Below are 918363 nucleotides of genomic sequence, written 5' to 3' on the forward strand. Positions count from 1 at the left end.
ACCAGCGCGGCGGAGACCACGTTGATCAGCGCTTCCCATGACGGGAACGGCAGGGTCCAGAACACCGACAGGCCAAAGGTCAGCCACAGCGCGGGGCGCGGAATGCCGGACTTCTCGTCGATGCGGGTGAAAATCTTGAAGAAGGTCCCGGTCTGCGCCCAGCCGTAGATCACCCGTGGCGTGGCGTTCATGTAGATGTTGCCGCAACCGCTGGGCGAGATCACCGCATCGGCCACCACCAGATACGCCAGCCAGCCGACGCCCAGTGCCAACGCGATGTCGCGATACGGCAGGGCCAGTTCCTTGGCGACGCCGGCCCAGCCATTGGCGAGCATTTCGGTCGGGATACCGCCGAGGAACGCGGTCTGCAGCAGCACGTAGATCGCGGTGGAGAGCAGCACCGACAGGATCAGCGCAATCGGAATCGTGCGTTGCGGATTCTTCACTTCACTGGCCACCGAAATGATCGGCGTCAGGCCCAGATACGCGAAAATCACCCCGCCGGCCGACACGGCCATTTCGATCCCGGACAGGCCGAATGGCGCAAAGCCGTGCATCTGGAAGTTGGCCGGTTTGAAGAAGCTGAACAGCACGCCGATCACCAGCAGCGGCACGATGAACTTGAACACGCTGACCAGATTATTGGCCATGGCGAAGGTCTTCACGCTGCGGTAATTGAGCAGGAAAAACAGGCACAACAGCCCGAACTGCACGAACCAGCCAAGCACGGTCGGGTCGCTGGAGCCGACCTTGGTCAACTCGGGAAACCACGCTGCTGCATATTGCCGCGAGGCGACCACTTCGATCGCCACCAGGCTGGAAAACGCGATCAGCGTGATGAAGCCCATCAGGTAACCGAGCAGCGGGCCGTGGGAGTAAACCGGGTACCGCACCACGCCACCGGCACGGGGCAGCGCGGCGCCCAATTCGCAGTAGACAATGCCCAGCAGCAACACGGCGAAACCGCCGAGCAGCCAGGAAAAAATCCCCGCCGGGCCGGCGATGGCCGACACATGACTGGCCGCGAACAACCAGCCTGAACCGAAGATCGCCCCCAGTCCGATGAACGTGAGGTCTATCAGTGAAAGTTGTTTCTTGAACTTGCCTTGGCCTGTCATAGCGTCGCCTTCTTGTTGGTTGTTGGAGGGGCGTGCAGTGGCGCTACAGTGAACTTGTCAGGCGCTGCGCGATTGATGTTTTTTGCCGGTGTCGATGACGAAATCAGCACAATGGCCCACGGCAAAGGCCCGGCTCGACAGGCTGCCAGCCATCGGGCAATCTGCGCGCAAGCCAATGCGCACAGTGGGGAGTGACAGTCATGACGCAGAATGCGTTTGCGATCCTGAGCCAGCAGAACGAGGCGAGCCGAGCGCAATGCCTCGACGATCTGCTCGCCAGCATGGCGCTGCTGTTGCCCATGCTTGACGTGATTCCCAACGCGGCGATCTTCATCAAGGATCCGCAGGCACGCTACGTCATGGCCAACCAGACGCTAGTACAGCGCTGCGGTTTGAAAGACCTGCGACCGTTACTCGGCAAGACCAGCGCCGAAGTGTTTCCGGCGCAACTTGGCCCGGGCTACACCGAGCAGGATCGGCGCGTGCTGGAAGAGGGATGGGTGCTGGAGGATCAGCTGGAGCTGCATTTGTACGGCAGCCGCGAACCCGGCTGGTGCCTGACCCACAAGCGTCCGCTGTACGATCGTGATAACCGGATCATTGGCCTGGCGGGCATTTCCGTCGACCTGCAAACCGCCAGCGAAACCCATCCGGCGTATCAGCGACTGGCGGCGGTGGACGAGTACATTCGGGCGAACTTCAATCAGCGCGTCAGCCTGAGCGAACTGACACGCATCGCCGGAATTTCAGTGGCGCAACTGGAGCGCTACTGCAAACGGGTGTTCCACCTGACGCCGCGGCAGATGATCCAGAAAGTGCGTCTTGAGCACGCGCATCGGCTGTTGCACGGCGAGTTGCCGATCACCGAGGTGGCGCTGCAGTGCGGCTATACCGACCACAGCGCCTTCACCCGGCAGTTCAAGGCCTCGACCGGATTCACCCCGCGCCAGTATCGGTTGGCGACGGCGCAGTGAGGCTTGCCTGTCAGGCCTTGACCCAGCGCTGCCGGCTCCAGGCACTCAGCGAATCCACGCCCAGCACCAGAATCAGCATCGCCAGAATCACCGTGCTCGCCTGCGCTTCCTGAAACAGGCTGAGGCTGACATACAGCATCTGCCCCAAACCACCGGCCCCGACGAAGCCCAGCACGCTGGCCATGCGGATGTTGTTTTCCCAGCGATACAGGCAATAGGCGAGCAATTGCGGGGCGAGGTTGGGCAGGGTGCCGTAGCAGAAGGCAAGCACGGGATTGCCGCCCTGCAAGCGGATCGCTTCGGCCGGTTCTGGCGGGGTATTCTCCAGCGCTTCGGCGAACAGTCGACCGAGCACGCCGGTGGTGTGCAGGGCCAGCGCCAGGGTGCCGGCGTTCGGGCCGAGGCCGGCGGCGAGCACCATCAGCGCCGCCCACACCAGTTCCGGAATCGCCCGCAAACCGTTAAGCAACAGGCGCGAGGCGCTTTGCAGCGGCCAGCCGAAACGCCCGGCCGCAGGCAGCGCGACGAGAATGCCGAACACTGCCGCGAGCAGGGTGCCGAGGGCCGACATGGCGAGGGTTTCCAGCGCGCCCTTGAGGATCGCCTGCAAATGCGTGGCGCTCAGGTCCGGGCTGAGAAAACGTTGTGCATACGCGGCCATTTGCTTGAGGCTGGTGGCGCCGCCCAGTTCGCCGAGGTCGAGTTCGAGGTAGCCGAACGAGGCGATCACCGCGACGCCAATCACGACGATCAGCAGCAGATTGATCAGGCGATTCATGTCAGCCTCCAGCGCAGCAGGCGGCTGAGTTGGTCGGCACCGAGCACCAGAATCAGGAAGGTCAGCAACATGCTCGCCACTTCACCGCTGGCGAACATGCGCAGCGACAGGTCGATCTGCTGGCCGAGGCCACCAGCGCCAACAAACCCCATCACCACCGAGGCACGAATCGCGCACTCCCAGCGATACACCGTGTACGACAGCAGCTCCGCCGCGACATTCGGCAGAATCCCGTAGGCGAACGCCGCGAGTCGTCCGCTGCCGGCCTGCATCAAGGCATGCGCCGGGCGTTGGTCGGTGGACTCGAAAATCTCCGCGTAGACCTTGCCGAGCATGCCGCTGTAGGTGATTGCGATCGCCAGTACACCCGCCGCCGGGCCGAGGCCGACAGCACGCACGAACAGCAGCGCCCAAACGATTTCCGGCACGCTGCGCAAGAAGATCAGCAGTCCGCGCACCGGCCAACGCAGCAAGCGCCCGAGCCGACTGGGAATGCCGCTGCGGGACGCCGCCGACAACGACAGCGCGCGGCTGGCTATCAGGCTGGCCGGCACCGCCAGCAGCAACGCCAACGCCATGCCGGCGGTGGCGATGGCCAGGGTTTGCAGGGTCGCCTTGAGCAGTAACTGGAGAAAATCGTGGTCGTGCGCCGGAGGCCAGAACCCGGAGATGAAGCGGCCCATTTCGGTCTGGCTGTCGCTGTGCAGCAGCACGCCAAGGTCCAGTTCGCTGAGCTGGATGCCCGGCCATAGCAGGGCAATCGCCAGCAGGGTCAGCAGCAGTCGCGGCGCGGCGGCCGGGTCGCGGGAATCAGCCGTCAGCATCGCGGGATCTGCACAATCAGCGGCGCACTGGGCGTCGTCGGGCTTTGCAATTGCTCATTGGCGTACAGCGTGTCGAGCATTTCGCGGCTGACCTGCTCGGCAGGGCTGTCAAACAGGATCTGGCCGTCGCGCAAGCCGATGATGCGCGGAAAGTGCGCCAGCGCCAGCTCCACCGCATGCAGGCTCGCCACCAGCGTGACGTTATGCGCCCGCGCGTGCTGGGAGAGGATCGACAGGGTGTGCCCGGCGAGCACCGGGTCCATCGCCGACACCGGTTCGTCCGCCAGCAGAATCTCCGGTGCCTGATACAGCACCCGGGCAATGCCTACGCGCTGCAATTGGCCGCCGGACAATTGCTGGCAGTAAGCGAAGAGTTTGTCGCCCAGATCCAGGCGGGCGAGGGCGGCACGGGCACCGGGAATATCCGTCGGATGCAGCAGATTGAGCAGGCTCTTGCCCAGACTCCACTGCCCGAGCTTGCCGGCCAGTACCGCCGTCACCACACGCTGGCGCGGCGGCAGCGGTGGGGCCTGATGCACAAGGCCAATTCGTGCGCGCAGACGTTGCCGTTGGCGGGCGGAAAGGTGCCAGGGGCGTTCACCCAGCACCTCGATTTCACCGCTGCTGGGGCGCAACGCGGTGGCGAGCAGGTTCAACAGGCTGGATTTACCGGCCCCGGACGGACCGATGATCGCCACCTGTTCACCCGCCGCAATCTGCAGATCGACTCCACGTAGTGCGTCGACCCCATTGGCGTGGTGCAGGCGGCCTTGTTTGAGGCTCAGGGTCATTTCAACAGATCGGCGGCGCGAGCAGCTTCCTCGATGCCCTTGTAGTTCTCGGGCTTGGTGTCGATGAAACGGCTGGCCGCCTGCAGATCAAGAATCTTCTTCTGCTCCGGGTTGGCCGGGTCGAGGTCGAGGAAGGCTTTCTTGATCTTCGCTGCCAGCGCCGGGTCGAGGGTGCCGCGCACGGTCCAGTTGTAATCGAAGTAGGCCGGGGTCGTGGCGAACACGTGCACCTTGCTGGTATCAACTTTGCCGGCGTCCACCAGTTTCTGCCAGACGCTGGCGTTCAGCACACCGGCATCGACCTTGCCGGCCTGAACCCAGGCGACGGTGGCGTCGTGCGCACCGGAGTAGGCGACGCGGCTGAAATAGGCTTCAGGCTTGATGTTGTCGTTCTTGAGCATGAAGTAACGCGGCATCAGGCTGCCGGAGGTCGACGACACGGAGCCGAAGGCGAAGGTCTTGCCCTTGAGGTCGGCCAGGCTCTTCACGTTCGGGTCGGCAGTGATGAACTTGCTGGTGAACTGCGCATCCTGCTCGCGCTGCACCAGCGGGATCACCGGGGTGGTGGCGTCGGTCTTCAGGCGTGCCTGAACGAAAGTGAAACCGCCCAGCCAGGCCATGTCGAGGCGATCGGTCGCCAGCGCTTCAACCACTGCCGGGTAGTCGGCCACCGGAACGAACTGCACTTTCATGCCCAGTTGCTGCTCCAGATAGGCCCCCAGTGGTTCGAATTTGCGCAGCAATTCGGTCGGGGCTTCATCGGGAATTGCACTGACCCGCAACACATCGGCGGCATGCGCCACCAAAGCAGAAAAAGACAGGGCCAGACCAGCAGTCAGTGCCAGGGTTCGTTTGAGCATGGAAATCTCCGTTTCATGAGCGTCGCATTCTAAGCGCCACCGGGCGCGGTGTCGCGCGCGGGCGCTCAATCAGGTTAGACGAAACGGCCAGGTTATACGCAGCCGCGCCGTGAAAGGCCAGCGCGCTTGTCCGGCGATGTTTTGCTCCACATTTCCTGCAGCCCACTGCCGCTGTCACCACGAAAACACCTGTAGGAGCTGTCGAGTGAAACGAGGCTGCGATCTTTACATTTCGATTGAAGATCAAAAGATCGCAGCGTGCCGCAGCTCCTACACGGGGATTCTGGCAATCACCTTGATCTCGAACTGAAACCCGGCCAGCCAGGTCACGCCGACCGCAGTGATCGTCGGATACGGCGCGCTGCCCCAGAATTCCGGGACCACGGCCCAGATGGTTTCGAAGGTCGCTTGCGGATCAATCATGAACACCGTGACGTCCACCGCGTCGGCGAAGCTGCAACCGGCGGCCTCAAGGATCGCATTGAGGTTGTTGAACGCCAGGCGCACCTGATCCTGCAGATCCGGCTCGGGCGAACCGTCTTCACGGCTGCCGACTTGCCCGGAGACGAACAGAAAGCCATTGGAACGAATGGCCGGTGAATAGCGATGACGCTCATAAAGTGCATGGCGGGCAGGCGGGAAAACGACGTCGCGTTGGGTCATGGGTGTCTCCATCATTGTTTGGTGGTTGTTGATGGAGTGACTTTAGGGGCTTGCGTAAGGGGGATAAACGCGCAACCTTGGCGTTCACTGTTTGCATTTTCCAAACAATCAGAGGGCGCGAAGTGGACCGTTTCGATGCAATGCAGGCGTTCGCCCGGGTGGTCGAGGCGGGCAGTTTCACCAAGGCTGCCGAGACTTTGCACATGAGCAAGACCACGGTGACGCAGCTGGTGCAGCAGTTGGAGGCACGGCTGCGGGTCAAGTTGCTCAACCGCACCACGCGCAAGGTCAACGTCACGGCCGACGGTGCGATCTATTACGAGCGAGTGATCAAACTGTTGGCCGACATGGACGACGCCGAAACCAGTTTGTCCGGCGCCTCGGCATTGCCCAGAGGGCGCTTGCGCGTCGATGTGCCGAGCCCGCTGGCGAGACTGATTCTGATGCCGGCATTGCCTGAGTTTCACGCGCGTTATCCGGATATTCAGATCGACATGGGGGTCAGTGACCGCATCGTCGACATCATCGATGAGAACGTCGATTGCGTGGTGCGCGGCGGTGAATTGCTCGACCAGTCACTGATGGCCCGGCGGGTAGCCGACCTGCAACTCGGTGTCTTCGCCGCGCCCACTTACCTGGCCCGCGCCGGCACGCCGCAGCATCCCCGCGAGCTGGAAGACTCCCATCATCGGGTGGTCGGCTTTCTCTGGGCGCGCACCGGCAAACCCGTGCCTTACGCCTTGCACAATGGCAGCGAACACCTGCAGATCAAGGGCCGCCACGTACTCGCCGTCGATGACGGCAACGCTTACCTTGCGGCAGGTCTGGCCGGCATGGGCGTGCTGTGGTTACCCAGGTACATGTCGCACGCACATCAGGCTCGGGGCGAGTTGGTGCCGCTGTTCGAGGACTGGCAACTCGAGCCGATGCCGCTCTACGTGGCGTACCCGCCGAACCGGCATGTCAGCCTGAAGCTGCGGGTGTTCATTGACTGGATCGTCGAGCTGATGGCGCAACATGCGCCGCTCATGACTCGCCAAGTTGATTGATCAGCCATTCACTGAAGCATCGCGCCATCGGGTCATTCTCGCTGTCGCGATGGGTCAGCAGCGCCCAGTTCGGGCCGCGAATGGTTTGCTCCACCAGGGGCAGCAACAGTCCGTTTTGCTGCGCCTGGTGGCTGAGCAACTGACTGACCAGCGCGATCCCCAACCCCGCCGCAGCGGCATCGAGCAACAAGCCCGGATCGGAAAAATTCAGCCCCTGATCCTGCTGCCCGACATCGACCCCGGCTTCCACTGCCCAATGGCTCCAGTCCATTTCCCGCTCACCGTGGAGGGTGGTGCGCTGCGCGGCAGGCTGCGCCAAAACGCTTGGATGACACGCCGGAAACAGGCGGTCGGCATGCAGCACCTTGAAGCTGCATTCAGCCTGCGAGCTGATGTCGTCGCGCACTGCCAGATCGATGGTTTGCGTGGCCATGTCCGGCACTTCATCGGTGCTGTAGATCCACAGGTCCACCTCTGGATATCGAGCGCGAAAATCCGCCAGACGCGGCAACAACCAATGTCGGGCGAAGGCTGGCGTGGTGTTGAGCACCAGTTGATTGGGCTTCTGGTATTGCCCCAGACGCCGGATGCCGACCGCCAGTTGCTGCAACATCGCCTGAGTAGTGCTGAGCAAATCGTGGCCGGCATCGGTCAGGGCGACGCTGCGTCCGCTGCGAAAAAACAGCGGCTGTTCGAGGTACGCCTCAAGGCTGCGGATCTGCTGGCTGATTGCCGATTGGGTGAGGTGCAACTCATCGGCAGCCTTGTGAAAACTGCCGAGGCGAGCTGCCGCTTCGAAGCCGCGCAGAGAGCTGAGCGGTGGCCAGTGTTTAAGCATATAGATAAGTTCCTCTAATCATTTCTGCGCAAAATCCATCGTTTGTTTGCCTGTTTGCGCGTCCGTAGCATGGTCGGCGTGAACACATTGGCTTAACTTACGAGACTTATCATGCAGCACAATGACAATAAAAACAGCGCTTGGATGATGCCGGCGGAGTGGGCCACCCACGCTGCCACCTGGATGGTCTGGCCGCACAATCAGGCGCTGTGGGAATCGGGATGGCGTGTGACTTTGCCGCAGGTGCAAGAGGATTTCGCCCGAGTCGCCAACGCCATCGCCCGTTTCGAGCCGGTGAAAATGGTCGTCGATCCGTCGGCGCTAGCGAGCGCCAAAGCGCTGTGCGGACCGAACATCGAGCTGATCCCGTTGGCGGTCAACGACAGCTGGTGCCGCGACTCTGGCCCGAGCTTTGTCTGCCACCCGCAACAAGGACTGGCCGGTGTCAGCTGGCGCTTCAATGCCTGGGGCGGCAAGTCGGCGCACGAGCTGGACGAAAGCCTGGCACGCCGTGCACTCAATCACCTGGGGCTGGAATGCTTTGGCACGCCGTTGAGCAACGAAGGCGGGGCGATTCACGTTGATGGCGAGGGGACGCTCATCACCACCGAGTCGGTGTTGCTCAATCCCAATCGCAACCCGGACATCGGCAAGGCTGAAATGGAAGAAATCTTCAGTCGCTTGCTCGGCGTGAAGAAAACCATCTGGCTGCCGGGCGATCCTGATTACGTCACCGGCGACATGACTGATGGCCACGTCGATGGCGTCTGCGCCTTCGCCCGTCCCGGTGTGTTGCTGGTGGATGCGACCCACGACCAGCACTCGGTGTACGCCGAAGTGGTGCGCGAAAACCGCCGCGCTCTGGAGCTGGCGACCGACGCTCAGGGGCGCAAGTTCGAGCTGATCGAACTGTTCGAAGCCAGCGAAGCCGTGGATACCGAAGCCGAAGTGTTCTGCGCTTCGTACACCAATTTCTACATCGCCAACGGCGCGATCATCATGCCGGCCTACGGCATCGAGGCCGACGAGGCGGCGGCGAAAGTGCTGGCGCAGGCCTTCCCCGGACGCGAAGTGGTGCCGGTGCGCATCAATCATCTGGCCCATGGCGGCGGCGGGGTGCATTGCATCACCCAGCAGCAACCCGCCTGGCCAGTGGAGGGTTGAGCGATGAGCCATCTGACCATCGCCACCACTCAGATGCCGTGCACCTGGGACCTGCCGCGCAACCTCGATCAGGCCGAGCAACTGGTGCGTGAGGCCGCCGCGAAGGGCGCGCAGGTGATCCTGTTGCAGGAGCTGTTCGCCACCCCGTATTTCTGCATCGAACAGAGCCACAAACATCTGGCGCTGGCCGAAGAGTATCGCGACAGCCGCCTGCTGCAGCGTTTCGCCGCGCTGGCCAAAGAGCTGGGCGTGGTGCTGCCGCTGAGCTGGTTCGAAAAGGCTGGCAATGCCTACTTCAATTCGCTGAGCGTGGCCGATGCCGACGGGCGTCTGTCGGGGGTGTATCGCAAGACCCACATCCCCAACGCCATCGGCTATCAGGAGAAGGAATATTTCAGCCCCGGCGACAGCGGCTTCAAAGTCTGGGACACCGCGTTCGGCCGCCTCGGCGTGGGCATCTGCTGGGATCAATGGTTTCCCGAGACCGCGCGTTGTCTGGCGCTGATGGGCGCTGAAGTGTTGCTGTTTCCCACGGCTATCGGCTCCGAGCCGGGTTGCGCGGCGCTGGACTCTCGCGACCATTGGCAGATGACCATGCGCGGCCATGCCGCCGCCAACCTGCTGCCGGTGGTGGCGGCCAACCGGGTCGGGCGAGAAGTGGCGAGCACCGATCAGGCGCTGCAGATGAACTTCTACGGTTCGTCGTTCATCAGCGATCACAAGGGCAAGTTGCTGGCCGAAGCCGACCGCGACAGCACTGGCGTGCTGGTGCACAGCCTCGATCTCGACGCGATGCGCGAAGAGCGCCTGAGCTGGGGCATTTACCGCGACCGGCGCCCGGACATGTATGGCGCGCTGCTCAGTCAGGACGGCCAACACCTTCACGCACGCTGGACCACTCAAGGGGTTTGAACATGGCTTCGCACCACCAACGACTGCTCGGTGTTCTGGGCTTGACATTGATTTGCGTGATCCCGTCGCTGCATGCCGAGGACAAAACCCTGCGGCTGTACAACTGGGCCGATTATTTTGCCGAAGACACCCTGAGCCGCTTCACCGCCGAAACCGGGATCAAGGTGATCTACGACGTCATGGACGGCAGTGAAACCCTCGAAGCGAAGATGCTTTCAGGTGGCAGCGGCTATGACCTGATTTTCCCCGGCGACACCGTGGCCGAGCGCCTGATGCGTGCCGGCAGCCTGATGCCGCTGGATCAATCGAAGCTGACAGCGCTGGCCGACATCGAGCCCGGTTTGCAGAAACTGCGCAGCCATTACGAACATTCCAGCCAGGCCACCGTGCCCTACACCTGGGGCACCATCGGCCTGACTTACAACGCAGCGCAGATCAAACAGCGCATGGCCGATGCCCCCGTCAATAGCCTGGACATGCTGTTCAAACCGGAGCTGGCCGCGAAGTTTGCCGACTGTGGCATTTCGTTGATCGACTCGCCGGATGAAGTGCTGGCAGTCGTGCTCAATTATCTGGGCCGAGACCCGCGCAGCGCGAAACCGGCGGATCTGGCGGCGGCCAGTGAGGTGCTGATGAAGCTGCGACCGTACGTGCGCAAGTTTCAGTCGCAACCGGTGACCGATCTGGTCAACGGCAACCTGTGCCTGTCGCTGGGTTACAGCGGCGACATGACCCAGGCCCAGCGCACCTCGGACAGCGCTGGCAAGAGCACCCGCTTCGAGTACCGCATCCCGCGCGAAGGCACCACGGTGTGGATGGACACCATGGCGATTCCGGTCGATGCGCAACACCCGGAATACGCCTACGCCTTCATCAACTTCGTGATGCGCCCGGAGAACATGGCGGCGATCAGTAATTTCACCGGTTACCCGACTTCCAACGCCAAGGCACGGGCCAGCGTCGACGCGGCGATGCGCAATAACCCGGACATCTACCTTGACGAGGCGACCTATGCTCGATTGATCCCGGGCAAGGACATTCCTCAGGCTGATATGCGCGCCCGCATGCGCACCTGGACCAAATTCAAAACCGCCACCCACCCATGATTCAACGGCCGGCGCCCGGTCGCCGGCCCCTTTCAGGAAAGCCCGTTATGTCGACGCGTCGTGAGTTCATCAAACAGGTATCGGTCGCTGCAGGTATCAGCGCCGCGGTCATGGGCCTTGGCCTGGCACCCGGCAAACTGCTGGCGGCCAGCACGGGGGATTGGTTCATGCCCGACGAGGGCGACCCGCATGAGCGCGCCTTCATCGCTTTCGGCGCACAGGAAGCGATCTGGGAAGATTTCACCGCGGATGTGCAGGCAGCGCTGGGCCGGATTGCCCGCACCATTGCCCGTTATGAACCAGTCACGGTGTTATGTCGCAGTGGCGAACGCAGCCTCGCCGAAGAGTATTGCGGCACCGGCAACGTCACCTACGTGACCGCCGCGCTCGACGATATCTGGATGCGCGACATCGGCGCCAATTTCGTCATCGACGACAAGGGCGGACTCGGCGCCGTGGACTTCAATTTCAACGGTTGGGGCAACAAGCAGCGGCATAACAAGGACGCGAAAATCGCCGCGCGAGTGGCCGCCGATGCACAGGCGACATACCTGCGCAGCGAGCTGGTGGGCGAGGGTGGCGGCATCGAAGTCGACGGCCACGGCACCGGGATCATGACCGAAAGCAGCTGGATCAACAGCAACCGCAATCCCGGCTGGAGCAAGGCCGATGTCGAGGCTGAATTGAAGGAGCGCCTGGGCCTGCGCAAAATCATCTGGCTGCCGGGGATCAAGGGCAAAGACATCACCGACGCCCACGTTGATTTCTATGCGCGGTTCGTCAGGCCCGGCGTGGTGATCGTCAACCTCGACACCGACCCGCAGTCCTACGATCACCAGGTCACGCTGGCGCACCTGGAAATTCTCAAGAAAGCCACCGACGCTGACGGTCGCCCGCTGCAGATCCACACGATTTCGCCTCCGCTCAAGCCGCGCAAAAGCAAGTTCAACCAGAACAACCCGGACTTCGCCGCCGGTTACATCAACTACTTCGTAATCAACGGCGCGATCATCGCCCCGGAATTCGGCGACAAGGCAGCCGATCAGAAGGCTTGCGACTTGTTGTCGAAGCTGTACCCGGAGCGCAAAGTCGAGCTGCTGAACATCGATGCGATCGCTGCCGGTGGCGGCGGGATTCACTGCGTGACCAGTCATCAGCCGCAAGCGTGATTGACTCTTTGGCCCATCAAGCCAACTATCGGCGCATAACAACATGACCGATGGGCCAGACCTTGATCGAACGACGTCAATTCAGCGGAGGCATGAAGGGCAAAAACCTCCGCTATCTGAATGAGCAAGCCGCCGAGACCCGCATCACCCGCACCGGTTTTCTGTTGCTGGAGCATTTTTCGCTGCCGGCCTTCACCCAGGCGCTGGACACGATCATCACCGCCAACCTGTTGCGCGCCGGACTGTTCAGCTCGCGCACGTTCGGGCTGGGCGAGGGTGAGGTGATCAGCGACCTGGGGTTGGTGATTCGCCCGGATGCGCGGATTGACGCCGCCAGCCTTGCGGATCTGGACTTGCTGGTGGTGTGCGGCGGCTACCGCACTGAGCTGAAGGCGAGCGAGGAGTTGATCAGCCTGCTGCGCTCGGCGCCGGAGCGCGGGGTCAGTCTGGCCGGTTTGTGGAACGGTGCGTGGTTTCTCGGCCGCGCCGGCCTGCTCGATGGTTACCGTTGCGCGATTCATCCGGAACACCGTCCGGCGCTCACGGAAATTGCCAAGGCCACCCAGGTCAGCAGCGAGCCTTATGTGATCGATCGCGACCGGCTCACGGCGGCGAGTCCGTCCGGGGCTTTCCATATGGCGCTGGACTGGATCAAGGGCCTGCACGGCAAGGCGCTGGTCGAAGGTATCGAGGACATCCTGGCGTTCGAGGAGTCGCGGTATCGGCGGATCAAACCGGATGAAAACCTTTGCGTCAGTGCACCGTTGCGCGAGGTGGTCAAGCTGATGGACGCCAACCTCGAAGAGCCGCTGGAGCTGGAGCAACTGGCGGTGTACGCCGGGCGCTCGCGGCGACAGCTGGAGCGTTTGTTCAAGGAGCAGTTGGGCACCACGCCGCAACGCTATTACCTGGAATTGCGCATCACTGAAGCCCGGCGCCTGTTGCAGCACACCGAGCTGTCGCAGATGGAAGTGCTGGTGGCCTGTGGTTTCGTTTCGCCGAGCCATTTCAGCAAGTGCTACAGCGCGTTTTTCGGTTATCGACCGTCCAGGGAAAAACGCCTGGTCAAATAGACCGTGGCGTTTTCTGCCTTCGGTCTCAGAGGTGATCGGCGTCGATCACCGCCTGAGCAAACGCCTGCGGATCTTCCTGCGGCAGGTTGTGGCCGATGCCGCCGTTGATCAGGCGGAACTGGTACTTGCCGGTGAAACGCTTGGCGTAATCCTCGGGCGCCGGGTGCGGCGCGCCGTTGGCATCGCCCTCGAGGGTGATGGTCGGCACGCTGATCGACGGGGCGCTGGCGAGTTTCTGTTCCAGCGCCGCGTACTGCGGTTCGCCCTGCACCAGGCCCAGACGCCAGCGGTAGTTGAACACGGTGATCGCGACGTGATCGGGGTTCTCCAGCGCTTTGGCGCTGCGGTCGAACGTGGCGTCATCGAACGCCCACTTCGGCGAGGCGAGCTGCCAGATCAGTTTGGCGAAGTCGTGGGTGTTTTTCCGGTAGCCGTCACGGCCTCGTTCGGTGGCAAAGTAGAACTGATACCACCACTGCAATTCGGCCTTGGGCGGCAATGGATTCTGCCCGGCAGCCTGATTGCCGATCAGGTAGCCGCTGACCGAGACCAATGCCTTGACCCGCTCTGGCCACAACGCCGAAACGATGTCCGCCGAACGCGCGCCCCAGTCGTAACCACCGAGCACCGCTTGCTGGATATTCAGTGCATCCATGAAGTCGACCACGTCGCTGGCCAGTGCCGCCGGTTGACCGTTGCGCAGTGTCTGGTCCGAGAGGAAATGCGTGTCGCCATACCCCCGCGCATACGGCATCAACACCCGATAACCCTTGGCGGCGAGCAATGGCGCGACCCCGTCATAACTGTGAATGTCGTACGGCCAGCCGTGCAGCAGAATCACCACCGGCCCCTGCGCCGGACCGGTTTCGGCGTAGGCCACATCCAGCAGGCCGGCCTGCACATGCTTGAGCGGGCCGAACGGCGAGGGGGCGGCATAGCTGACGCGGTGGTCGCCGGGTGCCGGCTGCGCGGCGGCGGCCGTTGGCATTTGAGTCGCCGCCAGCGCGCCGAACAGCGCCACGGCGAAGATGTGCATACGGTTGAATGCTGCGTTTTTCATGCTGAAGTCTCCTTGGCAATCCTGTCGGGGGCAGGTGCGGGCTGAACCCGCCAAACCTTGCAGGCATTTGAACGCCGGGACGTATCTGGCCCATGTCGAAAAAGCGCGGTGATTCAAGTTCATGTATCGCCGGGGCGTCTGTACACACTGAGATACACAGCCGGTGTGCTTTGTATGGCCGTGTATTCGGCGTTGCGCACGATACACAGCGAGACCAACCCCGGGTTTTTCGACACATGGCCGCTACACCCGGCAGTCACAGTGCAGGCCTTCACACCACCACTGTCGAGAGGGCAACTGCATGCAACGCACACTGATTCTGGCCACTGTGGCCGCACTGATTTCATTCACCGATCTGGTGCAAGCGGCGGACGCTCAAGCCATGAGCTGGCAGCAGGGCTTGAGCCGTACCGACCTGATTCGTCAGGACCTGGGCGACGCGGATCGCGAGGTGATACAGGCACGTATCGATTTCGACCCGGGTGTCACCGCGCCGCGGCATGCGCATCCGGGTGTCGAAGTGGCGCACGTGCTCAGCGGCACGCTGGAGTATCAACTGGAGGGGCGCCCGGCGGTCACGCTAAAGGCCGGCGACTCACTGTTCATCCCGGCAGGTGTTGCTCATGTGGCGAGGAACGTCGGTCAGGACCAAGGCGTGGAACTGGCGACCTATGTGGTGAAAAAGGGTCAGCCGCTGCTGCAACTGAAGCCGTGATCGGGCTTATCTGGCGCGCAGCAACTTGCGGTAATCCACCGGCGAAATCCCGCGAGCCTGACGGAAGGAATGGCTGAAAGAACTGGCCTGCGAGTAACCCAGCATCAGGGCGATGTTCATGATGCTGGTCTCGGTGCGGCGCAGGTAATGGTCGGCCAGTTCCATGCGCATGGTTTCCAGCACCTGATTGAAGTTTTCCCCTTCCGCCGCCAGTTTTCGCTGCAAGGTGCGCGGCGAAATCGCCAGCTGCCGGGCCAGGCTTTTCAAGCTGAAATCGCCGGTCGGCAACTGTTCGGTGAGCAAGGCACGCAAGCGGTCGGTCACGGAAAATGCCGGGTACGACAGACAGAGCTGCCAGTCGGCCTCCAGCAGCATGCTGCGATGCATGCGTGGGTCGGCGCCCTGGATGCGTGACGAGAGGGTCGATTCGGCGAACACCAGCGCGTTGCTCCCGGCTTCGAACTGCACCGGACAACCAAAAATCGCTTCGTAGAGTGCCGGCTCGCCGAGCGCCGGGTGCCTCATTCTGACCTCCAGCATCGGCGAGTTACTGGCGATCAACCAGCGGCCGAACGCCGCCCAGCCGGCCATTAACGTTTCCTGATGCAGGGCGCAGTAAGGCTCCAGCTCACTGATGCGTTGGTCTTCGAGGGTCACGCGGCCGTCGCCGATGACGATCCGGGTCTGGCTGGACGGGCTGTCGTAAACGATCTTGCCGAACCGCAGAATCATGTTCAGCGACTCGCCGAGCGTCGCACTGGTCATCAGCACGTAACCCAGTACGCCGTAGGTGCCGGGGCGCACGGCGGCGCCGACCAGCAGACCGAAATGCGGCAGGTTGCTGCTGCGCGCCGCCAGTTCCAGCAAGGTCCGCAGTTGGCGCATGGGAATGCGCACAATCGAATCGGACAACTGCTCGCGTGAGAGTCCGGTCTGCTGCAACAGCCAGTCGCCATCGCAGCCGTGTTGCTCGGCGACATCAAGGACGTGGTTCACGAAAGCAGCGCTGGAAGTGGCGGGTCGCATGGGGGGAGGGGAAGTCCGGTCATCCGGTGATCTTGCTTTTCCGAAAGGTGAAGAAAGCGACGTCGCCAAGGCGCGCGGCGTCAGTAGACCCTACATGCGCCCGATCACCGGAATGCCGGTGCCGGTGACCGCAGACGCCTGTTCCGAAATCAGAAACAGAATGACCGCCGCCAGCTGCGCGGGTGTCACCCAGCGCTGGTGCTCGGCGTCGGGCATGGCCTCACGGTTTTGCGGGGTGTCGAGCACGCTCGGTAGCACGGCATTGACCGTGATGCTCATGTCCTTGAGCTCTTCGGCGAGGCTTTCGGTCAGGCGCAGTACGCTGGATTTCGACGCAGCGTAAGCACCCATCCCCAGTCCGGCCCTGGCCGCCATGCTCGCGCCGATATTGACGATGCGCCCCGCCGAGGATTGCAGCAGCAATGGCAGCAGGGCTTTGCTGGCATTCAAGGCGGTTCGCAGGTTCAGCGAGTAGAGCCGATCCCAAGCCTCTATCGCACCACCGAGCAATGGCTCCCACGCGTAACCGCCAGCGCCGTTTACCAATGCATCGAGGCGCCCGAAGTAGCGATTGATCTGGTGGGCGACGTCCTGGCAATCGGCAAAGGAAGTCAGATCGATGCCGGACAGGACCAGTCGGTTATGGGAACTGGGTAGCGTAATCGTCGCCTGATCGATCAGCACCAGATCCGCGCCCCGGGCGGCGGCCATGTCCGCCAGGGTCTCGCCGAGATTCCCCAGGGCGCCGGTAATCGCCACAACGCGCCGTGAGAGTGACTGAGTCATCAAGAGTCCTTTCCTTTTTAAGGGCGCATACTCTAATGATATCGGTCGCCCGTGGCATGCTTTTGGATGTCAACTTGTTGTGCAAAAGTGCCAATTTTTTTTGCTTGGCAAATCTTCGGCCAAGGGTCGTGAAACAGGCGTCAGAAAGTTGGCTTCTGCCGCTCTTCAGCCGTCCAGTCCTGAAAGCCTGGCGATGGTTTGGTCTGGCATGCTTGTCATCGTTTCCCCAGGCGCGATGGCTTTTCTGAAGTCTGCGGCGTGTTTTTTTGCGCCACCTATTCTGTTGCTGCAGCAAGCCCGTGCGACTTGTATCCTTGCCCGCGACAAGGACAAGCGGCTGTAGTCATCGAGTCGGTCGACCCGCCGCAAGAACGGAAACCGGATTTTCCCAAAGGTAGTGATGTGAAGCGTGATACCCGCCTGGTAGTGCTGTTGTTGTTGGTGATCGGCTGTTCCCTCGCGTCGCTGACGGTATGGAAAGTGCTGGCCTCTCGCGAGCGTGCGCTGGAGGAAGTCAACGTTCATGGCTTGAACCTGACCCAGGCGCTGGCGACGTATTCCGAAGGGATCGTGCGCCAGAGTTCGTTGCTGCTGCTCGGACTCGTCGAACGTCTGGAAACCGAAGGCAGTGGCCCCGCGCAGATCCAGCGTCTGAGCGCACTGGTCAACCGTCAGGAGCCGCTGATGCCGCAGCTCAGCGGCATCACCATCTACGACAATCAGGGCCGCTGGCTGATGTCGTCCAACCGACCGATTCCGGCCGGGGCCAACAGCCGTGATCGCGCCTACTTCATCCATCATCGCGACGATCCGAGCCGCGAGACCTTTATCGGTCCGCCGATCCAGAGCCGCTCCAATCAGGAGTGGGTGATTACCGTCAGCCGCCGTTTCAACGATGCGCACGGCGAGTTTGCCGGGGTGGTGGCGGTGACGCTGGGGGTCGAAAACTTTCTGCGCCTGTTCGGCAAGATCGATGTGGGGCAGGAGGGCGCCATTGGCTTGTCTTATACCGACGGTACGTTGCTTGTGCGCTATCCCTTCCGCGAGCAGGACATGGGGCGCAACTTTTCCAAGTCGCCGATCTATGCGAAGTATCTGGTCGATCGATCCGTCGGCACCGCGTCGTTTACCTCCAGCCTGGACGGCGTCGAGCGGCTTTACGCCTTCCGCAAGAGCGACCGGCTGCCGCTGATCACCACCGTTGCTCTCGGCAAGCGCGAGGCCCTCGCGGCGTGGCGCATGGAAGCCTGGTTGTCGGCTGTGGTGGTCACGGGATTGCTGGGGCTTACCGGGCTGATCGGCTGGTGCCTGATGCTGGATATCCGCCGGCGTACCAGGGCTGAAGATCAATTGCGTGGCACGCAGCAGCAGTTGCTCTCATCCAATCGCCAGCTTGAGTTGCTGGCGATGAAGGATGCCTTGACGGGTCTGGCCAACCGGCGCTGCTTCGATGAGAGCCTCGCCATGGAAGCCCGGCGCGCCCAACGTGACGGCACGACACTGGCGTTGCTGATGATCGATATCGATTACTTCAAGCTGTTCAACGATTCATTCGGGCATGTCGCCGGCGATGCTTGTCTGCAGAAGGTCGGCAGAATCCTCGAGGGTTGCGTACGGCGCCCGTCGGATCTGCTGGCGCGGTATGGCGGAGAAGAAATGGCGGTGATCATGCCGGACACCGACGGTGCCGGTGCAACGGTCGTCGCGCAACTGATCCTTGATCGTCTGGCGCAAGCGCATATTGCGCACGCCTCCAGCCCGGTCGGGCGTGTGACCGTGAGCATCGGGATTGCGGCAGCATCGGGGGCACAACTGGATCACGTGCCAGGTTTGATCGAGGTGGCCGATCAGGCGCTGTATAACGCCAAGACGACGGGACGTAACCGGTTTGTACCGGCCGAGTGGTGACGGGGGCGAACAGGACGTTGTCAATCAGTGGCGTCGGGCGCCTCCCGCAGAGTCTCAGGGCGTCAGCACGACGGCGCCGTTGAAGTGCCCGCTACGTAGACACGTCAGCGCCTGATTGGCGTCCTCCAGGGCAAATCGGGTGACGTCGCAATGCACGGGTGTGTGCTGCAGCTGCGCAAAAAACGCGGTGCCGTCTTCACGGGTCAGGTTGGCCACGGAGCGTACGCTGCGTTCGCCCCACAGCAAACGATAGGGAAAGGCGGGGATATCGCTCATGTGGATGCCGGCGCAAATCACGCAGCCGCCCTTGACGGTGGCGGACAGCGCCAGTGGCACCAGCGCCCCGACGGGCGCAAAGATCAGGCTGGCGTCCAGCGCATGGGGCGGTGGCTGATCCGAAGGGCCAGCCCATTCGGCGCCGAGGGTGCGTGCATAGGCCTGGCCTTCGTGGTCATCCGCTCGGGTAAAGGCGTAGACCTGTTGCCCGCGACCGCGGGCAATCTGAATTGCCAGATGTGCCGCCGCGCCAAATCCGTACAGCCCCAGGTGTTGCGCGCCCTGAGCCATTTGCAAGGCGCGAAAGCCGATCAGGCCGGCGCACAACAACGGCGCCGCCTGACTGTCGCTCAGCGTGTCCGGGATTTCAAAGCAGAAGCGCTGATCGGCGACGGTGTATTCGGCATAGCCGCCATCCAGCTGACAACCGGTGAACTGCGCCTGATCGCAGAGGTTCTCCCGACCCGAGCGGCAGAAGACGCATGCGCCGCAGGTCCAGCCCAGCCACGGCACGCCAACCCGCCGGCCAATCCATTCAGCGGCCACATCGGCGCCTGCGGCGATGACTTCTCCGACGATTTCATGCCCCGGCACGCGGGGCAGAACCGCTTGTGGCAACTCGCCGTCGAACAGGTGCAGATCGGTACGACACACCCCGCAAGCCAGTACCCTGAGCAACAGTTGCTGCGCGCTGGGCGTGGGGATCGGCCGTTCTTCGCATTGCAGCGGTTGCCCGGGTGAATACAGGACCATGGCACGCACGATGATTCTCCTCGCGTTGCAAGAAAGCGCTGAGTTGCGCTCCCTCCTGCAGCGTCTGTTTCCCATAGAACCGGAGCACTGATGACGGCGCTTGATTTAAATCAAGTCTTGCAGGTTTCAGGCTTTCAGAATCGACGGACGAATCTCTGTTCAGTGAACCCGGGGCGGTAAACCTCATGAGCGATTTCCTCAATGCGCAACAACTGGAAGGCCTGGACGCTTACTGGCGCGCTGCCAATTACCTGGCTGTCGGGCAGATTTACCTCAAGGACAACCCGCTGCTCAAGGAGCCTTTGCGCCGGGCTCATATCAAACCGCGTTTGCTGGGGCATTGGGGCACGACGCCGGGGCTTAACCTGATCTACACCCACCTCAACCGGTTGATCAAACAGTACGACCTCAACATGCTTTTTGTGACCGGCCCCGGTCATGGCGGGCCGGCGATCGTGGCGCAGACCTATCTGGAAGGCACCTATACCGAGTGTTATCCGGCGGTGGAGCGCAATGCTAACGGTCTGCTGCGCCTGTTTCGGCAGTTTTCCTGGCCGTACGGAATTTCAAGTCATGTGTCGGCCCAGATTCCAGGGTCGATTCACGAGGGTGGGGAGTTGGGGTACAGCCTCGCGCATGCCTATGGGGCCGCGTTCGATAATCCTGACCTGGTGGTCGCCTGCGTGATCGGCGACGGTGAGGCGGAGACCGGCACGCTGGCGGCCAGCTGGCACTCGAACAAATTCCTCAATCCTGTGCGTGACGGGGCGGTGCTGCCGATCCTGCACCTCAATGGCTACAAAATTGCCAACCCGACGTTGCTGTCCAGAATCAGCGAGGATGAACTCTCGGCGCTGATGTACGGCTATGGCTACGATCCCTTTTTCGTTGAGGGCGACGATCCGGTGCAAGTGCATCAGGCATTGGCGCAGACACTCAACACCATCGTGCTGAAGATTCGCCAGATTCAGCTCGAAGCGCGGCAACGGCCGCCGTCCAGGGCCGTGTCACGGCCGTTCTGGCCGATGCTGGTGTTACGCACGCCCAAGGGTTGGACCGGCCCCGGATTTGTCGACGGCCATCGGGTTGAAGGCACGTGGCGCGCGCATCAGGTGCCGCTGGCCGACTTCACCCAGCCGCTCCATTTGCAACAACTGGAAGAGTGGCTGAGCCGTTATCGTCCCGAGGAATTGTTCGATGCCCAAGGTGCCTTGATGCCGGAAATCGCCGCGCTGGCGCCCACCGGACACCGGCGCATGAGTGCCAATCCCCACGCCAATGGCGGTGTGATGTTGCGTGCGCTGGACCTGCCGGGTTTTGCCGATTACGCCGTGAGCGTGGCTGGGCCGGGGACTTTGCGCGCCGAAGCCACCCGAGTGCTGGGAGAATTCCTGCGTGATGTGATGAAAAACAGCCTGGCCAGCCGCAACTTTCGGCTGTTTGGCCCTGACGAAACCGCCTCCAATCGCCTTGATGCGGTGTATGAGGTCAGCGCCAAGACCTGGATCGATCCGCTGGAACCTGACGACCTGAACTTGTCGGCGGACGGCCGGGTAATGGAAATTCTCAGCGAACAGGTGTGCGAGGGGTGGCTGGAAGGCTATTTGCTGACGGGTCGACATGGATGGCTGTCGTGCTATGAGGCGTTTATCCATATCGTCGATTCGATGGTCAATCAGCATGCCAAATGGCTGAAGACAGCCGCCGAGGTGCCGTGGCGCGAACCTGTGGCATCGCTGAACCTGCTGTTGACCTCCCACGTCTGGCGTCAGGACCACAATGGGTTCTCACACCAGGATCCGGGATTCATCGACATGCTGGCGAACAAGAAGCCGGACGTGGCGCGCATCTACTTGCCGCCCGATGCCAACTGCCTGTTATCGGTCGCCGACCACTGCCTGCGCAGCCGTAATTACATCAACGTCATCGTCGCCGGCAAGCAACCGGAATGGCAGTGGCTGAGCATTGACGCGGCACAGCAACACTGCCAGGCAGGTGGCGGCCGATGGGCGTGGGCCAGTCACGATGATCAGGATCCGGACGTCGTCATGGCCTGCGCCGGCGATGTGCCGACGCTGGAAACCTTGGCCGCCTTGACCCTGTTGCGCGACTACGTGCCGGACTTGCGCGTCAGGGTGGTCAATATCGTCGACCTGATGCTGCTGCAGCCGTCCAGTCAGCACCCTCATGGCTGGTCGGATAGCGCGTTCAATGCGCTGTTCACTGTCGACAGACCGGTGATTTTTGCCTTTCACGGGTATCCGGCGCTGATCCATCGGCTGGTCTACAAACGCGCCAATCATGCCAACTTTCACGTACGAGGTTTCAAAGAGGAGGGCGCGACCACTACGCCATTCGACATGGCCGTGATCAACGATCTTGATCGCTACCGACTGGCGCTGGACGTGATCGAGCGGGTGCCACGCCTGCAGGATCTCGTAAACGTTGCGCGGGAGCGTTACTGGTCCGTCATGGAGCAACACAAGCTGTACCTCATCGAGCACGGCGAAGACCTTCCCGAAGTGCGCAACTGGCAATGGACACCTCGCCAGACGCCATGAGCGGTTATTTGTTCTTCCAGTATTTCTGCATTTCCAGAAACAGAAACGACGCGGTCCAGGTTATGAGGACAAGGCCGGTCAAGGCCTCAAGCCCGGTCAGGTACTTGAGGTGGCCAACCGGCGAAATATCGCCGAAACCGATGGTCGTGTACGTCGTGAAGGAGAAGTACACGCAATCCATCAAAGAACCGTCGAAGTTGCCGGTCAGCTGTCCCCATTCGCCCGCGCGGGACATCAGGAAATAAACCACGGCGAATGCCCAGACCTCGATGGCATGGGCCAGCAGGCTGCCCAACACCCCGACAACGATTCTGAACCGGCTCCAGATTTTCAGGCGCGGCATCCAGTCATTCAGGCGCAGCAGACACTCATAGTGGATCACTACCGCGATGATCACGACCAGGCTGTTGATCAGGGTGACGGCAAGCATTGGCCTGGCTCCAGGAAGACGAGCGTGTCACGCCAGCAGCAGATGGTCTTCGACCCGGCCGACGCCGGGCACTGACCAGGCCGCGCGCTCGGCAATCTGGCGTTCGCGCCACAGGTGAACCCGGCCTTCGAGCCGCACCACATCGCCTTCGACTTTGACGTGAATGTCCTGGGCATCGACTTCGGCGTTACGTTTGAGCGCGGCCTCGATGCGTTGCTGAATATCGAAGACATCCAGCCGTGGACGCAGGGTGATGCAATTGCTCACGCCGGTCACACCGGACAGCTTGCGTACCGAACGCTCGACGGTTTCCTTCTGATACTGCCAGTCGACTTCACCTTCCAGGGTGATGCGTCCGCTCTGCACGATGACCTTGACGTCACCTTCGGGAATGTCGCAGCTCCAGTGGATTATCTTCAGCGCCCGGGCAGCGATGGTGTCATCTGCGGTGCCGGCATTCCTGTCCAGTCGTACCTGGAGCTCTTCAGCCACTGCGCGCACGCCTTTCATGCGTTTCACCGCGCGCTCGGCACTGACCTTCTGAGCATAGCTTTTGACATGCCCGCTGAGGGTGACCACACCGTCCTCCACCGTGACGCCGATGTTGGCGGCATCGATTTCCGGCTGGAATTCGAGTTCTTCGAGAATATTTTTGCGCAGGTTCAAGTCGCTCATGACGGTGTCCTCTTTCGGGTAGGTGTCGATGGGTCAAACGTGCCTGTTGTTGTTTTTCTACACCGCGGTGACGCGCGCGCATTGAGGTATATCAACAATGCCGGCCTCGCCCTCGCATTGGCTGATGGCGTCTGCAAGTCGGTGATTGTTTGACAAAGATCAGAGTGGTGACCGGATAACGCCAGATACTCGAATCATTACCTTTGCCGTCGAGAGCAATCGAGGGAACAAACATGAACAAGCGCTTGCCGATTGTGGTGCTGAGTGTGCTGCTGGCAGCGACCACCGGTTGCAGTCATCGGCAGGCCGATGAACTCAACGCGCGGCTGGAGTCCGCTGAAGACAACGCGGCGACTGCCAGGCTGAGGGCTGATGAGGCGGTGCTCAAAGCGGAACAGGCGCAACGTGCTGCCGATGAAGCGAATGAGCGCGCCAAACGGCTGGCTGAGAAGGCCAATCGCAAGTAGCCGGCAACCATCTCGAAACAGCCATGAATCGGTGTTTTGGGCTGAAAGTGCCGGCGTTCTCATCCACATTCAGGAGACGGCCATGCGAATCACTTTTCTGGGGGCGGCTGGCACCGTCACCGGCAGCAAATACCTGTTGGATCACCGCGACCGGCATGTGCTGATCGACTGCGGGCTGTTTCAGGGTTACAAGCAATTGCGCCTGCACAACTGGGATCCTTTCCAGCTGCCCGTGCGGGATCTCGACGCGATCGTGCTGACTCACGCTCATCTGGATCACAGTGGCTACCTGCCGGTGCTGGTGCGCAACGGCTACCGTGGCCCGATCTATGCCACCGCAGCAACCTGTGAACTGGTGAAAATCCTGTTGCTCGACAGTGGGCGCCTGCAGGAAGAAGAGGCCGGATTCGCCAACCGCCATGGTTTTTCCAGGCATGCGCCGGCGTTGCCGCTGTACACCGAACAGGACGCCGAGCAGGCATTGAAACTCTTGCAGCCGGTGGAGTTGCATCATCGGGTCGAGATTGTTCCCGGCCTGAGCATCTTGCTGCGCGGTGCCGGACACATTCTGGGCGCGGCCACGGTCGAGGTGGTTGCCGACGGTGTCACGCTGGTCTGTTCCGGCGATCTGGGGCGGCCCAACGACCCGTTGATGCTTGCCCCCGAAACCATCGAACACACGGATTACCTGTTGATCGAGTCGACCTATGGTGACCGCCAGCACCCTGACGACGACCCCGAGCAACAACTGACCGACGTGATCAACCGCACGGCGTTGCGCCACGGCATTACCCTGGTACCGTCATTTGCGGTCGGTCGGGCGCAACTGCTGATGTATCACTTGTATCGCTTGAAGCAGAAACACGCGATTCCGGATCTGCCGATCTACCTCAACAGCCCGATGGCGACGGATGTCACGCGTCTGTATCAGCGTTTTCGCAGTGAGCACCGGTTGTCGCTGCAAGAATGCGAGGGCATGTGCCAAGGCACGCGTTTCATACGTTCGACTCAGGAGTCGATCGATCTCGATCATCAGCGCATTCCGGCCGTGATCATTGCCGCCAGCGGCATGGCCACCGGCGGACGGGTGCTGCACCACCTCAAGGCATTGGCGCCGAGCCCGGCCAACTCGCTGCTGATGCCCGGTTTCCAGGCCGGCGGCACGCGGGGCGCACAGATCGTTGCCGGTGCGCCGTCAGTGCGTATCCACGGTCAGGAGGTGCCGATCCGCGCTGAAGTGGTACCGATGCAGACTCTGTCCGCGCATGCCGATGCCGATGAAATCATCCAGTGGCTGCGCGGTTTCAAACGTGCACCGAAACACACGTACGTGGTGCATGGCGAACCCAACGCCTCGGACGTTCTGCGGCGGCGTATCAGCCTGGAACTGGGCTGGTCGGTGTCAGTGCCGGAGTACCGAGACAGCGCCGAACTGGGTGCCGATGCGCCTTCAGCCGAACGGCAGGAGTGACAGCGTCAAATCCGCTGGTGACGATCTTGACCGTTCCGCACGGTTCATCCGACTGGAGAACATTCATGAGCCAATATCAAAGTCTGTTGCTGGTAATCAATCCGGCTCTGCGCCGCTCTCCGGCGATCAGCCATGCGGCTGCTCTGGCCAAGGCCAGCGGGGCGACCTTGCATATCGTGGCGCTGGTCAAGTCATTGGACATTCTCTGGTTGCTTGAAGAAGGCGACCGGGAAACAGCCCGGGCGAACTATTTGCAGGATCACCGCGACTGGCTCAAATATCAGGCCGGCAACCTGCGCGACAGAGGCATTGACGTGACAGTCGAAGTCGCCTGGTCGGATGACATGAAGCAAGAGATCCTCGACCTCGTCACCGAGATGATGCCCGACCTGCTGATCAAGCAAGTGCAGCATGAGTCGTTGCTCAAACGCGCCTTCTTCACCCCGCTGGACTGGCACCTGTTGCGTCATTGCCCGGTCCCGGTCTATCTGCTGGGCGGGGCAGGACAGGCATTGCCACGCAAGATCGTGGCAGCGGTCGACGCCTCCGCAAGCGACCCGGTGAACGACCAATTGAACAAGCGCATCATCGATCAGGCCACGGCCATGGCGATCCAGTGTGACGCCGAGTTGCATCTGTTGTACGCCTACGACATTTCGCAGGAGTACCTGGAGGAACTGGGCGAAGGCTTGACGGTTTCAGAGCTGACCAAGGAACTGCGCAGAGAGTTCGAGAGCGCGTATATCGACCTGGCCAAGCGCTATGGAGTACCCGCCGAGCGCCGGCATTTCGTGGTCGGCCACCCGGTTGCCGCACTCAGTGAGTTCGCCGATGCACAGCATGTGGATGTGATCGTCATGGGCCGGGTGCAATACCACGGGCTGGACAAGCTGCTGGGCAGCACCACCGAACATATTCTTTATCAGGTGCCGTGCAATCTGTTGGCGGTCTGACAGCGACGTCTGCCTGCGACAAATGCCGTGATGGGTTTATTGCAGTGTCGACCGGTGATTAACACTGCCAACATCCAGTTGCCTGCCGGTTGGCCGTTCATTGACAAAAATCAGAGGCCGGCCGTGCTGACGCCAGATACTTCAGGGGGCGCCGGACTTTTCCCGGCGCAATCACCCAAGGAGAGTCATCATGAACAAGCGTTTATCTGTGGTTCTGCTCAGCGTCCTTTTGGCGATGAGCGCGGGGTGCAGCAATAAAAAGGCGCAGGAAATGGACACGCGAATCGACGCCGCCCAGAGCACTGCAAACGCGGCACAATCCCGTGCCGACGCGGCTTACTCCAGGGCGGATCAGGCAGCCGCTGCAGCCAGTCAGGCACAACGTACGGCCGATGAGGCCAATGAACGCGCCAGCCGGATGCTGGAAAAGGCCAGCCGCAAATAGTGAGTCCGTGCGGCCAGCGTTTGCAGCAGTTGTGCAAAGGGTGGCGTAAAAAAAACCTTGCCGGTTTCCCGGCAAGGGGTACGACAGCGCGAAACTTACTCGCCCTTGATCGGTACGACTTTGTCCGCTTTAATGGCTTCAGGCTTTTTCGGCAACGAGATACTCAGCACACCTTTGCTGAAACTCGCGTCGATCTTCTCGGCGTCGACGCCTTTGGGCAGGTTGAAGACCCGCTCGAAGGAACCATAGTGACGCTCGCTCAGGTGGTAGCCCTTCCTTTTTTCTTCCTTGTCCTCTTTCTTTTCGCCCTTGATGATCAGGCTGCCGTTCGACAATTTGATCTCGATGTTCTTGTGATCCATGCCGGGTAATTCGGCGGTGATCTCGTAGCTTTTGTCCTTTTCACTGATATCCACGGCCGGCATGCCGTGACCGATCAGTTCGCGCCGCCAGAGCGGTTCGACGTCGAACAGCCCACGACCAAAGGGTGAAAGCCCCGAACCGCGGTTGAAGTCTTCGAACAGGTGATCTACCTGCTGGCGCAGTTTTTCCAGAGGGCGCCACAAGTCTGCATTCAGCGGATGCTGAAGGGATTTGTCTTTGGTATCGGTAGTGACCGGCATTTTCTTCACGGAGTTGCTCATTTTGAATTCTCCTTTGCGAATGGACGGCGGCTTACGGACATCCGAACCGGAGCGCTCACTGGTCGGCATAGATTTCGCCCTGCCACGTCAGCTTCAATGTCGGCGAGAACAGCGTGTCAGTGGTTGATAAAAGTCAATTACGGGGGGAACGGCGTTTCGCTCAGAAGCCAAATGGCAGCGTGCGGCCCAGCCCTATGCAAACGTCGGCCCGCTCTTGGGCGACGGACTGGTAGCTCCTGTCCTGGAACCAGGTTTTGCGCACCACGTCGATGTTTCCTGCGCGGTGTTGAAGGAGGGAGCGCCAATCTCACACGCCAGAAATGAAACAGCCCTGAATATTCAGGGCTGTTTTTTAGTTATTCGAAAATACTTCATCCGTTCTTGCTGTAGCCGCTGCCGACGTCTGTCAGATTCGAATAAAAGATACAGCCGATCAGCCTCGCGAACAGGCCTAACGTGTCCGCCAGATCCGGGTCGTCGAATATGACCGCCCTGGAGTCCAAGGCACACAGTGCGCCCCACAGTTGACCGTCGGGAAGAAAAATGGGCGCGCCGGCGTAGCTTTCAATCAAATATTGCTTCACTACGGGACGCGTGGAAAACCTGCCGTCGCGACTGATTTGTGGCACGAACAGCACTTGGGGGTCTCTGCGAAACTCACTGCACAGCGTGGTTTCCAGTTCCAGCGTGTCACCGGTGTGGATTCCAAGCTCGATCGGATCGTAGGCGGAACAGACAATCCATTCCGTGTCGGTGAATTTGGCGATCGCCGCAAAGCGCGTCCCGGTCATGCGTGTGACCAGTTGCAGAATATTGGTAGTGGCTTCAATTTCAGCGATAGAGGAACGTTCCTCTGCGCTTAGCAACGCTCTGTGAATGGTGTCACTGAGAGGCATGCAGTGTTCTCCGGTCATGATTGTTCGAGCTGGCAACGGCTAAACGCGTTTGAAACTTCGCGTTTGATTGCCGGCAAAACGGATTCGTTCACTTGAAGGGGTCTGATGGCTACCATAATTAAGGATCGTTTGCGTGTGGCTTGAGGCACCGTTATCGGCGGCGTAGCCTTGAACACACATTTGTTCTATGTCGCATTGAAGGCAAGGTGAGAAAGTGGAAGGCGTAGTGTTGAGCGAGAAGATGCAGCGTGAAGCTGATCGGCTGCTGGCGCAGATTGTCCGGGCAGATTCGATGATCATTGCGGTGAAGGCGGGGGCGCGTGCGGATGGCTTCGTGCTTGGGCTGGAAACCAGTGAGGTTTTGCGTGCCTGCGATGCTGAAAAGCTGTACGTCATTTTTGAAGCGGCTTTGGTGGAGCGTCTGAAAACGCTTTCACGGTCTTGAGCGGCTTGTCAGGCTTCAACTGTATTTTGCAGGCAGGTCAAGACCGGTGAGCCAAGCACCGCTGTCTGTCGAATCCAGTTGATTAGTGTTTGCGGTTTGTCTTGGTTAGTATCAAGCACGAAGCCGCCGCACCGCGAATGATTCTCTCCCGTCACCCCATTGAGGCATCCAATGCAGGCCAGTCGTGCCAATCTTGCCGATTTCGTTTATTTCCTGGCCATTGCTCGCCACCAGAGTTTCAGTCGCGCCGGGAAGGAAGTCGGTATCAGTGCTTCGGCGTTGAGCCATGCGATCAAGGGGCTTGAGTCGCGGTTGGGGGTCCGTCTGCTGAACCGAACGACGCGCAGTGTCACCTTGACCGCTGCGGGCGAGGAGCTGCACAGCGTCATCAGCAAACCCATGGATGAAATCGGTTTGGCGACGGAAGCGCTTAATCGCTTTCGCGATGAACCGATCGGACGTATTCGTCTGAATACCTTAAGCGATGCTGCCGACTTGTTACTGGGGCCCGTATTGCCGGTGCTCAATGATCGGTATCCGGAAATCCAGGTCGATCTGACGGTCACCAATCTCATCGTCGATGTGATCGGCGGCGGCCATGATGCCGGGATCCGCTATGGCGGAACGGTACCGGAAGACATGATCGCTCAGCGCTTGTCACCGGATATCCGCTGGGTGGTCGCGGGTAGCGCGGACTATCTTGAACGCTTCGGCGTTCCCCAACATCCGAACGACTTGATGCACCACCGTTGCCTGCGGATTCGGCTGGGCAATGGCGCCATGTACGATTGGGAGTTCGAGAAAGAAGGACAGCAGCTCTCCATTGCTGTCCCGGGGTGCATCACCATCGATGAAACTCGCGTCGGACTTTCACTGGCTCGTCAAGGCGCGGGCCTCATGTACGCCCCTGAGCCGGCGATGATGCCGCTGCTCGAAAGTGGTGAGGTGATCAGGGTGCTCGACGACTGGTCCAGCACAGGTTCCGGGTTTCACATGTACTATCCCAGTCACCGTCAATTGCCGGTAGGGCTGCGTCTGTTGATTGACTTGATCCGTGAACTTCAGCCCATCGGCGATTACCAGGCGTAAGCCCGTGACGCGTTGCCTGCTTCCGGCCTGATACCCGCGAGGTGTCGCGGCGGGCATCGATGCGCCCACGCCTGAGCTCGGCGCATCGTTTCAGTGTTGTGTGCCAAGCAATGCCTGGTACTGCGCGTCGGTCACCGGTTCCAGCCACTCGACGTTCTTGCCGTCCCGAGCTTCCTGAATGGCAATGTGGGTCATGCCGTTCGTGGATGTGGCGCCGTGCCAGTGCTTCACGCCCGGTGGTGTCCAGACCACATCACCCGGTTTGATGACGATCTTCTCGCCCCCGGCTTGTTGTATCCAGCCTGTGCCTGAGGTGACCACCAGCGTCTGGCCCAGAGGATGGGTATGCCAGACCGAGCGTGCGCCGGGCTGAAACGTCACTGCGCCTGCCGAAACAGTCGAGGGTGCCCGCGCTGCAAACAGTGGATCGATGCGCGCGTTGCCAACGAAGTTGCCGGGCGCCCCGGTGATGGATGCTTGTTCGCCATTTCTGACCACGCTCATAGTCTCGTCGGCAGGCAGTTCGGCAGCATGGCTTGCGAACGCAGGCATCAAGGTCATTGCCAGCATGGGTAAGGCGACACGTGTTTTCATCGGCAGATTCCTGTTGATTGAAGAAATGCGCCTCCACGCTAGTGCACCAACTTCCGCGCGACTACCGGGAAAAACCTGCATGAAACGATGAGCAGCGCTCACTAATCGTCTGTTTCATCGCACTCGGTGTTTTGTCACGGCGATCTCGCCTTTCTTCACGATTGATGAGTATTGCTCATCGGAACATCCCACTCAGGGCCGGTATTCAGCTCTCCGAGCGTCGATTACCTTGGTTACATCAAACAATGTCTGCTCAGTGCGTTATGAGGCTATTGCTCATAAACATTCTGCGCAGCTGCAAAGTGAGGAACATTCGATGAGTTTTTCGTTCGAGAACAAGGTCGCCCTGGTGACCGGCGCGGCTTCCGGTATCGGTCTGGCCACCGCGCAGGCGTTCGCACGGGCCGGCGCTGCCGTAGCGTTGGCGGATATCGATGGCGGCGCTGCACAGGCAGCGGCGCAGGCCTTGATAGCTGCAGGACATCGCGCTATCGGCATTCGCTGCGACGTGGCGGACGTCGGTCAGGTTCAAGCCATGGTCAAGGAAACGGTCGCGACATTCGGTCGTCTGGACGCTGCGTTCAACAACGCCGGTATTCAGAACCTGTTAGCTGAGACAGCCGACGCCACGGTCGAGGATTACGATCGGGTCATGTCGGTCAATTTGCGCGGCGTCTGGGCGTGTATGAAATTCGAACTCGAACATATGCGCCGCCAGGGCGGCGGAACGATCGTCAACTGCTCGTCTTTGGGCGGTCTGATCGGAGGTGCCGAGCGGGGCAACTATCACGCGGCCAAGCACGGTGTCCTCGGCCTGACCAAAAGCGCAGCGCTGGAGTATGCCGCACGCAACATCCGCGTCAATGCGGTGTGCCCTGGCTTGATCTGGACGCCGATGGCCGAGCGGATGGTCGAAGCGGGGCAGGGTGAAGCGCTGGCAGGCATGACCAAGGCTATCCCCATGGGACGTCACGGCAAGCCGGAAGAAATCGCTGACGCTGTGCTTTGGCTGAGCAGCTCGACCTCAAGCTACGTCACGGGGCAGTCCATCTCGGTGGATGGTGGTTTTGTCATGCGCTGAGGCGCGTCCACCGAAGTATCGGTAGGTCGAAACATACGGCCTGACGATCGGCCAACCGCAGGCTCTGTCGGTAATCACTTAAAGGAGTAAGCCATGCCGCCATCGAACACTTCCCGGTTAACCGCCACGCTGCTGATTGTCCTTGGCTCCTTTATCTTGCTCATCGGACTTTCGCTGCTAGCGGGTGGTTTTTATCTCGTTGCGCTGGGCGGCTCGTGGTACTTCGCCCTGGCAGGTGCAGGATTGGCCATCAGTGGTGTGTTGATGTTGCGTCGACGTCGATCCGGAGCACTGGCGTACCTGCTGGTGTTCGCCGGCTCTGTCTGCTGGTCGGTTCTGGATGTGGGGTTGACGTTCTGGCCGCTGTTTTCGCGCCTCTTCGCGCTGGCTGTCATCAGCGTACCGGTGCTGGTGGCGATCCCGTATTTGCGCAGTCGCCAGCGTGGCACACTGGCGCGGCTGGCTTGCGTGGCGGCTGCGGGCATGGTCGTGGGGCTGTGCGCAACGCTCTACGCAGCCTTGCAACCGCAACCCATTCTGACCGCCGAGAGGATGCCGGCGCCTGTACCGGGGAAAGCGGTCGGCACAGTCGAACCCACGACCGACTGGCGTTATTTCGGTCATACACCTTCAGGAACACGACATGCCGTGAGCGATCAGATAACGCCGCAGAACGTGTCGAATCTGACGCTTGCCTGGACATATCGCACAGGTGAAATACCCAAAGGTGCGCAAGGGCATGTGGTGACCCCCCTTCACGTCAATGGCGTGCTCTACGGTTGTACGCAGTCGAGCCAGTTGTTCGCCCTGGACGCGGATACCGGCAAAGAGATTTGGCATCACGACCCCAAAACCCAGGCAAACAATGTTTACCCGCGTTGCCGAGGCGTGGGCTATTACGAAGAAGCCCACGAGCTGGCCGCCTCAAACAACGCTGTTGCAGCGCAGCCCTGTTTGCGGCGAATCATCGCGACCACGGTTGACGCACGGTTGATTGCAGTAGACGCGCAGACTGGCCAGGCGTGCAGCGATTTTGGTCAGCATGGCAGCGTAAGCCTGCGTATCGGCGTGGGCGATACAGATCAGGATTTGTACTTTCCGACGGCCGCACCGACGGTTGTGCGTGATCTGGTAGTGGTCGGTGGGCTGGTGTGGGACAACCAGAAAACAGGTGAACCGTCTGGCGTGGTCCGCGCCTTCAATGTGCGCTCGGGGGCATTGGTGTGGGCCTGGGATCTGGGCAATCCGGCGATTACCCGCGAGCCTCCCGAGGGGCAGACTTACACCGCAGGTACGCCGAATGTCTGGTCGACACCGGCCTTTGACGATGCGCTTGGACTCATCTACTTGCCCACCGGCAATGCCACTCCGGATTTTTGGGGCGGTCATCGCTCCGAGGCCGATGATCGCTACTCGTCTTCCGTCGTCGCACTCGACATCGCGACTGGCCTCGAGCGCTGGCGCTTCCAGACGGTTCACCACGATCTCTGGGATTACGATGTACCTTCGCAACCAGCGCTTTACGATGTTCCTGATGGCCATGGAGGAATGCTCCCGGCACTGATTCAGACCACCAAGCGTGGCCAGATCTTCATGCTTGACCGGCGTAACGGAAAGCCAATTGCGACAGTCGAAGAACACCCTGTTCCTCAAGGTGGTGTGGCGGATGAGCGAATTTCTGCGACTCAACCCTATTCGACCGGAATGCCCGCCATCGGCACTGAGCCGCTCAGCGAAAAGCGCATGTGGGGGCTTACGCCGCTGGACCAATTGATATGCCGGATCGACTTTCGCAAGGCTAGATATGAAGGTGAGTTCACGCCGCCGAGCGAGCACCTGACGCTCCAGTACCCAAGCTGGTTGGGCGGCATGAACTGGGGATCGGTGTCCATTGCGGAAAACCTCGGCTACATGATCGTCAATGACACCCGGGTAGCCATCTGGAACCGAATGATCCCCCGTGCCGCTTATGACGCGAAAATCCTTAGTGGCGGCGGCCATGAAGGGAACGCTCCGCAGGCGGGGACACCGTGGGGTATCGAGCAAGGCCGCTTCCTGTCGCCGTTGGGTATTCCGTGCCAGGAGCCGCCTTTCGGCACCATCAGTGCAATCGACCTGGCGACTCGAAAGGTGGCTTGGTCGATGCCCTTGGGGACCACCGAGCAAACGGGTCCGCTGGGCATTGCCACGCACTTGCCGATGCCGATTGGCATGCCCACTCGGGGCGGTCCGGTGACTACATCAAGCGGCCTGGTGTTCATGGCCGGCACTCAGGACTTTTACCTCCGTGCCCTTGATGTTCGCACCGGCAAAGAACTGTGGAAGGGCCGTCTGCCTGTCGGAGCCGAAGCGACTCCAATGACTTATGTTTCCCCATACACCGGCAGACAATTTTTGGTCATCAGTGCCGGCGGTAACTCGGCGACGACGCAAAAGGGGGACTATGTGATGGCCTTTGCGTTACCTGAGCACGGCGTGCAGTAACTCCGCATGCCTGCTTACGGAAAGCACAAGCACGACTCAATTGATGAAAGGCGCGCCACTGACTGGACAACGCCTGCGCGTGAGGGGATTGACAGATCTTCCGAACAGAAATGATTGATGCAGCCACCGGAAGTTGTGTCTGCTGCGCGGACTCACTGTGGTACGACACGCAGAAAAAAGCCCGCGAGAGAGGCGGGCTTCAAGGGGCGGGCTTCAGAGGCAGTCGGACTTGCCTATCTGAAAATTGACGATCGGTGAACGGGTTGAATCTTTGTAGAGGAGGTCAATGGAAAGACCCGATTTCACGAACTGTCCCAAACCTTTTTCATTACAGAATGCAGAAGCTGCAATCGCTCTTGCATCCTTGGTGAACTCATCAGAATCGATTTCGTCTTTGGTAACTTTTGTGAGTGTGTAAGAGATACGCATGACCTCATCGCTGTAGGTCACAGAATCGACGCGAGTTGAGTCATCAGATACTTTTCCGGACTGCACACTCATGATGAGCGCGAGCCCTTTGAGTTGGCGCTCCCGCTCCTGCTTTTTCTCTTCCTGGCCAGATTTTGCGTGCCACACCTGTACCAGGATAAAGAGCAAAGTCATTGCCGAAAAAAATAGGATGATTCCGCGATTCTGTTTCAATTGAGAGTACCGTAGCAAAAGGCCATTACTTATTTGAGCATGTTGATCGCACCATCTCAAGTTGGAGAAGTTTCATCATTGATGAACCAGAAATCTCGACGGCATCGATCCGCTGAGAGATTGCGCTAGTCAGTCATGACAGGCAGGAAACAGTCAGAAGCGGACATCGGGAAACCGACCGCTACCGGCCAGAAGCGGTCTTTGGGAACGACGCTTTAACATGTTGAAATCGCACCAGGTTAATGATCAGGTTGCCCTTCGTGACAGGCGGGTTTCGGCCAGGAGCGGTCATCCTCGGCCGTCAGCTTTCGGCTGTCACTCCTGACCCTCCACATTCGGCCAGAATCTGACATCGCCGGCGCAACCCTACATGTCTATGAAAAGGGCAGTGGGGCAGCCATTCGTCAGCAGGACGAACAGCCGCTTCTTGACAGGCAAGTTATCTGGGCAAATACTCGCGGCAAGATTCATATAGATGACTAGATAACAAGGTGAATAAAGTCGATGAATTCTTTATCCAGTGATGCCCGACTCCCGCTGTACCAACGCCTGCGTGACCAATTGGCTGAGCAGATCGCCAATAATCGCTGGCGTCCGGGGGAGGCGATCCCTACTGAAGCGGCGCTGTCTGCTGAATACCAACTGTCCACCGGCACGGTGCGCAAGGCGATTGATGCGTTGGTCAGTGAGGGCATTCTGGAGCGTCAGCAAGGGCGAGGGACGTTCATTCGCCGGGCGCAGTTTCAATCCTCATTGTTCCGTTTCTTCCGATTCCAAACTGTTTCCGGTGAGCGCCAGGTCCCGGAGAGTCGCATCCTCTCGATCGAGCCCGTTGCCGCACCTTCGGCCGTAGCGCAAGCACTGGGGTTGCCCGCCGATGCGCCGGTCATTCGTATTGTCCGTGTGCGTCTGCTCGATGTTAAGCCGGTGCTCGCCGAAGAAATCTGGTTGCCCCGCCAGCGGTTTCAGGCGCTGCTGGAGATCGACCTCAGTCGCGAAGGGCCGCTGCTGTATCCGATCTACGAAGAAGTGTGCGGACAGGTTGTTGCATCGGCCGAAGAAACGCTGACCGCTGAATCGGTGAATGACGTGCATGCCCGATTGCTCCAGGTAGCGGTCAACAGTCCGGTGATCGTGATCGAGCGTCTGGCCCGCGACTACGCGGGTAGCCCGCTGGAGTGGCGTCGCTCGCGCGGCCACGCGGAGCACTTCCGCTACAGCGTGGATATTCGCTGACGCTTGCCTGTGTAGCGGAGCGTTCTGCGGCGGCTAGATCGCCGCCCGATTTCTGTTTGTTTGCCAAAGCTGACCCTGTCGCGGTGCGGTTGGCTGTCGGCTGCCTTGCGTAACACCTATAAGGATAAGAATCATGTTCAGCTGGTATCGCCAAGTCACTCCTCGGGAGCGCAAAACGTTTTGGGCCTGCTTCGGCGGATGGTCGCTCGACGCGTTGGAAGTACAAATGTTCGGTCTGGCGATTCCGGCGCTGATCGCCGCTTTCTCGCTGACAAAGGGCGATGCAGGATTGATCAGCGGCGTTACCCTCGTCACCTCGGCACTCGGTGGCTGGGTGGGTGGGACGTTGTCTGACCGCTATGGCCGTGTGCGCACGTTGCAGTTGATGATTGTGTGGTTCTCGTTCTTCACCTTTCTCTCGGCCTTCGTCACGGGCTTCAATCAGCTGTTGGTGGTCAAGGCGCTGCAGGGTTTCGGGATTGGCGGGGAGTGGGCGGCCGGTGCGGTGCTGATGGCCGAGACGATCAATCCGCACTATCGCGGCAAGGTCATGGGCACTGTGCAAAGTGCCTGGGCGGTGGGTTGGGGCCTGGCGGTCGGGGTGTTCACGCTGATCTATACCTGGGTGCCACAGGACATGGCCTGGCGTGTGATGTTCCTTGTCGGGTTGCTGCCGTCGTTCCTGATCATCTGGGTACGTCGTAACGTTGAGGAGCCGGACAGCTTCCAGCGTCTGCAAAAAGACAACGCCATCCCACAGAGTTTCTTCAAGTCGCTCGCCGGCATTTTTCGCCCGGAACTGATTCGCGTGACCCTGTTTGGCGGGCTGCTGGGACTGGGCGCGCACGGTGGCTATCACGCGGTAATGACCTGGTTGCCGACCTTCCTCAAGACCGAGCGCAATCTCTCTGTGCTGAACTCGGGCGCGTATCTGGCGGTGATCATCTTCGCCTTCTGGTGTGGTTGTGTGGCCAGCGGCTATTTGATCGATCGCATTGGCCGTCGTAAAAACATTGTGCTGTTTGCCTTGTGCTGCGTGGTCACGGTGCAGTGCTACGTATTTTTGCCGCTGACCAATACGCAGATGCTGTTCCTGGGGTTCCCGTTGGGGTTCTTTGCCGCCGGTATTCCGGCCAGTCTGGGAGCGCTCTTCAACGAACTTTACCCTGCCGATGTACGTGGCGCCGGCGTTGGCTTTTGCTACAACTTTGGCCGGGTGCTGTCCGCTGTATTTCCATTCCTGGTCGGGCACATGAGTGACTCCATGTCGCTGGGTTCGGCGATTGGTATCGATGCCGGGATCGCCTACGGCGTGGCGGTGTTTGCCGCACTGTGCCTGCCTGAAACCCGGGGCAGGGACCTCGAAGCCAATGCCACCTCCGTTTCGGCCGGTATCAACGGCAATCAACGCGCTCGGGCGTGATGATCCTAACCTTCAGTAGATAAAACCCATGTCAGATACCCGCTCCAAGTCGATCACCGGCATCGACTCCCATGCCCATGTGTTCAGCCGTGATCTGCATCTGATCGGTGCACGGCGCTACACCCCTGAGTACGACGCCACGCTTGGCCAGTACCTTGAGCATTTGCAAACGCATGGTCTGAGTCACGGTGTATTGGTGCAACCCAGTTTCCTTGGCACCGACAATAGCTACCTGTTGGCAGCGTTGAAGCGAGCGCCGCAGCAGTTGCGCGGTGTGGTGGTGCTGGAGCCAAGCGTCAGTCGTTCCACCTTGAATGACATGGCTCGACTGGGCGTGGTCGGCGTGCGCTTGAACCTGATCGGCAAGGCGTTACCGGATTTTCGTGACAGTGCCTGGCAAGGGTTTTTCAGCGATATCGCTGATCTCGACTGGCATGTCGAGTTGCACCGGGAAGTCAGGGATCTGCCGGGCCTGATCCAGCAATTGACGCCGTTCGGCGTGAAGTTGGTGATCGATCACTTTGGGCGGCCGGACGCGAATGCGGGTCTCGATCAGCCCGGGTTTGGCGAGTTGCTTGAGGCCGGATCTAAAAGTCCGATCTGGATCAAGGTATCGGGAATCTATCGTTTGGGAGGTACGCCACAACAGAACATTGATTTCGCTCGAAGGGCATTACCGTTGCTGGAACAAAGCTTCGGCCTGCATCACTTGGTATGGGGCAGTGACTGGCCGCATACGCAGCATGAGCAAAGCATCGGTTTCGCCACCGTCGTCGACCAGTTGCAAGCCTTGGAACTTTCGGCGCAAGCCAGCGACTCGCTGCTGGTGCAAGCGCCTCGAAGGTTATTCGGTTTTTAGAAAGTCGAACGCTGAAACTCAGCCGTTGCAGATGCCATTCATTTCACCCACACACACAAGAATTTGGGCACCAGCCCAACCGAGAACCTTTCATGACTCCCTTAGATATAGATCTGTTACTGACCGCATTGATCAGCGTCCTGGTGCTGGTAGCGCTGATCGTCTCGCGCCTCAAAATGCACCCGCTGCTGGCTTTGCTGGTAGTTTCCGTCGGCGTAGGCTTTGCAACCGGAATGGAGCCAGATGGCATCGTCTCCCACTTGGTCACCGGCGCCGGCAAGACACTGGGGGCAGTGGGGGTGGTCATCGCGCTGGGGGCGATGCTCGGCAAAATTCTTGCTGACGCCGGCGTCACCGAGCAGATTGCTGCGGTCATCCTCAAGCGCACAACGGATCGGATGATTCCGTGGGCGATGATGATGGTCGCGTTTGTGATTGGCATTCCGATGTTTTTCGAGGTCGGCCTGGTGATCATGCTGCCGCTGATCTTCAGCGTCGCGCGCAAGCTGGAAGGTCAGGCGCGCTTCAAGGGTTCAGCGTATGTCTATGTGGGCGTTCCGGTGATTGCCGCACTGGCCGCCATGCACGGCATGGTTCCGCCGCACCCTGGCCCGTTGACGGCCATCGCCGCGCTGAAAACCTCGGTCGGGCCGACCATGCTCTATGGTTTCCTGGCGGCTATCCCGGCCATGATTTTAGGCGGCCCACTGTATGGCGCATTCATTTCCCCGCGCATGAGCACTCGGCCCGATCAGGTGTTGCTGGATCAGTTCACCCTGGCTGAAAAAACCGACGATAAACCAAGCCCCAGCGTATACCTTGGCGTGCTGGCAGCCTTGCTGCCGGCGATCCTGATGCTGATCCATGCCGTCGCCGAGATGGTATTGGCCAAGGACAATGCGCTGCTGAAAATGGCCGGTTTCCTCGGCAATCCGCTGATAGCGATGCTGCTGGGCGTGCTGTTCGCCGGGGCCAGTCTGGTACTCGCGCGCGGCGGCGATGCGGGGCAATTGCGAGAGTCGCTGGGCAAGAGCCTCAAGCCAATCGCCTCGATCATCATGATCATCGCCGGCGGCGGTGCCTTTCAGGAACTGCTGACCAGCGCCAAGGTGGGCGATGCGATTGTGCACCTGACTCAGCAGTCGGCGTTCCCTCCGCTGATCCTCGGTTGGTTGATCGCCATGTTGCTTTCGGTGTCTACCGGTTCCGCCACGGTAGGTATCGTGGGGGCTGCCGGTTTGCTCGCGCCGCTGGCCGGTGCTGATCCCAGCCTCAACCTGCCGCTGCTGGCCTTGTCCATTGGCTGCGGCTCGTTGTTCTTCAACTACGCCAACCATGCAGGTTTCTGGATGGTGAAGGAATCCTTTGGCATGACGATGGGCGAAGCCACCAAGACTATTTCGGTGGTGCAATCGATCGTCGCCGTGGTTGGTTTGATTGTGGTGTTGCTGTTGAACGTGGTCGTGTAATGACCTGAGGCGGCGTCCAATCAGGACGCCGCCATCTGTGAAACCCCTTATTGGCCGTCGATCAGGCGCGGCAGTTGCAGCGGATTGGACTCGCCCAGTGCCTCACCGACCGGTTGAATCCACAGTCGAAAGTTGCCTGTCGAAGACAGCCACATCTCCCATCATTTCAAGGTCGAACAAGTGATGTCGGAAGACGACGGGCGAGCGGTGGACGGTCCGGCCTTCGAGGATCTTCGCGGCCACCAATATCAACCAGGCCTCAATCTTGCGGCGGATGAAGCGCTTCATGCCGCCACCTGCGTCGGCTGTTCTTGGCGCAGCGCCTGGTCACTGCGGCGAACTCCAGACCTGACTGCCGAGCAGTACTCCTTGCGCGCCTGGGTGAGCTTTCTGTGTAGGGACTCATAGGCATACATGGCGAGCCGAAAGTTTGGGATCGCGACTGGAAGGAGGTGTGGAATTTCCTGCGTGAAGCTATTTCAGAAGTGGATGTTCAGGCGTTGCAGTCTGTGTGGCAGGTCATCTTTGATGAAAATTCTGAAGATGCGGCATAAAGGTATTTCTATGTTGGGATTTGTAAGGTAGTTTTCCCATAGTGCACAAGTAACGCGAAACGCACATAGACATTCAAGCCCGGCCAATCGCCGGTTTTTTGCTGAGGTGATATGGATACTGCCGGCCACGAGCTCGACCAAATCTACTTCGTGACACTTTACCTTCCCGGTTTCTTTTCGTTTGTATTAGTCATCGCCTTAGCAGTGCTTCGGAGGCAGTTTCTCGTCATACCGCAATGGAAAGCTTTTGCGCTTTTTACGATAGGGTTGCTGATGATCGGCGGTGCGTTACCAGTATGGCGGGCACTCTTTCCTGAGCCATGCCTCTACTATCCTTTTAAGCCATTGAGCCCTTGTTGGATGGAGCCATCAGCAGCATTTCAGATGGGACTATTTGGCGGGGTTGTCGGTGCGCTAATAGCGCTGGTAGTACTCAAGGTTTCGCGAGTAGCCGCCAGGAAAATAAGTAGTGTCAGGTAACAGAAAGCCCGCCCAGTGCGGTTTTTTTGTAGCCAGGGCAGCACTCGGGAATGGCTGGACGTCGATAGCCGAATAGTGCGACGTACGGAATCAACACCGGCAGCCCGCGTACCCTCCTCAAACTTGCTTTCGGGGTGGGGCGAGATTTAAAGCTGGAGACGCTGAGCATGAATCCTGCTCGGCGCCTCCTAGATCATTTTTGGATCAGAGTGCCGAATTGGTATCGAGCATTGCCTTTTTCGCAGCCTCGAAGTTTTCTGAAGAGAACTTGACGACGTCGCCGCCCTCAATCACTACGGTTGCTGGGCCGCCGAGGATTGCATTAGCCAAGAAGGCTTTTCCTTTTTCAGTCTCCGGAGACAGAACTCTTTTCCCACCGAGGCAGGCTTGAACGAACTTCACATTGGTTCCGTTTATTTGAAAAGGGCCTGCGGGTCTAGGATTAGAGTTTTCCCCTTTTTCACAAAATGCCCCCGACAAGTCCACCAAATTCATGACCACGTGTTCGCCTTCAAACAAGCTTGCCATCGCAAGCAACGGTTGCTCTCCGGCCGGGTCGAGAACGTACATCGTTGAGGTGAACTGCCGCCACTCGTTTGCTTGGGCGGTAAAAGACAGGGCAGATGCAAGTGCAAAGGCGAAGAGCTTGCGCATTTATAACTCCATTCTTGAAAGCATTGGTTGTTTCCGGCGCTTTCCAAAGCGCTCGATCAGCAGTGGGCTGATGGCGACGTAATATTACACGTGCTCTACAGATTGGTCATAAGTTAAGTCGTCCGAGTGTAGGCAGGCCAAAGACTGCTATAGATTTCAGTTGATTTTCGATTTTTTTCGTGCAAAGACTGTCGCGAAGACGAGTTTTTCGTGTTAAGGAAGTCAACGAGCCTCGGCATTTGCCGGGGCTTTTTCGTTTCCGGCTCCCCACACCCATTTTTCCGAGCTAGCCTATGTGCGTGAAATTTCTCAGTAACGCTGCTCATTTTTGCATTCGCGGCGGCACGCTCCTATTTTTTATAGGGGCTACCATGAAAATCCTGTGGGCATGCGTTCTGGCGTTGTTGGTCACCGGCTGTTCTAACCATCATCCGATAGGCTCAATCAGGTCGGGGCCTTGATTCCGGACGTTCCCCACGGCCCGGTCAACCTTGAACCACTCGAACGCCTCTGTCGGTTCACCTTGGTGCAGCGCCATCTGTTCGGCGCGTTCTTTCGGCGTGGCCGGGTCCAACCATTCCCGGGCGAGTTTTCGTTGATCTTGAAGAGCAGGGAAGGGAGCAGGTCGGAGTTGGGCATTTTGGTTTCCTTGGCAGCCAAGGCATCAGCGTAGCACCGTGTTACATGAAGAGTGTTTTAACGATTGGCAGGACGCCGGAGAGGGGAGAAATCGGTCGGAGTTATGGAACCCGCCCACAAAAGTTATGGAACACATATCGAAAGGCAGAATTTTTCGTAAACGCCAGAAACGACAAAGCCCTGAATAATCAGGGCTTTGTCGTACATAAGATGGCGGAGGCGATGGGATTCGAACTCATGGACCTGTTACAGTCGACGGTTTTCAAGACCGTTGCCTTAAACCACTCGGCCACACCTCCGTTTGCGTTGCGGGCGCCATAATACCTGAATGAAACACACTGTCAAACTCTGTGCATGGCTTGTTACAGAGCGTCTGTTATGATCTTTGCCACTGAACGTTTCAAACCAACAGGAGTGTCGCCATGCGCGAACAGGATTACGCAGTTCACAACAGCGTGCAGGCTGAGCAGCTAGAGGTTAGCCGCGTCCTGCGCAACACATACGGCTTGCTGGCGCTCACCCTCGCATTCAGCGGTGTGATGGCGTTTGTGGCGCAGCAGATGCGTGTCGGCTACCCGAACATTTTCGTGGTGCTGATCGGCTTCTACGGGCTGTTCTTCCTCACCAACAAACTCCGTGATTCGGCATGGGGCCTGGTGTCCGCCTTTGCGCTGACCGGTTTCATGGGCTTCCTGCTCGGCCCGATCCTCAACCGTTACCTGGGCATGCAGGGCGGCGCTGAAGTGGTCAGTTCGGCATTCGCGATGACCGCACTGGTGTTCGGTGGTCTGTCGGCCTATGTGCTGATCACCCGCAAGGACATGAGCTTCCTCGGTGGTTTCATCACCGCCGGTTTCTTCGTGTTGCTGGGTGCCACTCTGGCAAGCATGTTCTTCCAGATCAGCGGCCTGCAACTGGCGATCAGCGCCGGTTTCGTGCTGTTCTCGTCGGTCTGCATTCTGTTCCAGACCAGCGCGATCATCCACGGTGGCGAGCGTAACTACATCATGGCGACCATCAGCCTGTATGTATCGATCTACAACCTGTTCATCAGCTTGTTGCAGATCTTCGGCATCATGAGCCGCGACGACTGATCGCTGGCCTGAAACAACAAAAAACCCGCATCGGCGGGTTTTTTGTTGTCTGCGAAAAGCAGATCAGTTGATCACGATGCTGCCATCAGCCTGTTGCTTGTAAATGGTGTAGGGCAGCAGAAATGTATCCAGCACACCCGAAACCGCGGCATCTACCACCAGGCCAAAAGAAGCATTGTTGTAATTGAACGCGTCGACATCATCCGGTTTTTCGGCGTGCAGCATGCAAAAGTCGTAGGTTGCACCGCTGTAAACGCGCGGAACGGCGCCGCAATAGGTTTTCTTGGTTTTCAGCTGGTCCACGGAAAACTTGTCGTTGAACGCAACCGTTTGCACCGTCCCGCACCCGGTGAGCAATACTGCCGACAGCATCAATGCCTGAAATTTCATTACCGCCAATCCTTCGCCGGAAAAATCCCAATCTACGCCGAACACGCGCAAAAAGCACTCACGCCATCGGCGGTAACCGGCGCTTGACTGGCGTCTTCTTGACGATCGCAGTGTTGGTTTCGGCCAGTGTGTTGAGGCGGTCGAGCAGGGTGTCGAGCTGTTCCATCGAGCGCACGTGCAGGCGGGCGATGAAGCAGTCCTCCCCGGTGACTTTGTCGCACTCGGTGAATTCCGGAATCGACAGGATCTGTCGTTCCACTTCCTGCAATTGCCCCGGTAACGGTCGCACCCGAACGATGGCCTGCAGTTGATAGCCGAAGCATTTCGGGTCGATCTCAACCGTATAGCCCTTGAGCACGCCGCGCTCCTCCAGGCGACGCAGGCGCTCGGCCACGCTGGGCGACGACAGGCCGCTGATCTGCGCCAGTGCCTTGAGCGAGCGGCGTGAGTCTTCCATCAAGGCGCTGATGAGGATCTGGTCGATATCGTCGGTCATGGCGCAACTCCGGCATTAGGCATTGACGGGAAACCACCCGCGATAAAAAAGGCAGAAACCGAGTTTAGCCTGCTTTTTGCGCTGGAGGCGCAGGGAGCCGGCTTGGCATACTTTGCCCACGCTTTCGTCAAAACGTTTAGGGAGATCGATGATGGACAACTCAATCCGCCGTGGTTCATTGGAAATGACCGCCGCCATGCTGATTTCCGGGACCATTGGCTGGTTCGTGCTGGTCTCCGGGCAGCCGGTGCTGGACGTGGTGTTCTGGCGTTGCGTGTTCGGCGCTGGCACCTTGCTGCTGATCTGTGCCGCGTTCGGCTTCCTGCGTCCGGGCATTCTGACCCGCACCACGTTCCTGCTCGCGGTGCTCAGCGGGGTGGCGATTGTCGGCAACTGGGTGTTGTTGTTCGGCTCGTATTCCCGTGCCTCTATCGCCATCGGCACGGCGGTCTACAACGTACAACCGTTCATGCTGGTTGGCTTGGCGGCACTGTTTCTCGGCGAGAAAATCACCTTGCAGAAGCTGTTCTGGCTAGCGATTTCCTTTCTCGGCATGCTGGCGATCGTCAGCGCCCACGGCGGGCAGGGCGAGAGCGGTCACGAATATCTGCTGGGGATCGCGCTGGCGCTGGGCGCGGCGTTGCTTTACGCGATCGCGGCGCTGATCATCAAGCGCCTGACCGGCACGCCGCCGCATCTGATCGCGCTGATCCAGGTCTGCACCGGAGTGCTGTTGCTCGCGCCGTTCGCGCACTTCAATGGCCTGCCGCAAACCAACGAAGCCTGGGCCAGTCTGGTGACGCTGGGCATCGTCCACACCGGCCTGATGTACGTGTTGCTGTACGGCGCGATCCAGAAACTGCCGACCGCCCTGACCGGCGCACTGTCGTTCATCTACCCGATTGCGGCGATCTTCGTCGACTGGTTTGCCTTCGGCCATCGCCTGCAAATCCTGCAATGGGTCGGCGTGGCGGCGATTCTGCTGGCCGCCGCCGGGATGCAACAGGGCTGGGGCTTGAAAGCCCGGCGCCAGCTCAGATCGGTTTGAGCAGATCCTTGAACAGGCCTTTAAGCTGCTGATTGCCGGCATCCACCAGATGGTTGTCGTCAAAGTACAGCGGGACGCCGTCCATGGAGCCCATGCAGTGGCCATCGGGGCACAGGTACGGCGTCGGGTCGATTACCGTCGCGTTGCAGCGGCTGGCCGCAGCTTCGATGGTCGCGATGGCGATGCGATTGCGTTTCTCGTAAGCCTGTAACGGCAGGGAAATGTCCGAGGTTTGCCGGAACAACCGCTGATTAAGATTTAAACCCTTGTAGACGCTGAAAGGCATTTCCGGGATCGGTTTGACGATATACACCGGATGGTTTTCAGCGATCGAGCAGACCGTGCTGACGTACTCTTCGGTATAGGCTTCGGCAAACGCGTTCTGGCGCTCGGGAAAGGAAATCCGATAGCTGTTATCCCGCCCTGAATCCGCGTACAGCGCCGCGCGGCTGAACAGCACCACCGGGATCCCGGCATAGCCGGCCTTCAGTTGTTGCAGCTTTTCCTGATTGAAGCCTCGACATTGGCTTTCGACGGTTTTGTCGTGCATGGCGAAGTGGGCCAAGGTCGGGCAACCGCCCCGTGACCAGGACAGCGCTGCGTTAGGGTTGTCCATCTGCACCGCCGCTGCGGTGGATTGCGCATGACTGTCGCCGTACAAAATCACCGACACATCCCCCGTGCCCAGTTTGCAATCCGCCGCCGCATAGGCATTCGGGTAGCACTCCTGCGGATACAGCTTGCTGGTGTATTCCGGCTGACCAAATTCGACCAGTGCCGGGCGCCAGTCGGGATGCTGCTTTACCAGCGACGACGTCGTTGCAGACACGGCCACCACCGCTACCGTCAGCGACGCGAACTTGATCACTGTTCGAGTAGCGCTCGTACCTTTCTTCACCTTCGATTCCACCAGGTAGAAGGACAGGGTGCCGAGGACGAACGAGGCGATGATTGCGCCGATCACGTGCGGCCAACTGCTCAAAAGCCCGCACAGGTAAAGCAGCACCACCAGCGGCCAATGCCACAGGTACATCGAGTAGGAAATGCTCCCGACAAATTGCAGCGCAGGATTGCTGCTGAACACCGACCGGGTATTGCCGTGAATCACCAACATCGTCCCCAGCACCGGCACCAGTGCCAGGTAGCCCGGCCACAGGTCCGCTGCCGAAAAAACCAGCACGCTGACGGCAATCGCCAGCAGGCCGAATCCTTCGCAAATTGCGCCGCCGCGCTGGCTCAATCGTAGCGGAAACAAAAAAACCAGGCCGCCAGCGATCATTTCCCAGGCACGGGCGGGCAGCATGTAGAAGGCGAACGTCGGGTTGACGGGGGGCACGACGATGGACGCCAGCAGCGAAATCAGCGCCACGGCCAGCAAGGCAAAGCGGGTTTTATCGGTGCCGAAGAACCGGTGCAGCCCCATGATCAGCACGGGATAAAGCAGGTAGAACTGCCATTCGACCGACAGTGACCAGGTATGCAACAACCAGTTTTCATGCAGTGGCGCGGCAAAATAATTGCCGCTTTCGGCGAAACTGAAGTTCGAACTGAATAGCAGACTGCTCTTGATCGTGCGGATGGTTTCGCGCAAGTCGTCCAGCGGCAGGTACAGGTAACCGAAGACCAGCAGCGTAACGCACAGGATCAGCAGGGCAGGAATAATGCGGCGAGCGCGGGAGGCGTAGAAACCGAGGAGGGAAAAGTTCTGTTGTTGCACGCGATTGACGATGATGCCGGTCATCAGGAAGCCGGAGATGACGAAGAACACGTCTACGCCGACGAACCCGCCCTCGAACCCTGGCACCTTGAAATGAAACAGCACGACCGACAGCACGGCCAGTGCCCGCAGGGCGTTGATACTCTTCCTGAATTGCATTTATGCGTCCATGTCACATCCGTTGTGGGCGCATTGTAGTGATGGTGTCCGCTTTGTTACACGGATTTTTCCGCTGGCTCAGATGTTCCAGCGCGGCGCCGTCATCGCCAGACGCTGGCGCAGTTCGCCGATGTTTGCGGCCAGTTGCCGGGTCAGCAAACGGTAACCGTCCAGCGTACTGTAGACCGGCGTGTCGAGACTGGCGTCCGGCAACTCCAGCGGGCGCTCCAGGCGCTGAGTAGCGCCGGACTTCAAGGCCCGTGCCATGCCGATCAGTTGCACGCGGATCACCCGGTGCTCGGCCCGCAGCGCTGACTGCAGGTGCGCCATGGCGTCGGGGTCGTTGGCATCCGGGCGGGTGTTGCCGAGGATCTCCAGCGTGCTGACGCACATGCGCAGGTTGCGTTGAATCGCGTCCAGTTCGGTCATGGAGATTTTCACTTCCTTGGACACCGAAGGCATCAGTGAGCGCAATTGCACCATCACCGTGGTCACCCGGCCCATCAGCTTCAGATGTTCATCGGCGCTGACCGGTTGACCGCTGATGATTCGCCCGTACAAGGTGGCGCAATCGCGCAGGGCATCGGCCAGGTTGTAGCGCCACGAATACACCGCGTACAGCGGCAGGGCGAAGGAAAAGGCGAGGGCCAGGGCGATGCCGATCAGGATGTCGACCCCGCGCCACAAGCCGTCGGTGATCGGGTTGTCGCCATGTCCGGCGACAATGAACACCGTGATCGCCGACAGCAGGGCGGTGTAACCGCCCTTGCCGATGGCGTGATAGGAGAAAAATCCGCAGACCACCGCCATGGCAAAGTACGTCAGCCATGGCAGGCCCAGCCATGCCTGTTGCGCCACCAGCACCAGTCCGACGCCGGCACCGATCAGGGTGCCGGTGGCGCGTTCGGCGGCTTTTTTGCCGATGTTGCCGTGGTGCTGCAGGCCACCAATCACCACCAGCATGGTCACCGACGCCCACTCGCCGTGGGGCAGGTTGATGCCGGTGGTCAGCAGGATAGTTGCCAGCAGACCCAGCGCTACCCGCACCGCGTGAATCAGTCGGGCGTGCTGGTAGCGGCGATACGGGTCCAGCAACGGACGCAGGATTCGCCGCAGCAGCGGTGGCAGTCGGTGGGTGCTGAAGGTGCTCAGTGCAAAGTCCTCGTCAGAAGATGTAATCGGTGGTCAGGAAGCTCGAATCGCGGCCGCGAATGATTTCGCTGATCAGGTCCTTGTTGCTGTCCTGGAACTTGGTCGCCACCAGTGTGCGAATCGAAAACACCCGCAGTGCATCGTGTACCGACAGCGTGCCTTCGGCGGAGTTCTTGCGCCCGTTGAACGGGTAAGTGTCCGGGCCGCGCTGGCACTGGGCGTTGAGGTTGATCCGCCCGACCTGGTTGGCGAAGGTGTCGACCAGTCGGCCGATCGCCACCGGGTTGGTGCCGAACAGGCTCAGTTGCTGGCCGAAGTCCGATTCCAGCACGTAATCGATCACGGTATCGAGGTGGCGGTACGGCACGATCGGCACCACCGGACCGAATTGTTCTTCGTTGTACACGCGCATCTGCGGCGTCACCGGGTACAGCACGGCGGGGTAGAAGAACGACTCGCGACTGGCGCCGCCATTCGGGTTGACCACTTGTGCGCCCTTGCTCTGCGCGTCAGCCACCAAACCGTGCAGGTAGTCGACCTTGCCCGATTCCGGCAGCGGTGTCAGTGCCACGCCGCTGTCCCACGGCATGCCTGGCTTGAGCGTGGCAAGTTTGGCGTTGAATTTTTCGATGAAGGCGTCGACCACGTCCTCATGCACAAACAGGATCTTCAGCGCAGTGCAGCGCTGGCCGTTGAACGACAGCGAACCGGTGACCGCCTCGCTGACTGCGTTGTCCAGATCGACTTCCGGCAGGACGATGCCCGGATTCTTCGCATCCAGACCCAGCGCGGCGCGCAAACGGTGTGGTTTCGGGTGCAGTTTTTTCAGGTCGCTGGCGGCCTTGTTGGTGCCGATGAAGGCGAAGATATCGATCTTGCCGCTGGCCATCAGCGCGCTGACGGTCTCGCGGCCGCTGCCGTAGATCACGTTGATCACGCCGGTGGGGAAGCTGTCGCGGAACGCTTCGAGCAACGGGCGGATCAGCAGCACGCCGAGCTTGGCCGGTTTGAACACCACGGTGTTGCCCATGATCAGCGCCGGGATCAGCGTGGTGAACGTTTCGTTCAGCGGATAGTTGTAAGGGCCCATGCACAGCGCGACACCGAGCGGCACGCGACGAATCTGGCCGAGAGTGTCCTGTTCCAGTTCGAACCGGCTGGAGCGGCGGTCGAGTTCTTTGAGTGCGTTGATGGTGTCGACGATGTAGTCGCAGGTGCGGTCGAACTCTTTTTCCGAGTCCTTGAGGTTCTTGCCGATCTCCCACATCAGCAATTTGACCACGGCTTCGCGCTGCTGGCGCATACGCCCGAGGAACGCTTCGACGTGCTGAATGCGTTCGGCCACGCGCATGGTCGGCCACAGGCCCTGACCGCGATCGTAGGCACGCACGGCGGCATCAAGGGCGGTGAGGGCGGTGTCGGCATCCAGCAGCGGGGTGCTGCCGAGAATCACTTGTTCATCGCCGTTCTCGCCGTGCAGGTACACCGGGCTGCGCACCGTGGCGAGCGGGCCGTCCCAGCGCCGCAGTTGGCCATCGACGAGATATTCGCGTTGCTCGACCTGACCGTCGAGGCGGTATTTTTCCGGGATGTCGCTGACAGAAGGGAACAGGTTGCCAAGGATGTTTGCTGTGGTCATGTCGCTACCCCGTATTGATGTCCGTATGCAGATCAAAAAGTCTGTACAGGTTATACGCCTGAATACGCGGGAATTTAAACCCGCGAATGTCACGCGAATGTCACGCAGAGAGGCGGAACAGAGCGGGATGCTCACCCCAATCTCTGTAGGAGCTGCCGCAGGCTGCGATCTTTTGACTTTGCTTTTGAAGGTCAAGATCAAAAGATCGCAGCCTGCGGCAGCTCCTACAGAGGGCATCGGTGTGTCCCCGGATGGCCCCCTCGTTGTCCCGCAATGCCCTCAACCCGCTGCCGTGCCTGCCTTAAGGTGTGATCACAACAAAAAGCGCTACCCAGGCGAGGATCGTTATGCGGGTAATCCCACTCACTTTATTGCTGGCGCTGTCTGTCACCCTGTGCGGCTGCGGCGAAAAAGCTGCACCGCCGGCGACCACTCACAACGCCACGCCCTCCGACCCGGCACTGGCGCAGATCTACGCCAACAGCTGCCAGCTGTGCCACGCCAACCCGGCCGCCAACGCGCCGCTGACCGGCGACCGCAAAGCTTGGGAACCGCGCCTGCGACAGGGCGCCGACACCCTGCTTGATCACGCCATCAACGGTTACAACGGCATGCCGCCGATGGGCCAGTGCGTCGAGTGTTCGGAAGAACAATTCCTGCAACTGATCGGCTTCATGGCCGATCAGCCCCTCCCACAATAAGGGCGCGCGCATGAGCATGGATCTGACACGCCGTCAGTTGTTGCAACGGGCAAGTATCGTCGGCGCCTTCAGTGCGCTGGCTTCCAATCCGGCGCTGGGCCAGTTGATGCGCGCGCCACGACTGATTCCCTGGCGCAACTGGTCGGGCGGGCAGAGTTGCCTGCCGGCGACGCGGATAGCACCAAAGAATCTGGACGAATTGACCGCAGTCATCCAACAGGCACCGGGCAAGATTCGTCCCGTCGGTTCGGCGCATTCCTTCAGTGCGCTGGTGCCCACCGACGGCACGTTGCTGTCGCTGAGCTACTTCAACGGTCTGCTCGATCACGACCCGAACACCCTGCAAGCCGAATTCGCCGCCGGCACGCCGATGTCGCGTATGGGCAAGCCGCTCAAAGACATCGGCCAAGCCCTGCAAAACATGGCCGACATCGATTACCAGACCCTCGCCGGCGCCATTTCCACCTCGACTCACGGCACCGGCAAAACCTTTCAGTCTTACTCGGCGCACGTCTGCGGGATGCAGCTGGTGACCGCCAGCGGCGAAGTATTGGACTGCGACAGCCAGCGTCATCCGGACGTATTCAAGGCTGCCCGGGTATCCCTCGGCGCGTTGGGTGTTGCCACTAAAATCCGCTTGCAAAACCGTCCGGCGTATCGCCTGCGGGAAACTCAGTGGATCGCCAGGACCGAAGAGCTGCTTGAAGATCTGGACAAGAACACCCGCGAAAACCAGCACTGGGAAATGCTCGTCGTTACCCACTCCGACTACGCCTTGTCCATCGCCCTCAACGAAACCGGCGACCCGGCCACGCCGCCGATCCCACCCGAGGAGGAGGGTGGCAACGAGTTCGTGACCCTGATCGAGAAGATCGACAAGTACGGCAGTGACTTCCCCGGCCTGCGCACCTCGTTGCTCAACAGCTTGCGGCATCTGGCGAGTTTTGATGATCGGGTCGGTGACTCGTTCGACATCTACGCCAACGTGCGCACCGTGCGCTTCAACGAGATGGAGTACTCGGTGCCCGCCGAATACGGCCCGGCCTGCCTGCGCGAAATCCTCAAGCTGATTCAGGACAAGGACCTGCGCACCTGGTTTCCCATCGAGTACCGCTACGTCAAGGCCGACGACATTCTACTGAGCATGTTCGAGGGCCGCGACAGCTGTTCGATCTCGGTGCACCAGCATTATCAGATGGACCATCACAACTTCTTCGCCGCGGTCGAACCGATTTTCTGGAAGTACAACGGTCGCCCGCACTGGGGCAAATTGCACACGCTCAATGCGCGCACCCTGCAACCGCTGTACCCGCGCTGGCGCGAGTTTGTCGACGTACGCCAGGCACTGGACCCGAGCGGACGTTTTCTCAACGCGCATCTGTCGTCAATTCTGGGGGTGAGCTGATGGCGGTCAATCGACGCAATTTCATGCTGGGCACCGTGGGCGTTGGCGCCTTCTTGCTGGGAGTCGGTGCCTGGTTGCGACCGGGCGATCACGGCGGCCCGTACAGCGAGTATTTCCGCGCCCTGAATAAAGAGTTGAAAGACCACGGCCCAATGCGTCCGGTGCTTTTGATCGATCTGGATCGGCTCGACCACAACATCGACGTGGTCATGCAGTCGGTGCGACGCGGCGGCAAGCAATTGCGATTGGTGGAGAAATCCCTGCCGTCACCGGGGCTGTTGAGCTACATCGCGCAACGGGCCGGAACGCAAAAGCTCATGTCGTTTCACCAGCCGTTCCTCAATCACGATGCTGTCATGTTTCCCCAGTCCGACATCCTGCTCGGCAAGCCGTTGCCAGTGCGTTCGGCACAGCTGTTCTATCAAACCCACAAAGGCCCGTTCGATCCCGCGAAGCAACTGCAATGGCTGATCGACAATCCCGAACGTCTGCAGCAATACCTGGCGCTGGCGCAGGGATTGGGCACACGGATGCGCATCAACATCGAGCTGGATGTCGGCCTGCATCGCGGCGGGGTCAGTGATGTAAGTGCGTTGGGGCAGATGCTCGCGCTGATCAGCGCCAACCCGCAGCACCTGGTGTTCGCCGGGTTCATGGGTTACGACCCGTTTGTGGGCATGGGCGTGCCGGGGATACTCGGTTCGCCCGAGGAACTGTTCGCCAAGGTGATGGTGATTTATCAGCGCTGCGTGGATTTCACTCGCCTGCAGTTTCCGGCGTTGTGGAATGACCACCTGTGCCTGAACACCGCCGGCAGCCCGAGCTACCGCATCCACGAAAACGAGACACTGAGCACCGAGGTGTCGGTGGGTACGGCGATGCTCAAACCGACGCATTACGACCTGCCCTCGCTGGTTGACCATGTGCCGGCGACCTACATCGCCACCCCGGTGTTGAAGAGCACCGGCGCGGTGAACATCCCGGCGCTGGATGACCAGTCGAAGCTGCTGTCGTGGTGGGATGTCAATCAGCGCCAGACCTTTTTCATTTACGGCGGCAACTGGATGGCCGAGTTCGAATCACCGACCGGACTACAGAGCAACGGCGTGTATGGCCGCAGTTCGAATCAGGAAATGGTCAACGGTTCTGACGCGGTCGGCCTGACCGTCGAAGATCAAGTGTTCCTGCGTCCGACCCAGACTGAAGCCGTCCTCCTGCAATTCGGTGATCTGCTGGCGGTGCGTGGCGGCAGAATTGTCGACACCTGGCCGGCGTACACCTGAGGCCAGATCGCACAACATGTGACCAATATCCGGCGCCGTCTACTGTCAGGTTTTACAGTAGACGGCATGTTTCTGCTGCGCGCAATAATTGGCCCTCGCGTCGTCGTTGAAGGGACAAGTATTACCTTCAGGCGTTATTGATAACCCCTCTATAGATAGGTGATGCAAATGGCGACTATCGGTAAGTTTAACTTTGACACCAGCGAATTCGGGAAATTTGAAGCCAGTGAGCTCGCTCTCAGCGAGGTCGGCAATTTTTTTCAAGTGAATGTAAGCCACTCTATGGGTGCCAAATTTCACACTTCCTTATCTATGAATATCGAGAAGTTTGAGGGAACAAAAACCTTCATAGATGCACAATTGCCCGTGATTAAATATACCTTTAGGGAGGATGATTACATGTTTAGGTATACCGTAAAGTCTGGTTCCCTGACGGCCACCATCTCGGCCGGGACCGTGAAAATCACTGGGTCATTTAACCTTAAAATGATTGCCGATGCCGGTAGTGAGCCGACAGGACCTAAAGAAGTCGCACTCTCCAATGGTGTCTTTGAGCTTAAAAACTGACGTTCTGCGTCATCCAAAAACATGGCAGTGAACCTGGCTTCCATGTTTTTTTTCCTGTTCGTTTTCCTCTGAATCATTGATGAAGCTTTCATGACAAAAGTTCGGTAGCACATAGCCAGTCCGGTCATGCCTATGTAACGCGCTTGAGGGGCCCAATGGGGCGCTTTTCACAAGCCGAGGCGGGACGCCGGGAGTGAGGCAATGGGGACTATGGAACGCTACTCGAAAGTGGGCATGCAGGAACTCGATCAGCGCCTGTCGAAGATCGTTGAGGCGGCGCGCAAGAAACCGGTGTCGGTGTATCGCTACGGCGCGCCGTGGGTCTGGATCGTCTCGCAGGATGACTGGCAGGGCGCCTTGAAAGAGGTCTCCAGCTACATTCCGCCCGGCCATTCGCTGGTGTTGCTGCGCCCGCAAATCGACGACTTGCTCGACGCTCACCAAGGCCTGCTGCACGAACTCAATGCCGAGCCCGGCATGCTCATCCCCGCGCAAACCGTCATGCACATCCTGCTCCTGCAACTGCTGTATTCAGTGCCTAGCGAACAGCAGCTGTATGAGCAGCTCAATTACAACTTGCTGTTCCGTTGGTTCGTCGGTCTTGGCCTGAATCAGAAAGTCTGGAGTTTCAACGTCCTCAGTCGCGACATCGCCACGCTGCTCAACGAGCCGCGTGCGGTGCTGCTCATCCAGAAAATCATTGGCGAAGTGTTCTGCGGTGCCTTGCTGCAAATGCCTGAGTTCTCCTTGAACTTCGCGCTGCTGCACACCTGGCTCGGCAAGCACAGCGGTGCCTCGACAGCCAGCAACTGACGCAACACACAAGGCGCGCGACAGCGCCAACAGGTCATCGCGAATTCAGGGGGTAGTGTGGATCGAATTTTCACGTCACGGCTGGCGCTGTGGGGCTGGCTGCTGGTGACGGCCGGCGCGCAACCGGCATTCGCCGAAGAGGCTGCCGAAGCTGCTGCGCCGCAACGTCTGGTGGACGTCAACGAATACTTCGTGCGCGGCAACACCGTGCTCGACGCGCGGGCGATTGAAGAAGCGGTGTACCCGTTTCTCGGCCCGCAAAAAGCCATGACTGACATCGAAGGCGCCCGCGATGCCTTGCAGAAGGCTTATCAGGAACGCGGCTACCAATCGGTGTTCGTCGAACTGCCGGAGCAAGCGGTGGCGGATGGCATCGTCTACCTGCAAGTCAGCGAAACCAAGGTTGGTCGGGTGCGCGTGGTCGGCGCCAAACACTATTCGCCGCTGGACATCCGTGACAACGTTCCGGCGCTGAAAGAAGGCGAGGTGCCGGACTTCGCCAAGGTTCAGGGCGAACTGGCGCAGCTCAATAAAACCCCGGGGCGCCAGGTCATGCCGCTGGTGCGCGAAGGCCAGCGCCCCGGGACCATGGACGTCGATTTGCAGGTCGAAGACCAGAACCCGTGGAGCGCCAGCGTCGGCCTCAACAACGATTACAGCGCCGACACCGAGAAGCTGCGCGCCGTTACCAGCCTCGGCTACAACAACCTCTGGCAACTCGGCCACAGCATCAACCTGACGTACTTCACCGCGCCGCAAGACACCGACAACGCCAAGGTCTGGTCGGGCTCCTACACCGCGCCATTGAGCGAGCGCTGGAGCGTGCAGTTCTCCGGTTATCAGTCCGACAGCAACGTCGCAACCATCGGCGGCAGTAACGTGTTGGGCAAGGGGCACTCCTACGGCGTGTCGGCGATCTACACGCTGCCGTCCAGCGGCAACTGGTCGAACTCGCTGTCGGCCGGTATCGACTTCAAGGATTTCGACGAACGCCTGACCCTGTCCGGCGAGAGCGACAAGGTGCCGCTGAAATACGCCCCGTTCACCTTCGCCTACAACGGCTTCCGTTACACCGAAAAGAGTCAGCTAGGCCTCGGCCTGAGCCTGGTTGCGGCCACTCGCAGCATCTTCGGTTACGGCAGTTCCGACGAAGACTTCGACTACAAGCGCTACCGCGCCAACCCGAGTTTCGCGGTGGTCAAGGGCGACAGCACCTTCACCTGGACCTTCGACAACGATTGGCAAAGCGCGAGCAAAGGCGCGTTCCAATTGGCGTCGGGGCCACTGGTCTCCAACGAACAATTCTCCGCCGGCGGCGCCACTTCGGTGCGCGGTTATCTGGCCGCTGAACGCACCGGGGATGACGGCGTGCTGCTCAGTCAGGAACTGCGCACGCCGTCACTGGCGAAATACGCCGGCAGTTGGATGCAGGAATGGCGCTTCTACGCCTTTGCCGAAGGCGCGCAACTGTACCTGCGCGACGAGTTACCGGACCAGGACGCCAGTTACGCCCTGGCCAGTGTCGGCCTCGGCACCCGCGCCAGCCTCAGCAAATGGCTGTCCGGCAGCCTCGACTGGGGCTACCCGCTACTCGAAGGGCCGAACACCTCGAAGCAGGAATCGCGCCTGCACTTCAACCTTCAAGCCACGTTCTAAAGGAGCACGTTCATGCAGCGCCTCATTCTTTCGTTGTTGATCTGCCTGGGCTTCGTGCTCCCGGCCACGGCGCAGGCCTGGTGGCAGGACGACTGGCATTACCGCAAACAGATCGCCGTCGACACCACGCCGCAGGGCGCCGGGATCAACCAGGCGCTGGGCCGCACCGCGCTGCTGGTGCGCCTGCACACCGGCAATTTCACCTTCGACGGGGTCAAGGAAGACGGCGCGGATTTGCGCTTCGTCGCCGCCGATGACAAGACCGTGCTCAACCACCAGATCGAAAGCTTCGACGCGTTGATGGGCATGGCGCTGATCTGGGTCGATGTGCCGAATGTCGAGGGCGGACAGCGTCAGGACATCTGGATGTACTACGGCAACCAGAAGGCTCCGGCCACCGGCAACGGCCAGCTGACCTTCGATCCGAATTACACCGCGCTGTATCACTTCGACGGCGCTACCGGCACCCCGGCCAAAGACACCACCGCCTACGGCAACACCGCACAAAGCGCCACCGGTGCGGCGATTGACGGTGTAGTAGGGCGCGCCTTGCAGTTCAGCGGCCAGCCGTTGCTGCTGCCGGCCAGTCCATCGTTGCAGCACAGCGCTGGCAGCGCATTCACTTTCAGTGCTTGGCTGCGGCTGGATCAGGCCAATGGCGAGCAACTGATCTTGACCCGTCGCGAAGGCGCTAACAGTCTGCTGGTCGGGGTCAATCAAGGCGTGCCGTTCGTGGAGATCGACGGCCAGCGCGCGGTGGCCTCTCAGGCGCTGAATCCCGGCCAATGGCAGCACGTTGCGCTGACCGCCGAAGGTTCGAAAGTCAGCCTGTACATCAACGGTCGTGAGGGCGCGACCCTCGCGCAAACGATGCCGGCGTTCAATTCGGTGATGGCGGTTGGCGGTGATCTGGCCGCTGGCCCGTACCAGCCATTTGTGGGGGCCATCGACGAACTGCGCCTTTCCAAAGTTGCCCGCCCGGCGACGTTGCTGCTGGCCGACGCCACCTCGCAAGGCGCGGAGTCGAAACTGGTGGCCTACGGCGTCGACGAAGAGCAGTCCGGCTTCGGTTTCGGCAGCCTCGGATTCCTGCTCAACGCGGTACCGGTGGACGCCTGGGTGATCATCGCCGTGCTGGTGCTGATGATGTTCCAGTCGTGGATCATCATGCTGCGCAAGAACCGCACCCTCAGCCGCGTGAGCAAGGCCAACGAGGATTTCCGCGAGCAGTTCGCCAAGGTCGGTACCCGTCTGGAGATGTTCGCCGACGACGCGCAACTGGCCCAGCGTCTGCAGCATTCGCCGCTGTGGCGCCTGTACTCGGTGGCGGTCAAGGAAATCCGTACCCGCCGCGAGCAGGGCGCCGATACCTCTTCGGTGTCGGCAGCGACGATTGAAGCGATTCGCTGCTCGATGGACGGCGTGCGCACCCGCGAGAACCAGGCGCTCAGCTCGAAACTCGCGACGCTGTCCAACGCCATCGCCGGCGGCCCGTACATCGGCCTGCTCGGCACCGTGCTGGGGATCATGGTGGTGTTCCTCGGTACGGCCATGGCCGGCGACGTCAACATCAACGCCATCGCGCCCGGCATGGCGGCGGCGTTGCTCGCCACCGCCATGGGCCTGTTTGTCGCGATCCCGGCGCTGTTTGGCTACAACCGTCTGATCACCCGTAACAAGGAAGTCAGCGCCGACATGCGCGTGTTCGTCGACGAGTTCATTACCCGTCTGGCGGAGATGCACGGTGAAGGTCAGTCCAGTGAAGCGGCGCATCAGCGCAGCCATCACGCCAACCACTCCGTACCGGCCTGAGGAGCATTGCCATGGCGTCTGTAAATGCCTCCCACGACGATGACGAAGATGCAGCGGTGGACAGCATCAACATCACGCCACTGGTGGACGTGCTGATGGTGGTGCTGGTGATGTTCATCCTCACCGCCACCGCGCAGGTCTCCGGGATCCAGATCAACCTGCCCAAAGCCAGCGCTTCAGTGTCGCTGTCCGAGGCCAAGACCAAGGCGATTTCGGTCAACGACGGCGGCCAGGTGTTCCTCGACGCCTACCCGGTGACCCTCGCCGAGTTGGAGGAGCGCCTGCGCATCGAGAAGGCGCAGAGCCCGGACTTCCCGGTGATCGTGCGCGGCGACGCCACGGTGCAGTACCAGAAGGTCATTGAAGTGCTGGATCTGTTGCGCCGGCTCGAACTGTCCCAGGTCGGTCTGGTGACCGGCAAACCGACGCAGGGCTGAGTGATGACCGCACAACTCCCGATTGAGCCACTGCCGGTGAAGCGCTCGCCGTTGCGTTACCTGAAGTGGGGCGCCGGGCTGCTGCTCGGCGCGCTCGCCGCGTGGTTCCTGTGGCAGTGGGCCAATGACATGAGCGGCATCCGCCGTGAAGCGCCGAAGGTGCCGACGATCATTCCATTGCCGCCACCGCCACCTCCGCCGCCGGAAAAACCGCCGGAACCGGAAACCCCGGTGGAAGAAAAAATCGTCGAGCCCGAGCCAACGCCCGAGCCGCAAGAGGTCAAGCCCGAGGAAGAGGCGCCGCCATCACCGGCGGACGATCTGGCCAACCCGATGCAAATGGACGGCGACGCGCAGAGTGGCAACGACGCGTTCAACATCGGCGCCGGCAAGGGCGGCGGCATGGCCGGTGCGGGTGGCGCACGCTTGGGCACCGGCACCTACAGCCAGTTCCTGGCGTTCACCTTCCAGCGTTTGCTGCGCGAGAACCCGGACCTGCGCAACCTCGCGTTTTCGCTGCAGGCCGATGTCTGGCTGAGCAGCGTCGGCGAAATCACCCGGGTCGAGCTGGTCAAGTCCAGCGGCAAGCCCGAGATCGACACTCAGGTGCTGGCCGCATTGCGTAACGCGCCCCATCTGAGCGAACGGCCACCGGCCTCCATCACCTTGCCTGTGCGCCTGTCCCTGCAAGGGCGGCGTCCGGGTTAACCGAATTCATAAAGCTGTATGAAAAGGAGTTGTGTGCAGATGATTTCCAACGTGAATCGATTGTCCCTGGCGGTCGGCATGGTCATCGCGACCCTGGTCGGTCAGGCCGCGGCAGCGCCTGCGCCCTCGGAGAACGCCACGATCAATCTGATCCGCTTGCTGGTCGAGCAGGGCATTCTGAAACAGGACAAGGCCGATGCGCTGATCGCCCAGGCGCAGAACGAAGCGGCGCAGGCCAAGCAGGCCGCCGCTTCCACCGCCGTAGCGGCCGGACCGGTGGCGGCACCGGGCGATGTGCGCGTGCAATATGTGCCGGCCGCGGTACGCGACCAGATCCGCGATCAGGTCAAGGCCGAAGTCATGGCCACCGCCAAGCAGGAAAACTGGGCCGCGCCCAACACCTTCCCGGACTGGGCATCGCGCATCAGCTTCGACGGCGACATTCGTCTGCGTGACGAATCGCGCTACTACTCGGGCAGCAACAGCAACGAAATCGTCGACTTCGCCAAACTCAACAACAACGGCCCGTACGACGTGAACCCCAACAGCAGCACCAACCTGCCGCCGTTGCTCAATACCCGTGAAGACCGCACCAACCTGTTCCGGCTGCGCGCGCGGCTAGGGATGAAAGCGGTGATCTCGCCAGAATGGACTGCCGGCATCCGCATCGGCACCGGCTCGGACAACAACCCGGTATCGACCACGCAGAACCTCGGCGGCGGTTTTGCCAAGAAAGACATCTGGCTCGATCAGGGTTACCTGAACTGGAAACCGACCGATGAGCTGACCCTGACCGGCGGGCGTTTCGCCAACCCGTTCATGTCCACCGACATGCTCTATTCCAACGACCTCAACTTCGACGGTGTGGCGGCGATTTTCGACCACAAGCTCAACCACGACTGGGGCGTGTTCGGCACCGTCGGTGCATTCCCGGTGGATTACACCAATGACACCAGCACCAGCAATGGCTTCGACAAGGAAGAAAGCGACAACAAGTGGCTGTACGGCGCGCAGCTTGGCGCCAAGTGGGCAATCAACAGTAACAACCGCCTCAAGGGCGCGTTGGCTTACTACCGTTTCGACGACATTCAGGGTCAGCGCTCCAGCCCTTGCGTACCGTGGGCCGGCGCCCCGGGTTGCGACACCGACGGCACTCGAGCGGCGTTCATGCAGAAGGGCAACAGCGTGTTCCTTTTGCGCGACATCACGCCGAACCCGGCCAACCCGACCACCACGCCGCAGCCGCAATTCGTTGGTCTTGCGTCGGAATTCAACCTGCTGGACCTGAACCTGGTATGGGACGCCGATCTGCCGCAAGACTTCAAATTGCGCAGCCAGGGCAACTACATCCACAACCTCGGTTACGACGAAGGCGACATGCGCAAGCGCTCCGAGGGGCAGATCGTCAACAACCTCAACAGCAACGGCGAGATCCAAAGCGGCGCCAATGCGTGGATGGTCCAGTTCACCCTTGGCAACGCGCTGGACCTGAAGAAGCAGGGCGACTGGAACCTGTTCGCCGGCTACAAGTACATCCAGCCGGACGCCTTGCCTGATGGCTTCAACGACTCGTCGTTCCACCTCGGCGGCACCAACGCCAAGGGCTATATCCTCGGCGGCAACTACGGTCTGGCGAAGAACGTCTACGCCACCGGCCGCTGGATGAGCACCGAGGCCGTGTACGGTGCGCCGTTCGACATCGACGTCTTGCAGCTTGAGATCAACACGCGCTTCTAAGGCGCCGGGAGTACGGTCATGCACGCACGAGTTTTACTGTTGGGGCTGAGTTTTTTCATTGCACATGGCGCGCACGCCGAAGGCATGGAGGAGCGTCTGCGTACCCAGTTGCGCAGCACCACTCAGCAGTTGCAGGCCCTGCAAAGTCAGCAGGCCCAGGCCAGCGCCGCGCAACTGGCGGCGCAGAATGAGGCCAAGGCCGCGCAGGCGCAGATCAAGCAATTGACCGCTGAACTGGCCAAGGCCAGAGGCGTGGCCGAACAGTTGGCCGGCCAGCAGCAGAATCTGCACAGCCAGGCGCAAGCGCAAGTCGCCGCCAGCAGCGAACAGGTCGGCAAATTCAAGAAGGCCTACGACGAGTTGCTGGTCATGGCCCGTGCCAAAGAGGCAGAACGGTCTAAGCTTCAAGCGCAATTGGCTGAACGTGACACACAAGTGCAGCAATGTTCAGTCAAGAATCAGCAGATGTACGGCGTCGCCAAACAGATCCTCAGCGCCTACGAAAACATCGATGTCGCCGAGGTGATGAAGATCCGCCAGCCCTTCGCGGGCAGCGCCCGGGTCAAGTTTGATGAACTGGCGCAGGGGTTCGGTGACGAGCTCTACAAGACTCAATTCGACGCGCCGCAAGCTGCGCTCGCGCATTGATTAACAAACAAGGAAGAAGTCATGACTCAATTGATCAGCCATGTGTCCCCGCAATCCCTGACCGACGTCCTGCAAGCGGCCGGTTATCGCGTCAACCAGACCGAACAGAACGGCATCGTGCAGTTGCTCAGCGCCAGTCAGGGCATCGGTTATGCCGTGCGTTTCGGCAACCCGGCGGTGGAGCAGGGCAGCTATGTCGATTTCACCTTCAGCTGCGCGCTGCGGGTGCAAGGTGAGTTGCCACAAGGTGTGGCCGAACAGTGGAACGCCACCCGGCGTTTTGCCCGGTTGTCGTTGCAGGGCGAGTTTCTGGTGATGGAAATGGACGTGGTGGTCGCGGCGGGTGTGAGCAACGAACACCTGCGTGGCAGCCTGGAGCTGTGGGACCGTTTGCTGCAGGAGTTCATCGTCTATCTGCGTGATTTCACCCAGGCCGCGCAAGCCTCGACAGCCAAAGTCGCGGTCGCCGAACAAGAGGAAGTCGCGCTGTGAAAAAGCCTGCCATGGTGATCGGCGCCGGGGCAGTGGCGCTGTTGGTGGTAGCCGTGGCACTGGTGCTGCGACCGGGCACTGACCCGGTTGCCGCCCAGCAATCGTCGCCCTTGGCGGCGGTTGCTGCGGGGCCGGCAGTGGCGCGGTTGGGCAATCAGCAGGTGACGCCACAGGAGTTGCAGGCATTGCTGGCGACATTGCCACCGGCAAGTGCCGAGCAACTGCGCGGCAACCGTGAAGCACTGGAGCGCTGGATTCGTACCCGTCTGGCAGAGAAAGCGGTGCTGGAGCAGGCCGATGCTCAGGGCTGGGCGCAGCGTCCGGACGTGGTGCGGCAAACCCGCGCTGCCACTGAGCAGATCGTCTTTCGCGATTATTTGCGCTCGGTCAGCACCGTGCCGGCGGACTACCCGAGTACGGCCGAGTTGCAACAGGCGTACGACGCCGGCAAAGCCAACTGGATGACCCCGCCGTTGTATCGGGTCAGCCAGATTTTCCTCGCGGTGCCGGATGCCCAGAGCCTGGACGCCGTGCGCAAACAGGCGGCCGAGCTGAGCAAGAAAGCCCAGAACACGCCGGGGGATTTTGCCGCGCTGGCGACTCAGTATTCGCAGGATCGCCTGACCGCCGAACGCGGCGGCGACACCGGGCTGCAACCGTTGCAGCAACTGGTGCCGGAGGTACGGGGTGCGGTGGCAAAACTGAAGGTCGGTGCGGTGTCCGAGCCGGTGCAGAGCGCGGCGGGTTTCCATGTGATCAAACTCACCGAACAGCAACCGGCGCGTACCGCGACCCTCGACGAACTGCGCGATCAGTTGACTCAAGCCTTGCGGGCGCAACGGCAGGAGCAGATTGCCCAGGCGTATCTGGACGGCATGCTCAATACCGCGACGCTGAGCATCGATGGGGCCGAGCTGAACAAGGTCCTCGAAACCAACCAATAAATCACCTTGTGGGAGCGAGCCTGCTCGCGAATGCGGTGTGTCAGGCAGCGTAATTGTTGAATGTGCTGGCGCCTTCGCGAGCAGGCTCGCTCCCACAGTGGATTGTGGTGCACTCAAGACCAACAAAGATCGACAGGGAGTCATCGATGTCATTCACCGAACCCGCAGGACGACAGGGTAGCCCCGACTATCGCTGGGCACAGGGCGAGCGCGAGCCGTGGCTGGCGCAAGCCGCGACCATCGAAGCCGAGGTCGCGCAATATTTTCTGGTCAGTGCTCGCTGCGGTTGCTTTATGCAGGCGGCGCGCAGCCTCAACGTGCGCTCGACCTTGCTGCGCAAACAATTGGCGCAGCTTGAGCAAACGCTGCAGCACGCGCTGTTCAGCTTTCAAGGCAGCGCCTTGAGCCTGACCCGTGAAGGTCAGCAGTTGCAGGCGCAACTGGTGGCGCTGGCCCACGAACGCAGGCTGCCGGTGGTCGAGCAGCCGCTGATCCGCTTGGCGGTTGCCGAATCAATTCTGCATGACATCCTCGGTCGCGACCTGATCGCGTTGCTGCGGCGCAATGCCAGCGTGCGCCTGGAGATCATTGCGCTGGACAGCGAACTGGCGCTGCGCGCGGTCAGTGCCGACGTGGTGCTGTGGCTGGCCCACGGCGAAACCCCCAGCCCCGGCCCGACCTTCGCCACCAGCCAGCCGCAGGCACTGGCGCGGCTTGACTACCTGCCGCACATCGCCAAACGCTATTCCCGCGTCACCGCGCGCCCGGCCAGTGCCGACGACCTCAGCGACTTCATGCTGGTGCAATGGCAGCACGACCGGCAGATCGACAGCTTTCGGCCGTGGAATGAGCTGGTTGAACAGCGTCTGGCCGGTGTGGTGCAGATGCAGTCTTACGAGCTGATGCTGGAAATGATCCGCTGCAGCGCGTGCATCGGTCTGCTGCCGGCGTACATGAGCCGCTTCGACCGCGGGTTGATCGCGTTGCCAGGGCTGTTTGATGAGCCGATGCAGCTACAGGCGTGGCTGGCGGTGAATGCTGAATCCCGGCACGTCGCCGCAGTGCAAACTCTGGTCGAACTGATTCAGCACACCTTCAACGAGCGCCAGGAGTGGTTTCAGACCTGACCCGATCCCCTATGCCCACAATCCCTGTAGGAGCTGCCGCAGGCTGCGATCTTTTGATCTTGCTTTTAAACGACAAGATCAAAAGATCGCAGCCTGCGGCAGCTCCTACGGTTTGTATGTGTTTGAACAAGCAGTTTAGAGTGATTGGCCACCCATCGGTCCAGGAAGGATCCGCCATGCCCGAGCACAACCCCGCCATCACCCTTGAACGCTTCAATGAATCGCACATCGAGGCCGTCACCGCGCTGTACAACGATCCGGCAGTGACCCGGCAGGTGTTGCAGATGCCGTTTCAATCTACCGAGATTTGGCGTCAGCGGCTGCTGGCGGAGAATGAGCGGATGGTCAAACTGGTGGCGCTGCATCAGGGCGCGGTGGTCGGTCATCTTGGCCTGGAAAACTATTCACGAATCCGCCGCGCCCACGCCGGCAGTGTCGGCATGGCGGTTGCCGTGGCGTGGCAAGGCAAAGGGGTCGGTTCGACACTGCTGGCGGCGGCGCTGGACGTCGCCGACAACTGGATGAACCTGCACCGGGTCGAACTCTCGGTGTACGCCGACAACCAGGCGGCCATCGGTCTGTACCGCAAGTTCGGCTTCGAGAACGAAGGCCTGTTCCGTGACTACGCGGTGCGCGACGGGCGATGGGTCGACACCCTGAGCATGGCCCGCCTGCGCCGTCGATAAGCCAAAAAAATTCTGTGGGAGTCAGTCGCTCAATGCAAACGCCACCGCCGCCTGCGCATGCAGTTCGGTGGTGTCGAGCAGCGGCAGGGCGCTGTGTTCGGGTTTGACCAGCAGACCGATTTCCGTGCAGCCGAGGATGATCGCCTGGGCGCCGCGCGCGGTCAGCGTTTCGATCACTCGTTGATAGATTTTGCGTGATTCGTCACTGATCACCCCGACGCACAATTCGTCGTAGATGATCCGGTGCACGTCCTTGCGCTCGACGTCGTCCGGCACCAGTACCGTCAAACCCTGCGCAATCAGCCGCTGCTTGAGAAAGTCCTGCTCCATGGTGAACGCCGTGCCGAGCAGGCCCACCGTGTGCGCATCAATATTCAGCGCGGCCTGCGCCGCCGGTTCGGCAATGTGCAGGAACGGAATGCTGATCGCTGCCTGAATCTGCTCCGCGACCTTGTGCATGGTGTTGGTACATAGCACCACGCATTCGGCGCCGCCGGCCTCGAGCCTGCGTGCGGCATCCACCAGAATCGCCGCCGCATCGTCCCAGCGCCCAGCGTGCTGGGCCTGTTCGACCGGGCCGAAGTCGACGCTGTACATCAGGATTTGCGCCGAGCGCAGCGGGCCGAGGCGGTCGCGGACCTGTTGATTGATGAGTCGATAATATTCAGCGCTGGATTCCCAGCTCATGCCGCCGATCAAGCCGATGGTACGCATTGAAATTCCTCGTTCAATGGCCCGTATTGGAAAAGTCGGGCTCCGGCCGAGTGTCCATCGGTTGCACGACGGATGCCAGTACAAAGCAACTGTACCGTTGATCCATTTGCCAAGTGTCACGGTGTCGACGTTCGAGGTTAAACGTACGCCGGCGCCTCGATCTGTCACTATCGACTCTCGCAGGCTCTCCCCGAGGAACGTACCGATGAACGACGTACAACAACTGGGCGAAATGCTTCGTCACTATGCCGAGAGTGAAGCGCACAAGAAGCAACTGTTCGAAACCCAGTCGCAGGCGTGGGCCAGGCGCATCACCGAACTGTTCGGCCAGATCCAGCAATGGCTGGAACCGGTGCAGGCACCGAACCTGCTGGAGGTGAGCCGCGAAGCTTACGTCGCATTCGGGCCGAGCACCCCGGTGGAAACCTCGACCTTCAACACCGAAAAACTGAGCATCGTGATCGCCGGCAAAATGGTGGAATTCGTGCCGGACGTGATGGGCAGCGCCGGGCAGATTTCTCTGGCCGTGATGGGCCTGACGGCGGCGCGCTATGGCAGCATTTCGCTGGTGGGGTTGCCGAGCGGCGAGTGGCAGTGGCGCAAAACCAATGGCCTGAAGGATCCGGACACCTTTGTGTTTGATGCGGACTTTCTTGCACAGCAGTTGCAGAGCCTGATTCCCCGCGACCGCGCCTGACCCGCCACAAACCCTGTAGGAGCTGCCGAAGGCTGCGATCTCTTGACTTTGATTTTCTAAAAACAAGATCAAAAGATCGCAGCCTTCGGCAGCTCCTACACGGGGCGGGGGATTACATGTCGAGGTTGATCCAGCCCGGTTTCGCCTCTTCCGGCGCCACCGCTTTCACGGTTTTGCCGGTGGCCAGTTCCACCCGCCGTGCCACCTCCGGATCATCGGCAAATGGCACCATGCTCGCATCGTCGAGGCTCTCCGCCGTCTGGTGGCGCAGGCAGTACTCCACCGCCAGCCACAGAAACACCACGCCCAGCACATTCAAGAAAATATCCATCCTCTTCAGCTCCCGGACTCAGGCGATCTGCGCCTGACTGCGCGCCAGCGCCACGTCGGCGACCCGCACCGTGCGCCAGACGTTGTAGGCCATCAGCAGCATGCCGCTGAGGAAGAACACCCCGCCAGCAAAGCGCACGATGAACCCCGGATGACTGGCCTGCAGCGCCTCGACAAACGAATAGGTCAGCGTGCCGTCCTCGTTGATCGCCCGCCACATCAGGCCCTGGGTGATGCCGTTGACCCACATTGAGGCGATGTACAGCACCGTACCAATGGTCGCCAGCCAGAAGTGCAGGTTGATCAGCGGCGTGCTGTACATCTGCTCGCGGCCAAAGACTTTCGGCACCATGTGATACGTCGCGCCGAAGGTGATCATTGCCACCCAGCCCAGCGCCCCGGCGTGTACGTGGCCGATGGTCCAGTCGGTGTAGTGGGAAAGGGCGTTGACGGTTTTGATCGCCATCATCGGGCCTTCGAACGTCGACATGCCATAGAACGCCAGTGACAGCACCAGAAAGCGCAGGATCGGGTCGGTGCGCAACTTATGCCAGGCGCCCGACAAGGTCATCATGCCGTTGATCATCCCGCCCCAGCTCGGCGCCAGCAGGATCAGTGACATCGCCATGCCGAGGGACTGCGCCCAGTCCGGCAGCGCGGTGTAGTGCAAGTGGTGCGGGCCGGCCCAGATGTACAGGGTGATCAGTGCCCAAAAATGCACGATCGATAACCGGTACGAATACACCGGGCGATTGACCTGTTTCGGCACGAAGTAATACATCATTCCGAGAAAGCCCGTGGTCAGGAAGAACCCCACCGCGTTATGCCCGTACCACCACTGCACCATGGCATCGGTGGCCCCGGAATACACCGGATAGGACTTGAACCAGTCCACCGGGATCGACAGGTGATTGACCACGTGCAGCATGGCGATCACCAGAATGAACGCGCCAAAGAACCAGTTGCCGACGTAGATGTGTTTGGTCTTGCGCTGCACCACGGTGGTGAAAAACACGATGGCATACGCCACCCAGACCACCGCCATCCACACCGCGCCGGAGAATTCGATCTCGGCGTATTCCTTGGTGGTGGTGTAGCCCATTGGCAGGGTGATCAGCATGATCACGATCACCGATTGCCAGCCCCAGAACGTGAAGGCCGCGAGCTTGTCCGAATACAGCCGCACCTGGCAGGTGCGCTGCACTGCGTAGTAACTGGCGGCGAATTGCGCGCTGCCGGCGAAACCGAAAATCACCAGGCTGGTGTGCAATGGTCGCAAGCGGCCGAAGGTGGTCCAGGGCAGGTCGAGGTTCATGTCCGGCCATACCAGTTGCGAGGCGATCCATACCCCCATCGCCATGCCGACGACACCCCAGAACACCGTCGCGATAACGAATTGGCGGACGACCTTGTAGTTATAAGCCTGTCCGATTGTTGCTGTGCTCATGGTCAATTCTTCCACGGTTGCAAAGTCTTGCCAGGCCACCCTGGTCTGGCACGAGCTGCACTGTAGGAATACCGCCAGAAACAAAACAGGCTCAGGAATCTTTCATTTGTACGGATCAGATTGGAGTGCTGACTGCGGCGTTCTGCCGCGCCCTGATACGGTTTTTATCGTTTCAGGTGAATCTGTTGTGTGCTGCGCTGCTCGTCCATAGTGCCTTTACGAAAACTGTGGGAGCGAGCCTGCTCGCGAATGCGGTGTGTCAGCCAACAATGCAGTTGCCTGACACACCGCATTCGCGAGCAGGCTCGCTCCCACAGAATTAATTGATGAGGTGGGGCAGGCACATGTATCAATACGACGATTACGACCGCGCACTGGTGTTCGAGCGCGTCGCGCAGTTTCGCGATCAGGTCGAGCGCTTCATGGCCGGTGAATTGAGCGATGAGGAGTTCCTGCCGCTGCGCCTGCAAAACGGCCTGTACCTGCAAAAGCACGCGTACATGCTGCGGGTAGCGATCCCCTACGGCACCCTGAGTGCCGAACAGATGCGCACACTGGCAAGCATCGCCGCCGATTACGATCGCGGTTACGGCCACTTCACCACGCGGCAGAACCTGCAGTTCAACTGGATCGAACTGGCGCAGGTGCCGGACATCCTTGAACGTCTGGCGCAGGTCAACATGCATGCGATCCAGACCTCCGGCAACTGCGTGCGCAACATCACCACCGAAGCCTTCGCCGGGGTCGCGGCGGACGAGCTGATCGACCCGCGCCCGCTGGCAGAAATCCTCCGGCAATGGTCGACGATCAACCCGGAATTTCTCTTCCTGCCACGCAAGTTCAAGATCGCCATTTGCTCGGCGAAGCAGGATCGTGCGGCGATCATGATGCATGACATCGGCCTGTATCTTTATCCGGGGCGCGACGGGCAAATGCTGTTGCGAGTGATCGTCGGTGGCGGGTTGGGGCGCACGCCGATTCTCGGTGTGCAGATCCGCGAAGGTTTGCCGTGGCAGCATCTGCTGTCCTACGTCGAGGCGATCCTGCGGGTCTACAACCGCCATGGCCGGCGCGACAACAAGTACAAGGCGCGGATCAAGATTCTGGTCAAGGCGCTGGGCATCGAGGCGTTCGCCAAAGAGGTCGAGGAAGAATGGCAACACCTCAAGGACGGCCCGGCGCAGTTGACCGAGGCTGAATACGCGCGGGTCGCCAGTGCCTTCGTGCCTCCGATCTATCACACCCTGGCCGATACCGATCTGGACTTTGGCACGCGTCTGGCCGAAAGCCCGGCGTTCGCTCGCTGGGTCGCGCGTAACGTGCAGGCGCACAAGAAACCGGGTTACACCAGCGTAGTGCTGTCGACCAAGCCGGGTCTGAGCGCACCGCCGGGGGACGTCACCGGCCAGCAGATGCTGGCGGTGGCCGACTGGGCGGAGCGTTTCGGTTTTGGCGAGATTCGCATTGCCCATGAACAGAATATTGTCCTGCCCGATGTGCAGAAGTCTGATCTGTATGAACTCTGGCGACTGGCCTGCGAGCGCAATCTGGGCAGCGCCAACGTCGGCCTGCTGACCGACATCATCGCCTGCCCGGGCGGCGATTTCTGTGCGCTGGCCAACGCCAAGTCGATTCCGATTGCCCAAGCGATACAGGCGCGTTTCGCCAACCTCGATTACCTGCACGATCTGGGCGACATCAGCCTGAACATCTCCGGCTGCATGAACGCCTGCGGCCACCACCACATCGGCAATATCGGCATTCTCGGTGTCGATAAAAACGGCAGCGAGTGGTATCAGATCACCCTTGGCGGCGCGCAGGGCAAACACAGCGCATTGGGCAAAGTCATCGGTCCGTCCTTCAGCGCGGCTGAGGTGCCGCAGGTGATCGAGCGGATTATCGGCACCTTCGTGCGTTACCGCGAAAGCGAGGAGCTGTTTGTCGACACCGTGGCGCGCATTGGCCTGGAGCCGTTCAAGGAACGGATCTATCCGAAAATGCTGGAGGTCTCGGCATGAACAATCTGCTGCGGCTGGAGCAGGGTGTGGCGCGGTTGGTCGAGGATGATCCGTGGACGCTGATTCGCGAGCCGGAGCAGGACAGGTCGCAAGGATTGCTGATTCTGCCGCTGGCGCACTGGCTGCAATCGCCATCGACCCACGCGGTGTGGCTGGGGCCGGACGACGACGTTGAAAGCGTGGTGCCGTGGCTGGCTTCGCTGCCGCTGATTGCCCTGGATTTCCCGAGCTTTCGCGATGGTCGCGCCTACAGTCAGGCGTATCTGCTGCGCAGCCGGTTTGGCTGGAGCGGCGAGTTGCGGGCGATTGGCGATGTGCTGCGTGATCAACTCAGCCATATGCGTCAGTGCGGATTCGACAGCTTCGCAGTGCGCGAGGACAAGTCGGCCGAAGATGCCCTGAAAGGACTGGCCGGCATGAGCGTGCTGTACGGCCGCTCGGTGATCGAGCCGCGCCCGCTATTCCGCAGAAGGTAAATCCCGAGTCGGATGACCCTGTGGCGAGGGGATTCATCCCCGATCGGTTGCGTAGCAGCCGCAAAAGGATGCGATCCTGTCAGATTTTGGGGCCGCTTCGCAGCCCATCGGGGATGAATCCCCTCGCCACAACTGGGTGTGGTGGCCATAACAGGTGTCTGCCATTGCTCGTACAGGGGAAACCCTTACATCCCGCACCATTCCCGGATTTTCCCTTGGGTCGATGCTGGCCTTTTGGTAGAGTCGCCGTCGCCAGCGGGTTTTCGGCTGGACGACGGAACGAAGAAGGGAGTCTGGGTAGTGAGTGCGGGCAAAAAGATTTTGGGCCTCACGGCGTTGCTGTTGATGCTGACGCTGTGGGCCAGTTACTTCTATGTGTTCAAGGAAAACCGCGACGGCCAGTTGGGCGGCGCCGGTGAAAGCACCGCGTGGTGCGGCACGCCGCCGTCCACCGAAGCGGCGCTGCTGGGCAAGGATCAACTGACCCTGCGCGTCACCAACAACCTGCGCGGCGAGTTCATGCTCAGTGGCTCGCTGGTGGTCTCCGAACGCACCTTCAACCGCTACGATCTGGGCCGCAACGAACTGCGTCTGCGCCTCGAACCGTTGCAGTGGTCATATGGCGTCACGCCGATCTTCCTCGAACAGGTCAAGGTCCAGCCGCTGAGTCGCAACCTCGCCTCACCGACCAAAAGCGCCTACGCCGAGCTTGAGCCACGGCCAATCGGCGTGCAGGGCCAGGTCACCGACTTTCCGTTCGACACCTATCGCTACGGCTACAAACCGGTGCTGTATTACCTCAAGGGCAGCGAGCGCATCGACCTGCGCTTCAAGAACATCACCACGCTGATGGACCTGTCCAACACCTTCACCCCGATTCAGAAATACAACCGAGTCGAGTACATCAACGAGAAAAATTCGATGATCCGTGACGAGGACTACAAGGCCTACGGTCCGCACGAGTGCGCGTTCAGCGTCGAGCGCAAAGGCTCGTTCAAGGTTGTGGTGCTGTTGTTGCTGCTGGTGCTGTGCCTGCCGCTGCTGCACGTGTTCTATCGCGACGAACCGGGGATCGACTTCCTCGCTACGCTGGTGGCGATTGCCGTAGTGCGCGTGCTGCTGGTGGGGCCGGTGCAGGACTTCCAGCTGTACAACATCGACTTCCTGTTTGGCGCAGCGATTCTGCTGGTGGGCTCGGTGTCGCTGATCAAGGCGATGCGCGCCAACAGCCGCCGGGAGATGGCGTTGAAGAGCGGGGCGACATCCTCCTGGTGACACAGGCCTGAACATGACCCTGTAGGAGCTGCCGCAGGCTGCGATCTTTTAAAAGCAACATCAAAAGATCGCAGCCTGCGGCAGCTCCTACAGGGTCGGGTTATTTCAGCGCCGGATCGCCCATGTTCATCTTCTTCCAGCCCTGCAACAGCACTTGCGCCTTCGGCTCCTGGCCGTTCTCCAGGTAGTACTGGATCAGCGACAGCCGGGCATTGCGGTTCGCCGGCTGGACTTTGAGCAGACGCTCCAGCTCGTCACACGCCTCGGTCACCTTGCCACTGTCGTGCAACGCCACCGCCAGCACGTAACCGTACTGCGGGTTCTGCGGCTCCAGTTGTGCGGCTTTGTGCAGCGCGGTCATGGCTTCGGCAGTCTTGCCGGCGCGGATCAATGACAGGCCACGGGTGTGCTGCAGCAATGCAGCGTCGGGGTGCGCCTTGAGGCCGTCGTCCAGCAGGGTCTGCGCTTCCTGAACCCGACCATTAGCCTCCAGCCATTGCACCAGCGTCACCAGCGCCGGGTAGAAATCCGGATCGCGTTTGAGTGCGGTGCGCAGCAACCCTTCGACCTCGGCAGCACGGCCACTGGCCTGATACAGCATTGCCAGGTTCAGGTTGGCCTCGGCCCGTTCCGCGAGACTGTTCTGCACCGCCTCATACTCGGCAATCGCCGCGTCCCAATGGGGCTGTGCGGCGCCGAGGCCGTTGTTGCGCGCCACGCTGAGCAGGTCCCGCGCCGCGACGATGCGCACGGCTTTCACCGGATCGCTGAGCAGCGGTGTCAGCAACGAGGCGCGCTCGGCGGGCGGCAGGAAGGCACTGATGGCGCGCACCGCGCTTTCGCGAACCTGCGGCGCTGGATCTTTCAGATTCTGAGTCGCCAGTTTCAAAGCCTGATCACTCGGATACAGCGGCAGTTCGGCCAGCAACGTTGCCCGCTGAATCGCCGGCAGATCGCTGCGCTGCAATTGCTCATACAGAGCGTTTGCTGCACCGGGCTGGCCGTTGCGAATCAGCCACAGGCTCTCGTCATAGCGCGGTGCCTGCGGTGTCGCTGCGGAGGCGTTCCACACCTTGAATTGCGCGGTGACCTTGTCACCGGCCTTGCCTTGGTGGCAGCTCAGACACGCATCGGGCGTACCGAGCTTTTGCGCGCGTTCCGGGTTGGGGATGCTGAAGCTGTGGTCATGGCGCCAGTCGTTGCCCATGTAGAACTTGCCGGGCATGTGGCAATCCACGCACTGCGAGCCGGGCTGGCCCGGGGTGTGGCGGGTGTGTTCGATGGAGTCGTAGTTCTTCGCTTGCAGGCCCTTGCCATCGACACCTACGATCGAGGTCTTGCCCGCCGTGTTGTGGCATTGCAGACACACCGCGTTGCCCGGCGCCTTGAGTTCGCTGCTGTGCGGGTTGTGGCAATTGCTGCAGCGCACCCCTTTGTCGAACATTTTGCTCTGCAGAAACGAGCCGTGCTCGAACACCTCATCCTTGATCTTGCCGTCCAGTGCATACAATTCGCGGGTCAGGGTGCTGGGCAGGTAGTCGTCCATCAAGCGCTTGCCGACGGTGTAGCCATCACCCAACGGCGCACGGCGCGCATGGCAGCGGGCACAGGTTTCGATTTCGACGGTAGCATTCTTGTCCTTGAGGTCGACGGCAAAACCCTTGTGGATCAGGTCGTCTTTTTTCTGCGTCCACTCCAAGTGATTCGAGGCGGGGCCGTGGCAGGCCTGACAGCCGACCCCAAGGCTGTTCCACTGGCTGTTGAACGTGTTGCTGGCCGCATCGAAATTGCGCTTGAAGCCAGTGGTGTGGCATTCGACGCACATGAAATTGGCGTTCTGGCTGGGCTTGCTCCAGTGCAGCGGATTCTTGAAATTCACGCCCTGACCGGGATAGAGGTGAAACCAGCGGTTTTTCTCGGTATCCCACGCCACACCGAGCGCCTGCAAACGGCCTTCGCCGACGTCGATCAGGTATTGCTGCAACGGTGCAATGCCGAAGGTGAAGGCGACTTTGAAGTCAGCGTTCTTGCCATCGATACCCGGCGTATTGACCCGAAACTGGTCGTCTTTGCGGGAGAACCGGGTGGTCTCGTTTTCGGCCCTGAAGGTGACGTTGTTGAAGTCGCCAAGCACGGTGTCGGCATTCGCTGGTTGCATCGCCAATTGGTGATGCGAGCCTTGCCAGTCCTTGACCTGCTCGGTGTGGCAGCCCTGGCATTGTTGCTCATCGACCATGCTGGCGGGTTTCAGTGCAACTGGTTGCGGTCTGGCGACGACAGGCGCCGCCGCGCTGATCGGCGGGGCCGTGTATGGCGCGGGCGCAGTGCTGAACAGAAACCAGCCAATGCCCGCCACAACGGCCAGCAGCACGCCAATGGTGAGAGGGAACAGAAAACGCGAAAGGGACGGTCGGGAAGAATCAGGTTCAGGCGGTGCGACTTTATTTTTATGCTTGGGCATTACGACTTCCGTGGTCAGATGCATTGGCCTGCTGGCATGCGTTCAAGCTTGATGCAGCTTTGCCGGATGCCCGGCGTCTGTCAAACGTCAGTTGTGACAGACGCCCGGTGTTGTGTGAATTTTCTGGTTTTCAGCGCAATTGCCGCGGTTTTAGCTATACCTGTAACTCCCCCCAACGCAATACATTCAGGCCTTCTGACAGGAGTTACAGCATGAAGCTAGCAGTAATGATGGGCACCCTCTGCATTGCCACCCTTGGCGTGGTGGGTTGCTCCAGCAAAACCGTCGCTCCCGATGAGTATTCCGGCTTTCTCAAGGACTACAGCCAGCTCAAGGAGGCCAAATCGCCGTCCGGTGCCGAGGTGATGCGCTGGATCGATCCGAAGGTGGATATCAGCAAGTTCACCAGCGTGTACATCGAGCCGACCCAGCTCTATCCAAAGCCGCAACCGACCGCGAAGATTTCCCAACAGACCCTCAACGGCATCACCTCCTATTACGATCAGGCGCTCAAGCGTGAAATCAGCAAGGATCTGCCGTTGGCCAACGGCCCTGGCCCTGGCGTGATTGTGGTGCGTGCGGCCATCACTGCTGTGAGCAGCAAGACCGAAGGCCTGCACGCTTATGAAGTGATCCCGGTGGCGTTGGTGGCAGCAGCCGTCAGCACTGCCAGCGGTATCCGCGATCAGGAAACCACGCTGGCCACCGAAGCGGTGTTCCTCGACGGTGCAAGCAACAAAGTCGTGGCACAGGTGGTGCGCAAAGGCACCGGCAAACCGTTGGAAAACGACACGCAAGCCATGAAGGCCACTGACGTCAAACCGGTGATTGATGGCTGGGCCAATGACATGCATCAGATGTATCTGAAGCTCAAGGCCAGCAAATAACCCGGGACCCCATGTAGGAGCTGCCGCAGGCTGCGATCTTTTGACTTTGATTTTTTAAAAACAAGATCAAAAGATCGCAGCCTTCGGCAGCTCCTACAGGGGGCAGCGTTACTGCCCGGTAAACCAGCGGAAGTACGGGTTGCCGCCATCCCCGCGCATCACCTCACGCATATCTCGTCCCCACGCATCCCGATCCCCGTCATACGCATGCAGGCTGGCGCGGTAGAACTGCATCAGGCGCTGACGGTGTGTCTCCAGTCGCTCAGTGAACCCGGCATCGGCATTCACCAGTGGTGGTGGCTGATACAAGTCCAGCAGTGCCGGCAACACCCGAGTGATTTCCTTGCTGCGCACCCACGGCGCGTATTCGATCCGGGGCTGATCGTCCGTGACCGCCGGAGCATTGGCTGCGAAACGTTCAAGGCCTGCGCGGTCGGTGACCCAGGTCGCGAGCAACGCGGCCGTCGAGCCAATCCCGACATCCTGCAAAGTGCTGCGCACGCTGGCCTGCTGGAAGCGCTCGGTGATTTTCGCTGCGTCCAGTTGCATTGGCTGCAGTGAACCGACCAGCAGCATCTCGTGGAACTCGCTGGTCCACAGCGAGGCATACGGGAACACGTCGAGGAAGCTGCGTACCAGTGCGCGCGAGTCGTCGATGTTCTGGGTCGGCAACGGTAACCACTGCGCGACGATGCCGTGTTGCTCCAGCCGACTGGCCGCCAACTGATAGAAGTCTCGCGAGTACAGATTGACCACGCCGGCTGCCGACGGCGGTGGCGGTTCGAGGGTGATCAGGTCGTAGGTCTGCGGGCTGCGCAGCAGTTCCTGGCGACCGTCGCGAAGGCGCACATCGACGCCCGGATCGCTGGCGGCGTTGAAGTTGCCCTTGAACAGGGGCGCCGCCTTGACCACCGACGGTAACAACTCGGCAACTACCCGATGTTCCAGGCCCGGATAGCGCAGCAGGGCGCCGGCGGTGATCCCGGTGCCGAAACCGATCACCAGTGTCGAACGTGGCTCGCCGTTGTGGATCAGCAACGGCAGCAGGGCCTGGATGCGCATGTAGCGCAGCGACGGCATGGCATCGCCGGTGTTCGACACACCTTGAATGTACAAGCGGTGGAAGGTGTTTTCACCACGGCCCTGAGCGACCACCGCCACGGTGCCGCCTCGGCCTTCCTCGTAGAACGCCAGCGTGCCGTTGCGCGCACCGGGCAGCAGACGGGCAAGTTTGTCCACCGGAGTCAGCACGGCGAGTGCTATCGACACGAGCCCCAGCGCGACTACCGCTTGACGCCGGCCTTTTTTGACGTGATGGCCCTTGCGTACGGCCACGTAGCCGATGCCGGCCGCGATGATTGCCAGCAGGCCTAGCGTACGCACCAGCCCCAGCAGCGGAATCAGCAGAAAACCGCAGAGCATCACGCCGACGATCCCGCCCAGCGTATTGAACGCGACCACGGCACCGACATCGCGCCCGACGCGTTCACGTCCCACGCTCAAGCGCAGTGCCAGCGGAAACGCCGCGCCGAGCAACAGCGTCGGGACGAACACGATGCTCAGTGCCGCCACTGCAAAACGTGCGCTCATGCCGGCCAGTTCGCTCGCGCCGAACGTCAGCACCCAGTACTCGGCCTGACTTTGCGCCAACACCAGCCAACGCCCGAGCACAGCAATTTCCAGCAAAGCGATGAGCCCGGCACCGGCAATCAGCAGACCGAACACGCCCCACGGATCGCGAATGCGCTCGACGCGACGAGCGAGCAGAGTGCTGCCGATGAACAGTCCGGTCAGGTACGTGGCGAGCACCACGGCAAACGCGTAGGTGCGAGTACTCATGAACTGCACGATCGACTGCGACCAGACCACCTCATAACCCAGCGCCACGCCGCCAGCGATGGCGTATAACCACAGGGCGGTGCGGTCTGCGGCTTTCCCGGTGTGAGGTTTGACGGGCGCTGCAACTGGCGTCGGACGCTGACGTTGCAGCCACAGCGCACCGGTTGCCGCCAGCAGGTTGAGCATCGCTGCAAACAGCGCACTGCCGCGCACGCCGAGGGTGGCGATCAGCACGAACGCGGCGAGCAGGGTGCCGACAATTGCGCCGAGGGTGTTGGCCGCATACAGCTGACCGCCGGCCTTGCCCGGGTCAGCCGCCAGCGAGCGCACCAATACCGGCAGCGTGCCGCCCATCAACACCGCCGGAATCCCCACTAGCGCGAATGGCAATAGCCAGGCCAGCAGGCCGACATGGCTTTGCAACCAGGCAAACGGGCTCGCCGCCAGGCTCATCGCAACCGTGGCGCCGACACCAAGTATCGCCACCAGCACTTCCAGCCCGGCGTAGAGCAGCACCGGTTGCTGCAAGCGATCAGCCCAGCGCCCGAACAGCCAGCCGCCAATGGCCAGCCCGGCAAAAAACGCGCTGATGCCGGTGGTGATGGCATAGACCTCGACGCCGACCACCAGCGACAACTGCTTGATCCACAGCACCTGATACACCAGCGCGGCGGCGCCGGAGGTGCACAACAGCAGGGCAGGGATCAGCAGCGCCGGGGTGGCGGCTCGGGCGGTGGGTATGGCCGACGGCTTGCTGGCGATACGTGAGGACATGCGGGGGGGGCCTTGTTCAAATCACACAATATCTGTGACGGTACGGGCCTCATCGCTGGCAAGCCAGCTCCCACAGGGATCTTCAGTGAACACTCATGTTGTGGTCGACAGAAATACCTGTGGGAGCTGGCTTGCCAGCGATTGGGGCCGGCACGGTCTCAGGTGAAAATCAGGGCCGCCTGCCGCTGAGGGCGGGCGGCAGTTCAACGGTCTTACTGTGCAGCCGGAGCCGCTTTGATTTTTTCTGCGATCTTGGCGTCAACCGCAGCACGGATCTGGTCGATGCTGAAGCTGGCCGGTTTCTGGCTTGGCGGGTACTCGATGAAGGTCTGCAGGAACTTCGCAGACTTGGTCACCGCTACGCCGGCCAGATAGACGTTCTTGGTGCTCCAGTCATAGAACTGGTCAGACACCACATCCGCCCGCTCATACGGATCCATCCGCAGGTTGAGGATTTTCGGCACGCGCAGGCACACGAACGGCTCGCTCCAGACCCGGAAACCGCCCGGCTGGCGCTGTTCGCAGAACACCACTTTCCAGTTGTCGAAGCGCATCGAGACCAGCATGCCGTCGTCGTTGAAGTAGTAGAACTCGTTGCGCTCGCCTTTGGGCTGCTGGCCGGTCAGGTAGGGCAACTGGTTGTAGCCGTCCAGATGCACTTTGAAGCTGGTACCACCGGAAGTCGGCGCCCAGCCCTTGAGCAGTTTGTCTTTCACGTCGGCATCGCCGGCAGCAGCGAGCAGGGTCGGGAACCAGTCCATCCCCGAGAACATCTCGTTGGAGACTTCGCCGGCCTTGATCTTGCCGGGCCAGCGGACAATCGCCGGCACCCGGTACGCGCCTTCCCAGTTGGAGTTCTTCTCGTTGCGGAACGGCGTGGTCGCCGCGTCCGGCCAGGAGAACTGGTTCGGGCCGTTGTCGGTGGTGTAGACCACGATCGTGTTGTCGGCGATTTTCAGGTCATCGATGGTTTTCAGCAGTTTGCCGACATCGGCATCGTGCTCGAGCATGCCGTCCGCATATTCGTTGCCGGGCATACCGCTCTGGCCCTTCATCGAATCACGTACATGGGTGAACACGTGCATGCGCGTGGTGTTCATCCAGACGAAGAACGGCTTGTCGGCCTTGGCCTGTTTCTCGATGAACGCCTGTGCGGCGGCAGTGGTTTCGTCGTCGATGGTTTCCATGCGCTTGGTGGTCAAGGCGCCGGTGTCTTCGATCTTGCCGTCGGCGAAGCTGTGGATCACCCCTCGCGGGGTATTGGCCTTGACGAATTCGGCATCGTCCTTGGGCCAGTACGGACGCTCTGGCTCTTCTTCAGCGTTGAGGTGATACAGGTTACCGAAGAACTCGTCGAAGCCGTGGTTGGTCGGCAGGTACTCATCGCGGTCACCCAGGTGGTTCTTGCCGAACTGCCCGGTGGCATAACCCAGACCCTTGAGCGCCTGGGCGATGGTGATGTCGCGTTTTTGCAGGCCGACCGGAGCGCCGGGAATCCCGACCTTCGACAGACCTGTACGCAGTGGCGTCTGGCCGGTGATGAACGACGATCGTCCGGCGGTGCAGCTGTTCTCCGCGTAGTAGTCGGTGAACATCATGCCTTCTTTGGCAATCCGGTCGATGTTTGGGGTCTTGTAGCCAACCACGCCCATGGAATAGGCGCTGATATTGGTCTGGCCGATATCGTCGCCGAAGATCACCAGAATGTTGGGTTTCTCAGCCGCTGTGGCGGTTGCCGACAGCGCCATCACCGAGGTTGCCACCAGGGCGAGTTTCGGTAGCCACTTGCGTATGCGAGTCATCTGACTTGCTCCTTTTGCGCGGGGGTGTCGCTTGCTGCGACTTACGTTTACTGCAGTCCTGCGTCACGCTTTTTCTTATTGCACCTGCTCGTTTGCCGGTGGATCGTACGGGTAGATCCGGCGCCATTCGGTCGCCATGTCGACCACGGTCCAGCCACGGGAATTTGCTTCGTCGAGGGCTTTGTCGAGCCGCCCGATATCGGATTTTCGGTCATAGGCCCACTCGCGTCTGGCGTCGGTGTGGTGCACCAGCCCCATGAAGCGTTTGCCGGGGCCAGCGGCGGTCCACTGCAGCATTTGCAGGTCGCCGTCGGAATTGCCGAACGCGAGAATCGGGCGTTTGCCGATCACCGCATCAATGCTCTCCGGTTTGCCCGGGCCATCGTCGTTGTGCGCCAGTTTTGGCGTGCGCAGGATCGAGGCCTGGCCGTCCTTGAACTGGAACGCGGTGACGAACGTGGTGCCGATCACCTGTTCCGGCGGAATGCCGTAGACCTTTTCGGCGAAGGCGCGCATGAAGCCGGTGTCGCCGCCGGAAACGATGTAGGTCTTGAAGTCCTGGCTGCGCAGGTAGTCGAGCATTTCCAGCATCGGCTGGAAGATCATTTCGGTGTAGGGCTTGCCGGTCTTCGGATGCCGCGCCTGACTCAGCCAGGTCTTGGCGTAATCGTCGAAAGCCTCGGTGGTCATGCCGGTGTGGGTGGCGCCGAAGATCTTGATAATCCCGTCCATGCCGGCGGCGGCCAGTGCCTTGTGATCGTTTTCCAGCACCGCTTTGAATGGCTGGGTGGTTTTCCATTCCGGGTGCTGCGGCGCATTGCGCTTGACCTCGTCGAGGGCGAACAGCAACTCGAAATACATCGGCTGCTCGCTCCACAGGGTGCCGTCGTTGTCGAACACCGCGATACGCTCGGCGGGTTGGACGAAGTCCCTGCTGCTCTGGTCGGTAACCGCTTGCACGAACGCAATGATGTTGTTTTTCGCAGGTCCGTCATTCCATGACGGCAAAGGTTCGCTGGCCTGGGCCAGCAATGGCAACGCCAGCGCAAACAACAATGCCAGGCTGAAACGTTGACGCTGTGGCGGCGGGGTGGTCATGGGAATTCCCTTTCCTGAACAGGGTTGAGTGGGCGCAGGGCCGACGCCGGTTTGTGCGGCTGTTGTTCGACCTGACTGTGAAGCGTAGTCAACGATTGGCGCAGTTGAACAAGTGTTTGTTCAGTCTGCGGATCACGCCCGTAAAGTCCGCGCAACAAGCCCTGCAAGCGCGGGCCGGCATTCACCAGTCGCAGCCCGAGGCGACGGCGGCGCAGCCACAGATACACCGCGCTCAATTGCGTCGGATGAGCTTGCAGTTGCGGGTTGATCTGTTGCCAGGCGAAGTCCGCCGATTGCTCCCAGGCCAGTTGCCGCGCGTGCTTGCGTACCTGCCATTGGCGCCGGGCGCGCAACAGGGCAGGACGCAGCCAATAACCGACGCCAGTGCACACGGCGAGTAGCGCCAGCCACAGCAGCCAGCGTGTGGAAAAGTGCGGGTTGTTACGGCCGAGCTGCTGGAGATCGTCGGTGATCGAAAACACCGGTTTGTAGGCGCTGTCGGCTGCGGCTTCGAAGGTCACGGCGGGCACTTGCGCAATGCGGCTCTGCTGCGTTTTGACGTCCCACCATTTCACCGCGATGTCCGGCAGGGTGTAGGCGCCAGCCTTGTCGATGCGGTAGGTGACAGCGTCGATCCGCTGACCACCGAGTACGTTGCCGCGGCCGTCATCCAGACGGCTGACTCGTGGGGTCTGCGGATAACGACTCAGACCGCCTACCTCACCCAGTGGCGGAATCGGCAGTGCCATCGCCAGTGCGCCATCGGCCTGCAGGGTCAGTTGGCGGGTCACGCTGTCGCCGGTTTTCAACGGGGTTGCCGAGTTGATCAGGCTTTGGCTCAGGCGCACATCGCTGGCCACCAACGGCGTTTCTCCGGGTTTGAAGCCTGGCGGCTGGGCGGCACTGAAGTGCAAGGGTTGGCTGTGTGCATAGATTGCAGTGCTGGCCTGACCCGGTGTCGCGGAGACCGTCAACGGCGGGATGTCGAAGCGGCGGGCGACATTCGGGGTGATCAGGTAGCTGTAGCGCAAGCCGCTGAAGGATTGTCCGTCGATCGTCTGATTCAGGTGTTGGGCCCGGCCATCGGGCGGCGTCACCAGGGCGCCGTCGAGTTTCAGTTCGGGCAGGCTCGCGGCGCTGGTGAACCAGGTGTCGGTGAGCACGTCGACTTGCAGCTCCACCAGACCGCCGACCATGGCGCCTTCGGCGGGTTGCAGGTGGGCGTGGATTTTCAGTTGGGGTTCGGCGGCAGAGGCATTCAGGCTGAGCAAGCTGGTTATGAGCAAGGTGCAGATTTTTTTGCCGGCAGATCTGGCCTCATCGCTGGCAAGCCAGCTCCCACAGGCGGTGTCTGTGTTATCGCCAATCGAGTTAACAGCGCCAAACCTTGTGGGAGCTGGCTTGCCAGCGATGAAGCCAACCCGGTTCATGGCCTGGCCCCCGTTTGATCCTGCAAACTGAATTTCTGCTTGAGAAACTTCGCCGGCGAGGTGTTCAGGTTCTGCAGCCACAACGCGTCGGACGCTGCCTGTTCGGTCTCGACCTTTTTGCTCTGACCCTTGCCCGGCGTCTTGTCGAATTTCACTTCATCCGGTTTGGTCTCGGGGGCATTTTTTTCGGCGCTGTCGGTGTCCTTGAGCAACGTCTGCGCCAGCGCCAGATTGGCCGTGGCCTCGGGAAATTGCGGTTGTCTTTGCAGGGCCTGGGTGTAAGCGGCAATCGCCTGATCGAACTTGAAACGCCGCACGTAAATGTTGCCCAGATAAAACCATGCTTGCGCTGTGTCCAGGCGGGCAAAGGTTGCCAGCGCGAGGTCGTAGTCCGCCGCGTGATAGGCCGCCACGCCTTTCCAGTACGGATCGACAAACAGCGCCGCCGCTTGCGGCCAATGCTCATGTTCGGCGGCCCAGCGCCCTTGCTGATCGCGGGTGAAGAATGCATCGGTCAGTGCACTGGCCTGGGCTGGCGCGGCGGACCAGCCAAGGCTTGTGGCCAACAGCAGCGCCGGCACCCAGTTGACGCTCCAGCCCTTGCGCACACCGAGCAGCGCCAACAATAGAAGGGGCCAGCACAACCAGTAACCGGCGTCCTTCCAGTGCAATTGCTGTTGTTCGGCGCTGGCACTCTGGAAGTGTTGTTGCGCGTGCAACTCGATCCAGTCCAGATCATCGTCGTCGAGGGTGAGGCTGCCCAGCGGCGCGTCAAGGGCGGCGGCCAGTTGCTTGAGCGCCGCCATATCGAAGCGGCCGACTACCGGGCGCCCGTTGCTGTCGACTTTCGGCTGTCCGCCGGCTCCCTGAATCATGCCGCCGTCCTCATTGCCGACCGCAAGTACCAGCACCTGCAACTGGCTGTCATCGAGTTGTTTGTCGAGGCCATCGAATTGCGCGGTGTCGGCACCGTCGGTGATCAGCAGCAGGCTGCCCGGGTTTTTCTCGGCACGGAGCAGGCGTTTGGCCTGCTCGATGACCGCGCTGACGTCCTTGCCGGGTTTGTCGATGAGGCCAGTGCCCAGCGCCTGAATGAAGGTGTCGAGCAACGCCGGATCGTCGGTCGGCGGCAACACCAGATGCGCGCTGCCGGCATAGGCGATCAGCGCGGTGCGGGCGCCGGCGCGACGCTGAATCAGGTCGTGCAGTTTGTGCTTGGCCGCTTCCAGCCGCGTCGGCTGAACGTCGTTGGCGTCCATCGACGGCGACAGGTCCATGGCGACGATCAGCGGCGCACGATTCTCCAGAAAGTCCGGGCGATCCTGCTCCCAGGTCGGCCCGGCGGCGGCAATGGCGCCGATGAGCAGCATCGCGCATAGCCAGTGCACCGGGCGCAGGTGCTGCAGATCCTTTGGCGTGACCAGCAGATGCGGCAGCAAATGTTCGGCGATGTTGTTGCGTAGCCGGCGCTGCAGGTCGCGGCTGCGGCGCCAGAGCAGCGGCAGTAGCGCGGCGAACAGCGCGAGCAGCAACCACAGCGGGCGCAGGAAGTGGAAATCACCGAGATTGATCTCCATCTCAGGCCTCCTGCCGCTGGCGGGCAAGCGCCAAGCGCGGGCGCAGCAGGGCGCCGAGGTGATACAGCGCCAACAATCCCAGTGCCGCACCCAACGGCCAGTGGAACAACTCGCGTTGCGGCTGATGACTGAGGGTTTTCACCTGATGCGGCGTGAGGCGGTCGAGGGTGGTGTAGACCTGATCCAGCGCTGCGCGGTCTTCGGCGCGGAAAAACTGCCCGCCTGTGGTCTGGGCGATCTGTTGCAGCCCGCGCAGATTGACCTGCGCCTCGCCGGAAGCCGTCGGGTCGCCGATGCCGATGGTGTGAATGACCACGCCCTTGTTGGCGGCCATTTCGGCGGCGTGGTCAGGAGTGATCGCACTGTTGGTGTCGTTGCCGTCGGTGAGCAGGATCAGCACTTTCTGCTCCTCGTCGGCCTGGTCGAGCAGCTTCAGGCTCAAGCCGATGGCGTCACCGATGGCAGTGTTCGGCCCGGCCATGCCGATGCCGGTATCGGCCAGCAACAGCGACAGGCTGGCGTGATCAAGGGTCAGCGGCGCCTGCGGATAGGCGCCGCTGCCGAACACGATCAGGCCGATGCGGTCGTCCTTGCGCTTGTCGATGAACCCTTGCACCACCTGTTTGACGGCGGCGAGACGATTGATGGTCTGGCCGTCGGCATTGCTGAAATCTTCGGTTTCCATCGATTGCGAGATGTCGATGGCGAGCATCAGGTCGCGCACCGGTTGCTGGCGCTCGATGGGTTTTTCAACGAACACCGGGCGCGCCGCGGCGAGCAGGATCAACATCCACACCAACAGATTCAGCAACCGCTGCCAAGGGTTCTGACGATTGCCGACCCGGCTCGGCGCTTCCCCGACGGCGCGGCTCATGGCGCCGAAAAACGGCACGCGCACGGCGCTGCGGGCTTCCTGATACACCGGCAGGTATCGGTAGGCCAGCCACGGCAGCGGCAGCAGAAGCAGCAACCACGGGTAATCAAGCTGCCACATGGTGCTGCTCCATCCAGTATTGACAGGTGTCGAACAGCGCCTCGCGCTGTTCGGCGGGGAGGGCGCGCAGGGTGGTGTCGGGGGCGTAAGCGAGTTGGGCGAGTTGTTCGCTGAAATTGGCCGGTAGAGGTTTTTTACTGTGTTGCTGCAGAAAGGCCTGCCAATCCGATCTTCCCAACGCCGCAGGACCCTGTGGGAGCTGGCTTGCCAGCGATGGCGTCGTGTCAGTCAGCTCGGATGTTGCAGGAGATGGCCTCATCGCTGGCAAGCCAGCTCCCACCGTTATTGTGTTCCACCAGCGAGCCTCCGGTAGGGGCATCGAGAGCGCCACGCGCTTGAGCAACTCGGGCAGCTCGCGCAGGGCATTCAGATCATCACTGCGCACACGCAACTGCGCCAGCCGCACCAGCGCTTCGCGCCGATACTGATCCCGTCGCCACTGCACATAACGGCGCACGCCAACCATCAACGCCAGCACAACCAACAGCGCCAGTAACAGCCACCAGCCCCAGGTCTGCGGCGCATAACTCACCGGCGCCGGCAGGCTCAGCTCCTTGAGCTGGCTGATGTCGGGGATATTCGGGTTCATCGCCGTGGGCCGGCAGACTTGCCAAGCTCGGCGCGCAATTGCGCGTGGGCCTCTTCGGCGGTGCTGAACATCATCAGCGGCACCTGACTGCGGCGCAGCAGGGTGGCGACGTCCTTAAGGCGGCCACCGAGATAATCACCCAACGGCTGATGCACACTGCGTTTCTCGACAGCCAGTTCCACCTGCAATTGGCCTTGGGTGACCAGCAGCCGGCCATCACTCGGCAGCTTCAAGGCCAGTGGATCGTAGACTTGCAGGGCAATCACGTCGTTATGCGCGCGCAGTTGCCGCATCAACTGCAAGGTACGTTCACCCGCCCCGGCGAAGTCGCTGACGATGCAGATCAAATGGTCGTGACCGGCCAGCGCCAGGCAACGCTGCAAGGCCTTGTCCAGTTGGTCTTCGTCTTCGGCATCGGGATTGGACGCGTTCAGCGCCTGATTCTGTTGCACCACGCGGCTGAGCAAGGCTTCGACCCGTTTGCGGCTGCGTAGCGGTGCAATGCTGTCGATGCGTTGATCGTTGAACACCAGACCGCCGACCCGGTCACCAGCGTTGAACACCATCCACGCCGCCAGTGCGCCGAGTTCAGCGGCGAGGGCAGATTTGAAACTGCGTTGCGAGCCGAAGAACATCGACATGCGCTGATCGACCACGATCAATGCCGGGCGATCGCGCTCTTCAGTAAAAGTGCGTACCACCGGTTTGCCGGTGCGCAGCGAAGCGCGCCAGTCGAGGTGACGTAAATCATCACCGGGCTGGTAGCGGCGCAGCTCATCGAAGTTCAAGCCACGGCCGCGCAAGCGCGAAGCATGGTTGCCAGCAAGAATGCTGCCCTGGGGCTGGCGCGCCAGAAAACTCAGGTCACGGGCCTTGAATTCCAGCGCCATCAATTGCGCCAGAGAAACGTAGACCAGGCCCTCCGTGTTCATGCCGGGATTGCTACTTTATCCAGCAAACGGTCGAGCACCTGATCGGCCGTCACGCCATCCGCGACTGCGTCGTAGCTCAATTGCAGGCGATGGCGCAGCACCGGATGCACAACCGCGCGCACGTTGTCCGGCGAGACGAAATCCTGGCCCTGCAACCACGCGTCGGCCCGCGCGCAACGATCCAGGCCGATGCCGCCACGGGGACTGGCACCGAGGCTGATCCAGCGTCCGAGGTCTTCGTCGTAATCGGTCGGGTGGCGAGTGGCGTTGATCAAGTCGATCAGATAGCGGTCGATGGCCGGTGATACGTGCACCGCGCTGACCTCCTTGCGCGCGGCGAAAATCACTTCCTGTGACAGGCTGAAGCCCTTGCCCGGCGCGGTGTTCGCGCCCTGGGCAAACTCTTCGGCGCGCAACAGGCGCAGCACCTGGCTTTCATTGTCGGCGCTGGGGTAATCGAGCAACACCTTCATCAGGAACCGGTCCATCTGCGCTTCCGGCAACGGATAAGTGCCTTCCTGCTCGATCGGGTTTTGTGTGGCGACCACAATGAACAGCTCCGGCAGCACATGACTGGTGCCGGCCACGGTAATCTGCCGTTCCTCCATGGCTTCCAGCAGCGCCGCCTGCACCTTGGCCGGGGCGCGGTTGATCTCGTCGGCGAGGATCAGATTGCCGAACAGTGGGCCGGGCTGGAAGCGGATCTCGTTTTGCCCGGCGACCTGATGCAGCACTTCGGCGCCGGTGATGTCCGAGGGCAGCAAGTCGGGGGTGAACTGGATGCGGCTCATCTTCGCGTCCAGATGGGTGGCCAGCGCCTTGACCGTGCGCGTCTTGGCCAGCCCCGGCAGGCTTTCCAGCAGCAAATGCCCGTTGGCCAGCAGGCCAAGGAGGATCTGCCGAATGACCTGATCCTGGCCGAGTACGGCTTCAGCGATGCTCGCTTGCAGGGCGTTGAGGTCGGTGAGTGCGGTCATGGGACAGTCCTTTGTGGCCGGTCTAGAAAAACGCCAGGGTCATGTTGACGGCAATGCCGTTGCCTTCAGGGCGGTTCTTGGTGTCGAACTCCGGCACCCAGCGCGCACTGATGTTGGCTTGGGCATCGGCGAATTTGCCGCTCCAGGCCACCACCGGCCCGGCGCCGACGGAGCGGCCACGGAAGCCATTGAGGCTGTCGGCGGTCTGACCCTTGTCGTCGGTGACTTGCTGGATATAACCGGCCGCGAGACCTGCGCTCCAGCCACTGCCGAAGCCGTGAGTCCACAAGGCATCGAGAGTGAAGATGTTGCCGTTGCGATAATCGGTGGCAGTGTTTTCGGTGTAGAACTCCAGGCCACTGGACAGGGTGAACTCGCCCCCCTTGCCGTCCAGATGGGTGAAGGCCACGGTGGGCATGAACGTGTAATTGTTCTGCCCCGGGTTGGCCAGGCGATTGTCGTTGTAGGCGCCGGTCGGCACGTAGATCGGCAGGGAGAACGCGATGTGATTCAGTTCGTCGAAGTGGTAGCCGGCGGCAATCGGGGTGACCAGCGCGTCGGCGAACTGGGTGCCGGAATCGCTGGTGCCGAGGGTGCGCCCGCGCGGGCCGGTGATGGCCGCGTCGATGTCGGTGTACTGCAGTGGAACACCGATTGCCGAGGCGAAGTTCCAGGGACCTTTGCCGGTGTCCCAGATGTGGGTCAGGTTGGTCATGGTGTAGGAGACTTTCATGTCGATCCCGGCACTGACTTCACCGGAAATCGGCGCACCGCGGCTGCCCTTGAGCGAGCCGTCGTACCAGATGCTGGTGACCGAGACCACCCAGCCCGGTTCGGGCGGGATGATCCCGGCGTTGGAAAACACCTGTTGCCCGGTGATCGGCCGGCCTACACCACCTTCGGCTGCATAGAGTTGAGGACTGCCGATCATGCACAGCGCCAGCAGCGGACGCACAACGTAAGGCTTGATCATCACTGGCTCCGTTTATTGTTTTGAGTTGACCGGGTCGAGCTGCGGCATCTTCCATTCGCCGCTGGCCACTTCCGGTTTCGGCAGGTACAGGCGCAACACGCCGTAGAACGGCCCGTTCGGTGCCGGCAGCCAGTTGGCCTGCTTGTCCTTGCCGGGATTGGCGTGCTGCACGTAAAGGGTCAATCCGCCGTCGGCGTCGAGCGTCAAGTCGGGCAGCATTCGCGAGTTGATCAGGTAGCGATTGAGCGGGTTGGCCACCAGCAATTTGCTCTTGCCGTCATACATAGTCAGCGACCAGAAGGCGTCGGCCGGGGGCAGGGCGCCCTTGGCGAAATGCAGGGTGTAGTCGTGTTTCGCTGCGTCGGCCGGCTGGCCGTCCTTGTCGACGAAATAACCGATGTAGTTCGCCTCTTCGGCGGAGTTGCCAAAGATGCCCATGTTGGCGCCGGCGTAGCGATACAGGTAATTGCCCTTGAGGTGATCACGGGTGCCAAACAAGTCACCGCTGCTGAGTTCGTGCGTGTCGACCTTGTCTTTCTTGAACGCGGCGAATTCAGCCTTGGCGTCACTGATGCCGTCTTCGAGAGCCTTGCGTTGCTCGGCGCTGAGCTGTTTCAGGTCGAATGGCTGACCGGCACCGATGCCGATTTTGGCAAAGCGTGCGAGCAGGTCTTTTTCAACGTCCTGCGGCGGGGTGAAGGCGAGCATGAAGTTCAGGTAGCGGAACAGCTCCGGGGTTTCGCTCATGGTCGGCGTCGGTTTCGGCCAACTGATTTTCGGTGCCGGCGCCGGGGCTTTCTGTTTTACGTAGTGGCTCAGCGGTTCGACCTTGTAGCCTTTCTGGATCTGCTTGACCTTGCCCAGATCTTTTTCATCGAACAGCTGCGTGCGGTACAGCGCGTAGGCGATGTTGCTTTCGCTGCGCACCAGGCGGTCGATGTTGATCGGTTGCTGACCCTGCCAGTCAGGCCCGGCGATCATGAAATGACCACCATTGTTGCCGGTGCTGCGGGTGCCCAGGTAAGCGAAGTTCTGCGTATAGGCGTCGATCAGTTGCACCGAGTAGTAACGGTGCTCTTCGATCGGCGGCAAGGTCAGGATCAATGGCTCGCTGCGCAGGTCCATCCAGACGAACGAGTAGGGCGTGTCGGCGTTCGGCGTGACGAACGCGGTGTCCTTGGCGGTGAAGGCCTTGGCGGTGTTGCCGATCTGGTTGAACGGTGCTTTGAAGTTCGGGCTCTTGCGGTCCACGGCCTGGGTGTACAGGGTCTTGTACATTTCCACTACCGGGAAGCCATACAAGTAGGCGTCCTTGGCGATGCCTCGGGCTTCTTCGGGGCTGGCGCTGAAATCGGCCCAAGCGCTGCTGCTCAGGGCGAGGGTCAGACCGGTCAGCCATAGATTGCGTGTGTTCATGCGGCGTCCTTATTCATTGCACGACCGTGATGTCGTCGAGTTTCCAGCTCTTGTCGAAATAGGCTTCGGTCGGCGCGTACAGGCGGAAGTAGCTGAACCAGTGCTTGCCGGGCACGGTTTGCACCCAGTTGTTCTCGAAGCCTTTGGGTGCGCTTGGGCCGAAGTACAGGTCCACCGAGCCGTCGGCGTTTTTCTTCAGATCCTGGCGCGAGGACAGGTCGGCCTTGCGCTGCGGATTGTCGATCAGGCAACGGCTGTCGATGTCGTACACGGTCATCGACCAGAACTGCTTGGCCGGCGGGTTGGCGCCCACGTGCAGGCGATAGGTCTTGCCGCCGTCGAGCCAGTCACCCTTGGCATCGGTGTAGGCGCCAAGGTAGGTCTGGCCGAGCCCCGGGGTTTTGGAGACCATGCCTTTGGTGTTGGTCACCGCTTCATAGAACCAGGCGCTGCGTTCCCACAACTGGTCGTAATAGGCCACGCGTTGCGACGGTTCGGCGATGTTCAGCACCGTATCCCAATGCCGGTCGGGCCAGTACTGCGCGTCAGGAAAGCGCTTGGCAAACGTGTTGGCCTTGGCGATCAGCTCACCGACCTGCGCGCCGGACTCCAGGGCCTGACGCTGCTGAGTGTTGGGGTTGAAGGGTTTGTCCTTCTCGATGCCGAGACTGGCGAGCATCGCCATGTAGAAGCGATCACGTTCATTGACCGGCTCTTTCTGGATGATCTGGTGCAGCCGCTGCCAGTAAGCGATGCCGCGTGGCTGGGTACCCGACCACTTTTTACCGTCAGGCGACAGCAGGCGGGTCTTGCTCGGCTCGGCACGTTTGGCGTACGGGTACATCTTGAATTTTTCTACCAGCGCCTTGCCCTTGGCCGGATCCGGATCCAGCACCCGGAAGCCCACGAGCACGTTCATGGTTTCCGATTTGGCCAGGTAATACTTGTCGGCGTCGGCGGGTGGTTCCGCGCCCGGTGGCAGCACCAGGTATTGGCCACCCTGGCCTTTGTCCGGGCCGGTCTGGCCCATGTCGATGATCGCCCGCTGCCAGAAATCGCCAATGCCGCCGGCGGTCGGTCCCGGTGGCAGTTCAATCACCAGCGGCCCGGTTTCGCTGAGGTCGACGAAGCCGAGAATGTACGGCGTGGTGGCGTTGGCGGTGATCACGCCGAGTTTGTCTTCGTAGCTGTTGAGCACCAGCAGATCGCCGCTGCGTGCGCCAAGCTTGTCGCGAAACTCTTCCTGCCACTGCGCGTAGGACACCAGTGGCAAGGCCCACAGGTAACTCTGGGTCGCCTGCTGGAAATCCAGCTCGGCGTAGAGTTTGGCAATCGACTCATGGGCCGGCAGTTCGCCCTCCATGGCGATCTTGCCGATACGGGTGTCGAGCTCCTGAGCACCGACGCCGCAGCTGGCGAACAGGGTCATCAGGCTGAAACCGGCTGCGCGTAAAGCGATGTGCATGGCGATGTCCTTATTTTCCGAATGTCACGTTGATCCCGGCAAACAGGGTGAACTGCGGCACACCGTCGCCTTTACGCTCGACGGTCCACTGCGGTTCGAGGAAGGCGTTGAGTATGTTGCTGCCGGACTTCCAGACCTTGCCTGCACCCAGGCCGATCGGGATGTAGTGAGTGTTGTTCTTCAGGTCGAACGTCCAGGTGCCGGTAGAGCGCAGGTACCAGCCCTTGTTGAGGTTATGAATGATGAACGGCTGCAGGGTTGCGGTTTCGACATGCGCGCGGTCGTGGTCGCCGGCAAACGAGCTCTGGTACTGCACCAGCGCACCGAGCAAGCCGCGCGGCGACGAATCGATCGCTACCGCCGCGAGGCCGGCCTGCCATTTGCCCGTGCCCAATTCATCTTCGGCAGCGGTCGGTGCGGTTATTTGCGGGCCGATGCCCAACTGCACGCCGTCGGTCTTGAGCAGGAAGATGTCGAACAGATTGAGATCGCCGATGCCGGTGCTGTAGCCGCCGTGCGGATCGGGTCGGGTGCTGATCGGCATCGTTGCGCGCAGCAGTTGCGGTACGCCGATGAAATCGTTGGGCGCAATCGGCAAAGTGCCGCGCAGCAGAGCGTCGTTGGTGTGCAGGTTGCTGTCGAACAGCTTCGGGGTGTAGTAATCCTGCAGGTTGGCGCCGGGCGCCAGGTTCAGCGGGTTGTTGCTTTTGTTGGCCTCTTCGGCGTTATTCGCCAAGGCACAAACTGCAGGCGCCAGCGAACTCGCCAGCAGCAAGGCGTGAATCCCCAATTTTTTTGACATGGTCCCCGTTTCCCTGGTGGCTACTGCATGGACGTCCCGGCGCCTCTCGGCCGTTGGACGTATTTCCTTTTTTATCAAGCCTGTAGGACACGTCTGAATGACGCTAGCAGCTAATCGGGAGTTAGCCAGTCGAAGGGATTAATTCTTTGGTTTTGTCTACAGAGTCAAACTAAAGGTGGGCGCTGAATTTTTACGACCCTGTAGGAGCTGCCGCAGGCTGCGATCTTTTGACTTTGATTTTTTAAAAGCCAGATCAAAAGATCGCAGCCTGCGGCAGCTCCTACAGGGGGCGGGGATTACAGATTTTTCTTCGCTTGCTCGCGAACGCGTTCTTCCTGCGCCCGTGCTTCAGGCGTGAACTCGGCACCGAAATCCTCGGCGGAGAAGATCTGGCGGATTTCGATATCGGAATCGCCCGGCATCGGATTGGGGCAGCGCTTGACCCACTCGATAGCGTCTTCTTTCGACTTCACTTCCCAGATCCAGTAGCCGGCCACCAGCTCCTTGGTCTCGATGAACGGACCGTCGATGACGGTGCGCTTGTCGCCGGAGAAATGCACGCGGGTGCCTTTGCTGCTCGGGTGCAGGCCATTGCCGTCGATGAGGATGCCGGCCTTGACCAGTTCTTCGTTGAAGTTGCCCATGGCGGTGATCAGCTCTTCACTGGGCATGATGCCGGCTTCGGAGTCGGCGCTGGCTTTGACAAGGATCATGAATCGCATGGTGGTTTCTCCAGGGGATGGGGTTGATTCACTGCTTAGTCGAACGGGCAGGGCGTGAATCGACAGGTCTCTGAATAAAAGATGCAGTCCGGCGTTTTAACAAACGCAATCCGACACACTGCAACTGCCAATGCAGGAGTTGCCGCAAGCTGCGATCTTTTGCTCCTGTCGTTAAAAACCAACATCAAAAAATTGCAGCCTTCGGCAACTCCCCGTGCGTATTTCAATTCAGGATGTTTAAACGTTGTTTCGATTTTGCGGAACGTTCCCACAAGGTTTTCAGGTTGTCCGTCGGATGTCGGGTCTCTAGCCTGTGTTCGTCGCTGCCAATTCAGCGACCGGGACTGGAAACCCCGATGGGTATTAGTGGCACGTACACGCCTTTCATAACGTATCCTTGCGCACATTCGAATGTGTGCACTCCGTTATGGCGGCTGTGCGCGGGGGATCTTCGGGTCATCCGGGTCGCCGCTGCCCGGGTTTCCAACCTGCGTACAGCTGCCACCTCTTCGTCCGGAAACCGAAGGGGGCAGCTCCGACTATTCAGTGGAGTTACACCTATCATCAGACTACGAATAACTGCACAACCGTGACAATTGCAGGAGCAAAGGTTTCGGGAAAGTCAATTGTGCAGAACCCGGCGAAATTCAATGAGGTGCGAGGTCTTTCATCGAAAGACAGGCAGCGCGTACGCAAAGTAGTCCGAAGGACGGTATTTTCATGCCTGCGGATTTACAAGCCATGCTCGAAGCAAATACCGAGGCCCCTGTGATAAGAAAAATGTTTACAAATAGACGTCTTGGCATATGGCTGGTGGCAGTTTTATCCGTCAATGCGATTTTTTTGGCTTTTCTGATTTTTGGCGATATTGCGAAAGCGCCCAATATGAAAATGATCAAGAGCAAAGAACCGTTGCTGATTGAAGGGCCGAATGGCGACGAGAATTACTATGTCCTGCCTTTGGGTACTACCCTTTATCACGATAAAAGCTTTCCTGAAGGGCATGACCGTTATGTGGTGTATCTCAATCATAAGGGTGCAATTGCACACGAAGAAGTACCCATGAAGCCTGAGTATGGCGGTTCATTTATAGACCCGCTCTGGCTGGCCAATGTTGATGAGGAAACCTTGAAAGAAATTTTCAAACGGTTTCCGCTCTCCAAAACCGATATTGCCGCTGCGATCAAGGCCAATGAAATAACCAAGGATGATCTAGCCGACATCATCCGATCCATGCCCGACTGACCAATTCTTTTAGCTGTCGGTGAAACGAAGCTGCGGTCTTTTGATCTTGATGAAAAGATAAAGTCAAAAGATCGCAGCCTGCGGCAGCTCCTACACGAGGGTTGTATACAATTTTTTGCGCGGCCCCTGACAATTTTCAGTCAGGGCATAGGTCGTCGGACAATTTCGTGGTTAACTTCGGCCTCTTGCATGCTCAATCACCACGTTAAGAAGGACTAAAGTCATGGCTCAAGTCACCCTCAAAGGCAACCCGGTTCAAGTCAACGGCCAGTTGCCACAAGCCGGTTCCAAGGCGCCAGCCTTTTCCCTGGTTGCCGGCAATCTGTCCGACGTCACCCTGAAAGACTTCGCCGGCAAGCGCAAAGTGTTGAACATCTTCCCAAGCGTCGACACCCCGACCTGCGCGACTTCGGTACGCAAGTTCAACGCTCAGGCCAACGAACTGAACAACACCGTGGTGCTGTGCATTTCGGCTGACCTGCCATTCGCCCAGGCCCGTTTCTGCGGCGCCGAAGGCCTGGAAAACGTGCAGAACCTGTCGACCCTGCGCGGTGCCGAGTTCATCGAAAACTACGGCGTAGCCATCGCTGACGGCCCGCTCAAAGGCCTGACCGCCCGTGCCGTAGTGGTTCTGGACGAGAACGACAACGTGCTGCACAGCGAACTGGTCAAGGAAATCGCTGAAGAGCCGAACTACGACGCAGCACTCGCCGTACTCAAATAAGCGCTTTTACAATTGTTAACGGCCTGGCCCTGTCCAGGCCGTTTTCATTTGTGTATCAGTGTTTTGCCTCACACCTTGAAACGTAAGTTGAAGGTAAATTGCCGGTAAAGCTGCTTTGCTTAAATCCCATCAGTGCTTATCGTTCAGCCTCCCGTAAAAGAAGCCCACGCGCCCAATGGTTAATCAATCCATGCAATCGTCCCCTCGCAACGCCCGTCGCTGGCTGATCAGCCTGCTCGTCCTGTTGGTCATCGCCGTCCTGTGCTGGAAATTCTGGCCCGCCGGTTCGGCCCACAAGGAGGGCGCCGACAAGGCGGCGAGCGGTCATGCCGGGCGTTCGGGGATGATGCGGCCGGGCTTCGGCGGCGCGGCCGGGCCGATTCCGGTGCGGGTGGCCCCGGCGGTCACGGGCGACTTCCCGCTGTATTACAAGGCGCTGGGCACGGTGACCGCGCTCAACACCATCAACGTGCGCAGCCGGGTCGGCGGCGAGTTGGTGAAGATCAATTTCGAAGAAGGACAGATGGTCAAGGCCGGCGACTTGCTGGCAGAGATCGATCCGCGTCCGTACCAGAACGCCTTGCTCCAGGCTGAAGGCACCTTGCTGCAGAACCAGGCGCAGTTGAAAAATGCGCAGGTCGACGTCGAGCGTTATCGCGGCCTGTACAAGGAAGACAGCATTGCCAAGCAAACCCTGGACACCGCCGAAGCACTGGTCGGCCAGTACCTGGGCACGGTCAAGACCAATCAGGCGGCGGTCAACGACGCCAAGCTGAATCTCGAATTCACCAAGATCCGCGCACCGATTGCCGGCCGCGTCGGTCTGCGTCAGGTCGACGTCGGCAACCTCGTTGCGGCCAACGACACCACGTTCCTTGCAGTGATCACTCAGACCCAGCCGATCAGCGTGGTCTTCACCCTGCCGGAAAACAGCCTCGAAACCGTATTGGCACGCTACCACAGCGGCGCCAGGCTGCCGGCCGAGGCATGGGATCGCGGCGATACCAAAATCCAGGCCAGCGGCGTGTTGCAAAGTCTCGACAACCAGATCGACGTCGCCACTGGCACCCTGAAATTCAAGGCCCGTTACGATAACCGCGACCAGTCACTTTTCCCCAATCAGTTCGTCAACGTTCATTTGTTGGCCGACACCCTCAAAGGCGTGGTGCTGGCACCGTCGGCCGCGATTCAGTTCGGCACCAACGGCACCTTCGTCTACGCGCTGGACGGCGACAAGAAAGTCACCATCCGCCAATTGAAGATCGGCGCCAGCGACGGCACCAACACCGTGGTCACCGAAGGCCTCGCTGCGGGCGATCGCGTGGTGCTGGAAGGCACCGACCGTCTGAAGGAAGGCAGTGAAGTGGAAGTGGTCAACGACAGCAATGACGTGCCGACCACCCCGACCGGCCACCTGCAAGGCAAACCCGCCGCCAGTGCACCGGACGCTGCCACAGCTGACAAGGCCAAGAAGGGCGCATGAACATTTCGCGGCTGTTCATCCTCCGTCCTGTAGCTACCACCCTGAGCATGCTGGCCATTGTTCTGGCCGGCCTGATTGCCTATCGCTTGCTGCCAGTCTCGGCGTTGCCGCAGGTCGATTACCCGACCATTCGCGTCATGACCCTGTACCCCGGCGCCAGTCCCGACGTGATGACCAGCGCCGTGACCGCGCCGCTCGAACGCCAGTTCGGGCAGATGCCGGGCCTGACGCAAATGGCCTCGACCAGTTCCGGCGGCGCGTCGGTGCTGACCCTGCGTTTCAGCCTCGACATCAACATGGACGTCGCCGAACAGCAGGTGCAGGCCGCGATCAACGCCGCGACCAACCTGCTGCCGACCGACTTGCCGGCACCGCCGGTGTACAACAAGGTCAACCCGGCGGACACCCCGGTGCTGACCCTGGCGATCACCTCGAAAACCATGCTGCTGCCCAAACTCAATGATCTGGTCGACACGCGCATGGCGCAGAAGATCGCTCAGATCAGCGGCGTCGGCATGGTCAGCATTGCCGGCGGTCAGCGGCAGGCGGTGCGGATCAAGGTCAACCCGGAAGCTCTCGCGGCGAACAGCCTGAACCTGGAAGACGTGCGCACCCTGATCGGCGCGTCCAACGTCAACCAGCCGAAAGGTAACTTCGACGGCCCGACCCGGGTCTCCATGCTCGATGCCAACGACCAACTGACGTCGCCCAAGGACTACGCCAACCTGATCCTCGCCTACAAGAACGGCGCGCCGCTGCGTCTGAAGGATGTGGCGGAAATCGTCGACGGCGCCGAGAACGAACGTCTCGCCGCGTGGGCCAACCAGAATCAGGCCGTGCTGCTGAACATCCAGCGTCAGCCGGGCGCCAACGTGATCGAGGTGGTCGACCGGATCAAGGCCTTGCTGCCCAGCATCACTGACAACTTGCCGGCTGGCCTCGACGTCACCGTGCTCACCGACCGCACCCAGACCATCCGCGCCTCGGTCACCGACGTGCAGCACGAACTGCTGATCGCCATCGCGTTGGTGGTGATGGTGACGTTCCTCTTTCTGCGGCGCGCCAGCGCGACGATCATTCCGTCAGTGGCGGTGCCGCTGTCGCTGATCGGTACGTTTGGCGTGATGTACCTCGCCGGCTTCTCGGTCAACAACCTGACCTTGATGGCGCTGACCATCGCGACCGGTTTTGTGGTCGACGACGCGATCGTGATGCTGGAAAACATCGCGCGCTTCATCGAGGAGGGCGACAGCCCGATGCAGGCGGCACTCAAAGGCGCCAAGCAGATCGGTTTCACCCTGATTTCCCTGACCCTGTCGCTGATCGCGGTACTGATTCCGTTGTTGTTCATGGCTGACGTGGTCGGGCGGCTGTTCCGCGAGTTCGCCATCACCCTGGCGGTGGCGATCCTGATTTCGCTGGTGGTTTCGCTGACGTTGACGCCGATGATGTGCGCACGCCTGCTCAAGCGAGAGCCAGAAGCCCACGAGCAGGGCCGTTTCTACCGGGCCAGCGGCGGCTTCATCGACTGGATGATCGCCGCCTACGGGCGCAAGTTGCAGTGGGTGCTCAAACACCAGCCGCTGACCCTGTTGGTGGCCATCGGAACGCTGGCACTGACCGTGTTCCTGTACATGGTAGTGCCCAAGGGCTTCTTCCCGGTGCAGGATACCGGGGTGATCCAGGGTATATCCGAAGCACCGCAGTCGATTTCCTTCGCGGCCATGGGCGAGCGTCAGCAGGCGCTGGCCAAGGTGATTCTTGAAGATCCGGCGGTGGAAAGTCTGTCGTCCTACATCGGTGTCGACGGCGACAACGCCACGCTCAACAGCGGTCGTCTGCTGATCAACCTCAAGCCTCACGGCCAGCGTGACCTGAGCGCCACCGAGGTGATCGCGCGCCTGCAGCCGCAACTGGACAAACTGGTTGGCATCCGTCTGTTCATGCAACCGGTGCAGGATTTGACCATTGAGGATCGGGTCAGCCGTACCCAGTACCAGTTCAGCATGTCCTCACCGGACGCCGAATTGCTCAGCCAGTGGAGCGGGCGTCTGGTCGAAGCCTTGGCGCAGCAACCGGAATTGACCGACGTTGCCAGCGACTTGCAGGACAAAGGCTTGCAAGTCTATCTGGTGATCGACCGTGACGCGGCTTCACGCCTCGGCGTTTCGGTGCAGAACATCACCGATGCGCTGTACGACGCCTTCGGCCAGCGGCAGATCTCGACCATTTACACCCAGGCCAGCCAGTACCGCGTGGTGCTGCAGGCACAGGCCGGGGAGAAAATCGGGCCGGCGGCGCTGGACCAGATTCACGTCAAGACCACTGACGGTGCGCAGGTGCGCCTGTCGAGTCTGGCCCATGTCGAGGAGCGTCAGGCGCAACTGGCGATCACCCACATCGGCCAGTTCCCGGCGGTGATGATGTCGTTCAACCTGGCGCCCGGCGTGGCGCTGGGGCATGCGGTGGACATCATCGAACAGGTGCAGAAGGACATCGGCATGCCGATTGGCGTGCAGACCCAGTTCCAGGGCGCGGCCGAGGCATTCCAGGCCTCGCTGTCGAGCACCTTGCTGCTGATTCTGGCGGCGGTGGTGACCATGTACATCGTACTCGGCGTGCTTTACGAAAGTTACATTCACCCGATCACCATCCTCTCGACCCTGCCGTCGGCGGCGGTCGGCGCCTTGCTGGCGTTGCTGCTCAGCGGCAATGACCTGGGCATGATCGCGATCATCGGCATCATCCTGCTGATCGGCATCGTCAAGAAAAACGCGATCATGATGATCGACTTCGCCCTCGACGCCGAACGCACCCAGGGCATGGCGCCGGAACAGGCGATCTATCAGGCGGCGCTGCTGCGTTTCCGGCCGATTCTGATGACGACACTGGCGGCGCTGTTCGGCGCCGTGCCGTTGATGCTCGCCACCGGTTCCGGGGCTGAGTTGCGTCAGCCGTTGGGTCTGGTGATGGTCGGCGGCTTGCTGGTGAGCCAAGTGCTGACTTTGTTCACCACGCCGGTGATCTACCTGTATTTCGATCGCCTCGGTCGGCGCTTTGGCAAGACCAATGCCGACCGTGATGAGGTGGTGGTATGAATTTGCTGCACCTCATCCACTGTGGGAGCGAGCCTGCTCGCGAAAGCGCTGGATCAGTCACCATCAACGTTGAATGTCAGACCGTATTCGCGAGCAGGCTCGCTCCCACAGTGGGTAGGTGTGTTGATGGGGATTGCGGTCAATGAACCTCTCCGGTCCTTTCATCAAGCGCCCGGTCGCGACCATGCTCCTGAGCCTGGCGATCATGTTGCTGGGCGGTGTCAGTTTCGGCCTGTTGCCGGTATCGCCGCTGCCGCAAATGGATTTTCCGGTGATCGTGGTTCAGGCCAGTCTGCCCGGCGCCAGTCCCGAGGTGATGGCGTCCACGGTGGCGACGCCGCTGGAGCGTTCGTTCGGCGCGATTGCCGGCGTCAACACCATGAGCAGCCGTTCCAGCCAGGGTTCGACCCGGGTCATTCTGCAATTTGACCTGGACCGCGACATCAACGGCGCGGCGCGCGAGGTGCAGGCAGCCATCAACGCTTCGCGCAACCTGTTGCCGAGCGGGATGCGCAGCATGCCGACCTACAAGAAGGTCAACCCGTCGCAGGCGCCGATCATGGTGCTGTCGCTGACCTCGGACGTGTTGGAAAAAGGCCAGCTCTATGACCTGGCCTCGACCATCCTGTCGCAGAGCCTGTCCCAGGTGCAGGGCGTGGGAGAGGTGCAGATCGGTGGCAGTTCGCTGCCGGCGGTGCGTATCGAACTCGAACCGCAGGCGCTGAACCAGTACGGCGTGGCGCTCGACGATGTACGCAAGACCATCGCCGCGGCCAACGTACGTCGGCCCAAGGGCTCGGTCGAAGACGGCGAGCGCCTGTGGCAGATCCAGGCCAACGACCAGTTGGAGAAAGCCAAGGATTACGAGTCGCTGATCATCCATTACAAGGACGGCGCGGCCCTGCGTCTGAAGGACGTGGCCAAGGTCAGCGACGGCGTCGAAGACCGTTACAACAGCGGTTTCTTCAACGATGATGCGGCGGTGCTGCTGGTGATCAACCGCCAGGCCGGCGCCAACATCATCGAGACGGTCAACGAGATCAAGGCGCAGTTGCCGGCCTTGCAAGCGGTGCTGCCGGCCAGCGTGAAGCTGAATCTGGCGATGGACCGCTCGCCGGTGATCAAGGCCACCCTCCACGAAGCGGAAATGACCTTGCTGATCGCTGTGGCGCTGGTGGTTCTGGTGGTGTTCCTGTTCCTGGGTAACTTTCGCGCCTCGCTGATTCCGACGCTGGCGGTGCCGGTGTCGCTGGTCGGCACGTTCGCGGTGATGTACCTCTACGGTTTTTCACTGAATAACCTGTCGCTGATGGCGTTGATTCTGGCCACCGGGCTGGTGGTGGACGATGCCATCGTGGTGCTGGAAAACATTTCCCGGCACATCGACGAAGGCGTCAAACCGATGAAGGCCGCGTACCTCGGGGCCAAGGAAGTCGGTTTTACCTTGTTGTCGATGAACGTGTCGCTGGTGGCGGTGTTCCTGTCGATCCTGTTCATGGGCGGTATTGTCGAAAGCCTGTTCCGCGAGTTTTCCATCACCCTGGCGGCGGCGATCGTGGTGTCGCTGGTGGTCTCGCTGACATTGACGCCGATGCTCTGCGCGCGCTGGCTCAAGCCGCACACGCCGGGCCAGGAAAACCGTTTGCAACGCTGGAGCCGCCGGATCAACGACTGGATGGTCGGCAAATATGCGACCAGCCTCGATTGGGTGTTGCGCCACCGCCGCCTGACCCTGCTCAGTCTGATCATCACAGTCGGGGTCAACGTCGCGCTGTACGTGGTGGTGCCGAAGACGTTCATGCCGCAGCAGGACACAGGCCAGTTGATCGGTTTCGTGCGGGGCGACGACGGCCTGTCGTTCAGCGTGATGCAACCGAAAATGGAAACCTTCCGCCGCGCCGTGCTCAAGGACGAAGCGGTGGAGAGCGTAGCCGGGTTCATTGGTGGCACCAACGGCACCAATAACGCGTTCATGCTGGTGCGCCTGAAGCCAATCAAGGAACGCAACCTGTCGGCGCAGAAAGTCATCGAACGCCTGCGCAAGGAGATGCCCAAGGTCCCCGGCGCCCAGTTGATGCTGATGGCGGATCAGGACCTGCAGTTCGGCGGCGGCCGCGAACAGACCACCTCGCAATACAGCTACATCCTGCAAAGCGGAGACCTGGGCGCCCTGCGCGAGTGGTACCCGAAAGTGGTGACCGCGCTGCGGGCACTGCCGGAGCTGACTGCGATTGATGCCCGCGAAGGACGCGGTGCGCAGCAGGTAACGCTGATCGTCGACCGCGATCAGGCCAAGCGCCTCGGGGTCGACATGAACATGGTCACGGCGGTGCTGAACAACGCCTACAGCCAGCGGCAGATTTCGACCATCTACGACAGCCTCAACCAGTATCAGGTGGTGATGGAGGTCAATCAGAAGTACGCGCAGGATCCGGTCACCCTCAATCAGGTGCAGGTGATTACCGCTGACGGTGCGCGGATTCCGTTGTCGACCATTGCCCATTACGAAAACAGCCTGGAGGACGACCGCGTCAGCCACGAAGGCCAGTTTGCGTCCGAAAACATCGCCTTCGACATGGCCGAAGGCGTGACTGTGGAGCAGGGCAGTGCCGCCATCGAGCGGGCGATTGCCAAGGTCGGTCTGCCGGAAGACGTGATCGCGAAAATGGCCGGCACCGCCGATGCGTTTGCCGCGACGCAGAAGAGCCAGCCGTTCATGATCCTCGGTGCGCTGCTGGCGGTGTATCTGGTGCTCGGTGTGCTGTATGAAAGCTACATTCACCCGCTGACGATCCTCTCGACCTTGCCCTCGGCCGGGGTCGGCGCGTTGCTGTCGATCTACGCGCTGGGCGGCGAGTTCAGCCTGATTTCGCTGCTCGGACTGTTCCTGCTGATCGGGGTGGTGAAGAAAAACGCCATTCTGATGATCGACCTGGCGCTGCAACTGGAACGCCATCAGGGCCTGTCGCCGCTGGAGTCGATCCGCAGCGCCTGCCTGCAACGGCTGCGGCCGATTCTGATGACGACCCTGGCGGCAATCCTCGGTGCCTTGCCGCTGTTGCTCAGCCGTGCGGAAGGCGCGGAAATGCGCCAGCCCCTGGGTTTGACCATCATCGGCGGCCTGATCTTCAGTCAGGTCCTGACCCTTTACACCACGCCTGTGGTTTACCTCTATCTCGACAAGCTGCGCCACCGCTTCAACAAGTGGCGTGGCGTGCGTACTGACGCTGCTCTGGAAACTCCGCTATGACCGACCGTTCGCTTCTCAATCTGGCCACTGCGCGCGGTTCGCGGCTGTTGAGCCTGTCGCTGTGCGTGGCGATGCTCAGCGCCTGCGCCGTCGGCCCGGACTATCAGCGCCCGCAGACTGCCGAGGTTGCACAGTACAAAGAGGCCGAGGGCTGGCGCCAGGCCAATCCGAGTGACGCGCTGGCGCGTGGTGCCTGGTGGGAGCTGTATGGCGATCAGCAGCTCAATGGCCTGATCGAGAAACTCAACAGCTCCAACCAGACCGTGGCGCAATCCGAAGCGCAGTACCGTCAGGCCCAGGCCTTGGTGCGCAGTGCCCGTGGGGCGTTTTACCCCAGTGTCGACCTGAGCGTGGGCAAGACCCGCTCCAGTCAGGGCACCGGCAGCAGCAGTTCGAGCCTGAGCAGTTCTTCCAGCGGGATTCGCGATACCTACAACGCGCAGTTGGGCGTGAGTTGGGAAGCGGATATCTGGGGCAAATTGCGCCGAGGCCTGGAGGCCGACGAGGCCAGCGCCCAGGCGAGCTTCGCCGATCTGGCCGCGATGCGTCTGAGCCAGCAGTCGGAACTGGTGCAGAACTACCTGCAACTGCGGGTGATCGATCAGCAGAAACGCTTGCTTGAAGCCACGGTCGCGGCGTACGAAAAATCCCTGCAAATGACTCAGAACCAGTACCGCGCCGGGATCTCCGGGCGCGATGCGGTGGCGCAGGCACAGACCCAGTTGAAAACCACCCAGGCCGATCTGGTGGACCTGATCTGGCAACGGGCGCAATTCGAAAATGCAATCGCCGTACTGACCGGACAGGCGCCGGCCGAGTTCAGCGTCGCCGAGACCCAGAACATCCCGAACCTGCCGCAGATTCCTCTGAGCCTGCCGTCGCAGCTACTGGAACGGCGCCCGGACATTGCCTCGGCGGAGCGCTCGGTGATCGCTGCCAACGCCAATATCGGTGTGGCCAAAGCCGCGTATTACCCGGATCTGACGTTGAGCATGAGCGGCGGCTACAGCAGCAGTACCTCGAAAAATCTTTTGACCATACCCAACCGTTTCTGGTCGGTCGGGCCGAAACTGGACTTACCGATCTTCGACGGTGGCATCCGTTCGGCCGAGGTTGACCGTACCGAGGCGGTGTACGACCAGACTGTCGCCAAGTACCGCCAGACGGTGCTCGATGGTTTCCGTGAAGTGGAAAACTATCTGGTGCAACTGAAAGTGTATGAAGACGAGGCGGCGGTGCGTCAGGAAGCACTGGATGCGGCGCGCGACTCGCTGCGTCTGACCCAGAATCAGTACAAGGCCGGGTTGATTGCCTACATCGATGTGGTTGTGGTGCAAGCCACGGCGCTGAGCAACGAGCGCACTGTGCTCAATATCCTGCAGAATCGCCTGATTGCCAGCGTGCAATTGATTGCCGCGCTGGGGGGCGGGTGGGACGGTCAACTGGCCACCGAATAAATCGTGTAGGAGCTGCGGCACGCTGCGATCTTTTGATCTTAAAAAACAAGGTCAAAAGATCGCAGCGTGCCGCAGCTCCTACAGGTTGTGATGGTTGCTCCAGAGCCTTGCAAAACCATCAAACAAGCGTTTCATCGGGTTGATGGCAAAATGATTACTTTGTCAGTGCGTTCTTCCGCGCAATCAGTACAATCGCCGCATTTGCCCGGCCGAGAATGGACGCAGTACGGCGCGGGTGGTCGCGAGAATCTTCATGCTCATCGGTAATTATTCCTTCACCCTGGTTTTCATTTCTTTGTGTGTGGCGATCCTCGCGTCCTACACCGCGCTCGACCTGACCGGGCGCATCGCCAGCGCCCGTGGGCGCGCAGTGCATTTCTGGACGGCGGGCGGCGCGCTGGCGATGGGTGTCGGCGTCTGGTCGATGCACTTCATCGGCATGCTCGCCTTCAAGCTGCCGATCGAACTGGGTTACGACATTGCGATTACCGCGCTGTCGCTGCTGATTGCCGTTCTGTCGTGCGGGTTTGCCCTGTGGCTGGTCAGCCAGCCGAAACTGCCGATCCTGCAATTGGGTTTCGGCGCCTTGATCATGGGCGCCGGCATCAGCGCCATGCATTACACCGGCATGGCCGCGCTGCGCATGACGCCTGGCATCGATTACGACCCGACCCTGTTCGGCGCCTCATTGCTGATTGCGGTCGGTGCTTCGGCGGCGGCGTTATGGATCGCCTTTCGCCTGCGCCAGCACTCGCCTTATGTGCGCCTGATTCGCGGCGGTGCGGCAATCATCATGGGCATTGCCATTGTCGGCATGCACTACACCGGCATGGCTGCGGCGCAGTTTCCCGCAGGCAGTTTCTGCGGCGCGACGCTCGCCGGTCTCAAGGGTAACGGCCTCGACAATCTGGTGCTGATCACCACGCTGGCGGTGCTGTCGATCGCCTTGCTGACCTCGATTCTCGATGCTCGCCTCGAAGCACGCACTGCCGATCTGGCGCATTCGCTGACCCTGGCCAACCGTGAGCTGACGCAACTGGCGTTGCACGATACCCTGACGGGCCTGCCGAACCGCATGCTGCTGGACGACCGGATCAATCAGGCGATGAAGAAGGTCGAGGAGCAGGGCGGCTGTTTTGCGTTGATGTTCATCGATCTGGACGGTTTCAAACCAGTCAACGATGCCTTTGGCCACCACATGGGCGACCAGTTGCTGCGCGAAGTCGGGGTGCGCCTGCGTGAGGATTTGCGCAGTCAGGACACGCTGGCGCGAATTGGCGGCGACGAGTTCGTGCTTCTGGTGCGTCTGACCGAGCCCAACGATGCCCTGAGCCTGGCAGCGCGCCAGGTCGGCCTGATCGGCCAGTCATTTCGCGTGGCCGAGCATGAGTTGCAGATTTCCGCCAGCGTCGGCATCGCCCTGTACCCGGGTAATGGCCAGAGCGCTCAGGAACTGCTGATGAACGCCGATGCGGCGATGTATCACGCCAAGGGCGGCGGTAAAAACGGCTACAGCTTCTTCGATGCCTCGATGAACAGCAACGCACGCAAGCAGCTGCAGTTGCTGCAAGATCTGCGCGCCGCGCTGGAGCACCGGCAGTTCAGCCTGTATTTCCAGCCCAAATTCGACGCTGCCAGCGGTCGTCCGGTGGGGGCCGAAGCGTTGCTGCGCTGGCAGCATCCGACCCAAGGCATGTTGCTGCCGGACAAGTTCATCGATCTGGCGGAGAAGACCGGCCTGATCATCGCCATCGGCGACTGGGTGCTCAACGAGGCCTGCCGGCAGATGCGCGAATGGTATGTGCTCGGTTACACCGACTGGCGCATTGCAGTGAACCTCTCGGCGTTACAGTTCTGCCACGCGGGGCTGGTACAGAGCGTGGCCCGGGCGCTGGCCACGCATCATTTGCCGGCCAACAGCCTGACGCTGGAAATCACTGAAACCACGGCCATGAGTGACGCCGATGCCAGCATGACGGTGTTGCAGGAGTTGTCGGACATGGGCGTCGACCTGTCGATCGACGACTTTGGCACCGGCTATTCGAGCCTGATGTACCTCAAGCGTTTGCCGGCCAACGAACTGAAGATCGACCGAGGGTTTGTCCGCGATCTGGAGCACGACAGCGATGACGCGGCCATCGTCTCGGCGATTGTGGCGCTGGGGCAGGCACTCGGTTTGCGCATTGTTGCCGAGGGCGTGGAGACTGGCGTACAGCAGGACTTCCTCACGCAGTTGGGCTGTGATTCGTTGCAGGGCTATCTGTTGGGCCATCCGATGCCGGCTGACGCGTTCATGCAGAACCTCACCCGTGGAAAGGCTCAGGCGGCTGTCTGACTGCAAACGGTGGCGAGGGAGCAAGCTCCCTCGCCACAAAAAACATCTCAGTCTCATGCAGGGTTTTGTCTTGGACAGAGCCCATGCAAAACCGCCCAATGACGGTTATTCTTCACCCCGACTGTTACGTGTGCATTGGGGGAAGGGCCAGCATGGATAAAGTCATGGTAATCACCGGTGGCGGGCGCGGAATCGGCGCCGCTACGGCGTTGTTGGCTGCCGGGCAGGGCTATCGCATCTGCATCAACTATCAGTCGGATGAACAGGCCGCGCAAAGCGTGCTGGAGCAAGTGCGGGCGCTGGGGGCGCAGGCCATTGCGGTGCGCGCCGATGTCAGCATCGAAGACGAAGTCATCGCACTGTTTCACCGGGTCGACACCGAGCTGGGACGGGTCACCGCACTGGTGAACAATGCGGGCACCGTCGGCCATAAGTCGCGGGTCGATGAAATGTCCGAATTCCGCATTCTCAAAATCATGAAAACCAACGTCCTGGCGCCGATCCTCTGCGCCAAGCACGCGATCCTGCGCATGTCGCCCAAGCACGGCGGGCAGGGCGGCAGCATCGTCAACGTCTCCTCGGTCGCCGCACGCCTGGGCTCGCCCAACGAATACGTCGACTATGCCGCGTCCAAAGGTGCGCTCGACACCTTCACCATCGGTCTGTCCAAGGAAGTGGCGGGCGAGGGTATTCGCGTCAACGCGGTGCGTCCGGGCTACATCTACACCGACTTCCATGCGCTGAGCGGCGATCCGGATCGGGTCAGCAAGCTTGAGTCGGCGATTCCGATGGCTCGGGGCGGGCGCCCGGATGAGGTGGCGGAGGCGATTGTCTGGTTGCTGTCCGACAAGGCTTCTTATGCGACGGGGACGTTTGTTGATCTGGGGGGCGGACGTTAGAGCCAATGTTCTGACGCATTTGTGTTTTGTATCGTTGTCAACTGTCAGTTTTGACAGTTTGATCTGTTTGCTGCTGCGCCTAGAGTAGACGTGACGGACATTGGCAAATCGACTCCCGAATTGCGCTGTTCGCCGTGGCTAAACGGGAGCAGCGAAATGTACACGATTTCAGGTGGGAACTTCGAACCAACGGCGCCCCTGTCAGTGCCGCGGGCGTTGCACAGTGCGACATTGCTGACGAGCGGGGAAGTGTTGGTAGCCGGAGGGCTCAATACGGTGGGGGCAACTCTCACCCCCCTCACGTCCGTGCGTTTTGATGCGCTGTTTCCTGGCGGCATGCAATTTGACTTGCACTCGGTGACATCAAGCGTTGAGCGCTATGACCCGACTCGGCAAATGTGGTTATCGGCGGCCCCCCTTCGTATTCCACGTTGGTCTCACACTGCGCTGATTCTTCATTCCGGCTTGGTCATGGTCGTAGGCGGGAGCAATGGAACTACACTGCGCAGTGTCGAGTTATATGACGCCAACAGCAATCGATGGAGCGCCGCTGCTGACGTGAAGACGCCGCGTTTTGCTCACACCGCCACGTTATTGCGTTCCGGAGAGGTGTTAGTGACAGGTGGCAACAATCTGCAGCCCAGCGGCGGTGAAGTCCTCGATAGTGTCGAGCTGTTTGACCCGTCAACGGGCCAATGGGTGGATGTACCCAGTCTGCCTGTCGCAAGAATGGATCACACCGCGACATTGCTCGACTCAGGGCAGGTGCTGGTTGCTGGCGGCTACTCGGCAATTGAAAATGCTGCACTTCGTAGCGCTTTTGTTTTTGATCCGCAGCGTCGAACCTGGAAAGAAGTCGAAGCATTGCCTGCGCCGCGAATGCAGCAAACAGCGACACTGCTCAAAGATGGACGCGTTCTGCTGGCCGGGGGCGCTGGCGAACCATTTGGGGCTGCGTTGCGCAGTGGCGTCCTCTATTGCCCGAATGATGGCACTTGGCAAGGGACGGCTGAGTTGATGGTTGCTCGCAATCGGCACACAGCGACCAGGCTGGCGAGTGGCGAGGTGCTTGTGACAGGTGGGAGCGGGGCATTCGATGTAAATGATCCATGGTCCGCCGAAATCTACCAATCTGCGAAAGATGAGTGGATCCGTGTCGGTGACTTGAGCGACGGCCGTCATTCCCACAGTGCGACATTACTTGGCTCAGGTGCAGTCCTGATCACCGCAGGACAGCTTCCAACACCTGACCCGGGTTACACAAACAGCGCTGAATTGTTCACCAGTGCGCTTTGAACGGCTTTTTGAAGCGAACGTATATTGGTGCGTCCGATGGTCTGGAACGTTTGTTGATTTGGGGGGGAGGGCTGATTTTTGACATTTGTGTTGGGCGATCTTACCTCATCGCTGGCAACATCTGACTGTCAGAACGACCGCACAATCCGCCCCAATGTCTCCATTGCCTTCTCCGAATCCTCGGTCCACGGGCTGCCGTAATTCAGGCGAATACAATTCCTGAAGCGCTGAGTCGGCGAGAAGATCGGCCCCGGCGCGATGCTGATGCCCTGCGCCAATGCCATCTGAAACAACTTCAAGGAATCCATCTGCGGCGGCAATTCCAGCCACAAAAAGTAGCCACCCGCCGGCTGGCTGACCCGGGTCTGGGCCGGGAAGTAGCGGGCAATCGCCGCGAGCATCGCGCTTTGCTGTTCTTCCAGGGCGTAGCGCAATTTGCGCAAGTGGCGGTCGTAGCCGCCGTGTTGCAGGTAGTCGGCGATGGCCGCTTGCGCCGGCATTGAGGCACAGAGCGAGGTCATCAGTTTCAGCCGCTCGATTTTCTGTGCATAGCGCCCGGCGGCGACCCAGCCGATGCGGTAGCCGGGGGCCAGACTCTTGGCGAACGAACCGCAGTGCATCACCAGCCCTTCGGTGTCGAACGCCTTGGCCGGTTTCGGCGCTTGCTGGCCGTAATAAAGTTCGGCGTAGACGTCGTCCTCGATCAGCGGCACCTGATGCCGGCGCAGTAGTTCCACCAGTTCCTGTTTCTTGGCTTCGGGCATGGTCGCGCCCATCGGGTTCTGGAAACTGGTCATGCACCAGCAGGCCTTGATCGGATGGCGTTCCAGGGTCTGGGCGAGCACGCCGAGGTCGATACCGTCGCGCGGGTGCACGGGGATTTCCACGGCTTTGAGTTTCAGGCGCTCCAGCACTTGCAGGCTGGCGTAGAACGCCGGGGCTTCGATGGCCACCAGATCGCCCGGTTCGGTCACTGCTTGCAGGCACAGGTTCAGCGCTTCGAGGGCGCCGTTGGTGATCAGCAGTTCTTCCATGGGCAGCATCAGCCCGCCGACCATGTAGCGCAGGGCAATCTGCCGACGCAGTTGCGGGTTGCCCGGCGACATGTCGGTGACCACCATGCGCGGGTCCATCTCCCGCGCGGCACTGGCCAGCGAGCGCGACAGACGCTGCAATGGGAACAGGGTCGGGCTGGGGAACGCCGAGCCGAAGGGCACGGTGCTCGGGTCCTTGATCGATTCGAGCACCGAGAACACCAGTTCGCTGACGTCGACTTCGGTGGAGTCGTTGACGTGGCTACTGATCACCGGCTCGGAAAACGGACTCGGCGCGTGGGTGTTGACGAAGTAGCCGGAGCGCGGCCGCGCGCGAATCAGTCCGCGACGTTCGAGCAGGTAATAGGCCTGGAACACCGTGGACGGGCTGACCCCGTAGGTCTGGCTGGCGTAGCGCACCGATGGCACTCGCTGCCCGGGGCCGAGGACGCCGGAGCGGATCAGTTCAGCGATGTCGTCGGCGAATTTTTCGTAGCGTTTCATCTTGCGTCCGGGTTGGGTTCATTCTGGAAGACCGCGCTGCCTTCATTCGCGAGCAGGCTCGCTCCCACACTGGATCTCAGTGTCCACAAAACCCTGTGGGAGCGAGCCTGCTCGCGAATGGCCGCGCCGCAGTCTAAGGGATCAGCGATTCATCGGCGCCACAAACCTGCTTTTCGCCACGCTATAAATCTGCGGCTCGTCGCTGTCGGCGATCTTGAAGCTCAAGGTCTGCGAGCTGCTGGCCGGGCGTTCGGTGGTCATCGCCACCGATACCGGCACATCGACAATCTCGCCCGGCGCCAGGCTCAGTTCGGTCTTGCCCTGTAACTGGAAGCCGTCGCCATCCACCAGGCTCAGGGTGTAGTCCTGGCGCTGTTGGGTCTTGTTGATCACCTTCAGGGTGTAGATGTTTTCGATCTGGCCCTGACCGTTCTCGCGGAACAACCCACGATCCTTGGTCACGTCCAGCGAGACCATGGGCCGTTCGACCAAAGCCAGTGCCAGTGCGCCGATCATCACCAGCAGCACCGCGACGTAGCCGATCAACCGTGGCCGCAGCAGATGGGTCTTGCCACCCTGCAATTCGCGCTCGGAACTGTAGCGGATCAAGCCGCGTGGGTAGTTCATTTTGTCCATGATCGAATCGCAGGCGTCGATGCACGCCGCGCAGCCGATGCATTCCATCTGCAAACCGTCGCGGATGTCGATGCCGGTCGGGCAGACCTGCACGCACAACTGGCAATCGATGCAATCGCCGAGACCGGCTTCGGCGGGCTTCACGTCGCGTTTGCGCGGGCCACGGTTTTCGCCACGCGCCGCGTCATAGGAAATCGCCAGGGTGTCCTTGTCGAACATTACGCTCTGGAATCGCGCATACGGGCACATGTGCATGCACACCGCTTCGCGTAACCAGCCGGCGTTGATGTACGTGGCAGCGGTGAAGAACAGTACCCAGAACAGGCTGACCCCGCCGATCTGCAGGGTGAACAGCTCTTCGGCCAGCGGGCGAATCGGTGTGAAGTAGCCGACGAAGGTCAGCCCGGTCATCACGCTGATCGCCAGCCACAAGGTGTGCTTGGCGGCGCGCCGCGCCAGTTTGTTCAGGCCCCACGGCGCTGCTTGCAGTTTGATGCGCTGGTTGCGCTCGCCTTCGGTGACTTTCTCGCACCACATGAAAATCCATGTCCACGAGCTCTGCGGGCAGGTGTAACCGCACCAGACCCGACCAGCGAACACGGTAATGGCGAACAGACCGAACGCAGCAATGATCAGCAGCGCCGAGAGCAAGATGAAATCCTGTGGCCAGAAGGTTGCGCCGAAGATGTGGAATTTGCTTTCGGCGAGGTCCCACAGTACGGCCTGACGACCGCCCCAGTTCAACCACACGGTGCCGAAAAACAGCAAAAACAGAAAACCTGCGCCGCTGATGCGCAGGCGGCGGAACAGCCCGGTGAAACTGCGCGTGTGGATCTGCTTGTCGGTGGAGCCGGCCTTCGCCTTCATTGGGCGACCTGGCACATTTTTAATGGTGGGGCTTGCTTCTACGGTTCGGACGGGGATTTGTTCGCTCATGGTCATTCGCTCATCAGCCTCCATCAGGCGAACGAACTATGAGCGCCGATCTGTTTGCATAACAGACTCAGCTATTTGAATAAAAAGCGGATCAGATGGCGTCTGAGCGACGCCCTGCGACAACTTGAAGCAGCCCGCAGGCGCAGGCGCAAACGCCTATCGCAGGCGTCTGCACCGGGTGTTGATCAGGGTCAGTCAAATCACCGAATCACTCTCGTCAGCCTTCAGGTGCTTGCGGCCGTCTTTCGCGCCGGCGACGGTCAAGGCATCCGCCTCTGCTTCAGTGATGTAAACGCGCCGGCTTTCAATTTCCACGAACGACATGGCTTTTTCGCTATCCGTTTTGACTTCCAGGGTGTCGCAGATACGAATTTCTTCGCCATTTTCGACGGTGAAAAAACACACTTTTGATTCGGGGTTGGATTCATCGATTCGAACGGGCATGAGGCTGTCCTTTTTTCATGGGTACCTGAGAGGTTAGGGCGCGCGCGTGGCCGATCGTTCTGCGCAACTGATTAATGGTCGCTGCTGTCCATCCATTAACGACAAATAAAAAGGACGGAGCGATGAACGCTTGGTGGCATGAAGTGTGGGTAACGCTGCAAGCGGAGTTCGCCGATGTCGGCGACGCTTCGCAACTGACGCGCATCACCGTGCGCCTGCTGATGGCGGCGGTGCTCGGCGGGATTCTTGGTTTTGAACGTGAGCACAAAGGCAAGGCCGCCGGGGTGCGCACGCACATGTTGGTGGCACTCGGCGCGGCGCTGTTTGTGCTGGTGCCGCAAACCAGCGGGGCGGAGTCCGATGCCATGAGCCGGGTGTTGCAGGGCGTGATCGCCGGGATCGGTTTTCTTGGCGCCGGAACCATCCTGAAAAACAAGGAAGGCGATGAGGGTCATGTCAAAGGGCTGACCACTGCAGCCGGGTTGTGGATGACGGCGGCGATCGGCGTGGCGGCGGGGTTGGGCAGGGAAGCGACTGCACTGCTCAGCACCGTGTTGGCATTGGGGATTTTCAGCGTGATGCCACGGGTGGTCAGGTTGTTCGAGAAAGAAGACGAGAAAAACCAGCATCTGTGAACACCGCGAACAACCTGTAGGAGCTGCCGCAGGCTGCGATCTTTTGACTTTGATTTTTAAAAACAAGATCAAAAGATCGCAGCCTGCGGCAGCTCCTACAGGGGGGCGTGTTGCTCAGACGATGACGGGCGGCATTGTCGTCGGCGGTTCTTCCTTCGGCGGTGGCGTGGTGCCTGGGGGTTCCTGCTCGGGAATCGGCTGCGGTTCGGTCTCGGGCAAGGTGGGTTTGTCGATGTTCGGATCAGGCGTTTCTGCCGGGATCGGGATGTTCATCTGTAGACCTCCGTGTGGCACATGGCGTGAGAAGTGCTTAAGTGGATTGACCACCTGCTGGCGAATTCGATCCGCTTTTTTGCCCAGGCAAATCCCTGTGAACTTTTCCCCGCGCCGGTCGCTCGGAACCTAAGTGAGTTCATGTCGGGGCCGGTGCCTCCTTGTGGACACGGATCCGGCACAAGAGCGTCCTTGGGGCGTAAAGGAGAGAGGCTCGATGTCCGCTGAAAAACCTTCAGAGCAGAGCTATAACCCGCATATGCCGCTGTCGCAGGCGTTACTGCTGCCGCGCATCGTGATCGAAAACACCATGCCGACCCTCGATGGCGGGCAGTTTGCCGTCAAGTCGATCGTCGAGCGTGACGTGATCGTCACCAGCAAGGTCTTTGCCGACGGCCACGACAAGCTGGCGGTGCGCATCCGCTGGCGTGCGGAGGGCGAAGAGTCCTGGCACAGCGAGGTAATGAACGAGCTGGGCAATAACAGTTGGCAGGGGCAGTTTCGTCCCCAACGCCAGGGTCGCTACCTGTATTGCATCGAAGAGTGGATCGATCACTTCGCCAGTTTCCAGTACGAACTGGAGAAAAAGCACAACGCCGCCGTCCCGGTGTCGCTCGAACTGCAGGAAGGCCGCACTATGGTGCAGCAGGCCGCCGAGCGCAGCGACGGTCAGCTCAGCGAACAGCTCGCCGCCTTGCATCATGAATTGTCCGGCCTGCTCGAAACCGAGCAGGTGGCGCTGTTTTTGCACTCGCGCAGTGCGCAATTGATGGCGCAGGCCGATCACCGTGCCTATCTGAGCCTGAGCGCCGAATTCCCGGTGGACGTCGAACGGGAGCTGGCCGAGTTTGCCAGTTGGTATGAGCTGTTTCCGCGCTCGATCACCGACGATCCCAAGCGTCACGGCACCTTCAACGACGTGCACGCGCGTCTGCCGATGATTCAGGACATGGGCTTCGACGTGCTGTACTTCACGCCGATTCACCCGATCGGCCGCGCCCACCGCAAGGGCCGCAACAATTCCCTGACCGCCGGCCCGGATGATCCGGGCAGTCCTTACGCGATCGGTAGTGAGGAGGGCGGGCACGAAGCGATTCACTCGCAGCTCGGCACCCGCGAAGACTTCCGCCGGTTGGTTGCCGCCGCCGCTGAGCATGGTCTGGAGATCGCCCTCGATTTCGCCATCCAGTGTTCCCAGGATCACCCGTGGCTCAAGCAGCATCCGGGCTGGTTCAACTGGCGCCCGGACGGCACGATCAAATACGCGGAAAACCCGCCGAAGAAATACCAGGACATCGTCAACGTCGACTTCTATGCGCCGGACGCGATCCCCAGTTTGTGGGTCGAGCTGCGCGATATTGTGGTCGGCTGGGTCAACGAAGGCGTGAAGATTTTTCGCGTCGACAATCCGCACACCAAGCCGCTGCCGTTCTGGCAATGGCTGATTGCCGATGTGCGGGCACTGCACCCGGAAGTGATCTTCCTCGCCGAGGCGTTCACCACGCCGGCGATGATGGCGCGTCTGGGCAAGGTCGGTTACAGCCAGAGCTACACCTATTTCACCTGGCGTAATACCAAGTCCGAGTTGGCGACCTATTTCACTGAGCTCAATGAGTCGCCATGGCGTGAATGCTACCGGCCGAACTTCTTCGTCAATACGCCGGACATCAACCCGGCGTTCCTGCATGAGTCGGGGCGGCCGGGCTTTTTGATCCGCGCGGCGCTGGCGACCATGGGATCGGGTTTGTGGGGCATGTATTCCGGTTATGAACTGTGCGAATCGGCGCCGGTGCCGGGCAAGGAGGAATACCTCGATTCGGAGAAGTACGAGATCCGCGTCCGCGACTTCAATGCGCCGGGCAACATCATTGCCGAAATTGCCCAGCTCAATCGCATCCGCCGGCAGAACCCGGCGCTGCACACGCACCTGGGCCTGAAAATCTACAACGCCTGGAACGACAACATTCTGTATTTCGGCAAGCGCAGCTTTGATGGCAGCAATTTCATTCTGGTGGCGGTGAGCCTCGATCCGCACAACGTGCAGGAGGCCAATTTCGAATTGCCGCTATGGGAGATGGGCCTGCCCGACGACGCAACCACGCACGGTGAGGACTTGATGAACGGGCATCGCTGGGACTGGCACGGCAAGTATCAGTTCATGCGCATCGAACCGGCGTACCAGCCGTTCGGGATTTGGCGGATTACTGCCGCGTAAGACACACACCGACCCGTGTAGGAGCTGCCGAAGGCTGCGATCTTTTGCCTTTGATTTTTTAGAAGCAAGATCAAAAGATCGCAGCCTTCGGCAGCTCCTACAGAAGTATCAGCACGATCACATTATGTGCAGAGACGAATTGAACAGGAGTTTCACATGGCGAAGAGACCCAAGGCAGCCACCTTCATCAAAGACCCGCTCTGGTACAAGGATGCGGTGATCTATCAAGTTCACGTCAAATCGTTTTTCGACTCCAACAATGACGGGATCGGCGACTTTCCCGGCCTGATCGCCAAACTCGACTACATCGCCGAACTCGGCGTCAACACCATCTGGCTGTTGCCGTTCTACCCGTCGCCACGTCGCGATGACGGTTACGACATCGCCGAATACCGGGGCGTGCACAGCGACTACGGGACCATGGCCGACGCCAAGCGCTTCATCGCCGAGGCGCACAAACGTGGCTTGCGGGTGATCACCGAGCTGGTCATCAACCACACCTCGGATCAGCACCCGTGGTTCCAGCGGGCGCGCAAGGCCAAGCCCGGTTCGGCGGCGCGGGACTTCTATGTGTGGTCGGATGACGATCAGAAGTACGACGGCACCCGGATCATCTTTCTCGACACTGAAAAGTCCAACTGGACGTGGGACCCGGTCGCCGGCCAATACTTCTGGCACCGCTTCTATTCGCACCAGCCCGACCTCAACTTCGACAACCCGCAAGTGATGAAAGCCGTGTTGTCGGTGATGCGCTACTGGCTGGACATGGGCATTGACGGTCTGCGTCTTGACGCCATTCCGTACCTGATCGAGCGCGACGGTACCAACAACGAAAACCTGCCTGAGACCCACGACGTCCTCAAGCAGATCCGTGCCGAGATCGATGCCAATTACCCGGACCGCATGCTGCTGGCCGAGGCCAACCAATGGCCGGAAGACACCCAGCTGTACTTCGGTGACACCGATGCCGAGGGCGTCAACGGTGACGAATGCCACATGGCCTTTCACTTCCCGCTGATGCCGCGCATGTACATGGCGCTGGCCCAGGAAGATCGCTTCCCGATCACCGACATTCTGCGGCAAACCCCGGAGATTCCTGCCAATTGCCAGTGGGCGATTTTCTTGCGCAATCACGATGAGCTGACGCTGGAAATGGTCACCGACAAGGAGCGCGATTACCTGTGGAACTACTACGCCGCTGACCGTCGCGCGCGGATCAACCTCGGCATTCGTCGGCGTCTGGCGCCGTTGATGGAGCGAGACCGCCGCCGCGTAGAACTGCTCAATAGCCTGCTGCTGTCGATGCCCGGCACGCCGACCCTGTATTACGGCGACGAAATCGGCATGGGCGACAACATCTACCTCGGCGACCGCGACGGTGTGCGTACGCCGATGCAATGGTCGATCGACCGCAACGGCGGTTTCTCCCGCGCCGATCCGGCGAGCCTGGTGCTGCCTCCGATCATGGACCCGCAATACGGTTATCTCTCCGTCAACGTCGAGACTCAGGCCGGCGATCCGCATTCGCTGCTCAACTGGACGCGACGCATGCTCGCCGTGCGCAAGCAGTCCAAGGCGTTCGGGCGTGGCACGCTGAAGATGCTTTCGCCGAGCAACCGACGGATTCTGGCCTACACCCGCGAGTTCACCGACTCCGACGGCAAGCACGAGATCATTCTTTGCGTGGCCAACGTCTCGCGCAGCGCGCAGGCGGCGGAACTCGACCTGTCGGCCTACGTCGGCATGGTCCCGGTGGAGATGCTTGGTGGTAACGCGTTCCCGCCCATCGGCCAGTTGAATTTCCTGCTGACCCTGGCGCCGTACGGCTTCTATTGGTTCGCCCTCGCGGCGGAAAACCAGATGCCGAGCTGGCACGTCGAACCGGCGCAGAGCCTGCCGGACTTCACCACGCTGGTGCTGAAAAAACGCATGGAAGAACTGCTTGAAGCGCCGACCCGCAACACCCTGGAGCAGAGCGTCTTGCCGAGCTGGCTGCAGAACCGCCGCTGGTTCGCCGGCAAGGACGCGGCCATCGAGCAGGTCAATCTGGCCTACGGCGTGCGTTTTGGCGATGCGCAGCATCCGGTGCTGCTCAGTGAGATCGAAGTCACCAGCGCCGGGCAGACCAGCCGCTATCAACTGCCGTTCGGGTTTATCTCGGAAGATCAGGTCGGGGCGGCGCTGCCGCAGCAATTGGCCTTGTCCCGAGTACGCCGCGGACGTCAGGTGGGGCTGATCACTGATGCGTTCAGCCTCGAAACGTTTGTGCACGCCGTGCTGCACGGCATGCAGAGCAGCACCGTGCTCAATTCCGAACAGGGCGAGATTCGTTTCGCGCCGACCGCGCAGCTGGAAAAACTCGGCCTCGGTGCTGAGTCCGAGGTGCGTTATCTGTCGGCCGAGCAATCGAACAGTTCGGTGGTGATTGGCAACAGTCTGGTGCTGAAGCTGATCCGCAAAGTCGCCTCGGGGGTGCACCCGGAACTGGAAATGAGCGCCTACCTGACCGAGGCCGGGTTCGAGAACATCTCGCCGCTGCTGGGTTCGGTGATTCGCCGTGATGCCCAAGGCGAAGACAATCTGCTGATGATCGCCCAAGGCTATCTGAGCAATCAGGGCGATGCCTGGGAATGGACGCAGAACAACCTCGAACGGGCGCTGCGCGATGAACTGGCCGACGCCATGTCCGAGCAGGAACAGCATTACAACGCCCTCGGCGAGCTCAAGGACTTTGCCGGCATGCTCGGCCAGCGTCTGGGCGAAATGCATCAAGTGCTCGCGGCGCCGAGCGACAATCCCGATTTCGCCCCGCAAACCACCAGCGCCAAAGACGCCCAAGCCACCGGCAAGGACGTTGCCGCGCAGGTCGAGCATGCGTTGAAGCTGCTCAAGCAACATCAAAGTCATCTGAGCGCGGCAGATCAGAAAATGGTTGCGCGGCTGCTGGACAACAAAAAAATCATCCTCGGCCATGTGCAGGAACTCGCGCAAAAAGCCGTAGGCGGCCTGCGGATTCGGGTCCACGGTGACCTGCACCTGGGCCAGGTGCTGGTGATCAAGGGCGATGCCTATCTGATCGACTTCGAAGGTGAACCGGCGCGGCCGCTGCACGAACGGCGCGGCAAACACAGTCCGTACAAGGACGTCAGCGGCGTGCTGCGGTCCTTCGATTACGCGGCGGCCATGACCATCAACGTGCATAACGTCGATCACAGTGCGGAGTCGGAAGCGGCCCGGCATCGGGTTGCCGAGCGCTACCTGCGTGAGGCGCGCGAGGCATTTGTTCAGGCATATCGCCAAGCGGCGACTAGTCTTGATCATGCCTGGCAGGATCCTGCGGGTGCCGACGCAGCGCTTGCGCTGTTCGGCCTGGAGAAGGCGGCCTATGAAGTGGCCTATGAAGCCGAAAATCGCCCCACGTGGCTGCCCGTGCCGTTGCACGGTTTGTATGGGTTATTGACGGGGCTTAAACCCTTTTCCGATCTTGGTGGAGAGTAGTCATGAGTGTCTCGAACAAGGAACAGGGTCACGCTAAAGAAGCGTTATTGCCGACGGCGCAAGACATCGACGCGTTGGTACGTGCGGAACATCACGACCCGTTTTCCATTCTCGGCCCGCACGGTGATGGTGCCGGCGGGCAGTTCATCCGCGCCTATTTGCCGGGTGCGTTGAAAGTTGAAGTGCTGGACAAGGACAGCGGTGAAGAACGTGGCGAACTGACCGCCACCGAAACCCCGGGGCTGTTTGTCGGGCACTTCGCCCAGGCCCGGCCCTATCTGCTGCGCACGCGCTGGGCCGGCGGCGAGCAAGTGGCGGAAGATCCCTACAGCTTCGGTCAGTTGCTCGGCGAAATGGATTTGTATCTGTTCGCCGAAGGCAATCACCGCGACCTGAGCAGCTGCCTCGGCGCTCAGCTGAAAACCGTCGATGGCGTTGACGGCGTGCGTTTCGCCGTGTGGGCGCCGAACGCCCGGCGCGTCTCGGTGGTCGGCGATTTCAACGTCTGGGACGGTCGCCGCCATCCGATGCGCCTGCGCCATCCATCCGGTGTCTGGGAATTATTCATTCCGCGCCTGCAGGCGGGCGAGTTGTACAAATACGAGATCCTCGGCGCCCACGGCATCTTGCCGCTTAAGGCCGACCCGATGGCGCTGGCCACCAGTCTGCCGCCGGACACCGCGTCGAAAGTCGCCGCGCCGCTGCAGATCAACTGGCAGGATCAGGACTGGATGAACGGCCGCCGCGAGCGGCAGAAACATTCAGCGCCGCTGTCGATCTACGAATTGCATGCCGGCTCGTGGCAGTGCGAACTGGACGATCTGGGCGAAGTCGCTCGCCAGTACACTTGGCCGGAACTGGCCGAGCGCTTGATTCCTTACGTCAAGGAACTGGGTTTCACCCACATCGAACTGATGCCGATCATGGAGCACCCGTTTGGCGGTTCGTGGGGCTATCAACTGCTCTCGCAATTCGCCCCGAGCGCGCGATATGGCACACCCGAGCAGTTCGGCGAGTTCGTCAACGCCTGTCACCAGGCCGGAATCGGGGTGATCCTCGACTGGGTGCCAGCGCATTTTCCTACCGATACCCATGGCCTGGCGCAGTTTGACGGCACGGCGTTGTACGAATATGGCAACCCGCTGGAAGGCTTCCATCAGGACTGGGACACGCTGATCTACAACCTGGGGCGCACCGAAGTGCACGGCTACATGCTGGCATCGGCGCTGCACTGGTTGAAGCATTTTCACGTGGATGGCCTGCGCGTCGATGCGGTGGCCTCGATGCTGTATCGCGACTATTCGCGCAAGGCCGGCGAGTGGATTCCGAACCGCCACGGCGGGCGCGAGAACCTTGAGGCAATCGATTTCCTCCGGCACTTGAACGATGTGGTCGAGCTGGAGGCGCCGGGCGCGCTGGTGATTGCCGAAGAGTCCACCGCCTGGCCGGGCGTCAGTCAGAGCACCCAGCAGGGTGGCCTCGGTTTCGCTTACAAATGGAACATGGGCTGGATGCACGATTCGCTGCACTACATTCAGCAAGACCCGGTGTACCGCGCGCATCACCACAACGAACTGAGTTTCGGTCTGGTCTACGCCTGGTCCGAGCGCTTCATCCTGCCGATCTCCCACGACGAAGTGGTGCATGGCAAGCATTCGTTGATCGACAAGATGCCCGGCGACCGCTGGCAGAAATTTGCCAACCTGCGCGCCTATCTGAGTTTCATGTGGACCCACCCGGGCAAAAAGCTGTTGTTCATGGGTTGCGAGTTCGGCCAGTGGCGTGAGTGGAACCACGATCAGCAGCTGGACTGGTACCTGCTGCAATACTCGGAACACAAAGGCGTGCAGAAACTGGTCGGCGACCTCAATCGCCTGTATCGCGAAGAACCGGCGCTGCACGACCAGGACGACGCGCCGCAGGGCTTCCAGTGGTTGATCGGCGATGACGCCATAAACAGCGTGTACGCGTGGCTGCGCTGGAGCAAGGACGGCAAACCGGTGCTGGTGGTCGCCAACTTCACCCCGGTGCCGCGTCAGTCGTACCGCGTCGGCGTGCCGTTTGCCGGGCGCTGGAATGAATTGCTCAACAGCGATGCCGACACCTACGCCGGGTCCAACTATGGCAATGGCGGCGGGGCGTTTACCGAAGAGGTGCCGAGCCATGGGCAGTCGCTGTCGCTGGAACTGAATCTGCCACCGCTGGCGGTGTTGATTCTCAAGCCGGAGGGCTAGTCCAGCCACCGCTAACCCTGTGGGAGCGGGCTTGCCCGCGAAGAGGTCGGAACATTCAACATCTCTGTTGCCTGATCCGCCGTCATCGCGGGCAAGCCTGCTCCCACAGGCGTTTTCGGTGATCCGGGGTTCGCTGCCGCAGCAGGATTACAGGTGCACCTCCACCGCCAATGGCAAGTGGTCCGACAGGTGCGTCCACGGTTTGTTGCCGAGGATCTGCGGGTCGTGGCTGCTGGCGTTGCGCAGGTAGATGCGGTCCAGGCGCAGCAATGGAAAACGCGCTGGATAGGTCTTGGCTGGACGGCCATGGTGGCGTTCGAACGCTTCGTGCAGGTAATCGCGGCGGGCGAGGGCGACATTGCCCTGCAGTTGCCAGTCGTTGAAGTCGCCGGCAATGATCACCGGCGCGTCCTCGGGCAAGGATTCGAGCAACTGGCAAAGCAGCTGCAACTGCAATTGGCGGTGACTTTCCAGCAGACTCAGGTGCACACAGATGGCGTGGACTTCGGCGTGGCCCGGCACGTCCAGTACGCAATGCAACAAGCCTCGGCGCTCGGGGCCGGTGATCGACACGTCGAGGTTGCGGTATTCGCGGATCGGGTATTTTGACAGCAGGGCATTGCCGTGGTGGCCATCGGGGTAAACCGCGTTGCGTCCGTAGGCAAAATCGCTCCACATGCTGTCGGCAAGAAATTCGTATTGCGAGGTTTGCGGCCATTCGTTGTAACGATTGGAATGGCGCTCGTGTTCGCCCACGACTTCCTGCAGAAACACCAGATCGGCCGAGGTGCTGCGCACCGCTTCACGCAACTCCGGCAAGATGAAGCGCCGATTGAGGGCGGTGAAGCCCTTGTGGGTATTGACCGTCAGCACGCGCAGGCGTTGGATGACGGGGGCGTCGACGACGTGACGCTCGGGATCGCTGGACACGTTCACTCCTCTGAAAAAACGGCTTCCTGTTCATGCGACTGGTCTGTGCGCGGGCAGTTCCTTCCAGATGCCTCAGGCCGTAACACGAATCCCCCGAGCCGACAGAAAACCTGTAGGCGCGAGCCTGCTCGCGAAAGCGGCCTCCTGATCGACCAATCTCTGACTGAATGCACTCGGTCAAATTGTGGGAGCTGGCTTGCCAGCGATGACGGCTCACAAGCCGACCAACCTCCCACTGAATGCAAGCATTCCAAGTGTGGGAGCGAGCCTGCTCGCGAAAGCGGCCTGCCAGACAAAATCAGAACAACAGACCAAACCCCGCACATAAACATAACCCCGCAACCACGTTTAAAGTACACGAACCGTTACGCCATACCGGCTACAACGCCTTGCGCCGTTACCTACGCGTACGCCAGAATCCGCCGGCTTACACGGCTATGCGTTGGGCTTATCGTTTCCCTGTCACTGGAAAACAGTGATCGGGTTTGGTAGCCCATTTCGGTACGGTCGTATGGCGTCACCTTATGTAGCCTCTTTTTGGGGCTCAGTTTTATGGTGGACATGCGTGGGGCTCATTCGTGAGCGCCGGGTTCCGTATCGACCGGTCTACCAACCCGCGCATGGCCGCCACCCATCGTTTGGTAGCGAGGGTGATGGCTCCTATTTCTCGATACGGAGTTTCATCCATGTTCAAAGCCACACCCAACCCCCCGGACACCTCAATCCCCTACGACCCAGCCCTCGACCCGCAGAAAATAAAAGCGGCAACCGACCGCGCCATCAACTTCTACCTCAACCCCGGCGCACTGAAGATCTCGATCCCTTCAGCCTCGTCACGCAAATCGAGCAGAATCTTCCTCATCGACCCCACCGTGGACGAAGAAACCTTGCTCGTCGAAGCCTGCGAATCCTTAGCCGCCGCCAGCGACATGGCCCGTGATATCGGCGACACCGTCGACCACCCACAGCGCCGGGCCATGCTGATGCTGCATCAGGTGATCATGCTCAGTGAACTGATGGTCAACCGAGTACTGGACGGCCGCCGCGTGCCGAACTAACTGCCCGGTCCCCTGTAGGAGCTGCCGAAGGCTGCGATCTTTTGATGTTGCTTTTAAAAACAAGATCAAAAGATCGCAGCCTGCGGCAGCTCCTACAGGTCATCATTCTTCCAAAGTGCCTCGATCGGAGTTCCAGCTGATGTCCGAAACCCCACCCAATCCGCCGATCACAGAATCGGTATCACCCTACGAATCCCTCAACACCAGAAAACTCCACGAAGCCGCCGAACGCGCTCTCGACCATTACCTCGCCCCCGCACACATCATGGCAACGCCCTATACCCCCAGCAGCATGTTCCTGGTCAACCCGCAAACCGATACCGAATCGCTGCTGGCCAACGCCTGCGAATCCCTGGCCTCGGCCACGGTCATGCTCGGCGATTTCGCCGGCACGCTCGAAGGGACGAGCCGTCATACGGCGCTGGGCATTGCGCAGGTGGTGATGCTGGGGGAGCTGGCGGTGAACAGGCGCTGGATAATGTTGTGCCAGAGGATTAGGCGCCAGCCGTTGTAGTTACATCGCGAGCAGGCGAAGGCCTGCTTGGGATCTGCGTTGGTCACAGGTTAAGTACCCGGCAAAGATTTCTTGTAGGCGTGAACTTGCTTGCTATTGTCATTAAATAAATCCGTCAGGCTATATTGTATTTGCAACTTTAGTTTATTCCCTGAGTGCGAAAGAAGGACGGGGGCGGGTATTTTAGCCGCCCCTGTAGTTTCAATGTCTGTTACTTTTTATAAGGTTAGGGGGTGAGTATAAAGTTATCAAACAAAACAGCCGAATTAGTGGTGGTGACAATCATTTTTCTTATGCCATTCCCTTGGAAATGAACAGATTTCGCTTGGAACTCGCTCTCTGTTAGAAGTGCTATTTCTCCTAGCAGTCCATCCGTGGAATCATAAAATTTAGCTTTCGCTGGGTAGAGTGTGTGTGCGTAATCGAACGATATAGATGAGTAATTATCCTTGAATGTAAATGTAGACGTGGAGTCGCCACCATTTATCAATAAAAATTTTCCAGCGAGAGGTGGTTCGTAACTGCTATTAGTCCAAATTCCTATATATAGTCCTGATCCCCGGTTGCGCTCTATTGTCATAGTAGGAAGATCCATTCTTCTTGGATAAGTACCACTCCTGTTCTCAAAATCCTCCCTCAGTGGGATTGGTGGCGATACGACCACGACCCGCGATCCCGACACCTGTCCACTGCCATACAGCGCGGTGGCAGTGAAGCTGTGAGTAGCCACGCTCAAGCCCGTCACGGTCAGTTCCCACAGGCCGGTCGTCAGGTTAACCGTCGCCACACCTTTGACGGTGGCGCCGTCCTTGATCCGGACTTTCTGACCTTTAGCCCCACTTCCTTTAAGCGTGACAGAAGTTTCAAAGGTCGAGCCGCCCGGAAGAATTTCTTCCCCTCTAGAGTTCTCCGCCCGAGTGATGGTCGGCGCGATATTGGCCGTCACCGTCAGCGTCCACGCCGCAGAGACCTGCCCACTGCCATACAGGGCGGTGGCGGTGAAGCTGTGAGCGGCCACGCTCAAGCCTGTCACGGTCAGTTCCCACAGGCCGGTCGTCAGGTTAACCGTCGCCTCACCTATGACGAAGGTGCCATCCTTGATCTGGACTTTCCGGCCTTTGGCCCCGGCCCCTGACAACGTGACCGTGGTATCGACGGTCGTCCCGCCGTTGTCAATTGCTGCCCCTTTGGAGTCTACGGCCTGGGTGATGGTGGGCGGGTCGAGCTCTTGGGCAGCGCCCACATTGAAGTCCAGTGGCTGCGAATACCGGGTGCGCTCTCCCGCACGTTCGACGAAGTACCTGGCCTGAACCGTGCCGTCCTCGTTACCTTTGATCAAATCGGCGCTGATGGGGAACGGCACCTCGCTACCGGCGGTGATCGAGTTCAGTATGATCCAGTCGCTGTCCAGGCCGGTTTTCGAGCCCACCCACTCTCGTGTCACCTTGTCGTCGACCAGGGTATTGAGCCAGGTGGCGCTCAGCGTGGTGCCTTTGCGATCGGGGTCGAGGACGTTGTCGACCACACCGTCTACCCTCGGCATCGGCAATTCCAGGCGTGGCTCGCCGACCGCGAGCAGCGGCGCGTGTTCGGACTCGCGGATCGCATTGATCGCGCTGTAGCGATCCAGCTTCGCCAGTACGCCGTCGTCGCTCAGCAATTGGTAATAGAGCTCCAGCGTGCCACCTTCCAGAACCTTGATATGGGCACTGTCGACAGTGATGTACAAAGACACTTTATCGTTGACGTCGCCATGGGTGATCGGTCGCAATGGCAGGTCGGGCAGGTACGGGGTGAAATCCGGCAGGGTGCCGAGCCAGAACAGTTTGATTGCCTGACCGGACTCGAACGAGTCATCCCAAGGGATTTCAATGCGGGTACGCGGCAGGTCCGGATCGAGTGCCCCTTGCTCGGCGTCTTCGGCGATTGGCGCCTTCAGACGCTGGAGTTGACCGATGACGCTGATGAACTGCCCTTTGGACAACATATCGGCCGAGCCATCGGCTTTCAGGATGCGGTACAGCAGCACCATCTGGACTTTGGCAAAACGGCGCAGCAGGGCATTGTCGATCGGTATCTCAAGGATGCTCGGTACGCTCTCCAGGATCACGCCCGGCAGTTCGTGGTCGATTGGTGCCCCTTCCACCGGCGTGCCTTTGAGTTGGAGGAACACGGTGTCGCCCTTCGCGAACAACTTGCCGTCCACGGCAACGACCTGCCCGGTGCCCTTGGCATCGCCCAGCTTGTCGAGATCCAGCACGTTGTTCAGCGTTTCCTTGAGCAGGGGTGCCAGTGGGCGCGACGTGTCGATGCTGACCACCACCCGCTGGGCGGCACTCCAGTCTTCGGAACGGTTGTCGACTTTGTCGTAGAGTTCGAAAGCCACTGCCAGCCCGGTGCTGTCAGAGTCACCCGCTTTACGGATCGTGGCTTCGTCGACATGGATGACGATGGGGGTTTTGCCTTCGACCTGGTCCTGGGTCAGTGGCGGGCTTGACACGAAGACCCCGCCCCAGCTCAGGCGGATCACGTCACCGGGGGCAATGTTCGGGTAAGGTTCAATCCTGATGTCGACGCCCGCAGCCACGTTGTCCTTATCGATGCCAGCTTCGAGAATCTCGCGGGGAATGTGCATGATCAGCTTGGAGTGGCCCGGTTCTTCGTTGTCATCATGACCACCGGGGCGGGTGAGCTTGACGAACACCTTCATCACTTCGGAGGGCTCGGCTGTCTGGCCCAAGCGGGTCACGCTGTAGGAGACATCGAAGTTGCCGGCCAGGATGTGCCGCGGCTCCACGAACAACTGCAGTTGGGTGCCGACCTCATTTTTCTCCACGGTCTTTTGCAGTACCTGATTATTGGGACCCCAGAAAATGACCAGGCTGTCGCCTTGCCCCATGGTTCCCCAGGGGCCGGCTGTGCATTGCAGGCCGTGGCGCGGAAAATTGTCCAGTACCGCCGCAATGTTCAAGCCCCACACATCAGGACTGGTGGAGATCGGTTCCTTGGTGCGCCCGGGAATGCCCAGCTCACGCAAGAGGTTGGTGTGCTCGTCGGGGGAAGGGGATGAGGCCATGGGAGGTACTCCGGTCGAGGGCTGGGGGACTGAATGATTTAAAGCCTGACGGAGTGGAGCTGCCTACTGTCAGATCTGACAGGTCGGGAGGGATTTTCGATGAGTGGTAGATGTTTCGACGGGGATGATTCTCGGCCAATGATACTGGGGTGTCGATCTCACCTCGTGTCACAGGGCGTTTTAGCAAGAGACTTTTTTTTAAACTGGATCTGCCCTGACGAAAATCCCTTGTGGCAGCGGGCTTGCTCGCGAATGCGGTGTATCAGTCAGCAATTCAAGCGCCTGACACTGCCTATTCGCGAGCGAGCCCGCTCCCACAGGGGAAAAGTGTTTCAGATGAGGACGATTTCGTACGGCAAGCGCATGCGCTCGAGGATCACCCGTGGCAGCATCGGCGCGATGCCGATCGCCGGTTCGCCCTTGAGCTGGCTGGCATAGGCATGGGTGGCGTGGCTTTTGCGCGCCACGGTCCAGGTGTCGAGGCGCAGTTTGCGCGCACGTTCCCAGGGAATCAGGTTCTGCTCGCGCTCCGGCCAGTGCCAGGCCCAGACAGGCACGTCATGGAAGGTCGCGCCGACTTGCGCAGCCGCTTGGGCACTGGCACGGCCGACCGCTTCATGGTCGTCGTTGCTGTCGTTGCGCCAGGTGCTGAACACCACGTCGCCGGGGCGCAGGTAGCGCGCGATGAAGTGGGTGATGTCAGCCTCGCAGTCGAGCAGCGCATTGTCGGTAAACCCGCCGCGTACCCATTTCAGACTGTGCATCGGCAGGCCGAGCCGGCGCAGGGCTTCGACGCTTTCCTGGGGACGGAATACGCTCAGGCGTTTTTCCGACCATTGTCGTGAACCCGGGTGGCTGGCGCTGCCGTCGGTGATCGACAGCAGTTGCAGCGGATGACCGAGGCTGGAAAGCAGTTGCAGGAGACCGCCACAGGTCACCACTTCATCACCCGGATGCGGGGCGACCACGACGGCACGGGCACCGGGGGGAACGAGGCTGTGGGTGTTGATGACGGGAATGTTGTCCAGCTGCGCAGCGCTGTTCCATATCTGCGCCGGCAGCGAGTGTTCGCTGAGGAATAACGGTTTCATGGGTATGACGTCCTTGTTGTGTCTGGCCCTCAGTCGTGTCTGCACCGTGGAAAATCAGGCGCGCGCGACCTGTGAAGGCGGATGGATTGCTGTGCGACGCTCCGAACCCTGGATTGCCGCGCAGCAGAGTATTGCTCATGAAAACCGGTTCGTCGCGTCACAGATCAATCTGATCCGCTTTTTTTATGTCTATCTGTACCATTTTTCGCAAGTAATCACCGAATCCGCCCCGGGCTCGGCTGTCCAGACGGGCGCTGGTGTGCACTTGCGGGCGATGGCTCCAGGCGATGTCGGCACCGGACAGCTCCAGTTGCCGCACCAGTTGGACATCTTCATCGCAGGCCAAAGGTTTGAACCCCCCGGCCCAACGATAGGCGTCTGCGCTGATTCCGAGGTTGGCACCGTGAATGTGCCGATGCCCGTCACGCGCCTGATAGTGGCTGTGATAGCGGATTTGCGCGGCTTCGTCGAACGATTGATCCCAGTGTTCGACGGTTACCGTGCCGCATACCGCGTCGGCGCCCAGGCCCAACTGCGCCACCAGCCAGTCGTCGGCCACGCGGCTGTCGGCGTCGGAGCAGGAGATCCAGCGTGCACCACGCTCCAGCAAAATCTGCGCGCCGGCGGCACGGGCCTGGCCGACGTTGCGAGCGTCGATGTGCAGGCTCAGTACCGGAAAGCCGCTGACAATCTGTGCCGAACGGTCGGTACAACTGTCGAGCACCACCAGCACCTCCACCGGTTCGCCGGCCAGCAGTCCATGTTTGCTGGCGCGCAGGGCGGCTGTCAGGCACTGCTCGAGCAAGTCTTCTTCGTTGTGCGCGGGAATCAGAATGCCGATCATCGCAGGCCCTCCAGTGCGGCCACCGAGCGCGGCTCGCGGCTCCAGACCTCAAGGATGAAGTCGGCTTCCTGATGCAGCGCCAGACGCGGCAGCGGCAGTTGTTCGTGAATCAAGTCATGCACCTGGCGGGCATTGAGCGGGCAGCCGTCGATGGGCGGGCGCCAGTGGCACGCGAGCAATTGCCCGTCTGCGGTCAGGGAATCGCTGATGCGCCGGATCACGTCTGTCAGATCCTGGGCATCGAGGTAGTAGCCGACTTCGCTCAATACAATCAGGTCGAATTTTTCTTCCGGCCAGTCGCCGGGCAGGCGGCTCTGGCGGACTTCGGCGTGGTCAAACAGGCTCAATCGGTTGCGCGCCAGGTTCACCGCCGCACTGGCGGTGTCGCAACACAGCAGACGGTCACAGCGGCCAGCCAGTTCGGCGCTGAGCTCGCCATTGGCGCAACCGGGTTCGAAGATCGCCCGATAGTGCGCGCGGGGCAGGGCGGCGAGGGTGATCGCGCGTTTGCGTTGTTCGTACCAGCGCTCGCGAAACGCCCAAGGGTCATCGCTGGCGCGGAACAGGCCTTCGAAGTAACGATCATCGACACTCACAGGAACACCACTTCGAAGGGTTGCAGCAGACGATCCAGCACGTACGGCGCCAGCACCGGTTGCAGCCCGGCTTGCGGGTCGCCTTCCAGTTGGCTGGCAAAGGCATGCACCGCGTGGCGTTTGCGCGCCACTTGCTCGGGTGACAACAGGATTTTGCGCGCGCGCTGCCACGGCAACGCGGCGTCTTCGGGGGAGGCCCAGTGCCAGGTCCATACCGGCAGTTCGTGGCAGGTGGCGCCGACCCGGCGTGCGGCTTCGATACTGGCGCGACCGGCGGCTTCGTGATCGCAATGGCCGTCCTCGCACCAGGTGCTGAACACCACATCGCCGGGGCGCAGGTGGCGTTCGATGAACGTGACCAGCGACGGCTCATCCGCGGCAACCTGGCTGTCGCTGAAACCGCCGCGCAGCCATTTCATCCGGTGCAGTGGCACACCGAGGCGGCGCAGGGCTTCCGCCGATTCCTGCGGGCGCACCACGCTCAGACGTTCGACTGGCCAGCGCTCGGAGCCGGGATGACTGGCGCTGCCATCGGTGACCGAGATCAGTTGCAACTGACGCCCGGCGGCGGCCAGTAACTGCAACATCCCGCCGCAGCCAAGCACTTCATCGTCCGGGTGCGGGGCGACAATCACCGCCCGCGCGCCCGGCGGCACCAGACTGAGGACATCGACGCTGTCCAGCGCCGCCAGGTGCCGGGAATGTTGCCATTGCAGCAGGGAAGTCCCTTGGTGGCCGATGATCGGATCGGGTTTATTGGCGACATTCATAGCGTCCAGGCCTCCTCGGGGTGTTCAGCCAGCACTTGGCCAAGGGCCGCCAGATCACGCTCGGCATGGCTCTGGCGCAGGAACACCGGCAGATCGGCGCTCAATCGGGCGAAGTGCCGATCCTTGCAGAACGGAGCGGCACCCAGCGCCCGACCGGTCTCGCGCATCACTTGCTCAGCGGATTGTTCGACCACAGCGCGGGCGCGCTGGGCCAACAGTCGGGCATCGGCTTCGGGGAGCGCATCAATGTGCAGAGCACTGAAACGCAGCACATTCGCCGCTGCGTACAACGCCGCATCGACCGCACCGAGGTGGGCGAGGGCGTGTGGCTCCTGGCGTTGCGCGCAGTGTTGCCGCAGTGCCTCGGCGATCTGCCGTGCCGCGCCGTACCAGCATGCGGCAATACCAATTCCGCCTTGCCAGAAACCGGGGCGCTGCAGGTAATCGCCAGGGTTGCCGATAGCCTGGGCTTCGACGCCGTCGAACAGCACTTCGACGCTGCCGGTGGCCCCCATGCCAACTGCCTGCCAGCCCTGATCGGTGATGGTCACCCCCGGTTGATCGAGCCCCACCGCCACCAGTTGCTGGCGATCTTCGGCGTCCCACGCTGTGAGCAGTGCGTGGCTGAGCACCGCCGCACCGGAACACCAGGCCTTGCGCCCATCAAGGCGCACCATGTGCCCGGCCGGTCGCACGTGCACCCGTGCCTGCGGCGGTTCCGCCGCCCACATGCCCCAAGTGCTGCCCGGCGTGGGCGTCCCCCCCAGTTGTTCGATGATCGCCAGTGCGTCGGTGTGGCCTTCGTAGAGTTTGCACAAGCCCAAGTCGTGTCCGCCGACTTCGGCCAGACGCTGAAAACGCTCCAGCGTAAGACCACTGCCCGGTAACGGCAGTTGATCCAGCCCGGCTTCGACCAACGCTCGCAGGCAGTGGCCGAGGGCGGCGGTGTCGGCGTAGTCCGGCGGGCGGCGCGCCAGATAGTGCTGCAGGTCCATATCAGTCTTCTTCTTCGCGTTGCAGTTCGAACAGCAGCAGCGAACGGCCGGTGACCGAGTATTCATGGCCGAACTCGAAGCGCTCCTGACCGCGAATGGCCGGTTGATTGGTATCGATCATGCAGGTCCAGAAACTGCCTTCCGGCACTTCCGGCAGGCTGAAATTGACGATGTCGTGATGGGCGTTGACCACCAGCAGCAGCGTCGCGTCGGCACCCTTGCGGCGGATCCCGGTCTCCTGCGCACGGCCATCGAGCAGCATGCCCAGGCAACGGTTATGCGCGTCATGCCAGTGTTCGGTGGTCATCTCGGTGCCGTCCGGCGCCAGCCAGGTGACGTCCTTGACGCCAATGTCCTCGTTGTACTCGCCGACCAGGAAACGCCCACGGCGCAGAATCGGATAAGCCATGCGCAACTTGATCAGGCGTTTGACGAACTTGAGCAGCGCCTTGCCGTCTTCGCTGAGGTCCCAGTTGACCCAGCCGATCTCGCTGTCCTGGCAATAGGCGTTGTTGTTGCCGTCCTGCGTGCGGGCGAATTCGTCGCCGGCGACGATCATCGGCGTTCCCTGGGACAGCAGCAGCGTGGCGAAGAAATTACGCATCTGCCGGTGGCGCAGCGCGTTGATCTCGGGATCGTCGGTCGGGCCTTCGACGCCGTGGTTCCACGACAGGTTGTTGTTGCTGCCGTCCTGGTTGTTCTCGTCGTTGGCCTCGTTGTGCTTGTCGTTGTACGACACCAGATCGTTGAGGGTGAAACCGTCATGCGCTGTGATGAAGTTCACCGACGAGTACGGCCGCCGCCCGCGCTGGTTGAACATCTCGCCGGACGCGGTCATGCGGCTGGCGAAGTCGGCAACCTGGCCGTCGTCGCCTTTCCAGAACGCGCGCACGGTGTCGCGGAATTTGTCGTTCCACTCGACCCAGCCCGGCGGAAAGTGGCCGACCTGATAGCCACCGGGGCCACAGTCCCAAGGCTCGGCGATCATTTTCACCTGACGCAGCACCGGGTCCTGACGGCAGGCGACGAGGAAGCTGTGGCGCTCGTCGAAACCGTCGTGATAGCGCCCGAGAATCGTCGCCAGATCGAAGCGGAAACCGTCGACGTGCATCTCGCTGGCCCAATAACGCAGCGAGTCGGTGACCATCTGCAGCACGCACGGGTGGCTCAGGTCGAGGGTGTTACCGGTGCCGGAATCGTTGATGTAGTAGCGCTTGTCGTCCGGCATCAACCGGTAATACGAGGCGTTGTCGATGCCCCGCATCGACAGGGTCGGGCCTTGTTCGTTGCCCTCGGCGGTGTGGTTGTAGACCACGTCGAGGATCACTTCCAGGTTGGCTTCGTGCAGGTGCGCGACCATCTCCTTGAACTCGGCGATCTTGCCGCTGGCCAGATAGCGCGGGTCGGGGGCGAAGAAGGCGATGCTGTTGTAACCCCAGTAGTTGGTCATGCCCTTGTGCAGCAGGTGCTGGTCATTGACGAAGGCGTGAATCGGCAGCAGTTCCACCGACGACACGCCGAGTTTGCGGATGTGTTCGAGCACATCATCGACCATCAACCCGGCGAAGGTGCCGCGCACGTTATCCGGCACCGACGGATGACGCATGCTGATGCCGCGTACGTGGGTTTCATAAATGATGGTCTTGTCCCACGGCACGCTGACGCGATGGTCATTGCCCCAGGTGTGCGCCGGGTCGATGACCTTGCACTTGGGCACGAAGGGCGCGCTGTCGCGCTCATCGAAACTGAGGTCGGCGTCGGGATGGCCGATGGTGTAGCCGAACAGCGCCTCGGACCATTTCAACTCGCCGACCAGTTGCTTGGCATAGGGGTCGATCAGCAGTTTGTTGTGGTTGAAGCGGTGGCCGTTGGCCGGGTCATACGGGCCATAGACGCGGTAGCCGTAGATCAGCCCCGGGTGGGCGTCGGGCAGATAACCGTGATAGATCTCGTCGGTGTATTCCGGCAGTTCGATACGTTCGAGTTCGACTTCGCCGGCGTCGTCGAAGATGCACAGCTCAACCTTGGTGGCATTGGCGGAAAACAGCGCAAAGTTGACCCCCAGACCATCCCAGGTCGCACCGAGCGGGAAGGGCAGGCCTTCACGGATTCTCGACGGTTCAGCGTGCGCTGCGGGCTCGGCTTTTTTTGGACTGGTCATGATTGCTCCTGCAAAACGGGTTGGTTCGAATAATCAACTGTGGGAAAAGAATCTGTGGTGAGGGGATTTATCCCCGATGGGTCGCGCAGCGGCCCTGCGACTGCTTCGCAGCCGATCGGGGATCAATCCCCTCACCACAGACATCTCTCCCTGACAGGGGTTATCAGGTTTTTTGAGGACGAGTTGTCCCTGCGTGACGGGCGAACCCGCCACACGGTCATTCAGTTCAACAATCCGGGTGTGTCAGTTGGCCGGGGGCTTGCGTGGGGCGCGGGGCTTTTTCTCGGCGGCTTTTTCACCCGGCGGGACGACCTTGGCGGCGCCTGCCGGTTTGGCCTTGGCGGCCGCGGGCGCCTTGGGCTTGGTCGCCGCAGCCTTGCTGTCGGTGCCTTTGCCGGCGGTTTTGCTGCCCGCCGCTTTCGGCGCTTTCTTCGGTGCCAAAGCTTCGGCTTCAGCCAGTTTGCGCGCCATCTCCCAGTGGCGTGCTTCATGACCTTCAGGTTTGCCCTCTGATTCCCAGATCTGATAGGCGAACTCGCGGATGCGTTTATCGTCGGTACTCATCGCAATGCTCCTGAACTGAACTCGTCGTTACGTAAAGAGTTGGATAAACAGATTGACCGGGATATCCCCCAGCGCGGCGCTGACGTTCAGCTCCCTGTTTTTTGTGACTGCGCTGCTGTGAAAAAGTCCCTTCAGGTTTGTGTCAGAGGCGGCGAACGGTAAAACCACCCGTGTATCGCCCCAGCGCAGCGCATCAACTTGAGGGACGGCACCGTTTTCCAGCAGCGTCGCGCAGCGCACCGGGACGATCACGATGGCGTACATCCCCTCGTGCTCACGGGCAAACGCGAGCACGTTGTGCGCCTGCTCGCCCAGTACCTCCAGGGCCTGGTACGCGCCGCGCCGGAACAGCTCGGCGTGTTCGACGCGCAGGTTCAGCACCTCGGCGATCAACGCTTGCTTGATACGCCCGTCACGCCAGTTCGCCAGCAGAGTCTCGACTTCAATGCGTTGATGCAGGGCCTGCTCGCGAGCGGCGTAATCCACCGGCCGGCGGTTATCGGGATCGACCAGGCTGAAATCCCAGAACTCGTTGCCCTGATACAGATCCGGTACCCCCGGCACCGTCATGCGCAGCAAGGTTTGCGCCAGACTGTTGAGGGCGCCAGCCGCAGCGATACTGTTCACGGTCTTGCTCAGCGCGGCGCGCAGCAACTCGCCTGCTTCACCGGTGAGCAGGCGTTGAGTGAACGTCTGCGCAGCGTTTTCATAGGCTTCATTCGGCGCACTCCAACTGCTTTGCAGCTTGGCTTCGCGCAGGGCTTTCTGCTGCCATTGCCAGATCCGCTCGGCGTAATCGGCCAAGCCGGCCTGATCATCATCGCGCAAGTGCAGCGGCCAACTGCCGAGCAGGGCTTGATAGAGGATCAGTTCATCAGCGGACGAGGGTTGTTGATCATCGTCACGCAGCGGACGGGCGAGGGCGCGCCACAACTCGACCTGTTCGGCGTACCAGTGGCTGCGCTCGCTGAGCACCGCCAGCCGCGCACGGGTGTCCTCGCCGCGTTTGTGGTCATGGGTGGCGGTGGCCAGCAAGTTGTCGGGAAACGCCTCCATGCGCTGTTGATTGATCGCGTGGAAGTCACTCAGCGGTGCGCTGAACTGTTCGGTGTTGTAGCCGACGTCATTGCGCGACAGCAGCACCGCCGAGCGGTACAGCGCGGTGTCTTCGACGGCTTTGGCTGCCGCTGGGGAGGTCAGTTGCTGGAAGCGTACGCAGGCGTGCTTGAGAATCTTGCGTGAGCGTCCGCGCGGTGTGTGCCGCCACGGCGTGCCACCGAGCCATGCGGCCACGCAGTCGAGCACCGGCCAGTCGCCTTCGCTCAGGGTCTGCCGGGCGCCGTCCATGGCCTGCTGGAAGAAGTGCTCATCCTGCGCCGAGCGACCGAGTGCGCTGATGTAAGTGCGATACACCGGGAAATGCACGATCAGCGCCTGCAACACACGGCGAATCGCGCCGAGGGTCAGGTCGCGGGTCATCAGGTCGTCCCGGGCAACCTGCAGCAGCGCCTGGGCGACGCTTTCGAAGTCGCTGGCCAGCGAGCCATTGAGAATCTGCTGGCGCGCCAGTTGCGCTTCTTCGATGAACGCCGCCGGACGCTCGGTACGCCGCTGCCACAGATCGCCGAGGACGTGTTCGCCATCGGGGTCGTGTTGCAGCAACGAGAGCTGATTCATGAACTCGTAACCGGTGCTGCCATCCACTGCCCAGTCGGTGCGCAGGGTTTCGCCGGCACCGAGAATCTTCTCGACGTAGATCGGCAAGTGCCGACCCGGTGCGAGCAAGTCGAGGCGCCGCCGCAACTTGCGGCAATAGCCACGCGGGTCGGCGAGGCCGTCGATGTGGTCGATGCGCAAACCGTCGACCAGCCCTTCGGCGATCAACTGGAAAATCTTGCCGTGAGTCGCTTCGAACACCGCCGGGCGTTCGACACGCAGGCCGCCGAGTTCGTTGATGTCGAAAAAACGCCGCCAGTTGATGTCATCCGCTGCGGTACGCCAACTGGCCAGACGGTAGCTCTGGCGTTCGAGCAATTGATGAAGCTTGTCGAAACCTTCGGCAGTGGTGGAGTCGTAATGCGCGAGACTTTCCTCGATCGCGGCGAAGATCTGCGGATCGCTTGCCAGCTCCTTCAATTCAGCTTTGAGCGGCATCGCCAGCGCATGCGCGTCGTTCTGATAGCTCAACGCACTGAAACGATCAGCCAGTGACTTCAGTGTCTCAATGGGTTTGAGCAGTTCACCGTAGTCATTCGGGCAGATCGGGAAGTGGTGTTCGTAATGCTCGACGTAAAAGCGCCCTTGCCGTGCGTCGAAGTGCAGTTTCAGCGAACCTTCCTGCAACGCGACGCCGTAATCGCTGCCCAGAAACGGCAGCAGCAACTGGCCTTCCATCAACGGATCCGGCGAGTGCCACTGGATGTCGAAGAACTCGCCGTAAGGGCTGAGTCGGCCCCATTCCAGCAGGTCGAGCCACCACGGGTTGTCCCCGCCGCCGACGGCCATGTGGTTGGAGACGATGTCGAGGATCAGCCCCATGTTGTGTTCGCGCAGGGCGCTGACCAGACGCCACAGCGCCGGTTCGCCGCCGAGTTCCGGATTGACCTGGGTCGGGTCGACCACGTCGTAGCCGTGCATGGAGCCGGCGCGGGCCGCGAGCAGCGGTGAGGCGTAGAGGTGGCTGATGCCAAGGCGGGCAAAGTACGGCACCAGCGGCACCGCTTGCTCCAACGTGAAACCCTTGTGAAATTGCAGGCGCAGGGTGGCGCGTAGAGGCTGGATAAACGTCTGGTTCATTGGTCACGCTCGGCAGCTTGCAGGCGGGCACAGGCCAGCAGTTCCAGACGCCGCGCGGCATCGGTGCCGTCGAGCAACGCTTCGCTGTTGCCGGGCAGGCGCCGCGACCAGTTCGGGTGGCTGTCGATGGTACCCGGCAGGTTGGCTTGTTCGTCGATGCCCAGTGCATCCTCCAGCGGCAGCAACACCAGCGGTGCGCGGGTATGACCGAGGAAACGCACGCTGGCATCGACCACTTGATCGGCTTCGTGGGACTCTTCGCGAAAGTTCTGCGGGTCCTGACTCAGCGCCCCGCGCAGGCCTTCGCGTTCGCGCTGGCGATGACGGCGCCAGTCGATTTCACCGTTGGCATCGACAAAGCCCAGGCGCGCATTCCAGTCGATGTCACGGCCATGCCACCAGCCGTTGAGCGTTGGCAGATCGTGGGTGCTGGTGGTCGCCAGCGCGTTGTCCGGCCAGTCGAGGATCGGCTTGAAGCGGGTGTTGTCCTGTTCAAACAACAGCACGCGCATGCCGAGAATCGAACGTGCGCTGAGTTTTTCTCGCAGCCCCTCGGGCACCGTGCCCAAGTCTTCGCCGAGGACGATGGCCTGATGCCGATGGGATTCGAGGGTCAGCAGGCGCAGCAGGTCGTCGAACGGGTAATACAGATAAGCGCCATCGGCCGGAACGGCGCCATTGGGGATCACCCACAGGCGTTGCAGGCCCATCACATGATCGATGCGCAGTCCGCCGGCATGGGCGAAGTTAGCCCGGAGCATGTCGATGAACGCGCGAAAGCCGTTGCGTATCAGGCCCTCGGGGGAAAACGCGGAAATCCCCCAGCCCTGACCAGAGCGGTTGAGAATGTCCGGGGGCGCGCCCACGGTGAGCGAGGCGAGCAATTCGTCCTGAAAGCTCCAGGCCTGACTGCCGGCGCCGTCGGCACCGACCGCGAGGTCGGCGATCAGGCCGATGCCCATGCCGGCGCTACGGGCAGCCGTCTGCGCGCGCTCCAGGCAGCGGTGGATCAGCCATTGGCAGAAGGCGAAGTAACCGATGCGTTCGGCGTATTCCTCGGCAAAGGCTTCAAGGGCGGCACCGCGCGGGTCGTGCCAGTGTACCGGCCATTCCCGCCAGTCGAGGCTTTCGCCACGGGCAGCGCGCATTTCTTGAATCGCTTCGAAGCGGCAGTGATTTTCCAGCGCTTCGCCACCGGCATGACGGAAACTGGCGAAGTCCGGGTGCAACGGATGCTCGCCGGCGACAAAACCATCGTACAAGGCTTGCAGCAATGCCTGTTTGGCGTTGGCGGCGGTCGGCCAGTCGATCAGTTTCGAATCTTCCAGTTGACGAAATTGTTCCGCCAGCCCGCTGGCGTCGATCGCATCGCGCAAGGCCCGTTCGCCAAGGATGGCGCCCGGTGCGGCATACAAGGGGTTGAGAAACAGACGGCTGGAGGGCGAATAAGGGCTGTAGCGCCCGGTATCGGCGCTGAACATCGCGTGCAACGGACTGATCGCCAGCGCATCGGCGCCGCGTTCGCCGGCCACACGAGCCAGTTCCTCCAGCGCCTGCGTGTCACCAAAGCCGCAGTCGCCGGGGCGACGCAGACTGTACAGTTGCGCACTCAGGCCCCAGACGCGAGGGATCGGGTTGTCCACCGCATCGCCCACGCTGAAGCAGCGCTCGGGGGCCACGGCCAGAGTGAAATACTGATCGGCGATATGCACCTGCTGATAACCGACCGGGATCAACCCGGGCAGTTTCGCTTCGGCGTCGAGTTTGAGGTTAAGGCGGGAACCGTCTTCGAGGTGGATTTCGCAAGGCGTCTCGGGCTCGAAATAGCGAGCCAGATCAACGCCGACCCCGACATCGGCGGTCAACAGCGGCGGCAAGTGGCGATCTTGCTGTACTTGTTGCAGTTGCAGCAGGCTGGCATCGATTTCCTGCGCGGTGTTGGCCGGATGACCCAGCCCGGTAAGGACATTGCGCAGTACCGCCGGGGCGACTTTCTGCGGGCGGCCATTGGCGTCGATCCAGTCGACGGCGAGGCCGGCGCGGCTTGCGAGTATTTCCAGTTGCGCATCGCTCATAGGCGCTCTCCATCCAGAGGTTGCAAGGGGGTTGCGGCCGTGAGGCTGACAAGCGCGCAATACGCGGGCAGTTGGCCCGGTTCCGACAGGGCAACGGCGGGCGGTTGCTGAAACAGCCACACAGCGTCGCTCTGTGCTGGGTTGACCACTGGCGTGTCGCTGAGGTTCAGGTCAATTCGCAGCTCACTGCCATCGCCCAGGCGCCAGCGCGCACTGACCGCGCCACGACCGAGCATGTGCGCCCCAAGCGCCTGGGTGCCGGACAGGTTGGGAATGATGTATTGATGGCGCAATTGCAGCAGGCGCCGGTACAGCGCGAGGGTTTCCTGCTGTTTTGCGCTGCCACTGCCGATCAAGCGTGGCTGTGAGGCGTGGAAGGTCTGTTCGGCATTCGGATCGGGAATTTTTTCGCGCTGGTGCGGATCGGTGAAGGCGCTGAACGCGGCGAACTCATTGCGCCGGCCTTCGCGCACCAGATCCGCCAATTCACCGTGGTGGCTGGTGAAGAACAGGAACGGTTGCTCGGCGGCGAACTCATCGCCCATGAACATCAGCGGAATCATCGGCGACAGCAGTAACAGCACGGTGGCGGCCTGCACGGCACGTGGGTCGGCCAATTGATGCAGGCGTTCGCCGAAGGCCCGGTTACCGATCTGGTCGTGGTTTTGCAGAAACAGGATGAAAGCGGTCGAGGGAAGGTGTTCACTGGGCTCACCGCGAGGTTCGCCGTGGCGAGTGATGTGGCCTTGAAACACGAAGCCCTGGCTCAGGCAGCGGGCCAGTTGCTCAGTGGGTTGCAGCGCATAGTCCGCGTAATAGGCATCGGTTTCGCCGGTCAGCAGCACGTGCAGGGCGTTGTGCCCATCGTCGTTCCACTGGGCGTCGTAATCCTCTTCGAGCAGGCTTGACTGGTTGAGCTCGTTTTCCACGGTCAGCCAGACGTGACGCGTCGGATCGATCTGTTGCCGGATGCGTTGTGCCAGCTCCGGCAGGAAATCCGGGCTTTCGATCGCGTGCACTGCGTCCAGGCGCAGACCGTCGAAACGGTATTCGAGCACCCACATCAGCGCATTTTCGATAAAGAAGTCCCGCACTTCACGGCGGCGGAAGTCGATCGCTGCCCCCCAGGGTGTGTCCTTGTCTTCGCGAAAAAAACCTTTGGCGTAGCGACCCAGGTAATTGCCGTCAGGGCCGAAGTGGTTGTAGACCACGTCGAGAATTACCGCCAGACCATGGCCGTGGGCGCTGTCGATCAGGTGTTTGAGTTGTTCCGGGGTGCCATATGAGGCTTGCGGTGCGAAAGGCAGGACGCCGTCGTAACCCCAGTTGCGGGTACCGGGAAATTGCGCGACAGGCATCAGTTCGATGGCGGTAATCCCCAGCTCGACCAGACGTGCCAGATGCTGCTCGACTTCCGCAAAACCGCCGAGTGCGCCGACGTGCACCTCGTAGATCACCGCTTCGCTCCACGGCCGGCCGTGCCAGGTGGTGTGCCGCCAATCATAGGCCAGCGGATCGACCACCACGCTGTGGCGGTCAAGGTCACCGTCCTGAGCGCGGGAGGCCGGGTCGGGCACCTCCAGTTCACCGTCGATGTTGAAGCGGTAGCGGGTGCCCGCCGGGCACCGGGCCTTGATCACGAACCAGCCATCGCCCTGCGGCAACATCGGCAGGGACTGGCCGTCTTCAAGTTCGACACTGACGTAAAACGCATCCGGTGCCCACAGCGCAAACTGAGTGTGTTCGGCGTCCTGCATGATCGCGCCGTGGGGCCAGTTTTCTTGGGTCCGTAACGGCATCGTGAAAAGCTCCCTGAGTTATTTGTGGCCGGCTTTACCCAGCGCCTTGGCGACCAGTCGTTCGTAGAGTTCGGCGTAGGGTTCGACCGCTTTGCACCAGTTGAACGGCGCGGCCATGGCCCGGCAACGCATCGCGTTGAGCAATTCGGGGAAGGCGAAGACCTTGAACGCACGGCTCAGGGCTTCGCGGTAGCTGTCGGCGGTGGATTCGTCGAAAAGGAATCCGGTGACGCCATTCTCGATGGTGTCGGCCAGCCCGCCGGTATTGCGCGCCACCGGCAACGAGCCGAAACGCTGGGCGTACATCTGACTGAGGCCGCAAGGCTCGTAACGCGACGGCATCAGCAGGAAATCGCTGCCGGCGAACATGCGGCGGGCGTCGGTTTCATTGAAGCCGATGCGCACGCCGATCTGCCCGGGGAAGCGCAGCGCCAGCTCACGCATGGCCTGTTCCTCTTCCGGCTCGCCACGGCCGATGATTGCGATCTGGCCGCCGTTCTGCACGATGTATTCGGAGACGGCTTGCGTCAGGTCCAGACCTTTTTGATAGACCAATCGCGAAACCACGGCAAACAGCGGACCACTGGAGTCGCTCAGGCCAAACAGTTCACGCACATGGGCGGCGTTGATCGCTTTGCCTTCCCAGTCGCCGATGGCGAACGGCGCGAACAGGTGCGGATCCGTCGCCGCATCCCAGCTTTCGTCGATGCCGTTGGGAATGCCGCTGAGCAAGCCTTGCTGGGTCTTGGCGGCGAGAAAACCGTCGAGACCGCAGCCAAAATCCGGGGTGGTGATCTCTTGCGCATAGGTCGCGCTGACCGTGGTGATGTGGCTCGAATAGGCCATGCCAGCCTTGAGGAACGACATTTTGCCGTAAAACTCCATGCCTTCCTGTTGCAGAGCATGGGTCGGGATGCCGAGTTCCGGGCACGAGCCAAGGCTGGTCACGCCTTGATAGGCCAGGTTGTGAATGGTGAACAGGGTCGGCGTGCGCTGCCCGCGCCAGTGCATATAGGCAGGAGCCAGACCGGCCGGCCAGTCGTGGGCGTGCACCAGATCCGGGCACCAGTGAATTTGTGCGAGGTTGGCGGCGATGTCGGCAGCGGCCAGACCCAGGCGGGCGAAACGGATATGGTTGTCGGGCCAGTCGCGGCCATTGTTGGCGCCGTAGGGCGAGCCTTCACGTTCATACAGTTCAGGGCAGATCAGGACGTAGATCACCAGTCCGTCCGGCATGTCCATGCGCCCGATCTTGCACGGGGGCAGTGCGGCATGGCCGCCGAGTTCGCCGATGATATGGATCGGGTTCTCGCTGTGCATCACCTGCGGGTAGCCGGGGATCAACACCCGCACATCGTGCAAGTGCGCCATGGCGCGGGGCAGGGCGGCGGAGACGTCACCCAGACCGCCGGTCTTCACCAGATCGGCAATTTCCGAGGTGACGAACAGCACTTTCTTCTTGTTCGGATTCTGGCTGGCGACTGGCGTCAGCGTTTTGGTGCCCGGGACGCTGATCGACCGGCTGCCGGGAAGACTCATGGTGCTCGATTCACCAACCGCCTGCTGAGCACGCTCTCCCTGAATATCCAATGCCGCACTGATCATATGAATCTCCCGTGTCGTTGATCTGATTCTTGTATCGAACAAGCTGTGGCCAAATCCTGTGGCCGGGCGCAAACGCGCCACGCATCGGTGAGCAAACGCTACCCAACACGCGCAAGCAGAATGGGTGAAAGGGCCGTTGCAAGGATTGCACCAGTCGCGTTGACCCTGCCTTTCAGATGACCCGCCGCCATCGGCAAAAGTTTCGACAATTTTTCGGCTTTGTGACTGGCCGGTTTTAACCCGCGAAAATCAGTCTAGGCCAGATCCTAGAGCGGGCGAGAGCAAACGGGTAAATTGTTCGACAATCGGTTTGCAGGCAGCGAAAACCGTGGTGTTCAAGCGGGAACGCACCGACGAAGGGCAGGTTTTTTTGATGGAGAGGGCTAAAACGGTGACTGGCCGGTCACGATTTTGTGCTAGCGGAAAGGCGAAGCGCACTGTTGTGGTGCGGTCAGTTTGTTGATCTGCTGAACACGGATGCACCTGTAGGAGCTGCCGAAGGCTGCGATCTTTTGATCTTGTTTTTTTAGATCAAGATCAAAAGATCGCAGCCTTCGGCAGCTCCTACACGGGGTCAATTGAGGATTCGGATTGGGTTGCCGGCCGCCCAACCCTGAATATCGTCGATCATTTGCGAAAAGAACTGTTGGTAGTTCTGTCGGCTGACATACCCCACATGCGGTGTGGCCAGCACATTGTCCAGCGTGCGAAACGGATGCAGTTCAGGCAATGGTTCCTGATCGAACACATCCAGCGCCGCTGCGGCGATCTTGCGTTTCTGCAATGCCTTGATCAGCGCCGCTTCATCGACGATCGGCCCGCGGGCGGTGTTGACCAGCAGCGCGCCGGGTTTCATCCAGTCCAGCGCCTGTGCGTCGACCAGCCCACGGCTGCGCTCGCTCAATACCAGATGCACCGACAGCACATCGGCCTGCTCGAACAGTTGCTGTTTGCTGACCCGGGTCACGCCGACGGCTTCAGCGCGTTCGGCGGTGAGATTCTCACTCCAGGCAATTACGCGCATGCCAAACACCTGACCGAATTGCGCGACCTTTTGACCGATGCTGCCCAGACCAAGAATGCCCAGGGTTTTACCGTGCAAATCACCGCCCAGCCCTTGCTGCCAGCCGCCGGCGCGCAGGGAATTGGCTTCACTCACCAGATTGCGCGTGGCGGCCATGATCAGCGCCCAGGTCAGTTCCGGCGCCGCGTGCTTATAGCTGTCGGTGCCGCAGACCTTGATCCCGAGGTCGGCAGCCGCCTGCATGTCCAGCGCCGCGTTGCGCATGCCGCCGGTGACCAGCAGCTTGAGGTTGGGCAGGCGCTGCAGCAGGTCCTGGTCGAAACGCGTGCGCTCGCGCATTACGCAGATCACCTGGTACTGGCCAAGACGTTCGACCAGTGTGGCGTTGTCCGCCGGGTAGTCGTGCACAAACGTCACTTCGCCGATGCTGTCGAGCACCGACCAGTCGACCACGTCACGCGCCACGTCCTGCCAGTCATCGATCACTGCAATCTGCACCGCCATCAGCCTTACCTCATCAACGAACGGGATTGGGGTTGTTCAGCCAGCCGAGCAAGGCCTGGTGAAATTTCGCCGGCTCTTCCATCTGCGGCGCGTGGCCCATGCCGGGGAATTCCACCAGCGTCGACTGTGGAATCAGCTTGGCGACCTGCTTGCCGAGCACCTCATAGTGGCCGATTTTCGCCTTGACCTCGGGGGACGCGAGATCCTTGCCGATGGCCGTGGTGTCGGACGTGCCGATCAGCAACAGGGTCGGCATTTTCAAGTCCTTGAACTCGTAGTACACCGGCTGGGTGAAGATCATGTCGTAGATCAGCGCCGAGTTCCATGCCACCTGGGTCTTGCCTGGCCCATTGCTCAGGCCGGCGAGCATGTCGACCCAGCGGTCGAATTCGGGTTTCCAGCGGCCGTCGTAATAGGTGTTGCGTTCGTAGTCGCGAATGCCTTGGGCGGTGACCTTGAGTTCGCGCTGGTACCACTGATCGACGGTGCGATAAGGCACGCCGAGGGCTTTCCAGTCCTCCAGACCGATCGGGTTGACCAGCGCCAGTTGTTCGACCTGTTCCGGAAACAATAGCGCGTAGCGGGTGGCGAGCATGCCGCCGGTGGAGTGGCCGAGCAGCGTGGCTTTCTGGATGCCGAGGGCCTTGAGCAGTTGTTGGGTATTGGTCGCCAGTTGCTGGAAACTGTACTGATAGTGGTCGGGCTTGCTCGAGGTGCAGAAGCCGATCTGATCCGGCGCGACGACGCGGTAACCGGCCTCGCTCAAGGCCTTGATCGAGCTGTCCCAGGTGGCGGCGCAGAAATTCTTGCCGTGCATCAGCACCACGGTGCGGCCGTTGGCCTTGCCATGGGCGGCGACGTCCATGTAACCCATCTGCAGGGATTTACCCTGGGACTGAAAGGCAAAGTGCTTGAGTGTGTAGGGATACTGAAAACCCTGCAGCTCCGGACCATAGGTCGGGCCGTCGGCGGGGGCTGCTTCAGATGCGGCGGCATGGGCAAACAGCGGCAGCGCAGCGCTGAGGAACAGGCCGGGCAGCCAGCGGGAGAGCGTGACGGACATAGGGACAAACTCCATGAAAATCGGCCGATGCTGGAACGCCCGGATTAGGGCGACGTTAACGACAGGCAACGCCGCGAGCGGAATGTTCAACCGAGCCAGCCCAGGGTCAGCATCGCCACCACCGCGTAGCGCGCGCCCTTGGCCAGGGTGACGATCAATAGAAAGCGCCCGAGTGGCTCGCGCATGACGCCGGCGATCAGGGTCAGCGGATCACCGATCACCGGCAGCCAACTGAGTAGCAGTGACCAGTGACCGTAACGCTCGTAATGTTTGCGTGCAATGGCCATGTGTTTCGCGCTCACCGGAAACCAGCGGCGATCCTGAAACCGTTCGAGGCCGCGCCCCAGACACCAGTTGACCAGCGAACCGAGGACATTGCCCAGCGTCGCCACGCCCAATAGCCCCCAGAGCCAGTAACGATCGCTGGCGATCAGCCCGACCAGAAGTGCTTCGGATTGCAGCGGCAGCAGCGTCGCAGCGCCGAACGCCGCCGCGAACAGCCCGAGGTAACCGGCAGCCATCAATGCGCCGGATAGTCCGCCACCACCACATCCGTGCCGTCTTTCTTCAGGCCGATCACTTGATAGGCATCGCTCATGCCGTCCATTTCCATGCCCGGCGACCCCATGGGCATGCCCGGTGCGGCGATACCCAACAGATCGTCACGCTTGCTCAGGGCCAGTACTTGTTCAGCCGGCACGTGGCCTTCGACGAACTTGCCATTGATCAGCGCGGTATGGCACGAGCCCAGGCGCGGTGGTACGCCGTGTTGCTGCTTGAAGCTGCTCATGTCGCTTTCGACGTGGTCTTCGACTTTGAAGCCGTTGGCTTCGAGGTGGCTGATCCATTTTTTGCAGCAGCCGCAATTGGCGTCGCGATGGACTTCGATCGGAATCAGGTCGGCCGCCTGGGCCAGGGAGGAGAGAAGCAGGGCGCTGAGGGCGGTCAGTCGCAGGGAGGTTCGCATAATGGATTCTCGGCTCGGATGACGATCAAAAAGGAAAGCATTTTGACCGGATTATCCTGCCCGGCATCAACGGAGTGTTTCAAGTTGATACAAGACAGGCTGGCAGGATGATCATTGATCAAGCCTGACAGCCTGCTGAGTGAAAGATTACAAATCTGTCAGGCTCAACGAACCTTGAACCGCCCCATGATCGCGCTCACCCGGTTATTGGCTTCCAGCAACTGGTGGGTGTTGCGTTCGCTGGCCTGGCCGCTGTGCACCAGTTCTTCGACCATGTGCCGGATCTGCACCATGCTGCGGTTGATCTCTTCGGTGACTGCGCTCTGCTGTTCGGCAGCGGTGGCGATCTGCGTGCTGAGGCTGTTGATGTGACTGACCGAGCCGGCCATTTCATCCAGACCCGAGTTGACCCGCGCGGTGGCGTCGGCGGCGGACTGGCAACTGGCCTGAGTGTTTTCCATGGCGCTGACCGAGGAGCTCACGCCTTGGGTCAGGCGAGTCAGCATTTCGTTGATCTCCGAGGTGCTGGCCTGAGTGCGGGCGGCGAGGGCGCGAACTTCGTCGGCCACCACGGCAAAGCCGCGACCCTGTTCACCGGCCCGGGCGGCTTCGATGGCGGCGTTGAGCGCCAGCAAGTTGGTCTGGCCGGCGATGGCGCCGATCACCCCGAGGATCTCGGTGATGCGCTGGGCGTCCTGCTGCATGTTCTCGACTTTTTTGGTGGCACTGGCCACTTCATCGATCAAGGCCACCACGCTGTTGGTGGCTTCACCGACGACCACCCGCGAACGGTCGGCGTTTTCGTTGGCGCGTTGGGTGAACGCTGCGGTTTCTGCGGCGTTCTGCGCGACGCTTTCGGCCGTCGAGCTCATCTCGGTGATGGCGGTAACGGTCTGATCGGTTTCCGATGCATGGCGCAGCAGAATCTGGCTGGTGTTGGCCGACGTGCGTTGCAGATCGTCGAGGCTTGAGGCCATGGCGCCGGTGGCCTGCGTCACTTCACCGATCATGTTCTGCAAGTAGGCAATAAAGGTGTTGACCGAGTGGCCGATGGCGCCCAGTTCATCTTCGGCGCGGATGGTGATGCGCCGGGTCAGATCGGCATCGCCGCTGGACAACGAATCGATATTGGCCTTGAGCGCCTTCATTCGCGACACCAGTTGGCGGATCGCATACACCTGCAACAGCACCAGCAGAATCACCAGCGGAATCTGCAGCAGGCTCAGGCTGCTGAGCACGTCGTCACGCTGGGCAGTGAGCATTTTCGTTGGCAGGGCGGTGGCGAGGAACCACGGCGTGCCTTCGATCGGGCGCATGAAGAACGTGCTGGCCTCGCCATTGTTGTCGAACTCGACGCGTTGCGCCTGATCACGGTTTTGCAGACCCGCCTTGACCTGACTGGCGAAAGTCGAACCGGCGGCCAGCTCGCTGATGTTCTTCAGCACGATCGGGCCGCTGATGCGCGAGCTGTTGCTGATGATCTTGCCGTCGGCCTCGACGATCAGCATTTCGGCGTTGAGGTCTTTTTCCTTGCGCGCCACCAGATCGTTGAAGAAGCCCAGCGTCACGTCGATGGTCGACACGCCCCAGGCCGCACCGTTTTTCTGGATCGCCATGGCGCAGTTGGTGCGCGGCTCGGCGCTGGCGTCGTCTTTATAGGCGGCCGCCCAGGCGCACTGGCCGCGCGGGGTCTGCATGCCACCCTTGTACCAGCTCTGATCGTAGTAATTCGGCGCCGCGTCGCTGTTCCAGAAGGTGTTCACCGCCAGTTTGCCCGAGGCATCGCGGTGCCAGAACGTGCTGAACTTGTTCCGTCCGGCTTCACGCTGACCCGGCAACGGCCAGATCCCGCCACCAAACACTTTCAGTTCGCCGTACTGATCCACCAGCCCCGGCAACACCGTGTCGATGGCCGCGCTGTCGAGCAGCGGAATGGTCTGAGTGATGCTGCGCTGCTGCGACTGAACCTTATTGAGTTCGCCCTGAATCTGCTCGGCGACTTCGGCGATGCGATTGAGCACCACCTGTTCTTCGGTATGCCGCAGCTTGGGTGCGACCAATTGGCTGATACCGACCACGGTCAACACCGACAGCAGCAGGATGAAAAGAACCAGAAATAACGTGTAGCGAGCCTGAATGGTGCGGAATGCGGGCATGGAGACCGGTCCTTGAGCTGCGATTCTTATTGTGGGGTCGAGGGAGAAACGGCGGGGTTACACCAGCGTATCGTCGGCGAAGGGGGAAGCTTTAGGTACTTTCGTGCAAGAAAGTTTCGGGCTGACAGAAGGGGCGTATCGACCCTGATACAAATGAATTGACCGCCTGTTTAACCGGTACGGAAAAAGCATCGCCAGCCATCGTCAAACTGCCATGAAGCCCAGTGATAGTGAGCTTGCGGTGATTTGTATCGAGAATGTACAGAAATTGTAAGCGACTGCACTAAAAGGGTTGGTGCCACTAGTTGGCCGGTAGATACTTCGCGTCATTCAAAGTGTCACCAAGGACATTTCATGGTTATTTCACAGGGAGTCTTCTCATGACGATCGGCATTGTCGGTGGTTGGGAAAGCAAGGCAGGGGTGCTGGTTCGCAATACGGGCGCGAAAAAGCAGGTGAATCAGAGCGTCAAGGTGCAGCAGATGCTGACCATGGTCGGCAACGATCCGAACGCGCTGAATACCGCGGAAATGGACAAGCAGGGCCTGCGCAAGAACATCAAGGGCTTCGACCCGTCGAACACTTCGGTCAAACAACTGGGCAATCTGAGCGTTTTCCTGCGCAGCCGCGGGCTGATCTCCGAGATCACCTCGTTCACCTTGCTCAATGCTGGCGACAAGTTCGACCGGTTCGGCGTGACCAAAGACGTCGATGCCAAATTCAACGCACTGGAATATTTCGCGACCCAGCTCGACGCGATCCAGAGCAATGGCCTCAATGGCAACGCTTACGGCAAGAACCTGATCCCCGAATTCAAAAAGGCGATCTACGTGCTGCAGAACCTGAAAACCTACGGTGAAGGCAACGCGCCGAAACCGGTGGATCAAGGCGTCAAAGCCAAGGCCTGAATCTTGAAAACGGCCCGCCCATTTTGTGGGCGGGCCGTTTTTTCAGCCTCGGTACATTTGCCCGACCTGTCGGGCTTGGTCGTGCAAGCGTTGCATGTGCGGACAGTGCAATATCAGCGTAGATGGCTGGTAGCCGCGATGAAACAGCGCCAGCCAGCCTTCGCTACGCTCATCGGGGACGATCCCGGTGAAAGCCAAACCTACATCGGCAAGTTGGCCCATTGCGGCGGGAAAACCCTGGGCGAGCCTGAGCCTGAGCGAAACCAGCCATTGCACCGGCAGTCGCTCAAGTTGCCTGAGCAGGTTGTCATCGAGTTCCTTGAGCACGATGTCATAGCGCCCCGAGGCGTGTTCGACATGGACCTTCGGGCCTCTCCAGGGCGCGGCTTTGTCGGTGGTACCAAACGCCCCCTCCAGATGCGACATCAATTCGCCGCAATCCGTTGGCCAGACCAGCGCGGGCAGTGGGCGTCGAAAACCCTCGATGTCGTAGTGGCCGACAACGATCGTCTCTCGGCCCTGTCCATCGAAGGGCGAAGAGGCGTAATCCGGCAACAGACCGCAGCTGTGAAAACCGAGACTGGCGGCCATACGCTGAGTGTACGGATGGTGCGTGACCTGCTTGATGGTGACGCCCCGGCAATCCAGGGCCTGGGCATGAATCAGCAATTGCCGGCCCAACCGTGTGGCGATGTTCTGCCCGCGGGCATCCGGATGTACCACCGTCAGTGCCAGTTCTGCCAGTGAGGATCTGCCAGACCAGCGAAACAGGGTGGCATGCCCGCGAATCTGCCCGTTCACCTCCGCCACCAGCGAGTGCCAGCGTCCGTCACTGTGATTCTGATTGATCATGCACGGCAGATACACATGCGGTTGAGGATAACGAGTGCTGTAAATGGCTTCGAACAGGCCATTGACTGCCGGTGCGTCGGTGATGCGATAACGCCGCAGGATGGTCTTGGCCATCAAGCTTGCTGCTCGCACGGAGTCTGATAGTCGCGCCGGTCCACAACCCGCTGATGCTTGCCGGAACGTGGGTGACACGTCAGTTCATCGCTGGCGCAGGCGATCACATGCAGATCGAGCAATTGCTCGCCGTGCAGCTTCTCGATCAACGGATATTGCTCGATCAGCGTGCTGCGCAGGTTTGCGCTGGCCTGGGCGATATCAGTCATGTGCCTGTCGGGTACCCATCTGAGACTCAGCAGGTCTTTTTTTCCCTGCTGCTCGATGATCAATTGCCAGTCGGCGCTTTTCCCGAGGCTTTGCACCAGGTCGCCAGTGTCACGCATGTCCAGACTCAAAACGCCCACCCGCACTCGCTGGCTGCTCATACTGCGTCCCATCAGCGCGAATTTGCGCATGGGCGTGCCGGGCGGTTCACGCCAGCACGCCAGATCGCCGACGGGATAGCGGATGACGGGCATCAGGCGACGGGTCAGATTGGTCATGACCAGTTTGCCGTTACGGTCGCATTCTTCGATGACTGCGCCGCTCACCTCATCGATGATCTCCAGCACGCTGTGGTGCTCCAGCATCCGGTGTTCGCCCAGGGCGCAATCGCGGGTGCTGACGCCGATCAGTCCGGCATCGACGCTGGCGTAACCGATGGAGGCAATACGCGCGTTCGGAAGCACCCGACGCAGCATTTGCAGTTGTGCGCCGAACAGGCTCTCGCCACCGTAGAGAAGGGTTTCGACGCCCTCCAGAACCTGCGACCGGCGTTCGAGCCAGGCGGCAAATTTCAGCAACTGCGCCGGCACCCCGGCCAGCACGTTGATCCGGTTCGCCACGATCGACTTGGCCAGTACGGCGCTATCGACGGCCCCGGTGAACGGAAACTCGCTGACGGGCGTCTCGACATGTGCCAGGGCATCGTGGACAAAGATGAAGCTGGCATACAGGTCACCGACGAAAAACAGATTGGCGACTCGGTCGCCGGGGTTCAGGTGTGCCGTGAGCTGGCTGCCGAAGTCGCGCGTCAGGGTTTGCCATTCGCCGCGGGTGAACAGCGACAGTTTGCCTGAGCCGGTGGTCCCCCCGGTCTGGAATACCAGCGCATCCGCGGTCGGGCCGGTCAACGGCGACCACTGCTGCAGGGGCTGGCTGCCGTGCCAGTACTGCCCGGGATCGACCAAGGGCAAGTCGTTCAAGCTGCTGACGGGATCTGCAACGTCCTTGAAGTGTTCGCGGTAATAAGGCGAATGTTGGCGGGCAAAATCGAGCAAGGCATTCAAATCTGTGGTGGTGTTCATGGTGGTTTCATATGCAAAGGAGCGGTGGGGCGCCAGCAGGCGCCCGTCTTCAGCGGCGTGAATCAATCACTGAGGGTGTCTTGCCGCTGTGTCTGTTGCGGACGAATTGCGCAACGGCGCATTGCTCGACGTCCACGGTGAGCAGTCCGGTCTGCACCAGTGTGCTCAGCGTCTGATAGCCCTGCAGTTGAAGATGGGCCTGAGCCGGCTCCAGAGGGCTGCGCAGTCGCATGCGTTCCCGGCCGTCTGGGCCGTGGTCGAGGATCAGTTGAAACGGTGCTTGCAGGCGCTGCGCCAGCGTTGCCAGCGAGATGAAGTCAGTGGCGATGCGCAGCAATTTGCCGTGCCGTTGCAGCAGCTCGAAGCGCGGTGAGGTCAGACCGCAGGGACATGGGCCGGATAGCCAGCGTCCGCTGTCACCGATGTCATAGCGCTGCACGGACTGGCCCTGACGCGCCCGGGAGGTCACCAGCAGACGCCCCGACTCACCGTGATCGACCGGCGCGTCCTGATCGAAACGGACGATTTCCAGGTGCTGGATGTCGCTCATCAGGTGGAACACACCGTCTGCCGTGGCCTGGCAGGCATGGCCGAGCGGACCGGCATCGACACTGCCGTAAATCGCCGACCGGATCAGCCTGACTCCGCAGTTTTGCAACAACTCGCGGGTGGGCGCGCTTACGTGCTCGCCACCGAGAAAGACCTTGTCGATGGCGCCATAGCGCTGCAGCGTCTGCTGTTCATTGAGAAACAACCGGTGCACGGTGCTGGGCATGCCGATCAGCACCGTAATCCGTTGTTGCACGATCAGTTGCGCGATCTCTCGGTAATCGTCATCCGCTGGAGCGCCCATCGGCCAGTGTCGGGCCTCCAGTTGTTCCAGCGCCTTGGCAAAACTTGAAAACCCGCCGTACAGCCCGCCGCTGAAGAACAGGTTCATGACGTTGTCTTGCGCCGGATCGAGGCCGGCCGCGAACAGGCCGTCGGCGGTGGCACGCATCTGAAGCTGGAAATCGTGGTAACTGAAAGCGGAAAGTGTGGGCGTACCGCTGCTGCCGCCGGACCGAAAGTACAGTTGTGCCTTGGCATTCGGTGGCTGACTTGCAAATGTCGCCTTGTCCATGATCGAAACCCCCGATAGCGCTGGCTCAGGAGGCTGACGGTCAAGCGTGGCACACCCCGCCAGCGCGTCCGGCGGCAGGCTGACCGACACGCGACGGCTCAGGCGCTGCAGGGCGTAAACACCGTCATGGGGTTCGCCGTCGTAGCCGTCGTGGATGGCTTCAATCGGGGCGATGCGGGTCACACCGGCGGCGATCAGCGTCTGCGCCAGTTCAGCGATTTGTGCCTCAGGACACAGCAAGGCACAGCTCTGCAGTACGTTGCGCCACGGCAACAACGTAGCGCCGAGCAGTTCGCGGGGCAGGGGTTTGAGCAGCAGGCTGCGAAATAGCGCAGAAGGTTCGAGCTGACGGTCATGGCTCCAGATCACCCGCCAGTGCGGCGTACTCCAGACCCGGCCGGTCTGCCCGGCAAAACTCTGCGCCAGCCGCGCCATCGCCGTACTGGTGGTGATTTGTGAGGCTTCTTCGAGCGTCGGGGTGAGCGCCGGCCAGTGCCCGGTGCGACGCTCGAACGCGGCAGCCAGTTGCGCCCCGATATCGTTCAATACGCTCGCATCGTCGCTGTCCACCAGCAACCATTGCGGGCTGGAGCAGGCTTGCTGATCGAGGCGGCAGACTTCATCGGCAATGGCATCGAGGACGGCGGGCGATACCGCATCCGGGGTCAGGTAGGCGAAGCTGATGCGGTGACCCCAGTCGATCCAGCGACAGCCCGGTGGGATCTGCTGGCGGATGGCTTGCAGCGCGGTTTCGCCGCCCCAGGCGGAGACCCCGTTGGCGTGTCTGCACAGCTGACCGATTTGTCCGGTCGTTGTCGGCAACACCGCGACGTAACCAGCGAGTTGCCCGCTCGGGTCACATTCCAGCAATTTCTGGAGCAGGCGCGCAGTGAGTCCGCCGTCGCTGCTGCTGGGCCGCAGCCAGTTGACGTTGCCGCTCAACAGACCTTCCAGGACTGCACAGAACGCCAACAGCGGCGCGTTGGCCGGCGTGATGTGAACCACCAGTCCCAGAGGGCTCCAGCGCTCGAAACGCGACTGCCGATAGTCGACGCGGCGCAGGGAATCGGGTCGCAGGCCCAGCTCATGATCAAGCTTGGCCTGCAGCGTCGCAGGCTGGCAAAAGTCGATCAGGGCCTGGCGCTGGCTGGTGTCGAGTGACAGCTCCAGAGGTTGATGCTGCAGGCGTTCGGCGAACGCCCGCGCAGCGGTCAGTAAAGTGGAGGTCTCAAGGGGAGTCTGCAGCCGATTTGGCAGTTGCGGGTAAAGTTGTTGCAGCGCACTGTCGAGATCGCAGTCGCAGCGCAGTTTTCCGTTGATCAAGTACATATCAGTGTTTCCCCAGGAATTCGGAAGCGGCCATGGCGCAGCTCCTCGCGGCCGTCGTGCCGGCGCGGCCATGCAACTGGAACCAGTCGCTCGCCAGACCACAACCGCAACTTGCAGCGGGATACAGCGTGGCGAGGTCGCTCATGACCACCGCGTGGGCGGGACTTGACGAGATGTAAGGCGAGACCAGACTGAGCAGACCGCACTGCCCATAGGGCAGGACCGAAAAGTCCACGGGGCTGCGTACGTACACTTTCGAATAGACCGGCACATGAAAATGGTGGTGGGCACACTCGATGTAAGGCACCGCGTGCTCGACGGCGCCGTAGCCATCGCGACAGTCTTTGGCATCCATGCCCAATTGCTGCTGGATCCGTGCGTACAACTGTTGCTTGGGGACCTCTTCAGCGGCACGGGTTTTCCAGCCGCCGCCAAAGAACGCCAGCGACCCGGCCGGCATTTGCAGATCCGTCGTGCCGGTGGCGCGCATGCGTTGCAGGGTTTCCCATAGAAAAGCCGGGAAACCGAAGATGCGCACCGGCAAACCTTCTTCAGCAAACGCTTGCAGGGCCGTGATCACGCCGAACAGATCGAACCGATGACCGTCACCGTCGGCCCGTAGCGCATACACCACCCGATTGACGGGGGCGAAGCCACACAGAAACTGATCGGTGAACGATGTGCCCAAGGTAATTCGCGCCTGGGGTTCGTAGCTCAGCAACAGGTAATTGCAGGGCGTATGCGGTGTAATCCAGCCGTACTGCGCAAAGATCCGCTCGACCATGTACTGCGCCGCACCCAGGCTGCGCGCGTCATAACGCATGCGGCTCTTCTGCCCGCTGGTGCCGGAGGACGTCAGTTCCAGTGCGTCCGCGCCAGTGGGGCTGAGCAGCAAATGCTGTTTGAAGAAATTGGCAAAAATCGGTGGCAGGTGCGACCAGTCCTCCAGGGTCTCGAGGTCTTTGGCTGCAATGCCATTGGCGTTCAACCAGTGCTCATAACCTGGGGTCTGTTCGATGTGAAAACGGGTGATTTCGAGCATGGCCCGATCAAACAGACCGGGCGCCAACGAGTCCGCACAGTAGGCGGCCGTGGATGCACAGAGTGCGTCACTGTGAGGGAAAAGGTGCATTAGCGGGCCTCCTCAGGTGTAGCCGGTGCAAGGTTGAGTGGCTTCGACAGGTGCACAAAACGCTGGATCAGCGGCAGGCACAGCAAACCAGCGAGTGCCGCGCACAGGGCGAAACCCTCGAGACTGTCGGCACCGCCAACAGCGGCTATCAGCGAACCGCCCGTGCCCATTACGACAATCGAGAGCATGCCGATGGTCGCGGAAACCAGGCCCTTGCTGTCATCGCTGGCGAAAAGTGCCAACCGGTACAGCGCCGCATTGCTCATGCCCAGGCCAATGGCATACAACGACAGACTGGCAATCAACAGCGGTAGCGCAGCGCTGGACAGGGCTGTGCCGATCAATGCGGTCAGGCCCAGGCACAGTGGCCATAGCGCAATGCGAATGACCCGGGGCAACGAGTGGCTGGCGAGCAAACGATCAAGGATCAGATTGCCGACAATCACGGCGCCGAAGATCGGGATTTGCCACAGCCCGTATTCGCGCGAGGACAGGTCAAGCAACTGCATCAGCAGCAGCGGCGACAGCCCGATCCAGGCAATCAGGGGCAGGCTCATCAAGCCTAGTGCGAGGCTGGCGTACAGGAAGTGGCGGTTGCCGAGCAACGTCAGATAGCGCTGCCCAATTTGCCGTGCATTGAACGCCACGGGTGCCTGTTGTTGGCCGTCGTTGCGCATGACGCCGATGGTCTCGGGCATGCAGACATACAGCCCCAGCCAGGCAACAGCCGCCGCCAGGCCCAGGCCGAGAAACAGCGTCCGCCAGCTCAGCCATTCGAGCAGCAGGCTGCCAAGCAATGGCCCGAGCAGCGGCGACAGCAATGCCACATTGCCCAACAGTGCCATCAGGCGCACGGCATCCGCTTCACGGAAAACTTCCTGCAGGGCCGGATAACTGACGGCCACGACGAAGCCCAGGCCCATCCCTTGTATCAGCCGCAGCAGGTTGAACGCCTCAATGCTGCTGGCGCCAAAGGTCGCGGCACAGGCCACGCCGAACAACAGGCACCCGCTCAACAGCAGCCGCCGCCGGCCAAAACGGTCGGAGAGTGGCCCCATCAGCCATTGCAGGCAGACGCCACCGATCAGGTACAGATTGAATGCGTAGGGAACATGCTGCGCGTCTGCTTCGAATTCCAGGGTAACGGCCAGCATTGCCGGCATGATCAGGTCGCTGGCCATGTAGGTCAGCAGTTCAAACAGGGAGACGGCCAGACAGAAGCCGAGGGCCTGTCCGGGGCTGATATCGATAAGTGTTCGTTGCATGCGCGGGTGTGCTCGTGGTTGGGCATCAGGAGCGCAGAGGGTAGGGTGGTGGGGAGGGGGATTTACACCCGGCAGGTGTGTCCAGAAATATCAAAAATGCGCAAATCGTTGCAGCTCGAAGAGTCCTACAAAAGCTTGATCAGCGTCTTACACGCGCAGGTCACATTAGAGACAGAAAACGCCTGCTATTCAGCAGGCGCGGTCGTTCCGGGAACACAGTTTTTAACGTTTATGCGGGGAGTCATCGCCTATCGATGTTGGTAATAACCGGGACCTTCCTGGTACCGATGGTGGTCGTCATGCCAGCCGCCGTGGGGGAAAATGATGCAGCCGCTCAAGGTCAGTACGGCAAGGACGGGAATCAGCCAGGTGATTCGACGGAACATTTCAAAAATCCTCATGGTTACGCCGTCATGAAGCCAAAACTCTTCATCGGCTGTAACATGAGACCGCGTTTATCAAAGCCCATCCCCGCAACACGGTATGTGCATGGCATGCAACCGGATACAAACCGGATACATTTGAAAGGTTCAGGAACCCGCAATGACCCAGAAGCAACGTTTGAAATATTCGATACTGATCGCGCTGTCGGTGCTGGCGATCATGCTCGGCCTGTCGTGGCTGCAAAATGCCGGGATGATCAGCGAGAAGACGTTCCAGTACATCGCCATCGGTGTGGCGGTGGTCGTGGTGGTGATCAACGGGGTGATGCGCCGCAAGGTCAAACCCTGACGGCGATCGCGGGACGCTTCAATCGTGATTGAGCACGGCAGCAGCCTGTGGATGCAGGCTGTAACTCTTGTCCGGGTTGAAGGTGACCACACCTTCGGCACACAGACGCTTCAACACTTCGCGCACGCTGAGAAAGGACAACGGAATATCCAGGTCCAGCAATTGGCTGTGCACACCGCGCACGCCCAGGCGTCGATCGTTTTGCGCGGCGACCAACAGCGCGTCGATGACCTTCAGGCGAATCAGGCTGGTACGCAGACCGAAGCTTTTGAGCAGCAGGCGAATGCGCTCATTGCCCTGGCGTTCCGGGCTGGGTGCGAAACTGCTCGCGCGGGGACTCATGGAAGCTCCTTGTGACGCCTGGCTACCGTCCGTTGGTAGTTGCGAGTTGTACATGGGTTACTCCTTTGCAGAGCCTGTTCAGGAAACGTTTTGGCTGCTCTCAGTAAACAAGACGTTTCAGCACGACAAATCATGAAAGGAAATATGTAGAAATTTTGTCGGTTATTCGTTGTTTTCCCGTCATCGGCGGTTTGTCCCTTGGGCAAACGGGCTAAATATTTTTTTGCTGCATTCGTTTTCTGAACAGCCACCTTGCGCCCAGGCGCAGGCGTCAACTTCAGACCGAGTTCGGACCTTGCGCAAAGCACGCGTCGAACCGCGTCCTATCGATCAGGAGCGAGTGTGATTATTTCCAGGCAGTTAACCGGGCTGGCCCTCGCCAGCGCGTTTCTCGGGCTCAGTCTGTCGGCCCATGCATTCAGTCCCGCCACGCCAGCCAGTGCCGATATCCGCCGCACCGCGTTTGGCGTACCGCACATCCGCGCCGAGACCGAGCGCGGGCTGGGTTTCGGCATCGGTTACGCCTACGCGCAGGACAACCTGTGCTTGCTGGCCAACGAAATTGTCACGGTCAACGGTCAGCGCTCGCGCTATTTCGGGCCGGAGCAGTTCACTGTCGAACAACGCGAGAATCGCGTCAGCGACCTGTTCTTCACTTGGCTCAACACCCCCGAAGCGGTGAAAGCCTTCTGGGACGCGCAACCGGCGCAGGTGCACGATCTGGTGGAAGGTTATGCCGCCGGCTACAACCGCTATTTGGCCGAACGCCGCGAGCAAGGTCTGCCGCAACAGTGCCAGGGCGAGTGGGTGCGCGATATCGCTGCCGAAGATCTGGTGAAGCTCACTCGGCGCTTGTTGGTCGAGGGCGGTGTCGGGCAGTTCGCCGAAGCCCTGGCGGGCGCGACCCCGCCGCAGGCCACGGCGCAGTTCGATAGCAAGGCGCAGGCCTATCAGTTGGCGGACGCGCGCTTGCAGCGCTTCGCACTGGATCGCGGCAGCAACGCCGTGGCGGTCGGCAGTGAACGCTCATTCAACGGACGCGGCATGTTGCTGGCCAACCCGCATTTCCCGTGGGTCGGCGGCATGCGCTTTTACCAGATGCACCTGACCATCCCCGGCAAACTCGACGTCATGGGCGCCGCCTTGCCGGGACTGCCGATGATCAACATCGGTTTCAACCAGCATCTGGCCTGGACCCACACGGTCGATTCATCCAAACACTTCACTTTGTATCGCCTGCAACTCGACCCGAAAGACCCGACCCGCTACCTGCTCGACGGCCAATCGTTGCCGCTGAACAAGCAGACCGTCACCGTGAAGGTCAAACAGGCGGATGGCCAAGTGGTGCCGGTTTCGCGCGATGTCTACAGCTCGCAGTTCGGCCCGATCGTACAGTGGCCGGGCAAACTCGACTGGGATCATCAGTACGCTTACAGCCTGCGCGACGCCAATCTGGACAATGATCGCGTGCTGACGCAGTGGTACGCGATGAACCAGGCATCAAGCCTCAAAGCCCTGCAGGATTCGGTGCACAAGATCCAGGGCATCCCGTGGGTCAACACGCTGGCCGTGGATGACAAGGGGCAAACGCTGTACATGAACCTGTCGGTGGTGCCGAACGTCAGTGCCGACAAACTGGCCAAGTGCAGCGACCCGCGCATCGGCTTGCAGATGATTGTGCTCGACGGTTCCAACAGCGCTTGCGCCTGGGATATCGATCCGCAAGCGGCGCAGAAGGGCATCTATGCCGCCAGCCAGCTGCCGCAACTGTTGCGCAAGGACTTCGTTCAGCACTCCAACGATTCCGCGTGGCTGGCCAACCCGGCACAACCGCTGACCGGGTTCTCGCCACTGATCAGTCAGGACGGCCAACCACTGGGGCTGCGATCACGATTTGCGTTGGAGCGTCTGAGTGCACTGGGCAAAAAGGGGCCGCTGGCGGTCAAGGATCTGCAGCAGATGGTGATGGACGACAACGTCTATCTGGCAACCCAGGTGCTGCCCGATCTGTTGAAGTTCTGCGCTGCGGATCTGGGGGCGGACGCGGCCGCGTTGAAGCCGGTTTGCGTCAGCCTCAAGGGCTGGGATGGCCGGGCGAATCTGGATTCGGGCATTGGTCTGGTGCACTTCCAGAACATCATGCAGGCGTTGCAAGCGTCGCCGGATGTCTGGCGGGTGCCGTTCGATCCAAAAGACCCGCAACATACGCCACGCGGGTTGGCGATCGAGCAACCGACCGTGAGCAAGGCCCTGCGTGAAGCGCTGCTGGCGTCGGCCGCCACCGCGCAGAAAATGGGGCTCAAACCTGAAACCCGCTGGGGCGATATTCAAGTGGTGAGCAGCGGCGCTCGACAAACTGCGATCCACGGCGGGCCCGGGACGCTGGGAATCTACAACGCGATCCAGAGCGTTCCGCGTGAAGACGGCAAACTCGAAGTGATCAGCGGTACCAGTTATCTGCAAGTGGTGAGCTTTGACGACAACGGTCCGCATGCTCAGGGGCTGCTGGCGTTCTCGCTGTCGAGTGACCCCGAGTCGAAATATTCCCGGGACCAGACCGAGGCGTTTTCGAAAAAGCAGTGGAGCGTGTTGCCGTTCACTGAGCAGCAGATTGCTGCCGATCCGCAGTATCAACTGCAGACTGTTCGCGAAGTGGCGGGCAAGAGCGCTGAGGTGGTTGCGCGGTAAGTCAGCCTGAACGAAAAAGCCGCTGCCCCCTGAATGGGGACAGCGGCTTTTTATTGCTCTGGGTTCACCCTGGCAGGTGGTGTCGGGTTTCAGGTTTTCGGCGGCTGCCGCGGCATCGAATTGATTACCGGATCACCCTCGGTATTACGGGTCAGGTAGACCGGCAACACTTTGGGCAGGGTGTTGACGAGGCCGCCGAGTTCTTTGACGTTGTAGACACCGCCGACACGGATGGCACCGGTATTGGCGTCAGCCAGTTTCAACGGTTTGCTCAGATAGCGATTGATCAGCGGCAAGGCCTCATTCAGTGCCAGGTTGTCGAGCACCAGTTTGCCACTGCGCCAGGCCAGAGCGTTGTCGTTGGCGTAGGTCTGACTGATCTGTGGCATGTAATCGCCATGCCGGTACTGCGCCTGCATGGCGGGCCCAAGGCGCAGACCGTCGCCGGGCAGTGCGGCGTTGCTGGTTACCAGCACCGAGCCTTCGATCAGATTGACCCGCACCTGATCTTCGTAGAGCCAGACATTGAAGCGGGTGCCAGTCACGCGGATCTTGCCTTCGCCGGCCCTGACCACGAACGGGTGGGAGAGGTCATAACTGACTTCGAAAAACGCCTCGCCTTTTTTCAGGGTGACTCGGCGTTCGTCCTTGTAATTGCTGAACGTCAGCTCGGTGTTGAGGTTGAGTTCGACTTGACTGCCATCGTTCAAGGTAACTTGACGGACATTGTCGGTGGCTTCGAAGTGCTGATAGCTGTTGGGCAACCAGCCCAGATTCCAGCCACCGTACGCCGCCAGTGGCAAGGCCAGTGCGCAGACGCTCGCCGCAATTGCATAGCGACGCCAGGCGGGAACCGCTTTATTCAGCGGTACATTTGGCAGCGCCTGCGGACGGGGCAAGTGCTCGGCAACGTCCCAGATTTCCAGCATGGCGTCATATTCGAACGCATGCAGCGGATGCGCATCGCGCCATTGCTCGAAAGCCAGACGCTCTTCGGCGGAGCAGTCTACGGCGTGCAGACGCATGCACCAGTGCGCGGCGGCATCGGTGATTGCATCGTATTCGGCTTCCGAGAGGGATTCTTGGGTCATTGACTCGTCCTGATTTGCTGCATTCTAACCTTGCGGGTCGGGTGCCGAGAACATCCGTCATGGCAATTGCCCATCAAAGTGGAACTTATTTTTCCGTGTGGCGCCCAAAAACAGGACGTTAGACGAACATCATCCACAAATGGAGTGAAAAAATGATCAAAAAAACCTTGGCCGCTGCAATCGCCACCGCCGCCTTGTTCAGTGCCGGTGCTGCCATGGCTGACCGTCCCGGTGCGGGCTGGGTCACCATCGAAAAGGCTATCGAGATCGTGAAAACCAAGGCCGGTTACGTCGAAGTCTATGAAATCGAGGCCGACAATGACGGCTACTGGAAAGGTGAGGGACGCAAGGCCGATGGTTCGGTGTATGAATTCCGTATCGATGGTGCCTCGGGCAATGTATTGCGCGACCAGAAAGACTGACCTTGCCTCGCGATAAACAATGCGCAGGCCAACCGCCTGCGCATTTTTTTTGCTTCAGTTGAGCCCTTCTTGAGCTTGGGGCACCGGATCGAGCTGGCGGCCCATTTCACAGATCAAAAAGGCGATCGAATCGGCATTGCGCAATATCGTGTCGATTCGTGGAGTCGGGTTGGAAGGGTTGAGAAAAGCCGTCCGCGCGTCATCCAGATTCGCGCTACGCGTGGTCTTGAGAATTTCCTTGCGTACATGATTCATGCCTTCAATCATGTCGATATCCAGCCACTCCTGAAGTTCATGGCTCCAGCGCGAGAACAGCTCTTCACGGGGGGTAGACAGTGACAGAGCTTCGCGTTGAAAACGTGTCTGCAACTGTTTGCGGGAAGCTCCGTAACCGGTCACCGTAGCAATCAGATCAGCAAACGGGCGCCGCGCTTCCAGCGAAGCAATGTCTACGGTCTTGCTGAACTGATGGGAAAACTCGTGGATGAGCGTCGCGGCCCGTGCATGCCCTTCGACATTGAAGGGCTCGGTCAGCCCGGTGTTGTACCACTCCAGTTCTTGATTGAAGAATTTTTCGGTGAAATGGACCTTCTTGAGTAAATCGCCATCCAGTACAAAGGCGATTACACCCGAGTCGGGCTGTCTGTTCGAGCCGACCACAAAGCGACGAGTATTCAACAGGTCTTCTGTTGGATCGACCAATGCATTACAGATCGGCACGATGGACAGCTTCAACTTGTGGAGCATGTCGGCATCAATCCGTTGCACGTCAAAAAACGACTTGAGAAAAGTATCGAGGCGCGTGCCCGGCACATCGTTTCTTAGCTGAACAAGATTGTGCAGGCTGTTGAACGCGTAATGCCGGGCCAGATCAATTGCCTCGATCAACATGAGTGCTTTTTCCGGATGGCGGGCGCGGATTTCTTCCATGCCTTGCGCTTCGATATTCAGCATGTACCGGGCCTGGCGATGGGTGGTGTAATGGTTGACCATCTTCGACAAGGCCTTGCCGTAATGCACGGTATGGCGATCCGGATCCAGCACCAGCTGCCGCGAAGCGGTGTGCTGCAACACCGAACCTGGCTGGCCGGCGCCCTTGATTTGCCAGACGACTCCCGGCCGCTCCACGGGATAGACTTTGCCGGCAATGGGGGCGTAGGTCGCTCTGGTGTTCAGGTCCTGATACGTGCCCTCGGCAGCATTATGGGTCAGATCCTTGAGGGCGATCTTCGAGGTTTCGAATGCCTGCAACGCGGTGCGCTGCGGATCGGTCGGCTTGGTCTGCGCAAGGACAGGGGCGCTCGGCGCGGTTGGCTGCGGCGGCACCGCCTCTTGAGATTCCAGACGTGACTCCAGAGCCAGCCGCCCGAGAGTGATCATTTCCGCTGCGCCGGCGGTAAAGGTTTCCAGTGCACGTTTCCAGTGGTGATCCTGCAACGCTTCGGCCGAGCCCTTGAAATCCTTGTAGCTTTGCCAGAGAAACTGCGCACAGGCGAGTTTGCCCGGCAGCACGCCCCGGACCAACTGGATGCCTGAACTGAACAGGTGCTTCGCGGCGTCCCAGTCCGTTTGCGCCGACGGCATTGAATGGCCGCTCAGCAAACGTGGCAACAAGGCCAGGTTGTCGTCGAACAACTGCAGCAACCAGTTACCCTTGACCGGAGTGGTGGCCAGGGTCATCTCGCTCGCCTGGCCGCTGCTTGCGTTGAACAACGCGCTGAAGATCGAACGTTGAGTTTCCGGCAAGCGGCGCAGCAACAAGTCCTGCAGTGAGCCCGGCGTATTCAGCGCGGCGATGACTGACGCCTCATCCTCGAATTCACTGAATGCGTATTCACCATGGTAGGGCGCATACAACACTTGGGGACCGGGTTTTCCTGCAGGTCCGATCAAGTACAGGCCCAACGCCTTGACCGCTGCAGCCCCGGCGGTCTTGATCAGCGCCAGCGGCCGGGCAATGGCATCGGCGCCTTGCACGGTCGCGCGGGCCACGGCGTCGGGCATGTCGAGCACCTGAGCAATCAAGCCGAAGGCCTTCGGCGACAAGCGTTGTTGCAGTTGTAACTGATGGGCATGCTGCAGCAACTGCCACGGCAGCTGGCGGAGGAAACGCTGCTTGCGTTGTTCAGCAGCGACGTTACTGGCGGACAACGCCGAGGTGATTTTATCGGCAAACGTCGTTGCAACGTTCAGGGACAGCAGCAGGCTCCTGACGGCTTGCGGGTCAAGCCCTGTCGGCAGCGCCCGGTCGGTACCCGAGCTGAGGGTGAATGCCGTGCTCTGTGCGAGATGCGCATGGTTCAAGGCGAAATCGGTCAGGCTCATCGCAGGCCCGATCAGCGTCTGTGCCGGGGTGATGGTGATCTGTTCGGGGTCGAGATCCTGCCTCTGCAAGCGGGTCCTCAACAGCGTTTGAAGGGTCTGCCTGATGTAGTCACGCACGGTTGGCAGCGCGTGGAGATAATCCTGATCGTCAATGACGTTGTGGCGCCACTGTTCCAGCAGCTCCAGATGCAACTGCTGCGCTTCAAGCGTGGCCATGCCCAGCCAGGCAGGCAACGAATGCTGTTTGCCGATCGCCCGCGCCAGAGCGGTGGCGCGCTGCAGGTTGGTCTCTACGACGTGCTCACGCAGCGTCCTGAGGATTTGAGTTTCCCGCGGCTTTGGCCATTGACGGCCCCGTACCTGTTCACAGCGCTGGAGAAAATGTTCGATCGCCGACTCGGTCCGATCCTGCAAGACACTGCGGCTGATCAGCTGCCACTGTCCCAGCGTGAAGTGTTGATGGAGCCCTTGGTGCCGGGGGGAAAGGTTTTCGAACAGCGTCAGGCGTTTTTGCGGATCCGCCAGTCGCTGGTCCAAAACCTGTCTGGCATGCTCGATTGAGCGGAAGACTTCCAGGCCCAGGGCTGGTGTCCACACCATCGCGCGTCCTGAGTGCTGCGTATCGCGGCCACCGCGTTCCGTGAGCAGGACGCAGTTGGCCAGCGGCAGCATTTCGCTTTGCCCGGCGACCTGCAATGTCAATGACCAGGCATCCGGCTGAAACCCGTTGAGTGCCCTGCGGCGGCTGCGATCCGGTTGATCCGGATTGAATACGGTGTCGACCAGCGCTTGCTCATGGCGACTCAGCGTCCCGTTCAGGACTCTCAACCGTGCTTCACCTGTGATGCCGACAGACAGGGCGTGCGCCAGCTTCGCGGCGATTCCTTGCAGGTAGGTGCGCTGCAGCGCCGTGACGGTCAGCGGTTGGGCGGCGAAGTCGGCGGCGAGGGTAGGCATGATGCTGCCGAACTTGCGCACTTCGCCCGCGGCGGTGTCCGCCAGCACCCTTGAAGGTAATTGGTTGCCAGTGAGCATCGGCCGGGTGCTCCAGCGCCCGTGGGCATCCAGGGTCTCAAGCCGCTCGTGGAGCATCGAACGGATGTCCAGGGCCTTGTCGAACAGTGCGCGAATATCCAAGGCGCCGTCGCTGTGCCGATACCACTGCAGGGCATAGTCGATGTTCTGTCGCTGCTTGGTGATGATCAACTCGAGCAGCACGCTGAAAACATCTCCGGCAATCGATTGGCCGGAAACCTGCGGCTTGTCGAAACCGAGGAAGCGTTGCCGCTCATCGAGATTCAACAGGCCGTAGAGTTCGTCTTCGTGCCCGGGGCTGGCAAATTTGCTGAGCAGCATGGCTTTGAGATCTTCGTAATCCCTGAGCACCTGCAAGCCGTGGGTCGGGGTATACAGGCAACTGTCGGAATGGCTGATCATCAGCGCGCCGGCCAGCTCCACGAAGTTTGCCTGATGCTCCCACAAGCGCACGGTTTCCAGCGTCGCGCGGCGTGCCGGACCGTCGCTGAAACCCAACGAGGTCAGCAGGCTGTCGAAGGTGTGCTGCTCGATAATGCCAGCCTCGCGTTTGAGCAAAAAGTCAGCCAGCGCCTGCTGTCGAATGCTTTGTGTAAATACGCTGCGCCGCGGGCCCCCGGCAGCGCTGGGCCCATTCCAATAGCGCTCCATTTGCTGATACAGCAATACCAGCAGTTTGCCCGAAGCCGTGGTGATGGCTGTTTCCCAGTGTTGCTGATCACTGGCCTGGACTGTCCGGTCCGGGTGCGAAAACTCATGGGTCTGGCCAATCGGCCATCCGGTGTGGCGATAGTGCAACAGCAGCGCATCGCCAAGTGACAGCGCTTCAAACCCGCTCCGTGATGGGCGGTCGGTCGATGCCGGACCGCTTGCTGCGGCGGCTGTGTAATGGTTCGCGCGTGTGCGGGTCTGGTCGACGCCACGCATGGTCGGCGTCAGGAGCGCGTCGAGTATGCTTTGGAGCAGGCTGTCTAGTTCGGGCAATTGCATCAATTCATCGAGCATTGCCTGAGCGTTGAGTCGCAGGCAGTGTTCGATGGCAGCGCGTTGATCTTCGAAGATATCGCCTTCGACAAGCTGGTAGGTCACGCTGACAGCGCGTCGCTCAACCAGCCGTTTGCGTTGTGACAGGGCGAGCAAGGCCAGCAGCCGATCATCTTCGGTGACACGCTTCAGGCGCTCTTCCAGGTGTGCGGTCAGGCTGGCGAGGCTGGCATGTTTTTTCAGCCCGTCGAAGGGGGTGTACAACATGACGCCGCGATCCTCGGGGGTGGCACTGAGTATGAAGCTGCCGGCCAGAGGCACTGCAGGCGTATCGTCGGTGTTGAGCAGGATTCGATGGGCAAGCATGGGCGGGGTTTGCTGACTGCGCAGTGCATGGGTGGCCAGTTGCACGTGGTTCAGCCACTGGAAGTCAGCGATGGACAAGTGATGGACATTGCCGAGTTCACGCCACAATCCGGGGGAATCGAGAAAGGACAGGAACAGCAGGGGAGGCAGGTGAGCAGGCATCATCGGGTCTCGTTCAGGGCACCGTCTGGTGCACCGGTAAATTGAGACTCGAGACTAATGACCGGCCAGATGACGCGGGTGGTACATAGTTACCGCACCAGCGGCAGCGCCGTGTGCTTGCTGCGACACGCCTTCACCGCAACGGTTGACAGCACCCGTGTCTGACGTGGTTAATCGGTGGGCTGGATATTCGTACGCTGTTGTTCCCTCCAATAATTAGTCTGGAGCTTCAGATGTCTGCGCCACACGAACCCCTGTCTTCCCTCGCTGCGTCCACACTTTCGCTCGAAGCGTTGACGCAATTGCTTGAAAAGGTTTTTCTGCGCCATGGTACGTCGGCGTCCGTCGCCCGCACCCTGGCTACCAACTGCGCCGGTGCCGAGCGTGACGGGGCGCACAGTCATGGCGTGTTCCGTATTCCCGGTTATGTCTCGACCCTCAACAGTGGCTGGGTCAATGGTCAGGCGGTGCCGGTGGTCGAGGACGTGGCCTCCGGTTTTGTACGAGTCGATGCCGGCAATGGTTTTGCCCAGCCGGCGCTGGCCGCTGCCCGGTCGCTGCTGGTGGAAAAGGCGCGCAACGCCGGGATCGCCGTATTGGCGATTCGCAATTCCCATCACTTTGCGGCGCTCTGGCCGGACGTCGAACCGTTCGCCGAGGAAGGCCTGGTGGCGCTCAGCGTGGTCAACAGCATGACCTGCGTGGTGCCCCATGGCGCCGACAGACCGCTGTTCGGCACCAACCCGATTGCCTTTGCCGCGCCCCGGGCCGGCGGAGCACCGATCGTGTTTGATCTGGCGACCAGTGCCATTGCTCACGGCGACGTGCAGATTGCCGCACGCAAGGGCGAACGGCTGCCCGCCGGAATGGGTGTGGACGGTTTGGGTCAGGCGACGCAGGATCCGAAGGCCATTCTTGAGGGCGGCGCACTGTTGCCGTTTGGCGGCCACAAAGGTTCGGCGCTGTCGATGATGGTCGAGCTGCTGGCCGCGGCGTTGACAGGCGGGAACTTTTCTTTCGAATTCGACTGGTCGAACCATCCCGGGGCCAAAACGCCGTGGACCGGGCAGTTGCTGATCGTCATCGATCCAAGCAAAGCTGCCGGGCAACCGTTTGCCGAGCGCAGCGAAGAGCTGGTGCGGCAGATGCACGGTGTGGGGTTGAAACGTTTGCCGGGCGATCGTCGGCATTTGCAGCGCGCGCGATCAATGGCCGAAGGGATCGTGCTGGATGAGCAGACGCTGGCGCAGTTGCGAGCGCTGGCGGGGGAATAATGGTCAGATAAGCAATGTGGCGAGGGAGCTCGCTCCCGTTGGGTTGCGAAGCGGCCCCTTTGTCTGCTTGAGAATAGGGGACTGCCGCGCAGTCCAGCGGGAGCAAGCTCCCTCGCCACAGATTTATTGTCAGGCCTTGAACAATGCGCTCTGGCGAACGTCGCTTAGCGACGACCGAGCAACAAGCCCACCACCAGGCCAAAACCGGCGGAAATCGCCACGGTCTGCCACGGATGGCCGCCAATGTAGCTCTCGGTGGCCTCGACCGCCGGTTTGGTGCGCTCACGCACGCTGGAGACCGAGTCCAGCGCCTGTTGCAATTTCAGAGCGATTTGTCCGCGCAGGGTCTCGGCTTCTTCGCCTACCAGTGAGGCGCTGCTCTTGAGCAGTTTGTCGGACTCTTCGATCAAAGCCTGAAGTTCGCTGAACGCCTGATCCTTGATTTGGTCTTCGACGGCTTGCACGCGGGATTTGCGGGCCATTGGGTGACTCCTTGCAGATGGATGAACAGTGATCAATGGAGTGTGGCGCTGACGGAAAAGTTGCACTGATTTTAGGTGCGAAAGAAAAACCTGCGCGGGAGATTTCCGCCGAGCGTGTAAGATGTCGCCATTTTACGCAGCAGGTATTTCCCCATGAGTTTCAATCTGGCCGACAAATCCCTCGCCGAGCGCGCTGCGCTGGAAGACGAGAAATCCCGTCTGTTCGAACTCTGGCAGAACAATCTGGGCAAAGCCAAAGGCGAAGCCGCGCGGTTGTTCGGCGAACGCTCCAAGCGCAAGGGCAAATGGGCCGAGTGGGTGCGCGCCGAGCTGGATGGCATGTCCCCGCCGGAATTCGCCAACATGGTGCGCAGTGAAGTCAATCGCCTGATGGCAGCCAACAAGTAACATGCGCCTCAGTCCGCGTTGAAACACCCGACAATCGCCTCACGCACCTTGATCACCACCGGGTCGATCTGCGTGCTGGTGCGCCAGCCCAGTTCGATCGGGTAACGCGGCAGCGCCAGCGGGCAGGGCAGCAGCATCAGTCCGCTGAGCTGGGCAATGGCCCGGGCGGCATGGGTCGGGATGGTTGCCACGGCGTCGCTGCCCTTGAGCAGATGCGGCAGCGCGGCAAAGTGGGTGGTCGAGGCGCAGACCCGCCGGCTCAGCCCCAGCGCCGCCAGCCCCTCATCGGTGATGCCGATAAAACCGCCCGAGGACACCAGAATGTGCTCGCGAGCGACGAACTCCGGCAAATCGATGCCCTGTTGACCGGGCGCCAGACTGCCCGGATCGACCAGGCAGGCATAATCCCCTTCACCCAATACCAGACGACTGAGCAAGCGCTCGGCAAACCCGCCGGCGGTGATCGCCAGGTCGATGCTGCGCTCCATCAGGGCGCGAGCGACGATCTGGCTGTGGGTCTGGCGGAAGATCAGCCGCAGCTTGGGTGCACAGCGGGCGATTTCTTCGATCAGGCGCCGGCCATAGGCTATTTCGAAATCATCCGACAGGCCCACCGTCACCGAACGGCCGTCATAGTGATGGGCCGCCGGGTCGACCATCGCCAGGCTTTGCCGGCATTTGTTCAGCGCCTCGCTGACGACCGGCTTCAGTTGATTGGCCTTGAGCGTCGGTGCCAGACCGCGTCCGGTGCGCACGAACAATTGATCACCATACACGTCGCGCAACCGGCGCAATGCCGCGCTGACCGCCGATTGGGTCACGCCCAGACGCAGCGCCGCACGGCTGGCGCTGGACTCCTCATGCAGCGCTTCGAAGACTTTCAGCAGGTTGAGGTCGATGGTTGCGATATTCATTTGGCTCATATCATTCAGCAGTGAATCGGTCTTTATTCATGATCCCGCGCCGCCGCAGAATCGGCAACACTTGAACCTGATGGAGTGACTGCAATGCCCAAATCAATCGTCGCCGCCCTGCAGATTGGCGCCTTGCCCGGTGGCAAGGGTGAAACCCTGGAACAGATCCTCAGCTGGGAAGATGCGATCAGCGAGTCCGGCGCGGCGTTGGTGGTCATGCCGGAAGCGTTGCTCGGTGGCTATCCGAAAGGCGAGGGCTTTGGCACTCAGTTGGGCTATCGCCTGCCCGAGGGGCGCGAGGCCTTTGCACGCTATTTCGCGAACGCCATTGACGTGCCGGGGGCAGAAACTGAAGCACTGGCCGGTTTGTCGGCACGCACCGGGGCCAATCTGGTGATCGGCGTGATCGAGCGTGCCGGCAGCACGTTGTATTGCACGGCGCTGTATTTCGACCCGCAGGCAGGGCTGGTGGCCAAGCATCGCAAACTGATGCCGACTGGCACCGAGCGACTGATCTGGGGCAAGGGCGACGGCTCGACGCTGCCGGTACTCGACACGCAGGTCGGCAAACTCGGTGCGGTGGTGTGCTGGGAAAACATGATGCCGCTGCTGCGCACGGCGATGTACGCCAAAGGCATTGAGGTCTGGTGCGCGCCGACCGTGGACGAGCGCGAGATGTGGCAGGTCAGCATGCGCCACATCGCCCATGAGGGCCGTTGCTTTGTGGTCAGTGCCTGTCAAGTGCAGGCTTCGCCAAATGCGCTGGGCGTGGAGATTGCCAACTGGCCGGCGGATCGGCCGTTGATTGCCGGCGGCAGTGTGATTGTCGGGCCGATGGGCGATGTGCTGGCAGGTCCGCTACGTGGCGAGACGGGGTTGCTGACGGCTGAGATCGATACTGATGAGCTGGTTCGGGCGCGCTATGACTACGACGTGGTTGGCCACTATGCGCGGCCGGATGTGTTTGAGCTGTCGGTTGATGAACGCGCCAAACCCGGCGTGCGGTTCACCGCATAACGTCGGGCTGATTGAAAAAACTGTGGGAGCTGGCTTGCCAGCGATGGCGGACTGTCAGCAACGACGATGTTGGCTGACGCGACCCTATCGCTGGCAAGCCAGCTCTCACAGGTATTTATGAGCGGTTTCAAAATTGTGCATTTACCACGTCGCAGCAGTGGCCTTTGGCAAACTCAGCTTGCCACTGTCGACAAAACGCAGGGTGCCGAACACCCCGCCCGCGAGTTTGCCGCGCAGTACGTAGGGCAGGTTGTCGAGGGTTTGTGTCTGGCTCAGGCCGAGGGTCTGGCGCAGTACCGAGAACGCGGAAACGCTGACCGGCACGCTGACCGCGGTTTCCGAGAAGCGCGGGATCGAGCCGGTCTGATCACTGACGCCCGAGGCCAGGGGACGGCCATTGACCTCCAGATCCAGGGCGATACCGTTGTAATCGATGGCCGTTTCATTGGGGTTCTGCACCCGTAACTTGATCGCGAAGCGCACTTCCAGATCCTGGCTCGGCAACGGTTCGAGGCCGACCACGTTGATGTTCACCGGGTCTCGGTTGGGAAACAGCGCGCACGCGCTCAGGGACAACAGCAGCAGGGACAGGATGACGGCGTGGACGCGGCGCATAAACAGTCTCTCAACGAAAAGGGCTGAACCGTTGCCGGTTCAGCCCTTTTTTCATGGCGTCGCGTCAGCGGTTCAACTGTGCGACCGCCGCTGCGCTTGCAGGTTCAGCTTTGGCCGGCAGATCGGGGTTTTCCATGACCTGCAGAATCGACGCTTCCGGATCGAAATCGTCTTCTTCCAGCTCAATGAATTCTTCCGGCAGGAAGATATTCAGCACGATAGCGCACAACGCACCGACGGTGATCGGCGATTCGAAGATGTTACGCAGCGCTTGCGGCAACTCGCGCAGCACTTCCGGCACGGCGGCGATGCCCAGGCCCATGCCCACGGAGATCGCCACGATCAGCATGTTGCGCCGATGCAGGCCGGCCTCGGCGAGGATCTTGATCCCGGCCACGGCCACAGTGCCGAACATCACCAGTTCGGCGCCACCGAGCACCGGTTTGGGCATCAGTTGCAGCACCGCGCCGATCATCGGGAACAGCCCCAGCAGCACCAACAGGCCGGCGATGAAGAACGCCACGTAGCGGCTGGCGACGCCGGTCAACTGGATCACGCCGTTGTTCTGCGCGAAGGTCACCATCGGCATGCTGTTGAACACTGCAGCCATCGCCGAATTGAGGCCATCGGCGAGCAGGCCGGACTTGATCCGGCGAATGTACAGCGGGCCTTTGACCGGTTGCCGCGAAATCATCGAGTTGGCGGTCAGGTCGCCAGCGGCTTCCAGTGGCGAAACCAGGAAGATCACCGCCACCGGCACGAACGCCACCCAATCGAAATTGAAGCCGTACTTGAACGGCACCGGCACGCTGACCAGCGGCACTTCGGGCATTGAGGCGAAATCCACGGTGCCCATCAGCCACGCGACCACGTAGCCGAGGGTCAGGCCGATGACGATGGCGCCTAGGCGCAGAAACGGCACGTCGACGCGGTTCAGCACAACGATGGTGCCGATCACCAAAGCGGCCAGGAACACATGGCTGGCCGCGCCCAGATCAGGCGCGCCGAAACCGCCGGCGATGTCGGTCATCGCCACTTTGATCAGCGACAGGCCCATTAACGTGATGATGGTGCCGGTGACCACCGGAGTGATCAGCATCCTGAGCTTGCCGATGAACTGACTGAGCACCACTTCGATGAATGCCGCGAAGAAGCACACACCGAAAATGGTCGAGAGAATTTCATCGGTACCGCCGCCACGTGCCTTGACCATGAAACCGGCGCTGAGAATCACACTGATAAAGGAAAAACTGGTGCCTTGCAGGCACAGCAGACCGGAACCCACTGGGCCGAAACGCTTGGCTTGAACGAACGTGCCGAGGCCCGAGACGAACAGCGCCATGCTGATCAGGTAAGGAATTTCACTTTGCAGGCCCAGGGCGCCGCCCATGATCAGGGTCGGGGTAATGATGCCGACGAAGCTCGCGAGCACGTGTTGCAGTGCGGCGAACACCGTGGCGGTCAAGTGCGGTCGGTCGTTGAGGCCGTAGATCAGATCGTTGTTGCGCGGGACTTTTTCAGAGGCGGTCATGGTGTTTTGCGCGCCGTGAGGCGGGGCCGGGTCAGAAAATGGAGGCGCAGGATGCCGGAAGCGGGCGGCGAGGGCAACGAGCAAAAATTGCCTGAAAGGTCAGGTTTTATTGGGTTTGAGGAGGATTTTCCCTTAAATCAAAAGATCGCAGCCTTCGGCAGCTCCTACAGGAATGCAAAATGTAGGAGCTGCCGAAGGCTGCGATCTTTTGATCTTCAAACAAAGGCGGCGAGCAAATCCTCCTCAAACGCCTTCTGCGCATCCCCCGGTACCTGTGCGCGGTGCCGGGCCAGATGAAACGCCACTTCGAAACTCAGTTCCCCAGGCCGCAGCGCGCGCAGCAGTCCCTTGTCCTCCCAGACCCGCGCATAGTGATCGGGCAAATAATCGATGTGCTTGCCGGAAAGAATGAACGCGAGGGTACCTTCGACCTGCTCCGAACGCGCGGAACAGCGCTGGTCCGCAAACGGCTCGCCACGGCGCATGAACCGATACGGATGATCGACCCGGTCGCAGGCTTGCAACGCCTCGTCATCCGGCGCATCGATGCTGAACAGTGGATGCCCCTGCGCGCAATACAAATGCTGGGTTTCCTGGAACAGTTCGCGGTAATCGAAAGCGCTCTGCACCTGTGAGAAATAACCGATGGCCAGGTCCAGCCGCTGTTGCAGCAGCAGGCGCTCCATCTCCCCGGGCATCGCGCTGATCAACTCGATGCGCACCGACTCGTCGCGTTCGCGAAAGCGCCGGATTGCATCCGCCACCCGCAGCAGCACCGACTGATCGACGGCTTCGGAAAGGCCCAGCCGCACCTCACCGATCAACCGTCCAGCGACGCCGTTGGATTGATGGCGGAAGGTCTCGATGGATGCAAACAGCGTGCGAATCGCGATCAGCATTTGCTCGCCCTTGGGCGTCACGCTGAACCCACCCTTGCCCCGGCTGCACAGACGATAACCGAGGCGGGTTTCCAGCTTGGCCATTTGCTGGCTGATGCTCGACTGGCTCAGGCCCAGCTCACCTTGCGCCGCGCTGAAGCCGCCACATTCCACGACCCGCACAAACAGGCGCAGCAACTGCAGGTCGACGTCGTGAAGCTGACCGAGCATCACATTACTCCCGGATAAAGTCAGGTTAACAAACTTGGTATTTCTGCAATGTATCCGACGGCGCATCCTGCCACCACTTCCTCCGGTCAGGTGTTCGTCATGGCTCCCGTATTCAAGCTATGTTTTCCCGCGCTGTTGTTGTCCGTGGTCATCCAGGCACAGGCCGAGGACAAGGCCCTCAATCTCTACAGCTGGGCCGATTACGTGCCGGCGCAGACGCTGCAGCGTTTCGAGCAGGAGACCGGCATTCATGTGCGCTACGACACCTTCGATACGTCCGAGGTGTTGGAAACCAAACTGCTGACCGGTGGCAGCGGTTATGACGTGGTGGTGCCGTCGTCCAGCGTGCTGGCCCGTGGCTTGGCGGCGGGCGCGCTGAAGGAAATTCCCCATGAGGGCCTCAAGGGTTACGCCAACCTTGATCCCGATCTGCTGGAAAAACTTGCCGCCGTCGATCCCGGTAATCGCTACGCCGTGCCTTATACCTGGGGCACACTCGGGTTGGGGCTGAACGTCGAGGCGGTGAAAAAGCGCTTGCCGGACGTGCCGCTGAACAGCCTCGACCTGCTGTTCAAACCCGAGTACGCGAGCAAACTCAAGGACTGCGGAATTGCTGTGCTCGATTCGCCGCAGGAGGTCATTGGTCTGGCGCTGCATTACCTCGGGAAGGATCCCTACAGCACCGACAAAAATGATCTGGCCGCCGCCGAAGCCTTGTTGCAGAAACTCCAGCCGTCAGTGCTGTACGTCGCCACCGGCCGGCAGATCAACGATTTGGCCAATGGCAGCGTATGCCTGGCGCTGACCTACAACGGCGATGTGAGCATGGCAGCCGATCAGGCGCACAAGGCCAGCAAACCGTACGAGGTCGCTTACCGGATTCCGCGCGAAGGCACGTTGATCTGGCAGGACAACCTGGCGATTCCCAAGGACGCGCCGAACCCGCAGGCGGCGCGGGCGTTCATCGAATTCATGCTGCGCCCCGAATCGGTCGCCGAGCTGACCAACACGCTGTTTTTCGCCACCGCCAATCAGGCTGCAACGCCGCTGGTGGACGAGGCGGTGCGCAATGATCCGGACATCTATCCACCCGCCGAAATGCGCGAGCGCTTGTACGCCGACCGCAGCATGAGCCTCAAGGACATGCGTCAGCGCACGCGTCTGTGGACCACTTTCCGTAGCCATCAATAATCAAAGGAGCACACCGATGGACGTGCCGATGCTCAACGACCAAGCCATGACCCGTGACAGCCTGTACGGGACTGCCGCCGAAAGCACTTACGCCGGGATCACCAGTTTCATGCGTCGCCGCTACAGCCGTGATTTGCGCGGCGTCGACGTGGCGGTCAGCGGGGTGCCGTTCGACACCGCCACCAGCAATCGCCCGGGTGCACGCTTCGGGCCACGGGGGATTCGCGCCGCGTCCACCGGGATCGCCTGGGAACGCCACTGGCCGTGGGCGTTCGATCCGTTCGATCATCTGGCGGTGATCGACTACGGCGATTGCGACTTCGATTACGGCTCGCCGCACACCATTCCGGAAAGCATCGAGGCGCATGCCGAGCGCATTCTTGATTCCGGCAGTGCGATGCTGACCTTTGGTGGCGACCACTTCATTACCTATCCGCTGCTCAAGGCCCATGCCCGCAAACACGGCGCGCTGTCGCTGATCCACTTCGATGCGCACAGCGACACCTGGCCGGACGAGGGCGGCAAACGTGTCGATCACGGCACCATGTTCTGGCATGCGGCCAAGGAGGGCTTGGTCGATCCGGCGCGCTCGGTGCAGATCGGTTTGCGCACCACCAATGACGATCATCAGGGCTTTGCCGTGCTTGATGCACGTCAGGTACATCGGCGGGGCTGCGAGGCGATTGTCGAGGCAATTCGCGCACGGGTTGGCGACCACCCGGTGTATCTGACGTTCGATATCGACTGCCTCGATCCGGCCTTTGCCCCGGGCACCGGCACTCCGGTGTGTGGCGGGTTGAGCACGGTGCAGGCGCTGGAAATCCTCGGCGGCTTGCGCGGAATCAATCTGGTGGGCATGGACGTGGTGGAAGTGGCACCGGCCTATGATCATGCGGACGTGACGTCACTGGCAGCGGCAACCCTGGCCATGGAAATGCTCTGCCTCTACGCCGCCCGACATAAAGTCGACCGCTGACACCCACAACCCCTGTGTAGGAGCTGCCGAAGGCTGCGATCTTTTGATCTTTAAAACAAAATCAAAAGATCGCAGCCTCATTACACTCGACAGCTCCTGCAGGGATATATACTGCCGCGCATGACTTTCGACTCTCCTTTAAGCGCCTGGCAACACGCGATCGAGCACAAGGGTTTCATCCAGGATGAAGCCCAGGAGCATGCGGTCTGGGCGCTGCAAAAATGCCATGAAGCCTTGCATGCCGGTGCCCGTTCGGTCGCCGGCGTGTATTTGTGGGGCCCGGTCGGGCGTGGCAAGACCTGGTTGATGGATCAGTTCTATCAGAGCCTGCGGGTGCCGGCCCGACGGCAGCACTTTCATCATTTCATGGGCTGGGTGCACCAGCGCTCATTCCAGTTGACCGGGATCGCCGATCCGCTGCGAGCGCTGGCAAAAGAGCTGGCGGCGCAAGTGCGGGTGCTGTGTTTCGATGAGCTGTTCGTCAACGACATCGGCGACGCGATCATCCTCGGACGCCTGTTTCAGGTGATGTTCGACGAAGGCGTGGTGGTGGTCTGCACCTCCAACTTGCCGCCGGATGAGCTGTATGCCGACGGCTTCAACCGTGACCGGTTTGTCCCGGCGATTGCCGCGATCAAGGCGCACATGCAAGTGGTGGCGGTGAACGGTGCCGAGGATCATCGCCTGCATCCGGGTGCAGGTCTGCAGCGGTATTTTGTCGTTGCGCCGGGGCAGGACAGCGCGCTGCAGCAGGTCTTCCAGTCGCTCAACGCCGGGCAGCCCGCCAGCAACAAGCCAGTGCCCGTCGGCCATCGCCTGTTGAACGTGGTGCAGGCCAGCGAATCGGTGCTCTGGTGCCGCTATACCGATCTCTGCGAGCAACCGTTCGCCGCGATGGACTTCATCGCGCTGTGTGATCGCTATCGGGCTATTCTGTTGAGCGATGTGCCGAACCTCAGCGCACAGAAACGCGAAGGGCGCATCGCTCGCGGCACCGAGGACGGCTCGGCGCAGGTGGTGGCCGGTGACCGTGAGTTGCCGCAACTGTCGGTGCACGACGACGGCGTGCGTCGCTTCATTGCCTTGGTCGACGAGTGTTACGACCGTAAAGTCCCGCTGTACATCGAGGCGCAGGTGCCGATGGAGGCGCTGTACACCGAGGGTTATCTGGAATTCCCGTTCCGGCGCACCCTCAGCCGATTGCAGGAGATGCAGCTGCTGCGTTTTGCCGAATCCTGAGCGAAGAGGGCGCGAACATGAGCCAACCGCTGTCGCATCATTTACTGACCATGGCCTACCAGAACGCGTGGGCCAATCACCGCCTCGGCAAAGCCTGGAATCAGCTCGACGCCACTGAGCTGGCGGCGCCGCGAACGAGCTTCTTTCCGAGTATCCGCCTCACCCTCAATCACATCCTGACGTGCGACTGGTTCTACGTCGACGCGCTGGAACGCGAGTTGCGCGGTGACGAGCCGCATCCCGACTGCTATGTGTTTTTCAACCGTGACGAGCCGTTTACCGAGGCCTCTGCGCTGCGTGAAGAGCAGGCGCACGTGGACCGTCGGTTGATCGCTTATTGTGAGCAACTGCGCGATGCCGATCTGGGGCGGATCGTCACCATCGCCCGGGAAACGCCGCAGCATGACAGTCGCTTGCGTATGCTGTCGCACCTGTTCGAGCACCAGATTCATCATCGTGGGCAGGTGCACGCGATGCTCAGCGCGACCACGGTGAAACCGCCGCAGCTGGATGAGTTTTTCTGTGCTGGCGAGAGCGGCCTGCGTGCTCAGGATTTTGCCGAACTGGGTTGGACCGAGGAGCTGATCTGGGGGCGCTGACGCTGGAAAATCAAAAGATCGCAGCCTGCGGCAGCTCCTGCAGGCGTTTGCTATCAGCGTTTCTCCGGTTGTGACCCAGGCAGCCTCGCGTTAAGGTCGAGGTGCCTTTCAGGTGCGCACCTTGCACGCCGGGGCTTTGATCGGGGATGGAAATGGATTCCGCAGAAATACTTGTGCTGCAAGCCAGCTACACCAATCCACTGCACGCCGAAGCCATCGGCATTGTGCTCAATCACTACGCAGAAGATCCGATGGGCGGCGGTCAGCCGATTGCCCCCGAGCTGCTGCGTCGTCTACCTGAAGAGCTGGCCCGCCGGCCCCACGCGTTCAGCGTGCTGGCGTTCGTCGGTGGTGAGCCGGCAGGGCTGGTGAACTGCTTCGAAGGGTTCTCGACGTTTGCCTGCAAACCGCTGGTCAATGTTCACGATGTGTCAGTGCTGGCGAAATTTCGCGGCCTCGGGCTGAGCCAGAAAATGCTGCGCAAGGTCGAGGAGATTTCCCGCCAGCGCGGCTGCTGCAAGATCACCCTGGAAGTGCTCGAAGGCAATGCGGTGGCGCAGAACGCCTATCAAAAGTTCGGCTTCGCCCCCGGCATGTTCGACCCGGAACATGGCCGCATGCTGTTCTGGATCAAGGATCTGCAGGCATAAAAAAAGGCGCCCCGCACAGGGCGCCCAACTGTCGTCTCCGAGGCCAGAGCGGAGCCATCGGAGGTCCATCGGTTGCTCGGTGAATCAGTCGCGATAAGACTCGGTGACTTGCGCGGTCTGATCGTTCGGAACCTGCAGTTCCGCTGTTTTGCTATCGGTCGGCTGTTCGCTTGGCGCGTGGTGGACCGGGAAGTTGTCGTAGTAATGCCGCATGCGTTCGGCGCCGCCCTCGGCAAAGGCGCTGGCGGAACCGAGGGCGAGTAGCCCGGCAAGAATGGCGGTGGTGGTTTTCATGGTGTCTCCTACTGAAAAACGTGGGAGCCGTTCGTCCATGAAGCAGATCTCGGGGCACAGTGTCCCGGCACGGCATTAACTCGGGGTTAACGGCGGTGGTGAGGGGATTGGGTGACGCATTGTGCGTCACCTCGAGCGTGGGGCCGCTTCGCGACCCATCGGGGATGAATCCCCTCACCACAGGGTTTGGTTTGATTGGATTGGATTGGATTGGTCAGAGCTTCCAGTCCAGGCTCAGCGTTACCGTGCGCGGGTCGCCCCAGTACACGCCGTTGTAGAAGCCGACGTTGTCGTAATACTTCTTGTCGAACAGGTTATCGACGTTCAGCGATGCCGACAGGTGCTTGTCGAATTCATAACGCGACATCAGCTTGACCACGCTGTAGGCCTGCTGATTGATCCGCGCCGGTTCGGTGATGATTCGGCCGTTGGCGCCGCGCCCAATCGGGCGGTTGGCCGCGCCATAGACGTCGCTCTGCCAGTTCACCGCGCCACCGACAGTCAGTGCGTGCCAGTTGCCCGGCAAGCGATAGGCCGTGGACAGCCGCAGCATGTTCAGCGGTTGAGCAGTGTTGCTGCGCTGTTTTTCACCGTCGACGGAATGGGTGTAGGTGTACCCGGCGGTCATGTTCCAGCCGCTGAGAATTTCCCCGGACACTTCGGCCTCGAAGCCATTGACCTTGTTGCCCTTGCCGCCGGACTTGAAAAACTCCTCGCCGCTCACCGGGTCTGGGGGCACCGAGTTGTCGCGCTCGGCGACGTTGTCCTGTTTGCTCCAGAACACTGCCGTTGCCAGGTTCAGGCGTTCGTCGAGCAGGCTGCCCTTGAGCCCGACTTCGTAGTTGCTGCCAACCACGGGGTCGAGGTAATTGCGGTTGCTGTCGCGTTTACTCTGCGGTTTGAAAATGTCGGTGTAGCTCACGTAAGCCGTGTACTCCGGCGTCAGGTCATAAAGAAGGCCGGCGTAGGGCGTCCAGATATCGTTCTGACGCTGATGGGTGGCATCGGTGCTGCTCAGTTTTTGCTGCGCCTCATAGTAGTAATCGGTGCTGGATTCGTCCCAACTGCCATAGCGGCTGCCGATGACGGCATGCAGCTCATCGGTCAGGCTCAGGCGGGTCGCGAGGTAACCGGCCTTTTGCCGAGTGATGCCTCGCGCGCCCGGCAGGCCGGTAACGGTGTCGGCGAATTTGCCGATGTCACCCATGTATTTCCAGTCGCGGATCTTGCCGTAGTCGGCGGCTTGGGGGCTGTTGAAGGCGTAGGGCGAAGTCGAGCGGTTTTCCGCCTCGCCGTAGCCGAACATCATCTCGTGTTCGCGGCCGAACAGCTGGTACGGCCCTGACAGGTTGAAGTCGTACACGCTCATTTTCTGCGTGCCGAGCATGTGCCCCATGTAGGCCGTCATGCCGCTGCGGTCGGCCTCGGGAAAACCGGAGCCGCCGTAATAGACCTTGCCGTCGGTATCACTTTCGCGGTGGGTGTAGGCGGCCTTCAGCTTCCAGCCATTACCCAATTGCTGGTCCAGGGTAACGAACGCGGTCTTGTCCTTCAGCGGCCAGGAACTCCAGGAGGTCGCCATGTTCGTTGACCGGCCAAGACCCGCCTTGCTGCCGTCGGCGTTCCAGTACGGCACGGTGCCCCAGGAGGTGCCTTGTACCTGCTTGTCCTGATAGTCGTAACCGACGGCAAGCACCGTGGAGTCGGTCAGATCAGCCTCGAGAATGCCGTAGCCGACCTCGCGTTGCAGCGCGTATTTGTCACGGAACGACTGGCTGTCACGATAGGCCAGCACCGTGCGCCCGCGCAGCCGGCCGTCGAAAGCCAGCGGCCCACCAACATCGACATAGCTGTAATAGTTGTCATAGCTGCCACCGCTGACCCCGGCCAGTGCCTGCCACTGGGCAGTCGGGCGTTTGCGCACCATGTTGATGGTGGCGGAGGGATCACCGGCGCCGGTGGTAAGGCCGGTCGCGCCGCGGACCACTTCGATGCGGTCGTAGATGATGGTGTCCGAATCCGACTTCATGCGCCCGAAGGTGTTGAGCATGCCGTCGATCTGGAAATTGTTGATCGGGTAACCCCGCGCCGAATAGCTGACTCGGTCCGAGTCGTTGTGTTGCACGACGATGCCGGTGGTCTGGCGCATGGCTTCGGACAAGGTACCGAGCTTGAAATCATCCATCTGCTGGCGCGTGACCACGGACACCGATTGCGGGGTTTCCTTGATCGACAGGTTCAGCCGCGTCGCGGTGCTCATCGCGCCAGTGGTGTAGGAATCAGTGTTTTCAGTGTTAACGCCGAGGCCTTCGGCGCTGACGCTGGTGGCGTCCAGTTCCAGCGCCTGGGCGGCGGATTGTGGCGCTGTTTCAGGGTCGGTTTCAGCCAGCAGATCGGGACTCAACGCCATGCTGAACAAGCCGACAGTCAGGGTCATGGAACGGGTAATGGGCGCGAACATCGCAGCAGACTCCTTGTCTTCGAGGGAAAAAATCCGTTGGTTCAAAGACGAGGTGCAGCCCGACGATTTAGTATCAAACAAGAAATATTATTATTTGGAGATATTTCCCGACTTCGCCGAGACGGGCGAAAAGCTGCTCACGGCGCTTGCCCAATGGACGGCGGCGGGTATGCTGTTGGCCTGCCGAGGAGATAGCAATGGCCTACGATTTTGACCTTTATGTGATTGGTGCCGGTTCCGGCGGTGTACGTGCAGCGCGCTTCGCGGCCGGTTTCGGCGCGAAAGTGGCGGTGGCCGAGAGTCGTTATCTGGGCGGTACCTGCGTCAACGTCGGCTGCGTGCCGAAGAAACTGCTGGTGTACGGCGCGCATTTCGCCGAAGACTTCGAACAGTCGTCCGGTTTCGGCTGGAGTCTGGGTGAAGCCAATTTCGACTGGGCGACCCTGATCGCCAACAAAGACCGCGAGATCAATCGCCTCAACGGCATTTATCGCAACTTGCTGGTCAACAGCGGCGTGACCCTGCACGAAGCCCACGCGAAAATCGTCGGTCCGCATGAGGTCGAGGTCAACGGTGAGCGCTTTACCGCGAAGAACATCCTGATCGCTACGGGTGGCTGGCCGCAGATTCCGGAGATTCCGGGGCACGAACACGCGATCAGTTCCAATCAGGCGTTCTTCCTCAAAGAGCTGCCGAAACGGGTACTGGTGGTCGGTGGTGGTTACATCGCGGTCGAGTTTGCCGGGATTTTCCACGGCCTGGGCGCGAACACTACGCTGCTGTATCGCGGTGATCTGTTCCTGCGTGGGTTCGATGGTTCGGTGCGCAAGCATTTGCAGGAAGAGCTGACCAAGCGCGGTATGGATCTGCAATTCAACGCCGACATCGCGCGCATCGACAAGCAGCCTGACGGTAGCCTCAAGGCGACCCTCAAGGATGGCCGCGTACTGGAAGCCGACTGCGTGTTCTACGCCACGGGCCGCCGTCCGATGTTGGACAATCTGGGCCTGGAAAACACTGATGTGCAGCTGACAGACAAGGGCTTTATCAAGGTCGACGAGCAGTATCAGACCAGTGAACCATCGATTCTGGCGTTGGGTGACGTCATCGGTCGCGTGCAACTGACGCCGGTTGCACTGGCCGAAGGCATGGCGGTGGCGCGGCGCTTGTTCAAGCCGGAGCAATATCGTCCAGTGGATTACAAGATGATCCCGACGGCGGTGTTCAGTCTGCCGAACATCGGCACTGTCGGCCTGACCGAAGAGGAAGCGCGGGAAGCGGGCCACGAAGTGGTGATTTTCGAGAGCCGCTTCCGTCCGATGAAGCTGACGCTGACCGAATGTCAGGAGAAAACCCTGATGAAACTGGTGGTCGACGGCAAGACCGACAAAGTCCTCGGTTGCCACATGGTCGGCCCGGACGCGGGGGAGATCGTCCAAGGCTTGGCGATCGCGCTGAAGGCTGGCGCGACCAAGCGTGACTTCGACGACACAATCGGGGTGCACCCGACGGCCGCCGAAGAGTTCGTCACTATGCGTACGCCGGTCGGCGCTTAAGCGTCTTTCGCCTTGGCTGTGTCTGGCGCTGCCGCAACGGTAGCCGCCAGACGCAAGCTGTCCTCGAGGCTGGCCTGAGTCTTGGTCAGTTCCTTTTCCAGTGACTGATTGAGCTGCCGCTGTTCGTCGGCATCCTGTTTCAGCGTCTGACTTTCCAGCAGGGCCACGCGCAGGCGTTCCTGGAGGAGGGTGCGTTCGTTGTCGACGCGAGTGGCTTGCTCCAGCAACTGATCCTGACGCTGGTTGCTGTGCTTGAGCTGATCCTGCATCAGGCTCAGTTCGCGCTGAGTTCCACGGTTTTCCGTGAGCAGACGTTCGTTGTCGCGGTGCAGCTGGGTGATCTCGTCCTGACGCACCAGCGCACTTTGTTGCGCCTGACGTAGCTCCATCTGCAATTGCTGAAGCTGGCCTTCGTGACGTGCCTGTTCCTGCTCGCGCTGCTCTTTTGTGGCATTGCGATAATGTTCGAGAGCATCGCGGGCGTGCAGATGTTTTTCTTCCAGCGAGCGGATCTGCTCGTCCTTGTCTTGCAGGCGCAACTCGAAGTCGGCCAGTGCCTGATTGAGTCCGGCGTTGCGGGTTTGCTCGGTCTGCAGCATCGAGCGGGTTTCTTTCAACGCCTCGGACTCCCGGGCCAGTGCTGCGCCCTGGATGTCGTGCTGATGCTCCAGTTGTTCGAGTGCCTGGCGTACCTGTTTGAGTTCCGCTTCCAGCGTTTCACGCTGCTCTTCGAACTGCTCGCGCGCTTGCTCGATGGGCTCTTGTGCCTGTTCTTTCAGGCGCTGGGCGAGGCGTGAGACCAGCGCCGTCAGCTCATCGTTGATCGGTTCCGCGGACGCTTCGACCGGTTGGCTGCCGTCATCCAGCTCTTTCAGATAGCGATGGATCGTGGTTTTCGAACCGGTGTTGCCCAGTTCGATGCGTACTGCATCGATGCTGGGGTGTTCGCCTCGGGCCAGAATCGCTGCGCGCGCGATCTGCACCACTGCCTTATTTACGCCGCCACGGGCCATGTGAATTCCTACCGTTTCGTACTGTGGTACATGCCACCAAAGTACGCAGTGTACCACGCTGAAAATAAAGTTAAATGCTTGATTATTCACAGGCGGGATATACTGGTATTACCCAATGTCAGGTGATTAAATTGCTTTTTTGCGCCCTGAATCAGTACGCCAGCGAGAACACTGTCCATGAGCGAGATTGATCGCTATCTGCAAGCCGCCACCCGTGACAACACCCGCCGCAGCTATCGTTCGGCGATTGAACACTTTGAAGTCAAGTGGGGTGGATTCCTGCCGGCGACGGCCGATAGCGTTGCGCGTTATCTGGTCGAGCATGCTGGCGTGCTGTCGATCAATACGCTGAAGCTGCGTTTGTCGGCGCTGGCGCAGTGGCACAACAGTCAGGGTTTTGCCGACCCAACCAAGGCGCCAGTGGTGCGCAAGGTCTTCAAAGGCATTCGCGCACTGCATCCGGCGCAGGAAAAACAGGCCGAGCCGCTGCAATTGCACGATCTGCAGCAAGTGGTCGACTGGCTTGAACAGGAAGTCCGCAGTGCGCGGCAGCAGCAAGATCGCCCGCAGTTGCTCAAGGCCTGTCGCGACCGGGCGCTGATCCTGCTGGGTTTCTGGCGCGGCTTTCGCAGCGATGAGCTGTGCCGTTTGCAGATCGAGCATGTGCAAGCGCACGCCGGCAGCGGCATCACCCTGTACCTGCCGCGCAGCAAGGGCGACCGCGAGAACCTCGGGCAGACCTATCAGGCACCGGCGCTGCTCAAGCTGTGCCCGGTGCAGGCTTATATCGACTGGATCACCGAGGCGGCGCTGGTACGCGGTCCGGTGTTTCGCGGCATCGACCGCTGGGGACATCTGAGCGAGGAGGGCTTGCACGCCAACAGTGTCATTCCATTACTGCGTCAGGCGCTGGAGCGCGCCGGCATCCCGGCCGAGCGCTACACCAGCCATTCCCTGCGTCGCGGCTTTGCCACCTGGGCGCATCAAAGTGGCTGGGATCTGAAATCCTTGATGAGCTATGTCGGCTGGAAGGATATGAAGTCAGCTATGCGCTATGTTGAAGCGAGCCCCTTTCACGGGATGGCTCGGATTACGGATAAGCCGGCTTCGTCGTAGATATGGTTTTCTTCTATTAATACAGTCAGCTAATAGCGAAAACAAATCAGCAGCATCAGGTTTGCCAATGAGCCATCCGTCGAGTGAGTGGGTAGGATTCACCCATCGAATTCACAACCCTGACGGAGAGTCATCAATGCCTATCATCAACAGCCAAGTAAAACCGTTCAAAGCTACCGCATTCAAAAACGGCGACTTCGTACAAGTCTCGGACGCTGACCTGAAAGGCAAATGGTCCGTAGTGTTCTTCTACCCAGCCGACTTCACCTTCGTGTGCCCAACCGAGCTGGAAGACCTGGCCGACAACTACGCTGCGTTCCAGAAACTGGGCGTGGAAATCTACAGCGTTTCGACCGACACCCACTTTGCCCACGCTGCCTGGCACAACACTTCGCCAGCCATCGGCAAAATCGAATACACCATGATCGGCGACCCGACCCACGTCATCTCCCGCAACTTCGACGTGCTGATCGAAGAAGCTGGTCTGGCTGACCGTGGCACCTTCGTGATCAACCCTGAAGGCCAGATCAAAATCGTTGAACTGAACGATGGCGGCGTTGGCCGTGACGCTTCCGAGCTGCTGCGCAAGATCAAGGCTGCTCAGTACGTTGCTGCTCACCCAGGCGAAGTTTGCCCAGCCAAGTGGAAAGAAGGCGAGGCCACTCTGGCTCCGTCCCTGGACCTGGTCGGCAAGATCTGAGTCTGTGAGACACGCAACACAGGGCGGGACTCCGCACCTACTTCAGTAAGCTGCACCGCCCATTGAAAAAGCCCGGGCGAAATTCGCTCGGGCTTTTTTTCGCCTTGAATAAACACACAGGAGATCGCCCGTATGTTGGACGCCAATCTTAAAGCCCAGTTGAAATCGTACCTGGAACGGGTCACCCAGCCGATCGAGATCGTTGCTTCCCTCGACGACGGTGCGAAATCCCGGGAAATGCTTGACCTGCTGAAAGACGTTGCCAGTCTTTCGAGCCAAATTACCCTGATCGACAGCGGCACCGATGCCCGCAAGCCGTCGTTCTCGATCAACCGCCCAGGTGCCGACATCAGCCTGCGTTTCGCCGGCATCCCGATGGGCCACGAATTCACATCGCTGGTGCTGGCCCTGTTGCAGGTCGGTGGCCACCCATCGAAAGCCAGTGCTGAAGTCATCGAACAGATCCGCTCGCTCAAGGGCGAGTTCAGCTTCGAAACCTACTTCTCACTGTCGTGCCAGAACTGCCCGGACGTGGTCCAGGCGTTGAACCTGATGGCCGTGCTGAACCCGAACATCCGTCACGTCGCCATCGATGGCGCGCTGTTCCAGGACGAAGTCAACGATCGCAAGATCATGGCCGTGCCAAGCATTTACCTCAACGGTGAAAACTTCGGTCAGGGCCGCATGGGCCTGGAAGAAATCCTCGCCAAACTCGATAGCGGCGCCGTCGAGCGTCAGGCCGAGAAGATCAGCGCCAAACAAGCCTTTGATGTCCTCGTAGTTGGCGGTGGCCCGGCCGGTGCTTCGGCTGCTATCTATGCCGCCCGCAAAGGCATTCGCACCGGGGTTGCGGCTGAGCGCTTCGGCGGTCAGGTGCTGGACACCATGGCCATCGAGAACTTTATTTCCGTGCAGGAAACCGAAGGCCCGAAACTGGCGACGGCGCTGGAAGAACACGTCAAGCAGTACGACGTCGATATCATGAACCTGCAGCGCGCCGACAAGCTGATCCCGGGCAAGAACGGCGAGCTGCACGAAGTCCATTTCGCCAGTGGCGCGACCCTGAAAGCCAAGAGCGTGATCCTGGCGACCGGCGCACGCTGGCGTGAAATGAACGTGCCGGGTGAGCAGGAATACCGCAACAAGGGCGTGGCGTACTGCCCGCACTGCGACGGTCCGCTGTTCAAAGGCAAGCGTGTGGCGGTGATCGGCGGCGGTAACTCCGGCGTCGAAGCGGCCATCGACCTGGCCGGTATCGTTTCCCACGTGACGTTGCTGGAATTCGACGTGCAACTGCGTGCCGACGCGGTGCTGCAACGCAAACTGCACAGCCTGCCAAATGTCACCGTGATCACCAGTGCGCAAACCACTGAAGTCACCGGCAATGGCGAGGAGGTCAACGGCCTGCGTTACAAGGATCGCAAGACTGACGAACTGCGCAACGTCGAGTTGGAAGGGATCTTCGTACAGATCGGTCTGCTGCCGAATACTGACTGGCTCAAAGGCACCATCGAGCTGTCGCCACGTGGCGAGATCATCGTCGACAACCGTGGCGAGACGTCGATCCCGGGGATCTTCGCGGCGGGTGACGTGACCACCGTGCCGTACAAGCAGATCGTGATTGCAGTGGGCGAGGGCGCCAAGGCTTCCCTCAGCGCGTTCGATCACTTGATCCGCACTTCTGCGCCGGCGTAAGCATCAGTCGCTGAAACGCAAAAACCCATGAGCGATCATGGGTTTTTTTATGGGTGAAGCAAAAGAACGCAGGCTGCGGTAGCTCCTACAGAGGATGTGTAGGAGCTGGCGAGGCCTGCGATCTTTTTACAGCGGCGCAGGCTGAATGATTTCAACCCAGTAGCCATCCGGGTCCTTGATGAACGCCAGGCTTTTCATGCGGCCATCGGTCAGGCGCTTCTGGAAGTCACAGCCCAGCTCTTCAAAGCGCGCGCAAGCCGCAACGATGTCCGGCACCGAAATGCAAATGTGACCGAAACCGCGCGGGTCGGTGTTGCCATTGTGATAAGCGAAGTCGGCGTCGTTTTCGGTGCCGTGGTTGTGAGTCAGTTCGAGGATGCCGGGAATCGACTTCATCCACTCGGTGCGGGCCGCGGCGTCGGCCGGGATCTGCGACTTGTCGACGAGGGCGAGGAAGTACAGGCTGAATTCGGCCTCCGGGAAGTCACGCTTTTCAACCAGCGAGAAGCCCAGGACGCGGGTGTAGAAGTCCAGGGACTTGGTGATGTCCTTCACACGCAGCATGGTGTGGTTGAAGACGAAGTTGCGGGTTGCGCTGTCTGGCGTGGCAGTGACGCCGGGGAAAGTGTTCAGTTCGTGCAGGCTCATAGGCCCTCCGTAACAATGGGGCGAGTGAATGGGCGCAATGATACGCATGCGGGGCGGCATCGCCAAACCGAATGCGCGGCTTGCTCTGGGGGCGACCGGGCCTCAGACTTTGCTGCTCAATCTGCGAGTGCCTCTGGTAATGATCCGACCGTTCAACGTGCTATTCGTTTGCCTTTTCTCGTCGCTGCTGGCCGCTCCGGCATGGGCCGATCAGCCGAGTATCACCTGGCCTGCGGGGTGGGAAATCCAGGCATTGCCCGACACACCGCCGCAGGTGTCGCGCCAGCGTGCGGTGAAAAACGACGCCGATGGCAATCAGGTCATGGTGATGGAGTTGACCATGACTCAGGTTGAAGCTGGTCATCAGGTCAATGTGCCGGGCGTGCTGCTGGAGATGCGCAAGTCGATTCAGAAAGACTTTTTCCAGGGTGGTTATCAGAGTGTGTGCAATAAGGTGCACCCGGCGAAACTCGGCGCTCTGGACGCACTGGAAACCACCTGTACGATCACTGAAAATGGCCGACATGTGTTGTCGCAAACATTGGTTGCGGCGGTCGGGGCGGATAAGGCTTATGTACTTTCTTACGCGGGTCAGGCTGAGATTTATAAGGCCAGTGCTGACGAAATAGTCGCCGTGAGAAACAGCTTGAAACTTTAAGCCTCTGTATCACCTCGGCCAGGTTAGATACCTCGAAGGCATTAAGCACAAAGTTTAGCAGCGGTGACCGTCGCAACATCCCGGCATGAATTTTTAGCCTCACGTCTTGTGGGTGTTAAAGCGGATTGATAACTAGCGCGGGGGAAATCGTTGCTTTTGTTAGATATTGTCGAAAAAAAAGCCCTGCATACAGCAGGGCTTGTTTGTTGGCGCAAGATTAACCGCGCAACCAGGAATCAACGGTGGCTGCACCGTATTGTTCCTTCCAGGCTTTCAAGCCACGGTGGTTGCCGCCCTTGGTTTCGATCAGTTCACCGGTGTGCGGGTTCTGATAAACCTTGACCACGCGAGCGCGGCGGGTTTTTGGTGCGGCGGACACTTGCAAGCCGGACTTGGACGGGTTCGGATCGAGAATGGCGATGATGTCTTTCAGGCCTTTGCCGTAGGTTTTCATCAGCCCCTGGAGCTTTTCTTCGAATTCGATTTCTTTCTTGAGCCCGGCATCGTTCTTCAGCGATTCCAGCTGCTTGAGCTGTTCCTGAAGGGCCTTTTCAGCTGCACGAAATTCAGCGAGTCTGGACAATATCTTTACTCCAATAGTGTGTTTGGCTGATACCAACCGCAAACAAAGCTATAAGCCAAGAGCCTTGAAGCGACTCGGTGATAATGGCTCACCTGTCAATCTTGCACAGGCTGAAAAAATTGTAGTAGTTAATGCGCCAAGAGTAAATCCTGATCTTGTCGTCATGTAACAACAGTGGTGTTTTGTATCAATTTGGTGCGTCGGGTCGAAGCGTCGGGCTTAATTTATTTTTAGTTAACGATCACTTAATGCAGCGATGAAGTCAGCGCCGGGCATGGGTTTTCCGAACAGATAGCCTTGCAGGAAGTTGACGTGGTGTGCGGTCAGGTAGTCAGCCTGTGCCGGAGTTTCTACACCTTCGGCAACAATACCCAGATCAAGCTTGGCCGAGAGTTCGATAATCGTGTCCAGAATATGCCGCGACAGCGCATCAATGCCGATCATCGCGACAAAACTCTGGTCGATCTTGAGAAAGTCGACATTGAATTTTCGCAGGTAGCCCAGGCTTGAATGCCCGGTGCCGAAGTCGTCGATGGCGATCATCACGCCGAGCGTGTGCAACTGCTCGAACAACTGGTGCGTGACATCGGTCGGCTCGATCAGTTGGCGCTCGGTCAGCTCCAGCACCAGGTTGATACTGCCGGGGGCAAACCCGGCGAGAAATTCGCGACAGTCCTCCACTAGCTCCAGGTCCTGGCAGTGACTGGCGGTGATGTTGATGCCGATATGGAACGGTTGGTCGAAGTCCACAGAAAGCGGGCCAAGCAGGGCGGCAGTCTGTTGCATCAGCGAGCGGGTCATGGGCACGATCAGACCCGAATGTTCAGCGAACGGGATGAACAGGTCCGGGCGCACCAGACCTTCCTTGGGGTGTTTCCAGCGCATCAGCACTTCGGTGCCGGACCATTTCCTGCTGTCACCATGCACCACCGGCTGAAAGTAAGGGATGAACTCGCCGGCCTCCAGAGCGCGGAGCATTTCATGGCTGGGCGAGGTGGCGCGTCGTTGCAGGACGTGAGCGATCGCGCCCGAGATCACCCCGAAAAAGATCAGCAGGCTGAACAAGGGTGGGTATTCGGCGGCCATGTAGCGCCACGTTTGCCCTTGCGCGAACCCTGCGCTGACACTGAAAGCGTAACGTGAAGACACCAACGTACTTTGCGCTATCGGCAGCGGCGGCAGGGCGCCCTGATGCACTTTGCCATCGGCCGACAGCCAGTTGTCGCCGACCTGCAGCACCAACTGCGTCTGCCGACCGATCAGGCGCAGGATGTTGCTCAAGTGATAGCCATCGAGCGTAGTCAGCGCGCCACCGCGACCTTCGCTGAGCCGATACACCAGCAGCGCGGTGTCGGGCGTGACGGGGTTGCCATTCATCAACCACAGTTTGCCTTGCGCATAGTCGCCCGGGTTCACGGCTTCCTTGAAATCACCGAACAGCGAGCTGCAATAGAGGTTGTTGTCCCACACCAGGTTGGTCGAGCGCACGAAAGGCCGGCGGGTCACCTGTTCGCGCAAAGCCAGTTTTACGCTTTCGCAGGGCTGGCCTGCCAGGGGCAATAATTCACTGGCGGCCTGGGCGGTGTTGTCGAGCATCAGCTCGAATTGGCGCAACGCCTCATCGGCGGTGTTTTGCGTGCTCTGCTGCAAGGCCCGTTCGGCTTGCATATACAGAATCCCGCCGCCCAGCAGCACGGGCAATACACCGCAAAGCAGGGTCACCAAAATGCGTACGCTACGTTTGCGGCGGGGTCTGACGGTCAAGGGCATAGGCGCATCCTGTTGCGATGAGGTGGAACGCTCGAATGCAGGCCTGGCAAAGGCGCACCGGTGAAGAACAGCGGAGTCAGAAGGGATGATAGATGGCTGCTGGCGCTTGTGCCGCTCACGGCTGATTGATCTGCTTGGCGAGTTCGATAAATGCCCGCGTGGCGGGCGAAGCCTGACGCTGATCGAGAACAGCGAGGCCGATCAGACGTTGCACCGCCGGCGACAGCGGCTTCTTCACGTAGCGCGGCGCTGGATCGTCTGGCAATGAGCCTTCGGCGACGACCGTGACTGCATCGCCCCGGCTGACGACGTCAAGGGTGCTGAGCAATTGCGAGCAGCGGTAGCGAATGTTCGGTTGCAGCCGCGCGGCAGTGAACAGGCGTGAAACCAGTTCCGCTGAACCGGCCTCGGTCAGCACAAAGGGGTCGGCACATAAATCCTGAAGGCTCAGCGCCGCGCTTGCGGCCAGTGGATGACCGAGCGGGAGCAGGGCAACCATCTGGTCTTCGACCAGCGCAAAAGTGTCGAAGCGCTCCTCGGGCAACACCACGAAACCGACGTCGATTCGCCGCTCTTCCAGCCACTGCAGCACCTGCCGGTCCGGCCCCTCATCGATGTGCACTTCTATGCCGGGATGGACTTGGCGATAGCGCTGAAGAATTTTCGGCAGCAATTTGATCGACGCCGTCGGGCCGAACGAGCCAATGCGCAGCGTACCGCTTTTCATACCCCGCGCATCGGCCGCCTCCTGGCGCAGAGTGTTGGCCAGGCCGAGCATGGCGCGTGCGCGCTGGAGCAACTGCTCGCCGATATCGGTGAGCTCCACCTGCGACGGGTGTCGGCGCAACAACTCGACGCCCAACTCCTGCTCCAGGGATTTCATGGCGTGGGATACCGCTGACTGCGAAATCCCCAGACGATGGGCGGCGAGGGTGAAGCCGCGCAGTTCCGCGACCAGTGAGAAGATCTCCAGTTGCGTGAGGGTCATGAGTGTTTGCTCATTTTACGATGAGAGGGAATGAGGTAAATGATACGCCATCCTTTGGCTTCTCTGGTTTGGAGCGTCATGCGCAACGTGGAGCAAACTCGCAATAACGTTTCTGATCGGTCGGTTTATCTGACGCTGGCAGCCGTGACCATGATTTGGGGCGGGACCTTTGTCGCCGGGCGTTTTCTGGCGGGCAGCCTCAGCCCGCTGTTCGCCGCCAGCCTGCGCTTCCTGCTCGCCAGCGTGGCGTTGCTCGGGTTTGTATGGATTGCGCGTATCCCGCTGGTACGACCAACGCCTCGGCAATGGCTGCAATTGACGCTGCTGGGGTTCTTCGGGATCTTTTTCTACAACCTCTGTTTCTTTTATGGCCTGCAGTACATCAATGCCTCGCGCGCTTCGTTGATCGTCGCGTTGAATCCAGCCGTGATCGGCCTGGCTTCCTGGCTGTTGTTCAAGGAGCGCCTGGGCCGGGTGAAAGTCGCCGGCATCGCCCTGTGCATTGGCGGCGCGAGTCTGGTGATCGTCAGTCGCAACCCGCAATTGCTCGCCGTTACTCCGAATGCCTGGATCGGCGATTTGTTGATTCTCGGTTGCGTAGCGGGCTGGGGTATTTACTCGCTGTTTTCCCGCGAGTTGAATCAGGCACTCGGCCCGCTGCAGACGGTGACGTTTTCGGTATTGATCGGCTGCGTGATGCTGTTGGTGCTGGCGACATTGCGTGGCGAGATGAGCGCGGCAGCCTTGCTCAATCTCGACACGCCGCAATGGCTGAGCCTGAGCTACCTCGGTGTGTTCGGCTCGGCATTGGCTTACATCGGCTACTACGACGGCATCCGCAAAATCGGTGCGACCCGTTCCGGCGTGTTCATTGCCCTCAATCCACTGACCGCAGTGCTGCTCGGCGCGCTGTTGCTTGGCGAGCAACTGACCTTGACTCTGTGCTTTGGCGGCGCGCTGGTGCTGGCGGGAATTTACCTGTGCAACAAACCCCTTGCACCGATGCGAAAAAGGCGGATTTTATAGAGAGGGCAGACAACCCTATTTACGCTGTGTAGAATCCGGTTACGCATACAATAATAAACGTCTTCTGGCAGCAGAAGCCTCGCCCGCAAGAGCCTTGGGTCGACAATGAAGATATTCGGGTTTCAACTGATCTACGGTGACTTCCTCGCCCGCAGTGTGCGAGGCATCTCCTGCGCACCACCCGCCGGTCTCAGCATTACTGACAACTAACTCTGGTTAATTGATAAGAATGATGAGGCGTCACCATGGCAGATTTATACGAAAACCCAATGGGCCTGATGGGCTTTGAGTTCATCGAGTTCGCATCGCCGACTCCTGGCACCCTGGAGCCGATCTTCGAGATCATGGGCTTCACCAAAGTCGCGACCCACCGTTCCAAGAACGTGCACCTTTACCGCCAGGGCGCGATCAACCTGATCCTCAACAATGAACCGCACAGCGTAGCGTCGTACTTCGCTGCCGAGCATGGTCCGTCGGTGTGCGGCATGGCGTTTCGGGTCAAGGATTCGCAGAAAGCCTACAACCGCGCCCTGGAATTGGGTGCTCAGCCGATTCATATCGAAACCGGGCCGATGGAGCTGAACTTGCCGGCGATCAAAGGCATTGGCGGCGCGCCGCTGTACCTGATCGACCGTTTCGGCGAAGGCAGCTCGATCTATGACATCGATTTCGTGTTCATCGAAGGCGTTGACCGCAACCCGGTCGGTGCCGGCCTGAAGATCATCGATCACCTGACCCACAACGTGTACCGCGGCCGCATGGCCTACTGGGCCAACTTCTACGAGAAGCTGTTCAACTTCCGTGAGATCCGCTACTTCGATATCAAAGGCGAATACACCGGCCTGACCTCGAAAGCGATGACCGCACCGGACGGCATGATCCGCATCCCGCTGAACGAAGAGTCGTCCAAGGGCGCCGGGCAGATCGAAGAGTTCCTGATGCAGTTCAACGGCGAGGGCATCCAGCACGTGGCGTTCCTTACCGACGATCTGGTCAAGACCTGGGATCAGTTGAAGAAGATCGGCATGCGCTTCATGACCGCGCCGCCGGACACCTACTACGAAATGCTCGAAGGCCGTTTGCCGAACCACGGCGAGCCGGTGGATCAACTGCAATCGCGTGGCATCCTGCTCGACGGCTCGTCGAACCCGGATGACAAGCGTCTGCTGCTGCAGATCTTCTCGGAAACCCTGATGGGGCCGGTGTTCTTCGAATTCATCCAGCGCAAGGGCGACGATGGTTTCGGCGAGGGCAACTTCAAGGCGCTGTTCGAATCGATCGAGCGTGACCAGGTGCGCCGTGGTGTACTCGCGACCGAGTAAGCCATAAAAAAGCCTGGCTTATGCCAGGTTTTTTCAAGATCAAAAGATCGCAGCCTTCGGCAGCTCCTACAGAGAATGTATCCAATGTAGGAGCTGCCGAAGGCTGCGATCTTTTGCTTTTAAGAGCGGCGTTGCCGCATCAAGTGCTTGAAGCCTTCAAACACCAGCACCACCACCGCCAGCCAGATCGGGATGTAAGTCAGCCATTCACCGGCCTTGATACTTTCACCGAGCAACAGCGCGACACCGAGCAGCAATACCGGCTCGACGTAACTGAGCAGACCAAACAGGCTGAATGGCAACAAGCGGCTGGCAATGATGTACACCACCAGCGCCGAGGCACTGATCAAACCGAGCAGCGGGATCAGCCAGAGCAAGCCCGGATACTGATCGAACACGGCAAAGCCTTGCTCGCCACCGCGTACAAACCAGTACGCCACTGGCAGCATCAGCGTCATGTCGACCCACAGACCGCCGAGGTTGTCGGTCTTCAGGCGTTTGCGCAGCACGAAGTACAGCGGGTAACCGACAACGACCACCAGGGTCGCCCAGGAAAAACCGCCGACCCGATACAGCTCGTTCGCCACACCCAGCGTGGCAAAGAACACCGCGATTTTCTGCAGGTACGACAGGCTGTCGCCGTAGACGATGCGCCCGGTCAGCACCATCGCCAGCGGCAGCAGGAAATAGCCCAGCGACACGTCGAGGCTATAACCGTTGAGCGGCGCCCACATGAACAGCCACAACTGCACGCCGAGCAACGCTGCCGAAACGATCAGGCCACCTGTCAGCTTCGGAGAACCGGCCACGCGCCGCAGCAATTCCAGCACCCGCCGCCATTCACCGGAAACCAGCATGAACACGGTCATGCACGGCACAGTCAGCAGCATCCGCCAGCCGAAGATTTCCACGCCGCTCAACGGAGTGAGCAGCGAGGTGTAGTAATACATGACGGCAAACAGCACCGAAGCTGAAACCGATAGAGCGATACCTTTAGACAAACTGTCCTCGCGGATGGGTGATCAAACAGGGCGCGCAGGATACGTGGTTTTTGTTCTGAATATTGGCCGAGTGCTCAATATTTCCCACATTCTGAACCGGCTGCCGCCCTGTAGGAGCTGCCGCAGGCTGCGATCTTTTGCTTTTGAGCTTTTAAAATCAAAAGATCGCAGCCTGCGGCAGCTCCTACAGGGCGGCGGTATTAGCTATGACGCGGTTTACGGCCGGACACAAAATGGCTCACATCATTGAACCCCGGTGTCGACGCGTGCCCCGGGGTCACCAGCGAGTCGATAAACGCTTCATCCTCCGCCGTGATCTGCACCGCCTGCGCCTTGGTGTAAGCATCCCACTGCTGCTCGGTGCGCGGCCCGACGATCGCCGAAGTTACCGCACTGTTGTTCAGCACCCAGGCAATTGCGAATTCGACCATGCCCACGCCACGGCCTTGGGTGTATTGCTGGATCTGCTGAGCAATGCGCAGCGATTCAACCCGCCATTCGGTTTCCAGAATGCGTTTGTCCTGACGTCCGGCGCGGCTGTTGGCATCCGGAGTGACATCGGGTGCGTATTTGCCGCTGAGCACGCCACGGGCCAGCGGGCTGTAAGGCACCACGCCGAGGCCATAGGTCTGCGCGGCGGTGATCTGTTCGGTCTCGGCCTGGCGGTTGACGATGTTGTACAGCGGCTGGCTGATCACCGGGCGGTCGATACCGAGCTTGTCAGCGATGCGAATCACCTCGGCGATGCGCCAGCCGCGATAGTTCGACAAGCCCCAATAGCGAATTTTACCCTGACGAATCAGATCGCCAATCGCCGACACGGTTACTTCCAGAGGGGTGTTGTGGTCCTCGCGGTGCAGGTAATAGATGTCGAGATAGTCGGTACCCAGGCGCGTGAGGCTGGCTTCCAGACCGTTGAAGATGTGTTTGCGGCTCAAACCGCTGCGGTTCGGCACGCCATCCACCGGGCCGAAACCGACCTTGGTTGCCAACACCCATTCGTGACGATGGCGGGCAATCGCTTCTCCGACGATTTCTTCCGAGCGGCCGTTGGTGTAGACGTCCGCGGTGTCGATGAAATTGATGCCCTGATCCCAGGCCTTGTCGATGATGCGCAGCGAATCCTCGGCGCTGGTCTGTTCGCCAAACATCATCGTGCCGAGGGTGAGGGTGGACACCTGCAACCCCGAGTGCCCCAGTGTGCGATAGCTCATGCCGAAATCCTTTTATCGGTGGGAAAGCTTCCATCAAATACCAGAAGCGTCCGCCGGGGCAAAGTGAATTATCGGCTTAGTGCCGCGCAACGCGTCTGCAAAAACGCCTGCAGCACTCGAACGCGTTCGGACACTTGGACCCGATGCGGGCAGAGCAGATTGAACGGCACGCTCTCGCCATGCCAGTCATCGAACAGCGTCAGCAGGCGTCCGCCGCGCACGTCCTCGGCGATGTCCAGCCACGCCTTGTAGGCAATGCCATGCCCGGCCAGCGCCCAGCGCCGCGCGACTTCGCCGTCATCGCTGAGATAGTCACCGTGGACTTCAACTTCCAGCGTTTCGTCCTCGCGACTGAAGCGCCAGGTGTTGTAAGGCCGGCCGTTGCGCCAATAGAGCAGGGCGCTGTGCTCGTTCAGTTCACCGGGATGTTGCGGGGTACCATGGCGAGCCAGATAGTCCGGGCTGGCGCAGGCTACTCGTCGATGCGCCGGCAGAATCGGCAGCGCCACCAGCGTCGAGTCGCTGGGCACGCCGAAGCGCAACGCGACATCCACGGTTTCGCGAAACAGATCGGCGTGCCGATCGTTGAGCAGCAGTTGCAATTGAATATTCGGGTGTTCGCGTTTGAATTCATCCAGCCATGCCAACAATACGTTGCGCCCGAAATCCGACGGCGCCGCCAGTTGCAGCACCCCACTGAGGCCTTCGCCGTGTTGCTTGAGCGCTTGTTCGCCTTCGGCCAGGGCGGACAAGGCGATGCGTACACTGTCGAGATAGCGCCGACCTTCTTCGGTCAAGCGCATGCTGCGGGTGGAGCGCGCGAGCAGGCGAATGCCGAGACGGGTTTCCAGGCGCTTCAACGCAATGCTGGCGGCGGCCGGCGTCAGTTCCAGCGCGCGGGCAGCGGCGGAGATGCTGCCGGAGTCGGCCACGCGGACGAAGATCTCCAGATCGAGAATCGAGCTCATTGGTAAAAATCCTTTAAAGATCTGTGCGTTTTTGCGGGATTTTTACGTGATTGGCAAGTTCGGGCGTTGCAATCAGTAAAGAAAAAAGATCGCAGCCTGCGGCAGCGCCTACATGGAAATACGCGTTTTCCTGTAGGCGCTGCCGCAGGCTGCGATCTTTTGATCTTAAAGCGTGATGATTAAGCCCGCAGAGTGCGCGTCATACGCAGCGCCAGCAAACTCCCGCCTACAATCACACCCGCCAGCAGATACAACGCGGCATCGGTCGACCCGGTGCTGTCCTTGACCCAACCCACCAGGTACGGGCTGAGGAAACCGGCCATCTGCCCCATCGAGTTGATCAACGCCAGTCCGCCGGCCGCTGCGCCCGCGCTCAACAGCGCGGTCGGTACTGGCCAGAACATTGGCAGACCGGTCAGCGCGCCCATGGTCGCAAGGGTCAGGCCGAGGATCGCGATGGCCGGGTTGGCGGCGAAGTTCACCGCGATCAGCAGGCCGAGGGCGCCCATCAGCATCGGCACCACCAAATGCCAGCGACGCTCTTTGCGCAAGTCCGCCGAACGCCCGACCAGCAGCATGAACACCGCCGCCAGCAGATACGGAATCGCGCTCAACCAGCCGATCACCAGGTTGTCGCTGAAACCGAGGTTTTTGATGATCGACGGCAGCCAGAAGTTGATCGCGTACACGCCGCTCTGGATGCAGAAGTAGATCAGGCCAAACGCCCAGATCGCCGGGTTCTTGAATACCGCAAGCAACGAGTCGGAGGTGGTTTTCGGTTTGTTCGCCAGGTCTTCGGCCTGATCGGCTTCAAGCACCGCGCGCTCGTGCGGGCTCAGCCACTTGGCGTTGGCAAAGCTGTCACTCAGCAGGAAATAGGCGAGGGCGCCGAGGATCACGGTCGGAATGCCTTGCAGCAGGAACATCCACTGCCAGCCCGCCAGGCCGCCCTGGCCGGCGGCGAAGTGGTTGAGGATCCAACCGGAAAACGGGCTGCCGAGCAGGCCCGAGACCGGAATTGCCGACATGAACAGCGCCATGATCCGCCCACGGCGGAACGTCGGAAACCACTGCGAGAGATACAGCACCACACCGGGGAAGAACCCCGCTTCGGCCGCACCGGTAAACAGGCGCAGGGTGTAGAACTGGGTCGGGGTGGTGACGAACAACAGGCAGGTCGATAGCGTGCCCCACGTGATCATCATCAGCGCGATCCAGCGCCGTGGACCGAACTTGGTCAGCGCGAGGTTGCTCGGTACGCCGCACAGCACGTAGCCGATGAAGAAGATCCCGGCGCCGAGGCCGTACACGGTTTCGCTGAATTTCAACGCGTCGAGCATCTGCAGCTTGGCAAAGCCGACGTTGACCCGGTCGAGGTAGTTGAACAGGTAGCAGATGAAAATGAAGGGAATCAAACGCAGGGTGATGCGTTTGTAGACGGCGTTTTTACCGTCGTCGATGGTCTGGGTAGCTGCGGCGCTCTGCGACATAGCGGCTCTCTCTTTATTATGATTTTTTGCGATGCACAGGTTAACGTTGATCGCCCTGAGAGTCTCGGCCACCTGTGGCCGGATTGTCTTTGTGCCTGAGCACAGGGTTTGCCGCCAGACCCTGTGCGGGTGAACAACCGTCCGCCGCCGTTGCTTAAGGATTTTGCCGATCATGTTCGAACTCGATCACGACCTCGCTCAGGATATCGTCGACCGGGCCATGGCCATTTTGCCCTATAACGTCAATGTCATGGACAGCCAGGGCCTGATCCTCGGCAGTGGCGAACCGGAGCGCATCAACACCCGTCACGAAGGCGCGCAACTGGTGCTGGCCAACGGCCGCGTGGTGGAAATCGATGCGCAAACGGCGATGCATCTCAAAGGTGTGCAGCCGGGGATCAACCTGCCGCTGTTACTCGATCAGCGCCTGATTGGCGTGCTCGGCATTACCGGCGAGCCGGAGCAACTGCGCACCTACGCCGAACTGGTGCGCATGACTGCCGAAATGCTCGTTGGTCAGCGCAATCAGCAGGCCGAGCAGCAATGGCGGCGCCAGCGTTGCGATGACCTGCTGGCGTTGCTGTTGAGCGATGCCGGCGACTCGCCGCGGCTGGTCGATGAGGCGCAGCAACTGGGGCTCAAGCCGCAGTTGACCCGGGTGCCGTACCTGTTCGAGCTGGGCCTGGAACAAGGGCCGGGACAAACCGTCGAGGCGCTGAGTGCGTGGTTGACCTCGCGCTACCCGGACAGTTGGTGCGTCAGTTCGGCCAAGTCATCGCTGCTGTGGTGCCGACCGGCAAGTCAAACGGTTGAGCATGATCGTTTACTGGAAAAACTCGATGGCCTGGGCTGGAACATTCTGCGCATCGCCGTGGGCGGGCAGGCGGATGGGCTGGCCGGTTTGCGTCGCTGTTATCGTCGGGTCGGCGATCTGCTGGCGTATGGGCGGGAGGTGCTGCCGCAGTCGCGACTGCTGACGCTCAATCGCTATCGTTTGCCGGTGATGCTCTGGCGCCATCGCAATGACGACGCGCTGGATGAACTGCTCAAACCGTTGCGCAAAGTGATTGCCAAGGACGGTAACGGCCAGTTGCTCGCGACCCTGCGCAGTTGGTGCGAACACGACGGCCAGAGCCAGGCCTGTGCCGATGCGCTGGGCATTCATCGCAACAGCTTGCGTTACCGAATGGAGCGGATTGCCGAGATCAGCGGAGTTGATCCGTTGCGGCTGGACGGGATGTTGGCGTTGTACCTTGGGGTGCAATTACTGCCGCAGACTGATCCGGCGGTATGAGTTGTTCTTAAGGCCGCCATCGCTGGCAAGCCAGCTCCCACAGGTTTACAAGGTGATTACAAGTTATGTAGCCACTGAAGATCCCTGTGGGAGCTGGCTTGCCAGCGATGAGGCCAGAGCATTCGGCATCAAGTCCAAGGCTTTTGTAGAAATGAACAATAAACGCCAACCGCCCTTGTGCAGCGGACAGGCGTCAATGCGCGTGCCGACTGGCAGCATGAAGCGCATTGGAACTGGAGAATTCGCATGAAGATCGTCATTGCCCCCGATTCGTTCAAGGACAGCCTGAGTGCCCAAGGCGTTGCCGAGGCCATTGAGCTGGGCCTGGCGCAAGTCTGGCCGCACGCCACGCTGGTCAAATGTCCGATGGCCGACGGCGGCGAGGGCACGGTGGAGTCGATTCTTGCTGCCTGCGAAGGCGAACTGCGCCGGACTCGGGTACGCGGGCCGCTGGGCACTCCGGTCGATGCGGCGTGGGGCTGGCTGCCGCACAACCACACCGCGATCATTGAAATGGCCGAGGCCAGTGGTTTGCAGTTGGTGCCTACGGGGCAGCGCGATGCCTGCATCACCAGCACCTTCGGCACCGGTGAACTGATTCGCGCCGCACTGGATGCCGGCGCGCAACGGGTGATTCTGGCCATTGGCGGCAGCGCCACCAACGATGGCGGCGCCGGCGCGATGCAGGCGCTGGGGGTGAAATTGCTCGATGCACAAGGTCAGGTGCTGGTACCGGGCGGCCTGGCCTTGGCGCAACTGGCGCGGCTGGACTTGAGCGAGCTTGATCCGCGTCTGGCCCAAGTGCGCTTCGACATCGCCGCCGACGTCAACAATCCACTGTGCGGGCCGCACGGTGCCTCGGCGATTTTCGGCCCGCAAAAGGGCGCGTCACCGGTACAGGTGCAACAACTGGATCAGGCCCTCGGTCACTTCGCCGACTTCTGCGCGCAAGCGTTGGGCAAAGATGTTCGCGATGAGCCGGGCAGCGGTGCGGCGGGGGGATTGGGCTTTGCGGCCAAGGCGTTTCTCGGTGCGCAATTTCAGGCTGGCGTTGAAGTGGTGGCCGAGTTGGTGGGGCTGGCCGAAGCGGTCAACGGCGCCGATCTGGTGATCACCGGAGAAGGGCGGTTCGACGCGCAAACCCTGCGCGGCAAAACGCCGTTTGGTGTGGCGCGGATCGCCAAAAAACACGATGTCCCGGTAATTGTCATCGCCGGCACGCTCGGCGAGGGTTATCAGGAGCTCTACGAGCACGGCATCGACGCCGCATTCGCAGTCACCAGCGGCCCGATGACCCTGGAGCAGGCCTGCGCCGAAGCCCCACGCTTGTTGCGAGAACGGGCGACGGACATTGCCCGCGTCTGGCGGATGGCAGCGAAATCCTGAGCAAACCCTGTAAGAGCTGCCGAAGCCTGCGATCTTTTGATTTTGTTTTTAAAGATCAAGATCCAAAGATCGCAGCCTTCGGCAGCGCCTGCAGGGGGGGCGTATGAGTGTTTCAGTGCTGAAACACCTTGAAAAATATTTTCGCTTTACACGAAATCTTCCTAAAGCCCAGCCGATACAGAGGTCAGGCGCACACAGATTCCCTCGAACAGTGCCGCCGGACTGACCCCGCTCAAGGGCCAGTGATGACGGCAAGGACGCTCGCAGTTACCTCTATCCGAGAGTCCAACCATGTCCTTGCGTAACCTGAATATCGCGCCCCGTGCTTTCCTCGGTTTTGCCTTTATCGCCTTGTTGGTGATTGTCCTTGGTGTGTTCGCCGTCAACCGCATGTCGACCATCCGCCAAGCCTCCATCGACATGGAGACCAATCAACTGCCCAGCGTCACGTACCTTGGCGTGGTAACGGAAAACGTTCTGCGCCTGCGGATTCTGTCGTTCCGGATTCTGGTCAACCGCGACCCGGCAGGCCTGCAAGAAGCGCAAACGCGCATCGGCGTGCTGGTGGACAAGGTGCGCAGTGCTCAGGCCAGTTACGCCGCGTTGCCGGCAGAGGGCGAAGAGCGTGCGTTATATCAGACGTTCGCGACCACACTCGACAACTACCTGCAAGCGCAAAACCAGATGATGGAGCTGTCGCGCCAGGACAAAGTCGACGAGATGCGCACCCTGATCAACACGCGGATCAAGGACGGCACCGACCAGATGGGCGAACAGCTCAACAAGCTGATCGCAATCAACGCTGCAGGCGCGAAAGTCGCCTCCACGCAGGCCGGTGAGCATTACGACAGCGCCATTACCGGCATCGTCATTGTGGCTGTTGTCGCGGCGCTTGCCACCGTCCTGCTGGCCCTGCTGCTGACCCGCAGCATCGTCACCCCATTGAACCGTGCCGTACAGGCGGCGCAAACCATCGCTGGCGGCAACCTGACCCAGTCGATTGAAGTGGATGGCAAAGACGAAGCCACACAATTGCTGCAAGCCTTGTCGACGATGCAGACCAATCTGCGCAAAACCATCGAACAGATCGCCGGCTCCGCCACCCAGTTGGGCGCCGCGGCCGAAGAGCTGAGCGCAGTCACCGAAGAAGCCTCCCGTGGCCTGCAACAGCAGAACAACGAGATCGAACAGGCCGCCACCGCGGTCAACGAAATGACCGCCGCGGTGGAAGAAGTCGCACGCAACGCGGTGTCGACCTCCGAAGCGTCGAACCAGTCGACCCAGGCCGCCCGCGAAGGGCGCGATCAGGTGGTGAAAACCGTCGACGCGATCCAGACCATGACCCATGACGTGCAGAGCACTGCACAAATGATCGAAGGCCTCGCCGCGCAAGGGCGTGACATCGGCAAGGTGCTGGACGTGATCCGCGCCATCGCCGAACAGACCAACCTGCTGGCCCTTAACGCGGCGATCGAAGCGGCGCGCGCCGGTGAGGCCGGGCGTGGTTTTGCGGTGGTGGCGGACGAAGTGCGTGCCTTGGCCCATCGCACCGCGCAGTCGACTCAAGAAATCGAAAAAATGGTCGCCGGTATTCAGAACGGCACCGGTGAAGCCGTGTCGTCGATGCAGCAAAGCAACCAGCGCACCCAGACCACCCTGGAAATGGCTCGTGCCGCTGGCGTGGCACTGGAGCAGATTACCCAGTCGATCCATCAGATCAACGAACGCAACCTGGTGATCGCCAGCGCCTCGGAAGAACAGGCGCAGGTCTCGCGTGAGGTCGACCGCAACCTCGTCAACATCCGTGATCTGGCCACGCAATCGGCCGCCGGGGCCAACCAGACCAGCGCCGCGACCCATGAACTGTCGCGTCTGGCGGTGGATTTGAATGCGATGGTGGCGCGGTTTGTGATTTGACCTAGGGTGAAGGCTGGAGACCGCGCCATCAGGAGACGTACATGCGCTATTCAGCCTTGACCCAACGCATCGCCGGGGAGGGCGCAGCGGCCTGGCAGATTCATGACCGCGCGCTGGCGTTGCGCGCCGAGGGAGTCGACATTCTGCTGCTGAGCGTGGGTGATCCGGATTTCGACACGCCGCTGCCGATCATCCACGGCGCCATCGACAGCCTGTTGGCTGGCGATACCCATTATTCCGAAGTACGTGGCCGACTGGCGCTGCGCAAGCTGATCGCCGCTCGCCACCAGCGACGCAGCGGTCAAGTGGTGGATGCCGAGCACGTGATCGTGCTGCCCGGCGCGCAATGCGCGGTGTATTCGGTCGCTCAATGCCTGCTGGATCCGGGTGACGAGGTGATCGTCGCCGAGCCGATGTACGTGACCTACGAGGGCGTGTTCGGCGCGTGCGGCGCGACGGTGGTGCCGGTGCCAGTGCGGCCGGAAAATGGCTTTCGCGTTGACCCCGCCGATGTCGCCGCGCGGATCACGCCGAAGACCCGCGCGATGTTGCTCAACAGTCCCAATAATCCTTCCGGCGCGAGCCTTTCCCTGCTGATCTGGCAAGAACTGGCGGCGCTCTGCGTGCGTCACGATTTGTGGTTGATCAGCGACGAGGTCTACAGCGATCTGCTTTATGAGGGCGAGCACATCAGCCCGGCGAGTCTGCCGGGCATGGCCGAACGTACGGCGACCATCAACAGTTTGTCGAAATCCCACGCCATGACCGGTTGGCGCATCGGCTGGTCGATCGGGCCGAAAGCGCTGGCCGAGCATCTGGTGAACCTGTCGTTGAGCATGCTTTTTGGCCTACCGGATTTTGTGCAGAAAGCGGCGGAGATTGCGCTGCACAGCGATCTGCCGGAGGTGACGCAGATGCGCGAGGAATATCGTTTGCGCCGCGATCTGGTCTGCGAGCATTTGCGCGGCTGCCCGGGGTTGCAACCGATTCGCCCGGATGGCGGGATGTTCGTGATGGTCGATGTGCGCCAGACCGGGTTTGGTGCGCAGGCATTTGCCGAGCGGCTGCTGGAAGGTTACGGGGTGTCGGTGCTGGCCGGTGAAGCGTTCGGGCCGAGTGCGGCGGGGCATATTCGCATCGGGCTGGTGCTGGACAGGGTGAAGTTGGCGGATGCCTGTGCGCGGATTGCGTTGTGTGCGGTGCAGTTGTTGCAGGCGCGTAGTGCCTGACAGTTTTGTGTTGCCTGTCCCGGCCTCATCGCTGGCAAGCCAGCTCCCACAGGTTCTTCAGTGTTCATTACAGTTCAGAACGACACAAAACCCTGTGGGAGCTGGCTTGCCAGCGATTTGGCCAAAACAGGCACTGAAGATCTCAGCCCTGCCAAGCCACCGGATTCACCAGATTCACCGGCTTCCCCCCAGCCAAAGCCGTCAGCAGATTGTCCACAGCACACCTGGCCATCGCCTCCCGCGTCTCATGCGTCGCCGAACCCATGTGCGGCGTTGCCACCACATTATTCAGCTGCAACAACGGCGAGTCATGATTCAGCGGTTCACGCTCGAACACATCCAGCCCCGCCGCGCGAATCCGCTGGTGGCGCAACGCGTCGATCAGCGCCGCTTCATCCACCACTTTGCCGCGCGAGATATTGATGAAGATGCTCTCGGGTCGCATCAGCGCAAATTGCTCGGCGCCGATCAAACCTTCGGTCTGCGCGGTCAGCGGCAAGGTAAGACAGATGAAATCCGCCTCTTGCAGCAGCGCTTCAAGGCTACGGTACTGCGCGTCAAAACGCGCCTCGACTGCCGGTTTGCGCGACTGGCTGTGATAAAGCACCGGCATGCCAAAACCGAAATGCCCGCGCTGCGCCAGCGCCTCGCCGATGCGACCCATGCCGATGATGCCCAGGGTCTTGCCGTGCACATCGGTGCCGAAATGCGCCGGGCCGATGTTGCGGTGCCACTGGCCGCTGCGCACCATGTTCGCCAGTTCCACCACGCGCCGGGCCGTGGCGAGGATCAGGGCGAAGCCAGTGTCGGCGGTGGTCTCGGTGAGCACATCCGGGGTGTTGCTGAGAAGGATCTTGCGTCGGCTCAGGTAGTCGATGTTGTAGTTGTCGACGCCCACCGAAACGCTGGCAATCGCCTGCAGTTGCGGCGCCAGATCGAGTAGCGCGGCGTCGAGTTTCAAGCTGGCACCGAGCAAACCGTGGGCGCTCGGCAAGGCGTCGCGCAGCTTCATCAGGCCGTCGGCGTCGAGGCTTTCGATCAGCGTCACGTCACAGTGTTGCTGCAGGCGCGTCATCAGCGCTGGCGACAGTTTTTTGTACAGCACGACTTGCTTTTTCATGGGCAAAAATCTCTTCAGGAATGCGCCGGCACGGGACGCGTGGCAACGGCTTTGGCCACGACACGATCACTGGCGCCGGGCTTGAGAAAAATCGTCAGCACCACCGACAGCAGCAACGCGCCGCTCATCAGCAGGTACGAAGCACCGGGAGAACCGGTGGAACTGTTCAGATAGCCGACCAGATACGAGCCGCCGAACGAACCCAGCGCGCCCATGCTGTTGATCAGCGCCATGGCACCGCCGGCGACGTTGGCCGGCAGGATCTCCGGAACGATGGCGAAGAACGGCCCGTAAGGTGCGTACATGCAGGCACCGGCGATCACCAGCAGTGTGTACGACCACCAGAAATGTTCCGCGCCCAAGGCGTAGGAACCGTAGAACGCAATGGAGGCGATCAGCAGCGGCGGCCAGACGAAGCGTTTGCGCTTCTGCAGTTTGTCCGAGCCCCACGACACCGCGAGCATGCCGATCACCGCCGCCAGATACGGCAACGCCGACAGCCAGCCGGCTTCGATCATGTCCATTTGCGCGCCGGCCTTGAGGATCGACGGCAGCCACAGCACGAAGCCGTAGACGCCGATGCTCCAGCAAAAAAACTGCAGCGCCAGAATGATCACCTTCGGCGAACGGAAGGCTTCGGCGTAGTTCTTCACCGCTTTGATCCCGACCTGTTCGGCGGCGAGAGCGCTTTCCAGATCGTGCTTTTCCTGATCGCTCAGCCACTTGGCCTGAGCCGGACGATCATCGGCCAGTTTCCACCAGATAAACGCCCAGAGCACCGCCGGCAAGCCTTCGATGATGAACATCCAGCGCCAGCTGAAGTGCTGCACCAGATAGCCCGAGACCACCGACATCCACAACATCGTGACCGGGTTGCCGAGGATCAGAAAAGTGTTGGCCCGCGAGCGCTCGGCACGGGTGAACCAGTGGCACAGGTAGACCAGCATCGCCGGCATCACCGCGGCTTCGACCACGCCGAGCATGAAGCGGATGACGATCAGCCAATAGGCGTTGGACACGACGCCGGTCAGCGTGGCGAGCCCGCCCCAGAAGATCAGGCTGAAGAAAATCAGTTTTTTCACGCTGTGCTTTTGCGCGTAGATCGCCCCTGGCACCTGGAAGAAAAAGTAGCCGAGGAAGAACAGCGCCCCGAGCAATGAAGACAGGCCCGGGGTGATCATCAGGTCGGCGGCCATGCCGGACGCGGCAGCGAAGCCGTAGTTGGCGCGATCGAGGTACGCCAGGCTGTAGGTGATGAACACGATCGGCATGATGTACCACCAGCGGCGGGCGGCGAGGGTTGCGGTTTTCATGGTGTTGCTCCTGAGCTTGTTGTTTTTGTCGCAGCAGGTTCAATTAATGGGTTGTCTGAGCGGGCCTCATCGCTGGCAAGCCAGCTCCCACAGGTATCTCGGGTAAGTCGACTATTGCATTCCCACCGCCGAACCCTGTGGGAGCTGGCTTGCCAGCGATGGCGGACTGGAATTCAGCGATGAGCTCGGACCGGGTCGGCAACCCCTCCATATCCCCGCGACTCTGCACCGCCCGACTGCCAACCCAGTTGGCGCGTTGCACCGCCTCGGCAAAACTCTGATGCTCAAGCAGGGCACTGATCATGCCGACGGCAAATCCGTCGCCCGCACCCACGGTGTCGACCACGTTGGCCACCGGCACTCCGGCGACAAACCCCTGATCCAGTTGCGTGCGGTAATAGGCGCCTTGCGGCCCAAGCTTGATCGCCACGGCTTCAGCGCCCTGATCGAGATAGAACGCGGCGATGTCCGCCGGGTCTTCGAAGCCGGTCAGCAAGCGACCTTCGCTCAAACCCGGCAGTACCCAGTGGGCGAGGGCGGCGAGGCGATTGATTTCGCGGATCATCTCCCGTTCGCTGGCCCACAGGCTCGGGCGCAGATTGGGGTCGAACGACACGCTGCGCCCGGCATGGCGCATGCGTGTCATCAGCTCGAACGACATTTCCCGAGCGCTGGCTGACAGTGCCGGTGGAATCCCGGTGGCGTGCAGGTGATGGGCGCTGAGCAAGGTATCGGTGATCGACTGGACGGACAGACGACTGGCCGCGGAGCCACGGCGGAAATACTCGACCTGTGGGTCGCTGCCATCGTCGTTACGGGATTTGAACTGGAAACCGGTCGGGTGCTGGTCATCGACCGCGACGTGACTGCAATCCAGACCCTCCTTGATCAAGGTATTAACCACAAACCGCCCAAGTGAATCGTTGCCGACCCGGCTCAGCCACGCCACATTGAAACCCAGGCGCGACAAGCCGATCGCCACATTGCTGTCGGCGCCGGCAATGCGTTTGTGAAAATGTTCGACCGCCGCCAGATCACCGGTCTGCTCGGCGACCAGCATCGCCATGGTTTCACCGAACGACAGAATATCGATCTCAGACATGGGCAGGCTCCAGACGCGATTGGCCAAGGCGGGCGAGGGCGGCGACATGTTCGGTGGTCAGTGCCACCAGGTCATCGCCCTGCAATGGGTATTCGGCGGCGCGCATAACGCCTTGGGCCATGTGCCGCAGCAGTTGTTCCCACAAATGCAGGTCGCTGACGGCGGGCGGCACGGCGATCAGTTTGCCGTCGGCGCGCCGGGCCACGGCTTTGCAGTGCACGTAGCCGACATGCCGTCCGAGCAGACGTGCGGCGTTGGCGGCGGACTGGTCCTGCCACTGCCAGTTGCCGATGTCGAAGGTCATCTTGATCGGCAAATCATGCTGCTCGACCGCCGCGAAAAAGCGCTGGAACGGCTCGATGCGGCCGCCCTGCAAGGTCTGGTCGTTTTCCACCAGCAGCTGCACCGGACTGTTGCCCAGCAGTTGCTGCAGCGCCTGCAGATCACAGTTGTCGGTGAAGTAGCCGAGTGAGACTTTCAGCCATTTCGAGCCAAACGCCTGGGCGTGTTGCAGGGCGTTGATCAATTCGGGATTGGGCCGCGCCTGACCGGCGAGCCACAGTTCGGTCGGCGACGAATAGATGCTTTGCAGACCCTGCGCCTGGGTGGCGGCCTGCAGTTGTGCAGGCACTTCGCGGGTCAGCAACTCTTCGCGCCATTCGATGCGATCGGCACCGGCGGCGGCCAGCACGTCGATGAAGAAATCTTGCCCGCGTTGGCGCACAAGCTCGGCGCCGTAGCTGGACAGGCTGATGGAAACGGCGGGTTTATTCATTGTTATCTGCCTCTGAAACCGGTTTCATTTTTGTTCAAAAAAATATCAGGTGGTTCTGTGATGGCCTTTCGGGCTTCGTCGCTGGCAAGCCAGCTCCCACAATGTTCTGGGGTATTGGATGGATTGCATTAACACCACAAAACCCTGTGGGAGCTGGCTTGCCAGCGAAGGCGTCAGCTCACACACCACCATTCCCTCGGGTAGAACCGCGCTCAATCAGCACGGGGGCAAAATCGAGCCTGCGTGGGATCTCGACATCCCCCCGCAAACGCTTCAACAGACACTCAAACGCCCGCGCGCCAATCTCGGCCGTTGGCTGGGCGAGGGCGGTAATCCCGCTGCCCACCAACGGGTACCAATCCAGGTCATCCAGGGCAATCAGGCCGACATCCGCGAATAGCCCGCAGCCGATTTCACGCAAGGCGAGGGTGCAGGCCAGCGCCGCCACGCCGTTGGCGCAGAACAGTGCTTTAGGCCCGGTAGCCGGTGTGTTCAAAAAGGTTTGAAGATCAGTGGCGAGTGTGTCGCCGGTTTCCAGCACGGCCCCGGTCAATTCGGTACGCTGGGCAATGTGCGCCTGAAAACTGCTGACCCGCTCGATCCGCGAACTGGTGCCGTCATAAGGTTCAGTCACCATCAACACATCGCGATAGCCGCGCTGCTCAAGGTGCGTCAGGGCCATCTCGACAGCCTGCGCGTTGTTCAGCCCGAGCATGTCGCTATTGAGGCCATCGACCTTGCGATCCACCAGCACCAGCGGCATTTCCCGGTGCAGTTCGTGGAGTTCGTCACGGTGATGACCGAGGGTGTTCACGATCAGCCCTTCGATGTTGTACGAGCGCAACAACGCCAGGTGTTGGCGTTCCTGCTCGTCATCGCGGTCGGTGTTGCACACCACCAGGCTGTAGCCATGCGCACGGCAGGCGGTTTCCACCCCGTGCATCACGGCAATCGAATAAGGGTTGCGGATATCGGCCACCAGCATGCCGATCAGGCGCGTGCGCCCGCGTTTCAGACCACGGGCCATCTGGTTCGGGCGGTAACCCAGTTCGCTGATCGCCTGCTCGATACGCAGGGCGATGGCGTCGGAGAGCAGGGCGCGGTCATCGCCGATGAAGCGCGAGACGCTGGCCTTGGACACGCCGGCGCGTTCGGCAACATCGAGCATGGTCACGCGGCTGCGCTGGGCGGCGGAAAAGTCGTTCACGGTGTGAAACCTTATTATTGGATTTATTCGTTTCGCGCGCCGCGATGGCGCTGAAACCGGTTTCAGGAAACACCAGAAGCCGACGCTCCGTCAAGTGAATGCGCGTGGTACTTCAACGTGGCGCCGACGGGCGGTGCTTAGCGTTATTGAGGTATCTGCGCAATGCTCAGCCAAACAGGCCGGCAGCAATGTTGATCGAAAAGCCCAGAATCGCGGTGTTGAACACAAACCCGATCAACGACTGCGCCAGGACGATCTTGCGAATGTCCCGGGTAGCCACGCCGACATCGGCCGTCTGCACCGCGACGCCGATGGTGAAGGAAAAATACAGGAAGTCCCAGTAATTGGGCGTGGTCAGGCCTTCGGCAAAACGCAGGGCCGGTTCCTTGCCGTCCCAGGTGTAAAACAGGCGTGCGTAGTGCACACAGAAGATCACCCCGATCACCAGCCATGAACCTACCACGGTGACGGCGGTGAAGGCGTAATGCAGAAGTTTGCGATGGGGATCCAGATCCTTGGTGCCGGCCAGTTCCAGGGTGATGGCGGCGAGACTCGCCAGGGCTGCGATACACACCACGAAGAGCACCAGCCCGGCGTTTTCGTCTTCGATGACGGCAATACGTTTGACGTCCGGCGCCTTCGCCCGGACGGTCAGCCAGAACATCAGGATCAGGTAGGTCCAGACGCCCGCATTCCAGCCGATGAGGATTTTGCTGACGATGGCGTCGGCAGGAACCAGCAGGCCGGTGGCAAGGCCAACCAGAGCGGCGGCGGACAGGCGAGGGTGGGTGCGGGCGAGAAAGCGCATGGGGATTCACAGTGATGATCGATCCCTGCACCTTAGCGCACGCTATCGTGCTTTTGTAGGCGCTGCTGGCTGCGATTCTTTTGATTCTGTTCTATCAAGATCAAAAGATCGCAGCCTGCAGCTCCTGCAGTGGGATCAAGGGTGTTTGCTGAAGCGTTGGACGAGCTTCATGACCACCACGAAAAACAACGGCACAAAAATCACCGCCAGGGTCGCCGTGATCATCCCGCCGATCACCCCGGTACCGATCGCCTGCTGACTCGCCGAACTGGCACCGGTGGCGATGGCCAAAGGCACCACGCCAAGGATGAACGCCAGCGACGTCATGACAATCGGTCGCAGACGCAGGCGCGCTGCCTGCAACGTTGCATCGATCAGGTCGTGGCCTTCGTCATACAGGCTCTTGGCGAATTCGATGATCAGGATCGCGTTCTTCGCCGACAGACCAATGATCGTGATCAGCCCGACCTTGAAGAACACGTCGTTGGGCATGCCGCGCAAGGTCACCGCCAGCACCGCACCGAGTACGCCCAGCGGTACCACCAGCAGCACCGAGGTCGGAATCGACCAGCTCTCGTACAGCGCCGCCAGACACAGGAACACGATCAGCAGCGACAGGCCGAGCAGGATCGGTGCCTGACTGCCGGACAACCGTTCCTGCAGCGACAGCCCGGTCCATTCCTGACCCAGGCCTTTCGGCCCTTGGGCGACCAGTCGTTCAATCTCTGCCATCGCTTCACCGGTACTGTGCCCCGGCGACGGTTCGCCAGAAATCGCAATCGCCGGGTAACCGTTGTAACGGGTCAGTTGCGCCGGGCCTTGGGTCCATTTCGCCTGGACGAACGCCGACAGCGGCACCATGTGCCCGGCGTTATTGCGCACGTGCATTTTCAGCAGATCATCGACCTGACTGCGCTGATCGCCTTCGGCCTGGACCACCACCCGCTGCATGCGCCCCTGATTGGGGAAGTCATTGATGTAGGAAGACCCCACGGCGGTGGACAGCACGTTGCCGATGTCGGCGAACGACACACCCAGCGCGTTGGCCTGCTTGCGGTCCACTTCCAGTTGCACCTGCGGCGCTTCGGCCAGCGCGCTTTCGCGCACGTTCATCAGGATCGGGCTTTTCTCGGCGGCGGCGAGCAATTCGGTACGCGCCTGCATCAACGTCGCGTGACCGAGACCGCCGCGATCCTGCAGACGGAATTCGAAGCCGCTGGAAGTACCGAGACCGTCAACCGGTGGCGGCAATACCGCAAACGCGATGGCGTCCTTGATCTGGCTCAGGGCGATGTTGGCGCGGTCGGCAATCGAAGTGGCCGAATCGTCGCTGCCGCGTTCCGACCAGTCTTTCAGGGTGGTGAACGCCAGTGCCGCATTCTGCCCGCTACCGGAGAAACTGAAGCCGAGAATCACCGTGCTGTCGCCCACCCCCGGTTCACTGGCGTTGTGCGCCTCGATCTGCTCGACCACCTGCACCGTACGGTTCTTGCTCGCGCCCGGCGGCAGCTGGATATCGGTGATGGTGTAACCCTGATCCTCGACCGGCAGAAACGAGGAGGGCAGCCGCGCGAAGCACAACCCCATGCCGATCAGCAGCACGCCATAGATCAACAGATAACGTCCGCTGCGCTTCAGCGCGTAACCGACCCAGCCTTGATAGCGATCGGTCAGTTGCTCGAAGCGGCGATTGAACCAACCGAAGAAGCCGCTCTTTTCATGATGCTCGCCCTTGGCAATCGGCTTGAGCAGCGTGGCGCACAAGGCAGGCGTCAGCGTCAGGGCCAGGAACGCCGAGAACAGGATCGACGTCGCCATCGACAGCGAGAACTGCCGGTAAATCACGCCCACCGAACCCTGCATGAATGCCATCGGGATGAACACCGCCACCAGCACAAGGGTAATGCCGATGATCGCCCCGGTGATCTGCTTCATCGCTTTGCGTGTGGCGTCTTTTGGCGACAAGCCTTCGGTGGCCATGATCCGCTCGACGTTTTCCACCACAACGATGGCGTCGTCCACCAGAATGCCGATCGCCAGCACCATGCCGAACATGGTCAACACGTTGATCGAGAAACCCAGCGCGAGCATGGTGGCGAAGGTGCCCATCAGCGCCACCGGCACCACCAGTGTGGGAATCAGGGTGTAGCGAATGTTCTGCAGGAACAGGAACATCACCGCAAACACCAGCAGCATCGCTTCGCCGAGGGTGTAGACGACTTTGGTGATCGAGACTTTGACGAATGGCGAGGTGTCGTAGGGAATCTTGTATTCGACGCCGGCCGGGAAGTAGCGCGACAGCTCGTCCATCTTCGCCCGGATCAACGTGGCGGTCGCCAGCGCATTGGCCCCCGGGGCCAATTGCACGCCAACAGCGGTGGACGGCTTGCCGTTCAGACGCGTGCCGAACTGGTATTCCTGACTGCCGATCTCGACCCGCGCCACATCGCCGATGCGTACGGTAGAACCATCGGGGTTGGCCTTGAGCACGATGTCGGCGAATTCTTCCGGCGTCGACAACTGACCCTTGACCAGAATGGTCGCGGTGATTTCCTGCGTAGACGGATTGGGTAAATCGCCAATACTGCCTGCCGATACCTGGGCGTTCTGCGCGACGATGGCGGCGTTGACGTCGGCCGGGGTCAGGTTGAAACCGATCAGCTTCTGCGGATCGATCCAGATCCGCATCGCGCGTTCAGCGCCGTACAGTTGGGCCTTGCCGACGCCGTCGATGCGTTTGATTTCGTTCATCACATTGCGCGCCAGGTAATCGCTGAGCGCTACGTCATCGAGTTTGCCGTCGCTGGAGGTCAGGGTGATCAGCAGCAGGAAGCCGGCGGAGACTTTCTCCACCTGCAGGCCTTGCTGATTGACCGCTTGCGGCAGGCGCGACTCGACCACTTTGAGGCGGTTCTGCACATCAACCTGGGCCAGTTCCGGGTTGGTGCCCGGCTGGAAGGTGGCCTTGATCGTCGCGCTGCCGAGGCTGCTCTGCGATTCGAAGTACAGCAGGTGATCGGCGCCGTTGAGCTCTTCTTCGATCAGGCTGACCACGCTTTCATCGACGGTTTGCGCCGAGGCACCGGGGTACACCGCATAGATTTCGATTTGTGGCGGCGCGACGTCGGGGTACTGCGCCACCGGCAATTGCGGGATGGCCAGCGCACCGGCCAACAGGATGAACAGGGCGACAACCCAGGCGAACACCGGGCGGTCGATAAAGAACTGCGGCATAGAAGAGCGTCCTGCTTACTGACCAGAAGTCTGGGCAAGGGGAAGAGGGGTGTCGTCGATCTGCACTTTTTCGCCGGGACGGGCGTGTTGCAGGCCTTCGATGACAATACGGTCGCCGGGCTTGAGGCCGCCGTTGACGATCCAGCGGTCGTTTTGCACTGCGCCCAGTTGCACCGGTTGCTGCGCCACGCGCATCTGCTCGTCGACAGTCAGCACCTGAGCGATACCTGCGCTGTCACGCTGCACCGCACGTTGCGGCACGGTGATGCCGTTCTGCACGGTCGCTTGTTGCAGGCGTACGCGGATGAAACTGCCCGGCAACAGGTCGAGATCGGGATTGGGGAACTCGCTGCGCAGGATGATCTGGCCAGTGCCTGGATCGACCGTGATGTCGCTGAACAGCAACTTGCCCGGTAACGGGTAGAGACTGCCGTCATCCTGAATCAGCGTGGCCTTGACCTGATCCTGACCGACTGCCTGCAACTGCCCGGAACGGAACGCGCGACGCAGTTCGTTGAGTTCACGGGTCGACTGGGTAAGGTCGGCGTAGATCGGATTGAGTTGCTGGATCAGCGCCAGTGGCGTGGTTTCGTTCTGCCCGACCAGCGCGCCTTCGGTAACCAGGGCACGGCCGACACGGCCGGAAATCGGCGCGGTGACGGTGGCGTAGCCGAGGTTCAGCTTCGCGCGTTCCACTGCAGCTTTATTGGCGGCCACATCGGCGGCGGTTTGCCGGGCATTGGCGCGGGCGTTGTCGTAGTCCTGAGCGCTGATGGCCTTGTCGTCGATCAACTGCGCGTAGCGCTGCTCTTGCAACTTCGCCTGAAAGGCGTTGGCCTCGGCCTTGCGCAGCGCGGCTTCGGCGCTATCAAGATCAGCCTTGAACGGTGCCGGATCGATGCGAAACAGCACGTCGCCCTTTTTCACGTCGCTGCCTTCACGAAAGGTTCGTTGCAGCACCACACCGGCGACCCGGGCGCGTACTTCGGCGATGCGCGGTGCAGCGATGCGCCCGCTCAGTTCACTGCTGATCGACAGGGGGCGGGCCTCGATGGTTTCGATACGCACGGTGGCCGGCGGCGCTTCTTCTTCGGCCTTCGAAGACGAATCACAGGCGCTCAGCAACGACGCAACAGCGATCAGGCCGAGCCCGGCCAGAAGTTTTTTCGACATGTACCACCCCCAATATTGAAGCCCGCATCCTAAGGCCAGACGCCGAGGGTAGCGGTGAAGCTTTGTAGGCGCTGTGTGAAATTGTGTAAGGGTTTTACTCAGGGACGCGTGAGGGCGTATATCCTTTACGCCTTGAATTCTTTTGTGACGGTTGGACCGCTTTCGCCAGCAGGCTCGCGCCCACACAGGTTTTGTGAACGAGGCAAAATCGATGTGGGCGCGAGCCTGCTCGCGAAGAGGGTCTGACATCCACCACAGCAATATCTGGAACACCCTCATGCCCAACATCCTCCTGGTCGAAGACGACACCGCCCTCGCCGAACTGATTTCCAGCTACCTGGAGCGCAACGGCTATTCCGTCAGCGTGATCGGTCGTGGTGACCATGTGCGTGAACGGGCACGGATCAATCCGCCGGACCTGGTCATTCTCGACCTGATGCTGCCGGGGCTCGACGGCCTGCAAGTCTGCCGTCTGCTGCGGGCCGATTCGGCGACGCTGCCGATCCTGATGCTGACCGCCCGCGACGACAGTCACGATCAGGTGCTGGGCCTGGAAATGGGCGCCGACGATTACGTCACCAAGCCCTGCGAGCCACGGGTCCTGCTGGCCCGGGTGCGCACCTTGCTGCGACGCAGCAGCCTCGGTGAACCGATGACGGTCAATGACCGCATCGTCATGGGCAATCTGTGCATCGATTTGTCCGAGCGCACCGTGACCTGGCGCGGGCAGCCGGTAGAGCTGTCCAGTGGCGAATACAATTTGCTGGTGGTGCTGGCCCGGCATGCCGGTGAAGTGCTGAGCCGCGATCAGATTCTGCAGCGCCTGCGCGGCATCGAGTTCAACGGCACCGATCGTTCGGTGGACGTGGCGATTTCCAAGCTGCGGCGCAAATTCGACGACCACGCCGGCGAGGCGCGCAAGATCAAGACCGTGTGGGGCAAGGGTTACCTGTTCAGCCGTTCCGAATGGGAATGCTGAGCTGATGTTCAGAATCCTGTTTCGCCTGTATCTGGTGACGATCGTCTCCTACAGCGCGGCAATCTATCTGGTGCCGGATCTGGTGATCATGGCGTTCCGCGAGCGCTTCATCACCTACAACCTCGACTACTCGCGCGGCTTGCAATCGCTGATCACCCGTCAGTTTCACGCGGTGCCACAGGACCAGTGGCCAGCCTTGGCGCAGTCGATGGACAAAGACTTCCAGCCGCTGCACATCGTTCTGGCGCGCATCGACGACGCCGGTTTCACCGCCCCCGAGCAGGCACGTCTGCGCGCTGGGGAAAACGTGGTGCGCATTGGTGATTGGGGATGGCGCACCTTGGCGGTCACGCCGCTGAACGACGATGTCGCGGTGCAAATGGTGGTGCCGCCGGATCCGTTGGACGTCAATCTGTTGTACTGGAGCATCAACGTGCTGATCGGCGCGACCATGCTCGCCTGCCTGCTGTTGTGGATTCGCCCGCACTGGCGTGATCTGGAGCGCCTCAAGGGGGCCGCCGAACGCTTCGGTAAAGGCCACTTGAGCGAGCGTACGCAGATTCCCGCCAGCTCCAACATCGGCAGCCTGGCCAACGTGTTCGACACCATGGCCGGCGATATCGAAAATCTGCTCAACCAGCAGCGCGACCTGCTCAATGCGGTGTCCCACGAATTGCGCACGCCGCTGACCCGTCTGGATTTCGGTCTGGCCCTGGCACTGTCCGATGATTTGCCGGCGACCAGTCGCGAGCGCCTGCAAGGGCTGGTGGCGCACATTCGTGAACTGGATGAACTGGTGCTGGAATTGTTGTCTTACAGCCGCCTGCAGAATCCGGCGCAATTACCGGAACAGGTTGAGGTTTCGCTGGATGAGTTCATCGACAGCATTCTGGGCAGCGTCGATGAAGAGCTGGAATCACCGGATATCGTCATTGATGTGCTGCTGCACGGTCAGCTCGAACGCTTTTCGCTCGACCCGCGCCTGACCGCGCGGGCGATCCAGAACCTGCTGCGCAATGCCATGCGCTATTGCGAGAAGCGTATCCAGATTGGCGTGCAGGTCAGCCCTGATGGTTGCGGGATCTGGGTCGACGACGATGGTATTGGTATCCCGGATGATGAACGGGAGCGAATTTTCGAGCCGTTTTATCGCCTGGATCGCAGCCGCGACCGTGCTACCGGTGGTTTTGGTCTGGGCCTGGCCATCAGCCGCCGGGCGCTGGAGGCGCAGGGCGGGACACTGACGGTGGAAAGCTCGCCGTTGGGTGGGGCGCGGTTCAGGTTGTGGTTGCCCACTGCAAGCTGAGCATCAACCCACTGTAGGAGCTGTCGAGTGAAACGAGGCTGCGATCTTTTATCTTGTTCTTGAAATCAGAATCAAAAGATCGCAGCGTGCCGCAGCTCCTACAGGGTCAGATGAGTTGGTTCGACTGAATCAAGCCAACCCCGGCCGTCTGCATCCGCTCCATGGCCGTCGCCAGTGAGCCCTCCATATCAATCGCGCGACAGGCATCCAGCACCACAAACGTATTGAACCCCGCCGCCCGCGCGTCCAGCGCCGAGAACATCACACAGAAATCCAGCGCCAGACCAACCATGTACACCGTGTCGATACCGCGTTCTTTGAGGTATCCGGCCAGCCCGGTGGTGGTGCGCCGGTCCGCCTCGAGAAACGCCGAATAGCTGTCGATGTCCGGGTTGCAGCCCTTGCGGATGATCAGTTGCGCATGAGGCAGTTTCAGGTCGGGGTGAAACTCGGCACCGGCGCTGCCTTGCACGCAATGATCCGGCCAGAGGGTCTGCTCGCCGTAGGGCAACTGAATCACCTCATACGGTTGGCGCCCGGGGTGACTGGAGGCGAATGACGCGTGGCCGCTCGGGTGCCAGTCCTGGGCAATGATCACTTGTTTGAACAGGCCGCTGAGGCGATTGATCAGCGGGACGATCAGATCGCCCTCGGGTACGGCCAACTGGCCGCCCGGGGTGAAGTCGTTCTGCACGTCAATGACCAGCAGGGCGCTGCGGGGTGAAATCTGCATCGGGGGTTCCTCCTTGGATAATCACTCGCTCAGCATAGTGGCAGCGACTCTCATGCGCTCAACCGTTCGATCAAGCGCCTGGCCAGATCTTCCAGTTCCGGCGCCGGGTTGTGCCCGATCAACATCCACGCATGTTCGCCTTCGGCCCAGTACACCACGTTCATTTCATGGCGCCGTTCGTGCGCCAGTGGTCGGCTGCCGCTATTGGAGCGGGTCACGCACAAGGCCATCGGCCCATGTCTGGCGTCCAGATAGGTCAGTTGCGCAATCGGTACGCCGTCGTACTCGAGCATCTGTGCACGTTTGAGTTCCGCGCCCGGCAACTTCAGCAGCGCCGGTGACAGCTTTAGACCGAGCCGCGCGTCAACCGCACGCAATTGCGCGCGTTGGCTGGCTTCGTCGCCCGGCAAATGATCAAGCGTCTGCGGCACATACAGCGCCATATAGTCGCCCACCAAGGCGCGCCAGTTATGCGCCTGCTGTGACTGCCAGGCGAGAAACAGGCGATCGGCCAATACGCCGCCCGCCAACAGACTCGCGGCAGCCGCACCGATAAACCAGCGTCGACTCAAGCCCGGCCGCTGGGGGGCGGGGATGGCATCGAGGCGCGCCTGCAAACGCTCCAGCGGCGCCTGTTGCGCCAGTTCGTCATAGGCATCCTTGTACGGCAGGCTGCTGCGTTCAAACCATTGCACGCGCAGGCTGAGCAACGGGTCGTCGGCAATCGCGCTGTCGAGCTGATTGCGATACGCCGGATCCAGCTCATCATCAAGGTAGGCCACCAGTTGTTCGTCGGAGGGCTTGTTCATGGGCGGTCACCTCCGGTGGTTTTCGGCACGGCTTGCAGCGGCGGGTATTCGGCCAGTTTCAGCCGCGCGGTGGCCAGACGACTCATCACCGTACCGATCGGCACTTGCAGGATCTCGGCGACTTCGCGGTAGGACAGGCCTTCGACGTAAGCCAGGTATACGGTTACACGCTGGGTTTCAGGCAACGCATCGACCCGGCGAATCACCTGCGCTGCCATCACATGAGTCTGCGCGGCGTATTCGCCGTCGAAGGCCAGTTGCCCGTCGGCATCGACCTGGCCCGCACCCTGACGCACCCGGCGGGCGCGCACTTCATTGAGCCAGATCGAATGCAGGATGCTCAGCAACCAGCGATCCATGCGCGTGCCGGCGACATATTGCCCGGCACGTTCCAGCGCCCGCACGCATGTGGCCTGCACCAGATCCTCGGCCACGTGCCGATTGCGCGACAGCAGCAGGCCGTAGCGCCACAGTCGCGCCAGATGCTGTCCGAGTTCCGCTCTGAATGCCTGATCGCTGACGATGATGGCGTTCCTTTATCTGTTTCAGGTTTTCGATGAATCGTTGATGGCTTCAGCCAGGTCCTGGTATTCCTCGCAAGAGGTTCCGCAAATCGATTTGATCTGCTGCAACTGTTCCTGCGCCAGGTCGACGCGGCCTTTGATTACATAGGCTTCGCCGAGGTATTCACGCACTTGCGCGTACTGCGGATCGAGTTTCACCGATTGCAGGTAATAGCCGATGCCTTCATCGGTACGCCCCAGTTTTCGCGTGGCGTAACCGCGATAGTTGAGGGCTTTGGCGGTGTTCGGTTGTTTGAGGGTGTCGAGCAGGGCCAGGGCTTCTTCGTATCGACCGTCCTTGGCGAGCCTGTAGGCGTAATCGGTACGGTCGGCATCCGGCACGGCACGGCTGGTCTGCATCACGCATTTCTGCGATTTGCTGTCCCAGACCTGGCCTTTGGGGCAATTGGGTTTCTGCACCGGCGCACTTTCATCACCGTTGGCAAACGCCATCGATGCAGACAGCGCGGTCACCAGCAGCAACGGGGCGGCGAACATAACGGAACGGATAGTCATGGGCAAGGCTCCACAGAGGGTTATGTTTCACTTTGAACACCACAGCACGGCATTTTATTCATTGCTTTGTCAGGCTCTGTTCAAGGTAAGCGCAAATTGTGGCGTTATGCTCGGGAACGCCTGCCGTCCATCCAGCGCTTTGTCATGACCCGGCGCTGACACATGAGGAACTGCCATGAAAGATCAGGTCCATCACTCCGCTGCTGCCGGCTACAAGACTGCCGCCGACACCTACATAAGGGGCCGCCCGGACTATCCGCCGCAGGTCAGTCAGTGGCTGACGCAGACGTTGGGTCTGGACAGTCACAAGACTGTCATCGATCTGGGCGCCGGCACTGGCAAGTTCACCGGACGGCTGGCGGCCACTGACGCGCAGGTGATCGCCGTGGAGCCGGTGGCGCAGATGCTGGAAAAACTTTCCGCTGCCTGGCCGCAGGTGCTGGCGGTGAGCGGTACGGCGACCGATCTGCCACTGCCGGATGCGTCGGTGGATGCAGTGGTCTGCGCGCAGGCGTTTCACTGGTTCGCCACGCCCGAGGCCTTGAGCGAAATCGCTCGGGTGCTCAAGCCCGGCGGCAAGCTTGGCCTGATCTGGAACCTGCGCGACACGCAAGTCAGTTGGGTGCCGAAACTCGATGCCATCGTTAACGCGCTGGAAGGCGACACGCCGCGTTACTACACCGGCCAATGGCGTCAGGTGTTTCCGCATCCGGCGTTCGGGCCGCTGCAATTGCAGCAGTTCCACCATGGACATACCGGCTCGCCGGAGGACGTGATTTTCAATCGGGTGCGCTCCACCAGTTTCATTGCCGCGTTGCCGCAGGCGCAGCGGGACAAGGTCGATGAGCAGATCCGCGCGCTGATTGCCTCGGAGCCGGCGTTGCGTGGGCGGCATGTGTTGACGGTGCCTTATGAGACGGCGGCGTATGTGGCGGTGAAGGTCAGTTAGATTTTTTGCTGCACATACAAAACCCTGTAGGAGCTGCCGCAGGCTGCGATCTTTTGATCTTGAAAGTCAAAAGATCGCAGCCTTCGGCAGCTCCTTGTATCTCGACTATCGCTCCGTCAGGAGCGATAGTTCTCGACTGATCATCGAGGGAGGGACTTGGAAGCCGTGCAGCTCCTTAGGCTTTTTGCCTGTGATGTAGATCGTGCTCCAGCCCTCCACACTCACTCATATAGTTCGAACGGTATCTTGGGCCCGTCTCTGGCGAGAGCTCGCATTCGCAAGGTTGGACAGAGTGCAGTGATGATCGAAAACAGATCAATGGAGAGACACTCATGTCCAGTTTCGTCGGTGTCGATATCGCTAAAAACACCTTTGATATCGCCACGCACTTGCCAAACGGTAAGCACAAAACCAAGGCCAAGCTGCCTAATGACGCGAAGGGTTTCAAAGAGTTTGAAGCTTGGTTGAACAAGCAGGTCGAGCCCACAGCCTCGATCGTGATGGAAGCCACCAGCGTCTATCACCTGGAACTTGCCGAGTTCGTCTACAACAAGGGTTACCGGGTCTGTGTCGTCAATCCGGCCACGACCCATGCTTACGCCGACAGCGAATTGCGCCGGATCAAAACCGATAAAAGCGACGCCAAACTGCTCGCTGATTTTGCTCGGGAAAAGGCTGAAAAGCTTCAGCTTTGGGCTCCGGAGCCACTGAAATACCGCCAACTGAAGGCGATGGTGCGTCGATTGGATGATCTTCAGGAAATGGAGCAGATGGAGCTCAATCGTCTGGATGTGTCCGACGAAAAGGTCAAAGACTCGATCAACTCCGTTCTGCGCCACATCGAAAAAGAGATCGCTGAAACGCACAAAGCGATCAAGAAACACATCGATGATGATCCGGACATGCGCCAGATGCGCGACTTGATCGTGACCATCGACGGTATCGGGCAGAAAACCCTTGAGCGGCTGCTGGCCGAGCTGGGCGACCTGCGCAAATACGACGACCCTCGCAAACTGGTCGCTGCTGCAGGGTTGAACCCTAAGCTGCAGGAGTCAGGAAAACTCAAAGGCAGAACAATTATTTCGAGGGTCGGCTCGGCTCGCGTTCGGGCGGGTCTGTACATGCCAGGCCTGGTAGCGCTGAGGCACAACGAGGCGATCATCGCCATGAAGGAACGCTTGAAGGCCAATGGCAAAGCCCCCAAACAGATCATCTGTGCAGCCATGCGCAAGTTGTTGCACTTCGTCTACGGAGTGCTCAAATCGGGCCAACCATTTGACCCGAAATTGGCACTTGCCCGGTGAGGGGCAAGACGGTATCTACAGGGATGAAGGCGCGCCAGCATTTTTTGTGGAAGTCAGTCCCGCATTTGGCCGAACCGCCCTCGTGATGCCTTGTTATAGTTCGGGCCTCATTTTCTGCCCGGTAAAGGATCACTGCCATGACTCAATACACCGCCTTCAGCGTCGAACTGGCCGACAACATCGCGCACGTGCAGATCAATCGTCCGGAAAAGATCAACTCCATGAACGCCGCGTTCTGGAGCGAGATCGTCGAGATTTTCCAGTGGATCGATGACACCGACGAAGTGCGAGTGGTGGTGCTCAGCGGCAACGGCAAACACTTTTCCTCCGGCATCGACTTGATGATGCTCGCCGGCGTCGCCAATGAGCTGGGCAAGGACGTCGGTCGTAACGCGCGTCTGCTGCGGCGCAAGATCCTTACTCTGCAAGCCTCGTTCAACGCCGTCGATAATTGCCGCAAACCGGTGCTGGCGGCGATTCAAGGCTATTGCCTCGGTGGTGCCATCGACCTGATCGCCGCCTGCGACATGCGTTACGCTGCCGAGGACGCGCAATTCTCGATCAAGGAAATCGATATCGGCATGGCCGCCGATGTTGGCACTTTGCAACGGTTGCCACGGATCATCGGTGACGGCATGCTGCGTGAACTGGCTTACACCGGTCGTACGTTCGGTGCCGACGAAGCGCGCAGCCTCGGTCTGGTCAATCGCGTTTATGCTGACAAGGACCTGCTGCTCGAAGGCGTGATGGACATTGCTCGCGACATCGCCCGCAAATCGCCCATCGCGGTCACCGGTACCAAGGAAATGATCAGCTACATGCGTGACCACCGCATTGACGACGGCCTCGAATACGTTGCCACCTGGAACGCCGCCATGTTGCAATCCACCGACTTGCGCGTGGCCATGGCCGCCCATATGAGTAAACAGAAACCCGAATTTCTGGATTGAGAAACCATGACAGCTCGCTGGACCACTGCAGTACTGGACACCGATCAACCCGGCGGCTGGGCCGTGGCGCGCAGCCCCGAAGGCTTTCTGTTCGATGACAACGGCGCGCTGTTCCCCCGGGAATGGCTCAAGCGTCAGGACTTGTCGATCCTCGCCGAGCATGGCATTGGCCATCTCGATGGCGAGCCGGTGTATCTGCTGGAACTGCACAGCCACAGCGAAGTGCCGGGCTGCAACTGGAAGGGGCTGCGGGCGTTCATGCTCGATGGCGATCACACCGTCTACAAGGTGTTGGGTTATGCCGCGCAGATCGGCACCTGGGCGCGCGAACATCGCTTCTGCGGCAACTGTGGGCAGGCGATGATGCAGGTGCCGAGGGAGCGGGCGATGTATTGCCAGCCGTGTGAGCTGCGCAGTTATCCGCGGATCTCGCCGAGCATGATCGTGCTGGTCACCCGTGGTGACGAGATCCTGCTGGCGCGCTCACCGCGTTTCGTCACCGGGGTCTACAGCACGCTGGCCGGGTTTGCCGAGCCGGGCGAGTCGGCCGAGGATTGTCTGATTCGCGAGGTACGCGAGGAAGTCAGCATCGAGGTGAAGAACATCCAGTACATGGGCAGTCAGTGCTGGCCGTTCCCGCACTCGATGATGCTGGGCTTCCATGCCGAATATGCCGGTGGCGAGATCGTCTGCCAGGAAGACGAGATCGAAGACGCCCAGTGGTTCAACGTGCACGATCTGCCGCCGTTGCCGGCGTCAAAATCGATTGCCCGTTACCTGATCGACGTCTACGTGGCGCGCCGTTTAGGCCACGCTGAACCAGTGTTGCCAGGCTAGGCGCACGGTCAGGCCCAGCACCACGGTAATGAACACCGGACGAATGAACTTGGCGCCGCCGCTGATCGCGGTGCGCGCCCCGAAGAATGCGCCGACCATCACCGACAGGCCCATGCTCAGGCCGATGATCCAGTCCACTTGCCCGGAAAACATGAACACCGACAGCGCCGCAATGTTGCTGACGAAGTTCATGCTGCGCGCCACACCGCTGGCCTTGACCAGGTCGATGGGGTAGAGCAGCAGGCTGCTGACGGTCCAGAACGCACCCGTGCCGGGGCCGGCCACGCCATCGTAGAAACCGAGGCTGAAGCCTTGGCTCGATTGCCATTTCTTCTTGATTGGCGCGTCGCTGTCCAGCGGCGCTTTTGGCGTACCGCCGAACAACAGATAGAGGCCGCAGGCGAAGACGATCACCGGCAGCATCTTGTTCAGCCATTCCGCCGGCAGGTAGTGCGCGACGACAGCACCGGTCAACGCACCGACCAGAGTGCCGACGATCGCGTGCATCCATTGCCGAGGGTGGAACAGTTTGCGCCGGTAGAAGGTGAAGCTGGCGGTGGCCGAGCCGAACGTCGAACTGAGTTTGTTGGTGCCCAGCACCAGATGCGGCGGCAGCCCGGCAGTCAGCAGCGCGGGCGTGGTCAGCAGACCACCGCCGCCGGCGATGGCGTCGATGAAGCCGGCAATGAAAGCGACAAGGGCCAGAACGGCCAGGGTAGTGAGGTCAACGCTGAGTTCGAAAGGCATGGAATCGGCTTGTGTGGCAGGAAGGAACGGGGCGTCATCATAGCCCGTAACACAGGCCTCCTGCGACACGGATCAGTGCTCGTCATGGGCGTCGGGATTTCACTTTAGTCGAGGGTTAAAAACTGAAAATTGTCGAGAAAATAACAGCCCTTGTTGCCGAACGGATCACTGGGTATGGCGACCTGAATATCCACCCGGCCGTAACCCTCTGGCGTAATGCCTTCCACCGTAATTGTCTGTGATTGCCGATCGACGTATCGCCAGCTGGTCCAGATAGTTGATTCGCCCTGAGCATTGGTCATCCAGATGGTATAAACGACGAATGCATTAATCAGCGGGTTGTCTGCCGTCTCGCGGCCCTGGATGTGAAAGGTTCTATGCTGGGTGTCTTCAAGAGGCACGGCATCGGGTGCCTCGATGTCGAAATCGAACTTGAAAGCTCCGGGCTTGACGCTGAAAATTTCAGCAGCCAGATTTTGTCCTTGATTTCTGCCGCCGACCATTCGAGCGGCAAAGTTGCCTTCGCGAAGTTCTACGGTTATTGGCGTGTCATATCCCTTGGGACGCCAGTAGTCGAAGTTGCCGCTGCTGAAATCACCATTTTTGATGCGATTGGTCTGTTTCATAGAGAGTCCTCAACGATCATGAAGTTGGCGGTACGCTCCGATCATTCAGTCAATCAAGACTTGTGACTACTGTCATAAATGACAGTCAGTTAGACATTTTCGCGATAAATCGATGGCGATCATCTTGAAACGGGAAGAAGGCTGCGATCGATTGACCTTGTTGTTTTCGAACAGGCCAATATCTCGCAGCCTCCGCATACTGCGACAGGGATTGTCGTGAGCTTATAGACCCAGGTCCGACAGCCCAGGATGATCATCCGGACGCCGACCCAGTGGCCAATGGAACTTGCGTTCGCTTTCCTTGATCGGCATGTCGTTGATGCAGGCATAGCGCTGGAACATCAGGCCGTGCTCATCGAACTCCCAGTTTTCATTGCCGTAGGAACGGAACCAGTTGCCCGAATCGTCGCGCCATTCATAGGCGTAGCGCACGGCAATCCGCGTATCCGAATAGGCCCAAAGTTCCTTGATCAGGCGGTAATCGAGTTCCTTGGCCCATTTACGGGTCAGGAACGCCTTGGCTTCTTCGCGGTTGTTGGCGAACTCGGCGCGGTTGCGCCATTTCGTGTCGAGTGTGTAGGCCAGCGACACCTTCTCGGGGTCGCGGGAGTTCCAGCCATCTTCGGCCAGTCGAACTTTTTCGATAGCCGATTCACGATTGAACGGCGGTAGCGGTGGACGCACTTGGGCAGCAGTCGACATTGTCAGTCTCCCGATCTAATAAACGATTAAACAACGGTTCAGGCTTATTTAAGGCGTTACAGGTCCAATAACTTACGCGCCATGCATTGCGCATTATCAGCGGCACTGTGATCACCCATCACAAGCGCTACGGTAATGGCGCCGTCAATCAGGATCAGCAACTGCCTGGCCAGACGTTGCGGATCTTCGACGCCATGTTCGGTGCACAGCTCGCACAGGTAGTCGAGCAGCTTCTGTTTGTGGTCTTTGGCGACCTGGCGCACCGGGTCCTCGGGGTCACCGGTCTCGCCACTGGTATTGATGAAGGCGCAGCCGCGGAAGCCTTCCGAGGCGAACCAGCTCTTGAGTACGGTAAACAGGTTGAGCAGGCGGTCGGCCGGGGTTTCGGCCTGATCGACAGCGCTGCGGTACCAGTGCATCCAGCGCACGTCGCGGCGTTGCAGGGCAGCGACGGTCAGCTCCTCCTTGTTGGCGAAGTAGCGGTAAATGCTTTTTCTGGAGACGCCGGCGGTTTTCACCAGAAGATCCATGCCGGTGGCCGCAATGCCACTTTTGTAGATCAACTTTTCGGTGACATCCAGAATGATGTCGCGGGTCGAGGTGTCATTGATTTCGTTCATGTGGCGAACAGTAGAACGATCGTTCTCCTTTCGCAAGCTATTTTTAAGATCAAAAGATCGCAGCCTTCGGCAGCTCCTACAATGATCCCTGTTGGAGCTGCCGAAGGCTGCGATCTTTTGATCTCTTTACAGACACTCACAAGACCCGAACCGGTTGATGGTGTAAGCTCTCGGGTTCTTCGGATTCGACCCATTGCGAGCCCTATGCCGTTGCTTTTCAAACGCTCTTTGCTGCCCAAACTGCGCAGCTTTCCCCTGACTGCCGAGGCCGTGACCATTCTGTCCGGCGCCGCCGAGTTCCGTCGTTGCCTGCTGGAGAAAATCGCCGAGGCGACCCGGCGCATCTACATCGTTGCGCTGTATTTGCAGCACGACGAGGCCGGTCAGGAAATCCTCGATGCCTTGCACGCCGCCAAGCTCAAGCGCCCGGAGCTGGAGATCGTCGTGGTGGTCGACTGGCTGCGCGCCCAGCGCGGGTTGATCGGTGCCGGCAAGCAGCCGGGCAACTCGGCGTGGTATCAGGAAATGACCCGCACGCATCAGAGTGAAGTGCCGGTCTACGGTGTCCCGGTGCAGACCCGCGAACTGTTCGGCGTCCTGCATCTGAAAGGCTTCGTGATCGACGATTGCGTGGTTTACAGCGGTGCAAGCCTGAACAACGTCTACCTGCACAAGTTCGACAAGTACCGTTTCGACCGCTACCACGTGCTGCACAGCCGCGAACTGGCGGATTCAATGCATCACCTGGTCAAGCACGGCCTGATCGAATCCAAGGCTGTGCATCGCCTCGACCTGCCGAACCTGCCGACCACCCGCAGCCTGCGCAACGACATCGGCGACCTGCGCAGCCGTCTCAAATACGCGGCGTACGACACCAGCGCCGGCAGTACCGCGCATAGCGGCCTGTCGGTGAGTCCGCTGCTGGGCGTGGGCAAGAACAACCCGTTGAACCGGGTGATTGTCGAACTGATCGCCAGTGCGCAACAGCAGCTGACGATTTGCACCCCGTATTTCAATCTGCCGCTGCCGATCATCCGCGAGATCAACCGCGCGCTGGCCCGTGGGGTGACGATCGACATCGTGGTCGGCGACAAAACCGCCAACGATTTCTACATTCCGCCGAGCGAGCCGTTCAAGGTGATTGCGGCGCTGCCGTACCTGTACGAAATCAGCCTGCGCCGCTTCGCCAAGCGTCATCAGCGCAACATCGACAGCGGCCAGTTGAACCTGCACCTGTGGCGTGACGGCGACAACAGCTATCACCTCAAAGGCATGTGGGTGGATCAGCGCTATACGCTGCTGACCGGCAACAACCTCAACCCGCGGGCGTTTCGTCTCGACCTGGAAAACGCGCTGCTGATCGATGATCCGCAAGGCGAGTGGCTTGAGCCACGGGCGAAGGAGCAGGCAGAGATTTTCCGCAACACCACACGGATTGCCAGCTTCCAGAACCTTGAGACTCTGCCGGAGTATCCGGCGGGAGTGGCGAAGTTTCTCAAGCGGGTGAGCCGGGTGCGGATTGAGCGGTTGCTTTACCGGATTTTGTAACCGTTAAAAGCAAAAGATCGCAGCCTCCGGCAGCTCCTACATTGGGTACGTGAACACCCTGTAGGAGCTGCCGAAGGCTGCGATCTTTTTTACTGGCGACTCAAATCCGTCAGTTCAGCCCCAACTTGCCACGCAACGTGGACAGGTCTTCCGCCAACGTATTGACCGGGCCAACCAGCGCCTTGCGATCGTTGTCCTTCACCTTGTCATACGTCTCGAAACCACCGTCCTTGGTCTTGTACTTGGCGAGGATCTTGTCGACGGTGGCGAAGTTCTTGTCGACTTTGGCAACGAACGCCTTGTCCTGCTTTTCGATCTGCGGACGGAACAGGTCGACGATCTTCTTAGCGCCGTCGATATTGCCCTGGAAGTCATACAGGTCGGTGTGGCTGTAGCGATCTTCTTCACCGGAGATCTTGGTCGCGGCAACTTCTTCTAACAGCGCGGCCGCACCGCCGACGACTTTCTCCGGCGGGAAGGTCAGGCCGGCGACGCGGGTCTGCAGGTCTTTGACGTCGCTGTCCAGCTTGTCAGCCAGCGCCGTCAGGCCTTCGGTGCTCTTCTCCGAGAACAGCGAATATTCAAGGCGATGGAATCCGGTGAAATCTTCAGCCTTCACGCCTTTTTCGTGGTCGTCGACGCGCGAGTCGATGGATGCATCAAGGTCACTGAACAGCTCGGCAATCGGCTCGATCGACTCGTAGTAGACGCGAGTCGGCGCGTAGAGCTTTTGCGCGGTGGCCAGATCGCCTTTCTTCACCGCATCGGTGAACTGCTTGGTGTGGCTGCCCAGTTCATCCAGTTGCTCGGTGACGTAGATCTTGTAGTCCGACACCGGGCCGACCAGATCCAGCGGTGCTGTTGCGGCGAACGCCGACAGCGGGGTGTTGAGCAAACCGAGGGTCAGCAATAACGCGAGTGGCGACTTTTTCATGGAGCGGCTCCGAGGTTTTTTTGTGGTTAGGCAGCTGTTTTGGGTTGGGTGGCGTCAAGCAGCGAGCGACCGATGAAATCCTTGTCGCCGGTGACACCCGGGAGGGTGAAGAAGTAACCGCCGCCGACCGGTTTGAGGTATTCCTCAAGCGGCTCGCCGTTGAGGCGGGTCTGCACGGTGATGAAGCCTTTTTCCAGATCGGCCTGGTAGCAGATGAACAGCAGGCCCATGTCGAGCTGGCCGTTCTTATTCACGCCGTTGGAGTAGTTGAACGGCCGGCGCAGGATCAGGTTGGCCTGGCTCGCGGCGGTGCGCGGGTTGGCCAGGCGGATGTGCGCGTCGAGCTTGGTCAGCTTGCCTTGCGGGTCTTTGCTGTAATCCGGGACCTCGGTTTCATGGTGGGCGCCCATCGGCGCGCCCGTGGTCTTGACCCGACCGATGATGCTTTCCTGTTCCTGCAACGGCGTACGGTCCCAGCGCTCGACGAAATTGCGGATGATCCGCACCGCTTGATAGCTGCCGTGCGCCGCCCAGGCCGGCTCATCGCTGCCCGGTTGCACCCAGACAATCTTGTCCATGGCCTTGGCGTCGTTGGAGTCGGGGTTGGCCGAGCCGTCGCGGAAACCGAGGAAGTTACGCGCCGATTGCGCCGGCACACCCGGTTTGGCCGGGGCTTGCGGCGGCACGCTGCCTTCCTGTTTCCAGCGCACCAGCAGCAGGTCCGGCAGGTTCTTGACGATGTCGCGCAGGGCGTGAATGTTGGTGTCGGCGGTGTTCGAGCAGAACTGCAGGCTCAAGTCGCCGTGGCAGCAATCGGCTTCCAGCGCATCGTTGGGGAAGCCGACCATGCGTTGCAGGCGCTTCGGTTTGGCGGCGGCCAGACCGAAGCGTTCGTCGAACAGCGATTCGCCGACCGAGACGGTGATGGTCAGGTTGTCCGGGGTCACCACCGGGCCGAGGATGCCGGAATCCGGCGGTGGCAGTTTCGGGTCGATCTGCGCCACCGGGCCGCCCTTCATCAGGAACGCGATGCGCTCGTTGAGGGTACGGAACAGCCGCTCAAGGTCTTCGCGATCGCTGGCCAGTACGTCGAACGAAACCAGCATGCCGGACGCCGGGCGCGGGGTGACGATGCCGGTCTGGTGCACGCCGTGGAAGTCGTGGCGGTCTTCGGTCTTGTCGCTGCTCGGCGCTTCGGTGACTTGCGCCGGGGCTGCAGCCATGGCTGGACAGCTCAGGGCCGACCCGGCCAGGGCGACACCGGCGACACCCATGCCCATCAGCAGGCGGCGACGTTGCACATCGAGGTTTTGCAATTCTTTCATCGGTATTCGTCTTCTGCTTACAGGCCGGAGAGGCCGAGGGCGGGGTCGATGCCATCCAGAGCGTCGGCAAGTGCCTTGGCCTTGTCGGCGATCTGTTTGCGTTGTACGCCACTGACCGTGTCGTATGTGGCGTAGCCGTCCTTGACCTTGAAGCTGTTCAGTACGCTGTCGAAATCACTCAGCGCCGCGTCAATTTTCGACAGCAGCTCCGGCGCCGACTTGCTCAGCATCGGCCGCAGCAGCTCGACCACTTTGTGCGCGGTTTCCAGATTGCTGGCGAAGCCACTGAGGTCGGCGTGGCTGTAGCGTTCCTCTTCACCGCTGGCGGCGCGCACGTCGGCCAGGGTGTTGAGGTTGCGCACCACGATGCTCACCAGCTGTTCCGGCGGCAGCGATTGGGCCAGCAGTTGCTGTTTGAGCGTGGTGACGTCGACCAGCAGACGCTCGGCGACCGGGTTCAAGCCGTCGAGGCTGCGTTGCTGGAACAGTGCATATTCGACGCGGTGGAAGCCGACGAAGGCCGGATCCTGTTCGCGTTTTTCGAAGTAATCGGCGCGGGCATTGATGCTGTTGTCCAGTTCCGCCAGCCGTTGCGCGGCAGGTGCCAGACGCTGGTAAGCGGCACGGGCCGGCAGGTACAGCGCTTGCGCCTGCGCCAGGTCGCCGCTGGCAACTGCCTGATTCAGCGCGGTCACGGCTTTGATCAGCGCGCTGCCCTGAGTGGCCAGATACACGCGGAACTCCGATAAAGGCCCGACGAAAGCGACCATCGACGGCTTGGCCTTGGCGGCAGCATCGGAGGCCGCTGTCGGCGTCACGTGCAGCACGCCGCGAGGGTTGCTCAGCAGACCGCAAGTGATCGCGTAGTCGCCGGGTTGCAGGTTGGCGTTGATTACCTGACTGAGGCCCGGGGCAATGTTCTCGCGCTCTTCGATCACCAGCACGCCGTCGAGGATTTCCCATTCCACCGCGCGGTCGGAGCGGTTGACGATGCGGAAACTGGCGCGACCGGCGGGAACCGTCAACTCGTTCGGATCACAGCTGTGCGCATTGATGTTGACCACGACTTCATCATGGTTGTGCTGACGCTTGGCCGCGGCCATTTTCGAGGCGTAGTAGAACAAGCCGCCGGCGGCGATCATCACGACCACCGAACCGGCCACCGCCCAGCGCAAGGCGCGGGGAGGCGAGGCCTGAGGAGTATTAGGCGTTGACATGGGTGCCCTTATTGGCTGGAAACGGAAGACGATTTGCCGGCTGTGTCTGCGCTTGAGGCCGGCGCGGCGGGGTAGAAAAACATCACCAGCGCCAGCACCAGATAGATCAGGTACGCACCGAGGGTGCTGACGGTCGGCGCATCCTGATACCCGAACATGCCGGCCAGCACCGAACCCAGCGGGCCGTCCATCGGCAGCGTCGCGCTGAAATCGAACAGCACGCTTTGCAGGTGATTCCACACACCGGCTTCATGCAGGGCTTGCACCGAGTTGGCGAGGATTCCGGCGGCGACCACCAGAATGAACAACCCGGTCCACTTGAAGAACGCCGACAGGTTCAGGCGCATGCTGCCGCTGTAGATCAGGAAACCGACGACGATTGCCAGCACCAGGCCGAGCAGGGCACCGATCGGCGCGCCTGGGCCCTCGCTCTGCTGGAATACCGCGAGCAGAAAGAACACGGTTTCCAGTCCTTCGCGAGCCACGGCGAAAAACACCATGGCGATCAGTGCGATTACTTGATGCTTTGACGAGGTCAAGGCGTGATCCAGCGAGGCCTGTAATGAATGCTTGATCGAACGCGCGACCTTGCGCATCCAGAACACCATTGAACTGAGGATGCCCACCGCGACCAGTCCGACAATGCCTTCGAACAATTCCTGCTGTTTCTGCGGGAATTCGGCACTGACCAGTTCCAGGCCACCACCGACCAGCAGCGCCAGCGCAGCGGCGAGGAAGACACCGATCCACACCGCCGGCATCCATTGGCCACGACCGGTCTGTTGCAGGTAGCTGGCGATGATGCCAACGATCAGCGCGGCTTCAATGCCTTCGCGCAGCATGATCAGAAAGGGAACGAGCATTCAGGCAACCACGAGTAATTTAGATAGGTGGCTAAGTTGTAACATAATGACACTCATTCCCAAATGGGGATGGTTGACATTTACCTGAACATTCGCTGAACGGCATGTTTTTCGTCCCCCGCACAGCCCCCCCCTGTAGGAGCTGCCGAAGGCTGCGATCTTTTGATCTTTTTTTTAAAAATCAAAGTCAAAAGATCGCAGCCTGCGGCAGCTCCTACAGGGGATTCGTGCTGAATTCGCATCCTGCGTTAAGATGCCCGTCACTCGAAAACCACAAGGTCTGCCTCGCTCCATGTCGGAAAAAGACACCATCGCCGTGCAGCTGGTGCGTGAAGCGCTGCTGCAAAGTTGTGCCCCGGGCGTGGCCACGGATGAGGTCTTGAACAAGGTCGGGATTGCGCCGACCCTGCTGCACAGCGAACAGGGCAGGGTGCCCGCCTCGCAATACGCCAGACTCTGGCGTCTGCTGGCCCGGCGCGGCGATGACGAGTTCTTTGGCATGGATCCGCGCCGGCTCAGGTCCGGCAGCCTCGAATTCCTCTGCCGCAGCGCCATGGCGCAATCGACGCTGGCCGCCGGCCTGAACATGGGCCTGAGTTTTCTCTCGCTGATGCTTGAAAAAATGCCCGCGCAACTGGTGCATCAGCAGAGCCTGGCGGAAATCGTCCTGCTCGAAGACGACCCGGAGCCGCGCCGCGCGTTCACCTATTTCACCTATTGGATGATCGTCCACGGCGTGGCCTGCTGGCTGGCGGGGCGGCGAATTCCGATTCTGGCGATCGAATTGCGCTGCGCCGAGCCGGATTTCTGCGACGACTATCGGGTGATGTTCTCGGAAAACCTGCGCTTCGAGCGTCCGCGTACGCGGATGATTTTCGCCGCTGACTGCCTTGATCTGCCGATCAAGCGCACGGCCGAAGAATTGAAACGCTTTCTGGCCCATGCGCCAGCGAACATTCTGGTGAAGTACCGCGATCCTGAGAGCCTTGCCAGCCGGATCAAGCAGGATCTGCGGCAGTTGCCCGCCGAACATTGGCCGGAGACCGAGGCGCTGGCGCAGCAACTGTGCATGTCCGCTTCGACTCTGCGCCGGCGTTTGTCCGAGGAAGGGCAGACCTATCAGGGTCTCAAGGACAGCGTGCGCAAGGAATTGGCGATCAGTTGGCTGGCGGAACCGTCGATCAGCTTCGTCGAGATCGCCACGCGGCTGGGGTTTGCCGATGCGAGTTCGTTCTACAAGGCGTTTCGCAAGTGGTCGGGGTCCAATCCGGGGCATTACCGTACGTTGATCCTTAACGAAGCGGTCTGATCCGACGCACATTTGGAATGCGCTTCCCCTGTAGGAGCTGCCGCAGGCTGCGATCTTTTGCCTTTGATGTTCTAAAAAACAAGATCAAAAGATCGCAGCCTGCGGCAGCTCCTACAGGGGGTTGTTTGTCATTCTGCAAGCATGGCCAAACCAGTCAGCCACTTTGATGGCTTTGACCATTGCCGCCTCCGCGCCGCAGCGCGACTATCCCTGTGTTGTTTACGGTTCCCAGCCTAATAAAAACACCGAGGGATTCTGGCAATGCGCGATTACTTGTCTGCCACCAAACAGTTCAACTATCAGCACACCGTGGACGCTGCGCTCAGCGGCACGCTGGAGGCGCTCAACGCCTGCGTCGAATGTTGCGACCGCCATGCCTTGCCGGGGCGCATCGCGCTGTTCTGGGAAGGCCGCGACGGTGCCAGTGCCACGTACACCTTCAGCGAACTGCAAGACAAAGCCGCGCGCTTCGCCAATTTCCTTCTCGAACAAGGCGTGCAGAAGGGCGACAAGGTCGCCGGCCTGCTGCCACGCAACATCGAATTGCTCATCACCGTGTTCGCCACCTGGCGCATCGGCGCGGTGTATCAGCCGCTGTTCACCGCGTTCGGCCCCAAGGCCATCGAGCATCGCCTGAACAGTTCCGGCGCCAAAGTGGTGGTCACCGACGCGGTCAACCGGCCGAAACTCGCTGAAGTCAGCGAATGCCCGACCATCGTCAGCGTCGGCGGCGCCAAAGGTCAGGGCATCGTCCGTGGCGATTTCAGTTTCTGGGCCGAGCTGGCCAACTATTCCAATGTCTGCGAGCCGGTGCTGCTGAGCGGCGAAGATCCGTTCCTGCTGATGTTCACCTCGGGCACCACCGGCCCGTCGAAAGCGCTGTCGGTGCCGCTCAAGGCCATCGTCGCGTTCCAGAGCTACACCCGCGACGCGGTGGATCTGCGCCCTGAAGATTCGTTCTGGAACGTCGCCGATCCGGGCTGGGCCTACGGCATCTATTTCGGCGTCACCGGCCCGCTGTCGATGGGGCATCCGATCACCTTTTACGATGGCCCGTTCACCCTCGAAAGCACCTGCCGGGTAATCAACAAATACGCCATCACCAACCTTACCGGTTCGCCGACCGCGTACCGCTTGCTGATTGCCGGTGGCAACGAATTCGCCAAGTCGATCAAGGGCAAGCTGCGCATTGTCAGCAGCGCCGGCGAACCGCTCAATCCGGAAGTGATTCGCTGGTTCGCCGACAACCTCGGCGTAGTGATTCACGACCATTACGGCCAGACCGAACTGGGCATGGTCCTGTGCAACCACCACGGTCTGCAGCATCCGATCCACCTCGGCGCCGCCGGTTTCGCCTCACCGGGCCACCGCATCGTGGTGCTCGACGAGCACCACAACGAACTCGGCGTCGGCCAGCCGGGCATCCTCGCGATCGACCGCACCCAGTCGCCGATGTGCTGGTTCGGCGGCTACGAGGGCGTGCCGACCAAAGCCTTCGTCGGCGATTACTACCTCAGCGGCGACACCGTGGAATGGAACCCGGACGGCAGCATCAGCTTCGTCGGGCGCAGTGATGATGTGATCACCACCTCCGGCTACCGCGTCGGCCCGTTCGACGTCGAGAGCGCGCTGATCGAGCACCCGGCAGTGGTCGAAGCGGCCGTGGTCGGCAAGCCCGATCCGGAGCGCACCGAACTGGTCAAGGCGTTCGTCGTGCTCAACCCGCAATACCGCGCCGAACCGGCGCTGGCCGAAGAGTTGCGCCAACACGTGCGCAAGCGTCTGGCCGCGCATTCGTACCCCCGTGAAATCGAATTTGTCAGCGAATTGCCGAAAACCCCAAGCGGCAAATTGCAGCGCTTTATCTTGCGCAACCAGGAAATCGCCAAGGCTCAAGAGGCCGCGGCGCACAACGTTTCAGCTTGAATCAGGAAGTCCGTCATGCAGATCGAGAACAAGGTTTTTATCGTCACCGGCGGCGCGTCCGGCCTGGGTGCCGCCACCGCCGAATTGCTGGTCAACGCCGGCGCCAAAGTGATGTTGGTGGACATGAATGCCGAAGCCGTCGCCGCGCAGGCCCAGCGCCTTGGCGCGCAAATTGTGGTGGCCGATATCAGCAATGAAGCCGCTGCCGAAGCTGCGGTGCAGGCCACGGTGAAAGCCTTTGGCAGCCTCAACGGTCTGGTCAACTGCGCCGGTATCGTCCGTGGCGAAAAGATCCTCGGCAAGAACGGCCCGCATGCGCTGTCGAGTTTTGCCCAAGTGATCAACGTCAATCTGATCGGCAGCTTCAACATGCTGCGACTGGCCGCAGCGGCCATTGCCGAGAGCGAAGCCAATGCTGATGGCGAGCGTGGGGTGATCATCAATACCGCCTCGGTCGCAGCGTTCGACGGCCAGATCGGCCAGGCGGCGTATTCTGCTTCCAAAGGCGCGATTGCCAGCCTGACCCTGCCGGCCGCGCGTGAACTGGCGCGTTTCGGCATCCGCGTGATGACCATCGCTCCGGGCATTTTCGAAACGCCGATGATGGCCGGCATGACCCCGGAAGTGCGCGAGTCGCTGGCCGCTGGCGTACCTTTTCCGCCGCGCCTCGGGAAACCTGCCGAGTACGCCGCGCTGGTTCGGCATATCATCGAAAACAGCATGCTCAACGGTGAGGTGATCCGTCTCGACGGCGCCTTGCGCATGGCCGCCAAGTAAGGAGGATTTGTCATGACTCTTGCCAACGATCCGATTGTTATCGTCAGTGCCGTCCGTACCCCGATGGGCGGTTTTCAGGGCGAACTGAAAAGCCTCACCGCACCGCAACTCGGTGCCGCCGCGATCAAGGCCGCAGTGGAACGCGCCGGCGTCGCCAACGACGCGGTCGACGAAGTGTTGTTCGGTTGCGTATTGCCCGCCGGCCTCGGTCAGGCACCGGCCCGTCAGGCGGCTCTGGGTGCCGGGCTGGATAAATCCACCCGTTGCACCACGGTCAACAAGATGTGCGGTTCGGGCATGGAAACCACCATCCTCGCCCATGACATGCTGCTGGCCGGCAGCGCCGACGTGGTGATCGCCGGCGGCATGGAAAGCATGTCCAACTCGCCGTACCTGCTGGACCGCGCCCGTGCCGGTTACCGCATGGGCCATGGCCGCGTGCTCGATTCGATGTTCCTCGACGGCCTTGAAGACGCCTACGACAAGGGCCGTCTGATGGGCACCTTCGCCGAAGACTGCGCCGAAACCAACGAATTCAGCCGCGAAGCCCAGGATGCCTTTGCCATCGCCTCGACCACCCGCGCCCAGCAGGCGATCAAGGACGGCAGCTTCAAAGCCGAGATCGTTCCGCTCACAGTGACCGTCGGCAAAGAACAACTGCTGATCAGCAACGACGAGCAGCCGCCGAAAGCCAAACTGGACAAGGTCGCCTCACTGAAACCGGCGTTCCGCGAGGGCGGCACGGTGACGGCGGCCAACTCCAGCTCGATCTCCGACGGCGCAGCGGCCCTGGTGCTGATGCGTCAGTCGCAAGCGCAGAAACTCGGGTTGAAACCGCTGGCGGTGATTCACGGTCACGCGGCGTTTGCCGACACGCCGGGCCTGTTCCCGGTGGCACCGATTGGCGCGATCAAGAAGCTGGTGAAGAAGACCGGTTGGGCGTTGAACGAGGTCGATCTGTTCGAAATCAACGAAGCGTTCGCCGTGGTAGCGATGGCGGCGATGACTCACCTGGAAATCCCCCACGACAAGCTCAACGTGCACGGCGGCGCCTGCGCGCTGGGCCATCCGATCGGTGCCTCGGGCGCGCGGATTCTGGTGACCTTGCTCTCGGCCCTGCGCCAGAAAAACCTGAAACGCGGGATTGCGGCGATCTGCATCGGCGGCGGTGAAGCCACGGCGATGGCCGTGGAATGCGTCTACTGAGCACCCTCTCTCTGTAGGAGCTGTCGAGTGCAACGAGGCTGCGATCTTTTGATCTTGTTTTTAAAATCAAAATCAAAAAATCGCAGCCTGCGGCAGCTCCTACAGGGGGCGGTGTGTAACCCGGATTTAAGTTAAGGATTCACCATGATTCCCAACGAAGACCAAACCCAGATCCGCGACATGGCCCGGCAGTTCGCCGAGGAACGGCTGAAACCGTTCGCCGCCGAGTGGGATCGCGAACATCGTTTCCCCAAGGAAGCCATCGGCGAAATGGCCGAACTGGGCTTCTTTGGCATGCTCGTGCCGGAACAGTGGGGCGGTTGTGACACCGGTTACCTGGCTTACGCCATGGCCCTGGAAGAAATCGCCGCCGGCGACGGCGCCTGCTCGACCATCATGAGCGTGCACAACTCGGTCGGCTGCGTGCCGATCCTCAAGTTCGGCAACGACGACCAGCGCGAGCGCTTCCTCAAACCGCTGGCCAGCGGCGCCATGCTCGGAGCCTTCGCCTTGACTGAGCCGCAGGCCGGCTCCGATGCCAGCAGCCTGAAAACCCGCGCCCGTCTGGAGGGCGATCACTACGTGCTCAACGGCTGCAAACAATTCATCACTTCCGGGCAGAACGCCGGGATCGTGATCGTGTTTGCGGTGACCGATCCGAGTGCCGGCAAGCGCGGCATCACGGCGTTCATCGTGCCCACCGATTCGCCGGGTTACAAAGTCGCCCGGGTCGAAGACAAGCTCGGCCAGCACGCGTCAGACACCTGCCAGATTCTGTTTGAAGACGTGAAGGTGCCGGTGGCCAATCGCTTGGGTGAGGAGGGCGAAGGCTACAAAATCGCCCTGGCCAACCTTGAAGGCGGACGTGTCGGTATCGCTTCGCAAGCGGTGGGCATGGCCCGTGCCGCGTTCGAAGCGGCCCGCGACTACGCCCGCGAGCGCGACACCTTTGGCAAACCGATCATCGAACACCAGGCCGTCGCATTCCGCCTCGCCGATATGGCCACGCAGATCGCCGTCGCCCGGCAGATGGTGCATTACGCCGCGGCCCTGCGCGATAGCGGTCAGCCGGCGCTGGTCGAGGCTTCGATGGCGAAACTGTTCGCCTCGGAAATGGCCGAGAAAGTCTGCTCGATGGCGTTGCAGACGCTGGGCGGTTACGGTTACCTCAACGACTTCCCGCTGGAACGCATTTACCGCGACGTGCGCGTCTGCCAGATCTACGAAGGCACCAGCGACATTCAGCGCATGGTTATTTCGCGCAACCTTTAACCCCAACCCTTTGCAGGAGCTGCCGCAGGCTGCGATCTTTTGCTTTTGATTGTTAAAAACAAGATCAAAAGATCGCAGCCTGCGGCAGCTCCTACAGGGTACAAATTCAGGAGTCATGTATGAGCTACGAAACGATTCTGCTGGAAAACCATGGCCGCGTCGGCCTGATCACCCTGAACCGTCCGCAGGCGCTGAATGCGTTGAATGCGCAACTGGTCAGCGAAGTGAACCACGCCCTTGATGCTCTGGAAGCGGATGCGAACATCGGTTGCATCGTCATCACCGGATCGAAGAAAGCCTTCGCCGCCGGCGCGGATATCAAGGAAATGGCCGAGCTGACCTACCCGCAAATCTACATGGACGACCTGTTCAGCGACAGCGACCGCGTGGCCAACCGCCGCAAGCCGATCATCGCTGCGGTCAACGGTTTCGCCCTTGGTGGCGGCTGTGAACTGGCGTTGATGTGCGACTTCATTCTGGCAGGCGACAACGCCAAATTCGGTCAACCGGAAATCAACCTCGGCGTGCTCCCGGGCATGGGCGGCACCCAGCGCCTGACCCGCGCCGTGGGCAAAGCCAAGGCCATGGAAATGTGCCTCAGCGGGCGGATGATCGATGCGGTGGAGGCCGAACGTTGCGGCATTGTTGCGCGGATCGTACCGAGCGATGAGTTGCTCGACGAGGCATTGAAAGTCGCCGCCGTGATCGCCAGCAAGTCGCTGCCGATTGCGATGATGGTCAAAGAAAGCGTCAACCGTGCGTTTGAGGTCAACCTGACTGAAGGCGTGCGCTTCGAGCGCCGGGTGTTCCACGCGGCGTTTGCGACGCAGGATCAGAAGGAAGGGATGGCGGCGTTTGTGGCGAAGCGTGCGCCGGAGTTTACCGGTAAGTAATGTTGCGTCCTCACTGACGCTATTGCGGGCAAGCCCGCTCCCACACTGGATTTGTGTACGACACAGATCCAGTGTGGGAGCCAGCCTGCTCGCGAAGCTTTTGAGGCAACATCAAAAGATCGCAGCCTTCGGCAGCTCCTACACCGGTTTCCTGTAGGAGCTGCCGAAGGCTGCGATCTTTTGGCTTTTACAGTGGATAGTTCTTCAGCTCACGCGCAATTACCATCCGCTGAATCTCGCTCGACCCCTCATAGATCTGGGTGATCCGCGCATCGCGGTAGTACTTCTCGACCGGATAATCCTCCAGATACCCGTACCCGCCATGAATCTGAATCGCCGACGAGCAGACCTTTTCGGCCATTTCCGAGGCGAACAGTTTGGCCTGCGACGCCTCTGACAGACACGGTTTGCCCGCCGAGCGCAGGCGCGCCGCGTGCAGGATCATCAAGCGCGCCGCGTTGATTTGCATGTGCATGTCGGCCAACAGGTTGGCGATGCTCTGGTGTTCGTTGATCGGCTTGCCGAACTGGATGCGATCACGGGAGTACACAAGCGCCGCTTCAAACGCCGCCCGGGCGATGCCCAAGGCTTGCGCAGCAATGCCGATGCGCCCGCCTTCGAGGTTGGACAGGGCAATCGCCAGGCCTTTGCCGCGCTCGCCGAGCAGATTGGCCTCGGGAATGCTGCAGTTGTTCAGGGTCACTGCGCAGGTGTCGGAGGCGCGGATGCCCATCTTGTGTTCGGTGCGATCAACGATGAAACCCGGCGTATCGGTGGGCACCAGGAACGCAGAAATGCCTTTCTTGCCCAGATCCGGGTCGGTCACCGCAAACACGATCGCCAGTTTCGCCCGTTTGCCGTTGCTGACGAATTGTTTGGCGCCGTTGATCACCCACTGGCCGTCGCGCAGTTCGGCGCGGGTGCGCAGGTTGTGCGCTTCGGAGCCGGCCTGCGGTTCAGTGAGGCAGAAGCAGCCAATCGTCTGACCACTGGCGAGATCCGCCAGCCAGGTCTTTTTCTGTTCTTCGCTGCCGTAATTCATGACCGGCCCACAACCCACCGAGTTGTGGATGCTCATGAACGCGCCAGTCGCGCCGTCACCGGCTGAAATTTCTTCGACGGCCAGCGCATAGGCGACGTAATCTACGTAAGTGCCACCCCATTCCTCGGGCACCACCATACCGAGCAAACCGAGTTCGCCCATCTTCGCCACCAGCGCGTCGTCGATCCAGCCAGCTTTTTCCCAGGCTTGTGCGTGAGGTGCGATTTCGCCACGGGCAAAATCCCGGGCCATGTCGCGGATCATTACTTGTTCTTCAGTCAGTTCGAGATCGTGCATGGCTCAGCTCCCGCTCTCATCAAAACCGTTAAAGAAACTCGCGACATGCCCGGCGTCCAGCGCAGTGAGGGTCGGCGGGTTCCAGCGTGGTGTCTTGTCTTTGTCGATCAGCAGGGCGCGCACGCCCTCGATCAGGTCGCCGCGTTCGAACCACTGACGATCCAGATGCAGTTCGAGGACGAAGCAGTGTTCCAGGCTCAGTTGCCGACCGCGACGGAGCATCTCCAGGGTCACGGCCATCGCCAGTGGCGAGCGGGTCTCCAGCAGGTCAGCGGTGGTCGTCGCCCACTCATGGCTGTCGGCGACGGTGACGGCGCGCAGTTGCTCGACAATGCTCGGCACGTCCGGCAGGGCGAAGAAATGGTCGATGGCCGGGCGCAACTTCTCCAGCGGTGCATCGCTCAGGGTTTGCACGCCGTTTTTCGCCAGCAGGCCCTGCAGATCCTTGAGCGGCGTGTCGCGCCATTCCAGATGATCGAGTTGTTCGTCGAGGCTCGGCAATTTGCTGCTGTCGACAAACCAGTCGGCCAGCCCGCAATACAGCGCATCCGCCGCACGAATCTGCACACCGCTGACGCCCAGATAGATCCCCAGTTCACCGGGAATGCGCGAGAGGAAATAGCTGCCGCCGACATCGGGGAAATAACCAATGGCCACTTCCGGCATCGCCAGACGGCTCTTCTCGGTGACCACCCGCAGGTCCGCACCTTGCACCAGGCCCATGCCGCCGCCGAGGACGAAGCCGTCCATCAACGCTAGTACCGGTTTGCGGTAGTGATGAATCGTCAGGTCGAGGGCGTATTCCTCGACGAAGAAATCTTCGTGCAGCGTGGCGCCGCTTTTGAAACTGTCGTACAGGGAACGAATATCGCCACCGGCGCAGAAAGCTTTTTCACCGGCACCGCGCAGCACCACCGCGTGCACATTGGCATCAGCGGCCCAGGCATCGAGTTGCTGCTGCAACTGCCGAACCATGTCGAGGGTGATGGCGTTGAGACCGGCGGGGCGGTTGAGGGTCAGGTGACCGATGTGGTTGCGAACCTCGGCCAGCACGTCGTTTTGCGTGGCATCCATGGACGGCGTCCGCGGGGATGAAGCCTGAGCAGTCATCACTAACTCCCTGCTTTTATTGTCTTTATTCGAGAAGCTCGCGCGCGAGCGTTGACGGATCGTAACAGTGCAAATTTGCCGTGTACAACGGGGATATGTGCAGGGGGAGTTTGCGTTTTTGCCTTAGGTAAAAATCGGATGTGCTTGTGCAGGAGCTGCCGAAGGCTGCGATCTTTTGATCTTGAAAAGATCGCAGCCTCGTTGCACTCGACAGCTCCTACAGGGAGAGTGAGGTGTCAGGTGAAGACTTCGCCGATGCTGCGGCGTTTGGCGTGCAGTTCGCTGGCGTGGATCAGTTGTTCGAGGTCTTCGGGAGTGACGTCGATAAAGGCTTCCATCTCAGCCAGTGCCCGTTTCAAATCCTCGGCGGTAATTGACTGACTGTCGACGGGAGTCTGCAGCGGCGCGGGTTCGGCCGGGCGTTTCGGGTAGCGGATGCGCGTCAGGTTGTTGTAGGCCAGCGCACTGAGCAGCATGCAGGCGGCGGCGAGCATCACCGGTTCCATGGCTTTCCAGTCCAGGGCGATGGTGGCGGGATCGGCCAGCACCAGTGTCAGCGCCAGTGCGCCGGCCGGTGGGTGCAGACAACGCAACCAGCACATCAGAATCAGCGCCATGCCTGCCGCCAGACAAGCACTGCCCAGGGTTCGCCCCAGGACATGAGCCACCAGCAACGCAATCACACTGGCGCACAGATAGCCGCCGATGATCGACCAAGGCTGCGCCAGCGCACCGGAGGACACGGCGAACAACAGCACCGCCGAAGCGCCCAATGGCCCGATCAGGTGATACGCCACTTCATGGCCGAATACCTGACTGCACGCCCAGACACTGAACAAGGTGCCCAGCGCCATACCGATGGCGGCGCGGCTCCATTCGGTGGGGCGGGTGTTGATGGCGGCGGGGAACCAGCGAGCGAGCATGTGAATCGGGTCCTTGGCAGTAAAATCGAGGCAAAAAAAAGGACTTGTCCGTTTCGGAAAGTCCTCTAAGCGTTCCAACTATTGGGGGAGGAACGCGCACAGTGTGCCGTGCAAATTCGATGCTGACAAATTCATATAAATGCTGCTTCAGTGCATTATTTTTGAATTGTGGCCACGCGACGTCCACTGACAAAACACCAATAACCCCCCAGCGCGGCCAAAGCGCTCAGGGCGTAGAACATGCTCGGCGCTGGCGTGTGCATCAGCAGGAACCCGCACATCACCGGACTCAGCGCACCGCCCAGTGCCGCGAGGTTTTGCGCGCCGTAATAACTGCCGCGCAGCTCCTCGGGAGCGAGGGTGTCGACGAAGAGGAAATCCGCCGGGTAAATGATCATCTCGCCGAGGGTGAAGATGAACATCGCCACGCACCAGCCGACGAGGCTGTCCGCCAGGCTGAAACCGATCAGACCGACGATGAACAACGCCGTGCCGCCGGCAATCCAGAACCGCAGGTGCTCGCGCTTGAGAAAGCGCCCGATCTGGTATTGCAGCAGGATCACCGTGATCGCGTTGCAGGCCAGCAGGGCGGCCATGGTGTCGAGTGTCTGTTCTTGGGTATGGGTCACCAGCAGGTATTGCGACAGGTACAGGGTAAAGCGCCCGTGAACCAGGGTGCTGAGCAGACAACCGAGGGTGAACAGGATCATCGTGCGGTCGTTTTTCAGGATGATCAGGGTGTTCAGGAAACTCTGTGGTGGGCTGGCCTGCGACAGCGTATTGGTCTCGCGGGACACGCCCAGCAGCAGGAAAACGCTGCCGGCGGCAATCAGCCCGGCGACGATAAACGGCGCTGAAGGCTGAACCCCGGCAATCACAACACCGATCATGGGGCCAACGGCGTAGCCAATATTGGTCAGCGTGTAGTTCAGTGAAAACGCCTTGACCCGCTGGCCGACCGGCAGGTTTTCACTGAGCATCGCTTTGGAGCAGATCAGGAACAGTGCCGACGCCGTTTCACTGATGATCAGCACCAGCGTGACCAGGTACAGATTCTGCGCGAACGTCAGCAGCATCAGGCCGACACCGCTGGAGAGCATGGTCAGGATCAACAGCTGACGCTTGTCGAGGCGATCGATGATGTAGCCGCCGTACAGCGACAACAGCGTGGCACTGAACACGGCGATGCCCAACAGCAGACCGACGTCCTGCGGGTTGAGGCCCAGTTTGTTACTGAGGAACAGGGTCAGTAGCGGACTTATCAGGGCACGGCTGATGACGATGCTCAGCGAGGTGATCATCAGTCGGCGTATCAGGCGGGAGTAGGTGGCCACGGCAGTGCAAATATCCTTATTTTTATGATGAAAACCCGCGTGGCAGCGAGCCTGCTCGCCAATACCGAGTGTCAGGCGCCAACGCAGTTGACTGACAGGACGCTATCGCGAGCAGGCTCGTTCCTACAAGGGATTTGTCCTGTCAGGGCAATCTCAGTTGCATGGCGCAGCGTCGCTCGGCGGTAAAACCCTGTTCGATTTCGTTCTGCAGGGCATCGCGCAAATGCGCTTCGTGCTCACCGGGTGCAACTACCACAAACCCCATCCGCTGATAAAACGGCGCATTCCACGGCACGTCGCGGAACGTGGTCAGGGTCACGGCGCGCATCTGTTCGCGGCGGGCATGTTCAATCGCGGCCAGCAGCAGTTGACGGCCCACGCCCTGACCCTGAAACACCAGGCCGACGGACAGTTCCTCAATGTGCAGTTGGTTGCCGACATCCAGCGCGCGGATAAACCCTGCGAGCTGCGCCGAGGTGTTTTCGGCGACCCAGACGTGGGCATGGTCGATGAATTGGCGATGTTGCGCGGCGCTGGCCACGTCGGTGTCGGCCAGCCAGGCGAGGGTCGGATCTGTGCGAAACAGCTCGGCGGCCGAGCGTTCGATGGCGGGGAGGGCGGCGGCATCATTCTGCCGCGCCCGGCGTACAACAAAACTCATGGTCAAGAAATCCCTGTAGGCGCTGTCGCTGGCTGCGATCTTTTTCCCGAAAGCGCAAAAGATCGCAGCCTCAATCAGTTCCTACAAGGGTTTCAGGTACAGCAGCACGTAATCGTTCTTGTCGAAACGGCCGGTCAGTACCGGTTGCAGACCCGCCAGCGAGGTGCCCTGCAGCGATTGCAGGTCCTTGCTGTCCATCATCAGCCAGGCCGGGCCTTTGAGGGCTTCGAGTTGCTGCACCGTTTCGGTGAACTGCGGTTGCAGGTCCTGCTCGACGTTGACCATGAACTTGATCGCCTTGGCGTCTTTGCCCATGCCGTGCAGCACCAGCAGTGCCGGGTTCTGCTGCACCTGCGCGAACGCGGCGCGACTGAACGCCTGCGTGTCGTACAAGCGTCGCTCCACCGGTTCGAACACCGCGGCATACACCATCCACAACGCGAGTACCGAGCACAGCGCCAGCACTTCGGCACGCCAACGCGGCATCAACAGGCGCGACAACGCGAGCAATTGCAGAGCACCAAGCACGATCAGCACCAGGGTCAGACCGTCGAGCTGCTCGGGGAAGCGGCGTTTGGCAACCAGCAGGGCCACCATCAACAGTCCCGGCGTCACCAGCCAAATGCCTTGGATCACCCCACGCAATACGCGGAACACCCGACCGTGCAGCACCTGAAACGGGTACGCCGCGATGATCGCCGCCATCGGCAACATCGGCAGCAGGTAACGCGCCTTCTTCGCTTGCGGAATCGACAGGCCAACCATGACGATCAGCCCGGCAGCCGCGCAGTATTGCACCAGACGCAAGGCCGGCCCGCGCTGATGCGGTTTGCTCAGCCAGGTCGCCGCCAACGCCAGGATCGCCAGCGGATACGCCAGTGCGTAGTTGCCCATGGAACTGGTGAAGTAATACAGCGAACCGCTGACGCCTTCACTGCCGTCCATGCGCCCCATGAACTGCATGCGGATCACGTCTTGCAGGAACGCTTCGCCGCCACTGAGTCTGGCCAGCCACAACAGCAGCCCCACGCACGCGGCGAGCAGGATCGACGCCAGCACACCGAACACCAACAGGCGTTTCCACTCACGATTGAGCAGGTAGTAACTGCAGAGCATGCCGGTCGGCACCACCAGGCCGATCGGCCCACGGATACCAAAACCCAGCAGCAACAGGACAAAGATCAGCGGCCAGCGTCGGCGCGAGCCGAAGTGGTCGTGCGCGTAACCCAGATAAAACACCGACAGCGCCACGGCTGCCAGCATCAGGTCTTGCGACACCGCGCGCACTTCGGTGACGAAGGTGCTGGTGAGCATCAGCAGCGCAATGCTGATCAACGCCCAGCGTTGCGAATGCACCGCCAGCAAGCGGTACATCAACGTCACGATCACGCCGCCGGCAATGGCGCTGGGCAGCCACGCCGTCAGGGTATTGATCGCGCCGAAGGGCAGCGACAACAGCCAGATGAACAGCGTCGAAAGCGCCGAATAATCGGCGTACGGCTGCCCGTAGGTCGTCGGGAATACCGTTGGCCCGTGCCTGAGCATCTCTTGGGCAAACAGCACAAAACGTGAATCGAAGCCAATGGGAGCCTGTCCGTAAACCCCGGCGATAAACAACAGCAGTGCCAGCAGCCCTGCGATCAGGGACTGCCGGCGGATGACAGGCGACAACGTGGTCAAGCGACGTCCGCTTTGTGAGGCCACTGCTGCAGTGGCATCGGCAGTTTGCGCGAATCGCCTCGGCCGATCGGGAAGTACTTGAAGCCATTGCGCGCCAGACGCTCGGCGTCGTACAGGTTGCGGCCGTCGAAGATCACCGGGGCTTTCAGGCGTTGCTCGATCAGGTCGAAATCCGGCGCCTTGAATTGCTGCCATTCGGTGCAGATGATCAGCGCGTCGGAACCCGCCAGCACCGATTCCGGGGTGCCCATCAGCATCAGTTTTTCTTCGTTCGGGTACAGGTGCTGGGTTTCCTGCATCGCTTCCGGGTCGAACGCGCGCACACTGGCGCCGGCGGCGAACAGCGAATCGAGCAGCACGCGGCTGGGCGCGTCACGCATGTCGTCGGTGTTCGGCTTGAACGCCAGGCCCCACAGGGCGAAGGTCTTGCCGCGCAGGTCACCTTTATAGAACGCGTTGATGCGGTCGAACAGCTTGTGCTTCTGCCGCTCGTTGATCGCTTCGACCGCTTGCAGCAGGTCGCTGGAGCAATGCGCCTGCTCGGCGCTGTGAATCAGCGCGCGCATGTCTTTGGGGAAGCACGAGCCGCCATAACCACAGCCCGGGTAGATGAAGTGGTAACCGATGCGCGTGTCGGCACCGATGCCCTGACGGACCGATTCGATGTCGGCGCCCAGGTGTTCGGCCAGTTCGGCGATCTGGTTGATGAAACTGATCTTGGTCGCCAGCATGCAGTTGGCGGCGTATTTGGTCAGCTCGGCGCTGCGCAGGTCCATGAACATGATGCGGTCGTGGTTGCGGTTGAATGGCGAGTACAGATCGCGCATCACATCGCGCACGTCGTCACCTTCGCAGCCAATGACGATGCGGTCCGGACGACGGCAGTCGGACACCGCCGAACCTTCCTTGAGGAATTCCGGGTTGGAGACGATATCGAACTGCAGCTCACGACCTGCCTTGTCCAGCGCGGCTTGAATGTGCGCACGCAGGGTGTCGCCGGTGCCAACCGGTACGGTGGATTTCTCCACCAGAATCAGCGGCTGCTCACGGTGGCGCGCCACCGCGTCACCCACCGACAGCACGTATTTCAAGTCAGCCGAGCCGTCGTCGCTGGACGGTGTACCCACGGCGATGAATGCGACACGACCGTGCTGCACGGCGAGTTTTTCATCCGAGGTGAAATGCAGGCGGCTGGAGTCCAGACCTTCGCGCACCAGGCTCGACAGGCCCGGTTCGAAGATGCTGACGTGACCCTGGCGCAGCAGTTCGACTTTCTTCTGATCGATGTCCATGCACACGACGTCGTGACCGACTTCGGCCAACACGGCGGCCTGCACCAGACCGACATAACCGCTACCAAATACTGTGATTTTCATGGAGCACTCCTGAATTCGGGCGCACGAGACGGACGAGTGTTAATAGTGATGACCCCGAGCATGACCAGTGCCACGCCCAGCGATTTAGTGAAACTGAACGATTCGTTGAACAGCGGCAGACTGGCCGCCAGCAGGTACACCAGCGCATAGCTGATGCTCAACAGTGAATAGGCCCGCCCCAGCGGCAGATCGCGCAAGGCCGCGAGCCAGCAGAGCATCGACAGGGCGTAGGCGAAAATTGCCGCCACCACCACGGCCAGTGCCGACAGATCGACACTGCCAGTGCTCAACGCCGCCAGCCATTGTTCCGGTTGTGGCAGGCGCGTCATGCTCCAGCGCATCCCCAACTGGGCAGCACTGACCAGACCCACGCTGGCCAGCGCAAAACCGATACCTCGTGCCTGGTTCATGACTGTTGCCCCAGCAAAACCACGCCACCGATCACCAGCGCCACGCCCAGCCAATGCTGGCGGTCGATGGGCTCGCGAAAGACGAAGCGGGCGATCAGGGTGATCAGCACGAAGTTGAGGCTGAGCATCGGGTAAGCGATGCCTACTTCAAGACGTTGCAGCACCAGCAGCCAGACCAGCAGCCCGCTGCCGAGTGAAAACAGCGCCAGCCACAACCACGGCGAACGCAGTTTGTCAGCCCACGACGACTCAACGCCGCGCCAGCTCTCCACGGCGAATTTCTGTGCGACTTGCCCCAGACACGTCAGCAGACACGCCGTCAGTAACAGCAACCAACTCATGACGGATCCTTGGGCAGCACCATGATCACCAGATTGCCCGATTCGTAACGGGTACCGTCTTTAGGCAGCAGATCGAGTTCTTCAAGTTCGTCCTGACCCTTGACGCGCATCAGCACGCCGACCGAGCCGCTGCGGCGCGCTTCACGGACCCATTGCTGAACGTTGTCTTTGGTGAGTCGGCGTTCAGCACCTTCCGGGTAGGACAGACCGTATTTGAGTTCGCCGACCGTGTTGTACAGCGCGACCTGCGGTTGTTTCATGCGCCAGGCCAGTGCCGCTGCGGCGCCCAGATCGTTGCTCAGCAAGTGCGTGGCACCGGACAGTTCAGTGACGTGATGGCGGATGAACTGATCCGGGGTTTTGTTGGCCACCACCGATTTGGGCAACGCCGCCGGCAGGATCCCGGCCAGCAACAGGCTGCCCAGCGCCGGTGCCGCCCAGCATTGCAGCGGCAGGAACGCTTGCGCCAGGTTGGCGATGATCCAGCCGATCAAGGCAATGAACACCAGCACCATACTGTGCAGTTCGTGGTCGTACACCGGTTTGTTCAGTTGCAGGTAAACCAGTGCGATCAGGGTGACCACACCCAGCAGCAGGTTCAGCAGACCGTTGATCCCCAGCGCCTGACCTTGTTCCAGACGCAGACGATCAGCCAGCGCATTGCCCAGCAGCAGTGCCAATGGCAGCAGACATGGCAGGATGTAGGTCGGCAGCTTGCCGTTGCTCAGGCTGAAAAAGCCCAGCGGCAACCACAGCCACAGCAACAGAAAGACCATGTTCGGCTGGGCCCGGGTTTGCCAGGCTTGCTTGAACGCGGTCGGCAACAGGCCAACCCACGGCAGACTGAACGCCACCAGCAGCGGCAGGTAAAACCACCATGGCGCATCGTGCTGCGCATCGTCACCGGCGAAGCGGCGGATGTGTTCGTGCCAGAAGAAAAACCGCCAGTAATCCGGTTCCTGTGCGTGCACCGCCAGTGCCCACGGCAAGCTGACGACGATCGCGATGGCGATGGCCACCGGACCGAACACCAGCAGTTCACGCCAGCGTTTTTGCCAAAGCATCCACGGCAACGCGATCAGTACCGGCAGCAACCAGGCAAGAAAGCCCTTGGTCATGAAACCCATGCCGCAGGCAAGCCCCAGCACCGCCCAGGCACCCAGACGGTGCCCGGTGCTTTTGCTGTCGAGCGCAAACCACAGCGCCACCAGACTCAGGTTGACCCAGAAGGTGAATTGCGGATCGAGGTTGGCGTACCCTGCCTGACCGGCGACGACTGTGAAACTCATGTAGAGCAGGGCGCAGACGAAGCTCTTGCGCGGATCGTTCCATAGCCTGCGCGCGACCAGGTAGGCCAGCAACACACTCAAAGCCGTGCTGAGGGCCGACGCGAAGCGCACGCCGAACAGGTTCTGCCCGAACAGTTCCTGGCCGATGGCGATCATCCAGTAGCCGGCAATCGGCTTCTCGAAATAACGCAGGCCCATGAAATGCGGCGACACCCAGTTGCCACTGAGTAGCATGTCCTGGCTGATCTGTGCGTAACGGGTTTCGTCGGGGATCCACAGGCCATGGGTGCTCAACGGCAACAGATAGGCCAGCAGACAAAGGCCGACCAACAGCGGCAGTGCCCAGCGTCTGGTCATGCGCCTTGCACTCCCAGCCAGCCTTCGCGGCCTTCGAGCGCACCGCGTTGCACGCGGCCCACGGGCAAGGTGTTGAAATACTCGGGCAGCAAGTTGCCCAAGGGTTGGAAGTCAATGTGGCGCTGGCGTGCATCGGCCAGCAATTGACGAAAGTCCTGAGCCATCAGAATCCCTTCTACTTCGGCATGAATGGTGTAGACGTTGAGTGCTTGCGACTGGAACCGGTCGAGGATGAAGGCGTTGAAGTCCTTCGCCGCCACGTGCGGGCCGACGACTTCGTCGAAGGTCGGCAGGTCCACTGGAATCTGCGGCGTGCCCGGTGTGCCGTCCGCCAGCAGCGGACGGAACAGGCTCTGCCCACGGCAATCGCTGTTGTAGCGAAAGCCGAAAGTCTGCTTGGCCTCGATCACGCGCTCGTCCGCACGCCAACCGGCGGCGGCCGAACACTGGATCTTTTCGCCGAGGATGTCGCTCAAGGTGTCGACGCCGCGACGGATCTGTTCGATCAGTTGCGCGTCACTCCAGCGACCGGCATTGGCCTGCCAGCCATGGTGATCCCAGGCGTGCAGGCCAACCTCGTGACCGGCGTCCCGGGCCTGACGCATCAGGTGCCCGAGATCACGGCCAATCGGTTTGCCGGGCCAGGCGGTGCCGGCCAGCAGAATGTCCCAGCCGTACAGGCCGGCAGCGTTGGAACGCAGCATTTTCCAGAGGAACTGCGGGCGAATCAGGCGCCACAGATGCCGGCCCATGTTGTCCGGGCCGACACTGAAGAAAAACGTTGCCTTGACCTGTGCCTCGTCGAGCATCTCCAACAGACGCGGCACACCTTCTCGGGTGCCGCGGTAGGTGTCGACATCGATACGAAGACCTGCCTGCATTACTTCTTGTCCGCGATTTCGAGCATGGCTTCACGCAGGAAGAAGTCCAGGGTGTTGCCGATGGTCTCGCGCATTTCCACGGTCGGCTCCCAGTTCAGCAGGCGCTTGGCGTTGGCAATGCTTGGTTTGCGGTGTTCCACGTCCTGGTAACCGGCACCGTAGAACGCCTTGCTTTCCACGTCGCGGAAACCGGCGAACGGCGGGAAGTTGTGACGCAGCGGGTGTGCTTCGAACTGACGCAGCAGCTCCTCGCCCAGTTGACGGATGCTGGCTTCGTTGTCCGGGTTGCCGATGTTGATGATCTGACCGTTGCAGACATCGTTGTCGTTGTCGATGATGCGCGCCAGTGCTTCAACGCCGTCAGCGATGTCGGTGAAGCAACGCTTCTGCTCGCCACCGTCGAACAGGCGGATTGGCGTGCCTTCCACCAGGTTGAGGATCAACTGGGTGATGGCGCGGGAGCTGCCGATACGCGCCGAATCCAGTCGGTCCAGACGCGGACCCATCCAGTTGAACGGACGGAACAGGGTGAAGTTCAGGCCCTTGGCGCCGTAAGCCCAGATCACGCGGTCCAGCAGTTGCTTGGAGACCGAGTAGATCCAGCGCTGCTTGTTGATCGGGCCGACGATCAGGTTCGAGCTGTCTTCGTCGAAGTTCTTGTCCTGGCACATGCCATAGACTTCCGAAGTCGACGGGAAGATCACGCGCTTGTTGTACTTGACGCAGTAGCGAACCAGTTTCAGGTTTTCTTCGAAGTCCAGCTCGAATACGCGCAGTGGGTTGCGGGTGTATTCGATCGGGGTGGCGATGGCCACCAGCGGCAGGACCACGTCGCACTTCTTGATGTGGTACTCGATCCACTCGGAGTGAATGCTGATGTCGCCTTCGACGAAGTGGAAGTTCGGGTGGCTGCGCAGACGGTCGATGGCGTCGGAGCCGATGTCCAGACCGTAGACTTCGTAGCGGTCGTCACGCAGCAGGCGCTCGGACAGGTGGTTACCGATGAAGCCGTTGACGCCCAGAATCAGTACGCGGGTACGACGTGGCGCACGCCCGGATTCGGCGCCGCGCAGCAGCGAGCCATCCACCAGACCCAGTTCGTTGGCCAGTTGCGGGCCGCTGAGGTACAGACCGTTGTCGTTGCGCTGACCGGCGTTGATCACCAGCGAGTCCTGACCGCAGGCAATGCGCAGCGGATCGACGCTGATCACGCGGCCTGGCGCCTGGCCTTCGTTGCCTTTGACGACTTCGGCGCTCCAGACGATCAGTTTGTGCTCGCCCACGGCGCAGAACGCACCTGGGTAAGGACGGGTCACGGCGCGCACCAGGTTGAACAGTTCTTCGGCCGGTTTGGCCCAGACCAGTTTGCCGTCCGCCGGGGTACGACGACCGAACACGGTGGCTTTCGATTCGTCCTGTGGGGTTTCAGTGATCTTGCCTTGCAGCATGTTCGGCAGGGTGTCGCGCAGCAGGTCGCTGGCGGCGGTGCGCAGTTTGGCGTGCAGGGTCAGGCCGGTGTCGCTGCGTTCGATGGCAACACGCTGTTGAGCAACGATGGCGCCGGCATCGGCGCGCTTGACCATGCGGTGCAGGGTCACGCCGGTTTCGGTTTCGCCGTTGACCAGCACCCAGTTCGCCGGAGCGCGACCGCGGTAGCGCGGCAACAGCGAACCGTGCAGGTTGAATGCACCTTTTTTGGCCAGGGCCAGCAGTGGCTCGCTCAGCAGGTTGCGGTAGTAGAAGGAGAAGATGTATTCCGGGTCCAGCTTGGCGATGCGCTCGATCCACAGTGGGTGGTTGGCGTCTTCCGGCGCGTGCACCGGGATGCCTTTGTTGGCGCACAGCTGGGCCACCGACGCATAGAACGCGTTTTCTTTCGGATCATCGGCGTGAGTGAACACTGCTGCAATGTCAAAGCCGCTGTTGAGCAGGGCTTCAATGCCGGCGCAGCCAATATCGTGGTAGGCGAAGACAACAGTTTTTGCACTCATGAGAGAACCTGATCGGAAGTGGAAGAAGTAGCGGTAGAAGAAAGACCATCAACGGTGACGGCAGGGGCCGGATCGGCCGGCTGGCTGCGCAACACCTTTTCGATGAAGAAACGCGGACGGGCGCGGACATCGCTGTACATGCGGCCCAGGTATTCACCCAGCAGGCCCATGCCGATGAACTGGCCACCGGTGAACACGAACAGCACGGCGAACAGCACGAACGTACCGTCACCGGCCCAGCCGGCACCGAAGGCCAGACGCAGAACGATCAGCGCGACGGCGAACAGCACACCCAGACCGGCCATGGCGAAGCCGACGATGCTGAGCAGGCGCAGCGGCGTGGTGGTCATGCAGGTCACCAGATCGAACATCAGGTTGATCAGGCGCATCGGGCTGTATTTCGAGTCGCCGTGTTCACGCTCGGCGTGGGCCACGACGATTTCGGTGGTGTGACGGGCGAAGCTGTTGGCCAGGATCGGGATGAACGTGCTGCGTTCGCGGCAGGCGAGCATCGCGTCGATGATGGTGCGGCGGTAGGCGCGCAGCATGCAGCCGTAGTCGCTCATGGCAACGCCAGTGGAGCGCTGCACGGCAAGGTTGATCAGCTTCGACGGATAACGGCGCAGCGCCGAGTCCTGACGATTGCCGCGCACGGTGCCGACCACGTCGTAACCTTTTTCGGCCTCGGCCACTAGCCGCGGGATTTCTTCCGGCGGGTTCTGCAGGTCGGCGTCGAGGGTGATCACCACGTCGCCCTTGCACTGTTCAAAACCGGCCATGATCGCGGCGTGCTGACCATAGTTGCGGTTGAGAATGACCGCCACGAACGGGCTGTTTTCACGCCCGGCGGCTTCTTCAAGCATGTTTGCCGATTCGTCGCGGCTGCCGTCGTCGACCAGCACGATTTCGAAATCGTGATGCAACTGGCGGCAGGCCGCCTCGGTACGACGCAGCAGCTCGGGCAGGCTTTCCTGTTCGTTGTAGACCGGGATGACGATCGACACGCTACGGATTGGATAAGGTTTCACAGGCGTTTTTCCATGATGTGTGCGATGGCACCGACCACACGGTCAAGGTCTTGACCGGTCATGTCGGGGAACAGCGGAATCGAGCACAGCCGCGCCGAGTTCCATTCGGTGTTGGGCAGGTAGAGGTCGGGGTCACGCTGGCGATACCAGGTGTGCAAGTGGGTGGCGATGAAATGGATACCGGTGCCGATGCCCTGATCCTGCAACGCCTTCATGAAGGCTTCGCGGTCCATGCCGCAACGCTCGCTGTCGATGCGCAGGATGAACAGGTGCCAGGCGTGTTGCTGGGCATAGTCGGGCAGGGCCAGCGGTTGCACTGGCAGGCCTTCGAACTTTTGCAAATAGGTCGTGGCCAGTTCGGTGCGGCGGGCGTTGATTTCGTCCAGGCGCTGCAACTGCACCAGGGCAATCGCGGCGTTGATGTCGGCCAGGTTGTACTTGAAGCCCGGCTCCATCACTTGTGCCTGCGGCTTGCGGCCACCGGTCAGACGGTCATAGGCGTCGACGCCCAGGCCGTGGAATTTGAGCATGCGCACGCGGCTGGCGAGGGCTTCGTCGTCGGTGACGAACATTGCGCCTTCGGCACAGGTCATGTTCTTGATCGCGTGGAACGAGAAGATCGCCGTGCCTTGCGAACCGACGTGCCGGCCCTTGTAACGCGTGCCGGCAGCGTGGGCGGCGTCTTCGATGACCGGGATGCCGTGTTTGTCGGCCAGGGCATACAGCGGATCGAGATCGAATGCCGCGCCGGCATAGTGCACCGGGATGATCGCTTTGGTTCGCGGAGTGATGGCCGCTTCGATGCGCGCAGCGTCGGTCATCAGCGTGTCGCGGTCGACATCGACGAACACCGGTTTGGCGCCCAGCAGGGAGATCATGTTGGCGGTCGAGACCCAGGTCTGCGACGGGGTGATGACTTCGTCGCCCGGGCCGATGCCCAGGGCCAGCAGCGTGATGTGCATCCCGCCGGTGGCCGAAGACAAGGCCACCGCGTGCTTGCAACCCACGTACTGCGCAAATTGCTCTTCGAGTGCCTGGTTTTTCGGCCCCGTGGTGATCCAGCCCGAGCGCAACACCTGCTCGACAGCGGCAATTTCCTCATCGCCGATACTGGGGCGAGAGAAGGGGAGAAACGCCTGACTCATGGGCACCTCATTGCAAAAAATAAAAGGATGGACTCACGCAACTGTTGGATCCAACCACAGCGTAGACGCAGAAAAGCGCTCCTGCATCAATAACTTGGCAAAAAAAGCATGACGTCGGGGATAGATTGACTTTTCACGATTTGCCCGGCAGGTTGGGGCATAGCCACTACCGAACCTATGGGAATTAAGGTTATGCCGGTTTTTGTGAAAGGAACATGAAAAACCGGTTGGCGAATCGTTTATCTGTCACTTATACAGCCGCTGTTCAGGCTTCTGCCGTCCATCGCGGTTTTTTGTCCGACAGTGCAGCTCAAGTACCTTCTTTACTTCAAGTACATTGCATTTGTTAGTTGTTGTAGTGCTGTACGTTTTTTACTCAAGGTTTAACGTTTGATTGATTTAGTTGCTGCAACCCCCGACGCTCCAAAAACCAACCCGATGAGCCTGTACCTCGCGCGTTTGGCGCCCTCCAGCCAATTGACCATGCGTTACGTGCTGCAAGATGCGGCCGATCGCCTGGGCTTTGAAGACATGAATGTCGAAGAGATTCCCTGGCATGCCTTGCAACCAGAAGATGTTGTTGCACTGGTTGCTGCATTACGCGCAGACAACTACGCACCGAACACTTCTTCGTTGTATGTGAATGCGGTGCGCGGCGTCATGAACGAGGCCTGGCGCATGAGCCTGATCAGCCAGGAACATCTTTTGAAGATGCGCTCGGTCAAGGGCATTGCCGGCACACGGTTGTCCCAGGGACGCAATCTCAAGCGCACGTTGATTCACGAATTGATGGAAGTCTGCGCCGCCGACCCGCGTCCGCAGGGCCTGCGCGATGCGGCGATCATCGCGTTGCTGTACGGCACGGGTATGCGCAAGTCGGAATCGGTGGACCTGGACCTGAATCAGGTCGACTTCACAGAGCGCAGCCTGTGCGTCACCGCCAAGGGCAACAAGCAGTTGATCAAGTACGCGCCGGCGTGGGCATTCAGCAAGCTCGATGCGTGGCTCGAACTGCGCCGTTCGCAGCTCAAGGAAGGTGAGAGCGATGATGCCTTTCTGTTCAACCGCATTCGCCGTGGCAGCCACATCACCCGCGAGCGCATTACCAAGCATGCGATCTACTACATTGCCCGTCAGCGGGGTACGCAGGTCGGGGTGAAGATCATGCCCCACGACTTCCGTCGCTCGTTCATCACTCGGGTGATCGAGGAGCACGACCTGTCGATTGCGCAGAAACTGGCGCATCACAGCAACATCCAGACCACCGCCAACTACGATGTGCGCGATGACAACGAGCGGCGGCGGGCGGTGGATCGCTTCGATCTCTGATCAGTTCAGGCCAAACACATGCGCCGCACCGAGCACCGACAGCTGCACCGCGCTGCCGGCGGGCGGTGCGTGCATACCGGTGCTGCGCACCAGAATCGAACGGGCCGGATCCTGAGTCGCGGATGAACTCAGTTCAACCGTCAAAGTGCAGGTGTTGCCGGCAAAATCACGGTCGGTGACCAGTGCGTGGCAGCCGTAACTGTCAGAGGCCACCTCGGCGATCTGCAGTTGTTCTGGGCGCAGCATGATTTGCGCGGCGCCACTGAAACCGTTGCTGTTCACCGCCACCTGACCCAGATCGCAATGCGCCCAACCCGCCTCGATCTGCGCGGGCAGGACCACCGCTTCGCCGAGAAAGTGCGCGGTCTGTTCATCCTCCGGATAGCGGTAGAGATCCATCGGATGCCCGGACTGCACCAGCCGGCCACTGCGCATCACGGCCAATTGATCGGCAAACGACAACGCCTCGCTCTGATCGTGAGTCACCAGAATGGTGGTGACGCCGGCGTCTTCGAGCAGGCGCGCGACCATTTTGCGCATGGCACTGCGCAAACCGGTGTCGAGGGCGGAGAACGGCTCATCCAGCAGCATCAGTCGTGGTTGTTGCGCCAGAGCGCGGGCCAGCGAGACCCGCTGTTGCTGGCCGCCCGACAGCTCATGCGGCCAACGGTGGGCCATGTTGGCGTCGAGGGCCACGCTGTCCATCAACTCAAGGATGCGCTGGGTGCGGGCCGCCCCGGTCAGGGCCAGACCGAAGCCGATGTTCGCCGCCACCGTCATGTGCGGGAACAACGCACCGTCCTGCGGCACGTAGCCGATCTGCCGCTGATAGGCCGGCACCGCGTGGCTGCGATCGACCAGCGTCTGGCCGTTGAGCGTAAGGCTGCCGCTGTCGGGGAATTCGAACCCGGCGATCATCCGCAACAGCGTGGTTTTGCCGGAACCGGAGGGGCCGACGATCACCGTGCGGCTGCCAGTCGGCACGTTGAGGCTGACGTCGTCGAGCGCCTTCTGCGCGCCGAAGGTTTTACTGAGGTTGTGCAGTTCGAGAGCGTTCATCGGCCAGCGGTACGCCTGGATTGGTGATAGAGAATGGCCGTCAGCGGCAGTGAAAGCAGGATCATCAAAAACGCGTGAGGCGCTGCGGCGGCGTAATCGATTTCGCTGGTCATCGCCCAGAAACCGGTAGCGAGGGTGCGCGTGCCGTTGGGCGCGAGCAGCAGGGTTGCGGTCAGCTCATTGGTGATTGCCAGGAACACCAGCGCCGCACCTGCCGCCGCGCCGGGAGCCGCCAGGCGCACAGTGATCAGCCACAATGCGCGCAACGGCGAGCGGCCAAGGCTTTGTGCGATGTTTTCCAGCTCGACCGGGGCTTGCGCGAAACCGGCGCGCAGACTGACCAGCGCCCGCGGCAGGAACATCAGCAGATAGGCCAAGAGCACCGTGATGGTGGTCTGGTAGATCGGCCGGGCGAAATGAATGGTCACGGTGACCAGCGCCAAAGCAACGACAATGCCGGGCAGTGAACTGGTGATGTAGTTGCAGCCTTCCAGCAAGCGCTGGAGCTTGCCCGGAGAGCGGATCGACAGCCACGCAATGGGAATCGCCGCGACACTGGTCAACAATGCGCCGGCCACGCCATACGACAGGGTTTGCAGCAAGGCTGGCAACAGCTCGTCGCCTTGCCAGACCTGCGCACCACCGGCCACCAGCCAGCGGCCCAGCGTGAGCAACGGCACACCGAGTGCCAGCAGGCAGGTTAAGGTTTGCAGCAATAAAGCCAAGGTTGTCGCGCCGCGCCCCAGTTGAACGCTGCGCTGATCCCGGGCGCTGCCGGAACCGACCCGCGCATAACGCGCCTGGCCACGAGCAGCGGATTCCGCCGTGAGCATCGCCAGACAGCACAGCGCCAGAACCCCGGCGAGCATGTTGGCGGCCGGGCCGTTGAAGGTCGATTTGAACTGATCGAAGATCGCCGTGGTGAAAGTGTCGAAACGGATCATCGCGTACAAGCCGTATTCGGCCAGCAAATGCAGGCCGACCAACAACGCGCCACCGCAGATTGCCAGGCGCAGTTGCGGCAACACCACCCGGAAAAACACCGCCCACGGCTTCAGCCCGAGGGACTGAGCGACATCTTCAATCGCCGGATCGAGACGGCGCAAGGTCGCGGCAATCGGCAAATACAGAAACGGGAAATAGGCGATCACCGACACCAGCACGCCGGCCGGCAGACCGTGGATCGACGGAATCAAACTGACCCACGCATAACTGTGGACGAACGCCGGCACGGCCAGTGGCGCTACCGCCAGCAGCGACCACAGACGCCGGCCGGGCAGATTGCTGCGTTCGGTCAGCCAGGCCAGGGTTGTCCCGAGCACAATGCACAGCGGCAAGGTGATCAGCACCAGCAGCACGGTGTTGATCAGCAACTCGCCGACCCGCGGGCGAAACACCAGGGCTTCGAGGGTCGCCCAACCGGTGTACCACGCCACGCCGATCACGAAGGCAATCGGCAGCAGTGACAGCAACGACACCAGCACCGCCGAGCTCACCACCCACGAACTGCCGCGCCCGGCCAGCGTGCGGGGCGGGTGGAGGAGGTTGGCGGGGGCCGTCACCACGGCCGGTGCAGGCAAGGTTTTGGGCATCACTTAGAGCAACCCGGCCTGGGTCATCAGCTCGACGGCTTTTTTGCTGTCGAGGGTCGACGCATCGACTTTCGGCGCATCGAGGGTTTTCAGCGGGGTCAGCTTCGGATTGGACGGCGCGTCTTTACCCACGGCGTATTCGAAGGAGGTGCCGGTTTCGAGTACTTCCTGACCTTCCTTGCTGGTGATGTATTTGACGAACTTCTGCGCTTCATCCTGATGCTTGCTCGATGCCAGCACACCGGCGCCGGAGGTGCTGACGAACGCGCCCGGATCCTGATGTTTGAAGTAGTACAACTGGGTGTTTTTGCTGTTCTCGCCGGTCTTGGATTGATCGACGAAGCTGTAATAGTGGTAGATCACGCCGCTGTCGATCTGTCCGGCGTTCACCGCTTTTAGCACCGCGCTGTTGCCGCGATAGATCGTGGCGTTGGTCTTCATGCCCTTGAGCCATTCCAGCGTGGCAGCTTCGCCTTTCTGTTGCAGCACAGCGGCGACGATCGCCTGGAAGTCCGCGCCAGCCGGGGAGGCGGCCCATCGGCCTTTCCAGGCCGGGATGGCGAGGTCGAGCAGGGATTTCGGCAGGTCTTTTTCAGTCAGCTTGTCCGGGTTGTAGACGAACACGGTGGAACGGGCAGCGATGCCGACCCAATTGCCGTGGGCCGGACGGTAGGCAGCGTCGACTTGCTCAAGGGTCGCGGGCGCCAGCGGGGTAAACAGTTTGGCGTTGTCCACCAGCACCATCGCCGGGGAGTTCTCGGTGAGGAATACGTCTGCCGGCGAGGCGGCGCCTTCCTGCACGAGCTGGTTGCCCATTTCGGTGTCATCGCCGTTGCGAATGGTCACCGGGATCCCGGTTTCCTCGGTGAAACCGGCCACCCAGGCCTTGGTCAGCGTTTCATGCTGCGCGTTGTAAACCACCAGACCCACCGAGTCGGCGGCAACAGCATGCCCGGTGCCGAGCAACGCGGTGGCCAGCAATGCGCGCTTGAAGAAGGATGGAAAGCGTGGATTCATTCGGGCAGCTCCTATTTTCAGACGTTATGAGCAAACCCTCGCAGGAAACAATGCGAACGATTTGCAAGTGTCGAGTCGCGGCAATGTAGGGTGGCAAATGAGAAAAAAACGTCAAAGAAGCCGTTAATAGTTGTCATTGCCATTCAAATTTACCGCGACTCTCTGCTTTTGTCTTAACGTCATCGCTCAGGAGTGGGGGATGTAAGCCACGCTCTGGTCTTCCCGCCCGTGAAAGACCTGCTCGCCACGGGTGGGCGTGGTGGTAATGACTTGATGGTCAGCCTTCAATGCATCGAGCGGCACGGCATCACCGGAACGGTATTGCGCCACGAAAATCGTGCGTTGCGGGTCCCACCGTTCCCCGCTGGTGCGTTCCAGCCAGGCGATCAGCGTTGCTGTGTCGCCATTGTGCGGAAAGTCCTGGATCGTTTCCGGCACGTAGTAGAACGGTGCACCACCGGTTTGCAGGTACATCGGCACTTTGTTGTCGACCTCGACCATGACCATGCGCCATTGATTCAACGGTGCCTGCTGACTGGCCTGCTCGCGAACCTGTTCGCCGAAGCGGATGACACCGCCGCCGCTGTTGGTCCACGGGTAAAGCACACCCAGGATCGCGGCAAGCAACACGGTGGTGACAGCGAAACCGATCTTCAGCCCGCGGCCTTCGCTGTGGCGAGCGGCCATGCGCCGGGTCACCCACCAGGCACCCAGCAGTTGCGCGAAGGGCACCAGCGGCAAGACGTAATAGCTGCGGCGACTGCCACTGGCGGTGAAGAACAGCATCAGCAGCGCGAGCCCTTGAATCAGCCAGCGGGTATCCGGTTCGATGTGCTTCCAGTTGCGCGCGGCAACCCACAAGGCGATCAACCAGCACGGCGCCCAGGGCAGGGTGTAGACCGGCAGGTAGATCAAGTAGGTGTAAATCGGCCCGAACTGATCGAACGGCTGGAAAAACCGCACAACGTTTTCACGCAGTACCAGCCCCAGGCCACTTTGTTCGTAGTTGGGCGCGCCGTAGAAGTGCGAGAGCACGAACGGCGTCATGTAAAACGCCCCGGCGATCAATATCGCCGCGAACAGTCGCAGGTTCAGGTGACGTTTCCAGCGGTGCTCACTGAGCAGGTGTGGCAGCAGCACCAGCCCCGGCAGGATGAAACCGATCAGGCCCTTGAACAGCGAGGTCAGCGACAGCAGGCCGAAGAACACTACGTAGCGCCAGAAGCGGGTGTCATCCGGGCCGCGCCAGTACCACCAGACGGCCGCCAGTACACCGCAAACGGTGAGGATGTCGGCAGTGGCGACTCGCGCCCAGAACACGAAGTAGAACGTGGTCGCCAGCATCCATCCGGCAATCAGCCCGGTGCCTTTGCGAAACAGTTGCTCGCCGATGAGGTACACCAGCCACACGCTGAACCACGCGGAAATCACCGATGACAGGCGCAACGACCAATGCCCCAGTCCACCCGTGAACCAGGCGGTGGCGGTGATCAGCCAGTACGACAGCAGCGGCTTGTCGTAATAGGGGCTGCCCTTGAGATAGGGGTCGAAATAGTCGCCGCTCTGCAACATCTGCAACGCGATGTTGGCCCAGCGGGTTTCCGCCCCCCACAGCTCACGACTGCCCAGACCGAGCAGTAACAGCAGGGCAGTCGCGGCCAGCAGAAGCAGCAACTGCCTGCGTTCAGTCCTGGTCTGGGTCATGGCTGGCTCTGGCTGAAAATGAGGATTTCGATTTGCCCACGGCGGTAGTGCTTGCCGTCTATTGGCAGCAGCTCGAGTTGTTGTTCGTCGGAGGTGCTGTTGACGCGCATCACCACACCCACCGAGCCTTTTTTGCGCGCTTCGGTCATCCATTCGCCTACACCGTCGAGGCTGACCTTGCGTGACGCCATGGCCGGGTCATCGAGGCCGTACTTTAGCTCGCCAACGGTGTTGAACAGGTCGACTTGCGGGCGGCGCAAACGCCATGACAATGCGGAAGCGGCTCCGAGGTCGTTACTCAGCAACGAGCTGGTTTCGCTCAGTTCCTGCTGATGTTCGGCAATGAACTGATCCGGCATCTTGCTGTTGACGATGGTCGCCGGCATCGCGGCCGGCAGCAATGCGACGAGGAGGCCGATGCCCAGCGCCGGCATCGCCCACAGCGTCAGTGGGCGCACGGTTTGCAGCGCGCCGGCAATGAGCCAGCCGAGCAACACGATATATCCCAGCGACAGGCTGAACATTTCGGTGTGTTCGTAAATTTCACGGGTCGCTTGCAGGTAGATCAGTGCAACCAGCGCAGCAATGGCCAGCACCACGTTGACCACACCGTTGATGCGCAAGACGCGCCCGTTCTGGTCAGCTATCCAGTTCATTACCGTGTAGCCCATCAACAGGGCCAACGGCAGCAGGCACGGCATGATGTAGGTCGGCAGTTTGCCGCTGCTCGCGCTGAAAAATGCCAGCGGCAGCAGGAACCACAAGGCGAGGAATGCGATTTTCGGATCGCGTTTTTCGCGCCAGGTGCGCAGCAGCGTCGAAGGCAACAGCAGGGCCCATGGCAAGGTAGAAGCAAACAGCAACGGCAGGTAGAACCACCATGGCCGTGCGTGCTGTGCATCTTCGCCGGCGGCAAAACGACGGATGTGTTCGTGCCAGAAGAAGAATCGCCAGAAATCCGGTTCACGGTAATGCACGGCCAGTGCCCATGGCACGCTGACCAGCGCGGCCACCGCAACGGCGACCAGGCCATAACGCACCAGCTCGCCAAAGCGTCGCTGCCAGATCATGTAGGGCAGGGCAATCAGCACCGGCAGCATCAGAGCGAGGAAACCTTTGGTCATCAGACCCATGCCACAAGCGAATCCCAACAATGCCCAGCCGCCCAGACGCGCGCGCGGGGTATTGCTGTCGATGGCAAACCAGATCGCCACCAGGCTGAGGTTGACCCACAAGGTGAATTGCGGATCGAGGTTGGCATAGCCAGCCTGCCCTGCGATCAGGCCGAAGCTCATATAAAGGAGGGCACAAGCGGCACTGATGCGCGGGTTGTTCCACAGGCGACGGGCCAGCAGATAGGCCAGCCAGACGCTCACGCCCGTGCTGAGCGCCGAGGCGATGCGTACGCCAAACAGGTTTTCACCGAAAATGGCTTGGCCGATGGCAATCATCCAGTAGCCGGCAATCGGTTTTTCGAAATAGCGAATGCCCATGAAGTGCGGCGCCACCCAGTTGCCGCTCTGCAGCATTTCCTGGCTGATCTGCCCATAGCGGGTTTCATCGGGAATCCACAGGCCGTGGGTCATCAGCGGCAGCAGATAAAACATCACGAATGCCAGCACCAGCCCGGGTATCGCAAAGCGTTCGATCAGAGTGCTCTGGTGGAGGCGCGGCAAATTCAACGCTGCATGGTGCAACGGTTTGTTCTCAGACGTCATGACTGGACCTTGGTGCAGTACAAAGTGTGCGTTTCAGTGTTGCGCCTGGCGATATCCGTTGCAGGCGCGGCACTGGGTTGAATGAATGCAGAGGCGAGCACGCCCGAAGGGCGTGTCCTGTATTCAGAGAACGGGTCTGCTTCCAGCGTTAAGTTCTCCTCGAAAAGACAAGCTTTAAAATGAAATATTTCCAGTTTTTCAAAGTGAAAAAAATTTCTTATTACAATTTCATAAGCACCAATAGCCTGTGCCAGAGCATTGCCCGAGTGTTTTTTACTTGATCAAGTCGGAAGATTACTTGGCTAATCGTTGCCAGCCTTCAGGGTTCATGATGCCGATTACTTCAAGTTTGCCTTGCGCATCTATTCGAGCTAAAACCGTGCTGCCATATTCGGCGGCGACCGCGCGTGGGTAACCGGTTTGCCGTTCGAAATCGGCGATGCAGCCGCTGTGGGTCACCAGGATCATGTTCTGTCCTGCGGTCTTGTGCGCCACCACCTCATTGCGCATCGTCGGGCCACAGGTTTCCAGCCATTCCGCGGCCACTGCGTCGCGACCGAACATGTAGTGAGCCGTTTGTGCGGTGCGCGTCAGCGGACTGGTGAACACCTGAGTCTGCTGCATTCCCAGTTGCGTAAAGGCCCGGCCCACGGAGGCTGCAGAGACACTGCCCAGCTGAGTGATACCGTCGGCCGGCCCCAGGCAAACATTGCTCGAACGGTCACAACGTTCGGCATGGCGGACCAGCGCGACGACCTCGCCAGCCTGCCAGGCTTTGATCCACTCCTGGGTGGCAGATGCGCTGACATAGCGCAGGTTGGCCGGTGAACGCTGCAGCCAGACAAAGCCACAAATCAGACTGATCACCAGCACGCCGACTGCGATGGCTGCCCAGGCACGCGGACGCGAGAGGTACGACCTCTTGGGTGCTGATTGTACTTGTGCTAATTCAACCACGACGTTGCCCCTTGTCATTCCCGAGTTCCATTCAGTTCACACGCAAAGTGCAACGTAAGCTCCAGGAGGTTAGTTACTTTACGGCGGTTTGCTTGAATGGCTGCTGAACACTACGTTCAGAGTCGTGGCGGAGCAGTGAAGAACATGTGAAAAATTTGCGAGGCAAGAGCAGGTATTAACGGAAAAGCCTATTTGATAACTAAACTCAAATAAGCGTTTTGTTTTTTTAACTACTTAACAAGAGCGCCGGGCAAGGCGAAGCTGCGAGCTTTGGGCAACGGCGTCGCGCGGGCCCTTGCCGCCTCACCTCAGCACTGGAGTCGTTGAACCGGATGGACCTCAAGCAAAGCCTCGCCAATCGGATTGTGATTGTGTTCGCCTTGATGAGCGCGGTGGTGGCCGGTGTCTTCGCAATGGGCATTGTGGCTACCGTGCATGTCGTGGAGCACAAGTTGACCATGACCGCCCTCAGCGGTGGCTTGCGCCGGTTGTTGGCGATGGACGACATCAACCAGTGGCGCCACGAGCCGGAAAAGAGCGAACTGTTTTTTTTCGAGAACGGCCCCGGGCCCATGGCGCTGACGCCGCAACTGGCGGAACTGCCCGTGGGGTTTCAAGAGATCACGTTCAACGGTGATGACTTCTACGCGATGGTCGAGGCGGTCGGCGGTCGCAAATATGTGCTGTTGCGCAATCAGGAAAGCTTCGAACAACGCGAGCACCTGCTGTTCGTGGTGGTGATAGTCGGGTTCATCCTCAGCGTCATGCTGGCGGTCGCGCTCGGCAGGCTGCTGGCGCGGCAAGTCATGGCGCCAGTGATTCGCCTGGCGGGGCAGGTGCGTCATCGTGACCAGTTGATCGCACTGGCACCGGCGCTGCATCCGGATTACGCCGATGACGAGGTTGGGGCGCTGGCGCTGTCTTTCGACCAGACACTCGGCCGGTTACGCGAAACCCTGAACCGGGAAAAGCTTTTCACCAGTGACGTGAGCCATGAACTGCGCACACCGCTGATGATTCTGGCCAGTTCCTGCGAGCTGTTGCTGGCCAACCCCTCGCTGGATTCGCGCTCCACCCAACAAGTCAAACGCATCGCCCGGGCCAGCGCAGAAATGCGCCAGCTGGTTGAGACCTTCTTGATGCTGGCGCGCAAGCCGGAGGAGCTCGGCACCGAATCCACTTGCACACTCAAATCTATCGCCGACGCCCAGGTAGAAATCTGGGGGCGATTGATTGGCGAAAAGGGTCTGGAGTTTATCTACGAGCCGCAACTGGCGGGCAGCGCGCGTTATGACCTGACGTTCTTGCAGTCGGTCATGGGCAATCTGCTGCGCAATGCCTGGCATTACACCGATCAGGGCTTTGTTCGGTTGACCCTGCTCAACGACAGCTTTGTGGTCGAGGACAGCGGCATCGGTATTCCGGAAGAAAAACGTCACGCGATGTTCCAGCCGTTCGTGCGCGGTGACGAACAGCGCGGTGAAGGCCTTGGGCTGGGGTTGTCGCTGGTGCAGCGGATCTGCAGCCATCAACGCTGGCAGGTTCAGTTGGTCACTCGCGAGCCTAATGGCTGCCGTTTCACGGTCACGCTGTCGGCGGCTCAGGAGGCTGACGGGCAGCGAGCGTTGCCCGCTGCCTGATTGATCAGGGCTGCCAGGCGTTTGACGTTGTTCTGTTGCGCGGCCACCAGTTCGTCGATGCTCGGGCCGGAGGGTGTTTGCAAGGTTGAATGGCAGCTCAGCAGAGCGTTGTCCGCCGCACCGCTCGGGCGCAGGCGCCATTTGACGTCGATCAGCCCATAGTGTCCGGGGATCGAGTCGAAACGCTGCACATCGATACGCACCGAAACATTGCCGCGACTGCCGGTATTGCTCAGTTGATCGCTCAAGGCACTGCGCAACTCATCCGCCAGACTCGCTCCCCACCACTGGGTTTCCAGAATCGCCAGGCCATTGTTGCCCTGACGGATGACGATCTGCGGGCGGTCGACTTGCGGCGGCACGCTGATCCCCTCAATGGGAATCTGCGCGCCGGCCCGGGACGCCGACAGCTCCACCGGCGTCAGGGTGTGAAAATTGATCGGCTCGCTGCGGCAGGCGCCAAGGAGCATGAACGCAGCGAGCACGGTGATCTTCAGCGGTACAGCCATGGGATAGCTCCTGGGCTCAATTGCGTGGCGGTCCTTTCAGATCCAGCGGCGCTGCGTTGTCGGGACGACCGCGAATCAGCGATTCCGGATGGCGACCGAGATAGTCCGACAGCTCACGCAGCGAACGCGACATGCGCCCGAGTTCGTCGAGGGTCTCGGTGAGTTTCTCGCGCTGCGGTGAATCCTCGGCCAGGGTCGAACTGGCGGACTGCAAGGTCTTGCTGACGTCGGCCAGTGTGGTCTGCACGCCCGGCAGGGTTTTCGCATTGAACTGTTGCAGGCCTTTGCGCAGCTCGACGAGGTTGCTGTCGAGGTTGCCGGCAATCCGCTCGACCGGCAGTTTGTTGAGCTTGTCGACCACCGCTTCGAGTTTTTCCTGCAATTGTTCGAGGCTGCCGGGCACGGTGGGCAAGGCGACCGGTCGGGCCGTTGCGTCGAATGCAACTTTCTCGGCTTTCGGGAAGAAATCCAGCGCGATATACAACTGCCCGGTCAGCAGGTTGCCGCTGCGGGCCTGAGCGCGCAGACCGTTGTCGACGAAGGTGCCGAGAAGACGAATACCGGCCGCTTCGTCGTTGGGATCGTGCTTGAATTCGGTCAGCATCTTTTTGTAAGCCTGGCCGAGGCGCTGCGGATAAATCACGATCCCGACGTTAAGCGGGAAGGTACGTTTTTTCGCGTCGAAGTCGAGGTTGATTCCGACGACCCGGCCAATCTCCATGCCGAGAAACTCAACGGGCGCATCGACCTTGAGCCCGCGCAACGACTGCTCGAAACGCAACACCATGTATTGCGCCTTGCCGTTGGGCGGGGCGAGGGCGGTCTGCTGATCGGCGAACAGTTCGAAATCCTTGTCTTCGCTGGCGGCCACATCGTTGGGGCTGTAATCCGGCGCGCGGAAGGCAATGCCGCCAACCAGCATGGTGGACAGCGATTCGGTCTTCACCGCGAAGCCATTGGCGCCGACATTGATGTCGATGCCGCTGGCATTCCAGAAGCGCGTGTTTTCGGTGACGAACGCGTCGTTCGGTGCGTGAATGAACACTTCGATGTCCACGCCTTTGCCCTCGGGATTGAGGGTGTAGGTCACGACCTGGCCCACCGGAATCTTGCGGTAGTAAACCGGGGAACCGATATCCAGCGAGCCGAGATCCGAGGCGTGCAGCATGAAGCGCTTGCCCGGTTCGCCGTAAGTGATCGGCGGCGGATTCTCCAGCCCCTTGAAATGCTTGGCGCGGTTGTTGGCCTGACCGATGTCGGCGCCGATATAGTCGCCGGAAAGCAAGGTATCGATGCCCGAAACGCCGCCGGCACCGATGCGTGGGCGCACAACCCAGAACTCCGAGTCTTCGCGGGTGAAGGTTTCGGCCTGTTTGGCCAGTTTGATTGTGGCGTCGACGCTCTTCTGATCGCCGCTCAATTCGACATCCGTCACCTGACCGATCACCACACTGCGGTATTTGACCTCGGTCTTGTTGGCAACCAGGCCGCTGCCAGTCTTGAAGTTGACGACGATGGTCGGGCCTTCCTGCAGCAGGTTGTGCACCACCAGCGATATGCCGACCAGCACCGCGACGACCGGGACGATCCACACCAGGGAGATGCTGAAACGCCGGGTCTTGATCGGCGCGTGGCCCGGTGCTCGTGGTTCATCGGCGGCTGACGACTTCATCCATGTCCTCCTCGGTTTTGTGGATGCTGAGCGTCAGGAACGCAAAAGCACTTCATCAATATAGAAGTGCTTGGCGATAGAGCAAATTCACGGGCTGATGCGGATTTGTGCAGGCGCTGCCGCAGGCTGCGATCTCTTGATTTTAAAGATCAAAAGATCGCAGCCCTCGGCAGCTTCTACAGGGGCGAGCGTTAGCCGAGGATTTCGCGCAGGCGATACCAGAACATGCCCAGTGCCAGCAGCGGTGAGCGCAAGGCCGGGCCGCCGGGGAAGGTCATGTGCGGTACCGCGCTGAACACGTCCATGCCCTGACTGTGGCCGGCGTGAATGGCCTCGCCCAGCAGCCTGGCGCACCAATGCGTGACATTCAGACCGTGACCGGAATAACCCTGAGCGTAGAACACGTTCGGCTGTTGCTTGAGCCGCCCGACCTGCGGAAAGCGGTTGGCGGTAATGCCAATCTTGCCGCCCCATTGATAGTCGATGCGCACGTCCGCCAGTTGCGGGAAGACCTTGAGCATTTTCGGGCGCATGTAGGCGGCAATGTCCGCCGGATCGCGACCGGAATAGTGACAGGCGCCGCCAAACAGCAGGCGTCGGTCCGCCGAGAGCCGGTAATAGTCGAGGCCGACTTTCTGGTCGCACAACGCGAGGTTGTGCGGGATCAATTGCGCGGCACGTTCCTCGGACAGCGGCTCGGTGGCGATGATGTAACTGCCGGCGGGCAGGACCTTGCCGCTGAGTTGCTGCTCGAGTTCATCCAGATGCGCGTTGCAACCCAGCACCAGACTGCCGGCGCGGACGCTGCCGGTGGCGCAGCGCACTTCAACCGTTTCGCCGTGGATGATCTGCTGCACCGGGCTCTGCTCGAAAATGCGTACACCTAGGGACGCCGCCAGACGCGCTTCGCCCTGCACCAGATCCAGCGGGTGCAGATGGCCGGAGCCCATGTCGATCAGACCGCCAGCATACACATTGGCGTTGACCACTTGCTGACGGATTTGCTCGGGGCCGACCAGTCGGGTCTGATGGCGGTAGCCGAGTTCGTCGAGGCTGACCTGTTCGTCCTTGAACGTCGCGAACTGCGCCGGAGTGTTGGCCAGTTCGCAGAAGCCCCAACGCAGGTCACACTCGATGGCATGCTCGGTGATGCGCTGGCGCACCAGTTCCACGGAGTCGATACCGGCGCGTTGCAGATAACGCACGCCGTCGTTGCCGACGTAACGGGCAAAGCCTTCGACCTCGTGACCGATGCCACGAATCAACTGGCCGCCGTTGCGTCCGCTGGCGCCCCAGCCGATGCGCCGGGCTTCGATCAACACCACCGACAGCCCGCGCTGCGCCAGTTCAATCGCGGTGTTGACCCCGGTGAAGCCGCCGCCGATCACGCAGACATCGGCGGTGAGGTCACCGTCGAGTGCCGGCCAGGGCGTACTGGCCCGGGCCGAAGCCGCGTAATAGGAGCGGGCGTGTTCTTGCGTGTACTGATTCATTTGTTCGACTTCACTTTGCTCCAGGACCGGGTCATCAGACGCATGATCGACTGGGGCGGGGTAGAGGAGATGTAGAGCTTGTCCAGCACTGCCTGGGACGGGTACACCTCGGGATTGTTCACCAGCGCCTGGTCCATGTACTGCTTGGCGGCCGGGTTCGGGTTGGCGTAACCGACCGAAGCGCTGACCTTGGCAATCACTTGCGGATCAAGCAGGTAATTGATGAAGGCGTGGGCCTCCTTGGTGTTGCTGGCGTCGGCCGGGATCGCAAGCAGATCGAACCACAGGTTGGCGCCTTCTTTTGGAATCGCATAGGCGATGTTCACCCCATTCTTGGCTTCCTTGGCGCGGTTGGCCGCCTGGAACACGTCGCCGGAGTAACCGAAGGCTACGCAGATGTCGCCATTGGCCAGATCGGAAACGTATTTCGAGGAATGGAAGTAAGTGATGTACGGGCGGATGCTCAGCAGTTTGGCTTCGGCTTTTTTGTAGTCTTCCGGGTTCTCGCTGCGTGGGTCCATGCCCATGTAGTTGAGGATCGCCGGGAACACTTCGTCCGCCGAGTCCATCATCGACACGCCACATTGGGTGAGCTTCTTCAGGTTCTCCGGCTCGAACAGCACGGCCCAGGAATCGATGTGATCGATGCCAAGCACTGCCTTGACCTTGTCGACGTTGTAGCCGATGCCGTTGGTGCCCCACAGGTACGGTACCGAGTGCTGGTTGCCCGGGTCGTTCTTTTCGAGCAATTCGAGCAATTTCGGGTCGAGATTTTTCCAGTTCGGTAACTGCTCGCGATCCAGTTTGAGGAACGCGCCGGCTTTTACCTGACGGGCGAGAAAGTGGTTGGATGGCACCACCACGTCGTACCCAGTACGGCCGGCGAGCAGCTTGCCTTCCAGGGTTTCGTTGGAGTCGAAAACGTCGTAGATCACCTTGATCCCGGTCTTGGCCTGGAAGTCGGCGAGGGTGGTTTCACCGATGTAGTCGGTCCAGTTGTAGACGCTGACCTGGGGCTGGGCCAGGGCTGCGGTGCTGCACAACAGCGCCAGTGCGGCGGGAACCATGGATTTCAATAGACGCATATCGACACCTCTTGGAGTTATTGGAGTTTTTCGGGTGAGCACGGCCCCTTGTGGGAGCTGGCTTGCCAGCGATAGCGGTGGGTCAGTCGATAATGATGTCGACTGTGCCGACGTAATCGCTGGCAAGCCAGCTCCCACAGGGTTTGTGGGTGTTGCTCAGACGCTCAGTAGCAGGAACTCGCGCTCCCAGGAGCTGATTACGCGCTTGAAGTTTTCATGCTCGGCGCGTTTGACCGCGACGTAGCCGCGCACAAACTTGTTGCCAAGGTATTGGGCAACGGTGTCGCACTCTTCCATTTGCGTCAGCGCGTCTTCGATGGTGATCGGCAGGCGCAGGTTGCGGCGTTCGTAGGCGCGGCCTTCGACGGCGGCACTCGGTTCGATGCCTTCGACCATGCCGATGTAGCCACACAGCAGGCTCGCGGCAATCGCCAGATACGGGTTGGCGTCGGCGCCCGGCAAACGGTTTTCCACGCGCATGGCTTCCGGCCCGGAGGTTGGTACACGCAAACCGACAGTGCGGTTTTCTTCGCCCCACTCGACGTTGACCGGTGCCGAGGTGTCCGGCAGGAAGCGGCGGAACGAGTTCACGTTGGGCGCAAACATCGGCAGTACTTTAGGAATGTACTTTTGCAGGCCGCCGATGTGATGGCGGAACAGATCGCTCATCTTGCCGTCGGCATCAGCGAAAATCGGCTTGCCCGTGGCGATTTCCACCACGCTCTGGTGCAGGTGCATGGCACTGCCGGGTTCGTCGCCAATCGGTTTGGCCATGAACGTCGCGGTGACGTTGTGCTTGAGCGCCGCTTCGCGCAGGGTGCGTTTGAACACGGTGATCTGATCGGCCAGATCCAGGGCATCGCCGTGACGGAAGTTGATTTCCATCTGCGCCGGGCCGTCTTCGTGGATCAGCGTGTCCAGATCCAGACCTTGCAGCTCGCACCAGTCGTAGACGTCTTCGAACAATGGATCGAACTCGTTGGCGGCGTCGATGGAGAATGACTGCCGACCGCTTTCGGCACGGCCCGAACGCCCCAGTGGTGCCTTGAGTGGCAGGTCCGGATCTTCGCAGCGCTGGGTCAGGTAGAACTCCATTTCCGGTGCAACGATCGGCTTCCAGCCCTTGTCGGTGTACAGCTGCAGGACTTTTTTCAGCACGTTGCGCGGCGACAGTTCGATTGGATTGCCGAATTTGTCGAAGGTGTCGTGGATGACGATGGCGGTCGGCTCGATGGCCCATGGAATCACATACACGGCGTCGCTCACCGGTTTGCAGACCATGTCGATGTCGGCCGGGTCGAGCAGGTCGTAATAGATGTCGTCGTCGACAAAATCCCCGGTTACCGTTTGCAGCAGCACACTTTCCGGCAGGCGCATGCCTCGCTCATGCAGGAACTTGTTGGTCGGTGCGATCTTGCCGCGGGCAATGCCGGTCAGGTCGCTGACCACACATTCAACTTCGGTAATCTTGTGATCTTTCAGCCATGTGAACAGCTGATCGAAAGGGGCATTCATAAAGACCTCGTTATTGGTTTTATAGACGCCGGGGAGGGCGGGTTTCATCTTCCGCCCCTTCCCCTGTGGCGCGTTGACGACTATCTTGGGCGTGCCTTGCCGTTCCATCTATCCACTTTAAGCAGCACCAAAGCGCACCAAAAGAGTGCGCAAGGTCTCCCATGACAACGTGTAATCCGCTTCAGGTTCAGGCGTTCAATACCGCTGATGTCACCGAACAAATCCGCGCCACACCGGGTTGGGTCCAGCATTACCAGCAGATGTCGCCTGGGCATTTCGCCGGGCAGATCCGCTATCTGGATCTGGAAGGTGTGCAGGTCTACGAAGAACAGATGAACACCCGCGTCGAGCAGGCATTCAGTGCGCCATCGGGTGCCTTGGCGTTCTGTTTTGATCGCAGTGACAACGCGCTTTACCTGCTTAACGAAGACAGCCGCAACATCTGGATCACCCCGGAGAACTACCAGGAAATCGCCGTGGTGTTCGGCCCGCAATTCGTCCGGGAACACGGTCTGGATGTGGCGAAACTCGAGGGACTGTTCATGGCGCCGCTTAACTGCGGGCAGAACGCCTTGTTCAGTCGCTGGTTAAGCTCAACGCTCACGAAGTTGTCGCAAGCTGTTGATCCGTTTGATAAAAACTCATTGACTCAGCAGCTGCTCGAAGACTGTCTGTTCATTCTCGACAACGCTCACACCCGTCTTGATCGAGGCGGTTTGCAGCGTCGTACTGAAGAGCGGACGATCATGAAGCGAGTAGGGGAATGGGCAGCGGATTCGCCGGAAGAGACTGTCAATCTGCTTGAGCTTTCGAAGGTGGCAGGGGTGCCGTTGCGTCAATTACAGCAGGCGTTCAAGGCTTACACCGGTATGACCCCGAGCCACTGGCTGCGCCTGCGCCGGCTTAACAGTGCACACCGCGAATTGCTCAATCGCCGGCCCACGGAAACCACCGTGGCCGAAGTGGCGATGAACTGGTCGTTTTGGCATCTGGGGCGGTTTTCCAACAGTTATCGGGCGCTGTTCAAAGAGCTGCCGAGCGAGACGCTGAAGCGCTAGCGATTGTCCCTGACGTGGGCATGCGTTACATCGTTGAATTGGAGGCAATTGTCTTCGATATTCGTCGAAATACTGTTAACTCCACTAAATAGCCGTTTAGTAGAGCTATCAGCCTATCTGCCTTTCAATCAATGGAGCAGGCCATGAATCGAGGGAAAACAAAGAGCGTGGACGTGATTGCTGCACTGGATCTGCAGCCTCATGTTGAAGGCGGCTATTTTCGCAGGACTTTTCAAGCAGATCATCGCGCCATGCTGCAAACCACCCGTGGCCCACGTTATCTGGTGACTTCGATCTATTAATTGCTGACGGAAGATTCGCAGGTGGGCCAGTTTCATTTCAACCAATCGGACATCCTGCATTTCTACCATTTGGGCGATCCCATCGAGTACAGCATGATCGCAGGTGACGGTTCGCTTCAAACATTGGTAATGGGTAGCGATATTCTGGCGGGACAGCTTTTGCAAATGCACGTGCCTGGTGGCCTCTGGAAAGCATCGCGACTGCTTGAGGGTGAACACGGGTTTGGTTTGATCAGTGAAACCGTGTCGCCGGGATTTGATTTCGCGGACATGGAGATGGGTGACAGACGCAGACTGACTGCGCAATTTCCACAGCATCGGATGTTGATAGAAAAGCTGACGCGGGATGCTGATTGATGCTCACAAACTTCAGGCCAGACCGAGGTTTTGGAAAACACGGTTCAGGTGAGCCTCTGGATTGAATGTGGCGTGCAACCGGGCTGATTCGGAAACATCTTGTTGCTGAGAGAAGGTGACTTCGGAGCATGTTGCGTCAAGAAGTGCCCATGGAAATTGGGTTAGGTTGATAGTGCGATTAGAAGGTGTTGCTCAAATATGAGAAGGCATTTTGTTGCTGGAGTGCTGTTTCGAATACGCAACAGCACTCGCCTCTAAACACGACGCAACCGTCCGCCAGCGAGGACTATTGTTGCGTAAGAAATGTGGGAGATCTATGTCTTCGAAGGACATGGTGACGCACTCAATCTTGGTTCTGTCCATGATCCAGACCAAACGACGTTTTCCCAAATCATTCGAGTCGATGACCAAGTCGGCATCAGTCCCGGAGGATATCGTCGATTAGGCGGGTATTAAGGTTGCCCCAACGGCGGAGATAGGGATCTTTGCAGCTATTGGCACATCACTATCTGGTGCTTCTGGAAGGGCGTGTCTTCCATGCAGTTCCTTCAGACCCGGGGTCCGCCTATCATCGTGCTCTTCGGTTTCTGCCTTTACCAACGGACTCACAACGACTATGTCGTAATGCCAAATGACTGGAAACCGAAAGGAGAGGTGAATTCCGCTGCCTTCCTGCCAGTCATGGCTCTGACGGCCGTCGTTTTCACTATTATTTCCCAATTACGTATAAATGCACTGAACCTCTACTTGGGATCGATCGTCCCGTCCAACACCATGGACATTACCTCCAATGTATTCATTGCGCTTGCCAGAAGCGTAAAGAACAGCGAATATAATGTGTCAAATGGCCAGTACGACGGATGTCCGAATGCATCATCGATGCTGGATCGGAATATGCGAGGCGTACAAAGGCATTTAAAATAATTTAATTATGCCCGTGAATTTAGAATCACTAATCAAGCCTCTGGCTCTCCAAATGAAACAAGGAAGTAAAAGTGAATATTGAAAGCCTGAGATTGGCGATACTTAATTATCAACAACTTATCGCCGAGTATCAGCTAGAGAGGCAGAAGCTTCTGTTCAAGTCGGCAGAAACCGAGCAAGAGTTCGCGAGGCAAATTGAGCTCGCGACACGCGCCGAAGATGGCGGGCTTGCAGCTGGCCGAAAAATTGAGCTGCTTTCTGAAATGTTATCAAGGAACCAGGGGGAGATTTCTGATTTCGACAAAAAAATACACACGGAGTCAGCTAAGTTATCCGGCCTTCAAAAAGAACTCGACTTATATTTAAAACAAAAACACCTTGAGGCACTGGGAGATGAGAGGGAGGCTCTTTCCTTGCAGGATAAACTCTTGAAAAAGAATTTCGAGAGCATTACGGCCATGCGAGAGGCTCGTAGCCATATAAGCCAGGGTGGTTTACTTGAAACATATGACGGTTACTCTATGCTGCCGCATCGGGGTAAGTTCCATATAATTACTGGCGTTAATGGCCTGGGGAAGTCTCGATATCTCAGGTTTCTCGCGCGCAACCGTGAAGTCCAAAATTACTGCCAGCGTATCATATGCCTATCCGGAACCATGTATGACCGTTTCCCGAGGGTAAGCGAGGCTAGTAAATATCTTTGCGAATATTTTTACTTTGGCAATAGAGTAAATAGTAATATCCTGTCCGAAAAAGCGCCCTTTCGTATACTTTCCTCTTTCATGCTGGGGGAGGGGTGCAATGGCCTTGCAGGCTCGATGGCGGGGAATATTCTCGAGGAAATGGGGTTCGCACGCCAAATCAGATTGATTTTTTCTCCACGATCTAAAACTAATACATTATCGGGAACCATTGCGCGCGCCGAAAGGACCGGATTAACTTTAGAGCTGACAAATACATTGGAACAATCCAGCGCGACAGAGGAGAACCTTGCAAAGCTACGGAATAAGGAAATACAGCTCCATGACATTGTATTTGAGAAGGGGCTCCGGAAGCTTGGGTTATCTGATTTAAGCTCGGGGGAGAGGCTCTATCTTCTTAGTACGCTGGCTCTCTGCTTTTGTGTGACGGAGCGTACGCTGGTTTTATTTGATGAGCCAGAGAACTCCCTGCATCCACAATGGCAAGCAAAAATCATCAAGGATATGGTAAGCATAGTCCGGAATATGGCTGATGAATGCACAGTAGTGATTGCTACGCACTCGCCGCTCATAGTTTCAAGCGCGCCAAATGATATTAGTTTTATTCGCGACCTTCCATCAGTTGAACCTTGGATGAAATCGGAGCTCTATGGTCGTAACGCTGATTCAATCCTATCAGAGCTATTCGGTCTAACCTCTCCTCGATCCTTGACGGTTGCCTCTCTTATCCAAGACTGCCTCACGACACTAACAGATGTTAACAGTGAGCCAGAAAAATTCTTGGCAGCTGCAGATAATCTACTCGGTCACAACATACAGCTGGACGCGGATGACCCTCTGTACGATACGATTAAACGTATCGCTGACTTGAGGGAGATGTATGCATGAGTTTCGGCCCTACTAGGCTTCAGCCATTGCATCGCGATATACTTAACCAGTACCCGGATCAAATCGCCAGTTTCGAGCGGGGAGATTTGGAATGGAGCAGCAATGAATTTACTGAGCTAAAGAAGTCATTGCGTCTATCTCTCAGGGCACAGCAAGAAGGGCGATGCATATATTGCAGACGAAAGATAACCGTTGAGCGAAGAAATGCCACGGAGGATATAGAGCATTTCCTCGACAAGTCCAAGGGCAAGTACAAGAAATGGGCTTTCACAGCTGTAAATTTGGCGCTTTCCTGCCATCCATGCAATATGCAAAAGTGCACCAGGGATATGGGGGATGCGGGTGTGTCGGGCGCTGTCGAGCTCACAGAGGCGTGCGGTGAATATTCATGGATACATCCATATTTTGATGATTATTTTGAGAATATAGAGATCATGGATGCTTGGCTTTATATAATTAAAAAAGATGCCCCGAAGCCCGAGCGCGCTAGAAAATTGATTCAAGATTGCCTGTTGGATCAAATAAAAACAATTGAGGCTGACAAGGTTGCGATAATGCATCGAATTGGTCGGCTACATAATTTGGCAGCACGGTGTGTACTGAAAAACCCAGAGCGAGCAAAAAAGATCTTGGATTACACCGGGAATTTTGTAAAAAATGGCTGGAAGTATGTTTAGTTTTGCTGACAAGTGCCTACACATCGCTACTACAAGTAGGAAACTTCGCTTTTGGGGCAGGACTCCGTCACTTCTGAGTGATTGACGCTTATCTCAAAAGTGCGCAGGATTGAAAGTAACGCGTGGTGTTGATAGTTGGTCTATTGTGGGCAAAAACAGGAAAAATTATAGCGTTCGATTTACCAGCAATAGCATAGGCCACCCGGCCTTGCGCCTGGCAATTTATCACATATCCGATTTTGGTTGTGGCGGTATCGGGAATGGGCACATTGATTTCAAGGCGCAATACGAAGTACTCATGGTTGGAGGCTCCCTTGGCGAGATAGCTATCGAGCCAGTTCTTCCTTTACTCAATCCGAGCACCGCGCCTAAGACGGATACCGATAAGCATGTGCGTGTCGCTAAGTGGAATGGATATGGGTGGGACCTGCTGGAATGCAAGAAGGTTAGCGCAGTGCCGAGCTATCGCCTCGGTGAGATGCCCTCAGCATTATGTCAAAGGGCATCAACAAGGAGGCTAGGCTACGACGCTCGAAGAGTGGCGGAGACGCTAGCTCAATTGAATGGGTATTCTAAATTGGGAAAAACCGGCTCGGTTGATTACATCGTCGAGTGTGAGCATATAACATGCGGCCTCCAGTTTTGGGGTGATACTCACATGAAGCCCCAGGATATCTGACGCCATAAGGTAATGACCTTTAATAGCTTCTTCGACTGTTCCAGCAACGGTCCACTTCATTCTCTTGGCAAGTGTCTCGATGCTGGCCAGAGAAATACCAAGCCGAATATTGGCAGCAGGGTGACGGAAGTCGTCGTGCCCATTTGCCAGCATGTGCATCAAATGAAAAGCCGCGGAAGCCATTGCCCCATGGTGGTGCATGATTGCCTGGGGCTTGAGTTGATTCCACCAAACGTTAGTATTTATATAGCGGAACGTTACCACTGAAGCGTTAATCGCATAGGCGTCCGCTTCGCTCTCCAATGCCCTCCAAAAGCGCTTAGACTCTTCTTGGTCGGTATGCAAATGGATCAGCGGCGTTCGCTGATTGTTCACTTCGTGATAATCATTGCTGCCATTGCTCTTAATGTATTCCAGATGTCCATGGGTGACATGCGCGACCTCATGGAGCAGGATTAGCCAGCTTATGTAGTTGAAGGTGTATCCTATCGTTTCCGATTCACTGCAACCCGTCATTTCTTTTTGAAGACATGGGGCAATCGAGGTTGCTAAATTGAAGATCGCCCCGGTTAGAGTACGACCGAATGTGATTTTATAGGTGCTCTTCCCCGTGATCTTTGCTCGAGCAAGTATGGGACTGTATGAACATTCGAAATCTAACGACTCAATGGCAAAACCCTTCTTTACCACCTCGTCTATGAACTTTTCGGCGCTTTTTGCCAGGTGACATTCGAGCTCGTCTAACAGCACTAGATCGTTTGGGGGCCCCATCAGGAAGTCGAAGGTAATGGGCGATATCATGTCAGCGGCGTGCTCCTAAAATGCTAAAAAGTATCCGATACCGGACTCAGGACTTGCACCAGATTACGGCGCCATTGGTTATCCAAAAGTGGCATTTGCAGGCATTATGTTGGTGCACTGACGGTGCAATCGTTGGGCGTCCCCAGAAGTCCTGCTCTACAACCCAGCGAGGTCTCCGGTCAGGACTCAAAGAAAGCGAGATGCTGGAATTGCATCCTCCTGGACATGTGAAGCAAGCCCATTTCCTCACCCCGTCATCGATTACCAACCACAGCTCGCCGACGGGGATCACGGTCTTGCCGGGGTGGCGAGGAACAAGCCTTATCAAGAAGTCGGACTTTAACCACCCAAGCCAACGCAATGTTGTAGTAAATAAGCTCCGCATATCATCACCCTATAACGCCCAAAAACGGATTGACGTCGCCGCGCCCCCAGATGGCACTGGTTGAGCACACCGGGCATCCTTGAATAGGTCTACAGGTCATGGAGCGATCCTCTACGCGATCAAACCGGCGAATCCGGTTGTGAACCATACCCTCACCACCCCGGAATCCCGTAAGTCCCTGGATTAGTTCATCCACAGCGGCGCACGCGATACTTGTGGTAAATGTCACAACAGCTGGGGCTGGATCGCCCCCACCGTCAACGTATGCTTCGGCCTTACGACGCTCATACTCGGCGGAATCATTACGCTGCAGCCCCTCTGCGGCTGCTCGTTGTACATTCACGACCCCAAGACACATTAGGCAGGGGACGCCAGGCCTAACTGTGGTAACCCGTCCTGTCATTTCATAATCGGCCGCACTTTTTGCTGACCGCATACGCAACCCCAAATCAACGAGTGGAATACCGTAAAAATGAGCGATGCGGTTCATTGTGAGCCGGCCTTGATTGTCGTCTGTGCATCCGAAGAGCACGTCACAGGATCTCAATACATCACGCAGCGATGGATCGCCTACCCATGCTTTCCGGGTAATCACGTGCGTACCTAGCCCCCACATCTCAATTTCACGAGCGAGAATGTCCACCTTGGCCAACTTCGCCGATACGTCGTCTGCTCGTGATCCATGAACGCGATTGAGATTGGTTGTGTCGATAGTGTCATTGTCGATTAGCGCGAGAAACCCGACACCCAAGCGCGCCAAAAGTGAAACCACCGCACTGCCTGTGCCCCCGCAGCCTATTACGCCAATACGTAGTGCTCGAACGATGGGGTTGAAGCTCGTACCAAAAAGTGCCGCTTGCCGATCAAGGATCTCAGACTTTTCATCGTGTTCCTGACGCTGCAGAATTTCGATTTTACTGCCAATGATGGAGATAGACGACGCGTCTGTAGTTGTAGTTACTGATGTCCAAAGGCGTCCAGCGATGGCTTCGTCCTCCCCGAACACCAAGCTTGCGAGACCCGCGCTCCGCTTGTTAAAGGCCGTGCGTGCCAACTCAGCCTCATTGCGATCATCTTGGTCAGAAAAAAAGGCGCCTGCGCGAGGATGGGTGTGGACCAAAGCGGGGATCAGATTACGCTCTTGTGCGATACCTAATAGCCGCATAAATCCCTTAGTGGACCACGTCACATGGACAGAAGAGGAGGAAATCACCTCGTCTGGAAGGATAGGAACTACTTCGTGTGAGATCAAACGGATGCGAGGTTGTTTTGACCAAGGATCCTCATTGATTTCTGCCTTACCGAAAAGGACGTAGGCGGCAGCCTCTGAACCGTCCTCTCGGTAAAGCAGCGCGCGAAGCGCCGCTTCGTGAGAAGTAAGCAACGTAATATCTAGCGCTATGTTGGACATCACTTGGCCTCCATTAACGCATGCTCGATACGTTTGATCATGGTATGTAGGCCATCGACGCCAGGCCGCCAAGCACTATTGTGCCGGGACCACCGCTGCCAATTGCGCCCAGAGAATGCGTGTGGCTGATCTGCACACGTCGCGTAACGACCAACTGTCGTCAACTTCAACCACGGGTCGCAGAAGAACATGTCAGGCGCAACGTCAGGGTAGCCGGGTGGCAAGATCACAAGGATGTCTGCAGTAGGGTGGTCGAATTTATTCTCTGGAAGCTGTACCTGTTGCAGCACTACTCCTGTATGGGGTCCCTCGCAGACTACTTGCGCAGAAATTCCATGGCGTTGGAGATAGCGTTGGTCAACTTCCGGCAGAGAAGTCAGGCCCTCGGTGGTGTCGCGGATAAGAGTAATGAATCGCTCAATGCCGGGTTTACTCAAGTCAACCAGGTCAGAATCACGAATCAGCAAATCTTGCCCGCCGCGTACCTCAAGGTAAACATCATATGTTTCGGCTGGGACGCCGGACAAAGCCTTCAAAACCTTTCCACTGATTGAGGGTTTGCCCCACTCCATCGACTTCTCGTCGATGCTGAACTTGAACGAGCGATCTGTCTGAAAAATGATGAATTTCTCAGCGCCTCGCTCGCGCAGGTCATAGGTTTCGTCAAGCCGCAAATCCTCGAATTCACCGGACGGAAGAATCGCGTAAATACTGTATTCGTTTACCTGACGGATACCCGCGGCGGTGAGGATTTGGCGGCCTGTTGGCACTGGGTCACTCAGCTCCAAATAGCGCTCGTTGAGCTGGTCATCAGCAACAAGAATACTGTAAAGGTGGGCAGGTTTGAGGGGGCGCCCCTCACGGATTGCAGCGGCGACGTCTTCTACGGGAACACGATTTTCACTGTCTGGGTGTTGAGATTGCATATGGATTACCTCGGATAGCCGCTCGCATTTTGCGAGTTTTCTTGGCCTTCACTAGGTCAATCGCAGCATTGGAAGAAACCGGAAAGCTGATTTAATTATTTTTTCCAACGACAGTCCCATCTGGTAAATCACCACAGATGAAAAAATTGGGGCAAGAGGGGCAAACCCTCGCTTCACGCCTAGGGGCGAAGGCTCCCGACCTGATTTCGCTCAGCATCCGGGTGGTGTTTTCCCTTCGCGTGTTTAGCTTTCGGTCCGTGATGGACATCAGATCGGTAGTCTCGCTTGTGAGGTAAGTGACCTCAACTTTGGCCGAACTGCCATAGTTTTGAGTGACGGCCATGTGGAGTAGGGTGTACTCAATGTCGTCAAATTCATTGGATTTTGGCTTCCCTGTTTTCACTCGCCTTACGATGATCTGGCCACTATCGCTACGCGCAACGCTGTCTGGCTTAACGACGATGTCACCATGCACGCCGTCGATTGAAATCGGGACTGCGTGGATCAGCGTACCCTCGCTTCGGCTTTTGACGAGGTAGTCTACGAGCCGCCGTGCAATGACTCGGTAGTCCTCAGCGTAACCATGATCGACTGCACCTTCAGCCAACCATGCTGTATCGAAGGCTGCATCAATCTGGCTCTGACTCGGAGTTATACATTCACAGTCGGTTTTCAACCAATTCGAGACGGTCCTGACAGCATTGTGCATTTTGAGGAAAGCCGTTTCAGTGCGGCGCCCCCCAAGCCCCAGGACGTGTGAGTAAAGAAATCTACGCGGACAACGCTCAAACTGCGCAATCTGACTGTCATCCCAAATGGGCTTTTCCTCCCATAAGATATCCAGTCGAGGTTTAGGATGAACATCCGCCGCCAAAAGCGGTGGGTTGGTTGGTTGCGTTAAATGTTGTCGGATTGGGTCTATAAATTTAGATTGATTACGTTTTTTACCATCAGCTTGAAATGACGATGCGTATAGGAACAACTTGTCACGGGATCGGGAAAGGGCAACGAAGAAAAGACACTCTTCCTCTTCCTCGTGCCCGGATTTCACTGCCTCAAGGCCTGAAAGCCCTTCAGAACCATAGATTAGGCCGTCTGGAGGTACGCATCGTGGTGGCCTATTGTTGCGGGGTAAGCTTGCGGCCACCATCCCTGGCAGATGAACAGTCGGGAACTCTAGCCCTTTACTGCCGTGAATGGTCATCAGACGCACAGCATCGATTCCGCCAGCCGCCTTTGGCAGATGCCGAAGGCCACGATCACCAGAAATCAAAACCAATCGGCGAATCCGGTCGAGTAGACGAATGCACGGTAGCCCAGAACCAGAGGGTTGCTTGAGGCAAAAATTAAGGAATTGCCAAAGAGCCAGCCCTCTCATTTTGCTTTGCGCATCTGCTGCCAAATGAAGATTTTTTGCGAGGCCTAGACGGTCAATAACCCAATAGGCCAGGATATTCCACGGGTTTCCCCTCGGATTTAGCCCCTCAAAGAGCTGAGCGATAGATGACAATTTTTCCTTGCTGTCCTCGGAGTATAGGGAAGGCCAACTCTCCTCACTCAGCCAATCTAAAGGTGCAGATTTACTTGCGCGAAGATGCCGGATTAGGTTGACGGTTTCCGGCATGGGCATCTCATAACCCGCCATCGCCGATACTCGGATCAGACCAATGGCTGAAGCGTCATTGAGTACGGAAAGCATTGCCAACAAGGTTTTTATCTCAGGCCGCTCAAAGATGCTTCCAAGGTGAAGCACAGGGATCCCTCTTGCCTCCAGACCTTCGGCAATTTCGCTCAACCGTGTATTTGACGCACATAAAAGTGCTTGCTCGCGATACGCAGTACCTGACTCACGCTGCTCCCGGATTGATGCGGCGACCGCAGCAATCTCATCCTCGGCTGATCCTACAACTCTATATTCAGGCTTGGCCCCGGCACTTCCTCGGTTAGCAGTTAGCGCCAAAGGTATCGCGCCCATCGACGCTTTCATCGTCGTAGAAAAAGTTGAGAAGGTATCGACTATCTCTTGCCTCGAGCGATAGTTGACGCCTAATTGTTCGGCTACTGCACCCGGGAAATCTGTACCAAACTGTGCCATATTAGAAGTCGAGGCACCGCGGAAGCGATATATGGATTGTCGAGCGTCACCAACCACCCAGAGGTTTTCGCCTTCTCCCACGATGGCTTTTAAGAGCCTTACCGACGATCGATTGACATCCTGGTACTCGTCGACCAGTACGTGCTTATGCCGCGTCTTTAAGGCATCCCGAACCTCTGAGTCAGCTTCAGCCAAGCGCACGGGAAGTGAAACAAGATCGCCAAAATCAACGAGTTGGCCGTCTCTCATCAAACGCTCATAGGTCTCATAAACGAGCGCGACTTCGAGGCATTTTTCGGCTCGGAGTGATGCATCTGTATCGCCTGAAGCGTTGATTACCATTGACTCGGCCAATGCGCGGTATCCGGCTGAGTCTATTGCCTCATCCTTCGCTCGCGAAATAGCGTTCAGAATGTCATTCAGATCGAGCGTCGGGTCCCACAAGTTTCGGTAGTGATGAAGTGAAAGTCGAGATACCTCGATTTCGAGTAACTCAATGCCTTCGACCCGGTCAATGAGGCGGGGGTCTGGCGGTAACTCCAGCTTCTGATGGAAACGCCGAATAATATCGAGACCAAAGGCATGGAACGTCCCGATCCACATTGCTGCTGCGGCCAATGGGTTAGTAGCTGCGATTCGCTCACTCAACTCATTTGCTGCTTTGTTCGAAAACGTCAACACTAAAATTGAGGTAGGGTCTACGCCATCCTGGATGAGACTTTCAATGCGCTGCACCAAGGTCCTAGTTTTCCCGGTACCAGGGCCGGCCTGTAACTGAAAGGGTGTATCGCGATGCGATGCGGCTACTTGCTGTGACGGATCGGAGCTAAAAACAGCCTGCTCAGTAACACGATCGTTGCCAACCGCCGAATGACTTGGCAGCAATAGAGCGTCTAGCAGTTGCTGTTGAACGATTGGGAGAGGCGCGCCTGTGCGCTGAGCAATTTCTGAAGAAGAACAGCCATTTTCGACATGAAGAGCACGCGCTACTGAACGCGGTAACAGGAACTCGCGTGCAAATAAGTCCATTTTAATTTCACGGCGTTCTCGGGCCCCATAATCCATCAAGCTTTCGGCACCGACTGGAGCATCCTCAATCGACCGTCCGGGTTGCGCATCGACCGTTACAACATCATCTTGGCCTCCTTCCAGCACTAAGTGTCCGAGTTCGTGGGCGACAAGAAATGCGCGATCAAACGCGGTCCCGAGATCCTGGTATAAAATTGCTCCTGCTTGGCTGTCGTATACCGCCTGGCCTCCTTTCAGCGCGGGATCACCCTTGGGCAGAGCATAAACATCAAGTTGGCGTCTATCCGCTTCTTTAATCGCAAATTCAAGCGGTCGCCATGGATCGCTGCCTTCAGCGACTGCCGCCAGATGAATTTTTTCAGCTTCTAATCGTGCCGCGTCCGTTGCGTCCATGTTTAGTCTCGAAGCGCTGCTAGCGCCTCCTCTTGAGCACGAGATAGCTGTGAAATTTCCGCTGCATGATCAAATGATATTTGCTCGCTTACCGTTGGCTTCACACTAGATCTAAAACTTTGGCTAGAAACTATAGTCGGAGGTCTCGCTAAGTACTCGAGCATACTATCAACTGAAGTTCCAAGCTCGCACGCAATTTTCTGAACAAATTTAATCGGATAAGTACTAGATTCAATCGTGCGATCCCTTACTCTTCCCAGAAACAAACTATTTACATTTAGTTTTTTTGCGACCTCTCGAAAGGCAGTAGAGCTTAGCTGCACGAAAGGGTTTACAAAGGATTTTTCTCTTGTGTCGCAAGGCATAGTGGCCTCGAATTGCTTCCAGGCTCGATCTACTGCGGTGTCAGATGAAAGTTTGTTATCTGATTCGGAATGTTCGGAGTCGAGAAAAAATTCGATAGAACAATCCACTAGTGCAGTTGTGTATTGCGGATACTGTTTAATATACCGCTCCAACATTAAATGGTTATGCTGTTCTTCTACTGCGAAAGCTAATAAGACTTCCTCTTCAGTAGATATTGACTTGTCAGTACTCATTTTCCAACCTCCTCTTCAAGAGCGGCCTTGAGAGATTTAAGCGCACGGGCGCTTCTGTTTCGCACCGTACGGTCGTCACACTGAAGCATTCGTGCGATTGTCATGACGGAAGGGTCATTGGACTGTACGGGAATACCCTTCAGTCGAAGCCCGATAACCTGCCTCTGATCCTGTGGCAGTTGGTCAATCGCTGAAAATAGAGCGATCCGGAAAGCTGGATCATCAATTTTGCTCGATTCATCGCTGAGGTAATTGTCTAAAGTGGCTTCTACCTCAGCCGAGAGTGGCGCTCCGTCTATGTCCTGGTGATCAAATGGGACCAAAATAACGTCGCCAACCTCGGTGTAGAATTTGCGTAGAACAGAAGCCCGAATGGTACAAATAGCCCTGTCAAAACGGATTTCGTAAAAATCTAAAAGCCCCTTATCCGAGTTACAGTCATTAGTTATCAGCAGAACAAAGCGGCTGATAATTTCATCGCAAATGTCTGAAGCATTTCCAATATCTGAATCCCAAAGCCTTGAGCGCAGCGACCGGTCAACTCGCGCCAAGAGCAGTCGAAAGGTTTTCTCGAACACCTCATGGTCAGCCGCTCCCCAGGCCCTACGGAGGAAGTAGACCAAAACCTCAGAAGGTACGTAACTCAAGCTTTTTTTCGGTAGAGCGAACTGCGAAAGCCGTTCACCAGCATCCACCGTTTCCAGTTTTGAAATCCATACCTCAATTTCAGCTGGACGCTGGTAGGTAACACCTTGCTGATCCTTGCGCTTTAACGGTGCTGACATCGCTGCCTCCAGGTTGCATGAGGGGTAGAGCGGTGACGGTATGAAGGACAACTAACCCTAATTTAACAGTAGTCGACGATCAACATGCGGATCATCAGTTCAGATTGAATCGAAGGACGCCCGATTGAGCTGCAGAAATTGGCGAGGCTCGACGCAGCTCATCAATCCATTTTTACAGTGGACGCCGTCGACCAAGGTAACGAAGATGCCTCAACAACGTCATTTACAAACCCTTTTTGGCAGGCAATTGAACTCATGACTTCAGACACGGACAGTCAAGCGACCTCAACAGAACTCACCGGCGGTGCGGGCTTCAGTTACGAAGACACGGTGGTTGCCTACTACCTGACGGCTCTTTTACTTGAAGGGCATGCCGCTGGGCTCCCGGGCGTGGTTCAGTCCGTGGCGGTGCAGCAGGCTGCGGATCAGCCGATGGACGACATCATAGTTGAAATAAATGATGTGGAGGGACGACGAGTCCTGGCCTTGCAGGTTAAACGTTCATTGCGTATCAGTGCCGCGGCGAGCAATACCGATTTTCTTGAAGTGATGTCGGCGTCTGTCGCCACGCGTAAGAGTCCACAATTTCAGCCAGGCAGAGATGCGTACGGGGTCATCACCGAGCACGTGGCCGTGGCGCCTTTCAGGGCCCTAAGCCGTCTCATTGAATGGGCCCGGGCGAGTCCGTGCGGGGCCGATTTTGCCAGGCGCTTTGAAGCGGGGGGTACGGCCGCGACCGCGGAATGTAGGCTCCGGCAAACACTCTATCCTTTAACTGGTGCCACAACGGAAGACGCCGAAGCAGATTTTTATCGTGACTTGGTGGCGCGAAAGATCGATGGATTGGACGAAGGCGGGGTGACCCGTGCCGGACTGGTGACACAGCTACAGGAGATGTTGGTTGAAAATGGTGCCGGCCAAGAGGACCTGTTGTTTGACCGTTTGTGTCGCATTGCCCGCGACGGCGCAGGCCATGCACGGAAATGGACGCGGACGACGCTGCTACAGCAACTGCGTGGCGTAGCGCGGCTTCGTACCGCCCCCAGCTATGCCCATGACCTGGACATCATCCATCGATTTTCGCGGGAGGGGTTGGCCGACGTCTCGGATAGCATCGATGATTTTCACGTTGAGCGACCTGCTTTGCAGGAGGCCATCGGCAAACGCCTAGCGCAGTGTCGTTTGGTCAACATCACTGGGTTGCCGGGTTGCGGAAAATCGGCCGCCCTCAAACAATATGCCTCCAGCGCGGCCACTCTGGGGCCAATTCTGTTCCTCAAATCTGATCGCCTGCTGGCCAGCAGTTGGTCCGCTTTCGCATCGACACTCGGGCTGCGGCATTCCCCTGAAGAGTTGCTTGGCGAAATCGGCGTGACGGGGACACCGGTATTGTTTATCGACGGGATCGACCGTGTTCGCCCGGATCAGAAGGGCGTGATCACCGATCTCCTGCGAGTTATTGAAAGCCATCAGGCATTGAGTTGCTGGAAAGTTCTCGCCAGCTCGCGCGACCAGGGACTTGAACCTTATCGTGCCTGGTTCCCCGCGAGTTTCTACCGCGACAACGGTATCGGCGACGTCACTGCGGGTCCCTTCACCGACGACGAAGCGGCCGTGCTGGCAATTGCGAAACCTCACCTGCGACCACTGTTAATTGATGCGCCCGCTGTTCGTGACATTGCGCGACGGCCGTTCTTTGCTGCCGTTTTGGCAGGTGGCTGGTCCCCAGGAGGCGCGTCCCCTCAATCAGAGATCGACCTGATTTCAGAATGGTGGTCTCGTGCGGGGCACGATGCCGGGCAGCCTGCGGCCCAGTTACGTAAGAGGGCGCTCATCGACCTGGCCGAGTCTGGTGTGCGAAATCTCGGCAAAAACATATCCGTGCGGCACCTGAAGGAGGGCACGATCGCCCAGATCGAAGCGCTCAAAACTGATCTGATTATCCGAGAGCAGGATGGTGGAGCCTCATTTTCGTTCACTCACGACATCTTTTTTGAGTGGGCTTTTTTCCGTCTTTTGATTGAACTCAGCCCCGATTGGCAGGTAGCGCTGAGCAACGCCGGGGAGGCTCCCCTACTTGGTCGCGTGATTGCGCTGCTCGCGCAGAACGCATTGGCTACACCCGGTAAATGGACTGAAGGCTATCGCGCACTGGAAGGCCAATCGCTGCGACCACAATGGCGGCGGGAATGGCTGACGGCGCCACCCTTTACTTCTGCCTTCAACAAAAATGAATCCAAAGTGGAGTTTGCAGTGCTGCTGCGTGAGAACGACTTCATTCTCTTGGAGAAGTTACTGGTTTGGTACCAAGCGCAGCACACCATCCCCAACCCGGTGGTCCTTCAACGACCTGATGAGGCCGGGGAGGGGGTTGAGAAAATTCGTGTTGCTCACTTGGTGGGCTGGCCGTCGGATGTCCGCAGTTGGGGGCGCCTGCTTGATTGGCTCTTGCCGCTCGCGCCTTCACTTCCAGTGCGCCTCGTCCCCCACGTACTCGAAGTCTTTAGCGTCTGGCAAAACATGTGGGCGAACCTTCAGAACGCTCGAAGTGCTGCGCTCGTACAACAGTGCAGCAGCTGGCTGCTTCAAATGGAGCGGTCCGAACATTTGGAACCGGCCGATGAGGTGGGCCTCCAGTGGCAAGCGCTGAGGGGAGAAGCCAGCTCCAGTCTTGCCAGCTCGCTTCGCTATACAATCCTTCGCTCTGCGCGCACTTATCCTGAACCCGCTGTCGCGTTGTTGGCACGTGCTGCCGTCGATGCCGATGTGCGAGAGGCGGCGTACAACGATCTCATGGCATTTGCACCGATGCTGAGCGAGATCGCCCCCGAAGCGGTCGTTGCGGTAACTAAGGCTGCGCTGATGGAGGAGCTGCCACAGGAAAGGTTTGAGCGTCAGCAGCAGGAGGATGACGTGCACCTTCAGCGATTAAAAAAACTGCGCGCGATTCCGGAAGCAGAGCGCACGCCGCACGAACGCAACGAGCTGAATTCGGCTTTTTTCCCGATCGGCCAGGACCGCTATAGCCTGGATGACATTGGGATTAATCGACACCACCGCTATTACATGGACCCCTCGGCGCGGCACGAACCGTTTTCCAGCCTTTTTGACCATGCACCGGCATGCGCGCTTCAGCTAGTTCGCGACGTGAGCAACCATGCGGTGACCGGCTGGCGGCAAATTTATGCGCTTAATCGGCGCACCATGGGTACGCCACTTCCCGTTTTAGTTGAGTTCCCATGGGGAAAACAGTCGTTTTGGGGCGATTGGCACGTCTACAGTTGGTCGCAAGGACAACTGGCGGCAGCACCGCTTGAATGTGCCTATCTTGCCCTCAGCTACTGGGCCTTTCAGGTGATTGATCAGGGCCGCCCCGCAGGCGAGGTCATCAAATTGATTCTCGAAGGAGGCAGCGAGTGTTATGCCTCTTTGGGGCTGGCGCTAGTTCTGGCACTTGAAACCTTGGAAGTCTCAGACGTGACGCTGGCTCTTGTGACCTGTCAAAAACTGTGGAGTCACGATATTGCGCGCGTGGTGCATGGGCCTTCCAAGGACATCGACATCCTAGGTTTGGGTTTCCTGTCTCGACTCACCGGGGCCAAGGCACTTGCCAAGGCTTTTTTGGATAAACGCGAAAGTCGGTTACGTAATGTGCACCAACTGGCTATGTCATTTGCGTTGAGCCGCGATGAACATCTACGTGCGCAGTTCAAGGCTGCTATCGAGGCGTTCCCCAGCAATTTGCCATATGAAATCGTGGAACTGCGGGATGATTCCAGCGAAACCGCGCACCTAGAGGAGCAGGCCAGGCGCTGGGCCGGTCTAGGCGACATAAAAAATTATCGGCAGACCGCAACATCCGATAACGGTGTGATGGTCACCTACCAGTCACCAGTACCACTCGCACCTAAACAGCAAAAGCGACTCGAAGAGGCCACTGCCTTCTTGCAGGCACAATGGGCCTTGGGATGGGCCACACAATCGCTCTCTGAAAACGCACCTCGGGCCGACTGGGATATAGCCAATGCCGTCGCGTTCGCCAAGGCCCATGACTCCGACTTAATGTTTGCGGTGCGCAGCGATGTCGGCGGTCATGCGGAGCAGAGTGCCATCTCAGCCATCGCCGCCTGTGTCATTCGTTTTGATTCGACTGCCAGTAACAGCCAGGAGTGGGCATGGGCCGTATTGGCTCGCGTCGAGGGTATGGACGAGCCAGAATCCTATCCAGGCGCACGAATATCGTGGCACCCCACGAATCATCTAATCGTCGCGCTGGTTCACCTACGCCGCTCGAGAATGGCCAACGATGACTCGACTGCACGTTTGCTCAAACTCACCATGCATCCACTGGACGACGTAGCCCACTTCGCTTTTCGGGGCCTACTGACGGATGCCGACGAACACGTACGTTGGGTCACTGCACAGTTGGCAATGGATCTGTCGATCTATTGGGGGCCGACTTACAGCGCACGAGGTGGTCAGGATAACTCAAGAAACCAGTTGGTTCGGGAAGAAGGGCTCGCACGCGCGCTGGTCCGTCTTGCCACCCCTACGGCGACGCCGTTTATTGATGTCCCTCCCGCGTGGACTGAGTCGACCTCAAGGCGCACCGATGACGAGCAATGGGATGACGAGGAGAGCTGGCAGGATTCCACCCCGTCGTTTGACGCCGAATTTGCCGCCAAAATTGTTCCGCTGTTTCCCATTGAAGAATGGTGTCAGCCCGGTTGCTATCGGGTGCATTGGCAAAATACGCTAGAGCAATTTGTGTCATGGACCGCCGATCGTTTGATGCCGCCCTGGATCAAGGAAAAGGCGCGCCGTTCCCATCAGTCTGAAATTTATAAGTGGCAATCCGCGCTGGGGGATCTACTTGCGCGTACCGCTCCCTGGCTGGAAATAGAGTGGATACGTCAGAAATGCGTTGAGCCTTTTCTCTCGGATGACGACAAGGCGTTATCGGTGCTTTCGCGATTTACTGATAGGACGGTGTGTCGCCATGTCATGGACTCTTTGGATGTTCCCAAAAACGTATTGGACCTGTTGGAGTTATGTGTGGAACGCGTCATCAGCGATCCTACTTTCATTAGGGGTAGATACCGTGCAGGCAAGGTTTATGGAAATGACCTGCCGGTTCTCATCGAGGCACTGCTGTTTGTTTCGGTAGAGAATGCGCCCGATGCCAAAAGATTTGCCAATGGAGATTGGTCGCAGATCGATATGGTCATGCCTTTGGTCACCAAACTCGTTTCTGCCGTAGGTTGGTCTGCTTACGTCATGGATAAATTTTTGACGCTATGTGAGCGCGCGGACGCCGCATACCCACTCGACAGTTTTATCCTGCAAGTGAATGCCGCCTTAGTGAAATTGGCCTCTGCGGAAGCAAGTTGGATTGGAACAACACTTGCGGCGCGCATGGCAGGAGTCGTTCAACGTCTTGCGGACAACAACTTCCCACTGCATACCGAACAAGCGCAATGTTTACTGCGCATATTGGATACTCTCATTGACCTTGGTGATCGTCGAAGTGCAGCTTTAGAACAGACAGAGGCCTTCCGAGGTATACAGGGGCACTAGAGCCATAGCTTGTGGCTGAGGTGGGATAACCTTGCGATTCGAGGCCCAGTTAGCACCTGTTCTCTACACGTCTGCTTCGTTCAGGCCGAGGTTTCGTCAGCTTTTATAGCGGCGTGGCATTAAGTGGTCCGTGAGCAGACGCTGCCCGAGTAATGGCAGGTGCCCTTTGCGGCACCTTGATTCATCGTAGCCCAGGAGGAGGGCATCAGGGGGATTTTACTCGTTCCAATCCTAGTCGTTCTCGAGAATCCCAACTCCTATAAATACATTCAAACCGTTCAACCATGACATTAAGCACGCTGGATGCTTAAAAAACCATTCTTCCGTGGCCTAAACGATGCACCAGCGCCCAACCGTCTGCCGATCAAGTTCTAAGGTACCGGGAGTTTGTAGTCGAACACTGATAGTCGGTTTTGCTTTTCAACAGTTGGTTCAGGCTGAAGGCGAAAGGACACCCTGAGCGGTATTTTTCACTTCCAGTGAGAGATAGCTGGAGCCGCTTGGATATTGGCCGCCTGTCAGACGAAAATGCTCCTTACCTCGCTTCGAGAAGACCTGGTGAGAGGGAACATCGGAAGCTCTTTGAGGACTGAGACTCATACTTGAACAAAGCAAAGCGAGACAATTGACTAGCGCGCTTTTTTTTGTGCCTCAATGCAGGTTGTTTTAAGCGTTTCACAGAAACTTGATAGATATCCGCTCAATTTCTTAGCACGATCGTCTTGGGCTTTGAATGGATTAGATGTCATTAGTCTCACGGAGGCCTCTATTTGCGCCTCTGTCTGTGCAGTTCCATATTCGATACAGCTGCTTTCAAAAAAAACAGTTCTCTGGTGAAGGACTTTAGATAGACCTTTATCAAAAGTTTGTCCAAGCAGCACTTGACTGGCCTTGCTCTGGTATTGGCTGTTTATATCGCAAAGCTGAAGCATGTCAATGTCACCCAACCCTCTTAAAACACCTTTCTTAGTAAAATCATTCATTGCTGCAAGTGATTCTGATAGCTCACCACTCATGATCGGCCGAGCTTCAATGTTTTGTTGAGACTGTTGCGCAATCAGTCGTTCCACTCGACTGGAAAGAACAAATTTAACATACCATGGGCTAAAGTACTGGAGTGGCAGGTTGTCAGGTATTTTAGAGAAAGCGATGCTTAGCGGGATTTTCACGCCAAATGGCGCTCGCAAATCAGTCTTCCAATCGGAAAATTCCACTTCTTTAAAATAATCGCTTAAGTACTTGTCATCTGTGGCTATTGCTTGGAGGTGCTGCATCAGTTCCGAAGGGTTTCTAAAACCGATCATCTTTATTTTTAGCCCTGTTTCTGAAAAATATTCAGATAGCTCAGCGCATGCCCTTTCTATTTGAGTTTTGGTGACTTGGTCAGGGCGCCCCAAGTGTTCGTAAATCGCCGCCGGTGATAGCGCCAAGTAAGTCTCGCGATCGCCCCATCCAGTCACAAAGCGGCAGAATGCAGTATATGCCAAAGCTTGTAACTCACGATGTGGCTGAGTACTCCTGTGCTTGTATGATTGTATAATACTGTTATCCAGCACTAAATGAATTGCACCTTCAAACTGATAGCCCGTACCGTAGGTTTCTCCTAAATCCAATACAAGATTGAAAAACTTAAGCGCCTGCTGTTCTGAAAACGCTGCGATTCTGTCCTTGAATTCGATAGCAAAACTCTCGTTTTGTTGGGTGGCGTCGCGCAAGATATACCTCAATTTTAATAGGTTAACTTCATAATCTCGTAGGTAAACTAGATTAGGTTTTTTCGGTCTAGTGCTGATGGCGCAAGAATTGATAGGATCACCGTAGCCGAATGTGACAACACTTCAGGTTTTAATGGAGCATTGCATCAAGGACCTCTGAGGCGCTATGTGCACTGCAAGAACGTCCATTGACGTGCGCTTAGACAAGATCCCCTGACAGGAAAAGGGTGATTCCATAAAAAACCTGATAGGCATGTCACTGCTGGCCTGCGGTAATCGTATTTGATACATGCATCACTTGATATCGCTTGGTGGCTCAACGCTATATCTTATTACTTGTACATTCAAGCGTCACGGTGTCAGTACTGATGTGCTTTACCTGTGCTAATCGACAGGGCCAAAGATTGGACCTCGTTAAAATACATTTCTAGCCGCGGCCAGAACAGAGCCCTGCGTCACAGGCTTTGAGAGAGGTCAATCCCGCTGTAGATATCTGTATTCAGGTTGCTTCATTACCCCTGAGTGTTAACCTGAAAAACATCCCATTTGCTGCCTGCTGGAGCTGCTTTATGACTCGTAAGGTGATCCTGGAACTTGATCTGAACGAAAATGATTTTGAGGCTCTTACACGACTGATCGAGAATCCTGAAAGCGTTGCTCGAACCATTGCTCCAGATGACGCCAGGGTGCGGAGTCGCTTGATCGATCTGCTAGTACAAATTGGCGATGCCGTTGAGAGGACCCCAGCAGCCGTTGCCCAGTAACCGTGCTGGCCGGCACTTGCTAAGATGCATAGCGGCTCATCCCGCGCAAGGGTGGAGGTGGCAAGGTGGCGACTGCAATGAGTATTTATTGAGCGCCAGTAGCTGCGTTTAATGATCTTTCGATGAGTGCGGATATCTGAACCTGGTGTGGCTCTAGGTGCGGTTGCTGGCCGAAGCCTGGGGGATCACCCATCTTGTATAAGATTGTGCACTCCTGGATATTTAAAGGGAAAACCAGCGCGTCGTCGGTATACATGAATCCGGAGGTGACCTGGAAAATGTATTTCGTTCGTACGCGTCCACCCGGTGCCTGGAACCGCCCGTAGGCTATGGCTATGAGAGGTTGGACGACCCAACGGTCTGTAGCATTGAGCCAAGGCGGTAACGCCATCTGAACATCCACAATGCAAGACGGAGAGCCGTCGCGGTTGCAATCGTCTAAGAATCTCACCAATTCAGTGCTGCAATCAAAACCCTTTATCTGGACACGGGCGTCGCGATCCAACTCATCCAGCACTGCCACGTAGACACGAGCCGTCTCGGGCAAAGCGCTTTTCGTATTTGCTGGCTTAACCATAATCAATCCTCAATGAGCCCTATAGATTGTAGTGCTATAGGATTCAAAAAGGCTTCATCGTTCCTTTTGCATGGTGAGCAAAATGGAATTGAAGGAAGCATTCGCAGAGGCCCTACGGAATATGAGATTACGCAAAGGGCTCACGCAAGAAGACTTTGGCCTGGTCAGCAGCCGAACCTACATCAGTAGTTTGGAGCGAGGTATGAAGGGCGTAACCTTGGAAAAGGTGACTCAGCTCGCAGACAGGATGGAGGTTCACCCCCTAAGCCTGCTTGTAGAATGTTTTAGGGTTCAGTCAGGCGATACGCTGGAAGAGCTTTTTGAGACGATTCGAGGGCAGTTGACTGAAGCAATATGATGGGGCTGTGATGATCAAGGCATTGTGAACGTTAAACGCCCCTTCTGAGCCTATGTCAAAGTTGTCGCCGTAATTGCAGCGCGCCGGATGGGAGGAGGGGTGAACTGGTCAAGTAATCCCAGACACCGATTACGGTGTTTATGCCGCTTTTTGCTCCATAGCTATTGGCGACAGGTAGTTGTTGTAGCTATGGAGCCTCGTACGGTTGTAGTACATGAAGAAGCGCACCATATCGGTTTTCGCTTCTTCGATCAGGCTGTATCCGCTGCGAGGTACCCATTCTGACTTCAGAGTGCCAAAAAAACGCTCTGTTGGAGCATTGTCCCAGCACTGCCCGCGATGACTCATGCTCTGCAAAATGCCGTGGCGCATCAGTTCTTCTTGAAACTTGCGACTGGTGTACTGACATCCCTGGTCTGAGTGAAACATCAACCCAGGAGGACACGTTCGTACCTCTGTCGCCATGCGCAGCGCCTTGCTGACCAAGTTCGCGTCGTTGACCAGGGAAAATGCCCAACCGATGACCCGGCGAGCATACAAATCGATCACGATAGCCAGATGAATCCAGCGTTTTCCCACCATCAGGCTTGTAACGTCGCCACACCAAACCTGGTCGATTGAAGTCGGTTTGAAGTTGCGCTTAAGCCGATTGGGCGCGACAAATGCTTCTACTCCTTTGGACCTGAATGGGTGGGGCTGGCGTTGTTTACTGACAATGTTGGCCTCCCTCATCAGCGCTCTGACAAGGCTTCTTCCAGCTGCAATATTCTGGGACTTCAGGCCCTTGCTGATCATTCTGGAGCCCATGGCTTCACGGCTTTCGCTGTGCAGCTCAACCACTTTCAGCTTGAGTTCTTCGCGCCTGATCTGCGGCCTGGCTCGCCGCTGAAGCCACTCATAAAAGCTGCTGCGCTTTACACCGAAAACACGACACACCACGGCGGTCGGAAACAACTCTCTTAGCTCTGCGATCATCGGAAACGATCGGGATCCGACATCAAGAGAGCGGTAGCCTTTTTTAGGATCTCGGCTTCCATTTCCATGCGCTTGATCTTGGCTTTCAGTTCCTGGATCTGGCGCTGATCTTCGGTAATAGCCTTGGTGCCCTTAACGGGTTGGCCCTCGCGTTCCTTGCGGACCTGATCAACCCAGCGCCGTAGAGCCGTAGGCCCAATATCCAGCGATGCGCACACGTCTGGAACCGGGCAGTTATCATCAAGCACCATGCTGGCAGCATGGAGCTTGAACTCGCGGGTGTAGACCTTTCTTTCGTTCATGGAACCTCCAAGTTGGCGAAATCATATCGCCCTTAAGAGGTGTCCGGAATTATTAGGCCAGTTCAGGGGGGTAGCTAAGTCGAACCAGGCTTATGCTCTTCAAGATCGGGCAGGACCATCAGCGTGTGTTCATCGTAATGCGGAAAAAACCGCTGCCATGCACGAAGTCCACCCAATTCACCTACGGCCAAGATTATTGCCTTGTGAGAGGCTGTCAGCAAAGCGACTTGCCGCTCTAAGTCCGCTATACGCTCATCTTTCATCGCAAGAGTGGTTATCAAGTGTTGTTGAGAGTTTTTTTTCGCTCGTTCGACCCACTGGTTTCGGACCACTTGCAATTGCTGGTACTGCGCAATCAAGCCGCTGCGATAGGTGTCCCGGGTGAGACTGGAAACGGCACCTAGATTCTCGATTTTACGCACAATGGCATGGGCGGTTATTTTCTCACCGCTGTCCAGCATGGCTTCGAGAACGCGAACGAGATCATCATCAAGCTGACCCGCACTGACGGTGCGGCGGACAGGTTTGCTCAGCACTGACATAATTTCTCCGCTAGTCAGGTAACAGGGCAGCAGCGTGAAGGTAACTAGCCTTCGAACAAGTCTACTTGATGGACCTGTACCGACAAATCTGGACCATCTGGAAAAGGTTTTTCACCCGGTCGGCACGCCAATGCTCGATCAATATTCTCTAAGGTTTTCTTGGCATGATTCAATTGGTTTGTTCTACCAATACTGTCGCTCACGCGAGCCTCAATTTTGTTAACGGCTAATGCAATTTTTTCACGAAGCCCCACCAAATTTTGCTGATGTGTTTGCAAGTCGGTAACACAAAGATGACGGCAACCGCCGTAACACTCTAAGTGTTTTGGACACGGATTGGTTACAAAACTGTTGATGCAAAACCCATAAGGCGTAACGTGAAATCCATCAGCTTCTCCCGCCAGATAGAGAAATGCTGCCTCATCGCCCATTGTTTTCTGAATCTCTCGAAACTCATCAACAACTGGACCGGAAACCTTTCCACTCAGAACCATCGCTAGCACCTGCGAACTGCCTGCCGACAATAAGTCTTGCGCAGCCTGGGGTAAATCCATCGAGGCAAGTTCCTCGAGCAAACTGCGATGATCGTACTGGTACGACTGCTCAACGCTACGACGGCCATAACGTTTAGTTATGATCGTATCAGCCACACCCATCCTAAAGAGTTCACTGTTTTGAACGTGTCGCAGAGAATGACTATTGATGGTAAGGCCTTGGTTTTCTTCATCACGCCCATACCGTTGAAAAAATGTGGTGTTTGCACTCTGACTTTTATAATAGTGGTTTCGCAAATCGACCGTATCGAGAATGCCAATAAAACAGTATTTACGAATATCGCACAGCCCGTCATTTCGCCCCTCTGATAGCGCGCGTATGGGCGCAAGAAATAACAGGTCATATGGCGGTATCGAACCTGCAGTGGTGCGCAACGGTTTTAGGGGGGAGAGCTTGGACGGCATTTTTAATCTCACCAGTTGCTCCATCTCCGAGATCTTAAAGTACCCAGTCCTAAAGTTTACCTTACAAGGCGCGCCGGATACTGTGCGAAAAGGGGTAAGCGATTCATAGCCTTTACGCAGCACAGCGAAATATTGACGAACAACATTCTTCAGTTTTCCGCCATGCTCTTTTAATAACAACTGCCGACTTTCAATTTCATCCAGGACACCAATATCGTAATTTTTCCTGTACTGCGCAATCAGTCGAGCTTCCTGGTCATCTTCAAAAACAAACGGGTTGCCGGTCAAACACGGATAGAGGTCCGCAGCAGCCACCAGTTCGTCCGGTTGAAAATCAGCAAAAATCCGATTGAATTCATACTGTTTCTTAAGAGTGGTGCGGAGCGGTTGGGTAAGCAAAAGCACCCGTCCCAGGAACTGAATAATAATCTCTCTGAACATCTCGGGAATGTGCTGGATATCTGGATACAAGAGCTTGCCGTCTTTATCCGAAATACTTCTTTTTTCCACAAAATATTTAAGAGCGATCGATGAGGAAATACCACCATACTCACCTGCGGAAATGCCCTTTTTACTCAGATAAGAAAACTCCTGGCACCAATCGGCTTGTATGAGTGGTGTTTCGCCCATCCGCAGACCACAGAGCACCAGAATTTTGGCTTGCGCAAACCTCAACTCGTCATAAAATGTCTGTGGCTCTTCGGTAAAAACAATCCGGATCAATTCCCAGAATGCATTGTAATCGGGAAGACGTTCAGAGCGTTTGCGCTCCGAAAGGTTTTGTCGAAAATTAGAGATGTCGTCGCGATTGTTTCGGCGTTTAACGCTCACTGCAGGCAGCAAAGGAGTGCGGTCAGTCAGACAATTAAAGTCCAAAACATTTTGTACCGAATTGCTAATTCCTCTGGCCAACTGGCCGGAAGGCTGTAACAGTGATGCGAATTTAAGTGCAGACGCAATGTGATCAACGCTCAGCTCCCACGGCTCAGCGTTACCGCAACAAGATGCAATGACACGAATGGTTCGCACGATGTACTGACTGGCATGCGCTGCGGATGCACCTTTCACATAAATATAATGAATAGCGCATGCTTTGATTAAGTCTTGCCACGCGTTCGACAGCATCGTCCTTGTGATGGGGGGCAGCCCTTGTGTGCTGCGTTCCGCGTTGATCAACGCCAGGGTTTTTATATCGGTCCCTAAGTCCGCAAGCCAATAAGGGATTCGGGGATTGCCCGCCATACGGAACAGCGGCCATCCTTCACCTTTTTTTACGGTTCCATCAGGTGCAGTGGGGATGTCCCAGTTGACGCCTTTGGAGATGGCGAGCGTTTTATTTTTTTCAATAAAATATCTAAAGTTATTATTCATTATCAACGCCGCCGTTCAGCTCATCAATGACATGTTCTACCCGCTCGAGGACATCTTGCAGTTGCGAATAAGCAGGGGAGTAGCTCTCGCCTCTTGATGCGTTGTAAAATTGCAGTACAACAGGGCGCAAACCGTCACGAACCTCTTCATGAATCTTGGAATTCTGGACCGCCAGGAAACGATCACAGCCATAACATGACAATACCGGATTTTTTGCACATAACCCTTGACCAAGGGTACACATGCCAATTCCCGCTATGGGTATTCCGTGTGGCATACCGCCTATTTGGTGCGCGGGTAGTGCGTTCGATAAGTCCTCCGTACTGATCGTTCGGCTTCTGGCAATACGCTCAATTTTGCTATATATCGGGGAAATGGCCAGAGCGCGATTTACCCGCTCGGCTTGCGTCGGTGATGATTCAAAATAAACCAGCCCAGTCATTGACCAGCTGTGCCCCATGTATTCAGCGAGTTCTTCCTGGGTGGCACCTGCATCCACCATACGCTGCGCAGCGCTGTGCCTGAAATCAGTGCTACTACGTCCATCCAACCCCAGTTCTGCGGTGAGTCTTGCCAGCGATGTGACGACGCCTGCTGGCGTCAGGCCAAACAAGGAATCGGCTAGAGCACCGGGTGATTGGGGGGACGCTTGGCCCGTGGTTCGCCGTCGATGCAACTCTACAAAGAGATTGGTCCACTCGCGTTTTATCTTTCTTAACATCGGTATAGGTGCCGTGCTCTTGCGTTGTTTCCCTCGAAAAAATCGCAACTGCACACTGGCGGTATTTTCAAAACTAAATATCTTCAGATGTTCCACTTTAAGTTTGGCGATCTGCTTGGGGCGCATCGCAAACTGATAGCAAATACACAAGATACAAGCACTAATTAAAAGAGGTGTTTTGGTATGAGCCAGATCATGGCTTGAGGCGTCATTGAGCGTATCCAAAAAATCAATAATTTTCCGGTCTTCATATAGATCAAGAAATACATCACCACTCCGGACGCGGGCGTATTTATCCACGGGATGTTGACGAAGTGATGCAATTCGAGGCCTGGAATCGTTGCTCAGAAACCCCACGCTTTGACCACAACAAAATAACAGCAGCGACTTGAGTGCGTTAAGTTGATGATTGCCACATACTGGAAGTATTTCGTGCTCCCATTTATCAGTCAAGCCAAGTGGCGGAATCGTTGAGAAATCCAACACCGTTAAAATAAGCCTTTGATCAAGTCTTTTCAGTGAGTGAAAATACATACTAAATGTCATGCATGCTAACTCAGAAGTGCAACCAATCAGCCACAACTTAATTAGCTTTACTATTTCTTTATCAAAACAACTGAATTCAAACTCAAGATGGACACCATTAATGTCCAAGGACCATACATTTTCCTCTGGATTTCTTATGGTTCTCCAGCAGTCTGCAAAATCATCCCAATAACGGATTACGGAGGGCAGGGGAGGCAGGGGGGCCAACGCCTCTAACAGTCTCGCGTTTCCAGGAAAGCCCGACTGACTCCGCTGCATGCGTTACTCCTTCATCTGCCCTTTTTAGGAGCGCAGATGGCTGACATGGACGTCAAATGCATGATTCCAAACGGTGGCTAAGCGATCCTCAAAAAAAGCTCGTGCGTACCGTCGTGGCATATCCGAGGTGCGGGCCCAGCCAAAAAAAGCTCGCAGTCTCTGGATTGCCATCTCGATGTCATCGCCATTTTCTACAAATTGATGAAGCCTAATGGTCGCACACGTATGCCGCATGTCGTGCGGTGTAATACAACCGGCCCCGCGATACTGCTGAAGTGTTTGGCGTGCCTCGGCGGTGAGCTCACGTGTGATCGTGACAAAAATACCATTGACCTGGCGTAATGATAGTGGATTGCCTTCCAGCGAGGAAAATAAGTAACTGTGTCGGGTCGAGGGTCGGTAGCTCTCGACAAAGGTCCTGATGAGGCTGGCCAACGCTTGCGGTACGGGTAGCTGCCGGGCGGCATTGTTGTTTTTTAAGCTAGGTTGTTCCGGGCGTGGATCTCGCTGATACGGATTGTCGCCGACATTCAACCAGTTCACGATTCCCACAGTTGGGGTGAAGCGCTTTTCGCTTTTTAATGCATCCATCGGCAGCACCAGGGTTTCACCGCGACGTAATCCAAGATGCAACATGAGTAGACATAATACGTAGTTACGCCAGCGTAACGTGTTGTTTCTAAAGGGGTTGCGTACGGAATACGGATCAATGATCTGGTAAAACTCATCCAGCACAGGACTTGGCAAGGCTCGGACAATCTCAGCCGGCGGTGCGGGCGCCATCCCCAGCGAGTCAAACAGCTTCTCCAGGCGCTCCAGACGCATGCTCAGCCGCCAAAGCATGTCGGGATCGGCATGACTCTTCACCAGGCGTTGAACACAACTTTTGACGAAAACGTAGGCCACACGCCAGTTGGGATGGTAGTTGGCTGCAGTCTGGGTGCCATGATTCCTGGCCGTGATGAAAAACGTCTCAAGACAGGCTTCCAGCTCATCGAATTTGAGCTCCGCAATCAAGCGATCAAGGCAGTCAGCCTGGTACAGCCGTTTGGCCGACTGGTACAGCTGTTCGATGACGGACAGCTGGGTTCGTAGTGTGGACGGCGCCAAGCTGGCACCGTCCAGTGAAGACCAGACTGTCGACCAATAGCGCGGTCGTCCACGGTCATCGGTCAGCAACCAACCAATGAGTCCGGATGGCACGGAATTGTCTTTCAAACGAACAATGGGCATAAGCGCAACAGCTGAAGCTGCTCCTTACGGTAGGACGCGTTGCAGTTGAGCCTAGGTAATTTCCTGTGTAACGCAACACTCACGAACAAGCCTTCCCTACGCATAATGTATATTATGTTAAACAACGTATTACGTTACGTCCCTCCTGCACTGTCCATTTTCACGATCCTGTGACTATTCTTCCAAAAACCTGTGTCGCTCTAAAATTCATGGCCTTACCTTGCATTCCTCTCAGCTAGCCTAGACTGACCTTCCACTTATCAGTGTCGCGTCCCGCTTACCATTCAACGTCTACAATCACAGCTAACAAATTCGATATTACGATGCTGGTGTCCACATGGCGTCACCGTTTGTCCCTTTCCCAATTTTCTGCCCTTACGCTGAATGGCGTCCATCAGGCCTCAGTCCATTTCCCAAAAATGCCGATGTGATCGCTAACCTAGAGGCAGTCACAGCTACCAGCCTTCCATTTTTCAGCGTCTGGTACTGCCAACGATATCTTGCTTGGTTGGCGCATAGCTGGAATCCTGAGCAAGCTTCTGAGGCTTACTATTTTGAAACCACGCACCTCGAGCGCCTGCTGAACTGGAGCTTCTCACAAGGCTTTTCATTGTTGGATTTAGATTCCAATGGTCTCCTTCAGTACGCGTCTTTTTTTTGCAATCCGCTGCCTGACTGGTGCGCTCCTAAAGCTTGTTCAAAATTCCTCGCGGATCCATTGGATCGTTACCAAAACTGGATGATCAACCCTGACTGGCGACCGTTCCTTTCGTTACCTCGTGACGCATCACGTCAACTTGGTCTCGCGCAGGCCGTTCTGAATAAATTCTATGACTTTTATTATCATGAGATTTCCTCAAGCCGACCCGTACCGACCCTCAAAGGTAAGTCCCTACATTCGAAGAATTCGCCGAAATTGACAGATTATGAAATGGACTGGTATCTGAGAAATCTTCAAGACCTACCTTACGGTGAGTCTTACAAAATAAGCACGCTCGTATATTTTGCACTCGCTAGGAGTTCAAGGCGCACGCGACGGCAATTAGTGGGCACTTCGAGCAATCCTGGATTGCTCAACCAATTTTCAAAAAATTCTGATGGCAAATGGGGAGAATTACTCCCCAGAGGTGAATTCAGAGTCTTAGGTGATGAATTCACTCTTATGTTTGAACGTTATCTGAAGCATCTGGGACTGGATTCTGAGATGCCGATACCCCCACATAGGCTGTTCGCGACATCGCCCGATAGTAAGTTTGCGCGAAAATGCAGGGTGGAATTGGTCAGCATGGCTCTTGCATCTGAAGACGTCCAAATTAGAGAGGCTGCAAATAAATTCCGATTGCTTACATTTTCCTCCATGCGTAGATCGTCAGCATCCTAATGTAAGACTGCTTCCTGCTCGACCCACAAATATATTTCGGATCGCTCATAGCTTTATGTAGTGCGCCAGGGGTGAAAATTAAGGACTTTTATAGATATTCACAATGCTCAGGTTTGTTACCCGAAGCCGGGGGATTAACAGTGGTAGGCTTTGATCGTGCTGCCAGGCGGCAGCACATTAATTATTCGTTCCTTTATTAACTTTTAACTTATTGAACTTATTTGAATCGGGGTTCTAAACATCTCTCGATTTGATCAAGCGGACTCGTTCCTGATGGGTTATTGAGCGATTGTATCGCGCAATCTGTATCTGTAGATGACTTTTGAATTCATCGGCGGTAAGCTCAGGTAATAGTCCATCCTCTTCTCCATCAGGCAGGCTTAAGATGTTCGCGATCTGATAAATCAACCGCTCCACGGTTCCTTGGCTCTGCCTATTCGATCGACGAGATACGATATTGTTATTACGGAGCAGTTCGCTGAGCTTGACACTTTCGACGCTGGAATCCATTTCAATGCTCGTAATCCGAAATTCACGCGCATCGTCGATAGCTTCAACAACCAATCTGTCTAATACTTGGTGAATGTTGCCATCGATAGCTATTGCCTTTCCAAGTACCATCCGACTTGGTTTGTGCGCCAGGAACGCAAGCCAAGGGCGGGTCGTTGAACCGTCGGACGAAAGTACAAGTACATCAGGACGATACAAATCGAAAGCTACCTCGACTTTCTTAGCTGCCACTAGCCGGTCATCACTCGTGTTTGTGATCAATCCTCCCCGTCCGGCCTTCCTGTAAACTACGAGCCCGATCGGTTTCTTTTCATTAGTGGAACGCTTGCCATTGGACTCCCAAAAAGCTTCGCCCTTTAGTGTCCAAGTTTCTCTCGCAGTCCACACCGATTCATCACAGGTGAAGTTGCCTGTGACCATCAGTTTTCCCTTAAGGCTCCACGCTGAACCGACCTGTTTTGCAAGAAGGTCTCGATCATCTAATGCCGCAGCAACAGCTTCAATGCCGTGTTTAGAGTAGAACGATTCAATGCTCGTGAAAATGGAAGCCGGTAACATACGCTCCAGGGCTTCGATGCATTCAACTACTACTTCCTTTGGGTAATCGCAAAGCCGGGAAGCACGAGTTTCACCCAATGGAAGGTTCATAATTAAAAAGTCGGCATCAACAAGATGAAGGTCGAGGCTTTGATCGCCCTCCTCCTTCATAAGTGCGGCGTAAGTTTCGTATCCAAGGAGTGCTGCGAGAATTTGAAGCAAAGTGGAGTGTTTAATCTCAATGCCTTTTGCGCTCAATAAGGCTTGAGCATGCAGCGATACAGGACTAAGAATACTTTTCATCTTCCGAATCTCCGGTTCTGCTGATGCTGGTCGCTTTATCTACAGCAAATGAGGAAATTAGAAGATGTCGGATTGACGACTGATGCACCTCATTTAAGTCGACCAGAGCTTAGGCGAGGCAGCCAATAAAAACTGTAGTCGGTTAGGCCTAATTTTTCCAATAACCATGATGAACGGTAACATTTTTTAATTAATTAGCCTTTACCTAACTAAAAATTAAGTGTTCGCTAATTTTTCTAATGCTGCCCTAACTGTAATCTCTGGACGTTGTTCTTCGAGCTTGTCGGTCGTGAATCAAGCCGCCCGCAAGACGCCGGTCTTGACCTTGAAAGCCTCCATCCTCACGCCCGCGCGCTGTGCTGTCCAGAAGCTTAGAGCGCTCGACGAAAGCAGCGATCGATAGTAGCCCGTCCTACTTTCAACTACGGTACCCACACCGGCAGCTTGGAGTGACCAGGTTTGTCGAGGATGATTGCTAGGCTTTGTTTGGCCCGCGTAACTGCAACATAAAAGGCGGCCGCTGGTGTTGATTCCAGGAAAATCTGCTTCTGAATGAAAGCCTTGATCGGCGCCGTTGGCATGATCAGCCCACGCTCAAATGTGGCGCCTTTTGATACCTTAAAATTCATGAAGTCCAAGGCGAACTCCTTACCAGAAGCTATGGTGCTGCGGAGGCACTGAGGTCGGTATCGCTCGACATATTTTGAGTGCACCAGGTAAACGCCATCATGTTCAGACACCACGTGGTTCTCAGGCACCGGGATTACCGCCCTGCTCTCCTCGACTACGAAGCTCTATCTCTATCGCCAGCTAGTACGTCGAACCAGCCGGTTTGGAACTGACCGCGCGTAAAAGCATTCTGCGCGCGGTCAGTTAACTCTTCAGATCGCTAAGGCTTGCTGCTCCTCATCGGTACTCGTTAGGGCTGCATGGTCTCCCAAGCCTTCCTCCTCTTCATCCAGGGATGTGCTAACAGCGGTTGACCATTCCCGTAGCTCTACTACGGCTGGAATCTTCTCCAGGGCATTGGTTGGTTCGATCCCGAGCTCCACCAAGCGCTGCAGCAGTTCTTCGAAGATTTCCTCTTTATGCATGCTCCAAGACGAGGCAAAGCAACGCCAAAATGTCCAGCCTGCACGTTCGAGGATACGTTGGCGATTCATGTCTGCCTCCCAGCGATCGGGGCCATGGAAGGCATCTCCATCACACTCGATTGCCAGACGATTATCGTTGGCTCCCTCGACGACCATGTCGAGCCTGAATGCCCCACTCTTCACCTGCGGGATGACGCGGTAGCCCCGCTCAACCAGTCTGCTAAAGACCTGCTGCTCAAATCCAGACTCGCAAAGCTTGATGAGGCCATCCTGATCGACCTCCTGCTCTGTGAGTGGTTTGCTGAAGTACTCCAGGAGTGTGCGACGAACATCTTTCAGGGAAAGGTGATCCAGGGTCACCGATCGAATCAGGTACATCCTATCGCGTGCGCGGCTTGCGGCTACGTTGAACCGCTGTTCAGCAGCAATGCCTGAAAGTGGATGGCAGTTCTCTGGATCTGCGACCATGGAAATGAAGATGATGTCGCGCTCGCTTCCCTGGAAGGTGCTTGCGTCACCACACGCAAATTCACGAGCGTGGAGCTCAACGGCCGGGCATCGTTCACGTACTAGCGAATCGATGAATTTGGCTTGTTCCATGCCCCCTAACAGCGTTACCACACCAATCGTGCGACCCGCATACTTGTCATCCTTGATAAGTGCCTGGATTTCTTCAACGATGGCTTCTGCCTCAAGCCTGTTGCAGCCCTTCTTATTCCTCACTCCGTCTTTGACATAAATGTCCACTAGAGGTGGATCGAGGCGCTCGGATGGTCGAGGGATTCGAAGGGGCTGGATCGCACCGCCGTAGAACTGGTTGGAATAGGAAATGATGGGAGGGACGCAGCGGAAGTGCTCACGCAACATAACCATATGGCCAGCGAAGACTCGCGATGCCAAATCGTAAAGAGATTTATCCGGCGTCATGTCGGCGCCATAGGGCTGGTCATTCAGGAACCGGTTACGAAGCTCGCCGATCCTCTTGCCGGATTTGAAGCCACCATCGGGAGAAACTTGCTTGTCATCCCCTACTACCAGTACCTTTTTGGCCCTGACGATAGCCGGCAAAGCCCATAAGTCTGACTGGCTCGCCTCATCCACAATCACCAGGTCGAAGGCGCCTATTTCCGCCGGCATGGACTCAGAAATCTTGGCGTGACTCATAATCCAGCATGGCACGGCACCGGCAGCATCCTGCATGCACTGCTGAGCATCGCGGCGATAACGCTCCGCGTTCGGCCCTGTCCCCTGCCCTATCTTGCGTATCGCTGTCGAGTAGCCGGCTAGTGCTTGCAGTACCATCGGGCTGGCATTGGCTTTAGTGGACAGCCAAGCCGCTCGGCTCACCACTTCCCGATACATACGTGCCAGGCCAGCTTCGAGTTTTACTCGCTTGCCATTTAGCTCGACGAGCTCATGACGCGCTTCGATGCTCTGCAGGTGAGAGCGTATTTGCGCATGCTGCCACGCCTCCTTCCAACTACTTGGGAAAGCCAGGTCTTCAGCTCCGTTTTCAACAGGAACGGTCAGCAACCGACCGGAAAGATTTTCCGCTCCAGCTGTCATCACCCGATGCGCGCCCTCCCTGACATAATTCAGGAGGAGACCGAGTTCTCTGATCCGCTGTAGTTCTGTCAGCAGGTCGACATACTGGGACACGACCCGATGCGTATCCTGATCCGGGCTGCCCAGGCACTCCAGCACGAATGTACGAAGCCGGCAGGAGATTGGGCTGTCGCCCGCGACTTTGGCCTGCAGAATCGCGAGTGAGGCGCCCGCCATGCTGAGATCTAATCGAGCAAGGTTTTGAGTGAGGTGATCCCGCAGGCGACGAATCTCGACGATTGTCAGCCTATGCATGTTATCGGGCGCATCTGCGAAGACCGCCTCGCAGAGTGGCTGTACTATTTCGGCGTACAGTGAGGTGAGCTCGAGCGCAGCCTGAACTGTACTAACGGTGATCTCCAGTTGCCGCAGATGTGCCGTTCCCGCTTGAAGTCGCGGAATCCCCAGTGTCTCGGCCAGAGGGTTCCAACGCGCAGTGAAGGATCTCACGTCCGCGTAAAGCTTCAGGTAGTCCTGGACGATCTTCCACTGCTCGGCAGACTTTGGCGCTGAGCCATTGATCCGGACATTGCTGACGTGTGCCTTGGCTTGGGATGCTCCGAAGCTCATCAGACCAAAAGGCTTTCCTGTTTCGGTAGCTCTATCCACGGCCTCAGATGTTTTCTCGCAATCCAAGGCTTCCTCTGGGAATTCAACAAAGTTTTCCAGCATGACCTTGCGCCGTTGCATCAATGCTTGGGCGGCTGGAAGCATGCCTACTAGGACTGAGATTTCACTGTCGTACCGTCCACCTGCCGCCTTGAGTCGCAGCTCCTGCGACCAAAGAATTTCGCAGTCCCCGTCGTCGTGCAGCGCCACAAGCTTTTCTTCGCAATGACCCAGCTCCAAATCTAGATTCTTGGCGGCAGCGACAACGGCTTCACTGTCGGATTTCAGGGGTATGAGATCCCCCTGACCTAGAGCATATTCGAGCGACTTTAGCTGGCAGATTGAGCCGTGGAGCTTGCCGATCTCCGCAGCTGCCGGTAATTGCTCAACTTCAGGCAGACTGGAATTGATGTAGACAAGGTCACGCCCGAGGTCGCGACGGGCCTGTCTTAAGCCCCTACCGAACTCATCGTCAAAAGGCAGCGAGTGTTCGGGTGACAACGAAAGTTCGTCGTCAAACCAGGCGTACTGGTCGCCGCCCTTCATCAGAAGCTCAGCAAGCTCTTCCGCACGATACTTGGCATCGCCTACTTTGATTTCGGAAAGCTGACTCAGGGCAATCTCATTGACGCGTCGATCAAGCCTCACCAGCTCGGTATGAGCAAGATCAATGGACTGGTGCAGGCGATCAATCTCACTCCGAGCAAGTGATGGATTGATTTGCGAAACTTGGTGTTGGATAGCCTCAATCGAGCCTTGGAATTGCCGGATACCCTCGCGGTCACTGGTCAGCAGCGCAACTGTCAGAGGCCGAACCTCAGCCGGTATTTTCGACTGGAGTACCTTCAGGGCCTGCTCGCCACGAGAGGTAACTAGGACACGTTTGCCAGTCGCCAGATAGTGGCAAATGATGTTGGCGATCGTATGGGTTTTGCCGGTACCAGGAGGGCCCTGAACGGCAACCCCTGGTGCGTGCTCCAGACGCTGAACGATAGTTACCTGCTCGTCATTGTATGGAAGGGGGAAATACAGTTCCTTGGGTTCAGCTCTAGATCCATCCATGCTTCGGCTGGAAAGCCCGCGGAAGTTAACGTGCTGGTAATCGATTGCAATATTCGAGGCCGGGGTCACCAACGCAAGTGGGCCGGCAGGAAGCTCGAGACATTCCTTAAGCTTCTCCCGGATCTTGCGAAGGTCGTTGATCAGCCAGTTGCTGGGTTTGGGGCGAGCAAACACCACCCACGCATCGCTTATCTGGAGCGTGTCACTTGGTTCCGGGAAGCCCTGGGCTCCATCTCCCATCACCTCCAAATATTTGCCTTTGCTGTCGAGGCTTCTGGCCGAGAGCTTGAGCACGTCAGCAAAGGTCGATGGCAAGAATGGGTTCAAAGGGGAGTCGACATGTCTGCCTAGATGATCGCGAATAGCTCTTTCGCACTCGCTGGCGCCAGGGATATTGGCGTTGATCAGCGCATCGAACTCGATCATCGGCTCTGTGGCACGCGGGCGAACTTCGACCGCCATGCTCTCCTCGTTCAAAGAGATGTCGAGGGCTTGGGTCAACAATGGATAATTGAATCCCTGCTGCGTATCGTTGATCGTTAACGTCCAAGCGCTAACGCCCAAGCCCCATACCAGCTCGCGAGCAGATTTTCCCGTCTCCATCTGCTGCATCAATGCAAACATGTCGCCATAGAGGCTAATGGTCTTGCGACGTGGTTTCTCAAGCTCAGCCCATTCGTGCCACAGGACAAGATACGCCGTAAGAGCAGCCGAAGCTTGCGCGCGTACCTCGGATTCCACTGCGGCGATATCTCCACCCGGATCTTTGTCTTGCTGCTCGCGGATTAACTGGAGGAGCACCTGCTCAGAGAGCGCTGGTGGCTTGGTGGGATTGTCGCTGGCTTTGATGACGGAGCTATAGCTTCCATCAACTGGTGCTGGAGCACGTGACTCTTCGAGCCGTTCGATTTGCAGCCAGATATTGTCGCCTGGGAACTGGAGATCAAAGTGCAGCCCAGGAAGACCTAGAAGGCCTGTCGGTGGATACACGTCATTAACAGAGCTCGATAGTTGATAGCGCGACGGATCAAGCTCCTTGAGGCTTTCCTCTGCGTACTCGAATAGTCGGCTGAGGAGCTCGTTAGGCGTCCGTTGCATGTTAATACTCCGATAATTCAGGGGGTTCGACTTCAACAGTCAATATTGAGTCAAGGATGCCATATTGCTTCTAGTTGTGGTTTTGAAATAATCGCCTCCTGACGAGTATCCTTGAGAATCAGGCGGAGCCAAATCTAGCGATACGTAGATGACGTCGGCGGGCCAAACTAACAATGTCGTCAGCGGTTGTCTGGGCGTTAACCTTCTGGTCATTGACATAAAAGTAGGAAAAAAGACCATCATGGTACCGAGCTGAGAGCCAGCATGACCGGTGGTAATTCTTTCTCGAGCGCTATCTATTCACGCACGACTGACATTCTGATCCGTTACCAAGGAGTCCGCCCTACATATGGAAATTCAAGCGCTCAGCACCTATGCCAAGGGCGACCGATTCGAGGAGCAGGTCTTTGAGTTCCTGTCTCGTGAGATCAATAAAGGTCGCTTCTATGCATTCCAACCTGAGTGCTGCAAAATTTTCAGGAAGAAGGGTTACTTCTCGCGTGACCGAGAGGACTTCATCATTTTTGATATTTCTGTCGAAGTATTCCTGCCTGGTTTCGAAACCCCATCATTGCTTGTGCTCATCGAATGTAAGAACTACAGCGGCAAAGTGCCCGTGGGGGACATCGAAGAATTTGGTTCAAAGATAAGTCAGGTGGCCGGCTTCAATGCCAAGGGTATTTTTGCGTCCGCCAGTGCGTTTCAGTCCGGCACGTTCAACATTGCTCGGAACCGAGGCTTCGGTGTCTTGCGTTACTTTGATCAATCTGAGTTTCGATGGGAGCTTCCTCGCGCCCTGCTGACCGGGGCGCGGAGCGCTAGAGCCCGTAAGCGCGCGGAGATCGAATACGCCCTAACCCGGATGGATTTTCGGCCTACCGTTTATAGCGCCTATGCCGTAACTCCTGCCGGCTTTACGGATGGTTGGGAAGGCATCTGGAAAGGGCTCGACCTTGAGAGTGCTTTTAAAGAGAGCGATCTGAGTCTGATTCGTCAGCCCACGCTTATCGAAACACCCAGGGTCGCGTTCATTTCGCGGGACAGAATAGATCGCTTGGCGCAGCAGGCTTTGAAATCCATTTCATACATCCGGGGAGAGGTCGATCTGACTAAGCTGGTGTCCAGGGAAGCTGATGTCAGTGGACTGTCCGTGAGCTTCATTCAGGACTCGGGCTCAGCCCTCGGCAGTATCACGTTCAACCCGCTTGAGATCAAAATCTTCGGGGCAGATAGCCAATCCCACTTGGCCCGATTCACACTCGCCCATGAGTTGGGGCATCACTTTCTAGGTCATAAGCGCTACATGACACGAGAAGCCATCCGAGCGCAGGACATTGACCAGAGCCAGCTGATCACCATCCCTAAAGGGGAAGTCGAGCGGTTGGAGTGGCAAGCAAATACGTTTGCTTCATGTCTCTTGATGCCTAAAGAGGACTTTCAGGCTGCGTTTGGGTTGTTACTACAGCATCTTGGCATCCGAAACCGTGGTCACGGCCATCTGTACCTGGACAGTCAGAGGGACAACGTCATTCAGTTTCATGCTGTGTGCAATTCTCTGAGCGAATATTTTAACGTTTCGAAGACAGCGATCCGATTGCGCATGAGGGCGCTGGAACTGCTGGTCGAGGTTGGTCGCCAAGATTGAGCTGCATTTCACGGGGAGTTTAGGACGCATCGTCGGGCGGTTCTAGAGCGTACAGTCCTTTATCGCCCCACCATTCTAATGCACTTCGATTGATACCTAGCGCCTACTTCAAGCCCCCAAGCTACGGCCAGCGTACTAAACCAAGCTCCTTGAGTCTTAACGCCATTGCCGAATCGGATACTCCAAACTGCGTAGCAAGCGATACGACGTTGAGATTATTGAAGCGTTGGCACCGCGCCAGCGCCAGCTCTCGCTCCAAGGAGTCTGCCGAGGCATACAGCAGACCTTCGATGTTATGTGCATCGAGGTGATATGCAACCGTGTCGTTAAAGTGAAGCTGGTCTCCACAAAGGAATAGACGCCTGAAGCGGTCGGCGACAAGCTTCGCAGGCATCAAAAAACACGCTGCAAAGAAATCAGCCTCCCGTTCTTCAGGGTTTCGCGGCCCGCCGACTGGACGGCCATCTAACGCCCGATCCCTATGCATAACCTCACCTTTATGTAGGGCAAGGTGGCCGATCTCATGAGCACCCGTGAACAGTTTTACTGTGGGTGAGAATTCTTGGGAGATGGCGATGCGGTTCGCTTGGCGATCGATCAGACCTGCAATCTTAGGGCCGGAGCCGCCATGGATGAATTTGGGGTCACCGAGATTCGGAAGCTCCCGATATTCAAAGCCGTACGCTAACGCCGCCTTTCTCGGATCACGCGCCTGAAGCGGGGTGATATCTTGATCGCCCCACAGGTGATATCGGTCGCGCCAGAGCATGCGCAGCAGCTCGGATGCTTCTTGTTCGATACTTGGCATGTGCATGCAAATCACCGCATGTAGTGTTCATGACCTGATAATAACCCAATATGTAGGGTTTTCAAGTCTTTCAAACATGCGCTGGCGGTGCTCTGCACACTGCTGCTAATTTGCTTTACTCGAGTCAGCCGCTTCGATACCTGACTTAGCTCGGGTTTCCAATCGAGTGCGGGTGTCGAGCTGTATGAAGGCTGGCGGTAATGTGCTGTTCGCCAGCATAAAAGTGAGTCGCTGATGAGCCCACTGAAGCGCGGAGCATTCTTCATTAGGGCCTATCGGTTTGAGCGGGGCTTTGTTCATGGTCACTTCCTCGAAGGTTTTGTGGGTGCTGTCTTTGGCTTCTCGGATGCAGGCGCAAATGTGGTGTTCGAATCGCTTCCATCTGTCTCAGCCTCGGTAGCCTGCAATCGCCGGAGTCGCTCATTCTCCGATTGGGCAGCAACAAGCAGCAGTCTTGCCTCCAGCTCGCGCTCGCCGCTCTTGGCTGCTGCTTCATTCAGTGCCGCGGCGTCTTGTCGAAGCGTGGCGATCTGTTCCTGGAGCTGCTCAGCAACTCCGGCGGATCTCGCCTCCGCCAGTTTCAGACCTTGAATCTCGCCAGTCAGTGTCTGTATGTGCGCCTCATGGCCGTGTAGCAGTTTCACCTGCTGCCTGGACTCTCCAAGCAACCGCTCGTTGTCACGATTTAAACGAGTTAGGTCATCCTGTTTCAGCACCAACGTTTCCTGCAGCTTGCGCTTCTCCACTTGGGCCTCGTGGAGTTGGGATTCATGCCGTCGTTGATCTTGTTCACGCTGCTCTTTTACAGACTCCCGGTAGTGCTCCAATGCCCCGCGCGCGTGAACATGCTTTTCCTCTAGGGAGTGGATCTGTTTATCCCGGTCACTGACCAAGGCTTCTAGGTCAGTACAGCGTTGATTAAGTCCGGCATTGCGTGTCAGCTCTGCCTGGAGTGAGGACTGCGTGGTTTTTAAGTCAGCAGTTTGAGCCTCAATCGCTGCTTGCTGAGTGTCGAGCTGCCTACGCGCTGCGGTCAGTTCAGTTTGCAGGCTGTCGATCTGCCCCTGGAGCTCTACACGCTCAATATCAAAGGCTGATCGGGACTGTTCGATCGACTCGTTACCCTCCTCCATGAGTCGATCCAGAAGGCTTTCCACCATTGCCGAAAGTTCTTCACCCATGCGTTCGCGGGACGATAGTGGGCGTGGATCGTAGGATTCGATCTCCTTCAGGTACCGGGCAATGGTTGTCTTCGACCCGGTATTCCCCAGTTCCACACGCACGGCATCGATGCTTGGGTATGTGCCCCTAGCGAGCAGAGACTGCCTTGCTTTTTGCACCACCGCCTTGTTAATGCCGCCACGAGCCATGTGAACTCCTACGATTTCGTGCTGTGTTACGTGTCATGTAATTACGTGACACGCTATCACCAATTTTTTGGATGTAAAGCCCAGTAATTAAAAAGCTATAATAGTGCTTTATGGCTTCTTGATACTTTCTGGCACCCAGAAAACCTCCTAGTGGCGCTGGGAAAGCAAAACGCTCCGATTTTGAAGGCTAAGTACGATGGAAAAGGCAGATCGATACCTCAGCGCCGGTACCCGGGAGAACACGCGAAAAAGTTACCGGGCTGCGATTGAGCACTTCGAAGTGACTTGGGGCGGGTTCCTGCCCACGACCGGCGCGGGCGTCGTTCGCTACTTGGCGGAGTACGCCGACAAACTCTCTATCAACACTCTGAAGCAGCGCTTGGCGGCTCTTGCGCAATGGCACATCACCCAGGGCTTCCCCGATCCAACCAAGACGCCTGATGTTCGCCAGATGATCAAGGGCATCAGAGTCGTGCATCCTGCAAAGGTGAAACAGGCCGCCCCACTGCTCCTGAAACACCTGGAGCTAGCGGTCACATGGCTTGAAGGGGAAGCTGCAGCTGCGGTTGAACGGGGAGACTACAAATCGCTGGTGCGTCATCGTCGCTCGGTGGCGATTATCTTGATTGGGTTTTGGCGTGGCTTTCGCGGCGATGAGTTAGCCAGGCTAATGGTCGAGGATACCCAAGCCATAAGTGGTGAAGGCATTACCTTTTTCCTGCCTTACACCAAGGGTGACCGCCAGCATGAAGGAACTACTTTCCAGACGCCGGCGCTTACAATTCTCTGCCCCGTGGAGGCCTACATCAACTGGATAACGGATGCCGGGATCGCAAAAGGCCCGGTGTTCCAGCGGATAGATCGGTGGGGCAATCTTTCAGGCAAAGCTATGCAGCCGCATAGCCTGATCCCTGTGCTACGCCGCATTTTCAAAGAGGCAGGATTGCCAGCTGAACTGTATAGCAGTCACTCGATGCGGCGAGGCTTTGCGACCTGGGCGTCCGCCAATGGATGGGACATCAAAGGACTGATGGGCTATGTGGGCTGGAAGGATATGAAGTCAGCGCTGCGTTATGTCGATGCGGGCACGTCGTTTGGTGGCTTGGCGTTGCGCAATACAAGCCCCAAGCACGTGCCTCTTGCCTGACAAAGAGCAGATCCCCCTGAGGCGGCGATCTATAAAGCAACGGCTTGACCTGTTTCCACGCAAACCAAAAACTCACGATTTACGTGCCAGCTGTTTCCGCATGGTACGCCGGCGAGCGAAAATCCGAACTCATCGTTTCCCTCGGCCCTGACGGCCAAGATAAGCGTTGAAGCACGCTATGAATTTAGACGCCTGATTTTGACTAGAGCTATTCCGAATTCTGAATATCATACAGCCATGGATTCCAGAAACGAGACGGCATGATGAGACAATGCTTTGGAAGGACGCGCAATGGAACCAGGGGCAAAAGATCTGGAAATTGGTGGCTGTTTTGCGCTGAGCATCGACTGATGGGCCTGTTGGCTATTCCGCTAATCATCGGGGGCGCTTTGAATTTCGCAGGCAATGCCACCTCGGTTCTGGGCTGGTTATCGATCATGCCATCTAACCTTGCGGGATTGATCAATCCGCATCAGGTATCGCTACCAGATGCGATCAAGTCTGCTGTGGTTGAAGGGATCAACTACACAGCGGCACCCACCAGTGAGACCCTTGTGGCCAAGGTGATTACCCGCGCTAGCTTGGATGATTCGAACTCCGGCGTTGATATGCTTTTTCTGTTTTCGCTGGTGAGCCCGTTCAAACCTACAGGAATGAATACGATCTTCCGAGGCGACGGCTGCAGATTCCTCGGAAAAGGGAGGGGGATTTCTCTAGACAAAAACGGAGGCTACATCGACATCGTTGGTGCATCGTGTGTGGACGACCGTGGTACCGCTTACGAGCTCCATGCACAGGGAGCGCGTCGGCTTGGCTTTGTGGCCAACGTGGGTGATTTCACCAGCGGTACTGTGAAAGTGATCCGGGACAAAGGGGATCACACGCTGCAGCATGCCGAGAATGTGATGCTCCGTTTCGATCAACCAGTTGCCTTACTCCTGGAAGTAGGTCGAGTGAGGTGAGAAAGAGTGCCTGGCTCATGACAGCGTTAATGCAAGTGCCGGGGAAGGCGCACAGTCTTTCGTAGGTGGACGGAACTTCAATGGCCGTTTGGAGCTGTGGATATTGATCCTAGCGGGTAGGAAACCATAAGCTCGCACCTAAGAGCTTCATCAAAACTGTACTTAGCAGCTACATCTGACTTAGCAATTGGACGTTCTCATGACCGGCTCGTTTCCTCCTCGCTTGATTATCGATGACCAAAAGACGATGGTCATTCTGGATACCGTAGCCGCGCGAGAGCTTGTCGACCTCGAACACTGCCCCGCTTGGGTGGAGACGTTCGGGAAGATGACAGCGGATGGATATTCCTTCTCCCTCGCCGACGGTACGTTTATAGAGCTTGTAAACCAGAGAAGCCGCGGATCAATTACGGCTGATCAATTCCATCGCATGTGCACGCGATTGACCCAATTCCTGAGCATTGAGCTCCCTATAGCACCCGGGCGCAGAGATTTGTTGGGGATGCTGCAGCAGAACAGTGAGCCTTGGAGTGAGCAGGAATGTCGCTCAATATCTCTGGACAGCTGGGCTGAATTGCTTCGCTGTGCTGACGCTGGATATACCCCTGGCTCAACTGAGCATTTACTGGAGGAGGAACGCAATGCATGGAGAGCAATGCTCGCGGGCTTCCAGGAAACAGTCAACACCCTAAAACACAACGAGCAGCTTAGGATTGAAGTGCTACACGCCCTAGATGAGGCTGGCTTGCTGCCTGCCTTTGACGCGCTTCCTGAGCATGAATTTCTGAAAGCGTTGGAGGCTATCCACACCCTTCAGGCGAGCCCGTCCGAGGAGGTGTTGGATCTTTTCAAAGCTGTGCCAAATGTGGCACTGCAAAAGGTATTTGAGTCACTTGAGGCGCTGAGTCCGCAAGATCTGAGCGGAGTGTTGCAGCTAGCGCACCCATACAAAGACCAGAAGCAACATATCGATGATAATTCCAAAGACCCGACCGATGCTTGGCAGGCTTGGACAGCTCAGCAAGTGAGCTGGAAAGTCATTGGGCCCAAAATTAACGTGGGTGTCACCAAAGCGTTTGAGAATTCGGAGTCGGCTGTGTTCACCATGAACATGCGCAGCCACTTGGAAGTGCTTTACTGCTGGACACGGTTTTCAAGCATGCAGAAAGTCAAGCGAGCCTATGACCCGACCTCCAAAAAAAGTCGCAACGACGGCGTGGATTTTGACCTATATCGCTTTTTGAAGTTGCCTGCCTTCGTGGTGACGCTGGATAAGGGGTTTCTTGAGGGACTTACTGACGTCAGTAGTTATCAGGCCAACTGGTTCTTCAGGCCGCAAGAATTGGCCGACTCCTGGAACGCTGGGATTACACCAAAACCTCGCTGGCCAGCAGTCAAGGATCTATGCAAGCGCTGAACGCATCGCAATCCTGCTTCTCGAGTACACTGTAGGAGATCAAACGCGGCTCAATAGCGCTACTCTCGCAACAGTACCGACTCGCCCATTCGTAGAGCTATTACTAGCCAAGTAATGGTGCATATTGCCCCTGCATAGTAACTGGCGGCCTGTTACTCATAGCTCTACGCGGAAAGTACGAACCAAGCTTGGGCCCCCATTTCGGTGGTTAAGGCATGATGGTAGATTGCCATTCTCGCTAACGGAAACGGGCTACTGGTCAAAAGGAGGCATTTTGAGAAAGGATTTACTGTTCACCTGCCTGGCCCTTTCGCTTACGGGATGTGGAGATGGCGGTGAGTTATGCAAGAAAGAGGCTGAAGGCCTTCGCTCGGACGTAAAATCCCTGCAGGCAGAAATCACCGCCGCTAAAGGCAAAATCGCGAAGCTTGAGCAGGAAAATACGGCCCTTAAAGAAACACCCACCGTATTGCTGGCTCAGGTAAGAAGGGCTTCCGACCGCGAAGACGAAGCAGCCACTAGAGTAGCCTTGGCGTCGTTGACGTTGCGCTACCCAGACTCCGCTGAAGCAGAAACCGGAAGCAGTTTCCTGCAGAAAATGGTCAAGGATCGTGAGGCCAAGGAACAAGAGGCGCATCGGCTGGCGGCGCTCGGCATGAAAGCTATTCCGGTGAAAGCCTCATTCGCAGCCGATGACAGTTCTGTCTCGCTCCAGTCAGCCCAAATTACCGACCAGTGGAGCTTTAACAATCACGGTGATGAGTATGAGTACCGATCTGCCGAACGCGGCTCCAAGTACATCACGGCGAAAGTGACATACTCGTCTAAGAGCAAAGACCCTCGGCTGGCGCCTCTCGTTGTTTACGCGTCAAACGGCGGCGAGCTCAAACGGTTGGGCGTCATGGGTTTCGAATTCGTCAGTTGGAGCAGCTATGCGACGTTCCTGGGTAATTACCACGACGACGCGAATGATTTTGCTCACAAGGCAAGTATTAGGTTCTCCTTGGGACTCCAAGTCCCAAATGAGGCGATAACCAAGCCGCTATACATTGTTGCGTCATCTTCAGGTTGCGCGGATCGTAGCTCAGATCGATTTGGTAACCCCCCTGTGAGCTACTCGACGTACAGCTGCGACCAATCTGCCCCCAATGTCCTCCGTGCCGGCGATTTTAAAGACGGCCGGTTCGGCATCGTTAAGCGCATAGACTGAATCCGAGACAGGAGTCTCCCATATGAAGAAGGTCTTAATTACAGCGGGCATCGCGCTGCTCTGTTTGGTCGTGTACACCCAGATTACGATATTCGCCGTGCCCCCAATTGGAGCAGTACCCGAGGGCAGGACAGTCATCATGCTCCGCCTCAACAAAACGAATTTCATTGATAGTGCTGATGCCATGTGCGTTCGCATCCAGGGCTATGTGAGCCTCATGTGTAGAGGGATGACTATGGCGGGAGTGGTGCAGGCTACTACTATCCTCGCTCGCCTGCCTTACTCGGAAACTATCTACAAGATCAGCACCGGCGGTGAGACCTACGAGAGATAGCTGAGGGAGGCACCTGTTTAAGCTTCGCGCGAGGGGCGACTGTGTGGGCAAACGAATACTCGCAGTTCCCTGCTTACTCGCTTTTCACAAGCCAACGCATTCGAGAGTTGCCCGCTGCATGGTGATGTCAGGATAAATGATCGAAAGCCACGCGATGGGGGTGCTTGGATCGAAATCGGCCGCCAAAGTACGAAGCTGGATCAGATGCGGAAAGTTCTCAGCGGCCGAAGTCAGCGCGCCATGAGCTGAGGATATGTGACCCGCTTTCCTATGCCGTTCGGCCAATGTAAGAGCCATGCAGGCTTCTACATTCGCCGGCACCCTGATGCCACCGCTCTTGTAGCGCTGCGTGTAATAGCGATCCAACTGAAGCTGATGGATAGCGGGTGTCCATTCCGAGTCACTGCCCAACAGGGCCTGGGTAATCAGGGAATCCACACTCGGTTTGTTCAACATCTCCACCTCCTTGGAGGTATGCGTCCTCCTCGCAGGGTCGTGGCCCAGGTAGACGTTGGACAACCACCACAGGGCAAGAAACGGCACATTCTGCGCTTCATTCATTTGGGACTGAATGCTCAGCCCCTTTTCGATAATGTGGCTCGGCCTGTGGAGCTTGCGATTGGGGTATTCGACCAGACACTCATCGAGCAGCTCCACCAAACCTTGAAGGTATCGCCGCGATGTCTGAGCCTCGAAACCGGAAGGGTCGTAGATCCAATGCTGTGGGGCGACCCTGAGCCTCAAGAGGTTGGGGTTGTCCCACTCGTAATTGCACGGTTCATGCTTGATTTTAGGAGCTTTGCGCACAAACTCAATGATCACTGCCCGCACTAGCCGGAATAATCCCTGGAATGTGAAGGTGAGCTTCCCTTCGTCCTCCCAAGTTTCTCTATGACTAGCGAAGTGGAGGAATTCTTTAGTGAGTGGTTTGAGCGTGTGAACGTAGCTGGAGCGGACACCGTAGAGGTTTTGCAAGGCCGCCTCCAAGTCGCGACGACCTATTGGATGTTTCTGTGCGTCGGCCTGAGCCGAGAAGTAGTCCGCTGGCAGGTGAGCCAGGATGAATTGCACAAATCTAAACCCAAGGCGCGGATGTATGACTTCCAGTACTGCTTCCCTGACCTTTTGCGAGCCTTCTTCGCTGACGCTGAGGAGTGCCTCATTGGACTTGCCCCTACAAAACCGGACACCAACTCCCCGTCAAATTGATGCTGCTGCCAAGCGCCTGAACTCCCTCGGTGAGCGATAGTTCAAGGCGCTGTGCGGATGCTGCTCGTTGTAATGCTCGAAGGCAATTGCCAGGTTGCGCAGCGCCGTTTCTCGATCCGGCTTGGGCATGTGCGCAACGTAGTCACGTTTGATCGTCTTCACGAAGCTCTCGGCCATGCCGTTGCTCTGCGGGCTGCGCACCGGGGTGGTCACCGGCTGCAAACCGATCTGTCGAGCAAACAGGCGTGTCTGTTCGGCGGTGTACGCCGAGCCGTTGTCGCTTAGCCATTGAACCGGCGTTGCAGGCAGTTGATCACCGAAGCGTTTCTCTACGCTCTCCAGCATCAAGTCGCGGATGTCATCGCCGCTGTACCCGGTCGGACTCGCGACCCAGCCGATGGCTTCGCGGTCACAGCAATCCAGGGCGAAGGTCACGCTCAGTTTGGCGCCGTCCTCACAGCGGAACTCAAAGCCGTCCGAGCACCAACGCGTATCACTGGTTTGCACCGCAATACGACCCTCGTGCCGACGCGGCACGCCGGGCTGTTTGATGCGCCGCGCCAACAGCAGGTCGTGATCGCGCATGACCCGGTAAACCCGTTTCACATTGATCGCCGGCAGCGACTGGGTTTCACGGGCACGACGCAGCAATCCCCAAACACGACGGTAGCCATAGCTGGGCAGTTCGCTGATCTGTTGCTGGATTTCAACCACCAGATCAGCATCGTCCACAGGCCTGCGGCGCCGTACTTTGAGCGATACCGATTGCTTGATTCGAACCGTTAATTGCGAGCGCGCCACACCGAGACATTCGCTGACCAGCTTCACTGGTCGTCCCCCGGCAACAAGGGTGAGTGCGCAATCCATTTTCGCGACCGGGCGATCTCCACGGCCTCTTTGAGGATTTCTGCTTCCATCGTTTTCTTGCCCAGCATCCGTTGCAGTTCACGGATCTGCTTGAGCGCATCGCTCAGCTCCGAGGCGGGCACAACGGCTTCACCGGCACTGACCGCCGACAGACTGCCGTCCTGATATAACTTGCGCCATAGGAACAGCTGGTTGGCATTGATGCCGTTGCGTCGAGCGACCACCGAAACGCTTTGCCCTGGCTCAAGACTCTCGCGAACCATGGCCAGTTTTTGCTCCGGGCTCCAGCGGCGCCGCCGCTCTTGGCCCAAAAGCTCCCCACTCTTGTCGTTGCTATTAGTCATAAACATAACCGTTTGCCTATCCCTTATCGTAAGGGGGAAACGGTGTCCTGTCTTTCATGGGGCTCGTTCACTCATCCACCCCGGCTCGCTTTTGATCAGGAAGATCGACCCATTTCGGTTCGTGGCCATCGAATTTCTGAGCCAGTGATTCAACACACATAACCAACAGCGTGTAGGCCAGGTTGAGGTCATCACCCATTCGGTGGACTGCGGCCACGTACGTTCGGATTGCCTGGATCACAGCAAGGTAGTTGGCGCGCGGCAAGTCAATTAACTGATCCGCAAACTGTTCGAATGCCTGCAGTTCGGACTCAGTAGCCCTGACTGATTTATCATAAAATCGTGCTAGCCGTTCACTGGGAGAACGGTCTCCAGGCCTGTGCCGCTGGTACAGTAAGCGCTCGGCAATATGAACATCTGGTGAGAAAATCACCTGCAGGCTGAAAGAGGCTATGTCCGCGAAGTCATCAATGTAAGCAGCCATCGCACGGGAAACGAGTACTCCTGGGGCGGGATCAGCCGCCTCCATATACTCGGTCATCTCATAACCCAATGCCGCAGGGGTACGGAATGACTCCAGATTGACCAAGGTTCCAACCCTGGTACTGAATCGATCAAACGCACCAAGATCTACGTTGCTATAAATCACACCTTTGAGATCTTGCCGGCGTGGGTTTTCGCGATTCGTGAACAGCTTTCCGGTCGCAGCTTGTAGCATGGAAACTCCTTACTGGATAAACCCACATCCCCTCGTTTCACAGATGCTGTACCTTTCAGGCTGTGCCCAAGGCTCACGGCCATGCAAATGACCTCGGCTTCAGATCAAACGGCTTCCTAGATTGCCTCATTCTTTGCCCCAGCAGAATTGGATGCTACCAAGTCTAGGTTACCCTGCTCCTGCGTCGACAATACCTTGGACAGTAGCGTGTCTGTGGTGAGATTGTCGTACCTGTCCTCCAGAGTTTCCGTGTCGTCGTCCAAACTTCAAATCCCAGCCATGGCCTGCCAGAATTGTGCCTTCACCAGAAGAGGCTGGGCCAATACAGGACAATGTCACTTCGCCAAGCTGCGAATGATCGCCGAGCTGCACGTCCAGCGGCGACTAGCGCCCACCAACAGCGGCTGGCGCCGCGTACGATTTTCCCTGACATTTCCTGATCCTGGTTCTCGGCCCGTCGCCCAGCGCTGGGCCGCAATCGCCTACAATACAAGCGTCGACGTAGTCACAATGAAAACCTACGCGCCACTTCGTTAGCGGCTATATGCCACATATGAAGGCTTTGCGCTATCCGGGTGCGGTGCTGGCTGGTACTGACGCCCTTAACGTCGTCGAGTCAGTTTTGCCTGCCGAGTATCTTGGCGCCTTGGTTTTTCGGGCTTGTACTTGCAACGAGGAAAGCTCGAGCAGGATTTGAAATCACCGAACTTACCGGTGCGCTGAAGCACGACCCCATGTTGGCACACAGGGCATCGTTCCTCCTGGATTGGTTCACCCTTGATGTCCGTAACCATGACCACCCCGTCCTTTACCAGCTCGGTGAGGAACGGTGAATTTCTGGCAGTCACAGTGAACATCACTACAGACCTACGAGCCCGGGTCAACGCCACATAGCAAAGTCGGCGCTCCTCGCCATGCAGGTAGGTGTCTCCTTCGGGCATTACTAGGCCGAAGACCGGATCGTCCCCTTTCATGCTCGGGAATCCTCCAGCCATCATTCCGGGGAGCAGAACGTAGTCGGCCTGATCACCCTTTGAGGTGTGGACGGTTTTGAATCTGATCTCAAGCTTGTTGCCGTAGCGTTGCTCCCACCCTTGGGGTATGAATTGCGCATCGGTTTTGTAGCGTCCAAGAACGAAGACCGTTATCAGCCGATCACTTGCCCCGGGGACTACACCGCTCGAAAGCTGCTGGTGAAGATCGTCCAGATACTGCCGCAAGCCATTCTGAACCTGATCCCTACTAGATAGCTGGAATGCCAGAAATGCGGGGCCGATCGGCTCCGTCACAGAAATCACGGTCTTCTGCAGCTGAGCAGGGTTTTTAGCCACAAACTGACTGGAAGCATCACAGATAGCCTGAGGGCACCGGTAAGTCTTCTCTAACCGGAATACCTCACCGTGGCCATACCATTCCACGAAACCAGTCATCACACTCACATCCGCGCCGGCGAATCGATTGATTGACTGCCAGTCATCACCCACCGCGAACAGGTGACTATGGGGCTCTTGAACCAACGCCCGGCAAAGCCGCGCACGTGCGCGCGAGGCATCTTGGTATTCGTCAGCCATGACCAAGCGATAAGGCGACTGGTAGCCACGCTCTAGGCAATCTGCGGCCAGGTTAATCATGTCCTCAAAATCGATCCCACGGTCTTCTTTCAGGGCGGCATCCCAGCCTTCGATCACCGGAATCGCGAGCTCCAGGAACATTTTGTACCGGAACTTGAAAACGCTGATCGGAAGAGCGTCGTACCGTTCGTGCAGCATCGCCGCCGTCAGGCTATTACTTTTGTAGTGAGAGATGAACGATCGGAGCACCTTCACCAAGTCAATATGTTCCAGTGGTACTAGGCCGGAGTCCGGGATCGGACGGTCGGGGTTTGGATCTAGCTCCACGCCCCGCGACGTCAGCTCTTGAGAGAGATGAGCGAAGATTTCACCCGTCCGCAATTGGTGTGAAGTCGACTCGATCAGCTGCGTACCATAGCTGGCATGGGTCTTCCGCTTCCAATCGGCCCCTTCCGCATAATTCACGAAATGCGCGGGTGCCTGGCCCTCTGCATCGAAGGCAAAGTGCTCGTGATAGAGGTTCAGCTGCGGGTAATAAAAGTCGGGCGCATATTGGCGGTGATCGGCAGTTGCAGTGTCGTATTCGTAGGGCCGCTCATAGGCGTACTCGACGCCGTTGTAGAAAAGCCAGTTGGCAATCAAGCGCTCTTCCTGACTCGCGACATGCTCACCATTGAGTGTAATTAGCCGAGCCTCCCCTTCCCTGTCGAAAGCTTCCGCCACATCTCTCAACGGCGCAGTGGAGTGATCCCGCCCGAATACCAAGCGGAAAAGATCCCATTTGGTGCGAAACTCATCTGACCTGTCTTTAAGCGTATCAACGATCACACCAAGTTTCTCAAGCCCAAGATCCGCCTTGGTAGCCCACTTGGGGACGCTAGGTTTTTTGCCTGTCGCACCGCCAATGATTTTTAGGCCCAGTGAATGAAACGTCAGTGCATTGATCGTGACACCGGTCATACCTAACCTTCCGAGAGACTGAGCGCCCCTTTCCTGCAGCTCCTGTGCAGCATCTTTGTTAAAGGCCAGCATGATGATCTCGGATGGGGCCACGAAACCGCGATGAACCGCGTAAATCGCCTTGGCAACCATCGTAGAGGTCTTGCCGGAGCCGGCGGAGGCAATAAGCTGAACCCGATTGTCGAAGCAAACCACGGCTTTTGCTTGCTCGTCATTGAGCTCACGGGACTCGACGTTATCCAGAAGATCTGAGCAAGCATCCAGCTCGCGGATCATGTGCGCTTTGTTACGAGTCTGCCAATGCGTTGGCCAATCCTGAGACCATTGGCGCAACCGCCCTAACACGCGTGTCTTGTTGTCTCCCAATGCAGTTTGGATAACTGGAGAATCAAACAGTGCCTTGAGATCAGCATCGTCGATTTTCAAAGCATCCTTCTCGGAAAGAAGCTCATGCTGCATGTCGTGTGTCAGCCATCGATGTTCTGCGTCTACCATCAGCGCCACTTGATCGACCAATTTCAGCCAACCCATTATCTTGGCGTAATAAGTACGGAAATTCTGCCTGCTCGTGACGGCTCGAAGCTGGTTACTCAGCGTGTGACGAGCCGACTTTCGCAAGCCGACGAGATGAATCTCGTTACCAACCCAGACAGTGACGTTCGTCCATAACAGGGCATCGCGAAAGCGCAGTGAGGAAAACGCTTCGAGAGGTATCGGATACGTTTGCTCATTCAACGTGACGCTGAATTGATCATTCTCGATCTTCAGACGCCATGATGCCGCCCTTCTGAACAGTCGCGAGAGAAAAGAAGGTTGCCACTCCATTGTTATCCGCCAATCACACCGCAAAAAACAGGTAGTTTACCCATCAATGAGGCACTCGACACATACCTGCTTGCTCATGGAACCTCCTCCCTGAGCAAACTACTCAAGGCAAGGAGTGAACTGGGCATCCAAGGTTAACCATTCAGTGCCAAGATTTTCTTCTCCCGCTCAAGTTTCTAACTTCCGCTCCGTTTAGTTACTCATGCAACCTATTTTTTGAGGCAAATTGAAACCATGAGCACAAAACTGCCGCCGAACAGATTCTTCACCTTCAAGGATGGTTCGCCCGAGGATGACTCATACGAAATTAGGCTCGCCATCTTCACTCGGCCTGGCATTGCCGAGTGTGAAGTCATGGACGATGACAACAGCTACGCAGTTCTCCTGGATACAGAATCCGATGGAGTAATTGCTATCAAAATCGATGAGTCGCGCTTTAGGTTCACGCCTCAGCAGGCGACGGCGCTAGCCTCAGCACTCACTGAGCTTTCAAGGGATGAAGGATGAGTCCCCGTCCCCCCTTACACGGGAGTGCATCTAAGAGTCAGCAATCTTCATCATGGAGAGGTGACCATTACGCGTAAGAAAACCTTAAAGGCTTGCTGAGGAGATAGCGATTGCACGGGTTACCAGTTTGGGTATAAGCGTGCCCCTGCGGGGATGGTTGTCGTGAACCGAGCCTGGCGGAGCCAAGTCTCGGCCCTGTCGGGCTTCCATCCTCACGCCTGCGCGCTCCGCTTGCCTTTTTATGTTTTTTGGTGGTCATAGGATGGTACATCTCGACGATGCTGGCGCTCGATACGAACTCCATGCCCCAGGCCGCACGCTATGTAATTTTCTTGCGAAATCAACGCTACGCATGGCGCTTAATGATCGATAAGATAGGGCCCTATATCAGTTGTGCGAGCCAGGTATGGCAAGGCCTCCAAAGGCAAAGGGAGAAAAAGCTCCCAACCCAAAACCGAAACCCCAGCAGAAAAAGGTCGCAAGCCCTATTTCAACTGGCGGGCGTGGCGGTGCGTTTGAGCAACGCGTACAGGCGGTGCGGTTACTCGCTATGTGCCTAGGCATCCCATGTGCCGGGCTGCGCGAAGGATTTGCCATTGTCGGGTTGCTGTTCCAAGGTCGAGGATTTGACCACAATACTGACGACCTCGTTGTCCATGCTGCGTCGGCGAGCACTGGACAGAAAGCAACCATCAGAATGCAGATGAAGCGGTCACTCAAGGCGACTGCCAATGACGTTTTTACCGAAGCAGTAGGGCTTGCGTGGCTCGATTTCATCAAGCCAACATTCCAGCGTGGACTGGACGACAATTTGATCGTCTACCACGTGTCTAGCTCGTCATCCATGGAAGGCGCGGTAGAGGTTGTCAGGCTGGCCTTGGCGTCTCTTTCACATGAGTCCTGGTACACCCGTGTGCATTCAGAGGGTCTGAGTAACGCTCGGAACCGGACTGCTTACGCGGCCATCAAGGCTGCAGCTGATCAATACAATGAGGCCACGGTTAACGACGAAGACCTGCGCCAGTTCGCGATCCACCTGAAGTTCGTTCCCCACGACCTGGACTCGGATCGCACTCAGGAAGCCGGATACCAAAAGCAATTTATCGCCCAGGCATTACCTAGCCGGGACAGCGGCGCAGTGTGGTCGCAGTTATTATCTGTGTGTGCTGAGCTCAATGGCACGGCCGGAGAAATCGATCTGTCTTCCGCTTCAGCCCATCTGGGTGAGCTTGCCAAGGAATTTCATACGGCCAAGCTGATACGCGAGAGTGTGCGGGCCTATCAAATGGGTACGATGCCTGTCAGCCATGAGCGCGCGTCAGAGCTTACCCCGCTGGCGGAATATCTTGCTCCCCTCCTCTCCGTTGGCCGCGCTGCCGGCAGCACACTGCTGACTGATGACCTCCCCATCGCAATCCAAGGGTCGGAAACTACATTTGCTACGCGCCAGCTCGACCGCATCAGCACGCTGCACAACGATCGCCGATACAAGGATGCCTTGACTCAGCTGGAACTCCTCGAGGACGAGCTGGACACGTTTGATATTCACCAGAAGGCCCGTTGGTATTTCCTTCGTGGGATGTGCTACTGGCATCTTGGGGACGATGAGATCGCCTCGACAGATCTTGAGGCAGCCGCAAACCTTTATACCGACGATGACCGTATCGCTGCGGGTCATGTCCGGGCTCACATGCTCAAAAATGATGTGCAGGCTGCCCTCCAGGTTGGCCAGGCGGCACAGGCTCGCTTTCCGGAGTCGTATTCGGTATGGATCGCTTACGCCAACGCAAGAGTCCTCAATAGAGAAGAGCTAACTGAAGACGAGATCCCCGAAGCCTTTCGCGATAAATCCGGGGCCTGGCAGATGGTGGCCAGTTCCAGGGCTGGCGCCGGGGACGATCTTGGTGCCGTCAACGCTATCAAGAAAGCTTTGGAGCAGCCTGACAGTTCCATTTTCATCGTCGAAAACTATCTGCGTTTTACGCTGCGACTCGCTACGGACAACCCGTTCCACGTGAACACGCGATCTCAGCCCCTGGATCGACGTGAGCTCATCATGGACGCCATGTCCAAGTTTGAGGATCGCGAGAATGCTCTATGGGCCGAGCAAAGTCCCAGGACAAAGACTGACGTCGTGTTTCACCTTGCCTATGCGTATCTGCTATTGGGGCAGGCGGCTCAGGCGTTGGACATGATCGAGCAGGGAAGACAGCGCGGCGTCCCAGAACATGAGACCTCGGCCCGAGTGGAACTTGAGGCCCTATGCGATTTGAATCGTGAAGGTGAAGCTGTTGATCGCTTCTCCGATCACCTTGACCAGCTTCCTGATGACGCACTGGTTATCTTCGGCCAAGCATGCTTGGTTGCGGGTAGAGAGCCAATGCTCGAGTCTGCCTACGGTGTACAGGTGCAGCGGCCTGTCACGGAGGAGTCGGCGAAAGTGCTGCGGATACTCCGCCACATGCACTGGGAATTGTTGCTGCGTCAGCAACGCAATGATGCAGTTCAGCAAGAGCTTTCGCTGCTAGGTGTCACTCCCCAGAACAGCAATATTACCGATGGGGTTTTCGCTGCTCGGGCCTTTATCGATAACGAAGCAGTGCGCCAGGCATTCGAGAATCGTGTGGCTGAACTCGCACCGCAAAGCAGCGATTTGCTGGAGCTGTCCATGGCATCGCAGTGGATGCTCCATGCACGGCGTCACGATGATGCTATCGCGATGCTCGAACGCGTGCTTCCTCGCGACTCGTTCACTCCATTGCACGTTGATCTTCTTCACGCATACGCCCTAACTGATCAGCGCGCGAAGGTTCGAGATCTGCTGGAGTCGCTTCCAGGGGAATGGCGCCAATCCGCAGATGTCCGAAACGTGGCTTTGAACGTTTACGGTAACGCCGGTGATTGGCCCAGGATGCGTGAAATCGCAGAGATGATCGTTTCTGAGAGCCCCCTTGATGCCAGTGCATGGTTGTTGCTGATCCAGGTTCTAGCCAACATAAACTTTGGGCAGATGGACGCGTGCATAGCCACGCTTCCTGTCTTTCTCGAAGGCTCCGCTCAGGATCAATTGAAACTTGCTAACGCAGAGATAAGTCGGGGGATGCATGATCGAGGCATCGCTCGCATTTACCGCACCATGCGAGTGAACTTGGGCAATCTTGAGGCTGCGGCCGGTCACATCTCACTCATGGTCATGGCATCCGGCACGGTGGACACTTTCCTCACCAACCCAGTTGAGGTCGCTTTTGGTACTTCAGTCGAACTCGAAGACAGCAACGGCGGCAGCGGTTACGTTTCAATAGATTTTGACATTGACCCACCCTTCTCACCGACCGCGGAGTTCATCGCTGCGGACTCCGCGCAGGCTGTCGCGCTTATTGGTCTCAAAGTTGGCGAAACCACAACAATCCGCAGCTTGATAGGAGAGCAGACGCTCAAGGTTAAGCGGATAGTGACCATTCACCGACGTTTGCTCGACCTATCATATGGGCAGGTCTCAAGCGCGGTCGTTCCGAGCAAAAGTTTAGTCGCCATGACCATCCCCACGCGTGAGGATGGTGAGCTGGATTTCTCCTTCTTCATTGAGCAAATCGAACGAAAAAAAACACAGGGCCTTAACACAATTGGGCTCTACAGCCAGCACATGGCTACGCTTGGACTGATCGCGCAGATGCTCGGTGTGGATGTGATCGATCTCGTCAGAGGCTGGCCCGATGAGGGGCCATTGCTGGAGGTCTCGATGGGTGTGGGCCAGACCCACGATGAGTTCCCGGTTATCGCTGCCTCCGATCACTCTTGGGTGGTAGATCTTCCCATGCTGGTAGAGCTTGCGACGCTTGGAATGCTCGATGTACTGGAGCACATCCCCAGGCTGTATGTAGCTGCTGCCACCAAGCAAGCGCTAGAAACGAAGATCGAGTCGTCAACGCGATTTCACAAGGGAGGGACGCTCTTCTCACACGATGGGCAACTCGGTATGCAGGAGCAGACAGAGGAAAATTGGCATCGGGAGCGTGCCTTTCTCGACTCAATCTATGCCGCTATTGATGAGTATTGTGAGGTGGTACCGGCATATGGCCCACCCACACTGGCGGCACAGATGCATACACTCAAAGACATTCTGGGTGAAGGAGAGTATGCAACCCTGCTTGTTTGCCTGGAATACGGTGGTGCCCTACTGTCGTTAGACGCCCGCTTCCGAGCTATAGCAGGGTTCCTGGAGATCAGGGGCGCATCTCCTCAAATGCTACTGACGAATGAACTGATATCAGAGCGTTTGACGCGTGCTGAGTACTCTCGTGCAATTGTTCAATTGGTGATGACCAGGCGCAGCTTCGTCTCGATCCAAGCTGCAGACCTTATAGCCATGATGGATCAGGGTGAGACGTTTGCAAATATAGGGATCAACCGGTTGCGAAGTTACTTAGCCGAACCGAACCTAACATTTGATACTGCTGTGCCCGTCATAGCCGATTTTGTCTGTCTGATGTTCCTGCAAGTGCGCTGTAACCTAGGTGTGATGCTGCAGCTGATCGAGTATTGCTTTGAACCGATGTTCCGCCACCCAAGCTGCCCTGACGATTTTCATCGGTTGGCGTACACACGGCTCCTGCTCACGTTAGCTGGTGTGGAAATCAATTCCGTGGCCCGCAAAGCGATAAGGCAGAGGCTACATGTTGCGATGCAGCGCGCAGAGCGACCTAGCAAGCCGGTGACACTGGAGGCAAAGGTTTCCTTCGCTTATGCAGTCCCTTTCTGGGCGGTCGCGGTGCCCTCACCACTGGCCTCTATTCGGCTAGAGGCCCAAAATCCTGCACCAGCATCGGTTGAGAGCGGCCATACCGAGGAAAGCAGGAAAGTGGATTAGCATCCATATAGGCGAGCATGTACAAGGAAGGCATTGGATGCACTAGACCAGCATTAGCCACGAATCCAGTTCACAACTTCCGTCTATGCAAGACTCACCAATCATCTGGTGCTTCAGGATCTACAGCTAGATTTCCTTTACCGGCTGCTGCCGCGCCCTGCTCCTCGCCTTCCTCATCAGTATCCGTTACAGCCGAATCGAAGTATTCCTCATCCATACTGTCAAACTCGAAATCACGGTCGATTTCGTCATCCGAGTCGAAATCAATAGCCTCCGCTGCTTCGATCTTGACTTGGAATATAGCGGGTAGCCTGGCTTCCTGGTCATAAAAGCTAACGTCAGCGTTTAGCAGTGCTGCGAAGCAGGGGTCGGCTTCTATGAAAGCGATATCTGGATTTCCGAGCCACAGCCGGCGACCCCCTTCGTAAGCCAGTAACCAGTTGTTCCCTTTGAGTGCCTGATCTGTGAGCGGTAGACCCGTTAAAGCCGCAAGATCTACCTCACCGTCGACTAAATTTGAATGAATGAGATCCAGAGCGATGAGCGAACATACGGAGCTCTCCATCTGAAGCACCTGACGGATCAAAGGGGCGTCAAGATGGATGCTGAGCTCCTTGCACAGCCAAAGGAGCCAGGCAGTCTCACTGTGGTGATTCGCGGCGGCAGCCAACTCCAACAGATTTCGGCTGAAAGCGCCGAGCGCGTTCATATTCAATGGATAACCATAGCGATGGTAGGTCGCGAGGATTTGGGTAATTACCTGCAACGTGTTGGGAAATCCATACCCACATTTGAGAAAGTACGCTTCGGCGATCGCCCAGTTGGACTTCTTGACGATGGATGAGGACAGCTGCTTTAGGCCATATTTGACTAGGCTCTCGTCCTTGAACCTTGATTCAAGTGAGAACAACATCTCGAAATAGTGGTGAATATCGTCTTTCTGCTGACGCTTTTTCGCTGAGACGGTCAGTTTCTTGAGGCTGTATTTCCAGGATTTCTGGACGAGCTCTCGCACTTCGACGATCTTCGTCTTGGAGGCGTTGATCTGGAGCTCGTAAGCACTGACGCATTTGATGATGATTGCCAGAGCCCTCTCAGCTTCCTCACGTTTGTTGAAGAAGAAAGTGAAGTCGTCGACGTAGCGAAACCCCTTCGGCCATCCACCCAGTTCAGCGCAGATGGCCTCATCAATCGACACCCCGATGATTTCCGCGATGATGTGGGAAGTGTCGGGGCCAATAGGCAAGCCAATGGTTTGGCCATCCTGTGTCCCCATGCAACGACCATCAAGGATATTTCCAAAAAATTCAGGAGTTTTTTTGGTTTTGTTCGCCTTGGCAACCGGCTTGGTGTGCAGTGCCCACGGGATGGTGTGCGTGTACACAGTTGGGAAATAGCTCGATATGTCGGTGATCAGCGCGTAACGGGCCCCTGCAGATTGGCATACGCGCTCCTCATACAAGTCGCTGAACTTCGTCAGCTCGATCGCTCTGAGACTACCGTCGGTGCCGGGTATGCTGCGAGAGATTTCGCTTTTATCGTAATGAGCCCGGATCTGAGGCCAGTACTCACAGATCTCCTTAGCCAAGGCATAGAAACTAACAGGATTAGGGATCGAGGTTGTGCGCCTGCTGTAGGAGGATCTAGCGACCGAGAATTTCTCAGACTGAGAAGCGCCGGCCTGTTTCCCCGGCGCGCCGTCCCATACAGCCTTGATCTGCTCAATGCTGTCCGCGAGTCGCTTCGTGCCGAATCCCACCGGTAGCTGAATTGGAAAATATCCTTTAGCAAGCAGATCCTGCAGCTGCATAACACTCATTCGCTCTGTATTTGAGGCTGATGATTTGTTCTTGGCGTAGGCGGCACACTGCCACCGCAGTACCGTGCCGCCAAAGCCGGATTAAGCGTATTGAGGTCTGACGAGATGTGAAGGTGTTGCCGTCAGAACAATGGACAAGCAGTACGTGGCTGTCCTGAGATTCTCAACTTGATCATTGAGTGTGTCGAGCGACTTGAGCCCATGGAAGAGGTTATTTCGCAGCCTGTAGATAATGATGAGCGTTGCCAGCAGCACATCATGCGGTTCATCGTTCTGCCCCAATAGAACACTTTCTACCAACACCCTGCGATCTCTAGCGCGAAACTCCAATCTGTCGAATCTGGGCAGTATGCCCTCTTCATTCGCATAGCGAGACCGCCAGAAGGCCACGCAACCACAAACCCCCTGATGCTGATCAGCGTTCGGTCGATACAGATCTGCAACGCGTTCGAAGGCAGCGATATTCCCCTCATTGCGGCACAGATTCCCCTCGAAGAAATTCCACATGGTGGTGAAGTCAGCGATGGAATGCTGAGTTTCAGGGGTAAGGCGCGAGCCGCCCGCGGTGTTATCGGAGAACCACTGTGCGGCGTTGAACTCGGCGGGAACAGCCATAAATAAATTCCTTTTACAATCGAACGTGAAATTCGAATAGCCTCGTAAGTCCATCACACGAGGAGCTATAGTACGTGCCCAATGGCCTGTCGATTGAGCCGCGATGCCGCAAGCTACTCGATACGATGCTTCCTGACTACCTCGCCTGCCCAATACTGGTACGCATCATGGACGTCTCCCCCGCTCTGCTCGGCAAGCATCTTCAGGAACCGCCACACCCGATCGCTGCGGCCTGATGCCCTCGACCGATCAAGAGTCTTGTTGATCAGCTACAGGGTTGGTGCCCTTTTAGGTTCTAAGTCTTGCCAAGGGCTTTACGCCGCTTTGTGCCCGAAGAAGATTCGCCGCTTGGCCCGCAGCTTTCCGGTCTGGCCCGGTGGATATCTGAGTGCCATTAGCACGTCCACGCGTTCGCGTCCGGTTAGCGCCTGTTTGCGTCGGCACAAAAAAACTTCCTATACGGCTCAAGGTTTCTCAAAACGAACCGTTTTTCATATCTATGACATCTAGAGAAACCGGTTTTGAACCTACCAACGATCGTATTTGCACGCTCCCTGAAAGGCGTCGTGCCGTTTGCCGAGACCATCCAGGGTCATCGTCAACGCATGGCGTGGGAGCGCTTGGTCAGCTACATCGCGTCCTCTGATTCCCCTTCCGACTTTGACAGAGCTGCAGCCTTCGCTGAGGGCTATGCGCAAGCGCTGGTCGACGGTGAGCAAATCGAAATCTCAACAGAGCGTGACTTACTGATCATCTCAATCGTTGATGAGTGGCGGCGTCATTTTATTCGCACCAATGGTTCGTCCACCTTTAGCACTCCCCTCCTCCAAGGACATTCATGACTTCCAAATTTCAGCGCTACGCGGATGACGAAATTTCAGATCCCAGCCTCCGAATGCCACGTCAAATTTTGGCAACCAGCACCAATCAATATCCGATTGATATCCTCGTTTCTCGCTGGGAAAAACACTTGGTAGAGCCATCTGCGGCTCAAGAGAAGTACCCTTGGGCTGCGGGCTTCGTAATGGGCATTCCAGTTCCGTCTTGGCATCGCCCAGTAGTCTGGAATCTGGGGCAAAAGGCTCGGTTCATCGTTTCTGTGTGGTCTGGAGGGGATCTCGGAAGCTATCTCACTAATGAGTGGTGTGATTCGGTTGCGGGGCGAGCAATGGCTGAGAGCAGCGATATTTTGATCGATGGCTTGCAGCGGTTGCATAGCCTTGAAGAGTACCTTCTTGATCGCTTGGCAGTCCCAGATGCTCAAGGGCAACCAAGGGTTTGGTCTGAGATTGGCAATGGCGAACGGAAGCGTTTCTTGTCGACAGTCTTCATGCATGCGCATGTATCGTCTGATGACGAATTGTTGTTGCGAAAGACTTATGATCTTTACGCCATGGGTGTAGCTTCTCGTACGAACGATCAGCGCGCGGTTCGATAACCGTTAGATCCTATTTTTGGGGCATGCCCCTCTGGGGACGGCTGTCGTAAACCAAGCCCCGTCTATCGATGGGTCTTGGCCCTGCGGGCTTCCATCCTCATGCCTTCGACCTTCCTGGTCTGCGCGCTCCGCTTGCACGATGACCTAAGTCACTTCTCGGCTTGGACATTACTTGAAGCTCCCACATACTGCTTCCATCCAATCAGTGGTGGGGTTAGCCCGATGTTATGGTCATTTTGGAAAGACAAACGTCCTGAATGGATACAGGCTGAAGAACGAGAATTCATCAAAGCGGTGAACAGCTTGAAAACGCTGCAGACCACCCCTCGGGGCGGCATGAAAATTGATCCTGAAGAGCTCAGAGACCAAATTCTGGCCTCTCGAGAACGGTACAAAGAACTGGTTAAGAAATAGGGATACCGGGTGGCCAGCCAGTTTGGAGCCTTATCAAGAGTAGGCTGACCTGCTTTTCATCCTCGCCTGCGCCACCGAACAAACGCCAGCGAGGCTCGTATTTTCTTCACGAGCTGACCCTCTGGCGTAAGTGGTAGTCGAACACCTCTATGTAGCTCGCGCCGACTTCTATGAAAAGGGGGCTCCATAAGAGCATTTTCCTAACCGCTGCGCCGGACGCATACAACCCGCCTGGATTTCGTCCGGCCGACATGGATGAAGTTTGTTCCTGGCTGCTTGACCTCTTGACGTTGTCATTGCAGTCATTTTGTGCGGTAAATCTCTCGATTTAAGGCTTCGCGATTTTTTGGCAGGCCCTAAGCAAGCCCTCGCTCAGCCAGAACGCATCATCTTCAGTGAATGAGTAACACATAAAAGGAAATACCAACTCATAACCCCCACCTTCAATTGTGCAGACCACGATTGACGTGGTGCCTGAAGGTGAACCTTCACAGACGTCTTCGGCCGCGTCTTCAATCGTAATCTCGCCAGAAGCCGAATACTGAAGGCCGCGTATTCCAGTCGTCCTGCGAATCTTGAACAATCCAGTCGGTCGATTTTCTCTGTCAGATTGATCACTTTCCTCATCACCATCAATTGCCAGTGCTTCTCTGAGGCATGATGAAATCTCTTGTGCGACGTCAGGAGTGACACTGAGCCTCACGATGTCTAGCTCGATCATGATCCGCGCCGACGGTAGCACTTCGATTGCGCATTTGTATTTCTCGTCAAAATCTAGGCCGCGCCAGCAGTCGAACTCTCTACAAAGACGAAAATCAGAAGATGCTTTTGAAGTCGGATGAAGCTTCATTGAAACGCCTTTTATGTATGCTCTTGTAAGTACAAACGGATGCGTTTCGAAAAACTTGAGATACTTTCTAAAGATATTTATCGATGGCAGAGCGATGAGCTTCCAGGTGCTGAATCTCCTGCGTCCAGAGATGGACGAATTTCTCCAAGTCGTGAAGATAAGGCCCCGCTCCGAGTCGAGTCGAACCGATACTCGCTTGTAGAAATCGTTCCCGCCACGGTTCTGGAATGCTCTCTTCTCGAACAATTTGAAGGCCGCTCGAGCGAGGTTCGGTAACGACAAGGTCGCGAAGATCCTCTACTTTCGCCATATCTCTCAGCAATCTGTCGGCTTCATCTTGGCGTGCGATTTCGTCGAGCATAGACACGATTGGAGTGGCCTTGGGATCGCCTGGCCGAAGATGAGTCAGTGACCACAATGCTTTCCTTCTGATCTTCTCTCGATCACGCAGATTCTGATCAACAGCACCGCTAGACATTAGGTTCTCCTCCTTAATGCGGACACCCTGACCTCTTCTTAAGGTCGAGGGCTTCGTTGGCTGAGCTATTTCAATGTGACCGTCGGCCAAATCCGCCAGCGCCGGAGAGTTGCTCCTCCACGAACTCGATTGACGAGCTGAGCTCGTGCTGTATTTCTTCAAAGACTGAGTCTAGCTCGGGATGAGCACCTGACTTTCTAAGCTCCGCTACTAACCGCGAAAGCTCCCTCCCCTTGGCCATCGGCATTTGAACATTGCAGTACACCGTGTCTTTTTCATCACGACTCATAAGTCCTCCAAACTAGGAAGCTGAAGCCCTGATGTTGGTATGTACCGGTGCTGCAATCAAGCCTCGTTGGGAGTGCTATGTCTTACGATCGGAATGCAGCAGTGGGTCGGCGATTGATTGAAGTTAGTTTTGGTGCGCGCCCCTGCCGGGGACGGCTGTCGTAAACCAAGCCACCCGCCAGGGCGGCGTCTTGGCCCGTAGGGCTTCCATCCTCGCGCCTCGGCCTCTCGGCCTGCGCGCTCCGCTTGCCACCACACTCCCAGCTGATTTTTGGTGTCACGGCCCAGAAGAATTTGATACTTCTCTTAGCCTATCCTTGGTAAAACTTGCTCTGGTTTCTACTCAGCCTCTGAGGAGTCGCAAATTGGATGAAACTCAACGGGTAAAAGGGAGGGCTTACCAGTCCGCTCGAGATCCTGAGCGCGTGCTGATCGAAGAGCGAGCAAAGGCGCTATCAGCGGCCGGCTATCCGCTGCCTGAGGATGACTCGGCGATGTACGCTGAGCAAAGACTGCGAGAGGCTAGAGAGGCGGCGCGGGAACCCCAACCTTGTCTGGTAAGCGAAGCCACTCCAATCGACATACCGTGATTGGCTCCACATGGCTAAAATGTCTCATAAAGCGCAACCACGCTCAAAAAGACTGGCTGATTAGGAACGTGTTTATGACGCTCAAAATTGCTTTTGCTGCTGTGCTAAAAGCGATGCGCGCGGGCAAAGGATTGACCCAGAGAAATCTAGCGGAAGTCAGCAGTCGAACATACGTTTCGAAACTAGAGCGCGCCCAGTCAAGCCCCACGCTGGAGATGATAACGGCTTTGAGCGGCCCGCTCAGAGTAAGTCCTATGACCCTGGTCGCCATTACCCTATGCGCTGAGTCGGGAGAGTCCGTTGACGCCTTGCTGCGTCGAACCCAAGAGGAACTTGCGAGCCTAGGCCACGAGGGAGTTCTCAAAAATCTGGCGATTTCGTCGCGTGATGAGTTGCCAGCGCGACGTCTCTCTTCAAAGCCCCAAAGTCATCGCTCAGTGACGAAGTCCCAGCAAGTCGAATTCTGTTTCGCTGAATAAACGCTGTTCATCGCCACGTAATCAGGCGGCAGAAACGCCTGCGGTTGTGCCATACCGTTGGAAAGCCCAAGAGGTCAAGTAATGCGTAATTTCGATCTTGACTTGAGTAGGGTTACCTACGAGCACTTCATCACCGGCAAGGCAGCCATAAACTTCCCGAGACCTCACGCCATTTCGGGCGGATGGCACTTACCTAGCATATTGGAACAGCGAGGTCGGTGAGGCGAAGGTGTCGCTTGCTGGTATCCATTACCCCGACACGAGATTTTGCTTTGGTGACACGGGTATCTTGAACGCTACCGATGAGCTCGAACTGCGGGGTTGAAGATCGATCGCCAGATCTATATGGCTGACCACTTCCGCGCGACCGGGGATATGGTTCTCAAATGGGTGTTCAGCAGTCAACAAGCTGGAAAGCGTTCAAGATCATCGTCTCAGTCGATGGCTTGGTTCGCAGCTCCTGTAAGATGGGTAGGAGCCTTGTCTATCTACCTAGGCACAAATTGCCTCCCCTTACACTCCTCCCCCCATTAGCTCGCCAGGTCGCCATGATCAACACACAAATGCAGCAGATTCTTCCCCAGGTGATTAAGGTTGTGGAACGGGCAGGCATTTTATTGGCAAAGGAATGCGTCCGCCCGGGAGGCCGCAGGGGATACGGTGATAAAGCTGAAATCGACGTCGAAATCGAGGTATTTCTCGGTGAGGAATTGCTGAGAATTTTGCCATGCGATTGGTGGGGTGAAGAGACCGGCCACGTACTTTCCGGCAACTCCTTCTGCTGGGTTGTTGACCCGAACGACGGCACCAGTGATTTCCTCAAAGGACTAGATGGATCAGCAATTTCAGTAGGATTGCTTCACAACAATCATCCCATTTTGGGCGTAGTACATGCACCAGTTACACCTGGCGGACGTCCAGACATCATCAGTTGGGCGCAAGGCATGGATCACCTTTTTAGAAATGGAATTCCCGTCTATGTAGACCTCTCGAAGCAGGAGCTTACGGACGGAAGCTTGGTGATGGTGAGCGCTGCAGCCGCCAACAAACCGCAGACCAATCGCGAGCTCTGTGCGCCGGCAGGTTTTTACCCGATGCCATCGATTGCATACAGGCTGGCTAAGGTTGCTGCTGGTGACGGAGCCTGTGGCCTGTCTCTGTATCCTGTGTCAGCCCATGACGTAGTCGCGGGGCACGCATTGCTGATTGGTGCCAAAGGCGTTTTGCTCGACGAATCGGGTTACACCATTCGGTACCGCACAGAGTTAGAAATGCTCAAGGTTTGCCAACGATGCTTTGGTGGAGCGCCCAATGTTTGCTTGGAACTGGCGAATCGCGACTGGGCCAAAGTCTTTGAGATGTCGGCGAGCTAAGGCGCTTTCAAATGCGGGATCATCACCTACAAATTGGAGATGGCATATGGCCGGTTTTTTTCGAACAAAATTGATGTCTTTTGGAATCAAAAAGTAGCCGCGACTTACGTCGCAAAGGTGCGAATAGCAGATACAACACTGGCTTCGTCGCCCTCCATCATGCATTCCAACGCAGAGAACACCGAAAACAGAAGCCAAAAGATCAAAAGCAAAAAGAGCGCAAGCCCATAGAGCAACAGCAAGGCAATCGGGTCGATTGCCCCACAGCTCAAGGCAGGCCAAAAAAAACGGGAGACTTTTGGAGAATGTCGCTTTTTGTTTGTTTTCAAATATAAGGTCTCCGGTTTGAAATTTTACTTTCAAGGGGGCGGGGAAAATATATATTTTCGGTTTGTGTGGCAAAAGCGTCCTGAAGATCCATTTTGTGAAGCCCAGAACAGTAAATCAGGCGCCGAATAGCCGCTGAAGCAGCTGCTCCGTCTGCGTTCCACTGTACCTTGCCTTTAGCTCATCAAGCTTGGCACCTCTGCGCTCGCCAGTAAGTAAGCTAAGCCCGTGCAACGCGTTAATGAGCTTCTCAGATTCGGCGTCCTCATCTCTGCTGGTGATCCACGATGAGTTTGCCTGCTTGGCCAACGCTTCAGCCTTTCGGCTAAGGCTCTGCGATTCAATCAACCTGTTGCCATTCACTTCTGTCTTAAGCTGACTGATGACGTTCTCGAGCTCCTGCAGCTGCTCTGAAATGCTCTCTGCGCTGTCAAGCGACACAGGACGCCCGTCAACATAGATAGTGTCTTCTTGGACACAGTAGATTGCCAAGGGGCCGTCCCCTCCTCCCGTGCAGTCAAGCGCAAGAAAATTCCCCAGTCTCAGCGGTTTCGGTATCCACGTATGTCCCGAGCAAACTCTCCAGATGCCTGGAACACCGTCACGATAATGCTTGATGATCCGTTCCCTGCCCCACAGAGCGATCTCTTCGATCTGAGCATTGTCTAGACTCCCAACGAACTCCTGCCAAGAAATCCCTGCCGGCACATCGGCATGAACGACACCGACCAGGCCACGTGCGGACTGGATTTCTATGGCGGTGGGAAGACGTTCCAGCTTCTCGATGACCATTCCTTTCGACTCATCGGCGATCGTTGCCCACCATCCCGCACCGTGGGAGCTGTAGCGTGCTTGTGGGTTCTCACGGTAAGCGTTTATCAGCATCTGCTCGTGATTGCCTTGTACACAAAAGAACCAAGGTTCACCGAGCAGTTTTAGGCCATCCAGCATCCCAGGCCCGCGGTCAATCAGATCGCCTACAGCTATGACCCGATCAATCGCACTGTCAAACCCAAGTGCACGAAGCCCCTTGTGGAGTTCGATGGTTTTGAAATGGATATCACCGACTACAAAGTCTCGGCCATGGTCATTCATCGAGAGTCGTAAAAGTGCTTGCTTCATTTGGGGTCTGCTCCGGAGCGATAGCCGATGAATTGGCCGCAGCTCCATTGTACTCACTCGTCGGAACGCATGATTGATCGCCGGCGAACCTGCGATTGCCGGCACCGTTTGAGCCAGCGGAGGGATGAACATGGCGTGGGCAGTGGTGGGGTTCCTGCGGTGTCCGCCAAGGATGCGCTGTATGCCAATGCTCAAGCCATCACAGATTCCATTTTGAGGACTCGACAATCGTAGACGTTGCCCCTGTCCTCCCGCCAATCGCGTCATTGCCAACCAGATTGATCGATAAGAAAGTAGCCCCCACACAGCGTTAGAGGGCTGCTCCTGTATCAGATCTCAGGAATGCATCGAATGTACGCCCATCATATCCACCCCTTTGATAGCTTAAGCTTCGAAAAAAGCACGACAGGCGTTCATCAAAGCAGTTGCGTCATTTAGAGCTCGGTGGCGCTTAGTTGTAGGTAGCAGGCGGTAAATGTCATCGGCGGCCTTTCGGCCTACAAATGCCTCTAAAGGCTTCAACTCGAAGGTGGGCATCAGATCTGCGGCCTCGAAAAGCACATCTAGCCAAAACCCGTCTTGCGGTGAATCGCTGCAAAGCACCTGCCCTGAAAACAGTTTATTCATATATCTCGCCACAGCGTCTGGGGTATCACCTTGCTGATGTAACTGATCTTGAGAGAGACCGTGCATGTCTTCCGCATCAAACGACCAGTGCGTCCAGTACCGGACTGGCTTGATAAGCGAGCTGAAGGAGTTCTCACTCGACACGACGGCAACTTCAATCGGATAGCTCTCAGGAGCTATTCCAGAAGCTTCAAAATCAATGAAAAAAGAAGGTCGTTCCATCTCGCTGTTCCTGTTTGAGGTTGCGATTTTCAGCAGCTACGCCATTCTTCCGCACTCACATTTTAACTCCACGCGCACCCACCCACTGTAAAAGCTGGCGTTCTACTCACCGCCCTTGAGGAGTGGCGGTTTCCAGTCAGCGAAGTGCTTTAACGCATCAAGGTCGCCGATCAATTCCTTCGCGTTGGCCAGCCGCTCCATGACCGCCTCTCTCGACACACCATCCAATCGTTGTGCTGACTTTTCGATATCGGCGAAAAATGCGTGAATACTGTTCACTTTTGCCCACGTCTGGATTACGGCTTCCAGTTGCTCGCGACTTTCCTGTATAGCCTTGAGTTGGCGCTTCTCCTCCTCTTTTCTTTTCCATTCCGCCATTTGTAATTGGTGCTTTTGCCACTCGAGCTCGGCTTTCTCCCGTTCAAGCTTCACTTTCTCCGCAAGCCCTGGAGCTTCAGCGATCAAAAGCTTCACGATGCTTGGGATCTTACTGATCAGATCGCCAGGCTTGTCTTCCTTCCAGCTCTGAACCCACTCTGCCCGATAGTACGGGGAGTAAACTTGAAGGCACAGCCGACCGCTGGGCATGTCGGCGCTCATTACCCATTCGTTTCGATAGGGGGCAACGCGTTTTCTCTCTGGACGCGAACCCAGCCGGACTAACCTTTTGTCTACGCTTTTGACTTCAACGTATTCACTGATTTCGTAAATGGACAAACCAAAAACAACGCTTCCAACATGAACCACTGTCGGACGTTGGGGCTGCCAAAGCGAGGGATAGACGTATCTCGATGACGGCTTGTCCCTATGCAACTGGTTTGCGGCTCATGCGCTCGGCAGGATCGCTCAAGGTAACCGTAAGGCCTTTTTTCATAAACGCGAGGAACAACTGGTTTGCGAAGTCGACCGCATGAGTGACCCCACTGCGGCTTACTATTAAATCCGCCATCGCACGTTTTGTAGGCCTATCGTAGCCGTTCTCGCTTTCCCGCACTTTCTTGAAGTGATCTTCAATACTCAGTAAAAGTGGGTGCCTACGAGGTTGCATGTCAGAGTTGAGCGGTGCCTTCCGGCTCATTTGCTTTCGTTTTATGGGTGAGGATCGCGCAACCTGAAGCGGTGCTTCATTTCTGTTCCAAACAGTTGAATCGCCTGGTTGAGCCTCAGGCAAGACCGGGCGACCTTTAGCTTTTCCTACCGCGACTTGCGCCCAGTAGCCAACGGGCGGTCTTGGAATATTCAGGCTGATGTAGACCTTCGTGAGATAGCTGGAGGAGACTCCGTAGCGCGAGCTAATTTTGGTCAATGGCATCGTCCAAGCCTGCTCGAACAGGGACTCTCTGGTAATGACTTCGTCCAACATATCAGCGGCTGAATTCTTAGCCTTTGGCGTGCCTTCCATCCTGATCACTTTCTAGCGACTGACGAATAAATGATCGTAGCTCAGTCGCTCAGCGCCAGTCGCGTCAAGCCTGCCCAGCCATCGTCTAGCCTAGCGACTTCAAGCGATTCTTGAGCTGTCTGGTCATATCCATTAGCGTGCTGATCGAGATATCATCGACTGACCATGATGCTTTGAAGTGCGGAACATGACGACGGATCAGCTCAACCGCAGCCGGTGTGTACTCCAGATTTTGATTGACCAACACCCCGTCACCGCTCTCCTGAGCGATGTTCCACTGCTCCAGTGCCGGAAAATCCAGCCCTTCGACGTCAAGTTCGAACGCCTTCGACTTGATCTCAGCAGGGAATCCACCGACCTTGCCCTGTGGCCCTGAAACAATGCCCTTCCAATAAGCATCCAAACCACATAGCGCCCTAATCATGGATGTTGCGGTGGCCGCTGTGAGAGTGCTGATATCGGCAGGCTTGGGAGCGGAACGTAAAACCTTCAGCAGCTCTAGAGGCGTTACTTCGTCGTGTGCCGTAAAGCACCGGGGCATGTGCTCAAGCTCTAGGTTTTTGTTCAGAAATCTTGATAGATGATGGTGGCATCCGAAGAAGCGGGCATTCTCGACAGCAGGCCATTGCGCCCGAACAATAGCGGCCACCGTCGCCAAGTTGCCGAAACCTCCTACGACAGGCCAGCCGAGCCGTGCAGCGACTGGATTTACCAGGTCAGGAAAGCACGCGTTGAGAACAGGTATGCGCTTACCCAGAGACTCCATTGCAAGGCAGACGGTGCGTAGCGGCGGCAAGTGTAAGGGAAGTGTTATACCAAAACCGGCGTCTGTAACGAGTTGAGACCAAGCATCATCGTTACCCAACTCGGAGGGCGGCTGTTCGCTGGCCATCTGCACCACGAGATCCGGTTCCCATCGCTCGAGAGCGGGCCGTATGCTTAGCGGATCTTGCCAGTCCACGGCATAAGCTTCGCCCGTGATTTTCCTACCCAAACAGCTCGCGATGGCTTGAGCTTGTCCTAAAGTTTGTTCGGCATGTTCAAGTTTGCGGCCCAGCACTACCAGTGAGATTGAATCGGTCGCGCCTGCCGTCAGAACCAATGTCTGAGCAATCGCATTGGATATTTTTCCGGTGCCTGCCAGCATGATGACTGCCATGATTTCTCTCCTGCCAGAATTAGATTTTGGACTTCGGTTGCACCGAAAAATGGGATGCAGCCTGTTCAAAACTCTGTCCTGCACATGGATTCCACTGCACACCAGAGCGGCCTTCAATCCCAGGCTTCAGCTGCTGGTTGTCGTCATAGTCTTCACGGGGGTGAAAAAATAGCGGCTGCACCGCTTCCAGGCTTCGCAAGTAATCGGCATATGAATTCAGATATTGCTGACGTTCGTCATCGCTGAGCTGCGCCGGCATCCATGCAGCGAACGGGGGAAGAACTGTGAAACCGGTATAGGCCAAAATGCCGTTATGGATAGGCCAGAGTACGTGATGCAAGTCGCCATCGATGCCCGCCGGGGTATAAAGGCTGCTTGCGGTGCCCGTGGTTAGACAAAGCATGGCCTTCTTTCCCTTAAGTAGTCCCGATCCATACTTGTGCCCTGATGAGTATGCGAATCCCCGGCTCAATACCCGGTCGACCCAGCCTTTCAGAATGGCGGGCATCGAAAACCACCACACAGGAAACTGAAAAATCACCAGGTCAGCCCACATGACCTTCGATTGCTCAGCCTTCACGTCGTCGGTATGGGAACCGTTTGCAAACGCATGTTCTTGCTCGCGGGAAAGATCGAGATAGTCAGCATCGGCGCGATCCTCGAGGAAGTCACCAATGCCCAGCTCAGCCTTCCAATTCATCGCGTAGAGATCGCTCACCTGAATCTGATGACCGAGTTCGCGCAGCGTTTCGACAGCTACGTCTTTTAACGCAGCGTTGAAAGACCGTGGTTCTGGATGCGCTAACACTATTAACGTCTTCATAAATGCATTTTCTCCTCGCGATTTGGAGGTGTCGGATAACTTCTCTCGTCTCCAGTCTGCTCGACCGCTTTGCTGAGATTCACCACGAGCAGGCCGACAATGGTCAGGCTTGCGCCCAGCAGAAATCCGAAGCTTGTCTGCTCTCCGAGCCACAGATATCCCATCAGTACGCCAAACAGCGGACTCATGAAGGCCAGCACTCCAAGGCGGGCAGCGAGATAGCGACGAAGCATCCAAAACCAGATCAAGTAGCTTGCCACTGACACGATTAGTGTCTGGAAAACCAGGCTGGCGACTGCGCCGGATGTAAAGGTCATCGAACTCTGGACTGTCAGCAGGCCCAAGGGCAGCAGAAAGACGAAGGCGCCTGCCAGTTGGTAAAACAGGGTCTGGGTTGCCGGTGCTTCACTGAGGCGACTGGTACGCACCGCGACCGTCGTAAATCCCCAGGCAGCGCCCGCGCACAAGCCCAGCAGGTCACCCAGAAGACTGTTTGCGTTGGTGCTTTGAATGGCTGTCCCATCGCGTGGCATGAGAAAGGTGATGGCGATCCCTGCGAACGCTAAAGACATACCAAACCACTGAATCGCACTAAGACGTTCCTCCGGCAAGCGTAGGTGCAGACCAATGGCGGCGAATAAGGGAGCCGTGTAAAGGAAAACCGCCATGTGCGAAGCACTTGTCCAGCGTAATCCTTGCGCGACGAACAGAAATTCACCAGCGAACAGAACGGCCACGACCAACCCAGAGCGGCACCAGACGCTTGGTAACCATACCTCCCGCATGATCCATTTTCCGATCAGCCAGACCAAGACTGCAGCGACTCCGGAGCGAACGGCGACCTGCATGATAGGTGCTATGTCACCAGCAACCGCCTTCATTGCTACCTGCTGGCCACCCCAAATCAGGCATAGCAGCACCATCACCGCCGTGGCAGCCCCGTCTACTGACTTCCTCACTTATGGGCCCTTTTTATCGTTGATGATTTGTCGTCAAACCACGTTACCCGGACAATCGGCATTGAGTTTTCCTTTGAAAATCGAGATTCGTTCTGCGCTGTTGCGAAATTCGATTGTGGAAAAATACGCAAGCCGCTACAAATCATGTGTTTTCGATCTATAGAAGAGAAAAACTACGTCATGAAAGCTGATACGCCCCTCAGGGCTATTGCTTGCTTCGACGCGGTTATGCGCACTGGCAGCGTCAGCGTTGCTGCAAGCCAGCTGTTCGTAACGCCCGGGGCAGTAGGGCAACAGATCCGCAAGCTAGAAGATTGGCTAGGCACGCCACTGTTCGTACGCAGTGTGCGTAGGCTGCAGCCAACGGCTGAAGCGCTGAGCTACTGGGAGCAGGTGAAGCCGGCTCTTCGCCAGCTGGAGACAGCCAACCTAGCCGTCCGTGGTCTTAGAGACAGACAGGTACGGTTAAGCCTGCCGCCGGCGTTCGCCAGCTCCTGGTTCGCAAAGCGGATGCCATTGTTCACGGAGCGTCATCCAGAGGTGCAACTGCACCTGAGCGCATCCACCGATACCGTTGATTTCAATGACGCTACCTGCGACCTGGCGGTGCGGCATTTTGATGGATATGGCCGTGGTGTGAACGCAGAACTGCTCTTGCCCGACGAAGTAAGGGTCTATTCCAGCCCGGCTTATCGCGAACGGCTCCAGTTGCATAACCTTGAATGTTTGCCGGGAGCAACCTTGCTCTACACGACGTCTCATGCTCACTGGTCTCAATGGCTATCATCGGTCGGTATGTCACTCGATAGCTTCTCGAGCAGCCCCAAGTTCGATCAGTCTGAGCTGGCAATCGATGCCGCGCGCCGCGATCAAGGTTTAGTGCTCACCAGCCCTTGGCTGGTCGAGGAAGATGTACAACGGGGCCTTCTCGTACTTGTTTTTGACTCTGTGCTGAAGACTGGCAAGGGCTACTATTTGGTGCAGGCCAAAGATGTGGTGTTGGGTGAGGCAGCCCAGCTGTTGCGCCGGTGGCTTTGCGACGTAGCGCAGCGAGCTCAACAAAATTGATAATTTGAAGTCGATGCTTTCTTTTTAACGTGAACGCAAACGATCAATAAGTGGGCTTTGCGGGGACGCTAACCGTGGATGCGCGATCTAGTCTTTGAACTGACGTAAGGTGCAGAAAGTTGAAACTTGGCTAAGCTCGCAAAAGGTTTACGAAGCCAGGTTGGTCAGGGAAGACAGGCTGGATAATGCTTGCTGAGCGAGAGCAATGGAAATGCGCAAGAAGTCCCAGTCATGGTTTGTCCCACTCCTGATTCTTTTCGCGATCCTTTGGGCGATAGGCAAAAAAGACACGCCTCCCGCTCAGGTGCAACCGAGCCCCCCTCCCACTCCGAATACTCTGGTCTCATCTACCTCGGTTCCATCATCCACACCTGCCCCCTCAGTTGATCAATACGTAAGCACAGACAAGCTAAATATCCGAGATCAACCAGGCGGAAAAGTTATCTCCAAGTTGAGCCGGGGAGCCAAGGTTCAGGTCTTCGAAAAACGGGATGATTGGGTGCGCATAAGCGTCGATGGCCAGCCTGCGAAATGGCTTTCCTCCAAAAGTCTTTGTACCGGATCGAATTGCTACAGCGCCTCTAGACCGAGACAGTCGCCTTCGCCAGTACAACCAATCCGGAGGCAGACTCCGGAATACGGATCCTCCTGCCCTTGTTCCTCGGGAAACGTTTGCATCGGGCCAAGAGGCGGTCGGTTCTGCATTACTTCAGGTGGCAACAAGCGTTATGGCATGTAATTTTGCCTCAATGACGATCCGCTAGAACTTCGGTGCATCGCCTGTGGCTTCCGCAATGGTGGCCAAAGCCTCCTCCATATTGGCGATGTTGTCTTGAAGCTTTTGAAAAACCAATAGGAAAGCGCCGTCCACATCCACGGTCTGGTGGCCACGAAGCGTACCTACTCTTTCATCCTCTATCTGTTGGAGACGGTTGACGCTCTCTCGCAGAGCCAACAGCTGATCAAAGATGGCGCCGATTTGAGCTTGGCTCTGTGCACTCATTGATGCCACCCAAGCCTTGAATTGATCTCCCTTCGATAGGACGTATCGATCTGAGCAGGCACCTGCCTAACGTACTCCCGTGCGTGCTCCTGCGCATCTGCACTCAAGCCAGCTAGATAAGAAACAGCGTCATCAACGGTTGGGATCAAACCTTCAATGTCTTCGAATCTGGGCGGCAGCGCAGTCCAGATAACTGCGTCCAATTGGTGAAGGAGTGCCCATTCGGCGATTACTCCCACTGGGGAGCTACTGGTGGTAAAAACACCGATTCCATCCTCCCTGTCCTCTGGAATTTGCTCTCGGACACGCAAGGCCTCGCATGCCTCTTCCAGGTTTTTTACATTCAACACTGCCCATAGAACAGCGCATGGATGCGCATTCGCGCAGATTGCCGTTGCGAGCTCTCCACCATCACCGACTCGCGCAAATTCGATGGGCAAACTGGGCCCATCCGAAAACCATTTGCTTGCGAGCGGTAATGCCCCAGGTTTCCAAATCAGAGATCCCCATCCTAGACATGCAATTACCATTGAAGAAATCCCTGTGGGTAGACATGCGCAGCCGGGAACGGAAAGCGACTTTCTGATAAAGCTGACTTCCTTGCTAACGACAGAAAGTCTTCTTTACAGCCGCCCATTATTTAGGATTCGACTCAGCCTTTTGTTTTCCTAGGGTCGGCGGCACGAGGAAAGGTACGTTCCTCTTGAATCGTCCCATCCTCTTTGTGGATTTTCAGAGAGGCCGTTTTACCTTGCAGAAATTCGCTGGCTATTTCAGTGATTTCCGCTTTCGTAGATGCCGTTTTGGAAGCACGTTGCGCGCCCTCTTTGACAAGCTCCCAAGCGTTTTCTTTTTTTGTGATGTGGTAGTTATCCATGGATCACCTCGACATGATTAATCAACAACAGCTACAAGGTTGACCATCGTCGATCTGGAGAGTTTGAAAGGATTGGCGAAGAATCCAATGCTGCCTACGACTCGTGTGAGCCCCCCCTAACAACGACTTCAAAGAGCGGATTAACCGACCTAGGTGCGCTCCAGGCTAACCTTGGCGTTTCGGTTTGCGAACCTCGGTGCCATCCCTTCATCCTCATACTGTCGGCTAAGAAATTCGCGGATCAAGACGGCGGTTCGTCTAGCGCTGGTAGCCACAAAGAAGTGCCCCTCGCCCTTCAGAATGCGAAGTTCTGAACGTCGAATTGTGCGGCGCAGGATATGGGCGTTGTACGGCTGTATTAATGGATCGCGGTCGCCGGTAAGAACCAGCGTGCGTTGAGGCAGCCGGGACAACCGGAGCAGGCTTGTCCATCCAATCAAGGCTGCGAGCTGGAAATAGTACGTTCGCGGATTAACAGAGAGCATGCCTTTCATCACACCGAACCGCATCAGCGTGTGAATTGAATTGCGGGAGCTATCTTGCTTGCGCATTTTGGCGTTTTTACTCTTGCGGAAAAAATCCATAACGTCAGCAGGCTTCATCAACAGCACTGGGCCGGGAGAGGTTGCCGCGAGGATCAGCCTGCGTACCATGCTCGGGTAACGAAGAGCGAATTCTTGAGCCAATGCACCTCCCCAACTCACCCCGAACACATCGACCTGGTCGATTCCCAATTGCTGGAGCATCTCTGCAATCACGTCGGCATGGCGTGGCAGGCGAATGGGCCAACGGGGCATTTGCGACTTGCCGACCCCTGGCACGTCCAGTGTGATGGTCATGAAGTCGTCCAGTTCATCGCGCAGCGGATCGAAGGTACGAATCAAGCCCCCCAGACCATTGAGCAAAAGCACCGGCGAGCCTTGACCGCAGATCGAAACGTTCAGCTGCAAGCCCAGCGTGGTTAGCCTGTGGTTTGTCATGATTTCTCCATGCTGCACGCAACCGGGAGTCATTGTAGGTGAAAGTTAGCAGGAGGGTCTGAAGAGCAATGCAGCTGCTTCCCTCATAAAAACCTCAATGGTTTTCGGCCCAATCCCTTCAAATTCAGATAACCGCTTTTCGAAGGCGTTACGATCTGCGCTTGCCGCGACGATGTTGCTGACCTTGCCGTGATATTCAGCATTCATCTTGTTAGCCAATGCCAATAACCGCGACGCGGTGGTCTCGTCGTAACGGACGTAGTGAGCCTCACCAAGCATCATGACCAACTGGCGGTGAGTGCAGCTCGCCAACTTGTGCGGCGTATCCCGATGGTGTTTCACGACGATCACCTGGTACGCCTTGGCGGCAATCGGCCCCTGGATTCTTTTGCCCATCAGGAAACTGGCGATCAGCCATTTGAACAAACCGGGTTCGTTCGCACTTTGAAGGTCAATTTGTAAGTCATGTGCGCTGACGATTTTGCTCACTTGATCACCCTTCAAGCAACGTCTCAATGTAGACCCGGCGCTAGCGCGAATGATCCAACTGAGCGAGGCACCAATAAAGGAACCCTTCCTCTTGAGCGACGCCTAATGTTTGCCCCCTAGGATTTGAGATAGACGAAATGCACATATCCGAGACAGTTCAGGTCATGGAATCGCTATCAGCCCACGATGCAAACCTTAAGCTTCGCGAAGGCTGGTCATTGATATCTGTGGTCGTCACAACCCACCCAAATGGTCAGCTTCATCCTTGCTACATTCTCGGCAAATCGAAAAGCTCATCCAACGATCAAAAGCCCATTGACTAGGTGGCATCGACCTAGCGATTTACTTCGCTGAACTGTACCGGGAGGACAAATTGGCTTATCTGGACTGGATTCAATGGCCAGCGATGGTTGTTACCGTTCTCGCCGCATGGCTAATCGGGTCGCAGCGGCCAGGACGGCGGATGATCGGATTTGTATGCTTCAGTGTGAGCAACGTTTTGTGGGTGATTTGGGGATTTTACGCAGGCGCGTATGCATTGATCGTATTACAGGTTTGTCTTTTCCTGATGAACCTTCGAGGGCTCAAGAAAAACTCAAGCCCCAATGAAACATAGTCAGCCAGCAGGGTCATTGCTAATCGAAGAGCAGTGGACACCGCCAAGGACATTGGAATGTTCGATAACTTTTCGCTCGATATCGTAAAACTCCCAGAGGCAACCCTCAGAGTCAGGCATGGTGGGAGCGGCTCTCCCGTCTTATTACTCCATGGGCATCCTAGGACTCATGCGACCTGGCATCGCGTTGCTCCACTCTTGGCAAAAAATCATTATGTTGTCTGCCCTGATCTAAGAGGCTTTGGCCAGTCATCAAAGCCTGAGGATACATCCGATCATGCAGGCTCCTCCAAGCGCGCCAAGGCCCGGGATTGCATCGCCCTAATGCGACATCTGGGTTATCAGCGGTTCGCCGTGATTGGCCATGATCGAGGTAGTTACACCGCCTTTCGCACGGCTATGGATCATCCCGAGGCCGTCACACATCTAGGCATATTGGACGGCGTACCGATACTTGAAGCTCTCGAGCGCTGTAACGCCCAGTTTGCGACGAAATGGTGGCATTGGTTCTTCTTCGGGCAACTCGAAAAACCGGAGCAGGCAATCCTGGCCGACCCTGATCGATGGTACGGCGGCACAGCCGAGGCGATGGGTGCAGACGCCTACAGAGACTATCAAGCAGCTATCCATGATCCAGCAACCGTTCATGGCATGGTCGAAGATTATCGAGCAGGCCTTGGAATCGACCGTATTCACGATGAAGTCGACCGCCGCGAGAGCCGCAGGGTCGAGTGCCCGACAATGATTTTGTGGTCACTACGTGATGATCTTGAGCTTCTGTACGGCGATGTTTTAGGCGTGTGGGAACCGTGGACAGCACGACAACGTGGTCGTGGGCTCGACTGTGGGCATCACATGGCGGAGGAAGTGCCCGACGAGCTCGCGAGAGAAATAATCGAGTTCCTGCGTGAACAATGATCTCTCAGTACACTAATCCGTAATCGCTTCGGGCTACGTAGGGTCAAAGTCATTCGAGCTATATGTCTTAGGTTGATGACTCGGAAGCACTGAGGTTCTTCCTGAAGCCTCGGGCATTCATCCCCAAAAGTATGCATTCGAGCAGGATCAGCGCGTAAGCGTCGGCGTGAAACCCCCAGATCACCCAAAGCGCATTACTGGTGATAAATCCCCAAAAGGCGATCATGCGCCTATACGCTCGTTGCGAACCGATAAACCACGCTGAGGCTACCGTCACTACCATGGCTGGCCATTGCAGGTAATCAATGTACTCCAACTAGCCACCTCCTTCCGACAGCACTTTCAAAGAGAGACGCTGGCGCTAACCTGTGGATCAAGCGCAGGCAATCCCAGTGAGGCACCCAGATTGACTAGATACTCTCCAAACCCTCCGCGACATTTGTAATCCTTGCGGGCGCTGGTTATTACCGGATTCGTGGCTGTCCAAACGATATGAGCACCAACCCGCTTCAGGTCAGCAACCAAATGGACGTCTTCGTGTGCAGTGAGATGCTGGAACCCGCCAGCGTTCCGGTAGGACTCGGCACTCAGTCCAAGATTGGCGCCGTGGATATGCCGGTGATTCTCGATAAACTGGTAAAGCTCCATGTACTTTGACCGAACCAAATCTCCATGGATATTCCAGCTATCCACCTCGACTGTCCCACAAACTGCATCAGCCTTAAGCTCAATCTGACGCGCCAGCCAATCATGTGGCACTACGGTGTCAGCATCGGTGAAGGAAAGCCACTCCGCGCCAGCGGCTAGAAGATGATCTGCACCGGTTGCTCTCGCCTTGCCCACGTTCTGAAAGGAAACCTCGATCCCGCTAACACCGTGTGCTGCAACGATCTGTCCGGTCTGATCAGCACAGTCGTCTAAAACGACGACTACACAGACTCGCTGGCCTGCCAATGCAGGATGTGCAGCGGCGGACAGAACAGATGTTAGACACGCAGAGATGTGATGCTCTTCATTGTGGGCAGGTATGACAACACCGATCATTAACGTCACCTCCGACTATCTGAGTTACAGACTCCAGCAGTCGACCTAATTTCGCTCCAATAGGTTTAAAAAATTACAAGCGAGCGTGTATAGGCGACCGCTAGTCATTTGCGTCTGTATCGCTCTGAACTTACTTTCCCCGATCCTCCTCTCCCACTTACCATCCAGCTGAAGTAGGTAAGACGTCATGAGAGCACTCACCTATCACGGCGCGCACAGCGTCAAAGTCGACACGGTTCCCGATCCGGTTATTGAAGAAAGTGATGACATCATTCTTCGGGTTACCGCAACGGCGATATGCGGATCTGACCTCCACCTCTATCGGGGAAAGATTCCAACTGTCGAGCATGGCGATATCTTCGGCCATGAGTTTATGGGAATCGTTGAAGAGGCAGGCTCAGCTGTGACCGCCGTGCAACCCGGCGACCGTGTGGTAATTCCGTTTGTAATCGCCTGCGGTAGCTGTTTCTTCTGCGCAATGGATCTGTTCGCGGCCTGCGAAACAACAAATACAGGGCGCGGAGCGATCATAAATAAAAAGGCCATACCACCAGGAGCCGCGCTGTTCGGCTTCAGTCACATGTACGGCGGGGTGCCTGGCGGGCAAGCCGAATACGTGCGCGTACCAAAAGCCAACACCGGGCCGTTTAAAGTGCCGGGGACGCTTTCGGATGAAAAGGTTCTTTTCCTATCAGACATCCTTCCAACTGCTTATCAGGCCGTAACGAATGCGGGGATTGGTAATGGCTCCAGCATCGCCATCTATGGTGCAGGCCCCGTAGGGTTGTTGAGTGCGGCCTGTGCAAGGATGCTCGGTGCCGACCAAATTTTCATGGTCGATCACCATCCTTACCGCTTGGCATACGCGCAGAAAACATACGGTGTAATTCCGATCAACTTCGATGAAGACGACGATCCCGCAGATACGATTATTCGACAAACCAAAGGAATGCGGGGTGTTGATGGCGTCGTGGATGCGGTGGGGTTTGAAGCAAAAGGTAGTACGACGGAAACCGTTCTCGCGACACTCAAGCTTGAGGGCAGCAGCGGCAAGGCTTTACGTCAGTGCATCGCCGCCGTTCGACGCGGCGGCATCGTAAGTGTTCCTGGCGTTTATTCAGGGTTCATCCATGGCTTCCTGTTCGGAGACGCATTTGACAAGGGGCTGACCTTCAAAATGGGTCAGACTCATGTGCATCGCTTCCTACCTGAGCTCCTCGACCATATCGAAACAGGTCGTCTTTCACCGGAAGTCATCATCAGCCATCGCATGTCACTGGAACAGGCCGCTGAGGGATATAAAATCTTTGATAAAAAAGAAGAGGACTGCCGAAAAGTCATTCTGACACCCGGCGATAGCCACATCGATATTCCGGAGAGCGATAGCAGCGCAACACTGTTGACTACCTAAGTCTACCGGTAAGTGAAAAGGACGAGATGGTTCGGTTTTATACCGAAAACTCTCGTCCTTTTTTCATTTGGGGGAGCGATCCAAAAAAAAGGCAGCGGTTTTCCACCTTGGTCGGCCTCGACTCTCCAGTTCGTTCAGGTACTGGAGACGATCTGTGATCTGGGTCATCAATAGATTCGCAAGGGGCCACAAAATCCTGAAATGCGAATACACTCACAAACTGACTCATCAAACGCCGACAGGTGCGCTCGGCTAAGGGATCTCGGATTGATCGTACAGTGGGAAGGTTTTTTGCCTATTGAAGGATCGGTGATCGTCATCGAGGACGATCCGACCTTGCGAGCGCTGATGGAAGAAATCGTATCGGAGGTCGGCGGGAAGGCGATCTCCTTTGAGACTGCAGATGATGCGTTAACCTATTTGCTTCAAACTCATGAACAGTGTCGTTTGGTGATCGCAGACCATGGCGTACCCGGCCAGATCCAGGGGATCGAATTCATCGAGATGGTAAGTAGTCGATGGCCATCAATTGCAGCAATCCTGACCTCTGGATATTTGATAGATCCAGAAGCTGTTCCAGCCTCTAGCATCTATCTGCACAAGCCGTGGTCGCTGGATGATTTCGTGATCGCTATGGCGACGTTATTACAACCTGGTATCGCGATTCACAAAGCCTGACTTACAGGATCGGAGATGCGGAGGTAGGTCGGGCTCGACTTTGTAACTCCTCTCATCAGAAGCTTGGTGAGTGCCTCCTCTATCTCATCCGCAGCGCCGTTTTTATGCTCCGTGAGCGACCACTGCCAGTAACGATCTGCCATCAGGCCGCCAACCGCTTCTGCGCATAGTGCATCACAGCTCACACCCATCTTTGTGGCTGCCGCTATAACGGCTAGGAGTGCTTGCTCAAGTTGCTGTGTTCTATCGGAGGACACGGGACGGGCTCCATGAAATTGAAGCCATATTATGACCGATATCAGTTTGACATCAAAGGCGACTTTTGACGGCTATGTTTGTGCCTCAATCTGCTCAACGCCCCTGCGCTTTACGCTCACTCGACTCGAAATTGGTTTTGCGTGCCGTCATCTCACTGCGTAGCTCGCCAATTAGAGCGGCAATCGCTCTGCTAGAGGTGAGCTCCGCAGTCGAAACCCCTGTCACCAAAAGCTCCACACTGCCTGTTGAAGGATCGGTAACCTTAATCATCAATGAGCCATCCGCATTTGTCGTGCATGAGCAGGACAATGGTAGGAAGCCACACTCAATGATATGGCGGAGCTCGAGAGCGGAAATCATTACGTTTTTCCTAAGGGCAGTGTTCATTGATTGTTGTCCAAATTCGGAGCGAGTCAAATGCTCACCGAAGCAATTTGACAACGCATTTTAAGACTACTTTTGCTGAAACGTTGCATCTGTCTGTGTGCGCTGCAACGCATTCTAGAAAAAAATACACCTCGCTCTGACCCTTCTAGATCGCCGCTGTTCGGGGTGCCTAGCAAAAAATCGGCGACTTCGAACGCTTATAGCCTGGCGAAAAAACCGTCCTCCGAGGAAAACTGAAAAACGTTGGAATTTTTTTTGCGAGCATCACTCTTTTGCCTATGAGCGTAAGGAGGAACTCATGAGCCAAACAGATATTTTTGTCATCGACTACAAACTCCACGGGCAGCCAAAGTCATTCGTCATTCGCGCCAAAACAATGCGCAATGTGGATGCCTGGCATTGGGCAAGCTGCGATGCCGGTCTGGCCCCAATTCCTAAACCAGGTCGACCACCCTTGAAGGTCGTGTCAAAACCTCAAGCTGAGCGTTACGGTGTGACTGAAGTTAAATGGCGCGAAACCGCGATCTTGGAATGGAATGAGGCATAGACCTAGCTGCGGAAGGCCAAAACCCTTGGCGACTAATTGCGCAAAGAAGTGACTTAAGATGCTCAATCAGATGGGTGTACCCCGAATAGAGGTCAATCATGCCGTCTGCGAAGGGATCAATCCCTACTATGTGATCGATGTCCTTATTGAAGATGGAGGGCCATGGCGAACGCACTATTCTGATGTAGTGGGGGGTTATGCTCCAGGATTGGAGGTTTGAATATAGATTGCCCAGCCGGCGAGCAATACCCAAAACGTCGCAAAAATCCAAGGCGTACGAACTGAGAAAAGTAGCGCCTTTCGGTATCCCTTGTGAGTGGATTCGCGCTCGCAAAACAAAGGCGACTCGTCATACGCCAACCCCATCACTGGCTCACTTCGCAGCAGCTCGCTTTGCTTGTAATACCAATGATCGATGATGTCATACGCTGCGCGAATCCCAGGCCAAGCATTCAGTGAGCTAAGAATTCCTAGCAGCGCTAGGAAGGCAGGCACTACTAAGGTAAATAGCTTCCCCCATTCCGGATTTACGTTGGCCATGCAGGACACAAAAGCAATTACCAGAAAGGATTGCGCAGTCAGATACGCGTTCGTTCGATTGGAAAGAATGCTTGTCTCGTACTGAATCTCGCGACGGTAGAAATCCAGACGCTCTTTAGGAGATCCGAACATCTCCGCATCGCGCGCAGTGAGCTCAGTATCGCTCAATTGGGAGGTCAGAATTCTCGGCAAATCGGATGGTTCCTGAGGTGATGAAGCCGATGCTTTGGAAAAAGAGGTGACGATGTTGCCATCGTCACCAAGCAGCGGATCTTTACAAACCTTTTAGCGTTTCTTTTCCAAGGTCGCAGCTTGATTACCGCCCTGCTCTGCGATCTTGCTCAGCTTCTCATCAGCCCCTTTCTCTTCGGCAAGGGTCGCAGCTAGAAGAGCCGCCGCGTCATCGAGTTTGAGATGCTTGGCCATCGCTATCAGTGTGCCGTAGGCGGCAATTTCATAGTGCTCCACTTTTTGAGCCGCACCGATTAGTGCAGCGTCGAGCACGGCTCCTTGGTCGATTTCTTCGAGCAGCTCTTTCGATTCTTCGACGAGCCCCTCCATGGCCACGCACTTCATACGTTTCAGTTTAATACCGGTGAGTTCCACCAACTGATCAATGCGCTCAATCTGCCCATGGGTCTCCTCCAAGTGGGACGTAAACGCGTCCGCCAACAGTGGATTAGTCGCTGCTTTCGCCAAGCGCGGCAATGCTTTGGTAATTTGTTTTTCCGCACTGTAAACGTCAGAGAGTTCATGGATAAACAAGTCTTCGACAGTTTTTCTAGCCATTTCCAAACTTCCTTCTGGTCAGTATTGGCGTCGCCCGATGGGCGTCCGCATGGGATCAACATGCATTGCAAAACTTGCCGTGCATGAAGACTGACCAACCTCGTTTGAGACGTGTTCCGAATATTTTTCGGAGGACAGACAAAAGGCTGGAGCTAACCCAAAGCAGTAAGGAACTGGCGGCCAGCATCATGCCGGCGGCGAAGCCCAACATGGTGTCTTGAGTACGGGCGGCGATGTCTCGTAACGCAATCGCCAAGACAGCTCCCATGGCCGTCGCAGCGAAACCCGACATGCCACCGAGAAAAGCGAAGTGCAGATTTTGTTTGTTGGCGCCGACAAAGGCGCCATACCCGCATATGAGTAAGAACAATGTTACGCAAATCAAAATTGACCAGAAGGCGCGCCCGCCCCACCCAGTTCCTGAGAACCGGGTGAACCAGGAGCGAGGCGGTGCGCCTGATGAGGTCAACGGATCGGGCACGGATACCTCCTATTTTTTTGAATCGTACTTTTCAGTAGATACGGAAAGCGACCGTAGGAACTGTTTGGATACGCGTTGCGCGTCACGTTCGTAAGCGACGCTGGTGGCAAAGAGCATCTCAGGGCCAGTTAAATTCCGACGCGCTGATTTTTTGTTAACCATGATGTGATTCCCCTCTGAATAGATGGAAGACCGCACGCCAGAGGACGTGCGGCTGCTCTTCAAGGTTGAGGTTCGCCTTGTACCCCCGCCCCTAAGTCCGCCCCTGTGATCGGATTGCTGTCTGGGTCGGACATCGTCCTTGCTTTCATATCCATGAGCAGCGTTTCGTCCTCAGCGCTCAATTGCACAGAGGCGGTGCCGTCCCCACCATCCACTGCAGGCGCCGGATCTTCCACGAAGTCCCAATCGTCCCCTTCGTTCCAAGGGCCGCGAGTGCTGCCTTCGCCCTTTGACATGTTGAAGTAGACGTTGGTGAACTCCGGCATGCCCGGCAGTTTGCCCTGAGGGAAATTTGGTTGGATGGCGTGCAGCGCTTTTTCGAAAGATAACTGGTGGGCGATTTCACGCGTCATCAGAAATCCTAGGGCCTCTTTCACACCCGGATCATCGGTAACATTCATCAACCGTTCATAGACAATTTTCGCTCTCGCCTCAGCGGCGATATTTGAGCGCATGTCTGCTGTGGGTTCGCCGATGGTGTCGACGTAAGCTGCTGACCAAGGTACGCCCGCCGAGTTAGTCAACGGAGCACCCGCGCCATACAACAAACTGGTGATGTGAGAGTCGTTGCCGGCACCATTAATGGCGCGATACAGCTCTCCTTCTTCCTCCACACCTTCAGCCATTTGTCCTTTGGCACCCTTGTTTAACATCACGATGATCGACCCGACGATCTCAAGGTGACTGAGCTCCTCGGTGGCGATATCCATAAGCAGATCTTTTCTGCCTGGATCATCTTCTGCCAAGGCTTGGGTGAAGTAGCGTGAGGCGGCTGCAAGCTCGCCCTGAGCTCCCCCAAACTGCTCCAGTAATAAATTTGCTAACCCAGGATTTGGCTGGGCAACCCGCACGGTGTATTGAAGTCGTTTGTTATGTAGAAACATGACATTCTCCTCAGGCGAATACGGGCTGCGATTCACTCGGTAAGAGACCGAATGCCAACCCACAATCATCTGAAGCAAATGCATCTGGGTAAATTTCAAAAACCTTCTGCGCTAACGACAGACGGATGCTGACTACCCCTTACTGTGTTCTGGCGACGAAGGGCCTTCTTTGATCCCACGGGGCCCCGCAACACCCCAAACAATTAAACCAATGACTGGGAAGATGATGAGCCCGATAGCCCAACCGGCTTTGACTCCCACCGTCTTGTCGCTGCGAAACACGCTTACGATAGCCCACAGATCAACGAGCAAAATGATCACCGCGACGGCAATTGCGAAATAGCTGGTAGCTTCCGACATGGTTAAGCCCTCCTCAGATTGATAATGATTAGGCCCCCCGAATCCAGAGGTGTTCAAGTAATTCCGCAAGTGCCTATTGACGCACGCGATTCAGTCTTCTCGGGCAATGACGGAGATCTTGCCGTTGCGCTCTAGGATTGCGAACTTGATCTCTTCCAGCTTCTCAATGCCTTGGCTGGAACGTGCAGCCTCCATCACATCCGCTTCTAGCAAACGCGCACGACGCAGGCGTTCGTGGAGAAGTTTTCCGTTCTCGACGATTATGGTCGGCTCGCCATCAATCAGCCGTGAGATCCACTGCGAGCGCTGTTTAAGAAGGGACAAGCCAACATCGATGGCGACAAGTGTGACGATGACGATCACAGAATTAGTGAGCGAAAAATCATCGCCCAGTAGGGCTTGCTGAGTCGCCTCACCGATCATCAGTAGCAGAATGAAATCGAAGGTTGTCAGTTCCGCCAAGGAGCGCCGCCCAGCGATCTTGAAGAGCACCATGAGAGCCACATACATCGCACCAGCACGCAAAACCGAATCCATGAATCACCTAAGGGAAAATGAACTGCACAAGTTTTATGCCATTGGTGCCCGGTGAAGAGACTTGACTGCGGTAGAAGCCAAGGCCATCCCCTCGCAGGGTGATATATAGCGTCGCTTGACCATCAAGGTCGGTCTGTAGCCAGAGCCTGATGCCTTGTGAAGAACTTCTTGAGCGCAGAGGTTCGGGTTGTAGAGTTTCGATACTGAAGCCCTCCAATAGCTGACCTGCGAGCTCCAGCTCCGCCTGAGAATCTGGCGTCGAACTCAAAGTTATTTTCATCGAGTTGGTCGAGCCATTGCGATGGAACATTTCATATTCCACTCTGACTTTACCGTCCTCACTGCGGACATCTCTTGAACTGAGCAAGCCTCTGGAAAAGACGCCCATCAACCCCATCAAAACGACTAAAACCAATACGTACCAGCCAACGCGCTCGAAACGCCAGACCTTCAATTGGTAGGGCATATCCTCGCGAATCGGATGTTCACGGCTTCTCAGGTCTGCGTTATCGGAGTCTTCGTTCATTAGGCTTCAGCCTTCTCGCCAGCGTGCGCACGACGATGAAAATGCGGTAGCCACTGCAACGCATATTCCGTCGCCTCTGCCTGAACCTGACAACGTCCTCCGGAGAACCTGTGTTCATGACTGAAGACATAGCAGTCATCATCCGCCTGAAACGCCCAAGCAAAACAGATTGTGCCTGCAGGGATGCCATCAACATCGTTCGGCCCCAGTATTCCGGTAGTTGCGATTGCGACATTTGCGGTGCTATCACGTAAGGCCCCCGTAGCCATTTCTCTAGCCACCTCGACACTGGTGAGGTTGGAGGTTTCGATAGTTTGAGGGCTGACATGGAGTAGACGCTCTTTAGCTTGGGGCGAGTAAACGACGTAACCACACTCAATAAATTCGCCGCTGCCCTCCACCTCGGATAACAGCGTGACAATTTTTCCCGCCGTACACGATTCCGCTGTTGTGATCATCAATGCGTGATCCCGCAGGTACTGAACAGTGTCGCCGGCGATAGACATGGCCTAAATAACCTCAGTGGTAATCGTCTCCAGCGACAGCACGCAGGTACGCGTCGTCTGCTTCTCGTCTCAGGTCGCGCCACTCGTCCCAAGTCAGAATTCCCAAACGATCCATTTCATCCGACTGGCGCAGCAGTTCATCGTGATAGGCGTCTGGGCATTCCATCCGCAATTCAAAATTTTCCAATGCGCGATGCCAGGCATCCAAAGCGAGTAATTTAGTTTCCTGTGCAAATGTCAGTTGATTCTTAAAAGCGCTCATCTCGCTCACCCCGAACATTTCCCGGTTGAGCAACCGGAGTTGAATAAGGTTCAACGTGCCGGACGAAAAACCGCATGACCTGAAACAAAGGTGGGAGGCCTATTGCGGGCCTCCCGATGCCGCGCGGTTAGGAGGTGCCCAAACCTTGAGAAAGATCTGCGCTCGCCGACGTGGTGGTGCGTGTTTCTTCAGCCGCAGATTGCGCGCCCGGCTGATCAGTGGTTTTCGTCACTGTGTCGCGTACCGCTTCATAACCCTCTTGCGCGTGCTTTTTCACCTTGTCGACCAGCCCAGCACTGGTGCGACCCATGTAGCGTTGTTCGGTTTGGGTCGTCGGCAGTGCTGCGCCTAGCAAGGCTCCCAGCGCGATACCGGCAGCGGCCACCACCAAGGGTTGTTCCCTGAGCAACTGGTTGAATTGCTGCCCCAATACCTGGGAATTACGCGTCAGCCGATCACCGACGTCGTGCATGGCGTGGCTGAGATTTTCACCCGCAGCGCCAACGTTTTCTCCTAAGTGGGCGGCCTTGCCCTTGAGCGACTGGTAGCCCCCTTTAATCGAATCGGCGGTCTGGTGCATGTGCTCGCGGGCACTGCCCAAGCCCTCAGCCAAACCATCGGCCCACTCGCTGGCCTTGTCCTGATCAGGCCCGGAGCGATAGGTTGGTTGCGGCACCGGTGGCCGGTTCTGGCTCATCATCAACCAGAGCAACCCGACCGAGGTCAGCACGGCGGGCACCGGGTTGTTGCGCACGCTGGTGCCGAGATTGCTGATAAAGGTTGAGCCGTTGTTCTGCATCATGCCCCACGCTTGATCGAACATCTGGCCGGGGGTGAATTTGCTTTCCAGCTTGTCGACGATGTTGCCGATACTGGCGCGTTGCGCGTCGATTTCCCGCTCGATCTGTTCAGGGCTCTTTTGCGATTCGATATCCAGTTCAGTGTTCATGAGACTTTCCTCCGCAGCGCTTCCTGATCCTTGTTCAAGGCATCGAGTGTCCGGTCAGGTTTGAAGTGGGATGGCTCAAACTGTTTTTTGCCCGACTGCAGCATGGCGAAGCCGATGATCATCACCACCACGCCGACGATCAGCGCTGCTAGCCACGGCGCCATGAACAGGCTCAAGCCGTAAACCGCCGCCATCAGCAGAATGATGAAGCCCGCGAGGAACACAATCGCACCGCCCGCCACCGCCGCGATGCCGGCCTTGAGTGTGTTGAGGCTGGTCTGAAGTTCGACTTTGGCCAGCGCCAATTCCTTGGTGAACAACGCGGGGACTTCGCGGGACAACTGCCGCAACAGGCCCACCACGGAAGCATCGTCCGTGGGCGCCAAGGGTCTGGTTCCCGGGAGATCAGGATCGTCTCTGTTCATCACAATGCTCCTTTGGTGCTGGGCGAAACCGCCGCTGATGCACCGGCAAAGTCGGTGGGATGGTCGTGTTCACCGGGGGACGCAGGGGTGATGCCGGTCGCGAGTCCCGGGTTCGGATCGGTGGACGTTTCATAGGGCCGATGCACGCCATAACCTCCCGAGGGCGGCGTCGAGCGGCCTGCGGCTGGATCGTGGTGATCCGCACTGACGGTGGCCGCCGCCGAGGTGCCGGCCTTCAAAAACCGCGACAATCCGAAGCCGATGGCCACGCTGCCGGCGATAAACAGTGCGGGGTTGTTGCGGGCCAGATCGGCGGCGTCATGCAAGAGCTGCTCGGCGCTCTTGCCGCGCAGGTTCCCGGCGAGGCCTGTCATCGACTCGGCCATATCGGTGAGATAGTCGGACATGCCCAGTGTGTCCTTGTCCTCCAGCTCGGAGACAAAGCTTTTCGCACCTTGGGCCAATGCCTCGATTTGATCGGCAGCGGTGTCGCGATATTGGCCGAACTGCGCATCGGCCTGCTCCCTAGCTCCACCGAGTGCTTCGGTGACATCCTCCTTCAAATGCTGAAAGTCTTGTCCTGGTTTAAGGTCTGCAGAATCGTCGGCCTGGGATCCCGCCCTGCTGTCTGAAGTATTCATGTGGCCCCTCGCTTTCCGTGTGAAAACGTTTAATGAGACTACACAGCAGAATTGCCCTGAGCCCCTCATATCAAAGGACGGGGCAGCTCAGGCTAGAGTTCAAAGAGGGTGATGAGCGTCAAAAGTCCTTCGTCTAAGTTGCGCGGAATTAGGTTACGGCGCTCCTATATCAGACGTTTCTTTCGCTAGATTTTAGGTGCATGGAAACGATTTGGAGGTTCGAGATGCCGACGAAAGGTCGAATTGTAATAAAGTATTTCAGGCGTACCGGTTGTCTAGTTCTTACCTACAACTAGAGTTAGCAATCATGAAATTCGCACGATTCTGCCAAGCCCTTTCCAACTGGGCAGGCAGCTCAAAAACCTTCCTGCTAGCAATCGCTTTGATCGGAGTATGGGCGCTCACGGGGCCGTATTTTCATTACAACGACACGTGGCAGCTGATCATCAATACGTCGACAACCATCATCACGTTCCTAATGGTGTTTCTGATCCAGAACACGCAAAACCGCGACAATGACATTCTACATCTGAAGATCGACGAACTGATTCGGGCAACTAAGGACGCACAAAACGCGACGTTATGCCTTGATAAAATGGGCTCGAGAGACCTACGCAAGCTCCGGGATCAGTACAGCTCTCTAGGTGAGAATGATCAGGTCGATCTCGGTACTGCCGGTACGGATGAGACGATTTCTGCTGAAATACCTCTTCAATCTAAATCGCCTGACTCTGACCTTGGAGGTCTGCAAAGGTGAGGGCATTGAAGTAGCCTGCGGAAAGAGAGCAACTGAGCTAGTGCCTTCTTGTTACCCTCATCGATTGGGGCCCAATCGGCCCGCCCCTAAAGCGACCGGTGAGGTAAGCAATTTTCGCTAACATTCTTATAATTGAGCCTGGTTGGTCGTTAGCAAAAGCTGTGTAGCGCCCTCTCTCCTCAACGTGGAAATTCTAGAGAGCATTGCAGTCCAGGATGTTGGTTCAGCATCGAAATTTCGCCACGAAGCTGGCGTGTCAGCGACTTGATAATCTTCATTCCTACCGACGAGTGCTTTTTGAGATCGAACCCTTCCGGAAGTCCCCTCCCTCTGTCAGTCACTCTCAACAGTACCTGGTCAGTGGACGCCTTTAACTCAACAAATACCTCGCCGGTTGCCTTGTCTGGATAAGCATATTTAAGGGCGTTGGTGACTAGCTCATTCAGGACTAGAGCCAAAGGTATTGCTCTATCCAGCGGCAGAATTACGTCCTCCATATCGATTGCGAAGCTCGTATGGAGGGATGCTGAGCCACGTAGGCCGTCTATCAACTCAGACAAGTAAATTCCCGCGTTCACGGTTTCCACTTGATCAGCCTGATACAGCTTTTCATGCACTGCCGCGATGCTGGTGATTCTTCTACTGGTATCGACGAGTGCTGCCCGCGCCTGCGGATCTGCCAACTGGCGTATCTGTAACTGAATCAAGCCAATGATCAGCTGCAGGTGGTTCTTCGTTCGATGGTTGATCTCCTTGAGAAGCATGTCCTTCTGTTCAAGAAGTCGACTCTTCTGCTTTAGCGACCGTCTCAACTCCAACTGAGCCATTACCTGCTTCGCCAGCGTTGCAAGGGCGAACTTTTGTTGCGGGGTTAACTCTCTTGGCTGACGGTCGAGGATGCATAGAGTCTCTAGACCATAGCCATCCGGTGTTTCCAATAAGCAGCCAGCGTAGAAGCGCAGACCTTCATCCGCCGTCACGAGAGGATTGGAACTCATCCGTGGATCATCTGTAACCGTCCGGCCAGCACCCTCTGCTGACAGCCCTCCGAATTGGCCAAGATAGTGGACACCATTTTTTAGTGGACACTATCTTGGATATCATTGCCCCAGCCCGTCGACCCGGTCGTCGCCCCAACTTCCCGCCAGAGTTCAAACGCAAAGTTGTCGAAGCCACGTTCCAGCCTGGCGCCTCCGTGTCGTTGATCGCTCGTGAGCATGACGTCAATGCCAACCTGGTCTTTCGCTGGCGGCAGCAATATCAAGAGGGCTTGTTCGGCCCGGCCAGCCAGAGTGCAACGCTTTTGCCTGTCCAGGTGATCGAGGCGCCAATAGATTTACCGCAAGTCATTCAGTCACCGCCTGAGTGTCATTCCGTGATCGTTGTTGAGGCGGGAAAAGCCAAGCTGCGCATCACTGGCACGCCTGACCCGCAGACCCTGCAACTCATCTTGCAGCAGTTACTGCGATGATTGCTCCGCCCGCTGGAACCCGCATCTGGATCGCTGCCGGCGTCACGGACATGCGCCGTGGCTTCGACGGTTTAGCCGCACTGGTGCAGACTCAGCTTGAAGCCGATCCGTTCTCCGGTCAGATCTTTGCTTTTCGCGGACGGCGCGGTGACCGGATCAAATTGCTATGGTGGGACGGCGACGGGTTGTGTCTGTTTTGCAAACGGTTGGAACAAGGACGCTTTGTCTGGCCGCAAGCAACCAGCGGCAGCGTGTCGCTGACGGCTGCGCAGTTGTCGATGCTGTTGGAAGGCATTGATTGGCGCAGGCCAATTCGTACAGCACCCATCCTCGCGGTCTGACTTGCCACGCTGAAAAAATCCCAAGTAACATTCGGTCATGACGCTCGCGACCGACTCTTTGCCTAACGATCTTCAAGCCTTGAAGGCTCTGGTCTCTGCCCAGCGGGCAGAGATTGAGCGCTTGAAAATGATGATCGCCAAGCTGCGTCGTATGCAGTTCGGTCGCAGTTCCGAGCAACTGGACGCCATGATCGACCAACTCCAGTTGAGCCTTGAAGAGTTGCAAGTCAGCCAGACTGAACTGACACCACCAATCGAACCGCCCCCTCGCGTCGTCTCTCGGCGCAAGCCGTTGCCTGAACACCTGCCTCGCGAAATTCACGTCCATCAGCCCGAATCGCAATGCTCCGGTTGCGGTGGGAAACTTCGCCATTTGGGGGAGGATGTGTCTGAGGTGCTGGAGTACGTCCCAGCGCGTTTCAAAGTGATCCGCCATGTTCGCCCCAAGTGGGTTTGCCGCTGCTGCGAGCACATCGCTCAGGTGCCGGCACCGAGTCGCCCGATAGCCCGAGGCCTTGCAGGCCCTGGGCTACTGGCCCACGTGCTGGTCTCCAAGTTTGTTGACCATTTGCCGCTGTATCGGCAATCCGAGATCTACGCCCGTGAGGGCGTGGATCTGGAGCGCTCAACTCTGGCCGACTGGGTCGGCCAGAGCAGTCAATTGCTCAGGCCGCTGATCAACACCCTTGAGCGTCATGTCATGAGCGGCCATAAAGTTCATGCCGACGACACGCCGATTGGTGTACTTGCGCCGGGCAACGGCAAAACCAAAACGGCTCGCCTATGGACATACGTGCGGGACGACCGACCTGCCGGTTACACGACACCGGCGGCGGTCTGGTTTGCCTACTCCCCGGATCGCAAGGGGCAACATCCCCGTGCTCATCTCAAGAGCTTCAGCGGGATCTTGCAGGCTGACGGCTACGCCGGTTTCGCTCAGCTGTATGCTGCAGGCAGCATTCAGGAAGCCGCCTGCTGGGCTCACGCCCGCCGCAAGTTTTACGATGTCTACAAAGACCAGGCTTCACCACTTGCCAGTGAGGCGCTGCAACGGATTGCGGCCCTGTATGCCATCGAAAGCGAGATCCGCGGACAACCGCCAGATCATAGAAAAACGGTTCGGCAAAGTCGGGCGAGTCCACTGCTGGAGCACCTGCACGCGTGGCTTAACCAGACGCTGGCTCAACTGTCGAAAAAATCGACATTGGGCGGTGCAATCCTCTATGCCCTCAACCGGTGGCAGGCTTTAACGCGCTACTGCGATGACGGCCGAATCGAAATCGACAACAACGCCGCCGAACGGGCGCTGCGCGCCGTCGCGCTGGGCCGCAAAAACTACCTGTTTGCCGGTTCCGATGCCGGCGGAGAACGAGCGGCTGCGATTTACAGCCTGGTGGGTTCGGCCAAGCTCAACGACCTGAACCCGCAAGCCTATTTGACACACGTGCTGGAGCGCATCGCCGACTACCCAATCAATCGGGTCGACGAACTGCTGCCCTGGAACGTTTCTCTCACACTGACTGAATTCTGCGAGGCTGCCTGATCCATGGTTAAAACTGTCCGTTTACCCAAACCCGCCCCCGACCTGTTGCTGCTGCACATTGAGCTGAAGTGGATCACTCCGACGATCTGGCGTCGGTTCGCGGTGCCTGAAAACATCACCTTGGGCAAACTGCACCATGTCATCCAGGTCGTGATGGGCTGGAGTGATAGCCATCTGCATGAGTTTGAAATTGCCGGTGAGAATTACGGCATGCCCGACCCTGATGGTTGGGGGCCGACGGTAAACCCTGAAGCCCGTAAAACGCTGATCAAGGCGCTGAGCGGAAAGCGGACATTTAATTATCTCTACGACTTTGGTGACAGTTGGCATCACAGTATCAAGGTCGAAAAGACGTTACCGGCGGTTGCGTGTCCTCAGGTGCCGTACTGCATCGATGGCGCCAATGCTTGCCCACCGGAAGACGTGGGTGGCGGGCCTGGTTATGAGGACTTTCTGGAGGCCATGGGCAACCCCAATCATCCAGAGCATGAAGACATGGTTGAATGGCATGGCGATGTTTTTGATCCGGCGGCATTTGAGTGCGAGCGCGTGAATCAGTGGCTTAAACGGATTAAGGTTTGAGTTGCAAGGCGGTGTAGTTCGGACGCTTACGATCATCTCGCAGATCCGGTATGACGGTGACACCTGGTAGGAGAAGGACATGACGACAGATGGAAACGTCCAATGGCGTTTCACTTATCCCCAATCCGACTTCCGCCTTGAACCACCGCCGATGGCTATCGATCAGGTTTATCACTGAGATAGGCGCATCACAGATGGAAGCAGCCAAACTTACCAATTCGTCGAAATCGGACTCGCGCGGGGTGTCGAGGATCTCATATCCATGCAGTACGGCAAGACGTTCCGGCGAATCGCATGGATCAGTGATACGTTGCGCAATCATTAGGACTCCAGCATTAGGGCAAGCAGCATCAGTGCGATCAAATTCAAAGGAATCAAATGCATTGGCTGCGCGTGCTGATGGAGAAAGTGAAGAAATTGAGCATACCGCATCTGGAGCATTTTCTGATGACTGCAACACAGGATGTTCTAAGGTGTAATCTCAAATTTGTTGGACTTCATGGGAGATGAGCGGTTAGATCCTAAAATCACCCGTAATCTGCAAGCTCAGCTGTTTTCATTTAAGGACGAGTCCATGCACGATAGCTTTCAAGCAAACGTAGCTGCAGCTGACGCTCTTACGTTGCTTCTGCATAACCAGCATGCAATTTGCGCGGCCATTGAAGAGGTTACGACGTGGCTTTCGAACAACGGAGCGGGGAACTCTGCGATCAATGCCCTCACTGCCATGGAAACGTTAGACAGGAACGCTCAGGGGATTACGGACGCAATCTTGCGGCTACGTCAGTCATAGGCATCGGTTCCAACTGTCCGTCCAGCATGAACAAGTCAATTGCTTCTCGCTTATCTTGTTCCTCGCTTTCGGGACGAACTATGATTGAGCCGATGTAGCCAGACAAGGAAGCGCCATGTCAGCCTTCAGGACGATTGCCATTCTAGGAGTAGCAGTCGTCATCTCAACCGCAGCGTACTCAGCTCATTTTGTAGAGCAGCAGATCGAATATCTGCATCACAAGCTTTCTGCTCCGACAGAAAATCAGAGCTTCGCGACCAAGTGGCCCCTTGTAGAAGCAGCGCTCCCCGAACTGGAAGGCCAGCTGCCGAGCTCGCTACAGAAGGCCACTCCCGTATCATTGAATAATCTTGGTTCTGAAAAACGGTGAAACACCCGTCACGATAATTTCACATTTGCAGGTGTACGGTTGTAACAGCTCCTTTAGTGATTCCCGGCCCGCCCCCCCCATCGCGGGTCTTTTTTTGCGCCAAATATGGAATCAACTGTCCAGCTCTGCATGCTATCCATCCGAGTTCGCCCTCCAGGCCAACTCACTTGAGGATCGCGGAAGGGGTGTCCAAGGGTTAGCGCGGATCCTGCTGATTGTCCATCACCGCATTATCCGTCTCCTCCCGCACACGCTCAGGGTCGAGCCCGACGTCGTCATCATCAAGCGGGCGCTCACCTTCGTTATCCGGAAGTTCGTCAACTCCTTCCTCTTTCATTGGATCAACTTCGGTGCGGCCTGGGCTCAGTGGATCAGGCGATGTCGGCATAGGGTCATCCTCACCCATCCCGCCTTGCAGCTTTGGATCGCTATTCATACACACCTCTCAGTACCCTCAATGGTGGGGGCATGTAGCTTGGAGAGGGTTTGTATTTCGAGTGTTCGATTTATTGGCTTACCGACCGTCACCTCCCTGCCACTCAGCCTTTCAGTCATCTCGATGGAACGTTGCGCCACACCCCATCCTCTATCGCAACACCAGCGAATCTGAGGGCTTCATCATGATTAACCCAGCAACCGGTATGAAGGCAGGCGAGCGTTACATCGTAGAAAGTCTCGAACGCACACGACATTTCCCAGGCTTCTTCCTCGACGGGAAATATTACCTTGGCCCCGAATTGATGACGGCCATAGGCTGGCTGGAAGGTCAGCAGTTTTATTACGATGAGCTTGACCCCACTGGTGAGCCAGTATTCCCCAATCGACTCGCCGGCACGGTCGAAAATCTCACCCTAATTCTCGCAGACGGTGCGCATTTACCTTTAAACGAAATGCCTTACGAAGCAGAGATCGATCCCTATGACATTCCGATCAGTCGTAATCCATCGTCATCGGGACATCGCCCTATTTCGCCAAGCGATCAACACGGAGTTGAGGGCGTCTGGATGTCAGGTAAACACCCCTATCCCATACTCCTGGCGGCGGGCGCAGCGCTATTACTGGGAATACTGTTTGGGGTCAAACAAGCTAAACGCCTTCCCATTCGAAAGCTGAGGTAGTCGTCCTCCGTGAACTCCCTGGAGAAGCGCCCTTGGAAAGATCTGAGGTGACGAAATGCATCCAGTAACACCTGACGGTCGTTACTTCGTTGTCAAAGGGCTGCTGTGGCGCTGTTCAAACCCGTCATTGGAAGAGGACGTGCGCCAGCGTCTTGTCGATGCACTCATGGCAGCTCGACGCGAGGTGAAGAGAGCAAAGGATTCGGAAGACGAATCGCAGCTAAAGCCCGCTCGGGAAAAGGTACAACTCGCCTAAGTAGCACTTGGTGAGCGGGGCCCTGTTTGGTGGGCTGATGGCAGTCCTGATTTCAATAGGTTCCGGGTCACTAACTCCCCTTATGCTGAATGGTTCAGCTTGCTTCATAAGTCTGATTAACCCTCGGCTCAAGGCGGAAGTAAGGCGATGGAAACCACAGCGGCATTCATGCGCTGCGGTTTCTCCGCTTCGAGATCTGCGAAAGAAGGAACGACTCAGACCATGTGCTTTCGAAAAATTGAGCGCTTCAAATTTCGAGGGTCGAGGAGAAATCTCATGAATGAAAGAAGCTCCGCTTCATCAAAAAAAAGCAAAGCACTGGAGGATTCTGCTCTTGTCTCAGACGTGTCTAAAACGGGTTTAACAGATGACGAACGGGTCGTTAGGGAAGATAAGTTTCTTGGCGACGAACCACGTGTGGAACCCGGCCCAGCCGACTTGGAAAGACTTAAGGATTAACGTCAACTCACTAGGTATTCGATGCGACCAATATTTCCAATACGCGACATCTACTACCTGAAATTTGCTTAACGGAGGTGTCACGTATGCGCCAGCAAACCTCATTCATATTTGATCTGGATGGCACGTTGACTGATAGCGTTTACCAGAATGTTTTCGCGTGGAAAACCGCGCTCGACTCAGAAGACATACCGTTGGCCATGTGGCGTATTCACAGAAAAATCGGTATGAGCGGTGGACTGATGCTTAAGACGTTAGCCCGTGAGACCGGCTTGGAAATCAAATCAGACCAGGCCAAAAGGCTGAGCGATAAACATGATAAAGCCTACAAGGATCTGCAAGGCCAGATAACCGCTCTTCCTGGCGCTGTAGAGCTTCTCGATACCTTAAACCGCAATCAGCTCAAATGGTGCATCGCTACCAGCGGTGGGATGGATACTGCAGCAATAAATCTGAAGGCATTGGGCTTGGATATCGCTGAGGTCAATCTCATTACCCGTGATGACGTGAAGTACGGCAAGCCCGACCCCGACCTTTTCCTCGCCGCTGCAAGCAAACTCAATGTACCCATCGAAGATTGCCTGGTGATCGGCGACGCCATCTGGGACATGCTCGCCGCACGCCGCTGTAAGGCCACCGGTATAGGCCTGCTTTCTGGTGGTTACGACACCGGAGAGCTTGAACGCGCTGGGGCACTCCGCGTCTACGAGGATCCTCTGGCACTGCTGCGGCACTTGGACGAGGTGGCTTCCCGTCCGTGAGCAATCTGTGAGCACGCGGATTGAGTTGGTGTGCTCCCCGCTCGCGCCGATGTTCACGCATGCAGCCATGCCAGACGATTGATCGGGTGGTGTTCCAGTGTTCCTCAGAATCAACGATCCTAGGCATTGGACGCACCTGATACAACTGCACCCAGCCCGCACTCCTATGACTTCGACGAGCTTTACGCTGCGATAGACCGGCGAAGCGCTTACAAGATCAGCCAGGCTCCACTGGCGCCGGCAGTGCCACTCTTGAACAGACAAAAAGCAGCATGCCTATCAGAATCAAGCCCCCTCCCCGCATCCAAGTCTCCAGACTTTGCTGACTGAGCAGCACCAGGCACGAGACGATAGCAAGTACCGGAACCCACGTCGGCACCCGAAAGTGATTTTCCGCAACCTCGTCGCGGCGCAGGATTAACACGGACAAATTAGTGCTGAAAAATACAAACAGCAGGAGCAGGACGACGGTTTCGGCCAATGTAGCTAGCGTTCCCGTCAGCGTGAGTGCGATTGCTACAAGGGTGGTAGCGATGACCGCGATCCAAGGGGTGCGTCGCCGAGGCAGCACCTTGCTCAAGGCGGTCGGCAAAAGTCCTAGACAGGCCATGCCATAAGTAAGGCGACTCGCCATTATCATGGTTAACAGCGCGCCGTTGGCTACCGCGATCAGTGCAATGAACGCGAAGACGCGAGGCGGAATGTTTAAACCTGACGCCCGAACCACTTCAAGAAGAGGAGCCGAGGTTGCCACAAGTTTTTCCATGGGCAGTACGGAAGATGCCGCGACGCCGACAGCCATGTAGACGACTCCGGTGGTTAGGGATGGTCTGAAGTAGCCATGTATTTCCCCGGCATACCACCTAGCGCAACTTTTAAACTCGCCAAATGATCAAAAAACAATCAATTCGACGAGTATTTCTTACGTTTTCGCCACCCGGACCCCACTCCGGTGGCCATTTCCCGCATTACAGGCGCACCTCTCCTGCATTCGTCAGTAAATGTCGGCGCGCCATCCACAGGTTCGACAGAGCGAACAGTGTCACCAGTTGCGCCGTGTTTTTGGCCAAGCCGCGAAAGCGCACCTTGGTGTAACCGAACTGGCGCTTGATTACCCGGAACGGATGCTCGACCTTGGCGCGCACCTGAGCCTTGGCCTTTTCAATCTTGCGCTTGGCTTTGTACAGCACGCTGCGCTTATCGAGTTTTTTGTAGGTGCTGCGGCGTGCCGCCACCTGCCAGATAACTTCACGTCCTTCATGCTCGGGCCGCTTTTCGACACCGGTGTAGCCTGCATCGGCGCAGACCACGTTTTCGTCGCCATGCAGCAATTTGTCCACCTGGGTGACATCCGCCACATTGGCCGCCGTGCCCACTACGCTGTGCACCAGACCCGATTCGTCATCGGCGCCGATGTGGGCCTTCATGCCAAAATAATACTGGTTTCCCTTCTTGGTCTGGTGCATTTCCGGGTCGCGCTTGCCGTCCTTGTTCTTGGTCGAACTGGGCGCATTGATCAGCGTTGCATCGACGATGGTGCCCTGGCGCAGCGACAGGCCGCGGTCGCCCAGATAGCCATTGATGACAGCGAGGATGCCGGCCGCCAGCTCGTGTTTCTCCAGCAAGCGGCGGAAGTTGAGAATGGTGGTTTCGTCGGGGATGCGCTCCAGGTTCAGCCCGGCAAACTGGCGCAGGATCGTGGTTTCGTACAGCGCTTCCTCCATCGCTGGATCGCTGTAGCCGAACCAGTTCTGCAGCAGATGCACACGCAGCATCGCCATCAACGGGTAGGCCGGACGGCCACCTTCACCTTTCGGATAATGTGGCTCGATCAAAGCAATCAAGCCCTTCCACGGCACCACCCGATCCATCTCGATCAGGAACAACTCCTTGCGGGTTTGCTTGCGCTTGCCAGCGTACTCGGCGTCGGCGAAGGTCATCTGCTTCATCGGGAAACTCGGTGGGTGGGGTCGCGGTATTTTGCCAAATCAGAAAGTCTTTTTCAGAGTTTCCTTAGCAATGCGGCAAATAATGCGCGCGGATAAACTTTTCGTACGTCTCGAATTTCTTCCGCGAGATTGGCGGATGTTTCGAATCCTACAAAAGAATAGAAGGCGATCAATGCCGCGCCCAAAACGGCTAACATCGGGCTGATCCCCGGCTTGAACTCCAGGCTGCGACCCAATTCCGCTTCGCCTGTACGGAAATACCAAGCAGCGGCAACAACGACCAAAAGAAGACCCGACAGCTCAATGACTGTCATCACCAGGTTGGCTCCCAAAGACTCTCTAATTCCCCTCGCATTTAAGAGCGCGATAACGAGAAGGAACAGTAGGGCTGCGATGTGAGGCGATACACGGATGAACGCCGCTAGGTAATCACCCGCAAACGCCAGCGATAAACCCGCCGCGCTCGTAACAGCTGCCGATAGCATGCAAAAGCCAACGAGAAAAGAAATGAGCGGAGACCGGAACGCCTTTTCTGCGAAAACCGATGCGGCGCCCGCGTGAGGATATTTTGTCACCAACTCTGCGTAGGAACCTGCAGTAAGCATCGCGAAAAACAGAGCGATGAGCAGGGGCACCCATATTGCGCCACCTACCTCGCCCGCAATTGTCCCGGCGAGCGCATAAACGCCCGCCCCGAGTACATCGCCGAGAATAAACAGAAAAAGCATAGGGCCAGTGACGGCGCGACGCAGGGAGGTCTTGGGGGGCGTAGTCTTCACGTTCAACTTCCTGGCTTGAGGTTGCGACAGCCGATCAGTGGGCTGATAGCTAGGTGGCTTTACTCTCAAGCAATGGAAATTCGCGTATCACTAAAGTTCACATATCTTGCCAAAGTGACGGGGGGAATACGCCGCCTCTACAAGCAGAATAGGGCTTCAAAATCGCCCTCGAACTCAATAAAAATCTATAACAAAAAAGGCCGTGGCGGGCCTTTTTCGTAATCAAACTAAAATCACTTAGTCAACCTAGACTGACCTTGTCGGAGCCGCGTCCGGCTACCAAGACCTTTTGCTACGCCGACCTCTTTCAGGAGGATTCGCGATGCCAAATCATTCCTGATCCCTTCCCTACTATTCAAGATCAATCAAAACCAATTCGCGTGAGACCGCCATCATGGAGCTCACCCTATGTGTCAAGCAGCGTGGAACGGTTTAGGTTGGAAGCAATGGGCGTAGTACGCTGGAAACGATCAGCAAGAACGAAGATTTCATCGATATGACTCTCGCGATGCTCATGGCACCGGAGTGATCTACATCATGATCCGTATGCCTAACCGTGCAGCCGCACTGTGCCAAACCCATGGGATTCCCAAGGCACCGTTAAAGGCAGCCTAAAAGCGGGGGCTTTCAATCAGTTACCGAATCATCACTGATCTGATTGACCTTTTTAGTACCTCAGGGCGTGTATCGCCATTCGGGACATAGAACATCACAAATCGCTCGTGTAGCTCAAACTGCTCGAGGTGGCCACACCTCAATACACTTAACACAACCTATTGTTATTAAAGTTTTTTTTGCGATACCCACTAACCTTTTTCTAGTATCTGCCGATGGCATTCTAATTGGACATAAGAGGCATCGGGAATGAGAAACAATCAACCAGTAACGCAGCGCGAAATTGCGCTAGCTCCTCAACAAAAGCTCATCTCAACGACAGATGTCCGAGGAGTTATTACTTATTGCAATGACTCCTTCGTCGAGATCAGCGGTTTCGACCGAAGCGATCTGATTGGCGCCCCTCAAAACATCGTCCGCCATCCTGATGTTCCATCTGCAGTCTTTGCGCATATGTGGAGCGCTCTTAAGCAAGGCAACCCGTGGATGGGGATTGTCAAAAACCGTTCTAGGAATGGCGATCACTACTGGGTGAACGCTTACGTAACACCAATTTTTGAAGGCAGCCAAGTCGTTGGCTTTGAATCGGTCAGAGTCAAACCGACCGTTGAGCAGATCCGACGCGCAGAATCCCTTTACCGGCGCATCAGCCAGGGAAAACCCGCCATTCCCACTCGAGACAAGTGGCTGCCTGCCCTGCTGGACTACCTGCCGTACCTTGTTATGGGTCTGGTGGGCACTTTGAGCGGTCTACTTCTCGACGCATCCGTAGCTATTGTCGCCACAATAGGCACATCCGCTCCGCTCGGACTGATGACCTCTCGTTGGCAAAAGCAAGGAACAATGCGCCTGTTGCAGATGGCTGAGCCCTCTACTTCTGATCAACTTATTGCACAGATGTACAGTGATCAGCACGGGGCTCAAGCGCGTTTGGAAACAGCCTTTGTGAGCCAGGCTGCGCGTCTGAAGACCTGTCTCACACGCCTGCAAGACACCGCAGAGCAACTCAGTGGGTTAGCCGGGAGATCCGACATACTGGTCTCTGACAGCTCACGTGGACTTGATCGCCAGCGCGTCGAGACCGAGCAAGTGTCCGCTGCAGTCAATCAGATGGCGGCGACCACACAAGAAGTCGCGAGCCATGTCCAGCGCACCGCTGACGCCACCCAGGAGGCTAATCTGTTGACCGGACGCGGACGCGACATTGCCCGAGATACCCGCGAAGCGATCCAGCGCCTCTCTGCAGTGGTGGGTGAAACTGGGGAGACCGTCGCGCAGTTGGCCAAGGACAGCAACGAAATCGGAACAGTGGTCGACGTAATCAAAGGTATTGCCGATCAAACCAACTTACTGGCACTGAATGCCGCGATCGAGGCCGCGCGCGCTGGCGATATGGGTCGAGGCTTCGCTGTAGTGGCCGACGAGGTACGTCAGTTGGCACAGCGCACGTCTGAGTCCACTAAGCAGATCCATGACCTGATCACCAAGCTTCAGACTTCCTCTAACACTGCCGTACAGACAATGGAGAGCGGCCATCGTCAAGCCGAAGAAGGTGTGGCGTGGGTACTTGAAGCAGACAAGGCATTGGTGGGAATCAGTGAAGCCGTAGCCCACATCACTGACATGACAACGCAGATTGCGGCCGCCACTGAAGAGCAAACCGCCGTCGCCGAGGAAATCAGCCGCAACATCACCACCATTGCCCAACTCGCGGATCAGACATCGGAGCAAGCTCATCACTCAGCAGAACTTAGCAAGGAGTTGACCAAGACAGCGGCAACTCAATATTCGTTGGTCGAGCGCTTTAACCGATAGCCCCAACATACTGAGCCATAGGCTTTGTCATTGTATGGGGCCGCGAAAAACGCTCTGCTTTCTAGTTCGAGCGCTCTTCCTCGCCAGCTAACTAAGGGCCTTCTCAGGCCCTTTTGTACTCAAACCAAAATCACTTGGCCAGCCATGACTCGACGGTGTCGGAACCATGCTTAGCTTTCCATTCTTTTAGACCTTTGTGATTGCCACCCTTAGTCTCAATAACCTCGCCAGTATGAGGGTTCTTGTAGACCTTCACCTGGCGAGCTTTCCGGGTGCCGCCTTTCGTCGCTGCTACTGGAGCGCGACGACCCGCTTGCGGATCAAGCAGATTGATCACGTCCTTCAGGCTGTAGCCATATTTTGCGAGCAAATCGCGCAGCTTCGTTTCGAACTCAATTTCTTTCTTGAGGCCAGCATCCCCCTTGAGAGCTTCAAGCGCTTGGAGTTGTTCGGCGAGGTGTTTTTCAAGTTGGCGGAATTCGGCAAGTTTGGACATGGAAATTCTCGATGTGAGTAATACCTAGAGGTTACACCATAAATCACGCCCCGCACTTACAAGTAGTTGCTCGTGAGGTCTTTCACCCAGCCAGCCGATATTAAAAGCTGTTTCCAAGCGACAGTAGGTCTTGGATTGATTCCGTGTGAATGGCCGATGCGCCTTTTCTTATAGATGAGTATTCGCCTCCTCAGCCGGATAAAACTCCCCCACCATCCCCATCATTTTTAGCTGTTCGCGCACGATCAACTCAACGCTGGCAACTGTGGCTTGATCGTCAGGGTTGACCAATTGCAAGCACAGGCGTCGGACATTCTGATCGTGGGTGCCCTCGCTCATCATCTCGTGGGTGAAGACCTGTTCACCACGCCATAGGCATAGCTGGGTATGAGTCTCGCCGAGCCATATCTCGTTGAATGATCTTAGGTCGGTGGTAGCCAGTTGATCGGCGGTGATTGTCTTATCCATTGCTCTGTACCTTATCAATAAGCAGTTACAGGTAGACTTCCGGGCACAGGGGGTCGTTCCAACTGCCAGCAGGTGACCCGGCTAGATGGTGGTGAAAATACCTCTCGGATTGATAGCGGACAATCAACGATTTAATCCGGCAAGTACGAATAGACGACGGGAATTACATGACTAATCTGACTGCTTTTACATTCAGATGGCCGCGCATGGAAAAGCCTTACTCCCCTCTTCATGCCAATACTTCTGTTCGCTGGCGTGCAACTGCCGATACGCCGGCTCTCAGACTGCGGCTGAAGTCAGTCATCCACGTCTTCGAGCAGTGAGAGGGGCTGAATCAGATGCGGGCCTTGATTACGAACGTTACCCACATCCTTTCTAACCTTGTACCAATGAAAATCGGTAACCGGTCGGCAATGTTCCATCGCGATTTCCTTGGCTCGTTCAACTGACGTCTCAGGATCAATCCATTCGCGAGCGTGCTCAGGCGCCAGAACAAGGGGTTTCCGGTCATGGATATCGACCATACCCTCATCGCTCGCGGCGGTGATGATGACGAAGCCATCTCGATCATCCGGCTCCAGGCCTTCGTGTACTTCAGCCAAGCCGGCGAAGAACATCGGAATCTGCTCTTTCAACGTAATGAAATAGGGCTGCTTTTTCTTTGCATCATCGGGGTCTTTAACCCATTCAAACCAACCATTCGCCGGCGCGAGTATGCGACCATTTGGCCAGAGCTGACTGAAGAATTTCCCGGTCATGACGGTCTCGACTCTCGCGTTTATTGGATCAGGACGCTTTCCCTTCGCCCAGAACGGCGCCCACCCCCATTTGACCTTATCGACACTCAAGCCCTCTACCGCTGGCCGGATGATTTCCACCCGCGTAGAAGGCGCGACGTTGTACCGCTCGACTGGCCAAAGGTCATAGCCATTGATCACCAGCTGCGTAGGCGCAAGCTCCTTAAGGTAGTGATCCATCGATTCGTAGATCGAGTAGCGTCCGCACATGGTGTCACCCGTCGAATTGTCATACCTATGAGATTGACCGCAAGCCAAGCAAATCGTTAACTGTATGCATGTACAGTTAACCTACAAGGTTTGCATCATGAGCGTCACCATTCTCGGCCCACTCGCGTCTGGCGGTAGGAAACTGCCCCTCTATTCTTCCAGGGTGCCGGCGGGCTTCCCCTCCCCGGCGGCTGATCACATCGAAAAACATATTTCCCTCGATGAGCTGTTCGATATCCGCGCGCCGCACGTATACCTGGTGAGAATTGATGGAGACAGCATGCAGGGCGCCGGCATCTATTCAGGGGATCTGGTGGTTGTTGATCGGAGCATAGAAGCGGTCAGTGGCGATATCGTCATCGCAGCGCTCAATTCCGAGCCATTCTGCAAACGCCTGCTTTTGCGGGAGAACGCCGTGATGCTTTTGTCAGAGAATCCAAAATATCCGGCAAGGCATGTGATGGAGGGTGATGAGCTGGTGATCTGGGGTGTGGTGAAATATAGCGTGCGCGATCATGACAACACGTGAGCCCGTCTTTGCCCTGATTGACTGCAACAGCTTCTACGCGAGCTGCGAGCGAGTGTTCAGACCCGACCTGGCAAAGACGCCCATCGTGGTTTTGTCCAACAACGACGGCTGTGTGATTGCGCGCAGCTACGACGCCAAACCTTTTGTGAAAATGGGCCAGCCGTACTTCCAGATCAAAGACCATCTACGCCGGCATGGGATCGTAGCCTTCAGCAGTAATTACGCTTTATACGGCGACATGAGCGAACGCGTCATGACGATCATCGAATCGCTGGTGCCTGCGCTTGAGGTCTACAGCATTGACGAGGCGTTTGCCGATCTGACCGGCGTCCCAGGCGATCTGCCTGCATTCGGAAGGCACATGCGATCCACGCTTCTAAAACGCACAGGCATTCCTGTCGGTGTAGGCATCGCACGCACGAAGACGCTGGCCAAGCTCGCCAACCACACAGCCAAACGGCTGCTGGACATCACTGGCGGCGTGGTGGATCTGTGCGATCCGTTCAAACGGGACTGGACGCTGCGCAACACCGATGTCGGCGAGGTCTGGGGCATCGGCAGGCGCATGAAGGCGCACCTGGAAACGATGGGCATCAAGACCGCCATGGACTTGGCCAAAGCCGACCCGTGGATGCTTCGCCAGAAATTCAGCGTGGTGATTGAGAAAACCGCTCGGGAGCTCGCCGGCACCTCCTGTCTGGAATTAGGTGAAGCTGATCCACCCAAGCAGGAGATCTGCTGCAGCAGGATGTTCGGCAACCGGCTCACGCAGATTGAGCCAATCAAAGAGGCCGTCGCCACCTACACCCAGCGCGCAGCGGAAAAGCTCCGAGCGCAACACTCGCTGTGCAAGAAGATCCGCGTGAGCATTCGCACCGGCATGTTCAATCCTGAGGAAGCGAAATATGCCAATGGCGCCTTGGTGGAGTTACCGTACCCGACCAACGACGTGCGGCTGATGACGAAGGCTGCGACCGAAGCGGTCAATCGTCTCTTCCGTCCCGGCTACAAGTTCAGCAAGGCGGAAGTGCTGCTGATGGATCTGCGCCAGCCTGGCGAATTCACCGATGACCTGTTCGCGCAATCCCAGCCGGCAATGGCAGACAAGGTGATGGGTGTGCTGGATGAGATCAATGGCCGCTGGGGAAAGGGAGTGCTGCGTTTAGCCAGCGTGCCTGCAGCACCTGGATGGGCGATGCGTAGGGAGCTGAAGAGTCAGAGCTACACGACGAAGGTGGATCAGTTGTGGACGGTAATGGCCAGGTAAGAGGTCGTTGAAAGCGGACGGCAGCCTACATGAGCGGGCCATCGTATCGACTGCAAATCGATAGCACTTTTCACGCTCACCTACCTCCAATGACATGTGCGTTTCTCCTGACAACCTGGAGGTCTCTATGTCGATACGCAAGATCGTTCTACTTTCCTGTCTGAGTGTGGCACTCGCCGGGTGCGCTGGCTCACGCCAGGAGCCCCCTCCCTCCACCATGCAAGTCGACCTGCAGAAATACCAGGGCACCTGGTACGAGCAGGCCAGGTTGCCTATGTTCTTCCAGCGCAACTGCCAGCAGTCAGAAGCGCATTACGGTCTGCGTGATGATGGCCGCATTGACGTCACCAATCGTTGCAGGGAACAGGATGGCGAATGGAAAGAGGTACGCGGAATTGCCGAATCTCAGCAGCCAGGCAAAACAGACAAGCTCTGGGTGCAATTTGATAACTGGTTCAGCCGCATCGCGCCGGGAATAACCAAAGGCGAGTATTGGGTGCTTTACCACGACCCCGCTTACCAGTTCGCACTGGTCGGCCACCCGAACCGGGAATATCTCTGGGTGCTTTCACGCGCCTCTGAAATTAACGACGTCAACCGCGAACAGCTGCTAAAGATTGCTCAGCAACAAGGGTATGACACCAGCAAACTGATCTGGCGTCCGGCAGATCCGACCAAGCCCTAGTCCACTGGGCTGCTTAAGCCCCGAGACCGTCGAGGAAACGCACATGCTCAAGAAATGGATACTGCTGATATGTATTGGCCTTGCGGGTTGCAGCCAAGTGGGTGTGCAGACCTACAGCCAGGAGACGCCCAAGTTTGAGTTGCGCGAATTCTTCGAGGGCCGGGTCGAAGCGTGGGGTATGTTTCAAAAGCGCTCAGGCGAGGTCACGAAGCGTTTTCATGTGGTGATCAATGGCCACTCCGAAGGCCGCAGACTGATCCTCGACGAGTCGTTCACTTACAGCGACGGTACTACGCAAAAACGCGTGTGGACGCTAACCCCTGCTGGCCCTGGTCAATGGCGCGGAACCGCTGGCGATGTAGTGGGCGAGGCGCTTGGTGAGGTGGCTGGCAATACACTGCGCTGGAAATATGTGCTGAACCTTCCGGTGGATGGCAAGGAGTACCAAGTTGATCTGGACGACTGGATGTACCTGATGGACAAGAACACCCTGATAAATCGCTCGTTCATGACCAAGTTCGGTATTGAGGTCGGCCAGATCACCTTGTTCTTCCGCAAGCAGCCTTGAGGTCGAGGGTTACTGCTCAATGATGGCACTGCCACGGGTGGCTCTGTAGACTTTGTCGCTGAGCCGCTCATGGTCGTTTTCTGCCTCTCCCGACCGGCAGCAATCGGCCAAAAGCAGCGTTCGCAGTTGGCCCTTAAGGCCCTGAGTTGGTGGGGACGATAGTCACAACGGCCAGCACTGAACATTGCTGTCTGACGTGTTGGTTATTTGCCCTAGGAATGCGCCACCGTCTGTTAGGATCTCAGTTCACTGACAGAACAGGAGTGCGGTTCGTGAGCAAGTACAGTGCAAGCGCCGACAGCGTTCCCAAGGGCATATGGCTAATAAGCGCTGCTGTCTTTCTCCTTTCTCTGGCCGATGCAGCGGTCAAATATTTCAGCGCCAGACTTCCACTCTGGCAGTTGTTCCTCATCATCTCCTGCCTGTCGGTGCCCACCCTTGGAGTCTGGCTCGCCAGGGGCATCAGATCGGGTCGACACTCAGCCGCCTCGATGTTTTGGGTGACAATCAGGAGCATTCTGCTGTTGTTAATGTGGGTAACGTACTACTCAGCGTTACCGTTGATCCCATTATCAGTGGCTGCCGTGGCGATCTACACAACTCCCCTTTTCATAGCGCTTTTCTCCACCTTTTACGGAGGTGAGCCGTTATCACTGCGGGGTTGGGTAGCGATAGGAATAGGCTTCACGGGTGTCGCCACGGTGTTACGCCCGGGATCAGACATTTTCGTCCTTGCAACCCTGCTACCTGTAATTGCGGCTGTTTTCTATGCGATCGCGATGGTTGTGACACGCCGTCATTGTCGCAATGATCATCCACTTGTATTGGCTCTGGGCTTGAATATCGCTTTTCTTTTCGCCGCCGTCATCGGAGGCATCGCATCGCTAATGGTCAGTGAGTCCACCGTCGCTGGTGCTGCATTTCTACTCTCGCCTTGGCAGACGCCTGGTTGGCAGGAGATGCTTTTTATCTTCTGTTACGCCTGCGCCCTGATTTTCATCAATACGGCTACCGCCAAGGCCTACCAAGTTGCGCCTCCAGCACTTATCGGGACTTTCGATTATGCCTACTTGGTTTTCGCCTGCCTTTGGGGTTATGTACTGTTCCAGGAAACGCCGGATATCTTTACATGGGCTGGAATTTTTTTGATTTTCATTGCCGGTTTCCTGATTCTGCGTGCCCAAAAATATAATCAATAAGCTGTTCTTGGCCCAGAGACGTCGTTCGTGAGCGGCAGCTGTCGGCCATAAGCGGCCGTTCGAAGAGTCTGGACAATTTGGAGCGATTCACAGCGTAAGTCTTAAAATCCCAGAGATACTGTGCACCTTGGTGACAGAAACTCCGGAATGTATTTACATCAAACTACTCGTTCGGGTTCGCCAATGCTTTTCAACAGGGCATTGTACTGAACAGCATCAGATGCATATATTTTGTCCAAGACATAGTTTGCCACTTTGGCAATCTCCGGGATCTCCACTGGCTTAAAGCTTCTGTCCGGAACAGCTTCCAAGTGAGAAAACTCGTTATTAAGTCGATTGACAAGAGCAATAGCAGTGTCCTCATCTTCGCCAAAGAATTTTTTAATCCGTTCAAAGGCGTCGTTCCTATCATCATGATAGGGGTACTTGAAGAAAAGAAAAGCCTCAAGGAATTTTCGCAGATTGTTGCCGAAGCCAAAGAATGGTTCGTGGCTAATTTTTGCAGCAGCTTGGTCTTTGCATTTGTATATCTGGTGAAATAGGTAGTGAAACTCGGTAATGTATTCTTTGAGGTAAGACGGCATAAGTAAAATATTACTTGCCGCCCCGTTGCGCTCAATCAGAAAGTGCTCGTGATCGTAAACGCTCTTATTTTTACCTTCACCTGCAGGTATCTTCTTCGTTGGAATTGACAAACGTTTGAGGTATTTCAGAAAATCCAAGTTGTGCGTTGAAATAAACAGCTGCTGATAGCGGTAACCATTTGATCCATCTACTTTTTTTATTGGCTTAGCGATCAAGCTTTCAATCAGGCTAAACATAAAAAATATATGGTTGCTATCCAAGCTTGAAATAGGATCGTCGATGTATATTATTAATTCTTTATCCTTGCTTTCTGGATTTTCTAGCTTTGCAATGAAGTAACAAAAGGCAATCAGACTGCACTCACCTTCGCTTAGGTTGTACGCAGCCTTGCCGTCTCGTGTGATCTCGAATTTGATAGTTGCCTTGTCAGCACCGTCCCGAGGCTCAAGCTTGAGGCCGTCGTGTCCGAAGAAGTTGTTGAGCAGTGAGTTGACTCGCCCGGCCCCTTTACGCTCATCCTTCTGCTTGGCTCTCAGGTTTTGGATTTCTGTCTCGGCGTCGCGAATTACCTTTTCTGCATCCGTATACGTCGTGCCTGCAGTATCGGCGCTGGTCTTGAGTGTCGCTATACGGGCAGATTCCGCTTCAAAGGTAATAGCGTCCGCAAACGCAAACACGTTAGCTAATCGAAGCGCTTCTCTGGCGGCAGCCTTGTCCTGTTCCAGAGTTTTTGTCTTTCCGTTGTTTTTGGCAATCAAATGATTGATGGCGTCCACATGCCTTTGAATTTCTTTTGGATCGTGCAACGCCGGTAGAGGTACAGTGGCTTGGAACAAATTGCTCTTTCGTGTTTGCAGTGAGTCCTTGAGCGTTTCCATATCTTTTTTGTAGACGCCCAATGCATCGGTAAGTGCCTTGCTGCTCGTATCAAAATCGGAGCGTTCCTCCGTATAAAACTGATCACCTCTCAGCGAAACAAACCCAGCGACTGCCACAATCTCGTCACTGACTGAAGTGATGGCATTGTCCAAAGCGATTTCAATATCTCCGGACTCCTTGCTGAAATGCTCGTCTAACCTTTGCCAAATGTCATGAGGCAAACTCTGCTGGCAGAAGCCACAGACCTGGCGTTTATCACGGTGGTGGGCAATACCTTGCTTAACCCACAACTGCAACAAACTGTCGTTGAGTAGTTCCTGAATCGGCTTGGTCGGCGTAATGACTTTGGATAGGATTGGCCCTACTTGGCCTCTTATAGAATCAAACTGGAGGACTATAGCTAGCGTTTCCGTTATGTCAGGCAAGGCTTCCTGCTTGAGCAGTGCAAGCTTTCCAGCTTGCTGCTGAAGGGTCAGTGGGACGAATTCAACCTTCCTAGAGGCGGCAATGTCTCGTCTGATGTAGTCGATGTTGTACACCGGAACGCCATATTGAAGGTTCTTCTTGATCTTGTCAGCCGCATGCGAACGCAGTTTGCTTTCCAGTGCAGTGAAGGCGGTACTGTGTTCGGTCTTTGTACGATCGCGCTCTTTTCTAATTGCATCATGATCGAAGCGAAGGCCAGTCTTAGTCTCAATGCTTCCCAGCTTCGCCTCGATTGAAGCAATGGCTTCGTCAATTTCCTTATTCTTTTCACCGACTATCGCAAAGGTCTTGATCTCACCCCCATCCTGATTGATCAAAAAGCTGAGGTTATCAGTCACAAAATCGCGATTGTAGACTCTCACATCGTATTTGTGAGTCAGTAGACCCGAGCAGGTGACCGAGCCCTTATCGCCGGCAACAGTGAAGGAGGAATCGACATAGTTCATAGGGAGTTTATGCGTTTCCAGCGCACGAAAAATACGAGAAAGAGTCGTCTTACCCGAATAGTTGCGTCCGTAAAGGATATTTAAACGCTGGAAGGTCTTGACGTTATTCCCGCTATCCCTAACTGCTTTTTTCCATTCTAGACCGGAGAAGCTACCGAAGCTTGCGATGTCAATCTGGTTGATCATTGATCCATTCCTACCCTAGTGGACTTCGATCGCCCCCAGTTTAGTAGCTGCTTTGAATGTCTGCTTCTGGCCGAGAGCTGCCTGTGGCGAAGTGCAGCAATCGACCGGTATCGGATGTCCAATTTTGCGGATGATCAGACTCATCCTTCTACAGAAAGGCGCCACGTAGATCTTTAATCACACCGCCAACCGTGAGACCTGGAATTTTTGGTGGGGTGGTATTTTCCCCAAACTCTCTCCATATGAACAAGGTCAGCTCTGCGCCGTCAGTTGAAGAAGGGCCGTGTTCAGCGTGGGCGAAATTTTCAAGGAGCCGATAGCGAGCATCACTCCAGAACATGTCTTCGACCCAGTGGAAGACCGGTATGAAATGGAAGTGAATTGGTAAACCTGGTTCATGACCGAAGCGACCGATATATAGCCGCTTGGGCCGGAGTCGCTGCTCAATTATATTTTGAGTCTTGGCGAGCAACCCTCCCAACTCTGTAAGCGCATCTGATGGCAGATCAGTCAACGACGCGGTTTGCATTTTTGTTCCCAACATCAAGTAGCCGGGAAGCGCGCTCGCGAGGTGATGGTTGATAATCCAATGATCGGTTTCATGAATAATGAAATGCGGGGCAATTTCCATTTGCAGTATGTCCTGATGAACTGACGTAGCAGAATAGCAACGTCATTTCCCTATGTCCGCTTCTGGCCGAAAGCTGCCAATGGAGGCTAACCCTCCCGGAGCGACAACACATAATTGGTTTCTCAGCGAATTCCTTCTTGAAGCGCCTAGATTGCCTCTGATGCATTCAATCGAGCAGTCATGAAGGATGTAACGAGCAGCAGCGAGCGACCGGATGTGCGCATGACAGAATGGCAAAACTGCGAAGATGGTTCGTGGGTGTGCAGCCTGTACCGGCTGAAAATCCTATGGGTGTCCTGGATGAGATCAATAGCCGGTGGGGAAAGGGGGTTCTCCGTGTGGCCAGTGTGCCTACTGAGCCTGGTTGGGCGATGCGCCGAGAATTGATGAGTCAGAGTTACACGACGAAGGTAGAACAGTTGTGGACGGTCAAGGCTGGATAGCCGGGCGGTGAGACGCACTGTTATCTAGCGCGAGCGGTGCGTCATCAACGACTGCCCACGATCAGAAGGTATCACTCTCAGTTCTCCTGGCGGAACCCAAAGCGCTCAGCGCCTCACCATTCACTGGTCAGGAAGAGCAATGCAATGAAAGCCGCGAACGGTGCGAACATCACCAAGGAACCTACGGCGAGCGCCCAGCCCCAAGCAAAACCGCTTTCGCCTTTGAAACGACCGCTGCTCAGCAGTCGTAGCACGAAGACGCCAATTCGATAAGCCAAAGTATTGAGCAAGATATCAATGATGAAATCCATTTTTATCTTGGTGCCTCCTGGCGCTGGGGTGCTGCAGCTCCGACACCGCAAGGCGTTTATTGGAAGGGATGGCCAAATTGGGTGAGTATTTCAACGGGACACGAACTGTTTAGAGGTTTAGATGATAGTCCAGCGATCTGCTCTTTCTTTCCAATTCGATCTTACCTCGCTGAGGTACGACCATTCGTTCTTTCGCCGAATGCAACCAATTGGGCTGAACCTAGACTTAGAGCCTCAGCATCGGCGAAGCACATCGCTCCTTCGCGAAGCGCCTATACCTCCTCCCTAGCTCCAGCCGGACTGATTTGCCCATGAACCCCAAAGATTACGCCCGCTATCTGTAAAACCGATACGACAATTCGTCACAGAACATGACGGTGTTGCATACGATAACTTGAGCAATCATGAAACCGAGCCCGGCGCCGACAAACGCTACGCCTGCAATGATCCACCCAAGGCTCGCATTCAAACGAAATCTCAACAACCAAGCCGAGATACTTGTGCCTATGAACATGCCCGGAACGGAAAACAAATGCCCTAGCCCCATGAGGCCTCCATCACGCCCTAAGCTCGATATGACTGACATGTAGATCAGAAGAGTGAGGGACACGGCGGCTGTCGTACCGGTTAAAAACAAAGCCGGCGCACGTGAAATCAAGCCTGGAAGCAACGCTATCGCTGACACTCCTACTAGATACCAATAGCCTAAATAAAGCGCATTGCCGGCTGTGGACGCGTAAATGAGAACGAGAGTGACTAGCACTACCGAATAGAGAAGATCATCCTTAAAGCGCATTTTTATTCCCATGCATCGCTGTCAGAGCCGTAATTTCTGAACAGAGTAGCTAATGGGCTGGTGTTCGCTCGGTCGTCCACGAGTGGCAAAGACTTCCACTTGCTTGAAAGCTGATTTAGTCCCGCAATGTAGGCTTGGAAAGCCTGAATCTTTTTTCAGGTCACTTTGGGTTCCAAGGTGTGCTATGACCCTGCCGGCGAGCACAGGGCAGGTGATCAACATGCTGATGGCTTTTGGCCTTGATGCCAGCTAGATTTGGATCTCTCTACGATCAAGGACAGAAATGAAAAAGCTAATTGCGATGTTGGGAGTTTGTTTGACACTCGGCGGTTGCGCTACGTCCCACTACACCGCTGGACGAGACTTTCCGTCAGCCAGTGTAACGAGCATCACCAAAGGCAAAACCACCACTTCAGAACTGAAGTCGCTATTTGGCGAGCCGTACGCCAAGAGCGCCGTGAGCGAGACTGACGAGAAGTGGATATACACCTATACCAATGGCTCAGCTCATGCTCAAAGCTACGTGGTGACCATGAAGGTGACGACTACGGGCACTCAGAAAACTCTCGACGTTTTGATCCGAAATGACGTGGTCATCAACTACACGTTCAGTGAAGGCCCCGCTCCGGGGACTACCACCGCAACCAATTGAAGAGAATGTTTTGGATTAGCCCTACGCATTCAACACTTTTATAGACGTTCTGACTGGAATATGGGGCCAGCCCATTGAAAGCCTTACACGTGGATAAGCTTCTTGCGGAAGCAGATTGAGAAACGGGAACTAATTATGTACGACATTAATGAGCACCGGCATCGTGTCGCCGTTTGGGGAGCTGGTCGTGCCTATTCTCGGCAAGGGCCTGGGCACACCATCGCAGTCGCGAGATATCTAATCGAGCGTTCTGGTTTGGGATCAATCAACACAGCGAGTCAATTGCCCCCTCCTGAGCTGATGGACGAATTTATGAATGAGCGGATCCAAGCTGTCATGGCAGCGTCCCAAGGCCTCACTTACACAAAGCGTCCGAAAGGCGGGCCTAATACCACAGAGCCGTTATTCTGCAGCTACGGTCGTGCTCAAAAGCTTGTAAACATGTATTTGAAACTGAAAATCGTCTGCGCTGGACATCATGATCATCCGCACACGAAAGGTGTGCACCCACCGCTCGATGCAGTGTTATTGAAGGCCCTGGACTCAGCGGAGTCTATAGATCAGGAATGCGATCTCGAGGAGTATCGTCGTAAGCTCAAAACCGCCAAGAAACTGGGCACAACTTGGACAACCTTTGATCGTGCGACCTACGACGCCTATATCGAAGCTATACGACTATTTCAGGGGAGTCAGCCGCTCTGGGCTGTTGAGCGGCTTTGGAATCCTGAGAGAGATGCGATACCGGTCTAAGTCCTTGCATGCTCGATCGCGCCTTCATGCACCAAAGGCGCGGCCACGCAACGAACGTAATCACCCATCGCTCACTATCACTCCTAAAGTCAGGGTATTTTTTTTGACTTTGCCGAAGGACGCACAAGCGTCAAATCTTCGTCCGAAAGGCCCTCCTTCAGATAGAGCTCTGGAATATCGGACTGAGTGAGATCCTCCATCATCAGCGCAGATGTGGCCTGTGCAAATGCTTTCGGGATTGAGTGGCCGAAGCCAATGCTGGAGTAAAACTGGGATGAGAATACCCGAGCAGCTTCATCGCCGATTTCACGATTCATACCGATGGCAGCATCTATCTTTTCAACGCTGCTACGCGCTTGATTGAAAGAGAAACACGTATTGAAAAACACAAGTTTCACGCTGTCAGAGCCGAAGGCGATTGCGCTGACGATCCCCTCCTTGGAAACATGCTTTGGCTTACCATGGTCATCCTGAAGAACCAATGCATCTGCCGAAGTGCCATGGCCGCTGAAATGCACAATGGTGGGGTGGAGTTCGTTTATAGCCTGAAGAATATCCATTGGCCTGACCGCCCAGCGCGTCTGAAAATTCACAGCATCCCGATACTCTGAAGCCCGTAGTTTTTCCCCGATCGATCGTGCCTCCTCATCCAGAGCCAGCTTGTTTGTTCCTGGATCCGAAGCCATGAAAAGTACAGTGATCTGTTCAGGTAATGCTTTCAGTAACTGAATCTGCAAGGCCGTGTCTGCGTGCAAATCTTCATGCCTAGCCAGGCCTGCACCCATCTCACGCATACGGCGCTCTCTGGCCTGCTCTGTACGGTTATGGTCGGCCTGCTGCTTCTTGAGATCGGCATCGCGCTTTTTCTTAGCCGCGTCCTGCTTCTTCTGTTCGCGAGTCTCCTCTTGGCCAACCTTGCTCTGCGCGGCCACAAGCTTCTTATGCTCATCGGCAATCTTGCTATCGAGCTTTGCCATTTCGACCATGGCCCTGCTGTTATCAGAGGCATAACGATCCGCTTCTCGCAGCTTCATGTTGATTGTAGAAGAGCTAGTCGACCTGCCTGCGGCAGCCAAAGCGTCTTGCTTTTTCTTCAAAGCCGCAGCGGCTTTAAAGGAGAGTTTTCCCTTGTCAGCTTGCAGTTTTGCGATGTTTTGCTGACACGTGCTGACTTGCCTTCGATACATTTCAATGCTCATTCGCCGCTCCTTGACTAAAGCTTGATCATAGCAATCCCTGTACAGTGACCTACTCGATTCTCTATTCGGCTTTCATAAATCTTCAACGGACAGATAATGGCATGGACGAGACAATCAGCTACCTGAAAGATCGCTTCAAAGAGGAACAAGGCCGCTTCGACCATTTTGAAAACAAGTGCGCAAAATTCCTGACTGCCGTTTCGATTGTGATTGCAGCAGTAAGCGCTTTAGCAGGCTTGAAAAACGGCATCCTCTTTCAGGTGACATCCCCTTTCGCTGTACTGATCTTCACTTCATTTGCTGCTACCGCCATCTGCGTGGCTTGCTCGTGGGGGCACGCATTCAGCGCCCTGCGCATCAGCGACTGTCCAAGCCTTCCCTCGAGCCGTCGTGCGGCCGAGTATTTGTTAGCGGTTGACTCTGAGCAGCAAAAGCTCCACATCTACAACTGCTACATTGACACCCTTGAAAAACTCCAAACCGCCATTGACGCAAAATCCAAGCCACTTGATTTGGCTTACAAGGAGCTGGTCTGGGGTGCCGGTTTTTTCATGCTACTCGCGATACTCACAACCATCAGAGAGTTCACTGCATGACTGACAAAAAAGTACAGAATAATGAAAACAAGACCCCTCCTCCGCCTCCCACCACGGAGTATCAGCGAAGATCCGAAGAGCCAGTCGTCAATCGGCAGACACCTCCAAACAAGCGCTGATATCAGACTGCCAGCCCTGCCGAGGGCAAGCAGCTCCCAGTTTCACGACATAAAAATTCTTAAAGGAAATTTGAGTGACTCAAGAAGAATGGGAATCCATCAACGCCGATGTTAAAAAACAAATGGTTGAGCATGCGGCACAATTTTTCACCCCAATCAGTATGTCGGAAGAATTCGGATCTGGAGTAGCTTGGGGGAGCGGCGGGTATCTGAAAAATAGAGGAAAAACCTACTTGGTTACCGCTAGCCATGTGTTCACTGATCTATCGGAAAATAGCCTGCTCGGGCACTTGCCCGCTTCCAATGGCGACTACATTGCAGTTACCGAACCGCCGGAACTAGCACGCTGGCCAGTGGATGCTGCTGCTGTCCGCGTACCTCCGATTTCTGACGATTCGGGCATGGCTGCACTGCCAATAGAACGAGTTGCAGACCAATACTCTGCGGTAGAAAGTGAACTCCTGTTCTGGATTGGCTCACCTGGGTATAGGCTTGAACGACACGACCCGATTATCCAGAACAAACGTAGGCATACGCTCTTCGGAGAACTGAACACGTCATCTTTTCCAATTCTTACTCAGGCTCTTCAGGGTGGCAACCCGACTCATCAATCCTTTGATCCAGTCAGGCATGTCGCGATCCACTACCCAAGCCATGCGAAGAGAGAACCTAACGATAGTCCTATCGCATTACCCAATGCAAAAGGCATGAGCGGCAGCCTGCTTTGGAATACCAAATTTGTAGAGATGTACCAGGAAGGAAAGGAGTGGTCGCCAGAAGACGCGGTCGTATGCGGTGTTATCTGGGCAGTGCTAGATGCCCCCGAAGTCGTGGTTGCTACGAGAATAGAATTTGTGAGGGCGGGTCTGAAAAATTCTTTCGTCTGAAACCGGTCAATATTTGGTCAGGGTATTTTTTGGTTACAGGTGGGCTAATAAAAACCCACCGCAGCGGAAATTTATTGCGAGCATATCCATAGAAGAAGGCGTTGCACCTCTCCCGTTGCGCCCTGCAGAATCCCAGATTATTTTATCGACACCCCACCAAGCACAAGTGAAGGCTAGCCCTTAATATGATTGCTTTCTGGGGGAGTGCGCAAGGCTTCAAGCTCGACCCCCATTGTCTCAAGCTGCCGAAGCAGATCAGCCTCTCGTCCCTGTGCCGAAGCCGCTTCCCTGTGTGCCTTACTCGCTTCGAGCGCCTTCCCGAGCATGCTTGTGTTTTTCTTCGAGGTGCCGCGATCGCTAGATGCAACTGGCGCAGTTTTTCGCGGCTGCGCCGGCGATTCGAACTAGGCGGAATTGATGAGATATATCTGAGTGTCGCTCATGAGCAAGCCGATCAAAATATTGAAAGGCTGGCCTGGCTCCAGAACGCTATCGCTTGTAAGCGTCACTGTGATATACCCAGCATGGAGATGCCTAGGAGTCGTCGCAGAAGTCAGGACTCCTGCAACGCACAAGAAACATACTCTAGGCGCCGCCGGCATAAAGCTGTGCGATCTAACGTCAATCAGAACTCGTAATTGAAAAGCTGCTCGAGGCCAAGCCCCTCTTGGGGAATCCAATTTCCTTTGCCCCATAGTGCTGCTATCTCACCACTCAGAGTTGGAAGCCATTTCTCAGCCCTGGCGACGTGAAAGTCCGTTGCTGAGACCCCATCCCTGCGACGCCCGATGGCTAAAAGGCGTTCATATAGGGAGATGCACGGGGTGACCTGCTGGGTATTTCTCTGGTTGAACAGGACGGGGATATCAACACCTTCTGGATCAAGATCCCCGAAGTATTCAGCAGTAACCGCCCCTCTTTCCCGCATTACCTCGACCAACGCTAGGCCAGATGCGTAAATGGTTTTTCCGTTGCCATAAACTACAGCGCTATACATCTTCGCTGATTCATTCCACTCACCTAGGCTCCAGAATGTATGGTGATTTTCCACCAGGAGGACTGGCAATCCTTCTGCATCAGCAGGTCTATATGCCAACGGGTGCTCTACGCGCCTGGTACCAATCACGCTTAACGGCAGCCGTCCGCTAAACAAAGCGCCATCCCGCACCCTGGAATCCAGATATTTCTCGTCGTCAAAGATCTCCAACGACCGTTCGCGCAGCGGAACCACCATGTATTTGCCCCTGCGTCGAATTATCCACTCGTTGATTTTGAGAGCGGTTACGAGCTCTGACGCAGAAAGGCTAGTCCAGAACCCCATTTCAGGAGCCCAGGCCACCTTTACAAAATCAAAGTCACTTACCTTTTTGGGCTCTCGAATCAGTGTGATGAACGTAGGCATAGGCGGATTTCCAAGCCGCTCATAGCTTTGCTTTGCCGGCAGCTTGAGAAGACCTTCCTGCTCACCTTGACGAAGAGCATCAAGTAGCAATCTGTCTCGATCATATGTGTGAAGCTGCTCTGGAAAGCAGTCAAGCCAGGTCGAGCGCAGCACCTTGAGGTCGAGTCGTTTCTGTGGGCTGAGCATCAGTCTTCCGAAGAACAGCTGGCTCATGCTTCGGCGACCTCATCTACAAATGTGGCTTTAACCATTTCAATGTGAGTGCGATGGGAGCTTTTCTGCATACCGGCCTTGCGCAACCTCAGCACACGGCGGAAACCTTCAATGATGTTCGGGTCGGCATTGGCGGTCAGGCAGATGAGCTGGATCTTCAGGCTTTGGGTTAGTATCCGCTGAGCATCGATCAATGCACGTGTTTGCACGTTCGCGAATGGATTATCCAGAAGCAATGGCCCACCTCCTCCTCTCATGGTGCGGATTTCGGTGAACGTGACCGAGCGTTTCGCTAATACGTGACCGGTGCTTCCACCCCGGTTGCGCGGGTTCTGGATTGTAATCGCATCGGTCACGATGCGGCTTGTTCCTCGGCTTTTTTTCGGCGCAGCGACTCGCCTTTCATCGTCAGCCGGTAGGCGTTGTGCACCAGGCGGTCGAGGATGGCATCGGCCAGGGTCGGGTCGTTGATCCAGCCGTGCCAGTGCTCGATGGGCAGTTGGCTCGTCAGGATGGTGGAGCGGCTGCCAGCGCGGTCGTCGATCACCTCCAGCAGGTCATGCCGGGCTCCTTCCTCCAGCGGGGCTAGCGCCCAGTCGTCCAGCACCAGGACGTCGACCTTTGCCAGCTGTTGCAGGGTACGGCCGAAGCTGCCGTCGCCATGAGCGATGCGCAGTTGTTCCAGCAGGCGCGGGGTGCGCAGGTACAGGGTGCTATAGCCCTGGCGGCAGGCCTGGTTGCCCAGGGCGCAGGCCAGCCAGGTTTTGCCGGCACCGGTCGGGCCGGTCAGCAGCAGGTTGTGCTGCTGGCGGATCCAGTCGCCACTGGCCAGGGTGGCGATCAGACGCTCGTCCAGGGCGCGTCCGGAGCGGCGGTCGAGATCTTCCAGGCAGGCGTTGGCGTACTTGAGCTTGGCCTTCTTGCGCAGCCGTACCAGGCGCTGGTTGTCACGCCAGGCCAGTTCACGGTCGAGCAGCAGGCCGAGGCGCTCATCGAAACTCAGGCTGTGGCTGGCCGGCAGCGTCCATTGCTCTTCCAGGGCGCGGGCCATGCCGTCCAGGCGTAGCTGGTGCAGTTGATTCAGGGTGTGTTGCGGCATCATCGAACAGCTCCTGTTGCGGGGGTTGGTAGTAGTCGGCGCCACGGACGTTCTCGTGGTCGCCGGGTAAGGTCGTTTCGGCGGCACGCTGGGGCAGCGGCTGTTGATCCAGGCCTTGCTGGAGCAGGTTGCGCACGCTGCGCCCGGTGAAGGCGCGCAGGTGTACGGCACGTTCGGCAGCGGCTTCCAGGCGTGCATTGCCATAGCGCCGGGCCAGCGAGAGCAGGCCGAGGCAGGCGCGGTAGCCCATCTCCGGGTGCGGCTTGTGGGTCAGTTGGTGATCGATCAGTTGGCGCGTGTAGGGGCCGATCCGCGCGCCCCAGTCGAGCAGGCGTTGTGGCGTCCATTCGCGATGCGCCTGGTGCGCCGCGGGCATGTGCTCGCGCTGGGTACTGTAAGCGCCGCGTCGCCCCAGCAGCAGGTGGCTGGCCACCCGCCGGTTGCCATGCAGCACTTCCAGGGTGTGTGCCGTCAGTCGCACGTCCACGTTCTGCCGGGCCAGGGCGGAGGGCACGCTGTAGAAGCTGCCATTGACCTCGATGTGGTAGTCGATGCTGACCTTGCAGCGCTTGAAGGTGGCGACCTCGTAGGGATGCACCGGCAACGGTCGCAAGGCCGGACGATCCAGGCGCTCGAACCAGTCGCGCCGGCAGCCATCGGGCCGCTTGAACGGGCGCCGATTCAGATCCTCCAGCAGCTCGGCGATAGCCTGGTTAAGCGCATGCAGGCTGAAGAACTGCCGGTGGCGAAGCCGCGCCATGATCCAGCGCTCGACCACCTGCACCGCCACCTCGGCCTTGGCCTTGTCCTGGGGTTTGCGTGGCCGCGCCGGCAGCATCACGGTGTCGTAATGGCGGGCGCACTCCAGCGCCGCCCGGTTCAGGCCCGGCTCGTAGCGATCCGGCTGGGCGACCAGGGCGCGCGGATTGTCCGGCACAACCATTTCCGGCACGCCGCCAAAGTAGGTCAGAGCCTGGCCCAGCGAGGTCAGCCAGTCCACCTGGGTTTCGCCTGGCGTCGCGCAGGCATAGGTGTAATTCGAGGCGCCCAGGGCGGCGACGAAGATGTGCGCCCGGCGCACTTCGCCGGTGGCCGGGTCGACCACCGGCAGCGTCGGCCCGGCATAGTCGATGAATAGCTTCTCGCCCGCACGGTGCAGCTGACGCATCGAACGTTTGAGCGTCTGGGCGTAGCGCCGGTAGTGCTCGACGAACTGGGTGTAGCGGTAGGTCGGCTGGCCCGCATGCGCGGCGAGATATTCCTCCCACAGCAGCTGCAAGGTCACGCCCTTGCGTCGCAACTCGCGGTGGATGCTCAGCACATCGGGCAGCACTCGCTCACCGCGCGGCTTGTTCGTCGACGTCGGTGCAAACAAGGCGGCCGCCAGCGCGGCCTCGTCCATGGCCACCAGCGCCGGCCAGTCCAGCCCGGCCACCCGCGCCGCCGCGATGTACTTGCTAACCACGCCCTTGGACAGCTGCAAGGCACGGGCAATCTTCTCGTGGGACAAGCCGGCCTCAAACTTGAGGCGCAGACATTCTTTGATGTTTCGCATGGCTACTCGCGGCGCCGCCATCTTCCTCTCCCGAAATCGGTCGAGGATGGCGGCGCATCAGGTCATGCGCAACGAAGGGGAAGGCTTTCGCTAAGTCGTGACCGGCGATTTCGGTAAGCCGTGACCACCTGTTTCGGAACAGGCGGAGAATCGGTCACGTTGCTACCGAAATGAGCGGTCACGCGTTAGCGAAATGAGCGGTCACGATCAACCGAAACGGCCGGTCACGGTGCTCCGAAATCCGCACTCATGGCTTTGGCTGCCGTATCGACACGCAGGTGGCTAACCAACATGTAGAGGAACATGGCGATCACGGTACCTTGCCCGCCCGACTTCTTCACGTTGTTCACCGGCTGATACTGGAACTCGGTGTTCTGTTCCATTTTGAGGATCTGAAGACCGAAGGTCTGGCGAGGGGTGAAAAGGAGCAGGCACTGCGTGATGACCTCAGACCCTGTTTCCGGGATGAGGGTGGTTTCGATTAGGCGGTTGAGGTACTGGGCAATCTCGCTTTTGCGTTGGTCAGTCGACATGCCATGTAAGTTACTCGACATTTTCAGGATCGAGCGACCACTTACATAAGGCGTGCCAATTGGCATCGTGATCGACATTGCATGCTTGAGCAAAGACGTCGCTGACGCCACTTGGTTGTAGATCTCGGTAACGCATCGCTCGAAATCAGGAACCATTCCATCTAGTGTCCCCTGCAAAGCAGAAACTCGATCGGCGATCATGTCCGTGATGTGTTCATTATCGGCGCACGCCCGATCAAGATCCTCAGATGCGAACATCTCGGCAATCTGACCTTCGGCAGCTCGAAACTCGGACGTTCCTGCAATCCTGATCACGGCCTGGTATGCGTTGCTAGCCGCTGCGCGAAGCCGCGACACCTCACCTTCACGTGCGCGGAGTTTACGGATGATGTCAGTGACTATTTCACCAATATCATCTGAGAGCTCCACGTCTTGAGTCGCTAGATTTTTGCGGTCGAACGTAGCTTCGAGGTTCTTGAGATTGGAATGAAGATCTTTCAGCGACTGGCGTTGCTTGGCGGCTTTTACCTTCTGGATGCCAATTTGCTCAAGGGCTGTCTCGCGCTCGGCCTTTTTTTCCTCATAGAAGTCGAGGCGATTGCTGGCAGCAATGCGCAGATCGTCGTCCGCCAAGACTAACATCTCATCAGAAGGTTCGATTTGCTCGCGCTCTCGCCAATATTCCTTGATCGCTGCTTTGGCATCGGAATGGATTGACTGCTTTTCTTGCCGGGTTTTAGCAAGTTCAGTGAGCTTGGCTAGCTGGTTACCAATTTCACTTTCCAGATCCAGTTGCATGAGGGTTTTGACGATCTCACCGTCAACACCCGAGTATTCCTGGCGATAATTTTTTTCTGCTTTTTCCAGATCCTGGCGCTTAGCATTGAGCAGATGTCCGATAAGGCCAAGGCGCTCCTTTTCCTCCACGGATAGCAAAGCCATTGCTTCGGCATACCTTGATCGTAGTGATTCAAGGCTGTACACCTGGGAATCGGCTGAAGTTTCAAATTCAGGGTCGTACCGCCCAACCTGGTCGTGCTCAGTTCGGAGAAAAACCAAGCCCGGCTTAAGATTGCTCTCCTGCTTTGAAAGTTCGCTGACCTCTATAGTTTTTTCGGTCTTCGTGACATCAAGATCACGAATCTGGTGATCTATTTGAGAGAGCTTGGCCAGAATTTCTCTCAGAGAAGCCTGAGCTTCCTGGGCCGGCCCCTGCCAATTATCCAGGTAGTTGAGAAGCTGCTTCTTTCCACCGTCAAGGGCGGAGATTGCAATAGGCAACTGCTCTACTTTAGGCGTAATGGCTGCAATGGACTGTTCAAAATCTGTAATCTGAGCAGAGATGTTGTCGATTAACTCCACAGTCAAAGCAGCCTGCTCTTTAAGCCTGTCCAGCTCGTTTTCAGCACTTACCACCTGCTGGTGCGAGTAACTCACCTGGAAGGCCCTCAATTCGCTCAACACCGCCTGAGCGAGGTTATCCCGCTCTACAAACTCGTCACGCTCGTTGCTCACCTGGGCAATGCTGGCCTCAAACGTGGCCAGAGCCACCTGAGCAGCCTCACGGTTAAATGCCGAGTCATTGATAGGACGAAGAACAACACGCTCTGAATCAGCGCTCGTCGGCGTCAGTGAGGCAATGGCCAAGGTGACTGGTGCGGAGAGCTCCAGGTTAAACTCAGGCAGCAGACTCATTGCCCTATCCCACTCAACCGATGCGACGTTCACGCCGAGGTACCGGCTTGGGTCGGAAAGCACCAATGCCCTGGCTTCGTCTGCATCGTGACGAAGATCAGCCACGTAAGTGTTCGCAGCCCTGGCAGAGCGAACACCTGCTCTGGAAAGAGCCTCAACTACCTGCTCAACGTCAGTGTTTTTACCAGATAGGCCCGTATGGATGATTGACTCACGCTCACGTTCGAATTGATCCAGGCGAATATCTTTTTTCGATATCTCAGAACGGGTTTGCTCGATAAGCTTTTGAACATCGCCGACCAGAACCAGAGATCGTGGGTCGCAGGCGCCTTGAACCATATCTATCAGTAGCGGATTCATTTGCAATTTCTCAATCGCAAGCTCATGTTCGCTAAGGTATTTTTTAAGTGAGTCTTGGCCATTATTGGCACTGCTGAGCGTTTGATTTGCCTGCAAAGAGGCATGGCGTAGCTCATTGAGAGCAATCGTCATTTCGGAACGGCTAGCCTTAAGCTCTTTGAGTAGAGCCTCCTGTTCCTCAATGTTGTTAGTAAACCGATCAAGGGCGGCGCTGACATCGATGTCGGTAGGCAGCAATAACTGGCCGGAAATTAGACCGTCGTAGATTTTCTGAGCAGCATCGATTTTCCCCTTGAGAACTCCTTGCTGCTCGTTCAGATCGCCAGAGGTCTTATTCAGCTCTTTAAAGGCCTGGTCGATCTCTGTGATGTGTACTTGCGCAGCATCACGCTTCAGCACCAGCTGCCTTATGGTGTCGCTCAGCCTTCCAATTTCTTGCTCCAGTTTGTAACGAAGCAAGGAACCATTCCTGGAGCACTCTTGCTCAAGGGGTTTGAGCTCCTGAGTAATGGCCTCCTTCTTGACTTCCAGATCACGAAGACTGGTGGTGATCGCGTCGATCTCCCTAAGCGCCAGACCGGCCCTGAGGCCTTTAAGGTGAAGCTCACCTTGCTTGCTTTCCATGGTGACTTGGTTCAGGTTTTGAGAAGCAGCCTCGTCGTCCCGCTTCAGAATAAGGCCAGTGATTGCGACATAATCGGAATGCGCCGTGCTGCCATCTTGAAGGAGTTTGGTTGCAAGCTTTTCAAGATCTTCAATGGACTCACTGCTATTTCTGACTTCCGTTTCCGTCACAACCAGCCTGCTTCGCATAGCAGCAGTAACGTTCACCGCCTGTTGCTCGATGTTTTTTAGCGCTTCAGTAGCACCCAACAGTTGAAGGGCTGTACCGCTGAATGGCCCCATTACTTGCTGCAGGTGGCCAAACTGACGAAGTTTTTCCTCCAGACGTGGCTTTGACTTCAGATTATCCACCGCCTGCCCGACCATATTCCGCAGCTCAGCAGTCTGATCCTTGCTCATGGACAGATTCAGGAGTTTCGACACAAGGTCGCTTTCAGTATTGAATGAAAGAAAGCCTTCAGAGCTACCGCCCTCACGGCTGTTGAAAGCCACCTGCATTTTCAAAAGCTCAAGGTCGATCATCCTGCGATCTTCCAGATGAGACATCCATTCGTCCTGACGATGAGTGACGTAGAAGTCTCCGCCACTTAGGCGTGACGACTGCTGCACCCATCCAAGAAATTCCGGCATAGTTTTGACGGGAGCAATGGAGATATCTGGGACAGGAAGATCCTCCCACCTCAGTCCAGAATTGGCTTCAAAAGTGAAAAAGCGACGATCAACCTCAGATGCACGATCTGCGTGCTCTTTCACCACAACCGACTGACCAATAATGAGCGGATATTCTGCGCCACCAACCGTCTTGGCCGGCATGATGGCCTCGATGATTAGAAAGGATGGTCTGCCATCACGAGCGAAATAGTCGCGGAAGGAGTGTGTCTTCGACTGGAGATACTGGAGCCAACGATCCTGCCTTGGATCAAAGCAGCTGAAAATATAGGAGAGCAAAGAGGTCTTCCCACCCCCATTTTCAAGATTGACGCAGGCATCGCCGGGTGCATTTGTGTCCGGGTCGCAAAAGTCGAACGTGGTTTGCTCATACCAGCCAGTCGGGGCGCCAAAGTGATCGACGTAGATTCGAGAAATGCGCATGGATTCAACCCTCGACCTTAGAGGCTGCGGCCTCGACTACGGCCTTGAATAATGTAGGAAGTGTCAGCTCGCGAAGCTGAATTCGCAGCTGGTGAGTCGGCGTAAACGAGGTTTGCTCGTCGATGTCTTCTCGGCCCTCCTTTCGAATCAATCCATACTCGAGCATGCGGTTCAGGCAGACCGTGATAATTCCTTCGATAGAGCTAAGTGAAGCCCTTTCAGAGTTCGGAATCTTCACTGGCAAGCTCAGCATGTACTCCCAACCGGAGCGGGTTTCCTCCGCTGCGTAACTATCACCCTCGGCATCCTTCGCCAGGCCTTTGGCGACACTCAAAAGTTTGTCCCGGATGATCCCTAATGTCGCAGGAAATGGGGTACGCCCCTCATCGTCAAGGAAGTCGGATGTTGGGTAGAACACGGCCCCAATCGCCAAGTGGGCGAGCAACACGGCTACCTTTTGCTCTTCCGACATTTTGCTGCGGAAATCAGACATCCGGATTGAGAAACGACTGTCTTTACCCGATGGTGCTATTACTAAGCCCCGGTCGCTGATATCAAGCACAATCAGTGACATGCCTTCAGCAACACCTTGTACTGCCTCTGCGAAATCACGCTCAGCCCGGCATCGGGCTAAGAGCTGCCGGTAGACAGGATCGTTGTGGGGGCTGCTGTGGATCGCCATAGCCTTGTAGACCAGCGTGGCTGCATCCTGGAAGCTGTTACTCATCGCTCGTCTCCTGATTTGCAGCGGCCTGTTCGAATCGAAGGTTGTCACCAAACACAACCGAGCTTTCAAATTCACCGTCAATGATGGCGTGGCGATTCTTGTATCTGGATTCGCTGTCAGCAAATGCCCGGTATAGCTCAAAAGCGACAGCTTTCTGCTCCATGAATGTCAGCCCATCGTCCTCGGCCTGATCAAGAATCTGGCCTAAGTGCAAAATGTCCGAGCCGTGCATTTTTGGATCTAACCAACGGTGGACTTTGGAGATCATTTCCTTAGGGAATGGCATGGGGATTTCCAGGAAGTCCTCGAATTCACTTGGTTCATCCTCCGATTCGCCGGGCAGTTCGCTATTTCGCCGTTCAAGGAGCAAATGAAACAGGTTCGAGAGATCTGGAACCATTAGATTGACCGCAGGGTAAAGGCTAAGCAGAACCGTATCCGCAAAGGCAGCAATCTCACCTGTAGGTCGACCCATCAAATCAGGAAGGATGCTGTACTCGAGATCCGGAAGGCCGGATGCGCGGCGGGCTCTGAAGCCACTGACTTGTCCATCGAGAAAAACCTGCCCCGCCCCACCAATTTCAGTCAGAAGCTTCATGCGCTGAAGATTCGCGGCATCTAGTTGGCCATGCAGCCTGGAAAGTGGTGCCCTTGCCTCAGCGTTATCCAACTCCCTTATCTTCTCGGTCAATGATTCTTTCATTGAAAAGTCAATGGTCTGGCGCTCCTCAACATGCTTACGAGCATTATTGAGGGTTGGCTGGATGTCGGTGCTCCATTTCACAGAGCCTGGCGACCTGGCAGCCTGTCGAACAAAATCGCGGATCATCTGGCGATGCTCCACTGAAAGCGAGAGTGCCCGGTTGGCCAGGTCATAGGCCTGCTCGAAACGCCCATTTTCCATTAGGTAAACAAGCATTTTCTCGATGAGCACTTGATAGTCCTCAACCTCCAGGTCAAGCATTCCCATCAACACGAGGTAGCCTTCTCTTGTCGGGCTGTACCGGTAGTTTTGATCGAGATCTGGCTCGAAACGGATCAGCCTGAAGTTCAGAAATTTCGTTTCCCCGGAGGGGGCATGGAAATAGCTTTCCCTGTGCTCAATGTACTTTTTCGACTTGTTGCTTAGGGCATCCAATACGATATCGGCAATTCGACCTCGGCTCTCTTCATCGAGGGTGCGCTGCATAGAACCGGCAAGCATCTTCAAGTGATCACGCACCTCGCCCAAGGTGTAGCCCTGCTGTATGGCCGAGCCTTCCATCATAAAATACAAGGCAGCTAAGCACAGGTAATTGGTGTCAATGCTTTCGAGCAGATACGACCCGTCGTCGCGGGTGTGCATGAGCTTATTGAAGTCGAGCTTGAGGATGGGCCTGATCAGCAACAGGTTGCGCTGGTGTGACGTTAGATCGAGCAGAGCGCCGTAGCCGGAGGCGAAATAATCATCCATTATGGATTCCGATGTATTACCAAGCGTTCTGGTCGGTGGTAAGGCGGGAATGATGTCGAATCATTTTGATTTGATGTCGACATGTTAGCCGCAAGCGCTGAACCACCGCAACCCAGACATTACAAGCGAAAGCGTTGATGCCCCAAGATTTCTCAGATCACTCGCAATCTCAGCAGGAACGGCTGGCCTTCATTGAGCTGAACCTATGGTTCCTCGGAGAGGTAAGGCGACAAAGCCTCGTCAGGCGATTTCAGATCAAGACCGCCTCGGCCACCCGAGATCTAGCACTGTATGCAATGCTCGCGCCCTGCAACATGGCTTACGATACAGGCACTAAGACCTACTTCATTTCGGACGGATTTTCGCCGCTTTACGAGTTCAGTACGGATCGCGTGTTGACCTGGTTGAGTCAGGGGTTCGCGGATGGGGTACCAAGCATCGTGCTTGGAGGCGCTTTAGCAACCCTTCAGTCTGTACGTATCGACCAGCCGAATTTGACTACTCTGGGCGTCGTTACGCGAGCAATTTCCCAGCGACTTCCGCTGAAAATGAGCTACGAATCATTGAACGGATCGAGTGAGCGCGTGATCGTGCCCCATACGCTGGTTGATAATGGTCTGCGATGGCACGTAAGAGGGTTTGATAGGAAATCTGGGGAGTTCCGGGATTTCGTCATAACCCGCATCGTAAATCCTGTCATAGAGCAAGTCGGGTCTACCCTAGCTCACGAGTCCGGCAGCAATGACATCGAATGTGTTGGTACGGTGGTGCTGGAGCTAGTCCCCCACCCTGATCAACCTAGGCCTGAAGTGACAAGACTTGACTACGGAATGGTCGATGACCTGATCAAAATTAAAGTCCCGAGGCTAATTGCTGGCTATACGCTCAGGCAGTGGAGTGTTGACTGCTCACCCAATCATAGTCTCCAGGGGCATGAGTTCAGACTGTGGCTCCGCAATGCTGATGTTTTGGATGGAGTCAGCAACGCATTGCTCGCGCCCGGATACATTCGAAAATGAAGGGTTAAGAACTCGCTCCACTGGAACCGGCACTGCTCGGAATTACCGAGTACCAACGAATCTGGAGCCCCGGGCGTCATAAACCAGTAGATAGCGAAAGAGAGTCGTGATATCTGGGGTTCTGGTTGGTATTCCTTGATCGATGGCAGAAGTTTCTCCTCCATCCGAGGTAAGCCGGGCCCGCCGACCCGAAGCAGACATTAAAAACTGGACTGCCCCCGGCACCATAGACAGCTCCAGCGGCCCGCAGGCGATCTGATCGCGCGACGAATTTCTTTCGACACGATATCTATCAGTCTTCCTTTCGCGGGCCCATCGGTTGTTGCCGCTCGATCAACACCTGCAGGATGAGTTGTGATTTCAGCGCGCACCACGATCTCGGTAAGTGGCTATTTATTCCTTACCGTCTCCCAGAATGGCCCAGAGATATATTTGAGAAAAAACCACCACGCATAGACTATGGATTCTGAATAGAACTGGCCGTCATCCATCAAACCATGCGCGAAGGTATTTCTTAAGTTTGGCCCATATGGGCTGCAGAAGACTGCTTTGATCTCAAAGGCTACGTTCTCCCCTAGCAACTCAGTAACACCCTCCACATCCATCAAGGTGCTCAGCCCATTTTCAGTGACGATGCCATCAGCGTTGGATGTTGATGTGTTCAGTCCAGCGTCCTTCATTCGATGACGAATTATCGCCTCGAGCTGCGGAATGAGAAAATGGGCGGCCATGCCGAAGTCACCTGCAAAGCCCCAGTACAGTCCTTTGCCGATCATTTGAGTGCGGTTCGGAGGAACAAGAGACGACGCCTTGGCCATTTCGACCATATCCATCTCCTTGATGCAATGCTCCTCGGAGATGAACGCGAGCGCCGGGACAATGCCCCCGCGTACTGTTAGCTTGATGGTGTGCTGATGCTCGCTGACCATTTTGGCTTGGATAGTATGCTCATCGGATTCAGACAGCTCTGCATCGAAGGAAAGTGGAGGGCGCTTTGCGATGACCCTCCCAGTTCCGTCAAAAAAAACTGCGCCTGTCAGTGAGCTTACTATCCCTGTCCGCAATGACTTGAGGGCGTCCACTCGCGCGTCGTTCGGAGAACAAAACGGGTACAACATAGTTAGGTTGTATACCGCATCGCCTAAAGACTTGCCTTGGACGAGAACTCTGGTTCGTGCGACCAAGTCAGTTATGTCAGTGCGGGTAACGATTGTAGCCATTTGTTCCACAACCCGGGCGCCGGATTCGGCGATTCTTTGGCGGAGAATGGGTAATACCTTCTCTACATCTAGCTCAGCGCGAAGCGCACCCGGAACAGAGCGGTAGATCTGAAGAGCGTTTTCCAAGGCGTTCTGCGCGACAATCGGATGCGTCTGCTCACCTCTCAGCTCAGCCTCCGATACCCACGTCTCTGCGACAGCTACTGTCATTTTCGCCCCCATAAGAACGCGATCAGACAAGGCGAATCCCCTAGACGCGGCCTCATAGCATGTACGAGCTTTGAATATGCCCTTACTCTCATCAAAGGAGCGTCCAAGCTCAGCCAGCATTTCGGGAAGTGCAGAAGTGTCGGGATGGTCGAGCCTGAACTCCATGACCGTCTGAGCGAGACCAACGGCGAACACAAGTTTCTCTTCAATGGCTCGTCTTGTGGCATCCATGATCGTCGCAGTGATGACCGAAAGACGATCCCCTCCCCCTGCCCCAATTTGTTTAGCGAGTGTGAGAGCCCGATGAAGACATTCCCTGCCTTCCTGATGCCAGCAGTCATCATTTATAGGTACTGACGCGTAGCCGTCGATCGCAGCCAGCGCGTGGCGAATGTGCCTGAAGCCTGGCGTAATCCATAGTAAGTCCGAAACCCTCGCCTTTAAGAGCCCATCGGGTAAGTCGTCAACCACATCTCGAAAGAATTCGAACTCTTCGATCGCTAAGGTTGCCGGCGTCATCGAATGCCGGTTTCCCATGACCAGATAAGGTCTGAATGGCTCGTTGTGATTGGACACATCCAGCATCATTGAGCAGAGATCCGACATCAGCCACCATACCCTCGCATCTTCGAATGCCCCCTTCGCCGAGGCGGTTGTTGCAAGACCTCTTAGGGCTTCGGATAGAGCTGAATAGGTCGGCTCGATCTCGCAGGTAGCGAGCTGTAACTCAGCTTGTCGAAATGCGTCGACACGTAAAGCGGTGACTGCAGGGAAACGGGCGCTATGCTCCGACACGGAATTCTCCTTTCAGGCCAAGGGAGCGTGTTTTTACGTTGATCCATGTTTAAAAGCAAAGGCTGTGAAGGTCGCCCAGTCTCCCGCATTGAGAACAACCAAGGTTGTTTCCATTTCAGCTGTAAGAGTCATGGGCCGCACTCAGCACCCCACGCAAGCGGAGCGCGCAGGCTGGTACAGCCGAAGGCGTGAAGGATGGAAGCCCGTAGGGCTGGGACACGGCGGAGCGCGGGGCCCGGTTCACGACAGCCTGGCCGCGCACAGCGGCACGCTCCCCGGAGAAAGCTACATCAGATCGAACGGTGTAGTTCGGTATTACGGTTGTGGGCCGAACACAGCGTGGCAACCCACTTTCCTCCGACGAGCCCGCCTGGCGCCCCGCACATCTCACAAGTTTTCAGCGAAAGCTCCGCAGCCAAATCAACAGCTCCACGACAATACGCATCACCACCGTCATAAAAGAAATGAAGCTCGCCAAATTTCGATTTGATCTGGGCGACAGTCACCGGCATGACATCAGGATGCCGTGTTAGATGCGACTGCAAGGTGTCGCAAAGGGACAAAAGAAGATCGCGCCAACCTGGATCGCAGTAGATCTCATCCACTCTAGGATCCGAGAAAAGCTGCGGATAACGCGCTCTGAACTCTTCAATCTCGATTTTAGGTAGAGCCTGGTCGTTCGAAGGAATATCGTTCATGTTCAGCTCAGCACGGTAGCTCTAGTTGCGGTTCTGCCGTCTTTAGATAACTCAGCAGACTCTCGCTCCCACCATCCCGGCGAAATGTGACGAGCACGAACCTGCCGCCCGCCTCATCTGACAAGACCCAATAACCCTCCTCCTTCTGCGCCATTACCACGACGCCCGTTTGAATAATGCGGCCGTCTTCAAACCTTCCATGAGCGTCATCGCCTTGATGTCCGAATATCACTCCAACACATGTCCGGGACTTAATGAAGGCTTCAGTGAGGTATGCAGTAACCGGCTGATCGAAGCCTTGAGAAACTGCTCCGGCTATGCACTGGAGATCAAAGTCAGAATGCTGTTTGCTGTGAAAATCTACATCGATGGAGCCGGGCATTAAGTGTCCTTACACATGGACTGACCACTGCTATACGCGATCAGAAAAAAGAGAAAATCGTTTTGAGGCCCGCCGTTAGGCGTCGACCAGGGCCGACCAACACATACACTGTGTTCTTCGTCTCAGCCAGGATGCTACCGTCGAACGATATGCACATACTCGACCTCACCCAATCACCAGGCTGAAAGCGACCACGGCTATCTTCTATGACTCGATGGGCAAAGACCACCAATGGAAGATGGCCAGCAGCGTGAATCTTGGCCAGATCATCAGCGGACACATTTGCCTGGAAAAGCGTCCACTGCTCGACCAGGCAATAAGCTTTCTTGGGAAAGCCGTCAGACACGAGTGCGCGAGCCTCATCCAGGCTCAGCGATACACCGTCTATAGAAGTATGGTCATCATTCAATAGCTCGTTACCATCCGCGCCAGCCATTAACGCTGCTCCTCTGACAAGTCAGTGCACACCCTGCCCCACGCTGCGATCGTAAAGGGGTCGCATGCTGGTCAACGTCGTCACATCCAGACTGGAACGATAGGAGTCGTGGTAAATGGAGCCACCCTCCACCGTCACTACACAGACGGCTTCACCTTCTGAATCGTGCCCCAAGGCCAAGCTCTCGACCTTCTCCATCCGCCAAGCGTCGCCACCATTCATGTTGGCCGGGGTGACAATCTGGATCTCTTTTACGAAGACCTCAGCGTCTTGTGACTGGAGCACTTGCTGGAGCTTGGGCTCGTCATTGATCATCAGTTCAAACTCATGTGCCCTGCCCTTCACGATCATTTTCACGGTGAGGTGGAACCAGTGCTTTCTGAGCATTCTGGAAACTGCATGCCAGTGCGCAAGCCCTTCGCCGAAGAGTCCTGGGACGCCTGCTAAATCATTGTCGTCTGTTCTAAACATCGGTTTCTCGTTGAATCCATCGCGAAGGCGATGCATAAAAATTCGGATGACTAAACTGCGCCAGCCCTAGGGTGGAACGTACGATCCCCCCGAGATCGCCTAAAAGCGGACTATCTAGGAGGCGCGCGCGACTTTTGCATACCATATCCTGGACAGAGCACCGACATTCCATTGCGCCGCCTGTGACGGAAATATTCCAGAAATTGTCTGAGGATCATTGAGCTTGAGGCCGCGGATCGCGCTTGGGCTCGAACGAGTCGCTGGTGATTTGTGCAATTCAGGGAATATATTCCATGGATTGAATTTAATCAATGTGGCTCTATCCTCAGCTTTGAGGAGCCGCCATGTCATTGAGAAATTCATTAGCCGCAGTCCTTCGGCTCATGAGAATTTCGCGAGGCCTCAGCAAAGACGACTTCCAGGGGGTAATCGACCCCAAGCACTTGTACAACCTGGAGAGCGCCCGAAGCAGCGTCACGATCGATACGCTCGAAGCAGTGGCATCGGTGCTGCAAGTGGATGCCCTTACCCTTCTCACTGTCGCAGCGAGTCTCGAGCAACGCGAATCTCATGATGAGTTACTCGGACGCCTCGGGATCGAAGGTAAGCAACTAGCCGAATTGGGTGTGCTCGCGAGATGGCATGGAGAGTTTCAGAACGGGTCTCTTATTGCTACGCAGTCTGGTAGAAGGACATCTCCAGATAAGGTTGAAGCGATCCTTAATTGCCGCGCTCGAGGGCTAAGCAGAAAAGAAACGGCCGGTGAAGTGGGCGTTTCTGCGACTACGGTGGGTAGGATTTGGAACCGCGTAAGCAAGTAACTTTCTATGCGAACGCTACGAAGATAGCCTCATCTTGCGGGCGGTCTCTGCCTTGACGATCGCGGTTTTTTCAAGGTCTTAACAACCCCCTTGGATTCATTAAGCATACTCTCTGCTCGGCTTGGATCTATAAGTCGGATGATATCGAGCGCCGTAAACTCATAGTTCTCTGCTAGCAAGTCTAGCTCAGTAAAAAAAGATACAGCCTTCACCACTTCAGGATCGCGCAACAAAGGAATTAACGATTCGTACTCCTTAGTAATTCTGTTTGTTATAAACAGAAGCTCTTGAACTCGATTCATTTCTGCTTCACCTCAGGGGTCAAGATTAAATTTGCTCAACACTGGCACTCGATAAACTTTTTCCTCGATCAGGCAAGTCATTTTGATCTCGTGATTCGGTGTATATATCCACAAGCTGCTTGACCGCCTTAGTATTTATCGACCCTACCCCTCCCGGAAGCATGTCAACCGCCCCCACATATCGACTTACTAAGAGATCCACGACCTCCGTCAGTGAATAGCCGTATTTTAGCCTGAGCTCTTTCAATTTACTGAAAAACTCGACATCCTGGACATACTCTGGCTCCTGCTTGCGTTGTTCGAGTTCCCGAAAGACTTTTTCGAATTCATATTCTAACAGTCGTGCCTCGAGGAGAGGATGAGAGCGCGCCATAATCAGACCTTTTCGATTGGATTAGACCATCGTTTGAGTGTAGCTCAATTGCCCATGCGAGGCAGAGGGCTAGCCGGCCTGTAAAATAAAATAAACGCTAGGACATCTACAAGATTTTCAATAAGTTAAGCAAAAAATCGGCCTAATGATGTTCGAGACGACAAGCCGTCAGTCGGAATGTCACATCCACCTCCGGACGGCGATTTGCGGGTGAAATTCGTTCATGACCAGAAGAGTGTCTCGGGTAGATTATTACAAATATGGTAATTATCAGCCATGATGGCCAACTACCATATCTGTGGCTTCTCCTGTCAATATATCCTGAACTGCGCGACTGTGTGTAGTCGTATTAGTATATTCCGTATATGTCAATTTACGGGAATTACCTATATGCATGCGAAGGCACGTTCAGATAAAGCGTTAGCGCTTATAATTAAATTCAGTGGTTGGTTTTTATATGTGCCTAAAACACTCGCAGAGGAAGCACAGTAGTTCTCTAGGTTTCGACGTCTAGGGCTATTCCAACGCCCAAATCAGCTGAGATAAATCTCCTGCACTGAATGTCGCATAGGCTAACGCAATAAGCTCGTCCCTGATGAGATGACTATGAACGCTCAGCCCTGCCCTTTTGATTTCAGTCCGATCTACTGGGAATGGTAGGGAGTACGGTCGACATACTTCTCGGATTAACTCCGCCTCATCGCGGGAAATCACCTCGAACGCCACACCAAGTATCCAATAAGCAACCGCTAAGTGACGCGGAGTTGCCCACGAGTAGTGAGGTGGCTCACTTGCAAAAGAACCAACTGAAACTGGGTTCGCGCTATTGCCTCTGCGCTGAGGAAAGAAGAAGGAACAAGCAAATCCAGAAGCCGTTCGCCAAGAAGGATCACACAGCCAGATCCCTAGCAAAAAATCCACTACCGCCTTAGACGGCTTTTGATTCGGGTTAAGCTGCGTATCGGTGAAAATCCAGTTCTGAACCCTGGCAGCTAATTGGAGCAACATCTCATTATCTGAGATGGCATTCACGCCATCGCTCGTGAGCGGAAAGCTAACAAGCAACCTCGAGCTTGGGCTGCTGACGTATTCGCAATATGCACGCCACGCCTTATCCAATGGGGAGAAATGAGGGGTCGAAAGGCTAAGCAGAATTACAGGAGTCTCATGCTCGCAACAAACACACATCCCCTCCTGACGCCAAGCTAAGCGCCATGCTGGCAGACCCGCTTCCTTAATATCCACCTTGAAGCATTCGGGGCAATAGTTCGTACCATGCTTAAACGAGAGGTAGCTACTTGATCCGCGCTCAAAATGCCTGAAGACATCTTGCTCTCGGTCGCTAAAACATTGCCTGATATCAATCCTCTCATGCAACATATCAGGATCGAACGTCACTGAAGTGCAATGACTGGCAAAGATGTCAACCGCGTTGAGTTGTGAGCTACTATCCGCGCAGACTGAAAGTCTTCCCATCCATGAGGAAAATGCCTCCCCGGGGCGCGGTGCCAGCAGGATTGATTTGGAGATAGATGACTCTTCATACACCCTTAGACCGTGATCAGCCAATGCCATTTGTACCAGGCTGGCCGCAATTCCGACATAACCTCCAGATCTGAAGTGGATCACTCTACTATCCAGTGATGGGATGTCAGTCACATCATCACGGCTGTAAAACAACCTAACCATTACATCAGTTAAAAAACGTTCAAATCGCTCGTCGTTGGCCATTGGGACAAGGTGAAGTTCGTGTATAGAACCCTCGCTGCTGGAGATCGTCTCCATCACTTGCCGCACGGCACCCGGCGCTCCAAATATCGCAGCTGGAATGTCACCACAACGACTCATTAGTTCCTGTATGCTCCGCAAAGATTGTGCGGCTGTTTGTGAGCCAGGCTGAAGCCACTCATGCACGTCACGAATTACCAGACAGTCGTATGCCCTTTCAGATATCAAGTGCCAATATGCTTGCTCCAAAGTCGACTTGGCGCCGTGCCGTCGAAAGTCGGCCAACATCTCTTCTGGAATTCTCAAGGAGCAAACCAGGTCGGAAGAAAATAGCGTAGTTCCTTTTTGGGGATAACGCTGAACTGTAAGTATTTTTTTCTCTTGTTTTACAAGTTCCATTTCAAGTTTGTCACATAGCGACGAAGCACCTGCCCCCGAAACTCCAGCAATGAGAAAAATCGGGCGCACGGCTTTTTGGTTTTCGGCCGAATAATGACTCCGAAGAGAATTAGACACGACCAGATAAACCTCCTCATTACCTGAAAGTTTAGACCACAGTCTTTTAAAATCTGAATTCCAAGGCTTCGGCATGACTTCATTATTCCCCAGCGACGCTGTATTTTTTGACGTATACCGGCCTATCTGCTTTATGCTGCAGAACATCGAAAGCTCTCTGCAGAGACTCACAATTTAAATACTCATCCCCGCTCACAATGGCAAGCATGGATGCCTCTCTCAGAACTTCAACAATCGTCCTGAGTGGAGAATATTCTTCCTTAGTGGCGTCAATTATTATTACTCTTTTTGACAGCTCAAGCAGCTTTACACAGAAAGACTTATCTACAATAGATGCCTGCTTGAGGGGCATTAGATTCACGAAACCCGATACAAACGCGTAAAAAGACTTGTCATATGCGAGCGGAGGCAAATTAGCACTCCGCAAGTTGAACCGCGTGCTTATGGTAGCATCTATGGTAAATAGTTTTTCAAGCTGCCTAGGATCTCCACTTAAACAGACGTTCATAGCCCAATTGACACCAGAAAAACCTTTGATGGCACCTAATTCGATCTCGAGCTTCTTACTACTCAGAGCCAAAAGTATCGGCGCTTCGTCAATAAAGACTCCTCGCACATTGTTTTCCCGGATCAACCTCTCCGCCATGGCGACGTCGCGGTAACTTTTATTAAGGGGTCTGTGATCTGGATGAAGCTGGAGCCCAACCTCCATTAGCATTAGTTTGGTCAAATCCAGGTTTGCGACATTCCTAACCAAATCAATATAAATGACTTTTCCCGGCCAGTTGGAATCTAAGGTGCAACTTTGCGTTGCAATCAAAGCTCCGATGGTGCTCTTACCTTGGCCAGCCAGCGCTTTAATAGACATCCCGGAGTTATAAGACATCCGAGGCAATCTCAACAAACTCTTGTAACTGTCGATCGCTCTCATAGCGACGTCTCGCGGTAGAAAAATCTCCCGCATGCAAGCGATTATCCGCTGTTCGTCGGTTAAGTTAGCGAATTCTTCAGAGTTAGGTTTCATATGAAAATACCTTTCAGAGGTTCAACTTCTGCCTCATCAAAGTCTCCCAACTCTTCATCTCTGTGTGGAACTGGACGGATGGGAGACTGAGCAAATGCGCCAACCGCATCGGCTTGCAGGCCATTCGCAATGTTACGAGCCCTATCCCGTGCCTCAATCTCAATTTGTTTTTTAAGCGCCCGCTGACTCAAATGCACCCCTTCGCCAGCTGCGGTAAGCGAACCTGGTCTGGGTTGGCTGTATTTATAAGCCTTATACACCAACATCGAGATGGGGCCGTACTTATAAGGTCGAAGATTATCCAGGTCTAACCCGAGCCTTTTGATGGGAACCCATTTTTTTTCATGCTCAACCCAGGCACGATCGATGTCGGAATTATCAATTTTCACCCTGACTCGAGTTTTCGACTTATTGAAATACGGCCCAGGCTCATACAGCAGCCCAATCACAACTATCCCTTCCCGTCTAACCGTTACACGATGCTCATGGTACATTTCAATCACAAAAGCTAAGGGATCTTCAAACCTCGGTGGAGTTGTAATTACCCCATCATGCTTTCCGTAGGCATTTGTCCAGCGCTGATTCGGAGTCAGCCCATCGGAACCCACTTTTTCGTGCCGACGGCAGATTTCAGTGACGACCAACTTGTATGCGTCGTCCAATGAATAAAGTGCCGAGTCTTGTACCTTTTTACCACGCGGCTTTTTTCCGGATGACGGTACGGCACCCTCAAGAGTCTGAATGTAATAACGAAGTATTATTCCAAGCCCTCGCTCAATTGATCCGCCGCTCTGCTTACGCCTTCTCCGCTTGTGCTTAACACCATGGAGCGCGCAGGCTGCTTTTACGGTATTTGCGTTGAGGTCTGGGCCTCCGTCTACCAATAGGACGGAAAACCGCCCGTACTGGATCCATTGGTAAGTTTCGTCAAGTCCTAGTGCACGAAGAACCTCGTCCTTTGGTTTGATGGCCATCTCTATAGCTTGAGCCAACGTCCATCGGCTAGGCGCACCAAAATAGAGCGCGAAGCCCAGATACGCTTTCGTGAATTTGTCCTTTACTAACATCAGATATGGACGGCCTAAAACTCGACCCGTGTGTTTACATCTCACATGGAGGTCAAGAGGACTACCATCGGCTTCAACAATTTCAAGAGGCGCTGATGGAATCATTCCAAATGGGTAGCTGCCAAATTCGTCTGCTGCTGCTTCATTCCCCTTCTTGATCTTGACCCTGTCGCGCTCAGTGAGAATCACTCGTAACCGCCGCCGTATTGTGCTGGGCGATGGTGCAACCCCAACTTTATCATTACAGATTGTGATGATCGTATCGATTACCCGCTGCTCGTTAGCACCAGGGCCAGTATAATCTTTCGCGAGCTCTACAATCAGTTCTTCAACAACAGTGGAGAATTGAGTCTCGCCTTTAGGACGCCCAGATTTTTTCCGAATAAAAACCGTCCATGACTTGTGTACCAAGTACTCATTCCTGAGTTTTCTGACCATTGTAGCGCCAAGACCCATAAGAACCTTAGCCTCGTCAAGCGTTATCTCTTCTTCTATGAGCCGTATCATTAGTACTTCACGGCTTTTAGCGAACTCTGTCTCTTCCGGGGTAAATGGTGATACAGGCCGAATGTCTCCCTCAAGAATAAGTGAGTTGGAGATAGCCCTGCATCTAATATCTTCGACGCCATCATCTGACACCCGAACAACATTTTCTTCAGGTTCTTCAATTAGCCCCGGCAATGATCCTTTGAGGCGAACACGATTTTTTGCGGAGTCGTAACTTTCTACCGTAAATACACCCGGACTATTGCGCAGAAAGACCAAATTGCCAGGGTCATACTTCATCTTTGCCCGCTCCAATTACCGGCTCCACGAAGTCGTCGCTCTTGCTACTTGCAAGTCTAGCCTTTACCAGCGATCTAGCTGGGACGTCGATTCCTAGTTGAGAACAGAACCAACATACATCTAAATAAATCACCTCTACAGAACGCTTATAGCCTCCGTAGTCTTGCTCCAGTACTGCTAACACTAAAAAGTTAGTGGTCGCATCAACTTGATATGTTGTTCCGCTAATAGATGCCAGCCGAAGATACTCACTCAAATACTCAGAAAAATCATTATAGTCTTTATGACTTGCTGAGCCTGAAGACACTGCTTTTTTAACCATTTTTCGGACGTGCTCTCGAAAACGGTCTGAAGGGTTCTCTTCAGCAACTACGTGCTGTGATGGCACCAAGAACCTTTCTCCATCTCCTAACCGACGAAGATAAAGCTCGTCGTTATCCCTATTAGTTCTGAGGACGTAACAGAGCTCTGGGCTGCGCGTGGTGTGAACAAAGGTGCCGATCGCGATCATGGCTGCGGGCCTCGGAAGGTAATTCCTCCTTATAAGGCTAGGCAGCGCTTGCGAACTGACCAGTGCCGCTTGTCTAAAAAAACACAGGTATGTAACCTATTGATTTTATTGAACGCCGTTTCACTAAACTGTGTTTATTGTGATGAATAAAAACACAGGTTACTGAAACATTACTTGAATTGTCTTGCAATACAATCATTTAGAGTGAAGACGCTGATTCAAGAAAATGGACATGCACCAATGCCTGTAGATTGCAGGCATCAAGTCAAGTACAGCTAACCCGCGCAACGTTTGCGATAATACCCGCCACCGCGGCGCGATAGCACACTGAGTGCTTGTGCCCACATCTGTTAATCGGGTTTGGAGAACTTCATGCGTGACATCATTGACGGCTTTCTGCGCTTTCAGCGCGAGGTTTATCCTCAGCGTGTCGAGCTGTTCAAGCAGCTCGCGACGGCACAAAATCCCAAGGCGCTGTTTGTCACCTGCTCGGACAGTCGTGTTGTGCCGGAACTCCTTACGCAGCGTGAACCGGGCGAACTGTTCGTGATTCGTAACGCCGGCAATATTGTGCCGTCTTACGGCCCCGAGCCCGGCGGCGTTTCGGCCACCGTCGAATATGCGGTCGCGGTGCTGGGCGTCCAGGACATCGTGATCTGCGGCCATTCGGACTGCGGCGCGATGGGCGCGATTTCTCGCTGCACTTGTCTGGACCACCTGCCAGCGGTTGCTAACTGGCTCCGTCACGCGGACGCCGCGAAAGCGATTAACGCGGCGCATGAGTTCGATACGCCCGGCGCCAAGCTCGATGGCCTTGTGCGTGAAAACGTGATCGCGCAACTGGCGAATCTGCGTACGCATCCATCAGTGGCCCTCGCGCTCGAGCAAGGGCGGCTGAATCTGCACGGCTGGGTGTATGACATCGAAGCCGGATGCATCGATGCACTTGATGGCGCGACACGGCAATTCGTCCCACTTGCAGATTCGCCGACCACCGTCGCGATCGCTGCGCGCAACGCCCCTCAAATGTGATGGGAGAAGCCGCCGATGGCGGCTTCTTGCTTCAGATTGCCGGTCGCCTGGTTGGCCAGACCGCCGTCTCCATCAGTGGCCGGCGCTTTGGCCACCATCAACGTGCAGGATTTCGCCCGTGACGAAGTGGGCGCTGTCCAGATACAACACCGCTGCGACGATGTCTTGCACGTCGCCCATGTGGCCGACCGGATGCAGGCGGCCCAGTGCGGCGTGGCTTTCCTCGCCATGCATTGGGGTCTTGATGATGCCCGGCGACACCGCGTTAACGCGGATGCCGCGCTTGGCGTACTCAATCGCCAGGGATTTGGTCGCGGCGTTCATCCCACCTTTAGTCAGCGACGCCAGCACCGATGGCACGCCCTCGATAGCGTGATCGACCAGCGACGTGGTGATACTGACCACATGACCGCCCTCGCCTTGCTTCTCCATCTGGGCAATCGCCTGCTGCGACATATGGAAGAAGCTGCCCATGTTGGTGGCCACGGTATTTACATACTCTTCGCGGGTATAGGCCGTGAACGGCTTGGCGAGGAAGATCCCGGCGTTGTTCACCAATGTGTCGATGCGGCCAAAACGCGCTACGCCTTCGCGGATGATTTTCTCGGACGTCGCCGGATCGGCAATGTCACCGGCGACGGTCAGGATGTCCGGATCCGATGACGGCTGGATGGAGCGTGAAGTCGCCACCACTTGATAACCGAGTTTACGAAAACCTTCGACGATGCCCGCGCCCAGACCCTGGGATGCGCCAGTGACCACAACGACTTTTTTTGAATGGCTCATGATAATGCCTCGATAGTTTAAAAAAGCGGTTTCAGGTGCCTCAGCATTACCTGGGCTCCACCAGCGACTGGCGGTACTCGGTCGTGGTTATTCCTGCGTAGCCCCAGTTATCGGTATCGACTTCCTCGATCACGATGTGCGTCAGGTGCGGGTCTTTGTTGAGCACCGTCTGCATGGTCTGGGTGATCTCGGCGATCACCTGTGCTTTTTGGTCTTTGGTAACGCCGTCGCGGGTGATACGAACGTTGATGAAAGGCACGGGAAAGTCTCCAGTTCGCGTCTCATCGGCATGATGAGACGGCAAGTGGAATGAACTCTATAAGCTGGCCTTGAATGAATAAATGCGGGCTCGGTTACTTCATTTATGACGCTGTGTAATGAATAAAAGCCGCGGCACTCGCCACTGCGTCATCGACATCGGTATGCTTTGGGCACTTCGCGAATACTCGGTGTGATGAATATGAAGCGTCATTTTGATGACCTGCAGCTAGGAAGCATCGAGCTATTTTGCCTGGCCTCGGAAACGGGCAGTTTTACGGCAGCCGCGCAGGTAGCCGGTGTGACGCCTGCTGCAGTAAGCCGCTCGATTTTGCGTCTAGAGGAGCGTTTGGGATCACGCCTCTTCGTCAGAACCACACGCAGCATCCGGATGACTGAACCGGGCCGGGTGTTCTATGAACAATGCCGACAGGCCCTGACGCAACTGGTGGAAGCACAGCAAGAAGTCATGGGCGCTCAATCGACGCCTTCAGGGCGGTTGCGCATCAGTCTTCCGACCACCTATGGGCATCACCGGATCCTGCCGCTTCTGCCGAAGTTTCGGGCGCTTTATCCAGACGTCAGCGTGGATATCCATTTGGGTAACCGAAATATCGACTTTGTGGCGGAAGGCTACGATCTGGCGATTCGGGTCCGGGCTCAACCGGACTCGACCCTGATCGCCCGCTTGCTGGAGGACGCACAACTGGTCGTGGTCGCGACACCTGAATACCTGACCAGGGCCGGCACGCCAACGACACTGGATGACCTTGTCACTCACGAGTGCATTCAATTTGAACTGCCCAGCAGCGGTCGTCGCATCTCATGGCTGTTCGAGGTCGATGGCAAACATCGGGAGATCTTCACAGAGGGCCGCTATTGCTGCTCGGACGATGTGCTGGGCGGCGTCACTCTGGCCAAACACAGCGCTGGCCTGTTCCAGACTTACCGATTCATTGTCGAGAACGAATTGGCCGATGGGCGCCTCGTCGAGGTACTCCAACCCTACAATGGGCGCTCCCGGCCTTACACCCTGCTCTACCCTCATGGCCGCTACGTTCCTCAGCGGGTCCGGGCATTCGTCGATTTTCTGCTGCAGCATCGAACCGATTGGGCGGCGATCTAGATACCGCCATTTGAGGATCATCAACAAACGCCCGATTCGGATGCGCTAATCTGGCCTGACTTGCGCTGCCTCAAGGACTCTCCCAATGACTGCCAACTGTACCGAAGTGGATGTCGCGATTATTGGCGGCGGTCAGTCTGCACTCGCCGCGGCTTATTTCCTGCGTCGCACCGGGCGCTCGTTTGTGATCATTGATACCGAAGCCGCACCGGGTGGTGCGTGGCGGCATGGCTGGGATTCCCTGCGATTGTTTTCACCTTCGACCTGGAGCTCCATCGCCGGCTGGATGATGCCGCCGGTCACCGACGGCTATCCCAGTCGTGACAACGTGATCGATTACCTGCGCCAGTATGAGCAACGCTATCAGTTTCCTGTAGAACGGCCTTATTGGGTCAATGCTGTTGAGCGCCAGGGCGATCGACTTCAGGTCAAAGCCCAGGGCCGTTGCTGGCTGGCCCGCGCAGTGGTCAGTGCGACCGGCACCTGGCGTCATCCTTACCTGCCACATTACCCCGGCAGTGAAACCTTTACCGGCCAGCATTTGCATTCGGCCCATTACGTCAATGCGAAGCCTTTTGCGGGGAAAAAAGTCCTGGTGGTGGGCGGTGGCAACTCCGGTGCACAGATCCTCGCTGAAGTCTCAAAAGTGGCCGACGCCACCTGGGTTACTCCGCAGCCGCCACAATTTCTCGCCGATGAGGTCGATGGCCGCGTGCTGTTCGAGCGCGCCACCGAACGCTGGAAAGCCCAGCTCGCCGGGACCGTCATTGAACAACCGGTCGGAGGCCTGGGCGATATCGTGATGGTCCCGCCAGTCGTCGAGGCTCGGGAGCGTGGCGTGCTCCATGCGGTTCGGCCGTTCCTGCGTTTCACCGAAACCGGGGTGACGTGGGCCGATGGCTCGCAAACGCCGGTCGACGTAGTGATCTGGTGCACCGGCTTCCGCCCTGCCCTCGGTTATCTGGCATCACTGGGGGTGTGTACCGCCGATGGACGTGTGATCGTTGAAGGTACACGTTCGATCAAGGAGCCGCGCTTATGGCTGGTGGGGTATGGCGACTGGACAGGTGCCGCTTCCGCGACACTGATCGGCGTCACCCGAACGGCGCGAAGTACCGTTGAGGAGATCGAGCGGTTTTTAATGATGCAAAACACGCCGGCTAGCGAATCAACAGCTCCACGGCACGCGCGGTGATGTATGGCTTTTAATCAGCACTTCTGTGCAGGAGCTACAAAATGAGCATTGATTGGCTGAACTTTACGCCTTGGACTGCCTTGGGCGGAGGGGCCTTGATAGGCCTGGCGGTCGGGGTATTCGTGCTCGCCAATGGTCGCATCGCCGGCATCAGTGGCTTGATTGGCAGCGTGATGCAATTTGGCAGTGAAGGCTGGAGCGAGAAGGCACTGTTTCTTCTTGGCTTGATGCTCGCGCCACTGTTGTGGGGAGTGTTTGCCGTACTGCCGCAGATCGAGATCAAGGCAGAATGGCCGACGCTGATCATTGCGGGATTGTTCGTCGGCGTGGGCACCCGTTACGGCTCTGGCTGCACAAGTGGTCATGGGGTTTGCGGGATCTCTCGACTGTCCGCCCGATCCGTCACGGCAACGATGTGCTTTATGCTCGCCGGTTTTGCAACGGTGTACGTCATTCGTCATGTCGTGGGGGCTTGAAAATGATCAAGCTGAGCGCTTTTTTCGCAGGACTGATCTTCGGCCTTGGGCTGCTCCTGGCAGGCATGGCGAACCCCGCCAAGGTACTGGCTTTCCTGGATGTGGCCGGGGCCTGGGATCCGTCACTTGCTCTAGTGATGGGAGGCGCCATCGCCGTGGCGGTTATCCCCCTGAATTGGGCGCGTAACAACAAGCAATCCTTGTTGGGAGCCCCTATGCAGTTACCGATGAAACGGGAGCTGGATGCCCGCCTGATTGGCGGCAGCCTGCTGTTCGGCATCGGTTGGGGGATGGCGGGAATCTGCCCTGGGCCAGCCGTTGCTATTCTGCTTACCGGGCACGGGCAGATCATCGTATTCGTGTTGGCCATGCTGGCCGGCATGTACCTGTTCTCTCTATTGGAACGTCGACGCAGGAGCTGAGACGCAGGAGCTGATCAGGTAGTCGATTGGGGAATCCTCACATCCATTGATTTTTATCAGAAGACGCTACGAGCAATGAATTAAACCTGCCTTATCCCTTCTATCTAAACCCGGACAGGCAGGTGACCGATGTATCAGAACCTGGCACTGCTTGCCGCCTTCCTTCTTGTCTATAGCCTGTTTGCCGGACGTTTCGAGTCGCGCCTGCTCAATGGGCCTCTGATGTTCATGCTCGCCGGGCTGATTCTTGGCCCGGCATTCCTGGGCCTGCTGCTGCCCCGGATCGACAAGGACGGCCTCCGGATCCTGGCCGAACTGACCTTGGCAATTGTGCTCTTCAGCGATGCAGCCAACGCTGATCTCAAGGTGCTGAAAGCCCACGAAGGATTACCGCTACGCTTGTTGTTGATCGGGCTGCCGTTGACCATGCTCAGTGGCTGGCTGGTCGGCATCTGGCTGTTTCCGCAGATTCCCCCGATCGAACTGGCCATCTTGGCGACTCTTCTGGCGCCCACTGATGCCGCACTGGGCAAGGCTGTCGTGAGCAATCCGAAGGTGGCGGCATCCGTGCGTGAAGGATTGAACGTGGAGAGCGGGCTCAATGACGGCATCTGCGTGCCGGTGCTGTTGATGTTCTTGGCCCTGTTGATCGAAGAACAGACGCGGTCGCCCGTCTCGCTGGCGGTGGAGCTGGTTGCCGAGGAGCTTGGCATTGGCGCGCTCGTCGGCGTAGCCCTGACGTTGATCGCCTGGTTGTTGCAGCGTTACGCCGGGAAACGCCATTGGCAAACACCCATGTGGTCGCAGCTGACGCTACCCGGACTGGCGCTGGTTTGCTTTGCCACCGCGCAAGCATCAGGCGGTAGCGGGTTTATCGCGGCGTTCGTTGGCGGCCTGCTCGCCAGTTATCTGTTTGCTGAACAAAAGCATGATCTGCTCAAGGCCAGTGAAGAGTTCGCCAGCCTGCTTTCCGTCATCACTTGGGTGGTGTTTGGCGCGCAGGTAATCCCCTGGGCCTGGAGCAGTTTCACGCTGAATATCTGGTTGTATGCAGTGCTCAGCTTGACCGTGGTTCGCGTACTGCCTGTGCTCATCAGTCTGGCAGGGACCGACTTCGACTTCGAAACCCGGCTGTTCATCGGCTGGTTCGGCCCGCGCGGCCTGGCAAGTATTGTCTTCGCCGTGATGATTCTGGACTACCCTCTGCAAGTCGGTCGTACGTTGGTGGCTGTAGCGGCCTGCACCGTTTTACTGAGTGTGCTGCTCCATGGTTTGGGTGCCAACCCATGGGTCTCGCGGCTGGCAAATCGTGTTCTTTGATAATTGTCAGAAATGCCACTGAGTGCCGGTGCTAGCGTTGTGACCAACGAATGGCTAAGCGTCTGTCCGAGAAACCTTCACGGAGCAGAATATGGGCAGGAACATGAGTGTTGGCAGGCAACTCGGCTTGCCCGTCGCCATTATCGTCGGCAGCCTGAGCCTGCTCGCCGGCTGCGGCAAAGAACCCCCGACCCTCGCCCGTCAAGCGCCTGATGTCACGATCATGACGGTCACCGCACGCACGACACCGGTGACCTTCGAGTTCGTTGCGCAAACCCAAAGCTCCCGCGAAGTCGAGATCCGCGCCCGGGTTGCCGGGTTCCTGGAAAAGCGGCTGTACACCGAAGGCGACCTGGTAAAAACCGGGCAGACGCTGTTTCAGATGGACCGCAAGCCCTTTGAAGCTTCATTGCTCTCGGCCCAGGGGCAACTGGCTCAACAGCAGGCACGCTGGGAGGTGGCCAAAGCCACCCTCGCCCGTGTCCGGCCGCTGGCGGCGCAGAATGCTGTCAGCAAAATGGACCTGGACAATGCCGTCGGCGATGAGCGTCAGACCAGAGCCGCCGTGCTGGCCGCCGAAGGGTCGGTGCGAACCGAACAGCTGAACCTCAGTTACACCACCATCGCCTCCCCGCTTACCGGTCTTTCAAGCTTTGCCAAAAAGCAGGAAGGCAGTTACGTCACACCCGGTGAGTCCGGACTGCTGACCACCGTCTCGCAGATGGACCCGATCTACGTCAACTTCAGTCTTTCGGAAAATGAGACGCTCAAGTTCCGCGAAGAGATTGCTTCCGGGCACCTCATATTCCCGCTGCGCAGTGAATTTGTCGTGGAAGTGGTATTGGCCGACGGCTCGGTGTTGCCCGAACAGGGGCGACTGAATTTTGCCGCGCCCTCCTACAGCCAGGACACCGGCACCTTTCTGGTCCGCGCCGTGGTCGCCAATCCCAACGGCCAATTGCGTCCCGGCCAGTTCGTGCGGGCGCGGGCCATCGGCGCTACCAGGCCGAACGCCATCGTCGTACCGCAAAAAGCCGTTCTGGAGGGGGCCAAGAGCCACTTCGTGTGGGTGATTAATGCTGCGGGCAAGCCCGAGCAACGGGTGGTCGAAGTGGGTGACTGGCACGGCGACGACTGGTTCATTACCCAAGGGTTGCAGGCCGGTGAACGGATCGTGGTCGACGGCGCGATCAGAGTCACGCCCGGAGGTCCGCTGAACATCATTGCCCCTCCTGCCCCGCCAGCTAACCAGACGCCGACAAAACCGATGGCTGCCAGCACGCAGCAAGACACCGGGCACAGCCCATGAGTATTTCCCACTACTGCATTGATCGCCCCATTTTCGCTTCGGTGATCTCAATCATCATCACCCTGGCCGGCGCGGTGGCCATGGCCAAATTGCCGGTGGCCCAGTACCCGGATATTACCCCGCCGCAAATTACCGTTTCGGCAACCTACCCCGGCGCCGATGCCCAGGTGGTGGCCAATAATGTGGCAGCGCCGATCGAGCAACAGGTCAACGGCGCCGACAACATGATCTACATGAACTCGTCGAGCTCGGCGACGGGGAACATGACCCTCAACGTATTCTTCGAGATTGGCACCGACCCCTCCCTTGCCCAGGTCGATGTGCAAAACCGCGTTAATCTGGCCTTGCCGCAACTGCCCTCCGCCGTCCAGAGCCAAGGCATTCAGGTACAGAAAAAATCTTCCGCGTTCATGATGGTGCTTGCCGTGTATTCCGCCGGCGAGCGCTATGACAGCACCTACGTCGCCAACTACGCGAACCTCTACATTCTGGATGCAATCAAGCGCATTCCGGGGGCCAACCAGGCGAGCATTTTCGGCACGCCGGACTACGCCATGCGGATCTGGCTCAAACCCGATCGCATGGCGCAACTGGGCATCACCGCCGCTGACGTACAGACAGCGGTCGCCAACCAGAATCAGCAATTCGCCGTCGGCCGTGTCGGGCAATCGCCGACCGGCCAGGCCGTGGAGCAATCGTTCGCGGTGACCACCAAGGGCCGCCTGACGGAGCCTGCGGAATTCGAGAACATCATCTTGCGCGCCAGCAACGACGGCGCGGCCATCGTCCGCCTGAAGGATGTAGGGCGCGCCGAACTCGGGCAGAAGGACTATTCGCTGCGCAGCACCTATCAGGGACGTCCCGCCACGCTGATTGCGGTGTATCAGCAACCGGGGGCAAACGCCCTCGATGTCTCGGCAGCGGTGACGTCGACCCTGGCACAAATGAAAACGACATTTCCCGAAGGGATCGAATACAAGATCGTGATGGACACTACCGCGTTTACCCGCGCGTCGATTTCCGAGGTGATTCACACCTTTTTCGAAGCGTTGGTGCTGGTGGTCGTGGTGGTGTTCATCTTTCTGCAGAGTCTGCGCGCCACGCTGATCCCGGTACTCGCCGTACCGGTGTCGATTGTCGGCACCTTTATCGGCATGTCCGCCCTGGGATTTTCGGTGAACATGCTCACGCTGTTCGGCATGGTGCTGGCGATCGGCATCGTGGTCGACGACGCGATCGTGGTGATTGAAAACGTCGAACGCAATATGCACGTACACAAGATGAACCCCAAGGACGCCGCCAAACGCGCCATGGATGAAGTGGCCGGCCCGGTGGTCGCGATCGTGCTGGTGTTGTGTGCGGTGTTCGTGCCGGTGGCTTTCATGGGGGGCATCACCGGGCAGCTCTACAAACAGTTTGCGATCACCATCGCCATCTCCGTGGTGATCTCCGGCTTGGTAGCGTTGACGCTTTCACCGGCCTTGGCCGCCCTGCTGCTCAAACCTCACCAAGGCGAAAAGAACGCTTTTTTCCGCTGGTTCGAACGTAGCTTCGAGCGGATGACCGAGGGCTATTCGCGTGCCGTGGCGTTCATGATCAAACGCTTTGTGCTGGCGTTGCTGCTGTTCGCCGGCATGATCGTTTTGATTGCGCTGATGGCGCAGCGCATTCCCAGTGCCTTTCTGCCACCGGAGGATCAGGGGTATCTGCTGGGCGCGCTGATCATGCCCGATGCCGCCAGCCTGGATCGCACCGCTGAAGTGGGCAAGGTCGCCAGTGATTTCTTCATGCATGACGAGGCCGTCGAGGGTGTCGCAATCGTTAACGGCTACAGCCTGCTCGATGGCCAGAACAAGAACAATGCCGGTGCTTTTTTCGTCGGGTTCAAGGATTTCGAAGAGCGCTACAAGGACTCGCAAACCATCAAGGAACAGAGTGCTCCAGCGCTCATCCAGAAAGCGGCCCGGGCCTTTTCCACGGTACAGGGCGGAATCATTTTGCCGGTCAACCCGCCTTCCATACCGGGCCTCGGCACCACGGGCGGCATGGAGGTGTGGGTTCAAAGCAAGGGCGACGCCAGCGTCGGGCAACTGGCCGAGATGGTCGGCATGCTTGTCGCAAAAGCCAGGCAGCGTCCGGAACTCGGCGCCATCACCTCGACCTTCAATGTGTTTTCCCGGCAATTGCTGGTCGATGTCGACCGCGAAAAGGCCGAGACGCTGGGGGTGCCGGTCGAAGACGTGTACAGCACCATGCAAACCATGTTCGGTTCTCTGTATGTGTCTCAATTCAACAAGTTCAGCCGTCTGTGGCAGGTGATTCTGCAGGCTGAACCGAGCTACCGACTCAAGGCTGATGACTTGCAGCAGATTTATGTGCGCAGCAAGAACCTGGGGATGGTGCCGCTCAAAGCGCTGCTGACCACCCGCTACGTCACCGGCCCCGACCTGCTGACGCGCTTCAACAACTTCCCGGCAGTCAAGCTCACCGCCAACGCCGCGCCCGGCTACAGCTCCGGTCAGGCACTCAAGGCGCTGGAAGAGATCAGCGCTGAAATCATGACCAATGACTATGCCTTGGCCCTGAGTGGCGAGGCCTTCGAGGAGAAAAAAAGCGGGGGCGCTTCCTCTCAGGTGTTCATCTTCGGCCTGGTCATGGTGTTCCTGATCCTGGCCGCGCAGTACGAAAAATGGTCCCTGCCCGTCGGCGTATTGCTGGCGGTGCCCTTTGCGTTGTTCGGTGCCCTGCTCGCGGTACTGATTCGCGGGCTGAGCAACGATGTTTACTTCCAGATCGGCTTGACCATGCTGGTCGCCCTGGCCGCGAAGAATGCCATCCTGATTTTCGAATTTGCGGTACTGAACCGGGAAAGCGGCATGTCTGCCTACGATGCGGCAATGACCGCCGCCAGGGAGCGGCTGCGGCCTATCGTGATGACGTCCCTGGCGTTCATTCTCGGGTGTGTCCCATTGGCCATTGCCGTCGGCGCATCGGAAAACAGCCGACACTCGATCGGCACAGGTGTCATCGGCGGGATGTTGGCGGCAACAGTCATCGCCATTTTCTTCATCCCGCTGTTCTACTACCTGGTTGAACGCTTGACCGAGAAAAAAGGCGCGCCGCAACAGACCACCCCGCCGCCTTCGCTCACATCGCCCGGAGAGATCCCCGGTGGCGCTCCCCTGCACAGACATGAGGGGGAATGAATGCGCACATGCCATTTGTCGTGGTTGATTTGTCTGGGGCTCAGCGGCTGCATGCTCGGCCCGGACTACCAGCGCCCGACCACCGAGACTCCGGCGGCCTATCGCTACGCAGAGCAAGAGGCCAACGACCTGTCCAACGCGTTGTGGTGGGAACAGTTCAACGATCCGGTGCTCAATGACTTGATCCGCAGCGCGCTGGCGCAGAACAAAGACATCAAGATCGCCGCGGCCCGGGTCGAGGAGTTTCAGGGCCGTTACGGTGTGGCGCGTTCGCAGCTGTTTCCGCAAATCGGCGCCGCCGCGCAAGGCAGTCGTTCCCGGGCGCCACGCGACAATGGCCCGGTACCGCTGGACTCCAGCGTCGACCCGATTTACCAGAATTATCAGGCCACCCTGAGTGTGAGTTGGGAGCTTGACGTCTGGGGGCGCTTGCGGCGACTCAATGAATCGGCACGGGCTGACTTGCTGGCCTCGGAAGAAGGTCGGCGGACGGTGATACTCAGCCTGGTCTCGTCGGTGGCATCGAGTTACATCGCGCTGCGCGATCTTGACCGCCAACTGGAAATCGCCCGCACCACGGCCAAGGCCCGTGGCGACTCCTACGAAATCTTCAAACTGCGTTTCGGTGCCGGGACCATTTCTGAAATGGAATTGGCGCAAAACCTTTCGGAATTCCAGCGCACCCAGGCATCCGTTGCGCAATTCGAGTCACTGGTGGCGCAACAGGAAAACAATCTGGCGATGCTGCTTGGGCGCAATCCGGGCCCGATCATCAGAGGCCGTGAGCTGACACAACTGTCGCTGCCATTGGTGCCCGCAGGATTGCCTTCGGACTTGCTTGAGCGTCGCCCCGATCTGCGGCAAGCCGAGTTGAATCTGGTTTCCGCCAACGCCCGAATCGGTGCGGCCAAGGCGCTGTATTTCCCGACGATATCGCTGACCGGATTGTTGGGCTCGGTCAGTAACCAACTGTCCAACCTGTTCACCGGGCCGGCCGCCACCTGGTCTTACGGAGTCGCCGCCAGCATGCCGCTCTTCACCGCTGGCGGGATCGCCGGCCAGGTGCAACAGGCCGAGGCCGTTCAAAAACAAACCTTGCTGGCTTACCAACAGTCGATCCAGTCAGCCTTCAGGGATGTTGAAAACGCCTTGGTTGCCGCGAGCAAATCCCGCGAGCAAATGACTTCTCAAGGCAATCAGGTCGAAGCGTTGCGCACCTACACCCGGTTTGCCCGGCTGCGCTACGACAACGGCTATACCAGCTACATAGAAGTGCTGGATGCCGAGCGCAGTCTGTTCGATGCCGAGCTGACCTACACCCGGACCCGGGGTTCGGTGTTCACCGCCATGATCGATGTTTACAAGGCAACGGGCGGAGGCTGGATAAGCAAGGCAGACACGTTGACCTCAACCGTCGGCGAACATTGACCATGACCACGCTGCAGTGCGTTCAAGGGCTGGGCGCTGATGTACTTCGCCGATCGAGGGGTTTTCGATGTCCGACACCAACAAGAAAATGAGCCTGATGGGACTCACCACTTTGGTGACCGTCAACATGATGGGCTCGGGCATCATCATGTTGCCAACCAGCATGGCGCAACTCGGGGCGGTCTCGTTGTTGTCATGGATCGTCACCGCTGTCGGTTCCATGGCCATTGCGTATTGTTTTTCCCAGTGCGGCATCTTCTGTCTGCGCTCGGGCGGGTTATCCGCCTACACCGAAGAGGCGCACGCAAAGTCGGGATTTTTCCTCTGCTCGTATCTGTATTTCCTGTCACTGGCCATCGCCAACGTGGCGGTGGCCATCTCCGCAGTGGGATACATGACGTCGTTCCTGCCTTGGCTGGGAAGCGGCGCCATTCCTTTGTTCATCGGAACGGTCGGCTTGCTCTGGATAACCACCGTGGCAAATTTTGGCGGCCCCGGCGTTACCGGCAAGATCGGTGCGATTACGGTCTGGGGCGTGATCATCCCGGTCGCCGGCTTGAGCCTTATCGGATGGTTCTGGTTCAAACCCGATCTGCTGATCGCCGCCTGGAACCCTTACCACCTGCCCATTTCCGAAGCGATCAGCAAAGCAATTCCGCTGACACTCTGGGCCTTTCTCGGCATGGAATCGGCCGCGCAGGCCTCTGACGCGGTGGAGAACCCCACGCGCACGGTGCCGCTGGCCTGCCTGTTCGGCACACTGGGAGCGGCGGTTGTCTACGTGCTCTCGACGACCGTCATTCAGGGGATCATTCCGAATGCCGAGCTGGCTAACTCGTCCGCGCCGTTCGCGCTGGTTTATGCCCACATGTTCAACCCGACGGTCGGCCACATCATCATGGCGTTGGCGGTGATGGCATGTGTCGGCTCGCTATTGGGCTGGCAGTTCACCTTGGCGCAAACCGCCAAGATGACGGCTGACCAGGGCATGTTTCCCAAACTGTTCTGCAAGGTCAGCGCCCGCAATGCCCCCATCGTCGGGATGCTGGTCTGCGGCGTGCTGCAGACCTTGATGGCGCTGTCGACCATTTCGCCGAACGCCAGTGCGCAGTTCGGCAAACTGGTCAGCCTCGCCGCAGTGACCAACCTGATTCCCTATGTAACAGCGGCCACCGGGCTGCTGGTCATGATGTACAAAGCCAAGGTCAGTGCCAGCGTGTACACCCGCAATACCTTGCTGTTGGTGGTGGCCGTGGCGTACTCCCTCTACGCGTTGTATGCCTGCGGCAAAGATGCGGTGTTCGGCGGCATTCTGGTCCTGGTGTTCGGCTACCTGCTCTACGGCTTCCTCGCCAAACGTTTTGTCGACGTGCCTGTGCCGGTTCCCCCCCGGGCCGACAACCCTTGACCGCCGTCTTCGTGACGGCTCAGACAGCTGAATTCGAGGAACCCGCACATGAACGTGAAACTGAGCAAATCCCACCCGCTGCTACTCGTCTGCCTACTGACGCTATTGCCAGTCATGGCCCACAGCAGCACGCTTGAGCGCATTCGCACGAGCCATACGTTCACCCTCGGTTACTTGCCGGACTTCGCGCCGTTCAGCGAGCAGGTCGCCGATAAAGCCAGCGGATATGCCATCGACCTCTGTTTGAAAATCGCCGAAAAGGTCAAAAGCGAACTGGCGTTGCCCGCGCTGAAGATCGCCTACCAGCCTGTTTCCCTCAACGACGAAATCAATGCCGTCAATTCGGGGAAGATCGACATTCTCTGTACGCCGACCCCTCCGACACTGGCGCGGCGCTCTCAGGTCAGCTACTCGGTGCCGGTCTACACCGCCGGTCTCTCGGCCGTGGTGCGCGAGGACGCCTCCCAGCCGTTGCTTAATGTGCTCAATGGCAAGGTGGCCCATACCGGGCCAACGTGGCGTGCCACCGCGAACCTTGGGCTGTCCAATCAAACGTATGCTGCCATCGCCGGCGGTGTGACCGAGGCGTGGATACACCAGCAGATGCGTTTGCTCGGCGTGGTGGCCACGCTGGTCACGGTGGAGAATGCCGATGCAGGCCTCAAACAGGTTGCCGATGGCAAAGCCAGTGCATTCTTTGCTGAGCGCATGGTGCTCAAGCATCTGCTGAGCAGGAATGACCCCGCAGGTCACCTGGTGCTGCTGGAGCGGATTTTCGAGTACGCGCCGACGGCCATGGCGCTGGATCGAAACGACGAAGATTTCCGTCTGCTGGTCGACACTGCGCTGAGTGAAATGTACCGCGCCGGCGACATCGAGCAGGCGTACGACAAGTACCTGGATGGCGCCGGCGAAGCGGCGAAGAAGCTGTTCAAGATCTACGCGCTACCTTGAGGGCGAGGCCGCCAGAATCGGGGGCGCTCAACAGGCCTGGCGCTTCAGTTTGATGGCCGCTGCAAAAGCCGCTTCGTCATCACCATCGAGGTCTGCAATGACTGCCCGGTGCGCTGCAGCTTGTTCAGCAGACTGGCGCCCAACCAGAGCTGGTAAAGGATTTCCGCCAGCTGACGAGCATCAGCATCCGGCACACTGTTATCCAGCTGCCCTTCTTCCAGGCACGTCGTGATCCGCGCAACGATGCGCTCGGCGCCGTCACGCAAGGTGAGGCGCATCGACTCGGACAGGTCGGCGACTTCCGCGCTCAACTTGACCACCAGGCATTCATCGCCGTGACCTTCCAGGGTGCAGCGGTTCTGCCAGCCCTGCCAGTAATCCATCAGCCGCTCATAGGCACTGAGCCCCGGCAGTGTCAGGCGTCGCTCCATATCTGCGAGGTAGCCGACGAAGTAATCCTCCAGCAACGCCTGGCCGTAGAGTTCCTTGGATTTGAAGTAGTGATAGAACGAGCCCTTGGGCACACCGGCGGTCTGCAGGATCTCGCTCAGGCCAACGCTGGTGAAGCCCTTTTCGGCCATCATGCGGTGGCCGGTGTCGAGCAGGTGTTGGCGGGTATCGTCGTAGGTCGGTTTCATGGGCGCAAAATACCAAACATTAGACCAGTCGTATATTTCTGATGAGCAGGAGTTTGCCACAGTGATCGCGCGGAAACACGGCCGTGAAAATTTACTAGACGACCGGTCTAATATGAATCTATGCTGTGCCCGTCATTCCTTCCAAGGTGTCGCAGACGAACCCGTCGAGGACACCCGACCACCACAGGGCGCTCTATGAAAATCTTGATGGTTCTGACTTCCCACGATCAGCTTGGCAACACCGGCAAGAAAACCGGCTTCTGGCTCGAAGAGTTCGCGGCCCCCTACTACGCCTTCAAGGATGCCGGTGCACAGATCACCCTGGTATCGCCGGCTGGCGGCCAGCCTCCGCTTGATCCGAAAAGCGATGAGCCCGATGCGCAAACCGCTGAAACCGAGCGCTTCCGCAAGGACCCTGCTGCCCAGCAGGCACTGGCCAACACCGGGCGTCTGGCGGATGTCAGCGCTGAGGATTTCGATGCTGTGTTTTATCCCGGTGGCCATGGCCCGCTGTGGGATCTGGCCGAGGACAAACACTCGATCGCACTGATCGAAGCCTTCGACCGCAGCAACAAACCCCACGGGTTCGTCTGCCATGCGCCGGGCGTGCTGCGCCACGTTACGGCTGCCGATGGCAAGCCGTTGATTCAGGGCCGGGACGTCACCGGTTTCACCAACGCTGAAGAAGCCGCTGTGGGCCTGACCGATGTCGTGCCGTTCCTGATCGAGGACGAATTCCAGCGTCTTGGCGGGCGCTACTCCAAAGTGGCTGACTGGCAGGTTCACGTGGTGACCGATGGCCAATTGGTGACCGGTCAAAACCCTGCCAGCTCGGCAGCCGTTGCTGAAACGTTGTTGAAGCTGTTGGCCTGAGCCACCTGGCCTCCCGAACACCGTGCGCATCACGCACGGTGTTTTTTTGCCGCATTAATAGTCGACTGGTCTAATAAGGCCAAAACAGGAACTTCATGAAAAACAGCCCTTTCTTCACGCCTTTCACCCTGGGCCAGCACACCCTGAAAAACCGCATCGTCCTGCCGCCCCTTACCCGCCAGCGCAGCACGCAACCGGGCAATGTCGCCAACGCATTGATGGCCGAGTATTACCAGCAGCGCGCCGGCGCCGGTCTGCTGGTCACCGAAGGCACGCAGATCGAGCCTCGCGGTCAGGGCTACGCCTGGACCCCCGGCATTCACACACCTGAACAAATTGCCGGATGGCGCATTGTCACCGAAGCGGTTCATGCCCGGAACGGCGTGATATTCGCCCAGCTGTGGCACGTCGGACGTGTGTCCCACACCGCATTGCAACCCGACGGCGCGGCCCCGGTATCCGCTTCTGCCATCGCGACTGAACGGGTCAGCGTGTTCATTGAAACCACGCCGGGCGCTGGAGAGCTGGTCAAGCCATCCGCACCGCGAGCGCTGAGCACCGATGAAGTCCAGGCACTGGTTCAGCTTTATATTCAGGCGGCGCGCAATGCGATGGATGCCGGTTTTGACGGGATCGAATTGCACTGTGCCAACGGCTATCTGGTGAACCAGTTCATTTCTGCGCACAGCAATGTGCGCACCGATCAATACGGTGGCTCGCTGCACAATCGCCTGCGTTTTCTGCGCGAAGTGGTGTCGGGTGTCGCCGAGTGCATCGGCAAGGAAAAAGTCGGCGTGCGGTTCGCGCCACTGTTCACCACCACCGATGAAGCGCGCACTTATCTGGGCATGGTCGAGGAAGACCCGCACACTACTTACATCGAAGCGATCAAGGTGCTTGAGGATGTGGGGATTGCCTACCTGTCCATCGCCGAGGCGGACTGGGACGACGCGCCCGCGATGCCGCAAACGTTCCGCCGCGCAGTGCGCGACACCTTCAGCGGCGCCATCATTTACGCCGGACGCTACAACGCTGAATCCGGAGCGCAATTGCTCGAATCGGGGCTGGCGGACCTGGTGGCGTTCGGTCGGCCGTTCATGGCCAACCCGGACCTGCCGGCGCGCATCGCCAATGACTGGCCGCTCAATCCGCTGAACCCCGCCACGGTCTACGGCGGCAATGCCGAAGGCTATGTGGATTACCCGACCTACAGCGAATAATTCCGCGAATTCGCCCAGCGCTCCCACTGCCCGGGAGCGCTTTCCCCTCTGCGCCAAACGCGCAACCTCGCACGCTGCGATGTGAGGTGTTCGCATCTGCATAAAAAAGATTGCCGATTGATTGTCAGGCGGATTTTTTCAGCCTATCTTGAGTAAAACCTATACAAAGAACTTAATTTCGTACAACTCTTGCGCTACGGATTGGCCCTCACGCACAGCACTGCTGCGAGTCCCCTGAATGAACCCACTACTAGCCAGTCATTACCGTGAAATTCTCGTCGGCGTCGGGGAAAACCCCGAACGTGAAGGTCTGCTCGACACGCCCAAACGTGCGGCCAAAGCGATGCAGTATCTGTGCAACGGCTACACGATGAGCCTGGAAGACGTCACCAACGGCGCACTGTTCGAATCGCAAAGCGATGAGATGGTCATCGTCAGTGACATCGAGCTCTATTCCTTGTGTGAGCACCACATGCTGCCTTTCATCGGCAAGGCGCACGTGGCGTACATCCCCACCGGCAGGGTGCTCGGGCTGTCGAAAGTGGCGCGCGTGGTGGACATGTTCGCCCGGCGCCTGCAGATCCAGGAAAACCTCACCCGGCAAATTGCCGAGGCCATCCAGCAGATCACCGATGCCGCCGGCGTGGCCGTGGTCATCGAGGCCAGGCACATGTGCATGATGATGCGCGGCGTTGAAAAGCAGAATTCGATCATGACTTCCTCGGTGATGCTCGGCGCGTTTCGTGACAGCACCACCACGCGTCAGGAGTTCCTGCAACTGATCGGGCGGCGAAGTTGATGTTCGACCCTCAACGGGTGCGATAAACCTGTACAGCGAAAGTTGGCTGTACAAGCACGATCTTTCCAATTTCACCCTCCTGCCTGTGCCTTCAGGGAGAACGTCAATGACTCGAATTGTGCTCTTGCTGGCTCTGATACTCGGCGTTGCGAGCTGCGGCAGCGTGGATGTCAGTCGCTACGCCGATCAGCAACCGGCGTTGGATCTGCAGCGCTTTTTCAGTCAGCCGGTGAAAGCCTGGGGGATGTTTCAGAAGCGCTCCGGGGAAGTGGTCAAGCGCTTCGAGGTCAACATCGTCAGCCATCGTGAAGGTGACAACCTGATTCTTGATGAGCGCTTCCTGTACAGCGACGGTACGCGCCAACGCCGCGTCTGGACCCTGACACCCGAGGGCCAGGGCCGCTGGAGCGGGCGCGCAGGTGATGTAGTGGGCGTCGCCACAGGTCAGGTGGCCGGCAATGCGCTGCACTGGCGGTATCGCCTGAACCTGCCGGTTGATGGCTCGACCTATGAAATGAGCATGGACGACTGGATGTACCAGATGGACGAGGACACGCTGATCAATCGCACCCGCATGTCCAAACTCGGTTTTGAAGTCGGTCAGGTGACCTTGTTCTTCCGTCGCCAGAGCGCGGGAGAAAATCAATGAACAGCCCGTTCAGCATGGCCTCCCTGGGCGATGGTTATCGCGCACTGGTGATTGGCGCCAGTGGCGCTATCGGTAGCGCATTTTGCCAGCAGCTCAGTCAGGACCCGCGCTGTGCCGGCGTTCGTGAGCTGGGGCGCCATACCGTTCCGGCGCTGGATCTGGAGCAGCCGCAATCGATCGCCAGCGCCGCCGCCGAACTGGCCGCGCAAGCGCCCTATCAGTTGATCGTGCACGCTGCCGGCCTGCTGCATCGTGAGCGGATCAAGCCGGAAAAGAGCTACAGCGCGATCGAAGCCGATGCGCTGCAAGCCGTGTTTCAAGTGAACACGCTGGGGCCGGCGATGGTGTTGCGGCATTTTCTGCCGCTGCTTGATCCCCAAGGGGCGATGGCGCTGCTCTCGGCCAAGGTCGGAAGCATCGGCGACAACCGATTGGGCGGCTGGTACGCCTATCGCGCCTCCAAGGCGGCGCTGAACATGCTGATCAAGACCGCAGCGATCGAACTGGCCCGCACTCGCCCGCAAAGCCGCTTGCTGAGTCTGCACCCGGGCACGGTCGTGTCGGGGTTGTCGCAACCTTTTCGCGGGGCATCCAGCGCCCGCCCCGCCGACGTTGCCGCTGAACAGCTACTGAACCTGATTGACCAGTTGACGCCGGCCGACAGTGGCCAGTTCTTTGCCTACGATGGACAACGCCTGCCCTGGTAGGCAAGGAGTGAAGCATGAATCTGCAAACCCTGACCGAGCGCGCGGCCAACAGCGAAATTCGTGAGCTGGAGTTGCTGTCGCTTGAAGGTGGTTTTTATCTGGCCCGGGTTCGCCTGGATCACGGTCAGTTCACCTTGCTCGACGACGCGGCCAAACCCATGCACCTGCGTTCAATCACCCATCTGCGTGACTTGCTGCAGACCGTGCCGGCATTCCCGTGCGTGCTGGTGCAGCAATGCGTGCACGACGAAATGTGTGGCCGCGATACCGGGCCGGTCGAAGAGCTGCGCATTCCGTTTTCGCTGGCCACGCCGTTATGAAACGAATCCTGCCGGACCGCACTGAATGAACCGGAATCGTCGGTTGTGCCTGGTGCTGGGCGATCAGTTGTCGTTCGATCTGGCCTCCTTGCAGACGCTCGACAGCGAGCGCGACACCGTGCTGCTGGTCGAGGTCATGGAAGAAGCCAGCCATGTACCGCACCATCCGCAAAAGATTGCTCTGATCTTCAGCGCCATGCGCCATTTCGCCCAGTCGTTGCGAGACCAAGGCATTCGTGTCGAATACGTGACGCTGGATGATCCGCACAACAGCGGTTCGGTACCGGGGGAATTACGCCGTTGGCAACAGCGCTTGCAGGTCGAGCAAGTACACGTCACCGAGTGTGGTGACTGGCGCCTGGAACAATCGATCAAGGATTGTGGCCTGCCCGTTTGTTGGCACGCCGATTCGCGTTTTTTGTGCAGTCGCGCCGAGTTCGCCGCCTGGGCTGCGGGGAAAAAACAGTTGCGCATGGAGTTCTTTTATCGCGAGATGCGCCGCAAGAGTCGCTTGCTGCTCAATGGCGATGGCACGCCGGTGGGCGGTGCTTGGAACTTCGATGCCGAGAATCGCAAGTCCCTGCCCAAAGGTGTGAAAGCCCCCTACCCGATCCGTTTCAGTAACGACGCCATCACCGGCGAGGTGCTGGATCTGGTGCAGGCGCGCTTCAGTCAGCACTACGGTGCACTCGATGATTTCAATTACCCGGTCACCCATGCCGACGCGCAGGCGCTGTGGGACTATTTTCTGGATTATGGCCTGGCGGGTTTCGGTGACTATCAGGACGCCATGGCCAGTGACGAGCCGTTCCTGTTTCATGCACGCATCAGCGCCGCGCTAAATATCGGCCTGCTGGATTTGCGGCGGTTGTGCAGCGACGTCGAGTCGGCCTATTGGGCCGGCAGGATTGCCCTGAATGCCGCCGAGGGCTTCATTCGGCAACTGATCGGCTGGCGGGAATACGTGCGCGGCGTGTACTGGCTGAAAATGCCGGACTACGCACTGGGCAACGCCTTCGGCAACAGCCGTGCACTGCCGGAGTTCTACTGGACCGGTGCCACGCAGATGAACTGCATGCGCCAGGCCATCGGCCAGAGTCTGCAGCATGCCTACGCGCACCACATTCAGCGGCTGATGGTCACCGGCAATTTCGCCCTGCTCGCTGGCATTGCGCCGAGCCAGATCTGTGAGTGGTACCTGGCGATTTACATGGACGCCTTCGACTGGGTCGAACTGCCCAACACGTTGGGCATGGTCATGCATGCCGACAGCGGTTACCTCGGTTCCAAACCCTATTGCGCCAGTGGCCAATACATCAATCGCATGTCTGACTACTGCCGCGGCTGCGCCTACAAGGTCAGCGAAAGTACGGCGGACAATGCCTGCCCGTTCAATGCGTTGTACTGGCATTTTCTGATGCGCCACGGTGAACAGCTGCGCGGCAATCAGCGCATGGCGATGATGTACAAGAACCTCGACCGCATGCCGTCAGCCAAGCTGGAGGCGCTGTGGCAACGCGGGCAGAACCTGTTGGCGCGTCTGGATAACGGCGAATCGATCTGAAATGAACGTTCGCTTGCGCCGGTGGTGAAACTTAAGCACAACCCGCCCGGTCAACGGATGATCGGCGCTCGAGTCCTCCGCGAGCGCAATGTCCACTGCTCGTGTTGTGCTTACGCGCTCTATGCAGCCAGCCCCTGAACATTCAACAAAGCAGGTCACATGGATACCCTTGAACACCTTAGTCGCGAAGCGCTCGAGTCAGAAGTCAGGCGATTGCGTGCGGCGCTTCAAAGCACTCAGGTCGACACACAGGACGTTGACCTCGAGCGCGACATGGCGGCGCAGCTGCAAGCCAGTCGGGACGCCCTCGCCCGCAGCGAGGCTCGCTTCATCACCATTCTGGAAACCATCGAATCGGCGTTTGCCATCGTCAAGGTCAAATTCGACGCTGACGACAAGCCGGTCGATTACTACTTTGTCGAAGCCAATCCGGCGTTCGAACATCAGTGCGGCGTCAACCTGCGCGGCAAATGGGTGACCGAGTTCGCGCCCAATCTGGAAAGCTTCTGGTTTGAAACCTACGGCCATGTGGCCAAGACCGGGGAACCGGCGAACTTCGAGAATTACGCCAACACCTTCGAGCGCTGGTTCGACGTGCGCGCGGTGCGTGTTGGCGATCCGGCCGACCGGCAGATCGCCATTCTGTTCAACGACGTCACCCAGCGGCGCGACGCCGAGGAGCGTTTGCGAGCCAGCGAGGCCATCGCGCGGGAGAACGTCGAGCGCGTGCAACTGGCGCTCGCCGCCGGGGCCATTATCGGCACCTGGCACTGGGACTTGCTCACCGACCGCTTTGCCGTGGACGAAGCTTTTGCTCGGGTGTTCGACCTTGACCCGGCGCTGGGCCGCGAAGGGCTCAGCCTCGAACAAGTGATGGTGACCGTGCATCCCGAAGACCGCGATGGACTGACCAGCGCGATCAACGAAGCCATCGGCCGCGGTGGCGCTTACTCCCATCAGTACCGCGTGCGTCGCACGGACGGCAAGTACCAGTGGATCGAGGCCAACGGCCGGGTTGAGTGTGCCGATGATGGAACGCCGCTGCGCTTTCCCGGTGTACTGATCGATGTCGAGGAACGGCGCAATGTCGAAGCGGAGCGCGACCGCGCCATTGCTGCATTGCGCGCGCTCAACGATACGTTGGAGCAGCGCGTTTCATCGCGCACCGCAGAATTGATGCAAGCCGAAGAGAAACTCCGTCAGTCACAGAAAATGGAAGCCGTCGGCCAACTGACCGGGGGCCTGGCGCATGACTTCAATAATCTGTTGGCCGGCATTTCCGGCGCACTGGAGTTGATGGGCGCACGCATCAGCCAGGGACGACTGAACGAAGTCGACAAGTACATGATGACCGCCCAGGGCGCGGTCAAGCGTGCGGCCGCCCTGACCCACCGGCTGCTGGCGTTCTCCCGACGCCAGACCCTCGATCCGCGTCCCACCGACGTCAACACGCTGATGACCGGCATGACCGAACTGATCCAGCGTACGGTAGGCCCCAGCATCGTCCTGGAAACCCGCGCCGCGCCGGGGCTTTGGCCAACGCTGGTGGATGCCAGTCAGTTGGAGAATGCTCTGCTCAACCTGTGCATCAACGCCCGCGATGCGATGCCAGACGGTGGGCGCATCACCATCGAAACCGCCAACCGCACGCTGGACGGCGAGACCGCGCGCACCCTGGACATGCCAGAGGGCGAATACCTGTGCCTGTGCGTGACCGATACCGGCACCGGCATGACCGCCGATGTCATCGCCAAGGCCTTCGACCCGTTTTTCACCACCAAACCGCTGGGCCAGGGCACGGGGCTAGGACTGTCGATGATCTATGGTTTCGCCAAGCAATCCGGCGGCCAGGTGCGCGTGCATTCGCAGGTCGGCCGGGGCACAGAAATGTGCATTTATCTGCCTCGCTATCATGGCGAACCGGTGCCGAATCAGGATCACAAGGACAACGCGCCGGCCGCCTTGCCCAAGGCTGGCGAGACCATTCTGGTGGTGGACGACGAGCCTACGGTGCGTGCGCTGCTGACTGACGTGCTCGGCGATCTCGGCTACACCTTGATAGAGGCTGCTGACAGCGTGGTCGGGCTGAAGATGTTGCGCTCGGACATTCACATCGACTTGCTGATCACCGACGTCGGCTTGCCGGGTGGCATGAACGGTCGGCAACTGGCCGATGCCGGCCGGGAAATCCGCCAGAACCTGAAGACCCTGTTCATTACCGGGTACGCGGAAAACGCGGTGATTGGTGCCGGTCAGCTTGGCCCGGACATGCAGGTGCTGACCAAGCCTTTCGCCGTCGACACGCTGGTGGCGCGGGTCAGCGACCTGCTGGCGATGAAATCCGAATGAGCGACCGTTGCGGCGCTGTAATCCCAGAGAGAGTGGCTGCGGCCAAGGAGTAATAAATGGTGACGTTTCTGATTTTCCTGATCGCGTGCGGTGCTGCAGCGAGTACCGGGGTGATTTTCAAACCCGGGTCATGGTACGAAGGACTGAATAAACCCGGATTTACCCCACCCAATTGGGCGTTTCCGGTGGCCTGGACGATTATCTATCTATTGCTGGCCTGGGCCGGTTATCGCTTGAGCCTGATTCCCGGCAGTCAGACCGTGTTGGCACTGTGGGCCGCGCAGATCGCCTTGAACACACTGTGGACGCCGGTGTTCTTCGGCGCGCATCAGGTGTTGGCCGCCATGGTGATTCTGTTGGTGTTGTGGCTGGTGGTTGCGGTGATGGTGTTTATGGCGTTGCGCCTGGATGTGATCACCGGGCTGATCCTGTTTCCTTATCTGGCCTGGTTGTGTGTGGCAGCGGCGTTGAATTTCTCGATTCTGCGCAATAACCGTGGGTGATCAAGCGCAACAGCCAATGTTCATTGGAGTGCTGAAGGGGCTGGATTTCATCTATGAAAATAGAGAGAGCCCCATTCTGCCAATCAGGAAAACCAGCAGAATCAGGAAAAAGATCCGAATAAAGCCACTGCCATACCGCAGAGCCAGAAAAACTCCAGTCAGGGAGCCGGCAATATTGCACAGTGCTACGACGCCACCTACCGCCCACAGAACATTTCCCGTTGGTACAAAAAACATGAGCGCGGCGCAGAACGTGCCCAGATTCACCAGCTTTGCGGAGGCGGAGGCATTTAAAAAATCAAAGCCAAAATATTTGACGAAAATGAATAGCAGAAGGCTGCCGCTACCCGGACCGAAGACGCCGTCATAAAAACCAATCAAGCCACCAAAAAAAATGCCCCACGCAATTTCCTTTGTTCCGCAATGAAATTCAGTGCTGATCAGGCCTAATCTTTTTTCCGCGAATGTATAGATCGCCATCGCTATCAAAACAAAAAAAACAACGAACTCCATGATTTTTTTGGGAACGATTGACACGGAAAACGCGCCAATGAACGCAAAAACGAATGCCGACAGCATGGTGGGCAACATCAGTTTCCAGACAATTTTTATTCTTTTGGTATAGCTGTATATCGAAGAAAGATTGCCCGCAAGAACTGCCAGCTTATTGGTTCCAAATACGGTTGCCAAACTATATTGAGGAAGCGCATGCAAAAGTGCTGGCAGCTGTACAAGCCCGCCACCACCTACCGCTGCATCTATCAAACCACCACAGAATGCAAAAAAGCCTAAAGCGAACAACGCTTGTTCAAAATCCATTCAGGAGATCCTTTCGGGACTGAAGTTCTCCGCAAAGTATCACAACATTCTCCAGGTTAATTTTCCGCAGTAAGATATCGATGCATGGCCTCGAAAGCTCTTCCTACGCGCTCATTATAGTTGAGCATGATGCCTTTCATGCGACCGAGCTTGAAAGGTATATCCATCGCTCGACCGTACGCTTGCGCGGCGGCCAACGCATGAAGACCATGTTTGTTTTCGACTTCGCCTGAGTGCCCCATCACGTAACCTTTAGCGTTACGTAGAGCTTGAACATCCATTTTTAGCAGAGGGTTGACTTCAAGCAACTTTGCTTCAATGTACTGAGCGATGAAATTATATTCACGACCATTCCAAAGTTCTGAAGCGATAGAAACCATCATGGCATCCATGATTGAACTCTTGTGCTCTATCGAATTCAGAGCTGATTTGTGCTCTGAGATTCCAGTACTGTAAAGAAAATCTGAGAATTCATTGCACTCTCGAACTTTGTGTTGATTTTCAATCCAGGCAGTCGCGTTAAAAGCTGAAGTCATGTATTCGAACATGCCATCATGCCCAGGGTGCCCCAGCCCGAAGTCGTCTTTCGCAACTTCATGCATGTGTGCCATGACATTCAGATATTCGATGTGTCTTTCAGCAGATACGGATAGTGCGTCTGCTGAGAGTCGCATTATTATTTTTGCAGAGACCAAGCTGGTGGTTTTATGTGTTTCATTCCATCCATTAAAGAATTTCAGAACAGCCGAATCGATTGCGGCCTTTTCAAGAAACGCTTCAAATGCGTTCTCGGCATGGCGCTGGGCATCTTGGGTAATGGGATGATTAAGCACTTCCAGCATGGCATCCTGAATGTCAGGGATATGCGTGACGTTTGCCAATACGGGCTGTCTGCGCTGATTCTGCAATATCACTCGACCAGGTATTTTCAAATTCCTGATGTGCTTTGGCAGAGCGTCTATAAAAGCTTCACCAAACTCTTGCATGGATCTGTAACTATTAAATGCGTCAACGCGACTCTGCAACATGGTTGAGTTCATGAGCTTATCCTTCTCCCTAAAGATATGCCGAGTTAATCCGCTGATTTAAACTTCCACAATCAGATCAGGCTTTAAACAATATGTGACTTGAAGGGTTTCGACAAGTGACTTATAATGATCAAACCCTTCATTATAAGTGAGCAATGGCATGGAGCTTTCTCAACTTACTATGTTCAAAACTGTAGCGGATCACGGAAGTATCATTCGCGCCTCTGAATTACTGCACTGTGTGCCGTCCAACATTACCAACAGAATCAAACTTCTGGAAAAAGAACTTGGGGTATCTTTGTTTATCAGGAAAGGTCGAGGGCTTGTTATCAGCCCTTCCGGTAGATTGTTTCTTGGGTATGCAAACAAAATCCTGTCTTTATGCCAGGAATCACAAAGAGCGCTCGATCCTGCGGCGGCGCCATCAGGACTCCTGAAAATCGGGGCAATAGAGTCATCGGCCACCGGCAGACTGCCCAAGTTGCTCTCAAAGTTTCATCAACTCTATCCGTCTGTGCAAATGCAGTTCAGCACAGGTGACTGGTCGCAGTTATTGAATGATGTGGTTGATCATAAACTCGACGGTGCCATCATTGCTGTCAATCAGGATCATCCTGATATTGAAAGTATCGAAATCTACAAGGAAGAACTGGTATTGATTGCCTCTTCAACTGCGGGGCACGTGCATAATCCGCAGGACTTGAGTGGCACAGATATATTCATGTGGCCTGAAGGCTGTCCTTATAGAAAGGCGCTGGAAAACTGGCTGCAAGCGCATGGTGTTGTTAGTCCTGTAACAAGCATCGCCAGTTACGGCACCATTCTTGGGTGTGTCAGCTCTAGAGCGGGTGTTTCGTTAGTGCCCAGAGGCGTTTTTGAACAGTTTCGCAGGATCGGTGACATAAGCGGCCATGTATTTGACGACCTGCACCCAATACAGAATTATTTTATATGGAATAAAAACAGTGGACCTCATCGAGCAAAAGAAAAATTTGCGGAGCTGCTCGTAGAGGAATTCAAGGACGTCTGACGTCATTTCTACAGTTTTGCACGCCCACTGATCGCAGTGTCTGCCCGACGTGTTGTCCTTTCTTTGCCTTCGTTCTCGTGAGTCGAAACGGCAGCAGCCGTACGTCGGTTGATGCCTGACACGTCGAATCGGCGTTTATCGATTCACTCTCCCTCCTGTTGATTGACACCTGTCAAAAATCCCATTTAACCAGGCGTAATTGCGACTTTGCCTCACGCTCCACCAGCCCTTGCCGGTCCCGTGAGCGCTCACGCCTGCCCGCAAACCCGCGTAGCGGCGTTGTTCTATGCTTCATTCTGAATTAGTGATTTAACTAGGTAGTTACCTAACTATATAATGCACGCCTCATTTCAACGGGACATTCAACGTGAAGCAGAGTCAACGCCTCTCGGGCATATCAAAATTCATTCTGGTCGGGCTGGGGGTGATCATCGCCCTGCTCGGCCTGGCACTTGCGGCTGGCGGAGTGAAGCTGGTCAGCCTGGGAGGGTCGTGGTACTTCCTCGTGGGCGGTCTGGTGATGGCCGTTTCCGGTCTGCTGATCGCTCGCTTCAAGACGGCCGGCGCCTGGCTGTTCGCGGCATTTCTGGTCGGGACCGCGATCTGGGCGGTGAGCGATGCCGGGCTGGTGTTCTGGCCGGTGTTCTCGCGCCTGTTCATGTTCAGCGCCGTAGGCCTGGTGGTGGCGCTGGTTTACCCGCTGCTCAAGCGTGCCAACGGTGGCGTGCCGGGGCGTGGCGCTTACGGCGTTGCCGCTGTCCTGGCCGTGGGGCTGGCGGTGGCTGCCGGCAACATGTTCGTCGCGCATCCGACTGTCGCTGCCACCGGCACGGGCCCGGGCCTGACGCCGGTTGAGCCAGACAAGGCGCAAAAAGACTGGGCGCATTACGGTAATACCGAAGGCGGCAGCCGCTTTGCTGCGCTGGACCAGATCAACCGCAACAACGTCGACAAACTGAAAGTGGCGTGGACCTACCACACCGGTGACGTCGCCGAGAGCGATGGCAACGGTGCCGAAGACCAGCTCACCCCGCTGCAGATCGGCAACAAGGTGTTCATCTGCACCCCGCACAACAACCTGATCGCGCTGGATGCCGACACCGGCAAAGAGCTGTGGAAGAACGCGATCAACGCCAAATCGAAAGTCTGGCAGCGTTGCCGTGGCACGGCCTATTTCGATGCCACCAAGGCCATCGCGCAGCCAAGCAATTCGAGCATCATCGAAGCCAAACCGGCGCCTGCCGCCAATTGCCAGCGCCGTCTGCTGACCAACACCATCGACGCTCGCCTGATCGCGGTCGATGCCGACACCGGCGAGTTCTGCCAGGGTTTCGGTAACAACGGTCAGGTTGATCTGAAGGCCGGTCTGGGCGATGTGCCGGACAGCTACTATCAGCTCTCCTCCGCTCCGCTGATGGCCGGTACCACCGTGGTGGTCGGCGGTCGTGTGGCCGACAACGTGCAAACCGACATGCCGGGCGGCGTAATCCGTGGTTTCGATGTGATCACCGGCGCCATGCGCTGGGCGTTCGACCCGGGCAATCCGCAGGATAAAAAGGCCCCGGCCGATGGCAGCACGTATGTGCGCAGCACGCCGAACAGCTGGGCGCCGATGTCCTACGACCCGGCGACCAACACCGTGTTCTTGCCGATGGGCAGCTCGTCCACCGACATCTATGGTGTCGAGCGCAGCAAACTCGACCACACCTACGGCGCCTCGGTGCTCGCGCTGGACGCCACCACCGGTGATGAACGCTGGGTGTTCCAGACCGTGCACAACGATCTCTGGGACTTCGACCTGCCGATGCAGCCGAGCCTGATCGACTTCACCAAGGACGGCAAAACCGTTCCGGCGCTGGTCATCGGCACCAAGGCTGGGCAGATCTACGTGCTCGACCGCGCCACCGGCAAGCCGTTGACCGACGTTAAAGAAGTCCCGGTCAAAGCCGCGAACATCCCGAACGAACCGTACTCGCCAACCCAGCCGAAATCGGTGGGCATGCCGCAGATCGGTGCCCAGCACCTGACTGAGTCGGACATGTGGGGCGCCACCCCGTACGACCAGTTGCTGTGTCGGATCGATTTCAAATCGATGCGTTACGACGGCCTGTACACCGCGCCGGGTACCGACAAATCGCTGAGCTTCCCGGGTTCGCTGGGCGGTATGAACTGGGGCAGCCTCTCCACTGACCCGGTCCACGGTTTCATCTTCGTCAACGACATGCGCCTGGGTCTGTGGATCCAGATGATTCCGTCGCAGAACAAGGCTCAAGCCTCGTCCGGTGGCGAAGCGTTGAACACCGGCATGGGCGCGGTACCGCTCAAAGGCACGCCGTATGCGGTGAACAAAAACCGCTTCCTGTCGGTGGCCGGCATTCCTTGCCAGGCTCCACCGTTCGGCACCCTGACCGCGATCGACATGAAGACCCAGAAAGTCGCCTGGCAGGTTCCGGTTGGCACCGTTGAAGACACCGGTCCGCTGGGCATCCGCATGCACCTGCCGATCAAGATTGGCCTGCCAACCCTGGGCGGGACCCTGTCGACTCAAGGTGGCCTGATCTTCATCGCCGGTACTCAGGACTTCTACCTGCGCGCCTTCAACAGCGGCAACGGTGAAGAGGTGTGGAAAGCGCGCCTGCCGGTTGGCAGTCAGGGCGGCCCGATGACCTACGTTTCGCCGAAGACCGGCAAGCAGTACATCGTCATCACCGCCGGTGGTGCACGTCAGTCGACCGATCGCGGCGACTACGTGATGGCTTACGCCTTGCCGTAAACCGCAGTGCCCGTGTTGAACACGGGCGCTTTCTTTTTGCGCGCGGCACCTGAGGGTGCCGCGCCGCTTTCCGATATCGCTACAGCTTTGAGCAGGAAGATCTCCATGTTTGGTTTTACTCGTAACGGCTGGGTCAACGGCGTGCTGTTGGGCCTGACCTGCAGCGCCACCCTGCCCGCCTTCGCCGATACCGATGCAAACCTGTTGACCCGCAACACCCTGACCGGTGACTGGGGTGGCTTGCGTCACCAGATGGACCAGGACGGGATCAAGTTCACCGGCGATTACACCGGTGAAATGGCTTACAACGCCGATGGCGGCCTGCACCGCTCCGGCCGTTACTCGCAGAACATCAAGCTCGGCGCCCAGTTTGATCTGAGCAAGTTGTATGGCGTGGAGAACGCCGGCAAGGTCCAGTTGACCATCAACGACCGACGCGGCAACAGCGCCTCCGAAGACCTGGTTGGCAACCGTCTGCCGATCCAGGAAAACTACGGCGGCCTCTACACCCGACTGACGGAACTCAGCTACGAGCGCAGTCTGTTCACCCCGGCGCTCAACGTAAAACTCGGCTACATGGCCATGGGCAACGACCTCGGCGGCCTCGACAGCGGCATTCTGTGCAACTTCATGAACGCCGGTTTCTGCGGCCATCCGCTGAACATGTCCGGCGGCAGTGGCTGGACCAACTACCCCAACGCGCACCTGGGCGTGCGGGTGAAGTACGACTTGTCGTCCTCGTGGCAACTGCGTGTGGCCGCGTTCAACGTCGACCCGGAAAGCAACGGCAACTCCAGCCGCGCCTGGCATCTGGGCCCTAAACACACCACCGGCACCGTGGTGCCGATCGAGCTGGTGTACAAGCACGCGGGCCAATTGCCCGGCGAATACAAGCTGGGTTACTACTACGACAGCTCGGACGTGAAACGCATCGGCAGCGACAAAGAAGTCTCCGGGCGTGGCGGGCATTACCTGCTGATTGATCAGGCGGTATGGAGTTCGCAATCGTCCGAGGGCCGCAGCCTGCATGCGTTCGGCCAATACTCGGCAGCCAGCGAGGCGGCTTCGCCATTCAGCAAGTGGTATGGCACCGGTCTGGTGCTGTACAAGCCGTTCGAAGGTCGCCCGCGTGACACCGTCGCTCTGGGCTACGGCCGCGCCGTACCTAACCCGCGCAGCCGCGACGTACAACAGGACGCTGCCATGGCCAATGGCACGCAGTTCCCGAACCTGGACAGTGGCGAGCAGTTGATCGAACTCGGCTACGGCTACCAGGCCACGCCTTGGCTGACACTGCGCCCGAACCTGCAATACATCATCGAGCCGGGGGCCTTTTCCGGGCAGGACATCGACAATGCGTTGGTGTTTGGCTTGCAGGTGAAAGCTTCGCTCTGACTTCTGGCAGAACTGCAGGCAATAAAAAACCCGGCGTAATGACCGGGTTTTTTATTGCCTGACAATTGTCGTAACCAAGATGCTCAGTCAACACCGAACCTTTACCCCCAAACCTGCGTCGGAGCTAGGGCGTTAACGCTTACCGCTCGCCACGAGGTTTCCGTTTGAAAGCAGCCATCGTCAAAAAATACCGTTTGATCATCAAGACCATGGGCTACGTGGGCTGGTCGCTGTTCTGGCTGTTGCTCTGGGACATCGCTGTCACCGTCGACTTCATGTTGTTCCTCAACGCCAAGATCAACCTGCCGCTGATGCCTCTGACTTTGCTCGGTTCAGCGCTGGTGGTGCTGATCAGTTTCCGCAACAGCAGCGCGTACAACCGTTGGTGGGAAGCGCGCACGCTGTGGGGCATGATGATCAACAGCTCGCGCAGCTTCGCCCGGCAGGTGCTGACGCTGCTGGATGATCCCGATAACGAAGTGAACCCGGTGAAGGCGACGCTGTTGCGCCGCCATGTGGCGTACGTCAATTGCCTCGCCGCGCACCTGCAAGGTCAGCCTTGCCCGGAGGAGGTCCGCGCGTTTATCCCGGCAGATGAGTTCGCCCGCAGTGGCACCACCAACAACTTCGCCAACGACATCCTCACCGGTTCCGCGGCGTTGCTGGCCCGGGAATACAAGGGCGGGCGTCTGGACAGCATTCGTCTGGCGCGGCTGGAATCGACCATGGTCGAGCTGTCCAACAGTCAGGGCGGGATGGAGCGGATCGCCAATACCCCGCTGCCTTACCCTTACGTGTATTTCCCGCGCCTGTTTATCTCGCTGTTCTGCCTGATTGTGCCGGTGGGGCTGGTAGAGTCGCTGGGCTGGTTCACCCCGCTCGCCTCGACCGTGGTGGGCTTCATGCTGCTGGCCATCGAGCGCATCGGCACCGACCTGCAAAGCCCTTTTCGCCATAGTGAGCACCAGATTCAGATGGAGGCTCTGTGCGAAACCATCGAGAAAAACCTGCAGTCGATGCAGCGTGATTCGTTGGGGGATGCGCGCAGGGCTGAAGAGACTGTTTGAACAGATGCACGCCAGGGCGCAATGCCCTGGCGAGTCGCAGGTATTACTTCTTCTTTTTCGCCGGCTTGTCAGCCTTCTTTGCATCCTTGGCCTTTTCCGGCTTGCTATCGGCTTTCTTGGCAGACTTTTTCGGTTCGGCGTCTTTCTTCTTGTCTTTCTTGTCGGAAGACTTGGAAAGCGTGGAGGCTGCCGCCGATTTCTTTTCCGGCGAGGACTTTTTGTCTTTCAAGTCCTTGCTGGCTTTCGAAGCATCGTCTTTTTTGCTTTTCTTCTCGTCTTTAGCCACGTTGACCACCTCTCGGAATGTGCCGGTATTGGCACCGGGCCTGTGCGAATGAACACAAGCTGATCGTTAGGCGTGAGCGTTCGGGCGGGGTTCAGATTATTTGACTCGATCCAGCGCCCTTGACGAAGACTGGCCGTTCAACAAGTTGTCAATAGCACAGTTGTGCGACTGTTCTGGAGATAGCGCAGTGATAGGCTTTTCTGGCGTCACATTACGCGAATGCCCGATCTGTTCAGAAGGCAGGTCGGGGCCGCTGTATAAGCCCGCTGTCAGTTAACTGAAAGGATTCGAACATGAAAAAGCCCATGACAACTCTGGCCATCTGCGCGACGCTTGCTTTCGCCGCAACCGTCACAAACGCTGCCGTGCATCCAACGACCATCACTGCTCCACAGACGGTCAAGCAGGCGACCGCCTCGATTGACACGCCTTTCTCAACCCAGCGAAAAGCCGGAGAAATCCAGACGGCCAGTCTGGCCAGAAGTTGCTCCGATGAGCGCTATTCCTGGTGGGAATTCAGTGGCTGGGAAATAATCGCCTGTCTCGGAAGCGGTCAGTGGTAATTATTCAAACGAGTCTGGTGCGTGACTTATGTGCTGAGCACGCACCAGCGCCTGCCTCAAAAACCCTCCGCTCTGATGCGCCTAAATGCACGCCCCGGCTTGGGGTAATCCTCAAAACATAAAGGTAGGTATGACCGGAATGAACGACAGCCGGAAATTCCAGCGGCTGCTGATCAGGTCATCCGGATGAATCGCCGAGTACTGAATTTCCCCGGAAATTCTCACCGGCAACTTGCCGAAATTGAAGATTCGCCCAGCACCGATACCGATCGGAAACGTGACTTTATTACCGCCCTCGGCCTTCCAGTTGACCGTTACGTTGGGGGTCATGCCGATGCGCCACTGTTCCGGCCCTGGAATCGCTCGCTGAATGAAATACTGCACATTGGTCAGACTGACATCCTTGCGCTTGCTATCACCGCCAACCGACCACCAGTGCTGCGGGAAAACGCCAAGGGTCCAGTCCGGACCAAGGTACGCGGCGACGAACGCCGGGCCCAGCGAGTATTTGCCCGTGCCGAGCACGTCTTCTTCGGCAGTCGGAAACATCGCGGTCGGGCCGAACCCCCAGACCATCTTGCCACCCCCAGCAAAGCGGATCGGTTCCTTGGGCGAGAACACGCCGACGTAGGCCAGGTCACCGAAGCCGCTGGTGCGCTCGAACGGATCCTGTACAACCGAGGTGAAGTCACCGCGATCGTGCAGAATCTCGTTAGGTCCCATGCCGATCAGATTACCGGCCTTGCGGTTGACCGGGGCGCTGACGTAGCTGATCGGCAGGCGGTTGATCAGGTTCCAGTCTTCGCCAAGAGAAATCGGAAAGGTCGGCATGAAACTGTATTTACCGAGCATCCGTGTGCCGTTGCTGTGCGGTCCTTTGAGGGCGGTGTAATCGTATTGGTTGAACAGCAGGACAAGGTTGCCTACCGGATTGTCCATCAGTCTGGATATCTGTTCGGTGGACGGCTCGCAGCCGGCCTTGACCACTTCTTTCAGGTCAATGTCGAAGTCCTGTTGTAGCTGGTGACACTTTTCCGGATCGACCTTGGCCCCTGCAACTGGCGGGGAAGCCAATTCCGGCAGAGGGCTGGCGGCACAGGCCATGCCACTGAGCACGGCCGCGCAGAGTGTCAAACCTGATCGAATCCTTATCGATTGCATCGATTTGCACTCCATTTCACCAGGCGTACTGAAGGCGCAGGGTCCAAGTGTTCACGTCCGGGGAGCTTCTATTGTTTGATCAGATCACTTGGCTTCCAGCTCTGGTCAAAAAACGCCTGTTTCGGCCCATACAGCCGCACGATCACCAGGAAGCCTTTCTCCGGTACGGTCTTGATCCAGTTCTTGCCTTCACCTGGCGATTTCGGCCCGAAGTAGATGTCGGTGGAGCCGTCGCTGTTCTGCGCCGGTTTATCCATCTGATTGAGGGACGGGAACGGTTGACCATTGTCCAGACCTGAGGCGGTCAAGTTGTCATAGGCGGTGACCGACCAGAACAACGCCGCCGGGACATTGGCCGGAAGGTTGAGCTTGTAGGTCTGGGCGCCGTCGAGAAACTTGCCCTCGGCGTCTCGGGTCGTCGCGGGATACTTGGCACCGGCGCCGACCATGTTCATGACCATACCCGGACTGTCCGAATAGGCCGAGGTGAAGAACGCCACGCGCTGCTCGAGATTGGTGAAGCTGCCGCTGGATTGAAACTCGGTGTTCTCCCCGGCGAAGGTGTTCACGTATTGGCGATCCTTGTAGTACAGACCGCCCGGCTCTTTGTACAGCAAGTGACTGGTCACCACTTTGCTCATTTTGAACGCGGTGCGCGCGGCGTCATCCAGCAACTTGCGTCGCTCGGCATCCGGGGCGAAGGGCTTGCCCTTCTCGATGCCAAGGGTGTGCAAAAAGCCGCGCATGTCCATGTCCGCCGGATCGACAGCTTCGGCGTCGATAAAGCGCGACAGCATGTCGAAGTAGCGGCCGTCTTCGGGGAACAGCATGTTGATCGGTGCGCCGGTAGCGTCGGGGAATTGCATCGGCCGGGCTGAGTCCTTCTTGCCCAACGGATAGATCTTCGTGCGCTCGACTTCGGCCACCGGCACGCTAAGGTCTTTCGGGTCCTTGAAGAAGGTGCGCCAGAACAGAAACACGTTGTTGGTGCGCGAACGGTAGACGAATCCCTCGGTCGGCTCCGGCCCCTTGTAATCAGGCGGGAGCAGCACGTAGGTGCCGCCCTTGCCCTTGTCGGGGCCGGCCAGGCCAACGTCACCGCGCCAGGTCCTGCCGTCGATGGTCGGCCCGACAATCGGGCGCTGGAAGAAATCATCGAACATGCCCTGCACGCCGGGCGGTGCTTCGACCACCAGCGGACCGTACTTTGCCAGATCCAGATAGCTCATTGCGTAGACCAGATCGGAGTTTGGCGTGGTCACCAAGGTCTTGGCGTTGATGCGCTTTTTCCAGGTCGGCAAGATGTTGTAGCCCGCGCCAAACTGCTTCTCCGACGCTTCCTTCATCGACCAGATGTTGATCGCCGGCAAGGCCCACAGATACGACTGCACGGCGCGCTGGAACACCAGCTCATCGATCATGCTGCGTGCGGTCGCTTCGGTCGGGAAGCCTTTTTCAAAAGGCTGATTGGCCAGTTCTTCATAGCGCGTCGCGGCATCGGCGAGGCCGCTTAGGGAGAGGCTTACGGCCAGGGCCGTCAGTGAGGTGCGCAAACGGTTCATGGGCTGTCCTTATGAACGCAGTTGGAAAATCGGTTCAGTTGACCTTGACCACCACCGGTGGCGTCCATTGGCCATTCATCGCGGCCGCTTCCGGCCAATAGGCGCGAACGTAGAGCGAAAAGTCCGCGCCCTTCGGCGCCGGGAGCCAATTGCTTTCCTTGTCGGCGCCCGGCGAATCGCTCTGCACATAGAGCGTCAGCGAGCCATCGGCGTTGGTCTTGAGCGACTTGTTCTTGGTGCCGAGGGAATAACGCCCCAACGGGTTTTCGGCGAAGAAATGCTGCTGGTTGTACAGCGTCAGCGACCAGAAACCCTTGACCGGTGGCAGCGCACCTTTGGGGAAGGTCACGCTGTAGCGCTGGGCACCATTGAGCCGCACGCCGGACTCGTCCAGATCCTGATAGAAGTACTTGGTCTCGATCTGTTTGTTGACGAAGATGTTCGACCGGGCAACCGCCGTGCGCAGGAAGTAGTCGGTGCCAAACGCTGCGCCGTTGCTGATGGTGCTCCAGTGGTGTGGCAACTGTTGGCCGTAATTGCGGAACTGCAGCAGCGGCTTGACCACTTCGCTGTCAGCCTTTTGCGCTTCGTCGATCATGGCTTTTTTCAGCTCAGGATCGCGCTGAGCGATTTGTGCCAGTACCGACAATTGCGCATAGCGCGCCTCTTCTCCCGGCAGCGGTTTGGCGTCCTTGAGAATCGCCGGCAGCTCATCGAAGAACTTTTCCGGGAGCACCCAGCGCGTTTCCTCGTCACCCGACGCCTCGGCGGGGAATTTCGGCGACTGGCTCCAGTCACGCTGCTTGAGTTTGCCGTCGTATTTGGACAGCGGGTACATGTCGATGCCCGACAAATAGTGTTGAATGGCCTTGCGATCTTCGGCCGTATCGTCCTGGAATACCCGAGGGATCACGAAACCGGTATTGGTCTTTGCACGAAAGACCTGGGTGATGCCCTCAGGCACCTTGCCGTTCCAGTCCGGCCCCACCAGCAGATAGAAGCCCGGTTTGGTGCCGTACATCTTGCCCAGTTCGGCGAAGCTGTCGGAGCGCAGGTCCACCAGTTGGTAGACCCAGAATCGGTCGCCGAAGTCCGGTACCTGAATCACCACCGGTTCGATATCCAACGCAATGCTGCCCGCCCCGTAGACCACGTCCTGGTTCGGACAAGCCACCAGCCTCTCGCCGGGGGAAATGTAATCGGTGAGCATCGACAGATGATTGATCGGCGCTACGGGCACGATTCCGCCCATCAGGCCCGGCTCCGGCAGATCCTTGAATTTCTGCCGCCGGTTGAAAATATTGGCCATCGGCCAACCCCAGAAATACGCCTCACGCGCCATCATCCGTACGTAAGTTTCGGTCACCTTCACATCGGCTTCGGGGCCGGATACCTGCACTACTGGCGAAGTCTGTGCCTGCACGGCAACTGCGCCAAGCAATACAGCAATCGCGAGCAGGCCGCTGGCGAATAAAGATGTTTTGTTCATACAGAAGGCATCCTTGCTTGGGACGGTTTCTCAGTGAATCAATCTTCCAGCGGCAGATTGAACATTAGAAAAAACTAGCAGAGGAAATGAGATCGGCCAGAAAAGGTATGAAAAATTACGATCCTATTTCCATTTCTGATAACTGCTCCTCAGCTCTTGGCCGACATTCCAAGCTGAAGGCAAGAACTCTGATAAGGATCGCGACGGAAGAAAGGCATCATTCAGCCGCCTTGCGTCGCTTGGTCGAAACCGGGCTGTGGACGCCGATCAGCATTTCTGTAATTGCCACGGATCGCCAAGGCGTTCGAAGTGATAAGTGAAGAACTGCATCACTATCTGCGCTTGAACGACCACTGAGGAAACTGATCCACTGGCAATGATGGAATGTCAGTGAATGAAGTCAAACGTCCGCTTCAGCCATTCGCTGACGTTCGACTTTCTCCATCAACCAAGAACGACGATAGAGGTTTCACTCATACCTGCGCCAATCCCTGCCCGCCACAGCGGAATAATCGCGACTTATTGGCCTCGTTCTGAATCATCCGGCGCGAACGCTTTGGCAGCGGCCACGGTATCCAGGGATTCGCGCAGCAGCTGAATTTTGCCGTCCTTGGCCACCAGGCGGCCGGCGTACATTTGCCGGTAGATGCGCCCAGTGGCAGGCACCAAGGCCTCTACGCTGTATTCGGCAAACGCCTGATCGGGTGTGTCGATCAAAAAGCGCACATTGTGAAATTTGAAATCCGGCACTTTACCGAGCAACGAGCCGATGAATCCCTCGATGGCGGCAGGGCCTTGAACGCGATGGGGTATGCCCAGCGACGCCAGGTACGGCAACTCGAGCACGCCATCCTCCGCGAAAAGTGCTGCCGCCAGGTACGGCGTCTGAATGGCATCCAGGTAATTTTGCAGTAACTCCACGGCATTTTTCATGACGACTTTCTCCGAAACGCATAAGGGACGAGCACACTGCAGGTGCTGACCTGACTACGTTAAGGGACCCCTTCGATTTCAAAAACAGACGTTAATGAAAATCATCGTTTCATAATTGAAAGCCATGTGCGCAACGTCTCATGACGGCCATCGCCATTCGGGCTGGCTTAAATGTTCGGCAAAAAAGTCCGACAGCGCTTTGATTTTCACTGGCCGTGTGCGGGCCGAGGGGGTGACAAAATACAAACCGCCACGGGCCATGCTCCATTGCGGTAGCACCACCACCAAGCGCCCGTCTTTCAAGTACTCGCTGGCGATAAATTCCGGCAGTTCGGCGATAGCCAAGCCCTCAAGCAACACCGGCAATAACGCATCCGAGTTGGTCACCCTTAACGGGCCGCTGGGCACCACGTCTTCTTCGCTGCCGTCTTGATGGGTGAACCGCCACACTTGGCTGCGGGCGCGGTAGGCATAACTCAGACACGTGCGGGACGCGAGTTCGCGGGGGTGGCCAGGATGGCCATGAGCGTCCAGATAAGCCGGTGAAGCGACCAGGTATTGAGTGACGGCACACAGGCGCCGCGCAACCAACGAGGAATCCGGCAATACGGCGATGCGTAACGCCGCATCGAAGCCCTCGGCGATCAGGTCTACCGAGGCATCTGAAAGGTGCAAGTCAATCGACAGCTCGGGATACTGGCGCAGCAACTGCGGCATCAGCGGTGCCACCCAACGCAAGCCAAACGACATGGGTATCGCCAAGCGTACTTGGCCGCGGGGCTGGACCGATAAATCCTGAGCCTCGCTTTCTACCTCTTCAGCCTGCCGATAAATCTCACCCGCCTTGGCCGCCATGCTCGCGCCGAATTCAGTAAGTGCCAGTTGCCGCGACGTGCGGTTGAACAAGCGCCCACCCAAACGCGCCTCCAACCGCGCGACCGCCCGCGATACCGTTGGCACCGACACGCTCATGACGCGTGCCGCGCCGGCGAACGAGCCCTCTTCGGCCACCTTGGCAAACATTGCCAACCCTTCGAAATCCGGAAGTCTGCTCATTTCATTTCTGCAACGATAGGTTTCAGACAATTCTATTTTGAAAGTTTTTCCCCGTCGATAAGCTTCTCCCACACCGCAACTCACTCAATCGAAATACGGGAGAAACACCATGACTAACAAACTCGAAGGCAAAATTGCATTGGTCACCGGCGGCACTACGGGCATCGGTCTGGCCACCGCCAAACGCTTCGCTCAAGAAGGCGCTCACGTCTATATCACCGGCCGTCGCCAAGCCGAACTGGACGCCGCTGTTACCGCGGTTGGCAACGCCACCGGCGTGCAAGTGGATTCCACCAACCTTGATCAGCTGGACGCGTTGTATCGCCAGATTGGCGCGACCCACGGTCGAATCGATGTGCTGTTCGCCAATGCTGGCGGTGGATCCATGCTGCCGCTGGGTGACATCACGGAACAGCAGTACGACGACACCTTCAATCGCAACGTAAAAGGCGTGCTGTTCACTGTGCAAAAGGCGCTGCCGCTGCTGGCTCCAAAAGCCTCGGTGATTCTCACCGGCTCTACGGCAGGCAGTTCGGGCACGGCCGCCTTCAGTGTGTACGCCGCGTCCAAGGCCGCCGTGCGCTCGTTTGCCCGCAACTGGATTCTGGATTTGAAAGACCGCCAGGTGCGCATCAACACCATCAGCCCCGGCGCCACCCGCACGCCTGGCCTGGTTGATTTGGCCGGCCCTGATGCCGCTCAACAGCAGGGCTTGCTCGACTACCTGGCGTCGCTGATCCCCATGGGGCGTGTCGGTGAGGCTGATGAAATTGCCAGCGCCGCGTTGTTCCTGGCCTCGGATGACGCCAGTTTCGTCAACGGTATTGAGCTGTTTGTTGACGGCGGCCAGGCGCAAATCTGAGCAATCAGCGGGCGACTGTTGCGGTCGCCCGCCAACCCACGCCTGAGTGTGAGCATTACCAACCCGGACGGCGTTCGCTGGTGCTGTTGTCAGGCGCAGATTGAGCTGGAGTCACTGCCGAACAACCTTCTTACAGGGTTCTGCCAAGGGCTTGCTCGTAGCAGGAAAGGAAATGCCGCCACTGCGACTCATCCCAGAAAGAATGCCGTCTGAGTTGAGGAATGTCGTGACGCGCCGCGCCCATTGCCGTAGCACGACCGCGAGACTTCTCCAGGTCCAGCAGCGCCAGTTCAAAATCGAAGTCAGCGTCGGTAATCGACGCCTTGATAAAGATGTGTTTGGAACGCATGCAACCGTGCTGCCATTTGCCCGAGTGCAGCCGCGCCAGCATTTGCGCTAAACGTTCAAGCAGTCGCAGATGTTGCGCTGTGGTCAACAGGCTTGCAGCGCCCTGGCCATACCAGGTATCCAGATCGATGAAGCCACCCAGGTCTTCGGTAACCAGAACACCCTGCCATAGGCCGTCAACTTTTCTCGCGCCATAAAATACCGGTCTTGGCGCATTCACGCCCAGTTGCTCGAGTCTTGAAAGGGCAACGCCTTCACGCAATGCGGTGGGTCGGCCAGTGGGGTAACGCAGACTGCGGAACAAATGGCCGGTCTGACGCTTTACAAAAAATGTCTTGTCACCTTGAACAATCAGCTGGACACCGCTGGTGCCGCTGCGGCGCACATTCGGCGGTTCCACCCACGACCCGGACGTACCCCACCAAAAATCAAACTCATCGCGTGCCCTGCCCATTGTGTGCTCCATTTTTTGTAGAAATTGTTTCGTGCGACGTCGCAACAGCAGCTCAGTCTATTTGTGGACGTTAATAGTTCCCTATTTATCGCGGATGTTAGGGCCATCTTGAGGCTTTTACGCAACGATGTGACAGAAATTGGCTATTGACGGTATTTATCCCTTCGGGGAGACCTTTGCTCACATACAGATACCGGCAGAGCGCGGTCGACACATCGAGTGACTGATGAGTGAGCCTCATAAACCCTTGCCGATTTACCCGTCTAGTGCCCTTACTCACGCTCGCTTACTGTGCTCCCAACGTCTGACGGGAGATCGACATGCACAAGCGCACACTCGGAAACAGTTCACTGCAAGTGTCAGCTTTGGGCTTTGGCTGCATGGGCTTGAGCCATGGCTACGGTCCAGCGACAGAAACGCCGCAAGCGATCTCGCTGATTCGCAAGGCCGTTGATCTAGGCGTCACGTTCTTCGATACCGCCGAGTTTTACGGCCCTTATCTCAATGAGCAAGTCGTCGGCGAGGCGCTGTCCCCGGTTCGTGACCAGGTCGTGATCGCCACCAAATTCGGCTTCGCCGTCGGTGCCGACAACACAAAGCAGACTCTGGACAGCCGGCCCGAACGTATTCGGGTCGCCGTCGAAGGTTCGCTGCGCCGACTGAAAACCGATTACATCGATTTGCTTTACCAACACCGCGTCGATCCGGACGTGCCGATCGAAGACGTCGCCGGGACGGTGAAAGACCTGATTAGCGAAGGCAAGGTCAAGCATTTCGGCCTGTCGGAGGCCGGTGCACAGACCATTCGCCGTGCGCACGCGGTGCAGCCGCTCACGGCGCTGCAAAGCGAATACTCGCTGTGGTGGCGCGAGCCCGAACAGGAAATCCTGCCGACGCTTTGGGAGTTGGGCATCGGCTTCGTGCCATTCAGCCCTTTGGGCAAGGGCTTTCTCACGGGCACGGTGTCGGCGGAGGCCACTTACGGCAGCGACGATTTTCGCAGCATCGTGCCGCGATTCAGCCAGTCGGCGCTGCAAGCCAATCAGGGGCTGGTGGTATTGATTCGGCAGATCGCCGCGCAGAAACACGCAACACCGGCGCAGATCGCTTTGGCCTGGCTGCTGGCGCAGGCACCGTGGATCGTACCGATTCCGGGCACGACCAAGCTGCATCGCCTGGAAGAAAACCTCGGCGGCGCCGACATCACCCTCGATGCAGCCGAGCTGAAGGCGATTGATGTTGCGCTGGCGCAGATCCGCATCGAAGGCGAGCGCTATCCCGAGGCCCTTAAAGCGCGTGTCGGTCGATGAGCAACGATCACGATCCGCTGCGGCGCACGGTGATCGCCGCACTGGCCAGCGCTCCGCTGCTGTCGCTCGCCGACACGCAAGGCGCCAGTGCAACACCGCGCTCAGGCTCGCGGATTCTGGTCGCGTACTTTTCGCGCTCGGGCAATACCCGCGTGGTTGCCGGGCTGATCCAGCGTGGGCTGGGTGCCGATCTGTTCGAGATTCGCCCGGCCCACGCCTACCCCGAGGACTATCTGCAAACCGTCGAGCAGGCGCGTCAGGAACGTGACAGCGGCTTCGAACCCGAACTGCAAAACAAGGTTCACGCCCTCAGCGACTACGACACGATTTATCTCGGCTTTCCGATCTGGGGTGAAACCGCGCCGCCGATCGTGCGCACATTCCTCAGCGCCCACGACCTGACCGGCAAGACCCTCATCCCCTTCAACACCCACGGCGGTTATGGCTTGGGCAACAGTCGCAGCGTGCTCGTCAAGCACGCGCCGAAGACTAAGGTTCTGGAAGGTTTTTTGATGGAGGGTGAGCAAGAGCGCAAGACCATGGAGCGCGTGAATGGCTGGCTGAGCGATCACCCCCTCACGCGTTAATCGAATTCTGTACGGAGTGACATCATGAAAATCCGCACGTTGGGCAATGGCCTGAAAGTGTCCGCACTGGGCCTTGGTTGCATGAGCATGACGTCGGCCTACGGGCCGGCTGCCGATAAAACCAGCATGATCAAGCTGATTCGTTCGGCCCACGAGCAAGGCGTCACCTTGTTCGACACCGCTGAAGCGTATGGCCCGTTCGCCAATGAAGAACTGCTGGGCGAGGCCTTGCAGCCGATCCGCGAGCAAGTCGTGATCGCTACCAAATTCGGCTTCGATATCGACTTGGTCACCGGCGCACGCGGCGGCGGCACCAACAGCCGCCCGGCGCATATCCGCGCCGTGGCCGAAGCGGCGTTGAAGCGTCTGCGCACCGATTGCATCGACCTGTTTTATCAGCACCGCGTTGATCCGCAGGTGCCCATCGAAGACGTCGCCGGCACGGTCAAGGCGCTGATCGCCGAGGGCAAGGTCAAGCATTTTGGCCTGTCTGAGGCGGGTGTGGAGACCATACGCCGGGCTCACGCGGTGCAACCGGTCACGGCGGTACAGAGCGAATATTCGCTGTTCTGGCGCGGCCCGGAGCTGGAACTGCTGTCGGTGCTGGAAGAACTGGGGATCGGCTTCGTTCCGTTCAGCCCGCTGGGCGCCGGTTTCCTCACCGGTCAGATCGACGAGCACACGCAGTTCGACGCGAGCGATTTCCGCAATGTCGTCCCGCGCTTTTCCCCTGAAGCGCGCAGGGCCAATCTGGCGTTGGTCGATGTGGTGAAAGCCGTCGCGCAACGCAAACACGCCACGCCGGCGCAAGTGGCCCTGGCCTGGTTGCTCGCACAGAAACCGTGGATTGTGCCGATCCCGGGTACGACGAAACCGCATCGCCTGGAAGAAAACCTGGGCGCGGTCGAGTTGCCATTGAGCGCAGATGATCTGCGCGTGATCAACGAGCAGATGGCGCAAATTCAGGTGCACGGTGAACGCCTGCCGGAGTCGGCACTGAAAATGACCGGACTTTGAGTCTGCCCAACGCGGCGCTGCGTGCGGCGCCGCTTTCATTGCCTGACCGGAGTTGATCCGATGAACCGATTGATCGCGCCACTCGTGGCTTTCTCACTCATGACCGCAGAAGCCCAGACTGCCAGTGAAATCCGCGTTACCCCGAACGGTACCCAGCCCTCGATCAAGGGCGCGGCGCAAAACTTTACCGGCGCTGTGCGTGTCGATGGCTTGTTCAAAGGTGACGCGCCCGCGCGCATCGCCGGCGGCACGGTGACCTTCGAACCTGGCGCACGCACGGCGTGGCACACCCATCCGCTGGGGCAAACGCTGATCGTCACCGCTGGCGTTGGCTATGTGCAGCAAGAGGGCGGCCCGCGTCAGGAAATCCGTCCGGGCGACACTGTCTGGATTCCGCCGAACACCCGGCACTGGCACGGCGCCACGGCCAACAGTGGCATGACCCACATCGCCATTGCTGAAGCCGAGGACGGCCAGACCGTCACCTGGGCCGAGCAAGTCTCGGAGGCGCAATACGCCGGCCAATGAAGTTACAGAATGTGTCGAAGTTGTTCACTCGGTACTCTTCCGGCAAACCATCATCTGACCTATGGGCCCCGTGACAGCGGGGCCGAGTCAGGACTCCAGCGGTGATGGCAACGTTGACTCATGAGTTTTGCTCAGGAGTCCATGCGCCTTTTCGGGGTTAATCGCCACAACCATCCTCCGTACGATCCAGCAACACCGCAGTGACCTGCAATGGATGGAGCCTTTCATGATGACCACTGACGCACGCAAGTCCACCGCCCTCCCCGCACTCATGGCGCTTTGTCTGGGCGTTGCGGCGATCTTCAGCGTTACCACTCAAGCAGCCGAGGCAGCGCAAACCATGACCAACACACCCGCCAGCGCAACGACATTGTCGAGCCAACAACAAGCGATTCCACTGATCGCGGCTTTCATGGCGACCAGCGACATGCCTCACCTCAACGCGGCGCTCAACCAGGGACTCGATGCCGGCCTGACCATCAGCGAAACCCGCGAAGTTCTGGTGCAGCTCTACGCGTATGTGGGCTTCCCGCGCAGCCTCAACGCCTTGAACGAACTGATGACGGTGGTGCAGGCGCGCCAACAGCGCGGCATCGATGATGCGCCGGGACGCGAACCGGGACGCGCTATCCCGACCGGTGACGAACTGCTGGCAGCCGGCACCGCGAATCAAACCAGAATCTCCGGCGGCCCGGTCAAAGGCCCGGTGTTCGAGTTTGCTCCGGTGATCAACCGCTTCCTGCAAACGCACTTGTTCGGCGACATCTTCGAGCGCGACAACCTCGACTGGCAAAGCCGCGAACTGGCGACTGTCGGGGCGCTGGCAGCCACGCCAGGGGTGGAATCGCAGCTGCGCTCGCACATGGCGGCGAGCCTGCGCGTCGGTCTCAGCGCGGCACAGTTGCGCCAGGTTACCGAGCAGCTGAAAAAACACGGCGATGCGCAGACGGCTGAACGTGCCGACACCGCGCTGACCCAAGCCCTCGCAGCTTCGGGGGCATGACATGAAAGCTGCAAAACATTTGCTGTGCCTCTCACTGTTGAGCCTGTTGGCGGCCTGCGCAAACCATTCCGAAGGCCCGCTGCTGATCCAGAAGCAAGGCAGCTTCGCCGCTGGCGGAACGATGATCACGGCACCGGGCACTTTCAACCCGCGCCAACCGATGGCGCCCAACGGCCAGACTTACCACGGTGACCACGCCTACGCGTTCTATCAGATCCCGGTCGATGCGCGAAAACTGCCCATCGTCATGTGGCACGGCGCGGGACAATTTTCCAAGACCTGGGAAACCACTGCCGATGGCCGCGAGGGGTTTCAGAACATCTTTCTGCGCCGGCACTACGGCGTCTATCTGATCGATCAGCCTCGGCGTGGCGATGCCGGACGCAGCATGGTCGAGACCACACTCAAGCCTGTGCCTGACGAACAACTGTGGTTCAACCAGTTCCGCATCGGCCTGTGGCCCAACTACTTCAAAGGCGTGCAAGTGGCACAGGACGCACAAACCCGCGAGCAGTTTTTCCGGGCGATGACACCAAACACCGGGCCGTTCGATATGGGCGTGGTCTCCGATGGCGTGTCGGCGCTGTTCGACAAAATCGGCCCGGGGATTTTGTTCACCCATTCGCAAGGTGGCGGGCCGGGCTGGTTGACGGCGATCAAGAACGACAAGGTCAAAGCCATCGTGGCATTCGAACCGGGCAGCAGTTTCGTGTTTGCTGACGGTGAAGTGCCGGCGCCGATTCCCAGCGCGTTCGACACGGTGCAAGGCGCAGCGGTGCCGATGGAGCAATTCATGGCACTGACGCGCATTCCGATTCTGATCATCTACGGCGACAACATCCCGGAACAGGCCGTCGACCTGCCCGCTCAGGACAGTTGGCGCGCACGCTTGAAGATGGCCCGGCTCTGGCGTGACGCGGTCAATCGACATGGCGGTGATGTGCGACTGATCCACCTGCCGGAGATTGGCATTCACGGCAACACCCACTTCCCCATGTCGGATCTTAACAACGTGCAGATCGCTGACCTGGTCGCGCAATTCCTCAAAGAAAAACAGCTGGACTGACCCCAACACTTTTGCAACTGCCGCCCTAATTGATTGCTCAGGAGCTTCACGTGAAGAACACTCTCAAAGCCACGCTCATGTCGGCATTGGTCGGCCTCTCGGCGGGCGAGGCCTTGGCCGCCGACTACAAAAAGAACCCTTTCACCCTCGCCTACGACGGCGCAATCAGCAAGAACGAACCGGGCAAGGTCAATATCCACCCGGTCAAGTACACGCTCAATGGTCTGGACATCGCCGCCAACGTGTACACCCCGGCCAACTACGATGCGAAGAAGACTTACCCGACCGTGGTCGTTGCTCACCCCAATGGCGGCGTCAAAGAACAGGTTGCCGGTCTGTATGCCCAGCGTCTGGCGGAACAGGGTTACATCACCATCACGGCCGATGCAGCCTATCAGGGCGCCAGCGGTGGTCAGCCGCGCAGCATCGATAAACCGGCGTATCGCATCGAAGACATCCACGGCATGGCCGACTTCATCAGCCAGTTTGCCGGTGTCGATGACAAGCGTCTGGGCCTGCTCGGCATCTGCGGCGGTGGCGGCTATTCGTTGGCGGCGGCGCAAACCGATAAACGCTTCAAATCGCTGGCGACCGTAAGCATGTTCAACTCGGGCCGGGTACGCCGCAACGGCTACAACGATTCGCAAATCGACAGCATCCAGCAACGTTTGCAACAGGCATCAGCAGCCCGCGCGCAGGAAGCGGCCGGCGGTGCGGTACTGTATTCGGGCGATGCCAACCTCACCGATGAGCAGATAGCCAAACTGCCCTTCGAACTGTATCGCCAGGGCTACGAGTACTACTGGAAAACCCACGCGCACCCCAACTCGACCTTCAAATACACCACCAGCAGCTTGCTGGATTTGATGCGTTTCGACGCCACCGACCACATTGAACTGATCAATCAACCCTTGCTGATGATCGCCGGCAGCAAGGCCGACAGCCTGTACATGACTCAGGATGCCTTCCCCAAAGCCACCGGCACCACGGACAAGGAAGTGTTCATTGTCGATGGCGCGACACACATCGAAACCTACTGGGTGCCGCAATATGTTGATGCGGCGATTGGCAAACTGAGCGAATTTTACGCACGTACCCTGTGATGAGCGCCTTGAGGGTCGCGCATCCATGCGCAACCTGCTTTCATGGAATAATCCCGCGTCCCTCATGAGAGGCCCTCATCAATGTCCCGCGCCAACCTCAACGACCTGCAAGCCTTCGTGGTCATCGCCCGCGAAGGCAGTTTTACCCGCGCAGCCGCACAGCTGGGCGTCTCGCAGTCGGCGCTGAGCCACACCATGCGCGCCCTTGAAACTCGGCTGGGCGTGCGCCTGTTGACGCGAACCACACGCAGCGTTTCGCCGACCGAGGCCGGCCAGCGCTTGTATCAGTCGATGGCGCCGCGCTTCGATGAGATCGAACTGGAACTGGCTGCGGTCAGTGAATTTCGCGACACCCCGGCCGGTAATGTGCGGATCTCGGCGTCCGAACATGCCGCCAACAATATCCTCTGGCCGAAGCTGTTGAAGGTGTTGCCCGCTTACCCGGACATCAAGGTCGAAATCACCGTCGACTACGCCCTTTCCGACATCGTTGCACAGCGCTATGACGCCGGCGTGCGTCTGGGCGATCAGGTGGCGAAGGACATGATTGCCGTGCCGATCGGCCCGTCATTGCGCATCGCGGTAGTAGGCTCTCCCGAGTATTTCAAGCACCGACCGATCCCGCAGGCACCGAGCGATCTGGCTGCGCACAACTGCATCAATCTGCGCCTGCCCACCCACGGCAGCCTGATGCAATGGGATTTTGAGAAAGACGGTCACGAACTCAAGGCGCGCGTCGAGGGGCAATGGACGTTCAACAGCAGCATGCCGATCCTGCGTGCGGCGGAGGCAGGTTGCGGGCTGGCGTTTCTGCCAGAAGACATGGTCATCAGCCAGTTGGCCAACAGCACACTGGTGCGCGTACTTGAGGATTGGTGCCAACCGTTTGCCGGTTACCACCTTTACTACCCGAATCGTCGTGAACATTCGTCCGCGTTCGGGGTTGTGGTGGATGCGCTCGTTTATAAGGAATGACGCGTTAAATTGACTCAGATCATGATTCAATTCGATTGAGGAAAATAACCAACAACTTTCTTGATCCGCATTTTCTTTGTGCTAAAAGTATTGCCGCCAGTGGCTCCTTACAGGGATGAGTAAGGGTTTGCTCATCCGCAGCCATTGCTTACGGATGCATACTTTCAACAAGGAAGTCATATGAAAATAGTTGGGCTGTCCGGGATTCTCCCGTCACGCATTATCAGCAATCAAGACGTTATAAACCTGGTCGAGGAACACTCTAAAGATACCTTCCAGGAAGACTTGCCAAAAACCTTGAAGACCATCAGCAAGTTGCTTGAAAAAAGCGGCAGCGGCACGCGGCACTGGCTGGGCGCCGACGAAACGCCGATGGAACTGATGGAGACAGCATTCAACTCCGCGCTCGCCCAGGCCAATATCGACAAGGCCGATCTGGATCTGTTGATCTATCCGAACGTTACGCGAGGCTTCATCGAGCCGGCCAACAGTACCTTCATCGCCAAGGCGCTGGGCCTGAACTGCAGAAACTTCGATGTGGTGGACGCCTGTAACGGCTGGGTGACCGCCATGGATGTCATCAACAGTAAAATGCAGGCCGGCGAGATTCGCTACGCGGCGATCGTCAATATGGAATTTGGCATGTCTGCTGGCGGGCCGGTGATGCCCAAGAACTTCTCTTTACAGTCGTCGGCGGAACTGGCTTACAAGTTTCCGAGTTTTACCATTGGCGAAGCTGTCACGGTCACCATTCTCAGTCATGAAGCCCCCGGCAACTTCAAGTTCTCGTACATCAACAGGCCGGACTTGAGTGACTTGTCGACCATCTCCCTGCCGGACTGGAAACTGTTCTGCAATGAGGAAGATATTCCGCGTATTTCACCGACCGGCGGCCAGTATCAATTCAATTCCTACGCAGCAGCCTTGCATGAAGATGGTCGCAACGAAGCGATAAAAGTCTTCAATCTGCAAAACGTCTCTGCGGCGGATGTTCATAAAGTGTTTATTCATACCGGTTCACCCAAGATGTGGGAGCACATTGGGCAACTGATCGGTATTGATCACAAGCTGCACCATGTCGGGCATAAAACCGGCAACATCATTACCGCGTCCATCCCCTACGGCATCTTCGATGCGATGAGTCGCGGCGAAGCCGAGACCGGGCAGTTTTGCATGGGCTGGGCTGGCAGCGGCGGGATGGTTTTCTCCGCGCTGTCGTTTACCTTGTAGGTCCTGATGCAACTTGCCGTCGTGAGGCGGCAAGTTGCTCGTCCATGATCAAAACGGTTGATTGTTAAGACGCTCTCACTGCAGACGATTCGGGCAGGCGCGGTTTCACGAATAAATGACTAAAGCAACTGCGCCAGTCAGCAGGCAAACACACGCCACGGCCGTCAGGCGCAATCGCATTGGCAGGTACCAGGCTTGCAGGCTCACCACCCGAACCAACTGCCGGTCTTGCCAGACGTGCACGACAAATCCGATGATCAACAGCAAGCACCCCACTGGCACCGGCAGTAACGTGCTGAGCCAAGCGACAAGCGCCGGAATGACACTCCATATAAGCCGGTCGCGGCGCAGTTCGTCACTCATGTTTTGCACTGACATGGCGCCCCCCCAGTGCAAGGCGCCGATGAAGCTGAGGATGACAGCGCCATAGTTGACCAGCGCTACCGCCCAAAACATTCGATATTCCAAAGATGTGAGGATGAGTAGCACAAGGCCAATAAACGGTAGTAAACCGCCATAGCCCAGCAGGCAGACATACCTTGGCGGCGAGAGCGAAGACGACAGGTTCATTTCAATTGCTTCCAGTGCCCGATACACAAGACTGTAGACCCAAAAGCTCCGACCTGATGCGCCCGCCGTCGCGCATAAACGCCCTTCCTCTCCAGTAATTCGGTATGAGTGTCAGTCTGTTACGCCCAGCCCTTCCCTGACTGTATCTGTGCGCCTGGCCACTTTGCTGCGAGTATTCCTGCACTCACCTGGCGCAGTGAATTTGATGGACCTTATTGCTGACTTCCCCGAGTTTTTCCTGCCACGCTGCACGCTGCGGCGAATTCATCGTCGTGATGTCGATGCGATTTTCGCCGGGCTGTCTCACCCGCAGGTGATTGCCCACTATGGCGTGTCTTACAACAGCCTCGTAGCGACGGACGAACAGATGCGCTGGTACGACGCGTTGCTGGAAGAACGCCGGGGTATCTGGTGGGGCATCGCACTGCCGGGGCGCGATGAATTGGTGGGCGCCTGTGGCTTCAATGATTGGTCTCATGCCGATCGCAGCCTGGATATCGGCTACTGGCTGATGCCGGACTACTGGGGGCGAGGTCTGATGCAGGCTTGCCTGCCCACCCTTCTGCGCTTCGCCTTGAGCACCCTCGGCGTGCACCGCATTCACGCCGACGTCGAGCCGGAAAACCCCGCCAGCGCCCGCCTGCTGGAGCGGCTCGGTTTCGTGTTTGAGGGAACCCTGCGGGAGTTGGAGTACAAGGACGAGCGCTTCCTCAGCCTGCACCAGTACAGCCTGCTGGCCACTGACCCGGCGGCGCGAGCGTTATTGGCGGACGAGACGCCGATCCTGCGGCCATGCCATGGCGCGGATGCGCCGGCGCTGAGTGCCCTGGCCCGGCGCAGCAAAGCCCACTGGGGTTATCCCGAAGCCTGGATGGAGGCTTGGAAACCGGCGCTGACGTTAACCCCGGCACAACTGACCGGCCATTACGCGGTGCTGGTCGCAGCGGATGGCGCGCTACTGGGATTCTGTGGGTTGGAGCGCGACGAGGATGGCTGGCAACTGGAGCATTGCTGGGTCGACCCGTCGGCCATGAACGGAGGCCACGGACGACGCCTGGTGGAGCATGCACTGGCTGTGGCACGCGGCCTGGGCGTGTCCACCTTGTCGGTGGAGTCCGATCCGTCGGCCCAAGCCTTCTACGAGCGGCTCGGTGCCCGGCATGTGCGCAATGTATCGCGCCCGGTGTGTGGCGAACCAAGGCAACTGCCGGTACTTGAATGGTGGCTTGGTGAGTAACGCTTTGTGGCGAGTGAGGACGGCAGATTTATTGGCTGCTGGTGGGCGGCTTTTGGCCTATGACAGTTGTTTGTGGGTGGCAGCTATCGGCTGCGGATTCAACCGGTCGACTGATTACGGACCCAAGGCAGTCAGTCAATAATGGATAATGGCAGAAACCGGCCCCAAGAAAACTTTAGCTGCTTAGATATCAACACAGATTGGTCTCTGCACTGGACTGTAAATTTATGATTACTACGGTGGACCAATATGATTGCTCAAACTATTTCGTCGTCGTGCATGGCATTGACGCTCAGACCTATGAACGGATGGCTGTTCACTTTGAATGTCGTCGCGGCGGTGTGCGACCGACGGACCAAAGCAGGTTTATCTCTATCCCAGTAACAGTTGACACTCTAGGTAGCACTCTTGCTTGGGTCAAAACCGAGTTGAACGGGCGCCAATACGAGCTGCATTTGATTGTGTCCGTCGCGACAAACTTGTCTTGGGGCGAGGTTCTCATCCCCCCGCAAATAGCTTTGCTCGCTGGCCAGGCTGAAGCCGCGATTAAGATTGCGTTTCAACTCAAGCGAACTTGATCCGATGGCAGGCAGTGCCTGCTTTGTAGATCCGTCTTTCCCTAACGGCTGCTTTTGGCCGACCTATCCCAGTTGTTGCCTGTTAGCGAAGGGCTGCAATCGAATAAAAGCTGGCGTTGGCACTGCACAGCTCGCCGCCATTGCCAAGTCACTTAATCCAGGAATGGCCGCTATTTTTTCAGATAAACGCAGTCTCGATAAACGCTTCCAGCGCCTTTTCTTCGAGTATCTCGATAGAGAAATGCCCGAAGCGCTTTGGTAGCCAGATAATGCGTGCGCCGGCCGGGGATTGCAGATTCGCGCGAGGCAATGGCGCTCCATTTTCGTCTTGAGGCTGAACACCCGCGTCCATCAGCTCGTCATAGGCTTTTTCGATATCTTTCGTTGAGTAGCAGTGGCGGTAAATCATGCCTTCACCTGAAGAATCCAAAAGTTCTTTCAGATTGCCTGCCAACGGTTGGACCAGCATGAAACGTTCTTGACCTATCAGTGCAATCGCGTAGCGAACATGCAGACCGCCCCGCTCCCAGACAAGCGTTTTGGAAATCCTGGCGTTTAGTATGTGTGCGTAGTAAGCACAGGCTTCCTCGAGATTATTGACCAGTACATCTACATGACTGAACTTCAGATCCATTGCATAGCCCCTGTCCAAAAGCCCCCATCGTAATAGTCAGCCACTCGCCGGCGGACGCTATCTGAACTACCGCCCTGAATGTTGACATATTCGACTCGATCTTTTTCCCGGCTGATGCGCGGTTCGGTCGAATAGCTGAGAGATTCGTAGAAAATTCCAATACGACCTCATGGTATTCACATGTCGATATCAGACACGATCATGGCGCAATCAGGCTACTGAATCAGCGACAAGGCCGGCTAAGGTGCCGTGTCTTCGTATCAAACGACCCCGCTCGGATCATGGGGTTGATAAGAACTGCGGCGGTTGGACGGGCTTCTTTCGGGAGTTTCAGCAGGCAACGATGGTGCTCGATCGGGTGCCCGTTCAATTCGCTTAAATGTCGATCAGCAGAGAATAAAAATACCGATGATCAGCCCGAACTCCATGGATTCGAGTAGCCAATTGGCGCAGGGCTTCAAGCCTCGTCACGTCACAATGCTGTCCATCGCCGGGATTATCGGCGCCGGTTTGTTCGTCGGTTCAGGGCACGCCATTGCCGCAGCGGGGCCGGCGGTGCTGCTCGCCTATCTGTTTTCCGGTTTGCTCGTCGTGCTGGTCATGCGCATGCTCGGCGAGATGGCGGTGGCCAATCCGGACACCGGCTCGTTCTCCACCTATGCCGACCAGGCCATCGGCCGCTGGGCCGGTTTTACCATCGGCTGGTTGTACTGGTGGTTCTGGGTGCTGGTCATTCCTATCGAAGCGCTGGCAGCCGGGCATGTGTTGAACCAATGGTTTCCGCAGGTCGATGCGTGGCTGTTCGCGTTGGGATCGATCATTGCGCTGGTGGTGACCAACCTGTTCAGCGTGTCCAAATACGGTGAGTTCGAGTTCTGGTTCGCCATGGCCAAGGTCGTGGCGATCATCGGCTTCATCGGGGTCGGTTTTGCCGTGTTGATGGGTTGGGTTCCCGACCGTGAAGTCAGCGGATTGAGCAGTCTGATGGCCACGCACGGCGGTTTTGCGCCCAACGGTTTGTCGGCGGTGGTCGGCGCTTTCATCACGATCATGTTCAGCTTCATCGGCACTGAAGCGGTGACCATTGCCGCTGCCGAATCGAATAACCCGGCGCAGAACATCGCCAAGGCCACCCGCTCGGTGATCTGGCGCATTGGCGTGTTTTACCTGCTGTCGATCTTCGTGGTCATCTCCGTAGTGCCCTGGAATGATCCGTTGCTGGCCTCGGTGGGCTCGTATCAGCGCGCCCTGGAAATCATGAACATTCCAAATGCCAAGTTCATGGTCGACGTTGTCGTCCTGATCGCCGTGGCCAGTTGCATGAACTCCTCGATCTACATTGCCTCGCGCATGTTGTACTCGCTGGGTCGTAGAGGCGATGCACCAAAAGCGCTGAAGGCGACTTCCGCGGCTGGCGTGCCACGGGCCGCCGTGATCGCCAGCACCGTGCTGGGCGCATCGATCACCGTATGGAGCTACTTCATGCCCGCCGGGCTGTTCGAGTTTCTATTGGCCAGTTCCGGGGCGATTGCCTTGCTGGTGTATCTGGCGATTGCGGTGTCGCAGCTGCGCATGCGGCGGATATTGCAACAGCGCAAGGTCGAGCTGACCTTCCGCATGTGGCTGTTTCCCTGGCTGACGTGGCTGGTGATCGGCTTCATCTGTGCGGCGCTGGCGGTCATGATGATCACCCCGCAGCACCGCACCGAAGTCACCACCACTATTGGTCTGGCGCTGGCAATCTCCTTTATCGGCCTGATGACGTCGCGTCACCCTGCCCCGACGGCACGAGCAACGTCGGTGGGTCAGGCCTGATCCACCGCCTCGATCACGCCTTTGTCCTCACCCAGGAAGCCGCCGCTCTGATGCGCCCACAGCCGTGCATACACGCCGTTTTTCTCCAGCAATTCGGCGTGGGTGCCCTGCTCGATGATGCGTCCGTCATCCATGACAATCAGCCGGTCCATCGCTGCAATCGTCGACAGTCGATGCGCGATCGCGATCACGGTCTTGCCCTGCATCATGTCGTCGAGGCTTTCCTGAATCGCCACTTCGACTTCCGAATCCAGCGCACTGGTGGCTTCGTCCAATAGCAGAATCGGTGCGTTCTTCAGCATCACCCGGGCAATCGCCACCCGTTGGCGCTGGCCGCCGGACAGCTTGATCCCGCGCTCGCCCACCAGAGTGTCGTAACCGGTATGGCCCTGGCGGTCACTCAACTGGCTGATGAATTCGTCGGCCTGAGCGTTGGCCGCCGCGCGGCGGATCTGCGCGTCGGTGGCATCGGGCCGGCCGTAGGCAATGTTGTCGCGAATCGAGCGGTGCAGCAACGAAGTGTCCTGCGTGACCATGCCAATAGCACTGCGCAGGCTGTCTTGAGTCACGTGCGCAATGTTCTGGCCGTCGATCCGAATCTCGCCACTGTCGACATCATAGAAACGCAGCAGCAAGTTGATCAGCGTCGATTTGCCGGCACCGGAGCGGCCCACCAGGCCGATCTTTTCCCCGGGGCGGATGCTCAGGCTCAAGCCATCGAGCACCTGACGCTCGCCACCGTAATTGAATTTCACCTTGTCAAACGTCACTGCGCCGCCCGAGGTCACCAGCACGCCGGCATCCGGCGCGTCCTGCACCTTGGTACCCTGGGTCAGGGTCGCCATGCCGTCCTGAACGGTGCCGATGCTTTCGAACAGCGAGGTCATCTGCCACATGATCCAGTTCGACATGCCATTGATCCGCAACGCCATGGCGGTGATCGCCGCCACCGCGCCGGCGCCGACATCGCCCTGGTGCCACAGCCACAGGGCATAGCCGCCCGCTGACATGATCAATGCCACCACCAGGGCCTGATTGACGATCTCGAACAGGCTGACCAGACGCATCTGGCGAAAGCCGGTCTGTTTGAAATCCTCCATCGCCGCCCGTGCAAAGTGCGCTTCGCGGTTGGAGTGGGAGAACAGTTTCACCGTGGTGATGTTGGTGTACGCGTCGGCAATACGCCCGGTCATCATCGAGCGCGCATTGGCCTGCTCCTGGCCGACCTTGCCCAGGCGCGGCACGAAGTACCCCATCGCCAGCCCGAACAACACGACCCACGCGAGAAACGGTAGCATCAGCTTCAGCGCAAATCCGCCGGCCAAGGCGATGATCGCGATGAAGTACACGCCGATCCCGGGCAAGATCTCGATCATGGTGAACAGCACGTCGCGCACGGCAAGCGCTGTCTGCATCACCTTGGTCGTGACCCGTCCGGAAAACTCATCGGAGAAAAACGAAAGGCTTTGCCGCAGCATCAGCCGATGGAAATCCCAGCGCAGGCGCAGCGGCAGGTTAATTGCCAGAATCTGGTGCTGAACCATGGTGCGCAACGCCACCAATCCGACACTGAGCACCATGACGATGCCCATGCCCCACAACACGCGACGCTCCTGTGCAGCCGCTTCCCCGCCCGCCTGCCAGGTCGAGAGCAGATCGACGACCTGGCCGAGGAAGGAAAACAGCCACGCTTCATAAACCGACACGGCGGCGCTGAGCAACGCCAGCGCGAGGACGTAGCCACGAGCCCCCCGAGTGCAGGCCCAGAGAAACCTGGCCAGACCGTTGGGCGGCGGTGGCAGCTCGTCAGGCGGGAATGGATCGAGTCTTCGTTCAAACACACGAAGCATGGTGTTCTCCAAAACAGTCAAGTCAGGGAGATTCTGCCACCGATTGGATCCCGGGAGGTCTTTGTGAAAAAGTGTGTGCTCCTGACCTGACGAGTGCCTGCCGTCTCTACCAAACCGCGATATGCGAATCCGCCCTCGGCTCCGTCCCGCCACACAGCACGCCCGTCACCGGATCACGCAGGATGATCTGCCCGCGTCCGTAATCCGTCAGGTCACTGGCGATCTGCACCTCATGCCCGCGACGCGCCAACGCGTTGGCCAGATCCCTTGAAGCACCCTGCTCGATGCCGACCTTCATCCCGCCAAGCCACTGCCAGCGCGGCGCGTCCAGTGCCGACTGCGGGTTCAGGCCGAAATCCACCAGATTCATGACCATCTGCACGTGGCCTTGCGGCTGCATGTAGCCGCCCATCACACCGAACGGCCCCAGCGCCTGGCCGTCCTTGGTGAGGAAGCCGGGAATGATCGTGTGAAAGGTCTTTTTGCCCGGCGCCAACGCGTTGGCATGCTCGGGATCAAGGCTGAATTCCTGCCCTCGGTTTTGCAGGGCGATGCCGCTGTCGGGCAGCACCACGCCGGAGCCGAAGCCGTGGTAATTGCTCTGGATGAACGAGACCATGTTGCCCTGCCCGTCCGCCGTGGCCAGGTACACCGTACCACTGGCGTGTGGATCGCCCGGCTTCGGCGGCTGCGCTTGTTCGCCAATCTGCGCACGGCGGCGGGCGCTATAGCCGTCACTCAACAGATCGGCCACGGCCACGCGCATGTGCAGCGGATCGGTGATGTAGTGCAGGCCATCGCTGTAGGCCAGCTTCATCGCTTCCAGCTGGCGGTGCCAGGTCTGTTGGCTGTCACGGTGGTCGAAGTCGAAGCCTTCAAGAATTTTCAGCGCCATCAGCGCCACCAGCCCCTGCCCGCTCGGCGGGATTTCCCAGACATCCACGCCGCGATAATTGACGTGGATGGGCTCGACCCACTGCGCGCGGTAATGCTCAAGATCCGTGGCGCGCAGATAGCCGCCCGTTGCCCGCGAATGCCCATCCAGGCGATTTGCCAAATCGCCGCGATACAAACTCTCGCAACGCGTGAGGGCCAGTTCTTGGAGGGTTCGCGCCTGCGCCGGGTTACGGAAAATCTCTCCGGCCCTGGGCGCGCGACCGTCAATCAAGAACGTGTCGAACCAGGCCTGCAGCCCTTCATTGCGATGGGGACTGAACTCATCTAGCGCGATCTGCCATTGATGGGCAACCACCGGCGACAGCGGAAAACCGTCTCTGGCCAGACTGATCGCCGGTTGCAGCAGATCGGCGAACGGCAACACACCAAAACGTTGCGACAGCTCGGCCCAGGCCGATGGGCAACCGGGCACCGTCACGGGCGTCCAGCCATACAACGGCATTTGCTCATGGCCGGCCGCCTTCACCGCTTCGATGCTCAGACCGGCCGGGGCATGGCCGTTGGCATTGAGGCCATGCAACTGGTCTTTGAACCAGACCAGCGCAAACGCATCGCCGCCCAGGCCACAACCCGTAGGCTCGACCACGGTCAGCGCCGCCGCCGTGGCGATGGCCGCGTCAATCGCGTTACCGCCCTTCTGCAGCATCTCGATACCGGCCTGCGCGGCCAAAGGTTGGGACGCCGCAACCATGCCACGACGGGCGAAGACGCTTTGGCGTTGCGACGGATAAGGGTATTCGTGAGCAGAAAATTTCAACATGGCAAAGGCTCTTCAAATCAGCAATTCATTGGCCGGACTTGATCCGGTTCCATTCGCGGGTGATCAGACGCTGGATGTTTTCCGGCAGATCGGCGGAGACGAAGGCGTGGTTGATCACGTCGTCAGTCGGGTAGATCCCCGGATTGCCGCTGACCTTGGGGTCCATCAGCGCCGTGGCATCCTTGTTCGGGTTGGCGTAGCCGACGTAATCGCTGACCGGTGCAATCACCTCTGGGCGCAGCAGGTAATTGATAAACGCATGGGCGTTGGCGACGTTAGCGGCGTCTTTGGGGATCGCCAGCATGTCGAACCAGAGGTTCACGCCTTCCTTGGGAATCAGGTAACGAATGTCGATGTTTTTGCCCGCCTCGCGCGCCCGGGTCTGGGCCTGCATCACGTCACCGGAATAGCCGATCGCCACGCAGATATCGCCGTTGGCCAAGTCGGCGGTGTACTTCGATGAGTTGAAATAGGTCACCGAAGGCCGCAACGTCATCAGCAGTTTCGACGCCTGCTTGTAATCCTCAGGCTTGACGCTGTTGGGGTCCAGGCCCAGATAAAGCAGGGCCTGGGGAATGATCTTCACCGGCGCATCGAGGAACGCCACGCCGCAGCTTTTCAGCTTGGCGAGATTTCGCGGGTCAAACACCATTGACCAGGAATCGAGCGGCACATCCTTGCCCAGCACGGCGCGAACTTTCTCCTCGTTGTAGCCGATGCCTACCGTGCCCCACATGTACGGCACGGCATATTGGTTGCCGGGGTCGGCAGCCTGCAGACGTTGCATCAAACGCGGGTCGAGGTGCTTCCAGTTATCGAGCAATCCGCGTTGCAGCGGCTGATAGGCGCCGGCGCGAATCTGCTTGGACAAAAACTGGCTGGACGGCACCACCACGTCATAGCCCGAATGCCCGGAGAGCAACTTGGCTTCGAGCATTTCATTGGTGTCGAAAATGTCGTACTGAACCTTGATCGTGCTGGCCTTTTCAAAGTTCTTCAGCGTATCGGGGCCGATGTAATCGGACCAGTTGTAGACCTTCACCACCGAGTCGGCGGCCTGAAGCATGGGGACCACGGCGGCGCAGCACAGCGCCGCAAACACACTCGATAAACGCATCGTCGATGTCCTTGTGAAATTCACAGCACGCGGCTGAGGAAGGCTTGGGTTCGGGGATGAGTCGGACGGCTGAAAATCTGTTCCGGCGGGCCTTGTTCGATCAGTTCGCCCTGATCGAGCACCACCACCCGGTCGGCGACCTCGCGGGCAAAGCCCATTTCATGGGTGACCACGACCATGGTCATGCCCTCCTCGGCCAGCTCTTTCATCACTTGCAGAACCTCACCGACGGTTTCCGGGTCGAGGGCGCTGGTGGGTTCGTCGAACAGCATCGCCTGCGGTTTCATCGCCAACGCTCGGGCGATCGCCACTCGTTGCTGCTGGCCGCCGGAAAGCATCGACGGGTAATGCCCGGCCTTGTCTGCCAGCCCGACTCGCTTGAGCAAGGCCCGCGCCTGTTCCAGCGCAGCCTGGCGTGGCACACCCAACACCTGAATCGGTGCTTCGATGATGTTTTCCAGAGCGGTCATGTGCGGGAACAGGTTGAAGCGCTGAAACACCATGCCGATGTCGCGACGCTGGCGAGCGATGTTGCGCTCCGAATCACGCACCAGACTGCCGTCCGCCCGGGTGCGATAACCCATGGGCCGACCGCTGACCCGGATCTCCCCGCCCTGAATGTCTTCGAGCAGGTTGATGCAGCGGATAAACGTGGTTTTGCCCGAGCCCGAAGCGCCGATGAGCACCACCACTTCGCCACGGCGTACTTGCAGCGAGATGCCCTTGAGAATCTGTAGATCGCCGAAGGATTTGTGAATGTTCAGCGCTTCGATGATCAGTTCGTCATTTGGCTGCGCCATGATTAGCGTCCCCTCAGCAGTTTCAGAGTGCTGCGACCGAACATCCGACTGGAGGCCGGCGGTGGCGAAGAAGGTCGGTCGGACTGACCGAAGCGGTTCTCCAGCCAGCGCTGAAAGAAGCCCCACAGCGTGGTAAGCAACAGGAAATAAATCGCCACCACCAGGTACAACTCGAACACCCGAAAAGTCGCCGAGGTGACCATCTGCGTGCTGAGCAACAGCTCTTGCACGCCGATCACGCTGACCAGCGTGGTGTTTTTCAGCATCACGTTGAACTCGTTGCCCAGCGGCGGCACGATCACCCGGAACGCTTGTGGCAGCACGATTCGACGCATCAGTTTGGCGAAGGTCATGCCCAGCGAACGCCCGGCCTCGTACTGTCCCTTGTCCACGGCGCCGATCCCGGCGCGGATGATCTCGGCCATGTACGCGCCTTCGTTGAGCCCCAGAGCAATGATCGCCGCCTGGATGTTGCCGGGCACCACCAGCCCGAACAGCTCAATGTCTTCGAAGCGAAAAATCCCGCCCGCCGCCAGCGCGGTGTAGAGGAAAACGATCTGCACCAGCAACGGCGTGCCGCGCATCAGCCACACATAAAAACGCACGGGCAGATGCAGCAACGGGTTCTTCGACAAACGCAACAATGCAGCGGCCAACCCCAGCACACAGCCCAGCAGCATTGCCAGCACACTGATCAGGCAGGTCAGCCAGAGCCCGGTGAGATAAACCCCGCTCGGCTGCAACAGGTATTGCCAGAACACATCCCAATTGAAGTTCATCAACGCTTGCCTCAATCGAGTGTGTCGCTGGAAACGTGCCATTTGCTCAGAAGCTGGTTGTAGCTGCCGTCGCTGCGCATGTCGGTGATGATCTGCTGCACCGCAGCGCTCAGTTGCGCATCGTCCTTGCGGATGCCCAGGCCGGTGAGAATCCGGCTGAAGGCCGGGACGCCTTCTTCGAACAGATCCGGAGCCATCGCCGCGTAATAACCGGCGGTTTCCACCGTGGTGCCGTAAGCGTCGACCTGATTGATGCGCAAGGCCTGGAAGGCATCGGTGTCGGTGTTGTAGACCACCAGTTTCATCGGTGGCTTGCCGGCCTTGGTCAGGCTTTCATTTTCCGCATCGAGCAAGGTCTTGATGGTCGAACCATTAAGCACCGCGATCTTGTGCCCGCTCAGATCCGCCAGGGTTTTCAGCGCCTTCGGATTGCCCTTGGGCACCACCACCGCCTGGCTGGAATACATGTAATTGACGATGTCGATCACCTCGCGGCGCTCGGGCTTGTCGAACAGCTGGTCGACGATCATGTCGCACTGTTTGGCAAGCAAGGCCGGGAGCAGTCCGGAAAACGGAATCACCCGCCAATCGACCTTCTTGTCGCCCAGGCGCTTGGCGATTTCCAGGCCCAGGTCGACGGTCAGTCCTTTGGGCTTTTGCGCTTCATCGAAAGACACCAGCGGCGGCGAATCCATGCCCGAGCAATAGGTCAGTTTGTCGACCTTGACCAGACGCTCCGGCACCGTGGGTGCGGCGAGCGCCCATTGCGAACAGAGTCCGAGGGAAATTGCAGCCAATAACAGGCGAGACGTATGCATGACCAGACACTCCAGTTCGGTTAGTAACGGGGCAGTACTCAACGTCAAAACATCGGCGGACTCGTGTTCCGCTCTGTGGTTATTTTTCCGATTGCAAAAATTTGATCAGCTCGGGCACCGTGCCTTCGATGTGCTCGCGCACCACGGCTTCGGCTTTGCTGGCGTCGCCGGCGCGAATCGCATCAAGGATGATCTGGTGCTCCTGGCGCGCACTCAGGGGCTTTTCGATGTGCTGCAGCCACAGGCGCATGGGCGCTTCGATCAGCGCGTAGAGGGCGCTGATCTGCTTGAGCAACCGAGGACGTTCGCTGAGGCTGCACAGGTATTCATGGAACTTGCGATGGCGGCTGACCCACGCCGCACTCTCGTCGCGGTAGTCATCCATTTCATCGAGAAGCCGTTCCAGCGCCGTCAACTGACGCTCGCTGATTTTGGGCACCGCGATGCGAATCGCCAGGCCCTCTAGCGCACTGCGCATCTCGAACACTTCATGCATCTGCTCGACATCCAGACCGCTGACCACCGCGCCGCGATTGGGCCTCAGCGTCACCAGACCCTGCGCATCGAGACGGCGAAACGCTTCGCGCACCGGCATGCGGCTCATGCCGATTTCACTGGCGATGTCCTCGGCGATCAACCGGTCGCCCTTGCGGTACCGACCACCGCAGATGCCCTCCAACAGAAAGTTGTAGGCCTCTTCTTCGGCGGTCATCGGTTGACGTTGATCGAAGGCAGGAGCGAATTGCATGGCAGCACCTTTTGTCTTTTTGTATCCAATTATCCACGGATACAAAAAAGCACGATGCATGCCAAACTTCGCATTAGCAGGACAAGCTTTTGATTTGCATGAATTAAGCGGCCAAACAGCATTCAGCCGCTGCCCCGGCAAGATGTGAAATGTGCTACCCGATCGCCCATGACGAGCTCCACAAAGGTGCAATTCGGTAGCCGGGTAACACGGCACGGCAACCTTGCGATCCGTTTCACTTCGTCACCACCATCTTTCTGCAGGCTCACTTACCTTCCATTAAAACCGCGATAACAACTACTAACATTATTACCAATGACTCTTATGCCCTGTCAGAACTGACAGTAGTGCTGGTTTTGAACACGCCTTACTCTCACGCCAACACCACGCTTTTCAATTGAACACTTTTGGCCTTTGTTTATTTGGAGTGGTTTCTTAATAACTGGAGAAACATTATGTCCATAAGTGCCCCTATCATCGATACACCCGAAAATGGCGCAAGTATGCAGACGACTTCGGTTGTTCGCGGTCGCGGCAAACCCAATTGCAAAGTGACCATCAATCAATCAGGTACAGGATATGAATGGGGGGTAGGCTGGGTTGACTCGCGTGGAATCTGGGAGATCCAACTTATTCTCGCCGCAGCCCCTAATGAGACCTACTGGATAACTGCTCGACAGTTTGACAGCGATGGTACCCCGTCGGGCTGGGCAAATAATGTCAGTTTTAAGGTCGTCGATGGCGACTTTGGGGTTAATCTCAGTAGCTCTATTGCAATTCAGCGCCCGCAATCAGGAGAAATCACCCCGCTTAGACCTTTAGTTGAAGGCACCGCTACGCCGCGCGCTGAGATACAGCTATATGAAGCTGGTAGCGGTAACCCAGTAGGACGGCCTGTTTATGCAGGTGAAGACGGGCGCTGGTCTGCCGTCTACGAAGCAGCCATTGTTCCCTGGCAGCAATATGGCGTGACCGCGAAACAAAGGGGGAATAATGGGTCAGAGAGCGATTGGGCAGATAATGTGTATTTCACCGTAGAACTCATCGTTCAAGGCCCTCCTGTAATTCAACGCCCGGACAGCGGATCATTTGTCGATCCTAATCCTGAAGTCAGTGGCATGGCTAAGCCCTATGCAAAAGTAGAGCTATACAAAAGCTATGTCGGGACCTTGTTGGGAACGACTTATGCCGATCAGGGCGGGAATTGGTCCATTCGCTGTAACGAGGCCAGTGTCCGGGGCCAGCAATATGAGGTGACGGCCACCCAATCTGGGACAAATGGGCAGAGCGGATGGGCGGAAAATGTGTCTTTCACGGTGAAATGGTCAGCTCCAGCCAACGTCACAACCCCTCCTGAAATTCGCCAAGCAAGACTTGAAGTTGGCCCACTTCGAAAAATTATTATTAAGTACACAGGTACCGCTATACCCGTTGCCACAGTGACTCTGTACGAAATAAAAGGTCCCAAGGTATTGGGGACGACCACAGCCGGGCAGGACGGGAGTTGGAATATCGGTCCTTATATAGAAAATATGGAGTCTGATCAGGGTCAATATAGAGTGTATGCCACGCAAGCAGGAACAGATGGAGTGCAGAGCAGTCGCTCGAATGAGTGGACTTTTCCAGAGCCTAAATAGTTCTGAGCTTACCCTCTCGACCAATAAATTATGAAGTAGAAACAAGCCATACCTGCTTAGGGATGGTCTGAAGTAGCCATGTATTTCCCCGGCATACCACCTAGCGCAACTTTTAAACTCGCCAAATGATCAAAAAACAATCAATTCGACGAGTATTTCTTACGTTTTCGCCACCCGGACCCCACTCCGGTGGCCATTTCCCGCATTACAGGCGCACCTCTCCTGCATTCGTCAGTAAATGTCGGCGCGCCATCCACAGGTTCGACAGAGCGAACAGTGTCACCAGTTGCGCCGTGTTTTTGGCCAAGCCGCGAAAGCGCACCTTGGTGTAACCGAACTGGCGCTTGATTACCCGGAACGGATGCTCGACCTTGGCGCGCACCTGAGCCTTGGCCTTTTCAATCTTGCGCTTGGCTTTGTACAGCACGCTGCGCTTATCGAGTTTTTTGTAGGTGCTGCGGCGTGCCGCCACCTGCCAGATAACTTCACGTCCTTCATGCTCGGGCCGCTTTTCGACACCGGTGTAGCCTGCATCGGCGCAGACCACGTTTTCGTCGCCATGCAGCAATTTGTCCACCTGGGTGACATCCGCCACATTGGCCGCCGTGCCCACTACGCTGTGCACCAGACCCGATTCGTCATCGGCGCCGATGTGGGCCTTCATGCCAAAATAATACTGGTTTCCCTTCTTGGTCTGGTGCATTTCCGGGTCGCGCTTGCCGTCCTTGTTCTTGGTCGAACTGGGCGCATTGATCAGCGTTGCATCGACGATGGTGCCCTGGCGCAGCGACAGGCCGCGGTCGCCCAGATAGCCATTGATGACAGCGAGGATGCCGGCCGCCAGCTCGTGTTTCTCCAGCAAGCGGCGGAAGTTGAGAATGGTGGTTTCGTCGGGGATGCGCTCCAGGTTCAGCCCGGCAAACTGGCGCAGGATCGTGGTTTCGTACAGCGCTTCCTCCATCGCTGGATCGCTGTAGCCGAACCAGTTCTGCAGCAGATGCACACGCAGCATCGCCATCAACGGGTAGGCCGGACGGCCACCTTCACCTTTCGGATAATGTGGCTCGATCAAAGCAATCAAGCCCTTCCACGGCACCACCCGATCCATCTCGATCAGGAACAACTCCTTGCGGGTTTGCTTGCGCTTGCCAGCGTACTCGGCGTCGGCGAAGGTCATCTGCTTCATCGGGAAACTCGGTGGGTGGGGTCGCGGTATTTTGCCAAATCAGAAAGTCTTTTTCAGAGTTTCCTTAGAGCAATCGCGAGTTAGTGGCACTCAATGTCGAGACCTCACCAAACCCTGCAGTTCAACTGCAGGGTTCTTCTCTGTTCCCTTGTTTGGCCACACGCTGTCAAACACCGTCGGATTCAATCAATTACTGACGGGCTCATTGCAGGTCCGACGCTCAAAAACGTTCAGCATCAATTTTAAACCTCTGCAGGTGCGTATTGCTGCAGACCGCACCGCTCCCTTGCGGTCGGTTTCACTGCGTCACCACCACCTTGCCGATCATCTGCGGATGCAACACGCAAAAATATTCAAACTCCCCCGGCGTATCGAACACCCAGGAAAAGCTGTCGTTGGTGTCCAGCGCACCCGAGCGAAACACTTTGTGGGTTTCCGCCACCGTGTGCGGAATCTGATCATCATTGACCCACGTCACCTTGGTGCCGACGGCCACGGTCAGGTCCTTGGGGGCGAACATGAATTCCTTGATGTCGATCTTCACTTCCGCTGCCCACACCGGCATCGCCAGCAACAGGCCCACCAGTGCCAATAGTCGCGTTTTCATCGGTTTGCCCTCGGTTACACCAGTGTCGAATCAATCAGGGCCAGCGGGTGATCGCCCTGGGTCGCGCGCACGTCGGTGATCCCCAGGTAATTGCGCAGCTGATCCGCCGCCACCGTCATAGGCCCCGGTGACGGTGCTGCGCCCGGTGCCGGCTGCGGATAAGCGGTGCCACGGGCGGTGTGGAAGGTCATGTTGCCCTCGACTTTCTGGATCACCTGATGGATGTGCCCGTTGAGCACCGTCACCGAGCCGTACTTGCGCAGCATCGCGATCGCCTGATCGCCGTCCTCGGTGCCCCAGCCCCACGGCTGATAAACCGTCCACAACGGGATGTGGGTGAACACGACGATGGGCGTGCTGCTGCTGACTGCGCGCAAGTCATCGGCCAGCCAGGCGAGTTGCTCGGCGCCGAGGGTGGCTTCATGACCGGCCTGGAAATTGAAGACATTGATCAGCCCGATGAAATGCACGCCATGATCATCAAAGCTATACCAGCCGTTACCTTTGGTGCCCTTGCCGTAACGCTCCAGGTACAGCTTGCCGCCGCCCTCGTCGAGGGTGTCGTGTTCGCCGGGGACGTAATGCACGGTGGATGGCAGGCCCTTGAGCAACTGTGCGGCGGTGTCGAATTCCTCGGGCTTGGACAGGTGGGTGATGTCGCCAGTGTGCAAGATCAGCGATGGCCGTCTGGGCAGCGCGATGACCTTGTCGATGGCCACCTGCAAGGTCTTGACCGGTTCGGGATTGGCTTCCTTGTTGAAGCCGATGTGCGAATCGCTGATCTGCACGAAGTGAAAGGTGCTGTCCAGCGCCTTGGGATCGCTGACGTTGCCTGCGTCATCCAGCGCAAAGGCTTTGGGGATGCCGCCGCTCAGGGCCCAGAGAACCCCGGCCCCGGCCCACGCCGAGCATTTGAGCAGGGTTCGCCGGTCCGGGTTGAGCGGGCCGTCGGTGCGCAGCGGCTGTTTTGCTTGAATGTCCATCGATGTGTCCTCGCGGGCGAACTACAGTGAGGTAGCTGACACGAGGTAAACCTTGCGGCGTGAGGCTTTATTCCACGGCAAAAAATAAATGTTCTGGCGCGAATAAAACCCGCCGCAGCGCGGTTACAGGGGGGTGACGGTGCGGAACCGACCATGAAGCGATTTGAGGAATTGATTGCGCCCCATCTGGACGCGGCCTACAACCTTGCGCGCTGGCTTACTGGCAACGACAGCGCTGCGCGCGACGTCGTGCAGGAAAGCGCCCTGCGCGCCTTCCGGTTTTTGCAACGTTTCGCCGATGGCAACGCCAAGGCGTGGTTTCTGACCATCGTGCGCAACGAAAGCTACACCTGGCTCAAGGCTTCGGCCGGGCGCCATTGGGTCGCCATCGATGACGACCGGGTCGCTGACGAAGGCCCGCTGAGCCACAGCCAGACCCCGGAACTGCTGGCCATTCACATGGAAAATGCCGCCTTGCTCCAGCAGGCGCTGAGTGCCCTGCCGCCGGTGTTTCGCGAGGTGATTGTGCTCAAGGAACTCGAAGACATGCCTTACAAGGACATCGCCCTGGTGGTCGATATTCCGATTGGCACCGTCATGTCCAGACTGGCCCGGGCACGTGCCCTGCTCAAGCTCGAACTACTGAAGTTGCACGATCATGAATGAACTCGACTGCGCGGTTTGCCAGACACAGTTGCACGGCTATCTGGATCAGGAACTGGATTCGGCGACGGCGGCGCAGGTGACCGCGCACTTGAGCACCTGTGCCGAATGCGTGCAGCTGCACGAGCAAGCGAAGTTGCTCAAGGTCAGCGTGAAGCGCCATGTACCCTACTACCCCGCGCCCGCTGCATTGGCGGCGAGCGTGTTCGCCGCAGACAAACCTGAGCCGAGGTTCATCCAGCGCTGGCAAAAATGGCTGGCCCCGGCCTTTTCCGCCGCCGCGCTGGCTCTGGCGCTGGTGCTGTATGTCGCCACTCCCGGCAGCGAGCAACCCTTGATCGACGAAGCCGTGTCCAGCCACGTACGCTCGTTGATGGGCGAACACCTCAACGACGTGGTGTCGTCCGATCGCCACACCGTCAAACCGTGGTTCACCGGCAAACTCGATTTCTCGCCGCCGGTATTCGACTACACGGCGCAAGGCTTCCCCTTGCTTGGCGGGCGTCTGGATTACCTGCAACACCAGACCACCGCCGCCCTGAGCTACGGGCATGCCAAGCACATCATCAACCTGTTCATCCTGCCGACGAATGAGGCGGACCAAGCCGTGCAGAGTCACAGCGTGCGCGGATTCAACGTGGTCTCGTGGCAGGCCGCTCATATGCGTTTCGTGCTGGTGTCGGATGTGGAGAAAGGAGAATTGGAGGTCTTGGGGCAGTTGCTCAGAGCGCAATGACGTTGCGCCAAAGGCAAAATCCCCGCGTATTCACTACGCTTGAGAAATCCGCCGCAGCGCCATTGCCAACAACAGATTGAACAATGCGCTCGGGCCGCTGTTCCAGATGAGCAAACCCTAGCTACCAAGGACGAGCATATGGACAGTTTCGCTCCTGCCACGCCGGTTCCGCCTCAGCAAAGCGCCATTACCCGCCGCCTGGCATTTGCGGTCGCCACGCTGTTTATCGTCGGGGTGATTGCTGCGATTGGCACCCTGCTCAGCATTGCCGCTCGCCTGGATCGCGAGGATGTCGAGCAAACCCGCTTCTATACGGCCCGCGCCCTGGAAAATCGCATCGCGACCTCCAAAAGCTACATCACCAGCTATGCCGACTGGACCACGGCTTACGAACACTTGCACACCCACGTCGATACCGACTGGGCCTACACCCAGCAGAACATCGGCAAGACCCTGTTCACCAGCGACGGTTACGACGGCGTGTTTGTGCTGGATCGCAGCCGCACGAAGTACGCCGTCGTGCAAGGACAACTCGCCGACGTGGACGTCGGCAGTCTGCTCAAGGCTTCTGCCGCGTCATTGATTGATCAGGTGCAAAACCAGGCTGATCTGACTGTACCGATCAATACCTATTCGCTGTTCGACGGATGGCCGGCACTGGTTACGGCAGCGGCAATTCTGCCCAACGACGAACGTCCGGTGGGCGATCCGACACAGACCTCGGTGCTGGTGTTCGTCGACAAGCTGACGCCTGCCAAACTGCAGGCGATCGGCACTGCCTATGGCCTGCAAAACCTGAAACTTACGGCGGATGACACGCTTGCCGACGAACAGCCTCGGGTGTCGCTGAACAACACCGGTTACAGCCTCAGCGCAGACCTCGAACGTCCCGGCCGGCAACTGCTGTGGTCACTGCTGCCCACGCTTGGCGCCGTGCTGGCCGTGCTGATGCTGTTGACCGCCTATTTCTTGCGTCACGCCGTGCGATCTTCAACCTACGTCGACCACAGTTTCAGCACCTTGCAGGCTTCGAATCAGGCGCTGGAGGCGGCCAACCATGCGCTGGAAGCCAGTGAAGAACGGTTTCGCGCGGTCGCCGAAGCGGCGTCGGACTGGATCTGGGAAGTCGACAGACACTTGCGCCTGACCTATCTCTCGGCGCGCTTCAGCGAAGTGACTGGCTACCCGCAAAGCGAGTGGCTGGGCCAGGGCATTGGGCAATTGGTGTCGTGCGATACCACGCCGCTGGAGCTGTGGCTGAAGAAACTCACCGAGGACAGCAATGCCAGCGACTTGCGTTGCACCTACCGCGATCACGCCGGGCAGCAACGCCACTGTCGACTGTCGGCGAGGCCAATTATCGAGAAGCACACCGTGGTCGGCTATCGCGGCACCGCCAGCGACATCACCGACGAAGTCGCCGCCCATGCGCAGATCCAGCACCTGTCGATGCACGACGCCCTCACCGGCCTGCCCAATCGCAACCAGTTGGCGCGTTATCTGGATGAGGCGCTGTTGCTCAAGGAGCACGCGCCGCCGCTGTCGCTGCTGGTGATCGACCTGGACAACTTCAAGCCGATCAACGACTCCCTCGGCCATCCGGCAGGCGACGCGGTGTTGCAGGAAGTCGCCAGTCGTCTGCGCGAATGCACCCGCGAGCACGACATCGTCGCACGCCTGGGTGGCGACGAATTCGTTGTGGTGCTCAATGGCATGGACACTCGGCAGGAAGTCGACCGGTTCTGTATGCGGCTGGTCGAGAGCCTGCATCAACCGATGCTCTTCGAGCACCATCCGTTGCACGTCGGGGCCAGCATCGGTATCGCCCTGAGCCGCCGCCAGGGCTTCGTGCCCAGCGAGTTGATCCGTTGCGCCGACATCGCGCTCTATCAGGCCAAGTCCGAGGGCAAAAACACCTGGTGCTATTTCGAAGCGCACATGAACGACCAGATCCAGACCCGCCGGCAAATGGAAAGCGACCTGCGCGGCGCGCTGAAAAACGACGAATTCATTCTGCATTACCAGCCGCGCTACACCGTCGACGGCAAGCACATCGTCTCGGTTGAGGCGCTGGTGCGCTGGCAGCACCCGACCAAGGGCCTGCTGGGCCCGGACGTGTTCATCGGCCTGGCGGAACAGACCGATCTGATCGTGGCGCTGGGACGCTGGGTGTTGCGCGAAGCCTGTGAAACCGCACTCGAATGGCCGTCAGACATCCTCCTGTCAGTCAACCTGTCCCCGGCACAGTTCGCCCTCAGCGATGTCGTCGAAGACGTGCGCGAAGCGCTGATCCAGACCCGTTTCCCGGCCAGTCGCCTGGAACTGGAAATCACCGAAAACGTGATGCTCGTCGACACCGACGGCGCGCTGGCCACGATGAATGCGCTCAAGCAACTCGGCGTGCGCCTGAACATGGACGACTTTGGCACCGGCTATTCGTCTCTCGGCTACCTGCGCGCCTACCCGTTCGACGGGATCAAGATCGACAAGCGCTTCATCGCCTCGATCAGCAACGGCGCCAACGATCGCGCCGTGGTCCAGGCGATCATCGGCCTGGGTAAAGCCATGGGCCTGACCGTCACCGCCGAAGGCGTGGAAACCGAGGAGCAACTGGCGATTCTGGGCAAGGATCAGTGCAACGAGGTTCAGGGCTATTTCATGAGTCGGCCAATAGACAAAGCGGCGTTCGCCCGGTTGCTGCAAACCGCCAGAACCGGGCTGGCCGACCATTCGCCGCCGAAAAAGGGTCGGGTTATTTAGCCAAGCGGGAGGCAATGCACATCGGAGCTTTTCTACCCAGCGCCAAAATTGCCGACAACTAAATGTAGAAAGCCCTATAACACGCTCTTCGTTAATGACGTTTTCATCGACTTTAACCCGTCTTGTTCAGGGTGTGTTTAGGCACGTCATGCTTGAATAGTCCTCACCCTGGACTAGGCTCAAATCCAATTTTGCGAAACACATAACTTCACTTCCGGCGTTACCGGGCTTCCAGGATTGCGGGCAAAAAGAACAACTGCAGCAAAGGATTAACGATGGATCGATATGATGCCCCGCTTGTGGTCGAGCGCACTTGGCGGGCAGTGTTGCTGAAAGGATTGATTGCAAGAAATCCATGCCTGAGCATTTTTTTCATGACACTGGCCGTGTTCATGGCATTGCAGTACAAACCCGCGGTCCTCAACTACACAACACGCTTTGTCGACTTTGCCGACTACATGTTGCTGCACGGCATCACACTGTTCCCGATCGCCGAAGACCTCAAACCCTATCCCGACTACACGGTCCTCAATACCTTGTTGGTCTACCTGGTGTCCTTGCCATTCGGCCGGGTATCCGTTCTTTCCATGGGTTTTCCGTCCTGCGTGGCCGCGTCGCTGATGCTGGTATTCATTTATCGACTGGGCGCGCTGCACAGCAAGAAGTGGGGGGCGTACGGCGTTCTTTTCAGCCTGCTGACCTGGGCTTTTCTCGACGGCGTCAACTCGCTGGCACTGGATATCTATCCGGCGCTGTTAACGGTGATGTGCTTCTACTTTGCCTATACGGCCGAAATCAAAAAAGACCCGCGCCGCCTGGTGTTTCTGTACGTCGGGCTGGCACTGGGTTTCGCTTTTCGTGGGCCTATCGGCTTGATCGGACCTGCGAGTGTCATTGGCGCTTATTACTTACTGAGCCGGCAGTGGCGCATGTTGCTGCTGTTTTCACTGCTCTCGGGGGTGATTCTGACTGTTGGGGTGGTGTTACTGGCCTGGGCGGCCTACGTGCAAGGAGGGCCAGCGTTCCTCGACGAAGTGCTGAACATGCAGGGCATCGCACGCTTCGGTTCCGACCACGCGCCACGCTATTACTTCTACTTCTCGGCAGGTCTGCTGACCTACGGCATCACGGTGTTTTACGCCATCAACGTCATTCTCAAGAAGTACAAACTGTTCTTCCGTTCGAACCGCGATAGAAACATCGACCTGCTGCGCTATCTAACCGGCTGGCTGCTAGTGCTGCTGGTGCTGTTCACTCTTCCGAGTTCCAAGAAAGCACGCTACATCCTGGCAATCACCCCGGCAATTTCACTGCTGGCCGCTTACCTCTTCGTCAGCAAGGAAGCCGCCTTCGTCCGCGCCAAAAACGGCCTGCTCAACGTCTGCCTGAAGTTGCCCCTGCTTGGGTTGGGGATGCTGGTGGCGGTGCTGGTCTACAACAACTTCGCCGATGTTTCGTTACAACCCAACTACCTGGGCGTAGTCTTGGGATTGTCTGCGCTACTGAGCTTCTACCATGGCAAACACCAGTATTTCGCCGAGCATCCCTATCGCGAGTTCATGACGCTGTCGTTTGGCGTAGCGGCATTTCTGATACTGGATATGTTTTTCTTCAACCCGATCACCTATCACCTGGAACTCATGATCGAACCCACACCGAAGTTTTTGCCGTATTGGTTTTGGTGAAGGGCTGAAGAAGTCACTGAACCAGTGATCACAAATACCAGCGATACTCCCGCGCACTGATCTCCTGCATGAATGCCAGGTGATCCTGACGTTTGTTCTCGCAATACACGTCGACAAACTCGGCGCCCAGTCCCGCACGCAGTTGTGGCTGATGCTGCAAGGCGCGCACCGCGTCGAGGATCTCCGTCGGAAAGTCGATGCCGCTGTTGCGGTCGTCGTTGAGGGGCGGGATCGGTTCCTTGCCTGATTCCAGACCATGTTCCAGGCCTACCAGAATCGCCGCCAGCACCAGATACGGGTTGGCGTCAGCGCCGGCCAGTCGGTATTCGATGCGCAGGTTTTTCGTGTCCGACTCGGGGATGCGCAGGCAGGCGTCACGATCCTCGTAACCCCAGCTCGCTTTGGTCGCAGTGTTCACCGTGCCGCTCAAACGGCGCATGGCGTTCTGGTTCGGCGCGAAGATCGGCATGCTGTGCGGCAGCAGATCCAGGCACCCCGCCACCGCGTGGCGCAGCGGCTGTTGGTGATTGGCGGCCAGCAGATTGTTGCCGGCGGCGTCATACAGGCTGACATGCACATGCATGCCGCTACCCGGATGCTGCACGTACGGCTTGGCCATGAAACTGGCGCGATAGCCGTGCTTGAGCGCAACGCCGCGGGTGCTGCGACAGAACAGCGCCGCCCAGTCGGCGGCGCGCAAACCGTCATCCAGGTGGCCGAAATTGATTTCGAACTGGCCCGGCCCCAGCTCTGCGGTAATCACCGTGGCGTCGATGCCCTGCGCCCGCGTTGCTTCAACCATGTCGTCAAGCACCGGGGCGAAACGCGAGAGGCGTTCGATGTGCATGTTCGGCTGATCATCGGCGTCGTCGGTCAGCTCATCCCGCGGGAATTGCGGCAGCCCGTCGCGAAGTTTTTTGTCGAATAAGTAGAACTCCAGTTCGAAGGCCACCACCGGGTGAATACCCTTGGCTGCCAGTCGATCCAGCACTTTCGCCAATACCTCGCGGGGTTCGAATTCGATCGGTTTGGCGGTGCCGTCGGAGGTGATCAGCATTTGCCCCAGCGGTTGACTTTCCCAGGTCACGGGCTTGAGTGTGCCGGGCACCAAGCGGCGCACAGCGTCCGGATCACCGTCGTTGAAGCAGTAATCGCCGATCTTGAACAGACCGCCCTGCACGCCCAGCAACACGCAGTTCTGCGGCAGTTTCAAGGCGCTGCCCGCCGCGACTTTTTCGAGCATGTCCACCGGATAGCGCTTGCCGTAAAAATGCCCCGGAATGTCCAGGGAAATCAGGTCGACATAGCGTACCTCGGGGTAGCGTTGGCGAAACGCGCGCACTTCAGCGAGCAGATCAGAGCAGACAGCGTCCATCGTATTCATCCTTTGTTGTTATCAGGTGTAGACCCAGAGCACGCGAGTGAGCTGCCCGGTGCGGTTGCCGTAACGGCAATGGGTGTGACAGTCGAATTGAAAGCTGTCGCCGGCCTTTAAGGTCACCGGCTCGTCGTCGTTGCCCAGCCACAAAGTCAGTTCTCCTTCGAGGACGTAACCGCCCTGCTCCGAGCTGTCGCTCATGTGCCGGTCACCGCTGCTCGCGCCCGGTTCCAGATGACTTTCGAGCATCGAGAACGAGGCGCGCATCTGCGGCGATACCAGAATGTCGGTAATGCCGCTGGCGTAATACAGCGTGCGGCGCTCGTCCGGACGGGTGACCCACGGCACTTGTCTGGGTTTGGGCAGGCTGTAGAAATAGGTGGTCGGCACGCCGAGGGTTTCGCTGATCGCGGTGAGGTCGGCCACGGTCGGGCGCGACAGGCCGCGTTCGACTTGCGAGAGAAACCCCACCGAACGGCCGATGTTGTCCGCCAGCTCCTTGAGGGTGCATTTCTTGTGCTTGCGCAGGTCGTGGATCAGGATCGCCAGCGCGGCGATTTCTTCTTGCTTGTTCATGGTCAAAATCTCATCAAATACTGTCGCGCAGCCGATACCAGGCCTTGCCGATGGCTTCCAGCGGTGCTGCGAAGTGCTTGCCGCCGGGGAAACGGCCATTGCTCACGCCCTGATACAACGCCAATTCATCCGTCTCGCCGAGAATTGCATCGGACACCGCGCGGGCGGCGGCCAGTGTCGGCAGCACGCCATGCCCCGAATAACCCTGAAGCCAATAACGGTTGCCCTCGCCGCCGACATCCGGCGTACGGTTCATGGTCAGGTCGATGTGCCCGCCCCAGGCGAATTGCAGTTCAACGCCCTTGAGTTGCGGGAACACCCGTTCGAGAAACGGCCGGGTCGCCGCCGCAATGTCCTTGGGCATGCCACCCAGATAGGTGCAGCCGCCGCCGAACAACAAGCGGTTGTCCGGCGTGCGGCGGAAGTAGTCGAGGACGAACTGGTTGTCGGTCACGCAGACGTTGCTCGGCAGCAGCGCCGTGGCTTGCTCCGGCGTCAGCGGTGCGGTGGCGACTTGATAGGTGCCGACCGGCAGGATGCAGCTGGAGAGTTGCGGATCGAGTTCATCGAGATAGGCATTGCAGGCCAGCACCAGCACGTCGGCCTTCACCGAACCGCGTTCGGTAGTGACCCGAAAACCGTCGCCCTCCTGCCGATAACTCAGCGCTTTGCTTTGCTCATGAATACGCCCGCCGGCGCGCTCGATGGCGGCGGCCAGGCCAAGCGCCAGTTTCAGCGGATTGAGGTGCGCGCCTTCGGCGTCAAAGAGCCCCGCCTGATAACGATCGCTGGCGACCCATTGCGGCAGGTCTTCACGGGAAATGAATTGCAGACCGTCATGGCCCCATTTGTGACGGGCTTCGTGTTGCCATTCAGTCAGCAGGCTGACCCGACGCGGCATCACCGACGTCCACAAATGGCCGGGGCGATAGTCGCAATCGAAACCATGCCGCCCGGGCAATTCACGCAGTTCCTGCGCGGCCCAGCGCATGCCGTCCCATAGGCGACGGGCGCGCTCATAGCCGAGCGCAGCTTCCAGCGGCGGCATGTCGCACGACCAGCCCAGAATCGCCTGCCCGCCATTGCGTCCCGACGCGGCCCACGCCACGCGACTGGCTTCGAGCACAGTGACGCGCTTGCCGGCCAAAGCCAGACGCAGCGCGGTATGCAGCCCGCTGAATCCGGCGCCGATGATCACCACTTCGGTGTCGTGCGCGCCTTCCAGCGCCGGCCGTGTGCTGAGAATATCGGCGCAACTGTGGGCGTAATAACTGGCGACATGCTGTTGGGATTGCTGAAACATTCGGCGCCTCATGAAATTTATTTCTTATAATTTCATGAAAATCTACAGAACAAATTTCATATCGGCAACCGGCAACTGTTTCACTCACACAGATCAATGCTCGAGCGCATAACGCCGGCAATGCTCCAGATAACCTTTCTCATGACGACCCACCAACTGCACAACACTGGTCCACAGCCACGACGGCGCATCCAGTGTCTTCGAGCGACACGCCTGCAGTTCACGCATCCATGACGCGCGGGTGCTCATGTCCATCTGCCGGGCATGGGCCAGCCCGACGACGCGAGCCAGATAGCCGGCGGCGAGCATCGCGTCGGTCTGGCTCAACTGATCGAGCTCCAGTTTCATGTCTTGTGGCAGCAGTTCGCGGATGAAGAAGCCATGGTCGAGCACCCGGGTGGCGATCATCCGGTTACCCAGGCCCGGCGAGAGAAACCGCGCGCCTTCGACCACACGTTTGCCGTTGTCGCGGGGCATCGCGGCGCGGGCGACCCGGGGTGCGGCGGCAGCAACTGCCTCTTTGATATCAAGCAGGCAATATTCCTGATTGTCGCCCTCGCCCACGCCCAGCAACACCGCATAACGCTTGAGTCCCAACGAACTGCAGCCTTTGACCCAATAGGCCGAGTCGAGCATTTTCACCCGGTCGTCCTTGTTGCGGCCCTTCAATGAGGTCACCAGCGTGTTCAGATCTGACGTGGCGCAAAGGGTCTTCAGTGCACTGCGCTCTTCGCGTGACAGCGACCAGAAGTGCTTGCCCAGCGGAATGGTCGGTTTGGTGTTTTCGATGCGCTCCTGGGCCAGATGCTTCCACGTGCGTTGCACTGCGCTGCGCATCCCGGCCTTGACTTGCGCGGGGCGTGGCGGCTCTTTGTCGACGTCGTCTTCAAACGCCTGCTCGTAGCCGCGTATCATCTCCTCGAGCATGCGCGCCGTGGCCACACCGGGCAGATCGGAACCCCGGGCGGCAGTCGCCAGCGACAGTGCGAGTCGCACCAGGTCATGCGCGGGATTGCCGATAACCGTCTGGTCGAGGTCGCGGATGTGGATATCGATGCGCCCTTTCAGATCGCCGGTCGGTCCCAGATTGCCGGCATGACAATCGCCGCAGATCCACACCGCCGGCCCTTTCGGCAGGCGGCGCCCGGGCTGGCTGTGCAGCCACTCATAAAACTGCACCGTACTGCCGCGCACATAAGCGTGCGCGGAACGGGCCATTTTCAGATTGCGAAGTTGTGAAAGCGGTTCGAGGCGTGCGGAGGGCCGTGGGGTTTTCATGGACGCTTCTTTCAGAGAATGTGTCCTGTTGACCGTCCGTCACGCGCAAATGTTTCAAAGTATTACAGAGGCAGCTCAACCCGAGCCTGCAAGCCGCCGCTGCTGCGATTGCTCAACGTCAGTTCGCCGCCCTGCTCGCGCACGATCGCCCGCGCCGCCGACAGCCCAAGCCCGACGCCACCGGTTTCCCGGTTGCGCGAAGTTTCCAGGCGGAAGAACGGGTCGAACACCCGCTGCAACGACGCTTCGGGAATCCCCGGCCCCTCGTCGCTGACGTCAACGCAAACGCTGTAGCCATCGCTGCTCAAGGTAATGGCCGGCTGCTGCGCGTACTTTTCGGCGTTTTCCAGCAGATTGACGATCACACGCTTGATTCCCAGCGGGCGACCCTCGTAGACCAGATGCGCCGGGCCATGGAAATCGATGGCGATGTTCTGGTCGCGGTAGTCGTCGATGATGGTCTGCAGCAACTCCGACAGGTCGAACGCAGTGCTTTGCTCCGGTTGAGTGTCTTCCCGAAAGAACGCCAGCGCAGCGTTGATCATCGACTGCATTTCTTCAATGTCGCGGATCAGTTTGCCCTGATGATCAAAGTCCTCCATGAACTCGCTGCGCAGGCGCATGCGGGTCAGCGGTGCGCGCAAGTCGTGGGAAATCGACGCGAGCATGTGCGTGCGCTCGCTGATGTAGTGCTGAATCTGCGCCTGCATGGTGTTGAAGGCGATGATCGCCTGGCGGATCTCGTCCGGGCCTTCGACTTTGATTGGCGGTGCGCGCAGATCACCGCCAAAACGGCGGGCGGCGCTGGCAAAGCGTTGCAGCGGTTTGGCCAGTTGCTGCGTGGCCAGCCAGGCTACCAGCACGGTGGCGATCAGACCGAGGGCGATGATGATCGCGATGCGTGTGCCGATGTCCAGGCCCCAGGAGCGCTCGGGCGAAGAGAACAACAACCAGCTGGCATCCGGCAGTTGAACCAGCGCCGCGTAGCGCGCCAGCGGACTGCCACTCGGCCAGTCAGCGGGATTGAACACCCGAATGTCTCGCTCATCACCCAGCAACTGATGCAACCCCGACGTCTTGTTGGCGATCAGCTGCGTTCCTCCGGCAGGCAATCCAAGTTCGTCACGTTGCGCACTCCACGTCACCTCCTGCGTCGGGCCGGTTGCCGCGTGCGCGAGTTTCGGGCGTAAAGGCGCAGGTGCAGCCTCGATCACCTTGACGGTCGCCGCAATCTGCTCCAGCAACCCGGTGCGCTCAATCGGTGGCCGCGCCCAGGTCCCGGCCACCTCCACGAACAGAAAATTGAGCGCCAGCGAAGCGAGCATGGCCGCGACGATGGTCAGGGCGATCCGCCGACTCAGCGGATCACGGCGCAGGAAGCGACGGATCATGCGCGCGTGACCTTGGCGGTGAACAGGTAACCGCCGTTGCGCACGGTGCGGATCAGGTCCGGACGCTTGCTGTCCGGCTCGATCTTGCGGCGCAAGCGGCTGACCTGCACGTCGATGCTGCGATCAAAGGCGTCGTGGCCCTGGCCGCGAGACAGGTCGATCAGTTGCTCGCGGGTGAGAATGCGTTGCGGGTGTTCGAGAAACACCACCAGCAGATCAAACTCGCCACCGGACAGCGGAATCATCACGTTTTCCGGGGAGCGCAGTTCGCGACAAGTGATATCCAGATGCCAACCGGCGAAAGCAATCACCGGTCGCGAAGGTTCGCTGACAGGGCTGACCTGCTCACCGGCACGACGCTGCACGGCGCGCAGACGGGCCAGCAGTTCACGCGGGGCAAACGGTTTGGTGACGTAGTCGTCGGCGCCCAGTTCGAGGCCGACAATCCGGTCGCTCAATTCGCCCATGGCGGTCAGCATGATGATCGGAATGCCCATCTGCGCCCGCACTTTCTGGCACAGGCTCAGGCCGCCTTCACCGGGCAGCATCAGGTCGAGAATGATCGTGTCCGGGCGCTGCTGGGCAATCGCGGCCCACATCGCTGCGCCATCAGCGGCGACATCGACCTCGTAGGCGTGCTGGACGAAGAACTTCTTCAGCAGGGCGAGAATTTCCACGTCATCGTCGACGATCAGCAGTCTGCTCACGGGCACAGGATCCTCAGGCCAAAAAAGAACGCATCTAAAACCATTCTGGCCGCCAGGTCATATATTTCAATCGAGCAACATTCCTTCGTCGCGGACATCAAGCGGACATGCTGCGGCAAAACCCCTCAGGCACTCTGCTCGCCATCGACAACCGGGGGGCATTCAATGAGCGCATTGCACGACAGGTACACCGCCGAGGGCCACGACGCCCGCTATCCGTTGATTCTCAGCCAGCGCACCAGCGCGCCTGATCAGAATACGCCGTTGCTGTTTCAGGAGTTCTGCCTGGGCCTGTCAGATGACCAAAGCCGTATCGTCCTGCGCCGCTATTTCGAACAGTACGACCCGGCAGACGCCCGATGGGTGGAGTACGTGCATTCGATTCCGACCGCCGACCTCATCCAGTGGATCATGAGCCACGGCCAGCTGCACATCGAATGCTCGGACAACACCCCGCCGCTCTCCTCCCCAATCACTGCCCGCGCTTGAACGACGCGGGTCAAAAAGCGCAAAACAAGGATTCGCATGATAAAAAGCCATTGCTTGATGACACTGATGTGCACAGCGTCTCTGAGCCTGTCGGCCTGCAGCAGCAAAACCGTTGAACCGCAGAAGTACACGGGATTTCTGCACGATTACAGCGTGCTGAGCGAGCACACATCGCCATCCGGGCAGACCGTGCTGGGCTGGGTCAGCCCGGCGCTGGCCCGAGGGCGTTACACCCAGGCCTATCTGGCGCCCAGTCAGTTCTACCCCAGCGTCGCGCCGACCGAGCGAGTTCCGCTGAGCACGCTGTCCGGCGTCACCGACTACTACGATGCCGCGCTCAGGCTGGAACTGGGCAAGGTCATGCACCTGGTATCGCAACCCGGGCCGAATACCCTGACCGTCAGACCAGCGATTACCCGCGTCGCCGCCAGCACCCAAGGCTTGCGCTTTTATGAATGGCTGCCAGTGACCCTGGTTGCCGCCGGCGTGAGCACCGCCACCGGCATCCGCGATCAGGACAGCGAAATCACCACCGAAGTCTCGTTCGAGGACGGCTCCACCGGCGAAGTGGTCGCCGAAGTGGTGCGCAAGGGTACCGGCGTGCCGCTGGAAAACGACAAACAAGTGCTGACTGCCGATGACGTCAAAGGCGTGCTGGATGGTTGGGCCAGCGATCTGGGCAAGTCGTATGCCGCGATCCGGCGCTGACGCCCCCCAAAGAACGGCACTGACTAAGGCAAATCCTGACCCTCCGGCTTTTGTGCGGGGGCCGTGAACCACTTGTCCTTCGGCACTCGCTTCTCTTGCTGCGGGTCATCCAGATAATGCGGCGACATGATCTGCACGCCATATTCGTTGAACACATCCTGAATATTGGCGTGAAGCATGCTCAGCAACACCGCACGCGGGCGCGGCTGGCTCGGAATGGCCTGCGCCACCAAGCGATATTCGGGATAGAAATCCGACAAGGCAGTCTGGAACACCTGAGCCGGCGGGTCTTCCAGAACACCCGGCGTGCGGCGAGCCGCCTCCAGCAACATCGCCTCGACCTGCCGCCAGGGGGTGTCGTAACCGATGGTGACCACGGTATCGACCACGTAACCGGGCCCCTTCACGGTCCGCGAGTAGTTTTTGGTGACGGTGCCGGTGATCATCGAATTGGGCAGCGTCAGCACTTCACCCAACCCGGTGCGGATGCGTGTAGTGAACATGCCCAGCTCGGTGACGGTGCCTTCATATTCGCCGATCCTGACGAACTCGCCGGGGCGCAAAGTGCGCGTGTAGGTCAGGATCAATCCGGCTGCCGCCTGCCCCACCACACTGGTAGCACCGAGGGAAATCATCAGGCCGATCAGCACCGACAAGCCCTTGAACGCATCGGTGCCGGCGCCCGGCAGATACGGATACGCCATCGCCAGGGCAAACAGCCAGATGGCCAGCGAGGTCAGGCGTTGGGTCGGTTGCAAGGTCTCATGGTTCAGCCAACTGAAGGTGCCCGGGGTCGCCATGCGCCGCAAAATGCGCCGGGCAAACGCCGTCACCCCACGGGCGATAAAGAAAATGGCCAGCGCCACGCCGAGCCCGGGAATCGCCCCGACAATCCCATCCAGCAGATAGCCGGCCAACTCGAACAGGTAGTTGTTGAGGCTTTCACCCCACGGCCGGGTGTAGGGAAATCGCGACAGGACAAACCCGAGCCATTCATAGGTCAGTAGCGCAATCACCAGCCAACGCAACACCAACAGTAGGCGACTGACCAACGGATAAAGGAAATTGGCGTCGATCAACTGCACCCGCCCGACTTTCAGCACCTGGGTATGGCGCTCCATCAACTCGGGCAATTTGCTCAGCAACTTGCGACGCAGGTAGGCCAGGCACCAGAGCAAGCCGACATAGATCACCGTGGACGCTGCCACCAGCGCCAAAGACCTGAGGATCAGATGCAGGCTGCGCGCCTCCCCGGTTTCAGTGACCACCTGGCGCAGTTTCTCGGCCGCGCCTTCGGCAGCCTGCTGTACTGAGGCGTATTCGAGGCCATCAACGTCCTTGGGCGCGACGATGAACGCACGCTTGTCGCCCAGTAAAACCATGTAGCTGTTCTGGATCGGGTCGATCGAGACCGTCAGATTCTCTGACTCGTCCAGCGCCTCGGTGATGACCGTCTTCGCTCGCTTGACCCGCGTCGCCGGCGATTCGCCCAGCAGCGTCGCGCGAAACAGCATGATGCTGCGGTTGGCGACCTTCAGCTCCACCGCTTCATTCGCAGGCTTTGCCGTCTCCTCAAGCGCCCAGCCACCTGCGGACCCGAGCAAGGCACAGACCATCATCGCTACCGCCAGCAGCCTGCTTCGCATGCGCGTGTTTCCTTACGCCCGGGTGTCAGAGGAATACGTAAGGCAGCGTAGTTGAGCGCTGAACGGTTGTCAGATCGGCTTGCAGGATGAGGGTGATGACAGTATTTCTTCATTGCTGTCATTCACTCTGCGGACAGCCTTCGCCTCTGACGGGTCGGACCTGTCAGTCCGTTCAACCTTCCAGCATGCCGTGACACAACAGCGTCAACACCCCGCGCATGTGCAAGGCATGCGCCGGTCGGTCCGGCACTTCCTGGGTCGCCAAACGGATGAACGCCATGTTCGCGTACTGGTTGAACAGCGTCGCCGCCACGTCCAGATCGACCGACGCACGCAGCTTGCCCTGCGTCTGGAAATGCCCGAGCAGCGCTTTGGTTTCTTCGATCACCGCCGCATTCCAAGGACTCAACACCTGAGCCAGCTCGCCGGTCAGCAGAAACGGCGCCAATTCACGCCACAGCGAGGCCGGCATTGCTTGCAGTTGGTAGTCGGTCATCAAGCCTTCGAACTCGCACAGCGCCTCCAGCGGATCACTGTCGTCGTCCAGATTGGCCCGCGCATCGCGCATCGCCTGCTCGTCCGGCTGTTTGAGCAAGGCCAGCAAAATTTCCTGTTTACCACCGAAATAATTGACCACCGTTGGCGCGGAAACCCCGGCCTGATTGGCGATTTGCTCCAGCGTGGTCGCGCCGAAGCCGTTACTGATGAACAGCTCCAGCGCCGCCTGCGCAATGACTTCCCTGCGCTGTTCCTTTTGCCGTTCTCTGAGCCCGCTCATGGTGCTGGTGTCCTGTCTTGCTGATGGGCGTCAGCCTACGGATTTCTTTTTTCACCGACAAATATTTTCTTTACAAAAATATTTTTAAGTGACAAATATTAGCCGTGCACCGCTGGAATGAACGCGCACTCACTTGCCCCGTTTCTCTGGAGAACCGCCATGTCCGCCGAATTCGATCCGACCCGCAGCACCCGCGATTACCAGGCCGCCGACGCCGCCCACCACATTCACGCCTTCGTCGACCAGAAGGCGCTCAACGAGGAAGGCCCGCGGGTGATGGTCAGCGGGGATCGCCTGGCGCTGTGGGACAACGACGGCAAACGTTACCTGGACGGCATGTCCGGCCTGTGGTGCACCAACCTTGGCTACGGACGCAAGGATCTGGCCGCCGCCGCGACCGCGCAGCTGCAACAACTGCCCTACTACAACATGTTCTTCCACACCACTCACCCGCAGGTGATCGAGCTCTCCGAACTGCTGTTCAGCCTGCTGCCCAGGCACTACAGCCACGCGATCTACACCAACTCCGGCTCCGAAGCCAACGAAGTGCTGATCCGCACCGTGCGCAAGTTCTGGCAGGTGATGGGCCAGCCCGAGAAGAAAATCATGATCGGCCGCTGGAACGGCTACCACGGCTCGACGCTGGCCGCGACGGCGCTGGGCGGCATGAAATTCATGCACGAAATGGGCGGCACCATCCCTGACGTCGCGCACATCGACGAACCATACTGGTTCGCCCACGAAGGCAACCTCAGCCCCGAAGAGTTCGGCCTGCAGGCAGCGCGGCAACTGGAAGACAAGATCCTCGAACTGGGCGCCGACAAGGTCGCCGCATTCGTCGCTGAACCGTTCCAGGGCGCTGGCGGCATGATCATCCCGCCCGCCACTTACTGGCCGGAAATCCAGCGCATCTGCCGCAAGTACGACGTGTTGCTGTGCGCCGACGAAGTGATTGGCGGGTTTGGTCGCACCGGCGAATGGTTTGCGCACCAGGCCTTCGGTTTTGAACCGGACACGCTATCGATCGCCAAAGGCCTGACCTCCGGCTACATCCCCATGGGCGGCCTGATCCTGTCGCGACGCATGGCCGAAGCGCTGGTGGAAAAAGGCGGCGTGTTCGCTCACGGCCTGACCTATTCCGGTCACCCGGTGGCGGCGGCGGTAGCCATCGCCAACCTCAAGGCCTTGCGCGATGAAGGCGTGGTCACACAGGTCAAAAACGACACCGGCCCGTACTTGCAGAACTGCCTGCGCGAAGTGTTCGGCAACCATCCGCTGGTGGGCGAGGTTCAGGGCGTCGGGCTGGTGGCGGCATTGCAATTCGCCGAAGACAAAGCCACCCGCAAGCGCTTTGCCAACGAGAACGACATCGCCTGGCGCTGCCGCACCATTGGTTTTGAGGAAGGCCTGATCATTCGATCGACGCTAGGCCGAATGATCATGGCCCCGGCACTGATCGCTACGCGGGCGGAGCTGGATGAATTGGTCGACAAGACGCGTATCGCGGTGGATCGCACCGCTCGCGAGTATGGCGTGCTGTAACGCATACCCCCTGTGGGAGCTAGCCTGCTAACGAAAGCGGAGTGTCATTCAACATCATTGTCGATTGGCAGACCGCCTTCGCTAGCAGGCTAGCTCCCACAAGGGCATTCGACTGAACCCAGCACATTCGCTCAATCCGGCCCGATTGATTGTGCCCATCATCAGCGACCTTCCCTGATTGTCGGTCTCCCTCGATGGCTCCCTCGACACCACGCTTTGCACTGTTGGCCCTGCTTTGCGCAGCGACCGACACTGTTTTCGCCAGCGACTTCTTCAACGACGCCAAAACCGATGTGCTCAGCCGCAACTTCTTCCTGAGCAACGACTACCGCTCGCCCTCGCCCTCCGGCAAAAACTATAAGCAGGAATGGGCCCAGGGTTTTATTGGCACGTTCACCTCTGGCTACACACCGGGCAGCATCGGTTTTGGCATCGATGCCCACGCCTTTCTCGGCCTGAAACTCGACGGCGGCAAAGGTCATTCCGGCACGGGGCTGTTGCCGGTCGACAGCAGCGGTCGCAGTGAACCGAACTACTCCAGCGCCGGCGGCGCGTTCAAACTCAAGGTTTCGCGAACGACCCTCGCGTTCGGCGAGATGACCGTGGAAACCCCGGTGTTCGACACCTCGGACAAACGCCTGCAACCGGAATACGCCACAGGTTTACTGTTGAACAGCCGTGAAATCGACAACGTAAACCTCACGGCCGGACACTTCACCGCGTTCAAGAATCAGGACAGTTCTTCAAGCCACGGCGACTTTTCCGGCTACGGCGCCACCACTGAGGCCGGCGGAATCAGTTTTCTCGGCGCCGACCTGTATGGCGACAGACCCGTCGGTGGTTCGCTGTACGCTTCGGAACTGACAGACACCTGGCATCAGTATTACGCCAATCTGCACGTCAAACAGTCCGGCCTGCTGCTCGACGCCAACCTCTACCGCACCCGCGATACCGGCCGCGCGCTGGCCGGCGCCATCGATAACACGGCGTTCAGCCTGTCCGGCAAGTACAACTTTGGCCCGCATGGAGTGATGCTCGGCTGGCAACGCATCAATGGCGATACACCGTTCGATTTCGTGGGCGGCGACTCGATCTACCTCGCCAACTCGATCAAATACACCGACTTCAACGGCGCCGGTGAACGTTCCTGGCAAGCACGCTACGACCTTGACCTCGGCGCCTTCGGCATCCCCGGCCTGACCTTCATGACCCGATATGTTCGCGGCAGCCACATCGACGGCACCCACGCGCCCAAGGGCAGCGCGTACAACCCGTTCGATGCCGACACCGGCGACTATCAGCCGCAGCAAGGCGCTGGCGGCAAACATTGGGAACGGGATATCGACCTGAAATACAGTGTGCAATCGGGAGCGGCAAAGGATTTGTCGGTGCAGCTGTCGCACGTCTCGCACCGAGCGAATGAGGCACAGGCAGGCGATGATATCGACCGGATTTATGTGGTGATTCAGTATCCGTTGGGGCTTTGATGGCGGGTGGTCAAACCCAGACTCAGAGCCGACGTCACCTACGAATCCATCGACTGGAAAGACTCCACGAAGCCGCCGACAACGCCCCCCCTGTGGGAGCGAGCTTGCTCGTGAAAGCGGTCAATCCGTCGACACAGATGTTGAATGACGTACCGCATTCGCGAGCAAGCTCGCTCCCACAGGGGATTCAGTGCGTCATGAATGCTGCGGTAATTGGCGGAAGGCAGCCGGAGTCGAACCTGCCCGGGAACGGATGCCGTCCCCAACCGGGTTTGAAGCCCGGCCGCGCCACCGGGCGCGATTGCCTTCCTTTGAACTCAGGGTGCGTCGACACTGGCCAGCGCATTATCGTGGCGAATCACGCGGGATTCGCCAATGCGTCGGGTCAGGCCGACGCGGTCGAAGTATTCCAGGTACTGAATACAGCGTTTGCGTCCCAAGCCTAGCGCATCACGAAAAGTTGTCACCTGGATCTGTGGATTTTCCTGCTCCAGTTGCAACAGGACGTCGGCCATGCGCCGCAGTTGCCCGGCAGACAGAAACAGGTCGCGCACCACCTGATGCATCAGCCCCAGGCGCGCCAGTTTGCGCAGCAGCAGGCGCACCGCCGCGTCGTCTTCACCGAGCATTTTCGCAACATCGCGCACCCACGGCGGATCGTAGCCGGCCTCTTCGAACAGCGGCTGCATGCGTTGCCACAGGGTTTCGTCTTCGGCATTCAAACGCACCTGATGATCTGGCAGATGCAGCCACGGCCCGCTGGCGTTGATCGATCCGGCGCTGCGCAGTTCTTCCAGCAGGCTGGCAAAGGTCGAGCGCTCCAGCGCCAGACCACTGAAGCGTCGCAGGCGATCGCGATCCGGTCCCATCTGGTCCGGTTCCAGCTCATGCAGTTTGGCCAACTGCTCCAACAGGGTGAACTTCAATTGCCCCCAGCGCTGCACGTTGAACAGCACCGGGCCTTGGCGGGTATCGATCAGGCGCACGTTGGCCGGTAGTGACCAGTCTTCACGCGGGCGATTGAACTGACGCTCCAGCCGTTGCGGATCGAGGCCGCCCGCGCTGTGGTCGAGCAGCAGTGGTAGCGCTTGCTCAAGACTGGCGCTGTCGGCCAGCGCTTGCAGCTGTGCCAGCCGTTCCGGGCTGCGGCGCTGCCGGGCCGGGGCGAACGGGTCGAGCACCTGACCGCCGCCGAGGGTGCGTTGCGCGCTCTGGTCACGCAGGATCAGGCGGTCGCCCTTCACCGCGTGCACCGGCCCGTTGATCAGCAGTTGCGCGAACATGCACTCGCCGGCACGCAAACGCGGGCCTTCAAGCAACGCCACACGGGCGATGACGTCCTGAGTGCCGAGGTGCACGTGCACCGGGTGAAAGTGTTCGAACGTGCGCTCGCCAGGCAGCAATTGAAATTCAATGTCGACCCGTTGCGTCGGTGCGTGCAGCCACTCGGCCAGCAGCCATTGGCCGCGATGAATCTGCTCCAGGGTCAACCGGTCACCACTGATATTCAGCGCCACCCGTTGCCCGGCGAAGGCTTGTTCGGCGGCTTGATTCTGCGCGTGCAACCCGCGCACCCTCACCGCTTTACCGGACGGCCCGAGGGCCAGTTTATCGCCGACGCAAACCGCGCCCGACAACGCGGTGCCAGTCACCACGATCCCGGCGCCCGCCACGCTGAAGGCGCGATCAATGGCCAGGCGAAAACCACCTTCGCGGCTGCGCTCATGGACTTCACGTTGAACCTGCAGCAAGTTCTGGCGCAGTTCATCGACGCCCTGCCCGGTCACGCTCGACACCGTCAGCATCGGTGCTTCGGCAAACGGCCCGGTTTCCAGCAGGTCGAGTACCTGACGTTCAACTTCTTCCACCCTGCCCGGTTCGACCCGGTCGCATTTGGTGATCGCCACCAGTGCCCGGGGAATGCCCAGCAACTGCACAATCGCCAGATGCTCACGGGTTTGCGGCATCACCCCGTCGTCCGCCGCCACCACCAGCAACACCAGATCGATGCCCTGCGCGCCGGCGAGCATGTTGTGGGTGAATTTCTCGTGGCCCGGTACATCGATGAACCCGGTCAGCCCGGCACCGGGTTCCAGCTCCGCGTAGAGATAACCGAGGTCGATGGTCATCCCGCGCTCGCGCTCCTGCGGGCGGCGGTCGCCGGTTTGCCCGGTCAGGGCTTGCAGCAAGGAAGTCTTGCCGTGGTCGATGTGCCCGGCGGTGCCGACGATCACGACTCGACCTGCAACTGCGGCAACTGCGCCAGCCACGCCGGTTCATCGTCGAGTTGGCGTAGATCGAGCCACAGCGCATCATCGTCAATACGCCCGAGCACCGGGATCGGCAACCCGCGCAGCGCCGCTTCCAGAGTCAGCAGACAACGCCCGCGCATGCGTTTCGACACCTGCGGGCGCAGACACAGCGCGGCACTCGGCAGACGCGCCACCGGTTGGCTGCCGCTGCCGATCATGCCCAAGGCCTGCACGGCGCTGACCTGCCACGGTTCACCCAAGACGCCAGCCATCGCCGGTTGTAAACGACAAGCCTGGGCGAGGATCTCGGCTTGCGGACGAGTCAACAGCCGCAAACTCGGCAGACGTTCGGCGAGGCGATCCGGATCGCGATACAGGCCAAGCACCGCTTCCAGTGCGGCCAGGGTCAACTTGTCGACCCGCAAGGCGCGCTTCAACGGATTCTTTTTGATCTTTGCGATCAATTCTTTGCGCCCGACAATCAACCCGGCCTGCGGCCCGCCGAGCAATTTGTCGCCGCTGAAGGTGACGATGTCCGCGCCATCAAGCAGCGCCTGCCTTACCGTCGGTTCCGCTGGCAAGCCCCAGCGGGTCAAATCGAGCAGGCTGCCGCTACCCAGATCTTCCAGCAGCGGCAAGCCGTGCCGATGAGCCAGTTCGGCCAGTTCGGCGGTGGGCACCCGGGCGGTAAAACCTTCGATGCTGTAGTTGCTCGCATGCACGCGCATGATCAAGCCACTGCGTGGGCTGATCGCGGCTTCGTAGTCGCGAGCGTGGGTTCGGTTGGTGGTGCCGACTTCGTGCAGGCGCACGCCGGCGCGGGCCATGATGTCGGGGATGCGGAACGCGCCGCCGATCTCGATCAGTTCGCCGCGCGAGATGATGCCTTCCTTGCGCGCGCCGAGGCTGTTGAGCGTCAGCAACACCGCCGCGGCATTGTTGTTGACCACGGTGACGGCTTCGGCGCCGGTCAGTTCGCGGATCAGGCCTTCGATCAGGTCGTCGCGATCACCGCGCTTGCCGGTCGCCAGATCGAATTCCAGATTGAGCGGATAACGTGCGGCCATCTGCACCGCGTCGATGGCTTCTTCGGGCAACAACGCCCGGCCGAGGTTGGTGTGCAGTACCGTGCCGGTCAGGTTGAATACCCGCCGTACGTTGCTGCGCTGTTGCTGGGCCAGACGTTCGCCGACACGGCCGGCGAGCACGTCGGGGCTGATTTCAATCGCCGACAATTGCCCGTTCAATACGCTGGAACGCAACTCATCGAGTAACTGGCGCAAACTGGCCAGCAACGACTCACGGCCATAACGCTCGGCCAGCGGCAGACAGGCCGGGTGACGTAACAACCCATCAATGGAAGGTAAACGCGGGGCCACACTTGCGGACATCAGCCACTCCCGAAAAAACAAGACTGTCCGGCGAGTGTAGACGTTCTGGTCATTCGTCTCCCGGCGCCAGCAACAGATTCGGTGCCAGACGCTGATAACCGTCCTGCGCCAGACGCATGTCGAGCAGCAGGCTGGTGAGATCCGCCGACAGCGCTTCGCCTTCGGCATCGTTTTCCAGGTACACCAGCTTCAGGTAGCTGTTGCAGCCCGGGCACACCTCCGCCCGAATCGGCGCCTGATTGGCGGCGTGGCGATCGTCTTCGAGGCTCAGGTAATCCAGCCCCTTGCTCGACTCGCAATACACGCACTTGACCCGCACCACATGCCATTCACAGGCGCACAGCGAACACACCAGATAACGCAGACCGTTGTGCTTGCCGCGATGGCGGATCACCCCGGCCATCGCCGGTGAGCCGCAGCCCGGGCATTGGCTGAGGCTGTCGCCGGGTTTCAGTTGCAGGTTCGGTGCGCTGAGCAGCCAGTGGCTCCACGCCGCTTGCAGCCCGGCGCCGAGAAACGGCACCAACTGCGCCGGCACCATCGAGTATTGACCGCTGACCAACGCCACCGCCCACGCACGCAACTGGCCGGCACTGGCGCTGCGCAGTGTAGCGAGCGCGTCGACTACGGCGGGTTGCTCGGGCGCCACGTAACGTTGCAATAAAGCATCCAGATAAGCCTGCCAAGCGTCTTCGCGCACCAGTGTGTCGGCGGCGAACGGCGGTAAACCATGTTGCTGACAGGCTTCGATCCTTTGCTGATCAAACGGTGCTGTCAGCGGCGGATCATCGAAAACCTGCTGCTGAGCCCGGCACAATCCGGCGATCAGTCGCAGGTAATCAGCCAGCGGATGCCCATGAGCCAGTTGCTCCAGGCGTTGGGCGCGCAAAGTGAACAGGTTGTGCGGCGGCAGGTGCAGAAACGGCGGCGAACTGGCCGCCGCTTCGATTTCCCCAGGTTCAAGAATGGTTGGCAAAAGTCAGCCCTTTTTGGTGATCGGTCGCTCCGGCACGTCCGGATTGCGTTCATTACGGGTGATGTCGCGATACCAGAGTTCGTGGTGTTTCCTCGCCCAGGCGCGGCTGACCCAGCCATGCAGCATCGCGTCCACCGAGCCCTTGATCCACAGCCCGGCGTAGATGTGAATGATGATGCTGAGGATCAGCACAAACCCCGCCAGCGCATGCAGGAGCATGGCCCAGCGAATCACGGTGATGCCGAAGTACGCGCTGAAATACGCGCGCCAGATCACCAGCCCGGTGAATAGCAAGCCGAGCATGCACAGCAGTAAAGTCCAGAACAGCAGCTTCTGCCCGGCGTTGTATTTGCCCACCGGCGGCACGCTTTCTTCATCGTTGACCAGCACCCGGTCGATGCGGCGCAGCCACTTCCCGTCATTGTCGATAAAGAAGTTCGCGCGCCAGAAACGGAACACCAGGCCGAGGAACAACACGAACATCAGCACGCCCATGAACGGGTGCAGAATCCGCGTCCACGGCCCGCCGCCGAACAGGTGGGTGAGCCAGAACATCGATGGATGAAACAACGCCAGCCCGGACAGCCCGGCCATGAAGAACAGAATCGCCACCAGCCAGTGATTGGTGCGCTGGTTGGCGGTGTAACGCAGGATCGTCTTGTTGCTCATGGCCGGTCCTCCCCGCGTGGATCGAAGGTGTGCACCGCCGGGTCGACAACGTGCACCGAGGTATCAGGTGGCGTCGGATGTTCATCCTCCTCGACGCGATTCGGCCCGATACGCACGTAGTGGAAGAACCCGGCCAGCACCGCCGCCCCCATTGCCAGCAAGCCCAGCGGTTTGCTGATGCCTTTCCACAAGCCCACCAGCGGACTGATGGCTGGCGTATCCGGCAACCCGGCGTAGATTTTCGGCGTGTCGGCGTGGTGCAGCACGTACATCACGTGAGTGCCACCGACGCCTTCCGGGTCGTACAGCCCGGCGTTGTCGAAGCCACGGCTTTTCAGGTCGACGATGCGTTCGGCGGCGTGCTCCTTCATGTCCTCCTTGGTGCCGAAGACAATGGCGCCGGTCGGGCAGGTTTTCACGCAGGCCGGCTCCAGCCCTACCGCGACGCGGTCGGAACACAAGGTGCATTTGTAGGCCTTGTGATCCTTCTGCGAGATGCGCGGAATGTTGAACGGGCAACCGGTGATGCAATAACCGCAACCGATGCAATGATCCTGATCGAAATCAACGATGCCGTTGGCGTGCTTGATGATCGCCCCGGGACTTGGGCAGGCCGCCAGGCAACCCGGCTCGGCGCAATGCATGCAGCCGTCCTTGCGGATCAGCCACTCCAGGTTACCGGCGTCGGTTTCGTGTTCGGTAAAACGCATCAGGGTCCAGGTTTCTGCGCTCAGGTCCTGCGGGTTGTCATAGGTCCCGTGGTTGTGGCCGACCTCGTCGCGCAGCTCGTTCCATTCCGAGCAGGCGACCTGGCAGGCCTTGCAACCGATGCATTTGGTGGTGTCGATCAGCTTGGCGACTTCCTGCTGGTTCCTCACCGAGGGCGGCACCGTGGTGGTGGCCGAGCGGGCAATGATGTCTTGGCTGGCCATTTACAGTTTCTCCACGTTGACCAGGAATGACTTGGATTCCGGGGTCTGTGTGTTGCCATCGCCGAGGAACGGCACCAGGGTGTTGGTCAGGTAACCATGGCGCGTTTGACCGGTGAATCCCCAGTGCAGCGGGATGCCGATCTGATGCACCACCTGGCCGTTGACCTGCAGCGGCCGGATGCGTTTGGTCACCACCGCCACCGCCTCGATGAACCCGCGCTTGCAGCTGACCCGCACTCGATCTCCGGCGGCGATGCCCTTCTCCTTCGCCAGCACTTCGCCAATTTCGACGAACTGCTCGGGCTGGGCAATCGCATTCAACTTGCAATGCTTGCTCCAGAAGTGGAAGTGCTCGGTCAGCCGGTAACTGGTGCCGGCGTACGGGAAGTCCTTGGCTTCGCCGAGGCTTTCCCAGACCGAATCGAAGATCCGCGCCGCCGGGTTGCTGGTGGCTTTCTTGTTCTGCGGGTGCAGCGGGTTGATGCCGATGGGCGTTTCGAACGGCTCGTAGTGCTCGGGGAATGGCCCCTCGTTCATCTTGTCGACGGCGAAGAACCGCGCCACGCCTTCGGGGTTCATGATGAACGGGTTCATCCCGGCTTCCGGCGGCACATCGGCCTTGTAGTCCGGCACATCGGTGCCGCCCCAGGCCTTGCCGTTCCACCACACCAGACGTTTTTTCGGATCCCACGGTTTGCCCGCGACGTCTGCCGAAGCGCGGTTGTAGAGAATCCGCCGGTTGGCCGGCCACGCCCAGGCCCAGCCCAGATGCTGGTGCATGCCATACGGGTCGGCGTTGTCACGCCGGGCCATCTGGTTGCCGGCCTCGGTCCAGCTGCCGGCGAAGATCCAGCAACCGGACGCGGTGCTGCCGTCGTCCTTGAGCTGAGCGAATGCCGCCAGTTGCGAACCGGCCTTGACCGTCGCGCCACTGGCATCAGTGAAGTCGGCCGTGGCGCTGCCGTTGATTTCCTTCGCCAGTTCTTCCGGCGAAGGTTCGTCGGGGATCTTGTACGGCCACGACAGTTTCAGCAGCGGGTCGGGGAATTTGCCGCCCTCGGCCTGATAACGCTTGCGCAGGCGCAAGAACAGTTCGCTCATGATGCGGATATCGGTTTGCGCTTCGCCCGGGCCATCAGCGCCCTTCCAGTGCCATTGCAGCCAGCGGCTGCTGTTGACCAGCGAGCCGTCCTCCTCGGCGAAGCAGGTGGTGGGCAGGCGAATCACTTCGGTCTGGATCTCCGCGCTTTTCACGTCGTTGTACGGCCCGACGTTGTGCCAGAACTCCGAGGTCTCAGTGGCCAGCGGGTCCATCACCACCAGCCACTTGAGTTTGGCCAGTGCACCCATGACCCGGTTCTTGTCCGGCAGCGCGGCGATCGGGTTGAAGCCCTGACACATGTAGCCGTTGACCTTGCCCTGGCTCATCAGGTCGAACATTTTCAGCACGTCGTAGTTGGGAATGTCGAGTTTCGGCAAATGGTCATAGAGCCAATTGTTCTCGACGGTGGCGTTGGCGCCGTACCACGACTTCATCAGGCTGACGTGGAACTTGCTGTAGTTCTGCCAGTAGGACAGCTGCCCCGGACGCAGCGGCATTTGCGTGCGCTTTTTGATGAAGGCGTTGTAGTCCTGCTCGGCATCGCCCCCCAGGGTCAGATAGCCCGGCAGCGAGTTGGACAGCAGCCCAAGGTCGGTCAGGCCTTGAATGTTCGAGTGGCCGCGCAAGGCATTCACTCCGCCGCCGGGCATGCCGACGTTGCCCAGCAGCAATTGCACCATCGCCGCGCTGCGGATGATCTGCGCGCCAATCGAGTGCTGCGTCCAGCCGAGGGCGTAGAGAATGGTCATGGTCTTGCCCGGGATCGAGCAAGTGGCGATTTCTTCCCAGATCTTTTTCATCGCCTCGACCGGCATCCCACAGATCTGGCTCGCCAGATCAATGTTGTAGCGGCTGTAATGCTGCTTCATCAATTGATAGACGCAGCGCGGGTCCTGCAGGGTCGGGTCGACTTTGACGAAGCCGTCCTCGCCCAGCTCGTAGCCCCAGCCGGATTTATCGGTGTAGCTGCGCTTGGCCGCGTCATAGCCGCTGAAGAGACCGTCTTCGAAGCTGAACCCGGCTTTGACGATGAACGAAACGTCGGTGTAGTTGCGCACGTACTCGTGCTGGATCTTGTCCTCGGTCAGCAAGTAATTGATCAGCCCACCCATGAAGGCGATGTCGGTGCCGGTGCGAATCGGCGCGTAATAGTCGGCCACCGAAGCAGTCCGGGTAAAACGCGGGTCGACCACAATCAGCCGGGCAGCGTTGTGCGCCTTGGCCTCGGTCACCCATTTGAAGCCGCAGGGATGCGCTTCTGCTGCGTTGCCACCCATCACCAGGATCAGATTCGCGTTGGCGATATCGGTCCAGGTATTGGTCATGGCACCACGGCCGTACGTCGGGGCAAGACTTGCCACCGTCGGGCCGTGTCAGACACGCGCCTGGTTATCGAACCCCAGCATACCGAGACTGCGAATCACCTTCTGGGTGATGTAGCCCGCTTCGTTGGACGCTGCCGACGCGGCAAGAAACCCGGTGGTGAGCCAGCGGTTCACCGTTTGCCCGGTGGCATTTTTCTCGATGAAGTTGGCGTCGCGGTCGGCCTTCATCAGATCGGCGATACGATCCAGCGCTTCATCCCAACTGATCCGGGTCCATTCGCTGCTGCCGGGCTTGCGCACCTGCGGGTATTGCAAGCGGCCCGGGCTGTGAATGAAGTCCAGCAGGCCAGCGCCTTTCGGGCACAGCGTGCCGCGGTTGACCGGGTGGTCGGCGTCGCCCTCGATATGGATGATATTTTGCGCGACGTTCTTCGCGGCATCGCCCTGGCTGTACATGATCAACCCGCAACCGACCGAGCAATACGGGCAGGTGTTGCGGGTTTCATGAGTGTGGGCAAGCTTGAAGTGACGCACCTGCTCGGCGAAGGCCTGCGTCGGGGACATGCCCAACGCGCCCAGGCTAGAGCCTGCAAGGCCGATACCGGCGACCTTGAAGAATTGACGACGGCTGAGATCCATCGTGCACTCCTGATCAGGTGGAACCCGGTACTTGAGCCGGGCTTTTTCTGGACAAACACGGTTACGGCAGAATGGCTGCCGGCTTTTTCACTGTAGACAATGACCACACGTTCTGTGTGAAAACCGACCGTCGGCCGTTTGTCGGGTAAACCCATTCCCCTGTAGGAGCTGCCGAAGGCTGCGATCTTTTGATTTTGGTTTTTTAAAACAAGATCAAAAGATCGCAGCCTTCGGCAGCTCCTACAGGGGTTCCGGGTTTATCATGGCGCCCATGAACAACCCGCCTTCACGAGACCGCGCATGACTTTCGATTTTGATCAGGTATTCGACCGCCACCACACCGGCAGCACCAAGTGGAGCCGCTACCCGGCCGATGTCTTGCCGATGTGGGTCGCGGATATGGATTTCGCCGCGCCGCCGGTGATCATCGAGGCATTGCAACAACGCCTGTTGCACCCGCTGGTGGGCTACAGCGTGGCGCAGGACAATCTGCGTGAAGCCATCGTCGCCGACCTGTGGAACAAGTTCGCCTGGCAGGTCAAACCGCAGGAGCTGATCTTCCTGCCGGGCGTTGAATCCGGTTTCAACATGGCTTTGAAAGCGCTCGTGCAGCCGCAGCAGAACGTCGTGGTGCAGGTGCCAAACTACCCGCCGCTGCGGCATGCGCCGGGGCATTGGGGGCTGAACAAGGTCGAGCTGGAATTCGTCGCCCAGGCCGATGGCACTTACGCCACCCCGCTGGAGGCGTTGAGTCAGTCCCTGGCCAATGGCGGTGCGCTGCTCCTGAGCAACCCGCACAACCCGCTTGGCAAGGTGTTCAGCGCCCAAGAGCTGACGGATATCGCCGACATCTGCCTGGCCCATGACGCCTGGATCATCTCCGACGAGATCCACGCCGAGCTGTGCTTCGACGGCCGCGTGCACGTTCCGACCGCCTCCCTGAGCCCGGAAATCGCCAAACGCACCATCACCCTGATGTCGGCGAGCAAGGCCTACAACATTGCCGGCCTCAAGACCTCGTTCATGATCATCCAGGACGCCGCCCTGCGCGAGCGCGTCAACCACGCCCGTTGCGGCATGGTCGACAGCGTCAACCCGCTGGGCATGGAAGCCACCCGCGTCGCCTACAGCGAAGGTGCGCCGTGGCTGGCCGAACTGAAAACCTACCTGCAGGCCAATCGTGACTGGCTGGTGGCTGCGGTGCGCAGCCGCTTGTCGGGCGTGACCCTCAATGTGCCGCAAGGCACCTATCTGGCGTGGCTCGATTGCTCGGCGCTGGACCTGGACAATCCGCAGCAGTTCTTCCTCGAACAGGCCAAAGTCGGCCTCAGCGCCGGACTGGATTTCGGGGATCAGCACCAACAGTTCGTGCGCCTGAACTTCGGCTGCCCGCGGTCGCTTCTCGAAGAAGGCATCCGCCGCATGGAGCAAGCCCTGATCCAGCGCAATACCTGAAAACACCACCTCCCCTGTAGGAGCTGCCGCAGGCTGCGATCTTTTGATCTTGTTTTAAAAAACCAAAGTCAAAAGATCGCAGCCTGCGGCAGCTCCTACAGGGGGTTTGTGTTTGCTGTTGGTGTGCAGCGCAAATCCGATCGAACTCACGGCAAACCGTCCGGGTCAACCGCCCATACCCGCCCTGAGAACCTCGGAGATTTGTGATGACCGATTACCCGAAACCACCCTTCCCCAAACAAGCTCAAGCCGTGCCGGGCTCGCAAAGCAACATGCAGCCCTACCCCGATTGTGGCGAGCAGACCTACGTCGGTTCCGGACGGCTCGCCGGCAAGATTGCGCTGATCACCGGCGCCGACAGCGGCATCGGCCGTGCGGTGGCGATTGCCTTTGCCCGTGAAGGCGCCGATGTCGTCGTGGCCTATCTGAATGAACATGACGACGCCAAAGAGACCGCGCGCTGGGTCGAGCAGGCGGGCCGTCAGTGCCTGCTGCTGTCCGGCGACCTCGCGCACAAGGCCCATTGCCAGGCACTGGTGGACAAGACCGTTGAGCGCTTCGGGCGCATCGACATTCTGGTCAACAACGCGGCGTTCCAGATGACCCACGAAACCTTCGAAGAAATCCCCGATGACGAATGGGTGATGACCTTCGACGTCAACATCACCGCGATTTTCCGCCTGTGCCAGGCGGCGATCAAACACATGCGCCCCGGTGCCTCGATCATCAACACCAGCTCGATCAACTCGGACATGCCCAAACCCACCCTGCTCGCCTACGCCACCACCAAAGGCGCGATTGCCAACTTCACCGGCGGTCTGGCGCAGATACTCGGGCCGAAAGAAATCCGCGTGAACTGCGTGGCCCCGGGGCCGATCTGGACGCCGTTGATTGTCTCGACCATGCCCGATGAGGAAGTGCAGAACTTCGGCAGCGAAACCCCGCTCGGTCGCCCCGGACAACCGGTGGAAGTGGCGCCGATCTATGTGCTGCTAGCCTCGGATGAGGCCAGTTACATCACCGGGCAGCGATACGGCGTCACCGGCGGCAAGCCGATGTTGTAAGCCTCCATGAGCTTTGTCATCTGGGTCGCGGTGCTGGGCGCCGTGTTGTTGACCCTCGCGCTGACCTCGTCGTACCTGCGCTGGATGCCGGTCACCACCTCGGCCGTGTGCCTGTTGCTGGGGATCGGCATCGGCCCCAGCGGTCTGGACCTGCTGAAGCTGTCACTGGAAAACGCTTCCGTATGGATGGAGCACCTCACGGAAGTGGCGGTGCTGTTTTCGCTGTTTGTCTGCGGCCTCAAGCTGCGCCTGCCACTGCGCGATAAGCGTTGGCGGATTGCGTTTGGGTTGGCCGGCCCGGTGATGGTGCTGACCATCGCCGGGGTCAGTGTATTGCTGCATTGGGGTCTGCAACTGTCGTGGGGCCCGTCGCTGCTGATCGGGGCGATGCTGGCGCCGACCGATCCGGTGCTGGCAGCGTTGGTGCAGGTCAACGATGCGCGGGATGTCGACAGTGTGCGCTTTGGCCTGTCCGGTGAGGCCGGGCTCAATGACGGCATCGCGTTTCCGTTCGTGATGCTCGGTTTGCTGCTGTTGAAGGCCGACGCGCAACCCGGCGCACTGACCGATTGGCTGCTGCATGATTTGTTTTGGGCGGTGCCGGTCGGACTGCTGAGCGGTTACTGGATGGGTCGCGGTATCGGTCGGTTGACCCTGTCCCTGCGCATTCGTAACGACGACAGCACCCTGAGCCCGAATGATTATCTGGCGCTGTCGCTGATTGCCCTGGCTTACGTCGGCGCAGAGGCGATTGGCGGTTATGGTTTTCTGTCGGTATTCGCCGCCGGCCTCGGCTTGCGTCAGGAAGAAGTCAAATCCACCGGCGCCAGCCAGCCGCCCGCCGAGCATCTGGTGCAACCGGTGGTGGGCCATCAGAACATCGAACCGCAGAACGCAGTGCACGGCGATACCGAACGACTGGAAAGCAGTCAGGTCGCTGCCGGCATCATGATGGGCGACATGCTCTCGTTCGGCAGCCTGGTGGAACGGGCCATGGAAGTGTTTCTGGTAACGCTGCTCGGCGTGGTACTGGTGCCGCATTGGGACTGGCGGGCGTTAATCATTGGCGCGGTGCTGTTTTTCGTGGTGCGTCCGCTCTGCGTCGCGCTGATGCCATGGGGTAACTTGCTCGATGGTGGTCAGCGCCTGTTGATCGGCTGGTTCGGCATTCGCGGAATCGGCAGTCTGTTTTATCTGTTTTATGCCTTGAACCATGGTCTGAGTCCTTCAGTCGCGACGTTGTGCACCCACATCACCTTGTCGGTGGTGGCACTGAGCATTTTGCTGCATGGCATCAGCACTCAGCCGTTGCTGGCGCGCTATGAGCAACGGCAAAAACGAAAAAGCTGATTTTTCCGGTGGGATTATCTTGGGAAATCCATCGAAGTTTTTTCTGAAAATAAATGGATCCCTCTCCAGATTCCGACAGTCACAACCATAACCCCTCGCTGGATGCACTCGGCGGGGTCCGGCAGGTTCGGTTCCCCTGCGGCTTGCAGCCCATGAAGAGGAATCTTTGGATAACAAGGTCACGGTCATGAAAGAATGCTCGAATCCGGCACAAATCAAGGCTTGCAGGGCTTTGGCCCTGGAACGCAATCGTCAACTGTTCGAAGATGCCCACGCCCTCAACCGCGCCGCTTACGAGCTGCTGGAAGCGGACAATCTGGACCTTGAGCAGTTTGAGCACTATCGAGCACTGCGCCGCAAAGCCGATATGAAGTTCGAAGAAGCCATCGATCACTTGTGCGTGCTCAACGAGGACTTTCCGCCAATTCCGATGTCCCCGCATCACTCGCAGGCATTGCGTCGGCAGCTTGAAACCGTCGAATAAAGCGCACAAGAAAAAGCCCGGCTGCGAAGTCCGGGCTTTTTCTTTGGGCGGCGTTCAGCCCCCGGGGTTGGTCACCTGAATGAACACTGCATAGGCCCCGAGCAGGATCCAGAACGTGGCGAATATCCACGGCGTGCGCACCGAAAACAACAGCGATTTGCGATAGCCCTTATGGCTGGACTCCATCTCGCTGAACAGTGGCGACTCGTCGTAAGCCATGCCCATGATCGGTTCGCTGCGCAACAACTCGCTCTGTTTGTAATGCCAGTGGTCAATGATGTCGTACGCGGCTCGAATCCCCGGCCACGCATTGAGCGAGCTGAGCAGCCCGAGCAACGCCAGAAACGGCGGCACCACCAGCGTGAACAGTTTGCCCCACTCGGGGTTGAGGTTGGACATGCACGAAGCAAACGCAATCACCAGAAACGACTGCGCGGCCAGATAGGCATCGGTGCGGTTGGCCAGAATGCTGGTTTCGTACTGAATTTCCTTGCGATAGAAATCCAGCCGTTCCTTGGGTGAGCCGAACATCTTGGCATCGTGTTCGGTCAGGTGTTCTTCAGCGCTGGGCTGAGTCAGTATGCGAGGCAAGGGACGCACGCTCCGGGGCGGGGAAACCTGTTAGAAGGCCCCTGCCCCGGACAAGTTCAGGCGGATTCACTTCATCGACCGGGCGATGATTTCCATCAGGTTCAACTGGGTGAACGGCTTGGGCAGACGCGGCAATTGCGCGGCAAAACCCTCCAGACGTTCGGCGTAACCGGTCGCGAGGACGATCGGCAGATCCGGTTTGAGCAGACGCACTGCGTGCGCCAATTGCGCGCCGCTCATCTGCGGCATGGCCATGTCGGTGATCATCAGATCGATGACTTCGCCCTGCTCGAACAACGCCAGCGCCCTGGCACCGGAGGTCGCGCTGACCACACGATGGCCAAGGTCTTCGAGCAACAACGTGGTGCTGGTCAACACCAGCGAATCGTCGTCGACGACCAGCACGCTGAGGCGTGGCACGGTGATGGGGGCGCTGCCGGGCTGCACCCGTGGAGCCAGTGCGCCATCCACCGCGACCGGTAACCAGAGTTCGGCTGCCGTGCCTCGTCCCTTCTCGCTCTTGAGGATGAAACGGCCACCGAGCTGCTCAATGAATCCATGCACCATCGACAGCCCCAGCCCGGTGCCTTTGCCCAGGCCTTTGGTGGTAAAAAACGGATCCCGGGCCGAGGCCAGCGTGTGCTCGTCCATGCCTTCGCCGGTGTCGCGCAGACTCAGGCACACATAACGTCCCGCCGCCAGGGTCGAATCGCTCGGTTCAAGGACGACTTCCGCCCGGGCGCTGATCACCACGCTGCCGCCATCGGGCATGGCGTCGCGGGCATTGGTTGCCAGATTGAGCACCGCCAGTTCCAGTTGATTGGTATCGGCCAGTACCGGTTCCAGTCCCGCGGGCAGCGAGGTTTCGATACTGATCCCCGGCCCCAGCGAACTGCGCAACAGCCCGGTAATGCCTTGCACCAGTTGCACGATGTCGACCGGTTCGGTCTTGAGCTCCTGACGCCGGGCAAAGGCCAGCATGCGTTGGGTCAGTGAGACGCCACGCAGCGCACCTTGTGTGGCATTTTCCAGCAGGCGATTGATTTTCGGGTCGTCACCCACACGCTTGCGCACAATTTCCAGGTTGCCGAGGATCACGGTCAGCAGGTTGTTGAAGTCGTGGGCAATGCCGCCGCTGAGCTGACCGATGGCCTGCATCTTCTGCGCCTGGAGCAATGCCTCGCGGGTTTTCTCCAGCGCCTGCTGCGACTCATGGACCTCGGTCACGTCACGGGTAATTTTCGCGAAGCCGAGCAATGTCCCGGTCTCGCCACGAATGGCATCCACCACCACATGGGCGAAGAATCGGCTGCCGTCCTTGCGCACTCGCCAGCTTTTGTTTTCGAAACGCCCTTCCCGCGCCGCGATTTCCAGCGCCCGTTGCGGCTCGCCGCGCTCGCGGTCCTCAGCGGTGTAGAAGACCGAGAAATGCTCGCCGATGATTTCTTCCGGCCGATACCCCTTGATTCGCTGGGCGCCCTGATTCCAGTTGGATACCCGACCGTCGGGGCTGAGCATGTAAAGCGCGTAGTCCGTGACGCCCTGCACCAGCAGACGGAACTGCTGCTCGCTTTGCTTGAGGGTTTCTTCGGCCATTTTGCGGTCGGTCAGGTCGCGGGTGATCTTGGCGAAGCCCAGCAGCGTGCCGTCCGGATCGATGATCGGGTCGATCACCACATGGCACCAGAAATGCGTACCGTCCTTGCGAACGCGCCAGCCTTCGCCTTCGAATCGGCCCTCGCGGATTGCGGTGTCCAGCGCCCGTTGCGGCAAGCCCGCCGCGCGGTCCTGCTCGGTGTAGAAACGCGAGAAATGCTCGCCGATGATCTCTTGCTTCTCGTAGCCCTTGAAGCGTTTGGCCCCCGTGTTCCAGCTGGTGATGATGCCGTCCGGATCGATCATGTAAATCGCATAATCGACCACCGCATCGATCAGCAGACGGAAACGCATCTCCTCGATCGCGGCAGTTTTGCTCGGGTTGTCACTCATCAGGTTCACCGCTGGTTTTCATTAGCGCAAGTATGCGGCAATCCGGCGCCATGGGAAGGTGTAAACGCGCTTCAATTCACGGCGTGATCAGCGGATTGATCGAGGGCGCGTCTGTGCCGAGCGACCACCAGCGTGGCAACAGTTGCTGGATCCTGGGTTCGGCGAAGCGGTCATCGATCAGCATCACCACGCCGCGATCCTCACGCGTGCGGATCACCCGCCCGGCAGCCTGCACCACTTTCTGCACGCCCGGATACAGATAGGTGTAGTCGTAACCGGCACCGAAAATCGCCGCCATGCGCCGTTTCAACTGTTCGTTGACCGGGTTGAGCTGCGCCAGCCCCAGAGTCGCAATGAACGCGCCGATCAGCCGTGCCCCGGGCAGGTCGATGCCCTCGCCGAACGCACCGCCCAACACGGCGAAGCCGATACCCTGGCTGTCGGCGGTGAACTGATCGAGAAAGGCCTGCCGCTGCCCTTCGGCCATGCCCCGGGACTGCTGCCACAGATTGATCTGCGGATGGCGTTCGGCGAGCAGCGTCAGTACCTGTTGCAGGTAATCGAAGCTGCTGAAGAACGCCAGGTAATTGCCCGGGCGCTCGCTGAACTGGCGGGCGATCAGCTCGACGATCGGTTCCAGCGACGCCTGCCGATGATTGAAGCGCGTGGAAATGCGGCTGACGATCTGCACCTGCAGCTGTTCGGCGCTGAACGGCGATTCGACATCGATCCAGACCGTGTCGGCGGGCGTGCCGAGCAGATCGGCGTAATAGCGCCGCGGGCTAAGTGTCGCCGAGAACAGCACGCTGCTGCGCGCCGCTTTCAGGCGCGGGCCGAGGAACGCCGCCGGCACCACGTTGCGCAGGCACAGTTGCGACAGCGGTCGTTTACGCTCGAGGTCGCGCTTGCTGATGTCGAACAGGTAATGCTCGTCGAACAGCTCCGCGACCCGGCCAAACTGCAGCATGTCGAAATAGAAGGTTTGCAGCGCGCTGTCGAGCCCCTGCGGATGATCATTGAGGTAATCGCCAATGGCCGCGCTGCACAGGGACACGGCTTGCAGCAGTTTCTCCGGGGCTTTGTCATAGGCTTGATACGGCGCCAGCTGCGGCTGATGCAGCGCGTTCCACTCGCGGTTGACCCGTTGCAGGGATTTCTTCAAGGCTTCGGGGGCGGACTTGCGTACGCTGGCCAGCGCGGCCTGATCGAGACTGGCGCTGTACATCGAGCGCCCGCGTTCGACCAGGTTGTGCGCTTCATCGGCCAGCACCGCGACTTTCCACTGGTTGAGCTGAGCCAGACCGAACAGCAGCGCACTGAAATCGAAGTAATAGTTGTAGTCCGCTACCACCACGTCGGCCCAGCGCGCCATCTCCTGGCTCAGGTAATACGGGCAAACCGTGTGCTGACGGGCCACTTCGCGCATCGCCGCCTGATCGAGCAGATTGATCCGGCTGGCCGCTTGCCGGGCGGCGGGCAGGCGATCATAGAAGCCCTGGGCCAACGGGCAGGATTCGCCGTGACAGGCTTTGTCCGGGTGTTCGCAAGCCTTGTCCCGGGCGACCATCTCCAGCACCCGCAGCGGCAAATGTTGCGCTTGATCGAATAACACCTGACTGGCATCCAGCGCCAGTTTGCGCCCCGGGGTCTTCGCGGTCAGAAAAAACACCTTGTCCAGTTGCTGCGGCGCCAGCGCCTTGAGCAGAGGGAACAACGTGCCGAGGGTTTTGCCGATCCCGGTGGGTGCCTGGGCCATCAGACAACGGCCGGTGCTGACCGCCTTGAACACCGATTCGGCCAGATGCCGTTGGCCGGGGCGAAAGTCGGCATGGGGAAAGGCCAATTGCTGTGCGGCCAGATTGCGCGCCTCGCGATGGGCCATTTCCTGCTCGGCCCAGTTCAGGAACAACCGGCATTGTTGTTCGAAAAACGCCTGCAAGACCGGCGCACTGAAGGCCTCGACCAGACAGGTTTCCTTTTCGCTGACGATGTCGAAATACACCAGCGCCAGATTGATCTGCGCAAGCTCCAGCTTGCGGCACATCAGCCAGCCGTAGATTTTCGCCTGCGCCCAATGCAACTGGCGATGGTTGGCCGGTTGCTTGCTGAGGTCGCCGCGATAGGTTTTGACTTCTTCCAGGCAGTTCTGCGCCGGGTCGTAGCCGTCCGCCCTGCCCCTGACTTTCAATTGCAGAAACTCGCCTTCCAGCGCCACCTCGCTTTGGTATTTATCGCTGCGCCGTGAAGCCACGGTACGGTGCCCGAGCATGCCTTCGAGCGCTGTCGGCGAAGGGGTAAAACGCAGGTCGAGGTCGCCGGTCTTGGCGGTGAACTCGCACAGGGCGCGGACGGCAATGCTGTAGCTCAAGCGCTCTGCTCCGCCCATTGCACGTAGCACACGGCGACCGGCATCTGGTGTTGGTGGCAGAATTCCAGCCAGCGCAGCTGGTTGTCCTGCAGGCGGTCACCCGGGCCTTTGACTTCGATCATCCGGTAGGTCTTGTGCTGCGGCCAGAACTGGATCAGGTCGGGCATACCGGCGCGGTTGGCCTTGATGTCGAGCAGCAGGCGATTGAACCAGTGCTTGAGGTGCTGGGCAGGCAAGCACGCCAGCGCCTGCTCCAGCAGTTGCTCATTCAACGCGCCCCAGAACACGAACGGCGACTGCACGCCCCATTTGGCGACGAAGCGCTCACGAATGGTTGCGGCGTAACGGCCGTCGTCGAGCTGGTCGAGGCAGGCCTGGAACAGTTCGGCACGGCGTTGCTGAAAATCTTCATTGAGCAGATCCACCGGCCCGCGCTGGAACGGATGAAAGAACGCCCCCGGCAACGGTGCGAAAATCGCCGGCCAGCACAGCAGGCCGAACAGCGAGTTGATCAGGCTGTTCTCGACGTAATGCACCGGGCCGCTGTCTTCGTGCAGATGCGCTTGCACATGGAACTCCACTGACAATCCCGGATCAGTGCGCGGCAGTTGCAGATCGAGGCGCTCGACCGGGCGTGGCGCTGCCCGCTTGAGCGGCGGCCCGCCGAGTTTGCGCCGCAGCCGTGGCAACATCCGTTGCAGGCTCTGTTGTTCGGCGGCGCTTTCCGGCGTCTGTTCGGCAAGCGTCGCGAGCTCCAGCGCCCGTGCGTATTCGCCGCAGCGCTCCAGCACGCGGATCATTCGCTGACGGGCGCCGGGGTAGGCACAATCGCGGTAAATGCTCAGCGCCAGGGCGAACTCAGTGATGCGTTCGCAATACTGGCCGATCTGGAACAACACCTTGCCGCGTCGCCGTTGCAGCCACGGGTTGTCGAATTGCAGTGCGCTGACCTGCTCGACAATGGCTTCCAACGGCTCACCCGCTTCAAAGCGTTGCTGGCACTGATGCAGGAACAGGCAGGCGTCCACGTCTTCGCGGCTGCGCAGGCCACGGGAGTCGGCGCAGAATTCGACTTTTTCGTAGGTAAAGATGCCGAGGTCAGCGAGGACGAATTCCGACCAGTCCTGGTACAGGTTGCCGAAGAACATCAGACGCAGACGGTCGCACAGGTCCATGATGGTCAGGCTGAGCAAGCGGTCGCCGAGCGTCGGTGCCCAATCGGAGAGGCTGCGCGACTCGCTGAATTGCCCGGCCAGCACCGGCAGCCAGTCGTCCTTGCGCCCCTTGGGCTGTTCGATGAACTGGCCGAACGCCTGCAGCAGTTCAGCCTTGAGCAACACGTCGAACACCTCGGCCACGCTCAACAGAGCCTGATCGTCGAGCCAGCCGTGACTCAACAATGGCTGCGCAGCGTCGCTGATGTCGCCGATTTCCGGGTAATTGAGTTTGCCGAGGCGAAAATGCACGCCCTTGCGCATGACCATGCGCACCAGCAGCCCCTGCGAAGCGCGCGGCAAGATCTTGAAGTCGCGGATGAAGCCATGCTCGGATTCGCTCATCACATCGGCATAGCGAAGCTCAAGCCAATCAAGCACTTGCCGGAAGTTGTTGAGGTAATAGAACGGATCGTCGAGTGGGTTGGCAGTCACGGGAATTCAGGGCCATGGCGAGCGAGTACTGGTTATGCGTACAGATACCAGCTCTGCCCGGTCGCGTGCAAACGGAAAAAGATCAATGGCAGCGGCAATCGGGATTTTTTCAGGGTGCCATCGAACTTTTCCCGGTTCGATGGCACCAACCGCGTTAGAGACCGGATACGGTCAATTCATATGGAATGAGGTATTTGAGGTGGGTATGAATATCAAGACTCTGGGTCTTCCCCTGGCGGTAGCAGCCTTTCTGGCATTGGCCGGCTGCTCGACACCGACCGTGGTGACCTTGCAGAACGGCACCCAGTATTTGACCAAGGACATGCCGAAAACCAAGAACAAGGACGGATTCTATGAGTTCGAGGACATTTCCGGGACTAAGGTGAAGGTCCGCTCCGATGAAGTGGCGACCGTACGCAAGGAAGACTGACACCCCGCTTTACCTGTAGGAGCTGCCGCAGGCTGCGATCTTTTGATTTTAAAAACAAGATCAAAAGATCGCAGCCTGCGGCAGCTCCTACAGGGAGAGCGGGATCTGTGTGGGTTATTCGGAAGCAGGCAAGCCCACAAGGCTGTGATCACAGCTGAAATACTGTTCACCCCGGCGCGCCAGCTCGGCTTGCAGACGTCGGCAGCGCTCCAGATCCTGCTGGGTCATGCGGTCAATGCTCAGATTGCCAGTGGCCTGCTGTTGTTTGCCGTCACCCAGGCGAATGGTCACGAACGGCTGTTCGGGCTGGATCTGAAACAGGCTTTTCTCTTCGACCGGTTCGATTGCTTCCGTCTTCGCCGGTTTCGGCAGTTGATCGCTGCTGATGCCGTAACGGCTCAGAATCGAGGTTGGCGGCAGATCGGCCCAGGCATTGGCCGATAACAGCGCCAGTCCGACAAGTCCGACATACCCCTTGACCCTTCTCACGTGTGCATCTCCTGTACTCAATGGCGGCTGGCTATAGAACGTGTGGGCACGTGCTGGCTTTAGGCCGCTTTTGCTGTTTGCACAGCTTTTGAGTCAGGGTGTGGCTATCGAGTCACTTTTGATACCGAGTAATCCTTCAATCGCGGGCAAGCCCGCTCCCACAGGTTATAGGCCGTTCACAAAGCTTGTGTACGCCGCAAAACCCTGTGGGAGCGGGCTTGCCCGCGATGGCGTCCTTACAGACGCCGCTTCAACCTCAGGCGATCACAATTCCATCGGCACTGAGGCTATTCAGCGCCACTCCAACCAGCGTCACCGAATCCCCGCCAAACTTCAGTACCGTGTCCTGCCCCACCGTCGAGGCATGTGCGCGGAAGTCATCATTGGGCAACACACCCTGTACGCCAAGGAACACCAGTTTGTCGTTGGCCGTAAAACCCACCACCCGATCCTGGCCGAACGCGCCGTTGAACAGGAACGTATCCGCCCCGCCCCCGGACTCCATCAGGTCATTGCCGGCGCCACCGACAAACACGTCGTTACCCGTGCCACCAATCAAGTGGTCGTTGCCGTCCAGGCCGAACAGCCAGTCACCGCCGGCATGCGCCTTGAGCGTATCGGCGCCACTGGTGCCTTTGACGCTGGACTCATACTGCGTGACGTTGTTGCCGACCTTCAAACCGCTGGCCGTGACGCTGTGGGTTACATCGTCCTTGAACAGCCCCCAGAGGAAGCCCGGCTCCTTGGTGACGATGCTGCCGATGTCACGGGTGATGCTGATCCCGCCGTTGGCGTCGCGGATGTACAGGTTGCCGGCGCCGTCGTTGGCAAAGTCGAACTTGCTCACCGACTGCTGCAAATCGAGGGTGTTGTTGCCGGCGCCACCGAGAATCACGTTGTAACCGCCAGCATCACGGAAAGTGTCGTTGCCGGCGCGCCCATCGAGGTAGTCATTGCCGCTGCCGCCCTGGATCAGGTCGTTGCTGTCGCTGCCGATGATGAACGTGCTGCCCTTGTGGGTTTCGGCGTTGCGGTTCAGATCCTGTACCCAAGTGTTGGCCCGCGCCGGATCCGACAGGTTGGCGACGATGATCGTCGAGTCCTTGCTGGTCAGGTCATAAAACTTCGACTCGATGATCCGGTTCATGCCGTCGCCGTAAGCGGTCGGCAGGTGCGAGATCCAGGTCGGGATGTTGAGGATGGAGAACGGCAGCAGATTCCACGCGGTCGAGGCGTAGTGATCGTTGAAGCTGACGATGTTGTCGGTGGCCGATTCCTTGGGCGCGTCGTGCACGCCGACCGAGGCGCCGGTGAAGGTCGAGCCGTCGAGGGCGCGGAACACCGGATCGTTCTCGTAACCGACATTGAGCACCTTGTCGGTGCCGCTCTGGGTCGGTGAGGCGTAGGCGATGTAGTTGGAATCGGCGAAGAATCCGCCCCACTTGCCGCCGCTGAGGTCGGCCATGCTGTTGACCGCCAGTCCGCCGAGGCTGTGGCCGCTGACCAGCACGTCCTTGCCGCTGAGGCCATTGGCCTTGGCGAACGCCACCACGTCATTCAGTAGATTGCCGAACGCTTCGCCGACGTAATTCTTGGCGTAGTCCTTCGGGCCGAAAGCTGCCAGCAGGTCGTTGATCACGTCGCCGATGGAGTCAAGGATCAGGTTTTCCCGCGGGCCGCTGGTGCCGCGAAAAGCGATGCCGATTTCCGTGAGATGGCCCTGAGCGTCGTACTTGCCGAGAATTTCCACCTGAGCGGTGGTGTAACCGGCCTTCTCGCCGAAGAAGGTTCCGCGGGCGTCGGTCTTGCCGTCGTAGCCCAGTTGCGAGGCGGTGATCGGTGTCCAGCCAGCCTTTTTCACCGCGTCGAGGGCGAGTTTTTCCGAGTCGGGGTTCCACGGAATGCCGGGGATCACCCCTTGCGAATCGGTGCCACCGAGCAGCGCGGTCACCAACGTGGCGGGCAGGCCGAGGCCGAAACCGTTGTGCTGATAACCGGCGGCAAAGCCGTTATCGAGGTTGTGATAGGAATACAGCGTGATCGCCATGGCATCGCTGAACAATGCCTTGGAATCCGCTGTGCCGAAGTTCTTGTAGTCATACACACCCATTGCTATTGCCTCTCTTTTGTTGGAATTGTCAGAGATAGCTCACAGCCAGGGCGCCCCTCACGGGCACGCCCCGGAGCATTTCAGTACTACTTGCATAAAGGTTTCGATCTTTTGATCTTGAAAATCAAAAACAAAAGATCGCAGCCTGCGACAGCTCCTACATCCATAAATCCGTGTAGGAGCTGTCGAGTGAAACGAGGCTGCGATCTTTTGATCTTGAAATTCAAAATCAAAGATCGCAGCCTGCGGCAGCTCCTACATCCATAAATCCGTGTAGGAGCTGTCGAGTGAAACGAGGCTGCGATCTTTTGATCTTGAAATTCAAAATCAAAGATCGCAGCCTGCGGCAGCTCCTACAGAGGCTGGTTAATCAGGCGAAAACGAACGCCGAGTCCGACAGGTTAGCCACTCCCACCCCGATCAGGGTCACGGCATACTCGCCAATCTTCAGCACCGTATCAGCGCCGGACTGGGCAACATGCTGCTTGTAGTCATAGCCCTGCCCCGCGCCTTCGACGCCCATGAACACCAGTTTGTCGCTGCCCTGGTAGCCATTGATCGCGTCGAAACCGAACGCGCCGCTGAACAGGAAGGTGTTGTTGCCGCCCACCGCCGTCATCACGTCATTGCCGGCGCCGCCCACGAAGGTCACGTGGCCCTTGTCGCTGATCAGCTTGTCATCGCCCCCCAGACCGAACAGCCAGTCACCGTCGGCGCTGGCGTGCAGCGCATTGCCGTACGCATCGCCATTGAGCGAATGGGTGTACTGGGTCAGCTCGTTGCCATTGGTCAAACCCTTGGCCGTGACGCCCCAGGTAATGTCCTTGCTGCCCCACCACGAACCCGACTCCTTGCTCACCAGCGCGCCGATGTCGCGGGTCATGCTGATGCCGCCGTAGGCGTCGCGCACATACAGCGTGCCGTCACCGTCGTTGGCGAAGCTGAAATTCTGCAGCGGTTTCTGCAGCTCGAACGTGTTGTGGCCCTGACCACCGAGCAGAATGTTAAAGCCACCGTCATCGCGGAACCGGTCATCACCGCCCAGGCCTTCGAGGAAGTCGTTACCCGCCCCGCCCTTGAGCCAGTCGCCGCTCTGGGTGCCGATGATGAAAGTGCTGCCGGTGTGCGGTTCGCCGCTGCGCCCCAAGTCCTCGACCCAGGTCTTGCCCCGGGACGCTTCCTCCAGGTTGGAGACAATGAGGGTCGAGTCCTTGTGCGTCAGGTTGTAGAACTTCGAGTCGATTACCCGGTTCAAGCCATCGGCATACCCCAACGAGCCGTGGGCCGACCAGCTCAGCGGATTGACGATGCTGAACGGCACCAGGTTCTGTGCGGTGGACGCGTAGTAGTCATTGAAGTTGACGATGTTATCGGTGGTCGACTCATGCGGCCCGTCGTGCTTGCCCAGCGACCCGCTGCTGAACGTGGTGCCGTCCAGTGCGCGGAACACCGGATCGTTTTCGTAACCGATGTTCAACACGTTATTGCCGGTGCTGCTCTGGGTCGGTGAAGCGAACGCGATGTAGTTGGCGTCCTTGAAGAATCCGCCCCAGTTGCTGGCGCTCAACTCGGCCACGCTGTTGACCCCGAGGCCACCGAGGCTGTGACCGCTGAACAGCACGTCCTTGGCGGCAATGCCGTTGGCAAGCGCGAACGCGGCGACGGCCTTGAGCAGATTGTCGAAGGCGTTTTTCGCGTAGTTGCTCGCGTAATCCGATGGGCCGATGGCGGCGAGCAAATTGTTCTTCATGTCGCCGAAGGTGTCGCTGTAGCCCAGCCCGCCAGTGCCGCGAAAGGCCACGCCGATGCCGATCAATTTGCCGCCGGCATCGTACTTGCCAAGCACTTCGGCCTCGGCGCTGGTGAAGCCGTCCTTCTCGCCGAAGAACGTGCCTTGCGCGCCGACCTTGCCCTGATACCCCAGTGCCGTGGCGCTGAGCGGATTCCAGGCGGTGGCCGGCAAAGGCTGGCCGGTGGGCGTGTAGGCATACAGCGTCAGGGCGATGGCATCGCTGTACAACGCTTTGCCATCGGCATTTTTGTAATCGAACAATCCCATGTTGTGCTCTCTCTTCCTTCAAAACCGGCAGCCCGCAAGGGACTGCCGGCACGCGTTTAGAACTGCCAGTCGAGGGTCAGACCCACACCGTGGTCCTTCTCGTTGTTGCCGATCAGCCCGTTGTAGTCCAGGTTGACCCGGACATCGCGATTGAGTGCCAGCCCGGCGCGTACGCCGACCACGGCCGCATCACGATCCATCGACACACTCTGCACAGTGAACGCGCTGTTGCCATTGGCGAAGGCCAGGTGGCTGTCAGCATCGACACTGCTCAGGTTGTGCTGCCAGCCGAGGGTCGCGCCCAGTTCCAGCTGATGTTTGTCCGACAGCGCGAAGCTGCGCTTGGCACGCACACCAAGGGTCGACAGCACCACGTCGCGATTGTCTTCGCCGCCCTTGAGCGCCGCGGCATCACCCTTTTCGGTGAAGCTCTCGGTGTTCAAGTGCACGTACGACAGGTTGGCGAACGGCTCCAGATTCATCGGTTGCAGACGCAGATCGTAAGCCGCTTCGGTGAACACCTGAGTGGTCGCGGCATCGTGCTTGGTTTTCTCTTTGCCATTGACGCCCGCGAACTGCAGATCACGCTTCACGTCCACGCGGTGCCAGCTGTAAGCCGCACCGGCGGTCAGACGCAACGCATCGATCTGATGCCCCAGGTACGCACCCAGGTGATAGCTGTCGACCGAGGCCGACGAATGCGTGCCACTGCCCATGTTCAACGAACTGTCGCTATAACCGGTAACGAAACCCAGACGCGTATCTTCAGCAATCAAGCCGTCGACACCGGCCAGCAAGCCGCCGATGGAGCTGTTGGCGTCGGCGTTTTCGTGGCCGCCATCGCTTTTGTCCCACGAACCCAGCACCTTGACCCACGCGTTGCTGCGCTCGTCAGTCGGTGCGTTGGCATTGAACAGATCACGCTCACGCAGACGCTCGCCCACCGCTTCACGCAGGTAGCGACTGTCGTTGATCAGCATCGTCCCAATGGCGGGATGAATCTCGCCGGACAGTTGCTGGAACGCCTGTTGCGCCGAGGCCGCGCTCGGCGACAGCAGCAGGGTTTCGAACAGCGCATTGCCCGCGCCCAGCCCCTCGGCAGCCGCACCGACCGCACGCTGGTTCGGCGTCAGGCCGACACTGGCGAACGACGCGCCGTTGCGCCCGACGTCGAGTTGCACGCCGTTTGCCGAGTACGCCAGGGTGCCGCCGAGGAACGCGTAGTTCGGCAGCACTTGCCCGAACTGGCCTTGGATGCCACCGGCCGCTTGCAGGATGTTGAACTGCGTGCCGAGCAGGCTCTTCACTTCAGTCGTGGTCAGCAAGGTCGGGCTGTTTTCCAGCGACAGACTGACCGTGGCGCCATCGATCAGCGCTTGGCCACCGGCAACGATCTTGTCGCTGCTGGTCGGCGACACTTCCACCGCGTAGGTCGAACCGCGCTCGAAGGTCACGTCACCGGCGACATTCAGCGTGCCGATCGAGTTGCCCGGCGCCACGGTACCGCCGCTTTTCGCGGTCAGTGCGCCGATGCGGCCGTTACCGCCGAGGATGCCGCTGTCGTTGACCGTGACCGCCGACGCCAGCGAGCCATTGATCGCCAGGCGCCCCTGATTGACCAGGGTCGGGCCGCTGTAAGTGTTGTTGCCGGTCAGCACCAGCGTGCCGATACCCTGCTTGGTCAGGCCGCCGTGTCCGGAAATGTCGTTGCGCCAGGTGTCGAGGCCGCAGGTGATGTCGATGCAGACGCGTTCGGTCGGTTTGCCCTTGTCGATGATCGCGCCGATACCCGGCAGGTCCGCCACAAACTGCCCGGAACCGTAGGCACCCTGAATGCGGAATTCCTCCGGGATGTCCTGTTCGGTGACGAACATCGCCGGGCCATCAATGCCCTTGCGCAGGTTGATCATGCCCCAGCCGTACAAGGCGTCGATGCCCGGTGCGCCGAGGTCGGTGGCGGTGGTACGCAGCACCGTGGCGACCTGGTCACCCGTCATGTACGGGAAGCGCTCCATCAACACCGCCATCGAGCCGGCCACGTGCGGCGCCGCCATCGAGGTGCCGTTGTAGTTTTTGTAGCCGGTGGTCAGGTTGTCGGCGTTGGTACCTTCGATGATCGAGCTGAAGATCTTGGTGCCCGGCGCCGAAACGCAGAAGCTCGCGGTGTAACCGCATCGCGAAGAGAACGTACTCATGATGTACGGGTTGGCGCTGGCCAGATCAGGGTTCTTCTGCAACGCGGCGACGGTGATCCAGTTCGGCGCGATGTCCGGCACGAAGTAGCCGAGGCCGGCGATGGCGTCCGGATTGTTCAGGTTGTAATCGTTGCCGGCGGCAAAAATCGTCACGATGCCGCTGCGGGCGGCGGCAATCGCGCCGTCGTAGGCACCGCCAGGCTTGGTGCCGAGCAGTGTGCGGATTTCGTTGAATTGCACTTGCGCGTCGTTGACGGTGAAGTGCGGATACGCCGGGTCGCGGCCACCGAGGTCGAAACGGTCAGTGATGCCGATGCCCCAACTGTTGTTGATGATCCGCGCGCCGCTGGCGATCAGCGCATCCCAGCCGGCCTTGTACACCGCGCCGTCGTTGCCACGGACAATGCCGTCTTCCGGGCCCGGGTCGCCGTTGTCGGCGCTGATGATCTGCGCACCGAACGCCACGCCGTGCATCGGCCCGCCGTCACGGCTGCCGGCAGCGATGCCACCGACGTGGGTACCGTGGGCACCGAGCTTGCCGTCGGAGCCGACCGAAGGCGAACCGTCATAGCGGAACGCATCGCCGGCTTTGACCGGGATGTACGGGTCGGTGTATTCGCGGATCCCGCTGGTGACCAGGGTCACGACTTTGTTGGGGCCGGAGAACTCCGGGTGCGCGGCATACACCGGCTGGTCAAAGATTCCCAGTTTGACGCCTTTACCGGTGTAGCCGGCAGCGTAAGCGGAATCCGCCCCGATGGCGCCCAGGCCCCATTCCGCCTGGAACTCGGCGCTGCGCCAACTGGCGGGATCACCGCTGCGGCCGTTTTCCACATAAGGCGCTGCGTGCGCGGTGCCCCAGGTGGTCAACGCACAGAGTACGGCGCAGTTGAGGGTTTTCATGGCGAAGCGACCGCCCGTTTGCGCGGGGGTATTGTTGTTATTCATCCAGCGACCTTCCTTAGTGTTGTTGCGAAAAATCCGTGTACCAGGCCCACACCCGGGCCCGGGAAATAACGCTTGTGGCGAGGGGATTTATCCCCGATCGACTGCGCAGCAGTCGCACACCCGGATGACTATCGGGGATGAATCCCCTCACCACAGGTGTGTGCTCACATCCCCCCTGTAGGAGCTGCCGCAGGCTGCGATCTTTTGATCTTGTTGTTAAAAAATCAAAGTCAAAAGATCGCAGCCTTCGGCAGCTCCTACAGGGATACGCGCACGCCCTCCGTCAGAATTGCCAGTTCAGGCTCAGCCCCACGCCGTGGCTCTTCTCGCGGTTGGCCAGTTGTCCGTTGTAATCGAGGTTGACCCGCACGTCCTTGCTCAACGCCAGGCTGGCTTGTACGCCGACCAGCGCCGCGTCACGCACCAGTGCCGAACTCTCGACCGAATACGGTGTGCTGCCGCTGGCAAAGCGCAGATGCTGTTCGGCGTCGATGTCGCTCAGGCTGTGCTGCCAGCCGAGACGACCACTGACATCCAGCGACTGTTGAGTCGACAGATTGAAGCGCTTGACCGCCCGTACACCGAGAGTGCTGAGCACTGCGTCGCGCTGATCGCCGGAGCTTTTCAGCGCCGCCGCGTCGCCCTTTTCGGTAAAGCCTTCAGTGTTCAGATGCACGTAAGCGAGGTTGGCGAACGGCTCCAGCGCGACCGGTTGCATGTTCAGGCGATAAGCCGCTTCACCGAAGACCTGGGTGGTGGCCGCATCGACCTTGGCTTTCTGTTTGGCGCTGACGTCGCCGTATTGCAGATCGCGTTTCACATCGGCGCGATGCCAGCTGTAGGCCGCGCCGGTGCTCAGGCGCCAGGCGCCGATGTCGTGACCGGCGTAAGCGCCGAGGTGATAGCTGTCGACCTTGGCCGACGAGTGCGTGTCCGAGCCCATGTTCAGCGAGCTGTCGCTGTAACCGGTGACCAGACCGATGCGCGTCTGCTCATCCAGCGCGCCGTCGACACCGGCGAGCAAGCCGCCGATCGAGGTGCTGTAGCGCGAAGTGTCGTTACCGGCGTCGGTCGAACCCCAGGCGCCAAGGGCCTTGATCCAGCCATTGCCTGGCGTGGCGTTGGCATCGTGCAGACGTTCGCCGACCGCGTCGCGCAACTGGCGGCTGTCATTGATCAGCATCGAGCCCAGTGCCGGGTAGATTTCCCCGCTGAGTTGCTGGAACGCCTGTTGCGCCGAAGCTGCAGACGCTGACAGCAGCAAGCTTTCGTACACCGAGTTGCCGGCGCCCAAACCTTCGACTGCAGTCGCCACCGCACGCTGATTCGGGGTCCGCCCGACGCTGGCGAACGAGGTCGCATTGCGCTGGATGTCGAGCTGAATGGCGTTGGCCGCGTAGTCGAGGTTGCCGCCGATAAACAGATAGTCCGGCAGCACCGCGCCGAACTGACCCTGAATGCCGCCGGCTGCTTGCAGAATGTCGTACGAATGCCCAAGCAGGCTGCGCGCTTGAGTGGTGCTGAGCAGGGTCGGGCTGTTTTCCAGCGACAGGCTGACCGTGGCACCGCTGATGCTCGCGCTGCCGCCGGCGACGATGCGGTCGCTGCTGGTCGGCGACAGCTCGACCGCGTAGGTCGAGCCTGGCGCGAAGGTCACGTCACCGGTCACGTTCAACGTGCCGATGGAGTTGCCCGGTGCCACGCGGCCGCCGCTGTTGGCGTTCAACGAGGCGATCCGACCCGAACCGCCGAGGGTGCCGCTGTCGTTGACGGTCACCGCCGAGGCCAGCGAGCCGTTGACGCTGAGCAAGCCGCCATTGACCGTGGTCGGGCCACGGAAGGTGTTGTCACCGGTCAGCAACAAGCGCCCTGCCCCGGACTTGATCAGGCTGCCCTGATAGACCCGCGTCGCCGCTGCGGCATCACGCGCCATACCGACCGCGTAGTTGGTCTGATCCTGCTGACTGGCGCCGGCCGGAATACCGTTTTGCCAGCCTTTGTCCTGCAGGGTCTGCTGCCAGGCGCGGTGTTCGGCGAGGTCTTCGCGCTGGCGCTGAATCAGGGCCTTATCGGAGATGTCATTGCTCCAGACATCGCTTTGTCCGGCGGCCAGGTTGGCATCGAACGCGCCGAGCAGTTGCCCCGGCCCGCGCATCGCCCGATCGAGGTTGGCCACGCCCCAGCCGACCCGCTCGGTCGGCGCATCGGTGACCGACCCGTCGAGTTGCGTGGCGGTGGTCAGCAGCACGTCGAGCGCCTGCTGGTTGTTCATGTACGGATAACGTTCCATCACCAGCGCCAAGGCCCCGGTGGCGTGCGGCGCGGCCATTGAAGTGCCGGACTTGATCGCATAACCGCCGCCCGGAATGGTGCTGTCGATCTTCGCCCCCGGCGTGGTGATGCACCAGTATTTGGCGATGCCGCACTGGTTGTACTTCTGCTGATTGCTTTGGTCCAGCCCGGAGACTGCCAGCCAGTGGCCTTCCAGATCCGGCTGAAAGTACGGCAACGCCGAGCGCACGCTGGCGTTCGGGTAGCCGCTGTTGCCGGCACTGAACACGTTGATCACGCCACGGCGCGAGACGTCCGCCGCCGCGTCGAGCCAAGTGCCCTGATTCCAGTGCTGGGCGTACGCGGCGTGCAGATCGGCCAGGGTGCGGTAACTGACATCCGGCGGCTGGCTGCCCCAACTGTTGTTGATCGCACGTACGCCGGCGGCGGCCAGCGCGTCATACGCGGCTTTGAAATAGCGCGGGTCGGGTTTGGGGCCGAAGAGAAAACTGTCGTTGTTGTTGGTGTTGCCGACGTAGATCTGTGCGTTGTAGGCCACGCCGTGCGTGCCGGTGCCGTCACGGCTGGCGCCCATGGTGCCGACCACATGAGTGCCATGGGAGTCGTTGTTGGGGTTGAGGGTGCCATTGACGCTGAACAGCGAACCGTCGACGTAACTGCCGGACGCCAGCACCGGGTGGTAGCGGTCGCTGGCGAACTCAGGGTGGGCGGCATCGAAGCCGGAATCGAGGGCGCCGATCTTCACGCCTTTGCCGGTGATACCGGCGGCGTAAGCCTGATCGGCCTGCATCCGCGCCAGGCCCCAGTCGCGCTGGAATTCGGCGCTGCGCCAACTGGCGGGATCGCCGGGCTTGCCGGATTCAAGGTACTGCGCATGGGCTTGCGCGATGGAAACTGCGAGCAACAGGGTGCCGACCGCTGCCGGCTTGATGCGTACGTCCATGTTCACCACTCACTTTTCTTATTGTTTTGCAGGCACTGACAGCCAGATCAAAAGATCGCAGCCTTCGGCAGCTCCTACAGGGATTACTGTTCAGCCAGTTCTTGCTCAATGTAGGAGCTGCCGCAGGCTGCGATCTTTTGCTCTGCTTCAAGCGCCTACAGGATTTTCAGTGTTACTGGGTTTTCGGGCCTTGTCCGAAGGCCTCATCCACCCGCGCCAGATCCTGTTCGTTCAAGGTCCCCGCGTAGTAATGCAGCTTGGTCCAGGCCATCAAATAGTCATAGCGCGCCTGAGCCAGATCGCGGCGGGTAGTAAACAGTTGCTGTTCGGCGTTCAGCGCATCGAGGTTCGTCCGTTCACCGCCAAGAATGCTTTGCTTGGTCGACACCACCAGCGCTTCAGCCGACGCCAGGGCCTTCTGATAGGCACGCAACTTGTTGACGCCAGACAGGCAGGCGCTGAACTGGCGGCGCAGTTCGATCAAGGTTTCGCGGGTCTTGCCGTCGAGTTCGTATTCCGCCTGCTCCATGGTGCGGCTGGCCTGACGGGTCGAGGCCGACACCCCGCCACCGGCATACAGTGGCACGTTGACTTCAAAGCCGATGGTGTTGGTGTCATAGCGCTGGTTATAGGTGTTGCCGCTGTCCGATTCAGTCTTGCGGATCGACGCATAGGCACTGACTTTCGGCAGGTGCCCGGCGCGGTTGCGCTCGACTTCGTACTTGGCCACTTCTACCGCTTGCCGTTGCGACGCCAGGTTGGGGTTGTTGCTGATCGCCAGCTCATGCCAGGTGTCGTAGTTGGCCGGCATCAACGCAAAGGTCTGGAAGTTCTGATCCAGTGGTGCCAGCTCGCTGATATCCACCGTCTGCACGCCGACCAGCGCGCCCAGTTCACGCAGCGCGGCGTCCTGCTCGTTGCGCGCCTCGATCTCTTCGGCGGTCGCCAGTTCGTAGCGCGACTCGGCTTCCAGAATGTCGGTGCGCGTGCCCTCGCCCTGTTTGAACATGTGTTCGTTCTGCTGGAACTGCTGCTCGTAAGCCTTCTTCTTGGCCTGGGCGATATCGATCTGATCCTGGGCGAACAAGGCCTTGGTGTAGTTGTCCAGCACCCGTACCAGCAGCTCCTGACTCTTGCCGCGAAACGCCTCGTCGGCGAACAGCGACTGCGCCACGCCTTTGCGATACGCCGCATAAGCTTCGTAGTCGAGCAACGGTTGCTGCAAGGTCAGGGTCGAGCCGTAGCTGTTGTAGTTGCGGTCTTCGGTCAGGTTGCCGCGAGCGGTCAGTTGCGTGGCCTTCGAGGTGTTGTGACCCCGGTTGTAGTTGTAACCCAGTCTCGGCAACAGCCCGGCGCGGCCGATGATGCGGTTTTCCAGGCCCGCGTCGCGCTCCTTGATCGCGCCGAGGAACACCGGATCGTTGCGCAATGCCTGTTCGTAGACCTCGAATGGCCCCATGGCCGCCAGTGCGCTGTTTCCTGCGAGCAGCGCGAACGCCGCCCCCAACATCGAAAGCTTATTCATACAGCCGAACATCCTTATTCTTCGGTCAACGCGGAGCCGGCCCGATCGAGCAGCGGTTTGAACAGGTAGTTGAGCAGTGAACGTTCGCCCGTGCGCACGAACATTTCCGCCGGCATACCGGGCTTGATCACCAGGCCGTGGAGTTTTTCCATCGCCTGATCACTGACGCTGCTGCGCAACACGTAGTACGGCACGCCGGTTTTCTCGTCGACCATCTGGTCGGCGGAAATCAGGCTGACCTCACCCGGTACACGCGGGGTCTTGCTCTGGTTGAACGCGGTGAACAGGATATCGACCGGCAGATGCGTGCCGACCTTGTCGATCAAGTTGATCGGCAAGTGCCCTTCGACTTCCAGGGTGGTGCCTTGCGGGACGATCTCCAGCAGGGTTTCGCCCTGACGCACCACGGCGCCTTCGGTGTGCACGCCAAGGTTGACCGCCACGCCGTCGGCGGTGGCGAGGATCTCGCTGTGCTGCAAGTCGAAACCGGCCGAAGTCAGTTGCTCGGACAGGGTCACGCTTTTGAGCTGCGCGTCGGCCAGTTGCGTGCGCACTTCCTTCTGATATTCCTCGCCATGCTGTTGCAGCTTCAGGCGCGATTCGAGGATGCCCTGCTCTACCCGGCCGCTTTCACCGGTGTTTTCCGCCAGTTGCTGCTGCACTTGCGACAGCTGCCGCTGGTACTCCATCAAGCGGTTGCGCGGGATGTAGCCGTTGTCCGCCAGCGGCTGCAGGTTGCTCAGTTGTTGCTGCAGCGAATCGGCCTGGGCGTTGAGGTCGGTGCGGGCGCGACGCATGCCCGCCAGTTGCGCGGTGGCACCTTCGATGCTGGCGCGCAGACCGGCCTGCTCGCGGTAAAACGCTTCACGGCGGCTGCTGAACAGTTGACGCTGGCCTTCAAGGACCAGCGCCAGACGCGGATCCGGATCATTGCTCAACTCTGCCGGAAAGGTCACCTGCTTGAGGTTATCGCGCTCGGCCTGCCAGCGCGCGAGGCTGGCCCACGCCATGCGGTACTGGGCTTGCAGCGACTGCACGTCGGCCGCGACCTGGGTCTGGTCGAGGCGGAACAGTGGCTGGCCCTGTTTCACGATCTCGCCTTCGCGCACCAGAATCCGGCTGACCACGCCGGCACTCATTGACTGCACGGCTTTGCGCTTGCCCGACACCACCACGGTGCCCTGCACCGGAATGCCTTGATCCAGCGGCGCCAGTGCGGCCCAGGTGAAGAAACTGCCGGCGCCGACGATGGCCAGAATCCAGCCCATGCGCGCGAAGAATTTCGCATCGCGCTCCGGGCGCTCGGTGACGTATGCGTGTTCCATGGAGGCTTCGTTTTCAGTGTTCATGCTGGCGCTGCTCATACACCCGAATTCCTTGTCGTGGGCTGGTACTGCCGGCTCATGCTGAGCCCGCCCGGTGCCTGCGCAGATTTTTCCCGTGATTGTTCCTGAGCGCCGGACAGCGCCTTGAGTACATCCTGGCTGTTGCCGAATGCCTGCAGACGACCGTCGTTGAGCACCAGCAACTTGTCGGCCTGGGCCAGTACCGAAGAGCGGTGTGTGACCAGCACCACGGTCGTGCCCTTGGCCTTGAGCTGGGCGATGGCGCTGGCCAGCGCGGCCTCACCGACGGTGTCGAGATTGGAGTTCGGCTCATCCAGCACCACCAGGCTCGGGTCGCCATACAGGGCGCGCGCCAATGCGACACGCTGCTTCTGTCCGCCGGACAGACCGCTGCCGTCCTCGCCCAACTGTGTGTCATAACCTTGCGGCATCCGCAGAATCATCTCGTGCACGCCAGCCTGTTGCGCGGCAGCCACGACCTTTTCCGGGTTGGCTTCACTGAACCGGGCAATGTTTTCGGCGATGCTGCCGCTGAACAGTTCGATGTCTTGTGGCAGGTAGCCGATATAGGGGCCGAGCTCGTCGCGGTTCCAGCGATGGATGTCGGCACCGTCCAGGCGCACGGTGCCACCCAGGGTCGGCCACACGCCGACCAGCACTCGGGCCAGGGTCGACTTGCCGGACCCGGAAGCACCGAGCACGCCCAGCACTTCGCCCGCGCCAATCGCGAAGTTGACCATGTGCAGGGTCGCCGCGCGCTGCCCCGGAGGGCCGGCACTGACTTGCTCAAAGGCAATCTGGCCCTTTGGCGCAGGCAACGCCATGGCCTCGTCGCTCGGCGGGAACGCCTGCAGCAAGGCATCCAGACGGCGGTAGGCGAGCTTCGCCCCGCTCCACTGTTTCCAGACGGCGATCAACTGATCGATCGGGCTCAGCACCCGGCCCATCAGGATCGAACCGGCGATCATCATCCCGGCCGTTATGTCGCCCTTGATCACCAGCAACGCGCCAAGACCCAGCACCAGCGATTGCAGGCACAGGCGCAGGGTTTTACTGATCGAGCTGATCACCGCACCGGTGTCGCTGGCCTGATTCTGCAGACCGAGGAAGCGCGAATGCACGCCGAACCAGCGCTTGCGCAACGCACCGAGCATGCCCATGGCCTGAATGGTTTCGGCGTTGTGCAGGTGACTGGTCGCCAGTTGGCTGGATTTCTGCGAGTAACCGGCAGCTTCGCCCAGCGGCTTCTTGGTCATGTATTCGTTGAGGCACGCCAGCGCGATCAGCAGCAGCGCACCCGCCGTGGCGAGGACCCCGAGCCAGACGTTGAACAGGTAAATCACGAACAGGTAGACCGGGAACCACGGCGCGTCGAAAAACGCGAACAGGGCTGGCCCGGTGACAAATTGGCGAATGTGGGTCAGGTCGCCCAGCGATTGCCCGGCGTTGCCCTCGCCCTTGAACAGGTTGCGTTCGAACGCCGCCTGATACACCCGCAGGTTGAAGCGGCGCTCCAGTTGGCTGCCGATGCGGATCACGATGAAGCTGCGCACCACTTCCAGCATGCCGATGAAGGCAAAGAAGCCGACCACCATCAAGGACAGCATCGCCAGGGTGGTTTCGTTCTGCGAAGACAGCACGCGGTCGTAGACCTGCAGCATATAAATGGAGGGCACCAGCATCAGCACGTTAATCAGTGCGGTAAAGCACCCCACGCTGATCAGTATGCTTTTATAGTCACCCAAAGCCTTGAATAAGGGAGCGGTGGCTGGGGCCTTCGCCATCTTCATTGATTATTCCTGAATGTAATCCCCGCCATTCTTTGGCGAGACGCTTCTATTAATTATCCGTGCACAGACCGGACGGGTTCTTTCAACTTGCATTTACACTTCAATAACAACTTTCAACAGTTCAACGCCAGTCGTTGCATTGAGCTGTTGCTTATAACTGCAACATCAAACCTTATAGTCAACCGCTCAGTCGGTGCCGTTGTTCACGGCTGCGGTGTATGGCGCGTCAGCGTAATCACCAGCCCCGACTTCAAAGTGCTCAGATAAAGCCCATCACGTTGTCGGCTGAAGAACTGGATTCTTGAACCTTCCTTGCCGGTAATCGACAAGCCGTCCGGATCAGGAAACCAGCCGACTGGCGCTTGCTCAAGCCATGCCCCCAGGCATTCGGCGCCCTTGCCCAGTGTCTGGTTGGGTTCCAGATCGATCAGACAGGTGTTCGAGGGTTTATCCTGCAATGCCTGCGCCTCTGGGGCGTCATCGGGTGCAGTCAGAATCGCCTGCCACTGCCCGGCGAACACGGAGGGGTCTTCCAGTCTGAGGCTGCTTGCCATGGTTGCTTCTCCAGAAATCATGATCAGCGCCGCCGAAAGCCACGCCATTCCCTTGTAGGTAAAAACTTTACGGATCATCAGAAAATTCGCTCCGGCACCTAGCCTTGCCCAGCAATCAACACGATGCAAGCAAAGAAAGCGACGCATCAAGCGCCGCTTTCCCGTTTACATCACGCCACGATGTCGCTGGTTGCTGCCTGGCCAACGGTGCTGACCTGGAAGTCCGCCACGCCGTGCCCGGAGAAGTCCACCGACAACAGGCTGTTGCCGCCCGACGAGGTCAGGATCGCGTCGCCGGCCGAACCGGTGAAGCTGCTGACAAAGTGCAGGCCGGAGCCGTTGGTGATGGCGCTCAGGTCGATTTTGTCCAGACCGCTGACGAAATCGAGGATCTGGTCGATTGCACCCGGCTTGGAGTCGGAGCTGGAGGCGAACACGAAAGTGTCCGAACCCGAACCGCCCCACAGTTTATCCGCGCCACCGGCGCCGTAGATGATGTCGTTGCCGGCACCGCCCTTGAGCTCGTTGGACGCACTGTTACCGATCAGCAGGTCGTTGCCCGAACCGCCGATGGCGTTCTCGATGGTCACACCCTTGGCGATGGATACGTTACCGATCATGCCGCCCACGTCGGAGAACGAGGCTTCATTGAGGTTGATCTTCTGGTTCTGGGTGAAACCCGAGAAGTCGAAGGTGTCCTTGCCGCCCGCATCCCACACCGAGAACACCAGCTTGTCGCTCGACGACGAGGCGCTGAGGAAATCGCGACCGGCGTTGGAGTTGAAGCCGTAGGTGGTGTCACCGGTACGGGTCGTCAGGTTGGCGCCGTACAGCTTCTGGATCGCGGCAATGTCGTCCATCAGCGGGCCGGAGGCATAGGCTTCCACACCGCCCTTGCTGAAGTTCTGGGCGGTGTTGCTTTCACTCCAGTAACTCATGAGGCTGTAACCGCGGGTGTCTTGCCCGTAGGAAGCATCCTTGTAAGTCGGGTTGCCTTCGCCGGCGTTGTAGTCGCCAGGGTGAGACAGGCCCAGGGTGTGGCCGATTTCGTGCGTCAGGGTCTGACGCCCGTAATTGTTCAGACCCGGGGTTTTGTTGACGTCGTAGCCACTGCCGGTCAGATACCAGGACTGACCGTCATAACCTGGCTCGGTGCCTGGCAGGAACGCAAACGCCGCCGCGCCTTCCTGGCCGCCGCTGTAGTTGCCGAAGGTCATGTGACCGTCGCCACCACGGGAAGCTTCGGTGAACGTCACGTTGGCGACATCCGCCCAGGATTGCATGGCGAGCACGGCCTGGGCCTTCTGCAGGGAGCTGAACTGACTGAAACCGGTGACGCCCAGACCGCTGAAGTTAGCGGTTTTGGCGGTCAGAAAAGTGTAGGTCAGTTCGATCTTGCCGCTGTTGTCGAGGTCGTGCCAGGAAGCACCGTCTCGCAGCAGTTGGGTGGCGGCTTGATCCACCGAGAAGGAGGGTTTGCCATTGACCGTGAGGTTGCCGCCACGATCGTATTGATGGCTGAAGCTATTGATCTGATTCCAGGCGGAACTGGTTGCCGCCAGAGACTGCACTGCACCCACAGGCACGAATGTGTCTGCGGTGATATCAATAGCGTTAGCTTTTACTTTCGACATAAACACACTTCCTTGTTTAGCAATGGAACAGTTTTTGTCAGATAGCGACGATCCCTGGCGAGATCGTCCTATCACTCGCCCAATGAAGGCGTAACGAACCTGACACAATTTGAAATCATACGTCTAGCCTTTTTTTGAGATCAAATTGCACTGTTGCGCAAAACTACCGTAAACAAAGCCTGCGGGGTCGAAAGATTGTTTTACCCGGTTTCACCGCCCCCAATTGTCTGACGATTTTCTATTTAAATATTAAATATTGGTAAGTTGTTTTTTGTTAGACGCGTCTCACTTTCCTGCACTCTATTAGTGCAATGCCAGTGTATTGATATCAACTAAATTAACGCGATTTTCTGTAGGAGCTGCCGCAGGCTGCGATCTTTCGATTTTAAAATCAAAGATCGCAGCCTGCGGCAGCTCCTACAGGGTTTGGGGTTGGCTCAGCTACCGGTACGGATTTTGTTCCAGACACGGGTGCGGATCCGGTCGATGTTCAGCGGCATGGCTTCCAGCGCAAACAGCTTGCCCATCATCTCCGGGCTCGGATAGACCTTGGTGTCACTTTTGATGGCCGGGTCGATAAGCCCGTCGGCCTGCTGGTTGCCATTGGCGTAGTGCACGTAATTGCTGATGCCGGCCATCACGTCCGGGCGCAGCAGGTAGTTCATGAACGCGTACCCCGCCTTTTCGTCCGGCGCATCGGCGGGCATGGCGACCATGTCGAACCAGATTGCCGCGCCCTCCTTGGGAATCGCGTAACCAATGTCGATGCCGTTCTTCGCTTCTTTGGCGCGATTTTCCGCTTGCAGGATGTCGCCGGAAAAGCCGACCGCCACGCAGATATCGCCATTGGCCAGGTCGCTGGTGTATTTCGAGGAGTGGAAGTAGCTGACATACGGCCGCACTTTCATCAGCAGTGCTTCGGCTTTCTTGTAATCCTCGGGGTTCTTGCTATGCGGTGGCAAACCCAGGTAGTTGAGTGCCGCCGGCAACAATTCCGGACCGTTGTCGAGGATCGCGACACCGCACTTCTGCAGCTTTTCCATGTACTCGGGTTTGAAAATCAGGTCCCAGGAATCCACCGGCGCGTTGTCGCCCAGCACCGCTTTGACCTTGGCGACGTTGTAGCCGATCCCGGTACTGCCCCACAGGTACGGAAAACCGTGCTCGTTATCCGGGTCATTGACCTGCAAGGCCTTGAGCAACACCGGGTTGAGGTTCTTCCAGTTCGGCAACTGGCTCTTGTCGAGCTTCTTCAGCGCCCCGCCCTGGATCTGCCGCGCCATGAAGTGGTTGGACGGGAACACGACGTCGTAACCGGATTTACCGGTCATCAACTTGCCGTCGAGGGTTTCGTTGCTGTCATAGACGTCGTAGGTGACGCCGATGCCGGTGTCTTTCTGAAAGTTTTTCGTGGTATCCGGCGCGATGTAATCGGACCAGTTGTAAATCTTCACCGTTTCGGCGGCATGGCTAATGGAGGCAGCCAGCAGCAGCGGCGCCAGAGCGAGGGTTTTCTGGATCATGAGGTGATTCCTGTGGTGGCTATTTTTGTTGGCAGGCAATCAAAGGATCAAACAATCAGAAAATCAGCACGTAGGTCTTGCGCACCGTCTCCTGGATATCCCAGATACCGAGCGTGTTGGCCGGCAACATCAGTGCGTCGCCACCTTGTATGTGCAGGGTTTCACCGCCGTCGTCCGGGGTGAACGTGCAACGCCCGGAAATGAAATGGCAGAACTCCTGCGCGGTGATCTGCCGGCGCCAGCGCCCCGGGGTGCATTCCCAGACGCCGGTTTCGACGCCGTCGTCGCGCTCGACGCTGGTGGTCGAGGCCATCGCGACCGGCTCGCCGATCGGCACGGCGACCGGGTTGGATTCGTCCAGTTGCAGGCTGGCGGTGTTCTTGAACTGCGTAATGCTCATGGGTGTGACCTGTCTTGTGAAGAAAACGGCGGTTAGTGCATGAAACCTTCCATGAAGCCCGCGACTTGACTGGCGAGCTTGCGCCGCCACGGTGCGGTGGCCGGATTAGCCAGGGTCTGGTCTTCGTGGACAAAACTTTTGATGATCGCGTTGTAACCGAGCCAGCGGCACGGTTCCGGCTCCCAGGCGCGCAACGCATGAATCCCGCCGTCCTGCAGCACCCACGGCTGGTGCACCAGTTCGGTGTCGCGCTCCAGAATCAGATCGGCCAGGGTGCGGCCGCCGAGGTTGCTGGCACCCACGCCTTCCCCGCCATAACCGCCGGACAACGCGATGCCATTGGCCCGATCGCAAAGCATGTGCGGCTTGAAATGCCGTGACATGCCGAGGTTGCCGCCCCAGGCGTGGGTGATTTGCACGTTTTTCAGTTGCGGGAACAGCTCGCCGAACAGATAGCGCCGCAGTTCGACTTCATCGCGGGTCAGATCGAAGTTGTGGCGCAACTTGCCGGCGAACTGGTAGCCCCCGCGAGCGCCGAAGATCAGGCGATTATCGGCACTGCGCTGGCCATAAGTGACCTGACGGCTGAACTCGCTGAAGGCCTGGCCACGGTTGAGGCCGATTTCATCCCAGGTCGCAGCCGACAGCGGTTCGGTGGCGACAATCAGACTTTGCACCGGCAACTGATAGCGGCCCAGCGGCGGCAGCGTTACCGAATAGCCTTCAACGGCCGGCACGATCCAGCGGCTGCGCACACTGGCCCTGGCCGTGCGCAAACTACCGGACTGCCAGTGCGTGACCGGGCTGTTTTCGTAGATCTTCACGCCCATGTTCTGCACGGTACGCGCCAGACCGCGCACCAGCTTCGCCGGGTGAATCGTCGCCACGTGCGGCGCATAGATGCCGCCGTAGGGTTTTGCCACGCGAATCTGTTGCGCCAGTTGTTCGGGGCCCAGCCAGCGGTAATCGTTGTCGGTCAGGCCTTGGGCGTGCAGTTTGTCGAGGTATTCGCGCAGGCTGGCTTCCTGTTCCGGGTAGCGAGCGGCGCAGTACAGCACCCCGCCCTTGCGATAATCGCAGTCGATACCCTCACGTTCGAGGACAACTTCCACTTCATCGGGGATGCTGTGCAGCAGATCAAAAGAGGCGCGGCGTTGTTGTGGCGAGAGGCCGGCGAGCAGTCGATCCTCGCCCAGCAGATTGCCCATCAGCCAGCCACCATTGCGCCCGGACGCACCAAAACCGGCGGTTTGCGCCTCGATGATGGCGATATCCAGACCCGGCGCGAGTTTTTTCAGGTAGTACGCGGTCCACAGCCCGGTGTAGCCGGCGCCGATGATGGCGACGTCGACATCCAGATCCTGTTCCAACGCCGGCCGCGCGATCAGCGGCTCGTCGAGTTGATCCATCCACAAACTGATAGTGCGCCACGCCGGCATGCAAGACTCCGCCACTGAAAACCTTCGATGGCGTCGATCCTAGTGCGAGTCTTCAACGGCTGTCTTGCGCGCGTGCCCGCAAAGAAATTTGTTTGGCGTAGGCCTTCGGCGACTGGCCGGTGTGCTGGCGAAAGCAACTGTAGAATGCCGACAGCGAGTTGAAACCGGCGGCAAATGCCAGTTCATCGATACGCAGCGGTGGCGTGGCGTGATCCAGTGACTTGAGCAAATGCTGCAGGCGCGCCTGGTTGACGTATCGATAGAAGCTCTGCCCCAGCACCTGATTGAGCAGGTAGGAAATCTGATTGCGGCTGTACCCGCACTCCTTCGCCACCCGTTGCAGATCCAGCTCGGGATCGAGGTAAGGCTGTTGCCGTTCGAAATATTGCTGCAGGTCTTCGGCCATGAAACTGATCTGGCGCGGTGACAGGCCCAGTCGACTCACTGCCGGACGCTGGCTGGGAGCGACGGTGCCACTGGTTGGCGTGCGAACCAGCGAGGCGTATTCGTTGACCCGCCAGATCAGGCCGTCCTTCACCGTGATCGCTTCACTGGAACGAAACGACACCAGTCCGTCGCCACCGCGCAAGGTCACTTCGTACTGAATGTAGGCAGTGTTGCCATCCACGCGGATCCGGTCGCAATGCTCCAGCGCTTCGTCGGATTCTCGCGGCATGCTGACACGCACGTACTCACGTAACTCATCAAAACCGAGCACCCGGTTCTGAAAGAAATCGTTGTACTGAACGTCCGGGTGGTACAACGCCATGACGCTGTCCAGGTCGCGATGTTTCCAGCTCAAGTGATAGCGCATGACCGTAGCGGCCGTGGCCGGGGTCTGTTCTGGGCCGTCGTCGTCGACATGCATAAAGGGCTCTGCGCAAAAGCACCGAGCTTGCCCAACTTCATCCTGACGATCAATCAGTAAACCGTACTGGCCTTTTGGCGATGAGTGATGGAGGCGTGACTTACATCAAAAAATGCGCAGCAATCGCAAAATGAACTGAAAAAGCTCACGGAAAATTCACATGCGGATGCTACTTTTAACGTCACTGACCGGTTGAGCCAATGAAGGCTCTTCCCACCTAACATGAGCAAAAGGAATCGCTCGATGAAGAAGGCGGGCAACACATGAATAAAGGTTCCAGTAAAGTCACCTTCCCCAACGCGTGCCAGTTGATGCGCTGGCATTTTCATCCAATGGGTTTTGAAGCGACGATGGATGCGCCGGGCAGCATGATTGCCCGACTGTTCGATCGTGCCAGCGGTGAAACCGTGATCGCCATCGCCGGCATTCCCTGCGCCACGGTGATGAACGCGGCCGATGTCGAACGAATCATCGAAGCCGTGGAAGACGAACTGGAGACTTTCATTCCTCCAGAGTCTCTCAAGAGTTACGCTTAAGCCTTTGTTTTTTTATGAAAAAGCCCGCCAATTCCGGCGGGCTTTTTTGTGCGCGGACGTGCATCACGCAGTCTGCGGCTGCTTCCGCTGATCGACGAAGAATGCCTTGTCCTGGGCCACCCGGTCAGACGCTCTCGGCATATTGACTGACTGAGCGTCCTGCGGCTCGACGTACCAATAGCAATGGCTGACCGCCCGGGTGATGCCGACATACGCCAGCCGCAATATCTCGTCCTTTTGCGCCGTGTCATAGGGCTCACTGTCGCCAGCCTTGCCCAGGCCAGCCATGCGATACACCTGGTTTTTGTACGGAGAACTGGTCAGGTGCTGGCAGTCACCCAGCAGAAACACCGCATCGGCCTGCAGTCCCTTGGCACTGTGGTAAGTCAGTTGTTTCAGGCGTCGCGCTTCATACGGCAAGCTCGAATCAACATTAACTACAGACTGAATATGCTGTTCAATCAATGACTTATCACTGCTTTTTCGATACAGCATCAAGATTGAGTCGCCGCGATTGTAGTGTTCGGCCAGGCGCAGCCCCAAAGCCTGATCATCGCGTTCCAGCACGCTCACCGGCTGCAAGGCCTTGGGGGCGCCGCTGGCTTTGGCTTTTTTGCCCGGGATTGCCGGCGCTGCACGGACGATGTGTTCAGCGGCATCGATGATGTGTTGATGACTGCGGTAATTGTCGCTGAGCATCACCCGTGTAGTGCCCGGTGAAGGGAATTCCTTGTTGAATTCCATGAAATAACTCGGTGAACTGCCACGCCAGCCGTAGATCGACTGCCAGTCATCGCCCACACACAGCAACGACGAACGCTGCGCGCCTCGCCCAACATGCATCGCCGGGCCACGACTGCGGATTTCCGCCAGACTGGCACGGATCCAGGAGACGATTTGCGGCGAAACGTCCTGAAACTCGTCGATCATCAAGTGCGACATGGGGCGCAGCAGCTCGTCACTGAGCAGTTTGAGGTTCTCTGGCGAATGTTCGCTGAACAGCGCAAACATCCGGTTATAGGTCATCACCGGCGGTTTCTGATCGAGCAAATGATCTTCCAGGGCACGCCAGAACAGGCTCAGCGCCTCAAAGAAGAACCGGTCCGGATCATCCTTGGCAAAACTCATCCGGCCGACAGCGTCCGGCACGTCCAGCCCGAGGTTTTCGATGAAGCCGGCCGCCGCGACAAAGCAGTCCAGCAGCGGCGCCGAAACCAGCTCACCTTTGACCTTGTAATCGAAGCCTGGACCGGCGCTCGCGTCGCCTGCCAACGTCGACAAGACCCGCTTCGAAGCTTCGTAACTATCCAACCAAATCAATGGCTTACGACAGAAAGCTTGAAACAGGGTGCGCTTGACTGCCCACTCAGCACGCACCCCGAGCCTGGCATTGGGTCGGCAGATCTGCGGGTTTTCCCGAGGATCAAACCCGAGCATCACCCAGGCATCGAGGCTGGGAATGTAGCCATGGCAGTGAAAGGTCGAACCGTTGATCTCGAACGTTTGCCGGCTGGGCTCGATGCCTTTGATCGGCCAGGCACCTGCGCGAAACCACAAGTCTTCGATGGCATCGCACAGCTCTTCATCGCGCTTGGCCGCCAACTCTGTCACCGCCATGCGCTTTTGCACGTCCGGGTGATCGCGTTCCAGCTCCTTGAGCTGCAAACCCGCCTTGGCCAACGGCTGAATGAGCTGACGGAAACGCTCGTCTTCCGTGAACAACCGGTGGTAACAGGCATTGAGCTGGCGGCGCTGAGCGTCGTTGATCCGCAAATCGAATGGATTGCTGTCGACCTCTTCGTCAGCACCCTGAATTCGGTCGCTGAGGTTCTCGAACGCCTGCAAGCGCTCAAATCCCGGCAGACTGCGCACCATCGGCAGAATCCGCGAGTGAAAGGTGCGCACCAGTTCCCGCGCCTGTTTCAGGCTCAGGGCTAAACCCCAGAGCGCAAACAATTCGATCAGTTTGTTGATGAAGTCCTTGCGCGACTCGCGGGTGAAGGTCACCACGGTCATCGAATCAAGTTCAAAGCCCAGGTAGTGAGTGAGCAACAGAAGCCTTAGTACCAGCGTCGTCGACTTGCCCGCTCCGGCACCGGCAATCACCGAGGTCGAAGGCGTATCACTGAAAATCATCTTCCATTGCGCGGCGCTTGGCTGAGCATGTTCGGGCAGCAACCGCGCCACATCGGCCTTCATACGCTTCTTCAGCTCGGCACTGAGGGGCAGGCGCCAGTCGTCGAACAAATGATTGTCCACGTTCGGCGGACGATGTTCGGTGCTGCGACTGTCACGAATCAACAGCACTTGCCGACCTTCCTCCAGGCCTTCGAGTTTGCCCTCCTTGAAGCCGTACTCCACGCCAGCGGTATGGCCACTGCGAAAGCCGTCAGCCTGACCGTGCAACCATGACGCGCGGTGTTGAGCGCGCAAGCGTGTCAGGCCGTGGCCGAAGAAACGCGCGGCCAGACGCTTGAACCATGGCATCTCGGCCAGTGGACGGAGTTCGGGAGGCAGATCGGGAGTGTGTTGCGCCACGCTGAGGGCTCCAGTGTGTGAGGCTGTTGCGGCTATGGTGTCTTTATTTGCCCCTGAGTTCTAGCGAAATGCTTACAGCTCATTGGTTTAGGCGATGAAGTGAAAGTGGGATGAGACCGTTTCGAACCCGCTTCTCATCAACGGATTCGATGAGAATGCCGCACTTTTTACGCTTTTTATCGATGATTGACTGATGGATGATGCCCGTCATTAACCGACGGTCTCGCTTCGTGGCTCTGGCGTTGCGCCCCATGACGGACCTTTGAGGAGACGATCATGCTTGAACTCAGACCTTTCAACACGCTGGGCGGCGCTCATCACGGCTGGCTGGATGCCCATCACCACTTTTCGTTCGCCGAATACTACGACCCGCAACGCATGAACTGGGGCAATCTGCGGGTGTGGAATGACGACGTGATCGCCGCCGGCACCGGGTTCCCGTTACACCCGCACCGCGACATGGAAATCATCACCTATGTGCGTGAAGGTGCGATTACTCACCAGGACAACCTTGGTAATAAGGGACGCACTGAAGCCGGCGACGTGCAGGTCATGAGCGCCGGTACCGGCATCGCACACAGCGAATACAACCTGGAAGACAAGGAGACCCGAATCTTTCAGATCTGGATTCTGCCGACGGAAACCGGGGCGCCGCCATCGTGGGGTGCCAAACCGTTCCCCAAAGGTCAGCGCGAAGGCTTTGTCACCCTGGCCAGCGGCAAGGATGGCGATGATCAGAGCTTGCGCATTCGCGCCGATGCGCGATTGGTTGCAGCCAATCTCAAGGCGGGAGAAACCGCTGAGTATCAACTGGATGCAGGACGCCGTGCGTATCTGGTGCCCGCCACCGGCCTGATTGAAGTCAATGGCTTGCGTGCGCAAGCTCGAGATGGCGTTGCCGTCGAGCAGGAGGCGGTACTGACGGTGACGGCACTCGAAGACAGCGAAATCGTTTTGGTGGATCTGGCTTGATCGCCTGATATGCAGGTAAAAAAAGGGGCGACCGTCATGGTCGCCCATTTTTTGCAGCTTTTGTGGCGAGGGGATTCATCCCCGATAGGCCGCAAAGCGGCCGTCTTTTCAATGGAGCGCACTGCTACGCAGTCCATCGGGGATAAATCCCCTCACCACACAAAGAACTCACCTCCCTGAAGATCACTTGGTGCTGATTGCGCCATCCACCAAGGTTTGCGCTTCAGCCACCAGCTGCTTGAGGTGGTCGTCGCCAATGAAGCTTTCAGCGTAGATCTTGTAGATGTCTTCGGTGCCCGAAGGACGCGCGGCGAACCAACCGTTTTCGGTCATCACCTTCAAACCGCCGATGGCCTGATCGTTGCCCGGCGCATGGCTGAGAATGCTCTGAATCTTCTCGCCCGCCAGTTCGGTCGACGTCACTTGCTCCGGCGACAGTTTGCTCAGCAGGGCTTTCTGCTCAGGGTTGGCCTTGGCATCGACGCGCACCGAGAACGGTTCGCCCAGCTCATCGGTCAGGGCGCGATAGGCCTGGCTTGGGTCACGACCGGTACGCGCGGTCATTTCAGCCGCCAGCAGAGCTGGAATCAGGCCGTCCTTGTCGGTACTCCAGACGCCGCCATCCTTGCGCAGGAACGAAGCGCCGGCACTCTCCTCGCCACCAAAACCCAATGAGCCGTCGAACAGGCCATCGGCAAACCATTTGAAGCCGACCGGGACTTCATACAAGCGCCGACCCAGGCGCTTGGCCACACGATCAATCAGGCCACTGCTGACCACGGTTTTACCCACGGCAGCGTCGGCGCGCCATTGCGGGCGGTTCTGGAACAGGTAATCGATGGATACCGCCAGATAGTTGTTCGGTGCCAGCAGACCACCCGACGGGGTGACGATGCCGTGACGATCGTGATCCGGGTCGCAGGCGAAGGCCACGTCGTAACGCTCCTTGAGACCGATCAAACCTTGCATGGCATGGCTGGACGATGGGTCCATACGTATCTGTCCATCCCAGTCGACCGTCATGAAACGGAACGTCGAATCGACCTGTTTGTTAACAACGTCCAGATCAAGACGATAATGCTCGGCAATTGCCGACCAGTAACGCACCCCTGCTCCACCCAGCGGATCGACACCCAGGCGCAATTTGGCGCTACGAATGGCATCGAAGTCGATCACGTTGATCAGGTCGGCGACGTAGGTGTTGAGGTAGTCATGGCGGTGCGTGGTGCTCGCCTTGAGCGCCTGCTCGTAGCTGATGCGTTTGACACCCACCAGCTTGTTGGCCAGCAGTTCGTTGGCCTTGGCTTCGATCCACTTGGTGATATGGGTGTCGGCCGGGCCGCCATTGGTAGGGTTGTATTTGTAACCACCACTTTGTGGCGGATTGTGCGACGGCGTGATGACGATGCCATCGGCCAGGCCAGAAGTGCGGTCACGGTTGTAGCAGAGAATCGCATGCGAAACCGCCGGCGTCGGCGTGTATTCGTCGCCTTCGGCGATCATCACGGTCACGCCGTTGGCTGCCAGCACTTCCAACGCACTGGCTCCGGCCGGAGTCGACAGTGCGTGAGTGTCGATACCGACAAACAACGGGCCATCAATGCCCTGTGCTTCGCGGTACAGGCAGATGGCCTGACTGATCGCCAGAACGTGCCACTCATTGAAGCTCAGGTCAAAGGAGCTGCCCCGATGCCCGGAAGTACCAAACGCCACACGCTGGGTGGAAATCGAAGCATCCGGTTGGCCGGTGTAATAAGCCGTTACCAGTCGCGGGATGTCGACCAACAATTCTGCTGGTGCCGGTTTGCCCGCAAAAGGACTGATAGTCATGCAAAACCTCAGAAATAGAGTGGTTCAGGAAATACAGCGCAGTTTACTGGCAGTTTGACCGCAGCGCGACGGGATCTATCCGACGGTTTCCAACGTTCATTCCACAGCAGCCAGACGCAATGCATCCCCGAGCATTGCAATCGCCCCGTTCAAGCCGGTTTCCCCGTGATCCAGCACGTTCAGACGCAAATGCCGATGGTGCAAACCCTGCAAACTGAACAGTTCTCCCGGCGCGATCAGAATCTGTTGTCTGAGCAGGCGTTGAAACACGTCGCGCATGTCCACCGCACGCCTTGCCCGCACCCAGACAGTCGCGCCGCCCTGCGGTTCAACGACCTGCAGTGCATCGCCCAAGCGTTCGCGCAGCAAATGGATCATGGGCGTTCGACGCTCCCTGAGCAGCCGGCGAAGGACATGCAGATGCTGATCGATCCGACCGTTTCCATACAGTCGAGCGATAGCCTTCTGGCGGATGGGCGACAGTCGGAACGAACGCATCAGAAAATGTCGCAGTAATTCGCTCTTCCATTGGCGCGACAACACGAACCCGTAAGGTGCTTCGATTCCGATGAATTTTTCGAACGTGGAGAAGACCAGCAGCCGATCAGGATCCAGCAAGTCACGCAGGCAATCGCCGTCCATGACTTCGCCAAGCTCACCATAACAATCGTTTTCCAGAACCCAGGCGCCGTGTTTGACAAGCAGCCCGGCGATGCGGCTGCGGTTGCCTGCAGGAACCTGTGTGCCACGCGGCATACTCAACCCCGAAGAAAGCACCACCAACCTGACATGTTCAGTGTTGAGCAGCGCTTCCAGGCGTTGCGGTTCCAGACCGCCGCAGGCCTGCAGGGGCAACTCGATTACGCGTACCTCTGCTGCCTGCAGCAACCGCAGTATGACCCAGTCGCAGGGCGATTCGACCAGAACCGTTGCGTGTTTGAGCTGTAGAACGGCAACCAGAATTTCCAGCACCCCGCGCAGATCCGCACCGATGTAGACATCCTCGGCGTGCCAGCACTGCTGCGGTGAAGTGGTGTAGCGGGCTGCCACGACCGTGCGTAATTCAAACTCACCGCAAGGTTGATCAAGCGGCGTCGGTTGCCGGGGGTACTGCCGCAGCAGTTCGCGCTCGAGCAATAGCAACGGGCTGTCCAGCGATTGCACGGAGACCGGGTCTTCGGCGCTCAACAGCCGCATTCCCGGGCGCCGCGCATTGACGTAGAGCGTTTCAAGCAGGTCATTGCCAACGGCTGGAGACGACAGATCCGCTAACGCCCGGGCGTAATAACCGGACTTGGCAACTGAATAGACCCGCCCTTCTTTCTCCAGCAACGAATAAGCATATTGAATGGTCGAAATCGACACATTGAGACGCTCTGCCAGCTGACGCAGCGACGGTAGCCTGGCGTTGTCATTACCGGTCGTCTCCGCCATCAATCGCATCAGGTAACGATAAACGGCCTGATAAGCAAAACCGGGCTCTCGTACCCCTTTCATGAGCCCGATACCGGGACGACAGGCGCTCTGAAGGATGAATCACTCACCTCAACGCTCCGCTGACCGGCCACCCACGCCGGTGTCGGCATTACCAGCATCCGCCGCGCCTCCTGCCGACCGGGCAGCACCACGGGCCGGCAGTGGCTCCATGGCGTAGAGATGCCCGATCAGCCTGATCGGCAGCCCGCTGACATCCGTCATCCATTGCAACACTTGCTCGGGGCCGTGCAGCCCTTGCATTGCCCGGTGCAAATCGGGCAATGCCACCAACATGCCGGGATGACAACTGCGCAGAAACCGCTCAAGCCCGGCCCCCCGCTCGATGAACGGCGTGAACAGCAGACACACCCATTGCGCTTCGTTAAGACCGTAGGTCTGGTGCAGAGCTGTTGCCGCCTCTTCACGCAACGCCTCAGTCTGCTGTAACCCTAGCCTCGCGATCATCTGCTCACAAACCGGATCCGGCACTTGCATTTGCTGCATTCTTACCAGCGTGCGCTGAACATGTTCCGCAAAACCGCATCCATAACCGCTTCCGTCAATGAACTCGGCCTCAAGGCCGCGAAGATGGGCCTCAATCAAAGGATCGGCGTATTCACCTTCGCCATGGTGAAATACCCACTCCTCCGCCTGAAACCCGAGAAACTCGCTAAGCAACGGCCAGCGCTCCTCCAGCTTGCCCACCGCCATGTCGTGAATATCGACGAATGTAGTGCGACGGCATGACTCGAATCCGTCTTCGGGACGCCAGCGCAATAGTTCGGATTCGGCGTAAAGACCGCGATACAGATCCCCTCCCAGGCCGTCGAGAACCGCGAACAAGTCATCGAATGAGACGGCATTGGATGGCAGAGCCTCCAGGCCGGCTTTCTGCACCGCTCGCGCGAGATCATTGATGAATTGCTTCTGACGCCGCGGCGACTCACTGGCAACCCAGGCGTCAACACCATTGTTCCAGCGGGCAATCTGGCCGCAAAACTCGGCCCGCGCCAGGCAAACGTCGTCCCACAATTCAAGCGGCTCGTCCCTTGCCCGGCGATGGCCCATCATCAGAAGATTGATGCGATTGGCATCCGCACTGTCCTTGTCGGGTGACTTCTGGTGATTGAACGGCAGTACTTGACGATGATCAACCATCAGCATTTCGACCCGGGGGTCATCATAAAGAAACAGTGCAGCAAAGCTGCGGTGCAGATTGTCGAGTGCGGCACCGCCCATGCTGCCGCTGCGCAGGACGGCGACACGCAACTGGAAGGTGGCGGGGGCGCGGCCGGCGATACTCAGCTGAGCGGCGCGCAACAACGCCAGGGTGTAGCAGCTGTCACGAGTACCGGACGGTGTCACCAGAACCTTGTATTCCCCCATGCGTTCCGCTCCGCCGGCGGCGACCATCAGCCGCTGGATCAGCAACTGCAGCGCAGTCCGTTCGGCTCTGGAAAAGAAACTCAGCAAACGTTGCAGTACTTGCTGGTAGACATAGTTCATTGCCTGATCATGGATCGTGCTCATCAGTACTTTACCCGGCGTAAAAAATTCATATCGCACATCAGTGAAGACACTGGCGCAATAAATTCATCAATAAGTAATAGACGATCAAATACTAACACTTATGATTTTGAAGTTATTTGAAACACTTGCACCTGAGAAGTCGACAATAACACCACCCTAAGTGACGCAACCCCCTGCCCGCGCTGGGTTTTCCCTGATAGAAAAACATCTGAGGAAACTTCTTACAGCGTCCCACGAACATTGAGTACAAGAAAAGCAGAACGATAATAGGAAAGACCCTACACCGATTAAACAGAAACCGGCATATCGCTCGCGAGATGAATTATTCAACACGGAATAGAAAACAGAATGCACAGACATGGCTCATTCCTTGAGATGAAAGTAATCATTCAATTATCAGGGCTTAGAGGGCGATTAAAAGATACAGATCGCGAGCAAAAACCGGTTCAGATGCACAGACAGCCAGGCACTGAATCCGGCAACTGTTGTGATGGCAAGGGAGCAACACGCTGGAGTCCGTGGGGCCACGGACTCTGATCGGAGGGGGGAGTTACGCGGGTTCGACCTGCAGGGCGACCCGCTCGCGGCATGGGCACTCGTCCATGTAACGATGCGCCTCAACGAACTCGTTGAACGGGAAGACCCGAGTCTTGAGCGGCAGCAATACGCGGTCGGCGGTGAGCTGGTTGATGTCACGCAGGGCCCGCTGCAAGGCGACGTGATCCTGAGTGATACCGAGCTCGGGTTTGCCAGTGAAATTGCCGATGCAGTGCACAAAGAACTGAATGTTCTTCTGAAAGGCCGCACAGGCCGGGAATGGTGTCTGATTACCGCCTTGCAGGCCATACAAAACGAGGCTGCCACGCGGCGCAAGCACATCACCGAGCAACGACATCTGCGGGCCGCCAAGACCGTCAAAGACCACATCGACACCACGGTTGTCGGTGATTTTGTTGATTCGCATCAACAGATCTTCTTCCTCGGTGACGATGACTTTCTCGGCACCCAGCGACAGCAGGTATTCACGCTCATCTGCGGTTTTCGTCGCGGCAATCACCCGCACCCCCATGGCTTTGCCCAACTGGACAAAGGACGGACCGGCGCAATGGCTGGCGTCAGTGACCAGAGCAAACTGCCCGGGTTTGACCCGCGCCAGATCGGCATAGGCGAAATAGGCGATCAACAGCGGCGTGTAATGCACGCTGGCTTCGATCGGGCTGAGCACATCCGGATAGCGCGTCAGCGCGGTGCGCGGCAATACAATCTGCTCGCCATACACCGGGTAGTCGTTCGGGCTTTCGGCCGGAAAACTGGCCACCTTGTCGCCAACCGACAGGTCGTCGACACCGTCACCGATCGCGGTGACCACGCCGGCCATTTCATGGCCGAGACCGGACGGCAAGCGTGCCTGGGACGAGGCCAGGTTCTGACGCCAGAGAATGTCATACCAGCTGATGCCGATCGCTTCGACACGCACCTGCACTTCGCCAGGACCTGGCTGAGCGGCCGCATGCTCTTCGCATTTGAGCACCTCGGCCGGACCAAACTTGTGAAAACGGATCGTGCGGGACATCGCAAACCTCGTCAAAGTAACCTCTAATGCCCTGAACTCTATCTGGGCTTTTGACCCAAGACTATCAGTGGCTATTAATAGTCGACATGCCTGTCATTGATTCCGCAGTATGAACGGCATTGGCAAAATCGATGAAAAAATGCCGCAACCGGCTCGGTAAAGCTGAATTTAGCGGTGCAGAGTACCAGCCTTTCCCCGTAATATTCATGCCGGCCATTGTTCTCATATGGTCGCTCTCGTCAAGCTTGATGACTCTGCCAGGACTCCAGATGAATCGTAATGACCTGCGTCGTGTCGACCTGAACCTGTTGATCGTGTTCGAAACCCTGATGCACGAACGCAGCGTGACCCGCGCCGCCGAGAAGCTGTTTCTCGGCCAGCCGGCGATCAGTGCGGCGCTCTCGCGCCTGCGCAGCCTGTTCGATGACCCGTTGTTCGTGCGTACCGGACGCAGCATGGAACCGTCCGCTCGCGCCGTGGAAATCTTCGCCCTGCTCTCGCCGGCACTCGACTCGATTTCCACCGCTGTCAGCCGAGCGGCGGACTTCGATCCGGCCACCAGCACCTCGGTATTTCGTATCGGCCTGTCCGACGACGTCGAATTCGCCCTGCTGCCGATGCTGCTCAAGCGCCTTCGCGCCGAAGCACCGGGGATCGTTCTCGTCGTGCGTCGGGTCAACTACATATTGATGCCAAGCCTGCTGGCCTCCGGCGAAATTTCCATCGGTGTCAGCTACACCACCGACCTGCCGGCCAACGCCAAGCGCAAGGTCTTGCGGCGCAGTCAGCCGAAACTGCTGCGCGCCGATACGGTGCCGGGGCCGCTAAGCCTGGACGACTACTGCGCCCGCCCCCATGCGCTGGTGTCGTTCGCCGGCGACCTCAGTGGCTTCATTGATGAAGAGCTGGAGAAACTCGGCCGCAAACGCCACGTGGTGCTGGCCGTGCCCCAATTCAACGGGTTGAGTACGTTGCTGGCCGGTACCGACATCGTCGCGACGGTGCCGGATTACACGGCGGATGCGCTGACGGCAGCGGGCGGTGTGCGCGCAGAAGATCCGCCGTTGCCGACGCGCACGTTTGAGCTGCACATGGCCTGGCGTGGGTCGCAGGACAACGATCCAGGGGAGCGCTGGTTGCGGTCGCGGATTCAGATGTTCTTCGGCGACCCAGACAGCCTCGAGCTGCCCGCACATTAAGCAGGCAGCCAAAGGCTCAAGTCCTCGGCCGGCTGATGCGATAGATCGACACGCAGTAAGACGACAACGCCAACGCCGCCAGCAGCCCGCCGACAAGCCCGACGTAAGCAAAGCCGAACTGGCTGCCGACCCAGCTCCCCACCAGCGCCCCGCCGCCGATGCCGATGTTGTAGATCCCGGAAAACAGCGCCATCGCCACGTCGGTGGCGTCCGGCGCCAGCACCAGGACTTTCGACTGCAGCGCCAGCCCGAAGCCCATGATCGCCATGCCCCAGAACACACTCAGCACGCCGAGGTACGACACATTGCCGCTGAACGGCAACAGCAACGCCAGGCACAAGGCGAGCACCGATACGCAGATGATCAGAAAACGTTGCGGGTTATAGCTGTGCAAATAGCTGAACAGCAGCGAGCCGAAAATGCCGGCGCCGCCGAATAACAACAGCAGGAGCGTCACCACCTCACCGCTCATGTTGGCCACGGTCAGTACGAACGGCTCGATGTAGCTGTAAGCGGTGAACTGTGCAGTCACCACCAGAGCGGTCAGCACATAAACGGCTACCAGCGCAGGTCGCTTCAGCAATATGGGCAGGCTCTTGAGCGAGCCCGAGTTCTGGCTGGGCAGCAACGGCAGCACCTTCGCCAGACAGAACACCAGCGCCGCCGCGAAGCCCGCAATCACGATGAACGTGGTGCGCCAGCCCATGGCCTCCCCCAGCAAGCGACCGAGAGGAATGCCCAGCACCATCGCCAGCGAAGTACCGGTTGCGAGCAAGCCCAGCGCCTGAACCTGCTTGCCCGGTGGAGCCAGGCGCACGGCCAGAGAAGCGGTGATTGACCAGAACAGCGCATGCGATAGCGCCACGCCGATCCGGCTCACCAGCAGCACCCCGAAGCTGGTCGCCAGACCCGACAGAATGTGGCTGGCGATAAACATTGCGAACAGCACGAGCAACAGTTTGCGTCGCTCGACGTTGCGCGTCAGCAGCATGATCGGCAGCGACGTCAGAGACACCACCCACGCGTAAATGGTCAGCATCAAACCGACCTGCGCCGTCGACATGTCGAAGCTGCTGCCGATCGAGCTCAACAGCCCGACAGGCACAAACTCGGTGGTGTTGAACACAAACGCGGCCAATGCCAGGGCAATGACTGCGTACCAATTGCCGGTGTTTGTCGCCGTAGAATCACTCATTGAACGTCGTATTACTCGTCGATGATCGCGCGTGAATATACGCAAGCGATCTGTGCCCATCTGTCGTGTCTTGGTACCGATTGCCGAATGTTTCGACGTTTAGGGGGACGCATCATCAGAGGGTCAAGCCACACTGATCTGATCCAATGCGGTAGAAGCATACGAGGTCTTGATCAAACAAGCTGCCTTGTTCACTGGCCCAAGTAAACGTTGCCCTGCATGCAGTCATTCTTCAGGTCGATCTGTTTCTGCGCGATGATCATCCCGTCACCCACGGCACTGCCCATGCCGTGGGTTTTATCGTTCGCTGCCGGGGTTGAAAGGTAGCTGGCGGTCGCAGCGTTGGCCTGATATTGGCATTCAGCTATATCGTGCTGGATACCGCGCATGGAAATGCGGTTCGTGCTGCGCGACGTATCTTGAGCAGCAAGGAGCCGGTGAAGCGTTCGACCATGCCGAAGCGGTAAATGGCCTCGCTGGCTGGCACGGCTCCAGACGCTTCCACAATCCCGATAGCCTTCAGTCCTTGAGTCCCCGCACACCCACGGCAGCAATGATGGCAAAGTGATAATGACAAATCCGGTAATAAAGTTTAACTTACCGCCGCCCCGACCGCTGGAGGATCGGGCATTTGCACTCAGTTAAGGAAAACGATGGCAATGGTCTATTGTCGTGCTTGCGCCAAGGAGCTACACGAAACGGCGCTCACCTGCCCCCAATGCGGGGCGCCCCAACAGGCCTCCGTGCCGCAAACGCAAGCCGAAACACCCTGGCTGGCCATCGTTTCATTGATCCTCGGGATTATCAGCGCACTCAACCTGTTTGATGATTCCGAATGGGACAGGGATGCGATTGTCGGTGTGGGCATCCTCAGCCTTGCGGGCCTCACTTGCGGCATCGTCTGTATCAACCAAAAACACCCAGGAAGAAACCTCGCGATCGCCGGCATCGTTTTGTCTGGCCTTGCCGCGTTCGTTTTGTCCTGTCTATCGATTGAATAATTTTAGGGAAAAAATATGAGCTTGGTTTTCTGCCGTGGTTGCGCCAAGGAAATTAGTAGCCTGGCCGTGGCATGCCCACAGTGCGGTGCACCTCAGGCCGCTCAACCGTCCTATGCAAGCGGCCCCGCCATCACCACGGGCAATCCTTACGTGGAAGCGCTGAAGAATTACGCCGAATTCAAAGGCCGCGCCACCCGCCGCGAGTACTGGATGTTTGTGCTGATCAACATGGGTATCTGCATTGTCATGGGCGTTCTCGACGCCATGCTCAACACCAAGGGCTTGCTCTACAACCTGTACAGCCTGGCGATGTTGCTGCCGAGCATCGCAGTGGGCGCGCGCCGTATGCACGACACTGACCGTAGCGGCTGGTGGTTGCTGCTGCCGATCGTCAACCTGGTGTTCCTGGTGCAAGACAGCCAGCCAGGTCCGAACCGCTTCGGGCCGAACCGCAAAGGCAACAACTGAGTCACTTCGCAACACGTTGAACGAGACGGCCTTCATGGCCGTCTCTTTGTTTGTGAATTCTGTTCCTGAAGCCGCCGCTGGATTTTTACTGGCGGCGCAACACACATTTGTCATCAAACCAATTGATAGCCCCCTAACGAAAGGTGCATGCTAGAGGGCTCGAATCGCTCTTATATCATTCCGAATGATAGTTACCTTTGCTTCATTCGATTCGTGCCATCACAGCCCGCCGAGCATCATCCGCCCATCTTCAATACATTGGCGGATGATTCCATGGAACAGTCACTCAAACATTTGCGCTTCCCCTTGGCCATGTTGGCCGTGCTGGTGATGAGCGCTTGCGGCAAGACTCCGGAGACTGCCGCCACCATGCCCGCTGCCAAAGTCAGCGTGGCCAAGGTGCTGGAACAGCCGGTCAACGAGTGGGACGAATTCACCGGGCGCCTCGAAGCGCCGGAAACCGTTGAAATCCGTCCGCGGGTCTCCGGCCAGATCGACGAGGTGGCGTTCACCGAAGGCGCGCTGGTCAAGAAAGGTGACCTGCTGTTCCAGATCGATCCGCGTCCTTTCCAGGCTGAGGTGCGCCGCCTCGAAGCCCTGGTAGCCCAGGCCCGTGCCAATGCCACCCGCAGTGAAAACGAAGCCGGTCGCGGCGAACGTCTGCGCGCCAGCAACGCGATCTCCGCTGAACTGGCCGACTCGCGCACCAGCGCTGCACAAGAGGCCCGCGCCGCCGTTGGCGCCCTGCAAGCGCAACTGGATCTGGCCAAACTGAACCTGAGTTTCACCCGCGTCACCGCGCCAATCAGCGGCCGCGTCAGTCGCGCCGAAATCACCGCCGGCAACCTGGTGACTGCTGACACCACCGCGCTGACCAGCGTGGTCTCCACCGACAAGGTTTACGCCTACTTCGACGCCGACGAGCGTGTGTTCCTCAAATACACCCAACTCGCCCGCAACGGCCAACGTGGCGCCACCACGCCGGTGTACATGGGCCTGTCCAATGAAGACGGCAACCCGCACCTCGGTCAGATGAACTTCGTCGACAACCAGGTCAATCCGAAAACCGGCACCATCCGTGGTCGCGCGGTGTTCGACAACAGCGACGGCACCTACACCCCGGGACTGTACGCACGGCTGAAACTGGTCGGCAGCGGCACCTACAACGCCATGCTGATCAACGACGAAGCGGTCGGTACCGACCTGGGCAAGAAGTTCGTGCTGGTGATGGATGCGGACAACAAAACCGCTTATCGCGCCGTTGAACTGGGGCCGAAGATCGAAGGCCTGCGCATCGTGCGCACCGGTCTGAACAAGGACGACACGATTATCGTCAAGGGTCTGCAGCGGGTACGTCCGGGTTCTCCGGTGACGCCTGAAGTGATCCCGATGGCCAGCGAGCAGACCATTGCCGCTCTGGCTCAACAACGTCAAGCGCTGGAAGCCAGCAACCTGCCCAAAGTCGCACCCGCCAAAGGTGCACAGGGTACGGCTGTGAAGCTGGCCGCTACGACCCCACGCGGTTAAGGGACGACAACTCCGATGAATTTTTCCCAATTCTTCATTTCACGGCCGATCTTCGCAGCGGTGCTCTCGCTGTTGATCCTGATCGCCGGTGCGATCTCGCTGTTCCAGCTGCCGATCAGCGAATACCCGGAAGTCGTGCCACCGACCGTGGTGGTACGCGCCAACTTCCCGGGTGCCAACCCCAAAGTCATCGGTGAAACCGTGGCCGCTCCGCTGGAGCAGGCCATCACCGGCGTCGAGAACATGCTGTACATGTCCTCGCAATCCACCGCTGACGGCAAGATCACCCTGACCATCACCTTCGCCCTGGGCACCGACCTGGACAACGCGCAGGTGCAGGTGCAGAACCGGGTGACCCGGACCGAGCCGAAACTTCCCGAGGAAGTGACGCGCATCGGTATCACCGTCGACAAGGCCTCGCCCGACCTGACCATGGTTGTGCACTTGACCTCGCCGGACAAACGCTACGACATGCTCTACCTGTCCAACTACGCGATCCTCAACATCAAGGATGAGCTCGCGCGTCTGGGCGGTGTCGGTGACGTGCAGCTGTTCGGCATGGGCGATTACTCGCTGCGGGTCTGGCTCGATCCGAACAAGACCGCTTCGCGCAACCTGACTGCCACTGACGTGGTGACGGCGATTCGTGAGCAGAACCGTCAGGTAGCTGCCGGTCAGCTCGGTGCGCCCCCTGCTCCGAATGCCCAGAGCTTCCAGTTGTCGGTCAACACCCAAGGCCGTCTGGTGTCCGAGGAAGAGTTCGAGAACATCATCATTCGCTCCGGCGACAACGGTGAGATCACTCGTCTCAAGGACATCGCGCGTGTCGAGCTGGGTTCCAGCCAGTACGCCCTGCGTTCGTTGCTGAACAACCAGCCAGCAGTCGCGATCCCGATCTTCCAGCGTCCAGGCTCCAACGCCATCGATATTTCGAACGAAGTTCGCGGCAAAATGGAAGAGCTGAAGAAAGGCTTCCCGCAAGGCATGGACTACAGCATCGTCTATGACCCGACGATCTTCGTGCGCGGCTCGATCGAGGCGGTGGTTCACACCCTCTTCGAAGCGCTGATCCTCGTGGTGCTGGTAGTGATCCTGTTCCTGCAGACCTGGCGCGCCTCGATCATTCCATTGGTGGCGGTGCCGGTGTCGTTGATCGGTACGTTTGCGGTCATGCACCTGTTCGGCTTCTCGCTCAACGCCCTGTCGCTGTTCGGCCTGGTGCTGGCGATCGGTATCGTGGTGGACGACGCCATCGTGGTGGTGGAGAACGTCGAGCGCAACATTGAACTGGGGCTCAATCCGTTCGATGCGACCAAAAAGGCCATGGGTGAAGTGACCGGCCCGATCATTGCGACCGCACTGGTGCTGTGTGCAGTGTTCGTTCCGGCGGCATTCATCTCCGGCCTCACCGGGCAGTTCTACAAGCAGTTCGCGCTGACCATTGCAATCTCGACCGTGATCTCCGCGTTCAACTCGCTGACCCTGTCGCCAGCGCTGGCCGCCGTGTTGCTCAAAGGGCATGACGCGCCGAAAGACCGCTTCTCCAGGATTCTCGACAAAATCTTCGGTGGCTGGCTGTTCCGCCCGTTCAACCGTTTCTTTGACAAGGCCAGCCATGGCTATGTCGGCACGGTGCGCCGTGTGATCCGCAGCAGCGGCATCGCTCTGCTGCTGTATGCAGGCCTGATGGTGCTGACGTTCTTCGGTTTCTCCAGCACACCAACCGGTTTCGTACCCGGCCAGGACAAGCAATACCTGGTGGCCTTCGCGCAACTGCCGGACGCCGCGAGCCTGGATCGCACCGAAGACGTGATCAAGCGCATGTCCGACCTGGCGTTGAAACAACCGGGCGTGGAAAGCGCCGTAGCGTTCCCGGGCCTGTCGATCAACGGTTTCACCAACAGCCCGAACGCCGGCATCGTGTTCGTGACCCTGAAACCGTTCGACGAACGTAAAGACCCGAGCATGTCCGCCGGTGCCATCGCCGGGGCCTTGAACAGTCAGTACGCGAACATTCAGGAAGCGTACATGGCGATTTTCCCGCCACCGCCGGTACAAGGTCTGGGCACCATTGGTGGTTTCCGCCTGCAAATCGAAGACCGGGGCAACCTGGGCTACGACGAGCTGTACAAGGAAACCATGAACATCATCGCCAAGAGCCACAACGTGCCGGAACTGGCCGGACTGTTCACCAGCTACACCGTGAACGTGCCGCAAGTCGATGCCGCCATCGACCGCGAAAAGGCCAAGACCCACGGCGTGGCCGTCAGCGACATCTTCGACACCCTGCAGATCTACCTGGGTTCGCTGTATGCCAACGACTTCAACCGCTTCGGGCGCACCTATCAGGTCAACGTTCAGGCTGAACAGCAGTTCCGCCTCGAATCCGATCAGATCGGTCAGCTGAAGGTACGCAACAACAAGGGCGAAATGATCCCGCTGGCGACCTTCATCAAGGTCAGCGACACCTCGGGCCCGGATCGCGTGATGCACTACAACGGCTTCATCACCGCTGAAATCAACGGTGCGGCAGCCCCCGGCTACAGCTCCGGCCAGGCCGAAAAAGCCATCGAAAAACTGCTCAAGGATGAACTGCCAAACGGCATGACCTACGAGTGGACCGACCTGACCTACCAGCAGATTCTGTCCGGTAACACTGCGCTGTTCGTGTTCCCGCTCTGCGTATTGCTGGCGTTCCTGGTACTCGCGGCTCAATACGAAAGCTGGAGCCTGCCACTGGCGGTGATCCTGATCGTACCGATGACCCTGCTGTCGGCCATCACCGGGGTGATTGTCTCCGGCGGCGACAACAACATCTTTACCCAGATCGGTTTGATCGTATTGGTGGGCCTGGCCTGTAAGAACGCGATTCTGATCGTCGAATTCGCCAAGGACAAACAGCTGGAAGGCCTCGACCCTCTGGCTGCGGTACTGGAAGCCTGCCGTCTGCGTCTGCGGCCGATCCTGATGACTTCGTTCGCGTTCATCATGGGTGTAGTGCCACTGGTGTTCTCCAGCGGTGCCGGTGCCGAGATGCGTCACGCCATGGGTGTGGCCGTGTTCTCCGGGATGCTCGGGGTGACCTTCTTCGGTCTGTTGCTGACACCCGTGTTCTACGTGTTGATCCGTAACTTTGTCGAACGCGGGGAAGCCCGCAAAGCGGCCAGAGCGCACGCTCTTCAAAAGCCACTGGAGGCGCAATAATGAGTCTGAAAGTCTTCCTGCCGAGTCTTCTGGTGCTGGCGCTGAGCGCCTGCGCCGTCGGCCCCGACTACAAGACCCCAGCCACGGAGGCGGCCAATATCACGGCCGCCACCGATGGCGCCGCCGGGCAAAAGAACTTTGACCGTTCGAAATTCGAAGGCATCTGGTGGCAGCAATTCGACGATCCGACCCTCAACCAGTTGGTGACTCAATCGCTGCAAGGCAACCGCCAACTGCGCGTGGCGTTCGCCCGCTGGAAAGCCGCCCGGGCGATCCGCGACGACGTCAGCAACGATGCGATGCCGACCATCACCAGCCGCGCCAGCAGTGATCTGGCCAAGGGACAAATTCCCGGCCAGACCACCAAGCGGGTCAACAGCGAGCGCTACGATCTGGGCCTGGACATGGCTTGGGAGCTTGACCTGTTCGGCCGGATCCAGCGCAATCTGGAAGCCAGCGACGCCGACCAGCAGGCGGCCGAAGCCGATCTGTATCAACTGCAAGTCACGATGATTGCTGAACTGGTCGACGCCTACGGTCAACTGCGCGGTGCGCAACTGCGCGAGAAAATCGCCGTGGCCAACCTGGAAAACCAGCAGGAGTCGCGCAAGATCACCATCAGCCTGCGTGACGCCGGCGTCGGTGATCAGCTCGACGTCGAACGTGCCGATGCGCGTCTGGCCTCGGTCGAAGCCAGCGTGCCGCAACTGCAGGCGGAACAGGTACGGCAGAAAAACCGCATCGCCACCCTTTTGGGTGAGCGTCCGGACAAAATGACCGTGGACTTGAGCCCGAAAGACTTGCCGGCAATTGCCAAGGCCTTGCCGATCGGTGATCCGGGTGAGCTGCTGCAACGCCGTCCGGACATCCTCAGCGCCGAACGCAAACTGGCCTCGGCCACCGCGCGGATCGGCGTGGCGAAAGCCGATCTGTTTCCACGGGTCAGCCTCAGCGGGTTCCTGGGCTGGACGGCCGGTCGTGGTTCGCAGATCGGCTCCTCGGCGGCCAACGCCTGGGCACTCGGCCCGAGCATTACCTGGGCGGCGTTCGATCTGGGTAGCGTGCGCGCCCGCTTGCGTGGCGCCGATGCCGATGCCGAAGGCGCGCTGGCGACCTACGAGCAACAAGTGTTGCTGGCGCTGGAGGAATCGGAAAACGCCTTCAGCGATTACGGCAAGCGTCAGCAACGGCTGATCTCGCTGATTCGTCAGAGTGAATCGAGCCGCAAGGCTGCCGACCTGGCTGAAATCCGCTACCGCGAAGGCACCACCGACTTCCTCGTGCTGCTCGACGCCCAGCGTGAACGGCTGAACGCCGAAGACAGTCAGGCCCAGGCCGAGGTTGATCTGTATCGCGGCATCGTCGCGATTTACAAAGCCTTGGGTGGTGGCTGGCAGCCAGAAACCGTCGCCAGCAAGTAAAGGTTTTCAAAGCGCTCCTTTGGTTGGCCGCAACCAACCAATTTTTTGCCCCGCGTATCATTCGGTCGCGGGGCTTTTTTGTGCCCACCCCTATAGGAGCTGACGCAGACTGCGATCTTTTGATCTTGAACATCAAAGTCAAAAGATCGCAGCCTGCGGCAGCTCCTGCAGGCCAATTCGCAAGCATGGGTTTGACTCATGGCCTTCTCTGACCGAAGCTTGCCCCTCTGCTAAAGAACACCCGTTCACGGAAATCGCATGCCTCAGTCCCGCCGCTACCTGCTCATCAGCCTTGGCCTCGTGCTGATCATCGTCGTTGCCTGGTTATCTCTGCGCTCCACCGCCCCGGTAGTGCCCGAGGCGATCAAGCGCGGCTACAGCGAAGCCCTGACGGCGGCCCGCTCCGGGCAGCCCGGGGCGGCACGGCAGTTGTACCAGCAATTGGGGCGCCCGGATTTGTCGGCCAAGCGCAGCGTCTGGCTGCTGGCCGAACTGCCCAACTATCCAAGCCCACAAGCGCTGAAACTGGCCGATGCGCATCTGCAGAACGAAGCCCCCGAAGTCCGGCTGGCAGCGATTCAAAGTGTGGTCGGGCTGGTGCCCGGCGGGCAACGCAGCCTGCTGCTCGGGCCGATGCTCGACGATGAAGATCAAAACGTGCGTTTTGCCGCGATCAACGCCCTCCTCGGTCTGACGCCGGATGAGCTGGGGCTGTATTTTGCCCCGCTGCAGCAAGCCATCGATGGTTGGGAGCAAGTGCTCCAGGGCCAACCGGAAAGCGCCGCCACCTATGCGCAGCTGGCGCGCCTGTATCTGCACAACGCCGAGCTCAAACAGGCGCAGCAAGCGCTGGACAACACGCTGCGTCTGGAACCCGGCAACCTGCCGGCGCTGGTGATGCAAATCGATGTGCTCGACCGCCAGGGCCAGAGCGACGCCGCGCGCCAGTTGCTCGCCAAACAACTGCAGACCCAGCCGGATTCCGCCTATCTGCAACACGCCTTGGGCCTGTGGCTGTTGCACCACGGCCAGCGCGAATTCGCCCTGCTCGGCTTGTCCAAAGCCGTCGAACTGGAACCGGACAACAAGGATTACCGCTACGACCTCGCCACCACCCTGCATGCCGCCGAAGAACTGGAAGCGGCGCAAAAACAACTGCAGGAAGTCGTGCAGCGCCACCCCGCCGACCGTAAGGCACGGGTGCTGTTGATCAATTACTGGAAGGAAAGCGGACAGTTGCAGAACGTGCAGATTCTGCTGGCGCAACTGGAACAGATGAACCCCGACGACCCGGCCCTGCAGCAGGGACTTTGAGCCGTTGGCCGCTGATTCAATGACACTTTGCTATCGAAACCTCGGAACCGTCATGAGCGGCAGCGGTCAAGTAATCAGGTAGAGCACAACGGCTGGTACAGCCTGCTGCCTCGATTCCCCTAGTCATGAGAGGGCATTCTTTGTCTACGTCCAACGAGTTGATCAGTGCAAAAGCCGCCACCGGCATCATTGGCCTGGATGACATCCTCGCCGGTGGTCTGTCCCGAGGGCATGTGTTTTTGCTCGAGGGTGAACCCGGTACAGGCAAAACCACCGTCGCGTTGCATTTCCTGTTGGCGGGCGCCCGTGCCGGCGAACGCTGTCTGTACATCACACTGTCGGAAACCGAGCGTGAACTGCGCCAGGGCGCAGCCTCTCACGGCTGGGAACTGAACGAGAACATCGAGATTTTCGAGCTGACACCGCCGGAAAGTCTGCTCAACGCCGAACATCAGCAAAGCCTGCTGTATTCCTCAGACCTTGAGCTCGGTGAAGCCACCAAGCAGATTTTCGAAGTGGTCGAGCGCTTCAAACCGACCCGTGTAGTGCTCGACAGCCTGTCGGAGATCCGCCTGCTGGCGCAGAGTTCGCTGCGCTACCGCCGGCAGATTCTGGCGATCAAACACTACTTCGTGCGTTACGACGCCACGGTCCTGCTGCTAGACGACCTGACCACCGAGTCCCTAGACAAGACCGTGCACAGCGTCGCCCACGGCGTCATCCGCCTCGAAGAGCTGACCCCCAATTACGGTGCCGAGCGCCGCCGCGTACGCATCATCAAGTACCGCGGGCAGAAGTACCGTGGCGGTTACCATGACTTCACCATCATGGGCGATGGGGTCCATGTATTTCCGCGCCTGGTCGCTGCCGAACACCGTGGCGACTATCCACGCCTGCAATTGACCAGCGGCATCAAGGAAATGGACGCCCTGCTCGGTGGTGGCATCGAGACCGGTTCCAGCACATTGATCCTGGGCCCGGCCGGTACCGGCAAATCGCTGATTTCAATGATCTTCGCCGCCGCTGCCGTAGCACGCGGCGAAAAAGCGGCGCTGTTCATCTTTGATGAAGAGCTGGGTCTGCTCTTCGAGCGGATGAAAAATATCGGCATCGACCTCAAGGCCCTGCAAGCGACCGGCAACCTGCTGATCGATCAGGTGGACGCCGCCGAACTGTCCCCCGGCGAGTTCTCGCACCGGGTGCGTCGCTGCGTCGATGAGGGCAACATCAAGACCGTCGTGATCGACAGTATCAACGGCTATCAGGCCGCGATGCCGGAAGAAAACGCGCTGGTGCTGCACATGCACGAGTTGCTGCTGTATCTGAACCGCAAAGGTGCGGCGACATTCATGACGGTTGCCCAGCATGGTCTGGTCGGCGACATGCAGGCGCCGGTCGATATCACTTACCTGGCCGACACGGTGATCCTGCTGCGCTACTTCGAAGCCATCGGCAAAGTCCGCCGAGCCATTTCCATTATCAAGAAACGCACCGGCAACCACGAGTCGACCATCCGTGAATACCGCATTTCGAGCCAGGGCATGACCATTGGCGAACCGCTGGAAGCATTCCAGGGTGTGTTGCGGGGCGTACCGACTTACCTTGGCGCCAGCAATCCGCTGTTGCGGGAAGAAGCCTTGTGACAGCCTCCGTTTCACTGCCGGAACGGGCGCTGATTCTCGCGCCCATGGGCCGCGACAGCCAAGTGGCGCTGATGATCCTCAATGAGGCGGGCTACGGCGGGGTCATCACCCCGGATCTGGGCGCATTGTGCACAGAACTGGAACCTGGCGCCGGGCTCTTGTTGATTGCCGCCGAAGCGTTGCGCGGCCCGGAACTGGAAACGCTTCTGCATTTTCTGGAGCAGCAACCGGCCTGGTCGGATCTGCCGATCGTCTTGCTGACGCACCACGGCGGCCCCGAACAAGGCCCCTCCTCACGCCTGAGTGAATTATTGGGCAACGTGACCTTTCTCGAGCGTCCGTTTCATCCGGCGACCCTGGTCAGTCTGGTGTCCACCGCCCTGCGCGGGCGACGACGACAGTACGAAGCCCGTGATCGCCTGATCGATCTGAGTGAAAGTGAACGGCGCCTGCAATCAACCCTTGAAACCCTCGAGCAGCAAGTCGAGGAACGCACCGCGCAACTTCGCCACAACGAAGAAGCCTTGCGCCAGTCGCAGAAAATGGAAGCGGTCGGTCAGCTCACCGGCGGTATTGCTCACGACTTCAACAACATGCTCACCGGGATCATCGGCAGCCTTGAATTACTGCGCCGACGACTGGCTCGCGGGCGCCTTGATGACCTCGACAGCCTGATCGATCTGGGCGTCACCTCAGCCAACCGCGCCGCCGGCCTGACCCACCGTTTGCTGGCATTTTCCCGCCGGCAATCGCTGGACTCCAAAGCCGTGCAGATGAATACCCTGGTGCTGTCGATGGGCGAGTTGCTGCAACGCAGCCTCAACGAAAGCATTCAGCTGGACATGCGCCTGAACGACGATTTGTGGGTCGCTGAAGCCGACCCCAATCAACTGGAAAGCGCCCTGCTCAACCTGGTACTCAACGCCCGGGATGCGATGCCCGAGGGTGGCAAACTGGTGGTCGAAACCAGCAATCAGGTCCTTGAACAGGCATTCACCGAGGCCTACACCAACCTCGAACCTGGCGAGTACGTCATGCTCAGCGTCACCGACAACGGCAGCGGCATGCCACAGAGCGTGATCAACCGCGCGTTCGATCCATTCTTCACCACTAAACCCATCGGCCAGGGCACCGGTTTAGGCTTGTCGATGATCTATGGCTTCAGCAAACAGTCCCGTGGTCACGTCTCGATCGACAGCGAAATCGATCAGGGCACCACGGTCAAACTGTACCTGCCGCGCTTCCGCGGCGAGGAACTGGAGCATCCGGTGTCCGCTATTCAACAGGCTCCGGAGGCGCTGGACGGCGAGACGGTGTTGATCGTCGAAGACGACCCTGCCGTGCGCGTGCTGGTCAGCGCAGTGCTCAGTGAGTTGGGTTATGCGTTTGTCGAAGCCGGCGATGCCGACGGCGCGGTACCGATCCTCAACTCGACGCAGCGCATTGATCTGTTGATCAGTGACGTCGGCCTGCCGGGCATGAACGGCCGGCAACTGGCGGAAATCGGTCGACAGTACCGGCCGGGGCTGAAGGTGCTGTTCATTACCGGTTACGCCGAGCACGCCGCTGTGCGCGGCGGGTTCCTCGACCCGGGCATGCAGATGATCACCAAGCCGTTCACCTTTGATCTGCTGACCGCCAAGGTCCGCGAGATGATCAAGAACTGACTCCCAAAAACACCTGTAGGAGCTGCCGCAGGCTGCGATCTTTTGATTTAAAAACAAGATCAAAAGATCGCAGCCTGCGGCAGCTCCTACAGGGGCATTTCAGTGTTTTTTGATCAGGCCAGCAATTCCTGAATCTTTTCCTGCAACACGTCCAGATCGAACGGTTTTTCCAGGATCGGCGCCTTGCTGGTGATCGGGCTGCCGGTCTCGCGGATTTCCTGCGGGTAGCCGCTGATGAAGATTACTTTCAGGTCCGGACGCAGCTTGACTGCCGGCTCGGCGATCTGCACGCCGGAGATCCCGCCCGGCAGGCGGAAGTCAGTGATCAGCATGTCCAGATGCGGTTTGCTCGCGAGAATCTCGAACGCCTGCTCGCCGTTTTCGGCCTGCAACACGCGGTAACCCTGCCCCGACAGATAGTCTGTCAGCACCATCAAGATAACCGGTTCGTCCTCGACGACGAGTACTACATCTTGTGCATCTACGCTCATGGGAAGCCTTTGTTCGGTCAATAGCTGCTGATACGACCGTGCGGTCACTCAGAGGTTGCGTCGGATATGCCGTTTTCCTGGATTGGCAGACAAACGCGAAACAGGGCGCCCTCGTTGATTTGACTCTCGACGACGATGGAACCGCCATGGGCGGCGACGATCTGCTCGGAAATGAACAGACCCAGCCCGAGACCAGCCACTACCGTCTTGGCGGAAACCCGTTCGAACTGTTGAAAAATACGCTTTTGATTCTCTTCACTGATGCCGATGCCCCGGTCCTGAACCTCGACCCGCGCCTCATCACCTTCACGGTACACCCGCACCTGGATCGGGCTGCGACCACCGTAGCGCAGAGCATTGGTCAGCAGGTTGGACACCACCTGCTCAATGCGGAACTCGTCCCAATAACCTTCCACCGGCCCGGACGCAGTGAACGACACTTCGGTCTCGGCGGCCTCTATCTGCTGGGCAAAATTCTGCAGCAGGTTGCTCACCAGTTGCACCAGATCGAAACGCTCCGGACGGATCGACAACTTGCCGGTACGAATCCGCGAGACGTCGAGCATGTCTTCGATCAGGCGGATCAGGCTTTTGATCTGGCGCTCGTCGCGATCGACCATCGCGTGCATCTTGTCGAGGGTGAACGCGGCGGCGTTGTCCCGGGCCAGGTGCATCTTGCGCAATTGGGTTTCGAGTATCAGGCCATTGAGCGGCGTGCGTACTTCGTGAGCGACGATTGACATGAAGTCATCGCGCATACGCACCGCCTGCTCCAGTTCCAACTGAGTGCTCTGCAGCTGTTGCAGCAGCGCTTCCTGCTCGCGGCGCGCCTGCTCCAGGGCTTCGACCTGTTGCTTCATGGCCTTGCTCTGGCGGTACAGATCGACGAACACGTTGACCTTGCTCTTCACCGCGTGAATATCCAGCGGCTTGTGCAGGAAGTCCACCGCCCCGCTCTCGTAGCCCTTGAACGCGTAATTGAGTTCACGGCCGGCGGCGCTGACGAAAATGATCGGGATGTTTTTGGTTTTCTCGGTGCCGCGCATCAACTCGGCGAGTTCAAAGCCGTTCATGCCCGGCATCTGTACATCGAGGATGGCCATGGCGAACTCGTGTTGCAGCAGCAGCGAAAGTGCTTCGTCCGCCGACAGCGCCTTGTACACCGTGCGGTCCTCGCGCTTGATCAGCGCTTCGAGGGCCAGCAGGTTCTCCGGCAGATCGTCGACGATCAGCAATTTGGCCTGGATATTACTCAGCATGCGATTCGTTCCAGCTCGACAAGCAGACGGCCGATGCCGTGAATGGGTAGGACATGGTCAGGCTGCTGAATCTTCAGCGCAGCCAGAGGCATGGTGGCGACCTGCGCGTCCTGCGGGTCTTGAACAATGGTCAGTCCGCCGCGCCGTTTGACTTGCGCCAGACCGCGAGCACCATCGTGATTGGCACCGGTCAGCAACACGGCAGCCAAGGTTGCGCCGTAAGCATCAGCGGCGGATTCAAACAGGTAGTCAATGGCTGGCCGGGAATGGTGCACGCGGTCTTCAAGACTCAGCGACAGACTGCGATCCTGCTCAACCGACAGGTGGTAACCGGGTGTCGCGAAGTAAACCGTACCGGGAGCGATGTCCTGTTTGTCGGTCGCCTCTTCCACCGGCAGCATCAGCCGTCGGGCGAATACTTCGGCCAACTGGCTGCGGCGCTCTTCCGGCAGGTGCAACACGACGATGATTGGCAGCACATAGCCTTGGCGCAGCGGCGCGAGCAGGGTCAGCAGGGCCTCGACCCCACCAGCCGAAGCGCCGACCACGATGGCCTCGACACGAGGCAAATCCAAGGCATCGTTCATAATTTGCGGTAGATCCGTTCTTGTTTGACCAGCGGCTCGAACTGATTCGAGTAGCCGGAAAAATCCAGCGTTTCCTTGCTGCCCAGCACCAGAAAGCCTCGGTGGCACAGCGATTCATGAAACAGACCGAAGGCACGGTCCTGAAGTTTCTTGTTGAAGTAAATCAGTACGTTGCGGCAGGAAATCAATTGAGTTTCGGAGAACACACTGTCGGTCGCCAGGCTGTGATCGGCAAAGGTCACGTTCTCGCACAGGCTCTTGTCGAAAATCGCGTAGCCGTAGGCGGCGGTGTAGTAATCGGCGAAGGAGCGCTGGCCGCCGGCCTGCTGATAATTGGCGGTGTAGGCGCGCACGTTCTCCATCGAGAAAATCCCCTGCTTGGCCTTGTCCAGCGAGCGCGGGTTGATGTCGGTGGCGTAGATGATCGTACGCTCGAGCAGGCCTTCCTCGCGCAGCAGAATCGCCATCGAATAGACCTCCTCACCGGTGCTGCACCCGGCAATCCAGATCTTCAGCGACGGGTAGGTGCGCAGCAGCGGCACCACTTCCTGGCGGATCGCCAGAAAGTGCGACGGATCGCGAAACATCTCGCTGACCGGGATCGTCAGCAACTGCAGCAGCTGCATGAACGCGGTCGGATCGTGCAGCACTTTCTCCTGCAGCGCCGAGATCGTCGCACACTCGAACTGGCTCAAGGCGTGCTGCACCCGGCGCTTGATCGAAGCGCCCGAGTAATCACGAAAATCGTAGCTGTACTTGAGGTAGATCGCCTCAATCAACAAGCGTAATTCGATTTCGCTGTTGCGCTCCACGGAGTGACTGCTGTCCACTAAATGCGTTCCATCTTCGGTAACCACACGCGAATCAACGAGAACAGGCGATCCAGGTCGATGGGCTTGGCCAGGTAATCGTTGGCGCCCGCCTGCAGGCAGCGCTCCTGATCGTCTTTCATGGCCTTGGCCGTCACCGCGATGATCGGCAGTTTGCGCCAGCGCGGATCCTTGCGGATTTCAATGGTGGCTTCAAAGCCGTCCATCTCCGGCATCATCACGTCCATCAACACCAGATCGATGTCCTCGACTTCATTCAACTTATCAATCGCTTCGCGACCATTACGGCCGATCACCACGACTGCACCTTTGTGTTCCAGCGCACTGGTCAGGGCGAAGATGTTGCGTACGTCGTCGTCCACCAGCAACACCTTGCGGCCTTCGAAGACCTTGTCGCGGCTGCGGGCGGTCTTGAGCATCTTCTGCCGTTCATGGGACAACTGCGATTCGACTTTGTGCAGAAAGAGTGTCACCTCATCCAGCAGGCGTTCCGGCGAGCGCGCGCCCTTGATGATGATCGAACGCGAATACTTGCGCAGCTCGGCTTCTTCATCGCGGGTCAGATTGCGCCCGGTGTAGACGATCACTGGCGGGAACGAGCAGATGTCCTCGGTGGACATGCGCTTGAGCAGATCGTTGCCGAGCATGTCCGGCAACTTCAGGTCGATCACCATGCAGTCGTAGATCGTGGTACGCAGTTTCTCCAGCGCATCCTGCGCCAGACCGACGGCCGTGATCTCGATGTCATCGTCACCGATCAGGCGGGCAATGCTTTCGCGCTGCAGATCGTCATCTTCGACCAGCAGCACGCGTTTGACTTTCTGGGTCAGCTTGGCTTCGAGACGGGCGAACACGTCCTTGAGCTCTTCACGGGTGGTCGGCTTGACCGCATAACCGATCGCGCCCATGTGCATCGCCGCTTCAACGCGGTCTTCGACCGAGATCACATGCACCGGGATGTGCCGGGTTTCGGCATGTTCTTTCAGGCGTTGCAGCACCGTCAGCCCGGAATGGTCCGGCAGACGCATGTCGAGCAGGATCGCATCCGGTACGAACTCGCGAGCCAGGTCGTAACCTTCGTCGGCGCCGTGAGCCACCAGGCACTGGTAACCCAGTTCGTGGGCCAGGTCGTAAAGAATGTGGGCGAAATTCGGCTCGTCTTCCACCACCAGAATGCAGCGGGTGGCGAACGGTGCCTTGCCACGGTCATCGGCAAAGCGCGGGATGTGCACCGGGGCCATTGGCGACACCGCAATCGACGGCGGCGCCACCGGGACCGGGCTCGATACCGGCGGCGGCGGCGTAAAGGACAACGGCGCGGACGGTGAGTCGCCCGGCTCGCTGTATTGCTGTGGCAACACGAGAGTGAACACACTGCCCTGGCCCGGCGCGCTGCTGACGCTGATCGAGCCGCCGAGCAAGGCCGCCAGATCCCGCGAAATCGACAGACCAAGGCCAGTGCCACCGTACTTGCGGTTGGTGGTGCCGTCAGCCTGGCGGAACGCTTCGAAGATGCTTTCCTGCTGATCCGCAGCGATACCGATCCCCGAATCGCGCACGATGAAGGCAATGCGCTCGTCTGGCTGGCCGGCGATGGTCAGGCTGACCGCGCCGTGCTCGGTGAACTTCACGGCGTTGGACAGCAAGTTCTTGATCACCTGCTCCAGGCGCTGGCGGTCGGTGTACAGCATGATCGGCGCATCCGGCTGCAACTCGACGCTGAAGGTCAATTGCTTGTCCGCCGCCAGCGGCTCGAACACGCTGCGCAGGCCGTCGGCCAGCCGCGCGACACTGGTGTTTTCCGGGATCACTTCCAGCTTGCCGGCCTCGACCTTGGAAATGTCGAGAATGTCGTTGATCAGGTTCAGCAAATCGTTGCCGGCGGAATAGATCGACTCGGCGAACTTGACCTGCTCGGCCGTCAGGTTGTCCTGCGGGTTCTCGGCCAGCAGCTTGGCGAGGATCAGCGAACTGTTCAGCGGCGTGCGCAGTTCGTGGGACATGTTGGCGAGGAATTCGGACTTGTACTTGCTTGAGCGCTGTAGCTCCTCGGCGCGCTCTTCAAGCTGCACCTGAGCCTGATTGAGCTCGGTGTTCTTCTGGTCCATGGCGTCGCGCTGCTCGGCCAGGGTTTGCGCCTGTTCGGCCAACTGCTCGTTGGTCTGTTCCAGCTCGACTTGCTGGGTTTCCAGATGCGCCTGGGATTCCTTGAGAATCCGCGACTGTTCTTCCAGCTCTTCGTTGGCGGTTTTCAGCTCTTCCTGCTGCACCTGCAACTCTTCGTTGAGCTGCTGGGTTTCGGCCAGCACTTCCTGCAGACGCTGGCGATAACGCGCCGCTTCGATCGAGGTGCCGATGTTGCCGGCAATCAGTTCCAGCAAATCGATATCGCGGTCGGTGAGCGGACGCAAGAAGCCCAGCTCGATCACGCCGTTGACCCGGTCGTCATCACTGGTCGGCACCACCAGCACACTGCGCGGCAGGCCCGCGCCCAGGCCGGAGCTGACCTTGAAGTAGTCGGCCGGAACCGAATCCAGACGAATCAGTTGCCCCTGCTGGGCAACCTGGCCAACGATGCCTTCGCCGCTGTAGATCTGCTGATCCTTTTCTTCCTGCTCGCGGGAGAACCCGTAGGACGCCACGCGCTTGAGGCCGCCGTGTTCTTCACGCACGTACAGCGCCGCCACCGCCGTGCCGAGGTATTGGGCGCAGAACTGCAGAATATTGCGCCCCAGCAGGTTCAGCGTCAGTTGCCCCAACACCTGCTCCGCCAGCTCGGTCTGGCCGCTGCGCATCCATGCCTGGCGTTCCAGACGCTCGGCGCTGGCCTGTTGCGCGGCGAGAGTGGCGCTGTAGCTGTCAGACAGACGAACCAGATCACGGCGACCGACATACGCCAGCAAACCGCTGATCCCGGCGATAAACAGCAGGTACAGGGTGATGCTCCAGATTGTGGTGCGGCGCACCTCTTCGTTGCGCGTGGTGCGCAACTGCTGCTCCATGTCGATCACGTCTTCGAATTGCTTGCGGATCTCGTCGGTCAAGCGCTTGCCGCGCCCGGCCTTGACCGCGCCCCGGTAATCACCGCTGGAGCGCTGCAGATCGATCATCGATTGTGCGTAGTTGGCCCACTCGGTCTGCAGCGCCTGCAAACGACGAAGACGATCGGTCTGCACCGGGTTGTCGGCGGTCAGTTCGAGCAAGGTGTTGAGGGCCACGTTGATCCGCGGCTTGGCGGTCTCGTACGGGTCGAGGAAATGCTCATCGCCACTGAGCAGGAAGCCGCGCATGCCGGTTTCCAGATCAACCGTGAGTTTCACCGCTTCGTTGGCGTTATTGATGACGCGATCGGTGTGCTCCACCCACTGGATCACCGACAGCAGATAAGTAATCAGGGATACAAAGAACACGGCGCTGAGCGCACCAACGCCCAGCGGCAATCCGATGTTGCGCGTCAGGAGTTTGCGAAACCGTGTTTCATCAATCGAAGACGGAGTGGGCATGGGGCGGCCTTGTCGAACTGTCGAAACCCGGGAGTTTGCCCCAAAACAGTCGTATGGATCCATTTTTCTGACTGCTTTGGCAGCAATTTCCTACATTTTCCTGCGCTTACCGAGCACCAACCGTTATCCTTGCGCCGCGAAGAGCAGCTAATCTTTTTTCCGTTGAATCGGGAACTTGTGGCCATGCGCCACTTACTCATGCAAGAGCCCGGCATTTTCGACCGGTCGCCATTCCGATTTCCTTTTTTGAGAGCCCCCATATGTCCACCCCAGCGCCCACCATCCTTGTAGTAGAAGACGACGACATCGTACGCATGCTCATCGTCGATGTGCTGGAGGAGCTGGAGTTCAGTGTGCTGGAGGCGGACGACGGTGAGTCTGCGCTGAATATTCTCGGGGATCAGAGCAAGGGTATCGACTTGATGATGACCGACTACGGCCTGCCGGGCATGACAGGCAGTGAACTGGCCGGCAAGGCACGTGAACTCCGCGCCACCCTGCCCGTCCTGTTCGCCAGCGGTTACGCCGAAAACATCGACGTACCTGCCGGCATGCACGTGATCGGCAAACCGTTCTCCATCGATCAATTGCGTGACAAGGTCAAGGGCATCCTGGGCCAGTGATTGGCCTTGATCCGGCAGCGGCTGCAGATGTGGTCTAATTGCGCGCCATTTTTAGCCGCCTGCCTGCAAGGAACACTTGTCAATGACTGCATCTCCCGCCACGAAAGTTCTGGTCATCGGTTACGTCTGGCCCGAACCGCGCTCTTCGGCAGCCAGCGGACACGTGATGCAGATCCTCGATACATTCCTGCAGCAAGGCTGGGACATCACCTTCAGCAGCCCGGCCGGCCCGGGCGAGCACAAGGCTGACCTGACCGCGCTGGGCATCCGCGAAGTGCCGATCGAACTCAACAACAGCAGCTTCGATAGTTTCATCAGTGAACTGGCTCCGGATATCGTGCTGTTCGACCAGTTCATGATGGAAGAGCAGTTCGGCTGGCGCGTCGAAAAGCAATGCCCGAACGCCTTGCGCGTACTGGAGACATCCGACCTGCAGAGCCTGCGCCACGCCCGCCACCATCGGCTCAAGGAACGTTTGAAAGACGACCCGGACAATCAGGACTTCAGCGCACTGTTCGCGCCGGCGCTGCGCGAAGAGTTCGAGTTGATGGCCGATACGGACCTGGCCAAACGGGAAATCGCCGCGTTATATCGCTGCGATCTGAATCTGATGATTTCCGAAGTGGAAATCCAGTTGCTGGTCGAACAGTTTCAAGTCCCTGGCGACCTGCTGCACTGGTGCCCGTTGATGCTCGAACCGCCGCGCGGTTCATTCATTCCCTTTGAGGAGCGGGCGCACTTTCTGAGTATTGGCAACTTCCGTCACGCGCCCAACTGGGACGCCGTGCTGTGGATGAAGACCGCCGTCTGGCCGCTGATCCGCCAGCAATTGCCCGGCGCCCAACTGCATATCTACGGTGCCTATACGCCGCCCAAGGCCACAGCCCTGCACAATGCGGCGCAGGGGTTTCATGTGATGAACTGGGCAGAAGATGCACTGCAAGTGATGGCGCAAGCGCGGGTTTGCCTGGCGCCTTTGCGCTTTGGCGCCGGGATCAAGGGCAAGCTCGTCGATGCGATGCTCTGCGGTACGCCCAATGTCACCACGCCCATCGGTGCCGAAGGCATGTGCGGTGCGCTGTCATGGCCGGGTGAAGTGGCCCTGTCGGCCCAGGCCCTGGCCGATGCCGCGGTCGCCCTGCACGAAGACCAACAGCGCTGGACTGACGCACAGCAGGCCGGCGTCGCGTTATTGAACGCGCGCTATCGGCAGGCTGATCACGGCCCGGCGCTGATCGCTCGCCTGCAACATTGTCGCGATAACTTGTCGGCATTACGGCGCGCCAACTTTACTGGCAGCATGTTGCGTCACCACTTGCACAAAAGTACCCAATACATGGCGCAGTGGATCGAAGCCAAAAACCAGAAAAGTTGATAAGCCAACACTGCAAAAACCCAGTACCAACACTTTGCAAAGAGTGCTGACTTGTACTTTTTCCGACTGCATCAAAGAATAACTTCCGAACTGACCGAATAATGGACTGGTCGAAAAATAAAACTTTGTCTGCAACGGAATGCACCATGAACAACTACCCTTTAAAAAACTGGATGGCGTCCGCACCCGGTATCGACCAACTGACGCTGGGTGAAGTGGTCTGGCCCGGAGCCCATAACGCCGGGCTGGATTACGACTTTTCGTACCCGGCGTATGTGCAGCCGGCGAAAAACTGGTTTGTCTGCCAGGATGGCCCGTTCATTCAGCAACTTAACGAAGGCGTGCGCGCTTTCGACGTGCGTCTGCATGCCGATGAACACTGGCTGGGTATCAAGAAGTTCCATACGTTTCATGGCTTGAAACTGTTCCGGGGGCGTGCCTTGAGCGAACTTGTCAAAAGTCTCAACGTCTTCCTCAGTGATAACCCGAACGAGTTCATCGTGTTGGACATACATGAACTCACGGGCATCAATAATCAACCATTCGATTACAAGGGTTTGCACGAAGTCATCACCACGGAGCTGGGTTCGCGGCTTATTCCCAGAAACAACAGTCATCTGACCATTGAACAACTTAAAAGGATCAGTCCGGTACAGCGAGTGGTGTTGGCAAGCGACTCGCACCCCGACTTCAGGTCGCCCCTGTACTGGCCGAAAATCCGTCATGAGTGGAGCGGTTCAGATATCACCTCTGCCGAGCAACTCAAGCAACACATCACACGAACACTGGCCAATCCGCCGCCGTCCGGCAGCCTCTGGTCGTTATCGGCCACCAGCTATGGCGAACTGGCCGGCGTAAAGCGGATTACCCACGAACTCAATCAATGGTTTGGCCCGAACTCGGGCTGGGCGCCAAAGTGCAGCATTATCAATGCCGATTTCATCGGTGCCACGCGGCTCGCGGAATATTGCCAGCAGATCAACCATGCCAAAGGCCTGGTCAAGGCTCGGGGCTGAGGTGCTGGCACTGTCCGTGACGCGCGTGCATGATGAGCATCCGGACATAACAACAGAACGTATCGGACATGACTCGGGCAACCAGAATCACTGATCCCTCCTACGAGCTGATGGACGATCACAACGGGTTGTCCATCATCTACCGTCAGCATGGTTTTCCTTGCCCGTTAGTGCGTTGGCATTTTCACAAGGAATACGAACTGCACCTGATCGTCGCCAGTTCCGGCAAGGTCTTCATCGGCGACTACATCGGCAACTTTTATCCGCAAACACTGTTCCTCACCGGGCCCAATCTGCCGCACAACTGGATCAGCCAGGTGGCCGAAGACGAAGTGGTGGAAAAGCGCGACATGCTGGTGAACTTCACTGATGAGTTGTTCGACAGTGGGCACCAGGTGTTTGCCGAACTCAAGACTCTGGCGCCGCTGCTGGAGCGCGCGCAATACGGCATCGAGTTTCGCGACAAAGACACGATCCGCCAGGCCATGACGCTGATGCAGCGAATTGCCGATACGCGCGGTATCACTCGTCTGGGGCATTTTTTCATTCTGATGGAGTTGCTGGCGGCGACAGACGACTATCAGTTGCTGTCCGGCGCCACCAACACGCAACTGGCCGACGAGCACAATATCGACCGCACCAACCGCGCCGTCGATTTCATCTTCGACCATTACGCCCGGGAGCTGACGCTGGAAGAAGTCGCCGAGCATCTGGGGATGAAGCCGACCTACTTCAGTCGCGTATTCAAACAGGCCACCGGGCGCAACTTCATCGAGTTCGTCAATCGCCTGCGCATCAGCAAATCCTGCGAACTGCTGGCCGACGGCGACAAGCCAGTGACCGAGGTGTGTTTCGAGTCGGGGTTCAACAATATTTCCAACTTCAATCGGCGCTTCCAGCAACTCAAGGGCATGACGCCTTCACACTATCGACGCCTCGCGGTGCAGCGCCTGACCGAACAGAATCACGCTTGATAGCCACATCAAAAGATCGCAGCCTGCGGCAGCTCCTACACCGATCCCTGTAGGAGCTGCCGCAGGCTGCGATCTTTTTTGCCAGTGCAAAAAAGTATCGGTTCAAGTGCGATGGATGATTTGTCAGTCCGTCGATAGAGGGCTGTAATCAGCACACATTCTTCCTGCACAGGAAGACACAAAAACAATAACTGTCCTTCTGCTTCCCAACGGACGTAGAAAAGGAGTGCACGATGCAACCCACTGCAAAAGCTCTGCTTGCCCTCACTTGCATGACCCTCAGCAGCGTCAGCCTTGGCGCCCAGACCCTGACCATCGCCACCGTCAACAACAGCGACATGATCCGCATGCAAAAACTCTCGAAAACCTTCGAGGCCGAGCATCCGGAGATCAAGCTCAATTGGGTGGTGCTGGAAGAAAACGTGTTGCGCCAACGCCTGACCACCGACATCGCCACCCAGGGCGGGCAGTTCGATGTGTTGACCATTGGCATGTACGAAGCCGCACTCTGGGGCGCCAAAGGCTGGCTGGAACCGATGAAGGACCTGCCGGCCAGTTACGCCCTCGACGACGTGCTCCCGTCTGTGCGCGAAGGACTCTCGGTCAAGGGCTCGCTGTACGCTTTGCCGTTCTACGCCGAAAGCTCGATCACCTATTACCGCACCGACCTGTTCAAGGACGCCGGCCTGACCATGCCCGAGCGTCCGACCTGGGAACAGATCGCCGGTTTCGCCGAAAAACTCACCAACAAGGACAAAGAGCAGTACGGCATCTGCCTGCGCGGCAAGGCCGGCTGGGGCGAGAACATGGCGCTGATCACCACTGTCGCCAACGCTTACGGCGCGCGCTGGTTCGATGAGAAATGGCAGCCGGAATTCAATGGCCCGGAGTGGAAAAACGCGCTGAACTTCTACGTCGACACCATGAAGAAATCCGGCCCGCCGGGCGCTTCCAGCAACGGTTTCAACGAGAACCTCGCGCTGTTCAACAGTGGCAAGTGCGCGATGTGGGTGGATGCGTCTGTCGCCGGTTCGTTCGTCACCGACAAGACCCAGAGCAAGGTCGCCGATCACGTCGGCTTCACCTTCGCCCCGCATCAGGTCACCGACAAGGGCTCGGCATGGTTGTACTCGTGGGCACTGGCGATTCCGACCAGCTCCAAGGCCAAGGACGCCGCCAAGGCCTTCAGTGCCTGGGCGACCTCCAAGGAATACGGCGAGTTGGTCGCCAAGACTGACGGCATCGCCAACGTGCCGCCGGGCACCCGCGCCTCGACCTACAGCGATGCTTACATGAGCGCGGCGCCGTTCGCCAAGGTCACGCTGGAATCGTTGAAAGCGGCAGATCCGAGCAAACCGACGCTGAAACCGGTGCCGTACATCGGCATTCAGCTGGTGACCATTCCTGAATTCCAGGGCGTGGGCACCCAGGTCGGCAAGCTGTTCTCGGCGGCGCTGATCGGCCAGACCACGGTGGATCAAGCCCTGGCCGCCGCACAGCAAACCACCGAACGCGAGATGAAGCGCGCGGGTTATCCCAAGTAACCACTGAACGACTTGCTCCTGCCTCCTGTGGGAGCGAGCCTGCTCGCGAAGGCGTCGTGCCAGCCAATACACATGGCACTGATCCCACGCTTTCGCGAGCAGGCTCGCTCCCACATGGGATCTCCATAGGTCTGTATGACTCGGTTGTGATCACCATGAATACTTCAACTGCCAAAGCCCACCTCGACCTGTCGCAACCCCAGCGCAAAGTCCGCGTACGCAATCCCGGCTGGTTTCTGGTCAGCCCTTCGGTGGCCCTGTTGCTGCTGTGGATGATCGTGCCGTTGGGCATGACCCTCTACTTCTCGATGATTCGTTACAACCTGCTCGATCCGGGGGTGAACGAGTTCGTCGGGCTGGAGAACTTCAGCTATTTCCTCACCGACTCAGGCTTTTTGCCCGGCGCCACCAACACTCTGTTGCTGGTGGGCAGCGTGCTGCTGATCAGCGTGGTGTTCGGCGTGTTGATCAGCGCTTTGCTGGAGGCCAGCGAGTTTCTCGGTCGCGGCATCGTGCGAGTCATGCTGATCTCGCCGTTCTTCATCATGCCCACGGTCGGTGCGCTGATCTGGAAGAACCTGATTTTCCATCCGGTCTCGGGGATTCTCGCCTACGTCTGGCGGCTGTTCGGCGCCGAGCCGGTGGACTGGCTGGCGCACTACCCGCTGCTGTCAATCATCATCATTGTCTCGTGGCAATGGCTGCCCTTCGCGATCCTGATCCTGATGACCGCCATGCAATCTCTCGACCAGGAACAGAAGGAAGCCGCGCGTCTCGATGGCGCCGGTCCCGTCGCGATCTTCTGGCACCTGACCCTGCCGCACCTGGCGCGGCCGATTGCCGTGGTGGTGATGATCGAAACGATCTTCCTGCTGTCGGTGTTCGCCGAGATTTTCACCACCACCAACGGCGGCCCCGGCTACGCCTCGACCAACCTCGCCTACCTGATCTACAACCAGGCGCTGGTGCAGTTCGACGTCGGCATGGCCTCGGCCGGCGGCTTGATTGCCGTGGTCATCGCCAACATCGCCGCGATCATTCTGGTGCGGATGATCGGCAAAAACCTGACTGACAAAGCCTGAGGCCCGCCATGACTCTTCAACAATCCCGCCGGCTGCAAAGCCTGCTGCTCGGCACCCTGGCCTGGGCCATCGCGATCGTGATTTTCTTCCCGATCTTCTGGATGGTGATGACCAGTTTCAAGACCGAAATCGACGCCTTCGCCACGCCGCCGCAGTTCATCTTCACGCCGACGCTGGAGAACTATCTGCACATCAACGAACGCAGCGACTACTTCAGTTTTGCCTGGAACTCGGTGGTGATCTCGTTCAGTGCCACGGCGCTGTGCCTGCTGATCGCGGTGCCGGCTGCCTATTCGATGGCGTTCTACGAAACCCAGCGCACCAAGGGCACGCTGCTGTGGATGCTCTCGACCAAGATGCTGCCGCCGGTGGGTGTGCTGATGCCGATCTACCTGCTGGCCAAGAGTTTCGGCCTGCTTGATACGCGCATCGCGCTGATCGTGATCTACACGCTGATCAACCTGCCGATCGTGGTCTGGATGGTTTACACCTACTTCAAGGACATCCCCAAAGACATCCTCGAAGCCGCCCGCCTCGACGGCGCCACCCTCGCCCAGGAGATGCTCCGCGTGCTGCTGCCGATCGCCAAGGGCGGCCTCGCGTCCACCGTGCTGCTGTCGCTGATCCTGTGCTGGAACGAGGCGTTCTGGTCGCTGAACCTGACCTCGTCGAAAGCCGCGCCACTGACCGCGTTGATCGCCTCGTACTCCAGCCCCGAAGGCTTGTTCTGGGCCAAGTTGTCAGCGGTCTCGACCCTGGCCTGTGCGCCGATCCTGATCTTTGGCTGGATCAGCCAGAAACAACTGGTGCGCGGCCTCTCATTCGGTGCCGTGAAATGAAGATTTAAAAGCAAAAGATCGCAGCCTGCGGCAGCTCCTACAGGGGCACTGTGTAGGAGCTGCCGCAGGCTGCGATCTTTTGATCTTAAAAAAAACAACAATGCGGAGGCCCATCACCATGGCCAACCTGAAAATCAAGAATCTGCAAAAAGGCTTCGAAGGTTTCTCCATCATCAAGGGCATCGACCTTGAGGTGAACGACAAGGAATTCGTGGTCTTCGTCGGCCCGTCCGGCTGCGGCAAATCCACCCTGCTGCGGCTGATCGCCGGGCTGGAAGAAGTCAGCGGCGGCACCATCGAACTCGATGGCCGCGACATCACCGAAGTCAGTCCGGCCAAGCGCGATCTGGCGATGGTGTTCCAGACCTACGCGCTGTACCCGCACATGACCGTGAAAAAGAACATGTCGTTCGCCCTTGATCTGGCCGGCGTGCCAAAAGCCGAAGTCGAGAAAAAGGTCGGCGAAGCGGCGCGCATTCTCGAACTCGGGCCGATGCTCGAGCGCAAGCCGAAACAGCTCTCCGGCGGGCAACGGCAACGGGTCGCCATCGGCCGCGCCATCGTGCGCAATCCGAAAATCTTCCTGTTCGACGAGCCGCTGTCCAACCTCGACGCCGCCCTGCGCGTGCAAATGCGTCTGGAACTGCTGCGCCTGCACAAGGACCTGCAAGCCACGATGATCTACGTGACCCACGACCAGGTCGAAGCCATGACCATGGCTGACAAGGTGGTGGTGCTCAATGGCGGCAAGATCGAGCAGGTCGGCTCGCCGCTGGACCTCTATCACAACCCGGCCAACCTGTTCGTCGCCGGGTTCCTCGGCACGCCGAAAATGGGCTTCCTCAAGGGCAAGATCGCCCGCATTGACAGCCAGAGCTGCGAAGTCTCGCTGGACGCCGGTACACGCATCACCCTGCCGTTCAATGCCGCCAATCTAAGCGTCGGCAGCGCGGTGACCCTGGGCATTCGCCCGGAGCATCTGGAGCTGGCGCAACCGGGCGACTGCACCCTGCAAGTCACCGCCGACGTCAGCGAACGCCTGGGCAGCGACACCTTCTGCCACGTCACCAGCAACGCCGGCGAAGCCCTGACCATGCGTGTGCGCGGTGACTTGGCGAGCCGCTACGGCGAGCAACTGAACCTGCACCTGGACGCCAGCCATTGCCACCTGTTCGACGCCAATGGCGTGGCGCTGACCCGCCCGCTGCGCGCCGCGGCCTGAATTTCGAGACTTGTCCGATGAAACTCAATAAGCAAAATCTGCAGCGCCTCGCCCCCGAGGTGCAACTGCCGGCCTACAGCCTCAGCGACACCCGCCAGGGCATCGCGCACATTGGCGTCGGCGGCTTCCATCGCGCGCATCAGGCGTATTACACCGATGCACTGATGAATACCGGTCAGGCGCTGGACTGGGCAATCTGCGGCGTTGGCCTGCGCACTGAAGACCGCCGTGCCCGCGACGATCTCAAAGAACAGGATTACCTGTTCACCCTGTTCGAACTCGGCGACAGCGACGACACCGAAGTGCGGGTGATCGGTGCGATTCGCGACATGCTCCTGGCCGAGGACGGCGCGCAGGCGCTGATCGACAAACTCGCCGATCCGCAGATCCGCATCGTCTCGCTGACCATCACCGAGGGCGGTTATTGCATCGACGACAGCAACGGCGAGTTCATGGCGCACCTGCCACAGATCCAGCACGATCTGGCAAACCCGGACGCGCCGACCACGGTGTTCGGCTTCCTCTGCGCAGCGCTGCTAAAGCGCCGTAACGCGGGCACACCGGCGTTCACCCTCATGTCCTGCGATAACCTGCCGCATAACGGCGCGGTGACCCGCAAAGCGCTACTCGCTTTTGCCACCCTGCGTGACAAAGGGCTGCGCGACTGGATCGAGCAGAACGTGAGTTTCCCCAACGCCATGGTCGATCGCATCACACCGATGACCAGCACCGCGCACCGCCTGCAACTGGCCGACAAACACGGCGTCGACGATGCCTGGCCAGTGGTCTGCGAGCCGTTCGTGCAATGGGTGCTGGAAGACAAATTCGTCAACGGTCGCCCGGCCTGGGAACAGGTCGGCGTGCAGTTCACCGATGACGTTTCGCCCTACGAAGAGATGAAGATCAAGCTGCTCAACGGCAGCCACCTGGCCCTGACTTACCTGGGTTTTTTGAAGGGCTATCGCTTCGTCCACGAGACCATGAACGACCCGCTGTTCGTACGCTACATGCGCGCCTACATGGACCTTGACGTCACCCCGCAACTGGCGCCGGTGCCGGGCATCGACCTGACCGACTACAAAGACACATTGGTGGCGCGGTTCTCCAATCAGGCGATTGCCGATCAACTGGAACGGGTGTGTTCGGACGGTTCATCGAAGTTTCCCAAGTTCACCATTCCGACGATCAATCGCTTGATTGCCGATGGCCAGGAAACCAGGCGCGCAGCGTTGGTGGTGGCTGCCTGGGCGTTGTATCTGCAGGGCGTGGATGAAAATGGCGACACCTATACGATTCCGGATCCACGGGCGGAATTTTGTCAGGGGCTGGTAGCGGATGATGCGTTGATCACTCAGCGCTTGTTGGCGGTCGAGGAGATTTTCGGCACGGCGATTCCACGTTCGGCGGCATTTGTGGCAGCGTTTGAGTGGTGCTGCAACAGCTTGCGTGAGGTGGGTGTGACGCGCACGTTGGAGCGGGTGCTGGCTGAGTGATGCGGTGAAACCACCGGCGCCATCGCTGGCAAGCCAGCTCCCACAGGATTTTCAATCGTTGATGAATTTTGCGTACACCCTAGAACCTGTGGGAGCTGGCTTGCCAGCGATTGGCTTCACCTTGACTCACCTGACACCCTGAGGGCCTTACTGTGACCACCCGACAACTCTTCCTCGGCATCGACTGCGGCACCCAGGGCACCAAGGCGATCATCCTCGATGCGGCCAGCGGTCAAGTGCTCGGCGAAGGCGCCGCCACGCACACGATGATCAGCGGCGCCAACGGCCGCCGCGAGCAAGACACCCAACAGTGGCTCGACGCCTTCGCCCTCGCCTCCCGCCGCGCCCTGCTCGCAGCCAATGTCGACGGGCAGGCGATCCTCGGCATCGGTGTCTCCGGCCAGCAACACGGCTTGGTGCTGCTCGACGATCAGGGCCAAGTGCTGCGCCCGGCCAAACTGTGGTGCGACACCGAAACCACGGATGAAAACGATCGTCTGCTCCAACACCTCGGCGGTGCACAAGGCGCGCTGGAGCGCCTCGGCGTGGTCATCGCACCGGGCTATACCGTGTCGAAACTGCTGTGGACCAAGGAACAGCACCCGGAGGTGTTCTCGCGTATTGCGCGGATCCTGCTGCCCCACGATTACCTGAATTTCTGGCTCACCGGGCGCGCCTGCAGCGAGTACGGCGACGCTTCCGGCACCGGTTATTTCAACGTGCGCAGCCGCCAGTGGGACTTGCAGTTGCTGCGTGATATTGACCCCACCGGTCGCCTGCAAGCGGCATTGCCGGAGCTGATCGACGCGCATCAGGCGGTGGGCACACTGCTGCCAGCGATTGCCGAACAGTTGGGCCTCAACCCGAACGCAGTGGTCGCCAGCGGCGGTGGCGACAACATGATGGGCGCCATCGGTACCGGCAACATTCAACCCGGGGCGATCACCATGAGCCTCGGTTCCTCCGGCACGGTGTACGCCTACGCCGAGGCGCCGCAGGTCAGCGCGGATGCTTCGGTTGCCACATTCTGCTCGTCCAGCGGCGGCTGGCTGCCGCTGATCTGCACCATGAACCTGACCAACGCCACCGGCGCAATACGCGAGCTGTTCGACCTCGACCTGGAGCAGTTCAATCAGCTCGTGGCCCAGGCGCCCATCGGCGCGGAAGGCGTGAGCATGCTGCCGTTCCTCAACGGCGAACGCGTCCCCGCCCTGCCCCATGCCACCGGCAGCCTGCACGGCTTGACCCTGAACAACCTGACTCAGGCCAACCTGTGTCGCGCCGTGGTCGAGGGCACCACCTTCGGTTTGCGTTATGGACTGGATCTGTTGCGCCACAATGGTTTACAAAGCCGCAGCATTTGCCTGATCGGCGGCGGCTCGAAAAGTGCGGTGTGGCGGCAGATCGTCGCCGACATCATGAACACCCCGGTGATCTGTACCGAACACAGCGAAGCCGCAGCCCTCGGCGCGGCGATTCAGGCAGCGTGGTGCAAGTCATGGTCGAACGGCCACGAAGACACTTTGGCCGACCTGTGCCAGCGCTGCGTGAAGCTCGATCTGCACAGTGAAACCCTGCCGGTTGCCGCCCATGTCGCGGCGTTCCAGCAGGCCTATGAACGCTATCAACAGCATGTCGCAACCCTATAAAGAGCAAACAATCATGTATTTGGTGTGTGGCGAAGCCCTGTTCGATTTTTTCAGCGAAGACGATGCCAGCGGTCTGGCTTCGAAGGTCAATTTCAAGGCGATTGCCGGCGGCTCGCCGTTCAACGTCGCGGTCGGCTTGCGCCGTTTGGGTGTGGATTCGGCGTTGTTTGCCGGGCTGTCCACCGACTATCTCGGTCGACGTTTGCAGCAAGTGCTGCGGGATGAAGGCGTGCGGGCGGACTACTTGGTCGACTTCGCCGCGCCAACCACGCTGGCGATGGTCGCGGTCGGCGCCAATGGCTCGCCGCATTACAGCTTTCGCGGTGAGGGCTGCGCTGATCGCCAGTTGAGCCTCGCCCATCTGCCGCAACTCGGAGATGACGTGCGTGGCCTGCACATCGGCTCGTTCTCGCTGGTGGTGCAACCGATTGCCGACACTTTGCTGACGCTGGTGCAGCGTGAAAGCGGCAAGCGGTTGATCACCCTCGACCCCAACGTGCGCCTCAACCCGGAACCGAACATCGACCTCTGGCGCGAGCGCGTGGCGACCCTGGTGCAACTGGCCGACATGATCAAGGTCAGCGACGAAGACCTGAGCCTGTTGTATCCCGAACAGGACCCACAACGCGTGATCGAAGGCTGGCTGCAGCATCGCTGCCAGTTGGTGTTCCTGACCCGTGGCGGCGAAGGCGCGACGGTGTTCAGTCGCGCGCATGGCTCGTGGTCAGTACCGGCGTGCTCGGTGAAGATCGCCGATACCGTCGGCGCCGGCGATACCTTTCAAGCGGCGCTGATCACCTGGCTGACCGAACAAGGTCTGGACTCGGTTGAGGGCGTGCAACAGCTCAGCCGCGAACAGATCGACGCCATGCTCAGGTTTGCCGTACAGGCGGCCGCCCTGACGTGCAGCAAGACCGGTCCGGATTTGCCCTATCGTCACCAGTTGAGCTGAGCGCGTAGACTGTCGGCCTTTTTGCGCGCATGGGGATGACGGTTTGATTTCGGGGCGGACGGCGGGACTTTTGATACTGGCGGGATTACTCAGCGGCTGCGGCACCTCGCCGCCGCGTTCGCCGGAAGACATCTGCGAAATCTTCCGCGAAAAAAGCGACTGGTACGACGCGGCGCAAGTCACGCAAAAGCGCTGGGGCGTCCCGATCCAGGTGCCCTTCGCGATCATGTATCAGGAGTCCGGCTACCGATACGACGCCAAGACGCCGCGCAAGTACCTGTTGTGGGTGATTCCGTGGGGCCGGGTGTCGACGGCCGCCGGCTATGCCCAGGCCAAGGATGAAGTCTGGGCCGATTACCAGAAGAGTACCGGGCGCAATTGGGCTGACCGCAACGACTTTGACGACGCCATCGACTTCGTCGGCTGGTACATGGACAAGACCACCTCGATCAACGGCGTGTACAAATACGACGTCTATAACCAGTACCTGAACTACCACGAAGGCTGGGGCGGCTTCCGCAACAAGACCTACGCCAGCAAGGCCTGGCTGATGCCGACTGCACGCAAGGTGCAGGCGCGTTCCGACGTGTATGCGCGGCAGTATGCCGGGTGCAAAGAGGATTTGAATCGCGGCTTCTGGAGCCGGTTCTGGCATTGGTTGTAGGCCGCCGCAGTCCCCCTGTAGGAGCTGCCGCAGGCTGCGATCTTTTGATTTTGTTATTCACAATCAAGATCAAAAGATCGCAGCCTTCGGCAGCGCCTACAGGGAGCGAGGTTTACAGGACCGAAAAGTTGTAACTCACAATCAACCGGGTCTCATCCACATCCCGCGCAAATTTCTCATAATTGGTGCGGTAAGTCGCATTGCGCAGGCGCAGGCTGACATCCTTGAACGTGCCCGTCTGGATCACGTACTTCAACTCGCTGTCGCGCTCCCACTCTTTGCCTTCCTGATCGCTGCCCGGGACTTTGATGTGGTCACCGTTCACATAACGGGTCAGGAAACTCAGGCCGTTGATGCCGATGGCCTTGAAGTCATAGTCGTAACGCAACTGCCAGGAGCGCTCCTGCGCCGCCGCGAAGTCGTTGACCTGCACGTAGTTGACCAGATACGGATTGCTGCCATCGAGGTACGGCATCGAGTTGTCGCCGTTCATGCGCTGCCAACCGGCGCTGAAGGTGTGGCCGCTGATGCCGTACGAGAGCATGCCGCTCAACGCGCGGTTGTCGATGGAGCCGGCCTTGGCATCACCGCTGTCGGCGCTTTTCAGCAAACGCACATCGGCCTTCAGCACACCGTCACCCAGCGGCTGGTTAGCCAACATCCCCACAAAGTGCTGGCGATAGATGTCTTCCAGTTCCGCGTAGTGATACTGCGCGGTCAGGCGATCATTGATCTTGTAGTCGATGCCGTACATGTCGAAATGGTCGGCGGTGGTGTTACAGGCGTAGCGCTTGTTCTTGCAGTGCACGCGGATGTCTTGCGAATCAGTGGAATCCCGTGCGGTGTACTTGTCCAGACGCGCGGCCATGAAGGTCAGATCCTTCACTTCTCTGGAGGTCAGCATCGCACCGTTGAACATCGTGGGCAGCAGGCGGCCGTCGTTGTACTTGAGCAGTGGCAGATCCGGCAGCAGCGCGCCGTACTTCAACACCGTGTCCGAGACCTTGACCTTGGCGGTCAGGCCCATCTTCGCGTACTGCCCCTTCGAGCCGCGCGGGTTCTCGCCGCTGGATGGCAGCAAGCCGCTGTTGCTGCGATCAGGGCTGGAGTCGAGCTGAAACCCGAGCATGCCCAGCGCATCGATACCGAAGCCGACCGTGCCCTCGGTGTAACCCGATTGCAGATTGAGAATAAAGCCTTGCGCCGACTCTTCACGCTTGGAAGCGCCCTGGTCGCTGGAAGTGTGCCCATCACGGAAATCGCGGTTGAAATACACCGTGCGCGATTCGATTTTCGCCGTGGTGTCTTCGAGAAAACCGCTGGCCTGAACCTGCGCGGCAAAACCGGCGCACAGCACAGCGGCTCCGAAGCCAAACGACTGGCGCGGGGTGATGAGAGGGAATGGGGGACGCATGAAAAACTCCAACAGTACAGCGTTTGCGCCAGGGCGCAATCAGCCAGAAAAATAGCTCCCGTCCCGGGTCAGAAACAGCCGGGAAGAAGTGGACACGCAGGGGTGAGCGACAATGATGGCAGATGGCTTTGATGGCCTGAAGGCGACTTTAGTCTGAAACTGACTGGCGATTCTCAAGCACTGAACCGCTCTGAACCACGCATTGCCGGCTCCTTCAGAACGGCGCAACCCGCGGTTTCACTGGCTCGAAACGCCGATCTAAGGGTTTTCCCTATACGCCGCAGCTCCCGCGCCTACGGCATTTGCGCCTTGAACGAGGCGGTCTAATCCTCCATCATCCGTCACCTGCTTATTCAATGGACGGAATTCAAGGCATGCTGGACGCCAACGCCACCCACATTACCCTTACCCTCGAAGGCGCCTCCGCCGACCTGCAAGTGCTCAGCTTCACCGGTCGCGAAGCCCTCAACGAGCCTTTCCGTTTCGACCTCGAACTGGTCAGCGCCCGCCCCGACCTCAAACTCGAAGAGCTGCTGCACAAGCCCGGCGTCCTGACCTTCGGCGCCACCGGCGAAGGCAAGATTCATGGCCTGGTGTATCGCATCGAACAAGGCGATTCCGGCAAGACCCTGACCCGTTACAGCATCAGCCTGGTGCCGCAGCTGGCCTATCTGCGGCACAACCATGACCAGCAGATTTTCCAGAACCTCACGGTGCCGAAAATCATCGCCCAGGTCCTCGAAGATCGCGGCATCCTCGCCGACGCCTACAGCTTCCAGCTCAACGCCGAGTACCCGCAGCGCGATTACTGCGTGCAGTACGACGAGTCCGACCTGCACTTCATCCAGCGCCTGTGCGAGGAGGAAGGCATTCACTTCCACTTCCAGCACAGCAGCAGCGGCCACAAACTGGTGTTCGGCGACGATCAAACGGTGTTCCGCAAACTCAAGGCCGTGAGCTACCAGCAAGACTCCGGCATGAGCGCCGACAAACCGGTGATCAAACGCTTCAACCTGCGCCTTGAAACCCGCACCACCCGCGTCAGCCGCCGCGACTACGACTTCGAAAAACCGAAGATCCTGCCCGAAGGCGCGGTCAAATCCGAGTTTGCCCCGGACCTTGAGGACTACGATTACCCCGGCCGCTTCACCACCCGCGAGCGCGGCAAATTCCTCTCGACCCGCGCCCTCGAACGCCATCGCAGCGACTACAAACTCGCCGAAGGCAAAGGTGACGAACCGACCCTGACCAGCGGCCACTTCCTGACCTTGGCCGAACACCCGCGCGCTGAATGGAACGACTTGTGGCTGCTGCTGGAAGTCTTCCACGAAGGCAAACAACCGCAGGTGCTCGGTGAAAACGTCACCAGCGACGTCACCGACAACAAAAGCGATTTCCACCAGGGCTACCGCAACAGCTTCCTCGCCACCCCGTGGGACGCGCACTACCGCCCTGCCCTCGAACACCCGAAACCCAAAGTCCTCGGCAGCCAGACCGCGGTCGTCACCGGCCCGGCCGGCGAAGAAATCCACTGCGACCAGTACGGCCGCATCAAGGTCCAGTTCCACTGGGACCGCGACGGCCAGTCCGACGACAAAACCACCTGCTGGCTGCGCGTCGCCAGCGGCTGGGCCGGCGCCGCCTACGGCGGCATCGCCATCCCGCGCATCGGCATGGAAGTCCTCGTCACCTTCCTCGAAGGCGACCCCGACCAGCCCCTCGTCACCGGCTGCCTGTACCACAAGGAAAACGTCGTCCCCTACGACCTGCCGGCAAACAAGACCCGCAGCACCTTCAAAACCCTCAGTTCCCCGGGCGGCAAGGGCTATAACGAGTTTCGTATCGAAGACAAAAAGGGGGGCGAACAGATCTACATCCATGCCCAGCGCGATTGGGACGAGAACATCGAGCACGACCAGAAGATCCGCGTGGGCAATGAGCGGCATGACACGGTTGAGGCCAACACCCTGAGCGAATTCAAGGTCGAGGAGCACCGGATTACCCATCTGGATCGGGTGAGTGAGATGCGGGCGGATGATCACCTGACCGTTGCAGTCACCCAGCACCTCAAAGTGGGCACGGCGCAATTCGTCGAAGCCGGCAGCGAAATCCATTACTACGCCGGCCAGAAAGTCGTCGTCGAAGGCGCAATGGAACTGACCGCCAAAGCGGGCGGCAGCTTCGTCAAGGTCGACGCCGGTGGCGTGACCATCAGCGGCGCCGAGGTGAAGGTCAATACCGGCGGTGCGCCGGGCGTGGGTACGCCGGCCGCGCCGTTGCTGCCGGGGCCGATGAAAGTGGCGGATGCGGATAAGGCGGGCAAAGCACCACTACCCGCTCGTCTCAATGAATCAGGCATCACACCGTTGTGCGGCAAACAGAGTAACGGCGCTTGCAGCCGTAAGGATTGCACATGCATGTAAAAGCGCTGAGCGCTCTGCTGGCAGAGCCTCGTTACAACTTCTCGGACCTGCCCGCTGCAAGCGAATCGCTGTGCTTCATCATCGATCAGGGCCTCCAGCCGCAAGCCTTGAGTCGGCTCTATCGAGTCGGTGAGCCCGTTGTTTCCCAAGGGCTGTTCTTCGGTACCGACTTCGCCGAAATTCCCGAGGGTCCCTTGTGGTTGATCACCCCCAGAGGTAGCAAACTGGCCGCTGAAGCGACAAAACTTTGTGAGGAACACTTTTCGGGAATTGCGATCTCAACACCTGACCCGGAAAAGGCCCTGGCTCACGCACGCTGGCTCCTCAGAGTCAACGACGGTTCTGGAGGGCAAAGTTTGTTGAGCTTCCACAAACCGAGCCTGTGGGCAGCATTGGCTTACACCGCCAATAAAACCTTTGATCAGTTACTGGGTTGCTGGAACGCCGTTTACTCCCCCGCGCCAAAGAACTTCGGCGAGCAGCGTGGTCCATGGTTAGCCTGGGTAGCCAACAAAGAATCGACATGGCCAGGTGACAAAGCGCCATTCAACCTTCCGGAGGCAGCCGCGCAAGTTCAAGCGCGTCTCGGCTGGGTGTATTGGGTAGATGAGGAATACACAGCTTTTGAAGAGCCGAGTGATGATCGTCTGAACGATATCGCCGACAACCTCGACCTCCTGCTCAAGAGCAACATCTATGAAGGTGATCACCTGCTCAAGCTTGGTCATGCCGTGAACGGCCCGCTATTTGAAGCGCAGCCCGAGATCATGGCGATCCTGCAATCAAAGGACGAGTCGTTTATCAAAGTAGATCGGCTCCTGGAATCAGCCGCCGTCGCCCAACGTTAACGGCGACGCGACAACAGAACGGAATCACCATGGAAATCACGAATCACGCCGTCATGCCCGGCGAAACCCTGAGCCAGATTGCCTCGCGCTACAACAGCACCGTGGCGCAACTTCGCCAACTCAACCCCTTCATCACCAATCCGAACAACGTCAAAGTCGGATGGAATCTGAGCGTCCCTAAAAGCGCGCAAGCCGCCTCAGCCACACCCGCTGCTTCGACGCCCGCTGCGCCTAAAGCGCCTGCCGAGACGGCTCCGAATGCTGCAACACAGTGTTCCGCCGAGGATCTGGTTGAGCTGGATCCGGTCAAGGACTCTCCCGATGGTTCCTCAAAGACCTTCAAGCCTCACGCCCCACCCTGCTCCAAGACTTTTGCGAGCGCCATTTATGCGACAGAGGAACAAGAGTTCTGGCTACTCCCTGAACGGGCAAAGTCTGCCATCAAAGAATCGATGTTCGCGCTGGATAAAATGATCGCACCGAACAAGGCGCGTGATGCACGCCTCAACGGGCTGCAGGAGTCAGGTCTACTTGAATACTTCCTCGAACCAAAGTTGAGCAATTTCCTCACGGGCGCTCAGCGCACGCGTATGGAAGAGTTCGAGGCGATGGGAGATGAGATCGAAATCGATCCCGCAACCGCTAAGAAGAGACAAAACGAAGCCAATCGAAACAAGCCGGTAGCCGCACCTGCTCAACCTCCGCAGGAAGACACTGCACAATCGCGCATTGACCGTTTGAATGCGGACATAGCTACCCAGCAAAGTATTCGCAAAGAGTTTGTAGATTTCCACAAACGGCGGACTGAGTGGCTTGAGCTGAAAAAGGAAGCGATAAAAGCGGCGAAGCTTCAGGGCTACTCCTACGAAAGTGGATCGCTGTACTCCAAGGAGGCAATTGAAGCCCGCGCGCGCGTGCAAGCATATCTTGAAGCGCGAAAAAAAATACTCAGCAATAAAGACTTCAAACAAGTACCCCTTGAAGACGTTGCAAAGGCGCTAGCTGAGCAGAAAAAAAGTTACGAAAGCATATGCAGCGGTATGAGCGACTGTACAGCGGACATGTCTGGGTATGTCTACACGCTGATCAAAAACGCCGACGCACTGAATTACCATGCTTACACCGAGTCCATTATCAAAGTTTCGGAGTACGGTATCGCACTTCCGGAGTTCGCGCTTATCAGTGACGGCCTTCCATCGGGCATCGCGCAATTCAAGTTGTATCTGGACACAGAGAAGAAGCAGGCAGAAGTCACGGCTCAGCTTCAGGAAAAATACAAACGCTGGATCGAGGCGACCGGTCAAAATGCCCAAGCGCCAGCGGGCTTGGTTGACGTAGAGCGAGCCGAGTGGGATCGGCTGCAAAAAATCAAGGACGACCTTCAGGCAACAGCCCAAAGTAATGTCAGTGCAACCAAGCCTGGGCGTCATCTCATCTGGGAACCAGAAGAGTTCCAGCCTAAACCAGTCGACCGCATGGTTAAACCCGGGTTTCCTCTTCGTGAGGTCAGCCTTTCGGACGCCAAGGGTACGCCTTTGGGCTGGTTCAGCATGACAAACCTGAAAGATGCTAAAAAAATCCTGAAGGAGGATGGAAAAAGTTTAGGCGGCTCGTTAAAAAAGGTCATAAAAAGCCCACCGACCGACGCGACAGAAGATTCTGATAAAAACAGTGAAACCAGCTCATTCCGCGAATGGCTCCTCGCGCAGGGCGCAGTCAAGTTCAGCGACCAAGTAGGTGACTGTTTTGATGAAAAGGGCTGGTTTAAAGCCAACGATTTCTACGCTTATTTGAAAAAACAGGGCTACACCGTCACTGAACTGGAGAACAGTGCAGCATTGACCAGTTGGGGCAAGCACCTTCAGCAGTTGGTCTTCCGGAAAAGCGTTCGCGGAAAAATCCGACTCTTCGATAACAGCCCTCAGGCGCAATTCGTTCGCTGCCTGACTCCTCCCCAGCCAAGCATTCACGGCGAAGTAAAGCTGGAAGGTCCCAAAATGTCCGCGGCCGAAGGCTTTCAGATGTCGGCCAACGTAGGTCTGAGCCTGGACCTGGCACGCGGAGAAGTACAGTTGATGAAAATCGACATGCCTGCCAAAGCGAGCGCTAAAGATATAACGCTGGATTATTCTTTGGACGGCGTGCCGCAGAAAATGAGCTTCGGCCGGTTCTCCTTTCACTTTGGTGTGAAAGCTTGGGGGTACGCCGGGGCATCGCTGCTACTGGCGGGTACTGTCGAGTTGAGCCCCATCCTTGGCAACGTCAAATACGGCGCCTCCCTCAGCCCGGTCAAACGCGCACAGCGTGAAGACGCATCAGCCAAAGAAGAACGTGCAGATCACGATGCGGCCAAGAAAGCCAAGGCCGACAACGGTGACAACAGCCCTACTCCCGATCTTGAACACAAGTCCAAATCCGGCACCGTTGCCAGCACCAAAAGCACAGACCAAGTGCTAACCGGGCGTGCCGCCAATGTCCAGATCGAAAACGGAGCGAAAGCGACTTTCAATGTTTTCGGAGGCTTGCAAGCCGCCATCGAACTCACCGGCGCACTGAACTGGGCACCACCTAAAGAGCTGGTCGCACTGCGCACGGCTCCAGCGATGGGTATCGGCAGCGATAAAGACGCGAAAAAAGCCAATCCATGGCTAACCCTTGCCAAGCTGAGTGGTTCTGTGGGAGTTGCGCTGGGCGCAGGATTCCAGGGAACGGCGCAAATTTCTGTGGATAAGGGCCGCTTTATTCTCAATCTGAAGGCTGCGGTAGTGCTGGGCCCTGGTGCTAACGGCAGCTTTAAGTTTGAGATTGGTTATGAGGCGGTGGTAGATATCATCAACTTGTACCGTAAGGAACTTCACAAGACTAAAGGTCGCAACGTCGAGTGGATGGATCCTGAAGCGAGTGAATATGCGTCAGCGCTTAATGCATTGGGTGCTACCGGGTTGAACGTAGCGATGGCGTACATGATGCGTTGGGATGTTGTGATGAGCCTATATGAGGCGCTGACTCGTAGTGGCAAGGGTGGCCCAATTGCGGAAGCGATTGTTGAGTACGGCAACCAGAGCGAGCTAGAGGACTGGTGTATTAACGCGATCCCTAGCGCATTGGGGCCGCTGCTTAGAACATTGAGTAGCCCGCCTGAGGCGTTCTCTGTAAATAGCGAAGGTTCAAAACGAACATATCCACAATCGGAAGCTCATGCACTTCAACAGAAAGCAATCGAGCGGATTTTAGGTTGGATTGTTAAGAACGCACAGAAGAACAACACTATCGACAAAGCACAAAGCCAGTTTGAGATGGCGTGTATGTCGATGAATGAATTCGGTGTAAGAGCTGCTAACTCAGAGCAAGATTACTGCAAGAATCGATTTGCGCTAGACAGTTTCATGGCAGAAGGCGTTCAAAACCTACTAGACAAACAAAGCAACAGTGCCAGAGAGCGTTACAAAAACCACGTTAGGCTGCTTGGCGCAAATCTTTCAGAGTATTGCCAGAAAAATTTTGCTCCTCGTCCAAACTACTCTAGGGATGGTCTGAAGTAGCCATGTATTTCCCCGGCATACCACCTAGCGCAACTTTTAAACTCGCCAAATGATCAAAAAACAATCAATTCGACGAGTATTTCTTACGTTTTCGCCACCCGGACCCCACTCCGGTGGCCATTTCCCGCATTACAGGCGCACCTCTCCTGCATTCGTCAGTAAATGTCGGCGCGCCATCCACAGGTTCGACAGAGCGAACAGTGTCACCAGTTGCGCCGTGTTTTTGGCCAAGCCGCGAAAGCGCACCTTGGTGTAACCGAACTGGCGCTTGATTACCCGGAACGGATGCTCGACCTTGGCGCGCACCTGAGCCTTGGCCTTTTCAATCTTGCGCTTGGCTTTGTACAGCACGCTGCGCTTATCGAGTTTTTTGTAGGTGCTGCGGCGTGCCGCCACCTGCCAGATAACTTCACGTCCTTCATGCTCGGGCCGCTTTTCGACACCGGTGTAGCCTGCATCGGCGCAGACCACGTTTTCGTCGCCATGCAGCAATTTGTCCACCTGGGTGACATCCGCCACATTGGCCGCCGTGCCCACTACGCTGTGCACCAGACCCGATTCGTCATCGGCGCCGATGTGGGCCTTCATGCCAAAATAATACTGGTTTCCCTTCTTGGTCTGGTGCATTTCCGGGTCGCGCTTGCCGTCCTTGTTCTTGGTCGAACTGGGCGCATTGATCAGCGTTGCATCGACGATGGTGCCCTGGCGCAGCGACAGGCCGCGGTCGCCCAGATAGCCATTGATGACAGCGAGGATGCCGGCCGCCAGCTCGTGTTTCTCCAGCAAGCGGCGGAAGTTGAGAATGGTGGTTTCGTCGGGGATGCGCTCCAGGTTCAGCCCGGCAAACTGGCGCAGGATCGTGGTTTCGTACAGCGCTTCCTCCATCGCTGGATCGCTGTAGCCGAACCAGTTCTGCAGCAGATGCACACGCAGCATCGCCATCAACGGGTAGGCCGGACGGCCACCTTCACCTTTCGGATAATGTGGCTCGATCAAAGCAATCAAGCCCTTCCACGGCACCACCCGATCCATCTCGATCAGGAACAACTCCTTGCGGGTTTGCTTGCGCTTGCCAGCGTACTCGGCGTCGGCGAAGGTCATCTGCTTCATCGGGAAACTCGGTGGGTGGGGTCGCGGTATTTTGCCAAATCAGAAAGTCTTTTTCAGAGTTTCCCTAGCAGTGGAGCGTCACCACTTCTAAGAAACTTCTAATGAGCACAAAAAACATGAGTACTTATAAGGCACTTCGATCGCTAATCATCTGGTCTGTTATTTTCTGTCAGAGCGTAAGCACTGTAGCATTTGCCTACACGCCAGACAGCCAGAAAAACAGCAACAAAAGTAGCGGTATTACCTTATACAACCAATTAAAAATCGACACTGCCATTCCGCAATTAGAAAAAGACGCAAAGGCCGGCGATGTAGACTCCCAATATTACTTAGGAGAGGCTCTTCGAAAGCGGAATCGCTATATGACGAGCGAAGCAAAGCAATGGTATGAAAAAGCTGCGAACAATGGGTCTATATTTGCGATGATTCAATTAGGTCGCCAAAACAATGATCTTTGCAAAAAAATGAACAACTGCCCCCCTAGCGAAAAATCAAGCGCCGAATGGTTGAGCCAGGCAAAAGATCAAGCTATGAAGGGAGCAAGCAAAGGCGATCCTGAGTCTTTGTATTTGATGTATGAAATAACTTTCGATCGTACCTGGTTAGAAAAATCGGCTAGCTCAGGCTACGCGCTCGCACAGTATTGGATGGCCGTCGGTGATCGGCAAGGTGAGGGATTTTTCCTTCTTCCCGGGAAGCGGGAAGCATCAGTAAGCCGGTGGTTGAAAGCGGCTTCTGAGGGAGGGAATCCAAAAGCAATGATGGATTACATTGAGATCCTTTATAAAAACAACGATCTCGAGGGCGTCCGTCATTGGCTTCAAGTAGCGGCTGAAACAGGGGATCAAAAAGCAATCAGCAGCTATGGCTCTTACCTTGCTCATGCGCCTGATCAGGTTGGTTACCCTTTGGATTTGGTTAAGGGCTATGCACTGATTAGCCTGCTCAAAGAGCTGGATGGGGGTGGTGCCATTCAGGATTTCGTTCAGGATACTCTTGAAGAGATTGGGGCAAAGATGACTTCCGAACAGATTGAAAGCTCAAAAGCAGTCGCTAAAAAATGGAAAGACAGTCACCCGCCCCTCTCCTTTTTCCCCGAAAAGCTGGGACGTTAAAAACAATTATTTCTGCGAAAGAAATGCCGTAAATAACGGAAAGAGTGAGTTGTATGAACTCTACTTCAACCTCACTCATTCCCTTCTTGCTACAACATCAAACCGGCGCCTTCCAATCCAGCATCTGCTGCTGTGCCACCTGCAGCAAATCATTGCCATCCTGCGCCAGCAGGTACAGCGCATGTGTAATGTGTGGAATGTCCTGAACATCACCATGGCGGAAGCACATGCAATGCAGGGTTTCGAGCAGGTCGCTGCAGGCGCGGATGCGCTGGACGGCGGACTCGAGGATGTCTTGGGGGTTGGCTTGGGTGTCGATGACCATTGGCGCGCTGTCGGTACAGCCGCTGTTTAGAGGGTGATAACGATTGGGTAACGGATTTAATATCGGCATCAGAGTTATCTCTTGCTGGGTAAGGTAACCCGCCGACACCGTGACCAAACGATGGGAGGCGGACTGTATGCAAGTTTGGTCAACTGAATACCCAATCAGCTCGCCCGAAGGCGTCCTGCACACAGCCGCCACAGCGATGCACTACGAAGACATAGATGTCCGCGGTGCGAATGATGGCACACATGTGTGAGTATTTTCAGGTGACCAAACCCGAGCCGCTGATTTTGCAGCGACGCCAAACCATACCCGCCCCGCTCCCGCCGCCGAAAGCAGACAAGGCATCACCCCTTGTAGGAATCGGCACCGCATCCCCGAGAAATCCTCCCTCTGCCAGACAGCCGGCGTTCAGCCAGGTTAACCATCGCTTAACGCCGCAGTCCAAGACTGTACTGAACCGCACACCTCAGCCGCTGGCTGGCGCCGAGTGCGGCAGGTTCGGCCGTATGGCGCCGAACGCTCATTCCGTCGCACGGGAGTCCGATTCATGAACATTCGCACGCTATTGCTCACCTCCGCCCTCGCCTGCAGCGCGTTCGCCGGGCTGGCTCAGGCCAATGACACCACCGCTACGACCAAGCCCGTTCCCTATCAGTACGGCATGCCGTTGCATGTGAACAAAGTGATTTCCCTGACCGAGCCACAGACTCAGCAGTGCAAGGTCATCACCGCTGACATGAAGTACATCGACAATGCAGGCAAGCCGGCGGAAATCACCTACCGGAAAATGTCTGACGCCTGCAGCGAGCAGAACTGACAGAAGGCTCTGATTTGCGGCTTTGCGGTATGCGATGAAGGCTTCGCGGGTTATGCTCGGGGTCCCTTCTTACTGCCGCAAGGACTCGCCATGCAGTTGTCGTTTCGCACACTGTCGATCATCACCGCTTCGTTGTGTTTTGTACTCGCGCTGGTCTGGGGCTTTTTCCCGGAGGTATTGCTGGCGATCTGGAGCATTGAGTATTCGAGCTCGGTCGGTTTTGTCGCGCGGCGCAGTGCGGTGCTGTTTGCGGCGTTGGGGGTGATGTTTTATCTGGTGCGCAGCGCGCCGCCGTCGCTGGGTCGCAATGCCCTGAGCAACGGGTTTATCGTCGGTTGTTTTGGTCTGGCGGTGCTGGGGTTTGGCGAATGGCTTAACGGCCATGCCGGCCCCGGGATTCTGCTCGCGGTGCTGGTCGAGTTCGCGCTGGGCCTCGGCTTTGTGCAGGCCCGGCGCGTGACGGTCGAACTGGGTGAAACGGTGAGTTAAACGGCTCTGGATCGTGGGCTGTAATGAGGCTGCGTGGTTTGTTGCGCCAGATCCGAACGCAGGCCGGCGATCAGGTCGTTGATCTCGCGACAGCCATTCAGATGGCTGGCGTCGATACCGCTGACGTGCAGATCAACCTGGTCAGTCTGGTGGTCGCCGAAGACCTTAACGGTCATCGACAGGTCGGGCGACAGCGTGCACTGGCAGCGTTTAGGCAGAAAACTGCTTTCAATGATATTGCGTAGTTCCAAGGCAGACAGAAACATGGTGAACCTCTCCTTATTGATGAAACTGCCAATCAACTCTTCACGTTGACCGCTTTTGCTGCCCCTGCACGGGTGTGTCCCCGCTGATTCCCTGGTGCGGCAAACGGTTGTACTGCGAAATGCCCATTGGAGTGTAGGCGCCCGAAGCCGGTGCGCTGCACCAAAGAGACGCATAAAACGTGCCTTTCATCGGGTCATTTCGACCCTCATGAAATCAAGCACTTGGCGCGGTGGCCAGCAGTTGGCCAGTTGCAAAATGCAAGATCGGGCCTTCTGCGCACTGCAATTTGCAAGTCGACGCCGGTTTGCATTCATCGCTGATGACAGTGAGAATGCCCGACATCCACCCTACACCCGCCAGGAGGCTTTCATGGGTTCTTTACGCGCTCGCGCGACAATCGGTCTGCTCATTGCCGGCCTGTCCACCCTCGCCCACGCGGCCAAACTCGAAGACGTCGCGCCGTATCCCAAGGCGGAAAATGGCTTCACCCGCCAAGTCATCTATCTGCCCAAACAGGATCAGGAAGAGAACTTCCAGGTTGAAGTCCTTGCCGGCAAGACCCTGGAAGTCGACTGTAACCGCCAGCGCCTGGGCGGCGCTCTGTACGAGAAAAATCTCGAAGGTTGGGGCTACCCGTTCTACCGGCTGGAAAAAGTCATCGGGCCGATGAGTACGCTGATGGCTTGTCCGCCCGGCAGCCAGAAAAAGCGCGCCTTTGTCCCGGTCGTCGGTGATGGCTTCATGCTGCGTTACAACAGCAAGCTGCCGCTGGTGATTTACGCGCCCAAGGACGTCGAAGTGCGTTACCGCATCTGGTCGGCTTCGGACAAGGTCGGTACCGCCATCGCGGAATGACCTGAAACAGGGAGCGCCACACTTGATTACTTGCCATGTGCGATACGTGATCGATCCGTACCAACTGACTGAGTTCGAAGCCTATGCCAAGGCCTGGCTGGGCATCGTCGAGCGCTTGGGCGGCACCCATCATGGCTATTTCCTGCCCTCCGAGGGCGCGAGCAACATCGCCTATTGCCTGTTCAGCTTTCCTTCGCTGGCCGATTACGAAAGCTACCGGCACATCGCGCTGACCGACCCGGAAAGCACGGCGCTGGTGGAATCACTGGTGCAGAAGAAATTCATCGTCAGTTACGAGCGCAGTTTCCTGCGCCCATTGCTGCCCTGAGTGTAATCACGCCGGGACGCCGCACATCGCGGCGCGCTCGGCGACGTGGCGCAGGCTGTCGAAGTTGATGTTGGCGCCGGAGTCGATCGCGACGAAAGTCTGCTCGCGAACACCGCTGCGCGCCACGTATTGCTTGATGCCGGCCACCGCCAATGCCCCGGAAGGCTCGGTGATCGAGCGGGTATCGTCGTAGATATTCTTGATCGCCGCGCACAGCTCGTCATTGCTGACGGTGACCACCTCGTCCACGCAAAACCGGCATACCTCAAATCCATAAGCGCCGATCTGCGCCACGGCCACGCCATCGGCGAACGTACCGACACTGGGCAGCACCACCCGCGCATCCGCTTGCAACGCCGCCTTAAGGCAGGCCGAGTGCTCCGATTCGACACCGATGATCCGTACCTCCGGCCGCAGGTATTTGACGTACGCCGCGATGCCGGCGATCAGGCCACCACCGCCCACCGGGACGAAGATCGCATCCAGCGGTCCCTGATGCTGACGGAGGATTTCCATGGCCACCGTGCCCTGGCCGGCGATCACCTCCGGGTCGTCAAACGGCGAGACGAAGGTGCGCCCGGTCTGCTCGGCCAGTTGCAGCGCATGGGCCAGGGCAAACGGAAAACTCTCGCCGTGCAGCAGCGCCTCGGCGCCCCGACTTCGCACCCCAAGCACCTTGAGATCGGGCGTGGTCGAGGGCATGACGATGGTCGCCGCGACCCCCAGTTCACGCGCCGCCAGCGCCACGCCCTGCGCATGGTTGCCCGCCGAAGCGGTGATCACCCCGCGTGCTTTCTGCGCATCGCTCAATTGCACCAGTTTGTTGTAGGCGCCACGGATCTTGAAGGAGAACGTTGGCTGCAGGTCCTCGCGCTTGAGCAGGACCCGATTGCCCAACGCCTCGGACAGCGCTGGCGCCGCTTGCAACGGCGTACGCACGGCGATGTCGTAGACCGGCGCGGCGAGGATCTTTTTCACGTACTGCTCAAGCAGGGTTTGCTGGTCAGGGCTGTATTTCATCGTCATCTCCGGGCGCTCTGTGCAGGAGCTGCCGAAGGCTTCGATCTTTTGACTTTGTTTTTCTCAAATCAAAAGCAAGATCAAAAGATCGCAGCCTTCGGCAGCTCCTACAGGGAGCCTTCGTTGTTAAAACCCAGGAGACAGAAAATGAAAACCCGCCTCTAGGGCGGGTTGGGTGCTGCAGTCGTGAGCTAGCCCGCCAAATGAGGAATGGCGGTAATAATGCTTGGCTGGCAGCGCAATACGGTGGAAGTCATGGGCCTGAAGTTAGCCCGGCGGCGGCCGGCGAGTCAACGGCTTATTTAACGCTCGCGCTATAGGCTGGCGTCGGCCAAGTCACCACGGATCACTTGGCCAACCGCCGCAACCCGAACAACATCCCCCCGGCCCCCAACAACATCACCAGCAGAAACACCGGGTAGGAAATCCACCACGGCGTGCCCGCCGTCATCATGCTGAATTCCGACATCCCGCCAATGCTCGCAATCAGGTTCAACGGCAGAAACACCACGTTGATCAACGTCAGTTTGCGCAGCAGGTTGTTCATGCTGTTGTTCATCAGATTGCCGCGCGCATCGATCAGCCCCGAGAACACCGTGGAGTAGATCTCCGCCTGCTTGTAGCACTGGTTATTCTCGATGATCAGGTCGTCGATCAGTCCGATCGCCTCGCTGCCGAAATGCTGTTTTTCCGCATGATTGCGCAGCCGCGTCAACACCGCGCCGTTGCTGTGCAAGGCATTGATGTAATAGATCAGGCTTTCGCTGAGGTTGAACATCTGCACGAGATGCTGGTTCTGCATCGAGGCGTTGAACTTCTGTTGCAGCTCGCGGGCGACCAGTTTGATCACCTTCAGATGGCCAAGGTAATGGTGGATGTTGTTGAACAGCAGATCGAGCAACACATCCAGCGGCGCATTGAGCGGCTGGCGCGTACCGATGCCGTGCAGCGGCGTGTCGTCGGTGGCGATCACCAGCAATTGACCGGGCGAAAAAAGCAGGCCGCAGGACGACACCTCAAACGCCAGGCTGCCACCGCCGGAATAGTTTTCCGGGCGTTTCCAGATCAGGAACAAGTGGTCGGGGTGAAACTCGATTCGCGAGACTTCATCCGGGTCCAGCGCCGAAGCGAGCGCGTGTTCGTCGACCTTGTAGTGGCTGTGAAGCAAGTCGCGCTCGGCCGCATCGGGATTGCTGAACAGCATCACCTCGGCGTCCAGCCGCTCGACCCGCTGCAACGCGCCATGAGTCAGTGCGAAACTGCTGATCATCGGCGCTTCACCAGGCCTGGCCGCGACGTTTGAGCTCCAATCGTCGCACAAACTCCTCCAGCACCAGTGAATACAGATCGTCCTGCAAATAGGCATCCTCGATGCCGGCGTCGAGGTTCGGGTTGTCGTTGACCTCGATCACCACCACTTTGTCGCCGGCCTGTTTCAAGTCCACGCCGTAGAGGCCATCGCCAATCAGGTTGGCGGTCTTCACCGCCAGTTCCACCACCGCTCGCGGCGCCTCGTGCACGGCCAGGGTGCGACACTCGCCGTTGACGTCCTGGCCCTTGGCTTTGTGGTTGTAGATTTGCCAGTGGCCCTTGGACATGAAGTACTGGCAGGCGAAGATCGGCTTGCGGTTGAGCACGCCGATGCGCCAGTCGTACTCGGTGTAGAAAAACTCCTGAGCCAGCAACAACACCGAGTGTTCGAACAGTTCGGCAGTAGCCTCCAGCAGCGCCTGCTGACTTTCGACTTTGATCACTCCGCGAGAAAAACAGCCGTCGGGGATCTTCAACACCAGCGGAAAACCGAGGCGTTCACCGACCCGTTCGAAATCTTCCGGTCGCTCCTTGTAGAGAATTTCCGTGGCGGGCATGCCCAATTGATGGCTGTTGAGCAGGTCGGTCAGGTAGACCTTGTTGGTGCAGCGCAGGATCGACGTCGGGTCGTCCATCACCACCAGGCCTTCGCTTTCAGCCTTCTTGGCAAAGCGGTAGGTATGGTTGTCGACGCTGGTGGTCTCGCGAATCAACAAGCCGTCGTACTCAGCGATCCGCGCATAGTCCTTGCGCTCGATCAGCTCGACGTCGATGCCCATACGCTTGCCGACCCGGACGAAATTCTCCAGTGCCTTGGCGTTGGATGGCGGCAAGGCCTCCTGCGGATCGTGCAGGATCGCCAGGTCGTAACGCGCCACTTGCGGCGAGCGTGGTGCTCGCCAGACTTTACGGCTGAAGCCGTCCAGCGCATTGGCGAACTGATCTTCTTGGTCATCACGCAGCTTGTGCAGGGCACCGGACTTAATGCCTTCGATGTGCCAACCGTTAGTTCGCCGAAACTCAACTAACAGAATCGGGCACGGAAACACTTCAAACAATTGTCGAGCCAGATCCTGTAGTGGCTCGATATGCGTTTTTCCGAAGTAAAGCGTCAGGGTGAAACCTTCGGTATCGCTGTACAGATGATGAGTGAGGGCTTTTTCCAGAGTTTTATCGAGATCGTCCAGTGCCAGACCGTAAAGCGATTTTTTCGTCAGTTCGCTGATGGTGCGCACCGATGGAATCACCTTGTGGCCGCGGGCTTCTGCCAGCAGTGAGCAGTAGTAACCGTGCCCCAGGTACTTGTAGCTGCGGCACAGATTGATCACCTGCACCCGCTTGCCCGGCTCGTTGTCACGGGTTTGCTCGAGGTATTCCTGAGCGGTGACGATGTCCTCGCTGGGGAAGTACGAGGCCCAATCTTCCTTGCGTTCGACGATGATCAACACTTGACTGGAAGTTCTGATGGCTGGATTTAAAAAAGTTGCCGCCGGCAAACTTTGCTCGGATACTTCGCGCCAATGACCCTGTACCGCTGACATAGAGATTGATCCGTTGGAGAACAAGACCATTTCTATTAAGCACGAAGTTTTTCGAAAGTCCCGTTTCGTTACGCAACTTTTACGGTGGTCATATGAGTGCTGTTTTTCGTTTGGCGGTAGTTGAAGATTTGCCAGCGCTGCTGGCTCTGGAAATGCAATGTTTCACCAGCGACCGGCTCACCAGTCGCAGCTTTCAATGGATGATCACCCGCGCCCATGCGCAACTGCTGGTCGCCGAACTTGACGGTCGATTGCTCGGCTACGCCCTGGTGCTGTTTCATCGCGGCACATCACTGGCGCGCCTGTATTCCATCGCCATTGCCGGCGAAGCTCGCGGTACTGGGCTGGGAAAACAACTGCTGCAACGTATCGAGGCCTGTGCCGTCGAGCATGACTGCGCGTACCTGCGTCTTGAGGTGCGCATCGACAACCCCGGCGCCATCGCGCTTTACGAGCGCAACGGCTATCGGCGCTTTGCGTTGATTCACGATTACTACGAAGATCATGCCGATGCGCTGCGCCTGGAAAAGCGCATTGTTCAGCACCGTGATTCGCGCAATATCAAGGTGCCCTATTACCCGCAAACCACCGATTTCACTTGTGGCCCGGCCTGTCTATTGATGGCCATGGGCGCATTGCAGTCGGCGCGCTCACTGGAGCGACGTGAAGAATTGCAGATCTGGCGTGAGGCAACCACGGTGTTCATGACGTCCGGCCATGGTGGCTGCAGTCCTCAGGGTTTGGCACTGGCCGCTTGGCGTCGAGGTTTCCAAGTGCGTTTGCAGCTCAGCATGGCCGGGCCATTGTTTCTCGATGGTGTGCGCGATGAGCATAAAAAAGACGTCATGCGCCTGGTGCATGAGGAGTTCAGCGCACAAATGCACGAGACCGATATCGAGCGCAAAATTGGCAACCATCTGGATTTACCGCGCCTGCTGCAGGCTGGCGGACAGCCTCTGGTGCTGATCAGCAGCTATCGCCTGACCCGTTCCAAGTCCCCGCATTGGGTGGTGGTCACCGATTGCGATGAAGACTTTGTGTATCTGCACGATCCGGATGTCGACCACAGCCAGCATCGTCAACCGATGGACTGCCAGCATGTACCGGTCAGCCATGGTGAGTTTGAGAAGATGAGTCGGTTTGGGCGTGGGAAATTGCGCGCGGCGGTGGTTTTGTATGCCCGCGCTACGCCAACTATCGTCAGGCCCTAGAGGTTTTTTTGTGGCGAGGGAGCTTGCTCCCGCATTAGTGCGTAGTGCTCATAAGAGCTTAGGGCTGCTGCGCAACCCAGCGGGAGCAAGCTCCCTCGCCACAGGACATCAGTGAAAATTAGAAGTGAAGTTATTTCAGGCCGACCTTGTACAGCGCACCGTCCTGCTCATCCGTCAGCACGTACAGATAGCCATCCGGCCCCTGCCGCACATCACGAATCCGCTGTTTAAGTTCGCCCAATAGCCGCTCCTCGTGCACCACCTTGTCCCCATCGAACTGCAAGCGGATCAGCTCCTGACTGACCAGCGCGCCGATGAACAAATTCTGCTGCCACGGCTTGAAGCGATCAGCGTCATAGAACGCCATGCCGGAAACACCCGGTGATTTCTCCCAGACATGGTGTGGGTCAACCGCACCTTCGACACTTTTGCCCTTGGCTTCGGGTATTGGTTGCAGGGAATAGTTGATGCCGTGGGTCGCCAGCGGCCAGCCGTAGTTTTTGCCGCGCTCGATGATGTTCACCTCATCGCCGCCACGGGGACCATGTTCGTTCTCCCAGAGAGTGCCGTTCCACGGATTGAGCGCCGCGCCCTGCGGGTTGCGGTGGCCGTAGGACCAGATTTCCGGACGTACGCCGGACTGCCCCACGAACGGGTTGTCATCCGGCACCTTGCCATCGGGAAAAATCCGCACGACCTTGCCCTGCAGTTTGTCGAGATCCTGCGCGGTCGGCCGATCATTGTTTTCGCCGAGGGTGATGAACAGATAGCCATCGCGGTCGAACACCAGACGTGAACCGAAATGGTTACCGGTCGAGAGCTTCGGCTCCTGACGGAAGATCACCTTGAAATCGCTGATCGTCTTCAAATCGTCCGACAGCCGGCCTCGCCCCACCGCCGTCCCGGCCTTGTCTCCGGCGCCCCCGCCCTCGGCGTAGGACAGGTAGACCAATCGATCCTGTTTGAAGTCCGGCGACAGCACCACGTCGAGCAAACCGCCCTGGCCTTTGGCCCAGACCTTGGGCACGCCGCTGACGGGCTCGGAACGATTGCCATCAGCGGTAATCACCCGCAGGTTACCCGGACGCTCGGTCACCAGCATGCCCTGACGATCCGGCAGAAACGCCAGCGCCCACGGATGCTCCAGGCCTTGAGTAATCGTGGTGACTTCAAGGGCGCCCTGCTCGCTCTGCAGCGCTTTGGGGGTCGCAGCGAAGGCGGGCGCGCTGATCAACGCGCCGGCGCACAGCGTGGCTAGAAAGGTTTTACGCAACATGCACGATTCCTTTTGTTCGTTTCGAAGGCTGACAGGCGCTCAGGCCTGATGTTCAACGGTTGCTGTCTCCATCACGCGGCGGTGGGTTGGGAATGAATCTGGGTGGTGTACTCGGTACCGAGCGTTGCTGCTGACCATTGCCGATGCCGCCATTGCCAACGGTGGGCGTACTGGGCACCGGCACTGTATTCGGTCCGCGAATCACCGGCGCACTGGGCTGCGTGCCCTGCATGCTGTTGGGATTGGCGCGGCGAATCGGGCTGTTGTAGGGATTGTTGCTGTTACCGGTGGGACTTTGTGCCAGCAACAGCGGCGCGGACGGTGCCGTGACCTCGGCATGTGCAAGACCTGCCCCAAGGAGCAGAACGATCATGCCGGGCAATATTCGGTTCATGGGACGGCCTCTCGATGCACAGGTGATAGAGCCTTCGAGTCCACGCTACGCCCCGGGTTCGGATTTGTTAACCCATCGCCCTTAAACAAGATGTAACACGGCTTGACCGACAGCACTGCTGTCTCCGGCAAACGCTGGAAACTTTCGCCGCCGGCTGCAGGTCACCTGAACATCATTCGCGGAGGACTCACCATGGCTCGGGCAATCTGGAAAGGCGCAATCAGTTTCGGACTGGTGCATATCCCCGTTGCGCTGGTGTCGGCAACGTCTTCGCACGGCGTCGACTTTGACTGGCTCGACAGCCGCAGCATGGATCCGGTGGGTTATAAACGGGTAAACAAAGTCACCGGCAAGGAAGTCACCAAAGAGCACATCGTCAAAGGTGTGGCCTATGAGAAGGGCCGTTATGTGGTGCTCAGCGAGGAAGAAATCCGCTCGGCGCACCCGGTGTCCACGCAGACCATCGACATTTTTTCCTTCGTCGACGCCGAGCAGATTCCACTGCAGAACATCGACACGCCTTATTACCTGGCCCCAGACAAACGCGGCGGCAAGGTCTACGCCCTGCTGCGCGAAACATTGAGCAAAACCAACAAGGTCGCACTTGCCCGTGTCGTTCTGCACACTCGCCAATATCTGGCGGCGCTGATGCCGCTGGAATCGGCGCTGGTGCTGGTGAAACTGCGCTGGCCGCAGGAGGTGCGCGGCCTCGACGAACTGGAACTGGGCAGCGAGGTGACCAAGCCGCAACTGGCCAAGGGCGAGTTGGACATGGCTAAACGTCTGGTGCAGGACATGAGCGGCGACTGGAGCCCGGAGGACTACAAGGACGAGTTTGAGGACAAGATCATGGCCCTGGTCGAGAAAAAGGCCCACGAAGGCAAGATCGAGGATGTCGAAACCGTGGGTGGCGAAGCGGAGCGCAAGTCTGCGGATGTGATCGACTTGACCGAGCTGCTTAAACGCAGTCTGGGTGGGAAAGCGCCCGTCAAGTCCAAGGCTAAACCGGAGAAACCCACGAAGTCCACGCCGGCAAGGAAAACCAAAAAAGCCTCTGGGGAATGAATATTCAACGCCTGTCAGGTAACTGACAGGTTGCTTTTGAGACAGTCATCGCCAGTAGGGTGGCTCCCACAGTTTGCAATGCATTCCCCTGTGGAAACCAGTCTGCGGTAATGACAAAAACAGGCGCGACACAACAGTCAGATCAGAATGAAGATCGCCAGCAAACCGCCAAAGATCGCCCATTTTTCCATGTAGTAACGCGCGCGATTGCGCTTTTTAAGCTCTTTACCACGCAGTCGCACTTTGTAGATCCTGGTAAACAGACGGTTGATCCCACCGGTACGGTCGCCCGCATCGTTAGGCGCGCCTGCCGCCGACATCACGGTGCGACTGAACCATCTGTTGAACGCTGCCGCCCAGCGATATTTCATCGGACGCTCGATGTCGCAGAACAGGATGATGCGGTTTTTGTCGGTGGTGTTTTCGGCGTAGTGGATGTAAGTCTCATCGAACATCACCGCTTCACCGTCGCGCCAGTGGTAGCTTTCACCGTCGACGTTGATGTAGCAACCCGCGTCGTTCGGCGTATCCAGGCCCAAGTGGTAGCGATAGGAGCCCGCATACGGGTCACGGTGACGAACCAGTTTCGAACCCGGTGGCAGTTCGGCAAACATCGCGGCCTTGATCGAACCGATGCTCTGCACCAGTTCTGTGGTGCGCGGGCACAGTTTCATCGCCGACGGATGACTCTCGCCGTACCACTTGAGGTAGAAACGCTTCCAGCCACTTTTGAAGAACGAGTTGAAACCCACATCGTCGTACTGATTCGAGCGTTTGATCTCACCGGCACGCAGCAGGTCCTGCCCTTCCTGGCGAATTTCTTCCCAATGCGCCTGCAACGGACTCAGGTCCGGAAACTCGGACGGATCGAGATAGGGCTTGTTTGGTTTCTTTGAAAACAGGTACAGAAAGCAGTTGATCGGCGCCAGAAACGTCGAGTGGTCGCTCAACTGACGGCCCAGTTTGTGACGCACACGACCACGAAGGTGAACGTATGCAATGGAAATGACATAAATAGCGGCAATGATGAGTTTCACGGAAATCGTCACACGTCAAAAGTGAACAAACTGCGCGCCTGCCGGCCAAAGGCCCAGGGTCTGATGCAGTGGCATGAATACAAATACTGTCCCGGTGGCACTTCCTTGAGCCCATGCCGTGAGCGGCTTTTGGGTAATCGGATGGCATTTTAGCCATACTTTGTAACCAATGGTGAACCTGATCTGTGAAAAACTGTCGGCTGAATCTGCCAAACGGCAGACGCGACAGTACGCTCGTGCAGGCGCATGAGTGCTGACGCAGAGCAAAACAGCGGTTATTCCGGGAAGTGCCGCAGCGTTTGCGCTGAGCTTTGACGTGTACGTTTCAGCCGCTGCGTACCAAGCCAGATGTAATCCGCACCGGACTTGAAAATGGTTCGCGGGCCATGAGAAATGAGTTTGAAAGGGTGAAGCGAAACCCGCCAGGTTTGGAGCTCAACCGAGCATGACACCTGGCGGGTTGCGAGTAAGGGCTTATTTATCGGTGGAAAGGCTCGCCTTGCTCAATCCCTTGGTATTGTGATCGCCTGGCGTCGTGGCGGAGATCGCCGTGGCTTTCGACAACCCCTTGGTGTCCTTGGAATGCGCTACACCTGAAGTCGCCAGGCCGTGCCCGCGGTCGGTATTGTGGTCGCGTCCAATATGTTGACCACTGACGCCATGATCCCGTACGGCCCTGCCATCATGATCCGTTTCCTGGCCTTCAGCGCGGCCATTGCTGGAGACGCTGCCTGAGTGCCCGGCACTGTCGCCGCTATGGCCAGCGCTGCCGGCACCGCCGCCGTGACTGCCTCCACCGCCAGCGCCACCGGCGCCACCACCATGACCGCCACCACCGCCACCACCACCACCACCACCACCACCACCACCACCACCACCACCACCACCATCTTTGGCGTGGGCAGAGGCAATGATGGACAGTTGAGCAGGCAGTAATGGCGCAGCCGCAAACATCATTACGCAGGACATGACGGCAACCAGATTTTTCTTTTTAAAACGCATGACGGCATCCACAGGGGTTGGTTTTACTGCCATCTGAGATGCATTCAATTAGATCTGGTTCACCCACAAGCGACCAGCGGAAGCCAATCGCCTTATATATAAAGTGGGTGAGAATGTATTGCTTTTACTTTAGGTGAACGGACTCAAAAAATCAGATTCATTGACCTGCGATCAGACTAATCGAAAGCGCCATTCAGCACTTCGTAGATAAGCCCGCTCGCAATGGCCACCAGAATCAAGTCGGTGCCCACCTGCTGCCACTCATATCCGTCGTAATGAGGCAGTCGCCCCGCCAGACGTCCATCCAGTTTTTTGGCGATGCCCGGCGGCAGCGGTTTGCCGCGCGCCAGATTCTTTTGAATACCGGGAGGCAACGCCGGACCTGGGCTCCAGTAGTCTCTGTAGCCGTTGAGCACGGTCAGCACACCGCTTCGATCGACTACTGGTGCATGGTCCCAGTTGCCCGAACTGGATCCTTTGTTTTTGCCCCCTTGATTGCCATGGCCCTGACTGTTCTGCGGGCCGCCCTTGCCGTTCCCTTTGCCGTTGCCATTGCCATTTCCGGGATCGGCCAATGCCGCTACAGAACTCACCGCCAAGGCCAGACAAGTAACAGACGCAACCAGTAAGCGCTTCTTAAACATGACCGTCCTCTCATCGGAAATTCCTTGATGAAATGTAGACGACATCAGGCGTTTTAGTTCCTCCCATGATTGTTGGAAGCCGGAATCGACACTGATGAATTCGATAGACCACGGCGTGAATGCGCATTTCACGCTCCCCGATGCAGGCAGTCTGCCGGTTCGTCAGCGTCCGCCATACAACTGCCGCATGACTTATGCGACAATGCGCGCAATGTCTGGCATGAATCCCGCCTTTAATGCCCAACAGCCTGGACGCCGTGTCCAGTTGCTGCTCTCACCCCTCGCCTGCTGGCTACCGCCAACACTGACCGGGTAGGGAAAAAAACGCTCCAAAATGCCCCAGAAATGGCCCAAGCGCCAAATGTGCGGCTCGCAACCCATTGATAGGTAAAGCAATTGATCTCCACAGCTAACATCACGATGCAGTTCGGCGCCAAGCCGCTCTTCGAAAACGTTTCGGTCAAATTCAACGGCGGCAACCGCTACGGTCTGATCGGCGCCAACGGTTGCGGCAAGTCGACCTTCATGAAAATCCTCGGTGGCGATCTCGAGCCGTCCGGCGGTCAGGTCATGCTCGAGCCGAACGTACGCCTGGGTAAATTGCGTCAGGATCAGTTTGCCTACGAAGAATTCACCGTGATCGACACCGTGATCATGGGTCACGAAGAGTTGTGGATGGTCAAGGCCGAACGCGATCGTATCTACTCGCTGCCGGAAATGAGCGAAGAAGACGGCATGGCCGTGGCCGAGCTGGAAACCGAGTTCGCCGAGATGGACGGCTACACCGCCGAATCCCGTGCCGGTGAACTGCTGCTGGGTCTGGGTATTCCACTGGAACAGCATTTCGGCCCGATGTCTGAAGTGGCGCCAGGCTGGAAGCTGCGGGTCTTGCTGGCTCAGGCACTGTTCTCCGATCCGGAAGTGCTGTTGCTCGACGAACCGACCAACCACCTGGACATCAACACCATTCGCTGGCTGGAATCGATTCTCACCGTGCGTAACAGCACCATGATCATCATTTCCCACGACCGTCACTTCCTTAACAGCGTGTGCACGCACATGGCTGACCTGGACTACGGCGAACTGCGTCTGTTCCCGGGCAACTATGACGAGTACATGACGGCCGCGACCCAGTCCCGCGAGCAACTGCTGTCGGACAACGCCAAGAAGAAAGCGCAGATTGCCGAACTTCAGACGTTCGTCAGCCGCTTCTCGGCCAACGCCTCGAAAGCCAAACAGGCCACTTCCCGCGCCAAGCAGATCGACAAGATCCAGCTGGCCGAGGTCAAGCCTTCGAGCCGTGTCAGCCCGTTCATCCGTTTCGAACAGACTAAAAAGCTGCACCGCCAGGCCGTGACCATCGAGCAGATGTCCAAAGGCTTCGACGGCAAGACCCTGTTCAAGAACTTCAGCTTCACCGTAGAAGCCGGCGAGCGCGTGGCGATCATCGGCCCGAACGGTATTGGCAAGACCACGCTGTTGCGCACCCTGATGGGCGAGCTGACGCCCGACGCCGGTTCTGTGAAATGGACCGAGAGCGCGGAGCTGGGCTACTACGCTCAGGATCACGCCCACGACTTCGAAGACGATGTCAGCCTGTTCGACTGGATGGGTCAGTGGACGCAGGGCGAGCAAGTGATTCGTGGCACCCTGGGTCGCATGCTGTTCTCCAACGACGAGATTCTCAAGTCGGTCAAGGTCATCTCCGGCGGTGAGCAAGGTCGTATGCTGTTCGGCAAGTTGATCCTGCAAAAGCCGAACGTGCTGGTGATGGACGAACCGACCAACCACCTGGACATGGAATCGATCGAGGCGCTGAACCTGGCGCTGGAAAACTACCCGGGTACGCTGATCTTCGTCAGCCACGACCGTGAGTTCGTATCGTCTCTGGCCACGCGCATCATCGAGCTGAGCCCGAACGGCGTGACTGACTTCAGCGGCACTTACGATGACTACCTGCGTAGTCAGGGTGTGGTGTTCTAAAGATAGCGGCGAGCTTCCCGCTCCAAGCTTCAAGCGAAAGCCCTGTCGGTGTGACAGGGCTTTTTGCATTTCAAGGGATCGTGATTTTGTGCTGCGAAGCCCTTCGCGAGCAGGCTCGCTCCCACGGTAATCGCGTTCCAAATGTGGGAGCGAGCCAGCTCGCGAAGAACCCCTCAAAAACACCACCGGCTCCAAGTAAATTAGTTAGCCTGCTTCCTTTTATTTCAGCACCCAGCCATGATGCCGACTCTCCCACCGCCGCCCGCGAACGAGTCCACATGCCTGCGCAGCAACAGCCTTTGCAAAGCTCCCTGGCGATCACCCTGCAGATCGTCTCCATCGTTTTCTATACCTTTATCGCCTTCCTGTGCATCGGCCTGCCGATTGCAGTGTTACCCGGCTATGTCCACGAGCAACTCGGGTTCAGCGCGATCGTTGCCGGACTGGTCATCGGCTCGCAATATCTGGCGACTTTGCTCAGTCGACCGATGGCCGGGCGCATGTCGGACACGCTGGGCACCAAACGGGCGATTGTGTATGGCTTGTCGGGGATTGTGCTCAGCGGCCTGTTGACGCTGATTTCGACGCTGCTGCAGGATTTCCCGGTGCCGAGCCTGATTATCCTGATCATCGGTCGGCTGCTGCTCGGCATTGCACAGGGTTTGATCGGCGTCGGCACCATCAGCTGGTGCATGGGCCAGGTCGGCGTGGAGCACACGGCAAGGTCGATCGGCTGGAACGGCATTGCCTCCTACGGCGCGATTGCGATTGGCGCGCCGCTGGGCGTGGTGATGGTTGCCGACTACGGCTTTACCAGCCTGGGCATTGCCCTTTCGGTACTGGCGGCGGCCGCTCTGGTGATCATCCGTAATAAACCCTCGGTACCGGTGGTGCGCGGCGAACGGCTGCCTTTTTGGGCGGTATTCGGGCGCATCGCACCGTATGGGGCCAGTTTGAGTCTGGCGTCGATCGGTTACGGCACGCTGACCACCTTCATCACCCTTTATTACCTCAACCGTGGCTGGAGCGGCGCCGCGTATTGCCTGACGGTATTCGGCGTGTGCTTCATCCTGTCGCGGCTGCTGTTCATTTCGGCGATCAGCCGTTTTGGCGGGTTCAATTCGGCCATCGCCTGCATGAGCATCGAAACCGTCGGCCTGGTGCTGCTGTGGCTGGCACCGTCGACCGCGTTCGCCTTGATTGGCGCGGGGCTGGCCGGGTTTGGCCTGTCGCTGGTGTATCCGGCGCTGGGGGTCGAGGCGATCAAGCAGGTGCCCAGTTCCAGCCGTGGCTCGGGGCTGGGGGCTTATGCGGTGTTCTTTGATCTGGCACTGGCGATTGCCGGGCCGTTGATGGGCGCGGTGGCGTTGAACCTGGGATATGCGTGGATTTTCTTCAGTGCGGCGCTGTTGTCGGTGCTCGGGTTGGGGTTGACCTTGTTGCTCAAGCGCCGGGCGTTGAGCTGAAAAACGAAATCAAAAGATCGTCCGATCGCGGCCCGAGCCTTCGGCAGCGCCTACAAAAATCTACTGTAGGAGCTGCCGAAGGCTGCGATCTTTTGATCTTTGATCTTTATTGATCCGCGGTCTGCATCCCCGCCCGGCTCGGCCTGCCCAGCGTGCGCGAGAAAAACTGTCCGGCTTCGGAAATCAGGTTGCGGTGGATGTCTTCGCGATCCACGCCGTCAGCGTCGGTGCACAGCGCCGGCATGGCGCGGATCTGCTCTTCGTTGCACGGCGCCATGAACACAAAGTGCCCTGCCCCGGCCAGCAATTTGAAGTCCGGCGCGGTCGGCAGTTTGCGCGCCAGCGCCGCGGCGTTTTTGTCGAAGGCCACCAGTTTGTCGCCATCGCCGCTGTACAGCAGCACCGGCACATGCACGTCCGCGAGGGTGTGACGACCAAATTTGAGGCTCAGCGGCGCCATCAGCAACAGCGCATGCACGCGCGGATCAGCCACCGGTTGCAAGTCATCACGATCGACGATCAGTTCGCCCTGAGTGTTGCAGGCGTCACGGTCGTCCGGGCGCTCCTGACAGTACCGGCGCAGGCGATCCAGATCCGGCTGCGCGCCAGAGAGAATCAACGCGGTTTCGCCACCGGCCGAATAGCCGATCACCCCGACCTGATCGGCGTTGACGAACGGCGAGAGCATCGGGTCGCCAAGGGTGGCGGTGATCGCTTCGGAAATCTGGATTGGCCGCCCATACAGATTGCTCAGGGTACCGAGGCGGCTGTGGTCTTTGGAGTTGTCGCCGGGATGAATCACCGCGACCACCACAAAGCCCTTGCGTGCCAGCGAGGTGGCAAGGTCATGCAGCGCCAGCGGCGTGCCAGTGTTGCCGTGGGACAGCATCAACATCGGGAAGCGGCCGATGGCAACCTTGGTGTCGGCGCCCGCCTCGACGGTGTAACCCTCAAGCAGGCTGCTGTGTTCGCGGTCGCTGGAGGGATAGAAGGCGATGGCGCGCATCGGTTGCAGATCCAGCGGATCGAGAAACGTCATCTCGTGGTAACCGACACTCCAGACAGGGTGTCGCCCGGGCGCGGCATGCACTGAACCGAGGCTGCCAAGCAGGCAAATCAGTAACGTTGCACAAAGACGCATCATCGGATGGCCCACCCTGTGTTACTCAATCGAAAGATCCTTTGTGTTCCGACACGCCCGTAACCCTGAGGTTCGGTGATCCGGCGTAGCGTTGCACTCAGACGTTGATCGTTTGACTGCATAACCCGGGCCAGATTATGCAACAGTCTGAAACAAAAAACTCCGCACCTGGCCCTTGCAGAACCAGAATACAGAGTTTTTTGAGGCGCTACCTGAACGGCAGCTGGTCTTTACGCAATGCTTACGCAGCGGCGAACAGTTGCTCGGCGATCTTCGCCTGAGCGGCGCTCATTGCGTTGTTGCGCACTTCATCACCGTAGGCCAGACCTTCGGCACGGACGATTTCGATGTCGGTGATGCCGAGGAAACCCAGAACCAGCTTCAAATATTCTTCGTGGGCGATGCCGCTCGCCTGACCGGCATGGATGCCACCGGCGGTGGAGACGATCACCACTTTCTTGCCACCGCACAGGCCTTCCGGACCCGCTTCGGTGTAACGGAACGTCTGGCCGGCAACGGCGACGCGGTCGATCCAGGCCTTGAGCTGGGTCGGCACGGTGAAGTTGTACATCGGCGCGGCGATGACGATGGCGTCGGCCGCGATGAATTCGGCCAGGGTCGAAGCGCTCAATTCGGCTTCGTGCTGTTGCGCGGCGTCGCGCAGTTCAGCGGTGGTACCGGCAGCCACCAGAGTGGTCGACGAGAAGTGGCTGATGGCGTCGGCGGCCAGGTCGCGGTAGGTCACCACGGCCGCAGGTTCTGCGGCTTGCCAGGCTTTGACGACCTGGCTGCTCAGCTGACGGGAAGCGGAGTTGTCGCCCAGAATGCTCGAATCGATGTGCAGCAGTTTCATGTGGAATCTCCTGGAAAGAATCGCCGGCGGCGACGGAATGGAGACAATCCTACGGAAGAAACCAATAGCTGATTAGCCGCCGACAATGCGATAGTTCGTCCCACTGATAGAACGGTGGGCTTTTCATGCAGGACCTCAACGATCTGTACTATTTCGCCAAGGTGGTCGAGGCCGGTGGCTTTGCGGCAGCCGGCCGCTTACTGGGCATTCCCAAGTCGCGGTTGTCGCGGCGCATTGCCGAGCTCGAAGAACGCCTGGGCGCACGCCTGCTTCAGCGCACCACGCGCCAGTTGAATCTGACCGCTGTCGGCGAACGCTATCTGCGCCACTGTCAGGCGATGTTGCTGGAAGCGGAGATGGCCGACGAAGCCGTTGCCAGCATGTCCAGTGAGCCGCGCGGGCGCTTGCGGGTATCGTGTCCGACCGGGCTGGCGCGAGAAATGTTGCCATGGGTAATCAGCGAATTTCTGGGCAAATTCCCCCAGGTGCAGCTGGAGGTGGTGCTGCTCAACCGCCGCGTGGATCTGGTCGCCGAGGGCTTCGACGTGGCGCTGCGCGTACGTGAACTCGGCGATGAGGATCCATTGCTGGTCACCCGCCGTCTGCGGCAGGCGCAAATGGTGGTGGTGGCCAGCCCGGCCTTTGTCGAAGGCAAGACCATTGCCCACCCGCAGGATCTGAAAAACCTGCCGGTACTTGGCGCGCTGGAAGCCGACCGCATGGTCCACGTGCGTTTGCTTGATCAGCAAGGCAATAGCGTCGAGCTGAATATGGAAGCGCGCCTGGGCATCGATGACTTTATCGTGCGCAAAGCCTGCGTACTCGCCGGTCAGGGCTTTACCCTGTTGCCGATGATGTATTGCGAAGCCGATCTTGAAAGCGGCGCGCTGGTGCAACTGTTGCCCGAGTGGTCGTTGCCCGGCGGCTGGTTGCAGGCGGTGTATCCGCACCGGCGCGGGGTGATGCCGGCGGTGCGGGCGTGGATCGACCATCTGGTCGAATCGTTCAATGCGTGCGGGGAGCGGCTGTTATGAGCAAGGGAAAGATGAACGAAGCGGATGTCGCCGCCTTTTGCCTGGCCTTGCCGGGCGCGCGGGAGGATTACAAATGGGGCGGCGTGCGGGTGTTCTCGATTGCCGGCAACAAGATGTTTGCCTTGCAGGGGCTGCGCGGGGATTCACTGGCATTCAAGGTCGACAAGGATCTGTTTCTCGGCCATTGCGACCGCCCGGGTATTCACCCGGCGCCTTATCTGGCGCGGGCACAGTGGATCATCATGCACCCGCCCTACCCGCTGGGCGCCGAGGAACTGCAGGGATTGCTGACGCGTTCGCATCAGTTGGTGGTGGGCAAATTGCCCAAAAAAACTCAAATCGGATTACTGCTCTGAACCCGATCCCTGTAGGAGCTGCCGAAGGCTCGGGCCGCGTTCGGACGATCTTTTGACTTTGATCTTTGAAAAAGCAAGATCAAAAGATCGCAGCCTGCGGCAGCTCCTACAGGGGGATTTGCGGTGATTCAGAAGAGTGACAGCAGGTTCGAACCCAGAAACAACTGGTCGATCCAGAACACCTGATGCAGCGCCACAATCACCCAGAACAGAATCTGGAACGACACCTTGCGCGTCTTGTGCCGGAACACCTGCTGGGCAATCAGCGCACCGGGCCAGCCGCCGGCCAGTTCCAGCGCATGCAGGATGTTCTCCGGCGTGCGCCAGGCATCGGCGCGGGCCTTGCGCTTGTCTGCCCAGTACATGAAAAACGCCAGCACACTGACAACCCCATAAGCCGTCAACGGCACCAACGAGATGCCGCGCAGCCACATCGACAGCGAGCCGAACAGCGGCAGCGCGCAGACGATCAGCAGCACTGCCAGTTTCAGTTTCAGATGCTGAATGCCGCCGCCGGACGGGCGTCCATCCGGGCGGCGTGCGCGGGAATCACTCATGGTTTGGCCGCCGACCAGTCCACCCAGCCGAACTGCCAGGTCGCCAGAATCACCAGACCGAAGACGATCCGGTACCAGGCGAACGCCGCGTAGCTGTGGCTGGCGATAAACTTGAGCAGACCGCGCACGGCAATCATGGCGAAGATAAACGCCGTGATGAAGCCGATGGCGAATACCGGGAAATCCGCCGGCACGAACAGGTGGCGATACTTGTAACCGGAGTACACCGCCGCACCGACCATGGTCGGCATTGCCAGGAAGAACGAGAACTCGGTCGCGGTCTTGCGCGACAGTCCAAACAGCAGACCACCGATAATCGTCGAACCGGAACGCGAGGTGCCGGGAATCATCGCCAGGCACTGGGCGAACCCGACCTTCAGCGCGTCTTTCCAAGTGATCTCGTCCACGCTTTCGGCGTGCACTTCATGCTGGCGGCGCTCTGCCCACAACATGATCACGCCGCCCACCACCAGTGCGGTCGCGACGGTGATCGGGTTGAACAGGTACTGGTGAATCAGGTCGGCAAAAATCACCCCCAACACCACCGCCGGCAGAAACGCGATCAGCAGGTTGGCCGTAAAACGTCGCGCGCTCGGCTGGGTCGGCAAGCCAATCACCACATCGAGAATCTTGCGACGAAACTCCCAGACCACCGCGAGGATCGCGCCGAGCTGAATAATGATGTTGAACGCCATGGCCCGTTCGCCGCCGAAGTCGAGCAAGTCGGCAACAATGATCTGGTGTCCGGTACTGGAAATGGGCAAAAACTCCGTCAGCCCCTCTACAACTCCAAGAATCAGTGCCTGCAAGGCGATCCAAAGATCCATCAGTCCCCCAAAGAGCGATGCACGCTGGCATGCCCCGATAATATTTTTACGTTCACTGCGATCAGCGTAGCTGTTTATTGCTGTACCGATTCCGCGCGCACAGCATCCACACGAAACGGTCAAAATTCCGTGAAATATCAACTTGGATTCAGGTTTTCGCGCGCGGGGCCGAAATCCTAACAGACAAGCCTTAATAGTGCTGCGGCGTTATACGACTTGGGTCGCGTATGCCCGACCACTCAAACGTGGTTGGATGCTGGCGTTGATTTATTACAAGAAAAATAAATCGGAGTGGCAGCGTTATGAACAGCTTGCGCAGTGTGTCGATCAGCCGACGCTTGTGGCTCATTTTGATTGTGGCCGTGGTCATGTTGTTGACCTTGGGTGTGTTGATGCTCAAGCAGATCCACGATGACCTCTACCACGCCAAGGCGCAGAAAACCCAGCACGTGGTGCAGACCGCGAGCGGCTTGCTGAGCTACTACCACGACCTGGAAACCGCCGGCACCCTCACCCGCGACGCCGCACAGAAGCAGGCACTGACCGCCATTCGCGGACTGCGCTACGACCAGAGCGACTACTTCTGGATCAACGACCTCACCCCCGTGATGGTCATGCACCCGACCAACCCCAAACTCGAAGGCCAGAACCTCTCGGCGATCCGCGATCCGGACGGTTTTGCGGTATTCAACGAGATGGTCGCGATCGCCAAAAGCAAAGGCGCGGGCATGGTCGATTACCGCTGGCCGAAGCCCGGCGCCAGCGAACCGGTCGCGAAAACGTCCTATGTAAAACTGTTCGAGCCGTGGGGCTGGATCCTTGGTTCCGGCGTTTACGTCGATGATGTGCAGAGCGAGTTTCGCGGTCAGTTGATCAAGGCCTCGGTAATCGGCCTGGCGATTGCGCTGATCATGGCCCTGCTGGTGATCTTGATTGCCCGCAGCATCGTGCGTCCGTTGCAGGAAACCGTGAACGCCATGGCCAACATCGCCAGCGGCGAAAGTGACCTGACGCGCAGCCTCGATACCCACGGCCAAGACGAAGTCACACAACTGGCGCATCACTTCAACGCCTTCACCGCCAAGTTGCGACGGGTCATCGGTGACCTGCAGATCTCGGCCAGCGCCCTGGGCCAATCGTCCAGCGAACTGGGCAACGATGCGACCCAGGCCCAGCAGCGCAGCCAGCAGCAATCGCAGCAGATGGAGCTGGTGGCGACCGCGATCAACGAAGTCACCTACGGCGTGCAGGATGTGGCGAAGAATGCCGAGCATGCTGCCGCTGAAATGCGCGATGCCGAAGCCCAGGCGCAGCAGGGCCAGATCAACATCGACGGCAGCCTGCAACAGATCGACAGACTGTCCGGCACCATTGACCAGGCGGTCGAAGTGATCCGCACCCTCGCCGCCGAAAGCACGCAGATCGGCAGTGTGCTGGAGGTGATCCGCTCGATTGCCGAGCAGACCAACTTGCTGGCCCTCAACGCGGCCATCGAAGCGGCCCGTGCCGGTGAACAGGGCCGGGGCTTTGCGGTGGTGGCCGATGAAGTGCGGCTGCTGGCGCAGCGCACGCAAAAGTCGACGGCGGAAATCCAGACCATGATCGAGCGCCTGCAGAACCATTCCGAAGCGGCCGTGAAGGTCATCGGTGACAGCAGCAAGGCCTCGCAACTGACCATCGAGCAGGCAGGACTGGCCGGCGCGAGCCTGAATGCCATCGGCCAGGCGCTGCGTAATCTCAACGGTCTGAACGCGTCGATTGCCAGCGCCACGCTGCAACAGGCGCATGTGGTCGAGGACATCAACCAGAACGTCACACAGGCGGCCGGCCTGTCTCACAGCACTGCGCTGGCGGCGGAGCAGTCAAGTGCGGCGAGCGTGAAGTTGGGGCAGCTGAGCGAGCAGTTGAATCAGCTTCTGCGCCAGTTCCGCGTCTGACCCCTCAACCTTGTGGGAGCGAGCCTGCTCGCGAAGGCGTAATGTCAGTCAACATCTGCATTATTGACATACCGCTTTCGCGAGCAGGCTCGCTCCCACAGGTTTTTGGGTACAATCCGCTCCCTCCTCAACTCCCTCAAGGAACCCCCATGTCCGGGCTTGAACTGTTTGCCGCCACCCTCGGTGTGATTGCCGTGTGGCTGACGGTCAAACAGAATCCATGGTGCTGGCCGATCGGCCTGGTCATGGTGTTGCTGTACAGCTGGATTTTCTATGACGTGAAGCTGTACTCGGACATGTTGCTGCAAGTGATCTACGCCGCGCTGCAAGTCTACGGCTGGTGGCAATGGACCCGCGCCGGGACAATGCATGACGGACGCGACGTCACGCGTCTGGATCGGCGCTCGATCCTGTTCGGCCTGAGTGTCGGCGCACTGGGCAGCCTGCTGCTGGGCGCGGCCATGGCGCACTGGACCGACGCCGCACAACCGTGGCTTGATGCCGCACTGACCGCGTTCAGCCTCGTCGCGCAATTGTGGATGGCGCAGAAACGCCTGCAATGCTGGGCGTTGTGGTTCGTGCTGGATGTGATTTTCGTCGGCCTGTTTCTTTACAAGGGCTTGTACCTTACCGCCGCGCTGTATGCCCTGTTCACCCTGATTGCGGTGCAAGGCTGGCGGGAATGGCGCGCCGATCCGGCGTTGCAGCGATGAAGGTGGTTGTCCTCACCGGCCCGGAGTCCACCGGCAAGAGCTGGCTGGCCGCTGGCCTTCAGGAGCGCTTCGGCGGCCTGCGGGTGGACGAATACGTGCGCTGGTTCATCGAGCAAAACCCTCGTGATACCTGCCTGGACGACATCCCCGCTATCGCTCGCGGGCAGTTGCAGTGGGAAGATCAGGCGCGGACGCAGCAACCGCAGTTGCTGATTCTCGACACCCATTTGCTGAGCAACATCCTGTGGAGCCAGACCCTGTTCGGCGACTGCCCGACATGGCTGGAGCCCCAGCTGCTGGCGCGGCATTACGACTTGCACCTGCTGTTGTCACCGGAGCAGATCGACTGGACCGACGACGGCCAACGTTGCCAGCCACAACTGAGCGCACGCCTGGCGTTCTTTCAGGCCACCCGCGACTGGCTGGAACAGCACAAGCAGCCGTTGCAGATCATTCAGGGCGATTGGGATCAACGCCGCGTTCAGGCCTTTGAAGCCGTCGCCCGGTTATTGGCTGATGGATCCATCGAATAGCTCCATTCAGGACGAAAGTGTCCATTCCTGAAACACCTCCCTGCGCGCAAAGCGGCCAGTTCAGTGGCCTTCATCATTTTGTCAGGACATCTGTTTCGCCAGTGAAACAGTCCCCGGCAAACCCTTGTCCCAGAGCTTTGCGCCGCCATGCAACCCGTGGGCGTCTGCACGACTGTTTCAGCGTTGAAACAGCTTTTGTATCAACCCTGCGCGGCCCATCGCCAACCCGTTGAAAATCAACAACAACTCAAAAGCGGCACAGCTTTCGCTCTCTCCTTCCCAACGCTGACAAGAGCCAGCCCACTGAAGAAGGAATTGCCGCCGTGGGGAATTTCAATAAAGGCCTGACCTGCCTTCTGCTGATTGGATCAGCCGCCAGCACTTTCATCAGTTTCAACGTTCAGGCCGAAGGCAATGGCGTGATCGTTCTCAACCGCGATGTCCAGCCCATTCCAATCGGACGCAGCGGTGGCAAAGACCCCTATCCCACCACGGTCAATGCCAACCCTTCCGATCGAATCCATCAAGCGATGACCAGCACCGAACTCAGTGACGGTGAGTTCGCCAGTGTCGCCAGTGGCGCTTCGATCCGCAGCAACATGATCACGCCGAACTCGGACATGCCCGGCATGAATGTGCTCACCAACCCCAACGGCCTGCCAGGCATGAGTGCCGGTCATGGTGGCGGCGGTGGCGGCACGATCTCCAACACGATCAATCGCTCATTGGGTACCGGTCTGGCACCGCTGACCCGCATGGCTGGAGGTCAATGAGATGAATCGTTCCCTGCTGCTGCTTGCTCTCTTCGGCTGTGCCAGCGCCATGGCCGCCGAGCCCGGGTCAGTCAACAACGCCGACATTCAGGACACCGGTGTCCAGTACCGCGGCAACTTCAACGTCAACCAGGCCGCTGGCGACCAGATGCAACAGACCAATACCAAAGCGATCGCCATCGGCACCAACGCCAGCGCCACAACCATCGTCAGGCAAAAGCTGGATACCCCAGCCAACCCGTCGATGAACGCCAGCGCCACCATTGGCGGCACCTCTTTCAGTAATGGCAACGGAATCCTGGGCGTGAACCAGGGTGCCGGGGCCAACAACCAAATGGCCAACGTGACGCGCGTCAGCATCAGTGCTGCCCCGCAAAGCGTTGACGACAGCGCCCTGTCGCAACAGAACGTGGCGCTTTTACCGAGCTCAGGAGCAACTGGTACCTCACCCGGCAGTCGCCAGGTCACGACAAGTGATCAGGCCTTCACCGGCAGCCGAGGGGTAATCCAGGTGAACCAGAGTGCCGGGGTGGGGAACCGTATGGCTAACACCCTGAGCATCCGGGTCGCTGACTGACCCAAACAACAAAAGCAGTGCAATTAGAAAGTACCAACACTTAACCAACTAATAAGCACGATGGAGAAACACCATGAAAACTACAATGGCTCTCAAACCACTGGTTTTCGCACTTGCAGCAGTAATGGCAATGGCGGCTCAAGCAGGCGGTAATGATCATGGTAACAATGGTGGTCACGGTCACAACCCTCCTCCACCAAAAGGCCCTACCCTGGAAGAACTGCTGCAAATCGGCGCAGGTGCCGGTGCTGCAGTACTTGACGTGCAGAACAACGCCGACAACACCGTCCTGAACCAGGGCACTCAAAACAACGCTGGCATCAGCGGATCGCTCAACGGCGCCAACGGTAACGTCGGCGCAAACAACGTGGCCGGTGACGGCAACCAGCAAGACAACGCCGCTGCACTGGCAACCGCCGACGAGAGCTTCATCTTCGGCTCTGCGGTGTCCGCTTCCAGCGCCACTCAAGTCAACAGCAACAACACCGTTGGCAACTACTCCACCACTAACAACGCCGGCATGAACAACGTCGGCAACAGTGGCTCGGGTAACATCGGCGTGAACAACGCTGCCGGCAACTTCAACCAACAGAAAAACAACCTGGCAATCGCTGTGTCCGGTGGACGTGTAGCGCAAGCCGCTGCCGCTGCCAACCAAAGCACTACCGGTCTGCAAGTCGGCAACAACGGCACTCAGACCTTCAAGAAAGATACCCTCACTGGCACTGTCGCCGCCGTCGGCGTATTCGGCGCCGTGGGCGAAGCTACCATCAAGGGTGACAGCCACGGCGGTGGCGGTTACGGCAATGACGACAGAGGCCATGGCGGCAATGGCGGTAGCAAAGATCAAAAAGCTACCTTCGAAGCTGTCGGTGCCTTCGGCCTGGCGGGTGTGACCACTCAACAAGTGCTGACCCCAGACGGCTGGAAAAACCCTGTCACCAACACTGCCAGCATGACCAACGTAGGCAACAACTGGTCGGGCAACGGTGGCTTCAACAACGCCTCCGGTGTGGGCAACCAACAAAGCAACTCGCTGTCCATCGCTGCAGGTTGCAAAGCCTGCATGTAATCGCGATCGAAACGAAAGCCCCGGAAACGGGGCTTTTCCTCAGTCCGCAAAGGCGTATCGATCATGCGTAAGACTGCCTTTATCGCCCTGCTTTGCCTGTCCGGCCTGACCCAGGCTGCCCAGATGCCCGTCGCTGCCCTGCCCGGCGGCGTACTCGTCTACAAAAACGTGCAAAGCATTCGAGAGCGCAAGTTTGCCGACATCGTCGAACAGAAAACCGATTTCAGCTGCGGCGCCGCCGCACTGGCCACGGTATTGCGCCAGGCCTATTGGCTCGACGTCGATGAAGAGCACATCATCAAAGGCATGCTGGTCAACGCCGACCAGGACCTTGTTCGCACTCAGGGTTTTTCCATGCTGGACATGAAGCGCTACGTAGAAAGCATCGGCATGCGCGCCAGGGGTTACAAGATTCCACCGGAGAAGCTCGACGCAGTCACAATCCCGGTGGTGGTACTGTTGGAAATTCGCGGCTACAAGCATTTCGTGGTACTGCAGCGTTCGGACAAGGATTGGGTTTACATCGGAGATCCCGTCTTAGGCCACAAACGCTACACCCATGATGACTTTGTCAAAGGTTGGAACGGCATCGTCTTCGCCATCGTCGGCCCCGGTTATGACAAAACCAATGCATTGCGCTCACCACCGACCCCGCTGACGGCCAAGAACAAGCTGGATAACTTCAACCCTGTCAAAGATGCTGAATTGATGGACTTCGGGTTCATACAGAGCGACTTCTTTTAGGGATGGTCTGAAGTAGCCATGTATTTCCCCGGCATACCACCTAGCGCAACTTTTAAACTCGCCAAATGATCAAAAAACAATCAATTCGACGAGTATTTCTTACGTTTTCGCCACCCGGACCCCACTCCGGTGGCCATTTCCCGCATTACAGGCGCACCTCTCCTGCATTCGTCAGTAAATGTCGGCGCGCCATCCACAGGTTCGACAGAGCGAACAGTGTCACCAGTTGCGCCGTGTTTTTGGCCAAGCCGCGAAAGCGCACCTTGGTGTAACCGAACTGGCGCTTGATTACCCGGAACGGATGCTCGACCTTGGCGCGCACCTGAGCCTTGGCCTTTTCAATCTTGCGCTTGGCTTTGTACAGCACGCTGCGCTTATCGAGTTTTTTGTAGGTGCTGCGGCGTGCCGCCACCTGCCAGATAACTTCACGTCCTTCATGCTCGGGCCGCTTTTCGACACCGGTGTAGCCTGCATCGGCGCAGACCACGTTTTCGTCGCCATGCAGCAATTTGTCCACCTGGGTGACATCCGCCACATTGGCCGCCGTGCCCACTACGCTGTGCACCAGACCCGATTCGTCATCGGCGCCGATGTGGGCCTTCATGCCAAAATAATACTGGTTTCCCTTCTTGGTCTGGTGCATTTCCGGGTCGCGCTTGCCGTCCTTGTTCTTGGTCGAACTGGGCGCATTGATCAGCGTTGCATCGACGATGGTGCCCTGGCGCAGCGACAGGCCGCGGTCGCCCAGATAGCCATTGATGACAGCGAGGATGCCGGCCGCCAGCTCGTGTTTCTCCAGCAAGCGGCGGAAGTTGAGAATGGTGGTTTCGTCGGGGATGCGCTCCAGGTTCAGCCCGGCAAACTGGCGCAGGATCGTGGTTTCGTACAGCGCTTCCTCCATCGCTGGATCGCTGTAGCCGAACCAGTTCTGCAGCAGATGCACACGCAGCATCGCCATCAACGGGTAGGCCGGACGGCCACCTTCACCTTTCGGATAATGTGGCTCGATCAAAGCAATCAAGCCCTTCCACGGCACCACCCGATCCATCTCGATCAGGAACAACTCCTTGCGGGTTTGCTTGCGCTTGCCAGCGTACTCGGCGTCGGCGAAGGTCATCTGCTTCATCGGGAAACTCGGTGGGTGGGGTCGCGGTATTTTGCCAAATCAGAAAGTCTTTTTCAGAGTTTCCTTAATCGCCGATTATAAAGAATGGGGCTGGATGTCCCGGGAGCAGCAGATGAAAACCTCATACTGGCTGGCCGCCGCCTGCCTGGCAGCGAGCGCGTCAGGCTATGCCAATGCAGGGTTCAAACCTATCGAAATCCAGGATCAGGAGCTGTCACAGCTTCGGGGTCGTTACGTCATGCCGGGGCGGATCATCAGCTTCGGCATTGTCATGAGCAGTACCTGGCGCAACGCCAGCGGTGATCTGATCGGCGCTGCGACGTCGATGCAAATCCAGGCCGCCACGATCAAACCGGAATTTTATGTCTCGACCATCAAGGAACAGGGCAACGGCAGCACCCCGACGCCGGGTACTGGCAATGTCATTGGTGGTGCGGCACTCAACAGCAGCCAGGGCGTGACCCAAAGCGTGCGCGCCGCCGGCGACGGCAACACCGCCAACAACAATGTGGCGATCAACGTAAAAGAGGCCAACACCCCTCCTCCACTGGCCCCCGCACAAGGTCAGGCCCTGATCGCCGGGCAAACCATCGGTGCCAGCAATGCCGCTGGCAACGTCGCCGTTTCGGCCAGCAGCAGTGGCGTGCAAATGGCGATCCAGGCCTCGGGAAATCAGGGCACCGCCCTGCAACAAATCGCCCAGGGTGGCCTGCTGCAGAACACGCGCCTGCTGGGCAGCGCCAACGTGGTCAACAACATGACCCAACTCAATGTTGTACTTAACAATAACGGCATCAGCCCCGGCGCACTGGACTGCAACCTGACTCAACTCAGGGCACTACGCAATATCGGATATTGAACTACGCTGAGTCTCGATCATTGGGCTTAAAGGGACGGCTTATTCATGTATCGATCAGTATCACTGCGTGCCGCTGTATGTCTGAGTACTCTTCTACCTGCGGCGATGCTGCAAGCAGCACCCGACGCAGATGTGGAGACCCTGAAACAGGAACTTCTGGAGCTGAAGCAACGATACGAAGTACAACAAAAGGCCCTGGCGGTGCTCGAACAACGGGTCCGTCAGGTTGAAGATCAACCGGCAGCGCCGCAACCCAAACGGCTGGCCAAGTCGCCGTCTGACATGAAAGGCAATCCAAAAGTCGCTACCAGCACCGGCGCGCCCGGGACTGGGGCGGCAGCAGCGTCGGGGGGCGCAGCAGGGGGCAGTGGCGCGTCTTACGGCCAGTCGCTGGCCGACGATTCGCAACCGGCACAGAGTGTGTCAAACCTCTACGACGAGGCCAGCGGCTTCTTCGGTGGTGGCAAATTCAGCTTTGAAACCGGTGTGACCTACTCGCGTTACGACACCCGGCAGCTGATCCTCAACGGCTTCCTCGCACTGGACTCGATCTTTCTGGGCAACATCAACCTAGACCGGATCAAGGCCGACACCTGGACGCTGGACCTGACCGGCCGCTACAACTTCGACAACCGCTGGCAGTTCGACGTCAACGTACCGGTGGTCTACCGCGAGTCGACCTACCAGTCCGGCGGCGGCAACGGTGGTGCATCGAACGTCACGACGGAACAGGATGTTTCGCGTGATCCAACCATCGGCGACGTCAACTTCGGTATCGCCTACAAGTTCCTCGACGAGTCGGTCAACACCCCGGACGCCGTGGTCACCCTGCGCGTCAAGGCGCCAACCGGCAAGGATCCGTTCGGGATCAAATTGCGCCAGACCGATGCCAACTCCAACCTGTTCGTGCCTGATACCTTGCCCACCGGTAACGGCGTCTGGTCGATCACCCCCGGGGTTTCGCTGGTCAAGACGTTCGACCCGGCGGTGTTGTTCGGCAGCCTGTCCTACACCCACAACCTGGAGGAGTCGTTCGACGACATCAGTGCCACCGTCAATCAGAAAACGCCAGGCAAGGTCAGCATTGGCGACAGCTTCCAGATCGGCGCCGGTATCGCGTTTGCACTCAACGAAAAGATGAGTATGTCGTTTTCGATGTCTGATCTGGTGCAACGCCGCAGTAAACTCAAACCCGATGGCGGGGATTGGCAATCGGTGGTGTCCAGTGACGCCAACGCGGGTTACTTCAACGTCGGCATGACCATTGCCGCCACGGACAACCTGACCATCGTACCCAACCTGTCGATCGGCATGACCCCGGATGCCCCGGACTTCTCCTTCAGCCTGAAATTCCCGTACTACTTCTAACGTAAAAGATCGCAGCCTGCGGCAGCTCCTACAGGGATTACAACTGTAGGAGTTGTCGCAGGCTGCGATCTTTTGATCTTTGGTTTCTAGCGAATCTGATGCTTGTGCAGCAGGCGATAAAACGTTGGCCGGGAGACCCCAAGCACTTTCGCTGCGACGCTGAGGTTGTCGCTGTGCCGGTTCAATACATCGCACAAGGCCTGGCGTTCGGCCCGGGTCTTGTAGTCTTCAAGCGTGCCCATCGGCGTGGCGATTGAGTGCTGACTGATCAACCCCAAGTCCCGGGCTTCAATTTGCCGCCCCTCCGCCAGCACCAGGCCCCGTCGCACGCGATTGGCCAGCTCGCGCACGTTACCCGGCCAGTCGTGCTTGCCCATGGCGATCAACGCATCCTCGCTGAAGCTGCGTGGACGGCGGCCGGTTTCATGACTGTAGAAATGAGAAAAGTGGTTGGCCAGCATCGACAGATCACCGTGTCGCTCGCGTAATGGCGCGGTCACCACTTGCAGCACATTGAGACGGTAATACAGGTCTTCGCGAAAGCGTTTTTTCTCGATGGCGGCTTCCAGGTCGACGTGGGTGGCCGCGAGGACGCGCACATCCACCGGAATCGGCTGGCTGCCACCGACACGCTCAATGTGTTTCTCCTGCAGGAAACGCAGGAGGTTGGCCTGCAACTCCAGCGGCAAATCACCGATTTCATCAAGAAACAGCGTGCCACCGTTGGCCGCTTCAATGCGCCCGACCTTGCGCTGATGGGCACCGGTAAAGGCACCTTTTTCGTGGCCAAACAGTTCGGACTGAATCAAGTGCTCGGGAATCGCCCCGCAGTTGATCGCCACAAACGGCTTGCTGTGGCGCTGGGACTGGCGGTGCAGCGTGCGCGCGACCAGTTCTTTGCCGGTACCGCTTTCACCGCGGATCAGTACCGGGGACTCGGTCGGCGCCAGTTTGCTCAACAGTTTTCGCAGCTCGCGGATCGGCTTGCTGTCGCCGAGCAACTCGTGTTCCGGCTGATCGACATGAATCGTGCCTTGTCCACGCAAACGCGCCATGCCAAACGCGCGCCCAAGGGTCACCTGGACCCGCGAGACATCGAACGGCAATGTATGGAAATCGAAGAACCATTCGCAGACGAAGTCGCCAACGTTTTGCAACCGCAGGACCTCCTGATTCAACACCGCGATCCACTCGGTGCCGCTGCGGCTGATCAGTTCCTTGACGGCTTCCGGGCGCTCGAGGTGAAAAGGTTGCAATCTGAGCAGGCCGACGTCGCATGGCCGATCGGCGGCATTTTCCAGGGTACAGCTGTCGACATCCCAGCCGACCGCGCGCAATCCGGGTAACAGGCGGTGGCAGTCGTCACAGGGGTCGACTACCAATAAACGTCGTAACGCTGGCGCTTCGATCATGACTGTTCCTTGGCGCCAAATTTAAGGAAATTATTGTAAAAACAGTCATTTGGCAGACCCGACTGTAACATTAGCAAGAAATTGACAGGGGCTTGTATCGATTGCTTATAGGTGTACAAGCTAATGAGTTATAAGAAGCCGGGTTATTAGTTAGCTATCGAGTTGCTCTCTTTCGCCAAGCTTTCAAAAACTGTCGAAATCTTGAGCATAAGCAATAAAGTTGAAATTTCTCCGTTTCGTGTGTGACCTGCTTCGGGGTTGCGTGCATCAGTACAAGTAACCAGCCGAACGGTAAGCCCAACCGACGGCACATCACTTGATTGGGCACGACAGAGAGAAGACCCCATGACCGCCCCGCTCCGTATCAACGAAGCTCTTTTGATTGCCAACCACGCATTTAAACCTTTCCAGTGCGTGGCCTGGGCCCCACAAGACGGCAACGGCGAACTGAACCTGACCGTCATCGACCGTACCAATTCGCATATCGGCCGCAAGCAGATTCCAAGCAGCGCTTACTCCGATCCGGCGCAACTGGAACAACTGCTGCAGCAGGCACGCGCCGAACTCAGCGAAGAAGGTTACCTGTTGCAATCGTGGTCGATGCCGCACTGATCAGAAGGTAATGCGGACGACTTCCAGTCGTCCGCCCCGCTCTTTTTATTGATCTGTTGCTGTTTATCTCCAGTACTTTTGTACAACTTTCCTTAAAGCGTCAGGCGACACTGCTTGGCAGGCTTTCATTTGGTACAAAAAGACACTGTTCTGGCACAGTGCGACCCTCCACCTGTTAGTTATGTCAGTTGTACTTCGGCGTATTCAGGGATTGAATGTTTCGCTCATGCAGTTACCCACCCGAATCGGGCCTGGTCAACTTGCAAGGAGAAGCATGCATGTCCCCCGAGAACGCCATTGCGCTCCCGCCGCCAAAGACTAACGCCGGGCAACTCGACAGAGATTTTGCCCACTTCGGCATTGCTCAAGTGTATTTCGCCGGCAGCGTGTCGAGCATGACTCAAGGCCTGGCTCTGGATCCACAAGGCCGGGTGTTGGTGGCTGCCAAGATTGGCACTGCCGATGGCAGCCGTTTTGGGCTGGCGCGAATGCTTCCCGACGGTTCTGCCGATCTCGGCTTCGGCGCTCAAGGCAGTGTGATCGGCGAATTCGCCCCCGGATTCGAAGCCATGGGCGCAAAGGTGCAAGTGTTGCCAGACGGACGCATTCTGCTGGCCGGTCTGCATTATGAAAACGCTCACCGTACCCTGCCCGCCTTCGCCCGATTCACGGCTGACGGCTTGTCTGACCCATCGTTTGGCGACAATGGTCGACAAGTCGTGCGCCTGCCGGGTGACCTGTCCGTCGGCTCTCGGGATAGCTGGCTTCCGCCCGGCGTGCCGGGGGCCGAAGCATGCGACTTCGCGGTGCAGGACGACGGGCACATTCTGTTGATCGCCAATCACCACTTCGAATTGGCCGACCATGCCGGCATGCTGATTCGTCTGACTCCAAACGGGACCCTCGATCCCGGCTTCAATGGCCGTGGATTCGTGATGATCCGTCACCTGCTGCTCAACACCTGGCTCAACAGCCTGCTGCTGCAAGAGGATGGGCGCATCATCGTTGCCGGCGCCATCGACTTTCCTCAGGAAGGTCTGGTGGCACGTTATCTACCTGACGGACGTCTGGATGAGCGCTTCGCGGTGGACGGTTTCCTCGCCTTCAAGGCCCACGGACAAAGCGCGATGGTCAGTCAGGTGCTGCATTCGATGGAACACCTGCACTGCTTTGGCAGCAGCCGCGACCCGATCCGCTGCATGGCGCTGAGCCTGCACCCCAACGGTCGCCCGGAGTTGCGCAACAATGCCGGCCACCCGCATCTGCTGGAGATCGGCCCCAGTGGCTGCCAGTGGAGCGCGGCGCAGTGCATGACCGATGGCCGCATCATCGCGGTGGGCGCGACGATTGGCGGTATCGAGGCCGATTTCATCGTCGCGCGCTATCTGGCCGACGGCCAACTCGACCGCGAGTTCGGTAACGGCCACGGCTGGTTGCGCACGCGACTGGGACGCAGCCTGGATATCGCCAACTCACTGGCGGTGCAGGCCGACGGACACATCCTGGTCGGCGGCTATTCTCTGGACGGCAACTACCGGGCCATGGTTGCCCGCTATCTGAATCAATAACCCCCCGAGACTTGAACTTGCCAGTCACTTGCGGCACTTTGCGCGCTTCTTAATACAAGGAGCAACCGATGTCCGGTTCACTGGCCCAGGCCTTCGCGCATAATTTCCTCGGGCATTCGCCCCGCTGGTACAAGGCGTGCATCGTCGGGTTCCTGATCCTCAATGCCGTGGTGCTATTTACCGTCGGCCCGGTCGCCGCTGGCTGGCTGCTGGTGATCGAATTCATTTTCACTCTGGCCATGGCCCTCAAGTGCTATCCGTTGATGCCCGGCGGCTTGTTGTTGATTGAAGCCCTGCTGCTGAAGATGACCACGCCGCAGGCGCTATACGATGAGTTGGTGCACAACTTCCCGGTGATCCTGCTGCTGATGTTCATGGTCGCAGGCATTTACTTCATGAAGGATCTGCTGCTGTTTCTGTTCTCGCGGCTGCTGCTGGGCGTACGCTCCAAGGCGATTCTGGCGCTGATGTTCTGCTTCCTTTCGGCGTTTCTGTCGGCGTTTCTCGATGCCCTGACCGTGACGGCGGTGATCATCAGCGCCGCCGTCGGCTTCTATTCGGTTTACCACCGTGTGGCCTCGGGCAACGATCCGCGTCAGGACAGTGGATTCAGCGACGACCGACACTTGCCGGTGCTGCACCATGACGACCTGGAACAGTTTCGGGCGTTTCTGCGCAGCCTGCTGATGCATGGCGCTGTGGGCACCGCACTTGGCGGCGTCTGCACCTTGGTGGGCGAACCGCAGAACCTGTTGATCGGCCATGAGATGGGGTGGCACTTCGCGGCGTTCTTCCAGAAAGTCGCACCGGTCTCGTTGCCGGTGCTGGTGGCGGGGCTGGCAACCTGCGTACTGCTGGAAAAACTGCGCTGGTTTGGCTACGGCACCCTGTTGCCGGACAACGTGCGTACTGTACTGGCTAACTACGCCGCCGAAGATGACGCCGAACGCACTCCGCGTCAGCGTGCCGCGCTGCTGGTACAAGGCACTGCTGCGTTGATTCTGATTGGCTGCCTGGCGTTTCACGTTGCCGAAGTCGGCTTGATCGGCCTGATGGTGATCGTGTTGATCACCGCGTTTACCGGCATCACCGACGAACACCGCCTGGGTAACGCATTCAAGGACGCCATGCCGTTCACCGCGTTGCTGGTGGTGTTCTTCGCCGTGGTCGCGGTGATTCATGATCAACAGCTGTTTGCCCCGTTGATCCGATGGGTGCTGGCACTGCCGGCGGATCAACAGCCGGGCATGCTGTTCATTGCCAACGGTCTGCTCTCGGCGATCAGCGATAACGTGTTCGTCGCCACGATCTACATCACCGAAGTGAAACAGGCCTTCCTGTCCGGGCACATGAGCCGCGAGCATTTCGAGACGCTGGCCATTGCGATCAACACCGGCACCAACCTGCCGAGCGTGGCGACGCCAAACGGTCAGGCTGCATTCCTGTTCCTGCTGACCTCGGCGATTGCCCCGCTGGTGCGACTCTCGTACGGGCGCATGGTGTGGATGGCGCTGCCCTACACCGTGGTGATGGGCCTGCTGGGTTGGTATGCCGTCAGCTACTGGCTCTGACAACAACCTCATGCAGGAGCTGCCGCAGGCTGCGATCTGTTGATCTTGCTGCATAAAAAAAACAAGATCAAAAGATCGCAGCCAGCGGCAGCTCCTGCAAGTGTTACGGGAGGATGTACTTCTCGATCGCCAGGGCTACGCCATCTTCGGTGTTTGGCGCGGTCACCACGTCAGCCTGCCGCTTGACCGCCTCCTCTGCCTGCCCCATGGCTATCGCCAATCCTGCGCAATGGAACATCGCCGGGTCGTTACCGCCATCGCCAATCGCCGCCGTCTGCTCCAGCGGGATGCCCAGATGCGCAGCAATCGTCGACAGCGCGGTGCCCTTGTTGGCCTCCAGCGCCGTCACGTCCAGATAAACCGGCTGCGAACGCGACACCTGAGCCATGCCGTTGACCTTGGGCAGCAGGCGCGCCTCAAGTTCAACCAGCAAATCCGTGTTGTTGCTGGTCGCGACGATCTTGTCGATGCGCTCCAGAAACGGCTCGAAACTCTCGACCACCACCGGCGGATAACCGAGGCCGTGCTGTTCGCGCGGCACCATCGGCCCGTGCGGATCCTTGAGCAGCCAGTCGCCACCGCTGAACACCCAGATTTCCACTTCCGGCTGATCGGCGAACAACGCCAAAGCAATCAACGCCGTCGGCACCGGCAGGTAATGCGCCACCAGCACGCTGCCGTCCGGATTGACGATGGTGCCGCCATTGAAAGCGGCGGTTGGCAGATCGACCCCCAAGGCTTCGATCTGCTGCAGCATGGCCTTGGGCGGGCGCCCGGTGGCCAGGCTGAACAACACGCCCGCCTCGCGCAGCGAACGCACCGCATCGATGGTGCGCTGACTCAGGCTGTGATCGGGCAGCAACAGCGTGCCGTCCATGTCACTCAATAAAAAACGGATCGACTCACTCATCCCAGACCATGCCAGACGCGACCATCGCGAGTCAGCAGATCGTTGGCGGCTTGTGGACCGTCTTCCCCGGCGGCGTAAGTCTGCACGCTCGCATCCTGTTGCCAGGCATCAAGGAACGGTTGCACCGCGCGCCAGCCGTTCTCGATATTGTCGGCGCGCTGGAACAGCGTCTGGTCGCCGGTCAGGCAGTCGTAGATCAGCGTTTCGTAACCGGTGGACGGCTGCATTTCGAAGAAATCCTTGTAAGCGAACCCCAGCTCGATGTTGGCCATGTTCAACGCCGGTCCCGGCCGTTTTGCCAACAGGTCGAACCACATGCCTTCGTTGGGCTGGATCTGGATACGCAGATACGTCGGCTGCAGTTCATCGACTTCGGTGTCGCGGAACTGCGCATACGGCGCCGGTTTGAAGCAGATGACGATTTCGGTGTCGCGCACGCTCATGCGCTTGCCGGTGCGCAGGTAGAACGGCACGCCAACCCAGCGCCAGTTATCGATCATGACTTTCAGCGCGACATAGGTTTCGGTGTTGCTGTCAGGCGACACGTTGGCTTCCTGGCGATAGCCATTCAACGCTTTGCCATCGACTTCACCGGCGCTGTACTGACCCCGTACCGAATTGGCCCGCGCCTCTTCGACGCTCCACGGGCGGATCGCGCCGACCACTTTGGCCTTTTCACCGCGCACAGCGTCGGCGCCAAACGCGGCCGGCGGCTCCATGGCAACCATCGCCAGCAACTGGAACAGATGATTGGGCACCATGTCGCGCAGCGCACCGGTGTGCTCGTAAAAACTGCCACGGGTTTCGACGCCGACGGTTTCTGCCGCGGTGATTTGCACGTGGTCGATGTAATGGTTGTTCCAGAAGGCCTCGAACAGGCTGTTGGAGAACCGGCTGACCAGAATGTTCTGCACGGTTTCCTTGCCCAGATAATGGTCGATCCGATAGATCTGTTTCTCGGACATGACCTTGAGCAGGCAGGCGTTCAAGGCTTCGGCAGTATGCAGATCGGAACCAAACGGTTTCTCGATCACCACCCTTCTGAACGCTTCGGGGGTTTCTTCGAGCAGTTTGGCGGCGCCGAGACGGCGCACCACTTCACTGAAAAAACGTGGCGCGGTGGCCAGGTAGAACACCGCGTTGCCCGTGCCGCTGTCGGCGATTTTTGCCGCCAGCGCGGAATAGGTGCTGTCGTCCAGGAAATCGCCCTGGACGTAGCTGATACCTTTGGCGAGCTTGGCCCACAAGGCCGGATCAAGCATCTGATCGCCCTTGCCGACCTTCGCCGCCACTTCGGTACGAATGAAGTCTTCGAGTTTTTGCGCGAAGGCCTCATCGGTAATGGCGTTGTGATCAACGCCGACGATCCGCAGATTTTCGTCAAGCAAGCCGTCGCGACTGAGGTTGTACAGCGCCGGCATCAGCAAGCGCTTGACCAGGTCGCCGTGGGCACCGAACAGAAACAGCGTGGTCGGTGGTGCGGGTTCTGCCTTGGATTTTCTGCGGATCGTATGGGTCATTTCTTCGGTGTCTCCACGTGGCCGCCGAAGCCGAAGCGCTGGGCCGAGAGAATCTTGTCGCCAAACGTGCCCTGACCGCGCGAGCGGTAGCGCGAGAACAGCGAGTTGGACAGCACCGGTACCGGCACCGCTTGTTCCATGGCCGCTTCGATGGTCCATTGACCTTCGCCGCTGTCCGCCACCGAACCGGAGAACCCGTCGAGCTTCGGATCGCTGGCCAGCGCGTCGGCGGTCAGGTCGAGCAGCCAGGAGGAAACGACGCTGCCACGACGCCAGACTTCAGCGATGTCGGCCACGTTCAGGTCGAAACGCTGATCTTCCGGCAGGCGTTCGCTGGATTTGGTCTTGAGGATGTCGAAGCCCTCGGCAAACGCGGCCATCATGCCGTACTCGATGCCGTTGTGAATCATCTTCACGAAGTGCCCGGCACCGGCGGGACCGGCGTGGATGTAGCCGTGTTCGGCGCGGTGATCCTCGGACTTGCGGTCCTTGGTGCGCGGAATCTCGCCCATGCCCGGCGCCAGAGCGGCGAACAGCGGATCCAGACGGTTCACGGTCTCTGCATCACCGCCGATCATCATGCAGTAACCGCGCTCCAGGCCCCAGACGCCGCCGGAGGTGCCAACGTCGATGTAGTGCAGGCCTTTTTCGGCGAGGGTCTTGGCCCGGCGAATGTCATCCTTATAGTTGGTGTTGCCGCCATCGATGATGGTGTCGCCGGCTTCCAGCAAATCGCTCAGGGTGTTGATGGTGTCTTCGGTCGGCGCACCCGCCGGCAGCATGACCCACACGGCACGTGGCTTGGCCAGGCCGGCGACCAGCGCAGGCAGATCGGCAACGCCCGTGGCGCCCTCGGCGGCCAGGGTGTCGACAAAGGCGGTATTGCGGTCGTAAACAACGGTGGTGTGACCGTTGAGCATCAGACGCCGCGCAATATTGCCGCCCATGCGGCCCAGTCCAATAATCCCGAGTTGCATGTGCTGATGCTCCTTACTACAAATAAATGTGTGTCATTGGTTATAGCCCAACGCGACTAATGGAGGTTAGTCCAGAGCGTCGGGCCGAAGTTTCCGGGCATTGTGCCCGATCCAGACTGATAACGCCCCGAATCATGCCGAAGACACACCGACCATGAAAAATAAAAAAGTTCCATTCATGGGCAAAAGAAATCAAAATTGGCGCCGATAGCAGATCAGTAGCCCGGCACCGGGACAATCTGCAGTTGAGACACGCCATTTGCGAGGTGAGCAATGGGCACAGTACACACAGCAATGCCGCCACAAACCCTGTATGTCACGATCCGTCGCGATGAATTGCGCCAGTTGAAGGACGAGCGCGACCAATTGAAGCAGGAGCTGGCGCAACTGCGCTCGCTGACCCAGGGCGCTCAGCCCAAACCTCTGCCGGTTGTCCAGCGTCAACCGCACGCCTGACCTGCCCCGCCCGCTTCGGGAACGGCGCCCGTCGTTCCCGTCATGATCCGCTCCTGCCAACAATCAGCAACTAACGAAGTTTTCACATTACGTTCGTGATACTCGCGCCCATTCTGGCCGTGCGTTTGCGCGCGGCTTCCGTTCGTCGGTTTGATGTAGTGTTCCGGCGGTGGTTAGTGACGATGAGCTGGAGTGCTGAATGGCATTGTTCAAACGCAGCAAAACGACTGCGACAGGTTTCGACTGGGCCGGGGTTCTCTGGCTCTTTGCTTTTTTCTGGTACTTCTCGGGCATCACCCAACTGTTGATCCAACTGACCGGGACCTCCGGTTTCAGCGGTTTCCGTCAGGCCTTCGTGATGAGTGCGCTGTGGCTCGCCCCGATGCTGGCGTTCCCCAAACGCACCAAACTGCTGGCTGCGCTGATCGGTATTGTCCTGTGGGCCTGCTCCATGGCCAGCCTGGGCTACTTCTTCATCTATCAGCAGGAATTCTCGCAAAGCGTCATTTTCATCATGTTCGAGTCGAACGTGTCGGAAGCCGGCGAGTACATGACCCAGTACTTTGCCTGGTGGATGATCCCGGCGTTCCTCGCGCATACCGCTTTCGCCTATTTCCTGTGGACCCGCCTGCGCCCGGTGTACATGCCCCGAGGCCGTGCGTTCGTGGCTGCGATCGCGATCGTCTTCGCCGTAGTCGGCTACCCGCTGATCAAGCAGACCCAGCGTACCGGCAGTTTCGCCGGCGGCTTCGAGAAGTTCGAAGACCGCATCGAGCCAGCGGTGCCTTGGCAAATGGCCGTGGCTTACCACCGATACCTCGACACTCTGGCCGGCATGCAGGACATGCTGCACAGTGCAAGCAAGGTTCCGCCGCTGCATAACCTCAAGGCTGCCGACGCGGATAAACCGTCGACGCTGGTACTGGTGATCGGCGAATCGACCAACCGCCAGCGCATGAGCCTGTATGGCTATGGCCGCAAGACCACGCCGGAACTGGACAAGCTCAAGGATCAGCTCGCGGTGTTCGACAACGTCATCACCCCGCGCCCGTACACCATTGAGGCGTTGCAGCAGGTGCTGACCTTCGCCGACGAAGAGAATCCGGACTTGTACCTGTCCACGCCGTCACTGGTCAGCATGATGAAGCAGGCCGGCTATAAGACCTTCTGGATCACCAACCAGCAGACCATGACCAAGCGCAACACCATGCTCACGACCTTCTCCGAACAGGCCGACGAGCAGGTGTACCTGAACAACAACCGCAACCAGAACGCCGCGCAGTACGACGGTGACGTGATTGAGCCGTTCAACAAGGCGCTGAGCGACCCGGCGCAGCGCAAGTTGATCGTCGTGCATCTGCTCGGCACGCACATGAGCTATCAGTACCGCTATCCGCCGACCTTCGACAAGTTCCAGGACCGTACCGGCGTGCCGGCCGGTGTGCGTGACGATCAGGTGCCGACCTACAACAGCTACGACAACGCCGTGCTGTACAACGATTTCGTGGTATCGAGCCTGATCAAGGACTACGCCAAGTCCGATCCGAATGGTTTCCTGCTGTATCTCTCCGACCACGGTGAAGATGTGTTTGACTCGGTCGGCCACAACACCCTCGGCCGTAACGAGAACAAACCGACCGCGCCGATGTACACCATTCCGTTCATGGCCTGGGCATCGCCGAAATGGCGCGAGAACCATGACTGGAACTTTGCCGCCGACCTGAGCCGGCCGTACAGCAGCTCGCATCTGATCCACACCTGGGCGGACATGGCCGGTCTGAGTTTCGATGAACTGGACCGCAGCAAGAGCCTGGTCAGCGACAGCTTCAAACAGCGTCCGCTGATGATTGGCAACCCGTATGAACGCGAGCAGCGCGCCCTGATCGACTTCAGCCTGATGAAGCCGAAAAAGGTCGAGCCCACCGCAGCGAATGTCGTGCAGCAGTAACCGCCTGGAAGGCGCCGGTTACGAGAGATCGCAATCGGAGTAACGCATAAAGAAAAAGCTCCGTATCGCAAGATACGGAGCTTTTTTCGTTCTGGGCGGTCAGGTTGCCTGCTTTTACGGGGCTCTGCTGTGCCGCCTGCGGGAAATCGGAGCGGCCAGCATGTTCGCACGCCCCCTCCCCCTTGAAAAAGCAGCCAGCGCGCCCACAGGGCGTCAGCCAATCGCGCCGCCAGGTCCAAGGTTTTTTCCAGCACAAAAGCAAACGCCCCGAACAAGTCGGGGCGTTTGTGGGTGCATTCGCTTGGGTGCTTTCACACCCTTCGCGTTGCAGATCCGGCGCGATCAGTAAGCCTTGCCGGTCTTGTAGAAGTTCTCGAAGCAGAAGTTGGTCGCTTCGATGTAGCCTTCAGCGCCACCGCAGTCAAAACGCTTGCCCTTGAACTTGTAGGCCATGACGCAGCCATTCTGGGCTTGCTTCATCAGGGCGTCGGTGATCTGGATTTCACCGCCCTTGCCTGGCTCGGTCTGCTCGATCAGGTCGAAGATGTCCGGCGTCAGGATGTAACGACCGATGATCGCCAGGTTCGACGGCGCATCTTCCGGCTTTGGCTTCTCGACCATGCTGTGGACGCGGTAGATGTCGTCGCGGATCATCTCGCCGGCGATCACGCCGTACTTGCTGGTTTCCTGCGGGTCAACTTCCTGAATGGCGATGATCGAGCAGCGGAACTGCTTGTACAGCTTGACCATCTGGGTCAGTACGCCGTCGCCTTCGAGGTTGACGCACAGGTCGTCCGCCAGTACCACAGCGAAGGGTTCGTCACCGATCAGCGGGCGACCGGTGAGGATCGCATGGCCCAGACCTTTCATTTCGGTCTGACGGGTGTAGGAGAACGAGCACTCGTCCAGCAGCTTGCGGATGCCGACCAGGTATTTCTCTTTGTCGGTGCCCTTGATCTGGTTTTCCAGCTCGTAGCTGATGTCGAAGTGGTCTTCCAGAGCGCGCTTGCCACGACCAGTCACGATCGAGATTTCAGTCAGGCCAGCGTCCAGAGCTTCTTCAACGCCGTACTGGATCAGTGGCTTGTTTACCACCGGCAGCATTTCTTTGGGCATGGCTTTAGTCGCTGGCAGGAAGCGAGTACCGTAACCGGCTGCTGGGAACAAGCATTTCTTGATCATATAAGTCCTTGAAAGGGCTGTGTGTACGAGTTTCGGCGCAGTCTAATCAGGCGGCGTGCACCTTACAATGCCCCGCACTGGCTAACCGATGCCAACATAGAGAAATATTCTCGCCGATAGTTCCGTTGGCGACTTCGACCCGCGAAAACAGAGTAGCTCAAACACGCAGATGCGCCGCATCACTCTACGCTCATCATCCCCCAATGTGAGGATTTGTCGGTATCATGGCGCCTTTGAACCAGCGAACGAGACAGATAGATGGCCGCGGTAAAAATCATCAACGGGTATGTGATCGACAAGAAAGACGGCAAGTGGAACCTGACCACAACCAATGGCGAACACATCGCCGGGCCTTTCGACAGCGAGCAGCTGGCGACTGATGTGGCGTCGGTGTTCACTGACACCCCTGCGTCGTCCAAACGCCGTGGCAAAGATCAGGACTGACCGGTTGCGACACGCGCCGAGCCCTGCCCTTGCGCAGGGCTTTTTTGTGGCCGCTCGCAAACCCGATGAAAACAAGTGGCCAATCGCTATAACCTTTTCACTCCGGCGCTGTCAGAGCGTTTAGCCCTCCCTCGCTGAAGACGACACACTTATGAACATGAACAGATTGCTGCCGCTGATCGCGGTATTGGCCCTGGGTGGCTGTGCCACCTCGCAAACCACCTACCTGAACAACGGCGAACAGGGTTTGAGTATCGACTGCTCCGGGGAAGCCAACTCCTGGGCCACCTGCTACGAAAAAGCCGATGCCTCCTGCGCGGGCACCGGTTATCGCATTGTCGGTACCGACGGCACGCCTGCACCCAAGGACAGCGACAAGACCTTGGGAGTCGATGTCGGCAACTACAAGAATCGCAGCGTGGTGGTGGTCTGCAAATAGACCTACATGTGGATCTCGGCGAATTTGATCCCGAGCCCGCGCACGATCTCAATCAGGTCATCGAGCCGGGCGAAGGATTCGACTTCGTCGTTATCGTCGACCAGAAAATAGCTGCGACCGGCGCTCTTCTTGAAAAACACGATCCACTCACCCGAGTTCGCCGGATTCTGAATCACATGCGTGGCAGAGATAAGGCCCTCTGCATGCCGTTCCCGTACTTGCTCTCGCTTCATGCGCGACTCCAGAAATGAAAATGCCGCCACAGCATGACTGTGGCGGCATTGGTGCTGATGGCCGTTATTCTATCAGCCGGAAATGCAGGCATTGGCGGCGTTTTGCACGTCGCGAGGACGAATCGGCACATTGGACATGCGCTCATGCAACTTGATGCTGCTGCCGCCGGAACGATCGTCGATATCAAACACCGCTGCCGCGCCAGTGGAAAATTTCCCGGGAACAATCACCCGCACGCCATCCTTGTGCGGCTGCATCTGCAGTGCGCCGCGACTGTTAGCCAGCTTGTCCGCCAGGCACTGCGCATACTCATGGGGTTTCTTGCCGGAAATCACGCTCATGGTGGGCAAGGTTTCATTGATTTCGGAAACACTCGCGCAACCACCCATGACCAACATCAACGGCAGACACACCACACCCCACTTCATACAAATACCTCCCATAAAGACCCTCGGACAGCAGTAATGCCATTTTTCTCCGAGGCTTACTCCATTAAACCCGCAGCGAATCGCGAATAACCGTTTTTAATTGTCAAAGCAGCGCTCGACGGCGGGATAATAACCCGTTCGGGCTGATAAACTGCGCCAATCGCACATGCTATCGTTTTGATTTAGTAGAAAAAGCCCTTCTGGAGGCGCCCATGAAATTCATTCACCAGCGCGAGCACCTCAACGAAGACGACATTGTCGTCATCCAATGCTCGCAAACCTGCAACATCCGTTTGATGAACGACGCCAACTTCCGCGCGTTCAAGAACGGCGGCCGCCACACCTACCACGGCGGCGCTTTCGACACGTTTCCTGCGCGCATCACCGCGCCGAGCACTGGTTTCTGGAACATCACCATCGACACCGTCAGCCGGCGCGCCATCAGCGTCACGCGCAAACCGACCCTGACCCACTCGATCAAGATCATCCGCCGCTCCAGTTCCAAACTGAGCTGAGTCGCCCCAACGCAAAGGTAAGCATGACCGTGGCCCAAACGACCAAATACGTCATCAAATACAAGCTCAACGGTGAACGCCGCTTCGAGTTCGCGCAACTGCAAAACGGCACCGTGGAAGAAGCCAAGGCTGCACTGGATGCCATCCACGGCCAGACTGAGGATGTGATCAGCGATATCGCCGTCAGCAAAGCCCTGTAACCAATCAACCCGGATTCGACCGCAAGCGACGGAGTGTTCTGCCGCCGGGATTTGCCCAGACTGACAGCCTCGACCAAAGGGTTCAGGAGTCAGAATGTCAATGTCCCCGTCTCGGCTGGATGCGCTCGATTGGGCGTGCCTCGAACAGCATCTGGATCAATATGGCTATGCCATCGTCCGCTCGCTGCTGTCGGCGCAAACCTGCGAGCGCTTGAGCGCCCTGTATTCGCAGACCGAACCGTTTCGTTCGCAGGTCATCATGGCCCGCCACGGTTTCGGTCGCGGGGAATACAAGTACTTCAGCTATCCCCTGCCGACAACCGTCGAACGTCTGCGCACTGCGCTTTACCCGCGTCTGGTGCCGCTGGCTAACCGCTGGTACGAGCGCATGAATCTGCCCGTGCGCTTTCCCGCGACCCATGCCGGGTTCGTGCAGCGCTGTCACGATGCCGGCCAACTGCGGCCCACACCCTTGCTGTTGCAATACGGCCCGCAGGACTACAACTGCCTGCATCAGGATCTGTACGGAGAACTGGTTTTCCCACTGCAAGTGGCGATTCTTCTGTCGGAGCCCGGACAGGATTTTACCGGTGGTGAGTTCGTCCTGACCGAGCAGCGTCCACGCCTGCAGTCGCGACCACACGTCGTGGATCTGCAAAAGGGTGACGCCGTTATATTCGCGGTCAACCAGCGCCCGGTCAGCGGCACACGCGGCGATTATCGGGTGACCATGCGTCATGGCGTCAGTCGCCTGCACAGCGGAAACCGGCATACTCTGGGCATCATCTTCCACGACGCAATATGAGCAGCATGCAACCGAGCCACTTCGACCTGTTCGCCGACCACGAACCCGAGCAACAACCCCGCGCCGAGCGAATCGGCGAACAATCGTGGGTGTTGCGCGGTTTCGCCCTGCCGATGATCGATCAACTGTTGCCGGCGCTGGACGGCGTTCTCACCGCAGCGCCATTGCGTCACATGATGACCCCGGGCGGTTTCAGCATGTCGGTGGGCACCAGCAGCTGCGGAGCGCTGGGCTGGATCACCGATCGCAGCGGTTATCGCTACAGCACCGTGGATCCGCTGAGCGGCAGACCATGGCCGGCAATGCCCCAAGTGTTGTTCGAACTGGCACAGAGAGCGGCGCAGCGCGCAGGATTTGCCGGATTTCACGCCGACTCCTGCCTGATCAACCAATATGTCCCCGGCGCCAAGATGTCTTTGCACCAGGACAAAGACGAACATGCCTACGCGGCGCCGATCGTTTCGCTGTCATTGGGGTTGCCGGCAATGTTCCTGTTCGGTGGTTTTGTCCGCAGCGACAAGAGCCAGCGCATTCCTCTGCTGCACGGCGACATGGTGGTCTGGGGCGGGGTCGATCGCCTGCGTTTTCACGGTGTGCTGCCGATCAAGCCCGGGCGGCATCCGCAGTTGGGCGAACGCCGGATCAACCTGACCTTGCGTGTCGCCGGGTGAACTGAAAAGTTTGACCGCAAGGCCCGGAGTGTTACCCACATTGCAGCTGGTTAACCTGAATCAAACAGGTCAACGGACTACTCGCCATGAAAAAGCTTTCACCCCTCATCAACGTTGAAACCGATCCACGCTGGGCCGCCGTCGTTGCACGGGACCCGCGGGCCGACGGACAGTTTGTCTATGCGGTGAAAACCACCGGCATCTATTGCCGCCCCAGCAGCCTTTCACGTTTACCCAAGCCGCAGAACGTCGAGTTCTTCGAAAGTGCTCAAGCTGCCGAGGCGGCGGGTTACCGCCCAAGCAAGCGCACCAGCAAGGATCAGACTGAAGTCGCCAGCCAGCACGCCGCGACCGTGGCGATGGCCTGTCGGCAGATCGAGTCGAGTGAAACAGTGCCCGCACTCAATGAACTCGCCGAAACCGCCGGCCTCAGCCCTTTCCATTTTCATCGGGTGTTCAAGGCCGCAACCGGCCTGACACCAAAGGGTTACGCGGCGGCGCATCGTTCGCGCCGGGTGCGTGAACGGCTCGCGGATGGCGGCACGGTGACCGATGCGCTGTACGACGCTGGTTTCAATTCCAACAGCCGCTTTTATGAGTCAGCCGACAAGGTGCTGGGCATGAAACCCGGCGACTACCGCGCGGCTGGACGCAACAACGACATTCATTTTGCCGTTGGCCAATGTTCCCTCGGAGCAATTCTGGTAGCGCAGAGTGAGCGCGGCGTGTGCGCGATTCTGTTGGGCGACGATCCACATCAACTGGTGTGCGATCTGCAGGATCAGTTCCGTCAGGCCAACCTGATTGGCGCCGACGCCGGGTTCGAACAGTTGATTGCCAAAGTGGTGGGTTTTATCGAAGCGCCAGCACTGGGCCTCGACTTGCCACTGGATGTGCGTGGCACAGCGTTTCAGGAACGGGTGTGGCAAGCGCTGCGGGAAATCCCGGTGGGTCGCACCGCCAGTTACGCCGAAATCGCACAACGTATTGGCGCACCGACTTCCATGCGCGCGGTGGCGCAAGCCTGCGGCGCCAACCGTCTGGCCGTGGCAATCCCTTGCCATCGCGTGGTGCGCAGCGATGGCAATCTCTCGGGGTATCGCTGGGGTGTGGAGCGCAAACGCCAGTTGCTGGAACGCGAAACCCAGCCTTAGCGAATCCCGATGCAGACCGCCACGGACTCGGGGCTGATATAGGCCTCGTAGTCGGTGGCATAACGACGCTGAATCTGAGGGTTCTCCTCAAAGAAAGTCCAGATCCGTCCCCAGGTCGCAATGACCGCGTCGGGCAACGGGCCCTGCGCCTCGAACACCAGATACTCGCCCGCTTCGATCTGTACGGTCTCATAGCCTTTTGGTCGTGCATTGACCGCGACCCCCGCGGTGACATCGAACGCACCCGAGGCATCGGATTCATAGGCCGAATACACACCATAAATTGCTGAGCCGGGGATCTTGCCGGGAATACTCTCGGCCTGTTCTTCACTGAAAAACCGGCCCCACATCGGGCCGATCTTTGCGCTATGGGGCTGGTGCTCTGCGGCGTTGGTCGTGCGCACACGCAGGCCGGCCACGGTGAAGGCGTCGATTTGCTGTCGTTTCAAATCCATCGAAAATGCCGCTCCCTGTAATAGAAGTGCGGCCACGCAGGGCCGCAATGGCGCTTACTCTGTCAGCGATTGACGTCGACCACAACCCTGCCGCGCAGCTGTCCGGCGAGCAATTTGGGGGCCGCGTCGATGGCTTCGCTCAGGGCGATTTCGTGGCTGATCAAAGGTAACAGGGCGAAGTCCAGATCCTTGGCCAGACGTTTCCAGGCCTCGATCCGCCGGGCCTTCGGTTGGGTCACGCTGTTGATGCCGGCCAGGGTCACGCCGCGCAGAATGAACGGCGCCACCGACGCAGGAAAATCCATGCCCTGGGCCAGACCGCAGGCCGCCACCGTGCCTTCGGCGCGGGTGCTGGCACAGGCGTTGGCCAGGGTGTGGCTGCCGACCGAGTCGACCACGCCGGCCCAGCGTTCCCTGGCCAGCGGTTTGCCCGGTTCCGACAAGGATGCGCGGTCGATGATCTCGCTGGCGCCCAGTTGTTTCAGGTACTCATGCTCGGACACCCGGCCGGTGGACGCCACCACGCGATACCCGAGTTTGCTGAGCAAGGCGATGGCGAAACTGCCCACCCCACCATTGGCGCCGGTCACCAGCACTTCACCCTGATCCGGCGTCACGCCGTTACGCTCCAGCGCCAGAATGCACAGCATCGCCGTGTAGCCGGCGGTACCGATGGCCATCGCTTGCGCGGCGCTGAAGGCCTCGGGCAAGGGAATCAGCCAATCGCCACGGAGGCGCGCCTTTTGTGCCAGGCCGCCCCAGTGACTTTCGCCCACGCCCCAGCCATTGAGCAGCACCTGATCACCCACCTTATAGTCAGGATGCGAACTGACCTCGACCGTGCCCGCCAGGTCGATCCCAGGCACCATCGGAAACTGGCGTACCACCGGGCTGCTGCCGGTAATCGCCAGACCATCCTTGAAGTTCAGCGTGCTGTACGCCACCTGCACCGTCACGTCGCCTTCGGGCAACTGCGCTTCATCGATCTGCTGCAGGCTGGCGCGGTAACCGCTGTCGTCTTTGTCGATCAAAATGCCGTTGAACATGGCTGCCTCTCACTCAATGGATTCAAATCCTCGCGCCTTGAAATAACACAAAGCAACACATTGCCCCACCCGACTTTGCGCCAATTCGCAAATCCGTCCAGTCATTCCAGAGCGGGCGACTATGCTTTTTCGACGGTCGTGCTTTCGCTGCCCCCCTGCTGAAAGCGGCCTCTGTCGATGGAGCTGACAATGCCTTACCCGCGCTCATGGCTTGCAATCCTCATGCTGTGCCTGCTGACCGCCGGCAACCCGTGGGCCGCCCCGGCGACTGCCGACAAACCCGCCGCTGCTGACGCCGCCCCCAGCGCGCCGACGTGGCCGCAAGTGATCACCAGCGGCAAGGCCAGGCTGACCGTGTACCAGCCGCAACTCGACAGCTGGGATGGCTACACACTCAATGCCCGGGCGGCGGTCGAAGCCACCGGCGCCGACGGCAAACCCACCTACGGCATTGTCCAGTTCAGTGCGCACACGTTGGTCGACAAGGCCACGCGCTGGGTCGCACTGGATCAATACAAGATCATCAAGGCCGACTTCCCCGCCGATGCCAGTCAGGCGGATGTCTGGCTCGCGGCACTGCAAAAGGATGCCCAGAGCCGCAAGAAGACCATTTCCCTCGATCAACTCGAGGCCGCCGTCGGTGTGTTGTCGGCAGAGCAGAAAGCCGACAGCGCGCCACTGGAAAATACCCCGCCGGCGATCATCAGTTCCGACGTCCCCGCCCTGCTTGTCTATATTGATGGCGACGCGGCGTATCGCGCGGTCGAGGGCACCGCGTTGCAGCGGGTGATCAACACCCGCCCGTTATTGCTCAAGGACGCCGAGGGCAAGCACTACTTGCATGTGTTTGATGGCTGGATGGTCGCTGACAACCTCAGCGGCGAATACACTCGTCTGACCACACCGCCGGCCGATCTGGAGAAGGCCAAACAGGTGGCGATCCAGAGCCGTCAGGTCGATCTGCTGACCGGGCAGAGTGATCCGAAAGACAAGGTGCCAAATCTGGCCAAGCCGCCGCAGCCGAAAATTTTCATCGCCACCACCCCCACCGAGCTGATCGTTACCGACGGGGCTGCGCAGTGGTCGCCGATCCAGGGCACCAGCCTGCTCTACGTGAGCAACACCACAGGGCACATCTTCAAGGAAATCGGCGACCAGAACAGCTACGTGCTGATTTCCGGACGCTGGTTCCGGGCCGCCGACATGAACGGGCCGTGGACGTTTACCCCGGCGGACAAATTGCCTGCCGACTTCGCCAACATCCCCGACGACAGTCCGAAAGAGAACGTCAAGGCCTCCGTCGCCGGTACGCCGCAGGCCAAGGAAGCCGCGATTGCCGCCACCATCCCGCAAACCTCGGCGATCAAGAAAAGTGCAGTGAAAATGACCGCGCCGCAGTTCGACGGCGAGCCGCAACTCAAACCGATCAACACCACGTCGCTGCAATATGTGGTCAACAGCGCGACGCCGATCATTCGTGTCGACAACGACAGCTGGTATGCCGTGGAGAACGGCATCTGGTTCAGCGCAACGACAGTCAGCGGACCGTGGGTCGTCGCCAGTTCGGTACCGTCGGTGATCTATTCAATCCCGCCGAGTTCGCCGATGCATTACCTCACTTACGTCAAAGTCTATGAGTCCAGCCGCGACACGGTGGTGGTTGGCTACACCCCGGGGTATCAAGGGTCGAACCTGGATCCGGCCACGGGTGTGGTGGTTTACGGCACCGGATACCCGTACACGCCGTGGGTTGGCAGTGTCTGGTATGGGCCGCCCGTGACCTACGGTTTCGGCGTCGCGATTCGCTATACACCCTGGACCGGCTGGACCTTCGGTTTCGGCTTCGGCTGGAGCTGGGGCGGCAACACCGTGGCAATGGGTTGGGGCTGGGGCGCTTATCCGTGGTGGGGCAATTACGGCTGGGGTTATGCCTGGGGGCCGCGCTTGTATCCAGCGCCGCTGGCCTGGGGCGGCGCCGCTTACGGCTATCGCGGCGGTGCCGTGGCCTGGGGGCCCGGTGGCTGGGCCGGCACCACCGGCAACATTTATCGTCAGTGGGGCGACCGCGCGACCGTCAGTCGTTACGGCGCCGGCTACAACGCCTGGACCGGCAATCGCTGGGCCGGTCAGGTCGGCTCGTCCTATAACTCGCGCACCGGGATTGCCGCGGCGGGCCAGCGCGGCGCCGTACACAATGCGTACAACGGCAACTACGCGGCCGGACGCAGTGGTGAGGTGGTCGGGCCGAACGGTGGCGCCATTGCCGGCGGCCGAGTGACGGCGGGCAACGCACGCAACGGCACGCAAGTCACCGCCAACCGTGGCGCGGTGTACAACCCCAACACCGACAAGACCACGCAATATGCTGGGGTCAAGGGACGCAACGGCGGCGCCGCACGGGTTGGCGACAACGTCTATGCCGGGCACGACGGTAACGTCTACAAGAAAACCGACAACGGTTGGCAATCAATGGTCAAGGGCAGCCCGACCCGCACGGCACCGGTCAACAACACTGCCCAGCTGCAAAACCTCAATCGTGAATCTGCAGCGCGCAACTTCGGCAACCAGCGCACCAACAACTTTCACAACTCCTCGCAAGTCATGAACCGTTCATTTGGCGGCGGTGGCGGTGGTTTTCATCGACGCTGACGGCGCATGGCTGTCCGTGCGAGGAAAATTCGCGCTGGCCCTGAGTCCGGTTTTGCTGTTAAAAAACCGGCTCTGCCGTCCCTGCCCCGTTTCATCGTTCGGAGAACCGCTTCCATGAGCCAATGGCCTGACACTCGCATTCTTGACCTGCTCGGCATCGAGCTGCCGATCATCCAGGGCCCAATGGCCGGTGCCACGAACTCGGCCATGGTGATCGCCGTGTGCAACGCCGGCGGCCTGGGTTCGATGCCCGCCGCAATGCTGAGTATCGAGCAACTGCGCGAAGAACTGCAGACCATCCGCGAACACACTCGCAAGCCGTTCAACGTCAACTTCTTCTGCCATCAGCCACCGGCTGCCGATGAACAGCGCACGCGGGACTGGAAAAACCTGCTGGAGCCGTACTACCGCGAACTGGGTGTCGATTTCGATGCACCGACGCCGGTGTCCAACCGGGCACCCTTCGATGCAGCAGCGTGCGCCGTGCTGGAAGAGTTTCGTCCTGAAGTCGTGAGTTTTCACTTCGGCCTGCCGGAGAAATCCCTGCTGGATCGGGTCAAGGCCACGGGTGCGAAAATCCTCTCGTCTGCCACCACTGTCGATGAAGCGGTGTGGCTGGAACAAAACGGTTGCGACGCGATCATCGCCATGGGCTACGAGGCAGGTGGTCATCGCGGGATGTTTCTCAGCGATGACCTGAGCAGTCAGGTCGGTACCTTTGCCCTGGTGCCGCAGATTGTCGATGCGGTGAAAGTACCGGTGATCGCTGCCGGTGCCATTGCCGATGCGCGCGGGGTGGCCGCGGCATTCATGCTCGGTGCATCGGCAGCGCAGGTCGGTACCGCGTATCTGTTCACCCCGGAAGCGAGAGTCAGCGCCTCCCATCACCAAGCGCTGCGCACCGCCAAGGAAAGCGAAACCGCGATTACCAACCTGTTCACCGGCCGCCCGGCTCGCGGCATTCTCAATCGGGTGATGCGCGAAATCGGCCCGATGTCAGCGAAAGCCCCAGCCTTCCCGCTGGCCGGCGGAGCGCTGATGCCCTTGCGCGCCAAAAGCGAAGCGCAATTCAGCAACCTCTGGGCCGGGCAGGCTTTTCCGTTGGGCAAGGAGCTGAGCAGCGCCGAACTGACCCGGGAACTGGCGCAAGGCGCGCTGATAAAACTGGTCCGACACTGACCCGATCCAGGATGAGGCACGGCGCAGCCTCATCCTGCATACAACAGCACTTCCTGTTTAGCGGCATTTCGCTATATATTTCGCTATATAGCGTTTCACCCTTCGCATCGGTGCAGTCCACCTCCAACAATAACTGCCCTCTGCAATCGCCAATAACGGAGCTGTTATGACCATTCGTGCCTCACGTTTTGCCCCCACTTGCCTGGCTTCTTTGCTGGCGGTATTTGCCTTTGGCGCCGCTCACGCCGATGAGGTGCAGGTGGCGGTTGCCGCCAACTTCACCGCGCCGATCCAGGCCATTGCCGCCGACTTCGAAAAAGACACCGGGCACAAACTGGTCGCCGCCTACGGGGCCACCGGCCAGTTCTACACCCAGATCAAGAACGGCGCGCCGTTCGAAGTGTTCCTCTCGGCGGACGACACCACTCCGGAAAAACTGGAAAAAGAAGGCGATACCGTCAAGGGCTCGCGCTTCACCTACGCCATCGGCACCCTGGCGCTGTGGTCGGCGAAGGAAGGTTACGTCGATGGCAAAGGCGAAGTGCTGAAGAAAAACGAATACCAGCACCTGTCCATCGCCAATCCGAAAGCCGCACCGTACGGGCTGGCCGCCACTCAGGTGCTGGAAAAACTCAAGCTGACTGAAGCGACCAAAGCCAAAATCGTCGAAGGCCAGAACATCACCCAGGCTTACCAGTTCGTGTCCACCGGTAATGCGGAACTGGGCTTCGTAGCACTGTCGCAGATCTACAAGGACGGCAAGGTCACCAGCGGTTCGGCGTGGATCGTTCCAGCGAACATGCACGACCCGATCAAACAGGACGCGGTAATCCTGAACAAAGGCAAAGACAGCGCCGCTGCCAAAGCACTGGTTGACTACCTCAAAGGCCCGAAAGCCGCTGCGGTGATCAAGTCCTACGGTTACCAGCTCTAAATGTCGCTCTCGAGTGCCGACTTCGCGGCGATCTGGCTGACCCTGAAACTGGCGTCCCTGACCACCGCGATCCTGCTGGTCGTCGGCACTCCGATTGCCCTGTGGCTGGCGCGCAGTCGTTCCTGGCTGCGCGGCCCCATCGGCGCAATCGTCGCCCTGCCCCTCGTGCTGCCGCCGACTGTGATCGGCTTCTATCTGCTGTTGGCAATGGGGCCCAATGGCTTTCTCGGCCACTTCACGCAATGGCTGGGCCTGGGCACGCTGACCTTCAGTTTTACCGGGCTGGTGATCGGTTCGGTGATCTATTCCATGCCGTTTGTGGTGCAACCGTTGCAGAACGCGTTCTCTGCCATCGGCACCCGCCCACTGGAAGTGGCCGCAACCTTGCGCGCCAATCCCTGGGACACTTTTTTCCGCGTGATCCTGCCGTTGGCCCGCCCCGGGTTCGTGACGGCGGCGATCCTCGGGTTCGCGCATACCGTCGGTGAATTCGGTGTGGTGCTGATGATCGGCGGCAACATTCCCGACAAGACCCGCGTGGTCTCGGTGCAGATCTACGACCATGTCGAAGCGATGGAATATGCTCAGGCCCATTGGTTGGCCGGGGCGATGCTGGTGTTTTCGTTTCTGGTGTTGCTGGCGCTCTACTCCAGCCGCAAGACCCGCGCGGGTTGGAGCTGATCGATGATTGATGTACGTCTGAAAATCACTTATTCGGGCTTCAGCCTGGATGTTGATCTGCATTTGCCGGGGCGTGGCGTGACTGCGCTGTATGGTCATTCCGGTTCGGGCAAAACCACCTGTCTGCGCTGTATCGCCGGGCTTGAGCGCGCCGAGCAAGGTTTCATTCAGATCAACGACGAAGTCTGGCAGGACAGCGAACGCCGGATTTTTGTCCCGCCGCACAAACGAGCGCTGGGTTACGTGTTCCAGGAAGCCAGTCTGTTCCCGCACCTGTCAGTGCTGGCCAATCTGCAGTTCGGTCTCAAGCGCATTGCCAAGGCCCAGCGCCGTGTCGACATGGCGCAAGCCACCGAACTGCTGGGCATCGGCCATCTGCTGGAGCGCCATCCGCAGCATCTGTCCGGCGGCGAACGCCAGCGTGTCGGTATCGCCCGCGCGCTGTTGACCAGTCCGAAACTGCTGCTGATGGATGAGCCGTTGGCGGCCCTCGACAGCCAGCGCAAAAACGAAATCCTGCCGTACCTGCAACGCCTGCATGATGAACTGGACATTCCGGTGCTCTATGTCAGCCACGCGCAGGATGAGGTGGCGCGGCTGGCCGATCATCTGGTGTTGCTCAGCGACGGCAAGGCCCTGGCCAGCGGCCCGATTGGCGAGACCCTCGCCCGGCTGGACCTGCCAATGGCGCTGGGCGATGACGCCGGGGTGATCATCGAAGGCCAGGTCAGCGCCTACGATGCCGAGTACCAGCTGCTGAGTCTGCAATTGCCGGCCACGGCCATGAACATCCGCGTGACGCACGCGCCGATGGCGGTCGGTCAAGCCTTGCGCTGCAAGGTGCACGCCCGCGACATCAGTCTGGCCCTGCACAACAGCGAAGCCAGCAGCATCCTCAATCGCTTGCCGGTGACCGTGGTCAGCGAGCTGGCGGCGGACAACGCCGCGCATGTGCTGATTCGTCTGGATGCCGGTGGAACACCGCTGCTGGCGCGGATCACGCGATTTTCCCGGGATCAGCTCGGCATCCACCCGGGCCAGCATTTGTGGGCGCAGATCAAGGCCGTCGCCGTGCTGGCCTGAATTGGTTGGCACGACGGCCACGCCCCGCGGTCAATCGCTGTAACAGAGCGATTCGCCAAGGACACCGCCATGCCCGACACCGTACTAGCCGACGTCTTACCGCCCGACCTGCATTACGTCGACGACACCCAACCCGGCATCCGCCGTAAAAAACTGCGTGGCAAATTCGCCTACTTCGATCCGGCCGGACAACGCATCAACGACCCCGATGAGATCAAGCGGATCAATTCGCTGGCGGTGCCGCCGGCCTATACCGACGTGTGGATCTGCGCCGATCCGCGTGGCCATTTGCAGGCCACCGGCCGCGATGCCCGGGGCCGCAAGCAGTATCGCTATCACCCGCGCTGGCGCGAGGTACGCGACGCCGACAAGTACTCGCGCTTGCGTGAGTTCGGCCTGGCGCTGCCGAAGTTGCGCAAACAGCTCGAAACCCTGCTCGACGCCCCCGGTTTCAGTCGCGACAAGGTCATGGCCACGGTCATCACGCTGCTCGACGCCACGCTGATTCGTGTCGGCAACACTCAATACGCGCGGGACAACCGCTCCTATGGCCTGACCACCCTGCGCAGCCGGCATGTCGAGGTCAACGGCAGCGCGATCCTGTTTCAGTTTCGCGGTAAAAGCGGCATAGAACACCAAATCACCGTCAAGGATCGTCGCCTGGCGCGCATCATCAAGCGCTGCCTGGAAATCCCGGGGCAGAATCTGTTTCAGTATCTGGATGAAAATGGTGAGCGGCACACCGTCAGCTCCCACGACGTCAACAGCTACCTGCAAACCCTTACCGGTGCCGACTTCACTGCCAAGGATTACCGCACGTGGGCCGGCAGCGCGCTGGCCCTGGCGGTATTGCGCGAACTGCAATGGGAGTCGGAAGCCGAGGCGAAACGGCATGTGGTGGAGATGGTCAAGAGCGTGTCCAAACAGCTGGGCAACACCCCAGCCGTTTGCCGCAAGTGCTACATCCATCCGGCCGTGGTCGAGCGCTTCCTGCTCGGTGCACTGGCCGAACTGCCACGCCCGAGGGTGCGCAAGGGCTTGCGCGCCGAGGAAGTGGCGCTGGCGATGTTTCTCGAGCAAATGATGGACGCGCCTTGATCGCGCTGGTAGCCGAGCAATCAATCGCGGTTTCCCACGTTCCAGAGTTTCTACAGGCGTTCAAGCCGACGCATCGCCTGGATTGGCGCGCCACCGAGTGGCTGCAACCGACGAACTGACTGGCTATTTTTTGCACGATCGGCCAAGGCTTCTATAGTTGATCTGACACCTATTTGCTGTGGTGACGCCATGGAAGACATCTTTGTCGTGAAGCGCTGCAACAAGATCATCATTCACGGCCGTCGCGCCGGGGAAAGTCAGCATGAACCTGCCGAATCCAGCAGCTGGTTTCGGATCAATGACACCCGAACCGGAGGCTTCATCGGTGACGGCTATGATCTTGAAGAAGATGCCCGGCGCGAATGCCAAAGGCTCAATGCGGCGAGCTCGCCGCGACCGGCGCGACAATCGGCCGGCTGATGCAATTGACAGGCGGGGTCTATACTCAAAACAGCTGACGGACCAGTGCCCCAACGGCAGAGAGCTCGCAGCCCGCGGGCTTTTTGCTGCCTCTCAACGGTTTGTCTGAACGGAGGTGCTCCATGTCCGAAAAAGAGTCCATCACCACCCTCCTCACCCTGCTTGACTCCCGTCAGGCTCGCCTGGCTGCGGCCTGCAAGGAAATTGCCGACTGGGTCGATCATCAAGGCGGCCATCCGACCGCCCTGCGCATACGTGATCGCCTGAACGACATCGAAAAAGATACGCCACTGATTCGCAGCACCCTGTCTTCGTTGCAACCCGTCGAGCGGCCTCTGCCTCGTTTCAGATGACCGGATGGCAATAAACGACAGTCTCAACGCGTACCGCCTGGCCGACCCGGCGAACACCCGCAGTCGTGGGAGGTCATAACCTGTACACGTCACCAGGAGACTGATCCATGGTTATCCATTTCAAAGTAGACGGACACCTGGCTTGTGGTCACAAAGGCAACAACCTTGCCTCGAGCCAGGAACTCAATCGCGTTAAATGCCGCAGCTGCCGAAATACCGATGCCTACAAAAATGCGCGCAAAACCCAGCGCAATGCTGCTCGGCGCGCAGCGCGCCACACCAAGGCTGACCACGGTGCATCGAACTGGCGTTCGGAATGGATCGCACGCTTGACCGCTCTGGCGGGTCCGCAACGCCTGCCACGGGGCTTCTTCGGGCAAGCGTTTGTGTAACCGCTTGCTGTCTTGGTTTTCGACCATCACTCAGCGCGAATTGCCACGAGTTCACCGCTCGAAACCATCAATGCCCTGACCTTATCGTCAGGGCATTTTATTGAAAACACCGTTTCGAGCAGCCCTTCACCCTGAGTCAAGCTTGCAAATAGCCAACGCGCCCTCATAACCAGATCCGTATCCACCGTCACCGAGAGGCAAAAAGATCATGACCGGAAAGACCGAAACCGCGATTCTCGCCGGAGGCTGCTTCTGGGGCATGCAGGACCTGCTGCGACGCTATCCCGGCGTGCTGCAAACGCGAGTCGGCTACAGCGGTGGCGATGTACCGAATGCCACGTACCGCAACCACGGCAACCACGCCGAGGCCATCGAAATCGTCTTCGACCCTGCCGTGATCAGCTACCGGCAAATCCTTGAGTTCTTTTTCCAGATCCACGATCCCAGCACACCCAACCGACAAGGCAACGATCTCGGCCCCAGTTATCGCTCGGCGATTTACTACCTTAACGAACAGCAACGCGACATTGCTGAAGACACCGCTGCCGACGTCGATGCATCCGGGCTGTGGCCGGGGCGCGTGGTCACTGAAATCGAACCGGCGGGCCCCTTCTGGGAAGCGGAACCCGAGCACCAGGACTATCTGGAGCGGATACCGAATGGTTACACCTGCCATTTCATCCGCCCGAACTGGAAGCTGCCGAAACGCAGCTGAAAACACATTTGCGTAATCACTCCACGCAAGGCGCTGGCCTCAGCTGAGGCCGGCGCTTGCGCACCTCTGGAATATCATTTTGGTGAGCCCTCCGTAGCACAGTTCAAGCGCCCGAGGATGAACATACGTTCATCGCAAGCATGGCTCTAAGCGTCTAGCCTGCGGGTTCCAACATAGTGCCTACAGGAGTACCCCACCATGTTCTCGCACGAAAGCATTCCGCTGATTGCCATTTTCACCATCATGCTGCTGTGCGTACTGGCTGCATTTTTGCACCCGGTACATGCATTCTTCAGCTGGCTGCGCAGGCGCAAGGAACGATTAAACGCCCAGGCTGCAAAAGAGGTTGATTCGCGCTGAATGTATTCCCTATACCGGCCCGGGCATGCCTGGGCTTGTTGTTTTCTGACTGAACAGCAGATACAAAAAAGCCCAGCACGGAGCTGGGCCTGATTTTTTCGCCAACATTAAAAACATCCAGGCTTTTCAGCCACAAGAGTAGAACTCAAGTGACTTACGCAAGAGCCCTTTCGTGCTCGCTTTCATGCACGTAAACCCATGAAATTCCGGATGGCGAGGTCTGGTCGAGGCGCATAAGCGCCGAATCGACTTTCTTCTTGGTGATGCCGTCTTTGACAAGGTCGAAAACGGCCAGGAAGCAGTCCCCTGGAAGCGCTGTGATCGAGAGGTTAGTAATGTGCGATTCAGGGCTTCCAGCACGCTTGCCATACAAACCCCAAAGTCGCTCCCAATAATCCGCTCGACTCATGATCTGTCCATCAGTGAGTACCACACGAAACTCATTCGCCAACGCGTCGTACAGGGGTTTGATGGCGCCTTCCGACCGGGAAGACATACCACGCGACCACGGAAAGAAGAGATTGTACCAACGGTACACCTCGGCCTCGACGAGAGCGGTTTTATCGGTTGCTGCGTGCACTTGATTGATTGCCATCGGTGTTCTCCTTAACACGTCAAAAATGGCGGGTCTGGCGTAACAGACAGGCCGTCTGAATGCCCATCGCCTGAACGATGCACCGCGCCTTGATCAAGATCCATCCTGATATCAACGCCATCGGGTCAAGCTCAAATGTTCACTCAATGACTTTTGATATCTTCGACCAAGCCAAAACCGTAGACGCTCGCACGATTGATTGCATCAAGAAGTGACCAACGGTCTTTGCACACAGGAGGAAAAGGGAAACGGAAGAATTGGCGAGAAGCCATTTAAAAATGGCGATCTGAAAACAAACAAGGGCTTGCATCAGCTTTCGCCCGCAAACCCTTGATTTTAGATGGTGCCCGAAGCCGGAATCGAACCGGCACGCCCTTACGAGCGGGGGATTTTAAGTCCCATGCGTCTACCAGTTTCGCCATTCGGGCGGTAGCGCGGTGTAGTGCTCAAAGCAGTCGATCAGCAAACCTGACAGCGTTAAGCCTTGTTAAGCAGAGCGGGAAATATATACATCACGTCCCGGTGAAGCAAGTTCACAGTGGTTGATTTCAAGACTAAATCTTGCAGCGCACTGGAAATAAAAAAGCTCCGTAAATCATGGATCTACGGAGCTTGTTTATAGTGGAGGCCGAGGTCGGAATCGAACCGGCGTAGGCGGATTTGCAATCCGCTGCATAACCATTTTGCTACTCGGCCTCAAACGATCGCTGTTTAGTAGCACCACAACAACCGCGTACAAACTTGGAGCGGGAAACGAGACCAACATCCGATCGCTAACCATTTGATTAACTTAGAGTTTTTCTCATTCCTGCCTCAGGAATGGACGCAATTCTGGACTGGTTTCGAAGGGTTGTCAACACGCACGCTAAAAAACTTCTATTGACCGCTATCTGGCACCCTCACAGGCGCTTGGAACTGTCGGAGCGCTGGCATCTCCAAAACCATTGAGTCGCGTAACCGCGCACATTCAGTCGGGATACCCTCGTTGCCAAAGCCAAAGGTATCGCCGTCCAGTTTTGCACACCACGCTCAAGACGCCAAAGCACGAAGCAACCCTGCAAGCCCAGAACAGTACTTTCCCGAACTATGTTCTCGTGCAGCATGCATGTTCTAGCCAGGGAATACGATTGAGACAGTATTCCAAGTAGGTGCGAACAACGGCAGAAGGATGACGATGCGCAGGATAGAGAAGGTTCAACGAGGACTCTGGTAATGGATACGCTGAAAGCAGTGGCACCAGTTGTCCACGTTCAATAGCCTCCTTGACGATAAAAGGGGGCAGTTCGGTGATGACCTCGCCTGCCATCGCGCTGTGGAGCAGATGCATGCTGTCATTCGTTGAGAGCACCGCGTTTGGCTCCACCGTCAGGCCTGGGAAACGCCAAGTCGCGCTTGTATTCGTGCCGAGGCTCCAAGTCGCACAAGGAAACCTGCCCAGATCCTCCGGGCTGTTCGGCCGCCCATACGTTGCAACGAACTGCGGGCTGGCGACTACAACGTGCCGATAATCGAGCAAATGCTTTGCGATCATAGCCTCGTGCTCTACCCGACCGACGCGAAGTGCCACGTCTATCCCATCCTCAACGGTGTGAACGCGGCGCTCCGTTGAAAGCAGATGCACGCGGATGTCGGGATGATCTTTCTGAAAGTCCGAAATCAGCTGCCACCAGGGGGAGAACGATGGAGGCACTGAAAGCCGCAACTTGCCTTTGACGTGGGCCTGGTCGCTGACGAGTGCGTCTCGCCCTTCTTGCACGATATCCAAACCCCGGCTAGCGTGCTCAAAGAGGCGCGCGCCAGCCTCGGTCAGCTTCACTCCCCTGGCTGATCGCTCGAGCAATTCGACTTCAAGTTCTCGCTCGAGCGCACGAATTCTGCGACTGATAGTGGGCAGCGGCACTCCTGAACGCTCCGCGCCCGCCGTCATACTCCCCGCTTGTACGATCGCCACCAGCATCTGAACTGCGTTGAGATCCATTGACAACCCTCTCATTTATGAAAGCAATGATCTCACTAGCGGGCATTCTCTTTCAACGCTGAGATGCCTAAAGTGGCGCCTCTGTTTGGAATATGGAAATCTATCGCGACCGCGCGGCGTTTGACCACCCTCTTACCCAGCCACACTTTCGTACTTTCGTACTTTCGTACTTTCGTACTTTCGTACTTTCGTACTTTCGTACTTTCGAGCTCGACGCCCAACACCCAATGGACGGCAAACCGGAGATCACCTTTTTTGGTGCCCACTCAAGCGGACGCCGAACACCAAGCTCGGCCGCCACACTCAAACTTTGGAACTCAACAATCATGAAACTCTTCGTTTACGATCACTGCCCCTTCTGCGTGAAAGCCCGCATGATTTTCGGGCTCAAGCAAATCGCTGTCGAACTCGTCATTCTTGCGAACGACGATGAGGCCACCCCCATCCGTATGATTGGCAAGAAGATGGCGCCGATCCTCCAAGACGGTGACCAATACTTGGCCGAGAGCATGGACATCGTTGCGCATATCGATGGCATGTCTGGCGCGCGGAGCCTGTTCGGCCCGAGCAATTCGAGGTTGGCAAAGTGGAACCAAGACGTGACGGCCCCACTTTATTCGCTGGCAATTCCACGCTGGGCGACGTCGGATTTCGAGGAGTTTTCTGCGCCTGCAGCGCGAGCTTATTTCACCCGGAACAAAGAGCGCATGCTCGGTAGCTTCGAAGCTCATCTGGCAGCCAGTCCCGATTACATTGCGTCGCTGAACCGCCATTTGCTGGAGCTTGAGCCGCTGATCCAGTCCCCCGACGCCGTTAACGGCGAGCTGTCAGAAGACGACATTCATCTGTTTGCTACTCTGCGGAGCATGTCGATCGTGCAGGGCATCATTTATCCGCCTGCTGTAGAAGCTTATCGAGTGCGAATGTCGGAACGTAGCGGGATCAACCTCCACGATCCAATAGCGATCTAAAAGGATTGAACCTAAGCCAGGCACGCCGGCCGGGAGCGGTCCAAAGGAAACGCCGCACTTACATCAAAAGAGGGGCTGCAATCCACGATTGCAGCCCCTCTTCGCGTTTTGGCTGGCCCAACGTCTCGCCGTGGTTTGCACTACAGATATCACCGCCGGTACTGAAGCAAAATCGGCGATTGTCCCGATTATAGGAACTATTAATCACATTCAGGCTTATTTATCTCCAATTCAGGATCTATAAGATAGCCACATCCCAACCCAGTACGCTTATTAAACAGAAGGAAACAACACTATGATCGACTCACGCACCGCCCCCTACGCCGCACTGGTCATGCGCCTGGCACTTGGCATTATGTTTATTGCCCATGGCCTGACAAAGGTCCTGGTATTCAACCCTGCTGGCACCGCCGGATTTTTTGAGTCCATAGGGTTTCCGGGTTTCCTTGCCTATCCAGTCATGGCATTTGAAGTGGTAGGTGGCCTGATGTTGGTATTAGGTGTTTACGCCCGGTGGGTCGCCGCAATTGCGGTCGTACAGCTCTTCGTCGCTTCGACCGTGCACTTCAGCAATGGCTGGAGCTTCACCAACGCGAACGGCGGATGGGAATATCCCATTTACCTCAGCGTGACTGCGTTGGTTGTAGCACTGCTTGGTGACGGGCCATTGGCTCTGAAGGCTGCCCGCAAAGCCTAAATCTGGAAAGGCAATCGCTGGTCGCCAAAGCGCGTCCAGCCCATCACATTACTACCCGGTTGAACGCTCCGCTCCCCTTTCCTCAACCGGGTTTTTTAATGTGCGAGTGCACAAGTTCTGTAACAAAATCTTGCCGATGCTTGCGCTGTCATGGGGCTACAGTCATTCGACGTTGACTAGCCGAGCTCATGGTGTGGCAGATTGAAGCACCCTACCCGGTATACTCCCCGCCAGTACCTAGATATACTCCCTACCAGTACCAGACATACTCCCTACCAGTACCCGCATAGACAGCTTGTGAGGCTTGACTAGGATTACTCCGATGCCACATTCACCTGAAGAGAAAAAACGCGTCCTGGCCAGAGTCCGGCGAGTTCGGGGGCAATTGGATGCTCTTGAATCAGCACTCCAGGCAGGAGCCGGGTGCGGTCCGGTGCTGCAGCAGATCGCCGCCATGAGAGGCGCCGTAAACGGACTGATGGCCGGGGTACTGGAAAGCCATCTTAGGGAAGAGTTCACGACCTTAGTCAACACAACAGACGCCCAGCGGGCTTCGATCGATGAAGTGATTTCTCTGGTGCGCACGTACCTGAAGTAGCCGTCATTGGCCCATGCCGATGGCGGTACCCATCTCAATGAGCACTACCCTTTGGAGAAGACCTTATGAAATCTCGTGCAGCCGTTGCCTTTGAAGCGGGTAAGCCGCTTCAGATTGTTGAGATCGACGTAGCACCCCCTCGTGCAGGTGAAGTGCTGATCAAGATCACCGATACCGGGGTATGCCACACAGACGCCTTCACTCTGTCCGGTGATGATCCTGAAGGCCTGTTTCCTGTCGTACTCGGCCATGAAGGCGCCGGTATCGTGGTTGAAGTCGGCGAAGGCGTGACCAGCCTCAAGCCTGGCGATCACGTCATCCCCCTGTATACCGCGGAATGCGGCGAGTGCCTGTTCTGCAAGTCGGGTAAAACCAACCTGTGTACCGCCGTGCGCGCGACCCAGGGCAAAGGCGTGATGCCCGACGGCACCAGCCGCTTTTCTTACAACGGCCAACCGCTGTATCACTACATGGGCTGCTCGACCTTCAGCGAATACACCGTGGTCGCAGAAGTTTCGGTCGCCAAGATCAACCCCGACGCCAACCCTGAACACGTCTGCCTGTTGGGCTGTGGCGTAACCACCGGCATCGGCGCAGTGCATAACACCGCTAAAGTCCAGCCGGGCGACACCGTGGCCATTTTCGGTCTGGGCGGCATCGGTCTGGCTGCCATTCAAGGTGCTCGTCAGGCCAAGGCCGGTCGCATCATCGCCATCGACACCAATCCGACCAAGTTTGACCTGGCACGCCAGTTCGGCGCTACCGATTGCATCAACCCAAAAGATCACGAGCAGCCGATTCAGCAAGTGATCATTGAAATGACCGGCTGGGGCGTCGACCACTCCTTCGAATGCATCGGTAACGTTCATGTCATGCGTGCGGCGCTCGAATGCGCACACCGTGGCTGGGGGCAATCCATCGTCATCGGCGTCGCCGGTGCCGGTCAGGAAATCTCCACTCGGCCATTCCAGCTGGTTACCGGTCGTACCTGGAAAGGCTCGGCATTCGGTGGCGTCAAAGGCCGCAGCCAGTTGCCGAAGATGGTTGAAGACTCGATGAAAGGCGAAATCGAACTCGCTCCGTTCGTGACCCATACTATGCCGCTGGAACGCATCAACGAAGCGTTCGACCTGATGCACGAAGGCAAATCCATCCGTACGGTCATCAAATACTGACAGGTTGCCCGGGGCGCGAGCCCCGGGGAGCTTTTCGTATCAACCCTGAGCAATTCCGGAGATACACATGAGCAATGTAAAACTGCATCCTTCGCTGGACGCTGGTATCAAGCCAGCCGCTGCCGATTTCGCTGGTGGCACCTTGCAGTGTTTGTGCGCGACCAACAAGGTTGAGGTCAAGATTGACGCTCAAACCCTGCACAATCACGCATGCGGTTGCAGCAAATGCTGGAAGCCTGAAGGCGCGAAATTCGCGGTAATCGCGGTCGTTCCACGGGAAAAAGTCAGCGTGACTGCAAACGCAGCCAAACTGGCCATCGTCGATGAAAGCGCCACCATCCAGCGTCACGCGTGCAAAGACTGCGGCGCGCACCTGTACGGTCGCATCGAAAACACTGGCCATGCGTTCCACGGCCTGGATTTCGTACACACCGAACTGTCGCCACAAACCGGTTGGGCCGCGCCTGGCTTTGCTGCATTCGTGTCGTCTGTCATTGAAACAGGCACCCCGCCGGCCGAGATGGACGGTATCCGGGCTCGTTTCAGCGACATCGGCCTGCCGACCTATGATTGCCTGTCTCCAGCACTGATGGATGCCTTGGCAACTCACGTCGCCAAGCAGAACGGCGTACTCTGACCGAGCAGCAATACCGTTAGGGAAACTCTGAAAAAGGCTTCCAGAATTGGTGAAATACCCGCCTCACAGGAATCGAACGGTTGAGTCCCGATGAAACAGATGTCCTTCGCCGATGCTGAGTACGCCGGCAAACGTAAGCAGACCCGCCGTGAGCGCTTCCTGATCGAGATGGATCAGGTCGTGCCCTGGAAGGGCTTGATTGCCTTGATCGAGCCGCATTATCCGAAAGGTGAAGGCGGTCGTCCGGCGTATCCGTTGCTGGCCATGTTGCGGGTTCATCTGATGCAGAACTGGTTCGGCTACAGCGATCCGGCGATGGAAGAATCACTCTATGAAACGACGATTCTGCGCCAGTTCGCGGGGCTGCATCTGGATCGAATTCCCGATGAAACCACGATCCTCAACTTCCGGCGCCTGCTGGAAAAACATGAGTTGGCGGGCGGGATCTTGCAGGTCATCAACGGCTATCTGGGTGACCGTGGCTTGATGCTGCGCCAAGGCACGGTGGTCGATGCGACGATCATTCATGCCCCGAGTTCGACCAAGAACAAGGACGGCAAGCGCGACCCGGAAATGCATCAGACGAAAAAAGGAAATCAGTACTTTTTTGGTATGAAAGCGCACATCGGCGTCGATGCCGAATCCGGCTTGGTGCACAGCCTGGTGGGCACGGCGGCGAATGTGGCGGACATGACTCAGGTCGATCAGTTGTTGCATGGTGAGGAAACTTACGTGTGCGGCGATGCGGGTTATACCGGTGTGGAGAAGCGTGCTGAGCATCAGAACCGCACGATGATTTGGTCGATTGCCGCGCGTCCCAGCAGCTATAGAAAGCACGGAAAAAAGAGTTTGATCGGGCGTATGCGACGCAAGATCGAATACGCCAAAGCGCAGGTGCGGGCCAAGGTTGAACATCCCTTTCGCGTGATCAAGCGCCAGTTTGGCTACACGAAAGTACGCTTTCGTGGCTTGTCGAAAAACATCGCCCAACAGACAACCTTGTTCGCATTGTCGAACCTGTGGATGGTGCGAAAACGGTTGTTGAATGCGGGAGAGGTGCGTCTGTAATGCGGGCTGATCGCCCTGAAACAGCACGATCAGAGGAAAGAGCCGTGAATTAAAGACAAGAAGGGTCTGTTTTTCGGCCGACTTGGATTTTTTGAACCTCAAGCAGCGAGGGCCTCAAAAATCGGTGGGTACTTCAGACCTTCCTTAGAGGGTGTAGACAAAATCAAGTAGTCAGCCGACGAGCAAGCATCCGGGCCTCGGCCAGCCACACCCATGCTGCACTCACATCGAACAAGCGATCGTGGTGCATGATCAAGCGCCTGGCCCGCTCATTCCAGGCGTGAGTTCGTTCCACTACCCAGCGCTTGGGCATAACCACAAAGCCGCTTGTAACCGGCGCTGTCGTGAACAAATCGCCTTGTTCTGAATGCCACTTCCCGGTACGTCGATTGTTTGGCCCTCGAATGACTTGAACTTCAAGCGAATGACTGTGCCGCGTGCGCTGGGCCCACTTTCCGGCATAGGCACTGTCGACGAACAGGGTATTCAATGATGGGTACTTGCTCATCGAGGACGTCACCGCGTCGTCTGCCGCATCTCGATCCTGCACGCTGGCTGCACTGATGCTCACCGCCAAGAGCAAGCCTAAGGTATCAACGATGAGACTGCGCTTGCGCCCTTTCACCTTCTTGCCTGCGTCGTAACCACTTTCACCACCCTGGGGCGAGCTACGAGTTGATTGAGAATCCAGAACAGCGGCTGACGGCTTTTCATCACGATCCACCCGCTCTCGCCATTGGGCACGAAGCCGATCATGCATTTGCTCAAATTTGCCCTGAGCGCTCCAGCGGCGGAAAGTTTTATAGACATTGTCCCAATGTGGAAACTCGCGAGGCAGCATTCGCCATGAGCATCCAGTGCGCACGACATAGCAGCAAGCCTCCAGGAGCGTGCGCCTGGAGTGCCGGGGTGGCACGCCACGACCGCCCGATACTTCAAACAAATCTGCGACCAGCGTCCATTCGGCGTCGGTCAGGCAACTGGGGTAGCGCTGCTCCGGCAACTGACGCCGGTGTGCCTCGGTGTAGCCATAAGACTTACGAGGTTCGGGAGGTTGGAAACTACCTTTGGCCCGTTCCTTTACACGAACAATCCCCGCCAGTTTCAACGCCTTTGCGAACGTGTCGGGATGATGCGGATTTCGGTGAACGTGACCGAGCGTTTCGCTAATACGTGACCGGTGCTTCCACCCCGGTTGCGCGGGTTCTGGATTGTAATCGCATCGGTCACGATGCGGCTTGTTCCTCGGCTTTTTTTCGGCGCAGCGACTCGCCTTTCATCGTCAGCCGGTAGGCGTTGTGCACCAGGCGGTCGAGGATGGCATCGGCCAGGGTCGGGTCGTTGATCCAGCCGTGCCAGTGCTCGATGGGCAGTTGGCTCGTCAGGATGGTGGAGCGGCTGCCAGCGCGGTCGTCGATCACCTCCAGCAGGTCATGCCGGGCTCCTTCCTCCAGCGGGGCTAGCGCCCAGTCGTCCAGCACCAGGACGTCGACCTTTGCCAGCTGTTGCAGGGTACGGCCGAAGCTGCCGTCGCCATGAGCGATGCGCAGTTGTTCCAGCAGGCGCGGGGTGCGCAGGTACAGGGTGCTATAGCCCTGGCGGCAGGCCTGGTTGCCCAGGGCGCAGGCCAGCCAGGTTTTGCCGGCACCGGTCGGGCCGGTCAGCAGCAGGTTGTGCTGCTGGCGGATCCAGTCGCCACTGGCCAGGGTGGCGATCAGACGCTCGTCCAGGGCGCGTCCGGAGCGGCGGTCGAGATCTTCCAGGCAGGCGTTGGCGTACTTGAGCTTGGCCTTCTTGCGCAGCCGTACCAGGCGCTGGTTGTCACGCCAGGCCAGTTCACGGTCGAGCAGCAGGCCGAGGCGCTCATCGAAACTCAGGCTGTGGCTGGCCGGCAGCGTCCATTGCTCTTCCAGGGCGCGGGCCATGCCGTCCAGGCGTAGCTGGTGCAGTTGATTCAGGGTGTGTTGCGGCATCATCGAACAGCTCCTGTTGCGGGGGTTGGTAGTAGTCGGCGCCACGGACGTTCTCGTGGTCGCCGGGTAAGGTCGTTTCGGCGGCACGCTGGGGCAGCGGCTGTTGATCCAGGCCTTGCTGGAGCAGGTTGCGCACGCTGCGCCCGGTGAAGGCGCGCAGGTGTACGGCACGTTCGGCAGCGGCTTCCAGGCGTGCATTGCCATAGCGCCGGGCCAGCGAGAGCAGGCCGAGGCAGGCGCGGTAGCCCATCTCCGGGTGCGGCTTGTGGGTCAGTTGGTGATCGATCAGTTGGCGCGTGTAGGGGCCGATCCGCGCGCCCCAGTCGAGCAGGCGTTGTGGCGTCCATTCGCGATGCGCCTGGTGCGCCGCGGGCATGTGCTCGCGCTGGGTACTGTAAGCGCCGCGTCGCCCCAGCAGCAGGTGGCTGGCCACCCGCCGGTTGCCATGCAGCACTTCCAGGGTGTGTGCCGTCAGTCGCACGTCCACGTTCTGCCGGGCCAGGGCGGAGGGCACGCTGTAGAAGCTGCCATTGACCTCGATGTGGTAGTCGATGCTGACCTTGCAGCGCTTGAAGGTGGCGACCTCGTAGGGATGCACCGGCAACGGTCGCAAGGCCGGACGATCCAGGCGCTCGAACCAGTCGCGCCGGCAGCCATCGGGCCGCTTGAACGGGCGCCGATTCAGATCCTCCAGCAGCTCGGCGATAGCCTGGTTAAGCGCATGCAGGCTGAAGAACTGCCGGTGGCGAAGCCGCGCCATGATCCAGCGCTCGACCACCTGCACCGCCACCTCGGCCTTGGCCTTGTCCTGGGGTTTGCGTGGCCGCGCCGGCAGCATCACGGTGTCGTAATGGCGGGCGCACTCCAGCGCCGCCCGGTTCAGGCCCGGCTCGTAGCGATCCGGCTGGGCGACCAGGGCGCGCGGATTGTCCGGCACAACCATTTCCGGCACGCCGCCAAAGTAGGTCAGAGCCTGGCCCAGCGAGGTCAGCCAGTCCACCTGGGTTTCGCCTGGCGTCGCGCAGGCATAGGTGTAATTCGAGGCGCCCAGGGCGGCGACGAAGATGTGCGCCCGGCGCACTTCGCCGGTGGCCGGGTCGACCACCGGCAGCGTCGGCCCGGCATAGTCGATGAATAGCTTCTCGCCCGCACGGTGCAGCTGACGCATCGAACGTTTGAGCGTCTGGGCGTAGCGCCGGTAGTGCTCGACGAACTGGGTGTAGCGGTAGGTCGGCTGGCCCGCATGCGCGGCGAGATATTCCTCCCACAGCAGCTGCAAGGTCACGCCCTTGCGTCGCAACTCGCGGTGGATGCTCAGCACATCGGGCAGCACTCGCTCACCGCGCGGCTTGTTCGTCGACGTCGGTGCAAACAAGGCGGCCGCCAGCGCGGCCTCGTCCATGGCCACCAGCGCCGGCCAGTCCAGCCCGGCCACCCGCGCCGCCGCGATGTACTTGCTAACCACGCCCTTGGACAGCTGCAAGGCACGGGCAATCTTCTCGTGGGACAAGCCGGCCTCAAACTTGAGGCGCAGACATTCTTTGATGTTTCGCATGGCTACTCGCGGCGCCGCCATCTTCCTCTCCCGAAATCGGTCGAGGATGGCGGCGCATCAGGTCATGCGCAACGAAGGGGAAGGCTTTCGCTAAGTCGTGACCGGCGATTTCGGTAAGCCGTGACCACCTGTTTCGGAACAGGCGGAGAATCGGTCACGTTGCTACCGAAATGAGCGGTCACGCGTTAGCGAAATGAGCGGTCACGATCAACCGAAACGGCCGGTCACGGTGCTCCGAAATCCGCAGGGATGAGCGGTGATGCATGTTTCAGCATGGAATGCTTGCGCCAATTCGGCCTGACTGGAATAGGGCTGCGCATGAGCAAGCTTGGTCAGCAGTGGGTAATGCTCCGCAGCAATTGCGGGCGGGCGTCCAGTTTTAGGCATGGCAATGCTGTATATAAGAGAGGCAAGGAGTTTACTTTATTTTGTCTACACCCTCTTAGGTTCAACGCGGCTGAGTCACCACACGAAGGAATTCTAGTGATGCTGATAAAAGTCGAAAGAGGAAGTACGTCGGACGACTGGCTCGTTTGGATGAACGCATGGTGCGTTAAGTTTCGCAGCTATGCAGAAGCCGAAGAATTCGTGAAAAGATTGAAAGGCCGTATAAATGCACCGCATCCCTACCCCATTGGCATGGCAGACTTGTAATCGAACTGTCTTGACGGTGTCGCCTCCGAAGCATCCGCCCAAAGAATGGTCATCAAATTGCAATCATCGGCAACAACAATGACGCTATACGCGCGCTCGGTCTTTCGCGGCCGCTTTAGGTGGCCCCAGTTAATTATGTGGGGCGCACAACATCAAAGGTGAATCGGACCGCGGTCCGGAAAAGAAACCGCGGCGACCGATCAATCAGGCGGCGGGGAGCAGGCCTTTCTGTTTGGCGACATGAGTCGCCAGTGCGTCCATCAAATCTGGGGACAGGCAGTCATAGGGTTCCAGGCCGATCGAGCGCAAGCGCTCGCGGATAGCCTTCATTTGCGCTGGCGGTGTTCCGGTTTCGATGATGGAGGACACGAACGCCGCGAATCCCGGCGCAGCCCATCCGCTCTGTGGCGAAAGCTCGGTGTGGACGAAGTCCAGGCCATAAAACGCATGGTCCTTGTTCTCGATGCGCCCAAAGAGATGGGCGTCACACTGCTTGCAGGCGTGGCGTTGGATGGTGGCGGATTCGTCGACAATCACCAGCTTTTCGCCGTGGGCAATGACGCTGACCTTATCTCGAGGCACCACGGCGATAACGGCGAATGTCGCGTTTTGTGGTTTCCAGCATTTGCTGCAGCCGCACGCGTGGTTATGCAGAGTTTGTGCGTCGATCTTGACCTCGACCTTGTCGGTCACACACAGGCATTGCAGGGTGCCACCTGTGAAATTCGCGGCGGCGGGTTGGATACCATTGTCCAGTGCAAGGTGAAGTTGCAAGGTGCTCATGCTGGCGTCTCCGTTTTAGGGTGTCAGACAAAAGTGCCTGGGGCCGTGCCCCAGACCGGTAGTTCATCAGAACTCGATGACGGCGCGGATCGATTTGCCTTCATGCATCAGATCGAACCGCGGCGGATTTCGAATAGGACACAGTGCATAAACGAGTGACCTCCTTCGGTGTGACCGGTCGGTTACCCAGATCAAGAATAGTCTGCGATGACGCCTCGAGCGCGGCTAGGGTGTCGTTGTGATCCATGACTGAACCGTATGACCATCGCAGCCGAATTCACGGGTAATCTCTTCTTGATCGTCGGGTAACCATCGAAAAAATGCTTCGTCTGACAAAATCGCCATGATCACCGATAGCGCATCGCTTTCATTCGCTAGCACGCGTTGAAGCGTAATAGTTGTGTCTTTGAGTATGTAAGCGAACTACTTCTGAGACAAGTTTATGGGATTACTGGGTATCTCCGTCGACAGCGCTTGGTGCCATCAGGCCTTTGCCAAAGATCGGAATTTTCACTTCAGCCTGCTGGCCGATTTCGAGCCCACTGGGGCTGTGGCGCGACAGTATGGAGCATACGATTCCCACCTGGGGGTTTGTAAGCGGGCGCTGTTCGTGATCGACAAGGAGGGGCTGATCGCCTGGAGCTACGTCTCACCGATGGCAATCAATCCTGGGGCAGACGGCATTTTGGATGCGTTGGATGCTCTGGCGAATTCGCCACAAGGCACGCAAACCAAAAATTAACAGGTGATCACATGGCCACTCTCAAAGTCCCGGTAAGTGACAACGACCATCGCCAGGGCAGTGCGCATGCCAAGGTCACCCTGGTGGAATTTGGCGACTATGAATGTCCTTACTGCGGTTTAGCGTATTGGGTCGTCAAAAAGCTACAGCAGCATTTTCTCGAGGATCTACAGTTCGTGTTCCGTAACTTCCCATTGACCACCGCTCACCCGCATGCGCTCGGTGCAGCTGTCACCGCGGAGTATGCCGGGAGTCGGGGATTTTTCTGGGAGGCTCACGACGAATTGTATGAACATCAGGATCGATTGGGCCTGCCGCTATTTCGGGCCATCGTTCAAAAACACGGCCTCTCCAGCAAAGAACGCGTTCTTGCCATGCAGGACGATATTTACCTCCCCAAAATACAATCCGACTTTAATGGCGGCGAACGAAGCGGCGTGAATGGCACCCCAGCGTTTTACATTGACGGGCTTCGCTATGACGGGGTTCCAGAGCTCGCCGAGATGAGTCGGATGATTGAGCTTTCGTTGGTGCGCGGACGAAATCGCTAGAGAGCGACATCGGTTTGGCATCAACCACACCGTAGCCGAGGGCTCTGCAGTCATGGGTGGATCAGCTATCCGCCAGGTGGCAAAAACTTAATCAAAGAAGGCCAGGGTGCGAACTTCGATACTCTCGCGCGGTGGGGCTCCCGGCGGCGTATTTGGGTCCCGGAAGGCGGTATGGGGCGTGAAGCGGGCTCGGCCGTCGTGACGCGAGTCATACCCCTTGATCAGCAAGACTTCGTCACGGAGCATGTCCGGAAAATAGTACCAGCGCTGGTGCGGAAAATAGTACCAGCGCTGGTGCGGATTGTAGGCCAGGTGGTAGATCTCACCGATACGATCCGGATAGACCAGGGCGGTGGCCAGTAGGTCATTGGGGTCGAGCGTCGAGGCGTCCAGCACGGCCAGCGGCGAGCGCTTAACGGGCCCGCTCATCGGGCGCCAGAGGTTGATCTGGGCCACCGGCACCGCTGCCAGTGTGGCGGCCTGATCCATGCCCAGCGCGTCGCGGATACGTTCAGGCCCCTAGCGCTCTGTGTAGTCATTATGCACACGGCTGGCTGGGCCGCGAACATCCCGCCCCTCGGCGTCGCTGCGCCTGGTGTGGTCGAAGATGATGACCCGGCCCGCGCCCGTCAACTCCTTGATCAAGGCCTTGACCTCTTCATAGTAGACGTTTTCCACTGAGGTATCGTCGTAGAGGTCGTCGACCACCGTATCCCGCCGATGGAATTCGAACCCCTGCTTGTCCAGAGAAAGGCTGTCTGCCAACGGACGACCGTTGTGTATCGTGACCTCGCGCTCCTCCTGCTCGGCAAAGGAATGCGGTTCACTGTCGCCGGTCAGAGCCTCGGTATGCACATAGGGCTTCGCATCGTGCTTGACCAGGTAGGTGAGTGTCGTGATGACACTGGCGGGCATATCGGTTGTGCATTTCAAGTAACACCTCCCGGTCTGCTGACCGCATCCGGCGTGGTGTCACCGTGGCGGCGCTGTAGCTTGCATGTAGACTCTCGATCGTATGCCTTCGAACGGACACTTTCAAATGCTCCCCGAGGTGCATGGTCCCCGACCGGTAGAAAAGGACATCTCTCAACTCGGCACCGACGACCAGCTTGACCAGGACTGGCGCGTCGGACTCCAGGCCCGCGCCCAGGGCGACTACTAGGCGCACGACGAGTAGCACATGGAATCCATACCCCGTAGTTTGCAGCAGGAGCACTCGTTGCTTTGGTTGTCTCGGATCCCGCTGCTGACAGCGTCTCAAGCCGTGATCCTGAGACGCTGCGTAATGGCACAAAGTAATCTGGCGTGGTGAGCGCTGACACTCTCTACTCCCCCGGTTCAAGAACTGCCCGCCCGCGAGTTTGTGGCGGGCGGGCAGTCCAGGTGACGAGGGGTGTCCCTTGCCTGCGACAGACAAGATGAAGTCGCAGTATCAACCCGAGCGAACCTCGATCCGCCTGCCACGCGCGCGCTTTTCCTTGGGCAGTTCGACACGCAACACGCCGTTGCTGCATCTAGCTCTCGCCTGCTCGGCATTGACCGGAGCGGGAAGCTGAAAGGTGCGCCGGAAACTGCCGAAGGTGCACTGCCGGACGCGATAACGCCCATTACCCTGCTCCTGCTCGATGTGCTTTTCATCGCTAATGATCAGGGCATCTCCTCGCACTTCCAGATTCAGATCCTCCTTCACCATTCCCGGCACATCAAGGCGAACGACGATCTGGTCGCCATCCTCGTAAAGATCACCGGCCAGCAATCCCCAGTTCGAGGCAAGTGCCGGTGACGAGGAAGGAACCTCCGACGAGTTCCTGCTCCGGTTGACGGGCGTGAAGCGCGTCAGCGCCTCGCTGGTACGATCACGAAGCTGACGCCAGCCCTCGCCCAGCGAATACCAAGTTTCCACCAGGCCATGCTTGAGTTCAGCTAGTTTGTCCATGGGGTCGACCTCCGCACACTCAAGGCCCTACTCGCCTTTCACGACAATCTTGCCAGGCTGGGCATGCGCATGTTTGGGAACGCGCAAGCTCAGCACGCCGTCCCGTAACTCAGCGTCGATCCGGGTCGTATCCAGCTCAAAGCTCAAGGTAAAGGCTCGTCTGAATCGTGACAGCTGGACCTCGGCGTAGACGGCCTCCAGGTGTTGGGACATCTGCGGCATGATCTCCCCTTCCAGCAAAAGCGTGTCACCTTCCACATTGACCACGAGACGTTCCTTGGGCACGCCCGGAAGGTCGGCAAACAATTGGATTCCGTTGTCATCTTCGAAGACATCGACACGCGGCAGCAGTGTTTGGGTTTCAGTCTCACTGCGCACGACTGTTTGCTTGTCGTTCATGGTGATTCCTCCTTCAAACCGATGCTGTTACTGAATGGCTATGCGCCTGGGCTGCGCCACCTCACGCCGAGGTAGCAAGATGCGCAGAACACCGTCGCAACAGTGAGCTTCTACCTTGTCGGTATCGACCTCATCGTTGAGGCTCACAGTACGCTTGAAGCGTCCGGAAAAACGCTCGTTGGCATACACGGAGCAATTGCCCTCATCTGCACTGCGCACCGGCCGGCGCTCGCCAGAAATCGATAGCAACCCTCGGTAAATCTGCAGATCGAGGTCGTTCGGATCGACGCCCGGAACGACGGCGAAGATCTGCATGCTGGACGGCGTGCTTCCTACGTTGACGGCAGGAAAAGCGTCACTGGCCAAGGCGCGAATACTGCCCGGGCGCCCGAGACCAGGACTTGTTGAAGTTCGCGCTGCAGCCTCTCGAACTCGGCAATGGGATCGCTCGACAGATTAAGAAGGGACACGTACATGACAATCCTCCTTCCATCTGACTGACATGATCTCGAACAGGAGACACGGAACACCCTGCTCCGGCCCCTGACGACGGGAAATATGTAAGCGATTTCGACGTTTTTCAAGTCATGGCTTAAACGAATATGGAATTAGATACTCCTACCCTTTTGCACGTTGAATCTTTTCCCTGGTCCCACTGAATGAAGCCAAGAAAAGGCTCTATTCCAGGCCTCCCGAGCTCGATCAGGTTCGAAGATGCAGTCAAACTGTATGACTTGCCTGACGACCCTCCGAGCGCCGTGGGGTCGAGTTTTTCACCCTGCTTGCCCGCGATGGCCTCGGCGGCCCCTTCAGTGGCACTGATCGCTTCGATTGCCAGCGGCCAGCCGTCGTTATCCAGCGCACCACGGAAATTCACTGCGGCCACAGGACGGAGCACGTCCTGCAGGAACTCTTCCTCGCGACTCCAAATTAGTTTCACCGTTAGCCCCACGGCCTTGGCCAATTTGATGGCCTGCAGGTACCGGCTGGCGGAATCGTACAGAAAATGCCGCCCGAAGAATCCACCCAGCAGCGGCGAATGCAATGTGATGCGGGAAAGCTCCAGACCAGTGTGTTTGACTATGTCCGCACGAAACATGTCCGGCGCCTGATTCGGCAGCCAGACCTCCAGCGAACCGCCCGGATTAAATTGGCCAGCGCAGAAGGCGGTTCCAACTGCCCGTGGTTCAGGTATTGGTTGCGGTAAGTGGCGTCGACCCCGGGTCTTGGCATTGACAAAAATCGCAGTCCCCCTTCATTTTCGTCAGGAAGGTATTCGCTGGTTTCTGCTTAACAACGTATCTTTTACGTGCGGGGTACCCTTTACCGTCCACCATGATCAGCACCAGCGCGGCTTTTTTGGACTCGGTAACGACCAATTGCTCTGAATATCAATTATCTCGATGAAGTTTTTTATTAAGGGCGACTGCTGACTTTTTCGCCAGACGAAATAGATATCGCTCGAGTCCAGGCCAGGCACATGATCGGCCTGAAATGTATCCGCTTGGCTAGCGTAAAGGTCGACATAACTTTCCGGAACACAGGCGAAGCCTAACCCTTCTGCTATACATGCAAAAATACTCGGATACGACTCGATTTCCAAAATCGCCCGAGGCTGGATGCCGTTGCTTTCAAGCCAGTTGTCAACCTGGTATCTGTAGTGACAGGTGCGACCAAATACATACAGTTCAAGTCCAGCCAAGCTTCCGGGGGTGGGCGAGGAGAAAGCCTTCGGTACCACTCTCAGTAAGCGCTCACGAAAGGCTAAGCGGCTTTCAAGCAACGGATGCTCAATTGGGCCATCAGTGAGGATCAGATCAAGCTCGCCATCGATCAATAGTCGCTCCAAGTGTAGCGAGTGCTCCGGACGGATGTGGAGATCTACCCCCGGCGCCTCCAGACGGTACCGTACGAGACGCTGGGGCAGATGATTAGCCAGCGCCACATCCAGCGCCCCGACTCGAAGCACACCATTAATGGAATCGGTCGAAAAAAGCGAGCGTGTTTCAGCCGCCAGATCGACGAGCAACTTTGCGTTGCGGTAGACCAGCCTACCTTCGGGTGTAACCAGCAACCGGTTTTTTTCTCGGTTGAACAGGACGACACCCAGCTGGTCTTCAAGCTCTCGTAGCCTTGCTGTGATGTTCGAAGGTACGCAATGCAGCTGTACGGCGGCGGCGGCTATTGTGCCGTGCTCTACGACGGCGCAAAAAAAACCGAGCTGTGAAAGCTTCAAGACATTTTCCTTTTGTGATGGCACTGCTCACTTTTTGTCACTTTTTGTGAATCCAGTGTAAGCTTAACATCGGCCTCGCAAAGGCATCCAATCACCTTAATCTTCTGGCCTCAAAGGCTCGCGATAGATAGGGCGTGGACGCACGGCTTTCGTCTCTGTTAGAGAAAGCCTTCTAAGAGATGTCGGCCTTGCGGGCCGACGCTGCAGCGGAGAAACTAATGCGCATCCTACATACCATGCTACGCGTAGTAGATCTGGATAAAACCATTCACTTCTACACCAAAGTGCTCGGCATGAGCCTTTTGAGACGGAAAGACTATCCGGAGGGCAAATTCACCCTTGCTTTCCTCGGGTATGGTCCGGAGACAGAATCTGCCGTCTTGGAACTGACGCGAAATTGGGGACAGGATAGCTATGAACTTGGCGATGCTTACGGGCATGTCGCTATCGAGGTTGAGGATGCAGAAGCGGTGTGCAATCGCGCAGCAATTCTGGGTTATCGCGTTCCTCGGCCAGCAGGTGTCATGAAACATGGACGCACGATAATCGCTTTCATTGAAGATCCCAACGGGTACAAAGTCGAGCTGATTCAAAAAGGCACACAATTCGACTAACCGGGTTTTGGCATGCCGGTTCGGTTCTAAATCGCTCCTTTTGGATCAAGATTTCACAACGCATCGAAGACGAGGGTGCAGCGTAACCGTCCGGCGAAGTCACCTACCCGACTTCAGCGCTAAGGGCGATGTTCTCCACTTATAAAGTACGTGGACACCTTCGCCCTTATCTCCGGATTTCCATGCGCCAAAGAACCTCTTATCCCAAACCGTTTAAAGTCGAAGTCGTCCAGGAATGCCTGACACCAGGCGTATCGATGGCCAGCGCTACTTAGCGCCACGGGATCAACGCCAACCTGGTTCGAAAATGGATTCCTGTTTATAGCGATGGTCAGCCGCCGGCGCCGCCCGCTTTTGTTCCGATGAAACTTGAGTCGTTAAATCAGCCGGTTCAGCAAGGGCCTGTCAGCATCAAGATCCCTTTCGGTCAGCAAAAACTCACGGTGAAATGGCCATCTTGAGGGTTGGCCGGGATTCGCGCCAAATTCGCCAAAATGCAATTAAGCTTATGATTTAAAAGCTAAAACTGAATTTTGTAGTCAATCGGTTTGATCTTCCGATCGAGGTCCAGGGTGTAGTCGCCAAAACGATTGATGTAGTGGTCAACTAATCCCGGACACGACGTTAAGTTTTTCTTCGGCGCGAGCTGGCGCCAGCCCGCCGTTGAATTGATGGGGTCGAACCCAGTTGTACCGATGCATCAAGAAGTGGCTGATATCGCGCTGGGCTTCTTGAGCCGTTCTGTAGCCCGTGGTCGGTATCCATTCCGTTTTCAAGCTGCGGAACACGCGCTCCATTGGCGCGTTGTCCCAGCAATTCCCCCGGCGACTCATGCTCTGGCGCATGCGATAACGCCACAATCGCTGACGAAATAAACGACTTGCATACTGGGACCCTTGATCTGAGTGAAACAGCAGGCCCTGAGGTCTTCCTCGTTGCTCGTAAGCCATATCCAACGCCTTGATCACCAGATCGGCGTCCGGCTTTTCCGATAACCCCCAGCCCACCACCCGGCGCGTGCAAAGATCCAGCACGACAGCCAGGTAATGCCATTTCCCCTGGGCCCAAATGTAGGTGATGTCGCCGCACCACACTTGGTTGGGGGCCGGGACATCGAACTCCCGATTCAAGATGTTCGGGATATCGAGTCGCTCTACCGTCGCTCGTTTGTAGGCATGTGATCCGGGTTGTTTACTGACTAAATCAAGCTCGCGCATCAAGCTGCGCACTTTGAACCGACCAAGCTGCTCACCGTCTTCACGCATCAGCGACAAGATGCTGCGGCTGCCGGCAGCGCTACGGCTTTGCGTGAACAACTCGCTCACCCGGCTGCGCAACCGAAGCCGTTCAACATCGGGCGTGCGGCGCCTAAGGCGCTGGGCGTAGTAGCACGAGCGGGTGACTTCAAACACCTTGCACAGCCAATCAACCGGCTCATGGACGCTCAGCTGATTGATCAGCGCGTAGGCTCGTGATCTTCCGACATCAAGAGCGCGGTAGCCTAATGAGATGGTCACCCCCACACCTTGCGAGGGCTACGCTTTAGCAGGGTGTTTTATTTTCGGAGGGCATCATCATGAGCGAGTCAGCGCTGATAGGCATTGATCTCGGTAAACATACGTTCCATCTGCACGGCCAGGATAAATCAGGCCGGGAGCTGTTTCGCAAAAAATGTTCACGGGCGCAAATGATGCAGTTTTTCGCCAGCTCGCCGAGCTGTGTCGTGGCAATGGAGGCCTGTGCGGGGTCGAACTATGTTGCTCGTCAGTTGGCGGCAATTGGACACACTGCCAAGCTGATTTCCCCGCAGTTCGTTAAGCCCTTCGTCAAGGGCAACAAAAACGACTTTGTCGACGCTGAGGCGATTTGCGAAGCCGCTTCTCGTCCTTCGATGCGTTTCGTTACACCCAAGACTGAATCCCAGCAAACCCTTTCTGTGCTCCATCGAATGCGCGAAACGTTGGTGCGTGATCGCACCAGAACCGCTAATCAGATGCACGGTTTTCTATTGGAATTTGGCGTCAGCCTGCCCAAAGGTTTGGCCATCATGAAGCGTCTGGCGGTTGTTTTGGCTGAGCATGAACTGCCTGTTCGGCTGACGGTGTTGCTGCAGCGTTTGCACGATCATTTCGTCTACCTGGATGAGCAGATCAAGGAGTTGGATAAAGAGGTAGCGGGCCAACTGGCCGACGATGATCTAGGTCGCCGTTTGCTGAGCATCCCGTGTGTGGGGCCGATCACCGCCAGCCTGCTGGCTGTGGAAATGGGCGATGGTCAGCAATATGGTTGCAGCCGTGATTTCGCAGCGTCTGTGGGACTTGTGCCGAGGCAATACAGCACGGGCGGACGGGCGAATTTGCTAGGCATCAGCAAGCGGGGCGACAAAAATCTCAGGCGCCTGCTGGTGCAATGCGCAAGGGTCTACATGCAACATCTGGAGCGGCAGAAAGGGGCGCTGGCGGACTGGGTAAGATCTCTGCTAACACGGAGGCATTCCAACGTAGTTGCCTGCGCGCTGGCCAACAAGCTAGCCCGTATAGCCTGGGCAATTTCTGCACACCACACCGAATACGAAGCAGGGCCAGACGCGCTGAACGCATGACCCTGCGGTTGTTGCTTTACCACGATTTACCTTTCAGGTTTTGCGATAGCTGAATAATGGATGACGTAAACGGCCTACCGGCCTGACGAAGAACCTGTTTTAAAAATTGGCTCAGCGAGAAGCCGTTAGCCTTTTCAGGATCGTCAGGCGCGACTCTCATCATGGCGCGAGTGAATCATCCAATAGACGCCGGATAGATTTAAGCAAGCCAACTACTTCGCCCATGAATCAGCATTGCAAAAAAGGGGGTGACCATAGATTTTAATATGGATTTTTCCCGTTCAATGCGGGCAATCCGGGCTTCCAGCTCCTGAATTTTCTGCTGTTCCGGGGTCAATGCTTTGCTCTGCGGCGTAACACCTTGGCGTTCCTGCTGAACCTGATCAACCCAGCGGCGCAGGGCTGACTCGCCGACGCCGAGTGAACGGCTGGCTTCGATGTAGCTGTAGTTTTGCTTGAGCACGAGGTCGGCAGCCTCGCGTTTGAATTCAGCAGAAAAGGAACGGCGTTGTTTGGTCATCTGACACCTCGATCTGGCGAGCATTCTCGCCTAAATGGGTGTCCGGTTTCATTAGACCACTACACACTGACCTGCTCCCCAGACTTCCGTCAACCGTACCAGGAGGCTGAACGTATCGGCAAGGCTCATCCGGCAACCTTCGATACCCTCGACTTCGATGTCTACACCAACCAGAAGTGGGACCGACTGCAGGAGAGTCACGCCCAGGATATCGTCGTGCATTATCCCGACGGGCATCAGTCGAAGGGGCTTGCCGCACACATTGAAGAACTGAAGCCAATGTTCGTGTTTGCGCCCGACACCCGGATTCAGGTGCACCCGGTAAAAATCGCGTCAGGCGAGTGGACCAGCGTCATTGGTGTGATCGAGGACTGAAGTGGTTGCCAGGATTTGAAGGCCGCGTTCGGCACGATTGTACTGATCGTGATCATTTCCTGTTTTCGCTCATCAACCACCTTCAGGCCATAGGCATTGAGCCAATGATGCAGCTCCTGAAGAGTTTTGAACGCGGTATAGGATGTGCTGTTCACCGTGACGGTGAAGTAGTAACCACAACCCACAGCTGAACGGTGCTGGATAAGCACAAACAGTTGCCGCTTGCGATACATGCTTGCGAGGCGCTCGCCTGGCAGATCCCGACCAGGACGGTTGGGGATGTTGGTGATGCAGTAATCGCCCCGATACACTTCGTTAGTGACTTTTCCTCACATCAAAACCATTGGCAGGCAGCCTGCGAACGGCCCGGGAGCTTATAGATTTTTGCTAAAGACCAGCGAGTTGCGCTGGAAGTTGTAGCGAACTAAAGGGGTCGTAGTCTGAGTGTTCCCCACAAATCTAGTCCAAACCCCGCGCCTGCAGGTGCACTTCCAGGCGCAGGGCTTGCTCCATTTCCTCCAGGGTGTCGCGGCGGATTTCCTGCCCGTAATTTCGCCAATATTCCAAGCCTAACCGCCATAGTGATAACACCCGCTTGTTCTTGAGACCGCCAACCTGATCCATGTGGCCCGAAGACCCGGACTCAGGATGTTTTTTCGAGTGCTTGCAGGATGTCAGCGGGCCGTATCGGCAGGTGGCGAAGTCGAGCGCCGACGGCAGCGAAAATCGCATTGCCGATCGCGGGACCGACCACTGTGGTAGCGGGCTCACCCAGGCCGACCGCGGCTTCGGTGCTCGGGAGGAATTCGATCTCCATCTCGGGGACGTCACCCATCCGCAACGGCGTGTAGGTGTCGAGATTGGTGTCCTTCACCTCCCCTTTCTCGATCTGCGTGCCTTCGTGCAGCGTCATGCTCACGCCCCAGAGGGCGGCCCCCTCCATCTGCGCGAGAGCGCCATCGGGATGCACAATGGTGCCCGCGTCGACAACGATGGTGAGTTTTTCCAGCTTCACCACGCCGCTGGCACGATCAACCTTCACGCGGGCCACGCAGGCGAGCCAGGTCGGCATGCCGCGCTCCTGACCGAAGGTGGTGGCGATGCCCAGCCCGCTGTCTGCCGGCAGTGTGCCGCCCCAGTTGGTTTTTTCCGCTGCGCGCTTGAGCACCTTGGCCTGACGGGTGGCGCCGCCGACTGCATTGGGTGCGCTACCGGCGTTCCTGCCTTTGCCATCGAGCAGGGCGAGGCGGAAGGCGAGCGGATCGGCATCGACCGAGTGGGCGGCCTCATCCATGAAGCACTCCAGGGCCCAGTTGGTCCAGCCCGGCCCAACCGAACGCAACCAACCGGGTCGGAAGGTGCGGTTGGCGAGGTCGTTGGACAGGGCGCGTACCCGATGCGCGCCGACCGAATACCAGTGGTCGGCCCCGGCTATCGCGAAGGGGTCGTAAGGCACGCCATTCGCGCCCTTGGGCATGAAGTCCGGCACCATGATCTGGGTCGGCCAGCCAGCGGCGGCATGATGCTCCATGGCAATTACGCTGCCGCCTTCGCCGAAGGCCAGGCGCAGGCGTTGGATCGAGGGCGAACGGATGGAGTCGAAGCGCACATCGTCGGCGCGGGTGCAGAGCATCTTCACCGGCTTGCCGATGGCTTGGCCGCCAGCGCCGCCGGCACGGCATAGTCGCCGTTGAGCCTGCGCCCGAAGCCGCCGCCTAACAGATAGCTGCGCATGATGATCTTGTCCTGGCCGCCCCCGAGCGCCTTCGCTAGTACCGGCAGGATCAGCGACTGCCACTGGTTGCCGGTGTGGATTTCCCAGATACCGTCCTTCTCGAACGCCAGTGCGTTGAGCGGTTCCAGTTGGAAGTGCAGGACGCTCGCCGTGCTGTAGGTACGCTCCAAGGTCGATTTCGCCTTGGCGAATGCTTCGTCGACACCTTCATCGGGCCATACCAGGGAGCCGACCGCGGGATCGTCGATCAGTTTGGCGCCGTGGTCGAGCAGGTCCTGCTCCGACACGTTGGCCGTGTCGCCTGCAGCCCAGGTCACCTGCATTTTTTCAGCTGCACTATTGGCGGCGGTGAAGGAGTCGGCATACACCATCACCCAGCCTGGCACCGTGCCGGAGGGGTCATCGAGGGCGATGCTCTTGAGGTAGCCTTTCACGCTTTTGGCGGCGGAATCGTCGATGGACACCACCTTGGCTCCGTAGCGTGTGGGCGGCAGCAGCGGGCGGGCATGGACCATGCCCTCGACGCGCGCATCGATGCCATAGCGGGCGCTGCCGTCGGTCTTCGAGGGGACATCGATGGCCAGGGTTTCCTTGCCGATCAGCCGTCGCTCGGTCGGTTTCTTGAGCGGGATTCGTTTGAGTTCATCCGCCGTAAGGCTGCGGGTGAGGTCGCCGCGCTGGACGATCTCGGCATAACTGATCGACCGCTTGCCGGCCTGGACCCTGCTGTTGCGTGCGGTGCAGGCAGCGGGTGCAACGCCGAGCAGCCTGGCGCCCTCCTCGATCAGGGCGATGCGGCCGGCGGCACCAGCCTGGCTTAGTGGCTCGAAGCTCTGCCACACGGACCAGCTGCCGCCGGTGACCATCAGCCCCCATTTGGGATGGGTGTCGACGTAGTTCAGGCGCACCGACTGCCAATCCGCCTCCAGCTCGTCGGCGACGATGCGTGCCAGCGCGGTGCCGACATGCTGGCCCATCTCGGCCTTGGCGATGTTGGGATTTGGGGAGCAACGGAACAGAAAGTGCACTTAAGCCCTACCAGCGTCGTTCAGTACCTTCTTCCCAGGCATCCTGTCATTTTCAGAAGTCGATTGCACTACTGAGTAGACCAGCTCCGCACCCACTGGCGTCCAGCAGTCGCAAAAAGTCCACTGGGTGGGCTTTGCTGGGACATTGCGCTAATTATCTATTGAGGCAACGCACGGTATAGCGTGGTTCGATGCACCCCCAAAAGACGTGCAACCTCGGAGACTGATTGACCCTTATCAATCAACCTACGTGCATGGGTTATCTGCTCATGAGTCAAAACAGGCTTAGGCCCAAATCGAACACCTTTGGCTTTGGCCGCAGCTCGGCCAGCACTGGTGCGTTCCCCAATCAGCGACCGTTCAAAGTCAGCAATCCCCGCGAAGATCGTCAACACCATTCGCCCGGCTGGTGAAGTAGTGTCAGCCCAGGGCTCAGCAAGCGAACGCAGACCTGCATTGATCTCTTTTAGGCGTTCGGCAATATGAAGCAGGTCTGTCGTTGACCTGGCCAAGCGATCCAACCGTGTCACGGTCAGCACATCACCTGGTCGCAAATGATCGAGCAGCCGACTCAGCTCTGGACGGTCTCGCTTGGCACCGCTGACCTTCTCTTCGAAAATTCGCTGACAACCGTTTTGCCCAAGTGCAATCCGTTGCTGCTCCAGGTCTTGCCCTTGTGTTGAAACCCGAGCGTAACCAATCTGCTGACCTTTGTTTTCCATGGAGCACCTGTCGCATTTATTGTCGCAGGTAACTTACAACGTGCGACAGATTTATGCGACAGGTCAGAGCCAACAAATCCAGCGTATGTGTCGTTTTCAGAAGACGGCTGCACTGAACGTCAGAAGCCGACTGCACTATAGCAGCGGAGGGGTTGGATCCATCAGGCAACGACGGGCTGCTGCCGGCCAATAGCCGACAATGACGACACTGGAAATCCCCGCCTGTGAGCGTCGGCTCAGGGCGGGACAGCGTCATCCAGCTACCTGCGCCACTGACTCAGCCTTGTCCAGCCGGCCGCGCCGCACGAACAGACTGACCAGCCGTTGACGGATCGCCACCTGGAGTTCCGCCAGTTGTTCCGGCGTGATGCGAATTTCACCCGCTCGACGAGCGCAACACCGGCGCCGCCTACGCCAAGAACCGGCGAATCGAACTCAAACTCACGAACCGCTGAGCGCCGCGTCACCGCGCTGCTGCGCCAGCCAGTCGCGCGGGGCGCAGCCCATGCGCACGCGGAAGGCGCGCGCCAGAGCGTTCGGGCTGCCGTAGCCGACGCGGTCGGCCACCACCGCCACCGGCCGCCCCTGCTTGAGCAGGGTGCAACTGACGTTCATCCGCCAGTCGGCCAGATAGTCGCCCGGCGTGACGCCCACCGCGTCCTTGAACGCGGCGGCGAAGCGCGCGCGTGACATGCCCGCCTTCGCCGCCAGCGCCTCGAGCGACCACGCGGTCTGCGGCGCATCGTGCATGGCGGTTATGGCGCGCGCGAGTTTCGGGTCGGCCAGGCCCGCCAGCAGTCCGGTGGCGCCAAGCCGCCCATCCATCAGATAACGCAGCAACTGGATCAGTAGCAACTCGCACAAGCGGTCGATGGCGGCCTGCCGACCGCACTGGTCGCGCTCGGCTTCGGCAAACAGCAACTCTAGCGTCGGCCCGAGGCCGGGCAAGTCCGCCAACGGAATCAGCAGCATCGACGGCAAGGCCATGGCCAACGGATTGCCCGTCGAAGCGCCCAGGTCGACCTCCGCACACAACCGCTCAGCGGTATCGCCGGGGGCGGCGACAAAACGATGCGACGCCACGCGCGGATAAAACAGCAGGCTCGGCTCGGTAACCAGCAGATCTTCATGCACGGGCGAACGCACCGTAATCGGGCCGCGCCGCACCAGATGGATATAGCCATGCGGCGCCGCGTAATGATGCTGCCCACAGAAGGCGCCGCTGTGAAAAACGCGCGCCGAAAGCGAGTAGTGCCGGAGCAAGCCGGCCAGTCGATCCGCCATTCCACTCTCCATATAAGACGATAGGTTACGTATTTGATACTTTACGTGCCATATCGTACCAAACAAAGGGCGATCATGCCCACGTGCTCTTGCACCTCACCCACTACGGAGATAGACATGACCCAAATCGCCCCCCTGACCATCGACACCGCTGACGCCGCTACCGCTGCCACACTCAAGGCCGTCAAAGCCAAGCTTGGCATGGTGCCGAACCTGTTCGCCACGCTGGCCCACGCGCCGGCGGCGCTCAATGGCTACCTCGGCTTGTCCGAAACGCTGGGCACCGGCCGCCTGAATGCCTCCCAGCGCGAGATCGTTGCGCTCGCTGCCGGTCAAGCCAATCGCTGCCAGTATTGCCTGAGCGCACACACCCTGATCGGCAAAGGTGCCGGACTGTCGGCAGAGGCCATCGCCGCGGCCCGCACCGGCCAGGCGGCCAACGCACTTGACGATGCAATCGCCGGCTTTGCCCGCGCGCTGGTCGAGCAACGCGGCGTGGTGTCGGCCGACGCCATGGCCAACTACCGCCGCGCGGGGCTCGACGACGGCCTGATACTGGAAGTGATCGCCAACGTCGCGCTGAACACGCTCACCAACTACACCAACCACATCGCCGACACCACGGTGGATTTCCCCGTGGTCGCCGTCTGATCTCCATAGGCATATAAGGAGAACACGATGAAAATCGCACTCACCGGCGCTCTGCTCGCCAGCGCCCTCGTCCTGCCACTGGCCGTCACGGCCGGCGACTTTTCGCCCTATGTGGACAGCCAGGGCGGCATCAGCCGCCCCACAGACTTCCGCACAAACTTCGTCCACCTGGACTCATATGCGGTGTTGGACGAAAAATCCGCCTCTCGCGGCTTGCACGATGTGTACACCGAAAAGGCCTCGGCCGAGCACTACCGCAAGACCGGCAAGTTCTTGGACGGCGCCACGCTGGTGAAAGAGATCCGCAAGCTCGAAACCAGCGCCATGACCACTGGCAACCCTGTGGTCTGGGGTTCCGATGCGGCCGTGTGGTTCGTGATGGTCTAGGACGCCAAAGGCCGTTTCGCCAGCAACCCCTTGTGGGGCGACGGCTGGGGCTGGGCGCTGTTCAAGGCCGACGCCCCCGCCAAGAATGTCGCCGTCAGCTACGAAGCCGACTGCATGGGCTGCCATGTGCCGGCGGCCAAGACCGACCGCGTATTCATCCAGGGCTATCCGACACTGACCCAGCACTGACTTGCTGCCGGGTTACGCTTCGCGCAGGATGGCACCTCCGTCCTGCGCGAGCCACCCTTTCCGGAAGCGCGCCATGCCGACACTCGACGCCTTTCTGACCGACGTCCGCGCCTGCACGCGCTGCGCACCGCATCTGCCACACGGCGTGCAGCCGGTCTTCCAGTTTCACCCGAGTGCGCCCATCCTCATCGCCGGCCAAGCACCGGGGGCCCGGGTCCATGCCTCAGGCGTGCCCTTCGACGACGCCAGCGGCGCGCGTCTGCGCGCCTGGCTGGGCGTGGACCGCGACACCTTCTACGACCCTACCCGCATCGCCATTCTGCCCATGGGCTTCTGTTATCCGGGCACCGGCAAAAGCGGTGACCTGCCGCTACGCCCGGAGTGCGCCCCCCGCCTGGCGCGAAGCCTTCATGCAGCGTTTCGAGCGCCTGTCGCTGGTCATCGTGCTGGGCAGCTACGCCATGGACTACCACCTCGGTACTGGCAAGACGCCGCTCACCCGGGTGGTCGAAGCCTGGCGCGAGCACTGGCCGCAAGCGTTCCCCCTGCCTCACCCTAGCCCGCGCAACAATCGCTGGCTGGTGCGCAACCCCTGGTTCCAACAAGACGTGCTGCCCGCGCTGCAAGCACGCGTCCAGGCAGTCCTCACCGCCAACCCCAAGGAAACCCCATGACCGACGACACCGCCGCCATTACCGAGCTGCTGCACAAGTACTACGACACCCTGGCCTGGGCGAACGGAGACAGGCACCGGCTTTGGAGCGATGAACGACGGCTTCAGGTGCGGTAGCTGACGCCTGGGACCTCAATCACCGTATGACCGGGTCGAAAGCGGTCCTTTCTCTGACAACATCGCCCTAGCCCGCACTCAACCCCCACAACACATCCAGCACATGTTGCGTAGGCCGCTCGACGTCCCCACCACGGTGGGCAATACCAAGTTGACGCCACAATAAGGGCTGTAATGGCCGCATGACGATCCTGGTATCGGGCAATGGCGTGGAGGCTTCATGCGGCAACAACGTCGCACCATAACCGGCCGCCACTAGGCTTTTGATCGCATCGTTGTAGTTCAGTTGAATACGCGGCGTGGGCTGCCGTCCATCACTGGCGAACCACTCCGAGGTCAAGCGCGAAAGCCGAGTAGTTTTGTCATTCAGAATTAATGGCTGGGCGGCCAGCCAACCGGGGGTCACAACATCCGGGCATTCCCAGCGAGCCGGCAAGAAGGCCATGACCGGGTCCCGCCGCCATGGCTCGATCCGCAATTCCTTCACCGGGGTCTGTGGCAGCGCGACCAGACCGATCTCCAAAGAGCCCTCGGCAAGCTTCTTCAAAGTTTCCTGCGACGTGAGCACCGCGACCTGCACATCGATAGCGGGGTGGCGTTGGCCCAACGTCTCCAAAGCTTGCGGCATCAACTGTGCGATGGCCCCTGTGGAGGCACCCAGCCGCACACGCCCGGCCAAGCCCTGCACCTGACGCTCCACGTCCTCAAGCGCCTGCTCCGCATCCGCCAACAGGCGCCGCGCGCGCTCCACCAGCGTTTCTCCAATCGCCGAAGGCTGAATGCGCCCACGTGTGCGCGACAACAGCTTTCCGCCAACCCGCGACTCCAGGTCGGCAATATGCAAACTGACCGTGGGTGGCGCGAGGTGCAGCACACGGGCCGCCTCGGCAAACGAACCCAGGTCGGCAATGGCCACCAACGTGCGCAGACGGTCCAGGCTGATTTCGCGCATGAGTCACTCCTTGTTCAGAAAAGCTGAATTTCATCGTTTAGAAATTCAACTTTTCCTATCTTAGCCCCTCACTGAAGATTGGAACTCCTGATTTCCTATGTCCGAGAGCATTCCATGGCAAGTCCTCTTATATTCATCGACGGCGACCAAGGCACCACCGGGTTGCAAATCCATCAACGTCTACGCGACCGGACCGATCTGCGGCTTATCACGCTCAGCCCCGAACATCGCAAGGATCCGCAACGTCGCGCCGAAATCATCAACGCCTGCGACATCGCGATTCTCTGCTTGCCCGACCAAGCCGCACGCGACGCTGTAGCGAGCATCGAAAACCCCGCCGTTCGGGTGATCGATGCGAGTTCGGCGCACCGCACCCATCTAGACTGGACCTATGGTTTCGCGGAGATGAACTCGCAGCAGGCCCAACGCATCGCCACGGCACGGCGGGTCAGCAATCCCGGTTGCTATCCCACGGGGGCGATAGGGCTGCTGCGCCCATTGCTGGAGGCCGGGTTGCTGCCCAGGGACTATCCGACGAACATTCATGCTGTGTCGGGCTATTCCGGAAAAGGGCGCGTTGGCGTGCAAGAGCATGAGGGAGAGGGCGCATCACAGGCGCCCGCGTTTCAGGTTTATGGTCTGGGGCTGGCACACAAACATATTCCGGAGATTCAGCAGCAAAGCGGTCTGATGGAGCGGCCGATGTTTGTGCCGGCTTATGGGGCTTTTCGGCAGGGGATCGTGCTGACCATACCGTTGCAACTTCGCTTGTTGGCGCCGGGCGTGGATGCGGTGCGGTTGCATGCGTGTCTTATGCAGCACTACGTCGATGCGGACCATGTACAGGTGATGTCGATGCAGGAGGCCAAAGGGTTGACGTGCCTTGATCCTCAGGCGCTTAACGGGACTGATAGTTTGCGATTGGTGGTGTGTGAAAATGATGAGACGGGGCAGGTTTTGTTGGCTGCGGTGTTTGACAATCTTGGGAAGGGAGCCGCTGGAGCGGCGGTGCAGAATCTGGATTTGATGGTTGCAGGAACATGACTCCGACTACCCACTGGCTCTAGAGTCTATGGCTCGAATTTTCGAGCGGTTGTTTCCTCTCTGTTTATGGCCTGGCATCGACGGCATTAAACGAGTCGAAAACAGAATCTACGCGTGTCAGCAGTTTGCAATCCAGTCAGGCTTTGAAGTTAAACGGTCGTCCACGACAGGCAGCAATCGGCCAACAGCGGCCGTTTTAGAGTAGGGAAAATAAATCCCCTTTTCTGCTGTCTACGCTTCGCAGCGCCGGTTACCCGGTCACCACGCAAGACTCGCTTCCGGTCGGTGGCTAACCTTTACCGGGCGGGGGTCATACCCGCTGGGTTTCTTACGCCATTTCGTGACGGCTTGCGCCGTCATTCCCAGGCGACCAAGCTTTGCCTGGCGCACATAAATCAGTCCCCTTTTTCTCTTTGCGCAGCAATGGCGTCGATCCTTCGCGCCTGCAAACCTTTGGTGCAGGCTCCAGCTCGCCCATTGCCCCCAACGACACCGCCGAGGGTCGCGCCCAAAATCGCCGCGTTGAAATCAAACTGGTGCCCCGTAGCGGCGCTGTAGCTCAAGGGTAATGGTGCCTTGGTGCTCTTTTCGTCGGATGCCCAGCTATCTTTTAATGGGTTACGGGCGATTTGCAGTGGGCTCCAAAACCTGGCCTCAGGAGGTGCAAGCTCCCGTGGCACCGGCTTTGGACTGGGCAGACCAATACGCCGGCCCATAAGCCCATAAGGATCCCGGCCTCGGCCGGGTTCTTTATGCCCGCTTCGCGGGCTTGAGCCCAGAAGGGAGCGGCGTGCGCCGGATTCGCATCTGCCAGCCAGTACGCAGCCCGTTTGGAACTCAGTTGATCCGTCTTTTTCAACGGTTTAACAGCCAAATCAATACGTTCACAAGTACACTCGCCACCCTAGGGATGGTGAAGCATCCACGAGCGGTACTAGAATTTTCAGCTTTTCGGTGCCGCCGCACGAATTCAAGGGGCAAGCATGGATTACGAACAACTGCCGAGGGCCGCCTTGGTCCGTATGCTGCAGGAGCATGATGCGGCGCTTGCCGATGCTGGCAAGAATGGCATCGTTATGAGTTACACCGGGCGGGCTGCTCCCTGGCAGATCATCCGCCAGGTCAAGCCGAAGCTGCATCGTATTATCAAGAAAGTATCCTTTGGAGAGGAAACCGCCCAGTCAGAGAATGAGATCTGGGACGGTGAAAACCTTTCTGCGATGGTCACGCTCTATAAATATCGTGGTCAAGTTGATCTTGTAGTAACAGACCCGCCGTACAACACCGGCGAGGACTTCCGCTATAACGACAAGTGGGACAAGGATCCAAACGATCCAGATCTCGGCGATGTAGTTCCTAAAGATGATGGGTCCAAGCACAGCAAATGGTTGCGCTTCATGACACCCAGAAACTGGATGATGCGTGAGATGCTAACCCCAGGCGGGGTTATGGCTATCTGTATTGATCATAGGGAACTATTTAGACTTGGCATGCTCATGGACGAAATCTTCGGCGAAGAGAATCGCATTGGCATAATCAATTGGCAGAAAAGCTATTCACCTCGCAGTGATAATAAGGGGGCGGCGGCGAAAACTGAGTGCAACACCTGACCTTTCCGGTACGGTGCTGTCCCTATGTCTTATTCCGAACTCAGCGTTGAAGAGCGCGCCACCATTCAAATCGGTCATGCCCAAGGTTTCAGCCTGCGCGGGATTGCCTGCTTGATCAACCGATCCCCTTCGACCATCAGCCGGGAGCTGCGCCGCAATCGAGATGCCTGTGGCGGCTACTCGGCCCGCGTGGCCCAGCAGCAGATGCAGGCCCGCCGTCAGGTGTGTCGACCGAAGCAAAAGCTGTTGCCGGGTAGCGAGCGCTTCGAATTGGTGGCGCATATGCTGCGTGAGCGTTTGTCTCCCGAGCAGATTGCCGGCAAGCTGCGCAGCATGAATATTCCCAGCCTCAGAGATGCCTACGTCTGTCGCGAGACGATCTATAACGCGATCTATGCCTTGCCAGTCGGCGAGCTGCGTAAAGAGCTGATCATCTGCCTGCGCCAAAGCAAGACGATGCGCAGGCCGCGCTCTGGCGGCGTGGATCGGCGCGGTCAGATCCCTGAGAGGGTCAGTATTCATGTACGTCCGCCGGAGATCGAAGACCGACTGATGCCAGGGCATTGGGAAGGCGACCTGATCAAGGGCAAGGCCAACGCCTCGTCTGTAGGTACGCTGGTGGAGCGCACCAGTGGCTACCTGATGCTGGTGAAGATGAACGACGCGACGGCGACCTCGGCGATGGAAGGCTTCAGTGCAGCGCTCAATGGCATGCCGCTGGCGATGCGCAAGAGCATGACCTACGACCAGGGCCGAGAAATGGCGCGGCATGCTGAAATCACCCAGCAGACCGGGGTGGCGATTTACTTCTGCGACCCGCACAGCCCTTGGCAGCGCGGCAGTAACGAAAACATCAATGGCCTGATCCGCCAGTACCTGCCCAAGGGCACGGACTTGTCGGTGCATAGCCAGGAGGAACTGGATGCCATCGCACTGCAACTGAACATGCGCCCCCGTAAGCGCTTCGACTTCAAGTGTCCGATCGAGGTTATGGACGAGGTGATGCAGGAAGCTATGGCTATGCGGCATGATGCTCCAGCTTCAATTCAATAACCGTGTTGCACTCAGCTCCTGTAACCGCCCTGTGTAATTTCTTACATTGGCTCTATAGTGTGCATAATTTTTATGGAATGAATTGAGTATTTCTATAACCTTATCCAGCTGCAGTTGTTTTTTAGTGATATGAAGTTTTTTGGTCTCTGCCGAAGTATTGGTCAGCGCGACGAGATAGCCAAACATTCCAGCGATCAACGCTCCCATACCAATTTTCACGGCATCCGAGGCAATATTTATCCACTCCACGCTCCCTCCATTGCGCTTATCACGCCAGCTATTTTTGACACTTAGTCCATGCTTGGAGTACTGGCATGTCTTCCTATATGACCATCAGGCCCTCGCGCGCAAACACACATCCGAGACAGGCCTGCATCGGAGTAACATACGAGGGTTGTTTGCGCTTCAATGCGGTTTTCTTTTAAGTAACTTTCTTTAATCGGCCTGATCCACTGTTCGCGCCCATCCACATCGGTTGTTTCCAGAAGCACCTCATCTTCTTGTAGATCAAAGTGTTTGTGCAGTAGTGCCACGCCAAATCTGTCTATGCAGTTGTGCTTTTTCAATATTTCAAATATTTCATTTAGACATGGCAGGTCCTCATCGTCTATGGGTCTAACATTGTCGATATGGTTAATTTCACCCCACAGTAAAGAAATCATTTTATTTATCTCCACTATGAACGTTTAACTAGCGAAATGTTACAGATTTAATAGGGGTCTTAGTCTGCGAATCTTCATGGGAGACGGGACTAATCAGAGCCCTCGCTCTTGGATAACATTAGACGCTCGCGCGCAAAATTCCACCCATTCCGATAAGGCGGCGTATAGAGCCTTAGCGGCATCTGAGGTTGGCGCGTACTTATCTCTGTCGCAAGCCCATCTGGTGAACCGCTTCAGGGTATGCAGGCATCGTAGTCAGTGTCTGAGGGTCGGTTGAGGTCAATTTTGACTTCAAGAATCTAGACGTGGAGGGGAGGCCTCATGCCCGGCAAGACTTTAATTTCCATTGGCATGAGGCGCATGTTATTCGTGAACAGGCAAGATCCAAGTTTAAGCTTGTTTACTGATATTTTGCGGAGCCGATGAACTTAGAGAAATGCTCGCACCATATTTGGACCGTTGTAAACTCGTTGACGTTGACGCTTGCAGGAATGGTTTTCTTGAAATTCCCGAAGTTTTTCAATTCGCCAATCAGAATTGCTTCTTTCTTTATGTCCAAAAACGATTCTTTGTCGGTGGCTTGTTTCTTTGTCAGGTAAATTTTGTAGTCTGGACCAGGTGCTACATCACCTTTAAATACAATTTCGTTATCCGTAACAAAAAGTTGTCCATTCGCCCAGTGAAGGGCGTCGCTGCCTTTCTGATCTTTCTTGAACTCTCCGCTATACTTTGCCACCTTTTGCACTTCTTCAATTTCGGCGATGGTGGCGTTTTCTTGTGCTGTCAAAATCGGAAGTATATAGATCCCTAGCCCAACTCCCGCGCCAAACAGAGCCAGGTGGGACGCGAGCAGAATTATTTTTAATTGCTTTTTCATGGGTTGCCTCATACAGTGAGTTATTTGGTGTGTCCATCACAATCCATTAGTTCGAACAGGGTGCGGTATGTGCTGATAGCGATATTGTTAGTGGGGTGCTAGCTTAGCTACCATGACGGCATTTTTCAAGGTAGTTGTCGCGTCAACCGTCTAACTATGCCGCCATTTTCTCGTTCTGTTGCTCTCGATCCTGGTTCAACAACACGGTGCCGATCGGTTCCCAGTTACGCGTCCGGCCTGACCACCGCTCCGGTTTGTTTTCCTTGGCTCGTTCGTACAACTCATGTCGCCGGGCCAAGACCTGATGGTCCAGCCCTCGATGCCGCTCAGCCGGTGTGACGAACCGGATGCGGCTATGTCGGTGCTCGTTGTTGTACCACCGCATAAAATTGGTTCTTCGCGGAGTCTGGGGGAAGAGCGAGTTGACAGTCAGGGAAGCAGGTAAATTGGCAGTCGCCAAACACACCCTTCACCTGTCCCTGCTGTCGCCGTGCATCCTATTGATCTTGCCGCTTTCTGGCCAGGCTACGACGCCGTTACCTGTCGCCCATCTACCGATAACACCCTCCTCATTGAGCTTGAACCTCAAGCCGGCTCTCTTCCTAAGTGCGGGCGTTGTGGCCAGTTCAGCCCGTTGATTCACGATCGCCGGATTCGTCTGGTGCGTGATCGTGATCTGTTCGATCAGCGCGTCCTGCTTCAACTACCAGTGCGCCGAGTCGATTGCCTGAGTTGTGGGCGGGTGACCGAGCGGATCGACTGGTTGGAGCCAGCATCTCGGCTGACCCAGCGGTTACGGATATGGCTCGAAAGCTTGCTGCGGCTGCTGCCGATCAGCCACGTCAGCCAGCTCACCGGCCTGCATTGGCACACCCTCAAAACGCTCGATAAACGACGCCTTCAAGCCGAGGTAGGCAACTTCGATTCAACCGGTGTCCGCCGCCTGGTGATGGACGAGTTCGCCCTGCACAAAGGGCATCGCTATGCCACGGTCATCATGGATGCCGAGCGAACGCGGGTATTGTGGGTCGGCCACGGCAACAGCCGCGAGGCGGTCCGCCCGTTCTTTGAATTGCTCGGCAAGCACTGCCAGCAGATAGAGGCGGTGGCCATGGACATGAACACGGCTTTTGATTTGGAGGTGAAGAAGCATTGCCCGCAAGCCGAAGTGGTGTACGACCTGTTTCACGTCGTCGCGCGCTACGGTCGGGATGTGATCGACCGTATCCGGGTTGACCAGGCCAACCTCCTGCGCGAAGACAAGCCGGCACGAAAGGCGGTCAAGCAAAGCCGCTGGCTGCTGCTGCGCAATCGCAACAACCTGAAGGACGGACAAGCCGTGCAGCTTCAAGAACTACTCGCGGCCAACCAGCCGCTGGCTACGGTCTATGTCCTCAAGGATGCGCTGAAGGATGTCTGGTTCGCCCCCAGCGTACGAGAGGGCTGGCGCCGCTGGCGAACCTGGTTGCGGCACGCCCGGGACAGCGGCCTCGCGCCGCTACAGCGCTTCGCTCGCAACCTGCGCAAATACGCCCGAGGCATCCTCGCCAGTGCCAACTTCCATATGCATACCAGCGTCCTTGAGGGCGTCAACAACCGCATCAAGGTGATCAAGCGTATGGCCTATGGTTTTCGGGACTCGGAATACTTTTTCCTGAAAATCAAGGCTGCCTTCCCCGGGAAAGCGCGATGAACCTTTTTTTTGGCGATCACGCTCGGCCTGATGGTTGGCTGCTCGTCGAGTTCAAGTGCGATCTGATCAGTGAGCGGTAGCGCAAGTGGATCGCCTCAGCCAAGCAGCGTTGTTGCCGGCGGCCGGAAGAAAGCGGCGGGAAAGCCTTGAACTAGTAGCGGAAAGGATGAAACTTTATTTTTACGATTCTCAGCATTTTCCAAGGTTGAGCGAAAATTAGGATGATACTTTAATGATTCCGGCCTCCATCCCCACAAAACGCTTGCAGATGGCAGAATTGAAATAAGTCATTGTTTTAAATGGATTTTTGCAGGAATTGCTACGTTGCAGGGTCCTGTAGTTAGGATGACACTTTATTTTCCTCCCACAGAAACGCGAGCACGGGCTGCACGCAAGCTCGCGTTGATCGAGCAGAAGATGGCCGACTTGGTCGTCATGCAGCAACTGTTAGGCGAACTGGTGCAGCAATGTGATGCGGGAGACGGCGGAACGATCTGCCCGATCATCGAGGCACTGATCAGAGAGTAATGCCTGGCGGGTGAGCTGGAGATCGGAAAGCCCCTTTACGGTGGGATTCAGAGCTTACGTTGGTTTTTGGTTCCATTGCTCCCCAAACCCCGTCAATGCGATTGCACCGGGTGAGATCGAGACGTCGATCCTGTCTGCCGGGACCGAACTGATCGTCGATCAGCAGATCCCCATGCACCGCTTGGGCAAGCCGGAAGAAGTCGCATCCCTGGTGCATTTCCTCTGCACCCGAGGCGCGTCGTACATCAACGGTTCGGAGATTCATGTCAACGGTGGTCAGCACGTCTGAAATAATCTGGAAATCCCGGCCGGAAACTTCCATCATTCGGGCCGGGCATCCGCCGCAGATGAGCGATCAATGAGCAACCCCTACCCTATTCAAACCCTCAATCACTCTTACCTGGGCAGTGGCATCTACGAGTTGCTGCGCGAGGCACTGATCACCGGGCGTTTCCAGCCCGATGACCGCCTGCGCATCCGCGACCTGGCCGAACAACTGGGCACCAGCGTCACACCGGTGCGCGACGCGATCCTGCAACTGGCCAAGGAACAGGCGCTGATCCTCAAGACCCCGCGTGACATCCGCGTACCCATCCTCACCGCCGCGCAATACGGCGAGATCCGCAGCATCCGCCTGGCGCTTGAAGGCCTGGCTGCGGAGACGGCCGCCGCGCTGGTGACCGACAGCGAACTCGCAGACCTGCAAGCCTGCATCGAAAACAACATCGCCGCGATCAACGCCCAGGACTTGCAAGCCGCTCTCAAGTGCAATCAGCAATTTCACTACGCGCTGACCACCATCGCGCGCATGCCGGTGCTGGCGGGTTTGCTCGATAGCCTGTGGATGCGCACCGGCCCACTGATCGCCCGTGCCTATGGCAACTTCAACGAGCGCATGGCCATCGACCATCACTGGGAAGTGCTCGACGCACTCAAGCGCCGCGATGGCGCGGCGGCACGGGCGGCCATCTGCCGTGACATTCTCGATGGCAACGAGAAGATGCTCGAGTACATCGAGATGGCGCAGGCGGACTGATTGGCAGTCAATTCGACTGTTGACGAAACATAGATGACCAGTTAGTTTATTAAAACTTTCTCATCACTGGATGTCTCTGTCATGGCTCGCCCGGTCAACCTCGAAGTCAGATCCCGTTTGCTGTCGATTGGCCGCCAGGTGGTTCACAACCGTGGCTTCAACGGCTGCGGCGTCCAGGACATCACCGCCGCTGCCGAGATTCCCAAGGGCTCTTTCTACAACTACTTCGCCAGCAAGGAAGACTTCGCGGCAGAGATCCTCGAGGAATACTGGACCTCGATCGAAACCCGCCACGGGCCGATCTTCTACGACGCCCGGGTCAAGCCGCTGGAGCGCATCGGCCAGTTCTTCCAGGCCCTGGTGCTCGAGCACGGCGAGCATGAATACAGCCTGGGTTGCCTGATTGGCAACCTGTCCCTGGAAATGTCCAATGGCAGCGAACAAACCCGCAAGCGTCTGGCCGATGTGCTGGCGCGCTGGGAAGGTTTGCTCGCGAGCTGCCTGCGTGAAGCGCAGCAGCGCCGCGAACTCTCTGAAACTCACGACGCCGAAGCGCTGGCCAGTGTCATCGTCGAAGGCTGGGAAGGTGCGGTCATGCGCGGCAAGGTCCTGCGCGACGGTGCACCTCTGCAGCGTTTCGTATCGATGGTCTTGCCTCGGCTATTGGAGTGAGTTTTTTTTCCTCATTAATAAGACGACTGGTCATTTATATAAAGCAACATTCACGTCTCATCCACGCAAGCACCCAAGAGGTAAATCGTCATGAGCCATCTGTACGCCGACCCCGCCGAACCCGCACTGCCTGCCACTGGTTTCAAGCTCGACCTGAGCAAAGCCGCCCTGGTGGTCATCGACCCACAGAACGACTTCCTCAGCCCTGCCGGCGCCAGTTGGGCGGTGTTCGGTGAGAGCATCGTCGAGAACAACACCGTCGAAAACCTGGAAAAACTGTTCAAGGCCTTCAAGGCTCACGACCTGCCCGTGGCCGTGTCGCCACACTATTACTACCCGCACGACCACGACTGGCATTTTGGCGGTCCGCTGGAAAAGGTCATGCACAGCATCTGCATGTTCGATCGCAAGGGACCGAACACCCTGGAAAACTTCGAAGGCTCCGGCGCCGATTTCCTCGAGATCTACAAGCCGTACATTCTCGACGGCGAGACCATCATCGCCTCGCCGCACAAGGTCTACGGCCCGGAAACCAACGACCTGGCGCTGCAATTGCGCAAGAAAGGCGTGTCGCAGATCATCCTCGCCGGCATGGCGGCCAACCTTTGCGTGGAATCACACCTGCGCGAACTGCTCGAACAGGGCTTTGAAATAGTCGTGGTACGCGACGCCACCGCCGGCCCGCGCCTGCCGGATGGCGACGGCTACCTGGCGGCCATCATCAATTACCGCTTCCTCGCCCACGGGCTGTGGACCACCGAAGAGACTATCGCGCAACTGCAACCGGCTTGATCGTGCCCGAGCGGCCGGGCATCGCGCCCCCCCGCTCTTTCTCGAGAACCCCCGATGAAAATCCCCGCCCGTTATGAGCATTTCGTTTTCGGCGTCGTTCAATCCGGCCTGACCTGCGCGGTCGCGGCCGCCATCGCCACCACACCCCATGCGCTCGACCTGGCCTTTGCCGGCCGCTGGTTGAACGCGTGGGCGCTGTCGTGGGTATCGATGTTGCCGGTGGTGGTGCTGGCGGCGCCGATGATTCGGCGCGTGGTGAGGCGGATGACGGTGGGCTGAATGACTTGGCTATGACTCACCCAACACACCGCCATCGCGAGCATGCTCGCTCCTACCGGGGGCTTCGGGGCTGCTCGCGACAGGCGCGCAAGCCCGCACCCGACGCACGAAATACTGTGCCCGTTCGCATTTTCGCAATAAACCACTTTTCATCCGCGCATTTGTAGCCGCTTCGTTCACGGACAAGCCGGTACATTAGACCTCCATGGTCCCGCAGAGCGACCGACAACAAAACCTACAGCTCGCCCAAGAAAATCTGCCAACCATTCGGAGTCTTTCCATGAGCACATTGCGCACTACAGCTTTCCAACTCGCGAGTCTGGCCCTGTTCATCGGTAGCGCCACCCAGGCCATGGCCGAGGACATCACGTTCGTATCCCAGGGCGGTGCTTATCAGGAAGCCCAGAGCAAGGCGATCCTGGAGCCTGCGGCGAAAAAGCTCGGTCTGACGCTCAAACAGGACAGCTCGCCCAAGGCCTACCCGATCATCAAGACCCAGGTCGAGAGCGGCAAGGTCACCTGGGACGTGGTGGACCTGCCCACTGGCGACTGCATCCGTGGCGAAGCCGAAGGGCTGTTCGAGAAGCTCGACCTTGCGCTGATTCCCAATGCCGCGCAAATACCCGACAGCCTCAAGGACGAATACAGCGTCGGCTACATCAGCTACTCCACGGTGCTGGCGTATCGCACGGACGCGTTCAAAGGCGCGGACGTACCCAAGACCTGGGCCGACTTCTGGGACACCAAAAAATAGGTTCATCGCGCTTTCCCGGGGAAGGCAGCCTTGATTTTCAGGAAAAAGTATTCCGAGTCCCGAAAACCATAGGCCATACGCTTGATCACCTTGATGCGGTTGTTGACGCCCTCAAGGACGCTGGTATGCATATGGAAGTTGGCACTGGCGAGGATGCCTCGGGCGTATTTGCGCAGGTTGCGAGCGAAGCGCTGTAGCGGCGCGAGGCCGCTGTCCCGGGCGTGCCGCAACCAGGTTCGCCAGCGGCGCCAGCCCTCTCGTACGCTGGGGGCGAACCAGACATCCTTCAGCGCATCCTTGAGGACATAGACCGTAGCCAGCGGCTGGTTGGCCGCGAGTAGTTCTTGAAGCTGCACGGCTTGTCCGTCCTTCAGGTTGTTGCGATTGCGCAGCAGCAGCCAGCGGCTTTGCTTGACCGCCTTTCGTGCCGGCTTGTCTTCGCGCAGGAGGTTGGCCTGGTCAACCCGGATACGGTCGATCACATCCCGACCGTAGCGCGCGACGACGTGAAACAGGTCGTACACCACTTCGGCTTGCGGGCAATGCTTCTTCACCTCCAAATCAAAAGCCGTGTTCATGTCCATGGCCACCGCCTCTATCTGCTGGCAGTGCTTGCCGAGCAATTCAAAGAACGGGCGGACCGCCTCGCGGCTGTTGCCGTGGCCGACCCACAATACCCGCGTTCGCTCGGCATCCATGATGACCGTGGCATAGCGATGCCCTTTGTGCAGGGCGAACTCGTCCATCACCAGGCGGCGGACACCGGTTGAATCGAAGTTGCCTACCTCGGCTTGAAGGCGTCGTTTATCGAGCGTTTTGAGGGTGTGCCAATGCAGGCCGGTGAGCTGGCTGACGTGGCTGATCGGCAGCAGCCGCAGCAAGCTTTCGAGCCATATCCGTAACCGCTGGGTCAGCCGAGATGCTGGCTCCAACCAGTCGATCCGCTCGGTCACCCGCCCACAACTCAGGCAATCGACTCGGCGCACTGGTAGTTGAAGCAGGACGCGCTGATCGAACAGATCACGATCACGCACCAGACGAATCCGGCGATCGTGAATCAACGGGCTGAACTGGCCACAACGCCCGCACTTAGGAAGAGAGCCGGCTTGAGGTTCAAGCTCAATGAGGAGGGTGTTATCGGTAGATGGGCGACAGGTAACGGCGTCGTAGCCTGGCCAGAAAGCGGCAAGATCAATAGGATGCACGGCGACAGCAGGGACAGGTGAAGGGTGTGTTTGGCGACTGCCAATTTACCTGCTTCCCTGACTGTCAACTCGCTCTTCCCCCAGACTCCGCGAAGAACCAAAAAAAACGGATCATGCGAAATCCTTCGTTGAGTTTGGCGCGGGTTTTTAGCAAATCAGCTGGCCCGCGATCCGGTTGAGAGTGATCCGAAGCGGTCCTTGACGACCGGCACAAATCGGTCAGAAGCGGTCGATGATTCCAATAAATCCGCCCCCTTTTTCCCGTAACTCCTGGCTACCTGCGACCAAGTCTAAGCAAGCTTCTGTGTCAGCTGCCCGATGAATAGCCGCAGCCATTCGTGCTGAGGCTTACTGTTCTTGGCAATGTCCCAAACCATGAAGCATCGAAATGATGGAACCGGAATCGGCGCCGGACAAATACTTAGCCGAGTCATGGCCGAATAGCTCTCGGCGGCGAACGTGGGAATTGTGGCTATCGCGCCGCTGCTGATCAACGTGGTGAGCGCGCCACTGAAGTGGGTGAATGAGGCTATAACACGCCTCGAATAGCCCGCCGCTTCGAACATGTCGTCGATAAAGCCGCGGCGGCCGTCATAGGAAACTCGCACATGGCTTGCCTCGAAGTACTCCTCCAGGCCGATAGGTGTGCCTGCGTTGTCTGCGCCAGGCAGGTACAAGCAGGAGTATGACGAGGAAAACAGCACCTTGGATGAATACCCGCTGCTGAAGTCTTTCGGCTCGCTGCAAATCACTAGATCCATGTCCGGATCTTGTAGCGACTGTTTCCACAGTGAGCTGTTGCTCTGATGGAACGAAAAGCTCACTCCCAGCCCCTGATCCGCTGCGGCGTTAACGATCCGCGGAGCGAGATAGGCCTCAATATCATCGGACAGACCGATGTTGAAAATGTAGCTCGAGTCGTGTGCGGAGAAATCCGGCTCTGCCCCAAGCACGCCTGAGATAGACGTAAGGGCCTCGGCGATCTTCGGCGCCAGCTCCATCGCCCTACGGGTTGGCTGCATTCCGGAAGCGGTGCGGATAAAGAGCTCATCTCCGAAATGCTCACGCAAACGACGCAACGCCGAGCTAACTGCCCCCTGGGTCACATGCAGCATGGCCGAGGCTCGGGTGGCACTGCGCTCGGTCATCAGGCAGTGGAACGTCAGCAGCAGGTTCAGATCAATTCTCGAGATATTACGTACACTAATCCGGCTCATATTTTCTAATCGTTTGCTCTGCGGCCGAGAGGATTCATAGTCTGCTGCCCATACACACCTAAGAAAAGCTGGGGAGCACCGTGGACGCAATTAATAAAAAAGTAAATCCAAGCAGTATCCATACCAAGGGTGAGCAGTCAGACATTCGCAAGCGTGCAATCGCGGTGGGTATCGGCAACTTCATGGAGTGGTTCGACTTCGCCATCTACGGCTACTTCGCTGCCGTGATCGGTATGTTGTTCTTCCCCTCTAGCGCCCCAGGTGTATCGCTGCTGTCGTCGCTGGCAGTGTTCGCCGTAGGCTTCGTATCGCGACCATTTGGAGCATTGATTCTGGGGCCCATCGGTGACCGCCTCGGTCGCCGCGCGGTGCTTATCATCACTGTCTTCGGTATGGGTGTGTGCACCACGATCATCGGACTTTTGCCCACCTATGAGGCAATCGGTATCGCTGCACCTGTCTTGCTGATCGTCATGCGTTTCGTGCAAGGCATGATGGTAGGGGGCGAATGGTCTAGCGCAGGTATCTACATCGTAGAGAGTGCTCCGTCCAACCGCCGCGCGACGGCAGCCAGCGTTATCACTGGAACGGCTGGCTTGGCCTTCTTGTTTGGTACGTTCACCGCCGCGAGCCTCACCTCAACACTCGATGACCAGCAACTGGCGTCCTGGGGCTGGCGGATCCCATTCGTTGCCTCCATCGTGATGACCGGTATCGCCATCTTCATCCGCCGGAAGCTGGGTGATACCCCCGTGTATGAAGAGCTGGTACGTCAACGCGATTCACAACAGTTCGAAGCACCGAGCAAGTCTGTACACCGTCGCGCCTTCATCACTACTTTCGCCTTCTCAGCGCTGTTCGGCGTCTCGCTCTACTACTTCATCACCTACGCCAATAACCACCTGGTCACTACCGTTGGGCTACCACGAAGCAATGCACTATGGCTGTGCAGCATCGCGCTGGTTGTCTATGTCATTGCCAATCCACTGATCGGCCGGCTCAGCGACAGCATCGGGCGACGCAAGCTGCTGCTCAGTGCTGCTGCCGCACTCTCTGTACTGGCCTATCCAATCTTCCTGCTGCTCAACACCGGCAACCCAGTGGCAATCCTCGCAGGATTGATCGTTCTGGGACTACTTGTGGCTGTAACTGCGGTGATGGATGTGGTGCTGCTGGTTGAAGTCTTTCCAGCGTCCATCCGCTCCACGGGAGCAGCGCTCGGTCACAACCTGGCCCTGGCGACACTCGCAGGCCCAGGCCCCTTCATTGCCGCCGCCCTGATTAGCCAGGCTGGCGACGCGAACATCCCTGCCGCCTATCTAGCAGCCGTCTCGCTGGCATGCCTCATCGTGCTGTGGAAGACCTTGCCGGAAACCCGCGACAACGACATCACACGTTTCTAGGTTCTTACTGCCCTCAGGAGTTTTTCATGACCAAAATTGCAGTCATCCAGGCCGCCTCTGTTCCTTATGATCCTGCAGCCAGCGTTGAAAAGGCTTCCACAATTCTGCGGCGCGTAGCAGATCAAGGTGCAAGGCTGGCCGTATTCCCTGAAGCGTTCATTGGCGGATATCCCAAGGGGATAGCTTTCGGTAGCGTAGTGGGTAATCGCAGCATCAGCGGGCGTGAGCTGTACCAACGCTATGTCGATGGGGCTGTGACGCTGGATGGGCCGGAACTGGCATTGCTTGCTGAAAGTGTCGAGCACACAGGGGTTACCACTGTGATTGGTGTAATCGAGCGCTTCGGTCGCACCCTTTACTGCACCGCGGTCACCATCGCCCCAGGCCGGGGTATTGCCGGTTACCACCGCAAGCTGATGCCCACCGGCCAGGAACGACTAATTTGGGGCTTCGGTGATGGCTCGACAATCGAGCCTGTAGAAACTGATTTTGGCGTCCTGGGGAGCGTGATTTGCTGGGAGAACTACATGCCAGCACTACGCCAGGCCATGTATGCCCAGGGTGTTCAGATCTACTGCGCCCCGACAGCAGATGACCGTCCGTCCTGGGCCAGCTCCATGGTGCACATTGCTCTTGAAGGGCGTGTTTATGTGTTGTCAGCCTGCCAGGCAATCCGTCTTGGTGAATACCCACAACAGCACCGCGATGCATTCGGCCTGGAGTTCAACGAGGACGATTACGTGATGCGAGGGGGCAGCATGGTTGTAAGTCCGCTCGGAGAAGTACTGGCAGGGCCGGTGTTCGACTGCGAGACAGAAATCTATGCAGACCTCAATATGGATCTGCTTAGCCAAGCCAACTTGGACTTTGATGTCGTCGGCCATTATGCCCGGCCGGACATCTTTGAACTCAAGGTGAACATTGCCCCGCAGGCCCCGGTAACCCTGGAGCGATAAGTAGAGCCTGTTTAGTGAAATCCTCCCTTTGACCGTCCAGTTTGGGCATGACTGCTTTAGGGATAGAGCCGCCGCAAGGCGGCTTTTTATTGCTGGCCAGGTTGTTGCCGCCATTTCCTGTGTAGCGAGGGCTTAGGCCCAAACCGATTTGCCAAGACAGATAACTCACCGACTTAACGTCCGCTTGTGGCACAAAGCGGACCAGCTATCGGCCAAGAGATGCCTTTCGCGAATAGCTGAACGCCCCGAGAGCGCATTGGGCCGCTCGGCGCGGAATTGGTGAAAGGCTGGTGACTGGCCTGTGTTGGCTCGGTCAGACTTCGGGCAGCCTCACCCTAGTTGGGGCTAACTGCTTACCGACCATCAGAGGCAAGCCAACAACAACTGCCGATAGTGCTGAGAAAAACTGACCTGATAGCTCGGCTCAGCAGCAAAATCCCCCAGCGAGTAGGCACCCGCCAAACCTGCACCAAGACTTTGCCCGGCCTCGCCTCCACCGCAGCCATCGATATCGCAGGTAGCCCCCATCCCACCAGCCATCGAACCAGAAGAGGCAGCGGGCATCTTCACCCGGCTCAGCACTGCCAGGTCATCCGGCAGATCATCCGCAATGCGCTCCGCAAAGCGCCGCAATGTTGGCTCCGCCAGCATGAACAGCCAAGCCTGATCATCGGACTCGCCCATCCGCCGCAGCACGCGCCCCAGGACTTGCCGGTAGTGCAGCTCAGTACGGATGCGGCTGAGGTAGCAGCACACCTGCAGGCGGGGGATATCCGTACCCTCGCTGATCATCCCAACAGCGACGATCCAGCGGCAATCACTGTGCCTGAACGCATTGATCACCTGTTGGGCATTCGGAGTCCGGTTGGTCACTACGCGGCAACCTTCCCCGCTGGCTTCCAGAGCCTGGACAATCTGCTGGGCGTGCTCAATATCGGTGGCGACCACCAGGCCGGCTGCATCCGGCTTGATCTGGCGAAGCTCATCCAGCTTGGCGCATCCCAGGCCGAGCAGTTGGTCGATCACCTCGTCATGGCGCAACAGCTCTTCGAAGGTGACGGGGGATTCACCAAGCAGCTTGGCGATGCTGGGGAACAGCCTGACGGTGCTCTCGGTCTCCAGTTCTTCAGTTAGCTTCACCTTCTGGTTATCGAGAAGGACGATGCGGGGCGCGCGGCACACCCCGTCGGCAATGGCCTCCCTCAGGCCATAGCGGTAGTCGCAGATCAGGTGTCCCTCGGGGGACGAGTAGCGGGCCAGGGTGTTGCCGCTGACCGAAAACTGACCCAGTAGAGGCTGTTCTGCCGACTGAAAACTGACCCAGGTGTTCAACTGCTTCTGCTCAATTTTTGAGCAGGAGAACACAGGGTGATCAGTATGGAAATGATGGGCAAAATTCGGCGGATGTATTTCCGCGACAAGCTGTCGCTGCATGAGATAGCCAAGCGCACCGGGCTGGCGCGCAACACGATTCGCAAGTGGGTCAGAGCACCTGAGGCCAAGCAGCCGGTGTACCAACGCCGCGCGATCTTTAACAAACTCAGCCCTTTTCACGCCACGCTAGAGCAGGCGCTAAAAGCCGATTCGCTGCGCCCCAAGCAACAGCGGCGCAGTGCCAAGGCGCTGTTGGCGCAAATCAAAGCCGAAGGTTATGACGGTGGCTACAGCCAGCTCACCGCGTTTATCCGTGCCTGGCGAGGGGGACAGGGCAAGGCGTCGCAGGCCTTTGTGCCGCTGACCTTTGCTCTTGGCGAGGCGTTTCAGTTTGACTGGAGCGAGGAAGGCTTGCTGGTCGGCGGCATTTACCGGCGTATGCAGGTGGCACATCTGAAGCTGTGTGCCAGCCGTGCGTTCTGGCTTGTGGCGTATCCGAGCCAGGGCCATGAGATGTTATTTGACGCCCATACACGCTCGTTCGGCGCCTTGGGCGGCGTGCCGCGCCGGGGCATCTACGACAACATGAAGACGGCCGTCGACAAGGTCAATAAGGGCAAAGGCCGGGCGGTGAATGCACGCTTTGCGGTGATGTGCGCGCATTACCTGTTCGATCCGGACTTCTGCAACGTCGCCGCTGGTTGGGAAAAGGGCATCGTTGAAAAGAACGTGCAAGACAGCCGCAGGCGTATCTGGCTAGACGCCCAGGACTGCCAGTTTCACTCCTTCGAGGAACTCAATGCCTGGCTGGGCCAGCGCTGCCGCGCGCTTTGGAACGAGCTGACGCACCCTCAATACAGCGGGCTGAGTGTGGCCGAAGTGCTGGAGTTGGAGCGCGCTGAACTGATGCCTGTGCCAGCGCCATTCGACGGTTACGTCGAGCGGCCTGCGCGGGTCTCCAGCACCTGCCTGGTCAGCGTCGGGCGCAACCGCTACTCGGTGCCGTGTGAGTACGCGGGTAAGTGGGTCAGCAGCCGTTTGTATCCGACGCGAATCGAGGTGGTGGCTGACGACGCGCTGATCGCCAGCCATGTCCGCTTGCTGGATCGCGACCAGGTCAGCTATGACTGGCAGCACTACCTCCCGCTGATCGAACGCAAGCCCGGTGCGCTGCGCAACGGCGCGCCCTTTGCTGATCTGCCGGCGCCGCTGCGTCAGCTTAAGCACGGTCTGGGGCGTCATGCCGGCGGTGACCGGATCATGGCGCAAGTCCTGGCTGCCGTACCGGTCGCCGGACTCGATGCCGTGCTGGTAGCCGTTGAGCTGGTACTGGAGAGCGGCAGCCTGAGCGCCGAACACATCCTCAATGTCGTGGCACGGCTGACAGCATCCGAACCACCACCCAGCGTCGAAACCCACTTGTCGCTCAAGGAAGCCCCCGTCGCTAACACGGCGCGCTACGACCGCCTGCGTGGCCAGGCCGAGGAGGTCGGTCATGCGTGATTTGATGGCGGAACTCAAGGAGCTGCGCCTGCACGGCATGGCCACGGCCTTGGCGGAGTTAACTGCACAGGGTGAGTCGAACACAGCCTCGTCCAAGTGGCTGCTCGAACACCTGCTGGAACAAGAGCACACAGATCGCGCCATGCGCTCGGTGAGCCACCAGATGAACATGGCCAAGCTGCCGATGCACCGCGATCTGGCCGGCTTCGACTTCAGCGCCTCCAGCGCAGACGCTCGTTTGATCAGCGAACTGGCCAGTCTGGCCTTTACCGACACCGCGCAGAACGTGGTGCTGATCGGTGGGCCTGGCACCGGTAAAACCCACCTGGCCACTGCGCTGGCCGTGTCCGGCATCACCCGGCACGGCAAGCGCGTGCGCTTCTACTCCACGGTCGATCTGGTCAATCTGCTGGAGCGCGAAAAGCACGACGGCAAAGCCGGGCGGATCGCCCAAGCTCTGCTGCGCATGGATCTGGTCATCCTCGACGAACTGGGTTATCTGCCCTTCAGCCAGGCCGGCGGTGCGTTGCTGTTTCACCTGCTATCCAAGCTGTACGAACACACCAGCGTGGTGATCACCACCAACCTGAGCTTCGCCGAATGGTCGAGCGTGTTCGGCGACGCCAAGATGACCACCGCCCTGCTGGATCGGCTGACCCACCACTGCCACATCGTCGAAACCGGTAACGAGTCCTATCGCCTGCAACACAGTAGCTTGGCGGCCCAGGCCAAGATCAAATCACGGGAGCGAAAGCGTAAGGGCGGCCAGGAACCGGAGGACGATGAGCCGTTCTGATTTCATGGCGACGACGGCCTGCTACATGGCTGCGTGTGGCAGGTCTTAAACAACTGAACTGGGCTAGCGAAGGAGTGGGGGCAACAGCAGCTGCGCTGGTAGACTTATCCACAGTTGCTGGTAACAAAATCAGCAATCCGCCCTGGGTCAAATTTCAATCGGCAGGGTGGGTCAATTTTCCATCAGCGCCAACACACTAAGCAACCATCAGAAAATTTTGACTGTACGCCAAAAAATTCGCATCTACCAGCATCTAAACAGGCGTTGCAGGGCAATCGCATGAACGCCTGCCGATTTGAATGAGTCCTTTCCCAGCGGGCATCCTGAGCGCCTCTCTACTCAGGATGCCCTGCAATGTCGCATCACATACCAATCTCCGATGTTCTGGTCGCCATCAATGATCCCCGTCAGCAGGGCAAGATTCGTCACGACCTGGTCGAAACACTGGTCGTGGCTATCTGCGGCGTGCTTGCCGGCGCTGACACCTTCATCGAAATCGAACTCTGGGCTGAGCAGCGGCTGGACTGGTTCCGCCGTATTCTGAAACTACCCCACGGCATTCCCTCACACGACACCTTTGGACGGCTATTCAGCCTGATCGATCCAGAGGAGTTCGAGCAGGCCTTCCGCTGTTGGGTTGCGGCGATCCTACCGGCCCTTTCTCCGCAAGTGGTTGCCCTAGACGGCAAGACCAGTCGCCGCTCCGGCAAGAAAAACACGGCCCCGTTGCACCTGGTCAGCGCTTTTGCGGCTGATTCAGGGCTGATTCTCGGGCAGAGGGCGACCTCCCAGAAGTCCAACGAGAAGACCGCCATTCCTGAGCTGCTGGCCACACTGGCGCTTGAGGGCTGCACCGTGACGATCGATGCCATGGGTACCCAGCCGGACATTGCACAGGCCATTCTCGATCGCGGGGCGCACTATCTGCTGGCCATCAAGGGAAACCAGCCGAAGCTGGCCGAAGCGATCGATGACTTCGCTGACACCTTTTTGGACGGCGATCCTGCCCGGGTACCCCATGCGCACTTCGAGCATGTCGAGAAGGACCATGGCCGGCTGGAGGTTCGTCGCAGCCATGTTTTCGACCAACTCCAGTGCCTGCCACAGCCAGAACGCTGGCCAGGACTGCGCACTTTCGTGATGCTGGAGTCCGAGCGGACTGTGGGCAACCAGACCAGCCTGGAGCGCCGTTACTACATCAGCAGTCTTGCTCCGGATGCAGAGCGCATCGCACATGCCATCAGGGCGCACTGGGGCGTGGAGAACCGCGTCCACTGGTGCATGGATGTCATTTTTGGTGACGATCAGATGCGGATCCGAACCGGGCATGCTGCCCACAACATGGCCGTTCTCAAGCAACTTACATTGAATTTGATCCGGTTGGATCCGGTCAAGCGCAAGGGTGGCATCAAGGCACGAAGGCTGATTGCTGCAACCTCTGATGATTATCGGGCTGAACTATTAGGTCTCAGGTGAGCTTCATGCGATTGCCTTGACAGGCGTTGTTGATTATCATAAAACACTGACACTGTATTATATAATCGTGCTTTTGTGTTATTTTTTTAATATTTACTGATTACGTACTTGCTTAACCACTCAGTTGCGCTAGAACTAATAGACGCGAAATTTAAATCTCTAATTTTCCAACACTTAGTAAAACCTCGTTTGCCATCCCACTACCATTGTAGGAGCAAATCAGGAGACATAAAAAATTAGCGGTAGCGTGCCTGGCCCTCTAGATAAGTATTGGAGACTGTAATGAAGTTTGAAAAGTCACAGACAGCAATCGACCACCTGACTCCCGAGCAACACCGAATTACCCAGGAGGCGGGCACCGAAAGGCCCTTCACGGGCGAGTACAACGACAACAAGGAGCCTGGCATCTACGTCGACATAGTGTCGGGAGAGCCACTGTTCGCTTCGACGGACAAGTTCGATTCGGGTACTGGCTGGCCCAGCTTCACCAAGCCGATCGTTTCGGCAAACGTGAACGAGGTGCGGGACAGCGCACACGGCATGGTCCGGACGGAGGTCAGGTCAGTACACGCAGACAGTCATCTCGGCCATGTGTTCCCCGATGGTCCTTCCGACCGCGGCGGTCTGCGGTACTGCATCAACTCAGCGTCCCTTCGCTTCATCCCGCGCGACGAGATGGAGTCCGAGGGATACGGTGAATATCTCGATCAAGTAGAGGAGGCTTAACATGCATCAGCGCGCTGTTCTCGCAGGAGGATGTTTCTGGGGCATGCAGGATCTGATCCGCAAGCGGCCCGGCATCATCTCGACCCGTGTGGGTTACACGGGCGGCGATATTCCGAACGCCACGTATCGTAATCACGGCACGCATGCCGAGGGGATCGAGATTGTCTTCGACCCGACAGTGACGAGCTACCGGAACATCCTGGAATTCTTCTTCCAGATCCACGATCCGACGACGCTGAACCGCCAGGGCAATGATCGTGGGCTCTCCTACCGGTCGGGCATCTATTATGTCGACGAGGAGCAGAAGCGCGTCGCCGAGGATACGATCGCCGATGTGGATGCCTCGGGGCTGTGGGATGGCAAAGTGGTGACCGAGGTCCAGCCGGTCGGCGAGTTCTGGGAGGCCGAGCCCGATCACCAGGATTATCTGGAGAAGCGCCCGGGCGGCTACACCTGCCACTTCGTCCGTCCCGGCTGGGTGCTTCCGAAGCGCCAAAAGGTTGACGACGTACAGCCAGCGGCCGGGACCGCGGCGGAATAGGCTTCACTGCCGTTGCCACTGCGCCGATCCGGTCCGCAATCTTCGTGACCGCGTCGTTCAGCGACGCGGTCATCGAACCCTACTTCAGAGTGACGGCTCGTTCCAGTCAGTCGCCATCGCAACACCAGGATCGCAGATTTATGCCAGACCTCTCGTCCTTTCCGATCACGCAGCGCTGGCCGGCATCTCATCCCGATCGCCTGCAACTCTACGCAGCCCCTACGCCCAATGGCGTCAAGGTCTCGATCATGCTTGAGGAGACTGGCCTGGCGTACGAGCCCCACCTGATCGACATCTCGAACAACGAGTCGAAGGATCCGGCGTTCGTGTCGCTGAACCCGAACGGACGCATACCGGCGATCATCGATCCGGCTGGCCCTGACGGTAGACCCATCGCCTTATGGGAATCCGGTGCGATCCTCCTCTATCTGGCCGACAAGACGGGTCAGTTCATCTCCACCGAACCAGGCCAGCGTTACGAGACCCTAGCGTGGGTGTTCTTTCAGATGTCGGCCATCGGGCCGATGTTCGGTCAGCTCGGCTTCTTCCTGCGATTTGGCGGCAAGGACTATGAGGACAAGCGGCCGCAACAGCGCTTTATCGACGAATCCACGCGTCTGCTGGGGATTCTGGATCGCCGGCTGGAAGGCCGCGACTGGATCGTCGACGACTATTCGATCGCGGACATCGCGACGCTCGGCTGGGTGAATGCGCTGGTGGAATTCTACGCTGCGGGTGACATCCTTGGCCTCAGCAGCTTTTCGAACGTCCGCGCATGGCTTGGACGCGGGCTGGCTCGACCGGCCGTCCAGCGTGGCCTCCACATTCCCGCGAGGCCAGCATGAGCATCATCGCCGCCTATTATTACAACGAAGGCAAGCGAGTTCGCGAAATCGCGCTCGATGAGCACGTCAAGTTGGGCGAGAGTCGCTCGGGCTTCTGCTGGATCGCGCTTAGCGAACCCACCCCCGAGGAACTACTCGCGATCCAAAGGACATATAATCTTCATCCGTTGGCGATCGACAACGCGATGCACCCGCTGTGCCCGCCCAAGCTCGAGGTCTACAACGATGAGTTGTACGTCGTCGCGCAGACCGCCGAGCTGGTCGGCGACCGGATCAGCTACGGCAAGATGGCGATCTTCACCGGTCACAATCACCTTATCACCGTGCGGCACGGCAATGCCGGAGCGCTGGGCAAACTTCGGGAGCAACTCGAGGCATCGCCGACGCAGTTCGGCAAGGGTGTCGACTATGTGCTGCACGCGATCTTGCATCGCGTGGTCGACCAGTATCTGCCCATCTTCGAAATGATCGAGGACGACGTCCTGGCGATGGAGCGACGGTCGCTGCACGATTTCCTCGGGCCAGAAGAGGTGGCGCGAATCTTCGAACTAAGGTCCGAACTCACGCGGTTCCAGCGCACGCTCGGGGCTATGGCCGAGCTGGTGCGAAAGCTCGTTCGCGGCCACTTTCCCTGCATCAGCGCCGAAATGACACCATATTTCCACGACGTCGCGGACCATGTCCACCGCGTGCAGTCCATGGTCGACGGCCTCCTGCTTGTCCTGTCCACGGTCTTTGAGGCCAGCAGCCTTCTTGAAGCGCAAAGGACGGGGGTGATCACCCGCCAGCTGGCGGCTTGGGCGGCAATACTGGCAGTCCCGACGGCGATCGCTGGAATATACGGCATGAACTTTAAGCACATGCCGGAGCTGGACACGGCCTACGGATACTTTGTCGTGCTCGGAGTGATAGCGATATCGTGCGTTTTCCTATTTGTGCGCTTCAAGAAGGCTAAGTGGCTGTGAATACTGCCCATCGTTTTCTTCGCCGTCATCTGACGGTTACAGCGGGCCTTATACGGAAGCTTGTCCAATCCAACTCAAGATGAAGGTGCGTCCATGACATAGCAGCTGACCGACGCTCTACAAGCAGTTCAGTCCTTCATCGCCAAGGGCTAAGACCGCGAATAGCGCGTCAAGGACAGCAATCTCGTCGATCTCGAGCCAGGATCAACCATCGGTCCGTGCGGCATCTGCGTCGACGCGGCGTTTCGCCTCGGAAGCGGTGATGATGGCGATAACGCCTCCACCCTCTACGCGATCACCGATCCGGCGACCGAGCATAAGGGCCTGTTGATCGACGTGTTCGATGAAATCTGCTACCGCGACCCAGTTCAAGAGTCGGGACCTCAATGTAGAAGAAGTTGACTAACGAGCATTCGCGTCATCCGATCAAGCAAGCTGGAGACATTTATGAAAGCCATTGGTTACAAGGTTCCGGGACCCATCGCCGCGGATGCCGCGCTGGTCGACATCAATCTGCCTCGGCCTGTCGCTGCAGGATACGATATCCTGGTTGAGGTGAAGGCCGTCTCGGTCAACCCGGTCGACTACAAGGTCCGCAACAGCACGCCGCCGGCAGATGGCGATTGGAAGGTGCTGGGATGGGATGCCGCCGGGATTGTGCGCGAGGTCGGCCCCGACGTCACGCAGTTCGAGTTAGGCGACGAGGTCTATTATGCCGGATCGATCACACGGCCCGGTACCAATGCGGAGTTCCATCTCGTCGACGCCCGGATTGTCGGTCACAAACCTGCGTCGCTCTCCTGGGCGGAAGCGGCGGCGCTGCCGCTGACGACGTTGACGGCCTGGGAGGCGATGTTCGACCGCCTGGACGTGGCGAAGCCCGTACCCGGTGCGGCGGAGGCGATCCTCATCATCGGTGGCGCGGGCGGGGTTGGGTCGATCGCCGTCCAGATCGCGCGACAGCGCACGGACCTCACCGTCATCGCCACAGCCTCTCGACCGGAAACCCAAGAGTGGGTAAGAGGGCTTGGAGCTCACCACGTCATCGACCATTCTCGTCCGCTCGCGCCACAGATCGCCGAACTCGGCATCGGTGCTCCCGCTTTCGTCTTTTCGACCACACATACCGAGCAACATGTCGCCGACATCGCCGAACTGATCGCCCCACAAGGACGGTTCGGACTGATCGACGATCCCAAGGCATTCGATATCATGGTTTTCAAGCGCAAGGCGGTGTCGATCCACCACGAGCTGATGTTCACGCGGTCGATCTACGGCACGCCCGACATGAATGAGCAGGGCGAGATTCTGGATGCGATGGCAGCGCTGGTTGACGACGGCAAAATCCGCACGACGCTGACCCGGCGACTGTCGCCGATCAATGCCGCCAATCTGAAGACGGTGCATGCACTGATCGAAAGTGGCGCGGCTAAAGGCAAGATCGTCCTCGAAGGCTTCTAACGACCGCGATCGCCAAACATCTTGTCCAACCTCAAAAAGCCGAACGGGTTATGCCCCAGCGATGAGAATCCCATGACCAAATCTATTGCCACCGCCTCGATCAACCGCGAAACCGCAGTCGCCCTCATCGACGCGGCGCTCGCTGCGGCCCGTGCCATCGGCATCCCGGCTGCCGTCGCCGTCGTCGACGCCACCGGTAACCTGCGCGCGTTCGAGCGCACCGACGATGCGCCGTTCCTTACCGTCGATGTTGCCATCGACAAGGCCTGGAGTTCCGCCTCGTTTGGGTTCCCGACCCATGTCTGGAACGACTATGTGACCAACGATCCAAAAGTGGCGCCGCTAGCCTATCGCCCTCGGATGGTCGCTGTCGGCGGCGGTTATCCGATTCTGGAGGATGGGAAGTTGATCGGCGGCATAGGCATCTCCGGAGGCAACTATCAGCAGGATCAGGATGCGTGCGTCGAGGCACTCATGAAAATCGGGTTCCAGTTGCCAGCCTGACGACTGTGAGGCCATCACCGGTGGTAATGGCCAACAGATCCAACCTTTGAGAGGCCTAATGATGGAAGCGTTCGTCGTCTTTACGCGGGAAGAAACCAGCGACCCACATGCACTCGCAACCTATTCTGCAGGCGTCGGACCATCGTTCGATGGTCACGACGTTACCTTTCTCGCCGCTTATGGCGCGATCCAGCATTTGGAGGGGCCGCCCATCGAAGGGGCCGTAATCTTGCGTTTCCCGACGATGCAGGCCGCTCGCGACTGGTATGACAGTCCCGCCTACCAAACCATCGCTGCTCAACGCTTTGCCGGTTCCCGTTACCGCGCCTTTATCATTGAAGGGCGGCGGTGACATACCGACAGAAGCACTTCGGCGCTGACCACGAGGTATCGGCGTGTGAACTCGCATCTTGGGAATCTGTGGGGGGGACCAAGACAGCGGCGCTAGGGGCTCATATCGTCGATCGGATCAGAGAGTTGCTCGGCGAGAATGGGTTATCTATTGCCGAGCTGACGGAGCGGAGCCGCCCTCTCCCAACGGATTGATTCAATCGTTGACGCTCCTCCTATCCGGATCCGGGTTTTCGCACGCTGATCAACAGAGTTACAGCGCGCAACGCCTGTAGTGGGCATCAGGGGATGGGTGGCAATCAGGATGATTGCCCACCTTCCAACGATTAACCTTGCTCAAGTTGCTTCACTAGTCGCTCCGCGTCGAGATGGAAGTCCGAGAAAACAATGCTACCGCCAGCGTCGATAACCGTAAACCACGGAGTTCCTCGTGTGCGGTAGTCTTCCATGAAGGTTGGAAACGGCGAGCCGGTCGGTTGCTCGTCGTGACCGAAAACGATAGGAAGCTCATACTTGAGCTGGTTCACGCGCAACTTCTCGAAGGTATTCTCATGCGTTCCTTCGAAGACGGTCTGGATCACTGCGAACCCCACGTCTTTTGAGCTCAACGCTGCATGCAACTTTTGTAGCGTCGGAAACCCATGCAAATGGCAACCTTGGCACCAATGCTGGAAGGCAAACAAGATTTTCGGGCCGGGCCCGATATCTGACAGTTTGAACGGCGCGATACTTTCCCCATCTTTGCCAATCCATTTTTGCACCCGCAGCTCAGGCGCTTGTCGTTCGATCTCGTTCATCTGATCCTCCAACCCCGATACAGAAGCTTAGTGGATGATCGCGCGTCGCGACGGTGCGCGAACGTCCGACCTTATTTTCCCTATTTCCTGAAGCCAGAATAGATCAGATCGACATTTCGTCCTTAATATACTCAAGCTGCCGGCGAGCGCGAACTGGGCAACCATGCGCTGGTGAGCCTTGAGCTTTGCACGCTGCCCATCCGTTTGAGAGCGAACCTGCAACTTCCGCTCCGCATACCGCAGATCAGCGTACGCAGCCTTGGGGTTATCTACCCTATAGCCATTGGGTATTGGGAATCATGCTGGCCTGACGCTATGTTCGATACGCGATTTTTTACGATGATAGAGCATCTGTATCTGATTTTTAGTCGATTGGCTTATTCGGCGGATGTGCGGGCAAATGCTTTACGCAGAGTACTGAAATGAAGGCCGGCTTCGGTCTGCCGTATCGAGCAAGAGGGGTCACTATGGTCACCAGAGGTTTCACCGGTCGCGGTTCAGGCGACCAGTCCGATCGGATTCCGCCAGGTCAGCATCTGGTGGAGGATTTCCCTGTTCTGTCGGCCGGCCCTACGCCGAGGGTAGAGCCCTCCGACTGGAAATTCACAGTCAAAATTGGTCCGAAGCCCGTCAAAACGTGGAATTGGGGCGAATTCAACACTCTACCAAAGACCCAGGTGACAAAGGATATTCACTGCGTCACCTCTTGGTCCAAACTGGATACCGTTTGGGAGGGTGTACTCATTGAAGACATCCTTGCAGATGCAGAGCTTGATCGGCCTACCGATTTCGTCTTGGCGCACTGCTACGATAATTATTCGACAAACGTCCCTCTGACGGATCTGCTTTCCGGGAAAGCGATGGTCGCCCTCAGTTATGCGGGCAAGCCACTTTCCCGCGATCATGGGGGGCCGGCGCGTCTTCTAGTGCCGCACCTTTACTTCTGGAAATCCGCCAAATGGGTGAATGCGCTGCAATTCACGACGCGTGACGAGGCCGGCTTTTGGGAGCTGCACGGCTATCACATCTACGGCGATCCGTGGCGCGAACAACGATACACCCATGACTGAAAACGAAGCGCAAGTCCGTTCGTGGCAATCATGCGTGATCGACGACATCATCCAGCAAACACCGAGTATCAAGAGCTTCTTCCTTCGGTTGAGCAAGCCGTTCGCGCACACCGCAGGTCAGCACGTCGATATCCGGCTGACCGCGCCCGACGGCTACAGTGCAATGCGCAGCTACTCGATCGCGTCATCGGCAGTTTCGACCCCGATCGTCGAGATAGCTATCGAGCGCATGCCGGATGCCGAAGTTTCGCCGTTTTTTCACGACATCGCGGCGATTGGTGACGAAATCGAAGTTCGCGGTCCGCTCGGTGGCCATTTCCTTTGGCCTGAGCCTGCCATAGATCCGGTTCTGTTGATCGGGGGAGGCTCCGGCCTCGTGCCGTTGATGGCAATGATCCGGCAGCGCCGCGCATTGGCCCAAGCCGTTCCGACAGCGTTGCTCCTGTCCGCACGAACCGCCGAGGACGTTCTCTTCTCAGAAGAACTTCATTGCATCGAAATCAGCGATCCGGCGTTCGTCCTGGCGCTCGCGATTACGCGCGAGAAACCGGTTCGCGCATCGGACTTTGCGCGACGGATCGACGGCATGATGGTCCAAGAAATTCTAACCAGGCTTCAGGGAAAGCCGACGCAAGTGTTCGTCTGCGGGTCTAACGGATTCGTCAACATCGCAACCGATAGCGCGCTGCTGGCGGGCTTGGACGCCTCCATCATCAAGACGGAGCGCTACGGGGGCTAGCGGCGCGAGCTATCTCACGTCGCGCCGATCGTAGACGTGCGCCCTGGGAAGCTTTGGCGATCAACGTGAACCGTTTTGCCGAACACAGTCTTCGTACCCCCCGGCCTCTAGAACGCCTTCGCTCGCGATACCTGGCTCGACATCAAGCTCAATTTGAAAGTTCCTGCACTATCCGTCGTCCTGATATGCTCGACCAGCATGATGGGCGATTCGAGCGGGACCGCTTCCGTCCCAATCGAGGCTCGGTTACCTTAGAGCATCGGCTCGGCGCTACAGGAGGCGCGTGCGGCCTCTGCCTGGCGGTGAAAGCACTTTGGGCCATGTCGCCTGGATAGCGGCCAATCGTCAGCATCTGCTCCGATGTCGGCCAAGGTGCAGTCGCCATCTTTGAACGCCGCGAATTGGAGATCAACGCCATGACAGCGATCCGCGTGCAACTGCCGGAGATGCAATATGACAACTGATGTATTGCTGTACACCACGAATTGGTGCCCGTTCTGCCGCCGAGCGAAGGCGCTCCTCAAGGAAAAGGGCGTGCGATGGAAGGAGCTCGATATTGAGGCGGATCCGGCTCACCGGCAGGCCATGGCGGAAGCGTCGGGGCGAAGCTCCGTGCCGCAGATCTTCATCAATGGCACCCTTATCGGTGGCTCCGATGAGCTATTCGCGCTCGATGTCAGAGGCGAGCTCGACAAACTTCTCGGACGCAACCCGCCTGCCACCTGAGGAGGTGCGGCTTGGGGCAGCCAGCCCGCGAGCCTTCGCCGGTTGATGAATACAAAAGGAGAGTCCGTTGGTCTCAGCCATCTGGAAAGACACTACTATCGCCACAAGCGACGAAACAGTCATCGTCGAGGGAAATCACTACTTCCCACCGTCAGGAGTCGACCTGAGCCTGCTTGAGATGAGCCCGCACACATCTGTCTGTCCGATCAAAGGCGCCGCGCGCTTCTTTCATGTTCGCGCGGGTGACGCGCTCAACGTGAACGCCGCTTGGACCTATCCCGCCCCCACTCCGGATGCCGAGGGTATCCGGGATTACATCGCTTTCTGGAAAGGCGTGGACGTTGCCTAGCAGACTGGACGGACGACTTCGCTGATAGCCATGCGGGCGCCGACATCTCAATTATCCTGCCCACCCCGGGCCTCGTCGGCTGCAGGAATCTGCCCGGCACCTTAGCGCGACCCGGCACTGGCGGTCTCGCACCCGCCGCGCCTCTGTTCTATCAATAAGGATGGATGACATGGAGCATTCCGAGTTCGATGCCGCTTTCGCGAAGCTTGCGGAGGGATACAGAGAAGGGACTTATGAAGGCCGGCGTTTCAGCTTGATCGTCCGGCGATCTGGGGACGGACGTCGCAACAGTCTGTTCGCCAGGGAGTTGGACGGGACTGACATTGTCAGCTTCAACCTCTTCCGCGTTACATCAGATAGGACATTGTTGAAGCCGTGCGAAATGTCCGCCGAAAAGGTCGTAGCGTTCGTGCTGGAGTTCCGACCGGACACCTGACGGGCAGAAGAAGATCCCGGCCAACCGGCGCGCCTGCGACGGCCGGCTATCTAAGGCTGCGCAAGCCTATAGCCGCAGCTCATTGCACTTCGTCTGGCGAGGAATTCAACATCGATACGTCGCCATCCGCGGGGATATCGGTACAGGCGCCCGTGTAAGCCAGATTGAGAAATCCTAAGCGATGACTAACACCAATGACGCCACCCTTCCGACACATTCTATTCTTGAGGAATGCACAGCGATGGCTGTCGTCAACGCTCTGAAGATTATTCTGAAGAACAGCTACGCGATCTACCTTAAGACAAAAAATGCCACTCGGGCGCATCCCGCCCCTACTTCAGGGACTTTCACTTGCTTCTCGCTCTGTCACTCACAGCATCGGCACGCCCATGACGCATGGTATCCAGGCCTCATAATTTTCCCATATAACCTTCTTGTCTTTTGCGCACCCAGAAAGACTCGAGGCTTTAACTGGACAGATGAGCCCTCGAGGGTAGTGTTCACCTGATTGGCTTTCTCATATCTGATGTTGATTCGCACAGTGTGCCAACCAGGTGATAGTTTCAAAAAACCTGCGCTTCAGAGCGAATTAGACGATCTTCGATAAGAGCGATCCGCCTCAAAATCCAAAACATCTAACATTGTCCTAGAGCCATATTTGTACCTAGTACTATGGCGCTCCCATTAACACATTTGATGATGCACAGAAAACTTAGCTCATGATAGCTTTCAGCTAACAGCTATTCGGAAGCCCGAAAGGATTCAACCGTTTAAGCGTGAACCGTCGATTATAAATACTTTCGTAAGTTAGCTTTAAAGGACGCTTTTAGTCCTTGTAAATACGCATTACGACTCCACAGCTACCAAATCCATACGGCGCCAGCAACCATTAAAACACCCGACACTACTAAAACAATAGTAGAGGCGCGATTGCTGCCTTTCAAAGTATGACCAACACCCACATCCATAACTAGGTGTCGAATTCCGGCTACGAGATGATAAATAAATGAAGAGTATACCAACCAGAAACTAACTTTGCCGAAAGGTGAAGAAAAAATCTCCTTGACTTCATTAAAACCCTTTTCTGACTCCAACGATTTGCTCAGCATATACAGTATCAGTCCCAGAAAAATAAAGAGCATAATTCCTGAAATCCGGTGCAGAATCGATGTAAGCGCCGTGAGAGGAAGCTGAATGGTTCGAATATCAAGATTAACCGGCCGCTTTTTATTCATTTTGACTCCAGTCAACAATTCTAGTGGGGGATTTCAGTTTTCGATCTCATTCATCATAGCAGCTGTAACTAAGGCTGGCGGCGACAATAATGGAGATATTCGGGGCTTACGTTGCATTTTGAGGTCGCAAGTGCATGTGCGTAAATTGAAGCAAATTGCAAGGTTATGCCCAATAGGTAGCTAGCTTATTAATTTAACAAAAGTGACGTGTGTCGTTCTGCAGGGCATGCTGTTCCCCCAATGTCATCAACCTAAGCTGCAGCCCTGCCCAAGGCAAGCCCCCCGAAGCAGCCAGCCGCCATGGCCGTCGGGCGATGACCAGGCCTCTGCCGCTCAATCAGGCGGTCTAACTGGGCTGGCGGTGATGTGATCATCGTCTGTTCCGGCTGTCTAGGCGAGATTTCTCGTTCTCCGGACGAGCCTATGCCGACCGCTTGTGGCCAGCTTTTTTTTGCACGGAGGTTGGGCGGTGGTGTTTCTTCAGCGCGTCGGTTTGTAGCCCTCACAACCTCGGCTGGCTGCGCGTTTGCGTTGGCGCGCAAAGCTACGGCCTGAGCGTACGGCACTGAGGCTTTTAGCCATCAAGGCCAGCACATTGCTCAGCCCCTGAGCACAGTGCCGCACCAGCAGCTCGACCAGGGTATTTTTGAGCCGTGACACGCCTTGGGTGAAGTTGACTTTCCATCGCAGCTTGCGGCCTTTGTGGCGCTGTTCGATGACTGGCTGTAGCAGGTGCTGCATCAACAGCGCCAGGTTCTTCAACAGTTGAGCGGCATGAAAGTCCTGCTTTACAGCGGTCACGCTGCGGCCGCTGAAGTTGTCCAGCGTCAGGGTTTGTTTGAGGCGACGGAAGTCGGTTTCGATGCCCCAGCGGCGGTGGTAAAGCTCGGCAAACACCTCAGCGGGAAAGGCTTCTCGATCCAGCAACGAGGTCAGCAATACCTCGCTTTCGCCGTTGGCCAACTCGACCCGGATCAGTCTCAGCTCGATCTGGCTGGCAGGATCAACGCCAGCCTCGGAGCAGAACAGACGTGCTTCAGGATGGTTGGCCACGAAAAGCTGTGTGTCTTCAACTTGGCCAGAGTGTAGAAACGCTTTGACCTGGGCGTTATAGCCACAGGGCAGGCGCATCAGAAAGTGCCGCTGTTGCTGCGCGAACAGCGCGAATAACCAGTGCCCAGGGTAACCACGGTCAAACAGCGTCAGGCTGTCAGCCGGCAGGTGCTAAAGGTGCAGATGGGCACAGTCGCGCTCGCCGACGGTCAGGGGCACGATCAGGCTATGCAGGGTTTGACCGTCAGCGACTTCGTAGAGTGTGGACAAGCGAGCCATGGGAAAGCCAGAGTGACTGCCAAAGAAGGTCGCCATGGTCGACTCCAGGGGTAAATGCACGGTCGAGCCATCCACCGCGAGCACCCTCAGCCCACGCCACTTCTGGCGCAGCCCGAAGCAGTCAATTTGTTGCTGCAGGAGGCGATTGAGACTTTCAAATACCTCGGGGTTGAGCTTTTTGCGCGCTTTGCAGAAGGCCTGCGCAGTGACCATTTGCGTCTCAGTCGACGCCTGATTGAGTACGCGATAGAACTGATCGAGTTCGGTTTGCAGGGCCGTGCGCGGCTGATTGAGCAGGAACAGGACGAGGTTCTTGAAGGTGAGCTGGCGTCGGCGGGTAAAGTCTTGAGGATTCTGGCGGTGGGCGGCGATGAAGGCGGGACAATCGAGCGGACTGGTTACTTTTTGTACAATTTTCAAACCAGGGCTTGGCTGGCGGTGTCAAGCGATGCGGTATAGGTAGTCAAAAGGGCTTCTCCCATGCACTGATTTGAGCGCTAATTATATGATATTTATGGATAATTTCCAAAGTTGATGACATTGGCTGTTCCCCAACCCTGGAAAACCTATCCTCTTTAACACGTCAAAGTCGATTGATAGGCTTGCTGCAACAGCTATCTGCCCGGTTGAAGTCGAAGATCGATGTATCTGTAGGGTTTGGAAATAAATGCGGGCGCCCACCGCACTCACGGCTCAGTTACCATTCTTTGTGCATCGCGGCCGCGCGGCTAGTTGGTAGCTGTTCTAAGCCTAGTCAGTGCCGCCCTTCGCCCCAAGCCCCATAGTCAGATTTGAGAAATGACAGTAGGCGATGCCGCAACGCGCTTCATCGACCTATGTAAAACGACTCCTTTATCGAAATAGTGCACTCATCGCTCTCCACGGCGATCCCTTCATCGCGAATTGCACCGCCCAAGACGATCTGCACTGAAATCAATACTTTCTGATGCCTCTTGATTAGAGATGCCAGCCATAATAATCTCATCGCCAACGCATACGGCGTTCGGCAGCCAACACACTCTCACTCACTACTGGAAGCTCAGACATGAAAACCATAGGCATTGAAAACTCGAAGTCCAGCGTACAGGCCCACTTAACGCTTGGAACCAAAACTATGGGGCTAGGTATCTATGGCGCGTACTTGGCTCTCGCTATTATTTACTTCTGGTTCGGCGGCATGAAATTTACCCACTACGAGGCCGAGGGCCTGGTTCCACTGGTGAGCAACAGCCCGCTTTTGGGATGGGTGTATAGCATTTTTTCGGTCGACATGTTCTCCAGCCTGCTCGGCATACTAGAGATTTCGATCGGCACTCTGATCGCAGGCCGCATGCTGTCGCCCAAACTATCCGTGGTAGGAGGCGCTCTGTCTGCAGGCCTGTTCTTCACAACCCTTAGCTTTATGTTTTCCACTCCGGGCGTCATTGAGCCTAGTTTAGGGTTTCCGGCGATTTCCGTTGCGCCAGGTCAGTTTCTGCTTAAAGACTTAGGGTTGCTTGCTGTTTCGATATTTGTGGCAGGCCATTCGCTGGTTGAACTGGAAAAACGTAAAATTAATGCATAATTTTTTCAATGGCTTAAGGCAGTAATGCCTTAGGCCTTTTTGCCATCATTTTCCCCCGCCAGATCTTTCAACCAGTCACGAGGGCTCAACCCCGTCTTGCGTCTAAATGCGCGAGACAGCGCCGAAGGACTTTCGTAGCCGACTTGAGCTGCAATCAGCGTAATCGAGCGCCCTTCTCGCATCAGCTTCTGAGCCAGGCTAACTCGCCAACTCAACAAATAATCAGCAGGCGTCTGTCCGATGACACTCTTGAAATGCACGGCATACGCAGCGCGTGACATATTTGACTCACTGGCCAGCTCTGCTATTGACCAGGCATGTTCCGGGGAGTTGTGCATCTGTAAAAGCGATCGGGCAAGCCGCATGTCGGCCAGTCCAGCCATCATTCCGGTGCGCAACTGGTGATGATCGAGCAGGTAACGGAGCAACAGAATGATTAGGAGCTCAAATAAGCGCTCAAGCGCGGCTTCCCTTCCACAATGCACATTTGCCGCCTCGGCAAACATCCACTCCAACGTGTCTGCCAGCATGGGCAGATCATCGAGTGCGAGCACCAAACAGTCCGGTAATGAAGCCGACAAAGGATTATCAATTCCGCCCTCAAACTCCATGGAAGCACACAACAACTTTGCGCCATCGGACTCACCCGCAAACAATTGATGCTTGGCGGGGCGTGGCATAAAAATCAAGCTAGGGCGAGTGAGCTGCAAATCCTTGCGATCGGGACCAAGCAACGTCACGCTGCCGGCCTGAAGCAGATGGATATAACCTCGCCGCTCGGCGCCATCGTAAGATGCAGAGCCGCATAGGTCGCCGTCATAGAACAGATTGGCCCGCACGCCGAACCGCGAGAGCAAATTAGACAAACGATCCATTGGCCGATCCTTGACGAGTCAGAACGCACAGACCATACCATCTGCGTTGTCGTTCAGTGCCTGTAGCGAACATGCCGGCGTAAATCAGCCAACGGATAAAGTGATCACTGAGCAGCTCAGCCTCCCTTTCCAGTTCGGCTGTTAAAAAAACAACACCGTTGTTTGAAAGCACCAGCAAATCAAGTGCTCACTCTTCTATTTTACGGGGTTGTACGCCGGAATCCCAGAAATTTCCGTCAGCCCAGCTCCAGTCCCGCCACGAGCGCATCCAGGTCGATGAACTTGCCGTCAGTCTGGAAGGTGTAATGCCCGTTCAGCAGGATGTGCCGCCAGGCCGCTGGCGACATCTGCGTGATCAACGCCAGCGCCTTGGCATTGCCAGCTGCCTCGTACTTCGTCAGCAGCAGGGACAGGATCGCCGAGTTGTAGAAGATGATCGCGTTGCCGATCAGCCTGGCGCACTGGTTGCTGATCTCGATTTCGATGTCGGTGCGGCCGGTCAATTCCTTCTTCCCACCGACTTGGGCGATGGTCGAGCGTAGCTGGTGATAGGACTCAATGCGGTTCTGCGAGCGGTGAACATTACGCTCCAGTTGCGGGTCGCGCAGGTAGCGCAGTGTGTAGATACTGCGGATGAGCTTGTCGAACTCGAAGATTGCGCGCCGCGTCGGGTTCGGCGCCGTATAGGTGCACAGCTTGCGGATCAGCGTGCCCTGCGTCATTTCCTTCAGGCCCAGTGTGGCGACGATTCGGTCGATGTTCGCCTTCTCACCGACGATGAGTTGCCGGTCGATCTGGCCAGCCGGCCGGATCAGGCATTTCTCGTACAATGCCAGATCATCGGCGCAATACAGCTCCTGCAACTGGTCGTCGAGGTCGGTGAAGCGCGGCTCGAAACGAAGTCCGAACCAGTGCAGGATGGCGAAGTTGGCCTTGTTGATGCTGTGCATGTCGCCGGTGATCGCGCTCGGCACGATGTCCGACGTGTTGCGGTACCAGATGTCGAACACGTGGTGAGCCTCGTACTCGTGTGCGCCTATCAGGTAGCCGTTCAACGGCACGTGATTGCACAGCAGCGTGTAGGCGACGACGCCCTTGCCGCGGCCGAAATATTTGCGCGAGTAGCGCGCCTTCACAGTTGGTCGCTCGACGCCGAATTTCTGCCCATCAACGGCACCGTACAACGAATCGAGGTCGAACGAGTAATGCGGGAAGATCGGCAGTGCGGCGATGGCGTTGCTGATGCAATCGTTGGCCACATGTAGCGTCGCCTGGCGCAGGTACTGCTGGTAGGTACTCTCCAGGACGTGGTACGGGATGTCGCTGGTACGTGCCATAACCTGGTTGCCGTGGTTCATGGCTTGGGCAATGATCACCGCCATCAGACTGTCGGCGTCGGCTACCTTCTTCGCATAGCGTGGCTGCAATGGTGTCAGCGCCGACAGGAACTGGCACTGGCCGTTGACGAAGCGAAACACGTCGGCGACATCGCAGTATGGCAGTTGCTCGTAGAGAGCTTGCTCGCGCGCCTTCTGGTTCTCCCCCTTGGGCTTGCGCCAGGTCAGTCTCTGCGTGTCCTTGTCGTATTCCAGGTGCGTCAGCTTGCCCTGTTTCAGCTCGCGATTGAACGCCACCCATTGCGCACGCAACTCGGTCGCCAGTGCATCGAGCTGGGCACTGACCGGCTGCCGCAGGAAGGGGATGTCCATCTGCGCGAGCACGGCGGCTTTCTCGTCCATCGAAACCAACTCGTCGGACAAATGCCGGTGCTGCAAGCTATCGTCAATGTAGAGCTCGCCCGCCTGGAAGCGTTTCCTGACCTGACGGTAAAGCCAGAATTCGTAACGATCGGCATGCAGGCCTGTCGGCGTGCCTTCGGCATCGAACATCAGCAGGTACGGACGCAAGCGTTTCGGCAGCGTTGCCGCCGGACATTCGTCGAGTGGCCGTTGTGATAGGCGCTGCTGCTTGGCGAACACGCTCTTGGCCCAAGTCAGCGCCGCGAGCCATGGGTTATCGGGGGCCGTGCCGGCGAAGTCGAGCGCGACGTACAGCGGCCGTAGATGGCGTCGAATGCGTTCGGCCAGGCCGTCCACCGCCTGCCAGTGCAGCGCCAGTTTGTTCAGTGGCTTGACGCTCATGCGCTGCGCCGTGTTTTGCAGCAATTCCCTGGACATGATTTTGTAGGCGCGTTGGCGCACCTCGCCGAACGGCGTCGGATCGGCCACGCTGTCGTCCACGTACAGCGACAGCAGGCGGCCAACCTGCGGCGTTTCCTGATGGCGTCGCAGCTGTTCGGCGACAAAGGACTGTTTCGCACCCGTGCGGCTCTCGTCCTCAAGTTTTTTCATGTGGAAGGCCATCGCGTCGACCAGGTTGTCGGTGAGCTGCCGGTAACGTACCCAGGCATAGCACAGCAGGTAGAGCCGGGTCTGCTCCGCCTTCAGGTGGCGCAGGTCATGGACGGTATAGAAGTTCGCCAGGCTCGCGTAGTACAGCAGGTTCTGCTGCGAGATGCCGAGCTTGGGCAGCAGCGCCTTGGCGATCCCGTGCAAGGACTTCAGCGTGGCGCGCTTCTCGCGCTCCCCTGCCATCTGACGCCAGCCGAAATCTTTAGCGTCCTGCTTGAGCGCTGCCAGTTGAGACAGGGTGTCGTCACGCACCAGGAGCTGGCCCAGCGCAGCTTTGGCCGATTCGTCCAACACTTCTGCCAGCAAGCCGCCCAAGCGCCTGCGTTCGGTGGACAGGGCTTCACTGACCAGCTCTTGTAAGGTGGTGTGGCCGGGCCGGATGATTTTGTGCTCGCTGAGCCAAACGATCAGTTCGGCGGCCACGAATCCTGGCATTACGTCGCGCCGCACGATCTGTTCAGCCTGCTGTGCCAGTTGCGGCAGGAAGCTAGCCGCCCACGACCGGTAGCCGAACAGTTCGGCGATCTGACCCCTCTGGCTGTAGTGCTCATGCTTGGTGATCGCCTTGCGTTCGAACGCTTCGCCGTGGAAATAGCGACTCAGCACGAAGGCGCAATCGTCCTCGACCTCATGCCAATCGAAGCGGAAGAAAGCATGCTTGGCCTTGAAGTAGCCGATCTGCAAGACGCAATAGACTTGGGCCTGCAGGCTAGGCCGGCTGCTGGCGAACGCCAGTTCAGATTCGGCCAACGCCAGGTATTCCAGCCGCTGAGCATCGTCGAAGTCCGGTAGGCCGTACAAGGCTTCCTGCTCTGCGTCAGAAAAGACGGTGAGTAGCTTATTCTTGTTGCTCATCGACCGTCCTTCCCGCACCACGCCAACCTGCTCGCGTCAATGTTTCGATCAACGTAGTGCGCTTGACATTGAAGTTGCGGCACACCGCCGCCTTAGACATGCCGCCATCGAGCGCGGCGACGATGGCGTCCAGCTTCTCACCAGTGATCGCCTGCGGCCGGCCGCCGATCCGGCCGCGTTTGCGTGCGGCGGCCAAGCCCGCGACGACGCGCTCCTGAATCAAGGCGCGCTCGTACTGCGCGAGCGCACCGAACACCTGGAACAGGAATTCGCCCGAGGGCGTCGTAGTGTCCAGGTTCTCTGTCAGCGAGCGGAACGCCACCCGCTTGTCCTTGAGCGAAGTCACAATGGCGAGCAGGTGCGACAGCGAGCGACCGAGCCGGTCGAGTTTCCACACCACCAGCACATCGCCGGCTCGAACGAACTCAAGCGCCCGCGCCAAGCCGGCACGGTCATCCTTCGCGCCAGAGGCACGATCCTCAAACAGGTGACGCGGATCGACGCCGGCGGCGAGCAGCGCGTCGCGCTGCAAGTCCGTGCTCTGGCGGTCGGAGTCCGACGACACGCGCATGTAGCCAACCAACATAGGCGGATAACCATCAAAAACAGGTTTGTCATTTTCAGAAGTCGATTGCACCTAAGGTCAGAAGTCGATTGCACTACTGAGGAAGCCCTCGCTGTTGCGGACTCATGGGCTGGCACGAGAGGATCTCTATAGGTCATGTACATCCGAGCCCCACCCCACCACTCGCAAATTTGTAGGCAAAGGTGTGTCAGGAAAATGAGTAACCTGACGCTAGTCAATCTGGGGTACTGACAGCTATGGCATGCCGCCAGATGGACATTTCATGCTAATAGCGTCTTGCAGGACACGAGTGGTAGCAAATAGACACTAATAGTCGTTGCATAAACTTCCAACATTCAGCATCTTGCAACGGTAACCATGGACGGAGACATTGAGCCGCTTACACCGATGAGCAAGGTTTTTTGGTTGGCAAGCGCGATCACTATGGACGGACTTTCATCGGTTTCCACTTCAGAGCTATTGCCATCGTGCTATTCAATTCTAATAAAAAAAATATCAGCGCCCTGCAACAAACCATCGCCCAGCAAGCCAGTCTGCTCGAAGCCATCAACCGCTCCATGGCGGTAGTCGAATTCGACCTCAATGGCATCGTCCTCCGGGCCAACGACAACTTTTTAAAGACCATGGGCTATCGCCTGGAGCAAGTGCTCGGCCAGCCGCACCGCCAATTCTGCACGCCTGCCTATGCCCGCAGTGGCGAGTACTCACAATTATGGTCCCGTCTCAACGCCGGCCAGTTCGAGTCGGGCACCTTCGAGCGAATTGCCGGCAATGGCCAGACGATCTGGCTGGAAGCCAGCTATAACCCGGTCAAGGACGAGCTTGGTAACGTGGTGAAGGTGGTTAAGTATGCCCTTGACGTCACCTTGTGGGTACAACAGGAGAGTGAAGCCAAAAATAAGTTGCAGGCCATAGACCGGTCCATGGCCATCATCGAGTTCAATCTGGACGGCAGCATTATTGACGCCAACCAGAACTTCTTGGATGTGGTCGGTTACAGTCTGGCCGAACTCAAGGGCAAACATCACAAACTGTTCTGCCGTCCAGCACTGGCCAACGGCAGCGAGTACCAGGACTTCTGGCGACGCCTGAATCAGGGCGAGTTTTTCAGTGGGCAATTCGAACGGGTAGGCAAGCGCGGGCAAACCTTGTGGCTGGAAGCTAACTACAACCCGGTGTATGACGCTAGCGGACGGTTATGCAAAGTGGTGAAGTTTGCTACAGACATCACCGCCAAGATGGAGAAGCATGCGCAGGACGCTCAGAGCGCTAGCGAGGCGTATCACATCTCGGTCGAGACACGCCAAGCGGCTGAACATGGCTCCACGGTGATCCAACAAGCAGCGAGTGAAATGCGGGAGATTGCCTCGAATATCGAAGGTTCGTCAGCCCTCATCACCAAACTTGGCGAACGCTCCGAGCAGATCACCACCATCGTCAACACCATCCGCGGAATTGCCGATCAGACCAACCTGTTGGCTTTGAACGCTGCTATCGAAGCCGCTCGAGCGGGTGAACAAGGTCGCGGCTTTGCGGTGGTGGCCGATGAAGTCCGTCAGTTGGCCGCACGCACCAGTGGCTCGACGGCGGAGATTTCCGGGATGATTGGCATGATCCAGAACGAAACACAGCTAGCCATCAAGAGCATGGAAGGCACCCGTGACCGGGCCACTAAAGGCGTCGACCTGGCGGATCAGGCGGGCGCGGTGATCCAGCAAATTAGCGACGGTGCCAGCAATGCGGTGCAGGCGGTGAGTATGCTGGCCAAGGAGCATGGTCATACCCGGTAGAACTCACGAACAGCCGGATCATCGGCACTGCGCATAACAGACGTGTGGTCAAATCCTATGGGGAGATCTTCATCGTGCTGAAACGTATCGCGGTTACCGAGGTCCGCCTCGGCATGTACATCCATGAGCTTTGTGGTTCATGGATGGACCACCCTTTCTGGAGAGCGCGTTGGTTGCTCCATAGCGAGCACGATCGACAGCGCATCCTCAAATCCAATGTGACGACGCTATGGATCGACACCAGCAAGGGGCAGGACACTGCCCAAGGCCAGGCAAGCAATACGCTCGAAGAAGTTGAGGTTGAAACCGAAGCCCGATTGCTAGCCGTGGACAACACGGCGCTGCCGCCTCTAGCCGGGATGACTGAAGAGCTGTCACGTGCCCTCAAGCTCTGCGCCCGCTCCAAAGTCGCCATTGTCGAGATGTTCAACGAGGCGCGCATGGGCCAAGCTATCAACTTGGAGCACGTCGCGGCGCTGGTGGAGGAAGTTTCCGACTCGGTACTGCGTCACCCCAATGCCTTAATCAGCCTGGCACGTCTGAAGACTTCCGCCGAATACACCTACATGCACTCTGTGGCGGTGTGTGCATTGATGATTGCCCTGGCCCGCCAGCTTGGCCTGTCGGCCGACCAAGTCCGGGAGGCAGGCTTGGCCGGCCTCCTGCACGACATCGGCAAGGTGTCCATACCGGATGCGATCCTCAATAAGCCTGACAAACTGACCGACGCCGAGTTCAGCATCATGCGCAGCCATCCCAGAGCGGGCGGCAGGATGTTGCTGAAAAGCCGCCAGGTCAGCGCGCTCACGCTCGACGTTTGCCTGCACCATCATGAGAAGGTCGATGGCTCCGGCTACCCCTATCGCCTGGTCGGTGAGCAAATCAGTCTGTTCGCGCGCATGGGCGCGGTGTGTGACGTGTATGACGCGATCACGTCGGAGCGCCCCTACAAGAGGGGCTGGGATCCCGCCATAGCGATTCGCAAGATGGCTGAATGGAAGGGACACTTCGACGACCAGGTGTTCCAGGCCTTCGTCAAGTCGGTGGGCATCTACCCGGTTGGCGCCTTGGTGCGCTTAGAAAGTGGGCGTCTCGGCGTCATCATGGAGCAGCACAAGAGTTCACTGCTGACACCCATGGTCAAGGTGTTCTTCTCGACCCGCACGAAAATGCCCATTGCCCAGGAACTGGTTGATCTTAGCAAACTGGCCGGTCGTGACAAGATCGTCGGCCGCGAGTCGGCTAGCGACTGGGGTTTCAAGAACATCGAGGAGCTATGGTCGGGCCTCCCCGCCAGCAAGAGGTCGCATTTCGATTAAACATCGACGGCAATCGCGTCGTGAGGACCAACGCGACAACCGCCTGCTTTGCCTGCCATACCTCACAAAAAGATCACGGCTATGTGTTCAGCCGCTTGCGTGACTGAGGGTGAACCATAATGGACAGAAGGTAAAACAACTTGTCCGTTCGAGCATAAGGTTGAGCGTAATTTAAAAGTCCGGGGTGCCGGTGGCGCCGAGCACCAACCGGTGGTGCAGATGACTATTTGCATTGGAGACCAGATCTATAACGAGCAGTTCTCCTTGAAGAATCAAGGCAAGATGAACTACCCCGTTCTGATCGGGCGTCATACTCTTGAGAATCAGGATTCTGAGCAACTCATTGGGCTCTCTCCAGTAGTTTCGCTCCGTCACGCCGCAGCTCGCCCTTGGGCGAGACATGTCGATAGAGCGTCTGACGGGTAATATCCAGCTCTTCACACAAATCCGACACCTTGGTTTCCGGCTGTCCCATGGCCGCCATCGCTAGGCGTAGTTTGGCAGCGGTCATCTTGAACGGGCGCCCCCCTTTCCTGCCGCGAGCACGCGCCGAGACGAGCCCGGCGACCGTCCGCTCAGAAATCAACTCCCGCTCGAACTCTGCCAGTGCCGCGAAAATCCCGAACACCAGCTTTCCCGCCGCAGTAGTAGTGTCGATGGCCGCACCGTGGCCGGTAAGCACCTTCAGTCCTACGCTACGCGCGGTAAGGTCGTGGACAGTGTTAATTAAGTGGCGAAGGTTACGCCCTAGTCGATCGAGCTTCCAAACCACCAAGGTATCGCCTTCACGCAGGGCCTTCAGACACGCGGCCAATCCGGGCCGATCATCTTTCCGTCCCGAAGCCATGTCCTCATACAGATGTGCAGCTGCCACTCCGGCAGCAATCAAAGCATCTTGTTGCAGAGTAATTGTCTGGGAGCCGTCTGCCTTCGATACCCGCATGTAGCCGATCAGCATACCGCCCCCATTGTCACAAATACGTTCGATTATGTGACAGTTTGCATCGGGAAGCTCTGCACGTCAAAATTTGTCACTTAACCCGTCATTCTGTCTAAGGCATGCAAAGGGTAGGCTAGGCTCATAATGTGACAGAAATTCCGGGGGGATGCCTTCCTTCGCGAAGGTGGCGCGCAACTGTTCCAAGGAAGCGGGGTCGCGCCGACCATAGGAAGCCAACGCGAACAGCGAGCGTGCCGTCTCGGGGTTGTGTCGTGCTTCAATGATGGCCTCATCAATGGCCTGGATTGCACGCTGCCAGTGATCGACGGGTTCGGGCTTCGGCGCTTTCGCCGGCAGGCCACTGGTGAACCCGGTTTGGGGCTCGGACCAGAATAGCTTTGCGTGCTCGCCTGGCGGGCTTATATCCCTCACCTCAATCAAGCTGATTGCCGTTGCCGCCGCCTCCAGCATCTGCAACCGTACTGCCGGGTTCAGGGTTTCATACGGTCGCCACAGACTTTGCCCAGCACGCAGCGGATGCCCGCAGCATTCCCAGATTTGGCGGAGATACCCCGCGTAGGTGCCGCACGTCGAAAGCGGGGTGTTCAGCTCATCGAGCAGCGTGCGTAGCAGCCTAAACCACAATCCGGCGTGGATGCGTCGGCGCGGCAACTCCACGTGGCCGGTCGTCAGTGCCTGCCAGGTACGCTGGTCCATCGCCGCAATCGCGTCGCTGGCAGTGCGCGGTTCGGCGTCGGCGTTCTCCCAGCCGAGAAACCGCCCTGGCACGCCCCAATAGGATTCCAGCCAGCAGCCATGCAGTGGGCAGCTCAGCATCAGGGGCAGCTTCCACGCGAGCAGTACGGCTTGGTTCTCCGGATCGTTCAGGCAGAGCGGACAGGCGCGGTGTATCGGTTGGGTGGGCAGCCAGGCACGCCAGTTCGTGATGGATCGCGTCTTACGGCGGAGTCTCGGCAGCAGTACCGAGAGCTGGAACGCATAGGTTTCCAATGCGGCTGGAATCTGATCATCAAGGCTGTCCAGTAGCCAAGGCACCCAGCCGGCGAAACTCATGCAGCGCAGCCGATCCAGCTCGATACCGCTCCGCTGGGAGAGCATCGCCAGCAGCGCCAGTGGTGGCGCGGTGTCCAGGTCATCAACCTGGCCGTGACCAAGATCGTGCTCCAGCAGCTCGGACACTTCCATGTGATAGCAAAGGGCCACGCGGTTGAGCCACGAAGACAGGGCTTCGGCTTCCCTGGGTGCCGGATGCAGTGGCCAGCGTGGCGCTGGCTTCACATCAGTTCCCGCTCGAATTGCCGCCGCCGCTCGCTGGGACCGGTGTAATCGGCCATGCTGAGCGTGCGGTGGTTGATCGCTTCCTCACCACTCTCCACGGCGGCCACGGCCGCCGCCATCAAAAGGTGCGCCAGCTCGCCAATAGTGCCCTCGCTGCGCGTGAGCAGGTAGCGAGCCATGTCCAGCGTGGCAATCGACGAAGGTCGCCGCAGCGGGAGCGAAGCCGCGAAGCTGGCCAGCAGTGAACAGCAATCGTCGTTGGCCTCCCACACCGGCAGCATCATCGGCTCGAAGCGATTTTCCAACTGGTCATCCGAGCGGATGGCCAGGTAGGCGTCGCGTGTGCCCACACCGACCAGCGGGATGCGCAATTCGTTGCCGAGGAAGCGCAGCAGGTTGAGGAATTCCCGGCGGTTGACGCTGTTGCCGGCCAGGACGTTGTGCAGCTCGTCGATCACCAGCAAACGCACACCGAGCTTGCGCAGCAGTGTCAGCGCCAGTTGCTCTATTTCCGGCAGCCGTGGGCGCGGTCGCAATGGTGCTCCCATCGCCGCGAGCAGCGCGACGTAGAAGCGGATCACCGATGGCTCGGACGGCATCTGCACGACCAATACCGGGATGTGCTCCTGGTCGGCGTCGGAGCTGGCCGGGTGGGCGCGGCGGAACTTCTCGACGATCATCGACTTGCCGTTGTTGGTTGGACCGACCAACAGCAGGTTGGGCATGCGTTGTTTGTTTGGCCACGTATACAGGGCTTCCAGCCGGTTCAACGCCTCGACTGCTCGCGGATAGCCGATCCAGCGGTCGGCGCGAAGGCGATGGATGCGCTCGTCCGCCGGGAGACGGGCCAAGCCCTGGGCCGCCGGCAGCAGGTGGGACAGGTCGATGATGGGATATTCGTCCACGGCTACCACTCCTCAATCTGGTCGAACGGTTTGGCAGGTGGCTGGTTGTCCGCCTGCGGGTCTGCCATGTCCGTGTCCGCTGGTGGCGTGGTTTTGACAGGTTGTTCCGTTGACTTGAGATGCTGGCGTCGATCCGCGTCGCGCCGCGCCTTGCGCGTGGCTTTCTGCGCAGTGGTCACGATTTCGCGCATCTGCCCGATCATGCGGAACAGCGCCGACTCATCCACCTGTTCGCGCCCTTGCTGCCGCAATTTCGCCAGCGCCTGCCGTTGTTCCCAGAGGGTGACAGCCGGGTGCGACAAGGTACGGTATGGAATTTCCAGATAGTGCTGCCCCTCCGGCTCCAGCACCCAAATGCGGCTGATGTCGCGTGGGTCGCGCCGGATCAGGAACGCAGGCAGGCGGTCGCGCCGAGCTATCCACGGCTTGAGCGCATCGGCGTAGTAGTGGATGTGGTCGATGACGAAGCCAGTGCGGGTCAGGGTGCGGCGGAGGACGGGCAGGAAATCGACCAGAAAAGCCGTGGTGCGAGTGATGACGGTTGGAACGCCGGTACGCGCGACAGCTTCGGCCCAGCGTGCGGCCGGCGGTTGGAGCAGGCCGTTGTGCACGGAGCCGTGATAGGTGCCAACCGCCAATGCGAGCCAGCGTTCCAGCTCGCGCAGTGTCAGGGCGGCCATCTTCTCGGAGGCGTATTCCCCGCGCTGGTCAGGGTTGGAGAAGGTCGTCCCCGGCAATTCGTCGTGGATCATTTGCATCGCCGTGCCGATGATCCGTTCCACGATGCCGCCATAGTGCGGCTGCCCGAGAGGCCGATAGTCCAACCGGATGCCATGCTGCTCGCAGCCACGGCGTAGCGCCTCGCTCTTGAATTCGGCCGCGTTGTCCAGGTAGAGCAGCGCGGGCTTGCCGCTCATCGGCCAGTCCATTTCCACGTCCAACCTTTCCAACCAAGGGCGCTTGTCGCAACCGGCGTGTGCGAGGCACAGGCCGACCGAGACGGCAGATGGCGCTTCTAACGTGACCACCATGCCAACCACGCAGCGGGTGAACACGTCGATGGCGAGGGTCAGGTACGGACGGCCAATCGGTTGCCGGTCGCGCTCGTCCACCACGATCAGGTCGATGACTGTGTGGTCGATCTGTACCTGCTCCAGCGGTGCGGAGACTGGCGGAGGAACACCGCCAACACCTTGCAGGATGCGGGACGCATCCTGGCCTTCCCGAAGTCGAGTGGTCTTGAGTGGATCAAGGCTGGCGATCCGCAACGCGACCGTGTTGCGCGCCGGCATCCGCAGCTTTTGCAGCTTGCACACCCGCGCAACTTCACGGTGGAACGCCGCCAAGCTGCGCTTCTGCTTGGTCAGGAAGCGCTTTTGCAGTAGCTCGCGGATGATTCGTTCGACCGACTCCGGCAAGCGGCCTTTACCTTTGCCACCGCTCGACTGTCCAAGAGCCAAATCAGTGACCAGCCCCGAACCTTGCCGGGCACGGCGGATCAGGACGTAGACCTGCCGCCGGGACAGACCCAGCGCCTGGGCTGCTGCGTCGGCCGCTTCATGCCCGACCGTCTCCGACTGCGCCAACGGCCCAATGATCTCCGCGCGGCAGCGAGCACGCTCCCATGCCTGTTCTGACAGGGTGGCTACGCCGCGCTCGGCAATCGGTACGGTATCGGTCGCCATGCTCGCCTCGCTTTGGTGCACACGAGTATTGAGCATAGACGAGTTTCGTGCAGAGGAGTCCTGATATCGGGCTGTCAGGAGCCGTATGCACAGCAGGCTTCATGTCTCGTTGATTGGTGCAGTCGTCTTCTGAAAATGACAGTATGTGAAACTGTCGCATAACTTAGGAATTAAGCGACAGTTATGGCTTGGTGCGACAGACAACCCTAAGCGGTCGGTCGTAGCTAGCAGGCCTTTACCCAGCGAACCGTTAAGGGATTTATTTTCCATTGATTCGATCACGCTGCCGATGCTGTCTGACGGCAAAGCCGAGTCAGATAAGCGAACGAGACTGCTTATAATGGAACATAGGGTACACACAGCGTGAGGATTGTTGACAAAGCCCCGATGCTGTATGGCCCGCCTGTCAGTCGCAAGCGGATGGACGCAGACAACCGATAGCCATGGCGACCAGGCTGTCGAGCAATATGGATTACCCCCCAGCCGGCAAAATTCCCCGGTCTATGACAACTATTAAAACGCCATAACTGACCAATGTTTAACCGTGCCTGCCGAGCCCTAAGGGTGAGTTACCGAGAAAAAATGATGTTAAATGTAGACGACTGGTCTATTTCTACCTATATTGTAGCCAGCTGCCTAATCCAGACCAACGAATGCTCGCATCAGCCAATGAATAAGGCTAAGCCGCGACAGGTAGCGCATCTAGCTCTGCACATCGAATAGCAGACTGGTCTATTTATAGGTAGCTGCATGTTTAATTTCGACTTCTACAATCCCACCCGCATTGTCTTTGGCCCCGACACGATCGCCCGCCTGGATGATTTGGTGCCGACCGATGCACGCGTAATGGTGCTTTTCGGCGGCCAGAGCGCTCGCAAGACCGGCACCCTGGCGCAAGTAAATGAAGCGCTGGGTGCCCGGCATGTACAGGAGTTCGGCGGTATAGAACCGAACCCAAGCTACGAAACCTTGATGCAGGCCGTGGCGCAGGTCCGTGAGCAGCAGCTGGACTTCCTGCTCGCAGTGGGTGGTGGCTCGGTGATCGACGGCACCAAGTTCGTCGCGGCTGCGGTCGGTTACGAGGGCGATGCCTGGAACATTTTGGAAACACGCGGGGCAGGAATCCGCCAAGCGCTTCCGTTCGCTAACGTGCTGACGCTTCCCGCCACCGGCTCTGAAATGAACCATAGCGGAGTGGTCACTCGCCGGGCGACGCAAGCCAAGCTGCCCTTTCGCAGCGTCCATGTGTTCCCGCAGTTCTCGATTCTCGACCCCAGTAAGACGCAAACCCTACCTGTTCGCCAACTGGCAAACGGTGTGGTCGACGCGTTCGTGCATGTGATGGAGCAGTACCTGACCTACCCGGTGGATGCCCGGGTTCAGGACCGATTCGCTGAGGGGCTGCTGCAAACACTGATCGAAATCGGCCCGCAAATACTGAAAGAGTCCGCGGACTACAGCACCCGCGCCAACCTCATGTGGACCGCTACCTTAGCGCTCAATGGCCTGATCGGCGCGGGCGTGCCGCAGGACTGGTCCACCCACATGATCGGCCATGAGCTGACCGCACTGCACGGCATCGATCACGCACGCACGCTCGCAATCGTATTGCCCGCCAACCTAGAGGTTCGCCGTGAGGCCAAGCGCGCCAAGTTGCTGCAATACGCCGAGCGGGTATGGCACATCAGTCAAGGTAATGACGAGCAGCGCATTGATGCCGCCATCCAGAAGACCCGGACGTTCTTCGAGAGCCTGGGCTTACCCACGCGCCTAGCAGCTTACCAACTCGACGCGGACGACATCGACGGATTGCTCAAGCAGCTAGATGCTCACCGCCTGACGGCACTGGGTGAACACAGCAACGTCACCCTAGACGTCAGCCGCCAGATTTTAGAGGCGAGTCTCTAAGCCCTCTTCGATGCGCCCATTAATTAGCGGCGCAGCAATTAACTGAAAAACGCCAACCCGCGTATTGAAGCAAAAGGTAAACCGCATGAAAATCCTCGTCGTTTTAACCTCCCACGACCAACTGGGCGACACGGGCGAAAAGACCGGCTTCTGGCTTGAAGAGCTTGCCGCGCCTTACTACGCCTTCCTCGATGCCGGTGCGCAGTTGACTCTGGCATCGCCAAAAGGCGGCCTGCCACCGCTGGATCCGAAGAGTAACGAGCCCGACTTCCAGACCGACGCCACTCGTCGCTTTGAGGCCGATACCGCCGCCATGAAAGCGTTGGCAAATACGCGAACGCTCAGTGACCTCTCCAGCGCCGAGTTTGATGCTGTGTTCTACCCCGGCGGCCATGGCCCGCTGTGGGATCTTGCCGAAGATGTCACGTCCATCGCCCTGATCGAGCACGCCAACGCATCCGGCAAGCCGATCGCAACTGTTTGTCACGCGCCGGCGGTATTGCTCCACGTCAAGGGCAGCGACGGTAAGCCACTGATCGCAGGCAAAGCGGTCACCGGTTTCAGCAATAGCGAGGAAGACGCCGCGGGCCTGACTCAGGTGGTGCCGTTTCTGGTCGAGGACATGCTCAAGGCGCAGAGCGGTATTTACAGCAAAAACACCGACTGGCAGGTCCATGTTGTAACCGACGGGCTGCTTGTCACAGGCCAGAACCCGGCTTCCTCCGCAGCCACTGCGCACGCCTTGCTGAAACTACTGGCCTAAGGCCGCGTAAGGCTAATGCCTCTACCAGTACTGGCATATACCAACTTTCGCCCGCGCCATTTCGGTTGCCGCGGGCCTAACCAGGAATTCACAAAATGGATACAAGTCGTTTCTTTCAGTCAGTGCAGCTGGGCCCTTATGTGCTCAACAACCGTATAGTTCTGCCACCCTTGACCCGCTCGCGCAGCACACAGCCAGGTAATATCGCGAACCCATTGATGGCCACCTATTACCAGCAACGCGCTGGGGCGGGCTTTATGGTGACAGAAGGCACCCAGATCGAACCCCGTGGCCAAGGTTATGCCTGGACGCCAGGCATTCATAGCCAAGAACAAATCGAAGGTTGGCGCAACGTCACCGATGCCGTGCATGCCGCTGGCAGCATCATATTCGCCCAGCTCTGGCACGTCGGCCGGGTATCGCACATCTCGCTGCAGCCTAATGGTGCCGCGCCAGTAGCGCCTTCGGCTATTGCTGCGAACAACGTCAAAGTATTTATTGAAACCGGTCCAGGTGCAGGTACTTTAGCCGAGCCTTCGGTACCTCGCGCATTGGCCAATGCCGAGGTAAAAGAACTGGTGCAGCTGTACGCGCAGGCCGCGCGCAATGCATTGAGTGCAGGCTTTGATGGTGTGGAAATTCACTGCGCCAACGGTTATCTGGTCAACCAATTCATCTCCGCCCACAGCAACCAGCGCGACGATGAATATGGCGGTTCGCTGCACAACCGTTTGCGCTTCCTGCGCGAGATTATCCAGGCCGTATCCGAAGTTGTCGGTGCTGACCGCCTAGGCGTGCGTTTCGCGCCGTTGTTTGAAAGTACAGCAGAGGACAGGGTCTATTTGGGCCTTGTCGAAGAAGACCCACACAGCACCTACATCGAGGCCATCAAGGTGCTCGAAGAGGCCGGCATCGCCTACCTGTCGATTGCCGAGGCCGACTGGGACAATGCCCCGGCGCTTCCCGAAGGCTTCCGCCGCGAAATCAGGCAGGTATTTAGCGGGCGCATCATCTACGCCGGCCGCTACACCGCACAACGCGGCGCGGAAACCTTGGAGGCTGGCCTGGGCGACTTGATTGCCTTTGGTCGCCCGTTCATTGCCAACCCCGATTTGCCGCAGCGCATTGCCAATGGCTGGCCGCTCAACCCGGTCGACCCAAGCAGCATGTACGGCGGCACGGAAAAGGGGTACAGCGATTACCCGACCTACGCCGAGTAAATCCGCTCCACCGGCCGTCACGGCTTAACCCTGACGGCCGTATTCTTCAGGCACAACAAAAGCGGTCGCCACCTCGCTAGCGACTTCGCTGTAGCGCAGAATTACTTACGCCGTCATGCCGCGTCTGGATAATGGAGCCTTACTCGCGAGACACACCTGATTGCCACTCAACACCTTGCCTACCCGTCCACACTCAGCGCTGCGGAGATAACTAACCTGGCAAACCATGAGGGACATCTCAACATGACAGAACTGCACAGCTACCCGGAGTGTGTCGGTTTAGTACTCGCCGCCGGTTACGGACAACGCTTTGGCAGCGACAAACGCCTGGCCAAGCTGGCCGACGGTAACAACCTACTGGTGGCAACATTGCTGCGGGCGCAAGAAGCCTTCAGTGATGTTCGGATCGTATTGAAGGCTGAAGACGATGCGCAGGCCCTGGCTATTCCGCCGTACATTCAGGTGGTTCGTGCGGCACAGGCCAAACAGGGGATGGGCTCAAGCCTAGCGGCAGGTATTAAGAGTCTTGCACACTCTCAGGCCGACGCGGTGGCGGTGCTGCTCGGGGATATGCCGTGGGTTTCTCTCGCAACGCTGCTGCAGCTGCGCGCGCATGCGCACGCTGAACATATTGTTGTCGCTTACTGCGATGGCCAGCGCGGACACCCGGTGTTGTTCGGCCGGCGCTTTTGGCCGGAGCTGATGCAACTGCAAGGGGAGAATGGGGCCAAGGGTTTAATAGCCACCCATGCGCAGCATGTGATTGAAGTGACGTTCAATGACAGCGGCATTCTGCAAGACGTCGACAAGCCCGCTGACCTCAGCCACCCAGCGACTTCATAATCAGCGCGCTGCCGGTAAACGCTGCGTCCTGTTTGTCCCCCAGCGCTTGGCTGAGCAAACCGGCCAGCTGCGGGTGCGCCTGTTCACTCGGCAGCTCCAACAGTTCACCCATATAATGTCCGCGATTCGAGGACAGGCATCCGTATAACCAGCCTGTAGACGACAAACGCAGGCGGCTACAGCTACGGCAAAATGGCACGCTTTCGTTGGCAATAATGCCAAATGCCCCACTCTCGCCAACGCTATAACGCAGCGCGGTGGAGTCTACTGGTGCCTCAGCCTGGGTGAATTCATAACGCTCACCGATAAGCTCCAGCAGCTCGCGCTGGCCGACGAACTGTGTGCAGAAAGCCTCTGCATGCTGGGCCAAATGGCCCATCCGCATAAGTTCGATAAAGCGCAATTCGTATCCCTGCTCCAAACAGAACCCCAGCATGGGCATAACTTGGTCGAGGTTGCTGCCTCGCATCGGGACCATGTTGATCTTGATGATCATGCCGGCTCGGCGCGCCTGCTCGATCCCGCTCAGCACAGTTTGCAGGTCGCCGCCCTTGGCGATCTTGCGGAAGGCGCTCGGGTCAAGCGTATCAAGGGAAACATTGAGCCTCCGGATACCCGCGCTGCGCAATAACTGCAGCTTGCCCGCCAATAACTGGCCATTGGTGGTCAGGCTAATGTCCTGCAACCCCAATACGCCTATCCCCCGGAGAAAGGGCTCCAGCCTGTCGCTCAGCAGCGGCTCGCCGCCGGTAATGCGCAGCTCCTCAACACCGGCAACATCCCTGAGCAACTCAACGGCCCGCAGCATCGACGCGGCCGTCAATTCATCCCGCGCCGCCACTAACCGACGGCCATCGGCCACACAGTAGGTGCAGGCGTAATTGCAGGCAGCGGTCAGGCTCAGGCGCAGTTTGCGGAAACGCCGGCCATGTCGATCAACAATCACCCGACAACGCCCGCGTGGGAATCAGTGGAGGGTTCGATGTTCTCCGCCAGCGTTTCAAGCACATAAACCTGACGATCGCTCAGCAGCTCGTCAAGCGCTTTGGCCATGACCGTGTAATGCGACATCTGCCGATGGCGCGCTATCGCCTCGTGGCTGGCCCAGCGCTCGACGAAGACAAAACGCCCGGCCTGCTCAATGCAACGACTCAGGACGTAAGACAGGCAACCGTCTTCGGCGCGCGATGGTTGCACGCAGGCGCGCAAGACCCGCTCAACCTCCGAGGTTTTACCTTCCTTGGCTGTCAATATCGCTACAACACTTATGGCTTCACTCATGCTGATGGGGTCCTCGCTTTATAAATCGTCAACGCTGCACGGCGAAATGCCGACAACCCTCTGCAACAACATCCGCTTCATCCCGGCCAACCACCACAGGATCGCTGTCATGGATGCTCGCAGACCTGAAGCGCAGGCTGCCGCCACTGCGGCCATTGAGCACCGCCTGAATTTCCGCGAGCATGGCCATGGCTACGCTTTCCGGAGTGTCGCCGCCCAGGTCCAAGCCAATCGGGTAATGCAAATAATCCAGCCCCGGCAGCTCGTCCTGTGGTTTAGCCAAATGCTCGTGGATGCCGGCTAACAGGCGCTCGGTGCGCTCGCGCGGGCCTAACTGGCCGACATAGCAGGGTTCACTGTGCAGCACGCCCTGCAACCAATGCGCGTCTTGCACCAGGCTGTGGGTCATCACCGCCACCGCGGCCCCACGCACATGTTCGCGGTAGGCGAAAGGCTGTTCGACATCGCCAACCAGCACCTGGTCAGCGTCGGCAAAGCGCTCGACTCGGGCGAAGTGCGCCCGCCCGTCGATCACCGTGACATGCCAGCCTAACAGTTTGGCCATGCGCACCAGCGGCTGGGCATCGTGGCCCGCACCGAATATCACCAGACGCAGCACAGGCGGTATGTACTCCAGGAGCACGTCCATCTCGTCAGAACCATTCGGGTAGAGACAGCGGGATGACTTGCCGCGTACCAGGGTTTGTTGCAAATCCGAGCTGATCTGCTCAGCCAACACCGAGTGCCGCAGCTCACCCGCGGCGCGCTGCCCGGGCACTAAGAACAAGCGCTCGCCTAACCGTGGCGAAACACCCGCTGGACTGGCAATCACTGTGGCAATGGCCGCCGGTTGATGGGTATCGCGCACGCTGAGCAAGGCATCGACCAACGCGCACGGGCCGCTGGCCGGTAGACGCTCGAACAGCACGTGAACCTTACCGTTGCAGCCCAGGCCGAAGCTCAGCGCTTCCTCGCTGGCTTCATCCGCTTCAGCGGTGCTGTAACTACGCAACGTCGGCCCGGTTTCGGTCAGCCACCAAGCTTTTTTAGCCACTTCCGCCTCCAGGCAGCCACCACTGATGGTGCCCTCAGGCCTGCCGAAACGCGAAACCAGCATGCGCGCCCCCGGCCGCCGATACGCAGAGCCTTCGACCCTTACCACAGTCGCAAGCACCGCCTCGCGGCCAGCCTCGCGCTCCGCCAAGAGTGCGTCCAACAGTGCATTCAGGCCCGACATTACATAGCTCCACTCAATGCAGGGACTCAGTCCGTCGCTTGGCCACAGCCGGTGCCGATACCTGCGCACCACTATCCCCAAAGCGCTGCAGGATGAAGCTGCTCAGCGCAGCCAATTCTTGGTCGGTGTAAATGCGCCCGAACGACGGCATGCGCCGGTTTACTTGGGCGTCGGCCGAGCCATGCCCGCTCAACAGGACGCCGAGCAAGTTGCTTGCGGTAGGGTCGTTGACTGTCTTCAAACCTAGCAGCATAGCCGTTTGGCTCTGACTGCCAGTGCCGTTCCAGAGGTGGCAACTGGCGCAAGCTCCAGCGAACAACTTATTGCCGAGTGGATTGCCACTGCCCTGCTCCGCAAGCGCTGCCTGCTGCGGACGAGCCACACCTTCGCTGCGCGCGGGTGAGTCTTTGAGGAACACGGCGATCGCGTGACGGTCGGCGTCGGTCAGATAGCGCAAACTGTGCTCGACTACTTCGGTCATAGGCCCAGCGGACAAACCCAAGCCTGGCGCTGCCCCGTCTTTCAAGTAGTTGGCCAGTACGTCCGTGGGCCAGGCACCGATGCCATGCACCGGGTCAGCGCTGATGTTGTAAGCATTCCAACCCTGGATAAGGTTGCCGGCCAGCGAACGATCGTTACTGACCGCCTGGAACAAGTTACGCGGCGAATGACATTCACCGCAGTGCCCGGGCCCTTCTACTAGATACTGGCCGCGATTGCGCTCGGCAGAGTACTGGCTGTCCGCTTGGAATGGTTCATCGTTAAGGAAGAGGGAATTCCAAAGAACCATGCCCCAACGCTGGTTGAACGGGAAGCCAATTTGGTTTTCGCGCGGTGCCTGCTCGACAGGTTCTAGGCTGTCGAGATAGGTCTTGATGGCGAGGATGTCATCTCGAGACATTTTGCTGTAGGAAGTATAGGGAAACGCCGGGTAGTAGTGTTTTCCATCACGGCCCACGCCGGTCTGCAACGCGCTTACAAACTCTTCATTCGTCCATGCGCCGATGCCTGTTTGCGTGTCCGGGGTGATGTTGGGCGAAAACAGCGAGCCGAACGGTAGCTTAAACTCGACGCCACCTGCGAACGGTTTACCACCTGACACGGTATGGCAAGCCACGCAGTTGGCGGCGCGCGTCAAGTATTCGCCTTTAGCGAGGGAATCCTCTTGTGCATTGGCCGCTTGCGCCAGTAAAGCCCCGCTGGCGAACATCAGTAGGCTTCTTATTAATTTCATCAGTAGCTCCTTAAACCGGGTAATAGCCGAAACGGCTAAGCGGCAAACGACGTATACGCTGGCCCGATGCTGCGTAAAGGGCGTTGACCAAGGCTGGGCCGATCAACGCAGTACCGGCCTCGCCAACGCCACCCGGCGTTTCCAGACTCGCAAGCAAATGCACCTCCACCGCAGGCGCTTCGTTGATACGTAGCTGTCGGTAGTTGTGGAAGTTGGTCTGTTGCACCTGACCGTTTTCGATCAGGATTTCGTTGAACAGCGAAGCGGAAAGGCCGAACAAGGTGCCGCCCTCGATCTGTGCCTTAACCGACGTCGGGTTAGTTGCAAAACCGCAATCGACCACGCTGACCAGGCGCTTGATGCGCACGCCAAAGTCGCCCTGCATCTCCAGTTCAACCAAAGTGGCCACATAGCTACCGAACACCGCACTGACCGCCACACCTCGACCCTGTCCGGGTGGCAAAGGCTTATTCCAGTCAGTCTTCTCAGCCAACAAACGCAGCACTGCCTGGGCGCGTGGTTGTTCAGCCATCAGCTCCAAGCGGTAGGCCACTGGGTCGGCTTTTGCGTTGTGCGCCAGTTCATCAATGAAGCACTCATGGGCATAGGTGCCGCGAAGCGGGCCCACGCCTCGCCACCACGACACAGGCACGACGCTAGGCTCCTGGCGGATATAACGAACCTGCAAATGCGGCAAGCTATAGATAGGGTCCACCGCAACTTCAACGGCATCGGCATCCACGCCGTTGGGTGGCAAGCTGCCGGCATAGCGGGCGAGAATTGAGGCGCCGGCAATGCGATGTTCCCATCCTAGCGGACGCCCCTTGTCGTCGAGGGCGGCTTTCATACGATCGGCATACAGCGGCCGATAGAGGTCGTGGGTCATGTCCTCCTCACGGCTCCAGATCAGCTTGATCGGGTAATCAACCTGCCGCGCGATGGCCACCGCTTGAGTGATGAAGTCAAACTCCAAACGCCGGCCAAATGCCCCTCCGATCAGTTGGTTATGCACCTGGATTTTTTCAACTGGCAACCCGGTGACTTTGGCTGCTGTCTGTTGAGCGAAAACTGGCACTTGGGTGCCGACCCACAGCTCGCAGCCATCTTTGCGCACATGGGCCACGCAGCTCATGGGCTCAAGCGGCGAATGCGACAACAGCGCTTGCTCGTAAACAGCTTCGAACTGGCTGGCCGCTTGTAGCTTGGCTTGTTCAATGTCGCCGGTGCGTTTAGCGACCACGCCATCACGGCTACTGGCCGCGAGTAGTTCTTGGTCCAGATGCGTAGAACCAATAGAGGCATTCGGCCCAAAGTCCCACTCGATTTTCAGCGCTTTGATGGCTTGCTGACAGGCCCAGAAGTGACTCCCGGTAACAGCCACGGCATTGTCCAATCGCACGATGTCGCGAACCCCTGGCACTCGCCGTGCCGCAGCATCATCAACCGTACGCAATCGCCCGCCATACACAGGACAGGTGATGGTGGAGGCAACCAGCATGCCGGGGATTTGTAGGTCGATGGTAAAGCGCGCCTTACCATTGACCTTCGCGGGCGTGTCCAGGCGCTGCGCGGGGGTGCCCAACAGCTTGAATTGCTCGGGGGTTTTCAAGGGTACGTCAGTGGGTAGTGGCAGCCTAGCCGCGGCCTCGACCAGTTCGCCGTATTTAGCCTGAAAGCCACCAGGGCCAAACACTTGGCCGTTCTGCGCATGGCACAGGCTCGGCGCTACATGCCATTGCAGCGCTGCAGCCTGGATCAACAGGATACGCGCCGTGGCGCCCGCCCGACGCAGCGGCTCCCAGGTGTAGCGGGTAGAAGTCGAGCCACCGGTGGCCTGAAACTGCAGCAAGGTGTCGGTATACAGCGCCGAGTTTGGTGGCGCCTCTTGAATAACGACCTGATCGAGGCCTACTTCAAGCTCCTCCGCCACCATCATGGCAATACCGGTCTGTGCGCCTTGGCCCATTTCAATTTTTGGCGAGATCAGCGTGACCACGCCATCGTGGCCAACCCGAACAAAGGCTCCGTAACCCTCAGCGGAGCGATCACCCAGCCGGCCTGCGGCAGCCGCCTCGGCGGCTGCACTCTTGGACACTAAGGGCGGTAGCCAGGTACTCAACACCAAGCCGCCGAGGGCGATGCCGCTGCCCTGCAGGAGGCGACGACGAGACATATGAACATTCATTTCGTTAGGCTTTTTCATCTCACGCCTCCTCTACACGGCCAACACAGTGAATGGCCGTGCGAATGCGGGTGTAAGTGGCGCAGCGACAAAGATTACCAGCCATGGCCGCATCAATCGCCTGGTCATCGGGCGTCGGCTGGCTATTCAGAAGAGCAGTTGCTGCCATGATCTGTCCTGACTGGCAGTAACCGCATTGCACCACCTCATGCGCTAGCCAGGCCTGCTGCACGGCTTTGCCCACGGCCGTCTCACCGATGGCCTCAATGGTGGTGATTGAGCGACCTGCCACAGCCGAAATAGGAGTCACACACGAACGGATCGGCTGGCCGTCGAGATGCACGGTGCACACCCCACACTGAGCAATGCCACAGCCGTATTTTGTCCCTGTCAGGCCGAGCACATCGCGCAAGACCCACAGCAGAGGCATATCCGCTGCAACGTCAACCTGCTGCGACTGTCCGTTGATGATTAACGTTTGCATGGTATTTCCTCTGCCTAATTGGGTTAATGCCGACAACTGTAGTCATCGCTTTTTAATGTGTTAATGGCACGTGACGCTGACTGAAACAGTCCACGTACTCACTGATTAATTCGCCTTAAACGAGAAACCAGCCACCCTGCCAGCGGAAAGGAGATGATCTGAGTGAAAGGCACCAAAACCACCACCTCCACCAAGACCATCAGCGGAAAGCTCAGATCATGGGTCAGCGGCCCCAATAAACTCAGTACCAATAAGAGCGTTGGGTATAGCCCCAGACAGCCCACCAAAATTCGCCAACCTAAATCTTTACTGCGTGTAGTCATAAAGCTCTCTGCAGCCAGTGCTGCGTCCATTGGACTGGAATATATAAATAAAAAAGCCCTACCACTCAGGAACGTGAAGTGGCAGAGCAAAAATTATGTCAGCACAACAATAGGCATTCAGTGGTCACTGACGCGAACTACTAATTTGCCAAAATTTCTACCTTCTAGTAGCCCAATAAAGGCATTGGGCGCCTCTTCCAAACCACTCACCAATTCCTCGCGATACTTGATCCGCCCCTGCGCCAACCAGCTCGACATTTCGTTAAAGAACTCGTCGTAACGGTGCGCATAATCATCAAAAATAATAAAGCCTTGGACATTGATGCGTTTGCGCAGAATGGCACCCATCAAAGATGGCAAACGATCTGGCCCCATGGGTAAATCGGTATCGTTGTAATGCGCAATAATGCCGCAGACCGGCACACGGGCTTTGGCGTTTAACAGCGGTAGAACCGCAGCGAAAACCTTGCCACCGACGTTTTCGAAATAGACATCGATACCCGCAGGGCAGGCCTTGGCCAGTTGCTCGGGGAAGTCCGGCGCACGGTGATCTATGCAGGTATCAAAACCCAGCACCTCGACGGCATGCCGGCATTTGTCCGCCCCGCCTGCTACTCCGACCACATGACAGCCTTTGATCTTGCCGATCTGCCCCACAGTCGCTCCCACCGGACCGGTAGCCGCCGCAACCACTAGCGTTTCACCAGTCTGGGGACGGCCAATGTCAAGCAAGCCCATGTAAGCGGTAAAGCCAGGCATACCTAATATGCCTAAGGCATAAGACGGATGAGTCGGCGAATTACCCAAAGGAGTCAGGTCGCTGCCATCGGACAGGGCATAGTCTTGCCAGCCACTGAAGGACAGCACCCAGTCACCGACTTTGTAGGCCGGATTTTTCGAAGCTAGCACACGGCAGACAGTACCACCCACCATGACCCCACCGATTTCCACCGGAGGAGCATAGGACGGTGCATCACTCATGCGGCCGCGCATGTAAGGGTCGAGCGACAGATAAACGGTACGCAACAGCACCTGGCCTTCTGCAGGTTGAGGAATGGGGCTTTGTTCAATGCGAAAATTCGCTTCGACAGGCGCACCGTGCGGACGCGACGCCAGAACAACGCGGCGATTCACTTGCTTTGACTGGGGCATGTTCAAATTCCAGGGCTGGTGTTGGAGAAATGGTTAGGGGTGCCACAAATTAATTAGACCAGTCTGCTACAAATATGATAGAGAACACCCACCTACGGGTGGGAAATCTCATCATCAGGCTTGATTAAACGCCAGCATGGCCAAGGTCGTAGCTTTGGCGTTTTCCAGCGACCGACTATTACGGTGGAGTTTGCTCAGCAGGCTGGCTCCGAGCCAAAGCTGGTAAAGGGCTGTCGCTGTTCGGTAAGCATCACCTTGCGGCAACGAGCCGTCGCGCTGCCCCTGCTCGATACAGCCAGCGATACGTTCAATTATTTGATCTGATCCATCACGCAGCGTAATGCGCATTGACTCGGACAGGTCCGCCACCTCGGCGCTCAGCTTCACGACCAGACACTTCTGCTCATCGCAGGGCTCGCAATAGCTATCAAGCCACTTCTGCCAATAGCCCATGAGCCGCTCGCGGGCAGTATTGCCCCTTACCGCGAAACGCTCGTCCATGTTCGCCAAATAAGTGCGGAAGTAATCCTCCAGCAAGGACTGGCCGTATTGCTCCTTGGACTTGAAGTAATGGTAGAACGAGCCTTTCGGCACGCTGGCCGCCTGCAAAATCTCGTTAAGTCCCACACCCGTAAAGCCCTTAACCACCATCATGCGATGGCCGGTGTCGAGTAAATGTTGGCGCGTATCATCGTAAGTCTTCTTCATTGCGGAAGATTACCAAAAAATTAGACCAGTCGTCTACTTTGAATGTCAATGCTCTACTATAGCAACACTGCCAATCCGCCACCCACCTCATGCGGCATCGAAAAGCTCGATTCAGCTAAATCTAGACGCGCCTGCCACCCTCCGGCGCTTACAGCAGCCAATCAAGCCTTAACGTAAATCGCACCATAGGGAGTCCAATCCGTAGGCAAAATATGCAGCGCTGAGCCTAATTAAGCAGTAGTAGACCGGTTGACTAGTAACCGAGTAGCATGCGAGCCACCGTCTAATGACCACACCATCAGCACTGCGCCTAATGGGCCAGCGCACACCCCGTCGGAGTTAAAATGATGATAAAACTTCACCACCTAAATGCTTCACGCTCGATTCGTATCCTCTGGCTACTGGAGGAAATAGGCCAGCCTTATGAGTTGATCAAATACCAGCGCGATGAAAAAACCCATTTAGCACCCGCTTCACTCAAGGCCATGCACCCACTCGGCAAATCGCCGGTTATTGAGTTAGATGGCAAGGTTATTGCTGAGTCGGGTGCGATGATGGAAATTCTGATAAAGCGATTTGCGCCTCGCTTAGCGCCTGATGAAGATTCAGCTGAGTACATCGATTACCTAACATGGATTCACTTTTCAGAAAGCTCAGCAATGCTGCCATTTTTGTTGAAGGTATTTAACGAATTTGAAATTAAATCTGGAACTGATCTCAAGTTTCTCGAAGATTACGCCGGAGCGGAATTTGATAAAGTTTTTTCATATTTAGACGACTATCTAAAGGATAGGAGATTCTTAGTCGAAGATCGACTCACAGGAGCAGACTTCATGCTGGGGTTTGTCGTGAAAGGCGCACTCAATTGGCTAAAACCTGGGAGCAAATTACATATTGAGCGCTATGTTCGCAACCTTGAAAATCAGAATAGCTATATACGCGCACTGAGAATCGACGCAAACTGAATCGCTCCTAGTACGGTCCACTTTTAGTACGCTTCTCACTATCGCCACCGACCTTTGTTGGTCGGAAGCGGAGCATCAGAGCCGCGCCCTTGCTGCTCTGATGCTGCTCTGATTTACCATAAACCCCTTCACGCCCTGGGCTTCGGCAAAGCGTCCCACGGCGGTCAAACTGGCCCAGGTGCGCAGTGCTTCGCGCCGCGAGCGGATCGGCAGCCAGCGTGATCCGGCGCCGCCCAGACGAATCCCCAAACCCCATTTTTCGCCGTGCCGGCTGACCAGCACCTCGCGCACCGCGCCGCCCTCGAGCATGGCCCGTAGCGCGTCTTCGTGAATGCCTTCCCTCATGCCGGCCCCACACTGTATGCGTCCGGGCATCACGTCTTGCGTGATTAAACCGGCTGCCACTTATGTGGAAGCAGCTGCTCGATTTCACTCGCCCGCTGCGTCGGCAGGCGCGTGAGAACATCCTTTAGATAGGCGTACGGATCATGACCATTCAGCCGCGCAGACTGGATCAAGCTCATGATCGCCGCCGCCCTTTTTCCGCTGCGTAGCGATCCGGCGAAGAGCCAGTTCTTGCGTCCAAGGGCCCATGGTCGGATCTGGTTCTCCGCCCAATTATTATCAATGGGTACGGCCCCGTCATTGAGGTAGCGCGACAGCGCTGCCCAGCGTTTGAGGCTGTAATCGAGTGCTCTGCTGATGGCCGAACCTTCGGGCACAAGTTCACGCTGGGCAATCATCCAGGCATGCAGCCTATTCATCACCGGTGCGGCTTTTTCTTGCCGTAACCGGCATCGTAAATCCGGCTCCAGGTCACGCACTTCGCTCTCGATTTCGTACAACAACTGGACGTAGCGCAGCGCCTGCTCGGCGATCTGGCTCTTGTTCGTTGCGTGCAACTCGAAGAACTTGCGCCGGGCGTGGGCCATGCAGCCGATCTCGGTCACGCCGAGTTCGAAGCTGGCCTTGTAACCGCCAAAATCGTCGCAGACCAGCTTACCTCTCCAGTCTTGCAGGAAGTTACGAGCATGCTCACCGGCGCGGCTGGGGCTGAAGTCATAAACGACAGCGGCTGTTTCGCAGAACTGGCTGGTGGCGTACGCCCAAACATAAGAGCGGTGGGTTTTCTTCGAGCCCGGAGCGAGCATTTGTACGGGTGTTTCATCCGCGTGCACGACCTGTTGCCCGATCACTACGTCACGCAAGGCATCGACCAAGGGCTGCAACTGCACGCCCGTCATGCCAACCCATTGGGCCAACTTCGAACGTGGAATCGCCAAGCCAGCTCGACCGAAAATTGATTCCTGACGGTAAAGCGGAAGATGATCAGCGAACTTCGCGATCATGACGTGCGCAAGTAATCCGGCAGTCGGGATGCCCTTGTCGATAACTTGCGCAGGTACCGGCGCTTGGATCAGCGTTTCGCAGTCATCGCAAACCCACTTACCACGAACATGGCGCTCAACGGTGAACACGCCCGGCGTGTAGTCCAGCTTTTCGCTGACATCTTCACCGATGCGCTTCAGTGCGCAGCCGCATGGGCAGTGAGTGTTGTCCGGTTCGTGATGGATCAACGTGCGCGGGAATTCTGCCGGCAATGCCGTGCGCTTGGGCTTTTGCTTTTTCTCGGTCGCCGCTGGTGCTATTTGCAACGCCTGAAGCTCGGCCTCAATCGCCGCAATATCGGTATCGATCAGGTCATCCAGCAGGCTGGCCTGCTCAGGATTCATCTGCTCACTGCGCTTGGCAAACTTCAAACGCTTGAGTTGTGCGATCTCGTGGGTCAGCTTCTCGATCACCGTTTGATCGCGGTTGATCTTCTTGCCCATGGTTTCGACCGTTCTGCCCATGGTCTCGACTTGCGACAGCAGCTGCGCAGCGAATGCACGCAGTTGGTCGGGAGTCATTTGATCGAGATTGGGCGAGGAAGTCATGCCGTGGATTTTACCAAAGCAGACCACTGGCGACAGCCATCCAAGACGCTAATTACAGTTTTAAAGCAGCGTAATTGCACCCCCAGCGCCAACACGTTGCCAAGGTAGACCGAGCACCAAGGCCTGAAGTTGTTCGGTATCCAACTGCATTTCGCTGCCTTGTCGAATGCCTGGCCAGTGAAACTTGCCTTGGTTCAAGCGACGTGCAGCCAGCCAAACGCCAATCCCATCGTGTACCAGCACTTTCATCCGAGTCGCGCGGCGATTGGCAAACAGATAAGCGCAGTGCGGCTTCGCCGCACCGAACACCGCGACCACCCTCGCCAGCGCCGTTTCGGTGCCGGCGCGCATATCCATGGGCTCGGTGGCGAGCCAGATGGCGTCGATGCGGATCATCGCAACAGGTCTCGAAGGAAAGCGGCGCAGGCAGCAGCGCTATCGGTTGGCCAGTTCACTTTGACGGTGACGCGTGGGTGCTGAATCTCAACGCTGATATTCGATGAAAATACGGGCGCCGTTGTTTGCATAGGCAATGGGATGAATGCTGGTTGAAGCGCCGTGCTTTTCTGCACTTGCACCCGAATCCATTTGTGAACGAGGTTTGCGTTAAGGCTATGGCTGAGGGCGATGCTGGCAATCGATGCGCCGGGTTGGGCACACTCTTGAATGACCTGGGCTTTGAAGGATTTGGAATACGAACGGCGTGTTGGCTGCATGAAATACCCGCTTAAAAGGCTAGAACTGGTGCCCACCTAAATTTAAGTGCACACCATGTCCCGGCTTTGCGAGGTTGGGTAGATGACTTGGCCGGACGCATACCCCACACTGGATGGGCCGCCCAAAGTGGCGGCGTCAGAGAGGAACGTCTCTACCTCCGTGCTTAGCAACGCTTTGGCGTGGATCAAGCCCATCATCCATATACCCAGACGCGTGACACTACCGCTGTGCTGCGCGGCAATTGCGTCCAGGTGATCGAATAAATCCTCGATTAGAGTCGCGGTGGATAGGGTCATGACTTCAGTACGTAACGCCACAACAATGCGTCCGGCCAAGTCCGCGCAGCCTGGCGACACGTTACGGAGGCACTCCAAACGCAGACGGTAAGGATTAGTGATGGTTAATGGCATTACAGCGTTTCCTATCGGGGAAGGGACGACCTGTGGATTAACCACTCGCACTATGACTGATGGACCAGTCTGATGGATCAGCGCCCCACCTACAGAGAGCCCGCTACTTGCGGGTTTTTTGTTGGTGCGCCCAGCATGGGCGCAATCTTGTAGGTGACCCGATAAGCGGCCACTGAGGGGATTGGAAAAACTGATAAAGCGAACTACCGTGAACGCAGACCAATTGCTCTTTTTGGGGTCTTAAGGTGGGGGCATGGGCTTTACGATCTGCTACAACTTTCAAGGCCAAAGAACCGTTATTGAGCATCCTGCCAAGAGTCTTACTCCGCACGATGCCGTGTGTTATGCCTTGTTTCATTCAGGCGCTTTTGTACGAGAAAGTCCTTCAAACTGGGATGGCAGCTACGCACCCATGGTTGAGCTGGCGGAGCGATTAGGCGTCACCAATGTGAGCTGGCATCAGTCAATCATCCATCCATCGGTACCCATACGTTACTTACCGGTACACCTCACGGCGGTTACCAATCTTGACGACCAGGATGCGCAACGCACCGTCCTCGATGCTGCTGATGAGGCGGTAATCCCCCACGCGATACTTCCAAAAATCCCCTAAGCTTGAGTCTTTTAAGGCTTCGCCAATGCTGCGTGGATCCTCCAAGCTCGACACACGTTCATGCAGGAACAGCAGAATGCGTTTGGCGATTTGAGGGGTCATGCCGAGATAAGGGAAAATTAGGACATTTGCTTCGCATACTGTTGTTCTATAAAGGCTTGCGTACCCACCTCAAGCCGTCCTAAATGGCTGGCCACCTCGGACAATCTGCGCACGCCATCGCGTTGTCTCGGGAATTATCAATCCAGACAAGTAGTTGCATACCAAATTAGTGAACTTTGCCTTATCTCGGCATGCCCCCTATTACCGTGCCATCCGCTCGGCTTTCGCGGTATTGCACAGCGCCACTGAGCATGTGCGCGAGAAGTCCGTCATGCGCCAGGTGACCATCAGCTTGATTCCGCTGTTTGGCATCAACCTGTTCATTCCGAGGCTGGTCGAGTTCCTGGCGCAAAACCCGGAACTGGACATCAACGTCACCTACGCAAACCACCGCAGCTATTCCAGCGAACCAGCCACTGGCCGGGCAATCACAGCGAGCCGCTGATCTCGGGTGCTGTCTCGCCCTATTGCAGCCGCGAATTCCTTCAGCGCCACGCCCCCATCGACTCGCCCCAGGCCTTGAGCCAACTGCCGTTGCTGCACGACGAAGAACGCGGCACCTGGGCCGAATGGTTTCAAGTCGCCGAGGTCAAGCACGCCAGTGCGCTCAATGGCTTGCTGCTCGAAGACGGGCAACTGGCGCTGACCGGCCTGGGTTGCTCGCTGCTGCGCGAGCCGTTGGTGGCGCCGATGTCGCCAGCGGCGAACTGGTAAAGCTGTTCGACCTGCACGTGGATGACGGCCGCCAGTACTACCTGTGCCGGCGCTCCAACAGCGAACTGTCCGACGAAAACCTGAGCTCAAGCGCAGCCTAGTGACGGCTACGCCAGCAACCGCTGATTGATCACCATTTGCTCACGCCCGCGCGCCACAATCCAACGGTGGAAGTCGCGGCAGTGGGCCTTGTCGAACGCGCCCTTGGCACCCACCAAAAAATACGCCGACGGCAAGGGCAAGGCCCGGGCAAACGGCCTGATCAAACGCCCATCTGACAACGCATCAGCCACCATTGAGTATTGCGCCAGTACCACACCCTGCCCCGCCAATGCGGCCTGGATTGCCATGGCAGACAAGGAATACACGCGGTAGCCATCGCGAATGCTTTCGCAGTCCACCTGTTGGGCCTTGAACCAGTCACGCCACGAAGGCGGCGAGGCAAACTTCGGTAGCCAGTCGATGGACAGCAGCGGATATGCCAGCAGGTCTGCCGGTTTGTTGAGCAGCACATCAGGCCGCAACAACCAAGGGCTGCACACCGGCACCACGCAATCGCGAAACAGTTCGATGGCGTTTTCAGTGGCCACGTAGTCGCCGTAGGTGAAGCGAAAATCGATGTCGTAGCCCTCTGGCGAAGGTTCGGCGTGACTGCCATCGAGAAACAAATTGAGTTCCGGGTGCTCGTCCTGCCAGGCATAGATGTGCGGTGCCAACCAATCCGACAGCAATGACGGCAAAGCGCTGATGCGCAGGTTGCTGGCGTTTTTCGACCGCTCGACCTCGACCTGGGCGATGCGCAGGCTCTCGAATGCCGCTGCGCAGCTATCGTGATAACGCTGGCCGGCGGCGGTCAGGCGAATACGCTTGCCGACCTTCAAGGTCAGGCTCAAGCCCAGGGTGTCTTCCAGCAGTTTCATTTGTTGGCTGACGGCACCGGCCGAGATACCCAGACGCTTGGCGGCCTCGACAATGCCGCCGAAACGTCCCACGGCTTCAAAAACCTGCAGCGCGCGCAGGGAAGGCAAGCTGTTCATCATCATCTCCATAGCAATCGACGGTTTTATACTTTAGCTGAGCTATAGCAAGCCACAGTTTTCGACATTTTTTTTTATATGAAAAGCCTCGTATTCTGGCTTTGGCGGGTATTTACCTGTCCCGGTCAGGAGACGCCCCATGTTGTTGCGCAAGACCCGATACGGTGCAGCCTCTGATGTAACCATGCGTAACAAAAAACCATAGTGGCCCGGCGACTCAGCCACCCCGGGCTTATCAGCACCGCGAAAAACAGCACCTTGCAGGAATTTTCCGTGAATTGGCCTGCATTTTGCATTTATGTATATACAGGTACTATCATATAAAGATTTTTCTGTAATACATCGTTAGCGTTCGATCCGTCAGAGAAAGGAAAAACAACAATGAAAAAATTTGTCCTCGCCACCGTCTTTGCATTGGCTTCCACCGGCGTCCTGGCCAAGGATTTAAGCGTCATTCGCTTTGGCGTCGATCCGACCTTCGCTCCGTTCGAATCGAAAAACCCCGACGGTCAACTGGTGGGCTTTGACATCGACCTGGGCAACGCCATTTGCGCCGAGCTGAAGGTCAAGTGCGTGTGGGTGGAAAACGCATTCGACAGCATCATCCCGGCGCTGCGGGCGAAAAAGTTCGATGCCGTGTTGTCGGCAATGACCATCAACGACCAGCGCAAAAAAAACGTGGACTTCTCCGACCGTCTCTATAACTCCCCCAACCGTTTGATCGCGAAAAAGGACAGCGGTCTGCTGCCTACGCCAGAATCCCTGAAAGGCAAGCGCGTCGGCGTAGCCCAAGGCACTACCCAAGAGACGTACGTCAAAAAAATCTGGGCGCCTAAAGGGGTGATCATGGTCACCTACCCCAATCAGGACTTGCTGTATCCGGACCTGGTCAGCGGCCGTATCGACGCCAGCCTGACCGATGCCGCCGTGGCCGAACTGGGTTTTTTGCAAACGCCTAAGAACACCGGTTTCGCCTTCGCCGGCGACGCTGTGTACAACCAGGAACTGCTGGGCGAAGGCATTGCCATCGGCCTGCGCAAGAACGAGCCGCAGCTGATGGAAGCCATCAACCGGGCACTGGCCGAAATGCACAAGAACGGCACCTACGACACCATCCAGAAGAAGTACTTCACCTTCGACATCTACAACTAAAAGCCCTGCGCTTGACCGGTGCCGGAACGCTCGCGGCTTGGTGATCCGGCGCCTTGCCCATCCATTTCGCGCAAGGGCCGGCCCCCGGGCCGCCCTTGCCAACGGAGAGACAGAACATGCTTTTACAGGGCTATGGTTCGCTCATTCTCGAAGGTACGTTGGCGACCATCCAGCTGGCACTGATGTCCATGGTACTGGCCGTCACGCTGGGCCTGATCGGCGCATCAGCCAAACTATCGAAACAACCGCTGCTGCGTCACCTGGCCGCCGGCTACACCACGCTGATTCGCAGCGTGCCGGACCTGGTGATCATGTTGTTGCTGTTCTTCAGCCTGCAGATCTGGCTGAACAACCTGACTGAATGGCTGGACACCGAACAGATTGACATCAACCCCTTCGCGGCCGGGGTGCTGACCCTGGGTTTCATCTACGGTGCCTATTTCACCGAGACCTTCCGCGGCGCTTTTCAGTCCGTGCCAGCCGGCCAGTTGGAAGCTGCCGTGGCCTACGGCATGAATCGTCGGCAGGTGTTTGTGCGGGTGCTGTTTCCACAAATGATGCGCTTCGCCCTACCGGGAATCGGCAACAACTGGCAGGTGTTGATCAAGGCCACGGCGCTGGTGTCGATCATTGGTTTGATCGATATCGTCAAAGTCACCCAGGACGCGGGCAAGAACTCCATGGACCTGTTTTTCTTCAGCGTGGTCGGCGGCCTGATCTACCTGGCCCTGACCACCGTTTCCAACGGCGTGCTGATGTGGCTTGAACGCCGCTACTCGGTGGGCGTCAGAGGTGCGCAGCTATGATCGATATCGTCCAGGAGTACTGGAAAGCCTACCTTTGGTTTGACGGCTACCAACTCTCAGGCGTGGCCATGACCCTCTGGCTGCTAGTCGCTTCCATCGCCATCGGCGGCACCCTGGCCGTGCCGCTGGCCGTGGCACGAGTCTCGTCCAATCCGCTGCTGCGCATGCCCGTATGGTTCTACACCTACGTGTTTCGCGGCACGCCGTTGTATATCCAACTGCTAATCCTCTACACCGGGATCTACAGCTTGCAAGTGGTGCGCGACCAACCGACCCTCGATGCGTTTTTTCGCGAGGGCATGAACTGCACCCTGCTGGCCTTTGCCCTCAACACGTGCGCCTACACCACGGAGATTTTCGCCGGCGCCATCCGCGCCACGCCCTATGGCGAGATCGAAGCAGGCCGCGCCTATGGCATGTCCACCTTCACCCTGTACCGGCGAATCATCCTGCCCTCGGCATTGCGCCGTTCGCTGCCGTACTACAGCAACGAAGTGATCCTGATGCTGCACTCCACCACTCTCGCCTTCACCGCCACCGTGCCCGATCTATTGAAGGTCGCTCGCGACGTCAACTCTGCGACCTACTCCTCGTTCGAAGCCTTCGGCCTGGCGGCGGTGCTGTACGCGCTGATGGTGTTTACCCTGGTCTGGCTGTTTCGTCGCTGCGAAGTGCGCTGGCTGGCCTTCTTGCAACCGCAGGCGCATTGAGTGACCGTCCTTTTGGAGACATCGAACATGTATAAGCTAAGCGTAGATGAGCTGCACAAGAAATACGGCGACCACGAAGTACTCAAGGGCGTATCGCTCAAGGCCAAAGCTGGCGACGTAATCAGCATCATTGGCTCCAGCGGCTCGGGCAAAAGCACCTTCCTGCGTTGCATCAACTTCCTGGAACAGCCGTGCGCCGGAACCATCACGGTAAACAACGAGCAAATCCGCACCAAACAGGATCTCAACGGCGCGCTGCGGGTGGCCGACCCGCGTCAGCTGCAAAAAGTGCGCACCAAACTGGCGATGGTGTTCCAGCACTTCAACCTGTGGCAGCACATGACCGTGCTGGAGAACATCATCGAAGCACCGGTGCATGTGCTGGGCGTCAAGCGCAAGGACGCAGAGGCACGCGCGCGGCAGTACCTGCATAAAGTCGGTCTGGACCCGAGCGTTGAGAAAAAATACCCGTCCCACCTGTCCGGCGGCCAGCAGCAAAGGGTCGCCATTGCCCGTGCCTTGGCCATGGAACCGGAAGTGATGTTGTTCGACGAACCCACTTCCGCGCTGGATCCGGAACTGGTGGGCGAGGTGCTGAAAGTGATGCAGGCCCTGGCCGAGGAAGGTCGCACCATGGTCGTGGTCACCCACGAGATGGGGTTTGCGCGCAACGTCTCCAACCATGTGATGTTCCTGCACCAAGGCCGGGTTGAAGAGCAAGGTCCGCCGGGTGAAGTGCTGGTCAGTCCGCAAAGCGAGCGCTTGACCCAGTTCCTCTCCGGCCGCCTGAAGTAACCCCATTTCGACAGGAGACAACCATGAGTAACGGTTTTCCATCACACCGCAGCTTTACCCAGCAGCGTGAACAATTCCTCGCCGCCGCCGAGGCCGTCGGCGCCCGTCTTAGCCATTACCCGCACCCATTGCGCGGCCCGTTCGCCGAGGCCCTGGGCACAGATGTGGCCCTGCTCGGCAACCCCCAGGCCAAACGGGTGTTGGTGGCCTTGAGCGGCACCCACGGCGTGGAAGGTTATTACGGCTCGGATTGCCAGCGCCAATGGCTGCAAACCTTCAGCGAGCGCAGCCTGCCCGACGACGTCGCGGTACTGATGATCCACTTGATCAACCCGTGGGGCACGGCCTGGATGCGTCGGGTCAACGAGGACAACATCGACCTCAACCGCAACTACCTGGACTTCACTAAGACACCACCCGACAACGCGGCTTATGAAACTCTGCACCCGATCTACACCTGTACCCAACTGCGTGGCCCCGAACGTGAGCGCGCCGATGCCCAGCTCAATGAACGGATCAGCCGCGAGGGCTGGTCGGCGGTGATGTCGATTGTCGAGGCCGGTCAGTATCGCCATCCCGATGGCCTGTTCTACGGCGGTAACAGCTCAAGTTGGTCGAACCAGACCCTGCACCGGATCCTCGGCGAACACCTGGCACACGCCGAGGTCGCGATGTGCTTCGACCTGCACACCGGCGCGGGCGATTATGGCCATCCGATGTTGATGACCATTGCCCAGGCCTCGTACCCGGCACTGCCCCAGGCCCAGGTGTTGTTCGGGCCCTGGCTGTTCACCCTGATGACCAGCGCCAACAGCCAGAGTGACACCGGCGTTGCTGCCACTGCCACCGGTTACACCTCCCAGGCCATCATCAACGCCTTGCCTCATGTGCAACTGATGCCGTTCGTGATCGAGTGCGGCACCTACCCTGGTCAACAAATCCATGCGGTGCTGCGCGACGATCAGTGGCTGCACCTACACGGCGACCCAACCGGCCCCGAAGCACGGCAGATCAAGTTGCAACTGCTTGAACAATTCTTCCCCGCGGACAGCGACTGGCAAGAGTTGGTGTGGGTGCGAACGCGGCAGATCTGGGAACGGGCGTTGTCCGCGATAGGCACGCGCGGCGGTCTGTAAAACGCACAGCACCCAGTGTGGGAGCGAGCAAGCTAGCTCCCACAGGAGATGTTCGTGGGGACGCGATAAACACTTAAGAGAACCTAAACCAAATATCAGTTTTATCCATCTATTCTTACTCAACTGGCCTCTCGTATTCTGGATACGTCGTTAGCCACGATCCGAAGAATAATAAGGAGAGACACCATGTTTATGCGCAACGCCTGGTATGTCGCCGCCAGTGAAACCGAACTCGGTGAGCAACTGTTTGCGGTCAAGCTGCTGAATGAGGCGGTAGTGCTTTACCGCAAAGGCGATGGCACCCCGGTCGCCCTAGAAGATGCCTGCCCGCATCGCAAACTGCCGTTGTCCTTAGGGCGGCGCCAAGGTGACGACATCGAATGCGGTTACCACGGCCTAACCTTCGACTGCTCGGGCAGTTGCGTGCGCGCCCCCGGCAGTAAGCACGTTCCCCAAGGCGCCAAGGTGCGCAGTTATCCGCTGGCCGTGCGCTACGGCCTGATCTGGATCTGGATGGGCGATGCCGAGCTGGCCGACGCCAGCAAGATTTGCCACGTGCCCGAATGGGGCGATCCGGCCTGGGGCCTGAATCGTGGCGACAGCATGGTCATCCCCTGCAACTACCTGTACATGACCGACAACCTGCTCGACCCCTCCCACGTGGCCTGGGTTCACCAGTCCTCCTTTGGCAGCGCCGCATGCGCCCAGGAGCCGCTGCAAACTACGGTGACAGACGTCGGCGTGATCGTGTCGCGGTGGATGCGCGACATCGAAGTGGCGCCGTTCTACGCCAAGTTCGTCAAGTTCAGCGGCAACTGTGACCGCAAGCAGCATTACGAAGTGCACTACCCGGCCCAGGCCATCATCAAGGCCATCTTCACCCCGGCCGGCACCGGATCGGATGCCGGGCCGGTGCACGAACAGGTGTTCTTGATGAACTCCTACAACTTCATGACCCCCATCGATGAATCCACCACCCGCTACTACTGGTTCCAGGTGCGCAACTTCGACCAGGGCAACGAGGAAGTCTCGCGCCAGTTCGATGAGGACGTACGTCACGCTTTCGCCGAAGACCGCGTGGTGCTCGCCGCCGTCCATCAAGGCATGGCCAACAAGTGCAGCCCCAATATCGACCTGGCCTCCGACTCGGGACCCCTGCGTTTCCGGCGTAACCTGGCCAAATTGATTGCCCAGGAACAACCTGCGGACTTGATCCCGCTGGTACAGGCCAGACCGCAAACAGCGGGGGTTTGAGATGAGCAGCCAACCCCAAGGTTTCAAGGCTTGGCGGGTGATCGAGAAAACGCCGGAAAGCGCGGTCATTACCTCCTTCGTCCTCGCGCCGCAGGACGGTCCTGCACCCATGGACTTTCGTCCGGGGCAGTTCCTCACGGTGCGGCTGGTGTTGGGCGACGGCACTCGAGTGCTGCGTAACTACAGCGTCAGTGCCCTCACGGACAACCCGCTCCAGGTACGAATTTCGGTCAAGCGTGAACCCGCCCCGTTCGATCGCCAAGACCTGCCGGCCGGACAAGGTTCCAACCACCTGCACGACGGCGTGCGGGTTGGCGACGTACTCGACATCGCAGGCCCATCAGGCACCTTTGTGCTGGACGAGCAAAGTCCAAGGCCGGTGGTGCTGTTCAGCGGCGGCGTCGGTTTGACGCCCATGCTGAGCATGCTGCATCGCCTGAGCGGCCAGTCGATGCGCCCGGTGCACTTTCTGCACGCCTGCGAAAACGGCGCGGTGCATGGGTTTCGCGATGAAGTGCTGGCCCTGGCCGACCGGCGCCCGGGCATTGAAGTGCACTTCTGTTATCGCAATCCGAGCGAGGCGGATCGTGACCGCTTTCACAGCCAGGGCCTGATCAGTCGCCAAACCCTGCAAAGCCTGCTGCCGTTGGACGACTATGATATCTACCTGTGCGGCCCCAGACTTTTCATGCAGGCCAACTGGCGGCTGTTGCGCAGCCTTGGGGTGGCCCGCGAACGAATTCATTACGAGTTTTTTGGCCCGGCGACGGTGCTTGAGGAAGACGACGTCAGTCCAGCGCCGCCACCTGAGCCGACGCTGAGCGAACCTGTGGCAAAGGACGGTGCCGTAAGTGTCTGCTTCATGCCGTCCGGCACCCGCGTAGCCTGGGATGAAAACTGCCATTCATTGCTCGAATTGGCCGAACAGGCGGGCCTGACTCCGGCGTTCAATTGCCGGGCGGGCTTGTGCAATACCTGCCAGGTGAGCTTGCGCGAAGGTACGGTCGAGTACTTCGACGACCCGCTGGACGCTCCGCAAAACGGTGACATCCTGTTGTGCTGCACGCGGCCCACCAGTGCGATCACGGTGCAACTGCGCCAATAGTAAGCGCTGTAGGCGAAGTCGGCCGCGTGTCTGATGCTGGGCGCGAAAAATCAGATCCAATATTTGGGTACCCGTCTTGGCTATAAGCGTCAGGGCATGGCGCCCAGCAGTTGAGCGCGCTTCTTCGAGGTTGCTGCGGTGATCGGCGACCACCGCCACGTCAACACCGCGTTGCTTGGCGGCAACCAGCGCTCGGGTAACGTCTGGACTGGTGAAGACGTACGCAGCAACGCGGATAGAGCTGGTGGCCGCGTAAATGGTGCGCAAGACTAGTTTCTGTGCAGAGCCCTCGGGCTAGAAACCGACCTCGATGCGACGGCTTGCGTCGCCCTCGTTGTCAGCAGCCAGGGCCAGCACTTGCAGGCTGCCCCCCGCGACCAGTGCCATCGTCAACGCCAGTGGCTTGAAAACTCTAGAAACCATGTTCTACAGGCCCCCAAATATCGTTGGCCTTTTTAGTCAAACCCTCATCGTCCTTGCAGGACTCATCAGTCTCCCCCCGTGCGGCTTTCGTGCGCGAAGGACTGAAATGTCCGTGCTTGTAACGCTTGATACTGAAATATTTCTGGATGTACTTGTCGCAGTCACCATCGCGGGTCATGCCAAGTAGACAAAGAACAGCACCGCAAGCGTCGGGGTTACTGTCATGGCCATAGGGCGGCTGGACCGGTTCATCAGCAACGGCTGGACCTGACAGCAATAACGCTCCCAGCAAAAAAACGGATGGAAGTTTTTGCATAAATCCCCCTTTTCTCGCGTGCGAGAAATTCAATTGATGATCTGTACGAAAGATGGCTCGACTTGCGCTTGCCCTTGGCCGGATGCCAGCGCAGCGGCTGGTTTGGGATCAGCGAAGCGTTGGAACTGTTCAACCGGCGCGGCATCGCCAGTGTCCAGCGCAACTTGAATCCTTGACTGCTCAGGGCTCGCCGGTTGCATCGCAGCCTGTTGAGCGGGTTGCGGTGCCTGGCCGTTTTCGTCGGTCACAATCACCCATGGGTCACTATGTTTTGACGAAGCTGTACGAGCGCGCACAGGCGTTTTTCGTGCCCCTGGTGATGCAACCGCTACGGGTATCGCCTCATCGCCTGCAGTGGCCTCCACAGCAGGCACAATCGGATCAGCACTCGAAGGATTCAGGGCACCGACCACAACTTTCTGCACGTAGGACAGATCACCCTCTTTGTCCGGGCGATAACCACGTACAGGGTTCCCGCTGTAGTACATCGAGAGCGAGTCGCGCAGGGCTTCTTGTGGGTTCGGATTCGCGGTCAGGGCTTTGGTGTAGTTCTTGACCATCAGCTCGCTAATCGCCTGCAGGTTGCGGCACGGCTCAAACGCTTGGGCGTAGCTCAGGCCGAGAGCCCGCATGTTCGTCACCAGGAGCTGGCCAATACCGACCGAGAAACGGAAGCCTTCGCGCTCCAACCGTTCGGCGGTGGCCACCGCTTCACGCAACGACTTGGGCTGACGCTCCAATCGGCCATCGACAACCCCAATAGCGTAAGGGTTGTAGGTCGATTCATTGCCGATCAATGACTTTAGGGTCTGCGGATGCACGGTAGGCGCGCACTTAACGGCCAGCTCAGAGAACGGCACCGGGGCTTGTTCATCGGCCCAGGCCTGGCCGAGAGTGCAGGCCAGTGCCAACAGCGTTACCGCGAACTTAGGCAGCTTTTGCATATTTAACCTCCGAGATGTAGCGACGGCCATCAAAGCCGTACTCCCACTGAATGACGACATCGATCAGTTGCCTCGAGTATTCGATCAGTTGCGACTTGTTCATTTCGGCGCCGCCACGCGCAGCCATAGACGCCAGGCGGTCGAACATCATTTCCGGCGAGTCCGAGTGAATCGAGGAAAGTGAACCGCTGTGACCGGTGTTCAACAGCTCCAAAAACGGGAAGGCTTCGCCGCCGCGGATCTCGCCCATGATTGCCCGGTCGGGGGTCAGTCGAAGAATCGACTCAAGCAGGTCAAACGGTGTGACCTTGGCGCGACCTTGACCGCCACGTGAATAGATCAGGTGAACCACGTTCTTGTTGGGTGTGCGGATCTCGCGGGTGTCTTCAATGGTGACGAGACGTTCATGCGGATCAATGTGCTCCAGCATCCCGTTGAGCCAGGTGGTTTTACCCGCGTTGGTCCCGGCTGAAATCATGATGTTCTTGCGGGCTTTCATGATCCCGATGAAGAACTCTTTCCAGCGCTTAGCGCGATACAGCGCTATCAGGTGATCGTCGGAATAATCGCTGTGCAACCGAGGCTCGTTGATATGCTCGAAAGCCCCGGTGTCCTGGTATTCGTCCAGGGTGATTTGCTTGATACCGGGCTTACGGATACAGACGATGCCGCCAATGTGCTGTTCGACCGCAGGCGCCAAGACAACCTGCACGCGGTAATCGCCGCGCTGGTTGTCTGGCACACCCTCGGCGAGATTGATCGGAATACGGCCCGACAGAATCGGCGTATACGAGTCAACCTGTTGCCCGGTATGAGCGGCAATCACCTCACCGAGCGAGGTAATTAATCCAGTTGTTACCCCCTCGATCTGCACCGGCTTCATGAACCGACTGCCGTGATAACCGGCCCAGACGTTGCCAGGGCCGTTGATCGCAATTTCGGTCACTTCTGGATCGTCCAGCAGCGTGACCAGGTTTTTCAGTTTGGCGCGGAACGATGCAATCTCAGACATACCGCTTCCTCACTGGATGAAGGTGACGCCGCCACTCTTGGCGTGCTCGATCTCGGCCTCGAATTGCGAGGTGAAATCCAAATCGCGCTGCAGGTAGATCACCACACGCGAGCCATGGGGCACGGTCAAAGTTGGTTGGATACTGGCGTAGCGACCCAGGATCGTTTGGGCCGACTCAGACGCGGCTTCCTGTACTTCCGTGCGATAGCGTGACGCCGAGTTTTCCTGATCGCCGGACGACACTCCGGTATTCGAGGCACCGGCGCCGATGATCGAAACCGCTGCAGCAACACCGAAGATTTGCCCCCAATGGTTATCGACTACGCCACCTTGACCAGCGGTGCCCAACTGGTCAGAGCCCGCGCTATTGATCGCGATCTCCATTGCTGGGCGTCCAGGCAGGTTCGGCGTACGTAACCAATTCCAGATGGTGAACAACCGTTCTTGACCAGGGCGAAGACTGGCGTTGTAGCTGCCGCAAACCGTCGAGCCCCACGGAATCAGAACCCGACGACCGACAGCCGCGTAAACGTCCTGCTGAATGTCTACGCAGATCTGCCCCGGCAACTGACTTTGGGCGCGGGGCTGCAACACAGCCTCGATAACAGCGCCCTGCAGAACCTTGTACTCCAGGTTTTCTGCATTACAGCGTTTCCTATCGGGGAAGGGACGACCTGTGGATTAACCACTCGCCCTATGACTGAGGGACCAGTCTATAGGGTTGTGGCGTCCAGCCGACGCAAAAAAGCCCACCGCAGTGGGCCTGTTTGTGGGGGGCGATTGAACGAAAACGCCGTTATGATCAGTCCACTCAGCCATACCCCGCGCGTGCATCGACGAGGTAATCCAGCGCGTCGGCCTTACGCTCAGCCGAGCAATCGGCATGCTTGACCAGCGTCTCACAGAAGCCAGCGTCAGCGTTGACCAAGGCGCGCAGCAGGCTTGAGCACAAGAGAACTTCATCGTCGTAATTGTCCTGCAGCTGCTGATACTGGGCTTTCAACTCGGCAATGCGCGCTTGAAGTTGCTCAGGGGTTTTCTCGGTCTGGGTCATGTCGTGGGGTCCTTTCTGTTCGTCAACAGACCACGCTCGGTAATGAACAGTGTCTCCGGCGCCATGCTCCATGCCTCACTTTCTTGAAGGGGAGTTTTGAGCATAGACAAAGATGATGCATAGCGTTGTGCGACACGTGTAACGTGTCTCCCGTCCCAAGCTGTAGGGTCAGCTTGAGAGATTCCTAAAGGAATCAAATACTTGGGTATCCATCCCCTTGAACCAAAACCCGCCCAGAAGTCCCTCGCCTTAAAGGACTTGCCGCAGCGGCGGTGGCGAAACCCCCAGGTCGCTAAGCACTCGGAAGCGCGACTGCGGACCGATTTTGTCGGTCCTGGAGTGCCATTCGTCGGAAAGTGATATGTACGAAATGAGTCATGACACATTTGGCATCATCTGCCTCACTAGCCTCCTAATCTTTTGCTTAGGGCTGGCAACGTGGGCCAACTGGCCAGAGGTCAAGAAACGCTTCAAACGGTCACCTCCACGGCACTAACTCAAGCCTTTGCGGCTTCAACCCTCGCGGGAGAAATCCCCGCTGGGGTTTCTCCTGCCTCAAAACAGGAGTAACCCAACCCAAGTGAGCCGCCACAGCGGTCCCCACTTCTTCCAAACGGAGACATGAGCGAAAGCTCTGTCTGTCATTGTCCAACCATCGCTAATACAGGATGGCAGCGGACTCGTTGTGCGACCAACGGTAGCCTACGACGGCGTGCATCACTAGCAATGGTGGTGTTCGAAGCCCGTCTGACAATGTAGCCCCCCTTTCAAGGGGTACCATTCTCCTGCGAGGGAGGCGGTGGATACTCGGAGCAGTACCGGGTTGAGGCGCTAGGCTGACTGGTATGGACAACATACGTGAACTGCTAATAAACACCGTAAGCATTACCAAGCCAAAACTGCTGTTAGGCTTGAACCAAAAGGTACGCGGTCGGTTATCTCCGTGGCGCTTGGGGATACGTCGCCTCATATGATCGCCGGTGAAAAGGCAGGTCCTAACCCAGTCGTGTGACAGATAGGGAACGTGGTAAGCCCGTATCGCTGCCCTTGGGCAGGTGAACCGTAAGGGACACTGTTGGCGGTGCGGGTATGGGATCGCAGAGAAAGCGAATGCCAGGCTGTAATGGCCTGGATAGGGGTTGGAACATCACCCCACGGGAAAACCGGGCAGACTTCTGCGTGGTCTTCCGTCGCAATAACTCTGACTGAGACCGTCTCATTAACTTCAGGGTCCAGCTCCATTGGCCCTTGATAATCCTACCCTGACGGGGTGCACGCACCCCTCAGGGGATACGTGCGCCTTCCGCTCGGGTGGTTTCACTTTGAGAGGAAAGCAGCATGAAAGAGCTCAGCCAGCAAGGTGAGTCTGCGCTTTCCGGCACTCCGCAACAGTGGCACGACGTCGATTGGCGCCGAGTCCAGAGGAATGTCCGGGGAATGCAGATGCGAATTGCGAAGGCTTGTCGGGAAGGCAAATGGCGTAGGGTCAAATCCCTGCAACGGATGCTCACCCGCTCGAAGTCAGCCAGATACTTGGCTGTACGGAGAGTCACGGAAAATCAGGGGAGCCGCACGGCGGGAGTCGATAGGCAACTCTGGGATACACCCAACGCAAAATGGAATGCGGTTGGATTGTTGAAGATGCGGGGATACAAGGCTCGGCCACTACGGCGCGTCTACATCCCGAAGTCGGATGGACGGGAACGCCCTCTGGGCATACCGACCATGACAGACAGAGCCATGCAGGCGCTGTACATGCTGGCTCTGTCCCCTGTCGCGGAAACCCGAGGCGATCCGAATAGCTACGGCTTCAGGATCGAACGTTGTACGGCAGACGCGATGGCGCAGCTGTTCTTGTGTCTATCCAAGAAGGCTTCGGCTCAATGGGTACTAGATGCAGACATCGAAGGGTTCTTCGACAACATCAACCATGAATGGCTGTTAAGGAACGCCCCAACGGATACACGGATGCTGCGGCAATGGTTAAAGGCCGGGGTCATCCACAAAGGGCAGCTACACGCAACGGATGCAGGTACGCCGCAAGGGGGGATCATCTCCCCGACGCTGGCAAATCTGGCACTGGATGGACTGGAAACGCTCCTCAAGGAATACTTGGGGGTGACAAGGGCGAAAAGGCTGAAGGTGAACGTGGTGCGATACGCCGACGACTTCGTGATCACAGGGGCCTCTCCGGAGGTGCTGGAGAATGAAGTAAAACCTTGGGTAGAGCAGTTCCTCGCTGAGCGCGGACTGCGGTTGTCACCCAAGAAAACGCGGATCGCCCACATCGACGGAGGCTTCGACTTCCTTGGCTGGAATTTCCGGAAGTACAGTGGAACGCTACTGATTAAGCCGAGCAAGAAGAACGTCAAGGCGTTCTACAGCAAGGTAAGGGAGGTAGTTGACTCTCACAAAACGGTCAAGCAGGAGGATCTGATCCGACTGCTCAACCCGAAACTGAGGGGCTGGGCGCTGTACCACCAACCAGTCGTTGCGAAACAGGCTTACAGCCGAATGGACCACAGAGTGTTTATCAAACTCTGGCGTTGGGCGAAGAGGCGGCACCCTAACAAGTCCCTCGACTGGGTAAGGAAGAAGTATTTCCGGACCTCAGGAGACAGGAGTTGGGTGTTTGCCACCACAGTGGTAGATGCAGAAGGAGGCAAAAGGGAGGTCGAGCTGTACTCGCTCGCGAGTACTCCGATCGAGCGACACAAAAAGGTGAGTGGGGATTACAACCCCTACGATCCCGCCATGGAGGCCCAAGGTGAGAAACTGCGGATGGACCGGATGCTGAGCAAGCTCAAATACCGGAAACAAATCGGCAGCCTCTTTGCCAGTCAAAATGGACTGTGTCTGCTGTGTAAGCAACCGATAACCAAGGAGACAGGGTGGCATGACCACCACGTCGTCCACCGCTCCCTCGGCGGTGGAGACGAACTGGCCAATCGGGTACTCTTACACCCTAACTGCCACAACCAACTGCATACTCGTGGCCTGCACGTGAACAAACCGGCTTCCATCGGAAGCTTAGCGAAGGCTTGAGCCGTATGCGCTGAAAAGCGCACGTACGGTTCTTAGGGGGGGGTCAGCCAGGAATGGCTGGCTCCCACCCGACTCTGAATGCTTGCTTGTCAGAAATCCCATGCACAAGGTGGGTCAGAGCTCATCAATTGGTGCTGTTCTCTTAAATTGATATGAGTCATGTCGCGTCAAAGTTAGACAAAACTAAGGTTTATTCGAACTGTTGCAGAGTGGCGTATGGTGAGTATATAGGCACATAAACACCTTTCGACGAGAAAATCATGAAAACCACTCGCTGGAACGTCGCTGTCTCCACCGACACTGACCAATCGCTTCGCATGTTTCTAGCCAGCCAAGGCGGTGGGCATAAGGGCGATCTGTCGCGCTTCATCGAAGAAACGGTGCGGGCACACATCCTTGTACTGAGCGCCGAACAGGCCAAGGCCGCTAACGCCCCTCTGAATGAGGCAGAACTGACCGAAGCAGTTGATCAAGCGCTCCACTGGGCACGTAGGCGCTGATGCGGGTCGTGTTGGATACCAACATCTTGTTCAGCGCGCTGATTTCACCGCATGGCGCGCCCGATGCGATCTACCAGGCTTGACGGGCGGCACGTTTCGAGGTAGTGACCTCACGGGCACAGCTCGATGAAATTCGTCGCGCCAGTCGTTACCCCAAGCTTCAGGCTATCCTGCAGCTTGCCAACGTGGGTGCCATGATCAATAACCTGCAACGGGCGATGGTACTGGAGCGGTCTGCACCGAGGTACTGTGATCGATGCCGGTTGACTTTCTGACTCAAGAGCAACGCGACGGCTTTGGTCGCTATGTCGATCCTCCTAGCCGCGAAGAGCTGGAACGCTATTTTCACCTGAGCGATGACGACCACAAAGCCCTCCTGCCGCTGCGCGGCGAACACAACCGCCTCGGCTACGCCACGCAACTGACCAGCGTCCGCTACCTGGGCACCTTCCCTGAAGACTTTTCAGCCGTTCCGGATGAGGTGCTGCAAGCGCTCAGTCGTCAGCTCGGCATCAATGATCCGACTTGCATCCTGGCCTATGCTGAAACCCGTCAGCGTCAACGTCATGCCGGCTAGATTCAGGAGCGTTATGGCTATCAAGTGTTTGCTGACTCCAGCGTCGGCTTTCGACTTGCTCGCTGGCTATATACGCTCTGCTGGACAGGGACAGATCGTCCTGGTGAGCTGTTCAATCGGGCGACGACCTGGTTGCTGACGCACAAGGTTTTACTGCCTGGCGTAACCGTACTGGAGCGGTTTATCGCGCAACTGCGCAGTCGGGTCGAAGAACGCCTCTGGCTCACCTTGGGCCGCAGCGTGACCGATGAACAGAGACAGCACCTGCAAGAATTACTGGTAGTAGTCGAAGGTAACCGCTACTCCCGCCTGGATCAATTGCGCTTCGGCCCGGTGATGATCAGTGGGCCTGCACTGATCCGAGCGCTGCGGCGGCTCGATGACGTGCGTGGCATCGGCATCACCTTGCCCGCAGCGGCGCATATCCCGCCCAGCCGAATCGCGGCCCTGGCACGCTTTGCCAACACGGCCAAGGTCACAGCGATCAACCGGCTGCCGGCATCGCGGCGGATGGCAACGTTGGTGGCGTTTGCGCTTTGTCTGGAGGCGACTGCGCATGACGACGCCCTGGAAGTTCTGGAAGCTTTACTGCGCGACCTGTTCAGCAACGCAGAGAGGGCCGACAAGAAAGCTCGGTTGCGTAGCCTAAAAGACCTGGATCGCTCGGCAGCAACGCTCGCCGCCGCCTGCAAGGTGGTGTTGGATAGCTAAATTAGCGATGACAACGTCCGCGCCCGGCTGTTCAACGAACTGCCACGTATCACTCTGGAGAAAGCCCTCGAAGAGGTCACCGCGTTGATCCGTCCGGCCAACGATGTGTATTACCTCGCCCTGGAGGAGCGCTACCGCAGCGTGCGCCGTTTCCTCCCCGACCTATTGAAGCATATTCGCTTTGGCTTCAGTCCAGCTGGCAAGGGTGTGGCGGCTAGTCTGGACTGGTTGCAACTGAACCTACCTCGTAGAAAACCGGAAGACGATGCTCCACAGGAGATCGTGGCCAAGGCTTGGCAGCAGCACATCACCCGCGAAGATGGCTCCCTCGACATGGGTGCCTATGTATTCTGTACGCTTGATGCACTGCGCACTGCCCTACGTCGTCGCGATGTCTTTGTTTCACCCAGTTGGCGCTATGTCGACCCGCGTATCGGTCTGCTCGATGGCGCTGAATGGCTGACGGCACGACCGATCATCTGCCGCTCGCTGGGCCTGACCATCGATGCCAAAACCACCTTGGACGCCTTGTCTGTCGAGCTGGATGCAACGTGGCAGGCAGTCGCTGCCCGCTTGCCCGAAAACCCTGCCATCCAGTTGAGCGAGAGCGCTGATGGTAAAACTGAGCTGTCCCTCGGAGCGCTGGACAAGCTGGAGGAACCGAACTCGCTACTGCAACTGCGTGCGGCCGTGGCCGACTTGATGCCGCGTGTCGATCTGCCAGAAATCCTGTTGGAAATCGCCGCCCGCACCGGCTTTGCTGAAGCCTTCACCCATGTGTCCGAACGCAATGCGCGGGCCGATAACCTAGTGACAAGCCTGTGTGCCGTACTCCTGGGGGGGAGCCTGCAACACCGGCCTGGAGCCACTGATACGCAATGATAACCAAGCGCTGCGCCGTGACCGACTGTCCTGGGTCAGCCAGAACTATCTCCGCGACGACACCCTGTCAGCAGCCAATGCCATTCTGGTGTCTGCGCAAAGCCAACTGGAGCTGGCTCAGGTCTGGGGCGGCGGCGAGGTGGCCTCCGCCGATGGCATGCGTTTCGTCGTACCGGTGCGCACCGTGCATGCCGGTCCCAACCCGAAGTATTTCGGTACCGGACGGGGAGTCACCTGGTACAACTTGATTTCCGATCAGTTCTCCGGCCTGAACGCCATCACGGTGCCTGGCACCTTGCGCGACAGCCTGGTATTGCTAGCGGTCGTGCTGGAACAACAGACCGAATTGCAGCCAACACAAATCATGACCGATACCGGTGCCTACAGCGATGTGGTGTTCGGGTTGTTCCGCCTGCTCGGTTATCACTTCTGCCCGCGCCTAGCCGATGTCGGCGGTACCCGCTTCTGGCGCACGAGCCCAGACGCGGATTATGGCAAGCTCAACGGACTGGCACGCCAGTCGGTAAAAATCGACCTGATCGCCGAGCACTGGGATGACCTGCTGCGTCTCGCCGGGTCGCTCAAGCTCGGTCGGGTACCGGCGACCGGCATCATGCGCACGTTGCAAATGGGGGATCGTCCGACCCGTCTGGCCCAGGCATTGGCAGAGTTCGGACGGATCGAGAAAACTCTGCACACGCTGACCTACATTGATGACGAATCCAAGCGTCGTGCCACCCTGACCCAGCTGAATCGCGGCGAAGGCCGGCACAGCCTGGCCCGTGCCGTGTTCCATGGCAAACGCGGCGAGCTTCGCCAGCGCTACCGCGAAGGTCAGGAGGACCAACTCGGCGCCTTGGGCCTGGTGGTAAATATCATCGTGCTGTGGAACACCCTCTACATGACCGCCGCCGTGGAACGGCTAAGGCAGCACGGCTACCCGGTGCAGGAGGAGGATCTGGCTCGGCTGTCGCCGCTGATCTATGAGCACATCAACATGCTGGGTCGGTACTCCTTCGCGGTACCGGAAGAGGTTGCTCGAGGTGAGCTGAGACCGCTGCGCAATCCAGACGACGATCAGTGACATCTCTTCGGTGAAAGGTCGCCTCCAGGACATCCGAGCTTAAGTGCACTTTCTGTTCCGTTGCTCCCCAAACCCCATGTTGACGGTGACGAGGCCGTCATGATCGATGCGATACCAGAGGGTCGGCTCGAAGTTCTGGCTGGCGATGGCTTCGGCGGGATCGAGAAGCCCAAGGCCGGAACAGGAAAACGCCAGGGTGAAGCCCGCGCTCGTGGCGCCGATCAGGAAGCCACGGCGTGAGATCGCAACCCTTTGGCCACCCGCCTCCTGCGGGTCATTCACGAACTTATTCATGGGCTGTGCCTTCATGGACTGTGCCGCTTCTCAACTCTGCCGCGGCGAGCTTGATCGCCTGGCGGATGCGTACATAGGCCATGCAGCGGCACAGGCTACCGTTCATGACGGCGTCGATGTCTTGGTCGCTCGGATCAGGGAAGTCCTTGAGCAGCGTGGCCGCCTGCATGATCTGACCCGACTGGCAGTAACCGCATTGGGGCGCCTGCGTCGCGATCCAGGCTTTCTGCAGCGGGTGTTGGCCTTTGGGATCGAGCCCCTCGATAGTCGTGACCCGCGCATTAGCCACGGCGCCCAGCGGGGTGATGCAGGAGCGGATGGCGCGGCCATCGATGTGCAGGGTACAGGCCCCGCACAGGCCGATCCCGCAGCCGAATTTGGTGCCGGTCAGGCCGAGGTCGTCACGGATCACCCAAAGCAGCGGGGTATCGTCGGCCACCTCGACCGAGACGTCCCGACCATTGAGTTCGAATCTGGTCATGATCTTGCGACTCCGAACAACGTTTCCATCAAGGGCTCAGGTCAGCAGAGCCAGCACTTTCCCTGCGGATTGCCGCCACCCTCGCTTCCAGCTGCTCCCAGGCGGGCAGCTCGGTGCGTGTTCGGCGCAGATAGTCGGCAATCTTCGCGATTTCGCCATCGTTCAGCGCCTGCGAGAAAGCCGGCATGAGCACGTTGGGGATGCCTTCTTCCAGACCTATTCCAGCCATCACGATATGGATGAACGTGTCGGGGGTGGCCGCGGTGAGCGCACTGTTGAGGGCAAGCTCCGGTCGCACGCTGAGAGGCGTCGTTGCGCTGTTGTAGTGGCATGACCCGCAGGCTGCCCAGTACAGGACGGCTCCGGCGTCGGGTTCCAGGCGGCTGCCGAGAGCGGAGGTCGCCAGCGCTTTGGCCAGCGCTTCATCGCTGCCTGTCTTCAGTGCGGAGGAGCCGTTGAGGTCGGCAAAATAGACGGCTATTGCCTGGATATCGGCGTCGGGAAGCCTGCCCAGGTCGTGCACGACGTCCGACATCTTGCCCGCGGCAACGCCGTGCAGGGCAGTCGCTCCGCTGCGCAGGTAGGTGAACAGCTCGTCTTGGGTCCAGGGTAGCGGTGTGGTATTGGCAGCCGTCAGTGCCGGCGCGAACCAGCCTTCGATCATCGCGCCCGCGTAGCTGTCGTCAGCGGCTTTCTCGGCGCCCAGCACGTTGCGTGGCGTGTGGCAGGCGGCGCAATGGCTCAAGCCCTCGGCGAGATAGGCGCCGCGGTTCCATGCTTCGCTCTTGCCGGCGACCGGCCGATAGCGGCCCTGGTCCATAAACAGCAGCTTCCAGCCGGCTTGCAGGACGCGGATGTTGAAGGGGAACGGCAGGGTATTGCGCTGCGCCGGCGCGCTCACCGGCTCACGCGTCATGAGGAAGGCATAGAGTGCCCTTACATCCTCGTCGGCGACCTTGGTGAAGTGGTCGTAGGGGAATGCGGGATAAAGATGCGAACCATCGCGAGAGACGCCTTCGTGCATCGCACGCATGAATGCCGCCTCGGACCAGCGGCCGATTCCGCTATCCGGGTCGGGTGTGATGTTGGTCGAATAGATGACACCGAAGGGGGTAGGCATTCCATAGCCGCCGGCATAGGGCTGTCCGCCCTTCACCGTGTGGCAGGTCGCGCAGTAGCCTGCGCCGGCCAAGGCTTCACCCTTGGCAACCAGCTCGGCGGGGAAGCCCGCAACCGAGCCCGGAGCGATGGGGGCGATGGTCGGCCGCCAGACCAGGGCGAAAAACAACGCCGCACCCAGGACGACCAGAATTGCCAAGCCGATGTAGATCCGCTTAATCAAGACCGACCTCCTTAGCCCGGAGAGCTGATCTGGCTGAGTATAGCCGTGCTCGGCTCCTGTCCATTCAGGCTGACGTGTGGCAGCTAAATCTGAGGTTGGCGCAGCGCGGTTAAATCATGAAACGAGCGCCGAATAGAGGCATATGCCGACTAGAAAAGCCGGAAAAGAGCTTGAGCCTGTCTCCGAAAACTCCTCCTGAATGACCATCAACACCATGCTGCCGGCCACAAAGGAGAGCAGAAATGTCACGATCGGTGGTGATATCACCGTCATCAGCCCAATGGCCCAGCCAAGAGGAATCGCTGCTGAGAGGACCCAGCGACCGGTACTGAGAAAAGAGCTCTTGTGCAGCTCCAACAAGCGGTGGTCGACGACGAGAAAGTGCATGGCGATCGAGTGGGTGAAGAGCTGTGTACAGAAGTAGCCAGACTATCCATTTACGTCGACCACTAAGCGGCCACGAAGCTTGCCATCGATGATCTTCTGCGCCGCCCCCACAACTTGGTCCAAGGGAATGGTTGCGGCGAGAGACGAAAGAGTCTCTCGGTTGAGATCGCGGTCCAGGCGTTTCCAGGCCGCGTCACGGAACTCGTGGGGGGCCATGACGCTATCAATTCCCGCAAGGGTGACGCCTCGTAGAATGAAGGGGGCGACACTGGCGGGAAACTCCATTCCTTGAACGAGTCCGCACGCGGTGACTATCCCCCGGTAGCGGGTCTGGGCGCAGGCGTTGGCCAGGGTATGCGAGCCGACCGCATCGATCACGGCTGTCCAGCGCTCCTTCTGGAGTGGCTTGCCGGGAGCAGCCAGTTCCTCGCGCTCGATAATGTCCGTGGCGCCCAACTGCTCGAGGTAGTAGCGCTCCTGAGGTTTCCCAGTGGCTGCAACCACATGGTAGCCTTGGGCCGCCAACAGCGCTATGGCGATCGAGCCGACACCGCCTGTTGCACCGGTAACCAATACTTCACCGTCCTCGGGTTGTACGCCATGCTTCTGCACGGCATCGACCGATAGCGCGGCTGTATATCCTGCCGTACCGATAGCCATGGCTGCCCAAGTGCTTAAACTGTCGGGGAGACGAATCAGCCAGTCGGCTGGTACTCGTGCACGCTGGGCCAGACAGCCCCAGTGGCGCTCGCCGGCGCCCCAGCCATTGAGTACGACGCGCTGACCGGATAGAAAGCGCGGGTCGTCGCTTTCCAGCACCAGGCCGGCGCCATCGATTCCGGGCACCATGGGCCATTGACGTACCACAGGCGAGTGATCTGTCAGGGCTAGCGCATCCTTGTAGTTGAGGGTCGAGTACTCAACGCTGATGAGCACTTCACTACCGGCCGGTAAGTCCTCATCCTCCAGCTCAGTCACACGAGCAGAGAACCCCTGCTGGTCCTTGTTAAGCAATACTGCCTTGAAACTCATGAGCAATCCCCACGGATAATGATTTGATGCCTCACCACGCCGGCTTATGCTGACATGACGAAGTCAGGTAGAACGAGCTGACCGAGTTCCTCAATGACCTCACCTGCGGGGCGTTGGCCGTATTTCAAATTGATGATCACATGGTTAACGCCGATCTCCTGCAAGCTGTGCAGCAGCGGGATCAGGTGATGTCGCCCCAGTTGATAGCCCAGGTGGATCGGCCGAGGTGGTTTCTGCGGGTTATCTGTCAGGTCGATGTATAGCGACTGGGTGAAGGGTTTGAACAGTTCACCACATTCGGCACGAACCGCCTTGCGCCAGTCCTCGACAATCAGCTGCTGAGTCTTCGGTGCACGCGGATAGCTGATCCAGCCATGACTGCAGCGGGCGATCCACTCCAGCGTCTGGCGGCTATGGCCGGTGACGAAGAAAGGAATTTCCGCCGTCGTCGGCTTGGGAATCAGATCGGCCCCCTCAAGCGTGCCGCCGGACCAGGTCAAAGGCACGAAACTGCTGCGCTGAACCTCGCGAAATACCTTGAGGTATTCGCGGAACAGGCTGTCGCGTTGCTCCGGGTCGACACCGAATGCCGGAAACTCTACTGGACGGTCACCGGAAGCCACGCCGAGTAACAGGCGGCCACCGCTGAGCTGATCGACACTAGTTGCGGCCTTGGCGGTGTGTAGGGGATTGCGGATTGGCAGGATGACCGACGCGGTGCCCAGCGCAATCGAGCGAGTGTGTGCCGCCATAAAACCCAGGTAGACCCAGGGATCGAAGACCTGGCCCGAATCACCGAAGCTGGGGTCGCGTAACGGCACGTCGCGAAACCAGAGGGCAGAGAAACCCAGCTTCTCGGCGCGTTGGGCCAGGTTCACTTGGTCGAGCATACTCGGCGTATCGCCGGTAAAGGCTTCGAGGGGGAAGAAAAGACCTAGGCTCAGGCGGCCTTGGCGGTAGGTGTGCTGAAAGCCAGGTTGTTGCTGATAGGGAATGGAATTCGGAGTTAACATCTTCTCTCCTACATATTTCAAAATATAGATTTTGAAGGGCTGAAAAAACGCCTGCGAGCAGGCATCAAATCAGCGCTTTCAAGGCCACCTGGAACGCCGCGATGTTCTGCTCATGGCGTTTGTAATAAGTCCAGGGACCGATGCGTTGTGAGGTCACCAGTTGCGCCCGCTGCAAGGCAGCGAGATACAGCGAGACGGTCGACTGCGACAGGCCTACCCGATCCTGGATGATGCTCACGCAGACACCGACCTGCTCAGGATCCACCTCCTGCTCGGGGAAATGATGACGCGGATCCTTCAGCCAACTGAGGATGTTCAGGCGTGTTGGGTTGTCTAGCGCCTTCAGCGCTTCGCTTACGTCGATACTCATAGGTCACGCACGATAACTATTTTTTGCGATATTACGATATGCCCGCTCAACCGACAATGCGCCGGCCCCCGAACCGTATCGCTCGGGGGCCGGCACCTCGAGCGGACTATCCGCCATAGGCCGGATAGTCGGTGTAGCCGACAGCGGTTCCGCCGTACATGCTGGCCGGATCGACCGGGTTCAGCGGCCAGCCATTGGCAATCCGCTTGGGCAGGTCCGGGTTGGCGATGAACGGACGGCCGAAGGCGACCAGATCGCCCCAGCCCGCCTCGAGCATACGCTTGCCTCGCTCGGCGGTGTATTTGCCGGCATAGAGGATGCGCCCGCTGAAGACCTCGCGCACCGCGCTGCGGAAGCTTTCCGGCAGCTCCGGTGCGTTTTCCCAATCCGCCTCGGCCAGCGACAGGTAAGCGATGCCGACTTCTTCCAGCACCTTGACCGCTTCGACATAGGTCTCGTGTGGGTTTTCTTCGACCAGGCCGAGATATACGCGGGCCTCGTCGGTGCTGGCGAACAACGGGGCGAAACGCACGCCGAGCCGGTCTTTACCGACCACCGCGGCCACCGCCTGGGTCACCTCACGGAGGAAGCGCAGGCGATTTTGCAACGAGCTGCCGTACTCGTCGTCGCGCTGATTGCTGTGCGCGGAAATGAACTGGTTGATCAGATAACCGTTGGCGGAGTGGATTTCCACGCCGTCGAAACCGGCGTCGAGGGCGTTGCGAGCGGCCTGTGCATAGAGCTGTACCAGCTCCTTGACCTCGGCGGTGGTCAGTGCACGTGGCATCGAAGGCGGCGCCAGGGCGCCGGTGCCGGGACCTGTCTCGATGAATACGCTGACGCCCTCGGCCGGGATCGCCGATGGCGCCACCGGGGCTTCGCCATTGGGTTGCAACGAGGTGTGCGAGACCCGGCCGACATGCCAGAGCTGAGCGAAGATGGTGCCGCCCTCGGCGTGTACCGCATCGGTCACTTTGCGCCAGCCGAGGATCTGTTCGGCACTGTGGATGCCCGGGGTCCAGGCGTAGCCCTGGCCGCGCGGCTCGATCTGGGTGCCCTCGGTGACCATGAAGCCGGCACCGGTACGCTGGCGGTAGTAGGTCGCCATCAGGTCATTGGGAATGTTGCCTGGCTGCGAGCTACGGGAACGGGTCAGCGGCGGCAGGACGATGCGGTTTTTCAGGCTGTAGGGGCCCAGCGTGGTGCTTTCGAAAAGAATGGAATCTTTCATGTGTAACTACCTATATATTTGCGTTTGTAGATAAATAGATGCTAGTGCCTGGACAGGCACCTCTCGAGCGCTCCGTTTAGAACAGGCCGGTGGACGTCCAAGCTCAGTCGCGTCCCTGCCGCCGCAAAGCGGCAGGGACGCGACTGGAGCGCCTTGTTGGGTTTGCTTAGCCGGGTAGCTTGGCCGCCAGGACGTCAACCTTCTCGATTGACGGCGGTTTGGCAAACAGCTCAGCAGCCTTTGCCATAAGCGCCGCTGCGACCTTGCCCGAAAGATGAGCCTGCCGACCTGCTTCATCCGGGAAGGCGTCAAAGATGCCAAAGGTGGACGGCCCCAAGCGGATTCCGAACCACGCCGTAGTGGCTGGCTCTTCCTCCACTATTGGAAGGCCATCCAAGAGAAAGTTCTCTACCTCTTTCTCTTTCCCAGGCTTTGCTTCCAGACGAACGAACAACGCTACTTTGACCATGACGTACCTCCTGTTGTTGCGACGACATCACCATGCGTGACGTATTCCAGTAAGCCCAACGCGATATTCGCCGATTTGCCGCCCAGCTCCAGCGTGGCGGGGATGAAGGGGCAGCGTCGAGTCATTTCCGCAGTCGCGGGAAAGACGACTCTGCCCTTTCCTGGTCTTTCACGAACTGCCTCTACCGAGATACCGTGACGACGATCTTGCCGAACTGCTGGTTCGATTCCATGTAACGGTGCGCTTCGACGATCTGCTCGAAGGGGAAGGTCTTGGCAATGATCGGCTTCAGCTGTCCGGCCTCGAGGCCGCGCGTGATAAAAGCTTGCGCAGGCGCCAAGCGTTGCGGATCACCGGTCAGTTCGAACAGCGTGTAGCCGCGCACGCTCAGGGCCTTGTTCATCGCTGCCAAGGCCGGGAACGGCGTCTCCTGACCGCTGAGATTGCCATAGATGAAAAGCAGGCCCTGCTGACTCATCGCTTGCGCCAGTGTTTCGACTTGCGGCCCCGCGACCGGGTCGAAGGCGATGCGCGCGCCGCGGCCGTCGGTGATCCGCATTACCTCCGCGACCAGGTCCTGCTCCTCGTTGGCGATCACATGCGCCGCCCCCGCCTCGCGTAGCGCCGCCTCCTTCGCGCGCGTCCGGGTCGTCGCGATCGGAATGGCGCCGACGCTGTTGGCGATCTGGATCGCGGCCAAGCCGACGCTGCTCGAAGCCGCCGTGATGATCACCGCATCACCGCGCTTGAGTTGGGCAATCTCGATCAGTGCGCCATAGGCGGTCAGATACTGCATCCAGATCGCCGCCCCCTTCACCGCGCCGACGCCCGCCGGCCGCTTCAGAACCCCCGTGGCCGGCACGATCGCCTGCTCGGCATAGACGCCAAATTTGTTCATGGAAAAAGCCGGAATCACGCTGACCGCTTCGCCAACCTCGAAGCCGTGAACGCCGCTGCCCAGCGCCTCGACGATGCCGGAAGCTTCGTAGCCGAGCCGGGCCGGCAGATGCGTCGGCTCCAGGTACACACCCGAGCGGAACATGGCTTCCGCGCGATTCAGGCCGATCGCCTCGACGCGGATGCGCAGCTCGCCGGAGCCCGGAGCGCCAACTTCGAGCTCTTCGATCTGCAAGACTTCGGGGCCGCCGATCTGATGAAAACGGACAACACGGGTCATTTTGGGTCTCCTTCTATTGAGGGATGGGAGCAGCGAGCCAGCCCTTGGCTGGCGCAGGTTAGCCGCCCCGCGCGTTACAACGTCGCTTCGACCTGTGTGTCCGGTGCGTGGCTACTTCACGGACATGCAAATGCTATTCGCCATATATAGATTTGTAAATATGTAATTTTAATAATTTTATGCCCGTCCCTGCTCCCCCTATCTACGCTGCCTATGAACTCTCCCTGTCGAAAAAAATGCTGCCATCCGCTAAGTGCGCCACGGCGTGGTTCGCTCTTCGCCGGTCATCTGGGTCGCCTATGTAATCATGCCGTTATTTGCGCTCGCCAATGCCGGCGTAAGCCTTGATGGCGTCAATCTGGCCAATGAAGGCTCTTTGACGGTCATGCTCGGTGTGTCGTTGGCACTGCTCCTGGGCGCAAGAGCGCCAGCTATTCAGCCCAGCAGGTTTGCCTCACTCGGACGGCCGGGTACCTGGCAAACCTTCGGCTACTTTCATGCACGAAGGCAAACGCATGACAAACACCCACACTGACCACCACAGCCCGTGGTCTGTCTTTCTCATCTTTCTGCGCCTTGGACTGAGCTCCTTCGGCGGCCCCATCGTGCACTTAGGCTATTTCACATCCTAAATGTTCTCGCCCGACTCACCTCCACTGCACCGCCGCTCTCCGTAGAAACCAGCCTACAACTTAAGGTGGCACCCGTTGCCAACACGGCCCGATATTACCAACTCCGTACAACAGATGAGGAGAGCCGCCTGCCGGACTTGGAAATCAGGAATGACATCCTTTGACAGCCTCATCAACGCTGGGACAGGTTTATTCTTGCCTGCTGGATGTCGACAGTTCGCATGCTGAAGATTCCAGACTGAATGGGATTAGACCAGTCAATGGTAAGCTTTTCACAGGCTCACCCCCCCTATCAACAGTGACTTCCGGATGAATGGTATTCTCTCGGCCGGCTATGTCACTGTTACGACGATACGCCAGGACGGTTCGCGGCAAGTGTTTAACTATGCAGACAGCCGGCTTTCTGGAAACCACCAGCGAAATTCCGGAACCGCATGGGTTCAAAAGTAGCCGTTGCTCTGCCATCTAGTGAACGGACCGTCGAATTCACGGAGCATGCTCACAACAACCTTGAAGTGGATAGCCGTGACCACAACATGCGAGCTGCTTATATTCACATTATTGGGAACACGGCCGTGTCGGTGAGGACCATCATCGGCTGGCTGTTGGCATAGGCGCTTGGCTGGCTGTGGATGGCCCAGCGGTTCGAACATCTGCGCCACGTCGCCATAATCCGGATCGTAGAAAAGAATGTCACGCATCCAGAGCGCACCAAAGTCCAGCGCTTCGACGCGTTGCGCCATCTCGAAATGACCGCGCATGGTCGGGGCCGCTCGGCCGGGATGGGTTTCCAGCGGCAAAATCGGACCGATAGTGAGTGCTTCTGGTTGAAACAGGCGTTGAAAAACGGGATGACGCTCCTGGGAAGGATGAGGAGTCGGCTACATCTGTGGTAAAAAGGGCGTCGACAAAGCGATCGGTAAACCACAACTCCACGTGCAGCTCAGGCCACTGCTTCAGATAGGCATCAAGGATCGGCAGGACATGGCGCTGACCAAAGGACAGCGGGACCGTGAGTTTAAAGGTACCGGTCGGCCGCCCACGGCCCGGACCATGGTCACCTCGACCTCATCAAGATCCTCGATAATCTGCCGCCAGCGCTCATACGCAATCTGCCCCTCGTTTGTCAGGCTCAGTTTGCGCGTCGTGCGATTGAGCAACCGTGCGCCCATCCGGTCCTCCAAGCGAACAATGCGGGTCCATGCCCAGTGTAATCGCCGCGGCGGTAAAGCTTCCCGCCTTCACGGTAAAAACAAACGGGTTGATATCACCGATATTGGTTGGCTTGCGTGGAAGTTTGGCTCCAGGCCAGACATTCGAAGTATTCAATAGTGCTAAAGCTTAGTCGCTCGCGCCCGTGCTTTTGCGCAAGGGCACAAACGGCACAGGTTAACTATCAGAAGTCTTGCGCCGTCGGACGCAGAACAATCTCGTTGATATCGACATCGGCAGGTTGCTCGATCGCGTAAGCGATGGCCCGTGCAACCGAATCAGCCGGGATGGCCTTCTTGTAAAACTCGCCAACGACCTCGGCGCTCGGCTGGTGCCCGCTGCCGAACTTGAGCTCGGAATCCACCGCGCCCGGCTCGATGGTCGTCGTGCGAATATTCCCGCCGACTTCATGACGCAGGCCATCGGAAATAGCGCGCACCGCGAATTTGGTACCGCTGTACACCGATCCACCGGGGCTGAACACCTTGATGCCGGCAACCGAAGAGATGTTGATGAAGTGACCGCTGGCCTGTTGTTCGAAAAGCGGCAACGCGGCCGCGATGCCATACAACACGCCCTTGATGTTGATGTCGATCATGCGATCCCACTCTTCGACGCGCAGCTGCGAAATCGGAGAGATCGCCATCAGCCCTGCATTGTTGATCATCACATCGATGCGACCGAATGCCTCGACAGCCTTGGCGACCAGCGCAGACAAGTCCTCTTTGTTTGTGACATCGATCGGATGGGCAATCGCCTTGCCGCCTGCTGCGGCGATCTCCCGGACAATCGCGTCCAGACGATCCTGGCGACGGGCGCCAAGCACTACATGGGCGCCGAGCGCTGCCAGATGACGCGCCGTTGCTTCGCCCAGACCGCTACTCGCACCGGTGATAACGACCACTTTACCCTGGATGTTTTTACTCATGTTCAGCGCTCCTGTTGAGACCTGTTTGGGTTGATGAGTGCAGTCTGCGCTGGTTTTATTCGTCAGAAAATGGAAGAGTTCGGATTTGAGAATTCCATTTTCTGGAACGGGAGTTGACGCCAATGCTCAATCGCATGGAGCTGATTCGGATCTTTTCGGTGGCGGCGCAATCGACCACGTTTCGCGATGCAGCCACCCGCCTCGGCACCTCTCCGCAGACCGTGACACGCGCCATCAAAGAACTGGAGCGCACGCTTGGGGAGCTGTTGTTCCACCGCAGCACGCGGCAGGTTCACGTCACCGCTTTTGGTGCCAAACTCGCCTTGCAAGCCCGGGAAACCCTGGAACGGGTGGATCAGTTGTTTATCGCCAACAGTAAACAGGAGGCAAAAGGCGTCGTCGGCATCACGGCCCCCCACGCCATTGGCAAGCTGTATCTGATTGAGTTTCTGAAACCGCTGATGCGGGAGAATCCCGGCCTGAGCATCGACCTGAGCCTGGATGACCAGCTCACCGACGCGGTGGCCAACAAGATTGACATCGGTATTCGTGTCGGAGCTGTGCGGGATCGGCGCTATATCGCCAGAACGGTGGCCCATGTCGCCCTGAAAATCGTTGCAGCGCCGTCACTCCTCAACACCGTGCAACGTCCTGGCAACATCGAGGATCTGAAACGCTTGCCCTTGTCGATGCTGATCGATCGCAACAACGGTCGCCCCTGGCCGTGGGTGCTTGCCGAGGGGCAAGCGTTCCTGCCTGCCTCCCCGGCATTTACCTGCGACGATCCAGAAACCGAGCGAGAGATTGTTCTGGCGGGAATCGCCTTTGGGCAAATGCCCGGTTATCTGGCAGAACCCTATCTGTCTGAAGGGCGACTGGTCGAGGTCATGCAACACGATGCCCCGCCGCCTTCCGAATTGATCATGTATCGCCCGCAATCAGGGCCCGTGGCACCGAGAGTGAGGCTGGTGTACGACCACCTGGTCAACTGCTTCTCAGATCCGCGTGTTTTTGCGCAGAGCGCGCGCTGAAAGAGTTGGGTGGAAAAACACCCGTGAGCCTCATCTTCCTTTTTCGTCGTACTGGGACAGGATCGTTTCCAGCAGGCCCGGAAAACGGTGACTCAAGTCTTCCCTACGCAACGAGTTCATGTGGGTCGTGCCGATGGTCTGGGTTTGAACCAGTCCGGCATCTCGCAGCACCCGGAAATGGTGGGACATGGTGGACTTCGCACGGCCACCGTCCAGCTCGCCACAGCTGGCCTCTCCCAGCTCGGCGAGGCGCCGGACAATCTCCAGGCGTACAGGGTCGCTCAAGGCGTAAAACAGACGCTCAAGAACGAATTCACTGAGAGGAAGGTGTTTGAAGGGGCGCATGAGCGAATCATACACGGGTTTGCTCTATGTCAATAGTTCGAATATTATCGAACAAGAGAAATAGTATCCCTCGGAGAAAAACCTAATGTCTGCGCTGTTCCAACCTTTCACGCTCAAGGATGTCTCCCTTCGCAACCGGATCGCGATTCCCCCCATGTGCATGTACTCGGCCAATGATGGCCTGATCAACGATTGGCACACTGTGCACTATGCCACCCTCGCGCGTGGCGGCGCAGGACTGGTGGTCGTCGAGGCGACTGCCGTGTCACCCGAAGGACGGATCACGCCTGGCTGCGCTGGTATCTGGAATGATGAGCTCGCCCGTGCCTTCGTGCCGGTGGTGCAATCGATCAAGGCTGCCGGCGCAGTGCCAGGTATCCAGATTGCCCACGCGGGGCGCAAGGCCAGTGCGAACCGTCCTTGGGAAGGTGACGATCATATCGGCGAGGATGATTCGCGTGGCTGGCAGACCATCGCCCCGTCGGCTGTTGCCTTTGGCGCTCAGCTCGCCAAGCAGCCGAAAGCCATGACGCTGGAGGATATCGCCCGGGTGCGCGAGGATTTTGTCTCAGCCGCTCGCCGTGCACGTGAAGCTGGCTTCGAGTGGTTAGAGCTGCATTTCGCCCATGGCTATCTGGCCCAGTCATTCCTCTCTGAACACTCCAACCTTCGTGACGACGCCTACGGCGGAAACTTCGATAACCGTAGCCGCTTTCTGCTGGAAACACTGGCGGCGGTTCGCCAAGTATGGCCAGAGCACTTGCCGCTCACCGCTCGCCTGGGTGTCATCGAATACGACGGCCGGGACGAGCAGACCTTGTCAGAGGCTATCGAACTGACACGTCGTTTCAAGGACGGTGGATTGGACTTGCTCAGCGTCAGTATCGGGTTCACCATCCCTGAATCCAACATTCCTTGGGCCCCCGGATTCATGGGCGAAGTTACCCAGCGGGTACGGCGCGAGACGGGGATTGCGGTGGCCTCGGCATGGGGCTTCGGCACGCCGAGCGTCGCCGAAGAAGCGGTGAGAAGTGGTCAACTGGACCTGGCGATGATTGGCCGGGCGCACCTGGGCAATCCTAACTGGTCCTATTCAGCCGCCCAGGCGCTGGGTGTAGAGCGTGCTGCCTGGACCTTGCCCGCTCCCTATGCCCATTGGCTTGAACGCTACAGGTGATCCCGCCGGAGCGAGAGCGCTCGCGTGGCCTTAGGGCTATCAACTTGGTCGAATGCCCAAGTTGGCAAGATTGTTGTCGCGCTCTCACCCGGATTCAGTTTTTTGGCCGCATGGCCGGCATGGACATCTTCGATACACCCGTGCCAGCCAATGCTCCCTCTTCATATCGCACACAGACAGGAGGTTTGATGACCACCCCTCTGACACTGATTGCCACCTTGGTCGCCAAGGCCGGCTTCGAAGTCGAGCTCGAGCAGACGCTGCAGGGCCTGCAAGGCCCAAGCCGAAGCGAAGCGGACTGCATCCAGTACGATTTCCACCGTGATGCCGAGCAGGCTCGCACTTTCCACATGATCGAGCAGTGGCGGGACGAAGCGGCGCTGACTGCTCACGAAGCGACACCGCATTTTCAGACAGCGCTCCCTTTCATCGAACGTGCTGCTGAAAAGCTCACCATCACGAAAATGTATCGCATCTCCTGAGGAGCTTCGAATGAAAGCCATTGCACACTTCAAATGCCTGCCTATTGAACATCCCGACGCCTTGGTGGAGATCGATATACCCGAGCCAGTGCCGGGGCCGCGCGACTTGCTCGTAGAGGTAAAGGCCGTATCGGTCAATCCTGTCGATACCAAGGTGCGGCAGGGATACGTACCGCACGAGGACGAAAGCCAGCCGCGTATCCTCGGTTGGGACGCTGCCGGCGTGGTCAAGTCGGTCGGCAGCGACGTGACGCTATTCAAGCCCGGCGACAGGGTCTGGTACGCCGGATCGCTGATCCGCCCGGGCAGCAACAGTGAGCTGCAACTGGTGGACGAGCGTATCGTCGGTTCAATGCCCCAGTCGCTGGATTTCAGCCAGGCTGCGGCATTGCCACTGACTTCCTTGACCGCTTGGGAATTACTTTTTGATCGCCTGGGTGTTGCACGCGATACCACCGACCGGGGCGAAACGCTGCTGATCATCGGCGCTGCAGGCGGTGTGGGTTCAATCCTGACTCAGCTGGCGCGTCAGCTAACCGGGTTGACGATCATTGGTACGGCTTCGCGCCCTGAAACCCAGGCCTGGGTCACCGAGCTGGGTGCGCATCATGTCATTGACCATACCAAGCCACTCAGCGAGGAGCTCAAACGCTTCGGTATCGCACAAGTCAGCTATGTCGCCAGCCTGACCCAGACCGATCGGCACTTCGAGCAAATTATCGAGTCACTGAAACCTCAGGGCAGGCTGGGCCTGATCGATGACCCGGCCACGCTTGACGTCGTACCGATGAAGCGCAAGAGCCTGTCGTTGCACTGGGAGCTGATGTACACCCGCTCGCTTTACGAGACAGAGGACATGCAGGAGCAGCACAACATCCTCAACGAAATTGCGCGGCGCGTTGATAGGGGCGACTTGCGCACCACCGTTGGCGACAACTACGGGCGCATCAGCGTAGAAAATCTTCGTCGAGCCCATGCTCTGCTGGAAAGCGGCAAGGCGAAGGGCAAGATCGTGCTGGAAGGCTTCTAAGAGGGCGTAGACAAAATAAATCAAACCGGCTGCACCACCTACCTAATGTCCTGAGCGTCGGGCGGATAATCCTGCACAGAAGCACCCGTGTTATCGGGTGCCTTCCTCAGCGTGGCCGGACTGAAAGCGGCTATTCGTCCTCATGACACTCGTTAGAGAAGCGGAATGCTATAGCTTACAAAAACTCGGTTCTGATCTACGTTACGAGCCGCTTCGCTGTTGGACTTGCCGTTACGCCAGCCGAACCCGACACCTTTAAGCGCTCCGGACTGAAGGACGTAGTCCAGGCTAATGTCTCTTTCCCATTCCTTTTGGTTGTCGCCGGACGTAGTTTTAATATTATCGCCGGAGAGGTACATGACCGAGCCTTTCAGGCCAGGAACTCCCAGAGCGGCAAAGTCGTAAGCATACTGACCGAAAGCTGTGCGCTCGCCTGCGCGGGTGAACGTTTGGATCAGACGGTCGGTATACAGATACAGGCTTGCTCCACCGGCGCCCTTGTCTATCAGGCTGCCCTGATTGAGTTGAGTGAAGTTGCTGCCATCCGACACACTTTGGTACCCCGCAGTAATCGCGTGGCCACCCAGCGTGTAAATCAACGCGGCACTCCAGGTACGGTTGTCGATCTCTCCATCACCGTTTTTGGTGTAGCCATTAATTCTGTAGCCTGACGTACCGGAGCTATTTGCACCTGACGAGTCAGTTTTGAAGTAGCGCAGGTCGGTTTTAAGGGACTGATTGTCCGAGAGCGCAAGGGTGTGAATCAATCCAAAAAAATGCTGCGTATAGTAGTTATCGAGGTTTGCGTAGTAGTACTGAGCTGTCAGATCCTTGGTGACGTTCCAATCGCCCCCGGCGAAGTCAAACTGATTGCTCTCACGCGTACCACCAGCAACGGCCAACCCCGTCTGATCGCTTGAACCACGCCCTGTCGCATGTTCGATCCGACCTCCAGTCAAGGTCAGCCCCTTGAACTCGCTCGAGGTGATTTGACCGCCCTCGAAGGTTTGTGGAAGTACGCGCCCATCGTTGGCAACCAGAATTGGGAGTTTCGGAATCAAGGTGCCGTAGCGAAGTTCAGTTTTCGACATTTTGACTTTTCCGGTCAGCCCCACCCGGCTCCACTCGTCGACGGCACGGTTGTCACTGTCAGAAGGCATCATGGTGCTGCCGACATGCCGTCCTTTGCCGCTGTCCAGGGTAACCCCCAGCAATCCCAGGCCATCGACACCAAAGCCAACCATGCCATCGGTATAACCCGATTTGAAGTCCAACATGAAACCCTGCGCCCATTCTTCGGTTTTGGAAGGGGCGGCAGTGCCATCGCGGTTGTCGTTATTGAAGTAGAAGTTCCTCATCCCCAAGGTGGCCTTGCTATCACTTAGAAAGTCAGCATGCGCCTGTGCACTCAGGGTGATACCAAGAAACACCGAACTTGCAGCAATTTTTTTTCTACTCAATTGTATAGCGCTCCCTTTGTTATTTTAAAGTAATAGAAGCAACGCAAAATCTTAGAGGTCAACGCAACGCACACGAAGGACCAGTACTTAGGGAAGGTCTGAAGTACCCACCGATTTTTGAGGCCCTCGCTGCTTGAGGTTCAAAAAATCCAAGTCGGCCGAAAAACAGACCCTTCTTGTCTTTAATTCACGGCTCTTTCCTCTGATCGTGCTGTTTCAGGGCGATCAGCCCGCATTACAGACGCACCTCTCCCGCATTCAACAACCGTTTTCGCACCATCCACAGGTTCGACAATGCGAACAAGGTTGTCTGTTGGGCGATGCTTTTCGACAAGCCACGAAAGCGTACTTTCGTGTAGCCAAACTGGCGCTTGATCACGCGAAAGGGATGTTCAACCTTGGCCCGCACCTGCGCTTTGGCGTATTCGATCTTGCGTCGCATACGCCCGATCAAACTCTTTTTTCCGTGCTTTCTATAGCTGCTGGGACGCGCGGCAATCGACCAAATCATCGTGCGGTTCTGATGCTCAGCACGCTTCTCCACACCGGTATAACCCGCATCGCCGCACACGTAAGTTTCCTCACCATGCAACAACTGATCGACCTGAGTCATGTCCGCCACATTCGCCGCCGTGCCCACCAGGCTGTGCACCAAGCCGGATTCGGCATCGACGCCGATGTGCGCTTTCATACCAAAAAAGTACTGATTTCCTTTTTTCGTCTGATGCATTTCCGGGTCGCGCTTGCCGTCCTTGTTCTTGGTCGAACTCGGGGCATGAATGATCGTCGCATCGACCACCGTGCCTTGGCGCAGCATCAAGCCACGGTCACCCAGATAGCCGTTGATGACCTGCAAGATCCCGCCCGCCAACTCATGTTTTTCCAGCAGGCGCCGGAAGTTGAGGATCGTGGTTTCATCGGGAATTCGATCCAGATGCAGCCCCGCGAACTGGCGCAGAATCGTCGTTTCATAGAGTGATTCTTCCATCGCCGGATCGCTGTAGCCGAACCAGTTCTACATCAGATGAACCCGCAACATGGCCAGCAACGGATACGCCGGACGACCGCCTTCACCTTTCGGATAATGCGGCTCGATCAAGGCAATCAAGCCCTTCCAGGGCACGACCTGATCCATCTCGATCAGGAAGCGCTCACGGCGGGTCTGCTTACGTTTGCCGGCGTACTCAGCATCGGCGAAGGACATCTGTTTCATCGGGACTCAACCGTTCGATTCCTGTGAGGCGGGTATTTCACCAAATCTGGAAGCCTTTTTCAGAGTTTCCACAGCGAATTAAAAATAATGATTCACTTCAGCCTTCGGCAAATCGAATACTTTGTAGCAGCGGCCCAATGTCGAAGTACCGTCAATGCGGCGAAGTCGCTGAGTGTGTCCCAACCCTCGATATCGAACGCGATTGCGGAGTTGGAAGCCTTATGGGATGAGCGCTTGTTCGTGAGGATTCCAGGCAAAGGGATCGAACTCAGCTCCGCCGGAACCCGCCGCTAGGTTTTACTGAGGAAGATTTCTCTCGGTTCAGGGCTGAGGTCGAGGAGCATAGCCAGTAGTCCGGGCACCCACCGTAGTGCACTGACGCGTCACTTGTGTCTGTCTCTGGCCGGAGAAATCACTTTCGCTATACTCTCCGCTCCAGTTCAGGAGCAGATCATGCCAGACCCACGATACCTCACATGGAACGACAAGTGGCTCATCACAACCGACATGATCAACTGCTCGGAGTGCTGGGCAGCCCAGTTCATGTCGCAGCGCGACAAGGACTTCGAACACGCGTCGATCTGCCCACGGCGTGGCCCGGGCCAGCGGCCGTACATGGAGCTGCTGGAAATGCTCAAGGCCATCCAAGATGATTTGCCGGAGGATTCCACTCCGAAGTCTGGGCACCGCCCATCCAAGCCGACTTGAGAAACCACCACCACTCGAATACTGTACGCACACACAGTCAGGATCGAGCAGTAACATGCAAATCGACGACAGCGACTTCGGGTGCCTGGGCATCCCTTCCCCTCTGGAAATGTACCAGCAGCAGTGCGTGCTGCTCGCGACCGAGATCGAGGAGCACCAGGTGGACCTGCGCCAGTGCCGCGCCAATATCGCCAAGCTGGTGACCATCAACGCCCAGGTGTCGGCCGAGCGGGACAGCGTGAAGCACGAACTGGCCTGCACAAAGCGGATGCTTTCTGATGCCTACTTGAGGCTTTCGACAGTCGAGAACACATTGGTCGGGTACCGGAGCTGGCAGGCAAGGCTCGCTGCCAATGAAGCGGCGAAACCACCCGCAGACCACTGACAAGGAGTTGGCCATGGCCTTCGAGAACCTCATCCTCCCGCCAGCAATCCTCGCCGTGAGCCAGCGCCTGCTTGCAGCTATCGAGGAAGCGGCCACCCCGAACCACACCGTCAAAGCCAGCGACATGGCTGAGGGTTTCGTCCTTGGTCTCGAAACGGCGCGCACTCTGGAAGCTGCGCGGATCGAGGCCTTCTACATCCTGTTCGACGTGGCGACCGAGAAGCGGCTGCGAGAAATGGCGAATGCCGGGAAGTGAGCCGATGGCCCGTTACGCCGCGATCCCGAAGAACGACAAAAACGCCGTTATCAATTCGGCGCCCATACGGTTACGCTGCATCAGGCGAACCCCGTGGATGCCATCCGAAGTCCATGGCGAGCCAGAACCTGCGTACCGCTTCCGAATGTCGACGGTGCCCTTCACGCTGACCATATCGACCACAAGGTCGAGGCCTGCGGCGTCGAGCATGGCGTTGTGCTGATCAACTACGCCGCCCTGGACGTATGCGGCATGCGTGGTCTGGGTGTCTGTGGTGTATGTCCCGGTAGTGCGTGGCGGGACCTTCAGGACGGCTACCTTCGGGATACCTTGCGCCTTCACCTCGGTCACGACGGACATAAGGTCGTTATAGACGCCAGCAGCAGTGACGCCTGCACCGTCGAAGTCGTTCGTGCCGATCATCAAGGTCGCGGTCTTGAAGTACTTCATCCAAGGGCCTGTGCGTGCGTCTGGCTTGCGGTTCAGGGCCTTCCATCCCACGGCCCTGAAGTTCATGCCTGGGATACGCTTGGCGGCCGGGAGCGAGAGTTGGATGCCGTCCGGATACCGGATATTCAGGCATTCGACTATCGCAGTATCAATCAGCACTACGGCCGGGACAACTGACGCGCAATTTGTTGAGCAGGCCCCTGAGAGTGGCGGCCATACACCGCGCATTCTCAGTCGCGCTTGCACGGACGTCAGAGCAGCATGAACGGTATCCTGTCTTTCATGGGGCTCGTTCAGATGCATTGTGGTTCAGCGGCGCGCTCGCGTTAGCGCTAGGCGTCTTTTTTTTGAAGGTCCCCCGCCGGTGGCAACTGAGCTATACGTCACGTTAGGCTGAAGCAGAATGGGAACTGTAATGACCATGGTGACTCTCCTGACCGGTCAAAGAGCATGCGGTCCGATGGCTTCCTGCAGATCGCTGGGATCTCCGAAGAGCTACAACCAGTCGCTATTGATAGTTTTGCAAGCCCATAGGCATGCCTGGGCGGTGAGTTTCGGGAGGAGGCTAATCAATACAGAAGCTCAATCTGAATGCATTCGATTGAGGGTTGGGCCGACAGCGCTGTTGACGCCTGAAAAACCGGGCGTCGGTTGCATCCAATCGGTGATTTAACACTTTTTGTACCAACCGGCCCGTGCACCAAGCCAACGCCGCAAGCCAGAGTTTGTTACATTTTATTTCGACAAGCACGCTGTCAAAAAAATCACGCTAAAGGATCGACCCCATAAATAAACGACCTGCTTGAATATCTGCTTCAACTGTCGGTTTTTTTGACACCACTCTCTGAAAGCGCTGTTGTAGAGCACTTGCTCCACATGTTTCCACGTCCTATCCTCGCCCTCTCCTGAATGGAGTTTATTACGGACGCCTGAGTCTGATATGAATTCGCTCATCGCCTGGGAGCAGTTCAGCAAGGGCCTTACCGCTTTTCATGCTGCAACTAAGGCCATCTCGCTGAGCGCATAACAATATGGGATTTCGCCCACTCTCTGTGCGGCCAATCCACACGACCAATGCGAGAGGCCATCCTAAGGAATAGGAGGTCCCATGTGCCGACAATGCTCGGATCCGCATTTCAAATTGCTTTACACCCCTATCGAAGCAGCACTGCGCTGGTGTGGGCTTCAAGCGTTCGAGACACAGATCTGCCAGGCGAACTGGCTGTATCCCGAACAACTGCTCAAGCTCTTTCCCCGATGGCCCTGCCTGGCGACAAATGTCGGCGTGATCCTGGATGCCGTGCAGCACCAGGAGCTGCCGAGTCATCCGCAGGCGTTGTTTACCGGGATTGATGCCAACCTCGGTCCGAGGTCCCTGCGCATCCGCCACGGCGAACTGAAAGCCTGGATGAGCCTTTACCACCCAGACCAGAAACCGCCCTTTCTGTTTGCCTACGCAGCGGACTCGGAGGGCTCGGTGAAATGGGGTCACTATCTGGTATTGAAGGCTGACAGGGACACGCTTCAAGTCTTGTGCAGTCGGCTGACGAAATCTCACGCTGAAGTGGTGGACCAACTCGCCACGCTCGGGGTCGAGGTGGAGCAGCTTCGCGCCTCCGCCGAGGAGGGAAAGCCTGCGGATGCACGCACTGAAGCAAGCTTGCTGGATGTCACCGGCGCCCTTCTGAGGCTTTTGCTCAACGGAAATCCTGGAGAAAAAAATAAGCCTTTTTTTGCCAGCCAGGACGCGATCGTTTCCGCTATCCAGCAGCAGTACCCTGACCATCCAGGCTTCAAAAAACGGACGTTGGATCAACGGTTTGCGGACGCAAACAAGCGATTCAAATAGCGCGTCTGTACCAAGTTGCAATGCAATCGTCCGCGATTGCATTGCAATGACAAGCTCGATTTCCTGGTGTTGACTCATGTCACTTCCCATCGCAAGCCATCTGGCGCCAAGGAGTGACACGTATGCAAACCCAAACTGACGTGACCGTTAGCCCCGCCCAAACCGACCGCTACATCATGCGCCGTGATGAGGTCGAGAAACGTACCGGATTCAAGCGGGCGCACATCTACAACCTGATGAAGGAAGGCAAGTTCCCCTTGGCCCGGCGCATTGGTATGCGCGCCGTCGGTTGGGACTCTGCCGAGATCGACCGGTGGATCGCCGAACGCCTCGGCGCGCAGGCGTGACGGTGAAGGTGCTCTCCGTAGTGTCGACCAAAGGCGGCGTTGGCAAGACAACCGTCACGGCCAATCTGGGCGGCCTACTGGCCGATGCCGGACTGAGGGTGCTGATGATCGATCTGGACAGCCAACCGACGCTGTCCAGCTACTACCCGCTCACCTGCGCTGGCACCGCGGGCAGTGTTGAGCTGATCGGCCATCGCCTGGTAGATCTCGATCAGATCGTTTCACGGACCTGTGTCGAAGGTTTGCACGTGGTCCTGTCCAATGATCCGCTTGGCCAGTTGAATACCCTCTTGTTGCACGCCGCCGATGGCCGATTGCGGCTGAAAAATCTGCTCCATGTCTTCGAGCCTTTTTACGATGTGGTGCTGATCGACACTCAGGGCGCGCGCAGCGTCATCGTCGAGATGTCAGTGCTGGCCTCGGACATGATGCTCAGCCCCATCCCACCCGAAATGCTCGCGGCCCGGGAGCTGCACCGCGGCACGCTTGCGCTGCTGCAAAGCTTGGCGCCCTATGAGCAGTTGGGCGTCCGCCCTCCCCCGGCACGGCTGCTGCTGAACCAGGTCAATCTGAGCCGCCGCGATACGCGCTTAATCATTCAGAGCCTGTCTGCAGACTTTGTCGCACATAACCAGGTCACCCTGTGTTCCGCGGTAGTGCTGGATCGCGTGGCCTATTTGAACGCGGCCTCGCTGGGCCTGCCCGCGCACCGGATCGACTATCGCCCCTCTCCCTCTGGCGGGTTGAGCGCGGCGCAGTCGATGCGGCAGCTAGCGCTTGAGCTGTTTCCCGAATGGCATCGACTCATCGACCCTGCGTCAGCACCGGATGTCTGTGCCCGCTACTGAAATCTTCCAGCTAACTTATTGGAGCTCGCCATGCATGAGCCACGCTGCGTGATCCCATCGCCATCAGCTTCTCCCCATCGCGAGGTAACAGAACCCTGTTATTGCACTGTGGTGTTCGACCTCCCGGGCGGTCACCCCGCTATCACCAAGCTGTTGCATGAGCTCAGCCAGCACTTCGAATTGCCGGGCACAGCTTTTGTGGTCAAATTTGAAGTCGGTGACAAGCTCCCGCAGGCGTGACTGAGGCCCATCATGATCAAACCCACTCAGGAACAGATCAGCGCTGGACTGCGCCCACAGATATTGCTGCGCAGGCCAGGCGAAAGCGCGGCGCCGGGGTTAGACCAGGAATCGGAGATCGTCGTAACGCTGGAACAGTTACGGCCCTACGAACGCAATCCCCGATTCATCCGCAATCCGCTGTATGACGACATCAAGTCATCGATTCGTGAACGCGGGCTGGACCAGGCGCCTTCCATCACCCGACGACCCAGCGAGACCTATTTCATCATCTTGAATGGGGGTAACACCCGCCTGTCCATTCTGAACGAACTGTGGAAAGAAACGCGCGACGAGCGTTACTTCCGGATCGCCTGCCGCTACCGCCCCTGGACCAGCGAGACTCACGCCTTGCTCGGGCATCTGGCTGAAAGCGATCTGCACGGACAGCTGGCGTTTATTGAACGCGCGCTGGCGGTGGTCAACGTGAAGGCATTGCTGGAGGATGACGGCACGTCCCTTTCGCAACGCGAACTCGCCCAGGCGTTGGCATCGGGCGGGTATCCGGTCTCGCAATCGCAGATCAGCCGCATGTTCGACACCGTCGAATACCTGCTGCCCAGTCTGCCCAATGCCCTGTGTTCAGGGTTACCGAAGCCTCAGATCGAGCGCCTCATTCTGCTGCGCAAACGGGCCGAACAGGTGTGGAACCGCCTGCTGGCCCCGCTCGATCGACTGCTTGTGCTGTGGCAGCAGACGCTGTCCAACTTCGACACGACGTCCGACGAGTTCGACTGGGACGAGGTGCGCGGCGCCTTGTTGGCGCAGATGGCCAAGGTGCTGGACATTACGCCGCGGCTGATGGAATTGGAACTGACGCAGAACGGCTCTCACGTTATGCCGCCGAGTGAACGCTCCACCAATGAGCGGCCCACCACGACGGTAAACGAATTGCCAGACGCCGGAGCCAACCCCGCAAGCGCGCCGCCGCTGGTTCACAGTCAGACACCGCCTCCTCCCTATCTAACCGATCAGATCCGGGACGATGATGACCCCGTCGACGAGGACTCGCTAAGGTTGGACGATATTTTCGGCGGCCTGCGCCCAGGTAGCACAGAGGTGATCGAAGCGCAGACGACCAGTACCTCATCGCTCCCTTCTCTGTCACAGCTGATGGAATCCATCGCGCCACTGGCCATCGCCGAACTGCGCAGCCTCGCCGCCGAATTGGCGCAGTCATTGGCCCACTACGCGGCACTGACAGACTTTGTCGTGGGCGCAGAGCATGGTCTTGGATTCACGCTCAACTGGCAGGCCTCAGAGGCCACCGAACCCCTAGGCGTGGCCGTACAGCTGCTGCTCACCTCCATTCTGCGCGCGCAGGACGGGGTCGAATGGGAACTCAAGCAGCAGCTTCCCCCGACACTGGTGGGCCAATTGCTGGTCGGTGACTATCTGACCCCGCTCGTGGGCAACTCCAGACTCACCTTCGAACTTCAGCGCCTTCCCGACCCACAACTGAACCAGTGGGTCCAGTTGGTGGTGCTGGCACGACGTATCGTGGACCTGAGCCAGGCCACATCTCAGGACGATTCGGAGACACTCTCATGAACGCGATCTTCGCCCTGCTGAATAACACCATGCTTAACCAGGTGTTGCACGAGTTGCGCCAAGGCCACCTTCAGCGCTGTCGCGCGTTGGGCTTGGCCGAAGAGGACCTGGAGATCTTGCAATCCCTGCCACCGACCACGCTCTCGCGTTTAGCCCATGCCGCAGTCCCCTGGGTGGAAATCAAGGTCGATACCGCAGTGATGCGCCGGCTGATCGAGCAGGCCGACCGTGACGAGCAAAACGAACGCCTGATCAATCGCGCACTCAAGCTCGGCGCGAGCTCGCTGATCATGAATAAGTGCTTTGGGCTGGACCACTCCGAAACCGCCATGCGCCGCCGGCTGCTGAAGATCGAGGTCAGCCGCGGTCGCCCACAGAGTCTGACCGAAGCCCAGGAACATGCGTTGTGGCAGCGCTGGCGTCAGCTGAGACAGCAGGACGGCACCGCCGACAAGCTCGACACCATGATGATGCTCGCCGAGGAGCAAGGCGTCACCCTGACCATGGTCTGGCAACAGTTGCACCTCTACGGAGAGCAGCTATGAAGCACGGTCTCAGCTTTGAGGATCTAAAACGCGCCATGCGCCAGTGCGCCCAATACATGCAGGACAACCCTCACCTGTTTCCACTCCCGTCGCCGCCCAAACCCAAGCCACCGCCCGACACCTCAATCCAGTTTCGCTACATCGGCAAACCCCAGAACATCATGCCCCGCTCTCTGCTGCTTGATACCCGACTCACACCACTGGAGCGCAACGCCTGGCAGGCCCTGCACTTCATGATCGTAGAGCGCGGCCTCAAATACCCCCGCTACGAGGACCTGCAGCCGTATCTGTCCGCCGTCCCCTGCGGCGAGAAAGCTTCACGAGAGACCGTCGCGCGTGTATTGCAGAACCTGCGGCTGACCCGATGGCTCAGCCTGGTCACGCATCTTCGCGACGATCTAGGTCGGTTGCGGCCACCCATCTATGTCCTGCACGACGAGCCGCTGACGCCGGCCGAAGCACTGCAGTTGGACGAGGGTTACGGAGATCTGATCAAGCGCAGCCTCAAGCACGCCGCGAAGGGCATACGCATCACCGCCGGACATGTGCTGGGGGAACTGCGGCGCGACCAAACGGTACCGGCGGACTATGTACCCAAGGTGCTCGCCCTGGTGCCGTTGGCGCCTGAGCAACACTCATTCGAGCTCGAGGCGCCCTCTCCTGCTCACGAATCCGAACAGCCTTCGCTGGTTGTCGCTTCCTTGCCCTACGCGGCACAACGTCAATCCGAACTGCCAGCGAAAGCCCCGGATTTAGAGGCGGTTCGGATTCCGAATCCCCCTAGTACTGTACAAAAGCGTATAGAGCAAAAGAGTACGGTACTTCGCGAAGAGGAAAAATCCGAACTCGAGTGGCCAGCGAACCTGCCCATCAGCGCGAGTGATCGGCAGATCGCCTTGCAGGCCATGACCGCATTGCCCAATGAGGCCAGGGTGGCCGTGCTGCAGGAGGCCGTGGCCCGGTGCACGACGGGGGTCGTGCGGCGCCCCGCCGCTTACCTCATGGGGTTGATCAGGAAAGCGATCGAGGGGGACTTTCGATTGTGGGCCGCCAGGGACATCGCGACCAAAGTGCCTGCGCCCAAAGCCGTGCGGGTCCAGCAGGCGGTGCCAGAGCCGAAGAGCGCTGAACGCAGCGGCGCGCCGCGATCGGCGTCCCCCGTGGCACGGGCCTGCCTGGATCAATTGCGCCAACAATGTGGGCTGATGAGTAGCGCTTAATGGATTTGATGCCTGAGGCATCAAATCCATGGACGTCCAGTCGCCCTGTTCAGCCGTTCGCGTTGATCGAACCTGAAGCCCGGCTTCACGCACTTGCGGTAATGAGCACCAGCCTTCAGTAGATTTGATGCCTCAGGCATCAAATCCATACTGTTCCAGTTGCCATAGCTTATCCGAACACAGGTCCTTCAGGTTTTCGGCAGTCACGCCGGTGTTTGCCCGGCACTGTGTCCTCACCCGCCGACTTGAGGACCTGCCCATGGCCGACCATTTCCAGCTCAACCTGGGCTCGCTGCGCAGCACCATCACCCTGACCCTGCACACCCATCACGCCGCTCGGCTGTGGCAGGGCCGCCTGGCCCGCGAAGGCAGCCATCCGATCATGAGCATGGCGGCCTACATCAACATCACCAACATCCTCAAACAAGCGGCGGCGCAGGACGACCCTTTTGCTGACTGGTTCATGCTGATGCTCGAGGACAAGGTGCTGCGCGCCAAGGCGCAGATGGGCCAGTTGATGGAGCAGGTCAGCCATCTTGAAAAACTCCTGCCCTCGCAAATCGACGTAGGTGACAACCTCAACATCCACCCAGTGACCCTACCGCTGTTCATCGCCAGCCAGCTGGGATTTCTGGCGGTGTACCTGCTCACCGACTACGACACGCTGGTCAGACGCGTGCTCCTGGCCCATCACACGGCGCTCATTGGCCGGCCGGACATGGAGGGATGGATTGACCAGGGCGCTCACCAGGTGCGCAGCTTGTTTGGTATCGCCCATCGATACCGCGTGTCCGGCGTCACCCGCAGCGATGTGGCCGCCGACAATGCTCGCTTTCAGGAGGCGGTCGATAAGTTCGGTCGCCCGCCTCAGGATGTGCTCGATGGCGAGCGCCGCTCGCAGTTCGCCCCGCCCATCATCGCGGTGGCGGGATCGACGGAGAGTGCGCCGGCCAGTGCAAGTGATGACGTTCCGGCGGACCACGAGACAGACGCGACGGATAAGCCGTCATGACCCCACGAGACTTCCCCGCCGATCTGACCCTCGCACCCACTGCCTATCGGGACATCGAACACGCTGCCTCCCTAAAAGGCCTTTTAAAGCCTTTTAAGGGTAAGGGGGAACTGGTTCAGTTGACGAACGTCACGAGGGAGCTTGAACAGCGTGTGGCGCAGCTCATGGGCACCCAAGCGGCGATCATGGCGCTGCCGCCCTTGTCGTTGCTGGGCATTCGCCTGGTGCTGCAGAACACCGGCGCCGGCACCACCTTTCTGCGCTGGCGCACCCAGGACTTTTCCCGCATGGGCGCCCTGGTCTGGGAGCGGCTGATGCGCAATCCGCGCCTGCCCCCGGATCTGCGCACTGCCCTGTTCCAGCTCGAATGCAACCGCATTGCGCTGAACCTGCAGATGAGCGTGCTGCATTCCCTGCAGCGCCAGGCGCTCGACTGCAGCCACAAGATGGCCAACGCCGAAGGCGTGCTGCGCCAATCCCCATCCGGAACGGAGACATTACCATGAGCACTTTTTTTGTCGGCGAAGGCAACATCGGCAGCGCGCCGGACTTTCAGGCATTCACCTCGGGCAATGATGAGCCGCGGCGTCTGCTGCGCCTGAATGTCTACTTCGACAACCCGGTACCGCGTGAGGGCGGCTACGAAGACCGAGGTGGATACTGGGCCCCGGTTGAACTGTGGCACCGTGATGCCGAGCATTGGAGCACGTTGTTTCAAAAAGGCATGCGCGTGCTGGTCGAGGGGCGCACGGTGCGCGATGAATGGGAGGACAGCGAGGACAACGCGCGGGTGACCTTCAAGGTCGAGGCACGTCGCATCGGTATCCTGCCCCATCGGCTGGCCAGCGTGAGCATGCGTGAAAAGCCCTCCGACGCCGCACCGTCGGGCCCGGCCGACAAAGCGAGCACCGGCAGTAGTCGCAAAGGAGGTCGAGCCAAGAGCTGATCAGTGGACCTCAGTGGAATGAGCGCCTCACCGCGCGGCGCTCATCCAAACCCCACGCCATCGACGCGAGTCACTTCAATGCCGTGTCGAGCCCGCGCTGTATTGCAACAACATCGCCTCCAGTGCCGTCTCCAGCACGTCCGGATCCTCAGCGACTTTCGCCAGCGCCTGCCCCAGTTCCCGAAACGCCTGCCGGTGCGTAGGGCATTGTTCCAACCACTGCGCCAAGGCGCTGAGCTTGTCCTTGTCGTCGGGTGATCGATGAATCTCCAGAAAGCGTCGAAGCGCCTGCAACCGCACCTGGCCTATCAGCTCATCGTCCGCTGTATCCACGTGAGTTTCCTTGTACGTCAACACGCGCCTCGCGCGCGCAGCGACCGCAACTGATTCTTGCCCATTTTCAGCAATCCACACACTCAATTGAACAAATACAACCCATATCGCCCAGAGTCAACCCGATAGGTTATTCATCTTGCGAGGTCTTTGCTCGACCATTCAGGTTGAATGGGAGACCCGCACAGTTGCCGAAAATCATCGCCGCCGCCGATAAGCAGATTGGCCAAATGATCGCCAAGCGCCGCCGCGCCCTGGGTCTGACTCAGGACCAGTTGGCCGAACGCCTGTCGATGGGTCGTGAGGCCTATTCCCGGCTCGAACTGGGCAAGACGTCGCTGTCGGTCCCCAAGCTGATTCAGCTGTCGGGCGCGCTGGATTGCGGGCTGGCCGAGTTGGTGACCGACTTCAGCCCACGCCCCAGTGACCAAGGTCACAAGATCGGCTTGTTGCTCGCGCCGCTGTCCGATGCCGATCGCCAGTTCATCCTGTCTTCGACCGTGCACCTGATTGCCCACCTGAAGCAGCGTTAGTCTGCCGCCACCGTCCAATTGGACACCGCACATTCAGTTTTAAGCTGGCTCCCTCCCCCCTGAGCGTCACCCTGCTTCAGTCATCCGACTGGAGCGAAGCCATGCAATTGTTCATCTGCGAAAAGCCCTCCCAGGCGCGCGACATTGCCCGCGTGTTGCAGGCCGGCCGGCGTGCCGAAGGCTGCCTGGTGGGCGAACGGGTCACCGTCACCTGGTGTGTCGGGCACCTCCTGGAGACTGCGCCACCTGAAACCTACGGCAGCCACCTCAAGCGCTGGGCCCTGGAAGACCTGCCGATCCTGCCCCAGCAGTGGAAGGTGTTGCCAAAGCCCAAGGTCGCTTCCCAACTCAAGGTCATTCGCGGCTTGCTGGGCCGGTGCGACGAGGTGGTCATCGCCACCGACGCCGATCGCGAAGGCGAGATGATCGCGCGCGAGATCCTGGAACTGGAAGGCTACCGCGGGCCGGTGCAGCGCCTGTGGTTGTCGGCGCTCAACGATGCCTCGATCCGACAGGCGCTTGCGGCGCTCAAGCCCGGTGCGGAAACCTTGCCGTTGTATCACTCGGCCCTGGCCCGGTCGCGGGCCGACTGGCTGGTGGGCATCAACCTCAGTCGATTGTTCACCCTGCTTGGGCGCCGCGCGGGTTATGACGGAGTCCTGCCGGTGGGGCGCGTGCAGACGCCGACCTTGAAACTGGTAGTGGCGCGTGATCGGGCCATCGCGAGCTTCGTGGCGCAGCCGTACTGGACGCTGGATATTCGCCTAGCCGCAGGGGCCGCAGATTTTCAGGCTCGCTGGCAACCGCCCCCTTCGGTCTGCGATGACCAAGGCCGTTGTACCCAACAAAGCGCCGCCCAACAGGTGCTGAAGAGAGTGCTCGAGGCCGCACAGGTGCACACCGACAGTGTCGAAACCGAGCGGGTGCGCGAGTCCGCACCCCTACCGTTCGACCTAGGGACGCTGCAGGAAATCTGCTCGGCCCGGCTCGGCCTAGGCGCCCAGGAAACGCTGGAATGCGCCCAGGCCTTGTACGAGACCCACAAGGTCACCAGCTATCCTCGAAGCGACTGCGGCTACCTGCCCGAGAGCATGATCGACGACGCACCAGCGGTGCTCGAGGCGCTCACTCAAGCCGATCCAACGCTTCGGGATCGTATCCAAGACTTGAACCTGTCCGTGCGTTCGCGCGCCTGGAACACCGCCAAGATCTCCGCCCACCACGGCATTATCCCGACCGCCGTGGCGTTCCGGATCGACAGCCTGCCCCCGCGTGAAGGTGCGGTGTACGCGTTGATCCGGGCCCGGTACCTGGCGCAGTTCTGCGCGCTGCATGAGTACCTGAAGACGGAAGCGCTGTTCATCGGGGCCGGCGAAACCTTCAAGGCCGCGGGCAAGCAGATTCTGGTACCTGGCTGGAAGCCCTGGATCAACGAAGCCGACCCCACTGGCCAGGCCGAAGCCTCGCAGGCGCTGCCCGCGTTGCACGAGGGCCATGCCCTGACCGTGTGCTCGGCAAAAGTCGATGCCCGCACCACACAACCGCCCCAGCCCTACACCGAAGGCACGCTGATCAGGGCCATGAAATCCATCGCCAATCAGATCGAGGATCCGCGCCTGCGCCAACGCCTCAAGGACAGCATCGGTATCGGCACCGAAGCCACCCGGGCCTCGATCCTGCAGGGGCTGATCGACCACGGTTACCTGGTGAAAAAGAAGCGCAGCCTGTCGGCCTCGGCGGCCGGTCACACGCTGATCGAGGCCGTGCCGCCCGAGGTGGCTGATCCGGTGATGACGGCGTTGTGGGAGCAGGCGCTCGAGCATATCGAAACAGGCCGGCTGACCGTGGACGCCTTTCTCTTCAAGCAGGGCGAATGGCTCAGCCAACTCATCAAGCACCACGCGACACTCAAGCTCAACGTGCCGGCGGCGCGCGGCCCGGGCTGTCCGATCTGCAAGACGGTGATGCGCAAACGCACCGGGCGGACCGGCACCTTCTGGTCGTGCTCGCGTTATCCCGACTGCAAGGGCACCAAGCCCTTGGCCAAGCCCAAGGCGTCAAAGCCCAAGTCCAAGGGACCGTGACCCTCACCGTGCACTTGACGGGTCTGGTCGGGGCTGCTGTAGTGAGGACGCCCTTCGCCATTGGCGAGCCAAGACCGATTCGCTCCGGGCAGTTCGGTCGGACTCCATGAGTTCGGAGCCACTTCTTCCTGCAACCTGGTTGCCCTTCACCGCCCTGCATATCGCTGCAGCGAATGACCCGTGCCGCTTTTCACCAGGCCGCAGGGGTCATTCGCTTCGGCGATGACGATCAGCTCCGGTGCCCGCCGGCGAAACACTGGGCGCCTTTTGTGCGCGGATGCGTGCCAGAAAATTCCGACCCAGGCCACGACAAGGGTCGGTTGGTCAGGTCCTGCCAACGTGTGCTTGTCACGAGGAGCGACGTTGTCGCGATTGGCCAAAGGTGGTCCTTTTTGTCCCCAGCCCGATGACCGTCGGGCTATTTTTTGCCCGCGACGTTTCCACTGTGTGCCACTCGAATCTGGGCCAACAGCCTCTGTTTGATCGGCTGTTGACGTCCCATTGATCGCGTTTTATAGATGGGCTGCACTTGCTGTCGATGACAGCGCCCAGGCAGCTTGAACCTTCAAGGCTGCGCCATTTCGATGGTGGTTCTCCCAAGTGCGATTCGCGTTCGGCAGCTCGCACGGTCATCGATTCGTCGGTAATGAGCGCTGATTGTTTTCTCAGCCCTTCTGGGCCTACTTGTCATCCCCCTGCGGAATTCACCTCCCGCCGGGACGGTGGGTTTCCGCGTTTCTTGCAAACAGGAGATTCACCATGACTCAGTCCACTACCCAAAACCAAACCCAAGCTAGCAGCTACTTCAACCTGCACACCCAAGGCATCGGCTATCTGAACCGCGTGCGTGAAGTCACGGTTCGTCGCGGCCAGCCGTTCATGGCTTGTGATATCGCTGCCCTGCATGGCGCCAGCGATGACGTGGAATACACCCGTTTCGACTGCAAGGTCGCCGGTGGTGAAGCGGAAAGGCTGATCCGCCAACACATGGCCGACGTCCAGGCCGAACGCAAAGTCCTCTTGGGTTTTCGTATCGGTGATCTGTGGACCGATGCGTTCATCTACGAAAAAGGCGAACGTCAGGGTCAACCCGGCGCCTGTCTCAAAGGCCGCTTGATCTTCATCGAGTGGATCAAGGTCGATGGCACCCTGGTGTACAAGGCCCCGGCCCGTACACCCGTTGCCACCGATGCTGAGCAACCCACCGCTGATGCAGATCACGCACAGCATCAGGACGAATCGCAGGCACGTCAAACCGCCTGATCGTTCCGTCAACCCGCAACAGGCGCTCTCCCCCGAGCGCCTTTTCTTCTACCGCAGGAGGCTCCCATGGAATCCTTCTGGCTCTGCCAAACCTGCCTGTTTGCCGTCGCCTATGACGACTTCAGCGCGCTGTCCCTGTATTACACCGATGAGGAACTCGAGCAGCGCATGGCCGCAATCCATTCGGGTGCTCGGGAACTGATGCCCCTGAGCGCTGATTTCGACTCAGAGACCGGCCTAGGCATCGACCACTTTTCCACGTCACCTTGTGATGCGTGTCACTGCTCACTTCACGGCACCCGCCACCGTTTCACCCGATTGTGATTACTGAAATCCACAACTCTTTCACCCAACCCATCAGGGGCCATCACGCCCTTAGGGTGTGCCCCTTTGCGACTGGAGGATCACACCATGCACGCTCCCCTCACCTTGATCGACGGTACCGATGTCACCCGCCGCGGTGCAGAAGACCAAATGATTGCCGAAGCGCTTGACCTACTGGATCGGCGTTATTTCACCCGTGGTGAATGCCTGTTCAGTCCGACTGCGGTGGCCGACTACCTGAAGCTCCAACTGGCCCGGCATCACCAAGAGGTCTTCGCCATGGTCTGCCTAGACGCACGTCATAGGACCCTGAGTTTTGAAAAAGTGTTCTTCGGCAGCATTGACAGTGCCAGCGTGTACCCGCGAGAGATCGTGATTCGCGCCTTGGCCTGCAATGCCGCCGCGGTCATTTTCGCCCACAACCATCCTTCAGGGTGTGCCGAACCCAGCCAGGCCGATCGCAACCTTACCGCACAGCTCAAGAACGCCCTGGCCTTGGTGGAAGTTCGCGTTCTGGATCACTTCGTGGTGGGTGAGGGAAAACCCGTGTCGCTCGCCGAGATGGGTTGGCTCTGACTTCACGTGCAAACGCTTCACCGTGCCGGGGAAAATCTCTTCCCCGCTGGGGAGGCGGTGACTCCGGTTTCACTCAACCGAAACAGGAGAATCACCATGGAACTGTCCATCAATGATCTGGCGGGCGTTCAGTTTGTGGAAAACCCGTACGCACCCGACACCCTGCTGCGACGCGACGTGTTCGAGCGTCAATTCGTGGTGATGGGTCAGGGCGAGATGATCTTTTCCAAAAGCAGCTTTTGCTCCCAGGCCTTCCAGGAACGAGCGCTGGTGGTGCTGGGCTACTGTGGCCTGATCACCGAGGGCATGGCGACTGCTCACGATTGCCTGTTTAGCGACACCTTTGGGCTGCGTGCATTGGAGCAGGCGTGCGCGGTGGATTTCAGAATCCACCAGGTCAACATCGTCGACCTGCAGCGCCGCACCGTGCTGTCGGGCGTTGTCCGTGAAGCAAGCATCGAGTGGCTGTCGCCCTGTGTGACTCGAACCGAACGGATGTACGCCAGACTGACCGCTCAGGACCTGTTGAATCGGGCACAAGTGCATACCCACGACGGTCTGCACGAGGCCGCCCGGCAACTGCGCAACGAGGCCGAAGAGTGGCAAGGCCGGATGATCGCCGAACACTGGATACCTCACGCGCTGCAAGCGCTCTCGCGCTGACCCAGACCCGACCGGGGAGTAACCTCCCCATCGGGTGGACTCTCCCGGTTTTTCCATAAACTTGGAGAGACAGCATGAACCTTCATGTACAGCACTTCGATGGCGTCGCTTTCGTTCACAACCCCTATCTCGCTGGAACAGCCCTGCGCCAGGACATCTTCGAACGTCAGTTCCGGGTGCTCGCCCACGGCCAGGCAGAGCTCGCCGATGATGATGGCTTTGCTCACACCTTCTGGATGCCGCTGACAATCGAGCTCGCACAGTGCGGCTTGCTCGAGCAGTGCCTGCTCAAGGCCCTGCATTATCTGGTCTCGGGCAACGCTGGCTTCATCGGCGATGCGGTGCTGGACTTTCGGCCGGAGCGTATCTCGGTTCAGGATCGCGGCGGTCAAACCGTGCTGTCAGGCCTCGTCAGGCAGTCCGCTCTGACCTGGTTGCCGCCCTACTGCACCGGTGACGAATTGCTCTTAGCCGAAGCGCAAATAAGGCGCCTGCTGGCAGAAGCCATCGACGAAGACCGTTGGGACAACCACAGCACCGCAAAAAACCTGCGGCGTCAGGCAGACCATCTCCAGGCCCGCATTATCCCCACTCGCTGGCGGCCGCACGTGCTGAAGCTGCTGAACATCTGACTATTGATGCACATCCCTTGGGGGCCTTTCCCCCTTGGGGCGGGGTCCTCCTCACCTTGTGGAGAACCCGAGCATGAACACGACACCTGAAAACCCTTTCGCCCGCGGCTACCTGGCCATGGTCAGCGAACGCATGCTGATGATCATCTACGACGACAAGCAGCCGCCCTGCTACCGCACGCTGCACCCGTCACAGATTCATCTGAGCGACGAGCACATCGAGCAACTTGCCTGCCGTTTCAACGACGACATGGTATGGGTCGGTACTGATCCAAAGCCAGACCCTGATCTGGAAGCGCAATGCTCGTCCGAAGGCACCGTCGCGGCAGTGATTTACCAGGTGACGGCTGACCATTTCGGCAACGCCGTGCACCTCGGGGATTTCCCCTCCGAGGCTGCTGCGCAATCGGCGATCCTGCAGATGGCGTTTGAGACCGGCCACTACAGCCGCAGTTGGGAAATCAGCAGTGCCCACGTGCCTCAGCCGGACCTGTGGACTTTCTGCTTTCCGGCCAGCAGCGGGCGATCGACGGGCTACTTCGAGTGCTTCAGCCTGCCGGGCAGTACCGCGGTTGGGTTCAAGCTGTACTCGACTCCTTGGTCGGCAAATCCCTCTCGACGCTCGTTCGATGCCAGCAGTAGCGACGTCGAAGCGCGCATGCGCAGTGAAGACGTGCCCGAGGCGCTGATCAGGATTCTGATGCTGGCAGGTGAGGCCGATGTGCGGTTTTTGTTCCTTGATCCTGACGCTGCAGCAGTGCCTGGATTACCTGTTTTTCCTGATGATTGAACCAAAGGCGCCCTTGATACGGGCGCTTTTTTTCTGCGTGGCGCACCGGCAACCACTTGAGGCTAACGCATCCTGTAGTTCAGAAAAGTGGCCAGGTTGAATTCGGGTTTCTGGTAAGTGCTGTGTCATCCTGACTGCCATGGTTAGCCCTCGCAAATGCCGAGAGTTCATCATGAACCTGAATCTTCCCATCAGTCTCGCGTTGGCCCTCGCACTGACGGGGTGCGCCACCGCCCGCACTGACGCTCCGCCTGTGCCCAAAACGGCAAAGCCTGTGGTATCCAGCGCGATCGATCCCAGGTTCAAGCCGAAGTCGGCTCCCGAAATCGCCCAAGGGCGCTACGGCCTGGTGAGCACCCAGCCAACCGTGGAACAACGTGATCCATTGCTTCAGATCATCGACGTCCATATCACGCCGACGCTCAACGCCACGGTCGCCGATGCCTTGCACTTCATCCTGCAACGATCCGGGTACTCCCTGTGCGCCGCTACCCCTGGGGTCCAGATGCTGTTCAGTCGTCCACTGCCGTCAGTGCACTACCAGTTGGGGCCCATCTCGCTGATAGACACCTTGGACGTGTTGGGGGGCGAGGCCTGGCAATTGCAGACGGATCCGGTGCTGCGCACCGTGTGTTTTACCCAGCGGCAGGTCGTTACCAACGACCCATCGCTAACGGCCGAGGGCCAGCCATGAAATCGACTTCCTTTCAGGCGCTGGTTGTCGGCGCCCTGTGCCTGTGTACGTCGGGACTGGCGGCGGTGGCTGTTAATCAGCATCGGCAGCTACAAGCGTTACAGGCCAAACCGCAAAACGAAATGACGGTCTCCGAGTACCAACGCCAATGGAGTGAGCTGAACGACAAGCAAGGCTTGGCTGATACCGCCATCGCGCAACTGCGTAGCACGTTATCCAAGCTGGCCTCGACACAAACCGAGCACGGTGAACAGACGGTGCAACTGGCCAGCGACATCGAATCCCTTAGGGTCGCCAAGCAGGCACCAACTGCCAATCTCGACCTGCAGCCTTTGGAGCTACGGCTCTCGCTCATCGAGGAGCAACTGGCTCAAGTCCGTCTGCAAGCGGCGCCTCAGCCGAAGGCGAGACCCGCCAGCGTTTCAAGCAAGTCGCCGGCCGTCCCACGCCCACGCCCACAACCGCCAACGCCCCCCTTCTCGATCATGGGCAGCGAGCTTCGCGGGCCAGAGCGCTTTCTGTCGCTCCTGCCACTAGGCGACCGAACGCTTAGTTCGGTACGCCTGATTCAAACTGGCGAGACCTTTGGCGGATGGCGACTGGACAACCTGAACACGAGCACTGCCGTGTTCTCGATCGCCGGCCAGGCTCAAACCCTACCAATTCCATAGGGAGGCGCCATGAAAACCTTCGTGTCGTTATTCGCCTGGTCGATGGGCTGTTTCTGCCACCTGGCCCTGGCCGCCCCTGACATCTCGACCGCAAACCACACGGCACCTGAGCGGCAAGCATTGCGGGCTTCAGCCCAGCACTCCCAGGAGATATGGGGGCTCACCGAACAGGAGTGGGCCAAATTCGAATCCTTGCAAACGGGTCCGCGCCGCTACTGGAGCCCGCAACTCGATCCTCTGACGACCCTCGGCGTCGAGGCCGAGACGGACCAGGAACGCCAGCGCTATGCTGAGCTGCAGGTTCGCCTTGAGGCCAAGCGTGCCGAACGCGAGCTTGCCTATCAGAAGGCCTACACGCAGGCGTGGGCCAAGCTGTACCCCGATTTGATGCCAATCCAGGGCATGGCGACCACTGCCAGTACCGCCTCTCAAACCGCCACTCGCAGCGCGCTCTTCGTCAAAGACGATTGCGACAGCTGCATGAACGTGGCGAAGCGCCTGCAGGACCAAGGTACGGCGTTTGATCTGTACCTGGTAGGCAGCGACGGCGATGACGATTCGGTCCGTCGCTGGGCTAAAGCAGCTGGGATTGTCCCAGCCAATGTTCAACGCCGGCAGATCACCCTCAATCATGACCGCGGTCGCTGGTTCAGCCTCGGTGCCTTTGGCTCGCTCCCCGCCCGCTTCGAACAGGTCGATGGCCAATGGCAGCGCATCGAATAGCCTGGCTGGCCGTGCTGCTGCTGCCGGTGCGGCTGGTGCTTGCCGAGAGCATCCCGCCGCCGGCTTACCAACTCGCCGCAGAGCGCGCCGGCGTCCCGGCGACCGTGCTGTTCGCGGTGGCGCTGCAGGAGAGCGGGACGCTGCTTCGCGGTCAGCGCATCCCCTGGCCCTGGACACTGAACATTGCCGGCCAGGGGCAACGCTATCCCACCCGGGATGCAGCCTGCCAAGGGATACACAAGGCTGCGAGGCAACACGACCTCAAACGTATTGATGTCGGCCTGGGGCAAACCAATCTGGGCCATAACGGCGCACGCTATTCATCCCCATGTGCCGCCCTGGATCCGCAGCAAAACCTCATCGTGACCGCGACGCTACTGCGCGAGCACTACGATCTGACCGGCGATTGGGTCCAGGCTGCCGGCCGCTACCACCGCCCAGCCGGTGGCGTGATCGCCGCGCGCTACCGCGCCCAGTTTCGGCAGCAGCTGCAGCAGTTGCAGGCCTCGACTTCTCCCACCTTGGAATCCTCACCATGATTGGACATGACCTCAATCGCCTTTTGCTGTCTCTGGGTATCGCTGCGCTGTGCGCTGCACCCGCAGCGGCCCAGGACCATACCCGAAAGCTCAACCCGGTATCGCCGTCGATCATCCATACCGACATGCCCCTCCCTTCGGGACTGCACTGGATCCTGCCGGTACGCAGCCCCAAGCTGAGCCCAGGCAATGTTGAAGCGAGAACGCTGCATATGCCGGGCCTTAAACCTTTCTTTTTGGTCGGGGAGGATGCGACCTCAGTGGAGTGGCTGAGCAGCAACGCCGCCCGCCTGACAGAGCTGGGCGCCGCCGGACTCGTGGTGGACGTGACTGATGCCGGCTCGCTGCGGCGCATCCAGTCATTAGTACCCGAGCTGACCATCATGCCAGTGAGCGGCGATGATATTGCGGAGCGATTACAGCTCTCCCATTACCCGGTACTGATCACCGCCACTGCCCTGGAACAGTAAGGTACCCGTCATGGCCGATCACGTGATGGAGTCGTTGCTACGCCCCGCCGTCGAGCTCTACACCGTGGCGGTCTGCGGTGGGGCCGCTGCGCTGTGCCTGCACTCCCCTTGGGCTGTCGCGCTCTCCCCGGAGATCGGCGCCGGGATGGCCATGGCCTACACAGCCTTCGGCCTCAAGCGGCTCAATGAGGCGCGCATGGTGCTGCGCTACCGGCGCAATATCCGGCGCCTGCCCCGCTACGAGCTGACCAGCCGCCAAATACCGGTGAGCCGTAAACGGCTGTTCATGGGCAGGGGCTTTCGCTGGACCCGCCTGCACACACAGCGCCTGGTCGAAGCTCAGGATCCGGATGTCGCCCGTTACGTGAACCAATCGTTGCCCCATCGGATGGCTAGGCACCTCGAAAAGCGCCTGGAATGGGCGCCCTATCCGCTCACCCTGCTGGGCCGCGCCACCGCTTGGGACAGCGCCCTCAACCCCGTCAGACCGCTGCCGCCTGTGGGCGGCTCGCCGCTACTGCATGGGGTCGAGCCCAATGAGACCGAGGTTAGCCTCCCGCTGGGCGAACGCGTAGGACACACTCTGGTCTTGGGCACCACCCGGGTCGGCAAGACGCGATTGGCAGAGGTGTACATCACCCAGGATATCCACCGAAAAGCGCCCGAAGTGGTGATCGTGTTCGACCCCAAGGGCGATGCCGATCTGCTCAAGCGCATGTACGTCGAGTCGCGCAGGGCCGGTCGTGAAAAGGAGTTCTATGTCTTTCACCTGGGCTGGCCAGACATCTCCGCGCGCTACAACGCAGTCGGTCGTTTCGGCCGCATCTCTGAAGTGGCCACTCGTATCGCTGGCCAACTGAGCGGCGAAGGCAACTCCGCGGCGTTTCGCGAGTTTGCCTGGCGCTTCGTCAACATCATCGCCCGTGCGCTGGTCGAGCTGGGCCGAAGGCCGGACTATTTGCAGATCCAGCGGCACGTGGTGAACATCGACGCCTTGTTCATCGAGTACGCCCAGCAGTTCTTTGCCCGACATGATGCCAGTGCCTGGGAAGCCATTGTGCAGCTCGAGGGCAAGCTCAACGAGAAGAACATCCCGCGGCACATGGTCGGGCGCGAAAAGCGTGTGGTAGCGATCGAGCAATACCTGGCCGCCAAGCGCATCTTTGATCCGGTCATGGATGGTCTGCGCTCGGCGGTACGCTATGACCGCACCTACTTCGACAAGATCGTGGCTTCCCTGCTGCCGTTGCTAGAAAAGCTCACCAGCGGCAAGACCGCGCAGTTGCTGGCCCCCAACTACACCGACCTGGAAGATCCGCGGCCGATCTTCGATTGGATGCAGATCATCCGCAAACGCGGCATCGTCTACGTTGGCCTGGATGCCCTTACCGATGCCGAAGTGGCTGCGGCTGTGGGTAACTCCATGTTCGCCGACCTGGTGTCGGTCGCGGGTCATATCTACAAACATGGCGTCGACCATGGACTCCCCGGTGCCGATGCCTCGGGGCAAAAACTCCCGATCAATCTGCACGCCGATGAGTTCAACGAACTGATGGGCGACGAGTTCATTCCGCTGATCAACAAGGGCGGTGGCGCCGGTATCCAGGTGACAGCCTATACCCAGACCTTGAGCGATATCGAAGCCAGGATCGGCAATCGCGCCAAGGCCGGTCAGGTCATCGGCAACTTCAACACGCTGCAAATGCTTCGTGTGCGCGAGACCGCGACCGCCGAGCTGCTCACCCACCAACTGCCCAAGGTGAATGTGCAGACCCGTACGCTGGTCTCAGGAGCCACTGATACGGCTGACCCTGATGCCCATACCGATTTCACGTCCTCATCCCAGGATCGTGTCAGCACTACTGCCGTGCCGCTGATCGAGCCCGCGCACATCGTCAGTTTGCCCAAGGGCCAAATGTTTTCCTTCCAGGAAGGCGGACAGCTCTGGAAGGTGCGCATGCCCCTGCCCAAACCGGCGGATGACGATGCCATGCCCAAGGACCTGCAGGAACTGGCCACCCGCATGCGTGCGGCGTATAACGCCCACGCGAACAAGTGGTGGACCGCCAGCGGCGGTGGTCCGACCGTGGACTATGACCCAGAGCAATCCCCGCCAGGACGCCGCCGTGGATAGCGGTATTGCACAGTCCCTCTGCACGCGGCTAGTGCTATGAGTGCCGATCTGCCGCGGCAGGCCCCACCGCAGCAAAGTCCTGGCCTGATCATGTCGTTCATTGCCGGCGTGCTGAAGATCATCGGACTGCTCTTCATGTCCCTGCTGGCGTCGATCATCATGGAATACATAGGGCTGATCTGGTTCTGGCCGGAGCAAGCCTGGCACCACAGTTACGCGATGCTCGACAGCGAGCTCGCGTGGCTCAGCAGCCACTTCAAGAACTCGCTCATTGTTGAACAACCTGGAGCAGCGACGCTGAAGGCTTTGACGCTTCTGGAGGAGTGGCTCATCGAGGGAACCGGGCTAGCGCGCCTGGATGCTCGCGCCAGCGAGATCAGGCAATCCGATAGCTTCTGGGCGTGGGTCGGTGGCGTATATGTTCTCACCAAGGACTACATCCTAGCCGCGGTTTACACGACAATGACCTTTGCGTTGCGCCTGGCCGTCCTGAGCTTGGCGACGCCACTGTTCTTGCTCGCGACACTGACGGGCTTGGTCGACGGACTGATGCGCCGGGACTTGAGAAAGTTCGGCGCCGGACGCGAAAGCAGCTTCATCTACCACCGTGCCAAACGATCTCTTGTTCCGCTGATGTTCCTGCCCTGGATTATCTATTTGTCATTCCCCATCACGGTAAATCCTCTGTGGGTGCTAGTGCCCTGCGCAGCTCTGCTAGGGATCATGATTGCCATCACTGCCTCGACATTCAAAAAGTATCTTTAAAGCCCCTCACAGGCCCCTCACCATGGGATGCGGCACATGAGCTTTTCCACTGTATGTGCCCATCCACCCTTATCTCGAATTTAACTTAAAGGTTTCAGCACGCTAGTCGATAAATCAGCCCGACGTCCCCACGGAGCTCGCGGTGCTAGGCTTTTCAGCATCCACCTTCCCTTGTTAGCCATCGGGGACTCACACAGCATCCATCACAGAGGCTCACATGAAACACATCCTGACGACGATCAGCTGCTTGCTGCTAGGCGCGTGCGCCAGCCAGTCCATCCCGCAAGGCACCTCCGCGGCGTTCCCGGTCGCGATCACACGGCTGACATCCAGCGTCGCCCCTGCGAGCGGACAGTTGGAGGTGCAAATCACGATCAAGAACAGTTTTCCGCGAACCCTGAAGACGCTGCGCGTATTCGTGGCTGCGTACACTACGGACGGTACGAAGGCAAGCATGGCGGACGAAAGTATCGAAATTCTGGGGCCCATAAACCGCGGTCAAAGCACTGGCCCTCTTGAAAAAGTGACGTCAATCCGAGACCGTAACGTGAGTTGTGTCGAAGTCGTGCGGGTGGAAGCCGTCATGATGGATTACGCGACGACTATCGCGTCCGGTGACAACGCCAAAGCACTGGTTACGGATGCAAATCATCGGCCTTGCAGCCCTGGTTCGCGGTAGTTGAAAGGCGTCCCACATTGATGCTAGCCGGAGGGGGCTGATACTCGCGTACCATCGGCCATTCGCCTATGGTTCAATGTTCTAGTAACTGGGCCGCCTTGGGCAACTGCTGGAATTCATTAAGATGAGCGACGAGTTTGAACGCGTCACCGATAGCATGCGAGATCGTGCGATGCGACTTTGCGATGGTGTGCTGCAGGCGCCCGGTGATCGTCGGCGACTCAAGTCGTTGAGGCTTTGGTTGCGTCAGGATGACCGCCATCGGCTCGCGCTCAGGGAATTGCGGCAGTTCATGGAAATCGTCCCGGATGATCCTGTGGGGCTGCTTAATCGGATGGTCTCCCGTCTACCCCCGCTGCCGACTCTCCATTGAGCATCACCGCTACACCGAAAGCCCTGCCCCCAATTCGATAGCCCTGTATTCGATTAAACGAATGCTTGCGACTCCCCATTCCAAGAGCCTAGGTCCCAGTCTTATCTGAGATCTGTCTCATGCCTGCTCTGAAGCCCCGAACCGTGCTGCTCAGCCTCGTTGCGATGGCATCGCTCAATGCGATGGCGTATGCCGGCGACGAACGTGCAGAACTGGACCTCATCATCCAGCAAATCCGAGCGATCAATCAGATTGCGCAGCGTGCCGACCAATCGTCGAACTCAACTGCGCGCTACCGATTTGATTACCCCAGGTTCCGCCACGACCTTCAGCGTATCGAGGCAGGCCTCCAGGATTATCTGTCCCCTCGCCGTGCCCAACCTGCCGATCCCACCGAACTGATCGGCGACTACGCCGCCGAGCCCGCCCGCGAGTCACCGCCATGAGCATGACTGAGGCGCAAACCGCAGCCTTTCAGGGCGCCGCCGGCTATACCCCGCAACTGAGCTCTGGGCTCTGGATCTCGCTGACGCTGGTGATCGCTCTGCTGTGGTGTAGCTGGGCGTTGTGGACCGGCTACCGAGGCTGGGCGGCGGGTCATGTGAGTTTCGGGGCACTGGGCGGCAGCGCTGCCCGCGTGTCCGTCGCATTGTTGGTCCTGATGTTTTTCACGTTGTCCTGATGCCCTGGAGGTAATGCCATGATCCCCACCGTCCTCAACACTGCGCTGATCAAATCCCGCTACATACAAGCCAAGCAGCAAGCTTTCGGTCTGGTCCTGATTTTGGGGCCGGGTATGGCGTTGGCCGAGTTGCCCCCCATGGAAGCGCCCTCTCGCGGGGAGGGCGGCGGCCTGATCGAAACTATCAAGAACTACGCCTATGACGGCGGTATCATGATCGGGCTGCTCATTGCTGTACTGGCCTTTCTGGGTGTCGCCTGGCACTCCCTGACGGTCTACGCCGATGTGCAAAACCAGCGCAAGACCTGGAAGGATCTGGGCGCGGTGGTCGGGATCGGCGCTCTGTTGGTGGTGATCATTCTCTGGTTCCTCGACAAAGCCGCCACCATTCTGTGAGGCCCACATGAGTGACGATATCGCTCGCCTGGCAGATGGCACCTTGAGCTTCCTGCCAGAGCGTTTGAACCGCGATCCTGCCGTACTGCGTGGGCTCACCAACGACGAAATGTGGGTATCGTTGGGTGCCGGCGCAGTGATCGGCCTCGTTTTCGGCGTGCCGCTGGCGATCGTCACCGCGTCGATCGCCATGGCGCCCACGGGAATGATCGTCGGCATGGCGATCATCCTCTTGGTCAGCGGCACCCTGCTGCGCCGCGCCAAGCGTGCACGCCCTGAGACTTGGCTGTACCGCAACCTGCAATGGCAGTTGGCAATTCGTTGGCACATCGGCCAGGAGGCACTGGTAATCCATTCCGGCCCTTGGACGGTTCGCCGTACGCGCCGCCTGCGAGGACCCAGACCATGAGCCGATTCCGCAACAAAGTGGATGCCCAGCAGGCCCATATCATCAGTCTACGCATGGGGGTGATTGCGCTGACCCTCGTGTGCGCCGGCCTGTGGTATGGCTGGCAGTCTGCGCCGACCTCGCTGACGGTGCATGTGCCGCCGGACCTGCGCTCAGGCAGCACGCGCAAATGGTGGGACGTCCCTCCCGAGAACATCTATTCGTTTGCGCTGTACATCTTCGGCCAGCTCAACCGTTGGCCCACGGATGGCGAAGCTGATTATCAACGCGCCATCTATGCCTTGCAGTCCTACCTGACACCTTCGTGCAGAACGTTCCTGGAAGGCGACTTCGAGTTTCGCAAGGCCGCCGGCGAACTGCGCGATCGAGTGCGGGGGGTTTATGAAGTGCTTGGCCGCGGGTACAGCGACGACCCCGAGTTGCGGGTCGCCCAACTCGACGCAGATTCCTGGTTGGTGAAACTGGATCTGAACGCCGACGAGTATTACGCCGCGGAACCGGTAAAGCGCGTTGTGGTGCGTTATCCATTGCGGGTCATCCGCTTTGACATCGATCCGGAGCGGAACAAGTGGGGCCTGGCACTCGACTGTTACCAAGGCACACCACAGAAGCTGATATTGCCGGGAGGTGATTCATGAACCCACATTCGTGGCGCGCTCTGCTAGCGCTGTGCCTGGGGATCAGCACTGGCGCCCAGGCCGTCGAGGTCAAACAATGGGACCGCCTGCCGATCGCCGTACCCCTCATCGTCGGACAGGAACGCATTATTTTTGTCGACCAGGACGTCCGGGTAGGCCTGCCGGGGGGCATTGCCGGCAAGCTGCGAGTGCAGTCGATCGGAGGCACGGTGTATCTGCTGCCGTCTGACTCGATCGGGCCAACGCGGCTCCAACTGCAATCGATCAGCACCGGCGAAATCATTTTGCTGGATGTGGACGCTCAACCCGGCGAGCGCGCTTTGGAACCCATTCAAATCGCGACCACATCTTCGGCCACTGAAGCCGATGGAACAGGTAGATCCGAACGTCCACCGCAGCGTACGCCCGTTCCCGTCGCCCTGACCCGTTACGCCGCCCAAAACTTGTATGCGCCCTTGCGCACAGTCGAACCGCTTCCCGGCGTTCGACGTATGACGTTGAAGGTCCCCACCGATTTGCGCCATTTGCTTCCCACCCAACACGTTGCGATCACCCCGCTGTCCGCCTGGCGACTCGATGACTTCTGGGTAACCGCCGTGAAGATCAAGAATCTAAGCCTTCAGGTTATCGAGCTGGATCCGCGCGAACTGCAAGCTGAATTGTTCGGTGCTGCTTTCCAACACTCGACACTGGGTCGATCCGGGACCGCCGAAGACACCACCGTCGCCTATCTGGTTACGCGCGGCAGTGGCCTGGATCAAGCCGTTCTGCTGCCACCGACCCCGCCTGCAGGTGACGACCATGAAGGCTAACGCACTGCTGAAGTGGCTCGTACCAGGCGCCCTGGTGGCCGTGGTGCTGATTATTCTCCGCTCCTGGGTCAGCGATGCCCCAACCTCCAGCTCTACCGTCTCAGCGGAAGCGGAGCCGGTGCAACTGACCGCTGACCAAGCGAAGTCCCTGGGCATCGCCGGTGACACCCCCCGCGACACGGTCGCAACGCTGGTGGGACAGGTCAAAGCGATGCGCACCGAGATGCTGTCACTGAAGAAAAGCAACGACTCCCTGCAATCGGAGAACAATCGTCTGCGCACACGCGAAGGCAGCATCGATACCCGTATTCAATCAGCACTCGGCAGCGTGACACAGCAGGTCAGCGAGGAGCGCAAGCAAGCCGATGCGGCACGCCAGAAAGCCGAGCAGGACAACCGCGAGGCCAAGTCTTTGTTATCCCAGTTGAAGGATCAACTCTCCGGATTGGGGGGAAAGAACGATGATCTGCCTGTGGGATTTGGCCTCGAGCCCGGCGATGGGGACCGATTCAAGTCAGCGGCCAGCGAGAATGATGCCATGCGCTGGGTCGAACCCTCGGACAGAGCCGCTTCCGCCAAGCCCAGCGAGGGCTCGACTGCGCTGTCCAACCTTCCCTCGCAGTTCAAGCTCGACGGGTTGAAAGACAACGCCATCAATCGTGGCCAAAAACAACTCCGCGCCAGCTCGAAGGGCGAGCGCGACCTGGACGGCAAGACCGACCGCACCGAGGACGCCCGCCCCGTCTACACCATTCCCGAAAACTCGACCCTCATGGGATCGGTAGCGATGACCGCACTGATCGGCCGGGTGCCAGTGGACGGTACCGTCAACGACCCTTACCCCTTCAAGGTGCTGGTCGGGCCGGAGAACCTCACCGCTAATGGCATCGATTTGCCCGACGTGGCAGGAGCGGTCATGAGCGGGACCGCTTCTGGTGATTGGACGCTTTCATGCGTACGCGGACAGGTCGAGTCGATTACTTTCGTTTTCCAAGACGGCACGGTGCGCACCGTCCCGCAGCCGCAAGCAGTGGTCAACCGTAACACGGCCGCAACACAGTCCAGCAACACCGAAAAAATTCGCGGCGGCCTGGGCTTTCTTTCGGATCCTTATGGCGTCCCCTGCATCGCCGGCGAGCGCCGCTCCAACGCGCAGCAATATCTGGGCAGCCAGAGCCTGATCACCGCCGCCGGCGCCGGACTGGCCTCGGTGCTAAGCAATGAGCAGAACAGCACCAACGTGATCAGTTCAGGCAGCACGGCGCTGGGCATGTCTCAGAGCAACGGCAACAGCGCTTTGAACTCGGTGCTCAGCGGTGGCATCAGCGATATTCGCGAGTGGGTCAACAAGCTCTATGGCGAAGCCTTTGCCGCGGTTTATGTGCCGCCGTCGGCCAAGGTGGCGCTGCACCTGGACCATGAGATCGCAATCGACTACGAGCCCAAGGGCCGGAGGGTGAACCATGCAAGCACATCGGTTTCGTCACTGGATCTCGACTAGCCTGCTGCTGGTATTTTTGGCTGGATGCTCTACCGACAAGGAAGCCATGCTGCCCCACGGAGAGCAGACCATGATGGATATCTGGAACAGTGCTGGATCTATCGGCACCCAGCAGCAGTTGTTCGATGCACGCAGCGCGCTAAGACGCCCGCTGGTGGATCCTTCCTCAAATGCCGGTGAGCAGGCCAGTTACACCCGCACGGCTAAAACCGAGATTTACAATCTATTCCCTCGGCTGCCCAATCCGGACCTCGTGCTCTATGTCTATCCGCACCTGAGCGGCTCCGAGCAGGCGCCGGTGCCGGGGTACTCGACAGTGTTTCCGCTCTATCGCACGGTGCAGTATGCGCAGCCCGGCGAACGCGTGGATGACCTGTGATGGCGGAGGATCAAGCAGACCCTCGGCCCTTCTGGAAGCCCTGGCGCGATGACCGGCGTCGCCGCGCCACCCAGGGCGACGAGTCAAAGTTCTATGAGCATAATCCCAGCTTCACGGACCACCTTCCTTGGGTGGAATACCTCGAAGAAGGCCAATGCTTTTTGCTCGACGACAACCGTTCCGTCGGTGCCGCATTCGAGCTGACGCCCATTGGCACAGAGGGGCGAGAACCAGAATGGCTAATGACCGCGCGTGATGCTCTTGAAGATGCGCTGCAGGACAGCTTTGAGGAGCTGGATCGTGCGCCTTGGGTGGTGCAGTTCTTTTGCCAGGACGAAAGCGACTTCTCGCCGTACCTGCAAAGGCTGTCGGATTACATCCAGCCGAGCGCCCGCGGAACGGCCTTCACCGAAGCCTACCTTGAACTGACCCGGCAACATCTCAAAGCCATTGCCAAACCCGGAGGACTGTTCGAGGACACGGTTGTCTCGCACCTGCCATGGCGAGGCAGCAATCGTCGCGTTCGCTTGGTGATCTACCGCCGCGTGCAGAGCTCAGACGATGACGTAGGGTCGCCTGTCGCATCTCTGGAGCGCGCCTGCGAGCACATATCGGCATCACTGCAGGCCTGCGGTGTTGCACCACGGCGTGTGGACGGTAAAGCTTTCTACGCCTGGCTTCTGCCTTGGTTCAATCCCGCACCAACGCTGACCGATGAGGCGCCCGCTGACTTCTACGCCCGTGTCCCCTATCCCGAGACGTCTGACGGCGAATCCTTGGAATTACCCTTCGATCATGACTTCACTGAGCGACTGTTCCACAACGAACCTCGGTCTGATGTGGATCACGGACGATGGTACTTCGACAATCAGCCCCACCGGGTCATAGTGGTGGACAAACTTCGCAAGCCGCCACACATCGGCCAGGTCACCGGCGAAACCCGCAAAGGTGAGGCCTTGAACGCGCTCTTCGACCAATTGCCCGACGACACCATCATGAGTTTGACCATGGTGGTGACTCCGCAGGACGTGCTCGAGGAACAACTCAATCGCCTGTCCCACAAGGCGATTGGCGAGAACCTCGCCTCCACTCAAACGCGACAGGACGTTGAGCAAGCGCGTGCGATCATCGGCCGGCAGCACAAACTCTACCGGGGAACGCTGGCGCTCTACCTTCGAGGTAAAGACGATCGCGAACTGCATCAGCGATCGATTCAGGCGGCTAACGTCTTACTGGCGGCGGGGCTTCAACCTGTGCGCGAAGGTGACGAGGTGGCCGCCTGTAACAGCTATCTGCGCTGGCTGCCCATGAGCTATAACCCGATCCTGGACAAACGCAATTGGTATACCCGGCTGATGTTTGCCCAGCACCTGGCCAATCTGTTGCCCCTGTGGGGCCGTAGCATCGGTACCGGCAACCCAGGGATCACTTTCTTTAACCGCGGCGGCGCGCCACTGACCGTCGACCCGTTGTCACGCCACGACCGTGCCATGAACGCTCATCTGCTGTTGTTCGGCCCGACGGGCTCAGGCAAGTCGGCCACCCTCGTTTCGCTTCTGATGCAGGTCATGGCGATTTACCGCCCGCGGCTGTTTATCGTTGAGGCGGGAAATTCCTTTGGGCTGCAGGGTGATTACTTTGCGACACTCGGCCTGTCGGTCAACAAGATCCAGCTCAAGCCCGGTACCGGCGTCAGCCTAGCGCCGTTCGCTGATGCGCGGCGCCTGGTCGAGGAACCGCACAAGGTGGCCTCTCTGGCAGTTGAGGATCTGGATGAAGCTGAAGATGACAGCGATGAACAACGCGATGTCCTGGGCGAACTGGAGATCACCGCGAGGCTAATGATCACGGGCGGTGAAGCCAAAGAGGATGCTCGGCTCACCCGCGCCGATCGTAGTCTTATCCGTGAATGCATTCTGGATGCAGCGAGGGCTTGCCAGGTGACCCGGACACCTGTCAGAACGCGGCATATCCGTGATGCACTGCAACACGTTGCCGGCAACACGCTCTTGCCTGACAAACGCCGTGACCGAGCTCAGGAGATGGCTGAATCCATCGATCTGTTCTGTCAGGGATTCGAAGGTGAGCTGTTTGACCGCGAAGGCACACCGTGGCCCGAGAGCGATGTGACCATCGTCGACCTCGCGACCTATGCCCGAGAGGGATACGAGGCACAAATGTCGATCAGCTACATCAGCCTGATGAACACGGTGAACAATCTTGCCGAGCGTGACCAATATCTTGGCCGCCCGATCATCATGGTGACTGACGAGGGGCACATCATTACCAAGAATCCCCTCCTCGCTCCATTCGTGGTGAAGGGGACCAAAATGTGGCGCAAGCTCGGGGCATGGTTTTGGCTCGCGACACAGAATTTGGTGGACTTTCCGAATGCTGCACAGACCATGCTCAACATGATCGAATGGTGGGTATGCCTAAACATGCCGCCGGCTGAAATTGAGGAGATTGCGCGGTTCAAGAAGCTTACTCCCGCACAGAAAGCGCTCTTGCTAACCGCCAGTAAAGCGTCCGGCAAGTACACCGAAGGCGTCATCCTATCGAAGAAAGTCGAGACTCTATTTCGTGCAGTCACACCGAGCTTGTACCTGGCGTTAGCTATGACGGAGCCGGAGGAAAAGGCGCAGCGTTGGCAGGAAATGCAGGCGATGCACTGCTCCGAACTGAGCGCGGCCATCCGCATCGCGGGGAAAATCGATACAGCCCGGGGTATCTATTAGCGGCCGGATTAGTTCTGGCAAAAAATCGAGGGCGCTTCGTCGAGGATTGCGATAGGTGGCTATCGGTTGTGGATTCAACCGTTGAGCTGGCGCCGATGCGATACTGATGACGCCAGCAACTAGCTGACCAGTCCCTTGGAAAAATGCTCTACCGCGAAGTCTACAAAGGCACGTACTTTAGGCGCCATTTGCCTGCTGCTAGGCCATACAACATGAAAATTGCTACCGCCTACCAGGCTAGAGTCGAGCACCGTTTCTAACCGACCATCTGCCACGCCTTGCTTGACCGCAAAATCTGGAACGCACGTGATCCCGCGGCCGTTCTCTGCGAGGTAGATCAAAGCCTCGACATTGCTACAAACCATCGTCACAGGAAGAGCGGTACCGGACTGGCGTGCGGGTGATGCCTTAAAGGGCCATTGGTAGAGCTTGCCCGAGTTTTGCCAGCGGTAATGGAGGCAGGAGTGGTTCAGCAGATCCGCTGGTGTTTTCGGTATGCCGCGCTTCTCCAGATAGCCTGGGGAAGCGACCAGGCATGATCGGTATGGTCCGAGCGGCCGTGACATCAGTCGTGAATCCTGAAGATCACTTCCACGGATGACGACATCGAACCCTTCGTCGATAACGTCCACCAGACGATCCGTGAAATCGAGGTCCAGCTCGATTTCGGGATAACGTTCCATGAAACCGGAAATGACTGGAAGCGGCAATCCAGCTACCAGCGCCAAGCCAACGCGCAACCGGCCGCGAGGCGATGAAGTCATGGCGGATAGGTCATCCTCAGCGGCTTGAATTTCACTGAGGATACGCCTGCATCTTTCCAGAAAAACTTCACCCTCGGAAGTCAGCCGGACGGTCCGCGTACTCCGTTGAAACAGCCGGACGCCTACCCGCTCCTCAAGTCTGGAAATGCTTTTGCTGACGGCTGAGGCCGAGATCCCGACCTTCCGGCCTGTGGCGACAAAGCTCTGGCTCTGTGCCGTCTCGACGAATATCTCCAAGCCACTCAACGTTTCCAAAACTACCTCCGCATTAATGACGGTTCTGTCATCAGTGTTATGCATGTTACCTGCCTTAATCGAATGTGGTCAACGGCATACCATGGTCGACATAACGAGACAGCTGCTCTTTTCAACAGGCACACACTCAATACGGTTTTACGATTGTGGTTAACCACAACGTCATAGCGGGTTGGGCGTCTTTCCCAAAAGTCGCTCGCTGGAGTGACGCAATGGAGATCAAATGAATCCTTCGCAGTCTGCCGAAAAAGTATGGTTCATCACCGGGGCATCCCGTGGTTTTGGACGTGTGTGGGCCATCGCAGCACTGGAGCGCGGAGATAAAGTTGCTGTCAGCGCACGCGATATATCATCCCTCCAACCCCTGGTAGCAAAGTACGCAGGCGCCGTATTGCCTCTGCGCCTTGACGTCACCGACCGCGAGGCTGTGTTGCAAGCTGTGACAACGGTCAACGAGCACTTCGGCCGCATAGACATTGTGCTGAGCAATGCTGGCTATGGTCACCAAGGCGCGGTAGAGGAGATATCCGAAGCCGAGGCCAGAGCTCAGATGGATACCAACTTCTTCGGAACGATGTGGCTGGCTCAGGCGTCGATGCAGATCTTCCGTGCCCAAGGCTTTGGCCATCTGCTCGCGGTATCGAGTGTGTTGGGCGTGTTCTCAGCACCCACTTTCGGAGTCTACAGCGCATCCAAGTTCGCTGTTGAAGGCCTGTTTGAGGCTCTGTCACAGGAAGCAGGTTTTTTCGGTGCCAGCGTCACGCTCATCGAACCGCCGGGCTATGCCACAGATTTCAACAACGCGTCATCTGCCAAATATTCAGACGCTATCGCAGCCTATCAGCCTGTACGGGATGCCTTGAGCCAAGCGTTCGAGGGCTACGCGTTTGGTGATCCGGAAGCAACCGCAAATGCGCTTCTTAAAGTCGTGGATAGCTCCCAGCCACCGCTTCGAATCGCGTTGGGCGCTGGAGCCGTCGAGCAGCTGACGGGCGCCTATCAAAGCCGGCTCGCCACTTGGAACGACTGGCGTGAAGTGTCAGCGGCGGCCCAAGGCTGGTAAGGGAAATTTCAAAGCACGGAGGGAGGATCATATGCCGCCGCTGCTTAGGCCATTACCGACGAACTTCATCCCGATGGGTAGTGGCCTTTTTTCATTTATTCGTTTGTTCACATCGCCTGAACGGGCGGCTTTTCTTGAAATCGACGATCTCGCATAGGATCGCAACAGCCGAGAGCATTTATGAACACTGCTAACCGCTTGACTATCATTGCTGAATCCCAAGCCTACTGGCGCGTCATCTTCAACAATCCGCCGCTCGCCTTATTCGATCCGACGACATTTGCTGAGTTGAACGTGCTGATGGACAACATCGAGAAGGACGAGCACCTCAAGGTCGTTGTGTTTGAGAGTGCCGATCCAGATTTCTTCATGAATCACCACGATGTCGAAAATCGGCTGACCATTCCCGATCAACCGGGTGCAATGCCATTTTTTGGTAACTGGCCTAAGTGGGTCACACGCCTTGCGCAGTCGTTCGTAATCAGCATCGCCAAAGTGCGTGGCCGGGCACGTGCTCAGGGCTTCGAATTTGCATTGGCCTGCGACATGCGCTTCGCGTCCAAGGAGCACGCAAAATTCGCGTTGATCGAAGTGGGCGGTTCGTCGATTCCAGGCGGTGGCGGCGTCGAATGGCTCAGCGCACTGGTCGGACGTTCACGCGCATTGGAAATCGTTTGCAGTGCTGACGATTTCGACGCTGACATCGGTGAGCGCTATGGCTTTGTGAACCGCGCCCTCCCAGACGTAGAGCTTGATGCTTTCGTCGATGCGCTCGCGCACCGCATGGGACGCTTCGAGAAGCGCGCTCTGGAGACCGGCAAGAAAATGGTAAATGCGCCTGCAGGCGTTCCCTCTGAGGGCGATCTATGGATGTCGAACCATATCCTGCGGGGTGTAGACCTGTGGCCTGAAGCTCAAAGCGCGTTCACAAAAATGCTCGACGCGGGGCTAGGGAAAGTCGGTGAGTTTGAGCTGAACTTTGCCGAACGGCTTGGCGATTTGCCTGCTGCTTGATTGCTCTTGTAATTGACCCGCAACCCACCGTGAGCAGCAGTCAAAACCGACCTGCGGCGCTCGAATCCATCGAGGACTCACCATGACCGCTTACGTTGTCTACGTCAGAGATCGGATCACCGATCCAGAAGAATTCAAAAAATATGAGGAAAGCGCGGGAGCCGCATCGGCAGGCCATCCAGTCACGCCACTGGCTTTCTACGGAGCTGTTGAAACACTTGAAGGCTCGCCAGTAGATGGTGCCGTTATCCTCCAGTTTCCAACCCTCGCGCAGGCCAAGGCTGCCTACGATAGCCCTCTGTACCAAGCGGCGCTTAAGCATCGATTGAAGGGTGCTGAATACCGCGTGTTCATCGTGGAAGGGCTGCCGGGGTTGATCGCTTCGGCCACATGAGCGCAAGCGTATCCTCGGTCAACCTCGGACGAGTTTGAAGACCGGCAGAATACGAGCAGCAAGCTGGGGCCAGGCTCAAGCCAATTTTCGTATACGTTCAGAGAACTCGCTCACTTGAGCGGAAGATAGGCACCGAAGCGTCGCAAAGTGTTCTAGGTGGTTAATAAGCGCTTCCGCACTTCCTATTTGCCCCGCCGCCATCCTGCGACACGTTTTCTCAAGGATGAGACGGGCCAATTCAGGGTTATCGACTTTTGACGCATCAAAAGCGAGCGCCACGGCCGAGGCTAAATCTCCAAGGTCCGGATTCACCCGCTGCAATGCGCGCAAGGCGTTCAACTGTCGTGCAGTGATAGGTAACGACACAGGATCTCCTAGATAACCAGTGCGCTAAATGCCGTATGACCGATAATGTTACGTGAGGAGCCGAGCATTGTGAAGACCGGCGCCCGAGGAGCCCAGTTCCCTGTGCGCGAAGTCTTACAATGCCGATCTTCGCTATCAACGATCCGACTCGGTAGCTCTCACCGGACAGTACCATCAGCTAGGTTTCTCCTGGCGCACTCGCTGGCCAAGCGCCATCAAACGGCAAACTGCAAACTGCAAACTGCATCAACATTCGTCATTCGATGGAGGGCGAGTACTATGCGTGGGAGTTCGAGAAGGGTGATCGACCATGCTGATGTACATCAACGGGCTCGAGGAAATTCAACACGGACGTATCAGTGTTGATGGTGTTCACGCTCACTCCAAGCAGACGGACCTGAACAAGCTGCGGCAGAAAATCGGCATCGTTTTTCAGCAGTGGAATGCATTCCCGCATTTGACCGTCTGGAAAATGTCACGCTCGCTCCGCGCAACGTATTGGGAAAGTCTAAGCACGACGCGGAAGCTATTGCCGTCGAGCGGCTCAAGCACGTTGGTCTGGGTGAGAAAATAACAGCCTTTCCATCACGACTGTCGGGAGGCCAGCAACAGCGGATGGCGATTGCTCGGGCACTGGCCATGTCGCCTGACTACATGTTGTTTGACGAGGTGGAGTAACGCTCGCTCAGTAATTCTGTGCAGCGACATCCAACGAGCATCTCTCCCCGGTTAATCGGGGTCCGCGTCTTCAATTTAAATCCTTCTCCGTGCCCCACCTCCGAGGATGCTGACGCCTTTCAACACCCGCTGTTGAGGATGTCAGCCAATGCACGCAACACCTTCTCTCAAGACAAAATTCCGAAGCCACTGCGCACTCCGCCAAGCCGGTGCGTTACTACTGCTTGGTATCAGCACCAAAGCTTTAGCACTTACTACTGCAGGCATCACATCATCTGTTACGTCCCTGCAATGCTTGGAGTACCGCGTCGTCGGAATCTGCTTCTGGTTGTTTTGCACCAGCTTTGGCTGCGAAGTCCGCACGTCCACCAAAGTGAGACACTTCATTCCCGAGCTGGTGGTGTCGAGCTATGCCGATACCGGCGGCAACCCTTGGGCCGAGCTCTCGCCGCTGTCGAGCCCGATAGCCGGCTCCGAGGGCGGCGGAAACCTGATAACACCCAATCCATTACGCGACAATCTCCCCCGTTTTAAAAATGTCGACGGCATCGGTCATCCCGGCGGCGCAGCAGCGACTCAACTGGCATCCCAGTCCGGTTACGCCTGCCCAAGCGGCGCGACCGCCTTCATGCCCTATTACCTCAGCACGCTGGATCCATTGGGCTGGCGCTACGGCATCCCGGAGTCGGTGTACCCCGAGTCGTTGCTCCCTGGCATGCGCGAAATCGGCAGCCAGGCAAACGGTGAGATGTGGGGCAATGTCTATCCCCGCCAAGGCTTCCTGGTGCAACCCGACGACTTCAAGGCTGGGGCGGTCATGGCCCAGCGCGCTGGCGACTTAATCACCCGAAGCGGTCAGCCGCATGTTTACCTGCCACTCACGCCAGCCGCTCGTGACGGATATTGGCCTCCCGGGCCGATCCAAGAAAACGACATCACCACGCACAAGTGGCAGTTGCTGTACCCGCAATTGCAAATGACCTGCGCAGTCTTCCCAAGCGAAGCCCTACAGAGCGAAGACGGTGGCTACGCCTGGTCGTTGTGGCGTCCATACAGCTGCTGCAAGCGCGAGGGACAGACCTTCCTGTTCAGTATCGACTTCGAAGGAGGCGACTCATGAACCTTTGCTTGATCGCTCAGAGGCTATTTTTCTCGACTGTGCTTGGGTGTGCCGGCATTGGCGTCGAGCGTTCCGCGCATGCGGCTGAGGGTGACTATCGACTGGGGAATCAGGGTGAAATCATTGACGACCGCGTGATGTACACGGTCGGTGGCGGCTCGGCAGCTGGCGCACCGACCTCGCTGTTTCGCCCGAGTGGTCTCGGGGTGGGTGTCTCGTGGCGGGCCAACATGATGTGCGGCAACATGAACCTGTCGAACACCTTGCAGAACCAACTCAACGGCGCCACCGAGGGGTTCCAGCAGATCATGGGCAGCGTTGTCCAAAACGCCACCCAGGCGGTCATGTCGCTGCCAGCGCTGATCATTCAGCGCGCCAATCCAGGGCTCTATGAGTTGCTCAGCAACGGCGTCATGCAGGGACGAATCGACTTTGACCGCTCGAAACTCACCTGTCAGGCCATGGCCGAAAAGATGGCCGACAAGGTCGATCAGGCGGGCTGGGGCGCGTTAGCCAAGAATCAGGAAATGCAGAGCAACCTGGAGCAGAGCGGCGGCGACGCCGTCACGGCGGTACGCAACACCGAGACCCGCAATGGCAACAATGGAGTGAGCTGGGTCGGTGGACAGCGCGCCGGAGGCAATGCCCAAGGCGCGATCCACGTCACCGCCGACGTGGTCAGGGCAGGCTACAACCTGCTGCACAACCGATCGGTCGAGGATACCTCGAGCATGGGCAATTGCCAGGGCGGGGCCATCTGCCAAACCTGGTCATCCCCAGAACAAGCGTCAGAATGGGCGACGCGCGTGCTGGGCGAAACGGAAGTGGCCACCTGCGATGACTGCGAAACCTTGCGCAGCACGGCGGGTGCTGGTCTTTCTCCTCTGATTCAGGAGACCTACGAACAGCATCTGGAAGGCCTCCAACAACTGCTCACCCAAAACGCCGACCCATCTCCTGAAAATCTCGCGAAAGTGTCCAGTCCGATGTTGCCGGTGTCCCGCGGCGTCATCGAAGGATTGCGTGACGATCCTGACCAGGATGTATTGGCGCGCCGGCTGGCCAGTGAGACGGCGCTCTCGAAGGTGATCTACGAAGCTCTCCTGCTCCAACGCACATTGGCCGCGGGCAGCCGCGAGCCTAACGTCGCTTCGGCCGCACCCGCCCAATCCTCGCTGCAGAGAAACATCTCCGCACTGGATCGTGAAGTGCAGATGCTGCAGACAGAGCTGCAGGTCAGACAGTCGTTGGCCACCAACACCGCAAGCTTGGTGCTCGATCGGCATGCCGGAGGGGCCGACGGCTCTCGAACCGTTGAGCAGCGTGATCCAGAACCAGGCCGCCTGGAACAAGCAGATAAAACCCGTGGGAGGCCGTGATGCGATCACCGCTTCGATCGCTGCTGCTCGCCGTGCTCATCACCATTGGAGCCTCCGTTAGCGCCATCCTCATTGCATGGATCGTATTGAGCACCGTTGGCGATGCCATCCGCTGGAGCGAGTTCTCCAGGCGTTTCGAGATCGGACTGACTATCGGCCGAGCACTGCTTTACAGCGCCCTATTCACGGGCTGGTGGGCGAACCGGAAGCGACAACAACACCCTGCCCGGCGCCGATTGCTCGATCGCACCGGCCTAGCGGGTTTCGCCAGCATCCTGCTCGTTGAGCTCAATCGTATCCAAGGGTGACGCCATGACCATGAGTACCAACAGCTATCTCGAGTTCTACCTGTCGTTACTGGCCTGGATCATCAACAACGGGATCTGGAACACGCTGGTCGATACGGGTCTCTACGCGGCCCCCTTTGCCGCCATCATCCTTCAGGAATGGCTCTCGGCACGGCAGCAAGGCGCTGACGAAGGCAACAAGGGCCTGCTTTCAATCCCGCGGATAGAGAATCGATTGTGGCTTGCCTATGTCACGCTGATGTTTGGCTGCATGCCGATACTGCCGATCAATCTGGCATCGATGACACTGGATGCGTCGAACAGCCAGCGTTGCGGTGTATCGCTGTCCACACCGGCACAAACCGCATGGGGGGCGACGTTCAATACGATCGGCGACAAATCAGCCACCGTACCGATCTGGTGGTTTCTGGTGCATACCCTGAGTAAAGGGGTGACGGCTGCGGCCACCGCATCGATTCCCTGTGCCCCCGATATTCGCCAGATGCGCATGGACATCGACGCCACGCGCATCGATGACCAAGTGTTGCTCCAGGAGGTCGCCGACTTTACCCGTGATTGCTACGGCTATTCCAGGTCGAGGATGTTTACGAACCGGCCGGATCTGGACAAGGCCCAAAGCTACGACGCTGCGTGGATTGGCTCGAGTTACCTGCTGAACACCGCGGGTTATTACGACACCGACCGGTCGAGAACGCCGCGGGTGAATTGGCCCTATGACGACGTACGGGACACTTCACTGGCTCGCCTTCCCAACGGTGCAGGCTACCCGAGGTGTCGTGAATGGTGGAGCGACCCCGAAATCGGGCTTCGCGATCGCTTGGTGAACCAGGTGGATGCGACGCTATGGACATCCCTGAAGGGATGGCTCTCGGGTAGCTCAGCGAGCGAAGTAGAGGACGCGACGCTTCGCCAGCTTGTGAGCCCGCAACAACAGTCGCTGACCATGTCACCCGGACAGGTCTATCAAAGCTATGGGGCGAGCGCACGTGGTGGTTCCGTGAACCAGGGACTTAACAATCTGGCAACCAACACTGGCTTGGCCTTGGGATCCTTCAGCAACTTCCCTGCGATGAACGCACTACGCTCGGCGCTACCGATGATTCAAGCGTTCCTGATCATGGGGACCGTCATCAGCCTGCCGTTGGTGCTTTTAATCAGCACCTTTCAGCTCAAGACCGTGATGACGGTGACGTTTGCGCTGTTCACCTTGCACATGTTGACCTTCTGGTGGGAGCTTGCAAGGTGGATCGACTCGAGCATGCTTGATGCCCTGTACAACCAGGTTTCGACGACGGATCAAGTGCTGTTATCCCTTCCAACATCCGGGGTGATGGATGGGACGGTTACTGCACAGGTGATCGAGTACGTGATGGGGGCGATGTTTATCGTTCTGCCCATGATATTTTTTGGTGCCATGAGCTGGACAGGATACAACGTCGGTGCCGGCTTGGAAGGGATGCTTAACAACGGTTCCCGTGCGGCACAAAATGAAGGAGCGAAGGGCTCGGCACAGATAACGGGGGCGGTAAAAAAGCTGAAATAACCCTATCTGAATTATTTCAGCGATCCGTAATCATCATATCGCTCTGGGTGATAGAAGCGGTGCTCTGGATGAGATACATCGTCCACCGTGGGCAAGTCAGACGGTGTAGAAGTCGGTAGCGCCGCAAGAACGAACAATCCGAGCAGCACCATCGCGGCAGATATCGCGAAGCTCGCAGCCGAGATAACGATAGTGCACTTTATGAGCGCGAAGGCATACTTTCTGCCAGGCAGAGGTATGAAGGCCAAGCTTGGCGATTCAAGTGCACGCGCTTCTAGCCTATTTGCTACGCGAATGAGCTTTGCTGCAACCTTGCCGGCGCTTTGAGCAATAGCCGGAATTGCGCGCGGAGTACTCGATTGCTGAATGGCCATGAGATCTGCCCCATCCGAATATTCGTTATGAAAATACTACTCCGGACCGCAGTCCATGTCTGACCGCTCGTCAGTCTGCATAGCGGAGGGAAACGAGATAGAGCTCTGTGGACGCTACCCCGGCTGGCACGGGGAATTAGCATTGACGCGCCGGATCATCCTGGATATCTAAGAGGTGCAATGCGCTGGCTAGCCAGCATCCCAAATAGCCAGGACCTGTAAGGCTAAGTCACCCCTGTCATGGTCCAGCCCAAGTGCGATCCGCGTTCGGTAGCTCGCACGGTCACCTTCGGGTGATGAACGCCAAATGCACCCCTGGTGGGCATTAGCTTGTCCACGACCATGCCACATAGCAACACCCACTCCATGTGAGGGATCTTCTCCCTCCATGGGACAGATGCCCTCGCGACTCTATCGAGGACATCCGTCATGTTGAAATTCAAAGGCTCCGACTTGCGCGCGGTTCTGCTCGAGGCGCGCACCCATCAATGCCGTATCGTCTTGGCCAAGGACCAAGGCGTGTACCTGCTCTCCGAGTTTGGCGAGAAAGTTGTCGACGGCCCCCGTAAGCATCTGGCGTATGCCGTAGGCTGTAACCCAGAGGTCGACGCCTTTGACGACTGGTGGAGCAGAGCACGCGCCGAACTCGGTGGTGATGATTTCGCCGAGTACTTTGACCCGCAGGACGCCGTCCTTGCCAGAGCCTGGGAAACAGGCGGCGATCTGGTCCTGGAAGCGACCGAAACACACATCACCCTGGCGGTGGAAAATACGCCATCTAAAAAACGCTAGCGTGCTTTTCAGCCCCTCTTTCGAGGGGCTTTTCTTTGATCGGAGGTCAGCACCCAATACCTAAAGCGGTGCGTGGGCATGGACCTTTTGTCGGCCAACTGCCGAAAAATTTCGCCAATGGAATCCGGTAGAACGGGAGGCCTTTTGTCTCGCCTCAATGGCGTTGACCCTCCCACGGCTTAACGTTAAATACTCGATTGCACCCTGCTGCAAACCGCAGCCAGACAGCCCGAACCTTCAAGGTTGAGTCACCCCGGTGACCGGTTCATCCCAAGTGCGATTCGCGTTCGGAAGCTCGCACGGTCACCCCGCGGTGATGAGCGCTTACTTACCCTTCGCGTCTGCTGACGGTACTGCCCATTCCGCGTCCAGGGGTCCCCTCCCCATCGCGCGTATCTGTTCATCATCCTGCGAAAGGCTTCGCGGACGAAGCTGCGCAGGGTCATTTCAGGAAGCCACACCATGCTCATGAAGACCACTCCTGCCCCCTCGGTCATCTGCTCCGCTTTGGCCTGGGAGAAAGCCGTTTTGCTTGATCCACCGCGCGAGCAAAGCGATCTGCAGGAGCAGAGGCTGAGCTCGTTGATCCGTACCGCATTGGGCCTGCATCAACTGAGGCCTGACGACTCCAGCATCGGCTTCGACGTCTTGTTACCCATGCCGGGAAACCAACCACCGCAGGCGCTCTCCCTGCTGCTGCAAGTCATCCACTCGCCGGCGCGGCACCCTGCGTTGCTGATTACCCTCGATTACGAGCATCACTGACCCACCTTCAGGCTCTGCCTGACCGACTGCACCACCCTCACCCGCTCGGGAACACTTCCCGAGCGGGAGGCGTTCCCTCTTCAATCCTGGAGAACGCCATGTCTGATATCTACCTCGACGTCACACAGAAAATCGTCACCGCGCTCGATCAAGGAGTCATTCCTTGGATCAAGCCGTGGTCACGCGCACGCTACGGGGCGCTCCAGCCCTTCCCTGTCAACGCCGTCACTGGACGCGCCTACTCAGGCATCAACATCCCCTTGCTGTGGGCTGAAGCACGCCTGAAGGGCTACACGCAGGATCGATGGCTCACTTTCAACCAGGCGCGCAAGGCCGGCGGACACATCCGCAAGGATGAACATGCGACCTTGGCCGTGCTGTACAAACCGATGAGCCGCGAGCAGCAAGACGACACCGGCCAACCGGTGCTGGATGAACAGGGCAATGCCAAACAGGTGCAATTCGCGATCCTGAAGACGCATTGCCTGTTCAACATCGAGCAGACCGAGAATGTCGAGAACCTGGATGTTGAGGCCATCGCCCCTGATGAAGGCTCGCCGTTCGTGAACCACGACCTGGCAGAGCAACTGCTGATCGACTCGGGGGCTCGGATTGATCACCGTCCTGGTGATGAGGCGTTCTATCAGCCGATCGCCGACCGCATTCAGTTGCCGACCAAACCGCAGTTCAACACTGAAGGCGATTACTACGCCACGGCGCTGCATGAGTTGACCCATTGGACGGGTCACCATTCAAGGCTCAAACGCGAAGGCATCGTCGGACAGCACCGCTTCGGCGCCACCGAATATGCCTTTGAGGAACTGGTGGCGGAAATGGGCGCAGCGTTTCTATGCGCCCTGACCGGCATCCAGGGAGAACTGCGGCATGAGGGCTATATCGCCTCATGGCTCAAACTGCTCAAGGACGACAAGCGAGCGATCTTCCGCGCCAGCGGCCATGCCCGTGATGCTGCGGACTTTCTGCTTGAACTGCAACACCGGAAACAGGAGGACCTGCCGCAAAGCGCTTGAAGGATGCGTGTCACGAAAACAACAAAACCCAGCGTTGCTGGGCTTTGTTGTTCATGCAGTTCGGAAAGAACCGCTTTACCGGATCACTCCAGCCAGCTTTCAACCGTGTCGCCGCCGAATTCCTGTTTCCAAGCTTTCAGGGTGCGGTGATTGCCGCCCTTGGTCTCGACCACTTCACCGTTGTGCGGGTTCTTGTAGCGCTTAAGCTCACGCGGTTTGCGCGACTTGACGGCCGAAGCGGTCGACGAAGCCGGGGCTGCACGGTAGTGGGGGTCCAGAATTGCGATCACCTGCTTCAGACCGACGTTGTATTCGGCGAGCAACTCCTGAAGCTTGGTCTCGAACTCGATTTAGCGCTTAAGGCCCGAATCATTTTTCATCTGGTCCAGCTGCTGCAACTGCGCCGCCAGTTGTGCTTCCAGCGCTTTGAACTCTGCCAGCTTCGACATGATGAATCCTCATACTCAATTAATTAATAACAATCTACAGATCAGGGGAAAATCCTGAGGCAACACGTTTGTGACTATTGGCGATGGCTCCGCATACGCCCCTAACGTTACTCGATATCAAGCGTCGCACACAGATGCGCGACTAGCTCACGGGGCGCTGAGCTATCCACCACCTTGTAGATGAGTTCACGTTTGCTCCGCGGCAACTTCTTCACGCAACGCTTCGCGGCTGCCCGGATCGCCTCATCGGTACCGTGAATGCGATCGGCCAGCAACAGGATCAATGTAGCATCACTCAGCGTCACAACTGCGCCTCATGTTTCTGAATAGGACGATTCTACGCCGAAAAGGAAACAGCCGCCCATAGGTGGTTCAACTTTTAAAATGACGGAACGCATACCGATATAGCACTAAAAAGGTAAGGGGCCAGCATGTTAAAGGGAATGGCAAAGAGTCAATGGATGAAGGGAACGGGGATCAAGGGTAAGAGGCCTATCCGCGAAAAGCCCAAAAGGCCCTGCCCTGCCAAAACGGTGGAGACTTGATGCGCAAGCTGTTTGAACGGAAAAAGGGCCCTATACCGTCAGAGCCTGCTCCTGGGGTACCGGTAGGCTGGACGCCGGTGCACCCTCCCACCCATTTGTTGGCTGAACCACACCGTCAACGGCTGATGGAACGCATCTGGCAGTACACCGCGTTGTCACCGGAACAGTTCGAGCAGCTCTACCGACAGCCGCTGTTACGCTATGCCGAATACGTCCAACTGCTCCCCGCCAGTGAAAGCCATCACCACGCCTATGCCGGCGGCATGCTCGATCATGGCCTGGAACTGGTGGCCACCGCACTGAAGTTGCGTCAGTCCCACCTCCTGCCTGCCACGGCCGCACCCGAGGATCAGGCCGTGCAAGCGGATGCCTGGTCGGCAGCCATCGGCTACGGGGCACTCCTGCACGACATCGGCAAAGTGGCCGTCGACTTAGAGGTGGAGTACCTCAACGGCCAGCGCTGGCATCCGTGGCATGGTCCCTTGGAACATCCCTACCGCTTTCGCTATGTCAGCGGTCGCGACTACAAACTGCACAACGCGGCCGCAGGACTGGTCTTCACTCAGATTCTCGATTGGGACATTCTGGACTGGCTCAGCGGTTACCCAGCGCTATGGAGTAGCCTGCTCTACATGCTAGCCGGTCAGTACGAACATGCCGGCACACTCGGCGAACTGGTCACCCAGGCTGACCGCATATCGACCGCTCAGAACATCGGCGGCAATCCCGCCAAAGCGCTGCTGGCGCCTGTGACGTCGCTGCAGCATCATCTGCTTAGCGCACTGCGCCATCTACTGAAGAATGAGTTGAAGCTCAACCAGGTCGGCGCTGCTGGCTGGCTCACAGCGGACGCCCTGTGGCTGGTCAGTAAGGTAGCCGCAGACAAGGTCAGAGCCTACCTGCTGGCACAGTCCATTGATGGCGTGCCTTCATCCAACATCGCACTCTTCGACGAGCTCCAGTCCCATGGACTGGTTGAGGCCAACAGCGAAGGCAAGGCAGTTTGGAGAGCGGCAGTCGTCGACGGTGATTGGCAGCAACAATTCACCTTCCTGCGACTGCAACCGTCGCTCATTTGGCGGGATGAAACCCGGCCACCGGAATTTTTAGGGGCGGTAGACCCCGTTCTTGATACTGAACCTGACCAAACTCACCCATCAGCATCAAGTGGTCCAAACTGCCCCTCCCCGCCCGCGCTAGGCCAGCCCTCGACACACAATCCGCGGAGTTCGGAGCCGCCAGGAATCTATCCACCCGAAGCGGATGACAGCGACTATCTGGGGCCATTACTGGAACTGTTTGAGATGCCAGATTCCGATCAGGGTGTCGCACCGGCCAACGCACGGAACACCACGGAGCAAAACAACGATCTTGGAAAACACTTCCTGGAGTGGTTGCGGGCCGGCCTTCGGGACCATGTGCTGATCATCAATGACAGCCAGGCCAAGGTGCATACCGTCACCGATACTTACTTCCTAGTAACACCGGGAATATTCCAACGCTACGCGATGGAGTGTCATGAGCGAGCAGCTCACCTGGATAGGACAGAAACATGGCCAAGCGTGCAAAAAGGATTTGAAAAAATGAACATCCACCGGCGTAGGCCAAACGGCGAGAACATCTGGGCCTGCCACGTGCAAGGTCCCCGTAAGCGCGGAAAACTGAACGGCTATCTAATAAAAGATCCACTAGAACTCAGCCAAGACGGGCTTACAAACAATCCATTTCTCAGTTTGATCGAAACGTAGCGATGGGTGTCACCTGCCATTGCCCGGGATCAACCAGTTGTTTTGTGCACTGCTGACATTACGCCATCACAATTACCATTGCTGTCGGAGTCAGTTACTAAGCTCAGTCACAAGCTCAACCGCCCCATGCGTGCAACCACTTAAGCGACAATCTCCTCCTCAGCCTGCTCAATGGATTCCTCCACTTCCAACTGGTGGCGTGTCCACTCAGCAGCGATGGCGGGATTATCTAGAATCTGCTCTTCGATTCGCAGACTTTCTCGATACTCTCTCGCTTTCGCGCTCATCGTCCACTGCGTTTCTACCCCCAGCGCCTCAAGCTCTTGTCGAATGGCAGGTAAACCTATCCGGAAAAATTCTTTGCGTGGATTTACCTTGTTTACCTGCTCCCGAAGAAAGTGGCGATGGAGCTGCTTTTCGAGCCCCGGCGCATTGTCACTGAATATCAAGGCGTGCACGTCAAATTCAAATGGCACGCTCGCGTCCCCCAGTTCACGTACTCGATCAAGCGGTTCGAGTCGGCGCGTCATACCAATCTTAAAGACCTGCTCACCGAACGATCCGATGTTCGAAATCACATACACATGGCCAGCACGGGTTTGCTGGGCCATCGATAAAGCTCGCTGGTTCTTATCCTCGGCAGCCTTTAATTGCTCCTGAAGTTCCGCAAGCTTGAATTCGAAGGTCGCCCGCTCCGCAGCGGTTGCAGCGGCAACCTGTTCCTGGGCCTTCTCGAGAGCTTTTCGGAGTGTGCTCTCTTCCTTGGCGGCATCCTTGATTGCCCGCTCGAACTCTCGGCGAGCCTTTTCTTCTTCACGAATTTGCTCTCGGAGCTGACGCTGCTCCTCACGCTCTTGCTCTTTGAGGAGCTTCGCTGTGACGGCCCAGCGCAGCTCCTCTAAGCGGGATTTCAGATAGTCATCACTGATTCGCGCATTACGAAACGATGCGCCATTGAGATTCACCAGCGCAGCGGCATCTCGAATCTCCTGCTCTAGCTTGCCGTGATTATCAGACTTCGAGCGAGACAAGATGGAATCAACTTTGCCGTTGAATGCGTCGATTACAAATCGGATGGCAATCTCTCGTCGATTGGCTTCGACATACGCGCAGTTGGCGGCCCGACCAGTCTTCACCATCAGCCGACTATAATCACGAGCCGCTTTCAGCTGCTGGCCCGCTTCGGTGAAGCCGAACTCTTCGGCAAGCTCATCAAGGAGGTTATAGGTCGGAACGATATAGGCGTCGCCGTAACCTTCGATGATGTTTTTCATCGCTTGGGCGGCTTCCGTATATTGCTTGGCCTTCCCCTGCGCCTCGAGCGCGTCACCCGCAACTTCCAGTGCTTGCGTCTTGGCGTTGCCCACGATCTTGTCGGCATCTGCGATTGCCTGCGCTAATCGCATTTCTGCCTGCTCGACCCTGGACTGTGCAAGCTGCAATAAACGCGCGCGCTCTGACTTAGTCTCTTCGGAGACGCGCTCCGCCTCGGCTTCGGCGTCAATAATTCCTTCAAAGCGTTTGAGCTCGTGAAGTGCTTGCTGGAGTTGACGGGTCAGTTCGACTTTCTCGTCCTCCATCGCAGACAGATCATTTTTCCTAGCGCCGAGCTCGAGGCGAAGCTGGCTAATAACACCCTGAGCCTTGGTGTTCTTTACCAAAAAAACAAACGCCACGATCCCCGCAAAAGCGGCTAGCAATTCCATTGGCTACATCCCTGTGTTTTCGTGGAGCAAATGCTACCTTGAAGGCTGGCATTGCGCCACCAGGTTGGTGCCGAGCACCAGATTCACCTCGCAGCCCGCGATGAAACGCATAAGAGTGCCATTCGAGGACCGAAAATCTGGGTGGGGCAAAAAGTGGGGACAAAATCTCGGGCGGGACAAAACACGTGCCCATAAAAAAATCCAAGAACCGCTAAGCTCCTGGATTTCTTGAGAATAGATGGTCGGGACGGAGTGATTCGAACACTCTACCCCTTGCACCCCATACATGGGGTCGAGCGACCTGGTTCCTCTAATGCAGACCTGGCGATTCTCCTAGGCTTTGAGAGAGTACTGCAAACACTGAGCTGATAGTCGCTGCGGTCACCACACTGACAGCTGACTGCCCGTCGAGAGCAACCTCCGAGCGCGTTAGAGCCTTGTACAACTCCCACGCATCAGCCTCCGGAAATTCGCTCAAGACCTTTTGCACGAGCATATGCTTGGTGGGATCCAAGTGCCAGTCGGGAATCCGGTGGCCAAGATTACCAAAAGCCAGTGCCAACACCCTTTTCGCTTTGATCTCGTAGCTGATCCAGCGGCGCGACCTGCCCGATAGCTTAGCGAAAACTTCGGCCGGCAAATTGTGTGGTGAGTTGTAGATCTTAAGCTTCTCTCGTTGATCCGAAATCGTACTGAGATTGCTCGCCATTGGCCCTGTGATAGCCGAGATACGTTGTTTCTCCGCAACCGGTTTCGGCATGGGAGCGGCCCCGAATTTGGCCGGCACGAGCATATCTCCAGCTTCTGCTGCCGAGGCGAGATTGCCCTCTCCTCCAGCAGTCCGCGGTACCGCCTCGATTCGAACCGTCAGATGCCTGCTCGCGACCTCAAACTGATTCTGCTCGAACAGATCGAGCCGATCAGCCCAATCCTGCATCATGCGCCGCCGTTGGCCCACATACTCGGCGTGATTGTAGGCAGCGCTAACCTTGTTTGGGTCCGCGTGTGACAACTGCGCATCCACCCAAATCTTCGGATACCCAATTTCGTTCAGCGCCGTCGATAGGGTTCCACGAATGCCATGCCCCGTTAGCTGATCCGCATAGCCAATCCGCTTCAGCGCGGCGTTCAGGGTGTTCTCACTGATGCGCTTGGTGAGATTGCTGTTGTGCGCCAATAGATACCGCTGTGCCGGCCTCAGATGATCCAGGAGGTAACGCACCACCTCCAAGGCCTGTTCAGACAGCGGAACGATGTAGGGAGGAATATCACTAGCGCGCTTGCCAGCCTTACGCATCCCAAGCTGCAGCTGCTTCACTACCTCCGGCGGGATGATCCACAGAGCCGCCGCCAGATCAAACTGATCCGGCGTGGCGAGTCGGAGCTCCCCCGTACGCACGCCGGTCAACAGCAGAAGCCGAAGTCCCAACTGCGTCTGCAGCCGACCCGGGTAGTTGCGCAACTGCTGCAGCATGCCCGGCAATTCTTCCATCCGAAGAAACGGATTGTGGCGAACGGGCGGCTGAGGCAGCGCTACCACATCCAGATCAAACGCAGGATTCTGCTGCAGGCCTGGCACAACGACGAGCGCATAGCGGAACAGCTGGCGAAACCAGGTGCGGACCTTCTCCGCCGCCGTCAGTGCGCCTCGACGCTCAATCTGTGCGACAACATCAAGAAGGTCGGGGCGCTGCAGCTCGTAGATGGACCTGCGGCCGATCATCGGCAGAACATCCTTGGTAAAGACGCGACGAATCTGCGACAGGGTGCTCTGACGCCCTTCCTTGAGCACCAGGCATCGATGATCGAGCCATTTTTCATACACGATTTTGAAGGTGTTCTGATCGGCAAGCTGGACGGCTTGACGTTTCTGCTTGCGATCAAGCCGCGGGTTCACGCCCTTGCTGAGAAGCACACGTGCACCATCGCGTAGTGCACGAGCCTCCCGCAAGCTCACCTCTGGATAGGTTCCAAGAGACATCCGCTTTTGCTTGTCGGCCCAGTAGTAGCGAAAGTGCCAGGACTTACCGCCCACACCGGAAACCGCGAGGGACAGGCCATCGATATCGTTGATGGTGTAGTGGCTACCAGTGGCTTTGGCTTGCCGGATAGTGAGGTCTGAAAGCGCCATGATCGAGCTCCTGAACGTAAGGTCAGGACCTGATGTTTCGCTCGCCGCGTGCGCTCCTCCAGCAAAAAACCGATGTCAACCCCGCCGTTTTTACTCTGGACTCAAAAATGGACTTAAAAAGACTTGCTGGCGGTGGTTTTCAGCAGATTTCACTGGAACGAAAAAAGGACCCAAAGGTCCTGATTTCAATGACTTACAGACTTTAATGGAACTCTGTAGATCATAATTTGGAGCGGGAAACGAGACTCGAACTCGCGACCCCGACCTTGGCAAGGTCGTGCTCTACCAACTGAGCTATTCCCGCTTGGTGTGGCGCATTCTATAGATTTCAGAAGCCCCGTCAACCCTTTGATTCAAAAAAGTTTTATTTCTTTTCAACGTCGGTTTTCAGATGCGGCCAGGCGGCCCGCAAGTATTGAACCATCGACCACAACGTCAGGCCTGCCGAGATCATCAACAAGGCATAACCCAGCAAGACCCAGAAACTGAAGTCTCTTGGATTGGCCAGCAGGATCACCAGCGCCAGCATCTGCGCTGCAGTTTTCCACTTGCCGAGATTGGACACCGCTACATGAGCGCGGGCACCGAGTTCTGCCATCCACTCACGCAAGGCCGAGACGACAATCTCACGGCCAATGATGACGGCTGCGGGAAGTGTCAGCCACAAATTGCCGTGTTCCTGAACCAGCAATACCAAAGCGACAGCCACCATCAGCTTGTCGGCAACCGGATCGAGAAAGGCTCCGAACGGCGTGCTTTGTTCCAGGCGACGAGCCAGATAGCCGTCGAGCCAGTCAGTGGCCGCCGCAAAGGCGAACACCGAGGCAGAGGCCATGTAGCTCCACTGATAAGGCAGGTAAAACAGCAAAATGAAGATCGGGATGAGCAGGACGCGTAGAACGGTAATCAGATTCGGGATATTCATCGGCACAACTGGCTACGAGGTGAGTTGGCATTCTACTCGCTATGCAGGTTTGCATAAATCGACTCTGCGAGCTTTTTACTGATCCCCGGTGCTTTGGCGATCTCTTCGATGCTTGCACGAGACAGCTCCTGCAATCCACCAAAATGTTTCAACAAGTCACGACGCCGGGTCGGCCCTACGCCTGCAACGCCTTCCAGCGTCGACGTGCGGCGGGTTTTGCCGCGTCGCGCACGGTGGCCGGTGATCGCGAAGCGGTGTGCCTCGTCACGAATCTGCTGGATCAGGTGCAGCGCGGGTGAGTCGCCACGCAAAGTGAACTCATGGGCGGCATCATTAAGATACAAAGTTTCGAACCCTGCCTTGCGGGTTGCGCCCTTGGCCACACCCAGCAGGATCAGATCCGGTACTGCCAATTCGTTGAGCACGTCGCGGGCCATCGACAATTGTCCCTTGCCGCCGTCCACCAGCAAAATATCCGGCAGCTTGCCCTCCCCGTCTTTCAGTTTGCTGAAGCGCCGGGTCAGGGCCTGGTGCATGGCCGCATAGTCATCGCCCGCTGTGACGCCCTCGATGTTGTAACGACGATAGTCGGATTTGATCGCACCTTCCGGACCGAACACGACACAAGAGGCGACAGTCGCCTCGCCACTGGAGTGGCTGATGTCATAGCATTCAAGGCGCTGCGGTGGTTCATCCAGGTTCAGTACTTCTGCCAGCGCGTCGAAGCGCGCAGCCGTATGTTGACGGTTGGCCAGGCGTGCGCCCAGCGCTTGCTCGGCATTGGTGACCGCCAACTGCTGCCAGCGCGCCCGCGTGCCACGCACCCGGTGGCTGATGCTCAGCTCGCGACCGCGCAACTCATGGATGGCGTCGATCAGGGCCGTGGCGTCTTCGGGCACCACGTTGACGATCAGTTCGCTCGGCAGGTCGCGCTCCGGGCTGCTGATATAGTACTGGCCGAGAAACGCCGCCATGACTTCGGCGACCTCCTCTTCAATACCCACCTGTGGAAAGAAGTTTTTGCTGCCCAGCACTCGCCCGCCACGCACGCTGATCAAATGAACGCACGCGCCGCCCGGGTTGACGAAGGCTGCGATGACATCGATGTCACCCGTACCGCCTTCCATGCTTTGCTGATCCTGGACCCGACGCAGCAAGGCAATCTGGTCACGCAACTCGGCGGCGCGTTCGAACTCGAGATTGATCGCCGCCTCTTCCATCGCCGTTGACAGCTCATTGGTCAGCGCGTGACTGCGCCCTTCAAGAAACATCACCGAGTGACGCACATCCTCGGCATAAACTTCCGGTTCAACCAGGCCGACACAAGGTGCCTTGCAGCGTTTGATCTGATATTGAAGACAAGGGCGCGTACGGTTCTTGTAGTAACTGTCCTCACACTGCCGGACGAAAAAGGTCTTTTGCAGCAGGCTGAGGCTTTCGCGAATGGCCCCGGCGCTCGGATATGGGCCGAAATACTTGCCCTTCGCCTTCTTCGCGCCACGATGGATGCTCAGCCGTGGGAACTGGCCGTCAGACAGAAATACATAGGGATAAGACTTATCGTCGCGCAACAGAATGTTGTACGGCGGCCGCCACTCCTTGATCAGCGTCTGTTCAAGCAGCAACGCCTCGGTTTCATTGGCGGTAATGGTCGTTTCGACCTGTGCGATGCGCCCCACCAGAGCAGCGGTCTTCGGCGCCAGCCCGGTCTTGCGGAAATAGCTGGCAAGTCGCTTCTTGAGGTTCTTGGCCTTGCCGACATACAGCAGGCGTGCCTCGCTGTCGAACATGCGATAGACGCCGGGACGCCCACTGACAGTCGCCAGGAAGGCGCCGGAATCGAATATTTCACTCATGATCAGGCGCTGGCATCAACCATGCCGTGGCGCACGGCCAACAACGTCAACTCGACATCGCTGCTGATCGACAGTTTTTCGAAGATCCGGTAGCGATAGGTATTAACGGTTTTCGGCGACAGACAGAGCTTGTCGGAGATGATCTGCACCTTCTGGCAGCCGACAATCATCAACGCGATCTGGATTTCCCGTTCGGACAAGGCATCGAACGGTGAGTCATTGGTCGGCTGGAACGATTTGATCGCCAGTTGCTGGGCAATCTGCGGACTGATGTAACGCTGGCCGGCAAACACCAGGCGGATGGCCTGAACCATCTCCGGCAGACCCGCGCCCTTGGTCAGGTAGCCGGCGGCACCGGCCTGCAACAGACGTGTAGGGAATGGATCCTCCTCACACACCGTGACAGCGACAACCTTGATGTCCGGATGACTGCGCAACAGCTTGCGCGTGGCCTCGAGACCACCGATACCGGGCATCTTGACGTCCATCAGGACCACATCGGGTTTCAACTCACGGGCCTTGATCAGGGATTCTTCCCCGGACTCGGCCTGTCCAACCACCTGCAAGCCATCGATATCGGCCAGCATCCGTGTAATGCCTGTACGAACGAGATCATGGTCATCGACCACTAGCACCCTAATCAAGCAGACACCTCGCGATATGGTCTTATTGGGATGCCGGACACCTTAGCAAAAAGTGCCAGACAGACCTAGCGGCAAGCGTCATTTAAAAAGTTTCAATTCATCATCGAAGGCTTGCTGGCCGTGGGTTTCAGAGCACAGGTGTACCGAAATCGAGCTGCATCCTCAGGAAACACTCGTCCTCGCCACACACATGCAAGCCTTTTCTCTTATACAGGCTTTGCGCAGGATTATTTTTGAATACGGTCAGACGCAGCGCCGGCAGTCCGTCAGCGCGGGCCATGGCGATAACCTGATCAATCGCCCAGGATCCAGCACCCTGCCTGCGAAACGCCTCGCCTATTTGCAGCTCGCGGAGATACAACGCCCGGCGATCCCGACTGAGGCTGAAAAATCCCACAGGAACTTCGCCAAGCATCATCAGCCAATTGTCCCGTCCATCCCAGGCAACCTCGAACGCTTGGTCCTGCCACAGCAGATCGTGGCCAATGTAATAGCGCAGCATGTTCTGGCACGTCAGCTCTCGGGCAAATACCCGATCAGCCAGTTCGGCGCGACGCAAATGGTAGGTCATTGCCCCGCCACCACCGGAACTACCCGCCCCTGCCATGCGCCGGCATCACGTCGCGCAACGACCAACAGTTCACCAGGCCCTGGCGCGGCGGCAACCAGCGTGCCGTCTTCAGACCAGACGGCACTGCGACCCGCCGATTGCCATCCACCCGTGAGCCCGGCGTGATTGGCCATCAGAACCGCCATCGAGTGCTTTTGTGCATAGCCCTGCAATATCGCGCTATCCACGCCATAACCTTTTTCGCCAATCAGCACGCCTGCTGCGTACAGGTCGGCGCCAGCAACGGCAGCCGCTGCCGCGTGGCTGGCGTGGGTAAAATCAGCGCAGACCGCCAGCGCGACGGTATCGCCGCCTATGCGCAAGGACGAACCACCAGCACCTGTGGCATAGAAAAGCTCTTCGCCACTGTGCAGATGTTGTTTGCTGTAAACCTCAAGAGAACCATCCCTGCCTAACGTCAGCGCGCCGATCAATACCTTCGAACTGTCCTTATGGCGAATCGGCATCCCGACCACCGCAATGAGACCCAGCTCGCGCGCGCAATCACGCAAGGGTTGCAGCACCGAATCCTGCGGATCGATTGCCATGTCTGCAGCCATCTGGCCTTCATAACCAGTCAGCGACAGCTCCGGAAACACCAGCAGTTCGACGCCCTGCTCCGCCGCCACGGCCATGAAGCGCAAATGACGGGCGATGTTCGCCGCCAGATCACCGGCAACGGAGAACGATTGAGCTGCAGCGATGGTGAACGTTGACATTATTCATCCTTGGGATTTTGCCAAATACGCAGTGTGTCACAACGCCTGCGGCACTCAAGCAATAGGAAATGTCATGTAAGCGCGATAGCAATTTCTGATTGCTCAGGCGCATGGGCCTCTAGTAAGCTCGGCGCACTTATTGGAGACAAACCATGTTCAACGCCCTCTCACAGCTTCGTTCCGCCAGCGCCTTGCGCTCGGTTGCGGCTGCCCGGGCGAATGACGCTTGTGCTCCTGCCAGCTTTTATTTTGGGTATTGGTTTAGCCACTGGCGCGCCTGATACCCAAACGGCGCCCATGAAAACGGGTCGCCTACCAGAGAATTCTCACCCCCGGTCGGCCTCCCGACCGGGGGTTTTGTTTTTTCAGGCCCCAACTTTTTCAGCAACACACCAGACACTTTGAGGAATCACGACATGAACTACGCCACTTATTACCGTTACGACACTTTTAGCGCCTGGCGATTTAGCAGCCTCCGCTCGGGACAGCCTGCCGCCTCCGATCGGTCACCCACAGGTGGCAAGCACACACACGCAGCCAATACGGCCAATTGTCGAACACCCCAGTAGGGCCGAGTGAGCGGGAAGCACCCGCCACCAGCCCAGGAATCCTGAATATGAACTCGTCTGTTTCTGCTCTGCCACTGTCCACCCTCGATTCTGCCAACGAAGCGCTGACCCTGCGTCTGCCCAGCTCGTTGCAACTCAAACAGCAATTGCCCCTGAGCAATGCCCTCGCCCAGCAAGTCGCAGCCCACCGCCAGGCGGTCCGCGCGATTCTCAATGGCGAAGACCATCGCCTGCTGGTCGTCGTCGGCCCTTGCTCGATTCATGACCCGCGCTCCGCACTCGAATACGCCGAAAAGCTTTCCCGCCTCGCACATCAAGTCAGCGACGAGATGCTGCTGGTGATGCGCGCCTACGTCGAAAAACCACGCACCACCGTCGGCTGGAAAGGTCTGGCCTACGACCCGCACCTGGATGGCAGCGACGACATGGCTGCCGGCCTGACCCTGTCGCGCGAATTGATGATCGAGATGATCCGCCTGGGCTTGCCTGTCGCTACCGAACTCCTGCAGCCCATGGCTGCCGGTTACTTCGACGACCTGCTCAGTTGGGTTGCCATCGGTGCACGCACCACCGAATCGCAGATCCACCGGGAAATGGCCAGTGGTCTGAACATGCCCGTCGGCTTCAAGAACGGCACTGACGGCGGCGTCTCTGTAGCCGTCGATGCCATGCGCTCAGCAGCCCACCCGCATCGACACTTTGGTGTCGACAGCCAGGGGCACCCGGCGATCATTCAGACCCCGGGCAATCCCGACACGCATATGGTGCTGCGTGGTGGCCATCACGGCCCGAACTACGATCACGAAAGCATTGCCCGGGTCCGTGCCGACTTGAAACGCCTGAAGATTCCGGCGCGGATCATGGTTGACTGCAGTCACGCCAACAGCGGCAAGGATCCTCTGCGCCAGCCCGAGGTGTTCAATGCGGTGCTCGAACAACGACTGCTGGGGGATCGTTCCTTGATCGGGATGATGATTGAGTCCCACCTGTTCGAAGGCTGCCAGCCTTTAGGCCCTGCCCTGCGTTACGGCGTGTCGGTGACCGATGGTTGCCTTGGGTTCAATGCGACAGAGCTGTTGCTGTCGAGCGCAGCCGAACGTCTTCGAGCCTGTTGATCGGAACAGCCTTTGCGGAATTGTCAAAATCCCGCAAAGGCTGGATCGTCGTTCAGCTTTCACCACAGGTTATGCCCGCACCCGAATACGGGTCACCTCAGAGGCCTGGCTGACATCATCCAGCCGCTCCACCGAATACGACACCTGCACCACAGTTTCCCGATGCTCTCGCCAGAAACGGTGAGGCACAATGAATACCACGGGCTGACCTGCGGTTTCCCGGGTGATATCCCGATCATCGCGATGACTGAAATACTCACCATCACATTTCAAGTAAACCAGCTCCCCCTCCTCAGCCTGGGCATTGTCGATCACTACGGTAATGCCATCCTCGGCATCCACTACCTCCAGCTCGCCATCTTGCGCCTCCAATACCTGCGGAGCTGCGAGATCACCTCGCATCAATGGTGCGATCAGAACGCGCAGGTTTGCAGACTGCCTTACCTGAGCCGAGCCTGACTCCACCCGGTAGCTGACGCTGACCTCGTGCATGCGATGTGGGGCGATGCAATGCGCGGGTATCCAGAAAGACAGCGCTTCGCCCACAGCAAACTGTTCCACGTGCAATACATCATTGATGACCGGCAGTCCGTCATCACCTTGCCAGGACAGGATGACCCGGTCCCCGACAGCCATCCGGGCGTAAGGTCGCACGATCACGCCAGTCCCTTGCGGAACACGGTCCGGATCAAGCGTCCCACCCACCGTCTCTTCAAGGATTGGCGCCAGCAGATCGGGTTCCGGATCGCCCACATCCAGCTGCAAGCGCCTGGATGACAGCGGCTCCGGCAGCGCGACGCTGTACAGCGTCCAGAAAACCTCCAGTGAGCCACGCTCCAGCGTAGCTATGTGCAATCCCTTCACGACAAAGACAAGTTCCTGCCCCACCTGGCCTTCACTGACCGTGCGAGTGATTTCGTGGATGTAGGACAAACCTTCGTCATCCAGCCCTTGCCAGTGCAGCACAAGTTTGTCGCCGCACACCATGTTCGGGTAAGGCGCAACCCTGACGAATGCCTGGTTCAGTGAGGGATCAAGCATTCCGCCCTCCATAACCTCAAGCATCGGTGCAGGCAGCGACGAGACTGGAGCGGGTACCGGTGCAGACGCAGGTCGATAGCAGAACTCGAAGTTCTCGCCGTCCACCTTCAAACTCAGAAAACCGCGTCCACCGGAGTCATCCGCTACAGGAGACGTAACTGACGCGGTCGCCACAGAGGTGTCGCCATTGACTTCGTATATAGACATTCAGTAGCTCCATTCCTTGGATAAAACGCCGCCATGAAGACAACGTCGAACGAACTCCATTGAACACCATCCAGCCATCGCCAGAAGTCAGCACAATGCCTTCCATCGGCGGGGTAAGTGCACCGCATGACGTAGGCATACGAAGCAGAATCAAGCGATACCGCTCAAAAGATTGCCAGATGTTCCGACTACCCCCTCAAGCAGAAGCGAATATTCGTACCGCTTTTATTCCAGTTTCCTTTCAGTACCGAGGAGCTTTCAGACATCGCCGACCCGCAGGCCTGTTTTACAGTGGCACGCACCAACCACTGACAAGCATCTGCAGAAAGAGGCAGAAACATGCAACGGAATGCGACAACCCGCTACCCCATCCTATTGGTCCATGGCCTGTTCGGGTTTGACCGTATCGGCCATTTCGAGCTTTTTCATGATGTCAAGCAAGCGCTGAGGGAAGCAGGCGGCCAAGTGTTTGTGCCGCAGCTGTCTGCGACCCATGACAACGAAGTACGCGGCCAGCAATTGATGTTTCAGATCGAAAGCGTTCTGCGAGGAACCGGAGCCGGCAAGGTCAACCTGATCGGGCATAGCCAGGGCGCGCTGGCGTGCCGTTACGCCGCTGCGCTGGCGCCAGAGAAAGTCGCCTCGGTCACGTCGGTAAGTGGCCCCAATCACGGTTCGGAACTGGCTGACGCCTTACGCCTGGCCCTGATACCGGGTGGCCTGCCGGAGCACGTGGCGGAGCACGCTGCAACACAGTTTGCCCGCCTCCTCTCGCTGCTCAGCGGGCAACCGGGACTGCCGCAGAACGCTGTCGCCGCACTCAGTGCCCTGACGACCGCAGGTGTTGGGCAATTCAACAGAAAGTACCCGCAAGGTCTGCCTTCCAGCTGGGGCGGCCAGGGTGCGGAGCGGGTCAATGACGTTCACTACTATTCCTGGAGCGGCACGCTGCAGGACAACTTATTGCAGGCACTTGATCCGGTGCATATCGTCTGCCGGGGATTATCAGAGCATTTTGTCGCAGAGACCGGACAAAATGATGGTTTCGTGGGACGCTTCAGTTCCCATCTGGGCCGGGTCATCCGTTCCGACTATCCTTTCAGCCACCTGGGCAGTCTGCGTCGCCCCGACGGAGTGAAAAAAACCGGCCAGGATCCCGTCGCTCTGTATGTCGAGCACGCTGCACGCTTGCGGGCTGCGCACCTGTAAACGTGCGCCAATGCGCCGAGCGGAACTTTGCCGAGAAATCGCTTACTGATTCCGGTAGGCTCCACACTTTACTGAAATAGATTGGAGATTTTCCCCATGGCTAAAGCCACTGCCCGCCACATCCTGGTTTCCAGCGAAGACAAGTGCAACGAACTCAAGGCCCAGATCGAAGGCGGTGCTGATTTCGCCGAAGTCGCCAAGGCCAACTCCACCTGCCCGTCCAGCCGTCAGGGCGGCGACCTGGGTTCGTTCGGTCCTGGCCAGATGGTCAAGGAATTCGACACCGTGGTCTTCAGCGCGCCGATCAACGTCGTGCAAGGCCCGGTGAAGACCCAGTTCGGTTATCACTTGCTCGAAGTCACCAGCCGCCAGGACTGATCCGTCGCCTGATTGCTGCCCCAACGGCCCGCCTTCTGGTGGGCCGTTGTGTTTTGGTTACAGGTTACGGCTGGCGACTGACGCGCCGCTCGCGTACAAATTGCGCTTATCGATCACCCGGCTTAAGGCTGACAATGCGACTGGCTTTCCCTTCTCTGCTGTTCACTGCCGTGGCCCTGCTGTTGGGCGCCGCCGGCGTGGACGCCACTCCGCAACACGCGTTGACCGTCTATGGCGAACCGGCCAAATACCCGGCCGGCTTCAGCCACTTCGACTACACCAACCCGCAGGCGCCCAAGGGCGGCACCATGCGCCGCTCGGCGATTGAGATCGGGCATTTCGATCACATCCTGCCTTATATCGATAAGGGCATCGGCGTCACCCAGATTGACGGCATGCTCTATTCGCCGCTGGCCCAGCGTTCGATGGACGAGCCTTACACCGTCTATGGCCTGGTGGCACAAAAAATGGAACGCGCGGAGGACGGCCTGTCCCTGCGTTTCTTCATCAACCCCCAGGCGCGTTTCGCCGACGGCAAGCCGATCACAGCCGAAGACGTGCGCTACACCTATGACTTGCTGATGACCCAGGGCAGCCTGCGCTATCGCACGCAGTTCGCCGATGTCAAAGGTGTCGAAGTGGAAGCGCCGCTGACCGTGCGCTTCGACTTCAAGAGCAACGAGAACCGCACCTTGCCGCTGGACATCGCCACCCTGCCGGTGTTTCCCGAGCATTGGTGGAAAACCCGCGACTTCGCCGGTGGCGGCGGCTATGAACCGCCGCTGGGCAGCGGCCCGTATCGGGTGGGCAAGGTCGACTCCGGGCGCAGCATCACATTCGAGCGCAACCCCGACTGGTGGGGCAAGGACCTGCCGGTCAGTCGCGGCCTGTACAACTTCGATCACTTCAGCATCGAGTATTTCGGCGACACCGATGTCGCACGTCAGGTGCTGCGCGGCGGCGCCTATGATTACAACCGCGAGTTTTCCGCCACCGGCTATTCGATCGGTTACGACAGCCCGGCGCTGAGTGACGGCCGCTTGCAGAAAGCCCACCTGGCCACCGAGGCCCCACAATCGGCGCAGGGCTTCGTGTTCAACCTGCAGAAACCGATGTTTCAGGATCGTCGGGTGCGTCAGGCACTGGCGATGCTCTGGGATTTCGAGTGGAGCAACCGGCAGATGATGCGCAACATGTACATCCGCCAGCAGAGCTATTTCTCCAACACCGCCCTGGCCGCCCGCGAGCTGCCGGATGCGGCGGAGCTGAAAATCCTTGAGCCGCTGCGCGGGCAGGTTCCCGACGAGGTATTCACCCAGGTCTTCGAGGCGCCGAAAACCGATGGCAGCGGGCTGATCCGCGACAAGCAACTGCAAGCCCTGGAACTGCTCGAACAGGCCGGCTGGAAACCCGAGGGCGACCAACTGGTCAACGCCGAAGGCGAACCGTTGAGTTTCACCTTTCTGGTCAGCCAGAACGGCATGGATCGCCTGCTCCTGCCTTACAAACGCACGCTGAAACAGATCGGCATCGATCTGAATATCCGCCGCATTGACTCCTCGCAATACGTCAATCGCCTGATGAGCCGCGACTACGACATGATCGTCACCGGCTACCCGGTCAGCACATCTCCTGGTGGCGAATTGCTCAACTACTTCGGCTCGATTTCGGCCAACGACCCCGGCGCCAACAACTACATGGTGCTGAAGAATCCCGCGGTCGACACCTTGATCAACGGCCTGATCCGCGCCTCGACCCAGAGTGACATGCTGCACTACGCCCACGCGCTGGATCGGGTGTTGCAATGGAACTACTACTGGATTCCCAACTATTACCCGCCGGGCACCTCCACCGTCTGGTGGAATCGGTTCGGCATGCCGGCGACACAAGCCAGCAATGACGAAGCCATCGAGAGCTGGTGGGAAATCAGCAGCACGCCGCTGACCAACCAGCAGATGACCGCCGAAAAAATCGGTCGTGGCAGACCCGGAGGACCGCACTGATGTGGGCTTACATTCTGCGGCGCCTGCTGCTGATCATTCCGACCTTGGTGATCATCCTGCTGGTGAATTTCGTGATCATCCAGGCGGCCCCCGGCGGCCCGGTCGAACAGGCCATCGCCCATCTGCAAGGCATCGGCGGAGCGAGTGTCGGTGGCAGTTCCAGCGAAACCATGAGCAGCACTTCGCGTGCCAGCCGTGGCCTCGACCCGCAGCTGATCAAGGACATCGAAAAACAGTACGGTTTCGACAAGCCGGCGCATGAACGCCTGTGGCTGATGCTGAAGAACTACGCGCAGCTGGACTTCGGCAAAAGCTTTTTCCGCGGCGCCACCGTCACCGATCTGATTCTGGAAAAAATGCCGGTGACCATTTCCCTCGGCCTGTGGGCGACGCTGATCACCTATCTGGTGTCGATCCCGCTGGGCATTCGCAAGGCCGTGCATCACGGCAGCCACTTCGATATCTGGAGCAGCACCGCGATCATCATCGGCTATGCGATGCCGGCGTTTCTGTTTGCGATGTTTCTGATCGTGGTGTTTGCCGGCGGCACCTCGCTGAACTGGTTTCCGGTGCGCGGGCTGGTTTCGGACAACTTCGAATCGCTGTCGACCCTGGGCAAGATCGCCGATTACTTCTGGCATCTGGTGTTGCCGGTGACGGCACTGGTGATTGGCGGCTTCGCCACGCTGACGATTCTCACCAAGAACTCGTTCCTCAATGAAATCACCCGCCAGTACGTGGTCACCGCCCGCGCCAAAGGCCTGAGCGAGCGCCGCGTGCTCTACGGTCACGTGTTTCGCAACGCGATGCTGCTGGTGGTCTCGGGGATCCCCCAGGCATTCATCAGTGTGTTCTTTGCCGGCTCGCTGCTGATCGAAGTGATCTTCTCCCTCGACGGCCTCGGCCGCATGAGTTACGAAGCGGCGGTTTCCCGGGACTACCCGGTCGTATTCGGTTCGCTGTTCATCTTCACCCTGTTCGGACTCTTGATAAAACTGATCGGAGACCTGTGCTACACCTTGGTCGATCCGCGTATCGACTTCGCCGCGAGGAACGCCTGATGTTCAAGCTCTCGCCCCTGGGCCAACGCCGTTTCGCACGCTTCAAGAAAAACCGCCGAGGCTGGTGGTCGCTGTGGCTGTTCATCGGACTGTTCGTGGTAACGCTGGGCGGTGAACTGATCGCCAACGACAAACCGTTGGTGGTCAGCTATCAGGGCCAGCTCTACTTCCCGGTGTTCAAGCGTTACACCGAGCAGGAATTTGGCGGCCAGCTGCCGTTCCAGGCCGATTATCGCAGTGATTACGTGCAGAACCTGATCCGCAAGGACGGTGGCTGGCTGCTGTTTCCGCCGATTCCGTTCAGCGACGACACGCCCAATTACGACCTCAACCAACCGGCACCGAGCCCACCCTCGAAGGTCAACTGGCTGGGCACTGACGATCAAGCGCGCGATGTGTTGGCGCGGGTGATTTTCGGTGCCCGGGTGTCGATCCTGTTTGCCTTGATGCTGACCGCCATCAGTGCACTGATCGGGATTGCCGCCGGCGCCCTGCAAGGCTATTACGGCGGCTGGGTCGATTTGCTCGGGCAACGCCTGCTGGAAGTCTGGACCGGGTTACCGGTGTTGTACCTGCTGATTATCCTGTCGGGTTTCGTCGAGCCGAATTTCTGGTGGCTGCTGGGGATCATGGCGCTGTTTTCCTGGCTGGCGCTGGTGGATGTGGTGCGCGCCGAGTTCCTGCGCGGGCGCAACCTGGAATACGTCAAAGCCGCTCGTGCCCTGGGCCTGAGCGACCGCAAGGTGATTGTCCGGCACATCCTGCCCAATGCGATGAACGCAACGCTGAGTTACCTGCCGTTCATTCTGACCGGAGCGATTTCCACCCTCACCGCCCTCGACTTCCTCGGTTTCGGCATGCCCGCCGGCAGCGCTTCGCTGGGCGAACTGATCGGTCAGGGCAAACAGAACCTGCAAGCACCGTGGCTCGGGCTGACGGCGTTTTTCACCCTGGCGCTGATTCTTTCTTTACTGGTGTTCATCGGCGAAGCGTTACGCGACGCGTTCGACCCTCGATCCTGAAGTGTGACCATGACTGATAACCTGATCGAAATCCGTGACCTCAATGTCGCCTTCCATGGCCAGCCGGCGGTGCGCAACCTGTGCCTGGACATCCGTCCCGGTGAATGTCTGGCGCTGGTCGGGGAGTCGGGTTCGGGCAAGTCGGTGACCGCACATTCGATTCTGCAATTGCTCCCCGAAAGTGATGCGCAAACCACTGGCAGCATTCGCTATCGCGGCCAGGAACTGCTCGGTGCCGATCCGAAGGTGTTGCGCGAACTGCGTGGCAACCGGATCGCGATGATCTTCCAGGAGCCGATGACCTCGCTAAATCCGCTGCACACCATCGAAAAGCAGATCGGCGAGACGCTGCTGGTGCATCGCGGCCTGGGCGGTAAAGCGGCGCAACAACGCATTTTGGAACTGCTGGAACTGGTCGGCATTCAGAAGCCCAAAGAGCGCCTCAAAGCCTATCCGCATCAGCTGTCCGGTGGTCAGCGGCAACGGGTGATGATCGCCATGGCGCTGGCTTGCGAGCCGGAACTGCTGATCGCTGACGAGCCGACCACCGCGCTGGATGTGACGGTGCAGCGCAAGATCCTGCTGCTGCTCAAATCCTTGCAACAACGCTTGGGCATGTCGCTGCTGCTGATCAGTCACGACCTCAATCTGGTGCGCAGCATTGCGCAACGGGTGTGCGTGATGAAGGCGGGTGAAATCGTCGAGCAGGCACCGTGCGAAACCCTGTTTACCGAGCCAAAGCATCCTTACAGCTGTGTGTTGCTCAACGCCGAGCCGGAAGGCGAGGCCCTGCCCCGGGACGAGCGCGAGAACGTGCTGGAAGTCGATGATCTGCGGGTTGAGTTCATCGTCGGTGGCGGGCTGTTCCAGCGTAAGCAATACCTGCGTGCAGTGGACGGCATCAGCCTGAATATCCAGCGCGGCAAGACCCTGGGCATTGTCGGCGAATCCGGGTCAGGGAAATCGACCCTGGGCCAGGCGATTCTGCGGCTGCTCGACTCCGAGGGTAGCATTCGCTTTCAGGGCACCGCCCTTGATGGGCTCGATCAGAAGCAGTTGCGGCCGTGGCGTCGGCAGATGCAGGTGGTGTTTCAGGACCCGTTCGGCAGCCTAAGTCCACGGATGTCGGTGGCGCAAATCATCAGCGAAGGGCTGGAGGTGCATTGCCAGTCCAGCGCTGAAGAGTGCGATGCCCAGGTGATCCGCGTGCTCAAGGAAGTTGGCCTCGACCCGGAAAGCCGTCACCGCTACCCGCACGAGTTTTCCGGCGGTCAGCGCCAGCGCATCGCCATCGCCCGGGCGCTGGTGCTGAAACCGGCGCTGATCCTGCTCGACGAGCCGACCTCGGCACTGGATCGCACCGTACAGAAGCAGGTGGTCGCCCTGCTCCGCGACCTTCAGGAAAAACACGGCCTGACCTACCTGTTCATCAGCCACGACCTGGCGGTGGTGCGGGCGCTGGCGCATGACATGATCGTGATCAAGGACGGCAAAGTGGTTGAGCGCGGTGCCAGCCATGACGTGTTCGACTCACCGCAGCATCCTTACACCAAAGAGCTGTTGGCAGCGGCGCATCCGGGGTAGGCATAATCGGCGTTTGCCCTGATACCGGGTCGCAACATTCGCGAGCAGGCTCGCTCCCACAGAGGACCGCATTCCAAATGTGGGAGCGAGCTTGCTCGCGAAGAGGCTCGAACAGACAACCCAAACTCCGGATCAACTCACGCATGAACACCACCGAAAGCCTCAAGGACTACCAACGCGTGCGCACGCTGGCGATCCGCTCGCTGTTCGAGATCATCGAGCAGTCCAGCGAGGGCACGGTGATTGTCGATCGCGATGCCAACATCGTCTGGATGAACGAGCGCTATGCCCGGCGTTTTGGGCTGGAGTCGGCCAAAAAAGCTATCGGCAAACCCTGCGAAAGCGTGATCCCCGGCAGCCTGCTGCGTGAAGTGGTGCGTACCGGCCGCCCCATTCTGCTGGACATGCAGGACACGCCAAAAGAGCCGTTGGTGGTCATGCGCCTGCCGATCCACGACGATGCCGGGGCGGTGATCGGCGCCATCGGTTTTGCTCTGTTCGACGAATTGCGCAGCCTGTCACCAATGCTCAAGCGCTACCTGAGCATGCAGGAAGAACTGGCTTCGACCCGCTCGCTGCTGCGGGCGCGGCAGACCAAATACAACTTCGCCCATTTCATCGGTACCAGCAGCGCCAGCCTCGACGTCAAACGCCGCGCCCGCCGCAGTGCCAGCACCGAATCTCCCGTGTTGCTGCTCGGCGAAACCGGCACCGGCAAGGAGTTGCTGGCTCAAGCGATTCACAGCGCTTCGCCCCGGGCGCACAAGGCGTTCGTCAGCATCAACAGCGCGGCGATTCCCGAAGCGCTACTGGAAGCCGAGTTCTTCGGCACTGCGCCTGGCGCGTTTACCGGCGCTGATCGCAAGGGGCGTACCGGCAAGTTGCAGATTGCTCAGGGCGGGACGCTGTTTCTCGACGAGATTGGCGACATGCCGTTGCCGCTGCAAAGCAAACTGCTGCGGGTGTTGCAGGAAAAGGAATTCGAACCGGTTGGCTCCAACGACGTGATCCAGAGCGATGTGCGGGTGATCGCGGCGACGTCGACCGATCTGCAAGCGGCGATCAAGCGCGGTGAGTTCCGCGCCGACCTGTATTACCGCCTTAACGTGCTGCCGATCCAGGTTCCGCCGCTGCGCGAGCGTCTCGACGATCTGCCGGCGCTCAGCGAAGCGATCCTTGAAGAGTTGCGCAGCCAGCACGAGCTAAGCCGTACAGCGCTGGATCTGCTCGGGCAACATGCGTGGCCGGGCAACATCCGCGAGTTGCGCAACGTGCTGGAGCGCGCAGCGCTGCTCAGCGATGACCTGATCCTCACCGAGGAGGATATTCGCGCGGCCGTTGGCGCCTTTACTCCGGTTGAGCGCCCATCGGTGCCGACGCTGGAGCCGTTGGCGGAAGAGACTTTTGCCCAGGCGCGGCAGCGGTTTGAGCGGCAGTTGATCCAGTCTGCCCTTGCACAATGTGCCGGCAAGGTGCCGGAGGCAGCTGCTCGGCTGGGGTTGGGGCGGTCGACGTTGTACAAGAAGATGCTGGCCTTGGGCATCGCCGAGTCTCAATAAAGAGATTTAGTCTCGCTAGCGAGATATTCACTTCAAGATCAAAAGATCGCAGCCTTCGGCAGCTCCTACACGGAATTTCCGTATTAACCCCGTAGAAGCTGCCGAAGGCTGCGATCTTTTCGCCTCTAAAAAGTCTCACTATCGAGATATTGCCTCGAACAGCTGATCGCAAAACCCGATAAAACCCTTATATTTCAACAGGTTGAATATCTGGCACAGATCTCGCTAAAGCCTCTCCCGCACCCGCAACACCCACAAAAATAACAATCCCTGGAGACACTCCATGAGTGTGATCATTGCCTTGGCAGCCCTTGCGCTGCTGATGCTTGCCGCCTACCGTGGCTACAGCGTCATCCTCTTCGCCCCGATTGCCGCCCTCGGCGCTGTCCTGCTCACCGATCCTTCCGCCGTCGCCCCTGCCTTCACCGGGGTGTTCATGGAGAAAATGGTCGGTTTCATCAAACTGTATTTCCCGGTGTTCCTGCTCGGCGCCGTGTTCGGCAGGTTGATCGAATTGTCGGGGTTCTCCCGTTCGATCGTGGCCGCAGCGATTCGCTTGCTCGGCACCCGTCAGGCGATGCTGGTGATCGTGCTGGTCTGCGCCCTGCTCACCTACGGCGGCGTGTCGTTGTTCGTGGTGGTGTTTGCGGTGTATCCGTTTGCCGCGGAAATGTTCCGCCAGAGCAACATCCCCAAGCGCCTGATCCCGGCGACTATCGCCCTTGGCGCGTTCTCGTTCACCATGGACGCCCTGCCCGGTACGCCGCAGATTCAGAACATCATTCCCAGCACGTTCTTCAACACCACCGCATGGGCCGCGCCGTGGTTGGGCGTGATCGGCACGATTTTCGTGTTCTGCGCGGGAATGCTGTTCCTGCAGCGCCAACGCAACAAGGCCCAGCGCGCCGGTGAAGGCTATGGCACCGAACTGCGTAACGAACCGGAAACCGCCGAAGACCTGAAACTGCCGAACCCTTGGATCGCCCTCTCACCGCTGCTGGCGGTGGGCATCATGAACCTGCTGTTCACCCAGTGGATTCCGCAGTGGTACGGCAAGACCCACAGCCTCGCGCTGCCCGGCATGGCCACGCCGGTAACCACGGAAATCGCCAAGCTCACCGCGATCTGGGCGGTGCAGGCGGCATTGCTGATCGGCATCCTGATGGTGCTGGTGTTCGGCTTCAAGGCGATCCGCAGCAAACTCGCCGAAGGCAGCAAAAGTGCGGTCAGCGGCGCATTGCTGGCGGCGATGAATACCGCCTCGGAATACGGTTTCGGTGCGGTAATCGCCTCGTTGCCGGGGTTCCTGGTGCTGGCCGACTGGCTCAAGCAAATCCCCAATCCACTGGTCAACGAAGCCATCACCGTGACCCTGTTGGCGGGCATCACCGGGTCGGCGTCGGGTGGCATGAGCATTGCGCTGGCGGCGATGTCCGAGCAGTTCATCGCCGCGGCGCACGCGGCGAACATTCCGCTGGACGTGCTGCACCGCGTGGCCGCGATGGCCAGCGGCGGCATGGACACCCTGCCGCACAACGGCGCGGTGATCACCTTGCTGGCGGTAACTGGCCTGACCCACCGCGAAGCCTACAAAGACATTTTCTGTATTACGCTGATCAAGACCCTGGCGGTCTTCGTAGTGATCGGTACTTTCTACGCCACTGGCATTGTGTGAGGTATTCATGACGACTCTTTCGGGCAAGACTGCACTGGTTACCGGTTCCACCAGCGGCATCGGTCTGGGCATCGCCCTGAGCCTGGCCAAGGCCGGCGCCAACCTGATTCTCAACGGTTTCGGTGATGCGTCGAGCGTGATCGCCGAGGTCGGCCAGTTCGGCGGCAAGGTCGGTCACCACCCGGCGGACGTCAGCGATCCGGCGCAGATTGCCGACATGATCGCTTACGCCGAACGCGAATTCGGCGGCGTCGACATTCTGGTCAACAACGCCGGGATTCAGCACGTGGCGGCCGTGGAGGAGTTTCCGGTGGAGCGCTGGGATTCAATCATCGCGATCAACTTGTCCTCGGTGTTTCACAGCACCCGCCTCAGCCTGCCGGGCATGCGCACCAAGGGTTGGGGGCGGATCGTCAACATTGCCTCGGTACACGGTCAGGTCGGCTCGACCGGCAAGGCTGCGTATGTGGCGGCCAAGCATGGGGTGATTGGTTTGACCAAAGTGGTTGGCCTCGAGACAGCCACCAGCAACGTCACCTGCAACGCGATCTGCCCCGGCTGGGTGTTGACGCCGCTGGTGCAGAAGCAGATCGATGATCGCGCTGCCAAAGGGGTCGATCCGCAGCAGGCGCAGCATGATTTGCTGGCGGAGAAACAGCCGTCGCTGGAGTTCGTCACACCGCAGCATCTGGGGGAACTGGTGTTGTTTCTGTGCAGCGAGGCTGGCAGCCAGGTGCGGGGAGCTGCGTGGAATATTGATGGGGGGTGGTTGGCGCAGTAAACGACGCAAGCCGCCTGTGGCGAGGGAGCTTGCTCCCGCTGGGTGGCGAAGCCGCCCCCGAGAATTTACGACTGCTGCGCAGCCGATCGGGAGCAAGCTCCCTCGCCACAGAATTAAGTGCTGCACGCTGACCTGTGTGCTTGAACAACAAAACAAGAGGCAAACCAATGTCCGACCTCCTCTGGCAACCCGATGCCGAGCGTATCGCCCAATCGCGCATGGATCAGTTCCGCCGCGATATCAATCAGCGTCATGGCCTGGCACTGAGCAGCTACACCGACCTGCACCGCTGGAGCGTGGATCAGCGCGAAGCGTTCTGGCAGGCGATCGTCGACTTCTTCGATATCCGCTTTCACACCCAACCCGACGCTATCCTGCGTGAAGGCCCGCAGATGCCCAGTGCCGAATGGTTTCCCGGCGCGACCCTGAACTTTGCCGAACACCTGTTGCGCCGTCGTGACGATGCGGTCGCGGTGATCGCCGTGGCGGAAAACGGTCAGCGCGAGCAATTGACCTGGGCCGAACTGGCCGAACACGTCGCCGGTTTTCAGGCCAGCCTGCAAGCCGCCGGTGTTGGCCTCGGCGACCGGGTGGCCGCGTGCATGCCCAACACCTGGCAGACCCTGGTAGCGATGCTCGCGACCACCAGCCTCGGGGCGATCTGGTCGTGCTCGTCGCCAGACTTCGGCACCCACGGCGTGATCGACCGTTTCGGCCAGATCGAACCCAAAGTGTTGATCACATGCGCAGGCTACCGTTACGCCGGCAAAAACATTGATCAAACCACCAAGGTCAACGAAATCCTCGCGCAACTGCCATCGCTGCAGCAATTGATCATCGTGCCCTACGCTCGCGCGCAGGCCCGTGCCGAGGATTTCCACACCCGTGCCAACGTGACGTTGTGGAACGATTTCTACCAACCCGGCGGCGACCCGCGGTTTGTCCCGGTGCCGTTCAATCATCCGTTGTACGTGCTGTATTCCAGCGGCACCACCGGCGTCCCCAAATGCATCGTGCACAGCACCGGCGGCGTGCTGCTGCAACATGCCAAGGAGCATGGGCTGCACGTCGATCTCGGCCCCGGTGACCGCTTGTTCTACTACACCACTTGCGGCTGGATGATGTGGAACTGGCTGGTCTCGGCCCTCGCGGTCGGCAGCGCGGTGGTGCTGTATGACGGCTCGCCGTTTCACCCCGGCCATGAGCGACTGCTGGATCTGATCGACGACGAGCGCATCAGCGTGTTCGGCACCAGCCCCAAGTTTCTCGCGACACTGGAAAGCAGCGGCATCAAGCCTGCACACAGCCATGATCTGAGCAGTCTCAAAACGCTGCTCTGCACCGGCTCCGCGCTGTCGCCGCAGAGCTACGATTTCGTCTACCGCGACTTCAAGCGCGACGTGTGCCTGGCATCGATGTCCGGCGGCACCGATGTGGTCTCGTGTTTCGTCAACGGAAATCCGCTGTCGCCCGTGCGCCGCGGCGAAATCATGGGCAAGAGCCTGGGCATGGCGGTTGAAGTGTGGAACGACGCCGGCGTTGCAGTGGTCGGCGAAAAAGGTGAACTGGTCTGCACCCGGCACTTCCCGGCCATGCCCGTCGGTCTGTGGCACGACCCTGACGGCGAAAAGCTGCGCAAATCCTATTTCAGCCTGTTCCCCGGCGTCTGGGCCCAGGGCGATTACGCCGAACAATTGCCCCACGGCGGGATGCTGATCCATGGCCGCTCCGACGCCGTGCTCAACCCCGGCGGCGTGCGCATCGGTACGGCGGAAATCTATCGTCAGGTCGAGAAAGTCCCGCAGGTGCTGGACAGCGTGGCGATCGGGCAGCAATGGCAGGACGATGTGCGCGTGGTGCTGTTTGTGCGTGTGCAGGATGGCGTGACGCTGGATGACGCCCTGCAACAGCAGATCCGCCAGGTGATCCGCGCCAACACCACACCGCGCCATGTGCCGGCGAAGATCGTTGCTGTGAGCGATATTCCGCGCACCATCAGTGGCAAAGTGGTCGAACTTGCCGTGCGCAATGTGGTGCATGGCGAACCGGTGAAGAATACTGATGCGCTGGCCAATCCTGAAGCGCTGGAGCAGTTTCGCAATCGCCCGGAGCTGTCGGACTAAACGCTCCCACAGGGGTGAGGTGTTAATCCATCAAGCCCCAATCGCCTGATGATGAAGGCGCGGGCGCCGGGCCCGCTTCGGCATGCAGTTTCAAACGCAGGCGCAGATTATTTTGCGAATCGGCATGCTTGAGCGCTTCGTCTTCACTGATCACGCCCTCCACCACCAGCGCATACAGCGCCCCGTCGAAGGTCTGCATGCCGACCTCGCCGGACTTCTCCATGATGCCTTTGAGTTCGCCCAATTCGTTGCGGCGGATCAGGTCGGCAATGGTCGGCGTGCCGAGCATCACCTCGACCGCCGCGCGGCGCTGACCGTCCAACGTGCGCACCAGCCGTTGCGAGACGAACGCCTTGAGATTGTTGCCCAGCGCATGCAGCAACTGCGGGCGGCGCTCTTCGGGGAACAGATTGACGATGCGGTCCAGCGCCTGATTGGCGTTGTGCGCATGCAGCGTCGACAGCACCAGATGCCCGGTATCGGCGAACGTCAGCGCATGTTCCATGGTTTCGCGGTCACGGATTTCACCGATCAGCACCACGTCCGGGGCCTGGCGCAGGGTGTTTTTCAGCGCCGCATGGAAACTGCGGGTATCGACGCCGACTTCGCGTTGATTGATGATCGAGCGCTTGTGTCGATGGATATACTCCACCGGGTCTTCAATGGTGATGATGTGCCCGCTGCTGTGGCGATTGCGATGGTCGATCAGTGCGGCCAGCGTGGTCGACTTGCCGGAGTCGGTGGCGCCAACGAACAGGATCAGCCCTTGTTTGAGCATCACCGTATCCAGCAGCACCGGCGGCAGTTTGAGGTCTTCGAAGCGCGGGATATCGAGTTTGACGTTGCGGATCACGATTGACACATCGTTGCGTTGCTTGAAGATGTTCAGGCGAAAACGTCCGACACCGGTGCGGGAAATTGCCAGGTTCATTTCCAGTTCCCGATCGAACTCACGCCGCTGCTCGGCGTCCATCAGGGAGTTGGCGATGGCCTCGACCTCACCGGGTTTGAATGGCCGCTCGCTGAACGGCGTCAGCACGCCATCGATGCGCGCACTGGGTGGCGCTCCCGTGGACAGGAACAGGTCAGAGCCGTGCTGGCTCGACAGACGGAGCAACAGTGCATCGATTTCCATGGCAATAAGCACCCGCGAAGCATTCAATGAACAGAAATGACCCGCTGTCGTGACGTAACGGGTCATACAGCGTCTACCGCAAGTGCAAGAATAGTAGATGCCAACGCACTGACCGACGCTCAGGATAGATGTGATGAACGCAGCACCCACCCCCGATGACGCCCAAGCCCTGATCGCCCGTATCGACTGGGCCCGCACTCCGCTGGGCGCCGCCGGCACCTGGCCGCAAAGCCTGCGCACCGCGGTGGATATAGTGATTCACTCGCCGATGCCGATGCTGCTGTTGTGGGGGCCGCAGCTCACGCAGATCTACAACAACGGCTTCGCGATGCTCGCCGGCAGCAAGCATCCGCACGCTTTCGGACAGCCAGCGCACCTGATATGGCCAGAACTTCAGGACTTTACTGACCCGATTTATCGAGCCGTCCTACAAGGCCAGGTGCGCACCTACAGCGAACGGCGATTTACCCTGCAACGCGAAGGCAAGGAGTCCGACTTCTGGCTGGACCTGACTTACAGCCCCATCCGCGATGAAGATGCGCAAGTGGCCGGAATTCTGGTCACAGCCATCGAAACCAACGAGCGCCGGCGCATCGCCCTTGAACTGCAACGTCGTTCCGAAGAAAGCCTCAAGGCCCAGCGCGACACCGAGGAGCGCCTGCAACTGGCGCTGGCCGCTACCGATGCAGTCGGCACCTGGGACTGGGACATCGGTGAAGACCGCTTCATCGCCGATGCCCACTTCGCCCAACTGCACGGCATCGATCCGGCGCTGGCCAGTCAGCTGCCGATCAGCGATTACCTGCAAGGGGTGCACCCCGAAGACCGCGCGTTGATCGCCCGCAGCATCAAGCATTGCATCACCCACGGTACCGAATACGCCGAGGAATACAGGCTGCTCAAAGCCGACGGCGAACTGCGCTGGGTGTTTGCCCGTGGCCGCTGTTACAAGGACCACCACGGGCGACCCGTGCGTTTCCTCGGCGCCGCGCTGGACCTGACCGAGCGCAAGCACACCGAGCAGGCGCTGCGTCAGAGCCAGACCGAATTGCAGCTGATCATCAACGCGATGCCGATCCTCATCAGTTACGTCGACCACGAAGAGCGCTTCCGCTTGAACAACGCCGCGTATCTGGACTGGTACGGCCTCACGCCTCAGGAATTGTATGGCCGCACCATTCGCGAAGTGATCGGCGAAGAAGCCTACTTCCTGCGCGCGCCGTACATCGCCGAGGCGCTGGCCGGGCGTCCCTGCTCGTTCAGCCTGTACACCCCGCACCGTGACGGCAGCAGCCGTCATGCGCTGATGAACTACCTGCCGCGCCACGGCGCCGATGGCTCAGTCAACGGTTTCTATATTTTCGTGATCGACGAGAGTGAACGGAAAAAGACCGAAGAAGCGCTGCGCAACCTCAATGAAACCCTTGAGGAACGGGTCAGCGCCCGTACCGAACAACTGGCCCAGGCCAATCAGCGCCTGCAGAACGAGATGTTCGAACGCGAGCGCGCCGAAGATGCGTTGCGCCATGCGCAGAAAATGGAAGCGGTCGGCCAGCTCACCGGCGGTATCGCCCACGACTTCAATAACATGCTCACCGGGATCATCGGCAGCCTCGACCTGATGCAACGCTACATCGCCGACGGTCGCGCCGAGGAAATCGGGCGTTTCACCGAAGCGGCGGTGTCGTCGGCCAACCGTGCAGCGGCGCTGACTCATCGCCTGCTGGCGTTCTCCCGTCGGCAGTCGCTGGACCGCAAGACCCTCAACGTCAACGAACTGATTCATTCGCTGGAAGATTTGATCCGCCGCACCAAGGGCGACCCGATCGAACTCACGCTGCGCCTGGCCGACGATGTGTGGCCGATCAGCACCGACGTCAGCCAACTGGAAAACGCCCTGCTCAACCTGGTGATCAACGCCCGCGACGCCATGCCCGACGGTGGCGAACTGCTGATCGAAACCGCCAACGTCTATCTCGACGGCAACGACATCACCACCCTCGAACCGGTCAAGGCCGGCGACTACCTGATGCTGGCGGTCAGCGACAACGGCACCGGCATGACGCCATCAGTGCGCGCCAAGGCCTTCGATCCGTTCTTCACCACCAAACCGATTGGTCAGGGCACGGGTCTCGGGCTGTCGATGATTTATGGCTTCGCCCAGCAATCGGGTGGCCATGTCAGCCTCGACAGCCTGCCGAACCAGGGCACCTGTGTGCGCCTGTACTTGCCGCGCCTGAACCTGCTGGAGCCCGAACGGCCAGTCGTGGAAACCCTCAGTGCAGCGCCGACGGCCACTTGCGGCGAAACCGTGGTCGTGGTCGAAGATGACCCGGCGGTGCGCATGCTGGTGCTCGACCTGCTCAAGGAGCTGGGTTACCTCGCCCACGAAGCGGCCGACGCCAGCGCCGCCCTGCCGCTACTGGAATCGGAGCTACGTGTGGATCTGCTGGTGACCGACGTCGGCCTGCCGGGGATGAACGGCCGGCAACTGGCGGAAATCGCCCGCCAGCATCGCCCGGGACTGAAGGTGCTGTTCATGACCGGTTATGCGCAGAAAGCCGCCGAGCGTCAGGGTTTTCTCGAGGACGGCATGGACATGGTGGCCAAGCCGTTTTCGATTGAAGTGCTGGCGAACAAGATCCGCGAGATGATCAACCAAACGCCATCACTTGAGGCATAATCCCGCGCCCCGCCGTCACCCCGTTACAGGTATCGCACGATGAAAGCCCAAGCCCGCCACATTCTGGTGAAAACCGCCGAAGAGGCCGAACAGCTCAAACAACGCATTGCCAAGGGCGAAGCGTTCGATGTGCTGGCGAAGAAATACTCGACCTGCCCGTCCGGCAAGCGCGGCGGCGATCTGGGTGAAGTGCGGCCGGGCCAGATGGTCGGCGCAATTGATGCAGTGATCTTCAAGAAACCGTTGCGCACGGTGCATGGGCCGATCAAGAGCAAGTTTGGCTATCACCTGGTGCAGGTGTTTTTCCGCGATTGACCTGATCGACCTGATTGCCCTGTTTCCCTGTAGGAGCTGCCGAAGGCTGCGATCTTTTGATCTTAAAAAAGCAAAATCAAAAGATCGCAGCCTTCGGCAGCTCCTACAGGGATAGTTGTCAGTCCTTAGAGATTAACGCTCCCGGGAACTGGATGACCCGACTCGCCAGTAAATGCCCAGCCTGCGCCGCTTCCACCGGACTGCCACCCGACAACCGCCTGGCCAGATACGCCGCACTGAACGAATCCCCCGCCGCCGTCGTGTCCACCACCTTCTCGACCTTCTGCGCCGGCACTTCAAACGCCTCGCCATCACAACGAATCAGGCACGCCTCGGCACCCCGCTTGAGCACCACTTCCGGCGTACCGATCTGCGCGTACGCCTCGAACACCGCATCGCAATCGGCAAAATGGAACAGTGCCTGCTCGTCATCGACGGTCAGCAATGCCAGATCGACATGCGGCAACACACTGCGATAGGCCGCCCGCGCCTCTTCCTGTGACGCCCACAAACGTGGCCGATAGTTGTTGTCGAAGACGATCCGCGCATCGCGCTGCCGGGCTTCGATAAGAGTCTGGATCAAACGCTCACGGCCCTTGGCGCCAAGCACCGCGAGGGTGATACCGCTGAAATACAGCACGTCGTAATCAGGCAGCGCTGCAAGAATCGGCTCCGCCGCCGGAGTGGTAAAGCAATCGCGCACCGCCGCTTCATTGCGCCAGTAGAGGAAACGTCGCTCGCCGTTGGCGTCGGTCTGAATGCAGTACAGGCCCGGCAAACGACCGGGCAGACGCTGCACCATGTCGAGGCCAATGCCTTCATCGGCCCAGCTCTGGCACATGGCATCGCTGAAGCTGTCATCGCCCAGCGCAGTGACGTAATCGACCTGAGCGTTGTCGCCGAGGGCGCGGGACAGGTACACCGCCGTGTTCAAGGTATCGCCGCCGAAGCTTTGCTGCAGGCTGCCGTCGGCGCGGTGCTGGAGTTCAATCATGCATTCGCCGATCAGGGCGATGCGCGGGGTGTTCGGGCCCAGGGGGCTGAGGGTGGTCATCGGGTGGCGTCTCTGCTGATTCGGTGGTGTTTGATCCGGCCTCATCGCTGGCAAGCCAGCTCCCACACAATCTTCACAGCTCATGAGATCCCTGTGGGAGCTGGCTTGCCAGCGAATCGCCGCAACGCGGTCTCAAGCCTTAGAAACAAGTCTCCATGTTCTCGACCACCGCCAACTGCTCATCCACCAATAACCCCACCCGCCACTTGTCGAAGGTCAGACACGGGTGCGAGGTGCCGAAGGAAATGATATCGCCCACCCGCAATTCAACCCCCGGCGCCACGGTCATGAACGCATGCTGGTCCATCACCGCCGTCACTTTGCACGCACTAACGTCATCGCCGACCGCCGGCACCACACCGGCCTTGTACCGCAGCAGCGGCACCGGCAAACCGGCATCGAACGCCACGTCGCGCTTGCCGAGGGCGATCACCGCAAAACCCGGTTCCGGCAGCGATTGCACGTGGGCCCAGACTTCCAGCGCCGGACGCAATCCTTCGTGCAGATCGCTACGACGATCCAGCACGCAGCACTGCGCTTCCTTGTAGATACCATGGTCGTGGGCGACATAACTGCCCGGGCGCAGCACGCTGAGGAAGCGGCCGCCCGCATTCTGCGCTTCGAACGACTCGGCGATCAGGTCGTACCACGCCGAACCCGAGGCGGTGATGATCGGCTTGGCAATGGCAAACGCGCCGCTGTCCTGCAACTGCACCGCCAGCCGCACCAGCGACGCGGCGAATTCACGAATGCCGCTAACCGCGTGATCGCCATGGATCACCCCTTCGTAACCCTCGATGCCGGTCAGGGCCAGCGCCGGTTGCGCGTTGATCGCCTGGGCGAGCGCGATGACTTCCTGCTCGCTGCGGCAACCGCAGCGGCCACCGACCACACCGTACTCGATCATCACGTTCAACTTCACGCCGCGCGAGGCGAAGTAGGCGCCGAGATCGGCGACGTTGTCCGGGTGATCGACCATGCAGTAGAAATCGAAATCCGGGTCTGCCAGCAGATCGGCAATCAGCGCCATGTTCGGCGTGCCGACCAGTTGGTTGGCCATCAACACCCGCCGCACGCCGTGGGCATACGCGGCGCGGGTCTGGGTGGCGCTGGCGAGGGTGATACCCCACGCGCCGGCGTCGAGCTGACGCTGGAACAGCGCCGGGGTCATGCTGGTTTTACCGTGGGGCGCGAGTTCGGCGCCGCTGTTGCTGACGAACGTCTGCATCCAGCGAATGTTGTGCTCCAGCGCCTCGCGGTGCAGCACCAGCGCCGGCAGGCTGACGTCACGCACAAGGTGCGCGCCAATGGCAGCGGCGCCCTTTTCCACAGCGGTATTGATGGCAGTCGTCATGGTCAAACTCCTCGCATTCAGTCGCGGCCGCAGGCCGCCGCGGTTATTCGTTGATACGCCGGGCGAGGCTGTTGGCGCTCTCGATCAGCACCCGGCGATAGTCGTCGTAATTGTTTTTCGCATCGGCCCGTGGGGCGACGATGCACAGGGTGCAGATGGCCACACCATTGGGGTCTTTGACCGGCGCGGCGAAGCAATGGGTGAAGGTGTCGGCCACGCTGTCGAAGGAGAAGAAACCGTCGATCCCGGCCTGCCGAATTTCCGCCAGAAAGCGCTCCAGCGGCAGGCGTTCGCCGTCGGGCAGGATGTAGTCGTCCTCGTCGATCAGGTCGATGATCTGCTGGTCGCTCAAATGCGCCAGCAGCAGGCGTCCGGATGCAGTCCACGGGATCGGCGCGTTTTCGCCGATGTCGGACGAAATGCGGAAATGCCGCTCGCCCTCCTTCATCAATGCCACCGTGTATTTGCGCCCGTTGAGCAGGCACATCTGCGCGGTTTCCCGGGTCTGGCTGACGATATCCTGCAAGGCATGATCGGCCTCGCGGCTGAGGTCGAAATGGCGCAGGTGCGCCTGCCCGAGGAAGTACAACTGGCGACCGAGATAGACGTGCCCGTCCTTGCCCACCGGCTCCAGAATCCGTCGTTCCAGCAGCGACGCCACCAGTTCGTAAACCGTGGATTTCGGGCTGCCGATACCGTTGGCGATGTCATTCGGACGCAGCGGCTGGCCGATCTCCTTGAGGAAATCGAGGATATCGAACGCCCGGTCCAGACCACGGGCCCGGCGTTTGATGGTGTCTTCGGTCATGTCAGTACTCACTCAAAATGCCTCTGTAGGAGCTGCCGCAGGCTGCGATCTTTTGATCTTGCCTTCGTGGTGCATCCAAAATTGCCAAAAGATCGCAGCCTTCGGCAGCTCCTACAAGAGCCGACGACAATCAGGCCTTTTTCTTGTAGGCGATGCAGTCGATCTCGACCTTGCAATCGACCATCATGCTCGCCTGCACACAGGCCCGCGCCGGGGCGTGTTCAGGTTTGAAGTACTCGCCGAAAACCTTGTTGAAACTGCTGAAATCCCGGGGATCGTCCAGCCACACCCCGGCCCGCACCACATCCTCCAGGCCATAACCGGCCTCTTCGAGAATCGCGATCAGGTTTTTCATGGTCTGGTGGGTCTGCTCGACGATGCCGCCAACGATGATCTCGCCGTCCACTGCCGGCACCTGGCCGGACACGTGCAGCCAGCCGTCCGCTTCAACGGCGCGCGCGAAGGGACGTGGCTGACCGCCAGCGGCGGTGCTGCCGGTGCCGTATCGAGTAATGCTCATGGGTACTTCTCCTGATTACATAGCAAAATTAGAACCGCGTGCTCTTGAGAAACTCAGCCAGACGCGGTGATTGCGGGCGTTCGAACAGCTCCTTGGGAGGCCCCTGCTCTTCGATCCGCCCCTGATTCATGAAAACGATCTTGTCCGAGACCTCGAAGGCGAAACGCATTTCGTGGGTCACCAGCAGCATGGTCATGCCGTCTTCGGCCAGGCCCTTGATCACGTTCAGCACTTCACCGACCAGCTCCGGGTCAAGGGCCGAGGTGACTTCGTCGAACAGCATCAGGCTCGGGTTCATCGCAATCGCCCGGGCAATCGCCACGCGCTGTTGCTGACCGCCGGACAACTGCCCGGGAAAGTGATTGCGCCGCTCCAGTAGGCCGACCCGCTCCAGCCATTTCTCGGCCAGCGCGACGGCTTGGTCCTTGTGCATTTTCTTCACCTTGAGCAGACCGAGGGTGACGTTCTGCAAGGCGGTCAGATGCGGGAACAGATTGAATTGCTGAAAGGCCATGCCGGTCATGGCGCGATGACGGGCGATGACTTTTTCGGCGTGACGCACACGTTTACCGCCGACCTCGTCATAGCCAATGGATTCGCCGTCGAGCAGGATCTGCCCGCCCTGGAACTCTTCGAGCATGTTCACGCAGCGCAGCAAGGTGGTCTTGCCCGAACCGCTGGAGCCGATCAGGGTCACGACGTTGCCGCGCTGCATGCTCAGGTCGACGCCTTTGAGCACTTCGACCGCACCGTACTGCTTGTGCAGGCCACGGATGTCCAGCAGCGGCTGGCCATTTGAAACGTTGGAAACTTGAGCTTGAGTCATGGCAGGGCCACCCGCTTTTCAATGTGCCGGCCGAGTAATTCGATGCCGTAGTTGATGACGAAGAACAGAAAACCGGCGAACAGGTAGAACTCCAGAGTCATGAAGGTCCGGGCGATGATCTGTTGGGTGCTGAGCAGCAGTTCGGCGACGCCGATCACCGAGAGCAAGGTCGAAGCCTTGACGATTTCGGTGGACGAGTTGACCCAGGTCGGCAGGATCTGCCGCAGCGCTTGTGGCAGCAACACATAACCGAGGGACTGATAGAACGTCAGGCCAATCGCTTTGCTCGCTTCCATCTGCCCACGCGGCAAGGCCTGCAAGGCACCGCGCACGATCTCGGCAACGTGCGAGCCGCAAAACAGCGTGAGGCCCAGCGCACCGGCCTGAAACGCGCTGATCTGCCAACCGAGCGCCGGCGCCATGTAGAAGCAGGCCAGCACCAACACAAACACCGGCGTGCCGCGAATCAGGTCAACGTAAAAACGGAACGGCGCGCGCATCCAGAACTTGCCGTAAGTCAGCACCAGACCGGCGACAACCCCGAGCAGCGTGCCGAACAGAATCGCCAATGCCGACACCTGCACACTGGTCAGGAAGCCTTGCAGCAACGTCTCGCGTGCCACCCACAATTCATGCAACCAACTGGGAGATTCGTACATCGCAGCCTCCTATCGGCGGATCGCCAGACGCTGCTCGAGGTAACGCAGCAGCATGGCAATGAGGTAACAGGCCGCGACATACAACGCCGTGGTCACCAGCCAGGTTTCGATCACCCGGTAGCTTTCAACGTTGATCTTGCGCGCGTAATAGGTCAGCTCCGGTACCGCAATTGCGGCGGCCAGCGATGTGTCCTTGAACAGCGAAATGAAGTTGTTCGACAGCGCCGGCAACACGTTGCGCAGCATGACCGGCACGGTCACGTAAGCCTTGACCTGCCATTCACCGAGTCCGATCGCCAGCCCCGCTTCGCGCTGGCCTTTGGGGATGCTCAGCAAACCGCCACGGAACACCTCGGTCAGATAGGCACCGGCATACAGCGACAACGTGATGATGAACGACGGGATCTTGTCCAGACGGATCCCCAGGCTCGGCAAGGCAAAGTAGATCAACAGAATCAACACCAGAATCGGTGTATTACGCACCACCGTGACGTACACCGAGGCCAGCACCCGCAAGGCGCGATGCTTCGAGAGCAAGGCAAACGCCATCAGCAGGCCGATCACGCAGCCGATGGCGATCGACACCAGCGCCAGTTCAAGACCCAGACCGAGCCCCGCCAGCAAGGTGTCGAAATCGCGCCACACGGCAGCAAAGTTCAACTGATAGTTCATGGTCAGCAGTACCTTGAGCGGGGCGCGTGCAGGCGCCCCACTCTCACGGGATCATTTGAATTCGACAGGGAAACCGATCGCCGGCGACGGCAGGTCGACACCGAACCATTGCTTGAAGGATGCCGCGTAAGTCGGGAACTCAACGCCGGTCATGGCTTCATGCAGAGTGGTGTTGACGAAGTTCAGCCAGTCCTGATCGCCGCGTTTGACTGCGCAGGCGTAGGTCTGTGGGCTCCACGCGTAGGTCGGGCTGCGGTAGCGGCCAGGGTTCTGCACCATCAGGTACTTGACCGACGACTGATCGGTAGCCGCGGCATCGGCACGGCCGGAGTTCACCGCCTGATACATCAGATCGACACTGTCGTACTGATCGACCTTGGCCTTGGGCAGCGCCTGGTGCACCAGTTCTTCGGCGTAGACGTTTTGCAGCACGGCCACAGTAACGCTGTCACCGGCCGCCTGCAGGTCCTCGATTTCCTTGTACTTGCTGTTGGCCGGCAGCAGCAGGCCGACACCTTCGCGGTAGTACGGCAGGGTGAACGCCACTTGCTGCGCACGGCTGGCGGTGACGGTGATGAACTGGCAGCTCATGTCGACCTTGTCAGTCAGCAGATTGGGAATCCGCGCATCGGACGACTGCACGACGAACTCGACCTTGTTCGGGTCATTGAACAAACCCTTGGCCACCATCCTGGCGATGTCGATATCAAAGCCCTGCAACTTGCCGTCCGCACCCTGAAAGTGCCACGGCGCATTAGTGCTGCCGGTGCCGACAATCAGCTTGCCCCGGGCCAGAACACTGTCGAGTTTGCTGTCGGCTGCCTGGGCCATGCCCATGACAGCGGACGAAGCCGCAAGAACAAAAACACACGCTTTGAACAACGAAGGACGGCGATGCATGGCAAGCACTCCAGGATGATGTTTATTCCGCTATAACGGAACACGGTTTGTTACTACGGAATAGACAGCAGAAAGTGTGCCATAGGAATGGCGGGGAATCTTTATAGGATTGAAATGTTTTTGAAATCAAAGAGATGCGGGAAACGCGAAAAATGGAGCCGAGTGCGGGTACTGATGGGCTGCGCTACCTTAGGCTACAAATAGCGAGTAGCCGGTTCCCAGATGGATCACGGATGAGCAGATTCGGTGCAATGCGATTGAAGTTCGGATTTGTCTCATAGGTCATCTAGCGAGACTTTAAAAAAGGGATCATTTTCTCGCTCCTCACACAACGCGATCAGCTTCTGATCCTCTAATTTGTCCATTATCGCTTCATACTCCTTTTCAGACGCGCAATTGAAAACGGGCTCGATCCGATGAAGGACTACGACAGTTTTACTGTCACTAGCGGCGACGGTGGCAATGGGATTTCGTTTCAATTCAGAAATTCTCGCTACGACATAAAGAACGATATAAGTCCCACCTCCGTTTTCGGATGAGTGAAAAAGGTATCACTTCCCGTCATTCCACATTTCCGGGTTTCGTGTCAGGACGGTCCTTCATAAAAGTGGGAAAAATCTCGCGACTCCACGGGCCACCTGTAATTTCTGACAGTAGACCGGTTCTGCACCCTTCTTTAACGTCATCGAACCTTCGAGGTCGTTGAAAAGGAGTTCTCAATGAGCGCTGCCAATACCATTTCCAATCTGGCCCCGGTTTATCGCAAAGCCCTGAAAACCTGGCGTCCGGTGATCCTGTACTTCGCCAATGAGCACTGCCCCGCCTGCGAGTTCGCCGGGCCGATTTTTCGTCAGATTGCCGAGCCGTACCGGCATCGCGCCAATATCTACATGCTTAACACCCGTGAGTCGCCGCGCCATCCGTTGGTCACCGGCACGCCGACGGTGCTGTTCTACAAGAACGGCAAGTTGCTGAAGAAGCTCAAGGGCATCGGCACAGAGGAAACACTGGCGGCGGACTTTGACCGGCATATTGGCAGGACCAGGGCACCGGTGGTGCAGCAGAAACCACGACATGACCTGCCGTGGTTGCGCCGCACATTGAGCAGGCTCTGCACAATCACGCGTGCGCATCGGCGGGTGATTTGAGGCAGTGCATTTCCCGTAATCGTTACGGCGTCTGACACATCGCTTTCGCGGGCAAGCCCGCTCCCACAGGGGTCAACGCTGTTCACACATTTCGTGTACGACGCGTGCACTGTGGGAGCGGGCTTGCCCGCGCAGGGACCGGCACCGTCAGCGCAAGGCTGCTGCCTTACGCAGAATCGCGCACCAGCAACACCTGCGTCACCCGTCGTTCCTCAACGGCTTTGACGGTCATTTGCCAGCCTGCGTACTGCAGCCGATCGCCGATCATCGGCAAGCGATCCAGCAGGCTCATCACCAGCCCGGCCAAGGTCTGATAGTCCTCGGTCGGTTCGGCGCCAAACCCGGTGCGCTGGCGAACGCGAGTCAAGTTCAACGCGCCGCTGACGACAAAACCGCCCTGCTCCTCGATCACGTCCGGGCCTTCTATTTCGCTGGCATCGGGCAGTTCGCCGGCAATCGATTCGAGGATGTCGGTCATGGTCAACACGCCGACGAAATCGCCAAACTCGTTGACCACAAAAGCAATGTGGGTCGACGCTGCGCGCATCTGCTCCAGCGCATTGAGGATCGAATAGCTGTCGAGCAAGTTGATGGTCTTGCGCGCCAGATGTTCCAGGTTCGGCTCAATGCCGCTCAGGTACTCCTTGAGCAATTCCTTCTTGTGCACGAAGCCCAACGGTTCATCCACAGCACCGTTGCGAATCAGCGGCAGACGTGAATACGACGAGTGCATCAATTTTGTGCGAATCGTCTCGGCGTCGTCAGCCAGATCGATGGTGTCGACGTCCGCGCGTACGGTCATCAGATTACGAATCGGGCGTTCGGCCAGTTGCAGCACACCACTGATCATCACCCGCTCGCGACGGTCGAACAGTTCTGCACTCGGGGCTTCGCCGTCATCCAGCAGGTCGGAGATTTCCTCGCCGACCTCCTCCACTTCCAGCTTGCGCCCGCCCAGCAAGCGCATCACAGCATGGGCCGTGCGCTCACGTAGGGGGCGCAGGCCTTGCATCGAGCGTTTGCGGCGGGCCCGGGCGATCTGGTTGAACACCTCGATCAGGATCGAGAAGCCAATGGCCGCGTACAGATAGCCTTTCGGGATGTGGAAGCCCAGGCCTTCGGCCGTAAGGGCGAAACCGATCATCATCAGAAAGCCCAGACACAGCATGATCACCGTCGGGTGCGCATTGACGAAGCGGGTCAGCGGCTTGCTCGCAACGATCATCAAACCGATGGAAATGATCACCGCGATCATCATCACCGCCAGTTCATCAACCATGCCGACGGCGGTAATGACCGCGTCCAGCGAGAACACCGCATCGAGCACCACGATCTGCGCCACGATCGGCCAGAACAATGCGTAAGCCGCGTTGGTCGAGCGCTGGCCGACGTGGCCTTCAAGCCGTTCGTGCAGCTCCATGGTGGCTTTGAACAGCAGGAACACACCACCGAACAGCATGATCAGGTCACGGCCGGAAAAGCTCTTGCCGAACACTTCGAACAACGGCTGCGTGAGGGTGACCAGCCAGGAAATGCTCGCCAACAGGCCCAGACGCATGATCAGCGCCAACGACAGGCCGATGATCCGCGCACGATCGCGCTGATGCGGCGGCAGTTTGTCCGCCAGGATCGCGATAAACACCAGGTTGTCGATACCCAGCACCAGCTCCAGCACGATCAAAGTCAACAAGCCTAACCAGGCCGTGGGATCCGCTAACCATTCCATAAAATGTCTCGATCTCTCTTCAGTGAATTCAGGCTGCCGGGCACGGCAAAGTGCAACGCGAAGGCTCTGAGGCCGCGTTGTCAACGATAGTCGGGAGGCGGAAAACCGGATGCTGCGAGTGCGTCAAGACCGCGCCATGGCGCGAGGAGAAGGTACGACTGGGAGGCTCCAAGAGGGTGTTCATGCAAATCCTGAATGAAAAATGGCCTTGGAGCGTACAGGCTCTGACGACAATTCCTACAGAGCGAAATCATTTCAAAATCTGTATCAACGACCACTGCCCCCCCTGTAGGAGCTGCCGCAGGCTGCGATCTTTTGATCTTGACCTTAAAAAACAAAGTCAAAAGATCGCAGCCTTCGGCAGCTCCTACAGTGGCTGTCATCGTCCGGCAAAGCGCAACCGCGACAATTGCCGCAAATCCCCCGCCACGTAGTAATCGTTGGTCCAGCTGTCATCCAGCGCCAACGGACTCACCTGCTTCAGCTCGAGTTTTTTCGCGAAATAGCGGAAGCGGTAATGCTCATAAAACCGCAGCAATTCCAGACCATAGCGATCAGCCAGATCGGTGTCGCCGCGAATGATCAGGTAGTTTTCATCATTGCCGTTACTGGCCGAAGTGCTGAGGTTGTGGCTGCCGCTGATAATCGTCGGCCTGTCGCTGGTGAAGTCGACGACCACCGCTTTGGTGTGCACCAGCAGGTTGCCCTTCTGACCTTTCATGTTTTCCTTGAGCCAGCCTTCCAGACCGGTGTTAAGCAACGCTGTGGCGGCGAATTCGGCGGTGCGATCGGCGTGAAACCCGGTAATGCGGCTGGCGGTGTTCTGCAGACCGTAACGCAGAATGTCGTCATGGGGCTGACCAAGCAGCGCGTTGAGAATCGCGTCCGGCAAGGTGAATGCCGTGACAAACAGCACATCCTTTTTCGCCGCTTCGATGATCTCGACGAACTCGCGTAAGTCGGCACCACCGCTGCGTGGTGAGAACCCGGCGAACAGCGTTTGCGCAGGATCCATCGGGTTGTGTTCGGTGATCCAGTTGCGTGTGGCTGCGACATCAGCAGGGTTGGCCCAGACCTCATCGAACGTTTGCAGATAGGCAGTGGCAATCGTCACATCGTCGAGCGTATGCACCACATTGGCCTGGCGATACACGCCATTGGCGGTGAAATTGGTGCTGCCGCACAGCACCGCCTGCGGTTGACGCTGACCGACGCCATCGACCCGGCTGAGGACGATGAATTTGTCGTGGAAAATGTTGTGAGTGACCCGGCCCCGCTTGTTCGCCGCTGGTAATTGGGCAAGGTTCGCTTCGTTCAGGGTCGTATCGGAATCATCAGGCTGGGCGTGGTACAGCACGCGCACTTGCACCCCCCGCGCGAACGCCGCGTTCACGGCATCGATGATCGCCTGCAACTGATACTCGTAGATCGCAATGTCCAACGCCCACTGCGCGTCCACAGCCCGCTCGATGAAGCCCAGCAATCGCTCCAGCAGTCCGTTCTCCAGCCACAGGCGCGCCGCGCCGGGCCAGGCTTCGATGGGCAGATTCTTGTTGGCGCTGATCTGTGCGTCGAGGTCGGGAAATTTGCGCTGAAACGCCTGACTGGCAGCCACGGCGCGATTGAAGATCACGCTCTGATTGGCCGGGTGGCCGTCGTCACTGGTGATGCTCAGCTCCAGCGATTCGCCCAGTAGCGGCGCGTCCGCCGTGCCGTAGGCCAGGTGCACGCGATAGTGCAGGGTCGTGCCCGGGTTGACGGCGTAATCGGCCCAGCGGAATTTTTGCAGCGGTGCCTTATCACTGGGCGTGGCGTGATATTGGGGAAAAGTGTGAGCCTTGCCGGGAAACGTCAAGCTGTTGAACAGGAACAACCACGGTTTGTCGCCCTGTTGCTTTTCGATGGCAAACCCGAGCAAGCCTTTGCGTCGCGGTTCAGCCAGGTCCATGGCGAGCAGCACGCCGTTGGTGCCGGCGTAGGCTTTGACGCGAAAATCGTCCTGAGGATTGGCGACCAGTACCCGCATGATTCACTCCTTGTGATTGGGCTGGGTGGAGCATAGAGCAGCGCTGCGATTTTTGGTGATCCCGCATGATCCGAGGCGATGCCTTCGCGAGCAGGCTCGCTCCCACAGAGCAAGCGGTGTTCACCAACCTTGCTCGCGAAGAGGCCCGCTCAGACTTCACACATCATCGATATGCCGATATTCCGCATTCAGCACCGCCGCCAATTCCCGCACCCGCGCCAGACGGATCGGCCCCCGCTCGATGTCGATCAGCAACCCCGGACACTCCAGCGGCAGCAGCGGTGGCAAGGTTTTCAAACGTCCGTCCGTGACCAGCAACAAGCGTTGCTGCTCGGCCGGAAAACGCTTTTGTCGCTGCATCAGCCATTGCTGCGCCTGCGTCAACGCCGCCACCAATGGCGTGCCGCCGCCCGCGCCCAGTGTCTCCAGCCAGGTGCGCAAGCCACTTGAAGCCTTCAATCCTTGCACCTGCCATTGCGGCGCGCTGCCACTGGCGGTCAGCAAGGCCAGTCGCGCCCTTTGTCGATACGCATCATCAAACAATTGCGCGAGCAAACCCTTGGCATCGCTCAGTGCCTGATGCCGACGCGTCGAAGCCGACGCATCGACGATCACCAGCCATAACTCATGGGGAGCACGAGTGCGCAGCTGGAACTGCAAGTCCTCACGGGTTTGCGGCCGGCCGTTGAGCAGCGTCCCCGGCCAGTTCACCAGACCGCTGCGCGCAGCGTGGCGCTTACCCTGGCGTCCGTGGTCGAGTCGTCCGGCGCGGGGTCTGGCATTCGCCCCCGCGTCGGATCGGGGACGAATGCCGGTTACTTTTTTGGCCAGCTCGGCACTTCGCGGCGTGCGCCAGTCGTCAGCGCCGGAGCAGGCATGTCGCCCCATTGCCCCTGCCCCTCGCTTGGTTCAGCCTGGGTGCTGGTCTGGTTCTGCGCAGGTGGTTGAAGGCTGGGCGAAGTGGACTCACGACGGCGATGACGCAGGGCAAATTCCGCCACGGCGTCGATGTCCTGCTCGGCAATCGCTGCAGCGCCGCGCCATGCTGCGTGCGCACGGGCCGCCCGCAGCCAGACCAGATCGGCACGCAAGCCATCGACGCCGGCGGCAAAGCAGCGCTCGGTGATGCTTGCCAAAGCATCGTCATCCAGCGCAATGCGCGCCAAGGCGCAGCGCGCCTGTTCGCAGCGTTCGCGCAGCGCTTGCTGCTCGGCTTCCCACTGCGCGCAGAACGCCTGCGGGTCGCTGTCGAAATCCAGTCGGCGGCGGATGATCTGCCCGCGTTCAGTCGGCGCGGTGTGACCGCTGAGGGCGACGTTCAGGCCAAAACGGTCCAACAGCTGCGGGCGCAACTCGCCCTCTTCCGGGTTCATTGTGCCGATCAACACAAACCGTGCCGAATGCCGATGCGAGATGCCATCACGCTCGACCAGGTTGGTGCCGCTGGCCGCCACATCCAGCAGCAGATCAACCAGATGATCGGGCAACAGATTCACTTCATCGACGTACAGCACACCGCCGTCGGCCTTGGCCAGCACGCCGGGAGAAAACTGCGCACGACCTTCACTCAGCGCGGCATCCAGATCGAGGGTGCCGACCAGACGTTCTTCGGTGGCGCCCAGTGGCAACGTGACGAACTGACCGCTGGCCAGCAGATCGGCGAGGCCACGGGCCAGAGTCGACTTGGCCATTCCGCGTGGGCCTTCGATCAGCACACCACCGATTTTCGGGTCGATGGCAGTGAGGTACAGCGCGAGTTTCAAGTCATCGGCGCCGACCACGGCGGAGAGCGGGAAATGCGGGATGTCGGTCATCTTCAATACTCGGTCATGGTCGGTGATCTTTCGAAAATCGTTGGGAGCCACGTTGATCCCTGTGGGAGCGAGCCTGCTCGCGAAAGCGGTGTGCCAGCTACAAAAATACTGTCTGACACGACGCCTTCGCGAGCAGGCTCGCTCCCACAGCGTGAGGCGGTATGTCAGGTGTCTTCTTCTATATCCAGCAGCAGGTTTTCCAGTGCTTCTTTATACACGCCGGGTTCCTGCCACATCCCACGTTGTTGCGCTTCCAGCATGCGTTCAGTCATGTCGCGCAGGGCATGCGGATTGTGTTCACGAACAAAATCGCGGGTTGCCGGGTCGAGCAAATAGGCGTCGGCCAGCAACGCATACTGATGATCGTCGATCAGTTGCGTGGTGGCGTCGAAGGCGAACAGGTTATCGACCGTCGCCGCCAGTTCAAACGCCCCTTTATAGCCGTGACGTTTGACCCCGTCGATCCACTTCGGATTGGCCGCCCGCGAGCGGATCACCCGATTGAGTTCTTCTTTCAGGGTGCGGACTTTCGGCAGATCCGGCTGGCTGTGATCGCCGTGATAACTCGCCGCCGCTTCCCCGCGCAGGGTTTCCACCGCCGCGAGCATGCCGCCCTGAAACTGGTAATAGTCGTTGGAATCGAGCAAGTCGTGCTCGCGATTGTCCTGGTTCTGCAACACCGCCTGCACCTGGCTCAGGCGCTGGACGAACTGTTCGCGCGCAGCGGTGCCCTCATCCGCCCCACCATAAGCGTAAGCGCCCCAGTTCAGGTAGACCTCGGCCAGATCCTCACGACTCTGCCACAAGCGACCGTCGATCGCGCCCTGTACGCCCGCACCATAGGCACCGGGTTTGGCGCCGAAGATCCGCCAGCCGGCCTGACGCCGCGCCGCGTCGGCATCCAGCCCCGATTGCAACAGCGCCTCGCGCTCGGCACGCACCTTCGCCGCCAGCGGGTTGAGGTCATCCGGTTCGTCCAGCGCCGCCACCGCTTGCACGGCAGCGTCGAACAGACGAATCAGGTTGGCAAAAGCATCGCGGAAAAAACCCGAGACCCGCAGCGTGACGTCGACCCGTGGCCGGTCGAGCAGGCTGAGCGGCAGAATCTCGAAATCATCGACGCGCTGACTGCCGGTGGCCCACACCGGGCGCACGCCCATCAGCGCCATGGCCTGGGCGATGTCGTCGCCGCCAGTGCGCATGGTCGCGGTGCCCCACACGGACAGGCCGAGCTGACGCAGGTGATCGCCGTGATCCTGCAAATGCCGCTCGAGAATCAACGTGGCGGACTGGAAGCCGATGCGCCACGCGGTGGTGGTCGGCAGGTTGCGCACGTCCACCGAGTAGAAGTTGCGCCCGGTGGGCAGCACGTCGAGACGGCCACGGCTGGGCGCGCCACTTGGGCCGGCGGGGACGAAGCGGCCGTTGAGGGCGTCGAGCAGACCGCGCATTTCGGCGGGGCCGCAGGCGTCGAGGCGTGGGGCGATGACTTCGCGCAGGTTTTCAATGATCGCGCTCACTTCAGCCCAACACGCCCCTTGTGGGAGCGAGCCTGCTCGCGAAGGCGGTGTATCAGTGAACGATGCGTTGGTTGACGCGCCGCCTTCGCGAGCAGGCTCGCTCCCACAGGGACTGCCCAGTGCTTGGGCGATCAGGTGGGTGGCGAACAGTTCGAGGCGTTCGCGGGTGTCACCGGCGGTGCGCCAGATTTCGTCGCTGACGCTTTGCAGCTCCGCCGGGCGCGGGCCGTTCCACGGGTCGGCAAGTGCGCAATCCAGCGGATCAAACCCCAGCTCGAAGGCCTTGGCCAACGCCCGCAGCAGACTCGACTGCGCGCCTTTGCCGTCACCACGCGGAATGCGCAGCAAAGCCAGCAAGGTATCGATGCGCAAACGTCCGGTCGGCGATTCGCCAAAGATGTGCAGGCCATCGCGAATCTGCGATTCCTTCAGATCACACAGGTAGGTGTCCAGCCGCGGCAGCCAGATCGCGGCGTCGGCGTCACTGTCCAGACCGGCGTCGAGTTGCAGTTCGCGATCGATCTGCGTCTCGCGCACCAGTTGCAGAATATCGCGTTGCAACTCTCGCGCACGACGCGGATCGAGCAGTTGTGCCTCGTAATATTCGTCGGCCAACAGTTCCAGATTGCGCAACGGGCCGTAGGTTTCGGCGCGGGTCAGCGGCGGCATCAGGTGGTCGATGATCACCGCTTGCGTGCGCCGTTTGGCTTGCGCGCCCTCGCCCGGGTCGTTGACGATAAACGGATAGATGTTCGGCAGCGGCCCGAGCAGCGCGTCCGGCCAGCAACTTTCCGAAAGGCCGACACCCTTGCCCGGCAGCCATTCGAGGTTGCCGTGCTTGCCGACGTGAATCACCGCGTGCGCACCGTAGGTGTTGCGCAGCCAGAAATAGAACGCCAGATAGCCGTGCGGCGGCACCAGATCCGGGTCGTGATACACCGCACTTGGATCGACCTGATAACCGCGCGCCGGCTGAATGCCGACGAAGGTCAGGCCAAAACGCAGCCCGGCGATCATCATTCGCCCGTCGCGGCACATCGGGTCGTTTTGCGGCGCGCCCCAGCGTTCCAGCACGGCCGCGCGATTGGCCTCGGGCAGCGCATTGAACATCGCCAGGTAGGCGTCCATCGCCAGACTTTGCTGACACGGACGCAGGTCGATGCTGTCGAGGTCGTTGCTGACTCCGCCGAGTAATTGCTGGATCAACGCGGTGCCGCTGTCCGGCAACTCAGCCGTCAACGGAAAGCCTTCGGTCTGCAACGCGCGCAGGATATTCAATGCCGCCGCCGGCGTGTCGAGACCGACGCCATTGCCAATCCGACCATCGCGGGTCGGGTAGTTGGCGAGGATCAGCGCAATACGTTTTTCCGCGTTCGGCAACCGCGCCAGATCGCTCCAGCGTCGGGCCAGTTCAGCGACAAAATCCATGCGCTCGGGTTGCGCCCGGTAGCAGACCACGTCGGACTGACTGCGCTCGCTGCGCCAGGCCAGATCCTTGAAGCTGATCGGCCGGCTGATGATGCGCCCGTCGAGTTCCGGCAAGGCAATGTGCATCGCCAGATCTCGTGGCCCCAGCCCCTGTTCGCTGTCACGCCAGCCCGGCTCGTTGTCCTGGGCGCAGATCGCCTGAATCACCGGAATATTGCGCCGGAACGGCCGCAGGTGCGGCGCTTCCGGGCTGGATTGCGCGAAGCCGGTGGTGTTGAGGATCACCGCAGCTTCGACCTCATCCAGCCAGTCCTCGACCACCGACAGGCAGCCGGGTTCTTTCAGGCTGGCGACGGCGATCGGCAACGGATTGAGCCCCGCCGCCTGCAAGCGTTGGCAGAACACGTCGATGAACGCGGTGTTCGCCGCTTGCAAATGCGAGCGATAAAACAACACCGCCGCCACTGGTTGACCGGGCAGCCAATCGGCTTGCCAGTCGCTCAGTGCGGCGGTGTTTTTCTGTGGGTGGTAAATCGCCGTACGCGGCAGCGCCTGCGGCTCGCCCCAGGTGTAGTCGCGCGACAGCCAGCGGTTGGCCAGGCAATGGAAGAAGCCCTGCGCATTGCCCATGCCGCCCTGACGCAAAAACTGCCAGAGACGGTCGCGATCTTCGGCGGGCACGGTGCTCAGGTCGCTGAGTTCCGGGTCGGGACGGTCATCCCCCGGTACCAGAATCACCTGCACGCCGCGCTCGGACAATTCCACCAGACGCTCGACACCGTAACGCCAATAGGCGATGCCGCCGTGCAACGAAATCAGAATGACCTTGGCGTGCCGTAGCACCTCATCGACATACAGATCGACCGAGGCGTGATTCTGCACCTGCATCGGATTGGCCAGGCGCAGGCTCGGGTAATCCTCAGGCAGTTGCTGCGCCGCTTCGGCGAGCAGCGCCAGGCTGGAATCGCCGCTGCACAGGATCACCAGCTCGGCGGGGGTTTGTCCAAGGTCGGCAATGTTGTCATCCGACACGAAACCGCCGGGCTGGGTCCTGAGCAGGTGCATGGCTTAAACGCTGAGCGCGGCGCGCAGTTGCGCTTCGAGTTGCGCGGCGTCGAGCTTCTGGCCGATCAGCACCAGACGAGTGACACGCGATTCATCAGCGCCCCACTGGCGGTCGAAGTGCTTGTCGAAACGCGTGCCCACGCCTTGAATCAACAGACGCATCGGCTTGTTCGGAATCGCCGCGAAGCCCTTCACACGCAGGATGCCGTGCTTGACCACCAATTGCGTCAGCGCGTCGAGCAACAGGCTTTCGTCGGCTTGCGGCAGTTCAATGGAGATCGAATCGAAGGCGTCGTGATCGTGGTCATCGTGATCGTCATCACCGTCGTGGTGGTGATCGTGATGGCTGTGGCGGCTGTCGATGTGTTCTTCGGAACCGGCACCGAGACCGATCAGCACGTCCAGCGGCAGGCGACCGTTGCTGGCTTCGATGATTTTCACCGCTGGCGGCAGTTCTTCAGCGACTTCAGCGCGAACGCGAGCCAGATCTTCGGCGCTGGTCTGATCGGCCTTGTTGAGGATCACCAGATCGGCGCTGGCCAGTTGGTCGGCGAACAGTTCGTGCAGCGGCGATTCGTGATCCAGATTCGGATCGAGTTTGCGCTGGGCATCGACCTGATCCGGGAACGCGGCGAAGGTACCGGCGGCCACGGCCGGGCTGTCGACCACGGTGATCACCGCGTCCACGGTGCAGGCGTTGCGGATTTCCGGCCACTGGAAGGCTTGCACCAATGGTTTTGGCAGAGCCAGACCGGACGTCTCGATCAGAATGTGATCGAGATCGCCGCGACGGGCGACCAGTTCGCGCATCACCGGGAAGAACTCTTCCTGCACTGTGCAGCACAGGCAGCCGTTGGCCAGTTCGTAGACGCGGCCGGTGGCTTCTTCTTCGGTGCAGCCGATGGTGCATTGTTTGAGGATCTCACCGTCGATTCCCAGCTCGCCGAACTCGTTGACGATCACCGCGATACGGCGGCCCTGAGCGTTGTCGAGCATATGGCGCAGCAAGGTGGTTTTGCCCGAGCCGAGGAAACCGGTGACGATGGTGACGGGGAGTTTGGCCAGTGTTTTCATCGGATGCCCTTTGGCAAGGTGGCGGGCATACGGGACGAGATCCGCTGCGAGCGTGCGCGCGGAAGAATTCGCCACCGGATCACCCCGCCCGGTTGTAGTGAGAAATCTGTCACGAGGCAGGTCTCCTGGCTGACGGTGTTCAGGCCTTGGGCCTGGCATTCGCTGCGCCTTCCCGCGGGCTCAGTGGATTGAGCTGGCAGTGGCGTGGCAACGAACTTCACCGTTCACAGTTGCGGGGGCAGCCGCGGCTTTGACCGCGTTCCCTTCTTAGCTTCAGCGTGGGCCGAAGAACCTCGAAGGTGCAAGGCTACGCATGGGTTGAGGATGGGTCAATGTTTGGATTGGGGGCATATCCGTTGCTGCGGGGGTTGCTGATTACGGTTTCGCCGTTGCGGCGGGTCACTTTTGCCAGACCTCGGGTTACGGGATCTGGTTTTTTTTGGATTGGGGGCATATCTGTTTCTGCGGGTGTCGCCGCTGGCGGTTTCGCTCTTACAGCGAGTCACCTTTTCCAGACGCCGAAAAGGTAACCCAAAAGGCTTTGCCCCGGCGTACGGCACTTCGCTGAGGCTCAGTGTTCCCTCCCTACGGTGTCCATCCGGGGGCATCGCCTACGGTTTGCTTCGCTGCACCTCCTCTCGATGTATGCGGCTTCGCCGCATGGCGCTGCGCGCCTACCCCCGGATGGACACCTTCGCTCGGCCTGCCGAAGGGGCTGAAGATCAAAAGCCAAAGCCAAAGCCAAAGCCAAAGCCAGATCAAAAGATCACAGCCTTCGGCAGTTCCTACAGGGATTGGGTGTATTCAGTTAGGAATTTGGTCGGCTGTCAGGCCGCCATCGCTGGCAAGCCAGCTCCCACAATTTAATTCGTGCACACCCCATGCGGCGAAGCCGCCCCACTCAACACGATGAGCGTTAGCTCGAGTAAAGCTTTTGATCTCAAGGCCCGTCGGCAGGCTGAGTGGAGGGATTTATCCGGGGTGGGAGCGCAGCGACCGTTTGGCGCAGCCAAACACAGCGAGAGGAGGTGCAGCGAAGCAAACCGTAGGCGCTGCCCCCGGATGAATCCCGCAGCGAAGGAACCCGAGCCCAAGCGAGGGCCGAACGTCAGGGTAAAGCCCTTTGGTTACTTTGGGGCTTTTGCCAAAGTGACCCGCCGTAAGGGCGGAACCCTAAGCGGCCGTTACCGCAGCAACGGATCCACCCCCAAAATTGACTAAATTCCCCAACCCATGCTCTCCTACACAACTTGTTACGGGTGCCCTTCACAGGGTGAAACGGGAAACCGGTGAATCATGTGCTTTACTCAAAGCCATGTCAGTCCGGTGCTGCCCCCGCAACGGTAAGCGAGCGAAGCGTCGAATCCACTGTGCCATTGCGGCATGGGAAGGTGATGCTTGCAGGTCGGCCTGATGCCAACCCCTCGTGAGCCCGGAGACCGGCCCGCAACACACAGCGCGCATTTTGCGTCGCTGAACATAACAAACCCGCGGTGGGCGGGCGCTGTTCGAACCTCTGCGTGCCCGACTCGCAGGGGTTTCCATGCGCTCTATATCACCCGCTGACACTCCAGAGGGAAGCGCCATGTCGATCATCAGCAGCACCGGCAGCAACACCGACAAAATCTCCAGCACCGCCACCTTGAGCCAACGCCTGACCGCCGCGATCTTGGCGTCGATCCTGGGTGCAGGCCTCGTTTATTTCGCCGGTTTCTCGCACATCGAAGCGGTGCACAACGCCGCTCACGATACCCGCCACAGCGCCGCGTTCCCGTGCCACTGAGACCTGCCGACATGATCAAGCGTATCGCGCAAACCGCAGGCTTCACCGGCCTGCTGGCCGCCCTGCTGCTGACGTTGCTGCAAAGCTTCTGGGTTTCGCCACTGATTCTGCAGGCCGAAACCTTCGAGAAGTCCGAGCCGGTGGCCGTTCACGAACACGCCGCCGGTACAGCCGCACACACTCACGACGCTGAAGCCTGGGAGCCGGAAGACGGCTGGCAACGCGTGGTCTCGACCACCGGCGGCAATCTGGTAGTGGCGGTCGGTTTCGCGCTGATGCTCGCCGGCCTGTACACCCTGCGTGCACCGACCAAAACTTCGCAGGGCCTACTCTGGGGCCTGGCCGGTTACGCGACCTTCGTCCTCGCGCCGACCCTCGGCCTGCCGCCTGAACTGCCGGGCACCGCTGCCGCCGATCTGGCGTCGCGGCAAACGTGGTGGATCGGCACCGCCGCTTCCACCGCAGTCGGCCTGGCGCTGATCGTGTTCAGCCGCCACTGGCTGATGAAGCTGCTGGGCGTGGCGATCCTCGCCGTGCCGCACGTGATCGGCGCGCCGCAACCGGAAGTGCATTCGATGCTCGCCCCGGAGGCGCTGGAAACTCAGTTCAAAATCGCTTCGCAGTTGACCAACGTGGCGTTCTGGCTGGCCTTGGGCCTGATCAGCGCCTGGTTGTTCCGCCGCAAAAGCGATGGTCAGTACCACGCATGACCGATGACCGCGCAGCGCCGACCTTCGTGGTTGGCCTGGGCTGCCAGCGCGGCTGCCCGGCCAGCACGCTGCGCGCGTTACTCGATCAGGCATTGCAGGCGCATCGCATAGAACTCGAGGCGGTCAAGGCCCTGGCCAGCATCGACCTTAAACGTGATGAACCCGGTTTGCAGGAACTGGCCAGCCAACTGGCGCTGCCGCTGTTGTATTTCAGCAGCGAAGAATTGGCCATTTACCAGCAGCGACTGAGCCATCACTCGCAGATCGCCTATGAGCGCACCGGTTGCTACGGTGTGGCGGAAAGTGCCGCCCTGGCCCTGGCCGAGCAGTTGATTCAGGCACCGGCAAAGCTGCTGATTTCCCGGCAGAAATACGCTCAGGCGACACTGGCATTGGCCGGCGCTGCGTAAATTCCCGATAATCCCCCTGTTTGATCATGAGCAATCTTCATCTGAAGCGTTGCCCTGCCCCGTTTTTCACAGGATTTCTTCATGACCGTCTACTTCATCGGCGCCGGCCCCGGCGACCCGGAATTGATCACCGTCAAAGGCCAGCGGCTGATCCGCAGCTGCCCGGTGATCATCTACGCAGGCTCGCTGGTGCCGGCCGCCGTGCTCAAGGGACATCAGGCGGAAACGGTGGTCAACAGCGCCGAATTGCATCTGGAGCAGATCATTGAATTGATCACAACCGCCCACGGCAAGGGCCAGGACGTGGCGCGGGTGCACTCGGGTGATCCGAGCCTGTACGGCGCGATTGGCGAGCAGATTCGTTATCTGCGCGAGTTGAATATTCCGTTCGAAATCATCCCCGGCGTCACCGCCACCGCCGCCTGTGCAGCCTTGCTCGGCGCCGAGCTGACGCTGCCGGATGTGTCACAGAGCGTGATTCTGACCCGCTACGCGGACAAGACCGCGATGCCGGTGGGTGAGGAGTTGAGCAGTCTGGCGCAGCATGGCGCGACCATGGCGATTCACCTGGGGGTCAACCATCTGCAGAAAATCATCACTGAATTGCTGCCGCATTACGGCGCGGATTGCCCGATTGCGGTGATTCACCGGGCAACATGGCCGGATCAGGATTGGGTGGTGGGGACGCTGGAGGACATTGCGGCGAAGGTTGAGGCCAAGGGGTTTCGGCGTACGGCGTTGATTCTGGTGGGTCGGGTGCTGGGCAGTGAGGTGTTTAGCGAGTCGTCGCTGTATCGCGCGGGGCATGCGCACCTCTACAGACCCTGAATCATATGGGATTGGGTGCCAACCTGTGGCGAGGGGATTTATCCCCGATGAACTGCGCTTGCAGTTCCTTTTCTGGGGCTGCTTCGCAACCCATCGGGGATAAATCCCCTCGCCACACAATAAACAGGCACTCATTAATCAAGTGCATAAAAAAACGGCGCTCACGGGGCGCCGTTTTTCATGTTCGCAGTGAACACCTTACTCAGTAGTAGGCGTTTTCTTTCTGCGTGTGGTCGGTCACGTCGCGCACACCTTTGAGCTCTGGAATACGCTCAAGCAAGGTGCGCTCGATACCTTCCTTCAGGGTCACGTCGGCCTGGCCGCAGCCCTGGCAGCCGCCGCCGAACTGCAGCACGGCAATGCCGTCCTCGACCACATCGATCAGGCTGACCTGACCGCCGTGGCTGGCCAGCCCCGGGTTGATTTCGGTTTGCAGGTAGTAGTTGATGCGCTCGTTGACCGGGCTGTCGGCGTTGACCATCGGGACTTTGGCGTTTGGCGCCTTGATGGTCAGCTGGCCGCCCATGCGGTCGGTGGCGTAGTCGACGACGGCATCGTCGAGAAACGCTTCACTGAACGAATCGATATAAGCAGTGAAGCTTTTCAGCCCCAGCGCGGTATCTTCAGGTTTTTCTTCGCCCGGCTTGCAGTAGGCAATGCAGGTTTCGGCGTACTGGGTACCAGGCTGGGTGATGAAGACGCGGATGCCGATACCCGGGGTGTTCTGCTTGGAGAGCAGATCGGCCAGGTAATCGTGGGCGGCGTCGGTAATGGTAATAGCGGTCATGGAAACTCCTCGCAGGCTTGGGCGCAGTTTACGCCAATCATTGCGCCGGACAAAGTCCTAGTATTTTTGTCGGGAAAGATTCTCGCCCGGTACGCGTAGCGGTTCGCCATCGATCCGTGCTTTAAGCCACCGATAGCTGCGTTTTTCCACCCATTCGTAGCTCAACCATGACCCCACAGCGATGGCCACCGCGCAGACGATGAACATCAGATACGGGTTGACCCCGTAACGCCGCGCGATAAAACCGCCAACCGACAGCACCAGCACGTGCATCAGATACACCGAATAGGAACAGTCACCGAGCCATTTCATCACGCGGTTGCGCTCGACGTAGCGCTCCAGTGCCATGCACGCCATCACCAGCACCGCGCTCGGCACGCCCCAGTTCAACAGCCTTGGCGCCGGCGCCAGGTGATAGATCGCCGACAACGCGGCGCCCATCGCCAACAGTGGCAGCCACAGACCCGCACCGATCCAGCCCCGGCGATAGAGCACGCCAATGCCGATCCCCAGCAAAAATTCGTAGACGATGTCCGAACGGTAAAACTCGTTGATCCAGCCAAACGCCTGACAAACCGAAAACAGCAACGCGCCAACCACCAGCAAGCGCACCTGCCAGCGGAACGCCAGCGCGCATGCAAACAACACATAGAAGAGCATTTCGTAATTGAGCGTCCAGCCGACGTTCAGCGTCGGATAAATTCCGTAGCCGCCAGGATTTTGCGCAGGAATGAATAGCAGCGACGCGAGGAAATGCGCCCAGTCCACCGTCTGATCCGGCAACATTGGCCGGGCGAACAGCACCAGCAACGCCATCAACAGCGTGTACAGCCAGTACGCCGGGACAATGCGAAACAGCCGGTACAGCAGAAAGCGCGCGGGCGGCAGTGCTTTGCTTTCGGTGGAGAGGAAAATCACCAGACCACTGATGACGAAGAAAACATCGACGCCGACTGCGCCTTTGTCGATGAAGAACTGCCCGACCGGGCCGCGCGCCTTGAAGTCGAAGAAAATCTGCATGAAGTGATGGCAGACCACGGTCCACGCGGCAAGCGCGCGCAGGGCCTGCACTGAAATCAACATGATCGGCTCCCGTGCACAATTCCTGAATCACCTCCGGCCCCCTGTAGGAGCTGCGGCACGCTGCGATCTTTTGATCTTTGTTGTTAAAGAATCAAAAGATCGCAGCCTCGTTGCACTCGGCAGCTCCTACAGGGGCTTTGCGGTGTTGCTTGGAGTTGGGACAGCAGGTCGATCTCAACGATCAAAGATTCTCGTAGCGGTTCATGTCCAGCACGCCCTCTTCCACCGGTTCGGTTTCGTGGATGTACTGACTCAGGTCGTGAAAATAGAACCAGAATTGCGGATGACTGCGGCGAATCCCCCAGCGTTCGACGATTTTCTCGAAACGATCGGCATCCTTGGCGTTTTCCATGGCATCGACAAACTCCGGGACTTGCGCGGCCGGAATATTGAACATGAAGTTCGGGTAACTGCTGAGCACACCTGGATAAATGGTCAAGGTGTCGAGCCCTGGCTGATAGCGCAGGGATTCGCCCAACAGAAACGCCACGTTGCTGTGCGCACGGTTGCGCAGCAAGCTGTAGACCTCGCGTTTGCCGCTGCGGGTTTCGATGCGCAGCAGGGTGGCCTCCGGCAATTGGTCGATGACCTTCAGACCGGCGGCCGGTCGTGACGTCAGGCGGCTCAGCGCCTGTTCGGCGTTCTGCAACGCCGGATCAATGTTCGGCCGCGAGCAGTAGGCGCCGTCACAGCGGTTGATCGGATCCGGCCGCGCATTGAGGTCGCCGTAGCGTGCCAGCAGTTGCATGGCGAAGTCGTACTTCGGATCCTTCGGATCGAGTTTCAACCCGGTCGGCTTGTCATCATCGATGGCCTCGTAGTCGAGCCACATCTTGAACTGACCGCTGCTCTGATACCAATCGTCGAGGTAGTCCTCACGGGAATCGGCCGGCATCAGACGCAGGAAGTTCTGTTCGGCGCCGTTGCGAATCAGGTCGAAATACAGACGGGTCTGCGCCTGATGGGAGACGTTGCCGAACACATCGAAGTTGACTGCCAACTGGTAATAGGTGCGTTCCAGCAGCGGATAGTCGAACAGCCACATCGTTTGCGGCACTTCGCCGATCAGGCCTTTGGTTACCGAAGCGCTGTCGAAGTGGCGGAAAATGCTCAGCAGCGCGTTGTCGTTGCCGGCCCACAGGGTCGACCAGCTCGGCGCCGGCTGGTCAGCGTAGCTGTCGCGGCGCAGGGCTTCGTATTCGTTGCGCTTGTTGCGGTAGTTGTGCCACAGGCTCAGGACACTGCCGACGTCGTCGTTCTGCCCCGGCATTGCCAGCAACGGCGTGGCCTGGCCGCGATAGTTGGGGTCGGTGATGTACAGATCGTGTTCCGGGGCCTGGAACAGCGCCCAGAAGTTATCGCGGATCACATCCGTCGCAATCTGCCCACGGCACACCGGCCCGCGAATGAAGGTGCGGACGAAGTATTCGGCATTGTCGAGCATGAACTGGTACCGCGCCTGCGCCGGAATCGCTTCGAACGTGGCGAACGGGTTGGCCCGGCTCTGCGGCCCGTACCCCGGTAGCGCGTTGACTTGCCAGTTGCCGCTGTAGAACAGGCTCTTGACCCGCGCCATCTTCGCCGCGCTCAGCGGATAAGTGATGTGGGTCTTGTGCACGATCACTCCTTGCACTGGCCACAAGCGGTAATACACCTGAGTGCCCGGATCGTCATTCGGGCGCCGGGTGGCGATCAGGTCGATCGGCTGCCCTGTCGGCGTGCGCGAACGCACCCACTGGAAGTAGTGGCCCGGCTCGCCGTCCTTGAAATAGATATGGGCGAGGAACCAGTGTTCGAACAACCAGCGCCCGACCAGACTCTGCCGCGCGCCCGGGGTGTTGAGCAGGTTTTCCCACTGCACGATTTGCAGCGCTTCCTTGGCGCTCGGCGCCAGCCCCTGCTCGTCGATCGGCGCACCGGACGCCAGCCAGCGTTGCAGGGTCTGGTATTGCTGATCGGTCAGCCCGGTCACCGCCAGCGGCATGCCTTCTTTGGGGTGGGCGCCGGCATAGCCGTCAAACTCGGCGGGCATCGCGCACATGTTTTCCCGTTGCAGGCCGAGGACGATGTCTTCCGGCAGCTTGGCATTCGGGGTCAGCGGGGTTTTGTGGCCCAGTTCCAGCATCCGCGCCATCAACGCCGCCTGGCTGCCCTGGGCATCGAGTACCGAATAAAAGCCCTTCTGCTGCCAGGCACGTTTGCCGAAGGCGTCGTAGAACAGCCGCGTGGTCGGCGCCGCCTGAGTGCGTTCGCCGTCGTAGACCGGCATCTTGCTTGCGCCCCGCCCTGCGCCTTCGCCGCTGCCCAGATTGAGCTGGCACGCCGAGTCGTAGCAGGCGTGGCAGGCCACACACTTCTCGGTGAAGATCGGCTGGATGTCACGCGTATATGAAATAGAAGGTGAGATCGCGGGTTCCTGCGCAATGGCGCCCCAGCTTAAGAACAGCAAGAAAATGCTGATGACGCGGTACGACATGCCCATGATCCCGATCGTGAAAAAAACGCCCGCGATTCTACAGTATGACGCTCGTACCAACATGAACGATATTCATGCAAAAGCAGCACGTGCTCCAAAAGCGCACAGGTTTGTTATGATCCCGGCCCTTCGTCATGGTCTTTTCGAGTAGTCCCAATGTCCGATCGCAGCGTCCGCCTTCAAGCTCTCAAGCAAGCCCTCAAAGAGCGCATCCTGATTCTCGACGGCGGCATGGGCACGATGATCCAGAGCTACAAGCTCGAAGAGCAGGATTATCGCGGCAAACGCTTCGCCGACTGGCCGAGCGACGTCAAGGGCAACAACGACCTGTTGGTGATTACCCGTCCGGACGTGATCGGCGGCATCGAAAAGGCCTATCTGGATGCCGGCGCCGACATTCTGGAAACCAACACCTTCAACGCCACGCGCATTTCCATGGCTGACTACGGCATGGAAGAACTGGCGTACGAATTAAACGTAGAAGGCGCGCGCCTGGCGCGCAAGGTGGCCGACGCCAAGACCGCCGAGAACCCGGACAAGCCGCGTTTCGTCGCCGGCGTGCTCGGCCCGACCAGCCGCACCTGCTCGCTGTCGCCTGACGTGAACAATCCCGGCTACCGTAACGTCACCTTCGATGAATTGGTGGAAAACTACACCGAAGCTACCAAAGGCCTGATCGAGGGCGGCGTCGACCTGATCCTGATCGAAACCATCTTCGACACGCTCAACGCCAAAGCCGCGATCTTCGCCGTGCAAGGCGTGTTCGAAGAACTGCACATCGAACTGCCGATCATGATTTCCGGGACCATCACCGACGCGTCCGGCCGCACCCTGTCGGGCCAGACCACCGAAGCGTTCTGGAACTCGGTGGCCCACGCCAAGCCGATCTCGATCGGCCTCAACTGCGCCCTCGGCGCCCGTGAGCTGCGTCCGTACCTGGAAGAGCTGTCGAACAAGGCCAGCACCCACGTGTCGGCGCACCCGAACGCCGGTTTGCCGAACGAATTCGGCGAGTACGACGAATTGCCGGTGGACACCGCCAAGGTCATCGAAGAATTCGCCCAAAGTGGTTTCCTCAACATCGTCGGTGGTTGCTGCGGCACCACCCCGGGCCACATCGAAGCCATCGCCAAAGCCGTGGCCGGTTACGCGCCACGACAGATTCCAGACATTCCCAAGGCTTGCCGTCTGTCCGGTCTGGAACCGTTCACCATCGATCGCAGCTCGCTGTTCGTCAACGTCGGCGAGCGGACCAACATCACCGGCTCCGCGAAGTTCGCCCGTCTGATCCGTGAAGACAACTACACCGAAGCCCTGGAAGTCGCCCTGCAGCAGGTCGAGGCCGGCGCCCAGGTGATCGACATAAACATGGACGAAGGCATGCTCGATTCGAAGAAGGCCATGGTGACCTTCCTCAATCTGATCGCCGGTGAACCGGACATCTCGCGCGTGCCGATCATGATCGACTCGTCGAAATGGGAAGTGATCGAAGCCGGCCTGAAGTGCATCCAGGGCAAGGGCATCGTCAACTCGATCAGCATGAAAGAAGGCGTCGAGCAGTTCATCCATCACGCCAAGCTGTGCAAACGCTACGGCGCGGCAGTGGTGGTGATGGCGTTCGACGAAGCCGGCCAAGCCGACACCGAAGCGCGCAAGAAAGAGATCTGCAAACGCTCCTACGACATTCTGGTCAACGAAGTCGGCTTCCCGCCGGAAGACATCATCTTCGACCCGAACATCTTCGCCGTGGCCACCGGTATCGAAGAACACAACAATTACGCTGTGGACTTCATCAACGCCTGTGCCTACATCCGCGACGAGCTGCCGTATGCGCTGAGCTCCGGCGGCGTGTCCAACGTGTCGTTCTCGTTCCGTGGCAACAACCCGGTGCGTGAAGCGATTCACTCGGTGTTCCTGCTGTACGCGATCCGCGCCGGCCTGACCATGGGTATCGTCAACGCCGGTCAGCTGGAGATCTACGACCAGATCCCGCAGGAGCTGCGCGACGCCGTCGAAGACGTGATCCTCAACCGCACGCCGGAAGGCACCGACGCCCTCCTCGCCATCGCCGACAAGTACAAGGGCGACGGCAGCGTCAAGGAAGCCGAGACCGAAGAGTGGCGCAGCTGGGACGTCAACAAGCGTCTGGAGCATGCGCTGGTCAAGGGCATTACCACGCACATCGTCGAAGACACCGAAGAGTCGCGCCAGTCGTTCGCGCGGCCGATCGAAGTCATCGAAGGCCCGCTGATGTCCGGCATGAACATCGTCGGCGACCTGTTCGGCGCCGGCAAAATGTTCCTGCCGCAGGTGGTGAAATCCGCCCGCGTAATGAAGCAGGCCGTGGCGCATCTGATCCCGTTCATCGAACTGGAAAAAGGCGACAAGCCGGAAGCCAAGGGCAAGATCCTGATGGCCACGGTCAAAGGCGACGTGCACGACATCGGCAAGAACATCGTCGGCGTGGTGCTGGGTTGCAACGGCTACGACATCGTCGACCTCGGCGTGATGGTTCCGGCGGAGAAAATTCTCCAGGTGGCCAAGGAAGAAAAGTGCGACATCATCGGTCTGTCCGGCCTGATCACCCCGTCGCTGGACGAGATGGTCCACGTTGCCCGGGAAATGCAGCGTCAGGATTTCCACCTGCCGCTGATGATCGGTGGCGCGACCACCTCCAAGGCGCACACCGCCGTGAAGATCGAGCCGAAGTACAGCAACGATGCGGTGGTCTACGTGACCGACGCCTCGCGTGCGGTCGGTGTGGCGACGCAGTTGCTGTCCAAGGAACTCAAGGCGGGATTCGTCGAGAAAACCCGCGCCGATTACGTCGATGTGCGTGAGCGCACCGCCAACCGCAGCGCCCGTACCGAGCGTCTGAGCTACGCGGCGGCGATCGCCAAAAAGCCACAGTTCGACTGGGCCAACTACACGCCGGTCAAACCGACCTTCACCGGCACCCGCGTGCTGGACAACATCGACCTCAACGTGCTGGCCGAATACATCGACTGGACGCCGTTCTTCATCTCCTGGGACCTGGCCGGCAAGTTTCCGCGCATCCTCGAAGACGAAGTGGTCGGTGAAGCCGCCACCGCGCTGTACAAGGATGCGCGTGAAATGCTCACCAAGCTGATCGACGAGAAGCTGATCAGCGCCCGCGCAGTGTTCGGTTTCTGGCCGGCCAATCAGGTGCACGATGACGACATCGAACTGTACGGCGATGACGGCAAGCCCATGGCGCGCCTGCATCACCTGCGTCAACAGATCATCAAGACCGACGGCAAGCCGAACTTCTCGCTGGCCGACTTCGTCGCGCCGAAAGACAGCGAAGTGATCGACTACGTCGGGGGGTTCATCACCACCGCCGGCATCGGTGCCGAAGAAGTGGCCAAGGCCTATCAGGACGCCGGCGACGACTACAACTCGATCATGGTCAAAGCCCTCGCCGACCGTCTGGCGGAAGCTTGCGCCGAATGGCTGCACCAGCAAGTGCGTAAAGAACACTGGGGTTATGCCAAGGACGAAGTGCTGGACAACGAAGCACTGATCAAAGAGCAGTACTCCGGTATCCGTCCGGCACCGGGCTACCCGGCGTGCCCGGATCACACTGAAAAGGCCACGCTGTTCACCCTGCTCGATCCTGAGGCCAGCGAAATGCGCGCGGGCCGCAGCGGCGTGTTCCTGACCGAACACTATGCGATGTTCCCCGCAGCCGCGGTCAGCGGCTGGTACTTCGCGCACCCGCAGGCGCAATACTTTGCCGTGGGCAAGGTCGACAAGGATCAGGTGCAGAGCTACACCTCGCGCAAAGGTCAGGAACTGAGCGTGACCGAGCGCTGGCTGGCGCCGAACCTCGGTTACGACGAATAAGCGCAACGGTCACTCCACGGATCAGCCGGGGAGTGACCGTTCACCAGGTTTTACGCGCCTGACGATTGCCCGGAGGAGCCGGGCATTGGTGCCTTGTCGGCAGACAAACCGATCCGTTCAATCTCCTGTCGCGTCAATTCGATGAGCCTGGCATTGCGCGCCGCTGCCTGATCAAACAACCGGCTCAGATAAAGCGGGTCGTCAGCACTCAGACCGTCGTCCTCGCCCTCCTCCATCAGCTGCACTTCATCCATTTGCCTGAACGCTTCGGGCTGCTGCTCCTTGAGGTAATCCAGCCAGTAATCGCGCTGGATCAGATCCTCCAGAAACCGGTCGGAGTGTTCCGCGTTAACCACCTCGGCCCGCGCATCGAACAACTGCTGAGGCGTTACACCGGAGGCAAATTTCATGTTTTTCGGCTGCCCGGGCAATTCCAGTCCATCCTCCCAGCCACCGGTCAGACCGATCCGGTAACCGAGGCGGACTTCGGCTTCGTCAAAACCACTCCGTGCGGCCGCTGCTTTTGCCAGTTCATCGACCTTGTCCAGCCGGAACAGTTGCCGCGACAGGGACAACAAGGCCTCGCCACGAATTCCCGGGCGACCGGCCGGCAAATCGAGCAAAGCGTTGTAGGTAAAGACCTTGCTCTCCAGACCACTGAAGGTGAGGATTCGCCCGTCCACGCACGTTCCATGGGTGGCCGAGCCGGCGAAAATCACCTCGCGCAGCTCACTGTCGGCGGCGGCAGCCTCCATGACCCTCCAGACCCGTCGGGTCAGGTCGGCATTGGCCACGCGAAACTCCTGGGTGTCCTGCAATCGGTCAAGCAAATGGAAGAATGCCCCGCTGTCCGGTTCCGCAGCCAATTGATCCCAGAGCCGGTCTCGGGCGGACGCCTGTTCCGGCAGCAGATTCGCCAGCCACGGCGCCTTCTGCTGCGCATGGGACTGTTCGTCCGGGAGCGATTCGTCCGACTCGATGCTGTCCGTGGTTTCGCTGAGCCCGCCGGCAACGTCGTCAGCCATTTCCTCCAGTTCGGAACTCGAGAAACCGAGCACTCGCTGGCGGTCACCCGCCGTCTGATAGGCCCTGAGCCTTTCGAGGGACTCCTGCGACAGGTTGTAGTTGTCAGTCAGGTCGGTGCCGTCCATCAGCTCATCGTGCTGACCGTCCAGCGCCTCTTCGGGGATGGCGGTGATGTCGTTGCGACTGAGGTTCAGTGTCCGCAGGTGCCGGGCATCCAGCGCACCGGCCGGCCATTCGGCCAGGTTGTTGTTGCGCAGATCCAGACGTTGCAAATGCTCGAAATAGCTGACGTCGAACGCATCGAGGTAGTTGTAGCTCAGGTCCAGAGCTTGCAGATGTTCCAGACCGGACAGCGCGGCATACAGGTGCTCGGTGTCGCCGAAGTGGTTGCTGGAAAGCTCGAGTCGCTCCAGTTGCGGCATCTGCCGGACGCGATCAGGCAGCGCTGTCAGCGCATTGCCATTAAGGGTCAGATGACGCAGGTGGGTGAACGACTTGAGAAACCCGTCGCTGCCCTCGGTCGTCACCCGAGTGCCTGTCAGGTCCAGGCTGCCGACATGCCCGAAATACTCGGGCAGCGCCGGTAGATCGCCCAATTGCAGGCCGTTGAGATCCAGAACCGCATCGCCCCCGGCAACCGCTAACCTGGCACGCCAGCAGGTGAGGATGCGCCACGCCGCGAGGCTGCGCGACTGCGAGGAGATGACCCAGTCGGCTCCACGGGTTTCCCGGGTATACAGCCAGCCGTTGAGTCGGCGAACGAGGGTTTCGAATGTCTGACTCCAGCCCGTGATCCGCTCCTCGATCTGCACATCGGTGGCGCCATCGCTACGCAGCGCCTCGATCACTTGCATGGCTTGTTCATCGCTAAAGGCCGGCTGCAACCGCTGCAGATTCTGGCGCATGCGTGCCAGCCCGGTACTGACAGGTGCTGGCGTCAACGGCAGCAACTGGCGGGCCACGGTCAAACCGTTCTCCGCTGGAGGAAACGTCGCCGGCACCGGCTCCCGGGCAAATGCCTCCAGCGCGCCGGCAGGAAGGCCCAGTTCGTGCTCGAGCCGCAGTTGCGCCGACCGCAGCTGCGCCGACGCCGCTGCGGTCAGGGGCGCGCCGGTCAGGTTGGTGTTGAGCAGTGAGGTGCTCTCGAGCACGGCAGGTGGCAGCGTGCTGATACGGGTCTCGCGCAGGTCCAGCCACGACAGTTGCGGCAAGCCTTCTGCGCCTGCCGGCCAATGTTGCAGGTGCGTACGCTGCAGGTCGAGGGCCTTCAAGCGCTGCAGACTGCCGACGTTCAAATCGCTCAGCGGATTGTTGCGCAGATTCAGTTGTTCGAGCGCAGGCAATTCACCCAATCCGCTCTGCAGGCGCGAACTGTCGGTCAACAGATTGTCGGCGAGGTCCAGGTGCATCAGGCGCGAAAGACGCTGCGACTCGATCGGCCATTCGTGCAAGGCATTGTTACTCAGATCAAGGGTGCGGACTTCGCTGAAAGCGCTGATGAAACCGCGCATCTGCGCACCGGCAACCCGCTGGCCATTGAGCAGCAGCGTGCGTACATGCGCAAAGGCGTCTGCCGGCAACACCGGAAGTTCGCTGAGCCTCAACCTCGACAAATCCACGGTCGAGGCGCTGATCGTTGCGCCATAGCGCTTGAACAGTCCGTTGCGCCAACTGGCTTTGAGAACATGCGCCAGGTTTGATCGCGCGATCAGTTCGGACAGCGATTCTGCCGACACCACCAGGCGCTGCTGCCACTGACTGAGTTCACGTTCCAGCGCAGCATATTGATCGCTCAAGGCATTGATGGCGGTGAAACGCTGTTGCTCATCCGGCCATTGCTCAAAGAAACGATGGAATATGCCCTCGGTGGATTGATGCACACCCTCGCCCAGACGCCGCAACTCGCCGCGACAATAATCCCTGACCATCGTCTCGCGATCGATCAGGTGTTCCGGCAGGGTTTTGACGTATTCGTACACGCCAGCGAAGTTTTCCCGGGAGAATCTTGACCAGTCCAGCGACAGCCCCGACCAGAGTTTTTCATGCCCCTGCAGCAGCTCGGCGGGCACGGTGCTGATGCTTGTATCCCGGAGGTTCAGACGCTCCAGGGCCGGTAACTCCAGCGCACCCGCAGGCCAGTCGAACAATGAATAGGCGACGATGTCCAGGCTGCGCAAATTGCGCATGCCGCTGACGTCGAACGCCAGTGACTGGTAACTCGAGGTACTGACACTCAATGCTTCAAGTCGGGTCAATTGAGCCAGGCGTGCCGGCATATCGGCGGCATAGGGCATCGCGCCGTAGAGCGTCAGGTCAGTCAGTTCCGGCATGTTCTGCAGCACCGTCGGCACGTTGGTAAACGTTTCTGCGGTGCCATTGATGCGCAGCGCCTTGAGCCTGGGGAAACGGCTCAACAGTGCATCGCCGTTGGCATCGGTGATGCAACGCCCTCTGATGCGCAGGTCACGCACATGCGAGAAATCTGCCGTCAGCTCCGGCAACGGCTCGTCGCACGTCAGATCGAGGCGTGCGGCACTCGCCTGACTCTCGGCCAGGGGCGCATGGCGCCAGCTCTGCTTGAGGCTGCGCACGACGCTGGATTTGCCGCCGATCATCGATTGCAGCGTCGGCTCCGGGGAAGGCACACCTTCCCATTGCGCCAGTGTCGATTCGAGCGCCTGCCATTCACGCAGGCGCCGTTGCAACATCTCGTAGATCTGCGCGTCAGTCCGCCCGGCGGCCAATTGCTTGAGGATGAACCCGCCCGCCTGCTGATCGGTGAGCGCCGGATACACATCCTGCACGCGCGTCACCAGCAGCGGGTTTACGCCTTCGCCGCGACCGCTGGCGTAATAACCCAGGCCATGCTGGCGCACCCGCACCGGCGCCTTGAAGCGTTGCTTGTGGCCATGGCGCCTGCTCGCTAGCCGAGCCAGTTCGGTGCGATGGCGGGCCACATACTCGATCAGTGCCCGGCGCAGTCCGGCCCTACGCGAAACTTCAGCAAAACCCAGAGCCTGTCGCGTCTGATCGGGCAACGCATGGAGAACCGAGGCAAAAAAGTTGTCCCCGCGCCGCGGGACGCCGTTGAGCGCTTCCCCGTGCGCGTTGTACGCCTGATAGACCGGCCCGCGCTTGACCAGATACTGGGTCTGACCGGCGCTTTCGCTGCCGATGCTGTCGATCAACGGCCCGTCGACACTGCCTTCGCGTACTTCCAGACGCACCTCGTCCGACCAGCCCGGCAGCCGCTCCAAAGCGCGCAAGGCCAGCCATTGGCTGTCGCCGCCGGCCGAATTTTCCATGTGCAGACCGGCAATCGCATGGTTGAAGCGCCGCTGCCGGGCATATTCACGGGAGATCTCCAGCAGCCGCAACGGTACCCGCCCACCGTTTTGCAGACGCGTCAGTTCCTCGTCGTTCGCCTCGAGCAGCACACGGATTGACGCCGAGCTGCCCAGCCCCGGTGTGGCGGCTTGTAGCCTGGCGATTCGCGGGTCGTTCAACGCGGGTTCGTCATACAGCCTGTCGAACATCGCCGGCTGCCGGGTTCGCAGGTAATCGGCGATCTGTTTGCGCAACTCCAGCGGCCGGGTTTCGATGACCCGCGCCGACTCGGCACCCAGCAGCCAAACGGTTTGCGGCTCATCCAGCGTTGCCAGAATGCGCTCAGGCAGTTGGCCGTCGAGCACGTCGGCGCGGGTGATCCGGATCGGCGCACGCGTCGGGCCCTCGATTGCACCTGACTGCGCGCCGAACAGACGGCTGGGCCCGGACAACTGCGGTCCGTCGAAGACTTCCAGCATCTGCCCGCTCGGCCAGCGCGGCATTTGCGTAAGCATGGGCAGCGTCAGCAGGTACGAATCGTCAAGCCTGGTTCCTCGTTCGACCTGATCGATCAAACGCCCGACCTGCTGATTCGCCTCATACAGGCGCAAGGTATCGGCCAGGGCCAGTGGCGCCGGCTGGTGATCGAGGTGCATCTGGCGCAGGGCATCATCACTGACACCACTGAGGTCGGCGATTTCGAGCAATTGCTCATCCGAAAATGCGTCAGTCGAGTGACCGATGCGCCGCAGCAAGGTCAGTCGATCCCAGTGCAGCGGCCGCTCGTGGGTGTGGCGCCAGGCGCCCATTCGATTGTGCTCGAGGATCGGTTGATACGCCGCCGGATCCTGCGGGTGGAGGATGCGCCAGTTATTCAGGTTCTCATCGTAGTGCGTCTGATAGAGCTTGCCCTGCTGGCGAATGAACGTCTTGCCGTCGAATCGATACACGCCTTGCGCGTCGGGCCCGGCAGTCGCAGGCAGGACAATGTCGCTGGCGTAGGTATCGAGGTCGGGTTTCCACAGGCGAACCGAGCCGTCGGGCCGCTCGACCGGTTGCAGGTGCTCGATCACGGGTTCGGCGGAGGCCGGGCGCAGTCGGCTTACGCCCTTGCCCACAGCGCCCATTACGCCAATCAGCGCCAGGTTCTGCGCCACATCGACCAGATGCGCCTTGGCAGCCTGACGATCGCCTTCCGACCATTCGATGGCGCCTTCGAAGGACTCGTAGAGCAGTTGCCCCGCCATCACAGTCATCATGATTTCGCCCAGCACCGGGACGAACATCGACACCATGTTCAACCCCAGCATGCCGAGTTCGAGCAAATGACTGAGTTTGGCTGCGCGGACCCGGGCATCGACATCCGCCGTCGGGGCGGCATGGGCGCGCGCGTCGGCGATGAATTTGGCCCGGTGCTGTTCGTAAAGGTATTGCCACAAATCGGTGTTGGCGCCCCAGATCCCGGCAACGTCCTGGCGCGTGATGGCAAACGGGTCGAGATACGGGTCAGGCTGCGGCTCGCGCTTGCCGGGGACTTCGGGTGGCAACTCCTTGATCTGCACGATAGTGGACAGCGGCGGTATCAGCTGTGCGACCTTGACCCAGATCGAATGCAACGGATCACTCGGGGCGTCCGCAGCCTTTTGGGTGAACTGACTGAAATAGTAAGGACGGTCGGCGTAGGCCACGAACTGACTGAAAAACTGCTGGTAAGCGGTCGGTCCTTGTCCGGTAGCCGTAGTGTCGGTCGCCGTGAATTTGCGTTTGAACACCTCCCGCATCTGCGCGCTGCTGTAACGCTTGAGCGGGTGTTGCGGGTCATGGGGAATGTAGACGATGAATTCGTTGGTGTAGCGGTAGCGCTCGCTGATGCTGAACACGACGCAACCGGTCATTCGCCGTTTCATCAGGCTCAGATCGCGAAACCACACGGCCTTGCCGCCGAGTTGCGGGTGGATCTGACCGTCCACCACCGACAGAATCATCCGGTAGTCGGCAGGCTCGATGTCCTTTTTCAGCAGCGCCCATTGCGCGGCGGCACGCAGCGCGGCTTTCTGACTGGCAATGAACTGTTCACGCAAGGTGTCGTTGTTCTCGAAAAACGCTTTGATCCGTGTCTGATAACGCGCACCGACGTCGAGTGAACGACACAGCGTCAGAAACTGACTGACCGAGATGCCGATTTCTGCGGCCTGAAACTCGCCGGGGGTCGCTGTCTCGACCACGAAACCGGATTGGGCGTGATAGGCCCCTGCTTCACATTCCCAGGCCTCGAAGTTGTGCAGTGCCGCTTGCAGCAATGGCAGTTTCAACACTTCGAAGGTGGACACTTCCACCTCCAGCACTCCGAGTTCGAGGGGCCGTCTGAGACACAGCAAAGTCTTGCCGAGATCGACCGTGACGTTGAACTGATCCTTGAGGGCCTCACCAAGCAATGTTTGGGCAAATGCCTCGACGCTTTCGAGGCCGGCCATGGTCTTGTCGAGTCGGGTCTGGGCGACAAAGGCAGCCGTGACCTGGTCTTTCAAGACTTGTTGCTGTTCCTGCGGGAATTCGTGATAGCCGGGCGGTGGACGGGTACTGGCCGCTTTCATTGCGGCTCGCCGGGCTGGCGAGGCGGCAATCAGCCAATCGGGGATCACCTGCTCAAGCAACCTGCCGTGGACGCTGGCGCTGACGGGCGCACGGGGCAACGTCGGGGAATGATGGGACATCCTGTCTCTCCTGAATAATGGGAGCACAGGACACCATGTCCGCCGCAGTGACTTGCGGTACATAGTTATCGCATGGCCGTGGACGTATGACCGGACACGTCAGGATCCCCCGTGCGACCACGGCACAACCGGCAGGATTGACTATGCTGTCGGGACAGCCTTTCGGACGGGGGATTTATGGACGATCCAGTCGACAACAAACCACCGAGCTTCTGGCAGATGCTGCACAGCGTGATGGCGGCGGCATTCGGCGTGCAAAGCGGGAAGAATCGGGCAAGGGACTTCACCCATGGCAAGCCCAGCCACTTCGTGATCCTGGGGATCGGCTTCACCGCCGTGTTCGCCCTGACCCTGTTTGCCATCGTCAAGCTGGTGCTGCATTTCGCCGGGGTCTGAGGGCGGTCAGTGCATCAGGGTCTGCAGGTCGAACGGGTAACGATACGAGGCCGGACGCCCCTTGGCGGACAGCTTGCGAAAGCTCACCCCGTAACCCGGTGTCGAGCCCATGGCCAGAATCTGCCGGGCCTGATGCTTGTCGATCAGTTGCAGCAACGGCACCTGGCGATCACGACCGCCGTAACGGGCCAGGTCGACGCCCTGGTCATAGTCATGCAACTCCACCAGCGCCCAGCCACCGAGGGTGAAATGACCGCCCACCAGTGCGCTCAGGCGTCCATCGATCACCGCCTGCAACGCCTCGGATGAGGTATTGACCGCACTGAACAGCACGTCCTTGCCCGGCACCTTGCCCGCTTCGGCAAACGCGCGCATGGCGCCGAACGCCATCTCGTCATTCGCCGACCACACCAGTGACACCTTCGGATACCGGCTGACCAGTTGCCGCGCCTGTTCGTAGGCGCGCTGCCGTGTCCAGCCGCTGTACACCAGTTGTCGCAGGCGCACCTGAGGATGTTCGGCCAAGGCGCGCTGCATGCCGCGCTCGCGCAATTGCGCCGACGGCGTGATCTTCAGGCCGGAAAACGCCAGCACTTCGATCGGCTCGTCTCGCGCCACTGGCGGATGCAAGCGAATCAACTCTTTCATCATCAGGTAGCCGCCCTCCTCGTCATTGGGCACCAGGCTGCCAATGCGATCGGCACGCTCGCCGACCAGCGCCTGCTGATCGGCGGTCAGCACCGCGTTGACCATGAACAGCTTGACCCCGCTGCCTTCCGCCAGGCGCAGGATCTGTGGTGCAACGTACTGCTCGTTGACGAACATCAGGTAGTCGGGACGGTTCGGTCCCTGCAGGGCAATCCTGGCCTGGGCCACGGTGAGTTCGGGCTGGCGTCGGGAATAAAGGATCTGCAAATCGACGCCCAGGTCGTGGGCCGCCGCTTGCATGAATTGCGAATAGCTGACCCAGAACGCTTCCTGAGTCGTACCCGGGTTGAGGAACAGCACCGACTCGGCCCGGGCTGCGGATCCGAAAACCGCACCGAACAGCAGGAGGCTGAGACAGAAAAACTTCAACATGAAAGACCCGGGCCCAAGGAAAAATGGCCGCGCATTATAGCCCCCGAATCAGCGGCTATTGACGCCTGATCCCGTTTTTTGTCCGACAATCGTCGGAAGCGGACCCGGATCGGTCGTTTACTGATGGCTGACCCAGAATACCGCTGTCCCTACGACCAGAATAATCAGGAACAGAATGGCCCATGCATCGACACTGCTATCGCTTTTCTTTGCCTTGGTCGGATTGCTCATTGCATCGCCTCTTGTCGGTTTTATCGGTGATTGCAGAAAGACTCGATCACAGTTAAGACGATGATTGTCCCCGCGACAAATGTGGGTTAATCAACAACTATTCTCGTTAGGCGATTTGGTTCTTTACATATACTCAAACATCACTTTTGCGCATAACTGCAAACGGGTATATTGCCCCGGCTCCGTTAGGGAGTGCGCGGCCGTGCGCGCGTAATTGCAGAGGCACCATCGGACTCCAGCAAGCGAAAACGCAGCGTTTTCCGAGTAGCCCAAAGCCTGAGAACAGGACTTATATGTACGTATACGACGAGTACGATCAGCGGATCATCGAGGACCGCGTCAAGCAGTTCCGTGATCAGACCCGACGCTATCTGGCAGGTGAGCTGAGCGAAGAAGAATTCCGCCCCCTGCGCCTGCAAAATGGCCTGTACATCCAGCGTTTTGCGCCGATGTTGCGCGTGGCGGTGCCTTACGGCCAACTGACTTCCCGTCAGGTGCGCATGATGGCGAAGATTGCCCGCGACTACGACAAGGGCTACGCCCATATCAGTACCCGGCAGAACGTGCAGTTCAACTGGCCGGCGGTGGAAGACATCCCGGACATCCTCGCGGAACTGGCCACTGTGCAAATGCACGCGATCCAGACCAGCGGCAACTGCCTGCGCAACGTCACCACCGACCAGTTCGCCGGTGTCGCCGCCGATGAAGTGATCGACCCGCGCCCATGGTGCGAAATCGTCCGTCAGTGGACTACATTCCACCCGGAATTCGCCTACCTGCCACGCAAATTCAAGATTGCCGTCAACGGATCGACCGCTGACCGTGCCGCCATCGAAGTTCACGACATCGGCCTCGAGCCGGTCCACAACGCCGCCGGCGAACTGGGTTTCCGTGTACTGGTCGGCGGTGGCCTGGGCCGTACCCCGGTGGTCGGCGCATTCATCAACGAGTTCCTGCCGTGGCAGGACCTGTTGAGCTACCTCGACGCCATCCTGCGTGTGTACAACCGCTATGGCCGTCGCGACAACAAATACAAGGCGCGGATCAAGATCCTCGTCAAGGCGCTGACCCCCGAAGTCTTCGCGCAAAAAGTCGATGCCGAGATGGAGCACCTGCGCGGCGGCCAGACCACACTGACCGAAGCCGAACTGCATCGCGTCGCCAAGCACTTCGTCGATCCGGACTACAAGGTTCTGGAGAACCAGACTGCCGACCTGGCCGAACTCGACAAAGAGCATCCGGGTTTCGCCCGCTGGCGTTCGCGCAACACCCTGGCGCACAAAAAGCCGGGCTATGTCGCGGTGACCCTGTCGCTGAAACCCACCGGCGTTGCCCCGGGCGACATCACCGACAAGCAGCTCGACGCCGTCGCCGACCTGGCCGAGCGCTACAGCTTCGGCCAACTGCGCACGTCCCACGAGCAGAACATCATTCTGGCCGACGTCGAGCAGAGCCAGTTGTTCACCCTGTGGGGCGAACTGCGTGAAAGCGGTTTCGCCACGCCAAACATCGGCCTGCTGACCGACATCATCTGCTGCCCGGGCGGTGATTTCTGCTCGCTGGCCAACGCCAAGTCGATCCCGATCGCCGAATCGATCCAGCGCCGTTTCGACGACCTGGATTACCTGTTCGACATCGGCGAGCTGGACCTGAACATCTCCGGTTGCATGAACGCCTGCGGTCACCACCACGTCGGTCACATCGGCATTCTCGGGGTGGACAAGAAAGGTGAAGAGTTCTACCAGGTATCCCTCGGTGGCAGCGCCAGCCGTGACGCGAGCCTGGGCAAGATTCTCGGCCCGTCCTTTGCTCAGGACGACATGCCGGACGTGATCTCGAAGCTGATCGACGTGTACGTTGAACAACGTACCGAAGACGAGCGCTTCATCGACACCTACCAGCGTATTGGCATCGACCTCTTCAAGGAACGCGTCTATGCAGCGAATCATTAAGAACAACGAAGTCGTCGACGAAACCTGGCACCTGCTGCCGAAAGATTTCAACATCGACGACATCAGCAATTGCGACGATCTGATCGTTCCTTTGCAGCTTTGGCGTGAACACAGCCGCATGCTCAAGGCCCGCGACGGCGGACTGGGTGTGTGGCTGGACGCAGATGAAGAAGCCGAGGAAATCGGTGACGACGTGGCCGAATTCCAGGTCATCGCGCTGAACTTCCCGGCCTTCACCGACGGCCGCAACTACTCCAACGCCCGCCTGCTGCGCGACCGTTACGGTTTCAAAGGCGAACTGCGGGCAATTGGCGATGTGCTGCGTGACCAGTTGTTCTACATGCACCGCTGCGGTTTCGACGCGTTCGCCTTGCGCGCCGACAAAGACCCGTACGAAGCACTGGAAAGCCTGAAGGACTTCTCGGTCACTTATCAGGCCGCCACCGACGAACCGCTGCCGCTGTTCCGTCGTCGCTGATCGAAAAACGCCTTGAGCCTGCAATCGGGCTCAAGGCGTTGTTCATTCCGGGCGTTAACGCCAAGCGTTGCGTGCAAGCGACGCCTCATCAAGCCTCCAGCATTTCAGCCGTCGCGGCCTTTGACACGTCAGGTTCGGCGTGGCGTGCCAATGCCTGATCCGTCAGTTGCCCGATCAATTCCCGGCGCTGATTACCGAAGTTGTCGAGGATGGCATTCATCTGCGTCGAGGCCGCCTCGCGCGTCAGTTCGATCTGCCCTTCCAATTGAGCCATCGCCCGCGACGTCTGTTCGTTCACTGCGGAAAACCGATCACTGTGGGCCGACTCCAGATACTCGACCCAGAATGTTTGCGCCATGCTCCAGTCGCGTAAGGCGCCGCTGCTCTCGGTCTTGAGCACCTGTTGAAAGGCCTGATCCAGAACGGTCGGCGACACCTCGACAGTCAAGGGGCTGCTCAGCGTTCGCGGTTGCGCCGGCAGGTTCAGGCGTTGCGCCAGACCCACCCGATAGGCCAGGCTGACTTGCAGCGCCTGATCGTAGTCCATCGGCGCGGTGTGAAAACGTGCGCTGATGTCCGCCAGCGCCAGGCTTTCCACTTCGTGCAAACGGAACAGGCCCTTGAGCAGACTCACCAGTTGCTCTTCCAGCGCCTGCACACCGGCGGTAGCTGCCGCCCTCGCACGGAAACACAAGACCAGCACTTCCATTTCGCTGAACAACGCGCTGTACCCGTCGACACTGACCCTGGCACTGCGCGCCGCACTGAACAATGACCGGCGCAGGCGCTGATCGCCGGCAGCCGCGTCCACCACATCCCAGACACGCTGACGCAAATGCGGATACACGCGGGTGAATTCCGCGGTGTGCACCAGTTGCAACAGCACTTGGAAAAAATCCGTGGAATCGGGTAACGCGCGCAGCGCCTCCCATACCTCGCGCCGGGACGACGCCACGCTGGCACTTTCCCCAGCCAGCCACTGCACGCTTTGATCTTCCCGCGCCACGGTTTGCAGTGGAGATTTGCGCCCCTCCATGGCCGTCACACCAAAACGACCATTGGAGGTCTGCTGATAAGTCGCGATGTTTTTCAGCGTGTCGGAGGACAACGGATTGCCGTGCAAGCGAATTATCTGCGGCAATTGGGTAGTGTCGAACGCCTGTGCTGGCAAGGTTTCAATAAGGTTGTCGCGCAGATCCAGCAACTGCAATCGACGCAGCCCGGACAGGCGCGGTGGCCAATGTGTCATCCGGCTTGCGCGCACGGTCAACTGCTCAAGATGCGCCAGCCCACCGAGATCGGGCAGCTGCGCCAGGTTCGGGTTGAAATCAAGGTGCAGCACCCGCAGGTCTTTCATCCGCCCCAATTGAGCAAGCGATGCTTCAGAGGACTGCAGGCGATTGCTGCTCAGGTCCAGATGCGTCAGCCAGCGTATTCGCTCCAGCGACTCGGGTAACTGGCTCAACTGATTGTCGCTCAGCGACAGACTGCGCAACTGGCTGAAGTTGCGCAGAAAATTGTTTAGTCCGGCATCGGGCATTACTCCGTCCATGATGACCCGCCCGACATGGCTGAAATCGGCCACCACCGACGGCAGCTCCCCCAAAGGCTCCGGCGCGAACCGCAAGGTGCCATATAAACTTTGGTCTGCAGCCACATTCCCCGGCTCTTTGCGCCAACTGCGAATGATCGCGCGCATGGCACGCAGCTTGCTGCCACGGGAAGTCGGCTGCCGTGTGCCATCGGCGCTCAGGTGCCAAGTCTGACGGCTGACCCAGCGACTCAAGGTTTCCCTGAGCGCGAAAAACTCCAGCCGCAGTGCTTCGAGCTTCATCAGCACCTTGATTTCATTAGTGCCCAAGGCGTTGAGCAAACGATGAATCTGCGCCGGGGTGTGCATCGGATAAAGCTCCAGGGCCCGGCGCACCATGACGTTGGTAACTTCGCCGGAGGCCGCACTCGACACAATGGCAGGACGTTCGGCCAGTCCCATGGGTGACAGCTCTCCGAGACGCGCGCCAACGGTGTGCGCGAAGATCGTCCGTCGCTCCTGCGCCGCTCGGGTAATTTTTTCCTGCAGCATGGCGGCACCATTTTCCGCCTGTACGCCCAGCGCCGTCCTGCGCTGTGTCGAAAGCCCCATCCAGAGCGCCCTGAAATAGTGTTCGCGGGTGCGCCTGGTGAATGTGACAAGCGGTGCGTCGCTGCCCTGGATAACGTTGATGCGATCCTCGAACACGCTGACCACCGTGCGCTCGCTCGCTGTCTTCGGTCCAATCGCGGCTGCCGAATCATGGGTCGCGGTCCATTCGAGTATTTGCACGAACGCGGCGTCCGACCAGCCCGGGAGGTGTTTGAGTGCATCGAGCACCAGTCGATTGGTGTACTGCCCTCCCACTCCGTCGAGATACAGACCTTCGTAGGCGCGACAGACACGGATCATCTGCTGATAACGCCGGGCCTCCTCCGCCAGCCGCAAGGGCACGCGTTTCGCGTCCAGCTCGTGCCATTCGCCACTGAACGCATTGTTCACCAGCTCTTCGGCGGCACTGGCGGGCAGCTCGGAAAAGTGTTGCATCAGTACCGCGACCCGGGGATGACTTGGGACTTGGCTACGCTGGTATACCCGCCGGAACAAATCGGGGCGCGCGGTTTGAGCCTGTTCGGCAATGATCCGCGCCAGTTCCTGCGCTTGCACTTCAGTGTTCGTCGACGCGTTGCCGAGCAGGCTTTCTCGCTGATTGCGCGAAAGCTTCGACAGCAGCGAACGGTGTAACTGACCGTTGTGCAGCGCGTCCTCAGTCAGCCGGATAACGCTCTTGGCGGTTTGCGAACCGTAACGGTTGACTGGGTACTCCAATGCGTTGACCACGCTGATTGCGTTATCGGAGGGCCATTTCACCGCGGCGGTGAGCACATGCAACTGCAGATCAGGATCGGCCAACGCTGCAGCACTCGGCGCCTGCAATTGTTCGATAAACGCCCTGACTGCAGCGTCCGCCATGAAACGTTGCACGGTATCGACCAGCAGTGCCGGGGTCTGCACCTGATCGATATGCACCTGCCGCAACACGCTGTCATCAAGTCCACTGACCGCCAGAACACGCGTCGCCACGGCGTCCGGGATCGCTTCTCTGGCGTAGCCGAAACGACGAAACAACGTCAGCCGCCCCCACTCCTGCACCCGCTCCGAGTCATGGCGCCAGGCACCGCGGTCATTGGTTTCGAGCAACGGACGGTAGCCTTCTGCTGCGCCCGGTGGAGGCAGCACTTCCCACAATTCGGTTTCAGGTTGCTGATGCACCGCGTACCGAACGGTGTCGAGGGTGACGTAAGCCTGTCCCTCGAACCAACGCAGTCCGCGCTCATCGACGGGCAATCCTTTGGGCAACCGCCGAAGCTGACGATAAGCCCTGAGATCCGGCTTCCACAGACGTAAGCGTCCACCGCCCGGATTGACCGCAATCAAACGTTCGATGAAGGCCGATGACCTGACGGTTTTATAGGCTGCCCCGATGGCTTTCGTCCCGGCAGCGAAAGCAGCCATCAGAATGATGTTTTCGATGACATCGAACAGGTGATCCGTGGCCTGCTCCTGCTCGCCACGGGTCCAGCTGGCAATGCCCTCATACACGTGCGACAGGAGCTGCAGAGTGCCCAGCGTCAACAGCACTTCACCCACTCCGGGCAAAAATGAGGCCGCGACCAGCAGTAGATTGATACCGATTTCCTTGAAAGTCTCCAGGCGTGCGAGGCGGGTTTTCTCGTCTTCATCATCCGTGGGAACCACCAGAAGCCGGGCATCGGCCAAAGTCCGCGCAACCTGCTGACGATGTATCCGGGTAAAGGGATCGCCCTCGATATCGACACCCGTCAACGTCACGTAGGTGCCGGAGCTCGTCAGTAGTGAACTGCCCCCGGGGTACAAGCGAATGTTCAGTTCCTGTTGAAAGGCCGCGCGCTCGCCCAGCTTCAGGAAGCCCATGAAAAACGTCTTGAACGCCGGATTTTTCAGGCGTCTGCTCAACTCGACCTCAAAGTCGGTGAACGAGGCATATTCTTTCAGCGGATGCAGCGGATCGCCCGGCAGGTAAACGACACAGCGATAATCATCGTCGGCGTGCTCACTGACAGGTCCGATGAACAGTGGGCCATGCAGGGTCATGTTGAACATTTCCAGACTCTGATACCCCAGGGTGTTTTCCCCCAGTTTGATCGTGCTGTCGCCGTCCTTCACGGACTTCAACATTTGATGAACCGACGTGCTGATATGTTTTCTCATCAGCGCAATATGCCGATCCACATCAAAACAACTTCGCACATGGGCAGCGCACTGGCTAAGCACATTGCTCGATTCGACGTTAAGTTCAAATACCGATTCAAGATGAGTCTGATATTGCTTGCCCAGGTCCAGTGTCCGGCACAATCGCGCAAACTCATGGGGTTGTATTGGCAATATCGAAGCCACGCCACCGTTCAGTTCCTGCGGGATATAGATCAGTGAAGTGTCGCTGTAGTTATTCGCCTCGGTTTCGCGGGATTCGAAGTTCTCGCACGCGGCGACCAGCAGATCGCGATTGATCGGCAGCACCAGTTTTTTGCGCAGTCCCAGCAGGCTCGACGTTGAACGCACGTGTTGAAATACCACGCCGGACACGTCCAGTGGCATGGACAGCTTGTCGGACATTGCCTTGGCCAGCAAGGGCGAGCAAAACTGCTCGGGCGACTGCAGTTTGTTCAGGAGTTCGCCTGCGGTACTGCGCGTGCGATGACTTTCAATGAGGCTGTCGTAGAGTTCGCGGCGCAACGCCTCGGGAGCCGCCAATATCCAGGACGGTGCATTCTTTTTGATCAAATCAAAAAAGAGGCCTTTCTGTTCTGAAGTTGGCGTGGCTGGGGTAGTTATATCGGCTGACGAGGACATGATGATCTCAAGCACTTAAAGGAGTCATCAGCTTAACGAGCCGAACTCTTTATAAAAGCGCGAATAACAGATCAAACCAAAGGTCGCACAATCAACATTTCAAACTTAAAAAATACATATATACCACCTCAATAAAAAAGGCCCTTCATTGCAGAACAATGAAGGGCCTTTTATACAAGTGGCTTACCAGAAGCGTTGCTGGGTCAGGCGACTCCAGCCGTTCACCAACACGCGCTCCACCGAACCACTGGCGGCCATGCCGATGCGTTCCGGCAGGCTTTTGCGCTCGGCGTAATGCAGGTGGTAGACCTCGGCTTTCTTCGCCTTGTCGGCCAGGTATTCGTCGCTGGTCTTGAGTTCATCGACCAACTGTTTGTCCAGCGCCGCGACACCCAGCCAGACTTCTCCGGTAGCCACTTCATCGATGGCCAGTTGTGGCCGATAACGGGCCACGAAGTTCTTGAACAACTGGTGGGTGATGTCCAGGTCTTCCTGAAACTTCTCCCGGCCCTTCTCGGTGTTTTCGCCGAATACGGTCAGGGTGCGCTTGTACTCACCCGCGGTCAGCACTTCGAAATCGATGTCGTGCTTTTTCAGCAGACGATTGACGTTGGGCAGCTGCGCGACTACCCCGATCGAGCCGAGAATCGCGAACGGGGCGCTGATGATCTTTTCGCCGATGCACGCCATCATGTAACCGCCGCTGGCGGCGACCTTGTCGATGCACACGGTCAACGGCACGCCGGCCTCACGGATCCGCGCCAGTTGCGATGAGGCCAGACCGTAGCTGTGCACCATGCCACCGCCACTTTCCAGGCGCAGCACCACTTCGTCCTTCGGCGTGGCGAGGGTCAGCAATGCAGTGATTTCGTGACGCAGGCTCTCGGTGGCCGAGGCCTTGATATCACCGTCGAAATCCAGCACGAACACCCGGGATTTGGCCTCGGGTTTGTTCTTTTGCTTCTTCTCGGACTTCTCCGATTTGGCCTGGCCCTTGCGCAGGGCCTTGAGCTGATCCTTGTCGAGCAGGGTCTGCTCCAGGCGCTCACGCAAGCCTTTATAGAAATCGTTGAGCTTGCTGACCTGCAACTGCCCGGACGACTTGCGCCGGCCCTTGCTGCGCAATGCAGCAAAACTGGCGAGCACCACCAGAATGGCGACCACCAGCGTTACGGTCTTGGCCAGGAAGCTGGCGTATTCGGTGAAAAACTCCACAGAGACTCCTTAAAACAATGCGCGGATGCAAAAACACGCGCGGGATGGTTCCAGCATACCCATGCGCCGCCTCCTCGGCCAGCCGTGAAACCTCTGGCAACAGGCCTGTAACGAGCATTTCAAACAAGCGTATGTTTTTTCATTGACAGCACTCCATCATCCTCATAACCTCGCCACAACCTTCAACGTACCGGGATGACGCGGACGTGGGCAGCATCTATCTGATTCGACATGGCCAGGCCTCCTTTGGTGCAGACGACTATGACGTCCTGTCGCCCATCGGTGTGCGCCAGGCAGAAATCCTCGGCCAGCACCTGGCCGAGTTTGGAATCCGTTTCGATCGCTGCCTGGCGGGCGACCTGCGCCGCCAGCAACACACGGCCAGCAGCGCGCTGGAGCAATTCAGCGCCAAGGGCCTTTCGGTACCGACGCTGGAGACCGACTCTGCGTTCAACGAGTTCGACGCCGACGCAGTGATTCGTGCGCTGATCCCCGCCATGCTGGAGGACGAGCCGGAAGCCATCGACATCCTGCGCAACGCTGCGCAGAACCGCGCCGAGTTCCAGCGCATCTTCGCGCTGGTCATCGAGCGCTGGCTGGCCGGCACCCATGACACCCCGGGGCTGGAAAGCTGGCTGGGTTTCGTCGAACGGGTTCAGGGGGGGCTCCAGCGCATCCTCGAACAAGCCGACAGCAATCAGAAAATCGCCGTATTCACCTCCGGCGGCACCATTACCGCCCTGCTCCACCTGATTACCCAAATACCGGCCAGGCAGGCCTTTGAACTGAATTGGCAAATCGTCAACACCTCGCTCAACCAGCTGAAATTCCGCGGTCGCGAGGTGACTCTGGCTTCCTTCAACAGTCATGCGCATCTGCAACTGCTGAAGGCCCCGGAACTCATCACTTACCGTTGAGTCCGGATAACTGTGACCCTGCTGCAATCAACCCATAAGGATCGAACCATGACCTCCGTAGCTGATGCCGTAAAAGCGATGCAAGCCAAGTTCAACCCAGCCGCCGCTGCCGGTCTGGATCTGGTCTTCGGTTTCAACATCACCGACGAAGACAAGCACTACGCGTTGATCGTCAAAGACGGTACTTGCGACATTCAGGAAGGCGAAAACGCCAACGCCAACTGCACGCTGGTACTGGACAGTGCAACGCTGAAAGACATCGTCAGCGGTGAAACCGACGGCATGCAAGCGTTCATGGGCGGCAAACTGCGCGTTGAAGGCGACATGATGCTGTCGATGAAGCTGTCCGAGCTGTTCCCGTCGTAAGACTTGCGTTCGGTTTGAAGAAAATCCCGCCCCTGTGGCGGGATTTTTGCGTCTGGCCCCTGTAGGAGCTGCGGCACGCTGCGATCTTTTGATCTTGCTTTTAACGATCAAGATCAAAAGATCGCAGCCTCGTTTCACTCGACAGCTCCTACAGGATTTCGCGCCAGCCTCGCCTCCACAATGGATGCCGCCAGCAACTCCTGCGTGTAGGGATGTTGCGCCGCACTGAACAGCGCACTGGCCTCCCCCCGCTCCACCACCTCCCCCTCCTTCATCACAATCAGATCATGGGCCAACGCCCGCACCACCGCCAGGTCATGACTGATGAACAGATAAGTCAGCCCATGCTCTTCCTGCAGTCGCCGCAATAAAGCAACGATCTGCTTCTGCACCGTGCGATCCAGCGCCGAGGTCGGCTCATCGAGCAAGATCAGATCCGGTTTGAGCACCAGCGCCCGGGCGATTGCAATCCGTTGGCGTTGTCCGCCGGAAAATTCGTGCGGATAACGATGTCGGGTTGCCGGATCGAGGCCGACCTCGCGCAGCGCGTCGATCACCGTCTGTTCGCGCTCGGCAGCATTCAAATCGCTGTGCACCTGCAGACCCTCGGCAATGATCTGCTCCACACACAGGCGCGGGCTGAGGCTGCCGAACGGATCCTGAAACACCACTTGCAGG

The 918363-nt window shown here is 58.6% G+C and carries 813 protein-coding genes, 5 tRNA genes, 36 pseudogenes and 2 riboswitches (2 of these 856 only partly in view); of the genes and pseudogenes, 420 read left to right on the plus strand and 434 right to left on the minus strand.

Annotated elements, in window-relative coordinates:
- Positions 1 to 1118, minus strand: the 5' portion of a protein-coding gene (locus ACYZUM_RS08765) for an APC family permease (RefSeq protein ID WP_108182536.1). 511 nt of this gene lie to the left of the window's left edge; the window shows 1118 of its 1629 coding nt (coding positions 1-1118); the start codon lies at positions 1116 to 1118; the stop codon falls past the left edge of the window.
- 200 nt (positions 1119 to 1318) lie between these two features.
- Between ACYZUM_RS08765 and ACYZUM_RS08770 the strand changes: the two genes are divergently transcribed.
- Positions 1319 to 2092: an AraC family transcriptional regulator gene (locus ACYZUM_RS08770; protein WP_108182537.1), complete on the plus strand. Its 774-nt coding sequence runs from the start codon at positions 1319 to 1321 to the stop codon at positions 2090 to 2092.
- A 10-nt stretch (positions 2093 to 2102) separates the two neighbouring features.
- Here the strand turns inward: ACYZUM_RS08770 and phnE are convergent, their stop codons facing one another.
- From phnE to ACYZUM_RS08795, 5 genes are all read right to left on the minus strand, one after another.
- Entirely contained in the window at positions 2103 to 2870 is a 768-nt protein-coding gene (phnE, locus tag ACYZUM_RS08775; RefSeq protein WP_108182538.1) for a phosphonate ABC transporter, permease protein PhnE, read from the minus strand.
- Positions 2867 to 3694 (minus strand): PhnE/PtxC family ABC transporter permease, encoded by an 828-nt coding sequence (locus ACYZUM_RS08780; RefSeq protein ID WP_108182539.1) that lies wholly within the window; start codon positions 3692 to 3694, stop codon positions 2867 to 2869. The genes phnE and ACYZUM_RS08780 overlap by 4 nt, the downstream gene beginning before the upstream one ends.
- Positions 3688 to 4485 carry a phosphonate ABC transporter ATP-binding protein gene (locus ACYZUM_RS08785; RefSeq protein ID WP_108182540.1) on the minus strand — a complete coding sequence of 266 codons (798 nt, stop codon included), beginning with the start codon at positions 4483 to 4485 and terminating at the stop codon, positions 3688 to 3690. The genes ACYZUM_RS08780 and ACYZUM_RS08785 overlap by 7 nt, the downstream gene beginning before the upstream one ends.
- Positions 4482 to 5345 carry a putative selenate ABC transporter substrate-binding protein gene (locus ACYZUM_RS08790; protein ID WP_041072554.1) on the minus strand — a complete coding sequence of 288 codons (864 nt, stop codon included), beginning with the start codon at positions 5343 to 5345 and terminating at the stop codon, positions 4482 to 4484. The genes ACYZUM_RS08785 and ACYZUM_RS08790 overlap by 4 nt, the downstream gene beginning before the upstream one ends.
- Before the next feature lie 270 nt (positions 5346 to 5615).
- Positions 5616 to 6008, minus strand: a complete 393-nt coding sequence (locus tag ACYZUM_RS08795) for a RidA family protein (RefSeq protein ID WP_108182541.1) — start codon at positions 6006 to 6008, stop codon at positions 5616 to 5618.
- Positions 6009 to 6130: 122 nt separating this feature from the next.
- Between ACYZUM_RS08795 and ACYZUM_RS08800 the strand changes: the two genes are divergently transcribed.
- Positions 6131 to 7057: a LysR family transcriptional regulator gene (locus ACYZUM_RS08800; RefSeq protein ID WP_108182542.1), complete on the plus strand. Its 927-nt coding sequence runs from the start codon at positions 6131 to 6133 to the stop codon at positions 7055 to 7057.
- Here ACYZUM_RS08800 and ACYZUM_RS08805 read toward each other — a convergent pair.
- Positions 7035 to 7895, minus strand: a complete 861-nt coding sequence (locus ACYZUM_RS08805; RefSeq protein ID WP_108182543.1) for a LysR substrate-binding domain-containing protein — start codon at positions 7893 to 7895, stop codon at positions 7035 to 7037. The genes ACYZUM_RS08800 and ACYZUM_RS08805 overlap by 23 nt on opposite strands.
- A 111-nt stretch (positions 7896 to 8006) precedes the next feature.
- On the opposite strand from ACYZUM_RS08805, the gene ACYZUM_RS08810 reads away from it, so the two are divergent.
- From ACYZUM_RS08810 to ACYZUM_RS08830, 5 genes are read left to right on the plus strand one after another with little or no spacing between them, the layout of a single operon-like run.
- Positions 8007 to 9059 (plus strand): agmatine deiminase family protein, encoded by a 1053-nt coding sequence (locus tag ACYZUM_RS08810; RefSeq protein WP_108182544.1) that lies wholly within the window; start codon positions 8007 to 8009, stop codon positions 9057 to 9059.
- Between the two features lie 3 nt (positions 9060 to 9062).
- Positions 9063 to 9971, plus strand: coding sequence for an N-carbamoylputrescine amidase (gene aguB, locus ACYZUM_RS08815; protein ID WP_108182545.1), 909 nt, complete (start codon positions 9063 to 9065; stop codon positions 9969 to 9971).
- A 2-nt stretch (positions 9972 to 9973) separates the two neighbouring features.
- Complete coding sequence (locus ACYZUM_RS08820; protein WP_108182546.1) at positions 9974 to 11077, plus strand: extracellular solute-binding protein; 1104 nt, start codon at positions 9974 to 9976, stop codon at positions 11075 to 11077.
- 47 nt (positions 11078 to 11124) lie between these two features.
- Complete coding sequence (locus ACYZUM_RS08825) at positions 11125 to 12246, plus strand: agmatine deiminase family protein (RefSeq protein WP_108182547.1); 1122 nt, start codon at positions 11125 to 11127, stop codon at positions 12244 to 12246.
- Positions 12247 to 12296: 50 nt separating this feature from the next.
- The gene (locus ACYZUM_RS08830; protein ID WP_108182548.1) at positions 12297 to 13319 is read left to right on the plus strand and encodes a GlxA family transcriptional regulator; all 1023 of its coding nucleotides are present in this window, start codon (positions 12297 to 12299) and stop codon (positions 13317 to 13319) included.
- 25 nt (positions 13320 to 13344) lie between these two features.
- Here the strand turns inward: ACYZUM_RS08830 and ACYZUM_RS08835 are convergent, their stop codons facing one another.
- Positions 13345 to 14379 (minus strand): alpha/beta fold hydrolase, encoded by a 1035-nt coding sequence (locus tag ACYZUM_RS08835; RefSeq protein ID WP_108182549.1) that lies wholly within the window; start codon positions 14377 to 14379, stop codon positions 13345 to 13347.
- 301 nt (positions 14380 to 14680) lie between these two features.
- On the opposite strand from ACYZUM_RS08835, the gene ACYZUM_RS08840 reads away from it, so the two are divergent.
- The gene (locus ACYZUM_RS08840; RefSeq protein ID WP_108182550.1) at positions 14681 to 15094 is read left to right on the plus strand and encodes a cupin domain-containing protein; all 414 of its coding nucleotides are present in this window, start codon (positions 14681 to 14683) and stop codon (positions 15092 to 15094) included.
- A 6-nt stretch (positions 15095 to 15100) separates the two neighbouring features.
- Here the strand turns inward: ACYZUM_RS08840 and ACYZUM_RS08845 are convergent, their stop codons facing one another.
- Together ACYZUM_RS08845 and ACYZUM_RS08850 are read right to left on the minus strand one after the other, a co-directional pair.
- The gene (locus ACYZUM_RS08845; RefSeq protein ID WP_473061313.1) at positions 15101 to 16090 is read right to left on the minus strand and encodes an AraC family transcriptional regulator; all 990 of its coding nucleotides are present in this window, start codon (positions 16088 to 16090) and stop codon (positions 15101 to 15103) included.
- A gap of 120 nt (positions 16091 to 16210) precedes the next feature.
- Entirely contained in the window at positions 16211 to 16906 is a 696-nt protein-coding gene (locus ACYZUM_RS08850; protein ID WP_047294060.1) for an SDR family NAD(P)-dependent oxidoreductase, read from the minus strand.
- 402 nt (positions 16907 to 17308) lie between these two features.
- Between ACYZUM_RS08850 and ACYZUM_RS08855 the strand changes: the two genes are divergently transcribed.
- A complete protein-coding gene (locus tag ACYZUM_RS08855; RefSeq protein WP_108182552.1) occupies positions 17309 to 18814 on the plus strand; it encodes a sensor domain-containing diguanylate cyclase in 1506 nt (501 codons plus the stop codon).
- 54 nt (positions 18815 to 18868) lie between these two features.
- On the opposite strand, the gene ACYZUM_RS08860 is transcribed toward ACYZUM_RS08855, so the two are convergent.
- Positions 18869 to 19852, minus strand: a complete 984-nt coding sequence (locus tag ACYZUM_RS08860) for a zinc-dependent alcohol dehydrogenase family protein (protein ID WP_108182553.1) — start codon at positions 19850 to 19852, stop codon at positions 18869 to 18871.
- 176 nt (positions 19853 to 20028) lie between these two features.
- On the opposite strand from ACYZUM_RS08860, the gene ACYZUM_RS08865 reads away from it, so the two are divergent.
- Entirely contained in the window at positions 20029 to 22404 is a 2376-nt protein-coding gene (locus ACYZUM_RS08865; RefSeq protein WP_108182554.1) for a phosphoketolase family protein, read from the plus strand.
- 4 nt (positions 22405 to 22408) lie between these two features.
- Here ACYZUM_RS08865 and ACYZUM_RS08870 read toward each other — a convergent pair whose 3' ends face one another.
- Together ACYZUM_RS08870 and ACYZUM_RS08875 are read right to left on the minus strand one after the other, a co-directional pair.
- The gene (locus ACYZUM_RS08870) at positions 22409 to 22834 is read right to left on the minus strand and encodes a potassium channel family protein (RefSeq protein WP_108182555.1); all 426 of its coding nucleotides are present in this window, start codon (positions 22832 to 22834) and stop codon (positions 22409 to 22411) included.
- Between the two features lie 27 nt (positions 22835 to 22861).
- A complete protein-coding gene (locus ACYZUM_RS08875) occupies positions 22862 to 23509 on the minus strand; it encodes a BON domain-containing protein (protein WP_108182556.1) in 648 nt (215 codons plus the stop codon).
- A gap of 233 nt (positions 23510 to 23742) precedes the next feature.
- On the opposite strand from ACYZUM_RS08875, the gene ACYZUM_RS08880 reads away from it, so the two are divergent.
- From ACYZUM_RS08880 to ACYZUM_RS08895, 4 genes are all read left to right on the plus strand, one after another.
- On the plus strand, positions 23743 to 23976 hold the full coding sequence (locus ACYZUM_RS08880) for an Lpp/OprI family alanine-zipper lipoprotein (RefSeq protein ID WP_047294072.1): 234 nt from the start codon (positions 23743 to 23745) through the stop codon (positions 23974 to 23976).
- Between the two features lie 82 nt (positions 23977 to 24058).
- Positions 24059 to 25447 (plus strand): MBL fold metallo-hydrolase RNA specificity domain-containing protein, encoded by a 1389-nt coding sequence (locus ACYZUM_RS08885; protein WP_108182557.1) that lies wholly within the window; start codon positions 24059 to 24061, stop codon positions 25445 to 25447.
- Positions 25448 to 25512: 65 nt separating this feature from the next.
- Positions 25513 to 26400: a universal stress protein gene (locus tag ACYZUM_RS08890; RefSeq protein WP_086791010.1), complete on the plus strand. Its 888-nt coding sequence runs from the start codon at positions 25513 to 25515 to the stop codon at positions 26398 to 26400.
- Between the two features lie 190 nt (positions 26401 to 26590).
- Positions 26591 to 26845 carry an Lpp/OprI family alanine-zipper lipoprotein gene (locus tag ACYZUM_RS08895; protein WP_047294075.1) on the plus strand — a complete coding sequence of 85 codons (255 nt, stop codon included), beginning with the start codon at positions 26591 to 26593 and terminating at the stop codon, positions 26843 to 26845.
- A 95-nt stretch (positions 26846 to 26940) separates the two neighbouring features.
- Here ACYZUM_RS08895 and ACYZUM_RS08900 read toward each other — a convergent pair whose 3' ends face one another.
- A complete protein-coding gene (locus tag ACYZUM_RS08900) occupies positions 26941 to 27489 on the minus strand; it encodes an Hsp20/alpha crystallin family protein (RefSeq protein WP_095666713.1) in 549 nt (182 codons plus the stop codon).
- Positions 27490 to 27860: 371 nt separating this feature from the next.
- On the minus strand, positions 27861 to 28385 hold the full coding sequence (locus tag ACYZUM_RS08905; protein ID WP_047294079.1) for a GAF domain-containing protein: 525 nt from the start codon (positions 28383 to 28385) through the stop codon (positions 27861 to 27863).
- Positions 28386 to 28599: 214 nt separating this feature from the next.
- On the opposite strand from ACYZUM_RS08905, the gene ACYZUM_RS08910 reads away from it, so the two are divergent.
- Both ACYZUM_RS08910 and ACYZUM_RS08915 read left to right on the plus strand, forming a co-directional pair.
- Positions 28600 to 28830: a hypothetical protein gene (locus ACYZUM_RS08910; protein WP_108182558.1), complete on the plus strand. Its 231-nt coding sequence runs from the start codon at positions 28600 to 28602 to the stop codon at positions 28828 to 28830.
- 171 nt (positions 28831 to 29001) lie between these two features.
- Positions 29002 to 29919: a LysR family transcriptional regulator gene (locus ACYZUM_RS08915; RefSeq protein WP_086791012.1), complete on the plus strand. Its 918-nt coding sequence runs from the start codon at positions 29002 to 29004 to the stop codon at positions 29917 to 29919.
- Positions 29920 to 30009: 90 nt separating this feature from the next.
- On the opposite strand, the gene ACYZUM_RS08920 is transcribed toward ACYZUM_RS08915, so the two are convergent.
- Positions 30010 to 30471 (minus strand): (R)-mandelonitrile lyase, encoded by a 462-nt coding sequence (locus ACYZUM_RS08920; RefSeq protein ID WP_373557820.1) that lies wholly within the window; start codon positions 30469 to 30471, stop codon positions 30010 to 30012.
- A 358-nt stretch (positions 30472 to 30829) separates the two neighbouring features.
- Here ACYZUM_RS08920 and ACYZUM_RS08925 point away from each other — a divergent pair, with 358 nt between their 5' ends.
- Both ACYZUM_RS08925 and ACYZUM_RS08930 read left to right on the plus strand, forming a co-directional pair.
- Positions 30830 to 31594: a glucose 1-dehydrogenase gene (locus ACYZUM_RS08925; RefSeq protein ID WP_086791013.1), complete on the plus strand. Its 765-nt coding sequence runs from the start codon at positions 30830 to 30832 to the stop codon at positions 31592 to 31594.
- 93 nt (positions 31595 to 31687) lie between these two features.
- Positions 31688 to 34078: a membrane-bound PQQ-dependent dehydrogenase, glucose/quinate/shikimate family gene (locus ACYZUM_RS08930; protein WP_108182559.1), complete on the plus strand. Its 2391-nt coding sequence runs from the start codon at positions 31688 to 31690 to the stop codon at positions 34076 to 34078.
- Between the two features lie 213 nt (positions 34079 to 34291).
- On the opposite strand, the gene ACYZUM_RS08935 is transcribed toward ACYZUM_RS08930, so the two are convergent.
- Entirely contained in the window at positions 34292 to 34720 is a 429-nt protein-coding gene (locus ACYZUM_RS08935) for a hypothetical protein (protein WP_232966822.1), read from the minus strand.
- Positions 34721 to 35224: 504 nt separating this feature from the next.
- Between ACYZUM_RS08935 and ACYZUM_RS08940 the strand changes: the two genes are divergently transcribed.
- The 4 genes from ACYZUM_RS08940 (at position 35225) to ACYZUM_RS08955 (ending at position 39707) form a co-directional block, all read left to right on the plus strand.
- Complete coding sequence (locus ACYZUM_RS08940) at positions 35225 to 35956, plus strand: GntR family transcriptional regulator (protein ID WP_047294081.1); 732 nt, start codon at positions 35225 to 35227, stop codon at positions 35954 to 35956.
- 133 nt (positions 35957 to 36089) lie between these two features.
- Complete coding sequence (locus ACYZUM_RS08945) at positions 36090 to 37379, plus strand: MFS transporter (RefSeq protein ID WP_108182561.1); 1290 nt, start codon at positions 36090 to 36092, stop codon at positions 37377 to 37379.
- Between the two features lie 28 nt (positions 37380 to 37407).
- Positions 37408 to 38238: an amidohydrolase family protein gene (locus tag ACYZUM_RS08950; RefSeq protein ID WP_108182562.1), complete on the plus strand. Its 831-nt coding sequence runs from the start codon at positions 37408 to 37410 to the stop codon at positions 38236 to 38238.
- Positions 38239 to 38330: 92 nt separating this feature from the next.
- Positions 38331 to 39707, plus strand: coding sequence for a GntP family permease (locus tag ACYZUM_RS08955; protein ID WP_108182563.1), 1377 nt, complete (start codon positions 38331 to 38333; stop codon positions 39705 to 39707).
- Positions 39708 to 39809: 102 nt separating this feature from the next.
- On the opposite strand, the gene ACYZUM_RS08960 is transcribed toward ACYZUM_RS08955, so the two are convergent.
- The 4 genes and pseudogenes from ACYZUM_RS08960 to ACYZUM_RS08975 form a co-directional block, all read right to left on the minus strand.
- Positions 39810 to 39995, minus strand: a complete 186-nt coding sequence (locus tag ACYZUM_RS08960) for a hypothetical protein (protein ID WP_108182564.1) — start codon at positions 39993 to 39995, stop codon at positions 39810 to 39812.
- Positions 39996 to 40945: 950 nt separating this feature from the next.
- A complete protein-coding gene (locus tag ACYZUM_RS08965) occupies positions 40946 to 41395 on the minus strand; it encodes a hypothetical protein (RefSeq protein WP_041072612.1) in 450 nt (149 codons plus the stop codon).
- Between the two features lie 427 nt (positions 41396 to 41822).
- A pseudogene (locus tag ACYZUM_RS08970) lies at positions 41823 to 41984 on the minus strand (DUF159 family protein); the annotation flags it as partial.
- Between the two features lie 261 nt (positions 41985 to 42245).
- Positions 42246 to 42333 (minus strand) — tRNA-Ser (locus tag ACYZUM_RS08975).
- Positions 42334 to 42456: 123 nt separating this feature from the next.
- Between ACYZUM_RS08975 and ACYZUM_RS08980 the strand changes: the two genes are divergently transcribed.
- Complete coding sequence (locus tag ACYZUM_RS08980) at positions 42457 to 43128, plus strand: Bax inhibitor-1/YccA family protein (RefSeq protein WP_027613775.1); 672 nt, start codon at positions 42457 to 42459, stop codon at positions 43126 to 43128.
- Between the two features lie 63 nt (positions 43129 to 43191).
- On the opposite strand, the gene ACYZUM_RS08985 is transcribed toward ACYZUM_RS08980, so the two are convergent.
- Positions 43192 to 43518: a YceK/YidQ family lipoprotein gene (locus ACYZUM_RS08985; protein WP_108182565.1), complete on the minus strand. Its 327-nt coding sequence runs from the start codon at positions 43516 to 43518 to the stop codon at positions 43192 to 43194.
- Positions 43519 to 43576: 58 nt separating this feature from the next.
- A complete protein-coding gene (locus ACYZUM_RS08990; RefSeq protein WP_007915449.1) occupies positions 43577 to 44014 on the minus strand; it encodes an Lrp/AsnC family transcriptional regulator in 438 nt (145 codons plus the stop codon).
- A gap of 151 nt (positions 44015 to 44165) precedes the next feature.
- On the opposite strand from ACYZUM_RS08990, the gene ACYZUM_RS08995 reads away from it, so the two are divergent.
- Positions 44166 to 45062, plus strand: coding sequence for a DMT family transporter (locus ACYZUM_RS08995; RefSeq protein ID WP_108182566.1), 897 nt, complete (start codon positions 44166 to 44168; stop codon positions 45060 to 45062).
- On the opposite strand, the gene ACYZUM_RS09000 is transcribed toward ACYZUM_RS08995, so the two are convergent.
- The 3 genes from ACYZUM_RS09000 to ACYZUM_RS09010 form a co-directional block, all read right to left on the minus strand.
- On the minus strand, positions 45049 to 46938 hold the full coding sequence (locus tag ACYZUM_RS09000; RefSeq protein ID WP_108182567.1) for an acyltransferase family protein: 1890 nt from the start codon (positions 46936 to 46938) through the stop codon (positions 45049 to 45051). The two genes, ACYZUM_RS08995 and ACYZUM_RS09000, sit on opposite strands and share 14 nt — an antisense overlap.
- 78 nt (positions 46939 to 47016) lie before the next feature.
- Positions 47017 to 48057 (minus strand): FUSC family protein, encoded by a 1041-nt coding sequence (locus ACYZUM_RS09005; protein ID WP_473061356.1) that lies wholly within the window; start codon positions 48055 to 48057, stop codon positions 47017 to 47019.
- A 46-nt stretch (positions 48058 to 48103) separates the two neighbouring features.
- A complete protein-coding gene (locus ACYZUM_RS09010) occupies positions 48104 to 49729 on the minus strand; it encodes an NADP-dependent glyceraldehyde-3-phosphate dehydrogenase (protein ID WP_041072629.1) in 1626 nt (541 codons plus the stop codon).
- 347 nt (positions 49730 to 50076) lie between these two features.
- On the opposite strand from ACYZUM_RS09010, the gene ACYZUM_RS09015 reads away from it, so the two are divergent.
- From ACYZUM_RS09015 to ACYZUM_RS09085, 15 genes are all read left to right on the plus strand, one after another.
- Positions 50077 to 50430, plus strand: coding sequence for a c-type cytochrome (locus ACYZUM_RS09015; protein ID WP_108182569.1), 354 nt, complete (start codon positions 50077 to 50079; stop codon positions 50428 to 50430).
- A gap of 76 nt (positions 50431 to 50506) precedes the next feature.
- A complete protein-coding gene (locus tag ACYZUM_RS09020; RefSeq protein ID WP_473061357.1) occupies positions 50507 to 51835 on the plus strand; it encodes a D-arabinono-1,4-lactone oxidase in 1329 nt (442 codons plus the stop codon).
- 74 nt (positions 51836 to 51909) lie between these two features.
- A complete protein-coding gene (locus ACYZUM_RS09025) occupies positions 51910 to 53118 on the plus strand; it encodes a DSD1 family PLP-dependent enzyme (RefSeq protein ID WP_198760252.1) in 1209 nt (402 codons plus the stop codon).
- Between the two features lie 168 nt (positions 53119 to 53286).
- A complete protein-coding gene (locus ACYZUM_RS09030) occupies positions 53287 to 53685 on the plus strand; it encodes a hypothetical protein (RefSeq protein ID WP_142580080.1) in 399 nt (132 codons plus the stop codon).
- Between the two features lie 201 nt (positions 53686 to 53886).
- On the plus strand, positions 53887 to 54498 hold the full coding sequence (locus tag ACYZUM_RS09035) for a transposase (RefSeq protein WP_086791026.1): 612 nt from the start codon (positions 53887 to 53889) through the stop codon (positions 54496 to 54498).
- Between the two features lie 57 nt (positions 54499 to 54555).
- Positions 54556 to 56154, plus strand: coding sequence for a ShlB/FhaC/HecB family hemolysin secretion/activation protein (locus tag ACYZUM_RS09040; protein ID WP_108182573.1), 1599 nt, complete (start codon positions 54556 to 54558; stop codon positions 56152 to 56154).
- A 12-nt stretch (positions 56155 to 56166) separates the two neighbouring features.
- On the plus strand, positions 56167 to 57966 hold the full coding sequence (locus ACYZUM_RS09045; protein ID WP_108182574.1) for a DUF2341 domain-containing protein: 1800 nt from the start codon (positions 56167 to 56169) through the stop codon (positions 57964 to 57966).
- A gap of 11 nt (positions 57967 to 57977) precedes the next feature.
- Complete coding sequence (locus ACYZUM_RS09050) at positions 57978 to 58403, plus strand: ExbD/TolR family protein (RefSeq protein WP_003224462.1); 426 nt, start codon at positions 57978 to 57980, stop codon at positions 58401 to 58403.
- Positions 58404 to 58406: 3 nt separating this feature from the next.
- Positions 58407 to 59111: an energy transducer TonB family protein gene (locus tag ACYZUM_RS09055; protein ID WP_108182575.1), complete on the plus strand. Its 705-nt coding sequence runs from the start codon at positions 58407 to 58409 to the stop codon at positions 59109 to 59111.
- A 39-nt stretch (positions 59112 to 59150) separates the two neighbouring features.
- On the plus strand, positions 59151 to 60848 hold the full coding sequence (locus tag ACYZUM_RS09060; protein ID WP_108182576.1) for a putative porin: 1698 nt from the start codon (positions 59151 to 59153) through the stop codon (positions 60846 to 60848).
- An 18-nt stretch (positions 60849 to 60866) separates the two neighbouring features.
- Positions 60867 to 61496 (plus strand): DNA repair protein, encoded by a 630-nt coding sequence (locus ACYZUM_RS09065; RefSeq protein WP_108182577.1) that lies wholly within the window; start codon positions 60867 to 60869, stop codon positions 61494 to 61496.
- Between the two features lie 21 nt (positions 61497 to 61517).
- Entirely contained in the window at positions 61518 to 61988 is a 471-nt protein-coding gene (locus tag ACYZUM_RS09070; RefSeq protein WP_108182578.1) for a YbjN domain-containing protein, read from the plus strand.
- On the plus strand, positions 61985 to 62932 hold the full coding sequence (locus ACYZUM_RS09075) for a peptidylprolyl isomerase (RefSeq protein ID WP_108182579.1): 948 nt from the start codon (positions 61985 to 61987) through the stop codon (positions 62930 to 62932). Before ACYZUM_RS09070 ends, ACYZUM_RS09075 begins: the two co-directional genes overlap by 4 nt.
- A 146-nt stretch (positions 62933 to 63078) precedes the next feature.
- Positions 63079 to 64059, plus strand: coding sequence for a LysR family transcriptional regulator (locus ACYZUM_RS09080; protein WP_108182580.1), 981 nt, complete (start codon positions 63079 to 63081; stop codon positions 64057 to 64059).
- A gap of 176 nt (positions 64060 to 64235) precedes the next feature.
- Positions 64236 to 64745, plus strand: a complete 510-nt coding sequence (locus tag ACYZUM_RS09085) for a GNAT family N-acetyltransferase (protein ID WP_108182581.1) — start codon at positions 64236 to 64238, stop codon at positions 64743 to 64745.
- A gap of 21 nt (positions 64746 to 64766) precedes the next feature.
- On the opposite strand, the gene ACYZUM_RS09090 is transcribed toward ACYZUM_RS09085, so the two are convergent.
- Positions 64767 to 65459 (minus strand): aspartate/glutamate racemase family protein, encoded by a 693-nt coding sequence (locus tag ACYZUM_RS09090; protein ID WP_108182582.1) that lies wholly within the window; start codon positions 65457 to 65459, stop codon positions 64767 to 64769.
- A 205-nt stretch (positions 65460 to 65664) separates the two neighbouring features.
- Between ACYZUM_RS09090 and ACYZUM_RS09095 the strand changes: the two genes are divergently transcribed.
- On the plus strand, positions 65665 to 66156 hold the full coding sequence (locus ACYZUM_RS09095; RefSeq protein WP_108182583.1) for a hypothetical protein: 492 nt from the start codon (positions 65665 to 65667) through the stop codon (positions 66154 to 66156).
- 112 nt (positions 66157 to 66268) lie between these two features.
- Here ACYZUM_RS09095 and ACYZUM_RS09100 read toward each other — a convergent pair whose 3' ends face one another.
- Both ACYZUM_RS09100 and ccoN read right to left on the minus strand, forming a co-directional pair.
- Positions 66269 to 66487 carry a CcoQ/FixQ family Cbb3-type cytochrome c oxidase assembly chaperone gene (locus tag ACYZUM_RS09100; protein ID WP_108182584.1) on the minus strand — a complete coding sequence of 73 codons (219 nt, stop codon included), beginning with the start codon at positions 66485 to 66487 and terminating at the stop codon, positions 66269 to 66271.
- 18 nt (positions 66488 to 66505) lie between these two features.
- Entirely contained in the window at positions 66506 to 67933 is a 1428-nt protein-coding gene (ccoN, locus tag ACYZUM_RS09105; RefSeq protein WP_027613751.1) for a cytochrome-c oxidase, cbb3-type subunit I, read from the minus strand.
- Between the two features lie 344 nt (positions 67934 to 68277).
- Between ccoN and ACYZUM_RS09110 the strand changes: the two genes are divergently transcribed.
- The 3 genes from ACYZUM_RS09110 to ACYZUM_RS09120 all read left to right on the plus strand — a co-directional run bounded on the left by ACYZUM_RS09110 (position 68278) and on the right by ACYZUM_RS09120 (position 71702).
- Positions 68278 to 69951 carry a nitrite/sulfite reductase gene (locus ACYZUM_RS09110; RefSeq protein WP_108182585.1) on the plus strand — a complete coding sequence of 558 codons (1674 nt, stop codon included), beginning with the start codon at positions 68278 to 68280 and terminating at the stop codon, positions 69949 to 69951.
- Entirely contained in the window at positions 69948 to 70427 is a 480-nt protein-coding gene (locus ACYZUM_RS09115; RefSeq protein ID WP_108182586.1) for a DUF934 domain-containing protein, read from the plus strand. Before ACYZUM_RS09110 ends, ACYZUM_RS09115 begins: the two co-directional genes overlap by 4 nt.
- 300 nt (positions 70428 to 70727) lie before the next feature.
- Positions 70728 to 71702: a hypothetical protein gene (locus ACYZUM_RS09120; protein ID WP_108182587.1), complete on the plus strand. Its 975-nt coding sequence runs from the start codon at positions 70728 to 70730 to the stop codon at positions 71700 to 71702.
- A 100-nt stretch (positions 71703 to 71802) separates the two neighbouring features.
- Here ACYZUM_RS09120 and ACYZUM_RS09125 read toward each other — a convergent pair whose 3' ends face one another.
- Positions 71803 to 74163, minus strand: coding sequence for a tetratricopeptide repeat protein (locus tag ACYZUM_RS09125; protein WP_108182588.1), 2361 nt, complete (start codon positions 74161 to 74163; stop codon positions 71803 to 71805).
- A gap of 212 nt (positions 74164 to 74375) precedes the next feature.
- Between ACYZUM_RS09125 and ACYZUM_RS09130 the strand changes: the two genes are divergently transcribed.
- Entirely contained in the window at positions 74376 to 75050 is a 675-nt protein-coding gene (locus tag ACYZUM_RS09130) for a DUF3313 domain-containing protein (protein ID WP_041066938.1), read from the plus strand.
- Positions 75051 to 75158: 108 nt separating this feature from the next.
- Here ACYZUM_RS09130 and ACYZUM_RS09135 read toward each other — a convergent pair whose 3' ends face one another.
- The 14 genes from ACYZUM_RS09135 to ACYZUM_RS09200 form a co-directional block, all read right to left on the minus strand.
- A complete protein-coding gene (locus ACYZUM_RS09135; RefSeq protein WP_108182589.1) occupies positions 75159 to 77663 on the minus strand; it encodes a fused MFS/spermidine synthase in 2505 nt (834 codons plus the stop codon).
- A gap of 212 nt (positions 77664 to 77875) precedes the next feature.
- On the minus strand, positions 77876 to 79465 hold the full coding sequence (locus ACYZUM_RS09140) for an arylsulfatase (protein ID WP_108182590.1): 1590 nt from the start codon (positions 79463 to 79465) through the stop codon (positions 77876 to 77878).
- Between the two features lie 75 nt (positions 79466 to 79540).
- On the minus strand, positions 79541 to 80563 hold the full coding sequence (locus ACYZUM_RS09145; protein ID WP_108182591.1) for an HAD family hydrolase: 1023 nt from the start codon (positions 80561 to 80563) through the stop codon (positions 79541 to 79543).
- Positions 80560 to 81993, minus strand: coding sequence for a BatD family protein (locus ACYZUM_RS09150; protein WP_108182592.1), 1434 nt, complete (start codon positions 81991 to 81993; stop codon positions 80560 to 80562). The genes ACYZUM_RS09145 and ACYZUM_RS09150 overlap by 4 nt, the downstream gene beginning before the upstream one ends.
- Positions 81990 to 83570, minus strand: a complete 1581-nt coding sequence (locus ACYZUM_RS09155; RefSeq protein WP_108182593.1) for a VWA domain-containing protein — start codon at positions 83568 to 83570, stop codon at positions 81990 to 81992. Before ACYZUM_RS09155 ends, ACYZUM_RS09150 begins: the two co-directional genes overlap by 4 nt.
- A gap of 1 nt (position 83571) precedes the next feature.
- Positions 83572 to 84564 carry a vWA domain-containing protein gene (locus ACYZUM_RS09160; RefSeq protein ID WP_108182594.1) on the minus strand — a complete coding sequence of 331 codons (993 nt, stop codon included), beginning with the start codon at positions 84562 to 84564 and terminating at the stop codon, positions 83572 to 83574.
- Positions 84551 to 85153, minus strand: coding sequence for a DUF4381 domain-containing protein (locus ACYZUM_RS09165; protein ID WP_108182595.1), 603 nt, complete (start codon positions 85151 to 85153; stop codon positions 84551 to 84553). Before ACYZUM_RS09165 ends, ACYZUM_RS09160 begins: the two co-directional genes overlap by 14 nt.
- Entirely contained in the window at positions 85150 to 86085 is a 936-nt protein-coding gene (locus ACYZUM_RS09170; protein ID WP_086791064.1) for a DUF58 domain-containing protein, read from the minus strand. The genes ACYZUM_RS09165 and ACYZUM_RS09170 overlap by 4 nt, the downstream gene beginning before the upstream one ends.
- A complete protein-coding gene (locus ACYZUM_RS09175) occupies positions 86082 to 87062 on the minus strand; it encodes an AAA family ATPase (RefSeq protein ID WP_041066963.1) in 981 nt (326 codons plus the stop codon). The genes ACYZUM_RS09170 and ACYZUM_RS09175 overlap by 4 nt, the downstream gene beginning before the upstream one ends.
- 22 nt (positions 87063 to 87084) lie before the next feature.
- On the minus strand, positions 87085 to 88035 hold the full coding sequence (locus ACYZUM_RS09180; RefSeq protein WP_086791066.1) for a SphA family protein: 951 nt from the start codon (positions 88033 to 88035) through the stop codon (positions 87085 to 87087).
- 12 nt (positions 88036 to 88047) lie between these two features.
- On the minus strand, positions 88048 to 89451 hold the full coding sequence (locus ACYZUM_RS09185) for a DUF1254 domain-containing protein (RefSeq protein ID WP_108182596.1): 1404 nt from the start codon (positions 89449 to 89451) through the stop codon (positions 88048 to 88050).
- 13 nt (positions 89452 to 89464) lie between these two features.
- A complete protein-coding gene (locus ACYZUM_RS09190) occupies positions 89465 to 90916 on the minus strand; it encodes a DUF1254 domain-containing protein (RefSeq protein ID WP_086791068.1) in 1452 nt (483 codons plus the stop codon).
- Positions 90917 to 90926: 10 nt separating this feature from the next.
- On the minus strand, positions 90927 to 91718 hold the full coding sequence (locus ACYZUM_RS09195; RefSeq protein WP_108182597.1) for a hypothetical protein: 792 nt from the start codon (positions 91716 to 91718) through the stop codon (positions 90927 to 90929).
- 296 nt (positions 91719 to 92014) lie between these two features.
- Complete coding sequence (locus tag ACYZUM_RS09200) at positions 92015 to 92440, minus strand: YciI family protein (protein ID WP_108182598.1); 426 nt, start codon at positions 92438 to 92440, stop codon at positions 92015 to 92017.
- A 720-nt stretch (positions 92441 to 93160) separates the two neighbouring features.
- Between ACYZUM_RS09200 and ACYZUM_RS09205 the strand changes: the two genes are divergently transcribed.
- The 9 genes from ACYZUM_RS09205 to ACYZUM_RS09245 all read left to right on the plus strand — a co-directional run bounded on the left by ACYZUM_RS09205 (position 93161) and on the right by ACYZUM_RS09245 (position 108227).
- Positions 93161 to 93685: a hypothetical protein gene (locus ACYZUM_RS09205; RefSeq protein WP_262948362.1), complete on the plus strand. Its 525-nt coding sequence runs from the start codon at positions 93161 to 93163 to the stop codon at positions 93683 to 93685.
- 223 nt (positions 93686 to 93908) lie between these two features.
- Positions 93909 to 94409: a thiol peroxidase gene (gene tpx / locus ACYZUM_RS09210; RefSeq protein ID WP_041066982.1), complete on the plus strand. Its 501-nt coding sequence runs from the start codon at positions 93909 to 93911 to the stop codon at positions 94407 to 94409.
- A 175-nt stretch (positions 94410 to 94584) separates the two neighbouring features.
- A complete protein-coding gene (locus ACYZUM_RS09215; protein WP_108182599.1) occupies positions 94585 to 95892 on the plus strand; it encodes an MdtA/MuxA family multidrug efflux RND transporter periplasmic adaptor subunit in 1308 nt (435 codons plus the stop codon).
- Entirely contained in the window at positions 95889 to 98990 is a 3102-nt protein-coding gene (locus ACYZUM_RS09220; protein ID WP_041066988.1) for an MdtB/MuxB family multidrug efflux RND transporter permease subunit, read from the plus strand. Before ACYZUM_RS09215 ends, ACYZUM_RS09220 begins: the two co-directional genes overlap by 4 nt.
- 142 nt (positions 98991 to 99132) lie before the next feature.
- Positions 99133 to 102240 carry an efflux RND transporter permease subunit gene (locus tag ACYZUM_RS09225; protein WP_108182600.1) on the plus strand — a complete coding sequence of 1036 codons (3108 nt, stop codon included), beginning with the start codon at positions 99133 to 99135 and terminating at the stop codon, positions 102238 to 102240.
- Positions 102237 to 103697, plus strand: coding sequence for an efflux transporter outer membrane subunit (locus ACYZUM_RS09230; protein WP_108182601.1), 1461 nt, complete (start codon positions 102237 to 102239; stop codon positions 103695 to 103697). Before ACYZUM_RS09225 ends, ACYZUM_RS09230 begins: the two co-directional genes overlap by 4 nt.
- 253 nt (positions 103698 to 103950) lie before the next feature.
- Positions 103951 to 106032 carry a putative bifunctional diguanylate cyclase/phosphodiesterase gene (locus tag ACYZUM_RS09235; protein WP_041066997.1) on the plus strand — a complete coding sequence of 694 codons (2082 nt, stop codon included), beginning with the start codon at positions 103951 to 103953 and terminating at the stop codon, positions 106030 to 106032.
- A 152-nt stretch (positions 106033 to 106184) separates the two neighbouring features.
- Positions 106185 to 106931 (plus strand): SDR family oxidoreductase, encoded by a 747-nt coding sequence (locus tag ACYZUM_RS09240; protein ID WP_047294160.1) that lies wholly within the window; start codon positions 106185 to 106187, stop codon positions 106929 to 106931.
- Positions 106932 to 107087: 156 nt separating this feature from the next.
- Positions 107088 to 108227 carry a Kelch repeat-containing protein gene (locus ACYZUM_RS09245; protein ID WP_108182602.1) on the plus strand — a complete coding sequence of 380 codons (1140 nt, stop codon included), beginning with the start codon at positions 107088 to 107090 and terminating at the stop codon, positions 108225 to 108227.
- A gap of 128 nt (positions 108228 to 108355) precedes the next feature.
- On the opposite strand, the gene mapR is transcribed toward ACYZUM_RS09245, so the two are convergent.
- The 3 genes from mapR to ACYZUM_RS09260 form a co-directional block, all read right to left on the minus strand.
- Positions 108356 to 109765: a GntR family transcriptional regulator MpaR gene (gene mapR / locus ACYZUM_RS09250; RefSeq protein WP_008087199.1), complete on the minus strand. Its 1410-nt coding sequence runs from the start codon at positions 109763 to 109765 to the stop codon at positions 108356 to 108358.
- Between the two features lie 141 nt (positions 109766 to 109906).
- Complete coding sequence (gene ccoG, locus ACYZUM_RS09255) at positions 109907 to 111337, minus strand: cytochrome c oxidase accessory protein CcoG (RefSeq protein ID WP_108184388.1); 1431 nt, start codon at positions 111335 to 111337, stop codon at positions 109907 to 109909.
- A gap of 195 nt (positions 111338 to 111532) precedes the next feature.
- On the minus strand, positions 111533 to 111781 hold the full coding sequence (locus ACYZUM_RS09260) for a DUF3203 family protein (RefSeq protein WP_041067006.1): 249 nt from the start codon (positions 111779 to 111781) through the stop codon (positions 111533 to 111535).
- Between the two features lie 122 nt (positions 111782 to 111903).
- Here ACYZUM_RS09260 and ACYZUM_RS09265 point away from each other — a divergent pair, with 122 nt between their 5' ends.
- Positions 111904 to 112416, plus strand: coding sequence for an MgtC/SapB family protein (locus ACYZUM_RS09265; protein ID WP_108182603.1), 513 nt, complete (start codon positions 111904 to 111906; stop codon positions 112414 to 112416).
- A gap of 114 nt (positions 112417 to 112530) precedes the next feature.
- On the opposite strand, the gene ACYZUM_RS09270 is transcribed toward ACYZUM_RS09265, so the two are convergent.
- Entirely contained in the window at positions 112531 to 112689 is a 159-nt protein-coding gene (locus tag ACYZUM_RS09270; RefSeq protein WP_003224520.1) for a hypothetical protein, read from the minus strand.
- Positions 112690 to 112906: 217 nt separating this feature from the next.
- On the opposite strand from ACYZUM_RS09270, the gene ACYZUM_RS09275 reads away from it, so the two are divergent.
- The 3 genes from ACYZUM_RS09275 (at position 112907) to glgB (ending at position 120636) form a co-directional block, all read left to right on the plus strand.
- Positions 112907 to 114904, plus strand: a complete 1998-nt coding sequence (locus ACYZUM_RS09275) for an alpha-1,4-glucan--maltose-1-phosphate maltosyltransferase (protein WP_473061314.1) — start codon at positions 112907 to 112909, stop codon at positions 114902 to 114904.
- Positions 114905 to 115060: 156 nt separating this feature from the next.
- On the plus strand, positions 115061 to 118402 hold the full coding sequence (treS, locus tag ACYZUM_RS09280; protein WP_108182605.1) for a maltose alpha-D-glucosyltransferase: 3342 nt from the start codon (positions 115061 to 115063) through the stop codon (positions 118400 to 118402).
- 2 nt (positions 118403 to 118404) lie between these two features.
- On the plus strand, positions 118405 to 120636 hold the full coding sequence (gene glgB, locus ACYZUM_RS09285; RefSeq protein ID WP_108182606.1) for a 1,4-alpha-glucan branching protein GlgB: 2232 nt from the start codon (positions 118405 to 118407) through the stop codon (positions 120634 to 120636).
- Between the two features lie 147 nt (positions 120637 to 120783).
- Here the strand turns inward: glgB and ACYZUM_RS09290 are convergent, their stop codons facing one another.
- Entirely contained in the window at positions 120784 to 121566 is a 783-nt protein-coding gene (locus ACYZUM_RS09290; RefSeq protein WP_108182607.1) for an endonuclease/exonuclease/phosphatase family protein, read from the minus strand.
- Positions 121567 to 122252: 686 nt separating this feature from the next.
- Between ACYZUM_RS09290 and ACYZUM_RS09295 the strand changes: the two genes are divergently transcribed.
- Together ACYZUM_RS09295 and ACYZUM_RS09300 are read left to right on the plus strand one after the other, a co-directional pair.
- Positions 122253 to 122624, plus strand: a complete 372-nt coding sequence (locus ACYZUM_RS09295) for a DUF6124 family protein (RefSeq protein WP_108182608.1) — start codon at positions 122253 to 122255, stop codon at positions 122622 to 122624.
- A 139-nt stretch (positions 122625 to 122763) separates the two neighbouring features.
- Positions 122764 to 123122 (plus strand): annotated as a pseudogene (locus tag ACYZUM_RS09300) (DUF6124 family protein).
- A 242-nt stretch (positions 123123 to 123364) separates the two neighbouring features.
- Here the strand turns inward: ACYZUM_RS09300 and ACYZUM_RS09305 are convergent.
- The 17 genes from ACYZUM_RS09305 to ACYZUM_RS09385 form a co-directional block, all read right to left on the minus strand.
- Entirely contained in the window at positions 123365 to 126214 is a 2850-nt protein-coding gene (locus tag ACYZUM_RS09305) for an Ig-like domain-containing protein (RefSeq protein ID WP_142580030.1), read from the minus strand.
- Positions 126215 to 126546: 332 nt separating this feature from the next.
- A complete protein-coding gene (locus tag ACYZUM_RS09310) occupies positions 126547 to 127305 on the minus strand; it encodes a PIG-L deacetylase family protein (RefSeq protein ID WP_041067032.1) in 759 nt (252 codons plus the stop codon).
- A 157-nt stretch (positions 127306 to 127462) separates the two neighbouring features.
- Positions 127463 to 128149 (minus strand): glycosyltransferase family 2 protein, encoded by a 687-nt coding sequence (locus ACYZUM_RS09315; RefSeq protein ID WP_108182612.1) that lies wholly within the window; start codon positions 128147 to 128149, stop codon positions 127463 to 127465.
- Positions 128146 to 128745 (minus strand): SAM-dependent methyltransferase, encoded by a 600-nt coding sequence (locus tag ACYZUM_RS09320; RefSeq protein WP_108182613.1) that lies wholly within the window; start codon positions 128743 to 128745, stop codon positions 128146 to 128148. The genes ACYZUM_RS09315 and ACYZUM_RS09320 overlap by 4 nt, the downstream gene beginning before the upstream one ends.
- Positions 128742 to 129515, minus strand: coding sequence for a PIG-L deacetylase family protein (locus ACYZUM_RS09325; RefSeq protein ID WP_108182614.1), 774 nt, complete (start codon positions 129513 to 129515; stop codon positions 128742 to 128744). Before ACYZUM_RS09325 ends, ACYZUM_RS09320 begins: the two co-directional genes overlap by 4 nt.
- On the minus strand, positions 129512 to 130510 hold the full coding sequence (locus ACYZUM_RS09330) for an acyl-CoA dehydrogenase family protein (RefSeq protein ID WP_108182615.1): 999 nt from the start codon (positions 130508 to 130510) through the stop codon (positions 129512 to 129514). Before ACYZUM_RS09330 ends, ACYZUM_RS09325 begins: the two co-directional genes overlap by 4 nt.
- 1 nt (position 130511) lies before the next feature.
- The gene (gene glgX / locus ACYZUM_RS09335; RefSeq protein WP_108182616.1) at positions 130512 to 132671 is read right to left on the minus strand and encodes a glycogen debranching protein GlgX; all 2160 of its coding nucleotides are present in this window, start codon (positions 132669 to 132671) and stop codon (positions 130512 to 130514) included.
- Positions 132672 to 132914: 243 nt separating this feature from the next.
- On the minus strand, positions 132915 to 133235 hold the full coding sequence (locus ACYZUM_RS09340) for a DUF2934 domain-containing protein (protein WP_041067049.1): 321 nt from the start codon (positions 133233 to 133235) through the stop codon (positions 132915 to 132917).
- A gap of 27 nt (positions 133236 to 133262) precedes the next feature.
- Positions 133263 to 136031 carry a malto-oligosyltrehalose synthase gene (locus ACYZUM_RS09345; RefSeq protein WP_108182617.1) on the minus strand — a complete coding sequence of 923 codons (2769 nt, stop codon included), beginning with the start codon at positions 136029 to 136031 and terminating at the stop codon, positions 133263 to 133265.
- Complete coding sequence (gene malQ, locus ACYZUM_RS09350; protein ID WP_108182618.1) at positions 136028 to 138106, minus strand: 4-alpha-glucanotransferase; 2079 nt, start codon at positions 138104 to 138106, stop codon at positions 136028 to 136030. The genes ACYZUM_RS09345 and malQ overlap by 4 nt, the downstream gene beginning before the upstream one ends.
- On the minus strand, positions 138103 to 139905 hold the full coding sequence (gene treZ / locus ACYZUM_RS09355; RefSeq protein WP_108182619.1) for a malto-oligosyltrehalose trehalohydrolase: 1803 nt from the start codon (positions 139903 to 139905) through the stop codon (positions 138103 to 138105). The genes malQ and treZ overlap by 4 nt, the downstream gene beginning before the upstream one ends.
- Before the next feature lie 18 nt (positions 139906 to 139923).
- Positions 139924 to 141510 carry a glycogen synthase GlgA gene (gene glgA / locus ACYZUM_RS09360; RefSeq protein WP_041067060.1) on the minus strand — a complete coding sequence of 529 codons (1587 nt, stop codon included), beginning with the start codon at positions 141508 to 141510 and terminating at the stop codon, positions 139924 to 139926.
- Between the two features lie 574 nt (positions 141511 to 142084).
- Entirely contained in the window at positions 142085 to 143038 is a 954-nt protein-coding gene (locus ACYZUM_RS09365) for a D-2-hydroxyacid dehydrogenase family protein (RefSeq protein WP_108182620.1), read from the minus strand.
- Positions 143039 to 143051: 13 nt separating this feature from the next.
- The gene (locus ACYZUM_RS09370) at positions 143052 to 144101 is read right to left on the minus strand and encodes an alpha/beta fold hydrolase (protein WP_095666662.1); all 1050 of its coding nucleotides are present in this window, start codon (positions 144099 to 144101) and stop codon (positions 143052 to 143054) included.
- An 86-nt stretch (positions 144102 to 144187) separates the two neighbouring features.
- Entirely contained in the window at positions 144188 to 144622 is a 435-nt protein-coding gene (locus ACYZUM_RS09375) for a YqaA family protein (RefSeq protein WP_108182621.1), read from the minus strand.
- On the minus strand, positions 144622 to 145068 hold the full coding sequence (locus tag ACYZUM_RS09380; RefSeq protein ID WP_108182622.1) for a DUF411 domain-containing protein: 447 nt from the start codon (positions 145066 to 145068) through the stop codon (positions 144622 to 144624). Before ACYZUM_RS09380 ends, ACYZUM_RS09375 begins: the two co-directional genes overlap by 1 nt.
- A gap of 164 nt (positions 145069 to 145232) precedes the next feature.
- Entirely contained in the window at positions 145233 to 147224 is a 1992-nt protein-coding gene (locus ACYZUM_RS09385) for a methyl-accepting chemotaxis protein (protein ID WP_041067073.1), read from the minus strand.
- Between the two features lie 380 nt (positions 147225 to 147604).
- Between ACYZUM_RS09385 and ACYZUM_RS09390 the strand changes: the two genes are divergently transcribed.
- Positions 147605 to 148132 carry a hypothetical protein gene (locus ACYZUM_RS09390; protein WP_041067079.1) on the plus strand — a complete coding sequence of 176 codons (528 nt, stop codon included), beginning with the start codon at positions 147605 to 147607 and terminating at the stop codon, positions 148130 to 148132.
- A gap of 42 nt (positions 148133 to 148174) precedes the next feature.
- On the opposite strand, the gene ACYZUM_RS09395 is transcribed toward ACYZUM_RS09390, so the two are convergent.
- From ACYZUM_RS09395 to ACYZUM_RS09420, 6 genes are all read right to left on the minus strand, one after another.
- Entirely contained in the window at positions 148175 to 149098 is a 924-nt protein-coding gene (locus ACYZUM_RS09395; protein ID WP_108182623.1) for a GNAT family N-acetyltransferase, read from the minus strand.
- Positions 149098 to 150387 (minus strand): phenylacetate--CoA ligase family protein, encoded by a 1290-nt coding sequence (locus ACYZUM_RS09400; RefSeq protein ID WP_108184389.1) that lies wholly within the window; start codon positions 150385 to 150387, stop codon positions 149098 to 149100. Before ACYZUM_RS09400 ends, ACYZUM_RS09395 begins: the two co-directional genes overlap by 1 nt.
- Before the next feature lie 49 nt (positions 150388 to 150436).
- The gene (locus ACYZUM_RS09405; RefSeq protein WP_108182624.1) at positions 150437 to 152839 is read right to left on the minus strand and encodes an acyl-CoA reductase; all 2403 of its coding nucleotides are present in this window, start codon (positions 152837 to 152839) and stop codon (positions 150437 to 150439) included.
- Between the two features lies 1 nt (position 152840).
- Positions 152841 to 153971: a LuxE/PaaK family acyltransferase gene (locus tag ACYZUM_RS09410; protein WP_108182625.1), complete on the minus strand. Its 1131-nt coding sequence runs from the start codon at positions 153969 to 153971 to the stop codon at positions 152841 to 152843.
- Complete coding sequence (locus ACYZUM_RS09415; protein WP_108182626.1) at positions 153971 to 155236, minus strand: MdfA family multidrug efflux MFS transporter; 1266 nt, start codon at positions 155234 to 155236, stop codon at positions 153971 to 153973. Before ACYZUM_RS09415 ends, ACYZUM_RS09410 begins: the two co-directional genes overlap by 1 nt.
- A gap of 248 nt (positions 155237 to 155484) precedes the next feature.
- Positions 155485 to 155622 (minus strand): hypothetical protein, encoded by a 138-nt coding sequence (locus ACYZUM_RS09420; RefSeq protein WP_177327908.1) that lies wholly within the window; start codon positions 155620 to 155622, stop codon positions 155485 to 155487.
- A gap of 157 nt (positions 155623 to 155779) precedes the next feature.
- Between ACYZUM_RS09420 and ACYZUM_RS09425 the strand changes: the two genes are divergently transcribed.
- Positions 155780 to 155968, plus strand: a complete 189-nt coding sequence (locus tag ACYZUM_RS09425) for a hypothetical protein (protein ID WP_041067099.1) — start codon at positions 155780 to 155782, stop codon at positions 155966 to 155968.
- Positions 155969 to 155986: 18 nt separating this feature from the next.
- Here ACYZUM_RS09425 and ACYZUM_RS09430 read toward each other — a convergent pair whose 3' ends face one another.
- Positions 155987 to 156364, minus strand: coding sequence for a fe2+ zn2+ uptake regulation protein (locus ACYZUM_RS09430; protein ID WP_047294218.1), 378 nt, complete (start codon positions 156362 to 156364; stop codon positions 155987 to 155989).
- A gap of 288 nt (positions 156365 to 156652) precedes the next feature.
- Here ACYZUM_RS09430 and pvdQ point away from each other — a divergent pair, with 288 nt between their 5' ends.
- Positions 156653 to 158998 carry a bifunctional acylase PvdQ gene (gene pvdQ, locus ACYZUM_RS09435; RefSeq protein WP_108182627.1) on the plus strand — a complete coding sequence of 782 codons (2346 nt, stop codon included), beginning with the start codon at positions 156653 to 156655 and terminating at the stop codon, positions 158996 to 158998.
- An 89-nt stretch (positions 158999 to 159087) separates the two neighbouring features.
- On the opposite strand, the gene ACYZUM_RS09440 is transcribed toward pvdQ, so the two are convergent.
- Positions 159088 to 160089 carry a FecR family protein gene (locus tag ACYZUM_RS09440; protein WP_108182628.1) on the minus strand — a complete coding sequence of 334 codons (1002 nt, stop codon included), beginning with the start codon at positions 160087 to 160089 and terminating at the stop codon, positions 159088 to 159090.
- Positions 160090 to 160241: 152 nt separating this feature from the next.
- Here ACYZUM_RS09440 and ACYZUM_RS09445 point away from each other — a divergent pair, with 152 nt between their 5' ends.
- The gene (locus tag ACYZUM_RS09445) at positions 160242 to 160511 is read left to right on the plus strand and encodes a PepSY domain-containing protein (protein WP_007961867.1); all 270 of its coding nucleotides are present in this window, start codon (positions 160242 to 160244) and stop codon (positions 160509 to 160511) included.
- A 54-nt stretch (positions 160512 to 160565) separates the two neighbouring features.
- On the opposite strand, the gene ACYZUM_RS09450 is transcribed toward ACYZUM_RS09445, so the two are convergent.
- On the minus strand, positions 160566 to 165383 hold the full coding sequence (locus ACYZUM_RS09450; RefSeq protein WP_411157870.1) for a hypothetical protein: 4818 nt from the start codon (positions 165381 to 165383) through the stop codon (positions 160566 to 160568).
- A gap of 233 nt (positions 165384 to 165616) precedes the next feature.
- Here ACYZUM_RS09450 and ACYZUM_RS09455 point away from each other — a divergent pair, with 233 nt between their 5' ends.
- The gene (locus ACYZUM_RS09455) at positions 165617 to 166657 is read left to right on the plus strand and encodes an Ldh family oxidoreductase (protein WP_473061315.1); all 1041 of its coding nucleotides are present in this window, start codon (positions 165617 to 165619) and stop codon (positions 166655 to 166657) included.
- A 164-nt stretch (positions 166658 to 166821) separates the two neighbouring features.
- Here ACYZUM_RS09455 and ACYZUM_RS09460 read toward each other — a convergent pair whose 3' ends face one another.
- On the minus strand, positions 166822 to 167139 hold the full coding sequence (locus ACYZUM_RS09460) for an ElaB/YgaM/YqjD family protein (protein ID WP_007961870.1): 318 nt from the start codon (positions 167137 to 167139) through the stop codon (positions 166822 to 166824).
- A 153-nt stretch (positions 167140 to 167292) separates the two neighbouring features.
- On the opposite strand from ACYZUM_RS09460, the gene ACYZUM_RS09465 reads away from it, so the two are divergent.
- Entirely contained in the window at positions 167293 to 167547 is a 255-nt protein-coding gene (locus tag ACYZUM_RS09465; protein WP_003224595.1) for a hypothetical protein, read from the plus strand.
- An 8-nt stretch (positions 167548 to 167555) separates the two neighbouring features.
- Here ACYZUM_RS09465 and ACYZUM_RS09470 read toward each other — a convergent pair whose 3' ends face one another.
- Complete coding sequence (locus ACYZUM_RS09470) at positions 167556 to 168470, minus strand: LysR family transcriptional regulator (protein WP_108182631.1); 915 nt, start codon at positions 168468 to 168470, stop codon at positions 167556 to 167558.
- A gap of 84 nt (positions 168471 to 168554) precedes the next feature.
- Between ACYZUM_RS09470 and ACYZUM_RS09475 the strand changes: the two genes are divergently transcribed.
- On the plus strand, positions 168555 to 169478 hold the full coding sequence (locus tag ACYZUM_RS09475) for a carbon-nitrogen hydrolase family protein (RefSeq protein ID WP_108182632.1): 924 nt from the start codon (positions 168555 to 168557) through the stop codon (positions 169476 to 169478).
- A gap of 141 nt (positions 169479 to 169619) precedes the next feature.
- On the opposite strand, the gene ACYZUM_RS09480 is transcribed toward ACYZUM_RS09475, so the two are convergent.
- The 3 genes from ACYZUM_RS09480 to ACYZUM_RS09490 all read right to left on the minus strand — a co-directional run bounded on the left by ACYZUM_RS09480 (position 169620) and on the right by ACYZUM_RS09490 (position 172733).
- On the minus strand, positions 169620 to 170093 hold the full coding sequence (locus ACYZUM_RS09480) for an LEA/WHy family protein (RefSeq protein ID WP_108182633.1): 474 nt from the start codon (positions 170091 to 170093) through the stop codon (positions 169620 to 169622).
- A 64-nt stretch (positions 170094 to 170157) separates the two neighbouring features.
- The gene (locus ACYZUM_RS09485; RefSeq protein WP_086791097.1) at positions 170158 to 171624 is read right to left on the minus strand and encodes a nucleobase:cation symporter-2 family protein; all 1467 of its coding nucleotides are present in this window, start codon (positions 171622 to 171624) and stop codon (positions 170158 to 170160) included.
- Positions 171625 to 171839: 215 nt separating this feature from the next.
- A complete protein-coding gene (locus ACYZUM_RS09490; protein WP_108182634.1) occupies positions 171840 to 172733 on the minus strand; it encodes a LysR family transcriptional regulator in 894 nt (297 codons plus the stop codon).
- Positions 172734 to 172832: 99 nt separating this feature from the next.
- On the opposite strand from ACYZUM_RS09490, the gene ACYZUM_RS09495 reads away from it, so the two are divergent.
- From ACYZUM_RS09495 to ACYZUM_RS09515, 5 genes are all read left to right on the plus strand, one after another.
- Positions 172833 to 173924, plus strand: coding sequence for a polyamine ABC transporter substrate-binding protein (locus ACYZUM_RS09495; protein WP_108184390.1), 1092 nt, complete (start codon positions 172833 to 172835; stop codon positions 173922 to 173924).
- Between the two features lie 16 nt (positions 173925 to 173940).
- A complete protein-coding gene (speB, locus tag ACYZUM_RS09500; protein WP_108182635.1) occupies positions 173941 to 174900 on the plus strand; it encodes an agmatinase in 960 nt (319 codons plus the stop codon).
- A gap of 120 nt (positions 174901 to 175020) precedes the next feature.
- Entirely contained in the window at positions 175021 to 176139 is a 1119-nt protein-coding gene (gene zapE / locus ACYZUM_RS09505; protein WP_108182636.1) for a cell division protein ZapE, read from the plus strand.
- A gap of 17 nt (positions 176140 to 176156) precedes the next feature.
- Positions 176157 to 176738: a DinB family protein gene (locus ACYZUM_RS09510; RefSeq protein ID WP_108182637.1), complete on the plus strand. Its 582-nt coding sequence runs from the start codon at positions 176157 to 176159 to the stop codon at positions 176736 to 176738.
- Positions 176739 to 176890: 152 nt separating this feature from the next.
- Positions 176891 to 177388, plus strand: a complete 498-nt coding sequence (locus ACYZUM_RS09515; RefSeq protein ID WP_041067176.1) for a GNAT family N-acetyltransferase — start codon at positions 176891 to 176893, stop codon at positions 177386 to 177388.
- Between the two features lie 84 nt (positions 177389 to 177472).
- Here ACYZUM_RS09515 and ACYZUM_RS09520 read toward each other — a convergent pair whose 3' ends face one another.
- Both ACYZUM_RS09520 and ACYZUM_RS09525 read right to left on the minus strand, forming a co-directional pair.
- Positions 177473 to 177682: a hypothetical protein gene (locus ACYZUM_RS09520; protein ID WP_108182638.1), complete on the minus strand. Its 210-nt coding sequence runs from the start codon at positions 177680 to 177682 to the stop codon at positions 177473 to 177475.
- A gap of 214 nt (positions 177683 to 177896) precedes the next feature.
- A complete protein-coding gene (locus ACYZUM_RS09525; protein WP_108182639.1) occupies positions 177897 to 180143 on the minus strand; it encodes a TonB-dependent siderophore receptor in 2247 nt (748 codons plus the stop codon).
- Here ACYZUM_RS09525 and ACYZUM_RS09530 point away from each other — a divergent pair.
- The gene (locus ACYZUM_RS09530; protein ID WP_108182640.1) at positions 180130 to 180357 is read left to right on the plus strand and encodes a hypothetical protein; all 228 of its coding nucleotides are present in this window, start codon (positions 180130 to 180132) and stop codon (positions 180355 to 180357) included. The two genes, ACYZUM_RS09525 and ACYZUM_RS09530, sit on opposite strands and share 14 nt — an antisense overlap.
- Positions 180341 to 181699 carry a glutathione-disulfide reductase gene (gene gorA / locus ACYZUM_RS09535; protein ID WP_103521639.1) on the plus strand — a complete coding sequence of 453 codons (1359 nt, stop codon included), beginning with the start codon at positions 180341 to 180343 and terminating at the stop codon, positions 181697 to 181699. The genes ACYZUM_RS09530 and gorA overlap by 17 nt, the downstream gene beginning before the upstream one ends.
- Here the strand turns inward: gorA and ACYZUM_RS09540 are convergent.
- Positions 181696 to 182712 (minus strand): DNA-binding protein, encoded by a 1017-nt coding sequence (locus ACYZUM_RS09540; protein WP_108182641.1) that lies wholly within the window; start codon positions 182710 to 182712, stop codon positions 181696 to 181698. The two genes, gorA and ACYZUM_RS09540, sit on opposite strands and share 4 nt — an antisense overlap.
- A 177-nt stretch (positions 182713 to 182889) precedes the next feature.
- On the opposite strand from ACYZUM_RS09540, the gene ACYZUM_RS09545 reads away from it, so the two are divergent.
- From ACYZUM_RS09545 to ahpF, 3 genes are all read left to right on the plus strand, one after another.
- Complete coding sequence (locus tag ACYZUM_RS09545; RefSeq protein WP_041067146.1) at positions 182890 to 183828, plus strand: site-specific integrase; 939 nt, start codon at positions 182890 to 182892, stop codon at positions 183826 to 183828.
- 136 nt (positions 183829 to 183964) lie between these two features.
- A complete protein-coding gene (gene ahpC, locus ACYZUM_RS09550; protein ID WP_003224621.1) occupies positions 183965 to 184528 on the plus strand; it encodes an alkyl hydroperoxide reductase subunit C in 564 nt (187 codons plus the stop codon).
- A 132-nt stretch (positions 184529 to 184660) separates the two neighbouring features.
- Positions 184661 to 186223 (plus strand): alkyl hydroperoxide reductase subunit F, encoded by a 1563-nt coding sequence (ahpF, locus tag ACYZUM_RS09555; RefSeq protein WP_473061316.1) that lies wholly within the window; start codon positions 184661 to 184663, stop codon positions 186221 to 186223.
- Positions 186224 to 186349: 126 nt separating this feature from the next.
- Here the strand turns inward: ahpF and gloA (ACYZUM_RS09560) are convergent, their stop codons facing one another.
- On the minus strand, positions 186350 to 186871 hold the full coding sequence (gene gloA, locus ACYZUM_RS09560; protein WP_108182643.1) for a lactoylglutathione lyase: 522 nt from the start codon (positions 186869 to 186871) through the stop codon (positions 186350 to 186352).
- A 139-nt stretch (positions 186872 to 187010) separates the two neighbouring features.
- Here gloA (ACYZUM_RS09560) and ACYZUM_RS09565 point away from each other — a divergent pair, with 139 nt between their 5' ends.
- Positions 187011 to 187529, plus strand: coding sequence for a DUF4946 domain-containing protein (locus ACYZUM_RS09565; protein ID WP_174376815.1), 519 nt, complete (start codon positions 187011 to 187013; stop codon positions 187527 to 187529).
- Between the two features lie 217 nt (positions 187530 to 187746).
- Here ACYZUM_RS09565 and ACYZUM_RS09570 read toward each other — a convergent pair whose 3' ends face one another.
- From ACYZUM_RS09570 to ACYZUM_RS09580, 3 genes are all read right to left on the minus strand, one after another.
- The gene (locus ACYZUM_RS09570) at positions 187747 to 188112 is read right to left on the minus strand and encodes a histone-like nucleoid-structuring protein, MvaT/MvaU family (protein WP_003224630.1); all 366 of its coding nucleotides are present in this window, start codon (positions 188110 to 188112) and stop codon (positions 187747 to 187749) included.
- Positions 188113 to 188346: 234 nt separating this feature from the next.
- Positions 188347 to 189882, minus strand: coding sequence for an EAL domain-containing protein (locus ACYZUM_RS09575; protein WP_108182644.1), 1536 nt, complete (start codon positions 189880 to 189882; stop codon positions 188347 to 188349).
- 115 nt (positions 189883 to 189997) lie between these two features.
- Positions 189998 to 190870: a LysR family transcriptional regulator gene (locus ACYZUM_RS09580; protein ID WP_108182645.1), complete on the minus strand. Its 873-nt coding sequence runs from the start codon at positions 190868 to 190870 to the stop codon at positions 189998 to 190000.
- Between the two features lie 78 nt (positions 190871 to 190948).
- Between ACYZUM_RS09580 and ACYZUM_RS09585 the strand changes: the two genes are divergently transcribed.
- Together ACYZUM_RS09585 and hppD are read left to right on the plus strand one after the other, a co-directional pair.
- Entirely contained in the window at positions 190949 to 191896 is a 948-nt protein-coding gene (locus tag ACYZUM_RS09585) for a DMT family transporter (protein ID WP_108182646.1), read from the plus strand.
- A 245-nt stretch (positions 191897 to 192141) separates the two neighbouring features.
- Positions 192142 to 193218, plus strand: a complete 1077-nt coding sequence (gene hppD / locus ACYZUM_RS09590) for a 4-hydroxyphenylpyruvate dioxygenase (protein ID WP_041067161.1) — start codon at positions 192142 to 192144, stop codon at positions 193216 to 193218.
- Positions 193219 to 193337: 119 nt separating this feature from the next.
- Here hppD and rarD read toward each other — a convergent pair whose 3' ends face one another.
- From rarD to ACYZUM_RS09610, 4 genes are all read right to left on the minus strand, one after another.
- On the minus strand, positions 193338 to 194219 hold the full coding sequence (rarD, locus tag ACYZUM_RS09595) for an EamA family transporter RarD (RefSeq protein ID WP_041064620.1): 882 nt from the start codon (positions 194217 to 194219) through the stop codon (positions 193338 to 193340).
- A 200-nt stretch (positions 194220 to 194419) separates the two neighbouring features.
- Complete coding sequence (locus tag ACYZUM_RS09600; RefSeq protein ID WP_108182647.1) at positions 194420 to 195433, minus strand: aldo/keto reductase; 1014 nt, start codon at positions 195431 to 195433, stop codon at positions 194420 to 194422.
- Between the two features lie 68 nt (positions 195434 to 195501).
- The gene (locus ACYZUM_RS09605) at positions 195502 to 196401 is read right to left on the minus strand and encodes a LysR family transcriptional regulator (protein WP_108182648.1); all 900 of its coding nucleotides are present in this window, start codon (positions 196399 to 196401) and stop codon (positions 195502 to 195504) included.
- A 179-nt stretch (positions 196402 to 196580) separates the two neighbouring features.
- Complete coding sequence (locus ACYZUM_RS09610; protein WP_041063709.1) at positions 196581 to 197891, minus strand: MFS transporter; 1311 nt, start codon at positions 197889 to 197891, stop codon at positions 196581 to 196583.
- Positions 197892 to 198063: 172 nt separating this feature from the next.
- Here ACYZUM_RS09610 and ACYZUM_RS09615 point away from each other — a divergent pair, with 172 nt between their 5' ends.
- The 4 genes from ACYZUM_RS09615 to ACYZUM_RS09630 all read left to right on the plus strand — a co-directional run bounded on the left by ACYZUM_RS09615 (position 198064) and on the right by ACYZUM_RS09630 (position 203717).
- Entirely contained in the window at positions 198064 to 199185 is a 1122-nt protein-coding gene (locus ACYZUM_RS09615; protein ID WP_086791111.1) for a sugar diacid recognition domain-containing protein, read from the plus strand.
- 246 nt (positions 199186 to 199431) lie between these two features.
- Positions 199432 to 200571, plus strand: coding sequence for a glycerate kinase (locus ACYZUM_RS09620; RefSeq protein WP_108182649.1), 1140 nt, complete (start codon positions 199432 to 199434; stop codon positions 200569 to 200571).
- Between the two features lie 291 nt (positions 200572 to 200862).
- Positions 200863 to 202488, plus strand: coding sequence for a methyl-accepting chemotaxis protein (locus ACYZUM_RS09625; RefSeq protein WP_108182650.1), 1626 nt, complete (start codon positions 200863 to 200865; stop codon positions 202486 to 202488).
- Between the two features lie 41 nt (positions 202489 to 202529).
- Positions 202530 to 203717: a pyridoxal phosphate-dependent aminotransferase gene (locus ACYZUM_RS09630; RefSeq protein ID WP_108182651.1), complete on the plus strand. Its 1188-nt coding sequence runs from the start codon at positions 202530 to 202532 to the stop codon at positions 203715 to 203717.
- A gap of 142 nt (positions 203718 to 203859) precedes the next feature.
- Here the strand turns inward: ACYZUM_RS09630 and ACYZUM_RS09635 are convergent, their stop codons facing one another.
- The 8 genes from ACYZUM_RS09635 to ACYZUM_RS09670 form a co-directional block, all read right to left on the minus strand.
- The gene (locus tag ACYZUM_RS09635; protein WP_108182652.1) at positions 203860 to 204837 is read right to left on the minus strand and encodes an NAD(P)-dependent oxidoreductase; all 978 of its coding nucleotides are present in this window, start codon (positions 204835 to 204837) and stop codon (positions 203860 to 203862) included.
- 14 nt (positions 204838 to 204851) lie between these two features.
- Complete coding sequence (locus ACYZUM_RS09640) at positions 204852 to 206150, minus strand: MFS transporter (RefSeq protein WP_047294284.1); 1299 nt, start codon at positions 206148 to 206150, stop codon at positions 204852 to 204854.
- A gap of 43 nt (positions 206151 to 206193) precedes the next feature.
- Complete coding sequence (locus tag ACYZUM_RS09645; protein WP_108182653.1) at positions 206194 to 207252, minus strand: sugar kinase; 1059 nt, start codon at positions 207250 to 207252, stop codon at positions 206194 to 206196.
- Positions 207245 to 208027, minus strand: coding sequence for an AP endonuclease (locus tag ACYZUM_RS09650; RefSeq protein ID WP_108182654.1), 783 nt, complete (start codon positions 208025 to 208027; stop codon positions 207245 to 207247). The genes ACYZUM_RS09645 and ACYZUM_RS09650 overlap by 8 nt, the downstream gene beginning before the upstream one ends.
- Before the next feature lie 178 nt (positions 208028 to 208205).
- Positions 208206 to 209234: a LacI family DNA-binding transcriptional regulator gene (locus ACYZUM_RS09655; RefSeq protein ID WP_108182655.1), complete on the minus strand. Its 1029-nt coding sequence runs from the start codon at positions 209232 to 209234 to the stop codon at positions 208206 to 208208.
- Between the two features lie 166 nt (positions 209235 to 209400).
- Positions 209401 to 210042 (minus strand): DUF1345 domain-containing protein, encoded by a 642-nt coding sequence (locus tag ACYZUM_RS09660; protein ID WP_108182656.1) that lies wholly within the window; start codon positions 210040 to 210042, stop codon positions 209401 to 209403.
- A 135-nt stretch (positions 210043 to 210177) separates the two neighbouring features.
- Positions 210178 to 213276: an efflux RND transporter permease subunit gene (locus tag ACYZUM_RS09665; RefSeq protein ID WP_108182657.1), complete on the minus strand. Its 3099-nt coding sequence runs from the start codon at positions 213274 to 213276 to the stop codon at positions 210178 to 210180.
- A gap of 15 nt (positions 213277 to 213291) precedes the next feature.
- Complete coding sequence (locus tag ACYZUM_RS09670) at positions 213292 to 214449, minus strand: efflux RND transporter periplasmic adaptor subunit (protein ID WP_108182658.1); 1158 nt, start codon at positions 214447 to 214449, stop codon at positions 213292 to 213294.
- A 277-nt stretch (positions 214450 to 214726) separates the two neighbouring features.
- Here ACYZUM_RS09670 and ACYZUM_RS09675 point away from each other — a divergent pair, with 277 nt between their 5' ends.
- Together ACYZUM_RS09675 and ACYZUM_RS09680 are read left to right on the plus strand one after the other, a co-directional pair.
- Positions 214727 to 215428, plus strand: a complete 702-nt coding sequence (locus ACYZUM_RS09675; RefSeq protein WP_041063735.1) for a response regulator — start codon at positions 214727 to 214729, stop codon at positions 215426 to 215428.
- Positions 215429 to 215432: 4 nt separating this feature from the next.
- Positions 215433 to 216734: an ATP-binding protein gene (locus ACYZUM_RS09680; protein WP_108182659.1), complete on the plus strand. Its 1302-nt coding sequence runs from the start codon at positions 215433 to 215435 to the stop codon at positions 216732 to 216734.
- Positions 216735 to 216840: 106 nt separating this feature from the next.
- On the opposite strand, the gene pncA is transcribed toward ACYZUM_RS09680, so the two are convergent.
- From pncA to ACYZUM_RS09700, 4 genes are all read right to left on the minus strand, one after another.
- Positions 216841 to 217467: a bifunctional nicotinamidase/pyrazinamidase gene (gene pncA / locus ACYZUM_RS09685; protein WP_108182660.1), complete on the minus strand. Its 627-nt coding sequence runs from the start codon at positions 217465 to 217467 to the stop codon at positions 216841 to 216843.
- 50 nt (positions 217468 to 217517) lie between these two features.
- A complete protein-coding gene (locus ACYZUM_RS09690; RefSeq protein WP_108182661.1) occupies positions 217518 to 218276 on the minus strand; it encodes an anti-sigma factor family protein in 759 nt (252 codons plus the stop codon).
- Positions 218273 to 218731, minus strand: coding sequence for a sigma-70 family RNA polymerase sigma factor (locus ACYZUM_RS09695; protein WP_262947953.1), 459 nt, complete (start codon positions 218729 to 218731; stop codon positions 218273 to 218275). Before ACYZUM_RS09695 ends, ACYZUM_RS09690 begins: the two co-directional genes overlap by 4 nt.
- A 90-nt stretch (positions 218732 to 218821) precedes the next feature.
- Positions 218822 to 219355 carry a tetratricopeptide repeat protein gene (locus ACYZUM_RS09700; protein ID WP_108182663.1) on the minus strand — a complete coding sequence of 178 codons (534 nt, stop codon included), beginning with the start codon at positions 219353 to 219355 and terminating at the stop codon, positions 218822 to 218824.
- A gap of 175 nt (positions 219356 to 219530) precedes the next feature.
- On the opposite strand from ACYZUM_RS09700, the gene ACYZUM_RS09705 reads away from it, so the two are divergent.
- The 4 genes from ACYZUM_RS09705 to nudC all read left to right on the plus strand — a co-directional run bounded on the left by ACYZUM_RS09705 (position 219531) and on the right by nudC (position 223395).
- A complete protein-coding gene (locus ACYZUM_RS09705) occupies positions 219531 to 220304 on the plus strand; it encodes a class I SAM-dependent methyltransferase (RefSeq protein WP_108182664.1) in 774 nt (257 codons plus the stop codon).
- Positions 220305 to 220636: 332 nt separating this feature from the next.
- The gene (locus ACYZUM_RS09710; protein ID WP_108181669.1) at positions 220637 to 221608 is read left to right on the plus strand and encodes an IS110 family RNA-guided transposase; all 972 of its coding nucleotides are present in this window, start codon (positions 220637 to 220639) and stop codon (positions 221606 to 221608) included.
- A gap of 137 nt (positions 221609 to 221745) precedes the next feature.
- Positions 221746 to 222558 (plus strand): crotonase/enoyl-CoA hydratase family protein, encoded by an 813-nt coding sequence (locus tag ACYZUM_RS09715; protein ID WP_041063746.1) that lies wholly within the window; start codon positions 221746 to 221748, stop codon positions 222556 to 222558.
- Between the two features lie 6 nt (positions 222559 to 222564).
- Positions 222565 to 223395: an NAD(+) diphosphatase gene (nudC, locus tag ACYZUM_RS09720; RefSeq protein WP_041063748.1), complete on the plus strand. Its 831-nt coding sequence runs from the start codon at positions 222565 to 222567 to the stop codon at positions 223393 to 223395.
- Here the strand turns inward: nudC and ACYZUM_RS09725 are convergent.
- From ACYZUM_RS09725 to ACYZUM_RS09740, 4 genes are all read right to left on the minus strand, one after another.
- Positions 223363 to 224142, minus strand: coding sequence for a TSUP family transporter (locus tag ACYZUM_RS09725; protein WP_041063750.1), 780 nt, complete (start codon positions 224140 to 224142; stop codon positions 223363 to 223365). The two genes, nudC and ACYZUM_RS09725, sit on opposite strands and share 33 nt — an antisense overlap.
- Positions 224143 to 224246: 104 nt before the next feature.
- On the minus strand, positions 224247 to 224768 hold the full coding sequence (locus tag ACYZUM_RS09730; protein WP_108182665.1) for a hypothetical protein: 522 nt from the start codon (positions 224766 to 224768) through the stop codon (positions 224247 to 224249).
- A gap of 222 nt (positions 224769 to 224990) precedes the next feature.
- Positions 224991 to 225470 carry a nuclear transport factor 2 family protein gene (locus ACYZUM_RS09735; protein ID WP_007963424.1) on the minus strand — a complete coding sequence of 160 codons (480 nt, stop codon included), beginning with the start codon at positions 225468 to 225470 and terminating at the stop codon, positions 224991 to 224993.
- A 56-nt stretch (positions 225471 to 225526) separates the two neighbouring features.
- Positions 225527 to 226090 carry a TetR/AcrR family transcriptional regulator gene (locus ACYZUM_RS09740; protein ID WP_041063753.1) on the minus strand — a complete coding sequence of 188 codons (564 nt, stop codon included), beginning with the start codon at positions 226088 to 226090 and terminating at the stop codon, positions 225527 to 225529.
- A 204-nt stretch (positions 226091 to 226294) separates the two neighbouring features.
- On the opposite strand from ACYZUM_RS09740, the gene pssA reads away from it, so the two are divergent.
- Positions 226295 to 227638: a CDP-diacylglycerol--serine O-phosphatidyltransferase gene (pssA, locus tag ACYZUM_RS09745; RefSeq protein WP_108182666.1), complete on the plus strand. Its 1344-nt coding sequence runs from the start codon at positions 226295 to 226297 to the stop codon at positions 227636 to 227638.
- Positions 227639 to 227747: 109 nt separating this feature from the next.
- On the opposite strand, the gene efeO (ACYZUM_RS09750) is transcribed toward pssA, so the two are convergent.
- Genes efeO (ACYZUM_RS09750) through efeU form a run of 4 tightly spaced genes read right to left on the minus strand, consistent with a single transcriptional unit; the run spans position 227748 to position 231977 of the window.
- The gene (gene efeO, locus ACYZUM_RS09750) at positions 227748 to 228572 is read right to left on the minus strand and encodes an iron uptake system protein EfeO (RefSeq protein ID WP_041063755.1); all 825 of its coding nucleotides are present in this window, start codon (positions 228570 to 228572) and stop codon (positions 227748 to 227750) included.
- Positions 228573 to 228598: 26 nt separating this feature from the next.
- A complete protein-coding gene (efeB, locus tag ACYZUM_RS09755) occupies positions 228599 to 229897 on the minus strand; it encodes an iron uptake transporter deferrochelatase/peroxidase subunit (protein ID WP_108182667.1) in 1299 nt (432 codons plus the stop codon).
- Positions 229898 to 229914: 17 nt separating this feature from the next.
- The gene (efeO, locus tag ACYZUM_RS09760) at positions 229915 to 231114 is read right to left on the minus strand and encodes an iron uptake system protein EfeO (RefSeq protein ID WP_108182668.1); all 1200 of its coding nucleotides are present in this window, start codon (positions 231112 to 231114) and stop codon (positions 229915 to 229917) included.
- Between the two features lie 8 nt (positions 231115 to 231122).
- Complete coding sequence (efeU, locus tag ACYZUM_RS09765; protein ID WP_108182669.1) at positions 231123 to 231977, minus strand: iron uptake transporter permease EfeU; 855 nt, start codon at positions 231975 to 231977, stop codon at positions 231123 to 231125.
- Positions 231978 to 232269: 292 nt separating this feature from the next.
- On the opposite strand from efeU, the gene ACYZUM_RS09770 reads away from it, so the two are divergent.
- From ACYZUM_RS09770 to ACYZUM_RS09795, 6 genes are all read left to right on the plus strand, one after another.
- Positions 232270 to 233286, plus strand: coding sequence for an AraC family transcriptional regulator (locus tag ACYZUM_RS09770; RefSeq protein ID WP_108182670.1), 1017 nt, complete (start codon positions 232270 to 232272; stop codon positions 233284 to 233286).
- A gap of 261 nt (positions 233287 to 233547) precedes the next feature.
- Entirely contained in the window at positions 233548 to 235212 is a 1665-nt protein-coding gene (locus ACYZUM_RS09775; RefSeq protein WP_108182671.1) for an AMP-binding protein, read from the plus strand.
- A 15-nt stretch (positions 235213 to 235227) separates the two neighbouring features.
- The gene (locus ACYZUM_RS09780) at positions 235228 to 235989 is read left to right on the plus strand and encodes an SDR family NAD(P)-dependent oxidoreductase (RefSeq protein WP_108182672.1); all 762 of its coding nucleotides are present in this window, start codon (positions 235228 to 235230) and stop codon (positions 235987 to 235989) included.
- Positions 235990 to 236001: 12 nt separating this feature from the next.
- Complete coding sequence (locus tag ACYZUM_RS09785; RefSeq protein WP_108182673.1) at positions 236002 to 237195, plus strand: acetyl-CoA C-acyltransferase; 1194 nt, start codon at positions 236002 to 236004, stop codon at positions 237193 to 237195.
- A 144-nt stretch (positions 237196 to 237339) separates the two neighbouring features.
- Positions 237340 to 238467, plus strand: a complete 1128-nt coding sequence (locus ACYZUM_RS09790) for an acyl-CoA dehydrogenase (protein WP_027611962.1) — start codon at positions 237340 to 237342, stop codon at positions 238465 to 238467.
- A gap of 119 nt (positions 238468 to 238586) precedes the next feature.
- Positions 238587 to 239360, plus strand: a complete 774-nt coding sequence (locus ACYZUM_RS09795; protein WP_108182674.1) for an enoyl-CoA hydratase — start codon at positions 238587 to 238589, stop codon at positions 239358 to 239360.
- 187 nt (positions 239361 to 239547) lie between these two features.
- Here the strand turns inward: ACYZUM_RS09795 and ACYZUM_RS09800 are convergent, their stop codons facing one another.
- From ACYZUM_RS09800 to arnB, 14 genes and pseudogenes are all read right to left on the minus strand, one after another.
- Positions 239548 to 240699 carry an acyl-CoA dehydrogenase family protein gene (locus tag ACYZUM_RS09800; protein WP_108182675.1) on the minus strand — a complete coding sequence of 384 codons (1152 nt, stop codon included), beginning with the start codon at positions 240697 to 240699 and terminating at the stop codon, positions 239548 to 239550.
- Positions 240700 to 240702: 3 nt separating this feature from the next.
- Positions 240703 to 241809 (minus strand): enoyl-CoA hydratase/isomerase family protein, encoded by a 1107-nt coding sequence (locus tag ACYZUM_RS09805; protein ID WP_108182676.1) that lies wholly within the window; start codon positions 241807 to 241809, stop codon positions 240703 to 240705.
- Between the two features lie 236 nt (positions 241810 to 242045).
- The gene (locus ACYZUM_RS09810) at positions 242046 to 242732 is read right to left on the minus strand and encodes an HPP family protein (protein WP_108182677.1); all 687 of its coding nucleotides are present in this window, start codon (positions 242730 to 242732) and stop codon (positions 242046 to 242048) included.
- 155 nt (positions 242733 to 242887) lie between these two features.
- Positions 242888 to 244066: an MFS transporter gene (locus tag ACYZUM_RS09815; RefSeq protein ID WP_108182678.1), complete on the minus strand. Its 1179-nt coding sequence runs from the start codon at positions 244064 to 244066 to the stop codon at positions 242888 to 242890.
- A 142-nt stretch (positions 244067 to 244208) separates the two neighbouring features.
- Positions 244209 to 244727 (minus strand): GNAT family N-acetyltransferase, encoded by a 519-nt coding sequence (locus ACYZUM_RS09820; protein WP_041063779.1) that lies wholly within the window; start codon positions 244725 to 244727, stop codon positions 244209 to 244211.
- Between the two features lie 81 nt (positions 244728 to 244808).
- Positions 244809 to 246407 carry an ArnT family glycosyltransferase gene (locus tag ACYZUM_RS09825; protein WP_108182679.1) on the minus strand — a complete coding sequence of 533 codons (1599 nt, stop codon included), beginning with the start codon at positions 246405 to 246407 and terminating at the stop codon, positions 244809 to 244811.
- A pseudogene (locus tag ACYZUM_RS09830) lies at positions 246405 to 247783 on the minus strand (UDP-glucose dehydrogenase family protein); the annotation flags it as partial. The pseudogene ACYZUM_RS09830 and the gene ACYZUM_RS09825, both read right to left, overlap by 3 nt.
- Positions 247780 to 248193, minus strand: coding sequence for a 4-amino-4-deoxy-L-arabinose-phosphoundecaprenol flippase subunit ArnF (arnF, locus tag ACYZUM_RS09835; protein ID WP_086791179.1), 414 nt, complete (start codon positions 248191 to 248193; stop codon positions 247780 to 247782). The gene arnF and the pseudogene ACYZUM_RS09830, both read right to left, overlap by 4 nt.
- Complete coding sequence (gene arnE / locus ACYZUM_RS09840; protein ID WP_041063803.1) at positions 248190 to 248534, minus strand: 4-amino-4-deoxy-L-arabinose-phosphoundecaprenol flippase subunit ArnE; 345 nt, start codon at positions 248532 to 248534, stop codon at positions 248190 to 248192. The genes arnF and arnE overlap by 4 nt, the downstream gene beginning before the upstream one ends.
- Positions 248531 to 250180: a lipid IV(A) 4-amino-4-deoxy-L-arabinosyltransferase gene (gene arnT, locus ACYZUM_RS09845; RefSeq protein WP_108182681.1), complete on the minus strand. Its 1650-nt coding sequence runs from the start codon at positions 250178 to 250180 to the stop codon at positions 248531 to 248533. The genes arnE and arnT (ACYZUM_RS09845) overlap by 4 nt, the downstream gene beginning before the upstream one ends.
- Positions 250177 to 251061, minus strand: coding sequence for a 4-deoxy-4-formamido-L-arabinose-phosphoundecaprenol deformylase (arnD, locus tag ACYZUM_RS09850; protein WP_041063807.1), 885 nt, complete (start codon positions 251059 to 251061; stop codon positions 250177 to 250179). The genes arnT (ACYZUM_RS09845) and arnD overlap by 4 nt, the downstream gene beginning before the upstream one ends.
- Entirely contained in the window at positions 251061 to 253052 is a 1992-nt protein-coding gene (arnA, locus tag ACYZUM_RS09855; RefSeq protein WP_041063809.1) for a bifunctional UDP-4-amino-4-deoxy-L-arabinose formyltransferase/UDP-glucuronic acid oxidase ArnA, read from the minus strand. Before arnA ends, arnD begins: the two co-directional genes overlap by 1 nt.
- Positions 253049 to 254080 (minus strand): undecaprenyl-phosphate 4-deoxy-4-formamido-L-arabinose transferase, encoded by a 1032-nt coding sequence (arnC, locus tag ACYZUM_RS09860; RefSeq protein ID WP_041063810.1) that lies wholly within the window; start codon positions 254078 to 254080, stop codon positions 253049 to 253051. Before arnC ends, arnA begins: the two co-directional genes overlap by 4 nt.
- The gene (gene arnB / locus ACYZUM_RS09865; protein ID WP_086791189.1) at positions 254077 to 255225 is read right to left on the minus strand and encodes a UDP-4-amino-4-deoxy-L-arabinose aminotransferase; all 1149 of its coding nucleotides are present in this window, start codon (positions 255223 to 255225) and stop codon (positions 254077 to 254079) included. Before arnB ends, arnC begins: the two co-directional genes overlap by 4 nt.
- A 438-nt stretch (positions 255226 to 255663) precedes the next feature.
- Between arnB and ACYZUM_RS09870 the strand changes: the two genes are divergently transcribed.
- The gene (locus tag ACYZUM_RS09870; protein ID WP_108182683.1) at positions 255664 to 256554 is read left to right on the plus strand and encodes a site-specific integrase; all 891 of its coding nucleotides are present in this window, start codon (positions 255664 to 255666) and stop codon (positions 256552 to 256554) included.
- Here ACYZUM_RS09870 and ACYZUM_RS09875 read toward each other — a convergent pair whose 3' ends face one another.
- From ACYZUM_RS09875 to pmrG, 6 genes are all read right to left on the minus strand, one after another.
- Positions 256555 to 257613 carry an ABC transporter ATP-binding protein gene (locus ACYZUM_RS09875; RefSeq protein ID WP_108182684.1) on the minus strand — a complete coding sequence of 353 codons (1059 nt, stop codon included), beginning with the start codon at positions 257611 to 257613 and terminating at the stop codon, positions 256555 to 256557.
- On the minus strand, positions 257610 to 259205 hold the full coding sequence (locus tag ACYZUM_RS09880) for an ABC transporter permease (RefSeq protein WP_108182685.1): 1596 nt from the start codon (positions 259203 to 259205) through the stop codon (positions 257610 to 257612). The genes ACYZUM_RS09875 and ACYZUM_RS09880 overlap by 4 nt, the downstream gene beginning before the upstream one ends.
- A 3-nt stretch (positions 259206 to 259208) precedes the next feature.
- Positions 259209 to 260222 carry an iron ABC transporter substrate-binding protein gene (locus ACYZUM_RS09885; protein WP_108182686.1) on the minus strand — a complete coding sequence of 338 codons (1014 nt, stop codon included), beginning with the start codon at positions 260220 to 260222 and terminating at the stop codon, positions 259209 to 259211.
- A 186-nt stretch (positions 260223 to 260408) separates the two neighbouring features.
- On the minus strand, positions 260409 to 261926 hold the full coding sequence (locus ACYZUM_RS09890) for an ArnT family glycosyltransferase (RefSeq protein ID WP_108182687.1): 1518 nt from the start codon (positions 261924 to 261926) through the stop codon (positions 260409 to 260411).
- Positions 261923 to 263644, minus strand: a complete 1722-nt coding sequence (arnT, locus tag ACYZUM_RS09895; RefSeq protein ID WP_108182688.1) for a lipid IV(A) 4-amino-4-deoxy-L-arabinosyltransferase — start codon at positions 263642 to 263644, stop codon at positions 261923 to 261925. Before arnT (ACYZUM_RS09895) ends, ACYZUM_RS09890 begins: the two co-directional genes overlap by 4 nt.
- A gap of 294 nt (positions 263645 to 263938) precedes the next feature.
- A complete protein-coding gene (gene pmrG / locus ACYZUM_RS09900; RefSeq protein ID WP_108182689.1) occupies positions 263939 to 264619 on the minus strand; it encodes a lipopolysaccharide core heptose(II)-phosphate phosphatase PmrG in 681 nt (226 codons plus the stop codon).
- A gap of 314 nt (positions 264620 to 264933) precedes the next feature.
- On the opposite strand from pmrG, the gene ACYZUM_RS09905 reads away from it, so the two are divergent.
- The gene (locus ACYZUM_RS09905) at positions 264934 to 266241 is read left to right on the plus strand and encodes a sensor histidine kinase (RefSeq protein WP_041063827.1); all 1308 of its coding nucleotides are present in this window, start codon (positions 264934 to 264936) and stop codon (positions 266239 to 266241) included.
- Here the strand turns inward: ACYZUM_RS09905 and ACYZUM_RS09910 are convergent.
- From ACYZUM_RS09910 to ACYZUM_RS09930, 5 genes are all read right to left on the minus strand, one after another.
- Positions 266202 to 266750, minus strand: coding sequence for a PqiC family protein (locus tag ACYZUM_RS09910; RefSeq protein WP_108182690.1), 549 nt, complete (start codon positions 266748 to 266750; stop codon positions 266202 to 266204). The genes ACYZUM_RS09905 and ACYZUM_RS09910 overlap by 40 nt on opposite strands.
- 16 nt (positions 266751 to 266766) lie before the next feature.
- On the minus strand, positions 266767 to 268422 hold the full coding sequence (locus ACYZUM_RS09915; protein WP_086791206.1) for a PqiB family protein: 1656 nt from the start codon (positions 268420 to 268422) through the stop codon (positions 266767 to 266769).
- Between the two features lie 191 nt (positions 268423 to 268613).
- Positions 268614 to 269915, minus strand: a complete 1302-nt coding sequence (locus tag ACYZUM_RS09920; RefSeq protein ID WP_108182691.1) for an NAD(P)/FAD-dependent oxidoreductase — start codon at positions 269913 to 269915, stop codon at positions 268614 to 268616.
- Positions 269912 to 271000: a polyamine ABC transporter substrate-binding protein gene (locus ACYZUM_RS09925; protein WP_041063835.1), complete on the minus strand. Its 1089-nt coding sequence runs from the start codon at positions 270998 to 271000 to the stop codon at positions 269912 to 269914. Before ACYZUM_RS09925 ends, ACYZUM_RS09920 begins: the two co-directional genes overlap by 4 nt.
- 156 nt (positions 271001 to 271156) lie before the next feature.
- Positions 271157 to 272515: a glutamine synthetase family protein gene (locus ACYZUM_RS09930; protein WP_108182693.1), complete on the minus strand. Its 1359-nt coding sequence runs from the start codon at positions 272513 to 272515 to the stop codon at positions 271157 to 271159.
- A gap of 161 nt (positions 272516 to 272676) precedes the next feature.
- Between ACYZUM_RS09930 and ACYZUM_RS09935 the strand changes: the two genes are divergently transcribed.
- From ACYZUM_RS09935 to ACYZUM_RS09955, 5 genes and pseudogenes are all read left to right on the plus strand, one after another.
- Complete coding sequence (locus ACYZUM_RS09935; protein ID WP_041063839.1) at positions 272677 to 273573, plus strand: helix-turn-helix domain-containing protein; 897 nt, start codon at positions 272677 to 272679, stop codon at positions 273571 to 273573.
- A 143-nt stretch (positions 273574 to 273716) separates the two neighbouring features.
- Positions 273717 to 274232: pseudogene (locus tag ACYZUM_RS09940) on the plus strand (cupin domain-containing protein).
- 537 nt (positions 274233 to 274769) lie between these two features.
- The gene (locus tag ACYZUM_RS09945) at positions 274770 to 275156 is read left to right on the plus strand and encodes a hypothetical protein (RefSeq protein WP_108182694.1); all 387 of its coding nucleotides are present in this window, start codon (positions 274770 to 274772) and stop codon (positions 275154 to 275156) included.
- Between the two features lie 71 nt (positions 275157 to 275227).
- Positions 275228 to 276745, plus strand: a complete 1518-nt coding sequence (locus ACYZUM_RS09950) for an AAA family ATPase (protein ID WP_473061317.1) — start codon at positions 275228 to 275230, stop codon at positions 276743 to 276745.
- Complete coding sequence (locus ACYZUM_RS09955) at positions 276742 to 277422, plus strand: HNH endonuclease family protein (RefSeq protein ID WP_108182697.1); 681 nt, start codon at positions 276742 to 276744, stop codon at positions 277420 to 277422. The genes ACYZUM_RS09950 and ACYZUM_RS09955 overlap by 4 nt, the downstream gene beginning before the upstream one ends.
- A gap of 550 nt (positions 277423 to 277972) precedes the next feature.
- Here the strand turns inward: ACYZUM_RS09955 and ACYZUM_RS09960 are convergent.
- The 7 genes from ACYZUM_RS09960 to ACYZUM_RS09990 form a co-directional block, all read right to left on the minus strand.
- Positions 277973 to 278902, minus strand: a complete 930-nt coding sequence (locus ACYZUM_RS09960) for a hypothetical protein (protein ID WP_108184577.1) — start codon at positions 278900 to 278902, stop codon at positions 277973 to 277975.
- Positions 278903 to 278948: 46 nt separating this feature from the next.
- A complete protein-coding gene (locus ACYZUM_RS09965; protein ID WP_108182699.1) occupies positions 278949 to 279287 on the minus strand; it encodes a ubiquitination-like system serine protease family protein in 339 nt (112 codons plus the stop codon).
- A 4-nt stretch (positions 279288 to 279291) separates the two neighbouring features.
- On the minus strand, positions 279292 to 280698 hold the full coding sequence (locus tag ACYZUM_RS09970) for a ThiF family adenylyltransferase (protein WP_108184578.1): 1407 nt from the start codon (positions 280696 to 280698) through the stop codon (positions 279292 to 279294).
- A complete protein-coding gene (locus tag ACYZUM_RS09975; RefSeq protein WP_142579964.1) occupies positions 280698 to 281624 on the minus strand; it encodes a multiubiquitin domain-containing protein in 927 nt (308 codons plus the stop codon). The genes ACYZUM_RS09970 and ACYZUM_RS09975 overlap by 1 nt, the downstream gene beginning before the upstream one ends.
- 91 nt (positions 281625 to 281715) lie before the next feature.
- Positions 281716 to 285141, minus strand: coding sequence for a UvrD-helicase domain-containing protein (locus tag ACYZUM_RS09980; protein WP_108184582.1), 3426 nt, complete (start codon positions 285139 to 285141; stop codon positions 281716 to 281718).
- A gap of 2 nt (positions 285142 to 285143) precedes the next feature.
- On the minus strand, positions 285144 to 285740 hold the full coding sequence (locus tag ACYZUM_RS09985) for a hypothetical protein (RefSeq protein ID WP_108184583.1): 597 nt from the start codon (positions 285738 to 285740) through the stop codon (positions 285144 to 285146).
- Positions 285737 to 286525 (minus strand): RNA polymerase sigma factor, encoded by a 789-nt coding sequence (locus ACYZUM_RS09990; RefSeq protein ID WP_108184584.1) that lies wholly within the window; start codon positions 286523 to 286525, stop codon positions 285737 to 285739. The genes ACYZUM_RS09985 and ACYZUM_RS09990 overlap by 4 nt, the downstream gene beginning before the upstream one ends.
- Before the next feature lie 138 nt (positions 286526 to 286663).
- Here ACYZUM_RS09990 and ACYZUM_RS09995 point away from each other — a divergent pair, with 138 nt between their 5' ends.
- A complete protein-coding gene (locus ACYZUM_RS09995) occupies positions 286664 to 292102 on the plus strand; it encodes an NACHT domain-containing protein (RefSeq protein WP_473061318.1) in 5439 nt (1812 codons plus the stop codon).
- A gap of 629 nt (positions 292103 to 292731) precedes the next feature.
- Here the strand turns inward: ACYZUM_RS09995 and ACYZUM_RS10000 are convergent.
- Positions 292732 to 293817: a hypothetical protein gene (locus tag ACYZUM_RS10000; RefSeq protein ID WP_142579962.1), complete on the minus strand. Its 1086-nt coding sequence runs from the start codon at positions 293815 to 293817 to the stop codon at positions 292732 to 292734.
- Between the two features lie 569 nt (positions 293818 to 294386).
- Here ACYZUM_RS10000 and ACYZUM_RS10005 point away from each other — a divergent pair.
- Positions 294387 to 294581 (plus strand): hypothetical protein, encoded by a 195-nt coding sequence (locus ACYZUM_RS10005; RefSeq protein WP_108182702.1) that lies wholly within the window; start codon positions 294387 to 294389, stop codon positions 294579 to 294581.
- Between the two features lie 698 nt (positions 294582 to 295279).
- Entirely contained in the window at positions 295280 to 295516 is a 237-nt protein-coding gene (locus tag ACYZUM_RS10010; RefSeq protein ID WP_262381371.1) for a helix-turn-helix domain-containing protein, read from the plus strand.
- A gap of 138 nt (positions 295517 to 295654) precedes the next feature.
- Here the strand turns inward: ACYZUM_RS10010 and ACYZUM_RS10015 are convergent, their stop codons facing one another.
- The 6 genes from ACYZUM_RS10015 to ACYZUM_RS10040 form a co-directional block, all read right to left on the minus strand.
- Entirely contained in the window at positions 295655 to 296491 is an 837-nt protein-coding gene (locus tag ACYZUM_RS10015) for an IS3 family transposase (RefSeq protein ID WP_473061319.1), read from the minus strand.
- On the minus strand, positions 296488 to 296793 hold the full coding sequence (locus ACYZUM_RS10020; protein WP_008047186.1) for an IS3 family transposase: 306 nt from the start codon (positions 296791 to 296793) through the stop codon (positions 296488 to 296490). Before ACYZUM_RS10020 ends, ACYZUM_RS10015 begins: the two co-directional genes overlap by 4 nt.
- A 74-nt stretch (positions 296794 to 296867) precedes the next feature.
- Entirely contained in the window at positions 296868 to 297254 is a 387-nt protein-coding gene (locus ACYZUM_RS10025) for a hypothetical protein (protein WP_108184391.1), read from the minus strand.
- Between the two features lie 125 nt (positions 297255 to 297379).
- Positions 297380 to 299665: a hypothetical protein gene (locus ACYZUM_RS10030; RefSeq protein WP_108184586.1), complete on the minus strand. Its 2286-nt coding sequence runs from the start codon at positions 299663 to 299665 to the stop codon at positions 297380 to 297382.
- Complete coding sequence (locus tag ACYZUM_RS10035; RefSeq protein ID WP_108182705.1) at positions 299658 to 301190, minus strand: site-specific integrase; 1533 nt, start codon at positions 301188 to 301190, stop codon at positions 299658 to 299660. The genes ACYZUM_RS10030 and ACYZUM_RS10035 overlap by 8 nt, the downstream gene beginning before the upstream one ends.
- Positions 301191 to 301214: 24 nt before the next feature.
- On the minus strand, positions 301215 to 302423 hold the full coding sequence (locus ACYZUM_RS10040) for a tyrosine-type recombinase/integrase (protein WP_108184587.1): 1209 nt from the start codon (positions 302421 to 302423) through the stop codon (positions 301215 to 301217).
- Positions 302424 to 302760: 337 nt separating this feature from the next.
- On the opposite strand from ACYZUM_RS10040, the gene ACYZUM_RS10045 reads away from it, so the two are divergent.
- Positions 302761 to 303804: a hypothetical protein gene (locus tag ACYZUM_RS10045; RefSeq protein ID WP_142579887.1), complete on the plus strand. Its 1044-nt coding sequence runs from the start codon at positions 302761 to 302763 to the stop codon at positions 303802 to 303804.
- Between the two features lie 234 nt (positions 303805 to 304038).
- Here the strand turns inward: ACYZUM_RS10045 and ACYZUM_RS10050 are convergent, their stop codons facing one another.
- The 3 genes from ACYZUM_RS10050 to ACYZUM_RS10060 all read right to left on the minus strand — a co-directional run bounded on the left by ACYZUM_RS10050 (position 304039) and on the right by ACYZUM_RS10060 (position 310658).
- Entirely contained in the window at positions 304039 to 305154 is a 1116-nt protein-coding gene (locus tag ACYZUM_RS10050; RefSeq protein WP_052491533.1) for a hypothetical protein, read from the minus strand.
- A 422-nt stretch (positions 305155 to 305576) separates the two neighbouring features.
- A complete protein-coding gene (locus ACYZUM_RS10055; RefSeq protein ID WP_052491534.1) occupies positions 305577 to 305792 on the minus strand; it encodes a hypothetical protein in 216 nt (71 codons plus the stop codon).
- Between the two features lie 243 nt (positions 305793 to 306035).
- Complete coding sequence (locus ACYZUM_RS10060) at positions 306036 to 310658, minus strand: AAA domain-containing protein (protein WP_200892963.1); 4623 nt, start codon at positions 310656 to 310658, stop codon at positions 306036 to 306038.
- Positions 310659 to 310971: 313 nt separating this feature from the next.
- Between ACYZUM_RS10060 and ACYZUM_RS10065 the strand changes: the two genes are divergently transcribed.
- Positions 310972 to 312267, plus strand: coding sequence for an ImmA/IrrE family metallo-endopeptidase (locus tag ACYZUM_RS10065; protein WP_042559174.1), 1296 nt, complete (start codon positions 310972 to 310974; stop codon positions 312265 to 312267).
- A gap of 121 nt (positions 312268 to 312388) precedes the next feature.
- On the opposite strand, the gene ACYZUM_RS10070 is transcribed toward ACYZUM_RS10065, so the two are convergent.
- Both ACYZUM_RS10070 and ACYZUM_RS10075 read right to left on the minus strand, forming a co-directional pair.
- The gene (locus ACYZUM_RS10070) at positions 312389 to 313081 is read right to left on the minus strand and encodes an ImmA/IrrE family metallo-endopeptidase (protein ID WP_042559175.1); all 693 of its coding nucleotides are present in this window, start codon (positions 313079 to 313081) and stop codon (positions 312389 to 312391) included.
- Positions 313082 to 313377: 296 nt separating this feature from the next.
- Positions 313378 to 314445: a DNA-binding protein gene (locus tag ACYZUM_RS10075; protein ID WP_042559177.1), complete on the minus strand. Its 1068-nt coding sequence runs from the start codon at positions 314443 to 314445 to the stop codon at positions 313378 to 313380.
- Positions 314446 to 314641: 196 nt separating this feature from the next.
- On the opposite strand from ACYZUM_RS10075, the gene ACYZUM_RS10080 reads away from it, so the two are divergent.
- The 5 genes from ACYZUM_RS10080 to ACYZUM_RS10100 all read left to right on the plus strand — a co-directional run bounded on the left by ACYZUM_RS10080 (position 314642) and on the right by ACYZUM_RS10100 (position 319515).
- The gene (locus ACYZUM_RS10080; RefSeq protein ID WP_042559178.1) at positions 314642 to 315592 is read left to right on the plus strand and encodes a tyrosine-type recombinase/integrase; all 951 of its coding nucleotides are present in this window, start codon (positions 314642 to 314644) and stop codon (positions 315590 to 315592) included.
- Between the two features lie 350 nt (positions 315593 to 315942).
- Positions 315943 to 316554, plus strand: a complete 612-nt coding sequence (locus tag ACYZUM_RS10085) for a hypothetical protein (protein ID WP_042559179.1) — start codon at positions 315943 to 315945, stop codon at positions 316552 to 316554.
- Between the two features lie 199 nt (positions 316555 to 316753).
- The gene (locus tag ACYZUM_RS10090; protein ID WP_042559180.1) at positions 316754 to 317971 is read left to right on the plus strand and encodes a hypothetical protein; all 1218 of its coding nucleotides are present in this window, start codon (positions 316754 to 316756) and stop codon (positions 317969 to 317971) included.
- Positions 317972 to 318245: 274 nt separating this feature from the next.
- Positions 318246 to 319181 carry a hypothetical protein gene (locus ACYZUM_RS10095; RefSeq protein ID WP_042559181.1) on the plus strand — a complete coding sequence of 312 codons (936 nt, stop codon included), beginning with the start codon at positions 318246 to 318248 and terminating at the stop codon, positions 319179 to 319181.
- A gap of 22 nt (positions 319182 to 319203) precedes the next feature.
- Positions 319204 to 319515, plus strand: a complete 312-nt coding sequence (locus ACYZUM_RS10100; protein WP_042559182.1) for a hypothetical protein — start codon at positions 319204 to 319206, stop codon at positions 319513 to 319515.
- A gap of 84 nt (positions 319516 to 319599) precedes the next feature.
- Here ACYZUM_RS10100 and ACYZUM_RS10105 read toward each other — a convergent pair whose 3' ends face one another.
- The 4 genes from ACYZUM_RS10105 to ACYZUM_RS10120 form a co-directional block, all read right to left on the minus strand.
- Complete coding sequence (locus ACYZUM_RS10105) at positions 319600 to 320586, minus strand: hypothetical protein (RefSeq protein WP_473061320.1); 987 nt, start codon at positions 320584 to 320586, stop codon at positions 319600 to 319602.
- A 129-nt stretch (positions 320587 to 320715) separates the two neighbouring features.
- A protein-coding gene (locus ACYZUM_RS10110; RefSeq protein ID WP_370467938.1) for an IS3 family transposase occupies positions 320716 to 321935 on the minus strand; the annotation gives its coding sequence in 2 pieces (ribosomal slippage) (positions 320716 to 321590 and positions 321590 to 321935; 1221 coding nt in all).
- Between the two features lie 67 nt (positions 321936 to 322002).
- The gene (locus ACYZUM_RS10115; RefSeq protein WP_473061321.1) at positions 322003 to 322653 is read right to left on the minus strand and encodes a hypothetical protein; all 651 of its coding nucleotides are present in this window, start codon (positions 322651 to 322653) and stop codon (positions 322003 to 322005) included.
- A 602-nt stretch (positions 322654 to 323255) separates the two neighbouring features.
- The gene (locus ACYZUM_RS10120) at positions 323256 to 326009 is read right to left on the minus strand and encodes a UvrD-helicase domain-containing protein (RefSeq protein WP_473061322.1); all 2754 of its coding nucleotides are present in this window, start codon (positions 326007 to 326009) and stop codon (positions 323256 to 323258) included.
- A 234-nt stretch (positions 326010 to 326243) separates the two neighbouring features.
- Here ACYZUM_RS10120 and ACYZUM_RS10125 point away from each other — a divergent pair, with 234 nt between their 5' ends.
- A complete protein-coding gene (locus ACYZUM_RS10125) occupies positions 326244 to 326516 on the plus strand; it encodes a hypothetical protein (protein WP_042559185.1) in 273 nt (90 codons plus the stop codon).
- A 406-nt stretch (positions 326517 to 326922) separates the two neighbouring features.
- The gene (locus ACYZUM_RS10130) at positions 326923 to 331383 is read left to right on the plus strand and encodes a PIN domain-containing protein (protein ID WP_473061323.1); all 4461 of its coding nucleotides are present in this window, start codon (positions 326923 to 326925) and stop codon (positions 331381 to 331383) included.
- 94 nt (positions 331384 to 331477) lie between these two features.
- On the opposite strand, the gene ACYZUM_RS10135 is transcribed toward ACYZUM_RS10130, so the two are convergent.
- Together ACYZUM_RS10135 and ACYZUM_RS10140 are read right to left on the minus strand one after the other, a co-directional pair.
- Positions 331478 to 333193 (minus strand): RNA-directed DNA polymerase, encoded by a 1716-nt coding sequence (locus ACYZUM_RS10135; RefSeq protein WP_052491535.1) that lies wholly within the window; start codon positions 333191 to 333193, stop codon positions 331478 to 331480.
- 90 nt (positions 333194 to 333283) lie between these two features.
- Positions 333284 to 333817, minus strand: coding sequence for a hypothetical protein (locus tag ACYZUM_RS10140; RefSeq protein WP_052491536.1), 534 nt, complete (start codon positions 333815 to 333817; stop codon positions 333284 to 333286).
- Positions 333818 to 334338: 521 nt separating this feature from the next.
- On the opposite strand from ACYZUM_RS10140, the gene ACYZUM_RS10145 reads away from it, so the two are divergent.
- From ACYZUM_RS10145 to ACYZUM_RS10155, 3 genes are all read left to right on the plus strand, one after another.
- The gene (locus ACYZUM_RS10145) at positions 334339 to 334659 is read left to right on the plus strand and encodes a hypothetical protein (protein ID WP_052491537.1); all 321 of its coding nucleotides are present in this window, start codon (positions 334339 to 334341) and stop codon (positions 334657 to 334659) included.
- Positions 334656 to 335255 carry a hypothetical protein gene (locus ACYZUM_RS10150; protein ID WP_042559186.1) on the plus strand — a complete coding sequence of 200 codons (600 nt, stop codon included), beginning with the start codon at positions 334656 to 334658 and terminating at the stop codon, positions 335253 to 335255. Before ACYZUM_RS10145 ends, ACYZUM_RS10150 begins: the two co-directional genes overlap by 4 nt.
- A gap of 99 nt (positions 335256 to 335354) precedes the next feature.
- Positions 335355 to 335669 (plus strand): hypothetical protein, encoded by a 315-nt coding sequence (locus tag ACYZUM_RS10155; protein ID WP_235378399.1) that lies wholly within the window; start codon positions 335355 to 335357, stop codon positions 335667 to 335669.
- Between the two features lie 328 nt (positions 335670 to 335997).
- On the opposite strand, the gene ACYZUM_RS10160 is transcribed toward ACYZUM_RS10155, so the two are convergent.
- From ACYZUM_RS10160 to ACYZUM_RS10170, 3 genes are all read right to left on the minus strand, one after another.
- On the minus strand, positions 335998 to 336519 hold the full coding sequence (locus ACYZUM_RS10160) for a hypothetical protein (protein WP_042559187.1): 522 nt from the start codon (positions 336517 to 336519) through the stop codon (positions 335998 to 336000).
- A 67-nt stretch (positions 336520 to 336586) separates the two neighbouring features.
- On the minus strand, positions 336587 to 336997 hold the full coding sequence (locus ACYZUM_RS10165; protein WP_042559188.1) for a hypothetical protein: 411 nt from the start codon (positions 336995 to 336997) through the stop codon (positions 336587 to 336589).
- A 70-nt stretch (positions 336998 to 337067) separates the two neighbouring features.
- Positions 337068 to 337286, minus strand: a complete 219-nt coding sequence (locus ACYZUM_RS10170) for a hypothetical protein (protein WP_042559189.1) — start codon at positions 337284 to 337286, stop codon at positions 337068 to 337070.
- A 702-nt stretch (positions 337287 to 337988) separates the two neighbouring features.
- Here ACYZUM_RS10170 and ACYZUM_RS10175 point away from each other — a divergent pair.
- Positions 337989 to 338354: a helix-turn-helix domain-containing protein gene (locus ACYZUM_RS10175; RefSeq protein ID WP_235378447.1), complete on the plus strand. Its 366-nt coding sequence runs from the start codon at positions 337989 to 337991 to the stop codon at positions 338352 to 338354.
- Positions 338355 to 338902: 548 nt separating this feature from the next.
- On the plus strand, positions 338903 to 339727 hold the full coding sequence (locus tag ACYZUM_RS10180; RefSeq protein WP_042562083.1) for an inositol monophosphatase family protein: 825 nt from the start codon (positions 338903 to 338905) through the stop codon (positions 339725 to 339727).
- Positions 339728 to 339831: 104 nt separating this feature from the next.
- Here the strand turns inward: ACYZUM_RS10180 and ACYZUM_RS10185 are convergent, their stop codons facing one another.
- From ACYZUM_RS10185 to ACYZUM_RS10220, 8 genes are all read right to left on the minus strand, one after another.
- Complete coding sequence (locus ACYZUM_RS10185) at positions 339832 to 340056, minus strand: hypothetical protein (RefSeq protein ID WP_042559192.1); 225 nt, start codon at positions 340054 to 340056, stop codon at positions 339832 to 339834.
- A 115-nt stretch (positions 340057 to 340171) separates the two neighbouring features.
- Positions 340172 to 341176, minus strand: coding sequence for a metallophosphoesterase (locus ACYZUM_RS10190; protein WP_042559193.1), 1005 nt, complete (start codon positions 341174 to 341176; stop codon positions 340172 to 340174).
- A gap of 384 nt (positions 341177 to 341560) precedes the next feature.
- Positions 341561 to 342025: a 3'-5' exonuclease family protein gene (locus tag ACYZUM_RS10195; RefSeq protein ID WP_052491538.1), complete on the minus strand. Its 465-nt coding sequence runs from the start codon at positions 342023 to 342025 to the stop codon at positions 341561 to 341563.
- 102 nt (positions 342026 to 342127) lie between these two features.
- Positions 342128 to 342625, minus strand: coding sequence for a hypothetical protein (locus ACYZUM_RS10200; protein ID WP_235378400.1), 498 nt, complete (start codon positions 342623 to 342625; stop codon positions 342128 to 342130).
- A gap of 205 nt (positions 342626 to 342830) precedes the next feature.
- Positions 342831 to 343427, minus strand: a complete 597-nt coding sequence (locus ACYZUM_RS10205; RefSeq protein ID WP_235378401.1) for a hypothetical protein — start codon at positions 343425 to 343427, stop codon at positions 342831 to 342833.
- An 85-nt stretch (positions 343428 to 343512) separates the two neighbouring features.
- A complete protein-coding gene (locus tag ACYZUM_RS10210) occupies positions 343513 to 344586 on the minus strand; it encodes a hypothetical protein (protein WP_042559194.1) in 1074 nt (357 codons plus the stop codon).
- A 19-nt stretch (positions 344587 to 344605) separates the two neighbouring features.
- Complete coding sequence (locus ACYZUM_RS10215; RefSeq protein ID WP_042559195.1) at positions 344606 to 345409, minus strand: NAD(P)H-dependent oxidoreductase; 804 nt, start codon at positions 345407 to 345409, stop codon at positions 344606 to 344608.
- On the minus strand, positions 345406 to 346332 hold the full coding sequence (locus ACYZUM_RS10220; protein WP_200892975.1) for a DMT family transporter: 927 nt from the start codon (positions 346330 to 346332) through the stop codon (positions 345406 to 345408). The genes ACYZUM_RS10215 and ACYZUM_RS10220 overlap by 4 nt, the downstream gene beginning before the upstream one ends.
- Before the next feature lie 63 nt (positions 346333 to 346395).
- Between ACYZUM_RS10220 and ACYZUM_RS10225 the strand changes: the two genes are divergently transcribed.
- A complete protein-coding gene (locus ACYZUM_RS10225) occupies positions 346396 to 347436 on the plus strand; it encodes a LysR substrate-binding domain-containing protein (RefSeq protein WP_235378402.1) in 1041 nt (346 codons plus the stop codon).
- A gap of 211 nt (positions 347437 to 347647) precedes the next feature.
- Entirely contained in the window at positions 347648 to 348175 is a 528-nt protein-coding gene (locus ACYZUM_RS10230; protein ID WP_080896101.1) for an SH3 domain-containing protein, read from the plus strand.
- A 21-nt stretch (positions 348176 to 348196) separates the two neighbouring features.
- On the opposite strand, the gene ACYZUM_RS10235 is transcribed toward ACYZUM_RS10230, so the two are convergent.
- The 4 genes from ACYZUM_RS10235 to ACYZUM_RS10250 form a co-directional block, all read right to left on the minus strand.
- A complete protein-coding gene (locus ACYZUM_RS10235) occupies positions 348197 to 348439 on the minus strand; it encodes a hypothetical protein (RefSeq protein ID WP_042559196.1) in 243 nt (80 codons plus the stop codon).
- A 652-nt stretch (positions 348440 to 349091) separates the two neighbouring features.
- On the minus strand, positions 349092 to 349316 hold the full coding sequence (locus tag ACYZUM_RS10240; protein WP_042559198.1) for a DUF2188 domain-containing protein: 225 nt from the start codon (positions 349314 to 349316) through the stop codon (positions 349092 to 349094).
- Positions 349317 to 349465: 149 nt separating this feature from the next.
- Positions 349466 to 350296, minus strand: coding sequence for an alpha/beta fold hydrolase (locus ACYZUM_RS10245; protein WP_042559199.1), 831 nt, complete (start codon positions 350294 to 350296; stop codon positions 349466 to 349468).
- 45 nt (positions 350297 to 350341) lie between these two features.
- Positions 350342 to 350785 carry an HhH-GDP family DNA glycosylase gene (locus tag ACYZUM_RS10250; protein WP_042562087.1) on the minus strand — a complete coding sequence of 148 codons (444 nt, stop codon included), beginning with the start codon at positions 350783 to 350785 and terminating at the stop codon, positions 350342 to 350344.
- Between the two features lie 406 nt (positions 350786 to 351191).
- On the opposite strand from ACYZUM_RS10250, the gene ACYZUM_RS10255 reads away from it, so the two are divergent.
- On the plus strand, positions 351192 to 351401 hold the full coding sequence (locus tag ACYZUM_RS10255) for a hypothetical protein (RefSeq protein ID WP_080896102.1): 210 nt from the start codon (positions 351192 to 351194) through the stop codon (positions 351399 to 351401).
- Between the two features lie 57 nt (positions 351402 to 351458).
- A complete protein-coding gene (locus ACYZUM_RS10260) occupies positions 351459 to 352319 on the plus strand; it encodes an alpha/beta fold hydrolase (protein WP_042559200.1) in 861 nt (286 codons plus the stop codon).
- Between the two features lie 67 nt (positions 352320 to 352386).
- Here ACYZUM_RS10260 and ACYZUM_RS10265 read toward each other — a convergent pair whose 3' ends face one another.
- Positions 352387 to 352635 (minus strand): hypothetical protein, encoded by a 249-nt coding sequence (locus ACYZUM_RS10265; protein WP_142579884.1) that lies wholly within the window; start codon positions 352633 to 352635, stop codon positions 352387 to 352389.
- 26 nt (positions 352636 to 352661) lie between these two features.
- Complete coding sequence (locus ACYZUM_RS10270; protein WP_042559201.1) at positions 352662 to 353363, minus strand: glycosyltransferase family 2 protein; 702 nt, start codon at positions 353361 to 353363, stop codon at positions 352662 to 352664.
- A gap of 187 nt (positions 353364 to 353550) precedes the next feature.
- Between ACYZUM_RS10270 and ACYZUM_RS10275 the strand changes: the two genes are divergently transcribed.
- Positions 353551 to 354774, plus strand: coding sequence for a zinc-dependent alcohol dehydrogenase (locus ACYZUM_RS10275; RefSeq protein ID WP_042559202.1), 1224 nt, complete (start codon positions 353551 to 353553; stop codon positions 354772 to 354774).
- Positions 354775 to 355041: 267 nt separating this feature from the next.
- Positions 355042 to 355452: a response regulator gene (locus tag ACYZUM_RS10280; protein ID WP_042559203.1), complete on the plus strand. Its 411-nt coding sequence runs from the start codon at positions 355042 to 355044 to the stop codon at positions 355450 to 355452.
- Positions 355453 to 355803: 351 nt separating this feature from the next.
- Here the strand turns inward: ACYZUM_RS10280 and ACYZUM_RS10285 are convergent, their stop codons facing one another.
- Positions 355804 to 356097, minus strand: coding sequence for a DUF1652 domain-containing protein (locus tag ACYZUM_RS10285; RefSeq protein ID WP_419177673.1), 294 nt, complete (start codon positions 356095 to 356097; stop codon positions 355804 to 355806).
- A 298-nt stretch (positions 356098 to 356395) separates the two neighbouring features.
- On the opposite strand from ACYZUM_RS10285, the gene ACYZUM_RS10290 reads away from it, so the two are divergent.
- On the plus strand, positions 356396 to 356644 hold the full coding sequence (locus tag ACYZUM_RS10290; RefSeq protein ID WP_042559206.1) for a DUF6555 family protein: 249 nt from the start codon (positions 356396 to 356398) through the stop codon (positions 356642 to 356644).
- Between the two features lie 195 nt (positions 356645 to 356839).
- Here ACYZUM_RS10290 and ACYZUM_RS10295 read toward each other — a convergent pair whose 3' ends face one another.
- The 12 genes from ACYZUM_RS10295 to ACYZUM_RS10350 all read right to left on the minus strand — a co-directional run bounded on the left by ACYZUM_RS10295 (position 356840) and on the right by ACYZUM_RS10350 (position 363766).
- Positions 356840 to 357376 carry a hypothetical protein gene (locus ACYZUM_RS10295; RefSeq protein WP_042559207.1) on the minus strand — a complete coding sequence of 179 codons (537 nt, stop codon included), beginning with the start codon at positions 357374 to 357376 and terminating at the stop codon, positions 356840 to 356842.
- A 93-nt stretch (positions 357377 to 357469) separates the two neighbouring features.
- Positions 357470 to 357973: a YciE/YciF ferroxidase family protein gene (locus ACYZUM_RS10300; protein WP_042559208.1), complete on the minus strand. Its 504-nt coding sequence runs from the start codon at positions 357971 to 357973 to the stop codon at positions 357470 to 357472.
- Positions 357974 to 358028: 55 nt separating this feature from the next.
- The gene (locus tag ACYZUM_RS10305; protein ID WP_392397291.1) at positions 358029 to 358454 is read right to left on the minus strand and encodes a ZIP family metal transporter; all 426 of its coding nucleotides are present in this window, start codon (positions 358452 to 358454) and stop codon (positions 358029 to 358031) included.
- A gap of 221 nt (positions 358455 to 358675) precedes the next feature.
- Positions 358676 to 359560, minus strand: coding sequence for a manganese catalase family protein (locus tag ACYZUM_RS10310; RefSeq protein WP_042559209.1), 885 nt, complete (start codon positions 359558 to 359560; stop codon positions 358676 to 358678).
- A gap of 132 nt (positions 359561 to 359692) precedes the next feature.
- Positions 359693 to 359920, minus strand: coding sequence for a PLD nuclease N-terminal domain-containing protein (locus tag ACYZUM_RS10315; protein ID WP_042559210.1), 228 nt, complete (start codon positions 359918 to 359920; stop codon positions 359693 to 359695).
- Between the two features lie 90 nt (positions 359921 to 360010).
- Complete coding sequence (locus tag ACYZUM_RS10320) at positions 360011 to 360457, minus strand: DUF421 domain-containing protein (protein WP_042559211.1); 447 nt, start codon at positions 360455 to 360457, stop codon at positions 360011 to 360013.
- A 7-nt stretch (positions 360458 to 360464) separates the two neighbouring features.
- A complete protein-coding gene (locus ACYZUM_RS10325) occupies positions 360465 to 360983 on the minus strand; it encodes a hypothetical protein (RefSeq protein WP_042559212.1) in 519 nt (172 codons plus the stop codon).
- Positions 360983 to 361489, minus strand: a complete 507-nt coding sequence (locus ACYZUM_RS10330; protein WP_473061324.1) for a CinA family protein — start codon at positions 361487 to 361489, stop codon at positions 360983 to 360985. Before ACYZUM_RS10330 ends, ACYZUM_RS10325 begins: the two co-directional genes overlap by 1 nt.
- 13 nt (positions 361490 to 361502) lie before the next feature.
- Entirely contained in the window at positions 361503 to 361751 is a 249-nt protein-coding gene (locus tag ACYZUM_RS10335; protein ID WP_181263831.1) for a hypothetical protein, read from the minus strand.
- Between the two features lie 127 nt (positions 361752 to 361878).
- Positions 361879 to 362700 (minus strand): DUF3618 domain-containing protein, encoded by an 822-nt coding sequence (locus tag ACYZUM_RS10340; RefSeq protein ID WP_042559215.1) that lies wholly within the window; start codon positions 362698 to 362700, stop codon positions 361879 to 361881.
- Positions 362697 to 363125 carry a phage holin family protein gene (locus ACYZUM_RS10345; RefSeq protein ID WP_042559216.1) on the minus strand — a complete coding sequence of 143 codons (429 nt, stop codon included), beginning with the start codon at positions 363123 to 363125 and terminating at the stop codon, positions 362697 to 362699. Before ACYZUM_RS10345 ends, ACYZUM_RS10340 begins: the two co-directional genes overlap by 4 nt.
- A complete protein-coding gene (locus tag ACYZUM_RS10350; RefSeq protein ID WP_042559217.1) occupies positions 363125 to 363766 on the minus strand; it encodes a hypothetical protein in 642 nt (213 codons plus the stop codon). The genes ACYZUM_RS10345 and ACYZUM_RS10350 overlap by 1 nt, the downstream gene beginning before the upstream one ends.
- A gap of 307 nt (positions 363767 to 364073) precedes the next feature.
- Between ACYZUM_RS10350 and ACYZUM_RS10355 the strand changes: the two genes are divergently transcribed.
- Positions 364074 to 364523, plus strand: coding sequence for a low affinity iron permease family protein (locus ACYZUM_RS10355; protein WP_142580120.1), 450 nt, complete (start codon positions 364074 to 364076; stop codon positions 364521 to 364523).
- 179 nt (positions 364524 to 364702) lie between these two features.
- Here the strand turns inward: ACYZUM_RS10355 and ACYZUM_RS10360 are convergent, their stop codons facing one another.
- Entirely contained in the window at positions 364703 to 365521 is an 819-nt protein-coding gene (locus ACYZUM_RS10360) for a sensor histidine kinase (RefSeq protein WP_473061325.1), read from the minus strand.
- A 167-nt stretch (positions 365522 to 365688) separates the two neighbouring features.
- Between ACYZUM_RS10360 and ACYZUM_RS10365 the strand changes: the two are divergent.
- The 4 genes and pseudogenes from ACYZUM_RS10365 to ACYZUM_RS10380 all read left to right on the plus strand — a co-directional run.
- Positions 365689 to 365994 (plus strand): annotated as a pseudogene (locus tag ACYZUM_RS10365) (transposase); the annotation flags it as partial.
- Entirely contained in the window at positions 365991 to 366335 is a 345-nt protein-coding gene (gene tnpB, locus ACYZUM_RS10370; protein ID WP_048351026.1) for an IS66 family insertion sequence element accessory protein TnpB, read from the plus strand. The pseudogene ACYZUM_RS10365 and the gene tnpB (ACYZUM_RS10370), both read left to right, overlap by 4 nt.
- A 37-nt stretch (positions 366336 to 366372) precedes the next feature.
- On the plus strand, positions 366373 to 367878 hold the full coding sequence (gene tnpC, locus ACYZUM_RS10375; protein ID WP_153380244.1) for an IS66 family transposase: 1506 nt from the start codon (positions 366373 to 366375) through the stop codon (positions 367876 to 367878).
- A gap of 3 nt (positions 367879 to 367881) precedes the next feature.
- Complete coding sequence (locus tag ACYZUM_RS10380) at positions 367882 to 368460, plus strand: plasmid pRiA4b ORF-3 family protein (protein ID WP_473060881.1); 579 nt, start codon at positions 367882 to 367884, stop codon at positions 368458 to 368460.
- Here the strand turns inward: ACYZUM_RS10380 and ACYZUM_RS10385 are convergent.
- On the minus strand, positions 368450 to 368782 hold the full coding sequence (locus tag ACYZUM_RS10385; protein WP_473061326.1) for a hypothetical protein: 333 nt from the start codon (positions 368780 to 368782) through the stop codon (positions 368450 to 368452). The genes ACYZUM_RS10380 and ACYZUM_RS10385 overlap by 11 nt on opposite strands.
- A gap of 252 nt (positions 368783 to 369034) precedes the next feature.
- Here ACYZUM_RS10385 and ACYZUM_RS10390 point away from each other — a divergent pair, with 252 nt between their 5' ends.
- Both ACYZUM_RS10390 and ACYZUM_RS10395 read left to right on the plus strand, forming a co-directional pair.
- Entirely contained in the window at positions 369035 to 369253 is a 219-nt protein-coding gene (locus tag ACYZUM_RS10390; protein ID WP_042562089.1) for a hypothetical protein, read from the plus strand.
- 115 nt (positions 369254 to 369368) lie between these two features.
- Positions 369369 to 369623 (plus strand): hypothetical protein, encoded by a 255-nt coding sequence (locus tag ACYZUM_RS10395; protein WP_042559220.1) that lies wholly within the window; start codon positions 369369 to 369371, stop codon positions 369621 to 369623.
- A gap of 196 nt (positions 369624 to 369819) precedes the next feature.
- On the opposite strand, the gene ACYZUM_RS10400 is transcribed toward ACYZUM_RS10395, so the two are convergent.
- Positions 369820 to 370059 (minus strand): hypothetical protein, encoded by a 240-nt coding sequence (locus ACYZUM_RS10400; protein WP_042559149.1) that lies wholly within the window; start codon positions 370057 to 370059, stop codon positions 369820 to 369822.
- Positions 370060 to 370243: 184 nt separating this feature from the next.
- Between ACYZUM_RS10400 and ACYZUM_RS10405 the strand changes: the two are divergent.
- The 4 genes and pseudogenes from ACYZUM_RS10405 to ACYZUM_RS10420 form a co-directional block, all read left to right on the plus strand.
- Positions 370244 to 370531: pseudogene (locus ACYZUM_RS10405) on the plus strand (short chain dehydrogenase); the annotation flags it as partial.
- Between the two features lie 265 nt (positions 370532 to 370796).
- A pseudogene (locus tag ACYZUM_RS10410) lies at positions 370797 to 371117 on the plus strand (hypothetical protein).
- A 156-nt stretch (positions 371118 to 371273) separates the two neighbouring features.
- Entirely contained in the window at positions 371274 to 371456 is a 183-nt protein-coding gene (locus ACYZUM_RS10415; RefSeq protein ID WP_080896020.1) for a hypothetical protein, read from the plus strand.
- A gap of 86 nt (positions 371457 to 371542) precedes the next feature.
- Positions 371543 to 372217, plus strand: coding sequence for an HAD family hydrolase (locus ACYZUM_RS10420; RefSeq protein ID WP_042559147.1), 675 nt, complete (start codon positions 371543 to 371545; stop codon positions 372215 to 372217).
- 217 nt (positions 372218 to 372434) lie between these two features.
- Here ACYZUM_RS10420 and ACYZUM_RS10425 read toward each other — a convergent pair whose 3' ends face one another.
- From ACYZUM_RS10425 to ACYZUM_RS10435, 3 genes and pseudogenes are all read right to left on the minus strand, one after another.
- Positions 372435 to 373064, minus strand: coding sequence for an APC family permease (locus tag ACYZUM_RS10425; protein WP_473061358.1), 630 nt, complete (start codon positions 373062 to 373064; stop codon positions 372435 to 372437).
- A gap of 121 nt (positions 373065 to 373185) precedes the next feature.
- Positions 373186 to 374166: an IS5-like element IS1384 family transposase gene (locus ACYZUM_RS10430; RefSeq protein WP_010466230.1), complete on the minus strand. Its 981-nt coding sequence runs from the start codon at positions 374164 to 374166 to the stop codon at positions 373186 to 373188.
- 65 nt (positions 374167 to 374231) lie between these two features.
- Positions 374232 to 374894: pseudogene (locus ACYZUM_RS10435) on the minus strand (APC family permease); the annotation flags it as partial.
- 366 nt (positions 374895 to 375260) lie between these two features.
- Here ACYZUM_RS10435 and ACYZUM_RS10440 point away from each other — a divergent pair.
- A pseudogene (locus tag ACYZUM_RS10440) lies at positions 375261 to 375474 on the plus strand (hypothetical protein).
- Between the two features lie 335 nt (positions 375475 to 375809).
- On the plus strand, positions 375810 to 377375 hold the full coding sequence (locus ACYZUM_RS10445) for a methyl-accepting chemotaxis protein (RefSeq protein ID WP_042559146.1): 1566 nt from the start codon (positions 375810 to 375812) through the stop codon (positions 377373 to 377375).
- Between the two features lie 130 nt (positions 377376 to 377505).
- On the opposite strand, the gene ACYZUM_RS10450 is transcribed toward ACYZUM_RS10445, so the two are convergent.
- The 3 genes from ACYZUM_RS10450 to ACYZUM_RS10460 all read right to left on the minus strand — a co-directional run bounded on the left by ACYZUM_RS10450 (position 377506) and on the right by ACYZUM_RS10460 (position 379346).
- Complete coding sequence (locus ACYZUM_RS10450) at positions 377506 to 377871, minus strand: histone-like nucleoid-structuring protein, MvaT/MvaU family (protein ID WP_042559145.1); 366 nt, start codon at positions 377869 to 377871, stop codon at positions 377506 to 377508.
- A gap of 168 nt (positions 377872 to 378039) precedes the next feature.
- Entirely contained in the window at positions 378040 to 378339 is a 300-nt protein-coding gene (locus tag ACYZUM_RS10455) for a hypothetical protein (RefSeq protein WP_042559144.1), read from the minus strand.
- Positions 378340 to 378635: 296 nt separating this feature from the next.
- On the minus strand, positions 378636 to 379346 hold the full coding sequence (locus tag ACYZUM_RS10460; RefSeq protein WP_042559143.1) for an SOS response-associated peptidase family protein: 711 nt from the start codon (positions 379344 to 379346) through the stop codon (positions 378636 to 378638).
- Between the two features lie 97 nt (positions 379347 to 379443).
- On the opposite strand from ACYZUM_RS10460, the gene ACYZUM_RS10465 reads away from it, so the two are divergent.
- The 5 genes from ACYZUM_RS10465 to ACYZUM_RS10485 all read left to right on the plus strand — a co-directional run bounded on the left by ACYZUM_RS10465 (position 379444) and on the right by ACYZUM_RS10485 (position 383594).
- Positions 379444 to 379875 (plus strand): LexA family protein, encoded by a 432-nt coding sequence (locus ACYZUM_RS10465; protein ID WP_042559142.1) that lies wholly within the window; start codon positions 379444 to 379446, stop codon positions 379873 to 379875.
- Entirely contained in the window at positions 379862 to 381142 is a 1281-nt protein-coding gene (gene umuC / locus ACYZUM_RS10470; protein ID WP_042559141.1) for a translesion error-prone DNA polymerase V subunit UmuC, read from the plus strand. Before ACYZUM_RS10465 ends, umuC begins: the two co-directional genes overlap by 14 nt.
- Positions 381143 to 381269: 127 nt before the next feature.
- A complete protein-coding gene (locus ACYZUM_RS10475; RefSeq protein WP_042559140.1) occupies positions 381270 to 381827 on the plus strand; it encodes a lipocalin family protein in 558 nt (185 codons plus the stop codon).
- A 43-nt stretch (positions 381828 to 381870) separates the two neighbouring features.
- Positions 381871 to 382395: a DUF3833 domain-containing protein gene (locus tag ACYZUM_RS10480; RefSeq protein WP_042559139.1), complete on the plus strand. Its 525-nt coding sequence runs from the start codon at positions 381871 to 381873 to the stop codon at positions 382393 to 382395.
- Positions 382396 to 382667: 272 nt separating this feature from the next.
- Positions 382668 to 383594 carry a DMT family transporter gene (locus ACYZUM_RS10485; protein ID WP_042559138.1) on the plus strand — a complete coding sequence of 309 codons (927 nt, stop codon included), beginning with the start codon at positions 382668 to 382670 and terminating at the stop codon, positions 383592 to 383594.
- 158 nt (positions 383595 to 383752) lie between these two features.
- Here ACYZUM_RS10485 and ACYZUM_RS10490 read toward each other — a convergent pair whose 3' ends face one another.
- Positions 383753 to 386176, minus strand: coding sequence for an AAA family ATPase (locus ACYZUM_RS10490; RefSeq protein WP_042559137.1), 2424 nt, complete (start codon positions 386174 to 386176; stop codon positions 383753 to 383755).
- 148 nt (positions 386177 to 386324) lie between these two features.
- Positions 386325 to 386807, minus strand: a complete 483-nt coding sequence (locus ACYZUM_RS10495) for an HIT family protein (RefSeq protein WP_042559136.1) — start codon at positions 386805 to 386807, stop codon at positions 386325 to 386327.
- A gap of 251 nt (positions 386808 to 387058) precedes the next feature.
- Here ACYZUM_RS10495 and ACYZUM_RS10500 point away from each other — a divergent pair.
- A pseudogene (locus ACYZUM_RS10500) lies at positions 387059 to 387250 on the plus strand (DUF4113 domain-containing protein); the annotation flags it as partial.
- Between the two features lie 113 nt (positions 387251 to 387363).
- Here ACYZUM_RS10500 and ACYZUM_RS10505 read toward each other — a convergent pair.
- A complete protein-coding gene (locus ACYZUM_RS10505) occupies positions 387364 to 387561 on the minus strand; it encodes a hypothetical protein (RefSeq protein ID WP_042559135.1) in 198 nt (65 codons plus the stop codon).
- 1079 nt (positions 387562 to 388640) lie between these two features.
- Here ACYZUM_RS10505 and ACYZUM_RS10510 point away from each other — a divergent pair.
- Both ACYZUM_RS10510 and ACYZUM_RS10515 read left to right on the plus strand, forming a co-directional pair.
- Positions 388641 to 389009, plus strand: a complete 369-nt coding sequence (locus tag ACYZUM_RS10510) for a hypothetical protein (protein WP_042559133.1) — start codon at positions 388641 to 388643, stop codon at positions 389007 to 389009.
- A 135-nt stretch (positions 389010 to 389144) separates the two neighbouring features.
- Positions 389145 to 389759: a hypothetical protein gene (locus ACYZUM_RS10515; RefSeq protein ID WP_042559132.1), complete on the plus strand. Its 615-nt coding sequence runs from the start codon at positions 389145 to 389147 to the stop codon at positions 389757 to 389759.
- An 89-nt stretch (positions 389760 to 389848) separates the two neighbouring features.
- On the opposite strand, the gene ACYZUM_RS10520 is transcribed toward ACYZUM_RS10515, so the two are convergent.
- Positions 389849 to 390958 (minus strand): CHAT domain-containing protein, encoded by a 1110-nt coding sequence (locus ACYZUM_RS10520; RefSeq protein ID WP_042559131.1) that lies wholly within the window; start codon positions 390956 to 390958, stop codon positions 389849 to 389851.
- Between the two features lie 101 nt (positions 390959 to 391059).
- Between ACYZUM_RS10520 and ACYZUM_RS10525 the strand changes: the two genes are divergently transcribed.
- Together ACYZUM_RS10525 and ACYZUM_RS10530 are read left to right on the plus strand one after the other, a co-directional pair.
- Entirely contained in the window at positions 391060 to 391554 is a 495-nt protein-coding gene (locus tag ACYZUM_RS10525; RefSeq protein WP_042559130.1) for a hypothetical protein, read from the plus strand.
- A gap of 193 nt (positions 391555 to 391747) precedes the next feature.
- Entirely contained in the window at positions 391748 to 392560 is an 813-nt protein-coding gene (locus ACYZUM_RS10530) for a serine protease family protein (protein WP_042559129.1), read from the plus strand.
- A 625-nt stretch (positions 392561 to 393185) separates the two neighbouring features.
- Here the strand turns inward: ACYZUM_RS10530 and ACYZUM_RS10535 are convergent.
- The 7 genes from ACYZUM_RS10535 to ACYZUM_RS10565 all read right to left on the minus strand — a co-directional run bounded on the left by ACYZUM_RS10535 (position 393186) and on the right by ACYZUM_RS10565 (position 403313).
- On the minus strand, positions 393186 to 394175 hold the full coding sequence (locus tag ACYZUM_RS10535) for a hypothetical protein (protein ID WP_473061327.1): 990 nt from the start codon (positions 394173 to 394175) through the stop codon (positions 393186 to 393188).
- On the minus strand, positions 394172 to 394531 hold the full coding sequence (locus ACYZUM_RS10540) for a hypothetical protein (protein WP_473061328.1): 360 nt from the start codon (positions 394529 to 394531) through the stop codon (positions 394172 to 394174). Before ACYZUM_RS10540 ends, ACYZUM_RS10535 begins: the two co-directional genes overlap by 4 nt.
- Positions 394528 to 395277: an IS21-like element IS1474 family helper ATPase IstB gene (gene istB / locus ACYZUM_RS10545; RefSeq protein WP_003460139.1), complete on the minus strand. Its 750-nt coding sequence runs from the start codon at positions 395275 to 395277 to the stop codon at positions 394528 to 394530. Before istB (ACYZUM_RS10545) ends, ACYZUM_RS10540 begins: the two co-directional genes overlap by 4 nt.
- Positions 395165 to 396850: an IS21 family transposase gene (gene istA / locus ACYZUM_RS10550; RefSeq protein WP_473061204.1), complete on the minus strand. Its 1686-nt coding sequence runs from the start codon at positions 396848 to 396850 to the stop codon at positions 395165 to 395167. Before istA (ACYZUM_RS10550) ends, istB (ACYZUM_RS10545) begins: the two co-directional genes overlap by 113 nt.
- A gap of 203 nt (positions 396851 to 397053) precedes the next feature.
- The gene (locus tag ACYZUM_RS10555) at positions 397054 to 401133 is read right to left on the minus strand and encodes a hypothetical protein (protein WP_473061329.1); all 4080 of its coding nucleotides are present in this window, start codon (positions 401131 to 401133) and stop codon (positions 397054 to 397056) included.
- Positions 401134 to 401137: 4 nt separating this feature from the next.
- A complete protein-coding gene (locus tag ACYZUM_RS10560) occupies positions 401138 to 401860 on the minus strand; it encodes a hypothetical protein (protein WP_042559126.1) in 723 nt (240 codons plus the stop codon).
- Positions 401853 to 403313, minus strand: coding sequence for a hypothetical protein (locus ACYZUM_RS10565; RefSeq protein WP_052491530.1), 1461 nt, complete (start codon positions 403311 to 403313; stop codon positions 401853 to 401855). Before ACYZUM_RS10565 ends, ACYZUM_RS10560 begins: the two co-directional genes overlap by 8 nt.
- A 137-nt stretch (positions 403314 to 403450) precedes the next feature.
- Between ACYZUM_RS10565 and ACYZUM_RS10570 the strand changes: the two genes are divergently transcribed.
- On the plus strand, positions 403451 to 404332 hold the full coding sequence (locus tag ACYZUM_RS10570; RefSeq protein ID WP_042559125.1) for a BrxR family helix-turn-helix transcriptional regulator: 882 nt from the start codon (positions 403451 to 403453) through the stop codon (positions 404330 to 404332).
- A gap of 389 nt (positions 404333 to 404721) precedes the next feature.
- Here ACYZUM_RS10570 and ACYZUM_RS10575 read toward each other — a convergent pair whose 3' ends face one another.
- The 9 genes from ACYZUM_RS10575 to ACYZUM_RS10615 all read right to left on the minus strand — a co-directional run bounded on the left by ACYZUM_RS10575 (position 404722) and on the right by ACYZUM_RS10615 (position 415672).
- Positions 404722 to 406557: a DUF4209 domain-containing protein gene (locus ACYZUM_RS10575; RefSeq protein WP_042559124.1), complete on the minus strand. Its 1836-nt coding sequence runs from the start codon at positions 406555 to 406557 to the stop codon at positions 404722 to 404724.
- Positions 406558 to 406847: 290 nt separating this feature from the next.
- Positions 406848 to 407255: a hypothetical protein gene (locus ACYZUM_RS10580; RefSeq protein ID WP_142580062.1), complete on the minus strand. Its 408-nt coding sequence runs from the start codon at positions 407253 to 407255 to the stop codon at positions 406848 to 406850.
- Positions 407256 to 407262: 7 nt separating this feature from the next.
- Positions 407263 to 407637: a hypothetical protein gene (locus tag ACYZUM_RS10585; RefSeq protein ID WP_042559123.1), complete on the minus strand. Its 375-nt coding sequence runs from the start codon at positions 407635 to 407637 to the stop codon at positions 407263 to 407265.
- A 40-nt stretch (positions 407638 to 407677) separates the two neighbouring features.
- A complete protein-coding gene (locus ACYZUM_RS10590) occupies positions 407678 to 408073 on the minus strand; it encodes a DUF6957 family protein (protein WP_042559122.1) in 396 nt (131 codons plus the stop codon).
- A gap of 21 nt (positions 408074 to 408094) precedes the next feature.
- A complete protein-coding gene (locus ACYZUM_RS10595) occupies positions 408095 to 408544 on the minus strand; it encodes a hypothetical protein (protein ID WP_042559121.1) in 450 nt (149 codons plus the stop codon).
- Positions 408545 to 410556: 2012 nt separating this feature from the next.
- The gene (locus ACYZUM_RS10600) at positions 410557 to 412359 is read right to left on the minus strand and encodes a TniQ family protein (protein WP_162184578.1); all 1803 of its coding nucleotides are present in this window, start codon (positions 412357 to 412359) and stop codon (positions 410557 to 410559) included.
- 7 nt (positions 412360 to 412366) lie between these two features.
- Complete coding sequence (locus ACYZUM_RS10605; protein WP_052491526.1) at positions 412367 to 413308, minus strand: hypothetical protein; 942 nt, start codon at positions 413306 to 413308, stop codon at positions 412367 to 412369.
- Positions 413305 to 415161: a hypothetical protein gene (locus ACYZUM_RS10610; RefSeq protein WP_052491525.1), complete on the minus strand. Its 1857-nt coding sequence runs from the start codon at positions 415159 to 415161 to the stop codon at positions 413305 to 413307. Before ACYZUM_RS10610 ends, ACYZUM_RS10605 begins: the two co-directional genes overlap by 4 nt.
- Positions 415151 to 415672 carry a hypothetical protein gene (locus ACYZUM_RS10615; protein ID WP_142579770.1) on the minus strand — a complete coding sequence of 174 codons (522 nt, stop codon included), beginning with the start codon at positions 415670 to 415672 and terminating at the stop codon, positions 415151 to 415153. Before ACYZUM_RS10615 ends, ACYZUM_RS10610 begins: the two co-directional genes overlap by 11 nt.
- A gap of 372 nt (positions 415673 to 416044) precedes the next feature.
- On the opposite strand from ACYZUM_RS10615, the gene ACYZUM_RS10620 reads away from it, so the two are divergent.
- Positions 416045 to 416704, plus strand: a complete 660-nt coding sequence (locus ACYZUM_RS10620; protein ID WP_041063919.1) for a carbonic anhydrase — start codon at positions 416045 to 416047, stop codon at positions 416702 to 416704.
- A gap of 72 nt (positions 416705 to 416776) precedes the next feature.
- Here the strand turns inward: ACYZUM_RS10620 and ACYZUM_RS10625 are convergent, their stop codons facing one another.
- Both ACYZUM_RS10625 and ACYZUM_RS10630 read right to left on the minus strand, forming a co-directional pair.
- Complete coding sequence (locus ACYZUM_RS10625) at positions 416777 to 417490, minus strand: SDR family NAD(P)-dependent oxidoreductase (RefSeq protein WP_095669183.1); 714 nt, start codon at positions 417488 to 417490, stop codon at positions 416777 to 416779.
- 46 nt (positions 417491 to 417536) lie between these two features.
- A complete protein-coding gene (locus ACYZUM_RS10630) occupies positions 417537 to 417749 on the minus strand; it encodes a tautomerase family protein (protein ID WP_108182706.1) in 213 nt (70 codons plus the stop codon).
- Positions 417750 to 417950: 201 nt separating this feature from the next.
- On the opposite strand from ACYZUM_RS10630, the gene ACYZUM_RS10635 reads away from it, so the two are divergent.
- From ACYZUM_RS10635 to ACYZUM_RS10680, 10 genes are all read left to right on the plus strand, one after another.
- Positions 417951 to 418874 carry a LysR family transcriptional regulator gene (locus ACYZUM_RS10635; protein ID WP_108184392.1) on the plus strand — a complete coding sequence of 308 codons (924 nt, stop codon included), beginning with the start codon at positions 417951 to 417953 and terminating at the stop codon, positions 418872 to 418874.
- A gap of 85 nt (positions 418875 to 418959) precedes the next feature.
- Positions 418960 to 420069, plus strand: coding sequence for an ArsO family NAD(P)H-dependent flavin-containing monooxygenase (locus ACYZUM_RS10640; protein WP_108182707.1), 1110 nt, complete (start codon positions 418960 to 418962; stop codon positions 420067 to 420069).
- A 41-nt stretch (positions 420070 to 420110) separates the two neighbouring features.
- Positions 420111 to 420545 (plus strand): YeeE/YedE family protein, encoded by a 435-nt coding sequence (locus ACYZUM_RS10645; RefSeq protein WP_108182708.1) that lies wholly within the window; start codon positions 420111 to 420113, stop codon positions 420543 to 420545.
- A gap of 2 nt (positions 420546 to 420547) precedes the next feature.
- Positions 420548 to 420967, plus strand: coding sequence for a DUF6691 family protein (locus ACYZUM_RS10650; RefSeq protein WP_086791216.1), 420 nt, complete (start codon positions 420548 to 420550; stop codon positions 420965 to 420967).
- A 129-nt stretch (positions 420968 to 421096) separates the two neighbouring features.
- Positions 421097 to 422287 carry a cation:proton antiporter gene (locus tag ACYZUM_RS10655; RefSeq protein ID WP_108182709.1) on the plus strand — a complete coding sequence of 397 codons (1191 nt, stop codon included), beginning with the start codon at positions 421097 to 421099 and terminating at the stop codon, positions 422285 to 422287.
- A gap of 103 nt (positions 422288 to 422390) precedes the next feature.
- The gene (locus ACYZUM_RS10660; protein ID WP_254616347.1) at positions 422391 to 423596 is read left to right on the plus strand and encodes an efflux RND transporter periplasmic adaptor subunit; all 1206 of its coding nucleotides are present in this window, start codon (positions 422391 to 422393) and stop codon (positions 423594 to 423596) included.
- A complete protein-coding gene (locus ACYZUM_RS10665) occupies positions 423593 to 426802 on the plus strand; it encodes an efflux RND transporter permease subunit (RefSeq protein WP_108182710.1) in 3210 nt (1069 codons plus the stop codon). The genes ACYZUM_RS10660 and ACYZUM_RS10665 overlap by 4 nt, the downstream gene beginning before the upstream one ends.
- Positions 426803 to 428230, plus strand: coding sequence for an efflux transporter outer membrane subunit (locus ACYZUM_RS10670; protein ID WP_108182711.1), 1428 nt, complete (start codon positions 426803 to 426805; stop codon positions 428228 to 428230). It abuts the gene before it with no gap.
- A gap of 67 nt (positions 428231 to 428297) precedes the next feature.
- On the plus strand, positions 428298 to 429638 hold the full coding sequence (potE, locus tag ACYZUM_RS10675) for a putrescine-ornithine antiporter (protein WP_108182712.1): 1341 nt from the start codon (positions 428298 to 428300) through the stop codon (positions 429636 to 429638).
- Positions 429639 to 429686: 48 nt separating this feature from the next.
- A complete protein-coding gene (locus ACYZUM_RS10680) occupies positions 429687 to 430592 on the plus strand; it encodes an amino acid ABC transporter substrate-binding protein (RefSeq protein ID WP_108182713.1) in 906 nt (301 codons plus the stop codon).
- 44 nt (positions 430593 to 430636) lie between these two features.
- Here the strand turns inward: ACYZUM_RS10680 and ACYZUM_RS10685 are convergent, their stop codons facing one another.
- Positions 430637 to 431230 (minus strand): TetR/AcrR family transcriptional regulator, encoded by a 594-nt coding sequence (locus ACYZUM_RS10685; protein ID WP_108182714.1) that lies wholly within the window; start codon positions 431228 to 431230, stop codon positions 430637 to 430639.
- 195 nt (positions 431231 to 431425) lie between these two features.
- On the opposite strand from ACYZUM_RS10685, the gene ACYZUM_RS10690 reads away from it, so the two are divergent.
- The 9 genes from ACYZUM_RS10690 to tspO all read left to right on the plus strand — a co-directional run bounded on the left by ACYZUM_RS10690 (position 431426) and on the right by tspO (position 440214).
- Positions 431426 to 432103, plus strand: coding sequence for a type 1 glutamine amidotransferase domain-containing protein (locus ACYZUM_RS10690; protein ID WP_108182715.1), 678 nt, complete (start codon positions 431426 to 431428; stop codon positions 432101 to 432103).
- Positions 432104 to 432198: 95 nt separating this feature from the next.
- Positions 432199 to 433323, plus strand: a complete 1125-nt coding sequence (locus ACYZUM_RS10695) for an alkene reductase (RefSeq protein WP_108182716.1) — start codon at positions 432199 to 432201, stop codon at positions 433321 to 433323.
- 238 nt (positions 433324 to 433561) lie between these two features.
- On the plus strand, positions 433562 to 434122 hold the full coding sequence (gene folE / locus ACYZUM_RS10700; protein ID WP_047294417.1) for a GTP cyclohydrolase I FolE: 561 nt from the start codon (positions 433562 to 433564) through the stop codon (positions 434120 to 434122).
- Between the two features lie 106 nt (positions 434123 to 434228).
- Positions 434229 to 434771: a DUF3833 domain-containing protein gene (locus tag ACYZUM_RS10705; RefSeq protein WP_108182717.1), complete on the plus strand. Its 543-nt coding sequence runs from the start codon at positions 434229 to 434231 to the stop codon at positions 434769 to 434771.
- Positions 434768 to 435478: an SDR family NAD(P)-dependent oxidoreductase gene (locus ACYZUM_RS10710; RefSeq protein ID WP_108182718.1), complete on the plus strand. Its 711-nt coding sequence runs from the start codon at positions 434768 to 434770 to the stop codon at positions 435476 to 435478. The genes ACYZUM_RS10705 and ACYZUM_RS10710 overlap by 4 nt, the downstream gene beginning before the upstream one ends.
- 14 nt (positions 435479 to 435492) lie before the next feature.
- Positions 435493 to 435798 carry a DUF6482 family protein gene (locus ACYZUM_RS10715; RefSeq protein ID WP_047294422.1) on the plus strand — a complete coding sequence of 102 codons (306 nt, stop codon included), beginning with the start codon at positions 435493 to 435495 and terminating at the stop codon, positions 435796 to 435798.
- A 25-nt stretch (positions 435799 to 435823) separates the two neighbouring features.
- Positions 435824 to 437362 (plus strand): cryptochrome/photolyase family protein, encoded by a 1539-nt coding sequence (locus ACYZUM_RS10720; protein ID WP_108182719.1) that lies wholly within the window; start codon positions 435824 to 435826, stop codon positions 437360 to 437362.
- Between the two features lie 159 nt (positions 437363 to 437521).
- The gene (locus ACYZUM_RS10725; RefSeq protein WP_095669169.1) at positions 437522 to 439711 is read left to right on the plus strand and encodes an ATP-binding protein; all 2190 of its coding nucleotides are present in this window, start codon (positions 437522 to 437524) and stop codon (positions 439709 to 439711) included.
- Between the two features lie 59 nt (positions 439712 to 439770).
- A complete protein-coding gene (tspO, locus tag ACYZUM_RS10730; protein WP_041064643.1) occupies positions 439771 to 440214 on the plus strand; it encodes a tryptophan-rich sensory protein TspO in 444 nt (147 codons plus the stop codon).
- A gap of 51 nt (positions 440215 to 440265) precedes the next feature.
- Here the strand turns inward: tspO and ACYZUM_RS10735 are convergent, their stop codons facing one another.
- Positions 440266 to 441033 carry a sulfite exporter TauE/SafE family protein gene (locus ACYZUM_RS10735; protein ID WP_041063962.1) on the minus strand — a complete coding sequence of 256 codons (768 nt, stop codon included), beginning with the start codon at positions 441031 to 441033 and terminating at the stop codon, positions 440266 to 440268.
- Between the two features lie 56 nt (positions 441034 to 441089).
- Positions 441090 to 442073, minus strand: coding sequence for a hypothetical protein (locus ACYZUM_RS10740; protein WP_108182720.1), 984 nt, complete (start codon positions 442071 to 442073; stop codon positions 441090 to 441092).
- 148 nt (positions 442074 to 442221) lie between these two features.
- Between ACYZUM_RS10740 and ACYZUM_RS10745 the strand changes: the two genes are divergently transcribed.
- Positions 442222 to 443091 carry a LysR family transcriptional regulator gene (locus ACYZUM_RS10745; RefSeq protein WP_108182721.1) on the plus strand — a complete coding sequence of 290 codons (870 nt, stop codon included), beginning with the start codon at positions 442222 to 442224 and terminating at the stop codon, positions 443089 to 443091.
- A 367-nt stretch (positions 443092 to 443458) separates the two neighbouring features.
- The gene (locus ACYZUM_RS10750; RefSeq protein ID WP_108182722.1) at positions 443459 to 445864 is read left to right on the plus strand and encodes a glucose/quinate/shikimate family membrane-bound PQQ-dependent dehydrogenase; all 2406 of its coding nucleotides are present in this window, start codon (positions 443459 to 443461) and stop codon (positions 445862 to 445864) included.
- Here ACYZUM_RS10750 and ACYZUM_RS10755 read toward each other — a convergent pair.
- A complete protein-coding gene (locus ACYZUM_RS10755) occupies positions 445849 to 445971 on the minus strand; it encodes a hypothetical protein (RefSeq protein WP_256198910.1) in 123 nt (40 codons plus the stop codon). The genes ACYZUM_RS10750 and ACYZUM_RS10755 overlap by 16 nt on opposite strands.
- Here ACYZUM_RS10755 and ACYZUM_RS10760 point away from each other — a divergent pair.
- Together ACYZUM_RS10760 and ACYZUM_RS10765 are read left to right on the plus strand one after the other, a co-directional pair.
- Positions 445970 to 447259 (plus strand): carbohydrate porin, encoded by a 1290-nt coding sequence (locus ACYZUM_RS10760; protein WP_108182723.1) that lies wholly within the window; start codon positions 445970 to 445972, stop codon positions 447257 to 447259. The genes ACYZUM_RS10755 and ACYZUM_RS10760 overlap by 2 nt on opposite strands.
- Before the next feature lie 164 nt (positions 447260 to 447423).
- Positions 447424 to 448326 (plus strand): bestrophin family protein, encoded by a 903-nt coding sequence (locus ACYZUM_RS10765; RefSeq protein ID WP_108182724.1) that lies wholly within the window; start codon positions 447424 to 447426, stop codon positions 448324 to 448326.
- A 43-nt stretch (positions 448327 to 448369) separates the two neighbouring features.
- Here the strand turns inward: ACYZUM_RS10765 and ACYZUM_RS10770 are convergent, their stop codons facing one another.
- Positions 448370 to 448621 carry a hypothetical protein gene (locus ACYZUM_RS10770; protein ID WP_174376762.1) on the minus strand — a complete coding sequence of 84 codons (252 nt, stop codon included), beginning with the start codon at positions 448619 to 448621 and terminating at the stop codon, positions 448370 to 448372.
- 284 nt (positions 448622 to 448905) lie between these two features.
- Between ACYZUM_RS10770 and ACYZUM_RS10775 the strand changes: the two genes are divergently transcribed.
- The gene (locus ACYZUM_RS10775) at positions 448906 to 449175 is read left to right on the plus strand and encodes a hypothetical protein (RefSeq protein ID WP_108182725.1); all 270 of its coding nucleotides are present in this window, start codon (positions 448906 to 448908) and stop codon (positions 449173 to 449175) included.
- 111 nt (positions 449176 to 449286) lie between these two features.
- Here the strand turns inward: ACYZUM_RS10775 and ACYZUM_RS10780 are convergent, their stop codons facing one another.
- The 3 genes from ACYZUM_RS10780 to ACYZUM_RS10790 all read right to left on the minus strand — a co-directional run bounded on the left by ACYZUM_RS10780 (position 449287) and on the right by ACYZUM_RS10790 (position 453387).
- A complete protein-coding gene (locus ACYZUM_RS10780; RefSeq protein ID WP_198758069.1) occupies positions 449287 to 450336 on the minus strand; it encodes a hypothetical protein in 1050 nt (349 codons plus the stop codon).
- A gap of 68 nt (positions 450337 to 450404) precedes the next feature.
- Positions 450405 to 451898: a DUF1254 domain-containing protein gene (locus ACYZUM_RS10785; protein WP_108182726.1), complete on the minus strand. Its 1494-nt coding sequence runs from the start codon at positions 451896 to 451898 to the stop codon at positions 450405 to 450407.
- A gap of 34 nt (positions 451899 to 451932) precedes the next feature.
- Entirely contained in the window at positions 451933 to 453387 is a 1455-nt protein-coding gene (locus ACYZUM_RS10790; RefSeq protein WP_108182727.1) for a DUF1254 domain-containing protein, read from the minus strand.
- 107 nt (positions 453388 to 453494) lie between these two features.
- On the opposite strand from ACYZUM_RS10790, the gene ACYZUM_RS10795 reads away from it, so the two are divergent.
- A complete protein-coding gene (locus ACYZUM_RS10795; RefSeq protein WP_142579769.1) occupies positions 453495 to 453707 on the plus strand; it encodes a hypothetical protein in 213 nt (70 codons plus the stop codon).
- Positions 453708 to 453906: 199 nt separating this feature from the next.
- Here the strand turns inward: ACYZUM_RS10795 and ACYZUM_RS10800 are convergent, their stop codons facing one another.
- Together ACYZUM_RS10800 and ACYZUM_RS10805 are read right to left on the minus strand one after the other, a co-directional pair.
- Positions 453907 to 454320, minus strand: coding sequence for a nuclear transport factor 2 family protein (locus ACYZUM_RS10800; protein ID WP_108182728.1), 414 nt, complete (start codon positions 454318 to 454320; stop codon positions 453907 to 453909).
- 138 nt (positions 454321 to 454458) lie between these two features.
- A complete protein-coding gene (locus ACYZUM_RS10805; RefSeq protein ID WP_041063980.1) occupies positions 454459 to 455376 on the minus strand; it encodes a LysR family transcriptional regulator in 918 nt (305 codons plus the stop codon).
- Positions 455377 to 455485: 109 nt separating this feature from the next.
- Here ACYZUM_RS10805 and ACYZUM_RS10810 point away from each other — a divergent pair, with 109 nt between their 5' ends.
- Complete coding sequence (locus ACYZUM_RS10810; protein ID WP_047294458.1) at positions 455486 to 456238, plus strand: SDR family NAD(P)-dependent oxidoreductase; 753 nt, start codon at positions 455486 to 455488, stop codon at positions 456236 to 456238.
- 130 nt (positions 456239 to 456368) lie between these two features.
- On the opposite strand, the gene ACYZUM_RS10815 is transcribed toward ACYZUM_RS10810, so the two are convergent.
- Positions 456369 to 457040, minus strand: coding sequence for a lipopolysaccharide kinase InaA family protein (locus ACYZUM_RS10815; protein ID WP_086791250.1), 672 nt, complete (start codon positions 457038 to 457040; stop codon positions 456369 to 456371).
- A 320-nt stretch (positions 457041 to 457360) separates the two neighbouring features.
- Between ACYZUM_RS10815 and ACYZUM_RS10820 the strand changes: the two genes are divergently transcribed.
- From ACYZUM_RS10820 to ACYZUM_RS10860, 9 genes are all read left to right on the plus strand, one after another.
- Positions 457361 to 458350: an aldo/keto reductase gene (locus tag ACYZUM_RS10820; RefSeq protein ID WP_041063987.1), complete on the plus strand. Its 990-nt coding sequence runs from the start codon at positions 457361 to 457363 to the stop codon at positions 458348 to 458350.
- Positions 458347 to 458937 carry a flavodoxin gene (locus ACYZUM_RS10825; protein ID WP_108182729.1) on the plus strand — a complete coding sequence of 197 codons (591 nt, stop codon included), beginning with the start codon at positions 458347 to 458349 and terminating at the stop codon, positions 458935 to 458937. The genes ACYZUM_RS10820 and ACYZUM_RS10825 overlap by 4 nt, the downstream gene beginning before the upstream one ends.
- 24 nt (positions 458938 to 458961) lie before the next feature.
- Positions 458962 to 459954: an aldo/keto reductase gene (locus ACYZUM_RS10830; protein WP_108182730.1), complete on the plus strand. Its 993-nt coding sequence runs from the start codon at positions 458962 to 458964 to the stop codon at positions 459952 to 459954.
- Between the two features lie 60 nt (positions 459955 to 460014).
- The gene (locus ACYZUM_RS10835; RefSeq protein ID WP_108182731.1) at positions 460015 to 460482 is read left to right on the plus strand and encodes a (R)-mandelonitrile lyase; all 468 of its coding nucleotides are present in this window, start codon (positions 460015 to 460017) and stop codon (positions 460480 to 460482) included.
- A 226-nt stretch (positions 460483 to 460708) separates the two neighbouring features.
- Entirely contained in the window at positions 460709 to 461485 is a 777-nt protein-coding gene (locus tag ACYZUM_RS10840; RefSeq protein WP_262947805.1) for a carboxymuconolactone decarboxylase family protein, read from the plus strand.
- Between the two features lie 121 nt (positions 461486 to 461606).
- On the plus strand, positions 461607 to 462551 hold the full coding sequence (locus tag ACYZUM_RS10845) for an alpha/beta hydrolase (RefSeq protein ID WP_198758118.1): 945 nt from the start codon (positions 461607 to 461609) through the stop codon (positions 462549 to 462551).
- A gap of 50 nt (positions 462552 to 462601) precedes the next feature.
- A complete protein-coding gene (locus tag ACYZUM_RS10850; protein ID WP_047294467.1) occupies positions 462602 to 463654 on the plus strand; it encodes an alpha/beta hydrolase in 1053 nt (350 codons plus the stop codon).
- A gap of 81 nt (positions 463655 to 463735) precedes the next feature.
- A complete protein-coding gene (locus ACYZUM_RS10855; protein WP_047294470.1) occupies positions 463736 to 464629 on the plus strand; it encodes a LysR family transcriptional regulator in 894 nt (297 codons plus the stop codon).
- A gap of 180 nt (positions 464630 to 464809) precedes the next feature.
- On the plus strand, positions 464810 to 465859 hold the full coding sequence (locus tag ACYZUM_RS10860; RefSeq protein ID WP_047294472.1) for a 3-oxoacyl-[acyl-carrier-protein] synthase III C-terminal domain-containing protein: 1050 nt from the start codon (positions 464810 to 464812) through the stop codon (positions 465857 to 465859).
- 105 nt (positions 465860 to 465964) lie between these two features.
- Here ACYZUM_RS10860 and ACYZUM_RS10865 read toward each other — a convergent pair whose 3' ends face one another.
- Positions 465965 to 466429 carry a DUF3429 domain-containing protein gene (locus ACYZUM_RS10865; RefSeq protein ID WP_108182733.1) on the minus strand — a complete coding sequence of 155 codons (465 nt, stop codon included), beginning with the start codon at positions 466427 to 466429 and terminating at the stop codon, positions 465965 to 465967.
- Positions 466430 to 466634: 205 nt separating this feature from the next.
- On the opposite strand from ACYZUM_RS10865, the gene ACYZUM_RS10870 reads away from it, so the two are divergent.
- On the plus strand, positions 466635 to 467666 hold the full coding sequence (locus tag ACYZUM_RS10870) for a GNAT family N-acetyltransferase (RefSeq protein WP_108182734.1): 1032 nt from the start codon (positions 466635 to 466637) through the stop codon (positions 467664 to 467666).
- A 756-nt stretch (positions 467667 to 468422) separates the two neighbouring features.
- Here the strand turns inward: ACYZUM_RS10870 and ACYZUM_RS10875 are convergent.
- On the minus strand, positions 468423 to 468878 hold the full coding sequence (locus ACYZUM_RS10875) for a VOC family protein (RefSeq protein ID WP_108182736.1): 456 nt from the start codon (positions 468876 to 468878) through the stop codon (positions 468423 to 468425).
- Positions 468879 to 469286: 408 nt separating this feature from the next.
- Between ACYZUM_RS10875 and gabP the strand changes: the two genes are divergently transcribed.
- A complete protein-coding gene (gabP, locus tag ACYZUM_RS10880; protein WP_041064012.1) occupies positions 469287 to 470693 on the plus strand; it encodes a GABA permease in 1407 nt (468 codons plus the stop codon).
- Here gabP and ACYZUM_RS10885 read toward each other — a convergent pair.
- From ACYZUM_RS10885 to ACYZUM_RS10915, 7 genes are all read right to left on the minus strand, one after another.
- Positions 470684 to 472543 carry an ABC transporter ATP-binding protein gene (locus tag ACYZUM_RS10885; protein ID WP_047294478.1) on the minus strand — a complete coding sequence of 620 codons (1860 nt, stop codon included), beginning with the start codon at positions 472541 to 472543 and terminating at the stop codon, positions 470684 to 470686. The genes gabP and ACYZUM_RS10885 overlap by 10 nt on opposite strands.
- A gap of 106 nt (positions 472544 to 472649) precedes the next feature.
- Positions 472650 to 474260, minus strand: coding sequence for a gamma-glutamyltransferase family protein (locus ACYZUM_RS10890; protein WP_108182737.1), 1611 nt, complete (start codon positions 474258 to 474260; stop codon positions 472650 to 472652).
- A gap of 25 nt (positions 474261 to 474285) precedes the next feature.
- Positions 474286 to 475377: a polyamine ABC transporter substrate-binding protein gene (locus ACYZUM_RS10895; RefSeq protein ID WP_108182738.1), complete on the minus strand. Its 1092-nt coding sequence runs from the start codon at positions 475375 to 475377 to the stop codon at positions 474286 to 474288.
- A gap of 20 nt (positions 475378 to 475397) precedes the next feature.
- On the minus strand, positions 475398 to 476177 hold the full coding sequence (locus tag ACYZUM_RS10900; protein ID WP_047294482.1) for an amino acid ABC transporter ATP-binding protein: 780 nt from the start codon (positions 476175 to 476177) through the stop codon (positions 475398 to 475400).
- 2 nt (positions 476178 to 476179) lie between these two features.
- Entirely contained in the window at positions 476180 to 476956 is a 777-nt protein-coding gene (locus tag ACYZUM_RS10905; RefSeq protein ID WP_027611757.1) for an amino acid ABC transporter permease, read from the minus strand.
- An 11-nt stretch (positions 476957 to 476967) separates the two neighbouring features.
- The gene (locus tag ACYZUM_RS10910; RefSeq protein ID WP_041064034.1) at positions 476968 to 477774 is read right to left on the minus strand and encodes an ABC transporter substrate-binding protein; all 807 of its coding nucleotides are present in this window, start codon (positions 477772 to 477774) and stop codon (positions 476968 to 476970) included.
- A 79-nt stretch (positions 477775 to 477853) separates the two neighbouring features.
- Positions 477854 to 478522 carry a GntR family transcriptional regulator gene (locus tag ACYZUM_RS10915; RefSeq protein ID WP_041064037.1) on the minus strand — a complete coding sequence of 223 codons (669 nt, stop codon included), beginning with the start codon at positions 478520 to 478522 and terminating at the stop codon, positions 477854 to 477856.
- Between ACYZUM_RS10915 and ACYZUM_RS10920 the strand changes: the two genes are divergently transcribed.
- A complete protein-coding gene (locus tag ACYZUM_RS10920; protein WP_262947807.1) occupies positions 478521 to 478670 on the plus strand; it encodes a hypothetical protein in 150 nt (49 codons plus the stop codon). The two genes, ACYZUM_RS10915 and ACYZUM_RS10920, sit on opposite strands and share 2 nt — an antisense overlap.
- A 307-nt stretch (positions 478671 to 478977) precedes the next feature.
- Positions 478978 to 480159 carry an Ig-like domain-containing protein gene (locus ACYZUM_RS10925; RefSeq protein WP_108182739.1) on the plus strand — a complete coding sequence of 394 codons (1182 nt, stop codon included), beginning with the start codon at positions 478978 to 478980 and terminating at the stop codon, positions 480157 to 480159.
- Positions 480160 to 480364: 205 nt separating this feature from the next.
- Here the strand turns inward: ACYZUM_RS10925 and ACYZUM_RS10930 are convergent, their stop codons facing one another.
- The 3 genes from ACYZUM_RS10930 to ACYZUM_RS10940 form a co-directional block, all read right to left on the minus strand.
- Positions 480365 to 481345 (minus strand): IS5-like element IS1384 family transposase, encoded by a 981-nt coding sequence (locus ACYZUM_RS10930; RefSeq protein WP_010466230.1) that lies wholly within the window; start codon positions 481343 to 481345, stop codon positions 480365 to 480367.
- A gap of 298 nt (positions 481346 to 481643) precedes the next feature.
- On the minus strand, positions 481644 to 481952 hold the full coding sequence (locus ACYZUM_RS10935; RefSeq protein WP_041064040.1) for a plastocyanin/azurin family copper-binding protein: 309 nt from the start codon (positions 481950 to 481952) through the stop codon (positions 481644 to 481646).
- Positions 481953 to 481966: 14 nt separating this feature from the next.
- Positions 481967 to 482935, minus strand: coding sequence for a metallophosphoesterase family protein (locus ACYZUM_RS10940; protein WP_108182740.1), 969 nt, complete (start codon positions 482933 to 482935; stop codon positions 481967 to 481969).
- Between the two features lie 153 nt (positions 482936 to 483088).
- On the opposite strand from ACYZUM_RS10940, the gene ACYZUM_RS10945 reads away from it, so the two are divergent.
- From ACYZUM_RS10945 to ACYZUM_RS10960, 4 genes are all read left to right on the plus strand, one after another.
- Positions 483089 to 483601: a sigma-70 family RNA polymerase sigma factor gene (locus tag ACYZUM_RS10945; protein ID WP_041064046.1), complete on the plus strand. Its 513-nt coding sequence runs from the start codon at positions 483089 to 483091 to the stop codon at positions 483599 to 483601.
- Entirely contained in the window at positions 483594 to 484334 is a 741-nt protein-coding gene (locus ACYZUM_RS10950) for an anti-sigma factor family protein (protein WP_108182741.1), read from the plus strand. Before ACYZUM_RS10945 ends, ACYZUM_RS10950 begins: the two co-directional genes overlap by 8 nt.
- Positions 484335 to 484472: 138 nt before the next feature.
- Entirely contained in the window at positions 484473 to 487094 is a 2622-nt protein-coding gene (locus tag ACYZUM_RS10955) for a bifunctional diguanylate cyclase/phosphodiesterase (protein ID WP_108182742.1), read from the plus strand.
- Positions 487095 to 487468: 374 nt separating this feature from the next.
- Entirely contained in the window at positions 487469 to 488779 is a 1311-nt protein-coding gene (locus ACYZUM_RS10960; protein ID WP_108184395.1) for an ArnT family glycosyltransferase, read from the plus strand.
- Positions 488780 to 488807: 28 nt separating this feature from the next.
- On the opposite strand, the gene ACYZUM_RS10965 is transcribed toward ACYZUM_RS10960, so the two are convergent.
- The 6 genes from ACYZUM_RS10965 to ACYZUM_RS10990 all read right to left on the minus strand — a co-directional run bounded on the left by ACYZUM_RS10965 (position 488808) and on the right by ACYZUM_RS10990 (position 495412).
- The gene (locus ACYZUM_RS10965) at positions 488808 to 490154 is read right to left on the minus strand and encodes a glutamine synthetase family protein (protein ID WP_108182743.1); all 1347 of its coding nucleotides are present in this window, start codon (positions 490152 to 490154) and stop codon (positions 488808 to 488810) included.
- A gap of 21 nt (positions 490155 to 490175) precedes the next feature.
- Positions 490176 to 490733, minus strand: a complete 558-nt coding sequence (locus ACYZUM_RS10970) for a helix-turn-helix domain-containing protein (protein ID WP_108182744.1) — start codon at positions 490731 to 490733, stop codon at positions 490176 to 490178.
- Positions 490734 to 490746: 13 nt separating this feature from the next.
- Positions 490747 to 492036 (minus strand): NAD(P)/FAD-dependent oxidoreductase, encoded by a 1290-nt coding sequence (locus ACYZUM_RS10975; protein WP_108182745.1) that lies wholly within the window; start codon positions 492034 to 492036, stop codon positions 490747 to 490749.
- 93 nt (positions 492037 to 492129) lie between these two features.
- A complete protein-coding gene (locus ACYZUM_RS10980) occupies positions 492130 to 493314 on the minus strand; it encodes a DUF2252 family protein (protein ID WP_108182746.1) in 1185 nt (394 codons plus the stop codon).
- A gap of 62 nt (positions 493315 to 493376) precedes the next feature.
- On the minus strand, positions 493377 to 494705 hold the full coding sequence (locus ACYZUM_RS10985) for an ATP-binding protein (RefSeq protein ID WP_108182747.1): 1329 nt from the start codon (positions 494703 to 494705) through the stop codon (positions 493377 to 493379).
- Positions 494702 to 495412, minus strand: coding sequence for a response regulator (locus ACYZUM_RS10990; RefSeq protein WP_041064082.1), 711 nt, complete (start codon positions 495410 to 495412; stop codon positions 494702 to 494704). The genes ACYZUM_RS10985 and ACYZUM_RS10990 overlap by 4 nt, the downstream gene beginning before the upstream one ends.
- A 165-nt stretch (positions 495413 to 495577) precedes the next feature.
- On the opposite strand from ACYZUM_RS10990, the gene ACYZUM_RS10995 reads away from it, so the two are divergent.
- Positions 495578 to 495901 carry a hypothetical protein gene (locus ACYZUM_RS10995; protein WP_041064083.1) on the plus strand — a complete coding sequence of 108 codons (324 nt, stop codon included), beginning with the start codon at positions 495578 to 495580 and terminating at the stop codon, positions 495899 to 495901.
- A gap of 66 nt (positions 495902 to 495967) precedes the next feature.
- A complete protein-coding gene (locus tag ACYZUM_RS11000) occupies positions 495968 to 496609 on the plus strand; it encodes a DUF3313 domain-containing protein (protein ID WP_371260331.1) in 642 nt (213 codons plus the stop codon).
- 23 nt (positions 496610 to 496632) lie between these two features.
- On the opposite strand, the gene ACYZUM_RS11005 is transcribed toward ACYZUM_RS11000, so the two are convergent.
- Both ACYZUM_RS11005 and ACYZUM_RS11010 read right to left on the minus strand, forming a co-directional pair.
- Positions 496633 to 498255: a mechanosensitive ion channel family protein gene (locus tag ACYZUM_RS11005; protein WP_108182748.1), complete on the minus strand. Its 1623-nt coding sequence runs from the start codon at positions 498253 to 498255 to the stop codon at positions 496633 to 496635.
- A gap of 172 nt (positions 498256 to 498427) precedes the next feature.
- Positions 498428 to 499033 carry a TetR/AcrR family transcriptional regulator gene (locus ACYZUM_RS11010; protein WP_108182749.1) on the minus strand — a complete coding sequence of 202 codons (606 nt, stop codon included), beginning with the start codon at positions 499031 to 499033 and terminating at the stop codon, positions 498428 to 498430.
- Positions 499034 to 499192: 159 nt separating this feature from the next.
- On the opposite strand from ACYZUM_RS11010, the gene ACYZUM_RS11015 reads away from it, so the two are divergent.
- Positions 499193 to 500575, plus strand: coding sequence for an aspartate aminotransferase family protein (locus tag ACYZUM_RS11015; RefSeq protein WP_108182750.1), 1383 nt, complete (start codon positions 499193 to 499195; stop codon positions 500573 to 500575).
- 194 nt (positions 500576 to 500769) lie between these two features.
- Positions 500770 to 502062, plus strand: a complete 1293-nt coding sequence (locus ACYZUM_RS11020) for an OprD family porin (protein WP_108182751.1) — start codon at positions 500770 to 500772, stop codon at positions 502060 to 502062.
- Between the two features lie 214 nt (positions 502063 to 502276).
- Here the strand turns inward: ACYZUM_RS11020 and ACYZUM_RS11025 are convergent.
- The 7 genes from ACYZUM_RS11025 to fdnG form a co-directional block, all read right to left on the minus strand.
- A tRNA-Sec gene (locus ACYZUM_RS11025) sits at positions 502277 to 502372 on the minus strand.
- 7 nt (positions 502373 to 502379) lie between these two features.
- Positions 502380 to 504296: a selenocysteine-specific translation elongation factor gene (gene selB / locus ACYZUM_RS11030; protein ID WP_108182752.1), complete on the minus strand. Its 1917-nt coding sequence runs from the start codon at positions 504294 to 504296 to the stop codon at positions 502380 to 502382.
- Positions 504293 to 505705, minus strand: a complete 1413-nt coding sequence (selA, locus tag ACYZUM_RS11035; protein ID WP_108182753.1) for an L-seryl-tRNA(Sec) selenium transferase — start codon at positions 505703 to 505705, stop codon at positions 504293 to 504295. Before selA ends, selB begins: the two co-directional genes overlap by 4 nt.
- Positions 505706 to 505754: 49 nt before the next feature.
- The gene (gene fdhE / locus ACYZUM_RS11040) at positions 505755 to 506681 is read right to left on the minus strand and encodes a formate dehydrogenase accessory protein FdhE (RefSeq protein WP_108182754.1); all 927 of its coding nucleotides are present in this window, start codon (positions 506679 to 506681) and stop codon (positions 505755 to 505757) included.
- 3 nt (positions 506682 to 506684) lie between these two features.
- Entirely contained in the window at positions 506685 to 507350 is a 666-nt protein-coding gene (locus ACYZUM_RS11045) for a formate dehydrogenase subunit gamma (RefSeq protein ID WP_041064117.1), read from the minus strand.
- Complete coding sequence (gene fdxH, locus ACYZUM_RS11050) at positions 507347 to 508282, minus strand: formate dehydrogenase subunit beta (protein WP_108182755.1); 936 nt, start codon at positions 508280 to 508282, stop codon at positions 507347 to 507349. Before fdxH ends, ACYZUM_RS11045 begins: the two co-directional genes overlap by 4 nt.
- Positions 508283 to 511348 carry a formate dehydrogenase-N subunit alpha gene (gene fdnG, locus ACYZUM_RS11055; protein WP_142579764.1) on the minus strand — a complete coding sequence of 1022 codons (3066 nt, stop codon included), beginning with the start codon at positions 511346 to 511348 and terminating at the stop codon, positions 508283 to 508285.
- A 300-nt stretch (positions 511349 to 511648) separates the two neighbouring features.
- Here fdnG and ACYZUM_RS11060 point away from each other — a divergent pair, with 300 nt between their 5' ends.
- The 4 genes from ACYZUM_RS11060 (at position 511649) to ACYZUM_RS11075 (ending at position 515701) form a co-directional block, all read left to right on the plus strand.
- Positions 511649 to 512803 carry a MalY/PatB family protein gene (locus ACYZUM_RS11060; protein WP_108182758.1) on the plus strand — a complete coding sequence of 385 codons (1155 nt, stop codon included), beginning with the start codon at positions 511649 to 511651 and terminating at the stop codon, positions 512801 to 512803.
- A 206-nt stretch (positions 512804 to 513009) separates the two neighbouring features.
- The gene (locus ACYZUM_RS11065; RefSeq protein WP_041064133.1) at positions 513010 to 513867 is read left to right on the plus strand and encodes a glucose 1-dehydrogenase; all 858 of its coding nucleotides are present in this window, start codon (positions 513010 to 513012) and stop codon (positions 513865 to 513867) included.
- 6 nt (positions 513868 to 513873) lie between these two features.
- Positions 513874 to 515217 carry a cation:proton antiporter gene (locus ACYZUM_RS11070; protein WP_108182759.1) on the plus strand — a complete coding sequence of 448 codons (1344 nt, stop codon included), beginning with the start codon at positions 513874 to 513876 and terminating at the stop codon, positions 515215 to 515217.
- Positions 515218 to 515404: 187 nt separating this feature from the next.
- On the plus strand, positions 515405 to 515701 hold the full coding sequence (locus ACYZUM_RS11075) for a hypothetical protein (RefSeq protein WP_041064652.1): 297 nt from the start codon (positions 515405 to 515407) through the stop codon (positions 515699 to 515701).
- Positions 515702 to 515755: 54 nt separating this feature from the next.
- Here ACYZUM_RS11075 and ACYZUM_RS11080 read toward each other — a convergent pair whose 3' ends face one another.
- The 4 genes from ACYZUM_RS11080 to ACYZUM_RS11095 all read right to left on the minus strand — a co-directional run bounded on the left by ACYZUM_RS11080 (position 515756) and on the right by ACYZUM_RS11095 (position 522298).
- A complete protein-coding gene (locus ACYZUM_RS11080; RefSeq protein WP_041064140.1) occupies positions 515756 to 516292 on the minus strand; it encodes a hypothetical protein in 537 nt (178 codons plus the stop codon).
- A gap of 66 nt (positions 516293 to 516358) precedes the next feature.
- On the minus strand, positions 516359 to 518281 hold the full coding sequence (locus ACYZUM_RS11085) for a hybrid sensor histidine kinase/response regulator (protein ID WP_108184396.1): 1923 nt from the start codon (positions 518279 to 518281) through the stop codon (positions 516359 to 516361).
- Positions 518282 to 518357: 76 nt separating this feature from the next.
- Positions 518358 to 520649, minus strand: a complete 2292-nt coding sequence (locus tag ACYZUM_RS11090) for an ATP-dependent DNA helicase (protein ID WP_108182760.1) — start codon at positions 520647 to 520649, stop codon at positions 518358 to 518360.
- Positions 520646 to 522298 carry a VRR-NUC domain-containing protein gene (locus ACYZUM_RS11095; protein ID WP_108182761.1) on the minus strand — a complete coding sequence of 551 codons (1653 nt, stop codon included), beginning with the start codon at positions 522296 to 522298 and terminating at the stop codon, positions 520646 to 520648. The genes ACYZUM_RS11090 and ACYZUM_RS11095 overlap by 4 nt, the downstream gene beginning before the upstream one ends.
- A gap of 205 nt (positions 522299 to 522503) precedes the next feature.
- Between ACYZUM_RS11095 and ACYZUM_RS11100 the strand changes: the two genes are divergently transcribed.
- The gene (locus ACYZUM_RS11100; protein ID WP_047294538.1) at positions 522504 to 522728 is read left to right on the plus strand and encodes a YgdI/YgdR family lipoprotein; all 225 of its coding nucleotides are present in this window, start codon (positions 522504 to 522506) and stop codon (positions 522726 to 522728) included.
- Positions 522729 to 522842: 114 nt separating this feature from the next.
- Here the strand turns inward: ACYZUM_RS11100 and ACYZUM_RS11105 are convergent, their stop codons facing one another.
- The 14 genes from ACYZUM_RS11105 to ACYZUM_RS11170 form a co-directional block, all read right to left on the minus strand.
- Positions 522843 to 523217 carry a hypothetical protein gene (locus ACYZUM_RS11105; protein ID WP_108182762.1) on the minus strand — a complete coding sequence of 125 codons (375 nt, stop codon included), beginning with the start codon at positions 523215 to 523217 and terminating at the stop codon, positions 522843 to 522845.
- A gap of 256 nt (positions 523218 to 523473) precedes the next feature.
- A complete protein-coding gene (locus tag ACYZUM_RS11110; protein WP_142580021.1) occupies positions 523474 to 525327 on the minus strand; it encodes a polyurethane esterase in 1854 nt (617 codons plus the stop codon).
- A gap of 370 nt (positions 525328 to 525697) precedes the next feature.
- A complete protein-coding gene (locus tag ACYZUM_RS11115) occupies positions 525698 to 527386 on the minus strand; it encodes a polyurethane esterase (protein ID WP_108182764.1) in 1689 nt (562 codons plus the stop codon).
- A 56-nt stretch (positions 527387 to 527442) separates the two neighbouring features.
- Positions 527443 to 530529, minus strand: a complete 3087-nt coding sequence (locus ACYZUM_RS11120) for an autotransporter serine protease (protein ID WP_108182765.1) — start codon at positions 530527 to 530529, stop codon at positions 527443 to 527445.
- Positions 530530 to 530812: 283 nt separating this feature from the next.
- Complete coding sequence (eprS, locus tag ACYZUM_RS11125) at positions 530813 to 533764, minus strand: autotransporter serine peptidase EprS (protein ID WP_108182766.1); 2952 nt, start codon at positions 533762 to 533764, stop codon at positions 530813 to 530815.
- A gap of 172 nt (positions 533765 to 533936) precedes the next feature.
- Entirely contained in the window at positions 533937 to 535301 is a 1365-nt protein-coding gene (locus ACYZUM_RS11130; RefSeq protein ID WP_047597221.1) for a TolC family outer membrane protein, read from the minus strand.
- A gap of 2 nt (positions 535302 to 535303) precedes the next feature.
- Positions 535304 to 536653, minus strand: a complete 1350-nt coding sequence (locus ACYZUM_RS11135; protein ID WP_007963525.1) for an HlyD family type I secretion periplasmic adaptor subunit — start codon at positions 536651 to 536653, stop codon at positions 535304 to 535306.
- Positions 536650 to 538425 (minus strand): type I secretion system permease/ATPase, encoded by a 1776-nt coding sequence (locus ACYZUM_RS11140; RefSeq protein WP_108182767.1) that lies wholly within the window; start codon positions 538423 to 538425, stop codon positions 536650 to 536652. The genes ACYZUM_RS11135 and ACYZUM_RS11140 overlap by 4 nt, the downstream gene beginning before the upstream one ends.
- Before the next feature lie 203 nt (positions 538426 to 538628).
- Positions 538629 to 539057: an AprI/Inh family metalloprotease inhibitor gene (locus ACYZUM_RS11145; RefSeq protein ID WP_198758677.1), complete on the minus strand. Its 429-nt coding sequence runs from the start codon at positions 539055 to 539057 to the stop codon at positions 538629 to 538631.
- A gap of 92 nt (positions 539058 to 539149) precedes the next feature.
- The gene (locus ACYZUM_RS11150) at positions 539150 to 540613 is read right to left on the minus strand and encodes a serralysin family metalloprotease (protein WP_041064176.1); all 1464 of its coding nucleotides are present in this window, start codon (positions 540611 to 540613) and stop codon (positions 539150 to 539152) included.
- A 437-nt stretch (positions 540614 to 541050) separates the two neighbouring features.
- Positions 541051 to 542136, minus strand: coding sequence for a polyamine ABC transporter substrate-binding protein (locus ACYZUM_RS11155; RefSeq protein ID WP_041064182.1), 1086 nt, complete (start codon positions 542134 to 542136; stop codon positions 541051 to 541053).
- A gap of 55 nt (positions 542137 to 542191) precedes the next feature.
- Positions 542192 to 542536: a cupin domain-containing protein gene (locus ACYZUM_RS11160; RefSeq protein WP_041064185.1), complete on the minus strand. Its 345-nt coding sequence runs from the start codon at positions 542534 to 542536 to the stop codon at positions 542192 to 542194.
- Positions 542537 to 542568: 32 nt separating this feature from the next.
- On the minus strand, positions 542569 to 543975 hold the full coding sequence (locus tag ACYZUM_RS11165) for an NAD(P)/FAD-dependent oxidoreductase (RefSeq protein WP_041064188.1): 1407 nt from the start codon (positions 543973 to 543975) through the stop codon (positions 542569 to 542571).
- A gap of 52 nt (positions 543976 to 544027) precedes the next feature.
- Positions 544028 to 544843: a helix-turn-helix transcriptional regulator gene (locus tag ACYZUM_RS11170; protein WP_041064192.1), complete on the minus strand. Its 816-nt coding sequence runs from the start codon at positions 544841 to 544843 to the stop codon at positions 544028 to 544030.
- Between the two features lie 263 nt (positions 544844 to 545106).
- Between ACYZUM_RS11170 and ACYZUM_RS11175 the strand changes: the two genes are divergently transcribed.
- Positions 545107 to 545379 (plus strand): DUF1652 domain-containing protein, encoded by a 273-nt coding sequence (locus ACYZUM_RS11175; RefSeq protein ID WP_108182769.1) that lies wholly within the window; start codon positions 545107 to 545109, stop codon positions 545377 to 545379.
- Positions 545380 to 545442: 63 nt separating this feature from the next.
- Here ACYZUM_RS11175 and ACYZUM_RS11180 read toward each other — a convergent pair whose 3' ends face one another.
- A complete protein-coding gene (locus tag ACYZUM_RS11180; protein ID WP_108182770.1) occupies positions 545443 to 547917 on the minus strand; it encodes a UvrD-helicase domain-containing protein in 2475 nt (824 codons plus the stop codon).
- A 276-nt stretch (positions 547918 to 548193) separates the two neighbouring features.
- Here ACYZUM_RS11180 and ACYZUM_RS11185 point away from each other — a divergent pair, with 276 nt between their 5' ends.
- The gene (locus tag ACYZUM_RS11185) at positions 548194 to 548889 is read left to right on the plus strand and encodes a pirin family protein (RefSeq protein ID WP_041064200.1); all 696 of its coding nucleotides are present in this window, start codon (positions 548194 to 548196) and stop codon (positions 548887 to 548889) included.
- A gap of 183 nt (positions 548890 to 549072) precedes the next feature.
- Here ACYZUM_RS11185 and pgm read toward each other — a convergent pair whose 3' ends face one another.
- The 4 genes from pgm to ACYZUM_RS11205 all read right to left on the minus strand — a co-directional run bounded on the left by pgm (position 549073) and on the right by ACYZUM_RS11205 (position 555298).
- Positions 549073 to 550719: a phosphoglucomutase (alpha-D-glucose-1,6-bisphosphate-dependent) gene (gene pgm / locus ACYZUM_RS11190; RefSeq protein ID WP_108182771.1), complete on the minus strand. Its 1647-nt coding sequence runs from the start codon at positions 550717 to 550719 to the stop codon at positions 549073 to 549075.
- Positions 550720 to 550815: 96 nt separating this feature from the next.
- A complete protein-coding gene (locus ACYZUM_RS11195; RefSeq protein ID WP_108182772.1) occupies positions 550816 to 552216 on the minus strand; it encodes a GntR family transcriptional regulator in 1401 nt (466 codons plus the stop codon).
- A gap of 48 nt (positions 552217 to 552264) precedes the next feature.
- Positions 552265 to 553725, minus strand: coding sequence for a hypothetical protein (locus ACYZUM_RS11200; protein ID WP_473061330.1), 1461 nt, complete (start codon positions 553723 to 553725; stop codon positions 552265 to 552267).
- A gap of 550 nt (positions 553726 to 554275) precedes the next feature.
- A complete protein-coding gene (locus tag ACYZUM_RS11205; protein ID WP_041064212.1) occupies positions 554276 to 555298 on the minus strand; it encodes a zinc-dependent alcohol dehydrogenase family protein in 1023 nt (340 codons plus the stop codon).
- Between the two features lie 269 nt (positions 555299 to 555567).
- On the opposite strand from ACYZUM_RS11205, the gene ACYZUM_RS11210 reads away from it, so the two are divergent.
- Entirely contained in the window at positions 555568 to 556497 is a 930-nt protein-coding gene (locus ACYZUM_RS11210) for a LysR family transcriptional regulator (protein WP_095669104.1), read from the plus strand.
- A 16-nt stretch (positions 556498 to 556513) separates the two neighbouring features.
- Here ACYZUM_RS11210 and ACYZUM_RS11215 read toward each other — a convergent pair whose 3' ends face one another.
- Together ACYZUM_RS11215 and ACYZUM_RS11220 are read right to left on the minus strand one after the other, a co-directional pair.
- Positions 556514 to 557692 carry a sugar transporter gene (locus tag ACYZUM_RS11215; protein WP_108182773.1) on the minus strand — a complete coding sequence of 393 codons (1179 nt, stop codon included), beginning with the start codon at positions 557690 to 557692 and terminating at the stop codon, positions 556514 to 556516.
- 191 nt (positions 557693 to 557883) lie between these two features.
- On the minus strand, positions 557884 to 558081 hold the full coding sequence (locus ACYZUM_RS11220) for a hypothetical protein (RefSeq protein ID WP_086791363.1): 198 nt from the start codon (positions 558079 to 558081) through the stop codon (positions 557884 to 557886).
- 264 nt (positions 558082 to 558345) lie between these two features.
- Here ACYZUM_RS11220 and ACYZUM_RS11225 point away from each other — a divergent pair, with 264 nt between their 5' ends.
- The 8 genes from ACYZUM_RS11225 (at position 558346) to ACYZUM_RS11260 (ending at position 569937) form a co-directional block, all read left to right on the plus strand.
- Positions 558346 to 558693 (plus strand): DUF4190 domain-containing protein, encoded by a 348-nt coding sequence (locus ACYZUM_RS11225; RefSeq protein WP_041064263.1) that lies wholly within the window; start codon positions 558346 to 558348, stop codon positions 558691 to 558693.
- A gap of 15 nt (positions 558694 to 558708) precedes the next feature.
- Positions 558709 to 559161 carry a DUF805 domain-containing protein gene (locus tag ACYZUM_RS11230; protein ID WP_108182774.1) on the plus strand — a complete coding sequence of 151 codons (453 nt, stop codon included), beginning with the start codon at positions 558709 to 558711 and terminating at the stop codon, positions 559159 to 559161.
- Between the two features lie 273 nt (positions 559162 to 559434).
- Positions 559435 to 560688: a multidrug efflux RND transporter periplasmic adaptor subunit MexE gene (gene mexE, locus ACYZUM_RS11235; protein ID WP_041064269.1), complete on the plus strand. Its 1254-nt coding sequence runs from the start codon at positions 559435 to 559437 to the stop codon at positions 560686 to 560688.
- A 15-nt stretch (positions 560689 to 560703) separates the two neighbouring features.
- The gene (locus ACYZUM_RS11240; protein WP_108182775.1) at positions 560704 to 563892 is read left to right on the plus strand and encodes an efflux RND transporter permease subunit; all 3189 of its coding nucleotides are present in this window, start codon (positions 560704 to 560706) and stop codon (positions 563890 to 563892) included.
- A complete protein-coding gene (locus ACYZUM_RS11245; RefSeq protein WP_041064275.1) occupies positions 563892 to 565313 on the plus strand; it encodes an efflux transporter outer membrane subunit in 1422 nt (473 codons plus the stop codon). Before ACYZUM_RS11240 ends, ACYZUM_RS11245 begins: the two co-directional genes overlap by 1 nt.
- A gap of 258 nt (positions 565314 to 565571) precedes the next feature.
- Positions 565572 to 566627, plus strand: a complete 1056-nt coding sequence (locus ACYZUM_RS11250) for a tetratricopeptide repeat protein (RefSeq protein WP_108182776.1) — start codon at positions 565572 to 565574, stop codon at positions 566625 to 566627.
- A 140-nt stretch (positions 566628 to 566767) separates the two neighbouring features.
- Positions 566768 to 568270, plus strand: a complete 1503-nt coding sequence (locus ACYZUM_RS11255; RefSeq protein ID WP_041064281.1) for an ATPase domain-containing protein — start codon at positions 566768 to 566770, stop codon at positions 568268 to 568270.
- Entirely contained in the window at positions 568267 to 569937 is a 1671-nt protein-coding gene (locus tag ACYZUM_RS11260) for an ATP-binding protein (protein ID WP_108182777.1), read from the plus strand. Before ACYZUM_RS11255 ends, ACYZUM_RS11260 begins: the two co-directional genes overlap by 4 nt.
- Positions 569938 to 570050: 113 nt before the next feature.
- Here the strand turns inward: ACYZUM_RS11260 and ACYZUM_RS11265 are convergent, their stop codons facing one another.
- From ACYZUM_RS11265 to ACYZUM_RS11285, 5 genes are read right to left on the minus strand one after another with little or no spacing between them, the layout of a single operon-like run.
- Positions 570051 to 570428: a response regulator gene (locus tag ACYZUM_RS11265; RefSeq protein ID WP_016774860.1), complete on the minus strand. Its 378-nt coding sequence runs from the start codon at positions 570426 to 570428 to the stop codon at positions 570051 to 570053.
- Between the two features lie 44 nt (positions 570429 to 570472).
- Positions 570473 to 571687, minus strand: coding sequence for a hybrid sensor histidine kinase/response regulator (locus ACYZUM_RS11270; RefSeq protein ID WP_041064291.1), 1215 nt, complete (start codon positions 571685 to 571687; stop codon positions 570473 to 570475).
- Positions 571681 to 572274 (minus strand): chemotaxis protein CheB, encoded by a 594-nt coding sequence (locus ACYZUM_RS11275; protein ID WP_047294607.1) that lies wholly within the window; start codon positions 572272 to 572274, stop codon positions 571681 to 571683. Before ACYZUM_RS11275 ends, ACYZUM_RS11270 begins: the two co-directional genes overlap by 7 nt.
- Positions 572271 to 573104 carry a CheR family methyltransferase gene (locus ACYZUM_RS11280; RefSeq protein ID WP_041064296.1) on the minus strand — a complete coding sequence of 278 codons (834 nt, stop codon included), beginning with the start codon at positions 573102 to 573104 and terminating at the stop codon, positions 572271 to 572273. Before ACYZUM_RS11280 ends, ACYZUM_RS11275 begins: the two co-directional genes overlap by 4 nt.
- Positions 573104 to 576607, minus strand: coding sequence for a response regulator (locus tag ACYZUM_RS11285; RefSeq protein WP_108182779.1), 3504 nt, complete (start codon positions 576605 to 576607; stop codon positions 573104 to 573106). The genes ACYZUM_RS11280 and ACYZUM_RS11285 overlap by 1 nt, the downstream gene beginning before the upstream one ends.
- 260 nt (positions 576608 to 576867) lie before the next feature.
- On the opposite strand from ACYZUM_RS11285, the gene ACYZUM_RS11290 reads away from it, so the two are divergent.
- From ACYZUM_RS11290 to ACYZUM_RS11345, 12 genes are all read left to right on the plus strand, one after another.
- A complete protein-coding gene (locus tag ACYZUM_RS11290; protein ID WP_041064307.1) occupies positions 576868 to 577230 on the plus strand; it encodes a response regulator in 363 nt (120 codons plus the stop codon).
- An 82-nt stretch (positions 577231 to 577312) separates the two neighbouring features.
- Positions 577313 to 578605, plus strand: coding sequence for a glycosyltransferase (locus tag ACYZUM_RS11295; protein ID WP_108182780.1), 1293 nt, complete (start codon positions 577313 to 577315; stop codon positions 578603 to 578605).
- A 101-nt stretch (positions 578606 to 578706) separates the two neighbouring features.
- Positions 578707 to 579621, plus strand: coding sequence for a phosphatidylinositol-specific phospholipase C domain-containing protein (locus tag ACYZUM_RS11300; RefSeq protein ID WP_262947887.1), 915 nt, complete (start codon positions 578707 to 578709; stop codon positions 579619 to 579621).
- A gap of 68 nt (positions 579622 to 579689) precedes the next feature.
- Positions 579690 to 580595, plus strand: a complete 906-nt coding sequence (locus ACYZUM_RS11305) for an AraC family transcriptional regulator (RefSeq protein ID WP_041064319.1) — start codon at positions 579690 to 579692, stop codon at positions 580593 to 580595.
- Positions 580596 to 580828: 233 nt separating this feature from the next.
- Complete coding sequence (locus tag ACYZUM_RS11310; RefSeq protein ID WP_108182782.1) at positions 580829 to 582139, plus strand: ABC transporter substrate-binding protein; 1311 nt, start codon at positions 580829 to 580831, stop codon at positions 582137 to 582139.
- 155 nt (positions 582140 to 582294) lie between these two features.
- The gene (locus ACYZUM_RS11315; protein WP_108184398.1) at positions 582295 to 583221 is read left to right on the plus strand and encodes a carbohydrate ABC transporter permease; all 927 of its coding nucleotides are present in this window, start codon (positions 582295 to 582297) and stop codon (positions 583219 to 583221) included.
- Positions 583222 to 583229: 8 nt separating this feature from the next.
- The gene (locus ACYZUM_RS11320; RefSeq protein ID WP_047294621.1) at positions 583230 to 584060 is read left to right on the plus strand and encodes a carbohydrate ABC transporter permease; all 831 of its coding nucleotides are present in this window, start codon (positions 583230 to 583232) and stop codon (positions 584058 to 584060) included.
- A gap of 118 nt (positions 584061 to 584178) precedes the next feature.
- A complete protein-coding gene (locus ACYZUM_RS11325) occupies positions 584179 to 585282 on the plus strand; it encodes an ABC transporter ATP-binding protein (RefSeq protein ID WP_108182783.1) in 1104 nt (367 codons plus the stop codon).
- 17 nt (positions 585283 to 585299) lie between these two features.
- Positions 585300 to 586775, plus strand: coding sequence for a mannitol dehydrogenase family protein (locus ACYZUM_RS11330; protein WP_108182784.1), 1476 nt, complete (start codon positions 585300 to 585302; stop codon positions 586773 to 586775).
- 152 nt (positions 586776 to 586927) lie between these two features.
- Positions 586928 to 588424: a xylulokinase gene (gene xylB / locus ACYZUM_RS11335; protein WP_108182785.1), complete on the plus strand. Its 1497-nt coding sequence runs from the start codon at positions 586928 to 586930 to the stop codon at positions 588422 to 588424.
- Positions 588425 to 588437: 13 nt separating this feature from the next.
- Positions 588438 to 589376 (plus strand): carbohydrate kinase family protein, encoded by a 939-nt coding sequence (locus ACYZUM_RS11340; protein WP_108182786.1) that lies wholly within the window; start codon positions 588438 to 588440, stop codon positions 589374 to 589376.
- 43 nt (positions 589377 to 589419) lie between these two features.
- On the plus strand, positions 589420 to 590040 hold the full coding sequence (locus ACYZUM_RS11345) for a transglycosylase SLT domain-containing protein (RefSeq protein ID WP_108182787.1): 621 nt from the start codon (positions 589420 to 589422) through the stop codon (positions 590038 to 590040).
- A 112-nt stretch (positions 590041 to 590152) separates the two neighbouring features.
- On the opposite strand, the gene ACYZUM_RS11350 is transcribed toward ACYZUM_RS11345, so the two are convergent.
- A complete protein-coding gene (locus ACYZUM_RS11350; protein WP_108182788.1) occupies positions 590153 to 591454 on the minus strand; it encodes an OprD family porin in 1302 nt (433 codons plus the stop codon).
- Positions 591455 to 591828: 374 nt separating this feature from the next.
- On the opposite strand from ACYZUM_RS11350, the gene ACYZUM_RS11355 reads away from it, so the two are divergent.
- Genes ACYZUM_RS11355 through ACYZUM_RS11365 form a run of 3 tightly spaced genes read left to right on the plus strand, consistent with a single transcriptional unit; the run spans position 591829 to position 598267 of the window.
- Positions 591829 to 593877 (plus strand): type VI secretion system Vgr family protein, encoded by a 2049-nt coding sequence (locus ACYZUM_RS11355; protein ID WP_108182789.1) that lies wholly within the window; start codon positions 591829 to 591831, stop codon positions 593875 to 593877.
- The gene (locus tag ACYZUM_RS11360) at positions 593868 to 594725 is read left to right on the plus strand and encodes a DUF4123 domain-containing protein (protein WP_108182790.1); all 858 of its coding nucleotides are present in this window, start codon (positions 593868 to 593870) and stop codon (positions 594723 to 594725) included. The genes ACYZUM_RS11355 and ACYZUM_RS11360 overlap by 10 nt, the downstream gene beginning before the upstream one ends.
- 29 nt (positions 594726 to 594754) lie before the next feature.
- Positions 594755 to 598267, plus strand: coding sequence for a LysM peptidoglycan-binding domain-containing protein (locus ACYZUM_RS11365; protein WP_473061331.1), 3513 nt, complete (start codon positions 594755 to 594757; stop codon positions 598265 to 598267).
- Between the two features lie 129 nt (positions 598268 to 598396).
- Here the strand turns inward: ACYZUM_RS11365 and ACYZUM_RS11370 are convergent, their stop codons facing one another.
- Positions 598397 to 599377: an IS5-like element IS1384 family transposase gene (locus ACYZUM_RS11370; RefSeq protein ID WP_010466230.1), complete on the minus strand. Its 981-nt coding sequence runs from the start codon at positions 599375 to 599377 to the stop codon at positions 598397 to 598399.
- Between the two features lie 116 nt (positions 599378 to 599493).
- Here ACYZUM_RS11370 and ACYZUM_RS11375 point away from each other — a divergent pair, with 116 nt between their 5' ends.
- The gene (locus ACYZUM_RS11375) at positions 599494 to 600492 is read left to right on the plus strand and encodes a tetratricopeptide repeat protein (protein WP_142579996.1); all 999 of its coding nucleotides are present in this window, start codon (positions 599494 to 599496) and stop codon (positions 600490 to 600492) included.
- Positions 600493 to 600589: 97 nt separating this feature from the next.
- On the opposite strand, the gene ACYZUM_RS11380 is transcribed toward ACYZUM_RS11375, so the two are convergent.
- Positions 600590 to 600886: a hypothetical protein gene (locus ACYZUM_RS11380; protein ID WP_041064366.1), complete on the minus strand. Its 297-nt coding sequence runs from the start codon at positions 600884 to 600886 to the stop codon at positions 600590 to 600592.
- A gap of 484 nt (positions 600887 to 601370) precedes the next feature.
- Here ACYZUM_RS11380 and ACYZUM_RS11385 point away from each other — a divergent pair, with 484 nt between their 5' ends.
- Entirely contained in the window at positions 601371 to 601640 is a 270-nt protein-coding gene (locus ACYZUM_RS11385; RefSeq protein ID WP_108182792.1) for a DUF2790 domain-containing protein, read from the plus strand.
- A gap of 90 nt (positions 601641 to 601730) precedes the next feature.
- The gene (locus ACYZUM_RS11390; RefSeq protein ID WP_041064372.1) at positions 601731 to 602129 is read left to right on the plus strand and encodes a hypothetical protein; all 399 of its coding nucleotides are present in this window, start codon (positions 601731 to 601733) and stop codon (positions 602127 to 602129) included.
- Here ACYZUM_RS11390 and ACYZUM_RS11395 read toward each other — a convergent pair.
- On the minus strand, positions 602126 to 602395 hold the full coding sequence (locus tag ACYZUM_RS11395; protein WP_108182793.1) for a DUF1652 domain-containing protein: 270 nt from the start codon (positions 602393 to 602395) through the stop codon (positions 602126 to 602128). The genes ACYZUM_RS11390 and ACYZUM_RS11395 overlap by 4 nt on opposite strands.
- A 370-nt stretch (positions 602396 to 602765) precedes the next feature.
- Between ACYZUM_RS11395 and eco the strand changes: the two genes are divergently transcribed.
- Together eco and ACYZUM_RS11405 are read left to right on the plus strand one after the other, a co-directional pair.
- The gene (eco, locus tag ACYZUM_RS11400; protein WP_108182794.1) at positions 602766 to 603251 is read left to right on the plus strand and encodes a serine protease inhibitor ecotin; all 486 of its coding nucleotides are present in this window, start codon (positions 602766 to 602768) and stop codon (positions 603249 to 603251) included.
- 22 nt (positions 603252 to 603273) lie between these two features.
- Positions 603274 to 603579 (plus strand): NIPSNAP family protein, encoded by a 306-nt coding sequence (locus tag ACYZUM_RS11405; RefSeq protein WP_003225174.1) that lies wholly within the window; start codon positions 603274 to 603276, stop codon positions 603577 to 603579.
- A 24-nt stretch (positions 603580 to 603603) separates the two neighbouring features.
- Here ACYZUM_RS11405 and ilvA read toward each other — a convergent pair.
- The 3 genes and pseudogenes from ilvA to ACYZUM_RS11420 form a co-directional block, all read right to left on the minus strand.
- Positions 603604 to 604605, minus strand: a pseudogene (ilvA, locus tag ACYZUM_RS11410) (threonine ammonia-lyase, biosynthetic); the annotation flags it as partial.
- Positions 604606 to 604945: 340 nt separating this feature from the next.
- Complete coding sequence (locus ACYZUM_RS11415) at positions 604946 to 605869, minus strand: magnesium transporter CorA family protein (protein ID WP_108182796.1); 924 nt, start codon at positions 605867 to 605869, stop codon at positions 604946 to 604948.
- A gap of 7 nt (positions 605870 to 605876) precedes the next feature.
- Positions 605877 to 607451: a RimK family protein gene (locus tag ACYZUM_RS11420; protein ID WP_047294647.1), complete on the minus strand. Its 1575-nt coding sequence runs from the start codon at positions 607449 to 607451 to the stop codon at positions 605877 to 605879.
- Between the two features lie 92 nt (positions 607452 to 607543).
- Here ACYZUM_RS11420 and ACYZUM_RS11425 point away from each other — a divergent pair, with 92 nt between their 5' ends.
- The gene (locus tag ACYZUM_RS11425; RefSeq protein ID WP_108182797.1) at positions 607544 to 608662 is read left to right on the plus strand and encodes a peptidase C39 family protein; all 1119 of its coding nucleotides are present in this window, start codon (positions 607544 to 607546) and stop codon (positions 608660 to 608662) included.
- 130 nt (positions 608663 to 608792) lie between these two features.
- Here ACYZUM_RS11425 and ACYZUM_RS11430 read toward each other — a convergent pair whose 3' ends face one another.
- Positions 608793 to 609938: a PQQ-dependent sugar dehydrogenase gene (locus tag ACYZUM_RS11430; protein ID WP_108182798.1), complete on the minus strand. Its 1146-nt coding sequence runs from the start codon at positions 609936 to 609938 to the stop codon at positions 608793 to 608795.
- 52 nt (positions 609939 to 609990) lie between these two features.
- Entirely contained in the window at positions 609991 to 610332 is a 342-nt protein-coding gene (locus ACYZUM_RS11435) for a hypothetical protein (protein WP_086791392.1), read from the minus strand.
- A 192-nt stretch (positions 610333 to 610524) separates the two neighbouring features.
- Between ACYZUM_RS11435 and ku the strand changes: the two genes are divergently transcribed.
- Positions 610525 to 611397, plus strand: coding sequence for a non-homologous end joining protein Ku (gene ku / locus ACYZUM_RS11440; protein ID WP_108184400.1), 873 nt, complete (start codon positions 610525 to 610527; stop codon positions 611395 to 611397).
- A gap of 137 nt (positions 611398 to 611534) precedes the next feature.
- Here the strand turns inward: ku and lpxO are convergent, their stop codons facing one another.
- The 3 genes from lpxO to ACYZUM_RS11455 form a co-directional block, all read right to left on the minus strand.
- Positions 611535 to 612434 (minus strand): lipid A hydroxylase LpxO, encoded by a 900-nt coding sequence (gene lpxO, locus ACYZUM_RS11445; RefSeq protein ID WP_108184401.1) that lies wholly within the window; start codon positions 612432 to 612434, stop codon positions 611535 to 611537.
- A gap of 474 nt (positions 612435 to 612908) precedes the next feature.
- Positions 612909 to 613436, minus strand: a complete 528-nt coding sequence (locus ACYZUM_RS11450) for a hypothetical protein (RefSeq protein ID WP_473061332.1) — start codon at positions 613434 to 613436, stop codon at positions 612909 to 612911.
- Between the two features lie 176 nt (positions 613437 to 613612).
- On the minus strand, positions 613613 to 614080 hold the full coding sequence (locus ACYZUM_RS11455; protein WP_108182799.1) for an anti-virulence regulator CigR family protein: 468 nt from the start codon (positions 614078 to 614080) through the stop codon (positions 613613 to 613615).
- A 396-nt stretch (positions 614081 to 614476) separates the two neighbouring features.
- Here ACYZUM_RS11455 and ACYZUM_RS11460 point away from each other — a divergent pair, with 396 nt between their 5' ends.
- Complete coding sequence (locus ACYZUM_RS11460) at positions 614477 to 616063, plus strand: ABC-F family ATPase (RefSeq protein WP_108182800.1); 1587 nt, start codon at positions 614477 to 614479, stop codon at positions 616061 to 616063.
- A gap of 278 nt (positions 616064 to 616341) precedes the next feature.
- Positions 616342 to 617529 (plus strand): MFS transporter, encoded by a 1188-nt coding sequence (locus ACYZUM_RS11465; RefSeq protein ID WP_108182801.1) that lies wholly within the window; start codon positions 616342 to 616344, stop codon positions 617527 to 617529.
- A 106-nt stretch (positions 617530 to 617635) separates the two neighbouring features.
- On the opposite strand, the gene ACYZUM_RS11470 is transcribed toward ACYZUM_RS11465, so the two are convergent.
- Positions 617636 to 618673: an alpha/beta hydrolase family protein gene (locus ACYZUM_RS11470; RefSeq protein WP_041064406.1), complete on the minus strand. Its 1038-nt coding sequence runs from the start codon at positions 618671 to 618673 to the stop codon at positions 617636 to 617638.
- Positions 618674 to 618911: 238 nt separating this feature from the next.
- The gene (locus ACYZUM_RS11475; protein WP_108182802.1) at positions 618912 to 619523 is read right to left on the minus strand and encodes an FMN-dependent NADH-azoreductase; all 612 of its coding nucleotides are present in this window, start codon (positions 619521 to 619523) and stop codon (positions 618912 to 618914) included.
- A gap of 125 nt (positions 619524 to 619648) precedes the next feature.
- On the opposite strand from ACYZUM_RS11475, the gene ACYZUM_RS11480 reads away from it, so the two are divergent.
- Complete coding sequence (locus ACYZUM_RS11480) at positions 619649 to 620557, plus strand: LysR substrate-binding domain-containing protein (RefSeq protein ID WP_047294719.1); 909 nt, start codon at positions 619649 to 619651, stop codon at positions 620555 to 620557.
- The gene (locus ACYZUM_RS11485; protein WP_041064415.1) at positions 620554 to 620913 is read left to right on the plus strand and encodes an MmcQ/YjbR family DNA-binding protein; all 360 of its coding nucleotides are present in this window, start codon (positions 620554 to 620556) and stop codon (positions 620911 to 620913) included. Before ACYZUM_RS11480 ends, ACYZUM_RS11485 begins: the two co-directional genes overlap by 4 nt.
- Positions 620914 to 621041: 128 nt before the next feature.
- Here the strand turns inward: ACYZUM_RS11485 and ACYZUM_RS11490 are convergent, their stop codons facing one another.
- Complete coding sequence (locus tag ACYZUM_RS11490; RefSeq protein ID WP_041064418.1) at positions 621042 to 621470, minus strand: DUF1294 domain-containing protein; 429 nt, start codon at positions 621468 to 621470, stop codon at positions 621042 to 621044.
- Positions 621467 to 622297: an undecaprenyl-diphosphate phosphatase gene (locus ACYZUM_RS11495; RefSeq protein ID WP_041064421.1), complete on the minus strand. Its 831-nt coding sequence runs from the start codon at positions 622295 to 622297 to the stop codon at positions 621467 to 621469. The genes ACYZUM_RS11490 and ACYZUM_RS11495 overlap by 4 nt, the downstream gene beginning before the upstream one ends.
- A gap of 302 nt (positions 622298 to 622599) precedes the next feature.
- Between ACYZUM_RS11495 and ACYZUM_RS11500 the strand changes: the two genes are divergently transcribed.
- The 7 genes from ACYZUM_RS11500 (at position 622600) to ACYZUM_RS11530 (ending at position 628646) form a co-directional block, all read left to right on the plus strand.
- Positions 622600 to 624234, plus strand: coding sequence for a methyl-accepting chemotaxis protein (locus ACYZUM_RS11500; RefSeq protein ID WP_108182803.1), 1635 nt, complete (start codon positions 622600 to 622602; stop codon positions 624232 to 624234).
- Between the two features lie 149 nt (positions 624235 to 624383).
- Positions 624384 to 624947: a nicotinamide riboside transporter PnuC gene (gene pnuC / locus ACYZUM_RS11505; RefSeq protein WP_108182804.1), complete on the plus strand. Its 564-nt coding sequence runs from the start codon at positions 624384 to 624386 to the stop codon at positions 624945 to 624947.
- Positions 624944 to 625480 carry an AAA family ATPase gene (locus ACYZUM_RS11510; RefSeq protein ID WP_108182805.1) on the plus strand — a complete coding sequence of 179 codons (537 nt, stop codon included), beginning with the start codon at positions 624944 to 624946 and terminating at the stop codon, positions 625478 to 625480. Before pnuC ends, ACYZUM_RS11510 begins: the two co-directional genes overlap by 4 nt.
- A gap of 323 nt (positions 625481 to 625803) precedes the next feature.
- Entirely contained in the window at positions 625804 to 626253 is a 450-nt protein-coding gene (locus ACYZUM_RS11515) for a hypothetical protein (protein ID WP_108182806.1), read from the plus strand.
- 1 nt (position 626254) lies between these two features.
- The gene (locus ACYZUM_RS11520; RefSeq protein WP_041064433.1) at positions 626255 to 626830 is read left to right on the plus strand and encodes a hypothetical protein; all 576 of its coding nucleotides are present in this window, start codon (positions 626255 to 626257) and stop codon (positions 626828 to 626830) included.
- Between the two features lie 73 nt (positions 626831 to 626903).
- Entirely contained in the window at positions 626904 to 627902 is a 999-nt protein-coding gene (locus ACYZUM_RS11525; RefSeq protein ID WP_108182807.1) for an autotransporter outer membrane beta-barrel domain-containing protein, read from the plus strand.
- Between the two features lie 63 nt (positions 627903 to 627965).
- Complete coding sequence (locus tag ACYZUM_RS11530; RefSeq protein WP_041064439.1) at positions 627966 to 628646, plus strand: C39 family peptidase; 681 nt, start codon at positions 627966 to 627968, stop codon at positions 628644 to 628646.
- A gap of 145 nt (positions 628647 to 628791) precedes the next feature.
- Here the strand turns inward: ACYZUM_RS11530 and ACYZUM_RS11535 are convergent, their stop codons facing one another.
- Entirely contained in the window at positions 628792 to 629772 is a 981-nt protein-coding gene (locus ACYZUM_RS11535; RefSeq protein WP_010466230.1) for an IS5-like element IS1384 family transposase, read from the minus strand.
- Between the two features lie 112 nt (positions 629773 to 629884).
- On the opposite strand from ACYZUM_RS11535, the gene ACYZUM_RS11540 reads away from it, so the two are divergent.
- Together ACYZUM_RS11540 and ACYZUM_RS11545 are read left to right on the plus strand one after the other, a co-directional pair.
- Positions 629885 to 630631, plus strand: coding sequence for a hypothetical protein (locus tag ACYZUM_RS11540; RefSeq protein ID WP_041064441.1), 747 nt, complete (start codon positions 629885 to 629887; stop codon positions 630629 to 630631).
- Positions 630632 to 630676: 45 nt separating this feature from the next.
- A complete protein-coding gene (locus tag ACYZUM_RS11545) occupies positions 630677 to 631999 on the plus strand; it encodes a hypothetical protein (protein WP_108182808.1) in 1323 nt (440 codons plus the stop codon).
- Positions 632000 to 632085: 86 nt separating this feature from the next.
- Here the strand turns inward: ACYZUM_RS11545 and ACYZUM_RS11550 are convergent, their stop codons facing one another.
- Positions 632086 to 633411: a sigma-54 dependent transcriptional regulator gene (locus ACYZUM_RS11550; protein WP_041064445.1), complete on the minus strand. Its 1326-nt coding sequence runs from the start codon at positions 633409 to 633411 to the stop codon at positions 632086 to 632088.
- Between the two features lie 345 nt (positions 633412 to 633756).
- On the opposite strand from ACYZUM_RS11550, the gene ACYZUM_RS11555 reads away from it, so the two are divergent.
- The 3 genes from ACYZUM_RS11555 to nhaB all read left to right on the plus strand — a co-directional run bounded on the left by ACYZUM_RS11555 (position 633757) and on the right by nhaB (position 637162).
- Positions 633757 to 634023, plus strand: a complete 267-nt coding sequence (locus ACYZUM_RS11555; RefSeq protein ID WP_041064446.1) for a hypothetical protein — start codon at positions 633757 to 633759, stop codon at positions 634021 to 634023.
- Between the two features lie 278 nt (positions 634024 to 634301).
- A complete protein-coding gene (locus ACYZUM_RS11560) occupies positions 634302 to 635591 on the plus strand; it encodes an NHL repeat-containing protein (protein ID WP_108182809.1) in 1290 nt (429 codons plus the stop codon).
- A 68-nt stretch (positions 635592 to 635659) separates the two neighbouring features.
- A complete protein-coding gene (gene nhaB, locus ACYZUM_RS11565) occupies positions 635660 to 637162 on the plus strand; it encodes a sodium/proton antiporter NhaB (protein WP_108182810.1) in 1503 nt (500 codons plus the stop codon).
- A gap of 103 nt (positions 637163 to 637265) precedes the next feature.
- Here nhaB and ACYZUM_RS11570 read toward each other — a convergent pair whose 3' ends face one another.
- Genes ACYZUM_RS11570 through gnd form a run of 3 tightly spaced genes read right to left on the minus strand, consistent with a single transcriptional unit; the run spans position 637266 to position 640593 of the window.
- Positions 637266 to 638072 carry an HAD family hydrolase gene (locus ACYZUM_RS11570; RefSeq protein ID WP_108182811.1) on the minus strand — a complete coding sequence of 269 codons (807 nt, stop codon included), beginning with the start codon at positions 638070 to 638072 and terminating at the stop codon, positions 637266 to 637268.
- Complete coding sequence (gene zwf / locus ACYZUM_RS11575) at positions 638069 to 639592, minus strand: glucose-6-phosphate dehydrogenase (RefSeq protein WP_041064450.1); 1524 nt, start codon at positions 639590 to 639592, stop codon at positions 638069 to 638071. Before zwf ends, ACYZUM_RS11570 begins: the two co-directional genes overlap by 4 nt.
- Positions 639589 to 640593, minus strand: coding sequence for a phosphogluconate dehydrogenase (NAD(+)-dependent, decarboxylating) (gene gnd, locus ACYZUM_RS11580; protein WP_305809626.1), 1005 nt, complete (start codon positions 640591 to 640593; stop codon positions 639589 to 639591). Before gnd ends, zwf begins: the two co-directional genes overlap by 4 nt.
- 249 nt (positions 640594 to 640842) lie before the next feature.
- On the opposite strand from gnd, the gene ACYZUM_RS11585 reads away from it, so the two are divergent.
- The gene (locus ACYZUM_RS11585) at positions 640843 to 641025 is read left to right on the plus strand and encodes a DUF6026 family protein (RefSeq protein ID WP_041064455.1); all 183 of its coding nucleotides are present in this window, start codon (positions 640843 to 640845) and stop codon (positions 641023 to 641025) included.
- A gap of 199 nt (positions 641026 to 641224) precedes the next feature.
- Positions 641225 to 642973, plus strand: coding sequence for a phosphoethanolamine transferase CptA (locus tag ACYZUM_RS11590; protein ID WP_086791409.1), 1749 nt, complete (start codon positions 641225 to 641227; stop codon positions 642971 to 642973).
- Positions 642974 to 643315: 342 nt separating this feature from the next.
- Here the strand turns inward: ACYZUM_RS11590 and galU are convergent, their stop codons facing one another.
- Positions 643316 to 644155 (minus strand): UTP--glucose-1-phosphate uridylyltransferase GalU, encoded by an 840-nt coding sequence (galU, locus tag ACYZUM_RS11595; RefSeq protein ID WP_007912230.1) that lies wholly within the window; start codon positions 644153 to 644155, stop codon positions 643316 to 643318.
- A gap of 258 nt (positions 644156 to 644413) precedes the next feature.
- Here galU and ACYZUM_RS11600 point away from each other — a divergent pair, with 258 nt between their 5' ends.
- On the plus strand, positions 644414 to 644599 hold the full coding sequence (locus ACYZUM_RS11600; RefSeq protein WP_007964653.1) for a hypothetical protein: 186 nt from the start codon (positions 644414 to 644416) through the stop codon (positions 644597 to 644599).
- A gap of 151 nt (positions 644600 to 644750) precedes the next feature.
- A complete protein-coding gene (locus ACYZUM_RS11605; protein ID WP_084234123.1) occupies positions 644751 to 645038 on the plus strand; it encodes a hypothetical protein in 288 nt (95 codons plus the stop codon).
- Positions 645039 to 645040: 2 nt separating this feature from the next.
- On the opposite strand, the gene ACYZUM_RS11610 is transcribed toward ACYZUM_RS11605, so the two are convergent.
- Together ACYZUM_RS11610 and ACYZUM_RS11615 are read right to left on the minus strand one after the other, a co-directional pair.
- Positions 645041 to 645271, minus strand: coding sequence for a hypothetical protein (locus ACYZUM_RS11610; RefSeq protein ID WP_027612691.1), 231 nt, complete (start codon positions 645269 to 645271; stop codon positions 645041 to 645043).
- Between the two features lie 72 nt (positions 645272 to 645343).
- Entirely contained in the window at positions 645344 to 645700 is a 357-nt protein-coding gene (locus ACYZUM_RS11615; RefSeq protein WP_003225393.1) for a hypothetical protein, read from the minus strand.
- 212 nt (positions 645701 to 645912) lie between these two features.
- Here ACYZUM_RS11615 and ACYZUM_RS11620 point away from each other — a divergent pair, with 212 nt between their 5' ends.
- From ACYZUM_RS11620 to ada, 5 genes are all read left to right on the plus strand, one after another.
- Positions 645913 to 646215 carry a DUF1883 domain-containing protein gene (locus ACYZUM_RS11620; protein WP_041064472.1) on the plus strand — a complete coding sequence of 101 codons (303 nt, stop codon included), beginning with the start codon at positions 645913 to 645915 and terminating at the stop codon, positions 646213 to 646215.
- Positions 646216 to 646238: 23 nt separating this feature from the next.
- Positions 646239 to 646415 carry a hypothetical protein gene (locus ACYZUM_RS11625; RefSeq protein ID WP_162531605.1) on the plus strand — a complete coding sequence of 59 codons (177 nt, stop codon included), beginning with the start codon at positions 646239 to 646241 and terminating at the stop codon, positions 646413 to 646415.
- Between the two features lie 94 nt (positions 646416 to 646509).
- Positions 646510 to 647220 carry a 2OG-Fe(II) oxygenase gene (locus ACYZUM_RS11630; protein ID WP_108182812.1) on the plus strand — a complete coding sequence of 237 codons (711 nt, stop codon included), beginning with the start codon at positions 646510 to 646512 and terminating at the stop codon, positions 647218 to 647220.
- Positions 647221 to 647225: 5 nt separating this feature from the next.
- Positions 647226 to 647891 (plus strand): DNA oxidative demethylase AlkB, encoded by a 666-nt coding sequence (gene alkB, locus ACYZUM_RS11635; RefSeq protein ID WP_108184402.1) that lies wholly within the window; start codon positions 647226 to 647228, stop codon positions 647889 to 647891.
- Positions 647892 to 647977: 86 nt separating this feature from the next.
- A complete protein-coding gene (gene ada / locus ACYZUM_RS11640; protein ID WP_108182813.1) occupies positions 647978 to 649045 on the plus strand; it encodes a bifunctional DNA-binding transcriptional regulator/O6-methylguanine-DNA methyltransferase Ada in 1068 nt (355 codons plus the stop codon).
- On the opposite strand, the gene ACYZUM_RS11645 is transcribed toward ada, so the two are convergent.
- Entirely contained in the window at positions 649042 to 649500 is a 459-nt protein-coding gene (locus tag ACYZUM_RS11645; RefSeq protein ID WP_108182814.1) for a GyrI-like domain-containing protein, read from the minus strand. The genes ada and ACYZUM_RS11645 overlap by 4 nt on opposite strands.
- A gap of 62 nt (positions 649501 to 649562) precedes the next feature.
- Complete coding sequence (gene acuI, locus ACYZUM_RS11650; RefSeq protein WP_108182815.1) at positions 649563 to 650546, minus strand: acrylyl-CoA reductase (NADPH); 984 nt, start codon at positions 650544 to 650546, stop codon at positions 649563 to 649565.
- Between the two features lie 189 nt (positions 650547 to 650735).
- On the opposite strand from acuI (ACYZUM_RS11650), the gene ACYZUM_RS11655 reads away from it, so the two are divergent.
- From ACYZUM_RS11655 to ACYZUM_RS11710, 12 genes are all read left to right on the plus strand, one after another.
- Positions 650736 to 653195 carry an autotransporter gene (locus ACYZUM_RS11655; protein WP_473061333.1) on the plus strand — a complete coding sequence of 820 codons (2460 nt, stop codon included), beginning with the start codon at positions 650736 to 650738 and terminating at the stop codon, positions 653193 to 653195.
- A gap of 114 nt (positions 653196 to 653309) precedes the next feature.
- Positions 653310 to 654374: an NAD(P)H-dependent flavin oxidoreductase gene (locus ACYZUM_RS11660; protein WP_108182817.1), complete on the plus strand. Its 1065-nt coding sequence runs from the start codon at positions 653310 to 653312 to the stop codon at positions 654372 to 654374.
- A gap of 166 nt (positions 654375 to 654540) precedes the next feature.
- Positions 654541 to 655308, plus strand: coding sequence for a molybdate ABC transporter substrate-binding protein (gene modA / locus ACYZUM_RS11665; RefSeq protein WP_108182818.1), 768 nt, complete (start codon positions 654541 to 654543; stop codon positions 655306 to 655308).
- Positions 655309 to 655989 (plus strand): molybdate ABC transporter permease subunit, encoded by a 681-nt coding sequence (gene modB, locus ACYZUM_RS11670; RefSeq protein WP_108182819.1) that lies wholly within the window; start codon positions 655309 to 655311, stop codon positions 655987 to 655989.
- 3 nt (positions 655990 to 655992) lie between these two features.
- Positions 655993 to 657072: a molybdenum ABC transporter ATP-binding protein gene (modC, locus tag ACYZUM_RS11675; RefSeq protein WP_108182820.1), complete on the plus strand. Its 1080-nt coding sequence runs from the start codon at positions 655993 to 655995 to the stop codon at positions 657070 to 657072.
- 69 nt (positions 657073 to 657141) lie between these two features.
- Positions 657142 to 658170 carry a DNA topoisomerase IB gene (locus tag ACYZUM_RS11680; protein WP_108182821.1) on the plus strand — a complete coding sequence of 343 codons (1029 nt, stop codon included), beginning with the start codon at positions 657142 to 657144 and terminating at the stop codon, positions 658168 to 658170.
- Entirely contained in the window at positions 658167 to 658289 is a 123-nt protein-coding gene (locus tag ACYZUM_RS11685) for a hypothetical protein (protein WP_269837005.1), read from the plus strand. Before ACYZUM_RS11680 ends, ACYZUM_RS11685 begins: the two co-directional genes overlap by 4 nt.
- Positions 658290 to 658359: 70 nt before the next feature.
- Positions 658360 to 658590: a hypothetical protein gene (locus ACYZUM_RS11690; protein ID WP_041064505.1), complete on the plus strand. Its 231-nt coding sequence runs from the start codon at positions 658360 to 658362 to the stop codon at positions 658588 to 658590.
- Positions 658591 to 658712: 122 nt separating this feature from the next.
- Positions 658713 to 658943 (plus strand): hypothetical protein, encoded by a 231-nt coding sequence (locus ACYZUM_RS11695; RefSeq protein WP_007964939.1) that lies wholly within the window; start codon positions 658713 to 658715, stop codon positions 658941 to 658943.
- 107 nt (positions 658944 to 659050) lie between these two features.
- The gene (locus tag ACYZUM_RS11700; protein WP_108182822.1) at positions 659051 to 659335 is read left to right on the plus strand and encodes a hypothetical protein; all 285 of its coding nucleotides are present in this window, start codon (positions 659051 to 659053) and stop codon (positions 659333 to 659335) included.
- A gap of 208 nt (positions 659336 to 659543) precedes the next feature.
- Entirely contained in the window at positions 659544 to 660050 is a 507-nt protein-coding gene (gene msrA / locus ACYZUM_RS11705; RefSeq protein WP_041064515.1) for a peptide-methionine (S)-S-oxide reductase MsrA, read from the plus strand.
- Between the two features lie 198 nt (positions 660051 to 660248).
- Positions 660249 to 660410, plus strand: coding sequence for a hypothetical protein (locus ACYZUM_RS11710; RefSeq protein ID WP_174376922.1), 162 nt, complete (start codon positions 660249 to 660251; stop codon positions 660408 to 660410).
- Between the two features lie 154 nt (positions 660411 to 660564).
- Here the strand turns inward: ACYZUM_RS11710 and ACYZUM_RS11715 are convergent, their stop codons facing one another.
- From ACYZUM_RS11715 to ACYZUM_RS11730, 4 genes are all read right to left on the minus strand, one after another.
- Positions 660565 to 661005, minus strand: coding sequence for a hypothetical protein (locus tag ACYZUM_RS11715; protein ID WP_108182823.1), 441 nt, complete (start codon positions 661003 to 661005; stop codon positions 660565 to 660567).
- 341 nt (positions 661006 to 661346) lie between these two features.
- Positions 661347 to 661433, minus strand: a tRNA-Leu gene (locus tag ACYZUM_RS11720).
- A gap of 194 nt (positions 661434 to 661627) precedes the next feature.
- Positions 661628 to 661701, minus strand: a tRNA-Cys gene (locus ACYZUM_RS11725).
- Positions 661702 to 662089: 388 nt separating this feature from the next.
- Complete coding sequence (locus ACYZUM_RS11730; RefSeq protein ID WP_200656213.1) at positions 662090 to 662983, minus strand: LysR family transcriptional regulator; 894 nt, start codon at positions 662981 to 662983, stop codon at positions 662090 to 662092.
- Positions 662984 to 663075: 92 nt separating this feature from the next.
- Between ACYZUM_RS11730 and grxB the strand changes: the two genes are divergently transcribed.
- From grxB to ACYZUM_RS11760, 6 genes are all read left to right on the plus strand, one after another.
- Positions 663076 to 663954: a glutaredoxin 2 gene (gene grxB / locus ACYZUM_RS11735; RefSeq protein WP_473061334.1), complete on the plus strand. Its 879-nt coding sequence runs from the start codon at positions 663076 to 663078 to the stop codon at positions 663952 to 663954.
- Positions 663955 to 664249: 295 nt separating this feature from the next.
- On the plus strand, positions 664250 to 664651 hold the full coding sequence (locus ACYZUM_RS11740; protein ID WP_200656215.1) for a DoxX family protein: 402 nt from the start codon (positions 664250 to 664252) through the stop codon (positions 664649 to 664651).
- 322 nt (positions 664652 to 664973) lie between these two features.
- Positions 664974 to 665249, plus strand: coding sequence for a formaldehyde-responsive transcriptional repressor FrmR (frmR, locus tag ACYZUM_RS11745; protein ID WP_200656216.1), 276 nt, complete (start codon positions 664974 to 664976; stop codon positions 665247 to 665249).
- A gap of 65 nt (positions 665250 to 665314) precedes the next feature.
- Positions 665315 to 666424 (plus strand): S-(hydroxymethyl)glutathione dehydrogenase/class III alcohol dehydrogenase, encoded by a 1110-nt coding sequence (locus ACYZUM_RS11750; RefSeq protein WP_200656217.1) that lies wholly within the window; start codon positions 665315 to 665317, stop codon positions 666422 to 666424.
- Positions 666425 to 666491: 67 nt separating this feature from the next.
- Positions 666492 to 667061, plus strand: coding sequence for an S-(hydroxymethyl)glutathione synthase (gene gfa, locus ACYZUM_RS11755; RefSeq protein WP_200656218.1), 570 nt, complete (start codon positions 666492 to 666494; stop codon positions 667059 to 667061).
- Between the two features lie 90 nt (positions 667062 to 667151).
- Positions 667152 to 668129 carry an IS5 family transposase gene (locus tag ACYZUM_RS11760; RefSeq protein ID WP_308936173.1) on the plus strand — a complete coding sequence of 326 codons (978 nt, stop codon included), beginning with the start codon at positions 667152 to 667154 and terminating at the stop codon, positions 668127 to 668129.
- Between the two features lie 163 nt (positions 668130 to 668292).
- Here ACYZUM_RS11760 and ACYZUM_RS11765 read toward each other — a convergent pair.
- From ACYZUM_RS11765 to gfa (ACYZUM_RS11785), 5 genes and pseudogenes are all read right to left on the minus strand, one after another.
- Positions 668293 to 669261 (minus strand): annotated as a pseudogene (locus ACYZUM_RS11765) (IS5 family transposase); the annotation flags it as partial.
- A 94-nt stretch (positions 669262 to 669355) separates the two neighbouring features.
- On the minus strand, positions 669356 to 670105 hold the full coding sequence (gene istB, locus ACYZUM_RS11770; protein WP_003460139.1) for an IS21-like element IS1474 family helper ATPase IstB: 750 nt from the start codon (positions 670103 to 670105) through the stop codon (positions 669356 to 669358).
- A complete protein-coding gene (gene istA, locus ACYZUM_RS11775) occupies positions 669993 to 671678 on the minus strand; it encodes an IS21 family transposase (RefSeq protein ID WP_473061204.1) in 1686 nt (561 codons plus the stop codon). The genes istB (ACYZUM_RS11770) and istA (ACYZUM_RS11775) overlap by 113 nt, the downstream gene beginning before the upstream one ends.
- A 216-nt stretch (positions 671679 to 671894) precedes the next feature.
- Positions 671895 to 672044: pseudogene (locus tag ACYZUM_RS11780) on the minus strand (IS5/IS1182 family transposase); the annotation flags it as partial.
- Between the two features lie 471 nt (positions 672045 to 672515).
- Positions 672516 to 673094 carry an S-(hydroxymethyl)glutathione synthase gene (gene gfa, locus ACYZUM_RS11785; RefSeq protein ID WP_200657274.1) on the minus strand — a complete coding sequence of 193 codons (579 nt, stop codon included), beginning with the start codon at positions 673092 to 673094 and terminating at the stop codon, positions 672516 to 672518.
- A 442-nt stretch (positions 673095 to 673536) separates the two neighbouring features.
- Here gfa (ACYZUM_RS11785) and ACYZUM_RS11790 point away from each other — a divergent pair, with 442 nt between their 5' ends.
- Together ACYZUM_RS11790 and ACYZUM_RS11795 are read left to right on the plus strand one after the other, a co-directional pair.
- Complete coding sequence (locus ACYZUM_RS11790) at positions 673537 to 673836, plus strand: redoxin domain-containing protein (protein ID WP_234451291.1); 300 nt, start codon at positions 673537 to 673539, stop codon at positions 673834 to 673836.
- An 11-nt stretch (positions 673837 to 673847) separates the two neighbouring features.
- Complete coding sequence (locus ACYZUM_RS11795) at positions 673848 to 674387, plus strand: DsbA family protein (RefSeq protein WP_200657275.1); 540 nt, start codon at positions 673848 to 673850, stop codon at positions 674385 to 674387.
- Positions 674388 to 674474: 87 nt separating this feature from the next.
- Here ACYZUM_RS11795 and ACYZUM_RS11800 read toward each other — a convergent pair.
- From ACYZUM_RS11800 to ACYZUM_RS11825, 6 genes and pseudogenes are all read right to left on the minus strand, one after another.
- Positions 674475 to 675302 (minus strand): annotated as a pseudogene (locus tag ACYZUM_RS11800) (CmcJ/NvfI family oxidoreductase).
- 517 nt (positions 675303 to 675819) lie between these two features.
- Complete coding sequence (locus ACYZUM_RS11805) at positions 675820 to 676323, minus strand: Hsp20/alpha crystallin family protein (protein ID WP_200657276.1); 504 nt, start codon at positions 676321 to 676323, stop codon at positions 675820 to 675822.
- A gap of 27 nt (positions 676324 to 676350) precedes the next feature.
- The gene (locus ACYZUM_RS11810) at positions 676351 to 676722 is read right to left on the minus strand and encodes an Hsp20/alpha crystallin family protein (protein WP_200657277.1); all 372 of its coding nucleotides are present in this window, start codon (positions 676720 to 676722) and stop codon (positions 676351 to 676353) included.
- Positions 676723 to 676749: 27 nt separating this feature from the next.
- Entirely contained in the window at positions 676750 to 677037 is a 288-nt protein-coding gene (locus ACYZUM_RS11815) for an Hsp20/alpha crystallin family protein (protein WP_234451294.1), read from the minus strand.
- A gap of 406 nt (positions 677038 to 677443) precedes the next feature.
- A pseudogene (locus ACYZUM_RS11820) lies at positions 677444 to 677988 on the minus strand (molybdopterin cofactor-binding domain-containing protein); the annotation flags it as partial.
- A 73-nt stretch (positions 677989 to 678061) separates the two neighbouring features.
- Complete coding sequence (locus tag ACYZUM_RS11825; RefSeq protein WP_179055911.1) at positions 678062 to 678958, minus strand: LysR family transcriptional regulator; 897 nt, start codon at positions 678956 to 678958, stop codon at positions 678062 to 678064.
- Positions 678959 to 679176: 218 nt separating this feature from the next.
- Between ACYZUM_RS11825 and gloA (ACYZUM_RS11830) the strand changes: the two genes are divergently transcribed.
- The gene (gloA, locus tag ACYZUM_RS11830; protein ID WP_084321250.1) at positions 679177 to 679572 is read left to right on the plus strand and encodes a lactoylglutathione lyase; all 396 of its coding nucleotides are present in this window, start codon (positions 679177 to 679179) and stop codon (positions 679570 to 679572) included.
- 602 nt (positions 679573 to 680174) lie between these two features.
- Here gloA (ACYZUM_RS11830) and ACYZUM_RS11835 read toward each other — a convergent pair.
- Positions 680175 to 681074, minus strand: a pseudogene (locus tag ACYZUM_RS11835) (IS3 family transposase); the annotation flags it as partial.
- 74 nt (positions 681075 to 681148) lie between these two features.
- Between ACYZUM_RS11835 and ACYZUM_RS11840 the strand changes: the two are divergent.
- Entirely contained in the window at positions 681149 to 682174 is a 1026-nt protein-coding gene (locus tag ACYZUM_RS11840) for an IS110 family RNA-guided transposase (RefSeq protein WP_200657278.1), read from the plus strand.
- Positions 682175 to 682433: 259 nt separating this feature from the next.
- Here the strand turns inward: ACYZUM_RS11840 and ACYZUM_RS11845 are convergent.
- Positions 682434 to 682694 (minus strand): annotated as a pseudogene (locus ACYZUM_RS11845) (transposase); the annotation flags it as partial.
- On the opposite strand from ACYZUM_RS11845, the gene ACYZUM_RS11850 reads away from it, so the two are divergent.
- Positions 682683 to 683069 carry a nuclear transport factor 2 family protein gene (locus ACYZUM_RS11850; RefSeq protein ID WP_200657279.1) on the plus strand — a complete coding sequence of 129 codons (387 nt, stop codon included), beginning with the start codon at positions 682683 to 682685 and terminating at the stop codon, positions 683067 to 683069. The pseudogene ACYZUM_RS11845 and the gene ACYZUM_RS11850 overlap by 12 nt on opposite strands.
- Before the next feature lie 643 nt (positions 683070 to 683712).
- Here the strand turns inward: ACYZUM_RS11850 and ACYZUM_RS11855 are convergent.
- From ACYZUM_RS11855 to ACYZUM_RS11870, 4 genes and pseudogenes are all read right to left on the minus strand, one after another.
- The gene (locus ACYZUM_RS11855; RefSeq protein WP_442793759.1) at positions 683713 to 684363 is read right to left on the minus strand and encodes a molybdopterin cofactor-binding domain-containing protein; all 651 of its coding nucleotides are present in this window, start codon (positions 684361 to 684363) and stop codon (positions 683713 to 683715) included.
- A gap of 9 nt (positions 684364 to 684372) precedes the next feature.
- Positions 684373 to 685781, minus strand: a pseudogene (locus ACYZUM_RS11860) (xanthine dehydrogenase family protein molybdopterin-binding subunit); the annotation flags it as partial.
- A 209-nt stretch (positions 685782 to 685990) separates the two neighbouring features.
- Positions 685991 to 686554 carry a recombinase family protein gene (locus ACYZUM_RS11865; RefSeq protein ID WP_095010287.1) on the minus strand — a complete coding sequence of 188 codons (564 nt, stop codon included), beginning with the start codon at positions 686552 to 686554 and terminating at the stop codon, positions 685991 to 685993.
- A 441-nt stretch (positions 686555 to 686995) separates the two neighbouring features.
- Positions 686996 to 687838 (minus strand): helix-turn-helix transcriptional regulator, encoded by an 843-nt coding sequence (locus tag ACYZUM_RS11870; RefSeq protein ID WP_049275859.1) that lies wholly within the window; start codon positions 687836 to 687838, stop codon positions 686996 to 686998.
- 75 nt (positions 687839 to 687913) lie between these two features.
- On the opposite strand from ACYZUM_RS11870, the gene ACYZUM_RS11875 reads away from it, so the two are divergent.
- The 4 genes and pseudogenes from ACYZUM_RS11875 (at position 687914) to ACYZUM_RS11890 (ending at position 689739) form a co-directional block, all read left to right on the plus strand.
- Positions 687914 to 688489, plus strand: a complete 576-nt coding sequence (locus tag ACYZUM_RS11875; RefSeq protein WP_003464997.1) for a carboxymuconolactone decarboxylase family protein — start codon at positions 687914 to 687916, stop codon at positions 688487 to 688489.
- A gap of 27 nt (positions 688490 to 688516) precedes the next feature.
- A pseudogene (locus ACYZUM_RS11880) lies at positions 688517 to 689065 on the plus strand (cytochrome P460 family protein).
- A gap of 73 nt (positions 689066 to 689138) precedes the next feature.
- Positions 689139 to 689414: pseudogene (locus ACYZUM_RS11885) on the plus strand (uracil-DNA glycosylase family protein); the annotation flags it as partial.
- A gap of 61 nt (positions 689415 to 689475) precedes the next feature.
- Positions 689476 to 689739, plus strand: coding sequence for a uracil-DNA glycosylase family protein (locus ACYZUM_RS11890; protein ID WP_003830781.1), 264 nt, complete (start codon positions 689476 to 689478; stop codon positions 689737 to 689739).
- 183 nt (positions 689740 to 689922) lie between these two features.
- Here the strand turns inward: ACYZUM_RS11890 and ACYZUM_RS11895 are convergent, their stop codons facing one another.
- A complete protein-coding gene (locus ACYZUM_RS11895) occupies positions 689923 to 690807 on the minus strand; it encodes a LysR family transcriptional regulator (protein WP_003465017.1) in 885 nt (294 codons plus the stop codon).
- Positions 690808 to 690921: 114 nt separating this feature from the next.
- Between ACYZUM_RS11895 and argC the strand changes: the two genes are divergently transcribed.
- From argC to ACYZUM_RS11915, 4 genes and pseudogenes are all read left to right on the plus strand, one after another.
- Positions 690922 to 691851, plus strand: coding sequence for an N-acetyl-gamma-glutamyl-phosphate reductase (argC, locus tag ACYZUM_RS11900; protein ID WP_049275860.1), 930 nt, complete (start codon positions 690922 to 690924; stop codon positions 691849 to 691851).
- A 413-nt stretch (positions 691852 to 692264) separates the two neighbouring features.
- A pseudogene (locus ACYZUM_RS11905) lies at positions 692265 to 692420 on the plus strand (OmpA family protein); the annotation flags it as partial.
- Positions 692421 to 692834: 414 nt separating this feature from the next.
- Positions 692835 to 693461: a DNA methyltransferase gene (locus tag ACYZUM_RS11910; RefSeq protein WP_099593662.1), complete on the plus strand. Its 627-nt coding sequence runs from the start codon at positions 692835 to 692837 to the stop codon at positions 693459 to 693461.
- A gap of 24 nt (positions 693462 to 693485) precedes the next feature.
- Complete coding sequence (locus ACYZUM_RS11915) at positions 693486 to 694514, plus strand: IS30 family transposase (protein WP_003465026.1); 1029 nt, start codon at positions 693486 to 693488, stop codon at positions 694512 to 694514.
- Here the strand turns inward: ACYZUM_RS11915 and ACYZUM_RS11920 are convergent.
- The 4 genes and pseudogenes from ACYZUM_RS11920 to ACYZUM_RS11935 form a co-directional block, all read right to left on the minus strand.
- Positions 694503 to 694763 carry a hypothetical protein gene (locus tag ACYZUM_RS11920; RefSeq protein ID WP_047296649.1) on the minus strand — a complete coding sequence of 87 codons (261 nt, stop codon included), beginning with the start codon at positions 694761 to 694763 and terminating at the stop codon, positions 694503 to 694505. The genes ACYZUM_RS11915 and ACYZUM_RS11920 overlap by 12 nt on opposite strands.
- A gap of 41 nt (positions 694764 to 694804) precedes the next feature.
- On the minus strand, positions 694805 to 695176 hold the full coding sequence (locus ACYZUM_RS11925; protein WP_052959448.1) for a hypothetical protein: 372 nt from the start codon (positions 695174 to 695176) through the stop codon (positions 694805 to 694807).
- A 400-nt stretch (positions 695177 to 695576) separates the two neighbouring features.
- On the minus strand, positions 695577 to 696053 hold the full coding sequence (locus tag ACYZUM_RS11930) for a DM13 domain-containing protein (RefSeq protein ID WP_011711661.1): 477 nt from the start codon (positions 696051 to 696053) through the stop codon (positions 695577 to 695579).
- 154 nt (positions 696054 to 696207) lie between these two features.
- Positions 696208 to 696444, minus strand: a pseudogene (locus ACYZUM_RS11935) (IS3 family transposase); the annotation flags it as partial.
- Between the two features lie 99 nt (positions 696445 to 696543).
- On the opposite strand from ACYZUM_RS11935, the gene ACYZUM_RS11940 reads away from it, so the two are divergent.
- The 8 genes and pseudogenes from ACYZUM_RS11940 to ACYZUM_RS11975 all read left to right on the plus strand — a co-directional run bounded on the left by ACYZUM_RS11940 (position 696544) and on the right by ACYZUM_RS11975 (position 701807).
- On the plus strand, positions 696544 to 697746 hold the full coding sequence (locus tag ACYZUM_RS11940) for an ISL3 family transposase (protein WP_003464938.1): 1203 nt from the start codon (positions 696544 to 696546) through the stop codon (positions 697744 to 697746).
- 369 nt (positions 697747 to 698115) lie between these two features.
- Positions 698116 to 698274, plus strand: a pseudogene (locus ACYZUM_RS11945) (MerR family transcriptional regulator); the annotation flags it as partial.
- Positions 698275 to 698365: 91 nt separating this feature from the next.
- Positions 698366 to 698563, plus strand: a pseudogene (locus ACYZUM_RS11950) (SDR family oxidoreductase); the annotation flags it as partial.
- A 69-nt stretch (positions 698564 to 698632) separates the two neighbouring features.
- Entirely contained in the window at positions 698633 to 699310 is a 678-nt protein-coding gene (locus ACYZUM_RS11955; RefSeq protein WP_016487046.1) for a GntR family transcriptional regulator, read from the plus strand.
- An 81-nt stretch (positions 699311 to 699391) separates the two neighbouring features.
- Positions 699392 to 699982: a TetR/AcrR family transcriptional regulator gene (locus ACYZUM_RS11960; protein ID WP_003465041.1), complete on the plus strand. Its 591-nt coding sequence runs from the start codon at positions 699392 to 699394 to the stop codon at positions 699980 to 699982.
- A 90-nt stretch (positions 699983 to 700072) separates the two neighbouring features.
- Positions 700073 to 700774 (plus strand): cysteine hydrolase family protein, encoded by a 702-nt coding sequence (locus ACYZUM_RS11965; protein WP_003465039.1) that lies wholly within the window; start codon positions 700073 to 700075, stop codon positions 700772 to 700774.
- A 54-nt stretch (positions 700775 to 700828) separates the two neighbouring features.
- On the plus strand, positions 700829 to 701053 hold the full coding sequence (locus ACYZUM_RS11970) for a DUF2798 domain-containing protein (protein ID WP_003465037.1): 225 nt from the start codon (positions 700829 to 700831) through the stop codon (positions 701051 to 701053).
- A 280-nt stretch (positions 701054 to 701333) separates the two neighbouring features.
- Entirely contained in the window at positions 701334 to 701807 is a 474-nt protein-coding gene (locus ACYZUM_RS11975) for an extracellular solute-binding protein (RefSeq protein ID WP_049273834.1), read from the plus strand.
- Between the two features lie 2 nt (positions 701808 to 701809).
- Here the strand turns inward: ACYZUM_RS11975 and ACYZUM_RS11980 are convergent, their stop codons facing one another.
- Together ACYZUM_RS11980 and ACYZUM_RS11985 are read right to left on the minus strand one after the other, a co-directional pair.
- Positions 701810 to 703012, minus strand: coding sequence for an ISL3 family transposase (locus ACYZUM_RS11980; protein WP_003464938.1), 1203 nt, complete (start codon positions 703010 to 703012; stop codon positions 701810 to 701812).
- Positions 703013 to 703302: 290 nt separating this feature from the next.
- Entirely contained in the window at positions 703303 to 704229 is a 927-nt protein-coding gene (locus ACYZUM_RS11985) for a LysR family transcriptional regulator (protein WP_003464940.1), read from the minus strand.
- 80 nt (positions 704230 to 704309) lie between these two features.
- Here ACYZUM_RS11985 and ACYZUM_RS11990 point away from each other — a divergent pair, with 80 nt between their 5' ends.
- On the plus strand, positions 704310 to 705632 hold the full coding sequence (locus tag ACYZUM_RS11990; RefSeq protein ID WP_049273832.1) for an MFS transporter: 1323 nt from the start codon (positions 704310 to 704312) through the stop codon (positions 705630 to 705632).
- A gap of 26 nt (positions 705633 to 705658) precedes the next feature.
- Positions 705659 to 706588, plus strand: coding sequence for a carbon-nitrogen hydrolase family protein (locus tag ACYZUM_RS11995; protein ID WP_003464945.1), 930 nt, complete (start codon positions 705659 to 705661; stop codon positions 706586 to 706588).
- 363 nt (positions 706589 to 706951) lie between these two features.
- Here ACYZUM_RS11995 and ACYZUM_RS12000 read toward each other — a convergent pair.
- Positions 706952 to 707848, minus strand: a pseudogene (locus ACYZUM_RS12000) (DEAD/DEAH box helicase); the annotation flags it as partial.
- A 117-nt stretch (positions 707849 to 707965) separates the two neighbouring features.
- Between ACYZUM_RS12000 and istA (ACYZUM_RS12005) the strand changes: the two are divergent.
- The 7 genes from istA (ACYZUM_RS12005) (at position 707966) to ACYZUM_RS12035 (ending at position 714814) form a co-directional block, all read left to right on the plus strand.
- Complete coding sequence (gene istA, locus ACYZUM_RS12005) at positions 707966 to 709465, plus strand: IS21-like element ISPst3 family transposase (protein ID WP_110992713.1); 1500 nt, start codon at positions 707966 to 707968, stop codon at positions 709463 to 709465.
- The gene (istB, locus tag ACYZUM_RS12010; RefSeq protein WP_071890699.1) at positions 709458 to 710261 is read left to right on the plus strand and encodes an IS21-like element ISPst3 family helper ATPase IstB; all 804 of its coding nucleotides are present in this window, start codon (positions 709458 to 709460) and stop codon (positions 710259 to 710261) included. Before istA (ACYZUM_RS12005) ends, istB (ACYZUM_RS12010) begins: the two co-directional genes overlap by 8 nt.
- A gap of 354 nt (positions 710262 to 710615) precedes the next feature.
- A complete protein-coding gene (locus ACYZUM_RS12015; protein ID WP_076611919.1) occupies positions 710616 to 711737 on the plus strand; it encodes an ISAs1-like element ISPa60 family transposase in 1122 nt (373 codons plus the stop codon).
- 282 nt (positions 711738 to 712019) lie between these two features.
- Complete coding sequence (msrB, locus tag ACYZUM_RS12020) at positions 712020 to 712463, plus strand: peptide-methionine (R)-S-oxide reductase MsrB (protein ID WP_003464965.1); 444 nt, start codon at positions 712020 to 712022, stop codon at positions 712461 to 712463.
- A gap of 1 nt (position 712464) precedes the next feature.
- Positions 712465 to 713004, plus strand: a complete 540-nt coding sequence (gene msrA / locus ACYZUM_RS12025; protein ID WP_003464967.1) for a peptide-methionine (S)-S-oxide reductase MsrA — start codon at positions 712465 to 712467, stop codon at positions 713002 to 713004.
- Positions 713005 to 713144: 140 nt separating this feature from the next.
- Positions 713145 to 713849 carry a glutathione S-transferase N-terminal domain-containing protein gene (locus ACYZUM_RS12030; RefSeq protein WP_003464969.1) on the plus strand — a complete coding sequence of 235 codons (705 nt, stop codon included), beginning with the start codon at positions 713145 to 713147 and terminating at the stop codon, positions 713847 to 713849.
- A complete protein-coding gene (locus ACYZUM_RS12035; protein WP_003464971.1) occupies positions 713846 to 714814 on the plus strand; it encodes a magnesium and cobalt transport protein CorA in 969 nt (322 codons plus the stop codon). Before ACYZUM_RS12030 ends, ACYZUM_RS12035 begins: the two co-directional genes overlap by 4 nt.
- 204 nt (positions 714815 to 715018) lie before the next feature.
- Here ACYZUM_RS12035 and ACYZUM_RS12040 read toward each other — a convergent pair whose 3' ends face one another.
- Complete coding sequence (locus ACYZUM_RS12040) at positions 715019 to 715186, minus strand: hypothetical protein (RefSeq protein WP_016487060.1); 168 nt, start codon at positions 715184 to 715186, stop codon at positions 715019 to 715021.
- Positions 715187 to 715261: 75 nt separating this feature from the next.
- Here ACYZUM_RS12040 and ACYZUM_RS12045 point away from each other — a divergent pair, with 75 nt between their 5' ends.
- The 3 genes from ACYZUM_RS12045 to ACYZUM_RS12055 all read left to right on the plus strand — a co-directional run bounded on the left by ACYZUM_RS12045 (position 715262) and on the right by ACYZUM_RS12055 (position 717131).
- On the plus strand, positions 715262 to 716275 hold the full coding sequence (locus tag ACYZUM_RS12045) for a zinc-binding alcohol dehydrogenase family protein (RefSeq protein WP_002118279.1): 1014 nt from the start codon (positions 715262 to 715264) through the stop codon (positions 716273 to 716275).
- Positions 716276 to 716347: 72 nt separating this feature from the next.
- The gene (locus ACYZUM_RS12050; RefSeq protein ID WP_005006001.1) at positions 716348 to 716779 is read left to right on the plus strand and encodes a GlcG/HbpS family heme-binding protein; all 432 of its coding nucleotides are present in this window, start codon (positions 716348 to 716350) and stop codon (positions 716777 to 716779) included.
- Between the two features lie 61 nt (positions 716780 to 716840).
- On the plus strand, positions 716841 to 717131 hold the full coding sequence (locus ACYZUM_RS12055) for a DUF1330 domain-containing protein (RefSeq protein WP_005005999.1): 291 nt from the start codon (positions 716841 to 716843) through the stop codon (positions 717129 to 717131).
- 325 nt (positions 717132 to 717456) lie between these two features.
- On the opposite strand, the gene ACYZUM_RS12060 is transcribed toward ACYZUM_RS12055, so the two are convergent.
- Positions 717457 to 717927, minus strand: a complete 471-nt coding sequence (locus ACYZUM_RS12060) for a TlpA family protein disulfide reductase (RefSeq protein ID WP_003464979.1) — start codon at positions 717925 to 717927, stop codon at positions 717457 to 717459.
- Between the two features lie 422 nt (positions 717928 to 718349).
- On the opposite strand from ACYZUM_RS12060, the gene ACYZUM_RS12065 reads away from it, so the two are divergent.
- From ACYZUM_RS12065 to ACYZUM_RS12085, 5 genes are all read left to right on the plus strand, one after another.
- Positions 718350 to 718997 (plus strand): sulfite oxidase-like oxidoreductase, encoded by a 648-nt coding sequence (locus ACYZUM_RS12065; RefSeq protein ID WP_002118288.1) that lies wholly within the window; start codon positions 718350 to 718352, stop codon positions 718995 to 718997.
- Positions 718990 to 719736, plus strand: a complete 747-nt coding sequence (locus tag ACYZUM_RS12070; RefSeq protein ID WP_002118292.1) for a ferredoxin reductase — start codon at positions 718990 to 718992, stop codon at positions 719734 to 719736. Before ACYZUM_RS12065 ends, ACYZUM_RS12070 begins: the two co-directional genes overlap by 8 nt.
- A gap of 453 nt (positions 719737 to 720189) precedes the next feature.
- Entirely contained in the window at positions 720190 to 720462 is a 273-nt protein-coding gene (gene grxC, locus ACYZUM_RS12075) for a glutaredoxin 3 (protein WP_005005995.1), read from the plus strand.
- A 67-nt stretch (positions 720463 to 720529) separates the two neighbouring features.
- The gene (locus ACYZUM_RS12080) at positions 720530 to 720811 is read left to right on the plus strand and encodes a DUF427 domain-containing protein (protein ID WP_003464986.1); all 282 of its coding nucleotides are present in this window, start codon (positions 720530 to 720532) and stop codon (positions 720809 to 720811) included.
- Between the two features lie 169 nt (positions 720812 to 720980).
- The gene (locus tag ACYZUM_RS12085; protein WP_003464988.1) at positions 720981 to 721247 is read left to right on the plus strand and encodes a hypothetical protein; all 267 of its coding nucleotides are present in this window, start codon (positions 720981 to 720983) and stop codon (positions 721245 to 721247) included.
- 860 nt (positions 721248 to 722107) lie between these two features.
- Here ACYZUM_RS12085 and sdhC read toward each other — a convergent pair.
- Together sdhC and ACYZUM_RS12095 are read right to left on the minus strand one after the other, a co-directional pair.
- Positions 722108 to 722482: a succinate dehydrogenase, cytochrome b556 subunit gene (gene sdhC / locus ACYZUM_RS12090; protein ID WP_005005993.1), complete on the minus strand. Its 375-nt coding sequence runs from the start codon at positions 722480 to 722482 to the stop codon at positions 722108 to 722110.
- 480 nt (positions 722483 to 722962) lie between these two features.
- A pseudogene (locus ACYZUM_RS12095) lies at positions 722963 to 724234 on the minus strand (IS4-like element ISPa1635 family transposase).
- Positions 724235 to 724859: 625 nt separating this feature from the next.
- Here ACYZUM_RS12095 and ACYZUM_RS12100 point away from each other — a divergent pair.
- Positions 724860 to 725378 carry a YkgB family protein gene (locus tag ACYZUM_RS12100; protein ID WP_003464991.1) on the plus strand — a complete coding sequence of 173 codons (519 nt, stop codon included), beginning with the start codon at positions 724860 to 724862 and terminating at the stop codon, positions 725376 to 725378.
- 29 nt (positions 725379 to 725407) lie between these two features.
- On the opposite strand, the gene ACYZUM_RS12105 is transcribed toward ACYZUM_RS12100, so the two are convergent.
- The 3 genes from ACYZUM_RS12105 to ACYZUM_RS12115 form a co-directional block, all read right to left on the minus strand.
- A complete protein-coding gene (locus tag ACYZUM_RS12105) occupies positions 725408 to 726253 on the minus strand; it encodes an AraC family transcriptional regulator (RefSeq protein ID WP_003464995.1) in 846 nt (281 codons plus the stop codon).
- Positions 726254 to 726489: 236 nt separating this feature from the next.
- Positions 726490 to 729519, minus strand: coding sequence for a Tn3 family transposase (locus ACYZUM_RS12110; protein WP_024015041.1), 3030 nt, complete (start codon positions 729517 to 729519; stop codon positions 726490 to 726492).
- A complete protein-coding gene (locus ACYZUM_RS12115; RefSeq protein ID WP_010465829.1) occupies positions 729503 to 730105 on the minus strand; it encodes a recombinase family protein in 603 nt (200 codons plus the stop codon). The genes ACYZUM_RS12110 and ACYZUM_RS12115 overlap by 17 nt, the downstream gene beginning before the upstream one ends.
- Before the next feature lie 467 nt (positions 730106 to 730572).
- On the opposite strand from ACYZUM_RS12115, the gene ACYZUM_RS12120 reads away from it, so the two are divergent.
- The 3 genes and pseudogenes from ACYZUM_RS12120 to ACYZUM_RS12130 all read left to right on the plus strand — a co-directional run.
- Positions 730573 to 731895, plus strand: a complete 1323-nt coding sequence (locus ACYZUM_RS12120; RefSeq protein WP_049277574.1) for a methyl-accepting chemotaxis protein — start codon at positions 730573 to 730575, stop codon at positions 731893 to 731895.
- A gap of 74 nt (positions 731896 to 731969) precedes the next feature.
- On the plus strand, positions 731970 to 733214 hold the full coding sequence (locus tag ACYZUM_RS12125; protein ID WP_049277576.1) for an HD-GYP domain-containing protein: 1245 nt from the start codon (positions 731970 to 731972) through the stop codon (positions 733212 to 733214).
- Positions 733215 to 733364: 150 nt separating this feature from the next.
- Positions 733365 to 733640 (plus strand): annotated as a pseudogene (locus ACYZUM_RS12130) (putative ATP-dependent zinc protease); the annotation flags it as partial.
- Here the strand turns inward: ACYZUM_RS12130 and ACYZUM_RS12135 are convergent.
- The 4 genes from ACYZUM_RS12135 to ACYZUM_RS12150 all read right to left on the minus strand — a co-directional run bounded on the left by ACYZUM_RS12135 (position 733555) and on the right by ACYZUM_RS12150 (position 738043).
- On the minus strand, positions 733555 to 734172 hold the full coding sequence (locus ACYZUM_RS12135; protein ID WP_049277571.1) for a recombinase family protein: 618 nt from the start codon (positions 734170 to 734172) through the stop codon (positions 733555 to 733557). The pseudogene ACYZUM_RS12130 and the gene ACYZUM_RS12135 overlap by 86 nt on opposite strands.
- A gap of 63 nt (positions 734173 to 734235) precedes the next feature.
- Positions 734236 to 735453: a TniQ family protein gene (locus ACYZUM_RS12140; protein WP_473061335.1), complete on the minus strand. Its 1218-nt coding sequence runs from the start codon at positions 735451 to 735453 to the stop codon at positions 734236 to 734238.
- Positions 735450 to 736358, minus strand: coding sequence for a TniB family NTP-binding protein (locus ACYZUM_RS12145; protein WP_013741668.1), 909 nt, complete (start codon positions 736356 to 736358; stop codon positions 735450 to 735452). Before ACYZUM_RS12145 ends, ACYZUM_RS12140 begins: the two co-directional genes overlap by 4 nt.
- Before the next feature lie 2 nt (positions 736359 to 736360).
- Positions 736361 to 738043 (minus strand): Mu transposase C-terminal domain-containing protein, encoded by a 1683-nt coding sequence (locus ACYZUM_RS12150; protein ID WP_011494284.1) that lies wholly within the window; start codon positions 738041 to 738043, stop codon positions 736361 to 736363.
- A gap of 750 nt (positions 738044 to 738793) precedes the next feature.
- Between ACYZUM_RS12150 and ACYZUM_RS12155 the strand changes: the two genes are divergently transcribed.
- The 4 genes from ACYZUM_RS12155 (at position 738794) to ACYZUM_RS12170 (ending at position 742777) form a co-directional block, all read left to right on the plus strand.
- Complete coding sequence (locus ACYZUM_RS12155) at positions 738794 to 739951, plus strand: iron-containing alcohol dehydrogenase (RefSeq protein ID WP_200656935.1); 1158 nt, start codon at positions 738794 to 738796, stop codon at positions 739949 to 739951.
- 85 nt (positions 739952 to 740036) lie between these two features.
- Positions 740037 to 740714, plus strand: a complete 678-nt coding sequence (locus ACYZUM_RS12160) for a type 1 glutamine amidotransferase domain-containing protein (protein ID WP_200656936.1) — start codon at positions 740037 to 740039, stop codon at positions 740712 to 740714.
- 95 nt (positions 740715 to 740809) lie between these two features.
- Positions 740810 to 741934, plus strand: a complete 1125-nt coding sequence (locus ACYZUM_RS12165) for an alkene reductase (RefSeq protein ID WP_095030935.1) — start codon at positions 740810 to 740812, stop codon at positions 741932 to 741934.
- 243 nt (positions 741935 to 742177) lie between these two features.
- Positions 742178 to 742777 (plus strand): nucleotidyltransferase family protein, encoded by a 600-nt coding sequence (locus tag ACYZUM_RS12170; protein ID WP_102605456.1) that lies wholly within the window; start codon positions 742178 to 742180, stop codon positions 742775 to 742777.
- On the opposite strand, the gene ACYZUM_RS12175 is transcribed toward ACYZUM_RS12170, so the two are convergent.
- The 9 genes from ACYZUM_RS12175 to ACYZUM_RS12215 form a co-directional block, all read right to left on the minus strand.
- Positions 742755 to 743723: a GTP 3',8-cyclase MoaA gene (locus tag ACYZUM_RS12175; RefSeq protein WP_095030933.1), complete on the minus strand. Its 969-nt coding sequence runs from the start codon at positions 743721 to 743723 to the stop codon at positions 742755 to 742757. The two genes, ACYZUM_RS12170 and ACYZUM_RS12175, sit on opposite strands and share 23 nt — an antisense overlap.
- The gene (locus ACYZUM_RS12180) at positions 743720 to 744058 is read right to left on the minus strand and encodes a putative quinol monooxygenase (RefSeq protein WP_095030932.1); all 339 of its coding nucleotides are present in this window, start codon (positions 744056 to 744058) and stop codon (positions 743720 to 743722) included. The genes ACYZUM_RS12175 and ACYZUM_RS12180 overlap by 4 nt, the downstream gene beginning before the upstream one ends.
- Before the next feature lie 28 nt (positions 744059 to 744086).
- On the minus strand, positions 744087 to 745295 hold the full coding sequence (locus ACYZUM_RS12185) for an XdhC family protein (protein WP_200656937.1): 1209 nt from the start codon (positions 745293 to 745295) through the stop codon (positions 744087 to 744089).
- 13 nt (positions 745296 to 745308) lie between these two features.
- Entirely contained in the window at positions 745309 to 746529 is a 1221-nt protein-coding gene (locus ACYZUM_RS12190; RefSeq protein ID WP_095030930.1) for a cytochrome c, read from the minus strand.
- 10 nt (positions 746530 to 746539) lie between these two features.
- Positions 746540 to 748732, minus strand: coding sequence for a xanthine dehydrogenase family protein molybdopterin-binding subunit (locus ACYZUM_RS12195; protein ID WP_200656938.1), 2193 nt, complete (start codon positions 748730 to 748732; stop codon positions 746540 to 746542).
- A 1-nt stretch (position 748733) separates the two neighbouring features.
- On the minus strand, positions 748734 to 749195 hold the full coding sequence (locus tag ACYZUM_RS12200; RefSeq protein WP_200656939.1) for a (2Fe-2S)-binding protein: 462 nt from the start codon (positions 749193 to 749195) through the stop codon (positions 748734 to 748736).
- A 98-nt stretch (positions 749196 to 749293) separates the two neighbouring features.
- Complete coding sequence (locus ACYZUM_RS12205; RefSeq protein WP_095030952.1) at positions 749294 to 749518, minus strand: hypothetical protein; 225 nt, start codon at positions 749516 to 749518, stop codon at positions 749294 to 749296.
- Positions 749519 to 749635: 117 nt separating this feature from the next.
- Positions 749636 to 750670, minus strand: a complete 1035-nt coding sequence (locus ACYZUM_RS12210; RefSeq protein ID WP_095030927.1) for an NADP-dependent oxidoreductase — start codon at positions 750668 to 750670, stop codon at positions 749636 to 749638.
- A 114-nt stretch (positions 750671 to 750784) separates the two neighbouring features.
- Complete coding sequence (locus ACYZUM_RS12215) at positions 750785 to 751378, minus strand: TetR/AcrR family transcriptional regulator (RefSeq protein ID WP_198791812.1); 594 nt, start codon at positions 751376 to 751378, stop codon at positions 750785 to 750787.
- 344 nt (positions 751379 to 751722) lie between these two features.
- On the opposite strand from ACYZUM_RS12215, the gene ACYZUM_RS12220 reads away from it, so the two are divergent.
- Positions 751723 to 752343: a glutathione S-transferase family protein gene (locus ACYZUM_RS12220; RefSeq protein ID WP_200656940.1), complete on the plus strand. Its 621-nt coding sequence runs from the start codon at positions 751723 to 751725 to the stop codon at positions 752341 to 752343.
- Positions 752344 to 752418: 75 nt separating this feature from the next.
- On the opposite strand, the gene ACYZUM_RS12225 is transcribed toward ACYZUM_RS12220, so the two are convergent.
- From ACYZUM_RS12225 to ACYZUM_RS12250, 6 genes are all read right to left on the minus strand, one after another.
- Positions 752419 to 752718 (minus strand): hypothetical protein, encoded by a 300-nt coding sequence (locus ACYZUM_RS12225; protein WP_473061336.1) that lies wholly within the window; start codon positions 752716 to 752718, stop codon positions 752419 to 752421.
- Between the two features lie 14 nt (positions 752719 to 752732).
- Positions 752733 to 754280: an IS66 family transposase gene (gene tnpC, locus ACYZUM_RS12230; RefSeq protein ID WP_200656941.1), complete on the minus strand. Its 1548-nt coding sequence runs from the start codon at positions 754278 to 754280 to the stop codon at positions 752733 to 752735.
- Between the two features lie 60 nt (positions 754281 to 754340).
- Positions 754341 to 754676 carry an IS66 family insertion sequence element accessory protein TnpB gene (tnpB, locus tag ACYZUM_RS12235; RefSeq protein ID WP_234451257.1) on the minus strand — a complete coding sequence of 112 codons (336 nt, stop codon included), beginning with the start codon at positions 754674 to 754676 and terminating at the stop codon, positions 754341 to 754343.
- Positions 754673 to 754996 carry an IS66-like element accessory protein TnpA gene (gene tnpA, locus ACYZUM_RS12240; RefSeq protein WP_200656942.1) on the minus strand — a complete coding sequence of 108 codons (324 nt, stop codon included), beginning with the start codon at positions 754994 to 754996 and terminating at the stop codon, positions 754673 to 754675. The genes tnpB (ACYZUM_RS12235) and tnpA overlap by 4 nt, the downstream gene beginning before the upstream one ends.
- A gap of 42 nt (positions 754997 to 755038) precedes the next feature.
- Entirely contained in the window at positions 755039 to 755407 is a 369-nt protein-coding gene (locus ACYZUM_RS12245; RefSeq protein WP_463975017.1) for a hypothetical protein, read from the minus strand.
- A 496-nt stretch (positions 755408 to 755903) separates the two neighbouring features.
- Positions 755904 to 756122 (minus strand): type II toxin-antitoxin system RelE family toxin, encoded by a 219-nt coding sequence (locus tag ACYZUM_RS12250; RefSeq protein ID WP_019410174.1) that lies wholly within the window; start codon positions 756120 to 756122, stop codon positions 755904 to 755906.
- A 199-nt stretch (positions 756123 to 756321) separates the two neighbouring features.
- Between ACYZUM_RS12250 and ACYZUM_RS12255 the strand changes: the two are divergent.
- Positions 756322 to 756937 (plus strand): annotated as a pseudogene (locus ACYZUM_RS12255) (LysR substrate-binding domain-containing protein); the annotation flags it as partial.
- Between the two features lie 6 nt (positions 756938 to 756943).
- Here the strand turns inward: ACYZUM_RS12255 and ACYZUM_RS12260 are convergent.
- Complete coding sequence (locus tag ACYZUM_RS12260; protein WP_009682420.1) at positions 756944 to 757873, minus strand: LysR substrate-binding domain-containing protein; 930 nt, start codon at positions 757871 to 757873, stop codon at positions 756944 to 756946.
- A gap of 381 nt (positions 757874 to 758254) precedes the next feature.
- On the opposite strand from ACYZUM_RS12260, the gene ACYZUM_RS12265 reads away from it, so the two are divergent.
- The 7 genes from ACYZUM_RS12265 to ACYZUM_RS12295 all read left to right on the plus strand — a co-directional run bounded on the left by ACYZUM_RS12265 (position 758255) and on the right by ACYZUM_RS12295 (position 764831).
- The gene (locus ACYZUM_RS12265) at positions 758255 to 759025 is read left to right on the plus strand and encodes an ABC transporter substrate-binding protein (protein ID WP_009682421.1); all 771 of its coding nucleotides are present in this window, start codon (positions 758255 to 758257) and stop codon (positions 759023 to 759025) included.
- 116 nt (positions 759026 to 759141) lie between these two features.
- Positions 759142 to 759831: an ABC transporter permease gene (locus ACYZUM_RS12270; RefSeq protein ID WP_009682422.1), complete on the plus strand. Its 690-nt coding sequence runs from the start codon at positions 759142 to 759144 to the stop codon at positions 759829 to 759831.
- Positions 759828 to 760541: an ABC transporter permease gene (locus tag ACYZUM_RS12275; protein ID WP_009682423.1), complete on the plus strand. Its 714-nt coding sequence runs from the start codon at positions 759828 to 759830 to the stop codon at positions 760539 to 760541. The genes ACYZUM_RS12270 and ACYZUM_RS12275 overlap by 4 nt, the downstream gene beginning before the upstream one ends.
- Before the next feature lie 27 nt (positions 760542 to 760568).
- The gene (locus ACYZUM_RS12280) at positions 760569 to 761336 is read left to right on the plus strand and encodes an ABC transporter ATP-binding protein (RefSeq protein ID WP_009682424.1); all 768 of its coding nucleotides are present in this window, start codon (positions 760569 to 760571) and stop codon (positions 761334 to 761336) included.
- 23 nt (positions 761337 to 761359) lie between these two features.
- Positions 761360 to 762472 (plus strand): DUF2817 domain-containing protein, encoded by a 1113-nt coding sequence (locus ACYZUM_RS12285; RefSeq protein ID WP_019410170.1) that lies wholly within the window; start codon positions 761360 to 761362, stop codon positions 762470 to 762472.
- A gap of 186 nt (positions 762473 to 762658) precedes the next feature.
- Positions 762659 to 763726 (plus strand): aromatic ring-hydroxylating dioxygenase subunit alpha, encoded by a 1068-nt coding sequence (locus tag ACYZUM_RS12290; RefSeq protein WP_095030922.1) that lies wholly within the window; start codon positions 762659 to 762661, stop codon positions 763724 to 763726.
- Position 763727: 1 nt separating this feature from the next.
- Positions 763728 to 764831, plus strand: a complete 1104-nt coding sequence (locus tag ACYZUM_RS12295) for an FAD-binding oxidoreductase (RefSeq protein ID WP_009682427.1) — start codon at positions 763728 to 763730, stop codon at positions 764829 to 764831.
- 72 nt (positions 764832 to 764903) lie between these two features.
- Here ACYZUM_RS12295 and ACYZUM_RS12300 read toward each other — a convergent pair.
- The 7 genes and pseudogenes from ACYZUM_RS12300 to ACYZUM_RS12330 all read right to left on the minus strand — a co-directional run.
- A pseudogene (locus ACYZUM_RS12300) lies at positions 764904 to 765098 on the minus strand (phospholipase D-like domain-containing protein); the annotation flags it as partial.
- A gap of 27 nt (positions 765099 to 765125) precedes the next feature.
- Positions 765126 to 765254: a hypothetical protein gene (locus ACYZUM_RS12305; RefSeq protein ID WP_254925078.1), complete on the minus strand. Its 129-nt coding sequence runs from the start codon at positions 765252 to 765254 to the stop codon at positions 765126 to 765128.
- Positions 765244 to 765570 carry a TrbM/KikA/MpfK family conjugal transfer protein gene (locus ACYZUM_RS12310; protein ID WP_019410167.1) on the minus strand — a complete coding sequence of 109 codons (327 nt, stop codon included), beginning with the start codon at positions 765568 to 765570 and terminating at the stop codon, positions 765244 to 765246. The genes ACYZUM_RS12305 and ACYZUM_RS12310 overlap by 11 nt, the downstream gene beginning before the upstream one ends.
- A gap of 29 nt (positions 765571 to 765599) precedes the next feature.
- Entirely contained in the window at positions 765600 to 766514 is a 915-nt protein-coding gene (locus tag ACYZUM_RS12315) for a lytic transglycosylase domain-containing protein (RefSeq protein ID WP_048377555.1), read from the minus strand.
- The gene (gene virB11, locus ACYZUM_RS12320; protein ID WP_200656943.1) at positions 766498 to 767526 is read right to left on the minus strand and encodes a P-type DNA transfer ATPase VirB11; all 1029 of its coding nucleotides are present in this window, start codon (positions 767524 to 767526) and stop codon (positions 766498 to 766500) included. The genes ACYZUM_RS12315 and virB11 overlap by 17 nt, the downstream gene beginning before the upstream one ends.
- A gap of 9 nt (positions 767527 to 767535) precedes the next feature.
- Complete coding sequence (locus ACYZUM_RS12325; protein ID WP_325167164.1) at positions 767536 to 768159, minus strand: TraB/TrbI/VirB10 family type IV secretion system protein; 624 nt, start codon at positions 768157 to 768159, stop codon at positions 767536 to 767538.
- Positions 768160 to 768337: 178 nt separating this feature from the next.
- On the minus strand, positions 768338 to 768580 hold the full coding sequence (locus ACYZUM_RS12330; RefSeq protein WP_102605452.1) for a hypothetical protein: 243 nt from the start codon (positions 768578 to 768580) through the stop codon (positions 768338 to 768340).
- 1338 nt (positions 768581 to 769918) lie between these two features.
- Between ACYZUM_RS12330 and ltrA the strand changes: the two genes are divergently transcribed.
- The 4 genes and pseudogenes from ltrA to ACYZUM_RS12350 all read left to right on the plus strand — a co-directional run bounded on the left by ltrA (position 769919) and on the right by ACYZUM_RS12350 (position 775379).
- The gene (gene ltrA, locus ACYZUM_RS12335; protein ID WP_200656944.1) at positions 769919 to 771625 is read left to right on the plus strand and encodes a group II intron reverse transcriptase/maturase; all 1707 of its coding nucleotides are present in this window, start codon (positions 769919 to 769921) and stop codon (positions 771623 to 771625) included.
- 260 nt (positions 771626 to 771885) lie between these two features.
- Complete coding sequence (locus ACYZUM_RS12340; RefSeq protein ID WP_102605451.1) at positions 771886 to 772125, plus strand: ribbon-helix-helix domain-containing protein; 240 nt, start codon at positions 771886 to 771888, stop codon at positions 772123 to 772125.
- Positions 772125 to 772358, plus strand: a pseudogene (locus tag ACYZUM_RS12345) (putative toxin-antitoxin system toxin component, PIN family); the annotation flags it as partial. The gene ACYZUM_RS12340 and the pseudogene ACYZUM_RS12345, both read left to right, overlap by 1 nt.
- Positions 772359 to 772381: 23 nt before the next feature.
- Positions 772382 to 775379, plus strand: a pseudogene (locus ACYZUM_RS12350) (Tn3 family transposase).
- A 39-nt stretch (positions 775380 to 775418) separates the two neighbouring features.
- Here ACYZUM_RS12350 and ACYZUM_RS12355 read toward each other — a convergent pair.
- The 10 genes from ACYZUM_RS12355 to ACYZUM_RS12400 form a co-directional block, all read right to left on the minus strand.
- A complete protein-coding gene (locus ACYZUM_RS12355; protein ID WP_200656945.1) occupies positions 775419 to 775673 on the minus strand; it encodes a hypothetical protein in 255 nt (84 codons plus the stop codon).
- Positions 775666 to 776154: a (2Fe-2S)-binding protein gene (locus ACYZUM_RS12360; RefSeq protein ID WP_090439256.1), complete on the minus strand. Its 489-nt coding sequence runs from the start codon at positions 776152 to 776154 to the stop codon at positions 775666 to 775668. The genes ACYZUM_RS12355 and ACYZUM_RS12360 overlap by 8 nt, the downstream gene beginning before the upstream one ends.
- Before the next feature lie 28 nt (positions 776155 to 776182).
- On the minus strand, positions 776183 to 777496 hold the full coding sequence (locus ACYZUM_RS12365; protein ID WP_200656946.1) for a cytochrome c: 1314 nt from the start codon (positions 777494 to 777496) through the stop codon (positions 776183 to 776185).
- A 114-nt stretch (positions 777497 to 777610) separates the two neighbouring features.
- The gene (locus ACYZUM_RS12370; RefSeq protein WP_138763869.1) at positions 777611 to 777883 is read right to left on the minus strand and encodes a hypothetical protein; all 273 of its coding nucleotides are present in this window, start codon (positions 777881 to 777883) and stop codon (positions 777611 to 777613) included.
- A 42-nt stretch (positions 777884 to 777925) separates the two neighbouring features.
- A complete protein-coding gene (acuI, locus tag ACYZUM_RS12375) occupies positions 777926 to 778915 on the minus strand; it encodes an acrylyl-CoA reductase (NADPH) (protein ID WP_200656947.1) in 990 nt (329 codons plus the stop codon).
- Positions 778916 to 778959: 44 nt separating this feature from the next.
- Positions 778960 to 779928: an LLM class oxidoreductase gene (locus ACYZUM_RS12380; protein ID WP_200656948.1), complete on the minus strand. Its 969-nt coding sequence runs from the start codon at positions 779926 to 779928 to the stop codon at positions 778960 to 778962.
- Positions 779929 to 779992: 64 nt separating this feature from the next.
- Positions 779993 to 780298: an ArsR/SmtB family transcription factor gene (locus ACYZUM_RS12385; RefSeq protein ID WP_017735055.1), complete on the minus strand. Its 306-nt coding sequence runs from the start codon at positions 780296 to 780298 to the stop codon at positions 779993 to 779995.
- Positions 780299 to 780404: 106 nt separating this feature from the next.
- Positions 780405 to 781529: an alkene reductase gene (locus ACYZUM_RS12390; RefSeq protein WP_200656949.1), complete on the minus strand. Its 1125-nt coding sequence runs from the start codon at positions 781527 to 781529 to the stop codon at positions 780405 to 780407.
- Positions 781530 to 781695: 166 nt separating this feature from the next.
- Positions 781696 to 781998, minus strand: a complete 303-nt coding sequence (locus ACYZUM_RS12395) for a putative quinol monooxygenase (RefSeq protein WP_032902063.1) — start codon at positions 781996 to 781998, stop codon at positions 781696 to 781698.
- Between the two features lie 181 nt (positions 781999 to 782179).
- Complete coding sequence (locus ACYZUM_RS12400; RefSeq protein WP_200656950.1) at positions 782180 to 783175, minus strand: zinc-dependent alcohol dehydrogenase family protein; 996 nt, start codon at positions 783173 to 783175, stop codon at positions 782180 to 782182.
- A gap of 289 nt (positions 783176 to 783464) precedes the next feature.
- Here ACYZUM_RS12400 and ACYZUM_RS12405 point away from each other — a divergent pair.
- A pseudogene (locus ACYZUM_RS12405) lies at positions 783465 to 783593 on the plus strand (Na+/H+ antiporter NhaA); the annotation flags it as partial.
- Between the two features lie 654 nt (positions 783594 to 784247).
- Here ACYZUM_RS12405 and ACYZUM_RS12410 read toward each other — a convergent pair.
- The 3 genes and pseudogenes from ACYZUM_RS12410 to ACYZUM_RS12420 all read right to left on the minus strand — a co-directional run bounded on the left by ACYZUM_RS12410 (position 784248) and on the right by ACYZUM_RS12420 (position 785947).
- Complete coding sequence (locus ACYZUM_RS12410) at positions 784248 to 784568, minus strand: hypothetical protein (protein WP_017737775.1); 321 nt, start codon at positions 784566 to 784568, stop codon at positions 784248 to 784250.
- A 76-nt stretch (positions 784569 to 784644) separates the two neighbouring features.
- Positions 784645 to 785136 (minus strand): annotated as a pseudogene (locus tag ACYZUM_RS12415) (LysR family transcriptional regulator); the annotation flags it as partial.
- 67 nt (positions 785137 to 785203) lie between these two features.
- On the minus strand, positions 785204 to 785947 hold the full coding sequence (locus ACYZUM_RS12420; RefSeq protein WP_017737776.1) for an SDR family oxidoreductase: 744 nt from the start codon (positions 785945 to 785947) through the stop codon (positions 785204 to 785206).
- A gap of 122 nt (positions 785948 to 786069) precedes the next feature.
- Here ACYZUM_RS12420 and ACYZUM_RS12425 point away from each other — a divergent pair, with 122 nt between their 5' ends.
- A complete protein-coding gene (locus ACYZUM_RS12425) occupies positions 786070 to 786978 on the plus strand; it encodes a LysR family transcriptional regulator (protein ID WP_103406109.1) in 909 nt (302 codons plus the stop codon).
- A 30-nt stretch (positions 786979 to 787008) separates the two neighbouring features.
- Here the strand turns inward: ACYZUM_RS12425 and ACYZUM_RS12430 are convergent, their stop codons facing one another.
- Complete coding sequence (locus ACYZUM_RS12430) at positions 787009 to 787323, minus strand: ArsR/SmtB family transcription factor (RefSeq protein WP_017737778.1); 315 nt, start codon at positions 787321 to 787323, stop codon at positions 787009 to 787011.
- 85 nt (positions 787324 to 787408) lie between these two features.
- Here ACYZUM_RS12430 and ACYZUM_RS12435 point away from each other — a divergent pair, with 85 nt between their 5' ends.
- From ACYZUM_RS12435 to ACYZUM_RS12445, 3 genes are all read left to right on the plus strand, one after another.
- Positions 787409 to 788500 (plus strand): NADH:flavin oxidoreductase/NADH oxidase, encoded by a 1092-nt coding sequence (locus tag ACYZUM_RS12435; RefSeq protein ID WP_200656951.1) that lies wholly within the window; start codon positions 787409 to 787411, stop codon positions 788498 to 788500.
- A gap of 188 nt (positions 788501 to 788688) precedes the next feature.
- Positions 788689 to 788982: a putative quinol monooxygenase gene (locus tag ACYZUM_RS12440; RefSeq protein WP_103406111.1), complete on the plus strand. Its 294-nt coding sequence runs from the start codon at positions 788689 to 788691 to the stop codon at positions 788980 to 788982.
- A 10-nt stretch (positions 788983 to 788992) separates the two neighbouring features.
- Positions 788993 to 790012, plus strand: coding sequence for a zinc-binding alcohol dehydrogenase family protein (locus ACYZUM_RS12445; RefSeq protein WP_103406112.1), 1020 nt, complete (start codon positions 788993 to 788995; stop codon positions 790010 to 790012).
- Between the two features lie 152 nt (positions 790013 to 790164).
- On the opposite strand, the gene ACYZUM_RS12450 is transcribed toward ACYZUM_RS12445, so the two are convergent.
- Together ACYZUM_RS12450 and ACYZUM_RS12455 are read right to left on the minus strand one after the other, a co-directional pair.
- A complete protein-coding gene (locus ACYZUM_RS12450; protein WP_103406113.1) occupies positions 790165 to 791472 on the minus strand; it encodes an OprD family porin in 1308 nt (435 codons plus the stop codon).
- A 235-nt stretch (positions 791473 to 791707) separates the two neighbouring features.
- Positions 791708 to 792685, minus strand: a pseudogene (locus ACYZUM_RS12455) (IS5 family transposase).
- Between the two features lie 87 nt (positions 792686 to 792772).
- Here ACYZUM_RS12455 and ACYZUM_RS12460 point away from each other — a divergent pair.
- From ACYZUM_RS12460 to ACYZUM_RS12475, 4 genes are all read left to right on the plus strand, one after another.
- On the plus strand, positions 792773 to 792979 hold the full coding sequence (locus ACYZUM_RS12460) for a helix-turn-helix domain-containing protein (protein WP_234451197.1): 207 nt from the start codon (positions 792773 to 792775) through the stop codon (positions 792977 to 792979).
- Positions 792980 to 793138: 159 nt separating this feature from the next.
- Positions 793139 to 793393: a hypothetical protein gene (locus tag ACYZUM_RS12465; RefSeq protein WP_200656366.1), complete on the plus strand. Its 255-nt coding sequence runs from the start codon at positions 793139 to 793141 to the stop codon at positions 793391 to 793393.
- A 55-nt stretch (positions 793394 to 793448) separates the two neighbouring features.
- Positions 793449 to 793778 carry a hypothetical protein gene (locus ACYZUM_RS12470; protein WP_200656367.1) on the plus strand — a complete coding sequence of 110 codons (330 nt, stop codon included), beginning with the start codon at positions 793449 to 793451 and terminating at the stop codon, positions 793776 to 793778.
- Between the two features lie 13 nt (positions 793779 to 793791).
- Entirely contained in the window at positions 793792 to 794034 is a 243-nt protein-coding gene (locus tag ACYZUM_RS12475) for a hypothetical protein (protein WP_200656368.1), read from the plus strand.
- Between the two features lie 12 nt (positions 794035 to 794046).
- Here the strand turns inward: ACYZUM_RS12475 and ACYZUM_RS12480 are convergent, their stop codons facing one another.
- Positions 794047 to 794484, minus strand: coding sequence for an SGNH/GDSL hydrolase family protein (locus tag ACYZUM_RS12480; RefSeq protein ID WP_200656369.1), 438 nt, complete (start codon positions 794482 to 794484; stop codon positions 794047 to 794049).
- A gap of 1108 nt (positions 794485 to 795592) precedes the next feature.
- Here ACYZUM_RS12480 and ACYZUM_RS12485 point away from each other — a divergent pair.
- From ACYZUM_RS12485 to ACYZUM_RS12530, 10 genes are all read left to right on the plus strand, one after another.
- On the plus strand, positions 795593 to 796333 hold the full coding sequence (locus ACYZUM_RS12485; protein ID WP_200656370.1) for a hypothetical protein: 741 nt from the start codon (positions 795593 to 795595) through the stop codon (positions 796331 to 796333).
- Positions 796334 to 796455: 122 nt separating this feature from the next.
- A complete protein-coding gene (locus ACYZUM_RS12490; RefSeq protein WP_200656371.1) occupies positions 796456 to 796680 on the plus strand; it encodes an AlpA family transcriptional regulator in 225 nt (74 codons plus the stop codon).
- Positions 796681 to 796682: 2 nt separating this feature from the next.
- Complete coding sequence (locus ACYZUM_RS12495) at positions 796683 to 797528, plus strand: ParA family protein (protein WP_200656372.1); 846 nt, start codon at positions 796683 to 796685, stop codon at positions 797526 to 797528.
- A gap of 30 nt (positions 797529 to 797558) precedes the next feature.
- The gene (locus tag ACYZUM_RS12500; RefSeq protein ID WP_157213084.1) at positions 797559 to 797768 is read left to right on the plus strand and encodes a hypothetical protein; all 210 of its coding nucleotides are present in this window, start codon (positions 797559 to 797561) and stop codon (positions 797766 to 797768) included.
- Positions 797769 to 797780: 12 nt separating this feature from the next.
- Positions 797781 to 799358, plus strand: coding sequence for a ParB family protein (locus ACYZUM_RS12505; protein ID WP_200656373.1), 1578 nt, complete (start codon positions 797781 to 797783; stop codon positions 799356 to 799358).
- On the plus strand, positions 799355 to 799903 hold the full coding sequence (locus ACYZUM_RS12510; protein ID WP_044321336.1) for a DUF2857 domain-containing protein: 549 nt from the start codon (positions 799355 to 799357) through the stop codon (positions 799901 to 799903). Before ACYZUM_RS12505 ends, ACYZUM_RS12510 begins: the two co-directional genes overlap by 4 nt.
- A complete protein-coding gene (locus tag ACYZUM_RS12515; protein ID WP_200656374.1) occupies positions 799900 to 801123 on the plus strand; it encodes an STY4528 family pathogenicity island replication protein in 1224 nt (407 codons plus the stop codon). Before ACYZUM_RS12510 ends, ACYZUM_RS12515 begins: the two co-directional genes overlap by 4 nt.
- Before the next feature lie 259 nt (positions 801124 to 801382).
- Positions 801383 to 802135, plus strand: coding sequence for a PFL_4669 family integrating conjugative element protein (locus tag ACYZUM_RS12520; protein ID WP_200656375.1), 753 nt, complete (start codon positions 801383 to 801385; stop codon positions 802133 to 802135).
- The gene (locus tag ACYZUM_RS12525) at positions 802132 to 802641 is read left to right on the plus strand and encodes a DUF3158 family protein (protein ID WP_200656376.1); all 510 of its coding nucleotides are present in this window, start codon (positions 802132 to 802134) and stop codon (positions 802639 to 802641) included. The genes ACYZUM_RS12520 and ACYZUM_RS12525 overlap by 4 nt, the downstream gene beginning before the upstream one ends.
- Positions 802638 to 803081 (plus strand): single-stranded DNA-binding protein, encoded by a 444-nt coding sequence (locus ACYZUM_RS12530; RefSeq protein WP_200656377.1) that lies wholly within the window; start codon positions 802638 to 802640, stop codon positions 803079 to 803081. The genes ACYZUM_RS12525 and ACYZUM_RS12530 overlap by 4 nt, the downstream gene beginning before the upstream one ends.
- A 75-nt stretch (positions 803082 to 803156) precedes the next feature.
- On the opposite strand, the gene ACYZUM_RS12535 is transcribed toward ACYZUM_RS12530, so the two are convergent.
- Positions 803157 to 803414: a DUF4880 domain-containing protein gene (locus tag ACYZUM_RS12535; RefSeq protein ID WP_200656378.1), complete on the minus strand. Its 258-nt coding sequence runs from the start codon at positions 803412 to 803414 to the stop codon at positions 803157 to 803159.
- 188 nt (positions 803415 to 803602) lie between these two features.
- On the opposite strand from ACYZUM_RS12535, the gene ACYZUM_RS12540 reads away from it, so the two are divergent.
- The 26 genes from ACYZUM_RS12540 (at position 803603) to ACYZUM_RS12665 (ending at position 824882) form a co-directional block, all read left to right on the plus strand.
- The gene (locus ACYZUM_RS12540) at positions 803603 to 803947 is read left to right on the plus strand and encodes a helix-turn-helix domain-containing protein (protein ID WP_200656379.1); all 345 of its coding nucleotides are present in this window, start codon (positions 803603 to 803605) and stop codon (positions 803945 to 803947) included.
- 101 nt (positions 803948 to 804048) lie between these two features.
- The gene (locus ACYZUM_RS12545) at positions 804049 to 806031 is read left to right on the plus strand and encodes a DNA topoisomerase III (RefSeq protein WP_200656380.1); all 1983 of its coding nucleotides are present in this window, start codon (positions 804049 to 804051) and stop codon (positions 806029 to 806031) included.
- 759 nt (positions 806032 to 806790) lie between these two features.
- Positions 806791 to 807294 carry an STY4534 family ICE replication protein gene (locus ACYZUM_RS12550; RefSeq protein WP_200656381.1) on the plus strand — a complete coding sequence of 168 codons (504 nt, stop codon included), beginning with the start codon at positions 806791 to 806793 and terminating at the stop codon, positions 807292 to 807294.
- Positions 807295 to 807360: 66 nt separating this feature from the next.
- On the plus strand, positions 807361 to 807618 hold the full coding sequence (locus ACYZUM_RS12555; protein WP_200656382.1) for a hypothetical protein: 258 nt from the start codon (positions 807361 to 807363) through the stop codon (positions 807616 to 807618).
- Between the two features lie 87 nt (positions 807619 to 807705).
- On the plus strand, positions 807706 to 808194 hold the full coding sequence (radC, locus tag ACYZUM_RS12560) for a RadC family protein (protein WP_200656383.1): 489 nt from the start codon (positions 807706 to 807708) through the stop codon (positions 808192 to 808194).
- A gap of 96 nt (positions 808195 to 808290) precedes the next feature.
- A complete protein-coding gene (locus ACYZUM_RS12565) occupies positions 808291 to 808857 on the plus strand; it encodes a hypothetical protein (protein WP_200656384.1) in 567 nt (188 codons plus the stop codon).
- A gap of 74 nt (positions 808858 to 808931) precedes the next feature.
- Positions 808932 to 809489 (plus strand): hypothetical protein, encoded by a 558-nt coding sequence (locus ACYZUM_RS12570; RefSeq protein ID WP_200656385.1) that lies wholly within the window; start codon positions 808932 to 808934, stop codon positions 809487 to 809489.
- A 73-nt stretch (positions 809490 to 809562) separates the two neighbouring features.
- Positions 809563 to 810279 carry a DUF5983 family protein gene (locus ACYZUM_RS12575; RefSeq protein WP_200656386.1) on the plus strand — a complete coding sequence of 239 codons (717 nt, stop codon included), beginning with the start codon at positions 809563 to 809565 and terminating at the stop codon, positions 810277 to 810279.
- Positions 810280 to 810451: 172 nt separating this feature from the next.
- Positions 810452 to 810973, plus strand: coding sequence for a PFGI-1 class ICE element type IV pilus protein PilL2 (pilL2, locus tag ACYZUM_RS12580; RefSeq protein WP_200656387.1), 522 nt, complete (start codon positions 810452 to 810454; stop codon positions 810971 to 810973).
- On the plus strand, positions 810970 to 811644 hold the full coding sequence (locus tag ACYZUM_RS12585; RefSeq protein ID WP_200656388.1) for a hypothetical protein: 675 nt from the start codon (positions 810970 to 810972) through the stop codon (positions 811642 to 811644). The genes pilL2 and ACYZUM_RS12585 overlap by 4 nt, the downstream gene beginning before the upstream one ends.
- 9 nt (positions 811645 to 811653) lie before the next feature.
- On the plus strand, positions 811654 to 812367 hold the full coding sequence (locus tag ACYZUM_RS12590; RefSeq protein WP_200656389.1) for a TIGR03759 family integrating conjugative element protein: 714 nt from the start codon (positions 811654 to 811656) through the stop codon (positions 812365 to 812367).
- Positions 812349 to 812906 (plus strand): transglycosylase SLT domain-containing protein, encoded by a 558-nt coding sequence (locus ACYZUM_RS12595; protein ID WP_200656390.1) that lies wholly within the window; start codon positions 812349 to 812351, stop codon positions 812904 to 812906. Before ACYZUM_RS12590 ends, ACYZUM_RS12595 begins: the two co-directional genes overlap by 19 nt.
- Positions 812903 to 813376 carry an integrating conjugative element protein gene (locus ACYZUM_RS12600; RefSeq protein ID WP_200656391.1) on the plus strand — a complete coding sequence of 158 codons (474 nt, stop codon included), beginning with the start codon at positions 812903 to 812905 and terminating at the stop codon, positions 813374 to 813376. The genes ACYZUM_RS12595 and ACYZUM_RS12600 overlap by 4 nt, the downstream gene beginning before the upstream one ends.
- 10 nt (positions 813377 to 813386) lie before the next feature.
- Complete coding sequence (traD, locus tag ACYZUM_RS12605) at positions 813387 to 815510, plus strand: type IV conjugative transfer system coupling protein TraD (protein ID WP_200656392.1); 2124 nt, start codon at positions 813387 to 813389, stop codon at positions 815508 to 815510.
- Positions 815511 to 815546: 36 nt separating this feature from the next.
- Positions 815547 to 816275, plus strand: a complete 729-nt coding sequence (locus tag ACYZUM_RS12610; protein WP_234451199.1) for a TIGR03747 family integrating conjugative element membrane protein — start codon at positions 815547 to 815549, stop codon at positions 816273 to 816275.
- A 217-nt stretch (positions 816276 to 816492) separates the two neighbouring features.
- Positions 816493 to 816954, plus strand: coding sequence for a hypothetical protein (locus ACYZUM_RS12615; protein WP_200656393.1), 462 nt, complete (start codon positions 816493 to 816495; stop codon positions 816952 to 816954).
- Positions 816955 to 817078: 124 nt separating this feature from the next.
- Entirely contained in the window at positions 817079 to 817327 is a 249-nt protein-coding gene (locus ACYZUM_RS12620; RefSeq protein WP_200656394.1) for a hypothetical protein, read from the plus strand.
- Between the two features lie 119 nt (positions 817328 to 817446).
- Entirely contained in the window at positions 817447 to 817773 is a 327-nt protein-coding gene (locus ACYZUM_RS12625) for an integrative conjugative element protein, RAQPRD family (protein WP_200656395.1), read from the plus strand.
- A complete protein-coding gene (locus ACYZUM_RS12630; RefSeq protein ID WP_200656396.1) occupies positions 817770 to 818009 on the plus strand; it encodes a TIGR03758 family integrating conjugative element protein in 240 nt (79 codons plus the stop codon). Before ACYZUM_RS12625 ends, ACYZUM_RS12630 begins: the two co-directional genes overlap by 4 nt.
- Before the next feature lie 18 nt (positions 818010 to 818027).
- A complete protein-coding gene (locus ACYZUM_RS12635) occupies positions 818028 to 818405 on the plus strand; it encodes a TIGR03745 family integrating conjugative element membrane protein (protein WP_200656397.1) in 378 nt (125 codons plus the stop codon).
- 7 nt (positions 818406 to 818412) lie between these two features.
- Positions 818413 to 818814 carry a TIGR03750 family conjugal transfer protein gene (locus ACYZUM_RS12640; protein ID WP_200656398.1) on the plus strand — a complete coding sequence of 134 codons (402 nt, stop codon included), beginning with the start codon at positions 818413 to 818415 and terminating at the stop codon, positions 818812 to 818814.
- On the plus strand, positions 818811 to 819452 hold the full coding sequence (locus tag ACYZUM_RS12645; protein WP_004407564.1) for a PFL_4703 family integrating conjugative element protein: 642 nt from the start codon (positions 818811 to 818813) through the stop codon (positions 819450 to 819452). The genes ACYZUM_RS12640 and ACYZUM_RS12645 overlap by 4 nt, the downstream gene beginning before the upstream one ends.
- Entirely contained in the window at positions 819449 to 820264 is an 816-nt protein-coding gene (locus ACYZUM_RS12650; protein ID WP_200656399.1) for a TIGR03749 family integrating conjugative element protein, read from the plus strand. Before ACYZUM_RS12645 ends, ACYZUM_RS12650 begins: the two co-directional genes overlap by 4 nt.
- Positions 820254 to 821765: a TIGR03752 family integrating conjugative element protein gene (locus tag ACYZUM_RS12655; RefSeq protein WP_200656400.1), complete on the plus strand. Its 1512-nt coding sequence runs from the start codon at positions 820254 to 820256 to the stop codon at positions 821763 to 821765. The genes ACYZUM_RS12650 and ACYZUM_RS12655 overlap by 11 nt, the downstream gene beginning before the upstream one ends.
- The gene (locus tag ACYZUM_RS12660; RefSeq protein ID WP_200656401.1) at positions 821728 to 822144 is read left to right on the plus strand and encodes a TIGR03751 family conjugal transfer lipoprotein; all 417 of its coding nucleotides are present in this window, start codon (positions 821728 to 821730) and stop codon (positions 822142 to 822144) included. The genes ACYZUM_RS12655 and ACYZUM_RS12660 overlap by 38 nt, the downstream gene beginning before the upstream one ends.
- Positions 822144 to 824882: a conjugative transfer ATPase gene (locus ACYZUM_RS12665; RefSeq protein WP_200656402.1), complete on the plus strand. Its 2739-nt coding sequence runs from the start codon at positions 822144 to 822146 to the stop codon at positions 824880 to 824882. The genes ACYZUM_RS12660 and ACYZUM_RS12665 overlap by 1 nt, the downstream gene beginning before the upstream one ends.
- Positions 824883 to 825001: 119 nt before the next feature.
- Here ACYZUM_RS12665 and ACYZUM_RS12670 read toward each other — a convergent pair whose 3' ends face one another.
- Positions 825002 to 825901: a LysR family transcriptional regulator gene (locus ACYZUM_RS12670; protein ID WP_200656444.1), complete on the minus strand. Its 900-nt coding sequence runs from the start codon at positions 825899 to 825901 to the stop codon at positions 825002 to 825004.
- 223 nt (positions 825902 to 826124) lie between these two features.
- On the opposite strand from ACYZUM_RS12670, the gene ACYZUM_RS12675 reads away from it, so the two are divergent.
- The 3 genes from ACYZUM_RS12675 to ACYZUM_RS12685 all read left to right on the plus strand — a co-directional run bounded on the left by ACYZUM_RS12675 (position 826125) and on the right by ACYZUM_RS12685 (position 828372).
- Positions 826125 to 826964 (plus strand): SDR family NAD(P)-dependent oxidoreductase, encoded by an 840-nt coding sequence (locus ACYZUM_RS12675; protein WP_200656403.1) that lies wholly within the window; start codon positions 826125 to 826127, stop codon positions 826962 to 826964.
- Positions 826965 to 827144: 180 nt separating this feature from the next.
- Positions 827145 to 827978, plus strand: coding sequence for an enoyl-CoA hydratase/isomerase family protein (locus tag ACYZUM_RS12680; protein ID WP_200656404.1), 834 nt, complete (start codon positions 827145 to 827147; stop codon positions 827976 to 827978).
- 82 nt (positions 827979 to 828060) lie between these two features.
- Entirely contained in the window at positions 828061 to 828372 is a 312-nt protein-coding gene (locus ACYZUM_RS12685; protein WP_200656405.1) for a DUF1330 domain-containing protein, read from the plus strand.
- 75 nt (positions 828373 to 828447) lie between these two features.
- Here ACYZUM_RS12685 and ACYZUM_RS12690 read toward each other — a convergent pair whose 3' ends face one another.
- Complete coding sequence (locus ACYZUM_RS12690) at positions 828448 to 828738, minus strand: hypothetical protein (RefSeq protein WP_308936195.1); 291 nt, start codon at positions 828736 to 828738, stop codon at positions 828448 to 828450.
- A gap of 304 nt (positions 828739 to 829042) precedes the next feature.
- Here ACYZUM_RS12690 and ACYZUM_RS12695 point away from each other — a divergent pair.
- The 5 genes and pseudogenes from ACYZUM_RS12695 to ACYZUM_RS12715 form a co-directional block, all read left to right on the plus strand.
- Positions 829043 to 829407, plus strand: a pseudogene (locus tag ACYZUM_RS12695) (ATP-binding cassette domain-containing protein); the annotation flags it as partial.
- Between the two features lie 157 nt (positions 829408 to 829564).
- On the plus strand, positions 829565 to 830536 hold the full coding sequence (locus tag ACYZUM_RS12700) for a TIGR03756 family integrating conjugative element protein (RefSeq protein ID WP_234451200.1): 972 nt from the start codon (positions 829565 to 829567) through the stop codon (positions 830534 to 830536).
- Entirely contained in the window at positions 830533 to 831915 is a 1383-nt protein-coding gene (locus ACYZUM_RS12705) for an integrating conjugative element protein (protein WP_234451201.1), read from the plus strand. Before ACYZUM_RS12700 ends, ACYZUM_RS12705 begins: the two co-directional genes overlap by 4 nt.
- A complete protein-coding gene (locus ACYZUM_RS12710) occupies positions 831915 to 832223 on the plus strand; it encodes a hypothetical protein (protein ID WP_200656406.1) in 309 nt (102 codons plus the stop codon). Before ACYZUM_RS12705 ends, ACYZUM_RS12710 begins: the two co-directional genes overlap by 1 nt.
- Before the next feature lie 4 nt (positions 832224 to 832227).
- On the plus strand, positions 832228 to 833766 hold the full coding sequence (locus tag ACYZUM_RS12715; protein ID WP_200656407.1) for a conjugal transfer protein TraG N-terminal domain-containing protein: 1539 nt from the start codon (positions 832228 to 832230) through the stop codon (positions 833764 to 833766).
- A gap of 11 nt (positions 833767 to 833777) precedes the next feature.
- Here the strand turns inward: ACYZUM_RS12715 and ACYZUM_RS12720 are convergent, their stop codons facing one another.
- Entirely contained in the window at positions 833778 to 834140 is a 363-nt protein-coding gene (locus ACYZUM_RS12720) for a hypothetical protein (protein ID WP_157213086.1), read from the minus strand.
- A gap of 429 nt (positions 834141 to 834569) precedes the next feature.
- Between ACYZUM_RS12720 and ACYZUM_RS12725 the strand changes: the two genes are divergently transcribed.
- The 3 genes from ACYZUM_RS12725 to ACYZUM_RS12735 all read left to right on the plus strand — a co-directional run bounded on the left by ACYZUM_RS12725 (position 834570) and on the right by ACYZUM_RS12735 (position 836728).
- On the plus strand, positions 834570 to 834932 hold the full coding sequence (locus ACYZUM_RS12725) for a DUF3085 domain-containing protein (protein WP_200656408.1): 363 nt from the start codon (positions 834570 to 834572) through the stop codon (positions 834930 to 834932).
- A 462-nt stretch (positions 834933 to 835394) separates the two neighbouring features.
- Positions 835395 to 835697 (plus strand): hypothetical protein, encoded by a 303-nt coding sequence (locus ACYZUM_RS12730; protein WP_200656409.1) that lies wholly within the window; start codon positions 835395 to 835397, stop codon positions 835695 to 835697.
- A gap of 98 nt (positions 835698 to 835795) precedes the next feature.
- Positions 835796 to 836728, plus strand: a complete 933-nt coding sequence (locus tag ACYZUM_RS12735) for an ArdC family protein (RefSeq protein ID WP_200656410.1) — start codon at positions 835796 to 835798, stop codon at positions 836726 to 836728.
- Positions 836729 to 836811: 83 nt separating this feature from the next.
- On the opposite strand, the pseudogene ACYZUM_RS12740 reads toward ACYZUM_RS12735, so the two are convergent.
- Positions 836812 to 837177 (minus strand): annotated as a pseudogene (locus tag ACYZUM_RS12740) (histone-like nucleoid-structuring protein, MvaT/MvaU family).
- 107 nt (positions 837178 to 837284) lie between these two features.
- Complete coding sequence (locus tag ACYZUM_RS12745; RefSeq protein WP_008374360.1) at positions 837285 to 837482, minus strand: DUF7740 domain-containing protein; 198 nt, start codon at positions 837480 to 837482, stop codon at positions 837285 to 837287.
- A gap of 239 nt (positions 837483 to 837721) precedes the next feature.
- Between ACYZUM_RS12745 and mobH the strand changes: the two genes are divergently transcribed.
- Entirely contained in the window at positions 837722 to 839470 is a 1749-nt protein-coding gene (gene mobH / locus ACYZUM_RS12750; protein WP_200656411.1) for a MobH family relaxase, read from the plus strand.
- 140 nt (positions 839471 to 839610) lie between these two features.
- Here mobH and ACYZUM_RS12755 read toward each other — a convergent pair whose 3' ends face one another.
- The 8 genes from ACYZUM_RS12755 to ACYZUM_RS12790 form a co-directional block, all read right to left on the minus strand.
- A complete protein-coding gene (locus ACYZUM_RS12755; RefSeq protein ID WP_200656412.1) occupies positions 839611 to 841176 on the minus strand; it encodes an SNIPE associated domain-containing protein in 1566 nt (521 codons plus the stop codon).
- Between the two features lie 310 nt (positions 841177 to 841486).
- Positions 841487 to 843307 carry a tyrosine-type recombinase/integrase gene (locus tag ACYZUM_RS12760; RefSeq protein WP_200656413.1) on the minus strand — a complete coding sequence of 607 codons (1821 nt, stop codon included), beginning with the start codon at positions 843305 to 843307 and terminating at the stop codon, positions 841487 to 841489.
- Positions 843308 to 843535: 228 nt separating this feature from the next.
- Positions 843536 to 843611 (minus strand) — tRNA-Gly (locus ACYZUM_RS12765).
- A 60-nt stretch (positions 843612 to 843671) separates the two neighbouring features.
- Positions 843672 to 844232, minus strand: coding sequence for a CDP-diacylglycerol--glycerol-3-phosphate 3-phosphatidyltransferase (pgsA, locus tag ACYZUM_RS12770; RefSeq protein ID WP_003225417.1), 561 nt, complete (start codon positions 844230 to 844232; stop codon positions 843672 to 843674).
- Positions 844233 to 844264: 32 nt separating this feature from the next.
- Complete coding sequence (uvrC, locus tag ACYZUM_RS12775; protein ID WP_108182824.1) at positions 844265 to 846088, minus strand: excinuclease ABC subunit UvrC; 1824 nt, start codon at positions 846086 to 846088, stop codon at positions 844265 to 844267.
- Between the two features lie 2 nt (positions 846089 to 846090).
- A complete protein-coding gene (gene gacA / locus ACYZUM_RS12780) occupies positions 846091 to 846732 on the minus strand; it encodes a response regulator transcription factor GacA (protein ID WP_024012761.1) in 642 nt (213 codons plus the stop codon).
- Positions 846733 to 846859: 127 nt separating this feature from the next.
- Positions 846860 to 847303 carry a GNAT family N-acetyltransferase gene (locus ACYZUM_RS12785; RefSeq protein WP_108182825.1) on the minus strand — a complete coding sequence of 148 codons (444 nt, stop codon included), beginning with the start codon at positions 847301 to 847303 and terminating at the stop codon, positions 846860 to 846862.
- Entirely contained in the window at positions 847300 to 848061 is a 762-nt protein-coding gene (locus ACYZUM_RS12790; RefSeq protein WP_041064533.1) for a carbon-nitrogen hydrolase family protein, read from the minus strand. Before ACYZUM_RS12790 ends, ACYZUM_RS12785 begins: the two co-directional genes overlap by 4 nt.
- Before the next feature lie 616 nt (positions 848062 to 848677).
- On the opposite strand from ACYZUM_RS12790, the gene ACYZUM_RS12795 reads away from it, so the two are divergent.
- A complete protein-coding gene (locus tag ACYZUM_RS12795) occupies positions 848678 to 849745 on the plus strand; it encodes a 3-deoxy-7-phosphoheptulonate synthase (protein ID WP_041064536.1) in 1068 nt (355 codons plus the stop codon).
- Between the two features lie 69 nt (positions 849746 to 849814).
- On the opposite strand, the gene ACYZUM_RS12800 is transcribed toward ACYZUM_RS12795, so the two are convergent.
- Positions 849815 to 850993: a hypothetical protein gene (locus ACYZUM_RS12800; protein ID WP_108182826.1), complete on the minus strand. Its 1179-nt coding sequence runs from the start codon at positions 850991 to 850993 to the stop codon at positions 849815 to 849817.
- A 339-nt stretch (positions 850994 to 851332) separates the two neighbouring features.
- Between ACYZUM_RS12800 and ACYZUM_RS12805 the strand changes: the two genes are divergently transcribed.
- The 10 genes from ACYZUM_RS12805 to ACYZUM_RS12850 all read left to right on the plus strand — a co-directional run bounded on the left by ACYZUM_RS12805 (position 851333) and on the right by ACYZUM_RS12850 (position 864388).
- Positions 851333 to 852202 carry a lipase family alpha/beta hydrolase gene (locus tag ACYZUM_RS12805; RefSeq protein WP_108182827.1) on the plus strand — a complete coding sequence of 290 codons (870 nt, stop codon included), beginning with the start codon at positions 851333 to 851335 and terminating at the stop codon, positions 852200 to 852202.
- A gap of 96 nt (positions 852203 to 852298) precedes the next feature.
- Positions 852299 to 852580, plus strand: a complete 282-nt coding sequence (locus tag ACYZUM_RS12810; protein WP_007912303.1) for a peptidylprolyl isomerase — start codon at positions 852299 to 852301, stop codon at positions 852578 to 852580.
- 134 nt (positions 852581 to 852714) lie between these two features.
- Positions 852715 to 854583 carry an extracellular solute-binding protein gene (locus tag ACYZUM_RS12815; protein WP_108182828.1) on the plus strand — a complete coding sequence of 623 codons (1869 nt, stop codon included), beginning with the start codon at positions 852715 to 852717 and terminating at the stop codon, positions 854581 to 854583.
- A complete protein-coding gene (locus ACYZUM_RS12820; RefSeq protein ID WP_003225430.1) occupies positions 854583 to 855644 on the plus strand; it encodes a microcin C ABC transporter permease YejB in 1062 nt (353 codons plus the stop codon). Before ACYZUM_RS12815 ends, ACYZUM_RS12820 begins: the two co-directional genes overlap by 1 nt.
- Positions 855644 to 856666 (plus strand): ABC transporter permease, encoded by a 1023-nt coding sequence (locus tag ACYZUM_RS12825; protein ID WP_108182829.1) that lies wholly within the window; start codon positions 855644 to 855646, stop codon positions 856664 to 856666. Before ACYZUM_RS12820 ends, ACYZUM_RS12825 begins: the two co-directional genes overlap by 1 nt.
- Before the next feature lie 9 nt (positions 856667 to 856675).
- Positions 856676 to 858250: an ABC transporter ATP-binding protein gene (locus tag ACYZUM_RS12830; protein WP_108182830.1), complete on the plus strand. Its 1575-nt coding sequence runs from the start codon at positions 856676 to 856678 to the stop codon at positions 858248 to 858250.
- 143 nt (positions 858251 to 858393) lie between these two features.
- Positions 858394 to 859809: a sigma-54 interaction domain-containing protein gene (locus ACYZUM_RS12835; RefSeq protein WP_108182831.1), complete on the plus strand. Its 1416-nt coding sequence runs from the start codon at positions 858394 to 858396 to the stop codon at positions 859807 to 859809.
- 283 nt (positions 859810 to 860092) lie between these two features.
- Positions 860093 to 861484 carry a GntP family permease gene (locus tag ACYZUM_RS12840; protein ID WP_473061337.1) on the plus strand — a complete coding sequence of 464 codons (1392 nt, stop codon included), beginning with the start codon at positions 860093 to 860095 and terminating at the stop codon, positions 861482 to 861484.
- 7 nt (positions 861485 to 861491) lie between these two features.
- Positions 861492 to 862265: a 3-hydroxybutyrate dehydrogenase gene (gene hbdH, locus ACYZUM_RS12845; protein WP_041064562.1), complete on the plus strand. Its 774-nt coding sequence runs from the start codon at positions 861492 to 861494 to the stop codon at positions 862263 to 862265.
- Between the two features lie 167 nt (positions 862266 to 862432).
- On the plus strand, positions 862433 to 864388 hold the full coding sequence (locus ACYZUM_RS12850) for an acetoacetate--CoA ligase (protein WP_108182833.1): 1956 nt from the start codon (positions 862433 to 862435) through the stop codon (positions 864386 to 864388).
- Positions 864389 to 864410: 22 nt separating this feature from the next.
- Here the strand turns inward: ACYZUM_RS12850 and ACYZUM_RS12855 are convergent, their stop codons facing one another.
- Positions 864411 to 865523 carry a PilT/PilU family type 4a pilus ATPase gene (locus tag ACYZUM_RS12855; RefSeq protein WP_108182834.1) on the minus strand — a complete coding sequence of 371 codons (1113 nt, stop codon included), beginning with the start codon at positions 865521 to 865523 and terminating at the stop codon, positions 864411 to 864413.
- A 133-nt stretch (positions 865524 to 865656) separates the two neighbouring features.
- Between ACYZUM_RS12855 and ACYZUM_RS12860 the strand changes: the two genes are divergently transcribed.
- The gene (locus ACYZUM_RS12860; RefSeq protein WP_108182835.1) at positions 865657 to 868206 is read left to right on the plus strand and encodes a PAS domain-containing hybrid sensor histidine kinase/response regulator; all 2550 of its coding nucleotides are present in this window, start codon (positions 865657 to 865659) and stop codon (positions 868204 to 868206) included.
- Between the two features lie 39 nt (positions 868207 to 868245).
- Complete coding sequence (locus tag ACYZUM_RS12865; RefSeq protein ID WP_003225447.1) at positions 868246 to 868521, plus strand: peptidylprolyl isomerase; 276 nt, start codon at positions 868246 to 868248, stop codon at positions 868519 to 868521.
- A gap of 118 nt (positions 868522 to 868639) precedes the next feature.
- On the opposite strand, the gene ACYZUM_RS12870 is transcribed toward ACYZUM_RS12865, so the two are convergent.
- The 8 genes from ACYZUM_RS12870 to ACYZUM_RS12905 form a co-directional block, all read right to left on the minus strand.
- Entirely contained in the window at positions 868640 to 869575 is a 936-nt protein-coding gene (locus ACYZUM_RS12870) for a sugar kinase (protein ID WP_108182836.1), read from the minus strand.
- Between the two features lie 139 nt (positions 869576 to 869714).
- Positions 869715 to 870929 (minus strand): amino acid deaminase, encoded by a 1215-nt coding sequence (locus ACYZUM_RS12875; RefSeq protein WP_108182837.1) that lies wholly within the window; start codon positions 870927 to 870929, stop codon positions 869715 to 869717.
- 43 nt (positions 870930 to 870972) lie between these two features.
- The gene (locus tag ACYZUM_RS12880; RefSeq protein ID WP_041064579.1) at positions 870973 to 871737 is read right to left on the minus strand and encodes an IclR family transcriptional regulator; all 765 of its coding nucleotides are present in this window, start codon (positions 871735 to 871737) and stop codon (positions 870973 to 870975) included.
- Between the two features lie 130 nt (positions 871738 to 871867).
- Positions 871868 to 872257 carry a RidA family protein gene (locus tag ACYZUM_RS12885; protein WP_007912330.1) on the minus strand — a complete coding sequence of 130 codons (390 nt, stop codon included), beginning with the start codon at positions 872255 to 872257 and terminating at the stop codon, positions 871868 to 871870.
- Positions 872258 to 872285: 28 nt separating this feature from the next.
- A complete protein-coding gene (locus ACYZUM_RS12890) occupies positions 872286 to 873083 on the minus strand; it encodes an amino acid ABC transporter ATP-binding protein (protein WP_041064592.1) in 798 nt (265 codons plus the stop codon).
- A complete protein-coding gene (locus tag ACYZUM_RS12895) occupies positions 873080 to 873742 on the minus strand; it encodes an amino acid ABC transporter permease (RefSeq protein WP_041064595.1) in 663 nt (220 codons plus the stop codon). Before ACYZUM_RS12895 ends, ACYZUM_RS12890 begins: the two co-directional genes overlap by 4 nt.
- Positions 873743 to 873751: 9 nt before the next feature.
- Complete coding sequence (locus ACYZUM_RS12900) at positions 873752 to 874414, minus strand: amino acid ABC transporter permease (protein WP_003225455.1); 663 nt, start codon at positions 874412 to 874414, stop codon at positions 873752 to 873754.
- Between the two features lie 51 nt (positions 874415 to 874465).
- Complete coding sequence (locus tag ACYZUM_RS12905; RefSeq protein ID WP_047294802.1) at positions 874466 to 875314, minus strand: transporter substrate-binding domain-containing protein; 849 nt, start codon at positions 875312 to 875314, stop codon at positions 874466 to 874468.
- Between the two features lie 719 nt (positions 875315 to 876033).
- Here ACYZUM_RS12905 and ACYZUM_RS12910 point away from each other — a divergent pair.
- The gene (locus tag ACYZUM_RS12910; RefSeq protein ID WP_108182839.1) at positions 876034 to 876462 is read left to right on the plus strand and encodes a thioredoxin family protein; all 429 of its coding nucleotides are present in this window, start codon (positions 876034 to 876036) and stop codon (positions 876460 to 876462) included.
- 166 nt (positions 876463 to 876628) lie between these two features.
- Here ACYZUM_RS12910 and ACYZUM_RS12915 read toward each other — a convergent pair whose 3' ends face one another.
- The 6 genes from ACYZUM_RS12915 to cobW form a co-directional block, all read right to left on the minus strand.
- Positions 876629 to 878188 carry a TerC family protein gene (locus tag ACYZUM_RS12915; protein WP_108182840.1) on the minus strand — a complete coding sequence of 520 codons (1560 nt, stop codon included), beginning with the start codon at positions 878186 to 878188 and terminating at the stop codon, positions 876629 to 876631.
- Positions 878189 to 878567: 379 nt separating this feature from the next.
- Positions 878568 to 880214, minus strand: a complete 1647-nt coding sequence (locus ACYZUM_RS12920) for a phospholipase D-like domain-containing protein (protein ID WP_108182841.1) — start codon at positions 880212 to 880214, stop codon at positions 878568 to 878570.
- Between the two features lie 156 nt (positions 880215 to 880370).
- The gene (locus ACYZUM_RS12925; RefSeq protein ID WP_262947920.1) at positions 880371 to 881102 is read right to left on the minus strand and encodes a vWA domain-containing protein; all 732 of its coding nucleotides are present in this window, start codon (positions 881100 to 881102) and stop codon (positions 880371 to 880373) included.
- Positions 881030 to 882028: a magnesium chelatase ATPase subunit I gene (locus ACYZUM_RS12930; protein ID WP_108182843.1), complete on the minus strand. Its 999-nt coding sequence runs from the start codon at positions 882026 to 882028 to the stop codon at positions 881030 to 881032. Before ACYZUM_RS12930 ends, ACYZUM_RS12925 begins: the two co-directional genes overlap by 73 nt.
- Positions 882029 to 882192: 164 nt before the next feature.
- Positions 882193 to 886041, minus strand: coding sequence for a cobaltochelatase subunit CobN (cobN, locus tag ACYZUM_RS12935; protein WP_108182844.1), 3849 nt, complete (start codon positions 886039 to 886041; stop codon positions 882193 to 882195).
- 3 nt (positions 886042 to 886044) lie between these two features.
- Entirely contained in the window at positions 886045 to 887115 is a 1071-nt protein-coding gene (gene cobW / locus ACYZUM_RS12940) for a cobalamin biosynthesis protein CobW (protein WP_108182845.1), read from the minus strand.
- A 98-nt stretch (positions 887116 to 887213) separates the two neighbouring features.
- A riboswitch (cobalamin riboswitch) is annotated at positions 887214 to 887426 on the minus strand.
- 929 nt (positions 887427 to 888355) lie between these two features.
- A riboswitch (cobalamin riboswitch) is annotated at positions 888356 to 888577 on the plus strand.
- A gap of 123 nt (positions 888578 to 888700) precedes the next feature.
- On the opposite strand from cobW, the gene ACYZUM_RS12945 reads away from it, so the two are divergent.
- From ACYZUM_RS12945 to cobM, 4 genes are all read left to right on the plus strand, one after another.
- Positions 888701 to 888898 carry a CbtB domain-containing protein gene (locus ACYZUM_RS12945; RefSeq protein WP_108182846.1) on the plus strand — a complete coding sequence of 66 codons (198 nt, stop codon included), beginning with the start codon at positions 888701 to 888703 and terminating at the stop codon, positions 888896 to 888898.
- 11 nt (positions 888899 to 888909) lie between these two features.
- Positions 888910 to 889608, plus strand: coding sequence for a CbtA family protein (locus tag ACYZUM_RS12950; RefSeq protein WP_103366942.1), 699 nt, complete (start codon positions 888910 to 888912; stop codon positions 889606 to 889608).
- Positions 889605 to 890018, plus strand: coding sequence for a cobalamin biosynthesis protein (locus tag ACYZUM_RS12955; RefSeq protein WP_108182847.1), 414 nt, complete (start codon positions 889605 to 889607; stop codon positions 890016 to 890018). Before ACYZUM_RS12950 ends, ACYZUM_RS12955 begins: the two co-directional genes overlap by 4 nt.
- Positions 890019 to 890099: 81 nt before the next feature.
- Complete coding sequence (gene cobM, locus ACYZUM_RS12960; protein ID WP_108182848.1) at positions 890100 to 890846, plus strand: precorrin-4 C(11)-methyltransferase; 747 nt, start codon at positions 890100 to 890102, stop codon at positions 890844 to 890846.
- 202 nt (positions 890847 to 891048) lie between these two features.
- Here cobM and nfuA read toward each other — a convergent pair whose 3' ends face one another.
- From nfuA to ACYZUM_RS12975, 3 genes are all read right to left on the minus strand, one after another.
- Positions 891049 to 891633 (minus strand): Fe-S biogenesis protein NfuA, encoded by a 585-nt coding sequence (gene nfuA, locus ACYZUM_RS12965; RefSeq protein WP_003225494.1) that lies wholly within the window; start codon positions 891631 to 891633, stop codon positions 891049 to 891051.
- 57 nt (positions 891634 to 891690) lie between these two features.
- Positions 891691 to 892716, minus strand: coding sequence for an acyltransferase family protein (locus tag ACYZUM_RS12970; protein ID WP_108182849.1), 1026 nt, complete (start codon positions 892714 to 892716; stop codon positions 891691 to 891693).
- A gap of 181 nt (positions 892717 to 892897) precedes the next feature.
- Positions 892898 to 895192: a fatty acid cis/trans isomerase gene (locus tag ACYZUM_RS12975; RefSeq protein WP_041072685.1), complete on the minus strand. Its 2295-nt coding sequence runs from the start codon at positions 895190 to 895192 to the stop codon at positions 892898 to 892900.
- A 156-nt stretch (positions 895193 to 895348) separates the two neighbouring features.
- On the opposite strand from ACYZUM_RS12975, the gene metH reads away from it, so the two are divergent.
- Positions 895349 to 899059: a methionine synthase gene (gene metH, locus ACYZUM_RS12980; protein ID WP_473061338.1), complete on the plus strand. Its 3711-nt coding sequence runs from the start codon at positions 895349 to 895351 to the stop codon at positions 899057 to 899059.
- 50 nt (positions 899060 to 899109) lie between these two features.
- Here the strand turns inward: metH and ACYZUM_RS12985 are convergent, their stop codons facing one another.
- Positions 899110 to 906126, minus strand: a complete 7017-nt coding sequence (locus ACYZUM_RS12985; RefSeq protein WP_108182851.1) for an NEL-type E3 ubiquitin ligase domain-containing protein — start codon at positions 906124 to 906126, stop codon at positions 899110 to 899112.
- A 177-nt stretch (positions 906127 to 906303) separates the two neighbouring features.
- On the opposite strand from ACYZUM_RS12985, the gene ACYZUM_RS12990 reads away from it, so the two are divergent.
- Positions 906304 to 906522 (plus strand): DUF2970 domain-containing protein, encoded by a 219-nt coding sequence (locus ACYZUM_RS12990; RefSeq protein WP_025112547.1) that lies wholly within the window; start codon positions 906304 to 906306, stop codon positions 906520 to 906522.
- Between the two features lie 6 nt (positions 906523 to 906528).
- On the opposite strand, the gene ACYZUM_RS12995 is transcribed toward ACYZUM_RS12990, so the two are convergent.
- A complete protein-coding gene (locus ACYZUM_RS12995) occupies positions 906529 to 907602 on the minus strand; it encodes an ABC transporter substrate-binding protein (RefSeq protein ID WP_108182852.1) in 1074 nt (357 codons plus the stop codon).
- A 524-nt stretch (positions 907603 to 908126) separates the two neighbouring features.
- Between ACYZUM_RS12995 and ACYZUM_RS13000 the strand changes: the two genes are divergently transcribed.
- Both ACYZUM_RS13000 and ACYZUM_RS13005 read left to right on the plus strand, forming a co-directional pair.
- The gene (locus ACYZUM_RS13000; RefSeq protein WP_108182853.1) at positions 908127 to 909785 is read left to right on the plus strand and encodes a nitrite/sulfite reductase; all 1659 of its coding nucleotides are present in this window, start codon (positions 908127 to 908129) and stop codon (positions 909783 to 909785) included.
- On the plus strand, positions 909769 to 910263 hold the full coding sequence (locus tag ACYZUM_RS13005; RefSeq protein ID WP_108182854.1) for a DUF934 domain-containing protein: 495 nt from the start codon (positions 909769 to 909771) through the stop codon (positions 910261 to 910263). Before ACYZUM_RS13000 ends, ACYZUM_RS13005 begins: the two co-directional genes overlap by 17 nt.
- An 88-nt stretch (positions 910264 to 910351) precedes the next feature.
- Here the strand turns inward: ACYZUM_RS13005 and ACYZUM_RS13010 are convergent, their stop codons facing one another.
- Entirely contained in the window at positions 910352 to 915187 is a 4836-nt protein-coding gene (locus ACYZUM_RS13010) for an NEL-type E3 ubiquitin ligase domain-containing protein (protein ID WP_142579806.1), read from the minus strand.
- 183 nt (positions 915188 to 915370) lie between these two features.
- Positions 915371 to 916402 (minus strand): protease SohB, encoded by a 1032-nt coding sequence (sohB, locus tag ACYZUM_RS13015; RefSeq protein ID WP_041072698.1) that lies wholly within the window; start codon positions 916400 to 916402, stop codon positions 915371 to 915373.
- Between the two features lie 206 nt (positions 916403 to 916608).
- On the opposite strand from sohB, the gene ACYZUM_RS13020 reads away from it, so the two are divergent.
- Positions 916609 to 917319 carry a histidine phosphatase family protein gene (locus ACYZUM_RS13020; RefSeq protein WP_108182856.1) on the plus strand — a complete coding sequence of 237 codons (711 nt, stop codon included), beginning with the start codon at positions 916609 to 916611 and terminating at the stop codon, positions 917317 to 917319.
- A 48-nt stretch (positions 917320 to 917367) separates the two neighbouring features.
- Positions 917368 to 917685, plus strand: coding sequence for an SCP2 sterol-binding domain-containing protein (locus ACYZUM_RS13025; RefSeq protein WP_041072702.1), 318 nt, complete (start codon positions 917368 to 917370; stop codon positions 917683 to 917685).
- A gap of 134 nt (positions 917686 to 917819) precedes the next feature.
- Here the strand turns inward: ACYZUM_RS13025 and ACYZUM_RS13030 are convergent, their stop codons facing one another.
- Positions 917820 to 918363, minus strand: partial view of an ABC transporter ATP-binding protein gene (locus ACYZUM_RS13030; protein ID WP_108182857.1) — the end only. It continues 1067 nt past the right edge of the window; the window shows 544 of its 1611 coding nt (coding positions 1068-1611); its start codon lies off the right edge, out of view — the gene reads right to left on this strand; it ends in the stop codon at positions 917820 to 917822.

It is taken from the genome of Pseudomonas sp. m6p (genome assembly GCF_055760375.1).

Excerpts from the sequence above, each read along its gene's own strand:
- ACYZUM_RS08770 (WP_108182537.1), top strand. The coding sequence starts at position 1,319 with ATGACGCAGAATGCGTTTGCGATCCTGAGCCAGCAGAACGAGGCGAGC.
- phnE (WP_108182538.1), bottom strand. The coding sequence starts at position 2,870 with ATGAATCGCCTGATCAATCTGCTGCTGATCGTCGTGATTGGCGTCGCG.
- ACYZUM_RS08780 (WP_108182539.1), bottom strand. The coding sequence starts at position 3,694 with ATGCTGACGGCTGATTCCCGCGACCCGGCCGCCGCGCCGCGACTGCTG.
- ACYZUM_RS08785 (WP_108182540.1), bottom strand. The coding sequence starts at position 4,485 with ATGACCCTGAGCCTCAAACAAGGCCGCCTGCACCACGCCAATGGGGTC.
- ACYZUM_RS08790 (WP_041072554.1), bottom strand. The coding sequence starts at position 5,345 with ATGCTCAAACGAACCCTGGCACTGACTGCTGGTCTGGCCCTGTCTTTT.
- ACYZUM_RS08795 (WP_108182541.1), bottom strand. The coding sequence starts at position 6,008 with ATGACCCAACGCGACGTCGTTTTCCCGCCTGCCCGCCATGCACTTTAT.
- ACYZUM_RS08805 (WP_108182543.1), bottom strand. The coding sequence starts at position 7,895 with ATGCTTAAACACTGGCCACCGCTCAGCTCTCTGCGCGGCTTCGAAGCG.
- ACYZUM_RS08810 (WP_108182544.1), top strand. The coding sequence starts at position 8,007 with ATGCAGCACAATGACAATAAAAACAGCGCTTGGATGATGCCGGCGGAG.
- aguB (WP_108182545.1), top strand. The coding sequence starts at position 9,063 with ATGAGCCATCTGACCATCGCCACCACTCAGATGCCGTGCACCTGGGAC.
- ACYZUM_RS08820 (WP_108182546.1), top strand. The coding sequence starts at position 9,974 with ATGGCTTCGCACCACCAACGACTGCTCGGTGTTCTGGGCTTGACATTG.
- ACYZUM_RS08825 (WP_108182547.1), top strand. The coding sequence starts at position 11,125 with ATGTCGACGCGTCGTGAGTTCATCAAACAGGTATCGGTCGCTGCAGGT.
- ACYZUM_RS08830 (WP_108182548.1), top strand. The coding sequence starts at position 12,297 with ATGGGCCAGACCTTGATCGAACGACGTCAATTCAGCGGAGGCATGAAG.
- ACYZUM_RS08835 (WP_108182549.1), bottom strand. The coding sequence starts at position 14,379 with ATGAAAAACGCAGCATTCAACCGTATGCACATCTTCGCCGTGGCGCTG.
- ACYZUM_RS08840 (WP_108182550.1), top strand. The coding sequence starts at position 14,681 with ATGCAACGCACACTGATTCTGGCCACTGTGGCCGCACTGATTTCATTC.
- ACYZUM_RS08850 (WP_047294060.1), bottom strand. The coding sequence starts at position 16,906 with ATGACTCAGTCACTCTCACGGCGCGTTGTGGCGATTACCGGCGCCCTG.
- ACYZUM_RS08865 (WP_108182554.1), top strand. The coding sequence starts at position 20,029 with ATGAGCGATTTCCTCAATGCGCAACAACTGGAAGGCCTGGACGCTTAC.
- ACYZUM_RS08870 (WP_108182555.1), bottom strand. The coding sequence starts at position 22,834 with ATGCTTGCCGTCACCCTGATCAACAGCCTGGTCGTGATCATCGCGGTA.
- ACYZUM_RS08875 (WP_108182556.1), bottom strand. The coding sequence starts at position 23,509 with ATGAGCGACTTGAACCTGCGCAAAAATATTCTCGAAGAACTCGAATTC.
- ACYZUM_RS08880 (WP_047294072.1), top strand. The coding sequence starts at position 23,743 with ATGAACAAGCGCTTGCCGATTGTGGTGCTGAGTGTGCTGCTGGCAGCG.
- ACYZUM_RS08885 (WP_108182557.1), top strand. The coding sequence starts at position 24,059 with ATGCGAATCACTTTTCTGGGGGCGGCTGGCACCGTCACCGGCAGCAAA.
- ACYZUM_RS08890 (WP_086791010.1), top strand. The coding sequence starts at position 25,513 with ATGAGCCAATATCAAAGTCTGTTGCTGGTAATCAATCCGGCTCTGCGC.
- ACYZUM_RS08895 (WP_047294075.1), top strand. The coding sequence starts at position 26,591 with ATGAACAAGCGTTTATCTGTGGTTCTGCTCAGCGTCCTTTTGGCGATG.
- ACYZUM_RS08900 (WP_095666713.1), bottom strand. The coding sequence starts at position 27,489 with ATGAGCAACTCCGTGAAGAAAATGCCGGTCACTACCGATACCAAAGAC.
- ACYZUM_RS08905 (WP_047294079.1), bottom strand. The coding sequence starts at position 28,385 with ATGCCTCTCAGTGACACCATTCACAGAGCGTTGCTAAGCGCAGAGGAA.
- ACYZUM_RS08915 (WP_086791012.1), top strand. The coding sequence starts at position 29,002 with ATGCAGGCCAGTCGTGCCAATCTTGCCGATTTCGTTTATTTCCTGGCC.
- ACYZUM_RS08920 (WP_373557820.1), bottom strand. The coding sequence starts at position 30,471 with ATGCCTGCGTTCGCAAGCCATGCTGCCGAACTGCCTGCCGACGAGACT.
- ACYZUM_RS08925 (WP_086791013.1), top strand. The coding sequence starts at position 30,830 with ATGAGTTTTTCGTTCGAGAACAAGGTCGCCCTGGTGACCGGCGCGGCT.
- ACYZUM_RS08930 (WP_108182559.1), top strand. The coding sequence starts at position 31,688 with ATGCCGCCATCGAACACTTCCCGGTTAACCGCCACGCTGCTGATTGTC.
- ACYZUM_RS08940 (WP_047294081.1), top strand. The coding sequence starts at position 35,225 with ATGAATTCTTTATCCAGTGATGCCCGACTCCCGCTGTACCAACGCCTG.
- ACYZUM_RS08945 (WP_108182561.1), top strand. The coding sequence starts at position 36,090 with ATGTTCAGCTGGTATCGCCAAGTCACTCCTCGGGAGCGCAAAACGTTT.
- ACYZUM_RS08950 (WP_108182562.1), top strand. The coding sequence starts at position 37,408 with ATGTCAGATACCCGCTCCAAGTCGATCACCGGCATCGACTCCCATGCC.
- ACYZUM_RS08955 (WP_108182563.1), top strand. The coding sequence starts at position 38,331 with ATGACTCCCTTAGATATAGATCTGTTACTGACCGCATTGATCAGCGTC.
- ACYZUM_RS08960 (WP_108182564.1), bottom strand. The coding sequence starts at position 39,995 with ATGAAGCGCTTCATCCGCCGCAAGATTGAGGCCTGGTTGATATTGGTG.
- ACYZUM_RS08965 (WP_041072612.1), bottom strand. The coding sequence starts at position 41,395 with ATGCGCAAGCTCTTCGCCTTTGCACTTGCATCTGCCCTGTCTTTTACC.
- ACYZUM_RS08980 (WP_027613775.1), top strand. The coding sequence starts at position 42,457 with ATGCGCGAACAGGATTACGCAGTTCACAACAGCGTGCAGGCTGAGCAG.
- ACYZUM_RS08985 (WP_108182565.1), bottom strand. The coding sequence starts at position 43,518 with ATGAAATTTCAGGCATTGATGCTGTCGGCAGTATTGCTCACCGGGTGC.
- ACYZUM_RS08990 (WP_007915449.1), bottom strand. The coding sequence starts at position 44,014 with ATGACCGACGATATCGACCAGATCCTCATCAGCGCCTTGATGGAAGAC.
- ACYZUM_RS08995 (WP_108182566.1), top strand. The coding sequence starts at position 44,166 with ATGGACAACTCAATCCGCCGTGGTTCATTGGAAATGACCGCCGCCATG.
- ACYZUM_RS09000 (WP_108182567.1), bottom strand. The coding sequence starts at position 46,938 with ATGCAATTCAGGAAGAGTATCAACGCCCTGCGGGCACTGGCCGTGCTG.
- ACYZUM_RS09010 (WP_041072629.1), bottom strand. The coding sequence starts at position 49,729 with ATGACCACAGCAAACATCCTTGGCAACCTGTTCCCTTCTGTCAGCGAC.
- ACYZUM_RS09015 (WP_108182569.1), top strand. The coding sequence starts at position 50,077 with ATGCGGGTAATCCCACTCACTTTATTGCTGGCGCTGTCTGTCACCCTG.
- ACYZUM_RS09030 (WP_142580080.1), top strand. The coding sequence starts at position 53,287 with ATGGCGACTATCGGTAAGTTTAACTTTGACACCAGCGAATTCGGGAAA.
- ACYZUM_RS09035 (WP_086791026.1), top strand. The coding sequence starts at position 53,887 with ATGGGGACTATGGAACGCTACTCGAAAGTGGGCATGCAGGAACTCGAT.
- ACYZUM_RS09045 (WP_108182574.1), top strand. The coding sequence starts at position 56,167 with ATGCAGCGCCTCATTCTTTCGTTGTTGATCTGCCTGGGCTTCGTGCTC.
- ACYZUM_RS09050 (WP_003224462.1), top strand. The coding sequence starts at position 57,978 with ATGGCGTCTGTAAATGCCTCCCACGACGATGACGAAGATGCAGCGGTG.
- ACYZUM_RS09055 (WP_108182575.1), top strand. The coding sequence starts at position 58,407 with ATGACCGCACAACTCCCGATTGAGCCACTGCCGGTGAAGCGCTCGCCG.
- ACYZUM_RS09060 (WP_108182576.1), top strand. The coding sequence starts at position 59,151 with ATGATTTCCAACGTGAATCGATTGTCCCTGGCGGTCGGCATGGTCATC.
- ACYZUM_RS09065 (WP_108182577.1), top strand. The coding sequence starts at position 60,867 with ATGCACGCACGAGTTTTACTGTTGGGGCTGAGTTTTTTCATTGCACAT.
- ACYZUM_RS09070 (WP_108182578.1), top strand. The coding sequence starts at position 61,518 with ATGACTCAATTGATCAGCCATGTGTCCCCGCAATCCCTGACCGACGTC.
- ACYZUM_RS09080 (WP_108182580.1), top strand. The coding sequence starts at position 63,079 with ATGTCATTCACCGAACCCGCAGGACGACAGGGTAGCCCCGACTATCGC.
- ACYZUM_RS09085 (WP_108182581.1), top strand. The coding sequence starts at position 64,236 with ATGCCCGAGCACAACCCCGCCATCACCCTTGAACGCTTCAATGAATCG.
- ACYZUM_RS09090 (WP_108182582.1), bottom strand. The coding sequence starts at position 65,459 with ATGCGTACCATCGGCTTGATCGGCGGCATGAGCTGGGAATCCAGCGCT.
- ACYZUM_RS09095 (WP_108182583.1), top strand. The coding sequence starts at position 65,665 with ATGAACGACGTACAACAACTGGGCGAAATGCTTCGTCACTATGCCGAG.
- ACYZUM_RS09100 (WP_108182584.1), bottom strand. The coding sequence starts at position 66,487 with ATGGATATTTTCTTGAATGTGCTGGGCGTGGTGTTTCTGTGGCTGGCG.
- ccoN (WP_027613751.1), bottom strand. The coding sequence starts at position 67,933 with ATGAGCACAGCAACAATCGGACAGGCTTATAACTACAAGGTCGTCCGC.
- ACYZUM_RS09110 (WP_108182585.1), top strand. The coding sequence starts at position 68,278 with ATGTATCAATACGACGATTACGACCGCGCACTGGTGTTCGAGCGCGTC.
- ACYZUM_RS09115 (WP_108182586.1), top strand. The coding sequence starts at position 69,948 with ATGAACAATCTGCTGCGGCTGGAGCAGGGTGTGGCGCGGTTGGTCGAG.
- ACYZUM_RS09125 (WP_108182588.1), bottom strand. The coding sequence starts at position 74,163 with ATGCCCAAGCATAAAAATAAAGTCGCACCGCCTGAACCTGATTCTTCC.
- ACYZUM_RS09130 (WP_041066938.1), top strand. The coding sequence starts at position 74,376 with ATGAAGCTAGCAGTAATGATGGGCACCCTCTGCATTGCCACCCTTGGC.
- ACYZUM_RS09135 (WP_108182589.1), bottom strand. The coding sequence starts at position 77,663 with ATGTCCTCACGTATCGCCAGCAAGCCGTCGGCCATACCCACCGCCCGA.
- ACYZUM_RS09140 (WP_108182590.1), bottom strand. The coding sequence starts at position 79,465 with ATGACTCGCATACGCAAGTGGCTACCGAAACTCGCCCTGGTGGCAACC.
- ACYZUM_RS09145 (WP_108182591.1), bottom strand. The coding sequence starts at position 80,563 with ATGACCACCCCGCCGCCACAGCGTCAACGTTTCAGCCTGGCATTGTTG.
- ACYZUM_RS09150 (WP_108182592.1), bottom strand. The coding sequence starts at position 81,993 with ATGAACCGGGTTGGCTTCATCGCTGGCAAGCCAGCTCCCACAAGGTTT.
- ACYZUM_RS09155 (WP_108182593.1), bottom strand. The coding sequence starts at position 83,570 with ATGGAGATCAATCTCGGTGATTTCCACTTCCTGCGCCCGCTGTGGTTG.
- ACYZUM_RS09160 (WP_108182594.1), bottom strand. The coding sequence starts at position 84,564 with ATGTGGCAGCTTGATTACCCGTGGTTGCTGCTTCTGCTGCCGCTGCCG.
- ACYZUM_RS09165 (WP_108182595.1), bottom strand. The coding sequence starts at position 85,153 with ATGAACCCGAATATCCCCGACATCAGCCAGCTCAAGGAGCTGAGCCTG.
- ACYZUM_RS09170 (WP_086791064.1), bottom strand. The coding sequence starts at position 86,085 with ATGAACACGGAGGGCCTGGTCTACGTTTCTCTGGCGCAATTGATGGCG.
- ACYZUM_RS09175 (WP_041066963.1), bottom strand. The coding sequence starts at position 87,062 with ATGACCGCACTCACCGACCTCAACGCCCTGCAAGCGAGCATCGCTGAA.
- ACYZUM_RS09180 (WP_086791066.1), bottom strand. The coding sequence starts at position 88,035 with ATGATCAAGCCTTACGTTGTGCGTCCGCTGCTGGCGCTGTGCATGATC.
- ACYZUM_RS09185 (WP_108182596.1), bottom strand. The coding sequence starts at position 89,451 with ATGAACACACGCAATCTATGGCTGACCGGTCTGACCCTCGCCCTGAGC.
- ACYZUM_RS09190 (WP_086791068.1), bottom strand. The coding sequence starts at position 90,916 with ATGCACATCGCTTTACGCGCAGCCGGTTTCAGCCTGATGACCCTGTTC.
- ACYZUM_RS09195 (WP_108182597.1), bottom strand. The coding sequence starts at position 91,718 with ATGTCAAAAAAATTGGGGATTCACGCCTTGCTGCTGGCGAGTTCGCTG.
- ACYZUM_RS09200 (WP_108182598.1), bottom strand. The coding sequence starts at position 92,440 with ATGCGATTCATGATCCTTGTCAAAGCCAGCGCCGACTCCGAAGCCGGC.
- ACYZUM_RS09205 (WP_262948362.1), top strand. The coding sequence starts at position 93,161 with ATGCCTGCGGATTTACAAGCCATGCTCGAAGCAAATACCGAGGCCCCT.
- tpx (WP_041066982.1), top strand. The coding sequence starts at position 93,909 with ATGGCTCAAGTCACCCTCAAAGGCAACCCGGTTCAAGTCAACGGCCAG.
- ACYZUM_RS09215 (WP_108182599.1), top strand. The coding sequence starts at position 94,585 with ATGGTTAATCAATCCATGCAATCGTCCCCTCGCAACGCCCGTCGCTGG.
- ACYZUM_RS09220 (WP_041066988.1), top strand. The coding sequence starts at position 95,889 with ATGAACATTTCGCGGCTGTTCATCCTCCGTCCTGTAGCTACCACCCTG.
- ACYZUM_RS09225 (WP_108182600.1), top strand. The coding sequence starts at position 99,133 with ATGAACCTCTCCGGTCCTTTCATCAAGCGCCCGGTCGCGACCATGCTC.
- ACYZUM_RS09230 (WP_108182601.1), top strand. The coding sequence starts at position 102,237 with ATGACCGACCGTTCGCTTCTCAATCTGGCCACTGCGCGCGGTTCGCGG.
- ACYZUM_RS09235 (WP_041066997.1), top strand. The coding sequence starts at position 103,951 with ATGCTCATCGGTAATTATTCCTTCACCCTGGTTTTCATTTCTTTGTGT.
- ACYZUM_RS09240 (WP_047294160.1), top strand. The coding sequence starts at position 106,185 with ATGGATAAAGTCATGGTAATCACCGGTGGCGGGCGCGGAATCGGCGCC.
- ACYZUM_RS09245 (WP_108182602.1), top strand. The coding sequence starts at position 107,088 with ATGTACACGATTTCAGGTGGGAACTTCGAACCAACGGCGCCCCTGTCA.
- mapR (WP_008087199.1), bottom strand. The coding sequence starts at position 109,765 with ATGAAACGCTACGAAAAATTCGCCGACGACATCGCTGAACTGATCCGC.
- ccoG (WP_108184388.1), bottom strand. The coding sequence starts at position 111,337 with ATGAGCGAACAAATCCCCGTCCGAACCGTAGAAGCAAGCCCCACCATT.
- ACYZUM_RS09260 (WP_041067006.1), bottom strand. The coding sequence starts at position 111,781 with ATGCCCGTTCGAATCGATGAATCCAACCCCGAATCAAAAGTGTGTTTT.
- ACYZUM_RS09265 (WP_108182603.1), top strand. The coding sequence starts at position 111,904 with ATGAACGCTTGGTGGCATGAAGTGTGGGTAACGCTGCAAGCGGAGTTC.
- ACYZUM_RS09270 (WP_003224520.1), bottom strand. The coding sequence starts at position 112,689 with ATGAACATCCCGATCCCGGCAGAAACGCCTGATCCGAACATCGACAAA.
- ACYZUM_RS09275 (WP_473061314.1), top strand. The coding sequence starts at position 112,907 with ATGTCCGCTGAAAAACCTTCAGAGCAGAGCTATAACCCGCATATGCCG.
- treS (WP_108182605.1), top strand. The coding sequence starts at position 115,061 with ATGGCGAAGAGACCCAAGGCAGCCACCTTCATCAAAGACCCGCTCTGG.
- glgB (WP_108182606.1), top strand. The coding sequence starts at position 118,405 with ATGAGTGTCTCGAACAAGGAACAGGGTCACGCTAAAGAAGCGTTATTG.
- ACYZUM_RS09295 (WP_108182608.1), top strand. The coding sequence starts at position 122,253 with ATGTTCAAAGCCACACCCAACCCCCCGGACACCTCAATCCCCTACGAC.
- ACYZUM_RS09305 (WP_142580030.1), bottom strand. The coding sequence starts at position 126,214 with ATGGCCTCATCCCCTTCCCCCGACGAGCACACCAACCTCTTGCGTGAG.
- ACYZUM_RS09310 (WP_041067032.1), bottom strand. The coding sequence starts at position 127,305 with ATGAAACCGTTATTCCTCAGCGAACACTCGCTGCCGGCGCAGATATGG.
- ACYZUM_RS09315 (WP_108182612.1), bottom strand. The coding sequence starts at position 128,149 with ATGATCGGCATTCTGATTCCCGCGCACAACGAAGAAGACTTGCTCGAG.
- ACYZUM_RS09325 (WP_108182614.1), bottom strand. The coding sequence starts at position 129,515 with ATGAATGTCGCCAATAAACCCGATCCGATCATCGGCCACCAAGGGACT.
- ACYZUM_RS09330 (WP_108182615.1), bottom strand. The coding sequence starts at position 130,510 with ATGGACCTGCAGCACTATCTGGCGCGCCGCCCGCCGGACTACGCCGAC.
- glgX (WP_108182616.1), bottom strand. The coding sequence starts at position 132,671 with ATGACCAGTCCAAAAAAAGCCGAGCCCGCAGCGCACGCTGAACCGTCG.
- ACYZUM_RS09340 (WP_041067049.1), bottom strand. The coding sequence starts at position 133,235 with ATGAGTACCGACGATAAACGCATCCGCGAGTTCGCCTATCAGATCTGG.
- ACYZUM_RS09345 (WP_108182617.1), bottom strand. The coding sequence starts at position 136,031 with ATGAACCAGACGTTTATCCAGCCTCTACGCGCCACCCTGCGCCTGCAA.
- malQ (WP_108182618.1), bottom strand. The coding sequence starts at position 138,106 with ATGAGCGATGCGCAACTGGAAATACTCGCAAGCCGCGCCGGCCTCGCC.
- treZ (WP_108182619.1), bottom strand. The coding sequence starts at position 139,905 with ATGCCGTTACGGACCCAAGAAAACTGGCCCCACGGCGCGATCATGCAG.
- glgA (WP_041067060.1), bottom strand. The coding sequence starts at position 141,510 with ATGATCAGTGCGGCATTGGATATTCAGGGAGAGCGTGCTCAGCAGGCG.
- ACYZUM_RS09365 (WP_108182620.1), bottom strand. The coding sequence starts at position 143,038 with ATGGCGGTGCAGATTGCAGTGATCGATGACTGGCAGGACGTGGCGCGT.
- ACYZUM_RS09370 (WP_095666662.1), bottom strand. The coding sequence starts at position 144,101 with ATGTCCGTCACGCTCTCCCGCTGGCTGCCCGGCCTGTTCCTCAGCGCT.
- ACYZUM_RS09375 (WP_108182621.1), bottom strand. The coding sequence starts at position 144,622 with ATGGCTGCCGGTTACCTCGGGCTGTTCGCGGCGGCGTTCGGCGCTGCG.
- ACYZUM_RS09380 (WP_108182622.1), bottom strand. The coding sequence starts at position 145,068 with ATGCGAACCTCCCTGCGACTGACCGCCCTCAGCGCCCTGCTTCTCTCC.
- ACYZUM_RS09385 (WP_041067073.1), bottom strand. The coding sequence starts at position 147,224 with ATGCCCGCATTCCGCACCATTCAGGCTCGCTACACGTTATTTCTGGTT.
- ACYZUM_RS09390 (WP_041067079.1), top strand. The coding sequence starts at position 147,605 with ATGACGATCGGCATTGTCGGTGGTTGGGAAAGCAAGGCAGGGGTGCTG.
- ACYZUM_RS09395 (WP_108182623.1), bottom strand. The coding sequence starts at position 149,098 with ATGGCCAAGACCATCCTGCGGCGTTATCGCATCACCGACGCACCGGCA.
- ACYZUM_RS09400 (WP_108184389.1), bottom strand. The coding sequence starts at position 150,387 with ATGAACACCACCACAGATTTGAATGCCTTGCTCGATTTTGCCCGCCAA.
- ACYZUM_RS09405 (WP_108182624.1), bottom strand. The coding sequence starts at position 152,839 with ATGTACTTGATCAACGGAAAACTGCGCTGCGACTGCGATCTCGACAGT.
- ACYZUM_RS09410 (WP_108182625.1), bottom strand. The coding sequence starts at position 153,971 with ATGCACCTTTTCCCTCACAGTGACGCACTCTGTGCATCCACGGCCGCC.
- ACYZUM_RS09415 (WP_108182626.1), bottom strand. The coding sequence starts at position 155,236 with ATGCAACGAACACTTATCGATATCAGCCCCGGACAGGCCCTCGGCTTC.
- ACYZUM_RS09420 (WP_177327908.1), bottom strand. The coding sequence starts at position 155,622 with ATGTTCCGTCGAATCACCTGGCTGATTCCCGTCCTTGCCGTACTGACC.
- ACYZUM_RS09425 (WP_041067099.1), top strand. The coding sequence starts at position 155,780 with ATGACCCAGAAGCAACGTTTGAAATATTCGATACTGATCGCGCTGTCG.
- ACYZUM_RS09430 (WP_047294218.1), bottom strand. The coding sequence starts at position 156,364 with ATGTACAACTCGCAACTACCAACGGACGGTAGCCAGGCGTCACAAGGA.
- ACYZUM_RS09440 (WP_108182628.1), bottom strand. The coding sequence starts at position 160,089 with ATGACCCAAGAATCCCTCTCGGAAGCCGAATACGATGCAATCACCGAT.
- ACYZUM_RS09445 (WP_007961867.1), top strand. The coding sequence starts at position 160,242 with ATGATCAAAAAAACCTTGGCCGCTGCAATCGCCACCGCCGCCTTGTTC.
- ACYZUM_RS09450 (WP_411157870.1), bottom strand. The coding sequence starts at position 165,383 with ATGCCTGCTCACCTGCCTCCCCTGCTGTTCCTGTCCTTTCTCGATTCC.
- ACYZUM_RS09455 (WP_473061315.1), top strand. The coding sequence starts at position 165,617 with ATGTCTGCGCCACACGAACCCCTGTCTTCCCTCGCTGCGTCCACACTT.
- ACYZUM_RS09460 (WP_007961870.1), bottom strand. The coding sequence starts at position 167,139 with ATGGCCCGCAAATCCCGCGTGCAAGCCGTCGAAGACCAAATCAAGGAT.
- ACYZUM_RS09465 (WP_003224595.1), top strand. The coding sequence starts at position 167,293 with ATGAGTTTCAATCTGGCCGACAAATCCCTCGCCGAGCGCGCTGCGCTG.
- ACYZUM_RS09470 (WP_108182631.1), bottom strand. The coding sequence starts at position 168,470 with ATGAGCCAAATGAATATCGCAACCATCGACCTCAACCTGCTGAAAGTC.
- ACYZUM_RS09475 (WP_108182632.1), top strand. The coding sequence starts at position 168,555 with ATGCCCAAATCAATCGTCGCCGCCCTGCAGATTGGCGCCTTGCCCGGT.
- ACYZUM_RS09480 (WP_108182633.1), bottom strand. The coding sequence starts at position 170,093 with ATGCGCCGCGTCCACGCCGTCATCCTGTCCCTGCTGCTGTTGTCCCTG.
- ACYZUM_RS09485 (WP_086791097.1), bottom strand. The coding sequence starts at position 171,624 with ATGACCGCCTCTGAAAAAGTCCCGCGCAACAACGATCTGATCTACGGC.
- ACYZUM_RS09490 (WP_108182634.1), bottom strand. The coding sequence starts at position 172,733 with ATGCTCGGTCAGCTTCACGACGTCGACCTGCAGTTGCTGCGCCTGTTT.
- ACYZUM_RS09495 (WP_108184390.1), top strand. The coding sequence starts at position 172,833 with ATGGCTCCCGTATTCAAGCTATGTTTTCCCGCGCTGTTGTTGTCCGTG.
- speB (WP_108182635.1), top strand. The coding sequence starts at position 173,941 with ATGGACGTGCCGATGCTCAACGACCAAGCCATGACCCGTGACAGCCTG.
- zapE (WP_108182636.1), top strand. The coding sequence starts at position 175,021 with ATGACTTTCGACTCTCCTTTAAGCGCCTGGCAACACGCGATCGAGCAC.
- ACYZUM_RS09510 (WP_108182637.1), top strand. The coding sequence starts at position 176,157 with ATGAGCCAACCGCTGTCGCATCATTTACTGACCATGGCCTACCAGAAC.
- ACYZUM_RS09515 (WP_041067176.1), top strand. The coding sequence starts at position 176,891 with ATGGATTCCGCAGAAATACTTGTGCTGCAAGCCAGCTACACCAATCCA.
- ACYZUM_RS09520 (WP_108182638.1), bottom strand. The coding sequence starts at position 177,682 with ATGAAAACCACCACCGCCATTCTTGCCGGGCTACTCGCCCTCGGTTCC.
- ACYZUM_RS09530 (WP_108182640.1), top strand. The coding sequence starts at position 180,130 with ATGGGCGCGAACATCGCAGCAGACTCCTTGTCTTCGAGGGAAAAAATC.
- ACYZUM_RS09525 (WP_108182639.1), bottom strand. The coding sequence starts at position 180,143 with ATGTTCGCGCCCATTACCCGTTCCATGACCCTGACTGTCGGCTTGTTC.
- gorA (WP_103521639.1), top strand. The coding sequence starts at position 180,341 with ATGGCCTACGATTTTGACCTTTATGTGATTGGTGCCGGTTCCGGCGGT.
- ACYZUM_RS09540 (WP_108182641.1), bottom strand. The coding sequence starts at position 182,712 with ATGGCCCGTGGCGGCGTAAATAAGGCAGTGGTGCAGATCGCGCGCGCA.
- ACYZUM_RS09545 (WP_041067146.1), top strand. The coding sequence starts at position 182,890 with ATGAGCGAGATTGATCGCTATCTGCAAGCCGCCACCCGTGACAACACC.
- ahpC (WP_003224621.1), top strand. The coding sequence starts at position 183,965 with ATGCCTATCATCAACAGCCAAGTAAAACCGTTCAAAGCTACCGCATTC.
- ahpF (WP_473061316.1), top strand. The coding sequence starts at position 184,661 with ATGTTGGACGCCAATCTTAAAGCCCAGTTGAAATCGTACCTGGAACGG.
- gloA (WP_108182643.1), bottom strand. The coding sequence starts at position 186,871 with ATGAGCCTGCACGAACTGAACACTTTCCCCGGCGTCACTGCCACGCCA.
- ACYZUM_RS09565 (WP_174376815.1), top strand. The coding sequence starts at position 187,011 with ATGATCCGACCGTTCAACGTGCTATTCGTTTGCCTTTTCTCGTCGCTG.
- ACYZUM_RS09575 (WP_108182644.1), bottom strand. The coding sequence starts at position 189,882 with ATGCCCTTGACCGTCAGACCCCGCCGCAAACGTAGCGTACGCATTTTG.
- ACYZUM_RS09580 (WP_108182645.1), bottom strand. The coding sequence starts at position 190,870 with ATGACCCTCACGCAACTGGAGATCTTCTCACTGGTCGCGGAACTGCGC.
- ACYZUM_RS09585 (WP_108182646.1), top strand. The coding sequence starts at position 190,949 with ATGCGCAACGTGGAGCAAACTCGCAATAACGTTTCTGATCGGTCGGTT.
- hppD (WP_041067161.1), top strand. The coding sequence starts at position 192,142 with ATGGCAGATTTATACGAAAACCCAATGGGCCTGATGGGCTTTGAGTTC.
- ACYZUM_RS09600 (WP_108182647.1), bottom strand. The coding sequence starts at position 195,433 with ATGAGCTATCGCACACTGGGGCACTCGGGGTTGCAGGTGTCCACCCTC.
- ACYZUM_RS09605 (WP_108182648.1), bottom strand. The coding sequence starts at position 196,401 with ATGAGCTCGATTCTCGATCTGGAGATCTTCGTCCGCGTGGCCGACTCC.
- ACYZUM_RS09610 (WP_041063709.1), bottom strand. The coding sequence starts at position 197,891 with ATGTCGCAGAGCGCCGCAGCTACCCAGACCATCGACGACGGTAAAAAC.
- ACYZUM_RS09615 (WP_086791111.1), top strand. The coding sequence starts at position 198,064 with ATGTTCGAACTCGATCACGACCTCGCTCAGGATATCGTCGACCGGGCC.
- ACYZUM_RS09620 (WP_108182649.1), top strand. The coding sequence starts at position 199,432 with ATGAAGATCGTCATTGCCCCCGATTCGTTCAAGGACAGCCTGAGTGCC.
- ACYZUM_RS09625 (WP_108182650.1), top strand. The coding sequence starts at position 200,863 with ATGTCCTTGCGTAACCTGAATATCGCGCCCCGTGCTTTCCTCGGTTTT.
- ACYZUM_RS09630 (WP_108182651.1), top strand. The coding sequence starts at position 202,530 with ATGCGCTATTCAGCCTTGACCCAACGCATCGCCGGGGAGGGCGCAGCG.
- ACYZUM_RS09635 (WP_108182652.1), bottom strand. The coding sequence starts at position 204,837 with ATGAAAAAGCAAGTCGTGCTGTACAAAAAACTGTCGCCAGCGCTGATG.
- ACYZUM_RS09640 (WP_047294284.1), bottom strand. The coding sequence starts at position 206,150 with ATGAAAACCGCAACCCTCGCCGCCCGCCGCTGGTGGTACATCATGCCG.
- ACYZUM_RS09645 (WP_108182653.1), bottom strand. The coding sequence starts at position 207,252 with ATGTCTGAGATCGATATTCTGTCGTTCGGTGAAACCATGGCGATGCTG.
- ACYZUM_RS09650 (WP_108182654.1), bottom strand. The coding sequence starts at position 208,027 with ATGAATAAACCCGCCGTTTCCATCAGCCTGTCCAGCTACGGCGCCGAG.
- ACYZUM_RS09660 (WP_108182656.1), bottom strand. The coding sequence starts at position 210,042 with ATGCGCTTTCTCGCCCGCACCCACCCTCGCCTGTCCGCCGCCGCTCTG.
- ACYZUM_RS09665 (WP_108182657.1), bottom strand. The coding sequence starts at position 213,276 with ATGCCGCAGTTCTTTATCGACCGCCCGGTGTTCGCCTGGGTTGTCGCC.
- ACYZUM_RS09670 (WP_108182658.1), bottom strand. The coding sequence starts at position 214,449 with ATGTCGAAAAAACTTCTGGCCGGGCTCGGCCTGATCGCTGTTGCGTCG.
- ACYZUM_RS09675 (WP_041063735.1), top strand. The coding sequence starts at position 214,727 with ATGCCCAACATCCTCCTGGTCGAAGACGACACCGCCCTCGCCGAACTG.
- ACYZUM_RS09680 (WP_108182659.1), top strand. The coding sequence starts at position 215,433 with ATGTTCAGAATCCTGTTTCGCCTGTATCTGGTGACGATCGTCTCCTAC.
- pncA (WP_108182660.1), bottom strand. The coding sequence starts at position 217,467 with ATGCAGATTTCACCCCGCAGCGCCCTGCTGGTCATTGACGTGCAGAAC.
- ACYZUM_RS09690 (WP_108182661.1), bottom strand. The coding sequence starts at position 218,276 with ATGAACAAGCCCTCCGACGAACAACTGGTGGCCTACCTTGATGATGAG.
- ACYZUM_RS09700 (WP_108182663.1), bottom strand. The coding sequence starts at position 219,355 with ATGACTATCCGTTCCGTTATGTTCGCCGCCCCGTTGCTGCTGGTGACC.
- ACYZUM_RS09705 (WP_108182664.1), top strand. The coding sequence starts at position 219,531 with ATGAAAGATCAGGTCCATCACTCCGCTGCTGCCGGCTACAAGACTGCC.
- ACYZUM_RS09710 (WP_108181669.1), top strand. The coding sequence starts at position 220,637 with ATGTCCAGTTTCGTCGGTGTCGATATCGCTAAAAACACCTTTGATATC.
- ACYZUM_RS09715 (WP_041063746.1), top strand. The coding sequence starts at position 221,746 with ATGACTCAATACACCGCCTTCAGCGTCGAACTGGCCGACAACATCGCG.
- nudC (WP_041063748.1), top strand. The coding sequence starts at position 222,565 with ATGACAGCTCGCTGGACCACTGCAGTACTGGACACCGATCAACCCGGC.
- ACYZUM_RS09725 (WP_041063750.1), bottom strand. The coding sequence starts at position 224,142 with ATGCCTTTCGAACTCAGCGTTGACCTCACTACCCTGGCCGTTCTGGCC.
- ACYZUM_RS09730 (WP_108182665.1), bottom strand. The coding sequence starts at position 224,768 with ATGAAACAGACCAATCGCATCAAAAATGGTGATTTCAGCAGCGGCAAC.
- ACYZUM_RS09735 (WP_007963424.1), bottom strand. The coding sequence starts at position 225,470 with ATGTCGACTGCTGCCCAAGTGCGTCCACCGCTACCGCCGTTCAATCGT.
- ACYZUM_RS09740 (WP_041063753.1), bottom strand. The coding sequence starts at position 226,090 with ATGAACGAAATCAATGACACCTCGACCCGCGACATCATTCTGGATGTC.
- pssA (WP_108182666.1), top strand. The coding sequence starts at position 226,295 with ATGCCGTTGCTTTTCAAACGCTCTTTGCTGCCCAAACTGCGCAGCTTT.
- efeO (WP_041063755.1), bottom strand. The coding sequence starts at position 228,572 with ATGAAAAAGTCGCCACTCGCGTTATTGCTGACCCTCGGTTTGCTCAAC.
- efeB (WP_108182667.1), bottom strand. The coding sequence starts at position 229,897 with ATGAAAGAATTGCAAAACCTCGATGTGCAACGTCGCCGCCTGCTGATG.
- efeO (WP_108182668.1), bottom strand. The coding sequence starts at position 231,114 with ATGTCAACGCCTAATACTCCTCAGGCCTCGCCTCCCCGCGCCTTGCGC.
- efeU (WP_108182669.1), bottom strand. The coding sequence starts at position 231,977 with ATGCTCGTTCCCTTTCTGATCATGCTGCGCGAAGGCATTGAAGCCGCG.
- ACYZUM_RS09770 (WP_108182670.1), top strand. The coding sequence starts at position 232,270 with ATGTCGGAAAAAGACACCATCGCCGTGCAGCTGGTGCGTGAAGCGCTG.
- ACYZUM_RS09775 (WP_108182671.1), top strand. The coding sequence starts at position 233,548 with ATGCGCGATTACTTGTCTGCCACCAAACAGTTCAACTATCAGCACACC.
- ACYZUM_RS09780 (WP_108182672.1), top strand. The coding sequence starts at position 235,228 with ATGCAGATCGAGAACAAGGTTTTTATCGTCACCGGCGGCGCGTCCGGC.
- ACYZUM_RS09785 (WP_108182673.1), top strand. The coding sequence starts at position 236,002 with ATGACTCTTGCCAACGATCCGATTGTTATCGTCAGTGCCGTCCGTACC.
- ACYZUM_RS09790 (WP_027611962.1), top strand. The coding sequence starts at position 237,340 with ATGATTCCCAACGAAGACCAAACCCAGATCCGCGACATGGCCCGGCAG.
- ACYZUM_RS09795 (WP_108182674.1), top strand. The coding sequence starts at position 238,587 with ATGAGCTACGAAACGATTCTGCTGGAAAACCATGGCCGCGTCGGCCTG.
- ACYZUM_RS09800 (WP_108182675.1), bottom strand. The coding sequence starts at position 240,699 with ATGCACGATCTCGAACTGACTGAAGAACAAGTAATGATCCGCGACATG.
- ACYZUM_RS09805 (WP_108182676.1), bottom strand. The coding sequence starts at position 241,809 with ATGACTGCTCAGGCTTCATCCCCGCGGACGCCGTCCATGGATGCCACG.
- ACYZUM_RS09810 (WP_108182677.1), bottom strand. The coding sequence starts at position 242,732 with ATGCTCGCTCGCTGGTTCCCCGCCGCCATCAACACCCGCCCCACCGAA.
- ACYZUM_RS09820 (WP_041063779.1), bottom strand. The coding sequence starts at position 244,727 with ATGAGTTTTGTTGTACGCCGGGCGCGGCAGAATGATGCCGCCGCCCTC.
- arnF (WP_086791179.1), bottom strand. The coding sequence starts at position 248,193 with ATGAACCAGGCACGAGGTATCGGTTTTGCGCTGGCCAGCGTGGGTCTG.
- arnE (WP_041063803.1), bottom strand. The coding sequence starts at position 248,534 with ATGAGTTGGTTGCTGTTACTGACGGCGTGTCTGCTGACGTGTCTGGGG.
- arnT (WP_108182681.1), bottom strand. The coding sequence starts at position 250,180 with ATGACCAGACGCTGGGCACTGCCGCTGTTGGTCGGCCTTTGTCTGCTG.
- arnD (WP_041063807.1), bottom strand. The coding sequence starts at position 251,061 with ATGCAGGCAGGTCTTCGTATCGATGTCGACACCTACCGCGGCACCCGA.
- arnA (WP_041063809.1), bottom strand. The coding sequence starts at position 253,052 with ATGAGTGCAAAAACTGTTGTCTTCGCCTACCACGATATTGGCTGCGCC.
- arnB (WP_086791189.1), bottom strand. The coding sequence starts at position 255,225 with ATGAGTCAGGCGTTTCTCCCCTTCTCTCGCCCCAGTATCGGCGATGAG.
- ACYZUM_RS09870 (WP_108182683.1), top strand. The coding sequence starts at position 255,664 with ATGAGCCTGTACCTCGCGCGTTTGGCGCCCTCCAGCCAATTGACCATG.
- ACYZUM_RS09875 (WP_108182684.1), bottom strand. The coding sequence starts at position 257,613 with ATGAACGCTCTCGAACTGCACAACCTCAGTAAAACCTTCGGCGCGCAG.
- ACYZUM_RS09880 (WP_108182685.1), bottom strand. The coding sequence starts at position 259,205 with ATGCCCAAAACCTTGCCTGCACCGGCCGTGGTGACGGCCCCCGCCAAC.
- ACYZUM_RS09885 (WP_108182686.1), bottom strand. The coding sequence starts at position 260,222 with ATGAATCCACGCTTTCCATCCTTCTTCAAGCGCGCATTGCTGGCCACC.
- ACYZUM_RS09890 (WP_108182687.1), bottom strand. The coding sequence starts at position 261,926 with ATGACCCAGACCAGGACTGAACGCAGGCAGTTGCTGCTTCTGCTGGCC.
- arnT (WP_108182688.1), bottom strand. The coding sequence starts at position 263,644 with ATGACGTCTGAGAACAAACCGTTGCACCATGCAGCGTTGAATTTGCCG.
- pmrG (WP_108182689.1), bottom strand. The coding sequence starts at position 264,619 with ATGACAAGGGGCAACGTCGTGGTTGAATTAGCACAAGTACAATCAGCA.
- ACYZUM_RS09905 (WP_041063827.1), top strand. The coding sequence starts at position 264,934 with ATGGACCTCAAGCAAAGCCTCGCCAATCGGATTGTGATTGTGTTCGCC.
- ACYZUM_RS09910 (WP_108182690.1), bottom strand. The coding sequence starts at position 266,750 with ATGGCTGTACCGCTGAAGATCACCGTGCTCGCTGCGTTCATGCTCCTT.
- ACYZUM_RS09915 (WP_086791206.1), bottom strand. The coding sequence starts at position 268,422 with ATGAAGTCGTCAGCCGCCGATGAACCACGAGCACCGGGCCACGCGCCG.
- ACYZUM_RS09920 (WP_108182691.1), bottom strand. The coding sequence starts at position 269,915 with ATGAATCAGTACACGCAAGAACACGCCCGCTCCTATTACGCGGCTTCG.
- ACYZUM_RS09925 (WP_041063835.1), bottom strand. The coding sequence starts at position 271,000 with ATGCGTCTATTGAAATCCATGGTTCCCGCCGCACTGGCGCTGTTGTGC.
- ACYZUM_RS09930 (WP_108182693.1), bottom strand. The coding sequence starts at position 272,515 with ATGAATGCCCCTTTCGATCAGCTGTTCACATGGCTGAAAGATCACAAG.
- ACYZUM_RS09935 (WP_041063839.1), top strand. The coding sequence starts at position 272,677 with ATGACAACGTGTAATCCGCTTCAGGTTCAGGCGTTCAATACCGCTGAT.
- ACYZUM_RS09945 (WP_108182694.1), top strand. The coding sequence starts at position 274,770 with ATGCAGTTCCTTCAGACCCGGGGTCCGCCTATCATCGTGCTCTTCGGT.
- ACYZUM_RS09955 (WP_108182697.1), top strand. The coding sequence starts at position 276,742 with ATGAGTTTCGGCCCTACTAGGCTTCAGCCATTGCATCGCGATATACTT.
- ACYZUM_RS09960 (WP_108184577.1), bottom strand. The coding sequence starts at position 278,902 with ATGATATCGCCCATTACCTTCGACTTCCTGATGGGGCCCCCAAACGAT.
- ACYZUM_RS09965 (WP_108182699.1), bottom strand. The coding sequence starts at position 279,287 with ATGCGGAGCTTATTTACTACAACATTGCGTTGGCTTGGGTGGTTAAAG.
- ACYZUM_RS09970 (WP_108184578.1), bottom strand. The coding sequence starts at position 280,698 with ATGTCCAACATAGCGCTAGATATTACGTTGCTTACTTCTCACGAAGCG.
- ACYZUM_RS09975 (WP_142579964.1), bottom strand. The coding sequence starts at position 281,624 with ATGCAATCTCAACACCCAGACAGTGAAAATCGTGTTCCCGTAGAAGAC.
- ACYZUM_RS09980 (WP_108184582.1), bottom strand. The coding sequence starts at position 285,141 with ATGGACGCAACGGACGCGGCACGATTAGAAGCTGAAAAAATTCATCTG.
- ACYZUM_RS09985 (WP_108184583.1), bottom strand. The coding sequence starts at position 285,740 with ATGAGTACTGACAAGTCAATATCTACTGAAGAGGAAGTCTTATTAGCT.
- ACYZUM_RS09990 (WP_108184584.1), bottom strand. The coding sequence starts at position 286,525 with ATGTCAGCACCGTTAAAGCGCAAGGATCAGCAAGGTGTTACCTACCAG.
- ACYZUM_RS10005 (WP_108182702.1), top strand. The coding sequence starts at position 294,387 with ATGACTCGTAAGGTGATCCTGGAACTTGATCTGAACGAAAATGATTTT.
- ACYZUM_RS10010 (WP_262381371.1), top strand. The coding sequence starts at position 295,280 with ATGAGATTACGCAAAGGGCTCACGCAAGAAGACTTTGGCCTGGTCAGC.
- ACYZUM_RS10015 (WP_473061319.1), bottom strand. The coding sequence starts at position 296,491 with ATGATCGCAGAGCTAAGAGAGTTGTTTCCGACCGCCGTGGTGTGTCGT.
- ACYZUM_RS10020 (WP_008047186.1), bottom strand. The coding sequence starts at position 296,793 with ATGAACGAAAGAAAGGTCTACACCCGCGAGTTCAAGCTCCATGCTGCC.
- ACYZUM_RS10025 (WP_108184391.1), bottom strand. The coding sequence starts at position 297,254 with ATGCTGGACAGCGGTGAGAAAATAACCGCCCATGCCATTGTGCGTAAA.
- ACYZUM_RS10030 (WP_108184586.1), bottom strand. The coding sequence starts at position 299,665 with ATGAATAATAACTTTAGATATTTTATTGAAAAAAATAAAACGCTCGCC.
- ACYZUM_RS10035 (WP_108182705.1), bottom strand. The coding sequence starts at position 301,190 with ATGCAGCGGAGTCAGTCGGGCTTTCCTGGAAACGCGAGACTGTTAGAG.
- ACYZUM_RS10040 (WP_108184587.1), bottom strand. The coding sequence starts at position 302,423 with ATGCCCATTGTTCGTTTGAAAGACAATTCCGTGCCATCCGGACTCATT.
- ACYZUM_RS10045 (WP_142579887.1), top strand. The coding sequence starts at position 302,761 with ATGGCGTCACCGTTTGTCCCTTTCCCAATTTTCTGCCCTTACGCTGAA.
- ACYZUM_RS10050 (WP_052491533.1), bottom strand. The coding sequence starts at position 305,154 with ATGAAAAGTATTCTTAGTCCTGTATCGCTGCATGCTCAAGCCTTATTG.
- ACYZUM_RS10065 (WP_042559174.1), top strand. The coding sequence starts at position 310,972 with ATGGAAATTCAAGCGCTCAGCACCTATGCCAAGGGCGACCGATTCGAG.
- ACYZUM_RS10070 (WP_042559175.1), bottom strand. The coding sequence starts at position 313,081 with ATGCACATGCCAAGTATCGAACAAGAAGCATCCGAGCTGCTGCGCATG.
- ACYZUM_RS10075 (WP_042559177.1), bottom strand. The coding sequence starts at position 314,445 with ATGGCTCGTGGCGGCATTAACAAGGCGGTGGTGCAAAAAGCAAGGCAG.
- ACYZUM_RS10080 (WP_042559178.1), top strand. The coding sequence starts at position 314,642 with ATGGAAAAGGCAGATCGATACCTCAGCGCCGGTACCCGGGAGAACACG.
- ACYZUM_RS10085 (WP_042559179.1), top strand. The coding sequence starts at position 315,943 with ATGGGCCTGTTGGCTATTCCGCTAATCATCGGGGGCGCTTTGAATTTC.
- ACYZUM_RS10090 (WP_042559180.1), top strand. The coding sequence starts at position 316,754 with ATGACCGGCTCGTTTCCTCCTCGCTTGATTATCGATGACCAAAAGACG.
- ACYZUM_RS10100 (WP_042559182.1), top strand. The coding sequence starts at position 319,204 with ATGAAGAAGGTCTTAATTACAGCGGGCATCGCGCTGCTCTGTTTGGTC.
- ACYZUM_RS10115 (WP_473061321.1), bottom strand. The coding sequence starts at position 322,653 with ATGCTACAAGCTGCGACCGGAAAGCTGTTCACGAATCGCGAAAACCCA.
- ACYZUM_RS10120 (WP_473061322.1), bottom strand. The coding sequence starts at position 326,009 with ATGGAGTGGCAACCTTCTTTTCTCTCGCGACTGTTCAGAAGGGCGGCA.
- ACYZUM_RS10125 (WP_042559185.1), top strand. The coding sequence starts at position 326,244 with ATGAGCACAAAACTGCCGCCGAACAGATTCTTCACCTTCAAGGATGGT.
- ACYZUM_RS10130 (WP_473061323.1), top strand. The coding sequence starts at position 326,923 with ATGGCAAGGCCTCCAAAGGCAAAGGGAGAAAAAGCTCCCAACCCAAAA.
- ACYZUM_RS10135 (WP_052491535.1), bottom strand. The coding sequence starts at position 333,193 with ATGCAGCTGCAGGATCTGCTTGCTAAAGGATATTTTCCAATTCAGCTA.
- ACYZUM_RS10140 (WP_052491536.1), bottom strand. The coding sequence starts at position 333,817 with ATGGCTGTTCCCGCCGAGTTCAACGCCGCACAGTGGTTCTCCGATAAC.
- ACYZUM_RS10150 (WP_042559186.1), top strand. The coding sequence starts at position 334,656 with ATGACTTCCAAATTTCAGCGCTACGCGGATGACGAAATTTCAGATCCC.
- ACYZUM_RS10155 (WP_235378399.1), top strand. The coding sequence starts at position 335,355 with ATGCCTTCGACCTTCCTGGTCTGCGCGCTCCGCTTGCACGATGACCTA.
- ACYZUM_RS10160 (WP_042559187.1), bottom strand. The coding sequence starts at position 336,519 with ATGAAGCTTCATCCGACTTCAAAAGCATCTTCTGATTTTCGTCTTTGT.
- ACYZUM_RS10165 (WP_042559188.1), bottom strand. The coding sequence starts at position 336,997 with ATGTCTAGCGGTGCTGTTGATCAGAATCTGCGTGATCGAGAGAAGATC.
- ACYZUM_RS10170 (WP_042559189.1), bottom strand. The coding sequence starts at position 337,286 with ATGAGTCGTGATGAAAAAGACACGGTGTACTGCAATGTTCAAATGCCG.
- ACYZUM_RS10175 (WP_235378447.1), top strand. The coding sequence starts at position 337,989 with ATGCGCGCGGGCAAAGGATTGACCCAGAGAAATCTAGCGGAAGTCAGC.
- ACYZUM_RS10180 (WP_042562083.1), top strand. The coding sequence starts at position 338,903 with ATGATCAACACACAAATGCAGCAGATTCTTCCCCAGGTGATTAAGGTT.
- ACYZUM_RS10190 (WP_042559193.1), bottom strand. The coding sequence starts at position 341,176 with ATGAAGCAAGCACTTTTACGACTCTCGATGAATGACCATGGCCGAGAC.
- ACYZUM_RS10195 (WP_052491538.1), bottom strand. The coding sequence starts at position 342,025 with ATGGAACGACCTTCTTTTTTCATTGATTTTGAAGCTTCTGGAATAGCT.
- ACYZUM_RS10200 (WP_235378400.1), bottom strand. The coding sequence starts at position 342,625 with ATGAGCGCCGACATGCCCAGCGGTCGGCTGTGCCTTCAAGTTTACTCC.
- ACYZUM_RS10205 (WP_235378401.1), bottom strand. The coding sequence starts at position 343,427 with ATGGAAGGCACGCCAAAGGCTAAGAATTCAGCCGCTGATATGTTGGAC.
- ACYZUM_RS10210 (WP_042559194.1), bottom strand. The coding sequence starts at position 344,586 with ATGGCAGTCATCATGCTGGCAGGCACCGGAAAAATATCCAATGCGATT.
- ACYZUM_RS10215 (WP_042559195.1), bottom strand. The coding sequence starts at position 345,409 with ATGAAGACGTTAATAGTGTTAGCGCATCCAGAACCACGGTCTTTCAAC.
- ACYZUM_RS10220 (WP_200892975.1), bottom strand. The coding sequence starts at position 346,332 with ATGGTGCTGCTATGCCTGATTTGGGGTGGCCAGCAGGTAGCAATGAAG.
- ACYZUM_RS10230 (WP_080896101.1), top strand. The coding sequence starts at position 347,648 with ATGCGCAAGAAGTCCCAGTCATGGTTTGTCCCACTCCTGATTCTTTTC.
- ACYZUM_RS10235 (WP_042559196.1), bottom strand. The coding sequence starts at position 348,439 with ATGAGTGCACAGAGCCAAGCTCAAATCGGCGCCATCTTTGATCAGCTG.
- ACYZUM_RS10240 (WP_042559198.1), bottom strand. The coding sequence starts at position 349,316 with ATGGATAACTACCACATCACAAAAAAAGAAAACGCTTGGGAGCTTGTC.
- ACYZUM_RS10245 (WP_042559199.1), bottom strand. The coding sequence starts at position 350,296 with ATGACAAACCACAGGCTAACCACGCTGGGCTTGCAGCTGAACGTTTCG.
- ACYZUM_RS10255 (WP_080896102.1), top strand. The coding sequence starts at position 351,192 with ATGGTTGTTACCGTTCTCGCCGCATGGCTAATCGGGTCGCAGCGGCCA.
- ACYZUM_RS10260 (WP_042559200.1), top strand. The coding sequence starts at position 351,459 with ATGTTCGATAACTTTTCGCTCGATATCGTAAAACTCCCAGAGGCAACC.
- ACYZUM_RS10270 (WP_042559201.1), bottom strand. The coding sequence starts at position 353,363 with ATGATCGGTGTTGTCATACCTGCCCACAATGAAGAGCATCACATCTCT.
- ACYZUM_RS10275 (WP_042559202.1), top strand. The coding sequence starts at position 353,551 with ATGAGAGCACTCACCTATCACGGCGCGCACAGCGTCAAAGTCGACACG.
- ACYZUM_RS10285 (WP_419177673.1), bottom strand. The coding sequence starts at position 356,097 with ATGAACACTGCCCTTAGGAAAAACGTAATGATTTCCGCTCTCGAGCTC.
- ACYZUM_RS10290 (WP_042559206.1), top strand. The coding sequence starts at position 356,396 with ATGAGCCAAACAGATATTTTTGTCATCGACTACAAACTCCACGGGCAG.
- ACYZUM_RS10300 (WP_042559208.1), bottom strand. The coding sequence starts at position 357,973 with ATGGCTAGAAAAACTGTCGAAGACTTGTTTATCCATGAACTCTCTGAC.
- ACYZUM_RS10310 (WP_042559209.1), bottom strand. The coding sequence starts at position 359,560 with ATGTTTCTACATAACAAACGACTTCAATACACCGTGCGGGTTGCCCAG.
- ACYZUM_RS10315 (WP_042559210.1), bottom strand. The coding sequence starts at position 359,920 with ATGTCGGAAGCTACCAGCTATTTCGCAATTGCCGTCGCGGTGATCATT.
- ACYZUM_RS10320 (WP_042559211.1), bottom strand. The coding sequence starts at position 360,457 with ATGGATTCGGTTTTGCGTGCTGGTGCGATGTATGTGGCTCTCATGGTG.
- ACYZUM_RS10325 (WP_042559212.1), bottom strand. The coding sequence starts at position 360,983 with ATGAACGAAGACTCCGATAACGCAGACCTGAGAAGCCGTGAACATCCG.
- ACYZUM_RS10330 (WP_473061324.1), bottom strand. The coding sequence starts at position 361,489 with ATGTCTATCGCCGGCGACACTGTTCAGTACCTGCGGGATCACGCATTG.
- ACYZUM_RS10335 (WP_181263831.1), bottom strand. The coding sequence starts at position 361,751 with ATGAGCGCTTTTAAGAATCAACTGACATTTGCACAGGAAACTAAATTA.
- ACYZUM_RS10340 (WP_042559215.1), bottom strand. The coding sequence starts at position 362,700 with ATGAACACTGAACTGGATATCGAATCGCAAAAGAGCCCTGAACAGATC.
- ACYZUM_RS10345 (WP_042559216.1), bottom strand. The coding sequence starts at position 363,125 with ATGAACAGAGACGATCCTGATCTCCCGGGAACCAGACCCTTGGCGCCC.
- ACYZUM_RS10350 (WP_042559217.1), bottom strand. The coding sequence starts at position 363,766 with ATGAATACTTCAGACAGCAGGGCGGGATCCCAGGCCGACGATTCTGCA.
- ACYZUM_RS10355 (WP_142580120.1), top strand. The coding sequence starts at position 364,074 with ATGAAATTCGCACGATTCTGCCAAGCCCTTTCCAACTGGGCAGGCAGC.
- ACYZUM_RS10360 (WP_473061325.1), bottom strand. The coding sequence starts at position 365,521 with ATGAGTTCCAATCCTCTCGTGACGGCGGATGAAGGTCTGCGCTTCTAC.
- tnpB (WP_048351026.1), top strand. The coding sequence starts at position 365,991 with ATGATTGCTCCGCCCGCTGGAACCCGCATCTGGATCGCTGCCGGCGTC.
- tnpC (WP_153380244.1), top strand. The coding sequence starts at position 366,373 with ATGACGCTCGCGACCGACTCTTTGCCTAACGATCTTCAAGCCTTGAAG.
- ACYZUM_RS10380 (WP_473060881.1), top strand. The coding sequence starts at position 367,882 with ATGGTTAAAACTGTCCGTTTACCCAAACCCGCCCCCGACCTGTTGCTG.
- ACYZUM_RS10385 (WP_473061326.1), bottom strand. The coding sequence starts at position 368,782 with ATGATTGCGCAACGTATCACTGATCCATGCGATTCGCCGGAACGTCTT.
- ACYZUM_RS10390 (WP_042562089.1), top strand. The coding sequence starts at position 369,035 with ATGCACGATAGCTTTCAAGCAAACGTAGCTGCAGCTGACGCTCTTACG.
- ACYZUM_RS10395 (WP_042559220.1), top strand. The coding sequence starts at position 369,369 with ATGTCAGCCTTCAGGACGATTGCCATTCTAGGAGTAGCAGTCGTCATC.
- ACYZUM_RS10400 (WP_042559149.1), bottom strand. The coding sequence starts at position 370,059 with ATGAATAGCGATCCAAAGCTGCAAGGCGGGATGGGTGAGGATGACCCT.
- ACYZUM_RS10415 (WP_080896020.1), top strand. The coding sequence starts at position 371,274 with ATGAATGAAAGAAGCTCCGCTTCATCAAAAAAAAGCAAAGCACTGGAG.
- ACYZUM_RS10420 (WP_042559147.1), top strand. The coding sequence starts at position 371,543 with ATGCGCCAGCAAACCTCATTCATATTTGATCTGGATGGCACGTTGACT.
- ACYZUM_RS10430 (WP_010466230.1), bottom strand. The coding sequence starts at position 374,166 with ATGAAGCAGATGACCTTCGCCGACGCCGAGTACGCTGGCAAGCGCAAG.
- ACYZUM_RS10445 (WP_042559146.1), top strand. The coding sequence starts at position 375,810 with ATGAGAAACAATCAACCAGTAACGCAGCGCGAAATTGCGCTAGCTCCT.
- ACYZUM_RS10450 (WP_042559145.1), bottom strand. The coding sequence starts at position 377,871 with ATGTCCAAACTTGCCGAATTCCGCCAACTTGAAAAACACCTCGCCGAA.
- ACYZUM_RS10455 (WP_042559144.1), bottom strand. The coding sequence starts at position 378,339 with ATGGATAAGACAATCACCGCCGATCAACTGGCTACCACCGACCTAAGA.
- ACYZUM_RS10460 (WP_042559143.1), bottom strand. The coding sequence starts at position 379,346 with ATGTGCGGACGCTACTCGATCTACGAATCGATGGATCACTACCTTAAG.
- ACYZUM_RS10465 (WP_042559142.1), top strand. The coding sequence starts at position 379,444 with ATGAGCGTCACCATTCTCGGCCCACTCGCGTCTGGCGGTAGGAAACTG.
- umuC (WP_042559141.1), top strand. The coding sequence starts at position 379,862 with ATGACAACACGTGAGCCCGTCTTTGCCCTGATTGACTGCAACAGCTTC.
- ACYZUM_RS10475 (WP_042559140.1), top strand. The coding sequence starts at position 381,270 with ATGTCGATACGCAAGATCGTTCTACTTTCCTGTCTGAGTGTGGCACTC.
- ACYZUM_RS10480 (WP_042559139.1), top strand. The coding sequence starts at position 381,871 with ATGCTCAAGAAATGGATACTGCTGATATGTATTGGCCTTGCGGGTTGC.
- ACYZUM_RS10490 (WP_042559137.1), bottom strand. The coding sequence starts at position 386,176 with ATGATCAACCAGATTGACATCGCAAGCTTCGGTAGCTTCTCCGGTCTA.
- ACYZUM_RS10495 (WP_042559136.1), bottom strand. The coding sequence starts at position 386,807 with ATGGAAATTGCCCCGCATTTCATTATTCATGAAACCGATCATTGGATT.
- ACYZUM_RS10505 (WP_042559135.1), bottom strand. The coding sequence starts at position 387,561 with ATGGATTTCATCATTGATATCTTGCTCAATACTTTGGCTTATCGAATT.
- ACYZUM_RS10510 (WP_042559133.1), top strand. The coding sequence starts at position 388,641 with ATGAAAAAGCTAATTGCGATGTTGGGAGTTTGTTTGACACTCGGCGGT.
- ACYZUM_RS10515 (WP_042559132.1), top strand. The coding sequence starts at position 389,145 with ATGTACGACATTAATGAGCACCGGCATCGTGTCGCCGTTTGGGGAGCT.
- ACYZUM_RS10520 (WP_042559131.1), bottom strand. The coding sequence starts at position 390,958 with ATGAGCATTGAAATGTATCGAAGGCAAGTCAGCACGTGTCAGCAAAAC.
- ACYZUM_RS10525 (WP_042559130.1), top strand. The coding sequence starts at position 391,060 with ATGGACGAGACAATCAGCTACCTGAAAGATCGCTTCAAAGAGGAACAA.
- ACYZUM_RS10535 (WP_473061327.1), bottom strand. The coding sequence starts at position 394,175 with ATGAGCCAGCTGTTCTTCGGAAGACTGATGCTCAGCCCACAGAAACGA.
- istB (WP_003460139.1), bottom strand. The coding sequence starts at position 395,277 with ATGATGCCGCAACACACCCTGAATCAACTGCACCAGCTACGCCTGGAC.
- istA (WP_473061204.1), bottom strand. The coding sequence starts at position 396,850 with ATGGCGGCGCCGCGAGTAGCCATGCGAAACATCAAAGAATGTCTGCGC.
- ACYZUM_RS10555 (WP_473061329.1), bottom strand. The coding sequence starts at position 401,133 with ATGCGCATTTCTCGAATCTACGTCGATCACTTTGGCGCCCCGACTGGC.
- ACYZUM_RS10560 (WP_042559126.1), bottom strand. The coding sequence starts at position 401,860 with ATGAGTAACAGCTTCCAGGATGCAGCCACGCTGGTCTACAAGGCTATG.
- ACYZUM_RS10565 (WP_052491530.1), bottom strand. The coding sequence starts at position 403,313 with ATGGATGATTATTTCGCCTCCGGCTACGGCGCTCTGCTCGATCTAACG.
- ACYZUM_RS10570 (WP_042559125.1), top strand. The coding sequence starts at position 403,451 with ATGCCCCAAGATTTCTCAGATCACTCGCAATCTCAGCAGGAACGGCTG.
- ACYZUM_RS10580 (WP_142580062.1), bottom strand. The coding sequence starts at position 407,255 with ATGAACGATATTCCTTCGAACGACCAGGCTCTACCTAAAATCGAGATT.
- ACYZUM_RS10585 (WP_042559123.1), bottom strand. The coding sequence starts at position 407,637 with ATGCCCGGCTCCATCGATGTAGATTTTCACAGCAAACAGCATTCTGAC.
- ACYZUM_RS10590 (WP_042559122.1), bottom strand. The coding sequence starts at position 408,073 with ATGGCTGGCGCGGATGGTAACGAGCTATTGAATGATGACCATACTTCT.
- ACYZUM_RS10595 (WP_042559121.1), bottom strand. The coding sequence starts at position 408,544 with ATGTTTAGAACAGACGACAATGATTTAGCAGGCGTCCCAGGACTCTTC.
- ACYZUM_RS10600 (WP_162184578.1), bottom strand. The coding sequence starts at position 412,359 with ATGCCGAAGCCTTGGAATTCAGATTTTAAAAGACTGTGGTCTAAACTT.
- ACYZUM_RS10605 (WP_052491526.1), bottom strand. The coding sequence starts at position 413,308 with ATGAAACCTAACTCTGAAGAATTCGCTAACTTAACCGACGAACAGCGG.
- ACYZUM_RS10610 (WP_052491525.1), bottom strand. The coding sequence starts at position 415,161 with ATGAAGTATGACCCTGGCAATTTGGTCTTTCTGCGCAATAGTCCGGGT.
- ACYZUM_RS10615 (WP_142579770.1), bottom strand. The coding sequence starts at position 415,672 with ATGATCGCGATCGGCACCTTTGTTCACACCACGCGCAGCCCAGAGCTC.
- ACYZUM_RS10620 (WP_041063919.1), top strand. The coding sequence starts at position 416,045 with ATGCGTGACATCATTGACGGCTTTCTGCGCTTTCAGCGCGAGGTTTAT.
- ACYZUM_RS10625 (WP_095669183.1), bottom strand. The coding sequence starts at position 417,490 with ATGAGCCATTCAAAAAAAGTCGTTGTGGTCACTGGCGCATCCCAGGGT.
- ACYZUM_RS10635 (WP_108184392.1), top strand. The coding sequence starts at position 417,951 with ATGAAGCGTCATTTTGATGACCTGCAGCTAGGAAGCATCGAGCTATTT.
- ACYZUM_RS10640 (WP_108182707.1), top strand. The coding sequence starts at position 418,960 with ATGACTGCCAACTGTACCGAAGTGGATGTCGCGATTATTGGCGGCGGT.
- ACYZUM_RS10645 (WP_108182708.1), top strand. The coding sequence starts at position 420,111 with ATGAGCATTGATTGGCTGAACTTTACGCCTTGGACTGCCTTGGGCGGA.
- ACYZUM_RS10650 (WP_086791216.1), top strand. The coding sequence starts at position 420,548 with ATGATCAAGCTGAGCGCTTTTTTCGCAGGACTGATCTTCGGCCTTGGG.
- ACYZUM_RS10655 (WP_108182709.1), top strand. The coding sequence starts at position 421,097 with ATGTATCAGAACCTGGCACTGCTTGCCGCCTTCCTTCTTGTCTATAGC.
- ACYZUM_RS10660 (WP_254616347.1), top strand. The coding sequence starts at position 422,391 with ATGAGTGTTGGCAGGCAACTCGGCTTGCCCGTCGCCATTATCGTCGGC.
- ACYZUM_RS10665 (WP_108182710.1), top strand. The coding sequence starts at position 423,593 with ATGAGTATTTCCCACTACTGCATTGATCGCCCCATTTTCGCTTCGGTG.
- ACYZUM_RS10670 (WP_108182711.1), top strand. The coding sequence starts at position 426,803 with ATGCGCACATGCCATTTGTCGTGGTTGATTTGTCTGGGGCTCAGCGGC.
- potE (WP_108182712.1), top strand. The coding sequence starts at position 428,298 with ATGTCCGACACCAACAAGAAAATGAGCCTGATGGGACTCACCACTTTG.
- ACYZUM_RS10680 (WP_108182713.1), top strand. The coding sequence starts at position 429,687 with ATGAACGTGAAACTGAGCAAATCCCACCCGCTGCTACTCGTCTGCCTA.
- ACYZUM_RS10685 (WP_108182714.1), bottom strand. The coding sequence starts at position 431,230 with ATGAAACCGACCTACGACGATACCCGCCAACACCTGCTCGACACCGGC.
- ACYZUM_RS10690 (WP_108182715.1), top strand. The coding sequence starts at position 431,426 with ATGAAAATCTTGATGGTTCTGACTTCCCACGATCAGCTTGGCAACACC.
- ACYZUM_RS10695 (WP_108182716.1), top strand. The coding sequence starts at position 432,199 with ATGAAAAACAGCCCTTTCTTCACGCCTTTCACCCTGGGCCAGCACACC.
- folE (WP_047294417.1), top strand. The coding sequence starts at position 433,562 with ATGAACCCACTACTAGCCAGTCATTACCGTGAAATTCTCGTCGGCGTC.
- ACYZUM_RS10705 (WP_108182717.1), top strand. The coding sequence starts at position 434,229 with ATGACTCGAATTGTGCTCTTGCTGGCTCTGATACTCGGCGTTGCGAGC.
- ACYZUM_RS10710 (WP_108182718.1), top strand. The coding sequence starts at position 434,768 with ATGAACAGCCCGTTCAGCATGGCCTCCCTGGGCGATGGTTATCGCGCA.
- ACYZUM_RS10715 (WP_047294422.1), top strand. The coding sequence starts at position 435,493 with ATGAATCTGCAAACCCTGACCGAGCGCGCGGCCAACAGCGAAATTCGT.
- ACYZUM_RS10720 (WP_108182719.1), top strand. The coding sequence starts at position 435,824 with ATGAACCGGAATCGTCGGTTGTGCCTGGTGCTGGGCGATCAGTTGTCG.
- ACYZUM_RS10725 (WP_095669169.1), top strand. The coding sequence starts at position 437,522 with ATGGATACCCTTGAACACCTTAGTCGCGAAGCGCTCGAGTCAGAAGTC.
- ACYZUM_RS10735 (WP_041063962.1), bottom strand. The coding sequence starts at position 441,033 with ATGGATTTTGAACAAGCGTTGTTCGCTTTAGGCTTTTTTGCATTCTGT.
- ACYZUM_RS10740 (WP_108182720.1), bottom strand. The coding sequence starts at position 442,073 with ATGAACTCAACCATGTTGCAGAGTCGCGTTGACGCATTTAATAGTTAC.
- ACYZUM_RS10745 (WP_108182721.1), top strand. The coding sequence starts at position 442,222 with ATGGAGCTTTCTCAACTTACTATGTTCAAAACTGTAGCGGATCACGGA.
- ACYZUM_RS10760 (WP_108182723.1), top strand. The coding sequence starts at position 445,970 with ATGTTTGGTTTTACTCGTAACGGCTGGGTCAACGGCGTGCTGTTGGGC.
- ACYZUM_RS10755 (WP_256198910.1), bottom strand. The coding sequence starts at position 445,971 with ATGGAGATCTTCCTGCTCAAAGCTGTAGCGATATCGGAAAGCGGCGCG.
- ACYZUM_RS10775 (WP_108182725.1), top strand. The coding sequence starts at position 448,906 with ATGAAAAAGCCCATGACAACTCTGGCCATCTGCGCGACGCTTGCTTTC.
- ACYZUM_RS10780 (WP_198758069.1), bottom strand. The coding sequence starts at position 450,336 with ATGCAATCGATAAGGATTCGATCAGGTTTGACACTCTGCGCGGCCGTG.
- ACYZUM_RS10785 (WP_108182726.1), bottom strand. The coding sequence starts at position 451,898 with ATGAACCGTTTGCGCACCTCACTGACGGCCCTGGCCGTAAGCCTCTCC.
- ACYZUM_RS10790 (WP_108182727.1), bottom strand. The coding sequence starts at position 453,387 with ATGAACAAAACATCTTTATTCGCCAGCGGCCTGCTCGCGATTGCTGTA.
- ACYZUM_RS10795 (WP_142579769.1), top strand. The coding sequence starts at position 453,495 with ATGAAAAATTACGATCCTATTTCCATTTCTGATAACTGCTCCTCAGCT.
- ACYZUM_RS10800 (WP_108182728.1), bottom strand. The coding sequence starts at position 454,320 with ATGAAAAATGCCGTGGAGTTACTGCAAAATTACCTGGATGCCATTCAG.
- ACYZUM_RS10805 (WP_041063980.1), bottom strand. The coding sequence starts at position 455,376 with ATGAGCAGACTTCCGGATTTCGAAGGGTTGGCAATGTTTGCCAAGGTG.
- ACYZUM_RS10810 (WP_047294458.1), top strand. The coding sequence starts at position 455,486 with ATGACTAACAAACTCGAAGGCAAAATTGCATTGGTCACCGGCGGCACT.
- ACYZUM_RS10815 (WP_086791250.1), bottom strand. The coding sequence starts at position 457,040 with ATGGGCAGGGCACGCGATGAGTTTGATTTTTGGTGGGGTACGTCCGGG.
- ACYZUM_RS10820 (WP_041063987.1), top strand. The coding sequence starts at position 457,361 with ATGCACAAGCGCACACTCGGAAACAGTTCACTGCAAGTGTCAGCTTTG.
- ACYZUM_RS10825 (WP_108182729.1), top strand. The coding sequence starts at position 458,347 with ATGAGCAACGATCACGATCCGCTGCGGCGCACGGTGATCGCCGCACTG.
- ACYZUM_RS10830 (WP_108182730.1), top strand. The coding sequence starts at position 458,962 with ATGAAAATCCGCACGTTGGGCAATGGCCTGAAAGTGTCCGCACTGGGC.
- ACYZUM_RS10835 (WP_108182731.1), top strand. The coding sequence starts at position 460,015 with ATGAACCGATTGATCGCGCCACTCGTGGCTTTCTCACTCATGACCGCA.
- ACYZUM_RS10840 (WP_262947805.1), top strand. The coding sequence starts at position 460,709 with ATGATGACCACTGACGCACGCAAGTCCACCGCCCTCCCCGCACTCATG.
- ACYZUM_RS10845 (WP_198758118.1), top strand. The coding sequence starts at position 461,607 with ATGATCACGGCACCGGGCACTTTCAACCCGCGCCAACCGATGGCGCCC.
- ACYZUM_RS10855 (WP_047294470.1), top strand. The coding sequence starts at position 463,736 with ATGTCCCGCGCCAACCTCAACGACCTGCAAGCCTTCGTGGTCATCGCC.
- ACYZUM_RS10860 (WP_047294472.1), top strand. The coding sequence starts at position 464,810 with ATGAAAATAGTTGGGCTGTCCGGGATTCTCCCGTCACGCATTATCAGC.
- ACYZUM_RS10865 (WP_108182733.1), bottom strand. The coding sequence starts at position 466,429 with ATGAACCTGTCGTCTTCGCTCTCGCCGCCAAGGTATGTCTGCCTGCTG.
- ACYZUM_RS10870 (WP_108182734.1), top strand. The coding sequence starts at position 466,635 with ATGGACCTTATTGCTGACTTCCCCGAGTTTTTCCTGCCACGCTGCACG.
- ACYZUM_RS10875 (WP_108182736.1), bottom strand. The coding sequence starts at position 468,878 with ATGGATCTGAAGTTCAGTCATGTAGATGTACTGGTCAATAATCTCGAG.
- gabP (WP_041064012.1), top strand. The coding sequence starts at position 469,287 with ATGATCAGCCCGAACTCCATGGATTCGAGTAGCCAATTGGCGCAGGGC.
- ACYZUM_RS10885 (WP_047294478.1), bottom strand. The coding sequence starts at position 472,543 with ATGCTTCGTGTGTTTGAACGAAGACTCGATCCATTCCCGCCTGACGAG.
- ACYZUM_RS10890 (WP_108182737.1), bottom strand. The coding sequence starts at position 474,260 with ATGTTGAAATTTTCTGCTCACGAATACCCTTATCCGTCGCAACGCCAA.
- ACYZUM_RS10895 (WP_108182738.1), bottom strand. The coding sequence starts at position 475,377 with ATGCGTTTATCGAGTGTGTTTGCGGCGCTGTGCTGCGCCGCCGTGGTC.
- ACYZUM_RS10900 (WP_047294482.1), bottom strand. The coding sequence starts at position 476,177 with ATGGCGCAGCCAAATGACGAACTGATCATCGAAGCGCTGAACATTCAC.
- ACYZUM_RS10905 (WP_027611757.1), bottom strand. The coding sequence starts at position 476,956 with ATGAACTTCAATTGGGATGTGTTCTGGCAATACCTGTTGCAGCCGAGC.
- ACYZUM_RS10910 (WP_041064034.1), bottom strand. The coding sequence starts at position 477,774 with ATGCATACGTCTCGCCTGTTATTGGCTGCAATTTCCCTCGGACTCTGT.
- ACYZUM_RS10920 (WP_262947807.1), top strand. The coding sequence starts at position 478,521 with ATGGCAGCACCTTTTGTCTTTTTGTATCCAATTATCCACGGATACAAA.
- ACYZUM_RS10915 (WP_041064037.1), bottom strand. The coding sequence starts at position 478,522 with ATGCAATTCGCTCCTGCCTTCGATCAACGTCAACCGATGACCGCCGAA.
- ACYZUM_RS10925 (WP_108182739.1), top strand. The coding sequence starts at position 478,978 with ATGTCCATAAGTGCCCCTATCATCGATACACCCGAAAATGGCGCAAGT.
- ACYZUM_RS10930 (WP_010466230.1), bottom strand. The coding sequence starts at position 481,345 with ATGAAGCAGATGACCTTCGCCGACGCCGAGTACGCTGGCAAGCGCAAG.
- ACYZUM_RS10935 (WP_041064040.1), bottom strand. The coding sequence starts at position 481,952 with ATGAAAACGCGACTATTGGCACTGGTGGGCCTGTTGCTGGCGATGCCG.
- ACYZUM_RS10940 (WP_108182740.1), bottom strand. The coding sequence starts at position 482,935 with ATGGACATTCAAGCAAAACAGCCGCTGCGCACCGACGGCCCGCTCAAC.
- ACYZUM_RS10945 (WP_041064046.1), top strand. The coding sequence starts at position 483,089 with ATGAAGCGATTTGAGGAATTGATTGCGCCCCATCTGGACGCGGCCTAC.
- ACYZUM_RS10950 (WP_108182741.1), top strand. The coding sequence starts at position 483,594 with ATGAATGAACTCGACTGCGCGGTTTGCCAGACACAGTTGCACGGCTAT.
- ACYZUM_RS10955 (WP_108182742.1), top strand. The coding sequence starts at position 484,473 with ATGGACAGTTTCGCTCCTGCCACGCCGGTTCCGCCTCAGCAAAGCGCC.
- ACYZUM_RS10960 (WP_108184395.1), top strand. The coding sequence starts at position 487,469 with ATGACACTGGCCGTGTTCATGGCATTGCAGTACAAACCCGCGGTCCTC.
- ACYZUM_RS10965 (WP_108182743.1), bottom strand. The coding sequence starts at position 490,154 with ATGGACGCTGTCTGCTCTGATCTGCTCGCTGAAGTGCGCGCGTTTCGC.
- ACYZUM_RS10970 (WP_108182744.1), bottom strand. The coding sequence starts at position 490,733 with ATGAACAAGCAAGAAGAAATCGCCGCGCTGGCGATCCTGATCCACGAC.
- ACYZUM_RS10975 (WP_108182745.1), bottom strand. The coding sequence starts at position 492,036 with ATGTTTCAGCAATCCCAACAGCATGTCGCCAGTTATTACGCCCACAGT.
- ACYZUM_RS10980 (WP_108182746.1), bottom strand. The coding sequence starts at position 493,314 with ATGAAAACCCCACGGCCCTCCGCACGCCTCGAACCGCTTTCACAACTT.
- ACYZUM_RS10985 (WP_108182747.1), bottom strand. The coding sequence starts at position 494,705 with ATGATCCGTCGCTTCCTGCGCCGTGATCCGCTGAGTCGGCGGATCGCC.
- ACYZUM_RS10995 (WP_041064083.1), top strand. The coding sequence starts at position 495,578 with ATGAGCGCATTGCACGACAGGTACACCGCCGAGGGCCACGACGCCCGC.
- ACYZUM_RS11000 (WP_371260331.1), top strand. The coding sequence starts at position 495,968 with ATGTGCACAGCGTCTCTGAGCCTGTCGGCCTGCAGCAGCAAAACCGTT.
- ACYZUM_RS11005 (WP_108182748.1), bottom strand. The coding sequence starts at position 498,255 with ATGCGAAGCAGGCTGCTGGCGGTAGCGATGATGGTCTGTGCCTTGCTC.
- ACYZUM_RS11010 (WP_108182749.1), bottom strand. The coding sequence starts at position 499,033 with ATGAGCGGGCTCAGAGAACGGCAAAAGGAACAGCGCAGGGAAGTCATT.
- ACYZUM_RS11015 (WP_108182750.1), top strand. The coding sequence starts at position 499,193 with ATGTCCGCCGAATTCGATCCGACCCGCAGCACCCGCGATTACCAGGCC.
- ACYZUM_RS11020 (WP_108182751.1), top strand. The coding sequence starts at position 500,770 with ATGGCTCCCTCGACACCACGCTTTGCACTGTTGGCCCTGCTTTGCGCA.
- selA (WP_108182753.1), bottom strand. The coding sequence starts at position 505,705 with ATGTCCGCAAGTGTGGCCCCGCGTTTACCTTCCATTGATGGGTTGTTA.
- ACYZUM_RS11045 (WP_041064117.1), bottom strand. The coding sequence starts at position 507,350 with ATGAGCAACAAGACGATCCTGCGTTACACCGCCAACCAGCGCACCAAT.
- fdxH (WP_108182755.1), bottom strand. The coding sequence starts at position 508,282 with ATGGCCAGCCAAGACATCATTGCCCGCTCGGCCACCACCACGGTGCCG.
- ACYZUM_RS11060 (WP_108182758.1), top strand. The coding sequence starts at position 511,649 with ATGACTTTCGATTTTGATCAGGTATTCGACCGCCACCACACCGGCAGC.
- ACYZUM_RS11065 (WP_041064133.1), top strand. The coding sequence starts at position 513,010 with ATGACCGATTACCCGAAACCACCCTTCCCCAAACAAGCTCAAGCCGTG.
- ACYZUM_RS11070 (WP_108182759.1), top strand. The coding sequence starts at position 513,874 with ATGAGCTTTGTCATCTGGGTCGCGGTGCTGGGCGCCGTGTTGTTGACC.
- ACYZUM_RS11075 (WP_041064652.1), top strand. The coding sequence starts at position 515,405 with ATGAAAGAATGCTCGAATCCGGCACAAATCAAGGCTTGCAGGGCTTTG.
- ACYZUM_RS11085 (WP_108184396.1), bottom strand. The coding sequence starts at position 518,281 with ATGAGTGACAACCCGAGCAAAACTGCCGCGATCGAGGAGATGCGTTTC.
- ACYZUM_RS11100 (WP_047294538.1), top strand. The coding sequence starts at position 522,504 with ATGAATATCAAGACTCTGGGTCTTCCCCTGGCGGTAGCAGCCTTTCTG.
- ACYZUM_RS11110 (WP_142580021.1), bottom strand. The coding sequence starts at position 525,327 with ATGGGTGTGTATGACTACAAGAACTTCGGCACAGCGGATTCCAAGGCA.
- ACYZUM_RS11115 (WP_108182764.1), bottom strand. The coding sequence starts at position 527,386 with ATGGGATTGTTCGATTACAAAAATGCCGATGGCAAAGCGTTGTACAGC.
- ACYZUM_RS11120 (WP_108182765.1), bottom strand. The coding sequence starts at position 530,529 with ATGAATAACAACAATACCCCCGCGCAAACGGGCGGTCGCTTCGCCATG.
- eprS (WP_108182766.1), bottom strand. The coding sequence starts at position 533,764 with ATGGACGTACGCATCAAGCCGGCAGCGGTCGGCACCCTGTTGCTCGCA.
- ACYZUM_RS11130 (WP_047597221.1), bottom strand. The coding sequence starts at position 535,301 with ATGTTCGGCTGTATGAATAAGCTTTCGATGTTGGGGGCGGCGTTCGCG.
- ACYZUM_RS11135 (WP_007963525.1), bottom strand. The coding sequence starts at position 536,653 with ATGAGCAGCGCCAGCATGAACACTGAAAACGAAGCCTCCATGGAACAC.
- ACYZUM_RS11140 (WP_108182767.1), bottom strand. The coding sequence starts at position 538,425 with ATGAAGATGGCGAAGGCCCCAGCCACCGCTCCCTTATTCAAGGCTTTG.
- ACYZUM_RS11145 (WP_198758677.1), bottom strand. The coding sequence starts at position 539,057 with ATGATCCGTAAAGTTTTTACCTACAAGGGAATGGCGTGGCTTTCGGCG.
- ACYZUM_RS11150 (WP_041064176.1), bottom strand. The coding sequence starts at position 540,613 with ATGTCGAAAGTAAAAGCTAACGCTATTGATATCACCGCAGACACATTC.
- ACYZUM_RS11155 (WP_041064182.1), bottom strand. The coding sequence starts at position 542,136 with ATGATCCAGAAAACCCTCGCTCTGGCGCCGCTGCTGCTGGCTGCCTCC.
- ACYZUM_RS11160 (WP_041064185.1), bottom strand. The coding sequence starts at position 542,536 with ATGAGCATTACGCAGTTCAAGAACACCGCCAGCCTGCAACTGGACGAA.
- ACYZUM_RS11165 (WP_041064188.1), bottom strand. The coding sequence starts at position 543,975 with ATGCCGGCGTGGCGCACTATCAGTTTGTGGATGGATCAACTCGACGAG.
- ACYZUM_RS11170 (WP_041064192.1), bottom strand. The coding sequence starts at position 544,843 with ATGCATGTCGACGACGACGGCCCAGAACAGACCCCGGCCACGGCCGCT.
- ACYZUM_RS11175 (WP_108182769.1), top strand. The coding sequence starts at position 545,107 with ATGAATAAAGGTTCCAGTAAAGTCACCTTCCCCAACGCGTGCCAGTTG.
- ACYZUM_RS11185 (WP_041064200.1), top strand. The coding sequence starts at position 548,194 with ATGCTTGAACTCAGACCTTTCAACACGCTGGGCGGCGCTCATCACGGC.
- pgm (WP_108182771.1), bottom strand. The coding sequence starts at position 550,719 with ATGACTATCAGTCCTTTTGCGGGCAAACCGGCACCAGCAGAATTGTTG.
- ACYZUM_RS11195 (WP_108182772.1), bottom strand. The coding sequence starts at position 552,216 with ATGAAAGGGGTACGAGAGCCCGGTTTTGCTTATCAGGCCGTTTATCGT.
- ACYZUM_RS11200 (WP_473061330.1), bottom strand. The coding sequence starts at position 553,725 with ATGAGCACGATCCATGATCAGGCAATGAACTATGTCTACCAGCAAGTA.
- ACYZUM_RS11205 (WP_041064212.1), bottom strand. The coding sequence starts at position 555,298 with ATGTCCCGCACGATCCGTTTTCACAAGTTTGGTCCGGCCGAGGTGCTC.
- ACYZUM_RS11210 (WP_095669104.1), top strand. The coding sequence starts at position 555,568 with ATGAATCGTAATGACCTGCGTCGTGTCGACCTGAACCTGTTGATCGTG.
- ACYZUM_RS11215 (WP_108182773.1), bottom strand. The coding sequence starts at position 557,692 with ATGAGTGATTCTACGGCGACAAACACCGGCAATTGGTACGCAGTCATT.
- ACYZUM_RS11220 (WP_086791363.1), bottom strand. The coding sequence starts at position 558,081 with ATGCGCGGTATCCAGCACGATATAGCTGAATGCCAATATCAGGCCAAC.
- ACYZUM_RS11225 (WP_041064263.1), top strand. The coding sequence starts at position 558,346 with ATGGCAATGGTCTATTGTCGTGCTTGCGCCAAGGAGCTACACGAAACG.
- ACYZUM_RS11230 (WP_108182774.1), top strand. The coding sequence starts at position 558,709 with ATGAGCTTGGTTTTCTGCCGTGGTTGCGCCAAGGAAATTAGTAGCCTG.
- mexE (WP_041064269.1), top strand. The coding sequence starts at position 559,435 with ATGGAACAGTCACTCAAACATTTGCGCTTCCCCTTGGCCATGTTGGCC.
- ACYZUM_RS11240 (WP_108182775.1), top strand. The coding sequence starts at position 560,704 with ATGAATTTTTCCCAATTCTTCATTTCACGGCCGATCTTCGCAGCGGTG.
- ACYZUM_RS11245 (WP_041064275.1), top strand. The coding sequence starts at position 563,892 with ATGAGTCTGAAAGTCTTCCTGCCGAGTCTTCTGGTGCTGGCGCTGAGC.
- ACYZUM_RS11250 (WP_108182776.1), top strand. The coding sequence starts at position 565,572 with ATGCCTCAGTCCCGCCGCTACCTGCTCATCAGCCTTGGCCTCGTGCTG.
- ACYZUM_RS11265 (WP_016774860.1), bottom strand. The coding sequence starts at position 570,428 with ATGAGCGTAGATGCACAAGATGTAGTACTCGTCGTCGAGGACGAACCG.
- ACYZUM_RS11270 (WP_041064291.1), bottom strand. The coding sequence starts at position 571,687 with ATGCTGAGTAATATCCAGGCCAAATTGCTGATCGTCGACGATCTGCCG.
- ACYZUM_RS11275 (WP_047294607.1), bottom strand. The coding sequence starts at position 572,274 with ATGAACGATGCCTTGGATTTGCCTCGTGTCGAGGCCATCGTGGTCGGC.
- ACYZUM_RS11285 (WP_108182779.1), bottom strand. The coding sequence starts at position 576,607 with ATGCCCACTCCGTCTTCGATTGATGAAACACGGTTTCGCAAACTCCTG.
- ACYZUM_RS11290 (WP_041064307.1), top strand. The coding sequence starts at position 576,868 with ATGTCCACCCCAGCGCCCACCATCCTTGTAGTAGAAGACGACGACATC.
- ACYZUM_RS11295 (WP_108182780.1), top strand. The coding sequence starts at position 577,313 with ATGACTGCATCTCCCGCCACGAAAGTTCTGGTCATCGGTTACGTCTGG.
- ACYZUM_RS11300 (WP_262947887.1), top strand. The coding sequence starts at position 578,707 with ATGGACTGGTCGAAAAATAAAACTTTGTCTGCAACGGAATGCACCATG.
- ACYZUM_RS11305 (WP_041064319.1), top strand. The coding sequence starts at position 579,690 with ATGACTCGGGCAACCAGAATCACTGATCCCTCCTACGAGCTGATGGAC.
- ACYZUM_RS11310 (WP_108182782.1), top strand. The coding sequence starts at position 580,829 with ATGCAACCCACTGCAAAAGCTCTGCTTGCCCTCACTTGCATGACCCTC.
- ACYZUM_RS11315 (WP_108184398.1), top strand. The coding sequence starts at position 582,295 with ATGAATACTTCAACTGCCAAAGCCCACCTCGACCTGTCGCAACCCCAG.
- ACYZUM_RS11320 (WP_047294621.1), top strand. The coding sequence starts at position 583,230 with ATGACTCTTCAACAATCCCGCCGGCTGCAAAGCCTGCTGCTCGGCACC.
- ACYZUM_RS11325 (WP_108182783.1), top strand. The coding sequence starts at position 584,179 with ATGGCCAACCTGAAAATCAAGAATCTGCAAAAAGGCTTCGAAGGTTTC.
- ACYZUM_RS11330 (WP_108182784.1), top strand. The coding sequence starts at position 585,300 with ATGAAACTCAATAAGCAAAATCTGCAGCGCCTCGCCCCCGAGGTGCAA.
- ACYZUM_RS11340 (WP_108182786.1), top strand. The coding sequence starts at position 588,438 with ATGTATTTGGTGTGTGGCGAAGCCCTGTTCGATTTTTTCAGCGAAGAC.
- ACYZUM_RS11350 (WP_108182788.1), bottom strand. The coding sequence starts at position 591,454 with ATGCGTCCCCCATTCCCTCTCATCACCCCGCGCCAGTCGTTTGGCTTC.
- ACYZUM_RS11355 (WP_108182789.1), top strand. The coding sequence starts at position 591,829 with ATGCTGGACGCCAACGCCACCCACATTACCCTTACCCTCGAAGGCGCC.
- ACYZUM_RS11360 (WP_108182790.1), top strand. The coding sequence starts at position 593,868 with ATGCATGTAAAAGCGCTGAGCGCTCTGCTGGCAGAGCCTCGTTACAAC.
- ACYZUM_RS11365 (WP_473061331.1), top strand. The coding sequence starts at position 594,755 with ATGGAAATCACGAATCACGCCGTCATGCCCGGCGAAACCCTGAGCCAG.
- ACYZUM_RS11370 (WP_010466230.1), bottom strand. The coding sequence starts at position 599,377 with ATGAAGCAGATGACCTTCGCCGACGCCGAGTACGCTGGCAAGCGCAAG.
- ACYZUM_RS11375 (WP_142579996.1), top strand. The coding sequence starts at position 599,494 with ATGAGTACTTATAAGGCACTTCGATCGCTAATCATCTGGTCTGTTATT.
- ACYZUM_RS11380 (WP_041064366.1), bottom strand. The coding sequence starts at position 600,886 with ATGCCGATATTAAATCCGTTACCCAATCGTTATCACCCTCTAAACAGC.
- ACYZUM_RS11385 (WP_108182792.1), top strand. The coding sequence starts at position 601,371 with ATGAACATTCGCACGCTATTGCTCACCTCCGCCCTCGCCTGCAGCGCG.
- ACYZUM_RS11390 (WP_041064372.1), top strand. The coding sequence starts at position 601,731 with ATGCAGTTGTCGTTTCGCACACTGTCGATCATCACCGCTTCGTTGTGT.
- ACYZUM_RS11395 (WP_108182793.1), bottom strand. The coding sequence starts at position 602,395 with ATGTTTCTGTCTGCCTTGGAACTACGCAATATCATTGAAAGCAGTTTT.
- eco (WP_108182794.1), top strand. The coding sequence starts at position 602,766 with ATGGGTTCTTTACGCGCTCGCGCGACAATCGGTCTGCTCATTGCCGGC.
- ACYZUM_RS11415 (WP_108182796.1), bottom strand. The coding sequence starts at position 605,869 with ATGATCAGCAGTTTCGCACTGACTCATGGCGCGTTGCAGCGGGTCGAG.
- ACYZUM_RS11420 (WP_047294647.1), bottom strand. The coding sequence starts at position 607,451 with ATGTCAGCGGTACAGGGTCATTGGCGCGAAGTATCCGAGCAAAGTTTG.
- ACYZUM_RS11425 (WP_108182797.1), top strand. The coding sequence starts at position 607,544 with ATGAGTGCTGTTTTTCGTTTGGCGGTAGTTGAAGATTTGCCAGCGCTG.
- ACYZUM_RS11430 (WP_108182798.1), bottom strand. The coding sequence starts at position 609,938 with ATGTTGCGTAAAACCTTTCTAGCCACGCTGTGCGCCGGCGCGTTGATC.
- ACYZUM_RS11435 (WP_086791392.1), bottom strand. The coding sequence starts at position 610,332 with ATGAACCGAATATTGCCCGGCATGATCGTTCTGCTCCTTGGGGCAGGT.
- ku (WP_108184400.1), top strand. The coding sequence starts at position 610,525 with ATGGCTCGGGCAATCTGGAAAGGCGCAATCAGTTTCGGACTGGTGCAT.
- ACYZUM_RS11450 (WP_473061332.1), bottom strand. The coding sequence starts at position 613,436 with ATGCGTTTTAAAAAGAAAAATCTGGTTGCCGTCATGTCCTGCGTAATG.
- ACYZUM_RS11455 (WP_108182799.1), bottom strand. The coding sequence starts at position 614,080 with ATGTTTAAGAAGCGCTTACTGGTTGCGTCTGTTACTTGTCTGGCCTTG.
- ACYZUM_RS11465 (WP_108182801.1), top strand. The coding sequence starts at position 616,342 with ATGCCTGCGCAGCAACAGCCTTTGCAAAGCTCCCTGGCGATCACCCTG.
- ACYZUM_RS11470 (WP_041064406.1), bottom strand. The coding sequence starts at position 618,673 with ATGATGCGTCTTTGTGCAACGTTACTGATTTGCCTGCTTGGCAGCCTC.
- ACYZUM_RS11475 (WP_108182802.1), bottom strand. The coding sequence starts at position 619,523 with ATGAAACTGCTGCACATCGATTCGAGCATTCTGGGCGACAACTCCGCT.
- ACYZUM_RS11480 (WP_047294719.1), top strand. The coding sequence starts at position 619,649 with ATGCAGGACCTCAACGATCTGTACTATTTCGCCAAGGTGGTCGAGGCC.
- ACYZUM_RS11485 (WP_041064415.1), top strand. The coding sequence starts at position 620,554 with ATGAGCAAGGGAAAGATGAACGAAGCGGATGTCGCCGCCTTTTGCCTG.
- ACYZUM_RS11490 (WP_041064418.1), bottom strand. The coding sequence starts at position 621,470 with ATGAGTGATTCCCGCGCACGCCGCCCGGATGGACGCCCGTCCGGCGGC.
- ACYZUM_RS11495 (WP_041064421.1), bottom strand. The coding sequence starts at position 622,297 with ATGGATCTTTGGATCGCCTTGCAGGCACTGATTCTTGGAGTTGTAGAG.
- ACYZUM_RS11500 (WP_108182803.1), top strand. The coding sequence starts at position 622,600 with ATGAACAGCTTGCGCAGTGTGTCGATCAGCCGACGCTTGTGGCTCATT.
- pnuC (WP_108182804.1), top strand. The coding sequence starts at position 624,384 with ATGTCCGGGCTTGAACTGTTTGCCGCCACCCTCGGTGTGATTGCCGTG.
- ACYZUM_RS11510 (WP_108182805.1), top strand. The coding sequence starts at position 624,944 with ATGAAGGTGGTTGTCCTCACCGGCCCGGAGTCCACCGGCAAGAGCTGG.
- ACYZUM_RS11520 (WP_041064433.1), top strand. The coding sequence starts at position 626,255 with ATGAATCGTTCCCTGCTGCTGCTTGCTCTCTTCGGCTGTGCCAGCGCC.
- ACYZUM_RS11525 (WP_108182807.1), top strand. The coding sequence starts at position 626,904 with ATGAAAACTACAATGGCTCTCAAACCACTGGTTTTCGCACTTGCAGCA.
- ACYZUM_RS11530 (WP_041064439.1), top strand. The coding sequence starts at position 627,966 with ATGCGTAAGACTGCCTTTATCGCCCTGCTTTGCCTGTCCGGCCTGACC.
- ACYZUM_RS11535 (WP_010466230.1), bottom strand. The coding sequence starts at position 629,772 with ATGAAGCAGATGACCTTCGCCGACGCCGAGTACGCTGGCAAGCGCAAG.
- ACYZUM_RS11540 (WP_041064441.1), top strand. The coding sequence starts at position 629,885 with ATGAAAACCTCATACTGGCTGGCCGCCGCCTGCCTGGCAGCGAGCGCG.
- ACYZUM_RS11545 (WP_108182808.1), top strand. The coding sequence starts at position 630,677 with ATGTATCGATCAGTATCACTGCGTGCCGCTGTATGTCTGAGTACTCTT.
- ACYZUM_RS11550 (WP_041064445.1), bottom strand. The coding sequence starts at position 633,411 with ATGATCGAAGCGCCAGCGTTACGACGTTTATTGGTAGTCGACCCCTGT.
- ACYZUM_RS11555 (WP_041064446.1), top strand. The coding sequence starts at position 633,757 with ATGACCGCCCCGCTCCGTATCAACGAAGCTCTTTTGATTGCCAACCAC.
- ACYZUM_RS11560 (WP_108182809.1), top strand. The coding sequence starts at position 634,302 with ATGTCCCCCGAGAACGCCATTGCGCTCCCGCCGCCAAAGACTAACGCC.
- nhaB (WP_108182810.1), top strand. The coding sequence starts at position 635,660 with ATGTCCGGTTCACTGGCCCAGGCCTTCGCGCATAATTTCCTCGGGCAT.
- ACYZUM_RS11570 (WP_108182811.1), bottom strand. The coding sequence starts at position 638,072 with ATGAGTGAGTCGATCCGTTTTTTATTGAGTGACATGGACGGCACGCTG.
- zwf (WP_041064450.1), bottom strand. The coding sequence starts at position 639,592 with ATGACCCATACGATCCGCAGAAAATCCAAGGCAGAACCCGCACCACCG.
- ACYZUM_RS11585 (WP_041064455.1), top strand. The coding sequence starts at position 640,843 with ATGGGCACAGTACACACAGCAATGCCGCCACAAACCCTGTATGTCACG.
- ACYZUM_RS11590 (WP_086791409.1), top strand. The coding sequence starts at position 641,225 with ATGGCATTGTTCAAACGCAGCAAAACGACTGCGACAGGTTTCGACTGG.
- galU (WP_007912230.1), bottom strand. The coding sequence starts at position 644,155 with ATGATCAAGAAATGCTTGTTCCCAGCAGCCGGTTACGGTACTCGCTTC.
- ACYZUM_RS11600 (WP_007964653.1), top strand. The coding sequence starts at position 644,414 with ATGGCCGCGGTAAAAATCATCAACGGGTATGTGATCGACAAGAAAGAC.
- ACYZUM_RS11605 (WP_084234123.1), top strand. The coding sequence starts at position 644,751 with ATGAACATGAACAGATTGCTGCCGCTGATCGCGGTATTGGCCCTGGGT.
- ACYZUM_RS11610 (WP_027612691.1), bottom strand. The coding sequence starts at position 645,271 with ATGAAGCGAGAGCAAGTACGGGAACGGCATGCAGAGGGCCTTATCTCT.
- ACYZUM_RS11615 (WP_003225393.1), bottom strand. The coding sequence starts at position 645,700 with ATGAAGTGGGGTGTGGTGTGTCTGCCGTTGATGTTGGTCATGGGTGGT.
- ACYZUM_RS11620 (WP_041064472.1), top strand. The coding sequence starts at position 645,913 with ATGAAATTCATTCACCAGCGCGAGCACCTCAACGAAGACGACATTGTC.
- ACYZUM_RS11625 (WP_162531605.1), top strand. The coding sequence starts at position 646,239 with ATGACCGTGGCCCAAACGACCAAATACGTCATCAAATACAAGCTCAAC.
- ACYZUM_RS11630 (WP_108182812.1), top strand. The coding sequence starts at position 646,510 with ATGTCAATGTCCCCGTCTCGGCTGGATGCGCTCGATTGGGCGTGCCTC.
- alkB (WP_108184402.1), top strand. The coding sequence starts at position 647,226 with ATGCAACCGAGCCACTTCGACCTGTTCGCCGACCACGAACCCGAGCAA.
- ada (WP_108182813.1), top strand. The coding sequence starts at position 647,978 with ATGAAAAAGCTTTCACCCCTCATCAACGTTGAAACCGATCCACGCTGG.
- ACYZUM_RS11645 (WP_108182814.1), bottom strand. The coding sequence starts at position 649,500 with ATGGATTTGAAACGACAGCAAATCGACGCCTTCACCGTGGCCGGCCTG.
- acuI (WP_108182815.1), bottom strand. The coding sequence starts at position 650,546 with ATGTTCAACGGCATTTTGATCGACAAAGACGACAGCGGTTACCGCGCC.
- ACYZUM_RS11655 (WP_473061333.1), top strand. The coding sequence starts at position 650,736 with ATGCCTTACCCGCGCTCATGGCTTGCAATCCTCATGCTGTGCCTGCTG.
- ACYZUM_RS11660 (WP_108182817.1), top strand. The coding sequence starts at position 653,310 with ATGAGCCAATGGCCTGACACTCGCATTCTTGACCTGCTCGGCATCGAG.
- modA (WP_108182818.1), top strand. The coding sequence starts at position 654,541 with ATGACCATTCGTGCCTCACGTTTTGCCCCCACTTGCCTGGCTTCTTTG.
- modB (WP_108182819.1), top strand. The coding sequence starts at position 655,309 with ATGTCGCTCTCGAGTGCCGACTTCGCGGCGATCTGGCTGACCCTGAAA.
- modC (WP_108182820.1), top strand. The coding sequence starts at position 655,993 with ATGATTGATGTACGTCTGAAAATCACTTATTCGGGCTTCAGCCTGGAT.
- ACYZUM_RS11680 (WP_108182821.1), top strand. The coding sequence starts at position 657,142 with ATGCCCGACACCGTACTAGCCGACGTCTTACCGCCCGACCTGCATTAC.
- ACYZUM_RS11690 (WP_041064505.1), top strand. The coding sequence starts at position 658,360 with ATGGAAGACATCTTTGTCGTGAAGCGCTGCAACAAGATCATCATTCAC.
- ACYZUM_RS11695 (WP_007964939.1), top strand. The coding sequence starts at position 658,713 with ATGTCCGAAAAAGAGTCCATCACCACCCTCCTCACCCTGCTTGACTCC.
- ACYZUM_RS11700 (WP_108182822.1), top strand. The coding sequence starts at position 659,051 with ATGGTTATCCATTTCAAAGTAGACGGACACCTGGCTTGTGGTCACAAA.
- msrA (WP_041064515.1), top strand. The coding sequence starts at position 659,544 with ATGACCGGAAAGACCGAAACCGCGATTCTCGCCGGAGGCTGCTTCTGG.
- ACYZUM_RS11710 (WP_174376922.1), top strand. The coding sequence starts at position 660,249 with ATGTTCTCGCACGAAAGCATTCCGCTGATTGCCATTTTCACCATCATG.
- ACYZUM_RS11715 (WP_108182823.1), bottom strand. The coding sequence starts at position 661,005 with ATGGCAATCAATCAAGTGCACGCAGCAACCGATAAAACCGCTCTCGTC.
- ACYZUM_RS11730 (WP_200656213.1), bottom strand. The coding sequence starts at position 662,983 with ATGGATCTCAACGCAGTTCAGATGCTGGTGGCGATCGTACAAGCGGGG.
- grxB (WP_473061334.1), top strand. The coding sequence starts at position 663,076 with ATGGAAATCTATCGCGACCGCGCGGCGTTTGACCACCCTCTTACCCAG.
- ACYZUM_RS11740 (WP_200656215.1), top strand. The coding sequence starts at position 664,250 with ATGATCGACTCACGCACCGCCCCCTACGCCGCACTGGTCATGCGCCTG.
- frmR (WP_200656216.1), top strand. The coding sequence starts at position 664,974 with ATGCCACATTCACCTGAAGAGAAAAAACGCGTCCTGGCCAGAGTCCGG.
- ACYZUM_RS11750 (WP_200656217.1), top strand. The coding sequence starts at position 665,315 with ATGAAATCTCGTGCAGCCGTTGCCTTTGAAGCGGGTAAGCCGCTTCAG.
- gfa (WP_200656218.1), top strand. The coding sequence starts at position 666,492 with ATGAGCAATGTAAAACTGCATCCTTCGCTGGACGCTGGTATCAAGCCA.
- ACYZUM_RS11760 (WP_308936173.1), top strand. The coding sequence starts at position 667,152 with ATGAAACAGATGTCCTTCGCCGATGCTGAGTACGCCGGCAAACGTAAG.
- istB (WP_003460139.1), bottom strand. The coding sequence starts at position 670,105 with ATGATGCCGCAACACACCCTGAATCAACTGCACCAGCTACGCCTGGAC.
- istA (WP_473061204.1), bottom strand. The coding sequence starts at position 671,678 with ATGGCGGCGCCGCGAGTAGCCATGCGAAACATCAAAGAATGTCTGCGC.
- gfa (WP_200657274.1), bottom strand. The coding sequence starts at position 673,094 with ATGAGCACCTTGCAACTTCACCTTGCACTGGACAATGGTATCCAACCC.
- ACYZUM_RS11790 (WP_234451291.1), top strand. The coding sequence starts at position 673,537 with ATGGGATTACTGGGTATCTCCGTCGACAGCGCTTGGTGCCATCAGGCC.
- ACYZUM_RS11795 (WP_200657275.1), top strand. The coding sequence starts at position 673,848 with ATGGCCACTCTCAAAGTCCCGGTAAGTGACAACGACCATCGCCAGGGC.
- ACYZUM_RS11805 (WP_200657276.1), bottom strand. The coding sequence starts at position 676,323 with ATGGACAAACTAGCTGAACTCAAGCATGGCCTGGTGGAAACTTGGTAT.
- ACYZUM_RS11810 (WP_200657277.1), bottom strand. The coding sequence starts at position 676,722 with ATGAACGACAAGCAAACAGTCGTGCGCAGTGAGACTGAAACCCAAACA.
- ACYZUM_RS11815 (WP_234451294.1), bottom strand. The coding sequence starts at position 677,037 with ATGCAGATCTTCGCCGTCGTTCCGGGCGTCGATCCGAACGACCTCGAT.
- gloA (WP_084321250.1), top strand. The coding sequence starts at position 679,177 with ATGCGCATCCTACATACCATGCTACGCGTAGTAGATCTGGATAAAACC.
- ACYZUM_RS11840 (WP_200657278.1), top strand. The coding sequence starts at position 681,149 with ATGAGCGAGTCAGCGCTGATAGGCATTGATCTCGGTAAACATACGTTC.
- ACYZUM_RS11855 (WP_442793759.1), bottom strand. The coding sequence starts at position 684,363 with ATGGATGAGGCCGCCCACTCGGTCGATGCCGATCCGCTCGCCTTCCGC.
- ACYZUM_RS11865 (WP_095010287.1), bottom strand. The coding sequence starts at position 686,554 with ATGGAAAACAAAGGTCAGCAGATTGGTTACGCTCGGGTTTCAACACAA.
- ACYZUM_RS11870 (WP_049275859.1), bottom strand. The coding sequence starts at position 687,838 with ATGGCGGATCGACTGGCCGGCTTGCTCCGGCACTACTCGCTTTCGGCG.
- ACYZUM_RS11875 (WP_003464997.1), top strand. The coding sequence starts at position 687,914 with ATGCCCACGTGCTCTTGCACCTCACCCACTACGGAGATAGACATGACC.
- ACYZUM_RS11890 (WP_003830781.1), top strand. The coding sequence starts at position 689,476 with ATGCAGCGTTTCGAGCGCCTGTCGCTGGTCATCGTGCTGGGCAGCTAC.
- ACYZUM_RS11895 (WP_003465017.1), bottom strand. The coding sequence starts at position 690,807 with ATGCGCGAAATCAGCCTGGACCGTCTGCGCACGTTGGTGGCCATTGCC.
- argC (WP_049275860.1), top strand. The coding sequence starts at position 690,922 with ATGGCAAGTCCTCTTATATTCATCGACGGCGACCAAGGCACCACCGGG.
- ACYZUM_RS11910 (WP_099593662.1), top strand. The coding sequence starts at position 692,835 with ATGGATTACGAACAACTGCCGAGGGCCGCCTTGGTCCGTATGCTGCAG.
- ACYZUM_RS11915 (WP_003465026.1), top strand. The coding sequence starts at position 693,486 with ATGTCTTATTCCGAACTCAGCGTTGAAGAGCGCGCCACCATTCAAATC.
- ACYZUM_RS11925 (WP_052959448.1), bottom strand. The coding sequence starts at position 695,176 with ATGATTTCTTTACTGTGGGGTGAAATTAACCATATCGACAATGTTAGA.
- ACYZUM_RS11930 (WP_011711661.1), bottom strand. The coding sequence starts at position 696,053 with ATGAAAAAGCAATTAAAAATAATTCTGCTCGCGTCCCACCTGGCTCTG.
- ACYZUM_RS11955 (WP_016487046.1), top strand. The coding sequence starts at position 698,633 with ATGAGCAACCCCTACCCTATTCAAACCCTCAATCACTCTTACCTGGGC.
- ACYZUM_RS11960 (WP_003465041.1), top strand. The coding sequence starts at position 699,392 with ATGGCTCGCCCGGTCAACCTCGAAGTCAGATCCCGTTTGCTGTCGATT.
- ACYZUM_RS11965 (WP_003465039.1), top strand. The coding sequence starts at position 700,073 with ATGAGCCATCTGTACGCCGACCCCGCCGAACCCGCACTGCCTGCCACT.
- ACYZUM_RS11970 (WP_003465037.1), top strand. The coding sequence starts at position 700,829 with ATGAAAATCCCCGCCCGTTATGAGCATTTCGTTTTCGGCGTCGTTCAA.
- ACYZUM_RS11975 (WP_049273834.1), top strand. The coding sequence starts at position 701,334 with ATGAGCACATTGCGCACTACAGCTTTCCAACTCGCGAGTCTGGCCCTG.
- ACYZUM_RS11985 (WP_003464940.1), bottom strand. The coding sequence starts at position 704,229 with ATGAGCCGGATTAGTGTACGTAATATCTCGAGAATTGATCTGAACCTG.
- ACYZUM_RS11995 (WP_003464945.1), top strand. The coding sequence starts at position 705,659 with ATGACCAAAATTGCAGTCATCCAGGCCGCCTCTGTTCCTTATGATCCT.
- istA (WP_110992713.1), top strand. The coding sequence starts at position 707,966 with ATGGAAATGATGGGCAAAATTCGGCGGATGTATTTCCGCGACAAGCTG.
- istB (WP_071890699.1), top strand. The coding sequence starts at position 709,458 with ATGCGTGATTTGATGGCGGAACTCAAGGAGCTGCGCCTGCACGGCATG.
- ACYZUM_RS12015 (WP_076611919.1), top strand. The coding sequence starts at position 710,616 with ATGTCGCATCACATACCAATCTCCGATGTTCTGGTCGCCATCAATGAT.
- msrB (WP_003464965.1), top strand. The coding sequence starts at position 712,020 with ATGAAGTTTGAAAAGTCACAGACAGCAATCGACCACCTGACTCCCGAG.
- msrA (WP_003464967.1), top strand. The coding sequence starts at position 712,465 with ATGCATCAGCGCGCTGTTCTCGCAGGAGGATGTTTCTGGGGCATGCAG.
- ACYZUM_RS12030 (WP_003464969.1), top strand. The coding sequence starts at position 713,145 with ATGCCAGACCTCTCGTCCTTTCCGATCACGCAGCGCTGGCCGGCATCT.
- ACYZUM_RS12035 (WP_003464971.1), top strand. The coding sequence starts at position 713,846 with ATGAGCATCATCGCCGCCTATTATTACAACGAAGGCAAGCGAGTTCGC.
- ACYZUM_RS12045 (WP_002118279.1), top strand. The coding sequence starts at position 715,262 with ATGAAAGCCATTGGTTACAAGGTTCCGGGACCCATCGCCGCGGATGCC.
- ACYZUM_RS12050 (WP_005006001.1), top strand. The coding sequence starts at position 716,348 with ATGACCAAATCTATTGCCACCGCCTCGATCAACCGCGAAACCGCAGTC.
- ACYZUM_RS12055 (WP_005005999.1), top strand. The coding sequence starts at position 716,841 with ATGGAAGCGTTCGTCGTCTTTACGCGGGAAGAAACCAGCGACCCACAT.
- ACYZUM_RS12060 (WP_003464979.1), bottom strand. The coding sequence starts at position 717,927 with ATGAACGAGATCGAACGACAAGCGCCTGAGCTGCGGGTGCAAAAATGG.
- ACYZUM_RS12065 (WP_002118288.1), top strand. The coding sequence starts at position 718,350 with ATGAAGGCCGGCTTCGGTCTGCCGTATCGAGCAAGAGGGGTCACTATG.
- ACYZUM_RS12070 (WP_002118292.1), top strand. The coding sequence starts at position 718,990 with ATGACTGAAAACGAAGCGCAAGTCCGTTCGTGGCAATCATGCGTGATC.
- grxC (WP_005005995.1), top strand. The coding sequence starts at position 720,190 with ATGACAACTGATGTATTGCTGTACACCACGAATTGGTGCCCGTTCTGC.
- ACYZUM_RS12085 (WP_003464988.1), top strand. The coding sequence starts at position 720,981 with ATGGAGCATTCCGAGTTCGATGCCGCTTTCGCGAAGCTTGCGGAGGGA.
- sdhC (WP_005005993.1), bottom strand. The coding sequence starts at position 722,482 with ATGAATAAAAAGCGGCCGGTTAATCTTGATATTCGAACCATTCAGCTT.
- ACYZUM_RS12100 (WP_003464991.1), top strand. The coding sequence starts at position 724,860 with ATGAAAACCATAGGCATTGAAAACTCGAAGTCCAGCGTACAGGCCCAC.
- ACYZUM_RS12105 (WP_003464995.1), bottom strand. The coding sequence starts at position 726,253 with ATGGATCGTTTGTCTAATTTGCTCTCGCGGTTCGGCGTGCGGGCCAAT.
- ACYZUM_RS12110 (WP_024015041.1), bottom strand. The coding sequence starts at position 729,519 with ATGAGCAACAAGAATAAGCTACTCACCGTCTTTTCTGACGCAGAGCAG.
- ACYZUM_RS12115 (WP_010465829.1), bottom strand. The coding sequence starts at position 730,105 with ATGTTGGTTGGCTACATGCGCGTGTCGTCGGACTCCGACCGCCAGAGC.
- ACYZUM_RS12135 (WP_049277571.1), bottom strand. The coding sequence starts at position 734,172 with ATGCTGATCGGCTACATGCGGGTATCGAAGGCAGACGGCTCCCAGACA.
- ACYZUM_RS12150 (WP_011494284.1), bottom strand. The coding sequence starts at position 738,043 with ATGGCGACCGATACCGTACCGATTGCCGAGCGCGGCGTAGCCACCCTG.
- ACYZUM_RS12155 (WP_200656935.1), top strand. The coding sequence starts at position 738,794 with ATGTTTAATTTCGACTTCTACAATCCCACCCGCATTGTCTTTGGCCCC.
- ACYZUM_RS12160 (WP_200656936.1), top strand. The coding sequence starts at position 740,037 with ATGAAAATCCTCGTCGTTTTAACCTCCCACGACCAACTGGGCGACACG.
- ACYZUM_RS12165 (WP_095030935.1), top strand. The coding sequence starts at position 740,810 with ATGGATACAAGTCGTTTCTTTCAGTCAGTGCAGCTGGGCCCTTATGTG.
- ACYZUM_RS12170 (WP_102605456.1), top strand. The coding sequence starts at position 742,178 with ATGACAGAACTGCACAGCTACCCGGAGTGTGTCGGTTTAGTACTCGCC.
- ACYZUM_RS12180 (WP_095030932.1), bottom strand. The coding sequence starts at position 744,058 with ATGAGTGAAGCCATAAGTGTTGTAGCGATATTGACAGCCAAGGAAGGT.
- ACYZUM_RS12185 (WP_200656937.1), bottom strand. The coding sequence starts at position 745,295 with ATGTCGGGCCTGAATGCACTGTTGGACGCACTCTTGGCGGAGCGCGAG.
- ACYZUM_RS12190 (WP_095030930.1), bottom strand. The coding sequence starts at position 746,529 with ATGAAATTAATAAGAAGCCTACTGATGTTCGCCAGCGGGGCTTTACTG.
- ACYZUM_RS12195 (WP_200656938.1), bottom strand. The coding sequence starts at position 748,732 with ATGAAAAAGCCTAACGAAATGAATGTTCATATGTCTCGTCGTCGCCTC.
- ACYZUM_RS12200 (WP_200656939.1), bottom strand. The coding sequence starts at position 749,195 with ATGCAAACGTTAATCATCAACGGACAGTCGCAGCAGGTTGACGTTGCA.
- ACYZUM_RS12205 (WP_095030952.1), bottom strand. The coding sequence starts at position 749,518 with ATGACTACACGCAGTAAAGATTTAGGTTGGCGAATTTTGGTGGGCTGT.
- ACYZUM_RS12210 (WP_095030927.1), bottom strand. The coding sequence starts at position 750,670 with ATGCCCCAGTCAAAGCAAGTGAATCGCCGCGTTGTTCTGGCGTCGCGT.
- ACYZUM_RS12215 (WP_198791812.1), bottom strand. The coding sequence starts at position 751,378 with ATGAAGAAGACTTACGATGATACGCGCCAACATTTACTCGACACCGGC.
- ACYZUM_RS12220 (WP_200656940.1), top strand. The coding sequence starts at position 751,723 with ATGATGATAAAACTTCACCACCTAAATGCTTCACGCTCGATTCGTATC.
- ACYZUM_RS12225 (WP_473061336.1), bottom strand. The coding sequence starts at position 752,718 with ATGCCCGGACGCATACAGTGTGGGGCCGGCATGAGGGAAGGCATTCAC.
- tnpC (WP_200656941.1), bottom strand. The coding sequence starts at position 754,280 with ATGACTTCCTCGCCCAATCTCGATCAAATGACTCCCGACCAACTGCGT.
- tnpB (WP_234451257.1), bottom strand. The coding sequence starts at position 754,676 with ATGATCCGCATCGACGCCATCTGGCTCGCCACCGAGCCCATGGATATG.
- tnpA (WP_200656942.1), bottom strand. The coding sequence starts at position 754,996 with ATGCAGCCAACACGCCGTTCGTATTCCAAATCCTTCAAAGCCCAGGTC.
- ACYZUM_RS12245 (WP_463975017.1), bottom strand. The coding sequence starts at position 755,407 with ATGCCATTAACCATCACTAATCCTTACCGTCTGCGTTTGGAGTGCCTC.
- ACYZUM_RS12250 (WP_019410174.1), bottom strand. The coding sequence starts at position 756,122 with ATGACCCCTCAAATCGCCAAACGCATTCTGCTGTTCCTGCATGAACGT.
- ACYZUM_RS12260 (WP_009682420.1), bottom strand. The coding sequence starts at position 757,873 with ATGAACAGCTTGCCTTCCCTGCGCGCGCTGCAGGTTTTTGAAGCCGTG.
- ACYZUM_RS12265 (WP_009682421.1), top strand. The coding sequence starts at position 758,255 with ATGAAAAAATTTGTCCTCGCCACCGTCTTTGCATTGGCTTCCACCGGC.
- ACYZUM_RS12270 (WP_009682422.1), top strand. The coding sequence starts at position 759,142 with ATGCTTTTACAGGGCTATGGTTCGCTCATTCTCGAAGGTACGTTGGCG.
- ACYZUM_RS12275 (WP_009682423.1), top strand. The coding sequence starts at position 759,828 with ATGATCGATATCGTCCAGGAGTACTGGAAAGCCTACCTTTGGTTTGAC.
- ACYZUM_RS12280 (WP_009682424.1), top strand. The coding sequence starts at position 760,569 with ATGTATAAGCTAAGCGTAGATGAGCTGCACAAGAAATACGGCGACCAC.
- ACYZUM_RS12285 (WP_019410170.1), top strand. The coding sequence starts at position 761,360 with ATGAGTAACGGTTTTCCATCACACCGCAGCTTTACCCAGCAGCGTGAA.
- ACYZUM_RS12290 (WP_095030922.1), top strand. The coding sequence starts at position 762,659 with ATGTTTATGCGCAACGCCTGGTATGTCGCCGCCAGTGAAACCGAACTC.
- ACYZUM_RS12295 (WP_009682427.1), top strand. The coding sequence starts at position 763,728 with ATGAGCAGCCAACCCCAAGGTTTCAAGGCTTGGCGGGTGATCGAGAAA.
- ACYZUM_RS12305 (WP_254925078.1), bottom strand. The coding sequence starts at position 765,254 with ATGGTTTCTAGAGTTTTCAAGCCACTGGCGTTGACGATGGCACTGGTC.
- ACYZUM_RS12310 (WP_019410167.1), bottom strand. The coding sequence starts at position 765,570 with ATGCAAAAACTTCCATCCGTTTTTTTGCTGGGAGCGTTATTGCTGTCA.
- ACYZUM_RS12315 (WP_048377555.1), bottom strand. The coding sequence starts at position 766,514 with ATGCAAAAGCTGCCTAAGTTCGCGGTAACGCTGTTGGCACTGGCCTGC.
- virB11 (WP_200656943.1), bottom strand. The coding sequence starts at position 767,526 with ATGTCTGAGATTGCATCGTTCCGCGCCAAACTGAAAAACCTGGTCACG.
- ACYZUM_RS12330 (WP_102605452.1), bottom strand. The coding sequence starts at position 768,580 with ATGACCCAGACCGAGAAAACCCCTGAGCAACTTCAAGCGCGCATTGCC.
- ltrA (WP_200656944.1), top strand. The coding sequence starts at position 769,919 with ATGAAAGAGCTCAGCCAGCAAGGTGAGTCTGCGCTTTCCGGCACTCCG.
- ACYZUM_RS12340 (WP_102605451.1), top strand. The coding sequence starts at position 771,886 with ATGAAAACCACTCGCTGGAACGTCGCTGTCTCCACCGACACTGACCAA.
- ACYZUM_RS12355 (WP_200656945.1), bottom strand. The coding sequence starts at position 775,673 with ATGAATAAGTTCGTGAATGACCCGCAGGAGGCGGGTGGCCAAAGGGTT.
- ACYZUM_RS12360 (WP_090439256.1), bottom strand. The coding sequence starts at position 776,154 with ATGACCAGATTCGAACTCAATGGTCGGGACGTCTCGGTCGAGGTGGCC.
- ACYZUM_RS12370 (WP_138763869.1), bottom strand. The coding sequence starts at position 777,883 with ATGCACTTTCTCGTCGTCGACCACCGCTTGTTGGAGCTGCACAAGAGC.
- acuI (WP_200656947.1), bottom strand. The coding sequence starts at position 778,915 with ATGAGTTTCAAGGCAGTATTGCTTAACAAGGACCAGCAGGGGTTCTCT.
- ACYZUM_RS12380 (WP_200656948.1), bottom strand. The coding sequence starts at position 779,928 with ATGTTAACTCCGAATTCCATTCCCTATCAGCAACAACCTGGCTTTCAG.
- ACYZUM_RS12385 (WP_017735055.1), bottom strand. The coding sequence starts at position 780,298 with ATGAGTATCGACGTAAGCGAAGCGCTGAAGGCGCTAGACAACCCAACA.
- ACYZUM_RS12390 (WP_200656949.1), bottom strand. The coding sequence starts at position 781,529 with ATGAAAGATTCCATTCTTTTCGAAAGCACCACGCTGGGCCCCTACAGC.
- ACYZUM_RS12395 (WP_032902063.1), bottom strand. The coding sequence starts at position 781,998 with ATGGTCAAAGTAGCGTTGTTCGTTCGTCTGGAAGCAAAGCCTGGGAAA.
- ACYZUM_RS12400 (WP_200656950.1), bottom strand. The coding sequence starts at position 783,175 with ATGACCCGTGTTGTCCGTTTTCATCAGATCGGCGGCCCCGAAGTCTTG.
- ACYZUM_RS12410 (WP_017737775.1), bottom strand. The coding sequence starts at position 784,568 with ATGCGCGGTCATTTCGAGATGGCGCAACGCGTCGAAGCGCTGGACTTT.
- ACYZUM_RS12420 (WP_017737776.1), bottom strand. The coding sequence starts at position 785,947 with ATGAGTAAAAACATCCAGGGTAAAGTGGTCGTTATCACCGGTGCGAGT.
- ACYZUM_RS12425 (WP_103406109.1), top strand. The coding sequence starts at position 786,070 with ATGCTCAATCGCATGGAGCTGATTCGGATCTTTTCGGTGGCGGCGCAA.
- ACYZUM_RS12430 (WP_017737778.1), bottom strand. The coding sequence starts at position 787,323 with ATGCGCCCCTTCAAACACCTTCCTCTCAGTGAATTCGTTCTTGAGCGT.
- ACYZUM_RS12435 (WP_200656951.1), top strand. The coding sequence starts at position 787,409 with ATGTCTGCGCTGTTCCAACCTTTCACGCTCAAGGATGTCTCCCTTCGC.
- ACYZUM_RS12440 (WP_103406111.1), top strand. The coding sequence starts at position 788,689 with ATGACCACCCCTCTGACACTGATTGCCACCTTGGTCGCCAAGGCCGGC.
- ACYZUM_RS12445 (WP_103406112.1), top strand. The coding sequence starts at position 788,993 with ATGAAAGCCATTGCACACTTCAAATGCCTGCCTATTGAACATCCCGAC.
- ACYZUM_RS12460 (WP_234451197.1), top strand. The coding sequence starts at position 792,773 with ATGATTCACTTCAGCCTTCGGCAAATCGAATACTTTGTAGCAGCGGCC.
- ACYZUM_RS12465 (WP_200656366.1), top strand. The coding sequence starts at position 793,139 with ATGCCAGACCCACGATACCTCACATGGAACGACAAGTGGCTCATCACA.
- ACYZUM_RS12470 (WP_200656367.1), top strand. The coding sequence starts at position 793,449 with ATGCAAATCGACGACAGCGACTTCGGGTGCCTGGGCATCCCTTCCCCT.
- ACYZUM_RS12475 (WP_200656368.1), top strand. The coding sequence starts at position 793,792 with ATGGCCTTCGAGAACCTCATCCTCCCGCCAGCAATCCTCGCCGTGAGC.
- ACYZUM_RS12480 (WP_200656369.1), bottom strand. The coding sequence starts at position 794,484 with ATGAAGTACTTCAAGACCGCGACCTTGATGATCGGCACGAACGACTTC.
- ACYZUM_RS12485 (WP_200656370.1), top strand. The coding sequence starts at position 795,593 with ATGTGCCGACAATGCTCGGATCCGCATTTCAAATTGCTTTACACCCCT.
- ACYZUM_RS12490 (WP_200656371.1), top strand. The coding sequence starts at position 796,456 with ATGCAAACCCAAACTGACGTGACCGTTAGCCCCGCCCAAACCGACCGC.
- ACYZUM_RS12500 (WP_157213084.1), top strand. The coding sequence starts at position 797,559 with ATGCATGAGCCACGCTGCGTGATCCCATCGCCATCAGCTTCTCCCCAT.
- ACYZUM_RS12505 (WP_200656373.1), top strand. The coding sequence starts at position 797,781 with ATGATCAAACCCACTCAGGAACAGATCAGCGCTGGACTGCGCCCACAG.
- ACYZUM_RS12510 (WP_044321336.1), top strand. The coding sequence starts at position 799,355 with ATGAACGCGATCTTCGCCCTGCTGAATAACACCATGCTTAACCAGGTG.
- ACYZUM_RS12515 (WP_200656374.1), top strand. The coding sequence starts at position 799,900 with ATGAAGCACGGTCTCAGCTTTGAGGATCTAAAACGCGCCATGCGCCAG.
- ACYZUM_RS12520 (WP_200656375.1), top strand. The coding sequence starts at position 801,383 with ATGGCCGACCATTTCCAGCTCAACCTGGGCTCGCTGCGCAGCACCATC.
- ACYZUM_RS12525 (WP_200656376.1), top strand. The coding sequence starts at position 802,132 with ATGACCCCACGAGACTTCCCCGCCGATCTGACCCTCGCACCCACTGCC.
- ACYZUM_RS12530 (WP_200656377.1), top strand. The coding sequence starts at position 802,638 with ATGAGCACTTTTTTTGTCGGCGAAGGCAACATCGGCAGCGCGCCGGAC.
- ACYZUM_RS12545 (WP_200656380.1), top strand. The coding sequence starts at position 804,049 with ATGCAATTGTTCATCTGCGAAAAGCCCTCCCAGGCGCGCGACATTGCC.
- ACYZUM_RS12550 (WP_200656381.1), top strand. The coding sequence starts at position 806,791 with ATGACTCAGTCCACTACCCAAAACCAAACCCAAGCTAGCAGCTACTTC.
- ACYZUM_RS12555 (WP_200656382.1), top strand. The coding sequence starts at position 807,361 with ATGGAATCCTTCTGGCTCTGCCAAACCTGCCTGTTTGCCGTCGCCTAT.
- radC (WP_200656383.1), top strand. The coding sequence starts at position 807,706 with ATGCACGCTCCCCTCACCTTGATCGACGGTACCGATGTCACCCGCCGC.
- ACYZUM_RS12565 (WP_200656384.1), top strand. The coding sequence starts at position 808,291 with ATGGAACTGTCCATCAATGATCTGGCGGGCGTTCAGTTTGTGGAAAAC.
- ACYZUM_RS12570 (WP_200656385.1), top strand. The coding sequence starts at position 808,932 with ATGAACCTTCATGTACAGCACTTCGATGGCGTCGCTTTCGTTCACAAC.
- ACYZUM_RS12575 (WP_200656386.1), top strand. The coding sequence starts at position 809,563 with ATGAACACGACACCTGAAAACCCTTTCGCCCGCGGCTACCTGGCCATG.
- pilL2 (WP_200656387.1), top strand. The coding sequence starts at position 810,452 with ATGAACCTGAATCTTCCCATCAGTCTCGCGTTGGCCCTCGCACTGACG.
- ACYZUM_RS12585 (WP_200656388.1), top strand. The coding sequence starts at position 810,970 with ATGAAATCGACTTCCTTTCAGGCGCTGGTTGTCGGCGCCCTGTGCCTG.
- ACYZUM_RS12590 (WP_200656389.1), top strand. The coding sequence starts at position 811,654 with ATGAAAACCTTCGTGTCGTTATTCGCCTGGTCGATGGGCTGTTTCTGC.
- ACYZUM_RS12595 (WP_200656390.1), top strand. The coding sequence starts at position 812,349 with ATGGCAGCGCATCGAATAGCCTGGCTGGCCGTGCTGCTGCTGCCGGTG.
- ACYZUM_RS12600 (WP_200656391.1), top strand. The coding sequence starts at position 812,903 with ATGATTGGACATGACCTCAATCGCCTTTTGCTGTCTCTGGGTATCGCT.
- traD (WP_200656392.1), top strand. The coding sequence starts at position 813,387 with ATGGCCGATCACGTGATGGAGTCGTTGCTACGCCCCGCCGTCGAGCTC.
- ACYZUM_RS12610 (WP_234451199.1), top strand. The coding sequence starts at position 815,547 with ATGAGTGCCGATCTGCCGCGGCAGGCCCCACCGCAGCAAAGTCCTGGC.
- ACYZUM_RS12615 (WP_200656393.1), top strand. The coding sequence starts at position 816,493 with ATGAAACACATCCTGACGACGATCAGCTGCTTGCTGCTAGGCGCGTGC.
- ACYZUM_RS12620 (WP_200656394.1), top strand. The coding sequence starts at position 817,079 with ATGAGCGACGAGTTTGAACGCGTCACCGATAGCATGCGAGATCGTGCG.
- ACYZUM_RS12625 (WP_200656395.1), top strand. The coding sequence starts at position 817,447 with ATGCCTGCTCTGAAGCCCCGAACCGTGCTGCTCAGCCTCGTTGCGATG.
- ACYZUM_RS12630 (WP_200656396.1), top strand. The coding sequence starts at position 817,770 with ATGAGCATGACTGAGGCGCAAACCGCAGCCTTTCAGGGCGCCGCCGGC.
- ACYZUM_RS12635 (WP_200656397.1), top strand. The coding sequence starts at position 818,028 with ATGATCCCCACCGTCCTCAACACTGCGCTGATCAAATCCCGCTACATA.
- ACYZUM_RS12640 (WP_200656398.1), top strand. The coding sequence starts at position 818,413 with ATGAGTGACGATATCGCTCGCCTGGCAGATGGCACCTTGAGCTTCCTG.
- ACYZUM_RS12645 (WP_004407564.1), top strand. The coding sequence starts at position 818,811 with ATGAGCCGATTCCGCAACAAAGTGGATGCCCAGCAGGCCCATATCATC.
- ACYZUM_RS12650 (WP_200656399.1), top strand. The coding sequence starts at position 819,449 with ATGAACCCACATTCGTGGCGCGCTCTGCTAGCGCTGTGCCTGGGGATC.
- ACYZUM_RS12655 (WP_200656400.1), top strand. The coding sequence starts at position 820,254 with ATGAAGGCTAACGCACTGCTGAAGTGGCTCGTACCAGGCGCCCTGGTG.
- ACYZUM_RS12660 (WP_200656401.1), top strand. The coding sequence starts at position 821,728 with ATGCAAGCACATCGGTTTCGTCACTGGATCTCGACTAGCCTGCTGCTG.
- ACYZUM_RS12665 (WP_200656402.1), top strand. The coding sequence starts at position 822,144 with ATGGCGGAGGATCAAGCAGACCCTCGGCCCTTCTGGAAGCCCTGGCGC.
- ACYZUM_RS12675 (WP_200656403.1), top strand. The coding sequence starts at position 826,125 with ATGAATCCTTCGCAGTCTGCCGAAAAAGTATGGTTCATCACCGGGGCA.
- ACYZUM_RS12680 (WP_200656404.1), top strand. The coding sequence starts at position 827,145 with ATGAACACTGCTAACCGCTTGACTATCATTGCTGAATCCCAAGCCTAC.
- ACYZUM_RS12685 (WP_200656405.1), top strand. The coding sequence starts at position 828,061 with ATGACCGCTTACGTTGTCTACGTCAGAGATCGGATCACCGATCCAGAA.
- ACYZUM_RS12700 (WP_234451200.1), top strand. The coding sequence starts at position 829,565 with ATGCACGCAACACCTTCTCTCAAGACAAAATTCCGAAGCCACTGCGCA.
- ACYZUM_RS12705 (WP_234451201.1), top strand. The coding sequence starts at position 830,533 with ATGAACCTTTGCTTGATCGCTCAGAGGCTATTTTTCTCGACTGTGCTT.
- ACYZUM_RS12710 (WP_200656406.1), top strand. The coding sequence starts at position 831,915 with ATGCGATCACCGCTTCGATCGCTGCTGCTCGCCGTGCTCATCACCATT.
- ACYZUM_RS12715 (WP_200656407.1), top strand. The coding sequence starts at position 832,228 with ATGACCATGAGTACCAACAGCTATCTCGAGTTCTACCTGTCGTTACTG.
- ACYZUM_RS12720 (WP_157213086.1), bottom strand. The coding sequence starts at position 834,140 with ATGGCCATTCAGCAATCGAGTACTCCGCGCGCAATTCCGGCTATTGCT.
- ACYZUM_RS12725 (WP_200656408.1), top strand. The coding sequence starts at position 834,570 with ATGTTGAAATTCAAAGGCTCCGACTTGCGCGCGGTTCTGCTCGAGGCG.
- ACYZUM_RS12730 (WP_200656409.1), top strand. The coding sequence starts at position 835,395 with ATGCTCATGAAGACCACTCCTGCCCCCTCGGTCATCTGCTCCGCTTTG.
- ACYZUM_RS12735 (WP_200656410.1), top strand. The coding sequence starts at position 835,796 with ATGTCTGATATCTACCTCGACGTCACACAGAAAATCGTCACCGCGCTC.
- mobH (WP_200656411.1), top strand. The coding sequence starts at position 837,722 with ATGCGCAAGCTGTTTGAACGGAAAAAGGGCCCTATACCGTCAGAGCCT.
- ACYZUM_RS12755 (WP_200656412.1), bottom strand. The coding sequence starts at position 841,176 with ATGGAATTGCTAGCCGCTTTTGCGGGGATCGTGGCGTTTGTTTTTTTG.
- ACYZUM_RS12760 (WP_200656413.1), bottom strand. The coding sequence starts at position 843,307 with ATGGCGCTTTCAGACCTCACTATCCGGCAAGCCAAAGCCACTGGTAGC.
- pgsA (WP_003225417.1), bottom strand. The coding sequence starts at position 844,232 with ATGAATATCCCGAATCTGATTACCGTTCTACGCGTCCTGCTCATCCCG.
- uvrC (WP_108182824.1), bottom strand. The coding sequence starts at position 846,088 with ATGAGTGAAATATTCGATTCCGGCGCCTTCCTGGCGACTGTCAGTGGG.
- ACYZUM_RS12785 (WP_108182825.1), bottom strand. The coding sequence starts at position 847,303 with ATGACCTACCATTTGCGTCGCGCCGAACTGGCTGATCGGGTATTTGCC.
- ACYZUM_RS12790 (WP_041064533.1), bottom strand. The coding sequence starts at position 848,061 with ATGTCAACGTTCACCATCGCTGCAGCTCAATCGTTCTCCGTTGCCGGT.
- ACYZUM_RS12795 (WP_041064536.1), top strand. The coding sequence starts at position 848,678 with ATGAACTCGTCTGTTTCTGCTCTGCCACTGTCCACCCTCGATTCTGCC.
- ACYZUM_RS12800 (WP_108182826.1), bottom strand. The coding sequence starts at position 850,993 with ATGTCTATATACGAAGTCAATGGCGACACCTCTGTGGCGACCGCGTCA.
- ACYZUM_RS12805 (WP_108182827.1), top strand. The coding sequence starts at position 851,333 with ATGCAACGGAATGCGACAACCCGCTACCCCATCCTATTGGTCCATGGC.
- ACYZUM_RS12810 (WP_007912303.1), top strand. The coding sequence starts at position 852,299 with ATGGCTAAAGCCACTGCCCGCCACATCCTGGTTTCCAGCGAAGACAAG.
- ACYZUM_RS12815 (WP_108182828.1), top strand. The coding sequence starts at position 852,715 with ATGCGACTGGCTTTCCCTTCTCTGCTGTTCACTGCCGTGGCCCTGCTG.
- ACYZUM_RS12820 (WP_003225430.1), top strand. The coding sequence starts at position 854,583 with ATGTGGGCTTACATTCTGCGGCGCCTGCTGCTGATCATTCCGACCTTG.
- ACYZUM_RS12825 (WP_108182829.1), top strand. The coding sequence starts at position 855,644 with ATGTTCAAGCTCTCGCCCCTGGGCCAACGCCGTTTCGCACGCTTCAAG.
- ACYZUM_RS12830 (WP_108182830.1), top strand. The coding sequence starts at position 856,676 with ATGACTGATAACCTGATCGAAATCCGTGACCTCAATGTCGCCTTCCAT.
- ACYZUM_RS12835 (WP_108182831.1), top strand. The coding sequence starts at position 858,394 with ATGAACACCACCGAAAGCCTCAAGGACTACCAACGCGTGCGCACGCTG.
- ACYZUM_RS12840 (WP_473061337.1), top strand. The coding sequence starts at position 860,093 with ATGAGTGTGATCATTGCCTTGGCAGCCCTTGCGCTGCTGATGCTTGCC.
- hbdH (WP_041064562.1), top strand. The coding sequence starts at position 861,492 with ATGACGACTCTTTCGGGCAAGACTGCACTGGTTACCGGTTCCACCAGC.
- ACYZUM_RS12850 (WP_108182833.1), top strand. The coding sequence starts at position 862,433 with ATGTCCGACCTCCTCTGGCAACCCGATGCCGAGCGTATCGCCCAATCG.
- ACYZUM_RS12855 (WP_108182834.1), bottom strand. The coding sequence starts at position 865,523 with ATGGAAATCGATGCACTGTTGCTCCGTCTGTCGAGCCAGCACGGCTCT.
- ACYZUM_RS12860 (WP_108182835.1), top strand. The coding sequence starts at position 865,657 with ATGAACGCAGCACCCACCCCCGATGACGCCCAAGCCCTGATCGCCCGT.
- ACYZUM_RS12865 (WP_003225447.1), top strand. The coding sequence starts at position 868,246 with ATGAAAGCCCAAGCCCGCCACATTCTGGTGAAAACCGCCGAAGAGGCC.
- ACYZUM_RS12870 (WP_108182836.1), bottom strand. The coding sequence starts at position 869,575 with ATGACCACCCTCAGCCCCCTGGGCCCGAACACCCCGCGCATCGCCCTG.
- ACYZUM_RS12875 (WP_108182837.1), bottom strand. The coding sequence starts at position 870,929 with ATGACGACTGCCATCAATACCGCTGTGGAAAAGGGCGCCGCTGCCATT.
- ACYZUM_RS12880 (WP_041064579.1), bottom strand. The coding sequence starts at position 871,737 with ATGACCGAAGACACCATCAAACGCCGGGCCCGTGGTCTGGACCGGGCG.
- ACYZUM_RS12885 (WP_007912330.1), bottom strand. The coding sequence starts at position 872,257 with ATGAGCATTACTCGATACGGCACCGGCAGCACCGCCGCTGGCGGTCAG.
- ACYZUM_RS12890 (WP_041064592.1), bottom strand. The coding sequence starts at position 873,083 with ATGACTCAAGCTCAAGTTTCCAACGTTTCAAATGGCCAGCCGCTGCTG.
- ACYZUM_RS12895 (WP_041064595.1), bottom strand. The coding sequence starts at position 873,742 with ATGTACGAATCTCCCAGTTGGTTGCATGAATTGTGGGTGGCACGCGAG.
- ACYZUM_RS12900 (WP_003225455.1), bottom strand. The coding sequence starts at position 874,414 with ATGAACTATCAGTTGAACTTTGCTGCCGTGTGGCGCGATTTCGACACC.
- ACYZUM_RS12905 (WP_047294802.1), bottom strand. The coding sequence starts at position 875,314 with ATGCATCGCCGTCCTTCGTTGTTCAAAGCGTGTGTTTTTGTTCTTGCG.
- ACYZUM_RS12910 (WP_108182839.1), top strand. The coding sequence starts at position 876,034 with ATGAGCGCTGCCAATACCATTTCCAATCTGGCCCCGGTTTATCGCAAA.
- ACYZUM_RS12915 (WP_108182840.1), bottom strand. The coding sequence starts at position 878,188 with ATGGAATGGTTAGCGGATCCCACGGCCTGGTTAGGCTTGTTGACTTTG.
- ACYZUM_RS12920 (WP_108182841.1), bottom strand. The coding sequence starts at position 880,214 with ATGCGGGTACTGGTCGCCAATCCTCAGGACGATTTTCGCGTCAAAGCC.
- ACYZUM_RS12925 (WP_262947920.1), bottom strand. The coding sequence starts at position 881,102 with ATGGGGCGACATGCCTGCTCCGGCGCTGACGACTGGCGCACGCCGCGA.
- ACYZUM_RS12930 (WP_108182843.1), bottom strand. The coding sequence starts at position 882,028 with ATGACCGACATCCCGCATTTCCCGCTCTCCGCCGTGGTCGGCGCCGAT.
- cobN (WP_108182844.1), bottom strand. The coding sequence starts at position 886,041 with ATGCACCTGCTCAGGACCCAGCCCGGCGGTTTCGTGTCGGATGACAAC.
- cobW (WP_108182845.1), bottom strand. The coding sequence starts at position 887,115 with ATGAAAACACTGGCCAAACTCCCCGTCACCATCGTCACCGGTTTCCTC.
- ACYZUM_RS12945 (WP_108182846.1), top strand. The coding sequence starts at position 888,701 with ATGTCGATCATCAGCAGCACCGGCAGCAACACCGACAAAATCTCCAGC.
- ACYZUM_RS12950 (WP_103366942.1), top strand. The coding sequence starts at position 888,910 with ATGATCAAGCGTATCGCGCAAACCGCAGGCTTCACCGGCCTGCTGGCC.
- ACYZUM_RS12955 (WP_108182847.1), top strand. The coding sequence starts at position 889,605 with ATGACCGATGACCGCGCAGCGCCGACCTTCGTGGTTGGCCTGGGCTGC.
- cobM (WP_108182848.1), top strand. The coding sequence starts at position 890,100 with ATGACCGTCTACTTCATCGGCGCCGGCCCCGGCGACCCGGAATTGATC.
- nfuA (WP_003225494.1), bottom strand. The coding sequence starts at position 891,633 with ATGACCGCTATTACCATTACCGACGCCGCCCACGATTACCTGGCCGAT.
- ACYZUM_RS12970 (WP_108182849.1), bottom strand. The coding sequence starts at position 892,716 with ATGTTGATTTCAGTGCAGGCCCTGCGCGCGCTTGCCGCGTGGACCGTG.
- ACYZUM_RS12975 (WP_041072685.1), bottom strand. The coding sequence starts at position 895,192 with ATGTCGTACCGCGTCATCAGCATTTTCTTGCTGTTCTTAAGCTGGGGC.
- metH (WP_473061338.1), top strand. The coding sequence starts at position 895,349 with ATGTCCGATCGCAGCGTCCGCCTTCAAGCTCTCAAGCAAGCCCTCAAA.
- ACYZUM_RS12985 (WP_108182851.1), bottom strand. The coding sequence starts at position 906,126 with ATGTCCCATCATTCCCCGACGTTGCCCCGTGCGCCCGTCAGCGCCAGC.
- ACYZUM_RS12990 (WP_025112547.1), top strand. The coding sequence starts at position 906,304 with ATGGACGATCCAGTCGACAACAAACCACCGAGCTTCTGGCAGATGCTG.
- ACYZUM_RS12995 (WP_108182852.1), bottom strand. The coding sequence starts at position 907,602 with ATGTTGAAGTTTTTCTGTCTCAGCCTCCTGCTGTTCGGTGCGGTTTTC.
- ACYZUM_RS13000 (WP_108182853.1), top strand. The coding sequence starts at position 908,127 with ATGTACGTATACGACGAGTACGATCAGCGGATCATCGAGGACCGCGTC.
- ACYZUM_RS13005 (WP_108182854.1), top strand. The coding sequence starts at position 909,769 with ATGCAGCGAATCATTAAGAACAACGAAGTCGTCGACGAAACCTGGCAC.
- ACYZUM_RS13010 (WP_142579806.1), bottom strand. The coding sequence starts at position 915,187 with ATGTCCTCGTCAGCCGATATAACTACCCCAGCCACGCCAACTTCAGAA.
- ACYZUM_RS13025 (WP_041072702.1), top strand. The coding sequence starts at position 917,368 with ATGACCTCCGTAGCTGATGCCGTAAAAGCGATGCAAGCCAAGTTCAAC.